This window comes from Nonomuraea dietziae, assembly GCF_014195505.1.
Classification (GTDB): domain Bacteria; phylum Actinomycetota; class Actinomycetes; order Streptosporangiales; family Streptosporangiaceae; genus Nonomuraea; species Nonomuraea roseola.
Window position 1 is genome coordinate 3,582,767 of sequence record NZ_JACIBV010000001.1, and the last position, 907,003, is coordinate 4,489,769.

Consider the following 907,003-nt stretch of genomic DNA (forward strand, 5'->3'; position numbering starts at 1 on the left):
CCGACCGGCAGGCGGGGCAGGAACCGCTCGCGCAGCCAGCCCTCCAGGCCATGCACGCGCTCGAAGGTGTCGATGAGCAGCACCGCGCCCTCGTCACCGAGCACCGACGCGGCCTCGGCCTCGAAGGAGGCCGGCACCGGATCGAGCGTGTGCCCGTCCACCGTCGTGACCGATCGCCCGATCGCGGCCGCGTGCTCGGCGAAGCGGCGCAGCAGCGTGGACTTGCCGACGCCGCCGGGACCGTACACGTACACGACGCTGCAGCCGCCGCGCAGCGCCGCGTCGAAGACGGCGAGTTCCTCCTCCCGCCCCACGAAGGCCCGCTCCCGCGCCGCCTGCAGGCGGCGTCCGAGAACCAGATCATCGCCCCCATGCATGGAGCAACTGTAGCTTTCCTGCGATCTCTGTCGTGTCTGGTGATCGGCGACTGAGCGGAGACCTACCTGGTGAACGAGCGGCACTCCGGACGGCCGTGGGGTCACACCTCGGCCGGCACCGGAGCCGTGGGGGCCTTCGAGCGCAGGACGGCCATCGCCAGGCACGCCGCCGCCACGCACGACACCGCCCCGATCCACGACCCCGTCGCCATCGCCGTGCTGAACGCCTCCCTGCCCGCCGCCACCTCGGGCCCGAGCAGCACGGCGTTCGCGATCGACTCCTGGGCCGCCTCGGGCGCGGTCGAGGGCATCGCCGAGGTGTACACCCCCGCCAGCACGCTGCCGAGCGCCGCGATGCTGAGGGCCATGCCCACCTGCTGGATGGTGTCATTGAGCGCCGACCCGACACCGGCGTGCTCCATCGGCACCGCCCCCATGAGCGTCGCGTACGCCGCGGGCCCCGCGATCCCGCCGCCCGCGCCCATGACGAGGAAGGCCACGAACAGCGACCAGTAACCGGTGCTCATGGCCATCACCACGAACGACACACCCATGATCAGCATGCCCGCGACGATCAGCGTCTTGTTGCTGGCCTTCTGCCCGAGCGCGGCGCCCACGCCGTTGAAGATCGCCGCCGAGACCGCGTACGGCAGCAGCGCGAGCCCCGCCTGCGCCGCGCCGTACCCGAGCACGAACTGCAGGTACTGCGTCAGCATCAGCATCACCGCGCCCGACCCGAACGACATCAGCAGGATCGAGAACGACGACCCGCTGAAGTTGCGGCTCCTGAACAGGCCCAGCGGCAGCATCGGGCTGGCCGACCTGCGCTCCCACATCAGGAAACCGCCGAGCGCCAGCACGGCCACGGCGATCATGACGGGGTTCCACGTCCGCTCGATGACCACGTAGACCAGCGAGACCAGGCCGACGATCGAGAGCACCACGCCCAGCGGGTCGAGGCTGCGGGCCGGTCCCTTGGTCTCGGGCATCAGCACGAGGGCGGCGATGATGCCGACCACCGCGATGGGGACGTTGAGCAGGAAGACCGAGCCCCACCAGTAGTGCTCGATGAGCAGGCCGCCCACGATGGGCCCGGCGATCACGCCGATCATCGCGACGGCGCTCCACGCGGCCATGGCCTTGCGCCGCTCGTCGTCGTCGAAGGTCGTGATCAGGATGGACAGGGTCGAGGGCATGAGGATCGCCCCTCCCACGCCCATCAGCCCTCTGGCGGCGATGAGCTGCCAGGGTTCGACGGCCAGCACGGCCACCAGGGAGGCGCCGCCGAACAGGGCGAGGCCGATGACGAGGAAGCGGCGCCTGCCGTACCGGTCGGAGAGACTGCCCGCGGTGAGCAGCAGGCCCGCGAAGACCAGCACGTAGGAGTCGAGGATCCACTGGATCTCGGAGGGGCTGGCGCCCAGGTCCTGCATGAGGGTGGGGATCGCCACGTTGAGGACGGTGCTGTCCACCACGAGCGGCATCAGCGCCAGGCAGAGGACGACGAGAGACCACCAACGACGAGGGTCTCGTACAGTGTTCGAGTTCACTCGCACACTGTACGACAAGCTCGCACACTGTGCGAGCGGATTTATGCTGGTCCTGTGACCGCCAAGCAGTTCGCCTCCGTCTGGACTCGTGAGCCCCGCCAGGGGAAGGCGCAGGGCCTGACCCGCGACCAGATCGTCAGGGCCGCGATCGAGATCCTGGACGCCGAGGGCCTCGACGCGCTGAGCATGCGCAAGCTCGGCGCCAGGCTCGGCGCCGGCGCCACGAGCCTCTACTGGCACGTGGCCAACAAGGACGAGCTGTTTGAGCTGGTCTACGACGAGGTCTGGGGCGAGATGTCGGTCCCCGACCCCGACTCGGCCGGCTGGCGCGACACCGGGTGGGCCTTCGCGCACGGCATGCGCAAGGTGATCCTGCGTCATCCATGGCTCGCCGGACTGCTCGGCAAGTTGCCCGCCATCGGCCCCAACGCGCTGCGCGCGGCCGAACTGCTGCGCAAGGGGCTGCACCAGGCGGGCTTCCGCGGCCTCGAGGAGGACTACGCGGGGGCGGCGATCACCGCTTTCGTCTTCGGCTCGGCCATCCCCGAGGTGGTGTGGACGAACGCGGCCGCGGAGAAGAACTACGACGCAGAGAGCATGCGCGAGGCCGTCAAGACAGCCGCGGCCGACTATCCCGACCTCATCGCCCGCGCGGAGGAGTACGCCGCCCACGAACCCGCGGCGGTCCGCGAGATGAACTTCGCCTTCGGACTCGCCTGCGTGCTCGATGGCCTTGAGAGGCGGCTGGTCACGTAGCAGGATCGCCAGCATGAGCGATTTCCGCGCCGCCAGAGACTTCCTGCTGCAGGCTGACTACGCCACCGCCCGCCGCGACTTCCGCTGGCCCAGGCCCGCGGAGTTCAACTGGGCGCTCGACTGGTTCGACGGCGTGCTGGCCGCCGAGACCCCCGACGCCGTCGCGCTCAAGATCGTGGGCAGGGTCTCCTACACCTTCGCCGAGCTGTCCAGACGCTCGGGTCAGGTCGCCAATCGGCTGCGCGAGCAGGGCGTACGGCGTGGCGACCGCATCCTGCTCATGCTCGGCAACCAGGCCGAGCTGTGGGAGGCGTTGCTGGCGGCGATGAAGCTCGGCGCGGTGGTCATCCCCGCCACGACGCTGCTGTCGGCCAAGGACGTCGCCGACAGGGTCGAGCGCGGCGCGGTCGCGCACGTCATCGCCAACGCGGCGGACGCGGCCAAGTTCACCGGCGGGTCGTACACGAAGATCTCCGTGGGTGAGGCGGAGGGCTGGCTGCCGTTCTCCTACGGGGAGGAGGGCTTCACGCCCGACGGCGTCACCCGCGCGGACGACACGCTGCTGCTCTACTTCACCTCGGGCACGACCTCCCAGCCCAAGCTGGTCGAGCACACGCACCTGTCCTACCCCGTCGGTCACCTGTCGACGATGTACTGGATCGGCGTACGGCCCGGCGAGGTGCACCTCAACGTCTCCTCCCCCGGCTGGGCCAAGCACGCGTGGAGCAACGTCTTCGCCCCGTGGAACGCGGGCGCGACCGTGCTCGTCCACGACTACCAGCGCTTCTCCGCCGCCGAGCTGCTCGAGGTGCTCAGGACGGAGAACGTCGCCACCTTCTGCGCGCCGCCGACGGTGTGGCGGATGCTCATCCAGGAGGACCTCGGCGCGTGGCGGCTCCCGCTGCGCACGGCGGTCGCCGCGGGTGAGCCGCTCAACCCCGAGATCATCGACCAGGTCGCCAAGGCGTGGGGCATCACCATCCGCGACGGCTACGGCCAGACGGAGACGACCGCGCAGATCGGCAACGTCCCCGGCCTGCCCGTCAAGCCCGGCTCGATGGGCCTGCCGCTGCCCGGCTACGACATCGCCCTGCTCGACCCGGTGACCGGTGAGCCTGGCGACGACGGCGAGATCTGCCTCCCGCTGGACGACCGCCGCCCCCTCGGCCTCATGTCCGGATATGTCGGGCGGGAGAGCGACCAGGCCGGCTACTACCACACCGGCGACGTGGCCAGCCGCGACGCCGACGGCTACATCACCTACGTCGGCCGCACCGACGACGTCTTCAAGGCCTCCGACTACCGCATCTCGCCGTTCGAGCTGGAGAGCGTGCTGCTGGAGCACGAGGCGGTGGCCGAGGCCGCGGTCGTCCCCGCCCCCGATCCGGTACGGCTGGCCGTACCGAAGGCCTATGTCAGGCTGGCCCCCGGCTTCGAGCCGACGGCCGAGACGGCCCGCTCGATCCTGTCGTACGCCCGCGAGCATTTGGCCCCCTACAAGCGCGTGCGCCGCCTGGAGTTCGGCGACCTCCCCAAGACGATCTCCGGCAAGATCCGCCGCGTTGAGCTGCGGGAACAGGCGCCCGCCCACGAGTACACCGACGATGATCTGAGGGCGTGAATCCGGTACGCGGACATAGAATGGTTCGCGCGACATCGTGTAAATGTCGTGGTAGCCATAGTTACATCCTGATCGGATAGGCTCCACACGTGCTGCCCACTATCTCCGACGTTCTGTCCCTGGAGACCGTTCGCAGGGGCAATCCCCGCGTGGTCGCAGGCGCGGATCGGCTCGACAGCCGGGTGCGGTGGGTGCACGTGGGCGAGATCGCCGACATCGCACACCTGCTGCGCGGCGGCGAGCTGGTTCTGACCACCGGCGTCGCCCTGCCCGAAGATCCCGAGAAGCTGGCCGCCTACATCGGCGAGCTGTCGGCCGTCGGCGCCGCCGGGCTGGTCGTGGAGCTGGGCCGCAGATTCGTCCGCGAGCTGCCGCGCGCGGTGGTCAAGGCGGCCGAGGAGCACGGCCTGCCGCTGATCGTGCTGGCCCGCGAGACCCCCTTCGTGCAGATCACCGAGTCTGTCCACGCCAGGATCATCGACATCCAGCTGGAGGAGCTGCGCGCCTCCGAGCAGCTGCACGAGGTCTTCACCGAGCTGTCGGTGGAGGGCGCCTCGCCCGCCGAGGTGCTCGCCCAGGTCTCCAGGCTCTCCGGCCGGCCCGTGCTGCTGGAGAACCTCGCCCACCAGGTACTGGCCTGCGAGTCGGCGGGCCGCGACACCGGTGTGCTGCTGGCCGGATGGGAGTCGAGGTCGCGCGCGGTCGCCCCGCAGGAGCGCACCTCCTACGACGCCTCCTCGGGCTGGCTGGTCACCACCGTCGGCGCCCGCGGCCAGGACTGGGGACGGCTCATCCTGCTCTGCGACGCCCCGCCGGGCCCCCGCGAGATGGTGCTGGCCGAGCGCGCCGCCACCACGCTGGCGCTGGGCCGCCTGCTGGAGCGCCACCAGGAGTCGCTCGAACGCCAGGCGCACGGCACGATCATCACCGGCATCCTCACCCACGCCTACGCCGACCCGGACGAGGCCGCCGCCCGCGCCCGCGCGGTGGGCGTGCCGCTCACCGGACGCAAGCTGGTCAGCGTGGTCCTGCGCCTGGTCGACCCCGTCGACCAGGCCCTCGACGGCCAGGCACTGCTCGGCGAGCTGGCCGAGGCCACCGCCTCGGTCTGCCGCGACGCCAAGCTGCCCGCCCTCGTCGGCGCGCTCGACCAGGACCGCGTCGGTGTGCTGCTCCCGCTGCCGCCGCGCACGCAGGTCGAGCCGGCGCTCACCGCGCTGGCCGAGCGCCTGCGCGCGATGTGGAAGCCGGGCTCGACGTTCGTGCTGGCCGCGGGCTCCGCGGTCGAGTCCGTCCGCGACGTGCGGCGCAGCTTCCTCGAGGCCGAGCAGGTCGCCGACGTGGCCGTCCGCCAGCCCGACGGCAGGCCCTACTACCGCCTGCCCGACCTGCGCCTGCGCGGCCTGCTCCATCTGCTGCGCGACGACGCCAGGATCCAGACGTTCGCCGAACGCGAGCTGGGGCCGCTGCTCGCGCACGACGCCCAGCGCGGCGGCGACCTCACCCGCATCCTGCGCATCTACCTCGACGCCGGACGCAACAAGGCGGTCGCCGCCCAGAAGGCGCACCTGTCGCGCCCCGCCTTCTACGACCGGCTTCGCCGCCTCGAGCGCATCCTCGACACCGACCTCGACGACGTGGAGTCGTGCCTGTCGCTCCACGTCGCCCTCCTGGCCCTCGAATCCTTCCGCAGGGAGAACCGTTGATCCGCGTCATGCGCGTCGCCGACGTCCGGCTCGAACCCGATCCGCTCGACCCCTCCCAGATCGTCTCCGGCACCCCCGTCACCTCGGTCGCCGAGCTCGACGAGGGGCGCGGCATCTGGGAGATCACCCCTGGCGTGGTGACCGACGTGGAGCGCGACGAGATCTTCGTCGTCCTGTCGGGGCGGGCCACGATCGAGACCGACGACGGGCAGCGCGTCGAGGTCGGCCCAGGCGACGTGTGCCTCTTGCCCGAGGGCGCGAAGACCACGTGGACGGTGCACGAGACCCTGCGCAAGGTCTATCAGGCCCACTGAGCAGGTCCTGCTCTGGTTGTTCGCCGGCCCACGTTCGACAGGTGACGAGGCTGGCTCAGGCAGTGGGCCGATCGCCACCCGCGTCGGCTAGAACCCCATGGCCTGCCTGACCTCCTCCAGCGTCAGCACGGCCCGCTCCCTCGCTCTGGCGTTGCCGGCCGTCAGCACCTCGCGCGCGTCGGCGGCGTCCAGCGAGGACCTCAGCTTCCTCATCGGGTGGAGGAACTCGTTGACGGCCTCGGTGAGCAGCCGCTTGAGCCGCGCGGCTCCGCCGTCCCCGATCTCCTCGGCGATCTCCTCGGGCGCGCGGCCGAGGCAGAGCCCGGCCAGCGTGAGCAGGTTGGCCACCTCGGGCCTGCGCTCAGGGTCGTAGGTGATGTGCCGGTCGGCGTCGGTGCGGGCGGCCCTGATCACGGCCGCGGTCTCGTCCGCTGTGGCCTTCAGCGCGATCGCGTTGCCCCTGCTCTTGCTCATCTTGCCGCCGTCGAGGCCCTTGAGCAGCGGAGCCGAGCCCATCATGGCCTCGGGCAGCGGGAAGACCGGGGCGTAGCGCTCGTTGAAGCGGCGCGCGACCAACCTGGTCACCTCGACATGCGGCAGTTGGTCCTTGCCGACGGGCACCAGCGTGCCCTTGCAGAACAGGATGTCGGCCGCTTGGTGCACGGGGTAGGTGAACATCAGCCCGCTGACCGCGCTCTGCGAGCTGTGCGCGATCTCGTCCTTGACGGTCGGGTTGCGCTTCAGCTCCGCCACGCTGACCAGCGAGAGGAACGGCAGCAGCAGCTGGTTGAGCTCGGGTACGGCGCTGTGCTGGAAGATCGTCGCCTTGGCCGGGTCGAGCCCTATCGCGAGGTAGTCGAGCAGCAGCTCGGTGATGTTGTGCTGGATCCGGCCCGGCACGTCCCTGTCGGTGATCACCTGGTAGTCGGCGACCAGGACGTACATCCGATGGAGCTCCTGCAGCCGCACCCGGTTGGCCAGCGTGCCGAAATAGTGGCCCAGGTGGAGCGGGCCTGTCGGGCGGTCACCTGTGAGCACGGTGTGGTTCATTCCGGGGTCCTTTCGCAAGCGTCCCCAGAGACCACGAAAGGCCGTCCGGAGACGGCCTTCACGCATGTGGAAGTCAGGGGCCGTCGGGCGGCCACCACCACATGCCGATAGTCATGACCCCATTATAGGGCGCAAGCCGCACTGGACCCAGATTCCGTACGGCTTGCGCCCGGCTCGTTGTTCACCTGCCGTGATCCCGCGTCGCGTCGGCGTGGATCGTGTCGTCCGCGCAGATGTACATGTCCCACCGCCGGGGACGCGCCACGAACGCGCCGAGAATGAATCCCAGGACAACGCTCGCGATGATCACAAGGAGGATGCTCAGCCCCATGTCGGCTGCCTCTCGGGATGATGTGCCGCTCGAACTCATTGGAAAGCGGCTTACCGAAAGGTAACCCCGGATGGTCACCCACCGCAGCTGAATCCCGGCATTGTCGTGTCAATTAGGTAACTGTCTTACCTGGTCTGCGTGTTCGGCTGACTGGGCGCTGTTGATCTCGCCAGTATGGATCGGTTGCCGTCCTTCTGGGGAGTTTTTCATGTCTCGACGCACCCTCGTCGGCCTTGCCATGGCCGCCGCTCTCACGGTCACCGTTGCGGTGCCCGCCACGGCAGAGGAGGTGTCGGCCCCCTTCCCCTCGACGAGGTTCCCCCTCGGCGAGCGCGGGCTGCCGGCGAAGACGCACAAGAGCGTCGGCGGCGGCATCGACCTCTACAGCGTCGCGACCGGGACCGCCAACGACGGCTACACCGTCACCGTGCTGATGCCCAGCGGGCGCGACTACGGCAGACGCGAGACCGCCGAGGCGAAGGCCGCCGAGGTGGAGGCGGCGGGCCAGACGGCCAGCGTGCAGCGCGTGGTCCGTCCCGCCGTCTCGGACGATCCGTCCGAGGAGATCTTCATGGTCCGCGTCGGGCTCTGGCCGCTGAAGGACAAGGACAAGGCCGTCAAGGCGGCCAAGGAGCTGTCCGACGCGGGGGTGAAGGCCCGCGCCGACTACCTCGGCGACGACGGGGTGAAGACGACGGGCCCGTGGCAGATGCAGGTCCTCACCGTCGACCCGCGCAGGTTCAAGGGTTCCTACGCCGCGAGCCTCGGCACGAGCGTCGCCAAGCGTGAGACCACCTCCTCGATGGCCGGTGCGCGGAAGGCGATCGCCGCCGTCAACGGCGGCTTCTTCAACATCCACACCTCTCCGGCGCTGCGCGGAGAGCCCGTCGGCATCTCCGTGGTCGGCGGCAGGCTGCTCAGCGAGGCCGTCCCCGGCCGCTCGGCCGTCGTCCTCAAGGGCCGTACGGCCCGCATCACCGAGCTCACCACCAAGATGTCCGCCATCTCCCAGGACGGCACCCGCCTCGACATCAACGGCGTCAACCGGCTCGGCACCACGGACGAGCTCATCCTCTACACCGAGGAGTACGGCGCCAAGACCCCGGCCAACGGCGGCGCCGAGGCCGTCCTCGACGCCTCAGGCAAGGTCATCGCCCTGCGGACGGCGGGCGGCGCCGTACCCAAGGGCGCGCGGATCCTGCACGGCGCGGGCGCGGCGGCCGACTGGCTGTGGGAGCACGCGTGGGAGAAGTGGAGCGTGACCGTCGACACCAAGGTCATCGACGAGCGCACGGGGCGCAGGATCGCCCTGACCCCCGACGTCAGCGTGATCGGCGGCGGCGTCGGGCTCATCCGCAACGGCCGCATCAAGGTGACCGCCAAGCGCGACGGCCACGACTCGGTCAACATGATCCTCCGCCGCCACCCGCGCACCCTCCTCGGCGTGACGAGGTCGGGCGGGCTGGTGCTCGCCACGGTCGACGGACGCAAGCCGGGCATCACGGTGGGCGCGAACATGATCGAGGCGGCGCAGCTGATGAAGTGGCTGGGCGCGGTCCAGGCGATCAACCTGGACGGCGGCGGCTCGACCGCGATGGTCGTCGGCGGCAAGGTCGTCAACCAGCCCTCCGACGGAGGAGAGCGCGCCGTGGGCGACGCCCTCCTGGTCCTCCCCTGACCCGCTGCACCGGGGTCGCTCCCTGAGTCTCCGCCGGCGCCTCCTTCGAGGCACCGGCGGCTTCCAGGGGCCTCCCCCGGAGGCCGCCGGTTCCGGGGGCCTCCCCCTCCGATCTCTAGGAAATGCCGCCTGGGCCCCGCGTCATCAGCCGTTTCTCCTCGTGGCGTCGCCGATCCTTCGGGGTGTCCTTGAGGTTCCGCCGATCGCCAGGGCATGCCGCCGGTCTCCCTGCACTACCGCCGGGAGCCGCGGGGTCCCCGGCGATCTCTTAGGGGCTCGGTCGGCAGCCCCGATCTGAGCCATGTCGCCGGGACGGTTTCGACTTCGCTCAGCGGCGATCTCAGCCCAGCGACCCGAGCCGGCCCAGTCACTTCAGCGAGACGACTTCAGCTCGGTGATGAAGGCGCCGACATACGGGTGCGCGGGGTACAGCTCCCGCACCCGGTAGAACCTCTCCAGCGCCCGGCTGTTCCGCCCGGCGAAGTAGTCGTCGAGCGCCGCGTCGTACACCTTGGACGTCTCCGACATCACCGGCGCCACGCCCGCCGCCGCCAGCCGCTTCCTGACGACGCCCACAGGAAGCACGAAGCTCGCGTTCTCCGTGTCCGCGCCGTCCACCTGCCGGGCACCCGCGATCAGGGTGCCGACGACCTTCCCCTCCTTGCTGAACACCGGTCCGCCGGAGTTCCCTCCGTAGGACGGCGCCTGCGCCTGCAGGTACGGCACGCCGCTCACGGTCGTGCGCTTCACGTTGTACGCGCCCTCGGTCAGCGACGGATACATCCTCGACCGCTCGTCCAGCGTCGCGTTGAACACCGTGATGCCGGGGAACCCGCTGATGTAGAGGTAGTCGCCCACCCTGACATCGCCGTCCCGCCCGAGCGACAGCGTCGGGAGGTTACGCGCCCCCTTCATCCGCAGCAGCGCGAAGTCCACCCCCGGATAATCGCTGCCCTTGGCGACCAGCCCGAGAGCGCGAACGCTGATCCTGCCCTTCCCGTCGTGCATCTTGACGGCGAGCCGCTTCCGCACGCCCGTCACCCGCATCACCTTCAGGTCGTAGGCCGTGAACAGCGTCCTGGCCAGCTTCGCCATGCCGTCGTCGGGCTGGGCGAACCCCGCCACGCTCTTGAGGAAGCCGCGCACGTCAGCCTCGATGACCTTGGGTAGCGCCAGTTCGGCGAACCGCTGGCGGAGAAGGGCGTTGTCCGTGGCCACGCAGTGCGCCCCGGTCACCATGTAGCCGTCCGGCGTGATCCACCAGCCCGTGCAGATGGAGCTGACCTCGGTGGCCGCCTTCCTGGCGGGCTTACCTGGCACGAGGTACTTTCCCACGTTCCGCGACGCCGTCCTGAGCACCCACTTGACCTGGCTCTGATGGTCAGCCGGGATGCGACCGGCCTTCGCGTGCTTCTCCGCCTTGGCGAACAGCGCGGTGAAAGCCGCGGTGGGGGCGGGCGAGGGAACCATGACCGTCCCGCTGTAGGACATCCCGATCAGCTGGACGGCCGGGTTGGTCCTGGCCGCGAGCCGGGTGCCCACGGCGATGTCTCGCGGGCGCGGGTCGGCATGCGCGATCCCCTGCGCGAGTGTCGCTGCTGAGAGTGCCATGGCGATGGCTGTTGCTGGTACACGTCGACTGCGCATGGTCCCGCCCCTTGGATACGTCGTTGGAGCGAGCGTGCGGCGAGGAGCTTACAGACGACCGACGTCCGGTTTCGAACGCCTTGCGAGGCGCTTCACCACCACACCGGGCCACCTCGGGTTCCCCGGAATGTCGATCAGAAGCGTGTGGCGGTGATGGTGCCCGCCAAGCCCATGAGCCCGACGTGGCTGTCCGAGGAGAACGGCGGCCGAGCGGCGGTGAAGCTGCATGTACCGTTCGAGGGGGATATCCGCCTGATTGGAGAAGCGCGCACGAAGCAAAAGCCCGCCTGGACAACAGAAAAGCCCCCGAAATGCAGAAAGGCCCCACCCAACGGGTGAAGCCCTTCCATACAAAGATTGCGCGGCGGCGACCTACTCTCCCACACCCTCCCGAGTGCAGTACCATCGGCGCTGCAGAGCTTAACTTCCGGGTTCGGAATGTAACCGGGTGTTTCCTCTGCGCTATAACCGCCGCAACCCTACGAGACCATTTGTTGTCTCAGAATTGCTTAGTGGACGCGAGCAACAGTGCTTAATGAAAAGCGTGCTTTGTGGTCAAGTCCTCGGCCTATTAGTACCGGTCAGCTCCACACGTTACCGTGCTTCCACCTCCGGCCTATCAACCCGGTCGTCTACCGGGAGCCTTACCCACTCACGTGGTGGGAGACCTCATCTCAAGGCGAGCTTCCCGCTTAGATGCTTTCAGCGGTTATCCCTTCCGAACGTAGCCAACCAGCCGTGCACCTGGCGGTACAACTGGCACACCAGAGGTTCGTCCGTCCCGGTCCTCTCGTACTAGGGACAGCCCCTTTCAAGTCTCCTGCGCGCGCAGCGGATAGGGACCGAACTGTCTCGCGACGTTCTAAACCCAGCTCGCGTACCGCTTTAATGGGCGAACAGCCCAACCCTTGGGACCTACTCCAGCCCCAGGATGCGACGAGCCGACATCGAGGTGCCAAACCATCCCGTCGATATGGACTCTTGGGGAAGATCAGCCTGTTATCCCCGGGGTACCTTTTAGCCGTTGAGCGACGGCGCTTCCACATGCCACCGCCGGATCACTAGTCCCAGCTTTCGCTCCTGCTCGACCCGTCAGTCTCACAGTCAAGCTCCCTTGTGCACTTACACTCGACACCTGATTGCCAACCAGGCTGAGGGAACCTTTGGGCGCCTCCGTTACTCTTTAGGAGGCAACCGCCCCAGTTAAACTACCCACCAGACACTGTCCCCGATCCGGATCACGGACCAGAGTTAGACGTTCAAAACGACCAGAGTGGTATTTCACCAATGACTCCACCCGAACTAGCGTCCGAGCTTCACAGTCTCCCACCTATCCTACACAAGACGTTCCAAACGCCAATGTCAAGCTGTAGTGAAGGTCCCGGGGTCTTTCCGTCCTGCTGCGCGTAACGAGCATCTTTACTCGTAGTGCAATTTCGCCGGGTCTGCGGTTGAGACAGCGGGGAAGTCGTTACGCCATTCGTGCAGGTCGGAACTTACCCGACAAGGAATTTCGCTACCTTAGGATGGTTATAGTTACCACCGCCGTTTACCGGCGCTTAAGTTCTCACCTTCGCGCATTGCTGCGCTAAGCGGTCCCCTTAACGTTCCGGCACCGGGCAGGCGTCAGTCCGTATACATCGTCTTACGACTTCGCACGGACCTGTGTTTTTAGTAAACAGTCGCTTCCCCCTGGCCACTGCGACCCCCACCAGCTCAGAAAGCTAGTTTCGTCACCAGCAGAGGTCCCCCTTCTCCCGAAGTTACGGGGGCAATTTGCCGAGTTCCTTAACCACAGTTCACCCGATCGCCTCGGTATTCTCTACCTGACCACCTGAGTCGGTTTAGGGTACGGGCCGCCACAACACTCGCTAGAGGCTTTTCTCGGCAGCATAGGATCATCCACTTCGCCACAATCGGCTCGGCATCACATCTCAGACTATATGAGGGACGGATTTGCCTATCCCTCGCCCTACATGCTTACCCCAGGAACAACCATCGCCTGGGTTGGACTACCTTCCTGCGTCACCCCATCGCTTACCTACTACCCGATCGGATCGAGCGTTCAGCCTCACCACTTGTCCCGAAGGACGCTGCGGGGCTTAAGGACTCTTAGCATCACGAGGTTCGATATGGGCGTGTTAAAGCGGGTACGGGAATATCAACCCGTTGTCCATCGACTACGCCTGTCGGCCTCGCCTTAGGTCCCGACTTACCCTGGGCGGATTAGCCTGGCCCAGGAACCCTTGGTCATTCGGCGGCAGGGTTTCTCACCCTGCATTCGCTACTCATGCCTGCATTCTCACTCGCACAGCCTCCACAACTAGATCACTCTGCTGCTTCGCCGGCTGCACGACGCTCCCCTACCCATCAACAAGAACACCTTCTCATCAATGCCACGACTTCGGCGGTGTACTTGAGCCCCGCTACATTGTCGGCGCGGAATCACTTGACCAGTGAGCTATTACGCACTCTTTCAAGGGTGGCTGCTTCTAAGCCAACCTCCTGGTTGTCTCTGCGACTCCACATCCTTTCCCACTTAGCACACGCTTAGGGGCCTTAGTCGGTGATCTGGGCTGTTTCCCTCTCGACTACGGAGCTTATCCCCCGCAGTCTCACTGCCACGCTCTCACTTACCGGCATTCGGAGTTTGGCTGACGTCAGTAACCTTGTCGGGCCCATCGGCCATCCAGTGCTCTACCTCCGGCAAGAAACACGTGACGCTGCACCTAAATGCATTTCGGGGAGAACCAGCTATCACGGAGTTTGATTGGCCTTTCACCCCTACACACAGGTCATCCCCCAGGTTTTCAACCCTGGTGGGTTCGGTCCTCCACGAGGTCTTACCCTCGCTTCAACCTGCCCATGCGTAGATCACTCCGCTTCGGGTCTACAGCATGCGACTCAAACGCCCTATTCAGACTCGCTTTCGCTACGGCTCCCCCACACGGGTTAACCTCGCCACACACCATAACTCGCAGGCTCATTCTTCAAAAGGCACGCAGTCACATCACACACCAGCAAGCTGATGTAAGCTCCTACGGCTTGTAGGCACACGGTTTCAGGTACTATTTCACGACCCCTCACCGGGGCACTTTTCACCTTTCCCTCACGGTACTAGTGCACTATCGGTCATCAGGGAGTATTTAGGCTTACCAGGTGGTCCTGGCAGATTCACACAGGATTTCTCGGGCCCCGTGCTACTTGGGATCCCCTCAAACAGCCCATCCGATTTCGCCTACCCGGCTCTCACGGTCTACGGCGCCCCTTCCCAGAGGCTTCAACTATCAGACAGGTTTCTCACTGTTTGTGGTCTCGGCAGAAACCACCAGAGGGTCCCACGACCCCGAACATGCAACGCCTGCCGGCTATCACACATGCCCGGTTTAGCCTCATCCGCTTTCGCTCACCACTACTCACGGAATCACTGTTGTTTTCTCTTCCTACGGGTACTGAGATGTTTCACTTCCCCGCGTTACCACCAACCGCCCTATACATTCAGGCGGAGGCAACACCACATGACTGGTGCTAGGTTTCCCCATTCGGACATCCCCGGATCAACGTCTGGTTGGCGACTCCCCGAGGCTTAACGCAGCCTCCCACGTCCTTCATCGGCTCCTGATGCCAAGGCATCCACCGTGTGCCCTAAAAAACTTGGCCACAAAGATGCTCGCGTCCACTATGCAAATCTCAAACAACAAACAGCAACCACATCCCGACCCGGCAAAACGCCCGGCCGTTCCATGGCCCTGCATGAGGCGGAACAGAAGGATCAGGCCACCATGCGAAACCCGCAGCGGGTGGCCCCATGATCCGGTCCGTTTCCTCAGGACCCAACAGTGTGTCCAACCAGTTCCAGCCCCCTCGCGGCCGTTCCCACTCCCTCCGAAGAAGGCGGTACTAACCCGCAGGCAACCAGACCTGGTTGAGTAGCCAGTGCTCCACTAATGAGCTGCCGAGCATCAGACGTTCGCTGATGACCTCGACGTAGACCGATCAAGACCGGTCGCTGCTCCTTAGAAAGGAGGTGATCCAGCCGCACCTTCCGGTACGGCTACCTTGTTACGACTTCGTCCCAATCGCCAGCCCCACCTTCGACCGCTCCCCCCAGCAAGCTGGTTGGGCCACGGGCTTCGGGTGTTGCCGACTTTCGTGACGTGACGGGCGGTGTGTACAAGGCCCGGGAACGTATTCACCGCAGCGTTGCTGATCTGCGATTACTAGCGACTCCGACTTCATGGGGTCGAGTTGCAGACCCCAATCCGAACTGAGACCGGCTTTTAGGGATTCGCTCCACCTCACGGTATCGCAACCCTCTGTACCGGCCATTGTAGCATGTTTGCAGCCCAAGACATAAGGGGCATGATGACTTGACGTCATCCCCACCTTCCTCCGAGTTGACCCCGGCAGTCCCCCATGAGTCCCCAGCACGCCGAAGCGCCTGCTGGCAACATGGAGCAAGGGTTGCGCTCGTTGCGGGACTTAACCCAACATCTCACGACACGAGCTGACGACAGCCATGCACCACCTGTCACCCAGTCCGAAGAGGGCCACATCTCTGCAGCTTTCCGGGCGATGTCAAGCCTTGGTAAGGTTCTTCGCGTTGCGTCGAATTAAGCAACATGCTCCGCCGCTTGTGCGGGCCCCCGTCAATTCCTTTGAGTTTTAGCCTTGCGGCCGTACTCCCCAGGCGGGGCGCTTAATGCGTTAGCTCCGGCACGGAGATCGTGGAAGATCCCCACACCTAGCGCCCAACGTTTACAGCGTGGACTACCAGGGTATCTAATCCTGTTCGCTCCCCACGCTTTCGCTCCTCAGCGTCAGGTAAGGCCCAGAGAACCGCCTTCGCCACCGGTGTTCCTCCTGATATCTGCGCATTTCACCGCTACACCAGGAATTCCGTTCTCCCCTACCTACCTCTAGCCAGCCCGTATCCACCGCAGACCCGCAGTTAAGCTGCGAGCTTTCACGGCAGACGCGACAAGCCACCTACGAGCTCTTTACGCCCAATAATTCCGGACAACGCTTGCGCCCTACGTATTACCGCGGCTGCTGGCACGTAGTTAGCCGGCGCTTCTTCTGCAGGTACACGTCAACTTCGTCCCTGCTGAAAGAGGTTTACAACCCGAAGGCCGTCATCCCCCACGCGGCGTCGCTGCGTCAGGCTTTCGCCCATTGCGCAATATTCCCCACTGCTGCCTCCCGTAGGAGTCTGGGCCGTGTCTCAGTCCCAGTGTGGCCGGTCGCCCTCTCAGGCCGGCTACCCGTCGTCGCCTTGGTAGGCCACTACCCCACCAACAAGCTGATAGGCCGCGAGCCCATCCCCAACCGAAAAGACTTTCCACCACCACCCGATGCCGGGGGCGGTCGTATCCGGTATTAGACCCAGTTTCCCGGGCTTATCCCAGAGTCAGGGGCAGGTTGCTCACGTGTTACTCACCCGTTCGCCGCTCGAGTACCCCGAAGGGCCTTTCCGCTCGACTTGCATGTGTTAAGCACGCCGCCAGCGTTCGTCCTGAGCCAGGATCAAACTCTCCAAACAATGTTTGAGAATTTCTCCCGGCTGAAACATGAATGTTCCAACCAAAGGAATCCGTCCAATGGACGGGGTTGTGCATCATGCACTGGCTTTTAACACACTGTTGAGTTCTCAAGAAACGGACGCATTCACCGTCACCTGCCCGGTGGCACTCGCTTCGTTATGTCCTTATTCTTTCAGCCCTTCCGATTGGTGTCAAATTCAGTGATTTGACTTCATCGGTTTGACCTGCGGAAATCCAGACCGCCCCGTTTCCGGGGCAACCCCTCTAACTTACGCCGACATCTGATTCCTGTCGAATCAGACTCACCCGCGAACATGACGATCGAAGGTGCGGAGTTGGTCAAGGAGGTTTCCCTGGATGGTCGGCGATCATCGCCGACCGGTTGGGACTGGTGAACTCTATGTACGACCCCGCCAACCGTCAAATCGACGCTCTGCCGTACAGGTAGAGAGGGTTCAGCTACCTGTCGTAGTGGATCGGGCACTTTGGGCGGTGTTCGCATGGGATGCCGGGGTATGTAGGCGAAATGAACGATCACTCGGCCCCGCGGGCGCTGATCGTCCTGCTCACGGCGGCCGGGGCGGTCGTCACGCTGTTCGGGCTGCGCGAGGTCGCCTCGATCGTCGGCCCCCTGGTCCTGGCGCTCGTGCTCGTGATCGCCGTCTCCCCCGTACGGAGGTGGCTCGGCTCGCGCGGCGCTCCCATCTGGGCACAGGTGGCGGTGCCGTTCCTGATCGTGGTGCTCGTCCTGCTCGGGATGGTCGGGGTGCTGACGATCTCGATGGCCCAGCTTGCCGGGATCCTCCCCACCTACGCCCCGGAGTTCCAGCAACTTCTCGCGGACGCGCAACGTTTCGCCACCGAGCACGGCATCAGCAACGCGCAGCTCAACCAGGCGATTCAGTCCTTCGACCCGGGCAAGGTACTGAGTCTCGCCCAGGCGTTGCTGGCGAGTCTGCTGGCCGTCCTGTCGGGTTTGTTCCTGATGGTGGTGCTCCTGCTGGCGATGTCCCTCGACGCGCCGGTGATGGCGAAGATCCTTGATTCGGGCAGGCAGCACAGACCCGCCCTGGTCTCCTCCCTTGCCACCTTCGCCGGAAAGACGCGGCGATATCTGCTGGTCTCCACGGTCTTCGGGATCATCTGCGCCGCGTTCGACGTGGCGGCGTTGGCGCTGCTGGGCGTCCCCTTGCCACTGCTCTGGGGAGTGCTGGCGCTCATCACGACCTATATCCCGAACATCGGCTTCGTGCTCGGCCTGCTCCCACCCGCGATGCTCGCCCTGCTCGATGGTGGTGTGCGGCAGATGCTCCTGGTCATCGCCGCCTACTGCGCCATCAACGTGGTGTTCCAGTCGTTCATCCTGCCGAAGTTCCTCGGCGACGCGGTGGGGCTTTCGACCACGATGACCCTGTTGTCGCTCATCGTGTGGACGTTCGTGCTGGGGCCGCTCGGGGCGGTGCTCGCGATCCCGCTCAGCCTGCTGGCGCGCGCCCTGCTCATCGACAGCGACCCCAGCGCCCGCTGGGCCGCCGCCCTCGTCTCGGGCGACCCGTCCCCTCGCCCGACCGGCTCTCCGTAACCTTTCCGTTCCCGCATCTTCCGGTACGGCGAAGCCACCCACAGCCCACCGCGGTCACGTGGCGGGCGCCCGTCCATCACGCGTACTCCAGCGGGACTCCGGCTGGCCACCGTCACGTGGAACCTCCCCCGGCCGGGCACCTCAGCAGCGCAGGGACGCTTCGGCGAAGTGTCGGTGGCGGGTCGTAGCGTGGACAGCATGTACGCGGAATGGAGCCCTGGTGCGTCGCTCGCCGATCGGGTGGCCTGCCTGTGGAAGCAGGACTGCGCGGAGGAAGGCACCCAGATCGTGGTGCCCGACGCCTGCGTCGACCTGATCTGGGGGCCAGAAGGGCCCCACGTGGCGGGGCCGGACACAGGGCCCGTCCCGGTGCGCATGCGCGCGGGCGACGTGTACAGAGGCATCCGGTTCAGGCCGGGCGCACTGGGCGGGCTGCTCGGCGTACCGGCCGGCGAGCTGCGCGACGAACGCGTTTCGTTCGCCGACCTCGGGCTTCCCGCTGATCTGACGCTCGAGGCCCTGGCCGAACGGTTGCGGAAGAGCGCCGCGCCGGACCCCGCGGCCCCCGCCATCGCCGCCGCGCTGCGGAGTGGGTCATCGGTGCGAGAGGTGGCGTGGGATCTCGGACTCAGTGAGCGACACCTGCACAGGAGGGCTGTGGCGGCGTTCGGCTACTCGCCGAAGACCTTGCAGCGGATCGTGCGGTTCCAACGGGCGCTCAGCCTGGCCCGATCGGGGGTGCCGCTGGCCACGGTGGCCGCGGAGAGCGGATACACCGATCAGGCTCATCTCTCCCACGAGGTGAGACGTTTGAGCGGCGTCCCGATGAGCGGCCTCCTCGTCGCGGCCTGACATGCCCTCGCGTCCCGCTGCGACGGCGGCTCGAGTCAGCTGGGAGGAGGCCATTCAGCTGGGCGGGGGCCATTCAACTCGCGTGGTCTTCCCGGGACCGATGGCGTTCATCGGAGGGAGAGCGCGCGACTTCATGAGACTCCGAAGGGCCGGCCTGTCTGAAGTACAGCTTTCGGGAAGGTCTGATGTCCGAGACCACGGTGTTGCCGGGGATCGAGGGTGCGCCCGAGACCCCGGATCACCTCGGAGCTGGGTTGCCGAGCCTGCGGTTACCGAGGCCCCCGGGTGACCGAGCCTGCGGTTGCGGAGGACGCCCGGTTACCAAGCCTCCGGTTGCCGAGAACGCCCGGTTACCAAGCCTCCGGTTGCCGAGAACGCCCGGTTACCGGGAAGCCGGCTGCTGGGACCCGGAGAGTTCCCGAGCATCTGGGTTGCCAGGGGTTGCCTAGGACCACGGGGTACCGAGTGGCTGGGTAACCGAGAGTTCGGGGCCGAGAGCGTGGGGACTCCCAAGGGGCCGGGTCCTGGGAGCCAGGCCCCGCAGGCCGGGGGTCCCGAGAGTGCGCGAGCCCCGTGGCTGCGCTTCCCGTTGGGTCGTTCCGGTGCGAGCGGAGTGCCGATCGAGGGGGCCCGTGGCGGGATACCGATCGCGGGAGCCGGTCAAGGAGGGGTCGGTCGCGGGATCCGGATGTTCCGTCCCGAATCACTGGTGGAGACGCTGCCGGGGGTCGGGAGGGCGCACAGGCTCAGCCAGGGACTCGGGAAGGCGGTGGATCGTCCTCGTTGGGAAGACGCCGCAGTGAGATCAGGTGGTCGGGCGGCCGTACGCGCGGAAGGTCTTGAGGGTGGCCACGGTCAGGTAGCCGCCCCATTCGTGGCGGACCAGCGGCGTCCACATGGGGAAGTTGGGCTCCCACCCGCCCTCGGGCGTCTGCAGCCGGACCAGCGCGTCGAGGTGCTCGGCGAGAGTCTCATCCGAGAACAGGGAGAGGTGGCGCAGCGGCGCGGGCGCGAAGTCCAGGGGGAAGTGCGCCTCGCCCTCCGCGAAGGGATCCATCGTGACCGTCGCGAGAATCGCCTCCTTGAGCCTGGCGAACTCCGCGTCCGCCCGCTCCCCGTCGTCGACCAGGTCGAGGAAGGTGACGATGGCGCGGGCGTGGTACGGCGTGGTCTCCTCGATCCCGGCGATGGCGCTCCAGCAGAACGAGGTGGCGGACTCGAGCCACGGGTGCCGCACACCGTGCTTGTGGAGGAGTCCGGCGATGGAAGCGGTGGGGATGAGACTGCCGGGCGGGTCGTCCTCGGGCTCCCACCAGGGCGCGTGCGGCGCCTCGCTGACGCTGGGGAGGACGAAGGGCACGCCGCCGTCCTTCGTGGTGATGGAGACCAGATAGTCGCAGGCGGCGGCGACCATCGGGGCGTCGAAGGCGTCGAGCTCGTCCAGGATCCAGAACGCCACTTCGACGGGTTCCGGCTGGCTGGACGGGCCTCGAAGGTCGGGTTCCATGGCGTGGCCGAAGCCGCCGTCGGGGTTCTGGTACCCGCGCAGGACCTGAAGCACGCGCTCCTTCGAACCGCCCCTGTAGAGCGCCTCGAACCTGAGCCTTTCGATGAGCCTGGCATTCAGCTGGAGGTATCGCTCCGCTTCACGTTCCATGCCCTTCAACGTACGACGGGGACGTGGCCGCCGCCTTGTAGAAATCAGCCATCCCCTGACCTGGCGGCTTCTGGAGGCACGGCGGCTGCGATAACGGGAGTCGGTCATCTGGTCACAAGGGCGGCTCTGGTTGTCACAATCGGGGGCATGGAACAGCGGCGTTGGGACACAGACGAACGGTTCTCCGGGATCAGCGACGGCAGCTCGATCCTGCCTGCCCTTCACGCTCTCACCGAGGCCGCCTCCAGGCCCGGGTGGGTGGCCGAGGATCCGCACGCCCACCTGCTGCCCCACCTGCGCCGCGCCCCCGGCTGGCAGGTGCTGGGCGAGCGGCTGCAGGAGGACGGCGTGTACGAGGTGACCGTACGTCCCGACGAGCCGCTCGAGGGGATCAAGGTGTACAGGGCCGTCATCAGGCTGCTGGCCGCGATCGCCGAGCCCTCGTTCTTCGTACGGCAGAGCGCCCCGGCCACCTTCGACTGCGTGACCGGCGTGATGCCGGGCGACCCTCCCGGTTACGCCACACACGGGCACCTCGTACGGCTGGTCGTCACGGAATAGCCAGCGCCCCGGTCGTCGACACGCGAGCCGCCTGAAGGCGGGATGGACCCAGCGGGGCCTGCGGGAAAGCACGGCGTGGAAGAACCCTGCGATGGACTACGTCTACCTGTGAACCGACGGAACCCATGTCAACATCCGGCTGGAAGAGCACAAGCTATGCCTGCTGGTGATGATCGGAGTCCGCGCCGACGTCCGCGAGGAACTCATCGCGCTCGCCGACGGCTACCGCGAGTCGACCGAGTCACGGGCCGACCTGCTGCGCGAGTGCGCCCGGCGTGGCATGTGCGCCCCGGTGACGGCCGTCGGGCCCGCCGGCGCGCGGTCAATTCACCCCACCTCGTCGCCCTCGTCCGCGCCGGAGCCCGCTTCGAACGAGGTGTCCTCGTCGAACGCGAGCCGGCGACGCAGCCTGACGGGCGGCGCTGAACAGAGACACCATGAGAGAGGCAGCAATGGACCAAGGCACCCGCGGCGAGCTCATCAGTCGGCTGGCCGAGGCGATCAGGTCCGTCACGACCGCGCACCCGCTGCGGGTCGCCATCGACGGGCCGCCCGCCGCCGGCAAGACCACGCTGGCCGACGAGCTCGCCGTCGTCCTGCGCGAGCAGAACCGCGACGTCATCCGCGCGACCATCGACGACTTCCTCTTCCCCCGTGCACAGCGCTACCGACGCGGCCAGTACTCGGCCGAAGGCTGCTACTTCGACGCCCACGACCACGCCGCGCTGTGCTGGGTCCTGCTCGATCCGCTGGGCCCAGGCGGAGACAGAAAGTTCCAACATGCGGTCTACGACAGAGACACCGACACCCCATCGTCCCCGCCGGCCACGACCGCCCCCGCAGACGCCGTACTGCTCTTCGACGGCGTCTTCCTCCTGCGCCCAGAACTCATCGACCGGTGGGACCTGCGCATCTTCGTGTCCGTCCCATTCGACAAGACGGTAGATCGCGCCCGGGACCGAGGCACAGCGCTGGCCGGATCCACCGCCGACACCGCCGAAATCGAACGGTCCTGGCGCAACCGCTATATCCCTTCCCAACGGCTCTACTTCGCCACAGCCCGCCCAACCGAGCACGCCGACGTCATCGTGTACAACGATCGGCTCCAACGGCCGACCTTGGAAGTCCGACCACACTCATCGATCCACAGGATGTGACGATTGCTCGGGAGAAGCCCGCAGGGCATAGTCCGGCGAGGCCGCCAATGACTGCTGTCGCCACCACGCCGCCCGCCATCCCACACGGGAACGATGGAAGCCCTGCCATGAGCACGCGACACCCAAGACACGCGACTCGAAAGGCAGGCGACGCCGGCGCTGTAGCGTCTCCCCGAGAGGCGGTCGTCGGTGGCGCGGGGGCTGCTTGCCGTACAACATGCTGGTTTCGAGGCGCGTGGCCAGGGAGGATGTCCCGGCAGGTCACCAGCCCGCCCGTCTCACCCCCGCTACACGTTCACCTCATCGCGAAGACCGGCCCGCGCGGGCTGAAAGGCAGCCTGGCGCCCTGCGGGATGAGGAAGGCGTGCTCTCTCCTGATTCTCAGCACGTCGCAGTCCCCGTCGGTGATCACCAGGATCGGCCCGTCCTGGGGGAAGTCCTCGGCCCGCTCCAGCAGGTTGACCCCCGGCTGCAGCACGGTGCCCCCGCGTCCGCGCACCCGCACTCGGGTCGCGATGTCCTCCACCGGCAGGTATCCGGCGTCGTAGGCCGCGGCGTCGCAGAAGATCACGCGGGCGCGCGGCACGTCGCGGGCGGTGGCGTAGGAGGCGATCGCGCCCAGCGCCTTGCCGAGCAGTTTGGTGTCCATCGAGCCGGAGGTATCGAGGACGACGCCGAAGGTGGCCTGCCGTACGACCTCTTCGGGGCGGATCCAGCCGGGGCGCGGGATGCCGGGGCTGGCGGCCTGGCGGCGGGAGGCGCGGGCGTAGGAGCGGCGCTTCTCGACGGCGGGCACGTGCTCGTCGAACCAGCGGGCGAGCCTGGCGTCCCATGGCAGCGGCGGCTGGTCGAGCGCGCGGATCTCCTGCTCCAGCCCGTACGGCACCAGCCCCCGCCCGCTGCTCTGGTGGTAGACCAGCCCCTGGCTGAGCGCGTTGCGGTAGTAGTCGTCGAGGTCGAGATAGCCCTTGCCGCCGCCGATGGGCCTGTCGAGCACGTCGCCAAGGCCGCGCCCTCGCAGGGTGGCGAGCCTGCGCAGGCGACGCAGGTCGGTGACGATCCTGTCGTAGACGGCCTCGGCCGACAGGCCCGCCAGCGAGGGGTCGTGCAGCAGCCCTTCGGGCAGCTCGCCGACGCCCATCTCGACCAGCCAGCCGTTGATCACGTAGTCGCAGGCGACGTTCCACACGAAGGGGTCGCGCCCGCCGAGGCGCTCACCGTGCCTGAGCGCGGCGTGCAGCATCTCGTGGGCCAGCACGAAGCGCCACTCCTCGGTCTGGAGCCCGGCCAGCGGGTTGACGTAGATCTCGGCCGCCTCGGCGCTGACGGCGGCGATCGAGATGTCCCAGCCTCTGGCGAGTTCGGCGTCGGCGACGACCGTCATGCCGGCCGCCAGCGCGCCGAGCAGGGGGTAGGAGGAGACGAACCAGCTCAGCGCCCTGTCCCACGGGCCTTCCTGCCGGGTTGTGGAGGTGCCCGCCAGGTCGAGGGCCGAGGTGGCGGTCCTGGCGACGCCGATGGCGAAGGAACGCGGGTAGTCGTGGACGGTGGCCTGCTCGCGTGAGCCGATGCGGAAGTCGGCGGGGCCGAGCGGGGCGTGTTCGGCCGGCACGCCGGTTCCGCGCCAGCGTTCCGACAGCGTGACCTCGTCCTCGGTGGGGAGCGTGGCGGGCAACGGCGCGGGGTTGCGGCCGAGCTTGAGCGTCGTGAGGAAACGGTCGACGGCCACGCAGCAGGCCGCCAGGTAGGCGGGGTCGGGCAGGTGGCAGATGTCCGACTCCTTGGGCCCGAGATCGGCGGGGGCGCAGGTGCCTGGGTCGGCGTGGCCGAAGCCGAGGTGCAGCATGAGGTGTGCGAACGTCCACGCCCACTCGGCGGCGTCGGCGCGGGTGGCGGTGTCGTAGTGGACGTCGCCGCCGGCGGTGACGTAGGTCTGCCGGTCCTCCACCAGCCGGCGGTGGTAGTGGCCGAACAGGGGGTGCCCGCTCGCGAGCTGCCAGCCCTTGAGCGCCTCCAGGCGCCACGGGTCGGCCTTCCTGTCGCGGCCTGCGGCTCTCCTGCTCATGAGCGGGCGGCGATCAGGCGGGGCAGGTCGCGGCCGACCTCCACCAGGAACCAGGTGGGCAGGGCGGGCGCGCCGTTCTCGTCGTTGGCGATGACCAGCTGCGCGCACTCCAGCGAGATCTCCGCCAGCTCCACCAGCAGCGTCTTGGCGCGGAAGCCCAGGTCCCTGCCTCGGGCCGACGCGCCGCGCTTGTCGGCGGGCAGCTCCTTGACCAGCCTGGCGCGGAAGGTCTCCGACAGGAAGTAGAGCAGGTCGCGGTCCTCGGGACGACGCGGCCACGACACCTCGCCCTTGATGACGGCGTCGAGGTCGTAGGCGTGCCGCACGGTCTTGACGTAGGCGCGGAAGGCCGAGGCGTGCGAGGTGGTGAGCGTGCCGAAGGCCAGCACGGCGAGAGTGTCGTCGTCGAGCGACTCCGAGGGGCCGAAGGAGTGCATGACGTCGGAGAGCATGTGCCAGGCGCGCGGCGAGGAGAAGGGCTCCTCCGTCTTGGGCGGCGCGCTCCAGAGGTGGTCGGGGCGCTGGATGAGGTAGTCGACGATCCACGGGTGGACGCCGTTGGCCGCCGCCCACTTCAGCCAGTCGTCGGCGGAGACGCGCAGGTGGACGTGGACCAGGCGGTTGACCAGCGCCGAGGCCATCGGGCGGGCGAGGGCGTTGTCGCCGGCCCTGTTGCCCGCGCCGATCACGACCGAGCCCTCGGGCAGCTCGTACGAGCCGATCCTGCGGTCGAGGATCAGCGAGTAGAACGCCTTCTGCACCTCGGGCGCGCTGGCGTTCAGCTCGTCGAGGAACAGGCAGTACGGCTCGTCCCTGGCGATCGACTCGGGCGGCGCGAACCTGCTGCGCCCGCCGACGAGCTCGGGCACGCCGATGAGGTCCTCGGGCGCGAGCTGCGTGCCGAGGAGCGTGACGCACTCGAGCCCGAGGGAGTCGGCGAACTGCCTGACCAACGAGCTCTTGCCGATGCCTGGCGCGCCCCAGAGGAAGACGGGACGCACCACGGCGACGTGGAGCAGCACCTCGGGCAGGCGGGAGGGAGTGACGGTGACCGTTGCCTGCATGCCACCAGGGTGACGATCTCCGCAGGAAAACGCATCGCATTTACCGGCGGCCTTCCGTAGGCTCGCCGCCATGACCTGTAACTCATGCGTCTACTACATCCGCATGCGCGGCAGCCGGGCTCTGGCTCGCTAGCTCCGCATGTTCGCGAGCCCAGGGCCCGTCGAGATCCCATTCGTCTCGAGGACCCGAAAGGGCTTTTGCTGTGGCGCAGAACTTCGCGCACGGAAATTATTCGCACACCCAGAAGAAGGCCAGGAACAGCGGTGGCGGTCGCACGCCCAGAGATCGGGCGCGGCGGGAGCTCTCGCAGAACTTCCTGGTCGATCGGCATGCCGTCGAGCTGATGGTGAAGGCGGCCAGGCCCAGCGGCCTGGTCCTCGAACCTGGCGCCGGTGAGGGCGTCCTGACCGTCGCGCTCGCGGCGACGGGCGCCGAGGTCGTCGGCTACGAGATCGACCCGCTGCTGGCGGTCAAGCTCAAGGCCAGGACGGGGCTGAGGATCGTCAAGGGCGACTTCACCTCCGTACGGCCGCCGGCCGAGCCGTTCGCGGTCGTGGGGAACATCCCCTACTCGATCACCTCGAAGATCGTCGACTGGTGCCTGCGCGCGCCGGCGCTCACGTCGGCGACGCTGCTCACCCAGCTGGAGTACGCGCGCAAGCGCAGCGGTGACTTCGGCAGGTGGAGCCTGCTCACCGTGGAGAGCTGGCCGTGGTTCACGTGGGAGCTGGTCGGCAGGGTGGGCAGGGAGAGCTTCAGGCCCGTGCCCTCTGTCGACTCGGGCATCCTGCGCATCGAACGGCGTCCCGAGCCGCTGCTCGACGACGCCGACGGCTTCGCCGAGCTGGTCAGGCTGGGCTTCGGGGGTGTCGGCGGCTCGCTGTACGCCTCGTTGCGCCCGCACTACGGCGGGGTGGACGCGGCGTTCGCCCGTGCGGGCATCGCCCGTGACACGGTCGTCGCGTTCGTCCACCCCGACCAGTGGATCACGCTGTTCGGGAACCTGTCGCGCTAGCGGCGAGGGGTCGCGGTGCTACCGCGGCCCCTCCAGCGGGACGGTGGGGGCGGCGAAGACCCGCCTCCCCCACGGCATCGCCAGGGCGAGCACCGGCAGCAGCACGATCGAGGCCATCGCCCAGCCTGGGTGCCAGTCCTGCCAGATCTTCCAGTGCTGTGTCATCCACAGATAGCCGATCGAGGCCCACAGCGCCGTGCCGAGCAGGGCGGGCCAGGCGAAGCGGGTGGGCCTGGCGATCAGGAACGGCACGAACCACAGCAGGTACTGCGCGCCCAGGCGGGGCGTGACGACCATGAAGACCAGCAGGATCGCGGTGGTCAGGTCGACGGGGTCAGCCCTGCGCCACACCCAGCAGACGGCCAGCACGCTGGCGTAGATGAGGTACGTGCCGATCTTGGCGTAGGCGGAGTGGAGCGTCCAGTCGCCGCCGACCAGGACCGCGGTCCAGCCCCACTCGCCGACGATCGGGCGGATGTCGCTCATGACGTCCATCACCTTGGGGATGTCCGACAGCGAGGTGCCTGCGAAGATCGGCAGCGTCACCAGGAAGAAGATCGGCGGGATGCCGGTGGCGATCAGCCCGATCAGCCTGGGCCTGAAGCCGCGCAGCAGCAGGAGCATGCCGGGGATGAGCCAGATCGGCCAGCTCTTCGCGCACAGCGCCAGGCCCATCAGCAGCCCGGCCCACAGGGCCCTGCGGTAGGCGGGCCGTTCGTGGGCGTGGAAGGTGAAGGCGGGCCTGGCCAGGCTCGCGAGGTGGGTGACCGACTGCCTGACGGCCGGGCCGAGACCGCGCCATCCGCCGCCGAGACCGAGCATCTCGCGCACGGTCATCGTGACACCCGGCCGGTGCGGATCGCCGGGGCCGCGGGCGACGACGAAGGCGGCGACGCCGAAGACCAGCGCGACGGGCTCGACCTGGCCGTGCACGGAGGCGACCAGCAGGGCGAGCGGGCTGAGCGCGTACTGGAAGGCGCGCAGCGAGGCGCGGGGGCCGCCCGCCAGCTTGCCGACCAGCGGGATCAGCACGATGTCGGCGACCACGGTGACCAGGCGGCCGGCGTACTCCCACGGGATGCCCAGCCAGAGCAGGATCCCGTAGACGTAGGGGATGGTCGGCAGGAAGTGCCAGCCGCCGTTGCTTCCCAGGACGGGGTCCTGCCGGTTGAGCACCGCCTCGCCCGCCGGTTTGAAGCTGTTGACGAAGTCGACGGGCTGCCAGGTGTCGATGGCGGAGGTGTACATGATGAGCACGCGGACCCCCACGCCCACCGCTATGGCGAGCCAGAGGGGAGGGCGCCAATCGCGCCATTGCGCGACGAGGGCGAGCATGACACCTGAGACGAGGACGATCCCCGTGAGCACTGCGTAGTCCATGGCGGTCCTAGCCTGCCGCACGTTTGGAGGTACTGCCACCTGTTGCGCGGGTCGCTCCGGCCCGGATCGTCACTCTGTGTGTTCAATTAGGAGCATGGGGGGATCACGGGGCAACGCGCGGCTGGTCGGCTTCTATCGAGAGGCGCTCAGCAGGCTTCATGATCCGGTCGCGGCCTGGGCCGAACTCACAGCCAACCCGCAGGCGAGAAGGGCCTACCAGAGAGCCCGCGGCCAGGAGGTCTCGCCCGTCGGCGACGCCGAGATGACCGAGATCGCCGCGGCCGCCCACGTGCACACGATCGCCGTCCACGGCCCCGACAGGGTGGCGGCCCACTCCACCTCCACGCTCTCCCGCTTCGTCGGGCTGATCGGCGGCGCGGTGCTGGTGGACCAGCCGCTCGCCGCCGACCAGGTCTTCGGCCCCTGCGCCGAGGTGCCCGAGCCGGCCGACTGGGCGCACGCCGCCCTCGCGATCGTGTGGGGCGAGAACGACCGCGCGGTCCGCTCCCCCGACACGCACTGGCTGGTCGCGGGCCGCTACAGGGGCCAGAAGGTGGTGGCGATCGGGCGGCATCCGACGCGGCTGTCCGACGAGACGGTCGTGGTGCGCGCGGGCACCGACGCGGCGCTGGCCATGGCGATGGGGCACGTGCTGCTGAAGGAGTTCCACGTGGAGGCGCCCGCCTTCGCCGAGCACGCCAAGCACCGCACCGACCTGCCCTTCCTGGTGCGCCTGCGCGAGCGCGCCGGCGGGTACGTGCCGCACCGCTTCCTGACCGCCGCCGACCTGGGCGACCACTCGCCCACCGCGCACCTGAAGACCGTCCTGCTCGGCAGGGGCGGCAGGCCCGTGGTGCCGAACGGCTCGCTGGGGTTCCGCCGCGACCACGCCCACTGGAACCTGACGCTGGAGACCGACCCCGCGCTCACCATGTACGGCAAGGGCGGCGGCGCGGCCGAGGTGCTGCTCGCCCGCTTCGACGAGGGGTCGGCGCTGCTGCGTCGCGGCGTGCCGGTGGTGCGGGTGGGCGAGCACGTGGTGACGACCGTCTACGACCTGCTGCTCGCGCAGTACGGCGTGGCGCGCGACGGGCTGCCGGGCACGTGGCCGACCGGGTACGACGACGCGCTCGAGCCGTACACGCCTGGCTGGCAGGAGCCGATCACCGGGGTCCAGGCGGCGCGGGCGGTCAGGCTCGCCCGCGAGCTGGGCGAGACCGCGCTGCGCACCGGTGGCAGGTGCATGATCATGCCGGGACGGCTGGGCACGGAGCACGCCGACACCGCGCACAGGGCGATTCTGCCGCTGCTGGTGCTCACCGGGTGCGCCGGGGTGCAGGGCGGCGGCTGGGTCAGGCCGAGGGCCGAGGGCGAGCGGGTGGTGGAGGCCGGCGCCTACTTCTACCTGCACGGCGACAGATGGCGCTACGACGGCACCGACGTGGGGATGCTGTCGTGGATGCTGGGCGAGGGGCTGTTCAACGACAGGGTGCCCGCCTCCGTGCTGGTCGAGGCCGTGCGCGAGGGCTGGCTGCCGATGGCGCCCGAGTACGACCGCAATCCGCTCGACACGGTGGCCGAGCCGTCCAGGCACGCCTGCGACGATCCCGACCACCCGGCGAACTGGCCCAGGGTGCTCACGCTGGCGCACAGCGACCAGGTCGACGACTGCTTCCTGCACCACCTGATCGGGGCGGCGCCAGGGCTGCCGTGCGCCGACCAGAGCGCTCCCGCGGGCAAGCTGGACCTGCTGCTCGGCGCCTCGGAGTACGCCGACTTCCCGCTGCCCGATGTCCGGCAGCTGGCCGAGGCCTTCGCCAAGCTCGCGGTGGACCATCTCGGCACGCGCAGGGACTTCGTGCGCGGCGCGCTCGTCGAGCGGAACTATCCGGAGACCGCGGCGCTGCTGGCCGCGGTGCCAGGACCCGCCGTACGGCCCGAGGGGATGCCGTGGCGGACCCTCTCGGGCCGCATGCACACCTTCGTCGACCACGACTGGATGCACGAGTACGGCGAGGCGCTGCCCACCTACCGGCCGCCGGGAACCGGCCAGCCGGTGAAGCCGACGCTGATGGTCAGGCACAGGGGACAGCAGGGCTGAAGGGGGAGGGAGCGCCTGGCACCTGGCGGTCCCTCCCCCGGTGAGCGGGATCAGAACCCTGCGGTGATCCTGGTGAACTCCCATTCGGCCTGCGCGATGCCGCTGCAGTGGGAGACCACGCCGCCGCCCGGGCACGGACGGTCACGGTTGACCGCCCAGTACGCCAGCCTGGTCAGCCCCTTGGACTTGGCCCAGTCGGTGATCTGGGCCCAGGTCGCCGGGGTGGTGAGCTCCTGCTGGTCGGACAGGCCGTTCATGCCGGAGATGCCCATCTTGGCGTAGGCCTGGGCGTCGCTCCAGCCGAAGGCGTTCTTCAGCGCGTTCTTCAGCCCCTCCGAGGCGTTGACGGTGTCGTTGTAGATGTTGGAGCCGCCGAAGTCGAACGGCATGATCGTGTAGTTGTCGATCGGCACCGCGAGCTCCTTGGAGCGGTTGATCAGGCGGATGCCGTGGGCGTTCGGTCCCGTCGTGGTGGTGCCGAAGGTGACGACCACCTTGACGTTCGGGTTGTTGGCCTTGACGATCTTCAGGCCGTTCAGGATGCGGTCCTGCACGGTGTAGTTCTCGAACTCGTCGCTGTTCTCGATGTCGAAGTCGACGACGGCGGGGCCGACGGCGTTGATGACCTGCTGGACGGCGCCGGCGAAGGCCTCGGGAGAGGAGCAGTTCGGGCCGAGCTTGTTGCCCGACCAGCCGCCGAAGGAGATCTGGACGCTGCCGCCCTTCGACTTGATCGTGGAGATGGCCTGGGCGTCGGCGCCGCCGGTCAGCGGGCGGTTGCCGTCCCACGCGGGGTTGCAGCCGCCGCTGGACAGGATGAAGGCCATGGTGAAGGACTTCACGCCGGTGGCGTCCATGACGGTGCCGGGGTTGGGCGGGTTGCCCCAGCCCATGTAGAGGTACGGCGCGCCCGGCATGCGCGCGCCGGTCGGGCAGCCGGTCGTCGAGCCGGTGACGGAGGCGCTGGAGGCCGACTCGCCCGCGGAGTTGTAGGCCCTGACGGTGTAGGTGTGCGAGGTGCAGACGCCGAGGCCTGAGACGGTGGCCGAGACGCCCGTGACCTGGGCGCGCTGGGTCGAGCCCTCGTAGACGCGGTAGCCGGTGACGGTGCCGCTCGACGCGCCCCACGACAGCGAGATCGAGCTGTTGGTGGCGCCCGTGACGCTCGGCGCGCCAGGCTGCCCGGGCGCGCCGGTGCCGCCCGAGGTGGAGGCGGTGACGGTGTTGCTCGCGGCCGACAGGTTCCCGGCCGCGTCGCGGGCGCGGACGGTGTAGGTGTGGCTCGTGCCCGAGGCCAGACCGGTGTCGGTGTGGGTGGTGCCGGTGACGGTGGTCACCAGCGTCGAGCCCCTGTAGACGTTGTAGCCGGTGACGGCGACGTTGTCGGTGGAGGCGTTCCACGCCAGCGCGATGCTGCTGGACGTGCTGCCCGTGGAGCGCAGGTTGCCGGGCACCGAGGGCGCGGTGGTGTCGCCGCCGCCGCCCGAGACCGCCTTCCACAGGGCGGGCACGTTGGACGGCTCCCAGCCCGGCTGCGAGGTGTGCGCCTGGATGCATTCGTAGTCGACGCCGTTGTGGGTGACGCGGGTGCCGATCGGGTAGGACGTCCAGGCCTGCCACGCGGGGTAGGCGGCCACCGTGACGCTGTGCGCGGCGGCCGGGGTGGTCGTGGCCAGGCCCGTGCCCGCGAGGGCGAAGGCGGCCAGTAAGGCGAGCATGATGCGTCTCATGGCATTCCCTGGAGGTGCGGCTTGACGGTCTTGGAGAAGTTCCAGTTGTGGCTGGCGTCCCAGTTGATGGACCAGGTCATCGCGCCCCTGATGTCGGGGTAGGCGCGGGGCGGGACGAAGCTCCCGCAGCTCGTGCGCTTGGCCAGGCAGTCGAGCGCCTGGTTGACCAGGGCGGGCGAGACGACGCCGCCGCCTGCCGCGCCGGGGCCCGCGGGCAGGCCGAGGGCGACCTGGTCGGGGCGCAGGCCGTTCTCGAGCTGGATGCAGGCCAGCGCCACCATGAAGTTGACGGTGCCCTGGGAGTAGGCGGCGTTCTGGTCGCAGCCGAGCATCGAGCCCGAGTTGTAGAACTGCGTGTGGACGACGGTGAGGATGTCCTTGATGGACAGGGCGAGCTTGAAGTACTCCGCGCCGGTCGACTGCATGTCGATGGTCTGCGGCGCCATCGTGATGATCAGCCCCGAGCCCGCCTTGGCGCGCAGCGACCGCAGCGCCTGGGCCATGTAGGTGGCGTTGAGCCCGTTCTCCAGGTCGATGTCGACGCCGTCGAAGCCGTAGCTCTGCATCAGGGAGTGGACGGAGTCGGCGAACGTCGTGGCCGCCGCCGAACTGGCGACCTGGACGCGTCCCGCCTCTCCGCCGACCGACAGGATGACCTTCTTGCCGCGCTGACGCAGGGCGGCGACGTCGGCCTTGAACTGGGCGTCGGTGTAGCCGCCCACCGCGGTGGCCAGGCCCTGGTCGACGCCGAAGACGACCTCGCCAGGGGTCGAGGTGGCCTCGCCGAAGGCGATCGCGACCAGGTCGTACTCGGCGGGCACGGCCGAGAGCTTGAGCTCCACGGCGGGGTTGACGAAGTTGTGCCAGTAGCCGGTGAGGAAGTGCCTGGGCAGCGGGCCCGTGGCGCAGCCCGCGGTGGTGGCGGTGGCGTCGCGGCCTGCCGATTCGCCGACGGAGTTGTAGGCCTTGACGGTGTAGGTGTGGGTCTCGCACGCGCCGAGGCCGGAGATGGTGGCGCTCGTGGCGGTCACGGTGGTCTTGAGCGCCGAGCCCTCGTAGACGCGGTAGCCGGTGACGGTGCCGCCTGCCGTACCCCATGACAGGGAGATGGCGCCAGTGGTGGAGGTGACGCTCACGGCGCCCGGCTGTCCCGGCACGCCGGGCTGGGGCTCGCCGCCTCCGCAGGAGGCGCCGTTGACGGTGCAGCCGGTGATGCCGGGGAAGTTGCCGGGGCTGCCGTTGAAGCCGAAGCTGGCGCTGGCGCCCGCCGCGAGCTGTCCTGCCCAGCTCGGAGGGGTGAAGGTGTAGTGCTGGCCGCTGCGGACCATGACCGCGTCCCACGCGGAGGGGATGGTGTGCCCGGCGGGCAGGTCGAACTGGACGTTCCAGCTGACGGGGGCGGCGGTGCCGTTGGTGACGGTGACCCTTCCCTCGAAGCCCGAGCCCCAGTCCGCGGCCTTGGTGAAGGTCGCGGTGAGGCCTGCGGCCTGTGCGGGCAGGGCGACCAGGGTGAGGGCGAGGGTGATCAGGGCGACCACTGATGCGCGTAATCTCACGCTGTTCCTTCTTTTCGGGGGGTGCGCTCCCTTTGCAGGGGCTGTCAGAGTGAGTCAGGCGGGGGTGCGCCGCCTACACGCGCCCATGGCGGTGAGACTCGCGGCGCAGGGTGCTCCCTCGATCGGACCGGCCGAGGGACGACGTGTCTTCGCAGGTCGGACGTTGGTCATGATTTCTTTTAGGAAAGTTTCCTAAGAGTTGTCGCGATCGTAGCCTTGACACCGACCCCTTACAAGACCCAAAAAACCCGCCCCTCCGGTCCGCGAGAGACCTGGAGAGGCGGGGTATCCGCCCCTTCCTTCCTGCCTGCGAGGTGATCCGGAGGGGCGGTCGGGCGTGGAGCGCCGGGGCCGGGGTCGCCGGCTCCCTGCGCCCTCTGTCAGGGTTGGTGGGTGATCTTGACGTCGTCGACGGCGGCCTCGACCAGCGAGGCGGTGGAGGCGTCCGCCGCGTCGATGACGATCCTGACCGTCTGCCCCGCGTGCGAGCTCAGGTTCGCCGTCGCCACCGTCCACGAGCCGTTCCTGTTGGAGGCGGCCCCCTGCTGGTTGACGACGGTGCTCGTGGTGGTGCCGACGACCCGCACCCTGAAGTAGTCGGCGCTGGAGGAGTTCGAGCCGTGCGCCAGGTACCACGACAGCGACAGGTTGAGGGTGCCCGAGGCCGGCAGGGTGATCGGTGGGGACTGGATGGTGGTGACGCCGCCGTCGATGTCGTACGCGCCGGCGGAGGAGCCCGCGAGGCGTCCGGTCACCAGGTCGTTGACGCCGCTGACCGTGGTGCCGAGCTGCTTGGCCCCCGAGGAGGTGGTGGCGGCGGGGTCGCCTCGCTCCCACTGGCCGAGCGTGGCGGTGTCGGTGCCGCCCGGGTTGACGGTCCAGCCGGTGGCGGTCTCGAAGGTGTCGGAGTAGACGGTGGTCCCTCCGCCGGTCCCGCAGTACTGCGCCTCCTTGCCGATGATGCGGTAGACGCAGTCGGAGTACTCGAGGAAGCGGAGCACGGCCTCCTTGTTGCGGGTGGTCTGCGGGACGATCTGCTCGTCCGGCGGGTAGAAGCCGGGGCTCGAGCCCGTCGGGTACATCTCGAACGTGAAGCTGAAGATCTTGTGGACGCCCCACAGCCAGTCGTCGATGGTGCCGTCGGTGATGTAGAGGTCGCTGGCCTGCTCCGGGGTGTACCCGTTGGTGGAGGCCATGTTCTGGCCGAGGGTGGCGTGCGCGTCCCTGTCATCCTGGGTCAGGCCTGGCGCGGTGTCGTTGAAGGTGTAGCCGTACGGCCAGAGGATCAGCTCGCTGTAGGTGTGCCAGTCGATGTGCGACTTGATCTGCTGCACGCCGCCGACGACGCGGCCGCGCACCCAGTCGGCCACGGCCTTGACCTCGGGAGCCGACTCGGCCGAGGGACCGCGGTAGGTGTCACTGGAGGGAGTGCCCGAGGAGCCGCCGCAGCAGCCCCAGTTGTAGCCCCAGTTGCGGTTCATGTCGGTGCCGACGGCGGAGGAGCCCGCGTTGGGCTGGCGGTTCTTGCGCCACGAGCGGTAGGAGCCCGTGGCGATGTCGTACTCGCCGCCGTCGGGGTTGAGGTCCGGCATGATCCAGATCTCGCGCGTGTTGACGAGGTTGGTGATGCGGGCGTCGCTGCCGTAGCCCTCGGCGAGCAGGTGCATGATGTACAGCGCCATCTCGACCGTGAGGTGCTCGCGGGCGTGCTGGTGGGCGGTGAAGAGCACCTCGGGCTCGGCCTCGTCGGAGCCGACGTTGTCACTGATCTTGACGCCGATCAGCTGCCTGCCCTCGTAGGAGTTGCCGTAGACGAACTTGCTGGCGATCGCGGGGTAGGCGGCCACCAGCGCGTTCACGTTCGCGGTCATCTCCGCGTAGTTGTGGTAGCCGGAGTCCGATGGCGGGAAGTCAGAAGTCCTCGCATCGGACGGGGGTAACGGGGACGGCAGCTCCACGACGCGGTAGCCGAGCCGTTTGATCGCGGCGATCTCGTCCGTGGTGGCGGTGACCACCACGGAGTCGGACGCCACCGCGTCGATCGCCGCGCCGGTGGCGGCGACGGCGCTGCGCTGCCTGGCGTCTGCGGGTCCCTGCACCTTGTACTGCTTGTTGCGCGGCGGTTCGGCGGACGCGCCCGCGCCTGTCATGCCGGTCAGGCAGATCAGGGCCAGGACGGAGAGCAGGACGACTAATCGGCTTTTCACCTTCAGCCTCCTCGGGCTTGACGAGCGTCTGCACTGAGAGTGGAGAAGGATGAACAACCGTAATAGGCCCAAATTTCAGAAATGCACCAGAGCCTCGCTCAGGGGCTTCCTCGTCAGGTCCGGGACCTCCGCGCCGGGGGCCGCGTAGCCGACGGGAAAGAGGATGTAGGGCCGCTCGTTGCCAGGGCCGGGAGCAGATCTCGCTGAGGAAGGCCATGGGGTTGGGGGTGTGCGTGAGCGTCGACAGGCCCATCGTGTGCAGCGCGGTGATGAACAGCCCGCACGCGATGCCCACGCTCTCGTTGACGTAGTAGTGCTTGACCCTGCCGCCGTCAGGGCGCAGGCCGTATTTCTCCGCGAAGCACACCACGATCCACGGGACCACCTCGAGGTAGCCCTTGTCGGAGGTGGTCTCCAGCCGAGCCAGCGCCTGCCGCCACTCGGGGGTCAGCCGCCCTCCCTCGTAGTTCTGGCGCTCCTCCTCCTCGGCGGCCAGCCTGATCCGCCGCCTGGTCTCGGCGTCGCCGATCACCACGAACTTCCACGGCTGCTGGTGCGCTCCGGAGGGCGCGGTGTTGGCCGCCATGACGGCCAGCTCCACGCACTCGCGCGGCACGGGCTCGTCGCTGAAGAAGCGGACGCTGCGCCGCCTGTCGACGTGCTCGAAGAAGTCCCTGCCTCTGCGGATCATGTCCGCCTCGTCGTAACGGTCGGGCGCGTAGGGAACGAACGGATACGTGTGCTCCATGGAACCCGCAGTCTCAGCACACCTGGCGATCGTGACAACACCGGCCTGGCTATCCTGACGAACTGACAGCCGAAGCCACTCTCAGGAGACGAATTGCCGGCACGCCGCAAGGGACTGGACGCGCTCGACCTCGAGATCCTGCGCCTGGTGCGCGAGCGCCCCCGCACCGGCCTGCTGGAGATCGCCCGCCTGCTCGGCGTCGCGCGCGGCACCGTGCAGGCCAGGCTCGACCGGATGAGCGCCGACGGCGTGATCACCGGCTTCGGCCCCGTGCTCTCCCCCGCCGCGCTGGGCTACCCGGTGCAGGCGTTCGCCACCCTGGAGGTGGAGCAGGCCTCCCGCGAGCACATCTCCGCCGCCCTGCACGCCATCCCCGAGCTGCTCGAGGCCCACATCGTCACCGGTCAGGGCGACGTGTGGTGCCGCCTGGCCGGTCGCGACAACGAGCACATCCAGCGGGTGATCGACGGCATGCTGACCATCCCCGGCGTACGGCGCAGCACGACCGTCATCACGCTGTCCGAGGTCGTCGCCCACCGGGTGCACCCGCTGGCGCGGCTACGCGGATAGGCACGACGGGTGGACGGACCGCCCCCGCGAGCCGGCAGGCCCCCGGAGACGGGATTCACGGGAGACGAGTTCACGGGAGACGAGTTCACGGGACGCGAGCGAGCCCGCGCGGTCGTTCGGGCCGCGCGGGCTGCCTCACACGTTTCCTGTCAGTCGGCTCCTGTCAGTCGGCGCGGACGCGGTCGCGGATCCAGACGCCGGCAGGCTTGAGCCGCGAGGTGCCGGCGAAGGGGCCGTTCGGGCAGGTGCCGGTGGTGAAGACGGCGCCCGAGCGGAAGTCGTCGGAGTAGTTCCAGTTCACCCAGCTGATCTTCTTCTGCGCCATCAGGTCGATGTACTGCTGCGACCTGGTGAAGTTGTTCGGCCCGTCACCCGTGGCCTCCTGGGTGCCGAACTCGGTGACGAAGACCGGGATCCTGTCGGCCGCCCGCGACAGCGTGTTCAGGTAGTCGCTGCCGTGGGAGGCGGCGTAGAAGTGGAAGGTGTACATGATGTTGGTCGCGTTGACCGGATTGGCGACGACCTCGTTCTCGTCGGACCCCTCGGAGACGCCCAGCGACGACCAGGCGCGGGTGCCGACGAGGATCGGGGTGTCGGGATCGTTCTGCCTGATCACCGGGATGAGCTGGTGGGCGTAGTTCCTGATCGTGGACCAGGAGACGCCGCTCGGCTCGTTGGCGATCTCGTACAGCAGGTTGTTCTTGCCGTTGTGCCGCTGGGCGATCTCGGTGAAGAACGTCTTGGCCCTGCTGAGGTTGTACATCGGGTCGCCGGGGTCGAGCATGTGCCAGTCGACGATGGCGTACATGCCGCGCGCGGTGGCCATCTCGATCAGGTTGTGGACCCTGTCGGTGAACTGCCGGGGGTTGCTCTCGTAGCCGCCGTCCTGGATGTACATCGAGATCCGCAGGATGTCGGACTTCCAGTCGGTGGCCAGCGCGTCGAGTGAGGCGGTGTTGAGGCACTGGGAGTACCACTGCAGTCCGTGCGTGCTCATGCCGCGCAGCTGGATCTGCTCGCCGCGCTCGTTGCACAGCCGTACGCCGCAGACCTTGAGCTGGCCGTTGGCCTGCACCGGGGTGCCGGTGCCGCCCGCCTGGGTGGTGGCGGTGACGGAGGCGCTCCTGTCGGACTCGTTGTCCGAGGGGTCGCGCGCCGTCACGGTGTAGGTGTGGGTCGAGGAGGGGGCCAGGCCGGTGATCGTGGCCGAGGTGCCGCTCACGGTGGCCTTCAGCGACGCGCCCTCGTAGACCCGGTAGTCCTTGATCGTGCCGCTGTTGTCCGTCGAGGCGTTCCAGGCCAGGGAGATGGAGCTGGAGGTGGTGGCGGTGGATCGCAGCCCGCCTGGCGCCGTCGGCTTCTCGGTGTCGGAGGGGCCTCCCGCCGAGACCGTCAGGCGGTCGAGGTTGGGCCCGCCGTTCGCGGTGGTGGCGGTGGCGCGGACGGTGTTGGGGCCCGCCCGCAGCGCCGCGTTGACCGTGGTCTCGGCCCAGGTGCTCCACGCGCCGGTGCCGGGGAAGTCGCGGTTCACGCTCGTGCCGTTGACCGCGACGGCAAGGGGCCTGTTGACGGTCGTGCCGTTGGCGTAGCGGAAGGTCAGCGCCGCGTTCCCCGCGGCGGCGGCGTCGACGGTGAACTCGACGTAGGAGCCCTCGACGTTGGCGTAGTCGACGAAGCCGCTGCCGGTGTAGCCGGCGTGCTTGGTGTCGACGATGCCCTGCGAGATCACCGCGTTCTCCGCCTGGTACTCACTGGCGGGGGCGGCCACGTCGACCTCGGCGTAGTCGAGGTTCGGCCCGCCCCCCGCGGTGGTGGCGGTGGCGCGGATGGTGTTGGCGCCCGCGTTGACCGGTGCGGTGATCGTGGTGGAGGCCCAGGTGGACCAGGCTCCCGTGCCGGGGAAGTCACGGGTGAGGCTCGTGCCGTTGACCGCGATGGTCATCGGCCTGTTGGTCGTCGTGCCGTTGGCGTAGCGAAGGACGATCGAGGCGGTCCCCGCCGACGGCGCGTTCACGACGAACTCGACGTAGCCGCCTGCGACGTTGTCGTAGTTGACGAAGCCTGTCCCGCTGAACCCCGCGTGGTTGGACTCGACCGTTCCCTGGGAGACGGCGGCGTTCTCCGCTTCGTGTCGGGTGGGCGCCTGCGCCATGGCGGGGGTCATGGCGGGAACCGCTAAGGCGGTGGTGAGGACGGCGGTCAGGGCGAGGAAACGAATGGGTCGGAGCATCGCCTCTCCGGTTTATTAGGAAAGTTAACTAACGAACAATCGGAGGATAGGTCCGACACCTGGCCGACACAAGGCCCAAAAGTCGGGAGTCAGTCCTTTGACGTCAGATAGTTTGACGTCTTACTATCAGGCTCATGCGTACCCTGATTCGAAACGTCCGCGTCTTCGACGGCGTCCTGACCGTCCCCCGCACCGAGGTCCTGATCGAGGACGACAGGCTCGCCGCCTACGACGGGGGTCGCGCCGACCTCGAGATCGACGGCGCCGGAGCGACTTTGCTGCCCGGCCTGATCGACGCCCACACCCACACCTTCGACGGCGACCTCGCCCAGGCGCTGAGGTTCGGGGTGACGACAGAGCTCGACATGTTCTGCCTGCCGGGCAACCTGGCCCGCCAGCGCCGCCTGGCCGCCGAGCGCGACGACGTGGCCGACCTGCGCAGCTCGGGAATCCTCGCCACCGCGCCCGGCGGGCATCCCAGCCAGATCATGGAGGCGACCTCGGGACAGGACCTCGGCGACGCGGTCGGTGCGTTCGAGACGGTGGCCGACGCGGGACAGGCCAAGGCGTTCGTCGAGGCGCGGCTGGCCGAGGGCGCCGACTACCTCAAGATCGTGATCGACAGCGGGCACGTGGCGGGGCTCGACCTGCCCGTCCTCGCCCCCGACGTCGTCGCCGCCCTCGTCGAGGCGGGGCACGCCGCCGGGCTCATGGCCATCGCGCACGCGGTCACCACCGAGGACGCCGTCGTCGCCCTGGACGCGGGCGTCGACGGCCTGGCCCACCTCGTCACCGACCCGCTCCCCCAGGAGCTCGCCACCAGGATCGCCGCCCAGGACGTGTTCGTGGTCAGCACGCTCACCTACTTCGAGGTGGTCACCGGCGACCCGAGCGGGGCCGAGCTGGTGCGCGACGAGCGCATCGGCTCGCTGCTTCCCGCCCAGGCCATGGCGGCCCTCGACCGTGACCCGAGCGTCGTGCCCGTCCACCCCGACGGGGTTCGCAACGCCGTACAGGCGGCCGCGGCGCTGCACGGGGCAGGGGTGGCGCTGCTCGCGGGCACCGACGCCAACCCATGGGCGCCGCTGCACGGCGCCAGCATGCACCGCGAGGTGCTGCTGCTGACGGAGGCCGGGCTGAGCCCCGCCGAGGCGCTCGCGGCCGCCACCAGCGTGCCCGCCCGCAGGTTCGGGCTGGCCGATCGCGGCAGGATCGCGCCCGGCTTCCGCGCCGACCTGTTGCTGGTCGAGGGCGACCCGACCACCGACATCACCGCCACCCGCGCCATCAGGGAGATCTGGCGCCGAGGGGTACGGCTGGCGCGCTAGCGCGCCAGCATGCCGCGCAGGACGGTGTCGAGCGTGGCCGCCTCCTGCTCGGTCAGACGGGCGGCCAGCCTGGCCAGGTTGGCCGCGTGCTCGGTGAGGGTGGCGTCGATGACCTCGCGTCCCTCCCGCGTCAGCGCGACGCGGAAGCTGCGGCGGTCGGCGGGGTCGAGGCTGCGCTCCACCAGACCGGCCGCCTCCAGCCTGTCGATGCGGTTGGTCATGCCCGCCCGCGACATCATCAGCACGTCGGACAGCTCGGAGGGGATCAGCGTGTACGGCGGGCCCGACCTGCGCAGCGCCGCCAGCACGTCGAACTCTCCGGGGCGCAGGCCGTGCCGCCTGAAGACCTGCTCCACCGCCGACTCGACGAGCCGTGACGCCTGGGCCAGCCTGCTGAAGACCCCCATCGCCGACAGGTCGAGATCGGGCCGCTCCCGTCGCCACTGCTCGAGGATGACGTCGATCGGGTCCTGCTCGCTGCTCATGCTCAGACCTTAGGGGACCGGAGGCGACCGCCCGGGATCCGTCGGATCTCACCGGGGCGACTCCGCTGGTGGACGCGGAGTGAGATTCATGGTGAATTCAGGCAATGACGGTACAAGGCTCCTGCGAGCCTCGATTCGCCACGGTCGCCGAGGAGTTCGAGCGCAACCTCACCGAGCGCGGCGAGGTGGGCGCGTCGGTCTGCGTCGTCGTCGACGGCGAGACCGTCGTCGACCTCTGGGGTGGCGACGCCGCGCCCGGCCTCCCCTGGCTGCACGACACCATCGGACACGTATGGTCGTGCACCAAGGGGGCCACCGCGCTGTGCGCGCACATGCTCGCCTCCCGAGGGGAGCTCGATCTCGACGCGCCGGTCGTGCGCCACTGGCCCGAGTACGGCTCCCGCGGCAAGGACGGCACGCTGGTGCGGCACCTGCTGACCCACCAGGCGGGGCTGCCCGCCCTGCGCGAGCCGCTGCCGAGCGGGGCGTTCTACGACTGGAAGCTGATGGCCGACAGGCTCGCGGGCGAGGAGCCGTTCTGGGAGCCTGGCACCAGGCACGGCTACCACGCTCTCACCTTCGGGTTCCTGGTCGGGGAGGTCGTGCGCAGGGTGAGCGGGCGCTCGCTCGGCTCCTTCTTCCGCGAGGAGGTGGCCGAGCCGCTCGGCCTCGACTTCTGGCTGGGCCTGCCCGAGGAGCAGGAGGGACGCGTCGCGCCGACGATCCCCGCCGAGACTCCCGCGCGGCTGCCCAGCTTCTACGCCGCGGCGTTCGCCGACCCGGCCTCGATTCCCGCCCTGCTGCTGGGCAACGACGGCGGGTACATGACGACCCCCGGCGAGTCCGACACCAGGACCGCGCACGCGGCGGAGTTCGGGGCGGTCGGGGCCGTCACCAACGCCCGTGGCCTGGCCGGGATGTACCGGCCGCTGTCGCTCGGCGGGGGCGGGCTGGTCGCCGAGGAGCAGCTGGCGATCATGTCGCCCGCGCAGTCCGCCTCCTCGGTGGACGCGGTGCTGCTCGTGCCGACCAGGTTCTCGCTCGGCTTCATGAAGGCCGTCGACAACCGGCACCTGCCCGCCGCCGACAGCGAGGGGGCACTGCTGACCGAGACGGCGTTCGGCCACGCGGGCATGGGCGGCTCGGTCGGCTTCTGCGACCCGCCCGCGCGCCTGGCCTTCGGCTACACGATGAACCGCCAGGGCACCGGCCTCGGCATCAACCCGAGGGGACAGGCGCTGGTGGACGCCGTCTACCGGTCACTCGGCCACCGGCGGGCGCGCGGAGGCCTGTGGTACCGCCCGACCTGACATCTCCGTCGAAAGGGCACGCTAATGTGAAAGGCATGTTCTTCGGGGTGACCGACATCTGGACGTACATGGTCGGTGCGTTCTTCATCATCCTGCTGCCCGGCCCCAACTCGCTCTACGTGCTGGCGCTCGCCGCCCAGCGAGGCGTGCGCCAGGGCTATCGGGCGGCGGCGGGCGTGTTCGTCGGCGACACGATCCTCATGGTGCTGGCCTCCGCCGGCGCCGCGTCGCTGCTGCGCTCGGCCCCGCTGGTGTTCATGATCGTGAAGGTCGCGGGCGCCGCCTACCTCGGGTGGATCGGCTTCCAGATGATCAGGGGAGCGTGGAGAGCCTGGCGCTCCCCCTCCACCGCGCAGGCCCCCGCCAACGCCCTGGTGAGCGAGCGTGACGTGCGCCCCTTCACCAAGGCGCTGACGATCAGCCTGCTCAACCCGAAGGCGATCCTGTTCTTCGTCTCCTACTTCATCCTGTTCGTGGACCCCTCCTACGCCACCCCCGCCGTGTCGTTCCTCATCCTCGGCGCGATCATCCAGGTCTTCAGCGCGCTCTACCTGTCGGCACTGATCTTCGGGGGCAACTTCCTGGCCGGGCAGTTCAGGTCCAGGCGCAGGCTGTCGGCCACGCTCACCGCGGGCGTCGGCGCCCTCTTCCTCGGCTTCGGGGCCAAACTCGCCACCGCGGGCCTGGGCTGACCCCGCCCTCTACGCGGGGGCGACGCGCCCGGCCCTGAGCAGCTCCACGATGAGCCAGAGCCGTACGGCGAGCCCCACGAACGCCAGCGGCCACGCCCCCGTGAAGGCCGCCAGCCACCCGCATCCCGCCGCGGCCACCGTCGCCCAGCGCAGCAGCCCGAACACCTGCGCGGTGCGGGGGTCCTGATGGGAGACCATGATCCCCGTCGCGATCATCCACACCGCCAGGACCTCCGTGAGGCCGAGCATCAGGGTCAGCGAGGACGGCAGCGGCATGAGCTCCGTCACTGAGACGACGGCGGCCGCCACCGCCGCCACCCTGGCTCCGTGGAAGGCCGGATGCCCCACCCGTCCGAGCGCCGCCACGACGACGACCCATCCGATCACGTCCATGAGCAGGTCGAACCCGTTTAATCGGAGGTCGAGGGCGACGATCAGCAGTCCGAGCGCGACGGACTTGTAAGGACGCATGTCACGGAGCATGACATTCGGAATGGACAAGATCAACAAGTGCCGAGTGTGCACAATCTGACGGTGGCACTCGGAGGGCTCAGGTACGGTAAGCCACCGGCGCGCCCTCCGCGTGCCGGGGTAACCGTGCCGTCACCCCGGTGGCAGCGTCCGCCGATGCCTGGTCCAGCGACGCCTGGGTAGACGCTGAACGCCGGCCGACCTACGGAGCAGAGTTGAGCCATCCCCCTGTCGTGCTGCCCCGCCTGACCGCCATGGCCAAGCAGGCGGCCCCCCGCCTGCTCGAAGGCGTCGTCGCGCCGCTTGCCGTCTTCTACACCGCCCTCATGATCCTGGGCGAGACGGGTGCGCTGATCGCGGCGGTGTCATGGGTCTACCTCGGGGTGGGATGGCGGCTCGTCAGAAGGGTCAGGGTGCCCGCGACGATGTTCCTCGCCGCGGTGGCGATCACCGCCCGCACCCTGATCGCGCTGGTCACCGGCAACAACGCCGTCTTCTTCCTCACGCCCGAGTTCGGCACGATCTGCATCAGCATGATCTTCCTCGCCTCGGTCAGGCTGAACGCGCCCATGGTGCAGAAGCTCACGCTCGACTACATCCATCTGCCGCAGGCGGTGCTCCGGCACGAGCGGATGCGCAGGTTCTTCGCCAGGATCACCCTGCTGTGGGCCTTCGTGCTGCTGGCCAACTCCACGGTGAGCATCCTGCTCTACATCCACGAGTCGGCGATGATCGGCGTCTACATGCTGCTGCGCACCTCAGCGGTGGCCGCTATCAGCGGTCTCGCGATCGCCTTCTCGCTGTGGGCCTTCAAGCGGGTCCTCCGCCGCCTGCACACCCTCGCCTGACTTCTCGATCAGCAGGAACGCGCCCGCCAGCCCCATCACCAGCCCGGTCAGGAGCGAGAACAGGTCCACGAGGTCGGTGGCGACCATCGGGACGTTCGCGCGCAGCGGGCCCGCGGTCACGATGACGATCATCTTGTAGAGGCCCCAGCCGAACAGCGAGCCGCTGCCCAGCCAGCTCAGCGCCACCGCCCAGGGCGCGTGGCCGCGTAGCAGGTGCAGATAGGCGAGCGCGGCCCCGATCGCCACCGCACCGCTGAAGGCCAGCGCGACCCCACCCGCCGTGGTCTTCGCCGCCACCACCGCCGGGTCCAGGCCGGCCGTGCCGCCGAGTGCCCAGTAGAGGTTCGCGCCGCCGACGACCATGGTGACCAGCAGGCTGCCACGCCCCACGACGCGCTGGAACGGCACGTTCGTCCGCCTGCCGCCCGAGACGAAGATCCACGGCCAGCGGTCGCGGGCGTAGAGGACGAAGGCGACGCTCAGCCCGAGACCCTGCAGCGAGAAGCCGCCGTAGACGGCCAGGTACACCCAGGCGGCGAGGAACTCCTCGCCGAAGGCCCCCGGCCCTTCCAGCAGCAGCGTGACCGGCAGGCTCACCAGGATCTGCGACAGCAGCCCGATGCCCACCCAGATCGGCAGGAGCACCAGCCAGGCGGGCAGGCGCATCCCCCACCGCATCGTGAAGGCCAGCGCGAGCAGGAGGCCGACCAGGTCCATGCCGAAGGTCATGGCGTTGAGCCCGACCATCGTGGCGGAGCTCATGAGGGACGGAGCCGTCACGCCGACCATGTCGCCGGTCAGCCAGAGGATCTTGATCGTCAGGTAGGGCAGGATGGCGGCCATCGCGACCACCGCGGCGGTGATCCGGCCGATGCCGGCTCGGGGAACGTCCATGCTCCCGAACCTGCCTGGTCCGCGCCGCCGCTCCCTCACGCCCTGAGGGGATCCTCCTCCCCCTGGAGAGGGAGAACGACGAGCTCGAAGCCGTCGTCCACGGGCCCGGCCGTCATCGTGCCGCCCGCCAGCCGTACGCGCTCGCGCAGGCCGGTGAGGCCCATGCCGCCGGGAATCGCGGTGGCCCTGCCGCGGGCGGGGCCGTTGCGCACCGAGATCCTCGCGGGCGAGACCGAGACGCGCACCCACGCGCCTGGCGCGTGCTTGGCGGCGTTGGTCAGCCCTTCCTGGACCGCGCGGTAGGCCAGCGCGGGCACGGGTCCCTCCGCCACCTCCAGCGAGACGTCCATGCCGGAGTCGCGGGAGCGTTCCACCAGGTCGGTGACGTCGGCGGCGACCGGTACGAGGGGGGCGGGGTCGAAGTCGTCGCGCAGCAGCCCGACGATCTCGCGTAGCCGCTCGGTCGCCTCCGAGGCGGCCACCCGCAGCTCACCCGCGGCCTTCGCCTGCGCGGGAGCGAGCCCTGGAGCGATCTCCAGGCCCGCCGCCCGCACCGCGATCAGAGCCAGGTCATGGCCGAGGGAGTCGTGCATGTCGTGCGCGATGCGGGTGCGCTCGCGCAGCCTGGCCTGCGCGGCCACCGACAGCTGGGTCCGCTCACGCTGCTGGAGCAGCAGCCGCCTGAGCGTGCCCAGCAGGTACGGCACGACATAGCAGCCGATGAGACCGCTCACCATGGTCACCCAGTAGCGCAGGAGGCCGCCCTGGGCCAGCACGACGCCCGCGCCGATGACGGCGGCCGCGCCGAACACGGCCGTCGCGGGCCAGGCCCTCGAGGCGCTCCGGCCCGTCCGGTAGGCGTACCAGAGCACGGCGAGCGTGGTCGCCGACAGCGGGAAGATCTTCACGCTGACCAGCGACAACGGCCACAGCTGGTCGGTCGTGGCGACGCCGCCGGTGAAGTCCCATGTGGTGGTGGCCAGGCCCTCGCCGAAGTCCCACGGGCCGAGCGGCAGCAGGATCACCGACGCGGCCAGCGGCCACGCCCTGCCCACCAGGACGGCCAGCCCGAGCAGCAGCACGCGCCCGCCGGTCACGACCGCGAACACGCCTGGCTCGGCGAAAGGGTCGGGGCCGGCCGCCGCGGCGAGAACGGACAGCCCGAGCCAGGCGAGGACGTCGTAGAGGACCTGGCGAGGTGTGCGGCGCATGCCCGAAACGTTAGCCGGAGACGTCGGCCGCCACCCCTGCCGAAAGTAAGGGGTACGGCCTGGCCCACCGCGAAAGGTGGTGCCAGGCCCACCGCCGATCTCCATCCTTGCCCCAGTGTGTCCGGGCTCCGCCCCAGGTTGGATCGACGTATCTGACGAAAGTAGGGGGTCGCGGGTGCCGTTCGTCCGATGTGCCGCCGAGTGGCTGATCCCTAGGTTCGAGGAGCTGGATCCCTGACTTTTCCAGGGGACGGCAGGGGCGCGGGCAGGGGGCATCCCCGATGCCGTGCATACGTCCCGCCGCCACTCTGGGAGAACTCCTCCACAGACCGGAGCGCAATCCCATGTCTCACGCCATTCTCGACCTGCTCAACCAGGTGATGTCGTCACCGTGGTTGTACCTCGCGCTGTTCGCGCTGGCGTTGCTCGACGGGTTCTTCCCCATCGTCCCCGCCGAGACGTCAGTGATCACCGCGGGCGTCTTCGCGGCCTCGACGGGCGAGCCGACCCTCTGGCTGGTGATGGTCGTCGCCGCGCTCGGGGCGTTCGCCGGTGACCACATCTCCTACGCCATCGGCGGCAAGGCCGGCAGGCGGCTGCGCGGCAAGAAGACCTACGCCTGGGCGCAGCAGGCGCTTGCCGAGCGCGGCGGGCTGCTGCTCGTCGTGGCGCGCTACATCCCCGGCGGCAGGACGGCGGCGACCCTGACCATGGGTGCCGTCCGCTACCCGCGCAGGTCCTTCGCCTTCTTCGACGCGATCGCGGCAGGCTCCTGGGCGGTCTACTCCGCGCTGATCGGCTTCTTCGGCGGCATGGCCTTCGAGAACGACCCGATCAGGGGCCTGCTGCTCGGCCTGGGCATCGCCGTGTCCATCACGGTGCTCGTCGAGGTCGTCCGCTGGGTGCGCAAGAGGCGCTCACAGGGTTCTCACAGAGCGCTCGTCGCGGCCGCACAGGGCGCGCAAGGAGACTCCTGACTGTTCGCCCCCGTGCCCCTGGGTGTCCATGAACGGACACCTCCATATGGCTTCATCCAGGTGAAAGGAGAGCGTCCATGACTGTGCTGGCCGCGGCGGTAGCCCTGTTCGGCTCGTTGTTCTTCGCACTCGGCGCCGCTCTCCAGCAGTTCGAGGCGGCGGACTCGGCCAAGCCCGGCCTGCTGGCCCTGCTGAAAAAGCCCCGCTGGCTGATCGGCGGGGTCTCCATCACCGTGGGCGGCGGGCTGCACATCGTCGCGCTCGGCCTCGGCCCGCTGACCGTCGTCCAGCCCATGGGCGTGGCCAGCCTGCTGTTCGCCCTGCCGATCGCCGCCGGCCTGCACGGACGCAGACCCTCCCGCAGGGAGCTGGCCGCGGCCGCGACCGTCGCCATCGGACTGATCGGCCTGGTCCTGCTCGTGCCCGCCCACGACGGCCCCACCTACCTCAGCCCTCAGGGCGCGGCCACGCTGCTCGCCGTCGCCGGCATCGCGGCGGTCCTGCTGTGGGCAGGGGCGAAGGTGGCCTCGCCCGCCGGGCGGGCGGCGCTGCTGGCCACCAGCGCGGGCGTGCTGTACGGCGCCACCGCGACCCTCATGCGCGTCCTCGTCGACGGCGCGTGGAACTGGTGGTACCTGCTGGCGCTGCCGGTTCCCGCCCTGCTCGCCCTCGTGCTCCTGCAGCGCGCCTACGCCGTCGGCCACTTCGGCGTGTCGTTCGCCTCGCTGCAGATCGCCGACCCCCTGACCGCTGTCGCCTTCGGCGCCCTCCTGCTCGGCGAGCCCCTCCCCCAGGGCATCGCCCCGATCGCCGCCGCCGCCCTCACCGCCGTGGGCACGGTGGCGCTCGCCCGCACCACCCCGCTCGAAGCACGTACCTAGCTGAACCGCTTTCCTGGCTCAACCACCTAGGAGTCCCCCATGGCCATGCCGCTCATCTCACCCCAGGCCTCCCGCCCGACCCTCGTGCCGGTGCCGACCAGGCCCCGCCGTGTGCTGATCTCGACCGACACCTACCCGCCCGACGTGAACGGCGCCGCCGTCTTCACCCACCGACTGGCCACGGGGCTGGCCGAGCGCGGCAACGACGTCCACGTGATCTGCCAGTCGGAGGACGGCCCCGCCAAGGCCACGGTGGAGGACGGCGTGATCGTGCACCGGCTGCGCTCGGCTCCGCTGCTCGTCCACCCCACGATGCGGGTGACCGTCCCCGTCAGGCTCGACCGCCTGGTGAACGCGATCCAGCCCGACGTGCTGCACACCCAGGGGCACTTCGTCGTCGGCAGGGCCGCGATGGCCGCGGCGCGAAGGAACGGCGTGCCGATCGTGGCCACCAACCACTTCATGCCCGACAACCTCTTCCAGTTCGCGCACATCCCGGCCAAGCTCAGGGAGAAGGCGGGCAGGCTGGCCTGGCGCGACTTCAGCCGCGTCTACTCCCGCGCCGACCACGTCACCACTCCCACGCCGCTGGCCGCCGGCCTGCTGTCCGAGCAGGGCTTCGAGCGCGAGGTGGAGGCGGTCTCCTGCGGGATCGACCTGACCAGGTTCCATCCTCGCTCGGAGCCGAAGGCCTGGGCCCGCAAGGCGTTCGGGCTGCCCGACCGCGAGACGGTGCTGTTCGTGGGCCGCCTCGACGAGGAGAAGCGGCTGGACGAGCTGGTGCGGGCGCTGCCGTACATCGTGAACGAGAGCGACGCCCAGGTCGCGCTGGTGGGCAAGGGCAACCAGCGGGAGCCGCTGGAGCGGCTGGCCAGAAGGATCGGCGTCGGCGACCGGGTGTTCTTCCTCGGGTTCGTGCCCGACGAGGCGATGCCGCAGGCGTTCGCGGCGGCAGACGCGTTCGCCATGCCGGGCGTCGCCGAGCTGCAGAGCATCGCGACGCTGGAGGCCATGGCCAGCGGCCTGCCCGTCGTCGCGGCCAACGCGATGGCGCTGCCGCACCTGGTCGAGGAGAACGGCTTCCTGTACGAGCCTGGCGACGTGATCGAGCTGGCCAGGCACCTGACCGCGCTGCTGACCGACACGGGCCTGCGCGACAGGGCGGGCAAGGCCAGCCGCGAGCTGGCGCTCACCCACGACCACCAGGCCTCGCTGGCCCGTTTCGAGGAGATCTACGCCGAGGTCGGCCGATGATCCTGCTGGCTCCCCTGGTGGCCGCGCTCGTGTGCGCTGCCGCGCTGACCTACGCGCATCTGGCGCTGCCCCAGCAGACCCTCATCAGCGACTACGCGCTCGTGCCAGGCGGGATGGCGCCCGTCATGATCGGCACGCTGGCGCTGGCCGCGGGCTGTGTCTTCCTCGCCTACGGCCTGACCGTACGCGAGCCAGGACGCACCGCCGCGACCAGGCTGCTGCTGATCGCCGCGGCGGGCGGGCTCATGCTGAGCGCGCTGTTCCCCACCGATCCAGGCCCTGCCACCTCCCTGTCGGGCGAGGTGCACCGATGGGCCGCGGCCGTGGTGTTCACCTCGTTGCCCGTCGCCGGCTGGACGCTCGTCAGAGGCAGGGCCCCGCTCCCCCGATGGAACCTGGTCAGGTCGCTCGTCGTCACCGCCGTCGTCGCGCTGGCCGTCTACCTCGCCGCGCACCCCGCGGCCCTCACCTCGCCGTTCATCGGCGGAGAGGCCTACTACGGCCTGCTGGAGCGGGCGGTGGTCGTGGCCGACGTCGCCCTGGTGGTCGCGATGGGCGTGGCCGCCTCCCTCGACAACCGCCTTCCCACACAGATTCCCGTCGTGACGCGTGAGAGCCGCCCCGCGCCCGCCGCGCCCGCCGACCGGGCCAAGGCGGCCTGACGGTTCGGTGCGGGCCGAACCGTCAGGGCCCTAACGTGGAGATATGTCAGCACAAGGCCTCGCCTCCTTCGCCGCGCTGCTCGCCGACCCGACCAGGGCGGCGTTCTGCCTGGCCCTGCTCGACGGCCGGGCCTGGACCGCGGGCGAGCTCGCGAGGACCGCGGGGGTCGCGGCCTCCACCGCCAGCGAGCACCTCAGCAAGATGGTCGAAGGCGGCCTGCTCGCCGAGGAACGGCAGGGCAGGCACCGCTACGTCCGGTTGCGTGACGCGGCCACCGCGCAGCTCGTCGAGGACCTGGCCGCGCGGGTCAGCCCCTCCGCCGCCACGCACACGACCCTGAGGGCCGCCAGCGCGGCCAGCGCCCTGGCCAGGGCGCGCACCTGCTACGACCACCTCGCGGGGCGCCTCGGCGTCTCCGTCACCGACGCCCTTCTCTCCCACGGCCTGCTCGACCCCGGTTTCTCGCTGAGCGCGTCGGGCGCGGCATGGTTCGAGAAGCTCGGCATCGCGCTGACGGCCAGCCGTACGCGGCCGATGGCCAGGCCGTGCCTCGACTGGACCGAGCGCCGTCCCCACCTGGCCGGTACGGCCGGCGCCGCGCTGTGCCACCACGCGCTCGAGGCGGGCTGGGTCACCAGGATCGGCGGCCAGCGGGCGCTCAAGGTGACCGACTCGGGCCTGAGCAGCCTCGCCCAGTTGCTGGACATCCCCTCCGACACGCTTCGGCCGTCGCCGAACTGACGAGGACCTAACGTCGTCATCATGCGCATCACCGACCACGCGGCGGCCCGAGCCGTCCTGTCCGATCCTTCGTGCCTCCCGCCGCCCGTGCCCTCGGGCGCTCCCTTCGGCACGCTGGCCTGGCTGCGCTCGCAGGTCTCCCGCTTCACCTCCGGCGCCGAGCACGCCGAGCGCCGCGCCCTGGTGGAGGAGTGCCTGTCCGCTCTCGACCCCTCGGCCCTGCGCTCGGCCGCCGCGACCCGCGCGGCTCGCGGCGCCGAGATCATGGAGATCCCCGCAGGGGTCCTGGGCGAGGCGCTCGGGATCGACGACACGGGCGCGCTCGTCCGCGCCGTCGACGCGGCGGCCACCGGCTACCTCTCGGGAGAGGGCACCCCCGAGGCGGACGCCGCGGTCGCGACCCTGCTCGGCCTCGTCGGCCCCGCCGGGGACGTGCCGCGCGCCGTCGCCAGGATCACCGTCCTGCTGCAGGCCCACGGCGCCACCACGGGCCTCCTGCGCAACGCCGTCGCCCGTCTCGCCGGCGAGAGCGCTCCCGCCACCGCCGGGCAGCTGCTGCTGGAGACCCTTCGCCGTGACCCGCCGCTGCTGGTCACCAAGCGGGTCGACGCCCACGGCGCGCCGATCGAGATCGACCTCGTGGCCGCGAACGACGGGCACGACGAGCACCTGACCTTCGGTCACGGCGTGCGCCCCTGCCCTGGAGCCGAGCACGCCATGGCCATCGCCACCGGCGTCCTAGAAACGATCATGGAGTTGCGATGACCTTCCACGACCTGCACAGGCCCGGCGACCCGCTCCTGCTGCCCAACGCGTGGGACTACGGCTCGGCCGCGCTGCTGGCCTCCCGCGGCTACCCCGCCATCGGCACCACCAGCCTCGGGGTGGCCGCCGTCCACGGCAAGCCCGACGCGGCCGCCGCCACCAGGGCGGAGACCCTCGACCTCGTCCTGCTCGTGAAGGACCTGCCCGCCTACCTCACCGTCGACGTCGAGAACGGCTTCAGCGACGACCCCGCCGCCGTCGCCGACCTGGTCGACCTGCTCGCGGGGCTGGGCGTGGCGGGGATCAACCTCGAGGACGGCAGGGCCGACGGCACGCTGCGCCCTGTCGGCGAGCAGACCCGCATCCTGGAGGCCGTCGCGGGCAGGGGCGTGTTCGTCAACGCGCGCACCGACACCCACTGGCTCGGCACGGGCGAGTCCGCCACCGAGCGGATCCGCGCCTACGCCGACGCGGGCGCCGACGGCGTCTTCGTCCCGGGCGTGGCCGACCTGGCGGAGATCGCGGAGCTGGCGCGCGCCACCGCGCTGCCGCTCAACGTCCTCTACAGCCACACCCACAGCGTCGAGGAGCTCGCGGGCGCGGGTGTGGCCAGGGTCAGCACCGGCTCGCTGCTCTACAGGGCCGCGCTCCAGGGCGCCCTCGCGGTCCTGGAGAAGGATGCGGCGATGCCCACCTATGCGGAGATCGTCGGGCTGCTGCCGGAACCGCGATAATCGCCACCATGCGTGTCGACATCCTCGGTCCCGTCCGGGTCCTCGACGGGGATGGGCGTCCCGTCGCGCTCGGCGGGCCACGGGTGCGAGCGCTGCTGGTCCTGCTGGCGGCCGAGGCCGGCAGGATCGTCACCCAGGAGCAGCTGATCGACGGCCTCTACGGGGCCGAGCCGCCCGAGGGGGCGGCCAACGCGCTGCAGTCGCAGGTCTCCAGGTTGCGACGAGCCCTCGGCAGGCAGCTGGTGGAGTTCCATCCCGCGGGCTACCGCCTGGCGATCGACCCGCAGGACGTCGACGCGCACCGCTTCGAGCAGCTGGCCGCCGAAGGGCGCGAGGCGCTGCGCGCGGGCGATCCCGCGCGGGCGTCTGGCGCGCTCAGGCAGGCGCTCGGGCTGTGGCGCGGCGCGGCGCTGGCCGACGCGCCGCTCGCGCGGGCGGCCGCCACCCGCCTCGCCGAGCTCAGGCTCGCCGCGACCGAGGACAGGACACAGGCCGAGCTGGAGCTCGGCGCGCACCGCGAGCTGGTCGGCGAGCTGCGCGCGCTGGTCGCGGCCCACCCGCTGCGCGAGCGGCTGAGAGTGCAGCTGATGCGCGCCCTCTACGGCAGCGGCCGCCAGGCCGAGGCGCTGGACACCTACGAGGAGGGCCGCAGGCTCCTCGACGAGGAGCTCGGCGTCGAACCCGGAGCCGAGCTGGCCGCCGCCCACCTCGCCGTGCTGCGCGCCGACCCTTCACTCGGCCCCGCGCCCCGCTCCGGCGCCGAGCCGTCCAGGCAGGGCCTGCGCGCACCGCTCACCAGCTTCGTCGGCAGGGCGGAAGACCTCGGACGGGTGCGCAGGCTGCTGGAGGAGGCCAGGCTGGTCACCCTGATCGGGCCTGGAGGGGCGGGCAAGTCGAGGCTGGCCGCCGAGGCGGCCGCGCCGGCGCCGCTCGACGTCTGCTTCGTCGAGCTCGCCCCGCTCACCGACGGGGCCGACGTCGCCCAGGCGGTGGTCGACGCCCTCGACCTGCGCGACACGATGCTGCCCAGCCCGGACCGCCCGGCCACCAACCCCGCCGCGAGGCTGGTCACCGCGCTGGCCGACCGCACGCTCCTGCTCATCCTCGACAACTGCGAGCACCTCGTCGGCGCGGCCGCCGCCCTGGCCGACCGGCTGCTGGCGGCCTGCCCGCACCTGCGGCTGATGGCCACCAGCCGCGAGGCGCTCGGCATCACCGGCGAGGCGATCTACCCGGTGCAACCGTTGCGGCTGCCGCCTCCCGGCGCGAGCGACGCGCCGGGCTACCCGGCGGTCAGGCTCTTCACCGACCGCGCGGCGGCCGTGCTGCCGGGCTTCACGGTCGAGGAGGGCGTCCTCGACCACGTCATCCACATCTGCAGGGCGCTCGACGGGCTGCCGCTGGCGATCGAGCTGGCCGCCGCCAGGCTGCGGGCCATGCCGGTGAGGGAGGTGGCCGCCCGGCTCGACGACAGGTTCAGGTTGCTGGCGCGCGGCAGCCGTACGGCGCTGCCCCGCCACCAGACGCTGCGCGCGGTGGTCGCGTGGAGCTGGGACCTGCTCGACGAGAGCGAGCAGGCGATGGCCAGGCGGCTGACGGTGTTCGCGGGAGGAGCGACCCTCGAGGCGGCCGAGCGGGTCTGCGGTCTGCCCGAGGAGCTGCTCACCTCGCTGGTGGAGAAGTCGCTGGTCGAGGTGGTGGGCGGGCGTTACCGCATGCTGGAGACGATCAGGGCCTTCTGCGCCGAACGGCTCTCGGAGGCGGGCGAGGTCGAGACGTACCGGCGGGCGCACGCCGCCTACTACGGCGACCTGGCCGACGCCGCCGATCCGCACCTGCGCCAGGCCGAGCAGCTGGAGTGGCTGGCGATGCTCGACAAGGAGCGTGACAACCTCAACGCGGCGCTGCGCTGGGCGGTGGACGAGGGCGCGGCGGCCGACGGGCTGCGGCTGGTCGGCGCGCTGTCCTGCTACTGGTGGATCAGGGGCAGGCGGGCGGAGAGCGCGGCCATGGCCGCGGAGCTGCTGGCCGTGGTCGGCACCGAGCCCGAGGAGGGGCTCGAGGAGGAGTACGCCATGTGCGTGCTCGCGTCGGCGTGGGCCGAGCAGCGGCAGCCCGTCGATCTCGGGCCGCTGATGTACGACGGGTCCAGGGCCTTTCGCAGGGAGTTCCTCAACGTGATGCTCCCGATGTTCCAGGGTCCCCCCGACGACTACGACGTGATCGCGACCATGACGGCCGCCGCGATCGACGAGATAAGCCCGTGGCTGCGGGGTCTCAACCATGCGGGGCTCGCCTTCATGCAGCAGAACCTCGGCAGGCACCGGCAGTCCTGGATCCACTTCGAGCAGTCGCTCGACCACTTCCGCGAGCTCGGCGAGAGGTGGGGCGGCACGATCGCCCTGTCGGGCATGGCCGACCTCGCCTACCAGCAGGGCGACTACCCCACCTCGGTCGAGCTGCTCGGCCGGACACTGTCACTGGCCGAGCAGCTGGGTGCGGTCGAGGACATCGCCGACTACAGCTGCCGCATGGCCGACAGCATCGTGCGCATGGGCGACCTGGCCGAGGCCGAGCGGCAGTACCTGCGCGTGGTCGAGCTGGCGGGGCGCTCGGGGGCGCGCGAGACTTCGGCCAGGGCCCATCTGGGCCTCGGCGAGGTGGCCAGGCGGCGCGGCGACGCGGTCGTGGCCAAGGCGCTCATGAAGCAGGCCCTGGCCGAGTGCCCCTCCGACTGGTACAGCGCGGAGGACACCCGGCTGCAGATCATGCTGGGCCTGGCCGCCGCCGAGTTGCTGGCGGGCGACCGCGAAGCGGCCCGCGACTGGTACACCCGCGTCCTGGCGAGCACCGAGGGCGTCAACATGCCCCTGCACGCACGCGCGCAGGAGGGGCTGTCAGCGCTTGGTGAGTGAACGGTCAGCGCCGCTCACCACGCTGCCTCCATGAACACGAAATGGGGCAGCCTCGCCATCGCCTGCCTTGCCCAGCTCCTGCTGGCCATCGACCTGACGGTCCTCCACCTCGCCCTGCCCAAGCTGACCGCCGACCTGAGCCCGACCGCCACCCAACAGCTGTGGATCGGCGACATGTACGGCTTCGCGCTGGCCGGCCTGCTGATCACCATGGGCAACCTGGGCGACAGGATCGGCCGCAAGAAGCTCCTGCTGATCGGCGCCTTCGGCTTCGGCGTCGCCTCGGTCGTCACCGCCTACGCGCCCAGCGCCGAACTGCTCGTCGCGGCGAGGGCGCTGCTCGGTGTCGCGGGCGCCACGATCATGCCCTCCACGTTGTCCATCATCCGCAACGTCTTCACCGACCCCGCTGAGCGCACCATGGCGGTGGGCATCTGGAGCGGCATGGGCGCGGCGGGCTTCGCGCTCGGCCCCATCGTGGGCGGCCTGCTGCTGAACTCGTTCTGGTGGGGATCGGTCTTCCTGATCAACCTGCCGGTGATGGCGCTGGTACTGATCGGCGGGGCCCTGGTGCTGCCCGAGTCGCGCAACCCCCACGCCGCGAGGATCGACCCCGCGAGCGTGGTGCTGTCGGTCGTCGGCGTGGTGTCGGCGGTCTACACGATCAAGAGCTGGGTCATCGACGGCTTCGCGGTCAGCGTGGCGATCGCCGCCCTGCTGGCGGTGCTCGCCCTGCTGTCCTTCGGGTGGCGGCAGACACGGCTGGCCGTCCCGCTGGTGGACCTGCGGCTCTTCCGCTACCGCGCGTTCTCGGGCGCGGTCGGCGCCAACCTGTTCGCCATCTTCGGGATGATCGCGCTCAGCCTGATCTTCGCGCAGTACATGCAGCTCGTGCTGGACTGGACGCCGCTGCAGGCGGGCCTCGCCTCGCTGCCCGGCGGGCTGGCGGGAGCGGTCGGCGGCGCGCTGGCGGCCAAGCTGGTCATGCGGTGGGGGCGCAACACCGTCGTGGCGCTCGGCCTGCTGATGTCGGCCTGCTCCTTCGCCGTCTACACCCAGGCCGACACCACCACGACCTTCTCCTACCTGCTGATCGGCATGGTCATCGGCGGGCTGGGAGTCGGCTTCACCTTCGCCGTCACCAACGACACCATCCTGGCCGCCGTGCCGAGGGAGCGGGCGGGCGCCGCGGCCGCGCTCTCGGAGACCGCCTTCGAACTGGGCGGCTCCCTCGGCATCGCCGTTCTCGGCAGCATCCTGGCCGGCGCCTACCGCGACAATCTCGTGCTGCCCCCCGGGCTGCCGCCGCAGGTCGCCGACAGCCTCGGCGCCGCGCTCAGCGTGGCCGACCAGGTGCCGCCCCCGGTGATCGAGGCGGCCAGGCTCGCCTTCGTCGAGGCCCTCCAGGTGACCGCCCTCACCACCACCGGGCTGCTCGCGGTGCTGGCCGTGGTCGCCTTCCTCACTCTGCGCGGCGTGCCCAAGGTGATCCCGGACGACGTCCTCTCACACGCGTGACCGTCAGCGGCTGCCCACGGCCTGATGGTGGGCGGCGGGCTCGGGGAGGGGGCGCAGGCTCCTCAGGCGGGTGACGATGAGCACGGCGGCAAGGCCGGTCATCAGGGGCGGCACCACGAAGGCGACCGAGGGGCCGAAGCGGTCGACGAGCTGTCCCGCGATCGCGGCGCCGGTGGCCAGCCCGAGTCCGATCCCGCCGGTCAGCCAGGTGAAGGCCTCGGTCCGCACCTCGGCGGGGGTCAGCCTCTCGATGATCGTGTATCCGGTGATGATGACGGGGGCGATCACCAGGCCGGCCAGGCCCGCCGCGCCGTACAGGAGCGGGACCGACTCGGCGAACATCAGCGCGCTGGTCGCCGCGGCGAGCAGCGCGAGTCCCCAGGCCAGACGGGCGGGGGCCGAGACGCGCCAGCGGATCGCGCCGTAGAGCAGCCCGCCCAGCACGCTGGCCCCCGAGAAGGTGGCGTAGATCGGCCCCGCGACGGCGGGGACGCCGAGCTGGGCGGTGTAGGAGGTGATGCCGACCTGCATGCTGCCGAAGACCGAGCCCATCGCGAGGAAGCCGAGCGCGAGCAGCGCGACGCCGCGCAGCCGCAGCACCCCCTTGCTCGCCCGCACCTTCACCGGCATCGGCTCGGGGGCGCCGACGCGGGTCAGCGCGAAGACGACGGTGCCCGTGACGATGAGCGTGAGCGCGACGACCAGCGCCACGACGGGAGAGAAGAGTGTCGAGAGCGTCACCAGCAGCACGGGCGCCAGCGTGAACGTGAGCTCGTCGGTGATCGACTCGACGGCGAAGGCGGTGCCGAGCTTGCCCGACCCGCCGAGCGTGTGCGACCAGCGGGCCCTGACCATCGCGCCCACCTGCGGCAGCGAGGCCCCTGTCAGCGCGGCGGTGAGCACGAGCAGCGCGATGGAAGCGTGCGAGGCGGCCAGCGCGAGCAGCGCTCCAAGGGCGAGCGCGTGCACCGTGACCTGCGGGAGGAGCACCCGTGGCTGGCCGTACCTGTCGGCCAGGCGTCCGGTCTGCGGGCCGATGACGGCCTGCGAGATGGCGGCCGCCGCCGAGGCCACCCCTGCCGCGCCGTACGAGCCTGTGGACCACTGCACCAGCAGCAGGATGCCCATCTGCAGCATCGCGTACGGCAGGCGGGCCACGAGCGCGGGCGCCAGGAAGCGCCACGCGCCAGGTGTGGCGAGAACGTCGAGATAGGACTTCACAGCTGGGGACCCCCGGGAGCGCCATCGAGATGGGCTTCGTCGACCGGGGTAGATACCGCGCTGCGGCCGCCGTGCGGTCTGCCAATAGAACCAGCTGTCCATTTTAGTCGATGGATGGTGGGGAGAAGGACGCTCAGGACCTCCGGGGCCCTCGCAGCCGTTCACGCTCCTTGACGCAGGGCCGCGTCCGTGTCGGGTCGAGCGCGCCCACCCGCGTCCCGACCAGCCTGGACAGGCCCTCGATGGCCCTGATGCCGGTGCCGTGGCCGGGCTGCTGGTCGGTCTGCACGGCAAGCAGCAGGTCCCTGCCGGGCCCGTGCACCCACCCGTAGCTGGTCACCGCCCAGGTGTTCCTGACGAAGGGCCTGGGCGTCCAGCCGTTCTTCAGCGCGACCTTGTCCCCGGGCCTGGCCGCCGCGCTGATCCCCCACGCCTGCTCGGGCCGCACCCGCTTCATCAACGACAGCACCTGGGCCCTGTCGCCGTCGCGCAGCCCCCTTCCTCCGCGCACCAGCAGCTCCATGAGCCTGATCCGGTCGGCGGGGCTGGTACGGGTGCCGCCCCAGTACTTGCTGGGCCCCGGGGTCGTCTCGCGCAGGCCGAGGCGGCCGTAGAGGCGGCTCATGCCCTCGCCGCCGCCCACCCTCCACCACAGCGAGTCGGCCGCGGAGTTGTCGCTCTCCGTGATCATGCGCGTGGCCAGGTCCTTCTCTCCCTCGGACAGCCGGTGACGGCGGTCGAGAAGGGCGGTGAGGATGTCGACCTTGGCGCCGCTGGCGGTGATCATGTCGTGCTCGTGCTCGCCCTGCCCCACGGTGGCGCCGGTGCGCAGGTCGCGAGCCATGTAGACGACCCTGCCTGGCTGCCTGGCGACAAAGCGCCTGGCCTCGGCCCTGAGCGCGGTCCTGGCCCTGGCGGCGGCCGGCTTGTCCTGGTAGGTCTCCGTGCAGGGGCCCGGCAGGACCAGCTTCACCTTCGCCAGCTTGGGAGCGGGCTCCTGCGCCACACCGCAGGACGCGACCATGACCGCGAGCACCGCCCACATCGCTGACCGCATTCTCCACCCCCGTGCTCAATGCGGGGGAATGTCCGGTCTTTTCCCGGAAGGTCACACCACTACACGTGCTCTCCCAGGAACTCGGCGGTCGCCTCCACCGCCTGCGTGACGTACGGCTCGGCGTCGTAGAGGTCGATGTGTCTCCTGGCGTCCAGCCAGACGAGCTTCTTCGGCCGGCCCATCCGCTTGTAGGCCTCCTCGGCGCCCTCGGGCGAGCAGAACCTGTCGATCACCCCGTGCACGATCAGGCCCGGCGTGGGCGACAGGAAGTCTGCGCCCATCATGTTGTCCATCGTGACCAGCTCGCGGATGCTCGCTCTCGTCACCTCGTTCCTCCAGGTCGGCGAGGCGGTCGAGCCGTAGTAGGCGTAGGGCTCGTCGCCCGGCATGGCGGCCTCGCCCTCCTCCGAGACGGCGGGCAGGTACTCCACCGCCCCTCCCTGGTCCTGCCGCTCCAGCACCTGGGTGAGGTCGGCGAGGACGGTCTCGTAGTGCCTGCCGTACGGGTGGTTGTAGGCGCCCGCGATGCCCGCGAACGCCTTCACCCTCGGATCGAAGGCGGCGAACCTGAGCGCGTAGCCGCCGCCCAGGCAGATGCCGACCGCGCCGATGCGCTCGGGGTCGGCCTCGGGCCTGCCGCGCAGCAGGGACACCGCGGCCCTGAGGTCGTTCAGCTTGCCCTGCGGATCCTCGTGCCCGCGGGGCAGGCCGCCCGACTCTCCCCAGTTGCGGTGGTCGAAGGCCAGTGTGACGTAGCCCTTGGCGGTCAGCCGCTCGGCGTACAGCCCCGTGACCTGGTCGCGGACGCCGGTGAAGGGCCCGGTGAAGACCAGCGCGGGATGCGGCCCCTCACCGTCGGGGATCCGGAGGTCGCCGACGAGCGTGATCCCGTCGACCTCGAACTCGACTCTCATGTGATCCAGTGTGTCGCCTCCGGCCGTCGCGGTGGAGAGCCGGAGGCGACGGATCAGGAGTCGAAACCCAGGCCCATCCTGTCGAGCGTGCGCAGCCAGAGGTTACGCCTGCCCTGGTGCTGGTCGGCCTGGGCGATCGACCAACGGGTGAACTGGATCACCCCCGACCGCACGGGCTCGGGCGGGAACGGGATCGGCTTCTCGCGCACCATGGCCAGCTCGGTGCGTTCGGTGCGCTCGCCCGAGAGCAGGTCGAGCATCACGTTGGCGCCGAACCTCGTCGCGCCGACCCCCATGCCGGTGTAGCCGACCGCGTAGGCGAGGCGGCCGCCGTGCGCCTGTCCGTAGAAGGCGCTGAAGCGGCTGCAGGTGTCGATGACCCCGCCCCACCTGTGCGTGAAGCTCAGCTCCGACAGCTGGGGGAAGGTGTCGTAGAAGTGTCCCGCCAGCTTGACGAAGGTCTCGTCGCGCTGCTCGTACTCCTGCTTGACCTGACCGCCGTTGTAGTAGACGGCGTCGTAGCCGCCCCACAGGATGCGGTTGTCGTCGGTGAGCCTGTAGTAGTGGAACTGGTTGCCCGAGTCGCCCACGCCCTGCCTGTTGTGCCACCCGACGGAGGCCAGCTGCGCCTCCGACATCGGCTCGGTCATCAGCGCGTAGTCGTAGACGGGCACCAGGAAGTGCTTGAGCCGCTTCAGCAGCGGCGGGAAGACGCCGGTGCCGAGGGCCACCCTGGCCGCCCTGGCCACGCCGTACGGCGTGCGCAGGTCGATCGTGACGCCGTTGTCGTCCAGCGACCTGACGGGGCTGCGCTCGTAGATGCGCACCCCCACCTTGAGGCAGGCCTCGCGCAGTCCCCACGCCAGGCGGGCGGGGTCGACCATCGCGCAGCCGCTGCGCTCCCACAGTCCTCCGAGGTAGGTGGGCGAGTTGACCTCGGCCCGCACCTGCTCCTGGTCCATGGGGACGTAGTCGAGCCCGAGATCCCGGATCAGATCGAGGTGCCCGGACAGGTCGTCGAGCTGCCACGGCTCGGTGGCGACGTGCAGTTCGCCCGTCCGCTCGAAGGAGCAGTCGACGTCGTAGCGCCGCAGCGTCTGCTCGATCTCGTCGAGGTTCTCGACGCCCATGCGCTCGAGCCTGCCGATGTCCTGCGGCCATCTGTCGAGGCCGTTGGGCAGTCCGTGCGTCAGTGTCGCCATGCAGAACCCGCCGTTGCGGCCGGTGGCCGCCCAGCCGATCCTGCGTCCCTCCAGCAGGACGACGTCCTGCCCAGGGTCTCTCTCCTTGGCCATCAGGGCCGTCCACAGCCCCGAGAAGCCGCCGCCCACCACGACGAGATCGGCTCGCGTGTTCCCGATGAGCCGCTTGAGCGGCTCGGGCCTGGCCGGGGTGTCCAGCCAGTACGGCTTGCGCTCCGCGTCAGCAAGAGCCTTCAGCGGATCCACAAATCTCACATCCCTACGTGAGTGCATATCTGAATGAATTGATTGCCCGATCAGTCAGTTGACCGCGCGCGGGTTCCCCCCGCCTGAATCCGATCTCGCCTCCCTGTTCCTTGCCAAGGTTCCACGCGATCCACGGGCTCCCGATTCCGCCGAGAGCCCAAGACCTCGCATTATGCCGAAATCCCCCGCCGAAGCGGGGGATCACGGTCGCTTCTAGGAGCGCCGTCGCGCGGTGACCGAGTTGACCACCGCGATGACGACACCCACCGCGAAGATGAGTGTTCCCAGGATATTCACCTGGGGTGGGACACCGATGCGGGTGGCCCCCCAGATCCACAGCGGGAAGGTCTGCATCGCGCCGCTGGTGAACTGGGTGATGACGAAGTCGTCGATGGACAGGGCGAAGGCCAGCAGCGCCCCCGCCACGACTCCTGGCAGGATCATCGGGAAGGTGATCCGCCAGAACGTCGTCCACGACGAGGCGCCCAGGTCGCGGGCGGCCTCCTCGAGCGAGGGGTCGAGCCCGACCACGCGGGCCCCGCACCGTGATCGCCACGAACGACAGGCAGAACAGCACGTGGGCGATGAGCGCGGTCGTGAAGCCCATGTCCACGCCCGTGCTGACGAACAGCGACAGCAGCGAGGCGCCCATGACCAGCTCGGGCGAGGAGATCGCGGCGAACATGACCAGGTTCGTCGCGCCCTGCCCCTTGAACTTGTAGCGGCCGAGCGCCAGGCCCATCAGCGTGCCGAGCACGGTCGTGATCAACACGCAGATCACGGCGAGCTGGACCGAGTTGGTGACCGCGGCGGTCAGGTCGGGGTACTCGTCGAGCCGTCCCCACCACTTGAGCGTGAAGCCCTGCCAGGAGACGTTCGACTTGCTCTGGGTGTCGTTGAAGCCGAACGCGATCATGACGGCGATGGGCAGGAACAGCCAGGCGATGATCAGCCAGACGTAGCCGAACAGCAGCCGGTCGGCGAGTTTGCGTCTCCTCATCGGGCCGCCGCCTCCAGCACGTTCTCGGTGCCCAGCGCCTTGGCGTAGGCGAAGATGCCCACGAGCATCGCGGCCATCAGCGTGAACGACAGCGCGGCGGCGGACGGGTAGTCGTTGTTGATCAGGTACTTCGTCTGGATGATGTTGCCGATCATCGTGTTCTGCGGCCCTCCGAGGATGCCCGCGTTCACGTAGTCGGCCGTCATCGGGACGAACGTCATGAGCACCCCGGCGAACACGCCGGGCAGCGACAGCGGCAGCACGATCTTGCGGAAGGCCGCGCTCCTGGTCGCGTAGAGGTCCTGCGCCGCCTCGACGCTGCGCGGGTCCACCCGCTCCAGTGCCACGTAGATCGGCAGGATCATGAACGGCAGGTAGTTGTAGACCAGCCCGCCGACCACGGCGACCGTCGTCTGCAGCACGTGGAAGTCCTCGGGCAGCACACCGAGCGACTTGAGCGGCGCCAGCACGATGCCCTCGTCGGCCAGCAGGAACTTCCACGACACCGTGCGCAGCACGAAGGAGACGAAGAAGGGCAGCAGGACGAGCAGCAGGTAGGTGGACTTCCTCGCGCCGCCCCTGAAGGCGATCCAGTAGGCGATCGGATAGGCGAGCGCGATCGCGATGAGCGTGCCCGCCAGGCCGTAGCCGACCGAGCGCAGAAACTGGGTCTGGAACAGCGCCAGGGTGTTGGTGTAGTTGGCGAAGTTGAAGGTCTGGGCGAACCCGTCGACCACGTTGCCCTCCTGGGTGGACACCGAGGCCATGAAGACCATCGGCACCACCAGGAAGATCGCCAGCCACAGGCCACCCGGCAGGATCAGCAGGTAGGGGGTGAGCCGCTTCATGTCACTAGCCCTGGGTGACGGGCTGGAAGATGCTCTCGAAGAGCTGGTCGGTCTTGCTGTCCAGCATCAGGTACCCCCGCATCTTGGCCAGGTCGGCCTCGGAGGGGTAGATCAGCGGGCTGCTCGCCAGCTGCTCCAGGAACTCCTTGTCCTCCCCCTCGGCCTTGGCCGCGTCGGCGAGCACGAGGTCCTTGGTGGCGGGCACGGGAGTGATGTAGTTGATGTACTCCACGAGCATCGTGGCGATCTTCGGCTGGTAGACGTAGTCCATCAGCGCCAGCGCGTCGACCGGGTTCTGCGCGGTCTTCGGGATGCACATGTTGTCCGACCAGATCGTCGCGCCCTCCTGCGGCACCACGAACTTGAGGTTCTTGCCCTCGGTGATCTGCTGGAACACGTCACCCGACCAGGCCATGGTGATCCAGATGTCGCCGCGCACGAGCGCGTCGATGTAGTCGTTCTCGTAGTACTTGCGCACCAGCCCCGCGTCACGCTGCTCCTGCAGCTTGGCGGCGGCCTTGCGCCAGTCGGCCTCCTTCGACTTCTCCGGGTCGATGCCCAGGGCGAACATCCCGAAGTTGGCGATCTCCTGGGCGTCGATCATCATGCCGACCTTGCCCTTGTACTTCGGGTTCCAGAGGTCGTTCATGCTGGTGACCTCGTCGACGAACTCCGGGTTGTAGGCGATGCCGGTGACGCCCAGCGTCCACGGGATGGTGAAGGTGTTGTTCGGGTCCCAAGCCGGGTTCTTCACCTTCTGCGCCGCGTTGGCGGCGAAGTTGGGCAGCTTGGAGTGGTCGAGCGGGGCCAGATAGCCCAGGCTCAGTGCTCGCTGGAGCTGGTTGCCGTTGGTCATGACCATCAGGTCGAAACCGATGTCGGTGCCGGCGGCCAGCTGCGGCTGGATCTTGCCGAACCAGGAGCCGTTGTCCTGGATGGCCTCGGTGTAGCTGACCTTGATGCCCTTGTCCTGCTCGAACATCTTCAGGGAAGGGTAGTCCTTGCCGTCCTTGTCGATGTAGAGCGGCCAGTTCGCGAAGCGGAGCGTGCCGTTCTGCTTCTTGCCGGCCCAGAAGTCGGCGACGGCGTCCTTCTTCGGAGCTTCGGCCTTCTTCCCCTCGACGCCACAGGCGGCGAGGGCGAGTGCGGCGGCCGACATTCCGGCGAGCTTGAGTGCGTCGCGGCGACTGGTGGTCATGCCGCGCAGGAAAGCGGGGTTCGTGCGGATGTCCATGAGGTGGTTATCAACTTCCAATCGCGTATGAATGCTGCGGCTGCCAGGACAGCCAGACGGCGTCGCCACGCTCGGCCGTGATCGTCGCGTCGTTCGCGTTCTGCTGGAACACCGTCACCTCGGTGCCGTCGGACAGCCGTACGGCATAGCTGTTGTAGGTGCCCAGGTAGACGACCTCGGCGACGGTGCCTGGCACCGCGCTGACGTTCTGCGTGGGTTCGTCGACGTCGATCGTGATCTTCTCGGGGCGCACGGTCACGTTGACCTCGCCGTCCTGCCCCCCAGGGACCAGCACGCGCCCCCCGGCCACCTTCAGTACCCCGCCGGCGAGCGTGCCCGCCAGCAGGTTGGAGGTGCCGATGAACCCCGCGACGAACGCGCTCGCGGGCTGCTCGTAGATCTCACGAGGCCCTGCGAGCTGCTCGACCAGGCCGTCGTTCATGACGGCGATGCGGTCGCTCATGGTGAGCGCCTCGCTCTGGTCGTGCGTCACGTACACGAAGGTGATGCCCACCTCGCGCTGGATGCGCTTGAGCTCGATCTGCATGGCCTGACGGAGCTTCAGGTCGAGCGCGCCCAGCGGCTCGTCGAGCAGCAGCGCCCTCGGGTTGTTGACCAGTGCCCTGGCCAGCGCCACGCGCTGCTGCTGACCGCCGGACATCTCGCGCGGTCTGCGCTTCTCACGACCGGTCAGGTCGACGATGTCCAGCATCTCCCCGACGCGGCGCTTGATCTCCGCGTCAGGGGTCTTCTTCTGCTTCAGCCCGAAGGCGACGTTGTCCCACACGTTCATGTGCGGGAACAGCGCGTAGGACTGGAACACCATGTTCACGTCGCGCTTGTTGGGCGGGACGTTGGTGACGTCCTGGCCGTGGAGCCGCACCTTGCCCCTCGTCGGGTCCTCGAACCCGGCGATCATGCGCATGGTGGTGGTCTTGCCACAGCCGGAGGGGCCGAGGAGGGAGAAGAACTCCCCCTCGGCTATGGAGAGCGAGACGCCCTTGACCGCCTGGACGACCTCGCCATGCGAGACGTATTCCTTGATCACTTCATCAAGGTCGATAGCGCTGGTCATACCAGGAGATATCCCTCTTGTCTGGGCTATTCGCCGATGTAGTGCATGACGTGCTTGACGCGGGTGTAGTCGTGCAGGCCGAAGACCGACAGGTCCTTGCCGTAGCCCGAGTGCTTGAAACCGCCGTGCGGCATTTCGGAGACGAACGGAATGTGAGTGTTGACCCACACCACGCCGAAATCGAGCTTGTTGGACATCCGCATGGCGCGGCCGTGGTCGGAGGTCCACACCGAGCCCGACAGGCCGTACTGCACGCCGTTGGCCTTGGCCAGGGCGTCGGCCTCGTCGGTGAACGTCTGGACGGTGATGACGGGGCCGAAGACCTCGTTCTGCACCATCTCGTCGTCCTGCTGGAGGTTGTCGACGATGGTCGGGGCGAAGAAGTAGCCCTTGTCGCCGACCCTGTGACCGCCGGTGAGGACCTTGGCGTGCGAGGGCAGCCGCTCGAAGAAGCCGGAGACCTTCGCCAGCTGGCTCTCGTTGTTGAGGGGGCCGTACAGGGCCTCCTCGTTGGACAGGTCGCCCGTGACGGTGCCGGCCGCGGCCTCGGTGAGGGCGGCGACGAACTCGTCGTGCACGCTCTCGTGGACCAGCACGCGGCAGGCCGCGGTGCAGTCCTGGCCGGCGTTGTAGAGACCCGCGGTGGCGATGGAGTCAGCGGCCGCCTTGAGGTCCTTGACGTCGTCGAAGACCACGACAGGGGCCTTGCCGCCCAGCTCGAGGTGCACGCGCTTCAGGTCGTCGGCGGCGCTCTTGGCGACGGCCATGCCGGCGCCGACGGAGCCGGTGATGGCGACCATCGCGGCGGTCGGGTGGCTGACGACGAGCGCGCCGGTCTCGCGGTCGCCGGTGACGACGTTGAAGACACCGGCGGGCAGCACGCTGCCGAGGATCTCGGCGAGCTTGACCGTCGAGGCAGGGGTGGTGTCCGACGGCTTCAGCACGATCGTGTTGCCCGCGGCCAGCGCGGGGGCGATCTTCCAGACCGCCATCATCATCGGGTAGTTCCAGGGCGTGACCTGCCCGATGACGCCGACGGGCTCGTGCCTGATGACGCTGGTGTGCTCGGCGAGGAACTCACCGGCCGTGGGTCCCTCGAGAGTGCGGGCGGCGCCGGCGAAGAAGCGGAAGTGGTCGGCGGCGACGGGAGTCTCGTCCTCCGCCATGCGGGCCCGAGGCTTGCCGGTGTTGAGGCACTCGGCCTCGTTGATCTCGTCGGCCCGCGCCTCGATCGCGTCAGCGACCTTCAGCAGCAGCCCGGCGCGCTCGCCCGGCGTGGTCTGGCCCCACGATTCGAACGCCGCGGCCGCCGCGGCGTAAGCCGCGTCGACATCTTCCTGCCCTGAGATCGGGGCCTCGAGATAGGCCTCTCCCGTGCAGGGGTCGATGATGTCGGAGAATCGGCCGCTCTTGGCGTCCACGAACTCACCGTTGATGAAGTTCTGCAGACGGGTGGTCAACGTTGACCTCCTGGTGAGGTGGCTGAGTTGTCGCGACTCTGACAGAGGGCCAGCATTACGACAAGGGATTTCGTTGTGAATATATCAAATTGCTACGAATTCGCTTGACAGAGAGCCAAGAACTGACAACATGTCGCACCAGGGCCGCGCCAGCTATGTGCGGCACAGGAGGGATTGCCCCCACATGACGACCCCGCCCAAGGTTCGCAGGGACCCAGCAGAGGTCCGGCCTACCCAGGTCGTGCTCGACGACCTCTCCAAGCGGATCATCGAGGAGCTGCAGGAGGACGGCCGAAAGCCGTACGCGGCGATCGGCAAGGCCGTCGGGCTCTCGGAGGCCGCGGTGCGCCAGCGTGTGCAGCGCCTCCAGACCGACGGGGTCATGCAGATCGTCGCCGTCACCGATCCGCTGACGCTCGGCTTCCCCCGCCAGGCCATGATCGGCATCAACTGCGAGGGCGACCTCGACAGGATCGCCGACGAGCTGGCCTCGATCGAGGAGATCGACTACGTGGTGCTGACGGCGGGCTCCTTCGACGTCATCGTCGAGGTGGTCTGCGAGGGCGACCGCCACCTGCTGGAGATCCTCGGCAAGATCCGCGCCATCCCCGCCGTCCGCGCGACCGAGTCCTTCGTCTACCTGAAGCTGCGCAAGCAGACCTACTCCTGGGGCACCCGCTAACCCCACGGGCACCCCCTGGCGGGCTCAGCCGGGCAGGGCCTGGACGAAGCGGGTCAGCAGACGGGCGAACTCGGCTCGCTCCGCCTCCGTCCAGCCCTCCATCGCCGAGCCGAACACCGCCCTGCGCGCCTCGTGCGCCTGCTCGGCCGCCGCGCGACCGGCCTCCGTCATCACCAGCACCGAGCGGCGCCCGTCGGACTGGTCGGCCTCGCGCGACACCAGCCCCCCCGCCACCGCCGCCGCGACCATCCTGCTCGCTCTCGGCTGGTCGACGCCGAGCGCCTGGGCCAGCGTGGAGACCGTGACAGGACCGCCCGCCTCCACGACGTCCAGCACGTCGTGGGCCGGCCCTGCGACGCCCTGCAGCCGCGCCAGCGCCCTTCTGCTCTGCCTTCGCCTGACGGCCACCATCGCCGCCTCGACCCGCTCGACATCGTCCATGCCGTCATGATACATGTCGCTTGACATATAGATTACTTATGACATGGAGATTCGGGTGAACGATCGGATGATCGGCTACCGGCTCAAGCGGCTCGACGGGCTCATCGAGCAGACCTTCGACCGCCTGCTGGCCGAGGCCGGCCTCTCGCGCCGCCAGTGGCAGGTCCTCAACGTGCTCAGCCGTGGCGCCTGTGACGACGAGCGGCTCGGCGAGGAGCTGCGTCCGTTCTGGGACGGCGGGGACGAGACGGTGGCAGGCGTCGTCGGCGAACTGGCGGGCCGAGGGTGGCTCGGCGACGGCCCCGAAGGGCGGCACGCGCTCACCGAGGACGGCAGGAGCGCCCACGCGGCGGCCGCGGGGCGGGTGGCCGCCATCAGGACGCTGATGAGCGCGGGCGTGAGCGGAGAGGAGTTCGAGGCGACCATGGACGTGCTCCAGCGGATGGCCGACAACCTGGAGTCCTCGGGCACCCCGCGCTGACCGCCGCCGACCGCTGAGGAGGACGGCGGGCTCGCCGGTGGTCGAGGGAGCCCGCCGTGACCGCCGCCGGCTCAGCGCAGCTGGATGGTGGCGATCTCCCACGCACGCAACGGCAGACGAGAGGCGTCGACAGGGTCGCCGGGGCGGCCCCTGAGATCGGCCGAGCGCGCCTCGGTGAAGGCCCCCTCGATCGTGGCGACCGTGTCGACGTCGGACATGGCGACCACGCGCAGCTCCTTCCAGCCGTCACGCTCGCGCAGCGACGTCATGACCACGCCTTCGCCCGTCACCGACAGCCCGGCGGCGGCGGGCGGCAGGGGAAGGGACGGCTCGCCCGCGCCGGGGACCGCGAGGAGGTCGTGGCGGAAGACCTCGGCGGCGGGGGGCACCGCCGCCCACGAACCGGTGTGGGGCATGAGGGCCATGCTCACCGTGCGCAGCCCGCGGGACTGGGCGGCCGGCGTGGGCAGCTGCGGGCCCGCCGGCTCAGGTCGGAGGGCGTTGCGGTTGCGGGAGAGGTAGCCGACCGAGCGAAGCAGCGTGAGCGCCAGCTCGCCTTCCACCAGCTCGTACTCGGTGACGTGCTCCAGCAGCGCCGCCACTCCGCCCGCCGACACCCACGAGGAGGCGGGGAAGGTGGGCAGCGGGGTCTCGCCGCAGCCCGCCTCCGACGTCAGCCCCCGCTCGACCACCGCGAACTGCCCCTCGGCGAAGGACGACGTGGCGGGGGCGGGCATCGGCACGTGCAGCCTGACCCTGTGGTCGGAGCAGCGGTTGTCGAACTCCACTCGCAGCCTGACGAACGGCTCGCCGGCCCGCAGCTCGACCCGGGTGCCGACGACGATCTCCTCCGTGCCGTCCGAGCGGGCGGCGGCGGGCAGTTCGGGGGTGCCCTCCACCTGGGCGTCGGCGGGCCAGCGGTAGACACGGCGGACGTCGGCCGCGGCCACCAGCGGGCCGGTGCAGACAGGGGTGATCTCGACGTCGTCGGGGTCGGAGACGAGCCGGTCGGTGGCGGGGGGCGCGTAGTTGTAGGTGTCGCCGACGTCGCCGCCGTCGACGATGCGGCCCGCGCCGGTCACTGTCACGCCGTCCGCGCCGGTGAGTGTGAGAGTGCCGTCGGCGGCGATCTCCACCTTGAGCAGGCCGTTGTCCAGCACCCTCTCGCCGGCCCGCACACCTTCCCAGGCCCGCGAGCTGAGGCCCTCTGAGGTTGCATGGGTGGTGCTCGGAGCGGTTGAGGGGGCGAGGCTGGTGTGGCCGAGGGCGGGGGCGTTCACCAGGGCCGCGACCGTACGGCGGGGCTCGGCGACGATGCGCACGCGGGTGACGTCGTCGGTGAGGGCCGCCGCGACCTCCGACACGTCGAACGGCGCCGACGACTCACGCGCGACCGTGAACGTCAGCACCCCTTCGGCGACGGACCAGCCGGTCACGTGCTGGCCGTACAGCTCGGTGCCGTGGACGAACGTCAGCGCCACCCTGGGGTCCATCTCCTCGTCGAGCAGCAGCGTCGGCGCGTACTCCAGGGTCTGGGAGGGCACGCGGGCGCCCGAGGCGTCCACCAGCGGGTCCGACCCCGCCACCTCCACCAGGACCACGCCCGAGCGGTCGAAGGGCGAGGGGTTGACGACCAGGATCCCGCCCGAGGGCACGGCGGCGGCCAGCCGCGCGGTGACCATGTCGCGCACGGCCTGCCCGAGATGCTCGGCCTCGGCGATGCGGGCGGCGACCTGCTGGGCGGTGTCGTCCACGCCGCAGCCGGTGACCGAGTCGTGCCCGCTGGCGTCGACCAGCCGCCACCAGGCCATGTCGAGGAACCTGCCGGGCCACGCCTCGCCCCAGAGCGCGGCGAGCGGTTCGGCGTAGCGCTCGACCATCCGCTCGGCCCTGCCCATCGCCTGCTTGACGTGGGCGCGCACCGAGATGACGCCCGGCAGGATGTTGGCGCGCGCGTGCGAGCGCAGCTCGCCCTCCACGCGGGGCAGTTGCTCGACCGCGGGGCCGTCCAGCGACGTGATGTACCCGGACAAGGTGTCCATGCGGGCGCCGAGCGACGCCACCATCTCCGGCAGCCCCGCCACCGGAGCCGAGTGGTCGGTGCCGTACATCGCCAGCAGCGGCGCGGTCTCCCCCTGCCACCGCGTCATGGTCGCGACGAACTCCTCGGCCCGCGCCTCCAGCTGCCCAGGGGCCTCGAACAGGTGCGCGCCGTTGCCGTACCCGCCTGCGGGCAGGTACTGCGTGCGCACGGCGGTGCCGTCGGGCGCGACCCAGGCGAAGGCGTCGGTGACCACGGAGGACGGCACGCCCCTGTACACGCACGCGTGCGTGAGCCCCGCGAGGCGCAGGATCTGCGGCATCTGGGCGGTGTGGCCGAACATGTCGGGCAGGTAGCCGACCGGCATGGCACCGCCCAGCTTGTCCGCGCGGCTCATCCCGAGCTCCAGGTTGCGGACGATGTTCTCGCCCGAGCACAGGAACTCGTCCAGCAGGATCTGCCACGGCCCGATCGCCAGGCGGCCCTCGCGCACCAGCGCCGCGATCCTGTCGCGCGCCTCGGGGCGGACCTCCAGGTAGTCGTCGACGCAGGCCAGCTGCCCGTCGAGGGTGAAGTGGTAGGCGGGCTCGCGCTCCATGGTGTCGAGCACCTCGTCCATCAGCGCCACCAGCCGCAGCCTGAAGCGCTGGAAGGGCTCGTACCACTCTCTGTCCCAGTGCGTGTGGGGGACCACGACTACGCGCACAGCGCCATCACCTCGTTCTCGTGCGTTTCCAACCTGAAGGGGCCCTCACCGGCGGGCACCAGCGCCCTGTCGCCGCGGATCACCTGCCGCGCGCCTCCCGGGCGCACCAGCACGAGCCCGTCGGCGTCCAGGGCGAGCAGCTCGTCGCCGAGCCTGAGCAGCAGCGGCGCGTCAGGGCCCGCAGACACCGCGGTACGGCCCTCGTGCACCCCTTCGAGGATCTCGCCGGGATGCGCGGCCAGCACCCACGTGGTGGGCTCGCCCGGCAGGCCGTCGGAGCCGTGCCGGTGGAAGTCGCTGCCGCCGATCACGATGACATCCTCGCGCCAGGCCTCGGCCCAGGCCAGCGGCGCGCCCCAGCGCCGGTCCCACCAGCCCGAGTGCCACACCTCGGCCACCCGCGGGCGCTCGGCGATGGGCTGCAGCCAGGCGCAGTCGCCGCCGAGCGGGTGGTTGACCGACATCAGGCCGCGCTCGCCCCAGGTGTCGGCGGGTTTCCTGAAGTCCACCCAGCCGACGTCGCCGAAGACGTTGGCGTGGCCTCTGTCGGTGGTCACCTCCTGCCCGGGGATCAGCGTGATCTCCCTGACCTTCGCCAGGTGGGGATGGTGGCTGACGGTGTTGTGGTCGGTGACGGCGAGGAAGTCGAGCCCCCTGCCGGCGGCCAGCGCCGCCAGCTCCTGGACGGTCAGCGCGCCGTCGCTGTGGACGGTGTGGGTGTGGAAGTCGCCCGCGTACCACCGCAGGCCCTCGACGTCGGGGATGTCCCGGCGCGGCGGCCTGGCGGCCTCGAGCGGCGCCTGCTCGGCGGGCGGATCGGGCGCGCGCGTGTGGACGCTCACCTCGAGGGAGAACTCCAGGCCCTCGGGCGGCACCCTGTGCAGCCGCAGCCACACCTGCCACGTCCCGCCCTCCAGCTCGCCCGGCAGGTAGCCGGGCGTGGCCCAGTCACGGGTGATCGTGTACTCGTCGCGCGCGCCGCCCGACCAGCCGCGAAAGCCGTACGACGAGGCGGCCCCGAGGTCGAGCACCCCCTTCGACCGGTCGTAGCCCAGTCTCACGGTCAGCCCCGCCGCCCCGCGAGGCACCTCGAAGGGCACCTCCCTCAGGATCTGCTCCAGGCGGTCGTCCAGGCTCCAGCGGCCCTGGATCAGGGTCATACGACGTTCCCATCCCGGTAGACCAGCGCCCTGCCGTCCTTGGGCACCGCGAATCCTTCCGCACCGAGCGGCGGCTCGCTGCCTTCCGGCACGACCACCTGGACGAGGGTGTCGTTGACCTCCAGCGTCACCAGATGGGCGGCGCCGAGATTCTCCATGATCGACACTCTGCCGCCGAAGGCGCCCTCGACGGGCTCGGCCGAGTAGGTCATGTACTCAGGACGCACGCCGTACACGATCTGCTCCCCCTCGCTCAGCCGCCCCTCGACCGAGGAGGGCACCGGCAGCTTGCACCCTGCCACCTCCAGCCTCTCTCCTCTGACCTGCCCGTCGAGCAGGTTCATCGGGGTGGAGCCGATGAAGGAGGCCACGAAGGTGTTGGCGGGGCGCTGGAAGACCTCGGCGGGGGTGCCGATCTGCCTGATGAGTCCGTTCTCCATGACCGCCATCCTGTCGGCCATGGCCAGCGCCTCGGCCTGGTCGTGGGTCACGAAGACGGTGGTGACGCCCAGCTCGCGCTGCAGCTTCTTCAGGAAGGTGCGCGCCTCCAGCCTGAGCCTGGCGTCCAGGTTCGACAGCGGCTCGTCGAACAGGAACGCCTGCGCCTGGGTGGCCATGACGCGGGCCAGGGCCACGCGCTGCTGCTGCCCTCCGGACAGCTGTCCGGGGCGGCGGTCCATGAGGTGCGCCAGTCCGAGCCGCTCGCCCACCTCGCGGGCCTTCTCCGCTCGCGCGGCCTTGGCCACCTTCTTGATGCGCAGCGGGTAGGCGATGTTGTCGGTGACGTCCATGTGCGGGAAGAGCGCGTAGTCCTGGAAGACCATCGCCACGTCACGCGCGCCGGGCTGGACGCCCGTGACGTCGCGGTCGCCGATGACGATCGCGCCGCCCGTGGCAGTCTCCAGGCCCGCGATCGTGCGCAGGAGCGTGGTCTTGCCGCAGCCGGAAGGGCCGAGCAGGGCGAAGAACTCGCCGTCGGGAATCTCCAGGTCCAGCGAGTCGAGCGCCTTCACGCCGCCGGGATAGACCTTGGTCAGGCCTTTGAGTTCGATAGCGGCCATCAGCGCTTGATCCCTCCGTGGAAGCGGAAGCCGTACTTCTTGCTGACGAACAGGTACATGAGGACCACAGGGACCGAGTACAGCAGGCCGAAGGTGGACAGCAGCGGCAGGTTGGCCTGCCCGCCCTCGGTGTAGAGGGTGAACATGATCACCGCGCCCGGCTGCTTCTCGATGTCGCTCAGCAACAGGTAGGGCATCAGGAAGTTGCCCCAGACGTTGGCGATCGCCCAGACGCCGATCGTGGCGAGGCCGGGCCGCACCAGTGGCACCACGACGTGGCCGACGATCTGCAGAGGGGAGGCGCCGAAGACGCGCGCCGACTCCTCGTAGGACTTGGGCGTGGAGTCCATGAAGTCCTTGAGCATGAAGATCGCCGCGGGCAGCAGGCCGCCGGTGAGGATGAGGATGAGGCCGAGCTGCGAGTCGATGAGGTTGAGCTCGACGGCCAGCTGGAACAGCGGCACCATCGCGGCCGTGCCCGTGATGATCGAGGACAGCAGCAGCAGCGCGTAGAGCAGCGCGTCGCGGCCGGGCATGCGCACCCGGCTGAGGGCGTAGGCGGCCAGCGCGGCCAGCAGCACCACCAGGACGGCGGTGCCCACGGCCAGCAGCAGCGAGTTGTAGAGCGAGCCGAGCGCGTAGGGGTGTTCGAGGATCGCCTGGAAGTTGGTGAACGTGAAGTCCGGCAGCGAGACCTCGTACGTCGGGTCGGAGGTGAAGGGCGCCGCGGCCAGCCACAGCAGCGGCACCGTGAAGAAGGCCATCAGCAGCGCGATCAGGGTGTAGAACCCGATCCTGCCGACGATGTGTCGGGTCATGACTTCCTCCTGAGCAGCCGGAGGTAGAACACGGCCACCACCAGGTTGATCAGCAGGATGATCGTGGAGACCGCCGCGCCGAATCCGAGCTCGCCGCCCCTCAGCGCCACGTTGTAGACGTGGACCGCCAGCACCTCCGACTTGTGGTCGGGCCCTCCCGCGGTGAGCAGGAACGGGGTGAAGTCGTTGAAGGTCCAGAGGCTGATCAGCAGCAGGTTGGTCAGGATGTGGCCCCTGATGTGCGGGAAGACCACGTCGCGCAGCTGCTGCCATCCCGACGCCCCCGCCAGGCGGGCGCTTTCGAGGTGCGAGGGTGGCACGTTCCCGAGGGCGGCGCCGTACAGCATCATCGAGAACGCGGTGCCGCGCCAGGTGTTGAAGATGATGATCGACAGCATCGGGTGGTCGAGCAGCCAGGCGAAGCCGGGGATGCCGAGCAGCGCGTTGAGCGTGCCGCCGTCACGGTCGAGCAGCGCGATCCACAGGAAGGAGACGACCGCGCCCGGCAGGATCCAGGCCAGGATGACCAGGCCCTCGACCACGCGCTTGAGCGGCCCCTGCCGATCGCGCAGCAGCCAGGCGATGGTGAAGCCGAGCACGACCTGGCCGATGACGGCCGAGCCGAGCACGAACTGGACGGTCAGCCAGGCGGAGTTCCAGAAGCCCTCGTCGGAGACGGCCTTGACGAAGTTGTCGAGACCGACGAACTGCGGTTCGGCCGCGGCCAGGCCGGTCAGCCGGTAGTTGGTCAGGCCCAGGTAGATGACCCACAGCGCGGGGAAGACCAGGAACACCGCGATGAGCGCCATCGCGGGGGCGATGAACGCGGCGGCTCTGGGTGTGCCCAGACCCGCCGCGTCCGCGCTGTAGCGGGCCTTAGGATGCGACGTTGCCTGCGCCACCGACGAGTCCTTCGAGCTTCGCCTGGTAGTCCGCCGCCGCCTGGTCGGGCGCCTTGCCGCTGACCACCTGGGCGGTGGCCTCCTGCAGCGCGGCCGAGACCTGCGGGTAGACGGCCAGCGGCGGCCGGTAGGCCGTCAGCGGGAGCACCTTCTCGGAGATGAACATCAGCAGTGGGTCGCCGGTGAGGATCTCCTTGTTGACGTCCGTACGCGGGGTGATGCGGACGTTCTGCTTGGTCTCCTCCTTCAGCGCCTCGGGCGAGAGGGTGAAGGCGGCCAGTTCGAAGGCCTCCTTCGGGTGCTTGCTGTTGGGGTTGATCGTGCGCAGGGCGCCGCCCGACATGCTGACGAAGTCCTGGCCGCGGATGCCCTTGCCCGGCTGGATGGCGGGGATCATCGCGAAGCCGACGACCTGGTCGCGGTCGGCCATCTTGGCCACGCCGTCCGTGGGGTTGACGACGCCGCGCCAGAAGTAGTCGCCCTCCATCAGGATGCCGATCTTGCCGTCGGCGAACTCTGCGAAGGACTTGTCACGACCCTTGGCCTCCTGCTGGAGCTTGGGGTCGCCGAGGCCGCTGCCGCCGTAGATCTGCTGGTAGAGGCCGAGGGCGTCCTTGAGCGGCTGGGAGGCGCCGCTCCACTTGCCGTCCTTGAAGATCTCGCCGCCCGCGCCCGCCAGCAGCGGCAGCACGCCCTGCATCGAGGTCGCCTCGCCCATGGCGGTGCCCGCGTTGATCTGGATCGGCGTGGGCACGCCCGCCGTCTTCAGCTTGTTGCCCGCGTCGATGACCTCCTGCCAGCTCTTCGGCTGCCAGTCGGCGGGCAGGCCCGCCTTCTGGAAGAGGGTCTTGTTGAAGTAGAGGACACGGCCGTCGGTGCCGATCGGCAGCGCGTACTTCTTGTCGTTGTAGGTGGTCAGCCCCTGGACGGCCTCGGGGATCTGCGACCAGCCCTCCCAGCTGTCGGTCTCCGCTCCCGCGACCTCCGACAGCGGCTTGATGTATCCAGCCTCGGCGAACTCGCCCGCCCAGATGCCGTCGATGTCGATGACGTCGGCGCCCTTCTTGGACTTGAGGTCGAGCGCGAGTTTGGTCTTGTACTGCTCGTCGTCGACGCCGCTCGGCACGAACTTGACCTTGACGTCCTTGCCCTTGGCCTTCTGCGCCGCCTCGAACTTGGGGATGACCCACTTGGCGATGTGGTCGGCCGCCGCCGCGTTCTTCCCTCCGGCGATGGCGTTCTGTGTGATCGTGAGCTCGATGGTGTCAGCGTCGGAGGACGACTGCCCGCATGCGGTGAGCGCCATTCCGGTCGCGGCGATGACCGCGACAGCGCCAATGGATCTTTTCACGCAACCCTCCGAGAGTGTCCGAAAAGCATGGGCCAATATGTCATGACAACCGCACGACGTAAAGACCTGGCAACATTCGCGAAACCTCAGTATTTTTGGTCATCCCTTTGTGGTGCCTCTGATGCGCCGCGTTCCTCCAGGGGGGAAGGCCATGGGCATGAAGCCATGGCGCGCGCTCGGGGTGATCGCGCTCATCGCCGTGGCCCTCTACTGTCTCTCGCTGGTGCGCACGGTCGCCATCTCGATCGTGCTCGGCGTCTTCCTCACCACGCTGCTGCTGCCGCCCGCGCGCCTGCTGCGCGCCCGTGGCATGGGCAGGGGCCTGTCGACCGCGATCGTGTGCGTGGGCGGCCTGGCGCTCCTGGTGGCCTTCTTCGCCCTGCTCGTGCCGCCCACGATCAACGGGCTGTCGCGGCTGCACGTCAGCGTGGGAACCGCGCTGGACGACCTGCACACGCTGGCCGCCCGCCTCGGCCTCGACGACGCGCGCCTGGCCGACATGCTCACCCAGGCCAGGACGTGGCTGGCCGAGCAGGGGCGGCAGATCGCCACGGGCGCCCTCGCGGGCGCCAAGACCGTCGGCGAGATCATCGTGGGCGCGGTTCTCGCGGTCATCCTGGCGATCTACTTCGTGCACGGAGGGGACCGGCTGTACGGCTGGCTCACCGACCTCGCGCCGCTGCGGGCCAGGCCGCGCATGAGGCGGACCGGCGAGGTGGTCTTCGACGTCGTGGGCCGCTACATCAGGGGCGTGGCGATCGTCGGCGTGGTGGACGGGTTCTTCATCGGGATCGCGCTGTGGATCCTCGGCGTGCCGATCGCGCTCCCGCTGGCGGTGCTCACCTTCGCGGGCGCGTTCCTGCCGGTGGTGGGCGCGTTCATGGCGGGCCTGCTGGCCGCGGTGGTGGCCTTCGTGGCCAAGGGCTGGCTGGTGGCGCTCGTCGTGGTGGCGGTCACGGTGCTGGTCCAGCAGATCGAGGGGCACGTGCTGGCCCCGCAGATCTACGGCAAGGCGCTCGACCTGCCGGGGGCGGTGATCCTGATCGCGATCACGCTCGGCAGCGTGCTGGCGGGGATCACCGGCGCGTTCCTGGCCGCCCCCGTGACCTCCGTCGTGGTGGCGCTGCTGCGCCACCGTCAGGGCGAGAGGGCCGTCTCCAGCTCGTGAACGACGGGGGTGACGGCGTCGAGGGTGACCGCCTCCCCACGGGACCGCGGGCGGCGTCCTCGGGGACGATGACGCGCATCCGCGGCGACGCGCGGGACAGGCTAGCCGACGAGCTCGGCGGCGACGATGGGAGGGACGGGGGTGTCGGCGGCGCGGACCAGGCGGGGGCCTGCGGGCCCGTAGACCTCGCGGGGCTCGGGGAAGGCGGCCAGCAGCACGAGGTAGAGCACGGCGGCGATCGCCAGGCCCACGGGCAGCGAGATGTCCACTCCGCCCGCCAGGTCGCCCAGCGGCCCCACGAACTGGCCCGGCAGGTTGACGAACAGGATGGCCACGACCGCGGAGACGAGCCAGGCCGTCATGCCCCGCCAGTTCCAGCCGTGGGTGAACCAGTAGCGGCCCCCGCGCTGGCGGCGGTTGAAGACCTGCAGCGCCTCGGCGTCGTACCAGCCGCGCCTGGTGAGGTAACCGAGCATCATGATGACCATCCACGGCGCGGTGCAGGTGATGATCAGCGTGGCGAAGGTGGAGATGCTCTGGGTCAGGTTCGCGGCGAAACGGCCGACGAAGATGAAGACGATCGACAGCGTGCCGATGAAGATCGTCGCCTGGACCCTGGAGAAGCGGGGGAAGACGCTGGAGAAGTCGAGGCCGGTGCCGTACAGCGCGGTGGTGCCCGTGGACATGCCGCCGATCAGCGCGATGAGGCAGACGGGGACGAAGTACCAGCCCGGCGAGATGGCCAGCAGGCCGCCCACGTAGTTGGGCGCGGCGGGGTCGACGTACTTGGCGGCCTTGGTGGCGATGATCGAGGCGGTGGTCAGGCCGAACAGGAACGGCAGGAAGGTGGCGATCTGCGACAGGAACGCGGCGGCCAGCACCCTGGAGCGCGGCGTCCGCGCGGGGATGTAACGCGACCAGTCGCCGAGGAAGGCGCCGAAGGAGACCGGGTTGGACAGCACGATCAGCGCGGCGCCGATGAAGGAGGGCCAGAACAGCGGGTCGCCGGCCGCCAGCGTGCCCGCGTAGGAGGGGTCGAAGTCGCCGGCGAAGGCGAAGACGCCGAGGACGAACAGCAGCGAGGCCGCCAGGACCGCGATCTTGTTGACGAAGAGCATGAAGCGGAAGCCGTAGACGCAGACCACGAGCACCAGGACGGCGAAGAGCGCGTAGGCCACGCCGTAGGTGACGTCGCTCTCCTGGAGGCCCACCAGCCGGTGCGCCCCGCCGACCAGCGCGTCGCCCGAGGACCACACCGAGATGGAGAAGAAGGCGATGGCGGTGAGCAGTGACAGGAACGAGCCGACGATCCTGCCGTGGACGCCGAGGTGCGCCGAGGAGGAGACGGCGTTGTTCGTGCCGTTGAGCGGGCCGAACAGCGACAGCGGAGCCAGGATCAGCGCGCCCACCACCAGGCCGAGCATGGTCGCGGTCACCCCCTGCCAGAACGACAGGCCGAACAGGATGGGGAAGGCGCCGAGCACGCAGGTGGCGAAGGTGTTCGCGCCGCCGAAGGCGAGCCTGAACAGGTCGATCGGCCGGGCGCTGCGGTCGGCGTCGGGAATGCGCTCGACGCCGTAGGTCTCGATCTTCACGGCTTTTCCTTCAGTGCGAGCAGGCTGACCAGGTCGTAGGCGACGTGGGAGGCGGCGATGGAGGTGATCTCGGCGTGGTCGTAGGCGGGGGCCACCTCCACCACGTCGGCGCCGACCAGGTTCGCACCGGCCATGCCGCGCAGGATCTCCAGCAGCTCCCGGCTGGTCAGCCCGCCCGCCTCGGGGGTTCCGGTGCCGGGGGCGTGGGCGGGGTCGAGCACGTCGATGTCGACGGAGATGTAGAGCGGGCGGTCGCCGATCCGCTGGCGCAGCGCGTCGACCACCTCGTCCACGCCCATCCGCATGACGTCGCGCGAGGTCAGGATGCCGAAGCCGAGCCTGCGGTCCTCCTCGAGGTCGCGCCTGCCGTACAGGGGGCCGCGGATGCCGACGTGGCTGAGCGCCTCGGTGTCGAGGATGCCCTCCTCGACGGCCCTGCGGAAGGGCGTGCCGTGGGTGTACTCGGCGCCGAAGTAGGTGTCCCAGGTGTCGAGGTGCGCGTCGAAGTGCAGCAGCGCCACCGGCCCGTGCTTGGCGGCGACGGCGCGCAGCAGCGGCAGCGCGATCGTGTGGTCGCCGCCGATGGTGACCAGCCTGCTGTCGAACGCGGCGGCCGCGTCCTGGAGGGTCTCGACGGCCTCGCCGATGTTGAACGGGTTGCAGGCGATGTCGCCCGCGTCCGCGACCTGCAGCCTCTCGAAGGGCGACACGTCCAGGCCAGGGTTGTACGGCCGCAGCAGCCGCGAGGCCTCCCTGACCGCCGAGGGGCCGAACCTCGCCCCAGGCCGGTAGGAGACGCCGCTGTCGAACGGCACACCCACCAGGGCGACGTCCGCGTGCTCGACCTCGTCGAGCCTCGGCAGGCGGGCGAAAGTGGCGAATCCCGCGAAGCGCGGCGTCCTGGAGGAGTCGACGGGTCCCCTGGGCTGCTGAGTCATGGGCACGAGTCTGCGTCGTCGCGGCGAAGGCGACAATTGTGCAGGTCACAAAGGTGTACGTACGCTTTGTGTGTGGCCACAAAGGTGTCCGTCGAGGATCTTCTCCGCTCCCCCGCGCTGCAGCTGCGCCTGCTCGCGGGACAAGCGGGTCTGTCACGCTCCGTCTCGTGGGCGCACGTCAGCGAGCTGGACGACCCGACACCCTGGCTGCTGGGCGCCGAGGTCATCATGACCACGGGCATCGGCGTGCCGCACTCGGCCGCCAGGCAGCGGGCCTACCTGGAGCGGCTCGACGACGCCGGCGTCTCGGCGCTGGCGCTGTCGGCGCAGCTGCACGTGCCCCCGCTGCGCAGGGCCTTCTTCGAGGCGGCCGAGGAGCGCGGCATGCCGGTGCTGGAGGTGCCGCTGGCCGTGCCGTTCATCGCGATCGCGCAGGAGGTGGCGGCGGCCGTCCAGGAGGACGCGAGGCAGCGGCTCGGCGCGCAGCTGCAGGTGTTCGGGGCGCTGCGCTGGCTGGCGGCCGAGGACCTCGACCACGCCACGCTGTTCAGGCGGCTGGAGCGGCTGAGCGGCTACGAGGTCTTCCTCTGCACGCCACAGGGGCGCCCGCTGCTGCCCGGCGTGCCCGTGCCCTCGGTGGACGTGCTGCCGGCCGTACCCGAGGCTCCACCCACCATTCCCGGCGGCTTCGTGCTGCCGGTGCCCGCGCCCGGCGGTCCCGCCGGCTTCCTGGTGGCCTTCGAGCGTGAGGGCGCGCGGCCCGCTGGGCTCGCCGTCGTCCAGCACATCGCGACCGTGGCCGCGCTGCAGGTGGCCATGGTCAGGCACGAGCGTGAGACGCTGCGCCGCGAGGGGGCCGAGACCCTCTCCGAGCTGCTGCAGGACGTGCTCGACCCGGCCGCGGCCAGGCGGCGGCTGGCCAGGATGGGGCTCGAGTCGCCGATCGCGCTGCTGGCCGTACGCCAGGTCGGCGACGACGCGCTGCGCCGCGCGCTCGACGGCAGGCCGCACCTCATGCTGCGCCGCGGAGACGACCACTACGTCCTCGGCTCCCCCTCCCTCGCCACGGCCGTCGCCGCGATCCAGGGCGTGGCGGCGGGGGTCTCCAGGCCCTTCGTCTCGGGCGAGCCGCTGCGCGTGGCGCAGCGGGAGGCGGTGTGGGCCGCGGCCAGGGCAGCCGAGTCGGGAAGGGCGCTGGTCCACTACGGCGACGACACCACGGGCCGCTGGCTGCAGGACGACCCCTGGGTGCTGACGGCGCTGGTGGAACACGTGCTCGGCGCGGTGCTCGCCTACGACTCCGCGCACGGCTCCCAGCTGCTCACCTCGGCGCGCACCTGGATGGAGCGCGACAGGCGCACCGAGGACGCCGCGGCGGCCCTGCACGTCCACCCGAACACCCTCGCCTACAGGCTGCGGCGCTTCGCCGAGCTGACCGGACGCGACCTGTCCTCCAGCGCCGCCTTCGCCGAGGTCTGGCTCGCCATCCGCGCCGCCCACCAGCTCGGCCTGCAGGACTGATCGTCGCCGGTAGCGCCGGTGGGCCCCGACCGTGCAGGATGGGGGGCCATGCGGCTGGTGAACGTGAGCTACAGCTACCGAAGGCGCGCTCCCACGGTGCTGCGCGGCGTCGAGATGGCTCTGGCCCCTGGCGACGTCGCCGAGGTCGTCGGTGCGAACGGCGCGGGCAAGTCCACCCTGCTGCGCCTGATGGCGGGGCTCGCCCGGCCGACCGCCGGCACGATCTCGGGCCGCCCCGTCGTGGTCGGCTTCGCTCCTGACCGCTTCCCCGCCGAACAGCCCTTCACCGTCACCGCCTACCTCACCCACCAGGCCAGGATCAGACGGGCCCGCTTCGAGCCGTGGATCGACAGGCTCGGCATGGCGCTCCTCATGAACGAGCGGCTGCGCGACCTGTCCAAGGGCAGCGCGCACAAGGTCGGCCTCGTCCAGGCGCTGATGGCCGAGCCCGGCCTGCTCGTGCTGGACGAGCCGTTCGCGGGGCTGGACGCCGACACCAGGGCGGAGCTGCCCGCCATCGTGACCGAGGTCGCGGGCAGGGGCGGCATGGTCGTGGTGAGCGACCACCAGGGCGGCCTGCGCGGCCTGCCCTCGGTGCGCCGCTGGGCCGTCCTCGACGGCGAGGTGAAGGAGAGCACGGGGAGCACCCCGCCCGTGACGGCCGCGCCCCCCGCGGACGTCGTCGTGACGGTGCCCGCCGACGAGGTGCCCGCGTTCATGGCCAGGATGCGCGGCGACGGCTACCAGGCCAGAGAGCTGGATCGCGCATGATCGCTCTGACCCTCTTCAGGCTCGCCGCGTTCGCCAGGTCGCATCGCGTCGTCAGGGCCCTGCTGCCCGTCCTGGTGCTGCTCGCGCTGGCCTACGGCGTCAGGGCCCCGCTCGGTCAGGAGGTCACCGCCCTGACCGACACCGCTGTCCTGCTGGTGCCGCTCCTGGCCTGGTCGGCCAGGAGCCTGCTCGACACCGAGCCAGACCAGCAGCGCGCGATCTCCGCCACGGCGGTGGGGTCGCCGTCGAGGGAGGTGGCCGCGGGGCTGCTCGCCGCGCTGGTGGTGACCTCGGCCTTCGCCGCGCTGGCGGTGGTGTGGGGGCTGCTGCTCGGCGTCTCGGAGCTCCCCTCGCGAGGGGAGCTGGCGGCGGCGATCGCGCTGCACGCGCTGTCGGCGCTGGCGGGCACCGCGCTCGGGGCGCTCACCAGCCGCCCCATCCTGCCCTCGCCCGCGCTGTCGATCATGATGCTGGTGCTGGGCTTCATGGCGATGCTGCTGGTCAGCCTCTCCCCCGCCGCCTGGCTGACGGTGCCGCTGGGCGGCTGGATGCGCGCGGCCGCCGACGGGCTGCTGACCGAAGGCCTGCCGTGGCTGGCCGTTCCCTCGCTGCTGTGGCCGCTGCTCGGCCTGGCCGCCTACACCAGGCTGCGCCGCGCCCGGCCGTGAAAGCCTATTCGGCGGCGGCGAGCTGGCCGCAGGCGCCGTCGATCTCGCGGCCACGGGTGTCGCGGACGGTCACCGGCACCCCGTGCAGCTCGAGCCGCCGCACGAACGCCCGCTCGTCCTCGGGCCTCGAAGCGGTCCACTTCGAGCCAGGCGTCGGGTTGAGCGGGATCAGGTTGACGTGCACCAGCTTGTTCTTCACCAGCTTGCCGAGCAGGTCGGCCCGCCACTCCTGGTCGTTGATGTCCTTGATCAGCGCGTACTCGATGGAGACCCTGCGCTTGGTCTTGGCCGCGTACGCCCACGCCGCGTCGAGCACCTCGCGCACCTTCCACCGGGTGTTGATCGGCACCAGGGTGTCGCGCAGCTCGTCGTCGGGCGCGTGCAGCGACAGGGCGAGCGTGACGGGCAGACCCTCGTCGGCGAGCTTGCCGATCGCCGGGACCAGCCCGACCGTGGAGACCGTGACGCCGCGCGCGGAGATGCCGAGCCCCTCGGGGGCGGGGTCGGTGAGGCGGCGGACCGCCCCGATCACCGCCTTGTAGTTGGCCAGCGGCTCGCCCATGCCCATGAAGACGACGTTGCTGACCCTGCCGGGCCCGCCGGGCACCTCACCGGCGGCCAGCGCCCTCGCCCCCGAGACCACCTGCTCGACGATCTCGGCCGTGGACATGTTGCGCGTCAGACCCGCCTGGCCCGTGGCGCAGAACGGGCAGTTCATGCCGCAGCCCGCCTGGGAGGACACGCACATCGTGACCCTGTCGGGGTAGCGCATCAGCACCGACTCCACCAGCGCGCCGTCGAACAGCCGCCACAGCGTCTTGCGCGTGGTGCCCGCGTCGGTGCTCATCTCCCTCACGGAGGTGAGCAGCGGGGGCAGCAACACCGACAGCTTCTCGCGGGCCGCGGCGGGCAGGTCGGTCATGGAGGCGACGTCGGTGGTCAGATGCGAGAAATAGTGGCGTGAGAGCTGGTCGGCGCGGAAGGGCTTCTCGCCGAGCTCGGCGATGGCGGCACGGCGTTCGGGCATCGTGAGGTCCGCCAGGTGCCTCGCGGGCTTGGCCCGCCGCGGTGCGGCGAACTGCAGCAACGGGCGCTCGGTCTTCTCGGCGGTCATGAGCCCTCTCTTTGATCTAAAGTCCAGATGTATGGCGATATACCGGTCGTCTGGCGAGGGGCAAACCGAGGTCGTCCTCACCGATGGGAACCCTTACGGGAGCCGCACTCTGGTGGTCGAACGCGACGAAGCGTCGTCGGTAGCTTACCTGTGCTCACCGGGCGGCGAGGTGCACGGAGCCGTCTGGCTGGCCAACCACCTGACCGCCCCCGAGGTGGTCGACCTGGCCAGGCTGAACGCCGGCGCGCCGCCGCTCATGCCCAGGCCCAACACCCGCCATCCCGAGGGACGGCACGCGCTGGGCCAGTTGACCACGCTGTGGTTCGAGGAGGGCGACGGCGTCGCCCTGTATGAGAACGACGAGCTGCTGGCGGTCATTCCTGGCTGGGCCGACATGAGCAGGGGCATGCCCGGCTACGCGCGCGACGCGATCGGCGAGACACCGTTCGCCTGGGCGCTGCCCGAGGCGCTCGAGGGGTTACAGCCCAGGCTCACCCACGCGAGGGCCTACTGGCAGTGGCGCAACAGCGAGGGCTCATGGGCCTCCTTCCAGCAGTTCGTGATGGGCCACCTCGACCGCACCGTCGGCCCCGCGGGCCGCTACTGGGACGCCAGCGGCGAACGGCTGCCGACGGTCGGCATCACCGAGCGCCCGCCGTACGGCAAGCGAGGCTTCACGATCCTGTCGACGGTCGGCATGAGCTGCCAGCGCATGCCCACGGTCGAGCAGTGGATCGACAGGCCACGCGCCTACGCCAGGATCGAGCTGGCGGTGGCCACCCACGGCGACCCGCGCGAGGCGGCGCTGCTGCTGGTGTGGCTGGCGCAGTACCCATGGCACTCGGTGACGTGGCTGGGGCACGGGCACACCGCCAAGTGGTACCACGAGCCCTCGACCTTTCCGCTGGGCGGGCAGTACGACGGGGTGATCATGCTCGCGGACGCCAACGACAAGCCCGACATGTCAGGGTTCGGGTTCGGCGGCGAGGCGGTTCGATGGCTCTGGCTGGAACCATGGAACGGCGAGGCGTGATCACCTAACATGCCGGACATGACCGACCTCCAGATCGACACCACCTCCCCCAGCGTGGCACGCATCTACGACTACTGGCTGGGCGGCAAGGACAACTTCGCGGTCGACAGGCAGGCCGCCGAGCAGCTGCTCAAGCTGGTCCCCGACGCCGTGGAGATGTGCCGCGACAACCGCGCCTTCCTGCGCAGGTCCGTCGAGCACCTGGCGGCCTCGGGCATCAGGCAGTTCCTCGACATCGGCAGCGGCCTGCCCACGCAGGAGAACGTCCACGAGGTGGCCATGCGCGTGGCCCCCGACTCGCGTGTCGTCTACGTCGACAACGACCCGATCGTGCTCGTCCACGGCAGGGCGCTGCTGGCCACCCACGAGAACACCACCGTCATCGAGGGCGACCTGCGCGAACCGGAGGCGATCGTGGCGGCCGCGGGCGCGCACCTCGACTTCGAGCAGCCGGTGGCTGTCCTGCTGCTGTCGATCGCGCACTTCGTCATCGACGACGAGGAGCTGGCCAGGATCATGGCGAGCCTGCGCGCGGCCGTGCGTCCCGGCGGCTACATCGTGATGTCGCACGCCTTCGCCGGCGAGCGCACGGGGGACGACACTGTCGAGGCGGTCCAGGAGGTCTACGCCAAGTCCGCGCCCGGCGGCCTCACCCCGCGCACCCGCGCCCAGATCAGCGCGCTGTTCGAGGGGATGGAGCTGCAGGAGCCGCACCTGGTGCCGGTCAACGCCTGGCGCACCGACCAGCGGCCCGACTTCTCCAAGCCGAGCACCATCGGCGTCGTCGCGAAGGCGGTCTAGCCGACCTCGCGGGAGCGGTGAAGCCGGTCGCGGGAGCCGGACCAGTCGTCGCGGAAGGCGGTGAAGCCGGTCGCGGGAGCCGGACCAGTCGTCGCGGAAGGCGGTGAAGCCGGTCGCGGGAGCCGGACCAGTCGTCGCGGAAGGCGGTCAGGCCGGTCGCGGGAGCCGGTCCGGAGCCAGGGCCGCCTAGAAGAACAGCGACAGCAGGAGCCACACCGGGATCAGCGTCGCCACGAGCGAGTCGAGCCTGTCCATCAGCCCGCCGTGGCCCGGCAGCAGCGTGCCCATGTCCTTGATGCCGAGATCACGCTTGATCATCGACTCGACCAGGTCGCCCAGCGTGGCCATGATCGCCGCCAGCACGCCGATCAGCGCGCCCTGCCAGATCTGACCGTCCATCAGCCAGACCACCAGCCAGGCCCCCACGGCCGTGCACGCGATCACCGAGCCCGCGAAGCCCTCCCAGGTCTTCTTCGGGCTGATGATCGACATCTTGTGCCTGCCGAACAGGACGCCCGCGAAGTAGCCGCCGATGTCGCTGCTGACCGTGACCGCGATGAAGATCAGCACCCGGAAGTGGCCGTCGGGCTCGGCAAGCAGCAGCGGCACGAACCCGGCCAGCAGCGGCGGATAGGCCAGCGCGAAGACCGAGGCCGTGGCGTCACGGACGTAGCCGTCCTGCCCGCCGTCGAACATCCGCCACAGCAGCAGCGCGAAGAGGAAGACGACGAACGTGCCCACCAGCCAGCTCGCACCGCCCCAGTAGGCGCCGCCCTGCATCACGGCCGTCGCCACCAGCACGGGGATCAACGGCACCCTGATGCCTCTGGTGGCCAGCGCCTGCACCACCTCGGCCGCTCCGACACCCACGGCGACCGCGACGACAGGGAGGAAGAGCTCCTTGATCGTCAGGAGGGAGATGATGACCAGCGCGCCCAGCCCCGCGCCCACCGCGATCGCGGCGGGCAGGTTCCTGCCGGCACGGCTGCCCGCCGTACGTTCTTCCACAGACTCTCCAACTCAGCGGTCAGACCGCCACGAGCCGTCTGATGCTTGATCTAATGGGAAACGTCTCAGACGTACTGCCGCTACGGTGGGGAGGCAGTCTGACGAACGTCTCCTGTTAGTAAGCCACGGCCCCCGCATCAAGCGAGGGCCGTGCGGAAGCGACCGACCGCTCAGACCTCGAGCAGCTCGGCTTCCTTCTGCTTGAGCAGCTCGTCGATCTTGGCGACGTGCTTCTGGGTGAGGTCGTCGAGCTCCTTCTCGGCGCGACGGACCTCGTCCTCTCCCGCCTCGCCGTCCTTGACCATCTTGTCGAGGGTCTCCTTGGCGGAGCGGCGGATGTTGCGGATGGAGACCTTGGCCTGCTCACCCTTGTTGCGCGCGACCTTGACGTACTCCTTGCGGCGCTCCTCCGAGAGCTCGGGGAAGTTGACGCGGATCACCGAGCCGTCGTTGCCGGGGTTGACGCCGAGGTCGGAGTCGCGGATCGCCTTCTCGATCGCCGCCATCGAGCCCTTGTCATAGGGCTGGATGAGGATCATGCGGGCCTCGGGAACATGGAACGAGGCCAGCTGCTGGATCGGGGTCGGCGAACCGTAGTACTCGGCGTTGATCTTGTTGAACATCGACGGGGTGACGCGACCCGTCCGGATGCTCGCGAAGTCCTCCTTCGCGACCGAGACGGCCTTGTCCATCTTTTCCTCGGCTTCGAGGAGAGTTTCGTCGATCACAGCGGCTCCCTGTCTATTGGTCGCTCACCTTACTCACGCGCTTCGTGGTCCCTCCTCCGTCGGGGCCACTCCGCTCGCTGGTCAGGCTCGCTCCCTATTTCCCTGCCGGACTCACCAGCGTGCCGATCTTCTCACCGCGGACCGCGCGCAGGATGTTGCCCTCACCCATCAGGTCGAAGACCACGATGGGCAGTTCGTTCTCCTTGCACAGGCTGATCGCGGTCTGGTCCATGACGGCGAGGTCGCGTACGAGAACCTCCGCGTAGTCGAGGTGGTCGAAACGGACCGCGTCGGGGTTCTTGCGCGGGTCGGAGTCGTAGACCCCGTCCACCTGAGTGCCCTTGAGCAGCGCCTCCGCGCCGACTTCGAGCGCGCGCTGGGCGGCGCAGGTGTCGGTGGAGAAGTAGGGGATGCCGAGGGCCCGCGCCGAAGATGACCACGCGCCCCTTCTCCAGGTGCCTGATGGCACGGCGCGGCAGGAACGGCTCGGCGACCTGCTGCATGGTGATGGCGGTCTGCACGCGGGTCTCGATGCCGCGCTTCTCAAGGAAGTCCTGGAGCGCCAGGCAGTTGATCACCGTGCCCAGCATGCCCATGTAGTCGCCTCTGCCACGGTCGAGACCGCCGGCGGACAGGGCGGCGCCGCGGAACATGTTCCCGCCGCCCACCACGACCGCCACCTGAACGCCCTCACGGACGGCTTCGGCGATGGAGTCGGCCACATGCCCGACCACGCCTGGATCGATGCCCATCGGCTCGCCGCCGGCGAAAGCCTCGCCTGACAGCTTGAGCATGACCCTCTTGTACGACGAAGCCGCCGGCGTGACGGGCTCCTTGTTCTCCTGCACGGCGGCGGCCTCCTCGGGTGGTGTTTCCAGTAAAGCTGTCATCGTGGTGGGAGGCGACTGACACCCCCCACCAACGAGACTAAGCCTGGCCGACCTTGAATCGGACGAAGGCGAGCACCTCGACGCCGTTCTCCTCGGCGTACTTGGCGATCGACTTCTTGTTGTCCTTGACGAAGGCCTGCTGCAGCAGGGTGAAGTCCTTGTACCAGCCGTTGACGCGACCCTCGACGATCTTGGCGATCGCGGCCTCGGGCTTGCCCTCGTCGCGCGTCATCTCCTCGAAGAGCGCGCGCTCCTTCTCGACGACGTCGGCGGGAACGGCCTCGGCGTTGAGGTACTTCGGCGCCATCGCCGCGGCGTGCTGCGCGATGTCCTTGGCGACGTCGGCGTTGGGCTTGTCGAGCTGCACCAGCACGCCGACCGCCGGCGGGAGCTGCGGGTCGGTCTTGTGCATGTAGGCGCCGATGTAGCCGCCCTCGAGGACCGCGAAGCGGCGGATCTCGATCTTCTCACCCAGCGCGGCGTTGGCCTCGTCGAGGTGCTCCTTGACGGACTTGCCGTCGAGGGAGGAGGCGAGCAGGGTGTCGACGTCGCCGGGCCTGGTGGCCAGGATGTGCTCGACGACCTGCGCGGCCAGCTCCTGGAAGCGCTCGCCCTTGGCGACGAAGTCGGTCTCGCAGTTGAGCTCGAGCAGCGCGGCGGCGGACTCGCCGTCCTGCTTGACGGCGACCAGGCCGTTGGAGGCGGTGCGCGCCTCACGCTTGCCGACGTCCTTGGCGCCCTTGAGGCGCAGGATCTCGACGGCGCGGTCGAAGTCGCCCTCGGACTCCTCCAGCGCCTTCTTGCAGTCCATCATGCCGGCGGCGGTCAGCTCGCGAAGCCGCTTGACATCGGCCATGTTCACGGAAGCCATGTGCATTTCCTCGTGGGATCGGTCGTGGATCGGGTGTGCACCCGAAAAGCCTCAGTGCCGGTGCGACCGGCGTGGGTACGGCTCGCACGCGTGGCGCGAGCCGTACCAGCGCATGCCCTTAGGCCTGCTCGGTCTCGCCCTCGGCCTTGGCCTCGGTCTCAGCCTCGACACCGGCCTCGGCCTCGGCCGGAGCGGCCTCGGTCTCGGCGGTGACCTCAGCGTCGTCCTCGGCGACGGCCTCAGCCGCGACCTCGGCCTCCTCGGCCTTCTGCTCGCCCGAGCCCTGCTCGATGAGCTCGCGCTCCCACTCGGCCAGCGGCTCGGCGGCGGCGGGCTTCTCGTCGCCGCGAGCGGCGCCGGAGCGGGCCATGAGACCGGCGGCGACACCGTCGGCGACGACGCGGGTCAGCAGACCGACGGCGCGGATGGCGTCGTCGTTACCCGGGATCGGGTAGTCGACCTCGTCGGGGTCGCAGTTGGTGTCGAGGATCGCGACGACCGGGATGCCGAGCTTCTTGGCCTCGGAGATCGCGATGTGCTCCTTCTTGGTGTCGACGATCCACACCGCGCTGGGCACGCGGCCCATGTCGCGGATGCCGCCGAGCGTGCGCTCGAGCTTCTCCTTCTCGCGGCGGCGCATGAGGAGCTCCTTCTTGGTGAGCCCCGAAGCGGCCACGTTGTCGAAGTCGAGCTCCTCGAGCTCCTTCAGACGCTGGAGCCTCTTGTGCACGGTGGAGAAGTTGGTGAGCATGCCACCCAGCCAGCGCTGGTTGACATACGGCATGCCGACGCGGCCTGCCTGCTCGGCGATGGCCTCCTGAGCCTGCTTCTTCGTGCCGATGAACAGGATGGTGCCGCCGTGGGCGACCGTCTCCTTGACGAAGTCGTAGGCGCGGTCGATGAACGACAGCGACTTCTGCAGGTCGATGATGTAGATGCCATTGCGCTCGGTGAAGATGAAGCGCTTCATCTTCGGGTTCCACCGGCGGGTCTGGTGGCCGAAGTGAACACCGCTCTCGAGGAGCTGTCGCATGGTGACGACGGGGGCCATGTGCTGGTCCTCCAGTTTCTCGGTTGTGCCGCGGCAGCCGTACGGCCTGCCGCCCTGATGCCCCGCACCCGTTCCTGCCGGCCTTGCGGCCGGACCGAGGGAACGGTTTGCGACGGGGCATGCGAAGTCGGCCTGTCACTGACAGGCCACCGAAAAGCATACCTCCAGAGGAGGCCCGGCCTGACCGTCATGCCTGGCACGGCCGTCTGACTGGCGGAGGGTTCCGCGCACGTCAGCCCGCGTCGTGGTCCTCGGTCGGCAGGGCCCGGCCTCGGCGGGTCGACGAGCGGGAACAGGGATGTGTGCGTCACGACCTCGCGGGCGCCTTCGGGCGGGTCGGTCCTGCGCAGGGTGAGGTAGGGCTCGATGAGCTGCTCCATCCGGTCACGCAGCTCGGCCGCCTCGGCGGCGGTCATCATCAGGTAGGCCCGTCGCCAGTTCGAGACGTCACGCCACTCCTGCGGCTCGGTGTCGAGCGCGGCCATCCCCCGCCTGATCTCGCGCTGGCTGTCGGCCAGGATCATGTCGACCAGCAGTTGCTTGGCCTCCTTGACCATGGGCTCGTCCTGGGGCTCCCTCTCGATGGAGACGCCCTCCTTCACCGCCTGCCAGACCCTCTCCCTTCCGTCGCCTCGCGGCGGCGCGTCCTCCACGAAGCCGTACTTCGCGAGCATCCGCAGGTGGTAGCTGGCGGCGCTGGGCGTGACCCCGACGACCTCGGCCAGCTCGGTGGCGGTCGCGGCGGGCTGCCGTCCCAAAAAGTTGATCATGGCGAGCCTGGCCGGGTGGGCCAGCGCCCGCATGGCTTTGGGATCGCTCAGCGGCTTGCGGCTGTCGTGGCTCACGACAGAAACCTACCTGAAGGGTTGCCTTCAGAGTTATGAAGGATTACTTTCACAACTATGAAGCAAATCCTTCAGGATTCCCTTCCCCTTCGCAGACAGCGCGACTACCGCCTCCTCTGGACCGCCAGGACGGTCTCCATCACCGGCTCGGAGGTCTCCAAGCTGGCCGTCCCGCTGACCGCCGTGACCCTGCTGGCCGCCTCACCCGCGCAGATGGGCGTCCTGACCGCGCTGGCCTTCGTGCCCGCGCTGCTGTTCGGCCTGCACGCGGGCGCCCTGGCCGACAGACTCGGCCGGCACCGCCCGCTGATGATCGCCTGCGAACTCGTCTCCGCCTTCGCGGCTCTGATGGTGCCCCTCGCCTGGTTCGCCGGGGTCCTGAGCGTCCCGCTGCTGGCCGCCGTCGCCCTCGTCATCGGTACGGCCGGCGTCGTCTTCAAGGCGGCCAACTTCCCCCACCTGGCCGCGGTCGTCCCCGCCGGACAGCGGACGGAGGCGATGGCCGGCTTCCACGCCTCCTACTCCGTCGCCTCGATCGCGGGGCCAGGCCTCGCGGGAGCGCTGGTGCAGATGCTCACCGCGCCGCTTGCCGTCCTGATGGAGGCGCTGTCGTTCCTGGCCTCGGCGCTGATGCTGCGCGCCATCCGCACCCACGACGACCACGAGCCGAGCCGGTCACGCGGCATGTGGCGCGACATCGTCGAAGGGCTGCGCGTCAGCCTCACCCAGCCCGTGCTGCGCGCCATCCTCGGCGCGGGCGTGACCCTGAACTTCTTCGCGATGGCCTACATCGCCATCGCCATCCTCTACATGCTGCAGGTCCTGCACCTCCCGCAGGGCGTGATCGGCGCGCTCACCGCGGTGTCCGGCGTAGGCGGGCTGATCGGCGCGTGGGCGACCACCAGGCTCGTCAAGCGGTACGGCGAGGACAGGGTGATGGTCTACGCGATCCTGCTCTTCCCCGTGGACATGCTCACGGTGGGCCTGGTGCGCGGGCCGCTCTGGGTCACGATCCCCATCATGGCCACGACAGGACTGCTCATCGGCGCCACGGTCATCGCCTTCGCCACCTGCATGAACGTCGTCGCCATGCGGGAGGCGCCGGCCGAGGTGATGGGCCGCGTCAACGCCACGATGACCTTCGCCATCCAGGGGGTACTGGCCCTCGGCGGTCTGTTCGGCGGGCTGCTGGCCGAGGTGGTGGGGCTGCGCGCGGTCGTCCTGGTCTGCGCGGCCGGCACGTCCCTCGCGATCTTCTGGATCTGGGGCTCTCCGCTGCGCCCCCGGCGCAGGCGCGGCGCGGCCGAAGGCGAGGACGCCGATCCGGTGCGAAGCAGGGCGCTGAGGGAACTCGCCTTCACCAAGATCCGCACCGTCTAGGCATGCTCTTCGTCCTCGCCGCCCGTCCTCCAGAGCGGCGCTATCCGACCCCGCTCGCGCGCTGCGCGTTGTCCCGCCACACGGGCAGGTCGGCGCCCTGGCGTGGCGGCGGGCTCGTCCACCCGGGCCTCCTGCCGCCGATCCGTCCGGGCGGCAGCACGTACGTCAGCCGTCCGAAGTCGCTGTCCATCTCACCCAGCGACCCCGTGGCCTCCAGCCGGTCGGCGGGTTCGGGTTCGCCTCTGCCCAGCTCGTCCAGCCACTGCGCGGTCCTCGCCAGGCTCAGCCGTACCCGCCAGGACCCGCCCTCCGCCCGCCGCCTCAGCAACGCCGCGATCGCCCCGAAGGCCGCCAGGTATCCCGTCGCATGGTCCAGCACCTGGGCGGGGAGCGGGCGCGGCGGATCTCCGCCCGCGATGCCCGTCGCCATCTGGACCAGGCTGTCGAACCCGCGCCCTCCCGTCGGACCGTAGGCGGTGATGTCCACGCTCACCAGCCCCTGCGTGCGCTCGGCCAGCTCGTCCACGATCCCCAGCGCGCCCGGTCTCACGGCCCTGACGACCACGTCGGCGGACCCGACCAGGTCCGCGAGCACCCGCCGTCCCTCGGACGAACGCAGGTCGAGATGGCACGACCGCTTCCCGAAGGCCGTGCTGATCACCAGCCCGGGAACCTCGGGCAGGTCGGGCGCCCCCACCTTGAGCACGTCCGCCCCGTAGGCGGCCATCGTCCTGGTGGCCACCGGCCCGGCGATCACCCTGGTGAGATCGAGCACCCGCACCCCGTCCAGAGCCCTCCCTCCCTCTCGCCCCGCCCGGCCTCCTCCGAGGGGCCACCCGTGAGGAGATCCGCCGCCTCCCGGCACACGGGTCACCTCGACGAGCGGCGTCCCGGCGACAGTGCGCGCCCGCGGGTCCTCACGCCACTCCTGCGGCGTCCGCAGCGCCGCGGCGCACCCGTTCCGCTCGGTCACCCTCCGCTCGACCTCCAGCGCCGTACGGCTCGCGCACGCCCGCCGTACCGCCTCGCGGTCCGAGCCCATCGACAACCCCAGCGCCCGCAGCGCCGCGTCACGGTGATGATCGAAGTTGCAGTGCAGCCGGACCCATCCGTCAGCGGTCCTGTAGTCGCCCGACAGCTCCGCCCACAACTCCCCCTGCTCACCATCGATCCTGAAGTACCGCTCATCCCGGAAGGCGACCAGAGCCTCCCTGACCGACACCTCGGCCTCCGTTCCCAGCACGGCCGCCGCCGCTGCCGTCGCAGCCCCCACCGAGACGGCCGCCGCCACCTCCACCCGGTACGCCGAAGGCAGCCGCGAACCGTCGTCCGTGACCCGCACCTCGGGCAGCGTCACCCCTGCCGACGTCCCCAGCTCCCGGATCAGCTTCGCGGTCACCCGCGGTTCAGCTCCTCCGCGAGCAGATCCATCAGCAGGCCGTCGTGGAAGGCGCCGGTTCTCGGGTCCCGCTCGTAGGCCCGCATCACGCCCACGCGCCTGAAGCCCACCTTCTCGTAGGCCCTGATGGCCGCCGTGTTGTGCGCGGCGGGGTCGATGGTGAGCCGGTGATGGCCTCTCACGTCGATCAGCCAGGTCGCCAGCGTCCGCACCGCCTCCGCGCCGTAGCCCTGACCGTGGTGTTCGGGATCCAGGAAGATGTCGATGCCGGCGCTGCGGTACTGCGGGTCGTCCTCCTCGTCGTACTGGATCGCGCCGATCACCCTGCCGTCGACGGTGACGGCCAGCATGCCGTCCAGGTCGTCGACCTCACCCCACCACCTGGCCACCTCGGGGGTGGCGAGGATCCGCCGCAGTGCGGGCTCGTCGTCAGGAACGGCCTCGCGCAGCACCAACCTGCGCCCTTCGATCTCCATGACCACCAGCATGGCACCGCCCCCGCAGCAGCCCAGCCGCTCAGCCGCCCAGCGCTCAGCTCTCACCGCATTCGCCCGCCGGCCCATCCCCAGCCTTACTCTCGGAGCCCCGTCCACCCACACCCCCGCTCATCCGTCTCCGCCCGTCCATCCGCAGCCCCGCCCATCCACCCCAGCTTGTCCATCCACAGCCCCACTCCCAGAGCCCGCAGCCCCCGCTCGTCTTTCCCCACGTTCATCCGCACCCCGCTCGTCCACCCCCTCTCGTCCGTCCGCAGCAGCGCACTCAGAGCCCAGTCCATCCGCAGTCGGCTCCCAGAGCCTCGTCCCCCACCGCCCCGCTCGTCCATCCACGCCCCCGCGCGTCCGTCCCGCCCGTCCATCCGCAGCACCGCTCGTCCACCCCCACTCGTCCGTCCGCAGCCTCGCACTCAGAGCCCAGTCCATCCGCAGCACCGCTCCCAGAGCCTCGTCCACCCACCGCCCCGCTCGTCCATCCACGCCCCCGCGCGTCCGTCCCGCCCGTCCACCCACCGCCCCGCTCGTCCACCCACCGCCCCGCTCGTCCACCCCCACTCGTCCGTCCGCAGCTCCGGTCTCAGAGCCCAGTCCGTCCGCAGCCCGCTGCCGGAGCCCAGTCCATCCACAGCCCCACTCCCAGAGCCCCGTCCATCCACAGAACCCCGTTCACCGGCCACGTCCACCCTGGCCCGCTGCCACCGTTGCCCCATGGCCTGTCCTCCCCCCAGCCACGCGGCTGCCGCGTCCAACAGCGCCCGTCTCCGAGGCACCAGCCCACCGCGCTCCCTCCCTCTCCGACACCGGGCGCTCCGCCGCTGCGCCGTGCTGCTGGCGATCACCGTGGCGGTGCTGTTCCTGACCCCCACACCTGCCGCCGCCGACCCGCCCGACTGGCGTTGGCCCCTGCCGGGACAGCCCAGAATTCTGCGCCCCTTCAACCCGCCGCCCGAACCATGGCGCTCAGGCCACCGCGGCGTGGACCTCGCCGCCTCCCCCTCCACCACAGTCCTGGCGCCCGGCCCAGGCACCGTCACCTACGCCGCCCCGCTGGCGGGCAGGGGTGTGGTCTCCGTGCTCCACCCAGGCGGCCTGCGCACCACCTACCTCCCCGTCCAGGCGTCGGTACGGCGCGGCCAGACGGTCTCCGCAGGCGACCGGCTGGGCGTCGTCGAGGCGGTCCCTGGCCACTGCGCGGAGTCCTGCCTTCACTGGGGACTGCTGCGCGGCCCCCGCTACCTGGACCCCCTGCTCCTGCTCGCCTGGGCGCCGATCCGCCTCCTCCCCCACTGGCACCTACCACCCACCCCGTCCACAGGGATCCTCCTGCCAAGCGATACGACCACCACCACCCCTCCCCAGAGACCTACCTCGCAGAGCGACTAGAACGACCACCCCCACGCCAAGCAGGACCTGATCCTCACCCCAAGCAGGACCTGCTCCTCACCCCAAGCAGGACCTGCTCCTCACCCAAGGCAGGATGCTGCTCCTCCACAGGGCAGGCCGTGCTCCTCACAGAGCGGTCCCAGGCGAGCAATCGCGTACGAGGACCGAAGGACGACTAGAGGCCACCCCTCCCCAGGGACACCCGCCCATGGCAGGGCGAACACGGAGCGCCCCTGCCGGCCGGAGGCCCCCAGCAGGGGACACAAAGCGACCGCCCCTCCCGCCCGGAGCCCCCGACAGGGCACCCAAAGCGACCACCGCTGCGGGGGAAGCTCCCTGCCCAAGAAACCCGAAGCGACCACCCCGGTCAGGGAGGCGGCCGGGCAGGAGAACCCATGAGCCACCCTGCCAAGGAAGGGTTTCCAGACAGGCAGACACGAAGCAACACCCCCGCCAGGGAGGCCCCTGGGCAGAGGGTCACAAGGCGACACCTCCTGCCAGGGAGGCCGCTGGGCAGGAGAACAGGAAGCGACCTCCCCTGCCGAGCAAGGGCTTCCAGACAGGGCGACACCAGGCGACCACCCCTGGGAAGGGTTGGGCAGGGGAGACGAAGCGCCACCGTTGCCGGGAGGCTTCATACAACGGAGAGCTTCCATCCGAAGGAACAGGGCGACTGGCCCTGTCGACGTTCGCTGCTTCTGAGCAGGAGAACGAGGCCGCCACTCTTACCGGGAGACTTCCGTGCAACGGGGAGCTCCCATGCAAGTGACACACGCACCGACCGTCCCTACCGGGCAAGGCTGCACCGAGCAGGAGAGACGAAGCCACCACTCCTACCGGGGAGACTTCCATGCAACGGGGAGCTTCCACGCAAGTGACACACGCACCGACCGTCCCTACCGGGCAAGGCTGCACCGAGCAGGAGAGACGAAGCCGCCACTCCTACCGAGAGGCTTCCATGCGATGGGAGCTCCCATGCAAGTGACACGCGCACCGACCGTCCCTGCCGGGGAAGGCTGCACTGAGCAGGAGAGACGAAGCCGCCGCTGACGGGGGAAGCCCCATACAGCGGGGCTTCCATACATGGGGCACACGAAGCGACCGCCCCTGCCGAGAGGGCTGCCGCTGAGCAGGGGAAACGAGAAGTCCACTCCGCCGTGGGCGGCTTCAGAACAAGGGACGAGGCGACCGCCTTTGCTGGGGCTCTGGCAGGGGAGACACGCGGCGACCACCGCTGCCCTGGGGCGGGACTCCTGCGCGAGGTGAGTGCGGACCTCCCCCGCGGTCCCGGGGCTGCCGCTCCCGGCGGCCAGCTCCTCCTCAGGAACGCCCATGGCAAGACGAGGACGGGCGGTATCCCTCCTTGGTGATCGCCTCGGGTCAAGCGCGGGGATGGGCCTGCCTGTAGGCGGCTCGCAGGCGCTCGATCGACACGTGCGTGTAGATCTGGGTGGTGTTCAGCGACGCGTGCCCCAGCATCTCCTGCACACTCCGCAGATCGGCCCCACCTTCCAGCAGGTGGGTCGCCGCGCTGTGGCGTAGTCCGTGAGGGCCCATGTCAGGCGCCCCGTCGACCTGCCTCAACCGGGCATGCACAATTCGCCGTACCGTCCCGGCGTCGATGCGTCCACCCCGCGCTCCGAGGAACAGCGCGGGCCCTGTCCCTTCCCGGATCCAGCGAGGACGTCCGTGCACGCACCACCGGTCCACCGCCCGCAAGGCCGGCAGACCGAACGGCACCGACCGCTCCTTGCGCCCCTTGCCCAGCACCCTGACGACGTGACGGTCCCTGTCCACGTCATCCACGTCCAGCGCGCACAGTTCGCCGACCCGCACCCCAGTCGCGTACAGCAGCTCCATGATCGCCTGATCGCGAAGCTCCTTGGGCTCGCTGCCCTGCGGCGCGTCGAGGACGGCCTGCGCCTGCTCTTGATCGAGTACGGCAGGCAGCGCCCGTGCCGCCTTCGCACTCCCCAGGAGCAGCCCTGGATCGTCGGCCAGCCAGCCACGGCGGTGCGCGAAGGCCGTGAAGGTCCTGACGCATGCCGTACGACGCGCCAGGGTCGCCCTGGACAATCCGGCCGCGTGCTGCTCGGCCAACCATCCTCTGAGCACCGCGATGTCGAGCCCGCCCAGCTCTCCCCCACGATGCGCCATCAGGGCGGCCAGGTCTGAAAGGTAGGCGCGCACAGTGTGCGGCGACAGATCACGTTCGAACCGGAGGTGCTTCTCGAACTCGGCCAGCACCTCATCGACATCCGGCATCCACAATCCCCTTCCGCGATCTCACCCGCCCGAGATGTCCCCTCTCAAGGGTCGCCTTCTCTGTCCACACGGATCCTCCTTCCCGTGATCCACCCCTCGCGATCCACCCCTCGCTAGCTGCCGCTCTCAAACCGCCCACCCTGACCCCCACCGCGGCCCACCCCCGTGATCTCCCCCAACGCACACCACCCCCGGAGCCGCCCTCTCACAAGACGCCCATCCTGGCCCCACCGCGGCCCGCCGCCCCGCGATCTTCCCCATCGCGGCCCACCCACGCGAGCCGGCCCCTCTTACGAACCGCCCACCCCTGACCCCAACGCGGCCCGACATCCCGCGATCTTCGCCGCCGCGGCCCACCCACGCGAGCCGCCCCCCTCACGAACCGCCCACCCCGACCCCACCGCCCACCGCGATCCACCATCCTGAGATCTTCCCCAACGCGAACCACCCCCCGAGGCGCCCCTCTTACGAACCGCCCACCCCTGACCCCAACGCGGCCCGACATCCCGCGATCTTCGCCGCCGCGGCCCACCCACGCGAGCCGCCCCCCTCACGAACCGCCCACCTCGACCCCACCGCGGCCCACCCCCGTGATCTCACCCCAACGCAAACCGCTCCCGGACCCGCCCTCTCACACGACGCCCACCCTGGCCCCACCGCGGCCCGCCGTCCCGCAATCTTCCCCATCGAGGCCGACCCACGTGAGCCGCCACTCTCACGAACCGCCCACCCCCTCATCCCACCGCGGCCCACCATCCCGCGATCTTCCAGACCGCGGCCCACCCACGCGAGCCGCCCCTTTCACAAGCCGCCCTTCCTGGCCCACACCGCGATCCACGACCGTGATCTCCTCTTTTCGAGCAATCACCACGTTCACGACTTGCGGCCGTCGGCGCTGTCACTGGTGGCCACGCATGCCGACGCATGCCGTATTCGGGGAGCCCTTGCGGCATGGTGGCGACCTGGCCTGCGAACATCCAGCCGCACGAGGGAATCGGCGGTCCGCCACGCACGTGCAGGGTGACTCGGTCGCCTCTGAACCCTAGGGCGGTGATCGGTCAGTTCGGGTGGCCTCTTCGGAGGCGCCAGCCCTTGGGGACGCGTTCGATGTAGCCTGCGGCGGCGAGTCCGCCCAAACAGCTCAAGGCTGTCTTCAGGTCCACCCCTGCCGCCACCGCGATCGAGGCGGGTCCTGCGCCACCGCGGCTCGGAACGGCGTCCAGTACGCTCCGGGTCTCGTCGTTCAGGGTGTCGCGGGGTACCACTGGGCCCCTTGGCGTGGGAGCCAGGTCGTCGCCGATCATCCCGACGAGTTCGATCATCTCCGCAGGGGACGTCACGCAGACCGCGTTCCTTTCACGCAGCAGTTTGTGGCAGCCGAGGGACATCTCCGAGGTGATCGGGCCAGGCACCGCAGCGAGGTGGCGTCCGAGGTTGGCGGCGTGGGTCGCGGTGTTGAGAGCGCCGCTGCGAACCGCCGCCTCCACCACGAGGGTGCCCCTGGACAGCGCCGCGATGAGCCGGTTCCTGATGAGGAATCGCGCACGCGTCGGGTGAACGCCCGGCGGGCACTCGCTGACCACAGCGCCCTGACGCCTGATCGCGGCGAACAGGTCGTGGTGCGCGCTCGGGTAGCAGACATCGGTACCGCATGCGAGCACGGCGATGGTCGGGGCAGGGCCGGCGAGAGCTCCCCGGTGGGCAGCTCCGTCGATGCCGTACGCGCCTCCCGAGACGATGGTCCAATTGGCTTCGCTGAGTCCGATGCCGAACTCGGCCGCGACGTGCACGCCGTACGCGGTGGCGGAGCGGGCGCCCACCATCGCCACCGAGCGCAGACAGGAGTAGCGGAGGTCGGCGCTGCCGTGCACCCACAGCCCGAGTGGACGGCTGTGGCCGAGCGCGTCCAGCTGGGTGGGCCACTCGGCGGCTCCCGGGATGACCAGCCTGGCTCCAGCCTCGTGACCGGCCTCGAGGTCGGTGGCGGGGGCTGCGGCCTGGAGCCGTGCCTGCCAGGCACGCAACCGGCGATCCAGTGCGGCGGCGTGCTCCGGGTCGCCCCTGCGTGCGATCTCCTTTTCGACGAAGTCCTCCGGGAGGATGCCACGGAAGATCATCTCGACGGTCGCCGCGGAGCCGTACAGCCGGACGAGACGTCCCATGATGACGTCACCGACGTCGGCGGCTCGCATGAGGGCGGCGCGCGCCAGGAGCTCCCGATCGTCGCCGTGCGAAGGTGGATGCATGCCAGGGTCCTGGGGGATGCGGGCGGAAGTGTCCCTGAGGTCGGGCGCCTGGCTCGTCGAGTCGACCGACGGCTCGAGAGCTCGACCTGGAGACTGGGCCACCGGGCCGGGCGCCTGACTCACCAACCGGGTCAGCAACTCGGGCGCCTCGTCAGGTGATGGGCACAGCGGATCGACCGCTCGGCTTGATGAGTGGGTTGGCGGATCGACCGCTCGCCTCAGTGACTGTTCCAGCGGGTCCGGCCCGAGCGGGTCCGGCCCGAGCGCATCCGGCCCGAGTGGCGCAGGTGCGGCCGGCCCTGCTGCGGGTGGTTGGGGTGAGGGGTGTTCTGTGATGACGGTGTCCTGTGCCGGGTGGGTTGGATGGTGACGTTGCAGGGCTGGTTCCTGGGTGCCGTCGGGGGTCGGACCAGGACAGGCGGTCATGTCTTCACGCTCCCGTCGTTCTCGCGAGGACGTCCGATTAATGTCCTCTCTTTTCAGTGGGGACTGGCTGTGTCCTCGCCGAGGTCTCGGCCAGGCCCTCCGGATCTCGTTTCGCGTGCCGTACGGCTGGGGCGGTCGAGGGCGGCCAGCACGACGGCTCCTGGCATCGGCAACCCGGGCGCCGGCATCTCGGGTGGCGTCCGGAGGCTTACGAGGTCGCACGGCTGTGGGCTGTTGGGTGGTTGCCGTCGGGGTGGAGGGAGTGCCTGCGGGATTCTGGGCGATGGGGGCGAGGTGGCGGCCGGGGCGAATCCCATCAAGAGGGCTGGGGCGATCGGGCGACACGCTGTCAGAGAGCTGAGGTACTGGACGAAACCGAGTGGGACTTCGGGGATCAGACACCGCCTTCCGTGGGGCTGAGGTCAGACGACGCCCGGCTGAAGTCCGGGGTTTGAGCGACGCCCTGAACGGCGGGGGTTGGGCGGCACCCTGCTGAACGCCGGGCTTGGGCGGCACCCTGCTGAACGCCGGGCTTGGGCGGCACCCTGCTGAACGCCGGGGTTGGGCGGCACCTTGCTGTAGGGCGAAGGTGGGCGGTGCCTTGCTGTAGGGCTAGGCAGGCGATGCCTTGCGAGGGCCGCAGGTTGGCGGTGCCTTGCTGTGGGGCGCGGGCTCAGGCGACGCCTAGCCAAAGGGCCAGGGCGGTGGAGGTTTCTGAGACGTCGGGGCGGTCTTTGCCTTCAAGGTCGGCGATGGTCCAGGCGAGGCGTACCACGCGGTCGAGGCCGCGAGCGCTGAGGCTGCCAGCGTCGAGGCAGGCGGTCATCGGTTTCATCGCCGCCTCCGATGGGCGATAGTCGGCGTGCAAGACTGCGGCGGGGATTTCGGCGTTCGTCCTCCACGGCGTCCCGGCCAGCCGTTTGGCCGAACGCTCGCGGGCCATCTGCACGCGTTCGGCCACCACCTTGCTGGTCTCGACGAACTGGCGGTCGGCCATGAGTTCGCGCCTGCTCGACCGGGCGATGGTCACCTTCATGTCGATGCGGTCGAGCAGAGGACCCGAGAGCCTGCCCAGGTAGCGGCGCCTGGCGGCGGGTGAGCACTGGCAGCGCTCGCCCGCGCCCGCGGGCTGCGCACAGGGACAGGGGTTCGCGGCGAGGACGAGCATGAACTTCGCGGGGAAGGTGATCGTGCCGACCGCGCGCGACACGGTCACCCTGCCTGCCTCCAGCGGCTGGCGGAGCGAATCGAGCACGTGCCGGGGGAACTCGGGAGCCTCGTCCAGGAACAGCGCGCCGTGATGGGCCAGGGACACTGCACCGGGGCGCACGACGTTGCTACCGCCGCCGACGATCGAGGCGACGCTCGCCGTGTGGTGCGGGCTCACGAACGGCGGCCGGCTCATCATCGGGCTGTTGGACGGCAGGACCCCTGCGATGGAGTGGATCGCCGTCACCTCGAGCGCCTGGTCGACGTCGAGGTCGGGGAGGAGGGTCGGCAGACGCTCGGCCAGGAGCGTCTTGCCGGTGCCTGGCGGACCGAGCATCCAGAGGTTGTGGCCGCCCGCCGCGGAGACCTCGAGCGCGCGCCGTCCGAGCGGCTGGCCGACCACGTCGGACAGGTCGACGGGCGGACGATCCGTCTCGAAGGTGAGCCCTGGGGCCGTCTGGGCCCCGGAGCCGACCACGGTGAGCCTCCGACCCGGCGGGGCGTCCTGGGACGCACGTCCGGGGTCTTGAGGAGGGCCTTCGCCGTCTGGGTGCGATTCGTTGCCGGGGAGTTCGTCGGGCACGAGTCGCAGGCGAGGGGGCGCGTCGCCTCGGCGCAGCCATTCCACGAGCTGGCGCAGGTCGTCGATGGGCACCACGGTGACGTCCGGCACCAGCGCGGCCTCGGCGGCGTTGGCGGCGGGGACGACCACCGTCGAGCCTCCGCTCTCCACCGCGCCGAGTACCGAGGGCAGCACCCCTCGTACGGCTCTGAGCCGCCCGTCGAGCCCGAGCTCGCCCAGGAAGAACGGCTCGGCGATCCGGTCGGCGGGTACAGCCCCGGCCGCACCCATGATCGCGATGGCGATGGCGAGATCGAACTGACTGCCGCGTTTGGGCAGGCTGGCAGGGAAGAGGCTCACGGTGATGCGGGCATCTGGCCACGGGTAGTGGCTGTTGACCATCGCGGAGCGCACCCTGTCGCGCGCCTCGCTCAGCGCGGTGTCGGGCAGGCCGATCAGGTGGATGCCTGCCAGGGCCGCTGCCGACGTCGGCCTCGACCTCGACGCTGCGTCCTGTGACGCCGATGAGGGTGACGCTGCGGGTGCGGGCCACCGCCATCTAGATCGCCCCCCTGACGTGGCGCAGGGCGAAGTCGCCGCCGATCTGTTCGAGGGCGATCACGTCGACGCGGACGGAGTCGAAGCTTCGGGGCTGGGCGGCGAGCCATTTGGCGGCGAGCATGCGCAGGCGGGCCAGCTTGGCGGGGCGGACGGCCTCCAGGGCGGTGCCGTGGGTGCGGCCTGATCGGGTCTTGACCTCGACGACGATCAGCTTCTGGTCGTGCTCGGCGACCACGTCGATCTCGCCTTGGCGGCAGCGCCAGTTCCTGTCGAGGATCTGCATGCCTTCGGCACGCAGGTAGTCGACGGCGAGTTGCTCGCCCTGTTTGCCCAGCTCGTCTTTCGATGCCATGGGACCACCTCCGGGGCGCGAGTTTTCCGGAGAGCGCGGTGGAGCGATGGGGTCGAGCGGGGTTCTGTGGATAGAGGGCAGTGGAGGTCAATGAGCTGTGGATAACCGACACCCGTGACGGGGTCGACCGGCAGGGCAGGACCGGCAGGGCAGGACCGGCAGGGCAGGACGGAGAGAGGGACAGACTCTAGAGGCGCAGGGGCTGAGCCCAGGGTTGAGAGCCACACGCGGCCCACGGAGCAGGCCGAAGGGAGGGGCGAGCCACCGCGCTTGTAGAGCTGCAGATCAGGTGGAGCCGCAGAGCGTGCACCGCAAGAGGAGTAGACCAACAGCGGGCGGGGGTAAGCCGTGCAGGGTGAATCGGAGCCGCAGGACGACGAACCCGTAGAGCGAGACAGGCCACAGCGCGAGTGGACCCACATCTCGGGCGGCCACGCAAGGCAGGTGAAGCCGCATCTCAGGCAAGACCGAGAAGCAGGCGGAACTCCGGACGGCACCGCAAGGCGAGGCGAGCAGACCAACAGCACACGTGAGCCCCGCAAGGCGAGTCGGAGCCGCAGCTCGACGAACCCGTGCAGCAGGACAGGCCACACCGCGAGTGGACCCACATCTAGAACGGCCGCGCAGGACAGGAGCCGCAGAGCGCAGAGGGCGTCGCCGGGTGGTGGATGGGAGCCGCCAGAAGGCGCACCCGTAGAGCGGGGTGGAGCCACCAAATCGCGAGAGCGCGCCATACAGACCGGATGGGCGCCGCAGGGCACATGGAGCCGCAGTCGCGAGAGCGCGCCATGCAGACCGGATGGGCGCCGCAGGGCGAGGGGAGCCGCAGGGACGAGAGCGCACAACCCAACCGGGGCGCGAGGCGAGTGGAGTCGCGGGGTGGGAAGAGCGGGTCTCCGTGTGAATGGTGGATGCCTGGGGCGCGACAGGACCGCTCCCTCGGAAGAGCGGCCTGCCGAGACGTCACATGGCGAAGAGCCGCAGCCCCGAAGCCGCCGAACCCAGGACGCCCCAGGTCACACCCCGGGCAGAGACCCGACGCTCACCCGGAGAACCCCTCCTTGGGCATCTCCAGGTCAGGCTTGGCCAGTTCCTCCACGTTCACATCCTTGAACGTCACCACCCGCACGTTCTTCACAAACCGTGCCGGCCTGTACATGTCCCACACCCACGCATCCTGCATCTTCACGTCGAAGAACACGTCCCCGTTCTCCGCCGTCCGCACGTCGAGATCCACCGAGTTCGTCAGGTAGAACCGTCGTTCCGTCTCGACGACGTACGTGAACAGCCCGACCACGTCACGGTATTCGCGGTATAGCTGCAGCTCCATCTCGGTTTCGTACTTCTCGAGATCCTCTGCGCTCATCCCGGTCCTCCAGCCTGATCAGGCAACTCCTGCCCCCACTCCATTCTCCCCCACGAAGGTCCGTGACACCGTCACGAAGGAGAAGCGGTGGTGCGGGCACGGCCCGTGCGCGCGCAACGCGCGCCGGTGGGCCGGAGTCACATACCCCTTGTGCTCGTCGAAGCCGTACTCGGGAAAGACCGAGGACAGCTCCGTCATCATCCTGTCCCGCGTCACCTTCGCCACGATGGACGCCGCGGCGACGCAGGCGGCGATCTGGTCTCCCTTCCACACGGCCAGCGACGGCGCCGGCAGTCCAGGCACCGGAAAGCCGTCGGTGAGGATGTACTCGGGAACGAACGACAACCGCGCCACGGCCCGCCGCATTCCCGCGATGTTGCACTTGTGCAGCCCTCGGGCGTCGATCTCGGTGGGCGGGATGACGACGACGCCGACCTCCGCCGACGCCATGATCTGCTCGTGGAGCTCGGACCTGACGGCGGCCGTCAGCAGCTTGGAGTCGGCCAGCCCCTGGATCTCGCGCCTCAGCACGACCGCCGCGACCACGAGGGGTCCGGCGCAGGCGCCCCTGCCCGCCTCGTCGACTCCGGCGATCGGGGTGAGCCCCCTGCGCGCCAGCGCCCGCTCGTAGGCGTAGAGCCCGGAATCGCGCCGGACAACGCTAGGACGTGGTCGAAACATGACACAGGCAGCGTACGCCTCATCCGCGACTCACCGCACCTTGTCGAAGATCTCCGGCCTCGACAGGATCGTGGCGTGGGAGAACGGCCAGTAGATGGCCCACGCCCTGCCGATCACCTGCTCCTCGGAGATCCACTCGCCAGCCTCGCGCACGTGGCTCCTGGAGTCGACCGAGGCCGAGCGATGGTCGCCCATCAACCAGAGCTTCCCGTCGGGCACGGTGTAGGAGAATTTCTCCCCCGAGGGGTAGTCGTCGGGGAACAGGTAGTTCTCGTCCAGCGCGATCCCGTTGACCGTGATGCGCTTCTTGGCGTCGCAACAGACGATCTTGTCGCCGCCGACCGCGATGACCCGTTTGATGGTGTCCTCGTTGTTCCAGCCCTTGAACACCACGATGTCGCCGCGCTCGCTGGCGCCGTGCAGCTTGTTGACGCTCACCCTGTCGCCGATGCGGAGGGTGTTCTCCATCGACTCCGAGGGGATGGAGAAGGACCTGACGACGAAGGCCTGTAGCAGTAGCGCCACACCCACGCCCAGCGCGATCAGGAAGAACGTCTCCTTGAGCCCGCCTTTGCGCTTCTTGCTCTCTTCAACTGCCATGGGGGTACGGCTACCGCCTCGCAAGCCAGCGTCGACGCAGCCACACCAGCGGCAGGGCACCGGCGAACCCGGCCATGGCCGGAGCCGCCCCTGCCAGAGCGGCGGCGGGCTGCGCGAACGTCTCGGGGATGGACAGGGTCGTGGCCCGGGAGAAGGGCCAGACGATGAGGAAGGCGCGGCCGATGACCTGGTCGACAGGGATCGTGCCGCCTCCGGGGTCGGAGGTGTGCTCGCGGGAGTCGAGCGACACCTGCCGGTGGTCGCCCATGACCCAGAGCCGTCCCTGCGGCACCTTGGCCGCGAAGTAGGTCTGGGAGGGCACATTGCCAGGATAGAGGTAAGACGATTCGTCCAGTGCTGTCCCGTTGACCGTCACGCGTCCCTTGGCGTCGCAGCACTTGACGGTGTCGCCGCCGACTCCGATGACGCGCTTGATGTAGTCCTTCTCGCCGGGCACCACGCCGAAGGCGGTGCCAACCCAGCGGAAGAAGGCGGCGATGGGGTTGGCGGACTCCTCGGAGGGGACCCTCTCGTCCCACGAGTCGGTGCCCGAGAAGACGACGACGTCGCCGCGCTCGACATCACGCGTGTGATAGACGAGCTTGTTGACCAGCACCCTGTCGTTGGTCAGCAGGGTGTTCTCCATGGACTCGGACGGAATGTAGAACGCCTGGAGCACGAAGGTCTTCACGACCAGGGCCAGCAGCAGGGCCAGGACCACGAGCACGGGCAGTTCTTTCCAGAACGACCCTTTCCTCCTGGCAGCCGCCACGTCCACCTTGTCCTGGCTCTCGCTTTTCATCGCTGACGAGCCTAGATGAAGGCCCTGCTCGAGGGAGGGTACACGTGTCCCAGCGGCGCTCCACATAAAGGAAATGTCCCTGCAAAGCCAAAAGACCCCGTGACCTGCGGGTCACGGGGTCGTTCGGTGGAAGCCTTACTTGCCGGCGGGCAGCGCCTCGCGCTTCTCGCGGATCCGGGCGGCCTTGCCGCGCAGGTCACGCATGTAGTAGAGCTTGGCGCGACGGACGTCACCGCGGGTCAGCAGCGCGATCTTCTCGATGACCGGGCTGTGGACGGGGAAGGTGCGCTCGACGCCGACACCGTAGCTGACCTTGCGGACCGTGAAGGTCTCGCGGGCGCCACTGCCCTGGCGGCGGAGCACGAAGCCCTTGAAGACCTGGACGCGGGAGCGGCTGCCTTCGACGACTCGGACGTGCACCTCGAGCGTGTCACCGGGACGGAAGCCCGGGACGTCGCTGCGAAGGGTGGCCTTCTCGAGCTCCTGGATCTTCGTGTGCATGAGAGCGTATCCTCAACGTTTAGCGAGCATGCGGAGGTCCACCCGGCAGCGCCTTGACGCCGCGACGAGGGGGACACGCCTGCTGGTTTGGATGAATCAGGTGGCCTACGACGGGCACACCAGCGATTCAGTCTGCCATATCTTCCGGCTCAGCGCGAAACGAGAGCAGCAGCTCCCTGTCACGCTTGTCAAGAGCCGAGGCGTCGAGCGCCTCGACCAGATCGGGCCGGTTCTTCATGGTACGGCGCAGCGCCTCGTCCCTGCGCCACCTCGCCACCTTGCCGTGGTGTCCCGACAGCAACACCTCGGGCACCTCGCGCCCTCTCCATACCGGCGGCTTGGTGTAGACGGGCCCCTCGAGCAGGTTCTGCATCGCTCCTGGCGCGAAGGAGTCGTCGACGGCCGAGTGGGCGTTGCCGAGCACGCCGGGCAGCAGGCGGCCGATCGCCTCGACCATCACCAGGACCGCCACCTCGCCGCCGGCCAGGACGTAGTCGCCGATGCTGACCTCGTCGACGCGCATGCGCGTGCCGTACTCGTCCATGACGCGGGAGTCGATGCCCTCGTAGCGGCCGCAGCAGAACAGCAGCCACGGCTCCTGGGCCAGCTCCTGGGCCAGGCCCTGGGTGAAGGGGCGGCCGCTGGGGGTCGGGACGATCATGCGGGGCGTACCGCCCTCGGTGATCTCGTCGATGGCCGCGCCCCAGATCTCGGGCTTCATGACCATGCCGGGGCCGCCGCCGTACGGGGTGTCGTCGACGGTCTTGTGCACGTCGCGCGCCCAGTCGCGCAGCTGGTGGAGCCGCACGTCGAGGGTGCCGCGCTCGCGCGCCTTGCCGATCAGTGACACGTCGAGCGGCGAGAAGTACTCGGGGAAGATCGAGATGATGTCGAGCCTCATGACAGCAGGCCCTCGGGCGGATCGACCACCAGCTTGCCGCCTGCCACGTCGACTTCGGGCACCAGCGCCTTGACGAACGGGATGAGCGCGTCGTCCTCGCCGGCGCGTCCGACCACCAGAAGGTCCTGGCCGTGGTGGAGCACGTCGGTGACCTCGCCCACCGGCTCCCCCTGGACGGTGACCACGGCCAGCCCGATCAGCTGGTGGTCGTGGAACTCGTCGGGGTCGTCGGAGGGTGGCAGGTCCTCGGAGTCGATGACCAGCAGCGTGTCGCGCAGCTCCTCGGCCGCCTCCCTGGACAGCACGCCCTCGAAGCGCACCAGCAGCACGCCCTTGTTCCAGCGGTGGCCCTCGACCGTCAACGGGCCGCGCGCGCTGTCGAGCGTCGCGCCCGCGGCGAAGCGCAGGCTCGGCTCGTCGGTGCGGACCTCGACGGTCACCTCGCCGCGCACTCCATGCGGACGGCCGATCCTGCCGACGACTAGCTGCACCTGATCCTCCACGGATACGAAAAGCAGCCCCCACCGGACCGAGCCGATGGGGGCGCCCAAAACTGCCTTCTAGCGGACGGCCTCGTCCAGGTCGAGCAGGTCGACCCGTACGTACTTGCCGTCGGACAGGGCGTTGATCACTGTGCGCAACGCCTTGGCCGTGCGACCGCCGCGACCGATGACCTTACCGAGGTCCTCGGGGTGGACCCGGACCTCGAGGACGCGCCCGCTGCGAATGCGGCGTGCGCGGACCCGGACATCGTCGGGATTCTCGACGATGCCCTTGACGAGGTGCTCAAGGGCCTCCTCGAGCATGTCAGGCCTCGGCCGGAGTCTCGGCGGGGGCCTCGGCGGGGGCCTCAGCGGCGGGCTCCGCGGCCTCTTCCTTCTTCTTGGCCTTCTTCGGCGTGGTGGCGGTCGTGCCGGTGTCGCCACCGGACAGCGACTCCTTGGCCGCGGCCTCGTAGATGGCGTGACGGTCGGGCTTGGGCTCGGCGACCTTCAGCGGCTCAGGGGCGGCCTCGCCCTTGAACTTCTGCCAGTCGCCGGTGAGCTTGAGCAGCTTGAGGACCGGCTCGGTCGGCTGCGCGCCGACACCCAGCCAGTAAGCGGCGCGCTCAGCGTCGATCTTGATGAAGGAGGGGTTCTCCTTCGGGTGGTACAGACCGATCTCCTCGATCGCCCTGCCGTCACGCTTGGTGCGGCTGTCGGCGACGACGATGCGGTACTGCGGGTTGCGGATCATGCCGAGCCGCTTGAGCTTGATCTTGACTGCCACTGGTGTGGTCTCTCCTGCATTAGAGCGTGGGTGAACCTCGCCTCGCCGAGTGGGGCACGACAAGGCACCGGTTCGAGGGACAGGCGTGGCCGGCGGGAGGTGAGAGGGCACCCACCTGGTCACGGTGTTCCAACATGTCATTGTGCCAGACCATTGGTACTGCCTTCGACCGGCTACGACAGGTCACCGCAAAGTCTCGGCCATCCCGGCGCTCTCGCCTGACCGGACCACCCAGGACGACTCCTCCGACCCTGCCCCCACACCCCGGGAGAAGCCGTCGCCAGGAGGCGCCCCTGACGCATCACCTGCCGCCCCGCCGTCCAGGACGGCGGAGAAACGGCCGCGTACAGAACGGCAGGGCTGACGGCTCCACAAGGCCGTGGGGAAACGACCGCACGTGACGGCGGACGGACGGCCGCGCAGGACGGTGGAGAAACAGCCGTGCGACGGCGCGGACAGACGGCCGTAGACGAGGGTGCGGGAAGACGGACGGCCGTGCGGCGGGGCAGCCCGCCGCACGGCCGTCTCAGGTCCGCGGTCCGACGCCGAGCGCCTGCAGCGCCGTGAGGACGGCGATCGCGAGCACGAGGACCGCGATGATCAGGCGCGTGCGCTTGCCGGACATCACTGCTGGCCGGGAAGCTTCAGCTTGGAGGGGTCGAAGCCGGGCGGCAGCTCCATCCCCTTGGGCAGCTTGCCGCCGAGCCCGCCCAGGTTGCCCAGCGCGCCGCCCTTGGCGGGGGCCGCCTCCTCAGGAGTGGCTGGGCCCTTGCCGAGCGCGGCCTTGCGCGGGTCGCCGCTCACGCGACGCCCCTTCTTGGTCTTCTTCTGCGCGGCCTTGGCGGCCTTCCTGCCGCCAGGCATCCCGGGGATGCCCATGCCGCCCGCCATCCGCTTCATCATCTTCTGCGCCTCGAAGAAGCGGGTGACCAGGTTGTTGACGGCGGTGACCGACACGCCGGCGCCGTTGGCGATGCGCGAGCGCCGCGATCCGTTGATGATCTTCGGGTCCTGCCGCTCGCCCGGCGTCATCGAGCGGATGATCGCCGCGATGCGGTCGAGGTCGCGGTCGTCGATGGAGTTGATCTGGTCGCGCATCTGCCCCATGCCGGGCATCATGCCGAGCAGGTTCTTGATGGGCCCCATCTTCTGGACCATCTGCATCTGCTCGAGGAAGTCCTCGAGCGTGAAGTTCTCGCCCGAGGTCAGCTTGCCCGCCATCTTGGCGGCCTGGTCCTCGTCGAAGGTCTTCTGCGCCTGCTCGATCAGGGTGAGGATGTCACCCATGTCGAGGATGCGGGAGGCCATCCGGTCGGGGTGGAAGGCGTCGAAGTCCTCGAGCTTCTCACCGGTCGAGGCGAACATGATCGGCCTGCCGGTGATGTGCCGCACCGACAGCGCGGCGCCGCCCCTGGCGTCGCCGTCGAGCTTGGTGAGCACGACGCCGTCGAAGCCGACGCCCTCCATGAAGGCCTGCGCGGTGGTGACCGCGTCCTGACCGATCATGGCGTCGACGACGAACAGGACCTCGTCTGGCGAGACCGCGTCGCGGATGTCGGCGGCCTGCTTCATCAGCTCCTGGTCGATGCCCAGGCGGCCGGCGGTGTCGATGATGACGATGTCGTGCTGCTGGCGCCTGGCCTGCTCGATGGACTCGCGCGCGACCTCCACGGGGTCGCCGACGCCGTTGCCGGGCGAGGGCGCGAACACCGCGACCTGGGCGCGCTCGCCCACGACCTGCAGCTGCGTCACCGCGTTGGGGCGCTGCAGGTCGGCGGCGACCAGCATGGGCGCGTGGCCCTGGTCGCGCAGCCACTTGGCCAGCTTGCCCGCCAGAGTCGTCTTACCCGCGCCCTGCAGACCGGCCAGCATGATGACCGTGGGCGGCGTCTTGGCGTAGCGGAGCCTGCGGGTCTCCCCGCCCAGGATGCCGATCAGCTCGTCGTTGACGATCTTGACGACCTGCTGGGCGGGGTTGAGCGCCTGAGAGACCTCGACGCCGCGCGCCCGCTCCTTGACCTGGGCGACGAACGCCTTGACCACAGGCAGCGCGACGTCGGCCTCGAGCAGCGCGATGCGGATCTCGCGGCACGTGGCGTCGATGTCGGCGTCGGACAGCCGACCCTTGGATCGGAGGGAGGAGAAGACCGATGTCAGCCGGTCGGAAAGCGTCTCGAACACGTGGTTGGCCAGTCCTCGAAGCGAATATGCGTGGTCTTGCGACTCAGCCTAACCGCTACTGGAGACCGGGTACGGCCATGCGGACGGTCAACGCGTGCTCCACCAGGGTGATCAGCGCGCTTTTCACCGAATCGCGTGAGCGCGCGTCCAGCCTGACGATCGGGACGTGCGCCGACAGCGTGAGCGCGTCGCGCACCTCCTCCTCGGTGTGGAGCTGGTGACCGTCCCAGCCGTTCAGGCCGACCACGAAGGGAAGCTTCGCCTCCTCGAAGTAGTCGACGGCGGGGAAGCTGTCGGCCAGGCGCCTGGTGTCGACCAGCACGACGGCACCGATGGCGCCGCGCACCAGGTCGTCCCACATGAACCAGAACCGGTGCTGGCCAGGCGTGCCGAACAGGTACAGGATCAGGTCCTGGTCCAGCGACACCCTGCCGAAGTCCATCGCCACGGTCGTGGTCGTCTTGTTCGGGGTGAGCGACAGGTCGTCCACCGCCGCCGAGGCGTTCGTCATGACCGCCTCGGTGGTGAGCGGCAGGATCTCCGACACCGCACCCACGAACGTCGTCTTGCCCACGCCGAAGCCGCCGGCCACGACGATCTTCGTCGAGGTCAGTCCGCGGCTAGAGCCTGCGAAGTCCACTGAGCACCCTTTCGAGCAAGTTGATGTCGGGCTTGCCGGCGTCGAGCTGCGGCTGGTGCACCCGTACCAGTCCCTCCGTCGCCATGTCCGAGATCAGCACCCTGACCACGCCGAGGGGGATCCGCAGGAGGGCCGAGATCTCCGCCACCGACCTGACGCTGCGGCACAGCTGGCTGATCGCCGCGTACTCCGGCATGTGCGACAGGTCGCGCGGTTCGACCGTGGCGGAGGAGACCAGGGCCTCCATCGCGAACTTCACCCGCGGCGCCGTACGCCCGCCCGTCACCGCGTATGGACGGACCGGCGAGGCGGGCTCCGAATGAGGCTGCGGCTGCCAGTCGCCGCCGGTGTTCCATCTGGGGTCCGACACCTGCATCACCTGGTCTGGGTCGCGCGGAGCTCGGCGCGTACGGCAGGAGTGAGAACCTGCCCCGCCCGCTCCACCATCAGTGTCATCTGATACGCCACCAGCCCCATATCGCAATCGGGCGCTGCCAGCACTGCCAAGCACGAGCCGTCGCTGATCGACATGATCAGCATCAGGCCGCGCTGCATCTCCACGATCGTCTGGGTGACGGGGCCACCCTCGAAGACCCGCGCCGCCCCCTGTGTGAGGCTGATCAGGCCCGAGGCTATGGCCGCCAGCTGGTCGGCCCGATCGGCGGGGAAGCCTGCGGAGGCGGCCAGCGGTAATCCGTCCGAGGAGACCACTACCGCGTGAGCGACGCCGGGGACATTGCTCACGAAGTCGGTGATCAACCAGTCGACCCCGCGCGCCGCGTGGCTCAGGTCGTTCACTCGTCCTCCTCCCTGTTGTCAACGGTTCTCGGGCCGCCCTGGTAGCGGCCCTCGCCGATGTCGTCGCGTGCGGCCCTGAGCCCCTGTTGGAAGCTCGAGAACCTGTTGCGCACCCGCTCCGGTGAGATCTCCGGCATGGGGGCGACACCCTTGGGGGCCGAGGTGTCGGCGGAGCCGGGCACGAGGTTGGCCTTCGGGACCCGCTTGGGCAGCCCCGCGGCGGTGGACCCGTCCTTGACGGGCTCCCGTACGGCCTCGGCGGCCGTCCATCCCGCGTCCGCCTTGGACGATCCCCACGAGGCGCTCTCGTCGCCCTTGTCGAACCAGGCCGACTCGACCGAGGCGAAGATCGGCAGGAACTCGTCGCCCGTGGAGGGCTTCACGGCCGGGATGGGACCTGTCGGGTTCGACTCGACCGAGGGGAAGTCGTACCTGCCGGGCCGCTGGACGGTGGGCTCCCTGTCCTGGAAGGACCAGGACGACGCGGGGTCGGGGGGCGAGGTGTCCTGCCAGCCTCCGCCGCCGCCCTTGCTGGGCGCCCATACGTCGGCCTCGCCGCTGTCGAAGGTGCTCGGCGCCTGGCGCGGGCCCGAGGCCCACGCGCCGGGGTCCGAGGGCCACTGCGGCGCCGAGGGCCACGGGTCAGGGGCGACGCTGTCGGCGCCACCCCAGCCGGGAGTGGGCCCCGGCTCGGAGGGCCAGCCGCCTGGACCGCCCATGGGGCCGGGGTCGGAGGCCCATGCTGGCCCCGTGTCAGCGGTGAAGGGGACGGGCCGCTGCGGCTCGCTCCCCCAGCCCATCGGCGTACGGGCGTCGCCGCCCCTGGCGCCCGTCATGGCGCCGGCTCCGGCCATGCCGGAACCCGCCATGCCCGAGCCTGCCATGCCCGAGCCGGCCATCGCGGGCGCGGACGCGCCGCCCAGGAGCGATTCGGGCAGCAGCACCATCGCGGTCAGGCCGCCCGAGCCGTGCGGGCGCAGCTGGACCCTGATGCCGTGCCTGTGCGCCAGCCTCGAGACCACGAACAGGCCCATGCGGCGCGAGACCGACACGTCCACGGTCGGGGCGACGGCCAGGCGCTCGTTGGCCTGGACGATCTCCTCGTGCGTCATGCCGATGCCGGAGTCGGTGATGGAGACCATCACGCCGCCGCCGTCGATCCTGTTGCCCGAGACCACGACGTGGGTCTCGCGAGGCGAGAAGGCCAGAGCGTTCTCCACCAGCTCGGCGAGCAGGTGGATGACGTCGTTGACCGCCTGGCCCGCGACGGCCGCGCCGCCGGGGACCTGGAGCGTCACCCTGTCGTAGTTCTCGACCTCCGACAGCGAGGCGCGGGCCACGTCGACCAGCTGCACCGGCTGGCTCCAGCGGCGCGGGGGGTCCTGGCCGGCGAGGACCAGGAGGTTCTCGGAGTTGCGCCGCATGCGGGTGGCGAGGTGGTCCAGCTTGAACAGGTTCGCGAGTCGCTGCTCGTCCTGCTCGCCCTGCTCCAGGCCGTCGATGAGGGTGATCTGCCGCTCGACGAGCGTCTGGCTGCGGCGGGAGAGGTTGACGAACATGGCGTTGACGTTGGCGCGGAGCTTGGACTCCTCGCCGGCCAGCCGTACGGCCTCGCGGTGCACCTCGTCGAAGGCCCTGGCCACTTCTCCGATCTCGTCCCTGGACGAGACCCCGATGGGCGGCACCTCGACGCTCTCCGCGGTGTGCCCCTCCTCGCGCAGTTTCTGGACGATTCCCGGCAGCGTCCTGCCCGCGACCTCCAGCGCGTCGCCGCGCAGCCGTCGAAGGGGGAGCACCAGGGAGCGCGCCATGATCGCGGTGATGACCAGGACGATGAAGAGCAGCACGAGGACGAGGCCCACGTTGATGATGGCGACCTGCTGCTCGGCGGCCCTGAGCTCGGCGGCCCTCATGCTGATGGAGCCGGACAGGTTCTTCTCGACGGTGTAGAGCCGGTCGGCGGTCTTGGTGATCGCCTCGAACCAGCGCGATGTGTCCTGGGTCGTCGAGGTGTCGAGAGCGCGCAGCGACGTGCGCTGGTTGTGCAGGTAGACCGCCCTGGCGACGTACAGCTCGGCGCGGCCGATCTCCGCGCCCGTCACCGTGTCGTCGTAGAACTGCCTCTGTGCGGGGGTGGCCGCGGCGCGGAAGGCGTTGCGCTCGCTCTCGCGGCTGGACCTGGCCGACAGGAAGGCGTCGAACTCCGTGCCGTCGAACCTGCCTCTGACCAAGGCGATCGCCAGCAGTGCCCGCTGCTTGGAAACCTCGTCCTTGGACCTGGCGATGGCGCCGAGTGCGGCGTTGGTGACGGTGAGCTCGTCGTCGGAAATACCCTGGACGGTCTCGTCGTACAGGGGGTGGAGGTCCGACATGACCTCGGAGTACTTCTCCATGACGGGCAGCGGAGGCAGCTGGCTGCCCTCACCCGAGACCGTGGCCCGCAGAAGGGGCAGCTGGTCGAGCCGGACCCGCACCTGCGCCAGCTGACGCCGTCCCAGCTCCGACATGGATTCTTCGGCGGCGTTCGCGGCGGACTTGGCCTTGGTGACGGCGGTGTCGACCGCCTGGTACTGACTCTTGAGGCTCTGAAGGTCGTCGCCGCTCCTGTTGGCCGCGGCGTACCGAGCCGAGAAGTCGCGTTCGAGCGCGAGTTCGTGACCGAGCGCGCCGAGCGCGACGACCAGTTCGGCTCCGTCGGCGACTCGCCCGTACTCCTCCGCGCTGCTGATCGACGTGGTCACGCGGAGCGCGCCGAGCAGGACGGCCACGAGGGTCGGGACGGCGATGAGCGCGACCAGTCTGGTGCGTACTCGCCAGTTACGCAGGGCGATCTTCCTGCCGGCGTCCTCACCTGGTTCGGGCATCGGCTCACGAGCCTCTGGCGGGGCCCGGGGGTTCCGGCGCGATGCCACGACCGGAACCGGTCGTTGCTGTGCTCACAAGTCGTAACCTCTCGGGGATGCCTGCGCATGTGCGGAGTGAACCGGCTCGCCGGTGAGACGAGTGGTTGCAGGCAAGTATCGGGGCAATTGGAGCACAACCTTCTATCCCCAGCCAATGCAATGCAACTTATGGAACGCTCCAAACAGATCCACTTTTATTGCAGGGGCGGCGACGGACCGTCAGCAGATCGCCCATAAAATCAGACATTCAGTCGCTTATGGACATCAAGCCCCACATTAGCGACATATCATAATCTTTCCTTTTAGCGCATGTGCTCCTATACAGGGCGCTTGCCTTCCAGGGAAGATCCCCGCTCCTGTACGCTTCACGCCCGTCATAACGGACATTTACGCTTCCCCCCCAGGAGCTCCTCCATGACTCGCACAGTCCGCGCGCGCGCCCTCGTTCTCGGTATCGCGGCCGCGCTCACCCTTGCCGCCTGCGGTGGGTCCGATACGGCCAGCGCCCCCTCCGGAGGAAAGGGGCTGGAAAAGACCACCATCAAGGTCGGCGCCCTTCCCATCCCCGACCCCGCCGCCCTCTACATCGCCAACGCCAAGGGCTTCTTCAAGGCCGAGGGCCTCACCGTCGAGCCCGTCCTCATCCAGGGCGGTGCCGCCGCGCTCCCGCAGATCAAGAACGGCGCGCTCGACATCTCGCACACCAACTACGTCTCGACCTTCCTCGCCGCCAGCAAGGGCGAGAAGATCAAGGTCGTCGGTGACGTCTACCAGGCCGCGCCGAACACCTTCAACCTCATGGTCACCAAGGACTCCCCGCTCAACTCCGTCGCCGACCTGAAGGGCAAGACCGTCCTGGTCAACACCCTCAAGAACATCGGCACCCTCACGGTGGAGGCGACCCTGAAGGTGGCGGGCCTGACGAAGGACGACGTCAAGTTCGTCGAGAAGCCCTTCCCCGACATGGCCAACGCGCTCAGCACGGGGCAGGGCGACGCGGCCTGGATGACCGAGCCGTTCATCACCGCCACCCAGAGCCAGTCCGGCTTCCGCAAGCTGGCCGACACGATGTCGGGGCAGACGGCCGACCTGCCGATCGCCGCGTGGATGGCGACCGACGAGTGGGTGCAGAAGAACCCGAAGACGCTGGCCGCCTTCCAGCGCGCCATCGCCAAGGCCCAGCAGCTCGTGGCCAACGACCGCAAGGAGGTCGAGGCGGTGCTGGGCCAGTACACCAAGATCGACGCCAAGACCGCGTCGGTGATCACCCTGGGGACGTTCCCGACCTCGCTCAACGCGACCCGGCTTCAGCGCGTCGCCGACCTCATGCTCGAGTACAAGTACATCGAGAGCCCGCTCGACGTGAAGACCATTCTGGTCGGCGCCAGCGGATGATCAGTGCGCGAATCCTCCGCGGCGTCGCAGGCGTCGCGGGGTTCCTCATTGTCGGTGAGCTCACCATCAGGTTCGGGCTCACCGATGACGTGGTCTTCCCGCCGCCCTCGCTCGTGCTGTGGGAGGCGATGGGCCTGCTCGCCGACCCCGTCTTCCTGTCCGGAGTCGCGATCACCCTCACCAACTGGGCGCTGGGGCTGATCGCCTCGGTGGTGATCGCCGTTCCTCTCGGCGTGCTCCTGGGAAGCCTGGCGTCCGTGGAGCGTGCCACCCGGCCCCTCCTGGAGTTCCTGCGGCCGATCCCGTCGGTGGCCATCATCCCGCTGGCGATCCTGTTGATCCCGGTGGATTCGATGATGAAGGTGTCCGTCATCGTCTACGCCTCGCTGTGGCCTGTACTGATCAACACCCTCTACGGCATGCACGACGTCGACCCCCTCGCCAAGGAGTCGCTGCGCAGCTTCGGCTTCGGCGCCATCGACGTGCTGCGCAGGGTCAGCCTGCCGAGCGCGGCGCCGTTCATGCTCACCGGCGTGCGCATCGCCGCGGGCATCGCGCTGATCCTCGCGGTCAGCGCCGAGCTGCTGGCGGGCGGCACCGGCGGGATCGGCGTCTTCGTCATCCAGGCGGGCAGCGGCAACCGTACCGACCTCATCCTGGCCGCCACGTTCTGGGCCGGGATCATCGGCATGGTGGCCAACTCGCTGCTGGTCCTCGCCGAACGGCGGCTCTTCCATTGGCACCAGGCCAGAACCGGAGCGACGACGTGACCGCTCTCAAGCGCATGTGGCTGGTGCCGCTGGTCGTGGCCGTGTGGGAGCTGACGACCCGGCTGGCGCAGGACACCGACTTCCCGCCGCCTTCCGCGATCGTGCTGAGGATGCACGAGCTGTGGTTCTCCGGGCCCGTCACCAGGCTCTTCCTGACCGATGACGCGATCGCGAACATCCTGCCCAGCCTGGGCCGCATGTTCATGGGCTGGACCCTCGCCGCCCTGCTCGGCGTGGTCCTCGGCGTGCTCATCGGCAGGTCCCGCACCGCGGCCGACTACGTCGAACCGCTCATCCAGTTCGGCAGGGTCATCCCGCCGCCGCTCCTGCTGCCGCTGCTCATGGTGCTCCTGCACGCGGGTCTGGCGATGCAGGTCGCCGCCATCGTCTTCGGAGTCGTGTGGCCGGTGCTGCTCAACTCCATCGACGGCGCCAAGGGCGTGGACAGGACCTACACCGAGACCGCGACCGTCTTCGGCCTGACCAGGGCGCAGCAGCTGCGCGACGTCGTCATCCCCGCGGCGGCGCCGAAGATCTTCGCGGGGCTCCGCCTCAGCCTGTCGCTCGCCCTCATCCTGATGGTCATCTCCGAGCTGTTCGGCAGCGCCGACGGCATCGGCTACCAGCTCCTGCAGGCGCAGCGCGGCTTCGACACCCCGACCGTCTGGGGCGCGATCGCGCTCCTCGGGCTGCTCGGCTACCTGGTGAACGCGCTGTTCACCGTGGCCGAGCGACGACTCCTGGTGTGGCACCACCACACCAGGCGCACACTGTAGATCCCGTGTTGGAGGAATCATGTCCCATCCGGCCGGCCCCATCTGGGAGTCGATCTCCGGCATCTCCAGGTTCGCCGCGCTGGCCACGATGGCGGAGCTGGGATGCGCCGACCATCTGGCCGAGGGCCCGTTGAACGCCGAGGAGCTCGCCATCAGGTGCGGCGCGCACGCGCCCTCCCTGCGACGGGTGCTGCGCGAGCTGGCCGGCATGGGAATCGTGCGCTCGGCCGGGCAGGACAGATACGAGTTGACGGCGGACGGTTCGTCCCTGCGCTCCGACGTACCCGACTCGACGCTGCCGGCCGTCCGGATGATCGCCGAGGAGAGTTTCTGGTACGCCCTCGGCAACCTCCCCACCACCGTGCGACAGGGCCGTTCGGCGTTCGTCGAGCGGTACGGCCCCCTCTATCAGCGCCTCGGGCAGCACCCCGAGGTGGGCCAGATCTTCGACACCTACATGACCTCGCGCGCCATGCCCTTCGCCGAGCAGGTCGCCGAGCGCTACGACTTCTCGCGGGTCGACACGCTGGTGGACGTGGCGGGCGGCAAGGGCCACATCCTCGCGGCGGTCCTGCACGCCAACCCGCGGATGCGCGGCGTGCTGGTCGACCTCGATCACGTCGTGCCCGGCGCGACGGCGGCGCTCACCGCGCACGGCCTGATGGAGCGGTGCGAGGTCCTGGCCGGAGACTTCTTCGCGCAGGTCCCCGCGGGCTTCGACGCGTATCTCCTCGCGAGCATCCTGCACAACTGGGACGACCAGGACGCCGAGCGCATTCTCCGCCGGGTCAGGGAGGCCATCAGGGAGGACGGGCGGCTGCTCATCCTGGAAATGGTCCTGCCCGACGAGGACGAGCCCCATGTCGGAAAGGACATGGACATGCGCATGCTCGCCCTGTTCGACGGCGGCACCGAGCGCACCAGGCAGGAGTACTCCGTCCTGCTGGAGAAGACCGGGTTCAGGCTGACCGAGGTGTTCGACCTCTCGGCGGGAGCGAGCCTGGTCGAGGCCGTACCCGCCTGACAGGAAAGGTCCAGGTAAACGTGGCTCTCGGGACTTCGCGCCTGGGAGCCATATTTACTTGGGCATAAAGCAGCGTATTTCCTAAATGCAGCAAACCGGGCGCGACCATAGTCCATGGCCAAGGTGCTCCGATAGAGTCTGGATCACGTTTTGGACCCCCTGCGGCCTGAGGATTCACCGTGCTTGAGATATCGAACCTCTCCCACGTCTACGGCAGTGGACCCGGCGCCCATCACGCCATCGAGGGGCTGAATCTGAGCGTCGCAGAGGGCGAGCTGCTGTGCATCGTCGGCCCTTCCGGCGCGGGCAAGTCGACACTGCTGCGCTCCATCGCCGGCCTCATCCAGCCCACGGGCGGCGAGGTCCGCATCGAGGGCAAGCTGGTCAAGCAGACCCCCGACAACCTGGCGGTCGTCTTCCAGGACTACAGCCGCTCGCTTTTCCCCTGGATGTCCGTGGCCGACAACGTGGCTCTGCCGCTGCGCCGTAAGAAGATGGACAAACAACAGCGCAGGGCGGCCGCCCAGGAGGCGCTGGAGTCGGTGGGGCTGGCGGAGGCCGGCAAGAAGTACCCCTTCCAGCTGTCCGGCGGCATGCAGCAGCGGGTGGCCATCGCCAGGGCCCTGGCCTACCGGCCCGCGCTCATGCTGATGGACGAGCCGTTCGGCTCGGTCGACGCGCAGACCAGGGAGGACCTGGAGGACCTGGTCCTGCAGGTGCGCGGGCACCACAAGATGACCATCGTGCTGATCACCCACGACATCGACGAGAGCGTCTACGTCGGCGACAGGGTGGTCGTGCTGTCCAAGGCCCCCGCGCACGTCGTCGGCGACCTGAAGGTCGAGCTGGCCTCGCCGCGCGACCAGATCACCACCCGCGAGCACTCAGACTTCGTCCACCTGCGCGCCGAGGTCGGACGCCTCGTGCGCGGCCTCGAGAGGACCCCTGCGTGAAACGAGCCGCCCTAGCTCTCGTTCTCCTGGTCAGCGGCGTGACCGCCTGCGGCGGCGACGGCGGGGCGGCACAGGAGAAGACGACGCTGACCGTCGGCGTGGTCCCCGTGCCCTCCTCCGCGCCGCTGTTCATCGCCGAGAAGAACGGCTTCTTCAAGGCCGAGGGCCTCACGGTCAAGACCGAGATCATCCAGGCCCCTCAGGCCGTCATGCCGAAGATCCTCAACGGCAGCATGGACGCCTTCCTGACCAGCTACGTCTCGCTGCTGGCCATCAACGACTCCGGCGCCGCCAAGCTGAGGCTCTTCCAGCACGTGCAGACCGCCGCGCCCGGCATCGCCAGCGTCGTGGTGCCCAAGGACTCCCCCATCAGGACGGCGGCCGACCTCAAGGGCAAGACCGTCGGCGTCAACGTGCTCAGGGCGCTCGGCCAGACCGTCACGAACGCCCACCTGCAGCAGGCGGGGCTCAAGCCCGACGACGTGAAGTTCACCGCGGTGCCCTTCGCCGACCAGCTGACCGCGCTGTCGACCAAGAAGATCGACGCCGCGTGGCTGGTGGAGCCGTTCCTGACGGCCGCCAGGAAGGACCTCGGCGCGGTCGAGGTCATCGACACCACCTCGGGGCCGACGGCGGGCCTGCCGCTCGACGCGTGGGGTGTGTCGGAGGAGTGGCTGACCAAGAACCCCAAGACGGCCGCGGCCTTCCACCGCGCGCTGGCCAAGGCGCAGCAGATCGCCAGCGCCGACAGGAACGCCATCAACGCCGTCATCCCCACCTACACGCAGATCCCCGCGGCGGCGGCGTCGGCGATGAAGCTGGGCGAGTTCTCCGCCGAGGTCGACAAGGCCAGCTTCCAGAAGCTGGCCGACCTGCTGCACGGCTATGGCTACCTGAAGTCCAAGCCCGACGTCACCACCATGATCCCGTCCAAGATCGGATGATCAGAACGCTGGGGGTCCTCGGCTTCCTGCTCGTGCTGGAGGCCGCGGGACGCCTGGGACTCATCGAGGCGCTGCCTCCTGTTTCCGTGGTGCTCGTGACGGCCGCGGGCCTCGCGGTGGACGGCTCCTTCCTGTCCGACGTGGGCGCCACGCTGAGCGCCTGCGCGGCGGGCCTGCTGATCGCGGTGGTCACGGCCGTCCCCGCCGGGCTGCTGCTCGGCACGGTGCCCGCGGTCGAGCGGTCGGTGCGGCCGCTGGTGGAGTTCCTGCGGCCGATCCCCTCGCTGTCGCTCATCCCGCTGGCGATGTTCCTCTGGACCGACAGCCACGACGCCAAGATCGCGCTGATCGTCTACACCTGCTCGTGGCCGCTGCTCATCAACACGATGTACGGCCTGGCCGACGTCGACCCGATCGCCAAGGACACCCTGCGCGGCTTCGGCTTCGGCCCCATGGCCGTGCTGTGGCGCGTCTCCCTGCCGAGCACCGCGCCGTTCATCGCGACGGGCGTGCGCATCGCGGTCTCCGTGACCCTCATCGTGGCCGTCAGCGTGGAGCTCCTCGCCGGAGGCGGCGGCGGGATCGGCGCCTACCTGGTGCAGGCGGGCAGCGCCAACAGGGTGGACAGGATGCTCGCCGCCACCGTCTGGGCGGGAGCGCTCGGCCTCGCCGCCAACGCGCTGTTCACCGCGGCGGAGCGACGGCTGCTGCGCTGGAGGTGGGCCACATGATCAGGCGCCTGGCCTGGTACTGGCTGATCCCCGTCGCGGCGCTCGCGTGGGAGGTGGTCACCCGCTCCGCGGGAGCGGTCTACTTCCCTCCGCCCTCCACCATCCTGGCCAGGATGCGCGAGATGGCCGCGACCGAGGACGTCGCCGCCGACCTGGTGCCGAGCCTGGCCAGGCTGGCCGTCGGCTGGGCGCTCGCGGCCGCGGCGGGCGTCGCACTCGGCGTGCTGCTCGGCCGCTCGCCGCTGCTGGCCAAGCTGGTGGAGCCGATGGTCCACTTCGGCAGGTCGGTGCCGCCCGCCGCCCTGCTGCCGGTGTTCCTGGTGTTCTTCAAGGTCGGCACCCCCATCCAGCTGGCCGCGATCGTCTACGGCGTGCTGTGGCCGGTGCTCGTCAACTCGATGGACGGCGCCCGCCACGTCGACACCCAGTACCTGGACACCGCCCAGGTCTTCCACCTGCCCCGCTGGCGGGTCGTGCTGGCCGCGGCGGCGCCCAAGATCTTCGCGGGGCTGCGGCTCAGCGTGGCGCTCGCGCTGATCATGATGGTCATCTCGGAGCTGTACGCCAGCAGCGAGGGCATCGGGCACCGGATGCGCGAGGCGGAGGGCAGCGTCGACATCCCCGCGATGTGGGCGGGCATCGTGCTGCTCGGCGTGCTCGGCGTGGTGCTGAACGGGCTCTTCCTGGCGGTGGAGCGCAGAGCGCTCAGGTGGCATCGGGGCCGTACAGCCGCCTGATCGCCTCCTTCTGCCGCTCGGCGAACCACTGCCGCGACGGCGCGGACGAGGCCAGCCCGTCGGGGCGCTCGACGTCGTGCCAGCCGTACTCCTCGGCCCAGAGGGCGGGCTTCACCCTGGACAGCAGGTTGCCCATGCCAGGGCGGCGACGGAAGCGGCGTAGCGCGGCCAGGTCGAGCTCGGCGGCGGCCACCAGCGACTCCCCCTGACCGGCCTGCGCCAGCGGACGGCCCTCGAAGTCGAGCACCTCCGAGCCCCCGCTGGTGGAGTCGCCCGGTATGGGCAGCCCCGCCAGGCCGCCGCTGTTGGCCGAGACCACGTAGGCGAGGTTCTCGATCGCCCTTGCCCGCCTGGCGATCGCCTTCGGCGTGAGCGAGGGAGAGGAGGCCTCGGAGGTCGGGTGGCAGAAGACCTCCGCGCCCCTGAGCGCCAGCGCCCTGGCCAGCTCGGGGAAGAGGATCTCCTCCGAGGCGATCACCGCGAGGTTGCCGAGCTCGGTGCGGGCGACGGGCAGCACGGCGTCGAGCCCGTAGACGTCGAGGTAGCGTTCCCAGACGTCGTAGGGCGAGGGGGAGAACATCGAGTGCAGCCGCCGGTAGCGCAGCACGTCCTCGCCGGCGGGGCCGAGGATGACGGTGGCCTGGAAGAACAGCTCGGGGAAGTGCGGATCGCTCTCGTAGGCGTTGACGCACAGGTACACGTCCTGCGCCTTGGCGATCTCGGCCAGCGCCTGGTACTCGGGCCCGCCCGGCGCGATGGCCGCCCTGGCCCGCCACTCCTCGACGCTCTCGCCGAAGGGAAAGCCGGTCAGCACGTACTCGGGCAGGACGACCAGCCGCAGGTCGGGCCCGATCCAGGCCTTGGCGGCCGCCGTCTGGGCGGCGATCGAGCCGATCGCCGCGCGCATGAGCGCGCGCGGGTCGGCCGCGCCGTTCACCGCCTGGGTGCGGACCTGCAGGGCCAGCGCCCGGTAGGCGCTCACCCGACTCGCTTCTCGTCGATCAGCGTGCGCCTGATGCACTCGCCTGACCTGATCCACTGCCACACCCTGCTCCGGGTGCCGCCGTCGTCGCTCAGCACGATCAGCTCGAACAGCTTGAGGTCCTCGCCCTCGGCCTTGTAGACCCAGTTGAGGTAGATCGTGGAGGCGTCGACCTCCCAGAACTCGCCGCTGATGCGCTCGGTGTCGAAGGCGCAGCGCCCGCCGCCGAGATAGGCGCCGGGGAACTCGTGCACCTCGCGCCTGCCGTCGTCCCAGGTGTACTCGTTGACCTGGTGGTAGGCGGCGTCACCGACGATCGAGCAGGTGATGCGCGAGCGGTGCGAGTCGAGCACGCCGCCGTCGCGGCCGAGATGGAGGTAGGTGCCCTCCCACTCGCCTTCGTGCCTGGCCAGCAGCGGCATCTCCGCGCGAAGTCCCATCGCTACACGCTCCAGACGGATCGGGGTGACCTGTTCACCAGGTGGGCTCGGCGCCTGACGAAGCGGCCGATGGAGGCGGGGCCCATCCGCGAGCCGCCGAGGCCCGAGAGGTTGAAGGAGTCTTTCTCGCCCTCGTGGACGAAGGCGGTCAGCGCGGCGTCGTTGACGCTGACCGCGCCGGCTCTCAGCCTGGAGGCCACCGCCCTCGCCTCCTGCTCGGTGGCGGCGAAGACGGCGGCCGACAGGCCGTAGTCGGAGTCGTTGGCCAGCTCGACCGCCTCGTCGACGCCGTCGAACGGCATCACGGGCAGGATCGGGCCGAAGGTCTCCTCCGTCATCACCCGCATGGTGTGGTCCACGCCGGTCAGCACCGTGGGGCGCAGCCAGTGCCACCCTTCGCGCCGCTCGATCTCACCGCCTGTGCGCACGACCGCTCCCCTGGCGACGGCGTCGGCCAGGTGCTCGGGGATGACACCGGTCGTGACCAGGGGCCCCGCGGGAGCTTTCGCGGCCTTGGCCACCAGCAGGCGCAGGAAGTCGTCGAAGACCTCGCGGGCCACGTAGACGCGTTCGATCGACTGGCAGGCCTGTCCCGCGTTGGCGGTGCCGCCGCGCAGGATCGCCGAGGAGGCGCGGTCGAGGTCGGCTCCCGCCAGCACGATCGCGGGGTCCTTGCCGCCCAGTTCGAGGAAGGCGGGGATGAAGGCGCGGGCGGCCGCCTCGGCCACCTGCCTGCCTGTGGCGACGCTGCCGGTGAACACCACCGCGTCGACCAGGCCGACCAGGGACCTGCCCGTCTCCGCGTCTCCCTCGACCACCCGCAGGGGCAGCTCGGCGGGGACCAGCCGCATGAGCGGCTCGACGAACCTGGGCGTCAGCTCGCTGGGCTTGACCAGCACCGGGCATCCCGCCGCCAGCGCGGGGACGGCGTCGATGAGGCCGAGCAGCAGCGGGAAGTTCCACGGGCTGATCACACCCACCAGCTCGTACGGCACCGCCTCGCCGCCCACCACGATGCCGGGCAGCGCCGAGGGCTCGTCGGGCCTGTCGGCCAGGAGGGCGGGAGCCTGCCGTACCCATCTGTCGACGGTGGCGGCCACGGCGCGCCGTTCGAGCTCGGACTCCGCGCGCCTGCCCGTGTCGGCGACCAGCGCTTCGAGCAGGTCCTCGTCACGCGCGACGGCCGCGCCGAAGGCGGTCAGCGCCCGGCCGCGGTCGGCCGCGCGCCAGGCCGCCGACCGCGAGCGCAGCGTATGGGCCGTCGCGGCCAGTTCCTCGGCCGACGGCGGCGACAGCGGCCGGTCTGGCTCACCTGGGAGCGGGTTCACCACCATGATCAGAGCCGACAATAGCCGCAGGGACGGCGGATCACCACCGGTTCTCTCGGGTCAGCGGCGCGGTCCCACGTGGCTCGTGAGAGCGTGCTCCACCAGAGTGATCAGCGTGCTCTTCACCGACTCGCGCGACCTGGCGTCCAGGCGCACGAGCGGGATGTGCGGCGAGAGGGTCAGCGCCTCCCTGATCTCCTCCTCCGCGTGGAGGTACTGGCCGTCCCAGCCGTTGATCCCGACCACGAACGGCAGCTTCGCCTCCTCGAAGTAGTCGATGGCGGGGAAGCTGTCGGCCAGCCTGCGGGTGTCGACCAGCACGACGGCGCCGATCGCGCCGCGCACCAGGTCGTCCCACATGAACCAGAACCGGTGCTGACCGGGCGTGCCGAACAGATAGAGGATCAGGTCGCGGTCGAGCGAGACCCTGCCGAAGTCCATCGCCACCGTGGTGGTCGTCTTGTTCGGCGTGAGCGACACGTCGTCGATGTGCGCCGACGCGTCGGTCATGACCGCCTCGGTGGTGAGCGGCAGGATCTCCGACACCGCACCCACGAACGTCGTCTTGCCCACACCGAAGCCACCCGCGACGACGATCTTCGTCGAGGTGAGGCCGCCTTCAACAGGGAACGTGCTCATCGGTCCGCCAGGTGAGGTTCGAGCCGGCTGAGGCAGGCGATGGCGGTCAATGTCGCGCATTTCCCGTTGACACTAGAGCCTACGAAGTCCACTGAGCACCCTTTCGAGCAGGTTGAGATCCGGCTTACCCGCTTCCAGCTGCGGCTGGTGCACGCGGATCAGGCCCTCGGACGCCATGTCCGCGATCAGCACCCGGGTGATGCCGAGCGGAACTCGTAAAAGGGCGGAGACTTCCGCTACCGATCTGACCGATCGGCACAACTGGATGATCGCTTGGTACTCCGGACTGAGGAGAGAGAGGTCGCGATGTTCGGAGGTGGCCGAGGAGACCAGCGCCTCCATCGCGAACTTCACCCGCGGCGCCGTGCGCCCTCCGGTCACGGCATACGGCCTGACCAGAGAGCTCGACCCCTGCGGGCGCGGGGCAGGTTGTCGCCCCTGATTGTTATCACCAGCCCAACCCTGATCTGTCACAGCCTTCTCCTGTCCCCCATCTCACATCCGACTAGCGAGGGCGTGTCGCCTGCAGCTCGGCGCGTACGGCAGGCGTGAGCACCTGTCCCGCACGCTCCACGAGCAGCGTCATCTGGTAGGCCACCAGACCCATGTCGCAGTCGGCGGCGGCGAGGACCGCCAGGCACGAACCATCACTGATGGACATGATCATCAAAAGGCCGCGCTGCATCTCGATCACCGTCTGGGTGACCATGCCGCCCTCGAAGACTCTGGCCGCCCCCTGGGTCAGGCTGATCACACCCGAGGCCACCGCGGCGAGCTGGTCGGCCCTGTCCTTGGGGAAGCCCTCGGAGTAGGCCAGTGGCAGACCGTCGGACGACACCACCACGGTGTGGGCTACACCTGGCACGTTGTTCACGAAGTCGGTGATCAGCCAGTTGACGCCCCTGGCGCCCTGACTCAGCTCTCTCATTGCTCCTCCTTGTTCTCGCGGGTGAACTCGCGGCCCTGCCTGACTCCCTGCTGGAAGCTGGACAGACGGCTGCGCACCCGGTCGGGCGAGATCGGTGCCGCCGGTTCGGGCGCGACGCTCTCCGCCGCGCTCGCCGTACCGGGGACCAGGTTGGCCTTCGGAACCCTGCGCGGCAGACCGGAGGCCGTGGTGCCGCCCTGGGCGGGCTCCGCGGCGGCGCGGGCCGCCTGGAAGCCGCTGTCGGCAGGAGAGGACCACGAGGGCGGGGTCGCCGGCGCGCTCTGGCCGGGCCTGCGCTGCGGCAGTCCCTGCGGACGCGCCTCACGCATGCTCTGCGCCTGCTGCTGACCGCGCGGGGCCTGCTCGCCCTGCTCCTCGGCCTGCGGCTGACGACGGGCGGCCGGCTGGGCCGGCGCCTCGTCCTTGGCGGCCTTCAGTTCCTCGGGGTCGGGCCTGCGGAACCAGTCGGAACCGACGGAGGAGAAGATCGGCAGGAACTCCTCGCCGTCCTCGTCCATGGGCGAGGTGCGCACGACGGGAAGCGGGCCTGTCATGTCGGGCTCCGGCAGCCCCATGAAGCCGCCCTGCGGCTCCTGGCCGACCCTGCCGAACGTCGCCGTGGAGTCCTGCGCGTGGAAGTCGGAGGTGTCGGAGGGCTCCCTGCGAGGGAGGTCCTGACCCGGCGCCTGCCTGGTCTCGAACTCGGGCGGGCGGCCGAAGGCGTCCATCGGCCTGGGCTCGGGCTCGGGCAGGCTCCTGGCGAACGGGTCGAAGGTCGGCTCGGCCTGGCTCGGGGCGGCCGACGGCCACCCGCTGTCGGTGAAGCCGCTGTCGGAGAACCCGCTGTCGGAGTAACCACTGTCGGAGAACGCGCCCGCGGACGAGCCGCCCCTGTCGGTGGGGAACCCTGTGGACGAGCCACCCCTGTCCGTGGGGAACGCTCCGGTGGACGAGCCACCCCTGTCCGTGGGGAACGCTCCGGTGGAGGAGCCACCCCTGTCGGTGGGGAACCCGCCGTCGGAGAAACCGCTGTCGGAGAAGCCGGCGTCGGAGAACCTGTCGCCGAACCCGCTGTCAGGGGCGCCGGCGAACCCGTTCACGGACGGCACGCCGCCGGCGGCGGGGCCGCCGTTGCTGGACGGGTTGCCGCCCTGCGTGCCGAAGGAGCGCTCCTCGTCCAGCGGAGGCCAGGCGGACTCGCCCTCGGCGGGAGGCAACACCCCGGGCCACGGGGTGTGCATCGGCTCCTCGAAGGCCCGCACGTCCGGGGTGTCCATGCCGAACTGCGCCACGGGCGCCGCCAGCACGGGCGAGTCGAACGGGCTGTAGGAGCTCTGCGTCTGCTGGTAGGGGAAGCCGGTCTGCGCGGGGGCCGACGCGGACACCAGCAGGGTGTCGGGCAGCACCACCAGCGCGGTGACGCCACCGGTCGGCTGCGAGCGCAGCTGCACCTTGATGCCGTGGCGCAGGGCCAGGCGGCCGACCACGAACAGGCCCATGCGGCGCGAGACCGACACGTCCACGACCGGCGGGTTGGCCAGGCGCCAGTTGGCCTGCGCGACCTCGTCGGCGGTCATGCCGATGCCGAGGTCGACGACCGCGACCATGACGCCGCCCTCGGTGCGGTTGCTGGAGACGCTGACCTTGGTCTCGCGGGGCGAGAAGGAGATGGAGTTCTCGATCAGCTCGGCGAGCAGGTGGACGACGTCGGTGACGGCGGGGCCGGCCACCATGGTGCCGGTCGGCACCTGGATGTTGACCCGCTCGTACCCTTCGACCTCCGAGAGGGAGGCGCGGGCGATGTCGACCAGCTCGACCGGCTCGGTCCACTTGCGCGCGGCCTCCTGGCCGGCGAGGACCAGGAGGTTCTCGCTGTTGCGGCGCATGCGGGTGGCCAGGTGGTCGAGCTTGAAGAGGTTGGACAGACGCTGCTCGTCCTCTTCGCCGTTCTCCAGGCCCTCGATGAGCGACAGCTGCCGCTCGACGAGGGTCTGGCTGCGGCGCGAGAGGTTGACGAACATCGCGTTGACGTTGGCGCGCAGCTTGGCCTCGTCGCCCGCCAGCCGTACGGCCTCGCGGTGGACCTCGTCGAAGGCCCTGGCCACTTCCCCGATCTCGTCGCGGGTGAGCACGCCGATGGAGGGGACCTCGGGGATGACAGCGCCGTCGCCCGACTCGCGCAGCGCGCGGACCGTGTCGGGCAGGCGGCTGCCCGCCACCTCCAGGGCCTCGGCGCGCAGCCTGCGCAGCGGGCGGACCAGCGAGCCGGCCACACCGGTGGTGATCACCAGCACGAGCACCAGCAGGACGAGGATGACCGCGCCGGAGATGATGGCGTCGCGCTGCTCGGCGTCGCTCAGCACCCTGGTCTGGGCCACGATGGAGGCGGCCAGCTGGGTCTCCACCTTGCGCATGGCGTCGACGGTCTGCTCGGTGCTGTCGTACCAGAGCTGGAGGTCGCGGCGCGAGGTGATGTCGAGGTCGCGGATCTGCTTGTACTCGCGCATCTGGGCCAGCGCGCGCTGGCGCATCGCGTCGGCGCGGTCGATCTCCTGGCCCCTGACCGTCTTGCGGTAGAAGGCGAGGTCGTCGGCCGAGGCCTCGGTGTCGTAGATGGCGAGCTCGCCCTGCTGGGCGTTCCACGAGCCGAGGAAGTCCGACAGGTCGTCGTAGTCGAGGCTCCGCTCGATCTGCGCGACGAGCAGGATGACCTGCTGGCGGGAGACCTCCTCCTTGGCGCGCTCGATCGCGCCGAGCGCGGTGGCGTCGCCGAGCAGGCGGTCGTTGTTGCCCGAGGCGATCAGCTCGCTCTGCAGGCCCTCCATGACGTCGATCATCGAGGTGAACGTTTTGATCGCCGCTCGGGCGGGCACGCTGTCGCTGTCGCCGGCGATCGAGTCGCGCAGGCCGTCGAGGCCGTTCAGCCATCGGGTGGCGTCGTCGACCTCGTGGCGCACGCGGGCGGAGTGCGCGTCGTCGATGGCCGTGGTGCTGGCGAGCACCTTCTTCTTCTCGGCGTCGACCACGTCGCGCTGGTTGCGCAGCGCCGCCAGGCGCCGCACGCGCCGGTTGTCGGCGATGTACCAGGCGGTGAGCGCCCGCTCCTTGCCCAGCTCGTGGGAGAGCGCGCCGAGCCGCTGCACGAGCTCGGCCACCTGGGTCAGGCGGCGGTACTCGGCGGCGGTGCCGATGGAGTTGGCCAGCTGGATCCCGGCGAGGAGGACGCCCACGACCGTGGGGATCAGGATGAGCAGGATGAGGCGCGATCGCACCCGCCAGTTGCCCAGCTGGAAACGACTGCCCGACCTGGGCTTCTTTCCTGTGTCCTCCCCCGGGGCGGCGTGCCGGGGGTTATCCGTCCTCACAGAGTCTCGCAACCTCTCGCCATACGTGCTCGAAAATCTCTGACACGCATGTGGCGCATGGGATTCCAGGAGCGATCGTAATTGGAACACAACCTGACCAGATCAGCGAACGAGACATACTCCGCTAAACACCCACAAATCTGGCTTTTTTCACCCATAACGCCGCATGCTGTTTAGGCCGGCCGGAACGAGTCCCGCTCGGCTGGAGCCGCGTGCTTGATCATGAGGTGACGGGTCACGGAGTACTCCTGGACCGCCTCCTGGCTCATGTCCTTGCCGAAGCCGCTGCCCTTGACGCCGCCGTGCGGAGCCTCGCTGGCGATCGGCAGATGATCGTTCACCCACGTCACCCCGACGTCCAACCGGTGCGAGACGCGCATGGCCCTGGCCACGTCCCTCGACCAGACCGAGGAGGCCAGGCCGTAGCGGGTGTCGTTGGCCAGCCTGACTGCCTCGTCCTCGCCGTCGAAGGGCAGCACGACAAGGACAGGACCGAAAAGCTCGCCCTGGACGATCTCGCTGTCCTGCGCAGGACCCGCGATGAGGGTGGGCGGGTAGAAGAAGCCCGGCGCGTCGACGGGGGCGCCACCGAAGAGCACCTCCGCATCGGAACGGGACACGAAGCCGTGCACCCTGTCGCGGTGCGCGGCCGAGATCAGCGGCCCGATGTCCGTCGTGGGGTCCCACGGGTCGCCGATCGTGATCTCCGCCAGCGTAGCGCGGATCGCCTCCACGGCGTCCGCGTACACCTGCCTGGCGACGTAGACGCGGGTGGCCGCGGTGCAGTCCTGGCCGGTGTTGTAGGTCGCGCCCATGGCCACACCGCGCGCGGTCTCGGCCAGGTCGGCGTCCTCGAACACCAGCGCGGGGGCCTTGCCGCCGAGCTCCAGGTGCACGCGCTTGAGGGTGCGCGCGGCCCCGGTCATCACGGCCCGTCCGGTCTCCGTGGAGCCCGTCACGCTCACCATGTCCACGCCAGGGTCGGTGACCAGCGCCTCCCCCACCTGGGCGTCACCCGTCACGACCTGCACGAGCCCCTCGGGCGCGCCCGCCTTGGCGATCAGCTCGGCCAGGCGCATGGTGGTGCGAGGGGTCTGCGGGGCCGGCTTGATGACCACCGCGTTGCCCGCCGCCAGCGCGGGGCCGAGCTTCCACACCGCCATCACGAAGGGGAAGTTCCACGGCGCGATCGAACCCACGACCCCGACGGGACGGCGCAGCAGCACGGAGGTGTAGCCCGCGCTGAACACCCCTGCGCCGCTGCCGTCGAGCGAGCGGGCGGCCCCCGCGAAGAAGCGCAGGTTGTCGGCGGCGAAGGGCAGCTCACCGTCCCTGAAGACGGCGGCGGGCTTGCCCGTCTCCTCCACCTCGAGCCTGGTCAGCTCCTCGGCGTCGGCCTCCACCAGGTCCGCGAGGCGCAGCAGCACCCTGGCCCTGTCGGCCGGCGTGGTCTGCGACCACTCCTCGAAGGCCTGCCTGGCCCTGCGTACGGCGGCCGCCACCTCGGCGACGGGCGTGTCGGGCACCTCGGCGAACGGCTGGCCGGTGGCGGGGTTGATCAGTTGGCGCATGGTGTCTTTCCTCGGAAACGATCGGGTCGGTCGCCTGCCGTGACGGCGGCGACCAGGCCGTGGGGGAGCGTGTGCGGCGCTCCCCCCGGCTTCTACTGGCCGAGCTGCTCGATCAGGTCGGCGGCCTTGCGCAGGCCGTCGCGACGGCGGATCTCCCCGCCCGCCTCGGCCAGCTTCGCGCGCAGCGGCGCGTCACCCAGCAGCCTGTCGAGGGCGCCGGTGAGCTCCTCGTCGGTGAAGGTGTAGGTGGACAGGCGCACGCCGTACCCCAGCTCGGCCACGCGCTGGGCGTTGTCGTACTGGTCCCAGAACAGCGGCAGCAGGATCATCGGCTTGCCGAAGTGCATCGCCTCGGTGGTGGTGTTGTTGCCACCGTGCGTGATGACCAGGTCGACCTGAGGAATGATCTTAGTCTGCGGCAGGAACTCCGCGCCCCACATGTTGTCGGCGAGCTTGATCTCCTCGTGCAGCGGGCCCTTGGAGACGATGAAGCGGTGCGGGGTGGTGGCCAGCACGTCGATCACCCGCTGCATGAGCTCCACGTCCGCCGAGCCGAGCGAGCCGAGCGAGAAGTAGACCAGCGCGCCCTCGCCCTTGGCGAAGGGCAGCTCGAACTCCTCGTCGGTCTCGCGGACGGAGGAGTCGAGGCGGTGCCAGCTCGGGCCGAGCGGACGGGCGTCGGTGTAGTCGAGCAGCTCGGGGTAGACGTAGAGGTTGAGATCGCCCTCGTGGATGAAGTCGAGATCGGGCAGCGGCTCGGTGCCCTGCTCGACGCACCACTCGTTGAAGGCGGTCCAGATCTCGCGGTGGGTGCGGTCGTACTCGGCGCGGAAGGTGTCCCACTCGGAGGGGTCGTCGGCGGGCAGGCCAGAGAAGACCGGCGCCACCTGGGGGCCGCGCACCTCCAGCGGGTTGCAGGAGACGATCCTCACGAACTTCTTGCCCGCGGTCAGCAGCGCGGGGAAGGTGATCACGTTGTCCTCGACGATGATGTCGGGCCGCACCCTGTCGATGATCGCCTTGAGCTGCGGCTCGCAGTACTTCACGCCGTCGATGAGCGCGTCCCAGATCGGCTTGGTGACGGTCTCGAGCTGCTCCTGGGTGCTCTTGCGATACTCAGGGGCGGTGTCGCGGATGAAGTCCTTCCAGAACTGACCCGCGTCCTGCTCCTCCTCGGCCGGAGGGGCGAGGTCGACCAGGTCCTCCTCGAAGCCCAGCGCCTCGAGCTTGCCCTTCCACGACGCTTCAGCCGCGAAGACCACACGGTGTCCGCGACGGCGCAGGATGTCGCCGATGCCGATGCTGTTGTTCGTCGGGCCGTACGCGCTTTCAGGCATGAACAGGATGGTGAGAGACATCATCTACTCCGGGAGGAACGCTCAGTTGAATTGCGATTCAAATACTGATCTAGCGGGAGAGTCAACTTCAAGGCAGTATGTGCCCGGTTGACCTTAATGACACGATAGAAACGGGGAGCCTGGTGACCGCGCGCAAGAGCCGCTCGGACCGGCGCATCGACCTCATCGAGGCCGCGCGCAGGGCCATCGTCCGCCACGGCATCGACGGGGTGCACCTGGCCCACGTGGCGGAGGAGGCGGGGCTGACCTCCGGCGCGGTGCTCTACCACTACCCCGACCTCAGCGAGCTGCTGGTCGAGGCGCACCACGCCAGCGTGGAGCGCTTCTACGAGCACCGCATGCGCCAGATCTCGACGATCAGCGACCCCGCCCGCAAGCTGGTGACGACGATCCGCTCCGGGCTGCCCACCGGGCCGCTCGATCCCGACGTGCGCCTGCTCAACGAGCTGGGCGGGGCGGCGGGCCGCAACCGGATCTACGGCCTGCTGCTCACCACCCTCTTCGACCGCCAGGTGTCGATGTACCAGGCGATCCTGGACACGGGACAGGCGCTGGGCGTCTTCGACCTGACGGCCGAGTCCCTGACGATCTCGCGCAACCTGGTGGCGCTGGAGGACGCCTACGGCTACCGCATCACCGCCAGGCACCCGCTCATCGGCCCCGAGGAGGCCGCCGAGCTCATCCTCGACTACGCCCGCACGGCCACGGGCTGCGACCTGTTTCACTGAATCAGCACCGCGTCGGCGCTGTCCCAGCCGAGCCTGACCTGAGCGCCCGCCTCGACCTTCGCGGCGCCCTGCTGGGCGACCAGGACGGGCTTGTCCCTGCCCGGCACGGTGACCGCGATGTGCGAGATCCCGCCGTAGAAGCTGACGTCCAGCACGGTGCCGAGCAGGCCGCGATCGGTGAGCCTGACGTTCTCCGGCCTGACGGCCAGCAGCGCGTCGACCCCCGCAACCTCGGCGCCCTCACCCGGCAGCACGCCGAGCTCGGGGACGTCGAGGCCGCCCGGCACCACGGTGCCCTCGAAGAGGTTGTTGGCGCCGACGAAGTCGGCCACGAACGGCGTGCGGGGCCGCTCGTACAGGGTGACGGGCTCGTCCACCTGCCGCACCTGCCCCTTTTCGAAGACGGCGATGCGGTCGGCCAGCGACATGGCCTCCTCCTGGTCGTGGGTGACCACGACGAAGGTGATGCCGACCTCGTGCTGCAGCCGCTTGAGCTCCAGCTGCATGCCCGCCCGCACCTTCTTGTCCAGCGCCGACAGCGGCTCGTCGAGCAGCAGCAGGCGCGGGCGCTTGACGATCGCGCGGGCCAGGGCGACGCGCTGGCGCTGGCCGCCCGACAGCTGGGACGGCTTGCGCCCGGCCATCTCGGCCAGGCCGACGGTCTCGAGCACCTCCTCGACCCGCTGCTTGACCTCGGCCCTGCCGAGCTTCTCCTGCTGCAGGCCGTAGGCGATGTTCTTGGCCACGCTCATGTGCGGGAACAGCGCGTACGACTGGAACATCAGGTTGATCGGCCGCCTGTTCGGCTGCATCGACAGCAGGTCGTCGCCGTCGAGCGTGACGGTGCCCGCGTCGGGCGTCTCGAACCCGGCCAGAATCCGCAGCAGCGTGGTCTTCCCGCAGCCCGAGGGGCCGAGCAGGGCGAAGAACTCGCCCTGCCCGATCTCCAGCGAGACGTTGTCGAGCGCGGTGACGTCACCGAACCTGCGGGTGACGCCGTCAATCTTGAGCACGAAACTCCCCGATCTTCGTCATGCGCTGGGCGACGATCACCACGGTGAAGCTCACCAGCAGCAGGATCGACGCGAGCGCGTTGATCTCCGGGGTCACCCCGAACCTGATCATTGAGTAGATGACGATGGGCAGCGTCGGCTCGGTCGGCGCCGCCGTGAAGAACGCGATGACGAACTCGTCGATCGACAGGGTGAAGGCCAGCAGCGCGCCTGCCACGATGCCGGGCGCGAGCTGCGGCAGCGTCACCCTGACGAAGGTGGTGACGGGTCCCGCTCCGAGGTCGCGTGAGGCCTCCTCCAGCGAGGAGTCGGCGTGGGCCAGCCTGGTGCGCACGACCGCCGCCACGAAGGCCATGCCGAACAGCGCGTGCGACAGGATCACCGAGTGCAGGCCGAGGCTGAACTGCACCACGTCGTAGAAGACCAGCAGCCCGATCGCCAGCACGAGGTCGGGCAGGATCGCCGGCATCAGCCCGAGCGCGTCGAGCAGCTTGGAGCGGGTGTGCCTGGCCAGGCCCACGGCGAGCAGAGTGCCGAGGACCGTGGCGAGCACGGTCGAGCCCCCCGCCACGATGAGGGTGTTGACCAGGCCCTCCATGACCTTGTCGTCCTCGGCGAGCACGCCGTACCACTTGAGGCTGAAGCCCTCGTGGAGGTAGGGCGACTTGCCCTCGTTGAAGGACATCACGACGAGGACGGCGATCGGCGCGTAGAGGAAGACGTAGGTCAGCCAGAACGGCACGTAGAGGAAGCGCGGCCTACCCACGGCGGCTCACCCACGACTGGATCACCAGGAGCACGATCAGGACCAGGATGACGGCCAGCGCCAGCGTCGAGCCGAAGGGCCAGTCACGCGATTTGAGGAACTCGGCGCGGATCAGGGTGCCGACCGTGGCCGTGCGTCCTCCTCCGAGGATCTCGGGGATGACGAAGTTGCCGAAGCTGGGCACGAAGACGAACAGGCAGCCGGTGGCCACGCCGGGCAGCGTCAGCGGCAGCGTGACCCTGCGAAAGGTCGTGAAGGCCGAGGCGCCCAGATTGGCCGAGGCCTCCCGCAGCTGCGGGTCGAGCTTCTCGATCGCCGCGTACAGCGGCAGGACCATCAGCGGCAGGTAGGAGTAGAGCAGCCCCGTGACGATCGCCCCATGGTTGTACAGGAGCTCCATCTGCGTGCCCAGAGCCGAGTTGATGAGGCCGGGCCCGCTCAGCAGGATCGTCCACGCGTAGACCCTGATGATGAAGTTGGTCCAGAACGGCAGCACGATCGCGACCAGCGCGACGGTCTTCCACGTACGCGGCAGCCTGGCGATCAGGTACGCCGTGGGGTAGCCGAGCAGGAGCGCGAACACCGTGGTCAGCGTGGCCAGCTTGATCGACGTCAGGACGACGTCGAGGTAGAGCGGGTCGAACAGACGGCTGAAGTTCTCCGTCGTGAACTCGTAGACGATGCCGCCGAAGCGGCCGCGTCTGAAGACGGTGTAGCTGAGGATCAGCGCGAGGGGCACCAGCAGGAGCACCGCCAGATAGGCGACGCCCGGGCCCAGGAACACGAACGCGCCCAGCCGGCGCCCCCATCGAGGGGACACCGGCCGGGGCTTGCCGACGACTTTCACGGCTACTTGGCCGCGACCTCGGTCGAGAGGCGGGTGTACTTGACCGACGCCTCGCCCAGGTCGATGGCCGCCTCACCGTTCAACAGCTCGGCGGGGGAGATGCCGAGGAGCGAGCCCTCGGGCACCTCGACCTTGTCCATGGCCGCCTTGTTGGGCACCTTGTAGTTGATGTTGGCGGCCGCCCAGCTGTGGATCTCCGGGTTCAGGATGTAGTTGATCAGAGCGTGCGCGGCCTCCTTGTTCTTGGAGGACTTCATGATCACCATGGTGTCCACCCAGAGGTCGCTGCCCTCGCTCGGCACGACGAACTTGATGTTCTTCTTCGCGTCGGTGGTCGGGCACCAGCCGTCCCATGCCTCGGACATCACGGCCTCGCCCGACTGCAGCTTCTGGCCGAAGGTGACGTCGTCGTAGATCACGTGCGGCTTGGCCGCGAGCAGCAGCTCCTTGGCCTTGGCGATCTCCTCGTCCTTGGTGGTGTTGACCGAGAACTTGAGGACCTTGAGCGCGGGCAGGGCCAGCCAGCGCTCGGTGGCCAGCATCGTGACCTTCTTGTCCGCCCATGCCGGCGGCTTCAGGATGTCGTTCCAGCTCTTCGGCTCGGCCTTGACCAGGTCGCTGCGGTAGCAGATGCCGGTGGTGCCCCAGGTGTAGGGGACCGAGAACTTGTTGCCCTTGTCGTAGGAGAGCTGCGTGGCCTCGGGGTAGAGGTTGCTGAGGTTGGGGATCAGCTCGGGGTGGATCGGCTCCAGCAGGCCCTGCTCGTTGAGCGCCTGGGCGTACTGCCCTGAGACGAACGCCACGTCGATGCTCTCGCCGGCCTGCGTGGTCAGCTTGGCCATCGCGGTCTCGTTGGTGTCGTGCTCGACGATGTCGACCTTGCTGACCTTGAGCTCGGCCTTCGCCTTCTCGGCCAGCTCCTTGGGCGTGTAGCCCGGCCAGACGGTCACCGTGAGACTCTGCTTGGACAGGTCGGCCTTGGCGTCCAGCTGCGCCGCAGCGCTCGGAGCTGGTTTCGCGCTGTCGGTCGACGACTCGCCGCCGCACGCCGCGACGGCGAGCGCGAGTCCGGTCGCCACCACGACGACCGGAAGACGACGGGTGTACCGGATACGGGACACGGCCGCTACTCCTTCTAGATTCAGATGTACGAGGGGTCTCGCGACCAACCGGGCACTGCAGACCAAAGCAGGAGTGTTGCAGCCAACATCAACATGAGCAAGACTTTTCCGGACATTGTCACCAGGAAGTTTGATCCCGTTGTTGAATCGCGATTCAATTTGGGAGCGATTGCTCTCACTGGGTGAGAATCCCGTCACCGATCGGGAGGACACCGCCGTTCCCCGCGCGGGGGACGGCGTCACCTCGGCGCTCCTCGCGGCGCTGCGCTCCGACCCGCCACCGCCATTCTCCCTGTACCGCTACCTTCCCCTGCCCGACGGTCCAGGACCGGGGGAACCAGCGTGGGAGGAGCGCGGCATCGACGTCGACCAGACCAACCACTCGGTGGTCGTGGGCGAGCGGATCGTGGTGAAGTGGATGGCCGTTCCCGCGCCGCTCCCCCACCCGACGCTCGTCGCCTTCGCGCACCTCACCGAGGCCGGCTTCGAGCACACGGCGCCGCCGTACGCGGCGCTCACCGTGGTCGGCTCCTCGGGTGCCGAGCGGCTGCTCGCCCTGGTCACCGGGTACCTGCCCGAGGCGCGCGACGGGTGGGAGTGGTGCGTGGACGAGGCGGAGGCGGGCCGTACCGCCTTCGCATCCACACTCGGCCGCCTGGCCGCCGACCTCCACCTGGCCCTCGCCACCTTCCCTCCGGCGGGTGCGCAGGCCCCGCCCGCCTCGCCGGCCGTCTCCCCGGCCGCCACCTCGCCCGCCTCCGCGCCCGCCTCCGTGCTCGCCGACAGGGCCGAGCGGGCGCTGGAAGAGGCGCTCGAGCTCACCGACGGGGAGGACGGCACGTGGCTGCGCGAGCACGCCGACGCGCTCCGCGCCCGGCTCGAACCCCTGGCGGACGCCGTCGGCGGCGCCACGATCCGCATCCACGGCGACCTCCACGTGGGCCAGATCCTCCAGTGGCGCGACGGCTACGCCGTGATCGACTTCGACGGCAATCCCACGGTCGCGCAGGCCGAGCCGTACCAGCCTGCCGCCCGCGACGTCGCCCAGCTCACCACCAGTCTCGAGCACGTCGCCCAGGTCGCGATCAGGCGCAGGGGCACCGCCCCCTCCGCCGCCGCCACGTGGGCCGCGACCGCCCGCGAGGGGCTGCTGTCGGCCTACAGGGAGAGGCTGCGCGCCGAGGGCAGGCCCGAACTGCTGGACGAGCGGCTGATCGGCCCGTTCGAGATCGAGCAGGAGTGCCGCGAGCTCATCTACTCCGCCCGTCACCTGCCCCGCTGGCGCTACGCCCCGATGGGCGTGCTGCGCACCCGCTTCACCGAGGAGACCCCGTGAACCCCGAACTCTTCCAGGCCGACCTGGAGGCCAAGCCCGCCGCCCTCACCGACCTGGCCGCCTGGCTGGACAAGGAGCGGCCGCCGCTGCCCGAGAGGGTCAGGCGGGTGGTCTTCCTCGGCATGGGCAGCTCCCGCTACGCCGCGGGCGTGGCCGCCCTGCGCCTGCGGGCCAGGGGCTTCGACGCCTACGCCGAGTACGGCTCGGCCGCCGCCACCTTCCCCGCGGGTCCCGAGACGCTCGTCGTGCCGATCTCGGCGACGGGAGGGAGCAGGGAGACGCTCGACGCCCTCGCCCGCTACGTGGGCGGCCCCTCCCCCGTCGTCGCCCTCACCAACGTGCCTGACTCGGCGATCACCGAGGGGGCCGACGCGGTCATCCCGATGCTGGCGGGCGAGGAGCGCGGCGGCGTGGCCTGCCGTACCTTCCAGCACACGCTGATCCACCTGCTGGCGATGGAGTCCGAGCTCACGGGGGCCGGGCGCGACCTCCCCTCGCTGGTACGGCTGGCCGCCGAGGCCACCTCGGACCTGCTGGAGCGGCGGGAGCAGTGGCTGCCGCTCGCCCTCGACCTGCTCGACGGGCCGAACGGCGTCTACGCCATCGCCCCCGCCGAGCGGATGTCGTCGGCCGAGCAGTCGGCGCTGATGGTCCGCGAAGGGCCGCGCCGCCCCGCCGACGCGTGCGAGAGCGGCGACTGGTCGCACGTGGACGTCTACCTCACCAAGACGCTCTCCTACCGGGCGCTGCTGTTCCCGGGCTCCGCCTACGACGCCCAGGCCATGGACTGGGTACGGCAGCGCGGCTCGACCGTCCTCACGGTCGGCGGCCACGTGGAGGGAGAGCGGGGCTCGATCCGCTACGCGCACGACGAGGACCCCGACGTCGCCCTGCTGACCGAGACCCTCGTCGCCGAACTGGTCGCAGCCCACTGGTGGCGCGGCGCCTGATCTCCTGGCTCAGTACCGGGGGCCGTAGGCGGAGCGGACGGTCAGGGCGTGCTCGACCAAGGTGATGAGCGTGCTCTTGACCGCCTCGCGGGAGCGGGCGTCGGTGCGCACGATCGGCACGGGCGAGGGCAGCGTGAGCGCGTCGCGCACCTGGCTCTCGACGTGGGGGAAGCTTCCGTTCCACCCGTTGAGCCCGATCACGAACGGCAGCTTGGCCTCTTCGAAGTAGTCGATGGCGGGGAAGCTGTCGGCCAGCCTGCGCGTGTCGACCAGGACGATCGCGCCGATCGCGCCGCGCACCAGGTCATCCCACATGAACCAGAACCGGTGCTGGCCTGGCGTGCCGAACAGGTAGAGGATCAGGTCGCGGTCGAGCGAGACCCTGCCGAAGTCCATGGCCACCGTGGTGGTCGTCTTGTCGGGGGTGAGGCTGAGGTCGTCCACTCCGGCCGAGGCGTTCGTCATGACCGCCTCGGTGGTGAGCGGGAGGATCTCCGACACCGCGCCCACGAACGTCGTCTTGCCGACGCCGAACCCGCCCGCCACGACGATCTTCGTCGAGGTGAGCCCGCCTTCCGTAGGAAACATGCTCATCAGCCCGCCATGTGAGGGTCGTGACCGATGAGGCATGCGATGGCGGCCGGTTGCGCATGTTTCCTGTGGCTAGAGCCTGCGAAGTCCACTGAGCACCCTTTCCAGCAGGTTCCTGTTCGGCATGCCGGCGTCCAGCTGCGGCTGGTAGATCCGGACGAGCCCTTCCGCCTCCATGTCCGCGATCAGCACGCGGGCCACCCCGAGCGGCATGGCGAGCAGGGCCGACACCTCGGCGACGGACCTGATCTGGCGGCACAGCTCGCTGATCGCCCGGTACTCACGGGTGTGGTTCATGCCGAGCTGGGCCGAGGTGGCCGAGGAGACCAGCGCCTCCATGGCCAGGTCCGTGCGCGGCGCGGTACGCCCGCCCGTGAGGGAGTACATCCGCACCAGGGAGCTGCGCTCCTCCTGCGGGGGCTCCCCGTAGTTCGGGGAGTGCGGCGCCCCGGACCCGTAAGGGGGGCCGTCATTCCACGTGGCCACGTTGCTCTCCCATCACCAGGGGCGCGCTGAGGACAGTTCCGCCCGTACGGCGGGCGTGAGCACCTGCCCCGCCCGCTCGACGAGGACGGTCATCTGATAGGCCACCAGGCCCAGGTCACAGTCGGGCGCGGCCAGCACGGCCAGGCACGACCCGTCGCTGATGTTCATGACCAGCATCAGCCCTCGCTGCATCTCCACGACCGTCTGGGTGACCCCACCCGCCTCGAAGACCCTGGCCGCGCCCTGGACCAGGCTGACCAGTCCCGCGGCCACGGCCGCCAGCTGGTCGGCCCTGTCCTGCGGAAAGCCTCTCGAGAAGGCCATCGGCAGGCCGTCGGCCGAGACCACCACGGCGTGCGCGACGCCCGGCACCTCCTCGACGAAGCCGCTCACCAGCCAGCTGACGTCTCTGGCGGCCTGGCTCAACTCCATCACCGCTGCTCCTCCCCCTCGTGCGCCTGCTCGATCTCGGCGCGGCCCTTGCGCACGCCCTGCTGGTAGCTGGCCAGCCTGCTGCGGATCCTGTCGGGAGAAGGCGGTGGCAGAGCAGGCGGGGCGCTCTGCGTCTGCGGGAGGGCCGAGCCCGGCACGAGGTTCGCCCGCGGTTGGCGCTTGGGCAGGCCCGAAGTGGTGAGACCGCCGCTGTTCGGCTCGCTGACCGACCGGGCGGCCTGCCACCCCGCGTCGGCGGGCGAGGACCACACGTCTGCCGCCTGCTGCTGCGGCGCGAGAGCAGCGGCCGCGTCGGGCGCTCCGGCCTGCGCGTGCCGTCCCTCGTGGGCCTTGGGGCGTTCGAGCGTGGCGTCGGGGCGCTTGAACCAGTTGGACTCCACCGCGGCGAAGATCGGCAGGAACTCCTCTTCGCCCTTCTCCAGCGAGGAGCTCTCCACCCGCGGCAGCGGTCTGGTGGCGTCGGGCTGTCCCGCGTAGGGATTCGGTGAGCCGCCCAGCCCCGGCATCCGCCTGAAGCCCAGCCCCTCGCCCTGACCTCCGCGCCTGGGCAGCCCGTTCGCGGTGTGGTCGGAAGGGGCGGCGTGGTCGAGATCGGTGGACGGCGCGTCGTTGGTGGCGAACCAGTCACCGGACGGGCTGTCGAACGTCCCGGGCCCGTCGAAGGGTGAGGTGCTGTCGAAGACGGGCGGGCCGTCGAGGACCGGCGCGGCCATGGGCGCGGGTCGCAGGTCCTCCAGCGACGGGTGGTCGTAGGCGGTGGGCCCCGCCTGCGCGGGCACCACCGGGCTGCCCTGCGGCTGTCCCGGCGGGAAGGGCCGCCCCGGCGCGGACTGCTGGCCGTGGCCGGGGAGCGGGCCGTGCCCTGGCTGGCCGTGATCGCCATGGAGGCGTTGGGGGCCCTGCGGGCCGGGGCCGTGAGAGGCAGGACCGTGAGAGCCAGGACCGTGGGAGCCGTGCCCGAGCTGCGCGTGAGGAGCGTGCGCGGGCTGGCCGTGCGGGCCGTGGGCGGGCTGGCCGGCGACCGGCGGCTGGCCGGGGATCGCGGTGAGCAGCGCCTCGGGGATCAGCACCATCGCGGTGAGCCCGCCGACGTCCTGCCTGCGCAGCTGGACGCGGATGTCGTGCCTGAGCGCCAGCCTGCCGACCACGAACAGGCCCATGCGCCGCGAGACCGACACGTCGACGACCGGCGGGTTGGCCAGGCGCCAGTTCGCCTGGCTGATCTCCTCCTGGCTCATCCCGATGCCGTGGTCGGTCACCGCGATCATGACCCCGCCACCGTCGATGCGGTTGCTGGAGATGGTCACCTTGGTGTCGCCCGCGGAGAACGACACGGCGTTCTCCACCAGCTCGGCCAGCAGGTGGACGGTGTCGCTGACCGCCTGCCCCGCGACCGCGACCTCCGACTGCACCTGGTTCACGACACGGTCGTAGCTCTCGACCTCGCCCAGCGCCGCCCGCACGATGTCCATGAGCTCGACCGGCTGAGTCCACTTGCGGGCGGCCTCCTGGCCGGCGAGGACCAGGAGGTTCTCGCTGTTGCGGCGCATGCGGGTCGCCAGATGGTCGAGCCTGAACAGGTCGCCGAGGCGGTTGTCGTCGCGTTCGCCGCGCTCGAGGCGCTCGATGAGCGACAGCTGCCGCTCGACGAGGGTCTGGCTGCGGCGCGAGAGGTTGACGAACATCGCGTTGACGTTGGCGCGCAGCTTGGCCTCGTCGCCCGCCAGCCGTACGGCCTCGCGGTGGACCTCGTCGAAGGCCCTGGCAACCTCGCCGACCTCGTCCTTGGAGAAGACGCCGATGGGCGCGACCTCGGCGGGCGGGCCGCCGTCGCGCGCCTCGCGCAGCCGCTGGACGAAGCCGGGAAGACGCTGTCCAGCGATGTCGAGCGCCTCGCTGCGCAGCCGCCGCAGCGGCCGCACCAGTGAGCGGGCCACCCCCGTGGTGATCAGCAGAACGGCGAGCAGCAGCGCGGCCACGGCTCCCGCGACGAGATAGGCGCGCTGCTGCTCGGCGGAGGCCAGCAGACCGGTGCGGGCGACGATCGCCGAGGCGTGCCGTTCCTCGACCGTGCGGAGGGAGTCGACGACGATCGTGGCCGCCTCGAACCATTCGCGCGCGTCGTCGCGCTTGCTCAGGTCGAGGCCCCTCAGCGGGGCTCCCGCGTTGGCCCTGTCGAGGACCAGCTCGCGCAGGAAGCGGGCCCTGTCGGCGCGACGGCCGTTGACGGTCTCGTCGAACAGGCGGCGCTCGTCGGAGGTGGCCTCCTCCGCGAAGGCCTTGCGCTCGTTGGTCTCGCGCGCCAGCTCGCCGAGGAAGGCCTTGAGCTGCTCCTGCTCGAACCTGCCCGCCACCAGCACGGTGGTGAGCAGGGCCTGCTGCAGCGAGGCGCTCTCCTTGGCGCGGGCCAGCGCGTCGAGCGTGGTCGACTGGCGGGCCAGCTCCTCGTCGTCGGCGCCCTTGCCGAGCTGGTCGTTGAGCGCGAGCAGGTCGGAGATGACGGCGGTGTAGGAGCCGAGGGCCGCGCCGGGGAGCAGGTCCGACTCGAGCGCCTGGTCGCGCAGCGCGGTGAGGTCCTCGAGGCGGGCCAGCACGGCGTCGACCTCGTCGCCTGTGCGGCCTGTGAGGTCGGGGCCGAGGATCGTGGCGCTCTGCCGTACCTTGTCGACCTCGGTGTCGGCCCTGCTCATCTGCTGGCGCACGTCGGCCAGACCGCGCTCGGGCCTGCCGAGCGCGATGTACCAGGCGGTGCGGGCGCGTTCGGCGCCCAGCTCGTGGGTGAGCGCGCCGACCCGCTCGGCGAGCTTGGCCAGCTGGTTGGCGCGGTCGTAGTCCGTGGCCGCGCTCGTGGAGGCGACGACCTGCAGGCCGCCCAGCAGGACGGCGGCGGCGGTGGGCACGAGGATCAGCGCGACCAGCCGCGCACGCACGCGCCAGTTGCGTAAGCGCCACCCGCCGTCGTCGGCCTTGGTTCTTCTGCTCACCGAACGCAACCTCAGTAGGGAAAGGGCCTCCTCGTGAGGCTCCTGGGAGAATCCAGCAACTGCGGGTTATTCGAGCACATCACTATAAGGAACGGCTAGCCGAACATAACGCGACAAAACCAATCTTGTGTGACACAAGCGAAGAGAAGCTGGAGCCCCCATTTTCGGGCGATCCACAAAAGATCACGCCGCCAGAAATATAGGCATATAACTGATCGTGTCCGTTAATGGGGGTTTGGTGCGTTCCACTCCCGGACTACTCCAGTAACACCCCCGTCTCTGGATGATCACGACGTTGTGATTTGCGTTGTTCAAGCCATATGTTGAGCCCCGTCGCGCCTACCCTCGACAACTCGGACCGCGCCAAGCGGCGAGGGCCGCGAGCTTCTGGAGGCAGAAAGTGGAAGCCGGGCAGGACAGTGCGGCCATCGAGGTCGGCGGTCTGTGGAAGATCTTCGGGCCGCGGGCGGACCGTGTCCTGAATGGCCCTGACAAGGACCTCGACCCCTCCGAACTTCGCCGGAAGACCGGTTGCACCGCCGCCGTCAGAGATGTCACTTTCACCGTGCGACCAGGCGAGATGTTCGTCGTGATGGGCCTGTCGGGAAGCGGTAAGTCCACTCTCGTGCGCTGCCTCACCAGGCTCGTCGAGCCGACGGCAGGGCAGATCAGCATCGGCGGCGAAGATGTGCGCGCCGCCTCTCCCGCGAGGCTGCGCGAACTGCGCCGTCACCGCGTCAGCATGGTCTTCCAGCACTTCGGCCTGCTCCCGCACCGCAAGGTGATCGACAACGTGGCCTACGGCCTGGAGATCCAGGGCGTCCCCCGCCGGGACCGCCACGCCAGGGCCGGCGAGATCCTCTCCCTCGTCGGGCTGGACGGCTACGCCGACGCCTATCCCGACCAGCTCTCGGGCGGCATGCAGCAGCGCGTGGGCCTGGCCAGGGCGCTGGCGGTCGAGCCGCAGGTGATGCTGTTCGACGAGCCGTTCAGCGCGCTCGACCCGCTGATCCGCAGGGACATGCAGACCGAGGTCGTCCGGCTGCACCGCGAGGTGGGCAAGACCATGGTCTTCATCACCCACGACCTGTCGGAGGCGCTCAAGCTCGGCGAGCGCATCGCGATCATGCGGGCGGGCGCCATCGTGCAGCTCGGCACGCCCGAGGAGGTGGTGGGCGCGCCCGCCGACGACTACGTGGCCGACTTCGTGCGTGACGTGCCCCGCAGCCACGTGCTGTCGCTGCGCTGGATCTCCAGGGAGCCCGAGCCCGACGAGCGGCTCGACGGGCCCGTGCTGCCGGCCGCCACCGTCATCAGGGACGCCGTCCCCGCCGTGACCGGCTCGGGCCGGCCCATCCGCGTGATGGACGGCGACCGGCTGGTCGGCGTGGTCGATCGCGTGGACATCCTGTCGGCCATGGGCGAGGCGCCGTCCGCCCGCGTGCCGGAGGCCAGGTCGTGAGCGGCGCCGTCGCGACCCTCGAGACCCCGGCGCTGCGCCGTCCGCCGCGATGGCTCGTCCCCGTGGCCGTCGGCGTCGTCCTCCTGGCCGGCTACCTCACGATGCGCGGCACCGCCACGCTCCCTCACGACGACGAGGCCGCTCCCTTCCTGGCCGTCAACCAGGCGCGCGACTGGGTCGACTCCAACAGGAACGACAACCCGCTCTTCCTGTACGGCGTCAACTACGTCCGCATCTATCTCGGCGAGCTCTACGCCGCCTTCGAGACCGTCCTGTTCGCGCTCGGCTGGCCCGGGCTCGTCGGCGTACTGGGCGCTCTCGGCTGGCTCGCCGGCGGATGGCGGCTGGCGCTGCTCGGCGTGGGCGGGTTCGCCGCCCTCGGAGTGCTCGGGGTGTGGGAGGCGAGCGTCCGCACCCTCGCCCTGGTCCTCACCTCGGTGCTGGTGGCCCTGGCCGTCGGCCTGCCGCTGGGGGTGCGGGCGGGCCGCTCGGCGCGGGTGCGCAGGGCGCTGACCCCGGTGCTGGACGTCATGCAGATCATGCCGACGTTCGCCTACCTGACGCCGATGGTGCTCTTCTTCGGCATCGGCCCCTCCTCCGCGACCGTCGCCACGCTCATCTACGCGATGCCGGTGGCGATCAGGATCACCGCGCTGGCCGTCGAGCGGGTCTCGCCCACCGCGATCGAGGCGTCGGCCTCCCTGGGGGCGACCCGGTGGCAGACGCTGCGCAAGGTGCAGCTGCCGATGGCCCGCGAGACCATCGCGCTGGCGATCAACCAGGCCATCATGATGGCGCTGTCGATGGTCGTGATCGCCGCCCTCATCTCGGCCCCAGGGCTGGGCTCCGACATCATCAGGGGGCTGTCCAGGGCGAACGTCGGCTTCATGCTTCCCGCGGGCATCGCCATCGTCGTCATGGCGATCGTCCTGGACCGGCTGACCATGGCCGCCGCGAAACGCGAGAGGACGGCGCAGGCCGCCCCCTCGGGCCCGCGCCGCTACGCCGTCGCGGGCGCGATCGCCGTCGCGGGGGCGGTGGCGGCCACGCTGCTGCCCGCGCGCTTCCCCGACGCGTGGATCCTGCGCATCGGCCCTCCCGTGACCGAGGCGGTGAACTGGGCGAAGTTCAGCTGGTACGACGTCACCACGGCCATCAGGAACGTGACCTCCGACCTCCTGCTCAACCCGCTGCAGGACGTGCTGACCTCCACGCCGTGGTGGCTGGTGGCGGCGGCCGTCCTGGCGCTGGCCTGGTGGGCCAGCGGGCCGAGGCCCGCGCTGACCGCGCTGGCCTGCCTGCTGGGTCTGGCACTGCTCGGCCTGTGGGAGCACAGCATGGCCACGCTGACCACCGTGCTGGTCGCCGTCACCGTCACCCTAATGCTCGGCCTGCTGCTCGGCGTGGCGGCCGCGCGCTCGCGCGGCTTCTCCGCCGTCCAGCGCCCCCTGCTGGACGCCGCGCAGACGATGCCCTCGATCGTCTACCTGCTGCCCGCCCTCGCGCTGTTCGGCGCGACCAGGTTCACCGCCATCTTCGCCTCGGTCATCTACGCGGTGCCGCCGGTGGTGCGCCTGGTCGAGGACGGCATCCGCGGCGTCTCCCCCACGACCGTCGAGGCCGCGCTGTCGGCGGGCTCGACCGGCGGCCAGCTGCTGTGGAAGGTGCAGCTGCCCATGGCCAGAGGCGCCATCCTGCTCGCCGCCAACCAGGGCATCGTGATGACGCTCGCCATGGTCGTGGTGGGCGGCATGGTCGGGGCGGGCGGGCTCGGCTACGACGTCGTCACCGGTTTCTCCCAGCACTCCGAGTTCGGCATGGGCTTCGTCGCCGGAGTCGGCACGGTGCTGCTGGGCATCATGCTCGACCGCATCACGCAGGGCGCCGACAGGCGCTCCTCCCCCCAAGTAAGAGGATGAACACCGCATGAAGATTCGCCTCATGGCCGGGGTCGTCGCCCTTGGCCTGGCCGTCGCGGGTTGCGGCGGCGGCGCCAGAGTCGACACCGGCGCCACAGCGACAGCCGCCGCCCAGCCCAGCGGCTCGGGCAGCGCCGCGCCGGCGGGAACCGTCAACATCGCCATCAATCCGTGGGTCGGCTACGAGGCCACAGCCGCCGTCATCGCCCACCTGCTGACGAACGAGCTCGGCTACACGGTGCAGAAGAAGGAGCTCAAGGAGGAGGTCGCCTGGGCCGGTTTCGAGACCGGCGAGGTCGACGTCATCGTCGAGAACTGGGGCCACGACGATCTCAAGAAGAAGTACTTCGAGGAGAAGAAGGTCGCCCTCTCCGCCGGCTCGACGGGCAACAAGGGCATCATCGGCTGGTACGTCCCGCAGTGGATGGCCGACAAGTACCCCGACATCACCGACTACAAGAACCTCAACAAGTACGCCGACCTGTTCAAGACCTCGGAGTCGGGCGGCAAGGGCCAGCTCCTCGACGGCGACCCCTCCTACGTCACCAACGACGAAGCCCTGGTCAAGAACCTGAAGCTGGACTTCAAGGTCGTCACGGGCGGCAGCGAGGCCGCGCTGCTCGAGTCCGCGGTGCAGGCCCAGGAGCAGCAGAAGCCGCTGCTGTTCTACTTCTGGACCCCGCACTGGCTCTTCGACAAGGTCAAGCTGGCCAGGGTGAACCTGCCGCCGTACACCGCCGGCTGTGACGCCGACCCGAAGAAGGTCGCCTGCGACTACGGCGAGCTCGATCTCGACAAGATCGTGAGCAAGAAGTTCGCCGACACCGGCGGCAAGGCCTACGAGCTGGTCAAGAACTTCAGCTGGACCAACGAGGACCAGAACGCGGTCGCCAACGACATCCAGAACAACGGCATGTCCGCCGAGGACGCCGCCAAGAAGTGGGTGGAGGCCAACCAGGCCAAGTGGCAGGCATGGCTTCCCAAGTAAGGCTCCGAAGCAGGGCTCTGGCGGGGGCGCTGGCCCTCGCCCTGATCCTCACCGGCTGTACGGCCGAGGCGCCCCAGCAGCCCAGGCAGACGGGCACCGTACGGCTGGCCGTCAACCCGTGGGTCGGCTACGAGGCCAGCGCCGCCGTCCTGGCCTACCTGCTTGAGCACGAGCTCGGCTATCGCGTGCAGACCAAGAAGCTGGCGGAGGACGAGTCCTGGAAGGGCTTCGAGAGCGGCGAGGTCGACGTCATCGTCGAGAACTGGGGCCGCGAGCAGGAGAAGAAGGAGTTCATCCAGGACAAGAAGGTCGCGGTCTCCGCCGGGCTGAACGGCAACAAGGGCATCATCGGCTGGTACGTGCCCCAGTGGATGGCCGAGGAGTATCCGGACATCACCGACTGGCGCAACCTCAACAAGTACGCCGAGCTGTTCAGGACCGCCAAGTCCGGGGACAAGGGACAGGTGCTCGACGGCGACCCGTCGTTCGTCACCTCCGACGAGGCCCTGGTCAGGAACCTGAAGCTCGACTACAGGGTCGTCTACGCCGGCAGCGAGAACGCCCTGATCAGCGCGGCGAGGAACGCCACGAGGAACAGGCGGCCGCTGCTGATGTACTTCTACGAGCCGCAGTGGCTGTTCACCCAGGTCAAGCTGGTCAAGATCAACCTTCCCCCCTACGCCATCGGCTGCGACGCCGTACCGGCGAAGGTGGCCTGCGACTACCCGCCCTACCTGCTCGACAAGATCGTCAGCAGGAGGTTCGCCGACACCGGCGGCAGGGCCTATGAGCTGGTGCGCAACTTCACCTGGACCAACGAGCACCAGAACGCGGTGGCCAGCGACATGGCCGACGGCGGCATGTCGGCGCAGGCGGCCGCCAAGAAGTGGGTCGAGGCGAACAAGATCGTGTGGAAGGACTGGCTGCCCAAGTGACGCGGGCGCGCACACGTCACCGGCGGCGGCGTGTGCGCGCCCGCGAGACCCCGAGCCCCCTGTACACGCGCAGTTCCGCCATCGGCGAGAGAGCGGGCTCCGTACGGTGTACCGTACAGATGTGACCGTGGAGTACACCGGCAAGGGCGACCCCGCGCGCAGCCTCGCGCTGCTGTGGCGCACCAGCGAGAGGCCCAGCCGCAAGGGCAAGCCCGAGCTGAGCGTCGACCGCATCGTGCGCGCCGCCATCGAGGTCGCCGACGCCGAAGGGCTCGGCGCGCTGTCCATGCGCAGGGTCGCCGAGAAGCTCGGCGTCGGCACCATGTCGCTCTACACCTACGTGCCGGGCAAGCCCGAACTGCTCGACGTCATGCTCGACACCGTCTACGGCGAGACCGCCAGGCCCGAGGACGTCCCCGGCGGCTGGCGCGGGCGCCTGGAGCAGATCGCCCGCGAGAACTGGGCCCTGTACCTGCGTCATCCCTGGCTGCTGCAGGTCGCCACCAGCCGACCCGTGCTCGGCCCGCACACCACGGCCAAGTACGAGTACGAGCTGCGGGCCATCGACGGCATCGGCCTGAGCGACGTCGAGATGGACTCCGTCATCACGCTGGTCACCGGATTCGTCCACGGCGCGGCGAGGGGGGCCGTGGAGGCACTCGAGGCGGAGAAGCACACGGGGATGACCGACGAGCAGTGGTGGGCCGCCCACGCCCCCTTCCTGCACCGCATCTCCGACGTCTCACGCTTCCCCGTCGCCTCGCGCGTGGGGGAGGCCGCCGCCGAGGTGTACGGCTCGGCGCACAGCCCCGATCACACCTTCGAGTTCGGTCTCCAGCGCCTGCTCGACGGCATCTCCCTGCTGGTCGACAGCCGCTGACCGCCGCTTCTCGGGGGCGCCGCACGCGAAAGGGGGAGGACCCGTGGGCCCTCCCCCTTTCGCTGACGGCTAGGCAGGGGTCCCGTAGGAGGCCCTGACCCTGACCACGTGCTCGACGAGCGAGATCAGCGTGGCCTTGACCGACTCCCTGTTGCGGGCGTCGGTCCTGACGATCGGGATGTGCGGCGCCAGGGCGAGCGCCTCACGGACCTCGTTCTCCGCGTGCGGGAACTGACCGTCCCACCCGTTGACGCCCACGACGAAGGGCAGCTTGGCCTCTTCGAAGTAGTCGATCGCGGGGAAGGAGTCGGCCAGCCGCCGCGTGTCGAGCAGCACCACGGCGCCGATGGCGCCGCGCACCAGGTCGTCCCACATGAACCAGAACCGGTGCTGGCCCGGCGTGCCGAACAGGTACAGGATCAGATCCCTGTCCAGCGACAGCCGGCCGAAGTCCATGGCCACGGTCGTCGTCTGCTTGTTCGGGGTCAGGCCGAGGTCGTCGATGCCCGCGGAGGCGTCGGTCATGACCGCTTCCGTGGTCAACGGGAGGATCTCCGACACCGCACCCACGAACGTCGTCTTGCCGACGCCGAACCCGCCCGCGACGACGATCTTCGTCGAGGTGAGCCCGCCTTCAACGGGCAACGTGCTCATCAGACCGCCATCCCAGGTTCGTGACCGCTGACGCAGGCGATAGCGGTCGATTTCGCACGTTTCCCATTGACGCTAGAGCCTGCGAAGTCCACTGAGTACCCTTTCGAGCATGTTCATGTCTGGCTGTCCCTGGTTGAGGCGCGGCTGGTGCAGGCGAACGAGTCCTTCGTCGGCCATGTCGGCGACGACGACCCTGGCCACGCCGAGAGGAACCCGCAGCAAGGCGGAGATCTCCGCGACCGACCGGAACGACCTGCACAGCGTCATGATGGCCTCCTGCTCGGGCGTGAGCAGGGCCATCTCGTCATCCGGGATCGACATCGAGGAGATCAGCGTCTCCATCGCCATGTGGTAGCGGGGTTCCGACCGGCCGCCGGTGACTGCGTACGGACGGAACAGAGGCTCGTCGTCCCCCGTCCCGTCACTCCCGTACACCATCACATCACCGGGTCCTGGCAGCCTGGAGCTCCGCGCGAAGAGCCGGGGTGAGCGCCTGTCCGGCACGGTCCACCAGCAGTGTCATCTGGTAGGCCACCAGACCCATGTCACAGTCGGGCGAGGCCAGGACGGTCAGCACGGACCCGTCGCTGATCGCCATGACCAGCAGCAGACCGCGCTGCATCTCCACGACCGTCTGGGTCACGGGCCCGCCCTCGAAGACGCGCGAGGCGCCCACGGTGAGGCTCAGCAGACCCGCCGAGACCGCCGCCAGCTGGTCGGCCCTGTCCGGCGGGAAGCCCTCGGAGCTGGCCAGGCACAGACCGTCGGCGGACACGACGACGGCGTGGGCCACCCCCGGGGTGTTCCTGACGAAGTCAGTGATCAGCCAGTCGAACCTGTGGGCCTCATGGCTCAAGGTCGTCACACTTCCTCCTTCGTCGGAAGCGTGACGAACGTGCTGTGACTATCTGTTCGCTCGCGACGCTCGCTCACGCCTTGTCCTCCTTATCCAGCCCGTTAGGGGCGGACTCGTCATTCAGTTCCGCGCGACCCCTTCGGACGCCCTGCTGGAAGCTGGACATCCGGTTTCTGACCCGATCCGCCGAGACCGGCGGCATCGGGGTCATCTGCTGGGGCGGCTGGCCCGCCGTACCGGGGACCAGGTTCGCCTTGGGGGTGCGCTTGGGGAGCCCGGCGGCGGTGATCCCGCCGAGGCTGGGGTCACTGGCCGCGGCCGCCGCCTGCCACCCTGCGTCGGCGGGGGTCCTCCACAGGTCACCCTCAGAGGGTACGGCCTGCGCGGGCGCCTGCGCCTCGGGCATGTGGTACTTCGGCTCCTTGCGGGCCTGAGGGGAGGAGGCCGCGGGTCCGGCGCTCTCCTCGGGCCTGCGGAACCAGGCGGACTCCACCGAGGCGAAGATCGGCAGGAACTCCTCCTGCTCCTGCTCCAGCGGCGAGTTGTCCACCGCGGGCATGGAGGGGGCGTTGCTCTCCCACGGCGCGAACCGCTCCACCGACGGGTAGGACGGCGCCGACATCGGGGGCGGCGGCGTCGGGAAGGCGCCGGTGTCCCCGCCGCGCGGCGGCGGCGTCGGGAAGGCGCCGCTGTCACCCGCGCGCGACGGCGGCCCGAAGACCCCGGGCTGCTCGCCGCGGGGCGGCGTCCCGAAGGCCTCAGGACGGCCCTGCGCGCCGAAGGAGCCGGTGTCGCCCGAGCGGGGCGGCGTCCCGAACGCCCCGGTGTCACCCGAGCGGGGCGCGCGGCGCGGCAGCCCGTTGTCGGCACTGGGGAAGGAGTGCTGGCCCGGCTGCTCCAGGCTGGGGAAGGACGGGTGCGAGCCGCCTGGATGCGGCGCCGTCTGGTCCAGGTTCGGCATCGCGCTCAGGTCGATGCTCGGGAACGACGGGTGCGGCCCGCCCTGCTGGGGCGGCTGGCGGAAGAAGCCGCTGTCGCCGCCGGTGTCGGCGGTGAAGGCGCCGAGCCCCTGCCGCGGCGGCTGGGTGCCCCATCCGGTCGAGTCGAAGGAGTCGAACGCGGCGAACGCGCCGTTCTGGGCGGGCGCCCCGAAGGCGGGAGCGGGGCTGGAGCCGCCGAAGGCGGGCCGCTGCGGAGGCGGCGGCTGGCTGGCGTCGGGCAGGAGCGGCGGCGGCAGGAGCACCATGGCGATGAGGCCGCTGCCCTCACCCTTGCGCAGCTGCACCCGGATGCCGTGGCGCAGGGCCAGGCGGCCGACCACGAACAGGCCCATGCGGCGCGACACCGACACGTCCACGACCGGCGGCTCGGCCAGACGCCTGTTGGCCTCGGCGAGCTCGTCGTCGGTCATGCTGATGCCCTGGTCGCTCACCGACAGCAGCGCTCCGCCGCCCTCGATGATGCTGCTGGAGACGACGACCTGGCTGTTCTTGGGCGAGAACTGGATAGCGTTCTCGACCAGCTCGGCGACCAGGTGGACCAGGTCGTTGGCGGCGCTGCCGATCACCGAGGTGGCGCGGTGCACCTTGACCTGCACCCGCTCGTAGTCCTCGACCTCCGACAGGGCGGCGCGCACGACGTCGACCAGCTTGGCCGGCTGGCTGCGCCTGCGCGCGGGCTCGTGGCCCGCCAGGACCAGGAGGTTCTCGGAGTTGCGGCGCATGCGGGTGGCCAGGTGGTCGAGGCTGAACAGGTCGGCCAGGCGGCTGCCGTCCTGCTCGCCCTTCTCCAGGCCGTCGATCAGCGAGATCTGCCGCTCGACCAGCGTCTGCGTGCGGCGGGAGAGGTTGACGAACATCGCGCTGATGTTGCTGCGCAGCTCCGACTCCTCCGCGGCGAGCCGTACGGCCTGGCGGTGGACCTCGTCGAAGGCCTGCGCCACCTCACCGATCTCGTCCTTGCCGTCGACGTCGATGGGCTCGATCTCCGGCGCCGTGGCGTTGCCCGAGACGCGCAGGTTGCGCACCACGTCGGGCAGCCTGAATCCGGCGATCTCCAGCGCCTCGCTGCGCAGCCGGCGCAGCGGGGTGACCATCGAGCGGGCAATGAGCACGGTGAAGACCAGCACCAGCAGGAGCAGGCCGACGATGGCGGCGCCGACGAGCAGCGCGGTGCGCAGTTCGGCGCTCTGCAGCTCCTGCGCCCGCGTGGTCACGGCCTGGGCCAGGCCAGGGCTCTTGGGGTCGGTGTTCGACTCGGCCTTCTCCAGGACCGCGATGGCCTTGGCGTTGTCCTCGAACCACTCGTTGGGGTCGGCCAGCAGGTTCCTGGCCTGGAAGGCGGGTCCGTCGTTGGTCAGGCGGATGGCGCGGGCCTTGGACAGCTCGGCCCTGACGACGTCGCTGTCGTTCTTCATGCCCGCCATGAGCTTGGTGCTCCTGGTGACGCCCGCGTCCGCGGTGAAGCTGTTGAGCAGCTGCCACTGCTGGGCGCCCGCGGCGATGAAGTCGGTGACCCGCTGGGCGTCCACCTTGGAGGAGCCGTAGTACGACTCCAGCAGCATGATCCGCTGCCTGGAGATCTCCTCCTTGGCCTTCACCAGCACCGTCAGGGCGCGGAAGTCACCGAGGATCTGCGGGTCGTTGTTGAGGAGGCTCAGCTCCTCGTGCACGCGGACCAGCTGCTCGACCAGGTAGCGGTAGGCGGCCGAGTCGGGCCTGGCGCGCTGCTGCGCCCTGATGCCCGGCAGCGACTTGAGCTGCGCGGCGGCCAGCTTGGCCGCCTGCTCGACACGGGGGCCGTAGCTGGCGTCCATCGCGGCGAGGTCGGCCGTGACGACCTTGACCTGCTTGTCGACGACGTCCTTGCTGTCCTCGTAAGGCTTCTTGAGTTGCCTGCGCTGCTTCGTGGCGTAGAACCAGCCGCCGGTGTCACGCTCCATACCGAGTGACTGGATGAGATCGCGTAGATGGGTGGCCTGCTCGGCCACGACCACCGTGCGCTCGTACTCGCCGATGCTGTCGACCGAGGCCACCACGCGGGCACCGCCGAGAACGACGCCGGCGATCGTGGGCACCAGGATCAGCGCGGTGAGACGGGATCTCACGCGCCAGTTACGCAGCCCCATTCGTGGCAGCGACCGCTTTCCGCGGTCCCGCCTGGCGGCACGTCCGCCTTCGGTATTCCCCGTCGTCACAGCCGTCGTTACCCCTCAAGCATCCTGCTTGGCAACAGGAATCAGAAAAGACCCATAATTTCGACCCACAACGTATCCGCAGCAACTCTCGTACCAGGCAAAACGGACACAATCGTTACAAATGTGACCGCAGACTGTGTGCCGTTGGTTATCGCAGCGCGGCGAGCACGTGATCGCGGACTTGAGTCCGCTGCGCGTCGTCGCTGAGGGGGCGTCCGGCGCGGTCCACCACGTAGAAGACGTCAACCGCCTCCGCGCCGAGAGTCTCTACGCGAGCGGCTTTCACGTCAAGCCCACATTCACCAAATGATCTGCCGATCCGCCACAAAAGGCCCGGTCGGTCGTGGGCCCGGACCTCCACAACGGTGGCCGTCGCGGACTCCTCCTCCAGGAGGGTCACCCTGGGCGGGGCGACGGGCACCCGCGCCGGCCGCACAGATCGGGTACGGCGGGCCAGGCGCTGCTCGATGTCGAGCCGTCCGGCCAGGACCAGCCGCAGGTCAGCCTCGAGAGTGGCGGGGTCGGGCGGCGTGCCGTACTCGGGGACGACGGAGAACTCGATCACGGCGGTGGAGCTCGCGGAGGCGGCCGAGGCCGACCTGACGACCATGCGGTGCGCGGCCAGCACACCGGCCGCTCGCCACAGCAGTCCTGGGCGATCCGGAGCGACGACTGTGACGTTGGTCCCATTGACCCGGATCGCCCCTCCGCCGTGCCTGGCGAGGACGGCCTGGGCGGGCGAGAGGCTCGGGGGCGGGGGCAGCGGCGAGCCCGACAGCGCCCTGCGCACCCTGCGCACGAGATCGGCGACGAGCGAGGCCTTCCACGAGTTCCACGCGGCCGGTCCCGTCGCGTGGCCGTCGGCGACGGCGAGCGCGGCGAGCAGCTCGAGCACCTCGCGCGAGCCGACGGCGCCCGCGACCTTCTCGATCGTCACAGGGTCGTCCAGATCGCGCCTGGTCGCCGTCTCGGGCAGCAGCAGATGGTGACGGACCACCGTGGCCAGCACCTCGACGTCCTGCGACGACAGACCCAGGCGCAGGCCGATGTCACGCACGACGACCTCGCCCGTCGCCGAGTGGTCGCCGGGCCAGCCCTTGCCGATGTCGTGCAGCAGCGCGCCGATCAGCAGCAGATCGGGGCGGGAGACCTCGCGGGTGTAGGAGGCGGCGTTGGCGGCGGCCTCGATGAGATGCCTGTCGACGGTGAAGCGGTGGATCGGGTTGCGCTGGGGGCGGTGCCGTACGCGCTCCCAGTCGGGCAGCAACCTGACGAGGATGCCCGCCTGGTCCAGCTCCTCCCACACGGGGACGGCGGCGCGCCCCGCGCCCAGCAGCGCCACCAGCGCGTCACGGGCCTCGTCAGGCCACGGGACCGGCATCGGCGGCGACTGACTGGCCAGCATCGACACGGTGGCGGGGGCCAGCGGCAGCCCGGACTCGGCGGCGGCGGCCGCGGCCCGCAGCACGAGCACGGGGTCGGTGCGGGGGTTGACGCCGCGGGCCAGGACCACCTCGCCCGCGTGCTCGACCACGCCGTCGGCCAGCGGGCGGCGGCCGCGCGGCACGGGCCCTGACAGCAGTCTGTCAACGGTGCGCCAGGTGGCGTCGAAGGCGTGGGAGATCGTCCTGCCCGCCTCCGCGAGCCTGCGCATGAGGGCCTCGGCGTCCAGCAGGCCGAGGGTGCCCGCCACCGCGTCCTGCTCCTGCAGGACCAGGCGGTCAGCGCCGCGGGCGGTGACGACGTGCAGCGCGTGGCGCACGTCGAGGATGAGCTCGTAGGCCTCGCGGACGCGCGGCCCGGGGGCGGAGGCCACCCACGCGGCGGCCACCGCCTGCATGGCCTGGACGTCGCGCAGCCCTCCGCGGCCGTCCTTGAGATCGGGTTCGAGCAGGAAGGCCAGCTCGCCGGTGCTCTCCGCCCGTTTGTCGGCGGCCTCGCGCAGCTCGGCCAGCCTGCGGCGGGAGTCGGCGCGCCATTCGGCCAGCACCGCCTCGCGGGCCCTCCGTGTCAGCTCGGGATCCCCCGCGACGTGCCTGGCCTGGATGAGGCTGAGCACCGCCTTGAGGTCCTCGCGCGCGACCTTCACGGCCTCGTCCACCGTGCGGACCGAGTGGTCGAGGCCGACGCCGGAGTCCCAGATCGGATACCAGATCCGGTCGGCGATCCTGGCGATGTCCTCGCCGCCGTCGTGCAGCAGCACCAGGTCGAGGTCACTGCCGGGGGCCAGCTCGCCCCTGCCGAGGGAGCCGACGGCGACGAGGGCCACGCCCTCGCCGCCCGGACTCGCCGTGCGAAGGAGGTCCTTCAGCCATCGGTCGGTGTCCGCGACCCGCTCCTTGCGGGGCCGAGGCGAACGAACGAGCGTCCGCCCTCACCCCGCCCTCCGGCTGAACCCCTCGCTGCGCCGCGGATCCATCCCTGCATCCACCGCCGAGCTCCGCCCGGACGCCACCCTGCGATGGATGTCCTCGCTGCGCTGCGGATCCATCCCTGCACCCACCGCCGAGCTCCGCCCGGACGCCACCCTGTGACGGATGTCCTCGCTGCGCCGCGGATCCATCCCTGCACCCACCGCCGAGCTCCGCCCGGACGCCACCCTGTGACGGATGTCCTCGCTGCGCTGCGGATCCATCACAGGGCCTCGGGACCGCGCTCTCCGGTGCGTACCCGGATCACGGTGTCGACGGGGACGGACCACACCTTGCCGTCACCGATCTTGCCGGTCTGGGCGGCCTTGACGATCACGTCGATGACCTCCTCGGCGTCGTCCTCCTCGGCCAGGACCTCCAGGCGCACCTTGGGGACCAGGTCGACCTGGTACTCGGCGCCGCGGTACACCTCGGTGTGACCGCGCTGGCGGCCGTAGCCGCTGGCCTCGCTGACCGTCATGCCCTTGATGCCGAACTGCTCCAGCGCGGCCTTCACGTCATCGAGCTTGAAGGGCTTGATGACCGCGGTGATGAGCCTCATGCGTCCACCTTCTTCGGGGATGTGGCGAGCGGCGACGACGCGGTCACGCCGGAGGCGTGCACGCTGCCCAGGTCGTAGCCGGTCTCGGCGTGGGTGGTGATGTCGATGCCGGCGACCTCCCTGTCGGCGTCGAGCCTGAAGCCCATGGTCTTGTCGATCACCTTGGCGATGATCCACGAGATCACGAACGAGTAGCCGCCGACCGCGACGGGGCCGAGCACCTGCAGGCCGAGCTGGCTGATCGGGCCGCCGTAGAACAGGCCCTCGTTCTGCTGCTCGAGGAAGGGGTAGGCGGCGAAGAAGCCCAGCGAGACGGCGCCGATGACACCGCCGACCAGGTGCACGCCGACCACGTCGAGCGAGTCGTCGAAGCCGAGGCGGTACTTCAGGCCCACCGCGTAGGCGCAGGCCACACCGGCCAGCAGACCGATGACGACGGCGGCCCAGGGGTCGACGAAGCCGCACGCGGGGGTGATGGCGACCAGACCGGCGACCGCACCGGAGGCGACGCCCAGGGTGGTGGCGTGGCCGTCGCGCAGCTTCTCCACCACCATCCAGGCGCCGGCCGCGACGGCGGCGGCGATCTGGGTGTTCATGAAGGCCAGACCCGCGGTCTGGTCGGGGGCGAGCTCGGAGCCCGCGTTGAAGCCGAACCAGCCGAACCACAGCAGGCCGGTGCCGAGCAGGACCAGCGTCAGGTTGTGGGGGCGCATCGGCTCCTTGCGCCAGCCCTGGCGCTTGCCGAGCACGAGGGCCAGGGCCAGGGCCGCCGCTCCTGCGTTGATGTGGACCACGGTGCCGCCGGCGAAGTCCTCGATGCCGAGCTGGCCGAGCCAGCCGCCGCCCCAGACCCAGTGCGCCACGGGGAAGTACACGACGGTCGCCCACACCAGCGAGAACAGCACCCACGCGCCGAACTTGGCGCGGTCGGCGATCGCGCCGCTGATCAGCGCGACCGTGATGATCGCGAAGGTCAGCTGGAAGGCGGAGAAGACCATCATCGGGAAGTTGTCGGCCGCGGCGGCCTCGGCGGTGACCTGACCACCTTGCTGGATCAGGCCCTCGTAGACGGCGTTGAACACGCCGCTGAGGCCGAGGTTGTCCAGTCCGCCGACGAGGAAGTTGAGGGTGCCGTTGCTGGATTGGTCGAAGGCCAGCGAGTAGCCGTAGAGGACCCAAGCGACCGTCACGACGATGATGCTGACGAACGACATCATCATCATGTTCAGGACGCTCTTGGCCCTCGTCATGCCCCCGTAGAAGAACGCGAGGCCCGGAGTCATCAGCAGCACCAGGGCGGTGCATACCAGCATCCAGGCGGTAGTGCCGCTATCGATCATCGACGCGACCCTCCTTCAGATTGGCGTGTGGCCCGTATTCCGAGTCGCAGTGATCGCCTCCAGGGCACCGTCGACCGGGCTGCGCACTGACGTGTTGCCACAGCGTGGTCTTCCGCCGTTTCGTGGTTTGACCGCGTATGTTTCACGTTCGTGAAACTCGCGGGCGGGGTGTTTCGCGGTTGTTTCGGACACTCCGGTACTACACTTAGGGTTGCCTAACCTTAGTGATCAAGGAATTCAGATGACCTTCCGCCTGGCCAGAGTCACGGCCGCCGCCCTGCTGTCCGCCCTCGCACTCGCCGCCTGCGGCGCCTCAGCTCAGGAAGGGAGCGCGACGGGCCCGACGCGGTCGATCAAGCACGCGATGGGCGAGACGAAGGTGCCTGAAACCCCCAAGAGGGTCGTCGTCCTCGACACCGACAAGCTGGACACGATGGTCTCGCTCGGCCTGGCTCCCATCGGCGCCGCCCAGGCGTCGGAGAGCCAGAAGTGGCCGGCCTACCTCGGCTCCTCGCTGTCGGCCACGAAGTCGGTCGGCACCCTCCAGCAGCCGAACCTCGAGGCCATCTCGGCGCTGAAGCCCGATCTCATCCTCGGCACCAAGTTCCGCCAGGCGCCCTTCTACGACAAGCTCAGCAAGATCGCGCCTACGGTGTTCACCGAGAAGGTGGGCGTCACCTGGAAGGAGAACTTCCTCCTCGACGCCGAGGCCCTCGGCAGGAAGACCGAGGCCCGGCAGCTGATGACCGCCTACGAGAGCCGCGCCAAGCAGGTGGGCGCGAAGTTCTCCAAGCTCGAGGTGAGCATCGTGCGGTTCATGCCCACCGAGATCAGGATGTACGGCCCCGAGTCCTTCAGCGGCATCGTGCTCGGCGACGCCGGCATCGCCAGGCCCGAGGTCCAGCGGCTGGCCGCTCAGGAGGACAAGCGGTTCGGCAAGCTCAGCCAGGAGAACATCGCGCAGGCCGACGGCGACGCCCTGTTCTACAGCGCGTACGGCGACGCCGCCGCGCAGAGCCAGGCCGAGGTGACGGGAGGGCCGCTGTGGAAGAACCTGGGCGCGGTCAAGAAGGGCACCGCGCACGGCGTGGACGACGAGGTGTGGATGCTCGGCATCGGCGTCACGGCCGCAGGGAAGATCCTCGACGACCTGGAGAAGTACCTCACTCCCCTGGCCTGACATACCTCGCCCGCATGGCGGAGCTGTTGTGTTCGCAGTTGTGCGCATGCCGGGAGCCGCACGATGCTGAGGCGCATGAACTGGGACTTCGTACGTGACCACCTGCCGCCCGCTCCCGCACGGGTGGTCGAGATCGGCTGCGGCCCGCTCGGCGGGTTCGTGCCCGACCTGCTCGCCTCCGGCTACGGCGCGACGGGCGTCGACCCCGTCGCGCCCGAGGGTACGCCGTACCACCGGATGGAGTTCGAGAAGTACGAACTGGACGGGCCCGTGGACGCGCTCGTGGCCTGCACGTCACTGCACCACGTGCACGACCTGGACGAGGTCTTCGGCAAGGTGGCGGGCGCGCTGACGCGAGACGGCGTCTTCGTGGTCGTGGAGTGGGCCAGGGAACTGTTCGACGAGGACACCGCCCGCTGGTGCTTCTCGCGCCTGTCCGACGAGGACGACAGCTGGCTGCACCGGCACAGGGACGGCTGGGCGGCCTCCGGACAGCCGTGGGAGGCCTACCTCGGCGGCTGGGCCGCCGAGGAGGGCCTGCACTCGGGGGCGGAGCTGGAGGCGGCGCTGGGCCGCTGGTTCGAGCCGCTGGCCGTCGAGCGCGGCCCCTACTTCTTCACCGAGCGGGACGGCGGCGCGGGCGAGCGGGCCGCGATCGACGCGGGGCTGATCAGGGCGACCGGCATCCGTTACGCGGGCCGCCCTCTTCGCCGCTGAGACCCGGTCAGGCGGCGGCGGTCGCCATCTTCCTCAGGCGGGCCAGGGCGTCGCGCTCGATGCGGCGGGCGCGGTCGCGACCGATGCCGTAGCGCTCGCCGACCTCGGTGAGCGTGTGCTCGCGCCCGTCGATCAGCCCGTAGCGCCAGCGGAGCATCTCGCTCGTGACCCCTTCGAGACCGGTCAGCCAGTCGTCGAGGCGCTCGCGCTCGAGGATGTCGATCGCCTGCTGCTCGGGGTCGGCCCAGGTGTCGTCGGCGATCATGTCGCCCAGCTCGGTCTCGTCCTCGTCCCCGACGCCGAGCTGCAGCGACACGGGGTCGGCGGCCCAGCGGCGCAGCTCGCGCACCCGCTCGATCGGCAGGTCGAGCACCTTGGCGAGGTCGTCGTCGGTGGGCTCGGCGTCGAACTCGGCGAGCATGTCGCGCCTCACCCGCATCAGCCTGGTCATCTGCTCGCCCGCGTGGGTGGGCAGCCGCACCGGCCTGGCCTGCTCGTGGATGGCGCGCCCGACCGACTGCCTGATCCACCAGGTGGCGTAGGTCGAGAACTTGTAGCCCCGCTGGTAGTCGAACTTCTCCACCGCGCGCACCAGGCCCAGGTTCCCCTCCTGGACCAGGTCGATCAGCGGCATTCCCCTGCCGGAGTACTTCCTGGCCACGGCGACGACCAGGCGCAGGTTGGCCTGGATGAACTCGTCCTTGGCCCGCTGGCCCGAGATCGCCAGGCGCTCGAGCTCCTCGTCGGCCGCGTCCCCGATGCGCGGCTCGGAACCACCTCTGTCGAGCAGTTGCTCGGCGAACAGGCCCGCCTCGATCCGCTTGGCGAGCTCCACTTCCTCTTCCGCAGTGAGCAGCGGGACCCTGCCTATCTCTGCCAGATAGGTCCCGAGCAGGTCACGATCAGTGACCTCCGCCGTGCGATTCCCCGTCGGCCTTGCCATCCCCAGGCACCTCGTTCCCGCAGCTGCGTTCTATACCCCGCCAACGTCCGGTCCGAAGCAAAGATTCCCAAAAGAACTACGACCACAGGACGGTTCTGCTCCTCCTCCTCAGGGAGGAGAGGCATCCCGTCCCGCGCTCGCAGGACCGGCGTGATCGCCCATCCTGCCCATCCGGAAAGGGTTTACGCGCCTACGACCAAGGGATGAGGCGCGGCCGTCCGCTCGCCTCCGCGCCACACTGTGTGAACGAGAGGGACGCCGGGACGATAGGCCAGGTGGACGTAGGAGGGCGCGTCGAGGAGCACCACGTCGGCCCGCGCGCCGGGAGCCAGCGTGCCGACGTCGTCGCGGCGCAGCGCCCTCGCCCCGCCGCGGGTGGCGGCTCTGACCGCCTCCAGGGGCGTCATCCCCATCTCCCTCACCGCCAGGGCGACGCAGAACGGCATCGACGAGGTGAAGGAGGAGCCGGGGTTGCAGTCGGTGGCGATCGCCACGGTGACGCCCGCGTCGATCAGCCTGCGCGCGTCGGGATAGGGCGAGCGGGTGGAGAACTCCGCGCCGGGCAGCAGCGTGGCCACCGTGCCCGAGGAGGCCAGCGCGTCCACGTCCGCGTCGGACAGGTGCGTGCAGTGGTCGGCGGAGGCCGCGTCGAGCTCGACCGCGATGCGCACGCCTGGACCCTCGGTGAGCTGGTTGGCGTGCACCCGCGGCAGCAGCCCCGCCTTGATGCCCGCCTGGAGGATCTCGCGCGTCTGGTCCTCGTCGAAGGCCCCGCGCTCGCAGAAGACGTCCACCCACTTCGCGTACGGCGCGCAGGCCCGCAGCATCTCCCCCGTCACGGTCCTGACGTAGGTGTCGGGGTCGGTGTCGGCGGGCACCACGTGCGCGCCCAGGAAGGTGGTCTCGTCGGTCAGCGAGGTGGCGATCTCCAGCGAGCGCCGCTCGTCCTCGACCGTCAGCCCGTAGCCGCTCTTGATCTCGACGGTCGTGGTGCCCTGCGCCGCCATCTCGGCGACCAGCGCGGCGGCCCTGGTGGCCAGCTCGGCGTCGCCCGCCGCCCTGGTGGCGGCGACCGTGGTGCGGATGCCGCCCGCGGTGTAGCTCTGTCCCGACATCCGCGCGTTGAACTCGGAGGTACGGTCACCGGCGAAGACCAGGTGGGCGTGGCTGTCGACGAAGCCGGGGATGACGCAGCGCCCGCCGGCGTCCACCCTCTCGTCGGCGTCGGGCGCCTGGCTGGAGGGCCCCGTCCAGGCGATCGTCTCGCCCTGCATGACGAGCGCGGCGTCATGGTGCTCGGTGTCCCCGTCGAACAGCGACCCGATCCCGTCGATCAGGATGCTTCGCTCGCTCACCTGATGGCTCCCATCGCCTCGTTCAGCATCGGCCCGGCCTCTCCCAGCTCGTGGCGGCCGCTCTCGACGATCCTGCGGCCTCCCGAGATCACACTGTGCACGTCGGCGACCGTCGCGGCGAACACGACGGACTCCACGGCCGTCTCGCGTGTCGCGCCTGCCGTACGGACCGAGTCGAGGCGGACCGAGACCAGGTCGGCCCACGCGCCGGGGACCAGCATGCCCGCGTCGGGGAAGCCCAGGGAGGCGTGGCCCGCGCCGGTCGCGGCGTTCAGCAGCTCGTGGGCGCGCCAGTGACCGCGCTTCTGGCTGGCCAGGCGCTCGTTCAGCTCGACCGCGCGGGCCTCCTCGAACAGGTCGATCACCGCGTGGCTGTCGGAGCCGAGCGTGATCGGCGAGCCCCGCTCGAACAGCGGGCGGGCGGGGCCGATGCCGTCGGCCAGGTCCCGCTCGGTCGTGGGGCACATGCACACGTGCGTGCGCGACTGGCCGAGCAGCTCGATGTCCACGTCGGTGAGGTGGGTGGCGTGCACGGCGGTCGAGCGGGGGCCGAGGGCGCCGTGCTCGTGCAGCAGCTGGACAGGGGTGGCGGCGTAGCGCTCCACGCAGGCGGCGTTCTCCGCGCGCTGCTCGGAGACGTGGGCGTGCAGCGGCGCCGCGTGGCGATGGGAGAACTCGGCCACCACGCCCATCTGCTCGGGCGGCACCGCGCGCACGGAGTGGATGGCCGCGCCGATCTCCACGTCCTCGTGGCCGTCGTAGGCGGCGGCCAGCTCCTCCGCCCTCGCCGCCCACCCCACGGCGCTGCCGTCGCCGAAGCGCACCTGCGCCCCCGTCAGAGCGGTGCCGACACCGCCGGTCAGGTAGCAGGTGTCGAGCAGCGCGATGCGCAGGCCCGCCTCGCGCGCCGCCTGGATCAGCGCGTGCCCCATCTGGTTGGGATCGTCGTACGGCACGCCGCCAGGCCCGTGGTGCAGGTAGTGGAACTCGCCCACGCAGGTGACGCCCGCCATCGCCATCTCGGCGTAGACCGCCCTGGCCAGGTCGAGATAGGTGTCGGGGTCGAGCACGCCCGCCACGTCGTACATCTGGTCGCGCCAGGTCCAGAAGTCGCCCTTGCCTGCCTGGGTCGCGCCGCGCAGGGCCCGGTGGAAGGCGTGGGAGTGGGCGTTGGCGAGCCCGGGGACGGTCAGCCCCTCCAGGACGACGCCCTGCCGCTCTCCCCGTTCGACGGCGGCGATCCGCCGTCCCTCCACGTGGACCACGACGCCGTCGGCGACGCCGTCGGGAAGCAGGGCGCGCTCGCACCAGTAGACGGTCATCGGGCCAGCTCCTCCAGTGCGTCCGCCAGGGCCTCGACGCCCTTGGCGCAGTCGTCGGGTTCGGCGTGCTCGCTGGGCGAGTGCGAGACGCCTGTCGGGTTGCGGACGAACAGCATCGCCGCGGCGACCCCGGCGGAGGCGAGGATGCCCGCGTCGTGTCCCGCGCCGGTCGGCAGCACGGGGGCGGGCCCCTCCTCGCCGACGACGGCGGCCAGCCTGTCGCGCAGGGGCACGTCGAAGTCGACGACGGGGGTCCACGACTCCTCGCTCACCCTCTGCCCCCGCGACAGCTCCTCCACCAGCGCCCGCACGTCCTTCTCCGCGGCCCCCCTGGCGTCGAGCCAGGCCGAGACGAGCCCAGGGACGGCGTTGGCGTTGTTGGGCGACACCCTCACCTTGCCGAACGTCGCCACGATCCCGTGCCTGCCCGCCGCCTCACGCGCCTCCAGCACCGCGCGGGCGTAGGCGAGCATCGGGTCGTCCCTGTCCTCCAGGCGCGTGGTGCCGGCGTGGTTGGCCTCGCCGTGGAAGTCGAAGCGCCACCTGCCGTGCGGCCAGATCGCGCTGGCCACGCCGACGGGCGCGCCCGTCTCGACCAGGCCCCTGCCCTGCTCGACGTGCAGCTCGACGAAGACACCCACCCGCGAGAGGGTCTCGTCGTCCCTGCCGAGCGCCGAGGGCTTCCTTCCCGCCCTGCGCAGCACGTCGGCCAGCGTGTCGCCCGCGTCGTCCCTGAGGCCGATCGCCCTGCCCGGATCGAGCACGCCGGTCAGCAGCCGCGAGCCCATGCAGGGCACGCCGAACCTGGCGCCCTCCTCGTCGGTGAAGCAGGCGACGCCGATCGGCCTGGCGGGGGCGAAGCCGCGCTCCCTGAGCCGGTCGAGCGCGGCGAAGGCGGACACGATCCCGAGAGGGCCGTCGAACGCGCCGCCCTGCCGTACGGAGTCGAGGTGGCTGCCGGTCACCACGCCCGGCTCGCGGTCGGGATCGCCCCACCAGGCCCACAGATTGCCGTTGCGGTCGTCGTGCAGGTCGAGGCCGCGCCGAGCGGCCTCCTGCCCGAACCACTCGCGCAGCTCCAGGTCGGCGGGCGACCACGCGTCTCTCACGTAGCCATGGGTGGCGGGGTCTCGTCCGATGTGCGCGAGTTCGTCCAGCATGCCCCTCACTCTAGTGAATGAATCCATTCACGGGCATGCCGACTCTACGAGACCGGGCCCTCGCTCGGGCGGAGGGTGAGCTCGGTCAGGTGGGCGTCGGGGCCTGCCAGCACGGCCGCGAGCACCGCCCGCGCCACCGTGTCGGGCTCCAGGTACTTCGACCGCTCGAACTCCCCGCCCTCCTGCTCCCTGACGCCGCGCTGCATGTCGGTGGCGATCCGCCCGGGGTAGACGCTGGTCACCCTGAGCGAGGGCTCCTCAAGGCGCAGCCCGTCGGCGAAGGCGCGCAGGGCGAACTTGCTGGCGGCGTAGGACACCCAGGCCGGGTTGGCGCGCAGTCCCGCCCCTGAGTTGATGAGCAGCACGTGGCCGCCCGCCGCGCGCAGGGCGGGAAGCAGCAGGCGGGTCAGCTCTGCCACCGCGACCACGTTGATCTCCATCGTCCGCCGCCACACCTCGGCGGGCGTGTCGGCGATGCTGCCGAGCGTGACCACTCCCGCGCTGTGCACGAGCACGTCGAGCCGGTCGATCCCCGCGACGTCGGCGGCCGTGACCTCCGTCAGCTCGACGGGCCAGGCCGTGGCGTCGGGCAGGCCGGCGGCGAGCCCGTCGAGTGCGGCCCTGTCGCGCCCGCCGAGGATCAGGCGGTGGGTGGGCGCCAGCGCCCTCGCGATCGCCCCTCCGACGCCTCTGGACGCCCCTGTGATCAGTGCGGTCTTCATGCGGCCAGCCTAGGGCGATTGACAGACACTCAAATTTGAATACAAACTTGAAGGGTGTCAACTACGCGGGTTCTGATTCTCGGCACGCTGCTCGACGAGCCGCTCAACGGCTACCAGGTACGGCGGCGCCTCGAAACCATGGGAGCGGACAACTGGGCCAACGTCGCCTTCGGCTCGATCTACCACGGCCTCAGCAAGATGGCCGACGAAGGGCTGCTCGACGTGGTCGAGAGCGGCAAGGGCGGCAAGACCGTCTACGCCATCAACGACACGGGGCGCTTCGAGTTCCATCGCCTGCTCATGTCGCTGTGGTACGAGATCGGGCCGATCGTCGATCCCTTCCAGGTCGCCATGACCTTCATGGACAGGATGGATCGCGCGCATCTGCTCGGCGCCCTCCGCTTCAGGACCGACGAGCTCAAGAGGTCGATCGCGATGCTCGACAGGGCGCTCGGCTCCAAGCAGGCGTTCGGCGCGCCCCGCCACGTCGACGAGAACCTACGTCTCAGCAGCGGCATGCTCGCCGCCCAGCTCGCCTGGGTGGAGGAGGCCGTCAAGAAGGTCGAAGAAGGAGACCTCCCCTGATGATCATCAGTGCGCAAGGGTTAAAGAAGAGCTTCACCACCAAGAGCAGAAAGGGCTCGCAGACCGTCGAGGCGGTCAAGGGCGTCGACCTGGAGGTGAAGAGCGGCGAGATCTACGGCGTGCTCGGCCCCAACGGGGCGGGCAAGACCACCACGATCCGCATGCTGTCCACCCTCATCACTCCCGACGCGGGCACGGCCGTGATCGCCGGCCACGACCTGGTCAAGGAGCCGGCCCAGATCCGCCGCAAGCTCGGCTACGTGAGCCAGGCCGGCGGGGTGGAGGAGCAGAACACCGCCCGCGCCCAGGTCGTCTTCGCCGCCAGGATCTACAACGTGCCCGACCCCGCGAAGGCGGCCGAGGAGATCCTCAGGAAGTTCGATCTGTCGGACATCGCCGACCGGCCTGGCCGCACGCTGTCGGGCGGGCAGAAGCGCCGCGTCGCCATCGCCCTCGGCCTGGTCCACACGCCCCCGCTGCTCTTCCTCGACGAGCCGACCACGGGTCTCGACCCGCAGAACCGCGCCAACCTCTGGGACCGCATCAAGGAGCTGCGCGAGCAGGGCACCAGCGTCCTGCTCAGCACCCACTACCTGGAGGAGGCCGACGCGCTCTGCGACCGCCTGGCGATCGTCGACCACGGCGTGATCGTCGCCGAGGGCACCCCCGCCGAGCTCAAGCGCTCGGTCTCGGGCGACGTGGTCACGCTGAGGCTCGACGGGCTCGAGCGCGCGGCCGAAGTGCTCACCCCCCTCGTGGCGCGGACCCGCGTCGACGAGGACGTGCTGCGGGTCTACGTCGACGACGGCGAGCACGCGCTGCCGTCGCTGCTGCGCACGCTCGAGGCCGACGGGCTCTCGCTGCGCTCGATCACCATGGAGCGGGCCACGCTCGACGACGTCTTCCTGGCCAAGACCGGCAGGTCCCTGCGCGACACCGGAGCCGCCGCATGATCCGCGACACCTCGCTGTTCTTCGGCCACGAGGTCAGGAACACCCTGCGCAACCCCGTCTGGCCGCTGTTCGGCATCATGCAGCCGGTGATGTACCTGCTGCTGTTCGCCCCGCTCTACGCGGGCATGGCCTTCGGCGGCGACTTCGGCCAGGCGCTGGTCTCCTTCGCGCCCGGCATGCTGGTGATCACCGCGCTGTTCGGCTCGATGGGCGTCGCCTACGGCACGATCTACGAGATCCGCAGCGGCGTGCTCGAGCGGATCGCGGTCAGCCCCGCCTGGCGCCCGGCGATCGTGCTCGGCAGGATGCTGCGCGACGTGGTCTCCCTGATGATCCAGTCGCTGGCGTTCATCCTCATCGCCATCGCCATGGGGCTGCGCGTCAGCCCGCTCGCGCTGGTGCTCATGCTGCTCCTGCTGGGCGTGACCGGCCTGTTCTCCTCCGGCGTGGCCTACGGCATGGCGCTCAGCCTGCGCGACGAGAACGCGATGGGGCAGATCATGCAGTTCTTCGCCCTTCCCCTGATGCTGCTGTCGGGCGCGCTGCTGCCCATGGCGCTCGGCCCCGACTGGCTGGAGCGGATCTCCTGGTTCACGCCCTTCTACCACCCGGTCGAGGCGGGCAGGGCGCTGTTCGCCGGCGAGCTGACCGACCTGTCCATCCCGCTGGCCTTCGGCGTCATGCTCGCCCTGGCCGCGCTCACCGTGACGTGGTCGGTCCGCTCCCTACGCAGGCTCGCCGGCTAGGAACGTCCTCGTCTCCTCCGTCATCCGCTCGTACTCCTCGAGCCTGGCCTGCGTCCGCAGCGGCGCGGCGTCGGCCATCGCCTCCACCAGCGCCATGGCCAGGGCCAGGGGCGCGGCGTGCGAGTCGAACACCAGCCGCTCCCCGACCGGCGCGTCGAGCACGACGTCGGCGGGGAAGCCCGGCCTGTCGGTGATCACGGCCGTTCTGAGGCCGAGTTCTCCCGCGTAGTCGAGGGCCTGCACGACCTCGGCCGGATACCGCGGCAGGACCACCGCCACCACCCACTCGGCGCCCGCCCTCCTCGCCGCGTGCAGCCCGTCGATCAGCTCGGAGCCGCCGTGCACGAGGAGGCGGACGTCGGGGTGGATGCGCCTGGCGAAGTAGGCGAACGTGGTGGCCAGCCCCGACGAGACCCTCAGCCCCAGCACGGGAAGCGGCTCGGTGGCCGCGAGCGACTCGCCGAGCTCCTTGAGCGGCAGCCCCGCCAGGCGGTCGCGGATCAGCGTCAGGTTGCGGATCTCGTCGTCGATGGCGCCCTTGAGCAGGTTGCCGCCCTCTCCTCTGCCACCCAGCACGAGAGGGCGGAGCGCCTGCCTGAGCTCGGGATAGCCGGCGAAGCCGAGCACCATGGCGAACCTGGTCACCGAGGGCTGGCTCACGCCGGCCCTCTCGGCCAGCTCGACGCTGGACAGGAAGATCGCCTCGTCCAGGTGATCGGTCAGGTAATGCGCGATGCGGCGCTGCACGGGCGACAATCTTCTGCCGTCGAGCAGGCCTTCGATACCGTCCCTCACGTCACCTCCAACACCTGGGCACCGGCGCCCCTTCCCTCACCCGGCGAACGTCTCGCCTGGCGAGACCGGCGCTCAGGACTCGCGCATCGGGATCCGGACGCCACGGGAGTCGGCCACGGCGGCCGCCTCGTCGTAGCCGGCGTCGACGTGCCGCATGACGCCGGTGCCCGGATCGTTGGTGAGCACCCTGTTGAGCTTCTCGCCCGCCAGCGCGGTGCCGTCGGCGACGGTCACCTGCCCCGCGTGGATCGAACGGCCGATGCCCACGCCGCCGCCGTGGTGGATGGAGACCCACGCCGCGCCCGACGCGGTGTTCAGCATCGCGTTGAGCAGGGGCCAGTCCGCGATGGCGTCCGACCCGTCGGCCATCGCCTCGGTCTCCCTGTACGGCGAGGCCACCGAGCCGCAGTCGAGGTGGTCGCGCCCGATCACCACGGGCGCCTGGAGCTCGCCCGAGGCCACCATGTCGTTGAAGCGCTCGCCCGCCAGGTGCCGCTCGCCGTAGCCGAGCCAGCAGATGCGCGCGGGCAGCCCCTGGAAGTGCACCCTCTCCCCCGCCATGCGGATCCACCTGGCCAGCGGCTCGTTGTCGGGGAACAGCTCGAGGATGGCCCTGTCGGTGGCCGCGATGTCGGCGGGGTCGCCGGAGAGGGCGGCCCAGCGGAACGGGCCCTTGCCCTCGCAGAACAGCGGCCTGATGTAGGCGGGCACGAAGCCGGGGAAGTCGAAGGCCCTGGTGTAGCCGGCCAGCTGCGCCTCGCCGCGGATGGAGTTGCCGTAGTCGAAGACCTCGGCCCCCGCGTCCTTGAACCCGACCATGGCCTCGACGTGCTTGGCCATCGCCTCGCGCGCCCTGGTCGTGAAGGCGGCGGGGTCCTTGTCGCGCTCGGTGGCCATGTCCTCGAAGGCCACGCCGATCGGCAGGTACATCAGCGGGTCGTGCGCCGACGTCTGGTCGGTCACGATGTCGATCTCCGCGCCGCGCGCCAGCAGGTCGGGCACCGCCTCCGCCGCGTTGGCCACCACGCCGATCGACAGCGGCCTGCGCTGGTCGCGCGCCTCGTAGGCCAGGCGGAGCGCCTCGTCCAGGTCCTTGGCCTCGACGTCGAGGTACCTGTGCTCGATGCGGCGCTTGACGCTGCGCGGGTCGCAGTCGACGCAGATCGCGACGCCGCCGTTCATGGTGACGGCCAGCGGCTGGGCGCCGCCCATGCCGCCGAGCCCCGCGGTCAGCGTGATGGTGCCGGCGAGGGAGCCGCCGAACCTCTTCTCCGCGACGGCGGCGAAGGTCTCGTAGGTGCCCTGCAGGATGCCCTGCGTGCCGATGTAGATCCAGGAGCCGGCCGTCATCTGGCCGTACATCGTCAGGCCCGCCGCCTCCAGCCTGCGGAACTCCTCCCAGTTCGCCCAGTCGGGGACGAGGTTGGAGTTGGCGATGAGGACGCGCGGGGCCCACTCGTGCGTGCGGAACACGCCGACGGGACGGCCGGACTGCACGAGCAGGGTCTCGTCGCCCTCCAGCGTGGTGAGCGTGCGGACAAGCGCGTCGAACGAGGGCCAGTCACGCGCGGCCTTGCCGGAACCGCCGTAGACGACCAGCTGCTCGGGGTGCTCGGCGACTTCCGGGTCCAGGTTGTTCTGGAGCATCCGGAGCGCGGCCTCCTGCGGCCAGCCCTTGGCGGTGAGCGTGGTGCCTCGCGGCGCGCGCACGGTGCGGCTCATGCCTGATCCCTCCTGAATGAACATATTCATCTATGTCACCCGAAGAGTACATCGACCCGCCACTCACCCCAAGGCGCCTCCCCTGCAGGGTGCGGTCAGCCGGAGCCGCGCAGGAGGCCGTCGCCCGATTCGGTCACCTGGTGGAGCATCAGATTGGCGTGGCGGATGCTGGCGATGAGGCCCGCCTGCCGCAGCACCCGCGCGTGCTCGCTGGCGCTCGAAGCGGGCACGCCCGCCCGCCTGGCCAGCTCCGTGGTGCTGCATCCGGGCGCCAGCGCCACGCACCGCAGCACCTCGGCCCTGGTCCTGCCCAGCAGCTCGGCGAGCGCGTCACCCTCGTTCACGCGTTCAGGCACGTCCTTGCGCGGCACCGGATAGACCAGCACGGGTGGCAGGCTCTGGTCGGCGAGCGTGACGGGGGCGGTCCTGCAGAAGTAGGAGGGGATGAGTGTCAGCCCGCGCCCTCGCAGCCGCAACTCCCTGTCGCCCGCCGGGTAGTCGACCTCCAGCACCGGGGCCCGCCAGCGCATCGCCGGCCCCAGCCCGCTCAGCATGGTCTCGACGCCGCCCTCGGCCAGGTGGCGGACCCTGGTGCCCCTGTCCTGGCTGACCGTCCGCTCCACCGCGGGCCAGTGCTCGCCCAGCGCGACCCGGACGTAGCCGGCCGCGACGTTCGCCACCTGGCGCATGGCCCTCGTGTCACTGGCCAGGTCCTCCAGGTGCGCGGGCAGGCCGTGCCCCGCGCGCAGCCGGTCGAGCTCGCGCCGCACCCTGGTGCGCGGCGTGTCGAGGATGGCCTGGATGCCGTCGTCCGTGCCCTGCTGGGCCTCGATCGGGGTGAGGAAGTCGGGGAAGTAGGCCGCGCGCGGCGCCAGTGGCACCAGCAGCCTGCGCACGTCGCGCAGGAGACCCGCCTCGGCCAGCCTGGCGCGCGCCCTGCGCCGCCATCCCGCGATCACCGCGCCTCCGTCGCCGGCCTGGAATCTGTGCAGGCTGGCCACCATCTCCCACATCGGGTCCGCTCTGGAGGCCACGCGCACGCGCGCGAGATCGTCACTGGTGAAGATGATGCGCAGTATGCCGCCCGCCATGTGGCGCAGTCTTACGGCGCGCGCTTGCAAAAGCCTGAACGGGCCATGGATATCGGTCCGACATGTGCCGCTATAGCTGCGTCATTCGGGTGAGGACGAAAGTGCATGACACTTCGCCCGGCGAAGTGCTGGACTTGATCTCGCCTGAGGGGGCGTTCGCACGGTCGAGGACAACGGCAACTGGAGGCATTGACAGGGGAGCCTCCAGCGGCCGTACGGCCCGCGCGGGTCGCGCAGACCGTACGACGCCGATCGCCGGCCCGCCGGTGGCCGATCAGCAGTGGAAGCCGGGCGTCACGCGGACCGCCTCGTCGTCGCCAGGCTCGATGACGGCCGAGGCGGAGACGCAGCGGCCGTTGCCACTCGTTTGACTCACATGGGGGACAAACGCAGCGAAGTGCCTGTCAGGGCTTGTCAGGAGACCAGGAACTGCGTGGCGGCCAGCTCGCGGTAGAGGTCGTCCCCGCCCACCAGCTCCTCGTGCGTTCCCACGGCGCGCACGCCGCCTGACTCCATGACCACGATCCTGTCGGCGTTGGTGACCGTCGACAGGCGGTGCGCGATCACGAGCACGGTCGTCTCCGCCGCCACCTCGGCGATGACCTCGCGCAGCCGCAGCTCGTTGACCGCGTCCAGCTGCGAGGTGGCCTCGTCGAGCAGCAGCAGCCTCGGCCTGCGCAGCAGCGCCCTGGCGATCGCCACGCGCTGCCTTTCGCCGCCCGACAGCAGCACGCCCCTGTGGCCGACCGCCGTCTCCAGCCCCTCGGGGAGCCTGGAGACGAGGTCGTCGAGACGGGTGCGGGTCAGCGCCCTTCGCAGGTCCTCCTCGGTGGCCTCGGGCGCGGCGAACAGCAAATTCTCGCGCAGCGTCCCCGCCAGCACGGGCGCGTCCTGCTCGACGTAGCCGAGCGTGGCGCGCAGCTCGCCGAGCGGCCAGTCGCGGATGTCCCTGCCGCCGACCGTGATCAGCCCCTCCTGGTGCTCGTAGAAACGCTCGATCAGCGCGAACACCGTGGACTTGCCCGCTCCCGACGGCCCCACCAGCGCGGTCAGCCCGCCAGGCGGCACCTCGAAGCTCACCCCGTCGTGGACGGGGGCGCGGTCATCGCCGTACCTGAACACCACGTCCTCGAAGCGCACGCCCACGGGGTCGCTGCCGACCGGCGCGGCGAGGCTGACGGGCTCGCCGGGAAGGTCCTCGATCTCGCGGATGCGCCTGAGCGCGGCCAGGCCGTTCTGCAACTGCACCGCGCCCTCGACCAGCTGCCCGATGGGGGCGACCAGGTAGAACAGGTACAGCAGGAAGGCGATCAAGCCCGAGACCTCCAGCGCGCCGGAGGCGACCCTGGCGCCGCCGACGGCCAGCACGCACAGGAAGGCGATCTGCACCGCCATCCAGGTCGAGACCCCTGCCAGCGAGGTCCACCCCGCCACCTGCAGCCCTCTGTCGCGAGCCTGTTCGGCCGCCGCCCCGACGACCTCGACCTCACGCTCCTCCGCGCCGCTCGCCTTGACCGTGCGGAAGGCCTGCAGCGCCCTGTCGAGCACCGCGCCCATCTCGCCGACGGCCTCCTGCGCCTGGTGCTGGGCCTTCTGGATGCGCGGCATGACCAGCGCGGTCATGCCGCCGATCACGACCACGACCAGCAGGGTGACCAGCAGCAGCACGCCGTCCATCAGCGCCATCATCACGATCGCGCCGATGAGCATGAACACCGCGCCGATCGAGTCGACGATGCCGTTGGTCAGCACCGACCGCAGCAGCGTCGTGTCGCCGGTGACCCTGGACAGCAGGTCGCCCGGCTTCAACCGGTCGACGTCGGCGACCTTCAGCCTGAGCATCCTGTCGACGAGCCTGCGCCTGGCGCCGAGCACGATGCCCTCGCCCGTGCGCTCCATCAGGTACGTGCCGCCCGCCGAGACGACCGCGCCGACCAGCACGGCGATCGTCAGCCCGAGTAACGGCCCCGCCATGGAGCTGTTCTCGCCGAAGGCGTCCACCACGTACTTGGCCAGCAGCGGCATCGCCAGGCCCGCGGCCGAGCCGACCAGCCCCAGCAGACCGCCCGCGACCAGAATGCCTCTGTGAGGCTTGACATAGGCCGCCAGGACCTTGAGGGATGACTCGCCGCTCACTGTGTCTCCGTCCGCGTCACCTTGACATCGTGTGTGACGGCTCAGCCGCCCGCACTCGGGGAGATCACCCACATTCCCCTGATTCTGCAACGTACGAGCGAGCGAGATCCGCACCCGTCAACCTAAATTGACGACCAAAGTATGTCAACTAGAGTTGACGCTGAGCGGCTCAGTCGACGACGGGGACGTCCGGGTCGTCGCGCTCGGTGTCGCCGTCGTCGGCGCGGCGCAGCTTGATCTCCTCCACCCACGCGTAGGCGAAGCGCCTGATGTCATGGAGATGGTCTTCGTCGACCTCGAAGGCCTCGTCGGCCAGCAGGTCCACGCTCTCGAGCCGGTGGACGAGCTCCTCGAGCCGCCACTGCTCCTCGTGGGCGGCCCCCAGCCGCTCCAGCTCGCGGAAGGAGTAGAGGTCCGCGGCCGCGGCGACGTCGACGAAGTCCTTGGGCAGGCCGCGTCCGTGCAGGGCGCGCACCTTGAGCCCGACCGCGTCGTCCTGCCCGACGACCTGGCAGCCCTCCAGCCGCTCGGGACGGTTCCTGAGCGCCTCCCTGAGCAGCTCGAACCCGCTCGTGAGGTCGCCCGCCTCGTCCGTGACGACCAGGCGCGCCATGCGCTCGCCCACCTCGCGCACGCTCACAGGGAAGGCGTCGTGCAGCGCGGCGGCGACATCCGCGGCGATCTCGGGCATCGGGGTCTGGACCGCCGTCGCGAAGACGAGATCACGGCTGGGCCTGGCGGTGAGCCCGTGGGCGCGCAGCGCGTATCCGCCCGCCAGCAGCAGGCCGTGGCGCTCCCGCACGCCCTCTGTCGCCTCGACGAGCCGTGCGTGGAACGGCGGAAACAGGCTCATGCCCTCAATTATGGCCACGCCGCTTCCTCGTCGAGGGCAGGTCGTGCCGCCCCGAGACGAACTCCTGAACCGCGATCTTCACCCTGATCACCGGCCGTCTCCAGCGCTCCTCGCGGCGCAGCGCGGTGGCCATCTTGCGCGGGGACCTGGTGGCGAAGAACCAGTGCGCCCACGGCGAGCCCGGCCTGGCCAGCCGTAGCGCGCCGACGATCAGCAGCGGCGGCAGGAACAGACCGGCCAGACCCGTCCAGATCTTGCCCTTGAGCAGCGTGACCACCGCGAGCATCAGGTTGCCCAGCAGCAGCCACCACGGCGCGAATCCGCCGAACTCCCAGGTCAGGGGGCGCAGACCGGTCAACAGCAGCCCGGTGACCGCGATGGCCACGAAGACGGCGTCGACGGAGGTGCGCCCCTCCTCCTCCCAGTACACATCGTGCAGGTGGAGGATGAGCGCGAACTCGTCGAGCACGAGGGCCGCGCCGATGCCGAAGACGGCGGCCGCCACCGCCGAGCCCGAGGCGACCAGCCCGCTGACCCCGCCGACCAGCATGAGCACCACACCGAAGACCACGTGGTGGATGTGCATCTCGCCGACGCTGATGTTGCGGAACCAGCCGACCTTGGCGCGGATGAGCCTGACGTTGATGCGGGTGGCGACGAAGGCGACGATGAGCGCGACGAAGAAGCAGAACAGCGGCAGCCGTCCCGATTCAACGATGCGTGTCTGTATCCAGTCCCCCATGTACGTGTATGCCAGGGTACCCAGCACGGGCCTCGAGCGCCGTGCGGTACTCCCGCAGGACGAGCGCCTGTCGCACGTTGTCGCGAGCCTTCTCGAACGGCGGCGCGCCCTGACCTGCCATGATCCTGTACTGCTCGCGCAGCCGCGCCTCCGAGAGATCGAGTCCGCCGGCGTAGATCTTGCTGAGCGCGGAGTCGAGTTCGGCCGCCCGCACCCGCGCGTAGGTGTGCTCGTCGTAGGAGGGCACGCCGGGCAGCGGCCTGCCCCCTGCCGCCGCGGCGGCCCGCTCGCCGTTCTCCTGGGCGAGCTCGCGCTGGAAGCCCTGCTCGCTGACGTCGGTCAGCAGGCCCGCCTCCCGCGCCCACACCCTTCTGGCCTTGTCGAGCACGGCGGCGCCGACGGCCCGCTCCCTCAGCTGCCGGCGAGGGGTGAGTCCGTCGTGGGGGCGGTCCCAGAAACCGGGGCCGAGCGGCGTGCCGTACCGGGTGAAGGTGGAGATGACCTCGGCGCGGACGCTCTCGGCCGCGCGCAGCACCTCGGCCCCCGTCACCGGCTCGCCTTCGAACGAGGTGACGGTGTCGCCGGGCCCGACGGCCAGGACCTCCGCGACGGAGGCCGAGGCCGGCAGGCTCTGGGGCTCCTCGGCGGAAGGACCGCCGTGGAACAGCGCCACGCCCAGGACCACAGCGGCGGTCGCGACCGCCGCGCCGATCCACACGAGCCCGCTCCTGCGGAAAGCGGTCCTGGACGTCCTGGGCGGGGCGCTCCTCATCGGATCAGCTCGCGATCTTCATGTCGAACACGTGGAAACCGGCGTCGGCCAGCGGGCTGCCCTGCGGGAAGGTCACCGTGGCGACGGTCTTGGCGGGATCGAGCGGCACCGCGTAGCCGAACACCGACACGCCCGACTCCGTCGTCTGCCCGGTGGCCGGGTTCCTGTAGCTGGTCTGCGTGCGGTTGTGGTAGGTCGCGCGCGCCACCACGACGCCGCCCGCGGGCGCGGTCGCGTCCCACTGGTCGCCGAACAGGACGGTGCTGGTCTGCTTGGTGCCGTCGGTGTAGGTGACGGTGAAGTCGCCCGACCTGACCTTGAAGCCGCCCGCGCCCAGGAACACCAGCTTGGCGCCCTGGCCCTCCAGCCTGATCGTCTGGCCCGCGGCCTTGACGTTGTCGGTCCAGCCGTACGCGCGGGGGTGCCACACGAAGTCGGCGCCGAGCACGTTCACCGTCCTGCCCGGCACCAGGCCGGCCTTCTCCAGCCCCTGGCCGGAGTAGCTGCGTCCCGAGGTCGAGAAGCCGCCGGTGTTGGGGTTGAGGTCGGAACTGACGCCGACGTTGTTGTAGGCCTTCTCGATCGAGTCGTGGACGACCGGCGGCACGGCGGGCCCGTTGTAGGCGCCGCGCGAGACGGAGCCCGAGACCGGGTTGCCGAAGTAGTCGCGCTCGCCCACGCCCTCCACCAGGGAGCCTGAGCCGAGGGCGGGCGAGCCAGCCAGCAGCTTGTAGCCCTCGACGTCGCCGTGGCCCGTGGCGGTGCCGGGAGCGGCCAGCCCCGGGTCGGCCGTGATCGCCTTGGCGTCGGAGGCGGGCGCGCTCACGCCGCCGTAGTAGAGGTTGGAGTCGTAGGTGATGCCCGCGGCCTGCGGCAGGGTGCCCGAGGGCGCGTAGATGATGTTGTTGGCGATCGTGGACCTGCCGGTCGGCACCGCCCAGTCCACCTTCTGCGAGGAGCAGAAGAAGGTGTTGTTGTGGATCCACAGCGGGCTGGTGTTGTCGCCCGCCGCGTTGCCCGCGATACGGCAGTCGTCCTGGGCGATGTTGAAGCGCAGGATGGCGGTCGCCTTGTGGTTCGGGAACTCGGTGCAGCTCTGGCAGCCCAGGTAGAAGCCGCCCGCGTTGTCGTGGGAGTAGTTGTACTGGTAGACGCAGGTGCCCTTGATGCCGCCGTCGCAGTCCCACGCGGTGGAGTCGTAGATCGTCGGCCGCTGCCTGGTGACCTCGTTGTACTGGAAGACGGGGTCGACCGAGTTGATCGGCCACATGCCGGCGAAGTTGCCGTCGACGTAGGGGTACTTGCCCGCGCCGCCCTCGTCGAACAGGTTGTGCTCGATCAGCGGTTTGTCCGAGGCATGGACGACGATGCCGTCGCCGCCGACCTCGCGGATGGTGTTGCGGGCGATGTAGACGTTCTTGTGGTAGTCGGTGCCCTTGCGGCTGATCTTGATGCCGCCGCCGCCCGTGTCGTGGATGTAGTTGCCCGTGATGGTGATGCCGTCGAGGTAGCCGACCTTGCCCTCGGGCAGCGCCTGGATGCTGATGCCCGCGGAGTAGGCGAACCAGGCGGAGTTGGCGCCGGTCTTGTTGCCCCAGCCCGCGACGTCGGAGATCTCCAGGTCGCGCAGGACGAGCCCGGCCTTGGGCTCGCGCGTGGTCGAGTTGTACTGGATGCCGGTCCGCTTGGCGGTCGCCGGCGCGGGGTTGGTGATGTGCAGCTTCTCGATGGTGAGGTGGCTGTTGTCGACCAGGTGGACGGCCCACTCGCCGCCGTCGCCCTGGATGATCGGCTTGGGGCCCTCGCCGTAGGAGGTGAAGGTGATCGGGTGCTCGGCGCTGCCCGAGCCGATCGGCTCCAGCCTTCCGGCGCAGACCGTGCCCGCCCTGAACCTGACCTTGTCCTTGGCCCTCAGCTCGATCGCGTTGACCGCGGCGAGGCTGTTGAGCGGAGCGGAGGCGCTGCGCCCCGAACCGCCGTCCGACGCCTGGCAGTCGACGAAGAAGGTGCGGGCGGGGGCGGCGTAGGCGGGGGCCGCCAGTCCACCGCTCAGGGCGACGAGCGCCCCGACCAGAGCCAGTCGTTGTCTGATGCGCATGTTCTCTCTCTCGGAGGGGGGTCAGAACACCTGCAGATAGGGCGCGCCGTCGGGGGTCTCCCTGTCGGCGAACTGGGCGGCGAGGGTGGTGGCCACGCCTGGAGGGCCCGCGAGCGCGAAGCTGGTCGAGCCGCCCGCGCGCAGGTGGGCGGTGAGGTCGATGGAGTACCAGGCGGGGGTGGAGCCCGTGATGGTCACCTCGCCGATCGCCCTGCCGAGCGCGGGCCTGCCGGCCCAGGTGAGCGTCGACTCCTCCCACCCTGCGGGCGCCTCGTAGAGGGTGAGCGTGGTGCTGGTGCCTCCCGCGTCGGCGATCGCGCCGCGCAGCCACAGCCTGGCGAGGCTGATCTCTCCCTCCGGCCTGGCGAAACGCAGGAAGGACTGCCTGGCGTAGCTCTGGTCGGCGACCGTCTTGGCGACCAGGCCCTGGCCGTTGAAGTTCCTGCCCGCGTAGGCGCCGCCGCGCGCGTAGGCGTCGGCGTCGGGTCGCACCCTGCTGCCCTCGCAGCCGGCCCCCGCCAGTGGAGGCCGCGCGGTCGGCCGCACCTTCACCTGGACGGTCACCGCCGCGCCGAGCGCCCCGGCGGTGTCGACGGCCAGCCTGATGGTGGGCGAGGTGGACAGCACCGTGACCCTGGGATCGGCGCTGATCACCTCCCTGCCGGTGCGGGCGATCTCCACGAGCGTCTGGCTCTGGCGCCAGGTGGGGTCGGAGACGGCCACCTCCAGCGTCGAGCCCTCCTGCCGCATCGCGACCTCGGCCGGGCCGTAGGCCCTGACCGTGGAGGCGGCGGTGGCGCAGCTCCAGAAGGTGGCGGCGAGCCTGGAGTTCGCGCCGCGCTCCTCGATCGCCGACTGCACCTGCGCGCTGTTGTCGGCGATGCGCACCTTCGGCCTGGCGGCCAGCTCCGCCGTCTCCTCCGCGCTGCTTCCCGGCAGCACGTAGTAGGCGTAGGAGGCCTGCTTCGGCGCGGCGCCGTGGTCGAACCAGACCGTCTCGTACTCGCGGGTGATCTCGTCGGAGGCGTGGACCCCGATCTCCGACCACCTGCCGGTACGGCTCTCGCGCCTGGACTGCGGCATCCCCTCGGGGAAGAGGTAGCCCCCCGTGCCCTCGATGTGCATCCAGCCCTCGCCGGTCCGCACCTCGCCGGGGTTCATCCGGTTCTCCACGGTCGTCTGGGCGGCCACGTTGGAGGCGCTGATGTCGGCGCCGAGCGCCACGATCGTGTCGCCGAAGGTGAACCACGACTTGCGGGCGGTCAGGTCGATGGGCTGCCTGCTGTGGTAGTCGCGCTCGGCCTGGGTGCGCATGCCGAATGCCGACAGGTCGCCGAGCGCGACGCCGCCGGTGTGGGGGTCGCTCTGGCGGAAGCCGTACCAGGCGGTGTCCTTCGCCGTGCGCGGGTAGCTCTCCCGGGTGGCGTTGGTGACGCCGGGCAGGCGGTAGGAGTCGACGGTGGGCCAGAAGCCGTCGGTGTACTGCGTCCTGTCGGCGTTGTAGAGCATGGTCATGCCGTCGCCGGTGTACCAGCCCCGGAGGTTCTCGTTGTTGCCCGCCTCGTAGGCTCCGACACGGCTGCTGCGGCCCGCCACCGTGAACGCGTAGCCGGGGCGGTGGTGGACGAAGCGGTCCATGCCCGCGTAGACCTTGGTGAGCGTCAGGTCGCCGCGCGGGGGCACGCCGCCGGTCAGCCGCCTGGCCAGGGCGATCTGCCCCACGGTCGCGGTCTCGTAGAAGCCGCCGCTGGTCGCGTGCTCGGCGACCAGCGCGGCGATGCGCTGCCTGTCCTCCGGCGAGGCGGCCTGGGCCAGCACGGTCATGGCGGCCAGTGCCGAGCGCGCCACCGCGTAGTCGTTGTCGTGCGGCCTGGAGATGCCGCGGCCGCGCACGTTGGCGAGCAGCTGCCCGCGGAACATCACCGGCTCGAAGCCGTCGAAGATCCAGCGCGTGACGTTGCCCCTGTCGGGGTCGGTCAGGTCCCACGGCGTGCCGCCGAGCAGGGCGAACACGGTGGCGGTGCTGCCGAGCAGCGCGTTGCCGTACCCGCCTGTGTAGGCGAAGTAGAAGTGCTGGATGAGGGAGCCGTCGGGGTACCAGCCGTCGCCGCTCGAGACGTGGTCGAAGACCGGGCCGAGCTTGTCGCGGCCCATCGTCGTGACCGCGGCGTCGCCCGAGAGCAGGCCGCGCCGTACAGTGATCGAGACCTTGTCGGCGAGGTTGCCGCCGACCTCGGGCACGCCCGAAACCTTGCGCCTGGCGGGGTCGGGGACGAAGTGACCGATCGCGTCCAGCAGGCCCGCGCGCAGCTCGGCGGGCACGGCCTCGCCGAGCAGCACCAGGTTGTGCAGCAGGTAGTTCGGCGCGCCGATCTCCCAGCCGTACCAGTTGCCCGTCTCGGGCTTGCCGGGGCGGTAGCGCTCGGCGTGCATCCAGGTCAGCGCGCGCACCACCGAGGCGGCGGTCTGCGCGTCGCCGTACCTCCTGGAGCCGACGGTGGCGTAGGCCAGCGAGATGGACTGCAGGCGCAGCGCGACGGCGTGCACGGTGTTGCCGTCGGCGCCCTGCAGGTCGGCCCAGCCCGTCGGGGTGAGGGTGGCCAGGTGGGCGTCGGCCTCGGCGTCGAGGCGGGCGAGCGCGGCGGCGTAGGCGGGGTCGGCGGGATCCACGTCCGCGCCTCCGGTCAGCAGTTCGCGGTAGCGCAGCACCGGCGCGGCGAAGCCGGGGGCGGCCTGCGTCGCGGCCGGAGAGACGGCAGGCGCTGTGGACTCGGGGGGCGCGGCGGATGCGGTGGGGTCGGCGACGGCGGGCACGGCCGCCATCGAGAGGGCGGACGCCGCGGCGACCGTTAACAGCAGGGCACGTCGGAGCATGGGGGTGCCTCCGGGCGGGTGTCAGACGGGCAGGTGTCGGACAGGCAGGGGTCAGACCGGGGGTGTCGGAGAGGCGGGAGTCGGTCGGGCGGGGGGTCAGGCGGAGCGGGACAAGCTCGTGGGTTCCACGCCGTGCTCGAACGGCAGGCCGCGCGCGTAACGGGCCAATTCGTCGAGGGCGAGATCGGCCATCCTGGCCAGCTCACCGCCGAGCGATCCGGCGATGTGCGGGGTGACCAGGACGTTCGGCAGGTCGTACAGGGGTGAGCCGGTCGGCAGGATCTCCGGCTCGGTGTGGTCGAGGATCGCGTAGAGCCGCCCTGAGGCCAGCTCGGCGGTCAGCGCGTCCTGGTCGACCAGCGCGGCGCGGGCGGTGTTGATCAGGGTGGCGCCGTCGCGCATCCCCGCCAGGCGGGCGGCGTCCATGAGGTGGTGGGTCTCGGGCAGGTCGGGCGCGTGCAGGCTGACCACGTCGCAGCGGGTGACCAGCTCGTCCAGGTCCACCCTGGTCACGCCGAGGTCCTCGCGCAGGTACGGGTCGCTGACCAGCACCTCCACGTCGAAGGGGCGCAGCAGCTCGATCACCCTGCGGCCGATCCTGGAGGCGCCGACGATCCCGACCGTGCGGCGGTAGTTGCCGAAGCCGGGGAACCGGGCGTCCCAGTCCTGGTTCTCCCGTTCCGACCTGTAGGCGCGGGCGATGTCGATGACCCGCTTGTTGGCGTAGAGGATGGAGGCGAGTGTGAACTCCGCGACCGGCTCGGCGTTGGCGTCGGCGGCCGTGGAGACCGCGATGCCGCGCTGCCACACCGCGTCGGTCACGTGGTGCTTCACCGACCCCGCAGCGTGCACGATGGCCCGCAGTCGCGGAGCCGAGGCCAGCACCTCAGCGGTCACCGGCGGGCAGCCCCACGAGGTGTAGAGCACCTCCACCGCCGACAGGTCCACCCCGGTGAAGTCGTCGACCACCAGGTGGGGATCGACGTCGGCGATCATCGCCAGGCGGCTTCTCGCCTGGGCGTTCAGCAGTCTGGTGGCCACGGGCCTGCCCATGGCGACCAGGGTCTTGGGCCTTCTCACGTTCTCCCCCGAAAACTCGTTCACTTGACGCTGCCCGCCGTCATCCCGGCCTTCCAGAAGCGCTGCAGCGACATGAAGACCACCAGCAGCGGCACCACCGACAGCAGCGATCCGGTGATCACCAGGCTGTGGAACTCGGGGAAGGCGTTGCCCTGCTTCTCCCAGGTGAACAGGCCGAGGCTGAGCGGGTACAGCTTCTGGTCGTTGAGCATCACCAGGGGCAGGAAGAAGTTGTTCCAGATCGCGGTGAACTGGAACAGGAAGATCGTCACGAAGGCCGGCATCAGCATCGGCAGCGCGACCCTAGTGAAGGTGCGGATCTCGCCCGCGCCGTCCGACCTGGCCGCCTCCAGCACCTCGCCAGGCACGTACCCCGACGACAGGACGCGCGCCAGGTAGACGCCGAAGGGGTGGACCAGCACGGGGATGAAGACCGCCCAGAAGGTGTTGACCACGCCCACCTTCGAGGCCAGCAGGTACAGCGGCAGCGCCGTGGCGGTGGTCGGCACCAGCACGCCGAGCAGCACCAGGCCGAACATCTTCTCCTTGCCGAGCCACTGGTACTTGTCGAAGGCGTAGCCGCACATGATGGTGATGAAGGAGCTCACCGCCGCGCCCACGCCGGCGTACAGGACGCTGTTGAGATACCAGCGGAAGAAGATCCCGCCGTTCTCCGCGCTGACCGCCCGGATGTTGGCGATCAGGTTGAAGTCGGCGAAGGCGAAGCCGGGCGTGGAGTAGAGGTCCGACAGCGACTTGGTCGAGGCGAACAGCAGCCACGTCAGCGGCAGCAGCGTGTAGAGGGTGGCGACGGTCAGCAGGATGTTGACCGTCGCGCGCGACATCCACTTCATCGACGGTTACCCCACCTGGTGACGACGTAGGAGAGCACGGCGGCCAGCAGCGCGAGGATGATCGAGGCGGCGCCCGCCTGGCCGTAGTCGTTGTTTCCGAAGGCCTCGTTGTAGGCGTACATGTTCGGCGTCCAGGTGCTGACGATGCCGTCGCTGACGTTGTCGAGCACCATGGGCTCGGTGAACAGCTGCAGCGAGCCGATGATCGTGAACAGGACTGTGGTGATCACCGCGCCGCGGATCAGCGGCACCTTCACCGACAGGGCGGTCCTGATCGCACCGGCGCCGTCCATCCGCGCCGCCTCCAGCACCTCGGCGGGGATGGCCTGGAGGGCGGCGAAGTAGATGATCATGTTGTAGCCGACCCACTCCCACAGCGCGATGTTGACCACCGAGCCGAGCACCTGGTCGCCGCCGAGGAAGTTGACGCCGCCGAGCAGGTCCACGATGGGGCTGATGCCGGGCAGGTAGAGGTAGAGCCAGATCAGCCCGGCGATCACGCCCGGCACGATGTGCGGCATGAACAGCGCCAGCTGGAAGAACTTCTTCGCCCTGGCCAGGCCGGAGTCCAGCAGCAGGGCCAGGCCGAGAGCTCCGCCGATCATGAGCGGGATGTAGAACAGGCAGTACCCGAGGATGATCAGGAAGCCGTCGGTGAAGGCCCGGTCCGCGAGCGTGTCGAGGTAGTTGCCGAGGCCGACGAAGACCGTCTCGGCGCCGCCGAACCCGAGTCCCGACGACTTCTCGCTGAACAGGCTCAGGTAGACGGCGTAGGCCAGGGGGGCCACGATGACCGCGGCGAACAGGGCGAAGAACGGGCCGACGAAGAGCATGATCGCTCCCCGCCTGCGCCAGGCGTCCCCTGGGGCTCGCGCCTGTGTTTCTGCTGTCATCTCCATCTCTCCGATCTGGTACGGCCCGCCGTACCGCACCGCCGTCACCTCAGGCCCCGCTCCCCGCAGGAAGCCGGCCGCCGAACCCGGCCCGCCCCTTCGCAGGGGAGGGCCAGCCGTTCGCTCCTCGAAAGAACCCCGCCCCGCTCACGGAAAGCGGGCGGGTGGAGGTTGGGGGTTACGGCTGGGCCACGTTCAGCCCGCGCCCCTTGATCTCGTTCACCGTCGCCGTCTGCACCGTCTCCAGCACCTCGGGCAGCGTGGTGCCGCCGGTGCTCACCTTGCCGAGGGCGTCCTTGAAGGCGGTGAGCGTCTGCACCATGCTCGGCCCCCACGTCCAGCCCGGCTGGATGGTCCCGTACGACTCGGTGAACAGCGCGTAGATGTCCTGCCCGCCGTAGAAGGAGGCGTCGAAGCTCTTGGCCGCCACCGGCACCAGGTCCGCGATCGCGGGGAAGCCGCTGGAGGTGCCGGACGACAGCCTGGCCGTCCACGCCTCGGGTGAGCCGGTCAGCCACTTGATGACCTCGACCGCCGCCTTGGCGTTCTTGCTGTTCTTGGCGACGCCGAACGTGGTGCCGCCGAGCATGCCGCTGGCGGGGGTGCCCCAGTTCGGGATCGGCGCGATGGCCCACTTGCCGCTCTGGCCCGCGTGGTTGCCCTTCATGACGCCCGCGCCCCAGTTGGCGCCGACGTAACCCCAGAGGGTGTCGTCCTCGAAGGCGGCGTTCCACTCCTGGCTGAAGGAGGGCTGCACCTTGACGAGGTCGTCCTTGACCAGGCCCTGCCAGTAGTCGGCGACCTTCCTGGTGGCCTCGTCGTTGATGGCGACCTTCCACGCGTCGCCCTCGGTGCCGAACCACTTGCCGCCCGCCTGCCAGGCGAGGGCGGCGATGACGCTCGGGTCGTCGGGGAAGAAGGTGGCGATGCGCGCCTTGTCGGAGGCCTTCTTGACCTTCTCGGCGGCGGCCTTGAAGTCGTCCCAGGTCTTCGGGACCTCGATCTTGTTCTTCTCGAACAGGTCCTTGCGGTAGAAGAAGACCTGCGGCGCCGCGTCCATGGGCACCGACCAGGTCCTGCCGCCGAGCTCGACGAGGCTGAAGACGCTGGCGGGGTACTTGCCCTTGACGTCGGCGACGTCGGCGGTGATGTCCTGCAGCGCGCCCTGGTTGACGAAGTCGGGAAGCTGCGGGTACTCGATGGACATCACGTCGGGGGCGTTGCCCGCCTTCACGGCGTTGGAGAACTTCGCGTAGCCGCCCGCGTTGCCCGAGGGGATCTCCTCGAACCTGATCTGGATGTCCTTGTGCGACTTGTTGAAGGCGTCGACGACCTCCTGGGTGCCCTTGGCCCAACCCCAGAAGGTGACCTCCGCGGGCTTGCCGCCCTCGGCCGCGGGGGCGGTTGGTTCGCTGCCGCCGCCCCCACAGGCCGCGAGCAGGGTGATGCCGGCCAGCATCCCGGAGATGCCGGCGGCGGCGCGCTTGCGTTCCATGATTGCTCCTCATCGCTTCCGATCGCTAGTGCATCATTCGCTCAAAAGCGAAGGCTTGTCTAGATTTCGATCAGTAACGAAATGAACGCAAAACAATCAGCCGCGGACGGCGGTGGACTCCCGCACCCTGAGTTCCGGCAGCAGCGCCACGTGCTGGGCGGCCAGCGCCGAACCCTGCTCGATCCGGCGGACGAGCAGGTCGACGGCGCTGCGGCCGACCGCCGCCTTGGGCGGCGCGACCGCGGTGAGCGGCGGGTCGCTGAGCGCGGCGACCTCGTCGTCGTAGGCCACGATCGAGACGTCGGCGGGGATCCGCACGCCCGCCAGGCGCAGGTGCTGCACCAGCAGCAGCGCGTCCTCGTCGTTGTGCACGAGCAGCCCGGTCACCGAGCCGTCGCCGATGGCCCTGACCACCTGCGCGACCTGCTCGTCCGACGGCCCGTCCTGCTCCACGCCGAACTCCCCCGGCGTCTCGAGCCCCAGGTCGCGCACGGCGGAGAGGAAGCCGTGGCGCACGCGCGGCGCGGTGGGGCTCTTGCGGGTCACCATCGCCACCCTGCGATGGCCCAGCTCCGCCAGGTGCCTGGTGCCGAGGAAGGCGCCGTGGGCGTGGTGGGAGGCGGCCGCGTCCATGAAGGAGGCGGGTCCGCCCAGCTCGGCGATCCTCTCCACCAGGACGGCGGGCACCCCCAGCCCTGCCAGCCACGACACGTGCGACTCGTCGGGCTGCCTGCTCGTCGTGAGCAGCAGGCCCTCGGCCCCTCCGGCGATCAGCTGTCCCACCTGCTTGCGATCCTCGTCGTCGTCGTAGCGGGAGACCCCGAGCACCAGCCGCGCGCCGAGGCGTTGCGCCTGGTCGCGGGCGGCCTTGATGACCGTGCCGTAGTAGTAGGTGGCCGAGGGCACCAGCATCCCGATCGTGAGCGAACGCTCGATCGAGGGGCGGCTCTCCTGGACGGTCTCCGGGGGCAGCGTGACACCGCCGTGGACCCTGTTGACCAGCCCCTGGCCGGCCAGGTGCTCGACATCCCTGCGCAGGGTGACCATCGAGACGCCGAGCCGCTCGACCAGGTCGGCCAGCCGCACGGATCCGCGCTCGCGCACCTCGCGCAGGATGAGCTCATGGCGTTGCTCGACGAACAAGGGGGACTCCTCACACTCGACGTTCCGATCCTAGCGCTGTAGGTTTCGGCTGTGAACGTATTGTTTCGTTCGATCATCTCCCGGAGCCCGCATGCTCGTCCTTCCGCCTGAGGACCGATCACTCAGCCCGTACACCGGGTGGACGCGCGCGCACTGGGAGGCCGCTGCCGACGCCCTGCTGTCCGCGGTCGAACCGTATCGCTCACCCGATCACTCGTTGATCGCTTTGCCGGGAAGGGCCAGCTGGTCCGGCTGCGACGGGCTCGAGGGCTATGCCCGCACCTTCCTGCTGGCGGCCTTCAGGGTGGCGGGCGGCGGCGATCCCGCGGCGCTCCAGCCGTACGCCGAGGGGCTGGCGACCGGCCCCCTCGGCACCTGGCCGGAGATCAAGGACCACTTCCAGCCCATGGTGGAGGCGGCCTCCATCGCGCTCGGCCTGCGCCTGACCCGTCCGTGGCTGTGGGACCTGCTCGACCCGGGCGTCCAGGACCGGGTCGTGGGATGGCTGGAGGAGGCGCTGCGCCGCAGGCACGTCGACAACAACTGGCACCTGTTCCCCGTGACCGTGGCCGGGTTCCTCCAGGAGCTCGGCCACGACACCCAGTCGGTCATCGACAGAGGCCTGGACAGGATCGAGCGCTGGTACGAGGGCGACGGCTGGTACCGCGACGGCGAAGGGCGCAACTTCGACCACTACAACGGCTGGGCCATGCACCTCTACCCGGCCCTGCACGCCCACCTCGGTGGGCCAGCCGAGCCGTACGCCACGCGTCTGCGCGCCTTCCTCGGCAACTACGGCTCCGCCTTCGACGCCAACGGCTCGCCCGTCTACCAGGGCAGGTCGCTCATCTACCGCTTCGCCGCCGCCGCACCTGTGTGGGCCGGCGAGCTGCTCGGTGTCTCCCCCTACTCCCCCGGTACGGCCCGCCGCCTGGCCAGCGGCGCTCTCAGGCACTTCCTGGCCGACGGCAGGGCGCTCTCCCCTCAGGGCCTGCTCACGCTCGGCTGGTACGGCCCGCACGAGCCCTCACTGCAGCCGTACTCGGGGGCGGCCTCGCCGTACTGGGCCTCGAAGGGCTTCCTCGGCCTGCTCCTGCCCGCCGACCACCCCGCCTGGACCTCCGTCGAGGAGCCCGGCCCCGTCGAACGCGCCGACCAGGCCATCGGCCTGCCAGGCCCCGGGCTGCTCGTCCACTCCACCGCCGCCGACGGCCTGGTCAGGCTGGTCAACCACGGCAGCGACCACCAGCCGCCGGGCGGCGGCCCCGACGACCCCCTCTACCAGCGCCTGGCCTACTCCTCTCGGACGGGCCCTGCCACCCCCGCCGACAACCACCTCGGGCTGGTGATCGACGGCGAGGTGACCCCGCGCGGGCCCATCACGCCGCTCGGCGCGGGCCCCGGCTGGGCCGCCTCCTCCAGCCGCCCCACGCCCTCGACGCTGATCGAGAGCGTGAGCATGGTGCGCGGCCCGCACGAGGTAAGGCTCCACCGGGTCACCGCCCCCTCCGGCACGGTGGTCCGCCAGACCGGCTGGGCCCTTCCCGAGGCGGCGGGAGAGGAGCTGACCGGCGCCCTTCTCCCCCTGCACGGCTTCACCCGCTCGTCGGTCATGGAGTCGCCCGAGGGCACGGTCTTCGGCCCCGACGCGCTGGTGCCGTGCTTGGAGGGCGAGTGCGCGGGGCCCGAGTCCGTCTTCGTCTGCGTGGCGACTCTCTCGGCCGCCCCCGCACCTCCGCCGCCCGTCTACGACCCCGTGGGGGCGACCGTCACCTGGCACGACGGCACCGTCCAGGAGCTCCCGCTTTAGCGGGGCGTAGCCGCCGGCTCGGGCGTGCGGCCCCGTCGGGCCCGGGTGGTGGTTCAGGCGAGGAAGGCGCGCAGGAGGGCGGCGGTGCCCTCCAAGTGCTCGGCGACCGCTCTGCGCGCGCCGTCGGGGTCTCCCGCGAGGATCGCCGCCACGATGGCCTCGTGTTGGATGGCCGCGTGTTCGATGTTGACCTGCAGCATCGGGATGGCGTTGAGCAGGTCGGTGACACGGAGGCGGGCGTCCGCGCAGGTGGCGGCGAGCAGCGAGGAGCCGGTGAGCTCGGCGATCGACAGGTGGAAGGCCGTGTCGAGGCGCCGGTACTCGTCGGGGCGCGCGGTGTTCAGCTCGGCCAGCCGTCCGAGGAGAAGGGCGCGCTGCGTCTCGTCGAGCGGGGTGGAGGCCAGCACCTGGGCCGCCCCGCACTCCACCGCCATCCTGAAGGTGAGCGCGTCGGCGAGCGAGTCGGTGCCCATCTCGGCGACCGCCTGCCGCAGGTCCCCCGTGCCGGGAGGCGGCGGCGCGTAGGTGACGAAGGCGCCGCCGTAGCGCCCACGGCGTACGTCCAGGTAGCCGGCCTCCTGCAGCGCGCGGATGGCCTCACGGAGAGTGACCCTGCTGATCCCCAGCTGGACGGCGAGCTCCCGCTCGGGGGGAAGCTTCTCGCCCTGCGCCACCATGCCGAGCTTGATCGCCTGGAGCAGCCGTTCCACGGTCTCCTCGAAGGCGTTGCCGGCCCTCACCGGGCGCAACACCGTCAGCGGGTTCAAGTCCACCCCTCTTGACTCTGGCTTGCCAATGGTCTAACACTAGCCCAATAACGCGGGAGGGTGACTGTGACGGCTGGCTTCCTTTCCATCGACGAGTTGCGCGACGAGGTGACAGCGGGGCGGATCGACACCGTCCTGCTGGCTCTGGTCGACATGCAGGGCAGGATGCAGGGAAAGCGACTCTCCGCGAGATTCTTCCTTGACGAGGTGCTACACCACGGGTCAGAGGGATGCAACTACCTCCTCGCCGTCGATGTCGACATGAACACTGTCAACGGCTACGAGATGTCGTCATGGGAGCGCGGTTACGGCGACTTCGTAATGAAGCCCGATATATCCACCCTTCGGCGTATCCCCTGGCAGGAGGGGACGGCCCTGCTCATGGCCGATCTCACCTGGGAGGACGGCTCCGACGTGACCGCCTCGCCCCGCCAGATCCTGCGCAGGCAGCTGGCCAGGCTCGAAGAGCGGGGCCTTTCCGCCTACGTCGGCACCGAGCTGGAGTTCGTGGTCTACGACGACAGCTACGAGGAGGCCTGGCGGCGCGGCTATCGCGACCTTTCACCCGCCAACCTCTACAACGTCGACTACTCACTGCTCGGCACGGCCCGCATCGAGCCGCTCCTGCGCCGCATCAGGCTCGAGATGGAGGGCGCGGGCCTGTACGTCGAGTCGGCCAAGGGCGAGTGCAACCTCGGCCAGCACGAGATCGCCTTCCGCTACGACGAGGCGCTGCGCACGTGCGACAACCACTCGGTCTACAAGAACGGCGCCAAGGAGATCGCCGCCCAGGAGGGCAAGTCGATCACTTTCATGGCCAAGCCGAACCAGCGCGAGGGCAATTCCTGTCATATCCACATATCGCTAAGGTCTGTGGACAACTCGCCCATCATGGCGGGGAGCCAGCCGTACGGACTGTCGGAGACAGGAGCGCGCTTCATCGCAGGGCAGCTGGCCTGCCTGCGAGAACTCACCCTCTTCTACGCTCCGAACATCAACTCCTACAAGCGGTACGTGCCGGGCAGCTTCGCCCCGACCGCGGTCAAGTGGGGTGTGGATAACCGCACGTGTTCGCTCCGTCTCGTGGGGCACGGACCCTCGCTGCGCGTGGAGAACCGCGTGCCCGGCGGCGACGTGAACCCCTACCTCGCGGTGGCCGCGCTCATCGCGGCGGGACTGCACGGCATCGACAACGAGCTGACGCTGGAGGAGCCGTTCACCGGCAACGCCTACGCCAGCGGCGCCGAGACCGTGCCGCACACGCTGCGTGACGCGCTGACGCTGTGGGAAGGGTCGAAGCTGGCCCGCGAGAGTTTCGGCGAGGACGTCGTGGCGCACTACGCCAACAACGCCCGCGTCGAGTTGGCCGCCTTCGAGGCGGCCGTGACGGACTGGGAACTGTTCAGGGGATTCGAGAGACTTTGAAGATCATCAATCCGGCGACCGAGGCCGTCGTCGCCGACGTCGAGTTCGCCGACGCGGCGGAGATCGACAGGGCGGTGGAGCGTGCCAGGGCCGCCTTCCACACCTGGCGCCAGGTCTCGCCGGGCGACCGCGCCCGCCTGCTGAGGCGCTTCGCCGAGCAGGTCGACGCGCACGCCGAGGAACTGGCCCAGCTGGAGATCGCCAACGCGGGCCACACCATCGGCAACGCCCGCTGGGAGGCGGGCAACGTCCGCGACGTCCTGCACTTCTACGCGGGAGCGCCAGAGCGCCACCACGGCCTGCAGATCCCCGTCGCGGGGGGCATCGACGTCACCTTCCACGAGCCCCTGGGCGTGGTCGGCGTGATCGTCCCGTGGAACTTCCCGATGGTCGTCATGACCTGGGGTGTCGCCCCCGCGCTGGCGGCGGGCAACACGGTGGTCGTCAAGCCCGCCGAGTGGACACCGCTGACCGCGCTCAGGCTCGCCGAGCTGGCCCTCGAGGCGGGCCTGCCCGAAGGCGTGCTCCAGGTGCTGCCAGGAGCGGGGGAGGTCGCGGGCGCCCGCCTCGTCGAGCATCCGCACGTCGCCAAGATCGTGTTCACCGGCTCCACCGAGGTCGGCAAGCAGATCGCCGCCACCTGCGCCTCGCAGGTCAAGCGCCTCACCCTCGAACTGGGCGGCAAGTCGGCCAACATCGTCTTCGCCGACTCCGACCTGGACAAGGCCGCCGCCACCGCCCCCTACGCGGTCTTCGACAACTCGGGTCAGGACTGCTGCGCCAGGTCCAGGATCCTCGTCGAGGCCTCCGTCCACGACGACTTCCTCGCCCTGCTCTCGCAGGCCGTCCACGACATCAAGGTCGGCGACCCGCTCGACGAGAGCACCGAGATGGGGCCGCTGATCAGCGCCGAGCACCTCGACAGGGTGCGCGGCTTCGTCGAAGGCACCCCCTACCTGCAGGGCTCGTGCCCCTCAGGGCCCGGCTTCTGGTTCCCTCCCACCGTCCTCACCTCCTCCGTCACCGACCGCGCCTTCACCGAGGAGATCTTCGGTCCCGTCGTGTCCGTGGTCCCGTTCACTGACGAGGCCGACGCGGTGCGCATCGCCAACGACACGCCGTACGGCCTGAGCGGCTCCATCTGGACACGCGACGTCGGGCGGGCCCTGCGCGTCGCCAGGGCGGTCGAGGCGGGCAACCTGAGCGTGAACTCCCACTCCAGCGTGCGTTACTGGACACCGTTCGGCGGCTTCAAGCAGTCGGGGCTCGGCAGGGAGCTCGGACCCGACGCGCTGGCGTCCTTCACCGAGACCAAGAACGTCTTCATCGCCACCGACTGACCACCCGCCCCCGCGCAGGGCAGAGCAACCGAGAGAAGGACACATGCAGCGTTTGCAGGACCGCGTCGCCGTGATCACCGGCGCGGGCAGCGGCATCGGCCTGGCCACCGCGCGCAGGTTCGCCGAGGAGGGTGCGAAGGTGGTCTGCGTCGACCTCGACGAGCCCAGCGGCGCCAAGGCCGCCGACGAGGTCGGCGGCCTGTTCGTCAAGGCGGACGTCACCAGCGAGGACGACGTGGTCAGGATGTTCCAGACCGCGTTCGACGCCTACGGCAGCGTCGACATCGCCTTCAACAACGCCGGCATCTCCCCTCCCGACGACGACTCCATCCTGGAGACCGGCCTCGACGCCTGGCGCAGGGTGCAGGAGGTCAACCTGACCTCCGTGTACCTGTGCTGCAAGCACGTCATCCCGTACATGCGGCGCCAAGGCAAGGGCTCGATCATCAACACCGCCTCGTTCGTCGCGGTGATGGGCTCGGCGACCTCCCAGATCTCCTACACCGCCTCCAAGGGCGGCGTGCTGGCGATGTCGAGGGAGCTGGGCGTGCAGTTCGCCCGTGAGGGCATCAGGGTCAACGCCCTGTGCCCCGGCCCGGTGAACACGCCGCTGCTGCAGGAGCTGTTCGCCAAGGACCCCGAGCGCGCCCAGCGCCGCCTGGTGCACATCCCTGTCGGCCGCTTCGCCGAGGCCACCGAGATCGCGGCCGCGGTCGCCTTCCTGGCCTCCGACGACGCCTCGTTCATCACCGGCTCCGAGTTCCTGGTCGACGGCGGCATCTCGGGAGCGTACGTTACACCCCTATGACCAGACCCTTGATCGGCATCACCTGTTACGTCGAGCCTGCGCGGTTCACCGTGTGGGACATGACGACGGCGCTGCTGCCGTACATGTACGTGGAACAGGTGGCGCGCGCGGGCGGGCAGCCGGTGATCCTGCCGCCCGCAGGGGACCTCGCCTCGGTCGTGGGCAGGCTCGACGGGGTGATCCTGGCGGGCGGGGGTGACATCGACCCCTCGCTCTACGCGGAGACGCCGCACGAGCGCACCGGCTTCGTCCGGCCCTTCCGCGACTCGGCGGAGTTCGCGCTGGCCGACGCCGCGCTCAAGGCGGAGCTGCCCTTCCTGGGCATCTGCAGGGGGCTGCAGGTTCTGAACGTGACGCTCGGCGGCAGCCTGCACCAGCACCTGCCCGACGTGGTGGGGCATTCGGGGCACGCGCCCGCGCCGGGCGAGTTCGGTCACATGCCGGTCGGCGTCACGCCCGGCAGCCGCATGGCCGAGATCGTGGGCGGCGACCCGCTGACCGTCCCGCACTACCACCACCAGGCGATCCGCCGCCTCGGCGACGGGCTGCTGGCCACCGCGCACGCCGCCGACGGCACCATCGAGGCGGTCGAGCTGCCCGGGCACCGCTTCGCCCTGGCCACGCAGTGGCACCCCGAGGCGGCGGAGGACGGCGCCCTGTTCCGCGCGCTTGTCGGGGCCGCCGGTTAGCCTCTCCTGATGCGCCTGCACGTGAAGGAGTTCGGCGGGCCTCGCGACCGCACGCTGCTGGTCGTCCACGGCGGCCCCGACTGGGACCACAGCTATCTCGTCGAGCCGCTCGACCGGCTGGCGGGCGAGCGGCGCCTTCTCTTCCCCGACCTGCGCGGCTGCGGCCGCTCCCCCGTGGCCGATCCGCTCACCCCCGACGCGATGGTGGCCGATCTCGTCGAGTTGATCGGTTCGTCGCCGGTGGACGTCCTCGGCTTCTCCTACGGCGGGCTCATCGCCCAGCGCCTCGCCATCCGGCACCCGGGGTTGGTGACACGGCTGATCGTGGCCTCCAGCAGCGTCCTGCCCGTGCCGCAGGGGGCCTTCGACGGCTGGGGCGAGTACACCCGCAGGCGGAAGGCCCATCCTTCGGTGTGGGACACCTCGCCGCTGGAGGGCGCCGAGCTGACCCGCGCCGAGGCCTTCGCGACCGCGCCGCTGAACGTGTGGCGACAGGAATCCCTGCCCGCCTACCTGGAGCGCCTGGAGCGGGTCACGTTCACCGCCAGCTACCTGGAGCCGTACCGCAGCGGACGCTTCCCCTCCGCCCGCTGTCCGGATCCCGTGGAGCGGCTGCGCGGCGTGCCGCTGTTCCTGCTGCACGGCCGGCAGGACATGATCTTCCCCGTCTCGCTGGTCGGCCGTACCCCCTGCGCCGGAGCGGTGATCCTGGAGGAGGCGGGCCACATGGCCCATGTCGACCAGCCGGAAGCCTGGCTGGCGGCGGTCAGGGGCCTGCTCGCCCGGTGAGTTCGATAACGTCGCATCCATGCGGCTTCATGTGGGATGCGCGATGTGGACGCACGCGCCATGGCAGGGGCGTTTCCTGCCGTCTCCGCTGCCTCAAGGCGAGCGCCTGCGCGCCTACGCGTCCTGGTGTGACGCGGTGGAGGGCAACACGACGTTCTACGCGACACCGGCGCGCAGCTCGGTGGAGTCGTGGGCGCGGCAGACCGACCCGAGCTTCCGCTTCGTGGTGAAGCTGCCCAAGCCGATCACGCATGAGCGCCGCCTCACCGGCGCCGAGGAGGAGCTCCGAACGTTCCTCGAGGCGATGGAGCCGCTCGGTCCCCGGGCCCACGCCCTGTGGATCCAGCTGCCCGGATCGTTCGCTCCGACCGACCTCGGCGCACTGGCCGGCTTCCTGCGGGGGCTTCCCCGCTCGCACAGGTACGCCGTGGAGGTCCGCCACCGCGCCTTCTTCGACGACGAGCGCTCCGAACGGCTCCTCGAGCGGGTTCTGGCCGACGCCGGCGCCGAGTGGATCCCCTTCGACACCACCACGCTCTTCCAGAGCCCCCCGACCAGCGACGCCGAACGTGACGCGTGGACGAAGAAGCCCCGCGTGCCGCGCAGGTCGCGCGCTCTCACCGACCGACCGATCGTCCGCTACCTCGGAAGGGACTCCACGGAGCGCACGGTCGAGGGATGGCGGCACTGGGTCGGGACGGTCACCGGGTGGCTGCGCGAGGGCCGCTCCCCGACGGTGTTCATCCACACCCCTGACAACGCCGACGCCCTGCCGCTCGCCCGCCGCTTCCACGACGAGGTGCGCGCGGGGCTCCCCGAACTCGACCCGCTGCCCGACCCTCTGCCCGTCGAGCCCCTGACCCTCTTCTGAGCCCACCCTCGCCGACGCCCTGCTCCACTCACGCCGGCGCGCGGGGGGCGATGCCTTCGATCTCCACGAGCAGGTCCGAGCGGCAGATGTCCACGGTGAAGTAGACGATCTCGGCCGTGTCGGAGAAGGCTTCGGCGCACGCGGACCGGACGGCCTCGAGGTCCTCCTCGCGGCGGAGGTAGACCTTGACGAGGCGGAGGTCCTTCAGGGTCCGGCCGTCGTCGATCCCGTGGGCCAGCAGGTTCTCCCTGCTCAGGACCTTCGCCATGTTGGCGAGGGTCACGTCGCACTGCTTGGCGACGTCGCCCTCGTGGATCGTCTCGTGGCCGAGGATGCTGGCCGTGCCGGCGACGAAGACGTCGCCGGCGCCGTCGAGGCCCGGTGGCGAGAGGGAGGTGGCGCGCGCGAACTTCGGCGGGCGGGGGCCGTACCTGTGGGGATAGGAGGGAGCGGGAACCTGCAGCGGATTCTCCAGGTGGCGGATGCGTCCGCTTCTGGAGGCCAGCAGGTACCAGCTGATGCCACCGCCGAGAGAGCCGATCCCGGTCGCGGCGGGCATCTCGCCGGCAGGCCCGAGACGGCGGTCCACCGCCTCGGCCCTGCCGAGGCAGAAGTCCCTGTAGATCTCCATGCCGTCGGCGTTGGCGCGATTGATGTCGTTGATGAAGTGCCAGATCCGGATGACGTGCGGATAGCCGAGCTCGCTGATCAGGTCGAAGGCCGCGTCGTAGGCCTCGCGCACCGGCTCGCGGTAGGACCCGCCCTCCGGGATCTGGCCGGCGCAGAAGAGGTACTCGCCGTCGTGGGCGTAGACGAGATCCTGGTACATGCCGGACGTGGGGGGCGCGTCCGTCTCCCACACCTCGGTGACCAGGGCGCGCTCGTCGCGGGCGAGATGCACGCCCATGTCCGCGACACCGTCGCGGACGGCCGGGGGGCGGTGATGGTCGAGGAAGGCGATCCGGCCCAGGAGGTGCCGCCCTGGGGGCGGCTCCTCGTGGGGCCGGACCAGTCGGCCACGCAGTCCGTTCGGGTATGTCGCCATCGGTGCCGCCTCCTGCCGGTCAGCCCGCTGCCCTGGCCCGTAAGTCTCGCCTGCTGAGTTTGCCCGTCGAGGTTCGTGGGAGCTCGGTGACGAAGACGATCTCCGACAGCACCTTGTACCAGGTCAGCTGCTTCTTGGCCGCGTCGGCCAGCTCGCCGCGGATCGTGGCGTGGTCCGACTCGTCGCCCTTGGCGATGAGGTAGGCGAGCAGCTTCGACGTGCCGTCCTGCGCCCGGGTCGAGCAGACCGCCGCTTCGAGCACGAGCGGATGCCGCGCGAGCACGTCCTCGATCTCGGCGGGGTGCACGTTCTGCCCGCCGACGATCTCGATGTCGTCGGCTCTGCCGAGGACCCGGAGGTAGCCGTCGTCGTCCATGGTGGCGGTGTCGCCCGTGGGCCACCAGCTGCTCTCGCCGTGGCGGGGGCTCTCCGCTGGGGAGCCGATGCCGGGCGCGATGGTCGGCCCCGCGACCTGGAGGTTGCCCTCGGCGCCTGAGGGGACGGGCTCGCCCTCGTCGTCGACGAGCTGTATCCGGAAGGGCGGCAGCGCCCTGCCCACGGTGCCCTCCCTGGTCTCGGACGGGGGGCTCGCGGCGAAGACCTGGCCCACCTCCGTGGTGCCGAGAACGTTGAGCAGCCGTCCCCCGAGCACCTCGCGCAACGCGCCCTCCAGGGCGGGGGCGAGCACTTCTCCGGCCGTGACCGCCAGCCGCAGGCCCGCGAGCGGCGAGAGGTCGGGTTCGGCCAGCAGCCTGGCGTAGAAGCTGGGCTGTGCGTAGAACACGGTGACGCCGAGGTCGCGGATCGCGGCGAGCGCCTCGGCGGGCGTGGGGCGTCGCGTCGTGAGGACGGCCGCGCTCCCGCTGAGCAGCGGGTAGAAGAGCGTGTTGCCGAGCCCGTAGGAGAAGTACATGCGGGACACGGAGAGGCTCACGTCGCCGGGCCTCAGGTCGAGGACCCTGCCGAACGCGGAGTCGAAGACGTGGGGGTCGCCGTGCGTGTGGAAGCAGAGGCGGGGGCGGCCCGTGGTCGTTCCCGAGGTGAGCAGGGCGATGCCGGGGGTGTCCCGCGCGCAGTCGGCCGCCGGCGGCACGGCGGCCTGGTCCTGCTCGGCCCTGATCATGGCGGGTGTGACGGTGGGGCCGTCGAAGACGTCGGCGACGCGGGGGTCGGCGACGGTGAGCCTCGCTCCGGCGAGCTCGGCCGTCTGCCGCAGTTCGTCGGGGTGGAGGTCGGTGTTCACCAGGGCGACGATCGCGCCGAGGCGGAGCGTCCCGAGGATGGTCCAGATCAGGTCCATGCCGTCGGGCAGGGAGGCCAGTACCCGCTCGCCCCGGCGTACGCCGGAGGCGGACAGGTAGGCCGCCATCCGGTCGGCGCCCGCGAAGACGTCGGCGTAGCGGTGGACGGCGCCGTCGGCGAGGTAGGCGTGGCGCTCGAGCCACCCTTGTTCACGAGCGGTCCTGGCAAGATGTTCGGCGAGATTGTCAATGGCCGTCATGCAACAGCTCTCCTCCGACCGTCATGATCGTCGCGAGCTTTCTACAGCGGCCGGTGGAGTGGCGTCAAGAGCCGTGCAAAGGTGGAGGCGGCCACTGGCTCCCTGACCGCCCGCTGTCCGGATGGGCTTCCTGAAGAGCCGTCAGCATTCGATGACGTTGACGGCCAGGCCGCCGCGTGAGGTCTCCTTGTACTTGTCGAGCATGTCGCGCCCGGTGTCGCGCATCGTCTTGATGGCCTTGTCCAGCGACACGAAATGCTGGCCGTCGCCGCGCATCGCGATACGCGCCGCCGCGATCGCCTTGATCGAGGCCACCGCGTTGCGCTCGATGCACGGGATCTGCACCAGCCCGCCGATCGGATCGCAGGTCAGACCGAGATTGTGCTCGATGCCGATCTCCGCGGCGTTCTCCACCTGCGCGGGGGTGCCGCCCAGCACCTCCGTCAGCCCGGCCGCCGCCATCGAGCAGGCCGAGCCGACCTCGCCCTGACAGCCGACCTCGGCACCGGAGATGGAGGCGTTCTCCTTGAACAGCACACCGATCGCCGCGGCGGTGAGCAGGAACCGCACCACCCCGTCATCGTCGAAGCCGGGCACGAACTTGGCGCAGTAGGTCATGACGGCCGGGATGATGCCGGCCGCGCCGTTGGTCGGCGCGGTGACGATACGGCCGCCCGCGGCGTTCTCCTCGTTGACGGCCAGGGCGTACAGGCCGACCCAGTCCATCGCGTGCAGCGGGTCACGCTCGGCCGACTCGGCCTGCAGCTTGCGGTGCAGCTGGTGGGCGCGGCGCTTGACGCGCAGCCCGCCGGGCAGCACGCCCTCCTTGCCGATGCCGCGCCGCACGCACTCCGACATCACCCGCCACAACGTCAGGATCTGCTCGCGGATCTCCTGCTCGGTGCGGCCGAAGGCCTTCTCGTTCTCCAGCATCAGCCCCGAGATCGACAGGCCGGTGTTGGAGCAGTGCTTGAGCAGCTCCTCGGCGCTGGTGAACGGGTGCGGCAGCACGGTGTCGTCCGGCTTGATGCGATCGGCCCCTGTGGCGTTCTCGTCGACGACGAAACCGCCGCCGACGGAGAAGTAGACCTTCTCGCGCAGTTTCTGCCCGGAGTCGGAGAAGGCGGTGAAACGCATGCCGTTGGGGTGTTCGGGCAGCGAGATCTTCCGCTCGAAGATCAGGTCCTCGCCGACGACGAACGGGATCTCGTGCTCGCCGAACAGCTTGATGCGTCCGGCCTCGCGCATCTGGGCCAGGCGGGCGTCGACGGTGTCGACGTCGACGAGTTCCGGCTTTTCGCCCGACAGGCCGAGCAGCACGGCCTTGTCGCTGCCGTGGCCCTTGCCGGTCAGGCCGAGCGAGCCGTACAGGATGGCCTCGACGCGAGCGGTCGGCTCCAGCAGCCCGTCGGCCTGCAGGCCGCGGGCGAACTTGTGCGCGGCGGCCATCGGGCCGCCGGTGTGGGAGCTCGACGGGCCGATACCGATCTTGAAGAGGTCGAAGACACTGATCGCCATTGATACAGCCCAACTCTCAAGATATGCCGGGGTCCTGGCTGGACCCCGGCGGAGTGTGTCAGTTGTCGCCGGAGGTGAGTGCGGTGTACTCCTCCGCGCTCAGCAGGTCCTCGGGGTCGCCTTCGAGGCGGACGCGGAACATCCAGCCCTCGCCGTACGGCTCGCTGTTGACCAGGTCGGGCTTGTCGACGACGGCCTGGTTGACCTCGACGACCTCGCCGCCGACCGGGGCGTAGATCTCGCTCACCGACTTGGTCGACTCGACCTCGCCGATGGAGTCGCCCGCCTCGACGGTGGTGCCGACCTCGGGAAGCTGCACGAAGACCACGTCACCCAGCGCTTCGGCCGCGTAGGCGGTGATGCCCACGGTCACGGTCAGGCCGTCGTCGAGTCCGGCGACCCACTCGTGCTCCTTGGTGTAGCTCAGGTCGTCAGGGATGGTGCTCACTTGTTCCTCCTGTAGAAAGGCAGCTCCACCAGGTCCACAGCCTCTTGGCTGCCCCGGATGTCAACGGCCAGACCTTCTTCTATCCCAGTGTCCACGTACGCCATCGCGATGGGCTTACCGAGGGTCTGCGACGGGGCGCCGCTGGTCACCTCGCCCACCACGACGCCGTCCTTGGTGACCGGGAACCCGTGACGCGGGACCCGGCGGCCCGTCGCGACCAGGCCGACGAGTCGGCGGCGCGGCGGAACATCCTTGACGGGCTCCAGCGCCGCCCTGCCGACGAAGTCACCCGGCTTGTCGAACTTCACCACGCGGCCGAGGCCGGCGTCGAACGGCGTGAGCGAGGCGTTGAGCTCGTTGCCGTAGAGGGGCATGCCCGCCTCGAGGCGCAGGGTGTCGCGGCTGGACAGGCCCGCGGGCAGCAGTCCGTACGGCTCGCCCGCCTTCGTCAGCGCGTGCCACAGCGGGGCGGCGTCGGCGTTGGCGACGAACAGCTCGAAGCCGTCCTCGCCGGTGTATCCGGTGCGCGCGATCAGCGCCTCGGCGCCCGCGACGGTGCCGGGCAGGCCCGCGTAGTACTTCAGGCCCTCGAGGTCGGCGTCGGTGAGCGTGGCCAGGATCTCCTGGGCCTTCGGGCCCTGGACGGCGATGAGCGCGTACTGGTCGGAGCGGTCCTCGACGGAGGCGCCGAAGCCGGAGGCGCGCTCGGTGAGCCGCGCGGCGACCATCGGGTAGTTGGAGGCGTTGGCGACGACCATGAACTCCTCGTCGCCGAGCCGGTAGACGATGAGGTCGTCGAGCACGCCGCCCTGCTCGTTCACGATCATCGTGTAGCGGGCGCGGCCGACGGCCAGCGCCGAGAGGTGGCCGACCAGCGCGTGGTCGAGCGCCTGACCCGCCTGCGGCCCGGTCACGAAGATCTCACCCATGTGGGACAGGTCGAACAGCCCGGCCCGCTCGCGGACGGCGTTGTGCTCGGCGGACTCGCTGCCGTAGCGCAGCGGCATCAGCCAGCCGGCGAAGTCGGTCAGCGTGGCGCCGAGACTCTCGTGGATGTCTCGCAGCGGCGTCGGTCGGGACATTGTGCGCACCTCAGAATGGGTCGGATGCCAGGATCCTCCCCCTCTGTCATCGGTGCCTGAGAGCTTCGCCCGAATTTTCCCGGACTTTCACCTTCGGCGAGGCCCAACAGGCCTGCTTTCCAGAGGTCACCTGGCCCGCGCGGTCCTTTGCCTTGAGAGGTTCGCGGGGAGGGCTTGCTCCTTCAGGGGTCATGGCCGGCTGCCAGGACGCTCTCCCGCGTGGGTTCATCGGTGTATGGGGGCAAGCCTAGTACGGATTCGACCACCAAGGGAAAGGTGCGGGCGGGGGGACTCGAACCCCCACAGTGTCTCCACCAACAGGACCTAAACCTGCCGCGTATGCCGATTTCGCCACGCCCGCGCGACTCCCGCTCAGAATAGCGCCCAGGGCGGCGGCGGAGATACCCGTTCACGATCAAGCCCGCCCGCGCGGCGGGCCCGACCGTGACGCCTCAGACGAGGCCGAGCTTCTTCTTCAGCGCCGCCACGTGTCCCGTGGCCTTGACGTTGTAGAGGGCCTGCTCGATCTTCCCGTCGGCGTCGATCACGAAGGTCGAGCGGATCACGCCGACGACCTCCTTGCCGTACAGCTTCTTGGCGCCGTACGCGCCGTAGGCCTTGTGCACCTCGAGACCGGGGTCGGACAGCAGAGGGAAGGTCAACGCGTCGCGCTCGACGAACTTGACCAGCTTGTCGGCCTTGTCCTTCGACACGCCGAGCACGACGAAACCCTCGTCGGTGAGCAGGTTCAGGTTGTCGCGGAAATCGCACGCCTGCTTGGTGCACCCCGGCGTCATCGCGGCGGGGTAGAAGTACAGGATGACGCGCTTGCCACGGAAGGCGTCGAGGGAGACGGCGCCGCCGTCGGCTGCGGGCAGCGAGAAGTCCGGCGCGGCGTCGCCGGGCTGGAGCTTGGTTTCGGTCACGGGTCCTCCTTAGACGGCCCAACCTACCTCGCGCCCGCTGTGCCGTCCGGCACCGCGACCTGACAGACTGATCACCTGAGAGAGGAGAGCCATGGCCGACACCGACCCCGATGAGCTGGAGCGCCGGATCGCGCGGACGCGCGCGGAGCTCGCCCAGACCGTCGACGCCATCGCCGACCGGGTGAGCCCGAAGCGCGTCGCCCAGCGCGGCGTGGAGGAGGTCAAGGCGAGGGCCGAGCACCTGGTGTCGTCGGTCGGCGACCTCGTGGGCATCACGCCGCGGCCCGTGCGCTTCGGCGACGAGCCCGACGACCTGTGGGAGGACGAGCAGCCCAACCTCGGTCCCGCGCTGATCGCCGTGGGCGCCGTGCTGGTGATCGGCGCCACGCTGGTGATGTGGAGAAGGCGCAGGCGAGGCTGAGTCAGAGGAAGGTCTTGCCCTCGCCCCTGTAGGTCGGGACCTCCTCGACGACCTTGTCGCCCTCCACGAGCAGCAGGCCGGCGAACCGCTCGCACAGCTCGCCCGCCTTCGCGTGGCGGAACCACACCCTGTCTCCTACGCGCAGGTCCTCGGCGGGCTGGCCGAGCAGCGGTGTCTGCACCTCGCCCGCGCCCTCGTCGGCCGAGTAGCGCAACCCGGGGGGCAGGTACGGCTGGGGCAGCCGCGAGGGGCCGGGCGCCCCCGAGGCCAGGTAACCGCCGCCGAGCACGGTGACCACGTCGGGCGCGGGACGGCGGACCACCGGCAGCGCGAACAGCGCGGCGGGGCGCCCGCTGAAGCCGCGGTAGAAGTCGAAGAGCCTGGGGTGGAAGAAGCCCGACCCCGCCGCGCACTCGGTGACCGCCTTCTCCCTGACCGTACGCTCGATGCTGCCGGTGCCGCCGCCGTTGACGAACTCCAGGTCGGCCACCTGCCTGACGGCGTTGACGACGCGGCCGCGCCGCAGGATCAGCTCCCTGGCCGAGCGCGCCTGCATCAGCCTGATGACACGGGCGAAGGCGGCGCTGCCCTGAGGGTCGTCGCCGACGCCTGCGATCTGCGCCTCGTAGGCCATGAGGCCGACCAGCCTGAAGCCAGGACGCTTGGCGATGTCGGCCGCCAGGTCGGCGGCGTGCACGGGTTCGCGCACCGGCGAGCGCAGGGCGCCCGCGCGGAAGCGCCCGCCGAAGGCGAGGTAACCGGCGTCGAGGTCGAGGCACAGGCGCAGCGGCGGGCTGTTCGCCGGCACGGCGGCCTCGATGTAGTCGAGGTGCTCGGCCGAGTCGACCATGAGGGTGATCTCTCTCGCCGCCCGCTCCGACGCCGCGAGCCTGGCCAGCGCCGCCCTGTCGGCGGTCGGGTAGGCCACCAGCACGTCGGAGAAGCCGTGGGAGACCAGCCACAGCGCCTCGGGCAGGGTGAAGGCCATGACGCCGCGGAAGCCGTCCATGGCGAGGATGCGCTCCAGGATCGGGCGCGACCTGACGGACTTGCTCGCGACCCTGATCGGCTTGCCGCCCGCCCTGCGCACCAGGCTCTCGGCGTTGGCCCGCAGCGCCTCCATGTCGAGGATCGCGAAGGGCGGATCGAGCTCCGCTGTGGCCCTGTCGTAGCGCTGGCGGTCGTCCATACAAGCAGGGTAATACCGATGCTCGCGGGCAAAGATCCCGCAAACCGGCGGCGGGGAGGGCTTTATGGCCGGGCGGGCCCCTGTACCTCTGGTCGGTGTGATGACAACACTCCAGGAGCTCCTGCCTGGCGGAGCCGCCCTGACCGAAGGGGACACGCCTCGCCGCAGGGCGGCGAGAGTGCTCAAGCCCGCGCGCACCCCCGCGGGCGTCGTGGTCTCCGCCGCCCTGGCGGTGCTCTTCTCGCTGACCGCCGCCGAGGTCGTCGCCGCGCTGCTGGGCGGCAGGCTCGGCCTGGTGCCGATCGACAGGGTGGCGGACCTGGCCGCAGCCACCCCGTGGTCGCACCCGAACCTGCAGTCGGGGGCCCTGGTCACCGTGGTCGTGGGGCTGGTGCTGCTCGGGCTCGCGGTGCTGCCGGGCAGGGCCAGGCTGCTGGCGCTGGGGACCTCCGATTCGAGGCTGGTCATCGGCATCACCAGGGCGGGGCTGCGGCGCACGCTCAAGACCGCGGCCGAGGACGTCGACGGCGTGGAGAGCGTCAGGGTACGGCTGCGCCGCCGCATGATCGAGGTCACGGTCGTCTCCGACGCCGAGCGCACGGGCGCGATGCTGCGCAGGGCGGGCGTCGCCGTCGGCGACAGGCTGAACGGGCTGGGCGCGATCTACGCGGGCGAGGTCGTCGTGCGGCTGCGCAGGAAGGGGCTCTGATGCGGCAGTACGCGGGCAACAGGATCGGCCTGGCCGTGGTGGGTTTCGTCCTGCTGTCCGGGGGCGCCTACGCCTTCCTGCGTGGCTCGGGACGGCTGCCGCAGGGCGAGGACGCCAAGGTGCTGTCCTTCGACGTGGCCGCCTACCTCGCCGCCCACCCGTGGATCTCGTGGGTGGGCGCGCTGGTGCTGGTCATGGCCGCCATGGTCGCCACCAGGTGGCTGCTCATGGCGCTCGGCTGGGGCCGCTTCGGCCACCGGTCCGGCACGGGGACGGCGCTGCTGTGCGTCGGGCTGAAGGACGTGGAGGGCATCAGCCGTACCAAGGTGAGGCTCGTCGGCGCCGACAGGATGCGGATCTCGGTGACCTGCCCGTCCAGCGCGGACGTCGGCGCGGTGGTCGGCAAGCTGGACCGCGAGATCGTCGGCAGGATCAGGCGCGACGTCGGAGATGACGCCATGGGCGCGCTGGTGCGCCTCCACGTCCGCCGCTGAGCGTCTCCCCGCCGCCCATACCGGACCGGACGGCCGCCCTGGCAGCATGTCCCCATGATCCTGCCGCGCAGGCCCGTGCCGGCCCTCGCCTACCTGTCCGTGGCGTTCGTCCTCGGCGCCACGGTGGCCGTCACCCTCCTGGTGGACACCGAGCTCGTCCTGCTCAACGACACGCTCTTCCATCCGACACTCTTCGGGATCGTCGCGATCCTGACCGGCGGCCTGGGCGTCAGGGAGCTGGTGAGGCCCGTCGCATGGGCCAGGGCGGCGACCGTGACCGCGATGGTGGTCGCCCTCCTCGTATGGCTGCGGATCGGGCTCGTGTGGTCGATCTTCTCCTCGACCGAGATCGGATTCGTCGACGGGCCGGGCCCGCTCAGCGTCCGGGTGATCGAGCAGTGGGGCATGTTCGAGAGCACGGCCACGCTCAGTGTCCGCACCGACGAGGGGTTGTTCAGCCGCGAGTGGCCGCTCGAGTGCCCTGGCTTCGACATGGACGAGGGGGAGCTCCACCTGGTCCGGTGGGTCGGCGCGGACAGGGTGGAGGTGCACCTGCCTGACGAGGAGCCTTTCGGGGTCGACCTCGACCCCGCGACAGGCCGCCCCGTGGACGCGTGCCGGTAGGCGCTCAGCCGGTCGAGGTGGGGACGGGCGTCGGGACGCGGGTCTTGCTCGGCCCGGGGAACGGCACCGTCGGTGGATGGGCGGGATAGACGGGATACGGGTACGGGTAGGCGCAGGTTCTGCCGCCCGGGGTGTACCAGCACTCGCCGGGCTGCTGCCAGCCGTATCGCATGGGGCTCTGCCACTGGGCGGGATGGCGGTCGGCGATGCGATGGAGCACGGCGACCGCGCCGCCGCCGAGGATCGCGCCGATCAGCAGTCCGATGAGGCCCGCGCCGATGATCTGCGTGTACTTCTGCCGGACGAAGGCCGCGAAGCCGTCACTGTGAGCAGGAGGCGCGGGCCGAGGCGGTAAGGGGGCGGAAGCGGGTGGTGGGGCGCTCTCGGGGTCTGGGCCGCGCGGTGCTTCCTCTTCACCGCGCGGCCCGTCGGCGTGATCATGATCCGCCATCACGATCTCCCTTTACTCGCCCCTGAGGGCGCTCCCGATGCACAAGAATGCCGGACCCCCCATAAATACCGTGTAAATGTGGCGTGCGACCAGGGTCGTACACCGACCTCCACCTCCAGGGGGAAGGAGGCACGCGCGGGCCTCCGTAGAGTGATGACGTGTTCGGCAAGATTCGCGCCTGGTCCCAGCGCCACCCCAAGCTCGTGGACTCCCTGTGGCTGGCGCCACTGGTCGGGCTGTGTGTCATGACCGCCATCAGTTACACCGGCCGCGCTCCCATCGGTCTGGGCGGCTACCTGGCCCTGTCGGCGGCGCTGCTGGTGCCGCTGTTCTGGCGGGGCAGCCATCCGCGCGTCGTCTTCGCGATCGTCTCCCTGATCAGCTTCTTCCAGTGGCTGGCCGGCGTCGACGCCTTCCCCGCCAACGCCGCGGTGCTGGTGGCCCTCTACACCGTGGCCACCAGGTGCGTGTTCAGATGGGCGCTGGCCGCCTGCCTGGTGTCAGAGTTCGGGATCTTCCTCGCGCTCGTGCAGTGGGACACCGTCTCCCTCAGCACGTTCTTCGGCTGCACGGTCTTCGTGGTCACGATCTGGCTCACCGGCCTGTACGCCAACACCCGCCATCGCTACCTCGAGGGCTTGGAGGAGCGGGCCGAAAGGGCCGAACGCGAGCGTGACCACCAGGCCAGGATGGCCGCCGCCGCCGAGCGGGCCAGGATCGCCAGGGAGCTGCACGACGTGGTCGCGCACAACGTCAGCGTGATCATCGTCCAGGCCGACGGGGCGGGCTACGCCATCGACAGCGACCCCGAGCAGGCACGCAAGGCCGTACAGGCGATCTCGAGGACCGGCAGGGAGGCGCTGGCGGAGATGCGGCGCATGGTCGGCGTCCTGAGGGAGGACGGCCCGGGCGCCGCCGACTACACCCCGCAGCCGGGGCTCGCGCAGCTCGAGGAGCTGGTGCACGGCTCAGGCCTGCCGGTGGACCTGCGGGTCACCGGCGTCCCGCAGGAACTGCCCGAGGGTGAGCAGCTGGCGGTCTACCGGCTCGTGCAGGAGGCTCTGACCAACACGCTCAAGCACGGCGGTCCGGGGGCGCGCGCCCTGGTGGAGATGGAGTACGGCATGCACGAGCTCGTGGTGCGCGTGACCGACGACGGCAGAGGCGCCGCCGCGCCGCGCAGCCCCGACGGCCACGGCCTGCTCGGCATGCGCGAGCGCGTCTCCATGTACGGCGGCGCCGTCCAGGCCGCGCCCAGGCCGGGCGGCGGCTTCGAGGTGCTGGCCAGGCTGCCGGTCGCGGCATGATCAGGGTGATGCTGGTCGACGACCAGGAGCTGTTGAGGGCCGGGTTCAAGATGGTGCTCGCCGCCCAGCCCGACATCGAGGTGGTGGCCGAGGCGGCCGACGGAGCCCAGGCCCTGGAGCGGCTGGAGACGACCGAGGTGGACGTGGTCCTCATGGACGTGCGCATGCCCACCATGGACGGCGTCGAGGCCACCCGCAGGATCGAGGGGCCGAAGGTGCTCATCCTGACCACCTTCGACCTCGACGAGTACGCCTACTCCGCGATCAAGGCGGGCGCCTCGGGCTTCCTGCTGAAGGACGTGCCGCCCTCCGACCTGGTGAGCGCGATCCGTTCGGTGCACAACGGCGACGCGGTGATGGCGCCGAGCGCCACGCGCAGGCTCCTCGACAGGTTCGGCTCGCACCTCACCACCGACAAGCTGCCCGACGGCAGCCTGCTGACCGCCCGCGAGCGCGAGGTCATGCTGCTGGTGGGCAGGGGGCTGTCCAACACCGAGATCGCCGAGCGGCTCACCCTGGCGGAGGCGACGGTGAAGACCCACCTGGGCAGGGTGCTGGCCAAGCTGGGGCTGCGCGACAGGGCGCAGGTGGTGGTCTACGTGTACGAGGCGGGGCTGATCGTGCCGTCGGATCGGCCGAAAGGTTGACCGGGGTCATCTGAGGGGTGACAGGAAGTCCGTCCTCAAGGCCCAGGGAAGGCCCGTTCCGCGCCCCTAGCGTGATCTGCGTGACGACGAACATGACATTCACCCAGGCCCCGCCCGCCGTCGTGGCCACAGACGTGACGAAGACCTACGGCCTCGGTGACGCGCAGGTGCACGCGCTGAGGGGGGTGGACGTCGCGTTCGCGACCGGCGCCTTCACCGCGATCATGGGCCCCTCCGGCTCGGGCAAGTCGACGCTGATGCACTGCCTCGCGGGGCTGGACACGGTGACCTCAGGCACCGTCTCCATCGGCGACGTCGAGCTGACGGGGCTGGGCGACAAGCAGCTCACGCACCTGCGCAGAGACCGGATCGGCTTCATCTTCCAGGCCTTCAACCTGCTGCCCACGCTGACCGCCGAGCAGAACATCAGGCTGCCGCTGGAGATCGCCGGACGGCAGGCCGACCAGCTCCTGTTCGACCGCGTGATCCAGACCGTGGGGCTGCGCGACCGTCTCGGCCACAGGCCGACACAGCTGTCGGGCGGCCAGCAGCAGCGCGTGGCCGTCGCCAGGGCGCTGATCAGCAAGCCACAGGTGATCTTCGCTGACGAGCCGACGGGCAACCTCGACTCGCGCAGCGGCGCGGAGGTGCTGTCCTTCCTGCGCACGAGCGTGCGGGAGCTGGGCCAGACCATCGTGATGGTCACCCACGACCCCCTCGCCGCCTCCTACGCCGACAGGGTCGTCTTCCTGCGCGACGGCGAACTGGTCACCGAGATCTCCGAGCCCACCCCGCAGACGGTCCTCGACACCCTGATGAAGCTGGAGGCCTGAGTCCGTTGATCAGGACGACTCTCGCCGGACTGAAGGCGCACAAGCTGCGCCTCCTGCTCACCTCCGTGGCGATCACGCTGGGCGTGGGCTTCATCGCGGGCACGTTCGTGCTCACCGACACCATCCAGGCCGGTTTCCTGCAGAAGGTCACGGCGGACGCCGGCAGGGTGGCGGTGGCCGTCCTGCCGTCCCAAGGCGGGCAGCTGCCGGAGCAGGTGCTGGAGAAGGTACGCGGGATCGACGGCGTGACCGGCGCTCAGGGCCTGGTGCGTGGCAGCGCGCCGCTGCTCGGCGCCGACGGCAAGGCGGTCGGCGACCTTCCGACCTCCGCGATCTCCGTCAACGACCGCACGACCATCACCGAAGGCGCGGCCCCCTCAGGCGGCGACGAGGCGATCGTGGACACCAACACCGCGAGGGCGCAGAACTTCAAGGTCGGCGACACCGTCGCGGTGCTCGACCAGAAGGGCGCCAAGCACGACTTCAGGCTCGTCGGCCTGTTCGACGTCGGCCTCGACCAGGAGCTCGGCTACACCGGGGCGGTCGGCTTCACCACCGCGACGGCGCAGCTCATGACGGGCGAGAAGGGCTACCGCGAGATCGACGTGACGGGCGCCGACCCCGACGCGCTCAAGCGGGCCGTCGCCGCCGCCGTCGGCGGCGGCTACGAGCTCAAGACCGGCAAGGAGCTGGCCGCGGCCCTGTCGAAGAGCAACGGCGTCGAGCTGGAGTTCATCACGCTGGGCCTGCTGATCTTCGGCCTGATCGCGATGATGGTCGCCGCGCTGGTCATCTACAACACCTTCAACATCCTGGTGGCCCAGCGGACCAAGGAGATGGCGCTGCTGCGCTGCATCGGCGCGACGCGGGGCCAGGTGTTCGGCTCGATCCTGCTGGAGTCGGTGGTCGTCGGCCTGCTCTCCTCCGTGCTCGGGCTGGCCACGGGCTACGGGCTGGGCGCTGGGGCCATGGCTCTGCTCAGGCTGTTCGACGCGCCGCTGCCCACCGGCCTGGCCGCCACGCTGGCGCCCAGGACGATCGCCGTCGGCCTGGTGGTCGGTCTCGTGGTCACCGTGGGCGCGGCGCTGCTGCCGGCCCGCTCGGCCACCGCCGTCGCGCCGATCGCGGCGCTACGCGCCCAGGTGGAGGAGCAGACCTTCCGCGCGGGACTGGTCCGCGTGCTGCTCGCCGGGCTGCTGCTCCTGGCGGGGATCGGCGCCACCACCATGGCCGTGATGATGGAGCCCGGCAGCCAGGCGCCGCTGTTCATCGCGATGGCCGGCTGCTCGCTCGTCTTCCTCGCCGTGCTGGTCCTCGGCCCTGTGCTGGTCAAGCCGCTCAGCGCGCTGGTGGGCTGGATCCCCGGCAGGCTGTTCGGGGTGCCCGGCAGGCTGGCCGTGGACAACTCGGGCCGCAATCCGAGGCGGGCGGCGACCACCACGATCGCGTTGACCATCGGCGTGACGCTGATGACGCTCATCTCGGTGATCACCGCCTCGACGCGGGTGTCGATGGCCGCCAAGCTCGACTCCCAGTTCCCCGCCGACTACCTGATCACCGCCCAGGCGAGGGACGCCTCGATCCCCCGCTCGATCGGCGAAGGGCTGAGGGGCAGGCCCGAGCTCGACTCGGTCATCCAGCTGCGTGAGACGAGCGCCGTGCTCGGCAGGAACGAGACCATGGTCGGCACCTTCGCCGGACCGGCCGCCATCAAGAGCCTCGGCCCCGGCGAAGTGGCGATCTCGGCATCCCTGGCCAAGGAGTGGGGCCTGCGCAAGGGCTCCCCCGTCGAGCTCAAGACCAAGAGGGCGGGCACGGTCACGCTGAAGGTCAGCCAGCTGCTCGACGGCGAGAGCCTCCTGCCCGCGGTGACCGTGACCGCCCGCTCCTACGACGAGTACTTCGGCAGGACGCCGGACTCGACGGTCTACGTAAAGATCAAGGACGGCGTCGATCCCGACCGGACCAGGAAGATGGTGGAGGCGGCCACCGCGGCCCACCCGACCGTGCAGGTGATCAGCTCCACCGACGTCCGCGGACAGTACGACGACGCGCTGGACATGACCCTCATGATCGTCACCGGCCTGCTGGGACTGGCGATTCTCATCTCGCTGCTGGGCATCGCCAACACGCTCTCGCTGTCGGTCCACGAACGCACCCGTGAGTCGGCCCTGCTGCGGGCGCTCGGGCTGACCAGGGCGCAGCTGCGCAGGATGCTCTCGGTGGAGGCGCTGGTGCTCGGCCTGATCGGCGCGCTGGTCGGGGTCACACTCGGCATCGCCTTCGGCTGGGCGGCCGTCAGGACGATGATGGATGGCGCGACCTTGGTGGTGCCCCTCGCACAGGTCGCCCTGTTCGTGGCGCTGTCGGGCCTGGCAGGGGTCGTGGCAGCCGTGCTGCCGGCGAGAAAGGCCGCCAGGGCCTCGATCGTGGGCTCGCTGGCCGCGGGCTGAGCGACGGGCGGTGGCCCTTGGCTGTCAGCGGGGGCGGCGGCCAGGCCACTGCTCGGCCACGGTCTCGGGGTTGAGCAGCGGTCTGATCACCACCTCGCCCGTGCTGCCGTCGATGACCACGCAGCCGCCGCCGACCGTCTCGGGAAGGGCGGCGGGGTCCTCCGGCTCGGGCGTCCTGGTCCACACCACGTAGCCGTCGCCGAAGGCGTACAGGCCCAGCTCCACCGGCTCCCTCGTGGCGCCGTTGAAGTACTCCTCCGCGACCGCGCGCGCCTGGTCCAGGTTCACCCCTGCTCCCCCCGCCTGTCGACGACCGCGCAGAACACCCCTGCCACCCGCTCGTAGGGCGGCTCCACCGCCATGTGCCCGCGCTGGCCGTCGATCCAGATGACCTCGCCCTCGGAGTTGACGGCGTTCCACGCGTGCGAGCCGCCGCCGGGCCAGCGGACCACGATGAGCGCGGCCGCCCCGTGTCCCGCCTCCGACAGGCGTTGCGCGATCAGCGGATAGGCGTGGCGGCCCTGGCCGACGTGCTCGAGCCGGTGGCCGATCCACCGCTCCATCCTGGCCGTTCCGCCGCTCTCCCCCGTGAGCAGCGGCCTGCCCACCGCGTCGTACTCGGGCTGCCGAGGCGCGGCCACCACCGGCTCCCCGTGCCAGGTGGAGAGCACCGCGAGCGCGCAGTCGGCCGCGTTGCTCGCCCTGAAGGGGTCCGCGGCCGGCCCCATCCCGTTGACCAGCCTCACCCACGTGCCCCGCGGGTCGGCGAAGCGCGCCCCCTCGGGCACCGCGCGCATCAGGTCCGCCTCCGACTGCGGGTCGGGGCGGGCCAGCCCGCCCTTCACGTCGTACGGCCTGCACTCGGTCAGCCTGGGCGGCCGGTGCGGAAGGTCGAACCAGTCGTGATCACCCGGAACGGCCCTCTGCGCCGAGTCGGCGGCCCGTTCGTAGTCGCGCCATCGCACCCCGTCGGCGATCAGCGGGTCGTACCTGCCCTCGGGAAGGCTCTCGCGAAACATCTCGCCGCCTCCTTCGTGTTCGACGACCGATCGTAGGCGGCCGATCGCGCTCAGTCAGGAGCTTCGGAGATTTCCAAGGTGAAAGCAGGTCCCTCAGACCACCCGCACGCTGACGGAGTGCCAGCCGGTCGCGCCGTCGGGCGCGATGGGGGCCTGCTGCCCCGTCTGGGTACGGCCCGCGGCGTCGGTCGCCCTCACCTCGATGGTGTGCTCGCCCGCGGGGGCGTCCCAGTCGAGCGCCCACTGCCGCCAGGTGTCTGGCCCCGGCACCTGCGCCAGCCTCGCCCGCTGCCACGCGCCGCCGTCGATGCGCACCTCCACGGCCTCGATCCCGGTGTGCTGGGCCCATGCCACCCCCGCCACCGTCGTCCGGCCCGCCTGGACGGTCTGGCCCTGCTTGGGCAGGTCGATCCGCGACTGCGTCTTGATCGGCCCCTTCTCCGCCCAGCCTCTCGGCGTCCAGTAGGCCTTGTCGGTGTCGAACCTCGTCACCTTGATGTCCACGACCCACTTGGTGGCCGACACGTATCCGTACAGACCTGGCACGACCTGCCTGACGGGGAAGCCGTGCTCCACCGGCAGCGCCTCCCCGTTCATCGCGAAGGCGAACAGCGCGTCGCGGCCGTCCATCACCACGTCCACCGGGGTGCCGCAGGTGAAGCCGTCCGCCGACGTCGACAGCAGCATGTCGGCGTCGGCGCGCAGCCCCGCCTGCCTCAGGACGTCGGCCATCCGCACGCCTAGCCAACGCGCGTTGCCCACGTACGGCCCGCCGACCTCGTTCGACACGCAGGTCAGCGTGATGTCGGCCTCGGTGAGCGGCCTCCTGAGCAGGTCGTCGAAGGTCAGCTCGACGGGCCTGTCCACCAGCCCGTGGATGCGCAGCGTCCAGTCCTTCGGGTCGACCTGCGGGACGACGATGGCGGTGTCGACGCGGTAGAAGTCCTTGTTGGGCGTGACGAAGGGCGACAGGCCGTCGAGGCGCAGATCCGCTCCCCGGGGCAGCGGCGCGGCCGGAGTCGCCGGCCTGGGCAGGGCGATCTCCGCGCGCGCGGTGTCGCCCACCCTGCGCCCGGACAGCACCTGCCCCGCCAGCCCCGACGCGCCCGCCACCGCCAGCCCGCCCGCCACGCCGACCATCAGGCGGCGCCGGTCGAAGGCGTACAGCTGTGCCCCTGCCCGCATGACGGCGGGCCTTCCGGCCTCCGCAGGCTCTTCGGGGCCTGGACGGGCCGGGGAGCCTTCGCCGGCAAGGACATCGGTCCGCGCCTCCCCGGCCGGCGTGACCGCGCGGCCGAGCAGCAGCGTCAGCGCCCATGATCCGGCCAGCGCTCCCACCACCGTGGACAGGCCGTCGAGGGCACCCGCGTCGGGCCTGGTGAGCACCGCCAGCAGCCCCACGACGGCGAACAGGGCCAAGCCCGCCTGCCCGAGACGCACGCTCCGCCTGGACAGCACGCCGATCACCGCCGCCACCGCCGTCAGGACCACCGACACCCCGCCCACCAGAACGGTCTTGTCGCTCTCACCGAAGGTCCTGATCGCCCAGTCCTTCAGCGGCGCGGGCGAGAGGTCCACCACCGCGTCCGCCACGGCCACGACGGGGAAGGAGTCAGGCGCCAGCACCGCCGCGACCACGTAGGCGACGCCGAGCGCCACCGCCCCCGCGACCACACCGGCCAGCGCGCCCGCCCATGCGGGAACCACCTTGTTGCTGTCCACACCCCGACGCTACGCCGAGGGAGCGGAGGGAGATCTTACGGCCCTGTTACGAGGGGCCCCTCGGTCAGCTCAGCAGCGAGACGACGATGGGGGCCAGGGCGCGGAAGGCGCGGCCCCTGTGACTGATGGCGTCCTTCTCCTCGGCCGACATCTCCGCCGTCGTGCGCGACTCGCCGTCAGGCACGAAGATCGGGTCGTAGCCGAAGCCGTTGACGCCGCGGCGCTGCCTCAGCAGCCTGCCCTGGAGCACGCCCTCGACCACCCGCTCCTCGCCCGAGGGCAGCGCCAGCGCCGCCGAGCAGGTGAAGTGGGCGGTCCTGCGCTCGTCGGGGACGTCGGAGACCTGCGCGAGCAGCAGATCGAGGTTGGCGTCGTCGTCGCCGTGCCTGCCCGACCACCGCGCGGAGAAGACGCCCGGCATGCCGTTGAGCGCGTCGACGCACAGCCCCGAGTCGTCGGCCACGGCGGGCAGGCCCGACCCCTGGGCGACGGCGTGCGCCTTGAGCAGGGCGTTGTCGGCGAACGTCAGCCCGGTCTCGGCCACCTCGCCGATCTCGGGGAACTCCTCGAGACCGATCACGTCGAACCCGCCGAGGATGCGGCGCAGCTCGACGATCTTGCCCGCGTTGCGGGTCGCCAGCACGATCCTCATCGGCCCAGCGCCTCCTGCTGGTGGAGGGTGAGCTCCTCGCACCCGGCCACAGCCAGGTCGAGCAGCTGGTCGAGCGCCCGCCTGTCGAAGGGGGCGCCCTCGGCGGTGCCCTGCACCTCGACGAAGGTGCCCGACCCCGTCATCACGACGTTCATGTCGGTCTCGGCCGCGACGTCCTCGACGTAGCAGAGGTCGAGCATCGGCGTGGACTTGACCACGCCGACCGACACCGCGGCCACGGAGTCGACGAGCGGGTCGCCCGGGCACATCTTGCGCTCGCGCATCCACGCGACGGCGTCGGCCAGCGCGACGTAGGCGCCGGTGATCGCCGCGGTGCGGGTGCCGCCGTCGGCCTGCAGGACGTCGCAGTCGAGGACGATCGAGTTCTCGCCGAGCGCCTTGTAGTCGACGCAGGCCCGCAGCGAGCGGCCGATCAACCGGGAGATCTCGTGAGTGCGGCCGCCGATCCTGCCCTTGACCGACTCGCGGTCGTTGCGGGTGTTGGTCGCCCTCGGCAGCATGGCGTACTCGGCCGTCACCCAGCCCTGGCCGCTGCCCCTGCGCCAGCGCGGAACGCTGTCCTGGACAGAGGCCGCGCAGAGCACGCGGGTGCCGCCGAACTCGACCAGCACCGAGCCCTCGGCGTGGCCGAGCCACCCCCTGGTGATCTTCACGGGGCGGAGCTGGTCAGGTGTGCGTCCATCCTGTCGAGACATGCAGATCACCCTATCCCCGTGCAGGAACGGTCATGCCAGGGAGTACTCGGCGCCGGCGGCGGCCAGCTCGATCGGCCCGTCGAAGCCGCCGCCCGCGGCCTCCTCCAGCACCCTCGTGCTGTCGTTCCACGGCACCAGATGAGTCAGCACGAGCCTGCCGACCTCCGCCTTCGCCGCGTGAGCCGCGGCCTGCCGTCCCGTCAGGTGCAGGTCGGGTGTCAGGTCGGGGGCCTCGAGGAAGGAGGCCTCGCACAGCAGCAGGTCGGCGCCCTCGGCCAGCCTCACCAGCTCGTCGCACTCGCCGGTGTCGCCCGAGTAGGCGAGCGTCACGCCGCCGTGCGTGACACGGAAGCCGTAGGCCTCCACGGGATGGTTCACCAGTCCCGCGGTGATCTCGAAGGGGCCGACGGAGAACCGGCCGGGCGACAGGGCGGAGAAGGCGAAGGCGGTCTCGAGGCCGGGCTCCTCCGGCATGCCGTAGGCCGCGGCCAGCCTGCGCGGGGCGTCCGCGGGCGCGTGCACGGGAATGCGCGGGTACGGCGCGGCGGGACCGTACGTGCGGGCCACGTGGTAGCCGCAGATGTCGAGACAGTGGTCGGCGTGCAGATGCGACAGGCAGATGGCGTCGACGTCGTACAGGCCGATGTGGCGTTGGAGGGCGCCGAGGGAGCCGCTGCCGAAGTCGAGCAGCATCCTGAACCCCTCGGCCTCGACCAGGTAGCAGGAGGCGGGGCTGTCGGGCCCCGGGAAGCTGCCTGAGCATCCGACGATCGTGACCTTCATGAGGACCTCCCGTTCGAGGTGGTGCTACCCCCAACAGCGGCCCGCTCGACCGCGTCGATCTCGGGTCCGAGAAAACGCCTGCCCAGCTGGGCGAAGAGCGCGGAGTCGCCGGTCGCGCGGAAACGGTGCAGGGGGGAGGTGGCACCGTTGACGAGACCGCGGTCGTGCAGGATCCGGTAGACGTCCTTGGCCGTCTCCTCCGCGCTGGAGACGAGCGTGACGCCGTCCCCGGCGACGTAGGAGATCGCGCCGGTGAGCAGCGGATAGTGGGTGCAGCCCAGGATGAGGGTGTCGCATCCCGCCTCCTGGATGGGGGTGAGATACTCCCGCACGGCCTCGATGAGCTGCTCGCTCATCGTCTCGCCGCGCTCGACGTACTCCACCAGACGGGGTGCGGCCACGCCTGTGAGGCTCACGTCGGGGGCGGCGGCGAAGGCGTCGTGGTAGGCCATCGACTCGATCGTGGCGCGGGTGGCGATGACGCCGACCCTGCCGTTGCGCGTCGCCTTGACCGCGCGTCTGGTCGCCGGCTGGATCACCTCGACCACCGGCACGTCGTAGCGCTCCCGCGCGTCGCGCAGGACCGCCGCGCTCGCGCTGTTGCAGGCGATGACCAGCATCTTGACGTCGTGCTCCACGAGGTGGTCCATCACCTCCAGCGCGTACTTGCGAACCTCGGCGATCCGCTTCGGCCCGTATGGCTGGCGGGCCGTGTCGGCCACGTAGGTGATGGACTCGTGGGGCAGCTGATCAATGATCGCTCTGGCGACCGTCAGGCCGCCGACCCCGCTGTCGAAGATTCCAATGCTCGCGTCCGGCACGCTTCAGAGGGTAGGCGACCTGCGAGATCGCAACAGCGTAAGAATCCTCACACGGCGTTTTCAGCCCCTCCCGACGCGGGCGAGCTGCCGCGACTGCGCCACCAGCCGTCCCGCCGAGTCCCAGACCTCGACCTCCTCGTCGAACCAGCCGTCGGCGATGAGCCTGCCGCCCCCCAGCAGCGTGAGCCATCCGGGCGCGGGCAGCGCCCTCAGGTGCCAGGTCAGGTCGACGGTCGGAGCCCATCCGCGCAGCCCCGCCGAGAACACCACGGGCGGCAGGGCGTCGACCGCCAGCGCCAGCACGTAGGGGTCGGGGTCCTGGGGCTCGGCCATCCTGAAGTAGGCGCGCGCCTCGGGGCGCCCCGTCGGAGCGCCGTTGAGCCAGCCGATCGTGGGCGGGTCGAAACGCATCTCCATCTGCGCGTTCAGCGTCATGCCCGACTCGGGTCTGGGGTCGGGGAGCCTGACGCACTCGTCCACGGCCGGCATCGCCACTCCGGGCTCCTCCGCGTAGAGCGGCTCCACCGCGGTCAGCGTGGCGGTCGTGACCAGCGCCTCGAGCTGTGCCACGTCGTCCTGCACCAGTCTCGCCCTTGTGAACGCCGCCGTCCTGCCCGCCTTCACCTGTTCCACCACGACCTTGGCGGGGCCAGGCCTGGGCGAGCGCAGGAACTGCGTGGTCGTGCTCACCGGATGCTCGTGCGGGGAGGCGTCGACCACGGCCCGCAGGATCACCGCCATCAGGTAGCCGCCGTTGAGCGGACCGCCGATGGAGTAGCCGGGATCGAGGCACACGTCGTAGGTGCTCTCGTCGACCCTGATCGCCTGCGTCGCCTCGTCGAACTTCGTCATACCTGCTCCCGAACTAAGTTCTAGTGGCTCCATACTCTACGACATCTCGCCATCAGCGCGCCTACCTGCGGAAACACCCCCTGGGTGGAACAGTTGGATCATGAGTTTGACAGCCCTCATGGGGCAGTCGGTATGGGACGTGCACGGCGTCTGGGTCGGCCACGTCGTCGACGTCCGCGTGATCAGGACCAAATCGGAGTCCATGCAGAGCCACACCGTCATAGGCCTCGTGGTGTCGGCGATACGCGCTCCCTTCCTGCTCGGGATCACGCGCGACAGGCAGGGCAGGTGGGGCTGGCTCTCGGAGTTGCTGGCCAGGGTGGTCTACGCGGGATGCACGTTCGTCCCGTGGGAGAGCGTGGACTCCAGCGACACGGGCGAGGTGCATCTGAAGGCCATGCGCAAGGAGCTGACACGCGTCTAGCTGGATCACAAAACGGGCGTTTCAGTGCTTTGCAACCAGCGCTCTAGTCACATGCACTAACTTCTCAGTGGTCAATAAGTCCACTTTGTGAGTTGAGTGATGTCGGCGAATCTCCCCCCTGGCGGCCAGGACCCTGAGCGGACCACGGCCTACCGTTGGAATCAGGACCAGCCCCCGGCGCAGGGCGGTCAGCCGTACCAGCAGCCGTACCCTCCCCAGCAGCCCCCGTACGGGCAGCCCCAGCAGCCCCAGGGCCAGCAGCCCTACAACCAGCAGCAGCAGCCGTACCAGCAGCCACAGCAGCCGCAGTACGGGCAGCAGCAGGGCTACGGCCAGCAGCAGCCTGCCTATGGACAGCCGCAGCAGCCCGCCTACGGGCAGCAGCCCCAGTACGGCCAGCAGCAGCCGCAGTACGGGCAGCAGCAGAACCAGCAGCAGCAGTCGTTCTCCTACGGTGAGCAGACCGTGCAGGAGCCCGCGCCCTGGCAGCAGGGCTCCGAGGGCTGGGGCCCGCCGCAGCAGCCGCCCGCCAAGAAGAGCGGCAGGGGCTGGCTGATCGCCGGCATCGCCGCGCTCCTGGTGGTGCTCGTCGGCGGCGGCGGCGTCTGGGCCGCGGGCGCGTTCCTCGGCGGCGGCGGCACGCAGCCCCACGAGGTGCTGCCCGCCGGCGCGATGGCCTACGTGCGGCTCGACCTCGACCCCGCGGCCAACCAGAAGCTCGCGCTGTTCGCCCTGGCCAAGAAGTTCACCGTCACCAAGGACAGGATCACCGGCGACGACCCGCGCAAGGCGCTGTTCGACGCGGTCAAGGCCGACAGCGAGGACCTGGCGAAGGTCGACTTCGCCAAGGACGTCGACCCGTGGCTGGGCAGCAGGATCGGCATGGCCGTCCTCGCCCCCGCCGCCGCCGGTAAGGAGCCCGGCTTCGCCGTGGCCGTCCAGGTGAAGGACGAGGCACAGGCCAAGGCCGGCATCGCCAAGCTGATGGGCGAGGAGAAGTACGGCCTCGCCTTCCGCGACGACTACGCGATCATCTCCGCCGACCAGGCGAACGCCGACAAGCACGCCACCGGCCCGACCCTGTCCGAGAGCGCCGACTTCACCGGCGACCTCGACGCGCTGGGCGAGCCCGGCGTGCTGTCGATGTGGATGAACGCCGGCAAGGTCGCCGAGCTCGGTGGCGAGGCCCTGCCCGCGGAGAACCGGGCGATGCTGAAGAACGCCAGGTTCGCCGCGGCGCTCCGCTTCGACTCCGCCTACGCCGAGTTCGCCGGCATCGTCCGCGGCGCCGAGGCCATGGCCGTCGGCGACCCGCAGGCCGCCGACATCTCGACGCTCCCCACCTCCACGGTGGGCGCGCTGTCGATCTCCGGTATGGACGAGGCGATCACCAAGCAGTGGAGCCAGCTGCAGAAGAGCATGGCGGCCGCCCCCGACGGCGCCTCCTTCCAGCAGTTCGTGGACATGGCCCAGCAGAAGTACGGCCTGGCCCTGCCCGCCGACCTGGCGACGCTGCTCGGCAAGAACCTCACCGTCGCGCTCGACGGCGACGGCCTGGCGACCATGGGTCAGAGCGGTCAGCTGCCCAAGGTCGGCGTCCGCATCGTCACCGACCCCGCCAAGGCGCAGGAGGTCATCGGCAAGATCGAGAAGGCCTTCACCGACGCGGGCCAGCCCGCTCCGCAGATCGCCAAGGTCCCCGGCGACGGCACGCTGACGCTGGCGACCACGCCTGAGTACGCCAAGCAGCTGTCGGAGGGCGGCACGCTCGGCGACAGCGAGGCCTTCAAGACGGCCATCCCCGACGCTGCAAGCTCCACCTTCGCGCTCTTCGTCGACGTGGACAAGCTGGAGCCGCTCTACCTGAACAGCCTCTCCGGCGACGACCAGGCCAACGCCAAGGTCTTCAGCGCCGTGGGACTCAGCGGTAAGCAGAGCGGCGGCGAGGCCAGCTTCTCGCTCCGCGTCCTGTTCAACTAGCCCGTCCCGAAGGGGTCGCCGCCACGGATGGCGGCGACCCCTTCGTCATGTCCGCAGACCCGCTCGTCATGCTCGTAGGCCCGGTCGTCACGTTCGCAGGGTCAGTCGTCACGCTCACAGCCGGGCGTCATGCTCGTAGGCCCGGTCGTCACGTTCGCAGGGTCGGTCGTCAGGCTCTCAGGCCCAGAGTTGGCCCTCGAGGCGGTCCTCCGCCTCGTCGAGTGTGCCCTCGTAGGCGCCGGTCGACAGGTACTTCCAGCCGCCGTCGGCCACCACGAACGCGATGTCGGCCCGCACGCCCGCCTTCACCGCCTTGGCCGCCATGCCCAGCGCCGCATGGAGCGCCGCGCCGGTGGAGACGCCCGCGAAGATGCCCTCGGCCGCCAGCAGCTCCCTGGTACGGCGCAGCGCGTCCCCCGAGCCGACCGAGAAGCGCGTCGTCAGCACCGACTCGTCGTACAGCTCGGGGATGAAGCCCTCGTCCACGTTGCGCAGGCCGTACACCAGCTCGCCGTAGCGCGGTTCGGCGGCGACGATCTGCACGTCGGGACGGTGCTCGCGCAGGTAGCGGCCCACGCCCATGAGCGTGCCCGTGGTGCCGAGGCCCGCGACGAAGTGGGTGACGGTCGGCAGGTCCTGGAGGATCTCGGGGCCCGTGCTCTCGTAGTGGGAGCGCCAGTTGGCCGGGTTGCCGTACTGGTAGAGCATCACCCACGACGGGTTCTCCGCCGCGAGCTGCTTGGCCACCCTGACCGCCTCGTTCGACCCCCCGGCGGCGGGCGAGGAGATGATCTCCGAGCCCCACATGCGCAGCAGCTGGCGGCGCTCGTCGGAGGTGTTCTCGGGCATGACGCAGATCAGCTTGTAGCCCTTCAGCCTGGCCGACATGGCCAGCGAGATGCCGGTGTTGCCGCTGGTGGGCTCAAGGATGGTGCAGCCCGGGGTGAGCAGGCCGTCCTTCTCCGCCTGCTCGATCATCCACAGCGCGGGGCGGTCCTTGATCGACCCTGTGGGGTTACGGTCCTCGAGCTTGGCCCAGATCCGCACGTCGTCGGAGGGCGAGAGCCTGGGCAGTCCCACGAGCGGGGTGCGACCGACGGAGTCGATCAGAGAGTCAAAACGCATGATGTACGGCTTCCGCTTCGGCGTTCACAGGGATCTGGATGAAACGGGCCGCCGAACCTCGGCGCCCCTCGAAACCGCTCGTCTCCGGCGGCCAGGACCACCCCCAGGACCTCTGCCCCGGAGACCACGACCAACCCCGTCCCCTCGGCCCGAGACCTCGCGGCGGCCCCCGAACCCAGGATCCCGGGCTCCGACCCAGCGGGGCGCCGGTCCGGGGAGCTCGTAGCCCCAGAGCCCGCGGGCCCCAGACGCCGCATCCCGGAAGCCTGCGACCCTTGAAGACCTACGATCCCTGGAGACCTGCCGCCCCGAAGATCCACAGCTCGGAGAACCGCGGCCCGGAGAACCGCAGGTCCGAAGACCCTGCGGATCCGCGGCCTCAGCGGCCCGATGCGGGTGCGAAGACCCTGCCGGTCGCCAGGCGTCATGCTCCCAGCCCTCCCTGACCCAAGGAGCCGCTGTCCCGAAGACCAGCGACCCCGGAGACCTCCGGCCCGGCAGCCGGTCACCCGGCGGGCGGACGTGGGTGCTAGCGGGAGCCGCCCGCGACCGCGGGGAGCACGGTCACGGTGTCGCCGTCGGAGACGGGCGTGCCGAGCCCGCCCAGGAAGCGGACGTCCTCGTCGTTGAGATAGACGTTCACGAAGCGCCGCAGCGCCCCCTGGTCGACCAGACGGTCCTTGATGCCCGGGTGCTGGGCCTCCAGGTTGCTGATCAGCTCGTCGAGCGTGGCGCCCTCGGCGTCGACGGCTTTCGCGCCGTCGGTGTAGGTGCGCAGGATGGTCGGGATGCGAACCTCGATGGCCATCGCGGGTCAGTCTCCTCATTCATGTCGTCGTCCACCGGGCAAACACCGGTGAGGGAAAAGGGATTCCGTGGAACTGCCGGTCAGCGACAGTCGTAGACGACGACAGACGGAGTGTGCGCGAAGAGGAAGCTCTGCACAGGCCGGACCGTCATGGACAGCAGTTTACCCATGGCGCGAGCGGCATGGACTCGCCGTCTCACGTGATGGTCACCTCCTCCTCGGTGATCACCCCGTCGACGATGCGGTAGGACCGGAGCTCGACCTTCTCGCCCAGCTCCTCCCTGGTGGAGACGAGCACGTAGTGGGCGTCCGGCTCGGAGGCGTAGCTCACGTCGGTGCGTGAGGGGTAGGCCTCGGTGGCGGTGTGCGAGTGGTAGATCACGACGGGCTCCTCGTCGCGGTCGTCCATCTCGCGCCACACCCGCAGCTGCTCCATGGAGTCGAAGCGGTAGAAGGTGGGCGAGCGCTCGGCGTTCTCCATCGGGACGAACCGCTCGGGAACGCCACCACGCCCGGCGATCACCCCGCAAGCCTCGTCGGGGTGGTCGGCGCGGGCATGCGCAATGATCTTGTCGACAAGATCCTGCGAGATCGTCAGCATGGAGCAGAGAGTACCTGGGCCGCCAGAACCGCCTCGACGCCCGGTGCCGTGCCGCACGACGACCGGCCAAACCGCCACCCTCCCGGGTGACACGAGCCGCGCCCGGCCTCACCAGAGGGCGCGGACCAAGGTGTCCTGGAGGTAGGTCAGCCAGTCGTAGGTCACGAACGCCGGGTACCGGGGGTCGTCCTCGGACATCGTCGCGATCTCCTCGTGCACCTCCTCGGTCACCTCCAGCCGCGTGCCGAGCGCCAGCCGTACGTCGTTGAGCGAGCGCAGCCACGCCTGGGCCTGCTCGGCCGTGAGCTCCGTGCGCCCCGGATGGGCGGTGTCGAGCATCGTCTGGGCGTCGGCCCGCTTGCCGTCGCGCAGCGTCGCCTCGGTGTAGCGGCGGAACTCCCCCGCCTCGGTCTCGTCGGCGTAGGCGGAGGGGAAGAGCCTGGCCAGCACGGGATCGGTGGGCTGCTGCGCGGAGCCGATGCCGAGCGCCCTCTCCAGCGGGTCGTCACCGGTCTCGCCCGGCGCCACCAGGCCGAGCACCTGGGTCACCAGCGAGCGCAGGATCGAGACCTCCGCGGCCTCGAACTGCGCGATGACCCCACCGCCGTGACGGGATTTGAAGCCCGAACTCACCTGCACCACCTCACGAGAGCGAGTCCGACTGGAGCGTCGCCCAGAGGCCGTAGGAGTGAAGAATCTGCACATCGCGTTCCATCTCTTCGCGCGTGCCGCTCGACACGACGGCCTTGCCCTTGTGGTGGACGTCCATCATGAGCTTCTCGGCCTTCTCCTTGGAGTAGCCGAACACGGTCTGGAACACATAAGTCACATACGACATCAGGTTGACCGGGTCATTCCAGACGATCGTGACCCATGGCAGATCGGGCCGGACGTCCGATGAAGGACGCTCGACGGCGATTGGAGCGGTGCTACCCACATCCTCGAGTCTGCCCTATCTGGGCCGTAGTCTCGAACTCGTGAGAATGACCATGAGCACTGCGTTGCTCACAGATCACTATGAGCTGACGATGTTGCAGGCCGCCCTCCGCAGCGGCGCGGCCCACCGGCGGGCGGTCTTCGAGGTGTTCGCGCGCCATTTGCCTGGAGGACGGCGGTATGGGGTGGTCGCCGGCACCGGCAGAGTGCTGGACGAACTGCGGCACTTCCGCTTCGGTGAGGAAGAACTCGCCTTCCTCCGCGAGCACAGTGTCGTCGACGAGCCGACTCTGGCGTTTCTGGCCGATTACCGATTTTCCGGGAGCTTGTCCGGCTACCGCGAAGGCGACCTCTACTTCCCCGCCTCGCCGATCATGGTCGTGGAGGGTACGTTCGCCGAGGCCGTCCTCCTCGAGACCATGATCCTTTCCATCCTCAACCACGACTGCGCGATCGCCTCGGCCGCCTCCCGCATGACCAACGCCGCCGCAGGCAGGCCGCTCATCGAGATGGGCTCACGCCGTACGCACGAGAGGGCCGCGGTGGCCGCCGCCCGCGCCGCCTACATCGCCGGCTTCTCCTTCACCTCCAACCTGATGGCAGGGCGCGAGTTCGGCGTCCCCACGGCAGGTACGGCGGCGCACGCCTTCACGCTGCTGCACGACAGCGAGCGCGAAGCCTTCCAGGCGCAGATCGCCTCGCTCGGCGAGAGCACCACGCTGCTGGTCGACACCTACGACGTGCCCGACGCCGTACGCACGGCGGTGGAGCTGGCGGGGCCGAAGCTCGGCGCGGTCAGGATCGACTCGGGCGACCTGGCAGCCGCTGCCCAGGAGGTGCGCGAGCAGCTCGACGCGCTCGGCGCGTTCAACACCCGCATCCTGGTCACCTCCGACCTGGACGAGTACGCCATCGCGGCGCTGGCCGCCGCCCCCGTCGACGGGTACGGCGTCGGCACCTCCCTCGTCACGGGCTCCGGCGTGCCGACCGCCGCGCTCGTCTACAAGCTGGTGGCCAGGGAGACGGCCTCGGGCACGCTCGAGCCGGTGGCGAAGCGCTCGGTGGGCAAGCCGTCGCGCGGCGGCCGCAAGGAGGCCTTCCGCCTGCTGGACGAGCAGGGCAGGTTCGAGACCGAGGTGGTCACGACCTCGGGCGTCGCACCGGAGGGCGGGCTCCCTCTCCTGCACGAGCTGGTCGTGGACGGCGAGATCGTCGGAGCCGAGCCGCTGACCTCCGCCCGCGACAGGCACCGCGAGACGGTCGCCCTGCTCCCCCAGGACGCGCTCCACCTCGGCAGGGGTTACGCGGCCATCCCCACCGAGTTCGCCTGACCCGCTCGCCCCGCCCCTCTCCCCTCGCGCCCGGCCATGAGTAGGCTCGACGGTGTGAGCACCGCATTGATCATCGTGGACGTGCAGAACGACTTCTGCGAGGGCGGCAGCCTCCCCGTGTCGGGCGGCGCCGAGGTCGCGGCCGCGATCAGCGCGTACGTGGCCACGCACCCCTACGACCACGTGGTGGCCACCCGCGACTACCACGTCGACCCCGGCTCGCACTTCGCCGCCGAGCCCGACTTCGTCACCACCTGGCCGGCACACTGCGTCGCGGGCACGCGCGGCGCCGACTTCCACCCGGCCTTCGACACCTCGAAGGTGGAGGAGGTCTTCAGCAAGGGCGCCCACGCGGCGGCCTACAGCGGCTTCGAGGGCTCCTCTTCCGAGGGCGTCCCGCTGGCGGACTGGCTGGCGGGGCGGGGCGTCCAGACGGTCGACGTCGTCGGCATCGCCACCGACCACTGCGTCAGGGCCACGGCCATGGACGCGGTGGAGCAGGGTCTCGCCGTACGCGTGCTGCTCGACCTCACGGCCGGAGTGGCCAGGCAGACGACGGACACGGCGCTGGCGCAGCTCCGCGACGCCGGGGCCACCCTCGAGGGCGACCCGACCGTCCGCTGAGAGCACCTCCCGCGAGGTTAGACACCTCGCCACGCCCGGGTGATGTGATGGTCAAGGCGATGAGAACCGCCCGCTCCTGAACTACTACGGAGAGCCTGGAAGCTCATCCGACGTGTAGAGGACGCCCATGCTCGCCTTCGCTCTCGGCCTCGCCTGGCTCGTGCTGTCGCCTTTGTGCCTGTGGATCCTGGTGCGCGGCCGTAACCCGGCCCGTCTCGGCGCCGTGCTCACGCTGGTGGCGATGGAGGCGGCAACGGTGCTGATCAGCCAGGAGCGGGAGTCGCTCGTGGTGGTCGCCCACGACGCCCCCGCCGCCGCTCGTCGGCCCGCCGCCCCGGACTGCTCCGAGCGCGCTCCCGTGCCGCAGGCGGCCCGGCTGGGCAGGCGCCACGAACAGTTGAGGCTCTACTGGACGGCGGCGCCTGACGAGTGCGGCACCGCCGAGGTCCTCCTGCGCCGCAGGGGACGCGAGCTGAGGGTCTGGATAACCGAGGGCACCCCGCAGACCCGCCCCGTCCCGGCGACTCCCACTCACCCCGTTGACGCCCCTCAGACAGGCCACGCGACCCCGCCCCAAGCCCAGCTTCAGGACGCGTCCCGTGCCCAGGCTGGAAGCGCGTCCCGTGCCCAGCGTGAGGACGCGTCCCGTGCCCAGGCTGGACGCGCGTCGTCGATCCAGCGCGAAGGCGTCAGGACGGTTCCCGTCCACGTCGAGTACGGCACGGCCTCGCTGGCGCTCCCCCTCCACCACCTGCCCAGGCACACCCGCTACGTGACGGTGGACGGCCGCTCAGGCCGCCGCATCCCGCTGCAACGCTGACCCCCTGACCAGCCCCGCCGAACCGGACCGCCCGAACCGTTGAGCCGCAGAACCACCGAGCCGCCGAGTCGTTGCCCGTTGAGCCGTTGCGCGTTGACCCGTTGCGCGTTGACCCGTTGCCCGTTGAGCCGCCGAACCGCTCAGCTGTTTTAGCCATTGAGCCGCCCAGCCGTTCAGCCGTCCAGCCGTCCGGCGAGCACCGACCGCTGGGCGGTTAAGCGAGCCTGACGTGACGGCGAGCGCCGGAGTCCCGCTGGAGCACGCGTGAAGGACGGACGGCCACCGGTGACCCCGGTGGCCGCCACCACGCTGTGCCGTACGGAGGGGCCCAGGAGAGCCCCACCACACAGAGAAGCCGCGCCTTGAAGGGCGCGCCGTGGAGACAAACAGCCCGCACAGACACACCGCGCCGTGCGGAGAGACCGCGCCGTACAGGAAGGGTGGAGGTGCGGCCCGGTGCTGGGAGGAGCTCAGCGGGATCGCTGGGTGGCCCACTGGCGGATCTTGTCGATGCGCTCCTGGACCTGCTCCCCCGTCGCCTGGGCGATCGGCGGCCCGCCACACGCGCGGCGCAGCTCCGAGTGGATCACCCCGTGTGGCTGCCCCGTGCGGTGGTTCCACGCGCCCACCAGCCCGTTGAGCTCCTTACGCAGCTCGGCCAGCTGCTCGTGGGGCGACATGACCGGCTCCACGGGCTTCGGCGCGCGCCGCTTGGCCGCCTGCTGGTCGGCCTGGCGCTTGCGCAGCAGGGAGGCCACCTGGTCGGGCTCGAGCAGCCCCGGCAGGCCGAGGAAGTCCTCCTCCTCGGCGGAGCCGACCTCGGCCCCTGTGCCGAACTCGCCGCCGTCGAACAGCACCCTGTCGAAGGTGGCGTTCGTCTCCATGGTCTCGAACGGCAGCTCGTCGCCGAGGACGTCGGGGTTGTCCTGACGCCTGTTGGCGTTCTCGAGCAGGCTGTCGTCGAGGCCGTCCTCGGGCGGGCGCTTGTTGAGGACGTGGTCGCGCTCGAGCTCCATCTCGTTGGCCAGCCCCATGAGGGTCGGCACCGACGGCAGGAAGACCGAGGCCATCTCGCCCCGCTTGCGGGCGCGCACGAAGCGCCCGACCGCCTGGGCGAAGAAGAGCGGCGTGGAGGTGGAGGTGGCGTAGACGCCCACGCACAGGCGCGGGATGTCGACGCCCTCCGACACCATGCGGACGGCTACCAGCCACCGGTCCTGCGAGGCGGAGAACTGCTTGATCTTCTTGGACGCGCCGGGATCGTCGGAGAGCACGACCGTGGCGCCCTCGCCGGTGATGTTGCGCAGATGGCGGGCGTAGGCGCGGGCCGCCTCGTGGTCGGTGGCGATGACCAGGCCGCCCGCGTCGGGCACGCCGCGCCGCACCTCGGTGAGGCGGCGGTCGGCGGCCTGCATGACCTGGCGGATCCAGTCGCCCTTGGGGTCGAGCGCGGCGCGCCAGGCCTGGGAGAGCTGGTCCTTGGTGAGCGGGGTGCCGAGCGTGGCGGCGATCTCGTCGCCCGCTCTCGTGCGCCACTTCATCTCGCCGGAGTAGGCCAGGAAGATGACGGGGCGCACGACGCCGTCGGCCAGGGCGGGGCCGTAGCCGTAGGAGTAGTCGGAGACGCTGCGCTTGAAGCCCTCGGCGTCCTCGGCGTACTCGACGAAGGGGATGGGGCTGTCGTCGGATCGGAAGGGCGTGCCGGTGAGGTGGAGGCGGCGGGTGGCGGGCTCGAAGGCCTCGCGGATGCCGTCGCCCCACGACTTGGCGTCGCCCGCGTGGTGGACCTCGTCGAAGATGACCAGCGTCTTGCGCGCCTCGGTGCGCGCCCGATGCAGCGCGGGGTGCATGGCGACCTGGGCGTAGGTGACCGCCACGCCGAGGTAGTCGCGCGAGGTGCTGCCCTGGCTGTTCTTGAACTCGGGGTCGATCGCCATGCCGACCTTGCCCGCCGCGTCGGCCCACTGGCGTTTGAGGTGCTCGGTGGGCGTGACGATGGTGATCGCCCTGATCACGCCCTGGGTGAGCAGCTCGCTGGCGATGCGCAGCGCGTAGGTGGTCTTTCCCGCACCGGGCGTCGCGACGGTCATGAAGTCGCGCGGCTCGCTCCTGAAGTAGAGGTCGAAGGCCTCCTGCTGCCAGGCGCGCAGTTTGGGCGCGGTGCCCCAGGCAGCGCGGTCGGGATAGGAGGGCGACAGGTGGGATGCCGCGAACGTACTCACGCCATCACCTCTGGGACTCGTGTGCTTCGCTCTCTCACAGTGACCCAAGGGTAATCGGGGACACCGACAAGACGTGCCGTGCTAAGCGGATCCTGGCCAAGCTCACCTCTGCGTGCTATTGGGCTTATCGCACGCTCGTCATGACCGCGTCGAGCGCCTGCCTGCTGGTGGTTTCGTCGGGTTGGAGCAGCCCGACGACGACGACCGTCCTGCCGGGTTTCGTGAGAAGCATCACTCGAAGATACGCCGGGCGGTTCACCACGTCCTTGTACTCAGCGCGCAGCGAACGCGTGTGCCCGCCGTACGGGCCGATCGTGATGGGCCTGTCCTCGACGACGCTCACCCTGTCGCCGTGGAGCAGCAGCCTGGAGTAGAGCTCGGCCGCCTGCGCCGTGGCCTTGGCCGCGTCGGAGGGCGCGCCGCTGGGCCTGGCCATGACCAGGGTGTCGAGGCCGTGCCGGGCGGCCGAGGTGAAGCCCGTGACGGGAGGAACGGGGTCCTGCCGCCACCCTTCGGGCAGCGGGATCTCCACGGCGGCCGTGGCGTCGATCAGCATCGCCGTCCTGGCCTGCTCGGGTACGGCCAGCCGCAGCACGACCGTGGCGAGCCCGGCGACCAGCCCGCCCGCCACGATCATGGCGAGCAGCGCCCCCGCCCTGCGCGGCCACCGGCGCGGCCTCCTGGGCGCGGCCGGCGCGCCGTACAGCCTGGCCGAGGGGGGCAGCGAGTCGGGCGGCGAGTCGGGCAGGGAACGCTCCGCCGTCCGCCTGAGCTCCGGGTTCCACGGAGGGTCCGAGTCGTGCGAACCCGGCGGCCAGACCCGTCGATCGTCCTCCATCTGGCCGTCTTATCACTCATGCGGACGGCCATCAGGGGATTCGTGATCGCTGGGGCGAGAGGGGGAAATGAGTTCAGGTTCTGACCCTGGAGGCGATCACCACGGCGGCGAGCGAGACGGCGCCCATCAGCAGCGCGATCACGACGAAGCCGGTGGAGATCTGGGCGGGCGCGTGGCCGATGAGGTTGATCAGCGCGCCGCCGACGCCGATGGCGAGGGCGGAGCCGAGGGTGTCCATGACCTGCATCGCGGCGGAGTTCTTGCCCTGCTCGGCCTCGGGCGACTGCCTCAACATGGTCACGCCGACCGTGGTGACGGAGATGCCCATGCCGAGCCCGCCGACGATCCACGCGGGCACCGCGATCCAGCCGCTGACGAGGGGCAGCGCGGTGAGCATCGTGCCGAGCACGCCGACCAGCACGGCCGCGGCGCCGATCCTCAGCAGCTTCTCGGCGGGATAGCCGCTCCTGCTCTGCAGGTAGGCGCCCGCGGACCAGCCCAGCGCGCCGGTGGTGAGTGCGATGCCCGCCTCGGCGGTGCCGAACTGCTTGACCTGCGTGAGCATCAGCGGGATGAAGGAGTTGACGCCGAAGAACGCGGCGGAGTACATGCCGCGCATCATGATCGTGGTGGGCAGGCCCCTGGCGAACCTGAGCGCCCCCTTGGGCAGCAGCCTCGGCAGGCCCAGGACGAGCAGCGCCAGGCCGCCCACGGTGGCGAGGGAGCCCTCGACGGGCGAGGTGTGCACGCGGTCCACCCCGAACAGCAGCAGGGCCGCTCCGCCCGCCGTGGCGGCAGCGGCCATGACGCGGGGCAGGGCCCTCGCGCCCGGCTCGGGGGTGCCCCGCGAGCTCTGCCTGAGCGCGGGCAGCAGCATGAGCAGGGCGGGCACGATGAGCGGGCAGATGCCGTAGAAGACCCACCGCCAGCCGACGGTGTCGGCCACGAGGCCCGCGACGGCGGGGCCGACCATGGCGGGGACCACCCAGGCGGCGGAGATGGCAGCGAAGATCCTGCCTCTGGCCTCGGGGGCGTAGACCCTGGCGATCATGACGTAGATGGCCACGATGGTGGAGCCGCCGCCCAGGCCCCTGCACGACCCTGGCCAGGACGAACAGCTCCTTGTTGAGCGCCGCGCCCGCCAGCGCCATGCCGATGACGAACAGCGTGATGCCGGCGATGAACGGCAGCCCGTAGCCCTTCCTGTCCGACCACAACCCCGCCACGACGTTGGCGAACAGTCCGCCGATGAGGAAGGCGGAGAAGCTCATGCCGTACAGGTTGAGCGCGTCGAGTTCTTCGGAGATGGCGGGCATGACGACGCCGACGGACATGCCCTCGAAGGCGACGAGGGTGACGCAGAGGAGGATGCCGAGGCTCGCGGCGCGGTACTCAGGACCGAAGATGCGAGGGGTTGCGTATGGAGTGTCGAGTGCCTTCGGTGCTGTCACTCGAACATCCTAGTTGGACGGGGTCGGCTAGACCTGTGCGCGGTAGGCCGACCACATCTCGTGCATCCGGTCGACCTGCCCCTGCGTGAACTCCGACATGCAGCGATCATGGGTGTAGTCCATGTAGTTGTGGATCGGGTCGGCCCCCGGCGCGCTGCACGTGTCCTTGCTCTCGGGACATCCCACGGTGGGGGTGGCCTGGGGCGGGGTGTCTTCGACGCCGTCGCCAGGAGCCTCGCAGCCGTTCTCGAAGGTGTGGAACAGGCCCAGCCAGTGACCGATCTCGTGCACGCTGGTGAAGCCGCGGTCGAAGTCGGCCAGTGAGCCGCCGGGCAGGCTGCGCCAGTCGATGACGACACCGTCGAGGTGAGGGGCGGTCGTGTACCAGAAGGGATAGGTCGAGTACCCCAGCACGAGCTCGGCCAGCTGGCCGATGTACAGGTTGAGAGTGCCGGGGCCGCCCCGCCGCAGCTCGGTCTTCATCTCCGTCTCGTGGGCCAGCGGGTTGGCGAACCACTCGGCCTTGGCGGTCACCGTGACGCCTTCGAGACGGAAGCGCACGTGGGTGTCGACCCCGCCGTAGGTGCCCGCGTAGGCGGCGTTGAGGGTCGCCACCTGGGCCGTGACCGCCTCGTCAGGAGCCCTGCGGGCGCCGTCGGTCAGGACGTGGACCCACAGAGGGACGGCGATGGGCGCGGTGAGAGCGGCGGAGGTGCTGTCGCGCGAGGCGAGATCGGCGAGCATGGCCGCCACGGGGACGGACTCAGGGCGTGCGTCGCCCCTGCCGTTTCTCGAGGCCGGCGAGCAGCCTCCCGCGGCCGTGGCGGGCGCGCTCGCCACGGCCAAGGGCCAGGCGGCGAGCAGGCACACCAGAGCAGCGGCGGTCGTACGCCGGGCCATGCGATCCCCCGATGCGGCATGAGCTGGTCAATATCGCGACCTTAGCTGCGCCTCGGGGGATTTCACGTGATCAACACTCACTGCTTGCCGTCGTCACCGTCGCCGCCCTGGGGCAGCCCTTCGTAGATCTCCTTGCACTCCGGGCAGACCGGGTACTTCTTCGGATCGCGGCTGGGCACCCAGATCTTGCCGCACAGGGCGCGGATCGGCGTGCCGGTCACCATGCTCTCGGTGATCTTGTGCTTGTCGGCATAGTGGGCGAACCGTTCGTGGTCGCCGTCGCCGTGCGAGAGCCGCGGGGTTGTTTCCTGCTCTGGAAGGATCTTCGTGCTCACGCCATCGAGTGTATGCGGCCGACGCCTCCGCTCCACACAGAGAGACGGCTCCCGCCTTGGTCGGACGGGAGCCGTGGAAGGTGATGCCGAGATCAGCCGACGTGGATGGGAGCACCCTCGGTCGGCGTGGCGCCACGCTTGACGAACAGCGCCAGCAGCGCGGTGAGGATGGCCACGCCCGTGCTCACCAGGAAGGCCAGGTGCATGCCGTCCATGAAGGAGTTGTGCACGGCGTCGGTGATCACCTGGGCCGCCTGCGCGGTCAGGCCCTGGGTGGGCGCGACGCCGAAGGCCGCGGCCTGTTCGAGCTGGCTCATCTGGGCGGGCGGGATGGCCTGCGCGGCGGGGCCGAGGTAGCCGGGCAGCCTGCTGGCGATCTCACCTGCCATGACCGCGCCCAGGATGGCCGTGCCCAGCGCGCCGCCGATCTGCATGGCCGACTGCTGAACACCACCCGCGACACCGGCGTACTGGGGTTCGACGTTGCCCACGATGATCTCGGTGGCGCCGACGAAGACCGGCGACAGACCGAAGGCGAGGACCAGGAACGGGATCCCGCTGTCGACGAACGAGGCCTCGATGCCCAGCCTGGACATGAGGAACATGGCCAGCGCCGTGATCACCAGGCCCGCGGCCATGGTGATCTTCGGGCCCAGCCTGCCGATCGCGATGCCGGCGAGTGGGGAGGCGATGATCATGCCGGCGCTCATCGGCAGCATGCGCACGCCCGCCTCGAGCGGGGTCAGGCCGTGCACGCCCTGGAAGAAGAAGCCGAGGAAGAACATCGCGCCGAACATCGCGAACGCGACCATCATCATCAGCACCGTGCCGATGGCGACCGAGGGGTTCTTGAAGATCGACAGCGGCACCAGGGGCTGCCTGGCCTTGGTCTGCCAGAAGATGAACAGGGCGGTCAGCACGGCGAAGGCGGCGAGGAAGCCCACCGTCTTGGTGTCGCCCCAGCCCCACTCGGGAGCCTTGATGATCGACCAGACCAGCGAGAACATCGCGCCCGACAGCAGCACCACGCCCAGCCAGTCGACCTTGGACAGCAGCTGCGTCTTGCTCTCGTTGATGATCAGCACGCCCATGATCAGGGCGATGATGCCCACGGGGACGTTGATGAAGAACACCGACTGCCAGCTGACGTTCTCCACCAGGAGGCCGCCGACGATCGGGCCGGCCGCGCTGGACAGACCGATGATGCCGCCCCACGCGCCCATCGCCTGGTTCAGCTTCGGGCCGGGGAAGGCGTTGCGCAGCAGCGCCAGGGCGGCGGGCTGAAGCAGCGCGCCGAACAGGCCCTGGAGCACACGCAGGATGATCAACTGGGTGATCGAGGTGGTGAAGCCGATCGCCAACGAGGTGAGCGTGAAGCCCGCCACGCCGATCAGGAAGATCCGCTTGTGGCCGAACAGGTCGCCGAGCTTGCCCGCGGTGATCAGGAAGACCGCGAGGGCCAGCAGGTAACCGCTCGTCACCCACTGCAGGTCGGACAGGGTCGCCTTGAGCTCCGCGCCGATGACGGGGTTGGCGATGCCCACCACCGTGCCGTCGAGCATCACCATGATGACGCCCAGCGAGACCGCCAGCAGCGTCAGCCATGGGCTGCCCTTCGCCCCCCCTTCTGGATCTGACGGCGTCTTCGCCGTCATGGTCCCGGCTTCAGCCATGGAAGTCCCCCCTAATGCACACGAATCGGTAGTGCAGGCAAATTTATGGCACAGCATGACAGATGACAAATGGGTTTTATTTGACACTGCCTGACATGTGGCACACTGTGACCGGGAGGTGTCCATGGGTCTACGGGAGCGTAAAAAAGAGAAGACGCGGCTGGCGATCCTCGACGCGGCGCTCGACCTGTTCCTCGAACAAGGATACGAGACGACCACCGTGGAGCAGATCGCGGGGTCCGTCGAGATCTCGGCCCGCACGTTCTTCCGCTACTTCACCAGCAAGGAGCACGTGGTCCTGTGGTTCCACGACCACAGCGAGGAGGTCGTCACCGAGGCGCTCCAGCGCAGGCCGGAGGACGAGCCGCCCTTCCAGTCGCTCCTGCACGCGCTGCGCGTGATGCTGAGCGAGTTCAACGACGCGACACCTGAGGAGACCGAAAGATTCCTCAAGATGCAACGTCTCATCGAGAACAACCCCGCGCTGGCGGGCAAGAGCGTGGCCCGCGGCGTCGAGACCGAACGGCGCATGGCCGTCGAGGTCGCCAGACGGCAGGGCCTCGACCCCGCCGTCCACCAGCTGCCCCACCTGGTCGTCGCCTACGCCATGGCCACGGTCAGGGTCGGCTTCGAGTGCCCGAGGCCGAAGGTGACCGGCATGGGCGAGATGTTCGAGCGCGTCGACGCCGCGCTCATGCTCGCCGAGCGCAGCTTCCGCCCCGGCTGGGACCTGGCGGGCTAGCCGGAGGCCCTCGAAGACCCTTGTGGAACTCGGCCTAGTTCATCGTCGGGTCGTCGGGGTGCGTGGCCACGAAGGCCAGCTCCCCCCGCTGGCGGCGCAGCACCGAGCGCCACAGCCGTCCGGGATCGGCGTCGAAGGTGTCGCCGACCTCCGAGTCGACGACGTACCACGCCCCCTCGGCGATCTCGCTCTCCAGCTGGCCCGACGTCCAGCCCGCGTAGCCGGCGAAGATCCGCATCTGGGCGATCTCGCCGGCCAGGATCTCCGGCGGCGCGTCGAGATCGACCGTGCCGAGCCTGGAGACCGCGGGCGTGCCCGCGTGCAGACGACGCCAGCCCAGCGGCTCCTCCCCGCTCGGCACCGCGGCCAGCGCCAGCGCGCTGTCGGTCTGCACAGGACCGCCCTCGAACAACACGGCAGGACCGCTCACCAGCGCGTCCCACACCGGCAACACCTGCGTGACGGCGATCTCGCTGGGCCGGTTCAGCACGACACCGAGAGTGCCGCCGTCGGCGTCGTGTTCGAGGATCAGCACCACACTCCGCCGGAAGTTGGGATCGTCGAGCAGTGGCGTCGCCACCAACAACCCGCCGACGTAGATCGCCTCCGCCATGCCTCCATCATGACCGGTCCCGAGCCGATCCCGCGCCCCCGAGTGACGGATGTTACCGAGCGCACACATATGGGCACTGTACGTAGCAAAGATCACAATCTTGGAAGTGCTCGGGAGGAGCAATGACCACCCGGAGACGCCTCGCCCTCTCCCTGCTGCTGATGCCGACAGGGGCGATGCTCCTCTTTCCGATGGCCGCCTCCGCGGATGACCGAAGAGACAGCGACCCGTTCACCATGACCGTCCGCGAGCAGAACTGCGCCACGAACATGGTGCCGGTGCTGCTCCAGAGCAACAGCGACTACGCCGCGGGCTTCACCGTGAAGAGGGACGACCACCTGGTCGAGCGGGGCACGGTGAAGGCGCGCAGGAGCACCACCGTCTACGTCCCCGTCCCCAGGGGAAGCTCGGCCAGCATCGAGGTCGACTACGTCGGCAACGCGCACGACGACAAGCTGGTCGACCGCCAGCGGGTCTACAACGACTGCACGAGCCGCTCAGGCGACTGGGGGCACGGCAGGTGGCAGAACTGGGGCGACCGCGACCACGGTTTGCCCTACACCGGGCCTCCCGCCGACCTGATGGGCAAGCTGGCGACAGGGGCGGCGCTCGTGCTGATGGGCGGCATCGTGTGGTGGTACGGCTCCATCTGGCCGCGTCAGACCCCCGACGGCGACTTCTCCCCCACGCGGACGGCCGGCGGGCGCCACCCCGGCGTCAAGGACTGAAACGCGGGGAGCGGCGCCGGTCAGGCCTCGGTGAAGCCGCGCGCCCTGCCGCCCGCCGACTCCCTGACGGCCGCCGCGACGGCGGTGGACACGTCGGGGTGGAAGACGCTGGGGACGATGTAGTTGGGGCCGAGCTCCTCAGGGGTGACCACGGCGGCCAGCGCGCCCGCCGCCGCCAGGAGCATCTGCTCGGTGACCTCCGTGGCCTGGGCGTCGAGCAGGCCGCGGAAGACGCCGGGGAAGGCCAGCACGTTGTTGATCTGGTTGGGGTAGTCGGAGCGGCCGGTGGCCACCACGGCGGCGTGCTCGCGGGCGTCGTCCGGCGAGACCTCGGGCTCGGGGTTGGCCAGGGCGAACACCACGGCGTTCGAGGCCATGGTGGCGATGTCGTCGCCGGTCAGGATGCCGGGAGCCGAGACGCCGACGAAGACGTCCGCGCCCTTGACCGCGCCGCGCAGGTCGCCGGAGTAGCCCTCGGCGTTGGTGTGCTCGGCGATCCAGCGCAGGGAGTCGTCGAGGTCGTCGCGGCCCAGGTGGACGGCGCCGAGGTAGTCGCAGACGACCACGTTGCGGGCGCCGGCGGCCAGCAGCAGGCGCAGGACGGCGGTGCCGGCCGCGCCGGCGCCCGCCATCGCGATGCGGACGTCCTCGATGCGCTTGTCGACCACGCGCAGGGCGTTGGTCAGGGCGGCGAGCACGCAGATCGCGGTGCCGTGCTGGTCGTCGTGGAAGACGGGGATGTCGAGCAGGTCTCTGAGCCTGGCCTCGACCTCGAAGCAGCGCGGCGCGGAGATGTCCTCCAGGTTGATGCCGCCGAAGCCGGGCGCGATGGCGCGGACGATGGAGACGATCTCGTCGACGTCCTGGGTGTCGAGGCAGATGGGCCACGCGTCGATGCCGGCGAAGCGCTTGAACAGCGCCGCCTTGCCCTCCATGACCGGCAGCGCGGCGGCGGGGCCGATGTTGCCGAGGCCGAGGACGGCCGAGCCGTCGGTGACCACGGCGACGCTGTTGCGCTTGATGGTGAGGCGGCGGGCGTCCTCGGGGTTGCGGGCGATGGCCATGGAGACGCGGGCGACGCCGGGGGTGTAGGCCATCGACAGCTCGTCGCGGTTGCGCAGCGGCACCTTCGACTGCATCTCGATCTTGCCGCCGAGGTGCATGAGGAAGGTCCGGTCGGAGACCTTGTGGATGACGACGCCCTCGACCGCCTCGAGCTGGTCGACGATCTGCTGGGCGTGGTCGGTGTCCCTGGCGGCGCAGGTGACGTCGATGCGGAGCTTCTCGTGCCCCGCGTTGGTGACGTCGAGTGCGGTGACCACGCCACCTGCCGACTCGACCGCGTGGGTCAGCTGGCTGACGGCCTTGCCGCCGGCGGGGACCTCGAGTCGCACGGTGATGGAGTAAGACACGCTCGGGACGGTGGCCACGTCAATCGCTCCTTTGCGCCTGACCAAGGATGCATCCATGGTGCCACCTCCGGCGAGTCCTCTCGACAACGCTCTTGACCGGATTGTTTACGGACATTTCCGAAATGGGAGAACTCTTTCTTGATCGGGTGTTCATCACCCCCGGCGACTGTCGGGGGCGCCCCCACGAACCCCTCGAGGAGCCACATGTCCCGTGTGACCGCCCTGCTCGCCGCGACCGCGCTCGCCGTCCTCAGCTCCGCCGCCCCCGCCGTGGGGACGACAGCCAGGTCGGACGTCAGGATCAACCAGATCCAGACGATCGCCACCCACAACAGCTATCACCGCGAGGTGACCGACGCGGAGAAGGACGTCCAGCGGAAGACGGACGCCAACTGGTGGAACCTGCAGTACTCGCACGCGGCGCTCCCCCACCAGTTCGCCTCGCAGCGGGTGCGCGGCATCGAGCTCGACGTCTTCCCCGACCCGCAGGGCGGCCTGTACTCCAAGCCGCTGGTCAGGCGCGACGCGGGCCTGCCGCCCCTCGACGACCCGGACCTCACCAAGCCCGGGTTCAAGGTGCTGCACTGGGGCGACCACGACTACGCCACCACCTGTTCGGCCCTGGTCACGTGCCTGCGCCAGGTGCGCGACTGGTCGGACGCCAACCCGGGGCACGTCCCGATCACGATCCTCACCGAGCTGAAGACGACCGACCCCGCCAAGGAGGCCGTGGGCGGCGCCAAGAGCGGCCCGTGGACCGCCGCCCTGCTCGACGCCCTGGACGCGGAGATCCGCACGGTCTTTCCCGACGACCGGCTCATCACCGCCGACGACGTGCGCAGGCCCGGCCTGTCCCTGGAGGAGAGCGTGCTGCGGCACGGCTGGCCGCGGCTCAGCGACTCCCGCGGCAAGGTGCTGTTCTTCATGGACAACCAGTCGGCCGCCGTCCAGACGCCCTACCTGGCCGGGCGTCCGAACCTGGAGGGCAGGGTGCTGTTCACCAACTCCAGGCCGGGCCGTCCCGACGCCGCCTTCATCGGGTGGAACGACCCGCTCGGCGCCAACACCGCCCAGATCCAGGACTTCGTGCGGCGCGGCTACTACGTCCGCACCCGCTCCGACGTGCCGTTCACCGAGGCCCGTTCCGGCGACACCACGCGGCTGAAGGCGGCGCTCGAGAGCGGCGCCCAGATGATCAGCACGGACTTCCCCGTGATCGGCCTGTCGGCCCGCAACGGCAGCGACTACGTCGCCGAGCTGCCCGGCGGAGCGATCGCGCGGTGCAACCCGCTCGTCGCGCCGCGCGGCTGCCAGGACCACCGCCTGGAGCCGCGCCTCAGTTCACAGCCTCAGCAGCGATGACGATCAGCTCGACGCAGGCCTGCACCGGGATGGTCGTGCTGTCGACCACGAGCTGGTAGAGCCGCGGATCGGCGGGGTCGGCCCGGTAGAAGTGCCTGACATAGGCCGACCTCGCCCTGTCGTTGTCCTCGACCAGCTTGCGGGCCGCCCGCTCGGAGACCTCCGACAGGGCGGCGGTCTGCAGGATCCGCCTGCGCGCCGGCGCGTCGAGGCGCACGTGCAGGGCCCCAGGGTGCTCGGCCAGCACGAGCGCCCCCGCGCGGCCGAGGAAGACCCCACCGCTCGCCCGCGCGGTCTCCTTGATCATGCGTTCGGTCCTGGTGACGAACTCCTCCGGCGGGAGCGGCATCGCGCCGGGCAGGTACATGTCGACGCCGCCGAAGGTGACCGTCGGCAGCCGCATCGCCCCCGACAGCAGGCGGCCGAGCCCGTGCTCGGCCCTGTCGTCGTGGACGAGCGCCTCCTCGATCGAGCAGCCGAGCTCCTCGGCCACCGCACTCGGGATCGCCCTGTCGACGAAGGGCACACCGAGGCGTTCGGCTACCGCCGGGCCGATGACGCTGCCGGCCGTGCCGTACGTCGCCGAGATCGTGACGACCCGCATACCTCTCAGATTAGAACAGTGCGCTCGAAAGCGCTCTTCTCGCTTTCACCAGGGCGGGGTCGTCACCGGGCAGCGCGTCGAACAGGCCGAGCAGGTGCTTCCTGACGGTGTCGCGCTCGTCGCCCGAGGTGCGCTTGACGACGGAGACCAGCCTGTCGAAGGCCTGCTCGACGTTTCCCGAGAGCATCTCCAGGTCGGCGGCCAGCAGCTGGGCCTCGATGTCGGCGGGGTCGCCCAGGCGGCGGTCGACGTCGGCCGGGTCGACCGAGGCGGTCCTCCTGATCAGGCCGACGCCCGCGAGGCCCATCCTGGCGTCCTCGTTGCCGGGGGCGCGGGCCAGCAGCCGCTCGTAGGCGGCGGCGGCCGCGTCGAGGTCGCCCTGGTCGATGGCCTGCTCGGCGGCCACCAGGTCGGGGTCGGCGGGCGGGCCGTCCTGCTCGGGCGCGCCCGCGGCCTCGCCCTGCTCGCCCTTCGGCCTGGCGTCGGGGTTGGCCTCGTAGAACTGCTCGACGGCGCCCATGAGCTCGTCGAGCCAGCGGCGCACCTCCTGCTCGGGCAGCACCTGCTGGAAACCGGTCACCGCCTGCCCCTGGAAGATGGCCAGCACGGTCGGCACGGCCTGCACGCGCAGCGCCTGGGCGACCTGCGGGCTGGCGTCGACGTTGACCTTGGCGAGCACGGCCCTGCCGCCCAGGTCGGTGATGACCTTCTCGAGGATCGGGCTGAGCTGTGCGCTGCCCTGGGCACGCGGCGACCAGAGGTCGAGGATGACGGGGACCGTCATCGACCGGTCGATGACGTCGGTCGTGAACGTCTCGTCCGTCACGTCGACCACCGACGCCGCAGCCTGGGGCCCCGCGGCCTCTCGCCGGGCCTGCGCCTCGATTGCCTGCTTGCGCGCGCCCAGATCCACTGCTCCGTAGAGCGATCCGGGCCTAGAGATGTCGGCCATGCTCCTCATCTTGCCGCATCGCCGCCGCACCGAGCGCAGGAGCCCGGCCGGAGAGAGCGACGAAGGCCGGGGCGGGCGCGACCGTCAGAGCGCGGAGCGCAGGAGCGGGGCGGGCGCGACCGTCAGGCGCTGAAGTCACCCGCCGCCACTCGCAACGTGCGCAGCAGCCCGAACATCTCGCTGAGTTCGCTCTCGCCGTACATGGTCATGCCGAAGTCAGCGTTCATCAGGTCAGCGGTAGCGGCGTCCACGATCTCCCTGCCCCTGTCGGTGATCTCGGCGAGCACGCCCCTGCCGTCGCGCGGGTTGCGCAGACGGACCACCAGACCGGCCTTCTCCAGGCGATCGACGGTGTTGGTGACGCTCGTGGGATGCACCATGAGGCGCTCGCCGATCTTCGACAGCGGGAGGGCGCCTGTTCTGCTGAAGGTCAACAACACGAGAGCTTCGTATCTGGCGAAGGTCAAGTCATACGGCTTGAGGAGCGAGTCCAGTTGCGACAGCAGGATCTGGTGCGCTCTCATGATCGAAGTGACCGCGGCCATGGCGGAGGACGGCCCGAAGTGAACACGCCAGGTCTCAGCAGCGCGCTCGATCGGATCGAACGGCAGGTTGAGCGACACAGCGCTACGTTAGCGTGCCGCTCGTCCTGGTTCGTATAGTTACCGAGCGCAACCATATTCACCGCTTGACCAAGAACCTGGGCGCTAATCATCACGCTCAGTTATGGTTCTCGCACGAAAAGGTGACGCGGAGCCAGGGGACGGCCATGAGCCGGTGTTCCGCGATCGCTGACCGGGCACGGGGGGTGCTTGATGTATTTCAGCGGGAGGTTTCGCCGTGCGTGAGCACGCCGGCGTCACACGCGAGGAGCTGAAGCAGAGCGCGGCTGTCACGACCGCCGTTCTGCTGGCCGTGGGGCTGGTGGCCGCATGGAGCGTCCTGATACCGGGCGTCGACGCCTGGGAGAACATCGTGGTGGCGGTGATCGGGTCGCTCAAGCTGACCGGTCCCGTCGCGGCCGCGTTCGCGGCCTGGGTGGCCGCGCGCAAGCGCCGCGCCCTGCGCGGCAGGTCGGTCACGACCTGGACCGCGCTCAAGGCGCCACTGGCCATCGTGGTCGTGGTCGTGGGGTCGTTCACCGCGACGGTGCTGGTGCTGGCGGTCAAGACCGTGCTGACCGAGCAGGCGGGGCGGCTCAACCTGGCAGGACTCGGCATGGGCATGGCGGGTCTTGCCCTGTACGCCGTCATCGGATGGGTGACGGGCTGGCTCGTGCCGAACGCGATGACACCGCTGGTGGCGGGTCTCGGGTGCTACGGGCTGTTCACGTGGCTGGCCGAGGGCAAGACGTGGGCCGACAGGCTCGCACCCGGCACGGGTGAGCCTTACGACCTGTTCCAGGGGCTGGCGGGGGCGGCCTTCCTCGACCAGACGCTGTGGCTGCTCGGCATCGCGCTCACCCTGCTGCTCGGCTGGGCGGCGGTGGTGACGCGCCAGGCGCTGGTGCTGGCCTTCGCGCTGCTCGCGGTGCTGGCGGCGGGCACGGGGGTGGCCAGGCTGCTGACCGAGCCCAAGCCCGCCAGCGCGCAGCCGCTGGCCTACAGCTGCCAGGAGTGGCCGATCACGGTCTGCCTGCATCCGGGGATGCGCGGCGGTCTCACCGAGCTCGGCGACGCGTTCACCAAGATCGCTTCCAAGCTGTCGGGCACGCCCGCGGCGTTCACCAGGGTGGAGCAGCGGCCGCTCGGAGAGAGCCTGCGCGCCTCGACCGGCATCGTGCCGATCCACCTGCCCGACCTGTCGGCGGGCTTCGCCGACGAGGCCGCCTACGACTACGTCGAGAGCCTGGCCGCCCCCTGCGGGGACGATCCTGCCGGCGGCTACAGGGAGATCGTGATGGCATGGCTGCGCGGGGAGCCGCTGCCGGGAGGGCCGCTGCCCGAGCACCAGTACGCCGCGGCCTGGTTCTCCGGGCTGACCGAGCACCAGCGTCGCGACTGGCTGCGCATGTTCTACACCGACTTCAAGGCCTGCCAGCTGTCGGCCAGGCACTTCGGCGGCGGACCCGCCGTGGCCTCGCCCGCCCCGACCGCCACGAACACCTATCCGGTCTACCCCACATCCAGCGGTGAGAGCTGGGGACCGGAGATGTCACCGCAGAGCTGGCGTTGATCATGTAGACAGGGGCAGTGAGTTCTACATGACCGTGCAGACGGCGGCCAGGCGCCGCCGATGGCGATATGTGGCGACGGTGTTGGTTCTCACCGTCCTGGCAGTGGTGGGCGGGCGACTGGCGTGGTCGTGGCTCAACCCCCTCGAGGAACGCAGCGTGGACCGCAGCCAGCCCGTGCTGCTGCAGTCCATCCATGACCTGGCCAGGTTCGAGGCGGCGACGGGCAGCTTCCAGGTCGTGGTCGACCTGGAGAAGGACGCGCCCTTCCTGCCCGACGGGATCAAGGGCACCCGCACCCTGTTCGTCGGCGCGGGCAACGTCGACGCGTACGTGGACTTCGGCTCGCTGGCGAAGGACGCGATCACCGTCTCGGCCGACCGCACCCAGGTCACCGTACGGCTGCCGGCCGCCCAGCTGGAGAAGCCGAACCTGGACAACAAGCGCTCCTACGTCTTCGCCCAGCAGCGAGGCCTGTTCGACAGGGTGACCGACTTCCTGTCCTCCTCCCCGCAGAACCAGCAGGAGCTCTACGTCCTGGCTGAGAAGAAGATCGCCGAGGCGGCCGTCGCCAGCGACCTGCGGGCTCGTGCCGACGCCAACACCAAGGCGATGCTGGAGGGCCTCATGAAGTCGCTGGGCTTCACCAAGGTGACGATCGTCGCGGCCGCGGGCCCGTAGGCATCGCGACCTGACGCTCTAGGCATGTCCCCTGCCGACTTAGGCGCAGGGGACCTGCGAGCACGTCCGGAGATAGGGCATCCACCCGATGTGCGGGGGTGGGCCTTAGCCCGAATCTAGAGAGTGTCAGGAAGACGACGAACACCACGGGAGAACCCCATGAGCCCCGAGCTCAACTACCAGATGATGCAGAGCAGGGTCGACGAGCTCCACGCGGCCGCGGCGCACCAGCGCCAGGTCGCCGAGGCCCGCAAGGCGCGGGTCTCCGAGCGCGGCGGCCGCACCAGGGCCTTCTTCGCCCGCCTTCGCACGGCATGACCTCGCACGAAGAGCCCGGCCGCCAACACCTTCGCGGCCGGGCTTTCTGCTTTCCCTAGGTGTACTGCCCAGGGACGTTGGTCAACCTGGTGATGGGTGGTTTGCCGCCGGTAGCGGTGTGGGGCCGGTGGTGATTGTAGTGATGGAGCCAAGCCGGTAGGGCTTTGCGGCGTGCTCGTTCTGAGGTGTAGAAGCGCCCCAGGGCCCAGCCGTCTGCCAGGGTGCGGTGGAAGCGTTCGACTTTGCCGTTGGTCTGAGGGCGGTAGGGGCGGGTCTTCTTGGGCCGGATGCCGAGTTCGGCGCACGCATCACGCCAGGCGTGGGATTTGTAGGCCGATCCGTTGTCGCTGAGGACCCGCTGGATGGTGACACCGCGTTCGGCGAACCAGGCGACGGCGTTGCGCAGGACGTCGATCGCGGTGGCGGCTTTCTCATCGTCACGGATTTCGGCGTAGGCAACGCGTGAGTGGTCATCGACGACGGTGTGCACGAAGGCGGTGCCGATGCGGGGCTCATAGCGGGTGTTGCGGGCGCCGGTGCGGCGAGCGGTGGCCTGTCGGTTGCGCTCGCCTTGGACTCTGCCGAGGTAGCGCCAGCCGCCGCCATCGGGGATGTTGCCGAGTTTCTTGACGTCGACGTGCAGCATCGCGCCGGGCCGGTCGTGCTCGTAGCGTCTGATCGCCTCGCCGGTGGCGCGGTCGATGTGTGAGAGCCGGTTGATCCGGCACCTGCTCAGGACGGCGTGCACGGTCGAGGCCGGCATGCCGAGCCGCCCGGCGATCTGGACCGGGCCCAGACGCTGCTTCCATCGCAGGTGCACGATCTTGCGCACTACCGGCTGCGGCGTCCTGGACGGGCTGCGGTGTGGCCTGGAGGACCGATCGGCCATCGCGGCCGCACCGTGCTGGGCGTAACGACCGGCCCACCGCTTGGCGGTCGGCCAGGACACGTCATAACGCTCCGCGGCTCTGGCGATCGGCCAGCCGTCATCGACGATCAAGCGCGCCAGCCGAAGACGTGCGCGAGGAGTCAAAGCGGCATTAGCGTGGGACACGAAGGCCTCCTGTTGGCGGAGCGGTTCCTAGACAGCTCCACTCCACAACCGGAGGCCTTCGTCATCGCAGATTCAGACCATGTCGTCACACAATCTCAACCAACCTGCCTGGGCAGTACACCTAGGGAGGGCTAGGGGACGCGGATGATCAGGGCGTCGCCCTGGCCGCCGCCACCGCACAGGCCCGCCGCGCCCAGACCGCCGCCGCGCCGCCTGAGCTCGTGGGCGAGGGTCAGCACGATGCGCGCCCCCGACACCCCGATGGGGTGGCCGAGCGCGATGCCGCCGCCGTTGACGTTCACCTTGTCGTAGGGCAGCCCGAGCTCCTTGGCCGACTGGATCACCACGCTGGCGAACGCCTCGTTGATCTCCACCAGATCGAGGTCGTCCACCGACAGCCCCTGCTTGCCGAGCGCGTGCTTGATGGCGTTGGCCGGCTGCGACTGCAGCGAGGCGTCGGGGCCGGCCACGTTGCCGTGCCGCCCGATCTCGGCCAGCCAGCTCAGCCCGAGCTCCTCCGCCTTGGCCCTGGACATGACGACGACCGCGCACGCGCCGTCGGAGATCTGCGAGGCCGACCCCGCGGTGATCGTGCCGTCGGCGGCGAAGGCGGGCCGCAGCTTGCCCAGCGTCTCGACGGTGGTGTCGGGCCTGACGCCCTCGTCGTCGGTGACCAGGCCGCGCTTGGGGACCTCCACGGGCACGATCTCGTCCTCGAACACGCCGTTCTTCATCGCGGCGGCGGCGAGCTGGTGGGAGCGGGCGGAGAACTCGTCCTGCTCGGCCCTTCCGATGCCCAGGCGGGCGTTGTGGCGCTCGGTCGACTCGCCCATCGCGCACTGGTCGAAGGCGCAGAACAGCCCGTCGTGCGCCATCGAGTCGACGACCTGCGAGCCGCCGTACTTCACGCCCTTGCGCAGCCCGGGCAGCAGGTGGGGGGCGTTGGTCATGGACTCCATGCCGCCCGCCACCACGATGTCGAACTCGCCCGCGCGGATCAGCTGGTCGGCCATCGCGATGGCGTCGAGGCCCGACAGGCAGACCTTGTTGATGGTCACCGAGGGCACGCTCATCGGGATGCCCGCCTTGACGGCGGCCTGGCGGGAGGGGATCTGTCCCGCGCCGGCCTGGAGCACCTGCCCCATGATCACGTACTCCACGGCGGAGGGCGCGACTCCGGCGCGGTCGAGGGCGGCCTTGATGGCAAGAGCGCCGAGATCGACGGCCTGGAGGCCGGCGAAGGCGCCGAGCAGGCGTCCGATGGGTGTACGAGCTCCGGCGACGATGACGGAACCAGACATGGCAGGGCCTCCTGTGCACACGAGGGGTCGTTTGACACGATACCCAGGACCACAGGGCCGACCACCATGGAGGCGGGACACACGTGTTTATGCGGATCGACCACATCGGGATCGCCTGCCACGACCTGGAGGAGAAGATCGCGTTGTTCGAGCGGACCTTCGAGCTGACCGTCGTGGCCCGCGAGGTCAACGAGGAGCAGGGCGTCAAGGAGGCCATGCTGCACATCGCCGACGGCGAGGGCGGCGGCTCCTACATCCAGCTCCTCGAACCGCTCTCGGCCGACTCCCCCGTCGGCAAGTTCCTGGCCAGGCGGGGCGAGGGGGTGCACCACGTGGCCTTCGGCGTCCCCGACGTCTCGCAGGCCATGGAGCAGATCGGCGCCAAGGGTGTCAGATTGCTCGACGAGCGGCCCAGGCACGGCTCCATGGGCTCGTCCATAGCGTTTCTGCATCCGAAGGATGTGGGCGGAATGCTCACAGAGCTGGTCCAGGCCGCAGAGGGCCGCTGAACGTAAAAAACGTTCATATGTAACTAGTCGCGCAGATAGTTGGACGGGGCCTCCAAGGCGGCAACAGCGGAGTACGCTGGCCTTCCACCGGACAAGGAGCCTGCTGCCAGGAGCAGGCTCCTGGCTCGGATGTCCCGAACCCCCCGTCCGGCCCGTGTAGCCGTCTCGACAACCCAGGATCGAGCCTCCATGCAGTCCGACATCGACGCCCAACTCAACAACTTCTTCGAGGACGCCCCAGCCCGCGAGTTCGACGTGGTGCTCCGTGGTTACGACCGGCACCAGGTCCACGACCACCTCAAGCAGCTCGACAACGAGCTGCGCCAGGCTCGCGAGCAGGTCACCGGTCTTCAGCGCGACCTTACCGACTCCCAGCGCCAGCTCCAGGAGCAGGAGCGCCCGACCTACTCAGGTCTCGGCGCCCGCATCGAGCAGCTGCTGCGCCTCGCCGAGGAGCAGGCCACCGAGCTCGTCCAGGCCGCCAGGTCCGAGGCCAACGAGATCAAGGCCCACGCCAAGGTCGAAGCCGCCGACATGCGCGCCGCCGCCGAGAGCGAAGCGGCCGAGAAGCGTGCCCAGGCCACCCGCGAGGCCGACGACATGCGCACCACCGCCGAGCGCGAGGCCGAGGAGATCCGCTCCACCGCCCGCCGCGAGGCCGAGGAGCTCACCAACACCACCGAGCGCGAGGCCGCCAAGCTGCGCGCCACCGCCGACCACGAGGTGGCGGAGAAGCGCGCCGACGCCGAGCGCGAGATCGCCAAGCTACGCACCACCACCGAGCGCGAGGTCGCCCAGCTGCGCGCCTCGACCAAGCGCGAGCGTGACGAGGTCCTCACCACCGCCAAGCGCCAGGCCGACGAGATGCGCGCCCAGGCCCAGCGGGTGCTCGAGGAGTCCGAGGCCAAGCGGGCCCAGGACGAAGCAGAGTTCGAGATCCAGCTCGCCGCCCGTCGCGAAGAGGCCGAGCGTCAGGAGGCCGAGCGCCACTCCACCGCGCAGGCCGCCACGCAGAAGCTGGTCGCCGAGGCCGAGCAGCGCGCCGCGACCGCCGAGTCCCGCGCCACCAAGGCCACCCAGCAGGCCGACCAGACCCGCCGCGAGGCCGACACCCACGCCAAGCAGCTGGTCGCCAACGCCCGCAAGAACGCCGACCAGATCGCGGCCGAGGCCAAGGCCAGCGCCGAGCACATCGTGAGCGAGGCCAAGTCCGAGGCCGAGCGCACCCGCTCCAACATGCAGCGCCAGGTCGACGAGCTGACCAGGCAGCGCGACAGCATCACCAGCCACCTCGCGCAGCTGCGCCAGCTGCTCGGCGGCGCGCCCCTTCCTGGCATGGAGCCGGAGCCCGCCGTCACCGCCGCCCCGCCGAAGCCGGCCCTGGCTCCTTCGGCCTCCAACGGCAACGACAAGCCGGTCCCCGCGCCGGCCCCAGCCCCCACGCCCGCGTCCGCCAAGGCCGAGGCCAGGGGCGACGACGACTCGGAGTGGTGGCAGGAGTAGCCCCCCTTGATCCGGGGTTGATCGACGGCTGGGAGAGCCTGGCGACCTGGAGGTCGCTAGGCTCTCTTGTTGTCTTTGTACGGCTTGCCTGGATTGCCCCCCAACCGCATGGAGCCATCGTGACCGCCAGCCCCGACGCCCAGACTCCCTCCAGCGAGGCCGACGAGTCCGAGCCCGCGGCGCCCGCGAAGGCGGAGGAGGAGGCGGCCGGCAACGGGGCGCTCTCCGGCGGCGAGGCCTCAGGCCCGGCGCGGGGGCCCGACCAGCCGTCCGGCGAGAGGGCCGCCCTGCCGTACGGCATGCCGGGCAAGCCGCTGGCCAGAGGGCCGTTCCTGTTCGGCCTCGTGGGCGGCCTCGGTGTGCTGACCGCGATCGCCATCGGCCAGCTGATCACGAGCTCGCTCAGCGTGATCATCCTCATCGTGGTGGCGATGTTCCTGGCCGCGGGGCTCAACCCCGCCGTCGAGACGCTGCAGCGGCGCGGCATGAAGCGCCGGACGTCGATCTCGATCGTGTTCGCCGGTGTGATCGTGATGTTCGGCCTGTTCGGGCTGGCCATCGTGCCGCCGGTGAGTCAGGAGTCTGCCGACTTCATCGCCGCGGTTCCCGGCTACTTCGACCAGCTCACGGCCAACCCGACCCTCAGGCAGCTCGACTCCGACTACCAGCTGCTGCCCAAGCTGGCGGCCTTCGTGACCGACACCCTGGCCCCTTCGCTGGCCAGCGGGGTCGTCGGCGCGGGGCTCGTCGTGCTGGACGGGGTGTTCACCGGGCTGACCCTGCTGGTGCTGATGCTCTACTTCCTCGGCTCGCTGCACACGATCAAGGAGTACTTCCTCAAGCTCGTTCCCGCCTCCCGCCGTTCCAGGACCGAGGCCATCACCGACGAGATCCTCAGCGGGATCGGCGGCTACGTCGCGGGCAACGTGCTCATCTCCGTCATAGCGGGCGCGCTGAGCTGGGCCTTCCTGACCATCGCGGACGCTCGCTACGCGCTGGCCCTGGCCCTGGTGATCGCCCTCACCGACCTGATCCCGCTGGTCGGGGCGACGATCGGGGCCGTGCTGGTGAGCGGCGTGGCGTTCCTGCAGTCGGTGCCGCTCGGCATCGCCTGCGCCATCTTCTTCGTCATCTACCAGCAGGTGGAGAACTACCTCATCTACCCGCGCGTGATGAAGCGCTCGGTGGACGTGGCGCCCGCCGTGACCGTGATCGCGGCGCTGTTCGGCGGCGCCCTGCTGGGCATCGTGGGCGCCCTGCTGGCCATCCCGGTCGCCGCCGCGATCGCGCTGATCATCCGTGAGGTCGTGCTGCCTCGCCAAGCTCGGAGCTGATGAACGAGGCCACGGCCGCGTTGAACGCCTCGGGCTGCTCCACCGCGCTCAGGTGACCTGCCCGCTCGACGACCGTCAGCCGCCCGTCGGGTACGGCCCGCAGCATCGCCTCGGCGTCGTCGCGCGTGGTGAGCTGGTCCTCCTCGCCCACGATCACCAGCGCGGGCGCCTTGAGCGCGGCGAGGGTGTCGAAGGAGTCGGGCCCTTGCCGCCATGGCCCGCTGCGCCCACGCCACCGCGCCGGGCGGAGCCGACTGGACCAGCCCTCTGACCCTGCCGAACACCATCGCCCTGCGTTCCTTGGTCGTCTGCCCGAGCAGTCCTGGCAGGACCTCCTCGACCAGCACCCCCGTGCCGTCGGCCAGGACCTGCCGCGCGATCCGCTCCCTGTTCTCCCTGGCCTGCTCGGTGTCCTGGCTCGCCTTGGTGTCGGCCAGGATCACCCCTGCCACGCGGTCGGGATGACGGCGGCAGAAGGCCATGGTCACGTAGCCGCCCATGGACTGCCCGCCGACCACGGCTCGCTCGATGCCCTCCTGGTCGAGCAGGGCGGCCACGTCGTCGGCCATGAGGTCGATGGAGGGCTCGTCGTCGCCCAGCCTGGAGCCGCCGAAGCCGCGCAGGTCGGGGGTGATGACCTGGCAGGAGGCCGACAGACCCTCCCGCTGGGCCAGCCACATGGCCGACGAGAGCGGAAAGGCGTGGAGCAGGACGACAGGGACGCCGGTCCCGGCTGATCTCGTGTAGAGCTGCACGGACCACACGGTAACCCGGTTCTCGCCGACAATCACCGTGCGGCCCATACCGATATCCGGCCTAGGGCGCGACCGCTATCCCTCAGATGGCCGTGGCGCCGCCGTCGATGAACAGCACCTGGCCCGTCATGTAGGCCGAGGCCTGGCTGGCGAGGAAGACCGCGGGGTGGGCCATCTCCTCGGCCGTCCCCCAGCGCCGCATCGGCACGCCGCCGATCGTGGAGGCGCTGACCGCCTCGTCCTCCCACAGGTTGCGGTTGAGGTCGGTGGCGGTCCATCCAGGGCACAGCGCGTTGACCCGCACCCCCGAGGTGGCCCACTCCACGGCCAGCGTCCTGGTCAGGGCGACCAGGCCCGCCTTGGCCGCGGCGTACGGGGCCAGGAAGGGCGCGCCGAGCGCGGCCACCGAGGCGACGTTGATGACCGAGCCCGAGCCGCGCTCCAGCAGGTGCGTGGCGGCGGCGTGGCAGACGGTCATCGCCGAGTCGAGGTTGAGCCGCATGAGCTTGTCCCAGCCCGACAGCCGCAGATCCTTGAACTCGACGAGGAAGTTGGAGCCGCCCGCGTTGTTCACCACGATGTCGAGGTGGCCGAGCGCCTTGATCGCACCGTGGACGGCCGCCGCGGCGGCGTCCCTGTCGGTGAGGTCGGCGGGGATGACCACGGCCTGCCGTCCGCGTGCCTCGACCTCCTTGGCCACCTCGGCCAGCGACTCGGGCGAGCGGGAGACCAGGGCGAGGTCGGCGCCCGCGTCGGCGTAGGCGAGCGCGATGGCCCTCCCGATGCCCCTCGACGCCCCGCTGACGAAGGCCTTCCTGCCGGAAAGATCGAACGCGCCCATGCCGCCTCCTTGCCCGTGACCGAACAAGATTCTATGGAACGTCCGTGGGCAGGGGGAAGGCGTCGGGGTTGACCCGCTTGACGATCTCGTTCAGGGCGATCCTGACGTACGGTTCGCCGACCCACAGGTGCTTGGCGCCTTCGACGCCGATCACCTCCGCCTGGGGCACCCTGGCGAACCTGGCCCTGGCCTCCTCCGGCCGCAGGTAGTCGTCGAACTCGGGCACCAGCGCCACCAGCGGCCGCCCGAAGGCCGCCCAGGCGTCCAGGTCGGCGTCGGTGGCCCTGTGCAGCGGCGGCGACAGCAGGATGGCCCCCTCCACCAGCGGGTCGTGCGCCCACTTGAGCGTGAGCTCGGTGCCGAAGGACCAGCCGACCACCCAGACCTTCGGCAGGTCGTGGAACTCGGCGTACTCCAGTGCCGCGGCGACGTCGTACCGCTCGCCCTCGCCGCCGTCGAAGGCGCCCTCGGAGGTGCCTCTCTCGGAGGAGGTGCCCCTGGTGTTGAAGCGCAGCACGGCCAGGTCGGCCAGGGCGGGCAGGCGGTTGGCCGCCTTCTTGTAGACGTGGCTGTCCATGAACCCGCCGTGGGTCGGCAGCGGGTGCAGGGTGACCAGCGTCGCCACGGCAGGACGGTCGGCCGGCAGCGCCAGCTCGCCCACCAGGGTCAGCCCGTCGGCGGTGTGCAGCTCGATCGGCTCGCGCCTGGCGGGCAGGACGGTGGCCGCGCGGATCTCCAAGACGTGTCTCCTCAGTACCTGGTACGCCCTGGACCGCGGTCCAGGCGCTTGCGCCAGCAGGTGGTGTGCCAGTGGCGGCGCTCCTCGTCGCCGCCGCTCCAGTCGGGCCAGCTCACGATGTGCGGGGCTCCGGGGCGGATCTCCTGGTCGCAGCCGGGGCAGCGGTAGTTCTTCGCCGAGGAGGACCCGCTGAGCATGCGGACCTTCCAGTCGCCGTCGGGCCAGTGCTCCACCCTGTCGGTCGAACTGGGGAAACCGATCGGGCGGGTGGACTCCTTGCGGCGGGCTCGGCGAGGGCTCATGCGCGGGGGAAGGCGTCCAGCCCGGCCGTGACGAGCTGGTCGAGCAGCGGCGCGGGGGCGAAGGACGGGGACAGGTGCTCGGCGTAGAGGGCGCGCAGCCCGTCGCGCACCTTCGCCAGCCCGATGGACTCCATCAACTCGAAGGGCCCCTGTGGATACCCGCAGCCGAGCCGCATCGCCGCGTCGATGTCGGCGATGGAGGCGTATCCGGAGGAGTACATGTGGACGGCGTCGTTCAGGTGGGCGTAGAGGAGCGCGTCGATCACGGACCTCCTGCACGGCACCGGCGTGTACCCGGCCACCCTCAGCAGGTCGCGGGCGCAGAGCACGGCTTGGCGGGAGGTCAGCACGGAGCCCGACAGCTCGGCGACCTTCCCCGTGACGCGCACCTGGACGACCCGCTCCCCGAGCGCGGCCTCGCCCACCCGCAGGACCACGTCGGGCTCCGCTGAATCCTTGAACCCCGCCGCGGCCAGCGTCGCCGCCAGTTCCTGCGACCCCTCGACGCGGACGGTGCTGGCCGCCGCCTTCTCGGGCGTGGACTCCGCGGCGGTCTCTCCGTAGAAGCCTCTGCCCGACTTGCGGCCGAGCCACCCCGCGGCCACGTAGGAGCGCAGCAGCGGCGAGGGGACGTGCCGTTCCGAGCGCGACTCCTCGAACAGCACGCCCATGATCTCGTAGGAGGTGTCGAGCCCGATCAGGTCGAGCAGGCTGAAGGGCCCCATCGGCAGGCCGACGCCGAGCCGCATGGCGTTGTCGATGTCGTCGCGGGCGGCCACGCCGTGGTCGAGGAGGGTGACCGCGTGGTTCAGGTACGGCAGCAGCAGCCTGTTGACGACGAACCCCGCCCTGTCGCCCACCGCGACCGGCGTCTTGCCGAGCCGTACGGCAAGGTCGGAGACGGAGGTGACGACGCCTGGCTCCGTGACCACGGTGCCGACGACCTCGACCAGGCCCATGACGGGAGCGGGGTTGAAGAAGTGCATGCCGACCACCCTGCCGGGGCGCCCCGTGGCGGCGGCCAGCGCGGTGACCTGCAGCGAGGAGGTGTTCGTCGCCAGGACCGCGGACGGCTTGCAGATCCTGTCGAGGTCGGTGAAGAGCGCGACCTTGTACTCCATGACCTCGGGGATCGCCTCGACCACCAGGTCGGCGTCGCGCAGGTCGTCGCGCGACGTGGTGAGCGTCACCCTGGAAAGGATCTCCTCCCGCTCGCCGGCGGAGAGCCTGCCCTTCTCCAGCGCCCTTCCCGTGGACGCCTCCAGGTGCCCGAGCCCTCTGTCCAGGGCCTCCTGATCGGCCTCGACGCCGACCACCCTGATCCCCGCTCTGGCGAAGACCTCCGCGATGCCGGCCCCCATCGTGCCGAGACCGACCACTCCCACCGTTTCGAACACCATGCGCCCAGTTTTCCAGAGCCGGTAGGGTTGGCCGTCATGCGGCTGGTCATCGCGCGATGCAGCGTGGATTACATGGGAAGGCTCACGGCACACCTGCCGATGGCGCCGAGGCTCGTCCTCATCAAGGCGGACGGCAGCGTGAGCATCCACGCTGACGACCGCGCGTTCAAGCCGCTCAACTGGATGAACCCGCCGTGCAAGCTCAAGGAGGACGGCCCGACCTGGACCGTCACCCACGGCAAGACCGGCGAGAAGCTCGTGCTGACGATGGATGAGATCCTCCACGACTCCTCCCACGAGCTGGGCGTCGACCCCGGCCTGATCAAGGACGGCGTCGAGGCACACCTGCAGGAGCTGCTGGCCGAGCACATCAGCACGCTGGGCGAGGGCTACACGCTGATCCGCAGGGAGTTCATGACGGCCATCGGCCCCGTCGACATCCTGTGCCGCGACTCCTCGGGCGCGACGGTCGCCGTGGAGATCAAGCGGCGCGGCGAGATCGACGGCGTCGAGCAGCTCACCCGCTACCTCGAGCTGCTCAACCGCGATCCGCTGCTGGCCCCCGTGCGCGGTGTCTTCGCCGCTCAGGAGATCAAGCCGCAGGCCCGGGTGCTGGCGGCCGACCGCGGCATCGACTGCGTCACGCTCGACTACGCCGCCCTGCGCGGCATCGAGCCGGAGAACCCGACGCTGTTCTGAGCGGGCTCTCGCTCACCTCAGCCTGGACAGGATCTCCCCGATCCTGGCGCGGGCCGCTTCGTCGGCCGAACGGCCGGCGAAGTCCGTGCCCGCCTCCCGGCACTGGCGCACCGCCTCCTTCAGCTCGGCGCCGAGCGCCCTGCGCCGCTGGCCTGACGCCTGCGACATCTGCAGCCTGATCTCCTGCGCCCTGGCGAACAGCGCCTGGACCTCCTGCTCCAGCGCGTGGAGGTTGCCGGGGTCGGCCCTTCTGATCGAGCGCAACTCCTCGACCAGCGCCGTCAGCGCGCCCCCTCGCGCGTTGTGCGGCTGTACGACGGCGTAGACGACGAGCCTGCGGCGTTCCTCGACGGTCTCCTCGTCCGTCCAGGGCGACAGGTCGCGGGTGATGTCGGCCACACTGGCCCTGCCCGGCTCGGACGGGATCCATCGGGCGTAGCCTTCGAGCAGCCACACCCTGACGCGCGGGTCGTCGGTCCCGCCGCCCGCCAGGGCCCTCAGCCGCTCGACGGCCTCGGCGAAGCGCTCGCTGTCGAGAGCGAGCCTGACGAAGGCGAAGTCGACCTCGAGGCGGCCCGCCTCGCTGAAGGCCTCCTGGCGAGCCCTCCTCAGCACCGCGCCCGCCTCGGAGTAGCGCCCGAGAGCCGTGTGGAGCCTGGCCAGCATGCGGGCAGGGCCCGTGGCGCCAGGGAGCCTGGTGACCCATCTGGTCATCGCGGCGACGGCCGCCTCGACCACGGGCCTGTCGGCCTCGTCCAGCTCCTCCGCCGCCTCGGCCAGCACCCGCAGCGCCGACGAGACCACCTCCTTGTAGACCTCGTCGGGCGAGTCGAGCAGCAGCAGGTAGTCGGCGGGCAGCTCGTTGCGCACCCACGACCTGGCGATGAGCGGGAACTGCCTGGCCAGCACCTCGTCGCCGGCCGTGCGCAGGTGCTCGAGCACCTTGGTCGCGGCCAGGTCGCGGGCCTGGTCGGCGATCGCGCCGTAGGCCCGCAGGAACTGGCGGGGCTCCATGCCGGGAGCGACCTGCTGGGCGGCGCGCAGGACGAAGTCGTCGTCGGGGTCGGGGCCGACCTCGTCGAGCAGGCGCAGGTTGCCGATCACGTCGCCTGAGTACTCGGTGCAGGGCCAGTCCGCGTCGTCGCGGTAGACGCCCTCCCTGATGCGGACCTTGAGCAGCAGCAGCCCCTTGACCCACTCCAGGTGGGCGGCGAGCTCCTCGTTGCCGGCGTGGGAGCGGGCCGGTCCCCTGTCGGCGGCCGCCTCGACGGCTTTCGCGCACAGCGCGGCGAAGGCGGGCCCCGCCGAGCCCGGCAGCTCGGCGCAGGCGCGCTCGACGAAGGCCAGCCTGCGCTCGCGGGCGGCGCGCACCTGCTCGGCCCCCGCCGACCGGTCCAGGCCCAGGACGATCGCGGGGTCGCGGTGGCAGATGATCCGGTTGAGCGCCTCCAGTCGCAGGTGGGCGGCCACGGCGACGGTCTTGGCCCTGCTGGCCAGGGCGAGCGGCACGGAGTCGAGGTCCTCCTCAGGGCCTGGGGGCTTCCTGCGCAGGCAGGCGGTCCCGAAGCCGCGGGTCAGCAGCTCGTGCAGCTCCGCCCGCCGTACGGCGTGCCCGTACGGGGCGCCCTCGGCCAGGTCGAGCAGGTAGTGCGCCACCAGGTAGGCCCGCCAGGCCGCGGTCGCGTGCGCGACGTCTCCCGCGCAGGTGTGGGCGACGGCGAGGTTGCGCAGCAGGGCCAGGTCGAGAGGGTTCCTGGCCAGCATCTGGTTCCAGACGGCCCTGGCCTGCCCGCCGCGTCCTGTGCGGTAGAGGGCCTCGGCTCTGGTCCCCTCCACGTAGTCGCGCAGCATCGCCACCGGTCCGGCTCGCAGGGCCGGGCCTGAGTAGGCGTCGAGGGTGGCGGCGGCCCGATCGAAGGTGGCCCGCAGCGCGTCGTCCGCCCTGGCCAGTGCCGCCCGGACCGGATCATCGGCGAAGGCCATGGGGCTCTCGGGCGTCTGAGGGGTCTCGCGGGTCTCAACAGACTCGGGGGCGGCCACGGCCTCGGGCGGGAGAACGCTCGTGGGCTGCTGCCAGGGGGGAAGGAGGGCCAGCAGATCCAGGGCCTCGGCCGAGGGGATCGGCGCCGCTGCGGGGAACTGCTCGGCCACCGCCACGCACTTCTTGCCGACCTTCTTGGTCAGCGTGCCGCGCACCCCGCCCAGGGGGCCGATCACGTCCGTCAGCTGGTTCTCCCCGTTCTGCAGGAGCTGGCCGAACTCGGCGGCGGGAAGCGCCTGCTTGAGCCCTCGCAGCTCGGTCAGCGCGGCCTCCGCCCTGCTCTCGATCCTGCCGAGGACCTCGGTGAGCGTCTCGACGTCACCGGTGAGCAGGCTGTAGGTCTCGGCGTCCGACGGCTTCTGCCTGGCCCGCTTGCCGATCAGCGCCTTGACGCCGTTGCGCGCCTGTTCGAGCCGCTCTGCCACGGCCAGCACGGCGTCGAGCCGCTGCCGGGGGTCGCCCACCTCCTGCTGCTGGACGGCCTGCTTGGCCGTCGCCTCGCCCAGATGCGCGGGCGGTTCGGCGGTGAGCCTCGCGGTGGCCCGATCGAGCGCCTTGACCACGGCGTCGGGGTCGCCGCCCTCGAACCGTCTGGCCGCGGCGTGCGCCCCCAGGTCGGGAAAGCGCAGCGGACGGCGCAGCAGCCGCCGCTGGTGCAGGAGCGCCACCAGCACGCCGGGCAGCTCGCCTCCCGCCAGCGCCGCCGCCAGGGCCCCCGGCAGCTCCGCCTCGTCCGACTCGACCAGGTCGCAGACCAGCTCCAGCAGGTCGCGGGCGGCCCCCTCGTCCAGATGGGCGGCCAGCCGCCTGACGGTGGCCGCCGGATACCCGTAGACGATCCACTGGACGGCCAGGACCACGAACGCCGCCGCGCCGCCCGTCCTGTGGGCGGCCATCCCGGCGAGCAGTTCGAGCTCGGCGGTGAGGGCGTCCCTGGTGCGGCCGCTCGTGTCGCCCCTGAGCCTCGCCTCGGCCTCCAGGTCGTGGATCCCCGACCACCTCGACTCCTCGGAGGTGAGGTCGGCGCCGATGTGGGCGGCCCGCTCCCTGCGCGCGCCCGTGTAGCCCTGCTGCCCCTTCTCCCTAAGATCCAGCCACCTTTCCAGCACGCTCAGGTGCGCCCAGACCCGATGGCTTCCCGGCGCGAGCCTGGCGGCGAGCTCCAGCCAGAGGGCTGCCTGCTCGAACCGCTCGTGCGCCAGGTAGAGGCGGCCCAGGTGGTAGGCATGCTTGGGGTTGTCCACGTCGAGGTGGTGGGCGCGCCGCAGCAGGGCGATCGCCTCGGCGGGAGGCGTGTCGGGGTGCACGCCGAGCCGGAAGCTCGCCTCCACCAGGGCGTCCAGCTCCTCGTCGCTGAGCCGAAACCCCCTGTCGTACTTCCAGGCCAGCTCGTCGGCCACCTGTCTGAGCTCGGCCCTGCCCTGCCTCATGACGCCCCTTCCCCGGGTGGCACCTCATCCGGGGGCAGCACGTCGATGACGGGCACCACGGTGATCCCGCGCGGCCCCGTCATCGCCAGGTGCTCGCCGTCAGGGGAGATCGCCAGCGCTCCCGCTTCCGTGGTGTAGACGACGCGCCCGTCGCGGGCCAGCGCCCGCGTGCCGCCCGGGTAGTCCAGCACGACCGTCTTTCCCCACCGGTCGGCTCCGACGGGCCGCGCGCCCGCCGGAATCCTGAACGCCGCCCTGACGGCGAGCTCGGCGTCGAACCACAGCCCTGTGCCGTCCTCGTGCACGATCACGGTCAGCGACTCCCCCATCCAGGCGCCCGCGATCGGGCCCGATCCCAGCTGGTCCCTGATCATGCGCGGCGGGTCGAGGTCGACCCTGTACACGTGCCGCTCCCCCACCACGACCGCGCAGCCCTCGTGCCCGCGCAACCCCCTGATCAGCGGCTCCACCTCGTGCTCGGCCACGAGGTCGGTCTTGTCGTAGACCGCGAGCCGCCCGTCGTGCCCCGCCACCAGCAGCACCCCCTCGTGGACGGCCAGCGCCTGAACGCCCGCCGGATGCCGCAGGTGCGGCGCGGGCGGCTGGCCCGCAGAGACGGTCCAGATCTGGCCGTTCCACATGCCCGCGTAGAGGGTGTCGCCCTCGAAGGCCAGCGCCCCCGGAACGGTGAGCCCCTTGCCCGGCGCGTCGAACACCGTGGTGGGCGGGGTCAGCACCACCCTGCCCGTCCAGTCGGCCACGGCGAGGCAGGTCGCGCCGGTGGCGGTCAGTCTGGGGCCGGTCCGCAGCTCGACGTGTTCGCTCTGGCCGTACCGGCTGAGCACGAGCGCCTCGTCGGAGCAGACGGCAAGGGCCTGCCCGTCGGGCAGGAACACCGGCTGCCCCCGTACGGCCATGCGGGTGCCGTGGGCCGCGGGCGGGCGCGTGGCCTGCGCCCTGACCTCGAAGGCGTCACTCACGCCCGGCTCGTGGCCCGGCGCCTCGGCGACGAGACGAACCAGCGGGGTGGGGGCGGTGAAGGACAGGTCCGTGAAGGCGGCCACCCCCGCCCTCGCCCTCATGGTCAGCGTGCCGTTGAGCCCCACGCTCGCCGGCTCGGCCCTGATCGTCACCTGCTCGGCGAAGTCGTCGTCGACTCTCACCTCACAGGTGGCGGTGAGGCTGGCGTAGACGGTGCCGGGCGGGCGGCTGACCGCGAGCGCGCGCCTGACCGGCCTGGTGGTGAGCCCGAGCAGGTCACGCAGCCGCTCGGACCAGTCGGGATTGGTGACCGGCAGGTACTGGATGTGGCTCGCCGTGATGGGGATCTCGCTGACCTGCTCGAGCAGCACGGGGATGATCCAGCCCGGCGGCGCGTCGCGCACGTTGAGCGCCTCGGTCAGCTCGTTGCGGCACATGTGCTTGTTGAAGTAGGCCCTGGAGTAGAGCGGCACGAAGAACCTGCTGTGCCTGATGCCCTCTCTCAGCGCCTGCGCCCAGTCGGCCCCCGGCCTGATGCCCTCCTTCGACTCGTCGAGGAAGACGACGGGCGTGCGGTCGTCGCTCGTCCTGTGCCTGCGCAGGTAGTCGCGCAGCTTCTCCGCCTCGCGGTACTCCTCGTGCGCGTAGCTGAGGAAGATGTCCCATCGGTGGCCTGCCATCAGGAGATCTGCCTCTTGATCCGGCGGATGGCCTGGTCGAGGTCGTCCAGGCGTCTGACGGTGTCGGGGTTGGCCGAGGAGCGCACCCCGGGGATCTCAGAGGCGATCGCGTCGAGCTCCTGCGACAGCCGCCAGCGGTCCGGCGGCCGTCCCTCGAACAGGGCGTTGAAGCGCACGACCAGATCCTGCTCGCCGAGCGCCGCCATGGCCTGGCGGATGGCGGCCGTCAGATCGTCGAAGTGCTTCCTGCCGACGTCGGCGTCGCGTGCCCTGCGGCGCACCTTTCCGTCGAGCGCGCTCAGCCGGGCCCTGAGCCGCGAGCCCGGTACCCCTCTCGCCTGCGACATGATCTGCCCGAACTCCTCGCTCAGCTGCGCGAACTCCATGAGCTCGAGCACGTCGATGAGGTTGGTCCGCACGGCCTCGCTGAGCCGTTCGAGCGTGGCCTCGCCGGCGGGGGTGAGCATCCTCTGGTGCAGCCCTGGGACCTCCTCGCCGAGCGCCCGTAGCCGCTGCGCCATCTGGTCCAGGCTCTCGGCGGTGTGCCCCTCGGCTGGAACGTGCTCCAGGATCGCGTTGAACCGCAGGACCAACGGGTTGATCAGCTGCGCCTCCCGCTGGGCCATGATGGCCTGGCGCAGCTCGGCCGCCTGCGCGATCGTGGGATCGCGCAGTGCGATCTCGACCGCCCTGCCGGAGCGGACGGTGTCGCCGCCGCGCAGGTAGAGGCAGAGCGCGTAGAGGAAGTTCATCCAGGGGAAGAGCGGCACGTAGCCGAGCGCGGCCGTCAGCAGCGGCTCCGCCTGCTCCATCCTGCCCTCGTTGAGCAGCGTGAGAGCGATCGAGGCCTCCTGCTCGGCGATCAGGGAGTAGAGGTCCTCCGCCCTGTCGAAGGGCACCTTCGGCGCGGCCAGGCGGCCCGTCGCCGCCAGCTCCGCGAGGTAGTCGTCGAGGTCACGGGCCACGGGCAGGCCGCGCCACCTGGGCTCGAGGCGGCGCAGCTCGGCGAGGGCCCGCTCGTAGCCGCCCGTCTTGAACGCGTCGAGCGCCGCCGCCGCCCTCGGCCGCAGCAGCATGATCCGCAGCCGCCGGGCCAGGGCCTCGACGGGGGCTCTGTCCTGCTCGGCGACGGCCAGGCCGCCCTCGACGACCGCGAGGGCCTCCTCGGCGGCGCCGGTGGAGGCCAGCGAGATGGCCAGCACCTGGTAGCAGGAGCCCTCCTCGGGGGCCAGCTCGATGAACTCGCGCATGCGGGCGGTGGCCGCGCCCCTGTCGGCCTGGGCCAGCGCGGCGAACTCGATCACCTCGGACGGTGTGAGCACCCGCCGCAGCTCGGCACGCAGCTGCCGCACCTGCTCGGCCAGCTCCTCGGCCAGTGGCTCGTCGCGCAGCGGCCTGAGCAGGCGCAGGGCGTGACGCAGGCCGTCACCTCCCTTGCCGTAGTGGCAGCAGGCCGTCAGGTAGCGGCCCTCCTGGTGCCGGGGGGCCAGCTCGAGCAGCTCGTCGAGCAGCTCGAGCGCCAGGTCGTAGGAGCCGCTGGCGACGTTCACCCTGGCGTCCTGGAGCAGCCCCTCCTCCTCCGACTCGATGACCAGGCTCAGGTCGGCCACGGACTGGTCGGCGAGCTTGATGCGCAGCCCCTCGCCCCTGCCCTCCTCGGCCATGCGCCTGCGCAGCTCGCTCACCTTGGAGTCGAGCTCGGCGTTCAGGTCGCTCTCCCTGGTGACGGGGGCGATCTCCACGACGGGCGTGCGCAGCGTCGCTACCGGCTTGATCTCGTGGAGCGTCACGTGGTCCTCGTTTCACATGGGGAGATCGTCGGCGTCGGGGTCGGGCACGTGACCGAGCACGCGTTCGGCCACGTCCCTGCAGAGCTGGTACTCCTGCTCCTGGTCCACCTTGACGAGCAGGAGCAGGACCCTGCCGATGCTGGACTGCTCGAACAGGCGCTGGTCGTCGGGTTGCGGGCGGTGGGTGACCGGCTCGAGCCTGTCGAGCAGGCGCTCACGGTCGAGCCGCCTCCGCCTGGCCGCCGCCGTGGTGCCGCGCAGGGGTTCGAGGGCGGCGCCCGGGTTGAACCTGTCAGCCATGGGGGTCCTCCGGCAGGAGCAGCAGGCCGGTCGCCTTCAGCAACGGGGTCTCGATCTCCCTCAGCTCCCTCTCGCTCTCGTTGAACCCGGTCAGCGCCTGCTGCCTGCGCCCCGACAGGTCCTTGATCTCCGACAGCCTCGGATCGCCTGCCAGGTCACGGACCTTGCCGTAGAGGATCCTGTTGACGCGCACACCCAGCAGGCGCGAGCGGTCGCGCTGCTCCTCCGCGGTGAGGTTCTCGTGCGGGCGCAGGTCGGCGGCGACCGCGGCCGGATCGAGGAACGGCTCCATGAGGCGCCTGATCGCCTCGAGCTCGGCCCTGTGGCGCGCGGGCACCGAGGGGTCGGCGAGGTACTCCTCGACCAGGCCGACGTAGCGGGCCACGGTGCCCTTCTCGTCGGCGAGCTCGCGCTCCTTGTCGACCAGCTCGAGCACCTCGCGCAGGGTGACGCCCTTCGCCGTCGCCACCCCGCGCTCCAGCTCCGCCACCGCCCTGTCGCGCTCGTCCTTGCCGGTGGCGAAGTAGTAGCCGATCAGCCCGCGGATCAGATGCGCGTCGCCGAGGTCGGCGTCGGCCGCCAGCGTCCTTTCCACCCTCGCGTCGAGCTCGCGCGGGTCGGGCGTGCCCTGCTCCCTCCATCGGCGCAGCAGGGAGACGACGTGGAGCAGCGCCGCGTGCGCCCGCAGCGCCACGGCCTCCTCGTCGCCGGCCTTCGCGGGACCGAGCTCGTCGAGGACCTGGCCGAGCCTGCGGTCGAGCTCGTCGAGCGGGCCGCTCTCCCAGTCGCAGGCGATCAGCCCGAGCGTCGCCTCCGCCCGTGAGTCCCGCGCCCGTGACTCGTGCGCCGCTCTGGCGAGCGAGCCCTCGAAGGAGCGTCTGGCGTCCTCGGCCCTGCCGTCGAACAGCGCCTGGACCCCGTTGACCAGCTGCAGGTCCTCGACGTGGGCGGGGATCTGGTCGGTCAGCTCGCCGAGCTCGCGCAGCTGGTCGAAGTAGTGCAGCGCGCCCTCGACCTCCCTGCGCCGCCAGTGCGCGACGGCCTTGTTCAGCGCGGCGATCGCGGCGATGAGCCTGGCCGGTCTGCGCTCCTCCAGCAGCGCCCTGTGCTGCTGGAACAGGTCGAGGACCTTGTCGTGCTGGTCGAGCCTGGCCTGCAGCCACAGATCGAGGTAGGCGGTGTGCCTGTCGTAGCCGTCGGCGGCGACCAGGTCGGCCACGCTGGCCGCGGCGGCGCCGTACATCGCGGGGTCGTAGCGGCCGAGCCTGGCCCTGACGTAGGCCTGGGCGAAGCGGGCGTCGCCGAGGGCGCGCCGCCTGATGCCTCCTGCGACGGCCTGACCGAGCAGCCGGTCGGCGCGGGCGAGGTCGTCGGGGTCGTCGCTGGGCAGCAGGGCCAGCGCCTCGTGCAGCGGGACGCGCCAGCGGTTGGGCTGGACGAGCGCGATGTAACCCACCAGCGCGATCACCAGGACGAGCAGGACGATCGTCGTCATGAGGGCCCCTCACCGAGCAGGAGGCGTTCGACCCCGGCCAGGCGCATGCCGTGGTCGTGGATCTGCCCGGCCGGCAGGTGGCCGCTCTCACGCATCCTGGTCAGGTCGGCCTTGATCCTGGCGACCAGCTCCCTGGCCTCCCTGATCCTGCCGAGGCGCAGGAACGTCTCGACGTAGTCGATCATCAGGTCGAACTGCCACCACATCAGCGTGTCGCCGTCGTGCAGCCAGGTGAAGACGAGTCTGTTGGCCCTGCGCGCGTCGCCCCTGTCGAGAAGGTAGCGGGCCAGGTCGTGAGCGCCTGCCCGCTGCTCGCGCGGGGAAAGCTGGTCGAAGGCGCGCAGGACGCTGTCGTCGAGGCGTCGCGCGAAGGAGGGGTCGACGGCCTCGACCAGCTGGGCCATGACCACCGCCCTGGAGTCGCGCACCAGCGCGAACTGCGCGGCGTAGGCCTCGCGCCTGCGCGGCTCCGCCAGGACGGCCCGCTCCAGCAGCTCCAGGCCCTCGAGCGGGTTGCCGAGCTCGTCGACCGCGATGGCGGCCGCCAGCAGCAGCAGCTCGTAGGAGGGGTCGTCGATGAGGACGGTCCTGGCCAGCTCCATCGCCTCCTTCGCCCTGCCCTGCGCGCGCAGCGCCGCCACGGTCGCGACGGGGTCCATCTCCTCGACGCAGCGTTCGAGCAGGTCGGCCAGGTCGGTGGGCGCCATGGTGGCGCGCGCCGACGGGTCATGGGCGAGCAGGGCGTCGATGGCGGCCAGCGCCTGCCGTACCGCCTCCAGCCTGCGCATCCAGCTCGGTAGCCGGCTCTCGCACCTGTCAGAGGAGTAGAGCGCCGAGCAGGCGGCTCTGGCCATCAGCTCGCCGGGCTCCCAGGAGGGCAGCCTGGCGAAGCAGCGCAGGCTCATGACGGCCAGCGCGTACATGTCCTCGGCCCTGCCGCTGTCGTCGCGAACACCCAGCAGCAGCTGGGGCGCGAGGTAGCAGATCCGCTCAGGCGCCATGAACAGCGCCCGCAGTGACGGCACGCCCCAGCGCGGCACCACCAGCAGCTGCGGGGTCCGATGGGTGAAGGCGATGTCGCTGGGCGTGGGCAGGAAGCCCGCGGCCCGCGCCCACCACCCCGGCACGGCCCGCAGCACCACCGCCATGTCGGTGAGCCTGCGGATGGGATGGGGGCTGGCCAGCGAGTCGGCCAGCGACCAGTCGGCGGCCAGCTCGTAGCAGACCACCTGGAACCACTGCCTGCCGATCTCCTGCTGGTCGCCGGCCAGGTGACGGATGACGGGAGCCACCCCCGGCCTGCGCGGCCTGGCTCTCAGCTCGTGCAGGCCGGCCCTGCCGCCCGCGTCGAGGTGGTCGTTGGGGATCAGCCGGTAGCAGCGCGGGCCGTTCGCCGCGGTGTAGACGGTCCCCCACATGCCCACCCCGACCAGGTGCGAGTCCAGCGCCGCGGCCACGTCCTCATCGTCTGGCATCGAAGGCTTCCTCCAGCCTGTCGCCGAGCTCCTCGAGCACATGCTCGGGGGCGCCCGACCTGATCGCGGAGGCGAAGTCCTCGTAGGCCGCGACCAGGGAGAGCGGCCCCCGCTCCTTGTCGAGGTGGTCGTGGACGCGCCTGACCAGCCGGGTGAACTCCCGTGGCACCTGGCCGAGGTCGAGCGCGGGCTCGTCGTCGTCGACGGGCCGCGGGATGGCGGACGACGGCGCGGGTGTGGGGGCGGCGGCCTGCCTCGGCGTCAGCCTGTCGTGGCCCGAGTAGAGCGCGAGCAGCGCCTGCCTGCGCTCGGCCAGCTCGTTGACCTGGCCGATGCTGGTGCTCTGCTCGAAGGTGGCCTCGTAGTCCCTGCCGGTGTTGACGTGCTTGACCCGCACCTCCAGCAGCCCGTTGATGTCGAGCGCGAACTCGACCTCGAAGTTGTGGTAGCCCTCGGGGCGCGGCTCGATGTCGGACAGGTGGATGGTGCCGACCAGGGTGGTGCCGTCCTCGTAGACGTACTTGCCCTCGCCCTGGTAGATCGCCGCCTCGATGTGCTCGGCCAGTGGCGGGTTGGTGTAGATCTTTTTCTGGCTCGCGGGGATCTTCGCGCCCCTACTGATCAGCGGGTCGAAGCGACCCTCCTGTACGGCCACGCCCAGCGTGTGCTCGGTGATCAGGGTGATCTTGAGCTCGTCCGCCTCGTCGCTGAGCCCGCCCTCCTCGGCTCTCGCCAGGTCGAACTCCTGCGAGGGCTCGAACTTGCGGGCCACGATCGCCGCGCCCCTGGCCACGAGCGTGTCGGGGTTGCCGTCGCTCCTGACGAACTCCTCGTCCTTGTCGAAGTACTCCAGCAGCATCTGGGTGACGCGCGGGATCCTGGTGGAGCCGCCGACCAGCAGCACCGCGTCGACGTCGGCCCTGTCGAGGCCCTTCTGCTCGGCGGCGAAGCGCAGCGCCTCCTCCACCTGCGCGAGCGTCTTGTCGAGGACGGGCCTGGCCAGCGCCTCGAAGGTGGGCCTGTCGAGCGTGAGCGTGACGCCGTCGTCGAGGGACATGGTCGCCTGCTCGCTGAAGGACAGCTCGCGCTTGGCGCCCTCGGCGGCGGCCTTGACCCGCATCGGGTCGCCCGCGCCCCCGCTGTGCTCCATCGCCCACGCGGCGATCGCGTCGTCGATGTCGCCGCCGCCGAGCCGCTGGTCTCCCGCGGTGGCCAGCACCACGATCTCCTCGTCGCGGGTCTCGATGATGGAGACGTCGAACGTGCCGCCGCCGAAGTCGAAGACCAGGTAGATCTGGCGCTCGGCCTCGCCCCTGTCGACGCCGTAACAGATGGCGGCAGCGGTCGGCTCGGGGATGAGCTGGCGGGGATAGAGCCCTGCCAGCAGCGCGGCCTCCTCGGTCGCCTTCTTCTGCCGCTCGGTGAAGTAGGCGGGCACGGTGACGACCGCGTCGCGGATCTGCCCGCCCAGCCTGGTTTCGGCGATCTCCTTCATCCGCATCAGGATCAGCGCGCTGACCTCCTGCGGCCTCAGCCACGCCCCGCCGAAGCGCACCTCGACAGGCTGGCCCACCTCACGCTCGCCCCTGACCCCGAAGGCGTCGAGTGAGGCCTCGGTGAACTCCGCGCCCATCTCGCGCTTGATCTCGATGATGGTCTCGGCGGGAGCGCCCTGCAGGCCGATGGCGTTCTTGGCCTCGTGACCGATGATGACACGCCCGTCTTCGGGCCCGAGCCTGACGACGGAGGGGGTCGCCGCTCCCTGCCTGTCGGCGATGGCGCCGTCATAGATGATCTCCGACTCGAACTCGTCGGCATTGTAGGCCGCGACGGCCGAGTAGGTGGTGCCCAGATCGATGCCGATGACGCGGTGGAGAGCGTCGTCCATGGATCCTCCGTGAGGTCAATCGTCGAGCATGGGGCAGTAGGTGTGATCAGCACTGAAGTCGGCGCGGGTCAGGTCGGAGGGGCGGTAGACCCGCTCGCCTCTGGACTCGAGGAACCTCTCGAGCTCGCGGCGCAGGACGGCCAGCCCGACGGCGCGCTCCTCGAAGACGGGAGCCCAGGTGGACTCCAGCCGCATGAGGGCCAGCGGCGGATGGTCGTCGTCGTGCTCGGCCCGCGCGGCGGCGCTCTCGAGGTTGATCGCGTGGGCCTCGACCATCTCCTGGACCCCTGCGTTGCGCGCCTTCAACCGGGCGTCGAGCCTGGCGGCGGCGGCTCTGATCTCCTCGGCGGTGGCCTCGGGCCCGACTCCCAGCCGGGCGTAGTGGGTGTGGTGGGGCAGCACGAGCGGAAGGGGGAAAAGCGACATGACGCCTTTCGGGGGAGCCGTGGATCTGGAATGCCATTGTTTTGCTCGCCTGTCAGGGCAGCAACCCCCTTCCGGATAAACAAGGGTCCGTGCAGGCCAGAGCGACAATCCGGTGGGCCGAAAATGTATTTTTCGGGCCGATATGACCCTTGTAAGTGAGTGGTTACGAATCTATCGTGGCGCCATGACTTTCGACTCGTTGAATCCGGCCACAGGCGAGGTCGTGGGAACGCATCCCCAGCACGACGCCGAGGCCGTAGGGCTGGCCGTCGCCAGGGCCGAGCAGGCGGCCGCCTGGTGGGCGGAGCTGGGCGCGGGCGAGCGCAGACGCAGGCTCCTCGACTACAAGGCGATCGTCACCCAGAACCTCAGGCCGCTGGCCGAGCTGGTCCACCAGGAGACGGGCAAGCCCAGGGGCGACGCCGTCCTGGAGATCGTCCTGACGATCACGCACCTCGACTGGGCCGCGCGCAACGCCGAGAAGGTGCTGGGCAGGCGCAGGGTCGCCACCGGCCTGATCGGGCTCAACCTGGCCGCGACGCTGGAGTACCTCCCGCTCGGCGTCGTGGGCGTGATCGGCCCGTGGAACTACCCCGTCTTCACCCCGATGGGCTCCATCTCCTACGCGCTGGCCGCGGGCAACGCCGTGGTGTTCAAGCCGAGCGAGCTCACCCCCGGCTGCGGCGTACGGCTGGCGGAGCTGTTCGCCCAGGCCGTGCCCGAGCACCCCGTCCTGCAGACGATCACAGGGCTCGGGGAGACAGGCGCCGCGCTGGCCGGCGACCCGAGGGTGAAGAAGGTCGCGTTCACCGGCTCCACCGCCACCGCCAAGCGGGTGATGGCTGCCTGCGCGCGCAACCTCACCCCGATCGTCGCCGAGTGCGGCGGCAAGGACGCCTTCATCGTCGACGCGGACGCCGACCTCAGGGCCGCGGCCGACGCCTGCCTGTGGGGAGCCTTGTCCAACGCGGGGCAGACGTGCGTGGGCGTGGAGCGCGTCTACGTCGTCGACCAGGTCTACGAGCCGTTCATGCGCGAGCTGAAGGAGCTGGCCTCGACAGTCAAGGCGGGCGAGCACTACGGGCCCATCACCATGCCCGCCCAGCTCGACATCATCAGGCGGCACATCGAGGACGCGGTCAAGACGGGCAAGGCGGTCAAGGGAGGGCCCGAGTCGGTGCGCGCGCCCTACGTCGATCCCGTCATCGTCGAGGACGTCCCCGAGGACTCCGCGGCGGTACGGGAGGAGACCTTCGGCCCGACCATCACCGTGCGCAGGACGAGGGACGCCAAGGAGGCGCTGGAGCTGGCCAACGCCTCCGCCTACGGGCTGGGCGGCACCGTCTTCTCCCGCGACACGCGCGGCGCCATGCGGCTGGCCAGGCTCATGCGCAGCGGGGCGACCGCGATCAACTCGGTCATCTCGTTCGCGGGAGTGCCCTCGCTGCCCTTCGGTGGCGTCGGCGACTCGGGGTTCGGCAGGATCCACGGCGCCGACGGCCTGAGGGAGTTCGCCAGGCCCAAGGCCATCGCCCGCCAGCGCTTCGCCCTGCCGGGAATGAACCTGACATCCTTCTCCCGCGCGCCCGGAGAACTTGAGCGACTGATCAGGATGGTGACCATCTTGCATGGGCGACGTAAGCGCTAATGTAAACACTCTTTCCCGAATGCGATCATCCATCCATAATTGTGGGCTCTGGGGGCTCACGATCATGCGGAACGGGTGGAATGTGAACCGGTCTTACCGGGGAATGTCGGCCGAGCAAAGGCTGGCTGACAGACGAGAGCGGCTGATGGCCGCCGCATACACGCTCTATGCGAAACCAGGATTCGCCGCCACGACCATCGAAAGGCTGTGCACGGAGGCCCGGATCTCCAATCGCGCCTTCTACGAATGTTTCGGCGGCAGGGAGGAGCTACTCCAGGCACTGCACGAACGGTGCGTCGACGAAACCATCGCCGCGGTCTCCAAGGCCCTGCAGGAGGCGCCCCAGGAACTCGACGAGCGCATCAGAGCCGGGATTTCCAGCTATATCGGTTTCGCGACGGCCGACTGGCGGCGAGCGCGCATCATGCACGTCGAAGTGCGCAGGTCAGGCGATGTTCTGACCGCCTCCAGGCAGCGGGCGATAGAGTCCTTCGCCCGCATGGTCGAGGACGTCACGGACAGCTTTCCCGACCCCGCTCCGGTCAATCGGCACCTGCTCGCACTCGGTGTGATAGGAGCGCTCCAGGAGCTACTCATCGAATGGGTACTGGCCGAGGAACCGCCTTCCATCGAGGAACTCGTCGCCGCGGCGGTCCATATCTTCCACAGATCCTTTTCCAACCAGGTGATCACTTAGCGTGATTGCGTGATCGGCTGCACCGGGGGATATTCACACCGCCCGGACGCCGGCCGGACCGGGCGATCAGGCACGGGCGAGGGCAGGGGCGGCTGATCGCACCCTGCCCTCGAATATGGTGTGGCCTCCGGCGCGCTCCCGACCACCGCCGGATGTCACTTTCAGGCCACCGCGGCCGCCGGCACCTCCACGCGCAACACTCGATTCAGCCGAGTCACCGCCAGCACCCGCATGATCCGTGGTGGCACTCCCCGAAGAACGAGACGGCGATCCGCGCTCAACGCGCGACGATGCGTGCCCACGAGCACACCGAGACCAGTGGAGTCGATCATCTCCAGGGTGGAGAGGTCGACGATCAGGTCGCCCTTGCCCGAATCGACCGCGTCGTGCAGATGCGGCCGTATCTCGGCAACGGTCCCCACGTCGAGCCGATGCCCGACATACACCACCTGTGCCCCCGGCTTCCCTCGGACCCGCATGCCACCTCCTCAGGTCACGCCGCCATTAAATCACGCAACGTAGTCATTCACTCTCGCAAGGTGAGAATCAACACACACCAGCCATGAGTACGGTTACCCACTCAGAGCCAACCCATGTCCCTCGCCATCCGAATTGCGGTGATTCGGTTGCTTGCGCCCAACTTCGTGATGGCGCTGGACAGGTAATTTCGCACCGTTCCCTCGGTGAGATGCATGGCCACGGAGATCTCCCCGACCGACAGGCCCGTGGCGGCCAGCTCCAGCGCTCCTCGCTCACGCTCGGTCAGCGGGCTCTCCCCCGCCATCATCGCCGAGGCGGCCATCTCGGGGTCCAGGTAGCGTCCGCCGTCGCGGACCTTCCTGATCGCCGCGGCCAGCTCGCTGGCGGAGGCGTCCTTGGGGATGAAGCCGCGCACCCCCGCCGCCAGCGCCCTGCGCAGGTAGCCGGGCCTGCCGAAACTCGTGAGGATGACGATCGCCTGGCCGGGGAGGGCCTCGGCGACGCTCAGGCCGTCCATGCCCGGCATCTCGATGTCGAGCACGACCACGTCGGGGCTGTGCGCCTCGACCGCGCCCACCACCTGGTCCCCCCTGCCGACCTGGACGACCACCTCGATGTCGGGCTCCAGGCCGAGCAGGGTGGCCAGCGCCTGCCGGATGAGGTGCTCGTCGTCGGCCAGCAATACCTTGATCATGCGGGAATCCTCGCCCTCACCGTGAACTGACCGTCGCTCTGTCCCGCCGTCAGCGCGCCGCCGTGCGCGGCGACCCGCTCGCTCATTCCCGCCAGGCCGCTGCCGGCCGTACCGCTGGGCGGCTTGGGGTGGTCGTTGCTCACGGTCAGCTCGACCCACCCGCCCGTGGAGGCGACCTTGATGCGGCAGCGGGTGGCGGCGCTGTGCCGCAGCACGTTGGTGCTGCTCTCTCGTACCAGCCAGGCCAGCAGCGTGCTCACCTCGTCGCCCAGCGCCGTATCCGGCAGTTCGAGGGCGCAGCTGATGCCCGCCGCCTCCATGACCGCCCTGACGCTGCGCAGCTCCGCGTTGAGGTCGACTGTGCGGTAGCCGCGGACGACCGAGCGGATCTCCTTGAGCGACTCGCGCGCCAGCCGCCTGACCTCCAGCATCTCCTCGGCCGCTGGGCCCGAGGCCAGGCGGGCGGCCAGCTCGCTCTTGACCGCGATGGCCGAGAGGCTGTGGCCCACCACGTCGTGCAGGTCGCGGGAGAAGCGCAGCCGCTCCTCGGTGACCGCCAGCTTGGCCTGGGCGTCCCTGCCCTCGAGCGAAGCCTTGACCACCGTCCAGAACCAGAACTGGAAGCGGTTGAGCCACACCACCATGCTGATCGTCGCGGCGTAGAAGACCACGGCGTGGGGCTGGAAGGCCGCGCACGCCACCGTCGCGATCAGGATCATCAGCGCGGCGGTGAACCTGGAGACGTGCAGACCGGCGAGCGCCCCCCAGGCCAGGGCCGCCATCGCGCCCGCGAACTCGGGCTCGCGGGTCATGATGAAGATCACCAGCGCCAGCACGCCCGTGATGACGACCTCGGTGCGGGCGTGCGTCCCCGTCACGGTGATCCTGGCGGCCCGCCAGTAGACGACGGTGAAGGCGGCGGCCGACGCCCCCGCCACCACCAGCTGCCATGGCGGAGGAGGACCGGGTGCCGTCGCCGTCCAGAACAGGCCCACCCACGGCAGCAGAGCGCCTCCTGCGACACTCCACATGGTGGCTCGCCTGAGGCGCTGGTATTCGGTCCTGCGATCGCTCATGGTGGGAGCCAACCTAGCCGTGCCTGGGATCCCAGCGGAACAGCCACTTCGCCAGCAGCCCCGCGACCACGAGCCAGGCGAGCAGCGCCCCGATCCAGGGCAGCGCCGCCGCCCAGGAGCCACCGCCGTAGCCCATCCGCATCATCTCCACGATCGGCGTCGTGGGCACCAGCCTGACGGCGAAGGGCATCTCCGACAGCGGGATGACGAGCGGGGAGCCCACCAGCGCCACGATCAGCACCGGCAGCACCGCGACCTGGGCCAGCTCGGCGTTCGGCGTGATCCCCGAGAAGGCGGCGGCCAGCAGCCCGAACACCGCCACGCCCAGCACCGCGGCCACCAGCATCATCGGCACGTTCTCCGGCAGACCACCGCCCGTGCGGTCGATCCACACCACCAGCAGCGCCACCTGCAGGACGAAGACCGCCAGCGCCGCCAGGCCGGCCCCGCCGAAGATGGCCACCGCCGAACCCTGGCCTCCGCGCAGCCGCTTGAGCACCAGCTCCTCACGCCGCGCGGTGAAGGAGTTGACGAGGTTCATGAAGACCGCGAAGGCGAGCAGCACCCCCGGCATCCCCGTCAGGATGAACGATTCGCTGCCGCCCTGCGAGAGCATCCAGGCGAACAGCAACGGCAGCAGCAGCACGTTGAAGACGGCCGTGGTGTTGCGGCCGAGCAGCTTCAGATCCATCCTGGCCAGCCGTACGGCGTGCAGCACGTCGGTTCTCATCGCTTGTCCTCCACCACTCGCAGGAAGGCGTCCTCGAGGGTGCCCCTGCGCACCTCGAGCCGCTCCAGGGTCAGTTCCATCTCGTCGGCCCAGGCCAGCAGCGCCCTGAGAGCGGGATGGGCCTCGCCGCGCAGGGTGTAGACGACGTGCCCGCGCTCGGACACGGGAGCCGCGCCGTCCAGGAAGGGCGGCTCGGCCGGACGCGGCAGCCTGAAGGTGATCTGGTCGCCGGTCGTGGCCACGACCTCGTCCACCGTGCCGTAGGTGTGGATCACGCCCTCGTGCATGATGGCGAGCCTGTCGGCCAGGCGCTCGGCCTCCTCCAGGTAGTGCGTGGTGAGCAGCACCGTGGTGCCGCGCTCCTTCAGCCCCCTGATGACCTCCCAGGTGGCCTGCCTGGCCTCGGGGTCCATGCCGGTGGTCGGCTCGTCGAGGAAGAGGACCTCGGGGCGCGAGAGCACCGCGAGGGCGAGGTCCAGCCTGCGCTTCTGACCGCCCGACAGCTGCCTGACCCTGGTCCTGGCCTTGTTGGCCAGCCCCACCAGCTCCAGGACGTCCTCCTTCACGGGCTGACGGCCCGCGTCGGCGCTCATCCCCCGCCAGACGTCGACGGTCTCGGCGACGGTCAGGTCACCGAAGAAGCCCGCCTCCTGCAGCATGATCCCGATGCGCGGGCGCAGCGCCCTGCGCTCCTTCATGGGGTCGAGCCCGAGGACCCTGACCATGCCGTCGCTCGCCCTGGTGAACCCCTCCAGGACCTCCATCGTGGTGGTCTTGCCCGCGCCGTTGGTGCCCAGCAGCGCGAACAGCTCCCCCTGGGGCACCTCGAAGGAGATCCCCCTCACCGCCTCGAAGCTTCCGTAGCGCTGCCGCAACCCCGCGACCTCGATCGCCGGTCCGCCCACCGCCCCGCGCTCCGCGGTGTCCGCCGCCTGTGTCGTCCTCATGCGTCCAAGTTTGCTGTGCGCGCCTTCCCGCCTGTAGTCACCGATATCACCGACCCCGTGTGACGATCACTCCGGTCGCACATGACATCTGTCATGAGGCGGGGAACCGTCTGCGATGCTGGGGTCATGACCCGCGCAGACAAGGACAAGCCGGTCGTCCTCTCCACCATCTACACCCGTACCGGAGACGACGGCACGACCGCGCTCAGCGACCTGAGCCGCACCTCGAAGACCGACCCCAGGCTCGCCGCCTACGCCGACGCCGAGGAGGCCAACGCCGCCATCGGCCTGGCCCTGGCGTACGGCACGCTCGCCCCCGAGATCGTCGAGGTGCTGGGCAGGGTCCAGAACGAGCTGTTCGACCTCGGCGCCGACCTGGCCACCCCCGCCGTCGACACGCCGGAGTTCCCTCCGCTGCGGGTGGAGCCCTCCTATGTCGCCTGGCTGGAGGAGCAGTGCGACCGCTTCAACGCCGAGCTGAACCCGCTGCGCAGCTTCATCCTGCCCGGCGGCGACCCCGCGACGGCCCAGCTGCACGTGGCCAGGGTGACGGTCCGCCGCGCCGAGCGCTCGGCCTGGGCGGCCATGCAGGCCTACAACGACATCAGCCCGCTGCCCGCCACGTACCTCAATCGCCTGTCGGACCTGCTGTTCATCCTGTGCAGGACCGCCCACGACGGCACCGAGATCCTGTGGAAGCCGGGAGGCACGCGATAACGGGAGCGCTCGGACGGCGCGTCAGGCGACGTCCAGATAGGCGCTCGGCGGCGCCGACTCCAGCCAGGCCAGGAAGCCGGTCAACGCGTCCTCCGACATCGCCAGGGAGATCGGCCCGCAGTCGACCGCCCACAGCCCGCCGTCGATGGGACGGCGGGCGGAAACAGTCAGGCCGCGCCTCGCGATAGCGTGGCGCGGCCTGAACAGCACACCCATGAAGGGGATCCAGTGGAGCTCCCCGTCGGCGTAGCGGGCTACTCCGCTGCGCCAGCCGTGGGAGCCGACCTTGATACGACACGGCACGCTCCCGCGGGAACGTGCCAGCGCGAAACCGCGGATCACCAGAAGAGCCGCGACCAGGAGGGCAGCGAGCAGTGCGTCCGTAAGAATCGTCAGCATCGCCGCCCCCGCCGGTTGTGAAAGATCAGACGTCCTCGCCGGCGGCCTGCAGCCGGGCCTTGGCACGCTTGGCCTCGACCGCCGCGTCGGCGTCATCCTGGTTCGCCTCGACCGAGGCCTGAGCCCTGGCCAGAGCGTCGCGGGCAGCCGCGACGTCCACCTCGGAGCCCAGCTCGGCCGCTTCGGCCAGCACGGACACCTCGTTGTCGGCCACGGAGATGAACCCGCCGTGCACCGCGGCCACGAGATCATCCTCGCCGCCGCCGCGCTTCACACGCAGGACCCCGCCCTCGACGAGTACGCCGAGCACCGGTGCGTGTTGAGGCATAATACCGATCTCGCCGTCCACGGTCTTGGCAATCACCATGTCGGCCTCGCCCGACCAGATCTCACGCTCCGGTGAGACGACCCCTACCCGTAGCTTCGCCACTTGTGTAGGTTCCTTTCCGATCTGATGCCGGCATCAGCACACCGTGCTGATGCCGGCACCGAAGGCGATTACTTGGAGAGTTCCTTGGCCTTGGCAACGGCCTGCTCGATGCCGCCGACCATGTAGAACGCCTGCTCGGGCAGGTGGTCGTAGTCACCGGCGCACAGACCCTTGAAGGAGGCGATGGTCTCGTCCAGCGGCACGTTCTCACCCGGCTGACCGGTGAACGCCTCAGCGGCGTACATCGGGTGGGAGAGGAAACGCTCGATGCGACGGGCGCGCTGAACGGTGACCTTGTCCTCTTCGGACAGCTCGTCGATACCGAGGATCGCGATGATGTCCTGGAGCTCGCGGTACTTCTGCAGGATCCGCTTGGTCTCCTGGGCCACCGCGTAGTGCTCGGCGCCCACGATCTGCGGGTCGAGGATGCGGGAGGTGGAGTCGAGCGGGTCCACCGCGGGGTAGATGCCCTTCTCCGAGATCGGCCGCGACAGAACGGTCTGCGCGTCGAGGTGCGCGAACGCGTTGTGCGGGGCCGGGTCGGTGATGTCGTCCGCGGGCACGTAGATCGCCTGCATCGAGGTGATCGAGTGACCACGCGTCGAGGTGATGCGCTCCTGGAGCACACCCATCTCGTCGGCCAGCGTGGGCTGGTAACCCACGGCGGACGGCATACGGCCGAGGAGGGTGGAGACCTCCGAACCGGCCTGCGTGAAGCGGAAGATGTTGTCGATGAACAGAAGCACGTCCTGCTTCTGCACGTCGCGGAAGTACTCCGCCATGGTCAGCGCGGAGAGCGCGACGCGAAGACGCGTGCCCGGCGGCTCGTCCATCTGACCGAAGACGAGAGCGGTGTCCTTGAGGACGTCCGCCTCCTCCATCTCCAGCCAGAGGTCGTTGCCCTCACGGGTACGCTCACCGACGCCCGCGAAGCAGGAGGTGCCACCGAAGTTACGAGCGACTCGGCGGATCATCTCCTGGATCAGAACGGTCTTGCCGACACCGGCGCCACCGAACAGGCCGATCTTCCCACCCTGCACGTACGGCGTGAGCAGGTCGATGACCTTGATGCCGGTGACCAGCATCTCGGTACGCGACTCGAGCTGGTCGAAGGCGGGAGCGGGGCGGTGGATGCCCCACTTCTCGGTGACCTGGAGCGAGGAGGTCGGCACGTCCAGGGACTCACCGAGCGCGTTCCACACGTGGCCCTTGACGACGTCGCCGACCGGCACCGAGATGGGCTGGCCGCTGTCGCTGACCGCCGCACCGCGGACCAGGCCGTCGGTGGGCTGCATGGAGATGGCCCTGACGATGTTGTCGCCGAGGTGCTGGGCGACCTCAAGGGTCAGCGTCTTGGTCTCGCCGCCGAGGGTGACCTCGACGTTGAGGGCGTTGTAGATCTCGGGCATGGCCTCGACGGGGAACTCCACGTCGACGACGGGACCCGTGACGCGAGCCACGCGGCCCGTGCCGGTCGTGGTCTCAACAGTCTCTGCAGTCATTTCACTCTTTCCCCGCTGCGGAGTCAGCCAGCGCGTTGGCGCCACCGACGATCTCGCTGATTTCCTGGGTGATCTCGGCCTGGCGAGCCTGGTTCATCTGCATGGTGAACACGCGGATCAGCTCGTTGGCGTTGTCCGTCGCCGACTTCATGGCCCGGCGACGCGAAGCCTCTTCCGACGCCGCCGCCTGGAGCAGCGCGCTGAAGATGCGCGACTCCACGTAACGCGGCAGCAGCGAGTCGAGGACGTCGCCCGCGGTGGGCTCGAACTCGAAGTACGGCGGAATGGTCTCGGACGCCTGCGCCTCGGACTCCTCGACCTCCAGCGGCAGGACGCGCTTGACCGCGACGTTCTGCGTGAGCATGGAGACGAACTCCGTCGAGACGATGTGGATCTCGTCGATCCCGTTGTCGTCCTTGAACGCGTCGATCAGCGTGTTCGCGATCTCCTTGGCGTCGGCGTAGGCCGGCTTCCTGGAGAACCCGACCCACTGGCCGCCCATCTCCCTCTGACGGAAGGAGTGCCAGGCGACGCCCTTGCGGCCGGTCACGAAGGGCACCACAGTCAGGCCGCGCTCTTCGAGCAAGCCGCGCAGGGCCTCGGCCTCGCGCAGGATGTTCGCGTTGTAGCCACCACAGAAGCCGCTGTCGCTGGTCACGATCAGCACACCGGCGCGAGCCGGCTTCTCCTTGACGACGGTCAGCGGATGGTCGACGGCGCCGGTGTTGCTGACGACGCCCGTGACGGCGCGAGTGATCTCGCGCTCGTACGGCACGGCCGCCTGCATCCGCTGTTGCGCCCTCGCGATCCGTGAGGAGGCGATGAGCTCCTGGGCGCGCGTGATCTTGGCGGTCGACTTGACCGACTTGATCCGCCGCCTCAGCAGCCTTAGCTGGGCACCCATCGGCTACTTCTTCTCTGCCGGGCGGACGACCTTGCGGATCTTCTCCTGGCCGACCTCGTCCGCGCCGAGCGCCGCGACGGGCTCGTCGTGGATGAGCAGCTCGCCGTCGGACGTGGTGAAGCCCTTCTTGAACTCCGTGATGGCGTCCTTGAGGCTGGTCACCGTGTCGTCGGACAGATCCCTGGTCTCACGGATGGCGTCGAAGACGCCCTTGTGACCGCTCTGCAGGTAGTCGAGGAACTCCGCCTCGAACCTGCGCACGTCGCCGACCGGGACCTCGTCGAGTTCGCCGGTGGTGCCGGCCCCAGACCGAGACGACCTGCTTCTCGACGGGGAACGGGGAGTACTGCGGCTGCTTGAGCAGCTCGACCAGGCGCATGCCGCGCTCGAGCTGGGCGCGGGAGGCCGCGTCGAGGTCGGAGGCGAAGGAGGCGAAGGCCTCCAGGTCGCGGTACTGCGACAGCGACAGACGCAGCGTGCCCGCCACCTTCCGCATCGCCTTGACCTGCGCCGAGCCACCGACTCGGGAGACCGACACACCGACGTTGATGGCCGGACGCACACCCGCGTTGAACAGGTCGGTCTCGAGGAAGCACTGGCCGTCGGTGATGGAGATGACGTTGGTGGGGATGAACGCCGAGACGTCGTTGCCCTTGGTCTCGATGATCGGCAGACCGGTCATCGAGCCGCCACCCATGTCGTTCGACAGCTTCGCGCAACGCTCGAGCAGACGCGAGTGCAAGTAGAAGACGTCGCCGGGGAAGGCCTCACGGCCCGGCGGACGACGCAGCAGCAGCGAGACCGCGCGGTAGGCGTCGGCCTGCTTGGTCAGGTCGTCGAAGACGATCAGGACATGCTTGCCCTGGTACATCCAGTGCTGCCCGATGGCAGAGCCGGTGTAGGGGGCGATGTACTTGAAGCCGGCGGCGTCGGAGGCGGGAGCGGCGACGATGGTGGTGTACTCCATCGCGCCCGCCTCCTCCAGGCGAGCCTTGACCTGCGCGATCGTCGAGCCCTTCTGGCCGACGGCGACGTACACGCAGCGAACCTGCTTCTCGGCGTCGCCGGTCAGCCAGTTCTCACGCTGGTTGAGGATGGTGTCGACGGCCAGGGCGGTCTTGCCCGTGCCACGGTCACCGATGATCAGCTGGCGCTGGCCGCGGCCGACGGGCGTCATGGCGTCGATCGCCTTGAGGCCGGTCTGCAGCGGCTCCTTCACCGGCTGACGCTGGACGACACTGGGCGCCTGCAGCTCGAGGGCGCGACGGCCCTCCGCCTCGATGGTGCCCTTGCCGTCGAGCGGGTTGCCCAGGGGGTCGACCACGCGGCCGAGGAAGTTGTCGCCGATCGGCACCGACAGGACCTCGCCGGTCCTGCGGACCGTCTGGCCCTCCTCGATCTTGCTGAAGTCGCCCAGGATGACGACACCGATTTCACGGGTGTCGAGGTTCAGTGCCAGGCCGCGCGTGCCGTCCTCGAACTCGAGCAGCTCGTTCGCCATCGCCGAGGGAAGGCCGGAGACATGGGCGATGCCGTCGCCACAGTCGACGACGGTCCCGATCTCCTCGCGCGCGGCGCCTTCCGGTTCGTACGCCTGGACGAAGCGCTCAAGCGCGTCCCGGATCTCGTCCGGCCGGATCGTAAGCTCCGCCATCTCTTCTCTGTCTCCCTATTCGCCTAGCCGGCCAACCGGCGGCGGACTTCTTCGATTCGTCCCGCGATGGTGGTGTCGATGACCTCGTCGCCGATGCGAACCGAGAAACCACCGAGCACTCGCGGGTCCACCTCGACGTTCACGTGAACGTCACGGCCATAGGAGGTGCGCAGCCACGCACCCAGACGCTGCTTCTGCTCGTCGGTCAGCGCCACAGCGCTGCGGACCACGGCCACCAGTCGCTGACGCTGTGCCGCGACGAGACTGGAATACTGCTCCAGCCCTGTCTCCAGGCTACGTCCTCTTGGGTGCACTGCCAGCTGCGTGATGAGGCGCAGGCTGGAGGCGGCGACCTTTCCGTCGAGCAGACCCGTCAGCAGCCGCTCCTTGCCTTCGGCGGGCGCGGCCGGGTCGGCCAGCGCGCGACGCAGGTCAGGGTTGGCGGCGACGATGCGGCCGAAGCGGAAGAGCTCGTCCTCCACGTCGTCCAGACGCCCTTCGGACTCGGCCTGCGCGGCCGAGGCGACGACGCTGAGCCGCTCGAGCGAGTCGGCGAGGTCTCCGGAGCGCGACCACTTGGCCTCGACCGCCGCGACGACGGTCTCCAGCGCGGCCTCGCTGACCTTGCCTTCGAGCAGCATGCGGGCGACCTGGGCCTTCTGGGCCGCGGGCCGCGCCGGGTCCGACAGGCTCCGGCGCAGTCCGTGCTCACGGTCGAGCAGGTCGGCGACGGAGCTGAGGTCCTCAGCAAGGCGTCCGAAGTCCGCCGATGCCGCGACAGCGTTGAAGCGCTCCTCGACAGCGGCCAGCGAACTCCTGCTCAGACCACGCATCAGCGCACCGCCTGCGCAGAGGAGCTCTCCAGCTCGTCGAGGAACCTGTCGACGGTGCGACGCTGACGCGCCTCGTCCTCGAGGGACTCGCCGACGATGCGGGTGGCGAGGTCGGTCGACAGGCGACCGATCTCGGTGCGCAGCTGGGCGAACGCCTGCTGGCGGTCGGCCTCGATCTGCGCGTGCGCCGCCTCGACGATGCGGCGCGCCTCGGCCTGGGCCTCCTCGCGGAGCTCGGCCTTGATCTGGGCGCCCTGCTCGCGAGCCTCCTCGCGAAGGCGGGACGCCTCGTGCCTGGCCTCGGCCAGCTGGTCGCGGTACTGCTTCAGCAGCACCTGCGCCTCGGCCTGGGCGTCCTCCGCCCTCTTGATGCCGCCCTCGATCGCGTCGGTCCGCTCGGCCAGAGTCTTCTGGATGCGCGGGGTGAGGATCTTACCGACGACGAGGAAGACGACGAAGAACGCGAAGATGCCCACGACCAGCTCGTACACGTGCGGGAGCAGCGGGTTGGCGCCGCCCTCCGCCGCGAGGAGCGAAGCTGCCGTATTCATGGATGCAGCCTTTCGTCAGGGGTACTTCTGGATCGTCAGATGGCCTGGAAGATGAACGGGGCGACCAGACCGATCAGGGCCAGGGCCTCGGTGAGGACGAAGCCGAGCAGCATGTTCTGGCGGATCAGACCGTAGGCCTCGGGCTGACGCGCGATGGCCTGCACGCCCTGACCGAAGATGATGCCGACGCCGATGCCGGGGCCGATGGCGGCGAGACCGTAGCCGATGGCGGTGACGTTGCCGGAGACCTCAGCGAGAAGGCTCATTGCTGTTTTCCTTTACTTGGTCGGCCGGTGATGCGGTGTATCACCGGTCTGGATATACCGGTAGATGGTTCTTAGTGCTCCGGGTGCAGGCTGTTGCCGATGTACATGGCGGCCAGCATCGCGAAGAGGAACGCCTGCAGGAACATGATGAACAACTCGAAGCCGGTCATGATGATCGTCATCAGGACACCGAGCACGCCGATGGGAGCGCCGAGCGGGCTCAGCTGCTCGAACAGGAACCAGAAGCCGACCATGCTGAAGAAGGCGATGAGCATGTGGCCGGCGAACATGTTGGCGAAGAGCCGCACAGCGTGCGTGAAGGGCGCGATGATCATGTTCGAGAGGAACTCGATCGGCGCCAGCAGAACGTAGATGAACTTGGGGAGCCCCGGCGGGAACATCATGTTCTTGAAGTAGCCGCCGACGCCCTGCGTCTTGAAGCCGAGGTAGAGCTTCAGCACGTAGACCGAGACGGCCAGGACGATCGGGAAGGCGATGTGCGAGGCGACGGGGAACTGGGCGACGGGGACGACACCCATCATGTTCCAGACCCAGATCACGAAGAACATGCTGAGCAGCAGGCCCATGAACCGGTCGGCGTCCTTGCCCAGGAAGGGCCGGGCGACCTGGTCGCGCACGAACATGTAGCCGAACTCGGCGACGTTCTGGACGCCCCTGGGCACGATCTTCGGGTTGGAGAAGGCGGCCCACAGGAAGCCCAGCACGATGATCGAGCTGAGGATCGCCAGAAGCACGGGCTTGGTGAACCAGTCGACCCCGGCGATGATCGGGGGGAGTTGGAACAGTTCGTCCGGCGTCGGCGCCTTGAACTGATCAGGGTCGGCGAGGAGCGTCAGCGCGATCACGCGGCGTTCCCTTCAGCGTGGTAGGTGGTCACAACGAGTTCCTTAGGCGGGCGGGACCGCCGCGCGGAGTTAGCGGCCGTGCTTCCGGTAGACCAGGTAGACGGCGAGCACTGTCCCCAGGACGACGCCTATGGGGAAGAACGCGGACGTGTCGAGCCACCGGTCCAGCAACCAGCCAGCACCGCCGTAGAAAACCATCCCGGAGAGCAGGTAGCTGGGAATCGACCACGCGGCGTTGGCGAAGTCGCGGCCGTCGTCCTCGGGCCGGCGTTTCTCTTCGCTCATCGCGCGCCCGACGATAGCAGGCACAGGCAGGACTAGTCATATCGGGCCCCGTTACTTTACCGGGGTTCATGACTTCTTCTCCTGGCCCGGCACAGTGGCCTCGGGGTCGACGTACAGCATCTTGGTCTTGATGAAGGCTCGCACCTCACCGGCGGTCCAGACGATGGTGCCGACCACGACCGTCCACGCGAACGCCTTCGGGTTCCATGCGGTCGTGTCGCCGAAGGCTCGCAGCATCGCCATGATGACCACGACCTTGACGAGATAGCTGACCATGGCGGAGATGGCCATCATCTGGGGAGAGACGCGGGCGGCATAGGACACCGCTACCACGCTGACGCTGAAGAAAACCGCCACGAGGGCGAGTCCGACGACCGCGCCGAGCGCGCCCTTTCCGCCAGCCACCAGGAAGGCCACGATGACAGCGACGGCTCCTACCACGAGGGTGGGCAGCGCGGCGCTCCTGAGGACGCGCACGTCGTTGGCCTGCATCGGTGCTCCAGACAGCTAGTTAACAAGCGAGCGATTGCTACCCCATGAGCCGTGCACCACGGGGGCCCTGCTCGTGAAAGATATCACAAGCTCACGTATGACCGCTTTTACCTGCCATTTCTAGTTCCCGATCAAGAACGCGCGGGAAACACCGGGACAACGGAGGCATCTTCTTTCGCGGGGTACACCTGCTGGAACTCCGCCCTGACGGGCGGCATGGGTCCCGTGGGAGGGCCGTCGTCATCGTCGTCGGGGGTGTCCTTGCGCTTGGCCGCGTGCGCGCCGCCGCGCCCCCTCCACCGGGGCAGCGAGAAGAGCACCAGGACGGCCAGCGCGATCACGATCACGATCGGGAAGTACACGACCGGCACGCCGCTCACCGACATGCCGACGAGGCCGAGCGCGAACCCCGACGTCCACGCGTACATGATGAGCACGGTGCGCCGGTGGGAGTGGCCGATGTCGAGCAGGCGGTGGTGCAGGTGGCCGCGGTCGGGCGCGAACGGCGACAGACCCATCGAGGTGCGCCTGACGACCGCGCTGATGAGGTCGATGAGCGGAAGCACCATCACCGCGGCGGGCAGCAGGATCGGCATCAGCGCGCCGAACCTGTTCATGCCCTCGATCACCTCCGAGTCGACGGGCGTCACCGTGACCAGCGAGGAGGCCAGGACCAGGCCCAGCAGCATCGCGCCCGTGTCGCCCATGAAGATCTTGGCGGGGTGGAAGTTGTGCGGCAGGAAGCCCAGGCACATGCCGATGAGCACGGCGGTGATGGCCGCGGTGGTATTGATCCTGTTGAGCTCGATGTTCTGGTCGAGGAAGATCGCGTAGACCCAGGTGGCGGCCGCGGCGATGCCCACGATGCCCGCGGCGAGGCCGTCGAGGCCGTCGACGAAGTTGACGGCGTTGATGGCGACGACCACGACCAGGATCGTGATGACCGCGGACAGGTCGGGCGGCAGGCTGATCGTCTCGCCGTTCACCCACGGCACCCATGGCAGGGCCAGCCCGAAGTAGACCAGCACTCCCGCCGCGCCGATCTGGCCGCCCAGCTTGATGAAGGGGTCCATGCCCCACCAGTCGTCGAGGAAGCCGGTCAGCGTGATGAGGCCGCCCGCGGCGATCAGCGCGATCACCGTCTGGTCCTGGCCCAGCACCTCGCCCGTCTTGTCGAGCTGGGTGGCGGCCAGCAGGCCCGCCACGAGCCCGCCGTACATCGCGAGCCCGCCCAGGCGCGGGGTCGGGACGGTGTGCACGTCGCGATCTCGCACCTCGGGCATGGCTCCGATGCGGATGGCGAACCGCCGGACCAGCGGGACCAGCAGGTACGTCACCGCCGCCGCTACCAGTGCCATGAAGAGGTATTCGCGCACGGACCTAGTTTCCCGGATGCATCGGCCAGCTGTGACCGGAAATCGACACAGATCACCTTATAATTCACTGAGATAAGGCTGATGTTTCGCCACCAGCTCGGACACCCTTTCCCGCACTTCATCCGCAGTTTCTGGATATCTCACGGCGCGCGAGACCAGCGTGCCCACCTCTCTGAGCTCCTCCACCCCCATCCCCTGAGTCGTGACGCAGGGGGTCCCCACGCGCAGCCCCGAGGTGATCGCGGGCGGCTCGGGGTCGTAGGGGATGGCGTTGCGGTTGAGCGTGATGCCCGCCGCGGCGCAGCGCCGTTCGGCCTCGGCCCCCGTTACGCCGAGAGCGCGCAGGTCGATCAGCGCGAGGTGCGTGTCGGTGCCGCCGGACACGGGACGCATCCCCTCCAGCGCTTCGCACAGGGTTCTCGCGTTCTCGACGACCCTTCGCCCGTAGTCGGCGAACTCGGGACGCATCGCCTCACCGAACGCGACGGCCTTCGCCGCGATGGCGTGCATGAGCGGACCGCCCTGCACGAAGGGGAAGACCGCCCTGTCGACCTTCGCGGCCAGCTCGGCCGTGCACAGGATGCCGCCGCCGCGCGGCCCGCGCAGCGCCTTGTGCGTGGTGAACGTGACCACGTCCGCGTACGGCACCGCCGAGGGGATCGTGCCCGCCGCCATGAGGCCGATGGTGTGCGCGACGTCGGCCATCAGCCACGCGCCCACCTCGTCGGCGATGCCCCTGAAGATGCCGAAGTCGATCAGGCGTGGGTAGGCCGTCGCGCCGCACACGATCAGCTTCGGCCTGCGCCTGCGCGCCAGGTCGCGCACCTCGTCGTAGTCGATCAACTCGGTGTCGCGCCGTACGCCGTAGGACACCACGTCGAACCAGCGGCCGGAGAAGTTCACCTTCGAGCCGTGGGTGAGGTGCCCGCCGTGCGGCAGCGCCATGGCCAGCATCGTGTCGCCGGGCTGGAGCAGCGCGGCGTAGGCGGCCAGGTTGGCGCTGGCCCCCGAGTGCGGCTGCACGTTGGCGTGGTCTGCTCCGAACAGCGTGGTCGCCCGCCGCACCGCGAGCCGTTCGGCCCTGTCCACGACCTCGCAGCCACCGTAGTAGCGCCTGCCGGGGTAGCCCTCGGCGTACTTGTTGGTCAGCGTCGAGCCCAACGCGGCCAGGACGGCGGGCGAGGTGAAGTTCTCGCTCGCGATCAGCTGCAGGCCGCCGCGTACCCGATCGACCTCGTCGAGCAGCACCTGCGCGATCTCGGGATCCTCACGCTGGAGGGCCCCGAAATCCGGGCCGTAGTACATCCATCCACTGTAGGCACGAATGCTCCGTTTTCCCACAAGGCGGGGATCAGGAGAAGGCGTGTGGCGCCCCAGCGGAGGCGGGCACCCAGCGCGGGGTGTCGGCGGCCTGGTCGCTGATGGCCGTCAGCACCGCCTGCCGGTACAGCCCCAGCCTGTTACGCCACTCGGCCAGGTCCTCCACGTAACGCGACCCGACGGGGGCCTCCCACGTCTGCGGGCTGCGAGCCAGCTGGTAGGCCTTGTCCAGGCTGGCCGTCAGCGTCTCCAGCATGGGCAGCACGGTCTGCCAGGCGGTGACCAGGCGCTGGTAGTCGGGGTTGAACTCCCACACTCTCGGCTGGCCGTCCAGGGGGCTTCCCGAGGTGGTCACGGGCGGCTGCTCGCCTGGCTGGCGCGGTTGCGGGGCCGGTGGGTCGACGTACATGCGCACTCCCTCTCAGCTGCCGGGCGGGACGGTGGGACGGCCCGGCGCGCCGGGCTCCACGCGCCCCGGCTCGCCGTCGGGCCCGAAGTCCTTCGGCACCCACTCGCCCTTGCCCCACTCCCCAGGCGGCACCTCGACGCTCGGCATCTCCATCGGCCCGATGTCGCTCGCGTTGTCCACCAACGACCTCAACGCCGCATCCGACGGCGGCCTGGCATCCACCGACACCACATCCCCGCCATCTTCGGCCCTGCCTGAGGCGGCAGCCGTCGCGTCACTCGCCCGCGTCGGCTCCGGAGGCGACGCCGACCCGGCAGAGGACGCCGACTCGGACTGCTGTCCCGCGGCGGGGCCTTCGTAGACCGCCCCCCTGGCCGAGGTGGAATCACCACCACCCGACGCCTGGGACGCGGCACCACCAGGATCCACCGAACCCGCGGCGCCATCAGGACCGAAATCCTTCGGCACCCACTCACCCCTGCCCCACTCCCCAGGCGGCACCTCGACGCTCGGCATCTCCATCGGCCCGATGTCGCTCGCGTTGTCCACCAACGACCTCAACGCCGCATCCGACGGCGGCCTGGCATCCACCGACACCACATCCCCGCCATCATCGGCCCGGCCCGAGGCGGCGCCCGTCGTGGCACTCGCCTCCGAGCGCTCCGGAGGCGACGCCGACCCGGCAGAGGACGTCGGCTCGGCAGAGGACGCCGACTCGGACTGCTGTCCCGCGGCGGGGCCTTCGTAGACCGCCCCCCTGGCCGAGGTGGAATCACCACCACCCGACGCCTGGGACGCAGCACCACCAGGATCCACCGAACCCGCGGCGCCATCAGGACCGAAATCCTTCGGCACCCACTCACCCCTGCCCCACTCCCCAGGCGGCACCTCGACGCTCGGCATCTCCATCGGCCCGATGTCGCTCGCGTTGTCCACCAACGACCTCAACGCCGCATCCGACGGCGGCCTGGCATCCACCGACACCACATCGCCGCCATCATCGGCCCACCCGCCGCTCGCGGTGGCACCGGTGGTCGCGCCGCTCGTTCCCTCCTGCGGCTGGACGGCCTGCGTCAACGGAGACTCCACCGGCGGCTGCACGGCCGGCGTCAGCGAGGTGTCGACCGGGGGTTGGACGGCCGGCGTCAACGGAGCCGACGGACCGTTCGACGGCGGCTGCACCGCCGGCGTCAGCGAGGTGTCCACCGGAGGTTGGACGGCCGGCGTCAACGGAGCCGACGGACCGTTCGACGGCGGCTGCACCGCCGGCGTCAGCGAGGTGTCCACCGGAGGTTGGACGGCCGGCGTCAACGGAGCCGACGGACCGTTCGACGGCGGCTGCACCGCCGGCGTCAGCGAGGTGTCCAGCGGTTGGACGGCCGGTGCCAGGGGGGCCGCCGAGCCTTCCATGGAGGGGAGGTCGGTGGGTCGCACCGCTTCGACGTCGTCCAGGAGATCGGCGATCTCGCGGGCGGTGGGCGGGTCGAGGGGGATCTGCAGGACCTTGACCCCGTCCACCTCCACGACCTGCGGCTTGCCCGCGTCGCTCTGGTCGATGTCGTCGGGGTGGTCCTTCGCAGGGGTGTCGAGGATGTCCTGGCCAGGCGTGCCGGGTTCGGTGCCCCTGTCGTGGCGGCTGTCCCTGTCGCCGTCCTTGGGCTGGTCGGTGGCGCTCGGGACGTCCCCGACGCGGGAGTCCGGCTGCGGCGTCGGCCTCGGCTCGGGCGTCTCCCCCGTCTTCGGGGCGGTCTCGTCGGGCGCGTCCCTCGGCGTCGACTCACTCTTCGGCGCGGGCTCAGGATCCTTCTTGGGCGCCGGCTCCGCAGGTGCGGGGTCTCGCTTGGACTCCGGCTCGGCAGGCGCGGGATCCTGTTTCGGCTCGGGCTGCGCAGGCGCCGGGTCCTTCCTGGACTCGGGTTCTGGAGGTGTGGGGTCTTTCCTGGGCACAGGCTCTGTTGGAGCCGGATCCTTCTTGGACTCCGGATCCGCGGGCGTCGGATCCCTCTTGGACTCCGGCTCCGGAGGTGTGGGGTCCTTCCTGGGGGCGGGGTCGGAGGAGGAGGGAGGGTCGTTCGGGGTCGTGGTCTCGCGAGGGTTGGCCGTCCTGGAGGCGCGATCGTCCTCGCGCGGCTCCTTGGAGTCCTTCGGCGCGGGATCCTTCGTCTCACCCGAGGCGGGTGTGCCGTTCGGGGAGATGTCCTTGGCCTGCTCCCCCACCCGTGGCGCGGCCTCCTTCTTCTCCAGCAGCGCCAGCCGCCCCGTGACGTCGCGCGCCATCTCCTCGCACGCGTCGGCCACCTGGGAGGGCCGGTGCGTCACCGGCGTGGCCAGGCCCGCGCTCCGCGTGGCCTGGGCGACCCTGCTCTCCAGCGAACGCATCTGGACGGCGGCCCGTCGCACCTCGGCCAGCAGGTCACGCACCAGTGTCGGATCCATACCGTCGAACGAGCCCATGGGCCTCACGGTAGGTGGCGTGCGCGGCCGTCCGCTTCAGGGATAAACAGACGGCATCAATCAGTCGGTGGCGACGTAACCCACGACGCCGCGCAGCTTCTCCACCGAGATGGCGCCCTTCCTGAGCAGCCGGGGCACGGCCGCGGTCAGGTCGAGGATCGAGGACGGCGTGTCGTCGGCGCAGGGCCCGCCGTCGAGGTAGACGGCGATCGAGTCGCCGAGCTGCTCCTCGGCGTTCTGCGCCGTGGTCGCGGCGGGCGCGCCCGAACGGTTGGCGCTGGAGACCGCCATCGGGCCCGTCTCCTTGAGCAGGTCGAGCGCCACGGGGTGCAGCGGCATGCGCAGGGCGACCGTGCCCTTGGTGTCGCCGAGGTCCCACGAGAGCGACCTGTTCGCCTTGCACACGATCGTCAGAGGGCCGGGCCAGAAGGCGTCGATGAGGTCCTGGCCGTACGCGCCGAGGTCCTCGACCAGGGCGTTGGCCGCGCGTACGGTGCCCACCAGCACCGGCGGCGGCATGTCGCGCCCACGGCCCTTGGCGTCCAGCAGCGCGGTCACCGCCGACGGGGTGAAGGCGTCGGCGCCGATGCCGTAGACGGTGTCCGTCGGCAGCACCACCAGCTCGCCCTTGCGCACGGCAGAAGCCGCGTCGATCAGCCCCGCGGCCTTCTGCTCGGCATCTGCGCAGTCATAACGTCGTCCCACGGCGAGCAATCCTATTCCTGGCCGAACTTGGCGGTGACGAAGCGGTCCCTTCGGGTGAGGTCCTGGCGCAGACGTGCGTCGCGCCAGCCCTTGTCCTCGGGGAAGAGACGGTAGACCGACTGCCCCTGCTCGTCGGCGTGCTCGACGGCCACCCAGCCGCCCGGCCTGAGCAGTCGGCGGGCCGTGCGCTCGACGGCCCTGACCTCGTTGAGCCCGTCGGCGCCGCTGCCGTACAACGCCCGTGAGGGGTCGTAGTCGCGCACCTCGGGATCGCGCGGGATGGCGCCTGGCGGGATGTAGGGCGGGTTGGAGATGACGAGGTCGACCTTGCCGTTGAGCTCGGGAAGCGCGTCGGCGAGGTCTTCTGGGTGCAGGTGGACACGGCCCTGGCCGTGCTCGGCGATGTTGCGCTTGGCCCAGCCGTACGCGTCGGGGTCGACCTCCACCGCGTGCACCTGGGCGAGCGCGACCTCCTGCGCGATCGACAGCGCGATGGCGCCCGAACCGGTGCCGAGGTCGACGACCAGGGGTTCGGCGACGTCCATCTCGCGCAGCCGCTCGATGGCCCAGCCGGCGACCACCTCGGTCTCGGGGCGTGGCACGAACACACCCGGGCCCACCGCGAGTTCCAGATAGCGGAAGTAGGCGTGTCCCGTGATGTGCTGCAGCGGCTCGCGGGCCTCACGCCTGGCGACGCCCTCCCAGAAGAGGGCGTCGAAGTCGGCGTCCTTGACCGTGTGGAGCTCGCTTCTGCGCACGCCGTGGACGAACGCCGCGATCTCCTCCGCGTCGGTGCGCGGGGACGGCACTCCGGCCTCGGCGAGCCGGGCGGTTGCGAGAGCGATCTCGTCCAGCAGGAATGTCATGAGTGTTGTGCGAGCTTCTCCGCCATTTCGGCGTCGATGAGGGCCTGGGTGACTGCGCTCAGTTCTCCGTCGAGCACCTGGTCGAGGTTATACGCCTTGAAGCCGACGCGGTGGTCGGAGATGCGGTTCTCCGGGAAGTTGTAAGTCCTGATGCGCTCAGAACGGTCCATCGTACGCACCTGGGACTTGCGCTCGGCCTGCGCCGCGGCCTCCGCCTGCTCCTGCGCCACGGCCAGCAGCCTGGCGCGCAGGATGCGCATCGCCGACTCCTTGTTCTGGAGCTGGCTCTTCTCGTTCTGGCAGGAGACGACCACGCCGGTCGGCAGGTGGGTGATGCGGACCGCCGAGTCGGTGGTGTTGACGCTCTGCCCGCCGGGGCCCGAGCTCCGGTAGACGTCGATGCGCAGCTCGTTGGGGTCGATGTTGACCTCGACCTCTTCGGCCTCGGGATAGACCAGCACACCGGTGGCGCTGGTGTGGATGCGGCCCTGCGACTCGGTGACGGGCACCCGCTGCACGCGGTGGACGCCGCCCTCGTACTTCAGCCTGGACCAGACGCCTTCTTCGCCCTTGGCCTTGATGGCGACGGTGACGTCCTTGTAGCCGCCGAGGTCGGAGTGCTGGGCGTCGATGATCTCGGTCTTCCAGCCGAGGCGCTCGGCGTAGCGCAGGTACATCCGCAGCAGGTCGCCCGCGAACAGCGCGGACTCCTCGCCGCCCTCACCCTGCTTGATCTCCATGATGATGTCCTTGTCATCATTGGGGTCTCGCGGGATGAGCAGATGCTTGAGCTTCTCCTCCAGCTTGGGGATGCGCTCCTCGAGCTGGACGGCCTCCTCGGCGAAGCCCTCGTCCTCGGCGGCGAGCTCCTTGGCGGCGGTGAGGTCGCTTCTGACGCCCTCGAGCTCGCGGTAGGTGCCGACGATGGGGGTCAGCTGGCGGTAACGCCTGCCGAGCGTGCGGGCCTTGTTCTGGTCTGCGTGCACGGCGGGGTCCGCGAGCTGCTGCTCCAGCTCGGCGTACTCACTGAGTAGTTCGTCGAGATTCACCGTGCGTCCTTCTTCCGCTTTGTCGCCGCCTCTTCACCAAGAACGCCGACCCGGGCGCGCGCATGCGCGTCTCCGGGCCGGCGTCAGGGAAGCTACTTGCTGGCCTTCTTGCCGAAGCGCTGCTCGAAGCGCGCCACGCGACCGCCGGTGTCGAGGATCTTCTGCTTGCCCGTGTAGAACGGGTGGCAGGCGGAGCACACGTCGGCGTGGATGGAGCCGTTCTTCGCGGTGCTACGCGTGGTGAAGGTGTTGCCGCAGGTGCAGGTCACCTGGGTCACGTTGTACTCGGGGTGGATGTCGCGCTTCATTGCAAGTCCTTTCGGGGTGCGGTCGCCGGGTCGCTCGTACGGCTTGCGCGCTGACACACTGAGTGATTTCGCGCGCGGCGGGAACCGGTACCGCTTTCGGTTCAGCTACCAGTGTGCCAGATCCTTCAACCATCCCAGGCCACAGGTCATTCCACGCGATCCGATGGACGGCTCGAATCAGCCCCAGTAGTCTCAAACGTCCAATCCGTAACTTTTCTCACATATACACCGATGCAAGGGGCCCCATCACATGAAGAAAAGGATGCGGTTGCTGCTGGCGACCGCAACGGGGGTGGCTGTGCTCGTCGGGGGCGCCAGCCTCTCCTCGGCCAGCGCATCCGTGTCGCAGGCGGCGTACGTGGCCGCCGACGACATCACGAACGTCTCCATGAGCGGCAGCGCCTACGTGCCCGCGGACAAGGAGATCGAGGTCGGCTTCACCTTCGCGGTGGCCAACCCGCTCGGCACCGGCGACGGGCCGACCACGGACGCCGACAAGGTCGCGGTCACCTCCGCCGATATCACCCCGCCCGGCAAGAGCGCGAAGGCGGTGTCGCTCACCTACACCGCGCCCGCCAACCTCACCGATGCGACGCAGAAGCGCCCGGCGTCCGCTTCGGGCAGCGGCAAGTTCACCATCACCAAGGACGACCCGTCCGGTGACTGGACCTTGAAGATCGTGACCTCCCGCGGCACGAACAGCTTCACCGTCAAGGTGGCAGGCAAGCAGGGCATCACCGGCGCCTCGGTCAACCCGAACCCGGTCAACCTGGTCAAGGGTCAGGAGGTCAAGGTCACCGTCCAGGCGGCGGTGAAGGACGCCTCCCTCGTCAGCGCCAAGATGACGAGCGACACCACCTCCGAGTACTACGACCTCGGCAGCCTCGAGCTCGGCACGGACGGCTACTACACCGGCACCGTCTACTTCACCGACGACAGCGCGCCGGGCGAGTGGACGCTGGAGATCTCCGCGAACCGCGGCGGCGAGACGCTCAAGGGCGTCGGCGCGTTCACGGTGAACGCGCCGAGCGGCGGCGCCTCGAAGAAGGCCAAGTCGAAGGTCACGCTGGGCGCGCCCGCCAAGAGCAAGGTCAGCAAGGCCTTCAAGCTGTACGGCAAGGTCTACCGCGGCTCCAAGGCGTACGCGGGCAAGATCGTGGAGGTGTACTTCAAGAAGAAGGGCACCACGAAGTACAAGTTCATGGGCTTCGCCAAGGCCAGCTCGACCGGCAAGTACTCCAAGGCGGTCAAGCAGCGCTACGACGGCTACTGGCGCGTCAAGGTCCCCGCCACCAGCAAGACCTACGGCTCCTGGTCCAGCCAGAAGTTCGTGGACGTGAAGTAACACCCTCTGGTTGAACCGATGGCCCGCTCCTCGAAGGAGCGGGCCATTCGTCTTTGGACGGCTCGCGAAGACGGGCCGCTGGGAATCCCCCACGGCCACGTGTCCCGGATCGAGGCCGGTGACCTGGAGTCGACGAGCCGGTACCACCTGAGCCGCCGGCGAGGACCAGGTGAGGGCGTGGGGCGCCAGGCCCTCACCGGGCGAGCCCAGGGGACCGTGCCGTCGTGGGGACGTCCCCATACGACACGGTCCCGGCCCCAGGAATCGGGGCCGGGACCGTGCGGGTGGTGCTGTCAGTCGCGTTCGGAGCTGACCGTGGTCTTCTGGACCTGGAGGAGGAACTCCGCGTTGGACTTCGTCTCCTTCATCTTCTCCAGAAGCAGCTCCAGGGCCTGCTGCATGTCCAGCGCGTGGAGGACCCTGCGCAGCTTCCAGGTGATCTGGAGCTCGTCCTTGCCCATGAGGATCTCTTCCTTACGGGTGCCGGACGCGTCGACGTCCACCGCGGGGAAGATGCGCTTGTCGGCCAGGGAGCGGTTGAGCTTGAGCTCCGCGTTGCCGGTGCCCTTGAACTCCTCGAAGATGACCTCGTCCATCTTGGACCCGGTCTCGACCAGGGCCGTGGCGAGGATCGTCAGCGAGCCGCCGTTCTCGATGTTGCGCGCGGCGCCGAAGAAACGCTTCGGCGGGTAGAGCGCGGTCGAGTCGACACCACCGGACAGGATGCGTCCGGACGCCGGGGCCGCCAGGTTGTAGGCGCGGCCGAGACGGGTGATGGAGTCGAGCAGGACGACCACGTCGTGGCCCAGCTCCACCAGACGCTTGGCGCGCTCGATGGCGAGCTCGGCGACGGTGGTGTGGTCCTCGGCGGGACGGTCGAAGGTCGAGTGGATGACCTCGCCCTTGACCGAGCGCTGCATGTCGGTGACCTCTTCGGGCCGCTCGTCCACGAGCACGACCATCAGGTGGCACTCGGGGTTGTTGCGGGTGATCGCGTTGGCGATCGACTGCAGCACCATCGTCTTACCGGCCTTGGGCGGGGAGACGATGAGGCCGCGCTGGCCCTTGCCGATCGGGGCCACGAGGTCGATGATCCTCGTGGTCAGGATGTTGGGCTCGGTCTCCAGGCGCAGCCGCTCCTGCGGGTAGAGCGGGGTCAGCTTGTTGAAGTCGGGCCTGTTGCGGGCCTGCTCCGGGTCCATGCCGTTGACGGTGTCGAGGCGGACCAGGGCGTTGAACTTCTCCCTGCGCTCGCCGTCGCGCGGCTGGCGGACGGCGCCGGTGATGACGTCGCCCTTGCGCAGGCCGTTGCGGCGGATCTGGGCCAGCGACACGTAGACGTCGTTGGAGCCGGGCAGGTAGCCGCTGGTCCTGACGAACGCGTAGTTGTCGAGGATGTCCAGGATGCCGGCGATCGGGATGAGCACGTCGTCGTCGCTGACCACGGGCTCGTTGCTGTCGAAGCGGTCACGGCCGCGGCCGCGGTTGCGCTCCCTGAACCTGCCGCGCCTGCCGCGCCCGCGCTCGTCGTCGTCGCCACCGCCGCGCGGGTCCTGGCCGCGGTCGGGACCACGGTCCTGACCACGGTCGGCGCCACGGTCAGCGCCACGGTCAGCGCCGCGGTCCTGGCCACGGTCACGGTCGGCGCCGCGGTCACGGTCCTGGACGCGCTCACGGTCCTGAGCACGGTCCTGGACGCGGTCGCCGCGGTCGCGGGTGCGCTCGGCGTCGGTGCGCTGCGGCTGCTGCTCGGAGCGCTCGCCGCGCTCCTGGCGGTCGCTGCCGCGCTCCTGGCGCTCGCCACGCTCGCCGCGCTCGCGGCGGCTGCGGCGCTCACCACGGTCGCGACGGCTCTCGCCACGGTCGCGGCCGTCGGCCTGGTTGTCGTTCTGCTGCTGCTCCACGACGGGCTGCTGCTGCTCCACGACCGGTGCGGCAGCCGCCGCGACAGGCTCGGGAGCCGCGACGGGCTCGGGGGTGGCGACAGTCTCTGCGGCCGCGGCGGGGCGGGAACGTTCCCGACGGCTGCGGGCGGGGCGCTCGGCCACGGCCGGGGCCTCCGCGACGGCGGGGGCGGCGGGCGCCTCCGCGGCGGGGGCGGCGGGGGCGCTGTCACCGGCGCCGACTCCCTGCTTCTCCTGGATACGCGCGATGAGCTCGCTCTTGCGCATCCGCCCGGTCCCGCTGATGCCCAGCTCGGCGGCAATCTTCTGCAGCTCGGGCAGCACCTTCGCGGACAGTCCGGTGCCGGAGCGACGCGCGCGAGGCTTGGCCGCGGCGCGGGTGGGGGTGTCGCCGGACGCGCTCGCGGACGAGCCGGAAGCGTCGGAGAGGAGTTCGGTGGTGTCGCTCAACTAAGGGTCCTTCCCAGGGGTCGGGCGTCGGCCATGATCAGCCGATCGTCCCGGAGGTGCTGTCGATCCGGCGGGACAGACCGGGTCGGGGTGCACTTTGCGATCTTCGGCCGCCGCGCAGGACGGCCGCCACGGTTGGGGAGGGGTTCGTCCAGGTCGCCACAGGACGGTGGCGCGTGGAGGGGACCCCCCAGATTGCTGTCGCCAGCCAGATGTCGAAGTGGTTCGAACGCGCACTTCCCCGGATTCGCCGCCTCGCGTCGCGCCGACCGGGTGTGGGCCAACCGGAGCGAACGGATTCGGGGAGACAGCCGCGCTGCTCACGCCTCGCGACGTGAAGCATGATGCAACGATGTGTGGCTGACAAGCACGCACCCAACAAGGGGGCATCTGGTGCGGCTATCAGCCTAACATCACCAGCGCACACGGCTATTCCCTGAAGGTCTAAGAGGCATCAGCGTGTCTCGGAGACTGAACGGTCGCACCATCCTGGTCGACGTCCATTAGCTGGATATGCCAGTCATTACCCACTTCTGGCGCGATCAAATCCTGCGCATCCGGTGTCGAAAACGCAAGGATCGTGGGACCCGCTCCCGAGACGACGGCGGGCACGCCCATGGCACGAAGCCGTTCTACCAGATCCGCCGTCCGCCGCATGGCAGGCGCGCGATAGTGCTGGTGGAGACGGTCTTCCGTGCCTGCGAGCAGCAGTTCACGGTCGGGACGCTGGGTCAACGCGGCGATCAGCAACGCTGCCCGCCCCGCGTTGAAGGAGGCGTCCTTGTGAGGCACTTCCTTCGGTAGAAGCCCCCGCGCGGTCTCGGTGGACAGTCGCGTAGCGGGTATGAGCGCGACCGGCCTGATGCTCGCGTCGGGAACCAGTTTCACCATACGCGCGGTACCGAACTGGTCGGTCCACGCCACGGTCAGTCCTCCGGCGAGACAGGGGGCGACGTTGTCGGGATGCCCCTCCATCTCGGTGGCGAGCGCGAAGACCTCGTCGTCGGTGAGCTCTTTTGTTCGCTCAGAGCCGAGCGCCGCCTGCCCGTCCGCGCCGTCCTGACCCGCCAGCGGCGTGTACGGCAGGCGCGCCAGAGCACGGGCGGCGAGGATCCCCGCGCAGATGGCGGCCGAGGAGGACCCCAGGCCGCGCGCGTGCGGGATCCTGTTGCGGCAGCGCAGCCGGATTCCCGCGGGTTGCGGGGCGTTCATCCGGTCGAAGGTCCTGCGCATCGCCCGCACGACGAGGTGCTCGTCGCCGAGTTCGAGCTCTCCGGCGCCCTCGCCCTCGACCGTCACCTCGACCCGCGAAGCGCCGCCCTCCGGCGTGAACAGCTCCGCCTCGACCTCGTCGTGGAAGGCCAGCGCGAGGCCGAGGGAGTCGAATCCGGGGCCCAGGTTGGCGGAGGTCGCCGGAACCCGGACGACGACCGTGCTGTCGGTCATGCAGCTCCTCGGGTAAGGACGCGCCGTGACGGCGGGAACCGGAGTCCTGCTGGGCGCGCGCCCCCGCGAGAGGGCGCGCGGCGGACACGGGGGCCCTTCGCGGCTTGCCGTACGAGATGTGGTCTCAAGCGTGCCGTACGGGACGGCGTCTACAGCAGGTCGAGCGCCGACGCGGCCGCGTGGACGTCGATGGGGATCGTGACAGGCGCGGGAGCGCCGGAGATCGCCCAGTCGGGGTCCTTGAGGCCGTTGCCTGTCACCGTGCAGACGATGCGCTGGCCGGGCTCGACGAGACCCTGCGCGTGGGCGTGCAGCAGGCCCGCGACGCTCGCCGCGGAGGCGAGCTCGACGAACACGCCCTCCTCCTGCGCCAGCAGCTTGTAGGCGGCGGCGATCTGCCGGTCGGTGACCGCCTGGATGACGCCGCCGGACTCGTCGCGCGCGGCCTCGGCCAGCTGCCACGAGGCGGGGTTGCCGATGCGGATGGCGGTGGCGATGGTGTGCGGGTGCGTGACGGGCGCGCCGTTGACGATCGGGGCCGAGCCGCTGGCCTGGAAGCCGAACATCCGCGGCGACGTGCCGTACTCCTGGTAACCCATCCAGTAGGCGGAGATGTTGCCCGCGTTGCCGACGGGGATGCAGTGGATGTCGGGCGCTCCGCCGAGCGTGTCGACGATCTCGAAGGCGGCCGTCTTCTGGCCCTGCAGGCGGTAGGGGTTGACCGAGTTGACCAGCGCGATCGGGTAGTTCTCCGACAGCTTGCGGGTCATCTCGAGACAGTCGTCGAAGGACCCCTCGACCTGCAGTAGCGTCGCGCCGTGCACGAGAGCCTGGGCCAGCTTGCCCATCGCGATCTTCCCGCGCGGCACCAGCACGGCGCAGGTCAGCCCCGCCCGTACGGCGTAGGCCGCGGCCGAGGCGGAGGTGTTGCCCGTGGAGGCGCAGATGACCGCCTTGGCGCCCTCCTCGACGGCCTTGCTGATGGCCATGGTCATGCCACGGTCCTTGAAGCTGCCGGTCGGGTTCGCGCCCTCTACCTTGAGGTAGACCTCGCAGCCCGTCAGCGCGGAGACGCGCTGGGCCGGGACGAGCGGCGTGCCGCCCTCCAGGAGCGTGACCACGGGCGTCGTCTCGCTCACCGGCAACCGGTCCCGGTATTCCTCGATGAGGCCTCGCCATGCCCTGGTCATGATTCGCTCCTGCGACTACCTGCGGTGTTGTGCACCGAGTCTACGGCCACCCGGCTCGGCGAGCGGTACGGGCGTCCATTTGATGGACAGACTCCTCAGCCAATACCCAGCAACCCCGGATAAGGTCTCCCACAGGGGACGGGGAGGCTGGACCACGATGACTGCGATGACGCAGAACGACTACTCCGCACTGACACCGCCACAGGTGGGCCGATGGTCGCCCTCCTTGTCGGTGAGCGTCGTGGTTCCCTCGCACGGCGGCCCGCACCTCGACCTCACGCTCGCCGCGCTGGCCGCCCAGACCTACCCCGAGCACCTGATGGAGGTCGTGGTCGTCGACGACGGCAGCGCCCCGCCGATCGAGCTGCCGGAGATCAGGCCGGTCAACACCAGGATCGTGCGCGTCACCGACGGCTGGGGCATCTCCCACGCGGTGAACACGGGCGTGAAGGCGGCCGACGGCGAGATCATCCAGCGTCTCGACTCCGACATGGTGGCGGGGCGCGAGCACATCGAGGCCATGGCCCGCTGGCACCACGTGAGCGACTACGTGGTCTCGATCGGGATGAAGAGGTTCGTCGAGAAGCCGCCGCTGACGCCCGCGCAGGTCTTCGGCGCCGCGCGCCTCGGGGAGCTGTTCGACCTCGCCTCGGCCGTTCCCAGCTCGACCGAGGCGACGATCGAGAAGACCGACGGGCTGCGCAAGAGCCGCAATCCCTACCACGTGTGCACGGGGCCGACCTTCGCCCTTCCCCGCGAGATATTCCACGCCGTGGGCGGGCTCGACCCGCACGTCCTGCGCGGCGAGGACACCGAGTTCGCCTACCGCCTGGCGATGCACGGCGTGGTGTTCGTTCCCGAGCCGCTCGCCGAGGCCGTCCATCTCGGACTGCCCGCCCAGCACCGCGACCGTGAGCGCGCGGTGCGGGTGGTCGAGCCGTTCCTCGCCCACCGCATCCCGCTCAGGCGCGACCTGCGCAAGGACAGGGGGCGGCGCTGGCTGGTGCCGTACGTGGAGATCGTCCTCGACGTCACCGACACCTCCGAGTCGACGGTACGGCAGGCGGTGGCCGCCGCGCTCGACGGCAAGGTGCAGGACGTCGTGGTGACGCTGGTCGGCCCGTGGTCGCGGATGAGCGACGAGCGACGTTCCGTGCTCGGCGACCCCTGCTTCGAGCTGCGGGTGATGCGCGAGCTCTACGCGCACGACGAGCGGATCAGGATGATCGACGAGGCCGCCCCGACGCCCGCGCCCACGCCGTTCCGCTACGTCGGGCCGGTGGACGTGCCGCTGCACAAGGCGACGCTGGAGCGGATGATCGAGTCGGTCCAGAAGGACCTCACGGGCGTGCTGGTCGTCGACCTGCCCGACGGCCGCACGGCCAGGCTGGAGCGCACCTCCGCGCTGGCTCGGGCGAGGCTGCTGGCCGAGCCCTGCGCCGACCTCGACGAGATCATCGAGGTCACCCACGGCGTACGGCACGAGCCCCCCGACCGCTTCTGGCCCGCTCCCGCCGCCCCGAAGCCGGTGTCGATCCCCGCGCCCCCGCCGGCCGTCACGCAGGAGCGCACGTTCCTGCGCAAGCTGAAGTCCGCGCTGCGCCCCAACTGAGCCGGGCCACGCCAGAGGTCCGATGTCCTGGCTCAGACCTTGCGCTTGAGCGCGCGTTTCACCGAGGCGGTGAGGGCGGCGCGCAGGCCCTGCTGGACCCGTCCCGCCGCGGCGAGCTGACGGCGTAGCGTGCCGACCTCGCGGCGCAGCTCGACTGTGCTCCTGCGCCACTTGCCCGACTCCTCGCGCCACCTGTCGACCTGGCCGCGCAGCCGTTCGACCTCGGCTCTGAGCTTGGCCGCCTCGGCCTGGGCCTCGCTCCTGGCCCTGTAGGCCCCGCGGCGGCCGAGCGGGACGCGCGGCTGCCTGGCGAAGCCGTGGGTCTCGCCCTCGACCCAGCGCACCCCGAAGACCGCGTCGACGGCGTCGTCGAGCTCCTCACCCGGTTCGAGCACGACGCGGGCCCTGGCGAAGGCGGCGGTGCGTTCGAGGCGCGCGGTGACGACCTGCCCGCCCGACTCCGACAGCAGCACGTTGACCAGCCCCTGGCCCTCCTCCTTCGCGAGGTCCAGCAGCCTGGCGAGGCTGTCCTCCGCCGGCGTCCAGCCGGCGGGAAGGCGCAGGACGTACGGCACGGCGGGGTCGGTCTCGTCGGTGGCCGCCAGCCGGACCCTGCCCTCGTGGGCGTAGTGCCCCTGCAGCAGCACCAGGTCGAGCGCGGGGTCCCTGAGCGGTGCCCTGCGGTCGCGTTCGAGCCCCTCCCACGGGCCGACCAGCGTGACGGACACGTCGGGCACGGTCCCTGCCAGCAGCGCGTCCACGGTGGCGCGCACGTCCTCGTAGCCGCCCTCGTCAGCGTGCACGACGGCCTCGACGAGGGGGACCTTCCACTGGCGTCCGGGGTGGGAGCGAAGCCAGCGGTAGGCGGGGACGCGGTCGGCGACGGTGGCGTGGCTGACCCTGTCGATCGGGGCCTTGTCGCGCATCCGCATGGTGGGCCCGAGGTGGTAGGCGCGGGCCTGGGGCTCGGGCACGAAGACGGCCCCTGCCTGCGCCAGGCGGTAGCCCATCTCGGTGTCCTGGCCGAGGACCAGCTCCTCGTCCATCGGGCCCGCGGCCGCGACCAGCGCGGCGTTGACCGAGGTCGCGCCGCCGACGTGCAGGCTGAAGGGCCTGCTCGGGTTGGCGGTCAGGCCGTCTGTCCTCTCGACCAGTTCCACGATCCACGCGTGCGGCTCGGCGGGCTCGAAGGCCGACTCCAGGTCGTCGGGCAGCCTGGCGGGCACGGGGGCGGAGGTGAAGCGGATGTAGCCGGTGACGACCAGGTAGGGCGCCTGGTGGTGCCAGCGCATGTGCGCCTCGATCGCGCGCGGCGTCAACACCACGTCGGAGTCGAGCCAGTGGATGACCTCGCCGGAGGCGACGGCGAGGCCGGCGTTGCGGGCGGCGGCGCGTCCGGGGCTCTCGCAGACGACGAGCTTGACCCATGACGGCACGCGAAGCGGCGGGACGCTGCCGTTGTCGACGACGACAACCTCGACGAGGTGCGCGGGGTAGCTCTGCGACCGCAGTGCCTCGAGGACGAGGTCGAGCTTGTCCTGCCCGCCGTACGCGGGGACGATCACGCTGACGCTCATGCGAGGCGTCCACGTGCCGAGGTCGGGGACGTCGAGCACGCGGTAGTCGTTGCCGCGCACCCGTGTCACGAGGCCTCCAGCAGGAGACTGGGCCTGAAGCCGCGCCACTGGTTGTGCGCGACCTTGAGGAAGTGCGCCAGGGGCAGCTGCCAGGTGTGCCCCTCGCTGTGGGAGCGGCGCAGCACGTAGCCGAGGCCGTGGGCGCGGTAGATGCGGGCGCCCCTGGCGTGCTGGGACTTCAGCAGCGCCGCGTCGACCCCTCTGGGCAGCGGTTCGAAGCCGGGGAAGTCGTCGCGGGCGAGCAGGATGGTGCCGCCCGCCACGAAGTCGGTCCAGACCTCGCTCGTGTAGGAGATCCGACGAATGGTGGTGGTGAGCGGCTCCAGGTAGAAGAACTCGGCGGCCGTTCCCACGATGTCGGCGCCCGAGGCGCGCTTGGCGAGCAGCAGGTCGGACAGGTGCTCGGGGCCGTACCAGTCGTCGTCGTCCCACTTGGCCACGAACTCGCCCGAGGCGCGGGCGGCGGCCAGGTCGAGCAGCGCGCCGAACGGCGTGCCGGCGTCGGCCGACACGACGCTGATCGGCAGCTCGCACTCCTCGACGGCCCTGCGCGCGAGCGGATGGTCGGCGATGCCGTGCAGGCCGAGCAGCACCTCGACCTCGACGTGGCGCTGAAGGGCGATCTGGGCCAGCGCCGAGGCGAGCAGGTGGGGCCGCTTGCTCGACATCACCACGCTGACCGTGGGCGTGAGCGCCGGCCTGGGCGCCAGGCGGCGCAGCCGTACGCTGTGCTCCTCGCGGCGCAGATCGGCCACGCATCTCGGCCCCGCCTCCCTGTTGACCGACAACCAGCCCCTGTCGGTCAGAAGCGCGGCAAAGTCGGGGGAAACCCAGTCAGGCACCCGGTCAGGAAGCGCCGAGGTGAGCGGGACCCCGGCGAAGGCCAGGTTCATGAGCCCGTCGAGGGCCGCCCGCCGCTCCTGCTCGGTCATGTCGCCGGGCCACTCCACCGACAGCCCGCACAGGGGGCGCAGCGCCTCGATGCCGGGCAGCCCGTCAGGGCTCTCGCCGAGGCTCCAGCCCGCGTCGCTCCAGCGCAACCGCTCGATTTCCGCTGTGGGGGTACGCAGGTAACCGGCGGCCCCTCGCGTCTCCACGAAGGGAATGGCGGTCATCGGAGGCGCTCCTCGTCCTGTCGTCTTCGGGCGCGCCTACTTTACGCCGCTTTGACTCTGACGGAAGAGCGGGTCATTCCGAACGAGTTGGCCTGAGCGTTCGTTCCCAGCAATCATCCAGGAACTTATGGCACGGTAGTGCCTTCTGTTGACTATGGTGTAAATATCCCCACTTATCCCCAGCCGCACGTCATCGGACGAAGTTACACGGAAGGTATGCGCGGATGCTCTCGCCCCGCCACCTGGCAGCGATCGCCATCCTCGGAGGTCTCGTGCTGGCCGTCCTCGGGGTGCTCTCGCTCACCGGAGCCGTCTCCCCCGCCGCCGCGCTCGCCGCGGCCGCGTTCCTGCTCGCGCTGTCGGCTCTCGCCTTCCTGGTGCTGACCGTGCGTCGCCTGGACGGCAAGGCCCACCGTATCGACCTGCGAGTCAAGAAGATCGAGAACGGCCTGACCCAGAGCGCCACCGGCCTGAAGCGCATCGAGTCGCGCATCGACAGGCTCTCGGCCGCGGTCGAGGAGTCGGCGACCAGGCGCAACGAGGACCTCAGCGCGATCCTCGCCTCGCTCGGCGAGGACAGGGTCAACGCGATGACCCACGCCGAGGAGGTGGCCGAGCTCAGGGCCGCGCTCCGCGAGCTGCGCGAGGAGCGCGTGTGAAGGTCCGCCGCAACGACTACGGCTCACTGCGCCCGCCCGCGATCGGCGCGTGGACGCCCGAGCTCACCGTCACGGTGGTGATCCCCGCCTACAACTGCCAGGACGAGCTCGACAGGACGCTCGCCACACTGGCGACGCAGACCTACCCCTCCCACCTGCTCGACGTGGTCGTGGTCGACGACGGGAGCGAGCCCGCGCTGCGGGCGGAGGCGCAGATCGTCAGGGTGCGCGAGGGCTGGGGCAGGGGGAACGCCAGGAACGTGGGAGCGAGGGCCGCGACGGGCGAGGTGATCCACTGGCTCGACGCCGACATGATCCTCGCGCCCGACCACGTCGAGGCGCACATGCGCTGGCACCACCTGCTCGACTACGCGGTGGTGGTCGGCGAGGTCCTGTTCGGCGACGACTTCGACAGCGGGGCCGTCCAGCCGTACACGGCGAAGATGCTGGAGGAGACCCGCAGGCTCAGGGACGCGGGGACCAGCGCCTACCTCCTGCACACCGGCGCCACGGCCTCGGTCTCCGCGCGCCTGCTGGCCGACGCGGGCGGGGTCGACCCCCGGCTGAACATGGCGGAGGACACCGAGCTCGGCTACCGGCTGGCCCAGGCGGGCGCGGTGTTCATCCCGGACGGCGAGGCGCGCAGCCTGCACGTCGGCGAGTCCACGGTGATGCGCAGGCAGCAGGAGGTCCACAGGCACAACTGGTCCTACCTCGGTGACCACATCCCCGACCTGCGCTGGCTGAGGAGCCATCCGCGCAGGCAGTGGCTGGTGCCCTACGTGCGGGTGACGGTGGAGGCGGCGGGCTACGAGCAGACCAGGGCCACGGTCGACTCCGCGCTGGCCGGTTCGGTCCCCGACGTGGCGGTCACGCTGGTCGGGCCGTGGTCGCTGCTGGGCGAAGGACGGCGCTCCAACCTCGACGACCCGCTGCTCGATCTGCGGCTGCTGCACAACCTCTACGCGCACGAGCCGCGTGTGTCGTTCGCGTGGAAGGCGCCCGAGAGCGTGGCGCCGACGCCGTACCTGCTGAGTGTGCCGCCCGGGTGGGTGCTCGGCGCCGACACCGTGGCCAGGCTGGTGGCTCTCGACGAGGGCCTGGTCAGCGTGGCGCTGGAGGAGAGCGGGAGCGGCGTCGTGTCCGCGCGGCTCGAGCGCACCGCGGCCTTCGCCAGGGCGCGCAGGGTCGGCGGCGACCTGGACGCGCTGGTGGACGAGATGTTCGGCTCCGTGTGGGTCGGCGGGCGCGAGTACGGCCTGGCCACCGCCGAGGAGGCCGAGCCCGTCGCCGGGGATCCCGCCAAGTGGCGGGCGCTCGCGGCCAGGCGCAGGGACGAGATCAGGGCGCTGGAGGCCGAGGTCGCCGCGTTGCGCGAGGAGCTCGCGCAGGCGAAGGAGGAACCGGCCAAGACCGGTCTGGCGACCTTCCTGAGGCGCGTCATATGATCGCCGACCTCGTGCGCGAGACCCTGGAGCGCGGAGGAAGGGTCTTCCAGGCGGGCCTCGACGCGCACAGCGGCGCCACCGACCTCGACCACGAGCTGATCGAGCCGGGCGCCGAACGCGTCAAGGAGGTGCTGGTCCTGGCGGGCAGCCCCGCCGACCTGCGCAGGATCGCCACCCTGCACAAGCTGCTGCCCGAGGCCGAGCGGGTGGTCGTCGCGGTCGCCGACACCCCCGCCGCGCACCCGGCCCCCGTGCCCACGCCCACCCCCGCGCACCGCTGGAGGTCGCTGACCGAGCTGCGCGTCTACCAGCCGAAGAACCGCGTGTGGGTGGTGGACGCGCGCTTCTCCGCGCCGACGCCCGCGGGCCGTACGGTCGCCGCCACCGCCCGCGCCTTCGCGGGGCACCGCCTCGACGTGATCGCCGCGCCCGCCGCCGCCATCGCGGGCGTCGGCGCGGCCGACTGGCGGCCGGGCGACCCGAACGCCACACCCGCCGAGCTGACGGGCCCCGTCCCCGACCGGGTCGGCGCGCCCGGTGGCGACATCGTGCTGCGCACGGTCGAGGACGACGTGGAGTGGGCCGAGGACGAGCAGCCGGTGGACCGGCCGACGGTCGAGGCGGCCAGCTGGGAGCGGATCGGCCGCCCCGGCGGGACCGAACTGGCCGCCGTCCCCGTGGAGCCCTCGATGATCCCGCCGGTGGACGAACGCCTGGTGAACCCCATGGGCTTCGTCACCACCCCTTCGCGCGGGATGGCCATGCTGGCGGAGTCGGGCGGCCGCTGGTCGGTCGTGCTGGACGGCAGGCCGGTCGTCACGTTCGCCGCCTCGGGCGGGGTCACGGACGCCGACGTGGCCAGGCTCAGGCAGATCAGGGGCGTGGAGATCGACTGGCGCCACGCCCACAGCGGCCCGCTGCCCGCGGTCAGGGTGCTGGCGGGACTGGCGGCCGCGGGCGTGCCGCTGGTGGCCTCGGAGGTGCCGCGCTGGGCCAGGGCGATGGGCGACAGGCTGTCGTCCCTGCTGACCACCCCGGTGGACCTGGCGGACGAGCTGCGGCGCGAGGAGCACAGCGTCAGGCTGCGCCGCGAGGCCATGCGCGTCCACGGCGTGGCCGCCAGGTGGGAGCAGCTCGGCTCGCCCGCGCCCGCTCCCCCGCTGACCTCCGTCCTGCTGGCCACCCGCAGGCCCTCCATGGTCGGCTTCGCGCTCGAACAGGTGGCCAGGCAGCGCAACGTCCAGCTCGAGGTGGTCCTGGCGCTGCACGGCGTCTCGCGCGACCATCCCGACGTCGTGGACGCCGTCAAGCGGTTCGACAGGCCGATCACGGTCTTCGAGACCGACGCGATCTTCGGCGAGGTGCTGAACGACGCGGCGGCCCGCGCCTCTGGCTCCTTCCTGCTGAAGATGGACGACGACGACTGGTACGGGCCCGACTTCCTGTGGGATCTGCTGCTGGCCCACTCCTACTCCGGCGCCCAGGTGGTCGGGACCGTGCCCGAGTTCGTCTACCTGTCGTCGATCGACGTGACGGTGCACCGCAGCCAGATCACCGAGCAGATCACGAGTTTCGTGGCAGGCGGGACGATCCTGGTGGAGCGGTCGGCCTTCCAGGCGGTCGGCGGGTTCAGGCCGCTGAGGCGCTCGGTCGACACGCAGTTCCAGGAGGCGCTGCAGGCGGCGGGCGGGCAGATCTACCGCACCCACGGCCTGGGCTACATCCTGCGCAGGGGCCCCGCGGCCGACCACACCTGGCAGGAGCCGATCGGCACGTTCCTGCAGCGCAACAGGCAGCAGTGGAGGGGATTCAGGCCGAACGCGCTGATGGAGCTGGCCCCGTGAGGATCAGGCGCAACGACTTCGGCCCGCTGAAGCCGCCCGCGCTGGGCGCGTGGGAGCCGTCGATGACGGTGACCGTGGTGGTCCCCGCCCACGGCGGCCAGGAGAAGCTCGACCTCACGCTGGCCGCGCTGTCGAACCAGACCTATCCCGCGCGCCTGCTTGACGTGATCGTGGTCGACGACGGCAGCCCCGTGCCGCTGCGCGCCGACCTGGTCCCCAACGGCAGGGTCGTCAGGGTGCGCGAGAGCTGGGGCAGGGCGGCGGCCGTGCAGGCAGGAGCCGACGCGGCCACCGGCGAGATCGTGCTGGTGCTCGACGCGGACATGGTGCCATGGCCCGAGCACGTCGAGGCGCAGATGCGCTGGCACCATCTGGCCTCCTACCTGGTCGTCCTCGGCTGGATCGACTTCACCGACCCGCCCGTGCTGCCCTCGCCCTCCGAGGTCGCGGCTGGGGTGGCGGACCTGTTCCCCATGTCGCCGCACCGGCACGACTGGGCCGAGGAGATCATCGCGAGCCACGACGGGCTGCGCACGGCGCCCAGCTCGCTGGTGTCGCGGGTGCACGTGGGGGCGACGGCGTCCTATCCCGCGTGGCTGCTGCGCGCGTGCGGCGGCATGGACACCACGCTCAAGCTGGCCGAGGACACCGAGCTCGGCTACCGGCTGACGCAGGCGGGAGCGGTGTTCGTGCCCGATCCCGAGGCGCGGGCCTGGCACGTGGGGGTGCCGACCGCCATGCGCTCCTTCGCCGAGCTGAAGCGCTACAACGACCCGTTCGTCGCCGACCGCGTGCCGTACCGGCGCTACCTGCGGACCGATCGGGGGCGGCAGTGGCTGGTGCCGTACGTGGAGGCGGTGGTGGAGGCGGGCTCCTACGAGGACACCCGCGCCACCGTCGACGGCCTGCTGGCGAGCTCGCTGCCCGATGTCCGGGTCACGGTCGAGGGGCCGTGGGAGTCGCTGACAGACTCGCGCCGCTCGCCGCTGTCCGATCCGCTGCTGGAGCTGCGGCTGCTGCGCGCCCAGTTCGAACACGACCCCCGCGTACGGCTGGGACCCGCGCCCGAGCCCGTCGCGCCCTTCCGGCTGCTCTGCCCGCCCGGCTGGATGCCCGAGCCCACCACCGTCGAGCGGCTCGTCGGCCACCTGGAGGCCACCGACGGGGGCGCGCTGTGCGTCGCGCTCGAGGAGAGCCTCGAGGGTGTGGTGTGCGCCCGGCTGGAGCGCACCGCCGCCCTCGCGCGAGCGTCGCTCCTGATCAAGGAGGGCGAGCACGTCGACGACGTCCTGGACGAGGTGTTCGGGCTGGAGTGGGTGGACGGCGCCGCCTTCGGGCTGGCCAGGAGGCCCCGCCTCTACCCTCCGCGCCGGCGCCCCGTGCCCGAGCACGAGCGGCTGGCCAGGCAGCGCGACAAGGAGCTGGACAGGCTGCGTGAGCGGACCGCGGCGCTGCGGGCCGAGGTCGCCCAACTGCGCAGGGAGGCGGCCAAGGGGCGCAGGGACACCGCGCGCTGGAAGGAGAAGGCCGAGCACTGGCGGCGCGAGGCGGTCAAGCTCGCCCGCGAACAGGACCGCACGGTGCTCGACAAGGCCGTGCGCAGGATGCGCAACCTCACCTTCCCCCGGCGCTGACCCTCGCTCCTGGTGAGCGGCGGTCAGGGGGCGCTCCGCCTGCGAAGGTGGTAGGCGTAGGTGGCGGCGACGAGCGCCAGGCCCCACGGCAGCCACGACAGGCCGGGCCCAAAGCTGCCCCAGTCCTCGGCGGTCATGGTGATCTGGCCGGTGACCATCCAGAGGAACAGGCGCGAGCCCGCCTGGATCAGCATCGCCGACGCGCACAGCGCGGGCGCGACCGCCAGCCAGACCGGCACGCGCCTGCCGCCCAGGAAGGGGATCCAGCGGGGGAAGACCTCGCCCCAGCGCTGGACGAGGCCCAGCGTCAGGAGCGCCCCCACGACGCACAGCCCGCCGAGCACCGCCTCGGCGATCCATGCGTCCTGCTGTCCCCCGGCGAGGAAGCCGTCGGGCACGCCGAGCGGGATCCCCATCGCCCAGGAGATCCGCGAGATGCCGTACGGCAGAGCCAGCACGGCGGCCAGGTAGGTGACGGGCTTTGCCCATCGCACCGTTCGCGCGCCGCCTCCGGAATCGCCGCCGTCCCTCCCGGCCCAGGCCGCCGCCGCCCAGAGCGCGCCGCCGACGATGCAGAAGAGCATGAACAGCAGCGGGCCGTCCCAGAGGCCCGTGTAGCCCATGAACAGGTAGCCGAAGTTCTGCATCACCCGCACGTCGGGCACGGCCACGATCAGGCCGACGCACATCGTCCAGGCGAAGACGAACGACAGGCCGCGCGCGGCCGAACGGGTCATCGCCACCGCGACCAGCGCGCCGAGCAGGCCGAGCGCCGCCATGACGGCTCCCGTGGGGCCCTGCTCGACCGAGGCCAGCAGGGAGCCCACCTGGTCCGCGCGAGGGTCGCCCGCGCCGAGGGGGAATCCCGCGCCCCCGAGGGCCCAGTAGGCGCCGGTCAGCCCGAAGGCCACGGACCACAGGCCTGCCGCGGGCGCGGTCCACGACCGGCGCGCCCTGGTCTCTATCCCGGTCTCGACGGTGGGCCGCGCCGTCCTGGCCCTCTTGCGCATCTCGGTCTCGCTCACACCTCAAGCCTGCTCGGCAGGGCCCGCCGTCCCCTCCCCCTGGCGGGGGACGAGGCTCCCCCGCCGGGGTTGACATCTCCCCCACTCCATTGGATAGTGACGTTATCCAACATTAGACAGTGTCACTATCCAGTGGAGACATCATGGATCCGGTAATCGTCCTGGGAGTCGCCCTTCTCGTCTTCCGCGCCCTCGGAGCGCTCGGCGTCAGCCGCTTCGCCACGTGGCCCGCGAGCGCCGCCCACGCGATGGCGGTCATGCTCGTCATGACGGCCAGCGCGCACTTCGTCCCCGAGAGCGTCACCGTGATGCCCAACCATGCCGACCTGGTGAAGATCGTGCCGCCGTTCGTGCCGTTCCCCGGCTTCATGGTCTACGCGACCGGGGTGCTCGAACTTCTCGGGGCGGCCGGACTGGTCGTCACCACGACCCGCTGGGCGGCGGGGTTCTCCCTCGCGGCGATGTTCGTGCTGCTGCTTCCCGCCAACATCTACGCGGCCGTGGCCCAGGTGCCGTTCAACGGCGGCGAGGCCTCACCGCTGTGGCTGAGGGTTCCCGAGCAGGTCGCCTACATCGCCGTCGCCCTGTGGGCCACCCGCTCGGCCTCCCGCGCCTGGCCGGCCTCGCTGCGGCTCGCGGGCTCGACGTCGAGGTGACCCCACACGAGAAAGGCGGCTCGGGGCTCCGCGGGGGAGCCCCGAGCCGCCTTCGCGTGCCCGACGGCGCCGTCAGTCGTCGCCCTCGACGCGCATCACGCTGGCGATGGCCCTGACGATGTCGAGCCTGCGCAGCCCCTCCATCGTCGCCGACAGCGCCGCGTCCGTCGCCCTGTGCGTGACGATGACGAGCTGGGCGTCGTCGCCATGGCCCTCCTGGCGGACGGTCTGGATGGAGACGTCGTGCTCGGCGAAGAGCGTCGCCACCTGCGCCAGAACACCAGGCTTGTCGGCGACGTCGAGCGAGACGTGGCAGCGGGTGACGGTCTCCCCCATCGGGTGGACGGCCAGCGAGGCGTAGACGGACTCCTCGGGGCCCCTGGTGCGGGCCAGACGGTTGCGGGCCACCGCCACCAGGTCACCGAGGACGGCCGAGGCCGTGGGAGCGCCGCCCGCGCCCTTGCCGTAGAACATCAGCTGCCCCGCCGACTCCGCCTCGACGAAGACCGCGTTGTAGGCCTCGCGTACCCCTGCCAGCGGATGGGTGCGCGGGATCATCGCGGGGTGGACGCGCACGCCGATCGAGCGGCCGTCGTCGGAGCGGGCGCAGATGGCCAGCAGCTTGATGACGTAGCCCATGGCCTTGGCGCTGGCCACATCGGTCGCGGTGATCTCGGTGATGCCCTCGCGGTGCACGTCCGCGGCCGTGACCCTGCTGTGGAAGGCGAGACCGGCCAGGATGGCCGCCTTGGCGGCGGCGTCGAAGCCCTCGACGTCGGCGGTGGGGTCGGCCTCGGCGTACCCCAGCGCCTGGGCCTCCTCCAGCGCGTCGTTGAACGAGGCGCCGGTGGAGTCCATCTTGTCGAGGATGTAGTTGGTGGTGCCGTTGACGATGCCGAGCACCCGCTTCACCCTGTCGCCCGCCAGCGACTCGCGCAGCGGCCGCAGCAGCGGGATCGCCCCGGCGACGCTGGCCTCGTAGTAGAGGTCGCCGCCGCCGGCGTGGATGGTGGCGCCGTCCTCGGCCAGCAGGGCCTTGTTGGCCGTGACGACCGACTTGCCGCTGGCCATGGCGGCCAGGATGAGCGAGCGGGCGGGCTCGATGCCGCCGATCACCTCGATGACGATGTCGACGTCGTCGCGGGTGACCAGGCCCTCGGCGTCGGTGGTCAGCAGGGCGGGGTCGAAGGAGACCTCGCGTTTACGGCCCGGTTTCCTGACCGCGACGCCCGCCAGCTCGAGCGGGGCTCCGATGCGGGCGGCCAGGTCGTCGGCCTGCTCCTCCATGAGCTTGATGACCTGCGAACCGACCACGCCGCACCCCAGCAGCGCGACTTTCAGCGGCTTGCTCACAGCTGCCCCCTCAACAGGTCGTCCTCGGTCTCACCCTGCACGATGACGCGCGCCCTGCCGCCCGAGACGGCCACGACGGCGGGCTTGGGCAGGTAGTTGTAGTTGCTGGCCAGCGACCTGCAGTAGGCGCCCGTCGCGGCCACGGCGAGCAGGTCGCCCGGCGCGAGGTCGGCGGGCAGGTAGTGGTCGCGGACCACGATGTCGCCGCTCTCGCAGTGCTTGCCCACCACGCGCGACAGCATCGGCGCGGCGTCCGACTCGCGGGAGGCCAGCACGGTGGTGTACTCGGCGCCGTACAGGGCGGTGCGCGCGTTGTCGCTCATGCCGCCGTCGACGCTGACGTAGGTGCGCAGGCCCTCGACGTCCTTGACCGTGCCGACCTCGTAGAGCGTGACGCCGCCAGGACCGACGATCGCCCTGCCCGGCTCGACGGTCAGGCGCGGCACCGGCAGCCCGGAGCTCGTGCAGACCTTCTCGACGATCTCGCGCAGCGCGTCGGCGATGACCTTGATGTCGGGGGCGACGTCACCCTCGACGTAGGCGATGCCGTAGCCGCCGCCGAGGTCGAGCTCGGGCAGCACCACGCCGTGCTCGTCCTTGATCTGCACCAGAAGGGTGGCCAGCCGCGTGGCCGCGACCTCGAACCCCGCGGTGTCGACGATCTGGGAGCCGATGTGGGAGTGCAGGCCGACGAGCTCGAGCTGCGGAAGGGCCAGGATGCGGCGGACGGCCTCGGCCGCCGCGCCGGTGTTGAGCGACAGGCCGAACTTCTGGTCGTCGTGCGCCGTCGCGATGAACTCGTGCGTGTGCGCCTCGACCCCCGTGGTCACGCGGACCATGACGCGGGGCCTGACGTCCATCTGCTCGGCGAAGTAGCCCAGCCTGGCGATCTCCTCGAAGGAGTCGACGACGACGTGCCCGACGCCGACCTCGAGGGCGCGCCTCAGCTCGGCGGCGGACTTGTTGTTGCCGTGAAGGGTGATGCGCGAGGGCGGGAAGCCGACACTGAGCGCGACGGCCAGCTCGCCCCCGCTGGCCACGTCGAGGCCCAGATCCTCGTCCATCAGCCAGCGCACGATCTCCTTGCACAGGAACGCCTTGCCCGCGTAGTGCACGTCGGAGCCCGCGAAGGCGGTGGCGTACTCACGCATGCGCGAGCGGACGTCGTCCTCGTCGACGACGTAGAGCGGCGTGCCGTACTGCTCGGCGAGGTCACGCACGTCGACGCCGCCGATCGTGAGCGCGCCATCCGTTCGCGTCGACGTTCGCGGCCAGATCGCGTGGTTGATCCGGTTGAGGTCGGCGGGCGCCAGCGGCGGGCGCTCATGGGGCAGCATCTCAGCGTGCCTGTCCCCTGCTGGATGGGCGAATCGACTCACCCGATCGAGGCTATCGGACCCGGTGGCGCTGGTGGGACGACTGCCCACGGATCGAGACGCGATCTCGCTATTCTGCGGAAATTTTTGCCTAAATTCGCCATATGACTGGATATTTTCAGATTCGCTCTGGTCCGGGGAGCACCACCCGCACCACCTCCGCCAGCCGTACCCTGGCCGTGTGGACGGGCCCCGGCTCCTCCTCACCCCTCGGTACGGCCGGCGCCCGCTCATGCGCGTCGTGGTAGGCGAGGGCCAGCCTGGGCAGGTAGGCGGCCCATCCAGGGTCGCGCCCCGCCCTGCGGCTCGGCAGCTCGGCCAGCAGCCTGAGGACGGCCCTGTCGTGGGGGCCGGACAGCGCGCAGGCGGTGAACCCGGCGCGGGGCACGTCCAGCTCGCGGGCCCAGCGCAGGACGGCCGCGGCTCTGGCGTGCGCGTATCTGACGACGAAGCCGGGGTTGTCCCACGTGCGGGGCAGGTCCTGCCACTGGCCGGGGAAGTCCACCGGCTCGTGGGGATCGTCCAGCAGGTCGCCAGGGGTGTCGACGGTGATGCGCAGGAACCCGTTGCCCCCGACCTCCACCGCCACGACTCCGGCCAGGGCGCGCACCTCGGCGGCGAGGTCGCCCGGCGCGATCCTGCGGCGCAGGGCGGCGGCGGAGAGATAGACGGCCTCGCGCTCCCATGTCCCCTCGGGCGCCGGCGGCTCGCCGAGCACCTCGGCCAGCCGCCCCGGTCTCACAGCACCCGAGCCTAGACCCCTCCGCCCACGCCGGAGGCGGCCACGGGGCCTGCCTCCGGCGGTTCCCCGGCCCGCCGTCACCGGGCCGGGGTGGTCAAGGACATGGGTGGTCAAGGACATAGGCGGGCAAGGACATGGCCTGGCCAGGGGCCGGCCTCCTGGGAAGCGGAGCCGGGGTGCGGGGCGGGAGGGCCCTCGACGGCTCAGATGAGGGCGTGGGGTTCGGCGGAGCCGTACTCGACCAGGTGGGCGGCGCCCAGCAGCCAGCGGTCCTCGTCGCGCACCCTCACGTAGCCGAACCTGTCGGCGGAGAACACCTTGATGCCGTCGGTCCTGCACTGCCGCATGAGCACCTCGTCCCAGCCCTCGGTCAGGTCGGCGAAGCCGATCGCGCGCAGCGCGTTACGGCGCGCCAGCAGCGTCGCCCCGTTGACCTCGGGCGTGTAGGTGTACTCCGACTCGGGCTGCTTCAGCAGCGTCGCGTGCGCCCCGCGCAGGTGCGCGTAGTAGGAGGCCTTGCCCACGATGTCGGCCGTGCTGAAGAGGAAGGCGCGCCTGAGGTCGGCCAGGTAGTGCGAGCCGTACACGTCGCGGGGGTCCATGATCGCCACCAGGTCGGCCTCGCACAGGTCGAGCCCCCTGTTGAGCATGGCGCCGGTGCTCACGGACGGGTCCTGCTCCCTGAAGACCACCTCGCGGGGGGCGAGCACCTCTCGTGCCCGCTCCTCGATCGAGGGATGCCCGAAGACGATCACCTGGGTCACGCCCGACTGCTTGACGACCTGGGCGAGGGCGTGCTCCAGCCGCGAGGAGTCGGGCACGGGCAGGATCACCGAGATGTCCAGCGTCGCGCGTGCGCTGGGCAGGCCGATGGTCTCGAGCAGCTCGTCCACGCGCTCGGTCATGGTGCCCGCCGCGTAGGCCCTGCGCAGCGCGGCGTGCGCGCGGCGCGAGTCGGCCTCGGGGCCGATGGAGGTGCCGCAGGCGGCCAGCTCGGCGAGGCGCCAGTGCGGCGTGCCCGGCGGGCAGTCGACCGCCACGGGCCAGCGGTAGGACGTGAGCACGTCGGGGTAGCCGAGATGGGCGGGAAGCAGCTGCTCGAGCGTGAGAACCCGGTCGTAGCGCCCGCCCGACAGCGGCAGCGGGTTGTGCACGCGCGGCTGCACTGCGAACGGCAGGCGCGGCCAGCCCGCTGTGAGGTCGGTGGTGAAGCGGTACTCGAACAGCTCGGCGGTGACGGCGTAGTCGGCGACCGTGCCGCCGGTGTGCCAGAAGACCGTGCGGATGCCGCGCGCGGCGCACCAGGCCAGCAGCTCGCGCACCCCCTCGCCGGGCTCGCCGGTGATCTCCTCGGCCCAGGGCCCCTGCGTGACCGACTCGACCACGAGCAGGTGCGGCACCTCGGCGGCCAGCACGCGGGCGAAGTCGCGAGGGGTGAACCCGGTCGTCTGCCGCCACTCGTAGCGCAGCAGCGCCTCGGCGTGCGGGTCGGCGATCACGGCCGCGGTCAGGTGCGGGCGGGTGTTGGGTCCTGTCGGGATCCTGAACGGCTTGAGCCGTACCGACCTGCCCTCGACCGTCCTGGTGGTGCTGGTCGCCTGGAAGGCGGCGCCAGGACGGTCGTCCTTCTGCGCGGTGACGGCTATGGGCTTGCGCTTGGGCGCCACGGGCCGCTTGACCGGCTTCGCCGCGCCCTTCAGCCCCTTGGCCAGCCGGACGGGGTTGCTCTTGCCCGTCTTGATCGCGTCGCCGATGCGGTTCCACCTCGCGACCTTGAGCGAGGACAGCTTCCACTGGGCCACCTCGGCCTGGTAGCGCTGCTCGGCCAGCTCCTTGCGGAGCCGCTCCGCGGCCGTGCGCTCGGTCTCGAGCTCGCTCTCGGCCTCGGCCAGTCGCTCGTTCATCGACCTGAGCTCCTCGGTGGCCCTCTCGGCCTCCGCGAGCTTGGCCTGGGCGGCGTCCAGCAGCCTTGCCAGCTCCGCGGCGCGCTCCGCCTCGGCGATGGCGTCGCGCAGCGCGCGTCGCGTGCTCTCAAGCTCAGTAGTCACAGGCCCTCCGTCTCTCGGCCCGGCAAAGGATACTCTTTCGCTTGGAATCGGCGTTGAGGAGTGAGATCGCGTGCAGTGGCCGGCGTTCAATGTGAGGCCGTACGTATGCGGCGCCCTCGGCCGCTTCGACACGGGCCTGCTCGACAAACTCGCAGGGTCGGGGCCGAAGGTGCGCCCCGCCCTGCAGACGGCGGAGGCGGCCCTCTACAGCTCGCAGCCGCTGCCGCCCTACCATCGCACGCCCACGACGTTCGCCTTCTCCTGGGGCGAGCGCAGGCCCGCGCAGGCCGCCGACTGGATCACGGTCGCCGAGACCTACGAGACGCCCGGGCTGATCTCCGACGGCGCGCGCACGATCCTGCACGCGGGCGCGCTCGGTCTGGTCGACGTCTACTACGTGCGCACCGACGAGGCGATCTACTTCTCCTCGCTGCTGAAGCCCCTGCTCGAGCTCGTGCCCGTCGACATCGACTGGGCGGCGTGGGCCTCGATCATCCAGGTGACCTTCCCGCTGGGCGACGCCACGCCGTACGCGGGGATCAGGCGCCTGCCCGGCTCCAGCGCGCTGGTGCACACCGCCGAGGGGCTGTCCACCGAGCGGCGGCTGCCGCGCTGGCTGCGGCAGGAGCCCTACGAGGCCTGGCGCAGCGCCGGGGAGTTGCTGGAGATCCTGCACGCGGTCTACGACGAGTACGAGGGCCGTCCGCTCCTTGTGCCGGTCAGCGGCGGCTACGACTCGCGGCTGCTGTGCTCGGTGGCGGTGGCGAAGGGCGCCGACGTGGAGTCGTGGACGACCAGTCCCGACGACGGCACCGACACCGACATCGCCTTCGCCCGCGCGATCACCCGCGAGCTCGGCGTACGGCACCGCGTGATCACCCAGGACGCCGCCGCCTATCCAGGCGACGCGCTGGAGGTGGCGCGGCGTCTCGAGTTCATGACGCCGCACCACGCCTGGTACGCCCCCTTCGCCAAGGAGGTGCACGGCTCCGGCCGCGTCCTGATCGACGGCCTGGCCGGCGGGCCGCTGCTGAAGAACTTCATGGTCAGCGGTGCGGCCCTGGAGGCCAGGACGCAGCAGGAGCGCTCGGCCGCGGTGCTGAGCTCGCTCTCGCTCGGCGCGCCGTCCACGCCGTTCCTGTCCGAGGCGGCCGAGGGCTGGATCGGGCAGGTCGTGCGCGAGCAGTTCGACGCCTCCACCTCGATGCTCCACGGGCACAGGGCCGAGCTGCCGCTGTCGGTGCTGCACACCCGCACCGTGCGCGGCATCGCCCGCTCGGCGGTCAACCTGGTGGGCCCCGAGGCCTCCTTCGCCGGGCCGTTCATCCACCCCGACTTCTTCGACGCCGCGCTGTCGGTGGGGGTGGCGCGCAAGGACAAGGGCCGCTTCTACAGGGAGGTCCTGCACGCCGCCAACCCGCGCGTGGCCGCTCTGCCGTCCACGAACGTGGTCAAGCAGCCGCTGCAGCGGGTGCCCCTGCGCTCGACCGCCGCGCCCGCCCGCGCCTACTCCCACACGATGCTCGGCAAGGTCGCCGAGCGTGCTCCCTGGCTGCTGTCGGAGGGCCTGCACGAGGTGATCTCGTCCGGGCCCGACGCTCTCACCAGGTTCAGCGGCTGGAACGACAGGTTCTGGGTGCGGGGTCTCGTGCTGTTCGGCGCGTGGCTGACCGACTACGAGAACGACCTCACGGAGCTTGCTCCGCCGTTCTGACAGGCACGGAGAACGCAGGGTAACGCCACAAGCACGTACCGGTCTCGCGGGCATTACAGGCGGTCGAAGCAAGGGGATTATGGACGGTCCCCCGGGCTGGTAGTGTTCGGCCCGTACCAATGAAAAAACGTACGCTGCTTTCGGCCTTCAGGGCCTCCGAGCTGCACGTTTTTCATTGAAAAGCGCCGCATACAACCGGAGCCTCCAGGTCACAGATCTGGTTCCGGCAGGGCCTGGGGTTCGCAGGGATGACGACTCCAGCGGCGCGGTCACCACACAACACACCGGGGCATCCGGTGACTTCGTCCTGCCCACATCTCCTTCTGTGAGCGTCATATGAACAACCCATCGGTCAGCGAGACCTTTGTCTCGGCCGATCCACGCTGGTACAAGCGGGCGGTGTTCTACGAGGTGCTCGTCCGGGGGTTCAAGGACTCCAACGGCGACGGGACCGGAGACCTCCGTGGTCTCATCGAGAAACTCGACTACCTGGAGTGGCTCGGCGTCGACTGCCTCTGGCTGCTGCCGCTGTACGAGTCCCCCCTGCGTGACGGCGGCTACGACATCTCGGACTACGGGAAGATCCTGCCGGATTTCGGTGATCTCGGTGACTTCGTGCAGCTCATCGAGTCGGCGCACGCGCGTGGCATCCGCATCATCACCGACCTGGTGATGAACCACACCAGCGACATGCACCCGTGGTTCCAGGCTTCGCGGCACGATCCCGAGGGGCCCTACGGCGACTTCTACGTGTGGGCGGACGAACCGACGGGCTACCCCGACGCGCCGATCATCTTCGTGGGCGCCGAGGAGTCGAACTGGACCTACGACCCGATCCGCAAGCAGTACTACTGGCACCGCTTCTTCCACCACCAGCCTGACCTGAACTACGACAACCCCGCCGTTCAGGACGCCATGCTGGAGGTGCTGAGGTTCTGGCTGGACCTCGGCATCGACGGGTTCAGGCTCGACGCCGTGCCGTACCTGTTCGAGAGGGAGGGCACCAGCTGCAGCGGGCTGGCCGAGACCCACGCCTACCTGAAGAAGGTGCGCGCCGAGGTCGACCGCCTCTACCCCGACAGGGTGCTGCTGGCCGAGGCCAACGGCTGGCCCGAGGACGTCGTCGAGTACTTCGGCGACCCCACCACGGGCGGCGACGAGTGCCACATGGCCTTCCACTTCCCGCTGATGCCGCGCATCTACATGGCGGTCAAGAAGGAGACGCGCGAGCCGATCTCGGAGATCATGTCGCGCACGCCGAAGCTGCCCGAGAACGCGCAGTGGGGCATCTTCCTCCGCAACCACGACGAGCTGACGCTCGAGACGGTGACCGAGGAAGAGCGCGACTACATGCACGCGGAGTACGCCAAGGACCCGCGCATGCGCGCCTACCTCGGCATCAGGCGGCGTCTGGCGCCGTTGCTCGACAACGACCGTGACAGGATCGAGCTGTTCACCGCGCTGCTGCTGAGCCTGCCCGGCTCGCCCGTCATGTACTACGGCGACGAGATCGGCATGGGCGACAACATCTGGCTGGAGGACCGCGACTCGGTCCGCACGCCGATGCAGTGGAGCCCCGACCGCAACGCGGGCTTCTCCACCGCCGACCCCGGCAGGCTCTACCTGCCGACGGTCATGGACCCGATCTACGGCTTCCAGGCGGTCAACGTGGAGGCGCAGCAGAAGAGCCAGTCGTCGCTGCTGCACTTCACCCGCAACATGCTGCAGATCCGCCGCCACCACCCGGTCTTCGGCACCGGCGCGTACACCGAGATGTGGTCGTCCAATCCCGCCGTCCTCACCTTCACCCGTGAGGAGGGCGACGACCTGATGCTGTGCGTGAACAACCTGTCGAAGTTCCCCCAGCCGGTGGAGCTCGACCTGCGCAGGTTCGAGGGCATGACCCCGGTCGAGGCCAGGGGCGGGGTGCCGTTCCCCGTGATCGGCAGCCTGCCGTACCTGCTAACCCTGCCGGGTCACGGCTTCTACTGGTTCGCACTGAAGCCGTAGGTTCCCAGCTGGGCGCGGGCCGCGCGGCGCGCTGGAAGCAGCGCCACCGCGAGGGCCGCGCCCACTGCCGCGGTGACGGCCACGGTCAGCGTCAGGGCCGAGGGCGGCCTGCCGATGCCCGCGCCCACGCCGCTGGTGTGGCCCTGCAGGTCGATCAGGCTCGTCACGACGAAGGAACCCGCCGCGGTGCCCAGGACGACGCCCAGCACCACGAGCACCCCCGTGCCGGTGACGAGCGTGGCCATGACCTGGCGCGGGGTCAGCCCCATCGCCTTCAGCACCGCCAGGTCGAGGGCGTGGTCACGCAGCCCCAGCGCGCTGGCGGTCAGCAGGTTGGCCAGGCCGATCAGCGCCAGCACGACGATCAGCGCGACGATGACCGCCCTGATGATCGACAGTCGTTCGGCGGGGTTGACCACGCGCTGGATCTCCAGTCCCTCCCCCGACGCGGTCAGCAGCCTGTCGCGCACGTCGGCGGGGTCGGCGCCCTTCTTCAACGCCAGGCCCCAGAACTCGGGCGGCACCACGTCCTTGGCCGCGAGACTGTCGACGCCGAGCGACAGCACCTGCCCGTCGAGGTCGGGCTCGACGGTCCTGCCGACGATGCGCACGATCAGCGGGGTGCCGCCGACCGACAGCCACACCCTGTCGCCGATCTTCACCTTGAGCAGGTCGAGCAGCCCCTGCCCCGCGACGGCCTCGCCTCTGTCGGCGTACATCCGGCCCTCGGCCACGGGGAAGGGGTAGGGCGCGCCCGAGCCGCCGATCGCGCGCACCCTGATGGACCTGGCCACGCCGGGAACCAGCGCGTCGACGTCCGCGCCCGGATAGACCTCGCGCACGCCAGGGTCGAGCTGGGCCGCGCGCTTCGCCTCCTCGGGTGTCAGCTTGACCGGGCGGACCAGCAGCTGGGCGTGCTGGCCCACCTGCTCGGGATGGGCGAGGAAGTTGTCGAGCGTGGCCCAGACGCCGAGCCCGATGGTGATCATCATCATCGGCACCGCGAGCCCGAACGTGGTCAGGAAGGCGGGCACCCGCCTGCTGAAGGCGTCGCGGGCGCCCAGGACGAGCGCGGGCGGCAGCCGTACCAGCAGAGCCAGCTTGGCCAGCCTGGACAGGTGGCCGCGCGGCGGCGCCGAGGGCGCCGCGGGGATGGGCGGGGTGCGGCTGCCGCGCCAGGCGGGCAGCCCGACGGCCACCAGCACCACCAGCGCGGTGCCGGCCGTGATCGCCACCAGCGGCACCAGGGCGACGGCGGTCCTGTCGAGCACCAGCCAGGTGACCAGCCACCCCGGCAGGACGCCGAGGGCGATGCCCAGCAGGCCCAGCGCGCCGTGCTCGACGAGCAGCAGCCCGGCCACCTGGCCGCGGGTGAAGCCCATGGACTTCAGCGTGGCCAGGTCACGCAGCTGGGCGAGGACCCGCCCGCCCGCCGCGTTGGCCAGCGCGAGCGCGGCGGCCACCAGGCCGACGATGCCGAACAGCGCGAGCAGCGTGCCGAGGAGCCTGTTGTCGAGCTCCATCGCGTCGCGCACCTCGCGCCAGGTGTAGACGCGCTGCACCTCCTCGTCGAGCATCACGACCACGCGCTGGGAGACGAACTGGGTGGACTCCGGGTCGGCCAGGCGCAGGCCCGTCACCCATTCGCTGCGGCCGAGCTCGGGCTCGATCCTGTCGAGCTTCTCCGGCAGCACCCAGATCAGGCCTGGCGTCCACTCGGGGTAGAAGCCCTGGTCGGCGGAGTCGGCGATGCCGCGCACGTACAGCACGTGGCGGGCGCCGCTGAGCGCGGTCACGTTCACGGGGCTGCCCACGCCGAGGCCGAGCGCCCTGGCGAAGGAGCGCTCGACGACCGCGCCGTCGGGCTGCGAGGAGGTCAGCCAGCCGCCCTCCGCGACGACGGGCCTGGCCACCTCGGGCGGCGTCACCGGCATCGCGCGCAGCGCGGCGGGCGCCTTCCTGCCCTCCTCCAGCAGCGTCACGGGCGCCGTGCGGTAGGGCCCCGCCGCCTGGGTGACGCCGTCGATCTCCCTGAGCGCGACGACCTGCGGCCTGTCCTTGGTGTGGACCCACAGGTGCGCGCCGTTGGTCTGGGAGAACAGGCCCCGCCACGGGTTGGTGCTGTCCTCGAGCAGCGTGGCGGCGGTGATCAGCGCGGCCACGATCGCGGCGATGGTCGCCACGGTGAGGACGGCCTGGCCGCGCCTGGCCCGCAGGTCGGCCCTGATCCATCGGGCTCCGGCTCTCATCGCAGGTCGATGACCTCCCCCGCGCCGCCCCTGCCGGGACGCCTGCGGGCGATCCTTCCGTCGTCGACGATCTGGCCGTCCAGCAGCGAGACCACCCTGTCGGCCAGGCTGGCGACCCTGGCGTCATGGGTGACCAGGACGATCGTCTGGCCGTCGCGGTGCACCTCGCTCAGCAGGCGCAGCACGTCGCGGGTGTTGCGGCTGTCGAGGTTGCCCGTGGGCTCGTCGGCCAGCAGCAGGGCCGGTTTGTTGGCCAGCGCGCGGGCGAGGGCGACGCGCTGCTGCTCGCCGCCCGACAGCTGCGCGGGCGCGGCGTCGGCCCGCTCGGTGAGGCTCAGCGCGTCGAGGAGGTACTCCCTGCGCGCCCTGGCCTCCTTGGAGGAGACCCCCGCCAGCAGCGCAGGCAGCTCGACGTTGTCGGCCACGGTCATGCTGGCGACCAGGTTGAAGAACTGGAAGACGAAGCCGATCTTCTTGCGCCTCAGCAGCGCCCACGCGCTCTCGGAGAGGGTGTCGGCGCGCTGGCCGTCGAGCCAGATCTCGCCGCTGGTGCGGATGTCGAGCCCGCCGAGCATATGCAGGAGGGTCGACTTCCCCGAGCCCGAAGGGCCCATGACCGCGACGAACTCGCCCTCGTCGACGAGCAGGTCCACCCCTCTGACGGCCGGCACGGGCACGTGCTTGTTCTGGTAGATCTTGACGAGGTTCACCGTTCTGAGCACGGTCACGCGAGGTCCTCCTGGCAGCGTTCGAGCCAGTCGAGGTCGGCCTGCAGGTGCAGCATGGCTCCCTCGATCAGCAGAAGCGCGACCTGATTCCCCTGATCGGTCCGCTCGGCGAGTTCGTTGAGGTCGCGCATCAGCGCGAGGTAGTGACGGCGCTGGCGGTTGATCAGCGCCATCCGGTCGGCGATGCCGGTCAGCGGGGCGAGGACGAGTTTCATGAAGAACTCGTCGCGCACCCTCGGACCCTCCGTGGGCTCGTCCACCCAGTCGGTGAGCGCGTCGCGGCCCTTGCCCGTCAGATAGTAGACCTTCTTGTTGGGTCTGTTGGACTGTTCGACGTCGACGGCCCTGACCAGCCCGTCCTTCTCCAGCCGGCCGAGCGTCACATAGATCTGGCCGATGTTGGGCGAAGGGTAGGCGCTGCCGAAGGTTTGCTCGAGGGCCTGCTTGAGTTCGTAGCCGTGGGCAGGTTCCTTCGCGAGGAGCGCCAGCAGGTGCAGCCGCACGCCCACCTCCTCGTTACGGGCTCGTTACGGAGATATCCGTTGACGTTCAGATTAGCGCTGTGCATAACATGAATGCATCTACCTAACACGAATGTAATCCGGTAGAAATTTGGAGGTCACGTGTTCCGCCCCCTGTCCGTGATGCTGCTCGCGCTCCTGGTGGCCGGATGCGCGGCGGCGACGGAAGAGGGCGGCGAGGACCCCAAGGGTCCGATCACCTTCGCCACGGGACGCGACACCACCGGCTACCTGCAACCCCTGCTGGACCGGTGGAACAAGGCGCATCCCGCGCAGAAGGTGACGCTGCTCGAGCTGCCTGAGGCGGCCGACGAGCAGCGAGCACAGCTGGTGGCCAACCTGCAGGCCAGGAGCGACCGCTACGACGTGCTCGGACTCGACGTGGTCTGGACGGCGGAGTTCGCCGACAACGGCTGGATCATCCCCCTGGAGCGCGGGAGCTTCCCGCTCGACAGGTTCCTGCCGCCCGTCGTCGACACCGCGGTCTACAAGGGCAAGCTCTGGGCAGTGCCGTACACCAGCAACGCAGGGCTTCTCTACTACCGCAAGGACCTGGTGAAGAAGCCGCCCACGACCTGGGCCCAGCTTCGCTCCCAGGCTCTTTCGGCAACCAAGAAGCATGACATAGGCGGCTATGCGGGCCAGCTGGCCGCCTACGAAGGACTCACCGTCAACTTCGCCGAGGCCGTGCAGTCGGCGGGCGGCACGCTCCCCGACCTCGACCAGGCCAAGGCCAAGCAGGCTCTCGACTTCTTCACCCAGGGGCTGCGCGAGGGATGGATCCCCCCTCAGGCCCTGAACTACAAGGAGGAGGAGTCGAGGCTCGCCTTCCAGAACGGCCAGCTCGTCTTCGCCCGCAACTGGCCCCACGCGTACGGCCCCGCCACCCAGTCCAAGGTGGCAGGCAAGTTCGCGGTGACCAGGCTGCCGGGCCTCGACGGGCCAGGATCGAGCTCACTGGGCGGCGCCAACCTGGCGATCAGCGCCTACTCCAAGCGGCAGAACACCGCCCAGGAGTTCATCAAGTACTTCACCAGCCTGGAGAACGAGCGCCGCGTCCTGACGGAAGGGTCCTTCCCTCCCGTGTGGGCGGAGCTCTACGACGACCCTGCGCTGATCAAGCGTTTCCCTTACCTGCCGGTGCTCAAAGAGAGCATTCTCGCGGCCAAGCCTCGGCCGGTGAGCGCCAACTACAACCAGTTGAGCCTGGTGGTCGCGAGCGCGGTCTCCAAAGCGCTCAGCCCGCCCTACGACCAGTCCACCGATGACGTGGCCGCCTCCATGAAAGCGGAGTTGGCCGAGATCGTCGCAACCCAGTGATTCGAGGTCAGGCATCATGCGAAAAGCAGTTGTTCTGGCGGGGCTCGCCGTAGCCATCGCCGCGTGCGGCAACGCGCCGAGCACCACCCCCCAGGAGACGGGCGCCGCCAGCTCGGCCGCCCCCGCCAAGAAGACGCTGGAGGGGGTGAAGATCGAGGTCGCCGCCAAGTGGACGGGCGAGGAGCAGACCAACTTCGAGGCGGTGCTCAAGGCCTTCCAGGAGAAGACCGGCGCCCAGGTCACCTACGCCTCCACAGGTGAGGACACCGGCGCCTACCTCGGCCCGCGCATCCAGGGTGGCAGCCCGCCCGACGTGGCGATCCTTCCCCAGCCCGGTCTGGTGCAGCAGTACGCCGACCAGAAGGCGCTCAAGCCCCTCACCGCCGAGGTCCAGAAGCAGATCGACGACAACTACACCCCGTACTGGAAGGAGCTCGGCTCCGCGGGCGGCCAGGTGTACGGCGTGCTCGTCAAGGCCGCGCACAAGTCGATCATCTGGTACCGCGACGCCGCGTTCACCGACGCCGGCGTGCAGGCCCCGACCACCTGGGACGAGCTGATGAAGACCGCGCAGGCGGTCTCCGACTCCGGCACCCCGCCGTTCTCGCTGTGCGGCGCCTCCGGCTGGACGCTCACCGACCTGTTCGAGAACGTCTACCTCTCGACCGCGGGCCCCGAGAAGTACGACCAGCTCGCCAAGCACGAGATCCCCTGGACCGACGCCTCCGTGGTGACCGCGCTGGAGAAGATGGCCGGCATCTTCGGCAAGAAGGACTACATGGTCGGCGGCAACACCGGCGCCCTGCAGACCGACTTCCCGACCTGCGTGACCCAGGTGTACGGCCAGGACAAGGGCGCGATGGTCATCGAGGCCGACTTCGTGGCCGCCTCCGCCACCCAGTCCGGCGCGAAGATCGGCGAGACCGCGAAGATCTTCCCCTTCCCGAAGGTCGGCGACACCGCTCCCGTCGTGCTGGGCGGCGACATCGCCGTGGCGCTGAAGGACTCCCCCGGCGCGATGGCGCTGCTGGAGTTCCTCGCCTCCAAGGAGGGCGGCGAGGTGTGGGCGAAGCTGCCCGGCTACCTGTCGCCGAACCGCAACGTCTCGCCTGACAACTACCCGAGCGAGCTGACCAAGCAGCTGGCGCAGACCATCATCTCCGCCGGCGAGACGGTCCGATACGACATGTCCGACCTCGCGCCGAGCGCCTTCGGCGGAACCGACGGCAAGGGCGAGTGGAAGGTCCTGCAGGACTTCCTGCGCGACCCGTCCGACGCCAAGGCAGCCGCCAAGGCCCTGGAGACCGAGGCCGCCAAGGCCTGGAAGTAAAGGGGCGAGGCCGTGACCGACCGGTTGAACGGCCCGACCGACCCGCGCGACGAGGTGTCGCGCGGGTCCTCCCCCGGGCCAGAACCCACCCCCCAGACGGCGACTTCGGGCTCCGCCTCCGCGGACAATCCCGACCCCGCCCACACCTCCGACTCCGCCGACCCCGCCCGCGCCGCGGCCTCCCCCGCTGAGGGCGCCGCATCGGGGCCGGGCACCCGCAGGACCGCCGCCTCGGAGGAACCCGAGCTGGCGACGGCGGGAGGGGCCGCGCCCACCGTTGCGCCGGCGCCCGGCAAGAACAGGCTGGGCCCCTCCGCCGCGGTGGCCTGGTTCTTCGTGCTCCCCGCGATGCTGCTGCTGGGCATCTGGGTGATCTATCCGATCATCTACTCGATCTTCCGCAGCCTCTACGACGCCACGGGCACCCAGTTCGTCGGCCTGGAGAACTTCGGCACGATCTTCACCGACTCCGGCACGCTCACCACGATCAGGAACAACCTCATCTGGGTGATCGTGGCCCCGATCCTGGTCACCACGCTGGGTCTGATCTTCGCGGTGCTCACCGAGCGCATCAAGTGGACCACCGCGTTCAAGCTGATCGTGTTCATGCCGATGGCCGTCTCACTGCTGGCCGCGGGCGTCATCTTCCGCCTCGTCTACGAGGAGGACCCCGACCGCGGCGCGGCCAACGCGATCATGTCCACCATCTCCGGGGTGTTCTCCTCCGGTGGCGGCCTGGAGGGAGCGCGGCCAAGGGAGAACGACGCCTCGCCCGTCACGGCGCAGGGCGACACAGTCGTCACCAAGCAGCCCGCGCAGGCGGGCCAGCCGGTGCTGATCCCGCTGGTCGGGCTCAAGCCCGAGGCCGTTCCCTCCGACGCGCAGACGGCCAAGCCCGCCGCGGGCGACGGCCTCACCGGCACGGTGTGGCTCGACTTCACCGCGGGAGGCGGCGGCAAGGCAGGCGAGGTCGACGGCACGGAGAAGGGCCTGCCGGGGGTGACGGTGGAGGCGGTCAGCGGCGGTCAGGTCGCGGCCACCACCACGACGGCCGCCGACGGGACCTTCCGTTTCGACGGGCTCGCGCAGGGCTCCTACACGGTACGGCTGCCGCAGTCGAACTTCGAGGCGCCCTTCAACGGCCTGACCTGGCTCGGGCCCACCCTGATCACGCCCGCCATCATCGGCGCGTTCGTCTGGGTGTGGGCGGGCTTCGCGATGGTGCTGATCGCGGCGGGCCTGTCGGCCATCCCGCGTGACGCGCTGGAGGCGGCGCGCATCGACGGCGCGACCGAGTGGCAGGTCTTCAGGAAGATCACCGTGCCGCTGCTCTCTCCCGTGCTGCTCGTCGTGTTCGTCACGATGATCATCAATACGCTGAAGGTCTTCGACCTGGTCTTCATCATCGCGCCAGGCTCGGTGCAGCCGAACGCGAACGTGATCGCGCTGGAGATGTGGCGAGTCTCCTTCGGCGGCGGGAACAACCAGGGACTCGGCAGCGCGTTGGCGATCTTCCTGCTCATCCTGGTCCTGCCGTTCATGATCATGAACATCCGCCGGTTCAGGAGGGAGCAGTGATGGCTGACGTCCAGGCGGGAACGGTGAAACGAGGCCCGCTCAGCAGGATCGTCGACCGTCTCGGCAGCGGCGCCGTCCAGGTGCTGATGATCCTGATCGGCCTGTTCTGGCTGGTGCCGACGCTCGGCCTGCTGGTGGTCTCGATGCGAGACGAGACCGCGAACAACGCCGAGGGCTGGTGGACGATCTTCACCAAGCCCGCCGAGCTGACTCTCAGCAACTACGCCAGCCTGCTGGCGACCGGCTTCTCGGCCTCCTTCTGGAACACCGTCATGATCACGGTGCCCACCACGATCCTGGTGATCGGCATCGCGGCGATGGCCGCCTACGCCTTCGCCTGGATGGACTTCAAGGGACGCGACCCGCTGTTCCTTGTCGTCGTCGGCCTGCTGATCGTGCCGATCCAGATCGCGCTGATCCCGATCGCCACGCTGTACGGCCAGGCCGGGATCTTCGGCACGATCCCCGGCGTGGTCCTCTTCCACGTCGCCTTCGGACTCCCCTTCGCGATCTTCCTGCTCCGCAACTTCTTCGTCGGCATCCCCGCCTCGCTGCTCGAGGCGGCCAGGATGGACGGCGCGTCGGAGTGGAAGATCTTCTCGACGGTGGTGTTCCCGCTCGGCAAGCCCGCGATCGCGTCACTGGGCATCTTCCAGTTCCTGTGGGTGTGGAACGACCTGCTCATCGCCCTGGTCTTCGCCGATGCGTCGAACCAGCCGATGACCAAGGCCCTGCAGTCGCAGATGCGGCAGTTCGGTACCAACGTGGACATCATCGCGCCCGGAGCCTTCCTGTCGCTGATCATCCCGCTGGTCCTGTTCTTCGCCTTCCAGCGCTACTTCGTGCAGGGCATGATGGCCGGTTCGGTCAAGTGATCCACTGGGCGCCCGTCTCGCGGCGGCAGGCGGGCGCCCGGTCCCCCTTTGTGATCTTTTCTGGACGGCGTGCGCCCCGCTCGCTCTGATCGATAGGGTGCATGACCATGGCCGGTCGTCCCCTACACGAAGTAGTCGAATCCGGATGGGCGAGCGCCCTCGAGCCCGTCGCCGAACGGATCTCCCTCATGGGCGAGTTCCTCCGGGACGAGATCGCCGAGGGCAGGCAGTACCTCCCCTCCGGAGCCCACGTCCTGCGCGCCTTCAACCAGCCCTTTGACGAGGTCAAGGTGCTGATCGTCGGCCAGGACCCCTACCCCACGCCAGGACACCCCGTCGGGCTGTCCTTCTCCGTGGCCCCCGACGTGCGCCCGCTGCCCGGCAGCCTGCGCAACATCTACAAGGAGATGGAGAGCGATCTCGGCCTGCCCATGCCCTCCAACGGCGACCTGACCCCCTGGGCCGAGCAGGGCGTCCTGCTGCTCAACAGGGTGCTGACCGTCATGCCGGGCAAGCCGGCCTCCCACCGGGGCAAGGGCTGGGAGGAGGTCACCGAGCAGGCCATCCACGCCCTCGTCGCCCGCGACAAGCCGATGGTGGCCATCCTCTGGGGCCGCGACGCGCGCAACCTCGCCCCGATGCTCGGCAGCGTGCCGCGCATCGAGTCCGCGCACCCTTCCCCGCTGTCGGCCCGCAGCGGTTTCTTCGGCTCACGGCCCTTCAGCCGCGCCAATGAACTGCTCATCCAGCAAGGCGCGACACCTGTCGAGTGGAAGCTGCCCTAGGCTCTTTTCCCATGAGTGATGAAGAAAAGTTCCTCCGCCTCACGGTCGAGCTGACCGTCGAGGTGCTGGACGTCGCCGCCCTGCAGGCGGCCGCCCTCGCCGAGATCCGGCACCCTGACGCCGACCTCGACGAGGACGAGCGCAAGGAGCAGGCCGAGCTGGTGAGTTCCGACGAGACGGGCGCGACCGCCCTTCAGTGGCTGATCGAGCCCGACCACGTGCTGTCCCTGATCGAGCACGTCCAGGAGGTCGAGCCGCGGGAGGCCGTGCTGGGCGTCGAGCCCTCCGACGGGCCCAGCGACGAGGACGAGGACGACCACGAGGGTCACGACCACTGACGCTCGGGGTGGGTGGGAGCCCGCGCTCCCACCCACCGCCCTAGGATCGAAGCATGATCGTTGCTTTCTCCATCACCCCGCTGGGAGTCGGCGAGGGTGTCTCCGAGCCTGTCGCGCGCGCCGTCAAGGTGGTGCGCGACAGCGGACTGCCCAACCACACCGACGCCATGTTCACCACCGTCGAAGGCGAGTGGGACGAGGTGATGGACGTGCTCAAGCGTGCGGTGGAGGCGGTGGCCGAGGTCGCTCCCCGCGTCAGCCTGGTGCTCAAGGCCGATGTACGGCCCGGCGTCACTGACGGCATGACCGGCAAGGTCGAACGCCTGGAAGCCCACCTCCGGTAGGGCGTGACGCCCTGCGGGCGGCACAGACGCGACATATCTTGACCGTCCCGAGAACGCGTCATATCTTGATGCGTGACGCGACATATCTCGAAGGGCGGAACGATGAGAGTACCTGTCCTGATCGTCGGCGGCGGCTACGCGGGGCTCAGCGCCGCCACCATGCTCGCCTGGCGCGGTGTCCCCGTCCTGCTGGTCGAACGGCACGCGAGCACCTCGCTGCAGCCCAAGGCCTTCGGCGTCAACATGCGCGCCATGGAGCTGCTGCGTCCGGTGCCGGGGCTGGAGAAGGAGCTGTCCGGCATCTGGCAGGGCATCGGCGACAGCATGCGCATCGCCGTGGCCTCCAGCCTCACCGACCCCGAGCCGAACATCCTCTTCGACACCAGCGCCGTGCCCTTCCCCACGCACCTCTCGCCCGCTCCCGACCTCGGGGCGCCGCAGGCGGAGGTCGAGCGCGTGCTGCGCGCCAAGGCCGAGGAGCTGGGCGCGGACCTGCGCTTCTCCACCGAGTTCGTCTCGCTCGAGCAGGACGACGACGGAGTGACCGCGCTCATCCGCGCCGAGGACGGGACGGAGACGACCGTCCTCGCCGACTACGTCATCGCCGCCGACGGCTACCGCAGCCGGCTTCGCGCCCAGCTCGGCATCCCCACCTCGGGAAGAGGCGTGCTGAACCACCTGCAGGCGATCATGTTCGACGCCGACCTCAGCACGCTGGTCAACGAGCGCGAGGTCACGCTCTGGTACCTGCAGCGCCCTGAGTACACCGGCGTCTTCATCACCGGCACAGGCGTCGGCGCGCACGTGCTGGGCGTCACCTACGAGGGCGAGCCCGACCCCGACCACGAGAAGCTCGTCAGGCTGGGCGTGGGCGTGCCCGACCTCGACGTCACCGTCCTCGACACGGCGACCTTCCCCACCGCGCACGTCCTGGCCGACCGGTACAGGGAGGGCAGGGTGTTCCTGGCCGGCGACGCCGCCCACACGATGCCCCCGACAGGCGGCCAGGGCGGCAGCACCGCGCTGCAGGACGGCTGCGACCTGGCCTGGCGGCTCTGGCTGGTCATCACGGGACAGGCCGGCCCGCGTTTCCTCGACTCCTACGACGCCGAGCGCCGTCCCATCGGGAAGCTGACGGCCGACGCCCAGCTCGCCAACCTGGGCTTCCGCATGCCGCCCGCCCAGCGCGTCGACTACCCTGCCCCGCTCGAGGACCCGTTCGCGGCGCTCCTCGGCTACCGCTACCACTCCTTCGCCATCCTCACCGAACCCGGCGACGACGGCTCGCTGCTGGAGGACCCGCGCACCCCCGACGGACGTCCCGGCGGCAGGGCCGCCCACGTGGTGCTCGACTGGGAGGGGCGGCGGATCTCCACGCACGACCTGTTCGGGTCGGGATTCGTGCTGCTGGCCGGGCCGTACGGGCAGGCGTGGGTGGACGCCGGACGCGCGGTGAGGGACCAGCTCGGGCTCCGCCTGGCGCCGCACAGGATCGGCGGGGAGCTGCTGGACGTGGACGAGGTGTGGCTGGAGCGGTACGGCGTGAGCAAGAGCGGCGCGGTCCTCGTCCGGCCCGACGGGTTCATCGCCTGGCGCAGTCCTGGCGCGGACCTGGACCCCGCAGGCACGTTGGAGCGCGTCCTCCTCCAGATCCTCGCCCTCTGGTAAGTCTCCATTGGAGACTCACCGAGTATGATGGAGGGCATGGCCAGACAACTGCGCGACCAGGACATCACCTGCTCGATCGCCCAGGCCGCCGCCGTGGTCGGCGACTGGTGGAGCCTGCTGATCGTCCGGGAGGTCGCACGGGGGCACCTGCGCTTCGAGGACCTGCTCACCGAGCTCGGCATCTCCAGGAAGATCCTGACCGAACGGCTCAGGCACCTCGTCGACCACGGCGTGCTGGAGCGCAGGCCGTACCAGTCGGGGCCGGTCAGGAACGACTACGTGCTCAGCGAGGTGGGCGCCGCGCTCGCCCCCGTACTGATCTCGATGCAGGACTGGGCCGACCGCTGGATCGTCGGCGACGGGACGCTCACGGGGGTGTCCCTGCCGAACAGCCCTCCCGCCCGGCGCGTCCACTCGCTCGTGGGCACGGCGATCCCGCACCCGCTGAGACTCCCCACGAGCGGCGGAGGAGAGCTGGAGGTGGTGGATCCCTCCCTGCCGACCGTGCTCTTCGCCTATCCCGCGACGGGGATGCCCACGCCGCTGCCGCCCGGCTGGAACGAGGTGCCGGGAGCGGTGGGCTGCACGCTGGAGAACCGGCTGTTCAGGAACGCGGCTGCGCGGTTCGCGGCGGACGGGATCGCGCTCAGGGGGGTCAGCACGCAACGTCAGGACGAGCAGGCGGCATTCGCGGAGATGGAGGGGATCCCTTTTCCGCTGCTGTCGGATGTGGACCTACGGCTGGCGGCGGCGCTGCGGCTGCCGACGTTCCGGTCGGGACAGACGCTGCGGCTGAAGCGGCTCATCCTGGTGGTGGATCCGGAGCGGGTGGTCCGCCATGTGATCTTTCCCGTGGTGGACATCCCCGCGGCCGTCACAGAGTCCCACGAAGCCGCCCGCACCCTCACCTGACCCAGGGGCACCCATCCCGGCTCGCCCCGCCCGCTGACCACCCGCCCGCGACCACCGCTCCAGCCCCGCCACATCCGCCGGTGGAACTGTCGGCGCCCCCTGGGACGCGAGAGGGCGGACCACCGCAGAATCCAGGTCATGGATGCAGCGTGACGGAGACGTCTTTGGGACGGTTGACGCCCCCTGGGACACCAGAGGGCGGACCGCCGCGCAGAATCCAGGTCATGGATACAGCGTGACGGAGACGCCTTTGGGACGGTTGACGCCCCCCGGTACGGGCAGCCTCGGTCAGGGACCGGGGGCGAGGAGTGCGTCCCTGCGGGCCTGCAGAAGCGCGCACTCGGACGACAGCTCGGCGGTCCGTCTGGAGATCGAGGCGACCGTCTCCTCCACCCACTGGGCCGCCTGCGCCACCGCGTCATGCGTGCCGGTGATCCGGTGGTGCTTCATGACGTCCGTGACGATGTTGTCGAAGAACGTGTCCACGAACCACCGCGTGTCCACCTCAGGCAACCGGGGGTTGGCCATCACCCCGACGTCGGCCAGCTCCCTGGCGAACACGTCCAGCGCCCGCTGCGCCCGCCATGCCGCCTCGTCGGCCTGCTGCAGTCGGTTGCGTTCGATGGAGTCGGCGAGGACGCCGCCCCCGAACATGTCCCACGTCGAAGCCCCGCGCGCGCTGTTCAACCGGTCGAGAACGTGCGCCAGCTCCGCGCCCGCGGCCATCCCCGCCTTCCGCGCCTCCTCGTGTTCGTGGAGATCGGCGGTCAGATCGCCCAACGTCGACGCCAGCTCAGCGAGGTCCCGCCCTCGCGGGTCACCGTCGAGCTCGATGAGGAGCCGTTCCTTCTCCCCCAGCAACCTCGCGTACTCCCCTGGCGCCGCCTCCAGCGCCACCCGCTCCGCGTCGATGCCCTCGAGGTCGCCCTCCAGCGCCGACAGCCTGAGGCGGTGGCCGTGCAAGCGCTGCCGGACGGCCTCGGCCTCGATCCGTTCCTGAGCGAGCCGTTCCTCCTTCGAGCCTGCCAGTTTCGCCAGGAACCCCACGAAACCACTTTCCAGACGGACGACGTCCTGCTCCTCCTCGGCAAGGCGGGGCGTCAGGTCCACGATCGCCTGCCGTACCTGCTGGATCTGGCCGGTGAGCGCGCCCCGCTGGCGGGTCAGGTGCTCGAGATGCCGTACGCGTTCCTTGGCCACCCGCAGCTGGTCATCAATCCCCGCGAAATCCGTCATACCGGCTACGACGTCCGACCCCCCGCCATCGTTCCCGAACGCAGCTGGAGCGCGGTCACAATCCCGCAGGACGCAGCTGAAGGGCGGTCACAATCCCGCAGGACGCAACCGAAGAGCGACCCGAACCCCGCGAGACACAACCCGAAGGTGGCCAGAACCCGCAAGACACAACCGAAAGACGACCCGAACCCCGCGAGACACAACCCGAAGGTGGCCAGAACCCGCGAGACACAACCGAAGGACGACCCGAACCCCGCGAAACACAACCCGAAGGTGGCCAGAACCCGCGAGACACAACCGAAGGACGACCCGAACCCCGCGAAACACAACCCGAAGGTGGCCAGAACCCGCGAGACACAGCGGGCAGGTGGTCAGAACCCCGCGGGACGCGGCCGGAAGGTGGTCAGAACTGCGGGACGCACTTGGACGGCGAGGTCAGGACCGAGAGGCAAGCTTGGGCTCTCGGAACTGGGGCGAAGGGCGGGGCCTTGGCTGCGGGGCTGGGGTGGGGGTCAGGGTTTGCGGGCGACGCCGGCCCAGCCCAGGACGGCGAAGCGCTCCAGCGCTTGGGGAGAGATGAAGTCGCCCGAGTCGAGCAGTTCGAAGTCCCCGAAGAAGCGCTGGATGTCCGCGAGGGTTCGCGGCACTACGCCCGAGCTGGCCCGTGAGTACACCTGACGCATCGTTTCGGTGTCGCCGCTGCGTTCGTCCTTCGACGACAGGTGTGTGATCACCAGGTGGCTGCCGGGCGCCATCAGCTCCCTGAGCCTGGCGACCTCGGCGTACGGATCGTCGAGGAAGTGGAGTACGGCCACGAGCAGCACCGCCACGGGTTCGTCGCCGTTGATGAGGCCGGTTTCGAGGACCCTGGACCAGATCTCGTCGGGTTTGCGGAGGTCGCTTTCGACCATGGCGACGTTGGGCGAGTTGGCCAGCAGAGCGCGTCCGTGGACACAGACGACCGGATCGTTGTCGACGTAGACGGCGCGGGCGTCGGGGTTCACCGAGTGGGCGACCTGGTGGACGTTGTTCTGCGTGGGCAGTCCCGCCCCGATGTCGACGAACTGGCGGATGCCCGCTTCGCCCGCGAGATGGCGGACGGCGTTGCCGAGGAACTCCCGGTTCAGCTGCACGCCTTCGCGCGATTCGGGGAACGCCTTGATGATCTGCTCGGCGGCCTCACGGTCCGCCGCGAAGTTGTCCTTTCCGCCGAGCATGAAGTCGTAGATGCGTGCGACGTTCGGCGTAGAGATGTCGATACCCGCGGGCGGGTTCTCTGTCATCGGGCGATCGCCAATCTGCCGCTCGAAGTTGCCTGGTCTTGTCCAAAAGTGCGCCGAACGGGGATTCCGGGTGCAAAAACGTGACGTGGACGGGGGATGAAGTCCGCGTAGGCGCAGGCGGGCCAGTGGCTGGTTCGCCGCCTCACAGCTTTCCTCCTCGCATCAGGACTTACGTCGCGATAAAGGGATCACCTATCTCGGCGCGGTCAGCGTACCGCACCATAACGTCCCTATAACGCTGGATTCGCGGGGATTCAGGCCGCGAGCCGCCGGACGTTTCCGGAGGCGCTGTCAGGTACGGCAGGCCGTACGGCGGCGGGGCCCGAGGGCGAGCGGTCGGGATCGTCGGGCTCATGAGGAGACACGGCGAAGGGGCGGGGCCGAAGCGGGATGACCACCGCGCCTCCGGCGGGGGTCGAGGGGGCGGGGCTGGTCGTTCTGGTCCAGATGACTCCGGAGGAACGGGTCCAGATGACTCCGGATGAGGGGGTGGCGGGGCTGGACGAGGGCACCACCGGGCTGGAGGCGCAGAGCACGGGGTCATCACCGTGTCGGCCCCGAACGTCCTCACCGTCGGCCGACGCGAGCCGCAGCACGGGCTTGGCGCTCACGCGGGTCCGGGCATCCACCCGGCTGCGATCCCCGGCACGACGAACGCCGCGCGCGCTGCAGGGCGCGCGGTCGGCTCCCCAAGAAACGACGGCAGGTCTACGAGGGACGCCGTCAGCGGCGCGGAAGGCCTCGACGACGACCCAGGAAGCATCGCCAGGCCCCTGGCGGCCGTCGTCGGCGGGGCGGGAGGCGTCGGCGATTCCCCGGAGAGCGGCGGGCCTGCCAGGCACTTCAACACCAGCGCGAAAGACGCCACCGCCAACCCCGACGGCATCACCGAACCTGCAGAGGCCGTCATCAGCGGGGCCGGAGACCTCGACGACCCCCGAGGAAGCGACAGCGCAACCACCGGGGACTTCAACACCAGCGCGAAAGACGCCACCGGCAACCCCGGAGGTGTCACCGGACCTGCAGAGGCCGTCATCAGCGGGGGCCGGAGACCTCGACGACCCCCGAGGAAGCGACAGCGGGTCCACCGGGGACTTCGACACCGGAGCGGGAGACATCACCAGCAGCCCAGAAGGCATCACCGGGCCTGCGGGAGCCGTCATCGGCGGGGCCGGAGACCTCGACGGCTTCCCAGGGAGCGTCGGCGGGTCTGCCAGAGACTGCGGCACCGGAGCGGGAGGCGTGACCGGCAGCCCAGGCGGCGTCGCCGGACCTGCAGGGGCCGCCGTCGGCGACGCAGAAGGCGTCGCTGGCCCCACAGGAACCGACGGCGGGTCCACCGGGGACTTCGACACCGAAGCGGGAGACATCACCAGCAGCCCAGAAGGCATCACCGGGCCTGCGGGAGCCGTCATCGGCGGGGCCGGAGACCTCGACGGCTTCCCAAGGAGCGTCGGCGGGTCTGCCGGGGACTTCGGATCCGGAGGCGTGACCGGCAACCCGAGAGGCGTCGTCGGGCCCGAGGGGTGCGGTGGCGGCGGGGCGGGGGGCGTTTTCGGAGTGGAGGAGGTGGAGGCAGGCTGCGGTGGACGCCGGGCGCGTGGTCGAGGCCGATCGTGTCACCGGAGGGGCGTCCGGAGAGGGGATGCGGTTCCGAGCAGGCACATCGGAAGCGAGGGCGGGTCGCTCCACGAAGGCTGAGCGGAGGGCGGCGGTTGGGCGGGGCCTGGGCATGGCGCGTGGAGCGGCGGTTGACCGTACCGCGGGGGTTGCGCACGACGTGGAGTCCGGCGAAGCGGACGCTGGCGGTTGGGCAGGCGTTGGTCCTGGGGCCGGCTGCGGGTCTGGCGTTGACGGCAGGGCAGGCGTGCGCTGTGACGCCAGCCTTGGCCGTGGGGCGGACTGCCGGGCGGACGCTGACGGAAGGGCACTCGCTGGCCGTGGGGCCGGCTTCGGACCAGGCGTCAGCCGTGAAGCACGCGCTGAACGCGGGGAGGGCTGCGGGACGGACGTCGCCGGAAGGACAAGCATCGGCCGTGGGTCGAGCCTTGAACCTGGCATCGGCCGTGAAGCACGCACTGGCCGTGGGGCGGGCTGCGGGACGGACGTTTGCGGGAGGGCAAGCATTGGCCGTAGGGCGAGCCTCGGGCCAGGCGTCCACGCAGGGGCAGGCGTCGGCTCTGCGAGCGGCCGCACGTCAGGCGTTGGCGGTACTGCCGATGTCGGCCCTGGAGCGGGCGTGGGCCGTGGGCGAGGTTGCGGTGGGGCGGGGGTTCGGGGGGCCGAAGGGGTGGATTTGGCGGGGGTTTGGGAGGTCGGAGGGGTAGGGAGGGCGGGAGTGGGGAAGGGAGTGAGAGGCCGGCTCACGGGATCCTCCAGGGATGCGGGGACCTCAGGATCGGCCAGGGGTGGGTCGGGTGAGCGCGTTGAACGGGATTCTGTGGATGAGTCGGAACGGGCCTGTGGACAGTGGGCGGCCTTGACAGAACATCATCCTGGAGCCCATCACCCTAGGTAACGATTATGTGGTGATTTGCGCCCATTCCGGCCTGCTTTGTTACGGAACATGACGCTCACGGCATCAGGTCTGCAACACTCTGCTGTGACCCCTTACCTCCGCTTGCGAAGTAATGCTTGATTTCTCCGCAAGAGTGGCTTGTTGTTTCAACCCCCAAGGAGTACGTCCGTGTCATCTGCACGCAGGGCCGGAAGGTTCCTGGCAGCGGCGACGGGTGCAGCGATCCTGCTGACGGCCTGCGGCGCTGCCGATAACGCACCCGCCGCCGACCCGTCGACCGCGCCCTCCGCTCCGGCCAGCGGCGCCGCCAACGCCTCGACGATCACCCACACGTTCGAGCAGGAGATCAGCTCGTACAACGCCGAGACGGCGGAAGAGTACTCCTCCAAGAACCACATCGTCCTGAACCGGATCCAGACGGACTTCTGGCACTTCGGTGCCGACGGCTCCGTCCAGCCGGACAAGGACATGGGCAGCTACGAGAAGACCTCTGACGACCCGCTGACGGTGAAGTACACCATCAACCCGAACGCGGTGTGGTCCGACGGCAACGCGATCGCCTGTGACGACGTGATGCTCACCTACGCTGTCGCCTCCGGCAAGTTCCCCGAGTTCAGCTACATCAGCACGGACACGTGGGACAAGATCAAGATGCCGGACTGCGCGATCGGCGACAAGGAGGTGACGCTCAACTACACCAAGTCCTACGGTGACTGGGCGGCCGCCAACCTCATCCAGCTGCCGGCGCACATCGTCGCCCAGCAGGGTGGGCTCAGCGAGCAGGAGATGTTCGACGCCATCAAGGCCGAGGACCACGGCAAGCTCAAGAAGGCCGCCGAGTTCTTCAACAAGGGCTGGATCTTCAACGGCAAGCTCCCGGACAAGGCGCTCATCCCGTCCTCCGGCCAGTACGTGATCGACTCCTACTCCCCCGGCCAGTCCATCACCCTGGCGGCCAACGACAAGTACTGGGGCGAGAAGGCCAAGACCGAGAAGATCGTCATCCGTTTCATCGCCCAGGACCAGCAGGTCCAGGCGCTGCAGAACGGCGAGACGAACATCATCGAGCCGCAGTCGAACCCGGACATCCTGGCGCAGGTCGAGGCGCTGCAGAACGTCACCGTGAAGACCGGTGAGCAGTTCCTGTACGACCACCTGGACTTCAACTTCAACAAGGGCCCGTTCAAGGACGCCAAGCTGCGTCAGGCCTTCGCGGCCTGCACCCCGCGTCAGCAGATCGTGGACAACCTGATCAAGCCGCAGAACCCGAACGCCGCCCCGATGAACGTCCGCAACATCGCGCCGTTCCAGCCGGGCTACGCCGAGGCCGTCAAGTTCGCCGGTGCCGAGAAGTACAACACCGTCGACCTCGAGGGCGCCAAGAAGCTCGTGGCCGACTCGGGCGTCAAGACCCCGATCAAGGTCAACATCGGCTACAACCAGCCGAACCCCCGCCGTACCCAGGTGGTCGAGCTGATCAAGGCCTCCTGCGACCAGGCCGGCTTCGAGGTCACTGACACCGGCAGCGAGAAGTTCTTCGACGACGCCGGTGACCTGGCCAACGGCAACTTCGACATCGCCCTGTTCGGTTGGGCCGGTTCGTCGCTGAACAGCGGCTGGACCTCCACCTACTACACGCCGAAGAAGTGCACCCCCTCGGCCAAGGGCAACAACAAGGGCTGCTACTCCAACAAGGAGTACGACAAGCTCGCCGACCAGATCCTCTCGGAGACCGACCCCTCGAAGGTCGCCCCGCTGATCCAGCAGGTCGAGAAGATCCTCTGGGACGACCTGGCGACGATCCCGCTGTACTCGCAGCCGGCTCTGTCCGCCTGGAGCTCGAACATCCAGAACGTCCAGCCCAACCCGAGCCAGGCCTCCATCACCTGGAACATGCACCAGTGGGCTGCTCAGTAAGCACGGCCAAGCCGCATAACTGACGCGGGGTACGGTCACCAGACCGGCCCCGCGTCAGAGCTGTACAAACCAAGTCGAACTTGTCCGCCCGTCGAAGCCGCGCCCACGAGGCACCGGGGCGGGCCCGGCTTTCCGGCTCGAGCCCGGCCACCCCCCGCCATGGCGTCCGGAAGCCGTCACCTGCAGGAGGTCGGGGAATTGCTTGTATTCATCGCGCGTAGGCTCGCCATATCGAGCCTCACGCTGCTAGCCGCCACTTTCATCATGTTCTTCCTGGTGGCCCTGTCGGGAGACCCGCTCGCCGACCTGCGCGAGAGCTCGCTCCCCGACGCTCCCAGGCTGATGGAGGCGCGCATCGCGGCCATGCACCTTGACGAGCCCATCCCCGTCCGCTATTTCTCCTGGCTGACCGGCATCTTCCAGGGTGACCTCGGGGTCAACAAGGCGGGCACCACGGTCTCCTCGCTGCTCGGCGGCGCCATGGAGTCGACGCTGAAGCTTGTCGTGGTCGCCACGGTGCTGGCCGCCGTGATCGGCATCGCGATCGGCATCGTCTCGGCGCTCCGTCAGTACAGCAGCTTCGACCACGGGATCACCTTCGCAGCCTTCGTCTGCTTCTCGCTACCGGTTTTCTGGGTCGCGACGATGCTGAAGCAGTACGTGGCGATCGAGTTCAACGACTGGCTGAGGGACCCGTACATCCCGCTTCCCATCATCCTGATCATCGCGCTCTGCGCGGGCCTGATCTGGGCGTCGGTCTACAACGGCGACAGGAAGGGCAAGCTGACCGCCTTCGGCATCGGCCTGGTCGTCACCGCGGTGATCCTCTTCGCGCTCTCCGCGAGTCGCTGGTTCGCCGACCCCGGCCTGGGCTTCCCCTTCGTCCTCGTCGTGGGGCTGGCCACGGCCGCAGGCGTCGCCGCGCTGGTCGCGGGCGTCGAGCACCTGCAGCCGATGTACGCGGCGCTGGGCGCGGCGGGCGTCGGAGCGCTGCTCTACTACCCGCTCCAGCCCATGCTGATCGCGCCGAGCGTCCTCACCCTGCTCGGGCTGTTCGTCGTCGCCGGGCTGGTCAGCGCCGCCATCGGCTGGCAGTTCGGCGGGCTGCTGCGCCGCCAGGCGATCCCGCTGGCCGTCTTCAGTGGCCTCTTCGTCGCCGCGATGATCTTCATCGACCGGCTGCTCGAGGCGTGGGACGGCTACGCCAGGGCGCTCAAGGGCCGCCCGGTGGCCACCATCGGCTCCGAGACGCCCAACTTCCTCGGCAACTTCTGGCAGACCACGCTCGACTCCGGCATGCACCTGCTGCTGCCCACCCTGGCGCTGATCCTGGTCGGACTGGCCAGCCACTCCCGCTACAGCCGCGCCAGCATGCTCGAGGTGATGAACCAGGACTACGTCCGTACGGCCCGTGCCAAGGGCCTGCCTGAGCGGACCGTCGTCATCAAGCACGCCTTCCGCAACGGCATGATCCCGATCACCACGATCCTCGCCCTCGACTTCGCCGGCGTCTTCGGCGGCGCGGTCATCACCGAGACGGTCTTCGGCTGGCGGGGTATGGGCAAGATGTTCGAGGTCGGGCTGCGGGAGGTCGACCCCATGCCGGTCATGGGCTTCTTCCTCGTCACCGGCACCTCCATCGTCGTGTGGAACATGCTCGCCGACATCGCCTACGCCTACCTCGACCCGCGGATCAGGCTGTCATGACGGAGAAGACCGAGATGACCATCAAGACGGAGCCGCCCGCGTCGAACGACGCCCAGGGCATGACGATCGTCGCCCGTACCCAGGGCCAGCTCGTCCGGCGCAGGTTCTTCCGCCACCGCGGCGCCCTCGTGGGCATGATCCTGTTCGGGCTGGTCTTCCTGCTGGCCTTCAGCTCCATCGGCTTCGGCCCGATCCCCGGCTGGTGGGACAAGCCGTGGACCGGCTCGGGCACCGTGGTGGACAGGGGCCGCCCGACGCTCAGCGTCATCCCCGAGTTCCTCGGCGGTGCGGGCATGCACCTGGGCGAGCACCCCTTCGGCCAGGACAACATCGGCAAGGACTACTTCGCGATGACCATGCGCGGCGCGCAGGTCTCGATCATCGTGGCGTTGACCATCGGCCTGGTGTCCACCGCCGTCGGCACCGTGCTCGGCGCCCTCGCGGGCTTCTTCCGCGGCAAGATCGAGGCCGTCATCATGCGCTTCACCGACGTGATGATCACCATCCCCGTTCTGGTGATCGCCGCGGTGGTCGGCAGCGCCACCGGCAACCTGGGCCCTTACTTCATGGCCATCATGCTGGGTCTCATCACCTGGACCAGCGTCACCCGCCTGGTCCGCGGCGAGTTCCTCTCCCTGAGGGAGAAGGAGTTCGTCGAGGCCGCCAGGGCCGTCGGCACCTCGTCGATGCGGATCATCTTCAAGCACATCCTGCCGAACACGCTCGGTGTGATCATCGTCTCCGCCACGCTCGCCATCTCCTCCGGCATCCTGCTGGAGACGGCCCTGTCCTTCCTCGGCTTCGGCGTCAAGAGCCCCGACACCTCGCTCGGCCTGCTGATCAGCGACTACAAGAACGCCATGGTCACGCGCCCGTGGCTGTTCTGGTGGCCGGGTCTGTTCATCGTGGCCATCGCGCTGTCTGTCAACTTCATCGGGGACGGCCTGCGCGACGCCTTCGACCCCCGACAGAACAGGGTGCGTGACTGATGACCTCCGTACACATCGCCAAGCGGCTGTCGGAGGCCAAGCGCCCCGGCACCACCGAGGTGCTCAAGGTCGAGAACCTCCAGGTCAGCTTCCCCACCGACGACGGCCTGGTCAAGGCCGTGCGCGGTGTCTCCTACACGGTGCACGAGCGTGAGGTGCTCGGCATCGTCGGCGAGTCCGGCTCGGGCAAGTCGGTCTCCTCGATGGCGGTCATGGGCCTGCTGCCCAAGAGCGCCAGGATCAGCGGCGCCATCTCCTACCGCGGCGACGACATGCTCAAGATGTCCGAGCGCAAGCGGCGGAGCCTGCGGGGCAGGAAGATCGCGATGGTCTTCCAGGACCCGATGACCGCGCTCAACCCGGTCCACACCGTCGGCGACCAACTGGCCGAGGCCGTGCTGGCGCACGAGCTGGTGCCGTACAAGCAGGCGCAGGCGCGCGCCAAGGAGATGCTCGACCTGGTCGGCATCCCGCAGGCGGCGGCCAGGCTGAAGTCCTACCCGCACGAGTTCTCCGGCGGCATGCGGCAGCGCGCGATGATCGCCATGGCGATCATCAACAACCCCGACGTGATCATCGCCGACGAGCCGACCACGGCTCTCGACGTGACCGTGCAGGCGCAGATCCTCGAGAAGCTGCTCGAGGTGAAGGACGCGGTCGACGCGGCCGTCGTGCTCATCACGCACGACCTGGGCGTGATCGCGGGCATGGCGCACAGGGTGCTGGTCATGTACGCGGGCAAGCCGGTCGAGGTCGGTGACGTCGAGCCGGTGTTCAACACGCCGCGGATGCCGTACACCGCTGGTCTGCTCGGCTCCATCCCCTCGCTGGAGACCTCGGGCGGCAGGCTGCGGCCGATCAAGGGCACCCCGCCCTCGCTGATCAACCTGCCCACGGGCTGCCCCTTCTCCCCCCGCTGCCCCATGGCCACCGAGGTGTGCACCACCGAGGAGCCCGTCCTCGAGGAGACGGACGGCGGCGCGCACTACGCGGCCTGCCACCACTGGCCCAAGCTGGCGGAAAGGGCAGATCCGACCGCCATCTTCCGCACGAACAGCGAGATCACGCCATGAGCGAGAAACTGCTCGAGGTCAACGACCTCGTGATGAACTTCCCCGTCAGGGGGACCGGCCTCATGCGCCGCGTCGTCACTCACGTGCAGGCGGTCAGCGGCGTCTCCCTCCACGTGGACAAGGGCGAGACCCTCGGCGTGGTGGGCGAGTCGGGCTGCGGCAAGTCGACGACGGGCCGCGCCATCCTGCAACTCCACAAGCCCACCTCGGGCTCGGTGAAGTTCGACGGCCAGGAGCTCACCTCCCTGCCGAACAAGGAGATGCAGGCCGTCCGGCAGAACATGCAGATCGTCTTCCAGGACCCCTACGCCTCGCTGAACCCCAAGATGCCGGTGAACGACATCATCGCCGAGCCGCTGAAGGTGCACGGACGGTGGGACGGCAAGGCGGGGCCCAAGCGCGTGGCCGAGCTGCTGTCGCTGGTGGGCCTGTCGCCCGAGCACGGCAACCGCTACCCGCACGAGTTCTCCGGCGGTCAGCGGCAGCGCGTCGGCATCGCCAGGGCGCTGGCGCTGGAGCCGAAGCTGCTGATCCTGGACGAGCCGGTCTCGGCGCTGGACGTGTCGGTGCAGGGCCGGCGTGGTGAACCTGCTGGAGGACCTGCAGGACGCGCTGGGCCTGGCGTACGTGTTCATCGCCCACGACCTGTCGGTGGTGCGGCACATCTCCGACAGGGTGGCGGTGATGTACCTCGGGAAGGTCGTGGAGACGGGTCCGCGTGACGACCTGTACGACAGGCCCGCCCACCCCTACACGCAGGCGCTGCTGTCGGCTGCTCCCACGGCCAACCCCGAGGAGGAGCGCCAGCGCGAGCGGATCATCCTGACGGGCGACGTGCCCTCGCCGATGGACCCGCCGAGCGGCTGCAGGTTCAGGACCCGGTGCTGGAAGGCGCAGGAGATCTGCGCCACGGAGGAGCCCGCGCTGGTGGACAGGGGCAACGGCCACCCGGTCGCCTGCCACTTCGCCGAGGTCAACACCAAGGTCGTCTGACCTTCCGGGTTCTCGGGCCCCTGCCGGTTCTCGACCGGCGGGGGCCTTTCCGTTGCCGGGGGGCTGAGGCTCCTTGAGGGACGCCGGAACGTTTCCGTTCGCCTGGGGCCATTCCGTTGCCGAGGGGCTGAGGTTCCTAGGGGGACGCCGGAACGTTCCGTTCGCCTGGGGCCTTTCCGTTGCCCGAGGCCGAGGTTCCGTTCCGGGAACGCGGGAGGCTGGGCGCATTGGAGGAGGGTGGCAGGAAACGGAAAGCCCCCGCCTTCGGGCGGGGGCTTTCGTGGGGCGGGGGGCTACTTGGTGAAGCCGACCGCGCTCCAGTCCTTCGTGGCGAAGCCGAAGGCGCCGTAGTTGGCCAGCGTCTTCTTGGCGGCGAAGATGCTCGGACGCTGGTACAGCGGGATCGTGTGCACCTCGTCCCAGATCAGCTTGTCGGCCTGGTTGCCCAGTTCGATGTACTTGACCGGGTCCATCTCACCGGCCGCCTGCTCGATCAGGGTGTCGAGCTCGGGCGAGCCGATGCGCGGGAAGTTGCTGCCGAAGTTGTCCTTGCTGGTCGGCCGCTTGTAGATCTGCGGCAGGGCGCCGTTGGGGAACGGCGTGCCGAGCCACGAGAACGGCACCAGGTCGAAGTTGCCCGGCGTGATGTAGTCGTCGAAGAACTTGTCGTCGGGGACCGGCTCGATCTTGACCTTGACGCCGACGTCCTTCAGCATCGCCTGGGTCAGCTCGCCCTCCTGCTTGGCCAGCGGGTAGGCCGCGGGGACGATGAAGCGCAGCTCGAGCTCCTTGCCGTCCTTCTTGCGGTACTCACCCTCCAGCTTCCAGCCGGCCGCGTCGAGCAGCTGCTTGGCCTTCTCGGGGTTGTACTTGCCCAGCTCGCCGGAGTTGTCGACGTAGCCCTTGTGGGTGTTCATGTACAGGTGGTTGTTGAGCACCTGTACGGGCCAGTCGAGGTCCTTGAGGTCGGACTGGGTGATGGCCTCGCGGTTGATGCCCAGCAGGACGGCCTGGCGGACCGACTTGTCGGTCAGGTTCGGGGCCGAGCCGTTGACCGTGATGTGGCGCCAGTTGGGCGCGGCGGCCTTGCGGATGTCGACGCCCGGGACGGCCTTGGCGCGCTGGAGGTCGGCGGCGCTGGGGACGATCTCCAGCGCGTCGAGCTCGCCGTTGGCGAAGGCGTTGACCGTGGCGTCCGAGTCGAGCGCGCGGAAGATCACCTTGTCGAGCTTGGCCTTCTGGCCCCACCAGTTGTCGTCACGGACGAGCGTGATGGTCTTGGCGGTCTGGTCCATCTTCTCGAGCTTGAACGGGCCCGCCGTCACAGGGAACTTGTCGATCCAGCCCTTGTTGAACTCGGTGGCGTCGGAGCTCGTGGAGGCGGGGATGAGGGGGGAGAACATGCCCTGCCAGTCCGGGTAATGCCGGGAGAAGGTCACGATGACGTCGTGGTCGGTCGCGCCCTTCTCCACCGACTCCACGCGGTCGTAGCCGTCGGTGGAGGAGACCTGGAACTTGTCGTCCGAGCCGTTGAGCGCCTTCCACTGCCCGACGTAGTCCTTGTAGGTGATCGGCGTGCCGTCGGACCACTTGGCCTTGTCGTTGAGCTTGTAGGTGACGACCTGCTTGTCGCCCTTCAGCTCCATCTTCCACTCGGTGACGAAGTCCGGGTTGTTGGCCAGCTCGGCCTTGTCACTGGCCTTGTAGATGGAGGGCATGGTGGCGTCGTAGACGTCGGCGACGTCCGCGTGCGTGCCGTTCACCTGGCTGTAGTTCCACTGCTGGTGCCACTGGGACAGCGCGAGGGTGATGGTGCCGCCGTCCTTGACCTGGTCGTAGGCGACCGGGTTGATCGCGCTGCCGGGCAGCGCGGCGGCCTGCTCCTGGGCGGCCTTGGCGCCCTCGGCCGTACCGGCGGCGGGCTTGTCGGACCCGCCACCGCAGGCGGCAAGGGCGAGAGCCAGCAGGGCCGCTCCAGCGGCGGCCTTGTAGCCAACCTTCACGAGTTCCTCACTTCGGGATAGTGGCAGGCGGCGCCATGGTCGTCGGCGTGCGCCAGCCGTACAACGGGGGGTTCTTCGGCCACGCACCTGGCGCGCTCGGGCTCGGGGAGCAGGGCGCGCTTGGGGCAGCGGGTATGGAAGCGGCAGCCCGAGGGGGGCTGCGCCGGGCTGGGCAGGTCGCCTTCGAGGATGATCCTGCGGCGTGAACGCTCCAGCTCGGGGTCGGGAAGCGGGATCGCCGACATCAGCGCCCTGGTGTAGGGGTGGGCGGGCGTGCCGTACACCTCGGCCACGGTGCCGATCTCCACGATCTTGCCGAGGTACATCACGGCGACGCGGTCGGCCAGGTGGCGGACCACGGACAGGTCGTGGGCCACGAACAGGTAGGACAGGCCGAGCCTGGCCTTCAGGTCCTCCAGCAGGTTGATGACGCCCGCCTGGATCGACACGTCGAGCGCCGAGACGGGCTCGTCGAGGACGATCAGCTTGGGCTCCAGCGCCAGCGCGCGGGCGATGCCGATGCGCTGGCGCTGTCCTCCCGAGAAGTGCTGCGGGTAGCGCTCGGCGTAGGAGGGGTCGAGGCCGACGAGCTCGAGCAGTTCGGCGACGCGGCCCTGGACGTCCTTGTGCCCGTGGGCGCGCAGCGGCTCGGCGAGGATGTCGCCGACAGGCATGCGCGGGTCGAGCGCGGCCATCGGGTCCTGGAAGACGATCTGAAGGTCGCGGCGCAGCTCCTTGCGCTCCCGCTTGGTCAGCTCGCCGCTGTCCTTGCCGAACACCACGACCCTGCCGCCCTGGGCGGCCTCCAGCTGCATGATCTGCTGCAGCGTGGTGGTCTTGCCGCAGCCGGACTCGCCGACGAGCGCGAGCGTCTCGCCCCTGGCGATGTCGAAGCTGATGCCGTCCACGGCGTGCACGGTGCCGACGCGGCGCTTGAACACCGCGCCCTTCATCAGCGGGTAGTGCCTGACGAGGTTGTCGAGCTCGAGGACCGTCTCACGACGCCTCGCGTCGCGGGGCGGCTCGGCGACGGGCTCGGGGGCGGGGAAGACGTCGACGCCCCTGAGCCTCTTCACGTCGATCTCGTGCGAGCGGATGCAGGCCACCCCGCGCTCGCCCACCTGGACGAGCTCGGGCTCGGCGTCGTCGCAGGCGTCCACCTTCAGCGGGCAGCGCGGCGCGAAGGGGCAGCCGGGCGGCAGCGCCGCAGGCGAGGGCGGGGCGCCCTCGATCGGCACCAGGCGCTGGTTCTCCTGGTCGAGCCGCGGGATCGAGGCCAGCAGCCCCATGGTGTACGGCATGCGGGGCTCGTAGTAGATCTCCTCGACCGTGCCCTGCTCGACCGGCTTACCGGCGTACATCACCAGCACCCTGTCGGCCAGCCCCGCCACCACGCCGAGGTCGTGGGTGATCATGACGATGCCCGCGCCGGTCTCCTTCTGCGCGGTCTTGAGCACTTCGAGCACCTGCGCCTGGATGGTGACGTCGAGCGCGGTGGTGGGCTCGTCGCAGATCAGCACGTCGGGGTCGTTGGCGATGGCCATCGCGATCATAGCGCGCTGCCGCATGCCGCCGGAGAACTCGTGCGGAAAGGCCTTGGCGCGCACTTCGGGGTGCGGGATCCCGACCAGTTCCAGCAGTTCGACCGCCTGCCTGGCGGCCTGCTCCTTGGAGACCTTCTGGTGGACGCGGACCGCCTCGGCGATCTGGTCGCCGATCGTGTAGACGGGCGTGAACGCCGACAGCGGGTCCTGGAAGATCATGCTGATCGACTTGCCGCGCCGCTTGAGGATCTCCTGCTCGCGCATGCCGAGCAGTTCGTGGCCGTGCAGCTTGACCGACCCTGTGACCTGGGCGCCGGCGGGCAGCAGGCCCATGACGGCCAGCGAGGTCACCGACTTGCCCGAGCCTGACTCGCCGACGATGCCGAGGACCTCGCCCCTGCCGACCTGGTAGGACACCCCCCTGACGGCCTTGACGCCGCCGCGGAAGGTCACCGTGAGGTCGTTCACCTCGAGGATCGTCATGAGGTGCTCCCCGGGTCGAGGGCGTCGCGCAGTCCGTCGCCGATGAGGTTGATGAACAGGACCAGCAGGACCAGCAGTCCGGCGGGGAAGAGGAACAGCCACGGGTAGCTGATCGCCGTGCTGCCGCCTCCCGCCGAGATCAGCGTGCCGAGCGACACGTCCGGCGGTCTGACGCCGAACCCGAAGTACGACAGCGCGGTCTCGCCGATGATCGCGCCGCTCACGTTCATGGTGGCGTCGATGATCAGCAGGGAGGACAGGTTCGGGACCACGTGCCTGAAGATGATCTTCCAGTCCGGGATGCCCATGTAGCGCGCGGCGAGCACGTACTCCCGCTCGCGCAGGGAGAGCGTCATGCTCCTGACCACACGCGAGGTGATCATCCAGGAGAAGGAGGCCAGCAGCACGACGAACATCAGCCAGCTGCCGCTCTCCAGCCGTGGCGAGATGACCGCGATGATCAGGAAGCTCGGCAGCACGAGAAGCAGGTCGGTGCCCCACATGAGGATCTTGTCGAGCTTGCCGCCGAAGTAGCCCGCGAAGGCGCCGACGAGCGCGGCCAGACCGGTGGAGATGAGCGCGACCAGGAAGCCGATGAGGATCGACTTCTGCATGCCGCGCAGCGTCACCGCGAACATGTCCTGGCCGATCTGGGTGGTGCCCCACCAGTGGTCGGCGCCGGGGGGCGACCGGAAGGCGGTGAAGTCCTTCTGCTCCCAGGTGTACTGGCCGAACAGGGGGCCGAGGTAGGCCAGCGCCAGCAGCGCGAGCACCCCGATCAGACCGATGACGACCTGCGGCTTGGCCATCACCCTGCGCAGGACGACCTTGGAACGCATGTCTAGCTCACCCGCACTCTCGGGTCGAGGGCCGCGACGAGCAGGTCGGACAGAACCCCCGCCACCAGGACGCACACGGCGGCGAACAGGGCGACCGCCGCGACGGCGTTGGTGTCGTTGTGCTGGATCGACTCCACCAGCCACTCACCCATGCCGTGCCAGCCGAAGATCTTCTCGGTGAAGGTGGCGCCCGTCAGCATCGTGCCGAAGGCGAAGGCGAAGTAGGTGGCCGAGGGGATGAGCGCGGTGCGCAGCGCGTGCTTGACCAGCGCCGTCCTGCGGCTGAGGCCCTTGGCCTGCGCGGTGCGGACGAAGTCCTGACCCAGCACGTCGAGCATCATGTTGCGCTGGATGCGGCTGTAGAAGGCGATCTGCCCGAGACAGAGCGAGATCGTCGGAAGGATCAGGTGGTTGAGCCTGTTCAGCAGTTGGTCGACGCCGCTGAGCGCCGGGTTGTACTCACCGGTGTACTCGATCAGCGTGTGCCCGACGGCGCCGTTGAGGCCGGTCGCGCCGATGGTCAGCAGCGTCGCCAGGACGAAGACCGGCACCGCCATGACGACGAACGAGGCCACGCCGATCGCTCTGTCGCTGATGCGGTACTGCCTGATCGCGGCGAAGGCGCCCACCGCGACCCCGAGCGTGGAGCCCAGCAGGGTGCCGATCAGCAGCAGGCGCAGGCTCACCCCCACCCGCTGGCCCATCTGCTGGTTGACCGAGCCGCCGTCCCAGGTCTTGCCGAAGTCGCCCTGGACGACCCCCGACACCCAGGTGCCGTACCGCTCCAGCAGGGGGGTCTTGTCGTTGAGGTTGTACTCGCTCAGCGTGCTGTCGACGACCCCGACGGGGATGGGCGGCTGGCGGCCTGTGTAGTTGGCGCGAGGGTTGAGACTGCTGGCGGCCAGCAGGTACGCGAGACTCGCGGCGATGGCCACCAGGATGACGCTCGACAGCAGCCTGCGCAGCAGGTACGTGCCCATTGCCCTCCGTTCGGACGAACGGGGGCCAGGCAGCCTGAAGGAAGGGTCGCCCCCGCGACGAGATAGCCGTGACCGTCCCTTGGCAGGGGCTTGACGGCACGTCGCAGGTTATAGGGCTGTCCGTATTACGGATTTATCTCGGACCGGTAGATCGCGAGGGTCTGACCGGGCAGTCGCACCCAGTCCCTACCTGCGGTAACACCGTCATCAGAGGCCAGCAGAACGGCCCCCAACGGAACGGTCAACGTCACAGAATCCGGACAAAAATTTACCATCACGGTAAGTGACGACCGATGTACCATCAGCCATCTCGACGTCTCGTCGAACTCGACCCGCACCCGGTCGAGACGGGGATCGGTGAGCTCGGGCATGGCCTTGCGCAGCGCGATCAGATCGCGGTACCAGCACAGCAGCGACCAGTGCTCCTCGTCCTTGAGCTCGCTCCATTCGAGCTTGGCGCGCAGGAAGGTGTCCTCGGCCGAGGGGTCGGGCGCGATCCAGTCGTAGCCGAAGCCCTCGAACTCGCGGGCCCTGCGCTCGGCCTCCCCCTCGCGCAGCGCCGGCTCGACGTGGTCGGTGAAGAACGGGAACGGCGTGCGCGCGCCCCACTCCTCGCCCATGAACAGCATGGGCGTGAACGGCGAGGTCAGCAGGAGCCCCGCGCCCAGCTTCAGCGCGGTCAGCGGCAGTCTGTCGCCCGCGGGCCTGTTGCCGACCTGGTCGTGGTTCTGCAGGCAGCACACCAGGCGGTAGCCGGGAACGCCGCGGGCGGGGGCCCCGTGCGAGCGCCCGCGGAAGCTGGAGTAGCCTCCGTCGTGGACGAAGCCGTGGGTCAGCGCCTTGGCCAGCGCCTCCATCGAGGCGAAGTCGGCGTAGTAGCCGTGCCGCTCCCCCGACACGGCCGTGTGGAGCGCGTGGTGCACGTCGTCGTTCCACTGCGCGGTCATGCCGAGGCCCCCCGCCTCCAGCGGGGTGATCATGCGGGGGTCGTTGAGGTCCGACTCGGCGATCAGCGTCAGCGGGCGGCCCACCGAGCAGGCCAGCGCGTCCACCTCGGCTGCCAGCTCGGCCAGCAGGTGGACGGCGCGGCGGTCGTGCAGGGCGTGGACGGCGTCGAGCCGCAGCCCGTCGATGTGGTAGTCGCGCAGCCACTGCACGGCGTTGTCGATGAAATAGCGCCTGACCTCGTCGGAGTCGGGCCCGTCGAGGTTCACCGCCTCGCCCCAGAAGCTGCCCGCGTAGCCCGCGAAGTACGGGCCGAAGGGGTGCAGGAAGTTACCCGAAGGGCCGAGGTGGTTGTAGACGACGTCGAGGATGACGCCCAGGCCCGCCCTGTGGCAGCCGTCGACCAGCTCCTTGAGCCCGTCAGGCCCGCCGTAGGTCTCGTTGACCGCGTAGAGGTCGACGCCGTCGTAGCCCCAGTTGCGCCCGCCGGGCACCGGCGCGACCGGCATGAGCTCCACGAAGTCGACGCCGAGCTCCACCAGGTGGTCGAGCCTGTCCAGCGCAGCGGTGAAGGTGCCCTCCGCCGTGAAAGCGCCCACGTGCAGCTCGTAGATGATCGAGCCGCGCAGGTCGCGCCCCTTCCACTCGTGGTCGCTCCAGGTGAAGCGGGCGTGGTCGTAGACGCGGCTGGGCCCGAAGATGCCCTCGGGCTGCCTGCGGGAGCGGGGGTCGGGATACGGGCCCTCCCCGTCGACGAAGTAGCGGTAGTCGGTGCCGTGCCCGGCCTCGGGCGCTTCGACCGACCACCAGCCGTTGTCCCTGCGTCGCAGTGGCCGCCGGCTGTCCGGCAGCGAGAGCTCGATGGAGGTCGCTCGGGGCGCCCAGACCTCAAAGATCATGTCTCTCCAGGAGTGCGACGGGGTGGCGGCTGAGCAGGTGTGCCAGGGGGGTGCGGCCGCTGTACAGGCCTCCGGTGAGCAGGTCGCGCCAGCTGCCGTGCGGCAGGGTGAGCGAGGTGGCGCCCCAGCCGCCGCGGGCCGCCAGCCGTACGGGCAGGCGGGTCGCCACGGCGACCGCGCGCCCCCTGCCGAAGGCGATCGCGTGCTCGGCGGCCTCCCCCTCGGCGGCCATCGGCTCGTACGGCGCGTCGGGTCCCAGCCTGCGCCTGAGCCTGAGCGCCTGGGTCGTGACCTGGAGCTTGGCCTCGTCCCACGCCGAGTTCGGGGCGCAGGGGAAGGAGACGGGCCGCCGGTTGTCGGGGTCGACCAGCGAGAAGTCCGTCCGCTCGTTGCCCTGGTAGACGTCGGGCACGCCCGGCATCATGAGCTGGACCAGCTTCTGACCGAGCGAGTTGACGACGGCGTGGCGGTCGACGAGGGCGGTGAAGTCGCCGATCGGCAGCTCGACGGCCTTGGCGGCGAAGGCGCGCAGGCCCTCCTCGTAGGCGTGGTCCTGGGCGATCCACGAGGTGGCCGTCTTGGCCTCGCGCGCGGCCTTGAGCAGGTAGTCGGTGAAGCGCTCGGCGGAGATCGGCCACGCGGCCATGAGCGTCTGCCAGGCCAGGTAGTCGAGGTGCGGGTCGAAGGACACCTGCTGCGACCAGCCGCGCACCGCCTCGGCCCACTCGCCGGGCAGCTCCGACAGCACCTGGAGGCGGGCGCGCACGTCCTCCGAGCGCTTGGTGTCGTGGGTGGACAGCGTGGTCATCGTGAAGGGCCGCATCCCGGCGCAGAAGTCGTGGAAGTCCTCCACGGACACGCCGAAGCGGTCGGGCTCGCCGCCCACCTCGTTCAGGCAGGCCAGGGGGTACCAGCGGTAGAGCGCGGTGTCCTCCACGCCCTTGGCCATCACCGGGCCGCAGGTCTGCTGGAAGCGGACGACCGCCTCGGGCGAGCCGGAAAGGACGGCCCGCGCGGTCTCGGGGTTCGGCGCGGCCGACTCCACGATCCGGCGCGCCACGGGATCCACCGGCTCGCCCGGCGTGACGTAGGCCCGGTAGACCGGCATCTCCACCAGCAGGTCGACGAGGTCCTGGACGGAGGCGCCCGCGACGCGGGCCAGGCGCTCGACCTCGGAGCGGAAGAACAGGTCGATGACGTCGCGCTTGGACCTGGCCATCACGGCGTGGTAGTCGGCGTCCTGCCCCGTCATCGTGGTGAACAGCTCCACCAGCGGCTGCCTGCCCTCCGGGTCGACGAACAGCCCGTTGACCCTGTTGAGCACGTCGTAACCGGTGGTGCCGTCGCAGGCCCAGTCGTCAGGCAGCCGCTCGTCGCCGATGAGGATCTTCTCCACCACCGTCCAGACGCCGCCGCTCCTGTCCCTGAGCATGTCGAGGTAGCGGCGGGGGTCGGCCAGGCCGTCGGGATGGTCGATCCGCAACCCCTCGACCAGGCCCTCGTCCAGCAGCCAGAAGATGACCTCGTGCGTGGCGAAGAACACCGCCGGGTCCTCCACCCGCAGCCCGATCAGCGACGAGACGTCGAAGAAGCGCCGGTAGCCGGGGCCCTCCCGCCAGTCGACCACGGTGTAGTGCTCCGACTGCGGCAGGTCGTCGGCGAAGCGGTGGACGATCACCTTGCCCTCGCGCCACTCGATGTCGAACCAGTCCGCGTACGGCGAGGCCGCGCCCTGCTCGAGCACGGACAGGAACTGCGCGTTGGCGGTGTTCATGTGGTTGGGCACGATGTCCACCACGACGGCCAGATCGTGCGCGGCCAACACCCCTGCCATCTCGCGGAAGCCCTGGGCGCCGCCGAACTCCTGCCTGATCCTGGAGTGGTCGACGACGTCGTAGCCGTGCAGCGAGCCGGGCACCGCCTGCAGCACGGGCGAGAGGTAGACGTGGCTGACACCGAGGTCGCGAAGGTAGGGGGCGATCTTCGCCACCTCGGCGAAGCCGAAGTCGGGCGTCAGCTGGACCCGGTAGGTCGAGACGGGCCTAGACACCGCGCAACACCCGCATCGAGCGTCCCGGCACCTGCAGGTCGTCCCCCGCTCTCAGGATCCTGCTGTCCAACATGATCGGCATCGCGGTGTCGATCTCGGTCAGCCACATCTCGCCGTAGTCCTTCGGGATCGTGAACTCGATGATGTCGTGGTGGGCGTTGAGCAGCACGAGAAAGGAGTCATCGACGATGGGCCTGCCCCTTCTGTCTGGTTCGGTGATCGCCTTCCCGTTGAGGAAGATCGTCAGCGACCTGGCGTAGCCGACGTTCCAGTCGGCGTCGGTCATCACCTCTCCCGACGGGGTCAGCCAGGCCATGTCGTAGGAGAAGCGCCTGCGCCTGAACACCGGGTGCTCGCGGCGCAGCTTGGCCAGGCGCTGGGTGAACTCCAGCAGCAGCCAGTTGTGCCGCACGTCCGACCAGTCGACCCAGGTGACCTCGTTGTCCTGGCAGTACCCGTTGTTGTTGCCCTTCTGGGTACGGCCGATCTCGTCGCCGTGGGAGAGCATCGGCACGCCCTGCGACAGGAAGAGCGTGGTCAGGAAGTTGCGCTTCTGCTGCTCGCGCAGCGCCTCGGTGCCGGCGTCCCATGAGCGGTTGTCGTCGGTGCCGTCCCTGTTGTCCTCGCCGTTGGCCTCGTTGTGCTTCTCGTTGTAGGAGACCAGGTCGTGCAGGGTGAAACCGTCGTGGCAGGTGACGAAGTTGATGGAGGCGGCGGGGCGGCGGCTGTCGTTCTGGTAGAGGTCGCCCGAGCCGGTGAAGCGCGAGCCGAACTCGGGCAGCGTGGCGGGCTGGCCCCGCCACAGGTCCCTGATCGTGTCGCGGTACTTGCCGTTCCACTCGGTCCACCTGGCGGGGAAGTTGCCCACCTGGTAGCCGCCGGGGCCGACGTCCCAGGGCTCGGCGATCAGCTTGACCTGCGAGAGCACGGGGTCCTGCTGCACGAGGTCGAAGAAGGCCGAAAGCCGGTCCACGGCGTGCAGCTCGCGGGCGAGCGTGGCGGCCAGGTCGAAGCGGAAGCCGTCCACGTGCATCTCGGTGACCCAGTAGCGCAGTGAGTCCATGATCATCTGCAGGACCTGGGGCGAGCGCATGAACAGGCTGTTGCCGGTGCCTGTGGTGTCCATGTAATAGCGCGGGTCGCCGTCCACCAGGCGGTAGTAGGTGGCGTTGTCGATGCCCTTGAACCCGAGCGTCGGGCCCATGTGGTTGCCCTCGGCCGTGTGGTTGTAGACCACGTCGAGGATGACCTCGATGTTCGCCTCGTGCAGGCTCTTGACCATGGCCTTGAACTCCAGCACCTGGCCGCCGCGCTGCCCCTGGCTGGAGTAGCGGTTGTGCGGGGCGAAGAAGCCGCTGGTGTTGTAGCCCCAGTAGTTGCTCAGCCCCCGCTCCTCCAGGTGCTGGTCGGTGACGAACTGGTGGACCGGCATCAGCTCCAGCGCGGTCACGCCGAGCTTGGTGAGGTGGTCGATGATCTCGGGGTGGCCGAGCGCCGCGTAGGTGCCGCGGATCCGCTCGGGGATCTTCGGGTGCGCCATCGTCAGCCCGCGCACGTGCGCCTCGTAGATCACCGTCTCGTGGTACGGCGTGGCGGGCGGCCTGTCGTGGCCCCATCCGAAGAACGGGTTGATGACGATGGAGCGCTGGACGAAGGGGGCGGTGTCCTTCGGCTTCGGGCGGTCACGGTCGTACAGGGACTTGTCCCACGTGATGGCGCCCTCGATCGCCTTGGCGTACGGGTCGAGCAGAAGCTTGGCGGGGTTGCAGCGCTGTCCCCTGGCCGGGTCGAAGGGGCCGTGGACGCGGTAGCCGTACCGCTGGCCTGGGCCGACGCGCGGCAGGTAGCCGTGCCAGACGAACCCCTCCACCTCGGTGAGCGGAACCCTGGTCTCGACCTGGTCGTCATCGAACAGACAGAGCTCGACCTTGTGTGCGACCTCGCTGAAGAGCGCGAAATTCGTGCCCGCGCCGTCGTAGGTCGCCCCAAGAGGGTAGGGGTCTCCCGGCCAGACTTCGATCATCTAGGCTCCCTTGCGCTCTGGCCCCATGTTCACCCAGGAGGCAGCGGCTGCCTAGATGCCCAATTCTCGCCCCTGGATAACCCCGTACCGGTTACACACCACCTCCAGAGGCACGCGGTGTCCGTGACGCGGATGGGGCAGCACGACCACCTCGCTCGCCCAGCAGGCCGCCGCGATCACCTGGCGTCCGGCTTCCAACTGGTCGGGGATGGTTCCGGCTCTGCACCGCACCCATGCACGCGCGCCGACGGCCGAGGAATGGGACGAGTTCGTCCTTAGCCCCGATGGCGCCGTTCTGCGCTTCTCCAGTCAGGAGTGGGAAAGCTTCGTCGAGGCCGTCACAAGGGGTCGATTCGACGGCATCTAGGTTTGCCGTCCGCTCCCCCGGCAATGTGCCAGCGCCATGGGTGGATTCAAGCAGTTTCTCCTCAGGGGCAACATCGTCGAGTTAGCCGTCGCGGTGATCGTCGGGGCCACCTTCAGCGGGCTCGTCCAGGCGCTCGTCGCCGACCTCATCACGCCCCTCATCGGCGCGGTGACCGGCGGCAAGAACCCCGACTTCGCGCAGTACTCCTTCACGATCAACGGCAGCGAGTTCAAGTACGGCGACTTCCTCAACCACCTGATCAGCTTCGTGATCATCGCGGCGGTCGTCTACTGGCTGGTCGTGACGCCGATGACCAAGCTGATCAGCCTCTTCGAGAGGGACAGGGCCGCCACGACGAAGCAGTGTCCCGAGTGCCTCAGCGACATCCCGATCGAGGCCAGGAGGTGCGCCCACTGCACGGTGGAGCTGGTGCCGGAGGCCGAGAAGCCGCAGGTCTGATCAGCGCAGCACCGTGACGGCCGCGCCGTCGGCGTTCGTGGCCGTGTCGCCGTCGACCGTGACGCCCGCGCTGGCGGCGGAGACACGGTAGTGGCGGCCCGAGGGGGCGCTCCACCACACGCTGGCGGCGATGTCGGGGGCCAGGCGGCTGCAGTCCCATGTCCCGTGGGTGACGCCGGTGCGGGTGGCGGTGGTGCGCCCGCCCGAGGTGGCCAGCAGGACCGCCTGGACCGCGCCCGCTCCCGAGGGGTCGGTCAGCCTGACGCAGAACCACTGTCCGCGCGCGCCCTCGGGCAGCCGCACGGAGCGGAAGGCCCACGCCGAGGCCTCGCGCACCTCGCTGACCGGGCGGGGAAGGGCGCAGCCGAGCCGCCGCCACGCGCTCGCCAGCGACCCCTCGCCCCGATAACTGACCCTCGCGGGCGCGAGCCGCCCCAGGTCGACCATCGTGTACGGCAGGCCGGGCGGCACCTCGGGCGCGCGCAGCCTGACCAGCGGACCGCGCCAGCATCCGTCCTCGCGCAGCACGGGAACCGGCCCGATCACCCCGTCGGCGATCGCCGACGTGCGCCATCCGCCGTCGAAGGGCGCCATGGCGGCCTCGGTCACCCACGGCGGGAGCAGGTAGCGGCTGCCCCTGGGGGTGGCGGTGAGCTTCAGCGGGCTTGAGCCGCCGGGCTCGGGAAGGACCTCGAGCGTGGGCTTGCCCTTCGTCTCGAGATAGCGCGCCACCTGCGAGGACCGCCTGAGGAGAACGACGGCGGTGGCGCCGAGGCGCCCGGCGTAGAGGAGTTGAGGATGGCGGCGCCCCCACGCGCGCATCGCCCTGCCGATCAGCGCGCGGTCGGACAGGAGGTCGCCGCGCGGAGGCCAGGTGGCGAGGTCGAGTGAGGTCGTGGTGCGCCAGGCGCCGGGCGCGGCCGTCTCGGGGGTGGCGGCCGGTGCGGCGGCCGAGCTCGGACGGCCGGAACCCAGCCACGGCACGACGGCGACCACCGCCACGGCGCAGAACACCAGAGCCGCCAGCAGCCTGCGCGGCGCCTCGACGTCGAGCCTGCCGTAGAGCCTGGCCAGGCAGGGATCGGCGGCGGGTCTGTGCAGGGTGGCCGTGGCGCCGAACCGCTCCTCCATCTCGGTCAGGGCCGCCAGGGCGCCCGCGGGGTCGGGCACCCCCGCGGCCGCCAGCACCTGGGCGACCTCCTCGGCCGCGCGTTCCTCCAGCCTGAGCAGCGCGTAGGCGGCGCGGGCGGGGGCCGGCACGGCCTCCAGCGCCCGGGTGAAGCCGATGTCGCCACTACGGGTCACGGCGGGCACGACCTCCACGGCGGCCAGCAGGCCCGTCCACGGGCGCGGCCTCGCGCGCAGCGCCGAACGCAGCAGCAGGGCGCGCAGCCGTACGGGGTCCTCGTCCTGATGGCGGGAGAGCGCGGCCGCCGCCAGGCGGTGGGCGAGCACCACCCTGCGGTGCTCGCCCGTCCACGCCGGCAGCGTCAGGTAGGCGAGCCAGACCAGGTCGCGGTACGGCTTGGCGAGCGCCCGGCTGTCTCGGATCGACCCTCGCACCGGCATTCCTCACGATTGGTGACTGCTCAAGCACATATCGTAGCCATGGTGTCACTCGCGCGCCCGCCGCACGGCAAGATAGGGGGCATGAGCATGGAGTTGATGGTCTGGCGCGAGAACGAACCGATCACCAGGGAGCAGGCCGCGCAGACCTACAGCCTGGCCCAGGGCACGCCGCCGGCCGACACGGTGGTCCCCGAGGTGGCCGCGCTGGCCAAGGAGGTGCCCGGCCACGCCAGGCTCTTCCCCGAGCACGCGCTGATCGTCATGGAGCCCGACGACCTCGACGAGGTCTCCAACCGCGTCTTCGCCCTGGCCCGCCACTACGGCCTGGTCTGCTACGACCCGCAGCGCCACCTGGTGCACAACCTGGCCCCGCTCGGCGTCGACCCCGAGACCCAGCTTCACACCGGCGACGGCATGCTGGTGACCAACCCCGACCTGGCGCTGGTGCACGACGTGCTCGGCACGCTGTCGCCGCAGAACCCCTTCGCCGTCCTGGTGACCTTCGGCCGTCACTTCATCCAGGTCTCGCCAGGCTACGAGCTGGAGTACAAGGAGGGCACGATCCGCCGCACGATGGTGCCCGCCCTCGAGGAGGTGCGCAGGGCCTTCCACGAGTACGCCATCGGCGAGCGGGGCTTCCTCGAGCGCTTCCACTGGAGCGCACGCTAGGCGCGCCCACCCTGCATGATCGAGAGATGGAGATCTACCCGCCCATCGAGCCGCACGCCTCGGGGATGCTCGACGTCGGCGACGGCAACGAGATCTACTGGGAGGTCTGCGGGAACCCCGACGGCAAGCCCGCCGTCTTCCTGCACGGCGGCCCAGGAGGCGGGCTCATGCCCGTCCACCGGCAGCTGTTCGACCCCGACGCCTATCGCATCGTCCTGTTCGACCAGCGCAACTGCGGCAGGAGCACGCCGCACGTGCGCGCGGAGGGCGTCTCGCTCGAGCACAACACCACCTGGCACCTCGTCCAGGACATGGAGCTGCTGCGCGAGCACCTCGGCATCGACACCTGGCAGGTCTTCGGCGGTTCGTGGGGCAGCACGCTGGCGCTCGCCTACGCGCAGACCCATCCCCACCGGGTCACCGAGCTGATCCTGCGCGGCATCTTCACCATGCGGGAGTCCGAGCTGCGGTGGGAGCCCGCCCGTGACCTGCTTCCCGACCACTGGGAGCGCTTCACCGAGGGGGTCAAGGGCGACGTGATCGCCGACTACCGCCGCCGCTTCGCCGACCCCGACCCGTCCGTACGGCTGGCCGCGGCCAGGGCGTGGGCGCGCTGGGAGATGGTGATCTGCAACCTGATCCCCGACCTGAGCCCGATGGACGACGAGTTCGCCCTGTCCTTCGCCCTGATCGAGAGCCACTACGTCGTCAACCGCGGCTTCCTCGAGGAGGGGCAGCTCATCCGCGACGTCGGCAGGATCAGGCACATCCCCGCCGTCATCGTGCAGGGCCGCTACGACCTGGCCACCCCCATCGCCACCGCCTGGGACCTGCACAGGGCCTGGCCCGAGGCCGACTTCAGGATCGTGGAGGGCGCGGGGCACTCGGGCGGCGAACCCGCCGTGGCCGCCGAGCTGGTCGCCGCCACCGACCGGTTCAGGTAAGACAGGATCCCATGAGCCTCTATCCACCCATCGAGCCCTACGAGCACGGCATGCTCGACGTCGGCGACGGCAACCAGATCTACTGGGAGGTCTGCGGCAACCCCGACGGCAAGCCCGCGGTCATGCTGCACGGAGGGCCCGGCAGCGGCTGCTCCGCCAAGCACCGGCGCCAGTGGGACCCCTCGGCGTACCGGATCGTCCTGTTCGACCAGCGCAACTGCGGGCGCAGCAGGCCCCACGCCGGCGATCCCCTGGTGTCGCTGAAGGCCAACACCACCTGGCACCTGGTCAGGGACATGGAGCTGCTGCGCGAGCACCTCGGCATCGACACCTGGCAGGTCTTCGGCGGTTCGTGGGGCAGCGCGCTAGCGCTGGCCTACGCCCAGACCCACCCTGACAGGGTCACCGAGCTGATCCTTCGCGGCATCTTCACGCTCAGGCCCGCCGAGCTGCGCTGGTTCTACCAGGAGGGCGCCTCGTTCCTCTTCCCCGACCTGTGGGAGTCCTACCTCGCGCCCATCCCCGAGGAGGAGCGCGGCGACCTGATCGCCGCCTTCGCCAGGAGGCTCGAGAGCAAGGACGACCGGGTGCGGGTGGCCGCCGCCCGCGCCTGGGCGCAGTGGGAGGCGGCCACCATCACGCTCTACCCCGATCCCGAGCATGTGGCCGAGTACGGCGAGGAGGGCAAGGCCGTCTCCTTCGCCAGGATCGAGAACCACTACTTCGTCAACGGCGGCTTCTTCGAGCCGGGGCAGCTCATCCGCGACGTCGACAGGATCAGGCACATCCCCGCGGTCATCGTGCAGGGCCGCTACGACGCCTGCACCCCGATGGCCACCGCCTGGGACCTGCACAGGGCCTGGCCCGAGGCGGAGTTCCACATCGTGGACGACGCGGGGCACGCCTTCACCGAGCCTGGGACTCTCGCCAGGCTGGTGGCAGCCACTGACGCGTTCGCCGTACCAAAGGGGTGAAGGCGCCGACGGTCAGCAGCGCGAGCAGGGGCGCCATGGTGACACCGAACAGGTAGCCGATCGCCACGTCGTGCGGGTAGTGCACACCGACGAACACGCGCGAGAACGCCATCAGCGCGGCCAGCGGCAGCACCAGCCAGGCCAGCCGCCGCCACACCAGGGTCAGCGCACCCGCGGAGGCGGCCGCGATCACGGCGTGGTTGCTGGGAAAGGACCAGTCACCGACCGGCGGGCAGGCCGCGATGGTGGCGATCCCGCCCCTGCACGGCCGCTCCTCCTTGATGAGCAGCTTGACCACCTCGCTGAGCACGTAGGCGGCCACGACCGCGAAGGGCCCTGCCAAGGTGAGGGCCAGGTCGCGGTCGGGTGCCGCCCTGGCCCGCCAGAACGCCACCGCGAAGAGCGCCGCGAACAGCAGCAGTCCCGCGTCGGTGCCGATCTCGGCGAGGGTGTGCACCCACTCCGGCATGCTCATCGCGAAGGCGACGATGTCCCCGTACATCTCGTGTCATGTCCAATCGGTGAAAGATCGATGAACATGAACCCTAGGGAAGAGCGATACCCACTGCGTCGCCCTTTCGGTCGACTGGCCGACCTTGACGTCGGCCTTTCGGCCGGTTGCCCGACCTTGACGAAAGTCAGGAATGGGACAGGTGGCCGAGCACCTGCCGGTCGAGGTCGATGCGTTTCTGCAGCAGTTCGCCCTCGGTGATCAGCCCTCTGTCGAACGCGTCGAGCGTGGCGTCGCGTTCGGCCACGTAGTAGGCCGCCATGATCTCGCCGCGGAGCGGGGTGAACCCGCGCTCGACGCAGTCGCAGAAGACGTTCGCCTTGCCTTCGAGCAGTTCGGGCTCGACCGTGCAGGCCATCTCATGAGCCTTCATCCTGCGGACCGCCTCGCGCAGGGTGACGGGGCCGAAGGCGTCATTGAAACGGGTGTCCAGCGTGATCTTCGTCGTCCTCACCTTCTCCCTGGATCCCTCAACGTACAACCCCTGACGAATCATGAATATTCCCAGGTCAGATGGGGTAAGGGCGCAGCGTGATCGGAGAGCACGTCGTCGTCGGATACACGCACGACTCGGGTGGACGTGACGCTCTCGCACTCGGGGCCGCCATCACGGGGGTCACCGGCGGCGAGCTGACAGTGGCCACGATCCACCCTCAGGAGAGCGCCGGACGGGCCGTCGAGGCGCAGGCCAATCTGGCGCACGCGGCCGAGCAGCTGGGCGAGGTGCCCGCGCAGTACCTCGCCTTCGAGAGCCGCGGTTCGGGGCGGGGCCTGTCGGTGCTGGCCAGCAGGATCAGGGCCGACCTGATCGTGGTCGGCTCCCCTCCTGGCGGGCCGCGCGGGCGCATCGCCATCGGCAGCACCGCCGACCACCTGCTACACCTGTCGCCCGAGGCGGTCATGATCGCCCCGTTGGGCTACGAGCCGGTCGGCGCGCCGGCCAGGCTGACGCTGGCCTACGTGCGCAGGCCGCAGGCCGACGAGGCGGTCGAGCGGGTGGCCCAGGCGGCGCTCCGGCTGGGCGTGCCCATGCGCCTCATCACCCTCGACCTGCGCACCGAGGACAGCGGCAGGCTCCGCGACGACCTGGCGCTGGCCGTACGGCTGGCGTGGGAGAGCACCGGCATCGAGGCGGAGGCCGAGACCGCGGAGGGCCACGACGTGTCGGCGGCGCTGGCCGGCGTGGAGTGGCCGCCAGGCGAGCTGCTGGTGTGCGCCGCCAGCGAGGACGCCCAGCCGCACAGGGTCTTCCTCGGCGAGGTCGCGATGAAGGTGTTGCGCGCTTCCTCGTGCCCCGTCGCCGTGCTGCCCAGGGGCTTCTCCTAAGCTGCGGGAGTGCCGCAGAGAGCCCGCTTGATCACCTTCGTCGTTCTCGGCGGGTTCGCCGGCGTCTACGTGGTGGCGGGCTCGCCACTGGCCCTGGTGGTGTTCGCCGCGCAGGCCGCCTTCGTCGTCCGCCGCCGATGGTGGCTGCCGCTCGTCGTCGCGGTGACCGCCTATACCTCGGTGCTCACCATGGGCACCTCGGTCGGGATCCTCGGCTTCGTGGGCGGTTCGCTGCTGCTGACCCGGCTGTGGCCGCTCGCGCCCGTGGCCGGGGTCAGCGCCGCGCTGCTCGGCCCCGCCGACTCCGCGATCAGCGCGGTGCTGATCGCGCTGGTCGTCTACGGCCTCACCCGCCTGACCGAGCGGGTCGACGAGGTCCACGCCACCAGGCTCGCCCTGGCGATGACCTCCGTCGCCGAGGAGCGCCTGCGCATCGCTGCCGAGCTGAACGAGGGCCTGGGCAGGGCGCTGGCCGTGATCGCGGACAGCGCGCGGGCGGGCAGGCCCGATGTCGACACCGCCAGGCGCGCCCTGGCCGACGCCCGCGCGGCCGCAGCCGGCTACCGGGCGATGTCGCTGACCCCCGAGATCACGACCGCCAGGGCGATGCTGGCCGCGGCGGAGATCGGCGCGGAGGCCAGGGTCGGCCACCACGAGCCGCTGGGCCCCGCGGGCGCGCTGCTGGCGGCCGTCCTGCGCGAGGCGGTGACCGAGGTCGTACGGCGCCGCGCCGCGACCACCTGCCTGATCGAGACCGTCGAGGAAGAGGGCGGCGTACGGCTGCGCGTGACCGACGACGGAGCCCGCACCGCCGAGTCGCGGTTCATGGGCGAGCTGCCCGTGCGGGTCGAGGAGGCGGGCGGCACGTTGACCACGTCCATGGGCGCGGACGGCAGGCTGACGGTCGAGGCCACACTCCCCGGCACCCGCCCTGTCCCCGAGCGCGACGGCGCCTACGCGCTCTCTCTCGCCCTGCTCGCCGCCGTGCTGGCCGGCTTCTCGCTGAAGGGCCTGCTGCTCGCCGAACACGTGTGGGCCTCCGCGGCGCTCCTCGCGCTGATCTGCGTCATGCAGCTGCGCTCGGTCAGGGGCCGCCACATGGTCGCCCTCGCGGTGATGACCGCGCTCACCTACGCGCCGCTGCCGCTCCTCGGCACGTCCTGGCTTGGTGTGGCGGGGTTCCTGGCGGGACCTGTCCTGCTCACCTTCTCGTGGAAGGTGGCGCTGCCCCTGGTCTGCCTGGTGCTGGCCAGCGTGGCCTGGGCGGGCGTCCTCCTGGAGCTGCCCGTGCCCGTGACCGTCAACTACACGGTCAGCACGCTGGTCACCGGCCTGGTCGTCTACGGGCTGGCGCGGCTGGCCCAGCTGGTCAGGGAGCTGATGGAGGCGCGCCAGGCCCTGGCCCGCTCGGCGGTGGTCGAGGAGCGCCTGCGGGCCGCCCGTGACCTGCACGACCTGCTCGGCCACAATCTCGCGGCGATCCTGCTCACCTGCGAACTGGCTCGCAGACTCGACCCCGAGGGCGCGAGGGCGCGACTCGAGGAGGTGCAGGCGATGGTCGAGCGCGCGGAGCGGGATCTGCGGGCGGTCTCAGGAGAGGGCCCCTCGATGTCGCTGGGCACGGAGGCCGACTCGGCACGTTCGGTGCTGGCGGCGGCGGGCATCTCGGTCACGCTCGACCTCGGCCACGGGGAGCTCGGCGAGCAGGTCGAGACGGTGCTGAGCACGGTGCTCAGGGAGTCGGTCACCAACGTGCTGCGCCACAGCTCGGCGCGCCACTGCACGGTCACGACCACCCGGGTGGACGGCGTGGTGCGGCTGCGCGTGCGCAACGACGGCGTGGGCTCGGCCGAGGTCCGCCACGGCTCGGCGGGCATCGGCAACCTGACCACGCGCCTGGCCGTGCTGCGGGGCGCTCTCACCACCGCGCGAGGCGAGGACTGGTTCGAGTTGACCGCCGAGGCGCCGGTCCTGACCTGGGCGGCCCGCTAGATCCAGCCCGCCTCGCGGGCGATGCGGGCGGCGTCGGTGCGGTTGCGGGCGTTGAGCTTGGCGACGATCGCCGTCAGGTAGTTGCGCACGGTGCCCGCGCTGAGGAAGAGCCTGGTGGCGATCTCGGTGGCCTCCGCGCCGTCGGCGGCCATGCGCAGCACGTCCGCCTCCCTGGGGGTGAGCGGGTTGTCCGCCAGGTCCCACGCCGTGACCGCCAGCGAGGGGTCGAGCACCCGCTCCCCCGCCGCCACCTTGCGGATCGCCGCCGCCAGCTCCTCGGGCGGCACGGTCTTCAGCACGAACCCGTCGACCTGGGCGTCGAGCGCGCGCCGCAGATGTCCCGGCTTGCCGTACGCGGTCAGCATGAGCGTGCGGCAGCCTGGCAGCCTGGTGCGCAGCTCGCCTGCCGCCTCGAGGCCGTCGATCACGCCCGGCATGTCGATGTCGAGCACCGCGACGTCGGGCCGGTGCGCCAGCGCGGCGGCCACGACCTCGTCGCCGGACTCCACGGCGGCCACGACCTCGAGGTCCTGTTCGAGGCCGAGCAGCGCGACGAGAGCGCCCCTGATGACGTGCTGGTCCTCTGCCAGCAACACGCGAATCACAGGCATATGTCTACCAGTGTCCGGATCATGATGACGTCATGGTCGACGGATGATCGCGTCTCTGGTCGGTGAAGCCGCAGTTCAGCAGGCTTGGAGTCATGACAGACGTGGTGCGGTTGGAGTCGGTGAGCAAGATCTACGGCAGGGGGCAGAGCGCGGTGGCCGCCCTTCGTGAGATGTCGGTGGGCATCCCTCGCGGGAGCTTCACGGCGGTGATGGGCCCCTCGGGATCGGGCAAGAGCACGTTCCTGCACTGCTCGGCGGGTCTGGACGTGCCGTCCTCCGGCTCGGTGAGGCTCGGCGGCACCGAGCTGGCAGGGATGGACGAGAGCGCGCTCACCGAGCTGCGCAGGCGCCGGGTCGGCTTCGTCTTCCAGGCGTTCAACCTGGTGTCGGCGCTGACGGTACTCGAGAACATCACCCTGCCGCTGCGCCTGGCCGGTGCGAAGGTGGACGGCGCGTGGCTGGCCGAGATCGTCGGCAGGGTCGGCCTCGACGGCCGCACGGGACACCGCCCCGCCCAGCTGTCCGGCGGGCAGCAGCAGCGGGTGGCGATCGCCAGGGCGCTGGTGACCAGGCCCGAGGTGGTCTTCGGCGACGAGCCGACCGGCGCGCTCGACACGATGACCGCCCGCGACGTGCTGGTCCTGCTGCGCGAGGTCGTCTCCTCGCTGGGCCAGACCGTGGTGATGGTCACGCACGACCCGGTGGCCGCCTCCTACGCCGACACCGTCCTCTTCCTGGCCGACGGCCGAATCGTGGACTCGATGGCCGCCCCGACCGCCGAGAAGGTGGCCGAGCGGATGACCAGGCTGGGGGCGTGGAACTGATGATCTCCTTCGCGTTGAGTACGCTGCGGCACCGCAAGGCGGGCTTCGCCGGCGCGTTCGTGGCCCTGCTGTGCGCGGCGGCGCTGGTGACGGCGTGCGGACTGCTGCTGGAGACCGGGTTGCGCGGCGGGGTCGCGCCCGAGCGGTACGCCGGCGCGCCGGTGATCGTGGCGGGTGACCAGTTCGTCCGCAGCACGGTCGGTGAAGGAGAGAAGGTCAAGACCAAGGCCAAGGCGCTGTCGGAGCGGCGCTGGATCCCCGCCTCCGTGGCCGCCGAGCTGGCCAAGGTGCGGGGAGTGGAGAAGGTGGTCAGCGAGGTGACCTTCCCCGTCGGCTCCGCCCTCGGCCACGGATGGGAGTCGGCAGCGCTCACCCCCTTCACCCTGGCCTCGGGCCGTGCCCCTGAGGCCGCCGACGAGGTGGTGGTCGACGCGCGGTTCGCGGGCCGCTCGCTCACGGTGGGCTCGCGCGTCTACCGGGTCGTCGGCGTCACCGCGCAGGCCCTGCCCAGCCAGGACACGATCTTCTTCAGCACCCGTGAGGCCAGGCGACTGGCCGGCAGGCCTGGCCAGGTCAGCGCCGTCGGCGTCTTCCCAGCAGTGAACGTCAGCGTCAAGGGCGCCGTCGTGTACACGGGCGACGAGCGCGGCACGGTCGAGTTCCTCGGCGCGGAGAAGGCGAGGGTGATGCTGATCAGCCTGGGCGGCGCGCTCGGCGGCACCTCGCTCCTGGTCGCGATCCTGGTCGTGGTCGGCACGTTCGCGCTGTCGGTCCAGCAGCGTCAGCGTGAGCTGGCCATGCTGCGGGCGGTGGCCGCCACGCCCAGGCAGATCCGCAAGCTGCTGGGCGGCGAGGCGTTGCTGGTCAGCCTGGCTGCGGGCCTGCCCGGGTCGCTGCTGGGCATCCTCCTCGGCTTCTGGCTGCGTTCGCGGTTCGTCGCACTCGGCGCGATGCCCGGCAACCTCGGGCTCGTCGTGAGCCCGTTCCCCGTGGCCGCGGCGCTCCTGGCCACCGTGGCGGCCGCATGGGCCGCCGCCCGCGTCAGCGCCCGCCGTACGGCCAGGATCCGGCCCGTCGAGGCGCTCGGCGAGGCCGCCATGCCGGGGGCGCGGCTGCCATGGGCGCGCCTGCTGGCGGGGGCGCTGATCGTGGCGGGCGCCGTGGTCCTCACGATCGTGCTGTCGAACCTGAACACCGAGGCCGCCTCCAGCCCCGTCACGATGCTCACCGCGCTGGTCTGGACGATCGCGGTGGCGGTGCTCGGCCCGGCGCTCGCCAGGCTGGTCATGGCGCTGCCGGTGCGCGCGCCCGGCGCAGGCGGCTACCTGGCCGCAGCCAACCTGCGCGCGAACTCCGCCCGCATGGCCGCCGTCATCACCCCGCTCAGCCTGATGATCGCGATGACGTGCACCATCCTGTTCGTCCAGACCACGATGGGCCAGGCCGCCACCGACCAGGCTGCGGCGGGCATCAGGGCCGACCACGTGCTCGGCTCCGACGCGCCCGCGGCCGTCCGGACGGTGCGGGGTGTCCGCGCCACGACCGACGTGCTGCGAACCTCGGTCAGGATCGACCTGGAGAGGTACGGCGCGCAGGCCGTCACCCCCGAAGGGCTCGACCAGACCATGGACCTGGGCGTGAGCGCGGGCTCCCTGCGGGGCTTCGGCGAAAGTTCGGTCGCGGTCAGCTCGACGGCGGCCGAGCGTCTGGGCGTCGTCGTGGGCTCCCCGCTCACGCTCACGCTCGGCGACGGCACCCCCGCCTCGCTCAAGGTCGCCGCCGTCTACACCCGTGGCCTCGCCTTCGGCGACCTCACCCTGCACCACGCGCTCGTGGCCGCGCACGTGGACGACCCGCGCGGCACCCTCCTGGTGGCGGGCGGCGAGCGGGCCGCGCTGGAGCGGGCGGCGGGCGGCGCCCGGGTGGAGTACCCGGCCGAGGTCGCGATGTCCAACGCGGCGGTCAACTACGTCGCGATGGGACTGATCGTCGCCTTCTGCGCGATCGCGGTGGTCAACACCCTGGCGATGTCCACGGTGGGTCGCGCCCGCGAGCTGGCGCTGCTGCGCCTGGTGGGCACCACCAAGCGCCAGGTGCTGCGCATGCTGCGCCTGGAGACGGCGACGGCCGTGCTGGTCGCCGCCGTGCTCGGAACCGCCGTGTCGCTGGTCACGCTCTCCGCCTTCAGCACGGGGATGACCGGCTCGGCGACGCCTTCGGTGCCGCCGCTCGCCTATCTCGCGGTGGTCGCGGCGGCGGCGCTTCTCGCGCTGGCCGCCACCGCGCTGCCCGCCAGGTTCGTCCTCAGGCAGTCCCCCGGCGAGGCGATCGGAGCCCGCGAGTGATGGCCCTGCCGTACACCTCGAGGTAGCGGTCGGCCATCACCGAGGGAGAGAAGCGCTGCTCGGCCTCGCGGCGGCACTCCTCGGGATCGATCTCCTCCACGCGCAGGAGCAGCTCGGCCAGCTGCTCCTCCGTGTCCGCCAGCCAGCCCGTGCGGCCGTGGTCGATGAGCTCGGGCAGGCAGCCTCGGCGCAGACCGACCGGCGGCACCCCGAGCGCCATGGCCTCGACCACGGCCGTGCCGCCGGGCTCGTCCCACTGGATGGGGAAGAGCGCGGCCCGCGCCGAGGCGTACAGCGCGTCTCGGGAGGGGCCGCCCACGCCGCCGATCCAGCGCACCAGGTCGCCGTCGAGGTAGGGGGCGAGCTGGTCGTGGAAGTAGCGCACGTCGGGATGGCCGTGCAGCGGATGCTCGGGATCCTGCAGAACGGCTTCGAGCTCGGCAGGGGTGTCCATGCCGCTGACCGGCCCCGCCAGCACGAGAGGCAGGCCGAGCTTCTGGCAGACCCTCGCGGCCAGGTGCTGGCCCTTCAGCCCGCAGATCCGGCCCATGACGATCACGTGCTCGCCCCGCCCGCCCTCGGAGGGCTGTCCTGCCAGCGGCGTGGCCAGATGGACCGGGCCCAGGGAGGCGGCCTGCAGCGCCGAGGGGGCGCGGGCCAGCTGCGAGGCCGACACGCCGTTGACGGAGATGCCGGGCGGGAAGCTGCCGTAGAAGCTCGCGTGCTTGCGCAGGTCCCAGTGGAGCGTGTGCAGGACCGGCGGCCCGCCGAAGGCCGACAGCATGGCGGGCCCGACGACCTCCAGATGGTCGTGCACCAGGTCGATGTCGTCGCGGCTGCGCAGCTCCTCGATCACCCGCGCCTGATGGGCGTGGGCCAGGCCCATCACCTGGTTGTACGGCTTCTGCAGATGCCCGAACTGCCCGTCGGGGAAGGCCGTGATCAGCTCGTCCACCTCGATCGAGCTCGAGCCCACGGAGGCGAGCACGACCTTCACGCCGCGGGCGCGCAGCGGCGGGATCAGCGTGGCCACGACGTTCTCGATACCGCCGTAGCCGTCGGGCGGGACGGGAAGCCACGGTCCCGCGTTCATGAGGATCTTCATGCCACGTCCTCCTCCATGACGGCGCTCAAGGACGCGAGCGGAGGCCGCTCGGCGACGGACACGTTGGTGAACGTGTCGGGGTTGAACTGGCGCAGCAGGGTCGCGGGCGGCTCGGAGGCGACGATCCTGCCCTGGCGTTCCAGGCGTGACCAGGCGGTGAGCATGATCTGCCCGGACATCCTGCCGAGCGCGGCGGTGCTCTGGTGGGAGTGCTCGCGGCTGCCGAGGTCCACTTGGGCCATGGCGTCCAGTCCGACCTTCTCCAGCAGGTCGACGAGGAGGCCGAACTCGACCCCGTACTCGGTGACGTACGGCACGCTCTCGAGCGCCGAGCGCCTGCCCGCGTACTCGCCTCCGAGCGGTTGCACGAATCCGGCCAGCTCGGGCCAGAAGAGGTTGAGCAGCGGTCTGGCGACCAGCTCGGTGACCCTTCCGCCCTCGCCGCGCCGTCCTCGCAGGGGCCGCTCGTAGGCGCCCTTCACGAACTGGATGCGCGGATCGGTGAGTAGTGGCCCGAGCAGCCCGGAGACGAAGTGGGCTCCGAAGTTGCGCAGGTCGGAATCTATGTAGACGACCACATCGCCGTGGCTGGCGGCCAGGCCCTTCCAGAGGGCCTCGCCCTTGCCCGACAGCGGTGGGAGTTCGGGAAGCACGTCGTCCTGACGGACGACGCGGGCTCCAGCCTCGGCCGCTCGGGCGGCCGTGGCGTCGGTGGAACGCGAGTCGACGACCAGGACCTCGTCGACCAGCTCTGCCAGATCCCTGCGGATCGTCGAGACGATCGCGCCCACTGTGCGCTCCTCGTCCCGCGCCGGCAGGACCACACTGACCGTGGTCGTGCCCTTGGCCAGGCGGAGCGCGTCGAGCGGCCAGTCGGCGGCGGTACTGGTATTCGTTTCCATGCAGTCTGCCCCGATCTGAAGGAGTTCGCCGGGAAGGCAGCTCTGCCCTGGTTATAGCGATTCGAACATCATTGTTTGCTCGACCGCAGATGAGGCATATGCCGAACCGTGACTCCATTCACCCGTATCGGCCTCATCGGCGCCGGAAATGTCGCCGCGCGCCACGCTGACGTTCTCTCCGGCTTCTCCGACGTGACGATTGCTGGAATCGCCGACACCGATCCCCACAAGGCCGAGGCTCTGGCCTCACGGCATGGCTCCCCCGCCTACGGCGACCATGCCGACCTCCTGGCTGCCGGCGGACTGGATGCGGTTTATGTATGCGTCCCTCCTTTTGCGCACGGTACGCCAGAGCTTGACGCCCTGGAGTGCGATCTACCGATATTTGTGGAAAAACCGCTCTCCCTGGACCTCGCCACGGCCGAGAAGATAGCCGCGGAGATCAAGCGCAGGGGGTTGCCGTCGGCGGTCGGGCACCACTGGCGCTACCTCGACATCCTCGACCGAGCCCGCGAGCTGCTGGCCGACCGGCCGGTCCAGCTCGCGATGGGCTACTGGCTGGACAAGATCCCGCCGGTCCCCTGGTGGACCAACCCTGAGATGTCCGGCGGCCAGGTGCTCGAACAGGCCGTGCACGTACTCGACCTGGCAAGGGTCCTGGTCGGCGAGGTGACGATGGCGCACACCGTGCCCGCCGCCGAGACGGACGGGGAGATCGCCAAGGCGACCGCGGCGGTGCTGCGGTTCTCCAACGGGGCGGCGGGACTGCTCGCGGCCACCTGCCTGCTGCCGGGCAAGAACAGGATCGGGCTGGAGCTGTGCGCCGACGGAATCTCGCTGGATCTGAGCGAAACGCGTCTCGCGGCCGACGGGTCGAGCATCATGGAGGATCCTGGCCAGGCCAAGACGCGCGTGGACAGGGAGTTCGTCAACGCCGTCCAGGGCAGGGCGAGTGACGTGCGCGTGCCGTACGAGGAGGCGCTGCGCACCCACCGGCTGGCCCACGCGGTCGCGCGTTCGGCTGTGGAGGGAGGCCCCGTATGGATGACATCCGCACCCTGAGCATCGAGGCGCCCGGCGAGATCACCTTCGTCGAGGAGAAGAGCCCCACCCTCGAACCTGGGACGTTCAGGGTCGAGACCGTCTACAGCGGCGTCTCGGCGGGAACCGAGCTGACCTACGTGAAGGGCACCAACCCCTACCTCCACTCCTCGTGGGACTCAGCGCTCGGCCTGTTCACCGAGGGCGTGCCGTCCATGGAGTACCCGGTGCGCGGCATCGGCTACATGCAGGTCGGCATGGTCACCGAGACCAGGACCGCCGCCGTCCGTGAGGGGACACTGCTGGCGATGGCCTACGGTCACCGCACGGGCTACGTCGCCGACCCGCTCAAGGACCGCTTCGTCGAACTTCCCGACGACCTCGACCCGCTGCTCGGCATCTACGTCGCCCACATGGGCCCGATCTGCGCCAACGGCCTGCTGCACGCCGCCGCCGACCTGCACGGGCCCGCCGTCCACGGTCTGGGCGACGGGGTGCGGGGACGGCGCGTGGCGGTCACGGGCGCGGGCGTGGTCGGCCTGCTGACCGCCAGCTTCGCCCTCAGGCACGGCGCGGCGGAGGTCGTCGTCGTGGACGAGACCGCCGAAAGGCTCCGCATCGCCGAGGCGCTCGGCGCGAAGACCGTGCAGGAGGATCCGGCCGTCACGCTCAAGGAGCGCTGGCGCCACGCCCCAGGCGACCGCGGCGCGGACGTGGTGTTCCAGTGCAGGGGGCAGGCCCGCTACCTCGCTCTGGCGCTGAAGCTGCTCAGGCCCCAGGGCACGGTGATCGACCTGGCCTTCTACCCCAGCGGCGCAGACGAGGTGCGCCTGGGCGAGGAGTTCCACCACAACGGGCTGTCGATCAGGTGCGCCCAGATCGGCAGGGTGCCGCGCGGCCTCGCCCACGCGTGGGACAGGGAGCGGCTCTCTCACGAGACGATCGAGCTGCTCCACGATCGCCGGGACCTACGCCGGCACGTGGTCACCGACCTCGTGCGTTTCGACGACGCTCCCAAGCTCCTCGCCGACCTCGCGGAGGGACGAAGGCACGCCGTCCAGGCCGTGCTGGCACAGGAGGTCGAGGACTAGCGCGGCCGACCAGCTGAAGTCGCGGCAGCCGTGGCCTTCGAGGGTGAAGGGGTCGAAGTACTCCCTGAACCCCGAGGTCGTGACCGCCCTGACCATGCCGTCGGCCAGCAGCTCCGCGAGATCGGGCCTGCGGTGCCTCAGACCCTGCCAGACCAGCCAGGTGAGGTTGATCCAGCTGGGCCCGCGCCAGTAGCGGGCGGGGTCGAACTCGGCGGTGCCGGGGGCGAAGCTGGGCAGCAGCCCTCGCTTGATCTCGAAGCGGTCGAGCGCGGTGCCGATCAGCGCGTTGACGATCTCGCGGGGCAGGTCGGGAAGGATCAGCGGCACGAGGCCCGCCGCGCTGCTGGAGCGCAGCAGGATGCCGCTGCCGGCGTCGCGACCGTGGAAGAGTCCGTCGTCGTAGAGGTGCTCGACCATCGCGGCGGTGATCCTGGCGGCCTCGGCGTGGTGCGGGGCGGGGTCGAGGCCGACAGCGGAGGCGATCTTCGCCAGGGCCGACTCGGCGGCGCCGTACGCGGCGTTGAACAGCGGGTCCTCCACCGCGAACGCGCCCGCCCTGCGGTAGCCGGTGTCGCGGTAGGCACGGGCGAGGGCGGTGTAGCGCTCGTAGTCGCGGTCGGTGGGCCGCTCGTCGGGGCTGACGTGGGCCAGGTCGCGGCGGCGCACGCCCATCGGGCCCGCGACGACCGCCGCGAGGGGGATGTCCCACGCGGGGCTGTTGTCCATGCCCGACTCCCACGGGTGCACGATCGACATCAGGCCCTCGGGCGACTGCCTCGCCGTACGGAGGAACTGCTGCTGGGCGACCAGGCGCGGGTAGATGCGGCGCAGGAAGGCAGGGTCCGGCTCGGCCAGGTGGACCTGCCATGCGGCCATGGCGTGCACGGGCGGCTGCACGATGCCGGAGGTCGCGCTGCCCGAGGGGGCGCGCGCCTCCCAGAACTCGGGTCCGGGGAAGTAGGCGCCCTCGGGCACATCGGGGTTGAAGACGATGTGCGGCACCCTGCCGTCGCGCCACTGGGCGCCGAACAGCGACAGCAGCTCGATGCGGGCCCTGCGCGGCGACCATCGCGCGTTGCCGATCGCGATGAAGGCGGAGTCCCAGCTCCATTGGTGGGGGTAGAGCCGCCTGGACGGGACGGTGTAGCTACCGTCCCAGTTGGCGACCAGGACACGCACGGCTTCACGCGCGATCATATGAACTTCCTGATGAAGGCCGCGGTCTGCGGCAGGACGATCTCGGGTTCACCGCGCAGCCGGCACTCGAGGGCGAGGTAGCCGTCGTAGCCGATGGCGTCCAGGGTGGCCAGCTGCGCCGCCCAGTCCAGGTGGCCCGTCCCCGGCTGGTTGCGGTTGGACTCGCTGATCTGCATGTGCGCGAGGTACGGCCCGGCCTCCACCAGCGAGCGGCAGGGGTCGTCCTCCTCGATGTTCATGTGATAGGTGTCGCCGACGACCCTGATGGAGTCCATGGCGCAGTAGGACACCGCCTCGGCCAGGGTGTTGACCATGTGGTTCTCGTAGCGGTTGAGCGGCTCGAGCATGATCTTCACGCCGTTGCGCTGCGCGTGCTCGCCCAGCGTGCCGAGCGCCTCGGCCAGCACCTCGCGGTCGTCGTCGGGGCCGCGCGGCGGCTCGAACGGCGGCAGCCTGCGCGAGAACTGCCCCCATGAGGCAGGCGTCATCACGCCGATGCCGCCCAGCTCGGCGATCACCGTGAGCTGCGAGCGCAGCTGCTGGATGGCGTCCTTGCGCTTGGCGGGGTCGAAGTCACCGATGAAGTGCGGCATGTCCACACAGACCGTCGGCATCACCACGCCGTCGGCCAGCGCGCGCTTGAGCTCGGTCAGCCTGCTGGCGAAGTGGAAGTCGCCCTTGCCACGCAGCTCGATCGCGTCGAATCCCGCCTCGACCGCGAACGTGAACTTCTCCTGCAGCGTGCGCCCTGGCAGCAGCTGCTCCTGTACGGCGAGCTTCATCCTGTTGTTTCCTCAAGGCTCCGGTCGAAGGCGAAGACGAGTTGCAGTACGTCCGCGGGGTGGCGATCGAGCAGGTCGAACGCCTCGGCCGCCGACTCGACGGGCATGACGTGGCTGATCAGGCGCTCGGCGTCGACCTCGCCCCGGTAGACGAGCTCCATGAACGTGCGCTGCAGCCGCTCGACGTCCCACCTGTGGGACATCCACGAGGCGACGCCGCCGATCTGCGAGGAGACGAGCTGCACCTGGTTGTGGTGGAACTCCTCTCCCAGCCGCAGCCCGACGCCCTCGCCCTGGTAGAAGCCGGCCGCGACGACCCTGCCGCCCTTGCGGACGGTCCTGATCGCCTCGTGGAGCCCCTGGTGGCTGCCGCTGAGCTCGATCGCGGTGTCGGCGCCCTCGATGCGTTTACGGACGAACTCGGCCACCGAGCCCGCCCCCACGTCGAAGGCCTCGGCGGCGCCGAAGCGCTTGGCCAGCTCGAGGCGGGCGGGAAGGGCGTCGGCGGCGACCACCCTGGCGCCGTTGAGCACGGCGAGCCTGGTGGCGAGCAGCCCGATCACGCCCTGCCCGAAGATCGCCACCTGGTCGCCGAGATGGATGTCGGCGGCGTGGACGGCGTTGAGCGCGATCGCGCCGACCCTGGCGAAGACGCCCGCCAGCGGGTCGACGCCCGGCGGGATCATGTGACCCACCAGCTTCTCCGCGGGCACGATCGCCTCGTCGCGGTGGCCCCAGATGCCCCACACCAGCGACCCGACGGGCGGGTCGCTGACGTCGGGAGCGGCCTCGACGACCTCGCCGACTTCCTGGTAGCCCCATCCGCTCAGCGGATAGGTGTGGCTCTGACCCTCGACGAACAGGCGTCGCTCGGTGTCCCACTTGCGGTTGAGGTAGGGGTTGGTCCCCCTGTAGGCGGTCAGCTCCGTGCCCGCCGAGACGCCCGAGTAGAGGGTGCGAACCCGCACGGTGCCGGACGCCAGGTCGCCGGGCTCTTCCGCGCGCACGCGCACGAGACCCGGCTCTTCGATAGTGATGACGTGCATTCCCCACACTTACGCTTTTTGATCAAACAAAAGGTAGCGATTTAGCGCATGTTGGCATGCGATAGTTGCGCCCGTAACACACTTAAGTCTACGACTTTAGCTGGGCATTGCGTAAACAAAATTGCGCGCGTCTTCCGGAAAGCAACCTTTCCCATGATCCGCGATACGCGGGCTGACCAGGCAGATCACGCCATGCGGGTTTCTCAACGGATGCCCGAAATTGCCCTCTACGTTGCTTGCCCTGCTCAAGGGGTACGCCCAGGCACATCACCCCTGGAGGAGCGTGCCATGCCTCAGAAGGTAACCGCCGTCCTCTCCGCCGCGTTGCTGGCCATCACCGTGGCAGCGTGCGGTGGTGGGACGGAAGAGCGGAGCGCCGACGCGATCACCGTGTGGACCGAGGAGAACCTCGCCGACCGGATGGCCGTGCAGCAGCAGATCGTCGCCGACTTCACCAAGAAGACCGGGATCAAGGTCAACCTGGTCGGCGTCGCGGAGGACCAGTTCAGCCAGATCGTCACCTCGGCCGCCGCGGCGGGCAAACTGCCCGACGTCATCGGCGCGCTCCCCCTCGCGGCGGTGCGCGAGCTGGAGGCCAACGACCTGCTCGACACCGAGACCCCTGGCAAGATCGTCGACCAGCTCGGCCGAGACACCTTCTCCGCCAGGGCGCTGGAACTCGACAGCGCCTCGGGCAAGCTGCTGGCCGTCCCCAGCGACGGCTGGGCGCAGCTGATCCTCTACCGCAAGGACCTGTTCGAGAAGGCGGGCCTGGAACCGCCCGACACCTACGAGCGGCTGGAGGCGGCGGCCAAGAAGCTCAACACGGGCGGCGTGGCGGGCATCACGCTGGCCATCGCCCCCAAGGACTCCTTCACCGCGCAGAGCTTCGAGCACGTGGCGCTGGCCAACGGCTGCCAGCTGGTCGACAACGCGGGCAACGTCCCCCTGGACCAGCCGCCGTGCGTGCGGGCCTTCGACTTCTACTCGCGGCTGGCCTCGCAGTACTCCGTGAAGGGCAAGCAGGACGTCGACTCCACCAGGGCGACCTACTTCTCGGGCAAGGCGGCGATGACGATCTGGTCGTCGTTCATCCTCGACGAGATGGCGGGGCTGCGGAACGACGCCCTTCCCTCCTGCCCCGCGTGCAGGCAGGACAAGGAGTGGCTGGCCAAGAACACCGGCGTGGTCACCGCGTTGAAGGGCCCCGACGGCTCCGAGCCCGCGCAGTACGGCGAGATCGTCTCCTGGGCGGTCACCAGGGACGCCAACACCTCCGGCGCGCAGCAGTTCGTCTCGTTCATGATGAACGAGGGCTACGAGCGGTGGATCGGGATGGCCCCCGAGGGCAAGTTCCCCACCCGCAAGGGCTTCGAGGACAAGTGGACGGCGCTGCCTGCCGGGGTCGACAGCAAGAAGCCGCTGTCGGAGGTCTACCCCGCCGAGATCCTCGACTCGCTGCGCAAGAGCCCCGACACCTTCGCCAGGTGGGGCATCCCGCAGGGCCAGGGCAAGCTGGTCGGCGCCACGATGGGCGAGCTGCCCGTGCCCAAGGCGCTCAGCGCGATCGTCGACGGCTCACTGACCCCGCAGGCCGCGGCCACCCAGGCCAAGTCCGACGTCGAGACGATCAAGCGTGGGATCAGGGAATGACCACCGCAGGCGGTGGACGACTCACACGCAGGGGAAGGACGCTTCAGCAACAGGAGGCGAGAGCGGGGCTGGTCCTCATCTCGCCCACACTGCTCATCACGCTGGTGGTCGTCGTCGCTCCCCTGCTGTGGGCGATCATGCTCGCCTTCCAGGACGCCCGGCTGATCAACATCCGCAGGACGGGCCTGTTCGGCAACTACACGCTGGAGAACTTCTCCTACGTCATCTCCGAGCCCGGCTTCTGGTCCGCGCTCCTCAACACGCTCCTCTACACGATCGCGGGGACCGCGCTCTCGATCGTCATCGGCCTGGTCGCGGCGCTCGCGCTGCGGGGGGCCTTCAAGGGCCGCACGCTGGTGAGGGCCTCCATCCTGATCCCCTACGTCGCCCCTGTCGTGGCGGTCGCCTTCCTGTGGGAGGTGATGCTGAACCCCCAGTTCGGCATCGTCAACACCTGGCTGAGCGAGCCGATCGCCTTCCTCACCCAGGCCAGGGGCAGCTTCCTCGGCCTTCAGGTGCCGGTGGCGCTGCTCACGGTCATCGCCTTCGAGGCGTGGCGCTACTTCCCTTTCGCCTTCCTGTTCATCCTCGCCAGGCTCCAGGCGCTGCCCGGCGAGCTGGAGGAGGCGGCGGTGGTGGACGGCGCGACGCCCACCCAGCGCTTCCGCTACGTGATCATGCCGCAGCTCTGGCGGGTGGTCGCGCTGCTGGCGGTGCTGAGGTTCGTGTTCACCTTCACCAAGTTCGACGACGTCTACCTGCTCACGGGAGGCGGCGCCGGCACGGAGGTGGTCAGCGTGCGGGTCTACAACTTCCTCACCGCGCGCGACGACATCGGCGCCTCGGCGGCGCAGGCGATCGTGCTGGCCGTGGTGCTGGTGGTGTTCCTGGCCGTCTACCTGAGGTTCTTCGCCGGAGGTGAGCGTGACCAGAGATCGCTTTGAGCGGGCGCTGTTCAGGGTGCTCAGACCGCTGGTGATCGCGTTCCTGACGGTGATCACCGCGTTCCCCTTCCTCTACATGGTGATGTTGTCGGTCCGCGACATCCAGGAGCTGATCCTCGATCCTGGATCGCTGTGGCCGCAGAGCTTCACGCTGTCGACGTACGCGGACGTGCTGGGCAGGCAGGGCTTCGTCACCTTCATGGGCAACAGCGCGATCGTCGCGGTCGCCTCGGTCCTGGTGACGCTGCTGATCTCGATCCCCGGCGCGTACGCGGTGGCCAGGCTGCGCTTCTTCGGCCGCCGTCAGGTGCACTTCCTGTTCCTGGCCGTCTACCTCTTCCCCGCGATCGTGCTGGCGATCCCGCTGTTCGTGCTGTTCACCATGCTCGGGCTGCGCGGGTCGCTGCCAGGGCTGATCCTGGTCTACATCGCCCAGACGGTGCCCGTGACGGTCTACATGCTGCGCAACTACTTCGAGACCGTGCCGCAGAGCGTGGAGGAGGCGGCCGCCATCGACGGCTGCGGCCGGATGGAGACGATCTGGCGGGTGGTGCTGCCGCTGTCGAAGCCCGCGCTCATGGCCACGGGTCTCTACGCCTTCATGATCGCCTGGAACGAGTTCCTCTTCGCCCTGCTCTTCCTCGTGGAGCGCAGGGAGAGCTGGACCGTCTCGCTGGGCCTGTCGCAACTGGCGGGCAGTATCGAGATCCCGACGACCGTTCTCATGGCAGGATCGGTGGTTCTGACGCTCCCCATCGTCGTGGTGTTCTTCGCCAGTGAGCGATTGCTGACGGAGGGCCTCACGGCAGGCGCTGAGAAGGGCTAGAGATGCTGACGGCAGGACACGTCCTCCAGTTGATCAGGCAGGGCACTTGCCGTACCCGCAAAGAGCTGATCGAGTACACCGGCCTGTCCCGGTCCACCGTCACCGACAGGGTCGACAGGCTGATCGAGGCCGGCTACATCCACGAGGCCGAGCGAGGGGCGTCAGGGGGCGGGCGCCCTCCCTCGGTGCTGGCCATCGACCCGGCCAGCAAGGTGGCGCTCGTCGCCGACCTCGGCGCCAGCCACGCCCGCGTCGCGCTGACCGACCTGGCCGCGCGCCCGCTGGCGGAGGAGTCCACCCGGATGCGCATCGACAGGGGGCCCGAGCCCGTCCTGACCTGGGTGCGGGAGGCCTTCGAGCGACTGCTCGACCGCACCGGCAGCCCGCGGGAGCGGGTCTGCAGCATCGGCCTCGACCTGCCCGGCTCGGTCGACCACACCTCGGGCAAGGTGCTGAGGTCCTTCCTCATGCCGGGCTGGGACGACCTGCCGATCAAGGCGGCCTTCGGCGACCGGTTCGACGTGCCCATCCTGGTCGAGAACGACGCGAAGGCGATGGCGCTCGGCGAGTGGTGGGCCTCCTTCCGCACCTCGCCCTCGCTGCTGCTGGTGAAGGTCTCCACCGGCATCGGCGCGGGCATCGTGCTCGACGGGCGCATCTACAGGGGCGTGGAGGAGGCCGCGGGCAACATCGGGCACGTGCGGCTGCGCGAGAGCGACGACCGCGTGTGCACGTGCGGCTCCAAGGGCTGCGTCGCCTCGCTGGCCAGCGGGCACGCGCTGGCCGTCGACCTCGGCCAGGAGACCAGCCAGGACGTCGTCCGCCTGGTGCAGGCGGGCGACCCCGAGGCCATCGCGCGCACCCAGGAGGCGGGCCGCACGCTCGGCCTGGTGCTGGCCACGGCGGTCAGCCTGCTCAACCCTGGCGTGCTGGTGCTGGCCGGCGACATGGCGGAGACCAGGGAGCACTACCTCACCGGCATCAGGGAGAGCGTCTACCGGCGCAGCCTGCCGTTCACGACCAGGAACCTGGAGATCGTGACCAGCACGCTCGGCGGCAGGGCGGGCATCGTCGGCACCGCCGTCATGGTGACAGAGCACGTGCTGTCGCCCGCGAGCGTCGACGCCTCACTGGCTTGAAGGCCAGGACGCTGACGGCGAGCACGGCGACACCGAGCAGCATGCCGCCCACCACGTCGCTGACCCAGTGGACACCCAGCGCGACCCGTGTGTAGGACACCGAGAGCGCGAGGAGGGCGGCGCCCGCCCAGGCCAACGCCGCCGGCAGGGGCCTGCCGCGCAGGGCGGGCCGCGCCAGCAGCACGAGCACGCCCGCGCCCAGCGTGGCGGCCAGCGCGTGCCCCGAGGGGAAGGACAGCCCGGGAGCGCTGGACACCGGGTCGGGAAAGATCGGTCGCGCCCTGTCGATCAGGAGTTTCAGCCCCTCGCCCAGCAGGCCGCCCGCCACGGTCGTGATCAGTGCCCAGCCCGCGGCCAGCGGCGCGCCCCGCCACGCCAGCCACGCCGCGACCCCGACCACCACCACCCGCCACGTGGCGGGACCGAGCGCGTCGGTCCAGAAGGCCATGAGACGGGTCCATGCGGGGTTGGCGACCGCGTGGGCGTGCAGATCGTGCGCGACGGCCATGTCGAGGCCGTTGAGCGGCTGGCGGGCGACGTGGAGGAGCAGCCCGAAAGGGATCACGGTCAGAGCGAACGCGAGCCTGGCGATCATCACACCAGTCTGCCCGCTAAACGCCGAGCCAGCCCTTCAACAGCGCGGGAGCCTCGACCATCGAAGGCCCGTACCAGGTCAGCGCCCTGCCGCTCACCAGCGCGCTCCTGGCGAAACACTCGGGACCGTCCTGCGCGTGAAAGGCGTAGGGCTCGTCCGGCAGCACCACCAGATCGGGGTCCTTCGCCACGATCTCCGCGAGAGGGATCTTGGGATAGCGCTCCGCGTGGCCGGCGTAGAGATTGTCGAAGCCCAGCCGCCGCAGCACGTCCCCTGTGAAGGTGTCACGTCCCACCACCATCCACGGCCTGCGCCAGATCGGGACGACCACCGTCCTGCGCGCCTCGGGCTCGGGCAGGTCCCACGCCGCCCTCGCCCGGTCCAGCCACGCGGGCGAGGGCGTACGGCAGGCCAGCTCGAACATCCTGGCCAGCGAGGTGAACGCCTCCTCGACCGTCCGGATCCGCGTCACCCAGACCGCGATCCCCGACTCCCTGAGGGCCAGGAGGTCGGGCTCCCTGTTCTCCTCCTCGTTGGCCAGCACCACATCGGGGCGCAGCTCCCTGATCCGATCGAGGTCGGGGTTCTTGGTGCCGCGCACCCTGACCACGTCGAGGCCCGGGGGATGGGTGCACCAGTCGGTGGCGCCGACGAGCTTGCCCGTGGCGGCCACCGACTCGGTCAGGGAGGGAACGAGGGAGACGATCCTGCCGACCTCCGCGGGCACCCGCGCCTCGGCCCCCGTGTCGTCGGACGGCACGGCACGGCCTACTTCAGGGCCTTGAGCGCGCTGTCGTAGTCGGGCTCCTGGGTGATCTCGGAGACCAGCTCGGAGTGGACGACGTTGTTGTCACCGTCGAGGACCACCACCGCGCGGGCCGCGAGACCGGCCAGCGGGCCGCCCTCCTGGACCACGCCGTAGTCCGACAGGAACTCCCTGCCGCGCATCAGCGACAGCATGACCACCTGGTCCAGGCCCTCCGCGCCGCAGAAGCGCTTCTGGGCGAAGGGCAGGTCCGCGGAGACGCACAGCACGGCCACGTCGGGGTGCTCGGCCGCCACCTCGTTGAAGCGGCGCACCGATGCGGCGCAGACGCCGGTGTCGACGCTCGGGAAGATGTTGAGCACCTTGGTCCTGCCACCGAAGTCGGCGAGCGTGACGTCCGACAGGTCGCTGCCGACGAGGCTGAACGCGGGAGCCGCGTCGCCGGGCTGGAGGAAGGTGCCGCCCACGGTGATCGGGTTGCCCTTGAAGGTGACTTCGGACATCAGTGCCTCCGGCGAGGAAAGTGTGGCAAACAGAGTCACGATCTTATCCACTGAGCTCGCAATCCCCCGCGCCGGGCGGACCGTGACTCAGTACACTCGGCGACGTTCGACTGGGCCCCCCAACCGGAGTGACATGTGAGCAGCGGGCTCGTTGACGCCCCTCCTTCCCCTGCGCCCGCCCAGGGTCCGCGGCCACGTGCGCGTCGCTGGCTGCGTCGGGTGACCGCGGTCGTGGCGACCGTGGTGCTGGCGGCGGTGGGCGTGGTGATCGGCGTCTACGTGAAACTGACGGGCAACGTCAAGCACATCGAGGTGACCGGCGACGAGCTGGGCGCCACACGTCCGCCCAAGGTCGCCACCACCTCACTCAACGTGCTGATCGTGGGCTCCGACCAGCGTGACGGCAAGAACGCCCGCTACGGCCGCAGCGTCGAGGGCGAGCGCACCGACACGATCATGCTGGCCCACCTGTCGTCCAAGCGGGACGGCGCGATGGTGATCAGCTTCCCCCGCGACTCGCTGGTCCAGCTGCCCGCCTGCCACGCCAAGGGCGGGCTGCCTGGGCAGCAGCCGCATCTCGGCATGATCAACGAGTCGTTCAACTCGGGCGGCATCGGCTGCACGTGGAAGACGATCGAGTCGCTGACCGGCATCCACATCGACCACTTCGTGAAGGTCGACTTCACCGGGTTCAAGAGCATGGTCGACGCGGTCGGCGGGGTGGACGTGTGCCTGCCCCAGCGCATCGACGACACCAAGGCGCTGCTGCACCTGCCCGCCGGACGCCAGTCGCTCAACGGCGAACAGGCGCTCGGCTACGTCCGCGCCCGCTACAGCATGGGCGACGGCTCCGACATCGGGCGCATCCAGCGGCAGCAGATGTTCATCTCCTCCATGCTCAAGAAGGTGATGAGCGGCGAGACGCTCACCGACCCCGCCAGGCTGCTCGGCTTCCTCGACGCGGCCACCAAGGCCGTCACCACCGATCCTCAGCTCACCCCCGGCGTCATGAAGGACCTCGCCACGAGCGCCCAGGGCATGACCGCGGGCCAGATCCGCTTCATCACCACCCCCTGGCACTACTCCGTCACCCACCCCGGCCGCGTGGAATGGGTGCAGCCGCAGGCCAGGACCCTGTTCCAGATCGTGGCCAAGGACAAGAGCGTGGCGGGCATCAAGGGCGGCCAGGCCAAGACGCCGCGATCGAAGATCAACGTCGAGGTGCGCAACGGCACGCTCCGCTCCGGTCTGGCCACGACGGTGGCGGTCGGTCTGGAGCAGCGCGGCTACCACATCACCAAGATCGGCGACGCGCCGCGCAAGCCGGTTCCCCGCACGACCGTCCACTACTCGCCCAACGGGGCGAGCCGCGTGCCCACCCTCACCGCCGACCTTCTCTCCGGTACGGCACGGCCTGTGCCGGGGGCGACGACCTCCAGGCTGGTCCTGACGATCGGCGACGACTGGAAGGGGCTCAAGGCGCTGCGAGCCGATGACTCGGAGGCTCTGAAGGGCTTCGACGCCACCCACGACACCTGCGCCTCATGAGCGGCACCCCAGCGGCGGTGGCGAGCACCAGGCATCCTGTCGCAGATCAGGGTTCGGGGTGGAGCCGGCCGTCGGCCAGCCCCTCGTGCCCGAGCCTGATCAGCGTCTCCCCCAGGGCGGTCGCCTCCCTCAGCGCGTCCTCCATCGTGGCCAGCCGCCTGAACGCCTCCCCGTAGGCCCGCTGCTCGGCCAGCGACAACCTCGGCAGGCGCGTACGGCGGGCGTCCACCCTGCTCGAACCGGCGGGCACGCGCGCGCCCGCCGAGCGCAGGAAGCCGGCGAGGAAGTGCGGGTCCACGCGGCGCTGGTCGGCCCGGTAGAGGGTGAGCTGAGGCCCCAGAACCGCGCCTGCCGCCGTGATGACCCTGGCCGTGGCGTAGGTGGCCACGACGTCGCCGGGCTCGACCGCGACCAGACCGGCCTCGGGATTCGTCGCGCCCGAGGCGCCGGCTCCGCGCTCCACGTCGTCGGCGGTCAGCACGGGCACCTCGCCGCCGTCGAGCGTCATCCTCGGCGGCGCCTGCAGGATCGTCACCAGCCCCGCCTTGACCAGCTCCCCGATCGTGGTGGCGGGCTGGTCGAGCGGCTGGTCGAGGACCCGCAGGTCGGGAGCGTCGACAGAGGCGGCGAGGAAGCGCTCGCGCGCGGCGGCGAAGGCCCTGCCGAGGTCGGCGCCCCCGCGCGGCGCGTGCCGCGCGGGGCTGAGGTCGACCTCGTCGTCGAGCAGGTCGATGATGCGCACCCGGCGGCCCTCCTCGCTCAGGGCGGGCTCCACCCTGGCGAGGTCACCTTCGGCGTCCATGATCAGAATGTCGGACGGCGGGCGCTCGCCACTCTCGGGCCTGCGCAGCAGCCACAGGTCGGGGCCGCCCTGCCAGAGCGTCACCACGGCCCGCAGCGCGCCGGCGCGCAGCAGGTTGCCCCTGATGCGGCGGCCCGCCCTGCGGCTGGCGGCGGCGGCCGGCATGAGGATGGCGACCAGCCCGCCCGGCCTGACGTGGGTGAGGCAGTGCTGGACCCAGGCCAGCTCGGACTCGCCCCTCGGCGGCAGGCCGTACTCCCACCTCGGGTCGCCGCTGAGCTCGTCGTAGCCCCACGAGCGCTCGTTGAAGGGAGGGTCGCAGACGACGGCGTCGGCCCTGACGCCTGGGAAGGCGTCGTGCCTGAGCGCGTCGCCCGCGACGATCTCGGCCTCGATGCCGCGCAGGGCGAGCCTGGCGGCGGCGATGCGGGCCGAGGTCTCCTCCACCTCCTGCCCGAGCACCCTGACGGCCCCGCTCGCGCCGGGGTTTCCTGCGGGGTCTCCCTGGGCGGGGTCGTCGGCTGCGGGCAGGGACAGCGGGAGCGTGGCGAGGCCGCAGGCGGGGTCGAGGACGGTGCCGCCTTCCGGGGCGGCCAGCCGTACCATCAGGGCCGCGACGTCCTCGCGCGTGACGGAGAGCTTGCGGGAGTGGGCCTCCAGGTAGCGGGCGCAGAGGAACTCGTAGGCGGCCCTGGCGCCCCGCTCGGCGGCCAGCTCGGCCAGCAGAGTGGTCAGACCCGCGTCGAGCCCGTGCCCCCCCTCGAGAATGCGCGCCTTCCCCTCGCCGCTCGGCACGGCGGCGCCCTGCTCCCCGAGCGAGGCGAGAAAGCCTCCCGCGGCGGCCACGAGCCGGCCAAGCTGAAGATCTCCGGAAGCTTTCAGGCGTTGCCACGCGCGATCTGCCAGCGAGACCTGGTAGGACTTCCCATAGCGACTCAGCCATGCCTCGACCTCGCGCAACGCGAACAACGGTTGCGAGGAGGTTCCATCGACCGGTTTGGGGAAGTCGTCGTGGCGGCGGCGCCAGTTGCTCACCGCGGCCCGCCCGACACCGGCGAGCCTGGCGATGTCGCCGGCGTTGACGGTCGGGTCGTGGCTCATGGGGGCCACATTAGTTCACAACACTCTTCAGCGCATCTGCTTGTGAAGTGTTTCAACCAATGATTTACTGCATACTATGACGCACAACATCCGCTATGCCGCCGGGTCGGACGTGGGCCGACGAAGGGAGCAGAACGAGGATTCGGGCTACGTGAGCGCCCGCATGCTGGCGATCGCGGACGGGATGGGCGGCCACGCGGCCGGCGAGCTTGCCAGCTCCGCCACGATAGCGGTGCTGCGCGAGCTCGACGCCAGCTTGCCAGAGGCGGGCGCCGACCTCGAAACGGCCCTGGAGGCCGCCGTGCTCGAGGCGGGGCGCAGGCTGGCGGAGCTGGTCGAGATCGACCCCGCGCGCAGGGGCATGGGCACGACCGTGACCGCCATGTTGTGGGACGGCACCAAGTTCGCATTGGCCCATCTCGGCGACTCCCGCGCTTACTTGCTGCGCGAAGGCGCGCTCTACCAGATCACCAAGGATCACACGTTGGTGCAGTCGATGGTGGACGAAGGCCGCATCACGGAGGACCAGGCGGCGGTTCACCCGCGCCGGTCGATGGTGTTGCGCGTGCTGGGCAGCGAGGGCAGGTCGGAGCCCGACATGTCGCTGCGCGAGGCGGAACTGGGCGACCGTTACATGTTGTGCTCCGACGGGCTGACCGACGTGCTCGGTCCCGAGACGCTGCACGAGATCCTGACGACCTACGCCGAGCCTGACGCGGCGGTCGGCAAGCTGATCGAGCTGGCCAACGACGGGGGCGGCCCCGACAACGTGACCGTCATCGTGGCCGACGTGGTGCCTCCTGACGAGAGCAGTAGCTCGATGTACAGGGTGGGCGTCGGATCCTGAGCCGGGTACGGCGGTTCTCCAGCGGGTTGCAAGCGCCGGATCCCACACTCGCGGCAGACGAGAAAGGGAATCCGATGAGAGCCAGCCGTACCATCATGATCGCCGTCACCGCCGGACTGCTGACGGCGGCCCCCGTCACCGTCGCCTCCGCTTCTGCCTCCGCCGACACCGTCGCGCCCGCGACCGGCGGGGAGCTGGGCTGGGGACCTACGTACGCTCCCGGCAAGAGGGCCGTCGCCAAGGGGACGCTGACGTCCTCGGGCCTGAACAAGACGCGCATCCCCGCCACCTCCACGGTCGCCGTCAAGGGCAGGGTCACCGACCTGACCAAGGGCCCGGGCTGCGGGTGGGCGGTCTTCCGCATCTCCTACCGCACGAACGACGGCAACGTGCCCTTCAAACACCGCAGCTACCTCGACTGCTCCAGGGGCACGCCCCGGGCGTTCGCGTTCACCGACAGGAACGTGGCCCTCGTCGAGCTCAAGATGTGCAGCGAGGGCCGCGGTTCCCGGCCGTCCGACGTCTGCCTCTACGCCGGCACGTGGAAGATCCTCTACTCCTCCCTGTAGTAGTGCGCCACACCAGCCACATAGCCAATATTTCGGCTCATATCTAGACACTTTCTGGATGTCTGGAGCGCGACAACCGAGGCGCTACTACAGTCCCTCGTTAGTCGCCGGTCATCTGGGGAGGAGTCGTCCTGGACCCGATCGCTGAAGGACTACTGGAGGCGGCACGCCCTGAGCTCGGCTATCGCGAGAACGGCGGCCAGTACACGAAGTTCGGCACGTGGTACGCGGATCTGGTCGAGGATTCCCAGTACCGCAACGCGCCCTGGTGCGACATGTTCATCTCCTGGGCGGCGCAGAAGGCGGGCGTCCAGGAGTTCGTCGGGCAGTTCGCGTGGACGCCCTCGCACGCGGCCTGGTTCATCAAGCAGGGCGCGTGGTCGCAGCGACCCGAGCCCGGAGCCCTGGTCTTCTACGACTGGAAGGGCGGCAAGAGCTACAAGGGCATCGACCATGTCGGCATCGTCGAGAAGGTCGTCGGATCGAAGATCCACACGATCGAGGCGAACGTCGACAGGGTCTGGCTCAAGCGCAAGGTGCGCGACACCGAGAAGGTCGTCGGATACGGGCTGCCGCGCATGGTCAAGGAGCGTCCAGGGCTGATCGAGGTGCGCCCTTCCGAGAAGCCGGCCGAGCCGTTCGCGGTCCAGGCCGCTCTGCCGGGGCTGACGGTCGAGCAGCAGGGCTCTCCCTTCGACGTGCTCGGCACGCCACAGGCGCTGCTGGCGGCGATGGTGCTGACCACAGTGGTCGTGTCGTTCAGGGTGGCAGGCCGCTCCCGCGGCTCGGGCCGTCACCGCAGAGGGCTCGTGTCGTGGCTGGCCCGCGGCGCCTCCCAGGCCGGGGCCGCCCTCACGACCTCAGCGGAAGCGGGACCTGTCAGGCACCCTCGAGCCACGGCGGCCCCTGTCGGCTCTCGCGCCCCCGGCGCCGCCGGAGCCGGGCGCCCTGCGGTCTCCCGCGCTCCCGTGCCCTCGATGACCGGCGTGCCCCGCCCACGCGCCGCTGCCCCCGCGACCAGGGCCCGCGTGCCCGCCGTCGCGGGAGCGCGGGCCCCCGAGCCCTTGCCGCGAGAGCCCATGTCCGGACCCGGCGCGGGCCAGGGGCAAGGAGACCGCCTGCGTGGCCCGGTGGACCGTTCCGCCGAGCTCGCGCAGGCCGGCCGTACCCCCGGAAGCGGGCACCAGCCCACCTCCACCGCTTCGGGGGGTACGGCCAAGCGACGCAGGCCGTACGAGGCGGCCACTGGGAAATAGTAGGACGTCCTAGTATCTTCGGAAGGGAGGCCCCTCACAAAGGAGTGATCTGGCGTGCACGCACCGGTCCATCCCGTCCGATTCGTGACCGCCGCAGCGCTGTTCGACGGCCATGACGCCGCGATCAACATCATGCGGCGAATCCTGCAGGTACAAGGGGCGGAGGTGGTCCATCTCGGCCACAACCGGTCCGTCGAGGAGATCGTCACCGCCGCCATCCAGGAGGACGTGCAGGGCGTGGCGATCAGCTCGTACCAGGGCGGGCACGTCGAGTTCTTCAGCTACCTCGTCGAGCTGCTGCGCGAGCGCGGCGCGGGACACATCAGGGTGTACGGCGGGGGCGGCGGTGTGATCGTCCCCGAGGAGATCGAGCTGCTGCACTCCCGTGGCGTCGCCCGCATCTTCTCCCCCCAGGACGGCCAGCGGCTCGGCCTGCCCGGAATGATCAACAAGCTGATTGAGGAGTGCGACGTCGAGCTGGGCGGCGCGCCGTCCGTCGAGGCCGTCGTCTCGGGCGACCAGGCCGCGCTGGCCCGCGCCATCACCCTCATCGAGTCGGGCCGCGCCCCCGCCGAGCTGGTGGAGGGCATCCGCGCCCGCGGCGCCTCCCCCACGCCCCCGGCGCTCGGAGCCCCCGCCCCGGCGCAGCCCCCTGCCGCCGAGGCTCCTGCCGGCGCGCCCGTGTCCACCGGACGCAGAGCGCCCGTGCTCGGGATCACCGGGACGGGCGGCTCAGGGAAGTCGTCGTTGACCGACGAGCTGTTGCGGCGGATCCGCGTCGACAACGACGACAAGCTGCGCATCGCCGTCATCGCCATCGACCCGACCAGGCGGCGCGGCGGCGGGGCGCTGCTCGGCGACCGGATCAGGATGAACAGTCTCGGCGGGCAGACCTACTTCCGCTCCCTCGCCACCCGCGGCGCGTCCAGCGAGGTGCCCGCCTGCCTCGACGACGTGATCGCCGCCTGCAGAGCGGCAGGGTACGACCTCGTGGTCGTCGAGACCCCCGGCATCGGGCAGGGCGACGCGGGGATCGTCCCGCACGTGGACGTGCCGATCTACGTCATGACACCCGAGTTCGGCGCGGCCTCGCAGCTGGAGAAGATCGACATGCTCGACTTCGCCGAGGCCGTGGTGATCAACAAGTACGAGCGCAGGGGCGCCGAGGACGCGCTGCGCGACGTCCGCAGGCAGATGGTGCGCAACAGGGCGGCCTTCGGGGTCTCGCCCGACGAGATGCCGGTCTTCGGCACGATCGCGGCCCGCTACAACGACGCGGGCGTCACCGCGCTCTACCACCACCTGCGTGACCTGCTGGTGGAGCGGGGCATGCCGGCGGGTCCCGGGCTGCTGCCGAAGGTGCGGGGACGCACCTCCCAGACGACCGCGGCGGTCGTGCCGCCCGCCAGGGTCCGCTACCTCGCGGAGATCGCCGAGACCGTGCGCGGCTACCACGCCGAGACGATGGCCCAGGCGGCCGTGGCCAGGCGGCGTCAGCAGCTCGCCGCTGTCCGAGCCCTCCTGAACCCCGCCCCCACCCCGCGTTCACCGGGAGCTCCGGCCGACGACCCCGCGGAACGCACCGGAGCGGGCGCGACGACCGCTTACACGGCTGAAGTGGCAGGAACGGGAGCGGACGGCTGGGGATCCGGTCCGGCCGGTCAGGAGACGGGAGCGTTCCCCTCCGGAACCGGTCCTGCCGCCTCTGAGACGGGAGCGTTCCCCTCGGAGACCGGAGCGGGCGCCTCGGGGACCGGAGCGGGCGCCTCGGGGACCGACGCGCGGCTGGAGGAGCTGGCCCGGCAGGCGGAGAGGGAGCTGAGCGAGGAGAGCAGGACGCTGCTGACGCAGTGGCCGGCGATCAAGGCGCAGTACACCGCCGACGAGCTGGTCGTGAAGGTGCGTGACAGAGAGATCCACACCCCGCTCTGGCGCGAGACCCTCTCGGGCAACCGCATCCCCCGCGTGGCGCTCCCCCGCTTCGAGGACCACGGCGACCTGCTGCGCTTCCTGCGCTCGGAGAACCTGCCAGGCCGCTTCCCGTTCACCGCCGGGGTCTTCTCCTTCAAGCGGGACGACGAGGACCCGACCAGGATGTTCGCCGGCGAAGGCGACCCGTTCCGCACCAACCGCCGCTTCAAGCTGCTGTCCGAGGGCCAGCCCGCGACCAGGCTGTCGACCGCCTTCGACTCCGTGACGTTGTACGGCAACGACCCCGACCTCCGTCCCGACATTTACGGAAAAGTCGGCACTTCGGGGGTGTCGATCGCGACGCTCGACGACATGAAGGTGCTCTACGACGGCTTCGACCTGTCGGCCCCGAACACCTCGGTCTCGATGACCATCAACGGCCCCGCGCCCACGATCCTGGCCTTCTTCCTCAACGCCGCCGTCGACCAGGCGCTCGAACGCTTCCGCGCCGAGCAGGGCCGCGAGCCGTCCCCGCAGGAGGAGCAGGAGCTGCGGGCCAGGACACTGGCCACGGTGCGCGGCACCGTGCAGGCGGACATCCTCAAGGAGGACCAAGGCCAGAACACCTGCATCTTCTCCACGGAGTTCTCCCTGCGGATGATGGCCGACATCCAGGAATGGTTCATCCGCAACCAGGTGCGCAACTTCTACTCGGTGTCCATCTCCGGGTACCACATCGCCGAGGCGGGCGCGAACCCCATCAGCCAGCTGGCCTTCACGCTGGCCAACGGCTTCACCTACGTCGAGGCGTACCTCGCGCGCGGCATGCGCATCGACGACTTCGCACCCAACCTGTCGTTCTTCTTCTCCAACGGCATGGACCCCGAGTACTCGGTGCTCGGCCGAGTGGCGCGCCGCATCTGGGCCGTCGCCATGAGAGAGAGGTACGGCGCGGCGGAGCGCTCGCAGAAGCTGAAGTACCACATCCAGACCTCCGGACGGTCCCTGCACGCCCAGGAGATGGACTTCAACGACATCCGCACCACGCTGCAGGCCCTCATCGCCATCTACGACAACTGCAACAGCCTGCACACCAACGCCTTCGACGAGGCCGTCACCACCCCGTCAGCCGAGTCCGTACGGCGGGCGATGGCCATCCAGCTCATCATCAACAGGGAGTGGGGCCTGGCCCGCAACGAGAACCCGCTGCAGGGCTCGTTCATCATCGACGAGCTGACGGACCTGGTGGAGGAGGCCGTCCTGGGCGAGTTCGAGCGCCTGTCGGACCGGGGTGGCGTCCTGGGCGCGATGGAGACCGGCTACCAGCGCGGCAAGATCCAGGACGAGTCGATGCTGTACGAGACCCGTAAGCACGACGGCTCGCTGCCCATCATCGGCGTGAACACCTTCCGCAACCCTCGCGGGGAGGAGCACCACGGGCCGTTGGAGCTGGCTCGCGGAACCGAGGAGGAGAAGCGCTCGCAGCTGGACCGGCTGCACGACTTCCACGCCAGGCACCGCTCGGAGTCGGCGGCGGCGCTACGGCGGCTGCGGGAGGTGGCGATGTCGGAGGAGAACGCGTTCGAGGTGCTGATGGAGGCGGCCAGGGTGTGCTCCCTCGGCCAGATCACCGAAGCCCTCTTCGAGGCGGGCGGCCAGTACCGCCGCAACGTCTGACTCTCGGGGCCGCCGACGAACACCTCGGCGCCGACCAGCACCGCGGTGGTGGCCGACACACCGTGGTGGCCGACACCACCGTGGTGGCCGACACCACCGTGGTGGCCGACACCACCGTGGTGGCCGACACCACCGTGGCGACCATGAACCCTCCAAGCCGACAACCGAAGCCGCTACAGACGGTCGCCGTGTTCCGATGGAATACGGCGACCTCTGGATGACGGGCAGCTCCCCGCCGCCTCTACGACCCGGCGTCCTCCGAGAACACCTCGGCCACGGTCCCCGCCGTCGCCGCCCGCGCACCCCACCGCAGAAGCTGCTCGGGATCCTCACAAGCGTCGACGACCCGCCGCTGCTCGTCGTCCAGGCGCAACCCCCGCGCCTCCAGCATCGTGTGGAGCATCCGAGCCTCGCCCCGAGCCTCGCCCCGGGCCTCGAAGATGCGGGTGAACGAGTCACTGACCAGTGGAACGGTGGTGACCACGATTTCCTCCAAGACAGGCCCGATCGCGGATGTTCAGGTCCACCGACTCCAGGCGCGCATCGCCGTAACCGGTGGGATCGCCGTCGGTCGCGAGCGCGAGAAGCTCCAGCGCGAATCCGGGACGCCGCTGGATCATCTCCAGCGGCATCTCATGGGGAAGGCCGGGGGCCAAGGTCATCCTCCTTTGGGTGACCGCCACTTTACTGACTGTAGTCGCGAAGAGTGATGCGATCTCTGAAGCGCTGATCTCCCGCGCCCTTCACCTCACCTGGAGCGCGCGAGCGCCATCCGGCATCTGGGATACCGAGGCCGGGTGGTCGACGGGGGTGGGGCGAGGAGGGCGGCGCTGAGTCGGAGGTGAGGGATGATGCCTTCCCGGAGCCGCGGTGCCCGCGAGTCCCCGAATCGCGTGATGGTCGGGGGCCGGGGCGGTTGGTGTAGCTTTTTCCGAGAGGCGCAGGGAGGTCGAATGGTCATCGGCGACCGGTATGAGCTCGACGACCTCCCCCTGGGCCGTGGCGCCATGGGCGCCGTCTACCGGGGTCACGATCGGCATCTCGATCGCAGGGTGGCCGTCAAGCTGCTCCACCCCTTCCCCGGCAAGGGCCCCGACGAGGAACTCGAGCGCAGGTTCATCAGGGAAGCGCGCATCCTGGCGCGTCTCGAACACCCCGGCGCGCCCGTCCTGTACGACTTCGGCACCCACGAGCAGCGCCTCTACCAGGTGATGCAGTTCATCGACGGCGTCACCGTCGCCGACCTGGTCAGCGAGCACGGCCCGCTGCCCGCCCCGTGGGCGGTGGCCATCGCGGCCCAGGCGTGCGCGGTGCTGTCGGCCGCCCACGCGCTGGAGATCTGCCATCGCGACCTGAAGCCGACCAACCTCATGCTGTGTCCCGACGGCAGCCTGAAGGTGCTCGACTTCGGGCTGGCGATGCAGCGCGAGACCGACGGCTCGCAGTTCACCAGGATCGGGCAGATCCTCGGCACGCCCGCCTACATGGCGCCCGAGCAGATCCAGCGCGGCGTCGCCGAGCCGCGCAGCGACCTGTACTCGCTGGGCTGCGTGCTGCACGAGATGCTGACGGGCCGGCAGCTGTTCACCGGGCCGACGGAGTACGTGGTCTTCGAGAAGCAGGTCAAGGAGCGCCCGCCGACGGTTCCCGGGCTCCCCTCCGCGCTGGAGAGGGTCCTGTCGGACGTGCTGGAGAAGTCCGTGGAGGACCGGCCGAAGGACGCCAACGAGCTGTACGAGCGGCTGGAGCCTTTCGCGGTGGATCTGCCGATGCTGCCCGGCTTCCTCACCTCCCCCGTGGTGCCGAGTCCGGGCAGGATGTACGCGAGGATGGCCGGTCGCGTACTCGGCTGAGAAAACGCTCTCTCACGCCAGGTAACACTCTGGAAACGGACTCTTATTCTGGGAGCGCTCCCAACGCTGTGTAATCGCCGCTGTGACGTGGGTAAACGCGGCGAATCGCGAGAGAGCGCTCTCCGCATAGTTACCGAAACGATCCGTTGACAGGCGGCGGCCCGGCCAGCAACCTCTCTGAGAGAGCGCTCTCTCACTTACCTCATCACTGTCTTGCCCTCAGGGAGGGTTCCATGGCCACGCCGTACTCCCAGGCCCGCCGCTTCGGGCGGCTCGCCGTACCGGTGCTCACCGCGTCCGCGCTCGCCCTCGCTCTCGCCGCCTGTGGCGGCGAGGCACCCAGCGGCACCACCGCAGGCACGCCCGCGGAGAAGGTGACGCTCAGCATCGCCCTCTTCGGCGACTTCGGCTTCAAACCGTTGTACGAGGAGTACAAGAAGACGCACCCCAACGTGGAGGTCGTCGAGCGGGTCACGCAGTTCAACGACCACCACAACAACCTCGTCAAGCGGCTGGCCACGAACGCGGGCGCCGCCGACATCGAGGCCGTGGAGGTCGGCTACATCAGCTCGTTCACCGCGCAGGCCGACAAGTTCCACGACCTCAAGCAGTACGGCCTGGACAAGCGCCAGAGCGACTACCTCGACTGGAAGTGGCAGCAGGGCCTGTCGAAGGACGGCTCCAAGCTGCTCGGCCTCGGCACCGACGTCGGCGGCCTGGCCATGTGCTACCGCAAGGACCTGTTCGAGAAGGCGGGGCTGCCGACCGACCGCGAGAAGGTCGCCGAGCTCTGGCCCACGTGGGAGCAGTACATCGAGACGGGCAAGAAGTTCGCCGGCAGCGTCAAGGACGCCAAGTTCGTCGACTCGCCCGGCGAGATCTTCCGCGCGATCGTCAACCAGGCGCCCGTCGGCCTCTACGACGCGCAGGACCAGATCGTCGTGGGCACCAACCCCGAGGTCAAGAAGGCGTGGGACCTGTCCAACCAGCTCACCCAGAACGACCTGACGGCCAAGCTCGCCGCCTTCTCCCCGCCGTGGAACACCGGCTTCGCCAAGGGCTCGTTCGCCACGATCATCTGCCCCGCCTGGATGACCGGCTACATCCAGGAGCAGGCCAAGGACGCCACGGGCAAGTGGGACATCGCGAAGGTCCCCGGCGGTTCGGGCAACAGCGGCGGCTCCCACCTTCTCCTGCCCAAGCAGGGCAAGCACCCCAAGGAGGCGGCCGAGCTGATCGACTTCCTCACCTCGAAGGACAACCAGGCGAGGGTGTTCAAGGAGGAGGGCACGTTCCCCTCGATCCCCGCGCTCTACGACGACCCGTCGATCCAGAGCTTCACCAAGCCGTTCTTCGGTGACGCGCCGATCGGCAAGATCTACTCCGACGCGGCGCGCAGCCTCAAGCCGCAGCACCTCGGCCCCAAGGAGGGCGACGTGCGCGTGGCCATCGGCGACGGCCTCGGCCGCGTCGAGCAGGGCAAGCAGACACCCGACGAGGCGTGGGCTCAGGTCATCTCGGACGTCCAGAAGATCAAGTAGCGGCCGGTACGGCGGGGCGGCCGCCCGCTCCGCCGTACCGCATGACACCAGAGGACCCCGCATGGCCACGCTCCAAGCCACGGCGAGGCGCAGGCACCGGCGGCTGGTCAGGCACACCCTCGACCTCAAGCTGTCGCCCTACGCCTACATCGCCCCCTTCTTCCTGCTGTTCTGCGCCTTCGGCGTCTTCCCGCTGATCTTCACCGCCTGGGTGAGCCTGCACGAGTGGACGCTCACCTCCGACGTGCACACCTTCATCGGGGCGGAGAACTTCACCACCCTGCTCGGTGACGGCTACTTCTGGAACGCCACGTTCAACACCTTCTCGATCGGGATCATCTCGACGGTCCCCCAGTTGGTGCTGGCGATCTGGCTGGCGCACCTGCTCAACCGCCCGCTGCGGGCGCAGACGTTCTTCCGCATCACGCTGCTGGTGCCGAACGTGACCAGCGTGGTCGCGGTCGTGGTCATCTTCAGCCAGCTCTTCGGCCGCGACTACGGGCTGATCAACTGGATGCTGTCGTGGTTCGGGATCGACGGTGTGGCGTGGGCGGAGGGCACCGCCACCTCGCACGTGGCCATCTCGGCGATGATCATGTGGAGGTGGACGGGCTACAACGCGCTGATCTTCCTGGCCGCCATGCAGGCCGTGCCCAAGGAGCTGTACGAGGCGGCCACGCTCGACGGCGCGTCCAACCTGACGCAGCTCCGGAAGATCACCATCCCGATGATCAAACCGACCATCGTCTTCGTGGTCACCGTCTCGACGATCGGCGCGATGCAGATCCTGGCCGAGCCCCTGCTGTTCGGCGCGGGCAGCGGCGCGGGCGGCATCACCAGCGGCGGCCCCGACCACCAGTTCCAGACCCTCGCCCTCTACGTCTACGACCTGGGCTTCAACAAGTTCGACTTCGGCTACGCCTCGGCCGCCTCGTGGGTGATGTTCCTGTTCGTGGTGCTGGCCGCCGGGGTGAACTACCTGCTGACCCGCCGCATGGGAGGTGCCTTCAAGTGAGACGACGCCTCAGCTATCTGACGCTGCTGGCGGTGGCGTTCTTCTCTATCTTTCCGCTCTACTACAGCGTGGTGGTGGCCTCGCGGCACAACTCGGCGCTGGCCGAGGTGCCGCCGCCGCTGCTGCCCGGCGGCAACTTCTTCGCCAACGTGGCGCGCGTCTTCGACACGGTGCCCTTCGCCATGGCGCTGCTCAACTCCTTCCTGGTGGCGGGGTCGATCGCGGTGGCGGTGATGTTCTTCTCGACCCTGGCGGGGTTCGCCTTCGCCAAGCTCAGTTTCAGGGGCAAGAACATCCTGCTGCTCATCACGGTGGCGACCATGATGGTCCCCGCGCAGCTGGGCATCATCCCGCTCTACATGCTCATGGTGAAGATCGAGTGGACGGGCTCGATGTACGCCCTGGTGGTGCCGGCGCTGGTGAACGCCTTCGGGGTGTTCTTCATGACGCAGTACCTCTCGCGGGCGCTGCCCACCGAGCTCCTGGAGGCGGGGCGGGTCGACGGCGCGACGACCTGGCGCCTGTTCTGGCACGTGGTGCTGCCCACCGCCAGGCCCGCCGCGGCCGTGCTGGGGATGCTGACGTTCATGTCGGCGTGGAACGACTACTTCTGGCCGCTGGTGGTCCTGACCCCGGAGAACCCGACGGTGCAGGTGGCGCTCTCGACGCTGGCCAGCGGTTATGTCAACGACTACGTGCTCGGGCTGGCGGGGACGGCGGTGGGGACCCTGCCGCTGATCCTCGTCTTCATCCTGCTCGGCAAGCAGATCATCGGAGGAATCATGCAAGGAGCTGTCAAGGGATGACGATCACGACCATGGAGACGCGGGGGACCGTGGTCTTCCCTGAGAACTTCGTCTGGGGGGCGGCGACCGCCTCCTACCAGATCGAGGGCGCGGCCAAGGCGGACGGGCGCGGCCCGTCGATCTGGGACACCTTCTCCGCCACGCCCGGCAAGGTGCGCGAGGGCGACACCGGCGAGGTGGCCTGCGACCATTACCACCGCTATCGCGACGACGTGGCGCTGATGAAGGACCTGGGCCTGAACGCCTACCGGTTCTCCGTCGCCTGGCCGAGGATCCAGCCCACCGGCTCGGGGGCGGCCAACCAGGCGGGTCTGGCCTTCTACGACAGGCTGGTGGACACGCTGCTCGAAGCGGGCATCGCACCCTATGTCACGCTCTATCACTGGGACCTGCCCCAGGCGCTCGAGGACCTGGGGGGCTGGACCTCCCGCGACACCTCCTACCGCTTCGCCGACTACGCCGCGATCATGTACGACCGCCTCGGCGACAGGGTGAGTCACTGGACCACGCTCAACGAGCCATGGGTCTCGGCCTTCCTCGGCTACGGCAACGGCGTGCACGCGCCTGGCCGTACCTCCGCCCATGACGCGCTCAGGGCCGCGCACCACCTGCTGCTCGGCCACGGGCTCGCGGCGAGCGCGCTGCGCTCGGCGGGCGCCGAGGAGATCATGCTGGTGGTCAACTCGGCTCCCGTGCTGACACCCGCCCAGGTGAACGACCCCTCCGCGGCGGTGTCGGAGGCCGACGCGGCGGCCACGCAGCGCGCCCACGCGCTGCTGACGCGCCAGTTCCTCGACCCTGCACTGCTCGGCCGCTACCCCGAGGAGGTCCTGGAGGCCGCGGAACGCAACGGCGGCACCGCGCACGTCCTCGACGGCGACATGGAGATCATCAACGCCCCGATCGACCTGGTGGGGATCAACTACTACAACCCCTGCGTGGTCGAGGACGGCCCAGGGCTGCCCGCGGACGCCGCGTGGCCCGGCTCCGAGGGCGTGCGGTTCGCCACCGTCGAGGCCCCCGTCACCGCGATGGGCTGGCCGATCGTGCCCAGCGGCCTGTCCCGCCTGCTCGTACGGCTGTCGCAGGACTACCCGCGGGTCGGCCTCATGGTCACCGAGAACGGCGCCGCCTTCGACGACGTGGTGGAGGACGGCAGGGTCCACGACGACGCCAGGCTCGCCTACCTGGAGGGGCACCTGCGCGCGGCGCACGAGGCCATCGAGGCGGGCGCCGACCTGCGCGGTTACCTGGTGTGGTCGCTGCTGGACAACTTCGAGTGGGCCGAGGGCTACGGCCGTAGGTTCGGCGTCGTCCACGTCGACTACACCACCCAGGCACGCACCCTCAAGGACAGCGCGCTCTGGTACCGGAACGTGATCAGCCGCAACGGTCTGTGAGCGAGGGGAGCCCGGGTGATTTTCCTGGGCTCCCAACGAACCGTGACATCACAGATATTGACCTCGTTATGTGCGCAAACAATCCTCAGAGAACGCTCTCACGGCCTAGGAGGATGCACATGGCGTTTGCCTCCCGACTACTCGTCGGGGCCGTCGGTCTGGCACTGGTCGCCACCGGCTGCGGCTCCACTTCCACCGCACCAGAGGCCGAGGGGAGCACATCGGCCGACTGCGCCGCCTTCTCCGCGTACGGCAAGCACGACGGCAAGAAGGTCAGCGTCTACTCCCCCATCCGTGACGCCGAGGCCGACCTCTTCCAGCAGAACTGGAAGCCGTTCGAGAAGTGCACCGGCATGAAGATCACCTACGAGGGCACCGGCGAGTTCGAGGCGCAGATCCAGGTCCGCTCCGACGGCGGCACCCCGCCCGACCTGGCCTTCTTCCCCCAGCCCGGCCTCCTGGCGCGCTTCGCCAAGGCGGGCAAGCTGAAGCCCGCCCCCGCCGAGGTCAAGACGCTGGCCGAGGAGGGCTGGTCCAAGGACTGGCTGAACTACGGCACTGTCGACGGCGCCTTCTACGCCGCGCCGCTGGGCGCCAGCGTGAAGTCCTTCGTCTGGTACTCGCCCAAGACCTTCCAGGAGAAGGGCTGGAAGGTCCCGACGACCTGGGACGAGCTGATGACGCTCACCGAGACGATCGCGGCGGGCGGCCTCAAGCCGTGGTGCGCGGGCATCGAGTCGGGCGAGGCCACCGGCTGGCCGGCCACCGACTGGATCGAGGACGTCATCCTGCGCGAGCTAGGCCCCGAGGAGTACGACAGGTGGGTCGCGCACGAGCTGAAGTTCAACGACCCCAAGGTCGTCGCCGCCGTGGACAAGGTCGGCGCGATCCTCAAGAACGACAAGTACGTCAACGGCGGCTACGGCCCCGTCAAGTCGATCGCCAGCACCGCCTTCCAGGAGGGCGGCGTGCCGATCACGACGGGCAAGTGCGCGATGCACCGCCAGGCCTCCTTCTACGCCAACTTCTGGCCCGAGGGCACGAAGGTCGCCCAGGACGGTGACGTCTTCGCCTTCTACCTGCCGGGCAAGGACGCCTCCAGCAAGCCCGTGCTCGGCGCGGGCGAGTTCGTCGCCGCCTTCACTGACAGGCCCGAGGTCAAGGCGTTCCAGCGCTACCTGGCCACCGCCGAGCACGCCAACGCCAGGATGAAACTGGGCACCTACGTCTCCGCGCGCAAGGGCGTGGACCTGGCCAACGCGCAGAACCCGATCGACAAGCTGTCGATGGAGATGCTCGGGGACCCCGCCACCGTGTTCAGGTTCGACGGCTCCGACCTGATGCCCGCCGCCGTCGGCTCGGGCTCCTTCTGGAAGGGCATGACGGACTGGATCAACGGCAAGGACACCAGGACGGTGCTCGACTACATCGACGCCTCCTGGCCCCCGTCCTGACAGCCCCGTCGTGACACGTCGCGGTACGGCGGGCACCGGCGCCCGCCGTACCGTCTCTGCCCGGAAGGACCACCAGGAGGATCCTTGGACCTGGACTTCGACCTGAGCGCCGAGTCGCCGAAGTTCGTGCAGCTGGCGATCGGCGTCGTGGCCTTCCTGGCCGTGGTCGGCCTCGTCCTGCTGCTCCTCGACCGGACGCCGATGCGGCAGCGGGCCAGACTTCACGCGACGATCCTGCTCGCGCCCGCCGTCACGCTGCTGACCATCGGCCTGATCGTCCCCGCCGTGCGCACGACGCTGCTGTCGTTCATGAGCGGCGACGGCACGGACTTCGTCGGCCTGGCCAACTACGCCTGGATGTTCACCCAGCCCGAGGCCGTCACCGTGCTGCGCAACACCCTCGCATGGGTCGTGCTCGTGCCGTTGCTGGTGACCGCGATCGGGCTGGTCTACGCGGTGATCGTGGACCACAGCAGGTTCGAGTCGCTGGCCAAGACGCTGGTCTTCCTGCCGATGGCCATCTCGTTCGTCGGGGCGGGCATCATCTGGAAGTTCGTCTACGCCTACCGTCCCGAGGGCGCCGACCAGATCGGCCTGCTCAACCAGGTCGTCGTGTGGTTCGGCGGCGAGCCCCGGCAGTGGCTGCTCGACTCGCCGCTCAACACGCTCTTCCTGATCGTGGTGATGGTGTGGATCCAGGCGGGCTTCGCCACGGTCGTGCTGTCGGCGGCCATCAAGAGCATCCCCTCCGACATCGTGGAGGCGGCCAAACTCGACGGCGCGGGTCCGGCGCAGATGTTCTTCAGGGTGACGTTGCCGTCCATCAGGCCGGCGATCATCGTCGTGCTGGTCACCCAGTCGTTCGGCATGCTGAAGCTCTTCGACATCGTCCGTACGATGACCGGCGGCCAGTTCGACACGAGCGTCCTGGCCAACGAGATGTACAACCAGGCCTTCCGCTACGGCGAGACCGGCAGGGGCGCCGCGCTGGCGGTCTTCCTGTTCGTCCTGGTCACCCCGGTCGTCGTCTACCAGCTCAGGACCAGGAGGGCCGTCCGATGACGAGCGTGCGCGCGAGCCTGTCCAGCAGGACGGCCTCCCTTGTCGCGCTGCTGATCGCGGTGCTGTGGACGACGCCGACCTTCGGCCTGCTGCTGTCGTCCTTCAGGCAGGAGGACCAGATCAAGTCCACCGGCTGGTGGACCTTCTTCTCCGCCCCCGAGCTCACCTTGGAGAACTACCAGGAGGTGCTGTTCGGCGCGTCCTCCTCCTCGGGACAGCTGGCCAGCTTCCTCATCAACTCGATCGTCATCACCGTGCCCTCGGTGCTGTTCCCGCTGGCCTTCGGCTCGTTCGCCGCCTACGCGCTGGCCTGGCTGCCGTTCAGGGGCCGCGACTGGATCTACATCGGCATCTTCGCGCTCCAGGTGGTGCCGCTGCAGATGGCGCTGGTGCCGCTGCTGTCGTTCTTCTCCCAGGGCGTCGAGGTCTTCGGCCTGCACCTGCTTCCCGCCTGGAACCTGGAGGGCACCGGCAGGTTCGTCCAGGTCTGGTTCGCCCACACCTGTTTCGGGCTGCCGCTGAGCATCTTCCTGCTGCACAACTTCATGTCCGAACTGCCAGGCGAGCTGATGGAGGCCGCCCGCTCCGACGGGGCCACGCACGGCATGATCTTCCGCAGGATCGTGCTGCCGCTGGTCGCGCCCGCCCTGGCCAGCTTGGCGATCTTCCAGTTCCTGTGGGTGTGGAACGACCTGCTGGTGGGGCTGATCTTCGCGGGCGGCACCGCCGAGAGCGCGCCGATGACCGTACGGCTGGCCCAGATGGCGGGCACGCGCGGCAACGAGTGGCAGCGCCTGACCGCCGGGGCGTTCGTCTCTGTCATCATTCCTCTCGTGGTCTTTCTGTCGATGCAGCGGTATTTCGTCCGAGGGCTCCTGGCCGGAAGCGTCAAGGGATGAGGCGCCCCACGCTGGAGGCGGTCGCCGCCAGGGCGGGAGTGTCGCGTGCCACGGTCTCCCGGGTGGTCAACGGGCAGGCCACGGTGGCGCCCGACATCCGCGACGCGGTGCTGCGGGCCGTCGACGAGCTCGGCTACGTGCCCAACTCGGCCGCGCGCAGCCTGGTCACCCAGCGCACCGACTCCATCGCGCTGGTCTTCTCCGAGCCGCCGACCAGGGTGTTCTCCGAGGACCCGATGTTCTCCACCGTCATCCGCTCGGCCAGCGTCGAACTGGAGGCGGCCGACAAGCAGATCGTGCTCATGCTGACCAGCTCGGCCAAGAGCCAGGCCAGGATCGAGCGCTACATCGCCAGCGGGCACGTCGACGGGGTCATGCTCATCTCGATGCACGGGGCCGACCCGCTGCCCGCCGCCATCGCGCGCATGCGGGTGCCCGTCGTCTCGTACGGCAGGCCGGCCGTCCCCATAGACATCCCCTTCGTCGACAACGACAACGTCGGAGGGGCGGCCGAGGCCGTCACGCACCTGGTGGAGTCGGGGCGGCGCAGGATCGCCACCATCGCGGGGCCGCAGGACATGATCGCCGGGATCGACCGGCTGGCGGGCTACCGCGACGTGCTGCGCGGCTCCGACCGTCGCTCGATCGTCGCGGTCGGCGACTTCACCCGCGAGTCCGGCGCCATCGCGATGCGGCAGCTGCTGGAGGACGACCCCGCGCTCGACGCCGTCTTCTGCGCCAACGACCTGATGGCCGTGGGGGCGCTGCAGGCGCTGCGGCAGGCGGGCCGCAGGGTGCCCGACGACGTCGCGGTGGTCGGCTTCGACGACATCGAGGCGGCCAAGTACACCGACCCGCCGCTGACCACGGTCCGCCACCACATCTTCGAGCAGGCCGCGGCCATGACGAGGCTGCTGATTGGGCTGTTCGAGGGCGGCTCGGCCGAGCCGGTGATCCTGCCGACCGAACTGGTCATCCGCGAATCCTCCTGAGATGCTGGCCACGGGGGTGGCTGCATGGGTCCTCCGGGCGACTTCACCGATTTCGTCCTCATCAAGGGCATGGGGTTCGTGCGCTACGGCGTCGTGCTCACCGGTGACCAGCGCGAGGGGGCCGACCTCGCCAAGGAGGCGCTGTCCTGCCTCGAGGGCCCGAGGTCCGGCAATGCCGACAGCTTCATCGGCACCACGATGACCCGCCTGTACGTGAGCTCCAGGCGGCGCAGACGTCCGCCGAGCATCCCGGCCTCGGACATCACCGCCCACGGCGGCGACCCCGAAGTGTGGCGGCAGCTCGAGGAGCTGCCCGCGCTCCCCCGCGCGGTGATCATCCTGCGCTCGTACGGCGGGCTGTCCAACGAGGAGATCGCGAAGGTCCTCGACCTGCCCCTGTCCACGGTGCGCGACCAGACCGTCCCCTTTCGCCAGGACGACCTGCTCAGGACCCTCGACGCCGCCGCGGCCACGGCTCAACCCGCCGACCTGCTGTCGGACCTGGCGCGGCTGCGCCGTCGCAGGGGCAGGAGGCGGCTGCGCTCGGCGGCGGTCGCGGGGCTCGCCCTGGCCACGATCGCGGGGGTGGCCGTGCTGGTCAGGCCCACGATCGCGGCCCCGGCCGCGCCCCTCTCGGCCACCGCGCGCCCCGAGCCCTCCACGGTCGGCCTGGCCACGGCGGCGCAGGAGGTGTGGCCTCACGCGGTCTCCATGCTGCCCGCCCGCTCCGCCGACGGCCTGGTCTACCAGCCCGCCGTGGCGATCGACGACCGCCGTGTGGTGCTGCTCGCGCAGCGGCGGCTCGGCTACGACGACGTACGGCTGGACGTCTACGACGCCGGCACCGGCCGTCTCACCAGGTTCGCCAAGCTGCCGGGTGACGACGAGACGCGCAGGTTCGCCACGGACGGGCGGTTCGTCGTGTGGAGCGCGCTGAGCCTGCGCGAGGACGACACGCTGGAGACGCGGTTCTGGAGGGTGCCGGTCAAGGGCGGCAGGCCCAGGCTGGTGACGAAGGCGGCGCAGGGTGACGCGCTGGCTCCCTCGCAGACGCATTTCCAGCTCGGCGGCGGCTACCTGCTCTGGAACACCGACAAGGCGATCTACCGGCTGCCGCTATCGGGCAGGGGACGAAGGGAGAAGGTGCGCGAGGGGCTGAGGCTGCTGGAGTGGCCGTGGGCCGCCGACCTCTCCGGGCGCACGCTGACCGACCTGGAGACCGGCAGGTCGCGCGAGCTCGTCACGAGGGAGCGGGGGCTCGCGCGGTGTTCGCCCGACTGGTGCGTGGAGCGGAACGCGATCTCGGGGCTGATGACGGCCCGCCGTACCGACGGGTCGGGGAGCGTCGAGCTGCCGGGCTCGACGACCGAGGGGCCGATCCTGAACAGGTTCGTGGTGCTGCGGCTGCGGGCCGGCCTCAAGGTGATCAAAGATCTGCGGGCCGGCACGCTGGCCACCTTCGACCCCGCCGAGCCCGCCCTGACCACCAGCCTGGGCGACAGGACCGCGCAGGGCACGCTGCTGGCCTGGAGCGACTCCGCGGGCCGCGATCTGTGGGTGCTCAACCTCAAGGCGGTCAGGTGACGGCGTTCAGGTGACGCGGTAGACGCGCAGCTGCATGGCCAGGGTGGCGTAGTAGCCGACGAGGGTGGTGAGCTCGAAGAGGGTCCGCTCGTCGAGCGCGGCGTACTCGTCGTCGGTGAGGTCGCCGGATTCGAGCAGCCTTCGCGTCGTGGTGAGCACGGCCGCCTCGAAGGGGTCGGCGCTGTGGAGGGTGGCGAGCTCCTCCTCGGTGAGCCCCGCGGCGCGGCCCGCGCTCTCGTGGGCCCTGCGTTCGAAGGCGCTGTCCCAGTGGTCGGCGACGGTGAGGATGGCCAGCTCACGGGCGCGCGGCGGCAGGGTGGAGCGGTAGCGGATCGCCGCGCCGAGCTCCTGGAGGGCGTCGCCGACGGGCGGGCTGAGCAGCATCGCGGTGAAGGGGCCGACCAGGGCCTCCCGCTCGTCGGTCATCGACGCGCCGCGAGGGCCCGAGGTTATCTTCTCGTGCAGCGCCAACGCCTCGCCGTCCAGCTCACCTGGGGCCCGCCTGGGCAGTCTCGCCATCCGCCCACCCTAGCCCCGCGCGTCCTGGCGTTCCCCGGCGTGTACGCCTCGATCATCGTGGATCCCGCCCCGCTCCTCAGGACAGGAGTGGAACGGGGCGGGATGACGATCCGACGAGATGGCCTACTGCGTCAGCCACACCGCCGTGTCACACGGCAACGAGCCGTCCACCAGCGATCCGCTCTGCAGCAGCACCGCCTCGTGCGGCGGCAGCCGTACCGGCTCGCCGCCCAGGTTGACCACGCACGTCAGCCCCGAGTCCCGGGTGAACGCCAACACCTCGGGCCCCAGGTCGAGCCAGGTCAGCGACCCGTCGCCCAACCTGTCCCCGCGCAGGCGGAGGGCGGTGCGATAGAGGGTCAGCATGGAGCCGGGATCACCCGCCTGCGCCTCGACGGTCAGTTCCTTCCACTCCGGCGGCTGCGGCAGCCACGGCTCACCCGTGCCGGGCCCGAACCCGAACGGCGGCGCGTCGCCCGCCCACGGCAGCGGCACCCTGCACCCGTCGCGTCCTGGCACCGTGTGCCCTGACCTGGTCCACATGGGGTCCTGGCGCAGGTGGTCAGGGATGTCGTCGACCTCGGGCAGGCCGAGCTCCTCGCCCTGGTAGACGTAGACCGCGCCGGGCAGCGCCATCGCCAGCAGCGCGGCCGCCCTGGCCCTGCGATGGCCGAGCTCCAGGTCGGAGGGGGCGCCGTCCCTGCGGGCGCCGTGGTCCCACGAGGTGTCGGCCCTGCCGTACCTGGTGACCACGCGGGCGACGTCGTGGTTGGACAGCACCCACGTCGGCGGTGCTCCCACGGAGGCATGGGTGGCCAGGGTCAGCGAGATGCTGGCCCGCAGCGCGGCGGGCTCCCACGGGCAGGCCAGGAAGTCGAAGTTGAAGGCGGTGTGCAGCTCGTCGGGGCGCAGGTAGCGGGCGAAGCGCTCCTGGTCGGGCAGCCACACCTCGCCGACGAGGATCCGCTCGTCGTACTCGTCGGCCACCCGACGCCAGCTTCTGTAGATGTCGTGCACGCCGTCGAGGTCCTCGAACGAGGTCGCCGACTTGACCAGCAGCGCCGCCGAGTCGATGCGGATGCCGTCGGCGCCCCTGTCGAACCAGAAGCGCAGCACGTCGTGGAACTCCTGGTGCACGTCGGGGTTGTCCCAGTTGAAGTCGGGCTGCCCGGGGTCGAACAGGTGGAGGTACCACTGGCCGTCCTCGACCTGTGTCCAGGCGGGCCCGCCGAAGATGGAGCGCCAGTCGTTCGGCTCGTCGCGGAACCAGAAGCGGTCCCGCTTGGACCTGTCCTTCAGCGCCTCCTGGAACCAGGCGCTCGCGGTGGAGCTGTGGTTGGGCACGACGTCGATGATGATCCTGATGCCCAGCGCGTGGGCCTCCTCGATGAACGTCTCCGCCTCTTCGAGCGTGCCGAAGACCGGCTCCACGTCACGGTAGTCGGCGACGTCGTAGCCGCCGTCGGCCATCGGCGAGGGATACCAGGGGTTGAGCCAGATCGCGTTGACCCCGAGATCAGAGAGGTACGGCAGGCGCGAGCGCAGCCCGGCCAGGTCACCGACGCCGTCGCCGTTCCCGTCGGCGAAACTACGCAGGTAGACCTGGTAGATCGCGGCTCCCCGCCACCACGTGTCGGACATTGCGCTCCTAACCCTTGAGGCTTCCGGCGGTGAGCCCCGCCATGATGTGCCGTTGGAAGAACAGGAAGATGACGATCGTCGGGATGCTGGCGATCACCAGGGCGGCGGTGAGCGCGTTGGTCGGCATCGTCTGCGACAGCGAGTTGATGGCTACGCTCACGGTCATGCTGTCGGTGTCGGGCAGGACCAGCAGCGGATAGAGGAAGTCCTTCCACACGGCGACCACCGTGAAGATCGACACCACGCCGAGGATGGGGCGCGAGACCGGCAGCACGATCGACCACAGGATGCGCGCGGGCGAGGCGCCGTCCATCTCCGCCGCCTCGATGAGCTCTCTCGGGATGGAGTCGAAGAAGCGCTTGAGCAGGAAGATGTTGAAGCCGTTCGCCGCGGCGGGCAGCCAGATCGCCCACGGGCTGTTGAGCAGGTCGAGGTCGACGATCGTCACGAACAGCGGCAGCATCAGCACCATGGGCGGGATCATCAGGGTCGCGAGCATCATCCCGGTGATCAGCTTGCCGAACATCGGCCGCAGCTTCGACAGCGCGAAGGCGGCCGAGACGTCGACGGCCAGCGTGAACAGCCACGCGCCCACGGCGTAGATCGCGGTGTTCTTCAGCAGCAGGCCGAGGTCGAGCAGGTTCCACGCCTCGATGTAGGCGTCGAAGCTCGGATCCTGAGGGACGAGCGTCGGCGGGATCTGGTCGAGCTCCTCCGGCGCCTTCAGCGCTCCCGTGACCATCCAGTAGAGCGGGAACATGAAGATCGCGGTGAAGGCGACGACCATCCCCACCAGCACGATCCAGTAGATCGTCCTGCCCCTGCGGGTGTTGAGCTGGTGAGGGGAGACCAGGGTGCGGAACTGCGTCTCGATCCTGCGCCGCGCGAGCCTGCGGGGCCTGGTCCTGCGGGGCTTGGTCCTGCGGTGCCGTACGGCGGTGGCGATCATGTGTTCTCCCGCGAGACGCGCAGGTACACGGCGGAGAAGACGATCAGAACGATCATGAGCATGAGGCCCATCGCGCTGCCGCCGCCGAAGTTCCCGAAGTTGAAGGCGTACTGGTACATCAGGTAGGCCACGGTCACGGTGGCGTTCTCAGGTCCGCCGCCGGTGAGCATGAACGGCTCGATGAACACCTGCATGGTCGCGATGACCTGCAGGAGCAGCATCACCAGCAGGATCAGCTTGGTCTGCGGGATCGTGACGTGCCTGATGCGCTTGAACATGCCCGCGCCGTCGAGCTCGGCCGCCTCGTAGAGCTCGCTCGGGATGGTCTGCAGGGCCGCCAGGTAGATGAGCGTGCCGCTGCCGAGGTTCATCCAGGTGGAGACGATGACCAGGGAGATGAGCGCGGTGTCGGTGGAGTCGAGCCAGGCCAGACCCGGCAGGTGGAAGAAGCCGAGAATCTGGTTGAACAGGCCGGGCCCCGGGTCGTAGAACCACTTGAACAGCAGCACGGAGACGGCCGGCGGGAGCATGACGGGCAGGTAGACCACGAAACGCAGGTACGCCTTGGCGTGCCGCAGCTCGTTGAGGATGACGGCCGCGCAGAACGGGATCACGTAGCCGATCAGAAGGGCGAGCCCGGTGAAGGCGGCGGTGTTGATCCAGGCCTGGGCGAAGGCAGGGTCCTCGACCACCGTCTCGAAGTTGTCGAGACCCACCCACGTGGGGGCGTCGACGAAGTTGTTCTCCTGCAGGCTCAGGAGGACTTCCCTGACCATCGGGTACCACGAGAAGAGGCCGAAGCAGATCAGGGCGGCGACCAGGAAGCCGTAGGCGGTGAGGTTGCGTCTGGCCTCGCGTCCCCTTCGTGACGGCGGCCTTCTCCCCACACTTGCCACGTTCAACGGTTACTCCAGTGATTCGGCGACCGGCCGCCGTCCGGAGGGTCGTGTGGGTGACGACCCTCCGGGAGACGATGGTCGGGATCGGGCGGACCGGCGGCAGGAGGCTAGCTCGCCTTGCTCAGCACGTCGTTGACCTTGGCCTCCGCCTCGGCGAGCAGCTGGTCGATGTCGGCGTCCTGACGGGTCAGCACCGCGGACATCGGGGTGTCGAGGATCTGGAAGATCTGCTGGTTCATGGGCGGCTCGAGCTTGAGCGGGATGTCGGCCGACCCCTCCACGTACGCGGCGAAGTTCTCCGTCGGCAGCGTCGAGTTCGCCTTGCGCAGCTCGAGGAGCTTCTGGCCGGTCGGGCTGTCGCCCCACACGTTGTTGTCAGGCAGGCCGACGGCCCGCCCCGTCGCCTTCTGACGCGCGTAGTCGAACTGGCCCCTGCCGGGCGTGAGCACGTAGTAGTCGAGCCAGAGCAGTCCTGCCTTGATCTGCTCGGGGGTGGCCTTGGGGTTGAACATGTACCCGTCCCCGCCGCCCAGCGTGGCCTTGGCCTCGGGGAAGGCGGCCAGACCGAAGTCCTCGTACTTGGCCTTGCGGTTGTCGTGCAGCTCGGTGATGACGTCGGGCGCGCCGAGGATCATGCCCATCTTGCCCGCGCCCATGAGCCGCATGAGGTCGTCCCACTGGTAGAGCTGCTTGGTGCCCATGCTGTTGTCGGTCCAGCGCATGTCCTTCAGGTTCTGCAGGACCGCCTTCCCCTCGGGGGTGTTGAAGGCCGCCTTCTTGCCGGTCTCGTCGACGACCGCGCCGCCCCTGCCGTAGATGGACTGGGTGAAGTGCCAGCCGCCGGTGTTGCCCGCGCTGTACTCGCCGTAGCCGATGTAGCCGGGGCCGAGCGCGCTGATCTTCTTGGCCACCTCGCGGATCTCCGCCCAGGTCTTGGGCGGGGTGTTCGGGTCAAGACCGGCCTGAGTGAACAGCTTGCGGTTGTAGACCAGACCGACCTTGTAATTCCCGCGCGGAACGCCGTAAATCTTGCCGTCGACCGTGTACGCGGCCATCACGCTGGGGTCGATGTCCTTGAGCGTGGTGATGGTGTCCGCGTAGGCGGTGATATCGGCGGCCTGGCCCGCCTTGATCGCGGTCTGCACGTCGCCGAAGTAGCCGTAGAAGACGTCCTCCATCTGGCCACCCGCCAGCTTGGCGTCGTACGTCTTCACGTCGTGGCAGGGGAAGCCGTCCTTGCTGTCGATCGTGATGTGCGGGTGCAGCTTCTGGAAGGCGGCGACGTCGTCGTCCCAGTCCTTGCGCTGGAGAGGGTTGGTCTTGGGCGGCTGGCAGCCGACGGAGATCGTGACGGGTGCGGCGGCCTTGGCCGACCCGCCGGGCGCCGAGGCGGCGGGCGCGGGCTGTTCGGCCGTGGAACCGCATGCCGCGACCGACAGGCCGAGGCCGGTGACGATCAGCAGGCCGAGTGCTCTGCGGGAGCTGCTCATCGGTCTGGACCCTTCTGATGGGGATGGGGAGGGTCCACACGATAAGCAGCGCCGACACATTCTTGCAATAATTTGACAGCAGATTGAAATATAACGACTAAGTGACGGACGCCACTGATGCCTTCTCAGCAGACAGCCGTGCAGGAAGGCCTGCGCGCCGGAGGTGCCCCTGTCGGCGAGTTCCCCGCCGACGGGAGCGGCAGCGGCCTGCTCGTGGCGGAGATCCGCGCTATGGGGGAGGAAGCTCCCTACGGCGGCGGCTCGACGACCTGGCCGAGGGACGCGAATGGACGCCGAGGGACGCGGGTGGACGCCTAGGGACGCGGGCAGGCGTCCTCCGGCCTCGCAGGCCGGTGGCGGGTCAGTGGACGCGGGCGGTGGAGGCCCTGACGACCAGCTCGGGTTCGAAGAGCAGCTCGTCGGCCGGGACGACCGCCTTGTCGATCAGCGCGACCAGCAGGTCCACGGCGGCGCGGCCCATGGCGTCGATGGGCTGGCGGACCGTGGTGAGCGGCGGGTCGGTGCAGGTCATGAGGGCCGAGTCGTCGTACCCGATCACCGACAGGTCGTCGGGGACCTTGAGCCCCGCTCGCCTGGCCGCCCTGATCGTGCCCAGGGCCAGCATGTCGCTGGCGCAGATGACACCGGTCGCGCCCTTGCGCACCAGCCTGGTCGCGGCGGCGTGGCCGCCCTCCAGGGAGAACATCGTGTACTCCACCAGGTCGGCGTCGCAGCCGAGTGACAGGAAGGCCTCGAGCTTGCGGCGGGAGGGCATGTGGTCCTTGGGGCCGAGGACCATGCCGACGCGCTCGTGGCCGAGCGCGCGCAGATGGCCCACCGCCATCTCGGCCGCGACCGCGTCGTCGGAGGAGACCTGAGGGAAGCCGAGGTGTTCGACGGCGGCGTTCACCAGGACGGTCGGGAGTTTGCGCTCGAGGATGAGCTCGTAGTGATCGTGGGAGGCGTCGGCCTGGGCGTAGAGTCCGCCCGCGAACACGACGCCCGACACCTGCTGCTGCAGCAGCAGCTCGACGTAGTCGGCCTCGGAGACGCCCCCGACGGTCCTGGTGCACAGGACGCTGGTGAACCCCTGCTGGGCCAGCGCGCCGCCGACCACCTCGGCGAAGGCGGGGAAGATCGGGTTCTGCAGCTCGGGCAGCACCAGCCCGACCAGGCGGGCGCGATCGCCGCGCAGCTGGGTGGGGCGCTCGTAGCCGAGCACGTCGAGCGCGGTCAGCACGGCCTCGCGAGTGGCCTCGGAGACCCCGGGCTTCCCGTTCAGCACGCGGCTGACCGTGGCCTCGCTAACCCCGACCTTCTTGGCCACCTCGGCAAGTCGTCGCGTCATGCGCAAACTATACGCCGTTCACCGTAAGTGCTTGCAACCACTTGCGCTCATCCGGCATCACCGCTTGCGACGGCGTTTCGGGTTCTTGGGCGCACGCCGAGCGGCCCCACCTGCGCCAGCCACCGCAGGGAGCGCTCCATGGAAGTAATCGTTGATTTGCGAAACTACGTCGAAATATTGCAGACATTTGTCCGCCATCTTATGGTGCAGCCACTCCCCATCACGAAGGGTCTGCCCATGAGACGCACCCTCGCGTTACTCGCCGCCTTGGCGCTCGCAGTCCTGGGCCACGCGCCACCCGCCTGGTCGGCGGGGCCCAATCTCGCCGCGGGCAAGCAGGTGTCCGCGAGCAGCCACACCGACGTCTACGCCGCGGGCCGCGCCAACGACGGCGACCAGGCCACCTACTGGGAGAGCGCCAACAACGCCTTCCCCCAGTGGATCCAGATCGACCTCGGCTCGGTCGTCAGCGTCAACGAGGTCGTGCTCAAGCTGCCGTCCAGCTGGCAGAGCCGTACGCAGACGCTGACCGTCCAGGGCAGCACCGACGGATCGACCTTCACCACGCTGTCCGCCTCGGCGGCCCGCACCTTCAACCCGACCGCGACGATCACCTTCGCGCAGGCCGGCGCCCGCTACGTGCGAGTCACGATCACCGCCAACACCGGCTGGCCCGCGGGGCAGCTGAGCGAGTTCGAGGTCTACGGCCCGGTCACAGGGCCCGACACGCAGGCCCCGACCGCCCCCGGCGACCTGACCTACACCGAGCCGTCCACCGGGCAGATCAGGCTCGCCTGGCAGGCCTCGACCGACAACGTCGGCGTGACCGGCTACGACATCTACGCCAACAACGCCCTTCGTGGCACGGTCGCCGGGAACATCGTCACCTACACCGACAGCCAGCCTGCAGGCGCCACCGTGTCGTACCACGTCAGAGCCAAGGACGCGGCCGGCAACCAGTCTCCTGACAGCAACACCGTCACCCGGCAGGGCTCCGGAGGCGGCGGCGCCAACCTCGCCCAGGGCAAGCCCATCACCGCCTCGGGCTCCACCTGGGTCTACAACCCGGGGAACGCCAACGACGGCGACCTCACCACCTACTGGGAGGGCGGCGGCGGCTACCCGAACACGCTGACCGTGCAGCTCGGCTCGAACGCCGACGTCAGCTCGGTCGTGCTGAAGCTCAACCCCGACAGCGCGTGGGGCGCCCGCACCCAGACCCTCCAGGTGCTCGGCAGGGAGCAGGGCTCCTCGACCTTCACCTCGCTGAAGTCCTCGGCCTCCTACGCCTTCAACCCCTCCAGCGGCAACACGGTGACGATCCCTGTCAGCGGGAGGGTCGCCGACGTGCGCCTGTCCTTCACCGCCAACACCGGCGCCCCGAACGGGCAGGTGGCCGAGTTCCAGGTCGTCGGAGTCCCCGCGCCCAACCCCGACCTGACGATCACCGGCATGACGGTGTCGCCTGGCGCGCCCGTCGAGAGCGACGCCATCACCCTGTCGGCCACCGTCAGGAACGCGGGCACCCAGGCCTCCGGCGCCACCGACGTCACCTTCCACCTCGGCACCACCAAGGTCGGCACCGCCAGCGTGGGCGCGCTCCCCGCGGGCGCCTCCGCCACCGTCTCGTCGAACATCGGCACCCGTACGGCCGGAACGTACGCCGTCTCGGCCAAGGTCGACGAGGCCGACTCCGTCATCGAGCAGAACGAGACCAACAACGCCCACACCCACCCCGCCCAGCTGGTCGTCAAACCCGTCGACAGCGCCGACCTGCTCGCCTCGCCCGTCGGCTGGACACCGGGCAACCCGGCGAGGGGCGACACCGTCACCTTCACCGTCGCGATCAAGAACCAGGGCACCGTGGCCTCGGCACCCGGCGCGCACGGCATCACGCTGACGGTGACCAACGAGGCGGGCACCGTGGTCAAGACCCTCACCGGCGCACACAACGGGATCGTCAACGCGGGGGCGACCACCGTGCCCGTCACCCTCGGCACCTGGACCGCGGCCGACGGCAGGTACACGGTCAAGACCGTCATCGCCGACGACGCCAACGAGCTGCCCGTCAAGCGGGCCAACAACACCACGACCCAGCCGCTGTTCGTGGGACGCGGCGCGAGCCTGCCGTACGACATGTACGAGGCGGAGGACGGCACGCTGGGTGGCGGCGCCCAGCTCGTCGGCCCGAACAGGACCATCGGCGACCTGGCGGGCGAGGCGTCGGGGCGCAGGGCGGTCACGCTCAACACGACAGGCGCCTCGGTCGAGTTCGTCACCAAGGCGGCGGCCAACACGCTGGTCACCCGGTTCTCCGTCCCCGACGGCACCACCTCGACGCTGAACGTCTACGTCGACGGCGCCTTCCTCAAGGCGATCAACCTGACCTCCAAGCACGCCTGGCTGTACGGCAAGGAGGACAGCCCGAGCAACTCGCCTGGCGCGGGAGCTCCTCGTCACATCTACGACGAGGCCAACCTCGTGCTCGGCACGACCGTGGCCAAGGGCAGCAGGATCAGACTGCAGAAGGACGCCGCCAACAGCGGCACGTTCGCGATCGACTTCATCAACCTGGAGCTGGCCACCGCCCTGCCCAACCCCGATCCGGCGCGCTATGCCGTACCGGCCGGGTTCACCCACCAGGACGTCCAGAACGCGCTCGACAGGGCGCGCCAGGACGCCAACCTGGTCGGCGTCTACCTGCCCGCGGGCGACTACCCGACGGCTCAGAAGTTCCAGGTGTACGGCAAGGCCGTCAAGGTGGCCGGCGCTGGGCCGTGGTTCACCCGGTTCGTCTCCCCTGTCACGCAGGAGAACACCGACGTCGGCTTCAGGGTGGAGAGTTCGGCGAACGGCTCGTCGTTCAGCGGGTTCGCCTCCTTCGGCAACTACACCACCAGGAACGACGGCCCCGGCAAGGTCTGGGACCTCACCGGCGTCTCGAACGTGACCATGGACAACATCTGGGTGGAGCACCAGATGTGCATGTTCTGGGGAGCCAACGTCCACAACATCACGATCACGAACTCCCGCATCCGTGACACGTTCGCCGACGGGGTCAACATGACCAACGGCAGTACGAACAACACCGTCAGGAACGTGGAGGCGCGCTCCACCGGCGACGACAGCTTCGCGCTGTTCGCCGCCACCGACTCCAACGACGCCGACCAGACGGGCAACGTCTACGAGAACCTGACCGCGACGCTGACGTGGCGGGCGGCGGGGCTGGCGGTGTACGGCGGTTCGGACAACGTCTTCCGCAACATCCACATCGCCGACATGCTCGTCTACTCCGGGATCACGATCAGCTCGCTCGACTTCGGTTATCCGATGAGGGGCTTCGGCACCACACCGACCCGGTTCGAGAACATCTCGCTCGTCAGGGCGGGCGGGCACTTCTGGGGCAACCAGACTTTCCCGGCGATCTGGCTGTTCTCCGCCTCGAAGGTGTTCCAGGGGATCAGGATCAGCAACGTGGACATCGTGGATCCGACCTACTCGGGGATCATGTTCCAGACGCAGTACCTCGGCGGCAGGCCGGTGAACCCGATCACCGACACCGTGCTGACGGACGTCTCGATCACGGGAGCGCGGAAGAGCGGTGACGCGTTCGACGCGAAGTCCGGGTTCGGGATCTGGGCCAACGAACTGCCCGAGGAGGGGCAGGGCCCCGCGGTCGGTTCGGCCACGTTCAACGGGCTGCGGATGAGCGGCAACCACACCGACGTGCGCAACACGACGTCCACCTTCACCATCACCGTCAACTAGACCGGGAGGCGCGGGCTCGGTGTGCTCCCGATCCCGCGCCTCTCCCCCGGTCTCCCCAATCCCCCGTCTCCTTGGTCTCCCCAGTCTCCCGGGGTCTCCCCGGTCTCCCGGTCTCCGCCGGTCTCCGCCGGTCTCCGCCGGTCTCCCCCGATTTTCCCAAGGCCGGCCGGGCCGCTCGCCGTGACGGTGCAGGGGTATCGGGGTAAGCAGCGGAGTATGCCCGCCTTCGCGTCCTCCGGTGATCTGGAGGAGAAGCAACAGACCCTGGAGATCGTCGGCGACGGCGTCTACGCGCTCACCGCCGAGGGCGACCCCAACGTCGGCGCGATCGAGGCCGACGACTTCCTCGTCTGCTTCGAGGCCATGGCCACCCCCACCGCCGCGAGGCAATGGCTGGCCAGGCTGCGAGAGCACACCGACAAGCCGATCCGCTACCTCGTCCTCTCGCACTACCACGCCGTCAGGGTGCTGGGCGCGTCCGCGTTCGGCGCCGACGTGATCGTCTCGCACGCCAACACCAGGGCCCTCATCGAGGAGCGCGGGCAGCAGGACTGGGAGTCGGAGTACGGCAGGATGCCCAGGCTGTTCAAGGACCCCGGCTCGATCCCCGGCCTCACCCTGCCCACGCTCACCTTCACCGACCGCCTCGCCATCGACCTCGGCGGTGGCCGCTTCCTCGAACTGCACCACCTGGGCAGGGGGCACACCGAGGGCGACATCGTGGCGTGGCTGCCGGACGAGCGGATCCTGTTCGCCGGCGACCTGGTCGAGGCCAGGGCCGCCCTCTACACCGGCGACGCCTTCCACCGCGAGTGGTCGACGACCACGCTCGACCGCGTCACCGCGCTCGGCGCCCGCACGCTGATCGGCGGACGGGGTCCGGTCACGCGCGAAGTCGGCGCGGCGATCGGGCAGACGCGCGACTTCCTCGAGGTGATGCTGCGCGAGGTCGGCGCGGCGCACGAGCGAGGCGGCACGCTGAAGGAGGCCTTCGACGCCGCCCACGCCGCCCTCGCGCCGCGGTACGGCGGGTGGCCGATCTTCGAGCACTGCTTGCCGTTCAACGTCTCCCGCCTCTGGGACGAGCTGGACGGCGTCGAGCGGCCGGTCATCTGGACGGCGGAACGGGACAGGGCGGTATGGGACCTGCTCCAGTCGTGATCGCGGGGGCGGGCCCCGTCGGGCTCGCCACCGCGCTGCTCCTGGCCCGCTGGCGGGTGCCGACCGTGCTGCTGGAGGCGGCGGCGCAGCGCGCCTGCCCCGGCTCGAAGGCGATCTGCTTCCAGCGCGACGTGCTCGACATCCTCGACCGCGTGGGCGTGGCGGGCGCCATGGTGGCCGAAGGGGTCACCTGGACCACGGGCCGCACCTACTTCCGCGAGCACGAGCTCTACTCGGTGACCTTCCCCGAGGCGGAGGTGCCGCCGTGGATCAACATCTCGCAGGCCAGGGTGGAGGAGCTGCTGTGCGCCAGGGTCGCCGCCGAGCCACTGATCGACCTCAGGCACGGCAGCCCGGTGATCGGCTACCGCGAGGACGCCGATGGGGTCGACGTTCTCACGCCCGACGGCCCCGTGCGCGGCTCGCACCTGGTCGGGGCGGACGGCCCGCGCAGCGCCGTCAGGAGGCTGGCCGACATCGCCTTTCCCGGCCGCTCGTTCGAGGACCTGTTCCTGATCTGCGACATCAAGGCGTCGCTGCCGTTCCCCAAAGAGCGCCGCTTCTACTTCGACCCACCGTGGAATCCCGGACGGCAGGTGCTGGTCCACCAGTGCCCCGACTCGGTGTGGCGGATCGACTGGCAGGTGCCTCCGGGCTTCGACCCGGCGACGGCCGACCTCGACGCCATGGTCAGGCGCATCACGGGGAGCCGGCCGTACGAGATCGTCTGGCTGACGGTCTACCGGTTCCACTCGCGGGTGGCCACCTCGCTCGGACGCGGGCGGGTCTTCCTCGCGGGCGACGCCGCGCACCTGTTCGCCCCCTTCGGGGCGCGCGGCCTGAACTCGGGGCTGCAGGACGCGGAGAACCTCGCCTGGAAGCTGGCCCTGGTACGGCGGGGCGCGCCCGATCGGCTGCTGGACTCCTACGATGCCGAGCGGCGGGCGGCGGCGCTGGTCAACCTGGCGGTGACGGCGAGGACGATGGAGTTCCTCGTGCCGCAGAGCCCGCCGCAGTGGGAGTGGCGGCGCACGGTGCTGGAGCGGGCCGTCGCCGATCCGGAGGCCAGGAAGCTGATCGACTCGGGGAAGCTGGCCGAGCCGTACTGGTATGTCGACTCCCCGCTGACCACCTCCACGGGCCCCGTGCCGGAGGAGCCCGGCGTGGCGCGGCCGCCGGTGCCGGGGGTGATCTGCCCTGACGCGCCGGTGCGGGGCGGGCGGTTGAGGCAGCGCTTCGGCGCTGGCTTCGTCGTGCTGGTCGCGCGGCCCGACAGGATCGCGCCCGCGGCCCTGGGGGCCGAGCTGGGGGTGGACGTGCCTGTCGAGGTGCTCGCGCGCTCCGAGCTCGGGCTCGACGCGGCGGTGCTCGGCGAAGGGGCGGGGCCCGACAGCGTCCACCTGGTCAGGCCCGACGGTCACCTGGCCGCGGTCCTGCCCTCGTTCTCGGCCGAGGCGCTCACGACCGCACTCCACAGGGCCGTGGGACTCTGACCCCAGAGCCCCGGGCACTGACCCCAGAGCCGCAGGGCGCTGACCCCAGAGCCGCAGGGCGCTGACGTCAGGCTTCTCTGGCTCACTTTCGATGATCTCGGTGGCAGATCGTGGCTCCGTCAGCTGGACCGGAGGACGCGAGCCCGTAGAAGTCGAAGTCGGCGCGGCCGAACAGCTCAGGCCCGGAGGAACTCGGCGATCGGCTCGGCCTGGCCGAAGACGGCGTGACCGACCTCGGGGAGCAGCTTCACGGTCGAGCGCGAGACGCACTCACGGACGCGCCGCGCGGTCTGGTGGGAGTCGAACATGGCGTCATTGCCACCGACGATGACGAGTACGGGCATGGTGAGGCCGCGCAACGCGTCGTCGGAGAACACCGGGAGCTTCTCCCTGCGCGGGTTGAAGTGCGTGAACGTCAGGACGACGGCGTCGAGCGCCTGCCGGTCCTTCTCCGCGTCCAGTCCTGCGACAGCCATCGCCGACTCGCGCAGTCCGCCGCGCCGGAACGGGCGGGTCAGCAGGGCCTTGAAGATCCAGCCGACCTTCTGCCGCCCCACGCCGCCGGGGCACATCAGGGCCAGGCGGGTCACTCGTTCTGGACGGCGGACGGCGTAGTCCAGGGCCGTCCAGCCGCCGAGGGATGTGCCGACGAACGCGGCGTCGGTGATCCCGAGCCCTTCCAGTACGTCGTCCAGCCAGAGTGATACGGCGTCGGAGTCCAGGGCGGGGCGCGAGGGTGCGCTCAGGCCTGGCTCACCGACGAGGTCGACGGCATACGTGCGGAAGTGCTGAGACCAGGTGGCGACATCTCCTCGCCACATCGACGTGTTCGCACCGGAGCCGTGCAGCAGCACCAGAGGCGGCGCGTCCTGCGGGCCGGAGACGAGGACGAAGGTCTCGCCCTCGCGAGTCGGCACCCGTACGTGCTCGGCGGGAAGCGGCCAGGCGTCCAGCACCTGCCGGTAGTGGTCGCGGAGCTCGCGTTCACCGGCCTCGGACTTGTAGATCATGGTCATGACGACTGCGCCCCCACTCGCGCGTCGAGCGCGTCGAGCGCGTCGAGATCTGGAACGAACCGCACGTCGCCGGACCTGTTCGGTTCGCCGACGAGCGCGCGCGGAGCAGAACTGACCGCCAGACATGAGATGTCGCCGACGACCACAAGCTTCGGTCCGTAGTTGACGAACTTCCGCATGAGCTCGCCCGCGAAACGGGTGCCCAGCGAGAAGAACCGCTCGTCCAGGCGGGCCGCGGGCACCGCCATCATGTCCTGTTGCGGCATGGCCATCGGGACCACCTCCTTGGCAGCAGTGAAGACCTTGTCACCGTGTCAAGGTCAAGTGGGGTCACGGCGCGAGATCTCCAGGCATCCTCTGGCGGCGCCGGCGAAGGATCCATCCGTCCAGCAGGTGACCCTCGCGAGGGAGCCAGAACCCCTCGGGACCGCGGGACGCTGACGTCTCAGCGACCCGGGCGGCGCAGCAGCACGGCCAGGTCGACGGCGGCGAGCAGCGCGACCGCGTACGCGATGGCCGCCTCCCACCACCAGACCTCCGCCCCCGTGCTCACCGCCCGCACGGTGAAGAAGACCGCGGCGACCAGCGCCACCGGCAGCGCGATGGCGGACAGGATCTTCCTGGCCCGCCTCGGGCTGCGGGCGGTGGCCGGCTCGGTTCCCGCCCGGTCACGCAACCACATGCTCGGCCTCCTTTCTGACGAGGCACCCCAAGCGAGGCACCTCAGACGCGACACCTCAGGCGAGGCATCGCAGGGCCGTGGCGAGGCGGGGGTCGAGCTCATGCTCGGGCAGGGTCCTGCCGACCGTCGCGTCGACGAACTCGGGGAAGGACATCGACCTGCTCACCCCGTCGGCGTGGACCCAGACCTGTTCGGCCGTCGGCTCCACCTGCGCCTTGGACCCCTGCTCGGCCAGCACGTGCCTGGCCAGCATCAGCCGCCACCAGATGCGGTCGTCCAGCTCGGCGTCCGCGACGGGCGCGCCCACGTCGTCGGCGTGGGTGGCGTACTCCGAGGCGTAGTGGAAGGTCTGCAGGCCGGCGGGGTAGGGCCCGGCGGAGGTCTGCAGTGTCCCTTCGCGGCCGAGCGCCCTCATCCGCTCACGGGTCTGGCCGTTCTTGGTCCGCCACTCCTCCAGCACCTGCTCGACGGGCAGGGCGCGGCGCTGCCGTACGCACCACTCGTTGAACCCGTCGAACCCCGTGACGCCCTCGGCCTCGACCATGGCGAAGAAGCCCTGCACGTCGCCGTCGAGGCAGGCGTGGTTGTAGAGCTCCTCGCCCGCCAGGTGCCCGAGCACGTCGCGCACGGACCAGCCGTCGCAGCGCGAGGGCCGGTGCCACCCCTCCTCGTCGAGCGAGGCGAAGTGCCGGTCGAGCCTGGCCGCCTCGGTGTCGAAGAGGTCGAAGGGGTCGAAATCCTCCAGCTGCTTCATATGAACCCCGTTACCCAGGGTGTCCGCCGTCACTCATCAGCCCGCCGCCCGCGAACGCGAACGCTGCCGCGAACGCGAGAACGCCGGCCCGCTGGAGAGCGGACCGGCGTTCTGAGTGAGACCCGGTTCTCAGGAAGACCCGGTTCTCAGGAAGACCCGGTTCTCAGTGAGAACTGGTCTCAGTGAGACCGGTTCTCGGTGAGACCTAGTGGTGGTGCTCAGCGGTGGTAGCGGTAGACGCGCACCCAGTCGCTGCGGCTCTCGGAGCCGTTGGTCTCGTCGTCACCCTCGTACACGGCCTTGAACGTGCCGCTCTTCCAGGCGCGGGTCTTCGCGGAGAACTTGCCGCCCCACCGGCTCTCGGTGCGGGTGACGTACTTCCAGCCGCTGGAGCCGCTGGCGCGGAAGTAGATCTCGACGTCGCCCCCGCGCACGCCCTCCCAGCCGTCCTCGTCCGCCTGGAGGCGACCGGAGAACCAGATGGTGCGACCCTTCTTCACGGGGTCGGGGCTGGCCTTGAAGCTGGAGATGCGGGTGTCGGCCTTGCCGGCCTGGATCTCGACCTCGAAGTAGGCCTTGTCGCGGTCGGTCTCGCCGTCCTTCTTGGCGGTGGCGGTGGCCCGCCACTTGCCCGCGTCGCCGGAGTTGAACGGCACCGTGAACTTCCAGTGGTCGCCGTCAGGGATGGCGGTGACGTTCTTGGCCGCGAACGTGCGCACATCGCCGACCGGCTCGACCTTGAGCTCGACGTTGGCGCCCTTGGTGACGTCGACGTAGAAGCTCGCGGTGGCCTCGCCGCCCTTGGCGACGACTACCGGGTCAGGGTTGATGTCCTCGATCTGCACGTCGAGAGCGGTGGCCTGCGCGGCCGCTCCGCCGGTGACAAGCAGAGCGCCACCCATGGTGGCGGCGATGAGTCCTGCTGCGATCTTCTTCATGAGGGTGCTGATTCCTCTCCCCGTGTCGATGGGGTCAGGCTCGGGATTGCCCGACCCCCTCTATCACTTAGAGGCACCCTAGCCAGAAAAGGTTGGCTCAAGATGCGGAAAAGTTTTGATCACAAACTCGACATAGGTGTGACCTGGGGTTCTTGTGTGAAAAATTGTGACATGAGCGATGTCTATACGTTGGGTGAGCCCCTGGGCGTGGTGGCCAGTGGAAGGGTCCGTCACGACAGCGAGGCCCGACTCGACGTGGGCGGTGCCGAACTGACTCTGGCGATCGCCCTGGCCAGGCTCGGCCACCGGGTGAGCTACCTCGGCAAGGTGGGCGCGGACGAGCTCGGCGCCAGGATCGTCACGGTGCTGCGCGGCGAGGGCGTCGACCTGTCCGACCTTCGCGAGGACGAGACGGCGCCCACCGGGCTGCTGCTGAAGGAGTCGAGGGTCGGGCAGAGCCCGCACGTCGTCCACTACCGGCACCGCTCGGCCGGTTCCAGGCTCTCGCCGGGGAACGTGCCGATCGACAGGATCGCCGCCTCCCGCCTCCTGCACGTCACCGGCGTGACGCCCGCGCTCGGCCGCGACCCCCGCGACGCCGTCGAGTCGGCCGTGGGCGCGGCGCTGACGGCAGGCGTCCCGGTGTCGGTTTCGGTCGACTACCGGCCGGAGCTGTGGCCTTCGCTGGCGGAGGCGGAGGAGGTACTCGGTGACCTGGCGCGCAGGGCGGCTCTGCTGTTCGTCAGACAGGACGAGCTCGACCTGGTCAAGCCCGCCCTCACCCCCGACAGGGAGGTCGTCGTGACGCGCGGGGAGAAGGGCGCCAGCGTGCGCTCGGCGGGCATGCGCCACGACGCGGCGAGCGTGTCCGTGCCGGTGGTCGACCCGACGGGCGCGCACGAGGCGTTCGTCGCGGGCTACCTCAGCGCCGTGCTCGACGGCCTGACCCCGCAGGAGCGCCTGACCAGAGGCACCCTGCTCGGCGCGGCCGCCGTCACGAGCGCGAGCGACTGGCAGGGCCTGCCCACCCGCGCCGAACTGCTCAACCGATAGGCAGCCCGCCTGCCGACCGCATTCGCATCACCGACATGAAGGGCAGGCAAGAGGGTCATCGGGTCAATGCCCTGACCTCCTCGACGAGAGTGGCGGCCTCGTCCACCGCTCGGGCCGAGAGGGCGGGCTCGTCGTCGGAGCAGGCCGCGAAGACCGCCCCCACGCGTTCGGCGAACCCCTGCGGCGTGATCTCCAGCCGCCCCGCCGACGCCACCATCCCCTTCTCGTTGATCAGCCACCGCCCCGCCCTGCCGTGCAGGGCGTGGCAGGCCACCCCCACGGCCTTGAACAGGCATCCGGCCGTGTACGCGGGGTCGTCGCCCTTGACTCCGTACCTGGCCAACTGGACGGAGAACTCCGCCTCCCACAACCCCTCGGCGAGCGCCCGCCCCAGCCGCTCGGGATAGGCCTGCGTCTCCTCCCGCAGCTCACCGAGCTCGCCCGTGGGATCCTCCAGCACCCTGCACAGCGCCACCTCCCCCGCGTAGGCGTGGGAGTAGAAACCGAGCGGATGGCCCGCCTGCGTGGCGACCTCGTAACGGCCCTGCCCGCAGTCCGCCCAGACGCGGCGCACCCTGTCCAGGTCGCGGTAGATCCAGTCGACCCGCTGTCCGCCGATCGTCAGCCAGCCGCCGCCGTTCACCCACGGCCCCCATCCGCCGGGCGCCGTCACCTCCGCTCCTTCGCCGCCCACCTGGGCCGCGAGCCGCCGCAGCGCCTCCACGTCCAGCGAGCCCCTGTAGTAGAGCCCGAGGTCGATGTCGGAGTCGGGCCTGTGCGTCCCTCTGGCCCTGCTGCCACCGAGCACCACCCCCGCCACTCCGTCGACCGCCGACAACCGTCCTGCCAGTTCCCGCAGCTTCACATCGTCCATGACGGACTATTCGAGCACGGGCTGCCGCCCGCCTGACGCGCGGACGGCGTGGAAGCCGGCGAGCATGACCGCCGTGGAGACCGTGACGAGCAGCAGCCGGTGGTCGACCAGCGTCACCATGGCGGCGCCCGCAGCGACGGACAGCAGCTGCGCGCCGCCGCCCAGCGCGTCGAAGGCGGTCGAGACGCGCCCCACGACCTCGTCGGGGCTGCGGCGCTGCAGCAGCGTGCGGACCGCGACGCTCGAAAGCGTGAGACTGGCCCCCGCGAGCGCCATCGAGGCGACCATCGCCGCCTCGGCCGACACCAGCCACATCCCGATCGCCAGGCCGTACAGGACGATGCCTACGCCGACCATGCGCAGCTCGCCCAGCGTGTCGACCGCGCGGGCGACGACGAAGCCGCCCGCGATGGCGCCCAGGCCCATGGCGGTGGAGGTGACCGCGGTGAACTCGGGCGAGCGCCCCAGGCTCTCGATGACGGCGAAGATGAGCGACTCGGTCAGCCCCGCGGCCAGGAACATCAGCACGAAGGCGCGGGCGGCGGACCTGATCTCTGGCTCGGCCCTGATGTGCCGCAGCCCCGCGGTGACCTCGTCGCGCCACCTGCCGAACGGAGGACGGGGGGCGGGAGCCGTCGTGGGCAGCAGCGCGAAGGCGGCAGCGGCGACGGCGAAGGTGAGCATGTCGAAGGCCACGGCCGCCCACAGCCCCGCGCCGGTGTAGATGGCCATGCCCAGCAGCGGCCCGAGCAGGCGGGCGCCGTGCCTGGCGGTCTGCAGGGCGTTGTTGGCCTGGGCGAGGAGCTCGCAGGGAAGCATGGTCTTCAACAGGCCGCTCAGGGCGCCGAAGATCGCGGTGTAGGAGCAGCCCATCGCCATGGACACCGGATACACCAGCCAGAAGGTCTCCTGCCCGCTCACCAGCGCCAGAGGCAGCAGCGCGACGGCGGAGACGACACAGGAGCCGATCAGGAAGCGGCGCCGGTCGACCCTGTCGATCACCATGCCGAACAGCGGCGCCAGGCACATCGGCGCGGTGAAGAAGAACAGCGCGAGTCCGGCCGCGCCGTCGGAGCCCGTCAGCTTCTTGGCCAGGATCGAAGGGATCAGCAGCAGGGACGCGTCACCCAGCAGGCTGGCGGCCATGCCCAGGAAGACAGGACGGACGTCTCGCCTGCCGAGGACGGCCCTCATCACAGCGACCCGGCGGATAACTCGGGCATGGCGTCCATTCCGGGAGGTGGGGGTCGGTCACCACCGAAACACGCGAAAACCGGGCGGTCAAGAACCGGCGGCGCCGCGCAACGCCCGGTAGAGCAGCCTGGGGTCGCCGAGGCGGTGACGCAGCAGCTTCTCCAGTCCGCCGATCGGCACGAGGTTCTGCGGCGCCCGCGGATCCTTGTAGTCGACCCCCGCCAGCGAGGGCAGCACCAGCGTGAGCGCGTCGGCCAGCCGTACCACCTCGTCGGCGGGCAGCTCCGCGCCCGCCTCGCACCTGGCGATGCCCGCCCACGGGGCGGCCGAGCCGACCGGCAGGCGGACGTACCAGGCGTGCCGCCGCCAGCTGGTGCCCATCAGGAAGACGGGGGTGCGCTGGCCGGGCGAGAGCGCCGAGACGACCGAGCTCTGCGGGCCGGGCAGGTAGGCGGCGTGGTGGGTCTTGATGTAGCCGACGGTGCGCGGCAGGTGGGTGCGCCCGCGCAGCGGGCCGTCCACGAGCAGCAGGTCGTCGCCGCGCGAGCGGTGGCGCACCGCGAGATCCACCTCGAGCTGCGTGACCTGCCGCTGGAGCGCCAGCGACAGCTCGTCCATGCTGGGCCCCGACGCCCTTTCGGCCCGGTAGGTGGCGTGAGGGGTCTTGACCTCGGGCGTCTGCGCCGAGGCGCTGAACAGCGCCCTGCCCACCTCCACTGCGGCCAGCGAGGCGCCCGCCGGGCCGCACTCGACGATGCCCGCGGCGAACGAGGCCGCGATGCCCGGCGTCGGCATCGGCGAGGACGGATCGTGGACCCACACGCGGGCGTCGATCCTGCGCACGCCGTCGGCGATCAGCAGCACCTCGGGCGTCTCCGTGCCGGGCGGCGGGTCGATCGGCTTCCAGTCGGCGGCGTCCCTCTCGACGTCGAGGACCAGCTCGGCGCTGGTGGGGCCCAGCTCGGCCAGCGCCTCGACGGCCAGCGCGGCCGCGTAGCCCGGATCCCACGGATCGACGGTGAACTCGGCGACGGCCGCCGTCATGGGCCCACCTTCCGCAGGTGCGAGCCCCTGGCGTCGCGCCCGATCTCGAAGCGCACCGGCACCCTGTCGGCCAGCGCGGGAACGTGTGTGACGACGCCGACCATGCGGTCCTGCCCCGCGGCGAGGCGTTCGAGCGTGGTGGCGACGGTGTCGAGCGTGGCGGGGTCGAGCGTGCCGAACCCCTCGTCGAGGAAGATCGAGTCGAGGCTGCGCGCGACGGTTCCCGACAGCGCGAGGGCCAGCGCGAGGGCCGCCTGGAAGGTCTCGCCCCCCGACAGCGTGCGGGCGCTGCGCCGCAGGCCCGCCTCGCCGTGGTCGATGACCTCGATGTCGCCCTTGCCGCCGAGCGCCAGCTCGTACTGCCCGTCGGACAGCTCACGCAGCGTGTCGGAGGCGGTGACGACGAGGAGTTCGAGCGCCTCGGCGCACAGCCACCTCTCGAAGGCGTTGGCCCTCAGCAGCAGGGTCAGCTCGTGCGCGACCCTGGCCTCCTGCTCCTTCTCGATCGCGTGCGCCTCCAGCGCGCGGGCGCGCTCGTGATCCTCCCTGACCCGCTCGAGCCTGCTCTCCGCGCGGGCGACGGCGGTGGCGATCGCGCCGCCGATCTGCTCGGGCGTGGCCTGCGCGGCCACACCGATCTGATGCTCGGCCAGCTGCGCGACCAGCCTGGTCCGCTCCCTCGTACGGCCCGCCTCGACCTCCGCCAGCTCGGCGTCGCGTTCGTTCAGCTCGGCCCTCGCGGCGCGTCCTGCCTGGTTGCGCCATTCGAGCAGCGCCGTCCACGCCCTGTGCAGGTCCTCCCGATCGACGGGCGGCGGCGCGCCGCCCTGCTGCACGCCGAGGGTGAGGGCGCGGTCGCGGGCCAGCTCCAGGTCGCGCCAGCCCTGCTCGCTCTTGCGCGCGGCGGACTCGGCCGCCCGCTGCGCCCTGTCCATCCTGGCGCGGCAGGCCCGTACGGCCTTGCGCGCCTCCGACACCACCTCGTCGGCCTTGCGCATGGCGGCCATGCGCTCCTCCAGGACGGCCCGATCGACGGGCGGCGGCAGCTCGGCGAGCCTGGCCGACAGCGCCGTGGCCTGCGAGTCGAGCATGGCGGCCTCGGTCTCCGCCTTGCCGAGCGTGGTCCTGGCGTGCTCGGCCTCTCCCCTGGCGATCGCCATGGCGCGCTCGGCCGTGCCGACGTCGGCCAGCTCCGGGTGGTGCGGCAGCTCGGTCAGCGGGCGCAGGCAGGCAGGGCACGGCTCCCCCACCGTCAGCCTGGCGGCCAGGTCGGCGGCGGTGTGCGCGTCACGGAGCCTGTCGCGCTCGGCCTCGGCCGCCGACAGCGCGCCGGCGGCGCGCCTCGCGGCGTCGGCGAGGGCCGGCAGCGCGGCGGCGGCTCTTTCGGCGGCCTGCCGAGCGGCCGACGCGGCGGTGGTCAGCCGCTCCCGTTCGTCCAGGGCGGCCAGGCTCTGGGCGAGGGCCTGCCGATCACCGAGCGCGGCCAGCTCGTCGTGGGCGCGGTGCTCGTCGGCCTCGAGGGCCGCGGCCTCCTCGGCCAGCGCCGCGACCGCGGCGGCGGCCTGCCTGGCGGTCTCGGCCAGCGTGGGCACATCGGCGGGCATGACGAGCGCCAGCAGCGCCTCGACCCTGGCGGCCACGCTCTCACGGTCGGCGCGGGCCCTGCGGATCTGCTCGTCACGGGCGCGCAGCAGGTCGAGGTCGACGCTCGCGGCCAGCGCGCGCAACGTCGCCACCTGGTCGGAGGCCGCCCGCTCGGCCGCCTCGTCGGCCCCCGCGAGCTTGCCGAGCTGGTCGCGAGCGAACGAGGCGGCCTGCTTGGCCGCCTCCTCCTCCCGCACGGCCCGCTGCCTGATGCGCTCGTAGACGTCGGCGTCGAGCAGCTGGACGAGCAGGTCCTGCCGCTCACGCGGCGCGGCGTGCAGGAACTCGGCGAAACGCCCCTGCGGCAGCACCACGCACTGCGTGAAGAACTTGTACTCGAGCCCGGTGACCCGCTGGATCTCGGGCGTGACGGCGTCGCCCTCGGCGACGGGCCGCAGCACCGCCTCCAGCACCTCGGCCAGCTCGCCGGCCACCGCGGGGTCGAGCTCGTCGAGCCTGGCCTCCTTGGTGCGGACCGTGCCCTTCGCGTCGCGTTGCAGCGCCCTGACCACACCATGGCGGCGTCCCGCGCTGTCGAAGACCAGCGCGACCTTGCCCGCGGCGGCCGAGGGGGCGAGGGCGTGCGAGATGACGTTCTCCTTGCCCCAGCGCGGCACCGTGCCGTACAGGGCGAAGCAGATCGCGTCGATCACCGTGCTCTTGCCCGCGCCCGTCGGGCCGATCAGCGCGAAGTAGTCGATGTCGGAGAAGTCGATGGTGACCGGCTCGCGGAAGCTGCCGAAGTTCTCCAGGTGCAGCAGCAGAGGGCGCATCAGCTCGTCACCTCGTCGTACAGCCGGTCGAACAGCCCCGCCACCTGGTCGTCGTGGCGGCCGCTGCTGCTGAGGTAGTCGCGGAACAGCTCGCGCGGGCTGCGCGTCGCGCTCGAGGTCTTGGGCGCGGCGCGCACGGGGCGGAAGCGCTCGTCGAGGGAGACGTCGAGCGCGCCCGGCAGCAGCTCGCGCACGGTGTCGGCCAGTCCGGGGCGCGCTCTCTCCTCGACGACCACCTTGAGCCACGCGTCGCCGACGTCCATGGCCTCGAGCTGCTCGAGGGTGCCGGTGACCGTACGCAGGGTGCGGGCCTGCGCGAAGGTCACCTCGCGCACCACGGCGGGACGGCCGGGCGAGACGTCGACCAGCAGCGCGCCAGGCGTGTTGGCCTCCTCACCGAAGTCGACCGCCACGGGCGAGCCGCTGTACCAGATGGGGCACGGGCCGGGGATCTGCTGCCTGCGATGCAGGTGGCCGAGCGCCGCGTACTGCGTGGAGGAGGGGAAGGCGGTCGCCTCGAAGTAGTAGGAGAAGATCGACTGCGCCTCGCGCTCGCCGCCGCCGAACGCGCCGCCTGGGAGCGTGCCGTGCGTGGTGACGACGTTGACGGTGTCGGCGGCGAAGCCCGCGGTCAGGGCGCCGATCAGCTCGCCGATCCTGGCGGCGTAGTCGCGGTTGTGCTCGGCGGCGGTGCCGGTCAGCACCTCGGCGGCGCGCACCACGTACCGGTGCGACAGGAACGGCAGGACGGCCAGCCGCACGGGCTCGCCCGTCCTGGCCGTGAAGGAGAGCGTGCCGCCGTGGTCGGGACGGCGGAAGGCGCCGACCACGTGGATGCCCAGCGCGCCGAGCACCGGGCGGTAGACCTCGAACAGCTGCGGGTTGTCGTGGTTGCCCGCCAGCACCACCACGTCGCGCCCGTCCTCGCGCAGCGCCATCAGCGCGGGCATCACCAGCGACTGAGCCTCGGGCGTGGGGGCGGAGGTGTCGAAGACGTCTCCTGCGACGATGACGGCGTCGACGTTCTCCTCGCGGGCCTTGGCGACGAGCTCCCGCAGCACCGCGCGGTGCTCGTCGATGCGGGAGCGGCCCTTGAGTACCTTGCCGACGTGCCAGTCGGCGGTGTGCAGGATCTTCATCGAGCTCCCATCAGAACGGCGGGATGTCGTCTTCGACGCCTGGCAGCCCGGCGAAGGGGTCGGCGCTCGGCGCCTTGATCGGCACCGCCTCCGACGGCCTGGTGGCCCACGCGGGGAAGGGGAAGGCCACGGCCAGCGGCACGGGGATCTCGGGCTGGGCGACGAACATCGTGCCTGGTTTGGCGATCGTGGCACGCTCCCTGACCGTCGGCGGCAGCCAGCCGTACTCCGACCTGGCGGCCTCGGCGGGGTCGAGCCGTCCCGCCACCCGCACCGCGCTGTTGGAGACGATGCGCCGCTCCACCTCCGAGGCGGTCTGCTGGGCGCCGATGAGGATCACGCCGAGGCTCCTGCCGCGCTCGGCGACGTCGAGCAGGATCTCCTTGATCGGGGAGTCGCCCTCGCGAGGGGCGTACTTGTTCAGCTCGTCCAGCACGACGAACAGCAGCGGGCGGGCCGTGCCCGAGCTCTCCTTCCTGGCGAACTCGCCGCGCAGGACCACGCCGACCACGAACCGCTGGGCGCGCTCGGGCAGGTTGTGCAGGTCGACGATGGAGACCTGGGCGTCGGAGGTGCGGATGGAGTGCGGACGCCCCCCTGCCACGTCGCCCCTGATGATCGGCGACAGCGGCCGGACCGCGCTGCGCAGGCGGCGCATGAAGGCGTTGACGGTGCCGAGCGGGGTCTGGGCGCCGGTCCAGGTCGTGCGGCTCGCCTCGTCCATGAGCTGCTCGCTGAGCAGCTCGACCAGATCGCTGAACGTGCGGCAGACCCTGCCCTCGCCGCCTTCACCGCCGGTGTCCAGCCTGATCGCGCCGGTGTCGCCCACCGGCCTGGCCCACGCCGCGAGCCTCGCCGCCACCTGACCGACCAGCAGGGAGTATCCGGCCCGCTCGTCGTCGGCGTCGGCGAAGACGAACCGCAGCAGCTCCTCGGCGCAGAACTCGGCCAGCGTCCAGTAGAAGGCGCTGACCCCGTGCGTGCGGGCCGCCACGTGCGGCACCGCGTTGGGGTCGTTCGGCCGGGGAGGGGCGAAGACGTGCACGCTGCCGAACGGCTCGGCGGGCAGGCCGAGCCTCCTGTACGTGGCCTCGGCCGTGGCGTCCAGGCGGGAGTTGCGATGGTCTAGGAAGAGCAGGTCCTCGCCCTTCACCGAGAAGATCAGCGCCTTGGTGTTGGCCGCCTCGTTCTGCAGCACACCAGAGTTGAAGATCGAGTAGATGAGGAACGTGGCGAACGAGGTCTTCGTCGCCACACCCGAGACACCCGAGATGGAGACGTGCGCGCCCCTGGTGCCGTCGAGGAAGTCGAAGTTCACGTAGAGCGGCTGGCCGTCGCGGCCCGTCCCCATGGGAACGCGCCGGTCCATGACGTCGAAGTAGAGCGCCTGGTCCCTGTCGCCCGACCCCGCCCTGTAGACCGGCGCGCCGGGCAGCGGGGGCACGAAGACCTCGGGCTCGACCCTGGTCACCTTGACCTCGGCCACCTCGACCACGGCGGCGGGCAGCGCGCCGTCGGCGATGAGGAAGACGTCGGAGTCGTAGGTGGCGCCCTCGTGCCTGGCCTCCACGGTCGTCACCACGCCCGCGACCAGCACCTGGCCGTAGCCGGGCACCTCCCGCCTGGTCACGACGACGTCGTCGAGCTGGATCACCCTGCCGGGTTCGAGCCCCACCCAGAAGGAGAGGGGCGAGGCCGCCTGCGTGCCAAGAACCCTGCCGACCGCCTCACCAGACGCGGCCGTCCCAGACGTAGCCGTGAGGCTCGTCACCCCGTTCTCGATCACTCAGCTCCTCCGCCCCAAAACGCCACCCATCGCAGCGTAATGCGGACAGAGGTGTGCGTCCGGCATCTCGAGCAACGGCGCGGAGCTTTGGCATGGCCGAGAGGGCGGCCGCGCTCCCGGTGGGTCCGTGTCGTCAGGGGGCTCGGTAGTCGGCAGCAAGGCCGATCATGGCGATCAGTCCCGAGGCGTACTCCAGCGCCTCCTTGTGTCCCTCATCGAAGGGCGGCTGGAAGCCGACCCCCTCCCACGTGCGGGTGGCGGGGTTCCAGATGTCGTTGCCCACCTCGAAGTCCCAGCCGAAGATCCCGAAGTCGTACCAGAGCTCGTCGGCGGAGTTGCCCGCGGCCGAGTACAGCACGTCCGTCACGGGGCCCGTCTGCTGCGGCCAGGTGACGGTGCCGCGTTCGGCGGCGATGGCCTCCTCGATCGTGCGGGCCGAGCGCAGGAAGTAGGCCTCCTGCGCCTTGGTCGGGCGCGGCAGGGTGAGGCGTCCCGCAGCCTGGTAGGCCCCGGGCGGCCACATGAAGTATCCGCCGTAGCTGTGCACGTTCATCGCGAACTTGATGTTGCGGTAGGTCCGGGCCAGCCAGATCACGTTTCTGCTCTCCGGCTCCGAGTGCTCGCCCGGCCCCGCGTACGTGCCGCTCAGGCAGTTGGCGGAGGCGCCGACGTAGCCGTCGAACAGGGAGCCGACGGCGTAGTTCCTGTTGACGTCCACTCCCCACGAGTGGCGCGCCGCCGGGTCGGCCTGGGCGGCAGGGCAGTGGTTGGTCATGTTCTTCCGCTGGAAGTTGTAGTCGTAGAAGCTGTAGTTCGCCCCGTCGGGGTTGACGGTCGGCACGATGAAGATGTCCGTGCGCTGCAGCAGTCTGCGGGTGGCGGGGTCGCGCGCGTAGTTGCGCAGCAGCCGTTCGGCCGTCTCGATGGTGACCAGGGGGGTCACCCATTCGCGAGCGTGCTCCTGGGCGTAGGCGAGCACGCCGGTGCGCGAGCCGTCGCGGTGCGCGCCGATGCGCAGCGCCAGCACCCGCGCGGGCTCGCGCGAGACGTCGGCCGGCGCCTTGAGGAAGTCGCTGAGCTGGGTGAGGGGCGCGGGGGCCACGACGCCCTGCCCGTCGTCCGTGCGGTACGGCGTGGCCTTCACCAGCGACCCCGCGCCCGCGTTGACGGCGGTGATCACCTGGGCAGCCGTGCTGGTGATCGCGCCGGAGGCGTCGGTGGCCAGGCTGACGGTGATCAGCTTGCCGTTCACCGTCACCTGGAGCGGCCTGCCCTGCGCGCCGGGATCCACGAGCTCCATCGCCAGGTCGTTGCCGCCCTCGGAGCCGTAGGCGAGCGAGGTGACGACGATCGCGCCGAACTGCGCCTGCGCGTGCCGCCGGTAGCCGTTGGTCAGGTACGGCAGCGCGATGACGTCGGTCAACTGGGGGAACTGCCTGTGCAGCGCCTTGACCCGCTCGTTGAGCTGGCCGGGCGGCATGTACTGGGTGATGAAGTCCTTGCGGTAGCCGGGGATCGTCCTGTCGGGCCTTTCGCCGTCAGGCCACTCCTTGACCCTGGCCTGGGCCGTCCCGCCTCCTGCCGAGGTCACGGTGACCCACGAGGGCCTGTCGGCGACCGGCGCGGGGGTGCTGAGCTGGTGTCCGAGGTAGGCGCCCGCGTCGGTGTAGGGCACCATCGGCACCGTGCCCGAGGCGCCGCCCCTGCCCCGCCACGCGGCGCTGAGCGTGGCGGTCGGACCGGCGCTGCTGGTGGCCTCGACCGAGAGGAAGTAGCCGTCGCGGGTCCTGAACCAGACCGCCCTTTCGATGACGATCTGGTCGGCGGCTGCCGCCTTCGGGGTCTTCGGGGTCTTCTGGGCGGCGGGGGCGCCCGCCTTCTCCACGCCGAGGGGGGCGAGCGCGGCCAGCCGGCCTTCCGACAGGACGGCGTCGACCTGGATGCTCCCGTCCGGCTGCGGCCGTACGCGCTCGGTCAGGTCCGCGCCGGTGGCCACGACCTTCTCCAGGGTGGCGGTGTCCGGGACCGAGATCGTGACCAGCGAGGTCACCTCGGGTTCCGGCGGCGCCCCTGCCGCCGCGGGCGCCGAGGGTGAGGCGGCGAGGAACGTGGTGATGGTTAACGAGAGGACAACTGCGGAAGCTCGTAAGCCACGCATCGGCCTTCCTCCTTGATCAGCCGTATGCCGATCAGTGAAAGCCGAAACGACGGGTCAGGCAAGACCCGGCGATGTGGGTAGAGATCGGCATGACCGAAGGGAGAGACCGGAGTGGCCATCAATGTCACCGTCTGGGGCGAGAACGTGCACGAGGAGCGGGAGGAGGAGGTACGGCGGCGCTATCCCGAGGGGATGCACGGCCAGATCGCGCGGGGCCTCGGCGACGATCTGGGTGAACGGGTCAGGGTGCGCACGGCGACGTTGCAGGAGCCGGAGCACGGGCTGACCGAGAAGGTGCTGGCCGAGACCGACGTGCTGACCTGGTGGGGCCACGCGGCGCACGAGGAGGTGAGCGACGAGGTCGTGGCCCGCGTGCACGAGCGGGTGCTCGGCGGGATGGGCCTGCTCGTCCTGCACTCGGCCCACTTCTCCAAGATCTTCCGTGTGCTCATGGGCACCACGTGCACGCTCAACTGGCGTGACGGAGGCGAGCGCGAGCTGGTCTGGACGATCGAGCCGAGCCACCCGATCGCGGAGGGAGTGCCGAACCCGCTGGTCATCGAGGAGCAGGAGACCTACGGCGAGCCGTTCGGCATCCCGGCCCCCGACGAGCTGGTGTTCGTCAGCTCCTTCGGCGGCGGCGACGTCTTCCGCAGCGGCTGCTGCTTCCGCAGGGGCAGAGGCAGGGTGTTCTACTTCAGCCCCGGCGACCAGGACTATCCCGTCTACTACCACGAGGGCGTGCGGCGGGTGCTGGCCAACGCCGTCCTGTGGGCCGCCCCCGTGGGCGGTCCAGGCGTGCCGCTGAGCAACGCCAACACCCCCATCACCTGGTAAGGGAGCCCATGACCTTCGACACCGTCACCGAGGACCGTCCCCTGCGCGCCGTCATCGCCGGCGCGGGTTTCATCGGCCGGCAGTGGGCCACCGAGCTGCTGCTCCATCCCGATGTCTCGCTGGTCGGCTGGGCCGACATCGACCCCTCGAAGGTGCCGGCCGGGCGCGGCGTGCCCGCGTTCGGATCCGTGACCGAGATGGTCGAGGCGGTGCGGCCCGACTTCCTCGTCAACGGCACGGTGCCGGCCGCCCACCACGAGGTCACGCTGGCCGCGCTGGAGCGGGGGGTGTCGGTGCTCAGCGAGAAGCCGATGGCGGTCACCTTCGAGGAGGGCGCGGACATGGTCGCCGCCGCCGACAGGGCGCGCCGCCTGTTCATGGTCAGCCAGAACCGCCGCTATCTGCCGGGCCTGGTCGCCTACCGGCGCACGGTGGCCGAGCTGGGGCAGCTGGCGATCCTGACCTCGGAGTTCTACATCCCGTACAAGAGCGTCAAGTTCCTGGAGGATCTGCCGCATCCGCTCATCCAGGACATGGCCATCCACCTGTTCGACGCGGCGAGGGCGATCTCGGGGGCCGATCCCCTGTCGGTCTACTGCGAGTCGTTCAGGCCCGCCGCCAGCTGGTACACCGGTGCCTGCTCGGCCACGGCGATCTTCGAGATGACCGGCGGCCTGCGCTACGTCTTCAGCGGCAGCTGGTCGGCCCCCGGCCTGCAGACGTCCTGGACGGGCAGCTGGCGGGCGATCGGCGCGCGGGGCACCGCCGTGTGGGACGGCGGCTCGGTGATCGGGGCCGAGGGGGTGACCCCCGTGGAGCTCGAACCCGACCCCCACCAGGCTCGCGACAGGTTCCCTGGGCTGGCCTGGGCGTTGGAGGAGTTCGTCGGCGCGCTGCGCACCGGCAGGCCGCCCCAGGGCGAGGGTCACGACAACCTCGCCAGCCTCGCCATGGTGACCTCCGCCCTGGAGTCGGCCCTCAGGGGCGAACGGATAAAGTGCCCTCTCTATGGAGCTACGTAACAACGTGCGCGGGCAACGACCGTGACCGCGTACACCATCCCGGGCATGCACGTGCGGGAGCACGTCGCCGACGTCCCGCTCGACTGGGCCGAGCCCGGTGGCGAGAGCATCACGGTCTTCGCCAGGGAGCTGGTCGATCCCACCCGTAAGGACGACGACCTGCCCTGCCTGCTCTACCTCCAGGGCGGTCCAGGAGGGAAGGGCCCGCGGCCGCTCGGGCCCTCGGGCTGGGTCGGCCAGGCGCTGAAGACGCACCGGGTGATCCTGCTCGACCAGCGCGGCACGGGCCGCAGCTCCAGGGTGGACGGCCGGCTCATGTCGCGCTTCGAGACGGCCGAGCAGGGCGCCGCCTACCTGTCGTGCTTCAGGGCCGACTCGATCGTGGCCGACGCCGAGCACCTGAGGAAGACCGTCTTCGGCGGCGGGCGGTGGTCGACGCTGGGGCAGAGCTACGGTGGCTTCCTCACCCTGACCTACCTGTCGCAGGCGCCCGAGGGGTTGAGCGCGTGCTACGTCACCGGCGGGCTGGCGGGCCTGGAGGCCGACGCCACCGAGGTCTACCGGCGCACCTATCCGCGGGTCGAGGCGAAGAACAGGGAGTTCTACCGCCGCTACCCGCACCACGTGAAGACCGTGGCGGCGCTGGCCGACCGCCTGGCCGAGGGCGACGTGCTGCTGCCCGACGGCGACACGCTGACCGTGCGGCGGCTGCAGTTCCTCGGCCTCGACTTCGGCATGAAGCCCGGCTACGAGCGCATGCACTGGCTGATCGAGGAGGGCCTGACCACAGGCTTCCTGCACCAGGTGCTGGCCAGGACCTCCTTCGGCGACAACCCGCTCTACGCCGCGATGCACGAGAGCATCTACGGCTCGGGCCAGGGCCCCACCGCCTGGGCGGCCGAGCGGGAGCGGGCCGCGCACCCGGCGTTCGCCGAGACTGCCAGGCCGCTGCTGTTCACCGGGGAGATGATCTATCCCTGGATGTTCGAGGAGATCCGCGAGCTGCGGCCCTTCCGCGGCGCGGTCGAGGTGATGGCGGCGCGCGAGGAGTGGCCCGCGCTCTACGACCTGGACCGGCTGGCGGCCAACGAGGTGCCGGTGGCCGCCGCGGTCTATTTCGACGACATGTACGTGGACTCTGGCCTGCAGCTGGAGACGGCGGCGCGGATCGGCAACGCCGAGGCGTGGGTGACCAACGAGTACGAGCACGACGGCCTCGGCGACGACAGGGTCTTCGCCCGGCTGACCAAGCTCATCGACGAGCGGGGCGGCGGCCTCAGAGGGTGAGCGCGGGAGAGGTGCGCCGCGCCTGCCGGGCCCCGCGCCTGCGCGGCCCTCTGCCCTCCGCCAGCACGCCCGCCGTCGCCGCCAGCAGCCAGGCGGCGGTGAAGGCGACGAGCCAGCTCCACCCCGCCGTGCCGTACACGATGCCGCCCATGGTGCCGCCGACGCTGCTGCCGACGTAGAAGAAGAGCGTGTAGAGGCCCGAGACCTGGCCGCGGGCGCCCTGCGGCGCCTCGGCCGCGGCCCACCCGTTGGCCACGGCGTGCGCGGCGAAGAAGCCGCCGGTCAGCACGATCAGCCCTGCCACCACCATGGCCAGGTTGTCGGGGATCGTCAGCAGCGTGCCCACGACGGTGACCAGGAGCGAGGCGACCAGGACGGCGCGCTTGCCGTACCTGCCGACGAGCCTGCCGGCGGTGCCCGAGGAGAGCGTGCCCGTCGCGTAGGCGAGGAAGACCAGCGAGGCGATGGCGGGCGCGAGGCCGAGCTCGTGGATGAGCCTGAACCCGGCGGCGTTGTAGACGGCGACGAAGGAGCCCACGCCCGCCGCCGCCACGCCGTACTGCGCGAGGAGCACGGGGCGGCTGAAGGCGGCCCGCAGGTTGAAAGCCGCGCGCAGGCCGCCGCCCCGCGCGGCCTTCTGACGCGGAGGTGAGGCGGGCAGCGTCAGGACGGTGACCACCGCGCACACCGCGGAGAGCCCCGCGACGCAGGCCAGCGCGCCGTGCCAACCGAGCGGTTCGGCGACCAGGCCCGCCGCCAGCCTGCCCGCCATGCCGCCGACCGAGTTGCCCGCGATCATCGCGCCCACCGCGGCGGCCACGCCCGCGCCGCCGAGCAGTTCCATGAGGTACGCCGCGGCGACGCCGGGAAAGCCGGCGATGGCCACCCCCTGCAGGGCTCTGAGCACCAGCAGGCTCTCGAAGGTCGGCGCGAGGGGCAGCAGCAGGCCCAGCACCACCGAGGCGATCACGGAGACGAGGATGATCCGCCGCCTGCCGACGACCTCCGACAGCGCGGCCACCGGCAGGACGGCGACGGCCAGCGCGCCCGTGGCCACGCCGATGGCGAGGGAGGCTCGTCCGGGGTCGAGGTGGAAGTCGGCGGCGAGCTGGGGGAGCACGGACTGCGGGGCGTACAGGAGGGCGAAGGACGAGATGCCGGCGGCGGCGACGCCGACGGTCACCCGAGGTGCGATAACCACACCCAAGAAACTAAGCAAAGCTAATAAATACGTCTAATACCGCTATATGCAAAAATTCATACTGTGATGCATGAATTGGCGCCCAACCTCGAGTTGCTGGCCGCGATCAGGGAGACCGAACACGTCACGAGGGCCGCCGAGCTGCTCGGCGTCCCGCAGCCCACGGTCAGCAGGCGGCTCGCCGCGCTGTCGGAGGCGGTCGGCACGCCGCTGGTCGTCCCGCACGGCCGCGGCATCAGGCTGACCAGGGCGGGCCGCACGCTGGCCGACTCGGCCGCCCGGGCGCTGGCCGTCATGGCGACAGGAGTCCGCGAGGTGCGCGAGGAGATCGACCCTGCCAGCGGGCGGATCGTCCTCGGCTTCCTGCACCTGCTTGGCCGCTCGCTCGTGCCCTCGCTGGTCTCGGGGTTCCGCGAGCGCCATCCGCTCGTGCGCTTCAGCCTGGTGCAGGGCTCGCGGCAGGTGATGCTGCGCCGCCTGCGCGAGGGCGAGATCGACCTGGCCTTCGTCGCGCCCCTCCCCTCCGGCGACCAGGACCTGACCGGCGCCCCGCTCGCCGCCCAGGAGCTCGTGCTGACCGTGCCCGCCTCGCACCGGCTGTCCAGGCGCAGGAGGGTGCGCGCCGCCGAGTTGGCCGACGAGGACTTCGTCACCCTGGAACAGGGCTACGGCGTGCGCCAGATCACCGACGACCTGTGTGCGGCGGCCGGGTTCCAGCCCAGGATCGCCTTCGAGGGACAGGAGTCCGACACGGTGCGCGGCCTGGTCACCGCCGGGCTCGGGGTGGCGCTGCTGCCGAGATACGGCGCCGCGCCGCTCCCCGGCGCCGTCGAGATCCCGCTGTCTCCCCCGCTGTTCCGCACCATCGGCGTCGTCAGGCCCGCCCAGCTCACCCCGCTGGCCCAGGCCTTCCACGACTACGTGCTCGCCGAGACCCCGGACCTCGGCCTCGAGTTCACCCCGGCGAGGTCTTCCCACGGGGCGGGAAATTCGTTATAACAACCTAACGACCTGATGAATCAGGAGACCCCCCATGAAGACCTCGACGATGCGGACGGTCGCGGTGAGCGCGGCCTTGGCGATGGTGGCGGCAGGGTGCGGCGGCGGTGGCGACGACGGCACCCCGGCGGCCACGAAGATCTCTTTCCTCACGCACTGGGGCCCTGACCAGGTCAAAGCCCTGGAAGCGGCCGCCCAGGCGTTCCAGAAGCGCAACCAGGGCGTCACCGTCGACATCAGGGCCGTCCCGTTCGGCAACCTGCTGTCCACGCTGCGCACCCAGGGCTCCAGCCCGAACGGCCCCACGATCGCCAGCGTCTACGACCTGTGGCTGCCCGAACTCGTCCGCGACGGCCTGTCGGGCGACATGCCCGCCGACGCCGAAGCGGACCTCGCGGCGAACTGGCCCAAGAACCTGGTCGAAGGCGTCACCAAGCAGGGCGGCCCGCGTGGCTACCCCAACGAGGTGGACCTCTACGCCCTCAACTACAACAAGAAGCTGTTCAAGGAGGCGGGCATCGCCGCGCCGCCCAGGACGTGGGCCGAGCTCGAGGCGGCGGCCGCGAAGCTGACCAAGGACGGCAGGCAGGGCTTCGGCGTCATCACCAGCTGGCCCGCGGGCGTCGTGCACCCGTGGCTGTCGCTGGTCAACTCCAACGGCGGCAGGCTCCTCGACGGCGCCGTCCCCAAGCTCGACGACCCCAGGACCCTCGCCGCCGCCCAGCTCTACTCCAGGCTGGTGAAGTCGGGCGCCACCCAGGCCAAGATGAGCAACGCCAACGCCAACACCACGGGCCCCTACCTCGACAACTTCGTCAACGGCAGGACCGGCATGATCATCATGGCCAACTGGTGGCAGGGCGCGCTGAAGGAGGCGATGGGCGAGCGCTACCAGGACGTCGGCGTCGCCCCCATCCCCGTCGGCCCCGACGGCGCCACCAGCGCCTCGGTCTCCTACTCCTGGCTCACCGTGGTGAACGGCAAGGCCGACCAGGCCAAGCAGCAGGCCGCGTGGAAGTTCCTGACCTTCCTCAACGGCAAGGACAGCGGCAGGAACGGCTCCTCGGCCATGGGCGACATCCTCACCTCCATGGGCATCCTGCCGAGCAGCATCAGTGACCTGAAGGCGCACCAGGCCGAGCTGTCGGACCCGTTCCTGTCGGTGTACGTGGCCGAGCTGGCCAACGCCGTGCCCTTCCCCTCGGTGCTCGGCGGCGAGGCGATGAGCCAGGCCGTGCAGAAGCACGTCGAGAACGTCGTCTTCGGCAAGGAGACGCCCGAGGCCGCCATGGGCGCGGCGCAGCGGGAGGTCGCCGACATCCTGACCAAGGCAGGCACGTGACGCGGCACGCCAGGAGCATGGCGGCCGTGGCGTTCCTGTCACCCGCCATGCTGGTCATCGGCCTCTTCACGGTGGTGCCGATCGGGCTGACGTTCTGGATCAGCCTGCACGAGTGGTCGATGTACACCCCGCTGGGCGAGATGTCGTGGCGGGGGCTCTCCAACTACACCGACCTGCTCGGCGACGAGGGCTTCTTCACCGCGCTGGTCAACACCGCCGCGTACGTGGCGCTCGTCGTGGCCGTGACGCTGCCGCTCTCGGTGGCGCTCGGGATGCTGCTCTACTTCCCGAGGGTCATGGGCAAGGCCGTGGCCAGGGCGGTGCTGTTCTCGGCGTACGTGGTGCCGACGGTGGCGATCTCGATCGTCTGGGGCGCGCTCTACGCGCCCGACTACGGCCCGCTGTCGCAGCTGTTCGCCGCGTGGGAGCCCACCTGGCTCAGCGCACCCGACACCGCCCTGGTCTCGCTGGTGATCTTCCATGTCTGGCAGATGACCGGCTACTACACGGTGCTGGTGATCGCGGGGCTCACCCAGATCCCCTCCGACCTCTACGAGGCGGCCCGCATCGACGGCGCGGGGTTCTGGCGGCAGACCCGGCACGTCACGCTGCCGCTGCTGCGCCGTACCACTGTCTTCATCGGCCTGGTCGCGATCATCAACGCGATCCAGGTGTTCGACCCCGTCTACATCCTCACCCAGGGAGGGCCCGCGGAGAGCACGGCCGTGCTGTCGTTCGCGATCCAGCGTGCCGCCTTCCAGCACGGCATGGCGGGGCAGGCCAGCGCGATGGCGTTCACGCTGCTGGTGCTCCTGGTGGCTCTCGGCGGCGTGTTCCTCGCCGCGGTCAGGAGGCGGTCATGAGGCGTGCGCTCGCCGCGGCGGCGATCGCGCTGGTCATGCTGCCCGCGCTGTTCCCGCTGTACTGGATGGTGATCTCCAGTCTCAAGGGGCCCGAGGAGCTGCAGTCCATCCCGCCGACCTGGTGGCCTGGCGAGCCGTCGTTCGGCGCGTTCGCCGAGGTGTTCGAGGCGGTGCCGTTCGGCACGGCCTTCCTCAACAGCCTGCTGCTGGCGGGCGTCGCGACGCTCTCGGTGCTGGTCACCAGCGTGCTGGCGGGGTACGTCTTCGCCAAGCACCGCTTCAGGGGGCGCGAGGCGCTGTTCTGGGGCGTGGTCGCGACCATGTTCCTGCCGCCGGTCCTGACGCTCGTGCCGCTGTACTGGCTCGTCTCGTCGATGGACCTGGCCGACACCTATCTGGGCGTGCTGCTGCCGTGGCTGGCCAACGCGTTCGGCATCTTCCTCATGCGGCAGTTCGTCTCCGACGTGCCCGACGAGCTGCTGGACGCCGCGCGCATCGACGGCGCGGGTGAGCTGCGCATCGTGTGGCGGGTGGTCACGCCGCTGCTGCGGCCGGCCGTGGTGAGCCTGGCGATCTTCTCCTTCGTCTTCTACTGGAACACCTTCATCTGGCCGCTGTCGATCCTGCAGGACGACGCGAAGTTCCCAGTCGTGCTGGCCCTGAGCCAGCTGCTGAGCTACAGCACCTCGGTGCAGTACCAGAACGTGGTCATGGCGGGCGCGCTGATCGCCTCGCTGCCCACGATCGTGGTGTTCCTGCTGGCCCAGCGCGTCTTCGTGGCCTCGCTGTCCAGGACGGGGGTGAAGGGATGAGACACGTCGGCTTCGACGTGGGCGGCACCCTGCTGCGGGTGCTGGCCGCGAGCGACGGCGTGCGCGGCCCGGTCGCCAGGCACGAGGTCCCCCGCTCCTACGAGGCGCTGCTCGACCTGCTCACCGAGGTCACCGGCCCTGGCGCGGACGCGGTGGGCATCGGGCTGCCAGGCACCTCGGCGGAGGGGACGCCGGTGTTCGTGCCGGCGCTGCCGTGGCTGGAGGGCCGTCCGCTCGCCCGCGACCTGGAGGCGCGGCTCGGCGCCCCTGTGCGACTCGGCCTCGACGGCCATCTCACCCTGCTGGCCGAGTCGATGGAGGGCGCGGCCAGGGGCAGGCGTTCGGCCGTCCTGGTCGCGGTCGGCACCGGCATCGGCGGCGCGCTGCTCGTCGACGGCAGGATCTGGCGGGGCGCGCACGGCAGCGCGGGCTCGTGGGGCTGGCTGCAGGGCGAGCCCGAACCCGCTCCCCTCGCCGCCGGGTACCCCGCGCACGGCGGGTTCGAGCGGGCCGCCTCCGGCTCCGCGCTCGGCGGGCGGGGCCCGGAGCTGGTCGCCGCCGCCCGCGAGGGCCGCGTGCCCCCCGAACTCGAGGCCCATGCCGTACGGCTGGCACGCGGCATCGCCGCGCTGTCCAGCACGCTCGACCCGGAGATCGTCCTGGTGGGCGGCGGCATGGCCGACGCGATGGACGTGCTCGGACCCATGCTGGCTGTCCACATCGAGCGGTTCGCCTCCCCCGACGGGCGGCGGGTGCCGGTGGTGGCGGCGGGGCTCGGGTCGGGCGCGGGAGTCGTGGGCGCCCTGCTCGCGGCTGAGATCGGGGAGGACTGGTGAACATGAGAGGGCTCGACCCCACGTCGGGCGTGCCGCTCTACCTGCAGGTGGAGCGGTCTCTGCGACATCGCATCGACGCGGAGGAGTGGCTGCCCGGCGCCCGGCTGCCCACGGAGGACGAGCTGGGCAAGGCCTACGGCGTGAGCAGGGTGACCATCCGCCAGGCACTGGCCAGGCTGGTCGACCGCGGGGTGCTGGTGCGCGAGCAGGGCAGGGGGACGTTCGTCCGCGACACCAGCCTGACCGCGGGAGCGCGCGGCGTCACCTCCTTCACCGCCGAGCTGGCGGGGCTCGGGCATCCGTCGGGCGCCAGGGTGCTGGAGCAGAGCGTGCTGCCCGCCGCCGACTGCGACCTGCCCAAGGAGATGGGCCTCAGCCCAGGCGACCTGCTGCTGCGGCTGCGCAGGCTCAGGACCGACACCGCCAGACCAGTCGGCGTGCAGACGGCGCTGCTGCCGCTCGAGCGCTTCCCCGGGCTCGACCGGCTCGACTTCACCGACCGCTCGCTCTACCAGACGCTGCGCGAGACCTACGGCGTCGTGCCGCGCGAGGCGATCGAGACCTTCACCGTCGGGGGCGTGCTCGACGAGGACGCCCCCACCCTCGGCGTCGCGCCGGGCGCGCACGCCTTCTACGTCGAGCGCCTCACCTTCGACGCGCACGGCCCCTTCGAATACGTCCGCAGCGTGATGCGCGGCGACCGCTACCAGATCCGCCTCGCCCTCCGATGAGAGGAATCCCCCGTGACCTACACCCGCCTGATGATCGACCTGCTGGACCGCCTCGACTCCACCCAGGGCGAGGTGCTCGACACCGTCGCCGAGCGCTGCGCCGACGCCGTGCAGAACGGCGGCCTGATCCACCTGTACGGCAGCGGCCACTCGGTGATCCCCACCATGGACGCCTTCCCCCGCTACGGCAGTTTCGCCGGGCTGCACCCGCTGACCGACCCCCGGCTGATGTGGCACAACGTGCTCGGCCCCGGCGGCGTGCGCGAGCTGCTGTGGCTGGAGCGGACCGAGGGCTACGTGCCGCAGTACCTCGACCACGAGCCGCTCAACGCCGGTGACGTGCTGATCGTCTACTCGCACGGCGGGCGCAACGCCGCCCCCGTCGAGGCGGCCATGTACGGCGCCAAGCACGGGCTGTTCACCGTCGCCGTCACCTCGGTGGCCAACCTGGAGCGCCCCGCCGAGCACTCCAGCGGCAAGCGCATCGCCGAGGTCTGCGACGTCACGGTCGACACCGGCGTGCCCGTGCAGGACGCGATCGTCGAGGTGGACGGCTGGGACCGCCCGGTGGGCGGCGCCTCGACGGTCGTGGCCTGCGTGGTCAGCCACGAGATCGTCACCAGGACGGCGGGGGTGCTGGCGGGGCGCGGCGTGGTGATCCCCACGTTCGTCTCGCCGACCGTGCCGGGCGCCTCGGTCTCCTCCAACGACGAGGTCTTCGCCGACCACCGGCGCCGCCTGCACGCGGCCGAGGGCAGGGCGCAAGACTAGGGGTTCCGCGGCCGGGGATCTCCCCCGGCCGCGTCACCACGAGTTGGAGCCCCCGCCATGAACGACCGCATCACCTCGGTGCGTCTCTCGTCCGTTCGCCTCCCCCTCGACGTGCCGATCAGTGACGCCAAGGTGCTCACCGGCAGGCAGCGGCCGATGACCGAGGTCGCCATGCTGTTCGCCGAGATCGCCACCGAGCAGGGCCACGAGGGCCTGGGTTTCGGCTACTCCAAGCGCGCGGGCGGCCCCGGCCAGTTCGCGCACGCCGTGGAGATCGCCCCCGACCTGCTCGGCGAGGACCCGAGCGACATCCCTCGCCTGTGGGAGAAGCTCGTCTGGGCGGGCGCGTCGGTGGGCCGCAGCGGGCTCTCGGTCCAGGCGATCGCCGCCATGGACATCGCGCTGTGGGACCTGAAGGCCAGGAGGGCCGGGTTGCCGCTGGCCAAGCTCCTCGGCGCGCACCGCGACTCGGTGCGCTGCTACAACACCTCGGGCGGGTTCCTGCACGCCCCGATCGAGCAGGTGCTGGAGAACGCCTCGGCGGCGCTGGAGCGCGGGATCGGCGGCATCAAGATCAAGGTGGGGCAGCCCGACACGCGCGCCGACCTCGCCAGGGTCGAGGCGGTCAGGGCGCACCTGGGTGACGCCGTCCCGCTGATGGTCGACGCCAACCAGCAGTGGGACAGGCCCACGGCCAGGCGGATGGGCAGGGCCATGGAGCAGTACGGCCTGACCTGGATCGAGGAGCCGCTCGACGCCTACGACCACGAGGGGCACGCCGCGCTGGTCTCCTGCCTCGACACCCCCGTGGCCACCGGCGAGATGCTCACCAGCGTGGCCGAGCACGCGGCGCTCATCCGCGCGGGCGCCGCCGACATCCTGCAGCCCGACGCGCCGCGCATCGGCGGCATCACCCCGTTCCTGCGCCTGACCGCGCTGGCCGAGCACCACCGCCTCCAGCTCGCTCCGCACTTCGCCATGGAGATCCACCTCCACCTCGCCGCCGCCTACGGCCAGGAGCCGTGGGTGGAGCACTTCGAGTGGCTCGAGCCGCTGTTCGACGAGCGCATCGAGATCGCGGCCGGCCGGATGGCGGTGCCCTCCAGGCCGGGGCTCGGCCTGACGCTCAGCGAGCAGGCCGTGAAGTGGACGGTGGATCAGGCCGTCATCGCCTGACCCGGACAGGCGCCTGTGGGGGGCGCCTGTGGGGGTGTTCAGCCCTTGCTTCCCGTGGTCGCGATGCCCCTGACGAAGTGGCGCTGGCCGACGAAGAAGAGCACGATCATCGGCACGGTGGTGATGACGCTGGCGGTCATGACGATCTCCCAGTGCCACTCACCGCCGAAGCCGTACTGGTCGAGCAGGGCCTTGAGCCCGCGCGGCACCGTGAAGGTGGTGGAGTCGCGCAGGTAGATCAGCGGCCGCATGAGGTCGGTCCACGCGGCCTGGAACTCGAACAGCCAGGTCACCACGATCGCCGGCCTGCACAGCGGCAGCGCGATCCTGGTGAAGATCTGCCAGTTGTTCGCCCCGTCGACCCTGGCCGCCTCGAACGGCTCGCGCGGCAGGCCCAGGAAGAACTGCCGCAGCAGGAAGATGTAGAAGGCGCTGCCGAACAGGTTCTGCGCCCACAGCGGCGTCAGCGTGCCGACCATGCCGAGGGAGTTCCAGATGAGGTAGGTCGGGATCATGGTGACGGCCCCCGGCAGCATCATCGTCGCCAGGACCAGCCCGAACAGCGGACCCCTGCCGGGGAAGCGGAAGTAGGCGAAGCCCCACGCCACCATGGCGCTGGTGACCGTCACGGCGATCGCCGCCATGACGGTGACGAAGGCGGTGTTGAGCAGCCACAGCGCCATCGGCGCCTCCTGCCACACCTTGATGTAGTTGTCGAAGGTGAAGGTCTCGGGGATCAGCCGGTGGTCGAACACCTCTCCGCGCGGCTTGAAGGAGGCGCTCAGCAGCCAGACGAACGGATAGGCGAACAGCACCGAGATCACGCCGAGCGCGGCCCAGACGAGGATCCTCTTCACGGCCGATCCCCCTCGTAGTAGACATACCGCCGCGTCAGCAGGATCTGGACGGCGGTGATCACCATGATCACGACGAACAGCACCCAGGCCAGCGCCGAGGCGTAGCCCATGTGCAGGAACTCGAAGGCCTGCTGGAACAGGTAGATCACGTAGAACAGCGCCGCGTCGTTGCTGTAGGTCGTGTTGCCCGATCCGAAGAAGGCGGTGTACGCCTCGGTGAAGGACTGCAGCGCGTTGATGCTGTCGACGACGAACAGGAAGAACAACGTCGGGCTGATCATCGGCACGGTGATCCGCAGCGTCCTGCGCCACCATCCGGCCCCGTCGACCAGCGCCGAGTCGTACAGCTGCTGGGGGACGGCCCGCAGCGCCGCCAGGATGATGATGACCGAGGCGCCCACGGTCCACAGGCTCATCAGCACCAGCCCCGGCTTGACCCAGTCGGGGTCGGTGGTCCACGAGGGACCCTCGATCCCGAACAGGCCGAGCGCGCTGTTGATCAGCCCGCTCTGCCCGTTGAAGAGCAGCAGCAGCAGGATGCCGATCGCCACGGGCGGCGTCATCTTCGGCAGGAAGAAGACGGTCCTGAAGAAGCCCGTGGCCCTGGCCGCGCTGTTGAGCAGCAGCGCCAGGCCGAGCGAGACGACCAGCTGGACCGGCACCGACATCACCGTGAACACGAAGGTGTTCCTGAGGGCCAGCCCCACCTTGGGGTCCTGGAACAGCGTCACATAGTTGTCGAAGCCGATGAAGTTCGGGTCGTTGATGACGTCGTAGTCGGTCAGCGACAGGTAGGCGCTGTTGATGACAGGCCAGGCGGTGAAGACGAGGAACCCGATGATCCAGGGGCTGATGAACAGCAGCGCGGCCCTGGTCTCACCGGCGCGGGCGCGCATCATCCCCACGCTTTGTCGAGGGCGGTCTGAGCCTCCTGCTGGGCCTGGTCGAGCGCGGCCTTCGGCTCCTGCTGGCCGTTGAGCACCCGGTTGACGGCGTCCTGCCACGCCTTCTTGAACTCGGTGTCGGCCGGGTTGGCCGGAAGGGTGAAGGTGTGCGCGCTCGCCTCGTAGACGGCCTTCACGCCGTCGTCCCACGGCCGGCCGCCCGAGGTCACCATCTTCCTGATCTCCGCGTCGGCCCTGGTGTTGCCGGTCAGGACCCCGGTGAACGGCTTGCCCTCCGCCTTCCGCTTGGCCAGTCGCGCCTGGGCCGCCGCCTTCCAGGTCTCGACCAGCGTCATGGTCTTGGCGAACCTGCAGGCGGCCTCGGGGTTCTTCGAGCCCTTCGGGATGGCCCATGCCGAGCCCGAGGAGTAAGCGATGGTGTTGCCCTGCTTGTCATGGAAGGTGTCGAAGGCCATCGGCGTCTTCGGCGAGACGTTGTTGAGCACGTTGACGTACCACTGCTCCATCGGCATCGCGCCGAGCTCGCCCTCGGCGAACTGGTTGCCCTTGCCGAAGAAGTCGGCCGAGTCCCTGACCGCCTTGACCTTCGCGAAACCGCCCTGCGCGTCGTAGAGGCCGACGGCGAACTCCAGCGCCTCGACCACCCGCGCGCTGTTGAGCTGCGCCCTCCTTCCGTCGGCCGACAGCAGGTCCGCGCCGTTGGCCTTGGCCCACAGCGGCAGGAACTCCGGCAGCTTGCTGTCGTAGCCGACCTTCCCCGACGCCTTGAGCAACTTCGGCGTCGCCGCGGCGATCTTCGTCCAGTCGGTGCCGTTGACGTCCTCGACCGTCAGGCCGGCCTTCCGCAGCAACGCGGCGTTGGCCATGGTGATCTGCACCTGGTTGAACTCGGGGACGGCCCAGAGCTCGCCGCCGAACGTCACCTGGCCGAGGGCGGGCTTGTCGTACATCGAGGTGTCGATCCGCTCGCCCTGGACGCACGCCGTGAGCGGGATGATCGCGCCGCGCGAGGCGAAGGTGCCGATCTGGTCCCTGTTGGCGTAGATGATGTCGGGAGGGGAGCCCGAGGCCACCGACGACAGGAACTGCTGGATGTCGAGGTCGCCCTCGATCAGCTTGACCTTCGCGCCACCGAGCGAGGCCTCAGCCTTCTCCATGCGTGTGGTCGCGATCTCGTCGATGCCCGCGATGCCCATCACCGTGAGCGTGCCCTGGAAGGCGGCCCGCGGGTCGTACGTGCCCGACGCCGTGGGTGCCGCTCCGCCACCGGTGCCTCTGGCGCACGCGCTCAGCGCCATGGCGACGGCCAACGACACGACGGACCATCGGACGAGTCGCGATGTCATCTGGTTCGCTCCTCCACACCGGTCAGGCCACTCTGCCCCCGCCAGTGTGGCGCAGTTCACATCTCTGAGAAGGTAGGCACGTCCGTCGCGGGCCGTCAACAGCCACGCCCTCGGCCTCCTTGACCGGGTGGAGCGGTTTTCCTAGCGTCGGCCGAGGAGGTTCGATGAACGCCGCGTACACGCCCGACTGGCAGGGGATCCGCCGCAGGGTCGCGACCAGACCGTGGGCGGCGAACGTGCTGGCCGCGATCGGCTCCGACTTCACCCGCTGGACGGACGACCTCGTCATTCCAGGCCCCGACCGGCCGTCCGCGTGGACGCACCACTACTTCTGCGACGCCGACGGCGCGCCCCTGCGCTTCGATCCGGCGGCCCCCGCGAGCCACGCCTGCACGCGCTGCGGCCGCGCCTACACCGGCGAGCCGTGGGACGGCGCGTGGCGCACCACGATGCACAACGCCGCCGCCGCCCAGGCCCAGCGCGCCGCCCTCCTGGTCAGGCTGGCCGACGACCACCGAGCCGCAGAGGAGCTCGAACGGATCGCCGCCGCCTACGCCGGCGACTACCTCTCCTACGACATCCACGGCGTCAACGCCGGCAGGGGCAGGGTCCACCCCCAGTCGCTCGACGAGGCCGTCTGGGCCGTCTGCCTGTTGCGGGCGCTGCGCTGGGCGGATGACGCGCTCACCCCCGCCACCTCCACGGCCGCCGACGCCATGGCCCGCGCGATCGCCGACCTGTTGCGCCCTCAGGTCGGCATGGTCCACAACATCCACTGCTGGCTGCTGGCGGCGCTGGCCGAGTGCGCCGTCCGCCTGCGCGACCACGAGCTGCTCCGGTGGTGCCGCGACTCCCCTTTCGGCGCGCAGGCGCAGGTCAGCGAGGGTGTCCATCCCGAGGGCCTCTGGTACGAGATCAACCCGCACTACCACTACTACACCGTCGCCGCCCTGCTGTCCTACCGCGAGGCAGCAGGGCCCGAGGGCCTGTCCGAGGAGGCGGCGCGGCGGCTGTCGCGGGCGATCACCGCCCCGCCCGCCCTCGCCTACTCCGACACCCGCCTGCCGGCCTACGGCGACGGATGGGCCGAGTGCCACGTCGGCGACTTCGCCCCGCAGGCCGAGGCCGCCTGCGCGATCCTGCCCGAGGAGCCGCTCGATCTCGCCCCCTACTACGCCAGGACGCGCCGCGCCCCTGTCCCGCTGTGGTTCGGCAACACCTCACCGGCGCCAGGCTGCGTGGAGCTGAAGGGCCGCTCGTCGGTGGCGGCCCTCGTCTTCGGGCCTGACGACGTCCAGGCCGCCTCGCCCGGCCGTCCGGGCTCCTTCGTCTGGCCGCACGCGGGGATCGGGTTGCTGCGCTCGCCCGCCGTGCGGCTGGCCATGCGGTTCGGGCCGGACGCCGGCTGGCACGACCACCGCGACAAGCTCGGCGTCGACGTCGAGACGGCCACCGGGTGGTCCAGCCTCGACCTCGGGACCAGCGGCTACGGTTCTGACTTCACGGCGTGGATGCGCTCGCCCCTGGCCCACAACCTGGTGGTCGTCGACGGGGCGCGCCAGCCCGAGCACGCGGGACGGCTGCTGGAGTCGTCGGCTCGGCGGCTGGTGGCCGAGTCGGCGTGGGAAGGGCAGGTCATGCGCCGCCGCGTCACCGTCTCCGACGACGGCTGGAGCGACCTGTGCACGGTCACGCTGGCCGCGCCCCTGCGCATCGAGTGGGTCTTCCACGGAGACGGCGCCTTCCTCCCCTCGGCCCGCGCTCTTCCCGCGCCCGGGCCTGACGGCGAGGCGGGGCACGCGTGGCTGCGAGAGGTCAGGCGGATCGAGGTGCCGCACGACAGGGTGCTGCGCGGCTCGTGGGAGGTCGACGGCGCCCCTGAGCTCACGCTCGCCGTACCCGAGACGTTCGAGGCCTTCACCGCGCTCGCCGAGGGCAACCCGAACGGCCGTCCCCTCGGTGTGCTGCTCCTGCGCGGCCACGACGACCACGCCCGCTTCCACGCCACCTTCCGCCTGCGGGGCCCGAGCCAGGCGGCTGGCTGAGGTCAGCCCGCCGGGACGCGCAGGCCGTCGAGGAGCCGCTCGCACAGCTCCAGGAGCGTACGGCGCAGCGGCGCCGCCCGCTCGGCGAAGCCCCGCTGCGCCGCCGCGTACGTCACCCGGCCCTCGGGGGTCTCGATCGGCACCGGCTCGTAGCCGAGGGCGCCCAGGTCGTAGGGGCTGGCCCGCATGTCGAGGGTCCTGATGTCGCGCGCCAGCTCGAAGCAGTCGGCGACCAGCTCGCTCGGCACCAGAGGGGAGAGCTTGTAGGCCCACTTGTACAGGTCCATGTTGGCGTGCAGGCAGCCGGGCTGCTCGAGCTCCGCCTGCCGCTCGCGGGTCGGGTGCAGCGTGTTGAGCGGCCTGGCCGGCTCGGTGAAGAACCTGAAGGCGTCGAAGTGGCTGCAGCGCGCTCCCCTGCGCTCCACGACGGCGGCGATCTCCTCCGGCGGCATGCGCAGGGGCTGGGCGGCGTGCCGTACCTCGTCGGCGGGCAGCTTGTAGACCATCGCCCATTCGTGCATGCCGAAGCAGCCGAAATGGCCCTGCCGTGAGGCGGTCGCCGACAGCAGCGTGGCGGTCCACTCGACCATCGCGCCCCGCTTGGCCAGCAGCCGCTCCACGTCGAGGGTGGCGCCCTCGGCGGTGTCGACGTAGTCGACGCCGTAGCCGTTCGCCCCCGCCAGCACGACGCCCGCGCCGGGATGCCACCTGCGCAGCCGTCCTGGACGGTAGCCGTAGTAGTCGAAGAGGAAGTCCTCCACCGGGTGGGGCGTGCCCGCCTGGCGGCGCTCGAGGTGCGGCCCGATCCAGGCGTCGACCCGTCGCTGATGCGACTCGGCCCTGGCCCGCCACTCCGGCTCGTCGAGGATCCTCACCGCACCATCGTAGAAACCCCCGCGGGGTGCCCGGTACTGCCGCCCTTCCACCTCGCCTCTCAGCCGAGGGCGGCGGTGAGGCGGCGCGACAGGCCGGTGTTGCGGCGCTGCCCGAGCCTGGCGACGGCCAGTTCGAGCGCCTCGCGCTGCCCGACCAGCACGACCCACGCCTTCGCCCTGGTGACCAGGGTGTAGAGCAGCCTGCGACGCAGCATCACCCCGCCCGCCTCCACGACGAGCGGCGCGACCACGAACGGGTATTCGCTGCCTTGGGACCTGTGCACACTGATCGCGTAGGCATGGGTGAGGTCGTCGAGCTCGTCGAAGGCGTAGGAGACGGTGTCGCCGTCGTCGATGAGCACCTCGACCACGCGCTCCTCCTGCTTGAGCGCGACCACCGTGCCCGTCTCGCCGTTGAAGACGCCCTTGTCGTAGTTGTTGCGGATCGGCATGACCCTGTCGCCCACTCTGAAGACCGAGGCCCCCGACCAGTGCTCAGCCGTGCCCTCACGAGCGGGGTTGAGCCGCTCCTGGATCATCCGCCCGATCTCGGCCGTGCCCGCCGAGCCCTTGCGCATCGGGCAGAGCACCTGGACCTGGCCTGGCCCGACCTTCTGCTTGGCGGGGATGGCCTCGGTCGCCAGGTGGACGACGCGCGAGGCCACCGCCGTGGGATCGTCGAGCTCCTCGAACCAGAAGCCGCCGCCACCCGGCGTGAAGGGGAGGGCACCGCCCCTGATCTGGTGGGCGGCCTGGATGATGCCGCTGCCCTCGGCCTGGCGGAAGACGTGGGTCAGCCGCATGCGGGGAACCGCCTCGACGCGCAGCAGGTCGGCGAGCACGCTGCCGGGCCCGATGCTGGGCAGCTGGTCGCTGTCGCCGACCAGCAGCAGGTGGCTGCCCGGCGCGATCGCCGAGCACAGCCGCGTGGCCAGGTGCAGGTCGAGCATGGAGGCCTCGTCGACCACGATGAGGTCGGCCTGGGCCGGGGTCTGGTCGAAGAGCTTGTCGGGGTCGGGCTGGACGGCCAGCATGCGGTGCACGGTGGTCGCGGGCAGCCCGGTGAGCTCCGACAGCCGCTTGGCCGCCTTGCCGGTGGGCGCGCAGAGGGTGACGGTGCCGCCCATCGCCCTGACGGTCGCCGCGATCACCTTCACCGTGTGGCTCTTGCCGCATCCTGGACCGCCGGTGAGGACCGAGACCGTGCTGGTCAGCGCCATGGTCACGGCCGCCCGCTGGTCGTCGTGGAGCCCGGGGTCGTCGCTGAAGGCGCGCAGCGGCAGCGTCGAGCGGGCGGTGAGGAGCCTGGCCAGCAGCGCAGCCAGCTTGGCCTCGCGGCTGTGGTGCTCCTTGGCGTAGACGACCAGGTCGTCGTCGCCTTCCTCGACGACCACCCTGCGCTCGGCCAGCAGCGCGTCGACCAGCTGGCCGACCAGCTCCTCCTCCAGCTCAAGCCTGGCGGCGGTGCGCGTCACCAGGGCGTGCAGCGGCAGGAAGCAGTGGCCGTCGCGGGCGGCGGCCGCCTCGAGGCCGTCCATGAGCGCCGCCTTGATGCGCTGGGGGCTGCGCTCGGGCACGCCCGACTGCAGGGCTATCTTGTCGGCCGTGGCGAAGGCGATGCCCCTGACCTGGCCGATGAGCCGGTAGGGGTCGGAGGCCAGGATCTCGGCGGAGGAAGGGCCGTAGACCTGGTAGATCTTCGCGGCCAGCAGCGGGCTGACCCCGAAGCCCTGCAGCACCACCATCAGCGCGGCGACCGCCTTCTGGTCGCGCCACGCCTCGACGATCTGGGCCTGGCGGCCAGGGCCGATGTTGATGACCTCGGTGAGCCGCTCGGGCGCGGTGTCGATCACGGTCAGCGTCGCCTCGCCGAAGTGGCCGACGATCGCCTGCGCCAGCCGGGGGCCGATGCCGCAGATCAGGCCCGAGCCGAGATAGAGCTGGATGGCGTGGACCGTGGCGGGCACGACGCGCTCGCAGGCGGTGACCGCGAAACGCTTGCCGTAGGTGGGGTGCTCGGCCCACTCGCCCGTCAGGCGCAGCGTCTCGCCGGGCTGCACGCCGGCGAGCGCCCTGCCCGAGGCGACGAAGCCCGCCATGGACTCGCTGCTCAGGCGGGCGACGGTGTATTCGTCCTCTCTGACGTACACCAGCTGCTCGACGGATGCCTCCACGCAGAGGATCCAATCACGCGGCTGCGACATTCGGTCGTGCTCGGCCGCCGGCCAGTAGTCACGAGCCGGTGCGGGCCGCCCACGGCGAGGGCCGACATATGCTGACGAGGCGCCAGGTTTCCAGCGACTTCACCCTCCGGCGGAGACGCGCTCGGGGCACGCTCGACCGCCCTCCGACCTCCTCGAACGTTACCTCCGTGTTTCCTCCGTATCGTTGACACACCCAAGTGTTAACGATAACAATCAGCCAAACGCCACGCGTTTATGTCTGATTCATCCCCTTCATAAGGAGAGCCACGATGGGACGGACCTGGGGCATTGTCTCCGCACTCGCCCTCGCCGCCACCCTGACGGCGTGCGGCTCCAGCCAGAAGACCGTCGACGCGCAGGCCGCCCCGAGTGGCAGCGCCAGCGGCAACGCGGGAGCCCTCATCGGCGTGACCATGCCGACGAAGTCGTCCGAGCGCTGGATCCACGACGGCGACAACGTCAAGACGCAGCTGGAGAAGCTCGGCTACAAGGTCGACCTGCAGTACGCGGAGAACGACATCCCCACCCAGGCCAACCAGATCGAGAACCAGATCACCAAGGGCGCCAAGCTCCTGATCGTGGCCTCGATCGACGGCACCGCGCTCACCTCGCAGCTCCAGCAGGCCGCGGACAACAAGATCCCGGTCATCGCCTACGACCGGCTGATCCGCAACAGCCCCAACGTCGACTACTACGCCACCTTCGACAACTTCAAGGTCGGCGTGCAGCAGGCGACCTCCCTGATGAAGGGCCTGGAGGCCAAGAAGCCTCCGTACAACGTCGAGTTGTTCGGCGGCTCCCCCGACGACAACAACGCCACCTTCTTCTGGAACGGCGCGATGTCGGTGCTCGAGCCCAAGATCAAGGACGGCACGATCAAGGTCAAGAGCGGCCAGACCGACTTCAAGACCGCCGCCATCCTGCGCTGGGACCCCGCCACCGCGCAGAAGCGCATGGAGGACATCCTCACCAAGACCTACACCGGCGGCGAGAAGGTCGACGGCGTGCTCTCGCCGTACGACGGTCTCTCGATCGGCATCCTGTCGGCGCTCAAGAGCAACGGCTACGGCACCAGCGGCCAGCCGTACCCGATCGTGACCGGTCAGGACGCCGAGCTGGCCTCGGTGAAGTCGATCGTGGCGGGCGAGCAGTACTCCACGATCTTCAAGGACACCCGCAAGCTGGCCGAGACGACCGTGAAGATGGCCGACGCCGTGCTCAAGGGCGGCAAGCCCGAGGTGAACAACACCAAGGACTACGACAACGGCAACAAGGTCGTCCCCTCGTACCTGCTGGACCCGGTGATCGTGGACAAGAGCAACTACGAGCAGGTCATCATCGGCGGCAACTACTACACGGCGGACCAGCTCAAGTGAGCATCCTCCAGATGAGCGGCATCACCAAGACCTTTCCAGGGGTGAAGGCGCTCAAAGACGTCAACCTCACCGTACGGCGTGGCGAGATCCACGCCATCTGCGGCGAGAACGGCGCGGGCAAGTCGACGCTGATGAAGGTGCTGTCGGGCGTCCACCCGCACGGCGACTACGACGGCGAGATCCTCTTCGAAGGGCGGCGCTGCGCCTTCGGCGGCATCCGCGACAGCGAGCGGGCCGGCATCGTCATCATCCACCAGGAGCTGGCGCTCAGCCCTCAGCTGTCGATCGCGGAGAACATCTTCCTCGGCAACGAGCGGGCCAGGCGCGGCCTCATCGACTGGAACCGCACCAACTTCGAGGCGGGCGAGCTGATGAAGCGCGTCGGCCTGCGGGAGAACCCGGTGACGGCGGTGTCGGACATCGGCGTGGGCAAGCAGCAGCTCGTCGAGATCGCCAAGGCGCTGTCGAAGGACGTGAAACTGCTCATTCTGGACGAGCCGACCGCCGCACTGAACGACGACGACTCCGCCCACCTGCTCGACCTGCTGCGCGGGCTGCGGGACGACGGCATCACCTGCGTGATCATCTCCCACAAGCTGAACGAGGTGATCGCGATCGCCGACACCGTCACGATCCTGCGTGACGGCCAGACGATCGAGACGCTGGCCGCGGGCGAGGTCACCGAGGAGCGCATCATCTCCGGGATGGTCGGCAGGGCGCTGGACAACCGCTTCCCTCCCCACGAGCCCTCCATCGGCGAGGAGGTGCTGCGGATCGAGGACTGGACGGTCCACAGTCCCAGCCAGCCGGGCAGGAAGGTGGTCGACGGCGCGACGCTGACACTGCGGCGCGGCGAGATCGTCGGGCTCGCGGGGCTGATGGGCGCGGGCCGTACCGAGCTGGCGATGAGCGTGTTCGGCCGCGCCTACGGCACCGGCATCTCAGGACGGATCCTCAAGAACGGCAAGCCGGTCGAGCTGCGCAGCGTCGAGGACGCGATCAGGCACGGCCTGGCCTACGCCACCGAGGACCGCAAGCGCTACGGGCTCAACCTGATCGACGACATCAAGCGCAACATCTCCGCGGCCGCGCTGAAGGGCGTGTGGGTCGACGAGCGGGAGGAGTACAGGGTCGCCGAGGGCTTCCACCGGAGCATGAACATCAAGGCTCCGGGCGTGTCGAGCGTCGTCGGCAAGCTCAGCGGCGGCAACCAGCAGAAGGTCGTGCTGTCGAAGTGGATTCTGACAGAGCCCGACGTGCTGATCCTCGACGAGCCCACCAGGGGCATCGACGTCGGCGCGAAGTACGAGATCTACACGATCATCAACCGGCTCGCGCGCGAGGGCAGGGCGGTGCTGGTGATCTCGTCGGAGCTGCCCGAGCTGCTGGGCCTGTGCGACCGCATCTACACCCTCTCCGAGGGCCGCATCACCGGAGAGCTGCCCAGGGGTGAAGCCACCCAGGAGAGCCTCATGCACCTCATGACCAAGGGAACCCCTCGATGACCATGACCACTCCGCGCACCGCCGAGACGGGGGTCGAGGCGAAGCGGCCCTTCAGGATCAACCTGCGCTCCAGCGGCATCTACGTGGCCTTCGCGCTGATCGTCGCGCTCTTCTCGGTGCTGACCGACGGCGCCCTGCTCACGCCGCAGAACATCTCCAACATCATCGTCCAGAACTCCTACGTCCTGATCCTGGCGATCGGGATGATCCTGATCATCATCGCGGGGCACATCGACCTGTCGGTCGGCTCGGTGGTGGCGGTCACGGGAGCGCTGTCGGCCGTCCTCATGGTGAACATGGGCCTGCCATGGCCGCTCGCCCTGCTGCTCACGATCCTCGCAGGCGGGCTCATCGGCGCGTGGCAGGGCTTCTGGGTCGCCTACTTCGGCATCCCCGCGTTCATCGTGACGCTGGCCGGCATGCTGCTGTTCCGCGCGCTCACGCTCACCGTGCTGGGCAACCAGGGCATCGGCCCCTTCCCCGACGCGGTCCGCACGCTGGCCAACGGCTTCACCGACGGCTACCTCGGCAACATCGGCCTCGGGCCCCTCGGCGGCGCCGACCTGTTCAGCCTGCTGATCGGTCTGATGGCGATCGCCGGCATGGTCGCGGCCCAGTGGCGCACCCGCTCGGCCCGCAGCGGGTACGGCCAGGCCGTCGACGCCATGCCGCTGTTCGTACTGAAGATGGCCGCGGGCGCCGCGCTCATCCTCTTCCTCGTGGTGCAGCTGGCCAGGTTCAAGAACCTGCCGTGGGTGCTGGTCCTGCTCGCCTTCCTGGTGCTGGGCTACTCCCTGATGGCCAACCGCACGGTCTTCGGCCGCCGCATCTACGCCATCGGCGGCAACCTGCAGGCGGCGGTGCTGTCCGGGGTCAAGGTCAAGCAGGTCGTCTTCTGGATCTTCGTCAACATGGGCGTGCTCTCGGCGATCGCCGGCATCATCTTCGCGGGCAGGCTCAACCAGGCCGGCCCCACGGCGGGGAACAGCTTCGAGCTCGACGCCATCGCCGCTGCCTTCATCGGCGGCGCGGCCGTCCAGGGCGGCGTCGGTAAGGTGGTGGGCGCGATCACCGGCGGCCTCATCATGGCGGTGATCAACAATGGCATGTCCCTGATCGGCTCACCGAGCGAGCGCGTCATGTTGGTGAAGGGAGCCGTCCTGCTGGCCGCCGTCGCCTTCGACGTGTGGACCAAGCGCCGCGCGGGCGTCTCGCGCTGATCTATTCTGGGCAAGCCAGCGAAAGGAGTCATTGTGACCAGGCGTCGCCCCCCAGTGATGTCCGACGTTGCCAAACTCGCTGGAGTGTCGCACCAGACGGTCTCGCGGGTGCTGAACGACCACCCCAACGTGCGCGTCGAGACCCGCGCCAGGGTCATGGCCGCGATCGACGAGCTGGGCTACCGGCGCAACCTCGTCGCCCGCGCCCTGGTCACCAGCCGCTCGAACACCCTCGGCGTGGTCAGCTTCGACACCACCCTGTACGGCCCCGCCAGCACGATCTACGGCATCGAGCAGGCCGCCAGGACCGCCGGCTACTTCGTGAGCATCGTGAGCCTCAAGTCGCTCGACGCCTCCAGCGTGCGCGACGCCATCGAGTACCTCGCCGAGCAGGGCGTCGACGGGGTGGTCGTGGTGGCGCCGCAGCGTTCGGCGGCCCGCGCCCTGGAGACCCTGCCGGTGGGCATGCCCGCGGTGGCCGTCGAGGGCACGCACAGGTCAGAGGTGTCAGCGGTGTGCATCGACCAGATCGAGGGCGCGAGGCTGGCCACCAGGCACCTGCTCGACCTCGGCCACTCCACGGTCTGGCACGTCAGCGGCCCCTCCGACTGGCTGGAGGCCGAGGGCAGGCTCGAGGGCTGGCGCTCGGCGCTGGAGGAGGCGGGCCGTCCCGTGCCCGAGCCGCTGGCGGGCGACTGGAGCCCGCGCGCGGGCTATGCCGCAGGCAAGCGCCTGGCCTCGATGGACGAGGTGACCGCGGTCTTCGCGGCCAACGACCAGATGGCGCTCGGCGTGCTGCGCGCCTTCACCGAGGAAGGGGTGAAGGTTCCCGACGAGATCAGCATCGTGGGCTTCGACGACATCCCCGAGTCGGAGTTCTTCTCACCTCCGCTCACCACGGTCAGGCAGGACTTCGACGCGGTCGGCAGGCACTGCATCGAGGTGCTGCTCAGGCAGATCCAGGCACAGGGCCCCATCTCGACGGAGCGCCTCATCGTGCCGCCCGGCTTCGTGATCAGGGCCAGCACGGCCCCGGCCCCCTAACCCTTCTCTCCCCTCCTTTCGGTCAGCTGCATGGAGCTATATGTGAACGCTAACAACTACGTGGTCGGCGTGGACTTCGGGACGCTCTCGGGACGCGCCGTGGTCGTACGCGTCTCCGACGGCGCCGAGGTGGGCAGCGCCGTGCACGAGTACACCCACGGGGTCATCGAGGAACACCTGCCCGACAGCTCCGTCCGTCTGGGACCCGACTGGGCGCTCCAGTCGCCCCAGGACTGGCTCGACGTGCTGCGCTTCGCCGTTCCCGCGGCGATCTCGGCGGCGGGCGTCTCGCCTTCACAGGTCGTCGGCGTCGGGACCGACTTCACCGCCTGCACCGTGCTGCCCACCACCGCCGACGGCACACCGCTGTGCTTCGAGACGCCTTCGCTGCCGCACGCGTGGCCGAAGCTGTGGAAGCACCACGCCGCCCAGGCGCACGCGGACCGGATCAACGCGCTGGCGGCCTCCCGCGGCGAGTCGTGGCTGCCGAGGTACGGCGGGAAGATCTCCTCGGAGTGGGAGTTCGCCAAGGGGCTGCAGGTCCTGGAGGAGGACCCTTCGATCTACGAGCGGGCGCAGCGGTGGATCGAGGCGGCCGACTGGATCGTCTGGCAGCTGACGGGCGTGGAGACCCGCAACGTCTGCACCGCCGGCTACAAGGGGATCTATCAGGATGGCGGGTACCCGTCGGCGGAGTTCCTGAGCGCGCTGAACCCTGATTTCGCGGACTTCGTCCACAAACTCACCGTGACGGAGCCGTCCACGCCGGGGGCTCCCGTGTTGGCGCCGCTCGGAGGGCTGGCCGGGCGGCTCACCGCGCGGGCGGCCGAGTGGACGGGGCTGCCCGAGGGCATCGCCGTCGCCGTCGGCAACGTCGACGCCCACGTCACGGCGGCCGCCGCCGACGCGGTGCGGCCCGGCCAGATGGTGGCGATCATGGGCACGTCCACCTGCCACGTGATGCCCTCCGACCGGCTGGCCGAGGTGCCGGGCATGTGCGGCGTCGTGCGCGACGGCATCGTGCCCGGCCTCTGGGGTTACGAGGCGGGCCAGTCAGGCGTGGGCGACATCTTCGCCTGGTTCGTCGACAACGCCGTGCCCTCCTCCTACGCGCAGGAGGCGCAGGCGCGCGGCCTGTCGATCCATGAGCACCTGACCGGGCTGGCCGCCGCCCAGGCGGTCGGCGAGCACGGGCTGCTCGCCCTCGACTGGCACAACGGCAACCGCTCCATCCTCGTCGACCACCACCTCTCCGGTGTGATCGTCGGGCAGACCCTCGCCACCAGGCCGGAGGACGTCTACCGGGCGCTCATCGAGGCGACGGCCTTCGGCGCCCGCCTCATCGTCGAGACCTTCGAGAGCTCGGGCGTGCCCGTGGAGGAGTTCGTGGTCGCGGGCGGCCTGCTGAAGAACCGCTTCCTCATGCAGGTCTACGCCGACGTGCTGCGCCGTCCGCTGTCGGTGATCGGCTCCGAGCAGGGGCCCGCCCTCGGCTCGGCCGTCCACGCCGCCGTGGCCGCGGGGGCGTACGAGGACATCGAGCAGGCGTCAGCCGCGATGGGCAAGCGCACCGTGGCCGCGTACGTGCCCGACGACAAGGCGGCCGACGCCTACGACCTTCTGTACGCCGAATACCGCAGACTGCACGACCTCTTCGCCGACGGCGGCATCCTGCACACCCTCCGCCGTCTGCGAAACGCCGCCACCGGGCCGGGACGGCCCTCGATCCAGGGAAGCGAGGCAGGAGCATGAGGGAGATCGTCTGTGAGCTGCACGCCGAGCTGGTCCGCAACAACCTCGTCGCCTGGACCGCCGGCAACGTCTCCGGCCGCGTCCCCGGCGAGGACCTGTTCGTCATCAAGCCCTCAGGGGTCTCCTACGACGAGCTGACCCCCGCCGCCATGGTCGTCTGCGATCTCGACGGCAACCTGGTCGAGGGCGAGCACGCCCCCTCCAGCGACACCGCCGCCCACGCCTACGTCTACCGCCACATGCCCGAGGTCGGCGGGGTGGTCCACACCCACTCCACCTACGCCTCCGCCTGGGCCTCGCGCAACGAGGCGATCCCCTGCGTGCTGACGGCCATGGCCGACGAGTTCGGCGGCGAGATCCCGATCGGCCCCTTCGCGCTGATCGGCGACGACTCCATCGGGCAGGGCATCGTGCGCACGCTCAAGGACCACCGCTCGCCCGCCGTCCTCATGCGCAACCACGGCGTGTTCACCATCGGCAAGGACCCCAGGGCGGCCGTCAAGGCCGCGGTGATGTGCGAGGACGTGGCCCGCACCGTGCACATCGCCCGCCAGCTGGGCGACCCGCTGCCCATCCCGCAGGCCGACATCGACCGTTTGTACGACCGCTACCAGAACGTCTATGGACAGAGGAGCCCCCGTTGAGCATCTGGTTTCTGACCGGCAGCCAAGGGTTGTACGGCGAGGACACCCTGCGTCAGGTGGCCGAGCAGTCCAGGCAGATCGCCGCGCAGCTGCCCGTCGAGGTGGAGTGGAAGCCGGTCCTGACCGACGCGGCCGCCATCAGGCGGGTGATGCTGGAGGCCAACGCCGACGACGACTGCGCGGGCGTGATCGCGTGGATGCACACCTTCTCCCCCGCCAAGATGTGGATCGCCGGGCTGGACGCGCTGCGCAAGCCCTTGCTGCACCTGCACACGCAGGCCAACGTGGCGCTGCCGTGGAGCTCCATCGACATGGACTTCATGAACCTCAACCAGGCCGCGCACGGCGACAGGGAGTTCGGCTTCATCCAGACCAGGCTGGGCGTCCCGCGCAAGACGGTGGCGGGGCACGTGAGCGATCCGGCGGTGGCCGCCCGCATCGTGGCCTGGAGCCGGGCGGCGACCGGCCTGCGTGAGCTGCGCACGCTCAAGCTTGCCCGGTTCGGCGACAACATGCGCGACGTCGCCGTCACCGAGGGCGACAAGGTGGAGGCGCAGCTACGCTTCGGCGTGTCCGTCAACACCTACGGGGTCAACGAGCTCGTGGAGGCCGTGGACGCCGCCGCGGAGAGCGACGTCAACGCCCGGGTCCTGGAATACCAGGACCTGTACAAGATCGCTCCTTCGCTTCTCGGCGAGCGGCACGAGTCGCTGCGCTACGCGGCCCGTATCGAGCTCGGCCTGCGGCACTTCCTGGAGGCGGGCGGGTTCAGGGCGTTCACCACGAACTTCGAGGATCTCGGCGGGCTGCGCCAGCTGCCGGGCCTCGCCGTCCAGCGGTTGATGGCCGACGGGTACGGCTTCGGCGGCGAGGGCGACTGGAAGACCTCCGTGCTGCTGCGCACCATGAAGGCGATGGCCCCCGACGGGGGCACCTCCTTCATGGAGGACTACACCTACCACCTGACCCCCGGCGAGGAGCTCATCCTCGGCGCGCACATGCTCGAGGTCTGCCCCTCGATCGCCTCGGGCACCCCGTCGTGCGAGATCCACCCGCTGTCCATCGGCGGCAGGGAGGACCCCGTCCGCCTGGTCTTCGACGCCACGCCTGGCCCCGGCCTCGTGGTCGGGCTCGCCGACCTGGGCGACCGCTTCAGGCTGGTGGCCAACGAGATCGACCTGGCCGCCCCGCTGGAGCCGCTGCCGTCGCTGCCGGTGGCGCGCGCGGTCTGGCAGCCGAGGCCGAACCTGCGCACCTCGGCCGAGGCGTGGCTGACGGCGGGCGCCCCGCACCACACGGTGCTGTCCACGGCGGTCGGCGTGGAGGAGCTGAACGACCTGGCCGACATGCTGGAGGTGGAGCTGGTGGTGATCGACGCCGACACCACGATGCGGCAGTTCACCAAGGAACTGCGCTGGAACCAGGCCTACTACCGGCTCGCCAGGGGGCTGTGAGCGGGGGGCGCTGAGATCGCCTGACGCGCGAGCCGGCAGGACCGGCCGGACGACGGCCACGGCCTCGTCCGGCCGGTCGGGTTCTCACGCCGCCGAAGCGGCGCGCACCAGCCGGAGCTGGCCGATCTCGGCGGCGTTCTTCATCAGCTCGGCGTTCACCCAGGCGAGCATGTGGGCCACGGTCATGCCGGGATCGGCGGGCCAGGGGAAGGGCGCGACGGCGTCCAGGTCGGTGTCGCTGAGCCTGTCCAGCACCGCCAGCCACTCTTCGCGCAGGCCGCGCAGCCACGCCACGGCCGCCTCGCCGTCGCCCGGCCAGGTGATCTCGACGCGCTCGCGCGGCGTGCGGCCCCGCGCGTGGTCGATGGTGACGCTCCACCACCAGCCGATGTGCCAGCTGAGCCAGCCGACGGTGGGGACGGGGACGGGGTCGAGCTCGGCTTCGTCCCAGTCGGGCAGCCACGCTCCTTCGCCGCCCGGCCGTACCGTCCAGTGGTGTGGGGCGGGCTCCCACAGGAAGTCCTCGGGCTTCAGCTGCTCGAGATGGAGCTCGAACAGCGACCAGGTCAGGTCGAACTGCCAGCGCAGCAGATCACGTCGGGAAACAGACACCGGCCGATCCTGGCACATCGCCCGCCTCCCCCCGAAGTGGTTTTCGACCGGCCACGCGCCGGACGGCACGGCCGCCGCCCGAACGCACCACCGCGCCCGACCCGGAGATCAACGGTCAGCAGGGGAAGAGCAGGACGCCGCTCGGCCGCAGGTCGAGGACCCTGTCCAGCCCGCGTTCGGCCAGCAGCGCGCGCACGGGCGCGTCCACCCCCGTGACGCTCATCCAGCCGCCGGTGTCGCGGGCGTACCTGTCGGCCGCCATGAGCACGGAGAGGGCGAAGGAGTCGATCGAGCGCAGGCCGGTGAGGTCGACGTCCACCCTCGGCGGCTGGTGCGCGGCCAGCGCCCTGGCCAGCAAGGCCTGCAGCAGCGGCTCGACGGTCAGGTCGATGTCGCCCGCCAGCCCGACGGTGGCCACTTCGTCGCTCGTCATCGCGTTGAGGACGAATGTGGCTGGCATGTGCCGTCCCTCCGGTAGCTGTGGATTGCCGGGGAAGTCCCGCGTCCTGAGCGCTCGGTCCCCTCAATCCTTGCACACTGCAAAGAAGGAGGGTCTCCGGGGAGAAGCGTGTAGAAACCATGTCCATGGGCGAGCAAGAGGATCTGTCCGCGGTCACCTCCGCGGTGCTGACCGGTTCGCGGCTGCTGGTCGCCATAGCCGCCAGGTCGCTGACGGCGGTCGAGGACAGGATCACGCTGCCCCAGTTCCGCATGCTGGTCGTGCTGGCGGGCAAGGGCCAGACCAAGCTGGTCACCCTGGCCGAACGGCTCGACGTCAACCCCTCCACCGCGATGCGCATGGCCGACCGCCTGGCGTCTTCGGGCTTCATCGTGCGGGAGGTCAACCCCAGGAACAGGAGGGAGACGCTGATCAGCCTCACCACCGACGGCCTGCGCATCGTGGAGGGGGTCACGGGACGGCGCCGCGACGAGATCGCCGCCATCGTCTCGCGCCTGTCGGCCGACCAGCGCCTCGCGCTGGTCTCGGCGATGGCCGCCTTCACCGAGGCGGGTGGCGAGCCGCCCGCCAGCGCCTCCCATCCGCTGGGCTGGCCCGAGGCGTGAACAACATCGTTGCGCTCACCGTTGCACGGTGCGAGAGTAACGCCACGAGTTCGTCCAATCCTGGCCGAAAGCGAGCATGAAGCCTTCCAACCAGCGGCGAGTCGTCGCCCTGCCGTACCTGATGATGGCCGTGGTGGCCGCGCTCGACCTGCTGTCGGGGCCCGAGGTCGGCTTCCTTCCCCTGGTGGCGCTGGGGCCCGCGTTCGCCAGCCTGGCCGGCGGTGTACGGCGGACGGTGCTGATCGGGCTCGTCGCCCTGATGCTCTGCGTCCTGCTGTCCGCCTACAACAACGTGCTGGGGACCACCCGCGGCTTCACCAGCCTGGCCAGCATCCTCGGCGTCACGGCGGCGGGCATGGTGGCCGCGGCCGGCCGTCAGCGCCGAGAGAAGGAGCTGGCCGACGTCCGCTCGATCGCCGAGGTGGCCCAGCGGGTGCTGCTGCGCCCCGTGCCGCGCAGGGCGGGGCATCTGCGGGCGGCGGTCTCCTACACCTCCGCCGTGGCCGAGGCGCGCATCGGCGGCGACCTCTACGAGGTGGTCACCGCGCCCGGCGGGGCCAGGGTGATCGTCGGCGACGTCCAGGGCAAGGGCCTGGAGGCGGTCGAGACCGCCGCGGTCGTGCTGGGTGCCTTCCGCGAGGCCGCGCACGACGAGGCCGACCTGGCGGGGGTCAGCTCTCGCCTGGAGAAGGCGCTCAACAGGCACCTGTCGGGCGAGGAGTTCGTCACCGCCGTGCTCGCCGAGATCAACCCCGACCGCACCGTCACGCTGCTGAACTACGGCCATCCCGCCCCTCTGCTGGTGCGGGCGGACGGCAGTGCGCTCTTCGTCGAGCCCGCCGAGCCCGTCCCGCCGCTGGGGCTGGCCTCGCTCGGCCCCGAGGGACCCGTCAGTCACCGGGTGACGCTGGCCCCCGGCGACCAGATGCTGCTCTACACCGACGGCGTCACCGAGGCCCGCGACAGGCGCGGCGCGTTCTATCCCCTCGCCGACCGCGTCTCCCTGCTCAGGGAGGACGACCCCGAGGCCGCGCTCGAGGCGCTCAGACGCGACCTCGTCACCCACGTCGACGGCCCCCTGCACGACGACGCCGCCATGCTTCTCCTGCGCTACCTGGGCTGACCGTGGAAGCCCAGATGAAGATCGATGTCTCTCGGGTACGGCTGGGCCGCGACGAGTACCGCGTCCTGCGCCCCGCCGTGCCGCCGAGACACGCCTTCCTCCACGACGACGGCTGGGCGCTGTCGATGCACGTCGACCGCGCCGCCTCCCGCGCGCTGGCCGACCTATGGGCGCTCGCCACCCGCTCCAGGCGCTCCCTCGTCCACCTGCCGCTGCGGGGCAACGTCGCGCCCGAAGGCGTCGAGGCGGCCGAGCCGCTCGACCTGGTCCTGCTGCACCACGCGGCGCAGTTCCCGCTCTCGCGGTGGCCCGCCGTCCGGGCGAGGCTGGGAAAGGGACGGCCGCAGACCGCCCGGCCCGCGCCCCTGCCCGCGAGTGCCGACTACCGCCGTCTCCATCATCGCGAGTACCGCGACCTGCTGCGCTTCGATGTCGCCGCCCGCACGCTGTTCGTCACGGGAGGGCCCGAGTCGTTCGTGAGGGAGGGCGCGCGGCTGCGCTCGCTCGTGACCGACGGACCTTCGCGGTCGCTCGACGCCCACTTCTGCGTGGAGCTCGACGCGGGACGGGCGAGCCGTACCTGCTCGGGGCGCCTCCACATCGAGTACGTCAGTGCTGCGACCCTGCGCCGCAACTGGACCTGATCACCAGCTCCACCCGCAGGGTGAGGTGACGGGGCTCGGTCCGCTCCCCCCTCGCGGCCCTGGCGCCCGGCTCCCGCATGGGCCGGCGGACCGTGGTCTACCCGGAGATCAGCAGGCCGTCCACCCTTCCGGCCAGGTCCTTGACCAGGTCGGCGACGTTGCCCACCGAACGGCCGAGCTCGGAGGCGGTCTTCTTCATACCCCAGCACCTCGGTGAAACATGGCCCACCAGGTCGGGAAGATGACGCCGTTGGCCGCGTGACGCCCCTGCGCCAGGTCACGCCGAGGCGGCTCGGGGTGAAGCGGAGCTCCTCCACCGGCCCCGTTGTATGAGCGCTTCCAGCCCGGCATGCTGCCAGATCCCCGACGCGCCACAACGTGACCGTCGACATGTCGGGCGGGCGGGCCGCGTCAGGGCTCGCCGTTCGCGCCGGTGGTGACGGCGGAGGTCAGGGCGGCTGCCCACGGGGGGTTGGCGCCCGCCACCGTGCACGTCAGCGCGGCGACACGGACGGCGAAGGCCAGGGCGTCGTCGCAGCTCGGCCGTCCCGAGCGTGGCGAGCCGCCCGCCCAGGCGTCCCAGCGAGTCAAGCCTGTGCAGCAGGCCCGCGGTGAAGGCGTCACCGGCGCCCACCGTGTCGGCCACCTCCACCACGGGGGCCGCGACGTCCATCCGCTCGCCGTCCAGTGAGGCGGTCTTACGCCGTCCGCGCCCCTGGTCACCGGCACCAGCCTGACGCCCGCGGCGTGCAGGCCGGCGCAGAAGCCGTCCAGGGAGGCGAGATGGGCCAGGTCCTCCTCGCTCACCTTGGCGATGTCGGCCAGGGCCGCCCAACGGGGCATCGCCGCCCGGTAGACGCCCGGATCGACCAGGAGCGGACGGATGTTCGGATCCATCGAGATGGTCGCCGAGGGGCGGGCGCGGGCGAGGAACTCCTCGAAGCCCCGATGTCGGTGCCCGTCCCCGCCACCGCAGAGGACGGCCGGCGCCTGCTCGGCCGGCGACGCCGCCGCGGGTCTGGCCACGCTGCGCCTGCTGGAGGAGGACTCGCCCGTCTCGGAGGTGTGCTGCGCGCCATGCGGGCCGTTCAACCTGCTGGCCGCGATGGCCCTGTGGGTGGGGCTGGCGATCGACCCGGCCGAACTGCGGAGCGAGGTGCTCGTGGTCAGGACGGTCCGCTGACGGGGCGCGGCCGCGACTATCGTGAGGTGCATGGGGACCGTGCTGGGGATCGTCGTCGGGCTCGTCGCCGCATGGCTGCTGCTCGTGGCCGCCCTCGCCCTGGCCGCGCCCAGGCACGGGCTGCTGCGTGAGGCGTTGCGGATCCTGCCCGACCTGATCCGGCTGCTGCGAGACCTGGCCGCCGACCCCGGCCTGCCGCGCGGCGTGCGGGTGTGGCTCGGCCTGCTGCTGGCCTACCTGGCCATGCCCTTCGACCTGATCCCTGACTTCGTCCCCGTGCTCGGCTACGCCGACGACGCCATCGTGGTGACGCTGGTGCTGCGCGCGGTGGTGCGGCGCGCGGGGCTGCCTGCCGTACGGGCCAGGTGGCGGGGCACCCCCGAGGGCTTCGCCGCCCTCTGCCGGCTGACGGGTCTCACGCTCTGATCGGCCGCCTTCGGGGTTTCTGTCCCTGAGGCGGCTCCTGTCTGAGAGGGTGCTTTGCGAGGGCAGCTTCAATACCTGTGCTCGCTCCGGTAAGGATCTTCGATAAATAGCCTTCAGCCTGGCACATGACGCGCGGGGGGCTACGGTGACGGTACGACTCGAGTGGCCACCACAACGTCGTGCAAGGCGGCCCGGTCGCGGCGCACCAGCAGTAGCGCGATCGATACCCCGACCAAGGCGTACGCCGCAACCAGCAGGGGCATGGCGGCGATTGCTTCGTGGCCGCCTGCCAGCCGGGACACCGCCATATGACCGCACTGCCACGGGAGCAACTTCACGGCATTGCGTGCCACAATCTGTGCCGCACTGGGCCGCTTCCCTCTGGTGGTGGCTACAACAAGCCCTGCTCGTCGCTTGCCCCAAGTGGCCTGGCGCCGCCCTGCCTCGCCAATGGTCAGATACGCTCCGGCAGGCAGCACGGTCAGCACAGAGATCAGCAGATCGTTGCTCACCATGCTGAGCCCATCAAACAACCGTACTCCCGCGAGATGCAGCGGGACGAACACCACGGCCAGCAGGGCCAGCCAGGCGACGATCACGAGATAGTCCCAGCCGACCGCCACCAGTCTCGGACGTAACGCCGCCCGACCAACCTGCGTCTTCCCCAACTCTTTCAGAATTCGTTGCCTCCTCGACCAGCACGATGATTCCACCTACGTTCGTTACGTTCGCCCAGCATTGTCAATGTTCACTCATAGCGGTCAATGCAACACCCCGCCGCCGAACGTGAACCCGGCTACAGAAATCCCGAGCGAAACACAGGAACCAAAGCCTCATACCCTCGCAAAACACCCTCTGAGTGGGAGCTTGATCCCGTGAGATGATCTATCGCCCGATAGGCCCATCCACTCGAGTGCCTTTTTTCTGCCCTTTCGGCGGATATCCGCGCGGCGGCGTTCGACGAGCAGGCCGCAGAGCGCCGGTCTTCGCCGTCCATGGTCGGACGTAGTCTCGTTCGGTGCGACTACGTCCGGAGTTGGCGCGGCGGCCCTGGCCGTCGATGAACCACCGAGAGGTCACGGCCGAGCTGGTGCTGGAGGGATGGGTCCCCTGCGGCCTCGGCGACTGGGCCATGGCGCTGCGCTCCCCCGACGGCTCCATGGCCGCCAGAGTGTGCCCCTTCGACCCGGCCTACGCCGCCTTCACCGAGCTGTGCAGGCGCCTTCCGGACAATCCCTACCTGCCGCGCGTCGTCCTCGACACGCCGCTGGAGGGCGGCGGCACGCTGGCCGTCCTGGAGTTCCTCGCCCCGCTGGAGCAGGCGCGGGCGGAGGAGGTCGCGCGCCAGTGGCGCGAGGGGGGCGGCGAGGCCGCGCTGGCCGAGGTTCGGCGGGCCGCCGCCGAGGTGGACGCCGAGTGCCGCGCCACCGTGCCCTGGTGGGACGGCGTCGACCTCAACCCCGGCAACGTGCGGAGGGCGCTGGACGGCAGGATCGTGCTCATCGACGTGTTCTGCATGGACGGCGCCGCCCTCTACGCCCAGATCCTCGAGGACGCCGCCGTCGTCAGCGACCGGATCTCCGGCACCAGGTACGTGCTGGACATCCCCTACATCGCCCGCGAGAGCACGCCGGAGGAGATCCAGGCCCTCCGCGACGCGCTCACAGCGAGCCGTTCTCCCACGGCCCGGTGATCGCGAAGGTGATGCCCGGCGTCTGGATGTTGGCGAACAGCCAGCCGCCGTCCTTGCTGTCGAAGGTGGATCCGCACCACTCCGAGCCCGTGTAGTCGCCAGGGGCGACCGACTTGCCCCGCACCCCTCCGGCGGGGATGACCACCGCGTTCTCCGCGAAGGGGAAGATCTCCCCGTCCGTGGTGAGGCCGTGCAGGTACTCCACGCCCGAGCCGTCCTCGCACAGCACGATGCCGCCACGGGGGCTGACGCAGATGTTGTCCGGGTTGTTCAGCACGGTCGCGCTCGGCGAGGCGAACAGCACCCGCATCGTGTCGGCCGCGAGGTCGTACTCGAAGACCTGGCCCTGCCCGGTGGGGCCGCCGCTGGTGCTGACGATGTAGATCTTGCCCTCGTGGTACCAGGCGCCCTCGAGGCGGCGGAAGGACGCGCCGCCCTTGGCGATGCCCTGCTGAACGACGCTGGTCTCGCCCGGGCCTGGATCGGGCTCGTCGATCACGACCCAGTCGATCTCGGGGTAGACGGTGCCGGTGCCGTCGGCGTAGGTCGTGTAGGCGCCGCCGCCGATCTTCATCATCTCCAGGAGGCCGCCCTGGGCGAGGTCGCCGCGCACGGTGGGGCGGAACCTGTACAGACCGCTCGGCGTGGCGTCCTCGGTCTCGTACACGTAGCCGGTGGCGGGGTCCACGGCGACGGCCTCGTGCGAGAACCTGCCCATCTCCCTGTACGGCCTGGCGTCGCCGATCCCGTCGTGGGGGACCTCGAAGACGTAGCCGTGCCGTACCGAGCCGTTGATCTCGGTCGTCTCCTCGCACGACAGCCAGCTGCCCCACGGCGTCGGACCGCCCGCGCAGTTGCGGATGGTCCCGGAGAGGCTGGCGTAGCTGTGGACGAACTCGCCCCTGCGGGTGTCGAAGACCAGCGTGGTCGTGCCGCCGCCGGCGGCCGGGTTGTAGGCGGGCTCGACGAACGCGCCGGAGTAGGCGCTCACCTCGTGGTTGCGGACCAGCGCCGTCCAGTGGCCCTTGCCCGAGCCCTTGATCTGGCTCTTCAGCTTGCCGCTCGGCTGGAAGGCGGCCATGCCGTCGTGCATGGAGGGGGTGGGCCGCCCGTCGGACATCAGATCGCCGGTCCAGCCGTGCGTCAGGTACTCGAAGCCGCGGGGCAGCTTGAGCAGTTCGAGGCCGGTGGTGTGGTCCTTCACCGGCGACAGCGGACCGTAGTCGGGGCTGAAGGCGCGCTTCACCATGGTCGAGGCGTCGGCCGTACGTGCGGACAACGCCGCCAGCGGGCCGCCCGCCACCATGCCGATCGCGGCGGCGCGGAGGAAGCCGCGCCGGTCGATGTGTGTCATGTGACGTACCTTCCAGCCTCCCGCTGGCCGTACGGCAAAGCGGGAATGTCGGCCGCACGACCGCACGATGGCCCGTTGACCTCTCCGGCGGGCCATCCTACGGTCAAGTTCTAGAACGTCGTTCTACGGAGGAGAGCCGCATGGCCCTGGACGAAGCGACGACCGCCCTGCTGACCCAGATGGCGCAGGCCGAGGTACCGCCCCTGGAGCAGATGACGCCCCAGCAGGCCCGCGCCTTCTCCAAGGCGATGGCCGCCGAGAGCGCGGAGACCGGCCCCGAGATGTTCACGACGAGCGAGAGCGACGCGTCCGGCGTTCCCGTCAGGGTTCTGGTGCCCGGCGAGACGCCGCGCGCGGTCATCGTCTACTACCACGGCGGCGGCTGGGTGCTCGGCGACATCGACCAGTACGACGCCGTCGGCAGGCGGCTCGCGGCGCGCACCGGCTGCGCGGTCGTGCTGGTCGGCTACCGCAAGGCCCCCGAGCATCCGTACCCCGCCGCCGTCGAGGACTCGTGGGCGGCCCTGCGGTGGACGGCCGGCCACCTCGAGGAGATCGCGGGCGCGCCCGTCCCGCTGATCGTGGCCGGGGACAGCGCGGGCGGCAACCTGGCGGCGATCATGGCGAGGCGAGCCCGCGACCACGGGGGGCCTTCGCTCGCGCTGCAGATCCTCATCTATCCGGTGACCGACTGCGACCTCGAGACCGCCTCCTACCGCGACCCCGCCAACCAGCTCATGCTGACGAGGGAGGGAATGGCCTGGTTCTGGAACCACTACCTGCCCGATCTGCCCTCACGCGAGGACGCGGACGCCTCTCCGCTGCGCGCCAAGGACCTGTCGGGGCTCGCTCCCGCGGTCGTGCTCACCGCCGAGCACGACGTGCTGCTCGACGAGGGCGAGTCCTACGCCGAGCGGCTGCGGGAGGCCGGCGTGCCGGTCTCGTCGCGCCGATTCGACGGCCAGATGCACGGCTTCTTCACCATGATCGGGTTACTGCCCGGCAGCGGCGCGGCCTTCGACCACCTCGCCGAGAGCGTCGACCGGCATGTATGACGCGATCATCGTCGGCGCGGGCCTGTCCGGGCTGTACGCGCTGCACCGGCTGCGCGGCCTCGGCCTGCGGGTGAAGGTCTTCGAGGCGGCCGAAGGCGTCGGCGGCACGTGGCACTGGAACCGCTACCCGGGCGCCCGCTGCGACGTCGAGAGCGTCGACTACTCCTACTCCTTCTCCCCTGAGCTGGAGCAGGAGTGGGACTGGACGGAGAAGTATCCCGGTCAGCCCGAGATCCTTGCCTACCTCGAGCACGTCGCCGACCGCTTCGACCTGCGCCGTGACATCCTGCTCGGCACGCGCGTGGTCGCCGCCCGCTTCGACGGCGGCTGGCACGTCACGACGGAGACGGGCGAGCGGGTCGGCGCGCGCTATCTCGTGATGGCGACGGGCTGCCTGTCGGTGCCCAAGCCCGTCGAGGTCGACGGCCTGGCGAGCTTCCGCGGCGAATGGCACCACACCGGCCGCTGGCCGCACGAGGGCGTCGACCTCACCGGCAGGCGGGTCGGCGTGGTCGGCACCGGCTCCTCGGGCATCCAGGCGATCCCGGTCATCGCCGAGCAGGCCGGACACCTGACGGTCTTCCAGCGCACGCCCAACTTCAGCCTGCCCGCCTACAACGGGCCCCTCGCGCCGGAGACGCGGCGCGCGGTGAAGGCCGCGTACGGCCTGCGCCGCAGCCTGGCCAGGCAGACGCACTCCGGCATCCCCGCCGAGCCTGCCGTCCAGTCGGCGCTCGAGGTCGGTCACGAGGAACGGCTGGCCCGCTACCAGGCGGGGTGGGAGCGCGGCTCGCTGGTGGGCATCCTCGGCGCCTACACCGACCTGCTCATCGACAGGGCCGCCAACGACACCGCCGCGGAGTTCGTCCGATCGAAGATCCGCGAGCTGGTCGAGGACCCGGCCGACGCCGAGTCGCTCTCGCCGAGGGACCACCCGTTCGGCGCCAAGCGGCCCTGCCTCGACTCCGGCTACTTCGAGACCTTCAACCGCGACGACGTCACCCTCGTCGACGTGCGTGAGGACCCGATCGCCGAGATCACCGCCACGGGCCTCAGAACGACGGGCGGCTCCGAGTACGAGCTCGACACCCTCGTCTTCGCCACCGGCTTCGACGCGATGACGGGCGCGCTGACCGCCGTCGACATCCGCGGCGCGCACGGCAGGTCGCTGCGGGAGACCTGGGAGGCGGGCCCGCGTACCTACCTCGGGCTCGCCGCCGCGGGCTTCCCCAACCTGTTCACCGTCACGGGGCCTGGCAGCCCTTCGGTGCTCAGCAACATGGTCGTCTCCATCGAGCAGCACGTCGACTGGATCGCCGACTGCCTGGCCTTCCTCGAGGGCCGCACCATCGAGGCCACGGCGGCGGCGCAGGAGGCCTGGACGGCGCACGTGCGCGAGGTCGGCGCGGCCACCCTCTATCCGGCCGCCGACTCGTGGTACATGGGCGCCAACGTGCCGGGCAAGCCGCGCGTGTTCATGCCGTACGCCGGAGGGGTGGCCCTCTACCGCCGGCTCTGCGACGAGGTGGCGGCCAAGGGCTACGAGGGGTTCGCGATCACCGGGTGAGGACCGGTCAGCCGAAGTTCACCGCGAGGGCGTGGGCGGGCTCGACCAGGAACACCACCCGCTCCTCACCCCTCGGGTACGGCTCGCCGGTGTACTTGCGGGAGATCCTGTCGATGATCTCCCAGGCCGCCTCGCCGTCGAGGAGCTCGACGGTGCCGCGCACGGTGGCCATCGTGAACGGGTTGTCGTGGGCGGTGATGGACAGCGCCACCCGTGGGTCTCGCGCGAGGTTACGCGCCTTGCGCGAGCCAGGCCCGGTGAGAAAGGCGATCCTGTCGCCCTCGACGCCGACCCACAGCGGCACGCTGTGCGGCGAGCCGTCAGGCCCCACCGTGGCGACGTGCGCGTAGTTGGGGCCTTCGAAGAGCGCGCGAACGTCAGGGGACAGCATCTGTTTCCTCCACGTGGTCGGCGACGGCATCTGGCATCCTCCCGAGTGGACGCCTGCCGTTCAAGCAGGCGCCGCCGGGGGAGCTAACGGCTGAGGCCCTCGCGGATGGAGGTCAGGACGGCGGTCGCCTGGGGAAGGGCGCCCGCCTCCTCCCAGAGGTCACGCCACTCCGACCTCTCGGCCGCCACACGGTCGAGCGCTCGCAGCGCCAGCGCCGCCAGGGCGGAGTCGGAGGGGAGCTCCACCCCGCCGCCCTTCACCAGGAAGCTCGGCGCGTAGGCCGAGGTGATCGGCTGCCCTCCGCGCTGCGCCGCGACGATGGCCGCAGCCGCGATCGCGCTGTTGGCGTCGTCGCCGTCGAGATAGTCGTCGCTGCCGGCCGCCGTGGCCAGCGCCTGCCTGATCAGTTCCACGCGCCGCTCGGCGGAGGCGTCGTTGAGTGCGCCGCACCAGTCGGCGGCGCTGTCGTTGTCGAAAGGACCCACATCCCATGTACCCATGGGGCATTCCTATCGGAGACCACCGACAATCGGCACCGCGCCGAGATCGTCGTAAACTCCCGGATCGTGGACTGGATCGAGCGGATCGCAGGCATCAGACGCTGGACCAGAGGCGGCGAACGCGCACCGCACAAGCCGCTCCTTCTCCTCTACGTCCTGGGCCGCTTCCAGCAGGACGGCAACAGGCCGATCCCCTTCAGCGCCGCCGAGGCCGAGCTGAGGAAACTGCTCAAGGAGTACGGCCCGCCACGCGACACCAGCCCCGGGTACCCGTTCCACCACCTGACCAGCGACGGCCTCTGGCTGGTCGACACCGAGGACGGCCCCGGCAGCCCCGGCCCCGAGCTCGGCCGCCTGCGGGCCAGCGGGGCCAGCGGGCGGCTCCACCCGGACCTGGCTCGCGCGATGTCCGAGGAACCCGGCCTCGTGGCGAGGATCGCCCGTTTCCTGCTCGACGCCAACTTCGCCCCTTCCCTGCACGCCGACCTCTGCCTGCTCACCGGCCTCGACCTGGAGACCCTGGAGACCGGCGGCCAGACCAGAACGAGCGCCACCGCGCGCAGGGATCGCGCCTTCCGCGAGCGCGTGCTCATGGCCTACGAGTACCGCTGCGCCTTCTGCGCCTACGACGGCTGGCTGGACGGCTCGGCGGTCGGCCTGGACGCGGCGCACGTTCGCTGGTGGGCTTTCGACGGCCCCGACGATCTGGGCAACGGCCTGTGCCTGTGCGCCATCCACCACAAACTGTTCGACAAGGGCGTCCTCGGGCTGAGCCACGAGCGTACGGTGACCGTCTCGGCCAGGTTCGTCGGACGCTCGGCGGCGGCACGTGAGCTGGTGCTGTCCCTGGCGGGACGTCCCGCGCAGGATCCGCAGGCGGGTCTCGACGCGGTCGAGCCCCGCCATATCGCCTGGCATGGCCGTCAGGTCTTCCGCACCCCCGCCCGTCTCCCCTGACCGTGCGCGCCGCGCCGGATGGGCGCACAATGAGGCGGATGCACGACGTTCTCCTCATCAGCGGGCAGGGCGCGGTCGCGGTGGCGCGCGAGGTCTCCCGGCTGCTGCGGGACGCCGGGGTGGCGCACGCGCTGCTCGAAGGCGACTCCCCCGCCGACCCGAGCCACAGGCGGTCGGTCCGCGCCGACGTCTCGCCGGGCGGCGCCGTCACCGCCGTCCTGCTGGAGGGCGGCCGCCGCCTCAGCCTCCCCACTACCACCGGCGACGCCGCCGAGATCGCCGACCTCACCGGCTGGATCGAGCGGCCCCTCCAGGGAGGCGGGGTCAACCAGGTGGTCAGAGCGGGCGCCACCGTCAGGCGGCCCGCGGGCCCGTGGACCCCCGCCGTCCACCGCCTGCTCGCCCACGTCGCCGCCGCCGGGTTCCGCGGCGCGCCCCGCGCGCACGGGCTGGACGCCGAGGGCAGGGAGGTCCTCGACTTCGTCCAGGGAGAGGTGGCCCACTACCCGCTGCCCGACCACGCCTGGAGCGACGCCACCCTGCGGGAGGTCGGCAGGCTGCTACGCGCCTACCACGACGCCACGGCCGGCTGCCCCGCCGAAGGCCCCTGGTATCTGCCCGCCCGCGAGCCCGCCGAGGTCATCTGCCACGGCGACGTCGCGCCGTACAACACCGTCTTCCGCGACGGGCTGCCCGTGGCGTTCATCGACTTCGACACCGCCCACCCCGGGCCGCGCCTGTCGGACGTCGCCTACGCCGCCTACCGGTTCGTCCCGCTCAGCGCCCTGGGAAACGGCGAGGCCGTCCTGACCGTCGCCGAGCAGGCACGGCGACTGCGCCTGTTCTGCGACGCGTACGGCCTGCCGCCCGCCGAGAGAGCGGCGCTACCCGCCATGGTGCGCGAGCGCCTGCACGCCCTGGTCGACCTCATGCGCACCCAGGCCGCCGCGGGCAACGCCGCCTTCGCCCAGCACCTGTCCGAAGGCCACCACACCCTCTACCTCACCGACGCCACCCACGTCACCACCCACGCGACCTCCCTGGTGTAGGGGCCCTCAGGGGGTCAGCGGTGGTGCCTTTCGGGTGGAGCCGCGGTAGGAGGCGGGGTCGTAGCGGCGTTCGTTCTCGTCCAGCTTGGCGTTGGCGGCCTCTGACAGGTCGATGCCGACCGTGTCGGCCAGTCTGACCAGGTACAGCAGCACGTCGCCGAGCTCGGCCCGCACTCTGGCCAGCGTCTCGGGGTCGAGGTGGTCCGCCTGCGCGGGGGTGAGCCACTGGAACTCCGCCACCAGCTCGCCCACCTCGCCCGCCAGAGCCATGGCCAGGTTCTTCGGGGTGTGGAACTGCTCCCAGTCCCTGGCCCGCGCGAACTCGCGCAGCCGTACGGCCAGCCTGTCCAGTTCGGTCGTCACGTCTGGCGACCCTACCGGGAGCCGGGCACCCCCGACGGGTCCGGTCCCATGCCGCCCTGTCGCTGCCTGACCTCGCCGTTCACGGCTGAACCACCCCCACCCCGGACCGCCCGCCGGAGGGCCCGCGGGCCTGCACGGCGGACGGCGACGCCCCCACCGCGGGGTCGTGAGCGTGGAGGCCCAGGGGCAGATGTCCGGCATGGGCCGCAGCGCCACCCGCTGACCGCGAGGATGGACTCGCCGGCCGGCACCGTGAGTTTGTGGTGCGGCCCGTCCCGAACGAGTGGGAGGAATGTCATGACCTACACCAAGGACCCTCGCGTCGACGCCTACATCGACGGCCTGCCGGGCTGGCAGCAGGACATCTGCCGCGAGGTGCGCGATCTGGTGCACGCCGCCGACCCCGAGGTCGCCGAGACCATCAAACGCACCCGCCAGCCGTACTTCGTCCTGCAGGGCAACATCTGCGCCCTGCTCGCGGCCAAGGACCATGTCAACGTCTTCCTCTATGACGGCGCGATCGTCCCTGACCCCGAGGGGATCATCACGGCGGGGCACGAGAACAAGACCGCCCGCACCGTGGCCTTCCGCCAGGGCGAGGCGATCAACGCACCCGCGCTGACCGCCATGTTCAGGCAGATCATCGCCAACAACCGCGCAGGCGGCTGGCGGAAGCTGAAGCGGGACGCGTCCTAGGGCGAATCGCGCCTGGAGGCGCCGACGTCTGTGCTCTCAGCCGCCTCGGATCCGGCCCTGTGGAGGGAAACTACGGCACATCTTCCACTCGGTACATCTTTCGCCGTCCTGTTGTCCAGCTTGGCGAGGGACCAGGCCCCCGAGCTGCCCTAACGTCGGTAGCCCCCCACTGAGGAGGCACACCGGTGAACTGGCACATCCATGACTACCGCGAGGACGATCTCGCGGCCGTGGTCCATCTGATCGACAGCACGGCCGGGCTCGGCCAGGAGTCGGTGTTCTCCCTCGCCGAGTGCATCGGGGCCCTGACCTCGCGCCAGCCGGCCGTCGTGGCGGTCCACAGGGGCGTGCCCATCGGGGCGGCGCTCTCCCACGTGGCGGGCGAGCGGGCGTGGGTGATGCGGATCGCGATCGCCTCCGCGTGGCGGGGGCGCGGGCTGGCCAGCGCGCTGCTGAGGGAGCTGGAGCGGCGGCTGATCGAGGCGAGGGTACGGCGGATCGCGTACGTGCTGCCGGAGGAGGAGCTGATCGGCGAGGGGCTGGTGAACGCCGGCTACACCAGGCGGCCCGCCGTGGCCTACTTCGAGAAGGCCGAGCCCGCCGTCGGCGTCGGCGCCGACCTGCTGGCCGAGCTGGGCGGCCGGCTCCTGCCCGGCGACCTGTGGGACAAGGTGGCCGGCATGGAGGTGGAGAAGGAGCTGATCGAGCGGCGTGTCGTGCTGCCGCTCGCCGAGCCTGAGCGCGCCGCCAGGCACGGCGTGCGTCCGCCGAGGGCGATCGCCCTGTTCGGCCCGCCAGGCACGGGCAAGACCACCTTCGCTCGCGCGATCGCCTCCAGGCTGGGCTGGCCGTTCGTGGAGCTGCTGCCGTCCAGGCTGGCAGGCGACGGCAACCTGGCCGAGGCGCTGCGTACCGCGTTCTCGCGGATCGCCGAGCTCGAGCGAGTGCTGGTCTTCATCGACGAGGTCGAGGAGATCGCCGCCGTACGCGCCGAGCGTCCCGAGGCCGGCAGCCACGGCATCACCAACGAGCTGCTCAAGCTCATCCCCGGCTTCAGGGAGAGGGACGAGCGGCTGCTGGTCTGCGCGACCAACTCCATCCGCTCGCTGGACCCCGCGTTCCTGCGGCCCGGCCGCTTCGACTACCTGGTGCCGATCGGCACCCCGGACGCGGCCGCCCGCTCGGCGATCTGGGCGCGGTACTCAGGCGCGCGGCCGGACGTGGACCTGGACACGCTGGTCGCGGCGAGCGAGCTGTTCACGCCCGCCGACATCGAGCACGCCGCGAGGACGGCCGCGCAGACGGCCTTCGAAAGGGACCTCACCGCCGACCGGGCCGTGGAGACGCCCGCGGGCGCGGACACAGCCGACTACCTGGCCGCGATCGGGCAGTGCAGGCCGACCATCACCCCCGCGATGATCGACGAGTTCACCGCGGACATCACCTCGCACGCCAGGCTCTGAGCCGGCACGGGCACCGCGGCTAGGTGAAGGACGGGGAGGCGATGACGACGGTGACGTCGGCGGGCGTCGCGTCGGTGCGGTAGGCGTGGGGGGCGTCCCCCGCGAAGGCCAGCAGATCACCGGCCTGCAGCAGGCGCAGGTCGTCGGAGGGGCCGGCGGTCAGCCGTCCCGAGGCGACCAGGAGGTGCTCCACCGTGCCCGGCGCGTGCGGGACGCCGTCCACGGAGGTGTGCGGGGGCAGGCGCAGCCGCCACAGTTCGAGGCTGTGCCCGCCGCTGATCCGCCGCAGCAGCTCGCGGGTGGGGCCGTCCTGGCCCGCGGGGGTGGCGGGGACGTGGTGGGTGCCAGGCCCGGCCTGCCGGGTCAGCAGGTCGGTGAGCGGGATGCCCAGCGCGACGGCGATGGCGTCCAGCGTGTCGATGGTGGGGTTGCCCCCACCCGCTTCCAGCTGCGACAGCGTCCCCTTGCTGAGCCCGGTACGGCGGGCCAGCTCGGCCTGGCTCATCCCGCGCTGCAGGCGGCGGCGCTGGATCTGGGCCCCGGCCGCGGCCGCCGCGCTGCTGGCCGGCCTGCGCTCCCTGTCGGAGGCGTTCACCGCAGCGGCCCGTGCGCGGCGGAGTAGGACACCCTGACGCGGCCCTTCTTCACCTTGACGGCCGAGATCGTGATCTCCGCCAGGTCGGCCAGGCCGCGCACGTGCGTGCCGCCGCAGGGCGCGGCGTGCACGTCTCCCAGCCGCACGATGCGCAGGCCCTCGGCGTCATGGTCCACGGTGACGGGCAGGTCGTCGGCCACCTTGGCCGTCACCCACCGGAGCAGGCTGGCGGCGGCCTCCTGCCTGCCCTGCGGGTCGGCCAGCCCCGTGTCCGTCTCCTGCGCGGTGAACTCGATGCGCGCCTGGCCGGGGAAGTGGGTGTTGCCCGCCAGCACCCATCCCCTGCTTCGCCCCGCCGCCTCGATGAGGTGGCCGGCCGTGTGCAGCGCCGCGTGCGACAGGCGCAGCTCGGTGTCGATCCGAGCCTGGACCTGGTCCCCCTCGGTCAGCCCTTCGAGCCCGGCGCCCTGCTCGTCGCGGGCGCGCACCACGACCAGGCCCGTCGCGGCATCGCGGAGGGGGGTGACCTCGCAGGTGTCCAGCCATCCCCTGTCGGCGGGCTGGCCGCCGCCCTGCGGATGGAAGATGTTCCGCCGCACCGCGACCCATGGCGCGCCGTCGTCCTGCCGTCCCGTCGCGGCCACGGTGGTGGTGACAGCGGTGAGGTAGGTGTCGTCCAGGTAGGCGGCGCTCTGGCATTCAGTGAGATGAACCATACGTTTACTATATCGAACACAGGCATGGCTGCGGGTGTCCGCGAGCGCTTCACCTACCGTTCATGACTTTGTGGGAAGTGTCGCCATTTCGTCCCTATAGCGTCTAGTTTCGGTTTTGATCGTTAACGAAAGACGGGTGTGAACATGCGCAAGCTGTTGTCCCTCGCGGCGGTGGCCACCTTCTCCCTCGGCGTCCTCTCCTCCCCGGCGGCGGCGGATGGAGGAAGGCCCGTGGAGCTGCCGACCGAGGTCTACGGCGGGGCGTGGAGCGCCGGCCACGTGCAGGGCATCGCCGTCGACCAGCGCAAGGGCTTCATGTACTTCTCCTTCACCAATCTCCTGGTGAAGACCGACCTGCGGGGCAATCCTGTGGGGTCGGTGACCGGTTTCACCGGGCACCTGGGCGACCTGGACTTCAACGCCAGGGACGGCAGGGTCTACGGCTCCCTGGAGTACAAGGCCCAGGAGTCGTTCTACATCGCCATCTTCGACGTGGACCGGATCACCAGCATGGGCATGGACGCCCAGACCAGCGACGTGGTGAAGACGGTGTACCTGAAGGAGGTCGTGGCCGACTACGTGGCCGACATGAACGGCGACGGCAGGTTCGACGGCAACGTGGCCAACACCCCCGACCACCGGTACGGCTGCAGCGGCATCGACGGCGTGTCCTTCGGGCCCGAGTTCGGCAAGAAGAACGGCAAGCAGAAGCTCACCGTGGCCTACGGCGTCTACTCCAACGTCTCCAGGCAGGACAACGACCACCAGGTGCTGCTGCAGTACGACATCCAGCAGTGGAAGAAGTACGAGAAGCCGCTCACGGAGAGCGCGCCGCACACCAGCGGCCCCGAGTCGGTCGACGGCAAGTACTTCGTCCACACCGGCAACACCAGGTACGGCGTGCAGAACCTGGAGTACGACGACCACACGGGCAACTGGATGATGGCGGTCTACAAGGGCGCCAAGCCGCAGTTCCCCAACTACTCCTTCTTCATGGTCGACGGCAGCGCCGAGCCGCGCGAGGCCGACATCGTGGGGCAGCCCCAGCCGGAGCGGGGACAACTGCTCTCCCTGGCGCCCGGCGGCCTCGAGCACGCCCCCTCGGGGGTGCGCGGCTGGGAGTTCGGCGGCGAGTACGGCCTGATCTCGTTGGGCGACGGCCGGTTCTACGTCTCCAAGGCCGGCACCCTCACCGAGGGCGGCGTGACCAAGCAGACCAGCCACTCGCAGCTGTACCGCTGGACGGGCCAGGCGCCGACGCCGTTCGAGCGAGTGAGCTGACGCCAGGGAGCCGATGGTCGCGCTCCAGCCCCGTTTTCCCCCGATCTCCGGAAACGCTCGCTTTGACACGGGCAATCCGGGTAGGGCCCGCCCATGGATCAGCGCCGTGCCGAACGAGGGCACGGCGCCCTTCTCTGGGGGTAAACGAATGGAAGAGTCTCACCCGACGAACGCGTCCGGGGCCATCCCCGGCCGTCCCGGCAGCGAGCCGCCGCCGGTCGCCGAGCCCACCGAGCCGAGAGGACCGCTCCCGCCCAAGCAGGATCAGCGGGGCCCAGAGCCCTTCACCCCCACGGGCCAGCCGGAGGACGTGCCCCAGGAGGCGCTGGCGCAGGGCGGGGCGTACCTGACGACGGCGCTGGGCACGCGGCTACCCGACAGCGACCACTCGCTGAAGGCCGGACCTCGCGGACCCGTGCTGCTGCGCGACCATCACCTGAGGGAGAAGATCACCCACTTCGACCACGAGCGCATTCCCGAGCGCGTCGTGCACGCCCGCGGCGCCGCCGCGCACGGGATCTTCCGTTCGTACGGCACGGCCGCCACGGTGACGAAGGCGGCCTTCCTCGCGGAGGGCGCCGAGACACCGGTCTTCGTCCGCTTCTCGACGGTGCTGGGCTCGAGGGGCTCGGCGGACACCGTCCGCGACACGCGCGGCTTCGCGACGAAGTTCTACACCAGCGAAGGCGTCTTCGACCTGGTGGGCAACAACATCCCGGTCTTCTTCATCCAGGACGCCATCAAGTTCCCCGACATCATCCACGCGGGCAAGCCGCATCCCGACAGGGAGATCCCGCAGGCGCAGAGCGCGCACGACACGTTCTGGGACTTCGTCTCCCTGCACACCGAGGCGACCCACCACACGTTGTGGAACATGTCCGACCGCGGCATCCCGCGCTCGTTCCGGACGATGGAGGGCTTCGGCGTCCACACGTTCAGGCTGGTCGACGCCGCCGGCGCCACCACGCTGGTGAAGTTCCACTGGAAGCCCAAGGCGGGCGTGCACTCACTGGTGTGGGAGGAGGCGCAGCTGATCAACGGGATGGACCCGGACTTCCACCGGCGCGACCTCGCCGACGCGATCGAGGCGGGCGCCTTCCCCCAGTGGGAGCTGGGCATCCAGGCCTTCCCCGACACCCCTGAGCAGATGTTCGAGGGCATCGACCTGCTCGACCCGACGAAGATCGTCCCTGAGGAGCTGGCGCCCGTCCAGCCGATCGGCCTGCTCACGCTCAACGCCAACCCGTCCAACTTCTTCGCCGAGACCGAGCAGGTCGCCTTCCACGTCGGCCATCTCGTGCCCGGCATCGACGTCACCGACGACCCGCTGCTGGCCGGACGGCTGTTCTCCTACCTCGACACGCAGATCACCAGACTGGGCGGCCCGAACTTCACCCAGCTGCCGATCAACAGGTCGCACGCGGTGGTCAACGACATGCTGCGGGACGGCATGCACCAGACGGCCGTGCACAGCGGGGCCGCGCCGTACAAGCCGAACTCCCTGGACGGCGGCTGCCCCTTCTTCGCCGGGCAGCAGGAGGGCGGCTACGTCGAGGTGCCGGTGGAGGTGGCGTCGGCCCCGCGGGTGCGCGAGGCGCCCGCGACGTTCGCCGACCACTTCAGCCAGCCCCGGCTGTTCTGGCTGAGCCTGAGCCCGGTGGAGCGCGAGCACGTGATCGCCGCCTACACCTTCGAGCTCGGCAAGGTCTACGAGCAGGCGATCAAGGAGCGCACGCTGCAGGTGCTCGCCGAGATCGACCCGGTCCTGTGCGAGCAGGTCGCCGCCGGGCTCGGGCTGCCCGCGCCCAAGGCGGCCGAGCCGCTGCCCTCCGTCACACCGAGCCCCGCGCTCTCGCAGGTCGGCAAGGTGTGGCCGACGACAGGCCGGATCATCGGCATCATCACGGGCGAGGGCGCCGACCTGAGCACGGTCAGGTCCGTACGGCAGGCGATCCTCGACGGCGGCATGGTGCCGCTGATCATCGCGCCCACCGGCGGCCCTCTCGACGGCGCGTCGCGAGACGGCGTGCGCGGCGTGATCGACGCGCTCACCGGCGGCGACGAGCCGCTCGTCGCGCAGCGCACGTTCGCCACGGCCAGGTCCGTCGAGTTCGACGCGCTGCTGGTCGCGGGCGCCCCTGCGCCGGGCGCCGACGCCTACGGCGCGCGGGACGCCAAGGCCGGTGACGCCGGCGGCGCGATCGACCCGCGGGTGCTGCTCATGCTGGCCGAGGCCTACCGCCACGGGAAGCCGATCGGCGGCTGGGACGGCGCCATGGAGGCCCTGGCGCTGGCGGCCATCCCCACGGGAGCCGCCGGCGTGCTGCTCGGCGACCGCGGCGACGAGGTGCTGGCGGAGATCGTCAGGCTGCTCGGCCAGCACCGCGTCTGGGACCGCTTCCCCGCCGCCGCGGCCGTGGGCTGAGGCGCCGGCGCTCCGCCTCGTCGTGGGCGGCTCGTCTCCCACGACGAGGCGGAGCGCTGATTCCGCGCCGTTTCCGCCCTACCGATCACTCGTCGCGGCACGATGGGGCACCACCGTCCAACGCACCCCCGGCTCCATCCGCGGCCACGAAGGAGAACCCGTGATTCCCGAGCGCGAGCAGATCGGATCCGTGGACCTCACCACCTGGCGGGTCGTCCCCGCCGACGGCAATCCCGACAAGGACGAGCACGGCGCCTGGGCGATCGCCGGCGGCGACAGCGACGAATACGACTTGTACCTCGAGGTCCGCGAGGCCGACCGGCCGAGGGAGGTCGCCCGGTTCGTCGTCGAGGCCGTCACCCGGCACGCTCGCGGTCTCCGGCTGAAGGGCGCGCTCGCCGATGTCGCCCACGTGCGCGACCGGCAGCCGGCCGACGACGAGCGGGCCCCCTCCAACCCGAGCCTCCCGGACGTGACCAAGCTCGCCCACCTGGTGGAGGCGGTCGGCGGCCTGGCCCACGAGGTCAGCCAGGCGGTCCCCCGCGACGAGCGAGGCGCCTACCAGGACAGGCTGTACGGCCAGCTGGCCCAGGTGGCCGCCACCACGGTGGCGTGGATGGAGGCCGTCCTGTCCGAGCGCACCCCGGACCCCGACGCCGGGCCGGTCGGCGCGTAGCGGCTACGGCCGCCGCAGGCGGTCCAGGCGGTGACGGACCATGGCGAGATGGTGCGACTGCCCGCAGGCCCGCCACGACGCGCGCGTGTTCGGCAGCGTGGAGGCGCCCGCCGCGAACTGCTCGATGTGCCGGTCGCCCCAGGAGAACGCCGCGCCCTGCGCAGGCCAGCCGTCCGAGTTGACCACCGCCTGGCACACCTTCCGGAAACAGTCGAACGCACCCTCTCCCTCGCCCGCCGCGCACCGGTAGATCTTCCAGTGGTCGTCGACCGTGTAACACAGCTTCGGGTGGCGGGACAGCTGTCTGCCGGACGGCTTGCGCGGGCTCGCCACCCCGTAATCGGCGTACCCGATCTTCCTGTGGCGACCGGCGTGCGACACCGCGGCCAGCCACACCCCCGCGTCACGGCGCGGCGCTTCCACGGGCGCGTCCATGGGGGCGGCCGACACGCCGCCAGGCGGGGGGAAGGCGCCGCCTGCCAAGGTCACCGAGCGCCATGGGATGCCCGCCGCCCAGGCCAGCGCCTCGCGCGCGCAGCGAACCTGTTGGGCCGCCGCATGGTCGGATTCGATGGCCCACAGGTCCACCAGGAGATCGACGTCACGGAAGGCGAGCCCCATCCTGCGTAACAGGCCGGACAGTTTCGCGTCCTTGCTACCGTGCCTGGGACCGGTCCATGGCAGGCGCAGGCAGGCGCCCCTCTGGTGCTCCTGTACGGCCTGCGCCACATCGTCGAGATCGTCGGGGTCGTCGGTGAGGCGGAACACCGGTGTCGCGGCGTAGTGGAACTGCCCGATCGCCTCGAAGACGAGCCGCACGGCGCCGCCGACGTCAGGGCGGCCGTACTGCGTGACGAGATACCGGCAGTCGATCGCGAACCGCAGATCATCGGGAATCCGATGGACGACGTTCTTGGCCAGGTTCAACGCGTCCCCGTACAGCGTGCGCTCGTGGTGACCCTCGCCGGGCAGCGCTTCGATGATCGGCCTTGTGTTCGGGTGGTCATGGGCCGGGATGTTCTCCAGGGCGCGGAACTCGCCCTCTTTGGCTTTGACGATCGGCATGTACACCGTCATGACCTGGTTCTCCGTACGTAGGCGAACCGCGTGTCCGGTGCAGCGGCCGTCCCTCGCCTCCCGGCAGGCCGCCGTCTTTCCGGTTGCCCCGAGGGTGAACGCCCAGCCGCGCGACCGTCAATTGTCCACGAAGACAGAGTTTCTGAGAGCCTGCCCCGTCGGCCTCCTGGTCAGGTGAGGTCGGCCTGGCCCACAGGCTCTCCTGACAGGGAGTCCAGCAGCCGCGCGTACTCCTGCTCGGCGTTGGCGTCGCCGAGTGCGCGCGCCATGGCCAGCGCGTCGCGCGCGCAGGCGGCGGCCTCCTCGATCCTGCCCTGGCCGCGCATGCTCCTCGCCCTCACGGCCATCACCGAGGGCTCCAGCCGGCGGTCCCCGATCGTGGCCAGCTCCGCCAGCACCTCTGCGCTGAGCCGCTCGGCCCGCTCGTACTCACCGCGGTCGTTGGCCATGCGGGCAGCGATGAATCTGATCACGGCCTGCGGCCGCCTGATCCCCTCGGCCACGGTGGCCGCCCAGCCGAGTATCGCCTGAGCGGTGTCCCGTCTGCCGGCCTCGTGGTGCACGGCGGCCATGTGGCTGAGCATCAGGGACTCGGTCGCCCTGTCCCCCTCGTGGAGGGCGATCTCCCTGGCCTCCGTCATGTGGGACAGCGCCGTCTCCGCCGCTCCCAGCGCGCGTTCGGTGAGGCCGAGATTGCCGAGCGTCAGCGCCCTGTAGGGGCCCTCGATCTCGGGCAGTGCCTGGACGAGCAGGTCGCGCGCCGGCTCGTAACGCTTCTCGAACAGCTCGAGCGAGCCCAGGGAGACCAGCATCACCGCCGCGCCGTAGGAGTCGCCGTGCTCGCGGCAGAGCTCGAGCGCGATCGTCGAGCTCTCCCGCCAGTCGGACATGTTGCCTGTCAGCTCGTACAGCCTGACGCTGAACAGCGCGAGGTCCCAGCAGGCGGCGACCCTGCCCATGGCGGCCGCCTGGCGCACCCAGGCCATCAGCGTGGCCCGTTCGGCAGCCAGCCAGCCCATCGGGTGCGCGGGCAGCACCTCACCTTGGAGACGCCAGCGGGGCGCGTCGCCGCGCGCGAGCCTGAAGCCTCCGGCGTACTCCCGTAGGTAGGCCTCCTCTCCCAGCGCCAGCAGGCAGCCGAGCACCCTGTCGAGGGCGGCCTCGCGCTCGGCCCGCGCCATCGACTCCAGCGCCCGTTCCCTCGCGAAGATCCGGACGAGGTCGTGGAAGCGGTAGCGTTCCTGCCCGGCCTCGTCGAAGCCGAGCTGCTGCACCAGCTGGGCCTCGGCCAGCTGCTCCATCAGCTCCGCCGCCTCCGCCAGCGGAAGGTCCATCAGCGCCGCGGCGGTCCACGGCGCGAAGTCGGGCGCCTCGACCAGTCCGAGGAGTTCGAACAGCACGCGCTCAGGCGCGGGAAGGTCGCGATGGCTGACCTCGAAGCTCGCCCTGACGTCGAGCTCTCCCGCGCGCAGCTCGTCGAGGCGGCGCCGCTCCTGCTCCAGACGGTCGGCCAGTCTCCGTGGCGTCCAGCCAGGCCTGGTCACCAGCCTCGCCCCCGCGATGCGCAGGGCCAGCGGCAGCCGGTCGCACAGCTCGGCCAGGGCGAGGGCCTCGTCGGGGTCGACCCGCGCCACGCGGCCGAGCAGCGTCGCGGCCTGCCCGCTCGACAGCACCTCCAGCGGCACCGGTCGGGCCCCCACCCCCGCGACCAGCCCCTCGAACCTGCTGCGTCCCGTGACCACCGCGAAGCAGCAGGGCGAGGCGGGCAGCAGGGGCCCGACCTGGGCCGAGTCGGCCGCGTTGTCGAGCAGCACGAGCAGGCGCCTGCTGCTGGCCAGGCCACGGTAGAGGGCGGCTCGCTGGTCGAGCCCTTCGGGCACGCGCATGACACCGAGCGCGGCGAGGAAGCGTTCGAGCACCTCCCCCGGGTCCCTGCCGCCCAGGTCGGCGTAGAGCTGACCGTCGGGGAAGCGGTGGGCGACGCGGTGGGCCCAGCGCACGGCGAGACCCGTCTTCCCAACGCCGCCCACCCCGCTGACGGCCGCCACCCGCGCGCTGCCCTCAGACTCGAGAAGGTCGTCGAGGACGGCCAGCTCGGCCTGCCTGCCGGTGAACGCGAACACGTCGGGCGGCAGCTGGGCGGGGCGCACCGAGACCGGGGGCGGCTCCTCCCTCAGAATCTCGGCGTGCAGTTCGCGAAGGGCGCCGCCAGGCTCGATGCCCAGCTCGCCGGCCAGCAGCTCGCGTCCGTCGCGGTACAGGCGCAGGGCGTCGGCGCGCCTGCCCGCCTGGTGCAGGGCGCGCATGAGCAGCTCCCTGAGCCGTTCGCGCAACGGATGCGCGAGCAGGTGGGGCTGCAGCTCGGCCGTGGCCTCGCCGTCGCGCCCGAGGTCGAGCAGGGCCAGCGCCCGCCGCTCGACGGCGGCCAGCCGCAGCTCCTCCAGCCTCGACGCCTCGATGCCGACGGGCGCCGCGTCGGCCAGGTCGGCGTAGGCGGGGCCGCGCCACAGCGCGAGCGCCTCTCCGAGGACCTCGGCGATCCGGGCGGGGTCGTCGAGGTCGGCGGCCGAGGCGCACAGCCGCTCGAAGCGCTCGGCGTCGAGCTCGCCGGGGTGGACGGTGAGGAGGTAGCCCTCGGGCCTGCGGGTGAGGCGGTCGCCGCCGAGCGCCTGCCGTACGTGGTGGACGTGCCAGCGCAGCGTCGCGGGCGCGGGAGGGCTCTCGCCCCAGGCGGCGTCGGCCAGCCTGTCGGAGGGCACGGGCCTGTTCGCCTCGGTCAGCAGCACGGCCAGCAGCGTGCGCTGTTTGGCGGAGGTCACCTCGACCGCTTCCCCGTCACGACTGATCGACAGCCGCCCTAACACCCCGAAATCCACCCGCCCCACGGTCGCACAACACCCGCCCCAGGGCCACCTGGCCGCCTGGCCGCCCGAGCGGCGTGTTCGGTCGGCGTGATCCACGCGGGCGAGGCGTGGAGCGCCGATAATGAGCCGATGTCCGGATGGGAAGCCGCCAAGGCCCGCATGTACGACGTGTTCGGACACGTCCCGAGGCCCGAGCGCGTGGCCGGCTGCCCGCACTGCGTCGAGCCAGGCGAGGAGCGCTGCCTCCTGTCCTGGCCCGTCGCCTCGGTGGAGGCCGGGTCGCTGGCCCGCTACGCCGCCAAGGCCCTCACCACGTGGGGCGGCGTCCTCGAGTTCCGCTACTTCCTGCCGCGCCTGCTCGAATGCGCCACAGCGGACGCCTTCTCCTACCCCGATCCCGAAATCGTCCTCGGCAAACTCGCCTCCGCCGACTGGCGCGCCTGGCCGGAAGAGGAGCGGGATGCCGTGACGGATTTCCTGTGCGAGTGGTGGGACCAAACGCTTCGCCACCATCCGGCCAGGTCCCCGATCGACACGGTGCTGTGCGCCCTGGCCGCCACGGGCATGGATCTGACGTCCTGCCTCGACGCCTGGAGCGGTCTCGACACCGACGCCTCGATCAGGCACCTGCACGACTTCGTCATGACCGGCTGGTCGGGCAGGCGCCTGACCAACGCCTTCTGGAACCGCGACAGCCCCGCCCACGAGCAGGCCCTCACCTGGCTCACCGGCGGCCCCGCCGCGGCGGCAGTGGAGGCCGCGTTCGCCAGGGAGAGCCGAGAAGACCTGCTCGAACTGCTCACCGCGATTCATACCGTCATCACGCCGCGATCACCCGGCTGAAGGCGTTGAAACGTTCGGCCGGGAACGGCAGGTGAGGCCATCCCTGGCTTTTTCGGCAATGCGTTGAAATGCCGCCGATAATCGAATCAGCACCTAGCCGCAGGGGTTCACGGTCTCGCCGAAGGCTGCAGGGAACGAAAATTCAGAACCCCGGCCTTCAGGGCAGATCCGCGTCCCGGCAAGGCCCGGACGACCTTTGTCTGTGCTTTCTTCGAGCGAGCCAGACATAACGTGCTGAGCACATCCCGTTCACGGCATTCGAGTTGACGCACAGACCATTCGCTCCCCTTTCCATGAGCGCGACAGCTCTTTCTCGCTCCCAGCCCGCTGAGCGCCGTCACCTCCGCGTGCTCGACGGCTTCTCCCGTTCGCCCCAGGCACCCGAGGCCGTCCCCGGAACCGCTTCGGCATGCCGTCCGGCGTGGGCGACATCAACCCTTCGACCACGGGCAGCGGATGCCGGTCGCCTGGCGTCGGCGACGAGCCAGGCCCGCTCCTTCGCACGTCAACAGGCGGGGCCACCTCTCGCGCGCCGCGATCGCGGTCGACGAGCATCAGCTACCCCGGCACCCCTTACTGCGCCGGCGTCCACCGTCAGGCGGTCTGCACCTTACGCGCGCTTCGATCCAAAGAGTCTCATAACGGATGTTCGCCCTTTTGGGAGGACTCTACCCATAGATATCCCTAAATAGGCAATTGCCCCTTTTGTCTGACGCCTGTCTCGCCGTGCCATGCCGCACCGTCCCTAAAGTCCGCGAGGCTGGACGAGGAAAGAGCCGATCAAGCGCTTCTCATGGATCGTCCGCAGCCGCGAGTGGGCGCTTGACGCGGTAACGCGCCCTGGCGGGCGGCGGCGAGCGCAGTGACACCCCGCGTAGGAGCGGGAACGCGCACGCGGCTGGAAAATCCGGCTTAGTCAAGCAAGGAGCTGGTTGCACAAAGAAGCGGGTAATGTCCGTTTATCCGCTGATCGGCCGGGATATCTACGTTCCGCGCAAGATAATCCTTCAGGGTTACGAGGGGCGTTTTCCAGCGATTTGGCGACTAGCCATGCTGGGACAAATCCAGTCTTTCAGGGGGAATCACTCAATGAACAAGCTCAAGGGTGTCGTCACAGCGGCCGCCGTGTGCTGCGTTATGAGCGCCGGCACTGTGGGCCTGGGGGCCGCGACGGCCGCCACCGCTGCCAGCGCGAGCACCGCTTCCAGCGCCAGCACCGCTTCCAGCACCAGCTGGGGCGGCGGCTGCGGTCACCGCTGGGGCGGCGGCTGCGGTCACGGCTGGGGCAGGCACCTGTTCCACCGCTTCAACAGGCACTTCCACAAGCAGCGTCAGTGGCAGAAGCAGCTCCAGCGGCAGATGCAGAGCCAGCAGCAGAACCTGCACCAGAACGTCAACTTCCACCTGAACACGACTGCCGACGCGGGCAGCACCGCCGACGCCGTCGCCAGGCAGCGCGCCGAGGCGGAGGCCAAGCAGCGCGCTGACGCCGACGCGCGCAACCGCAACGAGGTCGACGCGGACGCGGACGCCGACGCCAGGCAGCGCGCCGACGCCGACGCCCGTAACCGCAACGAAGTCGACGCGGACGCGGACGCCGACGCCAGGCAGCGCGCCGACGCCGACGCGCGCAACCGCAACGAAGTCGACGCGGACGCGGACGCGCGCAACCGCGCCGACGCTGAGGCGGACGCCAGGCAGAAGGCCGAGGCTGAGGCTGAGGCCAAGCAGCGCGCCGACGCCGACGCGCGCAACCGCAACGAGGCCGACGCGGACGCGCGCAACCGCGCCGACGCTGAGGCGGACGCCAGGCAGAAGGCCGAGGCTGAGGCCAAGCAGCGCGCCGACGCCGACGCGCGCAACCGCAACGAGGCCGACGCGGACGCCCGCAACCGCGCCGACGCCGCGTCGAAGCAGCACGCCGACGCCGACATGCACAACCACGCGGACGGCAAGCACAAGGCCAAGACCGACCACCGCTGGGAGGACGCGAAGGGCAAGCACCACCACGTCAAGAGCGACACGCACGACTGGGCGGACGTGAGCATGCACGACGCCGCGGCCGACAAGCGCCACTGGGCGGACGGCGAGGCCAGGAAGCAGGCCGATTCCGAGGCCAAGAAGAAGTACGAGCAGGAGATGCGCAACAAGCTCGAGGCCGAGCTCAGGCAGAAGCTCGAGGCCGAGCTCAGGCAGAAGCTCGAGGCCGAGCGCAAGCAGAAGCACGACGCCGCACATGCCGACGAGGCGGCCTGGTCCTGATCGAAAACCGGTGACAAGGTAGCCACCTGCTGTGCGACAGCGGGGGCTGACCTCCTGATCAGCGTCCAGCCTGCTTTTGATGGTCTGCCCCACTGTCAAGGCTGGAAGAGCACCGGCAGGTGGAAGCCGCCGCCGGAGAAGTTCAGGAGCAGCCGCCGCCACGTGAGACCGTCGCGATGAACCCTGAGGGGCCGAGCGGACACCCGTCCGCCCGGCCCCTTTCGGCCTGTCACGGCCGTCGACGCCGCGCCCGGGTCACGTGCGTGATCGGTGAGCCGTCACGCCGCCCCCCTCACGATCAGAGCGCACCGACAGGTCAGCGGACCCGCCTGGCCGCCCTGCCGCCCAGGTGCAGGAATGCGACCGCACCCGCATCGTCTCGCAGGAAGCGGCCGACGACGCGCTGCGGGTCGGCGGCGATCGTCACGTCGTCACTGCCCTCGACCAGCGCGAGCGGCATGTCGGGCATACCCTCCACCCCTGCGGCCGCCAGTTCGGGTCGCAGGACGAATCGCGCCGTCAGACTCTCGTCGACCTCGAAGGTCCACTGCCCCGCGTCGTAGCTGCCCGCGTACTCCGGCGAGGGTTCGCGCAGCGCCAGCCGTACGGCCTGCGGTTGGGCGTCGAGCAGGTGCTCCAGGCACCAGTCGGTCACGAGTGCGCCCAGCGCCTTGCCGGGGGCGGAGTTGGTGAGCGTGGTGACGGCGAAGCCGCGCTCGGGCGCCAGCACGAACGTGGACAGCTGCAGGTTGCCGATGTTGCCGCCATGCGTGACCAGCCGCACGCCCGCCCGCTCCTCCAGCAGCCAGGGCAGTCCGATGCCGGTCCACGGCGCACCGACCCGGACGTGCTCGGCCTGCATCAGCTCCCTGGTGGCCGCTCCGACCGGTTCCTCGCCGCTCGCGCCCAGGTGGAAGGCGGCGTAGCGAAGCTGGTCGTGCACCGACGACACCAGCCCGCCCTCGGCCATGCAGTCGCGGAACAGCCCCCACGTGTGCGCGACCCGCGGGCCGTCCTCTCGTACGGCGTGCCCGACGGCGTGCGATCGCGTCGCCACCTCCCAGGGGAAGAAGAAGCTGGAGCCCATGCCCAGGGGTTCGAGCACGACGCGCCTGACCACGTCCTCGTACGGCTCGCCGCACACGACCTCGATGACCCTGCCGAGCAGCCGGAACCCGGCGTTGTTGTAGGAGGCGAGCGCTCCGGGCGGGAAGAGCTGGGGCAGCTGGTCGTAGGTGCCGATCGAGTCGGCCAGCGCCGTGGTGTCCCAGCTCTCGCCGTCGTCGATGTCGCCGAGGAACCCGCCGGTGTGGGTGAGCAGGTGCCGGATGGTCAGCTCGTCCGCGGCCCGTTCGTCGGCGAGCCGGAAGCCGGGCAGATACTGGCGCACCCGCCCGTCCAGGTCGAGCCGGCCACGCTCGACGAGGTGCATGACCACGGTCGCGGTGACCGTCTTGGTGGTCGACCCGATCTGGAACAGCGTGTCGCCCGTCACGGGAGCCGGCGCGTCGACGCTGGTGACGCCGGTGGTGAGGACGTGCTCCACGCCGTCGACGAGCACGCCGACGGCGGCGCCTGGAACGTGGAGGGACTTCGCCTCGCTGTCGAGCAGGCTCTGCAGGGGGTTGAGGTCAGCCATCCGTTCATCCTGCTGACGGCGAGAGCGGTGGGCTTCGTCCGCCCGCACCAATTCCGCCGAGCCGTTCGTCCAACCGCGCGGGACGGTCAGCGGGCTCCGGCCTGCTGTACCTCGTAGGCCTCGCGTAGCAGGCCCGGCGCCTCATGCCGGTGAACGGCGGACAACGGTGTCCACACACGTCTGGCCATCGGCCGGTCGTAGCGCAGGAACGTGCCCAACGACATTTCCTCGTCGCCGACGATGATCACGAGATGCCCGGTGAGCATCCAGGAGCGGGCCTCGAGCCTGAGCCAGCGGTCGCCCCGCTCAGCGATCTTCCATCCCGCCACACAGGTGGGGGACGTGCGCCGCGCGAGACGCAGGCCGAGCAGCACCCGCCAGATGAACTGTCCCTTGAGGCCCGCGACGTCCTCGAACGCCGCACGGGCCCACTGCTCGGGTGATCCGGGGGCGGCGTCACCTGTCGCGATCGTGAAGAGGTCGACGTAGTCGGGGTCGGCGAGCGGGCTGAGCGCGAGAACCTCCTCGGGGACGTCGTGCTGCCGGAAGACGGTCAGGGTGGATGCGCTTTCGGATCGAACCATGTGGAGACGTCCTCTCATCAGGTGCATCGGGCTCCTCGTCGCTTTGGCAAGGCAGCGATCACAATCTAACCTACGTACATGTCTGTACGTAAGGCGGGTAGCCCGCTCCCGCCTGGGACTAGCGCTCCGGTGAGGGATCCTCCACCGTGGGGATCACCGGGGACAGCAGCGGGTCGGCGTGCTCGCTCACCTCGCCGCGCACCAGCCGGAACACCCGGAACTCGTTCGCGTGGGAGCCCTCGTCATCCCACACATGGAGCAGCCCGTAGGAGCCAGGGGCGATCCGCCCGACCCGCTCGAACAGCGCGATGAGAACCTCGCCCCACCCGCCGTCGCGGTTGGGCTGACCGGCCAGATGGACGAACGGCGTGCCGTTCATCCATCGCAGGTCGACCAGGCCGTAGTCGCGGAGCTCGGCCAGGCAGGCGCGGACCTCCTCCACCTGCCGTTCCAGCCGGTCATCGCGGTCGTCCTCGACGCCGGCCGTCTCGCGGATGGTCACCCACCCGTGGTACTCGAACATCCCCGCCCCTCAGAACCGCCGCCGGTGGAAGACGCCCGCGCAAGTCTCGCGCATCCGCGACGCCCCCGCCGGAGCGCCCCTGTCCCGGTGGGTCAGTCCGGCGCCCAGTACTTCTCCAGGGTCTTCTCCAGGTCCCGCACCACCGGGCTCCAGGAGGCGGGCAGCGTGTAGCGGCTGACGCGGTGACCCCGGTAGGCGATCGTGTACTTGATGAAGTCGGCCCCCCGGGGCTGGGCCTCGGAGCGCCCGAGGCGCAGGAGCTTCAGGTGTCCGCGCAGCGTCCGCATCTCCTTCCTGGGCAGGCACGTGTCCACGGTCGGCCCCGTCCTGCGGCTCAGCCGCGCGCACCCGTCGGTGTACACGATCACGCGATCGGCGAGGCCCGCGAACCCGCCCTGCTTGTGGAGCGCGACCAGCGTCGTCTTCGCGGTGAACGCCTGGGCCGGCGGCGCGACGCCCGCGACCAGAGCAAGGAGCAGTGCCGGTAGGAGCACGATTCGCCAGATCTTCATGTCTCTCTGACGTACCGGAGCGGCCGACGGCTCACCGTTGCGCCAAGTCCGTCGCGCGGCGTCGTGCCCGCGCGGCGCGATCGCCGTGCACGGTCACCGCCGTCCGTGCGCGGAAGCGACCTCCCGGATCGCGTCGAGGACGAGGTCGGGCTGACCGTGCTGCACGTAGTGGTCCTTCGTGGTCGCGACCACCAGGCGACCGCGGGTCGACAGCGCGGCCAGAGCCCTGGCCTGCTCCGTGACGGCCGCGGGCTGGCCGGCAGCGGAGATCACCACGACAGGCAGGTCACCCCACGCTCGCGGGCGGACCGTCGCGCGGACCTGGGCGGCGCTGTCCACTCCTGCCCAGGCCTCGGCCCGGGCGGCCGCCATGCTGCCCGACCCGTAGACGACGACGGCATGGCGGCGGGCCGCCGCGGTGGCCTCGGCGGGCACGAAGGCATCGCCCATCAGCCGGAGAAGGCCGAGCCGGGCGGCGACCTGGTAGGCGGTGAAATGGACGGCCATCAGTGGCCGGGAGATCTGAAGCGCCTCGACGGCCGTCTCGTCGGTCACGTCGATCAGCACCAGCCCGGCGGTCAGGTTCCGCCAGCGATCGGCGAACACACGTATGGCGTTGCCGCCGTAGGAGTGCCCGACGAGGACGTACGGCCCCGCCTCCCCTGCGGCGACCAGCATCGTGCGCAGTTCGCCCGCGGCGTGCTCCGCCGTACCCTGCGAGGGGCCGTCGTCGCTCCAGGCGTATCCGGCCCGGTCGTAGGAGCACACCCGGTTGCCCGCGGAGAGCCGCCGCTGGATCACCTCCCAGCTCGCGCTCGATTCCGCCAGCCCCGCTTCCAGCACGACGGTGGGGGCGCCGGCCCCGGTGCAGTGCAGGTGCAGCCGGTGACCGCCCACATCGACCAGCCGCCCAGGCGCCTTGTGGTGTTCTGAGTCGCTCTGCCGGGCGATCGTCTCGTAGCCGAACCCGGCGGCCGCCGCCAGCACGAGCAGGCCCGCGCCCCAGACGGCGACCCGCCGCAACCGCCGCCGCAGCCATCCGCCTGGCCGCGTAGTTCCATGCGTCATGCCTCGAATCTAGGTTTGGGGTCGGCCCGTTTCGTCCTCCGGCCGGATGGCGCCGGGTCAGGACCAGCGCACCCGCCGCCGCCCTTTCCTCCTCCATCAGGATGACGAACACCTCCGTCCCCCGAGCGCCGAAGTGCGGCGAGACGGCGTCGCGCGGCTGTGATCCGGCGACCGGCGCGGCCAGGCCGGTAGCGACCGTCGACCCCTCGCTGAGGATCAGGGCCGGCAGCGACCGCCGGCCGCCTCGCTGAGGATCAGGGTCGGCTGCTGAGCCGGGCGTAGGCCGCGGGCGGCATGCCCACCGCGGCGGTGAAGTCGCGGGTCAGGTGGGCCTGGTCGGTGTAGCCGAGTTCGGTGGCCAGCGTGGCGAGGTCGAGGCCCTGGCCGACCCGCTCCGCGGCCTCGTGCAGCCGGAAGCGGCGGATCACCCACTTGGGGCCGATGCCGACATAGTCGTGGAACAGCCGCTGCAGCGAGCGCACCGACCGCCCCGACCTGGCCGCCAACTCGTCGACCCTGGTCATCGACACGTCGCCCTCCACCATCGCGACCAGCCCCGCCACCTCCTCGGCCACCGGATCCTCCTCGGGCCCCAGACCCAGCAGGAACGTCTCGATGAGGCCGACGGCGGCCACGGGGTCGGGTTCGGCCAGGACCTGCTCGATCAGCGCCGCGCCCGCTGCGCCGTACATCTCGTCGATCTCCGCGAAACGGCCGGTCAGCATGGAGACCGGGCCGCCGAGGAACGGCCGGAAGCCGCCGGGACGGAAGCGCGTGCCGAGCACGCGGCCGCTGTCCCGCATCGCGTGGGAGAACCCCCCCTTGATCACTCCCGCGATCCGGTGGAAGTCCTGGGCGATGATCATGTTCACCGTGGGGTGCGAGACTATGCGCTGTTCGTAAGGATCGGCGAGGTCGGCCCAGGTGACGACCCAGAAGTGATCCACATACGCCGAGATCTCCGGCGACGGCGCGTGCCGGGCGAAATCGAAGGCGTCGAGCCCGGCGTGCGGATCGACCCAGCCGCGCTGTCGCGTTTCTACAAGCCGCCTGCGAGACGGGCGAGGCACCATGGCTGCCATGGACGACATGATGCCGCTGATGACGCGCGCCACAGAACGGACGTCGGGACTGGTGCGCGCGGTGCCACGGGAGCAGTTCGCGTCGCCTACGCCCTGCGCGGAGTTCGACGTCAAAGGCCTGATCACCCACCTGGAGTGGGTGGCGGAGCTGTTCGAGTCGCTGGGCCGCAAGGGACCCTACGTCGAGCAGGGATCTTACGCGGGCGACTTCCCCGAGCGAGCGGAGCGCACGCTCGCCTCCTGGTCACGGCGCGAGGCGTGGGACGGGACCGACTCCGTCATGGGTCTGCCGATGACCGCGCTGGCCCACATGTACCTCGTCGACATGGTCGTGCACGGCTGGGACCTGGCCGTAGCCACCGGTCAGCCGTACGAGCCTGAGCCCGAGGCCGTCTCGCGCGCGCTGGCCTTCTCCGAGCGGATGGCGGAGACGGGCAGGCAGCGCGGCGTCTTCGGGCCACAGGTGGCGGTGCCGGACGACGCCCCGGAGTTCGACCGCCTGCTCGGCGTCATCGGCCGGGATCCTGCCTGGACAGCGTGAACCGCTCCGGCCCTTCCTGCGCCTCGCTCGGGTAGACGGCGCCCGGTTCCGGCGCCTCGCCGAGCTCGTCTCCCCTTCCGAGGATCCTCTCCTCCGCCAGGGGACGCCGGTGAAGACCCTCACGTACCGGGGCAACCCGTGCCGCCACTCGATGCGTCAGTACCGTCGACAGGCGACAACGGGAGGCCCGCAGGTGGCGGACAGATCGATATTTCCGGAGTTCGTGGCGACACGCTCCGACCGGTTGTTACGAACGGCCTACCTGCTGACGCACAACTGGGCCACGGCCGAGGACCTCCTCCAGGAAGCCCTGGCCAAGGCCTGGTTCGCCTGGTCCAGGGTGGACGACCCCGAACCGTACCTGCGCAAGGTCATCGTGACCACGTACACCTCCTGGTGGCGGCGGCGATGGCGGCGTGAACTGCCGAGCGACGAGCTGCCCGAACCGGCGGCCGGCGACGCCACGCGCGGCTTCGACGATCGCGACTCGCTGTGGCGGGTGGTGGGGCAGCTGCCGGCCAGGCAGCGGGCGGTGATCGTGCTGCGCTTCTATGAGGACCTGTCGGTCGCCGAGGCGGCGGCCGTACTGGGCTGTGATCCAGGCACGGTCAAGAGCCAGACGGCCAAGGCGCTGGCCAAGTTGCGGGTGGACGAGTCGATCGTGAAGGAGCTGCACCGATGACCGTGCAGGAGTTGCGTGACGAGCTGCGCGGGCGGGCCGAGGCCGTACCTCCGGCCAACCCGGCCCGCCCGGCGCAGGTGCGGGCCCGCATCCGCCGCCGGCGGCTGCGCAGGAGCGCGGTGGCGGGCGTCGCGGTCGCGGCGCTGGCGTCCGCCGGGTTCCTCCTCCTCCCCGGTACGGCCCAGCGACCGCCCGACCACACCGCGGTCGCCGTCCAGCCGCCACCTTCGCTGCCGGAGAGCTTCACCGCGCCGGACGGCACCGCCTACCGTCGAGTGGGCGCGACCAGCATGCGCGCCTCCGGCAAGGAGAGGATCACGATCAAGGTCCCGTACACGGGCAAGCCTCTCGACGTCGCGGGCGCCTGCGTGGGAGAAGGCACCCACGCGCCCCGGTTCCATGTCGCCGGTGGTCCGAAGCAGGCCGGGTTCTTCGGCCGCTGCTCGCGGCAGAGGCAGTTGCAGCCGCTCCACGTGCCGAAGAGCGGCTCCGCGGTGGAGATCGTCTTCGATGCCAGCACCTCCGGCACGGCCTGCACGAGGAGCAACGCGCACGCCGCGTGCGTGCCACAGCAGGACAAGCCCACCGAATGGTCGCTGGCGGTCTACGAGTGGACGCCGCCACCCCAGCCTGTCGTTCCCGACCGGCCGCGCGACCTGCCGTCCAGGCTCGACGGCTGGAAGCTGGAGGAGAGCAGATCCGGCAGCTGGCCGCAGGACGGCGACTCGGTCACCTTCGACGTCACAGGCGACGGCGGCAAGCTGGGCGTAGACCAGATCTGCACCGGCGACCTGGCCGGGCGGCTGCGGTTCAGCCTCAAGGTGAACGGCGAGGACACCGGTTCCAGCGGCGACTGCGGAGTCTGGGAGGACGGCGCGTTCCCCTCGGCGATGAACGAGATCGAGGCCCCCGCAGGCAGGCGCGTCACCATCACGATCTCGCTCGACATGCGGGGGGAGCACACGAACCGGCCGGTGCGCTGGTCGGTCGGCCTCTACAGGAAATAGAGGATGTTCCTGTTCGCTCCGCTACAGAGAATGCGCTAGCACAGGTAACCCGTATACCAGGCGTGGGAGGCCCGGTCAAAGGTCTCGAGGACTCTGTCCTGCCATGGCTGCATGCAGGCGTAGTTGTTGGGCCAGTGACGGTAGTCGACCTCGACCTCGACCTTACTGCTGCCGCAGTGCCAGTAGCGGAGATCCGCGTTCCAGGCGGTACTGACGCGATAGGCGCCACACCGCACGCCCACAGGGGCTTCGAACATGCTGACGTCATTGGAGGCGGTGCGTGGGGTGTGGCCGTTGGACGCCTGCGCGGCGGGTGCGGCCACGGCGATGCTTCCGACGGCCACGGTGGCCAGGGCGATCCGGGACATGGTGGTGAACAGGCTCATGCCTCCCCTTTTCTGTCCGCTTTTCTGTCCGTACGCGTAGCAGAGATTGTCGCCATGTATTGCGGCCCGGCCAAGAATGAGCAGCGCCATTGACCGTCGATATCCTGCCATTCACACTCCCTGGGCTTTCTGCAGGGGGAATATCCGCCGCTGATCGCGCACGCAGCGCAAGCCATAATCGAGCGACTTGTCCGACGAGCGCTGGGCCTTGATCGAGCCGGTGATCACGGCGTGGAAGGCCGCGCACCCGTCGGTCGGCGGCCATCAGGGCAGGTACGCGATGAGAGGGGTCGTCAACGCGATCCTCTACCAGAGCAGCCGGCTGCTAGTGGAACCTCCTGCCGCACGATCTGCCGCCGCGCAGCGCGGTCTACTACGACTTCCCTCTGTGGCGTGATGACGGCACAGAGCAGGCATCCATGACCTGCTGCGGTGGCAGAGCCGGGAGAAGAACCGGCGATCAGCCGACCCGAGCCTGGTGGTGCTCGACACCCAGAGCGTGCACGTGGCGGCGGGGGTGCCCCACGGAGCCCGGTTCGGCACGGAGGTGGAGATCGTCGGGGCGCAACCCCGCCGACCGGGGGTTCGTCCCTCAGCCCAAGTGGTGGGTGGTGGAGCAGGCCTACGGCACCCTCATGCTGCACCGCCGTCTGGTGCGCGACTACGAGCATCACTCCACCAATTCCGACTCGCGCGTGTACTGGCCGATGAGCGACGTGATGACCAGACGCCTGACCGGCACCGCCACCCCGACCTGGCGCGGCGCGTGACCTCTAGCACGTGGTCCAAGGTGATCGACGGGAGGCTGGCAAGTAATGCCCGGTCCGCGTCGTCCGACCTGTCATGGCGTCCCGATACAGCGGCCCTCGCCATCGTATTCCCGCATGGCGTGGGTGCCGTTGGGGCAGTCGGTAATGCTGAGCGACGAGCCTCGCAAGATCTTCAGTATTTTCCTGTCTGCGTCGGGCGATGCGCAGTCGACGACCTCATAGTTCCCCTCCTTATCCTTGAAACACTCTCCTTCCTCAGCGCCGTATCCACTTCTGGAGCAGCTGGCGGTGGCAAGGACCAGGAGAAACAGTGATGTGAGCAGAGCAAGGCGGGCAATCAAACGAGCTCCAAAAAACATGATTGTTATTTGTGGAATATACGAGTCCGGCCGGAAGCTTGGCAAGATCACCAGCCCCCTCCGGGCTGAGCTCGGCTTGCCGCCCTCTTGCCTCAGAGGGCGGTTCCGCCTGGCACCGCACGGCAGGATCGTGGTCTCCGGCGACATCGCCACCTTCGAGCCGGTCCCGGTCTCGGCCAACGAGCTGCTGATGCAGGGCGCGTCGATGCTCACCTACAACAGCAACCTGCTCAGCCAGACCCATACCGGGCAGCTCGCCGACAGCGCACGCCGCGCGCTGGAACTGGTCGCGGACGGCAGGATCGACATCGACGTCACCGCCGAATACGAGCTGGCCGACGTCGAGACCGCCATCGCCCATCTCGCCGGCGGAGCGACCGCGGCAAGAGCATCGTCAGGAAGGGATGACGCCGCTCCCGGTCCGCCCTGGACGCTGTCGGGATCAAGGCGGTGGCGCCCTCTCGCCGCGCCTCTCCGAGACGGCATCGTGATCACTGCGCGGCAGAATCGGCTGGCACCGCCGCCGATCGAAGGATCCCTCCATGAAGCAGGTCGTCGCCGTACTCCTGGCCGGCGCCTCCATCGCCACCCCCGCCCAGGGCCGTCGTCGCCCCCTCCGATCCGGTCTCGGCGCTGAAGAGCCGGATCACCGCCGGCAAGGGCGTGACGTTCACCGACATCACCTCCTACGTGCAGCTTTCGGGCAAGACCACGGTCATGAGCCGCAGGGGAAGGCTCCAGTACGGCAAGTCGGGACTCGCCGCCTCCGACGTCTCCGTCAAGGCCGCCAAGGAGGGCGGGATGTCCAGCGTCTTCGTCGACGAACGCGTCATCACCGTAGGAAAGGTCTCCTACAGGAAGGGCGGCCTGTTCGCCGAGAGAGGGCCCGAGGGCAAGCCTTGGCTCAAGATCAACAAGTGGCTGCCGGTCGGGTTGAGCGGCGCGTTCAGCCAGCCCGTCCACGCCACCGAGCCGGCGACGCTCAAGGCGCTGATATCCGCGGGAAAGCGGTCGGGCCGGACGTACAAGGGGACCGTCACCTTCGGACAGCTCTGGAAGATCTCCCCTTGGGCCCGGGCGAGCCTGGTGCGCAAGGAGAGCGACGAGCTCATCCACTACACGCTCACCCTGGGCTCCGACGACCTGCCCAGCAAGTTGGTGACGACCTACCTGACGGAGGGACATTGGCTCGGGAGGGGCACGGCGGGCGACGAGATCCACAACGAGACCGTCTACAAGGGTTGGGGCGGCCGCCACACGATCACACCACCGCCGTCGAGCCAGGTCCACACGGGCAAGAAGTAACCGAAGGGGAGGCCGTGTCCCGACACGAATTCCGTCAGGCCTGACGGGCGCGGACGAACCAGACGTCCTGGATGGTGGTCCGCAACCGCTCGGGTAGCGGCGGCAGCCAGTCGCAGCGGCCCTCGGCGATGTCGCCGTGCAGCGCCGCCTGTGCCGACCAGCCGTACGGCGCCAGCCACTCCACCGGATCGCGGAACGAGCCGACGAACGGCGAGCCACGCTCGCTCATCTCCCGCAGGAAGTCCTGCCGGGCGGGATCGGTGAGGAACCGGTCGTGCGGCCCGTCGAACGTCAGCCACGAGCCCGGCGCCGACAGCACGCTCATGGCCTCGGCCAGCGCCCGCCCCTGCGGCTTCGTGAGGTAGTAGAACAGCCCCTCCGCGATCCAGTGGACCGGCTGCTCGGGGTCGAAGCCCGCGGCGAGTAGCGCGACCGTCCAGCCGTCCTCGCGCAGGTCCGCCTCCACGACCTCGACCCGGCATCTGGCGGTGAACCCGGCCGCGCCGAGCAGCTCCGCCTTGCCGGCGAGCTGACCCGGCAGGTCGACTTCGTAGTAGCTGAAGCCCTGGTCGAGCGGCAGCCGGTAGGCGCGGGAATCGGTGCCCGAGCCCAGGCACACGGCCTGCCGTACGCCTGAGTCGAGCAGCGTCAGGTCGCCGAGCCGCCCTCTGATCGGCACCACCTCCGACGGCAGCCCCTTGCTGCGGATCTCGTCATAGCTCGCCTCGGACTCCGAGGTGACGAAGGCGGCGGCGCAGGGATCGTCCAGATAGGCGTCCGCCTGAGCATGCTCCCTCGACCGGATCACGGCCATCCAGTCGCTGGTGAGCATCACGGACCTGGCCTGCACCTCATCGTCCATCGACACGCCTCACTCTTCGCACGCGAGTTCTGACTTACAGTCATCATGCCTGACGGCGTCCCACCGGTACCGCAGGGGCGCGGAGCGCGCGGGGCCGAAGGCCGACAAGCGGATCTTTCGCCGTGACCGTGAGGGCGGACATCGCACGCCCGGCATGAGCTGGCACGGCTGGCTTTCTGTAGCGAGCGGGGGCGCGGCAGTTTGGTGACCGCGGCCACGCCGGACCGCCACGTGCAGCACGCTCAGGCCGACTTCATCCCGGACGCGACGTCTCCGCGTGGACGGCGGTCACCGCGCCCGAAGATCCTGTCGATTACGCCAACCGTAATGGTGTATTTATTAGCGAGTTACTCGAAATTAATTTCCATACGCTATGATGAGCGCGGGCATTATGAATAGGCATTTAGCATCGTCGTTCCAGGCACCAGGAAAGGGAACGGCGACATATGCACACAGCGCAGCCCAGCCAGACCGCGCTCATCACGGCGGCCTCCCGTGCGGCCCACCTCGTGGTGGACCAAGAGCCCTTCATCTTCCGTGACACCGTCGCCGCCTCTCTGCTCGGCGAGCTCGCCGAGCAGTTCATCGGCTACCACCGGTCCCACGGCGACCACCTCGTCCTGTCAGGCACCAGAGCCCAGGTGACGGCCCGCAGTCACTACACCGAGCGCCGCCTGGCCGAGCTGGCCCGCGACGGGCTGGAACAGTACGTGGTGCTCGGCGCGGGACTCGACACCTTCGCCTGCCGTCCGGGCCCGGAGGTCAAGATCTTCGAGGTCGACCATCCCGCCACCCAGCGGTGGAAGCGCGACCTGTTCGCGGCCGCGGGCGTCACGCCCTCGCGCGCCCTGGCCTTCGCCCCCGTGGACTTCGAGACCGACGACCTGATGGCCAGCCTGCGCGCCGCCGGGTTCGACCCGTCCAAACCCGCCCTGGTGAGCTGGCTCGGCGTCTCCATGTACCTCACACGGGACGCGGTCGCCGCCACCCTGGCCACCGTAGGCCGCCTTGCCCCCGGCACGGAGCTGGTGATGGAATACGCCCTGCCGTCCGCCTTCCGCGACGAGCGGGGCGCCGCGTTCGCGGACTTCGCCCTCCCCGCCGCCGCCGAGCGCGGCGAGCCCTGGCTGACCTTCCTCGCCCCGGACGACCTGTCCGCCCTGCTCGTTCAGCACGGCCTCAGCGCGACCGAGCACGTACGGCAGGCCGACAGCATCGCCCCCGCACTGTGGCGCCGCTCCGACGGCCTGCGCCCTGCCGACCTGTGCCGCCTGGCTCGCGCGACCGTGCTGCGCTAACTGACTGCGTCGGGCTCGACAGCGGGTTGAGGTCTGCACCAGATCCGCACACAGGCTGCGCATCGCTCGCATATGCGTCTGCTTCGATGGCGCCGTGACGGAGCAGCGAACGCCAGAAGCACGCGAGGTTTACTGGACGTTCGGATGCGGGCTCTCCGCGATCATCGCAACAGCGTGCGCGACGTTCGGGACCTTCCTCGATATCCACCTGGTGGCCCGCGCGCAGCTCTATTGCCTGGGCGACCTGAGCTCCGGAGAGAACTTCGCCGGCGCCATCTGGTCCCTAAGCCGGATAGTGATCTTTCCGATGATCTCGGTAGTGTCGGCGCTTGTGGCACAGCCGTTCCATCTGCTGGCCCGGCTCCCCTGGCTGGCCGGACGCATGGGGTCAGGTGTCATTCTGCTGGCTCTCACCGTTGCCGGCTCCATCGCCGGACCGATAGCGATGACTTTGTACGACGTGGCTACCGAGGGCACCCCAGGCGATTGCGTTCTACCGTGGTGGCCCTCGTGGCTGCCCTCATAAGGCCACAAACCTTATAACCCGCACGCGGCAGTGTTCAGCGCGGGAACCGTGAACGCACCGATACGGCTCTCGGGAAACGATCGCGCTGAGCCCGGGAAGCGATCTTCCAAGCCCCCCTCGAAAGCCCTTGCGGATCACGGGCCCCCCGCAAGGATGGGGTGCGACGCAAGCCGCACGACAGGCGATCGGAGCATGGCCTGCGGAGCTGTACGCCCGCCGGATCGTCGACGGCCTCCTGGCGGCGGCAGAGAACGAGCCCGACCAAGAGAAGCGGAACAAGCTCAAAGAGACAGCCACCTTCCTCGCCACCACAGGATGGTCAGTCCTACCAGGCGTGGCTGGGAACGCCACCTCGACGGGTATCGGGCTGTGACCGGGCCGGAAAGCAACAGCGAGGCTCGCCTCGTGGTCGTTGATGGAGCGGTCTACCGCGCTCAATGGGGCGATCGGACCAGAGCCGATATAGCACCACCCGTGGTCATCTTTCTGATCAAAGATGCGGACACGCCTGGCAGTGAGCTCCTCGTGTCATGGACTTCTACGTCAGGCCCGCAACCAAAACATCTGGAAGACGCCGTGGTCGCGGTCAGTGTCCGCATTGCTTACTGACAGACCACGACCTGTTGCCATGAGCCCACGGCGTCGCACGCTCCGCTGGACGGACAAGGCGATCGAATAGGACGATCTCGCCAACATCATCACCGAGAGCTAGCCTGTCCTCGAAAGCGCCCAACGGAGGTGTGTGTTGGCCAGAGACGCAAGAGCGGCGTTAGTCAAACGCCACGCACCAATGCTGGCCTCCGGTCTGGCGGCGAGGGTTCTCGTGCTGGCGCTCATGGATCTGGCCAATGATGTCTTCAGCTGGGTCAGGCTCGCCTTCACTGCCGCCATCTTCGTACTCGCCTACTCAGCTTGCGTCGCAGTCGTATTCGCCCGCTCCCGTAGAAACCGGACTGTCGCCGGGAACAGAAGCCGCTGGTAGAGCACCAGACGCGAAAGCGGCCCGTTGCCGCGAACAACGAGCCGCCTCGACCCCACCACACCTCGCCTGACACGCCAGCCTCACCAGCGGTCTCCCGTACAGCGTACTGACCGGGGAGGCCCTGCATGTCCCCCTGCTCCGCGCGACAGTGGAAACCCTTGAAGCCCGATTTCTGGTGAGTCCATGAGCCGCATCGAAGACCGCACACCCCCTCTTCCTGGTCACCCCATCCGAACGGACAAGATTGCGCGTGTCGGCTCTTCCCGCTACCGGATCTCTGGTCCCTTTATCCTCACCGCGTTCCTGGGCGTCGCCACCTTGGCAGGCGCTTTCTTCCTCCCCCGCTACCTGCTCGCATGGGACCTGGGCACGGCAAAGCCGCCAGCCGACTACGCCACCGCGGTAAACAACATCCGCACCGCCCTACTCCAGGGCGTCGGCGGCCTGGTACTCCTGATCGGCGCTTATCTCACCTGGCGCCAACTGCAGCTCAGTCGCCACGGGCAGGCTACCGAGTCCTTCGCCGCCGCCATCGCGCATCTGGGTGACACCGCCGTGGACGTCCGCTTGGGCGGAATCTACGCCCTGGAACGCATCGCGCGCTCCTCCACAGCCGACCGCCGGACCATCGGGGAAATTCTCTCCGCGTTCATAGGAAACCGAGCCCGCGATCCAGAACGAGACATCCAGCACGCTCGTCAGATGACCACAGCGCCGGGCAGTTCTGTCAACCTCTCGCTGCGCGCCCCTGACATCCACGCGGCAATGACTGTCCTCGGCCGCCGGGACCCCGTCCGGGGTCAGGTGCTCCGCCTCGACCGCGTGGTCCTGCCCAAGACCGACCTCGCCTCCGCCCGACTCCGCGACGTGGATCTCCATTTCAGTGATCTAACCGAAGCCTCTTTCGTCGGAGCCGATCTGACTCGTGCGGATCTCACCGGAGTGCGGCTGGCGGGGGCGATCCTTGCCGACGCGATCCTTTACCAGGCCGACCTACGTGACGCCGTTCTCACTGGAGCCATCGCCGAGGGCATCGATCTCCGGGGCACCGATCTGAGCAGGGCTGAGCTGCGGAACGCCAACCTGCGCGGTGCCCGCCTGGACTACAGCGACCTCCGGGGCGCCACGCTGACCGGCGCCATCCTGACTGGTGCATCGCTGAAACGGGTGGTCTTCGACGAGACCACCACGTGGCCCGACGGCTTCGACGCCGCCCTGATCAGACCAGCACGGCCGCGATCGCTCCCGCCCGTCCGTCCCAGGACCTACGACGAGTTCGCCGTCAAGGCGGCGACCGCCGAGGACGACCCACCGGCCGAAGCCGAGTAGGTGACGGATGACGTCACCATCGTCAAAACCTCATAGTGCCAACTCCGCCACTCTGGCGTGACCTGAAGCGCGCCTACAGCCGCGCGATGAGGCCTCGGTGACGTTCATGGGCGAGGTGGCGACCCCCGACTTCATCACCCACGTGTCCGTCCACCACTGGCCCGAACAGCTGCAACACATCACCCACGCGGGCTGGGACGGGTCTCGTTCATGCTCCGCTGGACGGGCAAGGCCGTCGAGCAACTGCGCTCGTATCCCAACCCTCCATCCGCTCACGCTCGTCTTCGAGCCTCGCCTCGGCTTTCCTATCGAGCCGGTCCCTCGAGCTAGGCCGGTCCGGGCTCTCTCGCACTGCGGCCTTGATACAGCCGACCGCGGCCCAGTCCCAGTTCGTGTTTCGTGCCATGTCCTTGAGATACCCATGGCTCAGCGGCGCGCCTCTGGGACGGGCTCCCGCCGCGCGGATCGAGCGCAACGCCGCCCAGGTGTGGTCGATGCCCTTGCAGGTGCGGTTGATGGCCCACCATGCAGTGTCAATGATCTCTGCCCGCGTGGTCACGTCCTGCCCGCAGCGAATGACACCGGGCGTCTTGAGCTGTCATCAGTCGGCAAGATCGCTAGTCGCCAGGAAGGTAAAAAGTCAGGTCAGACGATGTCTGGCCTGGCTGATCGAGTGTGCCCCCTGCAGGATTCGAACTTCATGACTCCGTACGACCCCGAGTTCACGGACTCGGGTTCTCGCACCTGAAGCCTCGATTCGAACTGGAGCATGACTCCTGACCGTGCGCGATGGGGCGAGTCCTGGCGGGTGGCGGTCGACCCTCCCGCCTGATGCGCGGCTCATCGCACTCTCCTGTCCTCGCAATCGGCGAAAGTCACCTCAAGACGGTCTCCCCGACGGGACAAGCCCCCACGCGACAAACGGATGAAACATGGCCAACCGCCATCAGTCTCTTGAATCTGATGATTCCCTCCCCAGAGATGCTCCGGGTAGAGATTGTCCTGATGCGCATGATGGCTTTATGCCGCGACCCAGGCGTGTCCGGTGAGCGGCGGCCGGCGCTGAACGCATGATGAACTTCCTGCTCCAACCGGGTGAGGAGTCGTCGGATGGATGCGCGTCGTACCCCCATGGCGGACGTGATGCCGCTCATCGGCCAGTTGCGTCACTATTCGGGGCGCTCGGCACGCGCTGATGTCATGACCGCCCTGTCGATGGCGGTGACCCTGCTGCCACAGGGCCTGGCCTTCGGCGCCCTGGCCGGCCTGCACCCGGCCGCCGGGCTCTACACCGCCATGGGTTCCGCGATCGTGTTCGCTCTGCTGACCGCCACGCGATTCGTCGCGGTGGGACCCTCGTCGACCATGGCGCTCCTGGCCTTCACCGCCGTGCACGACCGGGTGGGCGGTGACCCGGGCCGAGCAGCCGCGCTGACGGCGGCGCTGTCGGTACTGGTGGGCCTGTGGTGCCTGCTGGGAGCGATGCTGCGGCTGCAGGGGATCGCCGAGTTCCTGTCCTCGCCGGTGGTGCTGGGCTACCTCGCGGGCGTGGGCATCCAGATGCTGGCGGGGCAGGTGGGCCCCCTTCTGGGCATCCCGACACCGCATCCCGATCCGATCGCCAAGCTCTGGTACGTCGTCACGCACCTGCAGCAGGCCCAGCCGTTGACCGCGACGATCGGCGTGGGGGCTCTCATCACGCTCGTCCTGCTCAAGCGCTTCCTGTCGGGCGTGCCAGCCGGCCTGGTGGTCTGCCTGACGGCGATCGCGATCTCGGCCGCCGCGGGGCTGGCCGATCGGGGCATGGCCGTGGTCGGGACGGTCTCCGGCGGCCTGCCCACACCCGCCGGGCTGCCTCAGGTGAGCTGGGACGACGTGTCGGCGCTGCTGATGCCGGCTCTGGGCATGGCGTTGATCGCCTCGATCGAGACCGTCAGCGCTGTCCGGCAGACGGGCACCGAGGTCGGCGGTCGTATCGTCATGAACAGGGAAACGGCGTCCCTGGGCGCGGCGAGCATCGCCACCGGCGCGCTCGGCGGCTTTCCTCCCATGGCCAGCACCGCCCGCACCATGACGGCCCGCGCCGGCGCGCAGTCCCAGCTCTTCCAGCTCATCATCGCGGGCATCGTCATGTTCGTCCTGGTCAGCGGAGGGCCGCTGATCTCTCTGCTCCCGATGGCGGTGCTGGCGGCCATCGTCATGGCGGGCGCGCCCAGACTCATCGACGTCACCGGCTTCCTGCGGCTGTGGCACGGCTGGCGCACGGAGAGCGTGATCACGCTCGTCACCGTCATCGGCGTACTGGCCTTCGGCGTGCTCCAGGGCCTGATCGTCGCCGTGCTCCTGTCGACTGGCCAGTTGCTGCGCCGCACCGCCCGTCCACACGACGCCCTGCTCGCCGTCTACGGCGAGCACCAGAGCCCCCGCGAGATCGCCGAAGGCGCCTCGCCCCATCCAGAGATCCTCATCTACCGCGTCGACGCGCCGCTGTTCTTCGCCAACGCCCGGCGGATCAGGCAGCGGGTGCTCAGCCTGGTCACCGACACCGCGCCGCGCCCACGATGCGTGATCATGGACGCGGAGGCGGTGTTCTATCTGGACGCCACGGCCGCCGACACCCTGGCAGAGCTCACGGCCGACCTCCAGGCGCTCGGCTGCGCGCTGGTGCTGGCCCGGGCGCATGGCTCCGTCCTGTCGACCCTACGGACCAATCCCTACCACGACGGCGTCACCCAACGGCTGCACGCGTTCGCCGACGTGAGGGAGGCCTACCTCGCCATGCGGCAGGCCTGAAACCTGGCATCGAAACTCGCGTGGCCGACCTCCGCCCGTCCCCGCCTATTCGCCAGAACCACTGCCGCTGTCGGCGCGAGTACGACTCCATGACGACGGGCGCCAGCTCCCAGAAGCCGCCTCGAGACGGACGTCCGACCGGGTACCACGAAAGTGGCGCCGATCGCCCCCCGAGACGTGGCGCCGACCAGCAGCGACGCCGCGGCAAGCACGGGCGTGAACACCCATGCGAACCGCTTCCAGCGCACATGCCCGTGCTCGACCATGGCCACCCTCCGTGTCACTCCACACCGAAACGAACCAGTTTCGTCACAGAGAGCGACAGTTCCGGCATTTGTCGATCGCCGTGAGCCTCCCGACGCGTGTCAATGGAGGCGCCAGACTTCACACCGTTTCTGGAGCAGAATGCGGTAGATGTGCACAACAAGCCGACTCGTACGGTGTCACGTGTGCGCCGAGGACTGATCCGAGCTTCAGCAGGCTCATCACATGGGAAGGCCACGAGTCCGCCCGCAAGCGTGCCGTCCGTGGCCCTCCACCTGCGTCGCAGGACCTGAGCCTGCGCGACATCGCCTCGCGGCTCGTCATGACCGGGCCAGGGTCCGAATGGCGTCAGCCGGCCTTGGTGATCGGGGGCGGCGCCCACGTGCCGTCCACGACGCTTTCCTCCGGCCAGTACATGCGCAGGATGAGGTTGAACCCCTCGGCCGGGGCGGGCAGCCAGTTGTCCTGCTTGTCGGCGGGGGCATCGTGCTGGATGTAGAGATCCACTGACCCGTCTGGATTGGCGACTGGTTTCGCGACGTGACCGATCTCGTACCGGTTGATCGGATTGTCGACCAGGAAACCGGTGGGGTCGTACATCGTCAGCGACCAGAACGCCTTGGCCGGCGGCAGCTGGCCGGCAGGGAAGTGGATGGTGTAGGTGTTCGCGCCGTTGAGCGGCTGGCCCTGGCCGTCGACGAAGGCGATCGGGTAGATGGCGTCTTGGGGCAGGTTCGCGCCGAGTCCTTGCCATGCGGTGGCGGCGCGCCGCAGGTAGTCGGTGCCGTAGCTGCCCATGTTGGTGGCGACTCGCCAGCCGTTGACGTCTTGGCCTATCGCGGCGACGGCGGCCTTGATCCGCTCCTGGGCCGCGGGGACCGCTGCGTGCAGGGCCTGCGCGGTGGCCGAATCGACGGCGTCGATGTCGAAGGGCTGTCCCGGCTGGATGTTCAGCTGGGCGAGCGTGGCCGCCATGGGCTTGTCCGCGGCTGCCGGGGCGTTGGTCCGCATCGCGGCGGCCATCTGGGAGAAGAACGTCTGGGCATCCATCTGCTCCACCAGCGTCGGCGGTGGCGTCATCGGGATGCCGGGATCGACTTTGCCGGGCGGGCGCGTATAGGTGCCGCGTCCGTAGGCGCTGAGCGGTTGAAGGGTGTACTGGTCCACGAGCTCTTGCACGGCGGGCAGGTCGGAGGGGCCGTCGAGTTGGGTGCGGCCGATGATCCAGACCGTGTCGGTCGGGGACTTGAGCTGTTCGACGCCGCCCGGCAGCGTCCCGTTCCAGTTCGGGCCGGTGATGGCGAAGTCGCCCTCGCCGGTGCCGGTGGTCCGTGTCCCGGGTGAGGCGAATACGTTGGTCCAGGCGTCCAGCATCGGCATGAGGTAGTACCGGCCCTGGGTGTCCGGCAGGTGCAGCACCATGGGTTCCTGGGCCAGATCCAGCCACGCGACCGTGTAGAGGGTGTCGAGGTTGGGCGAGACGACCAGCTTGAAACCGGGGTCAGGCAGGGCGTTCGCCTGCGCGAGCTGGTTGATCGGCGCCTTGAGGGCGGCCGGATCGGGTGCCTCGACGTTGGTCGAGGAATGTCTGGTGGCCTCCATCAGCACCAGTGGGTAACCGTAGATGTATGCCTGGACGGCGTTCTCGTGGACATCCTCGTTCGCGGCTTCCATGGCGCTCCTTCCAGAAGGGGGGAGGCTTGGTTACGCATCGCCCATCAGTCTCTAGTCCACGTAAGAGACGTAGAAGCATCAAGGCGTAAATATCAGCCAAGGGATCGTTCACCGGGGCCACCCTGTCTGGGTATTCGGGTGCTCACGCCGACCTCCGCGACTTCGAGGCGGGAACGGCATCGATCGAGTGATCGCGAACGTCGATGGAGTCGAGGTGGGCCGCCGGCGGCCCCCCGCTTCGCGCGAGCCAGGGCAGGGACGGATGTGCAGGGCCGGAAGGCACAGCCGGACACCAGCCATGACCAGAGATCGCTAGGCGAAACCCAACTCCTCGCGGGCTGCCTCTATGACCGGGATACGTCCTTCCTCCAGGAACTCCCGTACAGACACACCCTCCGGGACATCTCGACACGTGGCAGCCATCAGGCGTTCGGAGAATGCGTAGGTAGCGCGCCTCAAGGTGAGGCTTCCTGCAATCTCTATGACCCTCTGGCGCAGCCACATCTGGTCGATCTTCGCTTGGACGTCGTCGGGCAGCTCGCGTCCGAGGTGGCGCTGCGTTGCGATCGTCGCCACTTGTTGACTGACGTCCAGGAACTCCAAGATCGCATGCTTGCGTTCCTCCCGGAAGGCGGCTTCGGCAGCAGCCTTGGCCTCCCTCTTTGTTTCTCTCGTGGCCACCAACTGGCCGAGGAGAGTGGCGGCGGTTCCGAGGAGGACACCACCCAGAGGCAGCAGCGCTTGCAGATCGGCAGGCATGGCGGGACTCCTTTTCGATCTCTTGTGCCGAGGGCGGACGGCTCCTCGCGCCGTACCGGTGTCACCGCCAAGGGCTCGAACAGCAGCGTAAACCGCGTCCGACCTGCACCCCAAGCTCTCTCGCACGCCGTCCGGCATTGCCTGTGTGACTCCCAGCGACAGGCGCGCATCGCCTTCGCGAAGGGTCTCTTCGCGTTGTCACATGAGAGCGGAAAATCATGCCATTTCGCCTCCAGTTGAGAATGCGTCCATGCGACGGTGCAGGTGGAGGTGGTTGTGATGACCACGATGCCGAAAGCGTTCGCGCAGGCCGCGAAGAGACACGGCGTACCGGAGAGCATCCTGCTCGCCGTGTCCTACATGGAGTCGCGCTGGGACTGCAACGGTGGCAGGCCCAGCACGGCTGCCGGATTCGGCCCCATGCACCTGACCGACGGCGTCGCGCCGAGCAAGTCGCGGCACCACCACATCGACGGGGACGAGGACCCGCGCGGCGACGACTCCCGCCCCCCGCTGCATCCCACCGAGCCGGCGGAGTTGCAGAACGGCTTTCCCGCGTCCCTGCACACCCTGGAGCGTGCCGCCGAGCTGACCGGGGAGAGCCTCGAGCGCCTGCGTAAGGACCCGGCGGCCAACATCGACGGCGGCGCGGCGCTGCTCGCCGACTACCAGCAGGCCCTGGGCGCCCCGCCGAGCGCCGACCCCGCCGACTGGTACGGCGCGGTGGCGCGCTACTCGGGCGCTTCGGCCGAGGAGATCGCGGCGGACTTCGCCGACATGGTGTACGAGGTCATCCACGAGGGCGCCACCCGAATGACCGACACCGGTGTGGAGGTGACACTGTCGCCCTCTCCTGAGGTGCACCCGTCCCGCTCCTGGCTGACCCGGCTGGACCTGCCCCACCTGGCCCGCGCCGACGCCGTGGAGTGCCCCGACTCGATCTGCTGCGAGTGGATTCCGGCGCTCTACAGGAGACTGCCAGAGGGCAAGTACGGCAACCACGACATCGCCGACCGCCCCACCAGCCAGACGATCCAGTACATCGTCATCCACGACACCGAGGAGCTGTACGACAAGACGCTCAAGCTCGTACAGGACCCGTCGGAGATGAGCTGGCACTACACGCTGCGCTCGCGTGACGGTCACCTCGCCCAGCATGTGCTCACAAAGGACGTGGCCTGGCACGCCGGCAACTGGTACGTCAACACCAAGGCGATCGGCCTGGAGCACGAGGGCTTCCTCGCCGCCGGCGGCACCTGGTACACCGAGGCGATGTACCGCACGTCCGCCAGGCTGGTGCGTTACCTGGCCGACAGGTTCGGCGTCCCGCTGGACCGCGCCCATATCATCGGCCATGACAACGTGCCCGGCTTGGTGCCGGCCAAGGTGGAGAAGATGCACGAGGACCCGGGACCGTACTGGGACTGGGCCCACTTCTTCGACCTGATGGGTGCTCCTCTGCGCCCCGACGGCGATTCCGGCACGGCCACGGTCATGATCCTGCCCGACTATGGCCGCAACCGTCCGCACTACATCGGCTGCGACGAGGACCATCCCGAGGCCACCTGCCCGCCGCACGGGTCGGCCTCGGTCTGGCTGCACACCGAGCCGCGCGAGGAGTCGCCCCTCGTGAAGGACATCGGCAAGCACCCGGCGGGTGAGTCCACCTTCAGCGTGTACGATCACGCCGCCCGCGCCGTCACCGGCCAGCGCTACGTCGTCGCCGAGCGACAGGGCGACTGGACGGCCATCTGGTACCTGGGCCAGAAGGCATGGTTCCACAACCCAGGCTCCGATCCCGTGGCCGTACCCAGCCGTACCCTGATCGCGACGCCCCGTCCGGGCCTGACGTCGGTTCCCGTGTACGGCCGCGCGTACCCGGAGCCGGCGGCGTACCCGGCGGACGTGGAGGTGCAGCCGCTGGTCCCGCTGCAGTACACGTTCCCTGCCGGACAGTCGTACACGGTCGGCCTGACCACGACCGGCGAGTTCTACAAGGCGACGACCTTCGACACCACGCTGCATCGCGTGGTCCGCGGTACCCAGAAGTACCACCAGATCCAGTTCGGCCACCGCGTCATGTTCGTCAAAAGCGAGGACGTCGTGGTGACCGAGGCGTGAGCGTCGCCGTAGTGCTGTTCCACGGCGACCACGACGTAGCCAAGATCGATAAGCGGCTGGTAGGTGATCATGGGTATACGCTTGCCGAGTCGATCACACACCGCGACCAGTCCGGCTCGCCGCGGGAACCGAGCTCGTCCAGGATGACCCGATACAGCTTGGCCCACACCCGGGCTCTGCTCCAGTCGGTGAAGCGGCGATGGACCGTCTGCCAGGAAGCGCCGAAGCCCGGTGGCAGCTGCCGCCACGTGCAGCCTGTAGTGGCCACGAACATGATGGGCGGCCAGGATCAGGCGATCATCGGCTCGCCGGCGGCCACCAGCCTGCGGCCGCTTCGCAGGCGGCGGCATCACGCGCTGAAACAGCTCCCACAACTCGTCAGGAACCAGCTGATCTAGGAACGCTTCCGTGATCGTTCCAACGAGTAATCAGCAATCAAGACACGGTCTAACGAGATGGACACCAGCTGGGCGCATGCCCCGCATGGAGCGGCGGAGGCTGCGGAGCACACTGCGCGACCGAGCACCCGATGGCAGGTGTCCGTCCTAACTTTCCCCTGGGCGGGGTCGACGGTTTGACCCGGATTCTGTCGAGATTTTGTGGCGGCAGTTGGAGTGACGTGCGACATTGGGCGGGCATGCGCAGCTTGCGAGCGCGGTCCGCACCGCGATCAGCCAGCGCCGCCCGCCGGTGAAGGTCCTTTTCCAGCCCGTACGGCACGCACGAGCAAGCTCACTGCGAGGGCGACGTGCCACAGCGCGTAGCCCAGTGCGCTGATGGCGTCCCAATGGGTAATGTCGGTCCAGCTGACACCGCGGTTTTCTATCGCGAACCAGAGCACATACGTCGCCGTTGAGACTAGCCCGGTCAAGGTGCCCAGCACCGCGGGGACCCAGCCCGCTCGCCAGGCCAGCAATGCCGTGAGCACGACCAGCAGCCCCTGGACTGCGGAGACGGCGATCACTGCCTGCTGGTTGAATCCTGCCACCATGGTGATCGACACCGTCACGCTCACGAGAGCTGTCAGCAGGATGGTGATGGTGGCGGCGAGGCTTGTTCGCCGGAGGGCGACGGCGAGGGTGACCAATGCCGCTACCAGGGTGACGTCGCTGACCACCCACACCGCCTGCATGATCTCCCGCAGATCCTTCCTGCCCCAGATGAGGATGATGATGGTCAGGATCAGGATGAAGAAACCGGACAAGATGGTCAGGACTAGCGCGGTGGTCGCCTGTGGCACTCCCGTCTTCGGCTTGGCTGGGCGAGCGTGCGGGTGCATAGGCGGTGCCCCCCAACCCGGCTGCTGGGCTCCAGGCAGGGGCCGACCCCAGCCAGCCTGCTGCCCACCAGAACCCCAGCCTGGCTGCTGCCCCCCGGAATGGCCAGGCGGACCCCAGTGGGCCCCGACCCCATGCACGGCCACGGCCGGACGAACGGTGTGCTGGTCGGAGTCGGGCAGCAGCAGGGTCGCGGGCGGTGGCCCTGACAGCAGGGTGGGCTGTTCGGCCAACGCAGCCGGAAGCTCCTCCCCGGTAATCCGCCGCAGCAGGTTAGCGGCACTAGGTCGGGACGCGGGGTTCTTGGCCAGACAGGCAGTCAGCATCGGCCGCAGTTCATCGGGCACAGCGGACAGATCCGGCTCCCGAGTCATAATCGCATGCATAACCGCCGGAAAAGTATCCCCACGAAACGCCTGCTGCCCACTGGCCGCGTAGATCATCGTCGTGGCCCAGCTGAACATGTCCATCGCCGAAGCGGGCGAACTCCCCTCGAACTGCTCCGGCGCCATGAACGCAGGAGTCCCCATAACGCTGTGCGTGGCACTACGATCCAACGCCCGAGCGATCCCGAAATCGATCACCACCGGCCCCTCGGGACCCAAGATCACATTGCTCGGCTTGAAGTCCCGATGCACGATCCCAGCCCGATGAATCGCCGCCAACGCGGTCAACGTCGTCACGGCAAGCCGCTCCAACCCACTCCCCGACCGCGGCCCCTCCTTCCGGACCAGCTCATCCAGCGAAGGCCCCGGAATGTGCTCACTAACGATGTACGGCCGCTCATCCGCGATCCCGACATCCAACACCCGCGCCGTACAGAACGGAGCCACCCGTCGCGCCGACTCGGCCTCCTGCAGAAACCGCTGGCGCGCGTTGTCATCAGCCAGCGCCTCAATATGTAAGGCCTTAACCGCCACCTGCTGCCCAGTAGGCCCCTGTCCGAGATAGACAGTGCCCTGGCCACCCCGGCCCAGCACACCCGTCAACCGATACTCGCCAAGTTGTCCGGGATCTCCCGGTGTGAGGGCTTGCACAAGATCCGACCCTATATGTTGACCTTCTGGCGGGCCGACTACAAGAACTGCTGACCTCAGACATGAATAGAGCGCCCGCCCTCCCCAAAGGAGAGCGGGCGCTTCCCATATCACCAGGCAGGCTGGTTCGCCTGCCCGGCATGGCAGTGGATCACTGACCGTTGAGCTCGGGACAGCCTGGCGGCTCTACGCGCTCGATGCCGATCGGAGCTCTTAGACCAGTTTTGATGTCAGCGCTGTAGCCGCCGTTAGGGATCAACGTGGGGGTTGGATCTGGCCGCGCTGAAGGGTACTTCTCGTTCCATGAGTCGAGGAAGTCCTGCTCTATGGCAGCGATCTGTGCGTCACTGAGAGGCTCCATCGTGCAGTTCATGCCCTGTCGTTCAGCGTCGCCGGCCAGCGTCAGCGACGCCAGCGCCAGAGAAGCCAGAAGGATCGTTGAACGCCGCCTAATCACCTTCTAGTCCCCGCTGCTGATCGACCATCCGTGAAGCAGGGCAATCATGGAGGATCCCCATCGCGGATCGATAACGCCTTCCGAACTGAGATCTTGGCTGACCATCGGGGCCGTCGATCTCCAGCGGCTCACTTTCACGAGCGGACACCAATGATCGAAGGATTTCAGCAGGGATCACTGGCTGACAGCTGCCGAGAGCCTGCCTTTCGGCATGAGCGCGAGCGCCCGTCTCGCGAGAGTATCGGCCGAAGGAGAATATTCGGCGTTGAGTATGCAGCCGGGACTGGCTCGCCAGGATGACATGGGCGCATTGATGATCTCTGCCCGCGTCCTGCCCGCAACGAATGACATCGGGAGTCTTGAGCTGTCATCAGGCGGCAAGATCGCATAGTCGCCAGGAGAAGCAAAAAGCCAGGTCAGACGATGTCTGGCCTGGCTGGTCGAGGGTGCCCCCTGTAGGATTCGAACCTACGCACCCGGCTCCGGAGAGGGTTGCTTCTTAAGGTAGGCCAACTTTGTGACCTGGGAATATGTTCCACTCCGTCGCCGGACTTCGGACCCGGTCCACAATGGGTCCACGATCAAGGCCGTAACGGCTTCTCCTGCACGGCTCCAGGCATCCCAGCCAGTGGCATCAAGCTGTCTCCCAACGACGCTCCAGAGCCGCCTCAACCGCTCAACCTATCCGTAACGGTCCAACACAGCACGCCGCTCAACGCGTCGTCCCCCAAGGCAGCGCCCTGCGCTTGTACGCAATCGACCTTGAGGGACGACACTGAACCGCTCTGCGATGAAGCTCCCCGCTCTACATGCCTTGCTGGTCGCGCCACCACCAGTTGACGATCGCAATGGCGGTTCGAATCACGACCTGGATCCACATCGGATTGATCTTCCAGTCTCGATCCTTGCGCATGAGAAGCCCTCCCTCTTGGTGGAGATCCCGACGCGTCCCGAGGTCGCGCCGCCGTCGATCTCCTGATGTAGCGAGCCTCGTGCCACCACGACCGCACTTGACGATCTCGAACAAACAAGTCCATGTATTTACAGCACAACCCCATCTACCAGCCAGATCACCGGCGACGCAGGTTGATCCATTACAGTTGCTTACAGGAATCGCGATTCAAGCAACGCAGGGTGACGCCATATGCCATCGCTCAAAAAGGCACCTTTGCCGCCAGGACCAACCAAGACTTTTTTTGATAACCTACATGAACTTCACCTAAGGGCGGGCCAGCCAAGCACAAGAAAGATGGAAAGCGTCATCGGGAAAGGCGTTCTTTCGCATACAACTATCCATAAGACTTTCGCCGGAGATAAGGTCCCAGAGTGGGGACCAGTAGAACTAATAGTCGAATGCCTGGCAAGTATGTGTGGAGATGTGCCAGATAAGACGACGTCGCGATTCAGAACGCTGTGGATTCAAGCCCGAGCCGGTCATGACAGTGATCTATATTTAGATGAGTCTATGCAGAAGGACGGCGAGACCACAGAGGAACCCGCAAGAGGGAAGCCGTCGGAATTTGGATCCGTCCCAACGCACTTTCGTCGCCTCGACGCAACCATAGGCGGCTTAAAGCCTGGCTCGTTGATAGCTATTATGAGCACGCCCTCTGAAGGTAAAAGCTGCCTGATTGTCGATTTAGCTAGAGCGGCATCAATGGCTGGCGTTGGAACGCTTCTATTTAGCTCTGAGATGTCTCGCGGAGAATATACGCTCAGAATGCTAGCATCGGAAGCACTCGTTGACATCACCAGTTTAAGGACTGGGCAACTAAGCGACGAAGCATGGGCGCGCCTTGCTCGACGAATGTCCGAAGTTGCTGACGCACCTATGTATATTGACGCCCCTACCAATAAGTCCTGTAATCAACTTATCGACGCCGTAAAGCGCAGCACAGAAAGACATAACATTGGACTAGTGCTTATCGACGGGCTTGGACTGCTAATTTCGCAAGAACATGCACAGTCGGGTGGCCAGCATGACGCAGGCAGCGCCCTAACCTCTCTAAAGACTCTCTCGACGCAACTCAACTTGCCTGTTGTGGTCACTGTAACTACAGAATATCCCCACGACGATCGCTACCACCTAGATCCCCCCACGAGCTGGGGGTTGCAACGAGCCGCCCGGCTGAGCGAATTGCGATACGGTCGTGAGATTTTTGAGATCGCCGACTTGGTTATCGCGATATATCGGCCAGACCACCGCGAGCCAGAAAGCCCTCGCGCAATGGAGGCCGACCTAGTTATCGCCAAGAATCGCTACGGGCCAACCGGCATTTCGACCGTGATTTTCCAGAATCAATTCATGCGCTTTACTAATATGCCGCCGATACCCACGGACAACCCGCCGTCCCTGCCCGCCTAATCTTTCATACTCGTCAGACTGACAGAGGAAGCATTCCTTCGCTCGGTTAGTGCGCTTGTATAAGAGGGACAACCAACTCTTCCATGCTGGTCACCACGAGCTCAGCGCCAGCATTGGCAAGTCGCTCAGCCTTTCCGGGCCGGTTTGCGTAGCCGACGGCAACGACCCCTGCATGTTTGCATGCCTCGACGTCAGTCACTGAGTCTCCAACCAGCAGGGCGAACGACGGATCGGCGGCCAGATGAATGAGCGCCTGGTCAAGGAGATGAGGATTCGGCTTCATGAGCGAGGGATCAGCTGTTGAGCGTGCCGAGACGTAGGCCACTCGGTCAGTGAGTCCACCCCGAGCGAGGAACGCCGTCACGGCAGCCACCGAGTTGTTGCTGACGATCCCCACGATCAGTCCCCTGTCGCGCGCCCGTTCTATGAGGTCCACCGCCCCTGGTGTCGGCCGCGCTGTACGGACCGCCTTCACCTCCAATTCGGTGAGTGTCCGCAGGGCAAGGCGGTTCAACTCGCTACCGAGAGATGCACTGAACCGGAATACCTCCAAGGGGTCATCCGTCGCACGCACGGCAGGCGAGAGCACGGCGCCAGCCTGTTCCAAAGTGGCGCGAAGACTGGCCGCGACCGTCCGCGCCGGCAGTCCCGCGAAGATGTCGCACACGGGACCATCGAAGTCGAGGAGCAGGTATTGCACCTTGCCCATAACGGCCTGCACGGCTTCCGGCCCCGAGCGCGCCGTCACGGCAACTCCCGAGCCACGTTGTCCCACACCGCGTCGAACCATGCGGACGACTGCTGCACGAACTGGGCTGACGTCGAATCCGGCCCATCGCTCACCGCGAAGTGGAACAGCTCGGTGTCCTTGCCCATCAGGTCAAACATCTCGACTGGCACCCCACCCAGGGCTACGACATGCTCCGCGACAGCGTAGTAGCCGAAGAACGCCTCTTCTTTGTTGATGACATACAGCTTGAAGCGTGGCGGTTCCCCGCTGATCCGTACCTGAGCCGACGCCTGCGCCACCAGGCCCAGGTCTCGAAGCTCGTGAACGGATTCCACGATGGCCTGAGCATGCCGTGCCGTGATCTTTTCGGCTCGATCCCGGAACAACGGCTCATCCTGTCCGTTGTCCACCCGGCACGGGAGAGACCAAGGGCGGCCTGTGTCTGGCAGAAGGAGCCGGATGGAGATGCGCTCAGGGATCAAGCGGCCAGCTCGGATGCTGTCGAGCGCTTCCTGCACTGCACCGTGCAGCGTCTCCCCGGAGAATCCGGCGAAGTCAATAGAGACCTCAGACCGCTTGAACGCCTCCTCAACGTGAGGGCGCAGGCCCACGGGGCGTGCGGTCTTCTCTCGGACGAACACGCCGCTCCCCTGTCGGGAGACGATCAGACCCTCTTCCCGGAGTTCCCGGATGGCCTGCTGGATCGTCTGCCGTGCCACACCGAAAGTCTTGGCGAGCTCCGGACCTGAAGGAAGCTTCTCCCCTGGCGCAAACTTCCTGGTCAGGATGGCCGCTCTGAGCTGCGTAGCTACCTGGAGATAGGGCGGACGAGGGTCATCCGGGTCGAGTCTCATGCCCCCAATGCTATCCATGCCTGAACAACATTCCTAGGCAAGTCTTGACATGACTAGCCAAGCCATTCAACATGATGCTTGTACAACCTGCCTAGCCAAGCTGGTCAGCTGGTGGGGCGGTGGGAGGACTGGCCTCCAAGCACGTCAGCAAGGAAGGGACCTCACGCGATGATCCAGCCAACCAAGGCCAGCCGCTTCCTCCCGACACTGCTCGCAATCGGTGCCGTGTTCTTCATCGTTCGCGACCCCGTCAAGGCCGCCACCGTCGCCACCAGCGCGATGGATGGACTCCTGAAGGTCGCCGAGTCCTTCGCCACCTTCGCCTCGAACCTCGGCTAGATATCCGCTCAGCCCGCAGCACCCCGCACAGCCAGAAAGACCCCTAGGAAGGCGGCCACCAGGCCGCGCGCCGCCAGGCTGTCGCACTTGATCACTTGAGAACTAAATCCGGGCTACCGCCTCCCACCGAAAAGGCGACCCCGCGCGGCGAAGCTCCGCGCCTATCTCGTTCGCGACGCCCAGCACGCGGTTGGGGATCACGACGAACTCCAAGCCAAGACCAACGCCATGTGGCCCCGGAGACCAGCCGCTACCAACGAAACGGTCCCCGGGGCTCCTCAAAGAGGAGATTTCACCATGCCACGTCAGACCACGGTCCACCACATCTCGCTCCACGCCAGCTGGCCGGACGGAGAGCCGCAGACCGTACGAGACGCCTACGACGCGCTTCTAGAGGAGCAGCGTCAGTCCGCGAAGGACCAGAAGCGGTGAGCGCCAAAACCAAGCCGCCATCGCCATGGCTTCCCCCAGGCACCCCAACGACCTGGGTGTGCCAGTGCGGGGGGATCAATCCCCGTTCCGAAACGACCTGCCAGAGGTGCAAGCGATGACCCGCCCCGACGTTCCGTTCTTCCCGCTCGCGGCTGACGCGCTGAATCTGGCCGACGCGTGGAGCGTGCTCGCCGAGTCCGGCGAGTGCCGTTTCGACCCTGACCTTCACGCCGGCCCCGACCGACCGGAGTCCGAGCACGAGCGCGCCGCTCGGCTGCACGTGGCGCGCGAGCTGTGCGGTTCCTGCCCGGTGCGGGCACTGTGCCTGCGCTTCGCTCTGCAGGTCCGTCCCAAGGCCGGCGTCTGGGCGGCGTTCACCGCTGAGGAGATCGGCGAGCTGGCCCATGACCTCGCCGCGTTCGCGGAGGTGGCCTGATGGTCACCCTTTCCGTGAACAACGTCTTCCATCTGCTGTGGCCGTGGCTGGCTTTCTTCGCCGCCCTCGCCCTCGCCTCGCTGTGGTGGGGGCGCTGATGTCCCGCATCCGTGCAGCCTTCTGGGATCCGACCGGCAAGCGCTACGGCATCCCCACCTACCCCTGGCGGATGTCCCCGCCGCACCTGCTTACCATTCGCCAGCTGGCCGCCGAGGGGCTTCGACCCGGAGGGCAGGGCGTACAGGCTCAGGTGCTGTGGCGCTCACGCCGGCACAGCGCGCCCGGTGTCCGCGCTGCCTACCTCTACGACATCCGCTTCGCCCTGCCGAAACGAGCAGCCACGCCCTGCCAGCTCGCCGCGCTGGTCAAGGCCAACGCCGCCCGCCGTACCTGCCCTGACTGCCTTCGTGACGTCGGCTACGTGCTGCCGCGCCACCTCGGCACCTGCCTGGACTGCGCGGCCCACGAGGCCGTCGCCTGACCTGTGAGGAGATCCGACTCCATGCTTTCCATCCGCCTGTCCGGCACGCCCGCCGAGGTCGCCGACGCCGTGCTGACCCTACGCGAGGCGTTCCCCATCACCGCCATCAAGGGCCTGTGTTCGGCGATCCCGGCTCAGTCCAGCGTCCGCGTCTACGTGGAGGTCGGCGATGACTGACCGCGCTCCGACTCCCACCGCGCCGCGCCCGCTGACCGAGGGCGAGCACACCGCCGTTGCCGTGACCGCCGGCGTGACCGGCGTGCTGGGCATGCTCGGCTTCGTCAACAGCTTCGACCGCGTCGCCGACGCCGCCGAATCGTCGTTCGGCTGGTTCGCCTGGACCGTGCCGCTCGGCATCGACCTCGGCATCGCCGTCTTCTCCGCGCTGGATATCGTGCTGGCCCGCCTCGGCATGCGCCTTCGCTGGCTGCGGTTGATCCCTTGGGCGCTGACCGCCGCGACGGTCTACCTCAACGTGGCCGACTACCTCAAGGCCGACCCCGTCGACTGGTTCGCGGTGGTGGCTCACGCGCTGCTGCCGCTGCTGTGGGTCGCCGCCGTGGAGGTCGGCGCGCACGTCATCCGCAAGCGCGCCGACCTGGTCAAGCCCGACCGGATGGACGGCATCCGCCGCTCGCGATGGCTGCTGGCCCCGCTGCCCACGTTCGCCCTGTGGCGGCGCATGGTGCTGTGGGAGGTCCGCAGTTATCCCGAGGCGCTGGGACACGAGCGTGACCGCATCCTGGCCCGCACTGACCTACAGGACCGCTACGGCAAGCTGTGGCGATTCAAGGCCACCCGCCGCGAGTGCGCCCTGTACCGCCTCGGCGAACTGGCCCCCGCCGACGCGCCCATCCGCGCCGAGGCCGTCCGGCTCACCCCGCCCGCGCCGCCGCCCTCCGAACTGCCGCCCGCCCCGCGCAAGCGCCCTACGACAAGCGGTAAGCGAACCCGGCTGGCGAAGCGCCCCACGGCGCCGGACGTGGACGACCTGATGCCCCTCGGCTGGCAGATCGCCGCCCACCTCAAAGCTAACGGCCTCACGCTCACCCGTGACCGGCTACTGACCGCCGTCCGCGACACCGGACAGTCCATCTCCTCCGACCGCGCCTCGGCGCTGCTGGCCCGGCTCAAGACCGAAGCACCCATCGACCCCGCAGGGGCCGTACCGGCTCAGCGCCAGCCGGAAAGCGAGGCCGCGTGACGCACAGCCCGGATCATCCTCTCGGACCGTCCGCCCGCACCGACCCGACCATCCGACCGGACGGTGCACGGACCAACCGCGCATCGTCCTCCATCGCAACCGACCAGGGCGCGGCCTCAACTCCGCCAAGAACCGTGGCCGCGCCCTGCCACCCCGCAACCCGCAACGAGCACGAGGTGACCCCATCATGACGCACAACCCGCACGAGCCCGCCGACCACTTCGACGACCCGGACCGGCGCCGGACGGACCACCCGGACGGACCAGCACACGACCGCACGGACGACAACGCGGACGGTCCCGGCGCGGAAGTCGTCCCCATCGAGTCCGCCCGCGCCGGACGGCACCCCTACCAGACCCCCGCGCCGGACGAGGCGCACCCGGACGAGGCGGACGGACCGCTGGTCTTGCACGGCCACGTCGTCCGCGTGGACCAGCCCGGCGGCGATGCCGATTGGCTCGCCCGCCTGGAGGTCCAGGCCCGCGAACGCCGCCCAATCGTGCCGCTGTGGCTGCGCTCCCGATCCGAGGCGGCCTCGGTCCTCAAGTGGGTCTCACGGCACTACCTGCACGTGACCGGCTACCACCTCACCCGCACCCCCAAGTACGGGCTCAAGCTGGCCGCCCGCGCGCCGCGCGGCGCCGTCTGGCTGGCCGGCGGCATGGTGCGCTGGACCTTCGACTGGGAGGGCGAGCCCGCCCGCCTGATCGCCGTCCAGAGGAACGACTACGACGCCTACTTGAAGCTGTCCCGGCAGCGGGACGCCCGGGTACGGCTGCGCGTGCCCGTCGCCCTGGTGACCCTGGCCACGCTACTGCTGGCCGGCATCCTGATCGCTGCCAGCGCGCCGAGCATCGGCCAGTGGACCGCCCTGGGCGTCGCCCTCGCCGTCCTCGGCGTGTGCGGCAAGGTGCCGGACCGTCCGCTGCTCGACCGCGCCGTCCTCCGGCATGGTCTGGAGAAGCTCACCAGCGACATCGTGCTGCGCGCCCTCGGCTCTCTCGGCATCGCCGAGATCAACAAAGCGCTGTCCAAGGCGAGCAAGACCACTCAAGCCGACGCGATCCGGTTCAACGCGCCCATCATGCGCGACGGCCCCGGCTGGCGGGCGGACGTGGACCTGCCGCTCGGCGTGACCGTCTCCGACGTCGTGGAGAAGCGTGACCGGCTGGCCTCCGGGCTGCGCCGCCCCCTCGGGTGTGTGTGGCCCGAGCCGATGCACGGCCAGCACCCCGGCCGCATGGTGCTGTGGGTCGGCGACACCGACATGAACACCGCCCGGCAACCGGCGTGGCCGCTGCGCCGTGGCGGGCAGGCCGACATCTTCAAGCCCATCCCGTTCGGCACCGACCAGCGCGGACGCCTGGTGGCGCTAACGCTGATGTTCAACAGCATGCTGATCGGCGCGATGCCGCGCGTCGGCAAGACCTTCTCCCTCAAACCACTGGTACTCGCGATGGGCCTGGACCCGATCGTGCAGGCCATGGTGTTCGAGCTGAAGGGCACCGGCGACCTGAGCTTCGCCGAGAAGTTCGCCCACGAGTACGCCTCCGGCCTGGATGACGAGACCATGCGACGCGCCCTGCTGGCGCTTCGAGCCCTGAAGGCGGAGCTGGTCAGCCACCGCTCGGGTGTCATCGCCTCACTGCCCAAGGACCTGTGCCCGGAGAACAAGGTCACCCGAGCGCTGGCCGAACGCGTCTCGCTCGGGCTCCATCCGATCGGGCTGATCATCGACGAGTGCCAAAACCTGTTCAGCCATCCGGCTTTCGGTGCCGAGGCCGGCGAGCTGGCCGAGTTCATCATCCGCGTCGGCCCCGCCATGGGCGTCTTCCTGATCCTGGCTACCCAGCGCCCGGACAAGCGGTCCCTGCCCACCGGCATCGCCGCCAACGTCGGCATCCGGTTCAGCCTGCGGGTGATGGGCCAGACGGAGAACGACATGATCCTCGGCACGTCGATGTACCAGAACGGCATCCGCGCCACCACCTTCACCGCCGAGGACAAGGGCATCGGCTACCTGGTCGGCGTGAAGACCGACCCCCAGATCGTCAAGACGTTCTTCTTCGACGCACCCACCGCCGACCAGATCGCCGAACGCGCCCGTGACCTGCGCATCGCCGCCGGACGCCTGTCCGGGCACGCCGCCGGTCAGGCCCCCGAACACGAGGCCGCGCACGGCTTCGACCTGCTAAAAGACATCGCCAGCGTGGTGCCCACCGGCGAGGCCAAGGTGTGGTCGGAAACCGTCTGCGCCCGGCTGGCCGAGCTGCGGCCCGAGGTCTACACCGGCTGGGAGCCCGAACAGCTCGCCGCCGCTCTGGCCCCGCACGGCATCGACACCATCCAGATCAGCCGTCGCATCGACGGCAAGCAGCTCAACCGGCGCGGCATCGACCGCTCCCACATCGCCGCCGTCATCACCGACCGTAACCATAACCGGCCCACTGGATGAGCCGGGAACGGCGCTACCGGTAGAGCCCGACCCCGCTACCGGTAGCACCCCTGCTAGCACCCCAAACCGCGATCTACCAGCGAGGTAGCGCGCTAGCGCCGACCTGCGCGAACCCCGGAAACCGGCCTGGAGGCCACCATGGCAACCGCCATCGCCCTGCTACTCCTCTGCTCGCCGATCATCACTCTCTGTTATGTCGGATGGTGTCTCGCCTCACCGTGGGGCACCTGCCGGCGCTGCCGACCCGGCGGCAAGAAGCGCACCTGCCGCGCCTGCGAGGGCACCGGCAAACGCCCACGTGTCGGCTGGCAGCTCTACGTCTACCTACGCCGCCTGCACCGCGACGGCACCCGCTGAAGTGGTCGTACCTCAGCTCAGGCGTCGTCCACTTCTCCCAATCCGCTCACGCGGCCGGCACGGACGTCGGCCAGCGCGTTGAGGTAACCGGTCTCAACCGCGCGAATGACGATGTTCGAGATCTCCTCGGGCATGTCCATCCACCCGCCCCACGCCGAGCACAGATTCGCCGTCGCCTCTACGGCCTCGCGCACGTCGCTCGGATCTTCATGAGGCCCGTACCGCAGCACGTTGACCGATTGTTCCCATTCGGTCAGATCGTCCGGGCTGTAGCTCGTGTCCGCCATGACCTCGACGGTACGTGAGCTGATCGCTTCGTGAAACAGCGTCGGCCGGGCGGCCAACGCGCGCCCGCACACCGTTTCGACCCCTGAAAGGAAGTCCGTCATGTCCGGCGAGACCACGATCACCATCATCGGCCAACCTGACCGCCGACCCCGAGATGCGCTACACGCAGACCGGTACGGCTGTCGCCAGCTTCACCATCGCCTCCAGTGCTCGGACCTACAACAAGCAGGTTGAGCAGTGGCAGGACAGCGAAGCCCTGTTCATGCGCTGTAGCGCGTGGCGCGACCTCGGCGAGCACATCGCCGAGTCGCTAACCCGAGGAACCCGAGTCATCGCCAGCGGACGCCTGCGGATGCACACCTACGAGACCAACGACGGCGACAAGCGAACCGTCTACGAGATGACCGTGGACGAGATCGGCCCGTCGCTGCGATTCGCCACCGCCAAACCGCAGAAGGCCGCACGCAACGCGCACAACGGCCACGGCGGCGGCACCGCCGACCCATGGGCCAGCACCGCCCCGACAGGCGATGAACCGCCGTTCTAGACCGCATCCTCCGGGTGCGGACCCGCCCGCCACGTCCCGACGCGTGAGGCCAGCACCGCCCCAGGCCACAACCCAATCCGTCACCTCATGACAGAGGACCTTGCCATGCAAACCCAGACTGACAACCTCACGCAGGCCAGGCTGAACGGCTCCCTGGACTGGATGATGACCCTCGCCAGCGAGCTGGGACTCACTGCGGAAGACCTTCGTCTCCTGCCGCACCAGATCGCCGTCGAGATCGCCGAGGGCTGCATCCAGAACGAGCGCTCCCGTGGCTACGTCGGACCTAGCCCCGACTGGCACGCCCTCTTCCGCTCCGAGGCGAACGAGGTCATGACCGGCGGCTTGGAAGGGCTGATCGCCTACCTCCTCGGCCAGTTCTACGAGGTCGCCGCTGCGGACATGCTCCGGCACAAGGCCGCCTGCAAGCCGCCGTTCTAGCTCGCCAGCACCGCCACGAAGCAATGCGGCCTCGGCGACAGCCGCCAAGCACACCGCCGAGGCCGCCCACCCACTCCCGATCACAAGAGAAAGGCATTGCCAGCATGACAGCCCCCCGCAGCCGTCACCAGGCCCGACCGCCCTCACCTGCCCAACTGCTCCGTGGGCGGTAAGCGATGAGGTGCATGGACGTCACCCTGATGCACCTCCTGGAGAAGCCGTGCACCAGATGCGGCCACCAATGTGCGGTTCACACCGGAGGAGCCAGCCCCGAGGGGTGGGCCATCTACGAACCCATCTGGGCCAACGCGTGGGGCTGGTGCATGACCCCCGATTGCGAATGCCCGCAGCGCGAAGGAGATCTAGGGGAAGCCGACGAGTACAAGCCTCGCGCCCTAGGCGGCCGATCGCCGGTTGGCGACATCAGGCGACGTGTGCCACCCGCCCGAAGGGCCACCCCCACCCCGCTCCATGACCACGGCGCCACGGCATCCGTAGATGCCGCCTCTGGGAGCCCCCGAGACGCAGCCACACCTACCGACAGCCCGGACAGCGAACCGATCTTCCTCGTCTACGACGGCGCCCGCTACCGGCTCTGGCACAACCGCATCGTTCTGGACTGGCACGAAGATCGCGCGCGGTGGGGCGGCGGACGCCAACGCCCCTGCCGGTTCTGCCGCCGCCCATGCCTACTCATCGACGGCGACGGACGCCCCGTCCACAAGGTGTGCCTGGAGCTGGCCACCACTGCCGGCCTGCTCACCCGGCACGAAGAACGCGCGGCATGACAGGCCTCAGCCAGCAGGCGCGCGACACCGGCTCTTAGCGGCTTCAAGCTGAGCCGCCGGCTTACATCCCACGCACTGCTCGGCGCCACGCCGCAAGCCACTCGCCGAGGCCTCGCCCGCCACTCCCTATCTCGCGGAAGTGAAAATCATGGGACGTCGAATCTTCACGGCCGAACTGCTGCCCGGCATGCCGGACACCATCGGTCGCAAACCCGCCAAAGCCGAGCACGCCCCACCAGCCCGAACACTGGATGAGGCGATCACCCGCAGCCACGACATCATCGCCGAAGCCCTTGACCGGTACCCGATCGTGGCCCGGCATGCACTGCTGTCCGGCGGCAACGACTCCACGCTAATGCTCCATCTCGTCCAGCCCTACCTGGACTCCTCTGAGCATGACGCGGTCGTACACGTCAACACCGGCATTGGCGTGGAGGAAACCCGCCAGCACGTGCGCGACGTGACCCGCGCGTGGAACCTGCCGCTGCGCGAGCTGCACCCGCGCGACTCCTACGATGACCTGGTTTTGGGACAGGTGATCGCTCGCAGCGGCAAGAACGCCGGAATCCGCCCAGTGTGGAAAGGCTTCCCCGGCCCAGCCGGACACGGCGTGATGTACCGCAGGCTCAAAGACGAACCGTTGCAACGCAACCGCGCCCAGGTCATCGGCACGCAAGGCCGTACCCGCAAGGTGCTGTATCTGGCGGGGATGCGCTGGGGGGAGTCCCAACGACGCATGCGCAACGCCGCCGAGATCGACCAAGAGGGCGGAATCGTCTGGTGCTCACCCCTGGTGCACTGGACCAACGCCCAGATGGCCGAATACCGACGCACCCGCCTCCTGCCCCAAAACGAGGTCTCCGCCCACCTACACATGTCCGGCGAATGCCTGTGCGGCGCCTTCGCCAAACCCGGAGAGCTAGACGAGATCGAGTTCTTCTACCCGCGCACCGCCTACCGCATCCGCTCCCTGGAACAGCGCGTGAAAGCGGCCGGCATCCCGGCCTGCAAATGGGGACAAAAGCCCGTCGGCCAGTGCGCCCCCAAACCGGGCAGTATCGCCGGCCGCCTGTGCTCCTCCTGCCCAGCCCCCTTGCAAGGTCAGACCGACCTGATGGACATATGGGCCCAGCAGGGACTTCTCACCCAGCCCCTGCCGCAAGGTCGCGCGGCATGAGCAGACCGCCACACGACACCACAGCCGCCGCTCTCAAAGCCGCCGCGCAAGGCTGGCCCGTCTTCCCTCTGGCCGTCGGCGACAAAGCGCCCCCGCGCGGCCTCACCGACTGGGAGAAGCGCGCCACCTGCAACCCCGACCAGATCCGCGCATGGTGGAAACGCGCCCCCTACAACATCGGCATCGCCACCGGCCCGGCCGGCCTGGTGGTCATCGACCTGGACGTGCCCAAACCAGGCCAACACCCGCCCCGCCCGTGGGCCATGCCCGGCGTCCACGACGGCGCCGACGTCTTCGCGCTGATCTGCCAGCGTGCCGGCATCCCGCTGGAGTTGGAGACCTTCCAAGTCCGCACCCGGCGTGGCGGCCTGCACCTGTACTACACCGCCCCGCCCTGCACCCGCATGCCCAGCACGAACGGCAGCGTGGGTTGGCTGATCGACACCCGCGCCTGGGGCGGCTACGTCGTCGGCCCCGGCAGCGTGGTTTCCCTGCTAGACGGCACCGGCCCCTACACCGTGCAGCACGGCATCGCGCCCGCCCCGCTGCCCCCCTCCCTGTTCAAGCTGCTTGAGTCCACACCGATCCCGCCCAAGCGGCCCGTCCACGTCCCCATCCCCGACAGCCGCCATTCCGCCTATCTGCGCGCGGCTTTGGAGCGTGAGTTGTCGCACCTGGCCGCCGCCCTCCCTAGTCAGCGCAACCGCACTCTGTTCGGAACCGCCGCCGCCCTCGGCGAACTCGTCGCCGGCGGCGCCCTCCCCGAACAGGAGGTGAAAGAGCTGCTTGAACAGGGAGGGGGAGCGCTCGGACTGTCCCCCGGCGAAGTGGCCCGAACCGTCGCCTCCGGGCTGCGCCACGGCGCCCGCCGCCCTCGCCGCCTCACCGCATAGATCGTCAAGGGGAGACCCATCATGAGCCCTTCACCCAACGGCGCGGACCTTCTCGACCGGCTCCGCGCCTCTCTGACCCGGTATGTGATCCTGCCCAGTGCTGAGACCGCCGACGCGGTCACTCTGTGGATCGCCGCCACTCACGCCCAACCGGCGTGGGCGCATGCCCCACGGCTTGTCATCCGAGGCCCGGAGAAGCGGTGCGGCAAGTCCCGCCTACTCGACATCGTGGAGGCCACCTGTCACGAGCCGTTCATCACCGTCAACGCCACCAGCGCCGCCGTCTACCGCTCTATCACCGACGACCCGCCCACCATGCTCGTGGACGAGGCCGACACCATCTTCGGCCCCAAGGCTGACGGCAACGAAGACCTGCGCGGCCTGCTGAACGCCGGCCATCAGCGCAACCGGCCGGCCAAGCGCTACGACGTCAACACCAACTCCGTGCAGTCCATCCCGACCTTCGCCATGGCTGCGCTCGCCGGAATCGGTGCCATGCCCGACACCATCGAAGACCGCGCCGTCGTTGTCCGGATGCGGCGCCGCGCGCCCGGCGAGAGCGCCGCGCCCTACCGCCACCGCCGCGACCGCCTTCCACTACGCCGGCTCGCCGCCATGCTCGAACAGTGGCTACGCGCCGACCTGGCCACCCTGGAGCAGGCAGAACCCGCCATGCCCGTCGAAGACCGCGCCGCCGACACCTGGGAACCTCTCGTCATCGTCGCCGACCACGCCGGCGGCACCTGGCCCGAGCGCGCCCGCGCCGCCGCCGTGTCACTGACCGCCGAGGCCGACGACAACGGCCACACCTCCGCTCGAGTACGGCTGCTGGCCGCATGCCGGACCGCGTTCGGCCCCGACACCGCCCTGCCCACCGCCGTACTCCTGGACAGACTCAGAGCCGACCCGGAAGGGGAGTGGAACGAACACGGCCCGGCCGGACTCACCGCGATGAAGCTCGGCACGATGCTGCGCGAGTACGACATCCGTTCGGCCAACATCCGCTTCTCCAACGGGCAGGCGAAGGGCTATCAACGGGCCGATTTCGCCGACGCTTGGGCGCGCTACTGCCCCTCCCTCGGACCCGTCCCCGAAGGCGACGTGGTCCCGTTCGAGAGGGGTAGCCGTCCCAGCCGTCCCAGCCTCGTCACCCCAGCTCAAAGCGGTACGGCTTCCGTCCCTGGGACGGCTTGAGCCGTCCCACCAAAAAAGCCGTCCCAGGCTTGATCTGCACAAATGAGGCTGGGACGGCTGGGACGGCTACCCCCTCCAAAACGCGCTCAACAGCCCTCGGCGGCACGCGCCAGCACACCGCCGAGGCCGCGTTATGCCCCGCACCGATCACAGAGCCGGAAGGCAGATTCACCATGCCCAAGTCACAGGCCATGCTGTCCATCGCCGACGTCCTGGACGAACTCAACGTGCCCAAGTCCACCTTCTACCGGTGGCTGCACACGGGGCGCGGCCCGAAGTGCATCAAGCTCCCGAACGGCAAGGTGCGCATCCGGCGCGGCGACCTGGAGAGCTGGCTTGCCACCTTCGAGACCACCGCAGCGTAGGGAAGGCCGCCCGTGCTGACTCACGACGTCGTGATCTGGAGCATCCGCAACCGCAAGGGACGCGCCAAGCCGTACCAGCTTCGGTGGAAGGTCGGCACGGAGCCGAAGTCCAAGGCGTTCCTCACCAAGGCGCTTGCCGACAACTTCCGCGCCGACCTACTCAAGGCCGCCAAGGCGGGCGAACTCTTCGACACGGAAACCGGCCTACCCGCCTCCATGGTGGCCGCCGACGCAGAAGAGATACCTATGAGCTGGTACGAGTTCGCCGCCAAATACACCGCCATGCGGTGGCCCGGCGCTGCGGCGAAGACCCGCGAGAGCATCGTGGACAGCCTGGCTGTGACCACGTTCGCGATGCTAGACGGCGAAGCGCTCAATCTGCCCCGTAAGGACATCCGCGCCGCCATGCAATGGGCGTTGATCCCTCGCGAGGATGGCGCGGCCGTACCCACTGCGCTGGCCTCGACCGTGCGCATTCTCCGAAAGGCCACGCTCCCGCTCGCCGACATGGCCGATCCCATCGTCGCGCGTCGAGTGAGCGATGCCCTCGGCCTCACGCTGGACAGGCGACCCGCCGCCTCGGACACCGTAGCTCGCCGCCGCCGAGGGTTGAACACAGCCCTGGAGTACGGCATTGACCTCGGCGAGCTCAAGGAAAACCCGCTCAAGCGGATCAAGCAGAAGAAGATAGCGAAGGACGACGCCGTAGATCGACGTGCCGTCGTTAACCCAGAGCAGGCGCGGGAACTGCTTACCGCCGTGTCATACGTCGGGAGCTGGCACCGTGCCCGAGGCCGCCGCTTGATGGCCTTCTACGCCACGCTGTACTTCGCGGGTGTCCGGCCTGCCGAGGCCGTAGGACTACGACGAGACGACTGTCACCTGCCCGAAGAAGGATGGGGCCTGCTCACCCTGACCAAGACCCGTCCTAGCAGCGGAAAGCAGTGGACGGACACCGGCACCGTTCACGACCTGCGCGGCTTGAAGCAGCGCGACACAAGCGCCGTCCGTGAGGTCCCCATCCCGCCCGAGCTGGTTACCATCCTTCGCGCCCACCTGGAGGAGTTCGGCACCGCACCTGATGGACGCATGTTTCGCAATGAGCGCGGCGGCGTGCTCGGTGCTTCCACCTACTCGCGAGCGTGGGAGGAGGCGCGCCGACTCGCTTTCACCCCTCAACAGGTGGCCTCTCCGTTGGCCGGACGACCCTACGACCTGCGACACGCCGCCCTGTCTACCTGGCTCAACGCCGGAGTGGACGCGACCGAAGTAGCGTCCCGCGCGGGCAACAGCGTGGAGGTACTTCTCAAGCGCTATGCGAAATGCCTCGATGGCCGACAAAAACAGAACAATTCGAAGATAGAGGCAGCGCTCGAACGCTGACGCCCATCCCTAATCGAAGCCGAGGGAACGACGAACACCAATATCGATGAGAGTCTCCACGATCTTACCGCCCGCGCCCCGCAGAAGCTCAGGGGCGCGTTGGCGGGTACTGGCCTATGGCTGACCATGAGTGACTTGTAACCTCATGTCGCTTTGGCAACACGAAAGGAACCCCATGAAGCACCTCACCAAGATTCTTATCGTCACCCAGACTCTGACCCTCGTCGGGCTTGGCTTCGCTCTCGTCGCGGCCTATGGGCCGCCCAGCGAGGACGAGATGCGGCGGACCATCTTCTACATGAACGGTAGGACTTCGGCCCTCGTCATGGACCTGGATGTGGAGACGAAGAAGTACACAACCTGCATGGAAGCGGTGGCTCATTACGACGAGACGGGCAACACGGGGGCGGACTGGGCGAAGCCGAAGAGTGAGGCGGACAGGGAGGCGTTCCTGCTCGGCTGCAAGGAAGCGTTGTTGACCAACAAGTACGGCAAGTGACGCATCGAGGCTGTGCTGCCCCCATGAGATCTGGTCCACAACTGGTCCACAACCGGCGAGCACCAATGAGAACGGGCGGGACTCCATGAGACTGGAATCCCGCCCGTGCTACAAGTCTTCTTGCTGGTCAGCGGCTAATTCCGCTGGTCGGAGATCTTGTGCCCCCTGTAGGATTCGAACCTACGCACCCGGCTCCGGAGGCCGGTGCTCTATCCCCTGAGCTAAGGGGGCTCAACGAGTGACAACGTTACCAGTATCCGGCCACCACTCGTCACCACGATAAACCTCCTGGCACACATCCATCGAAAACCGCACGTGACCCCCCTTCCAAGGGTTAGCTTTGCGGCCGTGGGCGAGGATCTGGGCAGGGTACTGGTAGTAGACGACGACGAGGTCATTCGGCAGCTCATCGCGGTCAATCTCACCCTGGAGGGGTTCGAGGTGGCGACGGCGACCGATGGGCAGGACTGTCTCGACCGGGTTCTGGACGTGCGGCCCGACGTCATCACCCTCGACGTGATGATGCCGAGGCTCGACGGCTGGGAGACCGCGTCGAGGCTGCGCACCGAGGAGGGGACCACGCACATCAAGGTGGTCCTGATCACCGCGAGGGCGCAGGAGGACGACAAGCGGCGCGGGTTCGGCATCGGTGTGGACGCCTACCTCACCAAGCCGTTCGATCCCGCCGAGCTCATCCAGGTGGTGCGGGAGCTGGCCGCGACGGCCAGGGCCTGAGACAGGCGTCAGGGAAGCAGACCCCTACGGCGGGCGATGGCGGCTGCCTGCGTGCGGGTGGAGGCGTCGAGCTTGCCCAGGATGTTGGAGACGTGCACGCTCACCGTCTTCTGCGCGATGAACAGCCGCTCGCCGATCTCGCGGTTGCCCAGCCCCTCCGCCACCAGTGTCAGGACCTCGATCTCGCGGGCGGTCAGCCCGCCGCTGGACGCGGCGCCGGTGAAGCGCGCCCTGCGTCCGAACTCCGCCAGCGCCGCGATGAACGGCGTGGCGCCCAGTTGCTCCGCGCTCTCCTTGGCCAGCGTCCACTCCTCCTGCGCGCCGGTACGGTCACCGGCCGCCAGCAGCGCCTCCGACAGCCGCCACCGCGACCTGGCCACCTCGTAGACGAACCCGTAGGAGAAGGCCGAGACGACCTCCCTCCACTGGCCGGGGTCGGACCGCCCGTGCGCGCGTGCCCATTCGGCCTCGGCGCGCAGACGCCAGGCCCTGCCTTCGAGGCCCATCTCGCCGCGCTCGCCGTCGGGTCCGTGAGCCGCGGCGTAGCGGGCCCTGGCGATCAGGTCGTCGGCGCCGTCGGTGACGCCGAGTTCGGCCATGGCCCACAGCCCCGTTCCTGCGATGCGCAGGGTGGCGGCGTCGTTGGGCTCGAGCATGCCGAGGACGGCCTCGACGTGTTCGAGGGCGGTGACGGGGTCGCCGTTCCACAGGGCGTGTTCGGCGGCCAGGCCGCGTGACATGTAGGTGACGAGGGCGTCGCTCCAGAACGGCTGGAGCCAGGTCAGCCGCTCGTCGACGCCGGGCCGTCCGCGGGCGACCTCGATGAACAGGGCGAAGGACGAGAGGACGGACTCGGGGATGGTGCCGACGCGGATGGGGAAGCGGGCCGCCATGGCCTCAGCGGCGTCCCATTCGCCTGCGACGTAGTGGATGAGGAAGCGCATGAAGCGCAGGTCGGTGCCGTAGGTGCTCCAGCTGAGGCCCGTCTCGGCGGCCAGGGCGACGCCGCGGTCGGCGACTTCGGCGGCTTCTTCCAGGCGGCCGAGGTCGTAGTGGACGCGAGTGAGGTTGAACTGGGCGCGCAGGTCGATCGCGAGATGGCCCGAGGGGCGGGCGGCGGCCGTGGCGAACAGCTCTTCGGCGCGCGACCAGTCGCCGCGCAGCTCGGCGGCGGAGGCGAGGGTGACCAGGGCGCTGGCCTCGGCGTCGACCGCCCCGGCGGAGCGGGCGGCCTCCAGGGCGCGCAGGCCCGTGGGCTCCACCTCGGCGTGGCGGTGGGTCCAGGCCAGGCAGCGGGCGAGGGTGGCCAGGGCGCGGGCCAGGACGGCGGGCTCGGTGGCCATGGAGACGGCCGACTCGGCGGTGGCGATCGCCTCGTCGGGCTGGTACATCTCCCACAGGTAGTTGGCCAGGCGCTCGTAGGCCTCGGCGGAGGGCGGGACGGCGCGCAGGCGGACGATGGCGCCGTGGTTGTCGCCGCTGTCGGCGGCGGTGAGAGCGCTGCGCATGGCGATGGCGACGCGGGTCTCGCCCGCCAGGCGCTCGGCGTCGTCGACCCGCTCCCACAGCTCGAGGACCTGGTCGTAGTGGCGGTGCGCCTCGGCGGGCGCGCCCAGGCGCTCGGCGATCCTGCCCGCCTCGGCAGAGGCGGTGAGGGCTCCCACGAGGTCGTGGCCTGCGAGGTGGTGGTGGGCCAGCTCGGCGGGTGAGGTGAGCCTGGCGGCGAAGGCGGCGTGGAGGCGGGTGCGCTCGCCCGGCAGCAGGTCGGTGTAGACGGCCTCCTGCAGGAGCGCGTGGCGGAAAGCGTAGCCGTAGCCGTCGACGAGGAGCAGCCCGCGGGAGACGATCTCGCGCACGGCCTCCTCGAACTCGCCCACGGGCAGGCCGGAGACCTCGCGCAGCAGGGAGTCCTCGACGCGGCGCCCCGCCACGGCCGCGGCGCGCAGCACGCGCTGGCCGGGCTCCGAGAGCACCTCGACGCGGGACATCAGCAGGCTGGCCAGGCCGTCGGGCAGGGTGTCGCCCTCGGCCACGGCGGCGAAGAGCTCCTCGGCGTAGAAGGGGTTGCCATCGGCGCGACTGACGATCTCGCCCAGCTCGCGGGCGTCGGTGTCGCCGAGTGAGGCGACGTAGTCGGACATCTCGTGCGGGCTGAGCGGACGCAGCTCCACCGAGGTGACCACGGGCAGGCGCTTGAGCTCGGCCAGCACGGGACGGAGGGGATGGCGTCGGTGGAGGTCGTCGGTGCGGTAGGTGCCCACGACGCAGACCTGCTCGGACTGCAGCATGCGGCTGAGGAAGACGAGCAGGTCGCGGGTGGAGCGGTCGGCCCAGTGGAGATCCTCGATCACGAAGACCACGGGCTGGATGTCGGCCAGCAGGCCGAGCAGCGACCCGAACAGGCGCTGCTGGGTCAGCCCCGAGGACGGCGCCGCGGCGCTGCCGTCACCGAGCAGGCTGCCGAGGATCGGCCGCGCCGCGACGGCGGCGGCGAGCTCGGGGTCGCGCAGCGCGTCGGCCAGCGGCAGGTACGGCAGGGCGTCGCCGAGCTCGGCGCACTGTCCGACCATGACCTGGAAGCCGCGCTTCCTCGCCTCCGCGAGCAGCTCGGTGGCCAGGCGGGTCTTGCCGATGCCCGCGTCGCCGCCGACGAGCGCCACGCCCGCCCTTCCCTCGGTGGCGCTTTCGAGCACGCGAACGAGGCCGCCCAGCTCAGCGGATCTCCCGATCAGTAGCCCGTTCACGTCGGCCACTATGCCATGACCGGGCGACATTCCGATTGGACCGGGAAAGTCACCGCGCATTGGACTCCGTACCAGGACCAAACCCTGCCTACCGTTGCCCTATGCTCCTCTTCCTCGCCGCCACGCTCACGCTGGTCCTCATCCCGGGGCCCAACCACCTCTACATCGCCGCCCGCGGGCTGGCCCAGGGCAGGGCAGCGGGGCTGGCCAGCGCGTTCGGGGTGGAGGCGGGGACCCTCGTGCACATCGTCGCGGCGGCGGGCGGGCTGTCGTTCCTGATCGCCCAGTCGGCCACGCTGTTCGGAGTGGTGAAGTGGGCGGGGGTGGCGTACCTGGTGTATCTCGGCGTGCGCACGCTGACCAGCAAGGACGAGCTCACCACCCGTACGGCCGAGCCGCAGCCGCTGAGGAAGGTCTTCCTCGAAGGCGTGCTGGTGAACGTGCTGAACCCGAAGGTCATCCTGTTCTTCCTCGCGCTGCTGCCGCAGTTCGTCGATCCGAAGGCCGGCTCACCCACGACGCAGATCGTGCTGTTCGGCGCGACCCTGCTGGTGCTGGGGCTGCTGTCGGACATCGTGTACGCGTTGACGGCGGGAGCGCTGAGCGGACGGCTGGCCAAGCGCGCCAAGCAGCTGCGCTACTTCAGCGGGATCGTCTACATCGGGCTCGGCATCGCCACCGCCTTCACCGGGCGCCGCGCCGTCTGACCGTACGGGTGCCACGCAACGGTGCGTTGCTAGCATCGCCCGCATGGCACCTCGCAAGCAGCAGGAGATCTTCGACGCCACCCTCGCCCTGCTGGCCCGGCGGGGTTACGAGAGCCTGACCATCGAGGGCGTCGCCGAGCTCTCCGGCGTCAACAAGACCACCATCTACCGCTGGTGGCCGTCCAAGCCCGCGCTGCTGGCGGCCGCCCTGATGGAGGCTGACGCGCTGGCCTTCGACCCGCCCGACACCGGCACGCTGCGCGGCGACCTCGAGGCGCTGGTGGAGGGGGTGATCGCGCTGCTGACCAGCCCGCCGTCCAGTGACATCGCGGTGGCCGCGCTGGGCGCCGCGGTCCACCATCCCGAGCTGAACATCGGCGCCTTCTTCGCCGACAGGTTCGCGCGCGAGCAGGAGATCTTCGAGCGGGCGCGGTCGAGGGGCGAGCCGGCCGCGACGGCCGACCCCCTGATGGTCCTCGACCTGCTGGCGGGGGCGGTGTGGGTGCGGGCGATCTTCAGGGGGCTGCCGGTGGAGGCCGGCTTCGCCAGGCGGGCGGTCTCTGCCGTCCTCGACGGGGTGGCCGGCGAAGAAGGGGCCGACAGCGAAGAAGGGGCCGGCGAAGAAGGGGCCGGCGGCGGAGAAGGGGCCGGCGGCGAAGCGAGGATGGGCAGCGAAGAGGGGGTGGGCAGCGGAGGAGAGGGGTGACACCCTGGCGCGGTGACCCGTAGCCTGCTCGCCGCCCTGCTCCTGGCCGCACTCACCGCCACCTCCTGCGCGACCACCCAGCCGCAGTCGGAGCGGCCGACGGCGACGACCCAGCCGCAGCCGCCGCAGCCGCCGCAGACGACGGCGAGCGCCCGGCCGCGCTCGGAGCGGCCGACCTCGACCGCCCCGTCCCAGGAGCAACGGCCGGACGCGACCGCCGCCGCGCCGAGCTCCGGGGCTCCGAGCACGCGGCCAGGAGGGCTCGCCGTCCTCGACGAGGAGCGGGCAGGGCGGCTGGTCAGGCTGACCGTCGACTCCCCCGCGCTCAAGGCCACCGCCAAGGTCGAGCTCCTGCTGCCCACCGCCTGGCGGCCCGGCACCCGGTGGCCCGTCCTCTACCTCCTGGACGGCTGCTGCAGGCGCGGGGGCCCCGCCTGGGTGAGCGACGGCCGGGCAGACGAGGTCACCAGGGACGCCCAGGCCATCGTCGTCATGCCGGAGGCGGGATACGCGGGCTTCTACAGCGACTGGCTGGACGGCCCTCAGTGGGAGACCTTCCACCTGACCGAGCTGCGCCATCTCGTCGAGCGGCGCTACGGCGGCACCGGCAGGCGGGCCATCGCGGGCCTGTCGATGGGCGGGTTCGGCGCGCTCTCCTACGCCGCTCGCCACCCCGGCATGTTCAGGGCCGCCGCCTCCTTCTCCGGCCTGGTCAACGTGAGCAGGGAGGACGTCGAGTACCTCACGGACCAGTCGGGCGACGACCCAGGGAAACTCTGGGGCGACCGCATCGCCGAGCACAACCCCACCGCGCTGGTGCGACAGCTCAGGGACATCCCCGTCCACGTCTCGTGCGGCAACGGCGAGCCCGGTCCTCTCGATGCCAGGAACACTCCCAGGGACGGCGGCGAGGCGTTCATCGAGGCCGAGAACCGCGCGTTCGTCAGGGCCGCCGAGGCGGCGGGGGTGAAGGTCACCGCGAACCTCTACGGCCCTGGCACGCACCGCTGGCCGTACTGGACGAGGGAGCTGGAGCGCGCGCTGCCGATGCTGCTCGGCAGCCTCAGCTGAGCGCGGAGGGGATGCGGTCCAGCGTCAGGTACGGCACCAGGCCGTAGGCGTAGAAGTCGACGGCGGCGGCGCCGGCGGCCTTGGCGCCGCGCACCTTCGCGATGAGCCTGTCGGCGGTGTCGCTGTCGGGGTGGCCTGGCCGCACGACGGCCCGCACCTCACGGTCCTTGCCGACCGAGCGCAGGTAGGCGGCCACGTCGTCGGCGACCCTCGCCGCGTCGCGGGCGTAGGCGAGGACGCCGAAGGACGGCACGAGGTCGCCCAGCGCGACCAGGTCGACGCCGAGCTGCCAGGCGTCGTGCGCGGCCAGCCCTGGAGAGGGCAGGCCGTGCTTGTAGCCCTTGACCGCGCCGGTGGCGTCGATGAAGGTGAGCTGCGAGCCCTCGGCCGCGACCGCGGCCGACACCTCCGAGACCAGCGAGGTGACGGTCTCGGAGCGGGCGCGGGCGTAGTTGACGACGTCGGGGCCGGCGTAGGCGGTCAGCGCCGCCCTGGTGACCTCGCCCTGGGCGGGCTGCTCGCCGTCGAGCACGGCCCCGACGATGCGCGAGCACTCGTCGCGGGCCACCTCGGCGTTGACGCCCAGGTCGTCGGCCCTGCGCATGCAGTAGTCGCAGAAGCACAGCGCCATGAGGTAGGCGTCCATGGGGCCGAGCGGGACGAACGAGCGCTCGGCCTTGAGCGGGCGGTAGTGCAGCGACTCGGCCACGACGCTGTCGACGCCCAGCCTGGCCACCGCCTTGGCCAGCGCGACGGCGTAGAGCCGGACGTCGGGGTGGGCGGGGCACAGGTCGGTGGGGTAGCCCCTGTCGCCGAAGCAGTTGCGCACGGTCACGTCGGGATGGGCGACGCCGATCGCCTCGTTGCGCAGGAACACCGTCCAGCCGTGGAACTTCATGCCGCGCGAGGAGCAGGCCTCGCGCATGCCGTCGAGCACGTCGAGGTAGCCGGGGGCGGGCCGCAGGCGCAGCTCGCCGAACAGGTCCTCGGGCAGGGGGAAGTGCGCTCCGTCGTGCCTCAGGGTGAGCCTGGACAGCCCGTGGGGGGTGACGTCGCGGGTGCGGTGGTGCACGACGCCGACGGTCACGCCGCCCACGCCGTAGCCGCGAAGCCTGTCGAGTACCTTTTCCCTGCCCTCGCTGCGGAGATCCTCGGCGAAGACGTACACGGAGCTGTCCACAACGGAACCCTAGACGCTCTTGTGAGCCACGAAGTCGATCTCCACGAGGATGTTCATCAGCTCGGAGCCGACCGTGGTCCTGACGGGGTACGGCTGGCTGAAGTACGACTTGTAGACCTCGTTGTAGGCAGGGAAGTCGCGCTTGAGGTGCTGCAGGTGGACGGTCGACTTGACCACGTCGTCGAAGCCGAGCCCGTGGGCGGCCAGGATCGCGCCGAGGTTGCGCATGACCTGGTGGGTCTGGGTCTCGATGTCGTCACCGACGATCTCGCCGGTCTCGGGGTCGAGCGGCCCCATGCCCGAGGTGTAGACGAAGTCGCCGACCACGAGGCCCTGCGAGTAGGCGCCGACGGGAGCAGCGCCTTCGGTGGTCCTGAGTTCCTTCTTCACCGGATCTCCTAGAAGTGGGTGTTGATCGTTCCGACAACGGTGTAGTCAGCGTCGACCAGCGGCAGCACGCGCCACTTGTCGAAGGCGGTGCAGGGGTGCGAGATGCCGAAGGCGACCAGCTCGCCCACCTCGAGCGAGCCGCGCACGATCGTGTGCTGGTCCTGCATCCTCACCACCGTCAGGCCCTCGCGCCTGGGGATCGGCAGTCCCTCGTCGAAGGGGGCGTCGCGCTTGCCCATGCCGACGATCGCCAGCCCGGGCTCGGGCGTCGACAGCACGTGCGCCCAGATCTCGAAGGCGGGCTCGAGCGAGCCCTGGATGCGGTTGAAGGGGGTGCGCTCGCGGTAGTAGCCGTCGTCGTGGGAGACGTAGGCGCCGCTGCGCAGGATGACCTGGGCCTGGGTGGTGACCAGCTCGCGGCCGATCACGTCGAACCACTGGCTGCCGCCGACGCTCAGGATGGGGGCGCGCAGGTGCTCGGCGGCGTTCTGCAGGATCGCCAGATACTTCCTGACGTCCTGGGCCGTCTTCAGCGAGCCCTCGTAGCCCGCCACACCGGCAGGCTCGACGCCCTCGACCTGCCGCACGTGGTCGGCCAGGTCGAGCAGGTCCTGAAAGGTCCTGCACCCGGCCCTGCCGCCTTCGTGACCCATCTCCACCAGCACCCTGAAGGGCCGCGCGCCCGCGTGCTTCGCGAGCAGGTCCACGCCCGCGCGCGAGTCGACGAAGCTGAGGAACTCGAAGGAGGGGTCGGCCGCCAGCTCCGCCGCGGCCCAGTCGAGCCCGGCGGGGTCGACGACCTGGTTGGCGACGATGATCCTGGAGACCCCGAAGCCGCGCACGATCATCGCCTGGCTCGGCGTGGCGACCGTCATCCCCCACGCGCCCGCGTCGAGCTGCATTCCGGCGATCTCGGGGGACATGTGGGTCTTGGCGTGGGGCGCGAAGAGCATGCCGTGGTCGCGGGTGAAGGCGGCCATCGTGGCGATGTTGTGCTCGAGCGCGTCGCGCTTCACGACCATCAACGGGAAGCTGAACGGCCCGCCGAACACGTGCTGTCCGAGAACTTTCGCTCCTGACCGAATCCCCTTCACCGCACCGACCCTACCGGGCGCGCGCTCAGGAGGTGGGGCGCAGGGCTCGCCCCGGGGTACGGCCGGTCAGCGCGCCGTCCGACAGCACGCGCACCCCCGACACCAGCACCTCGGAGATCCCTGTCGCGGGGGTGCGCGGCGCGGCGTAGGTGGCCAGGTCGGCCACCGTCGCGGGGTCGATCACGACGACGTCCGCGGCGAGCCCCTGCCGCAGCAGACCGCGGTCGCCCAGCCCGAAGCGCCTGGCCGGGTGCGAGGCGAGATGCACGACGGCCTCCTGCCAGGTCCAGTCCCCCAGCTCGCGCACGTGGGTGCCGAGGAACCTGGCGAAGGCGCCCCAGCCGCGGGGATGCGGGTGCCCGCCCACGTAGATGCCGTCGGAGCCGCCGGTGTGCGCGGGGTGGCGCAGCACGCGCCGCACCGACTCCTCGCCCTCGGGCCCCTCGTCAGGACGGCCGACCACGCAGCCGGCCTCCAGCCTGGTGTCCACCAGCAGCCTGCGGCAGAACTCCGACGGCGGGACGCCCTTGCGCACCGCGGCCTCCACGATGGTCAGCCCCTCGGCCCACTCCTCGCCGGGCGCGTGCGAGACGGTCAGGCGGGGCCACAGGCCGTCCAGCGTGGGCCACCAGTCGGCCAGGGAGGAGGACTCGAGGACGTCGAGCGCCCTGTCGACCTCGGCGGCGGGCACCTGAGGCGGCAGCACGATCATCGCGAGGATGGTGCTGCCGCGCAGGTAGGGATAGGTGTCGAAGCTCAGGTCGACGTCGTGGGCAAGCGCCGACTCCACCAGAGGGAGCAGGACGTCCGCGGGCCCGTGCAGGTGGGAGACGTGCATGGCGGCCCCCGACGACCTGGCGATCTCCACCACCTCGGCCATCCCGACCCCCGCGCCGGTGCCGTAGGCGCGCATGTGCGTGACGTACGGCAGCGCGCCCAGCGGCCAGCACAGCGCCGCGAGCTCGGCGGAGGAGGCGTTGCGCCCCGGCAGGTACTCCAGGCCGCTCGACAGCCCGACCGCGCCGTCGGCCAGCCCCTTCTCCACGTGGGCGAGCATCTGGGCCAGCTCGCTCGCCGAGGCGGCGTCGGGCGAGGGGCCCATCACGTCGTAGCGGATGGTGCCGTGCGGGAGCAGGTAGGCGGTGTTGAGCGCGGTCGCCCTGTCGTATCCGGCCAGCAGCTCGGCGACGCTCGCCGCCCCGTCGAGAAAGGGGTGCACGCCGTTGACCGCGGCGAAGTAGCGGGTGGCGTAGTTCACGGTGGCCGCCGAGCCCGGCGCGTAGGACAGGCCGTCCTGACCGAGGACGAACGTGGTCACCCCCTGGCGCAGCGCCGCCAGCTGCACCTCGGGGTCGAAGACCAGGGCGTCGCCGTGGGCGTGGCAGTCGATGAATCCCGGCGCGACGAAGCGCCCCGACGCGTCGATCACCTGCGCCGCGTCGGCCCCCTCGAGCCGTCCGACCGCGGTGATCCGCTCCCCGGTGATCCCGATGTCCGCCCTGAACGCCGGAGCCCCGGTGCCGTCGAGCACCCGCCCGCCACTGATGACCACGTCGAACGTCACACGAAGATTCAACCACTGGTGCGCTCCACCGACGCCGCCCCCGGCGCGGCCCGCGGCTCGACCCCGGCCCGACGCCAGTCCGTGATCACCGTCACCGGCGACACGGGGCGCCGTAGGCGCTCACTGCTACCTGGAGCGCCCCTCGCAGGCCGGCTGCGGCACGACGGGGTGCAGGGCGAGCAGATCGCGGGCCTGCGCCCTGGCCAGGTTCCAGCCGTTCCACGAGTCGGCCTCGGCCAGGCCGTTGTTCTTGACCACGTCGGCCAGGACGCAGCTGCGCAGCGGCTCCGGCAGCCTGTCCAGCTCGGGGACGGCCTCCGCGCCGAGGTCGCCGACGTAGTCCTGGTCGATGCGCTCCACGCCCCTGATGTCGACCTGCGTTCTCGCGACCTGGAGGTCGGGGTTCCACACGGCGAACGACAGCAGGCCCGCGCCGGTCAGCAGGACGACCGTCCTCGGCAGCCAGGCCGAGCCGAACCCCGCCAGCCGTACGGCGCCCGCCACCAGGACCGTGGCGAACACCGCGCCGAGCCACCAGATGGTCGCGGCGACCGAGGCGCGCAGGCGCGACAGGCCGTAGGCGTCGGTGTAGAGGTCGAGGCGGTGCATCGCCGAGACCAGGATGACCAGGGTGAAGGCGCACAGCACACCCAGCAGGATCGCCAGCGCCCATCGGTCCCCGCGCTCGGCCTTTACCACGCTGGTGGCCACGGCGACGATGCCGAGCACGAACACGCTGACCACCATCAGCTGGAAGAAGCCCTGCCTGGCGTAGTCGGCGTAGGTGAGGCCCGTGGTGCGCATGACCCAGGCACTGCTGCCGAACAGCGCGGTGACCTGAACCGCGACGAAGGCGGCGAACAGCAGGTTCAGCCCGGTCAGCGGCACCACCCACAGGCTGCGGTTCAGGCGGGTCCTGAACGACGGGCTGACGGGGTCGGAGACGGGACGCATCGCCACCAGCACCGCCGCGGCCGCCAGCGCGGCGAAGAGCACGAAGACGAAGATCCGCAGCGGCAGCGCCTCCGCCCAGTCGGGGGCGGTGAACAGGCGGTCGACGAAGGAGGCGAAGACCTTGTCCGCCGAGGCGAACAGGATGCCGAAGACCACCAGCAGCACGGCGGTGATGCCGAGCCCCGCCAGCAGCGGCATGATGCGCCGCCGTCCCACGAACGTCTTCATCGGGCCCGCGAGGAACCACGGAACGGGAAACAGCGCGAGCACGATCGAGATGCCGCCCCTGATCAGGGCCAGCCAGCCGCGGCCGGCCCCCGAGACGGCCAGCGCGCCCAGGCCGAAGGCCCCGCCGAGCAGCGGGACGACCAGCCAGTCCGCATCCCTGACCGCGACCATCGCCACCAGGCCGTAGGCGATCAGGGCGTAGGCGGCGGTCCACGGAGTCACCCTGCGCAGGGCCGCGGGCAGCGTGGCCGCGCCCAGCACCAGGGCGACCAGCGCCAGGCCGAGGCCGGGCATGGCGTCCGGCAGCGCCACCGCCGCGAAGACGCCCACCCCGAGCACGGCGGGCAGCAGCCAGCGCGGGCTGTCGGGCACCTCGGGGCGGGGGAACAGCGGCGGCGGCACGTACGGCGGCGCCGGCGACCGCGGCCCCTGCGGCGGCTGATGATGCGGGCCGGCGGGACCGGCCGTCTCGCGGGTCCTGGACGCGGCATCAGCGGCGCCCGCCACGAGAACGGGAGTCGGCGGATAGGGCACCCGCTGGTGGGACGGGGGTTGATGGGACGCCGGCTGATGGGACGCGGGCTGGTGGGGCGCCTGCGGATGGGGCGCCCGCTGGTGGGACGCGGGTTGATAGGGCCCGGCCTGGTGGGGCGCCGGCGGATAGGGCGCCTGCGGGTAAGGCGGCGGCTGGTAAGGGGCTCCCTGCGGCCGGCCCGCGCCGATGGCCGAGCCGACGGCGGCCCCGCCCGCGCTGGACATCAGCATGATGACGACGCCGGCCACGGCGCCGAAGAGCAGCCCGATGAAGAAGGCCAGGAAGAGCCCGATGAGGAAGCCGACCGCGAGCCCGACCAGGGTCCACAGCATCACCGCGCCCCTCGCCACGCCCGGGGGCTGCGGCGGCGCCAGGTGGCCGGGCAGCCGCTGAGGCGCATGAACATCCTCGCGCGCGAGTTGCTCGGGCGGCGCGGCCGCTTCCCGCACCTCCCGCTCCCCCTGTTCGGCGACCGCCTCCTCGGCGGCCTTCCCCACCGCGACGGCCTCCGCGACCTCCGCGACCCCGGCGGCCTCGGTGATCTCGGCGGCCCGAGGGGGACCCGTCACCCCTAGCCGCGCCATGTCCGGTTCCATCATGATCCTCTCTGGAAGGTCGACGATCATGCGGCACCCCGCGCCGTCGTCGATGCGAATGGATCCACCGTGCAGCTCGACGATCTCCTTCACGATCGCCAGGCCGAGCCCCGATCCGCCGGCGTCCGCCGCACGTGCCGAGTCCAGTCTGGAGAAGCGTTCGAAGACCCGCGCCCGCGCGGCCTGGGGGATTCCTGGGCCCCTGTCGGCCACCACGAGGCGCACCCCCTGGCCGTGGGCGGAGGCCGACAGCGTCACCACGCCGGCGCTCGGGCTGTGCCGTACGGCGTTGTCGAGCAGGTTGGCCAGCACCTGCGCGAGCAGGTCGGGGTCAGCGCTCGCGACCAGCCCCTTCGCGCAGGTGTAGGTGATCGTCACGTCGTCCCTGGCCAGGGCGGACTCACGGGCGGCCTGCTGGAGCAGCGGCTCCAGCGTGACCGGCTCGGCCTCCAGGTGGCGCACCCCCGAGTCGAGGCGTGACAGGTCGAGGAGCTGGGCGACGAGGCGGCCGAGGCGCTCGGTCTGGGCCAGCGCCGTCCCCAACGTGACGGGGTCGGCGGCCGAGACGCCGTCGACCACGTTCTCCAGCACCGCGCGCAGCCCCGTGATCGGGGTGCGCAGCTCGTGGGAGACGTTGGCGACCAGCTCGCGACGCTGCCTGTCGACCTCGCCGAGGTCGGCGGCCATCGCGTTGAACGCCCTGGCCAGCTCCCCCACCTCGTCCCGCGACGAGGCGCGCACGCGCAGCGTGTAGTGGCCCTTGGCGATGGTCTGGGCGGCCGAGGCGAGCTGGCGCAGCGGCTTGGTCATGCCGTGCGCCAGCACCTGCACCATGATCAGCGCGAGGATGCTCGCCACGGCGATCCTGACCTCGCGCGAGGCGCCCGCGTTGAGCCCGACCTCGTTGACCACGAAGGCCGTGCCCACCGCCAGGACGATGACGATGCCCAACTTGACCTTGATGCGCCCCAGGAAGTCGAGCGGCCTCATCGGCGCACCAGCGCGTAGCCCACCCCGTGCACCGTGCGCACCACGTCGGGTCCGAGCTTGCGGCGCAGCGCCCGCACGTGGCTGTCCACGGTCCTGGTGGCCGCCGCCTCGGAGAAGCCCCAGACGTCGGACAGCAGCCTGTCACGCTCGAAGACCTGTCCTGGCCGCTCGGCCAGGCGGCGCAGGAGGTCGAACTCCGTGCGGGTCAGCTGCGCCTCCGTGCCGCGCACGAACACCCTGCGGGCGGCGGTGTCGATCTCGACCTCGCCGACCCTGATCACGGTGTCCTCGACGGCCAGTTGGGCCGCCCGCTCCACCCGCCGCAGCAGGGCGTGGATCCTGGCGACCAGCTCCCGCATGCTGAACGGCTTGGCGAGATAGTCGTCGGCGCCCACGCCGAGGCCGACCAGCACGTCGGTCTCCTCGCCGAGCGCGGTCAGCATCAGCACGGGCACCGGTCTGGCCGCCTGCATCCTGCGGCACACCTCCAGGCCGTCGAGGCCGGGCAGCAGCCGGTCGAGAATCACCAGGTCGGGCTCCGCTCTGCCGTAGGCGACGAGCGCCGCCTCGCCGTCGCTCGCGACGCGCACGTCGAAGCCCTCCGCAGCCAGCCTGTTGCGCACGGCCAGCGCGATCGTCTCGTCATCCTCGACCACGAGGATCCGTCGCTGATCTGCCACGGACCGAAGCCTAGAAGGGGCGTGTGCAGACGACACTGCCTCGGTCGTGCATATTTGGTGCACATGGACATCTCCGCCTACCTGCGCAGGCTCGGTCTCGAGGCCGCCCCTCCCTCACTCGACCAGCTGAAGGCGCTGCACGTCGCGCACATCGAGCGCGTGCCGTACGAGGCGCTGGAGATCTGGCTCGACCGCCCGACCACCGTCGATCCTGCCGAGTCCGCCGCGCGGATCGTCCGCGGGCGCGGAGGGTACTGCTACCACCTCAACGGCGCCTTCTCCCTGCTGCTCGAGGCGCTCGGCTACCAGGTGACCAGGCATGTCGGCGGCGTGCACATGCGTGGCGCCGAACCGGCGATCTCCGCCAACCACCTGGTTCTCACCGTGCGCCTGCCCGAAGGCGACTGGATGGTGGACCTCGGGCTCGGCGACGCTCTCCACGAGCCGCTCCCCCTGGTCGAGGGACGCTACCGCCAGGGGCCCTTCGAGTACGGCCTGCGCCCCTCGACCGTGGCCCCCGGCGGCTGGCACTTCGACCACGACCCCCGCGGCTCCTTCGCCGGCATGGACTTCGGCATGGAGCCGGCGCCGATGTCGGCCTTCGAGCAGATGCACAGGCACCTGACGACCTCTCCTGAGTCCGGGTTCGTCAGGGTGGCCACCGTGGCCCGCCGCGACGCCACGGGCGTCGACATCATGCGCGGGCTGTCGCTCACCAGGCTGGAGGCCGACAGCCGCGCCACGACCATGGAGACCTCGGCCGACTACTTCCAGGCGCTCGCGGACGTCTTCGGGCTGAGGTTCGACGCCGACGAGCGGGCGCTGCTCTGGGACAAGGTGTCCAGGGCTCACGCGGCCTGGACGGCCTCGGCGAGCACCTCGTCCACGGGCGAGGGCTTGACCCCGAGCACCTCCTCTGTCTCGGAGTAGTCCACCACGTAGGGCAGCCCCGGCGTGTGCAGGACCTCTCGCAGCTCGGCCCAGAAGGGGTCGGTGAACGCGAGCAGCGCGAGCTCCCTGTCCGTCATGGGCTCGAGCCTCGGCGCGGGCGCGCCGGCGACGTCGGCCAGCCTGGTCGCCAGAGCCCGCACCGAGAGCGTCGACACGGGCACGTGCCACGCCCGGCCCCACACCCGCTCGTCCCTGGTGGCGGCGACCAGCGTGCGGGCGACGTCGCCGATGGCCGAGAAGCTGTGCGGCACGTCCAGCTCCGAGGGGACGAGGGCGAGCGCGCCCGAGAGCACCTGTGGCTGGACCAGCAGGCCGAACTCCGACACCACGCCCTTGCCGTAGAACTGTGCCGCCCGCACCTCGGTCACCCGCGCTCCGGACGACACCGCCTCCTCCCACATCGCGGCCCTGACCCTGCCCTTGGGGCCCTTCGCCAGCAGCGGCAGGTCGGGGGTGATCGGGCCGTCGACGAGGCCGTAGCCGTACAGGTTGCCGAGCATCACGTACGAAACGCCCGTCCGCTTCACCGCCTCCAGCAGCGAACCGGCCAGGGCGGGGAAGTGCGAGGGCCACAGGTGGTAGGCCGGGGCGGCGCAGTTGATCAGCGTGTCCGCGCCGTCGAGGAGCCTGGTCAGCTCGGCAGTGTCGGTCGCGTCCGCCGCGACCCTCTCGATGAGCGGATGCTCGGGCCCGGCTCCCTTGCGGCTGACGAGGCGCACCCGCTCGCCGTCCTCCGCGAGCAGCATGGCCGTACGGCTGGCGGTCGCCGCAGCGCCCGTGATCACATGAAGTTTCTGCATACCGCCACCCTGGCTTTCCGGTACGGCATGCGATAGTGGCCTGAATGCCAACCATCCGGAGGATCTGGCCATGCATCGGATAGCGGTCGTCATCGTCCCGCCCGTCATGAGCTTCGACGTGTCGATCCCGCACATGGTCTTCGGCGACGCGTCCGGCTACGAGATCGGGGTCTGCACCGCCGTACCGGGCAGGCTGGACACCGTCGGCGGCCCGCAGATCCACGTCCCCGACGGGCTCGGCCTGGTGAAGGGCGCCGACACCGTGATCGCCGTCGGCAGCGGAGGCGGCGACGCCGACCCCCGCACGCTCGAGGTCCTCCGCACCGCCCACGCCGAGGGCGCGCGCATCGCCTCTCTCTGCACCGGCGCGTTCGTGCTCGCCCAGGCCGGGCTGCTCGACGGCCGCGACGCCACCACCCACTGGGGGCTGACCGGGGACCTGGCCGCGCGCTACCCGTCCGTCAACGTCCGCCCGGACGTCCTCTACGTCGAGGACGACGGCGTCTTCACCTCAGCGGGGGCGGCCGCCGCCATCGACCTGTGTCTCCACCTGGTGCGGCTCGACTTCGGCGCCGCCGCCGCCAACGCCGCCGCCAGGCTCGCCGTCGTCGCCCCCGTACGGCCAGGCGGCCAGGCGCAGTTCATCGAGACCCCGCTGCCTCCCGAGCGGGGCACCTCGCTCGCCGCCACCCGCGCGTGGGCGCTCGCCAGGATCGACAGGCCGCTGACGCTCAAGGATCTGGCCGCCCACGCCAGCACCAGCGTCCGCACCCTGACCAGACGCTTCCACGCCGAGACCGGGCTCAGCCCGCTGCAGTGGCTGCTCCACCGGCGCGTCGACCGCGCCCGCGAGCTCCTGGAGACCACCGACCTGCCCATGGACCAGGTCGCCGAGCGCAGCGGACTGGGCAGCGCCGACTCCCTGCGCAAGCACCTCACCACCAGGGCGGGGCTCACCCCGACCGCCTACCGCGCCACCTTCACCCGCCAGCGATGATGGTGGCAATTCACCACAAACCGCTATCGTGCTGTCTCGCTGCACGCGGTTGGACGGAGAAACCACGATGAACGGCCAACGCCGGCTGGCCGGACGCTATCGGCTGCTGGACACCCTGGGCAACGGATCGCTCTGGCTCGCCGCCGACGATCTCATGCGCCGCGACGTCGGAATCAGGGAGGTACGGCTCCCGCCCGACCCCGCCGCCCGCAGGGACCTGTGCGGCGCGGTCGGCCGCGAGGTCGGACTCGTCACAGGGCTCGGCCACGCCTCGATCGAGGCCGTCCACGAGGTGATCGTCGAGGACGGGCGCCCCTGGCTGGTCGTCGACCTCCCCCAGGGCCCCTCCCTCGAGCAGACGGTCCTCGAACGCCGCCCACTCCCTCCCGTGCAGGTCGCCCGCATCGCGGTGCACCTCATCTCGGCGCTGCGCGCGGTGCACGGGGTGGGGGTCGTGCACGGCGACATCCAGCCGTCCACCGTCGTCCTCACGCCCACGGGACGAGCCGTACTGACGGGCTTCGGTGTCTCCACCCCGTTCCGCCCCACGTCGGTGGGACCTGCGGCCGACCTGTGGTCGCTGGCCGCGACGCTGCACTTCGGACTCGAGGGCCGTCCTCCTGAGCAGGGCCGGCCGATCGGGGGACCGCTCGGCCCCCTCCTGACCGACATGCTCCACCCCGACCCCTCGGCCCGCCCCTCGGCCGAAGCGGTCGCCGGTGCCTTCGCCGATCTGGCCCGCGCCACCGCCTCACCCTCGACCACCCCTTCCCCGGCCGGATCCCCCCACGAGGAGCCCCCGCCGGCGGAACCCCACGCCTGGGAGCCGCCCCGCTCCGACCCCGAGACGAGTGGCACCTCTACCACGGGCCCGTCCGGCACGCCGCTGTCCTGGGAGCCGCTACCGGCCCCCGACCCGCCGACGTTCACCCCCGCCCGCCCGGTCGCCACCCCCGCGTCCGGCCACCGGCCGCCCGCGGCGCCCGCGAACGACGAGCCTGAGGGCGAACACTCCTCGGAGACCACCCCCGAGCACACGCTGCCCTCCGCCACGCCCGCGCAGCCCGACCTCTCGGACACCGAGTCCACCCAGCGAACCCCCCGCTCCACGCCGCTTCCCGACGACCTCGCCCCCACCGAGGAAGCCGCAGCCCCCGGGGACGCGAACCCCACCCCCGGTCCCGGTCCCGACTCGGATCCTCCTTCCCACGTCGATTCCGGCTCCGATCCGCATTCCGGCGTCGGCTCCACCCCCGGTTCCGGCGAAGGCTCTCATTCCGACCTCGGCTCTACCGCCGGTTCCAACTCAGGCCCCCATTCCGACCTCGGCTCCACCCCCGGTTCCGACTCAGGCCCTCATTCCTCAGGCTCTCATTCCGGCCTCGGCTTCGGGCCTGCCGCCGACCCGACGGTGCCCGGCGTAGTTCCGCACCTCGCGGAGGGCCCTCCCACCGATCCGGGGATCATCCGGTCGTATCCCGACGACACACCGGACGACGGCGCGCCCCAGACGCACTGGACCCCTCCCGCTGATCCCGAGGCGACTCAGGGGTTCCCTCTTCCCGCTCCCGTCGAGCCCGCCCCCGCCCCCTGGGAGGCTCCTCCACCTCCAGCGGGATGGGACACCCCACCCTCTCAGCCGATGTGGGACACCCAGCCCCCTCAGCCAACCGGAGACACCCCGCCTTCCCAGGCGACGTGGGACATCCAGCCCCCCGAGGCGACCTGGGACGCCCGGCACCCTGGAACGACCCGGGATGAGACAGCTGAGGCCACCTGGGACGCCCGACCCACTCGCACCACCCAGGACACCGAGACAGCAGAGGCCACCTGGGACGCCCGACCCACTCGCACCACCCGGGACACCGAGACAGCCGAAGCCACCTGGGACGCCCGACCCACTCGCACCACCCGGGACACCGAGACAGCCGAAGCCACCTGGGACGCCCGACCCACTGAACACACCCGGGACACCGAGACAGCTGAGGCGACCTGGGAGGCCCCTCGGTCCTCGACGACCTCGGGCACCCCGCACCCGGCGGCCTGGGAACCCCCGACCGCCTCGGATGCGCCACCGCACCCGGCGGCCTGGCAGCCTCCGGCGACCTGGGATGCCCCACCCTCGCCGCCGACCTGGGACGCTCCGCCAACGCCGGCCGCCTGGGACGCTCCGCCAACGCCGGCCGCCTGGGACGCTCCGCCAACGCCGGCCGCCTGGGACGCCTCAGACCCGGCAGCGACGGGCCATGGTGGCGCCGTGCCAGGCCCGGGGTCCGCGATGACTGGATCTGACGGGCCGCCTTGGACGCCCGGAGATGAACCATCAGGTCCTACGGGTATGCCGCCGGGGCCCGGAGACCCCGTGTACGGGCCTCCCGGCGTGCAGCCGGGGCCCGCAGGTCCCATGTCAGGGCCCGTCGGTCCCGGAGGTCCCATGTCCGGGCCTGCGGGCATGCCCCCGGGGCCCGGGGGTCCGGGGTACGGGGGTCCGGGGTACGGGGGTCCGGGGTACGGGCCCGTCGGTGTGCAGCCGGGGTATGGGGGTCCGGTGCCGGGTCCTGCGGGTATGCCGCCGGGACCTGGGATGGCCTATCCCGGTGCTGGAGGTGTTCCCGCCGAGGGTCAGAGCGAGCGGCCTTCGTTGCTTCGCCGGGTTCTGCGTCGTGGCGGCAAGCAGCAGGCCGCCCAGCCGGGACCGCAGGCCGCACCGCCTCCCGGCACACCACCCGGTCCGTGGGGGCCAGCGCCCGCCGCGCCGCCCATGGCCGGAACCGCATGGCCTCATGGCGCCCCCCCGCCCCCCGGCACGCCCCCGGCCCCTGGCCCGTTCCCACCTCCCGGCATGCCGCCGACCCCCGACATGCCGTCGGCCCCCGGAATGCCGCCAGGCGACGGACTCCCGTCAGGCTCCGTGATGCCGCCAGGCGACGGAATGCCGTCGGGACCCGCGATGCCGCCAGGCGTCGGGATGCCGTCAGGGCCTGTGCTGCCACAGGACGTCGGGATGCCGTCGGGTCCCGTGATGCCACCGCCTCCGGGGATGACGGACGTCCCAGGAGCGCCGCCATCTGCGGGGATGCCGCCGGGATCCGCTGTGCCGCCTCCTGGGATGCCTCCGGGCCCTGGGATGCCGCCGCACGGGCCCGGCATGCCGCCTGCTCCCGGGGGCCCGGCCGATGCCTCCCTGCCCGCCGCCCCGCCGTGGGAACCGCAGCCGGGCGGCCTCGTACCGCCCTGGGAACCCCAGCCGAGCGGCCCCACGTCCTGGGAACCCCAGCAGCCGGGCGACCCCACACCATCCTGGGAACCGCAGCAGCCGGGCGGCCCCATGTCCTGGGAACCTCAAGCGGGCCCCACCTCGTGGGAGCCCCAGCAGCAGGGCGCCCCCACGCCATGGGAGCCGCACTCGGGCGGCGCTTGGGAGTCCGAGGGTGGGGTCGGGGCAGGTCCCGAAGGCGCGTCGCAGGCCGCGTGGGGGCTCCAGTCCTCCAGTGGGCCTCAGCAACCATGGGCGCCGCCCCCCGCCTCCGCCCCCCAGCCGTGGGGGCCTCCGCAGGCAGACGGCGGATGGACGCCCGCCCCTGAGGGCCCACCACCCGCCCCGACCGGTGCACCACCTGCTCAGGACGCGCAACCCGGTGGGTGGATGCCGCCCGTCGGTCCGTCCGGCCCTTGGGGCCCGCCCCCCGAGAACCGGGGAGGCCCGGGACCGGACGGCCAGGCACCGCAGCCATGGGCAGCCTCCCCGGACGCACCTCCAGCACAGGCACCGCAGCCATGGGCGCCGGGCCGGGAACAGCCAGAGCAGCCGTGGATGCCGGGCTCCGACAGCTGGGGACCGCCGCCGAGCCGGGCGGCGCAGTCGTGGGAACCCGCGATCGACGCCGCGCCCCCTGTGCTGGCCGCTGGTCACGACGAGCCCGAGCCGCCCCCCATCGTGGAGACGACGGCTCCCTTCAGACGGCCCGCCTACAGCGGTCCCCTCGTGCTCACCGAAGAGCAGGAGACGGCGGCGGCCCCCAGGGCCGAGCGTCCGCCGCGGACGCTGGACCAGCTGCTGGCCGAGGACGGCCTGCTGACGCCGGAGGCCGCCGCCCGGCTCGGACTGGCGGTGCTCGACCGCCTCGCGGCCGTGCACGGCGTGGGCGGCCACCACGGCGACCTGCGTCCCGGAAGCATCCTGGTCGGCGGTGACGATCAGGTGCGGCTGGCCGATCCGTCCCCCGCGCCTGGGCTGTCTCCCTACACCGCGCCCGAGGGCGGCATCGGACCGGCGGCCGACCTGTGGTCGCTGGGCGCCACGCTGTTCACGGCGGTCGAAGGACGTCCTCCCGCGCCCGGCGCGCCGCTGACGAGGGCGGGCGTGCTGGCTCCCGTGCTGTTCCGCCTGCTGTCGGGGGTCCCCGCGCAACGACTCACGGCCGACGCGCTGCGTCTGGACCTGCGGACGATCGCAGGCGAGCCGAGCCGTCCGTGAACGCCGTCTCCAGGGGACGGTGAACGCACGAGGAGCGTCCCCTGGACGGGCGGTGAGCGGTGACCGCGGAGGCGCACTCCCGTGCGGCAGCCGTACGGGAACGGCCGTCGGGAGGGGCCGCGCCTGGAGCCGAAGGCTCCGGAAAATGAGATATATCGCGGATGGAACCGTGCGGGGGCTGCCGATCGTTGGACGGACGACGCAGAATGTGGAGAGGCGGGGCGCGGGCTCCGCGTTCGGAGGGATTTGAGGATGTCGCCCGTCCAGAAGTACGCCATAGGCGCCGGTATAGCCGTCCTGCTGTCGTGGATCTTCCTGCCCGGCTGGCTCACCCTGCTGGTGGTGCTCGGCGTGGTCGCCGCCCCTGTGGTCGGTTACATGATGCTCGACCCCTCGCAGCGCGAGCGGCTCAAGAGGGCGCGCCGCCGAGGGATCGGCGGCTAGAGGTCAAGGGGCGGGAGGCCCTCAGGCCGCGATGGTCTCCCGCACCCCGGCCGTCACCCTGCGCTCGACGTAGAACGACAGCAGCGGCACCGTGCCCGCGAGCATGATGCCGAGCATGCGCCCCCAGCTCCATCGGGCCTTCATGCCGAGGTTCATCACGGCGATCAGGTAGAGCATGTAGAGGAACCCGTGGATCGGCGAGACGATCTTGGAGGGCTCCGGGATGTCGAAACCGTACCTGAGCACGATGGCCACGCAGAGCACGAGCAGCATGGTGCCGACGATGTACGCGAGGACCCGGAAGGGCTTGAGAGCGGACTCCACGATCATCAACCTTCTAGAGCGACTTCGGGGGACTTGCTGGCGGAGGAGGAGCGGACGGCGTCGCGGACGAAGTGGAACCACATGAACACCGCGAACCCCGCGAAGATCCACCAGTTGGCCGCGTAGGCCAGGTTACGCCAGGTGAGCGTGCCGCCCGTGACGGGTGGCGCCACCTTGACGGGGGTCAGGCCAGGGGTCGGCGCGACCACGAACCCGTTGCGCACCTTCTCACCCCGCCACAGGTTGATCAGCTCGGCGGTGGAGACCGTCTGCACCTGTCCTGCGGGCACGCCGCCCGCCCTGCGCTGGACGCTGTCGGTGCCCTCGGGCGCGCGCAGCCGCCCGCTCACCGTCACCTGCCCAGCCGGTACGGCGATGGCGGGGTCGTCGGCCTTGGGTACCCATCCCCGCACGACCGGCACCATCGTGTCGTCGGGCAGCACGAGCGGGGTGAGCACCCAGTAGCCCTCGCCCCTGGAGACGTTGCCGCCGGGAGCGGCGACGTCGGGCCTGCGGTCGGCGACGAGCAGCTGCCTGGCCGCGTCGTAGGACCCGGACGCGGTGACCCGGCGGCCCACGGCGGGCCCTTCGATCTGGGTGCCGACCCTGCTGAGCGTCTCGACGGCGACGGGCGCGGGGTCGACGCTGGCCTGCGGCTTGCCTGACTCCTCGAACACGCCGAGCTGCCAGCGTCCGAGCAGGATGAAAGACACCAGAACCCCGATCACGAGCAGGTGCAACCCCAGCATGCGGGGTGAGAGCAGGGTTCTGAGCATGCGTTCACGGTATCCGCCCACTCCGCCGGTCCGATAATCGAGTGGCCCTATCGAGTCATGCCAAAAGGTGCAAATGCACCAGGTGATCCCGCTAGAGTGCAACGCATGTCTGACCAGCACATCGATCCTGCGGGGAACACTCAGCAGTTCCGCGCGTTCGCCCAGCGGTCCGAGAACGAGTCGGCGGCCGCGCCCAAGCGCTCCGCCGCCCTCCCGATCATCGCGGTGGTCCTCGCCATCGCGATCGTCGGCGTGGTCGCCTACCTGCTCCTGGTCTAGTCGCCAGGAGCCCCTCCACCCGCCGCGAGACGAGTCACGGCGGGTTTTCGTCGTGTCCGGAGACGCTCGGGCACTCCGGATCGAAGCTCTCCTCTGGACCCCGGCCAGGGTGAATGACTACATTGGACTATGTGTCCAATAAAGTCGATCTGGACAGGTTCCGCGAGGTGCAGCGGCTCGCCTACCGGGGCGCCGAGCACGTGGCCTCCCGGCTCGAACCCGGCGTCACGGAGCGCATGGCCGCGGCCGCGCTGCGCCGGTGGCTGGAGCGCCACGGCGTCGACGACTGGTTCCACGTCCCGTTCGCCTGGTTCGGCGAGCGCACGGCCTTCCGCCGCTTCCGCTTCCCGACACAGTTCCTGCCGACCAACACGCGGCTCGCGGACGGCATGCCGTACGTGCTGGACGCCGCGCCCGTCGTGGACGGCTACGTCGCCGACATCGGTCTCTCGGGCCGCCTGGGCTCCAACCCCGTCTGGGATCGGCTGGACAGGGACCTGTCCGTCCATCGGTCGGCCATCCTCGACCTCGTACGGCAGCGCCGCACGTTCAGCGACATCTACCGCGCGGTCGACGACCTGATCGCCCGCCAGGGCAACACCAACAGGCACCAGGTCTACCCCGGCAGGGTGATCGGCCACCAGGTGACGCGCATCCGCGTGGGCGGCCCGCGCTTCGTCGTCCTCGACTCCTTCGGCGTGCGGACGCTCAGGACCATCGGCAGGGAGCTGATCAAGGAGAGGCTCGAAGGACGCTCTCCGCTCTGGGCGGGCGGCGCGGCCTCCGCCCATCCGCCCACTCCCGGGCTGTGGGCGGTCGAGCCCCACCTCGGCACGGAGGGCGACAGCGTGGGCGCCAAGTTCGAGGAGGTCATGGTCGTCACCGCCGACGACGCCTTCTGGCTCGACGACGACCTGCCCCACGTCCACCGCTGGAGGCGGGCGTGATCCAGCCGCGCAGGGTGCGCTTCTCCTGGGAGGAGACGCCGCTCCACTGGGTGCCGGGCGACCCCTTCACCACCCATCTGATCAACGTGCTGCACATGCTGCTCCCCGCGGGCGAGCGCTGGTTCGTGCACGTCTTCAGGCAGGCGCTGCCGTACGTCACGGACGACGAGCTGAAGGCCGAGGTCAAGGGGTTCATGGGCCAGGAGGGCACGCACGCCGTGGCCCACCAGCGCGTCCTCGAGCACATGAAGGAGCAGGGACTCGACCCCACGCCCTTCGTCGAGAACGTCGAGTGGCTCTTCGAACGCCTGCTCGGCGACCACACGCTGCCGCCGACGGCCAGGCGGTACTGGCTCAGGGAGCGGCTGGCGATCATCGCGGCGATCGAGCACTACACGGCGGTGCTCGGCGACTGGATCCTGCGCGCCAGGCCGCTGGACGAGGCGGGCGCCGACCCGGTGATGATGGACCTGCTGCGCTGGCACGGCGCGGAGGAGGTCGAGCACCGCAGCGTCGCCTTCGACCTCTACACGCACCTCGACGGCTCCTACGCCCGCAGGGCGCGCACGATGGCGCTGACGGGCGCCGTGCTGCTCTTCCTGCTCAGGCGCGGCGCGGGGTTCCTGCTGGCCAACGACCCGATCGTGGACGGCCGCATGACCGCCAGGTGGACCCACTTCCTCCGCAGGTCGCGCGAGGGCAGGGTGCCGACGCTGCGCAGCCTGCTCATGGCCGCGCCCCGGTACCTGCGTCCCGGCTTCCACCCCAGCCAGGAGGGCGACCTCGGGGCCGCCCTGGACTACATCGCGATCTCCCCCGCGCACGCCGAGTTCGAGTCGTACAGGAGGGCCCGTGGAAAGCAGTGACAAGCCGGGAATCGTCATCATCGGCTCCGGCTTCGCCGGAATCGGCATGGCGATCAAGCTGAAGGAGTCCGGCTACCACGACTTCGTCATCCTGGAGAAGGCCGAGGACCTGGGCGGCACCTGGCGCGACAACACCTACCCCGGCTGCGCCTGCGACGTCCCCTCGCACATGTACTCCTACTCCTTCGAGCTCAACCCCGCCTGGTCGCGGATGTTCTCCCCGCAGGAGGAGATCTGGGAGTACATACGGGCGTGCGGGTGGAAGTACGGCATCGACCCCCATATCCGGTACGGCAAGCACGTCGTGAGCCTCGAGTACCTCGGCCGCGAATGGGAGATCACCACCGCGGACGGCGAGGTCATGAGGGCCAACGCGGTGATCTCCGCCATCGGCGCCCTCCACATCCCGAAATTTCCAGAAATTGCGGGGCGGTTCGCGGGGCCTTCGTTCCACTCCGCCGAGTGGGACCACTCCGTCGACCTCAAGAACAAGCGCGTCGCGGTCATCGGCACCGGCGCCTCCGCCGTTCAGTTCGTCCCGCGGATCGCCCCTGAGGCCGCCCACCTCACGCTCTTCCAGCGCACACCTGCGTGGATCCACCCGAAGCCCGACTTCGCCGTCTCCCCCGCCATGCGGCAGGCGCTCCGCCTGCCGGGAGCGGCCCGCGCGCTGCGCAACGGCATCTACTGGGCGCTGGAGACCAGGGCGCTGGGCTTCGCCGTCGACCCGCGCCTGATGAAGATGCACGAGAGACTGGCCCTGCGGCATCTCGAACGTCAGGTCCCCGACAGGGAACTGCGCCGCAAGCTCACCCCCGACTACACGATCGGCTGTAAGCGCATCCTCGTCTCCAGCGATTTCTATCCGGCGCTGAGCAGGGAGAACGTCACCCTCGTCACCGAGGGGATCACCGAGCTGCGCGACCACGCCGTCGTCGACGCGACGGGCGGGGAGCACCCCGCCGACGTGGTGATCTACGGTACCGGCTTCAGGGTGACCGACGCCCTGCAGGAGCAGCGGATCGTCGGCAGGGAGGGGCTGAAGATCCAGGACGCGTGGCAGGACGGCATCGAGGCCTACTACGGCATCACCACCGCGGGCTTCCCCAACCTGTTCTTCCTGCTGGGCCCGAACACGGGGCTGGGCCACACCTCGGTGGTGTTCATGATCGAGTCGCAGGTCCGCTATGTCATGGACTGCCTGCGCCTGCTGTCGAAGACGGGGGCGAGGGCGATCGACGTCAGGCCCGAGCGGCAGCGAGCCTTCAACGAGCGGCTGCAGGAGCGGCTGAACCGGCTGGTCTGGACCGAGGGCGGCTGCCGGTCGTGGTATCTGGACGAGCACGGCGTCAACAGGACGACCTGGCCGGGCTTCACCTTCGAGTACTGGGCGCGTACCAGGAAGATGAAGCCCGACGCCTATGAGCTGATCTACTAGCTAGCAATAACGGGCAGGCGCGATTCGGTCCATTTTGTGACCGAAACGGCCTCGGTAGTTGGCGCTGTAGTCACCGTCCGAGGCCCTCCGCCTGTCGTGCCAGTTCCATTCGGAGTCGGCCGTGTCGACGAAGCAGGCTCCGCGGTTGGCCACGAACGAGCCCACGTTGTCGGCGTGGGTGCCGCCGACGAAGACGTTGCCGTTCCCCTCCCACCAGGTGAAGACGGATCCGGTGTAGTTGGCGCCTGTCCACAGGCACACGTGCGCGTGGCACGGCGGCGGCGCCGCCACCGCGCCCTCCGCCGACGCGGCAGGCATGGCCAGCGCGCCGGCGACCAGGGCGGAGGTGACCAGCAGGTGCAGGGGTCTCATACGGGGGGTTCCTCTCACGACGAGTTTCGGACACCCCGCACCCTATGGCGTTGCGTAATTCTCTGACTACGGACAGTTAGTGAGGTCTCACCACCACGGCGCTGCCGCCGCCTCGCCGTACCGGCTCGGCCACGGCCTGAATCCTGCCCCTGCCCACGAACTCCAGCGCGGTGGCGGCGCCGATCTCGGGGTTCGGCGCGAAGACGTGGCCCTTGGCCCTGAGCTCGGCGCCGTGGTTCTCGATGAAGCCGGGCTCGGCCTGGGTCTGCGCGGTGTTGCGCTGCGTCGCCCTCGGGGCGGCGAGCGCCTCGGGAAGCTTCATGCCAAGCTCGTAGCGGTTGACCAGGATCTGCAGCACGGTCGTGATGATCGTGGAGCCGCCCGGCGAGCCCACGGCCAGCACCGGCTTGCCGTGGTCGAGCACGATGGTCGGGGCCATCGAGGAGCGGGGGCGCTTGCCCGGAGCCGGCAGGTTCGGGTCGCCTGGGGCGGGGCCGAAGGTGAAGTCGGTCAGCTCGTTGTTGAGCAGCACGCCGCGGCCCGGCACCACGATGCCGTTGCCGCCGGTGGACTCGATCGTCAGGTTGTAGGCCACGACGTTGCCCCAGCGGTCGGCGACGACCAGGTGGGTGGTCTCAGGGCCCTCCTCCGCGGGCGAAGGCGCGCTCTCCGAAAGGGGCGGCCCGCAGTCGGTGTAGCTGCCGTCCGGCTCGCCGGGCGGGGCGGGGTGCGCCATCGCGCGCTCCCCCACCAGGCAGGCGCGCTCCTTGGCGAAGCCGTCGCTGAGCAGTTCGGCCATCGGCACGTTCGGGATGTCCCCGACGTACTTGCCCCTGTCGGCGAAGGCCAGGCGCGAGGCCTCCAGGTACTCGTGCATGCCGACGCTCGGCAGGGCCTCGAGGATGTTGAGCGCCTCGCCGACCGTGGAGCCTCCAGAGGAGGGGATCGGCATGCCGTACACCTGCATGCCCTTGTAGTCGACGCGCGTCGGCTCGCGCAGCAGCGCCCTGTAGGAGGTCAGGTCGGAGACCTCCATCAGGCCAGGACGCACGTTGCGCGTCGCGCCCGGCGTGATCGGCGGGTTCTTGACCGTCCTGACGATCTCCTGGCCGAGCCGCCCGCCGTACAGCCACTCGCCTCCGCGCCTGCCCAGCTCGCGGTAGGTGTCGGCGAGCTCGGGATTCCTGAACACCGAGCCCACGGGTGGAGGCGCGCCGTTGGGCAGGTAGAGCTTGGCGGTGGAGGCGATGTCCTTGAACCTGGCGGCGTTGGCGGCGGTCTGGTCGTGGAAGGTCTGGTCGACCACGAAACCCTTCTGCGCGACCTCGATCGCCGGCTTCAGCGCCTCACGCAGGCTCGTCGTGCCGAACCTGCGCAGCGCGAGCTCCCACTGCGCGACCGCCCCCGGCACGCCCGCCGACAGGCCGCTCGTCACGGCCTCCTCGAACGGGATGCCCTCGAGCGAGGTCGGCGTCATCGCGGCGGGCGCGGTCTCGCGGCCGTCGATCGAGTGGACCTTCCCGCGCCTGGCGTCGTAGTAGACCATGAAGCCACCACCGGCCAGGCCCGCGGAATACGGCTCGGTGACGCCCAGCACCGCGCCCGCCGCCACCGCGGCGTCCATGGCGTTGCCGCCCTTCTGGAGCACGGCGAGCGCGGCCTTGCTGGCGTCGAGGTCGACGGTGGCCACGGCGCCGCCGTACCCCTCGGCGACGGGCTGCTTCTGCGGCGTGGGCGGTGGCTTGTGCTCGGCGGCGACGGGTGCGAGGGGCGCGACCACGAGCAGCGGCGTGACGGCGACGAGGGCGAGGATGTGTCGGCGCATGAAAGCAACAATGGACCAGGTACGCCCGGGGTGGTAGGGCCCCCTGCGACATCGGTGGGATGTCGGGGCCGGACGGCTCGTCTAGCGTGGACCCCGTGCGCAAGACCGCTTATCTCGCCCTCGTGGTCGCGGTGTTCCAGGTGATCGCCTCCCACGGGGCACACGCCGGGCAGCTCGATCGGCTGCGTGTCGATTCTCTCGGCACCGTGCTGCTGCTCGTCGGCCCGGTGGCGATCCTGGCCACGCGGCGTTTCCCGATCACCTCGCTGGCCGCCACGCTGGTGGCGACCTGCGTCTTCATGACCCTGGGCTACCCCTATGGGCCGGTCTTCCTGAGCCCGGTCATCCTGCTGTTCAAGACCGTCGCCGAGGGCCGCAGGAAGGTGGCGTGGATCGCCTCGGCGATCACGGCGGCGTACTTCCTCGTCTACTCCACGTGGCTGGTGGACCGACCGGCCGCCGGCGCGTGGCACGTCCTCGCCATCGTCGCCGTCATGCTGCTGATCCTGGCGGCGGGAGAGGTGGCGCGTTTCCGGCGCGAGGGGCGCGCCGAGCACGCCAGGGTGGCCGAGGAGGAGTCGCGACGGCAGGCCAGCGAGGAGCGCCTGACGATGGCGCAGGAACTGCACGACGTGCTGGCGCACAACATCTCGCTGATCCACGTGCAGGCCTCCACGGCGCTGCACCTCTTGGACGACGACCCCTCGCAGGCCAGGCCCGCGCTCACCACGATCAAGGCGGCCTCCAAGGAGGTGCTCGGCGAGCTGCGCTCGGTTCTGAACGTCCTGCGCGACGGCGCGCCCCGCTCCCCGACGGCCGGCCTCGACCGCGTCGGCGAACTGATCGAGCGGTCGGGCATGGACGTGTCGCTCAGGCAGGTCGGCTCGAGGCCGCTGCCCTCCCAGGTGGAGCGGGCGGCCTACCGCATCGTGCAGGAGTCGCTCACCAACGCCGCCCGCCACGCCCCTGGCGCCAAGGTGAACGTGCGGCTGGAGTACCTGCCGGCCGAGCTGGTCATCACGGTCGACGACACAGGGCCCACCACGCCCGCCGTCCTGTCCGAGGAGGGCAGCGGCAACGGCATCCCCGGCATGAGGGAGCGGGCATCCGCGCTGGGCGGCACACTGGTCGCCGGCCCCACGGGGACGGGGTTCCAGGTCGAGGCGAGGCTGCCACTACCGGAGGAGACGGAATGATCAAGGTGCTGCTGGCCGACGACCAGGCGCTGGTGCGGGCGGGCTTCAAGGCGCTGCTCGACGCGCAGCCCGACATGAGCGTGGTCGCCGAGGCCGCCGACGGGGCGCAGGCCGTACGGCTGGCCGCCTCGACCGCGCCCGACGTCGTGCTGATGGACATCCGCATGCCGGGCACCGACGGCCTGACCGCGACCAGGCAGATGCCCGCCGGGCCGCGCATCATCATCCTGACCACCTTCGAGCTGGACGAGTACGTCTTCGAGGCGTTGCGCGGCGGCGCCAGCGGATTCCTGGTCAAGGACACCGAGCCTAGCGAGCTCATCCAGGCGGTGCGGGTGGTGGCCGCCGGCGAGGCGCTGCTGTCGCCCTCGGTGACCAGGCGGCTGATCGCCGAGTATGCCACGAGGGCCAAGGAGCCGATGTCCGCCGACGGCCTCGGACTGCTGACCGAGCGGGAGCGCGAGGTGCTGGCGCTGGTCGGGACCGGCATGACCAACGACGAGATCGCGGCCAAGCTGTTCATGTCCCCCGCCACCGCGAAGACGCACGTCAGCAGGGCGATGATGAAGCTGCACGCCCGCGACCGCGCCCAGCTCGTGGTCATCGCCTACGAGTCGGGACTGGTCAGGCCCGGCTGGCTCTGAGCATCTCGCCGGAGGCCAGGTAAACCCGCCGGCCGGTGAAAGAACTGTTACTGGCCGCTTTCGGAGCGTGAGATTACCGTGCAGGTAAAGACTACTTCGAGAGTGGGGAATCGAATGCAGTCGATCGCCCGATTCTGCGGCAACTGCAGTTGCGGCTGCCCCGAGCTGTTCGTCGACCCGTCCGCGCCCGAAGAACGTCAGGTGGTCATCACCGACGACTTCGGCCAGCGGGTCGAGATGAGCCTCGACCAGTTCGGCTCGATCGTCGAGGCCGCCAAGAACGGCTCGCTGGACAACCTGGCGCTCGCTCACTGAGCGTGGAGCCGGTCGCCCTGTTCGTCAGCGGGACCGCCGCCGGCCTGGTGGCGGGAACCGCTTCGTGTACGGCCGTGCAGGGCGGCCTGCTGTTCGGCCTGCAGGGAACGCCACGGGTGGTGGCGCGGTTCCTCGCAGGCCGCCTGGCCTCCTACGTCACGGCAGGGGCGGTGCTCGGCGCACTGGGCTCGATGGTCAGGCTCCCCCCGCCGGTCAGAGCGGGCATGCTGGTCGCGGCGGGGTTCATGGTGATCTTCTTCGCCCTGCGGATGCTCCGCCGCCGGCGCTGCGAGCCGCGACCACCCGCACGACGCCTGAAGGCGCCCCTCCTGGGCGCGGCCACCATCCTGCTGCCCTGCGGGGTGACGCTGAGCATGGAGATGCTGGCCGTCACGTCGGCGTCGGCGGTCGGCGGAGCTGCCGTGATGGGCGGATTCGTGGTGGGCACCGCCCCGGCGTTCGCCCTCCTGGGGTTCGTCCTCCGGCGGGTTTCTCAGAGCAGGCTGGCCGCTTTCGCCGGGGTCGTGGCGGTGGCGGCGGGTCTGTGGACGATCACGTCGGGCCTCAGCCTGGGCGGCTGGCTGCCGCAGGAGGCGAGCCATGCGGCGGCCATGGCCAAGACGGGTCCAGGAGGCGTGCAGCTGCTGACGATCTGGGCGACCGAGCGCGGCTACCGGCCCGGCGTCTCGCAGGCCAGGGCGGGGGTCCCTGTCGAAGTCGACTTCCGTGCGGGAGAGGGAGCGGCCTGCGCCACCCACCTCACCATCGACGGCAGAGACGTCGATCTCCCGGCCACTGTCCGCCTCCCCGCGCAGCCTCCCGGTCAGCTGAGGTATGTCTGCGCCATGGGGATGTTCACCGGTTTCATCACCTTCCGCTGAACCGGCCGTCCCGATTACTGCCGCGATTACGTTCCGCGATCGTCTGATCACATGTCACCCTGTCGCAATGACGTGGTGGCAGAACGAGCAGGAAGTGGCGGCGCCGGCCGTTCCCGCGCCCCGCTCAGGAGACGAGCCGGAGCTTCTCGTCGCCGCCCAGCACGGCGACGCCCAGGCCGCGCACCGGCTGGGCAAGCTCTACGCCCAGCGCGGCGACCGTTCGGCCGCCAGGCACTGGTGGGAGCGGGCCGCGTCGGGCGGCAACATCGACAGCGCCTACAACCTGGGCGTCTGGCACGAGAAGCACGGCACGCTGGAGGAGGCCGTCCGCTGGTACGAACTGGCGGCGGGCACCGGCGACGCGGAGGCCGCGGTCAACCTCGCGACCCTGCTCCTGGAGCAGCGCGGCGACATCGAGGCGGCCCGCCGGTGGTTCGAGAGCGCCGCCCACGCGGGGTCCAGGTCGGCCGCCAGGCGGCTGGCGCTGATCTGCGAGGACGCGGGCGAGCTGCCCTTCGCGCGCGAGTGGCACCGCAGGGCCGCCGCCGACGGCGACGTCGCCTCCGCCCACGATCTGGGCTTCCTGTCCTACCAGGTGGGCGAGGAGGAGGAGACGGTCCGCTGCTGGGAGCACGCCGCTCGCGGAGGCCATGCCGAGGCCGCCTACCACCTGGGCCTGTTCCTGCAGGCCACCAGGGATCCAGAGGGGGCCGAGGCCTACTACAGGCTCGCCGCCAAGAGCGAGCATCCGGGCGCGGCCTCCCAGCTCGGCGGCATCGCGCTCTCCCGCAGAGACCTCCGTACGGCCCGCGCCTGGTTCGAGCGGGCCGCCGTCGCGGGGCGCCTCGACGACCAGCGCATGGCGGGCTTCGTCTGCGTCGAGCTGTCCGACTCGCAGGGGGCGAGCCACTGGTTCGGCAGGGCGGCGGCCAGTGGCGACGCCGAGTCCGCTTTCAACTTCGGGCTGCTGCTCATCGCCGAGCTGGGCGACCTCCAGGGCGGCCAGCACTGGTTCAGGCAGGCGGCGCTGGCCGGCCACCGCCGGGCGGCGATGGAGCTGGGAGGGTTGCTGTCGGCCACGGGCCAGCCCCACGAGGCGGAGAAGTGGCTGGCCGACCCGCCGCCGCCCACCTGGGACCGGCTGGCCGAGCCCGAGCTGTCGGCCAGGGCGGAGCTGGCCGCCGCCGCGACGGGGCGCAGGGGCGGGGTGACGCTGAAGGTGCGCGACCTCACCGAGATCCTCGGCACGTGGGACCTGCTCACCAGGCCGTTGCGCGACCACGCCGACGTGGTGGCGTGGCTGGTGGAGCGCAGCGGGCTGCACGCTTCGGCGGTGGAGCACCTGGCCTCGGTGCGAGCGACGATCCTGCGGCCCGGTACCTCGCCGTGGCCGACCTGCTCGGAGGTCGAGCACGTGCTGGCGACGGCGCGCGATCTGCGCCTGCGCCTCGCGGCGCGTTGAGCGCGGCACGGCGGCTCGCCGGCGAGCCGCACGACAGCGGAGAGCGCCCGCCGGTGATCACCGGCGGGCGCTCTCAGCGGATCGTCAGGCGGCCAGGACCGCGGACACCGGCACGTACGGCAGGTCGAGCGCCTGCGCCACCGGCTCGTTGGTGACCTGACCGGCGTGGGTGTTGAGGCCGAGGGCGAGCGCGGCGTCCGCCTTCAGCGCCTCCTTCCACCCCAGGTTCGCCAGCTTGACCGCGTACGGCAGCGTCGCGTTGGTCAGCGCGTAGGTCGAGGTGTTGGCCACCGACCCCGGCATGTTCGCCACGCAGTAGAAGATCGAGTTGTGCACCTGGTAGGTGGGCTCGGCGTGCGTGGTCGGACGGGAGTCCTCGAAGCAGCCGCCCTGGTCGATGGCGATGTCGACGAGCACGGAGCCCGGCTTCATGCGCGAGACCAGGTCGTTGGAGACCAGCGTCGGGGCCTTGGCGCCCGGGATCAGCACCGCGCCGATCACCAGGTCGGCCTTCAGGACCTCCTGCTCGAGGGCGTAGGAGGTCGAGACGAGGGTCTTGAGGCGGCCCTGGTAGATCGCGTCGATGAAGCGCAGGCGGTCGATGTTGGTGTCGAGGACGGTGACGTCCGCGCCCATGCCGACGGCGATCTGTGCCGCGTTCAGGCCGGAGACGCCGCCGCCGATGACGACGACCTTCGCGGGGGCGACGCCGGGGACGCCGCCGGGCAGCACGCCACGCCCGCCGTTGAAGCGCATGAGGTTGTAGGCGCCGACCTGCGGAGCCAGGCGGCCCGCGACCTCCGACATGGGGGCCAGCAGCGGCAGCGTGTTGCCGACCTGGACGGTCTCGTAGGCGATGCCGGTGGTGCCCGCCGAGAGGAGCGCGTTCGCGCACTCCTTGCCCGCGGCCAGGTGCAGGTAGGTGAAGAGGACCAGGTCCTCGCGCATGCGGTGGTACTCCTCGGCGATGGGCTCCTTGACCTTGAGCACCATCTCCGACTCGCCCCACACCGCGTCGGCGGAGTCGAGGATCTTGGCGCCCGCGGCCAGGTACTCCTCGTCAGGGATGTGGGACCCGAGACCGGCGCCCCGCTGGACGTGGACGTCATGGCCGCTTCGAACCAGCTCGTGCACGCCGGCCGGGGTGGCGGCGACGCGGTACTCGTGGTTCTTCACCTCGGCGGGAACGCCGATCTTCATGGGGGTGATCCTTTCGTGAGATTAAAGGAGGTTGAGACCTTCGACCAGGACGTTCCGGATGATCGACTCGATCTCGTCGAACTCCTTCTGCCCTGCGATGAGCGGCGGCGCCAGCTGGATGACCGGGTCGCCACGGTCGTCTGCGCGGCAGTACAGACCGTTGGAGTAGAGCGCGTTGGACAGGTAGCCGCGGATGAGCCGCTCGGACTCCTCGGCGCTGAAGGTCTCCTTCGTCGCCTTGTCCTTGACCAGCTCGATGCCCCAGAAGTAGCCGGAGCCGCGGACGTCGCCGACGATCGGCAGGTCCTTCAGCTTCTCCAGCGTGCTCCTGAAGGCGTCCTCGTTGCGGGTGACGTGGCCGAGCAGGTCCTCGCGCTCGAAGATGTCGAGGTTGGCCAGCGCCACGGCGGCGGAGACGGGGTGGCCGCCGAAGGTGTAGCCGTGGGCGAACATCTCCTCGCCGTTCTTGAACGGCTCGAACAGCCTGTCATGCGCGATCATCGCGCCGAGCGGCGAGTAGCCGGAGGTCAGGCCCTTGGCCGAGGTGATGATGTCGGGGGTGTAGTCGAACTTCTGCCCGCCGAACATCGTGCCGAGCCTGCCGTACGCGCAGATGACCTCGTCGGAGACGAGGAGCACGTCGTATTCGTCACAGATCTCGCGCAGCCGCTGGAAGTATCCGGGCGGCGGCGGGAAACAGCCACCGGCGTTCTGCACCGGCTCGACGAAGACGGCCGCGACCGTGTCGGGGCCCTCCATCTCGATGGCGCGGGCGACGCGGTCGGCGGCCCACAGGCCGTACTGCTCGGGCGTCATGCCCTTGACGCCGGTGATCTCGTCGGCCCGGTAGTGGTTGGTGTTCGGCACGCGGATGGAGCCGGGAACGAGCGGCTCGAACATCTGCTTGAAGGCCGGGATGCCGGTGATCGACAGGGCGCCCTGCGGGGTGCCGTGGTAGGCGATCTGGCGGCTGATGACCTTGTGCTTGAGCGGCTTGCCCGTGACCTTGTAGTACTGCTTGGCCAGCTTCCACGCGGTCTCGACCGCCTCGCCTCCACCGGTGGTGAAGAACACGCGGTTCAGGTCGCCGGGAGCCTCCTTGGCCAGCCGGTAGGCGAGCTCGGCGGCCTTCGGGTGGGCGTACGACCACAGCGGGAAGAAGGCGAGCTCCTGCGCCTGCTTGGCGGCCGCCTCGGCGAGCTCCTGACGCCCGTGGCCCACCTGCACCACGAACAGCCCCGCGAGGCCGTCGAGGTAGCGCTTGCCGTGGATGTCGTAGATGTAAGCACCCTCACCTCTGACGATGGTGGGGATCTCGTTGTCCTTGTAGGAGCTGTGCCTCGTGAAGTGCAACCACAGGTTGTCCTGAGCGGCCTTCAGCACATCGTTTTCGGGCTGCGTCATCGCTATCTTCCCTCGTGTCTGAACTCCCCACAGTGTGCATGTTCACATGCGGTGTTGCCAAGCGAAAGCGTGGCAGCACTATGCAAGAAATCCGGGATCCGCAGATCGCCTATGTAATATCGACGAAATCCGCAGGGCACGCCAGCGCCGTTTCCACCCTGCGGAACCTTCTGTGATGCAATGAGGCGTTACTGTCCAGAACGACCCCGGGGGAAGACCCGTGACTCCTGACCAGCTAGAGAGCGCCGTTGCTGCGGGGATGCCCCAGGCGATCGAGGACCTGAAGCGGCTGGCCTCCATTCCCTCCGTGGCCTTCCCCGGCCATCCTGAGGAACCCGTGCTGCGAGCCGCGGCCGTGACGGAGGAGCTCCTGCGCAGCGCGGGCCTGCCGCGCGTGCAGCAGATCCCGGTGGAGGGCAGCTTCCCCGCCGTCTACGCCGACGCCCCCGCCCCGCCTGGAGCCCCCACCGTGCTCCTGTACGCGCACTACGACGTGCAGCCCGCGGGCGACCCCGCGGCCTGGCGCACCCCGCCCTTCGATCCCACCCTGATCGACGGCAACCTGTACGGCAGGGGCACCGCGGACGACAAGTCGGGCATCATCTCCCACGTCGCCGCGCTCCGCGCCTTCCAGGGCCGTTTCCCCGTGGGCGTCAAGGTGCTCATCGAGGGCCAGGAGGAGTACGCGGGCGAGCGCCTCGAGGCCTTCGTCGAGCGCAACCCCGAACTGATCCGCGCCGACGCGATCATCGTGGCCGACACCGGCAACCCCAAGCTGGGCGACCCCGCCGTCACCACCTCGCTGCGCGGCATGGCCGCCTTCACGATCGAGGTCCGCACCCTGCGCGAGTCCGTGCACAGCGGCTCCTTCGGCGGCGCCGCCCCCGACGCCCTCGCCGCCCTCATGCGCATGCTCACCTCGCTGCACGACGACAACGGCGACATCAGGGTGCCCGGGCTGCCGCGCGGCAGCTTCCTCGGCACCGGCCCCTCCGAGCAGGAGTTCAGGAACACGGCGGGCGTCCTCGACGGCGTCTCGCTCGTCGGCTCCGGCTCCCTCGCCGACCGTCTCTGGTCCTCCTACGCGATCACCGTGACGGGCCTCGACGTCCCCACCGTCTCGGGCGCCATCAACGCCGTCCAGGCGGTGGCCAGGGCCAGGGTGACCGTCAGGATCCCGCCGGCCGGCGACCCCAAGACGACGCTGGACGCCATCCTCGACTTCCTCCGCCAGGTCGCGCCCTGGGGCGTCCAGGTCTCCTTCGGCGACTTCGTCGTGGGCTCAGGCTTCCAGGCCGACTCGGGCGGCCGCGGCCGTTCGGCGCTCAACAGGGCGATGGAGCGCGCCTTCGGCCGCGCGCCCCGCGACGTGGGCGCGGGCGGCTCGATCCCGCTGGTCAACACGCTGCTGAAGCAGTTCCCCCTGGCGGAGATCCTGCTGTTCGGCGCCGAGGACGAGGACGCGGCGATCCACGCTCCTAACGAGCGGGTGAACCTGGAGGAGCTGCGTCGCACGGCCACCACGGAGGCCCTCTTCCTGGCGGAGTACGGCGCTCCCTCGGCCCTGGGGATCTGACCTCGGCGACCGGCAGGACCCCACCCCGGTGCCCGCGCCAACGGCATGGGCACCACCGGGATGCGCTTCACGGAGAGCCGGGCTCCCCTGCGAGGGAGCCCGGCTTCGCCGTCCACCGGAGGGTGGCCTGGCTGGTCAGGCGGTGTGACAGGACAAGTGGTCGGGTGGTTTCCGTGAGGAGTGGCCGTGGTGGAGGAGTCCACTTCTCCCTAGGTTGGCGGGCATGATCTCCATTGGCAGCCTGCTCCCCTCCGACCGGTCCGCGTGGGAGGAGCTCTTCCGCGCCTACATCGACTTCTACCAGCGCACCGAGCCCGACGAGATGTACGCGGCGGCCTGGCGGGAGTTCGAGAAGGACGTCAGGATGCACGCCCTCGGAGCCAGGCTGGACGGCAGGCTGGTCGGGATCACCCATTTCCTCTTCCACCCCAGCACCTCGGCCCCCGACAGGGACGTCTGCTACCTGCAGGACCTCTTCACCGCCGAAGAGGCGCGCGGCCGCGGCGTGGCCCGCGCGCTGATCGAGGCCGTGACCGGGGAGGCCGGGCGCAGGGGGTGCGGGCGCGTCTACTGGAACACCCACGAGTCCAACGCCACGGCCCGGCGCCTCTACGACAAGGTGGCCGAGAACAAGGGCTTCGTCAGGTACCAGATCGATCTGCCGTAGCGGGAGGGAAGCCGCCCGTGGCGATGGGACCCCAGGCGTCGATGTGGATGCGGATCAGTGACTTGTCCTGGCGGCGCATCGCCTCGCGGTACTCCTCCCAGTCGGGGTGCTCACCCGCGACGCACCGGTAGTACTCCACCAGCGGCTCCAGCGCCTCGGGCATGTCCAGGACCTCGGCCCTGCCGTCGACCTGGACGTAGGGCCCGTTCCACTCCTCGGACATCACGCAGATCGACACCCGCTCGTCACGCCGCGCGTTGCGGGACTTGGCGCGCGAGGGATAGGTGGCGACGACGATCCTGCCCTCGTCGTCCAGTCCGCACGTGACGGGTGACAGCTGCGGGCGGCCCGTCGCGCGGGTGGTGCTCAGCAGGCCGCGGTGCCGGGGACGGAGGAACTCGAGCAGTTCGGGCAGGGGCACCCGCAGGGCGGTGGCGATCGTCGGCGACATGACTCCAGCCTTCCAGAAGCGGCCCTCCGTGGTGAGCGTCACCCTGCCCCTGTCGCACGTCGGAACGTCCCATGCGCTACTTTTGTACTGACCGGTCAGTGCTAAAGAGGAGTCGTGGTGATCGTCGCGAAGGATCTCTCTGTGGAGGGCGTGTTCGACGGGGTCACGCTCGAGGCCGCGGACAACACGCTCACCGTGGTCGCGGGCGCGACCGGCAGCGGCCGTACCAGCCTGCTGCTCACCCTCTCCGGCCGGATGAAGCCGACGAGGGGCGCCCTGGAGGTCGCGGGCCACAGCAGGCCGAGGGCGATCCGCAAGGTCGCCGCGCTGGCGCTGGTGGACGGGGTGACCGACCTCGACAGAGCGCTGACCGTCAAGGAGCACCTGCACGAGCGGCGCCGCAGGGGGCGGCACGCCGAGGCCCTCGAGGGGGCGGGCCTCGACGTGGACCAGCGCACGCTCGTGCGGGAGCTCGACAGGGAGCAGCAGGTACGGCTCGGCGTCGCCCTGGCGCTGCTCGACTCCCCCGCCGTGATCGTCGCCGACAACATCGACGCGGGCCTGCCGCCCGAGCGCCGGCTGGCGTTGTGGGAGTTGCTCGAGGGGCTGCCCACGGCCGTCGTCGCCTCCTGCGTGACCCCTCCCGCCCGTTACGACCACCTCGTGGAGCTCTGACATGAAGGAGTTGCGCCGGTTCTCACGGTCGCGGCTGACCAGGGCGGCCATCGCGGCCGTGGTGATGCTGCCCCTGCTGTACGCGGGCCTGTACCTCTGGTCGTTCTGGGACCCGCAGGGGCACCTCGACAGGGTGCCCGTCGCGCTGGTCATGCAGGACCGTCCCGCCACGGCGGACGGCAAGCCGCTGCATGCGGGGCAGGACCTGGCCGAGGAGCTGAGGGAGCGCGAGGTCTTCGACTGGCACGCGGCCACCCCCGAGCAGGCCGCCGACGGCGTGCGCGACGGCAGCTACTACCTGTCGCTGACCATTCCCTCCGACTTCAGCTCGCGGCTGGCCTCACCCTCGAAGGACGGCACGCCCTCCCCCGCCGAGCTCGGCGTGGAGGTGGACACCGGCCGCTCCTACATCATGAGCTCGATCTCCGACGCGGTCTTCAACGAGGTCAGGGCGGCCGCCGCGCAGACAGCCGTACGCGACTACCTCGACCAGGTCTTCGTCTCGATCGGCGACATGCACGACAAGACGACCGAGGCCGCCGACGGCGCGGACGAGCTGCACGAGGGCGCCGACAAGATCGACAAGGGCCTCGGCAGGACCGAGGACGCCACCCAGCAGCTGTCGACCGGCCTCGGGCAGACCAGGAACGGCGCCCAGCAGCTCACGGCAGGCCTGGGCAGCGCGAACACCGCGACGGGCAAACTTGCGGAGGGCTCGGCCAAGGTCACCAAGGGGCTGGTCACCGCGCAGGACGGTCTCACGAAGCTCGGCACGGGCCTCACCAAGCTGGGCGAGGGCTCGGCGAAGGTCGCGACGGGCGCCAGGCAGGTCTCCGACCAGGTGCACGCCAACTCGGGCAAGGTGAACGCCGCGGCCGACACCGCCATCCCCGTCCTGGAGGAGTGGGGCCCGAAGGTCGGCGAGGCCGCCGACCACCTGGCGGACGGCCTGGACGCGATCGCCGACGGGCTCGGCGCCGAGCCCGGCTCAGGATCGGACGCGGGGGCCGCCGCGAGGATCGGCGCGAAGCTGGACAGGGTGAGCGGAGCGGCCTCCGAGGCGGCCGACAGCGCGCAGGCCGTCCAGAACCGTCTGGACGCCGACCCTGACGCCGACCCCGAGCTGCGCAGGCTGGCGCGCGCGGCGGCCTCCTCCGCCCAGTCGGCGGCCACCTCCGCGCGCTCGGCCGCCGACGAGGCCGGCTCGCTGGGCGGCAACGGGTCGGGCACGAGCTCGCAGACCAGGCAGACCATCGCCGAGCTGCAGCGCGAGGCCAGGCAGCTGGCCGCGAACGCGCGCAAGGTGGCCGAGGCCGCGCCCAAGGCGGGGCCGCAGGTGGCGGCGCTGCGCGAGCAGTACAACGCGCTGGACGCGGGCCTGGCCAAGCTGGCCGACGGCGCGGCTCAGGTCGACGCGGGCGTCGCCAAGTCCGGGACGGCCGTCGGCAAGCTGGAGACCGGGGTCGGCAAGCTGGCCGACGGCTCCCAGCAGGTCACCGACGGGCTCGGCGAGCTGGGCGGCGGCCTGGTGAAGCTCACCGACGGCGCGAGCCGTCTGCGCACCGGCGTGGGCAGGCTGAACGACGGCGCCGACCAGCTGCACACCGGCGTCGGCAAGCTGCACGACGGCTCGGGCAAGATCAGCGACGGGTCGAAGGAGCTGGCCGACGGGCTGGCCGACGGCGCCGAACAGATCCCCGACTACAGCAAGTCCGAGCGCGACGGGCGCACCGACATGATGAGCGACCCGGTACGGCTGGCCACGTCCGTGGACAACGAGGTGCCCAACTACGGCACCGGCTTCGCCCCGTTCTTCGTGCCGCTGGCGCTCTGGGTGGGCGCGATGATCGTCTACATGGTCCTGCGCCCGCTCAACCCGCGCCTCCTGGCCGGTACGGCGGGCGCCCTGCGCGTCGCCTTCTCCGGCTGGTTCCCCGCGATGGCGCTGGGCGCCGCGCAGGTGGGCGTGCTGCTGACCGTGCTGAAGTTCGCGCTGGGACTGGAGGCCGCGCACTGGGCGGGGGTGGCCGGGCTGCTGCTGCTGACGGCGGCGGCGTTCATGGCGATCGTGCAGGCGGTCAACGCGCTGCTCGGCGCGCCGGGCAGGGTGGCGGCGCTGGCCCTGCTGATGCTCCAGCTCACCTCGGCCGCCGGCACCTACCCGATCGAGACCTCGCCAGGCTTCTTCCAGACGATCTCGCCGTGGCTGCCGATGAGCTGGGTGGTCTCCGCGCTGCGCAGGCTGATCAGTGGCGGCGACCTCACGGTCGTGTGGCAGGCTTGCGGCGTGCTCACCCTGTTCCTGCTTCTCGGCCTCGCGCTCACCGTGCTCGCGGTGAACAAGGGGCGCACCTGGTCGGTCAGGCGCCTGCACCCGGAGCTGTCGCTGTGAGCAGGGCGGAGACCCGCTCCAAGGTCTTCGCCGCGGCGATCGACCTGATCGCCGAGCAGGGCTACACGGCCACCACCGTCGACGCGATCGCCGAGCGCGCGGGGGTGGCCAAGGGCACCGTCTTCTACAACTTCGGCAGCAAGGAGGCGCTGTTCACCGCGCTGCTCGAGCACAGCATCGAGCGGCTGGCGCAGGCGCTGCGCGAGGCGGCCGTGGGTGAGAGCGCGCTGGCCGCCCTCGACGCCACGGTCCTCGGCCAGCTGACCTTCTTCGAGGAGTACGGCGCCTTCGCCAGGGTGCTGCTGGCAGAGATGTGGCGCACGGCGTGGCAGGAGGCGGTGGCCAAGCTCAGGGCCGAGGCGCTGGGCGTCTACGCGGCCGTGCTGCGCAGGGCCGTGGAGGAGGGCCTCGCGCGGGAGGACCTCGACACCGACACCGCGGCGACGGCGATCTTCGGCATGGTGTTGACAGTCACCATCGAACGGCGTGCGCTCCACCCCGAACGGCCGCTGGAGCACACGCACCGCACGCTGGTGGAGCTGCTGCACGGCCGCCTGCGCTGAGCCGGCTCACGCGGGCGAAGGCGCCAGGACGGGCAGGTCGTAGACGCGGCGGACGCTCGTCCCCACGGCGCTGAGGTCGGCGCCGTAGACGTGGAAGGAGATGCCGACCTCGTCGCTGGTGTTGCGGACCTTGTGGATGTCGCCTGGAGGCGCGAACCCCGAGACGTCGCCGGGAGGGTTGTCGGCTCGGCCGATCTCGACCAGGTGGTCGCCCATGTCGCGGTAGAGGGTCTCGTGCTCGTTCCCGCTGAGCACGCCGAAGGCGCACCACGCCACATGGTCGTGGATGACCGTCTCGTGGCCTGGCCGCCACACCACGGTCACGATCGAGAAGTCCTTCTCCGCGTGACGCACGGTGGAGACGTAGCCGTCGGGGCGGCCTCGACGCTCCTCGGGGGTCAGCAGGTCGGGGCCTGGCATGTCCGCTCGCAGGAGGTCGGCGACGGCGAACGCGGTGTGTCTCGGGTCGAGCCGTTCGGCGACGACGGCCCTGATTCCTCGGATCAGCTTGTCCATGACTCCACGCTGCTCCATCGGCACCGATAGGTCCAACAGAAGTTTTTGGGCATATTTATCAACATGCTTGATGTCTCGCGGCTCCGGGTGCTGCTCGCCGTCTCCCGTACCGGCTCGCTCACCGCGGCGGCCAAGGCGCTGCACTACTCGCAGCCGTCGATCAGCCATCACCTGGCCAGGCTGGAGGCCGAGACGGGCGCCAAGCTGATCGAACGCGCGGGGCGCGGCATCCGCCTCACCGAGGCGGGCAAGTTGCTCGCCGACAGGGCCGAGGAGATCGTCGGCCGCGTCGACGCCGCGGCCGAGGAGCTGGCCGCCCACGTCGGCCTGCGCTCCGGCCGGGTACGGCTGGCCGCCTTCCCCTCGGCGCTGAGCACCTTCGTCCCCTCCGCAGCGGTCAGCCTGTCCGCCGGCCACCCCGGGCTGCGGCTCACCCTCACCGAGACCGAGCCGCCCGAGGCGCTCAGGCTGCTGAGGGCGGGCAGGGTGGACGTCGCGGTGATCTTCAGGTACGACGACACGGCCCCCGAGGAGCCGGGTACCGGCATGACGCACCTGCTGGACGACCCGAGCTACCTGGTCTCGCTCGACGGCTCCTCCTCGCTGGCCGCGCACTCGGGCTCGCCGTGGATCGGGGGCTGCGACCGGTGCAGGAGCCATCTGCTCGAACTGTGCGCCGAGGCGGGGTTCGAGCCGTCGATCTCCTTCACCAGCGACGACATCGTGGCCGTGCAGGCGCTGGTGGCGGCGGGGATGGGGGTGACCGTCCTGCCGGGGCTCGCGCTGCGCGCACACCGGCACCCTGAGGTCACGGTCACCGAGATCCCGGCCTCCACCAGGCACGTCTACGCGGCCACCTACGGCGCTCCGCCCCTGCCTCCGGCCACCGCCGCGCTGCTGCGCGCCCTCGTGGAGTCCGCCAGGTGATATCCCGTTGTCCTGCCGGCAGACGGCTTCCTACGATGAGGCCATGCCAGACTTCGCGACGCTTGCCGTCTTCTGCGCGGCCACCATGGCCCTCCTTCTGGTACCGGGGCCCGCCGTGGTCTTCATCGTCACCAGGAGCGTCGCGCAAGGCCGGGCCACGGGGCTCGTGTCGGTGCTCGGCATCCACACCGGATCCATCGTCCACGTGGCCGCCGCCGCCCTCGGGGTGAGCGCGCTGCTGGCCGCCAGCGCCACGGCCTTCACCGTCGTCAAGTGGCTCGGCGTGGCCTACCTCGTCTGGCTCGGCGTCCGCAAGCTCATGGCGGGCCCTGGCGAGGCCGAGACGGCCGAGCTCGCGACGCACTCGCGCTCGCGGGTGTTCTGGGAGGGGTTCGTGGTCAACGTGCTCAACCCCAAGACCGCGATCTTCTTCCTCGCCTTCCTCCCGCAGTTCGTGCAGCCGTCGGCCGGCCCCGTCGCGCCGCAGATCATCGTGCTCGGCCTGATCTGGATGGCGCTCGGGATCGCCAGCGACGGCGCGTACGCCCTGCTCGCCTCGTCCCTGTCGGGACGGCTGCGCCGCTCCCTGCGCGCCCGCCGCCGCCTCGACATCGGCAGCGGCGTGGTCTACCTCGGCCTCGGCGCCGCCGCCGCGTTCACCGGCGAGCCTGCCAAGGCCTAACCCGCGCTCTGGGCCTCGGCCTGCTCCCTGGCCCAGCGGTAGTCCGCCTTGCCGGCGGGTGAGCGCACCATCTCCTCGACGAAGGCGTAGGTCCTGGGCACCTTGTACCCCGACAGGCTGCTCCTGCAGTGAGTGTCCAGCTCCTCCGGGGTGACCCGCACGCCCTTGCGGGGCTCGACGACCGCCGCCACCCTGGTGCCCCACCGGTCGTCGGGCACGCCGGTCACCACCGCGTCGAACACGGAGGGATGACCCTTGAGCACCGCCTCGACCTCCTCGGGAAAGACCTTCTCCCCTCCGGTGTTGATGCACTGCGACCCCCTGCCGAACACGCTGATCGTCCCGTCCTCCTCCACGGTCGCCAGGTCGCCGGTGAGCAGCCAGCGCGTTCCCCGCGCGTCGGTGACGAACGTGCGCGCGGTCTTCTCGGGGTCGTTGTAGTAGCCGAACGCGATCCTGCCAGCCTTCGCCACCGTGCCGAGCACGCCCGGCTTCACCGGCTCCAGCCGCTCGTCCAGGACGGCCAGCCTGGCCGTGGAGTTGGCGTTCGGCTGGTAGCGCAGGCCCTTCTCCGGCGAGGAGCCCGCCACCCCCGAGGCGGTGAAGCCCGACTCCGTCGACCCGAAGTTGTCCAGGATCATCGTGTTGGGCAGCAGCTCCTGCAGGCGGTCCCTGACCGAGCCGGTGAGGATGGCGCCCGTCGAGCTGATCACGAACAGCGATCCGAGGTCGTAGTCGCCCGCGGCGATCTCGTCGGCCAGCGGGCGGGCCATGGCGTCGCCGGTGATGTTCATCGAGACGACCTTCTCCCGCTCGACGGCCCGTAACACCTCGGCGGCGTCGAAGCGGCGGACGTAGACCATCGTGGCCCCCATCCACCAGGCGATGAACGTGGCCATCTGCGTCGCACCGTGCATCAGCGGCGCGACGGCCATCATGATCATCGGGTTGGCCTTGACCGCCTCCTCGATGACCTGCTCGGGGCTCTCGCGCGGCTCTCCGTAGGGGTTGCCGCCGCCGAAGCCCATGAACAGGTCCTCGGAGTGCCACATCACGCCCTTCGGCATGCCGGTGGTGCCGCCTGTGTAGATGATGTAGACGTCCTGCCCCGACCTCCGCTCGAAGCCCCGCGTGGCTGGCTGGTTCTCCAGCGCCTTGTCGTACGGCACGGCGGACCCGATCGCCGGGACGCCTCCCACGGCGACGAGGTGGCGCAGCTCGGGGGCCTGGGGCGCGACGGCCGCGACCCTGTCGTCGAACTCCACGTCGTAGACGAGCGCGACGATGCGGGAGTCGGTGTAGAGGTAGAGCAGCTCGGCCTCGACGTAGCGGTAGTTGACGTTGACCGGCACCGCCCTGAGCTTGAGCGTGGCCAGGATCGCGGCGATGTACTCGATGCCGTTGTAGAGCTGCATGCCGACGTGGTCGCCCGGCCCCACCCCCTGGTCCTGGAGGTGGTGGGCCAGGCGGTTGGCGTGGGCGTCGAGCTCGGCGTAGGTGAGCCGCCGCTCCCCGCAGATCACCGCGACGCGGTCCCCGATGGCGTCGGCGAGTCCCTCGAACAGGTCGGCGTGGTTGAACTCCATCGGGGCCCTCCTCAGGGTTTGTCGGTGCCGACGATCCACATCGCGAAGAACTGGGCGCCGCCGCCGTAGGCGTGTCCGAGCGCGCGGCGCGCGCCGTCGACCTGGTGCTCCCCCGCCATCCCCCGCACCTGGAGCGCCGCCTCGGCGAAGCGGATGAGCCCCGACGCGCCGATGGGATTGGAGGACAGCACGCCGCCCGAGGCGTTCCACGGGATGTCCCCGTCGAGGGCGGTGGCGCCCGACTCGGTCAGCTTCCAGCCCTCGCCCTCGGCGGCGAATCCGAGGTTCTCCAGCCACATCGGCTCGTACCAGGAGAAGGGCACGTAGATTTCGGCGACGTCGAGGTCCCTTCGCGGGTCGGCGATGCCGGCCTGGCGGTAGACGTCGGCCGCGCAGTCCTTGCCGCCCTGCGGGTTCACGGTGTCGCGGCCCGCCCTGAAGATGGGCTCGGAGCGCATCGCCGTACCGTGGACCCACGCCGGCCTGCCGGTGACCGCCTGCTCCGAGGAGAGCACCACCGCGCACGCGCCGTCGGAGGACGGGCAGGTCTCCAGGTAGCGGATGGGCTCCCACAGCATCGGCGTGGACTCGACCATCTCGCGGCTGATCCCGGGGATCCGCAGGTGGGCGTAGGGGTTCTTGAGGGCGTTCTGCCTGTCCTTGACGGCGACGAGCGTGCCGATGTGGTCGGGCGCGCCCGTCCTGCGCATGTACTCCCTGATGTGGGGGGCGAAGTAGCCGCCCGCGCCCACCACCAGCGAGGCGTTGAACGGCAGGTGGGTCGACAGGGCCCAGGTGGCGTTCGACTCCGACTGCTTCTCGAACGCCACGACGAGGACCCGCTCGTGCACCCCCGCCTGGATGAGCGAGGCGCCCACCAGCGCGGTGGACCCGCCGACGCTGCCGGCGGTGTGGACGCGCATCATCGGCTTGCCCGCGGCGCCGAGGGCGTCGGCCAGGTAGGACTCCGGCATCATCACGCCCTCGAACAGGTCGGGGGCCTTGCCGATGACGACCGCGTCGATGTCCTTGAACGTCAGCCCCGCGTCCTCCAGCGCCCTGAGCGCGGCCTCGCGCACGAGCCCCGCGATGGAGACGTCCATGCGCTTGGTGGTGTAGTGCGTCTGCCCGACGCCGATCACCGCGCACCGGTTGCCCATCATGCCTCCAGTACGGTGACGAGGTTGTGCTGCAGGCACGGACCACTGGCGGCGTGCCCCACGGTACGGCGGGCGGCTCCGTCGAGGATGCGTTGAGCGGCCTCGCCGATCCTGATGAGCCCGGTGGCCATGACGGGGTTGGCGGCCAGCGCCCCGCCGCTCGGGTTGATCACCACGTCGTCGGGGAGCTCCAGCGCCTGGCGCAGGATGAGCTCCTCGTGGCTGAAGGAGGCGTGCAGCTCGGCCACGTCGACGCGAGCCTTGCCGACCCCCGCCGCACGTGCGGCCTCGGCGGCGGAGGCCGACACGGCCAGCTCCCGCATACCCAGGTAGTGGGGCTCTATGCGATGCGCGATGCCGCTGATGTAGGCGGGGTTGGTGGTGATGCGCCTGGCCAGGTCGCCCGCCGCGAGCACCACCGCGGCCGCTCCGTCGGTGATCGGCGCGATGTCCCACTCCTTCAGCGGCTCCACCACGGACGCGCCCTGCTCCAGCGGCAGGTCGAAGGTGTAGGGGTTGTTCCTGCCGTCCTGGCGGCTGCGCATGGCCACGGCGTCGAGCGCCTCCCTCGGCGCGCCGAGCGCGCCGGCCTGGAGCGCGGCGAAGGAGAGCTGGTCCAGGCCCAGCGGCTCCAGGTAGTAGGGGTCGAGCTGCAGCGTCATGATCGTGCGCAGGTCGCCGAGCGACGACTTGCCGAACCCGTAGACCAGGGCGGTGTCGACGTCGCCGTGCTGCAGACGCACCCACGCCTCGTAGAGCGCCCACGCCGCGTCCATCTCCACGTGCGACTCGGAGATCGGCGGCCAGGCGCCCAGCGCGTCGAGGGCGGAGACGAACGAGAACGGCGCGCCTGCCAGGTAGTCGCAGGAGCCCGAGCAGGTGAAGCCGAAGGTGGAAAGGCCCGACTGCTCCTTGACCGCCCTGATGACGGGCGCGATCAGCTCGGGCTCGGACAGACCTGTGTCGTGCGCGGTGTGCTCGGTCTGGGCGAAGGCGACGATGGCTACCTCGCGCATCACAGCTCCACGTCCGGCTCGCCCGTGGGGGTGAACCATCTGATGTTCGTCATCGAGAGCGTTCTCTCCTCGGCAGGGACCCACTCGGCGCGCACCCGCATGCCCTGCCGTACCTGGTGCGCGGGCACCCCGCCCACCAGGGCGATCAGCGGGATGTCGGCTCCGTCGAGCAGGATGTAGGCGGAGACGAAGGGCACCTCGGGGGCGCGGGGATCGGGCAGGTTGTTGATCGCGAAGGTGGTGACGGTGCCGGTGTCGGGCAGCGTGACCTCCCCTGCGATCGGGTTGCCGCACTCGGGACACGTCAGGCGGTAGGGGACGTAGACCTTCTCGCAGGTGGCGCAGCGGCAGCCGATGAGGACCCCGTCGCGCACGCCCTCGAGGAAGCGGGTCAGCGAGGGGCTGGCCGTCAGCCTGTACCGGGTGCTGACCGGCGAGACGATCTTCGTCACCTCGGGGGCGAAGTGCGAGATGTCGGTGATGTGGCCGCGGCGCTCGGCCCTCCACACGGGACGGACCCTGGTGCCCGGCGGCAGGGCCTTGGGGCTGCCCGCGTCGACGGCGTGGACCAGGGCGGTGTCGGCGCCGTCGAGCCTGATCAGCGCCCAGGCGAAGGGGCGGTCGAGGGGGTGGTTCTCGCGTGGCTCGTGGACCCAGGCCGACGCGGTGACCGTACCCGCCGGCCCCACCTCGACCCACTCGTCGGTCACGGGCTCGCCCGTCGCCGGGTCGTACTCCAGCGGCGGCACCAGCGTCCTTCCCTCGGCGGTGCGCACGCCCATGAGCCGCCCGTCGCGCAGCTCGGTCAGGAAGCGGCCGATGACAGGCCCTGTCGTCCTGGTGTAGCCGCCGGGGAACTCCAGCACATGATCTGCGGTCAGCGGGTCAGATGGCACGGTCGCGGCCCTCCCAGTACGGCGCGCGCAGCTTGCGTTTGAGCAGCTTGCCGTTCGGCTCCCGCGGCATCTCCTCGATGAAGTCGATCGACTTCGGCCATTTCATCCTGGCCAGCCGTCCCTCCAGCGAGGTAAGGATCTCCGCGGCCAGCTCGGGGCCGGGGGTCGCGCCCTGCGCGGGCTCGACCACGGCCTTGATCTGCTCGCCCCACTCCTCGTCGGGGATGCCGAACACGGCCACGTCCGCCACCTTGGGGTGGATCATGATCTCGTTCTCGATCTCGGCGGGATAGATGTTCGTCCCGCCGGAGATGATCAGGTCGGCCTTGCGGTCGCACAGGAAGAGGAAGCCGTCCTCGTCGAGGTAGCCGATGTCGCCGACGGTGAAGTGGTCCTTGAGACGGCCCGCCGCGGTCTTGGCGGGATCTCCCTTGTACTCGAAGGCGACGCCCATCATCTTCATGTAGATCGTGCCCGGGGTGCCGGTCGGCACGGGTTCGCCGTCGTCGTCCACGATCAGCAGCTCGCTGATCGGCCAGGCGGTGCCGACCGTGCCGGGGTGCTTCTTCCAGCCGTCGGGCGTGGCGATGGTGCCGCCGCCCTCGGTGGCCGCGTAGTACTCGTAGATGCAGTCGCCCCACCACTCGAACATCGCCCATTTCACCGGTACGGGACAGGGCGCGGCGGCGTGGATCATCCACCGGAGCGACGACAGGTCGTACTTCGAGCGGGTCTCCTCCGGCAGGGACAGCAGGCGTTTGAAATGCGTCGGCACGAGGTGCGAGTTGGTGATGCGATAACGCTCACACAGGCGCAGCGTCTCCTCGGCGTCCCACTTGTCCATGTAGACGAGCGTGTGTCCCATGTGCAGCGCGGTGCCGCCGAACTGGGTCACCGCGGTGTGGTAGTTCGGCGAGGTGACCAGGTGGGCGTTGGGCCTGCCGGGCGTGATGCCGAACAGGGACAGCAGGAAGGTCATCAGCTCGGCGCCGTCGTCGGGATCGAGGCCCGACAGCTTGCGCCTGACGCCCTTCGGCTTGCCGGTGGTGCCGGAGGTGTAGTGCATGGTGGCGCCCGCCGTACGATCCTGCGGGGCGGTGGAGGGGCGGCCCTCGGTCAGCTCCTCCACCGGGCGGAAGCCCGGGAGGTCACCGAAGGAGAAGGACCCGCCTTCGACCAGCGGCTCGGCGTCGGAGAAGCGGGAGTGCGCGAAGAAGGCCTTCGCCTCGCTGTCGGCCACGATGTAGGCGATCTCGGGCGCGGCCAGGTGCCAGTTGATCGGCGTGTAGTACCAGCCCGCCTGCAGGGCCGCGAGGTAGAGGACCAGGCCGTCCACACCGTTGGGCACCAGGCCGCAGATGCCGTCGCCCGGCCGCAGGCCGAGCTCGCGCAGACCGTGGACGAGCTGGTTGGCCCTGGCGAGCAGATCGCCCGCGCGGTGTTCTGTGCCGTCGGGGTCGACCGCGGCGATCCACTCGGGATCGGCCTGCGCCAGCCTCCAGAAACCGAGCGTGCCCATGGGGACTCCTCGCAGCAGGCAAACGAGAACCTGTTCTCGTTTGTAGCGGCAGACTAACCCGGCCAGGTCTCCCTAGCAAGCGCTTGATTTAAGTCACATAGGTCACCACTTTGAGGCATTTGATCTCTTTGGTATGGAATTGGCAAAGTCTGAGCTTTGTGTCTGCTTTGTGGTTCTTTGACCATTTGGGTACGAGATGATGTTCGACGCGAGACGGCGTGTTTCCCGAGCCGGGCATCTCCTGGACCCCGCGCCGTCTCGGTGATTGGGAGATCATGCGCTTCAACACGTCCCTCGCGGTGGCAGGCGCCCTCAGCCTCGCCGTACTCACCGCAGGCCCCGTGCTCGCGGAGCCCGTCGCGGAGAGCGGCGCGGCCCCGACCGCGGTGGCCACCACCCCGGCCCCCGCCGCCACCAAGGCGCCCGAGCCCACCAAGGATCCGGCGGCCAAGGCCCCTGAGACCAAGGCACCCGAGACCAAGGCGCCCGAGGCCAAGCAGACGCAGGCTCCGGCGGCGAAGAAGAGCGCCCAGCCGGTCAAGAAGGTCACGAAGGCCGCCAAGGAGCAGGCGGCCGAGCCCGCGATCACCGGCGTGACCCTCTCGTCCGCGACGGTGACCGCCGGCCAGGCCTACGAGGTCACCGTCACCACCAGCGCGGTGGCCGACGGCAAACGCGTCCATGTCCAGGGCTTCGGTGACCCCAAGGTCGCCCTGACCAAGGACGGCAAGGCCGTCGTCCCGCTCGTCGCCCCCAGCGACGCCACGCCCGGCGCGAAGACGCTGAAGGTCAGCGTCGAGGGTGTCGCCACGCACTCCAGCGCGACCGTCACCGTGGTCGAGGCCGCCAAGCCCGCGATCGTCGACGCCGTCGTCAGCCCCGGCCTCGTCGCCCCCGGCGGGAACTACACCGTCGCGGTCTCCACCAAGGACGTCGCCGACGGCAAGCGCGTCCACGTCCAAGGCCTCGGCGACCCCAAGGTCGCCTACGTCAAGGACGGCAAGGCGACGGTCGCCCTCACCGCCCCCGCCGACGCCGCCCCCGGCGTCTCGACGCTGACCATCAGCGTCGAGGGCGTGGAGACGCAGCTCAAGCGGACCATCGAGGTCGGGCAGACGATCCCCTCCACGGCCTCCGTCACCGTGACCCCTGGCACGGTCCACGCGGGCGACAAGGTCGGTGTGCGGGTCCGCAGCAGCGAGCCGCGCGCCACCGACGCCCGCGTCACCTCGCCGGCCTTCTCCGGCAAGCACGCCTTCACCCTCGCCAAGGGCCAGGGCGAGATCACCGCCGCCACCTCGAACGACCTCAAGCCGGGCCAGTACCCGGTCACGGTCGAGATCATCCTGGGCGAGCGCGTCATCGCCACGGCGCAGACCACGCTCACCGTCGCGGCCAAGCCCGTCACCCCCACGCCGATCGTGAGCGTGGACCTGCAGCTCACCCCCGGCAAGGTGCGCGTCGGCGGCTCCTACCTCGCCGGCGTCCACACCGACAACGTCAAGCCGGGCACCCCGGTCGTCATCACCACCCCCGACGGCAAGAAGCACACCGTCGAGGTGGACGACTTCGGTGACGCCGTCACCCGCCTCCACGTGCCCAAGGACGCCAAGCCCGGCGCCTACGAGGTCGTCGCCACGCTGCCGGGCGGACAGTCCAGCACCGCGTCGCTGACCGTCACCCAGGACGTCGTGCCCGGCGCCGACCTCTACCTGAAGCTCAGCCCCGGCACGGTGTACGCCGGCGGCGACTTCACCGCGTTCGTCGCCAGCGACAGCGCCAAGCCCGGCACCGAGGTCGTCATCGCCGACCCCGGCGGCAAGGCCGTCACCACCAAGATCAACGCGCACGGCGTCGCGGCCGTCCGCTTCCACGTGTCCTCCGGCACCAAGGCGGGCGCGTACGTCTTCAGCGCCGACATGGAGCGCGCCAAGAAGGTGTACGCCACGCTGACCGTCAAGAAGCGCGTGGTCGCCCAGGCCGACGGCCTCACGCCGCGCGGTGGCGCCGAGACCGGCGGCGGCCGCGTCGCCGCCCAGGTCGGCGGGGGTACCGGCGGCTTCGGCGGCGTCGCCGTCGGCGGGCTGCTGATGGCCGCGGGCGCGGGGGCCGCCTTCCTCGGCCGTCGCAGGCGCGACCAGGTCTGATCCACCTTCCGAAGGGGCACGGCCCGTGGGCCGTGCCCCTCGTCGGACGTTAGGGGGCAACGTGAGCACCAGAAACACCCTGGCCATGGGCGCGGCGGCGATCCTGCTGTTCAGCGGCGGCCTGGCCGTCGCGGGGGCGCTGCGCGGCGAGCCCGCGCCCGCGCACGCGCGGACGGCCGACACGCAGGCCGGCACCGGCATCACGGGGGGCGAGTTCGCGCCCGAGCGGCCCGTCTTCTCCCAGGCCGCCGTCGCGCTGCCGAAGTCGGAGCCGGTCGCCCTGTCGATCCCGAAGATCGGCCTCAAGGAGGCGCCGATCGAGCCCGTCGGGCTCAACGCCGACCAGACCGTCGAGGTGCCGCCACTGAGCGAGCCCGGCCTCGTCGGCTGGTACGAGCACCGTCCCACGCCTGGAGAGAAGGGCCCCTCGGTGCTGCTGGGCCACGTCGACGGGTACGGCAAGCCCGCGGTCTTCCACAAGGCCCACACGCTGAGGCCCGGCGACACGCTCTCGGTCAGACGGAAGGACGGCTCGGTCGCCACGTTCACGGTCGACGCGCTGGAGCAGGCCGACAAGGACGCCTTCCCGACGGAGAAGGTCTACGGCCCGACAGACTCGGCCGAACTGCGCCTGGTGACCTGCGGCGGCGCCTTCGACGCCGCGACGGGCCACTACGAGGACAACATCATCGTCTACGCCCATCTGACCGGCTGACCCCTCCACGCCGCCGAGCCCCACCCGGAGCACGGCTGCGCGCCAGACACCCTTCGCGGCAGCGCGGTGCGGTCCGGCGGGGGGCGCCGCCCGATGGGAATCCGGCGGGGCGTCACCGCCCGCGGTGTCAGGGGAGGCACTTCCCCCATGGCCCCTCCTCCTGAGAAGATCTCGCTAACAAGCGCTTGGTTCTTCACGCGGAGGCCTCATGGACGTCCTGCCGATCAGCACCCCCCACTGCCGCGTCGAGCGTGACGGCCACGTCGTGATCGTCACCATGGACCGGCAGGAGGCCAGGAACGCCCTCTCCTCCGACATGCTCGTCGGCCTGGCCTCCGCATGGGCCTACGTCTCCGAGCAGCCCGAGGTCCGCGTGGCCATCCTGACCGGCGCGGGAGGCACCTTCTGCGCGGGCGCCGATCTGAAGGCCATGGGCACGCCCTCCACCGACCCCGAGGTCCAGGCCAGGGCGGCCGCCATCGCCAACTTCCACTGGAAGGGCCTGCTGCGCGAGGACCTGCCCACCAAGCCGATCATCTGCGCCGTCGAGGGCTACGCGGTGGCAGGCGGCACCGAGTTGCTCGTCGGCACCGACCTGCGCGTGGTGGGCGAGTCGGCCACCCTCGGGCTGTTCGAGGCCAAGCGGGCGCTGTTCCCCATGGGCGGCAGCGCGATCAGGCTCCCCCGGCAGATCCCCTACTGCCATGCCATGGATCTGCTCCTCACGGGGCGGTCGGTCACCGCTGCGGAGGCGCTGGCGATGGGGCTGGTGAACAGGGTCGTCCCCGACGGGCAGGCGCTGGCGGTGGCGCGCGAGCTCGCCGACGACGTCGCGGCCTCGGGGCCGCTGGCCGTACAGGCGATCCTGCGCACCTACCGCGACACCCTCGGACTGGCCGAGCCGGAGGCGCTCAAGGTCTCCGACGAGTACGGCTGGCCGGTGATCGGCTCCGAGGACGCCAAGGAGGGGGCGAGGGCCTTCAAGGAGAAGCGCCCCGCCCACTACCAGGGCCGCTGATGGCGTAGCCCTGCCGTGCGTTCGACTACGCGGACAGGAGAAGAGAGGCCGACGAGTTCATCGGGACCGGGAACGCGTGCGGATACCGATCCACGAAAACCAGAAGCGCATGCGTAACGCATGATAGCTTGCCGATGTGGCGGAGAATCTGCAGATCAGAAACGTTCCGGAAGAGCTCCACGCGACCATCGCCGCGAGAGCTCGCAGCCAGGGGTTGACGATTTCCCAGTATCTCCTGCGCCGCATCGCTCAGATCGAGGGCAAGCCCGAGATCGGCGACGTGCTCGATGCGCACTGGGAGAAGACCAAAGGGCAGAAGCGAGCCAGGCGAGGCACTGCGGCGAGCCTGCTCGAAGAGGATCGGGATCGCTGATCCATGCTGGTCATCGATGCCTCAGCCATGGTCGAGGCCCTGACGTCGGACCCCGCCGACATCCCGGACCTGATCTCGAGACTGCGTGGCGCCGAGTGGATGAGCGCCCCCTTTCTCATCGACTACGAAGTCCACAACGTGTTGCGAAAGATGACCTTCCGCGGCGACATCTCGGAGGAACTCGCGGAAGAGTCGCGGCATGCCTTCAGGAACCTCCGTATCTCCCGCCACGCCATGACCGAGGACATGGCCAACCGCGTGTGGGAGCTGCGAAAGAACGCGTCAGCCTATGACGCCTCCTATGTCGCACTCGCCGAGACCCTCGGGGTTCCCCTGATCACCACGGAGCGGCGGCTCGCCGAAGGACTCAAGGGGCTGGCCTCGATCGATATCGAAAGCTACGCCTGAGCTCACGACTCGGTGATGCCGCCCAGGCGGCCGACGGCCTCGATGTACTCCTCGACCATCTCGAACACCACGTCACGAGCGCTCTTGACCTGGTTCATCGTCCCGATGATCTGACCTGCGGGGAAGGTCGCCAGCTCGGCGGCGTCCGAGCGCCCGATGCGCCGCAGCGCGTCGGAGACCAGCATGAACTGCAGCGGCATCGGCAGCGTGCCTGGCGAGTTCGCGGCCTCCCAGGCGTCGGTCCACTCGTTCCTGAGCAGGCGGGCAGGCTTGCCCGTCCAGCTGCGCGAGCGGACGGTGTCGCGGGAGGTCGCCGCCAGGATGCGCGACTTGGCCAGCTCGGGGGTGTCGGCCTCCTCGACCGTCAGCCAGATCGAGCCCGTCCACACCCCTTCGGCGCCCAGGGCCATGCCCGCCGCCATCTGCCTGCCGCCGCCGATGCCGCCCGCCGCCAGAACCGGCACGTCGACGGCGTCCACGACCTGCGGGATCAGCACCATCGTGGAGATCTCGCCGGTGTGCCCTCCCGCCTCGGTGCCCTGGGCGACGACCACGTCCACGCCGACCTCGACCTGCTTGACGGCATGGCGGGGGGTCGAGGCCAGCGCGGCCACCTTGACCCCCTTGGCGTGCGCCAGCTCGACGACGTCGGCGGGCGGCGGGCCCAGGGCGTTGGCCAGCAGCGCGATGGGGTGCCGCAGCGCCACCTCGACCTGCGGCCTGGCGGTGGCGTCCGTCCAGCCGAGCAGGACCTTGCCGGGGTCGGCGTCCTCGGACAGCGGTGGCACGCCGTGCCCTGCGAGCAGGTCCTCGACGAACTGCCTGTGGCCCTCGGGGATCATCCCCTGCAGGCGCGAGACCAGCTCCTCCGGTGCGAAGTCGGCCCCCTCGTAGGAGGCGGGCATGACCACGTCGACGCCGTACGGCTTGCCGTCCACGTGGTCGTCGATCCACTTGAGCTCCATCTCGAGCTCTTCAGGGGTGAAGTAGAGGGCGCCGAGCACGCCCATCCCTCCGGCGCGGCTGACGGCCGCGACGACGTCCCTGCAGTGGCTGAAGGCGAAGATCGGTAACTCGATGCCGAACATGTCGGTCACTCGTGTCCGCATGGCCATGACGATACGATCGCACCCGGCAAAACTGCAACGTGTTCTACTCTAGAACCTTCTGTCGGTCGGGCGGTCTAGGGTTCCACCGCATGGAAGTCACGACCAAGGTCTTCGTCACCTACCACCAGATGCTGGTGGCCGTGCCTGGCGCGGATCACCCGGGGTCGGTTCCGAACGGGCTGACGGCCTCGATCCCGGAAGCGGCGGTGATCCACACCGGGCTTCACACGGGAGAGGTCGAGGTCACAGTCCGTCTCACCGCCGGGCCTCCGGCTCCCGTCGACGGGTGGGAAGAGGAGGCGGAGGTCGATCTGGTCACCTCGACAGGGGACATCCACCTGTCGGGCCTGATGGAGGGCGCCTCTGATGGTCCTACCAGGCCGGTTCTCACTCCACAGGGCCCCGGCTGCTATCGGATGCGCGTGCACGCCCGGGGCAGGGCGAGCGGCTCCGGGGAGGTGTACCTCATCGTCGTGTGGCCGGTCGAGCTCGGCGCCGACGCGGTCGCACGCCACCGACCCGAGCCGCTGCCTCGGTCCAAGACCGACGAGATCCGCGAATGGGCCAGGAAGCGCGGGTTGCCGCTCAGCGAACGGGGCCGGATATCCGGCGGGCCGGACCTCCGCGGGGAAGGCCCGGCCCGATGACGATGCGTTACTTGCCGGGCTCGGGGTCCCTGGGCAGGCCGAGCATGCGCTCGCCGATGATGTTGAGCTGCACCTCCGTCGTCCCGCCGTAGATGGTCATCGCCCTGGTCGCCAGCACCGCCCTGTTCCAGTAGCCGGCGTCGCCCAGCTTCATGTCGGCCGCCACCACGGCGGAGGCGCCGAGCAGGTCCACCGCCGTCTCCGACACGTGCTGGGCGTGCGAGGTCGACAGCAGCTTGCGCACCGAGGCGTCCGCTCCCGGCTCGGCCCCCGCCAGCTGCTTGAGCGTCACCCGCAGCGACAGCGCGTTGATCGAGTGGCCCTCGCAGACGACCGCGGCCACGGCCTGCTCCTCGGCGGGGGTGAGCGGCCTGCCCAGCCTCGACACCAGCCCGAGCAGGTCGGGCACGGAGGCGCCGGTGCCGCCTGAGCCGGACGACAACGACACGCGCTCGTTCGACAGCGTGTTGCGCGCGACCTTCCAGCCGTCGCCCACCTGCCCGACGACCAGCGAGTCAGGCACGAAGACGTCGTCGAGGAAGACCTCGTTGAACAGGTTCTCGCCGGTCATCTCGGTCAGCGGCCTGACCGTCACCCCTGGCGACTTCATGTCGACGAGGAAGTAGGTGATGCCCTCGTGCTTGGAGCCTGCCGAGGAGTTGCGCGCGATGCAGATGCCCCACTCGGCGACGTGCGCGACGGAGGTCCAGATCTTCTGGCCCGACAGGGTCCAGCCGCCCTCGACCCGCGAGGCCTTCATCTGCAGCGAGGCCAGGTCGGAGCCCGCGCCCGGCTCGGAGAACAGCTGGCACCAGATCGTCTCGCCGCTGAGCGTCTTGGGCAGGAAGCGTTCCTGCTGCTCGCGCGTGCCGTAGGCGACGACGGAGGGCACCACCCAGGCGCCGATGATCATGTTGGGCAGCTTCACGCCCGCGGCCTTGAGCTCCTGCTGGATGAGCACCTGCTCCAGCGGGCCCGCGTCACGACCCCACGGCCTGGGCAGGTGTGACATCACGAAGCCGCGGTCGGCGAGGGCCCGCTTCTGCTCGACCCCCGACAGCTGGGCGATCTCGGCGATCTCGGCGGCGATCGAGGAGCGCAGCTCGGCGGCCGAGTCGGGCAGGTCGATCTCCATCGGCCGCTGCACGCCCGCGAGAGCGTGGGCCGCGACACGCGCCGCCCACGAGGACGACGAGCCGAGCAGCGCCCTGAGGGTGAGCGCGCGGCGGTAGTAGAGGTGCGCGTCGTGCTCGTAGGTGTAGCCGATGCCGCCGAAGGTCTGGATGGCGTCCTTGGCGCACTGCACGGCGGCGTCGGGCGCCATCACGCCGGCGATCGCCGCGGCGTAGGCCAGCTCGTCGCCCGAGGCCCTGGTGGCGTCCCACACCGTGGCCCGCGCCTGCTCCAGCGCCACGAGCATGCGCGACAGCTTGTGCTTGATGCCCTGGAACTGCCCGATCGGCCGCCCGAACTGCACGCGCACCTTGGCGTAGTCGGAGGCGGCCCGCACGCACCAGGCCGCCACGCCCGCCGCCTCGGCGCCCAGGATGATCGCCGCGATGCTCGGTACGTCGACCTCGCCGAGGATTCTGTCCTCGGGTACGGCCACCGCCTCGAGCGTCACCCTGGCCACGGCCCTGGTGAGGTCGAGCGATTTGATCTCCTCGATCCGGACCTGCGAGGCGTCGACGGCCACCCAGGTGTCACCGAAGCGCAGGACGAGCACGTCGGCCATCGCCCCGCCGAGCACCTGCTCAGCCGTACCGGAGAGGACGAACGAGTCGCCCGTCAGCTCGGCCGACAGGGCGACGGCGGCGGTCAGCGAGCCGTCGGCGAGCCCTGGGAGCAGCTCGGCGCGCGCCTTGTCGGAGCCGGAGGCGGCGATGACCGCACTGGCCAGCACCGTGGGGACGAACGGGCCCGGAGCCATGCGCTCGGCCAGCGCCTCGATCGCGACGGCCGCCTCCAGCAGGCCGTACCCCGAGCCGCCGAACTCCTCTGGCAGGTGCAGACCCAGCAGGCCCTGCTCGGCCAGCCCCAGCCAGAACGGCGGACGCCCGCTCTCGAAGGAGCGCACGACCTCCGCGGAGACGTTGCGCTCCGCCCATCCCGCCACCGACTCGCGGAGCGCCTCGTGCTCCTCGCTCAACCCGATCGCCATCACATGCCTCCTATGGTTTCCCAGAACCATATTCTAGAGGATGCTTCTATGACGAACGTAGCCCCTTCACCAGAGAGTTCAGGTCGCGCCAGTGGCCCTTGCCGCTCTCGGGGATGGTGGCCAGCAGCATCGCGGGCTTCGCCTTGCCCGCGTCGACCACCGCGGCCAGCGCCTGCGAGGACTGCCGCCTGCCGCCGAAGGTGTAGTCGACCTTGAACCCGACGATCCAGCCCTTGCCCACGGCGAGCTTCTGCGAGCCCGTCCAGGTGACCGTGGCGCCCTCGGGGTGCTGGCTGCGCAGCGACCATCTGGCCGCCCTGACGGCCAGGTCGCGGTAGTCGGCGAGCGAGGACGGCTTGTCGGCCGCGACCGGCAGGGGCGCGGAGGCGACCATGGTGTGCGGGAGCGCGACCTTGCCGGCCCGCTGGGCGATCGCGAAGGGCGGGAACGACTTGGCCGTCCACGGCTTGCCGAGCCGGGGATAGGTGATGCCGGTGCGCCTGTCCACGATCTTGCCGACCACCTTGGAGGCCTTGCCCGGCATCGCGGGGAAGGCCAGGCTCTCGGGCGCGGGCGTGAGCACCACCTCGTCGGCGGCCGAGCTGGGCGCGGGCGCGGCGGGCGCGGAGAGATCGGCCCGCTGCGGCTCGGCGGCGTCCGGCTGGTCGCCGGAGAACACCGCGAAGATCAGGACGACCGCCAGCACGGTGACGACCACGGCGGCGATGAGATAGACGAGCTTGATCGGCACGTCTCCCACGCTCGCGGTCAGCCTGCCGACCAGGCCCCTTCGCGGCGGTGCGGGCGGCGGGCGGAACGGTCCCGCCGTCGGCGGCATGGGCACCCGCATCGTCTGGTCTGCGGAGGAGGAGACCTCGACCCGCTGGAAGGGGGTGGTCGGCGCGTCGTAGGAGGGTTGGTACGGCTCCTGTCCCTGGTTGTGCGCCATGGCCTCGAGGCTACGTGATTCGTGCTCTTCCTTGGACAGAATGTCATTCTGTATGGTCGCCCGCATGAGGGGCTTCTACGAGATCGCCGCAGCCGAACCGGACCGTCCCGCCGTGCTCGGGCAGGTCGGCCTCACCTACGGCGAGCTGCTCGCCCGCGCCAACAGGCTCTCGCACGCGTTGGTCGAGCGTGGGGCAGGACAGGGCGACGCGGTGGTCACCGTGTTGCCCAACGGCCCGGAGGCGCTGGCCATGATGCTCGCGACCTACCAGATCGGCGCCTACCACGTCCCGGTCAACTGGCACTTCACCGAGGAGGAGATCGCCTACATCGTGGGCGACTGCGGCGCGAAGGTCGTCATCGACTCCCCCATGCCGGTGGACGGCCTGCCCTCCGGCCCGCCGCCGCACCGGCGCGCCGGCTCGATGATGCTCTACACCTCGGGCACCACAGGCAGGCCGAAGGGTGTACGGCGGCGCCTGCTCGACCTGCCGCCCGAGGAGCTCTACCCCATCCTGATGCGCAAGAGCTGGAGGCACTTCGGGCTGCCCTTCGGCGGGGTGCACCTGGTGTGCTCGCAGCTCTACCACTCCGCCCCCTACGGCCAGGCGATGATGGCGCTCAACCTCGGTCACGCGATCATCGCCCCTGAGAGGTTCGACGCCGTCGGCACGCTGGAGCTGATCGAGCGCCACCGGGTGACGAACGCCTTCATGGTGCCGACGATGTTCCACCGGCTGCTGGCCGTACCCGATCGGGAGCGCTACGACCTGTCGTCGCTCACCCACCTCTTTCACGGCGCCGCGCCGTGCCCTCCCGCCACCAAGCAGGCGATGATCGACTGGCTGGGGCCCGTGCTGTGGGAGTACTACGGCTCGACGGAGGCGGCCGTGGCCACCATGGTCTCCTCGCAGGAGTGGCTGGCCAAACCGGGCACGGTGGGGCGGGCGCTGGACGGCATGTCCTTCACGATCATCGCCGACGACGGCACGGAGGCTCCTCCAGGCGAGCCGGGACTGGTCTACATCGGCGGCATCAACCGCTTCGAGTACCACGGCGACCCAGGCAAGACGGCATCGGCGATGCGCGGACGCGACTACACCCCCGGCGACATCGGCTACCTCGACGAGGACGGCTACCTGTTCCTGCTCGACCGCAGGACCGACCTGATCATCTCGGGCGGGGTCAACATCTATCCCGCCGAGATCGAGGCCGTCCTGCTGGAGCATCCCGCCGTCGCCGACGTGGCGGTGATCGGCGTGCCCGACGAGGAGTGGGGGCACAGGATCGTGGCGCTGGTGCAGCCCTCCGAGGGCTTCAGCCCCGGTGACGAGCTGACCGCCGACCTGTTGCGGCACTGCGCGCCCCGGCTGGCCAAGCTGAAGCACCCGAGGGTCGTGGAATACCGCGCACAGCTGCCGCGCACGCCCACAGGCAAGCTGAGCAGGCGGGATGTCAGGGATCGGTATCTTTCCGGCTGACGTGGGAAGAAACCGCGCATGAGGATGATCGTCGCGAGCGCCGCGGCCGCAGTTCTGCTCATCTCCGGCTGCTCGGGCTCCATCTCCAGGGCGACCCCGCCGGCTTCGACCCCGGCGCCCTCCCCGGCCTCCTCCTCACCGGCGTCCGCGTCGTCCCCGCACGCGCTGGAGGCCGAGTACGAGAAGGTCATCCAGGAGGTGCTGCCGTCGATCGTCCAGATCAACACCAAGGTCGGGCTCGGCTCGGGCATCGTCTACGACTCGGCAGGACACATCGTGACCAACGCCCACGTGGTGGGCGAGGCGACCGAGATGGAGGTCACGCTCGCCACCGGCGGCACCGCGCGCCCCGCCAGGCTGGTCGCCTCCTTCCCCGCGGGCGACCTCGCGGTGATCAAGGTCAGCGACCCCAACGGCCTCGCGCCCGCCAGGTTCGGCGACTCCGCCAAGCTCAGGGTCGGTCAGATCGTGCTGGCGATGGGCAACCCGCTCGGGCTGTCGGGCAGTGTCACCAACGGCATCGTCTCGGCGCTGGGCCGTACGGTGAGCGAGCCCCAGGGCGGCGGCTCGCCCGGCGCGACCATCGCCAACGCCATCCAGACCTCCGCCGCCATCAACCCCGGCAACAGCGGGGGCGCGCTGGTCGACCTGTCGGGGCAGGTGATCGGCATCCCGACCCTCGCCGCCACCGACCCGCAGCTCGGCGGAGGGGCGGCGCCCGGCATCGGCTTCGCCATCCCGAGCAACACCGCCACCGACATCGCCGCCCAGATCATCAAGGACGGGAAGGTGACCAACTCCCGCAGGGCGGCGCTCGGCATCGTCGGCCGCACGGTGATCGGGCCCGAGGGCTCTCCCGTCGGCGTCGGCGTCGTCAGCGTCAGCAGGGGTGGTGGAGCGGCCCAGGCCGGCATCGCGGCGGGCGACGTGATCGTCTCGGTGAACGGCACGGACACCCCGACCATGTCGGCGCTGTCGGAGATCCTGGCCGCCCAGAAGCCAGGCGGCCAGGCCAAGGTCGAGGTGGTCAAGCCGGACGGCTCCACCGGCACGGTCACGGTCACGCTGGGCGAACTCGACAGCTAGGCCTCAGGAGACGGGCACGTCGGCGAAGACGCCCAGATCGCCAGGAGACGGCCACGTCGGTGAAGACGGCTCGGGCCGCCAGAAGACTGGCACGTCGGCGAAGACGGCCCGGGCCGCCACAAGACTGGCACGTCGGCGAAGACGGCCCGATTCGTCAGGAGACGGGGACGTCGGTGAAGACGGCCCGATTCGTCAGGAGACGGGGACGTCGGTGAAGACGCCCAGCGTGCGCAGGTCGACGTTGACCTTCGTCACGTCGGCGGGCGGCGCGGCGAAGGTGGCGTGCAGGGGCAGTTGCTCCCCCGGCTCGGTGAACACGTCATAGTCCGAGCACATGCACCGGGCGCTGGGGGGCTCGCCGGTGTAGGCGACGCGGTAGCGCTTGCCGTTGGCCGCGTCGACCAGGCTGACCCCGCCGACCGTCAGGCCCATCCCCATGGGCGTGTCGCCGAGGGTGGAGGTCATCTCCCACCTGTTCTCGCCCTTGTTGGTGACGGTCCAGGTGAGCGTGGCCACCCTGCCCTGCCGCTTGAGCCCGGTGATCTGCACGAGCAGGTCGGCCCCTCCGGCCTTCACCTCACGGCCGGCGATCACCTGGGTCTGCTCGGGCGGCGCGCTCTGGGCGGTCTGCGACGCGGGAGCCGTGCCGCTCTCCTGAGGCGTCCCGCCGCTCTGCTGGGCGGTGGTCTGCTGGGCGGTGGCCTGCTGCTTCTCCTCGCCGCCCGCCGCGAGCTGGCCGGGCAGCATGCCGCAGCCGGTCAGGCCGGCGACCAGGGTCAGTGTCAGCGCGATCTGCTTGCGCATGCTCATTCCTTGACGTTGAAGATGATCTCGACACGGCGGTTCTTGGCCCTGTTGTGGTCGCTGGGCCTGCCGTCCACGAGGTTGGGCAGCTTGGGCTTCGTCTCGCCGAAACCGGCGGCCTCGAAGGTGACCGCGCCGGCGTCCAACCGGCCCAGCGCCTCCTGGACGGCGCGCGCCCGCTTGAGCGAGAGCGCCTGGTTGTAGGCGTCGGCGCCCTGGTCGTCGGTGTGACCCTGGATCTTGACCACACCGCCGGCGGACTCCGCCTTGATCTTGGCGGCCACCTGGCCGAGCCGCTGCCTGGCCTTCGCCGTGAGCACCCACCTGTCCACGGCGAACAGCACGTCGCTGGTCAGCGCGACGGTGACCTCCTCTCCCGTCCTGGACTCGCTCTGCGCGCCGTCCATGGACTCCACCTCGGCGATGATGTCCTCGACGGGGAGCACCAGGTCCTCCACCGTGTAGGTGGCGTCCTGCGGCGTTCCGGGGTCGGCCAGCGTGGAGATCGACATCACCGCCGCCAGCGCCAGCTCAGGAAATGGGGACATCGGGAAACACTCCGAGGTTGGGGATCTCGACGGTGACCGTGGAGACGTCGGCCGGAGGCGCGCCGTAGACGGCGTACATCTCCAGCGCGCTGCCGCCCTTGATCCGCTGGTTCACCCTGCTGCACACGCATGTGGCGTCGTCGCCCGTGCCGTTGCGGGCGACGCGGTACCGCTTGCCGTTGACCGGGTCGATCAGCGAGACGCCCGCGACCGTCCAGTCGAGGTTTCCCGTGCCGAGGTTGGAACCGACGTAGTAGTGGTCGCTGGAGGGGTCGAGGTTGTGGACCGTCCAGGTCAGCGTCGCGATCCTGCCCTGGCGCTTGAGCCCGGTGATGTCGACGCGCAGGTTGCTGCCGTCGTGCTTCATCTCCCGGCTGGCGATGGCCTGGAGCTTCTCGGTGGGCGGCGCCGGGGCGGAGGCGGAAACCGTGGCGGCGGGCGGCGGGCCGGTGGGGGCGTTCTCCTCAGCCCGTTCGGTGTTCCGTACCGGCTGCTTCTCCTCACCGCCTCCCGAGGTCAGCTGGGAGGGCAGGGTTCCGCAACCGGTCAACGTCATGGCCAGCAACGCCGCCATGGCCAGCTTTCTTCGCATCCTGCCTTACCTCTTGCGGTCGGGGGTTTCAGTGAGCCTCACCCTAGGAGGGCGATGTTCAGGATCCGTATAGCCCGCTGTCACCGCAGGCCACGACGGCGACGCGCCTCCCGCGCGAGCCCCTGTGCCTCGACCAGGCCGCGACTGTCACCAAGGGCGTCAAACTCTCCCATAATGCATGCAAGGGCATCAACAGCCCCATCAATCTCATCCAGATCCAAAGCCGCGGCGGCGATCGTCAGCCTCGCCTTCGCCGTGCCCCTCCTGTCGCCGTGCGACTCGAAGGCCGCCAGCGCCTCCGTCGCCGCCGCCCTGGCCGCCTCGGGCCTTCCCTCCGCCCTGGCCGTCCCCGCCAGCAGCAGCGAGGCAGAGGCGGCGGGAAGCCGATCGCCCAGCCTCCTGCTCAGACCGGCCGCCCGCTCTGCCAGCTCCCTCGCCTCCTTCGTCCTGCGCCCCGCCAGGCACAGGGCGGCCAGGTCGAGCAGGGTGGCCGCCTCTCCGCGCGGGTCACCGAGCTGCCGGTAGAGCTCGAGCGCGCGACGTGACAGCTCCTCGTCCGCGCGAAGCTCTCCCAGCGCGCGCAGCGCGTCGGCGCTTCCCCTCGGGTCGCCGCCTCCCCCCTGGCCCGAGCCGAAGGCGGCCAGGCACTCGGTGAAGCAGCGCTCGGCGTCGCTCAGGCGATCCTGCGCCCTGTAGACCAGCCCCAGTCTGAGCGTCGTGCGCGCCACCTCGCCGCGCTCGGTCAGCGGCAGCGCGGCGCGCAACGCCCCGGCCGCCTCCTCCAGCCTGCCTTCGGCGCGGTGCAGGTCGGCCAGCGAGCGCAGCAGCAGCGCCTCGCCGTGCCGGTGCCCCGCCCTGCGCGCCGACTCCAGGCCGAGCGCGGCCGTCGTGCGCCAGTCGTCGTGGTAGGCGCCCAGCTCGAACAGCGGGGTCAGGTAGAAGGCCAGCCGCCACGCGGCCTCGTCCAGCCGGGCCCTGTGCAGGTCGGCGACGGCGGCGACCATGAAGGAGCGCTCGGCGGCCAGCCAGCGGGCCGACTCGGCGAGGCGGGCGGTGGCCAGATCGCGCTCGACCGTGTGCGAGAGCGTGAGACCCGAGCCGGGCTCGGCGGGCAGCATCAGCTCTCTCGCCCTGCGCGCCCTGTCGAGGATCTCCCCCGCCGCCCCCGCGAGGACGGCGGAGGCGGGGCCCTCCTCCTCGACGAGCCGCTCGGCGGCGTAGAGGCGGGTCAGGTCGTGCCAGCCGTATCTGTCGAGGCCGCGCTCCTGCAGCAGCCCTGCCTCGGCCAGCGACTCCATCACCCTGCCGCCGTCGCGGCCCACGAGGGCGGCGGCGATCCACGGCGCGAAGTCAGGGCAGGACAGCGCGCCGAGGCGGCGCAGCAGCAGGCGTTCGTCCTCGGACAGCGCCCGGTAGCCGAGCGCCAGGCTGGAGCGGACGGCCAGGTCTCCCGCGCTGAGCTCGTCGAGCCTGCCGCGCTCGTCGCCCAGCCGGTCGGCCAGGTGCTCGAGCGTCCAGCCCCGCCGCCTGGCCAGGCGCGAGCCTGCGATACGCAGCGCCAGCGGCAGCGCCCCGCACAGCCGTACGATGCGGTGGGCCTGGTCGGGCTCGGCGGCGACCCTGTCGGCGCCGACGATCCTGGCCAGCATCGCCACCGCCTCCCCCGCCTCGAGCACGTCCAGCGGGTAGGCGCGGGCCGCCTCCAGCCCGAACAGCGGCGACCTGCTGGTCACCAGCGTCAGGCAGCCCGCTCCCGTGGGCAGCAGCGGGCGCACCTGGGCCTCGCTCGTGGCGTCGTCGAGCACGACGAGCAGCCGCCTGCCCGCCACGAGGCTGCGGTAGAGACGCACGCGTTCGTCCAGCGACGAGGGGACCGCGCCGTCGGGACAGCCGAGCGAGCGCAGCAGGTCCTCCAGCACCGCTCCCGGCGCCCTGTCGCGCAGCGAGGCGTGCAGCCTGCCGTCGGGCAGGTCGAGCCGGGCCGCCGCGTGGACGGCGAGCGCGCTCTTGCCCGCGCCAGCGGGGCCGTACAGCACCAGGTGGACGGGGGCCGCGCCGGGAGCGGGCAGCGCCGCCTCGATCCAGCCGAGCACCGCCCGCCTGCCGGTGAAGTCGGCGATGTCGGGCGGCGTCTCGTTGGGGACGCTTCTGCCGAGCTCCTGCGCGAGCACCCGCTCATGGGCCTCGCGCAGCTCGGCCCCCGGTTCGAGGCCGAGCTCCGCCACCAGCGTGCCGCGCGCCTCCTGGTAGGCCGTCAGCGCGTCCGACCTGCGGCCTGCCTGGGTCAGCGCGTGCATCAGTTGCGCCCACGCCCGCTCCCTCAGCGGGTAGGCCGCCACCAGCGCGCGCAGCTCGCCGATCAACTCGGCGCCCCTGCCCAGCTCCAGGTCCAGCTCGATCCGCTCCTCCAGCGCGGCCAGCCGCAGCTCCTCCAGCGGTACGGCATGCGCCCGCCGCAGCTCGCCATCGATCCCGTCGAGCGCCCGCCCCCTCCAGAGCCCGAGCGCCCGCGCCAGCGCGTCGGCGGCCTCGACGACCCGCCCCGCGGCCCTGGCCCTGCGCGCGTTCGCCACCATGCGCTCGAACCTGAGCGCGTCCACCTCCTCGGGGTCGACCGCCAGCAGGTAGCCACCCGGCACGGTCCTGATGCCCTCGACGATCTTGCGGAGCGCGCTGACGTACACCCTGAGCACCGCCGCCGCCGAAGCGGGCGGCTCGGCGCCCCACACCGCCGCCACCAGACGGTCGTGCGTGACCGTGTGCCCCGCGCTCATCAGCAGCGCGACGAGCAGCGCGCGGTGCTTGGCAGGCCCAGGAGTCACCTCCGCGCCGGCGCCGTCCAGCACCAGCAGCGGGCCCAGCACGCCGAACCGCGCGCTCATCGGCCGGCGGCCTGCACGGCGAAGGAGCTGAACCTGACACCGACCGGCTTCTCGGTGTCGGGGGCGGCGAAGACGCCGCTGGAGCCGGGTCCGAGCGGACCGCTGGTGTCGGTGACCATGCCGACGTACCTGTCGTCCACCCACAGGCGAAGGAGGGTTTTCGGGCCGTCGCTCCTGCACTCGGCGACGATGCGGCGATCCTCCGTCCCTTCCTTGGCGGGCCTGTCCAGCAGGACGCTGCCGGTGCCCGATCCGCGCTTGGCGATGGTCGCCCTGCCGTCGCTCGTGACCGCGAACTCGTAGCGCCGGCCGCCGCTCGCGCCTCTGCACCACACGCCGAACTCGCCGGTGCCGGCGACCATCCTGCCCCTGGCGACGACCACCGCCCCGCTCTCGGGCTCGGAGGTCACAGGGGCCGACCGCCACAGCCGCCAGCCTGGGTTCGTGGTGAGCTCGTAGGCGTCCCCCGTCAGCTTCGCCACTCCTCCCTCGGTGCGGCCTGTCTCCCACGAGTCGCCGCCGAAGACGGCCCTGTACGGCCAGTCGGTCTGCGGCGAACGCAGCGCGAGGAAGCCCGCCACGGCCGCCGCGGCGACCAGCGTCAACGCTCCCGCCACCCACGGCCACCGCCGCCTGGCCCCGAGCCCGGCCCGCACCGTCGCCGCCGGGCCGCGCGGGTGAGGAGGTCGGGGCGGTGCGGGCTGGTCTCCCGGCCCGGCGGAGGCCGGGGGAACGGGCCCCGACCAGGTGCGCTCGACGACCATGGTCGCCGTCTCGGGGGTCGGATGCCCGCCGACGAGCTCGGCGAGCAGCTGCTGCGGGGTGGGCCTGCGGGCGGGGTCCTTGGCCATCGCCCACTCGACGATGCCCCTCATCGACTGGTCGAGACCGTCGAGCTGGGGGCCGTCGTTGACGATCCGGTACAGCACCTCGGCGGGCGCGCCGCCGCCGAACGGCAGCCGTCCCGTGCCGGCGAAGGCGATCACACCGCCCCAGGCGAAGACGTCGGCCGAGGGCCCGAGCGGCTCGCCTCTCACCTGCTCGGGCGCCATGAAGGCGGGGGTTCCGAGGATCGCCTGGCTGGCCAGGCTGTCGACCCCCATGAGCTGCGCGATGCCGAAGTCGATCACGCGAGGGCCGAGCGGCGACAGCAGCACGTTGGAGGGCTTGAGGTCACGGTGGATCACGCCGGCGCCGTGGATGGCCGTCAGCGCGGTGGCGATCCCCACCGCCAGGGACTCCAGGTTGCCTCCGGTGAAGGGCCCCTGCTCCCTGACGGCGTGCGCCAGGTCAGGACCCTTGACGTACTCGGTGACCAGGTAGGCCACCTCGCCCGAGATCCCCGCGTCCAGCACGGGGGCGGTGCAGAACCTGGCCACCCGCCTGGCCGCGTCCACCTCGCGGGAGAAACGCCGCTGGAAGGCGGGATCGCGGGCCAGCGAAGGGTGGATCACCTTGACCGCCGCCAGGCCGCCCGTGGGCGTGGAGGCGAGATGCACCTCGCCCATCCCGCCGCGCCCGAGCAACCGCAGCAGCGTGTATCCGCCGATCACCGGAGCGGTCACAGCAGCCCTGCCAGCTCTTCCCTGGACATCGCCGCGCCTCTGGCGTACGCCTCGGTGAAGCGCCGCTCGCCCAGCGCCGCCCTTGCCAGCTCGGCGACCCGCCTCACGTCGCGGTCGCCGGGCAGCGTCATGCCGCGCAGCCCCTTGCCCACGCCGAGCAGCAGCGCGACCTCGTCGTGCGCGCCGCGCAGCGAGGCGGCTCCCGCCATGCCCTCGGCCGCGCTCGCCAGCACCGGCAAACTCTGCACGTGCAGCGCGGCGGCGAACGCCGTCTCCTGTCTGGCGACGGCCTCCTCCACGTCGCCCTCGGCCGCGGCGATCCAACCGAGCGCGATCCCGATCTGCACGGCGTTGAGCGACTCGCCGAAGGACCCGCTCGACTCCCTCGCCAGCACCTCCTCGTAGCGGCGGCGCGCCTCGTCCAGGTCGCCGCGCAGCCTCGCGACCTCCGCCAGGCCGCAGCTGGCCCTGGTGGTGCCCTCCAGCGCCCCGACCCTGCGGGCCAGCTCCGCGGCCCGCTCGAAGTCGGCCCTCGCCTTGTCGAGGTCGCCGAGCAGTAGCTCGCCCTCACCGCGGTGGCACAGCAGGTCGGCGATGTCCTCCTGCGCGCCGAGCTCGCCCATCAGGCGCAGGGCCTCCTCGATCAGCTCGCTGAAGCGCTCCCTCTCGCCGCGCCACGCGGCCACCCTGACCAGCTCCGACAGCGCCATCGCCATGCCGAGCCGCTCGCCGAGCGAGCGGAAGCAGTCGAGCGCGAGCGAGAACTCCCGTTCGGTGCCCGCCACGTCGCTCTCCATCAGGTAGCAGAGGAAGCCCTTGCCGACATGGTTCAGACCGCTGATCCAGGGGTCGGGGCTGGACTTGACGCGCTCCATCATCAGCTCGAGCAGCCCGTCGTCGATGGAGGGCCCGACGAAGCTGCCCCAGAAGAAGGTGAGCTGCGGGTGGCCGGAGATCAGGTCCATCTCGCGCATCAGCCTTTTGGCGTTCTCCAGGTGCGCTCCGCTCCCGACCGCGCCGGCCACGCAGATGACGTACTCCGCCTCCAGACCCTCGGGGACGGCCGTCCCGAGCGCGGCGAGAAGCGCGCGGGCGGGCAGCATCCCGAGGCCGCGCCGCCCCCGCAGCCACCAGTACGTGGACAGGTCGGCGAAGATGCGCAGCGCCATGGCGCGGTCGTCGTCGATGGCCCAGGTCAGCGCGGCGAGCAGGTTGTCGTGCTCGGGGTCGAGCCTGGCCGCCCATTCCAGCTGCTCGGCGCGCATCAGGTGGGGAGCGGCCTCGCGCAGCAGGGCGAGATGATGGTTCGCGTGGGCGCGCCGGTAGGTGCCCACCTCCCCCGCCTCCTCCAGCCGCTCGGCGCAGAAGGCGCGGATCGTCTGCAGCATCCGGTAGCGATCTCCGGCGATCTCGACCAGTGACTTGTCGGCCAGGCTGGCGAGCAGCTCGAGCGCGTCAGGTGTGTCGCAGACCCGCTCGACCGCCTCGATGCCCGCCCCGCCCGCGAACACCGTCAGCCTCCTGGCCAGCCGCTGCTCCTCCTCATCCAGCAGGCTCCAGCTCCACTCGACCACCGCGCGCAGCGTGCGGTGCCTGGGCTGGGCCGTACGGCTGCCGCGCGACAGCAGCCCGAGCCCGTCCTCCAGCCTGGCGGCTACCTCCGCCACGGGCAGCGAGCGGAGCCTGGCCGCGGCCAGCTCGATCGCCAGCGGCAGCCCGTCGAGCGCCTGGCAGATCCGCCGCACGTCGGCGAGGTTGTCCTCGCCGAGCGCGAACCCCGGGCGGACCGCGGCGGCCCTGTCCTCGAACAGCCGCTCCGCGAGCGCGTCGGGCAGCGCGGTCACGGGCCAGATGCTCTCGCCGGTGATGCCGAGGGCCTCCCTGCCGGTGGCCAGCACGCGCAGGTCGGGACAGGCGCTGAGCAGCCGGTGCGCGAGCTCGGCCGCCGCCGCCACGACGTGCTCGCAGTTGTCGAGGACGAGCAGCATCCGCCGTCCCGCCAGCGCGGCGACGAGCCGGTCGGCCGGATCGGGCGCGTCCTGCCCGATCCGCAGTCCGAGCTTGGTGAGTACGGCCTGGGCGACGTCGCCGCCTTCGGCCACGCCGTCCAGCTCGACCAGGCCGACCTCGCCCTTCACCGCGGCCGCCGCCTCCAGCGCGAGCCGCGTCTTGCCCGCTCCCCCCGGGCCCGTCAGCGTGACGAGCCTGGCCCGCTCCAGCAGGCGGGCGACCTCTGCCAGGTCGTCCTGCCTGCCGACGAAGCTGGTGAGCTGGGCGGGCAGCGCGCTCCTGACGCCTGCCGTCCTGTCCTGGGGCTCGGTGCGGCCGGGGGCCGCGGGGGCGTAGAGCTCGCCGCGCAGCGCCGCGAGGTGGATCTCCCTCAGCTCGGGCGACGGATCGACGCCCAGCTCGTCGGCCAGCGTGCGGCGGGCGTCCTCGAAGGCGGTCAGCGCCTCCGCCTGGCGCCCGCTGGCGTACAGCGCCCTGATGAGCTGGCCGCGCAGCCGCTCCCTGACGGGGTGCGCCTCCACCAGCCGCTGCAGCTCGGTCACCAGCTCGCGGTGCCTGCCCAGCTCCAGATCCGCCTCGACGCGGTCCTCGGTGACGTCGACCCTCAGCTCCTCCAGCCGCGCCGCCTGCGCGGGGGCGAAGGGCACCTCTCGGACGTCGGCCAGCGCGGGTCCGCGCCAGAGCGCCAGCGCCTGCCCGAGCAGCTCCGAGCGGACGGCAGCCGACTCGGCCGCCCTTCCCTGGCGGACCAGCCGCTCGAAGCGGTGGGCGTCGACCTCCTCGCCGTCGACGACGAGCCGGTATCCGGCGGGGTGGAACTCGACGGGGACGTCGAGGCTCCTGCGCAGCCTGGAGATCTGCGACTGCAGCGCGTTGCCCTCGCCCGTCACGGGGCGCTCGCCGTAGAGGCCCTCGATGAGCCGCTCGGTGGGCACGATCCTGCCCGCGTCCAGGGCGAGGAGCGCGAGCAGGCCGCGCAGGCGGGCTCCGCCGACGGAGACCGTGGCGCCGTCCTCCCTCCGCGCCTCGACCGGGCCCAGGATCCCGAACCGCATCACATGATCCTGCACAGGAAGTCGTTGGAGAACTTGCCCTGCGGGTCGAAGGCGCTGACGAGCTCGCGGAAGTCGTCCATCCGCTCGTAGGAGGCGACGGCGGTGAACAGCTTGCCCCAGTGCGGCCTGGCCTCGTACGGCTCCAGCGCCCGCGTCACCGCCTCGATCACCGGCAGCACGCTCGGCACGTCCTTGATCCACGTGAAGTGGAAGGCGACCACGTCCTGGCCGTAGGCCGGGCTCAGCCACAGGTCGTCGGCGGCGACGGTCCTGATCTCCGAGACCTGCAGGACGGGCGCGATGGTGTCGCGGATGCCGTCGAGCGCGCGCAGCGCGGCGACCGCGTGCCCGCGCGGCAGCAGGAACTCCGCCTGCAGCTCCTCGCCCGCGCTCGGGGTGAACCCCGGGCGGAAGTGCGGCAGCCGCTCGTGCCACGGCCCCGCGACGCCGAGCTGTTCGGTGCACGGCTCGGCGGAGACGCCGGGGATGGGATGGCGAGGCCCGTCGGCTGGGCGCGCCCCGAACAGCTCGGGCGCCCCGCCCGAGACCCGCTTCACCCACACCTGGTCGATCACGGGCCGCCGCCACCGGGTGAACAGGCTCACGCTGTAGCCGCTGCCGAACACCTCGTCGAAGTGGTCGTCCAGCACCTCGAGCGCCAGCTCCTCGAAGACGTGCTGGCGCACCTCGAAGGTGGGCACCACCTCCAGCGTCAGGCTCACCACGACGCCCAGCGCCCCGAGCCCGACCACCGCGCCGGACAGCCGGGGATCGTCCCCTGCCAGGCTCACCAGGTCGCCCTCGGCGGTGACGAGCTCCATGGCGCGGACCGCCGTGGCGAGGTTGCCGTTGCCGTCACCCGACCCGTGCGTGGCCGTGGCCACCGAGCCCGCGACCGTGATGTGCGGGAGGGAGGCCAGGTTCCGCAGCGCGAACCCCGCCCTGTGCAGGCGCGGCGCCAGCTCCGCGTACCGTACGGCGCCGCCCACCCGCACCGTGGACACGTCGAGGTCGACCGTGCGTGGCAGCGCGTCGAGGCTGACCAGCGCGCCCTTGGTGTCGGCCACGTCGCTGAAGGAATGGCCACTGCCGAGCGCCCGCACTAAAGGCGAGCGCGCCACGATGACGCGCAGCTCCTCGACCGAGGCCGGGCGGTGCACGTCAGAGGCGTGGAAGGCGAGATTACCCGCCCAGTTGGTCACGATCGCGGCCATAGGCCGTTGATGCTACCGAATCAGGGTGTATGAGCCCTGCCGGTGTGCCATGCCCAGGCCGCGATGCCGACCCTGTTCTTCACGCCCAGCTTGCGCTGGATGCTGGCGATGTGGTTCTTGACCGTGCCAGGGGACAGGAAGAGCCTTTCGGCGATCTCGGCGTTGGTCTTGGCCTGGGCGACGAGGCGGACGACGTCGTCCTCGCGCTCGGTGAGCTCCGCCTCGCCCTGCAGGTCGCGCCCGGAGCTCTCACGCAGGGGGCCTTCTCGGAGGGAGCCCTCCCGCAGTGGACTCTCCCGCAGGGGGCTTGCTTGGAGGGGGCTGTCCCGCAGCAGGCCGATCGTGAGCTGCGGGCTGATCAGCACGTCCCCGCTCATCGCCGCCCTGACGGCCTCGACGAGCAGCGTCGGCCCCGACCTCTTGAGCACGAACCCCGAGGCGCCGTGCCGCAGCGCCGCCCGCACATAGTCGTCCTGCCCGAACGTCGTGACGACCACCACGTGGATGCCGGTATCCGCCAGCGCCCTCGTCACCTCGATGCCGTCGGCCTTCGGCATCCTGATGTCGGCCAGCACCACGTCGGGGCGCACCCGGAGCGCCGTCTCGATGGCGGCGAGCCCGTCGGCCGCCTCAGCGATGACGGTCATGTCGGGCTGGGCGTCGAGGATGAGACGGAAAGCGCCGCGGATGCCCTCCTGGTCGTCGGCGATGAGGATGCGTGTGGACACGCCGTTCATGGTGCCAGAGGCAGTCGCGCCACCAGCGTCCACCCTCCCCGCGCCGCGGCCGCCCGCAGGCGCCCGCCCATCGCCTCCACCTGGGCGGTCAGCGACGGCAGCCCGAACCCGCCGCGCCCCTCCTCCGGCGCGACGCCGCCGCCGTCGTCGTCCACGCTCACCACGAGCATCCCGCCCTCCGCCCTGACCGCGACCTCCACCAGCGTCGCCTCGGGGGCGTGCCGGCGCACGTTGGTCAGCGCCTCCACCACGACCCTGTACGCCATGGCGGCCGTCTCCTCGGGCACGTCGAGCCGGTCGTCCACACGCAGCCCGACCCGCGCCCGACCCGCCGAGGAGAACCTGGCCGCCAACTCGGCCAGCCCCTCCAGCCCCGGGCCCGCGTGGAGGTCGAGCACGGTGCGGTCCAACGTCGCCATCGCGCGCAGCCCCGCCTGCTCCACCCGCTGGAGCGCCGCCAGCGCCTGGGCGGGATCGCCGACGCCGACCACCTGGCCCGCCTGGGCCTGCGCCACCATCTCGCTGACGTCGTGGGCGACGAAGTCGTGCAGGTCCCTGGCCAGCCGCAGCCGCTGCGCGGCGCGCTCGTCCCGCACCGCGCGCGCCCGCCGGGTGTCGAGGGAGCGCAGGTAGGCCCCGACCGCGACGGCGGCCATCACGCCGAGGGCCCAGAAGGCGCACATGCCGATGGCCTCCAGTGGCGAGGCGGGCATCACGTACCGCAGCAGCCACGTCGAGGCCGCCACCCCGCCCAGCGCGCCCGCGGGCACGGCCTGCCGTACGGGAGACCACCTGGCCATCAGGCCGAGCAGCGCGATCAAGGACAGGCTCTCCACCAGCCCGTACAGGTCCTCGCCCCCGCGCGGCCCGCTGCTCACGAACGAGAGCGTGACCACGAGGGAGACCATGGAGGCCAGGACCACCGCCGCGGGCAGGTGGGCACGGCCGCGGCGCCGCCCGACGACCACCCACGCCAGCGCCGTCACGGCCGCCGCCGCTCCCACGATGCCGATGTTCACCGCAGCCACGATACGGACCTGACTCACCGAGCCACGACCCGAGCCCGGCTCACCGCGACCGCTCCAGAAACCTGGACGCACCGCGGCCACTCCACGAGCCCGAATCCAACACGCCCACCCCATGGGCCCGGATGCCCCACGGCCACCCACGGGCCTGGATGCAGCACCGCAACTTCACGGGCTGGGATGCAGCACGGCCGCGGCTCGGGCATGCCGAATGGCATGGGCGTAGGCCGCCGGAGCCGCCACAACCTGCCGAAAGGCACCTGGCCTGGGAGCGCCGCCCGGCCCGAGGCTGGAGACATGACGACGATCATCTCGAAGGCCGGTTACGCGGCGGCAGCCTGGTCGGCCGCCTACGCGGCGGCCGGTGCGGCGTGGGCGCTCGGCGCTCCCGGCTTCCCCTGGGGCGCGAGCGACCCCGACCCCGACGGCGCGCTCTCCATCCTCGCCGGCCTCACCCCTGACCCCGGCGGCTGGTGGGTGGCCGCCTTCGGCCTGCTCGGCGCGATCACCGCGCTGGCGCTCGTGCGCGGCGGGCCTGCCGTCCAGCGGGTCGCGGTGTTCGCCGCGTGGCCGCTGGCGCTCCTCCTCGCCGTGGTGATCCCCGACTCCCGCCTCATGATGGGCGTCGCCTACACGCCGCTGATGACGGTGGCAGGCCTCTTCGACGGGCCGTGGGGACAGATCGGGCTGGGCGACGCGTGGCCGTGGCCGGTGCTCAACCAGCTGCTGTGCATGCTCGGCGGGGTACTGCTGGCAGGGGCCGCGCTGACCGCGCAGCGCGCCCGCCGCGAGGCGTGCGGCTCCTGCGGACGAGCCGACGAGGACACCGGCTGGACCACCCCCGCCTCGGCCGCCCGCTGGGGGCGCGTGGCCGTCATGGTCGCCGTCGTCACGCCGCTCATCTACTGCGCCACCCGGTGGGCGTGGCCGCTCGGGATCCCGCTGGGCGTGAGCAGGGAGTTCCTCGAGCAGGGCGACAGGGAGGCCCCCGGCATCTGGCTGGCCGGAGCCTACCTGGCGACCTTCGGCGCCCTCGGCGGCGTGCTCACGCTCGGGCTGGTGCAGCGCTGGGGCGAGATCTTCCCTCGCTGGATCCCCGGCCTGCGCGGCAGGCGGGTCCCTCCGCTGCTTGCCGTCATCCCCGCGACCCTCGTAGCGATCATCATCGCGGTCGCGGGCCTGACCTACGTACGGCGGGCGCTGGCGGGGCTGTTCGACCTCGCGGAGTGGGGTGCCTGGCTGCCCGAGTGCTTCTGGCCCCTCTGGGGCGCGGCACTGGGCGCCGCCACCCTCGCCTACCACCTGCGCAGACGAGGCCGCTGCCCCCGCTGCCTGCGCGGTGAGGACCGCCCTCTCGCCGCCTCAACAACCTGAACCAGCCTCCCGCCGCCTGTGCGGCGCCAACCAGCCCATCTTTCCGCCCGGCGCGGCGCGAGTCGGGATGCGCCGCCGTATCGAAGCACGTCTTCGCCAAGCTGGACCCGGCCCCGGACGAGCGGACCAACCGCCGCGTCGCAGCCACCCTGCACTACCTGGAGGCCGACCCGAGGTAGAGCCAGCCGTACCAGCAAGAGGCCAGTGCGCGGGATCGAGACGGCGAGGACCGATCCCTACGGTTGAACACATGAAGAAGCTCTCCCTACTGACGTTCGGCCTGGTCGCGGCACTGGCCGCTCCGATTCTTGCCGCTCCGGCCCACGCCGCTTCCGACAAGGGCGTCGTGGCCGGGCTCGACCGGTACGCCCGCCCACTGAGCGACTTGGACGCGCTGTCCGAGATGACCCGCGACGCCTCGATCGTGGGTATCGGCGAAGTGACCCACGGGTCAAAGGAGCTGTTCACCGTCCGCAATCGGATGTTCCGGCACCTGGTCAGAGATCAGGGCTTCACCACGATCGCCCTTGAGGCGCCCTGGTCGGCGGGCGTCCGGCTGGACGAGTACGTCCGCACCGGAAAGGGCGACCTGCGCACGATCCTGCGCGAGGACTTCCAGCACTCCTACGGCTTCTGGCAGACCAAGGAGTGGCTGGACCTCTACACCTGGATGCGCGAGTACAACCGCACGGCCCGCGACAAGCTGCGTGTCATGGGCTTCGACATCGGCGACGTCCATCCGGACCAGTACGGGCGAGTGATCGCCTGGGCCGAGAAGAACAAGCCCGCCATCGTGCCCGATCTGCGCCGTCGCTACGCCGATCTGCTCGCCCTTCCCGGCGGTACGGCAGAGCGCATGAACGCCATCGCCGCCCTCCCACCGGAGCGGCGTAAGACCCTGGCCGAGAATGCCGAGGCCGCCTACCGCCTGGTGGAGAAAGCCCCCCCGATCGTGGCCCAGGAGGCGCGGGTCATCGCGCAAATGGCCACGATGTACACCCTGGACGGCCCCGCCATGCACAGCCACCGCGACAAGGCCATGGCGGAGAACACATGGTGGTGGAACCGGCAGACGGGCCTGAAGACGGTGGCGGCGGCTCACAACGGCCACATCGGCTACGTCTCGGCCTGGCCGGAGATGTACCCGGTCACACAGGGCGCCCATCTGCGCGCGATGGCCGGCAAGTCCTACGTGGCCATCGGCACCACCATCCACGGCGGCCGGTTCCGCGCCATCGATCCGAAGACCGGCAAGGTCGGGGTCTTCGACACCGGCGCCCCGGGCACCGGCAGCAGCGAGCACACACTCGACAAGGTCGGCCACCGCGACTATCTCGTGAGCCTGCGCCAGGCCGGCCGGAACCCGGCGGTGCGCACCTGGCTGGACACCGCCCGGCCCACCTTCACGATCCCGGCCACGTACATGCCTGAAATGTTCACCAAGCCCCTGGCCCTGGGGAAGGCCTACGACTCGCTGATCCACCTCCACCGGGTGAAGGCGGCCGATCCCCTCTGAGCCGCGTAAGGCGTTCGCGAGCGTGACGAGGGGCAGCGTCCGGCGGATCTACATCTTCACCGACTCCAGATCGTCGAACGTGGAGGACCCCTTCGGGCCGCCCTCCTCTGGGACGGTTCCGCGAACGTGGGCAACGACCCGGGCTTACGTTCGCCCGGTGGCCGGCGCGTCCACGAACGCACAATCGCCTCTGAGCTGTCCATGTTGGACAGCTCAGAGGCGATTTGCTCTTGTGGAGGTGGCGGGAATCGAACCCGCGTCCTTCAACCCCAAGGCAGGGCTTCTCCGGGCGCAGCCTGCTTAACGTTTTCTCAGCCCCGGCACTCACGCAGGCGTGTTGCCGACAGGCTCAGCCACTGTTTGGTTTCCCGCTCTCCCCCGTGGCCGGGTCGAGCGGTGGAGCCTTCTAACGATGCCAGGTCCCGGGCCGAAGGCATGCTCGGGCTGACAGAGGTTTCGCTACTTAGGCAGCGAGAGCCAGGGAACCCTGGCTGACCTCAGTGCGCTTAGAGTTGGCACTTATTGGTTTGCGGTCACAGGATTAACGAGGTTATGTCCGCAGTCCTCGGCCCGCTTCACCTGCATTGAAAGATCGAAGTCGAAACCGATCACCCCCTGTGCAGTTGTCAACACGACCGCGAACGGTCGAGCAACACGAACATACCGGTGAACGCGTGGAACGCCAACCGCATTCCCTGCGGGGCGAGAGCCGTACACGGCGAACCCCCGGAGACGCGGCAAGACGGCGCACGTCTCCGGGGGCGACCGGCAGGGTCATGCCGGTCCGGACGGCAGGACTTCCCCCGAGATGAAGTCCTGAACTCGTCACGGCGACCAGGTCCGCAACCCCCCGAGCGGGCCCGGTCACTTAGGAAGACGCAGATCAGCCCACCGATGGTTGCTCAGAGTGAGAAACTTTTCACGCAGGGTCACGAATCGCCGCGAAGAAGCGGCCTGCGTACGCGGCGGGGTCGGCGTTCTCGGCCAGGACAGCCACCGCGACATCCCCCTGCCAGCCGACGAACCACGCCTGGTTCTTGCTCTTGCCCGTCACCGGAGCCACTATCCCGGAGACCGGCTCACCGGCCGCAGCGGCCGCGCGCGCGCTGCCCGAACGGACACCCGATCGCATCATCGACTGCAGCGCCGGCAGCACCTTGGCGTCGATCGCCACGGGAGCGGGCGGTGTGGCGGGCAGCACCTCGGCGGCGGGATCGGGCGTCGTCGGCTTGGTGACCAGCAGCGGCGGATGCCAGGTGCCCGAGGCCACGGCCCCGGCCACCAGTGCCATCGACAGCGGGCTCACCTCGACGTTCTGGCCCGCGATGGCCTTGGCCTTGTCGGCGTCGCTGTCGAGGTCGCCGACCTTCCCGCTGAAGGACTTCAGCGGGAGCTTCCACGGCTTGCCGATGCCGAAGTCGGCCGCGCTCTTGGCCAGGTCGTCGCCGCTGACCCTGCGCGCCAGCGAGGCCAGGGCGGTCACACAGCTCCTGGCGAAGCTGCTCTGGAAGCTCTGACTGACGCTCGCCGTCAGGCCCGCCTGCTCGAACCTGGCCCCGCCGACCGAACGCTCGGGAGGACAGGCCAGCGGCTGACTCGGCTTGACGCCCTTCTTCAGCAACGCCTCGGCCGCGATGATCGAGAAGGCGTTGCCCGCGGGGTACTTGCCCGCCAGCGCGTTCTTCTCCTCGTTGAGGTCGTCGGAGGCGCTCACGGCCAGCACCTCGCCCGTGCGGGCCTTGACCGCGACCAGCGTGGCCGAGCGGGTGCCCGCCAGCGCGCTCTCGGCCGCCGCCTGGATCGAGCTGTCGATCGTGGTCTCGACCGGCGCGTTGGGACGGCCTGGCCACTTCTTCAGCTCGGCGACCTGCTCGCCCGTCTTGAGGTCGAGCGTGATCACGGAGGTCTGGGTGGAGCCCGTCAGGTAGTCCTGGTAGGCCTTCTGCAGGCCGGACAGGCCGACGGAGTCGCCCGCGCGCTGCGGGCCGCCCAGCTTCTGTTCGTGCTCGGCGGTCAGCGCGCTCACCCTGCCCACGATCTGCTCGGGCGGAGCGGGTGCGACCGGCTGCTCCTGCTTCTGGACGGTGACACCGGGAATGTCGTCGAGCTTGGACTGGATCGAGGCGTACTTGCGCCAGCCGAAGGTGACCAGCGGCACGAACGTGCTGGGCGGCGCCGACTTGATGCGGCTCAGCAGCCGGTCCTGGGCGAACCCGGTGAGCGCGGCGAGTTGCTCGCCCGCCTTCTGCGCGTTGTCGCCGAGGGTGGCGGGGGTCACGCCCGCGACGTAGAGGGTGGTGTCGGCCTGCAGCGGCTCGCCCGTGCGATCGAGCACCTGCTTGCGCAGTTCGGGCTTGGGGTCCACGGCGAAGCGCTGACCCTCCTTCAGCTGCGGGTGGATGACGCTGGGCGACCAGCGCACCTTCCACACCCCGTTGACCAGGTGGAGCGGCAGCTTGCTGGTGTACTCCCACAGCGAGTTGTTCTCGCCCAGGTCGACCTCGGCCGCGAAGTCGGCGGTCGACTCCTCGCCGCTCTGCGTGAGGCTCGTGATGCGGAAGCGGAAGGAGGCCGCGTCGAGATGGACGCGGGTGTCCTCCAGCGCCTTACGGACCACGGCGGGATCACCGTCGGTACGGCCTGCAGCCAGCTCGTAGTCGCCGGACTGCCAGCCGACGAGGAAGTCGCGCACGGCCTCGTGCGCGGAGGGCTCCTCGAAACAGCCGGTCAGCGTCGTGCCCGCGACCACCACCGAGGCGGCCGCGGCCAGAACCCTGCGTGCACGAGCGCTCATCGCGCGCGATGGCGGATCGCCCGTGCCATCTCCCGCTTGTCCTGCTGCTCCTTCAGCGTCTGCCGCTTGTCCCAGTCCTTCTTACCGCGCGCGATGCCGATCTCGATCTTGGCTCTGCCGTCCTTGAAGTAGAGCGACAGCGGCACGATCGTCAGCCCGCCCTCCTTGACCTTGGCGGCGAGCTTGTCGATCTCCTTGCGGTTGAGCAGGAGCTTGCGCTTGCGGCGGGCGGCGTGGTTCGTCCACGTCCCCTGGGAGTACTCGGGGATGAAGACGTTGAGCAGCCACGCCTCGCCGTCGTCGATGGAGGCGTAGCCGTCGACCAGCGAGGCCTTGCCCGCGCGCAGCGACTTGACCTCGGTGCCCTGCAGCACCAGACCCGCCTCGAAGGTCTCGTCGACGTTGTAGTCGTGGCGGGCACGCTTGTTCTGGGCGATGAGCTTCCGCCCGGTCTCACGTGGCATGCTTCGACCTTACCTGGGTTCGTCAGACCCGCAGGTAACGGCGGAGCGTCACGAACGACGCGAGCACACAGATCACCACACCGATCACCATGGTGAGAGTGATCACCTCGGCCACGGAGTCCCACCCGAGCTGGCTGTTGACGGCGAACGCCGAGGTGGTGCCCTCGAACAGGAAGACCTTCGCCACGATCAGCATGATCGCGGCGACCACGCCGCCGATCAGGCCGGCGATCATGCCCTCCATCACGAACGGCAGCTGGATGTAGAGGTTGGAGGCGCCGACCAGGCGCATGATGCCCGTCTCCCTGCGCCGGTTGAACGCCGAGAGCCTGACCGTGTTGCCGATCAGCAGGATCGCCGCGAGGACCAGGATCAGCGCCACGGCCAGCGCGGCGTAGCGGAGCTTCTCCAGCATCCCGAAGAAGTTCTCCAGCTGGGCCCGCTGGTCGATGACCGTGGAGACGCCCTTCATGCCCTTGGCCGCGTCGATGACCGCCTGGTACTGCTCGGGGTCCTTCAGCTTGACCCTGAGCGACTCGGGCAGGTCCTTGGCCTCGACGACCTGCGCGAGGATCGAGTTGGCCGACTGCGTCTTCTTGAAGTTCTCGAAGGCCATCGCCTGGTCCTCGAACAGGACCTGGGCGACCTGGGGAAGGGCGCCCAGCTGCTGCTGGAGCTGACCTCGCTCGGCGGCGCTGACACCCTTGGGCGTGGCCTTGCACGTGGGGAAGGGAGAGTCCTTCTTGCACAGGTAGACCGAGACCTCGACCTTGTCGGACCAGAAGGTCTTCATCAGGCCGACTTGGGCGTTGATCATCAACCCGACGCCCAGCAGGGCCATGGCGACAGCCACGGTGACGATAACCGCGATCGTCATGGTCAGGTTGCGACGGAGGCCGATCCAGACCTCGGAGAGGATGAAGTTCGCCCGCATGTTCTGCCTATAACTCCTGTTAGTACGCCTGGCCGTAGACGCCACGCGACTGGTCGCGGACGATCTTTCCGTCCTCCAGCTCCACGACGCGCTTGCGCATGGAGTCGACGATGGCGGCGTCGTGCGTGGCCATGACGACGGTGGTGCCGGTCCTGTTGATCCTGTCCAGCACCTTCATGATGCCGATGCTCGTCGCGGGGTCGATGTTTCCTGTCGGCTCGTCGGCCAGCAGGATCATGGGCCTGTTGACGAAGGCGCGGGCCATCGCGACGCGCTGCTGCTCGCCGCCGGAAAGCTCGTCGGGCATGCGGTGAGCCTTGCCCTCCAGGCCGACCAGCTCGATGACCTCGGGCACGACCTTGCGGATGAACCGCCTGGGCTTGCCGATGACCTCGAGGGCGAACGCCACGTTCTCGTAGACGTTCTTGTTGGGGAGCAGCCTGAAGTCCTGGAACACGCAGCCGATGCGGCGGCGCAGGTGCGGCACCTTGAAGTTGGACAGCCTCGCGAGATCCTTGCCGGCGACGTGGATCGCGCCGGAGTTGGGCTTCTCCTCCTTGAGGATCAGCCGTAGAAAGGTGGACTTCCCAGATCCCGAGGGACCGACGAGGAACACGAACTCGCCCTTGTCCACGTCTACAGACACGTGGTCGAGAGCGGGCCTGTTCTGGTTCGCATAGACCTTGGTGACATTATCGAAATGGATCACGAGCGCATCACGACGTGCCAGTCTAGGGGTCCGGACGGAAGCGAGGGTGGCACATGCCCACTTCCCACCGCCCGCCAGCGGGGACGTCCATCTTTACTGATGATCGACGTTCCGCTTGGCTGCAGGACAGTCTAGGGGGAAGACTGGCATGGAACGTCCATAACGGAAACAAAACGATTCTGTTACCTGAGAACCGTCTAGAGTGGAGGGTGACATGAGTTGTGAACACCTCGTCTGCGCCCAGTGCGCCCACCCGGTCATCGAGGGTCGCTGCGCGCTGTGCCGCGCCAACCGCGAGCGCATGCACGAGCACGGGATCTCTCCGACGCTGATCCTCGCCGCCCTGATCGCCCTTCTCTTCCTCGCCCTGGCGCTCCAGCACCTCACCTGACGGCCTGCCGTCCCCACGCCCGACGGTCCTGCGGTCCACAACCCGACGGCCCTGCCGTCTCCACGCCCAAGGGCCCTGCCGTCCCCACACCTGACGGCCTGCCGTCCACAAGCCATGGCGTCCGCACGCCCAACGGCCCTGCGGTCCACACGCCCGACGGCTCTACCGTCCGCACGCCCGAAGGCCCTGGCGTCCGCACGCCCGACGGCCCTGCCGTACGGTCGGCGATGTCGTGGCGGCCGTGATCGCCGGTCGGCTCCATGGGCGGCGGCTCCCCAGAACCTTCGCGACTCGGGTCCGCGTCCGGCTCCAGGCCGCGGCGCCGGAGAGATCGCCCTTCGGCTCGCTACTCCCTGTTCGCGCACGCGGACGCCCGGGGTGAGGCCCTCCGTCGCGGCGGGACGTGGCGGATCCCGGGGAGCGTCCCTTCGACGGGCGTCAGGCGGTGACGGCGGAGGCGCTCTGCCGGGCGCCGCCGTGCCTGTTGATGATCTATTCCGCCGACTCCTGGCGGCGCATCCAGCGGATCTCGCTCTCGATGAAGTCGTCGAGGTCGCCGTCGAGGACCGCCGTCGGGTTGCCCGCCTCGTGCGCCGTGCGCAGGTCCTTCACGATCTGGTACGGGTGCAGGACGTAGTTGCGGATCTGCGTGCCCCACGACGTGGTCGAGGCGCCACGCAGCTCCGACATCTTGTCGGCCTCCTCCTGCCGCTTGCGCTCGAGCAGCTTGGCCTGCAGGACGTTCATCGCCGAGGCGCGGTTCTGCAGCTGCGAGCGCTCGTTCTGGCAGGAGACCACGATGCCGGTGGGCAGGTGGGTGATGCGCACCGCGGAGTCGGTGGTGTTGACGCCCTGACCGCCAGGACCGCTGGAGCGGTAGACGTCGACGCGCAGGTCGTCCTCGTTGATGTCGATGTGGTCGGTCTGCTCGACCACGGGCACGATGTCGACGCCGGCGAACGAGGTCTGGCGGCGGCCCTGGTTGTCGAACGGGCTGATGCGGACCAGGCGGTGGGTGCCATGCTCGCCGCGCAGCGTGCCGTAGGCGTAGGGCGCCTTCACCGCGAACGTGGCGGACTTGATGCCCGCCTCTTCGGCGTAGGAGGTGTCGTAGACCTCCGTGGAGTAGCCCTTGCGCTCGGCCCAGCGCAGGTACATGCGCAGCAGCATCTCGGCCCAGTCGGCCGCGTCGACGCCGCCGGCCTGCGAGTTGATGGTGACGAGCGCCTCGCGGGCGTCGTACTCGCCCGACAGCAGCGTGCGGACCTCCATCGCGCCGATGTCGGCGCGCAGGGTCGCGAGCTCCTTGTCGGCCTCCACCCTGGTGTCGGCGTCGTCCTCCTCGGCCGCCAGCTCGAACAGGACCGTCAGGTCGTCGATGCGGCGCCCGAGCGCCTCGACCCTGTTGAGCTCGCCCTGCAGGTGGGAGAGCTTACTGGTGACCTTCTGCGCCTGGTCGGGGTCGTTCCACAGATCAGGTGCGGCGACCTGCTCCTCCAGCTCCTCGATCTGCTTGCGCATGGAGTCGAGGTCGAGAACGTCCTGAATGCTCCGCAGTGTCCCTGCGAGCGCGCTGATCTCTTCTGCCGGATCTATGTCTGCCACGTCTACCAAGGGTACGCGACCTGCGCGCACCCCATAACATGGCGACGTGCGTGCATACGGGCGGCGGAGAATGCTGGCCCTCGCCGCCGGTCTGCTGGCCGCGGCGACGGCCTGCTCGGGTTCTGGTGAACCGTCCTCCTCGCCTGTCGCGGCGGCCACCACCGCCGCCGCTCCGACGACCCCCTCCGTGGCCCCGGGGGTGTCGCTGAGCGAGGCGGCCAACGCCTTCTCCGAGTACGTCGTCACCGACGACATGCTGCGCGTCGCCGGCAGCAGGCGCTTCGCCAGGGACCTCAACCGCGACGGCCGCACCGACCTGGTGACCGCCGAGTTCGCCTCGACCGGCGACCGACCCGTCCGCTACACCTGGGGCACGCCCACGTTCCTGGTGCCGCGCCTGCGTCCCGACGAGCCGCTGTGGTTCTCCGTCGTGGTCCCCCGCGACAACCGCACCGCCGTCCTCACCTTCGCCAAGGGGACCGACTGGCGGCTGAGCGCCCTGGCCCTCCTGCTGCCGGGTCAGCGGCTGCCCGAGGTGAAGCTCGACACCGCGGGCTACGCCGAGGTGGTCGGCTCCGAGGACAAGGGCGTGCAGATCAGCCCGCGCTACATCGCCCCGCTGCACGCCACCATCGCCGAGCGCGGGCCCGCGGGCATCGCCGCCGGGCTCATCGCCGCGGGCCCCTACACCACGGAGACGGCCGCGGAGATCGCCGACAACCGCACGGCGGCGAAGAAGGACGGCTTCACCTACGACTCGATCTTCAGCGCGGCCGACTACCCCGTCTACGCGCTGCGCACGGCCGACGGCGGCGCGCTCGTGCAGTACTCCCTGCTGAGAACCACCTCGATGAACAGCGTGATCTCCGTCAGCCCGTTCCTGCCGGTCCCTCCCGAGGGCCGCTGGGCCCTGACGAGGGAGCAGTACAGGGACAACATCAAGATCTTCGAGACCCAGCAGTACGTCGCCACGGTCCCACCCGCCTCCGCCGCCACGGTCATCGCCTACGACGGCGCCATCACCAAGGGCAGCGGCCTCTGACCCGCGTCCACGGAAGTGGACGTGTGCGCGCCCGTCCAGGCCGCGGCCGTGGCGGAGCCGGTGACGGCCCTGCGCGCTTGGGGCGCGCAGGGCCGTCGGGCGGCCGGTCAGGCCTCGGTGTGGGGCAGGTTGCTGGTGGCGACCAGGGTGCGGATCGCGCGAAGGGCCACCGACAGTGTCGCGAGGTCGAAGTTGTCGCTCTCCCAGATCTCCGACAGCGTCTGGCGGGCCCTGGAGACCGCCGCCGAGTTGCCCTCGGTCCACGTGGCCAGCCGCTCCTCCGGCGAGCTCCCAGGCGAGCTGTGGGCCAGCACGTCGCGGGTGAGCGAGGCGTGCGCGGCGTAGAGGTCGTCGCGCAGCGACGAGCGCGCCATGGAGTTCCAGCGGTTGTCGCGCGGCAGCGCGATGACGCGCTCCCTGAGCCTGGCCAGCTGGAGCCGGTCGGCGAGGTCGAAGTAGACCTCGGCGACCTCGTTGACAGGGCGTCCGGTGACCGCGGAGATCTCCACCAGGTCGAAGGTGGAGTAGGCGGGAACCATGGCCGCGGCCCGCTCGGCCAGTTCGAGGGGGACGCCGCGGGCGAGGAAGTTGTCGCGGCGGTCCTCGTAGGCGGCCAGGTCGGGCCCGGTCAGCAGCTTCGGCAGGTGCGTGAGCAGGCCGTTGACGCCCTTCACGAAGAAGCTCACCGATCCGGCCAGGTCGAGCGGCGGCCGCCGGTTGCCGAGCAGCCAGCGGGTGCCGCGTTCGGCCAGCTTGCGCGCCTCCAGCAGCATGGCGAGCTGGGTGCGGGTGTCGACCTTGTTGTCCAGGGCCTCCACCCCCTTGGTGAAGCTGGGCAGGTCGAAGACCTCCCTGGTGACCAGGTAGGCCCGCGCGATGTCCTGGGAGGAGGCTCCCGTCTCCTCGCCGAAGCGGAACATGAACGTGGTGCCGGTGGAGTTGACGAGCTCGTTCACCACGCAGGTGGTGATGATCTCGCGGCGCAGCGGGTGGGCGTCCATGTAGGTGCGGAAGCGCTCGCGCAGGGCCGAGGGGAAGTACGACACCAGCCAGGAGGCAAGGTACGGATCGTCGGGCAGGTCGGAGCCGAGCAGCTCGGCGTCGACCGCCAGCTTGGTGTAGGCCAGCAGGACGGAGAACTCCGGCGCGGTCAGCCCGATGCCGGCCTGGCGGCGCTCGGCGAGCGTCTTGTCCGACGGCAGGAACTCCAGCTCCCTGTTGACGAGCCCGTCCCTTTCGAGGCGGCGCAGGTAGCGGGCGTGGATGTGGAGCATCTCCGGCGCCTGCGCGCGGGCCGCGGCGAGCACCACGTTCTGCGCGTGGTTGTCGCGCAGCACCAGGTCGGCCACCTCGTCGGTCATGGAGGTGAAGACCTGGTTGCGCTGCTTGTCGGTCAGTTCGCCGTCGCGGACGACCTGGTCGAGCAGGATCTTGATGTTCACCTCGTGGTCGGAGGTGTCGACGCCCGCGGAGTTGTCGATGAAGTCGGTGTTGACCAGGCCGCCGTTGAGCGCGAACTCGATGCGGGCCAGCTGGGTGAAGCCCAGGTTGCCGCCCTCGCCGATGACCTTGCAGCGCAGGTCGGCCGCGTTGACGCGTAGCGAGTCGTTGGCCTTGTCGCCGACGTCGGCGTTGGACTCGGACGAGGCCTTGACGTAGGTGCCGATGCCGCCGTTCCACAGCAAATCCACCGGCGCGCGCAGGATGGCGCTGATCAGGTCGTTGGGCGGCAATGCCGAAATATCGGCAGAAATCCCCAGTGCGGCGCGCATCTGTGGCGTGATCTGGATCGACTTGGCGCCGCGTGAGAAGACGCCGCCACCTGCGGAGATCAGGTCGGTCGCGTAGTCGGCCCACGAGCTGCGCGGCAGCTCGAACAGCCGCTGCCGCTCGGCGAAGGAGCGCGCCGCGTCGGGGTCGGGGTCGATGAAGATGTGCCGGTGGTCGAAGGCGGCGATCAGGCGGATGTGCTGCGACAGCAGCATGCCGTTGCCGAACACGTCGCCCGACATGTCGCCGATGCCGGCCACGGTGAAGTCCGTGGACTGGATGTCGACGCCGGCCGTGCGGAAGTGGTACTTCACCGACTCCCACGCGCCGCGGGCGGTGATGCCCATCGCCTTGTGGTCGTAGCCGATGGAGCCGCCAGAGGCGAAGGCGTCGCCCAGCCAGAAGCCGTACTCCTTGGAGACGCTGTTGGCGATGTCGGAGAAGGTGGCGGTGCCCTTGTCGGCCGCGACGACGAGATAGGTGTCGTCGCCGTCGTGCCTGACGACGTCCTTCGGAGGCACGACCTGGCCGTCGACCAGGTTGTCGGTGAGGTTGAGCAGGCCGGAGATGAACATCCGGTAGCAGGCGATGCCCTCGGCCATGACCTCCTCGCGGTTGCCGGAGGACGGCGGGCGCTTCACCACGAAGCCGCCCTTCGAACCGGTGGGCACGATGACGGTGTTCTTCACCATCTGCGCCTTGACCAGGCCGAGAATCTCGGTGCGGAAGTCCTCCATGCGATCCGACCAGCGCAGGCCGCCACGGGCCACCTTGCCGAAGCGCAGGTGAACGCCCTCGACCCTGGGCGAGTAGACGAAGATCTCGTAGCGCGGGCGGGGCAGCGGCAGCACGCTGATCGCCTGCGGGTCCACCTTCAGCGAGATGTACGGCTTGCGCCGCCCGTCCGCGTCGACCTGGTAGTAGTTCGTCCGCAGCGTCGCCTGGATCATCTCCAGGTAGGCCCGCAGGATCCGGTCCTCGTCGAGCGAGGCGACCTCGTCGAGCGCGCCGAGGATCTCCTCGTGCAGCGCCTCGCTCAGGTCGGCGCGCACCTCGTCGGAGCGCTTGGGGTCGAGCCTGGCCTCGAACAGTCGAACCAGCAGCCGCGACAGCCGTACGTTGCCGAGCAGCACCCGCTCCATGTAGCGCTGGCTGAAGGTGCTGCCGGCCTGGCGCAGGTACTTGGCGTAGACCCGCAGGATCTCCGCCTGTTCCCAGGTCAGCCCTGCGGACAGGACCAGCGCGTTGAAGTTGTCGGCCTGCACCTGGCCGGTCCAGAGCGCCGCGAGCGCCTCCTGGAAGAGCCTCTTGAAGTCGTTGCGGTCGACCTCGTCCGACGGCGTGTAGCGCAGCCCGAAGTCGTAGATCCAGGCGTTCTTGGTGGCGGGGTCGTTGTCGCGGTCGATCTCGTAGGGCCGCTCGTCCACGACCTCGACGCCGAGCCGCTGGATGAGCGGCAGCACGTGGGACAGCGAGATCGGCGAGTCGAGCTTGTAGATCTTCAGCCGCCGCTCGCCCTCGGCGGCGTCGTACGGCTCGTAGAGGTTGATGCCGATCTCGTCGTCGCCCTTGCCGACCAGCTCCTCCAGGCGGCGCAGGTCGACCACGGCCATCTTGGGTGGGAAGTCGGCCTTGTACCCCTCGGGGAAGGCCGCCTGGTAGCGCCTGACGAGCGCGGGGGCCTCCTCCTCGGTCGCCATCTCGCCGATCGCGGTGGCCAGGTCGTCCTCCCACGACCTGGTGATCGCGGCGAGGCGGGCCTCCAGCTCGTCGACGTCGACGCCGTGCTGGGGCAGCGGCTTGCCGCGCTCACCCCGCACGACCACGTGCAGCCTGGCCAGCGTGGACTCGCCGATCATGGCGCTGTAGTCGAGGGAGGAGCCGCCGAGGGCCTTGAGCAGGATGTCCTGCATCTTCAGCCTGACCTTGGTGGTGTAGCGGTCGCGCGGCAGGTAGACCAGGCAGGAGATGTAGCGGCCGTAGTCGTCGCGCCGCAGGAACAGCTTGACCTTCTTGCGCTCGCGCAGCCGCAGCACGCCGAGGGCGATCGGCACCAGTTCGTCCACGGGCGTCTGGAACAGCTCGCCGCGCGGGTAGGTCTCGAGGATCTCGATGAGGTCCTTGCCGTCGTGGCTCTCGGCGCTCAGCCCCGCCTGGTCGAGCACCTCGGCGAGCTTGCGCCGCACCACGGGGATCCTGGAGATCGACTCGTTGTAGGCCACGTGGGTGAACAGGCCGAGGAAGCGCCGCTCCCCGATCACCTCGCCCTCCGGCGAGAACAGCTTCACCCCGACGTAGTCGAGGTAGGCCGACCTGTGCACGGTCGCGCGCGAGTTGGCCTTGGTGATGATCAGGAGCTGCTTCTCCCTGGCCTTGGCCCGCACCTCGGGCGGCAGCGCGGAGAAGCTCGCCGAGCCCGGCTTGTCGGCGCGCAGGATGCCGAGCGCCGCCCCAGGAACCGCGCGCAGCACCTCGCCCTGGTCGCTGTCCTCCAGGCGGTACTCCCTGTACCCGAGGAAGGTGAAGTGCCCGTCGGCCAGCCAGCGCAGCAGGTCGAGGCTGTCCTCGACCTCCGCGGGCTCCAGCGGCGGCGGGTTCATCGTCAGATCCTCTGCGGTCTGTACGGCAAGCGCCCGCATCTTGGCGAAGTCCTCGACGGCATGCCGCACGTCGGACAGCACGCGCTGCAGGTCGGCCTCGATCGACCTGAGCACCTCGGGATCGGACTGCCTGTCGATCTCGATGTGCATCCACGACTCGACCAGCATCTGGCCCGTGACGTCCTCCTGGCCGCGGCCGAGCATCCTGCCCGTCATGTCGCGGCGCACCCGCATCTGCGGGTGGACGATCAGGTGGATGCCGACGTCGTGCCTGTCGAGCTCCATCGTCACCGAGTCGACGAGGAAGGGCATGTCGTCGGTGACCACCTCCACGACGGAGTGACCGGGGTCCCAGCCGTTCTCCTCGGCGGTGGGCGTGTAGGCCCTCACCACCGCCCTGCCCTGTGGGCGCGTCTCGGCCAGTTGCCGGTGCGACATCGCGGGGCCGTACACGTCCACGGGGTCGCGGTCGAGAAGGTCCTCGGCCGCGACGTGCCGGTAGTAGACGCGCAGATAGGCCAGAGCCTCCTCGGGGCTCGCGTGGTCGCCGCCCGCCGCGCATATCTGCGCCGCGTTCTGGAGCAACTCGTCCTTGGCCTCGTCGAGCGGCATGTCGCTCTCACTCCTTTGTGAGGGTTTGCCATATTGGATGCTGGTCACAACCAGCCTCTTAGTTCCCACAGCAGGGGGAAGTAGTGCAGGCGCGTGCGTTCCCTGAGGTACGGCGCGCCGGTCGAGCCGCCGGTGCCCGACTTGGTGCCGATCTGCCGCTCGACCATCTGGACGTGACGCATGCGCCACATGGCGCACGTCTCGTCATGGGTCAGCAGATCTTCGGCCAGTTGCCACAGGTCGTCGTGCGCCCCGCGGTCCCTCGCCACGGCCAGCAGCGAGCCCATGATCTCCTCGTCGGAGATCGGCAGGCCCCGCTGGGAGAGGGCGGTGAGATAAGCATCCCACAATGTGGGCTCCTCCAGCCGCCTGCGCAACCTGGCGAGTTCGTCCTCGCCGGCGTTGCGCACCCGCTGGAGGTAGCGGGGATCCTTGGCTCCCGACAGGAACTCCAGCTCGCGGAACTGCACCGACTGGAAGCCGCTGGCGGGCGCGAGCTTCGCGCGGAACTCCAGGAAGTCCTGGGGCGTCATCGTCTCCAGCACGTCCACCTGCCCGACGAGCACGCGTTCGACCGCGTGGACGCGCTTGAACAGGTGCCTGGCCTTCCACAGCTCACCGGCCGACATCGCCTCTCGGGCGCTCTCCAGTTCGTGGAGCAGCAGCTTGAACCACAGCTCGTACACCTGGTGGACGGTGATGAACAGCAACTCGTCAGGGGCCGACGACTCGGGCTCCTGCTGGGCGAGCAGTTCCGGCAGGCGGAGATAACCGCCGTAGGAAAGGCGGGCGCCCTCCTCGCCGAAACGTCGGTCAGGAGGCATGGCTCCTGTCCCCACCACCGGGCACCTCCCCCAATAGCCCGGTCCTCGTTGACCGGACGTACCCGATATCACCCGAAAAGTACACGGACGTCAACGTGACATGGAGATCGGGGGGTCGTCGTCCTCTGACGCCGAGGGCTGGAGTTTGAGGTCGTCGAGCAGGTCCGGCACGTCCTGGAGCTCCTTGAGCTCGCTCTGGCACCGCTCGCACGAGTCGAGGTGGCGTTCGAACGCCTGGAGGTCGGCGTCGTCGAGAACTCCGAGCACGTAGGCAGCCACCTCAGGATGCATCAGCCGGCAACCCCCTTGTCCCGCAGCAACCCACGCAGAGCCCTGATTCCGTAATAGAGCCTGGACTTGACCGTGCCCGGCGGGATCCCCAGAATCTCCGCCGCCTCACTAATCGTACGGTCCCTGAGATAAGTCTGCTCGATGACTTCGCGGTGTTCCTGCGACAGGCTCCGAAGGGCGTCGGCGACGACGATCGCCGACAACGCCCGATCGCAGCCGTCGGGAACGGGAACGGTGTCCGCCTCTGGCGGCTCGACCTCACGCGGCCGGGCACTCCTTCGGCGTCGGCCGTCGATCACGATGCGGCGGGCCACTGTGAGCAGCCACGCCCAGACAAGGCCAGGCTCCCACTGCAGTCTGTCGGAGTGACGCCAGGCTCTGACCATCGTCTCCTGCACGACGTCCTCGGCCCACTGCAGATCGTTTCCTGTGGTCTTGCGCACGTGGCGGAGCAAAGGCCCGCCGAACTGCTCATAGAGCGCCTGTATTCGGTGCTCCATGTCGTCGAGGTGACCTAGCACGGGGCACATCTTTACACCTTCGTTATCGGGTCGGTAGTCACTCCGATAACTCCAGTCATTTCTGACTATCTCGACACTTGCGTTGAACCCCGTCCCTCAGGGCCGCGTACCTCCGACCATGCGCAGGCTTCTAACCGGAGAGGTGCTCCTGCTCGGCGGCTTCCTCGTGGCGGCCGCGGTCACGGTGCTGCTGGTCCTGCCAGGACCGCCCGCCGCGACGTCCACCGCCGCCCCGACCACCTCCGACCAGGACCTTCTGATCAAGGTACGACAGGCCGGCCTCTGGGAGATCCCCACCGGCCAGCAGGCCCAGCAGCGCGCGCTCAGCCGCCGCGTCAAGGATGTCGGCCGTCACCTCGTGGAGGACCACCTGAAGCTGGACAAGGAGGTGATCGCGGTCGCCTCGCGCCTCGGCGTGGTCCTGCCCAGCCAGCCCTCGGCCGACCAGCAGCGCTGGATGGCCCAGCTGTCGACCAAGAGCGGCGCCGCCTACGACAGGGACTTCGCCAACCTGCTGAGGGCCGCCCACGGCAAGGTCTTCAGCGTGATCGCCCTGGTCAGGGCGGGCACCCGCAACGACGAGATCAGGAGGTTCGCCCAGAAGTCCAACGCGTTCGTGCTCAAGCACATGACGCTTCTGGAGAGCACGGGGCTGGTCGACTACGACGCGCTGCCCGAGCCTCCGACGCCCTCCCCCGCCCCCGCCGCCCTTGCGGCCGATTCGAGGAGAGACAACCAGTGATCACATCCAGACGGTTGGCCGCGGCCATGTCGGCCCTGGCCATGGTGGCCGGTGGCATGGTGTCCGCGGCCGTCATCAACGCCGCTCCCGCCTTCGCCGACCACTGCGACCCGGCGGGACACCCCGAACAACGAACCCAGGACCAGCCGTCCCAGGACGGCCAGGACCAGCCGCCCCAGGACGCCCAGGATCAGCCGTCCCGAAGCGACCAGGGCCAGCCGCCCCAGGGCGGCGGGGCGCTCGCCCCGCCGAGCGACCCCGGGGACGACCCGCAGAGCACCGCCGACCCCCAGGACCCGGCCGACCGGCGTGGAACCGGCGCCCGGAACAGCGACCCTCGCGCTTCGCAGGATCCCGGCACACCCGATCAGGGCTCCCCGAGGGATCCCCGCGCCTCGCAGGAGCCCGGCGAGGCCCGCAGCCCCCAGAACCCCGGCAATCCGCAGAGCCCCGGCGACCCACAGAACCCGGGCGAGCGTCAGAACCCCGGCGACCCCCGGAACCCGGGGCGGCCCGAGGCGGAGCCGACCGGGTCGGGGCAGCAGGGTGACGGCAGGAGGGCCCGGCCCACCAGGTCGCCCAGCCCCTCGCCCAGCCCGTCCGCCACGCAGGACGACGACTGCGCCGACCTCGGCCCGTTCGTCGCCGACTTCGTCGACATCCGCACCGTCCAGCCGGGCGGCAACCTCCTGGCCGGCCTCAGGTCCGGGTCGAGGGGCACCTTCGTCTCCCAGTGCGGCACCAACGGCAACCGCCACAACAACCCCGACAACTTCATCGTCGCCCCCGGCGTCTCCAACGGCGCCCACCACCTGCACGACTACGTGGGCAACCTGTCCACCGACGCCTTCTCCACCGACCAGTCGCTGGCCGCGGCGGGCACCACGTGCAGGCTCTCCGACAGGTCCACCTACTTCTGGCCCGTGCTGAGGAACAGGAAGGTCGACGCCAACCTCGGCGACCCCGACGGCAACGTCGGCCAGGTGCTGCGTCCCCGCCAGGCGGTCATGCAGTTCCGCGGCAACGCGGCGGGCAGGGTGAGCGAGATGCCCCGCTTCCTCAGGATGATCACCGGGGACGCCAAGGCGGCGACCAACGGAGGCGCCAACGCCCGCGCCGCGTGGACGTGCACCGGCTTCACCAACCGCGTCACCACGAAGTACCCGCTGTGCCCGCGAGGCAGCCTCGTGGTCAGGGTCCTGGACTTCCCCAGCTGCTGGGACGGCCAGAACACCGACAGCGCCAACCACCGCACGCACGTGGTCTTCCCCGGCCAGGGCGGCGGCTGCCCTCAGGGCACCAGGGCGATCCCGCAGTTGCGGATGATCCTCACCTACAGCGTCCCCCAGGGCCCCTCCTACGCCCTCGACGCCTTCCCCGAGCAGCTGCACAACCCGGTGACCGACCACGCGGACTTCGCCAACGTCATGCCCGACAGGCTGATGTCCTTCGTCGTCGGCTGCATCAACCGCGGCCGCCGCTGCTGACCTCACCCCTTCCCGAGCAGCACACCTCACCCAGCAGAACTCGGGAGGGAAACGATGCTCCACAGAAAGCAGCCGCGCCACGCGGGCCTCGACGCCAGGCAGCTACGCCTGGGGGCCACCGCGTCGGTGACGGCGCTGATCCTGTCGGCCGTCGCGCTGGCCCGCACCGAGCGCGGGCTGCGTCTGATGAACGGCGGCCTGGCCTTCCTGGACTTCTACGTCGGCGTGTTCGCCCTGGTCACGCTGACTCTCACGGTCGCTCTCGGGCTGGTCACCACCGAGCGGGTCTTCCTGTCCGTCCCGAACAGGGTCCGCTGCCAGCTCCTGCACAGGGCCGCGGCCGCGGCGGGGATCGGCTTCCTCCTCGCGCACGCCGCGCTGAGGTCGTCGTCGCTGACCGGCCTGACGGCGCTCGCCCTGTTCGCGCTCGCGGCGGTGACGGGGGTGACGCGCGGCTGGTTCGCCCACACCAGCAAGCCGTGGCTGTGGCGGGTGATGCACGGCGCCGCCTACCTGGCCTGGCCCGTCGCCATCCTGCACGGCCTGACCGCGGGCAGGCCGCCCGCGGGGTGGGTGGCCTGGTCCTACGTCGTCTGCCTGGCGGCGGTGCTGTCGGCGTTGCTGGTCAGGGCGGTCGCGACGCTTCGCAGGCCGCCTGCCGTACCGGAGGTCGTGGAGGAGCCCGTGGTGATCGGAGAGCTGGTCAGCCTCGACGACCTGCGCAGAAGGAGGGCGGGATGATTCCGCATCGGGTGCCGCGCGTACTGCGGCTCGCGCCCGCCAGGCTCACGGCGGGGCTCGACCACTGCAGGCGCCTCGACCTGCCTGCCCACAGGGCGCTGCACGGCGAGCCCGCGCGCAGGGAGCTGGACGAGCTGATCGAACTGGCCGAGGAGGTGGATCTGCGAGGCCGCGGCGGGGCCGCGTTCCCTTTCGCGCGCAAGCTGAGGGCGGTGGCCCCAGGAGAGCGGGTGGTGCTGGTCAACGCCGTGGAGGGCGAGCCGGCCAGCGCCAAGGACGAGATGCTGCTGGTCCGCACCCCTCATCTCGTGCTGGACGGCGCGCTGCTGGCCGCCGAGGCGCTGCGGGCCCGCGAGGTGATCGTCGCGACCGCCGAAGGGGAGGTTTCGCAGGCCTCCATGGCCGCCGCGCTGGAGGAGCGGCGCGCCGCGACCGTCTCGGGAGCCGCCGAACGGTACGGCGGGCGGATGCGCGTCGTCGGCCTGCCCGAGCGCTTCATCACCGGCGAGGGCGGCGCGCTCGTGCGAGGGGTGAACGGCCTGGAGGCCGTCCCCGCCGGACGCAGGCGCAGGGCGGCGGAGGAGGGCGTCGGCGGGCTGCCCACACTGCTGTCGAACGCCGAGACCTTCGCCCAGCTGGCCGTCCTCGCCGAGCTTGGCCCCGTGGGCTACGCCGAGGTGGGCACCGCCCGCGAGCCCGGCACCGTCCTGCTCACCGTGGGCGGCGAGGCCGTGGTGGAGGTGATGGCGGGCGTGCCGCTGGCCACCGTGCTGGAGGAGTGCGGGCTGGAGCCCGGCGAAGGCGTGCTGGTCGGCGGCTACCACGGGGCCTGGCTGGGCGCGGAGGCCGCGGCGACGGCCGTCGTCTCCCGCGAGGGGATGCGGCTGGCCGGAGGCGTTCTCGGCGCGGGGATCGTGGCGCCCCTCCCCTCGACGACCTGCCCTCTCGGCGAGGTCGCCAGGGTCGCCGCCTACCTCGCCGCGCAGTCCTCAGGGCAGTGCGGCCCCTGCCGTCTCGGACTTCCCGAGGTGGCCAGGACGCTGTGCGCGCTGACCGAGGGCTCGGGCAACGCCGATGACGTACGGCGGGCCGTACGGTCCGTGGAACGCAGGGGCGCCTGCTTCCACCCCGACGGGACGGCGAGGTTCGTGCTGTCGGCCATGGACGCCTTCGCCGGCGACCTGGCCGTCCACGAGCGGCGTGGCTCGTGCGGGCGTCCGATCAGGGGCGCGCTTCCCCTGCCCGAGCCGCAGGAGGAGCCGCGCTACCAGCTCGACGTCGACTGGACCCGCTGCCAGGGCCACGGTCTGTGCGCGCACCTGCTGCCCGAGTTCGTGGACCTGGACGAGCACGGCTACCCGTCCTTCCGCGAGGTGCCCGCCTGGATGGCGAGGGACGCGCGCCGCGCGGTCGAGATGTGCCCGGCGCTCGCGCTGCGCCTGGCGTCGAGCGGGTGACCGGAATGTGACCAACCAGGCGGTCCCTTCGCGCGTCTCACCCTTCGGTTTCACGATGTGAGGGAGTCACCATGGATCGCCGCAGCTTCCTGCTCACCGCCGCGCTGAGCGGGTTCGGCGGATCGACGGCTCCCGACTGGGCGGCGCTCGGCCGAGGTCTCGACGGCAGGCTCGTACGGCCTGGCCAGGCCGGGTACGACGCCGCCCGCCGTCTCTACAACCCGACCTTCGACCCGATCAGGCCACGCGGCGTCGCCTACTGCGCCACCCCGCAGGACGTGGCGGAGTGCCTGGCCTTCGCCCGCGGCGAGCGCGTCCCCGTGACCTCCCGCTCGGGCGGCCACTCCTACGCCGGCTGGTCCACGGGCTCGGGCCTGGTCGTCGACGTGTCGCGGATGAACACCGTGACCTACCGCGCGGGCAGGGCCACCGTCGGCGCGGGCGCCAAGCTGATCGACGTCTACGACAAGCTGATCGCCAACGGCGTCAGCGTCCCCGCCGGCACCTGCCCCACGGTGGGGATCGCCGGCCTCACCCTCGGCGGCGGGCTCGGCGTGGTGTCCAGGAAGTACGGCCTGACCTGCGACGCCCTGGAGTCCGTGCGCATCGTCACCGCCGACGGTCGGGTGCTGACCTGTGACGCGTCCAACCACAGCGACCTGTTCTGGGCCTGCAGGGGCGGGGGCGGCGGCAACTTCGGCGTCGCGCTCTCCTTCACCTTCCGCACCCATCCGGCCAGGGACGTCACGGTCTTCTTCCTGCACTGGCCGTGGTCCAGGGCGGCCTCGGTGGTGAGGGCGTGGCAGGCGTGGGCGCCGTCCGCGCCCGACGCCCTGTGGGCCAACCTCCACCTCACGCGCAGCGCGGGCGGCCTCGACGTGCAGGTCGGCGGCCTCTACCTGGGCGGCAGGACGGCCTGCGCCAAGCTGCTCGACGCGCTGGTGAAGGCCGCGGGCGCTCCGTCGTCGAGATACACCGCGGAGCGCTCACACCGCGCCGCCATGATGATCATGGCGGGCTGCTCGGGCAGGACGGTGGCGCAGTGCCGCAGGATGCCGCGCGAGGCCTTCGTCGCCTCCTCGCACCTCGGCTACGCGAAGATGACGGGCGCGGCGGTCAAGGAGCTGGTGGCCAGGGTCGCCCGTCCTGGTGGCCACGCGGTGCTGCTCGACGCGATGGGCGGGGCGATCAGCCGCGTACGGCCCGACGCCACCGCCTTCCCCCACCGGCAGGCGCTGTTCAGCGTGCAGTACTACGCCGACGGGGCCGACAGGAGCTGGCTCAGGGGTGTGCGCGGGGCGATGGAGCCGCATCTCGGGGAGCACGCGTACGTGAACTACATCGACCCCGACATCGCGCGGTGGCGTGAGGCCTACTACGGCGCCAACGCGGCCAGGCTGTCGGCGGTGAAGGCCGCCTACGACCCAGGACGGCTGTTCCGGCTGCCGCAGGGGGTGTGAAAAACGCGTCGCGGGCGGCGACGCCGAACAGAAACAATGGACGGCATGCGCCATTTGCCGCTCTTCGACCTGTCGATCCACACGCCCCGCCTGGAGCTGCGCCTGCCGAGCCTCGCGCAGCTCGACGAGCTGGGAGACAGGGCCGCCGAGGGCATCCACGAGGAGGGCTTCATGCCGTTCCTCTTCCCGTGGTCGGATGTGCCGCCCGCCGAGCGCGCCCGCCGCGCGATCCGGTACCACTTCCGCCAGTGGGGCGAATGGACACCCGAGTCGTGGTCGGCGGAGTTCGCGGTGCTGCTCGACGGCGAGGTGGTCGGCGTCCAGGGCGTCTTCGCCAAGGACTTCGGCATCACCCGTGAGGTGAACACCGGTTCGTGGATCGGCAGGCGCTTCCAGGGCCAGGGCATCGGCACCGAGATGCGCAGGGCGGTGCTGCACTTCGCCTTCGAGGGGCTCGGCGCCGAGCAGGCCGTCACCTCGGCGTTCGAGGACAACGCGGCTTCGCTGGGGGTGACAGGGAAGCTGGGTTACAGGGAGGACGGCATCGAGATCCGCAACCGGATGGGCACGCGGGCGGCGATCCGCCGCTTCCGGCTGGACCGTGCCGACTTCTCCCCCGCGCCCGACGTCGAGATCCGCGGCCTCGACGCCTGCCTCCCCCTCTTCATCGCTCCCACGACCTGACCCCGACGGTCACCCACCCCGCCGCGCCTTCGGGAGGCCCCTCCTCGGGTCTCCTCAGAACGCCCGGCCACCCCACGGCATCGTTCGGAGGACGCCCGCCGTCACCTGCGGAAACCTCCTCCGAGTAACGCTCGTCAGCGTCTCGGAGGAGGCTCGTCGGCGGCCTTCGCGGAGGGGCTAGGGGCGGAAGTGGTCGAGGACCTCAGGGTTGGCCATCGCGTCCCGGTTGGCCGCCTGCTCGACAGGTGTGCCGAGGAGGATCTTCCGCACCGGCACCTCCAGCTTCTTGCCCGACAACGTCCGAGGGATCCCCGGCACCGCGATGATCTCGTTCGGCACGTGCCTGGGCGACAGCTCCTCCCTCAGCGCCGCCTTCAGCCGTCCCTCCAGCTCAGGGGTGACCTCCCCGTCCACGAGCGTGACGTACAGCAGCAGCCGCCCCTCCTGCCCGAGCTGGCCCGTGTCGATCACCAGGCTGTCGGCGATCTCGGGGAAGCGCTCCACGACCCGGTAGAACTCGCTGGTGCCCATCCGCACGCCGCCGCGGTTCAGCGTCGAGTCGGAGCGGCCGTAGATCACGCAGCTGCCGTCCTCGGAGATCTTGATCCAGTCGCCGTGCCGCCACACCCCCTGGTACACGTCGAAGTAGCTGTCGCGGTACCGGTCGCCGGAGGGGTCGTTCCAGAACATCACCGGCATGGACGGCATCGGCTGGGTCAGCACCAGCTCACCCACCTCCCCGATCACCGGCTTGCCCGAGGGGTCGAAGGCCTCCACCCGCGCGCCGAGGGACCTGCACGGGATGACCCCGGCGCGGATCGGGTGCAGCGGCGTGGCTCCGACGAAGCCCGTGCACACGTCGGTCCCGCCGGAGAACGATCCGACGGGCACGCCCGGCAGCGCCTCGGCCAGCCACGCGAACCCCTCGGGCGGCAGCGGCGAGCCCGTCGACCCGACCCCCTTCAGCGAGGACAGCCCCGTGGGCCGCGTGCCCGCCTTCATGCACGAGACGATGTACGGCGCGCCCGTCCCGAAGTACGTCACGCCCTCGTCCGCCGCGATGCTCCACAGGTCCGTGGGCGCCCCGTCGTAGAGCACGACCGTGGAGCCCACCAGCAGCCCGCCGACGAGGTAGTTCCACATCATCCAGCCCGTGGTGGTGTACCAGAAGAACACATCTCCCTCGCCCAGGTCCTGGTGGAAGGAGAGCGACTTGAGGTGTTCGAGCACCACTCCGCCGTGGCCGTGGACGATCGGCTTGGGCAGTCCTGTGGTCCCGCTGGAGTAGAGGATCCACAGCGGATGGCCGAAGGGCACCCGCTCGAACTCCAGCGGCCCCTCCTCCGCGCGCAGCCCCTCCCAGCCGATCACCTCGCCGTGCGGCAGCGCCGCGACGTGCGTGGAGGCCGGTTCGGCCTGCTGGGGCGGCAGGCCCTCCTCGGCTGCGACGAGGTAGGGGATCCACACCGTGGCGCGCAGCGAGGGCAGCGCGGCGGCGATGTCGCGCACGGCCTCCGACCTGTCGAAGCTCTTGCCGCCATAGCGGTAGCCGTCCACCGCGATCAGCACCTTCGGCTCGATCTGCGTGAAACGGTCCACGATGCTGGGCACTCCGAAATCAGGAGAACCGGCTGACCAGATCGCGCCCAGCGAGGCGGTCGCGAGGAAGGCGATGAGCGCCTCAGGGATGTTCGGCAGGTAGCCCGCCACCCTGTCGCCCCTGCGCACCCCCAGCTTGACCAGGCCGGTCCTGACCCGCGCGACCTCGGCGCGGAGCTCGGGCATGCTGATGACGCGGCGCGGTCCCCCCTCCGAGTGGAAGATCACCGCGGGGCCGTCGGCGCGGCGCAGCGCGTTCTCCGCGTAATTCAGTGAGCTGCCTGTGAACCATTCGACGCCGGGCATCGTCCCAGTCATGACGGGCCCGTCACCACGCTCACCGACCACGCCGAAGTAGTCCCACACAGACGTCCAGAACGCCGCGGGGTCCTCGACGGACCACTGCCACGCGTCCTGGTAGTCGGCACGCCCCACGCTCGCGAGATAGCGGGTGATCTTGGCGTTCGCCACCACGGAAGGGGTCGGCTCCCACAGCAGTTCACCTTCAGCAACCATGTGTCCCATCCTGTCGCCGCCCGAACCGAAAGTCATCATCGCCGCCCACACAACCCCCTACCCGCGTAGGTGGTCCACAGCCATACGGGCGGCGGTCCCGATCACCGCGTCGGCGCGCGGCTGGTTGAGCGCCGGGCTGAAGGCGCGGGTGAAGACCGCCACCGCGTAACGCCCGCCGTCGGGGTACTCCACCACGCCCGCCTCGGCGCGCAGCGTCGGCAGCGTGCCGGTCTTGCCGCTGACCGCGACGTCGTCGTAGGGGAAGCCCGACGACAGCCGGTGCGGCCACACCTGCAGGCCGAGCAGCCGGCGCATCCACGCGCACTGCTCGGGCGAGGCCGCCTCATCGCGCCAGATGAGACCGAGCAGCGCGGTCGTCTCGCGTGGCGTGCTCCTGTTGCTCTGCGCCGGGTCGAGCGCCCGCAGCTTCGCCAGGATCTCGGGATCGACCACGGGCCACTCCTCGCCCGAGTCCTCCCTGACCGTGGCGAGCAGTCCCGCGCAGTTGTGGACCACCCTCGTCGCGGACAGGCCGAACCCGTCGAGCATCGCGTTGACCCGCTCCAGGCCGACCCTGCCCGCGAGGACGTCGGCCGAGGCGTTGTCGCTCACCGCGATCATCAGGTACGCCATGTCGCGCAGCGACATCGTGACGTCGTCCAGCATCGCGCCCATGCCCAGGTCCCCGGGGAGCCGCTCCTTGACGGTCACGCGCTCGCGAGGATCGAGCTCACCCGCGTCGGCCAGCCTGGCGAAGGCCGCCAGCAGCGGGAGCTTGAACACCGACGCCGTCGGCACCGGCTCGTCGGCCAGGTGCGACACCTCCGCTCCGCTGTCGAGGTCGACGGCGTGCAGCGAGCCCACCACCCCGGCCCGTCTGAAGACCTCCTCGAGGTTCATGCCAGGAAGCCCATCGCCGGACGCCGCCTGACCTGCCGCACGGGCGCGGCGCCCTCGTCGGTCATCCCGGCACTCTCCTTCAACGTCCGTACGGCTGTCGCCGCGAAAGCCGCCACCTCCGGCGTCTCGACCCGCCACGCCGTCGACACGCGCCAGGCCAGCGGCGAGCCGAGCAGCGGACGCCAGACCACGCCGGGAAGCGACACCTCGGAGCCGAACGCGACGGCCGAACCCGCGAGCACCAGCCCGAGCCCGATCCCATGATGCACCTCGACGGGGACGAAGCCGTTCCTGCGGCAGTCCGACAGCGTCTCGGCGTGCGCGCCCGGCTCGCCCTCCTGCGGGAACAGCAGCAGCTCACGCCCCGCCAGGTCCTGCAGGTGCACGCTGGAGCCCTCGGTCAGCGGGTCGGTCTCGGCGAGGAGCACGCCGGGGGTCTGCACGAGCACCTGGCCGAAGCGCAGGCCGGGAGCGGTGACGGGGTGGCGGACCACGCCGACGTCGATCAGGCCCTCGCTGAGGGCGCCCACCTGGTCGGCCGTCCACATCTCGGCCGGGGCCAGCCTGAGCCCCTGGCTCTCCTCCCTGAAGCGGGCCACGAGGGCGGCGATGGCCGTGGCACCGAGGTCGGGAGGCAGCGCCACCTTGAGGGTGCGGGCCTCGCCGTGCCGTACGAGCTCGCGGAGTCTTTCGACGCGGGCCACGACCTCGCGCGCCTCGGGCAGCAGCAGCCGGCCCGCCTCGGTGAGCCGCACCTGCCTGGCGGAGCGGTCGAAGAGCCTGGCGCCCAGCTCCTCCTCCAGGCGTTTGATGCGCTGGCTGAGCGGGGGCTGGGCCATGCCGAGGCGGATGGCCGCGTTGCCGAAGTGCCTTTCCTCGGCCACCACCGTGAAGTAGTAGAGGTGCCGGACCAGGTCCATGGCCAGGAACTATATCCGGTTCCATATCGAATGAGGTCCGATATCCGTATTGGACAGCCTCGCGGCCGGTCTGGTCTGCTCGCCGCATGCACGAACTCAGCAAGCTCAGGCCGGAGCGCAGGCGCAGGAAAAAGTGGCCGCTGGTCACCGCGGGGCTCCTGGTGCCCGCCCTCGTCGCGGGCGGCGTGATCTGGGTGACGCGCACCTCGGGTTCGCCGGAGGCGACCGCCGAGGCGTTCCTGTCGGCCTGGTCCCGTCAGGACTACGCGGTGATGAAGGGGCTCGTCAACGAAGCTCCCGCCGACTTCACCGCCGCCTACCAGCGCTTCGCCAAGGAGCTCCGCCTCACCGCCGCCTCCTTCGAGGCAGGCGAGCCCCGGCAGGAGAACGAGGAGGGCAGGATCGTCCCCTTCACCGCCCGGTTGCGCGGCGCCGTCGACTGGACCTACGAGGGGCGCCTCGCCGTCGGCGAATGGGACGGCACGTGGAAGGTCGCCTGGTCGACGACGGCCATCCATCCGAAGCTCGGCCACAAGGCCGCCTTCAAGGTCGTCACCTCCGAGCCCGAGACGGCCCCCATCACCGCGGCCGACGGCACCCGCATCGACGGCTCCGACGCCCCCGGCTCGGTCCAGCAGCTGGTCGAAGGGCTGAAGGAGACCTACAAGGACCGCGTCACCGGCAGCTCGTCCACCAAGCTCAACCTCTACAAGGGCGACACGTTCGTCGAGACCGTGGCCGAGAAGGGCGCGACCAAGGGCAAGCCGCTCGAGACCAGCATCGACCTGCGCGTCCACAGGGCCGGGGCCGACGCGCTGGAGAACGTCTCCAAGCCCGCCTCGCTGGTGGCGATACGCCCCTCGACCGGCGAGATCCTGGCCGTGGCCAACAAGCCCGGCGGCTTCAACCGCGCCCTGCTGGGGAAGTATCCGCCCGGCTCGACCTTCAAGGTCGTCACCGCCTCCGCCCTGGTCGCCGACGGCCTCCAACCCGACAAGACCGTGCGGTGCCCGGCCGAGCAGAACATCGGCGGCTTCCCCTTCCACAACGCCGGCTTCCGCGACTTCGGCACGCTGCCCTTCAGGGACGCCTTCGCCCACTCGTGCAACACCACCTTCGGCGCGATGGCGGTGTCGTCGCTGCAGGGCGGACGGCTCGGCGAGGTCGCGGCCAGCTTCGGCTTCGGCGCCCCGATCATGCCGGGGGTGCCCGCCGTACGGGCCGAGTTCCCCGCGCCCAGGGACGACACCGATCTCGCCTCGGCCTCCATCGGGCAGGGGCCGCGTGCTGGCCAGCCCGCTCAGCATGGCCGCCGTGGCCGCCGCCATCGGCAACGGCACCTGGCGCCCGCCCAGGCTCGTCGCCGCCGACCTGGTTCCCAAGGGCGGCTCGGCTCCGCGCAAGCTGGAACCGTCCGTGGTCGGCGCGCTGCGCACCCTCATGCCCGCGGTGATCAGCGAGGGCACCGCTCATGCCGTACGGTTCCCCGCGGGGTCGGCGGGCAAGACCGGCACGGCCGAGTACGGCTCGGGCAAGGAACCGCCCGCGCACTCGTGGTTCATCGGCTACCAGGGCGACCTGGCCTTCGCGGTGGTCGTGGAGGGCGCGGGAGCCGGCTCGGCGGTCGCCGCCCCCGTGTCCGCCCGCTTCCTCCAGAACCTGAGCTGACGACCACCGCCAGGCGCGCAGCAACAGCCACACGATCGGCGCCTCGCGGCCCCTGAGGGGCCTCGCCCTACCGCACCTCACCGCCGGATCGTGCTCTTGACCGTATTCCACAAGACGCGGTTGCGAGAGGATCGTGAAGTGGAACGAGCTCGACGAGCCATGCGTCGGTGTGTCGAGATGGCGCACACCATCGACGAGGAAGAAGAAGCGCGATGAGCGAGCAGGGAAGCTGGCAGGAGCTCAGGGATCGCCGGATGAGCGAGCCGGGTGCGGCTGAGGCCTACGAAGCCACACGTCTCGCTTATGAACTGGGTGATGCGCGAGGGACGCGGCTGGAGCCAGAATGATCTGGCCCGCGAGGCAGCCGTGACCCACTCGGCAGTGGCGCGGTTCGAGGCGGGTGGGACCATCCCGACCCTGCCGGTGCTCGAGCGCCTGGCGCGCGCCTTGGATGCGCAGGGCCCCACTGTGAGGCCCTTTTCCGGCGGCTAGCCGGCCTTGCGGTCGACAGGAGAGGTGAGGCCGGCGACCGCGGCCACGACCTCCGAGGCGTTCGACAGGTCGGGCAGCACGACGTCCGCCCCTGCCTCGCGCAGCTCCGCCGCCGTCGAGCGGCCCGACGCGACGGCCACCATCGCCGCGCCGCCGATGCGCGCCGCCTGCACGTCGCGGGTGGAGTCGCCGATCAGCACGGTGTTGGCCGCCGTGAAAGGCGTGCCGTGGCGCTGCTTGGCCCTGCCCTGGGCCACCTGCAGCAGCGTCGCCTTCGGGTAGACCTCCTCGCCGTAGCCGCCCAGGTCGAAGTCGACGTGTTTGTCCAGGCCGAACGCCTGGAGCTTGTGCACGGCGTTGCTCTTGATCGTGCCCGTGAGCACCGACTGGACGACGCCGTCGAGCCTCGAGACCGCCTTCAGCGCCTCCTTGGCACCGGGGAGCATGCGCCCCTCCTTGGCCAGTCGCTTGCGCCTGTCGGCGAAGGCGACGGCCAGTGCGGCGAGGAAGCGCGGCAGGTGGTCGTCCTCGGCGGGGATCCCGTTGACGGCGAGCGTCTCGAAGACGATCTCGGAGTCGGGACGGCCCATGGCGGGGGCCAGTTTGACCAGCGGCCGCCCCGTGACCCGTCGGAAGGCCTCGGCGTAGGCGTCCCTGGTGACGATCGCGACGTCGACCAGTGTCAGGTCGACGTTCCAGAGCACGAGACGGTTGATGGCGTCCTCCCTCGGAAGTACGCCGCCAGAGTACGGCCAGCCGGCGCGATGCATAAGCCGGCGGGGCGATTTAGGCATGGTCGAGCGCTGCGGCCAGCGTGTCGACGACCGGCCAGCCCGTCGCCTCCAGCGCCTCGCGCGGCGTCATCCCGCCCGTGTAGAGCACGGCCCTCGCGCCCACGTAGGCGGCCGCCATCCCGTCGTCCACGCTGTCGCCGATCACCAGGACCTGCGAGGGCTCGACGCTGAGCGCCGCGATGTGCGTGGCCATGTGCTCGGCCTTCTCACCGCCGGTCGTGCCGGTCAGCCCGTCGACCCTGGTGAAGTGGCCGTCGATGCCGAAGGAGGTGATCGTCGGGACCAGGTGGTCGTGCGGGGCCATCGAGCACAGCGACTGGGTGCCCGTCCAGCCCCTGAGGGAGGCCTCGGCGTCGGCCGCGAGACCGCAGGCCGCCATGAGCTGGAAGTAGCTGGTGTGGAAGCCCCTGTCGAGCTCCTCCCACTCGCCCTCCATCAGCGCCCGCCCGAGCATGCGCTCGTAGGCCAGCCAGATCGGGCGCGTGTAGACGGCCCTGAACCCGTCGGCGGTCAGCCCCGGCAGGCCGTAGGGCTTGAACACCTCGTTCGTGGCGCCCACCACGGCGTCGATGTCGTGAAAGAGAGTTCCGTTCCAGTCCCACACGATGTGCTGCGTCATGCCGTCCATTCTCCGGTCTGCAGGAGAGTGAGCGGTTCACGCTCAGCCGAGGAGGTCGGGGATCTCCTGGGTGGCGTACCACATCAGCTCGTGCGCCTCGGCGCCGTCGACGGTGAACCTGGCGTCGTCGTCACCGCCGTCGGAGGCGGGCAGCGCGGCGATGGCGGCCTCGATGTCGCCGGCCGCGCCGTCGTCGTCGATGTGGACGGCGGCGACCTTGGCCATGGGCACCGACTCCGCCAGCCGTACCCTCGCCCTCTCCTCCAGGTCGGTGCCCATGGAGAGGGCGCCGTCGGGCACCTCGACGGCCACGACCACCCGCCGGGGGGCGGCGGCGACGCCGTCGGCCCTGTCGGCGGCGAGCATGCGCAGCGAGGCGCGGGCCGCCTCCGTGAGGGCGACGTACTCCAGCTCCTCGGTGTCGCCGGAGGCGTACCACTCTGTCAGCGCGGGGGTCACCGCGTAGCCGGTCAGCGGGGCCGGGCCGAGCTCACCCTCGGCCGCGGCGCGGGCCAGCGCGGGAAGGGTGCTCGGCAGGTATACGCGCATCGGAAACCTTTCACGACGTTCAGGGGACCCATCATCGCAGGGGGACGCCCAGCAGCGTCTCCAGCTCGGCGATGGTCGTGTCAGGGTCGATGTGGTGGATGCCGATGATCCCCAGCGAGCGGGCCGCGGCGATGTTGATCTCGATGTCGTCGATGAAGACGCACTCGGGAGCGGTCAGCCCGATGAGGCCGAGGGCGTGCTGGAAGATGCGCGGCTCGGGCTTGCGCATGCCGATCTCACCCGAGATGACGACGGCGTCGAAGATCTCGTCCCAGCCGTCGCGCGGGTACTCGTTGGCCCACGAGTTGGAGAGCAGACAGATCCTGACACCTGCCGTGCGGGCCTTGAGCAGCATGTCGTACATGGCGTCGACGCGCTGGAAGCCGAGGAACATCCGGGTGAGCAGGCCGTCCGCGAGGGGCGGCGTGCCGTCGACCGTGCGCAGCCTGGCGGCCAGCTCGCGCTCGAACTCCACAGCGGTGATCTCGCCGCGTTCGAGGGCGTGGACGGCGCTCTCCTGGCGGAGCAGCTCGCGCATGACCGTGCGGTAGTGCTCGCCGTCGAGACGGTCGGACTCGATCCAGGTGGCGACGGCCTCGGACATGCTCGTGGTGAGCACGCCGCCCCAGTCGATCAGGACTCCCTTGACCATGGGGTGCAGCCTATATCCCCTAAATGGAGCCGGTCATTTCGCTCGATAGGGTGATTTTCCCTCCAAGGCGACGAAGGGACACGAGTGTCGGACGAGTTCACCGCGCCAGGCCTTGAGCTGTTCCACCTTCCCCCTCTCTTCCCCGACGGACCGGCATGGCTGACCAAGCCCGTGCTGATCGCCATCCTGTCCGCGCTGCTGATCACCGCCTTCTTCTGGTCCGCCTTCGCCAGCCCGAAGCTCGTGCCCAGGGGCATGCAGAACCTCGGCGAGCTCGGCTACACGTTCGTCCGCGACCAGATCGGGAAGCCGTTCCTCGGCAGGCACACCGACCGCTGGATGGGGCTGCTCCTCACTGTCTTCTTCACCGCCCTGGTGTGGAACGTGATGGGCGTCGTCCCGCTGATCCAGTATCCGATCGCGGCCAACATCGCCTTCCCCATGGTGCTGGCCCTCACCGTCTACATCCTGAAGATCCATCAGGGCGTCAAGCACCACGGCTGGTCCAGGTTCCTCGGTGGGTTGCTGTTTCCCGAGGGGCTCCCGAAGTGGGCACTCGGCATCTACGTCCCGCTGGTGTTCGCCGAGTACTTCCTGAACTCGCTGTTCACGCACTTCGTCCGGTTGTTCGCGAACATGTTCGCCGGGCACCTGATCCTGGCCTTCTTCAGCTCGGTCGGCTTCTGGTTCCTGTTCGAGCACCTCACCCCGCTCGGATCGATCGTCGGGATCGTCGGCGTGGTCATGACGGTGCTGATGACCGGCTTCGAGCTGTTCATCATGTTCCTGCAGGCGTTCCTGTTCACGCTGCTTGCCGCGATGTTCATCGGCGACGCCATCGAGGGCACGCACTGACCCGGCGGTGATCTCCGCGACCCTCGGGGACTGCGACTAGCGGGCCGCTCTCTCGATCCTGTCCGCCAGCCTGCGGTGCTCGGCCGAGCGGAGCACCTTGGCCGCCTGGGCCGCCGAGGCGACGGGGGCCGCCTTGAGGAAGCCGCGCTTGTGCCGGAGTTCGAGGAGCCTGGTCACCGACTCGTCGAGACGCTGCTGGGAGATGCGGCCCGACTTCACCGCCGCCAGCACCGCGCCGTAGGCCTTGGGCAGGCTCGGCGGCATGAGCAGCAGGTCGGCGCCCGCCAGCACGGCGCGCACGGCGACCTCGCCGTCGTTGTACTTCTTGCGCACGCCCTCCATGTTGAGCGCGTCGGTGGAGACGACGCCGTCGAAGCCGAGCTTGTCGCGCAGCAGCCCGGTCAGGATGGGCTTGGACAGCGTGGCGGGGTCGCCCGAGGGGTCGAGCTTGGGCATGACGATGTGCGCGCTCATGACCGCGTCCACGTCGGCGCCGATCGCGGCCTTGAACGGCGGCGCGTCGAGCGAGGCCCACTGGGCGCGGGTGTGCTTGATGACCGGCAGGCCCGTGTGGCTGTCGGTCCTGGTGTCGCCGTGGCCGGGGAAGTGCTTGGCCGTGGCGGCGACGCCGGCGTCGTGGAAGCCCTTGACCGAGGCGGCGACCATCTGGGCGACGCGCGCCGGGTCGTCGCCGAAGGCGCGCTTGCCGATGACCGGGTTCTTCGGGTCGATGTTGACGTCCGCCACGGGGGCGAAGTCGAGGTTGACACCGAGCGCCTTCAGCTCGGCCCCCGTGGCCTTCGCCGCTTCGCGGGCCAGGCCCGTGTTGCGCGTGGCGCCGACGACCGAGGCCCCCGGCAGGTCGGTGACCAGCGCGGACATCCGGGAGACCAGGCCGTTCTCCTGGTCGGTGCCGATCAGGAGCGGCACGCGCTTCGAGGCCTTCTGCATGCCGTTGGTCAGCGAGACGACCTGGGAGACGCTCTTGATGTTGCCGGGGAAGAGGATCACGCCGCCGAGGTGGTACTTGGCGATCACCTTGGCGGGGGTGCTCGCGCCGAACGAGGTCTGGTTGCCCTCGGCGGCGCTGTCGGCGGAGGTGCCGTTGAGCACGGGCATGAACAGCTGGCCGACCTTCTCCTCGACGCTCATCGCCGCCAGCGCCCGCCGTACGGTGTCGGGCCTGCTCCCGGCCTGCGCGGGCGTGGGTGACGCGGGCGCGGAGGAGGCGGGAGGGGTGGACGCGACGGCTGGAGGAGCCACCGAGCCGGCGGCCCCCGCGCTGCCCGACGCGCCTCCGCACGCCGCCAGGGTGGCCGTCGCGATCATCAGGACGCCTGCGCTGCGGATGCCTCGAACCATGTGTCCAAACTATCGGCCGCGTGCGGGTGTTGAGGCCGACTCGTCATTCGCCGGCTACAGGCCGAGCGCCGCCAGCCGCGGAAGGGCCGCGCGGGCCGCCGCCCTCGCCCCCGCCGCCGTGCTCTGCGCCCTGGCGGCCTCGGCCGCGGCGCGGCACTGCGCCAGCGTGTGCCCGGCCAGCCCCGCCCGTACGGCAGGCAGCGAGGGAGCGCTCATCGACAGCGTCGCCACGCCCAGCCCCACCAGCACGCACGCCAGCACGGGATCGGCCGCCGCCTCGCCGCACACCCCGCACGGCCTGCCGTGCTCGCCCACGGCCAGGGCGATCAGGTCGAGCAGGGCGGGCTGCCACGCGTCCTGCAGCGCGCTCAGCGCCCCCACCTGGCGGTCGGCCGCGAACGTGTACTGCGCGAGGTCGTTGGTCCCGATCGAGAAGAAGTCCACGGCCGCCGCCAGATCCCCGGCCCTGAGCGCCGCGGCCGGCACCTCGATCATCACTCCCGCCGAGGTCAGCCCTCTGGCCCTGCACGCCTCGGTGAACCAGGTCGCCTCCTCCACCGTGGCCACCATGGGCGCCATCACCTGCAACCGGGCCGGCAGCCCCTCGGCCGCCCTGGCCAGCGCGTCGAGCTGCTCGGCCATGACCTCGGGATGCACCCTGAACATCCGCAGCCCCCGCTCGCCGAGCGCGGGGTTCGGCTCCTCGCCCTGGGCCGGCAGGAAGGCCAGCGGCTTGTCGGCGCCCGCGTCGAGCGTGCGGACCACGACCTTTCCTCCGGGGAAGGCCTCCAGCACGGCCCGGTAGGCCGTCTCCTGCTCGGCCCCCGTGGGCGGCTGCTTCCTGTCCAGGAAGAGGAACTCCGTGCGGTATAGCCCGACGCCTTCGGCGCCGTTGGCCAGCGCCGCCTTCACCTCGCCAGGCCCGCCGAGGTTGACCAGCAGCGGGACGGCGTGCCCGTCGGAGGTCCCGCCAGGACCTGTCGCGGCCCTGAGCGCCTGCTCCCTGGCCTCGGAGCGCCGCCTGGCCGCGGCCACCTCGCGCTCGCCGGGCTCGACGGTGACCGTGCCCGCGGCTCCGTCCACGAGCACGCGGACACCTGGCGTCAGTCCTGTGGCGCCGCGGGCGGCCACCACCGCGGGCACGCCCATCGCTCGCGCCAGGATCGCGGTGTGACTGGTAGGGCCGCCCTCCTCCGTCACGAACGCGGCCACGACGTCCTTGGACAGCAGCGCCGTGTCGGCGGGCGCCAGGTCCCTGGCCACCAGCACGTACGGCTCGGCCGCCACGTCGGGCACCCCCGGCATCGTCCGGCCTGTCAGCACGGCGACCGTGCGGTCCCTGATGTCGTCGAGGTCGGCCGCCCGCTCGCCCAGGTAGCCGCCCGCCGAGGTCAGCAGGTCGCGGTAGGTCCCGAACGAGTCGTAGACGGCCCTCTCCGCGGCCGTGCCCCTGTCGATCAACGCGTCGACCCCCACGGCCAGGCCGGGGTCGCGGGCCATCAGCGCCTGGGCGGCGAGCACGTCCTTCGCCTCGCCGCCGGCCCTGACGCCGCGCGCCTCCAGGTCGGCCGCGACCTTCTCCAGCGCGGCGTGCGCCCGCGCCTTCTCCTCCTCCGCCTCGCCCACGTAGGTGGCGCCCTCGGGGGGTTCGGGCACCGAGGCGGTCAGCACGTAGACGGGGCCGTGCCCGATGCCCGGGCTGACCCCCACCCCCGCGACGATCATGGCGCCGATGCGATCGCGGCCAGCTCGTCGAGCAACTCCTCCGCGCCATCTCCCTCGGCCCTGATCACGATCGTCTCGCCCTGGCGCACGTCGAGCCCCATCACCATGAGGATGCTCTTGGCGTTGACGGGCTGGCCGCCCTGCCTGGCCACGGTGACGTCGATGTCGGCCTTCGCCGCCGCCTGCACGAACGTCGCCGCGGGTCGGGCGTGCAGGCCGACCTCCGCCTCGACGGTCACCTTGCGCTCGGCCATCGGGGATCCTCCTTGCTGTGCCGGTCCAGACCAGCTGGACTCACGAAAAGGGCGGCCAGCCGACCGCGGTCAGGTCAGCGACCACGAGATCGGCGTCGGCCAGGTCCTCGCCGGCGTGGGTGGTGGCCACTCCCACGCACTTCATACCCGCCGCTTTCGCCGCGGATATCCCCGCCACCGAGTCCTCGAAGACTACGCAATCATCCGGATCCACCCTCAGCCGGGCGGCGGCCAGCAGGAAGCCGGCCGGGTCGGGCTTGCCGACCTCGACGTCCTCGGCCGTCACGAGCACCTCGAACAGGCTCCTGACCCCGACCTGGTCGAGCCGCGTCTCGGCCCAGTCACGCCGGGCGGAGGTCACCAGGCCGATGCGCGAGCCGTACGCGGCGACCTTGCGGACCAGCTCGGCGGCGCCGGGGACGGGGGCGACGTCGGGCAGCCCCGGGTGGTCGTCGTAGCTGAAGACCTCGGCGATCAGCTGCTCCACGTCGTGGTCGGGGAAGATCTCGGGGAGCACGTCCCTGCCCCTGCGCCCCATGAAGATGGCCACGTCGTGATCGAGCTGGTGGTTGTCGAGCAGCATCTGCCAGATCATCCTGTTGCGCCGCTCGGTGTCGATCAGCGTGCCGTCGAGGTCGAAGAGCGCCACGGCACGGACTCTGCCCCGCTCGCTGTCTACGCCCATCGGAAGAGCTCGTCCCCCACGTGGACGGGGCCGTGGGCGACCTCGGTCACCGACTCCGCCCTGGCGTCGAGCGCCACCACGGGGCAGACGGGCGAGCGCCCGCCCGCCTCTATCACGGCGGGATCCCACGCCACGACGGGCTGGCCCGCGCTGACCCTGTCGCCCTCGGTCGCCAGCAGCCTGAAGCCCTCCCCCTTGAGCTGCACCGTGTCGATCCCCAGGTGCACCAGCACGCCCTTGCCGTCGTCCCCCACGATGACGTAGGCGTGCGGATGCAGTTTCATGATCTTTCCGTCGATCGGCGCCACAGCGTTGCCAGGCGCCCTCGCCGGGTCGATAGCCGTCCCGGGCCCGACCATGCCCGCCGAGAACACCGGATCGGGCACGGCGCCCAGCCCCACCGCGGCCCCGTCAACCGGAGCGAGAACGCTGGTCATTGGTCCCCCCTGCAGCAGAGCGCCGGCGGCGGGGAATCCGCCGCCGGCGCTCTAGCCGATGATGTCCTCGATGTCGCTGGCGATCGTGTCGGCCTCGGGGCCCACCACGACCTGAACGACGTTGCCCGCGGCCATCACCCCGTGAGCTCCTGCGGCCTTGAGCGCCGCCTGGTCGACCTTGGAGGCGTCGTGCACCTCGGTGCGCAGCCGCGTGATGCACGGCTCGATCTCGATGATGTTGTCCACACCACCGAGCCCGGCGATGATCGCGTTCGCGTCCGCCGCCATCTGTCCTCCCTTGTCGTTACGTCTCTGTGACCAGGCTAAACGACCGTGGACGATCAGTCGGTCTGGGTCACCTTGTTGAGGCCGCGCGGCGCGTCGGGGTCGATGCCCAGGCGCCTGGCGAGGGCTTCGGTGAGCAGCTGCCCAGGAACGATCAGGCCCATGGGGGCGACCCACTCGGGCAGGTCGGGGCCGTTCAGCGCCGCCGTACCCGCCTTGGCCAGGGCCGCGCCGCCGCCCACGGTGAAGGCCGCCGCACCCGCGCCGACCACCCGCTCGGCCAGGGCGACCGTGCCCGCCAGCGTCGGGCTGTTCTCCGCCGCGACCAGCAGCGCGGGGGTGTCCTCGTCCACGACGGCGATCGGGCCGTGCAGCAGGTCGGCGTAGGACAGGCCCATGGCGTGCAGGTAGCAGGCCTCCTTGAGCTTCAGCGCGGTCTCCAGGGCGGTGGAGAAGGCCAGGGCCGCGGCCCGAGACGACCACGCCGGGCTTGTCGGCCAGGCCCTCGACGACCGCTTCGAGGTCACCGGGCTCGGCGATCAGCTTCTCGACGGCGTCGGGCACCCGCTGCAGGTCGGCGGCGTCCACGTCCGCGCCGAGCCCCAGCGCGAGGACGGCCAGGGCCGCCAGCTGCGTGGTGTAGGTCTTGGTGGCGGGGACCGCCTTCTCCTCGCCCGCCAGGGTGACCAGCGCGAGGTCGGCCGCCTGGGCGAGCGGGCTGTCCTCGCCCCCGTTGGTGATGCCGACGGTCCTGGCGCCGCACTCCTTGGCCCAGGTCAGCGTCTCCACGATCTCCTCGGTCTTGCCCGACTGGGAGATCGCGACGGCCAGGACGCCTTCGAGGTCGAGTTTGCGCCTGTAGGTGGTGGCGATGGAGGGCGCGGCGAGGGCCGACAGACGGCCCGCGTGCGATTCCACCAGGTAGCGGCCGTAGACTGCGGCGTTGTCGGAGGTACCGCGCGCGATGAACAGCAACTGCCGGGTCTGCTCGCCGAGCGCCTTCACCTCGCCGACTCGGGGGAGCAAGGAGTCCAGGGTGGCCCGCAGCGCGGCCGGCTGCTCGGCGATCTCGCTGCGCATTCTCGTGGTCATCTTGTCCCCATCGCTTGACTCCTATTTCCGGCATGTGGTCTAGTCCGGACTAGACCAGTACGAACCATAGCTCATCATTCAAGGTCAGATCGAGGGGAGGATCCGTGGCGCACATCGATCCGGACAGCCCGGTGCCCAAGTACTTCCAGCTCCGCGAGATCCTGCTGGATCTCATAGACAGCAACGAGCTCAGCATCGGGGCGGCCATCCCGTCCGAGCGCGAGCTCTGCCAGCGATTCGGGCTGTCGCGGATGACCGTCCGCCAGGCGGTCGACCACCTCGTCTCCGAGGGACGCCTGCACAGGGTGCCGGGCAAGGGCACCTTCGTCGCCAGGCCGAAGATCGAGCTGGCCCTCCAGCTCACCTCCTTCACCAACGACATGCGCGCCCGTGGTCTCGAGCCCGGCTCGCGCGACCTCGACAGACGCATCGTGCGCGCGAGCGCGCACCTGGCCAAGGAGCTGGGGATCCAGCCGGGAGAGGAGGTGCACTTCATCGAGCGGCTGCGGACCGCCGACGGAGAGCCCCTGTCGATCGAGCGGGCGCACATCCCCGTCTCGCTCGCTCCCGACCTGGCCGATCACGACCTCACGGGGCGCTCGCTCTACCAGCTGCTGGAGCAGCGCTACGGGATCGTCATGGACGCGGGCGAGCTGACCATCGACGGCGGCCTCGCCGATCCCAGCGACGCCGACCTGCTGAAGCTGCCCAGAGGAGGGGCGGTGCTGCTGCTGCAGCGGCGCTCGTTCGCCGGCGGGGTCTGCGCCGAGCTCGGTGTCTCCACCTACCGGGCCGATCGGTACCAGTTGCGCACCATGCTGGAGATCCCCGCCCGCCGCGGCTGACCGGTTCTGCGCGGGTGCGGCATGCTACGTCAGGACCCCGTTCCCTTCCCCCCGACACCCCCGGAGGAACGACCGGTGAACGACTCCGCCGCGATCTCTTCGCCGTTCGCCCGTCTCATGGCCGTGCTCCAGCGTCTGGGCCGCTCGCTCATGCTGCCCATCGCGGCCCTGCCCGCCGCGGCGCTGTTACTGCGGTTCGGCCAGCCCGACATGCTCGGCTCCAACGGCGCCGAGCCGGGCGGGCTGGCCGACGTGTCGGGCCTGACGTGGATGACGCACGTCGCCGCGGTGCTCGACGCCTCCGGCAAGGCTCTGCTGGAGAACCTGCCGCTGCTGTTCGCGGTAGGGGTGGCGATCGGGTTCGCCCGCAAGGGGGACGGCTCGACCGCGCTGGCGGCCGTGGTGGGCTACCTCGTCTTCGACCGCGTCAGCAAGGTGATGTTCTTCGACTCGGCGATCCGCGACACGGTCATGATCCGCCAGGTCAAGGAGCAGGGGATCACCGAGGTCGTCAACTACGGCGTCCAGAACCCGACCAAGGTGCTCGGCGGCATCCTGATCGGACTGGTGACCGCGATCCTCTGGCAGCGCTTCTACCGCATCAAGCTGCCGTCGTGGCTGGCCTTCTTCGGCGGCCGCCGCTTCGTCCCGATCGTCACCTCGATCGCGGCACTGGTGCTGGGTGTGCTGATCGGCTGGATCTGGCCGGTGCTCGGCGGGTGGATCGGCGAGGCGGGCAAGGCGCTGGCCGACGCGGGGGCCGTGGGCACGGGCCTGTACGGCTTCTTCAACCGCCTGCTCGTGCCGCTCGGCCTGCACCACTTCGTCAACTCGATCGTCTGGTACGTCGTGCCTGAGTGCCAGGTCGGAGGGCGAGCGCTGGCGGGCGACTGGAACTGCTACTTCGGCGGTGACCCCAACGCCGGGGAGTTCATGGCCGGCTTCTTCCCCATCATGATGTTCGCCCTGCCCGCCGCCGCCCTTGCCATCTGGCGCGCGGCGCTTCCTGGCAGGCGGAAGGCCGTAGGCGGCATCATGCTCTCGGCCGCGCTCGCCTCCTTCGTCACGGGCATCACCGAGCCGATCGAGTTCGCCTTCCTGTTCGTGGCGCCGGTGCTGCTGGTGGTGCACGCCGTGCTCACCGGGATCGCGATGGCGGTGACCACGCTGATCGGCGGCCAGCTCGGCTTCGGCTTCTCGGCGGGACTGCTGGACATGCTGCTCAACGCGAGCAAGTCCAACACCCAGAACCTCGTGGGGATCCTGGTCGTCGGGGTGATCTACGGAGCGGTGTACTACGTCGTGTTCAGCTTCCTGATCAGGCGGCTGAACATCATGACGCCTGGACGCGAGCCCGAGGTGGACGTCGACTCGGGCGAGAGCGCCGTCCCTGCCAGACCCGCCGCCACCTGACCGGACGGCTCACCGCGGCGTTTCCCCAGGACGGCGCGTGGTAGATATCCCGCATCCCCCGTGAGCATCTGCCGGGGGAGTCGGGATGAGCACTGCGAGCGCCGAGGGCGGCACCTCCTTCTGGTCGTCCGCGTTCGCCGTGCTGCAGCGGGTCGGCCGTTCGCTGATGATGCCCATCGCGGTTCTGCCCGCCGCCGGTCTTCTGCTCAGGTTCGGCCAGGAGGACCTGCTCGGCCGTAGCGACAACGCCCTCCTCGACAAGGTGGCCTCGGTCTTCGCCGCCGCGGGCGGCGCGCTCTTCGACAACCTGCCACTGCTGTTCGCGATCGGGGTGGCCATCGGCTTCGCCAAGAAGGCCGACGGCTCGACCGCGCTCGCCGCCCTCGTCGGCTACCTCGTCTTCGACCAGGTCACCAGGCGGATGTTCTTCGACTCCTCCGCCGAAGCGGTCAAGAGCAAGGTCACCCTCACCCTGCAGGACGGCTCGACGGTCATCAACCAGGCGGCCTCCTCCCAGCCGACGGGCGTGCTCGGCGGCATCATGATCGGCCTGGTCGCCGCCGTGCTGTGGCAGCGCTACTACCGGATCAGGCTGCCCAGCTGGCTCGCCTTCTTCGGCGGCAGACGCTTCGTGCAGATCGTCACCGCCGTGACCGCGCTCGCCCTGGGCGTGATCTTCGGCCTCGTCTGGCCGCCCATCGGCACCGCGCTCACCAGCTTCGGCGACTGGCTGGCCACCCACTCCGCGCTCGGCGCCGGCGTCTACGGCGTGGCCAACCGGCTTCTGATCCCCCTCGGCCTGCACCACTTCGTCAACTCGATCGTGTGGACCGTCATCCCCGAGTGCACCGTGAACGGCGTGCAGGCGGCGGGCGACCTCAAGTGCTACGCGATCGGCCAGGACGGCGCCGGCATCTTCATGACCGGCTTCTTCCCCGTGCTGATGTTCGGCGTGCCGGGCGCGGCGCTGGCGATCTGGAGGGCGGCGCCCTCGCACAAGCGGGCCGCCGTGGGCTCCATCATGGTCGGCGGCGCGCTGACCGCGTTCGTCACGGGGATCACCGAGCCGGTGGAGTTCGCGTTCATCTTCGTCGCTCCGATGCTGTTCGTCGTCCACGCGCTGCTCACGGGCGTGTCGATGGCGCTGATGGCGGCGATGGACACGCGGCTGGGCTTCAGCTTCTCCGCGGGCGGCATCGACATGCTGCTCAACGCCACCAAGTCCAACACGCACGGGCTGGTGCTGATCATCCTGATCGGGCTGGCCTACTTCGTCGTGTACTACCTGCTGTTCAGCTTCCTGATCCGCAGGCTCGACATCCTCACCCCAGGACGGGAGCCCGACGAGGACACCGTCCCCCCGGGCAGGGGAGCCGGATCCTCGGAATGATCACAGCCGGAAGGCGTGCGGGCAACCGTCCGGAAAGGATTCGGCGCGCCCCTCAAGAGACGGGGACTCGCCGGAATCCGGTGAGAGCTGGGCGCCAACCGATCCAACTCCGCGCGATCTTTTTCGTTGATCGCCGCAAAAACCTCCAGGGCAGCGCGAAGTTGGCGGCCGACGTATCTGGGCGTGGGACCGAAAACTCCTTATAGCGACGTTCTCACCCATGAGGTTGGAGGTTTCATGCCATCCCGGCTGCGCCCCGTTCCGCTCCCCCACGTCACCCTCACCCCGGTCCCCGACCCGCCGTACGACGGAGAGCGCCGCGCCCCCGAGCCCGCCACCGACGGCTCCCTCGCTCTGGCGCCCGCCGCCCCTCGCCCCCTGGTCTGGGGGCCGCCGGGCTCCGTCCCCGACGAGCGGCACCTGCGCCACCTCGGTCAGGCGCTAGCCGAGATCCTCACCGGCCGCCGCCCTCCCGAGACGGTGGCCGACCGCCTCACCGACCGCGCCTACGCCGAACTCGTCAGGGCGGGACGGATGATCGTGACCAGCAGCCGCCCGCTCGTCGGCCGTCCCCACGTCAAGCAGCCGAAGGAGGGGGCGGTGGAGATGTGCCTGCTCATGCACTGCGGCGAGCGCCACCACGTGCTGGCCGTCCGGCTCGAGCGCCGGGGCGTCCAGTGGCTCTGCACGGATTTCGAAACCGCCTGAGCCCCCTTTATCGGAAAGCAACGCACCCGGGCCACCACAAGGGGTTGACGGCCTTGCAGCATGTGCGTAACCATCCCACATACCGCAAATCACATGCAATGGAGACAGGGTGGCTTCCGATCAGAGCAATAATCAGAGCGTGGAACGGGCGATCTCCGTCCTGCGGGTGTTCCTGAGCGGCCGGCCCGAGCTGCGCGTGTCGGATGTCGCCAAGGCCACGGGGCTCGGCACCTCGACCGCCTCACGACTGCTGGCCACGCTGGAGACGCTGGAGTTCGTCGAACGTGACGAGCTCAGCGGCCTGTACCGCCTGGGCACCGCGCCGATCACGCTCGGCGGGGTCGCGCTCAACCAGAACCCGGTGCACCGCGAGGCCCGCCAGGTGGCGCAGGATCTGGCGGCCGCGCTGGGCCTCGGCGTGAACGTGGCGATCAGGCGCGGCGCCTCCATGTTCTACCTGCTGAACTTCGAGGGCAGGCTGGCGCCCCGCTCGTTCGTGCTGACCGGGCAGCGCAAGCCGCTGTACGCCACCGGCATCGGCAAGTGCCTGCTGCTCGGCCTGAGCACGCAGGAGCGCCGCGAGCTGCTGCCCGAGTCCTCGATGCAGCCGTTCACGCCGCAGACGCTCACCACCCACGCCAGGCTCGACGAGGAGCTGGCCGCGGTGCTCGGCCGCGGCTACGCCAGGGAGGTCGAGGAGCTGGCGTTCGGCCGCGCGTGCGTGGCCGCGCCGATCCGCGACCAGGCCCGCGAGGTCGTGGCGGCGATCTCGATCTCGGGCCCCCTGTCGGCGATGGACCTGGCCGCCAGAGAGGCCGAGCTGGCCCGCACGGTGATCGAGACGGCCGACTCCATCAGCATCGGCCTGGGTTACGTCGGCCCCGTCCACGCCTTCGCCGCGAGCCCGGCATGAATGCCAGGAAGCTGTCCGACGGGCAGTTCGCCTGGCTGCTGATGATCCCCGGGCTCGCGCTGTTCCTCGCCATCATCGCCTACCCGCTGGTGGCGGCGCTGGTCACGGGGTTCTTCGAGCAGAGCCTCGTCCGGCCCGGCCGCGCTTTCGTCGGCCTCGCCAACTTCGCCGACGTGCTCGGCGGCGACTTCTGGCCGGTGCTGCGCAACACGCTGGTGTTCACGATCGGCGCCACGCTCATCCCCTTCGTGGTCGGCTACGCGCTGGCCCTGGCGCTCAACGCGGGCATCAGGGGCAGCGGGTTCCTGCGCGGCCTGTTCCTGTTCCCCTGGGTGATCCCCGGCGTGGTCGTCTCCTTCCTCTGGCTGTGGATCTTCAACGCCAACTACGGCGTGCTCAACGGCGTGCTGACGCAGGCAGGGTTCATCGAGACGACGGTGTCGTGGCTCGGCCAGCCGGTCACAGCGATGATCGCGGTGATCGTCACCAAGACCTGGGCGAGCTTCCCCTGGATGATGGTGATGCTGCTGGCAGGCCTGCAGACGATGCCCAAGGAGCTGCACGAGGCGGCCTCGGTCGACGGGGCGGGCGCGGTCCGCAGGTTCAGGTCGGTCACGCTGCCGCACATGAAGGGAATCGCGGGCATCGTGCTGCTGCTGGAGTTCATCTGGAACTTCCAGCACTTCGACACGATCTACGTGCTCACCGGCGGCGGGCCCGCGGGCTCCACCAAGACCTTCGCCGTGGCCGTCTACGACACCGCGTTCAAGGGCTTCGACCTGGGCCACGCCACCGCGCTCGGCGGCCTCTGGATGCTGCTGCTGCTCGTCCTCGTCGCCTTCTACCTGCGACGCGAGACGAAGGAGAGCTCATGACCGTGACCCTGACCAGCCCCGCCTCGGTGTCACGCCGCCAGGTGAAGGTCCGGCGCAGGCCCGACCAGGTCCGCTCGCGCCTGGCCGCGTGGATCGCCGTCGTGGTCATCGGGCTGTTCGGCATGCTGCCCGTCTACTGGCTGGTCGCCACCGCGTTCACCCCCGACGACAAGGCCTTCAGCTTCCCGCCCTCGCTGTTCCCCACCGAGATCACCTTCGACCACTTCGCCAACCTCGCCAGGAACGAGCAGCTGTTCGGCTACCTGGTGAACAGCGTGATCGTCTCGGTGGTCACGGCCGTGCTGAGCGTGGTCGTGTCCGCCTACATGGCCTACGCCTTCTCCAAGTTCCGCTACCGAGGCCGCAGGTCGCTCATGCACCTGGTGCTGGCCTCACAGATGTTCCCTCAGGCGCTGCTGCTGGTGACGCTCTACGCCGTCTTCAGCGCCTCGGGGCTGCTGGGCAGCTACACGGCGCTGATCCTCTCGTTCACCACGTTCACGCTGCCGCTGTGCGTGTGGATGCTCAAGGGGATCTTCGACACGGTGCCCAGCTCGCTGATGGAGGCCGCGGCGATCGACGGAGCCTCCAGGTTGCGCACGCTGCACCAGATCGCGCTGCCGCTGGCCGCTCCCGGCCTGGTGGCGGCGGGGCTGTTCGCCTTCGTCAGGGCGTGGAACGACTTCGTCTTCGCCCTCACGCTGACCGACCCCGACCGCCAGACGCTGCCGCCCGGACTCGTGCACACCTACCTCGGGGAGTTCCAGACCGCCTGGCCCGACCTGATGGCCGCCTCGTTCGTCGTCTCGCTCCCCGTCATCGCCGCCTTCATGTTCCTGCAGCGATACCTGGTCGGCGGGCTCACGGCGGGCGCGGTCAAGGGCTGACCCTCACCCCTCTTCCTGGAGAGACCATGACAACGATGAACCGCAGGGACGCCCTGCGGATGCTCGGACTGTCCACCCTCGGCGCGACCGCCCTGGCGGCCTGCGCCCCCGACGCCTCGGGCGGCGGCGCGCCCAAGGGCGACACCGCGGCCAAGACCTTCGGCTTCACCTCGTGGTCGCTGAACGAGGAGGCCCAGAAGGGCGCCGTGCAGGCCATCGTGGACGCCTACGCCACGGCCAAGCAGGTGAAGGTCCACACCGCGTCCTTCCCCTACAACGAGTACCTCAACCAGGTGACACTCAAGCTGCGCGGCGGCCAGGTGTCGGGCGCGATCCAGCTCGACATCTCCTGGCTCGGCGCGCTGGCCGCCATGGGCAAGCTCAGGGACCTCTCGCCCCAGGCCGCCAAGGGGGGTTACACCGAGGTGGCCCGCTCCAGCGGCCAGTTCGACGGCAAGCAGCTCGGACTGCCGTGGACGACGGGCTCCATCGGCCTGATCGCCAACACCGACCTGCTGAAGAAGGCCGGTGTGGACGGCCTGCCCTCGACGGTCGAGGAGTTCGAGGCCGCGCTCGGGAAGGTCGGCAAGCTCGGCGGCGGCGTGGTGCCGTACGCGGCGGCGACCAAGGCGGCCCAGCTCAAGGACATCCTGCCGTGGATGCAGACGTTCGGCAGCCCCCTGCTGAACGGCGAGGAGATCGCGGTGGGCGACGACGCCTCCGTCGCCGCCGTCGAGTGGTACAAGAAGCTGTACGACGCCAAGCTCATCGCCCCCGACGTCGACCGCTTCGACGCCCGCGCGCTGTTCGCGCAGGGCAAGGCCGCCTTCTACGACGACGCGATCATCGCGCGCGGCGTGGTGTCCAGCCAGGCGCCCGACAAGACGCTGACCGAGAAGATGGCGCCGCTGGCCAGACCGGTGCTGAAGGCGGGCGACACGCCGCGAGCGCTGCTGTGGGGCCACGTGATCGTGGTGGTGGACGGCGAGGGCGCCGACGCCGCCGCCGACTTCGCCTCCTTCGCCACCTCCGACACCGCGACCGTGGCCGGCTTCTTCGAGAAGGTGAAGCTCCCGCCTACCACCACCGCGGGTCTCGCCGACCCGAAGGTCGCGGGCGACACCTTCACCACCGACTGGACCGAGAAGATCACCAAGACGGCGACGCCGAACCCGTTCTGGCGTTACGCGGGTTACGCGCAGATCGAGAGCACGATCGCCGAGCAGGTGCAGGCCGTACTGGTCGGACAGTCCTCGGCCAAGGAGGCGCTGGCCAAGGCGGCGGAGACGGCCAAGGGCCTGCAGAAGTAGCGCTCGGAGGCCGCCCGGCAGGCGGCACGTCCACGCGGAACGGCCATTCCGCGTGGACCCGTGTTCCCTTCCGGGCGGCCCCCTGCACAGGAGCCCCCGCGAAACGCTCGATCCGTGTCCCCCAGCCCCCGACGCCACCCCCTGCGCATCACCCTCTGACCAAGGCCCGGTCGTGGTGCGGGCGCCGTCCCACTGCATTCTTCGGACAGATGGCGAAAGCCCCGCCCCCGGGAACCGGGAGCGGGGCTTTCGGGTGTTCTGTTATGCCTCGACGTGCTTGGGGTCGCCGTGGCAGCGCTTGTACTTCTTGCCCGAACCGCACGGGCACGGCGCGTTGCGCTCGACGTTGCCGTAGGCGGCGCGCTGAGCGGCGGTGGTGCGGACGCTGGTGTGCTCCACCTCGCCGTCCTCACCGGGAGCCGTGTACTCCAGCTGGGTGGGACGCTCCGGCCCCCGCAGCCCACGGGCGATGATCGACCTGGTCTCGGCGATCTCCGCGGACTCCTCGACGATCGGGTTCTCCTGCACCTCGACCTCGAGGTTGAACAGGTAGCCGACCGACTCCTCCTTGATGCCCTCGAGCATCGCGGAGAACATCTCGAAGCCCTCGCGCTGGTACTCGATCAGCGGGTCGCGCTGCGCCATCGCGCGCAGCCCGATGCCCTCCTGGAGGTAGTCCATCTCGTAGAGGTGCTCGCGCCACTTGCGGTCGAGGACCGACAGGATGACGCGCCGCTCCAGCTCGCGCATGGCCTCGGAGCCGAGCTCCTCCTCGCGCCTGTCGTAGGCGGCGAGGGCGTCGGCCGTGATCTTCTCGTTGAGCAGGTCGGCGGACAGCTCCTCGCGCCCGCCCGCCTCCTCCACGACGTCCTCGAGCTTGAGGGAGATCGGGTAGAGCTCGCCGAACGCCTTCCACAGCTTGTCGAGGTCCCACTCCTCGGAGAAGCCCTCGGCGGTGGCGGCGGCGACGTACTCCTTGATCACGTCGGTGACGAAGCCGCGGACCTGCTCGTGCAGGTCGGCGCCCTCCAGCACGCGGTGGCGCTCGGCGTAGATCACCTTGCGCTGCCGGTTCATGACCTCGTCGTACTTCAGAACGTTCTTGCGGATCTCGAAGTTCTGCTGCTCGACCTGGTGCTGGGCGGAGGCGACGGCCTTGGTGACGATGCCGGACTCGATCGGCTGGTCGTCGGGGATGTTCATCCTGACCATGATCGCTTCGACGCGCGGCGAGTTGAACAGGCGCATCAGGTCGTCGCCGAGCGAGAGGTAGAAGCGCGACTCGCCGGGGTCGCCCTGACGGCCGGAACGACCGCGCAGCTGGTTGTCGATGCGACGCGACTCGTGGCGCTCGGTGCCGAGGACGTAGAGACCACCGAGCCCGGTGACCTCCTCGTGCTCGGCCTTGACCGCCTGCTTGGCCTTCTCCAGCGCCTCGGGCCACGCCTTGTCGTACTCGTCGGGCGTCTCGATCGGGTCGAGACCGCGCTGACGCAGCTCGATGTCGGCGCGGAACTCGGGGCTGCCGCCGAGCATGATGTCGGTGCCACGGCCGGCCATGTTGGTGGCCACCGTCACGGCGTGCTTGCGGCCCGCCTCCGCGACGATCGCCGCCTCACGCGCGTGGTTCTTGGCGTTGAGCACCTCGTGCTTGACGCCCTTGCGGGTCAGCAGCTTCGACAGCCGCTCGGACTTCTCGACCGAGGTGGTGCCGACGAGGACGGGCTGGCCCGCCTCGTAGCGCTCGGCGATGTCCTCGACGACCGCCTGGAACTTGGCGTCCTCGGTCCTGTAGATCAGGTCGGACTGGTCCTTGCGGATCATCGGCCTGTTCGTCGGGATCGGGACGACGCCGAGCTTGTAGGTCTGGTGGAACTCGTTGGCCTCGGTGACCGCGGTGCCGGTCATGCCGGACAGCTTGGCGTAGAGGCGGAAGTAGTTCTGGAGGGTGATCGTGGCGAGAGTCTGGTTCTCGTCCTTGATCTTCACCCCCTCCTTGGCCTCGATCGCCTGGTGCATGCCCTCGTTGTAGCGGCGCCCGTGCAGGACTCGACCGGTGAACTCGTCGACGATCAGGACCTCGCCGTCGGCGACGATGTAGTCCTTGTCCTTCTTGTAGAGCTCCTTGGCCTTCAACGCGTTGTTGAGGTAGCCGACCAGGTGGGTGTGCTCGGGCTTGTAGAGGTTGTCGATGCCGAGCCAGTCCTCGACCTTCTCCACACCGCTCTCGAGGATGCCGACCGTGCGCTTCTTCTCGTCGACGACGTAGTCGCCGGTGCTGGGCTCGCCGGGCGTCTTGGCCTCGACGCCCTTGCGGAGGCGCGGCACGATCTTGGCGAACTCGGTGTACCACTTGCCGGACTGCTCACCCGGGCCAGAGATGATCAGCGGGGTACGGGCCTCGTCGATGAGGATGGAGTCGACCTCGTCCACGATCGCGAAGTTGTGGCCACGCTGGACGCACTCCTCCAGCGACCACGCCATGTTGTCGCGCAGGTAGTCGAAGCCGAACTCGTTGTTCGTCCCGTAGGTGATGTCGGCGTTGTACATCTTGCGCCGCTCGGCGGGGTCCTGCCCCGCGAGGATCATCCCGACCTCGAGACCGAGGAAGCGGTGCACGCGGCCCATGTTCTCGGCGCCGACCTTGACCAGATAGTCGTTGGTCGTGATGACGTGGACGCCCTTGCCCGAGATGGCGTTGAGGTAGGCGGGGAGAGTACAGGTCAGGGTCTTGCCCTCACCGGTCTTCATCTCCGAGATGTTGCCCATGTGGAGGTTGGCGCCGCCCATGATCTGGACGTCGAAGTGACGCTGGCCGAGCACGCGGCGCGCAGCCTCGCGGACCGTCGCGAACGCCTCGGGGAGCAGGTCGTCGAGCGACTCGCCATCGGCGTGTCGCTGCTTGAACTCATCCGTGAGCGCGCGCAACTCCGCGTCGGACAGGCTCTTGAAGTCGTCCTCGATGGAGTTGACCTGGTCGGCGATCCGCTTGAGCTTGCGCAGGATCTTGTTCTCGCCGGCGCGCAGAATCTTGTCGAGAATGGCTGGCACTTTGTGTAAAGCTCCTCGCAGGTCTACCCCGGCGGCCGCCAGGAGGAGAGGCTGAGACAAACTTCCCCGCTGCCATCGTAGGCGGTTCTTCCACCAGACACAGCCACCGCGACGGGGAGGCCGCAACCACCGTCTGGGACAATGGTCTTTCGGCAGAGCGTATGCCGATCTAGACCGATCTCGCACCATTGACATGGCAGGGCGGGAAAACCTTCAGGAGGGATAGGCCATGGCAGATGGTCACAACCTAGGCAACCACGGTGGGCGCGCGTCGTCGTGGCTGGCGGTCACCGTCGTACTGGCCGGGTTCATCGTGGGCGGCGTCGGCCTGGCGATGGCCAACTGGCTGATCGTCTGGGTCGGCGTGGGGGTGATCGTCCTGGGCGGGGTCCTCGCCCTCGTCTTCGACATCTTCTCCGACGTCGTCATTGACGCGCCCCGCGCGGGCATGCGCGCCGAGGACCACCGCTAAGAGGACCTGACCGGTGGCGGGCGCCGGGTCCCCACGGCGCCCCGCCCGCCACCGCTTTCCGTCCTCTCGATTCCGGTACCTCCTCCGCCCACAAACCTGGCGCTCCAGCCCAGCCCCACGGCCCCTCCCCGCGCGCCGCCCTCCGCGCCTCACCCCCGCCGCGCCCGGCCTCGCACACCGCGCCGTCCCGCGCCGTCCACCGCTCCCCTGCGACCCGTCCGGCTCTCGCCGGTGGTCGGGTCCACTGTCGGGAGCTCTATAGATCTCGCCGTCGGACCGCGTGCCGTTTTTGTCGGTGCCCGCCGTTACGATGCCCGGCATGCTGTGCCGTACGGAATCTGCGACATGACCGAGTTGAGCGCCGACGACGCGCGCCGGTTGATCCTGCGCGCCCAGGGCTTGTTGGGCGCCGACGCCCGGCGCGGCGGGGTGGAGGGCATGCTCCGCAGGCTGGGCGCCGTGCAACTCGACACCATCTCCGTCCTCGCCCGCTCCCATGAGCTGGTCGCGTACGGCAGGCTGGGCGCCGTCGGCAGGGAGACGATCGAGCGCGCCTACTGGCACAACCCCGCGCGCAGCTTCGAGTACTGGTGCCACGCCGCCTGCATCCTGCCCATCGAGCACTGGCCGCTCTACGACTTCCGCCGCCGCGCCTACCGCGCGAGCAAGCAGCGCTGGCACGAGGTCCCGCCCGACTTCGAGAAGGTGCTCCACCAGGTGCGCGACAGCGGCCCCGTGACCACCTCCGACATCGGCGGCGCCAAGAAGAGCGCCGAGTGGTGGGACTGGTCCGACTCCAAGATCGCGCTCGAGTGGCTGCTCGACATCGGCGAGCTCGTCTGCACCCGGCGCATCGGCTGGCGCAGGGTCTACGACCTGGCCGAACGCGCCGTCCCCGCCGACCTGCTCGGCCTGGAGCTCACCGACGAGGAGTGCATCGTACGGCTGGCGCGCATCGCGGGCGCCGCGCTGGGCGTGGCGACGCGAGCCGATCTGATCGACTTCCTCAGGCTCAAGGGTCCGCACGCCGCGATGCTCGACGAGGCCCTGGCCAGCGGCGCGGCGGGGCTCGTCCCCGTCCACGTGGCGGGCTGGCCGGAAGCCAGACCCCCACGCCGCACAGCCGTCGTGACTTCACCGGCCATCTCGGTCACCTCGCCATCCCCGAACCCCGCCACGCGCGGAGCCGCCGCACTCGGGGCTCCTGGCTCAGACGATCTCGCCAGCTCCGAAGCCGCCGACAAGGGGCCTTCCGACCTCCTGACCGCTGGAGCCACCGACCAGGGGCTTTCCGGCCCTCCTGGCCTCACGGTCTCTCACGCCGCCGATCCGGGCCTTTCCGGATCTCCCGATCTCGTGACAGCCGGTACTGCAGGGCTCGCGGGGTCTTCCTCCGGCTCCGCGCTGCCGGGGGCCGACGGGCTCGTGGTGTCCGGTGCTTCGATGATCGTGTCGCCGGGTTCCGTTCGTTCCGCGGGGATCGGTGGGCGGGCGCCGAATGCCTGGGCTGATCCTGAGGCCCTGGCGTCGGTGCCGAGGGGACGCCATCGCACCACGCTGGTCTCGCCGTTCGACTCGCTCATCTGGCACAGGGGACGCACCTCGCGGATCTTCGGCTTCGACTACCAGCTGGAGATCTACGTCCCCAAGCCCAAGCGCGTCCACGGCTACTTCACGATGCCGGTTCTCGCGGGCGGCAAGCTCATCGGCAGGGTCGATCCCGCGCGCGAGGGCTCGACCTTCGTGGCCAGGCATGTGTCCTTCGAGTCCTCGGTGGTGCGTGCTGTGGACATCGCGGCGGTGCGGGACGCGCTGTGGTCGGCGGCGAGCTGGGTGGGCTGCACCGACGTACGGGTCGAGCGGGTCACCTCCGAGGCACACACCCGTCCGCTCCTCGACGCCCTACCTCTCGGCCCCTCCGACCCCCGCTGACCCCAACGGAGCCCACGCGTCCGCCCCTTCGAGAGACCCTCCGCCACCCCGGCAGAGAGGCCTTCGAAGGGGGCTGCGTCCTTCCAAGACGCTCCCGCCCCTCGGCCAACGACACCGCCGCCTTCCGATGGGGCCCGCCCTCTTCCGACGGGGGGTGCACGCGGCCCCTCGAGGGAGTGCTACCCGTCGAGGGAGTGCCGCCCGTCGAGGGGGTACCGCCCTTCGACGACAACGCTGCCCATCGAGGGTCGCCGTCCATTGGGAAGGTCGCCGTACTTCGACATGGTCGCCGCCCCGGCACCGCCGCCTTCGAGGAAGGTGCTGGTCGGCCGGTCCTGAGGTGGCGTCTTCACGAGGCGCCCGCCTTTCGAAGGCTCGGCCTCGGGAGTCTCCACATCGCGCGACCCTGGTCGAGAGCGCGGGCACGCGCTTCTCCAAGGACGAGCCCGTGAAGGCCGCAGGCTTTCGCCCCCACGGCGCGGCCGAGCGGAGACCGTGGTCGTCCGTCTCCGCGCCGCCTCAGTGTCCCCGTGCTCCCCGACAAACCCGTTAAGGGCATGCGGCAGGCCGTTGACCCCAGTCCGTCAGGTGATCTCCAGCATGCGTTCACGCACGGCGTAGACCACGGCCTCCATCCTGGAATGCAGTTGCAGCTTGTCGAGGATGTTCCTCACGTGGTTCTTCACCGTGTTCTCCGAGATGAACAGCTGCTTGGCGATCTCTCGGTTGTTCATCCCCTTCGCCACCAGCCGCAGCACCTCCATCTCCCGCTCCGTCAGCCTCGGAACCGGCAGCTGGGGCGGCCGTTCGGCCTCCTTGCGGCTCATGTTGGCGAACTCGGTGATGAGCTTCGCCGCCATCGCGGGGTTGATGAGGGACTGGCCCTCGTGCACGCCGCGCACCGCGTCGGGAACCTCGTCGATCTGGACGTCCTTCAGCAGGTAGCCGGTGGCCCCTGCCTTGATCGCCTCGAAGAGGTCCTCCTCCTCGTCGCTGACCGTCAGCATGATGATCCTGGTGCTGGGCACCGACGCCTTGATGCCGCCGGTCGCCTCGATGCCGCCCTGTCTGGGCATGCGAACGTCCATCAGGACCACGTCGGGGAGAAGGCGATCGGCCAGCTCGACCGCCTCCTGCCCGTCGCTCGCCTCGCCGACCACCTCGATGTCCTCCTCGGCCGCCAGAGCCAGCGCGAGGCTGCGCCTGATCAGCTCGTGATCATCAACGATCATCACGCGGATCGGGTCGCTCATGCGGCCTCCTCGGGGGACCGCATCTGCCTGATGGCTCGCTCGCTCACGTGGCCGGGGCGCGCCGCCTCGACTCGCTCGCTGCGCTCGCTCACGTCTCCTCCTCGTGGGGGGCCAGAGCCGTTGAACCGCCATGATGCCAGGCTTTTGCGGTCCTGGGGTGGTCGAGAGGATCTTCGTTTACGACATTACGGCTCAACGAGCCGCAACACGCCGTAGTGGTAGCCGCGCCGGCTGTAGACGACGCTCGGCTGGCCGCTCTCCTTGTCACGGAACAGGTAGAAGTCGTGACCGACCAGTTCCATCTCGAGAAGGGCCTGGTCGATGGTCATGGGTTCGGCTTTGTGGAACTTCTCGCGGACGACGCAAGGGCCTTCGCCGTCCATCTCGATGGGGACGATGTCGTCGTAGGCCTTGTCGTCGGGGAGGAGGTCCTCCTCCTCGGGCTCCGCCTGCGCGGGGACGGCGGTGGCCTGCGGCGTGTCGTAGACGTCGGCCAGCGCCGCCGTCAGTTCGGCCACGGAAGGGGTGGCGTGGTTGCCGTGATGCACCTTGCGCCGGTCCGCGATCCGCCTGAGGCGGCCTTCGAGTTTGTCGAGTGCTAGATCGAGGGCGGCGAATCGGTCGTCTGCCGAGGCCTCCGCGCGGATGGCGGGTCCTCGTGAGTGAATGGTGAGCTCGACGCGCTCGCGCTGATCCGCGAGACGGGGGTTGCGCTCCTTCGACACCTCCACATCGACTCGAATGAGCTTGTTGTCCAGACGCTCGATCCTGGCCAGCTTGGTCGTCACGTGGTCCCGGAACCGGTCACTCACTCCTGTGTGCCGTCCCTTGACGATGATGTCCATGCAACAGCCCCCCTTCGTCTAACAACTGAGACAGAGCGCCCGACGCTGTGCCTGCCGGGCGAGGTCTTCTACCACCGTTACCCTCTTTCGACACATCGTCACCAGCGGCTCCAGTGGCACCCGTCCGGCCGACCTGGTCTTCGACCCCACAATCGCCTGCTGAGGGGTTCGCAGCTCTTTGCCACTACTGCCCTTCTCTTCTGGTCGGGGGACATCTGGACCCCCGGGAAGGCAGGACTTACTCCTAAGCCGCACCGTGATCAGTCGACAAAAAGTCGCCTTACGTGGACCGTTTCGCCTGCGGCTGGCATCGGCTAGCAGAGCCGGGAGCCCCGACCCTGCGCAACCACGGACCCGAACGGGTGCCATGTCAGAACGCTATCCGGATCCCGTCCGAATGTCAGCCTGAGGTTCGCCTAAAAGATCACTTTGCGTGATTTTGCGAGCACGAAAGAGGGGTAGCAGATGTCCGGATTAGCGACCGTTTACCCCTTCCAGGCGGGCCTGGAGGACCCGGTGAGCTGCGGCCGAGGAAGGGAGATGTGGCGAAGCGGGGAGGGTGGAGACCTGGCGTCGCCTTTACTGTCCGTCACCTTAATGGATCACGCTTTTTCGGCGTGTCGCGGCGACCGTTACCGCGGCGCCTACGGTCGCCCCCGCTTCGCGTATCGCCCTGGCCGCCTCGGCCAGCGTCGCCCCCGTCGTGACGACGTCGTCCACGAGGACCACAGGCGGCCCTGAGCGGCCACTCAGGGGCGCGCCGCCCGCCTGCGCGACTCGTAGGGAGGAGGCCAGGTTGGCGGCCCTCTGCGCGGCGCTGAGCCCCGCCTGGTCGGCCACTCTCCTGCTCTGCCTGAGGTCCGCGCGGAGCGTGACCGCCCTGCCCAGACCGGCCAGATGGCGTACGGCCAGCGCCGCCAGCCTGCCCACGGGGTCGTGCCCTCTCGCGCGGACGGCCCGCCGGGCGCTCGGCACCGGGACGACGACGAGGGCCCCCCGTGGCACCGCCGTGGCGATGGTGAAGGCCAGCGCCTGCGCCAGCGGGGCGGCGAGAGCCGTACGGCCCCGCTCCTTGTAGTGGAGGATCGCCTGGCGGGCCGCGCCCTCGTAGAGCGTCGCCGACCAGCAGACGGGCAGCCCCTCGGGGCCAGGAACGGGTGTCCTGTCGGCGGGGGCGACGACGAGGCACGCCTCGCACAGCAGCGAGCCCCGGACGGCGCAGCCCACGCATCGAAGGGGCAGGAGGAGGTCGAGCACGCGTGCAGGATGCCCGCCGCCACCGACAGAACCAGTGCCGAGTCCTGGGCCGGGGGTCGAGCGCGGGGTCGCTCGAGCGAGGGTCAGAGGGGCAGCCGAGGGGTCGGTCGAGGGGGTCAGTCGAGGGGGTCAGTCGAGGGGGTCAGTCGAGGGGGAAGGTCAGGTAGAGGGCGCCCTCCGGGGCCTTGGTGTCGACCCACTTGTCCTGCGTGAGCTCCAGCACCTTCCCGCCACCCTTCTCGTCGGCCTCGGTGCCCGCCACCAGCCGGTCGTTCAGCGCCGTGATGGACGTGATGCGCTTGTCGGTACCAGGAAGCTGCCGCACCGTCCCGTTGCTGATGTCGATCTCGGAGATGGTGCGGCCCGAGCCGACGAGCGCGAGCAGGTGCTCGGAGTCGCTCCAGGCGAGGTCCTTGATCTCCTCCGCCGACCACAGCGTCTGGAAGTGGTCCAGCTTGTCGCCGGTGATGACGCCGACCATGACGGAGACGCCCTCGCCGTCGGCGACGATGGCGGCCACCCTGGTGCCGTCCCTGGCGACCTTGAAGGCCTTGACCTGCTTGCCGTTCAGCTCGGGGGCGGCGATGCGCGTCACCGGCTGGTCCAGGGCCGACATGTCGTAGCGCAGGACGTAGGAGGTGCGCTCGTCGACCCTGTCGACGGTCCACAGCGTGCCGTTCCAGTTCCAGCTGGGGGCGGTCAGGTCGGTGCCCTTGATCGCCTCCTCCCACTGGGCGTCACCGGCGAGACGGCTGATCCAGACGCTGCGGCCGTCGTTCTTCAGCGCGGCCACGTACTCCGCCGGGTCTCCCTCGCGCGGCCCGGGCGAGCCGGTGATCGCCGGCTCCTTGTAGATCTCGCCCAGCTGTCCGACGGGACCGGGGATCGCGCTGCTCGCGCCGTCCTGGCCGAGCCACATCAGCTGGCCGTTCTGGACGAAGTAGACCTTGCTCTCCGGCGAGCGCAGCCATGTCTCGGTCTGCCTGGGCACGATCGTCAGCGGGCTCGACTCGTAGAAGGGCTCGCCGTTGAGGCGCACCTCGATGGTGCGGCCCTTGGTCAGCTCCCTCAGGCTCCACTGCAGCTGCCGCGTGAGCGCCTCGACGGGCGCCGGCTGGGTCTTGAACTGGCCTTCGAGCCTGACCACGACCGTCTCGTCACCCGGGTCGATCCTGTCGAGGCTGATCCCCTCGAACGCGGTGGAGACCGCGCCCTCGAGCGACTCGCTCGGGCCTTCGAGCAGCCTGTCGACGATCGTCTCCGCGAGCGACCTGCGCGGGTTGACCGGCAGCCACACGTGGTCGACCACGGGGATGGCCCTGGGGTCGTCGAGCGAGCCCGAACCGCTGAGGAAGTAGATGTCGGCCTGCGCGTAGGCCCTGCGCACGTCGGCGGCGGTGAGGAGCATCAGCCCGTTGTCGAGCCTGGAGACCCGGTAGCCCTCCTTCGTCTTGGCCACGGGGACCTGCAGGGTGCGCTTCTCCTTCTTGGGCTCGTACCAGCCGTCGTCGTGGATGATCGCGATCTGGGTGGCCTCGATCTGGACCATGCCCTCTTTCACCTGGTTGACGGTCGGGTTGTCCTCGACCACGGTGAAGGAGTCGCCGGGCTTCCACGCGCGCTTGGCCTCGGGTGTGAGGTACTCGCGCAGGATCTTCTGCTCGACGTCGTCGAAGCTGGCCATCGCCGCCAGCAGCCCCTGGACGGTCTGCGTCGGCGTCCAGTCGGCCTGCGGGGACGTGGCGACCATGCGCTGGAACGGCTTGGTCATCGAGTCGGCGGCGTCGGCGGGCCTGGCCAGCTCGGGCGGCCCGCCCACAGAGATCACCGAACAGGCCGAACCGCCGCAGGCCACGCTGGCCGCGAGCACGAGAACGCCGAACTTCTTACTCCGCATGGAGCACCCCCTCCCCCGCCGCCGGTGAGAGCACCGGCGTGATGTGCCCGCGCCATGTCCGCCGCATTTCCACCTCCGGCGGCACGAGCGACAGCGGAGAGCCCTTCAGCACGGCCCCCGCCGTGCGAGGCAGGGTGAGTCTGAACTGCGACCCCTCTCCAGGCGTCCCCCACGCCTGCAACCAGCCTCCGTGCAGCATGGCGTCCTCGCGCGAGATGGCCAGCCCGAGCCCGGTGCCGCCGATCGTGCGCGCCCTCGAGGGGTCCGCCCTCCAGAACCTGTCGAAGACCATCTGGTCCTCGCCGGGTTTCAGGCCGACTCCGTGATCCCGTACGGCCACGGCCGCCGCGTCGCGGTCGGCTCCCACGGTCACCACGATCTCGCGCCCCTCGCCGTGCTCGATCGCGTTGAACAGCAGGTTGCGCAGGATCCGCTCCACCCTGCGGCTGTCGATCTCCGCCATGCAGGGCTCGCTCGGCAGCCGCAGCTCGAAGCGGGTGCCGTGCCGTTCGGCCAGCGCCTCGGAGTCGCCCACCGCGCGCAGGACCACGTCGCGCACGTCGGTGGAGTCGAGGTCGAGCGTGGCCGCGCCCGCGTCGTAGCGGCTGATCTCCAGCAGGTCGGCCAGCATCGACTCGAATCGCTCGAGCTGGGCCTGCATCAGCTCGGCCGAGCGCGCGGCCATCGGCTCGAAGTCCTCGCGCGCGTCGTAGAGCAGGTCGGCGGCCATCCGCACGGTGGTGAGCGGGGTACGCAGCTCGTGTGAGACGTCGGAGACGAACTGCCGCTGCACCTGCGACAGCTCCTCCAGCTGATGGATCTTGAGCGCCAGGTTGGCGGCCATCTCGTTGAAGGAGGTGGCCAACCGCGCGAGGTCGTCCTCGCCGCGCACCTTGAGCCGCTCGTCGAGCCGTCCCGAGGCGAGGCGCTCGGCCGCCTGGCGGGCCAGCCGTACGGGGGTGACGACCTGGCGGGTGACCAGGGAGGCGATGGCGCCGAGCAGCAGCACCAGGCCGATGCCGACGACCACCAGCACCTGGCGCACGGTGGTGAGCATCTCCTCCTCGCCGGTGAGCGGGAAGAAGTGGTAGACCTCGTAGCCGTTCTGGACGAAGGCGCCGACCACGAGTGTCAGCTCGGGCTCGCCTCCGGCGGCGAACTTGATGCGCTTCCTGACCTGCTGCGGCTCGTTGAGCACGCCGCTCTTGTCGCGCTTGGTCTGGAGCTTCGCGCGCAGGTCGGCGGGCACGTCGACGGGCAGTACCCGGCCCGTGGCCCGCGAGCCTCCCGGCTCGGTCGGGTTGAGCACGAGCAGCTGGTAGCGCTTCTGCCAGCCGCTCTCGCCGGTGCCGATGATGCCGTAGAGAGCCTGGTCGAGCGGGTCCTCGATCGGGGCGGTGCTGCCCTCGGCGGCCTTGCCCTGCTCGGCGGGCTCCTGGTTGAGCGCGGCCACGATGGCGACCCTGTCGGCCGTGGCGTCGGTGACGGCCGCCTGCGTGCGGCTGTCGACGACCGAGGTGTTGATCTGGTCGACCAGGAAGACGCCCAGGACGGCGACCACGGTCACAGAGATCACCAGCGTGCTGGTGATGACCTGGAGCTGGAGCGAGCGCCGCCACGTGCTGCGGACCATGCCCACCGCGCGCCTGGCCCGCCGCCTGACGCCGCCAAGGATCTGGCGGATCGTCCTGCGACGGGGCCTGCTCTTCGACGGGAACATGAGGAAAGGGAAGACTTACGCCGGGCCGGCTTTGTAGCCCACGCCGCGGACCGTGACCACGATCTCGGGGTGCTCAGGGTCCTTCTCGATCTTGGCGCGCAGGCGCTGGACGTGCACGTTGACCAGACGGGTGTCGGCCGCGTGCCGGTAGCCCCAGACCTGCTCCAGGAGCACCTCGCGGGTGAAGACCTGGCGCGGCTTGCGGGCGAGGGCGACGAGCAGGTCGAACTCGAGCGGGGTGAGGTTGATGGTCTCCTCGCCGCGCTTGACCGAGTGGCCCGCGACGTCGATGGTGATGTCGCCGATCTGCAGGATCTCAGGGGTCGGCTCGTCGGTACGGCGCAGCCGCGCCCGCACCCTGGCCACGAGCTCCTTGGGCTTGAACGGCTTGACGATGTAGTCGTCGGCCCCCGATTCCAGGCCGAGCACGACGTCGATCGTGTCGCTCTTGGCGGTGAGCATGACGATCGGGACCCCCGACTCAGCCCTGATCCTGCGCGCCACGTCGATGCCGTCCGCCCCCGGAAGCATCAGGTCGAGCAGTACCAGATCCGGGCGCGTATCCCGGAACGCGTCGAGGGCCTTGTCGCCGTCGGAGACAAAGGATGGTTCGAAACCTTCGCCCCGCAGCACGATGCCGAGCATCTCGGCGAGAGCGGCGTCGTCGTCGACGACAAGCACGCGTCCTTTCATGGCCCCTCATTCGTTCTACGCATTGTGGGACATACCCGCACGGTTGCTGAAGGTTACCCTTGCCAGCCTCGTGGCATAACCATCAGACCATCGAAAGCCGAATTTTAGACGCCCCTGCAACCCCCGTAATCTCAGTGTGCAAGACAAAGGCATGTTTCGACCATCCCCGGACTCGCACTACACCAATGAGTCGCCCACCGTGCCAGGATTGGTGTATGTCAGACGGTCACGAGACGCCGCCCGGCTGGTCGGCTGAGCAGCCTCCGCCCTACCGGGCCCCCGGATCCCCCTACAGCGGCGGCCCGGACCCGTCAGCGTGGCAGCAACCTGTTCCCCCACCGCCTCCCTACGGCCAGCAAGGGTACGGCTACATGCCGCCGCCCGCGCTGCGTCCGGGAATCATCCCGCTACGCCCCCTGGGCCTCGGCGACATCTACGACGGCACGATCAAGCTCATCAGGTCCAACCCCAAGGCGGTGCTCGGCCTGTCGGCGATCGTCGCGGCCGTCGCCGCGGTGCCCGTCTCGATCGGGCAGGCGCTGACGCTCAGCTCGATCGGCGACCTCCTGGACGACCCGACGGCCCAGCCGGCGGCGATGGAGGGCGGGTTCGTCACCCAGTACCTGCCGACGATCATCTCGTCGGTGGTGAGCCTCGCGGCCGTCACGATCCTGACCGGCATCCTCATCAGAATCCTCGGCAGAGCCGTCTTCGGCGGCAAGATCACCGCAGGCGAGGCCTGGCGGCTGGTCGCCTCGAGGGTGCCGGCGCTGTTCGGGGTCTTCTTCCTGGTGCTCGGGCTCATCCTGGTGCCCGCCATCCCGATGGCGGTGATCTTCTACGCCGCCGCGTCGAGCGGTGAGCCCCTGGCCGCGCTCGGCCTCGGCCTTCTGTTCATGCTCTTCTACATCGGCTACGCGCTGTTCATCAACACGCGCTTCGCCCTGGCCGCCCCCGCGGTGGTGCTGGAGGGGCTCGGCCCCGTGCAGGCGATGCGCAGGTCGTGGCGCCTGGTGGGCGGCGACTTCTGGAGGGTGTTCGGCATCCTCGTGCTCACCATGATCATCGCCTGGCTGGTCAGCATGATCATCAGCTTCCCGTTCGGCCTGATCGCGGGGATCGTCAGCGTGTTCGGCGAGGGCTCCACCGGCGCCACCATCGCCGTCGCCGTGGTGCTCGCCGTCGGCACCACGCTGGGCGCGATGATCACCTACCCGCTCCAGGCGGGCGTGGCGGGGCTGCTCTACACCGACAGGCGCATGCGCAGCGAGGCCTTCGACCTGGTCCTGCAGACCGCCGCCCTCGAGCAGCAGCGGCAGGGCTGGGTGCACGCCACGGCCGACGAACTCTGGCATCCGTCGAACGCCCGCAGGCCGTGACCCCTCTGGGCCGTGAGGAGGCGCAGCGCAGGGCGGCCGAGGAGCTGTCCAAGCCGGGCTACGCGCACGAGTCGCTGCTCGACAGGCTCTACCGCACTTTCCAGCAGTTGCTCGGCGACGCGACCGACTTCGCTCCGGGCGGCAGCCCCGTCGGCGCCCTGCTGGCCGCGCTGCTGCTGGTCCTGTTCGTCGTCGCGCTCGTCACGGTGCTGGTCTGGCTGGCACGCAGGTCGGCCCGCGCCACGACGGCGCCAGGCGACCTGTTCGACGGCAGGGCGATGACCGCGGCCGAGCACAGGCAGGCGGCCGAGCGGCTGGCCGCGGAGGGTCGGTGGGCCGAGGCCGTCCAGGAACGGCTGCGCGCCATCGCCCGCGACCTGCAGGACAGAGCGCTGATCGACGGCCTGCCGGGCAAGACCGCCGACGAGCTGGCGGCGGAGGCGGGCAGGTCGCTGCCGGCCTTCGCCGAGGAGCTCGCCGCGGCCGCGCGCGCCTTCGACGACGTCGCCTACGGCGGCGTGCCTGGCAGCCCCGCCGCCTACGCGATGCTGCGTGACCTGGACGAACGGCTCCGCCTGGCCAGGCCGGTGGCGTCGTGAGCGTCTCGACCGCTCCCACGGCGAAGGGCCTGTGGCGGCGAGGCAGGGCGGCTGTGGCGGTCGCGCTGCTCGTGGTGGCCACCGCGGTGTTCGGCGCGCTGCTCGCGGGCGGCGGTGAGCAGGGCCGCTACCTCGACCCCGACGACGCCTCCCTGCGCGGCTCCAAGGCGCTGGCCCAGTTGCTGCGCGACAGGGGCGTGCGCGTCGACAGGGTCGACTCGGTGGAGACCGCCGAGTCCCTTGCCCGTGAAGGCGAGCGCCTCCTGCTGGTCGGCGCGCCGTGGAACGGCGACTACAGCGAGGCCGAACGGCTCGCGAACATCTCCGGCGACTTCGTGATCGTCGGCGACCAGCCCTACCTCGACGTGCTCGCCCCCTCCGTGGACCACGACGGGCAGGCGCGCCTGCGATCGCGCGAGCCCGGCTGCCGGCTGCCGGCCGCCCGCGCCGCCGGCAACGCTTACCTGGGCGGCCGGACCTTCGAGGCAGACGGCGAGTCCTGCTACGCGGGCTCCCTCGTGACGGCGGGCACGGTCACCGTGCTCGGCAGCGGCGAGTTCATGACCAACCTGCGCCTGGCCGAGGACGGCAACGCCGCGCTCGCGCTGAACCTGCTCGGCTCCCGCAAGGCCGTCACCTGGCTGGTGCCCCCTCCCGTGGGGGCCGGCGAGCTGCCAGGGCCAGGAGGCAGGAGCATCCAGGAGCTCATGCCCGACAACGTGCCGTGGGCGGTGCTCATGGCGGTCGTCGCCGTCGCGGTCGTCGCGCTCTGGCAGGGCAGGCGGCTCGGGCCCGTGGTGGCCGAGCGGCTGCCTGTCGTGGTGAGGGCGGCGGAGACCGTGGAGGGCAGGGGCAGGCTCTACCGTGCCCGCAGAGCCAGGACCCAGGCCGCCGAGGCGCTGCGCGGCGGCGCGCTCGACCGCCTGACACCCCGGCTCGGACTCGGCGCGCAGCCCAGGGCCGACGAGGTCGTGGCGGCGCTGGCCGCACGCACGGGGCTGGAGGCCGGCCACCTCGGGACCGCCCTGTACGGCGCGCCCCCCGCCGACGACGCGGGCCTGGTGGCCCTGGCTGGATACTTGGACGAGATCGAGAGGCAGGTTCGTGAACACTGAGGAGACCACCCGCGTCGCGGGGCGCGGTGACATGGCGCGCGAGGCGCTCGGCGCGTTGCGCGCCGAGGTGGCCAAGGCCGTGGTGGGCCAGGACGCGGTCGTGACAGGGCTGGTCATCGCGCTGCTGTGCAGGGGGCACGTGCTCCTGGAGGGCGTGCCCGGCGTGGCCAAGACGCTGATGGTCCGCACCCTGTCGGCCGCGCTCTCGCTCGACTTCAAGCGCGTGCAGTTCACGCCCGACCTGATGCCCGGCGACGTGACGGGCTCACTGATCTACGACGCGAAGACCGCGGAGTTCGACTTCCGCGAGGGGCCCGTCTTCACCAACCTGCTGCTCGCCGACGAGATCAACCGCACGCCGCCGAAGACGCAGGCGGCGCTGCTCGAGGCGATGGAGGAGCGGCAGGTCAGCGTCGAGGGCGACGCCAGGCCGCTGCCCGACCCCTTCGTGGTGTGCGCGACGCAGAACCCGGTGGAGTACGAGGGCACCTACCAGCTGCCCGAGGCGCAGCTCGACAGGTTCCTGCTGAAGCTGACCGTGCCGCTGCCGCCGCGCGACCAGGAGATCGCGGTGCTCGAACGGCACGCGCGCGGCTTCGACCCGCGCGACCTGTCGCAGGTCAAGCCGGTGGCCTCGGCCGACGACCTGGCCGCGGGCCGCGAGGCGGTGGCCGCGGTGCACGTGGCCCCCGAGGTGCTCGGCTACATCGTCGACCTGGCCAGGGCGACCAGGCAGTCGCCCTCGCTGCAGCTGGGCGTCTCGCCTCGCGGCGCGACGGCGCTGCTGGCGGCCTCCAGGGCGTGGGCGTGGCTGTCCGGCCGCACCTACGTGACGCCCGACGACGTGAAGGCGCTGGCCAGGCCCGCGCTGCGGCACAGGATCCAGCTGCGGCCCGAGGCCGAGCTCGAGGGCGCGACCACGGACGGCCTGCTCGACGGCATCCTGGCGGCCGTGCCGGTCCCCCGCTGATGGCACTGACAGGGCGGGCGGGGCTGGTAGCGGCCCTGTGGATCGTGGTGGTGCTGTTCGTGCCAGGGCCCGGCTACGCGGTGCTCGCGGGCTGCCTGCTGCTGCTCGCCGCGATCGTGACCGACCTGGTGTTCGCAGGGTCGGTGCGGCCGCTGACGTTCACCCGCTCGGGCCCCACCTCCGTACGGCTCGGCGAGACGGCCACGGTCGAGCTGATCGTGGAGAATCCCGGCCCTCGGCGGGTGCGCGGTGTCCTGCGCGACGCGTGGCAGCCCTCGGCGGGGCTGTCGCCCAAGAGCGTGCCCATCGACGTGCCGCCGGGCGAGCGGCGGCGCCTGGTGTTCGAGCTGAAGCCCACCCGGCGCGGCGACAGGTCGTCGGAGGCGGTGACCGTCCGGGCCTTCGGGCCTCTCGGGCTGGCCGCGCGGCAGGGTGGTCACAGCGTGCCGTGGACGGTGCGGGTGCTGCCTCCCTTCCTGTCGCGCAAGCACCTGCCCTCGCGCCTGGCGAGGCTGCGAGAGCTCGAGGGCAACCACCCCGCGCTGGTCAGGGGGCAGGGCACGGAGTTCGACTCGCTGCGGGAGTACGTGGTCGGCGACGACGTGCGCTCCATCGACTGGCGCGCCACGGCCCGCCGCAACGACGTGGTGGTGCGGACCTGGCGGCCCGAGAGGGACAGGCGCGTGCTGATCGTCCTCGACACGGGGCGCACGTCGGCCGGGCGCGTGGGGACGGGATGGCCCAGGCTCGACTGGTCCATGGACGCCGCGTTGCTGCTGGCCGCGCTGGCCGTCAAGGCCGGTGACCAGGTGGACTTCCTGGCCTACGACAGGGCGGTGCGCGCCTGGGTGTCGGGCGCCTCGCGCACCGAGCTGCTCTCGGCGCTGGTGAACGTCATGGCCCCGGTCGAGGCCGAGCTGGTGGAGTCCGACGCGCCCGGCCTGGCCGCCGCCATCCTGGGCAGGGCCAAGCGGAGGGCGCTCGTGGTCCTGCTGACCGACCTCAACTCGGCCGCGCTCGAAGAGGGGCTGATGCCGGTGCTGCCCCAGCTGTCGTCGCGGCACCTGCTGCTGGTGGCCGGCGTATCCGACCCGCTGGTCGCGGCCATGGCGGCGGGCAGGGGGACGGCCGAGCAGGTCTACGACGCCGCCGCGGCCGAACGCTCCCTCGCCGAGCGCAGGCGCATCACCGCGCGCCTGCGCGGGCACGGCGTGGAGGTCGTGGACGCGCTGCCCGAGGACTTCGCGCCCGCGCTGGCCGACGCGTACCTGGCGCTGAAGGCAGCGGGACGGCTCTAGTTCGTCGGCGCCACGTCGGGCGCCCTCTCGAGGTCGCCCGTCTCGCCCTCGAGGTAGGCCTTCCTGCCGAAGTACACGACGTAGGCGAGGAAGGCCGCCTCGGCGATCACCCCGATGGACAGGCGCGCCCACGTCGGCAGCCCCGAAGGCGTGACGAGCGCCTCGATCAGGCCTGACACGAACAGGACCAGCACCAGCCCGATCGCCACGCTGACCACCGCTCGTCCCTGCTCGGCCAGCGCGTCGACCCTGCGGCGCGGTCCCGGCACGATGACCGTCCAGCCCAGCCGCATGCCGACCGCCGCGGCCAGGAACACGGCCGTCAGCTCCAGCAGGCCGTGCGGCAGGATCAGGCCGAAGAAGATGTCGAGCTTGTCGCGCGAGGCCATGAGGCCGCCCGAGACGGCCACGTTGGCGGCGTTCTGGAAGAGGATCCAGGGGATCGGCAGGCCCAGGAAGATCGCGAACACGATGACCTGCATGGAGACCCAGGCATTGTTGATCCACACCCTGCTGGCGAACGAGGCGGCGGGATTCTCCGAGTAGTAGTCGGCGAAGTCGTGCTCGACCAGCTGCTTGATCTCCTCGGGCGTGCCCACGGCGGCCTGCACCTCCGGGCTGCCCGCCACCCACGCGCCCATGATCCACGAGACCGCCACGAAGGCCAGGGTGCTGGCCAGCCACCACCACCTGGCGCGGTAGGCGACCACGGGGAACGAGACCGTGAAGAACCTGACGACGTCGCGCCAGGCGGGGGCGTGCGCGCCGGTCACCGCCGAGCGCGCCCTGGCCACCAGCGCCGACAGCCTGCCGACGAGCATGGCGTCCTGCGTGCCCGAACGCACGATCGACAGGTGGGTCGACACCCGCTGGTAGAGCTCGACCAGCTCGTCGACCTCCGCGCCCGTCAGCGACCTGCGCCGCCGTACCAGGTGGTCGAGTCGATCCCACGCGGGCCGGTGCGCGGCGACGAAGGCGTCAATGTCCACCGGGACATTCTGGCACTAGGCTCCCCCTATGTCCGAGGTGGTAACGGGCGACGCCGTCGTCGTCGAGGTCAGGGTGGCACAGCCGCCCATCCGAGCCGTGGCGCTGGCCATCGACATGATCGTGCAGGTCATTTTGATGGTCGGCGTCTTCCTCGCGGTCGGCTTCTCCTCGGTCGTCTCCGACCCCGCACTGGCCGGCGCGGTGTCGATCCTGATCAGCGTGCTGGTGATGGCCGGCTACCCGGTGATCTTCGAGACGGCGACGCGGGGACGCAGCCTCGGCAAGCTGGCGCTGGGCCTGCGCGTCGTGAGCGACGACGGCGGCCCCGAGCGCTTCAGGCAGGCGCTGTTCAGGGGGCTGGCGGGGGTCCTGGAGTTCTGGACCTTCTTCGGCGCGCCCGCGCTCATCGCCTCCCTGATCTCGCAGCGGGGCAAGCGGCTCGGTGACGTGTTCGCGGGCACGATCGTCATCTCCGAGAGGGGGCCGAGCGGGAGTTCGCAGCCCGTGCTGATGCCTCCCGCGCTGGAGGGATGGGCTCGCACGCTGGAGCTCTCGCAGCTGCCAGGAGAGGTGGCGGGGGCGGCCAGGCAGTATCTGGTGCGCTGGCATGATCTGTCGCCTGCCGTCCAGCACGAGATGGGGGTGCGCATCGCCACGCAGGTGGCGGCCTATGTGACGCCACCGCCGCCGCCCGGGGTGCCCGCGCACGCCTATCTCAGCGCGGTGCTGGCCGAGCGCCGGCGGCGGGACCAGGCACGTTATCCACAGGCCCCGCAGAGCCACGGCGTTCGTCCACAGGCTGTGCCCTACCCTCAGCCCGGACCGTACGGCCAGCCGTACGCTCAGCCCCATGCCCCGCAGGTCTCACCCCCGCAGGCGGCTCCGCCGAGCTCCTCCCCGCCGCCGCCCCCCGCTCCGCAGCCGCGCACCACGCCGGGAGGGTTCGCGCCCCCGCAGTGAGCACCTTCGCGGAGACCACCTCCGAGGAGACCGCCTCCGCGGTGAGCGTCTCCGCGGTGAGCGTCTCCGTGGTGAGCGTCTCCGTGGTGAGCGTCTCCGTGGTGAGCGTCTCCGTGGTGAACACCTCCGTTGGTGAGCACCCCCGAGGAGACCGCCTCCGTGGTGAGCGCCCCCGTGGTGAACACCTCCGAGGAGACCGCCTCCGCGGTGAGCGCCCCCGTGGTGAGCCGCGCGCCGCTCTCATGGAGACGGCGCGCGGCCCCGCGTCAGAACGGCAGCTGCGTCTGGGTGTTGAGGATGCTCAGGCGCACCTTGGCCGCCGGGTCGGTCAGCTTGTCCGAGATCCGCAGCACGTCGAACCCCTTCTGGATGTCGCTGCTGTAGATGAACCCGTTGTAGTAGTACGCCGACCACGAACCGCCGATGGAGCGCGGCTTCAGCGGTCCCCTCTCGAAGTAGCCGATCTCCTTGGGCGCCGAGGAGTCGGTGAAGTCCCAGATCGAGACGCCGCCCTGGTACCACGCCTGGACCATGATGTCCTTGCCCTTGACCGGGATCAGCGACCCGTTGTGCGCGACGCAGTTCTCCGACGAATCCTGGTGCCTGGAGATCTTGTAGTAGCTCTTGTGGACCAGCTCGCCGTCCACGATGTCGAAGACGGCGTCAGCGCCGCGCTTGGCGCCGATCGTCGCGTTGCAGGTGGCCGAGGCGCCGCCGCCGAGCTCGTCGGTGAAGACCACCTTCGTGCCCGTGTTGTTGAAGGTCGCCGAGTGCCAGAAGGCGAAGTTCTCGTCGGTCACGGTCGCGGTGACCTTGGGCCGCTCACGGTCGGAGATGTCCATGAGCACGCCGTCACCCATGCAGGCGCCGGCGGCCAGGTTCTTGGAGGGGAAGACCGTGATGTCGTGGCAGCCGCTGGTGGGCAGGAGCAGGCCGCTCTGCTGCTCGTTTCCGCCCTCGGGGAAGAGCACGGGCCTGGAGACCACCTTGGCGTCCGTCGGCTTCTTCAGCGGCACCTTGACGATCGAGATCCGGTCGTGCGGCGGCTTGCACTCGGGGTAGATGTCGGCCGGCATGTACGACGAGACGTACAGGTACACCGACTTGCCCGACTTGTCCGGCACCAGCGTGTGGGTGTGCGACCCGCAGGCCGTCTCGACCGCCTTGATGTACTTCGGCCGCGACTTGTCGCTGATGTCGAAGATCCTGATGCCCTCCCACGACTTCTTGCTCGTGGGCGTGCCGTAGTCGCTCTTGCAGGAGTCGCTGTCGCGAGGGTCGTCCACCGACAGGAAGAGCAGGTCGCCCTTCACCGAGACGTCGTTCTGCGCGCCCTCGCACGTCACCTGACTGACGACCTTGGGCTTGGCCGGATCCTTGATGCTGTAGATGGTGAAGCCGTTGTAGTTGCCCTGGTAGGCGTAGTCGCCCTGGAAGGCCAGGTCCGAGTTGAACGCGTCCGGGCCGGTGAACGCGCCCTTCTTGGGCAGGTTCGCCACGTGCTCGACGTTGGCACTCTTGAGAATCTTGTCAGCCGACTCCGCCTGTGCCGGCATCGTCGCCGCCACCAGAGTCAGGGCCGCACCGGCCAGCACGAGCACACGGCCAAGTCTGGACGCCACCGGGACCTCCCATCGTGGGTTGATGATCAGACTCGACCCACTATGTCACTACGTGTCCCGGAGCATGTCGCCTGATACCTTCCTGATACACCTGCCCTACTTGACCCTTCTGTACTCCAGGTCGAAGTCGTGCTGCCATGACGTGCCGTCCTGCGACATCTCCCATGAGCAGGTGATGGAGGCGCCGTCCGCGCTGAGCGCGCCGGTGAACCGCTGGTTGAAGCCCGGCGCCTCGCGCCAGATGCGCCACACGCCGTCGGCGAAGGTCATCCGGTAGACGCGGTGGACGCCTCGGCCGTCGGCGTAGAGCATGGTGAACTCCTCCGACGCGTCGTCCAGACCGATGATCGCCGAGACGGGAAAGGGCGAGTTGGCCAGCCATTCGGGCGGGGCGTCCTCGGGGAGCTCCGCGTCCGTGCGCTGGAGCAGGAAGGCGCCGCCCTCCATCCACTCGACCACGCTTCTGCCGCCGGCGGTGGGTGTGTCACCCACGGTCGCCCAGATCTCCCATTCGCCCACGAGGGCGTTCAGCCGCTGGAGGGCGGGGTGAGGTTCGCGCATCGCTTCGACTCCCTTCGTCTCTCCCATTCACGCCGCTCCCCCTCACGATGTCGACCCCTGCGGCACGCACATCGGCCGCAGGGGTCGTCAGGTCACACCGCTGGATCAGCGGCCGTGCTCGGGGTACGAAGGCTGCGTCTGGGCGTTCAGGATGTCGAACTTGACGCTCTTCGCCTGGTTGGTACGGGGATCGTTGATGCGCAGGACGTCCAGGCCGAGGTTGAAGTCGGACCCGTAGATGTAGCCGTTGTAGTAGTAGGCCGACCAGAACCCGCCGCTGAGCGGCGGAGCGGTGGTGTCAGGCCCACGCTCGAAGTAGGCGATCTCCTCGGGACGCGACGAGTCGGTGAAGTCCACGACCGAGATGCCGCCCTGGTACCACGCCTGCACCATGATGTCCTTGCCCTTGACCGGGATCAGCGAGCCGTTGTGCGCGACGCAGTTCTCGGTGTCGGCCTGGTGGCGGGCGATCTTGAAGTAGCTGCGGAACTGGAGCTGGCCGCCGACGAGGTCGTAGTAGGCGTTGGCGCCGCGGTTCGGGCCGATGGCCTCGTTGCAGGTGGCGCGGGAGCCGCCGCCGAGCTCGTCGGTGAAGATGACCTTGGTCCCGGCGTTGTTGAACGTGGCCGAGTGCCAGAAGGCGAAGTTCACCTCGTCGCGGACCGTGGTGGTGACGACCGGGCGCTCGCGGTCGGAGATGTCCATCAGGATGCCCTCGCCCATGCAGGCTCCGGCGGCGATGTCCTTCTCCGGGTAGGCGGTGATGTCGTGGCAGCCGGAGGTGGCGGACTTGCCGTTCGGGTACGGCAGCGGCACACCGGCGAAGCCGCCGTCGTCGGGCACGCCGTCGCCGTTGGTGTCACGGGTGGGCGGGAACAGCACCGGGGTGCTCAGGACCGTGGCCCCTGCGGGGTTGTCCAGCGGCACCTTGACGATGGAGATCAGGTCGTGCGGCGTCTTGCAGTCGGGGAAGTCCGCCGCAGGACCGTAGGAGGAGATGTAGAGGTAGACGTGCTTGGCCGCGTCGGCGCCCTTGCCCGGCACGATGGTGTGGGTGTGGGAGCCGCAGTTGGTCTCGACGGCCTTGACGTAGACCGGGTTGGCCTTGTCCTTGACGTCGAAGATGCGGATGCCCTCCCACGACTCCTTGATCCGCGCGCTCTGGCCAGTGCTCTGACAGGAGTCGTTGTTCCTGGAGGAGTCGACGGAGCCGAACAGCAGGTCACCGTAGACGGAGACGTCCATCTGGCCACCGGGGCAGACCACGCTGCTCACCAGGGAGGTGCGCTTCGGGTGCTTGATGTCGTAGATGGAGAAGCCCTGGTAGTTGCCGACATAGGCGTAGTCGCCCTGGAAGGCCATGTCGGTGTGGATGTCGGCCAGGGCGGCCGGCTTGGGCACGTTGGTGACGTGCTCGATGTTGGCGCTCTTGGAGATCTGGCCAGGGGCGGGGATGTCGCTGGCCTGGGCCGGCAGGGCGGTGATCGTTAACGCGACGGCGGTGCCGAGCAGGACGAGGGCTCTACGAGGGATGAACACTCACGTTCCTCCGATAAGGGGGACATAAATGTAAAAATGGTGACGCCCCGATCTCACTCTCAGCTAGCACGCAGTACGTCAAATGTTATTGCGCTTTGCCATCTGTTAGATGATCACGGTTCTGGTTTACAGTTCGCTCTCTCGACTCACGGAGGTCAGGTGCGCGCCGCGCTCGTTGTCATCACCTGTACGGTGGTCGCCCTCTCGGGCTGTAGCGGAGACAGCAGGACCGCCGCGCCCACGGCCGACTCGACGGCTCCGGTGATCGCGCCGGGAAGACCGGGCGAGCCCGCCAGGACGCTGTCGCCGGGCGAGGCCGTCACCGCGGTGCCCTCCCCCACCGCGAACGCGGTGGACGTGTCGTTCATGCAGGACATGATCATTCATCACCGCCAGGCGCTCGACATGGCGATCCTCGCGCCGACGCGGGCCAAGTCGGAGAAGCTGAAGGGGTTGGCCTCCCGCATCAAGGACGCGCAGGGCCCCGAGATCCAGTACATGACCACCTGGCTCCAGGAGCAGGGCCAGAAGGTGCCCGAGCACCACGCGGCGCACGAGGGGATGCCTGGCATGGCGACGCCCGAGCAGATGGAGGCGCTCAAGGCCGCGTCGGGCGTGGAGTTCGACCGGCTCTTCCTGACCATGATGATCGCCCATCACCACGGAGCGATCACGATGGCGACCAAGGTGCTCGGAGAGGGCGCCCACCAACGGATCTCCGAGCTCGCCAGCGACATCGGTGTCGAGCAGACCGCGGAGATCCGCCGCATGCAGGAGATGCAGGCGGCCCTGTAGACGCCCCGCGGGCCTGCGAGGGCGAAGGCGGCTCCCTGGCGCGGGAGCCGCCCCGAGGACCTCAGTGGCCGCGTTCGCGGTACCTGGACTGGGTCTGGACGTTCAGCCGGTCGAACGTCACGCGTCGCGCCTGGTTGACGCGCCGGTCGTCGACCCTGAACACGTCGAACCCGCGGAAGATCTCGCTGCCGAAGATGTAGCCGTTGTAGTAGTAGGCCGACCAGTAGCCGCCGAGCCTGAGCTGGGTGTCGGAGATCGGGCCTCGGTCGAAGAAGGCGATCTCCTGCGGGTTGGCCGAGTCGGTGAAGTCCCAGACCGACAGCCCGCCCTGGTACCAGGCCTGGACCATGATGTCGCGGCCCTTGACCGGGATCAGCGAGCCGTTGTGGGCCACGCAGTTCTCGGTGTTCGTCTGGATCCTGGAGATCTTGTAGTAGCTCTTGAAGACGAGCTTCTTGCCGACGATGTCGAGGATCGCGTCGGCGCCCCTGGTCGGGCCCTCGGCCGCGGTGCAGCGGGCCTGGGTGCCGCCGCCGAGCTCGTCGGTGAAGACCACCTTGGTGCCTGCGTTGTTGAAGGTCGCCGAGTGCCAGAACGCGAAGTTCGTGTCTCTGACCGTGTCGATGACCTTGGGATTCTCCCTGTCGGAGATGTCCATGAGCACGCCGTCACCCATGCAGGCGCCGGCGGCGAGGTCCTTCTCGGCGTAGACGGTGATGTCGTGGCAGCCGCTGGTGTCGGCGAGCAGGTTGGGCTGCTGGGTCCTGTCGTTGCCGCCGTCGGGGAAGATCACCGGCATGTTGACCACGGCGGCCGCGGTCGGGTTGCGGACGGGGACCTTCACCACCGAGATGCGGTCGTGCGGCGGCTGGCAGTCGGGCAGGTTCGCGGCGGGGAAGTAGGACGAGACGTAGACGTAGAAGGCGTCACGCGACTTGCCGGGCACCAGCGTGTGGGTGTGCGAGCCGCAGTTCGTCTCGACCGACTTGACGTACTTCGGGTTGGCCTTGTCGCTGACGTCGAAGATCCGCAGACCCTCCCACGAGCTCTTCACGCTCGGTGACTGACCCGTGCTGGCGCAGGAGTCGTCCTTCATCGAGTCGTCGACGGAGGTGACGAGGATGTCGCCGTAGATCGTGACGTCCATCTGGCCGCCGGGACAGCTGACCGTGCTGACCAGCTTGGGGCGCTTCGGGCGGCTGATGTCGTAGATCGAGAAGCCGGTGTAGCTGCCCACGTAGGCGTAGTCGCCCTGGAAGGCGATGTCGGTGTTGATCTGCACACCGGCGGGCAGATCGAGGTGGGCTTCGTGCCGGATGTTGTCACTCTTGGTGACCTCGTCGGCGGCCGAGGCGGGGACGGGGACCAGGGCGATCGCCACCACGATCCCTGCCACGAGGGAGGATAAGCCACGCAATCTCATGGAGCCTCCAGAGACGGAAATGCCCTGGATTATCCATGTCGTTCAGCGATCAACCAAGTGATTGTCCGGGAACTGTCACGCGAAATCCGGTACGTCAGGAGCCCGTGCGCCAGGAGTGCAGGTAGTCCTCCTGGTCCGCGGTCAGCCGGTCGATCTCGATGCCCGTCGCGGCCAGCTTCAGCCGTGCCACTTCGACGTCGATGTCCTCGGGCACGTCGTAGACGCCCGGCGCCAGGTTCAGCCGCTCGGCGGCCAGCCAGGCGACGGCCAGGGCCTGGGCGGAGAAGGACATGTCCATGACGGCGGCGGGGTGCCCCTCGGCAGCGGTCAGGTTGACCAGCCGTCCCTCGGCCAGCAGCAGCAGGCGGCGGCCGTCGGCGAGCACGTACTCGTCGGTGTTGGGCCGCACGCCCTGGTTGAGCGAGACGGCCATCTCCTCCAGCGCGCGTACGTCGATCTCCACGTCGAAGTGGCCCGCGTTGGCCAGGATCGCGCCGTCCCTCATCAGCGCCAGGTGCTCGGCCCTGATGACGTCGCGGTTGCCGGTGACCGTGATGAACAGGTCGCCCACCAGGGCCGCGGACTCCATCGGCCGCACCTCGTAGCCCTGCAGCGAGGCGTCGAGCGCCTTGACAGGGTCGATCTCGGTGACGATCACGCGGGCGCCCAGGCCCTTGGCCCGCTCGGCGACGCCGCGCCCGCAGTAGCCGAACCCCGCGACGATCACCGTGCGCCCCGCGAGCATGAGGTTGGTGGCACGCATGATGCCGTCGAGCGTGGACTGGCCGGTGCCGTACCTGTTGTCGAACATCCGCTTGGTCCGGGTGTCGTTGACCGCGACCATGGGGAAGCGCAGCGCGCCTTCGGCGGCCATCTGGCGCAGGCGGATGATGCCGGTGGTGGTCTCCTCGCAGCCGCCGCTGACGCCTCCGAGCAGGTCGGTGCGCTCGGTGTGCAGGATGTTGACCAGGTCGCAGCCGTCGTCGAGGACCAGGTCGGGTGCCAGGTCGAGCGCCTGGTGGATGTGGCGGTAGTAGGTGGCCCTGTCGACGCCCGCGCGCGCGTGGACCGCGATGTCGTAGGACCTGAGCGCCTCGGCGACGTCGTCCTGGGTGGAGAGCGGGTTGGAGGCGGCCAGCGCGATCTGCGCGCCGCCGGCCTTGAGCGCGCCCATCAGGACGGCGGTCTCGGCGGTGACGTGCAGGCACGCGGCGATCCTGAGCCCCTCGAGGGGGCGCTCCCTGCCGAACCGCTCCCCGATCGCCGTCAGCACCGGCATCGCGCGGCCGGCCCCAGGCGATCCTCCGCTCTCCCACAACCTCTCCTCCATCCTGTACGGCACAGCCAAGTCGAGCCCACCGTGGTCACCGGTGACCGTCGGTCCATCACGCCACTCCAGCGCGACTCCGGTCCTCGCCGTCACGCCGCCCCACCTTCTCGTCGAGCGAGAGCGTCACGGGCACGTGACGGCGGGCCAACCGCAGCCCCGCTGGGCGGCGCGCCTTCGACGGACGGACCACAGGACCGCGCAGGCGTGGACGCGACCTGCCGTCACGGACGTGGTGGGCCGGACGGGGTGGGCCGGATGTGGTGGGCCGGATGTGGCACGGCGGCGGGCGACCAGAGGACGCCCGCCGCCGCGATGATCGAAGGGATCAGTACCGGTAGTGCTCCGGCTTGTACGGGCCCTCGACGTTCACGCCGATGTACTCGGCCTGCGCCTTGGTCAGCGTGGTGAGCTTGACGCCCAGCGCGTCGAGGTGGAGGCGGGCGACCTTCTCGTCCAGGTGCTTGGGCAGCGTGTAGACGCCGATCGGGTACTCCTCGGTCTTGGTGAAGAGCTCGATCTGCGCGATGACCTGGTTGGTGAAGGAGTTGGACATCACGAACGACGGGTGGCCGGTCGCGCAGCCCAGGTTCATCAGGCGGCCCTCGGCGAGCACGAGGATGGAGTGACCGTCCTCGAAGACCCACTCGTCGACCTGCGGCTTGATGTTGTTCCTGACGATGCCGGGCGTCTTGGCCAGGCCGGCCATGTCGATCTCGTTGTCGAAGTGGCCGATGTTGGACACGATCGCCTGGTGCTTCATCCTGGCCATGTGGTCGGCCGTGATGATGTCGAAGTTGCCGGTCGTGGTCACGAAGATGTCGGCGATGCCGACGACCTCGTCGAGCGTGGTGACCTGGAAGCCGTCCATGGCCGCCTGCAGCGCGCAGATCGGGTCGATCTCGGTGACGATGACGCGGGCGCCCTGGCCGCGCAGCGCGTCGGCGCAGCCCTTGCCGACGTCGCCGTAACCGCAGACCACGGCCACCTTGCCGCCGATGAGCACGTCGGTGGCGCGGTTGAGGCCGTCGATGACCGAGTGGCGGCAGCCGTACTTGTTGTCGAACTTCGACTTGGTCACCGAGTCGTTGACGTTGATCGCGGGGAAGAGCAGCGTGCCGCTCTTGAACATCTCGTAGAGGCGGTGGACACCGGTGGTGGTCTCCTCCGTCACGCCCTTGATCTGCTCAGCGATCTTCGTCCACTTCTTCTCCTCGCCGACCGTGCGGGTGAGCAGGTCGATGATGACGTGCCACTCCTCGGGGTCGCTCTCGGTGGCGGAGGGGACGGCGCCGGCCTTCTCGTACTCGGCGCCCTTGTGGACCAGGAGCGTGGCGTCACCGCCGTCGTCGAGGATCATGTTCGGGCCCTCGCCGCCAGGCCAGGTGAGCGCCTGCTCGGTGCACCACCAGTACTCCTCCAGCGTCTCGCCCTTCCAGGCGAAGACGGGGACACCCTGCGGGTTGTCGACGGTGCCGTTGGGGCCGACGGCGACGGCCCGCGGCGGCGTGGTCCTGGGTGGAGAAGATGTTGCAGCTGACCCAGCGGACCTCGGCGCCGAGCGCCACGAGCGTCTCGATGAGGACGGCGGTCTGGATCGTCATGTGCAGCGAGCCCATGATCTTCGCGCCGCGGAGGGGCTGGGAGGCCGCGTACTCCTTGCGAACCGCCATGAGGCCGGGCATCTCGTGCTCGGCGAGCCGGATCTCCTTGCGGCCGAAGTCGGCAAGTGAAAGGTCGGCGACCTTGAAGTCCATCTGTTTACCCCTCGCGAAACGAAGTTGTCGCCGTCGAGTCTAGGTGGGGCCGTTTCGTGTCGCATCCCGAGGGGGTTGAATCTTCCACAAGAATGTAAGGATGCGCATCACAGAGGCAGCCAGGCGGTTGGGGATGTCCCCTCGCATGCTCCGTTACAGGGAGGCGCTCGGGCTCCTGCCACCGGTCAGGGAGCGCGGAGCGCACCGCAGGTTCAGCGAGGACGACCTCACGGCGGTGGCCCAGGCGGTGGAGCTGGAGCGGCGTTTCGACGTCTCCCCCGCCGAACTGGCCTTCGCGCTGCGGGCACTGAGCGAGCCTGGGGTGGCGCAGGCCGTACGGGATCTGGGGCTGCGGATCGGGCGGCTGCAGGCTCCGAGGCGGGCCCTCGACTTCGAGAAGGAGAAGGCGCTGCGATTGCTGCAAACCAGAGGCCCTCGCAGGCCGTCCAACGGAGTATGAAAGAGCTCATCCTCGCCACCGCCCTCGCCCTGACGCCCGCCACGGCCACAGGCCCCACCGTGAAGGTCTACTTCTCCGCCGACCTCGGCATTCCCGGCAAGGTCGTCGCCGTCAGCAGGAAGGCCCCCGACAGCGGGGTCGCCAAGTTCGCCGTCCAGCAGCTCATCAAGGGCCCGACCAAGGCCGAGCGCAAACGCGGGTTGCACTCGGAGCTCGGCCGTCAGATCAAGGGCAGGTCGGACTGCGGCGCCGACTTCCAGCTGAAGATCAAGCACGGCACCGCGACACTGCGCTTCTGCCGCACGGTGATGGGGCTCGGCGTCGGCGCCGACGCCCGCATCCTGCACACGATCGACAGGACGCTGCGCCAGTTCGCCAGCGTGAAGAAGGTCGTCACGCTGGACAAGGGCGGCCGCTGCCTGTTCGACCAGACCGACGCGGGCACCTCCTGCGTCACCGGCCACGAGTAGGGCCTCGTGGCCGGGCTCGCCTGACGGGGCCTACTTGACGGGAGCCCTGTCGAGGTCGGGTTCGAGGTAGATGACCCGCGCGATCGGGACCGCGGCGCGGATGCGCTGCTCGGCCTCGTCGATGCCGCGGGCCACGTCGGCCGCCGTGTCGTCGTGGTCGACAGCGATCTTCGCCGCCACCAGCAGCTCCTCGGGGCCCAGGTGCAGCGTGCGCATGTGGATGACGCGCGAGACCTCGGGCGCCCCTTCGAGCGCGGACCTGATCTGCGTCTCGACGTCGGGCGAGGCGCCCTCGCCCAGCAGCAGCGACTTCGTCTCGATCGCCAGGACGATCGCGATGACCGCGAGCAGGATACCGATCATCAGGGTGCCGATGCCGTCCCACAGGCCGTCTCCGGTGATCACGGCCATGGTGACGCCGAACAGCGCGAAGATCAGACCGAGCAGCGCGCCGAGGTCCTCCAGCAGGACCACGGGAAGCTCGGGCGACTTGGAGTGGCGGATGAACGACACCCAGCTCTGGTTGCCGCGGACGAGGTTCGACTCCTTGATCGCGGTCCTGAAGGAGAAGATCTCGGCGATGATCGCGAAGATCAGCACGCCGAACGCCCACTGAGGCGACTCGACATCGCCTCTTAGTTCGATCTTGTGGATGCCCTCGTAGATCGAGAACACCGCGCCGACCGTGAACAGCACGACCGCGACGACGAAGGCGTAGAAGTAGCGCTCACGGCCGTAGCCGAACGGGTGCTCCTTCGTGCGCGCCCGCTGGGCGCGCTTGCCGCCGAGCAGCAGCAACGCCTGGTTGCCCGAGTCGGCCACCGAGTGGATCGACTCGGCCAGCATCGAGGAGGAGGTGGTGAACAGGAAGGCGACGAACTTCGCGACGGCGATCGCTAGATTCGCGGCCAATGCCGCAATGATCGCTTTGGTCCCACCACTCGCGCTCAACGTATATCTCCACTCGTGCCACTGAAAATCCCGGGAAGGGGATCTTATTGGGAAGTTCGCGACTTTAGCTCTGTGATAGCCGTCACCGGCGTCGGATCGATGCCATACCCAAGAGCGAGGTAAGCACTCGCATAGTCTCCGAGCTCGATGAGGGTGGCCAGCCTCTCGAGCGGATGGGCGCCCTCCGCGGCCAGCTCGCTGACCGGCACGTCGCGGTCCTCGACCACCCTGAGCAGGGAGATCGGCCGCTCCTCGGGCTCGCGCAGCACGACCAGCCTGATAGTGCGGCCCGCGCTCTCGGCGAAGATGTCGCGCTCGGCCAGCGGCCCTTCGACCACGCCCAGCTGGTTGTGGCCCGCCTCGGGAAGCGCGCCCCACTGGGCCGGGTACTTGGCGTTCTCGTACAGTTGGAGCGCCAGCCGGTGCGCCGCGACCGCCGTCAGCGGTGTGGCGCCCCAGATCACCGGCACGCTCTCGGCCAGCTCCATCGCCAGCGCCTTGCCGGGGTTGACGAACGACTCGCTCGAGGGACGGCAGCGGTTGGCCATGTCCTCCAGGCCCTTGGCCACGCCCTCGAACAGGTCGGGATCCGTCTGAACCAGCCCCAGCGCGCCCGCCGCCGCGACCAGCGGCACAGCCATGCCCCAGAGGTTGGCCCGCGAGGGCCCGTTCGCCTCCACAGGGACGAACAGTGCGGACGCCTGCGTGGCGATGGCGTGCAGCGGTGAGTCCTGCGCTCCGACCGCGAGCAGCGAGGCGCCCCGCCGTACGGCCTCGGCCGCCACCGCGAGCGTCTCCGCGGTGCGTCCCGAGCACGACACCGCCATGACCAGGTCGGTGGCGCCGACCCAGCCGGGCAGCCTGCCCGACCGCACGGTGATGACGGGAAGCGGCGCGCCGTACCCGCAGATCACCGCCAGGATGTCGCCGGCGAGCGCCGCCGAGCCCATGCCGGTCACCACGATCGCGCGCGGCCTGCCGTCCTGGGCCAGCCGCGCGATGTCGGCCTCGCCGGCGTTGCGATGAGCGGTGCGCACCTGGGCGGCCGCGGAGGCGACCACGGGCAGCATCGCGCCCGGGTCGCCCGCCGACAGCAGAGCCTGGTCATCGAGCCGCTCGGGCTCCCAGATCACGGCTTCCGCGCCTCGTCCACGAGCAGGACGGGAATGTCATCCCTCACCGGGTAGACCAGGCCGCAGCCGGTACAGGCCAGCTCGTCCGCGTCGAGCTCCGCGCGCAGCGGGGACTTGCACGCCGGGCACGCCAGGATCTCCAGCAGCCAGTCGTCGATCTTCACTGTTCAGCTCCTCACAGCAGCGAGGACTTCGTCCCTGATCGCTGCCATCTGGCTCTCGTCGGCCGCCTCGGCATTCAGCCTGAGCAGCGGCTCGGTATTGGACGGACGGAGATTGAACCACCAGCCTGACCCCGTCACTGTCAGGCCGTCGAGCTCGTCGACCTCACCGCGGCCCGCGAACTGCTCGCGGACCTTCACCAGGGCCTCGCGCTGGTCGGCGACGGTGCTGTTGATCTCGCCGCTCTCGGTGTAGCGGGAGTACGGCGCCAGCACCCGCGACAGCGGCTGCTCCTGCTCGCCGAGAGCGGCCAGCACGTGCAGCGCGGCCAGCATGCCCGAGTCGGCGAACCAGAAGTCGCGGAAGTAGTAGTGGGCCGAGTGCTCCCCGCCGAAGACCGCGCCCGTGCGGGCCATCTCGGCCTTGATGAAGGAGTGACCGACGCGCGTGCGCAGGGGTACGCCGCCGTGCTCGGCGATGATCTCGGGGACGGCGCGCGAGGTGATGAGGTTGTGGATGACCGTCGAGCCGGGATGCTTGGCCAGCTCGCGAGCGGCGACCAGCGCGGTGATCGTGGAGGGCGAGACCGACTCGCCGCGCTCGTCGATCACCCAGCACCTGTCGGCGTCGCCGTCGAAGGCCAGCCCCAGGTCGGCGCCGCCCTCGAGCACGGCCCTCTGCAGGTCGCGCAGGTTCTCCGGCTCGATCGGGTTGGCCTCGTGGTTGGGGAAGGTGCCGTCGAGCTCGAAGTAGAGCGGCGTCACCTCGATCGGCAGCCCCTGGAAGACGGCGGGCACGGTGTGGCCGCCCATCGCGTTGCCCGCGTCGACGGCCACGCGCAGCGGCCTGATGCCCGACAGGTCGACCAGCGTGCGCAGGTGCTCGGCGTAGCCGGTGAGCAGGTCTTTCTCGATCGTGCTGCCCGGCTTGCCCGCGGGGATGCCGCTCTCGAGATAGGCGGCGGCCCTGTCGCGGATCGCGGTCAGCCCGGTGTCGGTGCCGACGGGCACGGCCCCCGCGTGGCACATCTTCATGCCGTTGTAGCGCGCGGGGTTGTGGCTCGCGGTGAACATGACGCCGGGCAGGTCGAGGCTGCCGCTGGCGTAGTAGAGCAGATCAGTGGAGCCGAGCCCCGCGTCGATCACGTCGGTGCCCCTGCTGGTGGCGCCGCGGATGAACGCGTCGGCCAGCGCGCGCGAGGAGACGCGCATGTCGTGGGCGAGGACGGCCTGCGCCGCGCCCGTCACGTCCGCGAACGCCGCCCCCACGGCCTCGGCGGTCTCCTCGTCTAGCTCCTCAGGCACCACGCCGCGCACGTCGTACGCCTTGAAGATCTTGGAGAGATCGCCCACTCGCCCGCCCCTTGGTGGTCGCCTGTCTGACTGAGACGAGCCTACTAGCGCTCCCGGTGGGGTTGGGCGGAGCGAAGGACACGCAGGTGACCTCGGCGGCCCACCTCGACGCCCTGGCCGACCGGCTCCGTGCCGCCGGACGGCGCGGGGCGCGCCGCCTCACGGACGGCGTTGGCCAGCGCTTCGAGATCGTCGGTGCTCGGGCTGCCGCCGTCCGTCGGCAGGCGGACGACCTCCCACCCCCTGGGGGCGGTCAGCCGTTCGGCGTGTTCGGCGCACAGGTCATAGCAATGTGGCTCGGCGTACGTCGCCAGTGGGCCGAGAACCGCGGTCGAGTCGGCGTATACGTACGTGAGCGTGAAGACGGCGGGCTGACTGCAAGCAGTGCGGGAACAGCGACGGACGGGGCTCACGGAGGGACCGTATCCGGTAAGAGTGCGAGGCGCCACTACCTGAGCGCTCTTAACGAGCGTGTCGCCACAATTCGGACACCTGTCACAGCGTTTACACCCACCTGTACCGATGGGGGGCCCTGATTGGGTGCGTCCGAAAGCTTAAGCTTGAGTGGTGACACCGACGCGTGGTCCCCGGCGGCGTGACCGCCATGGTCGCGGGCTTCGCGGTCCGCTGGCCCCTTCCTACGTCCCCATCGCCCGCTCACGCAGCGAGCGCTTCGACGACCTGGTGCTCGACGCGGTCGACAGGCTCAAGCCGCAGTGGGGCAAGCAGCTGGCGGCCGTGGAGTTCGCCGTGGAGGAGGTGCCTCCGGTCAGCGAGCTCGGCGACGGCCCCGGCCGGCTCGGCTCCGAGCCGATCCCCTTCGGCAGGGCCGACACCGCCTCGGGCGCCGATCCGGCCTCCGTGGTGATCTACCGGCGACCGCTGGAGGCTCGGGGCCCGCGACCGCGACATGCTGGGCGCGCTCGTCCACGACACGGTCGTCGAGCAGGTGGCCACGCTGCTCGGGCTGTCGCCCGAGACGGTCGACCCCGGCTACGACGAGCGCGGCTGAGCACCGGGCAAGCCGCCTCTCAGGGCAGCACGACGGCGGGGTCGTCGGTGTAGGTGGGCAGCAACGTCCAGATCCTGCCCTGCGACAGCGGCTGGGCGGTGATCAGCGTCCCCGCCCCGGTCCGTTCGCTCGTCACCCGCCCGCCGTAGACCTGTCCCGACACCGGCGTCACCACCAGGCCCGTGCCCGCCTTGACCTTCACCACCTTGGTGCGCGAGGCCGGGACGTCCACTGTGGCCGTGCCCACCTTCACCCGTCCGGGACCGCCCACGGCGGTGAGCACCAGCGACGAGCCCTTGCCGTTGTCGGCGACGGCGCCGCCCAGGTCGAGCGGCGGCGTCCCCGCGCTGAAGGCCACGTCCACGGAGGTGGAGATCACCATCCCGGCCACCACGGGCACGTCCGAAACGAGCTCCACCGCGGCCGCCTGGCCGTCGAGGCCCTTGGTCAGCTCCATGACCGCCACGGTTCCGGCGATCACATCGAGCGTTTCACGCCCCTTCATCGCATAACTGCCGTCCGTGGTCACCGCCCGCACCTGGACGGCGGCGTCCAGCTTTCCCGGCGCGGCCACCAGGAGCTCCCGCTTTCCCTCGCCCGAGGGGATCCCCGGCACCACGACCCGCGTGGCGGGAGGGGCCGAGGCCGGCAGCCAGTCCACCCCTCGCCCGTCCATCACCGCTCTCGCCGCCACCGCGAGCCTGCCGGTGCTCGTGGTCACGCCGACCGCGGTCACGGTGGCCGAGGGGGCGAGCTCGTTCAGATCGAGTTCGACGTGTGCCCCGGGCTTGACGGTGATCCCCCGCCCCGCGTCGCTGGGCACGGGTCCCTCGGCCGAGTAGACCAGCACGTCGGCCAGCGCGGGCGCGGCGTCGGCGTTGGTCAGGTGCAGCGTGACCCCTGCGGCGGAGGGGCCTGGCCCGATCAGCCACGTGGTCCCCGCCGGCTCGGTGCAGCGCACCCCGGCCAGGCCGCGCGAGCGCCCCTTGGCCGTCTTCGTGCCGAACGACGCCTCCAGGCCCTGCGCCGCCTTCCCCGTGGCCTTCACCACGACGGGCCCGTCTCCCTTGACCGGCTCGCGCCAGAGCTTGCCCGGCTCCTTGACCTGGGCGGACCCGACGGTCACGGTCCCCTCGCCCGGCGCGCTCAGCACGGCCACCTCGGCGCCGCGAGGCGCGGGGCAGACGGCCACCACCGACTCCACGGCGACCTTCTGCGGGCCCCTCGCGGGCGGCGCCTCCTGTGCGGGACGTGTCAGGAAGGCCAGGCCGTACAGCGCGCCGAGCGCGATCAGGACCAGCGCCACGAGGCCGAACCTGTTCTCCACGAACCCCTTCATCGGGCCACCGCCACCACGAGAGGATCGGCCGTGCGGGCGCCGGGCGCGGCCAGGGCGAGCACCAGAGCGGTGAGCGCGGCCTGCGCCCACAGCATGGGCACGCGCAGCGGATCCTCCGGCGGCGCCTTCACCCGCGCGGGCGGCTCGACCAGGCGCCACACCCCTTCACCCTCCGTCAGGCTCAGATGGGTGAGCTGCGGCTGGGAGTCGAGCGCGCTGGTCACCCCCGGCGCCGGTCGCACGACGGCCACGTGGGTGATGCCGAGGGCCGCCAGGGTGGCGGCGTCGGTGCCGCCGCGCCCTGCGACCAGGCCTGCCGCCGCCCTTGCCACCTGGTCACGGGCCTGCCGCGGCACCGGGAGCTCGGCCTCGCCCAGCAGGGGCGTACGGCGGTGCAGCACCGTGAAGGAGTCTCCACGCAGCAGGAGGGTCCTCGACCCCTCGGCCAGCGCCGGCATCGGGTCGGGCGTCGAGCCGCTCAGCGGGCCGCGCGTGCCCGAGGCGATCCAGAAGCCGGCGGCCAGCACGGGCGTGCTGAAGGCGACGGCGACCGCGACCACCGCGACCAGCCTGCGCAGCCCACCCGCCGCCCGCAGTTCGGCCAGCCGGTGCGCGGTCAAGGCGACCAGCACGAGCAGCCCCGTCGCGGCGAAGGCCAGCGGGATGCCCGGCCACGCCCTGGCCGCCTCGCCTCCCGCTGCCGAGGTGACGGTCACCCGGCTGACCAGGATCGCGGCGAGCACGCCGTACACGGCCACGCCCCAGCCGATGGCGACGATCATGCGCTGGCGGCGCAAGAGCAGGGCGGCCAGCGCCGTCGCGATGAGCCCCGCGGTGACCCAGAACGGCGGCAGCCCAGGCCCTCCGGGGCTGAAGGTGAGCAGCGCGTGCGGCGGCAGCGCGGGGTCGATCAGCGACGACCTGTGCAGCCCGGCCTCCAGGAGCAGCTGGCCGGGGTGGTCGGCGAAGCCGCGAAGCCAGGGGTAGAGCAGCACCGGCGGCACGGCCAGCGCCGTGGCCAGCTGCCGTACCCTGCCGAAGGCGATCATGGCCAGCACGCCGAGCACCGCGAGCAGCACGTACACCAGCGGAGCGAAGGCGGTGCCCACGGCCAGCAGCAGGCCGAGCCCCCAGCCCGCGCGGCGGGCCCTGCGTGGCTCGGCCGACAGCAGCTGCACGCCGAGGCCCGCGTAGACGGGCAGCAGCACGAAGACCACGGCGGTGCCGAGCCTGCCCGCCGCGATCGCGCCGGTGGCGACGGGGAGCAGCGCGTAACTGGCCGCCAGCCAGATCCTCGCAGGAACGGCGGGGATGATCGTGCGGGTGGCGAGGTAGGCGGAGGCGCCGGCCAGCGGGACCGAGCCGAGCAGCAGCACCGAGACCCCGAGCCACGTCTCGCCGAGGAACAGCGTGGAGACGGCGGCGACGACCGCCACGTACGGCGGCGCCCACGCGCTCGACCCCAGCCCCGTGTCGTGGAAGCCCTCCAGGTAGAAGCGCCACAGGTCGGCGGCCTGTCCGACGACCGGCACCAGCGCGCCGCCGCCCAGCAGCGGGCCGCCGAGCACGTCGCGCTCGGCGACCAGCGCGACCACGGTCAGCGCCAGCGTGAGGAGCACGCCGGGACGGCTGAGGAAACGCCGGAGGAAGCCCGCGTCGTCCGGGATGAGGTCGTCCTCCTCACTGGGCGGCGCGACGACCGCGTGGTGACGGCCGGCCGACTCCACCGGGCCCTCCCCCGCCAGGAAGCCCTGCACCAGATCGGACAGGCGGCGGTAGGCGGCTCCGCGCGGAGTCAGCAGCTTCTTTATCGCGAAATATCCCTGTTTTCGGCCGTGTTTGCGGGCGCGTCTCGCCTTGATCAGGCGCCCCGGATGCAGCAGCACCGAGCCGAGGGCCGCCACCTCGTCGTAGGCGTTGGCCGGCTGCTTGGCCACGACGAACAGCAGCGTGGCCATCATCGAGCCGAGCACGTTGCGCACCAGCGCCCAGAGCATCGCTGTGAATGGCAGATTCGCCATGACGACGAACATCGCGTTGCGCCGGTCGAGCCGTCTCGGATGGTCGCCGCTGGCGGTGATGCGCCGCCTCCTGCGCGCCGCCGCCTCGGCGTGGTAGGCGACCGCGCGCCTGACGTTGACGACGCGATGACCCGCGTTGCGCACCCGCCAGCACAGGTCGAGATCGTCACGGAACAGTTCGAGTGAGGGGTCGATGCCGCCGACCCGCTCCCACACGTCGCGGCGCACGAGCATGCCCGCCGACGAGACCGACAGCACGTCGCGGTCGCCGTCGTACTGACCCTGGTCGTACTCACGCGCTTCGAGGCCCGTGTCGCGCCTGCCCGACCTGTCGACGGTGACGCCGACCTCGACCAGCAGCTTGCGGTCCATCCAATCGCGCAGCTTCGGGCCGAGAACCGCCGCCTTGGGGTCGCGCTCGGCGGCCATCAGCAGGTGCAGGAGCGCGTGCGGATCGGGGGCGCAGTCGTCGTGGAGCAGCCAGATCCACTCGTCCTCTGCCGCCTCGAGCTTGCCGAGGACCTCGGCCACCGCCGCGCCGAAGCCGGTCGAGCGGGAAAGGCGCAGCACGTTGCCCGCGCCCAGCGCGCGTTCGAGCAGGTCGGCCGAGCCGTCGCGGCTACCGTTGTCGGCGCCGACCACCCTGTCGGCGGGGCGGCTCTGCCCCAGCACCGCACCCAGCGTCTCACCCAGCCAGCGGGCTCCGTCGTGAGCCACGACGATGGCGGTGACGAGCGGTGCGGACATCGGCGCGGCTCCAACCAGGGGGATGATCAGCGCCGGACACCATAACAGTCGAAAGGGTCACGCGGCAGACAGCAGCCGCCGCGTGACCCTTGTGAATATTCCTAGACGGCCGCCTTCTTGATCCTTCGGCGTTCCCGCTCGGACAGCCCACCCCAGATGCCGAACCGCTCGTCGTGCTCGAGTGCGTATTCAAGACACTCGGCCCGCACCTCGCAGGAACGGCACACCTTCTTGGCCTCTCTGGTGGAGCCACCCTTCTCCGGGAAGAACGCCTCAGGGTCAGTCTGCGCGCACAGTGCACGCTCCTGCCAGCCGAGTTCTTCAGCGTCAAGCTGTTCCTGTGCGATGACCACCAACTCGGTCACTGCACACCTCCCTGCCGCCCGCCCGCAATGGAGCCCCCCATGAACGCCTCCTTCATACCCACCCTGGAGGCGTAACAACATGGCTGTAATTACACGCGCGTGCCGTAGGTAACGTCAAGCGGCATGCCGGTATCCGGGGAAAGACCCTCTCGCCCCGGTGTGCTTGCCATGTGCTGTTCGGGACCGGCCGAAACCGGATTCCATGGCCTTGACGTGACTTCATCAACGCTGTCAGCGGTCGGAACCGTACCAGGGCAGGCTTGACGCCCGCCCAGGGCCCACCTTCTCTCTATCCCGTGTTGACCGAAGTCTTACCGGCGCGGATCGTTCGGCGTGTAGATCGCCGTGGGGTCGATCGGGTCGTCACCAGGGCGGTAGCCGCTCTGGTCGAACCTGAGCGTCGAGTCCGCGTGCGGCCCCTGCTGGTAGGGGGTCGCCGGCGGGGTCTGCGGGTGGCCGAACGGGTCGTCGTACGACTGCTGGTACGGCTGCGCGGGGTCGAAGTGCAGTTGCGGATGGGTGCCCGCGGTGGACTGCTGGTAGGTCTCGGCCTGCTGGTAGGCGTGCAGCATCTGCTGCGAGCGCGGGTCGACGGGCGGGTCGGGCTCGCCGTAGTGCGGCTGGGCCTGCTGGGCGTACTCCTGAGCCGAGTAGCCGGTGAAGGGGCTGCCGCCCTGCGGTTCGAAGGCGGGAGGCTGCTCGTAGTAGGGCTGCTGAGACTCCTGCGGCTGGTACGGCGACCCCTGCCCCGCCTCGGACGGCTGGTAGCCGTCGGCCGCCCGGTAGGGCTCGGACTGCTGCTGGTAAGGCTCGGGCTGCTGGTAGTGCTCGGGCTGCTGGAAGGACGAGCCCGGCGCGGTGTCGGCCGGCTGGTAGGGCTGCGGCTCGTAGACGTTCGGTGTGCTGTGCGACGGCGTGTAGGCGTTGGGCAGGCTGTCGGCGGGCACGTAAGGGGCCGGCTGGTACTCCTGCGGCGGCGCGTACCCGTTGCTCGGCAGCGTCTCCGAGGGGGTGTAGCCGCTCGGCTCCTGCTGACCGTAGGAGCCCTGCTCCTGCCGGCCGTACGAGCTCTGCTCCTGCGGCGCGTACGGGTTCGGGTCCGCGGCGTAGGCGTTCTGCGGCGTCTCGGCCGGCGTGTAGGCGGCAGCCTGCGGTTCGGGCTGCTGCACGGGCGTGGGCGCGGCGGGCAGGGCGGGCAGCTCGTGCCTGGGCGGCTGGTAGGCCTCCTGCTGGGGCTGCTGGGGAGCCTGGGCCTGGGACGAGTGTATATGGGCGGCCTGGTGGCCCTGCTGGTGCGGCTGGGAGTGCTGCGGCGGCTGGTAGGCCTCGTTGCCGTAACCGTGCTGCTCGTAGCCCTGCGGGGCCTGGCTCTGCGGCTGCTGCTCGTAGCCCTGCTGCTCGTGACCGCGCTGGTCGAAGCCCGGCTGCTGCTCGTAGCCCGGCTGGCCGCCGTAACTCGGCGGCTGCTGCGCGTAACCGGCGCCCTGCGGTGCCTGGCTCGGCGACTGCTGGCTCGGGGGCTGGTGACCCGGGACCTGCTGGCTCGCGGGCTGCTGGCTCGGGGGCTGCTGGCCGTACTGCGGCTGTGCGGGGGGCTGCTGGCCGTACGGCTGGCCGCCCGTGGCCGGCTGCTGCACCGGCGGCTGCTGGGCGTAGCCCTGCTGGGGGTACTGCTGGCCGTACCCGCCGAACGCGGGGGCGGCGGGGCGTGCGGTGATCACCTGCGGCAGGAGGTAGACCAGCGCGAGGGCGGTGAGCGCGAGGGTCGGCACCCCCTGCACCACGAAGGAGAGCAGGCTCATGAAGCCCATCCCCGAGAACAGACCGAGGAGCAGCGCGATCGCGCCGAAGAAGGCGCCGGCGGCCAGCGTGCCCGCCGCGCCGTAGGCGACCGTCTTCGCCTTGGGCGTCGGGTCGCCGAACCTGGTGACCAGCACCACGGCGCCGACCGCGAGGGCGGCGGCGACCGGACTGGTCAGCTCACCCTGCACCAGGCGCGCACGCACCAGCAGGGAGGTCATGGTCCCCGACTCCGCGACCAGCATCTGCAAGAGCGCGATGAGAACGTTTCCCGCCGCGACCGCAAGCATGATCCATGCAGCCGGCTCTCTGAGTCGGCTGACGTCTATTTTGCTCACTCGTTACCCCCAGCTGGTGGCTTACCACCCGAGGGGAGTTTGCCACATACCTGACTTTGGTGGCGGGAGTCCCAGCAAGCTCATCTATCCCAATAGTCCCCGATCAGCTCTAATACACCGAAATTTCAGGACAACAGGAAGGGAAGGCTGCCTCTCCAGACAGGTTGTCGGAGGGGGGTGGAAGACTGGCCGCATGCGTATCGTGTCCCTAGCCGGTGGCATCGGCGGAGCCCGCTTCCTGCGCGGCCTGCGTGCCGCCGTCCCCGACGCCGAGATCACCGTCATCGGCAACACCGGTGACGACATCACCCTCTTCGGCCTGCGGGTCTGTCCCGACCTCGACACCGTGATGTACACACTCGGCGGCGGCATCAACGAGGAGCAGGGCTGGGGGCGTGAGAAGGAGAGCCACGTCGTCAAGGAGGAGCTGGCCGCCTACGGCGTCGAGCCGCAGTGGTTCGGCCTCGGCGACCGCGACTTCGCCACCCACATCGTGCGCTCGCAGATGCTCGAGGCGGGCTACACCCTCTCCCAGGTCACCGAGGCCCTGTGCGACCGGTGGCAGCCGGGGGTGCGGCTGCTGCCGATGAGCGACGACCGCTGCGAGACCCACGTCGTCATCACCGACGAGCAGGGCCGCCGCGCCGTCCATTTCCAGGAGTGGTGGGTGCGCCTGAGAGCCTCGGTCCCCGCCGAGTCCATCGCGCTCGTCGGCGCCGACACCGCCTCACCCGCCCCCGGCGTGCTGGCGGCCATCGAGGCCGCCGACTTCGTGATCCTCCCGCCGTCCAACCCGGTGGTGAGCATCGGCACCATCCTGCAGATCCCCGGCATCCGCGAGGCTCTGACCGGCAAGACAGTCGTGGGCGTCTCCCCCATCATCGGCGGCGCGCCCGTGCGTGGCATGGCCGACGCGTGCCTGACGGCGATCGGCGTGGAGACCAGCGCGCAGGCGGTGCTGTCGCTCTACGGGTCCGACCTGCTCGACGGCTGGCTCGTCGCCCCCGAGGACTCCTCGGTCGCGCTCGAGGGGGTGCGGGTGGAGGCCCGTCCGCTGCTCATGAGCGACCCCGACGCCACCGCGGAGCTCGCCCGCGCCGCCCTCACCCTCGCCCAGGAGCTCAGCCGATGACCCACCCCGCTTCCTCCTCCCCGCAGGGCTTCCAGGTCTTCGGCGTCCACGGCATCGGCGAGGTCCGCCCCGGCGACGACCTCGCCGCGCTGTTGAAGGCCGCGCTCCCGCCTGGCGAGGAGCTGCGCGACGGCGACATCCTCGTCATCACCTCCAAGATCGTCAGCAAGGCCGAGGGGCGCGTCCGCCCGGGCGCCGACCGCGCCGACGCCATCGCCGAGGAGACCGAGCGCGTCGTCGCCAGGCGTGGCGACACCGTCATCTCGCAGACCCGCCACGGCTTCGTCATGGCCGCCGCGGGCGTCGACGCCTCCAACACCGAGCCCGGCACCGTGCTGCTGCTGCCCGACGACTCCGACGCCTCCGCCCGGCGCGTCAGGGCGGCGCTCGGCGGCCGGGTCGGCGTCATCATCTCCGACACCTTCGGCCGCCCGTGGCGCCACGGGCTCATCGACGTGGCCATCGGCGCGGCGGGCGTGCGCCCCCTCGAGGACTTCAGGGGCGGCACCGACACCCACGGCAATCCGCTCAACGCCACCGTCACCGCGCTGGTCGACGAGGTCGCCGCCGCCGCCGAGCTGGTCAAGGGCAAGCTCGACGGCGTGCCCATCGCGGTCGTGCGCGGCCTCGGGCACCTGGTCACCGACGACGACGGGCCTGGCGTCAGGCCGCTGATCCGCCCCGCCGACGAGGACATGTTCCGCTACGGCTCGCGCGAGGTGGTCTTCGCCCGCCGTACGATCAGGCAGTTCTCCGCCGACCCCGTCGACCCCGAGGCCGTACGGCGGGCGGTGGCGGCCGGCATCGCGGCCCCCGCGCCGCACCACACCACACCGTGGCGTTTCGTCCTGGTGGAGTCGGCCGACACCCGGCTGAGGCTGGTCGACGCCATGCGCGAGGCCTGGATCGCCGACCTGAAGGGCGACGGGTTCAGCGAGGAGTCCATCGCCAAGCGGATCCGCAGGGGCGACGTGCTGCGCGAGGCGCCGTACCTCGTGGTGCCGTGCCTGGTGATGGAGGGCTCCCACACCTACCGCGACGACCGCCGCAACGCCTCCGAGCGGGAGATGTTCGTGGTGGCGATGGGGGCGGGAGTGGAGAACTTCCTGGTGCAGCTGGCCGTGGAGGGGCTCGGGTCGGCGTGGGTGTCGTCCACGATGTTCTGCCGTCCGGTGGTCAGGCAGGTGCTCGACCTGCCCGACTCGTGGGACCCGATGGGGTGCGTCGCGGTCGGCCACGCCGCCGCCCCTCCCCGCGACCGCGCCCCCCGCGACGCCGCCGACTTCATCCTCACCCGCTGACGCCCGGCTGACTGGAGCGCGGCCACCCCCGTTTTCGGGAGGAGAGCCTCCTCCGATCTCCCCCGAAACCCCCCCGCGCCCGCAGATTTCGGCGACCTGAGCCTCTGGGGGTTCGAGGTTGCTCGAAGGCCTAGCCTCCGGAAACCTGCGGGTTTCCGGAGGTACGGGTCTTCGGGGAGGGGTCAGACGACAGGGAGGGTGCGGCGGACGCTGCGGCAGACGCCGTCGCTGGCCGCCGAGGCCGCCAGCCGTTCGGCCGTCGGCGTGCCGTACTCCGTGGTCCGCTGCCGGAGTGGGCGGCCCGTCGGGGCGACCATTTCGGCGATCTCCGAGATGGTCTTGTACGAGCCGTTCTCCGACCCCGCCATGCGGCTGATCGTCTCCTCCATGAGCGTGCCGCCGAGGTCGTTCACCCCGCCCTGGAGCACCTCGCGGCACAGGTCGTCGCGGAGCTTGACCCAGGAGCACTGGATGTTGGCGATCGCCCCGTGCAGCAGGATCCTCGCCAGCGCGTGCACCGCGCGGTTCTCCCTGGCGGTCGGCCCGGGACGGGCGACGCCCGCCAGGTAGATCGGCGCGCTGTGATGGACGAACGGCAGCAGCACGAACTCCGAGAAGCCGCCCGTCTGCTCCTGCAACCGCCTGATCAGCTTGATGTGCTGCACCCAGTGCAGGTGGGTGTCGACGTGGCCGTACATCATGGTCGAGGTCGTCGGGATGCCAACGCGGTGCGCGGTGGTGATGACGTCGATCCACTCGCGGGTGGGCAGCTTGCCCTTGGTCAGCACCCAGCGCACGTCGTCGTCCAGGATCTCCGCGGCGGTTCCGGGCAGCGAGTCCACCCCCGCCTCCTTGGCGGCGGTCAGCCAGTCCTCGACGGACAGGTTCGTCCGGCTCGCCCCGTTGATGACCTCCATCGGCGAGAAGGCGTGGACGTGCATGTCAGGCGTCCTGGCCTTCACCGCGCGGGCGATGTCGAAGTAGGCGGTGCCCGGCAGGTCAGGGTGGATGCCGCCCTGCATGCACACCTCGGTCGCCCCCGCCTCCCAGCCCTCCTGGGCGCGGTCGGCCACCTGGTCGAGGGAGAGGGTGTAGGCGTCGGCGTCGGTCCTGCGCTGGGCGAAGGCGCAGAACCTGCAGCCGGTGTAGCAGACGTTGGTGAAGTTGATGTTGCGGTTGACGACGTAGGTGACGTCGTCGCCCACGCTCTCGCGCCTGAGGTGGTCGGCCAGGCGGGTGAGCTCCTCCAGCGCGTCGCCCTCGGCGGCGAGCAGGGCGACGGCCTGGGCGTCGGTGAGGCTCGCGGGGGCGCGCTCGGCCTGTCGCAGCGCCTCGGCGACGTCCCCCATGACCCCGACGCCAGGGGCCGGGGTCCGAGACGACCCGAGGCCGCCGGCCGCCGTGGACAAGGCGGGCGTCTCCTGGGAGCCGTCTACCGCCGAAGAGGTGGACTTCTCCTGCGGGAAGCCGTCCGCCAGGAGGGCGCCGGGGGCGGCGGGCGCGGCGAGGCGGTCGCGCAGGGCGTCCCAGTCGCCGTAGACGTTGTCGAAGTCGTCGCGCCTGTCGTTCGTCCGCCCCGAGGTGTCCACCTCGACGTGCAGGTCCGTACGGCCGGCGGCCGCGAACCCCCCGTCGGGCTCCTGCCACGGACGGCCCACGAGCGGCGCGTCCTCGAGGGCGAGACCCGTCGCCGGGTCGGCCAGCGCCTCCACGTGCGCGAAAAGCCTGGGGTCGAGCCAGGGCTCCCCCGCCAGCACGTACTCCGGGTAGATCGTCAGCCGCTCCCTCAGGACGAACCCGGCCTCGGCCGTACGGGTGGCCAGCTCGTCGATGTGCGGCCATGGGCGCTCGGGGTTGACGTGGTCGGGCGTGAGGGGCGAGACGCCGCCCCAGTCGTCGATCCCCGCCCTGATCATGAGCGCGTACTCGGAGTCGACCAGGTTGGGCGGTGCCTGGACCCGCATCTTCGGCCCGAGCACCAGGCGCGTCACGGCGATCGTGGCTGCCAGCTCCTGGAGCGAGGCGTCGGGCAGCCCGCGCATCGCCGTGTCCTGCTTGGCGCGGAAGTTCTGGACGATGACCTCCTGGATGCCGCCGTACTCACGGGCCACCCGGCGGATCGCGAAGATCGACTCGGCCCTGTCCTCGATGGTCTCCCCGATGCCGATGAGGATGCCGGTGGTGAAGGGCACGTTGGAGCGCCCCGCGTCCTCCAGGACGCGCAGCCGTACGGCGGGGTCCTTGTCGGGAGAGCCGTAGTGGGCCGCGCCCTTGGTCTCGAACAGGGCGCGCGAGGTGGTCTCCAGCATCATGCCCATGGACGGCGCGACCGGCTTGAGCCGCTGGAAGTCGCGCCAGGTCAGCACTCCGGGGTTGAGATGCGGCAGCAGGCCGGTCTCCTCCAGCACCCTGATCGCCATCGCGCGCACGTACGAGAGCGTGTCGTCGTAGCCGTGCTCGTCCAGCCACGTGCGGGCCTGGTGCCAGCGGTCCTCCGGACGGTCGCCGAGCGTGAACAACGCCTCCTTGCATCCCATGGCCGCACCCTGCCTGGCGATCTCCAGCACCTCGTCGGGGCTGAGGAAGGCGTCGGGCAGCTTGCCTGGCGCGGTGGCGAAGGTGCAGTAGCCGCAGCGGTCCCTGCACAACCTGGTCAGAGGGATGAAGACCTTCTTGCTGTAGGTGATGACGCCGTTGCGACCGTTGGCGTCACGCACGCGTGAGGCGTGTTCCAGCAGGGCGTCGAGGTGCTCGTCCCTGGCCTGGAGCAGCACGGTGGCCTCGGTGAGGTCGAGCGCCTTGCCGTCACGGGCCCTGGCGAGGGCGCGGCGGAGGGCGGAATCGCTGACATAGGTCATACCGGCACATTAGCTGTTAAGCAAAGCTGAAGGGTGCGCCGTAGAAAGTCTCGATAGACGTAAATAGATGCAAGAGCAGATAATAAGAGGGAACGAAGGAGCACACCATGTCCTGGATCTTCATCCTCAGCCTGATCGCCGTTCTCGCCCTCGTCGGCCCGTTCTTCGGCAGCGACACCCGCGATGGAAGGGACTGGCGCAGGTCGCCGTTCAGAAGGAACGGTAGTCACGGGCGGACAGCCTAGGCCCGCGTGCGGGCGGCCTCAGCCCACTGAGCCCGACCAGCACGCAGGCCCTGTGCCTGTGCCCTCTGTACGGCTCCAGCAGCCGCATCATCTCCGCGTCGTCGGCCTTCTCGCCTGTCAGCGCCCAGCCCACGATCTTGGCCAGGTGGAAGTCCCCGACGCTCACCGCGTCAGCGTCACCGAAGCAGCGCTGCCGAACCTCCGCCGACGTCCACACCCCGATGCCGGGCAACGCCCGCAGCAGGCGGTCGAGCGAGGCGGAGTCGGCGGCGGCCTCCAGCTTGGCCGCGTGCCAGGCGGCCGTCGCGATCGTCCTGGCGCGCACGGCCTCGGCCCCCGCCCTGTGCCAGTCCCATGCCGGGATCTGGCGCCACACCTCGGGCTCGGGCATCACCCTCATGCCCTCGGGTGCGGGGCCAGGGGGCTGCGTGCCGTACTTGCGCAGCAGGTACCGCCACGCGCGCCACGCCTCCCTGCCGACCACCTTCTGCTCGAGAACGGCGGGCACGAGCGCCTCGAACACCAGCCCGCTCCTGCCGATGCGCGGCACGGCGAGCCCCTTGAGCACCTCGTGGTGCACGGTGAAGCCCGACAGGTCGTCGTCGGCGCCGACGAGGCCGGGGAGTGAGTCGAGCAGCCACGAGGCCCCCGCGCCCCACGCCTGGCCGCCGTGCCTGGTGAGGCGGAGCGTTCCTGGGCCGTCGGGCGTGCGTTTGGTCATCCAGAACGCGCCGTCGCCCGTTCGCCGCCAGGTGGGGTCGTATCCGCCATGCTGGTGCGGGCCCAGCAGCGCGGCCAGGTCGACGGGCATCTCGTAGCGGCGCTCGCGCACGTTTCCAGTCTGCCCGCCGTACCGCATGAGCAGGTCAGGCGTCGCTGGAGAAGCGCACGGCGCACTCGGGCAGGATCACGCCGGGCCAGACGCGCGCGCCCGCCTTCAGCTCGTTGCCCGCGCCGACGGTCGCGCCGTCGCCGATCACCGCGTCGCGCACCTCGGCGCCCTTGGAGATCCTGGCGCCGAGACCGACGAGGGAGTCGACCACGGTCGCCCCCGCCTCGATCACGCAGCCGTCGCCGAGCACGCTGCCGCTCACCGTGGCTCCGGCCTCGACCACGGCCCGCGCCCCGACCACGGAGCCGCCGTCGACCTTGGCCTCGGGCGAGACGACGGCGCCTTCGAGCGCCAGGCGTTCACCGGTGGGCCCGGGGAGCGCGGGCGAGCTCAGCCTGCCCAGCACCAGGTCGCGTGAGCCCTTGACGAAGGCGGCGGGGGTGCCGACGTCGAGCCAGTAGCTGCTGTCGGCGTAGCCGAGCACGAGAGCGCCCGACTCGATCAGCGAGGGGAACGTCTCGCGCTCGACCGACACGACCTGCCCCTCGGGGATCGAGTCGATCACCGAGCGGGTGAAGACGTAGCATCCGGCGTTGATGCGGTTGGTCATGGGATGGGGGGTCTTCTCCAGGAAGGCGGTGACCCGCCCGGAGGCGTCGGTCGGCACGCAGCCGAAGCGCGTGGGGTCCTCCACCTCGGTCAGGTGCAGCGTGACCGCGGCCTCTCGGGCGACGTGCTGCCTGACCTGGTCGCCGACGTCGTGCCCCGAGAGGATGTCGCCGTTGAGGATCAGCACAGGATCGCCAGGACCCGCGCTCAGCGCCTGCGCGGCGTTGCGGATCGCCCCACCCGTGCCGAGCGGTGTCTCCTCGGTCATGTAGACCAGCTCGAGACCCAGCGAGGACCCGTCGCCGAAGACCGGCTCGAACATCGAGGCCTTGTAGGAGGTGGCGAACACGATGCGCCGCACGCCGAAGGAGCGGGCCTGCGCGAGCTGGTGCGCCAGGAAGGGAACCCCCGCCGTGGGCAGCAACGGCTTGGGCGTGCCCAGCGTCAACGGACGCAGGCGGGTGCCCTGGCCCCCGACCAGGAGAATCGCCTCGAGGTCTGGCAAAGAGCTCTCCATCACCCCGTGAGGTTACCCAACTATTCGACCGCGCGTTGATACGACTGCAGATGTGCCTGGGCGGAGGCGTCCCAGCTGAACTCCCTCGCCCTCGCGAGACCCGCCGCGGCCAGCTGTTCGCGCCGGTCGGGCGCGGCCAGGAGCTGCCCGAGCGCGGCGGCGATGCTGTCGGGATCGGGCTCGGTGTAGGCGACCGCGTCGCCCCCCACCTCGGGCAGGGAGGTGCGGTGCGTGGTCAGCACGGGCGCGCCGCAGGCCATCGCCTCCAGCACCGGCAGCCCGAATCCCTCGCCGCGCGAGGGGAAGGCCACCACCAGGGCGCCGCCGAGGAAGCCGGGCAGGTCGGCGTAGGACAGATAACCGGGGCGCACCACCTTCACCGTGGCCTCCACCTCGCTCACGGCCGCGTCGACGTCGTCCTCGTGGATGCCGCCGACGATGACCAGCGCGGGTGGGTTCTCCAGGCGCTCGACCGCTCTGGCGAAGCCTCTGATCAGGTTCGGCACGTTCTTGCGCGGCTCGAGCGCGCCGAGGAAGGCGACGTACGGCTGGCCGTGCAGGGCCAGCCTGTCGGCCACCCTTCTGCTCTCCAGCTCGGTCGGCGCGTGGAAGATCTCGTGGTCGACGCCGTGGTAGGCGACGTCGATCCTGGTCGGGTCGGCCGACAGCACCCTGATCAGCTCGTCCCTTGTCGCCTTGGACGGCACGATCACCCGCTGCGCGTGGCGTACGGCGGTGCGGGTGGCCGACCTGAAGAACGACGCCTTGACCGTGGCGTGCCGCTCCTGCTCGGTGAACCAGGTGACGTCGTGGACGGTCACCACGGTCGGCACCCCGGGGCGCAGCGGCATGGAGTAGTAGGGCGCGTGGATCACCTGCGCGCCCACCCGCTGGGCGATCACCGGCAGGCCGGTCTGCTCCCACGCCAGCCTGGCGCCCGTGTTGGCGATGGCGACGGGACCCTGCACCACCCTCGCGGAGGGGGCGATCCTGCTGTACCTGTCGGCGTCGGCCCGCTGGCAGACCACACTCACGTCGGCGCCGGCCCGGTGGAGCCCGCCGACCAACCCATCGACGTATCGGTTGAGCGCGCCGCGGTCGGCGTGTACGGCCGCCGCGTCGATGAGCACTCGGGGCATCACGAAAGATCCCTCCCCAGAAGACCCTCGTCCGACTCCAACCCTACGACCCGGTGGGGCAAATCACACGGGATTACGGTCCACTGTGGCTCTCGCGGCGGCTCCCGCCGCGGCGGCGCAGATGAGGTCGGCCAGGATGATCACCATGCGGGAGCACAGCGCGAGGGCGATCGCCGAGCCGCGGTCGAGGACAGGCGACAGCACCGCCACCATGGCCGCCTCGCGCACCCCCGCCCCCGCGGGCACGACGAAGGTCATGATGCCCAGGCACCACGTCAGCGCGAACGCGCCGATGGCGAACAGCAGCCCTCCCGAGGCCCCCATGTCGGCGGTCAGGAGGAACAGGTGCACGCCGTAGGCGCCCCATCCGGCCAGCGCCCACGCCAGCGCCGTGAGCATGCCCCTGCGGCTGAGCGGCCTCTCGAGCGGCTCGCGCCTGAGCCTGCGCAGTCCGAAGCCGATCAACGCGTTGATCACCTTCGGTTCGAGGAGCACCAGGAGCACGGGGATGAACAGCAGCGCCCATCCGAAGCGGTCCCAGCCGAGCGTGACCAGCGTGACCAGCAGCCCGGTGGCCAGCTGGATCGGCATCATCAGGAAGAAGGCCGTCGCGCTGCGCGGGCGCGGCACGCCGAGGTCCTTGCCCATCTCCATCTGGGCGAGCACGGGCCACACCGCGCCGGGGATGTACTTGCCGAGCTGGCCGACGAAGAACACCTTCGCCGCGGGCCTGAGTGGCAGCGGCGAGCCCAGGTCGGCCAGCAGGGTCCGCCACGTCATCATGGCCGCGAGCAGCGCGACGACCACCGAGACGAGCGAGCCTGCCAGCATCGGCCAGGTGAGCATGGCGAACCCGGCGACGACCGCGTCCCACTGCGAGGCGACGACCCAGGCGCCGAACCCGAGCGCGACCAGCAGGAAGCCGAGCCGTACCGCCTTCTTCACAGCCGCTCCGGCGGCTGCGGCAGCGCGGCCCCCGCGGGCGTGCGCGGCCGCTTGGTGGCCACCCACAGGTAGGTGGGCACCAGCGGCAGCATCAGCTTGAGCACCGCCCGCGGCGTGCGGGCCAGCACACCCTGCGCGATCCTGCCGAGCACGCCGGGGAACAGCTCGCCGCCCGCGAACGCCGTGGGGGTGGCCAGAACGGGGAAGGTGTAGTCCCACACGTAGAAGGCGCGGGTCATCTTCCTCAGCCCCCGCCTGGTGCGGAAGCGCTCGTAGTAGTGGTCGGCCCTGCCGGAGGCGCGCACGTAACGGTCGGCCAGCCAAGCGGGCAGGTACGACAGGAACGGCAGCTTGTAGTGCGGCTCCATGATGCCGAGCTTGTTGCCGAGCCCCAGGTAGAGGACGCCGTCCTCGGACAGCACCCTGTGCATCTCGGCCACGACCGCGTCGGGGTCGACGACGTGCTCGTAGATGTGGTTGAAGACCAGCACGTCGACCGAGCCGTCGGGAAAGGGCAGCGCGGTGCCGTCGCCGCAGATGAAGGCGACCCGCTTGCCGAAGCGGTCGGCGGCCTTGCGCAGGCCGGGCACGTCGATGTCGATGCCGAGCGTGCGCCCCGCGCCCGCGGCCGCGAGCTCGTCGGCGATGAACCCCGCCGAGCAGCCGACGTCGCCCACGGTCAGCCCCTCGAGCGGCCCGTGGAAGTGCTCGAGGACTGCGATGATCTTCGCGGCCTTACGCCTGCGCTTGGCTTCGTCGAGCATCGCCGGCTGGAACTCGGAGTACTCGAGCTGCTTCTCCTTCACCACGTCCCCGATCCTCTCAGGCTCGAAGGAGTGTGTCGGTGTAGGTGCGCCAGAACGGCTCGGGATCGACGGCCCTGACGCCCGCTCTCAGCCGCTCGGGGTCCTCGTAGAACCGCTCGATCGCCTTGCGCAGCGCCTCGACGTCATCGGGCTCGACCAGCAGGCCGTCGACGCCGTCGCGGACGTTGTCGGCCAGCGCGCCGACCCTGGTCGCGATCACCGGCACCCCGTGCTCGTGCCCGAGCCACACGTTCTGGCTGGCCGTGGCGTTCCTGTACGGCAGGACCAGCGCGTCGGCCTGGGCGAACAGCGCGGGCACCTCGTCGGCGGCCACGTAGCCGGGGCGCAGCTCCACCCTGTCGCCGATGCCCAGCTCGGCGATCAGCGCCCTGGTGTCGTCGAGCCCGCCCCAGAACTCGCCCGCCACGGTGAGCCCCACACCTGGAGGCAGCGCCCTGAGCAGCAGGTCGAGCCCCTTGTACGGCCTGACGATGCCGAAGAAGAGCAGCCTGTGGTGCGTGCCCTCGGCTCTGGCGGCGCTCCTGGCGGGCAGGTGCGGAGGGAGCGCGGCGGTGCTGATCGGCCTGGCCGTGAGCGACCCGGCGAGACTGGCCTGCTGATCGGAGTGGGTCAGCACGCCGTCGACCCGCTTGAGCAGCGCCTTCATCAATGGCTCGTCCCACGGCTTGCGCTCGTGGGGCAGGACGTTGTGGCAGAGCGCGATCGTCCTGGCCTTACGCCCGATGCCGGACAGGATGCCGAGGTAGGCGGGGACCTGTACCGGGCTGAGCACCGCGAGGATCACCAGGTCGGCGCTCCTGAGCCGCCGCCCCGCCGCCACCCAGCCGTCGGGCCTGCGCCAGTCGAGCCGCCTGTGCGTGCGCGGGTACGGCTCGCCCTCGGGGACGTCGATCGTCTGCTGCCCCGGGTAGAGGAAGGAGGGGTACTGCGCCTTCCACGACTCGATCACCACGTCGTGGCCCATGGCCGCGAGCCTGTGGGCCAGCTCGGTGGTGTGCTGCGCGCCCCCGCCCTTGTAGGGGTAGGTCGGGCCGACGATCGCGATCCTCATTCGCCGCGTGACCTCACGATCAGGTCGGCCAGCAGCGCCACCGAGCCGATCAGCATGCCGGACAGCACGATCATGATGGTGTTCGTCGGGATGTAGAAGGGCGTCCGCACCATGTCGGTGACGAACTTGACGAACCCGATGCCCACCAACCACAGGGCGGGCGGCATGAGCACCTTGAGCGGGTTGAAGTACATGACCATCCGCAGCACCTGCAGGATGTAGCGGTAGGCGTCGCTGACGAAGCTGAACTTCGACTTGCCGGCCCGCTTGGCGTACTCGATCGGCAGGTAGTAGACGTCGTGCTGGTTCGACAGGAACGACAGCGTGATCGTCGTGACGCACGAGAAGCCGGGGGGCAGCAGCCTGAGGTACGGCCTGGCCACCGACTTGCGGAAGGCCCTCAGCCCCGAGTTGAGGTCGGGGATCTTCTGCCCTGCCAGCTTCTCCGCGATCTTGCGGATCACCCACTTGGCGGGCACCCTGAGGAGCTTGTGCGAGCCCTCCTCGGTGGTGCGCGCGCCGACCACCTGGTCGACCGTCTGGTCCTTCTCCAGGATCTGGACCAGCTCGGGGATGCGCTCGTTCGGGTAGGTCATGTCCGCGTCGGTCCAGACCACGATCTCGCCACGCGCCTCCTGCGTGCCGATTCTGCGGACGGTGCCCGAGCCGCCGTTGCGGTGGAAGGCGCGGATGCGCATGTGCGGGAAGCGCGGCGCGGCCTCCTCGAGCCTGGCCAGCGTCGCGTCGGTGGAGCAGTCGTCGACGGCCACCAGCTCGTAGGTGTAGCCGCTTGAGTCCATCGCCTTGGTGATGCGTTCGACCTCGTCAAGGACGTGGTCCTGCTCGTTGTAGCAGGGCAGGACGATCGTGACGTACGGCGTAGCTTCCACGGCGGATCCAGTCTTGGGGGGCTCAAGCGTGCTCACGTGGGACGAGGGTACCCTTCCCTGTCACGCCCCGGTTCCACTCGGTCAAGATGCTCCGCCGACTACACGGCGATGAGCGAGGGACGCACGGCGGGCTTGGCGGCGTCGAGAAGAGCGTGAAGATCATCTGGATCCGAGGTGACGATGGCGGCGTTCCACTGGATCGCCGTCATGACGACCGTGGCGTCGACGACATCCAAGCTGCCTGCCTTTCCGCACAGCTTTCCCGCTTCGCGCCCCATGGCCTCCGTCATGTCCACGATGTCGCAGCCGAACAGCAACCGCGCGAGAGACGCCTGCCTCGCCGAGCCCCGCCACACCTGAGCCAGCACCGGCACGGGAAGGATCACGTGCCGGCCGGCACCGACTGCCAGCCTGTGTCGCACCCACATCCGGCGATCATTCGATTCCGCCGCGATGAGCGCCCCGGCGTCGTAGACGATCGCCGACTGAACGGTTCCTGTCCTCATCCGGCCAGCCTTCCGACATCGCCGAACATCTCGGCGTCGGCTCTGGCCAGCTCCGCCGCCGCCGCGGAGAGTTCGTCATCCGTGATCTCGCCGTGTTCGGCTTCCCACTCGCGCACCGCTGCGAGGCCCGCCTCCCTGCGGATGACGTGACCGGCGGCCTGGGTGAGCCACGCCGAGACGCTCAGCCCATCGCGCTCCGCCAGCCTGGCGACCTCGTCCAGGATCTCTTCGGGAAGCGAGATGGAGATCTTCTTCACAGCCATCATGCGACCACGGTAGCACCGCGACGTGATCAGGGCAGGGACATCCAGACGTTGACCACCAGGCGCCAGGTGCCGTCAGGCGGCTTCACCAGGGAGCGTTCGTCCTGGCGGGTGTCGAGGGCGATGACGTGTCGCGGCGGGCCGTACCCGGAGAGCTGGCCGGGCTCCGCGGCCAGCAGCACGGGCGTCCGCCCCGCCCTCCTGACGCCCTCGATCAGGCGCAGGACGTCCCCGCTGGACGGGGTGTCTCTCGACCGCGGCCTGCGCACCTGGGCCGCCGGTATCCCGCAGGTGCCGCGGACGACCTGGGTGAAGCGCTCGGCCGTGACGCGCTCGACGATCAGCACAGAGGCGTCGGAGGGGATGCTCGCGCACAGGTTCTGGACGGCCGCGCGCTCGCCCCTTTCGATCGGGGTGAAGGCGGTGCCGATGGAGGTGAAGGCCACCGGCGCCAGGAGCAGCACGACGGCGACGCCGCCGAACCAGCGCGTGCCGCGCCCGCCGCGCCCGAGCCGCTCGCGCGTCCAGGCCAGCCCCCAGACGGCCAGCATGATCAGGCCGGGGATCACGACGGGCACCAGGCGGCGCGAGGCCCACGGATGGTCGGGGGTGATCTCGGGCTTGAGCAGCGTGGTGACGGTGGTCCAGCCGATGACGGCCAGCGGCAGCAGCCACTCGAAGGGAGCCCCTTCGCGCAGCAGCCGCCTGACCAGCACGACGGCCGCCAGCGTGGCGAAGGCCACGACGGGCACGCCGACGTACCAGATCACCCAGTAGAGGGAGTCCTCGAAGTAGAGGCGGGTGCCGTCGACGGGCAGGCCGTTGTTCTTCTGCGTCACCCGGAGGAACTCGTAGGTCAGCCAGTCCTCTTCGGTGGTGGGTTCGCGGCGGACGGTCTGGACCCACGGCCGTACGGCCAGGCCCAGCATGACCAGCGCGACCAGGCCCGCGCCGATCTCGGGCAGCCGCCTGGGCAGGCGCAGCCCTGACAGCCTGCCCGCCATGGCGGTGCCGACGGCCGTCAGCACCACCACCACGGCGCAGATGAGCAGCAGCGGGCCCACCGAGCGCGACAGATACTCCAGGTACGGGCCCGCGAACGCCCAAGCGGCCACGAATCCGAGCCCCACGCCCGCCGCCAAGCCCGCCAGCAGCGAGAAGCCGCGGCGCAGCGCCAGCAGCAGGCCGCCGAAGGCCAGGACGGGCAGGACGTCGCGCAGCGCGTCGATGCGCACCAGCACGGCCAGCCCGAACACCAGCCCGGCCACGGCCCTCTCCCAGCGTCCCGCGCCGTCGCGGAGGGCGTCGTGGAGGAGGGCGACGCCGCCGAAGATCAGGATCAGGGAGGCGATCTCGCTGAAGGTCGCGCGCGAGGTGTAGAGGATGGGCATGCTGATCGCGAAGGTCAGCGCCGCCAGCGCGGCCCAGCTGGCGCCCGCCAGTCTGGCGACCGCTCCGGCCAGCACGAGCGTGGCCAGCGCGCCGAGCACGGGCGGCGTGAGCAGCAGCCCGCCCAGCCACTCCCCCGCCGCGTACAGCATCGGCGGGCCGGGCAGGAACTGCGGCACCACGGCGCCGTCGGCGTCGTAGAAGCCCATGCTGCGGAACCACAGCGCGGGGTCGTCGCCGCCGAACGCCTCGGCCTGTCGCGGGATCGGAAGGGAGCCGTGCCTGGCGATCCAGATCGCGTACTGGGCGTAGGTGGCGGGGTCGCGGCGGACGATCAGCTGCTCACCGTGCATGACCAGGTTGAACACCAGCGAGAACAGGGCGACGCCGAACACCCCGCCCACCTGCCGCGCGGTGGCGTCGAGGTCAGGCAGCCGGGTGAGCGCGACCCTGCACAGCACCACCAGGACGGCCGCGGCGAGGATCACCGTGGGAAGCGGCCTGAACCACCCGGCCAGCAGGAGCGGCAGCCCGGCCAGCAGCCAGGAGGCCACCGCGAGCGCGGGCAGCACGGAGGCGACGGCGAGCACCCTGCCCGCCGACGGTCTGCGCGTGCGTTCGAGCAAGGCGAGTCTCATCGGTGATCGCGAGAGTATCCAACGCCGCCGACGGCCGGGCGCGGCATCTGCCGTGGAAGCCGGTAGCGTACGGCAGGCGTCGGGCTGCGCCCGGCCGTGACCTGGGCGTCGGGACGGGGAGGGCACGCGGGGTGGAAGCCGGGCGGTCGGCCTGGGTACGGCAGCAGGCCATGACGGCGAGGGACACCGCGGTCGCGACATGGCGGTCGAGCGAGGGGTGGCGGCAGGCCACGGCGGCCAAGGTGCTGCCGAGGCTGCGGAGACATCGCTGGTTCGTCGGCGTGTTCGGCGTCGGCGCCCTGCTCAGGCTGGTCACCATGCTGGGTTACAGGCCCGCGCTGTGGTTCCCCGACTCCTACACCTACATCGTCACCGTCTTCCACCTGCGTCCGGATCTGGTGCGGCCCGCGGGCTACTCCTTCTTCCTCAAGCTGCTGCAGCCGTTCCAGGGGTTCGCCGCCGTCACCGCCGTGCAGCACCTGCTCGGCCTGGCCACCGGCGTGCTGATCTATCTGGCCGCGCGCAGGGTGCCGAGGTGGGCCGCCACGCTGGCGGCCGCGCCCGTGCTGCTCGACGCCTACCAGATCGAGCTCGAACACCTGCTGGTCTCCGACGCGCTGTTCACCTTCCTGGTCGTCGCCGCGGTGGTGCTCGCCATCCGCAGAAGGCTCACCTGGCGTACGGCGCTGGCCGTCGGGCTGCTGCTCGCCTGCGCCTCCCTCACCAGGACGGTCGGCCAGCCGCTCATCGTGGTGCTGTGCGCCTGGCTGCTGCTGCGCAGGAGGATCGCGCTGGCGGGCATCACCGCGGCCGCCGCGCTCCTGCCGGTGCTCGCCTACGGCCTCTGGTTCCACGCCACCTACGACAGGGTCGGCATCGTCGGCGCGAACGGGGTCTTCCTCTACGCGCGCACGATGTCCTTCGCCGACTGCGGGACGATGGATCCGCCGCCCGACCTGGCGGTGCTGTGCGACCCGCGCCCGCCGGAGGACAGGCCGCCCTCGCAGGAGTACATCTGGGCCAAGGACGCGCCCCTGGTGAAGCTGCCCGACATCACCTTCTCCGAGGCCAACGACGATCTGGCGGGAAGGTTCGCGATGCTGGCCATCCGCAGCCAGCCGCTCGACTATCTCGGTTCGGTGTTGTCGGAGCTGGCGCGCACGTTCACGCTGGGCAGGCCGGTCTATCCTGACGCGGAAATCTACGCTTACTACGAGTTTCCTGTGAAACCCCCCGCGCCGCCCGGCCGATATCCCGCTCAACGTGGCGCGGAATTCGCACACAAATACGAAAAGGGACCGATCGGCACCGCTATCGTGGAGCCGTTCGCGGGCTGGATGCGCGCCTACCAGGACGTCGCCCGCCTGCCAGGCACCGTGCTGCTGGTGCTGCTGGCGGTGCCGCTCGCCGTCGCGATCAGGCGCAGGAGCTACCAGGGCGCATGGCTTCTGCCCTGGTCAACGGCGTGGGTGCTGCTGCTCGTGCCGCCCGCGGTCGCCGAGTTCGACTACCGCTACACGCTGCCCGCCGTACCGCTGGCCTGTCTGGCTGCGGCACTGTGCACCAGACGCGTAACGTAAAGTTTTTCACGTCTACATTCCACGAAATGTCCGGCTCTGAGTATGCTCTGGGACTGGATCATCACGCCCGGGTCACGACCTTTTGGGTCGTTCTTGGCTCCCGCAACGCTTGCGGTGTCCTAGTCTCGTGGCGCGATGAGCGATCGACCGAGCCAGCACGACGCGGGCTCCGAATCTCCGGACGAGGAGGCCGTTGTGCGAAGCAAGCCGACTGCGGGCTCCACGCCGACTGGGTGAGGAGATCGTATGAGCAACCACAGGAGCGGTGGCGTCCAGGACCGTCTGGTGGCGCCGACCTCCCCCGGTTTCCGGTCCTCCAGGAGAGCCGCCGCCTCAGCCCCTCCCCCTCCGCCCCCTCCGAGAGAGCCGCGAGGACGCAGGAGCGGCGACGACGGGCGCAAGAAGCTGAGCGGCCTGGCCTGGACGAGCATCGCCCTGACCGGCCTGGTGGTCGCCGGGTCGCTGACCGGCTACACCTTTTACCGCACCGCGCTGGCCGGCATCGTCACCAACGACCCGGGCACGAAGATCATCAATCCGCGTCCCGCGAACGCCACCGGCGCGCTCAACGTGCTGATCGTCGGCTCCGACACCCGCCACGGCGAGGGCAACGCCAGGTACGGCCAGGCCGACTCCAGGATCGACTCGGGCAAGCGCACCGACACGATGATCCTCATGCACATCTCCCCCACCAGGGACAAGGCGCAGCTCATCAGCTTCCCGCGCGACTCGATGGTCCAGATTCCGCAGTGTGAGGCCGAGAAGAGCAAGACGGTCCTCCCGGCCACGCGCGACATGATCAACTCGGCCTACAACCGCGGCGGCATCGCCTGCACGATCACCACGATCGAGACGCTGACCGGCATCCGCATCGACCACAACGTCGAGGTGGACTTCAACGGCTTCAAGGCCATCGTCGACGAGCTCGAGGGCATCGAGGTCTGCCTGAACAACGCGGTCGACGACAAGAAGTCCAAGCTCAAGCTGCCCCGCGGCAGGTCGACGCTGAACGGCGAGCAGGCCCTCGGCTACGTCCGCCTGCGCGCCTACGGCAACGGCAGCGACCTCGAGCGCATCAAGCGCCAGCAGCTCTTCGCCAGCCAGGTCGTCAAGAAGATCACCACCGGCGGCGTCCTGTCCAATCCGACCAAGCTGCTCGGCCTGATCCAGGCGGCCTCCTCGTCGGTCACCATGGACAAGAAGCTGGCCGACGACCCCAACAGACTTCTGGAGATCGCCCAGAGCGCCAGATCGCTGACCGCGAGCAAGGTGCAGTTCTACATGGTTCCCGTCCTGGCCGACCCCACCGACTCCAACAGGGTCATCTGGGACCCGGCCCGCGCGCCCAAGCTCTTCGAGGCCCTCAAGAACGACACCGCGCTACCTGAGCCCGCGCCCACGGCCAAGAAGTTCGTACCCAAGGTCGAGCAGGTCAAGATCCAGGTGATCAACGGCACGACCACGCCGGGCAAGGCGGGCGAGGTCGCCCAGCAGCTGGCCGAGCTCGGATTCGACGTGGTCGGCACGGGCAACGCCCTGACCGCCGCGGGCACCAGCCAGCCCAAGACCCTGCTGCTGTACGGCAAGCGCGACACCACCGGCCCCGACTACGCCAGCGTGCTCGCCTCGAAGCTGTCGGGCACCAAGCGTCCCTCCACCAGGGGCAAGGTCAAGGTCACCAACCCGCAGCCGTTCACCGCGGCCGGCACCACCCAGACCGTCGCCGACAAGGGCGCGGACAAGGGCGCCGAGAAGGCCCCGGTGATCCAGCTGCTGATCGGCGACGACTTCACGGGCGTCCGCACCGAGATCCCCGAGTCCATCAAGGAGACCGGCATCTCCGCCGACACCAAGAACATCTGCGCCTGACCTGACCCGTCGCCCATAGTTGAGATAAGCGGTTCTTGACTGATTTATGCGGAGCCGGTCAACCTCCGGATTCCCTGTGGATTCCGTCCGTTTCTCCAGTCTCCACCGCGACATCGGCCCCACTGGCCGTTAGGGTTGTCAGATCGCGAAGGCGAGTCGGCGCCTTGCCAGCCGTGTGCAAGCCGCCCTCGCTAACGTGGCTAGCGACCCCCGGCCCCGAGAGATAGCTGAGCGTCTCCCCCGTGAGTGACACCCGATCGTCCTTCCCGGTTTCGGCCCCCAGGAGCAACGGCAGCCAGAGCGCCGCCTCCGAGGCGCCACCTGCCGAGACGGAGAGGGTGGGCGCCCCGTGGCCGCAGGTGGCGCCGGCCCCGCAGGGATGGGGCGCGCAGCAGGCGCCCGAGGCCTCCTTCTGGGGCGCCGAGGGCGCGCAGGAGCGTCCCGAGGCCGAGCCCGAGGAAGAGCCCAAGGCCGCGCCGCGCAAGCGCGAGCCCTACCTCGACAACGTCAAGTTCCTGCTGATCGCCCTCGTGGTCGTGGGCCACTCGCTGGTGCCGACGCTCAACGCCGACTCCTCCAAATCGCTCTACATCTTCATCTACACCTTCCACATGCCGCTGTTCGTCATCGTCAGCGGCTACCTGTCCAGGAACTTCTGGAACTCCAACGCCAAGACGAACAAGCTCGTCGACACCTTCGTCGTGCCGTACGTGATCGTGGAGGTCGGTTACGCCGCGCTGCGCTTCTCCCTCGGGCAGAAGTGGAGCCTCACGATCATCGACCCCGCCTGGCTCAACTGGTACCTGCTCGCCCTGCTGTTCTGGCGGCTGTCCACCCCGGTGTGGAAGCGGATGAAGCATCCCGTCCCCGTGGCGATCGCCATCTACCTGTTCGCCGGGTTCTCGCAGATCTCCGGCGACTTCAGCATGGACCGCTTCTTCGGCCTCCTGCCGTTCTTCGTGATCGGCCTGGTCATGCAGCCCGAGCACTTCGAGATGCTCAACCGTATGTGGGTGAAGATCCTCTCGGCCGTGACGCTGCTGGGCGCCGCGGGGGTGGCCGTCTTCCTCGGTCACAGCAAGTACTCGCTCAAGCCCTTCTACTTCAAGCACAGCTTCCAGGACATGGACCTGTCCTGGTACATGGGCCTCGGGCTGAAGATGGGGCTGCTGATCGCCTCGCTGGCGATGTGCTTCGCCTTCCTCGCGCTGGTGCCGCGCGGCGAGACCTGGTACACCGACCTCGGCACCCGCACGCTCTACGCCTATCTGCTCCACGGCATCCCCGTCCTGATCGCCAAGGAGCAGGGCTGGCTCGACCTGCCGTGGCTGCACGGCCCGCTGGGAGTGCTCGCGATCAGCGCCAGCTGCTTCGCCCTGGCGATCGTGCTGTGCCTGCCGGAGACGCGCACGGTGTTCAAGTGGGTGCTCGAGCCGCGCCTGACCTGGCTCTACCGGCGTCCCTCGGGAAGTTAAACGGCAGTTCCCCCCGCATTCACGCAGGTGATGGCATAGCCGCGCACCATCGCCTATATGCGCGTTTGCGTCGCAACAACCCTCCATCATCCCGAGGACGCCCGGATCATGCACAGGCAGATCAGGGCGCTGCTCGACGCGGGCCACGAGGTGACCTACGTCGCTCCTTTCACCCATTTCAACGTCACACCGATCCCGCCGATCACCGCGGTCGACGTCCGCAGGGGCGGCCGAGCGCGGACGGCGCTGAGGCGCGGCGTCAAGGACGCCGACCTGCTGATCCTGCACGAGGCCGAGCTGCTGCTCGCGCTGCCCTACCGGCATCCGCCCGTCGTGCTCGACGTACGCGACGAGCCGCGGAGCGCGCTCGGCCGCAGGCTCGTGGCCAGGGCCGGACGGCTGCACCACGTCCTCGAACCTGCGGCGGCCGAGGCCACCCAGGTCGCCGACTCCCCTCTGCCCGTGGGCGACACCCGGGTCGTCCACCTCGGCAGGCTGACCACCGCCAAGGGCGTCAACGAGCTGATCGAGCTGGCGGGGCGGCTGGCGCCGCACGGGATCAGGCTCGACCTGATCGGCGCCGCCGACAGGGAGGTCAGGCCGATCCTCAGGGACGCCCAGCGGGTGGGCCTGCTCGACTGGTTCGGCTACGTCCCCAACAGGCACGCCCTGCGCATGGCCGAGGGCGCCCTGGCGGGGCTCTGCCTGTGGCGGGAGCCGTCCTCCAGGCCGCCCACCAAGGTCCTCGACTACATGGGGCGCGGCGTTCCCGTCGTCACGACGCCCGCCGCCGCCGCTGTGGTGGAGGAGGCGCGGTGCGGGGCCGTCGTGCCGTACGGGGACGTGGAGGCGGCCCTGGGAGCCGTCCTGGATCTCAGGGAGGACCCGGTACGGCGGACGGCGCAGGCGGCCAACGGGCACGCGCTCGCCCGCCTGCGCCACCACTGGCCCGACCAGGCCGCCTCCTTCACCGCACGGCTGGAGTCGTGGGCAGGTGTCGCCCACGAACTGGCCGTCTGAGGTGACTCATGGCCGCTGGAGGTCGTAGGTCACGTCGGCGACCCTGACGGTCCTGACCTCGGGATCGTCGATGATCTTGCGCAGCCCGCCCACCGTGGCGTTCGTCACGAACGCGTAGGCCAGCCCGTCGGCCGCGCTCTTCCTGAGCCTGGGGAGGTCGAGCCCGAACTGGCGGAGGTTGTGCTCGTCGTGGTCGCGCAGCGAGCCGACCCAGCGACGAAAGCCGGCCAGATCGTCTTCCTCGCCGGGCCCCTCCCCGAGCTGGTACATGCTCCAGGTGATCGGCGTGGATCTCGGCCTGTTCTCGTAGACGATCCTCTCCGCGTTCAGACCCGTCCTGGTCAGGAAGGCGGCGAGGTCCTTGGCGTTGAGCGGCCTGGCCGGCTCGACGACCGCCAGCGCGGTCAGGCCCTCGGGCAGCCTGGTGATGACCTTGCGCATGTCCTCCTTCGGCTGGTTGCCCGTGCCGACGTTGTAGAGGCCGTAGGTGAGGCTCGTCTCGGTCGCGTGTCCGAGCGGCGGCGCCTGCACCCTGCCGAAGAAGTCCTGCTCCACGCGCAGCGCCTGGGCGTCGGCGCCGGCGAAGAAGCCGCCCATGGCCCGCTCCGGCCTGACGTCGACGGTGAAGGACATCCCGGTCAGCGAGATGTCACAGCACTCCCGCTCCTGGATCACGTATCCGGGATTGGCCAGTTGCAGGGCGGTGCCCAGTACGTCCACCATCCGCCGCTCCCTGTCACCGCGCTCCTGGATCAGGCGGGAGCCGAACACCGCGGCCAGCGACACGACGAGCAGGACGGCGAGCACCACCGCGGCGGTGCGCAGGATGCCGAGCCGTACGGCCCGTCTGGTCCTCTTGGGATCGAACTCGGGGATCAAATGGTGCTCCCGTACATCTCGGCGAAGGCCTTGCGGGCCCGCCAGGCGGCGGTCTTGACGGAGGAGGGCGAGCGGCCGGTCATCGCGGCCACCTCCATGAGGGAGAACCCTTCGAAGTAGACGAGCGTGAGGAGCTCGCGGTGCTGAGGGAGCAGCCGCGCGAGCGCGTCCCTGACGTCGAGGCCCGCCATGTCCATCGGCGGCACGCCCAGCTCGTCGGGGTCGGGCAGGGGCAGTTCCGTACGGCGGCGCCGTACGTGGTCGATGAGGACGTTCCTGGCGATCGCCAGCAGCCAGGCGGCGGGGCTGCCGCCGCGGTGGCCGAGAAACGCCCTGGTGGCCTTGACGAACGTCTCCTGGGCGAGGTCCTCGGCCAGGTGGGGATCGCGGGTGCGGCGCAGGAGATAGCCGCACACGAGCGGCCAGTGCTCGCGATACAACTCCTCGATGATGCTCGCCTCCGCGTGGTTTCGGCAGTCACATCATCTGGAGACGTGGACGGCGGCGCGATGGTCACATGTACTGGAGGCATGGCTTCGCATCTGATCCAGGGACGTACGATCACCATGCCCGTGAGGGTGACCGACGCCACCGTCTGCAGCGCCATGTACCCCGTCCGCGCCGACGCGGCCCGCGCCGTGATCGCCTATTCCGGCCTCGACGTGGCCGAGGTCCTGCCCGGCAAGGCCGTCTGCACGCTGGTGTTCGTCGAGTACCGCGACAGCGACCTCGACTCCTACCACGAGTTCGGCGTCACCTTCCTGGTCAGGCCGCCCGACGCCTCCCGGGCCAGGAGCACGGGGCTGGCCACGCTGAGGAACGCGGGCGCCTTCGTCCACTGGCTGCCGGTGGACCAGGGCTTCACGCTGGAGGCGGGTCGCACGCTCTGGGGCTTCCCCAAGGAGCTGGCCGACATCGAGCTGCGGCTGTCGTCGCCGTACAAGCGCTGCATCCTGCGCAAGGACGGGCGGCTCGTGGTGGACATGCTCGTCAGGCCGGGCGTGCCGGTGGCCGGAGCGGCGGCGGCGACCCCGCTGACCGCCTACACCCACCAGGACGGCGTCACCAGGCGCGTGCCCGCCAAGATGTGGGCGCGAGGGATGCGGGTGCGCCCAGGAGGGGCGCTGATCCGCCTGGGCAACCATCCGATCGCCAAGGAGCTCAGCGAGCTGGGCCTGCCCAAGCGCGCGCTGATGTCCACGACCCTGCGCGCCTCCATGACCTTCGGTACGGCGGAGGCCGCCTGATCACACGATCGGCGGACGGCCCAGCTTCACCATGCGCCAGGCGGTGCGCCAGGCCATCGGCCTGCGCTCGCCGGCAGGGGTGCGAAGACCCTCGACGAAACCCTGGAACCACGCCTGGATCGCCACGCCCGAGCGGCGCTCGCGCACCAGCGTCAGCACCACCCAGTCGAGCAGGTAGAGCGCGGCCAGCGGCCACGGCAGGTTGCGGCGCGCCAGCCACACCCTGTTGCGGGCGTTGAGCCGGTAGAACTCCGCGTGCCTGGTCGGCGGCACCTGCGGGTGGTACATGACCGTCTCGGCGTCGTACTCGATCCGGTAGCCCTCGCCCAGCAGCCGCCAGGCCAGGTCGGTCTCCTCGTGCGCGTAGAAGAACCGCTCGGGCAGCCCGCCGACCTGCAGGAAGGCCGACCTGCGGATCGCCGAGGCGCCGCCGAGGAAGGTGGTGACGGGTGAGGAGCGCTCGGGGTCGCCCGCGCGCAGGCGCGGCACGTGGCGGCGCTGGCCGATGCCGCCGTCGGGGTCCATCACCCTGAAGGAGATGACGGCGAGGTCGGGCTCGGTGGCGAAGCGGTCGCGCACGTGCGCGACGACCTTCTGGTTGGCGTACCAGCCGTCGTCGTCGAGGAACAGCACGACGTCGCCCGAGCACTCCTCGACCCCGCGGTTACGACCAGCGGGAATACCGGTGTTGTGGGCCAGCCGCACGGTTTTCACCGACGCCGCGGAGCCGTCGGGCGGTGTCGCCGTCACGTCGGGAACGTCGGCCCCGTTGCCCACGATCACCACCTCGACGTCGCCGTCGACCTGGTTGAGCGCGGACTCGACCGCCCGGTTGAGCTCGGCGACCCGGTTGCCCATGGTGAGGATGACGCACGAGATCTTCAACGGGTCATCGCCTTGACGCGTCGAGAGCACGAGCGGAGCATTCTTTCATGATCACCGAGTCTGCTGGGGTATGCCATATCCGGATTGGTGAAGACAAGAGTATCGGAACCGTCAGTGAACCCCCACCGAACGGAGGGCGTCTGATCAATTCGACGGGTACGGCGCCCCGACGGTTCCGGGTCACGCTAGCCGCCTGGAGGCCAGAATGCTCACCAGATGGAGGATCACTTGAAGTGCGGCCGCCACGGCGCAGGCCACGACGAGCACCTTCGAGGCGGTGAGATCGCCGAGGACCAGGTCGATCACGGCCGCGACCAGCGCGAGCAGTGACAGCTCGATCGGCTGCACGATCCGGTGGAACTTCGTCGCCCCCAGCACCCGCCGGCCGAACCCGAGCAGGCCGGAGCGGATCTGCCCAGCGGAGTCCTCGGTGGCGCTCTTCAGACCGCCCTTGGCCCGCGCCACGTCCACGAGGTCGGTCTCGGCCTTGATGAGGATCGCGCCGAGCGCGGCGGCGAACCCCAGCACGGTGTACCAGTCGGGCAGGACGCTCGAGGCCCGCCAGCCGAGGCCCGCCAGCAGCGCGGCCTCGGTGAAGTAGGCGCCGACCCTGTCGAGGTAGACGCCGGTCAGCGAGGTCTTCCCGGTCCAGCGGGCCAGCTCGCCGTCGGAGCAGTCGAGGAGCAGGTAGACCTGGACGAGCAGGGCGGCGCCCACGGCGGCCCACAGGCCTGGCAGCGCGAGCACCACACCCGCCACGACGCCGGCCGCCGTCATCACCCAGGTCAGCTGGTTGGGCGTGACCGATGTCCTGGTCAGCAGCCAGGTGACGCGGAGAGAGAGCCTGCGCATGTAGAGCACGCCGGCCCAGTGCTCGCCGTTCCTCCGCTCGAGGTGGCCGGCGGGCTGGGCGACCGCCCGCAGCTCAGCTACCGAAGGCCCGGACATAGCTCTCCACCCGATCGCGAACCTCTGACTCGGAAAGCCTCAGGTGCTCGAGGATCGTGTAGCGACCTGGACGGGTGGAGGGCGCCAGCATGACGGCCTCGGTGAACTGCTCCACGCTGAGGCCGATGTCGCCGGGCGTGACGGGCAGCTGGTGCTGCCTGAGGCAGTCGACCACCTGCGCCAGCCTGCCCTGGTCCTCCCTGAGGAAGAAACAGAAGGCGGCACCGATCCCGGCGAGCTCGCCATGGTTGGACGTGCCGGGGAAGAGCTGATCCACGGCATGAAGGATCTCATGATCTCCGCCACTCGAGGGACGCGAGGAGCCGGCGATCACCATGGACATGCCCGACAGGATCAGCGACTCGGCCAGAACGGTCAGGAACGCGTCGGACTCGATGGAGTCCTTGCGGCCGATCAGCGCCTCGGCCGAGGTGCGCGCCATCGAGCAGGCCAGGCCGTCGATCGGCTCGCCCCGCTCGACGTTGGCCAGCTGCCAGTCCTCGATCGCCGACAGGTTGCTGACCACGTCGCCCACGCCCGACCTGACGAGCGCGTCGGGAGCGGCCTGCACGAAGTCGAGGTCGACGAGGATGGCCAGCGGCATCGGCACCCCGAAGGAGCCCTTGCCGCCCTCGTAGACCAGCGAGGCGGTCGGCGAGCAGATACCGTCGTGGGACAGGTTGGTGGCCACGGCCACCATCGGGATCCCCGCCAGGGAGGCGGCGTACTTGGTGGCGTCGATCGTGCGGCCTCCGCCGACGCCCACGACCACCTCGTAGGCGCCCTTGCGCAGGTCGGCGCCGAGCGAGACGGCGGCGTCGACCGAGCCGTCCGCGACGCGGAACACCTCCGCCTCGGAGAGGGTCAGAGCGATGAGACCCTCGATGTGGTCACCCTGACCGGGGCCGACCGCGACGGCGACCCTGCCTGAGGTGGCCACCCTGCTGTCGGCCAGGAGCGCGCCGAGCTGTGCGACCGCGCCCCGCCGTACCTCGATGGTGAGGGGCGCGGGCAGCATCCTCGCTAGAAGCGGCATCTAGCCTCCCCTAGTAACGGGCGGCGATGTCGCGGGCCTTGTTCAGGTCGTCGTGGTTGTCGACCTCGACCCACTCGACCTTGCCGATCGGCGCGACGTGGATCTGCTCACCGCGCTCGACCATCTCCTGGTAGCCGTCCTCGTAGTAGAGCTGAGGGTCGCGCTCGAAGGTGGCCTGCAGGGCGTCGGCGAGCTTCTGCGCGGCGCCGGGGCGGATGAGGGTCGCGCCGATGTACTCGCCGTAGGCGTCGGCGGGGTCCATGAGCTTGGTGATGCGCTGGAGCGAGCCGTCGCGCAGGGTCACCTTCATCTCCTCGTCGGCCAGCGACTTGACGTCGTCGACCGCGAGCAGGATGTCGCTGGTGACCGGAGCCGACAGCAGCGTCTCCTCGACCGAGACCGGATGCACGGTGTCGCCGTTGACCAGCAGCGCGCCCTGCGCGAAGTGCTCGCGCGCGCACCACAGGGAGTAGGCGTTGTTCCACTCCTCGGCCTTGTCGTTGTGCACGAGCTCGATCTTCACGCCGTAACGCCGTTCGAAGTCGGCCTTGCGCTCTTGTACGGCCTGCGCCGCGTATCCGACCACGATCACCACGTCACGCAGGTCGACCGCCGCGAGGTTGCGCAGCGAGATGTCCATGATCGTGGTTTCTCCGTCGACCGGCACGAGCGCCTTGGGCAGCGTGTCGGTGTACGGCCGCAGGCGTCGTCCGGCCCCGGCGGCCAGCACCATTCCCAGCAACGTGCACTCCTCAGTCGAGCATGACTACGTAAGACCCCAAAGGTTAGTTGCCTGGAGGGCCTGATCGTGTAATCCGGAGCGAAGGAGCTCGGCGGGAGTGAGCGAGGATCAACCCGATGCCAACGAGCGCCGAGCGGTCGCGACCGTCAAACACGAGCGAAGGAGCTCGGCGGGAGTGAGCGAGGATCAACCCGATGCCAACGAGCGCCGAGCGGTCGCGACCGTCAAACACGAGCGAAGGAGCTCGGCGGCAGGCAGCGAGAATCAACCCAACGCCAACGAGCGCCGAGCGGTCGCGACCGTCGAACACCGTGTCACGGCCGTCCCACACGGCTTCAGTCGGCGGTCCCCGTGTCGGCCGCGTCCACGCCGGAGCGAGGGGCGGCGAGCCAGCACGTCATGGACTCCCAGCCGAACAGGCACCACAGGTAGACCGTCAGCAGCACGCACACCGCCGTCATCTGGCCGATGATCACACCGGCCGCCACCACCAGCATGCGTCCGTCCCATCCGAGACCCGCGGTGGCCAGCCAGTGCGGCGGGTAGACGCGCTGCCTGATGCGATAGACCAGGTCGTAGTGGTGGAAGGCCATCGCCCCGAGCAGCGCGAAGATCATCACCGGGTGCAGGTCGTGGCCGAAACAGACGGCGGCGACGAAGACGTACTCGGTGGTCCGCAGGATCGGAGGGACGAACCAGTCGAGTCTTCCGTCGTGCGGGTGCGAGCTGCCGGGCCCCGCCAGCAGCAGCGCCACGGCGGGAGCGAACACGGCCAGTCCGTCAGTGCCGCCCACGCCGACCAGAAGCAGGATGCCGGTGACGAACGCCCCCGCGATCGCGGGCGGCAGCGGCGGCAGCTGGCCCGCCACGAGCGCGCCCATGCCGCGCGAGAACGGCCCGTCGTCGCGGTAGGCGACCACGGTGCTGCGGGGTACGGGAACCATGTGGACCGAGATCATGAGGTGGACCTCGCGATCCTGCCGACGAGTTGGTAGAGCAGGGCAAGCCCGCCCCATGCGAGCAGCGCGGTGAAGGTCACCTTGGCGTTGAAGAACGCGGCGGTGATCGCGATCAGCGCCATGCGCTCGCCGATCGGCAGGACGATCATCTTCTTGAGCCAGCGGGCGACCGTCTCGCGCTCGAGCCGCTGCGCGAGCCCGAGCACTCCGCGCCGCGGCGCGGCGGAACGGCCCACGTCCTCCGACTCCAGCAGCGACCTCGGCGGCCTGGCCCACGTGGCGCCGACGCGCCTGGCGTCGGCCACCGCACCCTTGTAGGAGAAGTCGACCATGTGCCTGAGCATCTGGAGGATCATCGCCGCCACCGCCATCCGCCAGATGCCCTCCGGTCCTCCGTTGGCGGCGTCGTGACCCGCGGAGTAGCCGATGGCGAGGCCGACGTAGACGATGTACTCCTTCAGCCTGTCGGCCATCGCGTCGACCCAGGCGCCGAGGCGTGAGAACGTGCGGGTGTAGCGGGCGAGCTGGCCGTCCACGCAGTCGAGCACGAACGACAGCAGCACCAGCGCCGCGCCGAGGATCTGGGCGCCCCTGGTGCCCTCCGAGAACCACACCGCCGCCAGGACCGCGAGCCCCACCGAGATGCCCGTCACCGCGTTGGGCGTCAGCTTCAGCCTCGCGGCCAGCCGGACCAGGTGCGGCGACCACGAACTGACGAAGAAGGTGGCGAAGAAGCCGTCGTCGACCTTGACCGCGGTGTCGAGCCGTACCTTGGCCTCGTCCACGTCGGACAGGCGGGTCACGGCCAGGTCGGCGGCCGACTGGGCGGCCACCCTGTCGGCGTGCAGCGGTCCGAGCTGCGCGGCGCGCACGCCCACGCCCGAGCGGACGAGGCCGACCAGCAGCAGGTCGATGGCCTCGATCGGGGTGACGGGGCCGAGGCGGCCTGTGTCGGCGAGCTCGGCCAGTTCGTCGGCGATGTCGGCCAGGGTGCCGAGGGCGGCCTCGCCGACCTGCAGCACGCCCCTGAAGGTGGCGTTGGCCTCGGGCACGAGGTGGTAGGAGCTGCCGGCCGCCACGACCCTGCCGTTCTCGACCCTGACGGGCGGGCGCAGCGGCCCGACGGTGGCGTCGGCGCTGACCAGCGCGCCGGTGTTGCGCGAGGGGTGCTCCACGAGCACGGCCAGCGCCTCGGTGTGGGCGACGAGGTCGGCGGGCAGCAGCACGAGCGTGCCCGTGGAGATGCGCGCGATCTTGGCCACCCCGCGCAGGTCGGCGCCGAGGCCGCCGCCCTGCGGCACCACGTGCACGTCGCGCACGGGCAGCATCAGCAGCTGGTCGTTGACCCTGTCGAGCAGGGTGCCGTCCGCGCACGACAGCCGGGCGGCCGGAGTGGTGGCGAGCACCACGGCCGCCGCCGTGAGGCCCTCTCGGGTGGTGGTGGATTCTGGCACGCGCGGTTCTCCTTCGGATACGAGGAGTGCGTTGCCCAGCGTAGCGACCGCCTGACCGCAAATCACGAGTGCGCGGCCGCGACGCGCGTGACCGTTACGCTCGCTATATGAAATCTGGGCTGCGCACTGTGGGAGTGCTCCTCGCCGGGGGCGTCGGTCAGCGTGTCGGGCTCGGCGCCCCGAAGCAGCTCATCAGGATCGCCGGCCGGTCGATCATCGAGCACACCCTCGCCCTGTTCAACGCCTCGCCCGAGATCGACGAGATCATAGTGCTGATGACCCCGGGTTTCACGGCCGAGGTCGGCGAGCTGGTCGCCGCGCGCGGTTTCGGCAAGGTGAGCCACGTGCTGGAGGGCGGCGCCACCCGTTCCGAGACCACCTGGCGGGCGCTGCGGGCGCTGGGCGACGCCGAGTGCAACGTGCTCCTCCACGACGCCGTACGGCCGCTGCTGGAGCCCCGGATCATCACGGAGTGTGTCGAGGCGCTGAAGGAGGCGAGCGCGGTCGAGGTCGCCATCCCGAGCTCGGACACGATCGTCGTGACGGCGCAGGGCCCCGGCGGCGAGGTCGTCAGGGAGGTCCCCGACCGGTCGCGGCTGCGTCGCGTCCAGACACCCCAGGGCTTCAGGCTGTCGGTGATCCGCGAGGCGTACGAGCGGGCCTTCGCCGACCCCGGGTTCACGCTGCGGCCCGCGACCGACGACTGCGGCGTGGTGCTGCGGTACCTGCCAGAGGTGCCGATCGTGGTCGTGCCGGGCAGCGAGCGCAACATCAAGGTCACCCACCCCGTCGACGTGCACATCGCCGAGCGGCTCTTCCAACTGGCGGCCTCCGCGGCTCCCCTGCCCTCGCAGGACGTCCTGCGCGAGGCGCTCGACGGCAGGAGCGTGGTCGTCTTCGGCGGCGGCCACGGGATCGGTGCCGCGGTGGCCGAGCTCGCACGCGGCCACGGCGCCGTCGTGCGCTCCTTCTCCCGCTCGCTGGACGGCGTGCGCGTGGAGGACGCCGCCTCGGTCGCCAAGGCGCTGGCCGAGGTGGGCAGCGTCGACTTCGTGGTGAACGCCGCCGAGGTGCTGCACGTGGGCAGGCTGGCTGAGGCCTCGGAGGCGGTCGTCGCCGGGGCCGTGGACGTCAACGTGCTCGGCCCGGTGAACGTGGCACGCGCCGCCCACCCCTATCTCAGGGAGAGCGGTGGCGCGTTGCTGTTCTACACCGCGCCCGGTCCACGGCGCGGGCAGGCGGGACACGGTCTCTACTGCGCGACCAAGGCCGCCGTCGTCGAGCTCACGCGGGCGCTGGCCGACGAGTGGGAGGGTGAGGGGATCAGGGTGAACTGCGTCAACCCCTGTCGTCCCGGCACGCCGGTGGGCGCCTCGGGGCAGGAGCCGCACGCCCTGCCTTCGCCGCGCGCGGTCGCCGTGACCTCGATAGGGGTGCTGGCCTCGGGCCTGACGGGTCAGGTCGTCGACGTCCTCGCCGACGACGAGTGACCCGGCCCCTGGTGGAGGGGCCGGGTCGGCGAGGTGACAGGAAGGTCAGCGCGGGGGTCTGGCGAGCTTGCGGGGGCTGGTGAGGAAGCCCCAGCCCCACGACATGTGCATGGCCGCGTAGACGAACGGCAGCGCGAACCTGGCCCGCGCGGGCAACCCGCTGCCGGTCACCATCGAGCCGCCGGTGATCGCCAGCACGTAGCCGCCTGGAATGATCAACGCGAGCGGGAAGAACGGCGAGACCAGCAGCCCTGCCGCGATCGCGACCACCGCGGCGGGCGGGGCGAGGTAGCGCAGGTTGATCGTGCCCTCGTGGGTGCGCGCCACGACGCGCCGCCACCTGCCGTAGTGGAAGTACTGCTTGGCCAGGGCCCGCAGGTTCGGCCTCGGCCGGTAGGTGACGCGCATCCTGGGCTGGAACCACACCAGGCCGCCGCTCTCGCGGATGCGGTGGTTCATCTCCCAGTCCTGGGCGCGCTGGAAGTGCTCGTCGTAGCCGCCGACCCGTTTCAGGGCCGAGCGTCTGAACACGCCGAGGTAGACGGTGTCGGCGGGGCCCGCCGTGCCGCCCACGTGGAAGGCGGCCGAGCCGACGCCGATCTTGGAGGTCATCGCGCGGGCGACGGCCTGCTCGAAGGCGGTGACGCCCTCGGCCGCCATGACGCCGCCGACGTTGTCGGCTCCGGTCTCCTCCAGCGTCTCGACCGCCACCCTGAGGTAGTCGTCGGGCAGCATGGCGTGCCCGTCGACCCTGGCGATGATCTCGTGGCGGGAGGCGCCGATGGCGGCGTTGAGCGCGTTAGGGGTGCGCCCGGTCGGGTTGGCCACCACGGTCACCCTGGGGTCCGCCGCCGCGATCGCGTCGGCCACCTCCTGGGTGCGGTCGCGTGAGGGCCCGACGGCGAGCACGACTTCGATGGGGCCTGGGTAGGCCTGGGCGAGGATCTGGTCGACGGCCTCGCGCAGGTGCCGTTCCTCGTTGAGGATCGGCATCACGACGGAGATCGCCGGCCAGGCGCGCGTCTGAGGGAACGCGGGCTGCGCGGGCGAGTCGGGGAACTGCTTCATGGCGGGCCTCACGCTACTGTACGACGAGGGGAGGAGAGCAATCCCTGCGGTGTTTGGAGGGGTGCCTTGGAGGAGGATGACGCGGGCGTCGTCGTGGGCGGTGACGCTCCAGGGAGCGTCAGGCTCTCCGGACGCCGACCTCCGCGTAGACCCGGCAGGGGCGCGAGGGCGAGGCGGCGCAATCTGATCGTCGCCGGCTCCATGTCGGCGCTCGTCCTGGCCGGCACCGGCTGGGTGTGGGCGACGCCGCAGAAGATCGGCTCGGTCGACGCCGGGCTCAGCGGCACCGAGCAGGCGCCGCACGGGGCGATGAACATCCTGCTGGTCGGCGTGGACAAGCGCGACGACCTCACCCGCAAGGAGCAGAACAGGCTCAAGCTCGGTCGCGAGGTGGGCGAGCGCACCGACACGATGATGCTCATCCACCTGTCGGAGGACCACCGCAAGGTGACCGTGGTCAGCCTCCCGCGCGACACCTGGACGACCATTCCTGGCAAGGGCCAGCACAAGATCAACTCCGCCTACCAGTTCGGCGGCGCGAAGCTGGCCCGCCAGACCGTGCAGCAGGCCACGGGGCTGCCGATCACCCGGTACATCGAGGTGAACGTCCTCGGCTTCGTGAACGTGGTCGACAGGCTCGGCGGGGTGACCGTCTGCACGCCTGTGCCGATCAACGACCCCAAGACGGGGCTCGGCCTCGCCGCGGGCACCCACGCGCTCGACGGCGCCAAGGCGCTCGGCTACGCCCGCACCAGGGCGACCGCCCGCTCCGACCTCGACCGCATCGACCGCCAGCAGCAGGTCATCTCGGCCATGCTGAGCAAGGCGCTGTCCAACCCCGCCAACCTGATCTCCTTCGTCAACTCCTCGCTCGCCACGATCAAGGTCGATCCCGACGACGGGCTCGTGCCGCTGGTCGAGCAGCTCAAGAACGTCTCGCTCGACGACGTGAAGTTCGCCAGCGTGCCCCTGGCCGACGTGAACTTCAAGACGCCGACGGGCGAGTCGGCCGTGCTCTGGGACAAGGCGCGGGCCGCCGACCTGTTCCGGCGCATCGCCGCCGACCAGGACCTCGCCAAGCCCGCGCCGAAGCCGTCCGTCAAGCCGACGCAGTCGCTCAGGACCGTGCCGCCGGAGCAGATCACGGTCAAGGTGCTCAACGGCACGCTCATCAGCGGGCTCGGCGCGCGCACCAAGGCGGGCCTGGTGGACGCCGGGTTCAAGGTGCCGGGCGAGCCGGGCAACACCACGCGCAAGGACTTCGCGAAGACCGTCGTGCGCTACGGCGAGGGCATGGAGGCGTCGGCGAGGACCGTGGCCGCGGCCATCCCCGGGGCCGAGCTCAAGCGGACCGACGTCAAGGGCATCGAGGTCGTCGTGGGCCAGGACCAGCCGAAGGTGGGCAGGCCCAAGACGGCCACGTCGCCGTCCACCTCACCCTCTCCGCAGGTCACGCCCACCACTCGGACGGCAAGCCAGAACATCTGCAAGAAAGACGGATAACACGGCGCTTCTTGGGCAGTTTTCTACCATGGTGGTCAGGTCATGGACGGATGGTCGTTTCGCGCTGGTTCAAGCAATAGGTGACCTGGATATGGCAGCCGTCCCCCTGCTACGTGAGGAGCTCGACCAGGTCCTGGCGCCCATGCACGGCCCCCAGCTGGCCATCGACCTGACCGAGGTGCCGTTCTGCGACTCGGTGGGCCTGGGCCTGCTGGTCTCGACGCTGACCAGGGTCAAGGAGATGCACGGGCGGCTCATCCTCGTGGTGGGCTCCGGCATGATCCCGCATCTGCTGGCGATCACGAACCTCGACCGCCACTTCGAGCTGACCGACACCGTCGACGGCGCCCGCCAGACCCTCGCCGCCTGACCCCCGCCGCGCGCACGCGATCTCCATCCGCCAGGATGGTGACGCGTCGACACTGGGGGGGTTCCTATGAGGCTTGGCGTGATGTTCGACCGCGATCTGCCGCCCGAGCGGCTGGTCCCGTTCGCGCGGGCGCTCGACTCGAAGGTCGACGACCTCTGGGTGGTGGAGGACCTGGGCTGGACCGGCGGCCTCACCTCGGCGGCCACCGCGCTCGCCGTCACCTCGCGGCTGCGGGTCGGCCTCGGCATCGCGCCCGCGCCGCTGCGCAACCCCATGCTGCTGGCGATGGAGTTCGCCAACCTGGCCAGGCTCTTCCCCGCACGCTTCGTCGGCGGCGTCGGGCACGGTGTGCAGGACTGGATGCGCCAGGTCGGCGCGGCCTCGCCGTCCCCGCTCACGCTGCTGGAGGAGACGATCACGTCGGTGCGGGCGCTGCTGCGCGGCGAGACGGTGACCGGCGGCAGGCTCGACGGCGTGCGGCTGGTGCACCCGCCTGCGGTGGTGCCGCCGGTCGTGGCCGGGGTGAAGGGCCCCCGCTCGCTGGCCCTGTCGGGCAGGGTGGCGCAGGGCACGATCCTGCCCGAGGGCTTCGGTCCAGGCTCGATCGCCCCGATGCTGGAGCAGATCTCGCCTTCGGGCGAGCACGAGCTGATCGTCTTCACCCACCTGTGCGTCGGGGACACCACCGACCTGGAGGGGCAGAGGGCGGGCGCGGCGGAGTTCCTGTCGGTCGACCCCTCTGAGGTGTTCGCCGCCGAGGGCACGTCCGCGCAGGCGGCCGAGGCCGTCAAGGCGCTGTGGGCCGCGGGCGCGGACACCGTCGTGCTGCGCCCCGTCGGCGACGACCCGCTCGCCCATGTCGAGAAGGTGCTGTCCGCCCTGTGATCGCTCTGGACGATCGGCCGATGGCAGATCGTCCGGATGGCCGATAGCACCGAGGGAGATCGGCGACACGATCGCTGTCATGAAGCGGATGACGGCACTGGCCGTGGCGGGGCTGATCAGCCTGAGCGCCTGCGGTTTCCAGCTCGACAGGACCGAGCGGCACGAGGCCCGAACCTTCCCGCTCAGCGGGACGGCACTCACGATCAAGGTCGGCCTGGGCGGCCTGCGCGTGGTCCCAGGCGACGCCTCGGGGGTGAAGGTGGAGCGCTGGCTGCAGGGCGTGGCGAACAATCCAGGCAGGTCGAGGTGGGAGCTGGCCGGCGGCACGCTGGCGCTCGGCACCGACTGCACGGTCGTGTTCGACACCTGCGCCGCCCGTTACACCGTCCACCTGCCGCCGGGGGTGGATCTGGTCGTCGAGGGGGGCGACGAGAGGGTGACGCTCTCCGGGCTCGCCGACGACGTCGCGGTCTCCACCACCGGCGGCGACATCGTCGCCGAGGGACTGTCCGGCGCGCTGCGCCTGCGCACGCACGAGGGGGCGATCAAGTCGAGGGCCACCCGCTCGGCCGACGTCAGGGCGCGCTCGCGCGAAGGCCACATCACGGTCGGCTTCGCCGCTCCCCCCGGCAAGGTGGACACGCAGTCACGCTCGGGCGGGGTGGCGGTGGCGGTGCCCGAAGGCGAGTACGGGATCACCGCGGTGAGCCGCAACGGCCGCTCCCGCACGGAGCTCAAGGACGCGGGCAGGTCCAGCGCCAGGACGATCGTCGCCAGGAGCGAGGACGGAGACGTGCGCGTCGCCCGGACGTAGCACATCCGTTGGGGCGGTCCGACAGATGCCGCACAGCGCCTGGTACCTTCTCGCAGTCTCGACATTGCGCCAGGGGGAGCCAGATGGTGGAGATCAGACCCTTCCAGCCTTACGACCTGCCCGGGATGTACCGCGTGTGCCTCCAGACGGGCGACTCGGGCAAGGACGCCACCGCGCTCTACCGCGATCCCGACCTGCTCGCGCACATCTACGCGGGGCCGTACCCCGTCGCCGATCCTGGGCTCAGCTTCGTCGCCGTGGACCAGCAGGGCGTGCTCGGCTACATCATCGCCACGGCCGACACCGTGGCCTTCGAGCACTGGACGGAGGAGCACTGGTGGCCGGGGCTGCGGGCCCGCTACCCCCTCTCGATGGCCGCCGACCCCGGCAACGGCACCCAGGACTGGTGGTGCGTGGAACGCATCCACAACGCCAGGCCCACCCCCGACGAGCTGTACGACCGCTTCCCCGCCCACCTGCACATCGACGTCCTGCCCAGGGGACAGGACGCGGGGCTGGGCAGGCAGCTCATGAAGACGCTGCTCGAGGCCCTGCGCGTACGGCAGGTGCCTGGCGTGCACCTGGGCGTGGGAGAGGGCAACACCGGAGCGTTCGCCTTCTACCAGGCGATGGGCTTCTCGGTGCTGCGTCCGGATACGTGGGGCTCGACTATGGCGCGCACCATTCTGGACGTGTAGTATCCAGAATATGCGGATGAGCGAGGGCGTCGAGTGGGCGCTCCACAGCTGCCTCAACCTCTCGTGGATCGAGACGGGCGAGGCGATGACGGCGGCCAGGCTGGCGGCCTTCTACAACCTGCCCACGGCCTACCTCAACAAGCAGCTCCAGGCCCTGGCCAGGGCCGGGATCCTCACCTCGACCTCGGGCCCGAGAGGTGGCTTCCGCCTGGCCCGCCCCCTCGACCGGATCACCCTCATGGACGTGGTGACGGCGATCGAGGGAGGCGAGGAGGCGTTCAGGTGCGAGCAGATCCTCAGGGCGGGCCCCGGCGGCAGTCCGCACGTCGACTACAAGAAGAACTGCGTGATCTCGCAGGCCATGCGCAAGGCCGAGCTGGCCTGGCGGCGTGAGCTGGCAGGCCAGACCCTGGCCGACATCAGGAACACCGTCGAGAGCCGGTTCCCCGGAACGCCCGACAGCACCCGCGCGTGGTTCGCGCGGACCTGATCGGTCCATGTCGTAATTCTGGATATTCTGGATGGAGAATACAAATGATTTTCCCTGGAGACGAAGGCTTCGACCAGGCCGTCACCCCGTGGAACCTCGCCGTGAAGCAGCCCGTCAGGGCCGTGGCCGAGGTCGGCTCCGTCGACGACGTGATCGACGCCGTCCGCCTGGCCCGCAGGGAAGGGCTCGCGGTGACCGCGCAGCCGAGCGGGCACGGCGCGAGCGGCGACGTCGCCGACACCATCCTGCTGCGCACCCACGGCCTCACCGCCATCGAGATCGACGCCGCCGCCAGGGTGGCGCGCGTCGGCGCGGGAGTCAGGTGGGGTCAGCTCCAGGCCGCGGCCGCCGCGCACGGCCTGACGGGACTGCCGGGCAGCTCCCCCGTGGTCACCGTCACCGGCTACACCCTGGGCGGCGGCCTGTCATGGTTCTCCCGCAAGCACGGCTTCGCCTCCTCCAGCGTGCGCGCCTTCGACATCGTCGACGCCGAGGGCAGGCGCTCGAAGGTCTCCCGTGACGACGAGCTCTTCTGGGCCCTGCGCGGCGGAGGCGGGGACTTCGCGCTGGTGACGGCGATCGAGCTCGACCTCCACCCCGCACCCCACCTGTACGGCGGGCGCGTCCTGTGGCCCGCCTCCCGGGCCGCCGAGGTGCTCGAGGCGTTCAAGGAGATCACCGCGACGGCCCCCGACGAGCTGACCGTCTGGCTCGACCTGCTGAGCTTCCCCGGCTCACCGCCGTTCGTCGCCGTGGACTCCACCTACCTCGGCGAGGACGCGAGCGAGCTGCTCGCGCCGCTCGACAGGATCGGCGGCGCGCTGTCGGACACCAGGGGCCCGATGCCGCTCACCTCTCTCGGCGACATCACCGGCGAGCCGACCGACCCGGGGCCTGGCGCGTCCAGGGCCCAGCTGCTCGGCGACCTCGACGGGATCCTGGAGCGGATCATGCCCATCGACCCGCTGATCAGCGTGCAGATCAGACATCTGGGCGGCGCGCTTGCCAGGCCTTCCGACAGCGCCGCCGGCCAGGTGGACGAGCCGTACCTGCTCTACATGTTCGGCCTGCCCGGCGTGGAGGAGAAGCAGCGGAAGATCGCCGAAGGCGGGCGCAAGCCGTTCACCTTCCTGTCGCCGGATGAGAGCGCGGCCGCGGCCTTCCCCGCAGGGACGCTCGAGCGGCTGCGGGACATCAAGCGCAGGCACGACCCCGCGAACGTGTTCCGCAGCAACTACCCCGTCCTGGCGGGATGATCGCCGGGGCGCCCCGGTCAGCGGTGGAGCGCGCCCGGGTGCAGCGCCCTGGCGAGGATCGGGCGGGCGAGCCTGGCCACCAGGCTCGCGCCGAGCACCCCGATCCCCGCCATGGCCCCGGCCAGCCCGAGGGTGAGGGGCAGACCGGTCCAGGGGAAGACGTCCACGAGCGGCAGCACGACGACCAGCACGCCCGCCACCGCCGCCACGGCGCACACGGGCGTCGCGGCGATCAGCGCCTGCCTGGTCAGCACCCGGCCGAGCGCGTCGCCGGGCGCTCCTGCGGCCGACAGCGCCGCGAACGAGCGCCGATGGTCCAGCAGGTCCTCGGCCTGGTGCACCACCAGCGCGCCGGCCGAGGTGACCAGCGCGATCAGCAGGGCCAGGTAGACCAGCCTGTAGCCCGCCTCGAAGGAGGAGCTCACGTCCCTCAGCAGGACGATCGTCTGCTGGGTGGTCACTCCGGCGCCGAAGAAGACCGTCAGGCCCACCACCGACAGCGTGCGCGCCCACGCCCTCGGGTCGGCCTCGACCAGGCGGGCGGCGAGCAGCGCCTCGGCGGTGCCCGCCCTGCGGCCGGCGCGTCTGGCCGATGCCCTGATCAGCCAGGTCGCGGCGAGCGTCAGCCCGAACACCAGGACCACCGCTCCCACCCCGACCAGCACGGAGGTGATGAACCAGTGCTTCAGGACAAACCCGGCCGTGATCATCCCGCCGCCCAACAGGAGCAGGACCAGGTCGAGGGCGCGAGGCTGTCTCAGCCTGGCCCGCCGTACCACGCCGAGCGGAGAGGCGATCACGTGACGTCCCGCCATCAGGCCCGACAGCACGCCGCCGAGGACCACGACGGGCGGCGCGACCAGCGTCCACCACGGACTGACACCCAGCACCAGGGCGAACGCCAGCGCCGCGGCGCCGCCCAGCAGCGCGCCCGCCAGAGCGTGCCTGCCGCTCTCGCGCGCGGCGATCAGCCGTACCTGACCGGCCGTGGCGCCCGCGAGGCGCAGCGCCGCCAGCCGCCGCTCGCCCGTCGCCTGTGCCAGGCGGCTGACCTGGTGGACGAAGGCCGCGGCCGGCACCGCCATCAGAGCCAGGGCGAGGGCGGCGATCAGCGGCGCGTCGTCGCGCGTCCGCCACAGATCCTCGCGGCTCGAGAGCAGGCCGAGCTCCAGCAGCGCGACGGCCGCGCCGAGGAGGAGGGTGGCGAGCGCCGCCCCCGCGGTCATCAGGCGCCCCCTGCCCACCGGTCGCGCGTGCCCCTGCCCGCTCATCCCGCCACCCGCCCGTCTCTGAGCACGATCTCCCTGTTGGCGTAGGAGGCCACGCGGTTGTCATGGGTGACGATCACCAGGGCCATCCTGGCCGCCTCCGCCGTACGGACCAGCTCCTTCATCACCAGCTCCCCCGCCAGGGAGTCGAGCGCTCCCGTCGGCTCGTCGGCGAACACCACCTTCGGACCCGCCACCAGCGCCCGCGCCACGGCCACCCGCTGCGACTGGCCACCTGACAGCTCTCCCGGCAGTCGCTCGGCGCAGTCGGCGACGCCGAGCCGTTCCAGCGCCTCCATCGCGCTGCGGAGGGACTCCTGCCCGGCGTGCCCGCCGAACAGCAACGGCAGGGCCACGTTCTCCATGGCGCTCAGTTCGGGCACCAGCTCGCCGTGCTGGAAGACGATCCCGAAGCTCTCCCTCCTCAACCGGGTACGGCCGGCGTCGTCGAGGCTGTCCACCCGCCGTCCCCCGAACGTGACCTCGCCCGCCTCCGGCCGGATGATCCCCGCCAGGCAGTGCAGCAGCGTCGACTTGCCCGACCCGCTCGGGCCGGTGATCGCGACGATCTCCCCTTCGCCGATCGACAGGGAGACGCCCTCCAGGGCTGTCGTCCTGCCGAAGGACTTGCGCAGCGCGCGGGCCTCAAGCATCGATCTCCTCCTTCAGGTCGGCCAGCCTGGCGATGGCCGTCTCGATCCAGCGCAGGTCCGCGTCGAGGTGCTGCAGCGCGTAGTCGGCTGCCAGGACCTGCGCGGGCGTGCCGTCCGCCTTCCGCAGCGTCAGCTCCCTCATCCGTGCCAGGTGCGCGGCGCGCTGCCTGAGCAGGTAGCCGTCGGCCCCGCCGCCGGCCAGCGTCGCGACGACCACACGCGCGAACAGCGGGCTGGCCACATGGGGCGCGGGAGGTTCGAGCCGCTCCAGCCAGCCGTCGAGCTCCGCCTTCCCCTCATCGGTGATGGCGTAGACGGTCCGCTCGGGGCCGCCCTCCTGCAAGGTCTCGGCCACTTCGGCCCAGCCGTCGCGTTCGAGGCGCTGGAGCGTGGCGTAGACCTGCCCGTAGGCGAGGGGACGGGAGCCGGGCAGGCGGTGATCGTGCTCCTTCTTGAGCTCGTAGCCGTGTTTGGGGCGCTCGACGAGGAGGCCCAGCAGGACATGTCCGGTTGACATGATCGCGACTATACACACGATGTATTCATTGAATGAATAGTTCGCTGAACCTAATCTCGGCGGCATGGAGAACAGCGAGCTGTTGAACGTCGTGGACGTGGAGGCGACCTGCTGGGACGGCCGGCCACCACCGGGAGCGGTCAGCGAGATCATCGAGATCGGGCTGACCGTGGTCGACCTCCACACGCGTGAGCGGGTCTCCCGCCACCGCGTTCTCGTCCGGCCCGCCCGCTCCACTGTGAGCGCCTTCTGCACCGAACTGACCGGCCTGACGCAGGAGGAGGTGGAGAAGGGCCTCACCTTCACCGAGGCCTGCCGCCTGCTGGCCGCCGAGCACGCCGCAGGAAGGCGGCCGTGGGCGAGCTGGGGCGACTACGACCGCCACCAGTTCACCCGCCAGTGCCAGGCGACCGGCGCCCCCTACCCCTTCGGCCGGCGGCACACGAACGTGAAGGCGGTCTTCACCGAGGCGTACGAACTGCGAAAGCGCCCGGGGATGGCGCAGGCCCTGCAGGTGGCGGGGCTTCCGCTGGAGGGACGCCATCACCGTGGAGAGGACGACGCGTGGAACATCGCCGCCCTGACCCTCCACCTGGTGTCCCTCGACCCTCGGCACGCGGATCGGCTGACGGCCGCCCCCGCGTGAGTCAGGCGTCGCGCCGTCGCAGCAGCAGGCCGCCGCCCAGGAGGGCGAAGCCGGCCCATGCGGCGAGCACGCCGAGGCCCGCCCACGGGCTGAGCGGCAGTCCTGACACGTTGGTCGTCACCTGGACGGCGAGTCCCGCGTTCATCGGCGAGATCCTCCAGAGGAGCGTCTGCCAGTCCGGGTCGGCGACCATGAAGGGCAGGACCGAGAAGGCGTAGAGCAGGCCGAACACCACCCCGATGGCCGTCGCGGAGTCCCTGACGGCGGTGGCGACGCCGAGGCTGAGCAGGGCGACCAGCGCGAGGTAGAGGACCGAGCCGCAGGCCGCGCGCAGTGTCGGCCCGTCGGCCAGGGACACCAGCGCCTGGCCGTGCGCGGGGACGAACCCGTTGCCCGGCAGGATGAGCCGCCCCGTCAGCACGCACCCGAGCACGGCGACGGTCCCCGCGGCCAGTGTCAGCCCGGTGAGGATGGCCGCCTTGGCCGCCAGGACCGTCATGCGGCGCGGCATCGCCGTCAGGGTGGTGCGGATCATGCCCGTGCCGTACTCGCCGCTGATCATCAGCACGGCCATGACAGCGACGACCGCCTGGCCCAGCTGGACCCCCGCGAGGCTGAGCCTGGGCGCGTCGTGGCCGCAGCCCTCCGGCGGGCAGGACACCGTCGCCACCGCGGCGGCGCTCGCCGCCACGGTCAGCGCGACGAGGGCGAGCAGCAGCCAGCCCGCGCCCTGGCTGGTGCGCAGCTTCGTCCACTCCGCGTGCAGCTCCCTTCTCACGCGTCCCTCCTGCGCAGCAGGACGATGGCCGCGGCAAGAGCGATCGCGGCGTAGGCGCAGGTCACGGCGAGGCCACCCCACGGCGGCAGAGGGTAGTAGCCGGCCGATGGGGCGTAGTGGCCCGTCATGTACGGGTACTCCGGGATGCTCTGCTGGATCGCGAAGCCCGCTGCGGGGGTGAGCCGCACCAGCCACTGCGCCGCGCCGACGGGCAGAACCGAGGTGGTCGCGAGGAGGTAGGGCACCAGGATCAGCGCGATGGCGGCGGCGACCGCCGCGGCGCCGCGCCTGAACAGCGCGCCGAGAGCGAGGGCGAGGACGGCGGCGGCCGCGAGCAACGCCGCGAAGCCGACCACCACCCGGACCTCGGTGAGCAGGCTCACCGGCAGGATGTAGTTGCCGTTGGCGCGCAGGATGCGCGTGCCGACCGGGACCACCACGCAGGCGGCCGCCAGCCCTGTCACGAACGTCACCGCGGCGATCACGACGGCCTTGGCCGCCAGCGCACGGCCGCGCCGGGGGCTGGCGAGCAGAGTGGTGCGGATCAGCCCTCGGCGGTACTCGGCGGTGACGAACAGCACCGCCACGACGACCACCACGACGAGCCCCGCCAGCACACCCGTGAGGGTGCTCTCGATGCTCTCGCCCTCCACGTGCGGCGCGATGTCGCCGACCCCTGTCACGGTGAACGTGCCACCGGACCGCTCGAACCTGCCAGGGTGGTGGGGTGCGCCGTCCGGCGCCTCGGTGACCCCCACGTCGTCCTGGCGCCACGCGTCGCCGGACGTCCTGCCCTGCAGGCTGACCTGGTCGAAGTCGGCAGTGGCCTCGGTGAAGCGGCACTGCCCGATGCTCCCGCCGAAATCGCCCTGCTTCACCAGGAGGTCACAGGGAGAGGTGGCGAAGAGCCCGATCTCCACCGTGTCGCTCAGCCCGGCCAGCCGTACCGTGCCGACCGTGCTCCACCGCCTGCCGTCGGCCGACTCGTCACCGGTGAGGGTGTCGCCCGAGCGGGTCAGCCGCAGCCAGCGGGGGTCCTTCTTCGAGACGCCACCCGGACGTCCTGCCACGTCGTGGGTGTAGTTGTGCTGCATCCGCACCCCGTGCCGACCCGTGACCATCAGCGCGGCGTAGGCGGAGCCCTGCCGCATGCCGTCCTTCACGATGACCCCTGCCTTCGCCCACGGCACGACCCCCGGGGCGACCCTTCTGACGCCGGGGGTGAGGTCGGGCAGCCGGATCTGGCCGGTCATCGAGGTCACGCGGACGGTGATGCTGCCGTCCCCCTGCAGCGGCTGGTGGACGAAGAAGAACTTGTCGCTCACCGCCTGGCCCTCGGGCCCCAGCGGGGGCTCGGGGCAGTCGATCTCGACAGGGCCCGCGCCGCACGAGGCGTGGCTGCCCGACGCCGAGAACAGGCCGAGCAGCACGACGGCCGCCGCCGCGAGCACCATGGTGATCACCCAGCCGAGAACCGTCCTGAACTTGGTCCACTCGGCCCGCAGCAGGCGCGTGAAATCGTGACGCCCGCTCATCGCGCGCTCTCCTGGCCCGTGGTGGCGCGGTACTCGACGGCGTTCCTGGTGAGGTTCATGTAGGCCTCTTCCAGCGTCGCCCGGTGCGCCGTCACCTCGGAGAAGGGCACCGCGTACCGGCCGAGCAGCGTCACCACGCGCTCCGCCGGCAGCCCCGAGACGGTGAGCGTGTCGCGATCGACGGCCGCCACCGTGGCGCCCGCCTGCTCCAGCACCCTCGCCGCCTCCTGCGGGGCCGTGCTGCGCAGCGTCACCCTGTCGCCCGACACCTCGGCCAGCAGCCGCGCCACGCTGGTGTCGGCGATGACCCTGCCTCGGCCGACCACCACCACGTGGGCGGCGGTGTCCTGGAGCTCGCTCATCAGATGGCTCGAGACCAGCACCGCCCTGCCCTGTCCTGCCAGCTCGCCGAGGAACTCGCGCATCCACACGATGCCGTCGGGGTCCAGGCCGTTGAAGGGCTCGTCCAGGATGATCACCGGAGGGTCGCCGAGCAGCGCGGCGGCGATCCCGAGCCGCTGGCGCATGCCGAGGGAGAAGCCGCCCGCCTTCCGCCTGGCCACCTGACCCAGGCCCGCCCGCTCGATCACCTCGTCGACCCGCCCGGCGGTCAGCCCCTGTGAATGGGCCAGCCACAGCAGGTGGTTGCGGGCCGAACGGCTCGGCTGCAGGGCCCCGGCGTCCAGCAGGGCCCCGACGTGGAGCAGCGGGCTGCGCAGGCTCCGGTACGGCCTGCCGCCGATCAGCGCGCTGCCCGAGTCGGCCGCGTCCAGCCCGAGGATGACCCGCATCGTGGTGGACTTGCCCGCGCCGTTGGGCCCGACGAAGCCGGTGACCTGCCCGGGCTCCACCGTGAACGACATCCCGTCAAGCGCCACCGTGGACCCGAAGCGTTTGCGCACGTCGTTGACTTCAATGGTTGCTCGCATGGCTCCGTTTGTACGGAAGCCGCCCTAACGTGGGCCGAACAGAGGCCGTCATGTCGTTGTTAGGTCCTGGGCGGCATCCTGGAGCTCCGCACGAACGAGAGAGAGCCGATGAGGACAGCGCGACGCCTGGCCCTGCCCGCCCGCACCGTCCGGGTGCGGTTCACCGCCCTGTACGGTGTTCTGTTCCTGCTGTCCGGCGCGGCGCTGCTGGTCATCACCAACCTCGTGAGCCTGGGCTCGACGCGGATCAGCGAGGTCGCGCCAGGGGGCGGCCCTCCCGCCAGGAACTCGACGCTGGCGGCCGCCCATGAGCGCATCTCGCTGCTCGAGAGCCAGCTGGCCGGCGCGAGGGAGAGTCAGTCACACCAGCTCCTGGTCGGCTCGGCGGTGGCGCTGGCCGTCATGGCGCTGGTGTCGATCGTGCTGGGCCGGATCATCGCGGGCCGGGTGCTGCGCCCGTTGCGGACGATCACCGCGGCCACGCGCCGGATCTCCGCCGACAACCTGCACGAACGGCTGGCCGTACCCGGCCCCGCCGACGAGGTGAAGGACCTCGCCGACACCATCGACGAGCTGCTCGAACGGCTGGAGAGCTCCTTCGCCGCGCAGCGCAGGTTCGTCGCCAACGCCTCACACGAGCTGCGCACCCCGCTGGCGACCATGCGGGCCTCCCTGGACGTCGCCGTGGCCAAGCCCGAGCCCGTCCCCCCGCAGACGGTCGCGCTCGCCGACCGACTCCGCATCGAGCTCGACCAGGTCGACCGGCTGCTCGAAGGCTTCCTCCTGCTGGCCCGCACCCAGCACGGCGCCATGTCGGACCGCTCGACGATCTCGCTCGGCCGTACGGTGCGCGCGGCCCTGGACGCCAGGGCCGCCGACATCGCGGCCAGGCGCCTGACCGTCCACGACGGCGACCTGCACGACGACACCTGGACACAGGGAAGCGCGACGCTGCTGTCGCGCATGGCCGACAACGTCATCGACAACGCGATCACCCACAACGACGAGGGCGGCTGGATCACAGTCGCCACCACGACCGACGGCACGACGGCGCTGCTCGTGGTCGAGACGGGCGGGCGGCTCCTCGATCAGGAGCAGGTGGCGCGGCTGGCCCAGCCGTTCCAGCGGCTCGGCGCCGACCGGACCGGCTCAGGCGACGGGTCAGGGCTCGGGCTGTCGATCGTCGCCGCCATCGCCACCGCGCACGGTGGCGGGCTCGACCTCGCGGCCAGGCCCGAAGGCGGCCTGCGGGTCGCCATCTCGCTGCCCCTGGCCGCCGCGAGGACCGGGGTCCCGGCATGAGGGTGCTGGTGGTCGAGGACGCCCGCGCGCTCGCCGAGGTGCTGGCCGAGGGCCTGCGCGACCAGGGCATGGCCGTGGACCTGGCGCACGACGGCCTGGAGGCCGCGGCCAAACTCGACGTCAACGCCTACGACGTGGTCGTCCTCGACCGCGACCTGCCGGGAATCCACGGCGACACCCTCTGCCAGATGATCACCGAACGCGACGACCGCGTCATGGTCCTGATGCTGACCGCGGCGGGCTCCCCCGGCGACCGCGTCAGCGGCCTGTCCCTGGGCGCCGACGACTACCTCGCCAAGCCCTTCCACTTCCCCGAACTGGTCCTGCGCATCCGCTCCCTGGCCCGCCGCCAGCCCTCCGCCCGCGCCCGCACCCTGCGCGCGGCCGGCATCGAACTCGACCCCCTCCGCCGTACGGTGACCCGCGACGGCCGCCACCTGGACCTGTCGGTCAAGGAGTTCGCCCTGCTCGAGGCCCTCCTTCGCGCCACCCCCGCCTTCCTGAGCACGGAGGACCTGCTCGAACAGGTGTGGGACGAACACGCCGACCCGCTCACCAACACCGTCACCGTCACGATCGGGAGGCTGCGCCGCAAACTCGGCCACCCCTCGGTGATCACCACGACGCCAGGCGTCGGCTACCGCATCACCGGCCCACCTGGCCCCTGACCGAGCAGGGCGTGGGCCGTCACCAGGCGAGGAAGAGCTCCTCGGGGGATCGGTGGATGAGGGTGGGGGCCATGGTGACGTCCGTGCGGGCCAGGCGGAGGCCGGGCAGGTCGCGGATCAGGATCTCCAGGGTGATGCGTACCTGCTCCTTGGCCAGGTGCGAGCCGGGGCAGCCGTGGGGGCCGTGTCCGAACGACAGGTTGCGCAAGGCCGGCCTGGTGATGTCGAACTCGTCGGGGCGGGCGTTGGCGTCCGCGTCACGGCCCGCCGAGGCGAAGGCGACGAAGAGCACGTCGTTCTCGTTCAGCTCGGTGCCGCTCAGCGTCACCTTGGTGGTGACCGTACGCCTGAAGCCCTGGATGGGCGCCTCGAAGCGGGCCGCCTCCTCGATGGCCGCGGAGACGAGCTCCGGCTTCTCGCACAGCAGCTCCCACTGGCGACGGTCGCGCAGCAGGTTCAGCACCACCGTGCCGAGCAGCGCGGTCGCGGTCAGGTGTCCGGCCAGCAGCAGGTTCTGGAGGTTGGAGACGATCTCCTTGCGCTGGTCGAGCGTGAGATCGTCGGAGCCGGGGGCCAGGTCCCTGACCATCTCGGTGATGAGGTCGTCACGCGGATCCCCCCTGCGCGCGCGGGCGTAGCCGTCGAGCAGGTGCTGTAGAGCGACGATCTCCTTCGCCGCGTCGACCTGCTCGGCCTCCGTCAGCTCGGTGAACAGCAGGTCCTCCGCTCGCTGCGCGCCGCGGATCGCGCCATGGGTGTCGGCGGGGTCGAAGCCGATCAGGTGGCCGATCACGTCGGCGGGCAGGGGCCTGGCGTAGGCCTCCATCCATTCGACCTGGCCGTCGCCGGCGAAGGAGCCGATGAGCGCCTCGGCCCGCGCCGTGACGAACGGGAGCGCGGCTGCGACCCTGGCGGGGGAAAGTCCCCTGGAGAGGGGGCGGCGCAGCCGCCGGTGCGCCTCGCCGTCCGCGGTGAGCACCGCCTGCACCCCGCCGAACCCCTTGACCAGTTCCGACAGCGCGGCCCTGCCGGGCAGGTAGTCCGGCCGTAAGGCGCGCGCGGAGGAGAACTGCTCGGGCTTGCTCAGCACCTCGCGGACGTCTTCACGCCTGCTGACCAGCCAGGCGCCCAGCTCGGGCACGAAGGTGAGCCCGCGAGCCCTGCGAGCCTCGGCGTAGACGGGGTACGGGTCGCGGTAGAAAGCCTGTGGGTTCACGCGCCTATGCTCGCGGGTGAGGTGCGTCACGTACAAGATCTGAAGAACCGGCACATGCCCCGACATCTCACGATCGACAATCGCCTGGTCGCGTCTCGACGCTCCCGTGCTCCATGGACCTTTTGTCCGGCTGGAGCCACTCACGATGGACCACGCTCCGGACCGCGGGCGGGTCGCCGAGGTCATGGGCCTCACGGTGGTCTCGCACGGTCGTCGCGAGTAGTCATCGGCCTGGGAGCGCCTCGGGCGTACGGCCCAGGGCGAGGTTTCTGTCGTGGCGGTGCTCTAGTCTCCCGTGCAATTGATCAAGCCGGGCACATCTGGAGAAGCGGACATGACCTACCTCGAGCTGTCTGAGGACGGCGGCGGAGCGCACAAGTTCTATGAGGTGACCGTGGCGGGGACGCAGGTCACGATCACCTACGGGCGCATCGGCGAATCCGGTCAGACGAAGGTCACCGCCTTCCCCACCGAAGCGAAGGCCCAGGCGGCGGCGGCCAAGAAGATCGGCGAGAAGACACGCAAGGGCTACGCGCCCGCCCTGCGCGGAGTGCGCCAGCGCCGGGCGGTCACCCGCAGGGCCATCGCCAGCACCCGCTCGACCGCCCAGCAGGCGCCGGTCCTGTGGCGCTTCGACAGCGGCGCGGCCGCGTTCGGCATCTTCGTGGACGGCGAACGCTGCTGGGTCGGCAACCAGCGCGGCGACGTCTACACCGTCACGCACTCCGGCACGGTGACCGGCCGCTTCCGCCTGCCCGACGGCGTCAAGTGCATCGTGGCCGACGACTTCTGGATCTATGCCGGGTGCGACGACGGCCGCGTGTACGACCTGAGCGGCAAGGTGCCGAGGTCGGCGTACGAGATCGCCGCCGACGTGGACATCTACTGGCTGGACATCCACGACGGAGTGCTCGGCGTCTCCGACCGGGCGGGGCGCATCACCACCATCGACTACGAGGACGAGTTCCAGTGGGCGCGGACCGGCGCCGGCGACTCCGCCTGGATGGTCAGGTGCGACGGGGACGCGGTCTACCACGGCCATTCGCGCGGGGTCGCCCGCTACGACACCTCCGACGGCACGCTCGTCTGGGAGAACAAGCTGGCAGGCGACGTGCTGTTCGGCTGGCAGGAGGAGCGCTCGGTCTACGCCGGCACGGCCCGCCGCACCGTCCACCGCCTGGCCAAGAGCGACGGCCGGGTGGAGGCGGTCTACCAGTGCGACGGCGCCGTCTACTCCTGCGCCACCTCGCCCGGCGGACGCCATGTCTTCGCGGGCGACAACCATTCCTCGGTCTACTGCTTCGACGCCTCCGGCGAGCGGCTGTGGAAGCTCGCCACCGGCTGCGGATCGGCGTTCTCCATGCAGTTCCTGGACGACCGCCTCTACATCGTCACCACCGACGGCTCCCTGGTCTGCATCGACGCCAGCGAGGCGGCCATCGCCGCGGCCCGGGCCGGCAGCGTCCCCCAGCCGGTGGACGTCAAGGCGGCGGCGTCGCTGGAGGCGGTCGAGCCGTCCACCACGCTGGAGACGGTGTGGGAGAGGGTGCTGGAGACCGACGGCGCGGGCGACGGCGTGGTCGTGGAGTGCGTCAAGGAGGGCGAGCGGCTGCGGGTCCGCGTGGTCAGCCCCGGCTACGAGTCATGGAACGTGCAGTTCCCCAAGACCGTCCGGGAGGCGGGCGCCCGCTACCTGGTCGACGGCATCCGCTCCGCTGGGCGAGGCGGCTTCTACCGGGCCTACGGCGAGATCAGGCGCCTGCTCTGACCCCATCGGGCGCCTCTGCGGCGGCTGCCCCGTGAACGACCCCGCAGCTTGCCTGTCGCCACAGGCCACGAGACGGGTTCTTCTGCTTCCCCTCCGGCCACGACACGACGCAACTCCACTCGGATGGCCGCGCCAACCACGCCCACGCCTCTTCCCCATCCAAGCGCCAACGCGTCCGGGGGCGCGGGGGCCGGCAGGCCCCCGCCGGGGGGTGTGGGGGCTCGGCCCCCACACCCCCCGCCGGGGGGTGTGGGGGCTCGGCCCCCACACCCCGCCCGGAGCCCTCACGCGCGAAGCGCGCCCAAAGCGAAGGCCCATGCTTTTGTGGGGGTCTGGGGGGAGCACTCCCTCCGGTGTCACAGCCTGAAAGACCGTGCTTCTACTTCAGGAGCTGGCGGGCCATGACCATGCGCTGGATCTGGTTGGTGCCCTCGTAGATCTGGGTGATCTCCGGCGCCCCGCCCGCCCACCTGAGGAAACCTGTCGACCAGGGGCCTGAGCAGGAGTTACGGTTGCGACTGGCTTTCGTCGTTTCTCGCTGCTCTTTGCCATCCCACGGAACAGTGACGGAACAGGGCAGGAGGTTGCTTCATGGCGATCCCGAAGAAGGGCTCGCGGCTCATCACCGTCGACGGCGCTAGATTCCGCTGGCGCGTCCGTCGCAAGCCCACGTACTGCCAGGGGAACAGCTGGGGCCCGATGATGTTCGCGATGGAACTGGCCGACACGTTGGGTCGCGTCCTTCTGGTGTCGCTTCCCTGCTCACGGCCGGACGCGTGGTGGGGAGAACGGACGATGGCCATACGGCCGGCGCTCGTGACGGCGACCATACGCACGGCGCTCGGTCACGGCTGGGATCCGCGGCAAGCAGGCAACGCCTTCGAGCTTGCACTCACTGATGAGGACCTGACCGAGTTGATGAACGGCCAACCGCCTGCCTACGACGCCCCTTTCATGCGGAGATAACTTCCTCAGTGTCCAGCACGACCGTCCGCTTTTCAGGTGTAGCAATCGCCCTGCTGCTTCCCGATGAGCTGCGGATAGAGAGTGCTCGACGGTGGCGGAAGTGTGCCACTGGTGAGGAACATTGCTGTCAGCGTTGCCGTCACCTCAGCCATGGTCACCTGGTGCCGAGTCCCAATGAAGGAGGGCCTCGGCGTCGATCGCCCCAACCACGGTCGGCGAGTAGCGAAGTGAGCGATCGTCACGGCGTTTGACCACTTCGATGCGAACTGCAGGCATAGCCACGACGACAGCCCTGCCGTGCAGATCAAAGGTGCGGCACAGTGCGACGGACGTCGGGGACGTGTGGCGGGGTTGCTGTACGAAGTGCTGTACAGCAGCAGTAGTTCGTGAACTGCGTGGTGCGTGATCGCGAACTCGGCGCGAGTGGTGATCTAGGCTCTGACCTGGACATCCGGCTCTCGCTGTGCCTCATCCTCTGTCGTCATTGCTTGGTGCCATGTGCCCTCGTTGTGCCCTGATCTTGCCCGTCCTCCTTGGAGCTGGCCAGCCCAAGCCAGAGCGCCGAGGGTCAAGGCTCGGCTCGTCGACCGCGCAGCGGCCTGGCCTTAATGCCGGACGTGACGGCTGGAGGCTTGACGGGGAAAGGGACGGCGATAAACCAGCCCACGCCGGGTCGTAACGAGGACAGCACCCGCGTTGCCCCATGGCGAGCCGACCGGAGCGCAGGGCCGCCAAGTCCCGAGCACCGGAAGCGGCGCGGCAGTCCTGCAGCGCCCGCTTTAGGCTAGGGGAAGCTGTTGAAGATGCCTATGTGCTCTGACCAACGCTGATGTTGAGCGGCGGGCCGTCCTCCTTAGTCCGTGGCGACAGTGCCACCCAGACCGGCCAGGCGTAGCGCCAGATTCCGGGGTGAGTCGATTAGCTTGTGGCGGCCCTTGGTGGACTCAATCGCTGCCACGACGGGATCCGACAAGAACGCGATCAGCTCGTCCACCTCCTGCCGGGACGGGCGGGGAGTGAACTCCTTCCGCAAGGCATAGATGATGTTCTCGACACTGATGTACCCCTCATCGACAGGGTCCTCGTCCACGGCTTCCTGGAAGGCCAGGTCGATGATCCTGCGCATCAGTAGCGAGCGACGCTCCAGCGCCTGGTACCGCTCGGCCAGGTCGTCGCTGAACGTGTCGATGTGGGAGAAGGCGTCCCGTAGTTCGGTGAGGGGCATGGGGTTTCGCGAGTGGCGGTCGAGCAGTGCGGCGAGGTCCTCGATACGCAGAAGGATGACCTCATTCTCCGCCGCCCAGTTTTTGAGCCGTGGAGCGAATTCCGGCCCCACGACGACCACGTGATCGGCCTTGTGTTTGCGCTTGTGGTCACGCAGCGCGTCGAATTTGACTCCAGACTCGGCGACTTGGCCGCTCCCTGAGCTCTTCGCGTCAACGATGATCCGGTAGCGATCCTTCGTGGCCAGCTGCGCGATGCCCAGGACGTCCGTGCGGCCCGAGCCGCCGAGGTGCTCGGCCTGGAAGCCGAGGAAGGCGAAGGCTCGGGCGACGGCCGCCTCGAAATCCCGACTGTCCGTGCCGACATTGCCGTACTGCCGCAGCTGAGCGATAACCGCTGCGGGTCCCGACGCAGGGGGCACGCTCTGTGGTCCTGCCAGATCGGTCTCTTCCGGTTCTGCTTCGACGGGCAGTTGAAGTGTCAGGTTTTTGGCGAAACTCCGTCCGGCCGCAGTGACGCGGAACCGCTGCCAGTCCACCCGCTCGACGAGACCCGCGTCCTGGAGGAAGGAGAGCCTGAGACGGACCTCTCCGTTCGACGCCTGGGTGTAGCCGTACATCTCCTTCGCCACGGCCACCAGCGCCGAGGTGGTCGTGGGCTTACCCAGGTGGCGCAGGATCTCACCGAAGAACAGATACCGCACATGCAGATACGCGGCGAGCAGTCGCTCGTTCCCCTCGTCGACGAGTCGGTGCGCGTCCTCGCTCGGTGCGAAGTGGTTGAACGACGTCTGTTCGACGAGTCCGGTGTGCCGCAGGGCGTGCATCGTCGAGGTGAAGGACGTCTTGCTGATGCCGAACTCACTGCCGCACTGCTCACCGAACTCCTCGAGCCCCGTTCCGTCGCCCAATAGGGCCACCAGCCTGCGCAGGGCGGCGCTCGCAGTCAGCGTCGAGTCCCCATCGCGGCTGTCGGAAGCGTTCCCTCGGGGGATGTAGCCGATCAGCGCGCGACGGTTCCTCAGGTCGACCTGCTCTAACTGCAGGGAATCGCCGAAGAACGCTAGCCGCCCCTCTTCGCCACCGTCCGGTTCGGCGGCCTCCTCCTCTTCTCCCTGGGCGCTCCCAGGTGGGCAGAGCGGGAGAATCTCCAGCAGAGCGTCTCCCAGCTCGGTCCTGACGACCCGCTGGCCCCACAGCTCGATCATCCCCAGGCTCCTGAGCCATCCCGTGCGGTCCCGCACGGGTGACAGGCTTGTCCAGTTCAGTCCGTACGTCTCCGTCGCCACCTCCAACAAGTCCGCGTGCTTCGTCTGATTTCCGATCGCCAGGAGGAGCTCGCCAATGAACTTCACGTTGGCGTGCAGGTGAGCGGCCAGGAAGGAGTTGTCCTTGTTCTCCAGCCATTGCTGCGCGTAGGCGCTCGGCTGCCACTGGCCTCCATCCGACCGCTCGGCGAGGCCCGGAGTGGAGAGCACCCGCCGGCACAGGTCCTCGCAGCGGACGCCGACGCGCTTTCCCTCCGGCGTCTGCCACTCCAGCGATTCCGCGCCGTCGCACGGCAGTTGAACGAGCACCTGTCGGAGCAGATCCGCCTGGGCTTCCGTACCGCCTTGGATGTAGCCGAGGGAATTGCTCCGGTCATGCCACTGCTTGGCGGGTACAGGCTGGCTCATCTGCTCCCCTTCGCTGCGGTACTCGTATCCCTGCCCGAGAGTAGACGGAACCGCCGACAACGACGGCACAGTACTCAGAACGCCGTCACTGAAGCACACAGCTCGGGCGGCAGCTTGCTCGAGGCGAAGCACGCGAAGACCCGTCTGGGGCGGACCGCAGCCCCTGGGCGACAAGCGGACGACGCCACCGAGAACGCCCCCGCTTACGTATCGCCCCGCACAAGCCTTCGTAGCCTCTGCCGCTGCAACACGTGCCACAGCGCACGAGAACCCAGGCTCGAAGTCATTCAACCTGGGATCTCACCGGAGCCGACTAAGGAATCGAACCCCTGACCTTCTGTTTACAAGGGAAGGGCAGACACCTCGTCAGTGCTCATTCGCCCTGGTGAAGCGGTGGATACGGGCCGGTGCCGTATGATCGCGTAAGACGATGTTGCTGTACCGCACTGCTGTACAGCACTTCCTTGGACCTGACTCAGCCAGCGGAGGCGATCTCCCAGGAATCGATCTCCAGGACCTTCGTGAACCTGACCCAGCCGTCATCCGCCGACCACCGGAACCCGTCACCGGAATTCCACGTGCTCATGGCCCACACGTCTGTCACCTCGGCGGGAAGACTTGGCGCGACCGTCGGGAGCGGCGCGGAATCTCGCATCAAGAGGTCAGCCACCTTGAAGGGGGCAGTGGTGAAGCCGGGGAACAGAACGAAGGCATGGCGGCGCGGCGCGGCGGACTTGGCGAGCTTGCGGAGGACATCCGCCTGTCCGGCCTTCCACAGCCAGTCGCCCACCCACTGAGCCAAGGCATCCCCAGTTTCGGCGACGAACCCGCCCGCTTTGTCGGGCGGCAGGTCGATGGTGAAGTACACACTCCCAGGGAAATCGGTGCCGCTCTGGTTAGCATCCACGATGCTCAGCTTGAAGGCTCGCGCGAAGGTCGGGTCGCTGCTGTCCCACCGGGAGAACTCCCGGATCCCACGCTGTTCCCAGTCAGCAAGCAGCGCGGGAAGCGCCCGAAGAAGAGGTTTCACACGTGTCGACGGCTGGAGTCTCAGGAACCATCCCCCAGCAAGACCGGAGTAGATACGGCGCCCCTGACCATTCACCAGTTTCCACAGCTCGATGGAGCCGCCGTCAGCCGCCGCGCTGACCTCCACCGCTCCCCGGAGCGCTCGGTCCTGAGAGAACAGGTTGAGATCGTGCATACCTGGCTCTGAACCATCGTCATATTGACGCACATTCATCCCAGGAAGCGCGGCCCGGATACATGCCAGAACCCATCTTTCCTCGGGGCGAAGATTTCCCATAAGGGTCATTATTCAACATGAAGGCATCAATCATCACCGATATTCGTCCACATGGGCACACTACGTAACAGAGCTAGGCTTCCGGCATGATCCGTGAGGCGATCTTCGATGCCGCTGAGTGCCTGGTCGACGAAACCCACTGAAGGAGGTAACCAGCCGCCTATGGAAACCTGTCGATCAGCACCCTGAACAGGGATTACGTTGTGATCGACTCGCGTCATTTCTAACTGGCCTCGGCGTTCCCATGAGCCGTGCTGGAACAGAGCAGGATGCAGCTTCATAGCGATCCCCAAGAAGGGATCACGGCTCATCACCGTGGACGGCACCACCTTCCGCTGGCGGGTCCGTCGTAAGCCCACGTACTGCCTGGCGAACAGCTGGGGGCCGCTGACGTTCGCGGTGGAACTGGCCGAGGCCCCGGCGCCTGTTCTCCTGGTGTCGCTTCCGTACCCCCGGCCGGACGGGTGATGCGGAGAGCGAACGATCGCCATACAGCCAGCACTCGTAACGGCGACCATACATACAGCCCGTGATCGCGGCTGGGATCCGCGGTAGGCGGGTAACGCCTTCGACCTTGGTCTAACGGATGACGACCTGGTTGACGTGATGAACGGTCAATCACCTGCCGACGAGTTCCCCTTCAGGCGGAGCGATCGTCCTCGTCGGGTGCCGGATGTCGTGGTCAGAGGGCGGCGGACGGCGGCCGAGGTGAGCCCGCGTGTGGAACGCTGCTGTCACCGCTCCGCCGGAGCCTGCCGAGGACGTTCCAGTCTGTAGGACCATGTCCTCATGTCAGTGACTAGGTTCGCCGGCGTGGCCGAGGACGAAGATCGTGGTGTCACCCTCAGGACAGGGCTGTACGAGTTCTGGACCGCGGAGGGCGCCCACGTCTACCTCCACGACACCGACTTCAGGCGCTTGACCTATCAGCCCGGCCGTCCGCCGGTGCTGGAGCTGGAGTTCCTCTACGACTCGCAGTGGACTCCGCCCGAGTTGGCCGGGACACCGGTCGTGGTCTTCCGGTTCGAGGATGCCCGCCTCCTCGAGTGGTGCGAGGACCGGGAGGGACACGACTATGTGTCCACCCACCCCCATGCTCCGCCCGGCCAGGTCAGCTGTTTCGACTGGGACGGCAGCGATCTGTTCACATTGGATACCTTCACGATGCGTCTGACCTTCCGTGCGCCGCGAGCAGAGGTGACGGTGCGCGTGAAGCAGAACGAAAAGCCAACACTCCCTCCCGATTAAATCTCAGACCACTTCATTACAAGGGAAGGGCGGGCGTCTCGTCACTGACGTCCGTCCCTGCTCAGGCCGATAGATGCGGCTCGGCGACGTGTGATCGTGCGAGGTAGGGTTGTTGTACGGCACTGCTGTACAGCACTTCACCGCTTGGTAGAAAGCCATCTCGTACGCGAGGCCGTCACCGTCGATCACCGAGTCATACTACGTGGCACCCCGACTTGGTTGGGAACAGGTCTTCCTACCACAGACAGTTCAGCATGTCTGACGATCTGGTCGTAACACATGCGCCAAGCATCAAAATCGTCGGAAAAGGTGTTGGTGCATACCTTCCGTGCCGTTTCCATCCAATCACGCGCATGTCTTTCAGAACCACCGGGAGTTGCGTCCGTGCCGCTCGGGGGGTGACGGCGACGCCAGCTGGAGCTGGGTCACCTTTGAAAGCTCCGAACACATCGGTAGTCATCGAGACCACAGCGACGAACAAGCTCGCCACAGTGAGCAGGGCAAGCTGTTCTTTCGTGAGGTGAAAGCCTCCGCGAGCCGGCTGTCGATGTTGCCCTCGTGGCATGAGCCGATCATATGGCACATGTGTAGATATCCTACAAAACTCGCCGGAAAGGCTTCCCCGAACACATCGGGCCATAACTCAGACCGCTCGGCGGTAAGGCCCAACGGAGGAGGGTCGCAGCAACCGACCGCCCTGTTTAGGGGAAGACCGACACCATCGATCGTCCTCGGCCGCAACCGAACACATAATTACGAGTGAGAACTTGATCGTCCATGGACGTCCACCATGCTCGCGGATGCCTGCTCGGGCGACATGAAGAGGGGCGGCTCGTCCACGGCTCTCCGGGGCCATCCGAAGCCGTAGATAGCACTCCCGTTAGCAAGATCGGCGCTTAGCCCTCGTGCTTCGGTGGCAAGTGGACCCGTACCGCAGGGCCGCCAGGCCCGAGGAACGGAAGCCGCGCGGCAGCATGACCTTCCGCTTTTCCGGCGGAGCAATCACCCTGATCGTCTTGCCCCACACGAGGTCAGAGAGTGGTGGACGGGTGCCCCGTGCGCTGACGGAAGCTGGCGTTGTCGTCAGCGATGTCGTCACCAGCACCACTCTGTTCAGTGGCAGGGGCGCGGCAGCCGATCGCCCCAACCCCCTGCAACAGACACCGAAGTCAGCAATCGTCATGGCTCTACGCGATGACCACTCGGGTCCGTCCCTGTCGATCTCCGGGTTAGTCGTTCTCCTCCATCACGTGGCTTGCCGAGCAGGCCAAGGCCAACTCGTCATTCATGGCCAGTCAGTCGCAGTCGCAAGTAATGGGACGGGCCTGACAGTACGAAGGACCGGTTACCGCTCGCGAGCCCCTTCCTCGGCTCCCACGCCCAGCGCAGCAGTCACAAGCCCTAACCGGCCAGCCTTCGCAAAAAGGCACAAATCCACCCTTGCTCAGTCTATGCGATGCCGGAAAGCTAATCAGTCGTGCGGAAACACCTCTCGCTCAAGCTCGCTCAAAGTGGCATACTTGACACTTTCTGGTGAAGCGGGCGCTGCGACCACAGATAAGGAAGAGGCGTGTCACACGAAGCTCTGGGAGATCCGTCGACCCCTCTTTCCGACATGCCTGCACCACCTCAGGGTCAAGTGACCACTGTGGCGAATCTCGCTGGCGGCCCCCCCACCCACTCCGAAGCAGAGAATTCACTTCTACAAACCTGACGAGTGGGAAGATTTCATCCTTGAGTGGGCGACAGGACTACAAGAAGACTACTTTCAGATCAAGCGCATCGGCGGATCGAACGATCGTGGCGCGGATGTGGCAGCCTTCCTGACTCCGGATGGCTTCGAGGGGGAATGGGACTGTTTCCAATGTAAGCACTACGTCGAAGCATTGATGCCTAGCGACGCTTACCCTGAGATCTTCAAGCTCATTCGATCTGTCGTTGAAGGTCACTACACAATGCCGCGCAGATACTACTTCCTAGCCCCTCAGGGATGCGGTCAGACCCTGAAGAGAATGCTGAGTAGGCCTAGCGAGCTTCGCGCAAAATTTCTAGAGAAGTTCGATGGAGACAAGCCCCTAGGGGCAGGACTTGATGGCAGCCTGGTTGACAAAATTCGTGCCCTGGCTGAAACGATTGAGTACAACGTATTTCAATCAAGCGAAGTACACGAGATCTTGACGGTTCATAAGCGTACCCCGTACTATGCCCACCGCTTCGGTGGCCCTCTTCCAGCGCGACCAGCTATCGAAACTCCGCCGGAGATGCCAGCGGAGAATGAGAGTCGATACATTGCGCACTTGTTCGATGTTTATGGCGAACACTTCGGCATGGCCATACAAGGTGTCGCAAGCATCAAAAACCATCCGAAAGCTTCAAAGCACTTTTCTCGGCAACGTGAGGCATTTTACAGCGCTGAGGCGCTGAGACTCTTTGCTCGGGATAGCGTGATGCCCGGAACCTTTGAGGAATTGCAGGATGAGGTGCATGACGGCGTTATCGAGACTCAAGAGCGCTCCTATCCAGATGGAATGGAGCGGCTAACACGAGTCTTGGAGATGGCGGCGGCATTGAACCTAACTTCGAACGCTCTTATCTCCGTGTCTAATCCGAGAGACAAGCGTGGGATCTGCCACCAGCTCGCCAACACAGATCGACTTGTCTGGTGTGAAGAGCAATGACGAGTCATCCTCTTAACGGGCCACTAGAAACTGGTCTACGCGTCCTAACCATCCTTGCTAGCGCTTTTCCGGAAGCATACGACATTGATTCTTTAGTTTTTTTCGATTACAGCCTATTGCACTCCGAGGAATTCGGAGGCCCGGAAAGTCTACATCCTGATGTGCCGAACCACGCTAGCGAGATAACAGTGAAGCGTGACCTTCTAGAACTTGGTCTGCAAGTCATGATACGAGCGAGATTGGCTACCTTGCAGATCGGCCGTGGGGGAATCGGTTACGCAGCAACCGATAATGCGCATGGTTTCGTAGAACTACTTGAGTCCTCTTACATGCAACAATTGAGAAGCCGTGCAGACTGGGTCATTGAGGCCTTCGGAAATGCTAACCCTGCCGACATTCGAGAAAGAATGTCCACACTCGGCCGCTGGCCGGGATTCGTAGACTCGGCACCTAACCACGATACGGGGGCGTCCGATGAGTAGACTACGACTTACGCGCCTCACCTTTATCGGCAAGGATGTTCCCGACGCAACGGTCGAGTTTGGGCCAGGCCTTACAGTGATATACGGGGCTTCAGACACCGGTAAGTCTTACATTGTCGAAGCGATAGACTTCATGCTTGGTAGAAAAGCGCTGAAGTCGATCCCTGAAGCAGAGCCGTACTCTACAATTCTGCTGGGACTCGTGCTTCCGAATGACACTACTCTAACCCTAGAACGATCCCTTCGAGGCGGTTCCTTTCGGGCCTATCACGGCGACCTCACGAGCGTTCCCAGTTCCCCGCCGGACTTCAGATTGGCTGCGGTGCATGGGCAGGCAAGCTCCAAGACCGACAGTCTTAGTGGTTTCTTGCTACGGCAAATCGGCCTGGATGGCCGCCAGGTTCGGAAAAACAAGCGTAATGAAACCGTCCCCCTAAGCTTCCGAAATCTCTGCTTTCTGTGCATCATCGATGAAACCAAGATGCAATCTGCTACTCCGCCAGCGCTCTCGGGGCAATACACCACGACGACGGCAGAGATCTCAACGCTCAAGCTGCTTTTGCAGGGTGAGGATGATAGCGCGATCGCCCAGGACGCCGGCGCAGCTGAACGGCGAAAAATCGGCAGAGGGAAAGCGGAAGTGCTTGACGTGGTTATCAGGGATCTCAGAGAATCCCTAACCGCCTCCGACACCCCCCTTGAGCTCAACGAACGGTTGTCCCGCCTCGATAATTCTATTCAGGACCACACTTCTGAGATTGATTCAATACTTGAGGGCCGGGCTGGCGTTGCCACCGAGCATGCCTCGGCGACACGCACCTACAGCAGCTACCAATCACGGCTAGAAGAGGTACACGAGCTAATAGCTCGTTTCTCTCTTCTCCGCGCCAAATACGATTCTGACCTGGAGAGGCTTGAGATGGTCCGGGAGGCTGGCAGCCTACTTGGCTTTTTCCGTCCAGGTGTATGTGTGTTTTGTGGCGCGCAAGTTGAGCATCAAGCCGCTGACATGCACAGCGCGGAAGAGATCACAGCATTCGGGAACTCAGTTCTAGCCGAGATCCAAAAGACTAACACGCTTCGGGAGGATCTCCTTATTACACTCTCAGATCTTCGAGCGCAAGAAGAGCGCTTGCAGTCGGGTATCCTCAGATCAACCAACGCCATCCAGGATCTGCGGCAACGAATCAATGCTTTCGACGAAGACCTTCAGCCTCAGCGAGTGGCTATACAGGAACTCATGAGCGTGCGATCAGATATCGAGGGGAAGCTCGCCACACATGCTCAGATAGAGAAGCTAGAAGCGCTGCAGGCTGCCGTTCAGCCCGAAGGACCAGAAAATCCGCCAACCTCTTCCAGCGTTAATGACAAAGTATTGGTGGAGCTTGCTGGAGCCATTAAAGAAGTGCTTCATCAGTGGTCGGTTCCCATCGCCGACTCTGTAACTTATGACAAAAATTCAAATGATCTAATTGTGGGCGATCAAGCTAGAGGATCGCGAGGAAAGGGCGTGCGATCCATCCTGCATGCAGCTTTTACACTGGGGTTGGCTCAGTACTGTTTCGATCGCGATCTCGAGCACCCCGGTTTCATAGTCCTCGACTCTCCGCTTATTACCTACCGTGAACCGGAGCCTGGGGCGGGTGCCGGACCCACGGATGAGGAGTTTGCAAGTGTTTCCGATGCTTTCTATCGGTACCTAGATTTTCAGTTCGACGGCCAATGCATCGTTGTTGAGAACACCGATCCTCCGCCAAATTTGTCAGAAGAGGCGAAGCTTATTCACTTTACCAAGCGGCTCGATCATGGCCGTTACGGGTTTTTCCCGTTTCCTGTTTGATTCTGCAGCAACGGATGTCATGCTTTCGCGCTAGACGTTAGGCCTCCGATCACCTCGTTCGCTGTCGACCCGTCGCGTAGCGGCAGCGGGCCGGGGACGGAGTGTCAAGCCCGGCTTCGCGTGTACGTTGACCGGCCGCCGTTCCTCGCTCATCCGTTGTCCTGCCTGCACAGCCGGGCTTGGTACGGAGGAGCCGGCCTGCTGGGCTTGCCCGGGTCGATAGCGGGCGAGATGATCAGACTTCCTCCTCAGCCAATCCAGCGCCCCGGCTCGCGCGTGGCGATCACCTCGGGGCTGGAGATCCCCGCCGGAGGCATGCTTGCGCCTGTGCTGATCATGACGGTCTCGCCTTGCTTCGGCGCTGTCTGTGGTGAGGCTTTCCCGCGTCGCTGGGCCTGCGTTCGATGTGCGGTGGGCCGGTCGGGCGGGACCGGCCCGGAGAGGCCGCACGCCCGCCCGGTCCGGCCCGACCGCCCGCCGCCATCGGCGGCGGCTTGAGAGAGAAGAGAAAGTTCTCATCGAGCCGTGCTACTGGGCGGCGTCGCCTTAGGGCTTCCGTTGGCCCACGAAGCTGCCGAGATTGGGCACGGTGTAGATGAGGGTCTCATCGCGAAGTCGCTGCATGGCCTTGCGGATGGTCCCACGTGCCACCCCGAACTCCTGCATGAGCTGGACTTCGGACAACAGATGCTTGGGTGGATAGGTGCCGTCAACGATGCGTGCGCGAAGCACGTCGGCTATCTGCTCCCACCTGGAGCGATCTGGCTCGAAGTCGATCACTCTCTAACCATAGAAAGCCCTGTTCAGGCACTATCAGGCAGCTCATGGCATGCCATGGCATGGACAGGGGTGTACAGGCGAGCTACGCTGCCTGCGTGACGTACCGTCCCGGCTCTCTTCGGGGCGGCCTGGCCATAGCAGCGCAGATGAGCCGCAGGGGTGAAGCCATGCTCAGACCAGATGTGGAACTTGCGACGTATCACGGGACCCACCCGGCGCCCAGAAGGCCGGACTGCGAGCCGGTCACCTGGTACGAGAGCACCGCGCGCGCCGAGCGGGTTCGCGTGCGGGAGCACACCTGCGGCTGTCGCAACGTCGTATACGAGCTGTGCGCAGCGGCAGGAGTGGTGTTCGTGCGGCGTCTTGATCGCCGAGACAGTCCCCTGACCGTGCGCGAGTCCCACTGGCTGCGTACGTCCGAGGCGGAGCGACTTTGGGCGGCGATCCTCGACGGGCGTGCGCGTTGAGGGCCCGGCATCTCGACGCGGACGGAGGTACCGTGGTGCCGTCAGCCGCAGAGTTCGGCATCGTTCTGGCGAACGGCCCGCACGTCGATGGCTGGCGCACCACTGTGGACGAGCGGGGCGTCTTCTCGGCCCGTCGTGATCCTGATCGGTCGCTCACCCGTTCCGAGCTACGAGCGGGTCTCACACGGCATTTGATCGCGGATTCCTCGTCGGCGCTGGTCTCGCTCATCGAGGAACAGGAGCGGCTTGAAGAGGCGTTCGCGCGCTCGCTAGCGATCACATGCCCGACCTGTCGCCAAGGTCAGGGTGACGCGCCGCTCATCATCACAGTTGACGAGTCGTCTGTTACCGCGGAGCGATGCGCCAAGAGCTATCGGAGCGGGCCCGACTGCCCGCACGACAACGTCGAGTGGACTTATCAGTGTCCTGTCGTGGACGGGGCGCGTTGTCAGGATTGCGATACGTGGTGGCGCCTCGACCTGATCCCTGACCAGGTCGCGGCGCGACTCAACGGTGGGAACCCTCCTCGTGAGGACATCCGGCCACCCGCAGACGGTCGTACGCGCTCATGATTTCTTTCGCCGCTGCTTCCGGACTGAGCCGGTCGGTGTGGAGCCGCAGATGAAAGAATCCTGCGTCGGTGTTGGCTTCGAGGTCGTCGACCGTCTCATCCCATGCCGTCAGGCGCTTGCCAGTGTCGATATCCCCGCGAGCCCGCGAGCGCAGCTCGGTGACCTCACGCGGGACCCACAGCAGGACTCGAAGCCACGAGTCGGGGACGCGTCCGATGAGCCGGCGGAGGTCTGGAATGTTGCCCATGTGGACGACGGGCACGTACCCGGCGGCGTGCCGTACCTCGATGGCTTGGCGGTCGATGGCGTAGACGTTGCCGTAGCGGCGCGTCTCGACCAGCAGCCGGCCTTCGTCGCGGAGCTTGCCCAAGTGCTCACTCGTGACGAACTCGTATCCCGCCGCTCGCCCGGCGCCGACCTTGAGCTTGGGCAGCAGGACGAACCGCGGGTCGAGACTGTGCAGCGCGGCGGTAACGGTGTCCTTGCCGCTAGCGGGAGGGCCGTACAGGACGATCCCTTGCGTGCTCACGCCAGGATCCGCTTGAGCGCCTCGCGGGTCTGGTCGGCGAGACTGATGGCGGCGCCAAGCCGGTTGTCGACAGTGATGTGCGCGGTGGGCGGGCTGGTGTCTACGGCTAGTCCTTCGGCGTACTGGTCCCAGTTGTCCAGCTTCCACGCGTCACGAGCGGCTCCGCGGAACTCGATGTACTCGCGCATGGACTCGGGATCACAGCGGACCCAGATGGCCGCGACGTCGATGCCCTTCGCCGCGCACCGATTCTCCAGCCGGGTGAACCATGCCTCGTCCTTCAGTTCCGCGATGAACGGCGCCGAGAGGATGGTGGAGGTGCCGATGTTGAGGTTGTCCCATGCCGTTTCCATCAGGCACCGGTACTCCAGCGGCCGGACCTCCTTGAGATACAGGTCGGTGTGCCGGTCGTTGGGGTCGCCGCCGAGTGAGACCAGGAGACGCTCGACGATGCACCGCGTGAGGGAGTCCTTGTCCAGGAAGGCCCACCCTGTGATGTCCGACAGGAAGCGGGAGAACTCGGTCTTGCCTGATCCGGCGTATCCGCCGACCAGGACCAGGATCGGCTTGGGGCTGCCTCCGCCGTGTCGTCGGCGCCAGGCGTCGACAACGCGGTTGCGCAGGAGAGCCTGGGGTGAGTTGCCCGGCTCGATGCCGCCGATGGAGACCTTGGTGAATGCTTCCTCGATGACCTGGGCGGCGGCGTTGTCGGCGACAGGGTCAGCAGGCGGAGGCAAATCAGAAATCACGATTTCCGCTTTCTGTGATTCACCGGGCAAAGCTGGACGAAAGCCAAGTTCAGGTTCGGTGGCTTGGTAAAGCAGGCAGTAAGCACGCCGGTAGTGCGGGCCGGGAAACACCGTGCCCTGTTCGTGTCCCCAGAGGGTCTGGAAGTTGGCTGCAGGAACGGTCAAGCCATGCCTCGCCGCTGCCTGCCGTAGTCGCTCGCCTGCGGCTTCGAGTGTGAGTCCATGTGCCTCGCGGTGTTCGCGCAGGCGGGAGGGGGTCCAGCCAGTTCGCTGGGTCGTCTTCATTGCATACCTTCGCCTTCACACTGGGGGGCGGTGCGCGGTGTGCGGGTCGTGCATGTGAAAACAGACGTGTAAATGCTGTTGAGCCGAACTGAAGAAGCTTAACTACATCCGCGTGATACCGGAAATCCCCAGGTCACGGTGAACTTAAGCCACTCCGAAGAAACGCAGCACAAGGAGATGGCGATGGAGACGAACCGGCACCGAGTCATCCGGGAACTGGCGGAGATCAGGGCGGAACTTGAGGAGTTGACTTGTCGGGTCAGCGAGATCGCTTCGGCTTTGGGAACACCGTCGACTCCAGAGCCGCAAGCCGATCCCCCAGTTCCTTGAGGGTGCGGCGCATGTCCGCCAGCTGGGCCAGGACCTCGCTGTCGATGTCATCGGCGGGGCCGGTCGCGGGCGGTGTTTCGCTGACGAACACGCCCTTGCCTTGCTGGCCGACGACCAACCCCTGAGTGCGAAGCACGCTGACGGCTGACTTGATCACGCTGGCCGAGACGTCGTAGCGCTCGCCGAGCTGGGCGATGGAGGGGAGCGCGTCACCAGGCGCCAACGTTCCCCGGAGGATCTGCTCGCTCAGGTCGTCGACGATCTGCAAATAGGCCGGCCGGCCCGACTTCTCCACCATCTGCGCCCTCCTCGTCCACCCCAAGTTGAGCACACCGCAACCAAGCGGTCAAAGAACTCCTTGACAACTTAGAATTCCAAGCGTTCCATGTCTTCTAAGCATCCCCTTATCAAAGGAAAGATCATGCGAGCCATCCCCATCCCCGTCGACGTCACCAAGCTCCAGATCACCTGCGTCAAAGCCCCCAAGCCGCGCCTGGTCAGCAAGGACACCGGCGAGATCAAGCGCGACAAGGACGGCAACGTCATGTACGAACTGACGCTGCTGTTCGAGGACGAGTCCAGCCGCATGGAGCTCGTCAAGGTCAGCACGACCCCCGAACCGCAGATCAACGTCGGTGACGAGGTCGTCCCCGTGGGCCTGCTCGGCTACGTCTGGGAAACCGGCGGCCGGTGGGGCATCTCCTACCGAGCGCAGGCGTTCATCCCGGCCGGTGCCGGAAGAACGGCGGCGGGCCAGTGATCGACATCGACATTCACCATCCCGTCATCAAGGCCCTCGCCGCGCTGCTCCTGCTGATCCTGTGGCGGCGCTGGGCGCCAGTCTCCTACTGGTACCTGTTCGTCTTCCCTCGCAAGGCCGTGTGGCTGCGCTGGTCCTGGCGGCACGTCGCCTCCGGGTGCGGGCTCACCAAGAAGCGACAGCGCTGGTGGTTCACCACCATCCCCGGCTTGGTCGCCTCCACCGGCGTCGTCCGCGTCAAGCGGCGGTTCCAGCGGGTCGCGGTTGACACCAAGCCATGGATGGGCTTGCCCTGGCCCACGCGGAACGGCTTCCGCATCACGTTCCATCTGCTCGACGGCCAGGTCCCCGACGACTACGCCAAGGTCTGCGAACGGCTGGCGCACGCCTGGCGCATCGAGGCCGTCCGCGTCGTCGGCTCCCGGCCTGGCCGCGTCACCCTGCAAGGCATCACCCAAGACCCGTTGACTCACGTCGCGCCTGCCGAACCTCCAACTGAGCCTTCGACCGGCTGGTCTGCTGACGACCTGCTGCGTCCCATCGTCGGCGTACTGGAAACCGGCGCCGCCTGGCGGATGGACTTCCGACTCATCCCGCACTGGATCAACGTAGGCGCCACCCAATCCGGCAAGTCCAACCTGCTCAACGCCCTCATCGTGAGCCTGTCCCCACAACCGGTCGCCATGGTCGGCTTCGACCTCAAAGGCGGCGTGGAGCTGTCGGTCTACGGCCCTCGGCTGTCCGCACTGGCCACCACCCGCGAACAGTGCCTCGACCTGCTAACCGACCTCATCACCGTCATGGGCTCGCGCATGCTGGCCTGCCGCCGGCACGGCGTCCGCGACATCTGGCAACTCCCCGACACCCTTCGCCCCATCCCCGTCGTCATCCTGATCGACGAGCTGGCCGAACTCTTCCTGACCGCCGACAAAACCGAAAAGGACCAAGTCACCCGTACGGCTACCGCCCTGCTACGCATCGCCCAACTCGGCCGCGCCTTCGGCATACACCTCCTGTTGTCCGGCCAACGCATCGGCTCCGACCTCGGCCCCGGCGTCACCGCGCTGCGCGCCCAGATCGGCGGGCGCGTCTGCCACCGCGTCAACGACCCCGAAACCGCGGTGATGACCCTCGGCGACCTCGACCCCGACGCCCTGGTCGCCGCCCGCTCCATTGCCCCCGAGATGCCCGGCGTCGCCGTGATCACCGGCGCGGACGGCCGCTGGTACCGGGCCCGCTCCGGCTACGTCTCCACCGAAGCCGCCGAACGCGCCGCCCACACCTTCGCCGACCTCACGCCGTCCTGGGCCCAAGTCGCCGCCAGCGGACTCGGCCACGAGCTGCCCGCCAACGGCAACCCCGAACTGGCCGCCTGAGAGGAGAACTTCGATGACCCCCGACGCCGCCCGCCTGGCCGACACCGCGCCGGTGCTGATCCTCGCCCTGATCGCTGGAGCGGGCAGCTTCACCCACATCCGCGACACCGCCACCGAGCACGGACAGACGGGCTGGATGGCCTGGGCGGTAGCGGTCTGCGTCGACCTCACCTGCGTCATGGCCGCCCGAGAACGGCAGCGCGACCGCAAGAACGGACGGGAACGGAACGGCTGGATCTCCTGGCCGACCCTCGTCCTGACGAGCGGGATCGTCCTGTCGCTGGCCGCCAACCTCGCCCAAGCCGAACCGTCGCCCTGGGGATGGATCACCGCCGCCACACCCGCCGGCGCCTTCCTGGTCGCGGTCTCGATGCTGGAGCGCCGCGCATCCGAACCCCGTCCCGAACCGTCCTCAGACCTCGTCCCCGTCCCGCCCGCCGTACCGGAGACGACCGCGCTGGCCGTACCGGATCAGAACGGGCCGGTCGGCGAGCTCCTCGACTACGCCCGCCGCGTCGCCCACGAACACCAGACACGCCACGGCAAACCCATCACCCGCGACACCCTGCGCGCCCGGCTGGGCGTATCCAGCCAACTCGCCTCAGACCTGCTGCGCACCCTGCGCGACAGCCCCGCCTGAACAGGAGGAAGACAGCCATGCGCATCCGCATCGACGGCACCCATGCCGAACTCGCCCACGCCATCCGTCAGATCCGCACCGTCCTACCGGTCGGCTCCGTCTCCACGCTGCTCCAGACCGGTCGCCCGTACACCTGGCGCGTGTTCATCAACACCGCCCCGAACCGCTCCACGGGAGGGAGGTGGATCACATGAGCGAAGACGCTATCCCGCCCGCCGCTCCGCCCCGGCATCAGTGCTGCACCTGCGGCGGAACCGGCATCGACAGCTACGGCGACAACTGCCCGCACTGCGAAGGCCACGGCTACTGCTGAAGCCTTCGGCGCCCCCGGCGTGACCATACATCCGCCAAGACGTCCGTCACGTCGGGGGCCATCCCGAACCGAACCGCGAAGCCCGGAAGGGACAGCCCCATCATGGCAAGCCCCGACACCGTAGCCGAGCTCATCGCCCGGCTCGACGCCCCCGACCATGACCGCTGGGTCGCCCAGATCCGCCGTACTGGCGGCTGCCGGCAGCCCATCCACCTGCGCGGCCACGTCCTGCACGTCGACCCCGCCACCGGACGCCGGCTGCACACCTACACCACCGCCACCGAACCCGGTGGCGTCCTGCGCGTCCCCTGCAAGACCCGCCGCGCCTCTCGATGCCCGTCGTGCGCTGAGACCTACCGCGCCGACACCTACCACCTGATCCTCGCCGGACTCGTCGGCGGCAAGGGGGTGCCTCCCACGGTGGTCACGCACCCGTGCCTGTTCGTGACCCTCACCGCTCCCTCCTTCGGTCTCGTCCACACCCGCCGCGAGCGCGGCGCCAAGCACCTGCCGTGCCACCCACGCCGCAACGCCCGCACCTGCCCGCACGGCCGCGTCCTTTCCTGTACGGCCAAGCACAGCCCCGACGACGCACGCCTCGGCGAACCGCTGTGCCCCGACTGCTACGACTACTCCGGCTCGGTCCTGTTCAACGCCGTGGCGCCCGAGCTGTGGCGCCGCTTCACCGAAGCCCTGCGCCGGCGCTTCGCCAAGCTGTCCGGCCTGACCCTCAAGGCGCTCAAGGAGCGAGTGACGATCTCCTTCGCCAAAGTGGCCGAGTACCAGCGGCGCGGAGTCGTCCACCTACATGCCATCATCCGCCTCGACGGCCCAGACGGTCCCGAATCCCCGCCACCGCCCTGGGCGAGTGCCGAATCGCTGGCGCAGGCCGTACGACACGCTGCTTCAGCGGTGACCGTCACCATCCCCGCCGCGGGCGACGAACCGGCTCGGGTTCTGAGGTGGGGAAAGCAGCTCGATACCCGACGTATCGCCATGGATGGCGACCTCACCGAGCAGGCGGTCGCCTCCTACGTCGCCAAGTACGCCACCAAGGCAGCCGAATGCGTCGGCGCCCTCGACCAGCGCGTCAACCCACTCACCGACCTCGACACCCTCCCTGTTCGGGACCACGCCCGCCGCCTCATCGCCGCCTGCATGCACCTGGGCGCCCTCGACGAACTGGCCGACCTCCGGCTGACCCAGTGGGCGCACATGCTCGGCTTCCGCGGCCATTTCTCCACCAAGTCCCGCCACTACTCCACCACCATGGGCGACATCCGCGCCGACCGCACCGAGCACGTCCGCGCCGAAGCGATCACCACCGGTCGCCTGCCCCTCTTCGACGAGGACACCGTCCTCGTCATCGCCCACTGGGAGTACGTCGGCAAGGGCCTCTCCCCCGTGGACGCACTCCTCGCCGCCCACGCCGAGAGGAGAAGCACCCATGAAAGCCGATGACAGGCTCTGGGACGTCGACGACGTCTCGCGCTACCTCCGCGTCCCCGTGGCCACCCTCTACCAGTGGCGACACCACCGGATCGGCCCCACCAGCCATCGGATCGGCCGACACCTTCGCTACGTGCCCGAGGACGTCATCTCCTGGGTCCGGGAACAGGGGTAGCCGATGGCCTTCGTCAAAGACCTGTGGATTAAGACCGTCACCCGCCAGGACGGCCGTACCGAACGAGTCCGATCAGCTCGCTATGGCAAGGGCAAGCGATGGCTGGCCGTCTGGCTCGACCCCGACGGCAAGGAGCGGTCTGCGGCCTTCGAGCGCAAGGCGGACGCCGAGAAGAAGGCCGCTGCCATGGAGACCGACGTGGCTCGCGGTGACTACATCGACCCGCATGCCGGGAAGGTGGTCTTCGGCGAGCTGGCAGATCGCTGGCTCGGCTCCCGCATCGTCGATCCGTCAACGAAGATCCGCTACGAATACATCCACCGTCTTCACGTCGCTCCCGCCTTCGGCCGCCGCCAGGTGAAGGGCATCAAGCCGTCCGATATCCAGCGCTGGATCAGTGAGCTGAGCGAGCGCTTCGAAAGCTCCACGGTTCAGACCTCGTTCCTGGTCCTGCAGGGGGTTCTGGAGCTGGGCGTGGCTGATGACGCCATCAAGAAGAACCCCGCGAAGTCGTCGATCGTCCACGTTCCGAAGAGAGTGGGAGAGGAAGTCATCGCGTGGCCTGACGAGCGAGTACACGCGGTGATCGACGCACACCCGGCCTTCTTGCGCGCGCTCCCGATCATCGCTGCGGCGTGCGGTCTACGGCAGGGAGAGCTGTTCGGGCTCGCCCTAGAAGACATCGACTTCGACGAACAAACCGTCCGTATCCGGCGGCAGATCAAGAAACTGGGAGACAAACACGTTTTTGCGCTGCCGAAGAACGACCGAGAGCGTACGGCACCGCTCCCCGCCTGGGCCGCCGCCGCGATCCGGGCACACGTCGCCCAGCACCCGCCCTTGCTGTGCACCCTGCCCTGGGAGAAGCCCAATGGAAAGCCTCGCATCCACAACCTGTTGTTCCGCTGGACCGATGACCGGTTCGTGCGAGCACGTTCCTACAGCGAACTCGTCTGGAAGCCGGCCCTGGTATCCGCCGGAGTGATCCCGCCGCCCGCGAAGGACGCTCGCCAGCGCAGCCGTTTCACCACGACCCGGAAAGAGGGCATTCACCAGCTGCGCCACTACTACGCGAGCGTCATGCTGGCCGGCGGCGTCTCGGTCAGGGAACTGGCGGAGTACCTCGGCCACGCGGACCCGTCCTTCACCCTCCGCGTCTACGCCCACATGATGCCTGGCTCACATGACCGTGCCAGGCACGCGATCGACAGTCGGCTGTTCAAGCCTCGACCTACCACCGTCAGCACGGAGGGCTTGGCCTAGCTCTCCTGCAAGATCTCCATCGCGCGGACTACGTCAGCGACGACGTGGTCCGCTTCGTTAGGCACGCCTGCCGTGGTGTCGAGGTTGATTCGGATCGTTAGGAATCCAGCCGCGCGGCCTCTTGCGATGTTGGGCTGAGACGGTGACCGCCCATCCATGGCCTTCCGAGAGACTTCTGACCGGAATGGCTAGCCATTTTCGTGTTTCAACTCTTGGATTTGTCGATTAATTTCATCAACAAATCTTTGAATTTCTTCAGCACTCCATCCAAAGAAAAGCTCAATCTCTTGTGGAGAATTACGCGACAATGAATCGATAAGGCTATCGAAAATGAGCGTCAGCTCTCTGTTCGACAGCTCCCATCGATAGGCTTCTCCCTCACCCAGTCCCAGCGTAGCCATCAGTTGTCCTTGTGCTTATTGTACCAGGCGCTAAACTGCTCTTTGCTCATCTTTCTCCCTGTAGCCATATAGTCGCTCGCTCGCAAGACCATATAGCCGCGCGCCTCGTCATAATAGACCGTCTTCCCGCCCTGGACGCTACGGCCACCCGGCCCCGTGAGAATGCCGTCCAAGTATTCAGCAATTTGATCAACGTTTCTCATATCAACGCCAGGGATTCCGTGGTTCCTGTTGCCCTTCTGCCATTCCTCTTGAATATGAAGCGCGCCACCCCAAGCTGCATCACAAACCTCATTATGAACAAGAGCATCCACTGCTCCAACGCCAACATGGTAGGTGTGCAGGTCTGCGATGGTCAGGTTGTGGACCCGCTCGTTGAGGGGCAGGCGCCTGGTGACAGCTGTGATCTGAACGTTGGCGCCAGCGCTGGTCTGTAGCCATTGACCGGGTTCGAGTGTTATGGCGTCCTTCCACTCCGCCAGCACTGGCACCCAGAAGGGGTGATTGTCAGTAGCGACGATAACGCCGGTCTCGCTGCCGCCGCTGCCGTCGGTATCGACGGTGATGTCGACAAGGTTCTTCGCGCCGTTGCCGACGATCAGCGCGACCACTGGCTTGGCCTCGGCCCTTACCGGTTTCGGGGTCGGTGGCTAGGACTTGGTCACCGATCTGGATCTCTTCGATGGGCTTGAACGTGCCATCAGCCATGCGCACCGGGGTGATCGGGGCGAAGCTGTTCTTCTTGCACGCCGCGATGGCAGTGTCCAACTCCCGCTTAGCCTGGGCCCTATGTGCACGCGAATCGAACCAAGCGTTGAGCTTGGCCACAACTTTCTTGCCAATGTCAAAAACTTTTTTGAACTGCTCGACCTTTTTTGCCCAATTAAAGACGAAACTAAGTCCTCGCTTGACTAGCGCTCCACCAACGGAGCTGGTGAGGACGGTTATAGCCGTCTCAATACAAGCACCCGCATCACCGCTATTGAGGCATTTAATAGCGTTATCGATATCTTGTTTTAGATCGGTAGCCTCAGCGACCGCCTTCACTAGCTCTTGCAGAGCCTGCTTGAGTTTTTTATCGTTGGCAAGGTGCTTATTGAGGGCATATTTGAATCGCGCTGACTTACAGGCGAGACTTGCCTGGTCCTTGACACATGGATCCCTATAGGTCCTTGTGTCTGGAAGATCCGGTCCACCCGCGTACCCACCTGCGCCACTACTGCTAGCATTACCGTTTGTCTTTTTGCGCTGCGCATTGTGTGCGTACAAATAGTCAAGGAATTCGTAGAGAGCTACATCGCCCATATAGTGCACTGCCCTGTCATAGGCCAGTCTTGCATTACCGGGAAGAGCCTCATACTTTTTACGGGACTTTTCGTTCAGAAACTGCCCGCTAGCGGTGTACTGGCCTCCCCAGCGTTCCCGCTCTTCCTCGTTCAGTCCTGGCCCGTCAAGGTGACCGTTTGCCGCCTGCCATTCCACGGCTTCAGGGCCAGACATGTCCAGGGAATCTACGCCTCCAAACGTAAGGCCGCTTCCCGGCAGCCAGCAGCCGCCGCTCGCGCAAGGGTCATCGGTGACAAGGCTGCCACCACCACCGCTGTAGCAGCCGGAGCCGAAGCAGGTGTAGTGGCCGGTGGGGTCTACACCGGTGAGGGGGTTGCCGTTGGCATACGTGTAACGGTTGGCCTGGATTGAGGGGTACGGATCGAGAGTCCAGGAATCCCGGGAGGTGAATGCAGCAGTGTCCGGCTCGTACCAGCGGGCCAGCATGTTGACCTTGCCGGATTCCGGGTCGGTGTATTCGCCCTGGTAGCCGAGGCTGGGTTTGGTCCCGGTCTGCGCGATGACCTTTCCGAAGGGGTCGTAGGAGACAGAGTCACGAAGCGCGTCGAGGGTGAAGGTGGCGACCACATCACCGTGCAGGTCGCTCAGGACCGCTGCAGCTGAAGCGGCACCTTCCTTCAGGCTGAACAGGCCACCGTTCAAGTCGCGGCTGTAGCTTGACTGGGCTGCACCGGTGGCGTCGGTGATGGCGGCCAGGTCGTTGCCCAGGCCGGAGTACAGGAACGTCTGCTGGTTCTGACCGACGGATCGGGTGGCGGTCCTACCGAGGGCGTCATAGGCGAAGGTGGTGTCACCGTCACGGATGAGCTGGTCAAAAGCGTCGAACAGCAGTCCTCGTGTCAGGCCGTCCTTGGCCTGTGTGGCCACGGTGCCGCGGGGGGTGTAGGTGTATTGGGTGCCGTTCGCGGAGGTCAGGCGGTTGCGTTCGTCGTAGGTGTAGTTCTTGTCCCCGGCCTTGACTCGGTTGCCGGCAGCGTCCCAGGCGTAGCTGGTCGTGGCCCCGTCCGGGCCGGTCCAGGAGGTCAGACGCCCGGCGTGGTCGTACCCGTAGGTATTGGCTCCAGCTCCGGCGAGACCGATCGTGGTCTTGCTGGTGAGATGATCGTCCTTGTTCCAGCCGTAGGCGATCTTCGAAATCTCGGCGCCGGAGGCGTTCTTCAGCGTGTGTTCGGTGAGCCGGTCCAGCCAGTCGTAATCGAAGCTCTGCGTACTGGCCTGCCCGGTCGCGCTCAGTGAGGTGAGGCGGCTGTTCTTGTCGTACTGGTAGGTGAGAGTCCGGTTGGTCAGCGGATCAACGGCCGTTGCCAGGCGACTGGCATCGTCATACGTGAACGTCGCGTTGCCTGAGGCGTCGTTGCGCTGGGTGATGTTGCCCAGTGCGTCATAGCCGTAACTGGTCTCAAGCACTCCGCCGCGGGTGATTTTGATGGGATTACCGCGGTCGTTGTACTCGATGCCCCGATCACCGATGACGGTCGGCTTTCCGGCCAAGTCGTAGTCGAAGAGGCGATCGGCGGTGGCTACCTCGGCACCGGTTCCGGTTTCCTTGATGAGGTTGTTGTCCGCATCGTAGGTGCGGTCGATGCGCACCCCGCCTGGCTGCTGCAGTGTCAACAGGTTGCCTGCCGCGTCGTAGCTGCTGGTCCAGCTGCGGTCAGTCAAGTGGGGATGAGCACTGGTCGCGGGTTCTACGACGGTTTCGGGCAGACCGAGGCTGTTGTAGCTGGTCCAGGTGGTGTTGCCTCGTCCATCGGTGCGGCGGGTGGCTTTGCCCGTGGCGTCGTACCCGAAAGTGGTAGTGATCGAGTCCTGGTCTGAAATCGGTTCAATCAATGAGGTGACTCGGCTGAGCGCGTCGAAAGCCTTGCGGGTGGTGTGTCCCTCGGCAGAGGTGACACTGGTTGGATTGCCGGCGGCGTCGTAGTCCGCGCTGAGGCTGCGCAAGATCGCGCCGTTGTCGTCCAGGTCATTGGTCTTCGTGAGTCGCCCGGCCAGGTCATAGACCGATTCGGTGCTGTTGCCCAACGGATTGGTGACCTTGAGTAGGCGCCCGCTCAGGTCGAAGTCGGCACTGGTGACGTTTCCCAGCGGGTCGGTCTGCTTGACGACTTCACCAGCCGGGTTGCTGGCGAACATGGTGATCTGACCGTTCGGGGCCGTCTTCTTGGCCAGCACGTCACTGTCGGTGTATTCCAGCAGAGTGGTGTACGAGGCTGCCGGGGCGCGTTCGATCTGTGTCACGCTGACCTGGCGCCCGAGATCGTCATAGGTAGCCTGGGTGCGGGCACCCATCGGGTCGACGGTGGCCAGCAGTTCGCCGAGTAGGTCGTACTCATACATCCAGCGGCCGGCGCTTTGCCCCTGCGGAGCGGGGCCGCTTACCCGGACCTGGCGGCCGAGGACGTCGTATTCATAGCCGGTGACGTTGCCCCGGGCATCCGTGGTCTGCTTTACCCGGCCGGCGGCATCGTAGGTGTACATGACCTGCGGTTTGAGGACCGTCTGTGTGGCCGGAGCCGTGTAGGAGGAGGCGGTCACGCTCTTGACCCGCCCCCCGCGATCGTAGGCCGTTACCGTGGTGCGACCTTCGGCGTCGATGACGTGTGTTTGGTCGCCAACGGTGTCGTATCCGAAGCGGGTGGTGGGACGGGCGGTCGTGGTGGCGCCGTCCTTGTCGACCTTCACCTGCGGAGCACGGACCTCTATCAGCCGTCCGGCGCTGTCGTAGCGCATGCTGGTCGTGAAATCGGCCTTGTTGGCCTCGTCCGCGTTGCCGCGGGGGTCGGTCATCTCGGTGAGGAAACCGTGCTCGTCGTAGGACATGGTCGAGACGAGATCGTCGGCTCCGTTCTCTACGGTCTGACGGGTCACTTGGCCAGCCGCGTTGTAGATGATCGAAGTGCTCTCTTTACGTGCGGTACCTGCCGCCGTACGAGTCACGTTGATGACCTGGCCGTTGGCGTCGTAGCCGAATGTGCTCTTGCGGGCCAGACCTGCAGGATCCAGCGTCTGTGAAGTGAGGCGCTTGGCGGCGTCGTAGGTGAACGTCGTGGTGTTCTTGCCGCCCCCGGTCACCTGCTTCGTCATGTTTCCAGCGGCGTCGTAGGCGCGCTCTTCGAGCAGCAGGTCCTGAGGAGTCGAGGTGCCGTTCAACTTAGCGTCATCGGCGATGGTTTGAACGAGCAGGTTGTCGGCGTAATAGGTGTAGGACGTCTTGCGTCCCATCGCGTCAACGCGACTGGCCAGTCGTCCCTCGGGGTCATACGCGAACGACTCGACCACGACATCCTGGGCGGGCTGAGGAGCGAGCGGGCTCCCCGTCCAGCCCTTCAGCGTGCGTGAGGCCGCTTCACCGCGTTTGGTGTAGGCCGTGGTGATCGTCGCGCCGGCGGCGTCGGTGACGCTGGTTTGTGCGCCGGTCTGGTCCCAGGTGTAGCGGACGGTTTCCCCTTCGGGGCCGGTCACGGTCTCGGTGCGGCCGAAGGCGTCATAGGTGTAGACGATCTTCTTTTCGGCGTCCCCGCCAGTAAGATCCACCATCGCTTCGCTCAGCGGACGGCCGTCGGCGTCGTAGGTGTAGCGCTGTTGGGCGGTGTGGGTGACGCCGGTGATCTCGTTCTTCACGCCGGTGGCCGTCTGCGTTTCCACTTGGCCAACGGAGTTGTAGGTGATGGTCGTGACCACCCCTGCCGGCTGAGACGAGGATGTCTCTGTGCGGCTCACCACGCGGCCGAGTGCGTCGTATTCGTTGGAGACCTTCAGCCCGCTCTGCGTGAGTTCCTCGACCACGTCCCCGGCGGCGGTGTAGCGATACCGGATCGTATCTCCGCGGGGATTGATGAGCGTCGCCACGAGGCCCGCCGGCACCCGGCCACCACCGACGGCCTCCTCGCTGCCATCGGTATAGGTTCGTGTCGCCGTGTTCCCTTGCGGGAAGTCTGTGGTGGCGGGCGTGGTCGTCTTCACCATCTCGCCGAAGCTGTTGTAGCTGACGGTGGAGGCATAGGTGTCGTCGGTAGCGGAAGCCGACCGACCGTCTCGCGTCGTGACGACTTGATCGTTCCGTGGGTCGAACGGGTCATCGACGTTGAGGTGGTAGTCGAAGTATTCGGTAGAGCAGATGTCGGCGGACCGGCACGTCTTCTTGGCAATCAAGTTACCGCGTGCGTTGTAGGACAGTTCGACAGCGTTACCGTTGCGGTCCACAACCTTGGCGGGATTGCCTCCAGTGTCGTAGGCGTACTTGGTTGTTTGCCCGAGCTGGTCAGTCCGCGATACCAGCCGATTGCCACGTGAGGCGTCGTGGATATAAACCACAGGGGCCTGGTTCGGACCTGTGACGGTGACCGTCGCGGAGGTGTAGAGGGTGGTCTCCTTGGCGTATACGGGAGTCGAAATCTTCCACGTTCCGCCGTTGGAGTCTGTGTGCGCGCTTAGCCGGCCACCGTCGGCCGCATAGCTGTTCTCCGCCCATACCTTGCCGGAAGGTCTGACGACCTTGGTCATCTGAGGTTGGGCCAGCCGCGCCGCGTAGTGGGCGCGGACGAGGGCCAGGCCCAGCGGCTTGCCGTACACAGCGACCTCGTCGATGTCTCCGGCGAACGGGAAGGGCGCGGTGGATCCGGTTGTGGCAGGCCAGGCGGAGGAACCGAACCCGGAGCCGATCCGCGTCTCCCACTGGTCGACATGGGTGATCGTGCCGGCCAGGGTGCCGACCGCCTGACCGTCCAGGTACAGCGTCTGAGTGTCTTCAGCACCTGAGAGGACGACGTGGTGCCAGGCGCCGTCGTTGACCACGGTGGAGGATGTGATTGGCGCGGACTTGCCGTTGTAGAACTGACCGCGCAGCTTGCCGTCCGTACCGACGTACACCATCGGGGTGAATGCCGAGGGGGTGTTGGTGGCGGAGTTCTGGTATCCGAGGACGGTGCCCGAGCCAGTGGTCTTGAACCATGCTTCGACGGCAAGGGTGTTGCCTTGACCGCTGACCGTCGCCTGCGGCAGGGATACGTAGGTGGAGGTCGCGGTGCCCTTGAAGCGCATCGCCGGATCCGTAGATCCGCTGAGCGCGCCGGTGACGCCCACTGTCAGGTCGGCCGTGGCGCCGGTGAGCTTGGCATCCTCAGTAGCGATGTTCCAGCCTGCCGAGTTTGCGATCTTCGTGCCAGTGGCGGGGGTCGTTTCGTTCAGTCGCCAGTAACCCTGAGGTGCGGCGTCAGTCACCAGGCTGCGGTAGCGGGAGGCATCTCCGTAGGTGTAGGTGGTGCAGGCGCCATTGGAGATCGGCGGGCATGCCTTCACCAGCTTGTCGCCCTCGTAGGCATAAGTCCACGTGATCGCAGCGCCGTTCACCGGGTCGGTGGACACGCTCGTCACATGGTTACCGGTCCAGGTGAAGGTCAGCGAGCGGTCCCCGGTCGCGGTGACTTTGCTCAGCTTTCCGTCTGCTCCGTAGGCGAGTTGCTGGCCGCGGTTGCGAGCATCCGTGATCTTGGTGAGCTGGCCGGCCGTGTCGAACCAGTAGGAGGTGGAGGACTTGTCCATCAGCCTCCACCCGCCCTCGGGAAGCTTCACGAGAGTCGCGTAGGTGCCCGGAGGTGAGGCGTAAGTCCCGTCGCTCTTGGCCGCGAATCGCAGCTGCTCTCCGGCCGGATAGGTCACCAGCAGCGTCGACGTTTGCGGCTCGGGAGTGACCCGCATGTCCCATCTGGTCGACCAGCCCGCTCCGAACGCGCCGTCCGTACGCGGGTCGAGGCTGTTGTAGGTGCGGGACACCGACAGGGGGAGACCGACTGCAGCCACGGAAATATCGGTTTCCGTGTGCGTGTAGTTACCCGACGAGTGATCGAATTCCTGCCCGCCGCTGCTGGAGGCCAGCAGCGAGTTGATGCCCCCCTGTTCGGGGGTGGGCGTGAAGGTCCTCCATGAGGAGGTCACCGTGGTTGTGCTCGTGGCTGCTTTGGCGAACCACGAATAGGTTTCACCCCACTTGAGCTTCTTCTCTGGCACCGTCCAGGCTCCGGACTTCACCCAGTCGGGGGAGCTTTCGCACCAGGTCCAGTTCGGCTTGGTTCCAGCGCACACCTGGAACCAATAGGTGACGGGTGCCTCGCTAAGCGGACGGGCGTGAGCCGACAGAGTCGGGGTCAATGTCCCGACCTGTGTGTTGTTGGCTGGCGAGAAGGTTTCGAACGGCAGCGCGCTGACCTTGGCAAACTGCCAGTCCGACCAAGCCCCGGTGACGCCCGATGTGGTCACGCCCCGAACACGCCATCGGATCAGCCACCCATCCTGCAGCGTGTCAGGAGGAACCGCCATCCACGCCTTGGTACCCGTCGCGTACGAAGTCGTCGCCGTGCCCGCGTAGATTTGCCCCGAGCCCTGCTCATTGACAGATGGGTCATGTTCCACCTCAATACCCAGATACGAAGCCCGGTTTTCTGGATCGGTCACCGTCGCATACAGCCACGGGGTCAACGTGGCAGCCGTCCACGACGCCGTACTCCGCACGGCCGGGTCCATTCCGAGACCTTCCACCGACGGCCTCTTCAAGTTCACCCTCGCAGACTGCCAGTCCGACCAGGGGCCCTTGACTCCTGTCGTCGTCTGCCCGCGAGCGCGCCACCGCACTAGCCAGCCGTCACTCAGTTTGCCTGGCGGCACTTGCACCCAGGCGTTCGAGCCTGAGTTGTACGACGTTGGACCGGTGCCTGCCCAGATCAGGCCAGAACCCTGTCCCCCCGCTGAGGGGTCATGCTCGACCTCGACGTTCAGGAACGAGGCACGGCTCTCCGGATCGGTTACCTTCGCATAGGCCCAGGGAGTCATGGAAGACACAGCCCAGATACCCGTGCCGTTGGTAGCAGGCGTCATTCCCAATCCAGCCACCGAGGGCTTCTTCAAGTCGACCTGAGCTATCTGCCAGTCCGACCAGACGCCTTTTGTACCCGCAGTGGTAACGCCGCGCACGCGCCAGCGGATCGCTAAGCCGTCGGTGAGCTTGTTCGTGGGCACCTGGACCCATGCGTTCGATCCGGATGCATATGAAGTTGATCCCTGACCCGCCCATATCAGCCCCGTGCCCTGACCCGCCGCAGGATCGCGTTCGATCTCCGCACCCAGATAGGAAGCCGCGCCATTCGCGGCGATCACCTTCATATAGAACGATGGTGTCACTGACGATAGCGTCCATGTCCCCGAACCCTGCGTAGCGGGTAGGACACCCAGTCCCGTCCCGGCAGGTTTGCCAACTTCTACCTTGCTCGTCTGCCACTCCGACCACGGCCCCGGCACCACCGAACTCGACATATCCGAGTAATCCGAAGCCAAGCCACGCACACGCCAGCGAATCAACCAGCCATCCTGCAGCTTCCCCGACGGCACAGACGGAGAATAAGCCGTCGCCGTACCCCGGCCACTATTACCCGCCGTCTGATCCGCCCAGATCAGACCACTACCCTGACCCGCGGCCGAAGGATCATGCTCAACCTCAACACCCAACCCCACATACCGGTTTGCCGGGTCCGCCACCCACGCCCAAAACTGCGGCGTCACATTCGAATACGTCCACAACCCCGAAGCCAACTGACCCGACGACTCCACCTCCGAAACCGTCGGCTTACTCGTATCAATCTTGCCCGTCTGCCACTCCGACCACGGCCCCGGCACCACCGAACTCGACATATCCGAGTAATCCGAAGCCAAGCCACGCACACGCCAGCGAATCAACCAGCCATCCTGCAGCTTCCCCGACGGCACAGACGGAGAATAAGCCGTCGCCGTACCCCGGCCACTATTACCCGCCGTCTGATCCGCCCAGATCAGACCACTACCCTGACCCGCAGCCGAAGGATCATGCTCAACCTCAACACCCAACCCCACATACCGGTTTGCCGGGTCCGCCACCCACGCCCAAAACTGCGGCGTCACATTCGAATACGTCCACAACCCCGAAGCCAACTGACCCGACGACTCCACCTCCGAAACCGTCGGCTTACTCGTATCAATCTTGCCCGTCTGCCACTCCGACCACGGCCCCGGCACCACCGAACTCGACATATCCGAGTAATCCGAAGCCAAGCCACGCACACGCCAGCGAATCAACCAGCCATCCTGCAGCTTCCCCGACGGCACAGACGGAGAATAAGCCGTCGCCGTACCCCGGCCACTATTACCCGCCGTCTGATCCGCCCAGATCAGACCACTACCCTGACCCGCAGCCGAAGGATCATGCTCAACCTCAACACCCAACCCCACATACCGGTTTGCCGGGTCCGCCACCCACGCCCAAAACTGCGGCGTCACATTCGAATACGTCCACAACCCCGAAGCCAACTGACCCGACGACTCCACCTCCGAAACCGTCGGCTTACTCGTATCAATCTTGCCCGTCTGCCACTCCGACCACGGCCCCGGCACCACCGAACTCGACATATCCGAGTAATCCGAAGCCAAGCCACGCACACGCCAGCGAATCAACCAGCCATCCTGCAGCTTCCCCGACGGCACAGACGGAGAATAAGCCGTCGCCGTACCCCGGCCACTATTACCCGCCGTCTGATCCGCCCAGATCAGACCACTACCCTGACCCGCAGCCGAAGGATCATGCTCAACCTCAACACCCAACCCCACATACCGGTTTGCCGGGTCCGCCACCCACGCCCAAAACTGCGGCGTCACATTCGAATACGTCCACAACCCCGAAGCCAACTGACCCGACGACTCCACCTCCGAAACCGTCGGTTCGGAGGCGACAGTAACACTCGACCCAGACGCGGATAGAGTCTGCTGGCGCAGCACAAATGACGATGCCACTTTCAACGAAGGAGCGCTGTGTATTCCGCCGCCCTGTACCCGAGCAGCTCTGGGTGACGCTTTAGTCCCCTGCTTCGTGCGGACAGCATCAGTGGGCGTAGTGGCCCACGGAAGTGGGGGTGGAGACTTCAGCCCGCCAATCGCTGGCTCCTCGGTTGTCAGATGCCTCTTCTCCAGCGGCAGTGCCCCATCCGGCCGCACTGCCTTGTCCGAGGTACTCCGGCCGGGAGTACCGTCGAAGCGCGTGGCCTCAGAATCAACCAGATGGGGGAGATTCTTTGCGGAACCGGACTGCTGGACCGGTGGCTTACCGGAAGACCCGGAGGACGTCACAGCCGGGACGGCCACAGGGACCGAAACGGGGTCCGCCGCGACAGGCTGCAGGTGCAGCTGGACCAGCCCCGGAAACAATGCGATCACCGTGACCAAGCTCATCCGAGCTAGCCAAGGTCTGGACCGACTCGAACTTGCAAACCTGCTGCGTGCCATCACGCCAGTCATCCGAGCCCGCGCACGTCGAAGCGTCATGCGTCACCGTTCCTGCCGTGATGGAGCGCCCTCGACACAGACGAGTAAGCCCTCAGATGCCAGCCATAAGATCTACATAAGAAGATCCTCACTTGTATAGCTGAACGGGCAAAGTCGGCATAGAGGCAGCAAGCACGATCTTTGTGCAGGTAACGCTGCATCCGCGACATTTCGGAGTCAATGCAGCTCCCGCTAGGTGGCACAGCGCACACTATGATTAGGATCACATTCCGAGGCGCAGTTGCCCTACTCTCCGGTCTGCTCACAGACCGCTTTTATGTAGTGACAGCGCCAGCCGCTCCGTCATGTGCTCTCTCGGCCACGCCTTACGCGATCCACCGGTAAACGGCGTTGCCGTCTCTACACACCCCACCGTGTGGCCGTCGTGTTGCGGCAGCAGTCGAGAGCACAGCGCTTGCCTCTGTCTGGCAGAGAACAAGCGGAGTACCTAGCCACGAGGACCGCGCATCCATGCGCCGTCTCTCCCCACGTGCTTTCTGCCGCGTGTGGCCGTGCGGAGCGCGGTCGACAGCCGGCTATTCAAGATCCACCGCCGTCACTACAGAGAGCTTGGCCTAGCTCTCCTGCAAGATCTCCATTGCGCGGACCACGTCAGTGACGACGTGGTCCGCTCCGTTGTGCCGGCTCGCTGCCGCATCGCGGTTGACCCAGATCGTTCGGAGTCCGGCCGCACGGCCGCCTGCGATGTCAGCACCGAGACGGTCACCGACCATCCACCCGCCATCCGCGAGATCCGCCCCGCATCGCCGAGCGGCGATCTCGAACAGGCCCCGTTCAGGCTTCCGAATCCCTTCAGCGCCGGACAAGGCATAAGCGTCCACAACGTCGGCCAGGCCTGTGCGCTCGATCTTCCCGAGCTGGTTGTCCGCCGTCCCGTTGGTGACGATCCCCACTTTCCAACCAGCCGCGCGTAGACGCACCAGACCGTCCATGACTTCGGCAGGGCATCGCACGAGATGAGGCATGCGGCGACGGTAAGCAGCCCACAGTTCCTGGACAGAGCCACGGAGGCCGAATCTCTCACGCACCGCGGCGAAGAACGCCTCACGGTGAGGAAGCCCGTCGCGGTCCAGGGAGACCAGCCAGTCGGCCGTTTCCCGCGGTAGCCGGTGCTGGTCGACGAACTCGACGGTCCAGACCTTGAAAGCCGCATCCAGGTCTATAAGCGTGTTGTCCAGGTCGAAGAGGGCAAGTCGCTGCACTACAGCCTCACGCCATGCCGTACCAACGGGCTGTTCGGGGAAGCCGCCGGACCATCTCCGCCCTGTCCTCGAAGTCCCATCCCTCGCCGTCCGGCTCCGTGTGAAAGGAGAACCAGGGGAACTTACCTTCCACCCCTCTGGCTACGACGGCCTGCCCGCGGCTGATCGCGTTCTCGCCGGCGGCCCTCTTGTAGGGATCCTGTGTCACGTAACCCAGCAACTCGAACTCCGGGTACTCCTCCTCCGTCCAGACCTCGCGCCGACGCCGCGACCCGTTGAAGGCGGATCGCTGCAGCTCTAGTACGTGCCGGACCTGCGGCACCTCGACGGCACGATCAGGGCAGTCGGCGATCGTCTCGAAGGCCTCACGTCCGAGACCCACCAGCCAGTTCACGAAGTACTCGAAGCCGTCGGAGGAGTAGCTGCTGAGCATGTGCCGGTAAAGCGCGTACATGTCCCACGAACAGGCCCGGTTGGTGGCGATCGTCCAGAAGACGTCGAAGTCGACGATCTCTTCGACCGAGAGCCCGAAGAGATGTTCTTCGAGCCAGGCCACGCGCTCGCGCTTGGTGTCGGTCTCACGCTCGGAGCGCTCGATCAGGGCCCAGAAGCCGTCGATGTCCACAAGGCCTCATCGTGGCAGTTCGAGGCTCCGACGCCAAGATCACGGAACACCCACGGAACAGAGATCGGGTTCAAGATCCATCAGGTAGCGCGAAACCCGGCCCCCTCATCACAAAGGACCGGGTTTCCGCAGCTCAATCCCTACTTGAGGAGCTGGCGGGCCATGACCATGCGCTGGATCTGGTTGGTGCCCTCGTAGATCTGGGTGATCTTGGCGTCGCGCATCATGCGCTCCACGGGGAACTCTCGCGTGTAGCCGTATCCGCCCAGCAGCTGTACCGCGTCCGTGGTGATCTCCATGGCCGCGTCCGACGCCGCGCACTTCGCCGCGCTCGACAGGAACGTCAGGTCCTTCTGCGGTTTGCCGTGCATCGCCAGTTCCGACTTGGCCGCCGCGTGGTAGGTCAGCTGCCGTGCGGCCTCCAGCTTCATGCCCATGTCGGCGATCATGAACTGCAGGCCCTGGAAGTCGGCGATGGGCTTGCCGAACTGCTTGCGCTCCTTGACGTAGCCGATCGCGTAGTCGAGGGCGCCCTGGGCGATGCCGAGGGCCTGGGCGGCGATGGTGACGCGGGTGTGGTCGAGGGTGGCGAGGGCGGTCTTGAAACCGGTGCCAGGCTCGCCGATCATGCGGGAGACCGGGATGCGGACGTTCTCCAGGATGACCTGCCTGGTGGGCGAGGCCTTGATGCCGAGTTTCTTCTCTTTGGGGCCGAAGGAGACGCCTTCGTCGGACTTCTCGACGACGAAGGCGGAGATGCCGCGCGCGCCGGCCGAGGGGTCGGTGACGGCCATGACCGTGTAGTACTCGGACACGCCCGCGTTGGTGATCCACATCTTGACGCCGTTGAGCACGTAGTGGTCGCCGTCGAGGACCGCGCGGGTCTTCATGGCGGCGGCGTCGGAGCCGGCCTCGGGCTCGGAGAGCGCGTAGGAGAACATCGCCTCGCCCGAGGCGACGGGAGTGAGATAGCGCTCCTTCAGCGAGGAGGAGGCCGACAGCAGCAGGGGCACGGTGCCGAGCTTGTTGACCGCCGGGATCAGGGAGGAGGAGGCGCAGGCGCGGGCCACCTCCTCGATGACGATGACCGCGGCGAGCGCGTCGGCTCCCGCACCGCCGTACTCCTCGGGGACGTGGATCGCGTGCAGGTCAGCGGCCACGAGCGCCTTGTAGACGTCCCACGGGAACTCCTCGCGCTCGTCGGCCTCGGCGGCTCGAGGCGCGATCTTCTCATCGGCGAGGGCACGGACGGTCTCGCGGAGCATCTCGTGCTCCTCGGTGAGGGCGTAGGTCATAACCGAATACTAGGACGTCCAACCATCTTGTTACCAGCCGGTACGATTCGCCGGTTTACGCAGGTGGCACAGTGGAAGTGGTGGGGACCGGTAACATGCCTTGGCGATGAAAGGAGCTCACTCGTGCCATATCGCCTAACGGTGATCGGAACCGGGTATCTGGGCATCACCCACGCGGCCTGCATGGCGGACCTCGGATTCGAAGTCCTCGGCCTCGACGTCGATGTCGACAAGATCCGCCGCCTGCAGAGCGGCGAGCTGCCGATCCACGAACCCGGCCTTGAAGAGATCCTGCGGCGAGGGCTCGAGTCGGGACGGCTGCGCTTCACCACCTCCTACGAGGAGGCGGCCGCCTTCGGCGACATCCACTTCCTCTGCCTGGGCACGCCGCAGAAGCACGGCGAGTACGCGGCCGACGTCTCCTATCTCGACGCGGCCGTCGAGTCGCTGGCGCCGTACCTCGACAGAGACTGCCTGGTCGTGGGCAAGTCGACGGTTCCCGTCGGCACCGCGGCCCGCCTGGCGGCCAAGCTGGCCCGCCTCGCGCCGGTCAACGCGGGGGCCGAGCTGGCGTGGAACCCCGAGTTCCTGCGCGAGGGCTTCGCCGTGCAGGACACGCTCAACCCCGACCGCATCGTGATCGGCGTGGCCTCCGAGCAGGCGGAGAAGATCCTGCGCGAGGTCTACGAGCCGCTGGGCGAGGTTCCGATGGTCGTGACCGACTATCCGACCTCCGAGCTGGTCAAGTCCGCGGCGAACGCGTTCCTGGCGACCAAGATCTCCTTCATCAACGCGATGGCCGAGGTCTGTGAGGCTTCTCACGCCGACGTGCAGCAACTGGCCCAGGCGCTGTCGTTCGACGACCGCATCGGCGGTCGTTTTCTCAACCCCGGCCTCGGGTTCGGCGGCGGCTGCCTGCCCAAGGACATCCGTGCGTTCATGGCGCGCGCCGGTGAGCTGGGCGCCGACCAGGCGCTGACGTTCCTGCGCGAGGTCGACGCGATCAACATGCGCCGCCGCGCGCGTATGGTCGACCTGGCCCGCGAGCTGGCGGGCGGCTCGTTCCGCGGCTGCACGGTGGGCGTGCTGGGCGCGGCGTTCAAGCCGAACTCCGACGACATCCGCGACTCCCCCGCTCTCGACGTGGCCGTGACCATCGGGGAGCAGGGCGGACGGGTCACGGTGTACGACCCGATCGCGCTCGACAACGCCCGCAAGGCGCACCCTGAGCTGTCCTACGGCGAGTCGGCTCTCGACGCGGTACGCGGGGCGCACGTCGTGCTGCTGCTCACCGAGTGGAAGCAGTTCATCGACCTGGACCCCGAGGAGCTCGGCGCGGCGGTCGCGACCAGGAAGATCGTCGACGGGCGCAACGCGCTGGACGCGGAGACCTGGCGCGCCGCGGGCTGGCACTACCGCGCCCTCGGCCGCCCGTAGGGCCCCCGGCAGGCCGTAAAAGCCCACGCCGTCCAGCCAAGTCCCCGTCCGCCCGTAAAGCCCCCGGCAGGCCGAAGAGCGCGAAGCAGCTCGTCCAGGCAGCCCGCGGAGCACCCCCCACGAAGTGCCGGCCGGGCGATCTGCTCGGCTGCGACCGCTGAGTCAGCGCCCCAGTTCGGCCGCCTCCGCGCGCAGCTTCTCACCCTTGGCGTGCGCCTGGTCGCGCAGCGTCTCCTGGAAGGCCTCCATGCGTCGGAGCAGCGTCTCGTCGGACGCGGCGAGGATGCGGACGGCCAGCAGCCCCGCGTTGCGCGCCCCACCGACGGCGACCGTCGCCACGGGGACGCCCGCGGGCATCTGCACGATGGACAGCAGGGAGTCCATGCCGTCGAGGTACTTCAGCGGCACCGGCACCCCGATCACCGGCAGCGGCGTGACCGAGGCCAGCATGCCGGGCAGGTGCGCGGCCCCTCCGGCGCCCGCGATGATCACCTTGAGCCCGCGGGAGGCGGCCTGCCTGCCGTACTCGATCATCTCGGTCGGCATGCGGTGCGCGGAGACCACGTCGGCCTCGAACGGCACGCCGAACTCGGCCACGGCCTCCGCCGCGAGCCTCATGACCGGCCAGTCGGAGTCGCTGCCCATCACGATGCCGATCATGTGTACTCCCCTGTGGTGAGGTAGACGGCGGCGTGCCTGGCCCTGGCCCTGACGTCGTCGAGGTCGGCGCCGAGGGCGGTGACGTGGCCGATCTTCCTGCCCTTCCGCACCTCCTTGCCGTAGAAGTGCACCTTGACGCCGGGGTCGTGGGCCATCACGTGCTCGTAGCGCTTGAAGATGTCGGGGTCGTCGCCGCCGAGCAGGTTGGCCATGACGACGTAGGGCGCCGCCATGGACGGCGAGCCGAGCGGCAGATTGAGCACGGCCCGCAGGTGCTGCTCGAACTGGGAGGTGCGGGCGCCCTCGATGGTCCAGTGGCCGCTGTTGTGGGGGCGCATGGCCAGCTCGTTGACCACGAGACCGTCGGTGGTCTCGAACATCTCCACCGCCAGCAGCCCTGTGACGCCCAGCTCATCGGCGATCTTCAGGGCGATGCGCTGCGCCTGGGCGGCGACCTCGGCGTCGAGCCCCGGCGCGGGGGCCAGGACCTCGACGCAGATGCCGTCCTCCTGGACGGTCTCGACGACCGGGTAGCTGACGCCCTGCCCGTGCGGCGAGCGGGCGACCAGGACGGCCAGCTCGCGCTCGAACGGCACGAACGCCTCGGCCAGCAGCGGAACGCCGTTCGCGACCACGGTCGCGGCCTCGTTCTCGTCGTCGCACACCCACACGCCGCGGCCGTCGTAGCCGCCTCTGACGGCCTTGAGGACGACGGGCCAGCCGTTCTGCGCCGCGAAGTCCGCGACGTCGGCGGCCGTCTCGACGGTGCGCCAGGCGGGGCAGGGCACGCCGATCTCGGTCAGCCTTCTGCGCATCTCCGCCTTGTCCTGCGCGTGGACCAGGGCGTCGGCGCCGGGGTGGACCTGGACCCCCTGCTCGGCCATGGCCTTGATGTGCTCGGTCGGCACGTGTTCGTGGTCGAAGGTCACCGCGTCGCAGCCCGCGGCGAACTCCCGCAGGACGGACAGGTCACGGTAGTCGCCGAGACGGGTGTCGACGATCACCTTCGCCGCGCTCTCGTCCGGCGAGTTGGCCAGGACCCGTAGCTCGAGACCGAGCGGGATCGCGGCCTGCTGCATCATGCGGGCCAACTGGCCAGCGCCGACGACGCCCACAACGGGCCCGACATGCGAAGAGGGGCTGCTCACGTGCCCGAAGCATACCCTCACCTCGGCCATCGCCACGTCGCGACCGTCAAGTGGTCAGGTCGGCCAGTGCGCGGCGCAGGGCCACGGTCGTCAGCTTGTTCTTCGCGCTGATCTCACTGGCCAGCACGACGAGCTCGGTGCCGGTCAGGGAGGCGGGGTCGTTCTCGCCGGTGAACTCCTTCACCAGCGCCCTGCCGTACGGCGGGCGGCCGAGGGAGTTCCTGCCCTGGCCGGGGCGGTGGCGCGAGACCAGGCGGAGGGTGTGGAAGACCAGCATCGAGCCGTTCGACAGCGCCAGCGCGCGGGACGGGCCGCCGAAGAGCTCGACGTCGACGCTCACCCTGTCGGGACGGGCCCTGGCCGTACGGTCGGCGAGCTCGTCACGCAGGTCGGCGATGGCGTCGCCGGAGGGGAAGGCGACCCCGCTCACTCCCGCCGGGTCGGTGAGATAGGTGAGGTGGCGCTGAGGGACCAGCCTGGCGCGTCTGGCCGTACCGCTGGAGGGTTCCGCGCCGTCGGCGCGCTCGGGAGCCTCGCCGAGCAGCCGCAGCGGCCCAGCCGCGAGGCGCCAGTTGCGGTCGTGGACGAACAGGAAGTACGTGGGCTCCGGGCGGCGCGCCAGGACGGCGAACCAGCCGGGCGCCTCGGGCAGCAGGTATTCGAGGTCGGAGTAGCCGGTCAGGGCTGGGCGGCCGTTCCGGGTCGCCTCGCAGGCACGACCGCCCAGCGCATTCTCCGCCCACGCGGTGAGGCGGTCGACGGTCGCGCAGTCGCGGTCCTCCCAGGCCTGGGCGAGCTCGTCGAGCAGGTCGAACGCCTTCTCCGCCACTGTTCGCTCCACCCGGTGAGCGGATGTGGATGGTGACGGCGGCTCCGTCGGCTCCCCCGCACGGCTGCTCGCGACACCACAGCCGGTCACCATGGACAGGCTGGTCAAGAGTGCGAACAGTCGACGCTTCACGGGTGATTCCCCAGGGTGACGGCCGTCTGTCGCGGCCGCTGAGCCGCGATCTGGGCGTCAGCGTAGTGAACTCCGTTCCAGCTTTCCCCTCATAAGACGATATTTCTAGAATTGTTCTTTGCGGGCGGATGATGAGGTACTCGAGTCGCTTTGCGGAACCTTCGCACCCGGGCGAGGCGCCCGGCCGGTAACCTGGTGGGATCGGACCCGTCCCGAGGGTGCGGCTGGAGAACCGAAAGGACCGTGCAGGAGACGTGGAGTTCTTCAGACGCGCCTACCACCGGTTCGTTCATCTGATCCATGAGCTGGCCAAGTTCGGCACGATCGGCGGCATCGCCTTCGTGATCGACTTCGGGGCCACCAACCTGTTCCGCTTCGGCTTCGGCTGGGGCGCCCTCATCTCGACGGGCCTGGCCACGGTCATCTCGGCCACCTTCGCCTACGTCGGCAACAGGTTCTGGACCTTCCGCAACCGCGAGCAGAGCGGGCTGGCCCGCGAATACCTCCTGTTCTTCCTGCTGAACGGCATCGGGCTGCTCATGAGCCTGATCGTCATCGGGTTCACGACGTACACCCTCGGCCTGCACGACGCGCTGAGCTACAACATCGCCAAGGTCATCGGCGTGGGCTTCGGCACCCTGTTCCGGTTCTGGTCGTACAAGAAGTGGGTGTTCCTGGCACCGGAGGAGCCGCCGGTCGAGCCCGTCACCGGCCTTCCCGAGGCGCTCTCCCCCAGGCGCTAGCCGTCTACGGCGTGGGCACCGTGTAACGGTGCAGCCGTTCGTTGATCTTGTAGTAGAGGTGGCCGAACCTGTCGGCCGTCAGCCCCTCCATGCCGGGGACGGTCAGCAACACGGTCAGCGCCTTCGTCGCCCTGTCGATCCTGAAGATCTGGTCGCCCGCCGTGCCGTAGACGTGCCCTGGATCCTTCTCCAACGTGAGCAGGACTCCGTCGCGCCAGGCCAACCCCGGCCTGGCGGCGTAGTCGGGATCGGGGAACAGCCGCGTCACCGCGATCGCGTCGGGACGGGCGGGGTCCAGCGTGAACAGCGAGCCGCCTGCCAGGCCCCAGAGCCTGCCGTCCACCTCGGCGAGGGCGGTGACGGCCTTGGGCGCCGTCAGCGGGAGCGGATGGGTGCGCACCTCGCCTGTCGCGGGGTCGTAGGAGAACAGCGTGGCCGAGGCGCCAGGCGCGTAGACGGGGTTGACGCCGAGCGCGCCCCTGGTGGAGGTGCCGCCGAACAGCCTGCCTCCGGCGTGGGCGAGGGAGACGACCGCCTGGTCGCGCACCACGCACAGGGTCCTGCCCGCCGTCCCCTCCTTCCAGACGGTGAGGGCGCCGCTGCGCTTGCCGTACTTGGGGACGGTGCCCATGTAGACCGTGCCGTCCGGCCCGCCGGCGAGCGCGTAGGGACGGTCCTGCGGGGGCGGGCCCTTGCCGGGCTCGCAGTCGTCGGCCTTGCTGCCCGCCGCTCCCGCCGTGTACCTGAGCGTGGGCGGCCACGGGCCCGAGGGGTCGTGGCTGTAGAGCTTGGCCGACGGATAGACGCCGAGGTAGAGCCTGCCGTCGTGGGCGAGCAGGCTGTCGGTCTGGCTCAGTCCCGCGAGGGTGGGCGTGTCGGGGGCGCTGTTGTCGCTGTCGCCGCGCAGCGGGTCGTAGACGCCGGTGCCGCCCGTGAGGTAGCCGCCCGTGTAGATCCTGCCGTCGGGGCCGGCGCCGAGCGCGTTGATCGCGGCGGGGAGCACAGGGGTGTCGCGCACGACCCTGCTGCTCCACTGGCCTGTGGTGGGCGCGTACGTGAAGATCCTGGTGCCGTCCTCCGCCGCGCCGAGGCCGGTGAGCGTGCCGTTCAGCCAGGTGTAGCCGGTGACGTCCAGGCCAGGCCGTACGGCGGTCGCCTGCAAAGCCTTGGCCGCGAGGTCGTAGGAGTGCAGCAGGCCGCCCTTGACCAGCCAGACCTTGCCGTCGCATGCCGGTGAGTGGTGCAGGTCCACGTCGGTGATCGCGGCGTCGGTGACGGCGCGGTACGAGCCGTCGGCGTTCCTGACGATCTCGAGCACGAGCAGCGTGCGGTCGAGCCAGGCGAACAGCCTGCCGCCCGTCCAGGTGAGGCCGCCGACCATCGAGTTGTGCGCGTAGGCGGCGGGCAGCAGGCTGTCCACCCGTCCTGTGACGTTGTCGAACCTGACGAGCGAGGCGTCGGTGCCGGTGCCGAGGTAGGTGGCGTTGGCGGCGGGGTCGTGGGCGAGGCTGCGGATGTACTCGGCTCCCGCCACGATGGGCACCTGGCCGATCGTGGTGAAGACGCCGCGGTCGTACTTGAAGTAGCGGCCGTCGTTGTAGGTGCCGCCGTACACCTTGCCGCCCGCACCGGGCTCCAGGTCCCAGATGAAGGAGTAGCCGCCCTCCGCCCTGCCGAGGTCGGTCACCGTCGCCTGGCCCGGCACGTGCCTGTAGAGCTTGGAGTTGGGATAGGTCCCGAGGTAGACGCTGCCGTCGGTTGCCGTGGCCGCCGCCCAGCCGCCGACCGTGGGCGTGGCGGCGGTGTCAGGGATGGTGAGGCGGCTCTTCACCGTCTCGGTCGCCAGGTCGATCACGGCCAGCTGCGGGTTGGTGTCCGCGGTGCCGGTGTAGACGGCGTAGGCGCTGCCGCCCGCGAACGTGGTGGCGTTGGGCACGCTGCTCTCGATCTGCACGCCGAGGTCGGTCACGTCCTTGGTGATCAGCACCTCGTCCCAGTAGGCCGTGCCGACGTTGGCCACCCCCGAGTAGATGAGCGCCGAGACCGTCGTCGTGCCCGCGGGAGCCAGGCCCGAGGCCGTGACGTCGCTCCATCTCCCGCCTGACACCGAGGCGCCGACGCTGCCGAGCAGCTGTCCCGACGATCCCCTGAACCGCAGGTAGAGGTCGGAGCTGCCGGTTTCGGTCCAGACCGTGGCGTGGGCGGTGTAGCGGGAGCCCGCCACGGCGGGCAGTCCCGGCAGGCTCTCCCTGCCGTAGGCCAGCGCGGGCTCGGTGTCGGCGACGCGCGCGGCGGTGCGGCCCTGCCAGCTCACCGCGGTGACGCCGCCCTGACTGTGCGAGCCGCTCCAGCCGGTCAGCCCCTGGTCGAATCCGGCGTTGGCGATCCGCAGGTCGGCGGCGCGCGCAGGGGTGAGCGAAACGAAGAGCAGCGTGCCTGACAACGCTGCGGCGAGCAGCCTTCTCAGAGGGGTCACCGGGCCGCACCTCCCGAGGGGCGCTCAATCATGCTCGATTATGGCCCCGACCGTAAACCTTCGCGCGAAGCCCGTCAATGGGCTGCGCGCGGCTCTCAGGCGGGCCCGGTGACCACGCGGCGACCCGGGACCTCGGCGGGGCGCAGGAAGATCGCGAACACCGCGGGACGGCGGCGCACCAGCTCCAGCCGTCCGCCGTCCGCGGCGGCCAGCGCCCTGGCGAGCGTGAGCCCGAGACCCGTGCCGCCGCCACCGCTCACGTTGCGCTCGAAGACCTTCGGCGCGATCTCGTCGGAGATTCCCGGACCCTCGTCGGCGACCTCGATGACGATGTAGTTGTCGCTGCTGCTGGTGGAGACCGTGACGTCGCCTCCGCCATGCTGGATCGAGTTCTCCAGGAGTGAGGCGACGACCTGGCCGAGCCCTCCCCCGGTGGCCAGGGCCTTGAGTCCGCGGGTGCCGCCGAGGGAGACCGAGCGGCCCACTCTGCGGAAGGCGGGCTCCCACTCGGTGACCTGCTGGACCAGCACTTCGTCGACGGAGATGGGCTCCGCCTGCGCGATGCGCTGACGGCGGGCCGCGGCCAGGAGCTCGTCGATGACCGCGGTGAGGCGTTCGGCCTGGACGATCGCGGCCTCGCCCTCCTCGCGGACGACGGTGGGCTCGTCGGAGGCGGCGACGATCTCCTCCAGGCGCATGGTGAGCCCCGTCAGCGGGGTGCGCAGCTGGTGGGAGGCGTCCGTGGCGAACTCGCGCTCGCGCGTGAGCAGATCGGAGATGCGCGCGGCGCTGCGGTCGAGCACCTCGGCCACGCGATCGAGTTCGGGGATCCCGTAGCGGTGTTTGCTGGGCCGGGCGTCCCCCGATCCCAGCCGGTCGGCGATCTTGGCCAGGTCCTGGAGCGGCAGGGTGAGCCGACGTGACTGCACGATGGCGAGACCCACCGCGACCGCGAGAGCCGCGGCGGCCAGCGCCACGATGAGGAGCAGGCGAGCGCGCACATCCTGCTCGACCTGATCCTTGTCGCGGCTCACCCTGACGTAGATGCCGCTGTCCGACTTGGCCTCCTCGTGCATGGAGTGGCCGGACTGCGGAGATGTGCCGACGACGGTCGCCGTCGGCGGGTTGCCGTTGACGTAGATCTGGATGTATCTGTCTGGATACTTCTGCTCCAGCTGCTGCGGGTCGAGCGGCGTCTCCTGGATGCGGGCGTATTCCACCTCGCCCACCAGACGGGTCGCCTCGGCCCTCAGCTGCTGATTGGCGTCCTCGACGATCAGCCTGCTGACCACCACGCCCAATGGCACCCCGAGCAGAAGTACGGCGATGGCCGCGACGACCAGGGTGGAGGAGAGTAGGCGGCGGCGCACGTCCTACTCTCGCTCGAACCTGAAGCCGACTCCCCTGACGGTGGTGATGTAGCGAGGCTTGGCGGCATCGTCGCCGAGCTTTCGCCGCAGCCAGGAGATGTGCATGTCGAGAGTCTTGGTGGACCCCCACCAGTTGGTGTCCCAGACCTCGCGCATGATCTGCTCACGCGTGACGACCTTCCCCGCGTCGCGTACGAGGACGCGCAGCAGGTCGAACTCCTTGGTGGTCAGGTGCAGCTCCTTCTCGCCCATCCACGCGCGACGTGAGTCGGCGTCGATGCGCACCCCCTGGACGACAGGGGTCTCGGAGGTGCCGCGCCGTAGCAGGGCCCGGACACGGGCGAGCAGCTCCGCGAGGCGGAACGGCTTGGTGACGTAGTCGTCGGCGCCGGCGTCGAGGCCGACGACCGTGTCGACCTCGTCGACGCGAGCGGTGAGGATGAGGACCGGAGTTCCGTGCCCTTCGGCACGGATCCGGCGGGCGACCTCGAGACCGTCCATCTCTGGCAGGCCAAGGTCGAGAACGATGAGGTCGATGCCCCCCGACAGAGCCCTCTCGAGGGCCTGCGGGCCGTCGGGGCTCACCTCAACCTGGTAGCCCTCGCGGCGCAGGGCGCGCGCGAGCGGCTCGGAAATCGAGGTGTCATCCTCGGCGAGAAGTACGCAGGTCATGAAGCGATCGTAGGACCTTAGGCGATCGTTTCCCGGCCGCAGCGCGCGGTTTGACTCGCGTTTGACCTATCTATTGACCTGGGCAAACGCTGATAAATGGCGGCTAGTCTGGGTTTAATGGCCCACGCTTTCCGCCGTCTTCCCCGTTCGTTCTTCCCTCGGGTACGTCAAGCAACCCTCGCGCTGTCGCGATCATGCCCCGGGCGTGTCGCGACACGCGTCGGCGTGCCGTCCGGAAAAGGGTGGAAATGAGAACGCCCGCCGGAGCGAATGTCACGGCGGGCGACCAAGGAAGGGTCAGTCGGAGGGAGGCTCGGCGTAGCGAGCGAGGTACAGCTGCTCGCCCAGGCTCTGGATGAGCCCCAGCTCGGTCTCCAGGTAGTCGATGTGGTGCTCCTCGTCGGCGAGGATCTCCTCGAACAGGCGCGCCGAGGTCGTGTCGCCCTTCTCGCGCATCAGCTTGATGCCGGGCTTGAGCCGTTGGACGACGCTCAGCTCCACCTCGAGGTCGGCGCGCAGCTGCTCCTCCACGGTCTGACCGATGTGGAGAGTGCCGAGCCGCTGGTAGTTGGGCAGTCCCTCGAGGAACAGGATGCGGTCGGTGAGCTTCTCGGCGTGACGCATCTCGTCGATCGACTCTTCGCGAGTGTACTTGGCCAGCCTGGTGTAGCCCCAGTTCTCCTGCATCTTCGCGTGCAGGAAGTACTGGTTGATAGCGGTGAGCTCCGCGGTCAGCTGCTCGTTGAGCAGCTCGATGATCTGCTTGTCGCCCTGCATTGAACGGGCCCCTTGTGCTATGCGGTCGGAATCAGGTCGTCAGACCTTTTCAGGATCGCACAGATCTTCCGGACACAAGAGGCACAGTCGCTGCCGGCGCCGGTGGTGTCGCGGATCTGCCGTGCGCTCTTCGCGCCCGCGGCGATGCAGTCGTGGACCTCGTTCTCGGTCACGGCACGACACACGCATACGTACATCGGGGGAGGAGCCTCTCGCAGTTGGGACCTTTGGTTAGGCACACCTAAGATAACCCACTTTGGTAAGGCTTGCCTATGTGTAGTGCGACACAGGCATAAATCGCCCAGGACAGGACACTACTCCCGAGCGTCAGGTTCCTCTGTGTGACCTAGAGGGAACTCTCCGCGCCGATGGTGGTGGAGTCGCCGTGTCCGGTGTGGACGACGGTCTCGGCGGGCAGCGACAGCAGCCGCGTTCTGATCGACTCCAGCAGCGTCTCCTTGGAGGAGAACGACCTGCCCGTCGCGCCGGGGCCCGCCGGAGAAGAGCGTGTCGCCGGTGAAGACCACGCCCAGCTCGGGCGCGTGCAGGCACACCGCGCCAGGGGCGTGCCCCGGCGTGTGGATCACGCGCAGCTCGATGCCCCCGATCTTCAGCGAGGCGCCGTCCTCCAGCGGCGTGTACGGGACGGCGTCGCCGTAGTGCATCTCCCAGAGCACCTGGTCGGCCGGGTGCAGCAGGATCGGCGCGCCCGTCAGCTCGGCGAGCGGCGCGGCGGCGTTGATGTGGTCGTTGTGCGCGTGCGTGCAGACGATCGCGGTGACGCTCCTGCCGCCCACGCGCTCGGCGATCTTCTCGGCGGAGTGCGCGGCGTCGATGACGATGACCGAACGGGCGTCGCCCACCAGCCACACGTTGTTGTCGACCTCCCACGTGCCGCCGTCGAGCGAGAAGGTGCCCGAGGTGATGACCCTGTCAATCACAGGACCACCACCGAGCGCAGGACCTCGCCGCGGTGCATGCGGGTGAACGCCTCCTCGACCTGGTCGAGGGCGATCTTCTCCGAGACGAACCTGTCGAGAGGGAGGCGTCCCTGCAGGAACAGGTCGATCAGCATGGGGAAGTCGCGGGAGGGCAGGCAGTCGCCGTACCAGGAGGACTTCAGCGAGCCTCCGCGCCCGAAGACGTCGAGCAGCGGCAGCTCCAGCGTCATCTCCGGGGTCGGCACGCCGACCAGCACGACGGTGCCGGCCAGGTCGCGGGCGTAGAAGGCCTGCTTGTAGGTCTCGGGCCTGCCGACCGCCTCGATGACGACGTCGGCGCCGAAACCGCCCGTGAGGTCGCGGACGGCCTCGACGGCGTCGGCCTGTGCGGAGTTCACCGTGTCGGTCGCGCCGAACTCGCGCGCCCACGCGAGCTTGCGGTCGTCCACGTCCACCGCGATGATCTTGGCGGCTCCCGCGAGCGAGGCGCCGAGGATGGCCGCGTCGCCGACGCCGCCGCAGCCGATGACGGCCACGCTGTCGCCCCGCGAGACGTTGCCGGTGTTGAGCGCCGCGCCGAGGCCCGCCATCACGCCACAGCCGAGCAGGCCGGCCACCTCGGGCGGCGCGTCGGCCGACACCTTCGTGCACTGCCCCGCGGCGACCAGCGTCTTCTCCGCGAACGCGCCGATGCCCAGGGCGGGGCTCAGCTCGGTGCCGTCCTCGAGCGTCATCTTCTGCGCGGCGTTGTGCGTGGCGAAGCAGTACCAGGGGCGTCCCCGCAGGCAGGCCCTGCACGAGCCGCAGACCGCGCGCCAGTTGAGGATCACGTAGTCGCCCGGCGCGAGGTCCTTCACCCCCTCGCCGACCGCCTCGACGACCCCCGCGGCCTCGTGCCCGAGCAGGAAGGGGAAGTCGTCGTTGATACCGCCCTCGCGGTAGTGAAGGTCGGTGTGGCATACCCCGCAGGCCTTCACGTTGACGACCGCTTCACCAGGGCCAGGATCCGGCACGAGAATGGTCTCCAGGGAGACCTGCTGACCCTTGCCACGAGCGACGACGCCTTGCACTTGGTACGGCATGCCGTTCATCATCTGCTCAAGGCGCTGATTGCCGCAAGACATACGGCTGCACCACGCCGAGCCCTCTGGCCGGCCTGCGGCGGATCCTGTGCAGCTCGAAGCCGTCTCCCGCCAGCCCCTCCGCGAGATCGGCGTCGACCACGATGGTGCCGGGCCTGGCGATGGCGGTCAGCCGCGCCGCCAGATTGACGGTGGTGCCGAAGACGTCGCCCATCACCGGCAGCACAGGTCCGTAGGCCATGCCGATGCGCAGCTCGCCGGTCTTGACGAGGTCGAGCGCGATCCTGGCGGCCTGCGCGGGGGTGGGCGCGGTGAACAGCACCTCGTCGCCCAGCGTCTTGACCAGCCTCGCGCCGTGGACGGCGACCACGTCGGCGGCGCGCGACTCGAAGCCCTCCACCAGCTCGGCCAGCTCGCGCTCGGAAAGCTCCCTGGACCTTCTGGTGAAGGAGACCAGGTCGGCGAAGCCCACGGCGAGCGAGACCCGGCTGGGCACGAGGTCGTCGTTGATGTCGGCGATCGCCAGCAGGCGCGTTCCCGCCGCGGCCAGCTGGGCCCGCCAGACGTGGATGAGCACGTGCTCGAAGTCGGGAAGCAGCTGCTGCGACGTCTCCAGGATCCTGGCGAGGTCGGCGTCGGAGGGCTGCACGTCGGGCGGCAGCATCGCGCCGACCATGATCTCCGCCTGCCACTGGGCGAGCCTGGCGGTGGTCTGGCCGAGCGCCCTCGCCATGCGGATGACCGTGGGCTCGTCCAGCAGCCCGCTGTCGAGCATCTTGCGGACCCGCCGCAGCGCGACCACGTCGGCGTCGGAGAAGGCCACCGCGTCGTCGGCGAGCGTGGCGAACCCGAGGGCCCGCCAGATCCGCTCGGCCAGCTCCTGCGACACGCCCGCCTCCGCGGCGACCTCTCCCCTGGTGTGGTGGGCGGGGGTGCCGACGAGCAGCCGCTCGATCTCCTCGGCCGTCGGCCTCATGCTGGGGAGACTACCTTCCGTCGACGGCACCGTCGGAGACGTCCTCCACTGCGCGGAACAGCTCGGCCCGCACGTCCTGGATCCTGGGGATGTCGCGCAGGGCGAGCTGGCCCTGGTCGCTGGCCGACTCGACGGTCAGCGTGCCGCAGCCCAGCATGCGCTCGGTGAAGGACTGGTCGGAGCTGACCGAGTTGACCTTGGTGAGCGGGATCTCGTCGGTCGACTTGTTCAGCACGCCGGTGCTGATGGTGAAGCGGTGCGTGGTGAGCACGTAGCCGGTGTTCTTCCACTGCAGGTAGGGGACGAACGACCAGATCGTCAGCAGGATGACCGCGATCACGACGGACGCGGCCCTGCCGTAGAAGGCGTACTCCCAGTCGCCGGGGATGAGGTACAGGGCGGCGCCCATGGCGGCGAGGATGAGGACGAGCGCGACGGCGGGGCCGATGAGCCGCTTCCAGTGCGGGTTGAACGACCTGATGCGCCGCTCGCCCTGGGTCAGATGGTGATCCGGGAGAGTCATGGCCCAAATCGTGGCACGCAGGCCGGGTGAACGCCACGGAGAAGGGGGATCAGAGCGTGTACTCCTCGCCGCGGGGGCCGCCTGCTCCTCGTCGGCTCCCGCGGACCGATGGGCCTCGGGCGAAGCCGAGTCAATGCTGAGATGACGGGCGGACGTGGACCACGTCGCCCGCGTTGAGCGTCCGGTCGCCGACCTGGAGGTGGCCGGACGCGTCGACGCCGGCCGCCACGCCCGTCAGGAAGCGGCCGCCCGGCAGCTCCACCCGCACCTCGCGGCCGATGGTGGCGCTGGAGGCCTGGTAGGCGGCGCGCAGCCCGCAGGCGTCGGCGTCGCCGTCCGCGCTCTGCCATTCGCGGTAGTGGCTCTCGATCTCCCTGAGGATGGCCCTGATCAGCGGGTCGCGGTCGGTCGCGCGGGCGCGCTCGTCGAGGGAGTGCCGCTCGTCGCCCGCCGCCGGCCTGCCGTTCTTCGCCCTGCCGTCGTGCTCGATCGCGATCGAGGTGGCGGTGTCGACGGGCAGTTCGTCGGGGCGGAGCGAGACGTTCAGCCCCATGCCGACCACCACCGCGCCGTCCTCGGCCCGCTCGGCCAGGATTCCCGCGAGCTTCCGCTCGCCGACCAGCAGGTCGTTCGGCCACTTCAGCCGCACGTCGATCTCGGCGACCCGCCGTACGGCCGAGGCCGCCGCCACGCCGAACAGCAGCGGCAGCCAGCCCTGCCTGGCGACGGGCACCTCGGGGCGCAGCAGCACGGAGAATGTCAGCCCCGAGCGGGGCGGCGCGGTCCACGCCCTGCCGAGCCTGCCGCGGCCGGCGAACTGCGCCTCCGCGATCAGCACCGCCCCCTCACCCTCGCCCGCCCTGGCACGCTCGGCGAGGTCGGCGTTGGTGGAGCCCGCGCGGTCGACGACGGTGACACCGGACCACAGTCCGCCGGGTCTGACCAGCGCGCGGCTCAGCGCCGCCTGGTTCAGCGGCGGGCGGTCGAGGTCGGTGAAGGGTGATTCGGACACCCTTCCATCCTCCCCCAGAACGCCACCGCCCGCGGCCCGCGGCACCCGGCCACGACGCCGTCGTCACCCGTGGAAGAGCCGGCGAGCGACCCGGCCGTAGGCTACGAGAGGTGACCACCCCAACCACACGGGCACGAATCACCGAGATCACCGGAAACGTCGCCAGAGAGCGCAGCGACCACCTCGCCACCGAGGAGCCGCTGGAGATCCGCCTCACCGGCGCCGGCGGGCCCCAGCGCAGGACCGTGGCGATCACCATGCGCACCCCTGGGCACGACTTCGAACTGGCGGCGGGCTTCCTCCACGGGGAGGGCATCGCGGCGCCGGGCGCGATCAGGGCCATCGGCTACTGCACCGACGAGGACGTGACGCCCGAGGCCCGCTACAACACCGTGACGGTCGCGCTGGACGGCCCGATCCCCGAGCTGCCGACCCTTGACAGGCACTTCCTCACCTCGAGCGCCTGCGGGGTCTGCGGCTCGGCCAGCCTGGACGCGCTGCGCGACCGCTGCGTCCCCGTGCCCGAGGGCGAGCTCTCGCTCTCCCCCGAGGTGTTGTACGGCCTGCCGTACAGGCTGAGGGAGGGGCAGGGCGTGTTCGGCAAGACGGGCGGCCTGCACGCGGCGGGCCTGTTCACCGGCGAAGGCGAGCCGCTCGCGGTACGCGAGGACGTCGGCAGGCACAACGCCGTGGACAAGCTCGTGGGGTGGGCCTCGCTGAACCAGCGGCTCCCGCTGCGCGACCACGTGCTGATGGTCAGCGGCAGGGCCAGCTACGAGATCATGCAGAAGGCGCTGGCGGCGGGGATCGCCGTCGTGTGCGCGGTGTCGGCGCCGTCGTCGCTGGCGGTGGAGGTGGCCAGGGAGTTCGGGATGACGCTGGTCGGCTTCCTGCGCGAGGAGCGCTGCAACATCTACGCGGGCAGGGAGCGCATCAAGGTATAGCGAGCGGGCCTGGAATCACTGCGGATTCTCTCTTCAGCAGAAAGATCGTGTCATGTATCTTCGTGAAGTCATCGAAGAAAAGTTTCACGTGAGGAGATGCAGTGGGCAAGAAGCTTCACGCGCTGGTCCTGCCGATGGCCGTCGTCGCACTGTCCGCCCTGCCGACCGTTCCCGCCCATGCCGCCACCGGCTACGACCGCTGCAATGAGGGCTACTACTGCATGTTCTCCGGCCTCGACGGCACGGGCGACATCATCCAGATCCGCGTCAGCACGCCCGACCTGGCGGCGCTGAACATGGACGACAGAGCCAAGTCCGACTGGAACAGGACGGACTTCGTCATCCACCTCTACTCCGAGGCCAACTACGAGGGCTGCTCGGCCGGGACCAGCCCCCGCGGCAAGGGCAACTTCTTCACCACCTTCCGCGACTTCTTCAGCTCGGTGCGCATCGGCGGGCCGAACGGGCCCTCCTGTGGCACCACCGACCCCGAGTTCCGCGTGAAGGCCCACGCCTGACGTCAGCACTGAACGGCCCGGCATCGCGAGGCGGTGCCGGGTCTTCGCTTTTCTCCTATTGGAACGCTCCAGTCAGTGGAATGAAGTATTCCGTTCTGCTATTCTGGAACAGAACAAACCGTTCCGATTGCAGGAGGCCAGCGGTGACCGTTCTCGACACCCGCCCCACGGTGGCGACACCCCAGCAGCCCGTCGCCTACAGGCGGCGCTGGCCCGCGCTGTTCGTCATCCTCGCCGGCTCGGTCATGGAGCTGCTCGACGCCACCGTCACCCACATCGCGGGTCCGACCATGCGGACCGAGCTCGGCGGCGGCACCTCGCTGATCCAGTGGCTCGGCGCCGCCTACACCCTCGCCATGACCGCGGGGCTGCTGACCGGCGGCAGGCTCGGCGACATCGTCGGCCGCAAGCGGATGTTCCTCATCGGGGTCGTCGGCTTCACGATCGGCTCGCTGTTCTGCGCCGTCGCGGTCTCACCCGAGACCATGATCGCCGCCAGGGTCGTCCAGGGCCTGTTCGGCGCGGCGATGATCCCGCAGGGGCTCGGTCTGATGAAGGAGATGTTCCCTCCCAAGGAGCTGCAGGCGGCGTTCGGGCTGTTCGGGCCGGTCATGGGCCTGTCCGCGATCGGTGGCCCGATCCTGGCGGGCTGGCTGGTCAGCGCCGACCTGTTCGGCACCGGCTGGCGGATGATCTTCCTGATCAACCTCCCGATCGGCGTCGCCGCGGTGCTGGCGGCGGCCCGCTTCCTGCCCTCCTCGCCTCCGGCCGGCGGCGTCAGGCTCGACCTGCCGGGCGCGGCCCTCGCCTCCCTCGGCACCGTTCTGATCGTCTTCCCGCTGGTCCAGGGCGGCGAGCACGGCTGGCCGCTCTGGTCGTTCGCGATGATGGCCGCCTCGGCCGTGACCTTCGCCTGCTTCGTCGCCTACGAGAAGCGCCGTGACCGTGACCCGCTGATCGCCCCCTCGCTGTTCCGCAAGCCCGCGTTCGTCTCAGGCCTGGCGGTCGGCGCCATCTACTTCGCCGCGTTCGGCGGCGTGCTGCTGGTGATCGGCCTCTACACCCAGCTCGGCCTCGGCTACTCGCCGCTGAAGGCGGCGCTGACCGGCGTGCCGTCCTCGCTCGGGATGATCGCCGGCATGGGGATCGCCCAGGCCACCCAGAAGTACGGACGCAGGGTCCTGCTGGCCGGCGCGGTCGTCATGGGCACGGCGGTGCTCGCCCTGCTCGTCGTCGCCGAGCCGGGCGTGACCCCGTGGCAGCTGGCCCCCGCGCTCGTCTTCGTCGGCCTCGGCAGCGGGCTGATCATGGGCCCCTACTTCACCATCGTGATGGCCGCGGTCGATCCCCAGGAGACCGGCTCGGCCTCCGGCGCCCTCACCGCGATCCAGCAGGTCGGCAACGCGCTCGGCCTGGCCGTCCTCGGCACCGTCTACTTCGGCACCGGCAGCGTGGAGATCACTCTCGCGGTGGCCGCCGCGATGGTCGCGGCGACCTTCGTGGTCGGGCTGATGCTGCCCCGGCAGGGCAGCACCGACACCGAGTTCGTGCACTGAGTTCGTGCACTGACCGTCCGAGACCTCGGGACGCCGATCGGCGGCGTCCCGGGGTCTCGTGCTGCCGGGCCTTCTCCGGCGGGAAAGAGCGACTTTGGTCGGATGCGGATGCGTCCGAGGTTCGATGTGGGCGAGGTCCGCCGATCTCTAGCGTCGGGGACATGACGCAGACTCAGGCGCCTCCAGCGACGCGCATCCACGAGATCGACGCCGTCAGGGGCTTCGCGCTCGGGGGCATCCTCGTGGCGAACATCGGCTTCTTCGCCGACCCCGGCTACGCCACGGGCTCCGGCGTGATGCCCATCACCGAGGGCCCTGTCGCCCTCGTGGTCAGCACCCTCGTGCTGACCAAGTTCTACGTCATCTTCTCCTTCCTGTTCGGCTACTCCTTCACCCTGCAGATGCGCTCATGGGGCGACAGGGTCAAGGGCAGGATGCTGCGCCGCTGCCTCGCGCTGTTCACCCTGGGCGTGCTGCAGGGCTTCCTGCTGTGGATCGGCGACATCCTCACCCTCTACGCCGCGCTCGGCCTGATCCTGCTGGCCATGCGCAACGTCAGGCCGAAGACCGCCGTGGTGACGGGCTCGGTCATCATCGCGGTCACGTCGCTGCTGTGGCTCGCGCTCGCGGCGCTGACCCTGCTCGACCCCAGCGCGGGCGGCGCGACCGCCGCCGATCCCGCCGCGGCGGCGCGGGCGCAGGCCCTGGTGACGGGCGGCCCGCTCGACTTCCTCACCTTCCAGGCCGAGACCTACCCGGGGCTGGCCCTGTTCGTCTGGCTCGGCCAGGGCCCGATGGCGATGGCGCTGTTCCTGTTCGGGCTGGCCGCGGGCAAGTCGCGGCTGTTCGAGGAGCCCGAGCGCTGGGCTCGTCTGATCCCCCGCGTCCAGGTGCTGGGGTTCGGGATCGGCCTGCCCGCCGCCGCCTTCTTCACCTGGTCGAGCACGTCGAACGGCGGCTGGCAGCTGGTCGGGCTCGCCGTCAACAACGTGACCTCACTGCTGCTGGCCGCCGCCTACGTGGTCACGCTGCTCCAACTGGTCAGGAGGGTGCCCGCCGTCGGCGCCGCCCTCTCACCCGCGGGCAGGGCGGCCGCCTCCAACTACATCGGGCAGTCGGTGCTGATGTGCCTGGTCTTCACCGGCTACGGCCTGGCGCTCGCCGGCAGCTTGCCACCGCTCGCGGTGATGGGCGTGGCCGCGCTCATCTTCACGCTGCTGCTCACGCTGAGCGCCTGGTGGATGCGCGGCCACCGCTACGGCCCGATCGAGTACGGCCTGCGCCGCGTCACAAATCTTTCCGCATGAAGACGACGTCGCGCTCGCCGATGGGCTCCCTCGAGGTGATCGTGTAGCCGAGCCGCTCGTAGAGCGCGATGTTGACCTTCATCATGGCGTTGGTGATGAGCCGGAGCGCGGGCAGCCCGAGCGCCGCCGCCCGCTCCTCCGCGAAGGCGAGCAGCCGCCTGCCCAGGCCCTGCCCGTGCTGGTCGGGGCGGACGGCCACGTTGTCCACGTACAGCACGCCCTCCTCCGGCACCAGCACGATCAGGCCGCGCAGATCGTCGAGGACGAAGATGTGCCCCGCCGCGAGGTGCGCCGCGTAGTCGGCGTCCATGGGCATGGGGCGGACGCCGATCAGCTCGGCCCACGGCTGGTAGGCCGCCGCGACGATCTCCTCGATCACCGGCAGGTCCTCGGGGCGGGCGGGCCTGATCATCCGGTGTTCTGCAATCCGGCGGCGACGCCGTTGACCGACAGCAGCAGCAGCGTCGAGAGGCGCTCGCGCTCGGCCTCCGACAGGTCCTCCGTGGTCCGCAGCGCGGTCAGCGCCCGCAGCTGCAGGTGGGACAGGGCGTCGACGTAGGGGTCGCGCAGCTGGACGGCCCGCGAGAGCACCTTCCTGTTCTCCAGCAGCCTGGAGTGCCCGGTCACCGCGAGCACCAGGCGGCGGGTCCTGTCGTACTCCTCCAGCACCTGCGCCTCGAAGTCGGGGCGCCCGCCCAGGGCGAGGTAGCGGGAGGCGATGGAGCGGTCGGTCTTGGCCAGCGACATCTCGACGTTGTCGAGCAGCGAGGCGAACAGCGGCCATTCCTTGTAGGCCGCCTGCAGCTCGGTGACGTCCTCGACGGAGGCCAGGCCGCTGCCGAGGCCGTACCAGCCTGGCAGGTTGGCCCGGGTCTGCGCCCACGCGAACACCCACGGGATGGCCCGCAGGTCGTCGAGGGAGCGGGGCGCGCCGAGGCCGCGCCGCGCGGGACGGGAGCCCAGGCGCAGCGAGCCGATCTCCTCCAGCGGGCTGACCAGCGCGAACCACTCGGGGAAGCCCTTGGCCTCGGTGAGCGCGCGGTAGGCCCGCTCGGAGGCGGCGGCGACCTGGGAGGCCAGAGCGCGGAAGCGGGCCGCCGCGGCGGCGGTGCGCTCGCCGACGGACGGCGAGGAGGCCAGCAGCACCGCGTTGGAGACCTGCTCCATGTGGCGGCGGGCGATGGCCTGGTGCCCGTAGCGGGCGAAGATGACCTCGCCCTGCTCGGTGACCTTGAAGCGGCCTGCGACGCTGCCGGGGGCCTGGGCGAGCACGGCCCTGTTGGCGGGGCCTCCGCCGCGGCCGAGCGCGCCGCCCCTGCCGTGGAACAGGCGGAGCTTGACGTCGTTGGCCAGGGCCCAGGCGGTCAGCCTCTCCTGCGCCTCGTAGAGCTTGAGCGTCGCGGCGGCGGGGCCGAGCTCCTTGGCGGAGTCGGAGTAGCCGAGCATGACCTCCACCCTGCGGTCGTTGCCTGCCAGGCGACGCTGCACCTCGGGCAGCTTCAGCATGCCCGCGAGCACGTCGGCGGAGTTGTCGAGGTCCTGGCCCGACTCGAACAGCGGCACCACGTCGAGGACCGGCGCGCGGTCGCCGAGCGCGTGGGCGGCCAGCTCGTAGACGGCCGCCAGGTCCTCGGCCGTGCGGGTGAAGGAGACGACGTAGCGGGAGCAGGCGGTGACGCCGAAGCGCTCCTGGATCCAGGCGATCACTCTGATCGTGGCCAGCACCTCCTCGGTGCGCTCCGACAGCGCCCCTCCCGCGCGCACCTCCTCCAGCGCGGCGGCGTGGACCTGGGAGTGCTGGCGCACCTCCAGCTCGGCCAGGTGGAAGCCGAACGTCTCGACCTGCCAGATGAGGTGCTGCAGCTCTCCGTAGGCCTGCCGTACGGCGCCTGCGGCCACCAGTGACTCCTGCGCGAGCCGCAGGTCGGCCAGCAGGTCGGCGGGCTCGCGGTAGGCAAGGTCGAGGTCGCGGCGGCGGGTGGCGCCGATGCGCGCGGCGACGTAGAGCAGCCACTGCCTGTGCGGCTCGGACGGCGAGCGGGTGGCCAGCTCGGAGACCAGGTCGGGGTGGGCGTCCTGGGCGCCGGCCAGCGCGCGGCGCAGTTCCTGCGACGGAGGGGTGAACTGGGCGGCCGCGGTGAGCGAGCGGGCGATGCGCGTGGTGGCGGTCTCCAGCGCGGTCAGCACATGCTCGGCCTGGATGAGGACGGCCTCGCGGGTGACCTTGGCGGTGACGTTGGGGTTGCCGTCGCGGTCACCGCCGATCCAGCTGCCGTAACGGATGAACGACCTGGCCAGAGGGGCCCTGGTGCCGCTGCCCTCGCCGAGCGCGGCGTCGAGCGAGCGGTAGACCTGCGGCACCACGCGGAAGAGCGTCTCGTCGAAGGCGGCCATCGCCGTGCGCACCTCGTCGAGCGGGTCGAGCTTGGTGTTGCGCAGCTGGGCCGTACGCCAGAGGAGGTCGATCTCCTCCAGCAGGCGGCGCCTGCTCTCCGCGCGCTCAGTGGCGCCGCGCCCCTGGCTGTTGTACTCGGTGAGCTGGCCGCTGATGCGCTGGATCGCGGTGACGACGGCGCGCCTGCGCGCCTCGGTCGGGTGCGCGGTCAGCACCGGGTGCAGCTCCAGCCCCTCGACCAGCTCGGCGACCCGTTCCCTGCCCAACTCCTCGACGGCGGAGGCCAGCGACTCGCGCTGGACGGCGTCGCCGGCGTCACGCTCGCGCAGGGTGCGGATGCGGTAGTGCTCCTCGGCGAGGTTGGCCAGGTGGAAGTAGCAGGTGAAGGCGCGGGCGATCTGCACCGCCCGCTCGATCTCCCACGTGCTCACCATCTCGGCCACCTCGTCGGCGGACACCTCGCCGCGGCGTGCGCCGATGACGGCCTTGCGCAGGCGTTCGACGTCTTCCAGGAGATCGGGACCGCCCTGCTCGGCGATCACCTGTCCGAGTAGCTCACCGAGCAGCCGCACGTCGCGGCGGAGCTCGTCGGGCATCTCGCTGACGGCGCTGTGGCGCGGTGTGGCCTGGTCAATCATGTCTCGCACGATATCCATTCGTTCTGAACGACTGGAGACCGGTCTCAACCAGTGGACTAGACCATTACGTCGGCTTGGAGATCGCGGCGAGCAGTTCGGGCATGCGTGGGTAGCCGATCCTGCTCGCCAGCACCCTGCCGGCCCACGCGAGCGCCAGCCCGTACGGCAGCGCCACCACGCTCATCCAGGTGACGCCGAGCAGCACGGGCAGCACGACGGGCAGCGCGAGCAGCGCGGTCACGATCATCGCTCCGATCGAGGCGACGAAGGCCACCCCGCCCTGTCCCGGGGCCGCGCCGGTGAAGGCGTTGAGCCTGTCGGGCACGGTGTAGGGGACGAGCACGCTGGTGAGCGCCCCGACGCCGAGCCCGACGCCGAGCACGCCCCACGCGGTCAGCACGGCCGGCAGCACCGTCTCGAAGCCGCCTGAGAACACGGCGCCGAGGACGCTCAGCGCGATCAGCACGGGAGCCGCGATGATCGCCACGCCCAGGTGCCGCCCCGCCACGTCGCCGCGCAGATCGCGGCTGTCACCGTAGACGACGGCGTTCATCCACAGGGACCTGCCGTCGATGCCGAAGATGTTGCACTGCTGGATGCCCATCATCAGCGCGCCGACGCAGGCGGGCCCGATCGCCGCGCCAGGACCCGAGCCCTGGCCCTGGCCGCTGATGGAGAAGGCCAGCACGCCGGTCACCGCGATGGAGGCGAACCAGCCGACCCTGCCCCTGGGGTCGCGGCGGGCGTACTTCAGCTCCTTCGCCACGACGGCCGCGACCCTGCCGTCGGGGAGGATTCTGTCGAGCAGGCCGCTGGACCTGCGGACCGAGGCGGCCTGGGTGGAGGCGTCCGTGGTGACCAGCGCCCTGCTGAGCGCCCTGATCCAGAGCCAGCCGAGCGCCAGGACGAGCGCGGCGAGCGCCACGAGTTCGGCCAGGCCGACGAGCCCGCCGTCGCTGATGGCGTGGGCGGCCCAGCCCGAGGGGGTCCAGCGCAGCACGGAGGCGATGCTGTGCACCATCGCGAGAGGGTCGCCGGCCAGGCCGCGGTTGACGATGAGGTTGGGCAGCTGGGCCATCAGCACGAACACGATGACGCCGACGGCCAGCAGGTCACGGCCTCTGCGCGAGCGCAGCAGCCCCGACAGCGCGGTCGTGATCAGTCTGGAGGCGACGATGCAGAGCGCGAACTGCAGGAGCACCGCGACGATGCCGAGCAGCACGCCGCCGATGCCTCTGGCCAGCCCGACCAGTGCGCCCGCCGTCACCAGGAAGGAGGCGGCAGGCCAGATGCCGGTGACCGAGGCGGCGAACATTCCCGTGGCCAGCTGCCGCGTGCGCAGCGGGAACAGGGCGAGCTTGGCGGGGTCGAGCGTGTCGTCGACGCCGAAGGCCAGCAGCGGGACCGTGGCCCAGAAGACCAGCAGCCCGGTGAAGGCGATCACGCCGACGTCGGCGGCCACCTGCGCGGAGGCGAGCCTGAGCAGCGACAGGAGCAGAAAGCCGCCCCCGGCCACGACGAGCGCGGCCAGACAGGAGAAGACGAAGCCGAGGACGCGCTGGGTGTCGCCGCGCATGCCGCCCGAGATCAGCCTGAGCTTCAGTGCGACGAAGAGCCCAACCACGTCAGCCCCTCCTCTCCGCCCTGGCGAACGCCGACGAGGTCGAGGAAGGCCTGGTTGAGGCTGCGCCCGGCGCGCACCTCGTCGATCGGCCCCTGGGCGACGATGGTGCCGCCGCTCATCACCGACACCCAGTCGCACAGCCGCTCGACCAGCTCCATGACGTGGCTGGAGAAGATGACGGTGGAGCCCGAGGCGGTGTAGCGCTGCAGGACCTCGGTGAGGATGTTGGCGCTGACGGGGTCGACGCCCTCGAAGGGCTCGTCGAGGAAGAGGACGGCGGGGTTGTGCAGCAGCGCCGCGGCCAGGCCGATCTTCTTGCGCATGCCGGTGGAGTAGTCGACGACGAGCTTGTCCGCCGAGCCGGTGAGGTCCATGACGCGCAGCAGTTCCTCGGCGCGCCGTTCGACCTCGGCCTTGGGGATGCCGCGCAGGCGCCCGTTGTAGTGGAGCAGTTCGCGGCCCGACAGCCGCTCGAACAGGCGCAGGCCCTCGGGCAGCACCCCGATGCGCGCCTTCACCTGGACGGGGTCGCGCCACACGTCGACGCCGCCGACCTCGGCCAGCCCGCCGTCGGGGCGCAGGAGTCCGGTGATCATGCTGAGCGTGGTCGTCTTGCCCGCGCCGTTGGGGCCGACCAGCCCCGCGAAACTGCCCGCGGGGACCGTGAAGTTCACCCCCGCCACCGCCACCTGCTGGCCGAACCTCTTGAATAGGCCTTCTGTGCGCACCGCCTGCGTCATGACCACCAGTCTGGTGCCTGTCCGACGCCGTCGCGCACATCCCCTTTAGTCTTACGGCATGAGCGCTGCACTGCCGTCGGAGCCCCCAGAGATCGACATCCACACCACCGCTGGCAAGATCGCCGACTTCGAGCGGCGGAAGGACGAGGCCGTCCACGCGGGCTCGGCGCGCGCGGTGGAGAAGCAGCACGCCAAGGGCAAGATGACCGCCCGCGAGCGCCTGGACGCCTTCCTCGACGAGGGCTCCTTCGTCGAGTTCGACGAGTTCGCCAGGCACCGGGCCACGGCGTTCGGCATCGAGAACAACAGGCCCTACGGCGACGGCGTGGTGACAGGGCACGGCACCGTGGACGGCAGGCCGGTCGCCGTCTTCAGCCAGGACTTCACGGTCTTCGGCGGCTCGCTCGGCGAGGTCTACGGCGAGAAGATCGTCAAGGTCATGGACCACGCGCTCAAGGTCGGCTGCCCGATCGTCGGCATCAACGACGGCGGAGGCGCCAGGATCCAGGAGGGCGTGGTCGCGCTCGGCCTGTTCGCCGAGATCTTCAAGCGCAACGTGCACGCCTCGGGCGTGATCCCGCAGATCTCGCTGGTCATGGGTCCGTGCGCGGGAGGCGCCGTCTACTCCCCCGCGCTGACCGACTTCATCCTGATGGTGCAGGAGAAGTCGCACATGTTCATCACGGGCCCCGACGTGATCAAGACCGTCACCGGCGAGGAGGTGAGCTTCGAGGAGCTGGGCGGCGCCCACACCCACAACTCCAGGTCGGGCGTGGCGCACTACGAGGCCGCCGACGAGGCCGACTGTCTGGAGTTCGCCAAGGCGCTGCTGTCCTACCTGCCCTCGAACAACCTGGACGAGGCGCCGGTCTACGAGGCGGACCCCGAGCTGACCGTCACCGACGAGGACCGCGAGCTCGACACGCTGATCCCCGACTCGCCCAACCAGCCCTACGAGATGCGCACGGTCGTCGAGCACGTTCTCGACGACGGTGAGTTCCTGGAGGTCCATGCCCAGTTCGCGCCGAACCTCGTGGTCGGCTTCGGCAGGGTCGAAGGACGTTCGGTGGGCATCGTGGCCAACCAGCCGATGAGTTTCGCCGGAACTCTTGATATTGCCGCGTCCGAAAAGGCGGCGAGATTTGTACGTACTTGTGATGCTTTCAATATTCCGGTGTTGACATTTGTCGATGTACCAGGATTCCTTCCCGGCACGGACCAGGAATGGAACGGAATCATCAGGCGCGGCGCCAAGCTGCTCTACGCCTACGCCGAGGCCACGGTCCCGCTGGTCACCGTCATCACCCGCAAGGCCTACGGCGGCGCCTACGACGTCATGGGCTCCAAGCACCTGGGCGCCGACATCAACCTCGCCTGGCCGACCGCCCAGATCGCGGTCATGGGGGCACAGGGGGCGGTCAACATTCTCTACCGGCGCGAGCTGGCCGCGGCCGACGATCCCGACGCCGAGCGGGCCAAACTGGTCACCGCGTACGAGGACACTCTGGCCAACCCGTTCCTCGCCGCCGAGCGTGGCTACGTCGACGCGGTGATCAGGCCGTCCGACACCAGGGTCCAGATCGTCAGGGCGCTGCGCGCGCTGCGGAACAAGCGGGCCTCCCTGCCCGCGAAGAAGCATGGGAACATCCCGCTATGACGACTCATCTGCGCATTGTTCGTGGCGATGCCACCGCTGAGGAGATCGCGGCTCTCGTGGCGGTTGTGGCGACCCGACACGCCCAAGCCGAACGGCCCGCCGAACCGAAGAACGAATCATGGCGAAACCCGGCCAGGGCCATGCGTAAACCGCTCGCACCTGGGAAGTCGGCGTGGCGAAACAGCGCCTTGCCGTAGAGGATCCTGAGAATCGGGTGTCAACTTCGCCGGGAGTTGGGACTATCTAGAAAAGTAGGCGTATATAGTCAGCCGATCAACGAGCACCGCGGCCTGGAGGACGACATGGCCATCCCAGACCTCACGCCGCACCCTGTCGCGGCGAAGTACGCCGTCCTTGTGGATGTTGGATATCTCTATGCCGCCGCAGGGGAAGTACTGCTCGGCGCCAAGGAGCGCAAGGAATACCGGGTTGGCGCCGATGAGCTCATCCAATCGCTACAGAAGCATGCAGAACAACGCATTTCCGGCGAGCTGCTGCGGATCTATTGGTATGACGCAGCTCGTGACCGCGTGCCCACCGTGGACCAGCGAGTCATCGCCCAGCTCCCCTGGGTGAAAGTCCGGCTTGGCAACCTCAACGCGCGTGGCCAGCAGAAGGGTGTGGACGCCCAGATCAGGAGTGATCTCGAGGCGCTGGCCAGGCACCACGCGGTGACCGACACGATTCTGCTGGCGGGCGATGAGGACATGGTGCCCGCCGTGGAGGCGGCACAGGCCTACGGCGTGCGGATCCACCTGTGGGGCGTCGAACCGCCCTACGGCACCAACCAGGCCGAGCGCCTGGTGTGGGAGTCCGACACCGTGGAGGTTCTTTCCGCCGAGTTCCTGAGGCCGTTTTTCAGTCGTGCCCCGCAGCCGGTGACGGTCGTGCCGCCGGTGACGGCGCCTTCGCCCGCTCAGGTGTTCGCAGGACGCACCGCCGTGCCGAAGCCGCACGTCAAGCCTGGCCAGGTGGCCAAGCTCGGCCCCTCGCGCCCCCGGGTCGAGGACGTCGGCGAGCACGTGGCGCAGAAATGGATACTCACCCGCGGCCGCGACAACATCAGGGACCTGCTGCCCGGCCCGATCCTGCCCACGGTCATCGACACCGAGCTGCTGATCGAGGCGGAGAAGGAGCTCGGCCACTCGCTGCGGCCCTACCCCGAGGCGAGGGTCTGGCTGCGCGACGGGTTCTGGGCGCGCGTCTACCGTGAGTTCGACCTGGGGGTGGGGGTCTCCTCCAAGTAAGGGGTGGCGAACTCCTTCGCGAAGCGGTCCTCGCCGAGCGCCGCCACCACGGCGGCGGTGATCCTGTCGACGTCGCCACGTTCGGCGGGCGGCAGCGGCGCGCCCAGCGACCGCCTGATCCCGTCGGCCGCGCCCAGCAGGCGGGCCGCCTCGACGGCGCGGCCCGCCGCGGCGTGCGCTCCGGCCAGCCCCTCGTAGGCGAGCGCGACCGCCCGGGGGCCTCCCGACTCGCGCGCCTCCTCCAGGCCCTCGAGGTGCAGCGCGAGCGCGGCCTCGGCGTCGCCGCGCAGCTCGGCCACGAAGCCGAGCTCGGCCAGGATCAGGGCCGAGGCGATGGCCGCGCTCATCTGGCGGTCCCACTCCAGCCAGGTGCGCAGGAGCGCCTCAGCGGCGTCCAGCCTGCCCTGGCGGCGGGCGCTGAGAGCCAGGCCGAGTGAGGCGTACTCCTCGCCGATCGTGTAGCCCTGCTCGCGGGCCAGTCGCGCGGCCTTGCCGTGCAGCTCGTCGGCCTGGGCGAAGTCGCCTTCGAGCAGCGCGATCCTGCCCAGCTCCGACAGCTTGTCGGCCACCTCGCTGTGCAGGCCCAGCTCCTCGGCCATGCGCAGGCCCTCGCGGTGCAGCCTGGCCGCGCTCTCGTAGTCGCCGACGATCTCGGCGTGCGCGCCGAGGCCGAGCGTGGCGTGCAGCTGACCCCACCGGTCGCCCAGCGTGGTGAACAGCGCCATGCTCTGCGCGCCGTACTCGTGGAGGGCAGCGAGGTCGCCGCGCAGCAGCGCCTGCCTGGAGCGGGTGCTCAGCGCGGCGGCGGTGCCCCACTCGTCGCCCAGGGCGCGAAACAGCTCCAGGACGCGTTCGGCCTGCTCCTCGCCGGCCTGCGCGTCGCCGATGCCGAGCCTGACCAGCGAGAGGAACCACTCCGCCCTGGCCCGGCCCGCGAGCCCGTCGAGGTCGGCGGGCCTGGTGGCGGGCTCGGCGTGGTCGAGCACCTCGCCCATGCGCAGGGCGAAGGCGGCCAGCCAGGTCGCGGCCGTGCCCGCGTCGTCCTGGTGGCCGCCTGCCTCGAGGGCGGCGACGAGCGCTCTGCGGCCCTCGCCGAGGCGTCCGCGCAGCACCCAGTACCAGGCCAGCGCGTTGACCAGACGCAGCGCGCCGCCGTGCCTGAGCGCCACACCGAGGGCGGCGCGCAGGTTGGCGCTCTCGGCGTCCAGCCTGGCCAGCCACTCGCGCTGCTCGGGCCCCCGCAGGCGCGGCTCGGCCGAGACGGCCAGCTCGGTGTAGTGGCGCAGGTGCCGCCGCTCGACCTCCTCCAGCTCACCGGCCTCCGCCAGGCGCTCACGGCAGTAGGCGGCGACCGACTCGAGCAGCTGGTAGCGAGGCTCGCCCCCGGTCGAGACCGTCACCAGGGAGTGGTCGACCAGGCCCGCCATCAGGTCCATGACGTCGAGCCCCTCGTCGCCGCAGACCGCCTCCGCCGCGCGCAGCGTGCACCCGCCCGCGTGGACGGCGAGCCTGCGCAGCACCGCGCGCTCGTCGTCGCCGAGCAGCTCCCAGCTCCAGTCGATGACCGCGCGCAGCGTGCGCTGCCTGGCGGGCGCGTCGCTCGCTCCGGCGGCGAGCACCCTGAACCCGTCGAGCGTGCCCTGCGACGAGCCGTCCTCGGGCGGGCGCGGAGCGTCCTGGTGAAGGGCGCCGAGGCGCGCGGCGAGCTCGTTGACGCCGAGCGCGCGGACCCTGGTGGCGGCCAGCTCCAGCGCCAGCGGGATGCCGTCGAGGCGCGCGCAGATCGCCGCGACCGTCGCCTCGTTGCCCGCGTCGACGGCGAAGCCCGGCGCGCGCGCCGTGGCCCGCGCCTCGAACAGCCGCAGCGCGCTCGGCGACGCCAGCGGGGGCACCTGCCACAGCCGCTCGCCCGCGACCCCGAGCGGCCGCCTGCTCGTCGCCATGATCCGCAGCTCGGGCACGGCCCGCAGCAGCGCGCCCGCCAGCTCGGCCACGGGGGCGAGCACGTGCTCGCAGTTGTCGAGGACGAGCAGCGCCCGCTTGCCGCGCATCGTCTCGGCCAGGCTGAGCGCGCCGCTCTCGTCGCGGATGCCCAGCACGGCCGCCACGGCCTCCGTGACCTCCTCCGCCGAGCACTCGGAGTCGCCGAGATGGGAGGGCAGAGCGCCCAGCTCCACCAGCCAGGCGCCGTCGGGGAAGGAGGGGGCCAGCCGCCTGGCCGCCTCCAGCGCGAGGCTGGTCTTGCCCACCCCTCCAGGCCCCGTGAGCGTGACCAGGCGGCCCGCGTCGAGCAGCGCGGTCACCTCGCCGATCGCCTCCGCGCGGCCGATCAGCTCGCCCATCGGGGCGGGCAGGTTGCCGGGGGGAGAACCCGCGGGGGCCGCATCCAGCGAGGGATCCTGCCTCAGCATCGCCTCGTGGAGCGCGACCAGCTCCCTGCCTGGATCGACGCCCAGCTCGTCGGCCAGGCGCTCGCGCAGGTCGCGGAAGCCGTCCAGGGCCTCGTTCTGGCGTCCTGACCGGTAGAGGGCCAGCAGGTGGGCGGCGCGCAGGCCCTCGCGCAGAGGGTGCCTGGCCACCAGGTCGCCGAGCTCGCCCGCCAGCACGGCGTGCTCGCCGAGCTCCAGCCTCGCCTCCGCCTGCTCCTCCATCGCCGTCAGGCGCAGTTCGTCCAGGCGCGCGATCTCGGCCGCGGCGAACTCCTCGTCGGCGAACTCGATCAGCGCGGGGCCCCGCCACAGGGCGAGCGCGTCGCCCAGCAGGTCGGCGCGGGCGCGGGGGGTGCCCGCCGTACGGGCGGCCGCGATGAGCGCCTGGAAGCGGCCGACGTCGAGCGCGTCGGGCGGGACATCCAGCACGTAGCCGGGAGCGCGGGAGACCACCAGCCGCCGCGCGCCCTCCTCGGCGTCCTCCAGCGCCCTGCGCAGCTGCGACACCCTCGTCTGGAGCGAGGCGGCGGGGTTCGTGGGCAGGCTGCCGCCCCACAGGTGGTCGATCAGCCTGTCGGCCGGCACCACCTGCCCTGCCTGCACGATCAGCTCCGCCAGCAGCCCCCGCACCTTGACCTCGGGGATCCGTACAGGCCTGCCCTCTGACGTCCATACGGCCAGCGGACCGAGCACCCCGAATCGCATGGCGCAAACAGTATCCAAAGCAGATCCGAAGGGTTTCTGGAGTCCCGCCCTGCACGGTGTGGACATGCGACTCGCGTTCATCATCGGCGGCGGCGCCGACGGCCTGGCTGTGGCCGAATGGCTGTCCTACCTCGCCTGCCCCCGCGGCTTCGAGGTCGACCTGCTCGATCTCCAGGCCGCGGGGCTGCCCGAGGTGTGCTCGCACGAGGTGCCGACTCCGCCGGCCGTCCAGGACCTGGTGCCCTGGCTGGCGGCGGCGGACGCCTTCGTGGTGGTGATCCCCGAGTGCTTCCCCATGTCGCTCGTCGACTGGTGCGCTCCGCAGTGGCGGGCCAGGCCAGCGGCCTTCGCCGGCAGGCAGGACGCCACGGAGGCCGCCGGCCCACTGCGGCCCTTCTTCGCGACGACCGTCGCGGAGGTCATCAGGTACGGCCGGCCCCGCTCGGCCGACCGCGTGCTGTCCCTATTGAGAAGAGAGAACTGATCATGACTGTGCACCCCCGCGCGGGAGCCAGGGAGTGGCTCGGCCTGACCGTCCTGCTCCTGCCCACCGTCCTGTTGTTCCTGGCGATGACCGTGCTGTTCCTCGCCACCCCGCACATAGCCGCCGACCTGCAACCGAGCGGCGCCCAGCTGCTGTGGATCAATGACATCTACGGGTTCATGATGGCCGGTCTGCTGGTGGCCATGGGCACCGTCGGCGACAGGATCGGGCGGCGCAAGGTGCTGCTGTTCGGCGCCGCCGCCTTCGGCGTCGCCTCAGTGGCCGCGGCGTTCGCGCCCGGCGCCGACCTGTTGATCGTCGCCCGAGCGGTGATGGGTGTGGGCGCGGCCGCGGTCATGCCGTCCACGCTGTCGTTGATCAGCAACATGTTCCGCGACGACCGTCAGCGAGCCAGCGCGATCGGCATGTGGGCGGCCTCCATCTCGGTCGGCGTGGCCGTGGGCCCGCTGGTCGGCGGCCTGCTGCTGGAGACGTTCTGGTGGGGCGCCGCGCTCCTCGCAGGCGTGCCCGTCATGGCGCTCGTGCTGGTCGCGGCGCCCGCGCTGGTTCCCGAGTACCGGGCGCCCAAGGCGGGAGGCGCCGACGTGCTGAGCGTGCTGCTGTCCATGGCGACGCTGCTGCCCGTCGTCTACGGCGTCAAGGAGCTGGCCAAGAGCGGCCTGTCGGTGGTCGCCGTGGGAGCGATCGTCGCCGGTCTGGTGCTCGGCACCCTGTTCGTCCGCCGCCAGCTGCGACTGGAGCACCCGCTGCTGGACGTGAGACTGTTCGCCAACCGCACCTTCAGCGGCGCTCTCGGCGTCTTCCTGCTCTCGGCGATCGCGCTGGGGGGCGTCTACCTGCTGTTCACGCAGTACCTCCAGCTCGTGGCAGGTCTGTCGCCGCTGGAGTCGGGGCTGTGGATCCTGCCCGCCGCGCTCATGCTCGTCGCGGTCTCCACGTTCTCGCCGGCTCTGGCCCGCAGGGTGCGGCCCGCCTATGTGGTGGCGGCGGGAACGGCGCTGTCGGTGGCGGGCTACGTGGTGCTGACCCAGGTCGGCAGCGTGTCGGGGCTGCCGCTGCTGCTGACCGGCTTCTACATCCTCTACCCGGGCATCGCCCCGACGATGGCGCTGACCACGAACCTGGTGATCGCCTCCGCGCCGCAGGAGAAGGCCGGCGCCGCGTCCGCGGTGAACACCACGGCCAGCGACCTGGGCGTCTCGCTCGGCATCGCCCTGCTCGGCACGATCGGGACCGTCGTCTACAGGGGCGCCATGCCCACCGGCTCGGCGGACACGCTCGCGGGAGAGCTCGCGCTCGCCGAGGGCCTGCCCGCGGCGCAGGCCGAGGTCGTGATCGCGGCGGCGCGGTCGGCCTTCACCGACGGGCTGAACGTGGCGGCGGGCGTGGCGGCGGTGCTGGCGGCGGTGGCGGCGCTGGTGGCCGTGACGCTGCTGCGGCGCGTGCCGCCGTCGGGAACTCCCGCTCCGTCGGCTCCTGAGAGGGAGGAGGCGCTGAGCGCCGCATGAGACCACCCCGGCCGGAGCCGGAGGACACGGCTGCGCACCCCGCGCGCCGGGCTCCGGCCGGGGTCTTTTCACCTCGCTCCCCACGGAATCCCCTTCCTCCCCGAGACCCCAGCCGAAGCCGTCGGCCGGGGTCTTTCGGCGTGACCCGTCCGGACGGCACCCCCTCACACCCCAGGACACCCCGGCTGAAGCCGACAGCTGAAGTTGCCTGGCGGTAGGAGGCCCGTAGATCCCGAGAGGGCGCGACCGACATCGGGGCTCTCGGAGGGTGCGGATCAGGTGGGGTTGAGGAGGGATTCGGCGATGGCGGTGCGGGCGTACAGGACGTAGCGCCCCGTCCTGTGGGCGCTGCACAGGCCCGCCTTCCTGAGCGCCGTCAGGTGCTGGTTGGCCCCGGGCTCCGACAGCCCCGCGCGCAGCGCGAGGTCCTTGGTGGAGGCCGGCTGGTCGAGCTCGGCCAGCAACCGGGCGCGGGTCGCGCCGAGCACTGCGGCCAGCGCCTCGGGCGGGTCCTTGCGCTCGCGCTCCCACAGGGTGGCGATGCCGCGCGGCGGGTAGCGGAGCGTGGGCTGGAAGGGCGGCACCGTGATCGAGAAGATCCGCGGCCAGGCGAAGACCGACGGCACCAGGAGCAGGCCCCTGCCGTCCAGCGGGCGCACGCCGTCGCAGAAGCGATGGGCCAGGCGCAGCCGCTCGCCCTGCCAGCTGACGTTGGCGTCGAGGTCGGCGAGCATCCGGTGCACGCCGCCCTCGGCCAGCATGCGGGCCCGGTAGAGCAGGTCGCCCTCCATGAGCGTGCGGATGCGCGGCCAGTACGGCTCGATCGCGACCGCCCAGTACGCCCTGATCTGCGCGGCCAGCCGTTCGAGCCCCGCCGAGGGATCGTCGTAGAGCGCGCGCAACCCCGGCGTACGGGCGCCGCCCCACGCGTCGAGCTCGGCGCGCACGTCGGCGGCGCGGGAGAGCATGCCCGACAGCTCCAGCTCCAGGTCGGGCAGCGACGTGGTCGGCGGAGGGGCGATGAAGCAGACCAGCGAGATCGTCGGCATCGGGACCAGGTCGGACAGCAGCCGCCAATCGACCCCCTCCAGCCGCCCGCGCACCTGCTCGGCCCACGGCCGGTTGACGCCCGCGGGCTCCTTGATCACCCGGACGCTGGCCACGACCTCCCACAACGGGGAGATCGCGAAGCGCGTGTTGGCGATGTCCTGGACGGTGAAGGTCAGTTCGATTAGCTCTCTCCTTAATCCATCGCCATTATGACGCGGCGACGGCATCTTTCCAGGCATGGACCCTGACTTCAGGCGGCTGTACGTCGCCGCGTTCGGCAGCCAGTTCGGCACGCAGCTGTCCCATGTGGCGCTCCCCCTGCTCGCGGTCACCGCGCTGAACGCGGGCCCTGGAGAGGTGGGCCTGCTCAGCTCGCTGGCGACGCTGACCGTGCTGCTGGTGGGACTGCCCGCCGGGGTCTGGGTCGACAGGGTGCGGCGGCGTCCCGTCATGGTCGCGATGGACGTACTGCGGGCGCTGGCGATGGTGTCGGTGACGGCGGCCTGGTGGCTGGACGCGCTGACGATGCCGCAGCTGTACCTGGTCGCGATCGTCTCGGGCGCCGGCACGCTCTTCTTCGACGTGGCCTCGCACAGCCTGGTCCCCTCGCTGGTGGGCAGGGATCGGCTGACCGCGGCCAACTCCCTGCTCGTCGGGACGACCTCGGCGATGTACGTGTCGGGCCGCAGCGTGTCGGGCGTGCTGACCCAGGTGTTCGGCGCGCCGCTGGTGCTGCTGCTCGACGCCGTCACGTACGCGTGGTCGGCGCTGTGGCTGCGCGGGATCCGGGCGGTCGAGAGCCCGCCTGCCGTACGGGAGCCGATCGGACGGCAGCTGCGCGAAGGGCTGCGGTTCCTGTTCGGCAACAGGGTGCTGGTGGCCATCGCCGCGCAGGGCGCGATGGCCAACCTCGGCTTCCCGCTGGCCACCGTGCTGCTGCCGGTGCTGCTGGTGCGGGAGCTGGCCTTCCCCGAGTGGGTGTTCGGCGCCTACCTGGCCGCGAGCGGGGTGGGGGCGCTGGTGGGTTCGGCCTGCGCGCACCTGATGGCCAGGTGGCTGGGCCAGGGCGGCGCTGTGTGGCTGCTCAGTCTGGCGACGGCGCCCTTCGGGCTGCTGGTGCCGCTGCTCGACCACGGGATCTGGATCTGGCTGTCGGCGGCGGGCTTCTTCGTCGTATCCGTGCGCACGGGCGTGAACAACGTGCTGCTGGTCAGCTTCAGGCAGCAGCTCACACCCGACACCATGCTGGGCAGGATGACCTCGATCATGCAGGTGATCCTCATGGGGGCGGTGGGCATGGGCGGCCTGCTCGCGGCGGGCGTCGGTGAGCTCTGGGGGGTGCGCGCGACGCTGTGGGCGGGCGGGATCGTGATCGCCATGTCGTGGCTGCCCCTGGCCACGGTGAGGTCCGAAATCCGCCAGTTGGGACTTCCCGCCAGGCGATAGCGTCATGGCATGGAAACGTTGGACTTCGACGCCTGCTACCGCGCGGTGTCCGCGCGCGACGCCAGGTTCGACGGGCGCTTCTACACGGCGGTGAAGACGACGCGCATCTACTGCAGGCCGATCTGTCCCGCCCGCACTCCCTCCTCACGCAACGTGCGCTTCTACCGGCACGCCGCCTCCGCCGAGGCGGCGGGGTTCAGGCCGTGCAAGCGCTGCCGTCCCGAGCTGTCGCCCGGCGACCCCGGCTGGGACGTCAGGGGCGACCTGGTGGGCAGGGCGCTGCGGCTGATCGACGACGGCGCCGCCGACGAGCGCGGCGTGGCGGGGCTGGCGGCCAGGCTGCACATCACCGAGCGCCACCTGCACAGGCTGTTCGTCGCCGAACTCGGCGTCGGGCCGCTGGCGGTGGCCAGGACCAAGCGGCTGCTGCTGGCCAAGCAGCTGCTGACCGAGACGGCGCTGCCGGTGACCGACGTGGCGTTCGCCGCGGGGTTCGGCAGCGTGCGGCAGTTCAACGCGGCCATGCAGGCGACCTACGGCTTCACGCCCTCGGAGATGCGCGCCACCGCGCACCGCCCGGGGGTCCCGGCCGCGCTCAGGCTCAGGCTGAACTGGCGGGAGCCGTACGACGTGGAGGGGCTGTTCGCCTTCCTCGCCGCCCGCGCGATCCCCGGCCTGGAGAGTGTGGACGGCGGGTCGTACGTGCGGGTGATCCCCGGCGGGACGATCACGCTGACGCCCGGCCGCGGGCACGTCGTGCTGGAGGCCTCCCTCGACGACACCCGCCAGCTGGCCAGGGTCGTGGCGCGCTGCCGCAGGCTGCTGGACCTCGACGCCGACCCTGCCGCCATCAGCGAGGCACTGGGTTCGACGTCACTGGCGCCGCTGGTGGCCGCGCGTCCGGGGCTGCGCGTGCCCGGCGCCTTCGACGGCTTCGAGCTGGCCGTGCGCGCGATCGTCGGCCAGCAGATCTCGGTCGCGGGCGCCAGGACGCTCCTCGGCAGGATCGTGGCCAGGGCGGGCAGGTTCCCCACCGCCGAGGAGATGGCGGAGATGGACCTGTCGGCGCTCGGTCTGACCACCAGGCGGGTGGCGACGCTGCGGGACCTGGCGGGCCGCGTCGCCTCGGGTGAGATCGACCTCGACGGCGGGCAGGACCCCGCCGACGCGGTCGCCGCCCTGCTCAGGGTGCCCGGCATCGGCCCGTGGACCGCCGGATACATCTCGCTGCGCGCGCTGCGCGATCCCGACGCCTGGCCGTCAGGCGACCTCGTCCTGGTCAAACGCATGGACGCGCTCGGCATCCCTCAGGACCACCTCGAGCGGTGGCGCCCATGGCGCGCCTACGCCGCCCTTCACCTCTGGAGCTCCTCGTGATCGACGCTCAGATCCTCCCGACCCCGATCGGCCCGCTGTCCCTGCTCGCCCGCGAGGGCGTGATCGTGGCCGCGGGCTTCACCCCCGACCCCTCCCAGATGTTCGTACGGCTCTCGCCCCAGCTGCAGGCCCTCGGCCTCGACGTCGTGGAGGATCTCGGCGCCCCCGCCGAGGCCGTCCGCGCCTACCTGGCCGGCGACCTCGACGCCCTCGACGAGGTGCCGGTCGAGCAGCCAGGCTCCCCCACCCGCAGGCGGTTGCACCAGGCACTGCGCGAGGTCAAGGCCGGGACCACGGTGTCGTACGCGGAGCTGGCCGAGCGGGCGGGGATGCCGAGGACCGCGGCCAGGGCGGCAGGGTCGGCCTGCGCGCAGAACCTGATCGCGCCGTTCGTGCCCTGCCACCGGGTGCTGCCGAGCACCGGCGGATTCGGCGGCTACTACTACGGGGTTCCCGTCAAGGAGTGGCTGCTCGAGCACGAAGCGTCCTGACGGTTACCAGTCGCCGCCCTCGTCGTCGCCCTCGAAGATGTCCTCGACGACCTCGCCGAGGACCAGCCCTCCGACGACGCCGGCCCGCGCCCGCGGCGACGGCGGCTCCCATGCCGGAGCCGCCGTGGTGCCCTCGGTGGTCGTCATGGCCGTAGTGACCGTGGGACGGCGCGGCGTGGCCGACGCCGGAGGTGAGCCGGCCCAGCCAGCGGTCGATCTCGGTGACCCAGTCGGTGCGCAGGGCCTCCTCGTGGGTGACGTGGAAGCGGCCGATGGCGTCCCCCGAGCGGCCTCCCGCCTCCAGGACGATCTCCAGGCCGCCCTGGTCGGCGACGAAGGTGAGCTCGACCTCGCCGCCCCGCCCGTAGAACTCGATCTCCTGGTAGAACGGCAGATCCTGGCGTACGCCGTGGATCCTGCCCACCTCCAGATCGGCCGACTTGAACTGGAGCCCGAGCTGCGGGAAGGCCTCGAGGACGCGAAGCTGCGAGGGCAGTGGCTCGACCGAGACGGGGTCGAGGTCGCCCTTGTCGACGGCCTTGGCGATGGCCAGCTCGGTGCGCACGCCCACGGCCATGCCGGTCAGCCACTGGCCGCCGATCTCGCTGACCGGGGTCTCCCACGGCACGCCGAAGCTGAAGGCGACGACCTTGTCCTCGCCCTTGCGCAGGGAGAAGGGGCCGCTGACCTGCACGCGGAAGAACTCGCCCAGCCCGCCGCTCTCTCCCTCCGAGTGCTCGATCTCGACCCTGGCGACCAGGCCGAGCGTGATGTGCTCGATGTCGGCGTCGAAGTCGCCGCCCTTGAGCCGCACCTCACCGGCCAGCGAACCTCCGGGCTGGATCCGCGGGGTGGCGAGGACGGTGTCCACGGTGGGCGCGCCCACACCCAAGGCACCCAGCATCCGCTTGAAGACCACGGCTTGTTCTCCCTGTCGAGTCGATTGAGTCAGCCTCCCGGCTGAACGATCAATGCTAGGGGCGTGTTCCTGACCTGGAGAGAAAACCGCCACCCCGGATCGCGACGTAGGCTGGCGCACGGACCTGGGGGCTGGCCATGGACCTCCCGGCGACCTCGGGCGCTGAAACGGAGACACTCGTTGACCATCTATCCGGCCAGGTCGCTGGTCATCCTCACCGGGCTGCCGGGAGCGGGCAAGACGACCCTGCTGCGCCGCCTGTACGACCTGGACGGCACCGAGAGCGCGCCGGTCACCGTGGGCGCGGTGACGGTGATCGACTCGCAGCAGTCACGCAGCCGGTGGGCGGGCAGGCCGCGGTGGGCGCCGAAACCGGTGCGCACGGGCCTGGTGTTCGCCACCCACATGTGGCGCATCAGGAGCGGGGTGCGCGCGGGCGGCCCGGTGATCGCGCACAACCGCGGGTGCGGGCCTTTCGTGCTGCGCGCGTTCGCGTGGCTGGCCCGCCGTCACGGCGCGCAGCTGCACCTGCTGCTGCTGGACGCGCCGCCCGAGGTCGCCCTCGCCGGGCAGTACGCCAGGGGCAGGGTCGCCGCGCCGACCACCTTCACCCGCCACCAGCGTCACTGGCGCGCGCTGCTCGAACGGGTGCGGGCGGGTGACCCGACGCCCGCCGCCAGCGCCCGCGTGCTGGAGCGCGAGGACGCCGACCGGCTGGAGGTCATCCTCTTCGGCGATCACCGCGGGCTGGCCGTCCCCGGCGGCTGACGACCGCCGGCCGCGGTCAGCGCGTCGGGCTCCTCCTCGCGAAGCAGCAGCAGGTCGAGCTTGGCGTGGAGAGCGGCCAGGTCCTGCTTGACGGCCTTGAGCTCGGCCTGGGTCTGGGTCTCCGCGGGCGAGGGTTCCGAGTCGTTCATGGCGTTGACCACGACGGCGATGAAGAGGTTCAGCGCGACGAAGGTCGACATCAGGATGTAGGCGATGAAGAAGAGCCAGGCCCACGGCTTCTCGCTCATCACCTCCTGCGCCACGTTGCCCCAGTCGTCGCCCGTCATGATCTGGAACAGCGTGAACAGCGAGCGGGGCAGCTCGTCGAAGCGCTCGGGCACGATCTCGCCGAAGAGCTTGGTGGCGATCACCGCGGCGATGTAGATCATGAGCACCAGCAGGCCGATGATGGAGGCCATCCCCGGCACCGCGGCGAGCAGCGCGTTGACGACACGCCGCATGCTCGGCACCGCCGACACCAGGCGCAGCGCCCGCAGGATGCGCAGCGCCCGCAGCACCGAGGTGGGGCCCGAGGCCGGCACCAGGGCGATCGCCACGATGACGGCGTCGAACCAGTTCCACGGATCCTTGAAGAACGCCCCTCGGTAGGCGTAGAGGCGGGCGGCGATCTCGACGGTGAAGACCGTGAGCGCGATCCTGTCGACCGCGTGTAAGAACCCGCCCATCCGCTCCATCAGGTAGGAACTGGTCTCGCATCCGATGGTGACGGCGTTGACCACGATGACGAAGATGATCACCCGCTGGACGAGCCGGGTCTCGATGATCGAACGAACGCGCTCTTGCCGCGACAAGCGAACCGCTCCCGAGTGATGAGAGGAGACCGAACGATGATCATCGTAGCGATCGGGAGGATTCGGTCAGGCTCGGGCGCCCCAGGTGTTCAGTGCGACGTAGGCCGCGCGCCACTCCTCGTGGTAGGCCTTCCGGATGTGCTCGGGCATGCGGCCGAGGATGAATGAGACCCGCTCCTCGCTCGCCTCGTCCAGCACCCACGGCAGGTAGCGCTGCGCGTCCGCGCCGATGCGTTTGCCGTGCTCCTGGCCGAAGCGCTGCCACTCCTCCTCGGTGACGCTCAGGTCGATGACCGCGAGCGCCTCACGCTCCTCGTGGCTCAGGTGCCCGCCCAGGACGGTGGCCAGGCTGTCGGCCAGGCCGCCGAGCCGTTCGTGGCCGGTGTCCGGGTCGGCCAGCGCCTCGTCGAAGGAGGCGAGCAGCGGGTCGATGAGGGCGTGCTCGGCTTCCATGGCCGCCAGCAGCGCCAGTTCGTCAGGCCGTCCCGCGAGGGTCCGCTCCATCACCGGCCACAGCATGTCGTCCTCGGTGGTGTGGTGCACCCGCAGGTACCCCTTGAACAGCTCCCAGCCCAGCGCCGCGCCGAGCAGGCGCCTCGGGTCGTCGTCGAGGCGGGCGGTGAGCTTGGCCACGCGCTCCACGTCACGCCTGAGCGCGTCGTGCACCGCGAACATCATCGTCATGTCGAGTCGGTAGGTCATGAGCCGACCATAAATCTCACCTTTCCAACTGTCAATCTTCCAACTATCAACATGCTGATACGATCGAGCCGTGAACCTGTCCGACCTCGTCCAGCTCTCGCTCGGCAACCTCATGCGCCAGGCGTTCACGCTGTTCACGGGCGACTCCCGCTCGCGTGACTTCGTCGCGCTCGACGTCCTCGCCGACCAGGACGGGCTCTCGCAGCAGGACCTGTCCGAGCGGCTCGGCCTCAACAGGACGCTCATGGTGCGGCTCATCGACAGGCTCGAGGAGGCCGGCCACGTCACGAGAGCCCGCAACCCCCTCAACCGCCGCTCCTACGTGCTGAGCCTGACCGACAGCGGCCGCAGGGCGCTCGGCGAGATGCGCGAGGCGGCCTCGGCCCACGACGCCCAGGTCACCGCCGTGCTGACACCGGCCGAACGGCGAAGGCTCAACGAGCTGCTCGGCACGCTCCTGCCCGAGCCCTCACCGCTCCAGAGCACCGAGCACCTCGTCGCGCAGGCGCACTACCGGCTGCGCAGGCTCGGCGACGCGCAGCTGGCCGGCACGGGACTGCGCACCCGGCACTTCGGCCCGCTGGCGGGGCTCGACGCACTGGCGCCCTGCCCGCAGCAGCAGCTGGCCCAGTACCTCAGGATCACCGAGCCGGCCGCGGCCGAGGTGGTCGAGGAGCTGGTCCAGGCCGGTCTCGTGGTCAGGGGGAGGGACCCGCACGACCGCCGCCGCTACGCCCTGGAGCTCACCGACCTCGGCAGGCAGCGCCTGGAGGAGGCCCGTGACGCACAGATCACCATCCACGCTCAGATCCGCGACCTGCTCGGCGGCCCCGAGCCCGAACAGGAGCTGCGCGAGCTGCTGAGGAAGCTCGTCGGGTGAGCGTCACGGCCGCCTGACCGTGCTCTGCACCTCTCCCACCGGCACGTCACGGGTGGCGCCCACCTCCACGGGGTCGTAGGCGAACGGCACGACGTCGTCCTCCACCTCGACGGGCCAGACGGTGGTGACCGTCAGCACGTACACCTCGCGCGGCTGGTCGATCGAGGCGCGCAGGTACCGCACGCCGCAGGTGAACTCCCCGCCCCGCTGGTACGGCCGGCCCGACGCCCCGCACTCCTCACGCACCTCGGCCCTGTCGGACGACGTGCCCGCGTCGATCTTGATGTCCTCCAGCGACGCGGTGACGGTCGCGCTCATGATGCCGGGGATGGAGGCGGTGACCGAGCGGGTGGTCTCCCCCACACCCTCGAGCCACACCCAGGTCGGCAAGTTGACGTAGCTCTTGACGTCGGGGTTCAGTTTCACCTTCGGCTCGGGCACGGTCAGCGCGGCGCGGGCGATCTCCACCAGCTCGGCCAGCGTGATGCCGGCCGGCGGCGTCGTGCCCGGCGGCACCCACACGAACTGGTCGAGCCCGCCCCAACAGGCCCTGCCTCTCGCGTCGGCCTCGTTGTAGGCGGGCGTCCACCAGCGGCCCGGCTTGCCGATCTTGTCCTTGAACTGCTTGAGGAAGGCCTGGAACTGCTCCTCCGTGCCGTTGGGGTTCATCCTGAACCAGTAGGCCCTGACCTCCTCCTGGGTCCTGAGCATCTGGGAGGCGTCGGGGCCAGGCTCGTACCAGCAGGGGCGTTTGAGCTGGTAGCCGTCCGCCTTGCCGCCCTTGGCGCCGTTGCCGGTGATCACGATCTTGGAGTTCTCGAGGCGGACGCCCGCCGTACGGCCGTCCTGGAAGCCGTCGCCGCGCGGGCCTCCTGGATCGAGCAGCAGCAGACCCGCGGCGGCGACCGAGAACAGGCGGTTCATCTGGAGCACCCTTCCTTGCCGTGCCTGAAGTCCCTGACGCGCCACACCCCGTCGTCGCCCCTGCTCAGGACCATGGCCTGCAGGTAGGCCGCGCGGGTCCACGCGGGCTGGTCCGGTACGGCGACGCCGCCCCTGCCCGACAGCAGGCGCATGCGGGTCTCGTCCACACAGGCGTTGACCTCGGCGCCGCCGTCCATGATCGCCGTGACGTTCATCGCGAAGACCCTCGCGGTGCCGCGCACCGACCTGTCCTCGAAGCTGAGCACCCAGTCCGTCGCCTCGCGCCCGCCGGGGTCGTCCACCCTCGACAGGTAGGACTCGTCGCCGGTGACGACGGCCCGCCACATGCCCGCGTAGACGTCGGTGAACGCCTTCAGCAGCTCGGCGTGACGCGGATCGGTGACCACGGGCCTTTCCACCAGCACCTTCGTCTTCGGGCCCACCACGATGGACTCCGTCGCGGCAGGGCCGGCGACCGCCGTCGGAACGGCCTTCGCCTGGCCGGGGGTGAAGGGCCGATCGGCGCCGGCGGTCGTGCAACCCGCCCCGAGCAGGGCGGCGACCACCGCTGCGATCAGCCCTCGCATGCGGATCACGCTAGGGCTTCCCGTCATTCTCGAGCCATGGAGATGCGGCTTTCGGTATGAGTCACGCTGACGACTCCCTGACCACGTGGATGCGCCACGAAGGCAGCAGCTCGTCGATGAGCGCCTCGGTCTCGGGGGCCATGCCTCCGCCGTAGGGGTGCGAGGAGGACCTGCGCGTCAGGCCCTCGACGACGGCGCGCAGCCGTACCTGGTCGCCGGTGGCGTGGGTGGCGCGCAGCAGGTCGCGCCAGAGGCCCTCGTCGTCGGCGGCCAGCAGCAGCCCCGCCCGTACGGCGGCCACCGCGGCGTCCGCCTCGCCGTGCGCCAGCCTGATCTCGCAGAGCCGGTGGGCGGCGTCGGCAACGGCCGCCGCCACGTCGTACTCCAGCTCGTCGGCGGCCAGCCACGCGTACCTGCCGCGCGGCCTGCCCGCCAGCAGCGGCCCCCTGACCAGGCCGAGCGCCTTCTCCAGCAGGACGGCTCTCGCGCTCTCGTCGCCGTGCGAGCGGCGCACCAGCTCGCGGAAGAGCGTCCAGTCGGTGCGGACCTCCGGGCCGAGCCTGAGCCGTCCTGCCTCGTCGGTGCGCAGGTGCTCCTCTCCCAGCCAGCGCGCGACCCTCGCGATCGTCGCGTCGCGCACCAGCGCCTGCACACCGCGCGGCCACAGCACGCCGCCGAGCACGACGGGGTGGACGCCGCCCTGATGCGTGGCCAGATACACCAGCAGCTCGGTGGCCAGCTCCATGCGCCCCTCCTCCATCGCCTCGGGGCCGACGACCTCGATCGGGCCGAGCAGCCTGATCTCTACGGCGGGCGGGTGGAGCTCCTCCAGGGGCTCGGGCTCGGGCATGGCCTCGCCTTCGTGGCGCTCCGCCGTACCGAACAGGTCGAGCAGGGCCTGGTAGTGGCGGCGGGGCAGCAGCTGCGCGGTCACCTCGAAGCCCAGCTCGGGGATGCGCGCGCGGCCCTCCTCGGTGATCTCCATCGTCCAGGTGGCGTGCGGCACCTCCCCCGTGACCACGAACCCCGCGGTGTCCCTGCGGGCCAGCAGCGCCAGCCTGCGCGCCTCCTCCTGGGTGGGGGCGACGGCGCTGAGCAGGTAGTGGGCCCGGCTCGACTGCCCGTTGACCCGCCCGGTGAGCACGTCCTGGCGAGGCGCGGCGCCCTCCTCCAGCTCCGGCAGGACCTCCGACAGGCTGCCCACGGACCTCACCCGCTCGGGTGCGATGGAGGTCAGCTCCTCGCCGAAGCCGACCAGCGTGACGCGCATCTCGTCGGACCACCTGTTGGTGGCCAGCTCGACGGCCAGCGCGGCCAGGGCGGCGGTGGTGTGCGGGCCGCGGATGTTGATCAGCCCGTGGGCCGCCTCCAGGTCGACGAGGACGCGGCCGCCTCCGTCGGTGCCCAGCGAGACCAGCCCCGGGTACGGCGCGCCGCCCGTCTGCTCCTGCAGGAGCCTGCCCTCGTGCGCGGCCAGCCGCCAGACCTGGCCGCCGTCCTGCGCCTCCCACGGCTCCGGCGCGTCGGGGCTCGGCGGATGGATCCACAGGTCGAGGGTCCTGGGCGACAGGTGGGCGGCGTAGACGGTGGGCGGCACCCTGTTCTGGGCGGCCAGCGCGGAGCCGAGCAAGCGCAGGCCTGTGTCGAGCATGCGGGCCCCGGGGGCGTCGGCGCCGAGACGGAGCGCCACCTCGGCGAGGGCGGCGTCGTCGCGGGGACGGGACAGGCGATGCCCGAAGGCGCGGTGCCAGAGCTGGCGACGCCGCCTGGCTCCGAGGGCGACCAGCAGCCCGGCGGCGGCCAGCGAGGCGCCTCCCAGGTAGTCGACCAGATCCAACCCCGGACTCTGCTCGGCCTGCCGCTCCTCCTCGGCCCGCTCGGCCTGCCGCTCAGCCTCGGCTGCCTCAGCGCGCGTGTCCCCCTGAGCCTGCCGATCTTCCTGGCCCTGTTCGTCCTCGCGCGCGCGCTCCGCCGCTTCCTTGACCGCCGCCGCCTTCTCGACCGCCTCTGCCTCCTCGGCCTTCACGGCCTTCTCGGCCGCCTCCGCCGCCTTCGCCCGCTCGGCCTTCTCGGCCCGCTCTACCTTCTCGGCACGGTCGGCCTCGGCCTTCTCGGCCCGCTCGACCTCGGCCCGCTCTACCTTTTCCGCCCGCTCGGCCTTCTCGGCACGGTCGGCCTCTGCCCGCTCGGCCTTCTTGGCACGGTCGGCCTCGGCCTTCTCGGCACGGTCGGCCGGGTGGGGTCGCTCGGTTGTGGTGGCGCCTGTCTCGCCGTGACCCGACTCCCCCGAGCGCGCCTCACCCTCCGACGCCCTCTCAGGCGGTCCAGGATGCTCCTCGAGCGTCTTCTCCCTGGGCTGTCCCGCCGGGACGATGTGCACGTTGATCGCGTCATCCGGCATGTCGAGCACCCACCCGGGCCTGATCAGGTCGGCCATGCGCAGGCGGGCGCCGTCCGGCTGCTCCTTGTACTGGTTCAACCGGAAGATCTCCGGATATCTCCGCCCATCACCCAGGCACTTCTCCGCGATCTCCCACAGGCTCTCGTGATGCCTGCCATGCGGAGGCTGCACGGTGTAGACCTTCTTCGCCTTGTAGACCGTCGCCTCCTCCACGACGACCGGCGCCGCATGGGCCACGGCGGTCATCGGGGGACGCGCGGGCGGCGCGGACAACCCGGCGATCGGCACGGCCACCGCCCCCGCCGTGAACAGCAGCAACACCGCCGACACCAGCCGGTTGGCCAGCGCCTGGGTCGCTCCTGACAGGGGCACGCGGGCGGGCATCCCCACCCTGCGGATCCCGCCGTACACCTCGACGATCACACACACGAACAGCTGCAGCCAGGCCAGCCAGACCAGCAGCACCATGATCGCCACGACGGTGCTCGTGCCGACGTTGCTGGTCAGAATGTCGATGTCGAGCAGCTCGGGCGAGATCGGCGGTCCCGCCAGCGTCAGCAGCGCGAAGGGCACCCCACCGACGAGCGCCACCAGCACGACGAGCGCTCCCAGACCGGCCAGGATGTCACCGGGCGTACGCCTGGCCGGGATCCGCACCGGCACCGCGCCGGGCCGCCTCCCACCCCGCCCGCTCCCTGCGGTACCGCCCCCGCGCCCCGCCTCTCTCTGCTTGGCCGGACGGGATGACGAAGGCTCTGTGGCGCTCGCGCGGCTCTCCGGCCGGCCGGCGGGAAGGCCGGTGTTCCACGGGGCGGTGCTGTACGGGCGCTGGGACGTGGCCTGGTCTGCCGTACCCGCTGGTCGACGGGCAGGGTCGTCCGCGCGCGCGGGCTCTCGGGTCGGCATCGCCTCTCCCTCCTTCGCATCAAGCGTCGTCACCCGCGGGCCGCCGGGCCAGCGAGTGACGAGATTCGGTCTGGTTCAGCGGGCGTCCGGCGCGGCGGTGGCCTGTCCTTCCATCTCCGCGCCGGGAAAGCCCAGCGCGCCGAGGAAGAAGGCCTTCCAGCTGACCCTGACCCAGACCGTCACCTGGGTCTGCGCGCCGCCGACCTGGCAGTCGGCGGGCTTCACTTCGGTGGGCGAGTAGGCGCGTACGACCTGTTCGGCGCGCGCGCACACCTCCTCCTGGCTCAGCAGGCGGGCGTGTCCGGTCTGGCGCAGGTACTCCACGTCGACGCGGTCCGCGCCCGCCCTGGCCGCCTGCTCGGCGACGTCCGCGGCGCGCAGCCTGGCGTTGATCGCCGCGCCGCCGTCCACGAGCAGGCCCGCGAGCAGGAACACCACGACGGAGAACAGCACCGTGAACACGGACATCGAGCCGCGCTCGTTCACTCCACCCTCCGGAACTGCTCCAGCGGCACGACCGACATGCCGGACATCTGCTTGACCGCGCCGAATCCCAGGAACTCCAGGTTCAGCTCGCAGGTCACCTCCGCCCTGACCTGCCCGCCTTCCTCCCAGACGCTCCCTGCCAGCGAGATCCGCGGCGCGTCGCACTGCCCTTCCAGCGCGGCCTTCGCGCTCGCCTCCGCCGCGCCCTCCGCCCCTTCGAGCGTGCGCTGGACCGAGGCGGCCCTGGCGGCGTCCCTCGCCGCGCCGTTCACCTCGCCCTGCGCCTCGACCAGCCGTCCCGCGCCCACGAGGAACAGCAGGAACAGCAGGAAGATCGGCGCCAGCATCACCGTCTCCACAGCCATCGAGCCTCTGTCGGCGTTCATTGACAGTCGTCGCCTCCGTTGTCGGGACGGAAGCACTCCACCGGGCCTCCCGACGTGGCCGTGATCGTGAAGGTCAGCTCGGGGAGCAGCGGGATCACCTGCACGGCGCTGCCCGTCACCGTCACCCAGCGTTCATCGACCCCTCGGGGTACGGCTGTCGCCGCGGCGCCGTCGAGGATGCGGGGACCGATGGCTTCGGCGACGTCCTCGGCCCTGGAGACGGCCTCGTCCTGCCAGCTCGTCGAGTCGAACGGGGCCGACCTGGCGATCCTCGCGCCCTCCCTGGCGGCGGCGTCGGCCACCTGGCGGCCGTGGAACCACAGCGCCACCTGGACGATCAGCAGCACGACGGCGAGGACGACCGGCATGATCATCGCCAGCTCGACCACCGTGGCCCCTCGCTCCCGCGTCCCGCCACCACCGGCTGCACGCCGGGGGAGGCCGGGCCCCACGGAGGCAGGCTCGGCTCCCTCGCCCACGGATGGAGGACGAGGGCTCCTCTGCACGCCCTCGATGGGACAGAGGTCGCCGGTCAGGGCAGGTCGGGAGAGGGTCACTCGTTGCCGTCTCCCGAGCCGCCGCCCCCGCCGAAGCTGTTCTGGAGGTCGCTCTGCTTCTGCTCCACGAGCGTCTTGATGAGCGTCGCCAGCCCGAGCGCCACCCCTGCGATGATCGCGGTGATGATCACCCATTCGACGGCGGAGGCCCCACGCGTGGGGGCGGTGCGGGCGCGGTGCACGCGGACCCCCAGGTAGGCGGTCAGGTACACGATCCACGGATGGTTCATCACGACCCCAACATCTTCATAGCGGCGGGAAAACTGAGGAAGATCACGAACCCGGCGCACAGCAGGAGCTGGGCGACGAGCATGGACTGGGACCGCTCCCCCGCCCGCCCCTCGATCTCGGCGAGTTCGCGGCGACGCAGGGTGGCGGCGCGGGCGGTCAAGGAGGCGCGCACCTTCGCGCCGTCGTCGGCCACCAGCCCGAGAGCGGCGGACAGGTCGCGCAGCTCGTCGACGTTGATCTCCTCGCCGAGCTGGCCGAGCGCCTGCCACGGGGTGATGCCCACGATCCTGGCCCCGCTGAGCGCGTCGCGGATGCGGGACATCGCCCAGTTCGGCGAGTCGCCGCTGACGGAGACCGCCATCATCAGCGCCTCGGGGACGCCGCGTCCTCCTGCGAGGTTCATCGAGACCAGGTCGAGGAAGGCGCCGACCACGTGGCGGAAGTCGCGCCGCTTGGCCGCCGCGTCGCGCCTGATCTGCAGGTCGGGCAGGACGAAGAACAGCAGCGAGACGGCCAGCGCCGCCCAGAAGGGGATGGTCAGCGAGACGCCCCACTCCATCAGCGCCAGCCACCCCGCGAGCAGGGGGAAGGCGAGCAGCCCCGAGGCGGCCAGCAGCGCCTTGGTGGCGAGGAAGCCCTCGAACGAGCGTCCGACCAGCGCCAGGTCGGCCCTGATCGAGCGGACCTCCCAGCCTCTCGCGGCGTATAGCCTGGCCAGCCGTACGCCGAGGCCGCGGCGGAAGGCGCTGACCTCCTCGTCGGGGAGCACGAGCTGGAGCCTGGGAGCGTCGGTGTCCTCCCTGGCGGCGTCGAGCGCGATGAGACGGGCGACGAGCCCCGGCCTTGCGGGGAAGAGCGCCCTCGTCAGGAGGAACAGTCCGAGCCCGAGCACCCCGCCCGCCAGCACACCCTCAACCATGGGCACCTCCCGTGGGCACGTCGAGACCGAGCAGCCTGGTCGGCTTGTCGAAGCGGGCCAGCCTGCGCATCCACGCGAACCCGGCCCCGAACAGCCCCGCCACCACCACGAGGACGGCCTGCCCCAGCCACGAGCGGTACTCGGCCACGTAGGAGGGGTTGAAGACGACCAGCGCGGCGGCGAAGCCGAGAGCGGTGAGCACGACGATCTGTACCGATCGGCGGGTGGAGCGGCGCTCGGCCTCGACCCTGCGGCGCATGTCGAGCTCTTCGCGGGCCGAGACGGCAAGGGCGCCGAGCACGTCCCGCAGTCCTGGGCCGCGCAGCCTGGAGTTGAGGATCAGCGCCGCGATGACCAGATCCGCCGAAGGGTCGTCGAGCTCGTCGGCGAACATCCGCAGCGCGTCGGGCAGGGCCATGCGCGTGTGCAGGCGGTCGACCATGGCGCGCAGGTGCGGGCGGAGCATGGGCGCCGCCGCCCTGATGGAGGAGGGGATGGCCTGCTCCAGGCCCGCCGCTCCCGCGATGGTGTCGCGCAGGGACTCGGTCCAGGCCGCAAGCCCCTCCAGCCTGACCATGGCCGCCCGCTCGGAGGCGGCTCCGCCCGAAAGCCCTCGCCAGGCGAAGACGAGCAGTGCCGCGCCGGCGGCGACGACGGGCCACTGCGTCACCGCGAGGATCACCGTGGCCAGGACCGCCGCGACGGCCGTACGGGTGGACAGGGTGCGCACGAGGTGGCGGGGGGCGGACTTCGGGCGGGGGCGCAGGCCGTAGAGGGAGAGCACGAGCAGGAAGAGGCCGCCGCCTGCGGCGGCGCCCGACAGCAGGGCCAGCGGGTCGATGCCGGTCATCACCAGGCTCCTGGGGCGTAGCCGTGCGGGGCGAGCTCCTCGAGGCAGGAGACGGGCGCGTGCGGTACGGCGGTGCCGTCGGCGCCCGGCGCGAAGATCTCGCTGGAAAGGACGCGTCCGTCGACCCCGTTCACCTCGCGCACGCTGGAGACGAAGCGCCGAAGGGTGCCGCCTGCCGCGTAGTCGTTGCGCTTCTCGATGAAGACCACGAAGTCGATGGCGCCCGCGATGAGCATGTGGGTGGCGTCGATGGGCAGCCGCTCGGCGGCCTGGAGCGCGTAGGTGGAGATGCGGTTGAAGACCTCCATGCTGGAGTTGGCGTGGATGGTGGACAGCGAGCCGTCGTTGCCCTGGGTCATCGCGTTCAGCATGGTGACGATCTCGTCGCCGAGGACCTCGCCGACGATCACGCGCGACGGGTTCATGCGGAGGGATCGGCGTACCAGCTCGGCCATGGTGATCTCGCCCTGTCCCTCGGAGTTGGGCAGGCGCTGTTCGAAGGCGACGACGTTCGGGTGCAGCTCGGGGAACTGGTCGAGGCCGAGTTCGAGCGCGCGCTCGACGGTGATCAGCCGTTCGTGGGCGGGGATCTCGTTGGCCAGCGCCCGCAGCAGAGTCGTCTTGCCCGCGTTGGTGGACCCGGCGATCATGATGTTCTTGCGGGCGGCGACGGCGGCGGTGAGGAAGCGCCCGACCAGCGGGGTGAGCGTGCCGTTGCCCACGAGGTCGGACAGGAACACCTTGCCGAGCCTGGCCCTGCGGATCGACACGGCCGGCCGTACGGTGACGTCCATGACCGCCGAGAGGCGCGAGCCGTCGGGCAGGCGCAGGTCGAGTTGCGGGTTGGCGGTGTCGAACGGCCTGCTGGACAGGCCCGAGTAGGCGGCCAGGATCTGGATGAGCTCGATCAGCTCCTCGTCGGACTCGGCGACGGGCTCGTGGGTGAGCTCCTGGCCGTCGGCGTAGCTGACGAAGACGCGGTCGCAGCCGTTGATGTCGATGTTCTCGACGTCGCCGTCGTCGAGCAGCGGCTGGAGGCGGCCGACGCCGAAGAGCGCGGCGTGGATCCCCGCCGCGAGCGCCTCCTCCTCTTCGAGCGTGGGCGGGGTACGGCCCGAGCCGATCTCTCCCCTGGCGAACTCCTCGAGCACCTGGGAGATCAGCGCGCGGGCGAACTGCCGCTCGTCCTCGCCCGTCATGGCGGGCAGGCCGTTGGCCTGGTCGAGGCGGCGCTGGTGGGACAGGCGGTCGCCGACCTCCTGGCGGAAGCGCTTGACCAGCGAGTGGTCGATGGTCATGGCACCCTCACCTGGGAGGAGAGCCGTCCTGCGAGCTCGCGGGCCGTACGGATGAGCAGGGATCGGTCGAGCCTGCCGCCCCACTGGCCGCGCAGCAGCTCGGCGCCCTTGGGATCGTGGGCCAGCCCCGCCACGAAGGCGGCCTGTCCTCCCACGATCCTGCGCACCTCGTCGATGGAGGCGCGGTAGGTGCGGGGGTCGGCGATCACGACCACGCCGAGCTGCGGGCCCTTGGGCACGATCGCGAGGCGTTCGCGCAGGTGGGCGACGTGGTCGAGGCTGGCGCGGGTGAACAGCACGAGGAGTTCGGCCTCCGCGATCAGCTCGCCCACCTGGGGGTGGGCGCCGAGCCTGCCGCAGTCGGCCAGCACGTCGGCGCCTGGCAGGCCGGACAGCGCCCTTCCGAGCGGCCCCCACATCCAGGTCAGGCCCGCGGCCTGCTCGCCGTGGGTGAGCCCGGCCAGCACATCGAGCCCTCCGATGATCTTCTGGGTGTGCTCGTGGATCTGGGCGGGCTCCAGCCCGCGCCTGGCGGTGGCGCCCAGGGTGAGCAGCCCTCTGCCGGGGTTCAGCATGCCGCCGTCGGCGGCGGGCAACCGGTAGGCGAGGTCGCCGCCCGCCGGGTCGCACTCGGCCAGCAGGACGGCGCGCGGCCACACCGCGCCGAGCGCGGTCGCCGCGGTGGTGACGCCGGGCGCCCCCTTGTCGGCGGCCAGGACGATCAGCGCCACGTCAGCGCGCTCCCGGCAGCTCGGCCACCGCGATCTCGCCGCCGGAGGCGTAGGCGGCGATCTGCGGCGAGACGGTCGAGTCGACGATGACGGTGATCAGCCCCGCCGAACCCGTCCTGGTCGGCTCGCCCACGATGTGCACCAGGGCGTTGGGCGCCAGCACCCTGCTCTGCGCGCCCGACGAGCGTCCTGGCACGTGGATGACCTGCACCCGGTCGCCCTCGCGCAGCCCCGCGGGCGCCTGGCCCGGCTTGAGCGCGAGCCCGACCTTGGCCTTGCCAGGGCCGAGCTCCTGGCTCGCGGTCACGGTCATCTGGTCGGTGAGGAGGGTGCCGGGAAGAATGGTCGCCGCGGCGTAGGTCTCGATGACGGCGAACCGCCGCGACCATGCCACATAGGCGACTCCTGTATCGGCTATCTGCACCTCTTCGAGGGCGTTGGCGGAGATCTTCTGACCCCCGCCGATCTGTTGCACGACCCTGATCGCGGAAATGCGATCACCACTGCGCATGACGAGCAGCGTGGTCGCCAGCGCGCCACCGAGAATGAGGAGGACGGCCAGCGCGGCGAGCGCGGGTTTGCGCTCGCGCGGGGGCACGGGAAGCTTGCGTGAGGTGCTGCTGGAGAGCACGCCTGCGGGCCCCGCCGAGTTCACGGCAGGCTTTTCGCTGGTCCTCATAGGTGGGGGGCTCCCATGATGAATTTGCGGGAATTCAGGCCATTATGTGCATCTGATGACGCCTGACGGGGCCCGAATACGAGGACCAATGCTCCTTTCGCAGGTAGGAGCCTGTCAACCAGACCGGTTAATTAAAGCCGCTTGAATTGACTGCGTATTTGGTGATAGCGACCACATTGGTCACACAATTCACAGAACTGCCACCCTGAACCTGTTCAAACTGTGGGATGCTTGCCGCATGGCCAGGCACAGCGGGCGCTTCGCCCGGTTTCGCCGTCGCTGGGTCGCGCGTCTCGCCGCGGCCCCCGCCACCTCCTGGACGGTGGGCAGGCTGCACAGGGCGGCCGCCAATCTGGTGGAGGTCACCGCCGAGGTGAACGCCTACGCGGGGCTGCTGGAGGAGAAGGCCGAGGAGCTTCGCGACCGCACGATGGAGGCCGGCCGCCGGCCCCCTTCCTGATACCGGTGTCGTCATCCGGGCGGCGGGCGCCGCGGTCACGCGTTAGCGTGGCGGCCGGTCCGACCCCGGAGGAGCGGCACATGCGGATCATGCTCACCGTCCTCGACGAGCGCGGCGATCGTGACGTCGTGATCGAGGGCGACCCGGGCACCACGGTCGCCAGGGTGGCCGAGGCGCTGGCAGGCCCGCCGGAGGAGCCGCTGGCCAAGGTGGTCCGCCTGTCCAGGAACCGCGCCCCCTACGGCCTCGGCGCCGAGCCCCGCATCCCGCGCCAGCGCGGCGAAACCCGTCTCTCGCCCGACAGGCCAGCGGGCAGGCACACCGGCCACCGCAGAGCGAGCGACCCGCCCGCGGCGGCCTCCGACGACGGATGGGCGCACGGAGTCGGCGGCCTGGGCTTCGACGGGCCGACGGTGTGGCGCGACGGCCGCCCCGTCGACCCGAGGGCCCCGGTCAGAGCCGTCCTGCGCAACGGCGACAGGATCACCCTCCGCCCCCACCTCGCGAGCCTGACCCTGGTCGCCGAGCCCGGCGGCGTGGCCGAGGTGCGCGTCGTGGGAGGCCCGCAGGCGGGCTCGGTCCATCGCCTCGGTCTGGGCGTCCACGTGATCGGCGCCGACCCGAGCTGCGCGATCGCCGTACGCGACCCCTCGCTGCCGGCCGAGGCCGCGACCCTCCGTGTGACCCCCGAGTCGATCACGGTCGAACCGCCGAAGAGGAAGCCGCAGGAGCCCCCGCGCAGGAAGGCGAAGGGCCGATACGCCGAGGAACTCGACGAGCTGGCCCTGAGGGACACGCCCCCCATGGGGGAGCCCCCCGAGATCACCCTGGACGGCGAGCCCGTCACCGCGCCCGCCGACTGGCCCGAGCACGCCCTGCTGACGGCAGGCTCCTCGATCTTCACGCTGACCGCCATCGAACCCGCCGACGCGCATCTCGCCCCCCACCCCGACGGCGGGCTGGCCTACAACCGGCCGCCGAGGCTGCGCCGTCCCGACACCGCGCGCAGGTTCGAGGTGCCGCAGGAGCCGAGGCGGGCGGAGACGATGCGGCTGCAGTTGCTGGCCGCCCTGCTGCCCGCGGTGCTCGGCGTGACGATGATGCTGGTCACCGGCCAGCGGTACTACCTGCTCATCGCGCTCATGACACCGCTCATCATGCTCGGCCAGTGGTGGAGCGACCGGCGGCACGGACGCAAGCAGCACAAGCGCTCCGTCAAGCAGTACAGGGAGGATCTGGCCGCCTTCCGCGAGGAGGTCGAGCAGGCCAGGAGGGACGACGAGCGGGCCCGCAGGGCCGCCGCGCCCGACCCGGCCGAGGTGCTGCTCACCGCCACGGGCCCACGCCGGAGGCTGTGGGAGCGCAGGATCCACGACGCCGACGCGCTCAGACTCAGGGTCGGCCTCGCCGACCTGCCCGCCGACCTGGAGTTCGACCAGCCGTACGAGAGCCCTGTCTGCAGGAAGGTGCCCGTGGCGCTGCCGATGCGACGCCTCGGCGTCGCGGGCGTGACGGGCGGGCGCGAGACGACGGCGGGACTGGTGAGCTGGATGATCGCGCAGGCGGCCGCGCTGCACAGCCCGCGCGACCTGGCGATCGTGGTGATCTCCGCCGGCTCCGACGCGGAGGAGCGGTGGGGCTGGGCACGCTGGCTGCCGCACTGCGCCCCGCACGGCGGCGAGGACTGCGTGGTGCTGGTGGGCGCCGACCCCGAGGCGGCCGCCAGGCGGGTGGCGGAGCTGACGGCGCTGATCGACGAGCGGCTCAACACCTCGATCCCCGACTTCGGCAAGGTCCCGACCGGCTGGGACGACCTGGGCGGCCCCGAGACCGACAAGCGGCCCTCCTACGACGAGCGCCCCTACGACGTGCTGGTCGTGCTCGACGGCGCGCAGGTGCTGCGCGGGCTGCAGGGGATGCCGCAGGTGCTCAGGCAGGGCCCGCGAGCGGGCGTCTACACGCTCGCGGTGGACGAGGAGCAGCGGCTGCTGCCCGAGGAGTGCGAGACCGTGGCCGCCTGCGGCCTCGACGGCCAGGTACGGCTGCGCGGCGGCGGCCTCGACACGCTGGGCGCCGCCCTGACCGACCAGGTGCCGAACGAGTGGTGCGAGCGGCTGGCCAGAGCGCTCTCCCCCCTTCGCGACGTCTCGCGCGACGACCCGAACGGCAGCCTGCCTGAGGCGGTGCGCCTGCTCGACCTGCTGCACCCGCCCGTCCAGTGGGCGGCGCCGACCACCGAGGCGCTGCTCGGCGTCGGCCCCGAGGGCCCGTTCACCGTGGACCTGGCCAAGGACGGCCCGCACGCCCTGATCGCCGGCACGACGGGCGCGGGCAAGTCGGAGCTGCTCCAGACGCTGATCTGCGCGCTGGCCGCCCGCAACAGGCCCGACCAGCTGACCTTCGTGCTGATCGACTACAAGGGCGGCGCCGCCTTCAAGGACTGCGCGCGCCTGCCGCACACCGTGGGCATGGTCAGCGACCTCGACGGCCACCTCACCCAGCGGGCGCTGACCTCGCTGGCCGCCGAGATCAGGCGCAGGGAGCGACTGCTGCTCGACGCCGACGCCAAGGACATCGACGACTACCAGGGCACGCTGCCACGCCTCGTGCTCGTCATCGACGAGTTCGCCGCGCTGGTCGCCGAGCTGCCCGACTTCGTGGCGGGCCTGGTCGACATCGCGCGCAGGGGCCGCTCCCTCGGCATCCACCTGATCCTGGCCACGCAGCGTCCCGCGGGCGTGGTGACGGCCGACATCCAGGCGAACACCTCGCTGCGGATCGCGCTCAGGGTGACGGAGGCCGCCGAGTCCGCCGACGTCATCGGCATCCCCGACGCCGCGCACATCTCCAAGGCGACGCCCGGCCGCTGCTACGTCAAACACGTGGCGGTGCAGGCCGCGAGGGTGGGCGGGCGCGCGCCCGGCGACGCGCAGGCGCGGCCGCGTGTGGTGGAGCTCGAGTGGGGGGCGCTGGGCCGGCCGCTGCCGCCCGCGCCCGAACCTCTCGAAGGGCTGGCGATCACCGACCTGGCGATCCTGGCCGACACGATCGCAGCGGCGGCGGAGCGGGCCGATGTTCCCGAGCAGCCGAGCCCGTGGCTGCCGCCGCTGCCCGCGCAGGTCGTCATCGGCGAACCCGAGGGCCTGGAGTTCGGGGTGACCGACCTGCCGTGGGCGCAGCGGCGCCGGCCGCTCGCGCTCGACCTGGAGCGCGGCGGCCACCTGCTGATCGCGGGGGCGGCGCGCAGCGGCAGGTCCACCGCGCTGCGCACGATCGCCGGCGCCATCGCCGCCACCACGTCGCCCGCCGACGTGCACCTGCACGTCATCGACTGCGGGTCGGGCGCGATGCTCCCCCTGGTCGCGCTGCCGCACTGCGGCGCGGTCGTCACCCGCGACCAGCTCGACAGGGTCGAACGACTGCTCGCCAGGCTGCGCGAGGAGGTGGGCCGCAGGCAGCAGCTGCTGGCCGAGGCAGGACACGCCTCACTGGCGGAGTACCGCGCGGCGGGGCACAGGCTGCCGTGGCTGGTGCTGATGGTCGACAGGTGGGAGGGCTACGTCGCGGCCTTCGAGGGCTACGACTACGGCAGGCTCACCGAGGCGCTGCTCCAGCTGCTGCGTGAGGGGCCCGCCGTCGGGCTGCGCGCGGTGGTGACGGGCGACCGCTCCGCGCTGCTCGGCCAGGTGTCCACCGTCTTCGACGAGCGGCTGATCCTGCGGCTAGCCGATCCCGCCGACTACGGCCTCGCGGGGCTGCCCGTCAGGGACCTGCCCGCCGCCATGCCGCCGGGCAGGGCGCTGTCCACGAGCGAGCACGGCGTGGTGGAGAGCCAGATCGCCCTGCTCGACCCCGATCCCTCGGGCCCCGCGCAGGTGGCGGCCCTGCAGACGCTCGCCCGCTCCCGTGATCCTGAGGGCGAGCCCCCGCTGCGGGTCGACGCCCTGCCGATGCGCATCACGACGGCCCAGGCGCTCGAGCTCGGGCCCTCCGGCGAAGGCCCGCTGTGGGCGCTGCTCGGCGTGGGCGGCGACGCGCTGGCTCCGGTGGGCGTGGACCTGCTCGCCCACGGCCCCGGCGCGGTCATCGCGGGGCCCCCACGTTCTGGCCGTTCGTCGGCGCTGCTCACCGCCGCGCGCTCGCTGATCTCCTCGGGCACCGCCGTCGTCGCCGTGGTCCCCCGTCGCAGCCCGCTGCGCGAGCTGGAGGGGGCGCTGGCCGTCCTGGACGGCAACGGCGTGGGCCTGCGCGAGCTGCTGGACGGGCGCGAGCGCTACGTCGTCGTCGTGGACGACGCCGAGCTGATCAACCCCGACGCCCCGCTCGGCACGCTGCTGGAGGAGACCCTCAGAACCGGCAGGGACGGCGAGCACGGCCTGATCATCGCGGGCACGACGGGCGACCTGTCCACCGCCTACAGGGGCTTCGTGGCCGAGACGCGCAAGTCGCGCACGGGACTGCTGCTATCGGTGCAGAGCCCCGCCGACGGCGACCTGTTCACCGTGCGGCTGCCGAGAGGCGCGGTGGGCGGGCCGCCCGGCAGGGGGCTGCTGGTGACCACCGGCACCGTGACCCCGATCCAGACGGCGCTGCCCGGCTAGATGAATGAGTCCAAGGCGTAGCTGCGGAGATAGGGCGAGGGCGCCCACCCTCAGTTTGTGACGACCAAGTTGGACACCCTCGCAACCGCACTGTATGTGAAGGTCGATGATCTACTGAAGGCCTCACCAGGCCTGGCCCCGTGGCGGCCGAAGACAGGTATCGGGCCCACGCTCAGCGACGCCGAACTGGTGACCTTGGCGGTCATGTCAGCGTTGCTGGGCTTCGTCTCCGAACGACGCTGGCTGCGCTATGCCCACGCCGAACTGGGCGGGATGTTCCCTTACCTGCCCGGACAGTCGGGGTACGGCAAACGGCTACGGAAGGCATCGGGGCTGGTCCTGCACATCATCAGGATGTTGGCCGCCGACACCACGCTGTGGAGCGACGATGTGTGGGTCGTCGACTCCACCCCGGTGGAGTGCGGCCGCTCCCGCGATACCGCTCGGCGCAGTGACCTGGCCGGGTGGGCCGAGTACGGCTACTGCGCCAGTCACTCCCGCTATTTCTGGGGGCTGCGGTTACATCTGCTGTGCACCCTGGGCGGGCTGCCGGTGATGTTCGCCCTCACCGGCGCCAAGGCCGATGAGCGCCACACCCTGCTCGGGATGCTCGATGCCGCTCCCGAGGTGGTGGCCGGCCATCCGGGCCAGTCGATCATCGCCGACCGGCAGTACTACGGGCGGGACTTCGAGCACGCGCTGACCGAGCGTGATCTGCGCCTGCTGCGACCGGCCCGCCAGGGCGAAAGCGAGCGGGCCGGAGCGCGGCTGTTCAAACCGCTACGCCAGACCATCGAATCGATCAACCAAACCTTCAAGGGCCAGCTCGACCTGGAACGCCACGGGGGCCGGACCCCAGCCGGCGTCCTCATCCGCGTGCTGTCCAGGATCCTCGCGCTGACCACCGTGATCTGGCACAACGACAAGACCAGCCAGCCGATCAAACGATCCCTGATCGCCTACGACCACTGAACGTGACCATACGCCTTGGACTCATTCATCTAGATGCCGACCGTAGGACCGTCGATCGCGTTGTGGTCGTTGGTGCCCCACACGTCGTCTTCCTCCATCAGCCAGGTTCCGTCTTCTTTCCTCCGCTCCTCCTGACCACCAGGGGCACCCGCGCCCATCGGAGGCATCATCGGCATACCGCCCATGCCCTGCGTGCTCGCGCCCCGCGCGCCCGCCTGGGTGGCCGACCCGTAGCCGCCGGATCCCATGCCCGTGGCGACTCCGGTCCCGTAGCCGGAGTTCGGTCCGGTGCTCGTGCCGTTCCCTGTGCCCGTACCGTTCCCCGTACCCACGCCGGTCGGCAGCCCGGTCCTGGGGTCGATGGACTGGTTGTTCGGGAGAGTGTCGACATTCGGCGGCTGGAAGTCGGCCAGGTTGGTGGTGCGCGCGTCAGGCGTGTTCATGCCGGAGGTGGGACCGGTAGGGAGGTTCGGAATCGTGGTCCCGTTGCCGCCTGGAGGAATGTTGGGGTACTGGGAGCCGTCGCCGCCCGTCCCAGGGGGGATGCCGGGAGTCTTGATCCTGTCGTCGCCCGACCCGATCCCGCCCGACCCGACCCCGCCCGACCCGGCCCCGCCTGAACCCGTGCCGCCCGAGCCCGGGCCGTCGGGGAAGGTGGAGTCCGGCCATGTCCCCGAGGAGCCGCCGTTCCCTGTCCCGAGGCCACCGGAGTTGGGGTCGTAGGAAGGGGTGTCGAAGGTGGGCGTCTTGACCCCGCCCGTGGGGATGGTGGGCGTTTTGATCGGAGGGGGAGGCACGCTCGACGGCCCGATGTCCGGTAGATCCTCGCGCACCTCGTCGGGCAGGATGCTGTGAATCCGCTGGAGCTGGTTGTTGATCTCCTGCAGGTTGCGTTTGGCCCGATCTCTGTCCGACTCCCAGAAGTCCCCACCATCGAAGGTGATGTCGATGATGCTGTCGTCCCAGGAGGACCCGTCGTCCCAGCCCGCGAAGCCCTTTCCGTTGTCAGGCATGTTGCCCATGACCGTCTCGCCGATCTGCTCGAGAGCCGTCCCGACGGCGTAGGTCTTGCCCGAGAGGTCCCGCACGGTGACGTAGAGCGCCCGCAGGGCCTGCTGCGCCTCCACGGACGGCTTGTCGCCCCAGACCTTGGCCATCGCGACAGCCGCGTCCAAGATCACTGTCATGGTGTCCGTAAGGATCTTGCTGGCGCTCTTGTAGGCGTTGGCCGCCTTCTCGACACCCCGACGGGCGTCCGGCTGGCTCAGCCCGCTCATCACCGCCGAGGCCTGCTGGACCGTCGGCGTCTCCTTCAGGGTGAACTCACCGTTGACCTTGACGGGGTACTGCTTCGACTTGATGTCCATCAGACGCTCTTCGTGCCCGTGTTGGCCTGTTCGGTCCCGTTGTAGACGCCCGCGCCCGCGCGTACGAGCGAGAGCGCGGTGTCGTACTTCGAGTTGATCTCGCCGTAGACGTACATGATGAAGCGATGGGCCTCGGTGATGGTGTCGAAGACGGCATCACCGGCCTCCCAGCCCTGGTTCGGCGCCGGGTGGGTCACGATACCGCGGGTGCCGAGGTCCTGCATGGAGCCGATCTCCATGCCCCTCAGGCGTTCAAGACCGTCGCCCAGCGCCTTGGCGATGCCCTTGAGCTTGCCGGCGTCGTAATCGATCTCGCCAGGCTTCGGGTCGAGACCGGGCCACCTGTGCTCGACGGCCACCGGATCTCTCGGCTCTGCCATATGCCCACCTCCGTCATCGTGATCTCGACTGTAGTGGAACCTATCCAAGTCGTGTGGAAGTTGGACATAGGCTCCTATGCTGGCCTCCATGCAGACCCGCAAGGATCTCTACCAAGCCCACCGGCTGATGCTGCAACGCATGGGCATGGCCCTGCTCCAGGCCGAGCCGGACGTCGCCGAGTCACCGATGCGCAGGCAGAACGTCGCGATGTTCTGCGGGCTGCTCATCGCGGTGCTGGTCGTCGCGGGGTTCGGGGTCTGGGGTCTGATCAAGCCTGGCAACGCGACCAACCTCACCGATCCAGGACAGCTGCTGGTGGAGGAGAACACCGGCGCCGCGTTCGTCTACAGCCAGGAGCAGCGCAAGCTGCTGCCGGTGGCCAACTACGTCTCCGGACGGTTGCTGCTCGACAGCACCGACGTACGGGTCCGCAACGTGACCTCCGCGTCGCTGGCGAAATTCGACCGTGGCCCGACCGTGGGCATCCCCGGCCTGCCGGACTCCCTGCCGCCCAAGGAGAAGCTGGTCAAGGGCCCGTGGTCGGCCTGCGTCATGGACAACACGAACCCGTCCAGCGTCCGCAAGCAGTTCGTGTCGCTGGTGGGCGGCATTGACGTGGGCGGCAGGCCGCTCGGCGGTGACGCGATCGTGGTCGTGGACGCCCGCCGCAACGCCTACGTGATCCTGAACGACACGAAGATGCGAGTGCAGCCGGAGGGTGTGTTGGCGCTGGGGGCCGGCTCCCCCAGGCAGGTGCCCGCCGCCTGGCTGAACGCCATCCCCGAAGGTCCGGACTTTCGTGCGCCGCGCGTCCCCGGCCTGGGCAAGCGGACGAGGGGGCCCGACGGCAAGAGCGCGCGACTCGGTCAGATATTCACCACTCCGGGCATCGCGGGCGGTCCTACGAGGTGGTATGTCCTGGTCGCCGACGGTCTGGCACCCATCACCTCGACCCAGGCGAACCTCGCACTCTCCGACCCCAAGATCAAAGCGGTGTACGGCAACCGCCCCGCCGAGCCGATCGAGATCGACGCGGCCACCGCCAACAGCAAGCAGACGACGACGCAGAAACACCTGATGGGCGGCGGCCTACCCGCCTCGATGCCCAGGGTCATCGCGGTGCCGGGAACGTCGCCACTGTGCTCGGTCTACGCGGAGACCGCGAAGGGCTCGGTCAAGGCGAAGCTGACGATCGGCAGCACGATCACCATCCAGCCCCCCGCGGTGACGGGCAGCGAGCAGTTCTTCGACCAGGTGATTCTCCCCGCCGGCGGGGCCGCGCTGGCCGGACTGCTGCCAGGGGAGAACCAGCTGAAGGCCATCAACACCTACGAGCTCATCACCGACCAGGGGCGCAGGTTCCCGCTGCACTCGGCCGACCAGGTCGGCAAGCTGGGCTACGACGCCGCCGATGTGACGCCGGTGCCCACCCACCTGCTCCACTCCATCCAGCCGGGCCCCACCCTCGACCCCGTCAAGGCGCTGAATCCTCTTGTGATCGGCCCGTAGCCGCAGGGAGGGCGCTCACCACCCTGTTCGCGGCCGGCGGCTCCTGGGCGGACACGCCCTCGGCGGCGTGGCGGTAACGAGGCGGGCATGACTCTTCCGGCGGCTTCGCCGCGGCCCGCGACCGCGCCATGTCCGAGCTGCCGGGGCGGGCCGAGCTCGGGCCGCGACCCAGAAGCAGGCGCTGGGCTTCGCACCGACAGCCCTGTCCGGGATAGGACGGCCACCGCGTCCGTCCAGGTGCCCGAGCGACTGCCGTGGGAACGGCTCTCCGTCGAACCATGGTCGCTGAACGAGGGGCTTTCAGCGGTGGTCGGTGAACGAGGGGCTCCCTGGGAGACCGCAGGCAAGGCGAGGCCGGACGGGTCCAGGCGCCGAAGGTCTACGACGTCGACCGTGACCTGGTGGCCCGGCCCAGGCCGCGGCCGGGTCGCTACACCGGGAACGAGTCGGGAAGGCCCATCCCCCCGGGCATGTTCTTGTTGCCGAGTATTTTCGGCGTGAGGCCACCCGAGTTCTTGTCGTACTGGAGTGCGAGACCGTCGAACGACGGCATCGCCTTCATGTCCTGGAACTTCGCCGCCTGCTTCTGGCTGAGCGTCGAGGCGACCGAATAGATCCCCATGAGTGCGAAGCCTACGATCGTCAGCTTCTTGAGCGCTCCGGTGGAGATACGGCCGATCTGCGGGCCCACGGTGCTCGCGGCCGTCTCTCCCGCCACCACTCCTACCGGGCCTGCCGCCCACGTGGCGCGCATGAACACCGCCAGCGCGAGCATCGCGAGAGCGGAGGTCACGGCGAGGTAGGACCCCGCTTCGACCATCCCCTTGGGTGCGGCGGCGGCATCGCCCAAGCTGTCGCGGTAGACACCCTTCTTCTCCCACTCCTCGAGGAACTGGTCCAGGTTCTGCTTGAAGGAGTCCCAGGCATCGCCCTCCCACTCGGCGCGTTCCTTCAGCTTCTTCTCGAGGTCGGCCAACGACTGGCGCAGGGCGGCGATCTCGGTCGTCTCCCCTCCCTTGTCGACCGACTGATAGGAGTGCTTGCCTTTGTCCATCGGCTCGATGGGGCCGGCGCAGGCCCCGAACGCCAGCGGAACCGTCGCCGCCCACGCACGCCTGATCCAGATGGCGGCGCCGATCTGGACACTGATCGCCATCAGGTACCGCTGCAGTGTGTGATCCATGCTCACACCTCGTGGGTCAGAGTCGGCGGGGCGATACCGTCCTGGTCCATCCAGACACCCTCTTCCTCGCGGAGTGCGTAGGTGTCCTTGTCCCTCTCCTTGTCGTCCGTCTGACCGCCTGCGCCCATGGGCGGCATCATGGGCATCATCGGCATGCCGCCTGCGCCGCTGACACCGCGGGCGCTCAGGCCCGCGGCTCCGGCGCCCCCGATACCAGAGCCCGTGCCCGTGCCCGTGCCTGTACCCGTCCTGCCGTACGACGTGCCCGGGTCGCCCGTATAGGTGGTGGGCACCTCGGGAGTGCGCAGGTTCGGCGTCTGCAGGTTCGGCTGCTCGTAGTTCGACAGCCCCGTCGACCTGGGGTCGGGCGTGTTCAGATCGGGGGTCTTGAGTTCCGGACTGTTGAGGTTGGGATCGTTGAGGCCGGGGGTCCTGAGATCCGGGCTGTTGAGGTCCGGGCTGTTGAGGTCCGGGCTGTTGAGGTCCGGGTTCCGCAGGTCAGGAGTCCTGAGATCGGGGGTCCGGAGGTTCGGGTCGGGCTGCCCGGGGTTCTTGAGGTTCGAGTCGTCGAGGCCAGGTACCTTCGGCGTCTGAAGGTCCGGCCTGTCGAAGCCAGGGGTGTTGATCGCCGGCGTCTTCAGATTGGGGTCAGGCGTGGAAGGACCGCCGAGGTTGCCCAGACCGTCCGGGTTGCCCATATTGCCGAGATTGCCCAGGCCGCCGAGATTGCCCACGTTGCCAAGGCCGCCGAGCTGTGAGGGGTCGATCCCGCCGGTCTGCTGGTAGCGGCTGTCGTCGTCGGACTTGCGATAGTTGGCGTCGGCCAGCGTCAGCGCGGTCCGCCACGACTTGAGCACCTCACCGGCCATTCTCGCGGTCTCGACGTCCTGGTCGCGAGCCTGGTCGTGGGCGCTCCCCACCTGCCTGATGGCCAGGGGATAGTAGATGCTGATGCCGCCCGTCCGCGTGGCGAGCGTGTCAGCCGTACTCGCGTCGTCTTCGAGGCTGCCCGTCGTCGGCTTGAGCTGATCCTTGACGAAACGGATGCCGGAGGAGGGCCTGAAGTTCGCAGTCGACATGTTCGGAATCCCCGACAGGGGATTGTTCGCCGCGTTGGGGGATTCTGTCACGCCTCAGCCGTCCTGCCGATGAGATCCGTGGTCACCTCGTGTGACGTGTTCCACGGGTCCCGGTCCTCCCGCAGGTCTGTCGAGTACGTGTTCTCCTCGCTCTCACCACCGCCGATGGTGCCCCCCATGCCGCCCATCGGCATGAACGGCATGCCCGCGCCGAGCCCGCCACGCGCGGCCGCCGAGGTCATCGCGTTCGGGCCGCCGAGGGTGCCACCGCCGATCACCGAGGGAACGCCAGGCGAGCTGCTCGTCGGCCCGACGAAGGTGTTGGGCATTCCCGGGGTGGTGGAGATGGTGGGCGTCATGGTGGTCGGGATCTGCCCGTACGGCGTCGAGGTCGGCATCGTCGTGGACGGGGGTGTGGTCGGCACGTACGAGGCCGTCTCGGTCTGACGGGAACTGTCGTTCTGGCCGATCACCGCCGGCGCGGTGCCGTCGTCTCCTCTGCCGTCGCCCGTACTGCCGCCGGAGCCCGCCCCCGTCTCACCGTTGCCGCCGGGGGCGTTGGGGCCGGTGCCGGGAGCGTTCGGGTCGGTGCCGGGCGGAGTGTCCCCACCAGGCGCGCCACCCGGTTTGTCAGGATTTGTCGGGCTAGATCCGTCACTGCCACCACCGCCGGAACCGGTTCCGGGACCCTGGCCTGGACCTCCGGGACCTTGGCCGGGCCCGCCCGTGCCCGGCCTGTCGGCACCGCCCGTACCAGGCCAGGTGTTGCCGGTGTCGAAGGTCGGCGATCCGCCGGGGTTACCGCCTCTGAAGGAGGACTGGTACCGGTCAGGGGACGAGTAGTTGGTCTGCTGGTATCCACCGTCCGCACTGGGCGGGGAGGGGATCTCCAGATCGTAGGAGACGTCGGTCGGCAGCAGACTGTAGAGCCCGGCGATCTCCATGTTGAGATCTTCCAGGATCCGCCGCGCCTGCTCGTTCTGCTTCTCCTTGGCCGCAGCGTTCGGGTCCACGCCGGGCGCTGGGGGCGTGGTCGGCCCAGGGGCCGGAGTGGTGCTGGGCGCCGTTGTCGGAGCGCTGCTGCTGGGAGGAGCGGTCGGGGTGGTGGTGACCGTGGGTCTGGGCCCGGCGCTCGGCTGCGGCGTGGCGGGGGCCGTGGCGGCGTCCACCTTCCTGATGGCCTCAGGGAGGTGAACTGCGCCGTAGGCGTTGAGCTGGTCCGACACCCGCTTCATCTTGGTGGCCAGCTCGTCGCCCGTGGTGTCGAGCTTGTGCAACCCGGCCTGGAAGAGCGCGGCGGTGGGCCCACCCCACATCTCGCTCAGCGCCTTGGCCGCCGAGAGCAGCGACTCCCTGGCCAGGCCGACCATCGATGCGGCGCTGGCGTAGGCGTCGGCCGCGCGCACGATGGCAGGGGCGTTGGTGTCGTTCAGCCACCCTTTGATCTGCTCGGCGGACGCGCCCCCCGCACTGACGTCGAGGGCTTCGCACTTGTCGGCGGCTTTGATCTGATAGGTGTTCGACTCGCTGGCCACACTGACCTTCCTCTTGCGCAGGCGTCAGCCGCCGTTGAAGCGGTTGCTCTTCTCGTACTCCACGGCATGGTCCTCGAGGGCCTGCACGACCTTCTCGAACGTCGAGACGAACTTCGCGTAGACCATCTCGAAGCCGACGCCGTTGCCGCCGGGGATGCTCGCTCCGCTCGTGCTCGTGCCGTCGGGACCACCCGAGCCGACCGCGTTCGCGAACGTGGCCGCGGCGGGCCACGTGCCGATCTCGTCGCGGCTGATCCTGGCGTGTCCCTGAACGCTCTCCATCGCCCCGGTCATGAACCGCTCACCCGGGATCGCCGGGCCGCCCATGCCCCTGCCGTTCATCACGGAAAGGACGCCGCGCATTTCCTTGGCGATCGCGCGCATCCGTTCGACGCTGAACTCGACGGTGTTCTCGTCGCCGTTCAGCCCCGGCCACCCGCCGTCAGGTCCTGCCATGATGCCCTTCCATACTCACGACGACGACAAATCCGGCCACCACCGGAAGCGGTGACCGGTAAGCCGACCAGAGCAACCTCAGTACTGCGTCCACATGGCGGTGTTGTGCCGTTCGGCGATCTGGTAGTTCTCGTTGGCCTGGTTGACGTGCTTCTGGGCCGCCCCGAGCTCGGTGCGCATCTGCTCGGCCTGCCGGGTCCACTCGATCTTCTTCTGCTCGAAGAAGGCCTTAGCGCCACCGGCCCAGGCGTTCTGGTCGCCCGCCTGGTCCTGGCCGTCCCCGGTTCCCAGCACCAGCGCGAGGTCCCGCATGAGGTCGGTGGTGATCTGCTCGAACTTGTTCACCATCGCGACGAGGTCGCCACTGACGACGTCCATCGTCCCGAAATTGACCTTGACGCGGTCGCTCGCACCGACATCGTTGTGCGGACTGGGCATGGCGATCTCTCCTAGCGATTAATGAGGTTCTGGACGAAGGACGCGCCCTTGTTCTCGTCGTCGACGCGCGCGTAGGTCTGCGCGTTCGCGCCGAGCTTCTCGGCGACGCTCTTGAGGTCGTTACGGACGACCTTCATGTTGTCGTCCCAGCCGATCATGGCCTCGCCGAAGGACTTGGCCGCAGCACCCGCCCAACCTGTCGCAAGGTTCTCACCGGTCAGAATGACGGCCTGGCGGAGACCTTCGATCTCCTCCTCCGCCTTCACCACGAGCAGCATGGCCCGTTCGATCTGGGATGCGCTCGCCTGATAGAACTCCGCCACCAGTACCTCCTGTGCCGTGTGGCTCCGAGCAGAAGCGGCGCCACCCCCGTTACGGCCTCAGCCGTCGATAGACGGGGAGCGATCACCGCATCAAACATCAAAGGGCACATAGGTCCCCTGTCGCAACATAATCACCATGCACGCAGATCACAGATCGATCACATTGAGATGGCCCCCCGGCAAACCCGCAGGTAGTCGAATTGCATGCCATTGACCTCCGCTGTCGAGCCCGAGTCAACGCAGACAACGATCGACCTCTCCTGCTGCCTGGAGTGTCCCGTCTTGAGCTACTGTTTCGGATCACTGAGTGCCGGGGGACGGAGGCCGGGTGAGCGAGCAACGCAGCATGGACAGCCTTCTCAACTGGGGGCTGCCCGCAGAACCTGATCGCTTACGGGACATCGACGACGCTTCACACGGTGGGGGCGACGGTGCCGTGCCGTTCGCCACCGCATCCGTCGATCCGGGAGGCTCGCCGACCGGCGACGCGGGTGACGCGCCCGTCACGGCGCCCACCGCACTCGCTGACGCGGAACCGACCTCCGTCGATCCCGCCCTGTCGGACGAGCCCGCGGACACCGAGCCGGGCTTCGTCGAACCGGAGGCGGCCAAGGGCGACCCCGAGTGGGATCCGTCCGACCGCGACGCGGACGCGGACGCGGAGGAGGGGTTGGTCGCCGAGTCCGTCGAGGGCAGCGGCGACGCCGACATGGCCGACCTCGAGGGCGGCCTCAAGGACATCGACGACCCCGCCACCGGCGCCGACGACCAGGACGGTGACGGAGGCGATGGCTCGGGCGAGCAGGACCAGGACGGTTCAGGGGGCGACGGCTCGGACCAGGCCCCGGGCGAGGTGCCCGGTCAGGAGGGCAGTGGCGACCCGACCGCTCCGGGCGGCGAGCAGGGCACCGGAGACGAAAAGCCTGGCGAAGGCGACAAACCCGGCGAGGGCGACAAGCCCAGTGAAGGCGATAAGCCCGGGGACGACAAGCCCGGCGAAGGCGACAAGCCTGGCGAAGGCGATAAACCTGGCGAGGGCGACAAGCCCGGGGACGACAAGCCTGGCGAGGGCGACAAACCCGGCGAAGGCGACAAACCCGGGGACGACAAGCCCGGGGAAGGCGACAAACCCGGCGAAGGCGACAAGCCCGGGGACGACAAGCCTGGCGAGGGCGATAAACCCGGCGAGGGCGACGGGACCGGTGACGTCCCCGCTCCCGGTGGCGATTCCGGCGTCCCCGATATCCCCGCCCCTGGCGGCGGGCCCAGCGGCGGTGGCGGGGGACCCTCAGGAGGTGGCGGTGGGCCCTCCGGTGGCGGCGGAGGCCCTTCCGGAGGGGGCGGAGGACCTTCCGGGACGGGCGGCAACGGCGACCAGGGCAAGGGCGACCAGGGCAAGGGCGACCAGGGCAAGGGCGACGGCGCCAACAACGGCGGCTACACCGAGGACAAATACGCCAGCGCCAAGGCCATCAAGAATGTGGCCCACATCGTGATCAATGAGGTCGCCCCCGAGCTGAGGAACGCGTTCAGCAAAGTCACGGGCAACAGGTCCGACCTTCTGATCTTCGGCGTGGCGGGCATCCCGCTGTCGGTGGGGCACGACCGAGCCCGCTCCGCGGCCTCCGACTACCTGACCGGAGGTGTCTCTCTGGTCAACCGTTGGGACACGGCGTTGCAGAAGTCGTCGCTCACCTGGAAAGACGCCGACGACAGCAGCAAGTACGAGAAGGGCTGAGCTCATGGACATGTGGATGGCCATGTACGTCGAGGGAATCGCCAGCAGCACGTTCGCCGCCTACCTCGCGCCGAGCAACGCGGCATTCGCCATCCCCTTGGCCATGGGCGCGCAGACCTGCAGCCCTGACGCGCAGGACACCCTCGCCAACGCGTGGGAGGAGTCGGTCGGCCATATGCGGACGGCGCTCACCGGGCTGGAAAAGGTCGACAAGAACGCCCAGATGCCCAAGGAGTGGAGCGCCGACGACCAGAAGGAGTTCCTCAAGAACGCCAAGGATCTGATCGCCGATGTGAACACCGACATTCGGATCAAGGAGTGCGCGCGTGACGTGTGCAGGGCCTGCTCCACGGTGTCCAAGGGCGGAGCTGTCCTGTCGGCCACCGCGGGAACCACGATGCTGATCGCCGCCTACGCGGCCGCCGTGGCGGCGGCGGCACCGATGATCGGCACGCTGGCGAGCCGAATCGGGATGTTGGCGGTCTCCAACGGGGTTCTACGCGTGGTCAGCGGTGCCCTGAGCAAGAAAATGGTGATGATCGGCACTGCGGGCGCTGTCCTCGCGCTGGGCGAGGGATGGCTCCTCACGCAGCAGGCCCAGCTGAACAGCAAGGTCACCAACCCCGAGGGCGGCAAGCCGGACTTCAAGCAGGCGGAGAGCGGCTGGGAGAAGAAGCTGAACGAGAAGCAGACAGTGAAGGCCTAGAGGTCGAGGCGGCGGCGGATCTTGTCGAGCTCGCCCATCACATCCTCGAACGTCCTGTTGTAGGCGGCCTCGGCGTTCTTCACCTGCTCCAGGGCGGCGTCGGGGTTGCTGATGAACTTCATGGGGTTCTCGTCCTCACCGAACATCTCGCCCATGGTCTCGTTGACCTGCCGCTGCAGGTCGGCCGTGGCCTCCTGGACGACGGCCTTGACCTTGTCCGCCAGCTCCCCCGAGCCCAGCCGCATCGCCTTCGGGTGCAGCTCGAGCATGGTCAGGCCGGCGCTGGTGTACTCGGCGGTGACAAGGCCGTCCTCGTCCTTCGCCTTGCCCACGAGCTCGGCCATGGTCTTCTGGACCTCCTCGACGCGGGAGAACTGCTCTTCCGCGGTCTTGAGGAGCTTGTCAATGTCGAGGTTCGCGAAGTCCCCGAAGTCCTGCACCGGCTACTCCATCCTGGAGGGGCAAACGACCAGCAACGTAGCGGTTGTCGGTTAACTCCGCAATCACGGGCGTTCGGCAAGGTCCCCCTTCGGCGCGATCCGCTTGACGTCCCGGCCGCCGGGGGCGCCCGCCTCCGCCCGCGGAGGGCCTCAAGGGGGGTGGCGCCTGGCCGGCCCCCGCGTGTGCGGGTATGAGTCCGATCGGCTGTTCCGCAGCCAATGAATTGGTAATGCTTAACAATTGCCACAGGCACTCACGCGGTAAAAGGTCGATTCCGGCGCGCGCCACTCGGGGCAAAGTTAAGGCTCCGTGAATTCCTTCTTGACGTTGAGCGTCTGAAGACAGGTCCGGGCGAAACAAAAAATACAATCGCCGCATGCCTGACGTCTTGCCGCCATCTACGACTGCATCGCCATCTTCCGCGGTCAGTCCTTGCCCGCATACCCCCGCTTGCCCGCCTCCGACGTGTCTCCCGCCAGCCTTGCGCCCCCAGCTGCTCGCCACCTCCGGGAACGTCCCCTCGCGTCCGGTCGACCCCAGCGGGCCCGGTGGCCCCGCCGGCGGGTATGACACACATGCCGGCTTCGTGAGGAAGTTCGCCGGCACCATGGACAGCTCGGCGACCGGTGTCCACACGCTCAAGGAGCACACCCCCGTCTTCGAGGGCTGGAACCTGGTCCCGCTCGCGGGCATCCCCATCGTCGGCCTGCCGTTCGTCGGCCGTTTCAACAACATCTCCCACACCTGGCGCGACAGCGCAGGCATCCTCGGAGGAGTCCTGGGCACCGACAGCGGCCAACTGTTCCACGCGGCCGACGTCTACATGGCGGCCGAGCGGGCCGCGGCTGTCCCGAAGAAGTAGCGGCAGCGATGTCAACCCCACCGAACGAGCCGCCGAAGATCTTCCTTCCCCGCGAGACTCCCCCGCCGGCCTCCTCTCAGCAGCTTCACATCGCCAACCGCAGCGGCAACGTGGTGCGCGCCGTCACGGTCCAGCCCACCCCGACCCCGCGCACCGACCCGGGCTTCTACAGGCGCCTGATCAGCGGCCTCAACCCTCTGCGGCAGACCACCAGAGCCGCGATGGCCATGTCCGGGCTCGGGATAGCCGCGATCGCGCTGGACGTGGCGGCCACGCTCAACCTGGGCAACCCGTTCCTGTTCTACGACCGCCGCGAACGGTGGAAGGACATGGCCGGCCTGCTGGAAGGCAACAGGTCCGACCTGTGGCGTTCCTACTTCGACGACATCTCACCGCATTGGAAGGGGCATGCGGTCGAGATGCTCCAGCAGTACATCCGGTTCAACGTCAACGGCCTCTACAGCCAACTCGGCAAGATCTCCGGAGAGATGAGCGGCACCATGCAGTCGCAGTTCAAGGAGGTTTCCGAATACGACCTGTCGGTGTTCGGCCTGTACGCCACCTCGGCGCCCATCCTTCGGACGCTGGCCACCATGAGCCTCCATCCCGTCGGCAGAGTGGCGCTGATGACTCAGGTCGGCGTCTTCATGAGCGCGACCGGCAACCTCGTCAAGCAGTTCGCGGACGTCTACTACACCTACGAAGGCGAACTCAACAAGCTGGAGCTGAAACTCAACGACCTCAGAGGCGCCTTCTACCGAGCCGGCAACCCCGCGATGGGCCCCCGCGATCTCAATATCTCACCCACCATCGGCGACGCCGCCCAGGTGAAGGAGAACTGGATCCCCGCGGGCAAGGAGAGCCCGTGAAAGACGCCGAGGCCTTCGCCCAGGGCAAGATCGGCGATCTCGACGGTCTGATGCGCGAGCTGGACGGATGGGTCGGCTCCCTGACTGCTGCCATGGGCGACCTGGACGAGCAGAGGCTCGAAGGCACCGACCCCACACAGACGGTGCGCGCCGAAGTAGCGGGCACGGGCCGCCTTCTCGCTCTGTCCATCGAAAGCCAGAAGCTACGCGATCTCGACCACGTCGAGCTCGCTGAAGCCGTCCAGGAGGCGATCGTCGCCGCCCGGCTCGCCATCGGCGAGCGGCTGACCGATCTCATGCGAGACCTGGCCGGCCCGCAGGTCTCCACGGATGACAGCGACCCCTTGGCCCCCTACATCCAGAACGTGCTGAGGGAGGGATGACCGGTGCAGGAGATGGAAGCCGTACAGGCGAAGCTCGACGACCTGATGGCACTGGCGGATCGGGCCGATGACATGGTTGACCAGTGGAGTATCCGCGAGTTCACCGCCAGCGCCGACGAGGGCCGCATCGTGGCCACCACCGACGCGCTCGGCAGCCTGCTCAAGCTCGACATCAACCCACTGAGCAGAAGACGGCTGGACGCCGTGGAACTCGCCGACGCGATCCTGACCGCGGTCGTCGCGGCAGAGGAGGCCGCGGCCACGTCCAAGGACGAGCTGATGAACGGCTTGAGGGCGGCCCAGCGGGCGATCGAGCGTCGCTACTGACGCCGTGGACGACGACCGGGGCCTGCGTCAGAGCCACCAGGGCAGGCGCAGGACACCCGGAGATCGTGGGCCCGTCGGTCGGCCGCGGCCACAGCGCGATCGATCGACGGGGCTGGAACGACAACTCTTGATCACATCAGCCTGACAGGCCGCGCACCCACGCGTAGACGTCGAGGACACCGAGTGCGAGCGGGAACAGCGCCGCGATCAACATGAGGTCCACGATGTCACCGGCGCGGCCCCAGAACGGCGAGGGCTTGCCCGTGGGCAGCCACATCCCGAGTCCCGCGGCGACCAACGACACCCACAGCAGGCCTACGCCGACGGCGACGGCGGCGATGTCGCCCCTGCCGACGCTCAGCGACAGCCCCAGGGCGGCCAGCCCGCCCAGGCCGGCCACGAGCAACCAGATCCGCTGACCGAGCCCGTGGAAGACCCTGGCCCGCATGATCAGCGTCACCGCGAGGACCACGACCATGATCCTGGCGGCCCAGCCGCCGTCCAGGACGAGAAGGAAGAGCGCGCAGGCCGCCACCAGGCTCAAGCCGGCGATCAGACTCGTCACGTAGGACTGCGCCTTGGCGGTGCGCTCCTTGACCTGCGTGGCGTCGAGGTTCTGGTTGTCGCTGCGCAACTCCTCCGCACTCGTCGGCATGGTGGGCAGTGGAAGCCTGGCCATCCTGAACGCCAGGGTGGGGAACAGAGGGGTGAAGGCCAGCAGCACGGTGGCCGCTACCGCCGCCACGCCCGCGGCGGGGATGCCCCAGATCATGACGACCGCCGCTCCGATCGCGCCGGTGACCGAGGCGATGGCCGTACCGAGGAATCCAGGCAGGCCGTCGGAGGTCAGCGTGCCGCCGAACGCGGCCACCAGCGCCGTGCAGGCGAAGGCTGCGAGCAGGTTCGGCGCGGCGAAGCCCGCGCCTCCCGGCGCGAGCAGGCCCGCGAGGAACCCGTACGGCAGCGCGGCCCACCCGATCGGCGCGCCCACCGCCGAATCGCCGATCGCCCTCGACATGACCGCGCCCGTCACCACCAGCAGCAGCGCGAACACGCCCGCCACGATCGCCCTGATCGTCCACGGCGGCCCCGCGAGAAACAGCGCGAGCGCGCCCCCGACGAGCAGCGCGCACGCGGACGCGGTGCCCGCCAGGCGCGTGTGGTCGGGTGTCCACTTGCCCGAGCCGTCCCTGACGCCACCCGCCACCACGTCGGCCACGTCGTCGTAGAGCGCGGTGGGCAGCACCGCCTCCCGCGGTCTCAGATAGAGCACCTCGCCGTCGAGTACGCCCAGCGCGCCGAGGCTCTGACCGATGTCGAGTGGGGGGCCGCCAAGGCGCTGCAGCATCCAGCCCGAGGACGCCGCGGCGTCGCCGCCCACTTCGTCCATCGCGCGAAGCAGACCGGGCAGGACGTGCGGCAGCGGGATGTCCGCGGGCAACGCGAGATCGGCTCGTCTGCGCGGTCCCACGATTGTGACGTGGCACAGGGCCGGGATCGGAGCGGGCATCTGCGCGAGAGCGCCCTGCTGCATCGGGCCTTGAGGGGATGGTCCATGAGCAAGCGACTTCACAGAATGAACATATCGGGCAAGCGGAACGACCCGCATTGATGGTAAGAAATTGCCGTGTGAGCATCGTCATTGTGCGACGGCCCGAACGCCGTGCCAGTCCCAAGCCACCGCGTGGCGAGGTTCTGCTGGAATCTCCACCCGAGATCCCCGAGGTCCAGGGCCAGGGCTTCATGATGATCCTGACCTATCTGCCGATGATCGCAGGTGGCGCGGCGATGGGGCTGATGTTCACGGCGGGAGGCCACTCCAGCCCGCTCATGTACGTCGCCAGCGGCCTGTTCGCCTTCTCCATGATGGGCATGACCATCGGCCAGCTCGGCAGGCAGTCGGGCGAGCGCAAGCAACGGCTCAACGGCCTGCGCCGCGACTACTTCCGTTACCTGTCGCAGGTGCGCAGGAAGGCCCGCAGGGCGGCCAAGCAGCAGCGGGAGGCCCTGGAGTGGAGCGGCCCCGCACCCGACTCGCTCTGGTGGATCGCGATGGGCCCGCGCCTGTGGGAGCGTAGGCAGCGCGACCCCGACTTCGGCACCGTACGTCTCGGCACCGGTGTCCAGAAGCTGGCCATCCAGCTCGTCCCACCGGACTCCAAGCCCGTCGAGGACCTCGACGCGCTGACGGCCGGCGCGCTGCGCAGGTTCGTCAGGGCGCACGCGACGGTGTCCGAGCTGCCCGTCTCCGTGGCGCTCGGCTCCTTCGCCCGCATCAAGCTGTCGGGTGACCGCCAGGCGGTCCGTGACCTGGTCAGAGCGATGATCGCGCAGATGGTCGTCTTCCACTCGCCCGACGACCTGCGCATCATGATCTGTGCCGGCAAGGAGTCGATGCCGCACTGGGACTGGGTCAAGTGGCTGCCCCATGCTCTGCATCCCGAGCAGTCGGACCTGGCGGGCCAGGTGCGGCTGATGGCGGACAACCTCGCCGAGCTCGACCGGCTGGTCGGCGGTGACCTGAAGGAGCGGGCCAGGTTCAAGCCTGGCGCGCCCGCGGACGCGCTGCCGTACCACGTGGTGGTCGTGGACGGCGGGTACGTCCCGCACGACTCCCAGCTCGGCATGGACGCCATCCAGGGCGTGACCGTGATCGACCTGTCCGACGCCGCGGGAGTGGTGGAGGAGAAGGCGATGCTACGGCTGGACATCCAGCGCGACGCCTTCCACATGATCAAGCTCGACCACACCGGCAAGGCGACCAACACCCGGCTCGGCGACCCCGACGCGCTCGACTACCTGAGGAGCGAGGGCCTGGCCAGGCAACTGGCACCTCTCAGGCTGTCGTCCGCCGCCTCGGGCGGCGAGGCGCAGGACGTCCTCTCGATCAACACCACGCTCACCGACCTGCTCGGCGTGGGCGACCCGACCAGGCTCGACACCGAGCAGACGTGGCGGCCCCGCGCGGGCCGTAACAGGCTGCGGGTGCCGATCGGGCTGGGCGCCGACGGCCGCATGGTCGAGCTCGACATCAAGGAGTCCGCGCAGGGCGGCATGGGTCCGCACGGCCTGGTCATCGGCGCCACGGGGTCAGGCAAGAGCGAGCTGCTGCGCACGCTGGTGCTCGGCCTCGCTGTCACGCACTCCTCGGAGATCCTCAACTTCGTCCTGGTCGACTTCAAGGGTGGCGCGACCTTCCTCGGCCTCGAGTCGCTCTCGCACGTCTCCGCGGTCATCACCAACCTCGAAGACGAGCTGCCGCTGGTCGACCGCATGCACGACGCCCTGCACGGCGAGATGGTCCGCCGCCAGGAGCTGTTGCGCTCGGCGGGGAACTACGCCTCGCTACGCGACTACGAGCGGGCCAGGGAGCAGGGCGCGGACCTGGCGCCGCTGCCCACGCTCTTCGTCGTGCTCGACGAGTTCAGCGAGCTGCTGTCGGCCAAGCCCGAGTTCATCGACCTGTTCGTGATGATCGGAAGGCTTGGCCGTTCGCTCGGAGTCCACCTGTTGCTCGCCTCGCAGCGTTTGGAGGAGGGGCGGCTGCGCGGCCTGGACACCCATCTGTCCTACCGGATCGGCCTGCGCACCTTCTCCGCCATGGAGAGCAGGGTCGTGCTGGGCGTCGCCGACGCCTACGAGCTGCCGTCCGCGCCCGGCAACGGTTATCTCAAGTTCGACACCACCGGCATGACGCGGTTCAAGGCCGCCTACGTCTCGGGCCCCTACACCGCTGACCCCTACCAGGCGGCCACCTCCTCGGGCGGTGGCCCCGTCCGCGAGGTCGTGGAGTACAGCCCCGCCTTCGTCCCCATCCCCGTGGTGGAGAAGCCGTCGAAGGAGCTGGAGCCGTCGGAGGACAAGACGTCGCAGACCAGCCTGCTCGACATCATGGTGGACCGGCTGCGCGATCGCGGCCCCGCCGCCCACCGCATCTGGCTGCCGCCGCTCGGCCAGCCGCCGACGTTGGCGCAGCTGCTGCCGCCGCTGTCGGTCACGCCCGATCTTGGCCTGACGACCACCGGCTGGGCGGGGCGCGGCAGGCTCCACTCCGTCATCGGCATCATCGACAAGCCCTTCGAGCAGCGGCGCGACCCGTTCTGGCTGGACCTGTCCGGCTCGTCGGGACACGTCGGCGTGGCAGGCGGCACGCAGAGCGGCAAGAGCACGGTGCTCCGCACGATGATCGCCAGCATGGCACTCACCCACACCCCGCGCGAGGTGCAGTTCTACTGCCTCGACTTCGGTGGAGGGGCACTCGCGAGCCTCGACGGGCTCCCGCACGTGGGCGGCGTCGCCAGCCGCCTGGACGCCGACAGGGTCCGCCGTACGGTCGCCGAGATCGCCTCCCTGCTCCAACAGCGGGAGCGGATGTTCGGCGACAACGGCATCGACTCGATCGCCTCCTACCGCAGGATGATGGCCGAGGGCGAGATCGAGGGCGACGGCTGGGGCGACGTGTTCCTCATCGTGGACGGCTGGCTGACCGTCAGGCAGGAGTTCGAATCGCTGGAGCCGACGATCACCGACCTGGCCGCGCGGGGCCTCGGTTATGGCATCCACATCGTGGCCGCCACCAACAAGTGGTCGGAGTTCAGGCCCGGCATCCGCGACCTGTTCGGCACCAGGATCGAGCTCAAGCTGGGCGACGCCTACGAGTCGGAGATCAACCGCAAGTCGGCGCTCGCCGTACCGGAGGGGGCTCCCGGACGCGGCCTCACCAAGGAAGGCATGCACTTCCTGTCCGCGCTGCCCAGACTCGACGGCGTGCAGAACGCCGAGGACGTCTCGGTGGGCCTGCGCGCGCTCGTGCAGGCGGTCAGGGAGGCGTGGCAGGGCCCTCCTGCGCCCGAGGTGCGGCTGCTCCCCTCGGTGCTGCCCGCCGAGCTGCTGCCCGGCCCCGACGAGACGGGACGGAAGGTCATCCCGGTCGGCATCGACGAGGCCACGCTCGCGCCCGTGCTGCTCGACCTGGAGTCCGACCCGCACTTCATCGTCGTCGGCGACACGGAGAGCGGCAAGTCGAATCTCCTGCGCCTCATCGCCGAGAGCGTGGTGGCCCGGCAGACTCCGCGCGAGGCGATGATGATCGTGATCGACTACCGCAGGTCGCTGCTCGACTCGGCGGCCACCGAGCACAGAATCGGCTACGCGGCGTCGAGCACCGCCGCCGCGGAGCTGATCAACGACGCCCGCCAGGCGCTGCTGAAGCGCCTGCCACCCGCCAACCTGACATCCGAGCAACTGCGATCGCGCAGCTGGTGGCAGGGGTCCGACCTCTACATCGTGGTCGACGACTACGATCTGGTCGCCACCTCGAACAACCCCCTCGCGCCACTGGCCGACCTACTCCCGCAGGCCCGCGACATCGGCCTGCACCTGATCATGTCCCGACAGATGGGCGGCGTCGGCAGAGCGATGTTCGACCCGATCATCACCAAGATCAAGGACATGGCCAGCCCGGCGTTGGTCATGTCGGGCAACAGAGACGAGGGCTATGTCTTCGGAAACATCCGCCCGCAGCCGCTGCCGGTCGGCCGAGGCTTCTACGTCGACAGGAAGGCGGGCGCGCGACTGACGCAGACCGCCTACCTGCCATGATCGCGAGCCGGCGGGGCGGTGAACGTGTGCGCACGTCGCCGTCCTGCCTGGCCCGCTCCTCGACCAGCTGCTCGGGTAGGGCGGGAGACGGCTCGTCGACCCGTCACCGCAAGCGCGACAAACTACCTGGCCGCTATGCTCGATCTTGTCCGTTTGAGCATCTCCGGGAGGCGTGGCCGGTGGCTGGTCTTGATGTCCACTTCCAAGCACTGGACGAGTGCGCGAGGGCGGCGAAGAACGCGAGCAAGGCGCTCGTGCCCGGCGACATGATGTCGCCCAGGAAGCTGCCACCGCTGCCGGGCAAACTGACCGACTCCACCGTCTTCGGCAGGCTCGACAACTCCCAGAGCCTGGCGATCGACATCGACAAGATCTGGCGTGATGTCCTCGGGACGGATCTCGGGCTGGCCAGAAGCAAACTGGGAGGCGTCGAGCGAGCGCTCGACAAGGTCGAGACGAACATCCGCGCGGCGGACAAGCCGTGAGCGGCGCGACGCCGGGCGTCGACAAGCTGGACGCGCTCATCCACAAGGTGAACTGCGATCCGGCGGCCATCCGCACGATGGCCCAACAGTGGCGCGCGATCGCGAGCGAGGTCCTCGATGAGACGGGCAAGCTCGGCAAGGCCGTCACCGAGGTGGACAGGACCTGGCACGGCGACTCGGCCAACTCCTTCCAGAGCTACATGCAGAACTACGGCAAGGCGGGTGACGGCCTGCATGACGCGTTGGCGGGCTGCGCGAACGCGGTGGAGACGCTGGCGGGGACCCTGGAAACCGCCGAAGGCAAGGTCAGGTGGATCCGCGAAGACCTCATCACGCGGGCGGGACGGTATCGGGATGAGTGGGCCAAGCTGAACCCCGACGACCCGCAAGGAGTCAACAAGGGACTGGAGGAGATGGGCAAGAAGGCCGTCTCCGACGCCGAGGGCTGGGTCTCCAAGGCGAACACCGCTCTCAGCGAGGCCAAGACGGCCCTCACAGACGCGCTGAAGCTGAGGACGGTCACATACGAGAGCATCGGAGATCCTCTCCTGCGTGATTTCGTTCCCACCGACAACCGCACCACGTTGCAGTGGCGGCCCACAGATCTCACCAGGTCCACCGAGTTGGCCGGGGCGAATCCGACCGGCGGGGGCGGCGGTGGAGGAGCGGGGCACGGCGCAAGCGGAGGCTACGGCGGAGGCGGAGGCGTCTCCTCAGCGGGTGACGTGCCCGCCCCCCGCGCCCAGGTGGTCGAGTGGATCAAGGAAGCGCTGAAGGTCATCAGATCGCCGGAGATGGCCGGGGTCATGCGCTCGCGCGGCATCGACGTGAGCGACCTCGACCCCAACGATCCCAAGGACATCGAGCGGATCTGGACGATCATCCATCACGAGTCAGGCGGCAACCCCAGCGCGATCAACAACTGGGACATCAACGCCAAGAACGGCGTGCCGTCACAGGGGCTCATGCAGACGATCCCGCCCACCTTCAACACCCACAGCCTGCCGGGGCACAAGCAGATCCTCGAGCCGGTCGACAACATCATCGCCGGCGTGCTCTACACCTACAAGAGATACGGTGACCTGGCACATCACCCAGGCATCGCCTCCCTGGAGCGCGGCGGCGGATACCGGCCCTACTAGCGGCCAGGCAGCCATCCAGGCGGGAAGATCAGCGCCCGCAGGCCGTGTCCCTCGAGCTTTCCCTCCCACTCCTCGGGAGTGGTGGCGATCTGGCCGTCGACGCCGTCGGACAGGTTGTAGGCGGGCGTGTAGCCGAGCCCCGAACCCGCCAGTCGGGCGAACAACTCCGTGACACGGCTGGACGGCAGGTTCCGCATCGGGAACTTGGCCGCATCGTAGCCCAGGACGTAACCGGTGTTGCCGGTCCAGATCCGCAGGAACTCGGCGGCGTTCTCCTTCGCCGGGCCGACCGGCTGACCGTGGGAGAGGTTGACCATGGCCTTGATGCCGACGGAGCCGCTCGCGTAGGCGATGCCGTCCACCGTCGCGTAGACGAGCGTGGACAGTGCGTAGGCGGGAAACCCCGCACTGAAGATCCTGGTCGCGTTCGCCCCGAAGAGGGCCTTGAGCAGCCGCGCCGTTTTGATCAGTTTGACGATCCTGACCGTGGCCACGGCGTACAACCACGTCGTCATCGGCTGGAACATGACCATCCACACCAGCTGCAGCAGCTCGTTCTCGACCTCGGCGAATCGGCGGCGCACGTCGTCGACGAGCTTGGCGTAGGCCGTGCACACGCAGGCGACGACCCGCAGGTCGGCCACGAAGGCGGCGGGCAGCGGTCTGATGTTGGTGTTGTAGACGGTGGCGAAGGAGTCGATCCCCGCTCCGGCGTTGTTCTTGACGACCGAGGCGTAGGCCTGGTCGGCACGGTGGGCGAGCCCGTTCCTCGGGTCCTCGCCGCCGTCGAGCGCGTCGGCGAGCTTGTTGAGGGACCGCGCGGCGCTGCGCAGCTTCTCCGGCGAGATCTCGGGGGCGACCACCCCGGCCCACACGCGCAGACCCACCAGCGTGCCGGCCGTGCCTGCCATGAACGCCATCATCAGCCGGTTGACGGGGAGGGCGGCGGCGATCACGGCAGGGGGCCCTTCGGCGTGAGGTCCTCAAGATCCTTCGGCCCGTAGACGGGAATGTCCTTGACTGTCAGATCGTCGGCGCTGGCCCAGTCGGCCACCGCCACGTTGTCCCGCATGGTGGTCAGCTTCTCGCCGACGTCATCGTAGGCCTCCCCGAACTGGCCGAGCAGCCCGAGCGTCTCGGCCTGCTTGGGCCGGTACCACGCGACGAACTGCTTGTCCGTCTCCTCCCCGATCGGCCAGTGCCCGAGCTCTTCCAGCTCTCTGACCGCCTGCGCCACCGCGGCGCGGAGGTCGACGCCGATGTCCCTGAAGGCCGCGGCGGCGACGGTGTGGAGGTGGGCTAAGTCGAGGTCCAAAGATGGCTGTTCGCGCACAGAGTCTCCTGCGAAATGAATCGGGCGGATCACGCCTTTCGGTCATGATCCGCCCGATTCATTTCACCGAAGTTATCTGTGGTTACTTCCGCGTATCAGGTCATCCGCAGTTGTCAAAGCCAGAGCTGGTGCTGCCCTGAGCCGTGCTGCCGGAGAACTTCACGCAGCTGCCCTTCCCGTACGCCTTGACGACCGCGTAGTACTTGTAGTCGCCGCTGTCGGTGGTAGCACCCTTGCCCTGAACCTCGAGGGTCGCGCTGACACGGGTCAACTGCCCGATGTTGGCGCTCTTCATCGTGACCACGCAGTTGTAGCCGGTGCTGGTGTTGTACAGCTGGTAGGTCGTGCCACCGGCGAAGGCCTGCTGACGCTGCACGTAGAACCCACCACCGCACGCCTGGGCCGGCGTGTAGGGGTTGGTCTTCTCAGCGGGCGGCTCCGAAGGCTTCGTCGGAGTCGGAACCGCGGTCCGCGTCGGCGTCGGCTTGGGCTCGGCGGGCTTGGTCGGCTCCACACTCTTGGTCGGCTTGGGGTCGGCCGGCTTCGTCGTCGAGGGCGCCACGGTGGGCTGTTCGGGCTTGGGAGTCGGCGTGGGAGTCGGCGTGGGAGTCGGCGTCGGGGTCGGGGTCGGCGTGGGCTCCGGCTCCGGAGTCGGCTTCTTCTCCGGCTCCTCAGTGGGCTTCTTCTCCGGCTCCTGAGTCGGCTTCTTCTCCGGCGGAGATTCGGGCTCGCCCTCCCTCGTCTTACTGGGCTTCGCCTCCGGCTTGGGCGTCGGCTCGGCCGTCACCGTGACGGTGGGTGCCGACGAGGGCACCGGCGCGACCGTCGTGGGCGGCACGGCGATGTTCTGGGTCGGCACCGGCACCGGCGAAGGGACCGAAGTCAGCTCGGGCTGGGGCAGCAGGCTGTTCGGGTCGTCGGTCGGCAGCTCGAACGGCATGACGTCGGTCGACTCAGGTCCTGGCGTCTTGGCCCACGGGACCGTCACCTTGGCCTGGCCCTGCTGTGTGCCCGGGGGCTGCGGCTGTGAGACACCGCTGCCCGTGTCCGTGGCCGGCACGTCGCCCTTGGGGCTCGGCACGGACTCGGCGAGCTGCTTGCCCTCGGCCGCGACCGTGTTCAGGGTCGTGCTCGCATAGCGGTTCGCGCCCCACAGGCCGAGCGCGGAGATCAGCACGACCGCCGCCAGCGCGGCGACCAGGCCGATGGGGAACGGCCTGCGGGCAGGCGGCGGTCCCTGCGCGGGTACCGAGACGATCGGGTGAGGGCCGTGCGACGGCTCCTGCGGAGCCTCGACCGGCGGCGGGCCCCATGCCGGGGCCGCGGCCTGCACGGGCGCCGTCTCGACGGGATCGGGCTCGGGGGTCCGGTACATCGGCAGCCTGAGCGTGCCCTCCAACGGCGGCGAAGGGTCAGGAACGATCACCGCGGGCGTGCCGGCGACCAGCTTGTCGGAGTTCTTGTCGCCAAGGAGCTGCAGCAACGCGGTATAGGTGGTCGGCCGCGTCGCCACCTCCTTCGACAGCGCCGCCACCACGACCCTGCGCAGAGGCTGAGGCAGCGGGCCGACATCGGGCTTCTCGTTGAGTACGGCCTGCGTCTCGTGCTCGAAGGGAGCGCGTCCCGTGGCGGCGTACACCACGGTCGCCGCCCACGAGAAGACGTCCGAGGGCGGGCCGTACCGCAGTTCCTTCAGCTGCTCGGGCGAGCGGTAGCCGAGCTCGCCCGCGGGCTCGCCGATCGCCGCGTCGGTCACCCTCGGGCCGTCCGGGCCGAGGATCACGTTGTGCGGAGTGAGTGCCCTGTGGGTCACACCCGCCAGGTGCGCGGAGGTCAGCGCGGTGAGCACACCGACGGCCACCCGCTCCAGCGCGTCACCGCTGAGCGGGCCTTCAGCCTCGACGGTCTCGGCCAGGCTGCGGCCCTCGACGTGCTCGCGCACCACGTAAGGCCGGCCGTCCACGACGCCCACGTCGTACACGCGGGCCACATAGGAACTGGAGACGCGCTTGACGCTGCGCAGCCGGTCCAGGGTCTCGCTGTCATCCGCGGACTCGCCCGTCAGCGGCTTGATGACACGCAGTTCTCCGTCATCGGAGTCGCGCCCCAGGTACGCCACGCCGCGCGGGCCCTCGCCCAGGCGTCCAACGATGGCGTAGTCATCAAAGCGCTCAGGGTCTCCTGGCGACACGGCGTCCATGACCCACCTTTCAACGACAAATGATGATCAGAGCACATTGAACCAAATCCGCCCCATGCGTCACGAGAGTTTCGGGACAGATCCTTACAGTTCACCGTCAAGTCGTAATCAATTAGGGCGTCCGGGGCGCCATCCCCTGCGCCTGCCCAACGGCACGACCAGCCGCGCGGCCAGGATCACGCCCGCGAGCACCAGCGCGCAGGACGCCACCATCCCCGCCACGGTGATCGCCCGCCAGTCGACGGCCGGCGTCTTGGCGATGGCGCTCTCCGGCAGCGGGGGCGGTAGCGGAGGAGCCAGCTCCACCTGCTGGGACGGCAGCACCGCGGTGACCGCGAGCAACGGGTTGACGACGCCCGCACCCGTGCCGTTGCCTAGCGCGCCGTCGGCGGTCACCTCGACGCGCCGCCTTACCTGCTCCTGGTTGAGCTTGGGATAGCGAGAGCGAACCAGCGCGACCACCCCCGCCACGTACGGCGCGGCGAAGCTCGTCCCTTTCAGCTCGTCCATGAACAGCCCACCCGGCCACGTGCTGGTGATGTCCTGGCCCGGCGCCATGACGGCCACGTTGGACTTGGTGTTGGAGAACTCCGAGCGCTGGCCCTCGGGCCCCACCGAGCCCACCGAGAGCACACCCTCGTACGCGGCGGGGAACTCCTTCTTCTCCTTGTCGCTGGGAGCGGAGTTGCCCGCGGCCGCGACGATCACGATGTCCTTGGACAGGGCGTAGTTGACGGCCGCCCTCAGATCCGGCTGGTCGGTGGTCTGGGTGGAGATATTGATCACGTCGACATTCATGTCGGCCGCTGCGGTGATGGCCTTCACGAGGATGGCGACGTCGCCCGTCGTCTTGTTCGTCTGCTTGAGTGACACGAGCGTGACGGCGGGGGCGACGCCATGGAAGGGAAAGTCGCTGCGGTACCTGCCCGCGATGATGCCCGCCACAGCGGTGCCGTGGCCCACGCAGTCGCCGTTGCCCGTGAAGCTGTAGTCGATCTCCTTGCGGAGCGGGATCAGCGGATGCTTCGAGTCGACACCGCTGTCGATCACCGCCACGGTGACGCCTTCGCCCCTGGTGAGCGGCCACACCCTCCGCGCGTCCATGCGGGTCTGGGCCCACGGTGTGGAGATCTCCGTCAGGCCCGGTTCGGGCTCGGGATCGCATCTGGCGGGGGCGGCTTCGGCGGCGAGCGGCACGAGTGTGATTGTCATCGCCAAGTTGACGGCGACAAAGACCCTTCCGATCATGGCGCCAGAGCCTAGCTTGTCCCGATATCAGACCAAAGTCCGTTCCCTCGAAGCTCGCCCGGCGTCAGCATGGTCCGGAAGTTCCCGGCCCGGCCCCCACCGAGGGAGCCGGGCCGGACGAAGGAGGGTGTCAGCGGGTGGCCGACTCGATGTTGCCGCGATAGGTGTTGATCACCCGGGCCGCCTCCTGCAGCTCCTCCGACATCCGCTGGAAGGCGGCCCTGTAGCTCTGCCACGCGCCGCCGAACCTGTCGGCCCCAGGCCCCGTCCACGCGGTGCCGACCTTGGCCGCCTCGCGGTCCAGCGCCGCCATGGTGCTGCGCACCGCCTCGGCCTGCTGGGTGAACTGGGTGGCCATCTGCTGCATCTCCGCAGGGTTGCCACCGAGCAAGTTGTGCGTCATGCGCTCCTCCAGATTCGACCGACGGGCGCCCTCACGATAGGCAGGCAACCCCGGCATCGCCCCGGGTTATGCCGAGCGGCTATGGTCGCCCAGAGGATTGTTCGGATAAAGGGGGACAACCATGCGCGAGGTTGTGGTCACCGGCGGAGGAACCGGCATCGGCTTCGCCATCGCCGCCGCGTTCGCCGGGCAGGGCGACAAGGTCACCATCACCGGCCGGCGCGAGCAGGTCCTGAGAGAGGCCGCCGACAAGCTGGGCGCGTCGTACGCCGTCTTCGACGCCGCCAGCCCCGTCGCCGTGCAGGAGGCGCTCGCCCACCTGCCCGCGACGGTCGACGTGCTGGTCAACAACGCGGGCGGCAACACCAACCTCGACCGGCAGAAGATCGAGAACGACCTGATGGACCTGGCCGAGGCCTGGTGGGCGAACCTCAACGCCAACCTGATGTCGGCGGTCCTGGTCACCACCGCGCTGCTCCCCCGCCTGTCCAAGGGCGGCAGGATCGTCTCCATCGGCTCCATCGCCGCCCGCGGCACCGGTTCCGGCTCGTACGGCGCGGCCAAGGCCGCCATGGAGTCGTGGACCGCCGACCTGGCGGCCGAGCTCGGCTCCAAGGCGACCGCCAACGTCGTCGCGCCGGGCCTCGTCGTCGACACCGAGTTCTTCCGCGGGCGCCTCACGCCCGAGGGTGTCAGGCACCGCGTCGAGAGCACCCGCAACGGCCGCGCGGGCACACCGGACGACATCGCCGAAACCGTCGTGTTTCTGGCCTCCCCGGGTGCGGGCCATCTCACGGGGCAGGTCCTCCACGTGAACGGCGGCGCCTACCTCGGCAGGTAGCCGCCCCTAGACTCCTTTGCAGACCTGGTCGAGAAGGGAAAGACGTCGGTGCGGAAAGTTCTGATCGCCAATCGTGGCGAGATCGCCGTGCGGATCGCCAGGGCGTGCGAGGACGCCGGGCTCGCCAGCGTCGCCGTCTACGCCGAGCAGGACCTCGACGCGCTCCACGTCAGGGTCGCAGGCGAGGCTCACGCGCTCGGCGGCCGGTCGCCGGCCGAGACCTACCTCGACATCGCCAAGCTGCTGCGCATCGCCGCCGAGACGGGGGCGGACGCCGTCCACCCCGGTTACGGCTTCCTCGCCGAGAACGCCGGCTTCGCGCAGGCCGTCATCGACGCGGGCCTGACCTGGATCGGCCCCCCGCCCTCCGCCATCGCCGCGCTCGGCGACAAGGTCCAGGCCAGGCACATCGCGCAGAAGGTCGGCGCACCCCTGGTCGCGGGCACCAAGGACCCGGTCGCGGGGGTCGAGGAGGTGCTCGCGTTCGCGAGCGAGCACGGCCTGCCCATCGCGATCAAGGCCGCGTACGGCGGCGGCGGCCGCGGCATCAAGGTCGCCAGGACGCTCGAGGAGATCCCCGACCTCTACGAGTCGGCGGTGCGCGAGGCCGTCACCTCCTTCGGCCGCGGCGAGTGCTTCGTCGAGCGCTACCTCGACCGCCCCCGCCACGTCGAGACCCAGTGCCTGGCCGACACGCACGGCAACGTCGTCGTGGTCAGCACCCGCGACTGCTCCCTGCAGCGTCGCCACCAGAAGCTCGTGGAGGAGGCTCCCGCCCCCTTCCTGACCCCCGAGCAGGTCGAGACCCTCTACACCAGCTCCAAGGCCATCCTGCGCGAGGCCGGTTACGTCGGCGCGGGCACCTGCGAGTTCCTCGTCGGCCAGGACGGCACGATCTCCTTCCTCGAGGTCAACACCCGCCTGCAGGTCGAGCACCCCGTCACCGAGGAGGTCGCGGGCGTCGACATGGTGCGCGAGATGTTCCGCGTCGCCGACGGCGAGCCGCTGGGCTACGACGACCCGCCGCTGCGCGGTCACTCCATCGAGTTCAGGATCAACGCGGAGGACGCGGGCAGGAACTTCCTTCCCGCTCCCGGCACCCTCACCGCGATGCGCGCCCCCTCGGGCCCCGGCGTACGGCTCGACTCCGGCTACGAGGCGGGGATGACCGTCCCCCAGACCTTCGACTCGCTCATCGCCAAGCTCATCGTGACGGGGCGCACCCGCACCGAGGCGCTCGAGCGCTCCCGCAGGGCGCTGGCCGAGTTCGAGATCGACGGCATGCCGACGGTCCTGCCCTTCCACAGGGCCGTGGTGGCCGACCCCGCCTTCACCTCCGAGCCGTTCTCCGTCCACACGCGGTGGATCGAGACGGAGTGGGGCGGTGGCGTGGCGCCGTACTCGGGGGCCGTCGAGAGCGCCGAGCCCGCGGCGAGGGAGAGCGTGACCGTCGAGGTCGGCGGCAAGAGGCTCGAGGTGGTGCTGCCCGCGGGGTTCGCCGCGTCGGCGCCCAGGCCCACGGCGGGCAGGCCGTCGCGCAGGAGGGCGGGCGGCGCCAAGAAGGCGGCGGCCGGAGGCGACACGCTGGTCAGCCCGATGCAGGGCACGATCGTCAAGGTCGTGGTCGCCGACGGCGACACCGTGGCCGAAGGCGACACCATCGTCGTGCTCGAGGCGATGAAGATGGAGCAGCCGCTGACGGCGCACAAGTCGGGCACCGTCACGGGGCTGGCCGCGACCGTCGGGCAGACCGTCACCTCGGGGGCGGCCATCTGCGAGATCAAGGGCACGTAGCGGGTAGGTTCGGAGGAGAGGAACTTCGCTGTCCGCTCATTCGTCCTTAAGGACGAAGGAGGCTTGCTGCCAATGACCCATCCGCTGCGCCGGACGACGGCCGCGATCGCGGCACTGATCGCCGGTCTGTTCGCCGTTTTCGCGCTCTCGCCGGCCGCGTACGCCGCGGCCCCACCCGACGCCGCCTCAGTGATCTCCACCTGGAAGGGCGGGGACCCCCTCTTCGTGCAGTCAGGTTCGCCGCTCAGCTCCGACGAGCAGTCGGGGATCCGCGACGCGCTCAAGGGTGCCGACAACAAGGTCTACGCCGTGGCCCTGCCCGACAACACGGTGCAGGAGTCCGAGCTGGGCGCCTATTTCACCTCGCTGGGCAAGGCCCTTGACGAGGCCGGCCGCCCGCTCGCCACCATCGCGGTGCTCGACGGCAAGACCCTCTTCGCCTCCTCCAGCCAGGTGAAGCAGAACTATGTCACCCAGATCGCCAAGCTCTCGGTCAACGCCAACCCCGGCGACGTCGTGGCGGGCATGGAGGACTTCACCAACCGCATCGACCTCGCCGTCGCGGGCAAGCGCTCGGCGCTCAACTCCGGCAGCAGCGCGGGGAGCGAAGGCTCCGGCACCGGCGCGCTGGTCGGCCTCGGCGCTCTGGCCCTGGTCGGCGGTGGCGGTTACTTCCTCTACTCCAAGAACAAGAAGAAGAAGCTCGAGGCCAGGCGCCAGGCCGAGCTCGCCGCGGTCAAGACCACGGTGGAGGAGGACGTCACGAAGTTCGGTGAGGAGATCACCGAGCTCGACAGCGACGTCAGGCTGGCCGGCGCGGGCGGCCAGAACATCACCGAGTGGCAGACCGCCCTCGACTCCTACGAGAAGGCCAAGGCACAGCTGGCCTCCGTGCAGCAGGCCGACCAGGTCCGCGACGTCACCACGACGCTCGAGGACGGCCGCTACGCGCTGGCCGTGGTGAAGGCCAGGGTCAACAACCAGCCCGTCCCCGAGCGGAGGGCGCCCTGCTTCTTCAACCCGCAGCACGGCCCCTCGGTCCGCGACGTGCGCTGGGCCCCTGCTGGCGGCGCGCCCCGCGAGGTGCCCGCCTGCGCGGCCGACGCCATGGCGGTGGAGGGCGGTTACGACCCGCAGACCCGCCAGGTCATGGTCAACGGCCAGTACCGTCCCTACTACGACGCCGGGCCTGCCTACCAGCCCTACGCCTACGGCTACTACGGCGGCTTCGGCGACGTCATGACCATGATGTTCGTCGGCACCATGATGGGCAGCATGCTCGGCGGCGGCTTCGGCATGGGCGGCTACGGCGGCGGCTACGCCGACGCGGGCGCCGGTGACTTCGGCGGCGACATGGGCGGCGGCGGCTGGAGCGACATGGGCGGCGGCGGTGACTTCGGCGGTGGCGACTTCGGTGGCGGTGACTGGTAGCCACCCCCGCCTCCTGTCCTGACCGAAAGGGTCCCGGTGAGTTCACCGGGACCCTTTCGTCGTCCACGGCTCCCGGGCAGCGCGGCGCGCCCCCGCGTTTGTAAGCTGAGGGCAAAGATCCCGTCTGGCGGACCCATGGGCCAGCGTCAAGGAGGCCCTGTGCGCCGTCTGATCCCCCTCACGCTCATCGCCGTCCTCACGGCGCTGCCCGCGCTGGTGTCCGTGGTCGTGACCGCGCCGGCCGCGCAGGCCCAGGCGGGGCCCTGCAGGGCGGCCGACAGGGTGAACCTGCGCGGGGCCGACTTCACCAACGGCCGCAGGTTCCCCGCCTCGTTTCGCTGCGCCGACCTCACGGGCGCGAAGCTCGACGGCGTCGACCTCACCCAGAAGGACCTGACGGGGGCCATTCTGCGCAAGGCCTCCATGAAGCAGACCGACCTCGGGCAGGTCACCGCGAAGTACGTCGACTTCAGGCAGGCCGACCTGCGCGGAGCCGACCTCGTCCAGATGCACGGCGACTACGCCGACCTGCGTGGCGCCAACCTCATCGACGTGGGCGCGACGCAGGTGCGCTTTCCCAGGGCCGACCTGAGCGGCGCCAAGCTCACCAGGGCTTATCTCGGCCAGGCCGACCTCACGCTCGCCAAGCTCGTCGACGCCGACCTCGTGGATGCCGAGCTCGGCCAGGCCAAGGCTCGCAGGGCCGACTTCACCAGGGCGAAGCTGCACGAGGCTCAGATGATCTCGATCGAGGCGCCCAACGCCGTCTTCCGCGACGCGGACCTGCGGGAGGTGCGCTTCAGCTCCGCGAAGATGGACGGGGCCGTCCTGATCGGGGCCGACGTCCAGGACGCCGACTTCACCTTCGCCGACGACCTCGATCTGACCGGCGCCCGCGGCACGCCGAAGAACGTCCCCGACGACGCGAAGGGCCTCGCCTCGGCCTCGCCCTCGCCTTCACGTGGCGCGACGGCTGAGTGGCCCGCCGCCTTCGACCCTCCGTCCACGCGGTCGGGGCTTCCCACGATCTCGCTGGGGTTGCTCCTGGTGGTCGTCGGCTCGGTCGGGCTGCTGGTCACCCTCACCCTGTGGGCCGCGGCGGCCCGCCGTCCTCCGCCCTACCGCGCCTGAGCGTGGCGTCAGATGCCGATGGCGGCGGTCGGCTGCATCAGGCGGCGCGCCGCCTCGGTGATGGAGCCGGACAGCGACGGGTAGACCGCGAAGGTGTGGGCCAGCTGGTCGACGGTGAGCCGCTGCTGCACGGCGACCGACACCGCGAGGATCAGCTCGGAGGCCCTGGGAGCCACCACGACGCCACCGAGCACGATGCCGGTGTGCGGGCGGCAGAACAGCTTGATGAAGCCGTCGTTGAACCCCTGCATCTTGGCCCTGGCGTTGGTCGACAGCGGCAGCTTGACGACGTTCGCCTCGATCTCGCCTGCCTCGATCTGCTTCTGCGACACGCCGACGGAGGCGATCTCGGGGTCGGTGAAGATGTTGGAGGCGACGGTGGCGAGGCGCAGCGGCTGCACCGCCTCGCCGAGCGCGTGCCAGACCGCGATGCGGCCCTGCATCGCGGCGACGGAGGCGAGCATGAGCACGCCCGTGCAGTCGCCGGCGGCGTAGACGCCGGGGGCGGAGGTGCGTGACACCTTGTCGACCTGGACGAACCCGCCCCTGTCGAGGGTCACCCCCGCCTCCTGCAGCCCGAGGCCCGAGGTGTTGGGGACCATGCCGACCGTCATCAGCGCGTGGGAGCCCTCGGCGGTGCGCCCGTCCTCCAGGGTCACCACGACCCCGTCCGCGGTGCGCTTGACCGACGAGGCGCGCGAGCGGCCCATGACGTTCATGCCGCGCCGCCGGTAGACCTCTTCGAGCACCTCCGCCGCGTCGGCGTCCTCGTTGGGCATCATGCGGTCGCGGGAGGAGACCAGCGTGACCTCGGAGCCGAGCGAGCGGTAGGCGCCGGCGAACTCGGCCCCCGTGACACCGGAGCCGACCACGATGAGGTGCTCGGGCAGCTCGTCGAGGTCGTAGAGGTGGCGCCAGGTGAGGATGCGCTCGCCGTCGGGCTCGGCGCCCGGCAGGATGCGCGGCGTGGCGCCGGTGGCGACGATCACGACGTCGGCCCTGATCGTACGGTCACCCGCCCTGACCACCTGCGGGTCGACCAGCCGGCCACGGGCCTTGATGATCTCGACGCCCTCGGCGGCGACCCGCGCGCCGATGTCGGCGGACTGCGCCTGGGCCAGCTCCTTCACCCGCTTGTTGACCAGCGGCATGTCGACCTCGGCCGAGCCCGCGTCGCCGTCGGCCCCGCCCGAGTAGTGCACGCCCAGCGAGGGCGCGTCGAGCAGCGCCTGCTTACGGACGGAGGTCGCGATCATCGTCTTGGACGGCACGCAGTCGGTCAGGACGCACGCGCCGCCTGGGCCGTCCTCTTCGACCATCGTGACCTGCGCACCCAGTTGCGCGGCCACCAGAGCCGCCTCGTAGCCGCCTGGTCCGCCACCGATGATCACGATCCTAGTCACGTGTCCCATTGTCCCGCATATGGAGAGGCGACAACGAACCGGTCCCCGCCCATGGCGATCGGAACGACGTCGGCGCTCCCAGGCGTGGCAGGATGGCGCGGTGGTGAGCACCACTTGGCGAGGAGTGTGAAATGGGACGACTTCCTGATTCGCCGCAGAATACGGGCGGAACCAGGCTCTACGCGGCCTATGGCTCGAACATGGATCCCAAACAGATGGCCATGAGAGCCCCCCACTCCCCCGTGCGGGGCGTGGGCTGGCTGCAGGGCTGGCGCCTGACGTTCTGCGGTGAGGACGCTCGCTGGGAGGGCGCCCTGGCCTCGATCGTGGAGGACCCCGACGAGCATGTCTTCGTCGTTCTGTACGACGTGCCCGAGTGGGACGAGTCGTCTCTCGACCAGTGGGAGGGCGCCAGCCGCGGTCTCTACCACAAGGTGCGGCTGCGCGTTCACACGCTCGACGGCGACGTCCTCGCCTGGTTCTACGTGCTCGACAGCTACGAGGGCGGCCTGCCCTCGGCGCGCTATCTCGGCATCCTGGCCGACGCGGCGGAGGTGGCGGGCGCTCCCGACGACTATGTCAAGGGCCTGCGCGGCCGTCCCTGCAAGTCGCTGGGCAGCTGACGTCGCGCGCCACGGTGCGCCCGGCCGTGACCGGGCGCACCGCATGATCAGCCGCGCGTCGGTCAGCTCAGCGGCTGGTCCTTGGTCTCCTTCAGCGCGAAGACGTAGACCAGCGTGGAGACCAGCGCCAGGGCCGACATGTACCAGGGGAAGAGCCCCGAGTTTCCCGCGTCCTTGAGCGCGGTGCCGATCAGCGGCGCGGTGCCACCGAAGATCGCGACGGTCAGCGAGTAGGGGAAGCCCGCGCCCGACGCCCGCACCCTGGTCGGGAAGAGCTCGGAGTTCACCGCCGCCGAGATCGAGGTGAAGCAGCCGAGGAAGACCATGCCGATGAGCTGGATGGTCAGCAGGCTGCCGAAGGAGTTGGACAGCGCGCCGAGCATCGGCACCGGCAGCAGCGTGAAGGCCAGGCCGAAGGCGATCAGCATGGGCCTGCGGCCGATCCTGTCCGACAGCATGCCGAGCAGCGGCTGCAGCACCATGAAGAAGAGCAGGGAGATGGTGCCGACCTGCAGCGACATGGCGGGGTCGAAGCCCACGTTCTGCTGGGCGTAGGTCGGCAGGAAGGTCGTCCACGTGTAGTAGGCGACGGTGCCGGCCACGGTGATGCCGACGATCATGGCGGCCTTGGTCGGGTAGCGGACCAGGAACTCGAAGAGTTTCGGCCGTTCGGCCCTGCCCTCCTGGATCTCCTGCGACACGGCCGAGGTCTCGTCGGCGCCCTTGCGGATCCACAGGCCGACGAGGCTGATCACCGCGCCGATGACGAACGGGATGCGCCAGCCGTAGGAGCTCATGTCGGCCTTGGACAGCATCGTGGCCAGCAGGGCGGCCAGGCCCGAGGCGAGGAGCTGGCCGATGGTCGTGCTGACGTACTGGAAGCTCGAGAACAGGCCACGGCGGCCTGGAGGGGCCGACTCCACCAGGAAGGTGGTGGCGGCGGCGAACTCGCCGCCGACCGACAGGCCCTGGATGAGCCTGGCGAGCGTCAGGATGATCGGGGCCAGCACGCCGGCCGCCGCGTAGGTCGGGGTGACGGCCAGCAGCAGCGAGCCCGCGCCCATGAGGATGATGGTGAAGGTCATGGCGGCCTTGCGGCCGAACCTGTCGGCGAAGGAGCCGACCAGGAGCCCGCCGAGCGGTCGCATGAAGAATCCCACCGCGAAGATCGCGAAGGCGCTCAGCACGGGGACGAGGGGGTTGTCGTTCTCGGGGAAGACCTGGCTGGAGAAGTAGACGGCCAGGAACGAGTACGCGTACCAGTCGTACCATTCGACGACGTTGCCGACGCTTGCTGCCAAAAGCTGACGGCCCCGACTCCGGGGGATGCCGAGCGGCGAGCTGGTGATGGTCACCAGGGGGCTCCTTTGCTTCGGGTGCGGTGATGGCTTACTGTGCATCCGGACGACCGAAACAGTCAAATATCTATTCACATATTTACAAATCCGACATGGAGTCAGCTCGAGGTGGATGTTCTCGACCGGCGGCTTGTCGCCGCTCTGCAGGTCAGCCCGCGCGCGTCCTGGGGCGAGATCGGCAGGGCGGTGGGTGAGCACGAGCGCACGGTCGCCAGGCGGCTCCAGCGGCTGATCACCGACGGCGCGGTCCAGGTCACCGCCATCTACGACGACCTGCGCTCGGGGCACGGCCGACCCGTCCACCTGCACGTCCAGGTCAGGGCGGGCATGTCGGCCATGGTGGCCGACGCGCTGGCCTCCAGGCCCGACACCCGCTCGGTCTACTCGGTGACCGGCGCGGCCGACATCGGCGCCGAGCTGGTGGCGCCCAGCAGGGCCGCGCTGCACGAGATCCTCAACGTCGAGGTGCACGGCATCGACGGTGTCGCGGGCACGCAGACGCAGGTGGTGCTGCACACCTTCCGCACGGTGGCCGAGTGGCACGCGCCGTACCTCACCGACGAGGAGATCGAGCTGCTGCGCCCGCCGCTGCCCGACGTCGTCCTGCCCGACCAGGACGGCCTGTCGCCGCTGGAGAGCGAGGTGGCCGAGCTGCTCGTCGCCGACGGCAGGATCGCCTTCACCTCGATCGCCGAGAGGACCGGCATCTCGGTGCCCACCGCCAGGCGCAGGGTCGCCTCGCTGCTGGAGCGGCGGGTGCTGCTGCTGCGGGCCGAGGTCGAGCCCTCGCTGCTCGGCCTGGAGGTCGAGGCGCAGCTGTGGCTGCGGGTGCGCCCCCACGGCCTCGACCAGGTCGGCGAGACGCTGAAGAGACACCCGGGGGTCCGCTACTGCGCGGCCACCTCGGGCACCTACACCATGCTCGTCCAGGTGGCGGTGGCTCACGAGGCCGACCTCTACCGCTTTCTGACGGAGGTCGTCGGTCCCCTGGACGACGTGACCGACGTCAACGTCACCCTCATCACCCGGGCCTACAAGCGCGGGTTCCTACGCAAGGAGCACTCATGACCCCCGCCGAACTGGAAGTCGCCGAGCTCTGCGCCGAGCTGATCCGGGTGGACAGCAGCAACTACGGCGACGGGAGCGGCCCAGGCGAGCGCGCCGCCGCCGAGGTCGTCATGGCGCGGCTGTCCGAGGTCGGCGTCGAGGCGCACTACAGCGAGAGCGCCCCAGGCAGGGGCAACGTCGTGACCAGGATCGAGGGCAGCGACCCCTCGCTGCCCGCGCTGCTGGTCCACGGCCACCTGGACGTGGTGCCCGCCAACGCGGCCGACTGGAGCGTGGACCCGTTCGCCGGTGAGATCCGCGACGGCTACATCTGGGGCCGCGGCGCGGTCGACATGAAGGACATGGACGCGATGATGCTCGCGGTCCTGCGCCAGATGGTCAGCGAGGGCAGGCGTCCTCGCAGGGACATCGTGTTCGCGTGGGTCGCCGACGAGGAGGCCGGCGGCGTCTACGGCGCCAAGTACCTCACCGCCAACCACCGTGAGCTGTTCGACGGCGTCACCGAGTCGATCAGCGAGGTCGGGGGCTACTCCCTCGAGGTCGACCCCGACCTGCGCCTCTACCTCATCGAGACCGCGCAGAAGGGCCTGTCCTGGATGCGCCTGGTCGCCGACGGCACGGCGGGCCACGGCTCGATGCTCAACTCCAGCAACGCCGTGACCGAGGTGGCCAAGGCCGTGGCCCGCCTGGGCTCCCACGAGTGGCCGCTGACGCTCACGCCCACCGTGCGGCAGTTCCTCACCGAGGTGTCGGACGCCTTCGGCCTGCCCTTCGACCCCGAGAACCCGACCCCCGTGCTGGACAAGCTGGGCCCGCTGGTCCGCTTCGTCGGCGCGACGCTGAGCCACACCACCAACCCGACCATGCTGAGCGCCGGGTACAAGGCCAACGTCATCCCCGGACAGGCCGAGGCGGTCGTGGACGGGCGCTTCCTGCCCGGCTACGAGGACGACTTCTTCAAGACCGTCGACGAGCTGCTCGGCCCGAACGTGCGCCGCGAGTTCGTGCAGCACGACATCGCGCTGGAGACGACGTTCGACGGCGCGCTGGTCGAGTCGATGATCGCGGCGCTGAAGGCGGAGGACCCGACCGCGCGGGCGGTGCCGTACTGCATGTCGGGCGGCACCGACAACAAGACCTTCTTCGCCGACCTCGGTGTGCGCGGGTTCGGGTTCGTGCCGCTGCGCCTGCCCAAGGACATGGACTTCGCCGGCATGTTCCACGGCGTGGACGAGCGGGTCCCCGTCGAGGCGCTGCAGTTCGGCGTGCGGGTCCTCGACAGGCTGCTCCTAAACTACTGAGATGACCTATGTTCAGGCCCAGGAGGCCGCCGCCGCCCTGAGGAAGGCCACCGAGCTCGACGTCTTCGACGTGGCGCTCGTGATGGGGTCGGGCTGGGTGCCCGCGGCCGACGCGATCGGCGACACGCTCGTCGAGCTGCCGGTTACGGACCTTCCGGGCTTCAACCCTCCGGCGGTGGCCGGCCACGCGGGAAGGGTCCGCGTCGTGCGCACCCCCTCGGGACGGCACGCGCTGATCTTCCTGGGCCGCACCCACCTGTACGAGGGGCTCGGCGTCGACCCCGTCGTCCACGGCGTGCGCACCGCCCTGGCGGCCGGCGTGCGCACGGTCGTGCTGACCAACGCGGCCGGCGGTCTGCGCCCCGAGACGCAGAACGTCGGCGACCCCGTGCTGATCAGCGACCACATCAACCTGACCGGCGCCAACCCGCTGACCGGCGCGACCTTCATCGACCTCACCGAGGTCTACTCCAAGCGCCTGCGCGCCCTGGCGACCCAGGTGGACCCCTCGCTGGCCGAGGGTGTCTACGTGGCCTTCCGCGGCCCGACCTACGAGACGCCCGCCGAGATCCGCATGCTGCGCACGCTCGGCGGCGACATGGTCGGCATGTCTACGGTCCTCGAGGCCATCGCGGCCCGCGCGGGCGGCGCCGAGGTGCTCGGCATCTCGCTGGTCACCAACCCCGGCGCGGGGCTGGTCGGTGAGCCGCTCAACCACGAGGAGGTCCTCGAGGTCGGCCGCGCGACCGCCACCAGGATGGGCGCGCTGCTGGCCAAGGTGGTCGACAGGCTGTGAGCGGCGAAGCGGGCGCGACCATGAACACGAGCGCGAGAGAGCTCGCGCTGGCCTGGCTGGCCCAGGACCCCGACCCCGACACCAGGGCGGAGCTCTCCGCGCTCCTCGACGACCCCGATGCGCTCCAGGAGCGCTTCGGGGCCAAGCTGGAGTTCGGCACGGCAGGCCTGCGCGGCGAGCTCGGGGCCGGCCCCAACCGGATGAACCGCGTCACCGTCATGCGGGCGGCGGCGGGCCTGGCCACGGTGCTCGGGCCCGGCAGGCACGTGGTGATCGGCTACGACGCCAGGCACAAGTCCGACGTGTTCGCCCGCGACACCGCCGCCGTGCTCACGGGCGCGGGGCTGCGCGCCTCGATCCTGCCGGGACCGCTCCCGACGCCGGTGCTCGCGTTCGCCGTCAGGCACCTCGGGGCCGACGCGGGCGTCACGGTGACCGCCAGCCACAACCCGCCCCGCGACAACGGCTACAAGGTCTACTGGCGCGAAGGCTCGCAGATCGTGCCCCCTGTCGACAGCCAGATCTCGGCCGCGATCGACGCGGCAGGACCTGTCGACCAGCTCCCCCTCGGCTCCTTCGACGTGCTCGGCCCCGACATCGTCTCGGCCTACCTGGAGGCCGTCACCCGGCTGCCGCTGGGCGAGGAGCGCGACCTGCGCGTCGTCTACACCCCGCTGCACGGCGTCGGGGCGACGGTCTTCGGCGCGGCCATGCGGAATGCGGGCTTCCACGCCCCCGTCATGGTCGAGGAGCAGCGCGAGCCCGATCCCGACTTCCCGACGGTGGCCTTCCCCAACCCCGAGGAGCCCGGCGCGATGGACCTCGCGCTGGCCCTGGCGGCCAAGGTGGAGGCCGACCTCGTGCTGGCCAACGACCCCGACGCCGACCGGTGCGCGGTGGGCGTCCCGCTGGGCGACGGCACCTTCAGGATGCTGACCGGAGACGAGGTCGGTGGGCTGCTCGGCGAGCACGTGATCGCCCACACCTCCGGCGACCGGCTGGTGGCCACCACGATCGTCTCCTCGTCCCTGCTCGGCCGCATCGCCCATGCGTACGGCGTGCGGCACACCGAGACCCTCACCGGCTTCAAGTGGATCATGCGGGCGGGCGAGGGCCTGATCTACGGCTACGAGGAGGCGCTCGGCTACAGCGTCGGCGGCGCGCACGGCCTGCCCGTCCACGACAAGGACGGCATCGGCGCGGCCCTCACCGTGGCGGGCATCGCGGCGACGGCCAAGCTCGTCGGCCGCACGCTCCTCGACCTCCTCGACGACCAGGCCAGACGCTACGGACTGCACGCCACCTCGCAGCTGTCCTTCCGGGTGGCGGACCTCAGTCTGATCTCCGACGCCATGGCGAGGTTGAGGGCCGCGCCCCTCGCGACCCTGGGCGGCAGGGCCGTCGAGGCGCGCGACGACCTGGCCGTGGGAGTGGGCGGGCTGCCCCCGACCGACGGCCTGCGCTACCGCCTGGCGGGCGGCGCGCGGGTGGTGGTGCGTCCTTCAGGCACCGAGCCCAAGCTCAAGTGCTACCTGGAGGTCGTCGTCCCTGTGACGGGCGAGGTGGCGGGGGCGCGCGCCGCCGCGGCGGCCGAGCTCGACGCTCTCAAGGCGGATCTCGGGGCGGCCCTCGGCCTCTGACGCGTCAGGGCTTCGCGATCTCTATCTGCAGCTCGTGCACCCACTCGTCCAGGTCGGGCGGGCAGTGCAGGGACACCTCGCGGGCCAGGCCGAGCGCCTGGTAGCCGTTCTCCTCGATCCAGTGGGCGAGCGTCTGGAAGGTGGGGCCGACGCTCTCCATCGGCCCTCGGTGGATGATGGTGGCCGCGGCCTCGATGGGGGGCAGGTCCATGACGTCGAAGTCGTGGGCCTTGCCGTCGTCGATGTCGAGGTTGACGGGGAAGGTGGCGTGCACCAGCACCGTGCCGTCGTCCTCCGGCAGGTAGTAGGCGATGCCGGGCCCCTGCATCGGCACGCGCGCCGCCTCCAGCCTCTCGCAGATCTGCCGGTAGAGCGGCTGGATGACGGGGCCGATGTCCTCGGTGTCGTAGCTGGCCGCCCTCGCGCTGAGCTGGGCCACCCTGACCGGGGCGACCTTCTTCACGATGACCTCGTCGGTCCCCATGACACCCTCTCTTTCGATCGTCCTGAGCCTCGCCTCCACCCCTCGCAACCTGGTGAGGTCGGCGTTGATCCGCGCCTCCAACTGGGCGCGGCGCAGCCGTACCATGCCGTGCAGTTCCTCGGCGCTGACCTTGTCGTCGAGGATCGCGCTCACCTGGTCGAGGGTGAAGCCGAGATCCTTGAGCGCGACGACGCGGTTGAGCCTGGCCAGCTGTCCCGCCTGGTAGGAGCGGTAGCCGGTGACGGGGTCGACGTGCGCGGGGCGTAGCAGGCCGATGGCGTCGTAGTGGCGCAACATGCGCACCGACACGAGGCCCAGCCTGGCGAAGTCTCCGATGCTGAACATGACTCCCCCAGGTCTACGGCCTCACACGGTGTCAGGGTCAACGCCCCCGGCGTGAGGCGGTCAGGCGAGGACGGCGACGGCCACGAGGACCAGGGCCGCGGCGCAGGCCGCGAGGGCGTCGGGGGCCCAGACGACGCGGACGTCACCGGGCTGCTCGCGGCGGCGCTTGGCGTTCTCGGCCCGTTCGGCGATCTGCTCGGCGACCCAGTCGGCGTGTGTCTTGCCCGCCATCGCCTCCTGCGCCGCCCGCTCTCCCTTGGAGAGCACGGGCTCGGTCTGGTAGCGCCCGCGCTGGGCTCGGGGATGGCCTCGGCGGTTCGCCCTGGCGCGTTCGCGCGCCGAGGCCTGCGGGGTCCAGGCGTGCAGGACCTTGTCACCGTGCGAGATGTTGATCGTGTGCGACACCTGCACGTCGTCGACCGACGCCCACGGCAGGAACGTGGTCCGCAGCGGGTTGCGCACCCGCAGCCCGTCGTCGGCCACCACGGTGGCGGGGCGCAGCGCGGTGAGGTAGACGAGCGCGGTCAGCACGCCCAGGATCGCCCCCGCCACCAGCGACGACTTGCCGCTGTAGCGCAGGGTCAGGTCGAAGGCGTTGAACAGGACGAAGGCCACCCAGATCCAGCCGAGCACGAAGGCGGTCGACCCACGGAAGGTCTGCTTCATGCTTGCCACTTGAGCTGTGCGAACCCCGGTTTGATCACGCCGTTGATGAGCGCGAGCCGCTCGTCGAAGGGCAGGAAGGCCGACTTCATCGCGTTCACGGTGAACCACTGCAGGTCGTCCCAGCCGTAGTCGAAGGCCTCGACCAGCTTGGCGAACTCCTCCGACACGCTCGTGGAGCTCATGAGCCTGTTGTCGGTGTTGACGGTCACCCTGAAGTGCAGGCGACGCAGGAGCCCGATCGGGTGCTCGGCGATCGAGGGCGCGGCCCCCGTCTGCAGGTTGGAGGTCGGGCACATCTCCAGCGGGATGCGCTTGTCACGGACGTAGGGCCGCGAGCCTGCCGAGCTTGGCGGTGCCGTCCTCGGAGGCGGAGATGTCGTCGATGATGCGCACGCCGTGGCCGAGCCTGTCGGCGCCGCACCACTGGATGGCCTGCCAGATCGACGGCAGCCCGAACGCCTCGCCCGCGTGGATGGTGAAGTGCGCGTTCTCCCTCTGGAGGTACTCGAACGCGTCGAGGTGCCTGGTGGGAGGGTAGCCCGCCTCGGCTCCCGCGATGTCGAACCCGACCACGCCGACGTCCCTGTAGCGCACGGCCAGCTCGGCGATCTCCATGGAGCGCGCCTGGTGCCGCATGGCGGTGAGCAGCGTGCCCACCTTGATGCCGGGGACCTGCCCGAACCCCTCCAGGACCGCTTCCACGACCTGGTCGAGGCTGAGGCCCGTGGTGGTGTGCTGCTCGGGGGCGTAGCGGACCTCGGCGTAGACGACGCCGTCGGCCGCCAGGTCCTCGGCGCACTCGGCGGCCACCCTGACCAGCGACTCGCGGGTCTGCATGACGCCGACGGTGTGGTCGAAGGTCTCGAGGTAGCGCACGAGCGACCCTGAGTCGGAGGCCTCTTCGAACCACTGCCTGAGGTTGTCGGGGTCGGTGGTGGGCAGCCGGTCGTAGCCCGTCTCGCGGGCCAGATCGACGATCGTCTCCGCCCGCAGACCACCGTCGAGATGGTCGTGGAGCAGCACCTTCGGCGCCCGGCGGATCTCGTCAGGGGTGGGTCGCTGGCTCATCTCGTCATCCTACCGCCACCAGCAAAAACACCGATCTTGCAAAGGCTGCCAGAAAACCCCGCTAATCTCGTCGCCCCTGGGGATCCGTCGCCTGGAGGTCACGGGTTCCGCACCGGGACATGGGACCCCCTTGGCGATCGGGGCCTGGCTCGCTCGGGGTTACTCGTCGGGGTCGCGGTTGGCGGTGTCGGGGGAGAACGCCGGAAGGCAGACCGCGACGTACTCGGCGCCCTCGGCGCCGACGCTGTAGCGGATCTTCTCGCCGGGCTCGGACACGAACGACTGACCCGCCGAGACCTCGGTCGTCCCCTCGGCGTGCTCGATCACGACGCTCCCGCGCAGCACCACCGTGTACTCGGTGAACTCGGGCGTCTGCGCGGGCTCCTCCCAGCCGGGAGGCGCCGTCATGTGCGCGATGGAGACCGCCTCGTCACCGCTGTTCACGCGGCCGATGTGCTCGTCGATGACCTTGCCGCCCGGTACCGGGATCCGGGTCACTCCCTCGATCTTTCTCACCACGTGCTCAGTGTGCCACGTCGACCACGAGGCGGTGAGGAGAGGTCAGCTCGGTCACCGAGAACGGCGCGCGGTGGTCGAGCACGAGCCCGACGCCGACCACGCCTTCGAAGTCGCCGGTCTTCACCACGTTCTGTACGTTGCCGAGGCTCGCCTGGAAGATCGGGCCGCCGGTCCAGGTGGGCTTCCCCTCGTCGGTGTGGGCGTTGGCGGGCTTGAGCGTGACCTGGAGGTAGGCGCCGCCCCGCACGTCGATCGGCTCGCCCGAGCCGTCCTGGACCAGTTCGTCCACCCACCTGACGCTGTAGCTCGTGACGTCGCCGTCGAGGTCGATCACCACCCTGTCGAGCGGACCGTGGTCGGCGAACCTGACCGTCTTGACCAGGACGGGCTCGCCCGGATCCCCCTCGACCTCGACGTCCCTGGTGCTGGTGGGCACGGGGAGCGCCGTGCCCGCCTGCCCGGGGGCCGAGGAGGCGCCGCCCGGGCTGGGGCTCGGCCCGGTCACGCCGGGATGGGCCGCGCCGGTCGTGCCGGCGCCGCTGGACGACGAGCCCGCCCCACCTGGCGCCTGGTTCGGCCCGCAGGCCACCAGGACGGCGAGGCAGCTCACGAGAGCGCCGACGCGCGAAAGCCGCATATCTCGTAGGTTCCCTGCTCGTGGAGGGCTCATGCGCCTGGCCGCCGAGCCATGCCGAACAGGCCTGTGACCGGCCACGCGCGCGAAGGCGCCGGGCCCCCTCGGAAGGGAGACCGGCGCCCCGCGGCGAATCAGACCGTCTCGAGGACCTTGTCCTGGTCGCGCTCGACCGCGGCAACCCTGCGGAAGTTCAGCCCCGTGGCCGAGACCAGCAGCCCGACCACCGCCAGGATCAGCGGCACCATGATCGAGCTCTTGAGCGAGTCGATGGTGACGGCGCCGTCCGCGCCCGAGGTCAGCACCGCGGTGACCACGGCCAGCACGACGGCCCCGCCGACCTGACCCGAGGTGTTGAGCATGCCCGAGGCCAGACCCTGCTCGTCGTCGTGGACCCCGTTGGTGGCCTGGATGTTGAGCGAGGGGAAGGACAGCGCGAACGCGATGCCCAGCAGCACCATGCCGGGCAGGACCAGCCCGCCCATGCTCGGGTTCTCGTCGATGCCGAGGAAGAAGGCGTAGCCTCCGGCCAGCGCGGCGGCGCCGATCACGATGAGCCTGGCGGTGCCGAACCTGTCGGCGAGGTCACCCATCTTGGTGGAGGTGATCGCCACCAGCAGGCCGGCGGGCAGGAAGGCGAGCGCGGTCTGCAGCGCCGACCAGTGCAGCAGGTTCTGGAAGTACTGCATGGCGGCGAACTGGAAGCCGATGTAGGAGCCCATCAGGATGACCAGTCCCAGGTTGGCCCTGACGATCGGGGCCGAGCGCAGCAGGCCGAGCCGTACGAGCGGGTGCTTGACCCTCAGCTCGGTGAAGACGAACAGGCCGAGCAGCGCGAAGGAGAGCACCAGGGAGCCGATCGTGCGCACCGACAGCCATCCGACCTCGGGCGCCTGCACGACCGTGAAGACCAGCAGCAGCATCGAGGCGGTGATGAGGACCGCGCCGACCAGGTCGTAGCCGCCTCCTGCCCGCTCCTCCTTCACCTTCGGCAGCACCTTGAGCGCGGCGACCAGCGCGATGATCGCGACGGGCACCGGCATCAGGAAGGTCCAGCGCCAGCCCAGCTCGGTCAGCAGGCCCGACAGCACCAGCCCGAGCGAGAAACCACTGGCCCCCGAGGCGGTGAAGATGCTCAGCGCCTTGTTGCGGGCGGGTCCTTCAGGGAAGGTCGTCGTGATGATCGACAAGGCGGCCGGCGCGGTGAAGGCCGCGGCCATGCCCTTCACGAAACGGGCGGCGATCAGCAGCGCGCCGTCGTCGACGATACCGCCGATCAGGGAGGCTGCCGCGAAGACCGCCAGCGCGGCCAGGAACACCCTGCGCCGGCCGAGAAGGTCGGCGGTCCTGCCCCCGAGTAGCAGAAGACCGCCGTACCCCAGCACGTAACCGCTGACAACCCATTGCAGAGAAGAAGGAGAAAGGCCCAGGTCCGCCTGGATGGAGGGCAGCGCGACACCGACCATCGACACGTCCAGGGCGTCAAGGAACATCACAGCTGAGAGCACGACGAGCGCGCCCCATCGAGCAGAAGTGGAGGACATGAAGACAGAGACTACATGCATCTGCATCTAATGCAACAGAATTTAATGCAGTTGCATAGGAGTTAACCGGATGGTATTCTCCGCGACATGAACGACGAGGCCGTGGTCGCTGCCTGGCACGACGTCCTGGCCAAACACGCGAAGACCCTGTGCGCGCTCGAGCGCGAGCTCGGCGACAAGTACGACCTGGGGGTCAGCGAGTTCGAGGTGCTCGACCGCATCGTCTCCAACGAGTGCAGGAAGTTCCGCGTGCAGGAGCTCGCCGACGAGGTGCACCTGAGCCAGAGCGCCCTGTCTCGCGTCGTCGCCCGCCTGGAGAAGGGCGGCCTGGTCACGCGCGGGGTGTGCGACATGGACCGCAGGGGCGTGTTCGTCTGCATCACCGACGAGGGCCGCGCCCGTCACGCTGCCGCCCTGCCGGCGCATCGCGCCGTCCTGAGCGCCGTCTTCGCGCCGGCCTGACACCTCACAGGCGTCGCGCCGTGGCCCGGGAGAACACCTGTCCGAGCGCCACAGGACAGGCCCGTTCCTCCAGAATGGTCATGACACGCTGACGCGAGGAGGACGGATGGGCGAGATGCTGGGCACCGTGGAGGTGCTGCGCAGGTACCCCGTGAAGGGTCTGCTCGGCGAGGAGATCGCCGGCGGCGACGTCGCGGCGACCGGTCTCACGGGCGATCGGGGCCTCGCCCTGGTCGACGCCGAGACCGGCAAGGTCGCCAGCCCCAAGAACCCGCGCGTTTGGCGCGGCATGCTCGCCCTGTCCGCCGCCATCGACTCAGGCGGGGTCCGCGTGAGCCTGCCGGACGGCGGGAGCGTCCGGGCCGGCGATCCGCACGTGGACGAGGTGCTCTCGCGCGCCCTCGGCAGGAGGGTGACGCTCACCTCGACACCCCCCGAGAAGGCGGCGCTGGAGCGGGCGGTGCCCGAGGAGGTGCTCAGCGAGGGTGTGACGGCACGGGTGACCGTCCAGGAGAGCGTGCTGGGCGCGGGCTCGCCTCCCGGCACGTTCTTCGACTACGCGCCGCTGCATCTGGTGACGACCTCGGCCATCGCCGCCACGGGCGTGGAGGCGGTGCGCTACCGCCCCAACCTCGTCATCCGTACGGCAGGCGAAGGCTACGTCGAGAACGGGTGGGCGGGCGCGGAGGTCGCGGTGGGCGAGGAGGTCGTGCTGCGGGTGACCGTGCCGACGCCGCGCTGCGCGGTTCCGACGCTGGAGCACGGCGCGCTGCCCCGCGACACCTCGGCCCTGCGCACGCCCGCCGCGCACAACCTGGTCGAGCCGCTGCCGGGCTACGGACCGCGCCCGTGCGTCGGCGTCTACGCGGAGGTGCTGCGCCCCGGCCGGATCACATCAGGCGATCAGGTCCGCCTCCTCGACTGACGCGGGCAGGCGCCCTGCCTCGCACGCTGACGTCCGCCTGCCGTCGGGGACGGACGGACGTCAGCGCCGCGCCGATCAGGCCGTGACGCGCTCGATCACCAGGGGCAGCAGGGCGGGGTCGCTCGCGGGGCCGACCTCGTAGGCGCCTTCCAGCGCCGCCAGAGCCCTGTCGAAGCGCGCGGTCTCGTCGGCGTGCAGCGTCATCAGCGGCTGCCCCTCCCGCACCAGGTCTCCCGGCTTGGCGTGCAGCATGACGCCCGCGCCGAACGACACCGGGTCCTCCTTGCGCGCCCTGCCGGCGCCCAGACGCCAGGCCGCGAGCCCCACGCCGTAGGCGTCCAGCCGGGTGAGCACCCCTGAGGCGGGACACGAGATGGTCATCGTCTCCGCCGCCCTGGGCAGGACGCCGTCGGGGTCGCCGCCCTGGGCGGAGATCATCCTGCGCCATGCGTCCATGGCCGAGCCGTCCTTCAACGCCTCGGCGGGATCCCTGCCCGAGACGCCGGCGGCGTCGAGCATCTCCCTCGCCAGCCGTACCGTCAGCTCCACCACGTCGGAGGGTCCGCCGCCGGCGAGCACCTCGACCGACTCGGCGACCTCGAGCGCGTTGCCCACCGCGAGGCCCAGCGGCCTGTCCATCGCCGTCAGCAGCGCGACGGTGCGCACGCCCGCGTCGGTGCCGAGCGCCACCATCGTGGTGGCCAGCTCCCTCGCGTGCGCGACGTCCTTCATGAACGCGCCCGAGCCGACCTTCACGTCGAGGACCAGCGAGCCGGTCCCCTCGGCGATCTTCTTGGACATGATCGAGGAGGCGATCAGCGGGATCGACTCGACCGTGCCCGTCACGTCGCGCAGCGCGTACAGCTTCTTGTCGGCCGGCGCGAGGCCCGAGCCCGCCGCGCAGACGACGGCGCCCGCGCTCCGCAGGACCGAGAGCATCTCCTCGTTGGACAGCGAGGCCCGCCATCCTGGGATGGACTCCAGCTTGTCCAGCGTGCCGCCGGTGTGACCGAGGCCGCGCCCCGACAGCTGGGGGACGTACGCGCCGCAGGCCGCCACCAGCGGGGCGAGCGGAAGCGTGATCTTGTCTCCGACGCCGCCCGTGGAGTGCTTGTCCGCGGTGGGCCTGTCGAGCATCGACCAGTCCATGCGCTCGCCCGTGCGGATCATCGCCTGGGTCCAGTCGGCGATCTCGCGCCTGTCCATGCCGTTCAGCAGGATCGCCATGGCCAGCGAGGACATCTGCTCGTCGGCGACCTCCCCGCGGGTGTAGGCGCCGATCACCCAGTCGATCTGCTCGGTGCTGAGCGCGCCCTGGTCGCGCTTGGTGACGATGACCTCGATGACGTCCATGCTCAGGCCCCCCTGGACAGGTCGTCGGGACCGAAGGCGTACGGCAGGACGTCGCCCATCCGCCTGGGCCCGTCGGGCGTCTCGACCAGCAACTCCTCGCCGCCGAACTCGTAGAGCAGCTGGCGGCAGCGTCCGCACGGCATGAGCAGCTCGCCGTGGCCGTCGACGCAGGTGAAGGCGACCAGGCGCCCGCCGCCCGAGGCGTGCAGCGCCGAGACCAGGCCGCACTCCGCGCACAGGCCGAGGCCGTAGGAGGCGTTCTCGACGTTGCAGCCGGTGACGACGCGCCCGTCGTCGACCAGCGCCGCGGCGCCCACGGGGAACTTGGAGTAGGGCGCGTAGGCGTTCTGCATGGCCTGCGCGGCCTGGTCGCGAAGGGCGTCCCAGTCGATGCTCAATGCTGCTCCCCGCGGCGGTAGCGCACGCCGTCGGCCTTGGGCATCCGCAGGCGCTGGGAGGCGACCAGGAGGACCAGGAGCGTCAGGACGTGCGGGGTGATGAAGACGAACTCGTTCGGCAGCCTGTCGACGGTCATCCACAGCCACATCAGGACGACCACGCCCATGGCGGCGAACGCCATGACGGTGTAGTCCCTGGCCCCGGCCACGGCGGCGGCGGCCGTCTCACGCGACGACGACAGCAACTGCCTGATCCTGTTGCCGACGTAGAGCAGCAGCAGGATGGCGCCGAACAGGAAGAAGCTGGTCACGGCGGCCGAGCTGCGCAGCTGGAGGCCGTCGGCGTAGCCGAACAGCGAGGCTCCCGCGGCGAGGCCGCCTGGACGCCAGTTGCCGAAGATCATGGCGGCGAGGCCGATGAAGCCTCGTCCGCCGGTCTGGCCCTCGACGTACTTGGTGGTGAAGAAGACCAGGAACACGCCGCCGAGCCCGGCCAGCGCGCCCGAGATGACGGTCGCGATGTACTTGGTGAGGTAGACGTTCACGCCGAGCGACTCGGCCGCCCACGGATTCTCGCCCGCCGAGCGCAGCCTGAGGCCGAACGCCGTCCGCCAGAGCACGAAGTAGGTCAGCGGGATCAACGCGACGGCCACGATGACCAGGAGGCCCACGTTGTGGGTGAGCCCGCGCAGGATGCCGGCGACGTCAGAGACGAGGAACCAGTGCGTGTTCTCCAGTGCGCCGAGCACGTCGGGCCCGGAGGAGAACAGCGGCAGGCTCACCTCGGGCGGCCTGGAGGCCAGCGCGGGCGAGGTGGTGATGCCCGCTCCCGCCTCGGCGGCCGGGGTGCCCTCGGCGTACAGGACCTCCGACAGGAACCTGGTGACCCCGGGCCCCAGCAGGTTGATCGCGACGCCGCTGATGATGTGGTCGACGCCGAAGCCGACGGTGGCGATGGCGTGCAGCAGCCCGCCGATCGCGCCCGCGGCCAGCCCCGCCACCAGCGCGGCCTGCCAGCCCCACTGGTAGCCGGCCCAGCCGGCGAACCAGGTGCCGAGCACCATCATGCCTTCCAGACCGATGTTGACCACACCGGCCCGCTCCGCCCACAGACCGCCCAGACCGGCCAGTCCGATGGGTACGGCCAGCACCAGCGCCGCCTGGAAGATGCCGGAGGAGGTGATGTCGACCTTCCCCGTGACGACCCTGACCAGGGCCAGCACCAGGATCAGCACCGCGACGGCGATGAGCGTCAGGTGGTACTTCCTGACCCTGGGAGCATCGAGCACGCTCATGCGGTCACCTCTACGCGGTTGGTCGTGGCGAGCTGACGCGCGGCACGACGTTCCTCCTGGCGCAGCGCCATCCTGCTGGTGATCTCGTTGGCGATGACCACCAGCAGCACGATCGTGCCCTGCATGATCATGATGACCGAGGGCGGGACGTCGGCGAACTGCAGCGGCCCCTGCGCCCTGTCGAGGAAGCCGAACAGCAGCGCCGCGACCGCGATGCCGACCGGCTTGTTACGGCCGAGCAGCGCCACCGCGATGCCGAGGAAGCCGAGGCCCGCCGTGAAGCTCGTGCCGAAGTTGTGGGTGCGGCCCAGGATCTCCGGCAGGCCGATCAGGCCCGCGATCGCGCCCGAGAGCACCATCGCGGAGATGACCATCTTCTTCGGCCTGACGCCCGAGGCGAGGGCGGCGATGGAGTTGAGGCCGCTGGCCTTGACGTCGAAGCCGAAGCGGGTGCGCTCCAGCACCACCCACAGCACGATGCCGAGCACGATCGCCACGCCGAGGAAGCCCCACAGCCCCGCGCCCCTGGGCGCGGGCAGGCCGAACATCGTGAACAGGAAGTTGAAGTTGGGGAACCAGCCCGACTCGGGGATGTCGGCGGTCGTGACCGTCAGCTGCCCCTCGGGGCGAGGGCCCTGGAACGGGCCGCGCAGCAGGAACGCGGAGAGGTTGATCGCGATGTAGTTCAGCATGATGGTCGCGATGACCTCGTTGACGCCCCTGCCGACCTTCATGAGGGCGGGGATCAGCGCGTAGAGGCCGCCGACGGCCGCCGCCACCACGATGATGACCGCGATCTGGATCGGCGCGGGAGCGGTGAAGGTCGCGCCCACGTAGGCGGCGCAGATGGCCGCGATGCGGTACTGACCCTCGACGCCGATGTTGAAGAGGTTCATCCGGAAGCCGACGGCCACCGCGAGACCCGCGATGAACAGGGGCACCGCCCTGTTGATCACGGTGGCGATGCCGCTGACCACGGAGGTGGAGGTCGAGCCGAAGTCGAAGAACGCGCCGAAGGCGGCGACGGGATCGGCTCCCGCGGCGAGAATCGCCACGCTGGAGATCGCCAGCGCCAGCACGATGGCGACGACCGCGCCGCCCACCGTCAGCAGCAGGCGATTGAGCCCTGCGGGCATCATGACCCTTCCTCGGTGATGGCGCCTGTCATGTAGCCGCCGAGCTGCTCTGGGGTGATGTCCGCGGGATCGAGCTCGGCGACCAGACGGCCCCTGAAGATCACCTGGACCGTGTCGGAGAGACCGATCAGCTCGTCGAGGTCGGCCGAGATCAGCAGGACGGCAAGCCCTGCGGCCCTGGCCCGGCGCAGGTGGTCCCAGATGGCCGCCTGAGCGCCGACGTCCACGCCTCTGGTCGGGTGGGCGGCGATGAGGAACGACGGCTCGCCGCTCATCTCCCTGCCGACGATCAGCTTCTGCTGGTTGCCGCCCGACAGGGCCAGCGCCAGCGTCTCGACGCTCGGCGTGCGCACGTCATAGTCCTTGACGATGCGCTCGGTGTCGGCCTTGGAGGCCTTCCTGTCGATCCAGATGCCCTTGCGGGCGGGCTTCCTGGTCTGGTGGCCGAGCACTCTGTTCTCCCAGAGCGAGGCCTCCAGGAGCAGGCCCTGACGGTGCCGGTCCTCGGGGATGTAGCCGATGCCCGCCTCGCGGCGCCTGAGGGTGGTCCAGGCGCTGATGTCCTCGGCGCCGAGCGTGATCCGGCCGTGCGCCTGGCGCATGCCCATGATCGCCTCGATCAGCTCGGACTGGCCGTTGCCCTCGACGCCCGCGATGCCGACGATCTCGCCCTTGCGGATCTGGAAGGAGACGTCGTCGAGCAGGAGGCGCTTGCCGTGCAGGAACTCGCGCAGGTCTGCCCCGCGGGGCAGCGGGCGGAAGCCTTCGGCCTCCATGGTGAGCCCCTCGACGCGGAGCTCGACCGTGTCGGTGACCGTGGACTCGCGGGTCTCGGGGGTGGGCAGCTCGCTGCCCACCATCATCTCCGCGAGCTCGCGGGCGCTGCCGACCTGGCTGCGGGGTACGGTCGCGACCGTGGTGCCCCTGCGGATCACGGTGATCTCGTCGGCGATGCTGAGCACCTCGTCGAGCTTGTGGGAGATGAACAGGACCGTCAGGCCCTCGGCCTTGAGCTCGCGCAGGTTCTCGAAGAGCTCGTCGACCTCCTGCGGCACGAGCACCGCGGTCGGCTCGTCGAGGATGAGGATGCGGGCGCCCCTGTAGAGGACCTTGAGGATCTCCACACGCTGGCGGTCGCCGACGCCGAGATCCTCGACCAGGCGGTCGGGGTCGACGCGCAGGCCGTGGGCCTCGGCCAGCTCCCTGATGCGCCTGCGCGCGCCCGCCGCGTCGAGGAAGCCGGCGGTCGTGGGCTCCGCTCCGAGAACGATGTTCTCGAGCACGGTCAGGTTGTCGGCCAGCATGAAGTGCTGGTGGACCATGCCGATGCCGGCCGCGATCGCGTCGCTCGGCGTGCGGAAGCTGACGTCCTGGCCGTTCACCCTGATCTGGCCCTCGTCCGGCTTCTGCATGCCGTACAGGATCTTCATTAGGGTGGACTTGCCGGCGCCGTTCTCACCGCAGATGGCGTGGACGGTGCCTGCCTCGATGGTGATGCGGATGTCATGGTTGGCGACGACGCCGGGAAAGCGCTTGGTAATGCCCTCCAGCTCGACGGCGGGTTTCGCCGGGGCGAGGGTGTCCGAGCTCATACGGTCTCCTGGAGAGCCGGGATAGAGCGAAGGCCCGGGGGGAGCGCCCCCGGGCCCTCAATGTCCTCTTGGGTGTTGTCCCAGACTACGGCTTGCTCGGAACGGTGATCTCGCCGTCCACGATCTTCTTCTTGGCGGCGTCGACCTGCTCCTTGATGTCGTCGATCTCGCCACCGGTGGTGGACAGGCCCACGCCGTCGACCTTGAGGTCGTAGACGTCGTTCTTGCCGCCCTTGGCGCCACCCTGGAAGGCCTTGATGAACTGGAACACGCCGACGTCGACGCGCTTGATCATCGAGGTCATGATGACCGCCTGGAGGTCGGCCTCCTTGACCGTCAGCCGCTGGTCGGAGTCGACGCCGATGGCCTGCTTCTTGGCCGCGGCGGCGGCCTGGAAGACGCCGGTGCCGGAGTCGCCCGCGGCCTGGTAGACGATGTCCGCGCCGTCCTGGTACATCTTCTCGGCCGCGATCTTGCCCTTGTCGGGGGCCTTGAAGCCGCTGAAGTCACCGTCGGGGGTGAGGTACTTGACGTCGACCTTGGTGTCGGGCTTGGTCGCCTTGACACCGGCGGAGAAGCCCGCCTCGAACTTCTTGATCAGGTCGTTCTCGACGCCGCCGACGAAGCCGACGTGGCCGGCCTTGCTCTTCAGCGCGGCCGCGACGCCCGCCAGGTAGGAACCCTGCTCCTCGGCGAACAGCAGACCCGTCACGTTCGGGGCGTTCGAGGCGGAGTCGACGACCGCGAACTCGATGTCCGGGTACTCCTGCGCCGCCTTCTTGATGTCCTCGCCGTAGGCGAAGCCGACACCGATGATGGGGTTGTAACCCGCCTCGGCCAGCTGGCGCAGCAGCTCGCCGCGGTTGGAGCCGTCACCCGCGGGGCTGAGGTCCTTGATCTCGGCGCCGAGCTCCTTCTGAGCCTGCTCCAGACCCGCGTAGGCGGCGTCGTTGAAGGACTTGTCGCCGCGACCGCCGACGTCGAAGGCGAGTCCGACCTTCAGCCCGCTGGCCTTCGCCGGCTCGCTGGCGGCACCCGTGCTCGGAGCCGCGGAGTTGCCCGCGGACGTGTTTCCGCCACCACCACATGCCGCGGCCGCCATGAGCATGGCACCAGCGACGGTGCCGACCGCAATCCTGCCGAATCGCTTGCTGAGCAAGTCGACTCCTTCCATTTCCCCGCCGTCCAACCTTCATCGCACGCGCGAAGAAACGCACGGCAACCCTGCACGGAAGATAGTTGTTTGGCCAGGACAGACCAAACCGGCACACAGGTCCGCAACCGCTCCGTTATCGACATCAGTCGCGTCTGTGACCTGGGAGCGGCGTCGAGGTGGCCTGACCTGCAGCTTATGTGCTCGCATAACCCGCCTCAACACACCTTTACCGAAGTTTGCCCCAAGTCAAGATCTTGCCGTCAAGCCGAAGATTTCGTTGTATGGCTAGAAATTTCGTATACCACCTGGAGCGCCCCCCATGCGCATGATCGTCATCCCGCTCACCGCCGCGTTACTCGCGGCAGCGGGCGCCGGGCCCGCCTTGTCCACCACCGCCACGGGCCCGACCCAGCCCATCTACTCCCGCGCCGATGCGATCAAGCAGACCGTCTTCGTCGAGGTCGAGGGGGTCGACAGCGACCGCGACGGCAAGAACGACAGGGTGGCCGCCGACTTCCTGCGGCCCAAGGAGACCGAGACAGGGCTCAAGGTCCCGATCATCATGGAGTCGAGCCCCTACTACGCGGGCATCGACGGCACCATCCCCAACCACAAGGTCGACGTCGACGAGAACGGCAACCCGCTCCCGGGGGTGCTCGCCGCCGAGACCAAGACCGCGGTGGAGACCTTCCCCGGCTACTACGACAACTACTTCGTGCCCCGCGGCTACGCCGTGGCCAGGGTCGAGAGCCTGGGCAGCGGCAGGTCCACCGGCTGCCCGACCGTCGGCGACGCGCAGGAGAGCGCGGGCCCGAAGGCCGTCATCGACTGGCTGAACGGCAGAGCCAAGGGCTTCGACGCGGCGGGCAACCCGGTCAGCGCCCCGTGGTCCACCGGCAGCGTCGGCATGATCGGCGTCTCCTACAACGGCACGCTTCCCAACCAGGTGGCCGCCACCGGCGTCGAAGGACTCAAGACGATCGTCCCCATCGCGGCGATCTCCTCCTGGTACGACTACTACCGCGCCAACGGCGGCGTCCTGGCGCCCGGCGGGTACCAGGGCGAGGACGTCGACGTCATGGCGAAGGCCGTCCTCACCAGAGCGGGCAAGGAGATCTGCGCTCCGGTGATGGACGAGTTCACCGCCACGCAGGACCGGATCAGCGGCGACTACAGCGACTTCTGGGCCGCCCGCGACTTCCTCCACAACGCCGACAAGGTCAAGGCGAGCGTCTTCCTCGTCCACGGCCTCAACGACTGGAACGTCAAGACCAAGCAGGCCGCCCAGTGGTGGGAGGCGCTCAGCCGTCGCGACGTCCCTCGCAAGATCTGGCTGCACCAGGGCGGGCACGCCGACCCGTTCAACGTCAGGACCGTGGAGTGGCTGCGCCAGCTGCACCTCTGGTTCGACCACTGGCTCCACGGCATCGACACGGGCATCATGAACGAGCCGCGGGCCGACGTGGAGATCGGTCCTGGACAGTGGGGCCAGCACGCCTCGTGGCCGCTGCCCGGCGCCCACCCCGTGAAGCTCTGGCTGGGCTCGTCCTCCCGCCTGGGCGTGCTGCCGAGGCCGCTCTCCTCCCGCGAGTCGTTCGTCGACCAGAAGACCCGCACGGCCGAGCAACTGGTCGAGTCGGCTCCCTCCCCCGACCCGAACCGCCTGGCGTACCTGACCTCCGCGCTGCCGACCGACGTCCGGATCTCCGGCACGCCCAGCGTCTCCGTGCGGGCCTCGCTGAAGGACGGCGCCTCGCCGTACCTGACGGCGCTGCTGGTGGACTACGGCACCGACACCAGGGCCAACGGACGCCTGGTGAACACCGGTCAGACCTACTGCTACGGACAGGCGGTGCCGGGTGAGAGCGGCTGCACGTCGCTGTACCGGCACGGCACGGCGTCGGCGCCTTACAAGATCGTCTCGCGTGGCTGGATCGACGTGCGCAACAGGCACAAGGCCGACAACACCCAACCGATCAAGCCGGGCAGGGCGTACACGTTCCGCTGGGACTTCCAGGCGCAGGACTACGTCTTCAAGAAGGGACACAAGATCGGCCTGGTGCTGATCTCGACGGACCACGACTACACGCTGCGCTACCCGGAGGGAACCAAGGTCGAGGTCACCCCCGGCCTGTCGTCCCTGGAGCTGCCTGTCGTCTTCGGCCGCCTCTCCTGACGGCTCCCCCGCTCACGGGCGCGGCTTCGCGCTGAAGGGCTCGGACTCCCTCACGGGGGAGTCCGAGCGACCTTCCTGCCCCGGCCGTCAGGGCGGTCGCGGTTCCGCCGCATTGCGGCTGTCTCGTGGTCGAACCCGAGATACTCCTCGGCCAGGCATTCCGATCCACCCCGACGGGCGCGACGACCGGGGGTCAGGGGGACGGAAGTCTCCCTGACAGGAGGCTTGGGGAGCCTGGCTCCCCATCTGGGGAGTCCGAGCCCCCGGCGCGCGAAGCGCGCCAGGCGAGGCCCCTGCCCGTCAGATGAGCTCGGCCAGCGGTTCGGCGACCTGGCCCGGACGGTGACCCTCCCACAGGGCCGTCAGCGCCGTGGCCGCCATGAAGCGCACGCCGTGCCCGATGGCGCTCTCGTCCACGTCGAACGTGCCCTGGTGGATGTCGTGGTCGAGGCCGCCCGGCGACCTGGTGCCCAGGCGGGCGAAGGCTCCGGGGATCGACTCCAGGTACCAGGCGAAGTCCTCTCCGCCCAGCGACTGCTGCGTGGGGACCACGGCGCCAGCGCCGAGGGCGCGCTCGGCGGCCTCGGCGAGCATCTGGACGCTCTCCTCGTCGTTGACGACCGGCGGGACGCCTCGGGAGTAGTCCATGGTGGCCTCGACGCCGTACGCGCTCGCGACGGACTCCAGCAGCGCCTTGATGAGGTCGGGGGCCGCGTGCCAGGCCGCCTCGTCCAGGCAGCGGACGGTGCCCTCGGCGATGCCGTCGTCGGGGATGGCGTTGGCGGCCGAGCCCGCCTCCACGCGCCCCCACACCAGCGACAGCGAGGAGCGGGGGTCGACCCTGCGCGAGAGCGCGGCGGGCAGTTCGGTGAGGATCTTGGCGAGGGCGAAGACGAGGTCGGCGGTCAGGTGCGGGCGGGCCGTGTGGCCGCCGGGCCCGCTGACCCTGATGGCGAGCTTGTCGCAGGCCGAGGTGATGGGGCCGGCCTTGAGCCCGACCTGGCCGACGTCGACCCTGGGGTCGCAGTGCAGGCCGAAGATGCGGTCGACGCCGCTGATGCCGCCGTGGGCCATGACCTCGAGAGCCCCGCCGGGCAACTCCTCGGCGGGCTGGAAGAGCAGGCGCACCCGGCCTGGCAGCAGGCCCTCGCGGGCCTGCTTGGCAAGGAACATCGAGGTGCCGAGCAGGATCGTGGTGTGCACGTCGTGACCGCAGGCGTGGCAGACGCCCTGCACGGTCGAGCGGTAGGGCACGTCCTTCTCGTCGGGCAGGGCGAGGGCGTCGATGTCGGCGCGCAGCGCGATCGTCGGGCCGTCGCCGCTGCCGACCTCGCAGATGAGGCCGGTGCCGCGCGGGAGCACGGAAGAGTGCAGACCGGCCGCGGTGAGGCGGTCGGCGATCTTCTGGGTCGTACGGTACTCGGCGAAGGCGAGCTCAGGATGCATGTGCAGGTCGCGGCGGAACGCCACCAGTTCCTGCTCGTTCTCCGCCAGGAACGCGTCGAGTTCCCCCCGCAGCTCACGTCCCCGCATTGCTCACCGTCCCGTCACGTGCGACAACGCCGTCGCACGGCTCATTGCGCCGTCTTTCCCTGTGCGATCACGCGATTCAGCTGCCCGGTCGGGGAAGCTGCCCGGTGAAGCGAATGCCACACACCCGCGTGCACCGGTGTCAGAGATCAGCGGGGTTGGCCATAAGCCCGATGGCGATGCCATCGACTGTATCTCCCCTGCCGCCCCTCTCGCGGACAACTACACCAAAAGTTGGGCTGGGGCATGCCCGTAACCGCAGGTCGTCACAGTACGTGAGCGGTTACGTGGTCCGGAAATAGTCACAACGGATCATTAAATTGTGACCCGATGTCGCTACCCCCAAACGTTGACCCCGTTCCAAATCCTGTTACCTCCGGTCCTGGTCATCACACTGCCGCGATGCATGCAAGTGAGAAGAATGCGTGTTTCACTCACTATATGATCACTAATATCCCGTTCGGGGAGAAGCATGCACGGTTGAGCATCTTCGAGCCGAGCGAGGGGACCCTGGTGGTCGTACCCTCGCTCTCCCTGCCGCAGGATGAACTCCGCCGCATCAAGGCAGCAAGGTGCTACGAGGAGCGTCTGCTCTTCCTCCTGCTGACCCTGCGGGAGCCGGGGATCTCGGTGGTCTACCTCTCCTCCGTGCCGATCCATCAGGAGATCGTCGACTACTACTTCGGCTTCCTGCCCGACCCGGACGACGCGGCCAGGCGGCTGCACCTCATCACCGTCGACGACCCGCACAGCCAGCCCCTCACCAGGAGCGTGCTGGACCGACCCGACGTGGTCGAGCGGATACGCGGCGTCATCGGCGACGACGCGTGGCTGGTGCCGTTCGTGATGAGCGACCTGGAGGAGGAGCTCGCAGCGTCACTCAACGTCCCCATCTACGGTCCGGCCATGTCGCTGGCCTACTACGGCTCCAAGAGCGGGGCCCGCGAGATCGGCACCGAGGCCGCGGTGCCGATGGCGCGCGGATTCGGCGACCTCTACACGATGGCCCAGATCGAGGACGCGGTGCTGTCGCTGCCGGGCGAGCGCGTCATGGTCAAGCTGAACGACGGCTACTCGGGGCTGGGCAACGCGATCGTGCCCAAGCACGACTGGAGCCGCACGGAGTTCTCGGCGGGCGCCGACGAGACCTGGACCGGCTTCGCCGCCAAGCTGGCCGAGCGGGGAGGGGTGGTCGAGGAGTTCATCGAGCACCGCCCGCTCTACTACCCCAGCGCGCTGGCCAGGATCACCCCAGGCGGCCACTACGACGTCGTCGCCACCCACGACCAGGTCCTGGACGGCCCCGTCTACCAGGGCTGCACCTTCCCCGCCAGGCCGGAGTACCGCGCAGAGGTCAGCGCGTCGGCCGAGAAGATCGCTGGACTGCTCGCAGGGCGCGGCGTGGTCGGCCTGTTCGGCATGGACTTCTTCGCGATGAAGACGGACGCGGGCTACGCGGCGCTGCTGTGCGAGGTGAACCTGCGCATCGGCGGCACCACGCATCCCTTCGGGGCCGCGCTGCTCACCACGGACGCCACGTACGACCCCTCGACGGGGCTGCTGATGCGCGGGGCGCAGCCGAAGTACTACACGGCCACGGACAACTGCTCGGCGGGGTGCCTGGCCGGCCGTACGCCCGGGGAGGTGGTGAAGATGGTCGAGGGGCTCGGCCTCGGCTTCGACCCCGTGCGCAGGACCGGCAACGTCCTGCACCTGCTCGGCGCCATCCCCGAGCACGGCAAGCTGGGCTTCACCACGATCGGCGACTCCAGGGAGGAGGCCGACGAGCTGCACGGCATCACTCGCCGCGCGCTCTGCGGCGGCTGAGGCCTCGCCAGCCGATCAGCGCCAGCGCCACCCCCAGCACCAGGTTGACCGCGATCAGTATGCCGTGGACCACGTAGAAGCCCGTCGAATGCCCGTCGGCGAGGTTGAACCCAAGGTTGATCCACTCGAACATCATGAACGCGCCAACGATGATCAAGAATCCGGCGATCTTTCTCGACATGCTCATCTCTCAGTTTCCGGGCGGGTAGTGACGCCTCATGCGCTATGTGACGAAGCTACGCTGAGGTCGCTATGGGGACGAAACTGGTGCCGGTCGTGGCACTTCTCGCCGCGGTCGCCCTGGCAGGGCCCGCCTTCGCCGACCCGCCCGCCGTACCGGTGCTGGGGGGTGATCAGCTGGCGAGCAAGGGTCTGGTGGCGCCAGAGGGGGTGAAGGCGCCGCCGAAGACGAAGGCGACGTCCTTCGTCGTCGCCGACGCCGAGACCGGGCAGGTGCTCGCGGCCAGGAACCCGCACGGCCGCTTCCTGCCCGCCAGCACGCTGAAGGCGCTCACCGCGCTCAGCCTCATCCCCAAGCTCGACAAGAACCTCAAGATCAAACCCAGCAGGACGGCCGTCAACCAGGAGGGCAGCGCGGTCGGGCTCTCGGTCAAGACCACCTACACGGTCGACGACCTGTTCAAGGCGCTCATGCTGAGCTCGGGCAACGACGCGGCGATGGCGCTGGCCGAGGCGAACGGCGGGCTGGGCACGACGCTCGCCGACATGAACGCCGAGGCCAAGCGGCTGCAGGCCAACGACACGGTGGCCAAGACACCGAGCGGCCTGGACAAGCCCGGGCAGAGCAGCTCGGCCTACGACCTGGCGCTCATCGCCCGAGCGGGCCTGGCCAACCCCGACTTCCGCAGGTACGTCAGCCTCAAGTCCTCGCGCTTCCCCGCGCCGAAGGGCTACTACGAGATCGGCAACCACAACAAGCTGCTGTGGCGCTACAAGGGCATGGTCGGCGTCAAGAACGGCTGGACGTCCAAGGCGCTCGGCAGCTTCGTGGGCGCGGCCACGCGCGACGGTCACACGATCATCGTGACGATCATGCGGCACGAGGGCTACTTCTGGGAGGAGGTCGAGGACCTGCTCGACTGGGGGTTCGCGGCGCGGGCCAAGGGCCGTCCCGTGGGCAGGCTCGTGGATCCGCTGCCCGTACAGCCCGCCACCGAGCAGGTGAACACCACGGCGACGCCGTCGCCCGCGGCGTCCACGCGCGGCGCGCCCGTGCTCGACGCCGCGGCCTCGTCCCAGACCGGCACCAGCCGCATGGTCGGCTCCGTGGTCGTCGGCGCGGGCCTGCTGGGCGGCCTCGGCTGGCTCCTGTACGGCGTCCGCAGGCGCAGGGCGACCAGGCGGGCGGACGCCGAGGCCGATCAGTAGCTCCCGTCGGACGGCAGCGGCGTCGGAGAGGGCGGCGGGGTGAGCCCTGAGGTGGTGGTCCACGCGGCCACGTAGAGCGTGAGCCGCGCGGAGAAGTTGATCCACAGCAGCAACCCCGCCGTCACGGCGAACGTGCCGTAGACGGGGTTGCTCAGCGTGGTCGACAGCAGCAGCGTGGCCACCTGCTTCAGCACCCCGAACCCCACGGCTCCGAGCAGCGCCCCCTTGGCCAGCGTCCTGAACGGGCGGGCGGGCCTGGCCACCCAGCCCAGCACGATGAGGAACATCACCCAGTCGGCGCCGACGCTGCCCAGCAGGCCGACCCCCGCGAGCGTGAGCTTGGCGCCCAGCGAGGTCTCGACGCCGAGGAAGGTCGCCACGGTCGTCGTGGCCTGGGTGGCGAAGCCGCCGACCAGCGCCGAGACGATCATGGTCAGGCCCAGCATGATCAGCGTGGCCAGGTCGCGCAGCTTGCCCAGGACGAAGTTGAGCGGCGGCGTGGTCGTCATCGAGATCTCGCGCAGCGCGCCGCGCAGCGCGTCGATCGCGCCCAGCCCCGCGTACAGCAGGCCGATCAGGCCGATCAGGCCCGCGCTCGTCCTCGCCTGGGCGATCTGGTCGAGGTTGAGCTGGTCGACCAGGCCGGGCAGCTGCTCGGCGATGGACTTCCTGAGCGCCTCCGAGATCTCGGGGCGCTCGGTCAGGACGTAGCCGAACACCGCGAAGGCCAGCGCGATGATCGGGAAGAGCGACAGGAACGCGAAGTACGTCACGGCCCCCGCGAGCCTGTCACCGTTCTGCAGCTGGTAGCGCTGGACGGTCCTGATCACGTGATCGACCGGGTGCCAGCGCACCCTCGACCGTTCGGTCGTCCGGCGCACCCGTTCCTTGACCGCGCTGACCCGGTCGACCCATGTGCTCATGACGAAAGCTTCTACCCGATCCCGCCCGGATACGGCAGGCGGCAGGGCCCTGTCGTGGCGAATCCATCCGTCCCGCGCGCGCTCCGGCCCCGCCCGGCCTGCCGCCGCACGGCGGCGGCCTCACCCGGCGACCAGCACGCCGTCCCGCTTCAGGACCCGGCCCGCCACCAGCACCGTGTCGACCGCGCTGGTGTCCGCGTTGAGCACCACCGCGCCGATCAGGTCCTGCGCACCGGCCATCGAGGGTGAGGAGGCCCGCAGGAGCTGCAGGTCGGCCTGCTTGCCGACGCGCAGCGATCCGGTGACCTCCGCCAGACCCACCACCTCGGCCCCCTCGATCGTCGCCATCCGCAGCGCGTCGCGGGTGGTGAAGCCCAGCCCCGCCGCGTCGGCCCTGCCCCGCTCCAACGCATGGACGGCCCGCATCATCGCGAACATGTCGCCTGGACCGCTGGTCACCGCGTCGGCGCTGAGCGAGGCCGGAACGCCGGCCGCCCTCGCCCTGCCGGTGACGGGATACCCGATCGCCAGGGCCATCTCGCTGAACGGCGAGACCGACACGCTGCCGCCGCTGTCCGCGATCCGCTGGAGGTGCTCGTCGGTGTAGTGGTTGGCGTGGATGTAGGTGGTACGGGGGCCGCCGAGGAAGCCGTGCGCGTCGAGGAAGTCCAGGCCGCGCCCGGCGCTCTCGACGCCGTGACCCCCCATGTGGACGCTCACAGAGACGTCGAGCTCCTTGGCCAGCCGCCATTCGCCGGCCGCCCGCTCGAGGTCGCCGAACTCGGGGCCGAACGCGGCGACCGCCATGCTCACGAGGTCTCCGGAGAGCGCCTCCCGGATGCGGCGTCCCTCGGGCGCCATCAGGCTCTTGTCCGCTCCACCGTGACAGAAGCCGAAGACGGCCCTGACGCCGGAGGCGGTGAGCGCGTCGACGGCGGCGTCGGTGTGCTCGGGCGTGAACTGCACGTGTGACCAGTCGAGCAGGGTCGTGATCCCGCCGTGCAGGCACTCGCGCACGCCCGCCGCGATCCCCGCGTGGACGTCGTCGGGGGTGAGGCGCGGCGCCAGCTCGCCGAGCACGTGGGCCACGTAGTCACCGAGCGTGGTGTCGGGGGCGACAGCCCTGATCGCCGCCTGCCAGGTGTGCCGGTGGCTGTCCACGAACCCCGGCAACACGATCATGCCGGTCGCATCGATCACCTCGATCCCCTCCGCGCCCAGGTCGGGCCCGACCGCGGCGATCCTTCCCGCCGTGACGAGCACGTCGACCTCGCCGAGCACGACGGGCTGCGGCTCGGTGTCGATGACGAGGCCGTTCTTGACGATCCATGAGTTGTTCATTCTAAAAGCTTAGAAAAAAGCTTTTCAGAAAGCAATATGGATGCGGGTATCCTCGGAACGTGAACCAGGACGAGGTCGATGGGCTGGTGCCCCGCTGGCGGGAGGCAGGGCTCGCGCCGTCGCTCATCGCCAGCCTGGAGCTGAGCAAGCGGATGTCCCGCGTCAACGGGCTGTTCGAGCAGGCGGTGAAGGCCGAGCTGGCCGAGCTCGGGCTGACCTACGCGGAGTTCGACGTGCTCGCGGCGCTCGCCCGCACAGGGCCGCCACACCGGCTGAAGCCGAGCGAGCTGGCCCGCGCGCTCTTCCTGACCTCGGGCGGCACGAGCAACGTGCTGCAACGCCTGGCGGCCGCGGGCTACGTCGAACGCGAGGACGACAAGGGCGACGCCCGCAGCCGCTGGGTCCAGCTCACCGCCGAGGGCCTGCGCGTGGCGCACCTGGCTCTCGAGGGCTCCAGCCGCGCCCACACCGAGGCGATGGCCGGAGTTCCCGAGTCGACCCTCCGGCACGCGGCCGACGCCCTGCGCGAACTCACCCTGGCCCTGGGCCGCCGAGTCCGCTGACCATCCAGGGCCCGCGGCCCTGCCCAGGGTCCGGTGAGCGAGTCGACGGATGACGCGCCTGCTGTGGGCGGCGCGTCATCGGAGCGGCCGGGGGTGGATCAGAAGGCGCGCGGCAGGAAGCCCACGCGGTCGCGGACCTGCGCCATGGTCTCGCGGGCCACCGCGCCCGCGCGCTCGGCGCCGATGGCCAGGAGCCTGTCGAGCTCGGCCTCGTCGGCGAGCAGCTTCTCCGTGCGCTCCCTGATCGGCGTGAACGACTCGACGACGACCTCGGCGACGTCCTTCTTGAAGGTGCCGTAACCCTGGCCCTCGTAGCGCGCGACCAGCTCGGCGATCGGAGTGCCGCTCAGCGCGGACTGGATGCGCAGCAGGTTGGAGATGCCCGGCTTGTTCTCCTCGTCGAACAGCACCTCCGAGCCCGTGTCGGTGACCGCGCGCATGACCTTCTTGCGCAGCGGCCCCGGCTGCTCGAGCACGTCGAGGATGCCGGCGGGCGAGGAGGAGGACTTGGACATCTTCGCCGTCGGGTCCTGGAGGTCGGTGATCTTCTCGACCTCCTTGAGGATGTACGGCTCCGGCAGGGTGAAGGTGTCGCCGAAGCGGTGGTTGAAGCGCTGGGCGAGGTCGCGGGTGAGCTCGAGGTGCTGCTTCTGGTCACCGCCCACGGGCACGCTGTTGGCCTGGTAGAGCAGGATGTCGGCGGCCTGCAGGATCGGGTAGGTGAACAGCCCGACGCTGGCCGCGTTCTCGCCGTACTTGGCCGACTTGTCCTTGAACTGGGTCATGCGGGCGGCCTCGCCCATGCCGGACAGGCAGATCAGCACCCAGGCCAGCTCGGTGTGCTCGCGCACGTGCGACTGCACGAAGACGGTGGCGCGCTCGGGGTCGAGCCCGGCGGCGAACAGCTGCGCGGCGGCCACGCGGGTGCGGCGGCGCAGGTCGGCGGGGTCGGTGGGCACAGTGATCGCGTGCAGGTCGACCACGCAGTAGAAAGCGTCGTGCGTCTCCTGCAGCGTGACCCACTGACGGACCGCACCCAGGTAGTTGCCCAGGTGGAAGGAGTCCGCGGTGGGCTGGATGCCGGAGAGTACGCGAGGTCTGGCCATAGCCCGTAATTGTGTCAGGAATCCGGCTCAGGCGGCGACTCGATCAGCGTCCGGCGTTTCACTCTCACTCTGGAGATCCTGCGCCCGTCGAGCTCGGTGACGGTCAGGTCGAAGCCGGGGATCTCGACCTTCTCCCCGACGGCGGCCAGGTGCCCGAGGCCAGCCAGCACGAAGCCGCCCAGCGTCTCGTAGGGGCCGTTGGGCAAATTGATGCCGGTCTGGGCGGCGAAGTCGTTGAGGTTGGTCAGGCCGTCGAGCTCGACCTCGCCCGCGGGCAGCGGGACGGGCGGCTCCTCGATGTCGTACTCGTCCCTGATGTCGCCGATCAGCTCCTCGACCAGGTCCTCCAGGGTGACGATCCCCGCGGTGCCGCCGTACTCGTCGACGACGATGGCCAGGTGGTGTCCCTCGTCGCGCATCTCCGACAGCGTGGTGAGCAGGCGCTTGGAGGCGGGAACGAACTTGACCGGACGGATGGGCACGAGCCGGCTGATCGGCTCGATCTGCCCGGTGAGCACGGGGTCGAGCAGGTCCCTGACGTGGACGAAGCCCGCGATCTCGTCGTAGGAGCCGCGGTAGACGGGAAAGCGGGAGTGCGGCAGCGTCGCGGCCAGCACGGCGGCCTCGGCCAGCGGCGTGTCGGCCTCCATGAACTCCACCTCGGTGCGGGGCAGCATCACCTCGCGCAGCTGGCGCTTGCCGGCGGAGAACACCTCGGCGATGAGGTGCCGTTCGTCGGCCGTCAGGTCGGTGTGGCCGACGACCATGTCGCGCAGCTCCTCGGTCGTCATCTCCTCCCTGTCGGCGTGGGGGTTGCCGCCGAGCAGCTTGACGACGCCGTCGGTGGACTTCGACAGGGCCCAGATGACGGGCCTGGACAGACTGGCCAACCGGTCAAGGAAGGGCGCGACGACCAGGGACAGCCCCTCGGCCCGCTGCCTGGCCAGGCGTTTGGGCGCGAGCTCGCCGAGCACCAGCGACAGGTAGGAGATGGCCAGTGTCACCAGGACCAGCGCGACGGGCTGGGCGAGTCCTCGGGGTAGCCCCCAGCTCACGAGGGTAGGTTCGAGCTCGCCGGCCAGCCTGTCGGCGCCGAAGGCGGCCGACAGCATGGTGGCCACCGTGACGCCGATCTGCACGGCCGACAGGAAACGATTGGGGTCCTGGGCCAGCTTCGCGACCCTGGCGCCCCTGCGTCCTCGCTGTTCGAGCTTTCGGATCTGGCTCTCCCGCAGGGAGACCAGGGCCATCTCCGCCGCCGCGAAGAAGCCGCCGATCAGGATGAAGAGCAGGACGATGGCGCTATTGGCCGCAACGCTGTTCAACGAAGTGCTTTCGACGTAGTGATCTGCCAGCGTACCCGGCTCCAACCAGTCAGGCCGAGTATGCTGAAGCCGTACAAAATCAAACATGAACAAACAGAGGTGAACATGAAGCTTCTCGTCACGGGAGGCGCCGGGTACATCGGCAGCGTCGTCGCCGCGCAACTCGTCGAGGCGGGGCACGAGGTGACCGTCCTTGACGACCTGTCCACCGGGCACGCCGACGCCGTGCCCGCCGGCGCCCGGTTCGTGCACAGGTCCATCACCGACGTCGGCGACGCGCTCGACGGCGTGGAGGGCGTCCTCCACTTCGCGGCCAAGTCGCTGGTCGGCGAGTCGGTGGAGAAGCCGGGGCTCTACTGGGCGCACAACCTCGGCGGCACGCTGGCGCTGCTGGACGCCATGCGCTCGCACGGCGTGTCGCGCATCGTCTTCTCCTCCACCGCCGCGACGTACGGCGAGCCCGAGCGCTCGCCCATCCTGGAGAGCGACCCGACCCGCCCGACCAACCCCTACGGCGCCTCCAAGCTCGCGGTCGACACCGCGCTGACCGCCTACGCCGGGCTGCACGGCCTCGGCGCGGTGAGCCTGCGCTACTTCAACGTCGCGGGCGCCTACACCGCCGCCGACGGCCGCGTCCTCCGCGAGCGCCACACCGTCGAGACGCACCTCATCCCCAACGTCCTCAAGGTCGCCACCGGCGAGCGCGAGTCGGTCAGCGTCTTCGGCACCGACTACCCGACGGCCGACGGCACCTGCGTGCGTGACTACATCCACGTCGCCGACCTCGCCAGGGCGCACCTGCTCGCGCTGTCCGCCTGCGCCCAGGGCGAGCACAAGATCTACAACCTGGGGAGCGGCACCGGCTTCTCCGTCCAGGAGGTGATCGAGGTCTGCCGTGAGGTCACCGGGCATCCCGTCCCCGCGGTGGTCGGTCCCCGCCGCGCGGGCGACCCCGCCGTGCTGGTCGCCTCCTCCGACAAGATCCAGCAGGAGCTGGGCTGGAAGGCCGAGCGCGCCTCGATCCGGGACATCGTGGCGGATGCCTGGAATGCGCTCACCCGATGAGCCAAAATATGCTGAGATAGCGAAATGTGAGGACCTTTTCACAGAAGGTGCTGTTCGCTCTCGCGATCGTGCTCGGCTGCAGCCTGACCGCCGCCGGGGTGGTGTTCGCCACGACGGAGCCCACCTCGGCGACCAGGCAGGCGCCCACGTGCGCGCCCAAAGCCAGCTGAAAGCGTGCTCCTGCCCTGACGCGGGCCCTGGCAGGTCTCTCGCCCCCTCCTGCGCGCCTCGGCCGCGGACTGTTCGTCACCGTCAGCGTCGTCCTGTTCCGTCAGCGCACGGCGATGCGCATCCTGGCCTGGTTGTCGGCGGGACGGCGGTCGCCCAGCCGTGACGAGCGCACGACGGCCGTGGTCTCCAGCGGCCTGCGCGGAGCGCGGAAGGCGAGGGTGAAGCGCACCTTCCGCCCCGACGCCACGCGGTCCAGCGCGCACACCACCTGACCCGCGCCACCGCCGCATCTCGCGCCCTCGGCCGCCACCATCCGCGCGCCGCCCGTCGTGAAGGAGACCTGGGCGTCGCGCACCGCCCGAGGGCCGCGGTTGCGGACCGTGGCCGCCATGGACAGGCGCCGTCCCCGCTTGGGACCGCTCGTGAGCCGCACTCCCAGATCCGCTCCCGGGTCCACGCGCGTGCCGAGCGTCACGTCGTTGTCCAGCGGGTCGCCGTCCTCGACCGCGGAGGAGATGTGCGCGGT

Annotated in this window: 802 protein-coding genes, 2 tRNA genes, 3 rRNA genes, 1 other RNA gene, 19 pseudogenes and 2 riboswitches (2 of these 829 cut by a window edge); of the genes and pseudogenes, 359 read left to right on the forward strand and 468 right to left on the reverse strand. The window is 69.9% G+C overall.

Annotated elements, in window-relative coordinates; translation table 11 throughout:
- Both FHR33_RS17090 and FHR33_RS17095 read right to left on the reverse strand, forming a co-directional pair.
- Positions 1-377, reverse strand: the 5' portion of a protein-coding gene (locus tag FHR33_RS17090; protein WP_183648519.1) for an ATP-binding protein. Its footprint begins 151 nt before the window's first position; 377 of the gene's 528 nt are visible here — the first part of the coding sequence; its start codon is at positions 375-377; its stop codon lies off the left edge, out of view.
- Between the two features lie 101 nt (positions 378-478).
- On the reverse strand, positions 479-1,927 hold the full coding sequence (locus tag FHR33_RS17095) for an MFS transporter (protein ID WP_312895570.1): 1,449 nt from the start codon (positions 1,925-1,927) through the stop codon (positions 479-481).
- Positions 1,928-1,981: 54 nt separating this feature from the next.
- On the opposite strand from FHR33_RS17095, the gene FHR33_RS17100 reads away from it, so the two are divergent.
- From FHR33_RS17100 to FHR33_RS49125, 4 genes are all read left to right on the forward strand, one after another.
- Positions 1,982-2,683, forward strand: coding sequence for a TetR/AcrR family transcriptional regulator C-terminal domain-containing protein (locus tag FHR33_RS17100; RefSeq protein ID WP_183648522.1), 702 nt, complete (start codon positions 1,982-1,984; stop codon positions 2,681-2,683).
- A gap of 13 nt (positions 2,684-2,696) precedes the next feature.
- Positions 2,697-4,304 (forward strand): AMP-binding protein, encoded by a 1,608-nt coding sequence (locus FHR33_RS17105; RefSeq protein ID WP_183648525.1) that lies wholly within the window; start codon positions 2,697-2,699, stop codon positions 4,302-4,304.
- An 89-nt stretch (positions 4,305-4,393) separates the two neighbouring features.
- On the forward strand, positions 4,394-6,010 hold the full coding sequence (locus FHR33_RS49120) for a PucR family transcriptional regulator (RefSeq protein WP_312895571.1): 1,617 nt from the start codon (positions 4,394-4,396) through the stop codon (positions 6,008-6,010).
- Entirely contained in the window at positions 6,007-6,324 is a 318-nt protein-coding gene (locus tag FHR33_RS49125) for a cupin domain-containing protein (protein WP_246451980.1), read from the forward strand. Before FHR33_RS49120 ends, FHR33_RS49125 begins: the two co-directional genes overlap by 4 nt.
- An 87-nt stretch (positions 6,325-6,411) precedes the next feature.
- Here the strand turns inward: FHR33_RS49125 and trpS (FHR33_RS17115) are convergent, their stop codons facing one another.
- Together trpS (FHR33_RS17115) and FHR33_RS17120 are read right to left on the reverse strand one after the other, a co-directional pair.
- Positions 6,412-7,374 carry a tryptophan--tRNA ligase gene (gene trpS / locus FHR33_RS17115; RefSeq protein WP_183648529.1) on the reverse strand — a complete coding sequence of 321 codons (963 nt, stop codon included), beginning with the start codon at positions 7,372-7,374 and terminating at the stop codon, positions 6,412-6,414.
- Positions 7,375-7,555: 181 nt separating this feature from the next.
- Positions 7,556-7,705: a hypothetical protein gene (locus FHR33_RS17120; protein ID WP_183648531.1), complete on the reverse strand. Its 150-nt coding sequence runs from the start codon at positions 7,703-7,705 to the stop codon at positions 7,556-7,558.
- A 208-nt stretch (positions 7,706-7,913) separates the two neighbouring features.
- On the opposite strand from FHR33_RS17120, the gene FHR33_RS17125 reads away from it, so the two are divergent.
- Positions 7,914-9,383, forward strand: coding sequence for a phosphodiester glycosidase family protein (locus tag FHR33_RS17125; RefSeq protein ID WP_183648535.1), 1,470 nt, complete (start codon positions 7,914-7,916; stop codon positions 9,381-9,383).
- Between the two features lie 372 nt (positions 9,384-9,755).
- Here FHR33_RS17125 and FHR33_RS17130 read toward each other — a convergent pair whose 3' ends face one another.
- The 4 genes from FHR33_RS17130 to FHR33_RS17145 form a co-directional block, all read right to left on the reverse strand.
- The gene (locus FHR33_RS17130; RefSeq protein ID WP_183648538.1) at positions 9,756-10,994 is read right to left on the reverse strand and encodes a S1 family peptidase; all 1,239 of its coding nucleotides are present in this window, start codon (positions 10,992-10,994) and stop codon (positions 9,756-9,758) included.
- A 395-nt stretch (positions 10,995-11,389) separates the two neighbouring features.
- A 5S ribosomal RNA gene (gene rrf / locus FHR33_RS17135) occupies positions 11,390-11,506 on the reverse strand.
- Positions 11,507-11,581: 75 nt separating this feature from the next.
- A 23S ribosomal RNA gene (locus FHR33_RS17140) occupies positions 11,582-14,690 on the reverse strand.
- A 360-nt stretch (positions 14,691-15,050) separates the two neighbouring features.
- Positions 15,051-16,572, reverse strand: a 16S ribosomal RNA gene (locus FHR33_RS17145).
- The 16S, 23S and 5S rRNA genes sit together here, the layout of an rRNA operon.
- A gap of 527 nt (positions 16,573-17,099) precedes the next feature.
- Between FHR33_RS17145 and FHR33_RS17150 the strand changes: the two genes are divergently transcribed.
- Together FHR33_RS17150 and FHR33_RS17155 are read left to right on the forward strand one after the other, a co-directional pair.
- A complete protein-coding gene (locus FHR33_RS17150; protein WP_183648540.1) occupies positions 17,100-18,155 on the forward strand; it encodes an AI-2E family transporter in 1,056 nt (351 codons plus the stop codon).
- Between the two features lie 198 nt (positions 18,156-18,353).
- On the forward strand, positions 18,354-19,007 hold the full coding sequence (locus FHR33_RS17155; protein WP_183648542.1) for a helix-turn-helix transcriptional regulator: 654 nt from the start codon (positions 18,354-18,356) through the stop codon (positions 19,005-19,007).
- Between the two features lie 805 nt (positions 19,008-19,812).
- Here FHR33_RS17155 and FHR33_RS17160 read toward each other — a convergent pair.
- Complete coding sequence (locus tag FHR33_RS17160; RefSeq protein ID WP_246451983.1) at positions 19,813-20,664, reverse strand: prenyltransferase/squalene oxidase repeat-containing protein; 852 nt, start codon at positions 20,662-20,664, stop codon at positions 19,813-19,815.
- 147 nt (positions 20,665-20,811) lie between these two features.
- On the opposite strand from FHR33_RS17160, the gene FHR33_RS17165 reads away from it, so the two are divergent.
- The 3 genes and pseudogenes from FHR33_RS17165 (at position 20,812) to FHR33_RS17175 (ending at position 22,382) form a co-directional block, all read left to right on the forward strand.
- Positions 20,812-21,225 carry a hypothetical protein gene (locus FHR33_RS17165; protein WP_183648546.1) on the forward strand — a complete coding sequence of 138 codons (414 nt, stop codon included), beginning with the start codon at positions 20,812-20,814 and terminating at the stop codon, positions 21,223-21,225.
- Positions 21,226-21,319: 94 nt separating this feature from the next.
- Positions 21,320-21,532 (forward strand): annotated as a pseudogene (locus FHR33_RS17170) (IS256 family transposase); the annotation flags it as partial.
- A 145-nt stretch (positions 21,533-21,677) separates the two neighbouring features.
- The gene (locus FHR33_RS17175; RefSeq protein ID WP_183648548.1) at positions 21,678-22,382 is read left to right on the forward strand and encodes a cytidylate kinase family protein; all 705 of its coding nucleotides are present in this window, start codon (positions 21,678-21,680) and stop codon (positions 22,380-22,382) included.
- 295 nt (positions 22,383-22,677) lie between these two features.
- Here FHR33_RS17175 and FHR33_RS17180 read toward each other — a convergent pair whose 3' ends face one another.
- Positions 22,678-24,447: a vWA domain-containing protein gene (locus FHR33_RS17180; protein WP_183648551.1), complete on the reverse strand. Its 1,770-nt coding sequence runs from the start codon at positions 24,445-24,447 to the stop codon at positions 22,678-22,680.
- The gene (locus tag FHR33_RS17185) at positions 24,444-25,511 is read right to left on the reverse strand and encodes an ATP-binding protein (RefSeq protein WP_183648553.1); all 1,068 of its coding nucleotides are present in this window, start codon (positions 25,509-25,511) and stop codon (positions 24,444-24,446) included. Before FHR33_RS17185 ends, FHR33_RS17180 begins: the two co-directional genes overlap by 4 nt.
- Before the next feature lie 317 nt (positions 25,512-25,828).
- Here FHR33_RS17185 and FHR33_RS17190 point away from each other — a divergent pair, with 317 nt between their 5' ends.
- Positions 25,829-26,527, forward strand: a complete 699-nt coding sequence (locus FHR33_RS17190; RefSeq protein WP_221241876.1) for a ribosomal RNA small subunit methyltransferase A — start codon at positions 25,829-25,831, stop codon at positions 26,525-26,527.
- Between the two features lie 18 nt (positions 26,528-26,545).
- Here the strand turns inward: FHR33_RS17190 and FHR33_RS17195 are convergent, their stop codons facing one another.
- Positions 26,546-27,907, reverse strand: coding sequence for a hypothetical protein (locus FHR33_RS17195; RefSeq protein WP_183648559.1), 1,362 nt, complete (start codon positions 27,905-27,907; stop codon positions 26,546-26,548).
- Positions 27,908-28,001: 94 nt separating this feature from the next.
- Here FHR33_RS17195 and FHR33_RS17200 point away from each other — a divergent pair, with 94 nt between their 5' ends.
- Positions 28,002-30,008 carry a molybdopterin-dependent oxidoreductase gene (locus tag FHR33_RS17200; RefSeq protein ID WP_183648562.1) on the forward strand — a complete coding sequence of 669 codons (2,007 nt, stop codon included), beginning with the start codon at positions 28,002-28,004 and terminating at the stop codon, positions 30,006-30,008.
- A gap of 50 nt (positions 30,009-30,058) precedes the next feature.
- Here FHR33_RS17200 and FHR33_RS17205 read toward each other — a convergent pair whose 3' ends face one another.
- The 4 genes and pseudogenes from FHR33_RS17205 to FHR33_RS50305 all read right to left on the reverse strand — a co-directional run.
- A complete protein-coding gene (locus FHR33_RS17205) occupies positions 30,059-31,738 on the reverse strand; it encodes a fibronectin type III domain-containing protein (protein WP_183648564.1) in 1,680 nt (559 codons plus the stop codon).
- Positions 31,735-33,294, reverse strand: a complete 1,560-nt coding sequence (locus FHR33_RS17210) for a chitinase (RefSeq protein ID WP_183648566.1) — start codon at positions 33,292-33,294, stop codon at positions 31,735-31,737. Before FHR33_RS17210 ends, FHR33_RS17205 begins: the two co-directional genes overlap by 4 nt.
- A 380-nt stretch (positions 33,295-33,674) precedes the next feature.
- Complete coding sequence (locus FHR33_RS17215; protein ID WP_312895572.1) at positions 33,675-35,393, reverse strand: M14 family metallopeptidase; 1,719 nt, start codon at positions 35,391-35,393, stop codon at positions 33,675-33,677.
- Positions 35,394-35,793: 400 nt separating this feature from the next.
- Positions 35,794-36,249 (reverse strand): annotated as a pseudogene (locus FHR33_RS50305) (nitroreductase family protein); the annotation flags it as partial.
- Positions 36,250-36,342: 93 nt separating this feature from the next.
- Between FHR33_RS50305 and FHR33_RS17225 the strand changes: the two are divergent.
- Positions 36,343-36,819 (forward strand): Lrp/AsnC family transcriptional regulator, encoded by a 477-nt coding sequence (locus FHR33_RS17225; RefSeq protein WP_183648568.1) that lies wholly within the window; start codon positions 36,343-36,345, stop codon positions 36,817-36,819.
- A 163-nt stretch (positions 36,820-36,982) separates the two neighbouring features.
- On the opposite strand, the gene FHR33_RS52645 is transcribed toward FHR33_RS17225, so the two are convergent.
- A complete protein-coding gene (locus tag FHR33_RS52645) occupies positions 36,983-39,049 on the reverse strand; it encodes a cellulase family glycosylhydrolase (RefSeq protein WP_312895573.1) in 2,067 nt (688 codons plus the stop codon).
- A 134-nt stretch (positions 39,050-39,183) separates the two neighbouring features.
- On the opposite strand from FHR33_RS52645, the gene FHR33_RS17245 reads away from it, so the two are divergent.
- Complete coding sequence (locus FHR33_RS17245; RefSeq protein ID WP_183648570.1) at positions 39,184-40,377, forward strand: amidohydrolase family protein; 1,194 nt, start codon at positions 39,184-39,186, stop codon at positions 40,375-40,377.
- Here the strand turns inward: FHR33_RS17245 and FHR33_RS17250 are convergent.
- Positions 40,374-40,862, reverse strand: a complete 489-nt coding sequence (locus FHR33_RS17250) for a MarR family winged helix-turn-helix transcriptional regulator (RefSeq protein WP_183648572.1) — start codon at positions 40,860-40,862, stop codon at positions 40,374-40,376. The genes FHR33_RS17245 and FHR33_RS17250 overlap by 4 nt on opposite strands.
- A 104-nt stretch (positions 40,863-40,966) precedes the next feature.
- On the opposite strand from FHR33_RS17250, the gene FHR33_RS17255 reads away from it, so the two are divergent.
- Together FHR33_RS17255 and leuE are read left to right on the forward strand one after the other, a co-directional pair.
- A complete protein-coding gene (locus FHR33_RS17255) occupies positions 40,967-42,172 on the forward strand; it encodes a serine hydrolase domain-containing protein (RefSeq protein ID WP_183648574.1) in 1,206 nt (401 codons plus the stop codon).
- A gap of 35 nt (positions 42,173-42,207) precedes the next feature.
- Positions 42,208-42,864, forward strand: a complete 657-nt coding sequence (gene leuE, locus FHR33_RS17260; protein WP_183648578.1) for a leucine efflux protein LeuE — start codon at positions 42,208-42,210, stop codon at positions 42,862-42,864.
- 9 nt (positions 42,865-42,873) lie between these two features.
- Here leuE and FHR33_RS17265 read toward each other — a convergent pair whose 3' ends face one another.
- Complete coding sequence (locus FHR33_RS17265) at positions 42,874-43,335, reverse strand: hypothetical protein (RefSeq protein ID WP_183648581.1); 462 nt, start codon at positions 43,333-43,335, stop codon at positions 42,874-42,876.
- Between the two features lie 215 nt (positions 43,336-43,550).
- Between FHR33_RS17265 and FHR33_RS17270 the strand changes: the two genes are divergently transcribed.
- The gene (locus FHR33_RS17270) at positions 43,551-44,183 is read left to right on the forward strand and encodes a VC0807 family protein (protein WP_183648584.1); all 633 of its coding nucleotides are present in this window, start codon (positions 43,551-43,553) and stop codon (positions 44,181-44,183) included.
- On the opposite strand, the gene FHR33_RS17275 is transcribed toward FHR33_RS17270, so the two are convergent.
- Both FHR33_RS17275 and FHR33_RS49135 read right to left on the reverse strand, forming a co-directional pair.
- Positions 44,094-45,077 (reverse strand): hypothetical protein, encoded by a 984-nt coding sequence (locus FHR33_RS17275; RefSeq protein WP_183648587.1) that lies wholly within the window; start codon positions 45,075-45,077, stop codon positions 44,094-44,096. The genes FHR33_RS17270 and FHR33_RS17275 overlap by 90 nt on opposite strands.
- Positions 45,078-45,112: 35 nt before the next feature.
- Positions 45,113-46,288 carry a sensor histidine kinase gene (locus tag FHR33_RS49135; protein WP_221241134.1) on the reverse strand — a complete coding sequence of 392 codons (1,176 nt, stop codon included), beginning with the start codon at positions 46,286-46,288 and terminating at the stop codon, positions 45,113-45,115.
- 344 nt (positions 46,289-46,632) lie between these two features.
- Here FHR33_RS49135 and FHR33_RS17285 point away from each other — a divergent pair, with 344 nt between their 5' ends.
- The 9 genes from FHR33_RS17285 (at position 46,633) to FHR33_RS17325 (ending at position 56,736) form a co-directional block, all read left to right on the forward strand.
- Positions 46,633-47,265, forward strand: a complete 633-nt coding sequence (locus FHR33_RS17285) for a DedA family protein (protein ID WP_183648590.1) — start codon at positions 46,633-46,635, stop codon at positions 47,263-47,265.
- A gap of 77 nt (positions 47,266-47,342) precedes the next feature.
- A complete protein-coding gene (locus FHR33_RS17290; protein WP_183648593.1) occupies positions 47,343-48,146 on the forward strand; it encodes a DMT family transporter in 804 nt (267 codons plus the stop codon).
- Between the two features lie 39 nt (positions 48,147-48,185).
- Positions 48,186-49,400, forward strand: coding sequence for a glycosyltransferase (locus FHR33_RS17295; protein ID WP_376773165.1), 1,215 nt, complete (start codon positions 48,186-48,188; stop codon positions 49,398-49,400).
- Positions 49,397-50,062, forward strand: a complete 666-nt coding sequence (locus FHR33_RS17300) for a DUF998 domain-containing protein (RefSeq protein WP_183648596.1) — start codon at positions 49,397-49,399, stop codon at positions 50,060-50,062. Before FHR33_RS17295 ends, FHR33_RS17300 begins: the two co-directional genes overlap by 4 nt.
- A gap of 43 nt (positions 50,063-50,105) precedes the next feature.
- Positions 50,106-50,804: an ArsR/SmtB family transcription factor gene (locus tag FHR33_RS17305; RefSeq protein ID WP_183648599.1), complete on the forward strand. Its 699-nt coding sequence runs from the start codon at positions 50,106-50,108 to the stop codon at positions 50,802-50,804.
- Between the two features lie 21 nt (positions 50,805-50,825).
- Complete coding sequence (locus FHR33_RS17310; RefSeq protein WP_183648602.1) at positions 50,826-51,569, forward strand: cytochrome P450 family protein; 744 nt, start codon at positions 50,826-50,828, stop codon at positions 51,567-51,569.
- Positions 51,566-52,303 (forward strand): isocitrate lyase/PEP mutase family protein, encoded by a 738-nt coding sequence (locus FHR33_RS17315; RefSeq protein WP_183648603.1) that lies wholly within the window; start codon positions 51,566-51,568, stop codon positions 52,301-52,303. The genes FHR33_RS17310 and FHR33_RS17315 overlap by 4 nt, the downstream gene beginning before the upstream one ends.
- Before the next feature lie 8 nt (positions 52,304-52,311).
- A complete protein-coding gene (locus tag FHR33_RS17320; protein WP_183648606.1) occupies positions 52,312-55,218 on the forward strand; it encodes an AfsR/SARP family transcriptional regulator in 2,907 nt (968 codons plus the stop codon).
- 30 nt (positions 55,219-55,248) lie between these two features.
- Positions 55,249-56,736: an MFS transporter gene (locus FHR33_RS17325; protein WP_183648609.1), complete on the forward strand. Its 1,488-nt coding sequence runs from the start codon at positions 55,249-55,251 to the stop codon at positions 56,734-56,736.
- A 3-nt stretch (positions 56,737-56,739) separates the two neighbouring features.
- Here FHR33_RS17325 and FHR33_RS52650 read toward each other — a convergent pair whose 3' ends face one another.
- From FHR33_RS52650 to FHR33_RS17370, 9 genes and pseudogenes are all read right to left on the reverse strand, one after another.
- Complete coding sequence (locus FHR33_RS52650) at positions 56,740-57,957, reverse strand: MFS transporter (RefSeq protein ID WP_183648612.1); 1,218 nt, start codon at positions 57,955-57,957, stop codon at positions 56,740-56,742.
- 133 nt (positions 57,958-58,090) lie between these two features.
- Positions 58,091-59,014: a serine hydrolase gene (locus FHR33_RS17335; protein ID WP_183648615.1), complete on the reverse strand. Its 924-nt coding sequence runs from the start codon at positions 59,012-59,014 to the stop codon at positions 58,091-58,093.
- A gap of 59 nt (positions 59,015-59,073) precedes the next feature.
- Positions 59,074-59,928: an alpha/beta hydrolase gene (locus FHR33_RS17340; protein WP_183648618.1), complete on the reverse strand. Its 855-nt coding sequence runs from the start codon at positions 59,926-59,928 to the stop codon at positions 59,074-59,076.
- A 53-nt stretch (positions 59,929-59,981) separates the two neighbouring features.
- Complete coding sequence (locus tag FHR33_RS17345; RefSeq protein WP_312895574.1) at positions 59,982-61,376, reverse strand: NAD(P)/FAD-dependent oxidoreductase; 1,395 nt, start codon at positions 61,374-61,376, stop codon at positions 59,982-59,984.
- A gap of 213 nt (positions 61,377-61,589) precedes the next feature.
- A pseudogene (locus tag FHR33_RS53290) lies at positions 61,590-62,376 on the reverse strand (ABC transporter permease).
- Positions 62,373-63,224, reverse strand: a complete 852-nt coding sequence (locus FHR33_RS17355) for an ABC transporter permease (RefSeq protein WP_183648624.1) — start codon at positions 63,222-63,224, stop codon at positions 62,373-62,375. The pseudogene FHR33_RS53290 and the gene FHR33_RS17355 overlap by 4 nt, the downstream one beginning before the upstream one ends.
- Positions 63,225-63,228: 4 nt before the next feature.
- Positions 63,229-64,458: a polyamine ABC transporter substrate-binding protein gene (locus FHR33_RS17360; RefSeq protein WP_183648627.1), complete on the reverse strand. Its 1,230-nt coding sequence runs from the start codon at positions 64,456-64,458 to the stop codon at positions 63,229-63,231.
- Positions 64,459-64,468: 10 nt separating this feature from the next.
- A complete protein-coding gene (locus FHR33_RS17365; protein WP_183648630.1) occupies positions 64,469-65,533 on the reverse strand; it encodes an ABC transporter ATP-binding protein in 1,065 nt (354 codons plus the stop codon).
- A gap of 26 nt (positions 65,534-65,559) precedes the next feature.
- Positions 65,560-66,993: a gamma-aminobutyraldehyde dehydrogenase gene (locus FHR33_RS17370; RefSeq protein WP_183648633.1), complete on the reverse strand. Its 1,434-nt coding sequence runs from the start codon at positions 66,991-66,993 to the stop codon at positions 65,560-65,562.
- A gap of 184 nt (positions 66,994-67,177) precedes the next feature.
- On the opposite strand from FHR33_RS17370, the gene FHR33_RS17375 reads away from it, so the two are divergent.
- Positions 67,178-67,675, forward strand: a complete 498-nt coding sequence (locus FHR33_RS17375; protein ID WP_183648636.1) for an Lrp/AsnC family transcriptional regulator — start codon at positions 67,178-67,180, stop codon at positions 67,673-67,675.
- A 24-nt stretch (positions 67,676-67,699) separates the two neighbouring features.
- On the opposite strand, the gene FHR33_RS17380 is transcribed toward FHR33_RS17375, so the two are convergent.
- On the reverse strand, positions 67,700-68,116 hold the full coding sequence (locus FHR33_RS17380) for a MarR family winged helix-turn-helix transcriptional regulator (RefSeq protein WP_183648639.1): 417 nt from the start codon (positions 68,114-68,116) through the stop codon (positions 67,700-67,702).
- Positions 68,117-68,171: 55 nt separating this feature from the next.
- On the opposite strand from FHR33_RS17380, the gene FHR33_RS17385 reads away from it, so the two are divergent.
- Positions 68,172-68,597: a winged helix DNA-binding protein gene (locus tag FHR33_RS17385; RefSeq protein WP_312895578.1), complete on the forward strand. Its 426-nt coding sequence runs from the start codon at positions 68,172-68,174 to the stop codon at positions 68,595-68,597.
- Between the two features lie 71 nt (positions 68,598-68,668).
- Here FHR33_RS17385 and FHR33_RS52670 read toward each other — a convergent pair whose 3' ends face one another.
- The 6 genes from FHR33_RS52670 to FHR33_RS17415 are packed head-to-tail and all read right to left on the reverse strand — an operon-like array spanning position 68,669 to position 76,636.
- Positions 68,669-71,344 (reverse strand): glycoside hydrolase family 38 N-terminal domain-containing protein, encoded by a 2,676-nt coding sequence (locus FHR33_RS52670; protein WP_183648642.1) that lies wholly within the window; start codon positions 71,342-71,344, stop codon positions 68,669-68,671.
- Complete coding sequence (locus FHR33_RS17395; protein WP_183648644.1) at positions 71,335-72,504, reverse strand: CehA/McbA family metallohydrolase; 1,170 nt, start codon at positions 72,502-72,504, stop codon at positions 71,335-71,337. The genes FHR33_RS52670 and FHR33_RS17395 overlap by 10 nt, the downstream gene beginning before the upstream one ends.
- Entirely contained in the window at positions 72,501-73,565 is a 1,065-nt protein-coding gene (locus tag FHR33_RS17400; RefSeq protein WP_183648647.1) for an ABC transporter ATP-binding protein, read from the reverse strand. Before FHR33_RS17400 ends, FHR33_RS17395 begins: the two co-directional genes overlap by 4 nt.
- Positions 73,565-74,383, reverse strand: a complete 819-nt coding sequence (locus tag FHR33_RS17405) for a carbohydrate ABC transporter permease (protein WP_183648650.1) — start codon at positions 74,381-74,383, stop codon at positions 73,565-73,567. Before FHR33_RS17405 ends, FHR33_RS17400 begins: the two co-directional genes overlap by 1 nt.
- Positions 74,380-75,285 (reverse strand): carbohydrate ABC transporter permease, encoded by a 906-nt coding sequence (locus tag FHR33_RS17410; RefSeq protein ID WP_312895579.1) that lies wholly within the window; start codon positions 75,283-75,285, stop codon positions 74,380-74,382. The genes FHR33_RS17405 and FHR33_RS17410 overlap by 4 nt, the downstream gene beginning before the upstream one ends.
- A complete protein-coding gene (locus FHR33_RS17415; protein ID WP_312895580.1) occupies positions 75,260-76,636 on the reverse strand; it encodes an extracellular solute-binding protein in 1,377 nt (458 codons plus the stop codon). The genes FHR33_RS17410 and FHR33_RS17415 overlap by 26 nt, the downstream gene beginning before the upstream one ends.
- A 157-nt stretch (positions 76,637-76,793) precedes the next feature.
- Here FHR33_RS17415 and FHR33_RS17420 point away from each other — a divergent pair, with 157 nt between their 5' ends.
- Positions 76,794-77,804, forward strand: coding sequence for an AI-2E family transporter (locus tag FHR33_RS17420; protein ID WP_183648652.1), 1,011 nt, complete (start codon positions 76,794-76,796; stop codon positions 77,802-77,804).
- A 101-nt stretch (positions 77,805-77,905) separates the two neighbouring features.
- Here FHR33_RS17420 and FHR33_RS17425 read toward each other — a convergent pair whose 3' ends face one another.
- Together FHR33_RS17425 and speB are read right to left on the reverse strand one after the other, a co-directional pair.
- Positions 77,906-79,399: a purine-cytosine permease family protein gene (locus tag FHR33_RS17425; RefSeq protein ID WP_183648655.1), complete on the reverse strand. Its 1,494-nt coding sequence runs from the start codon at positions 79,397-79,399 to the stop codon at positions 77,906-77,908.
- A complete protein-coding gene (gene speB, locus FHR33_RS17430; RefSeq protein ID WP_183648657.1) occupies positions 79,396-80,337 on the reverse strand; it encodes an agmatinase in 942 nt (313 codons plus the stop codon). The genes FHR33_RS17425 and speB overlap by 4 nt, the downstream gene beginning before the upstream one ends.
- Positions 80,338-80,409: 72 nt before the next feature.
- On the opposite strand from speB, the gene FHR33_RS17435 reads away from it, so the two are divergent.
- From FHR33_RS17435 to FHR33_RS17445, 3 genes are read left to right on the forward strand one after another with little or no spacing between them, the layout of a single operon-like run.
- Entirely contained in the window at positions 80,410-81,858 is a 1,449-nt protein-coding gene (locus tag FHR33_RS17435) for a PucR family transcriptional regulator (RefSeq protein WP_312895581.1), read from the forward strand.
- 48 nt (positions 81,859-81,906) lie between these two features.
- The gene (locus FHR33_RS17440) at positions 81,907-82,629 is read left to right on the forward strand and encodes an ATP-binding cassette domain-containing protein (protein ID WP_183648659.1); all 723 of its coding nucleotides are present in this window, start codon (positions 81,907-81,909) and stop codon (positions 82,627-82,629) included.
- A complete protein-coding gene (locus FHR33_RS17445; RefSeq protein ID WP_183648661.1) occupies positions 82,626-83,297 on the forward strand; it encodes a hypothetical protein in 672 nt (223 codons plus the stop codon). The genes FHR33_RS17440 and FHR33_RS17445 overlap by 4 nt, the downstream gene beginning before the upstream one ends.
- A gap of 4 nt (positions 83,298-83,301) precedes the next feature.
- Here FHR33_RS17445 and rlmN read toward each other — a convergent pair whose 3' ends face one another.
- Positions 83,302-84,411, reverse strand: a complete 1,110-nt coding sequence (gene rlmN, locus FHR33_RS17450) for a dual-specificity RNA methyltransferase RlmN (protein ID WP_183648663.1) — start codon at positions 84,409-84,411, stop codon at positions 83,302-83,304.
- A 112-nt stretch (positions 84,412-84,523) separates the two neighbouring features.
- Between rlmN and FHR33_RS17455 the strand changes: the two genes are divergently transcribed.
- Both FHR33_RS17455 and FHR33_RS17460 read left to right on the forward strand, forming a co-directional pair.
- Positions 84,524-85,444 (forward strand): suppressor of fused domain protein, encoded by a 921-nt coding sequence (locus tag FHR33_RS17455; RefSeq protein ID WP_312895582.1) that lies wholly within the window; start codon positions 84,524-84,526, stop codon positions 85,442-85,444.
- Between the two features lie 18 nt (positions 85,445-85,462).
- The gene (locus tag FHR33_RS17460) at positions 85,463-86,245 is read left to right on the forward strand and encodes an SAM-dependent methyltransferase (RefSeq protein ID WP_246451986.1); all 783 of its coding nucleotides are present in this window, start codon (positions 85,463-85,465) and stop codon (positions 86,243-86,245) included.
- Positions 86,246-86,431: 186 nt separating this feature from the next.
- On the opposite strand, the gene FHR33_RS17465 is transcribed toward FHR33_RS17460, so the two are convergent.
- The 6 genes and pseudogenes from FHR33_RS17465 to FHR33_RS17490 all read right to left on the reverse strand — a co-directional run bounded on the left by FHR33_RS17465 (position 86,432) and on the right by FHR33_RS17490 (position 91,638).
- Positions 86,432-87,253, reverse strand: coding sequence for a phosphatidate cytidylyltransferase (locus FHR33_RS17465; protein ID WP_312895583.1), 822 nt, complete (start codon positions 87,251-87,253; stop codon positions 86,432-86,434).
- 170 nt (positions 87,254-87,423) lie between these two features.
- Positions 87,424-87,981, reverse strand: a complete 558-nt coding sequence (gene frr / locus FHR33_RS17470; RefSeq protein ID WP_183648670.1) for a ribosome recycling factor — start codon at positions 87,979-87,981, stop codon at positions 87,424-87,426.
- 94 nt (positions 87,982-88,075) lie between these two features.
- A pseudogene (gene pyrH, locus FHR33_RS17475) lies at positions 88,076-88,775 on the reverse strand (UMP kinase).
- 133 nt (positions 88,776-88,908) lie between these two features.
- Positions 88,909-89,742: a translation elongation factor Ts gene (gene tsf / locus FHR33_RS17480; RefSeq protein WP_183648673.1), complete on the reverse strand. Its 834-nt coding sequence runs from the start codon at positions 89,740-89,742 to the stop codon at positions 88,909-88,911.
- 118 nt (positions 89,743-89,860) lie between these two features.
- On the reverse strand, positions 89,861-90,793 hold the full coding sequence (gene rpsB / locus FHR33_RS17485) for a 30S ribosomal protein S2 (RefSeq protein WP_183648676.1): 933 nt from the start codon (positions 90,791-90,793) through the stop codon (positions 89,861-89,863).
- A complete protein-coding gene (locus FHR33_RS17490) occupies positions 90,709-91,638 on the reverse strand; it encodes an ArsR/SmtB family transcription factor (RefSeq protein WP_183648679.1) in 930 nt (309 codons plus the stop codon). The genes rpsB and FHR33_RS17490 overlap by 85 nt, the downstream gene beginning before the upstream one ends.
- 57 nt (positions 91,639-91,695) lie before the next feature.
- Here FHR33_RS17490 and FHR33_RS17495 point away from each other — a divergent pair, with 57 nt between their 5' ends.
- Entirely contained in the window at positions 91,696-93,018 is a 1,323-nt protein-coding gene (locus FHR33_RS17495; RefSeq protein WP_183648684.1) for an MFS transporter, read from the forward strand.
- Positions 93,019-93,058: 40 nt separating this feature from the next.
- On the opposite strand, the gene FHR33_RS17500 is transcribed toward FHR33_RS17495, so the two are convergent.
- Entirely contained in the window at positions 93,059-94,417 is a 1,359-nt protein-coding gene (locus FHR33_RS17500; RefSeq protein WP_183648687.1) for a CoA transferase, read from the reverse strand.
- Entirely contained in the window at positions 94,414-94,893 is a 480-nt protein-coding gene (locus FHR33_RS17505) for a GNAT family N-acetyltransferase (protein ID WP_183648690.1), read from the reverse strand. Before FHR33_RS17505 ends, FHR33_RS17500 begins: the two co-directional genes overlap by 4 nt.
- Positions 94,894-95,736: 843 nt before the next feature.
- On the opposite strand from FHR33_RS17505, the gene FHR33_RS17510 reads away from it, so the two are divergent.
- Positions 95,737-96,297 (forward strand): M23 family metallopeptidase, encoded by a 561-nt coding sequence (locus tag FHR33_RS17510; RefSeq protein WP_312895585.1) that lies wholly within the window; start codon positions 95,737-95,739, stop codon positions 96,295-96,297.
- A gap of 1,380 nt (positions 96,298-97,677) precedes the next feature.
- On the opposite strand, the gene FHR33_RS17515 is transcribed toward FHR33_RS17510, so the two are convergent.
- From FHR33_RS17515 to FHR33_RS17600, 18 genes and pseudogenes are all read right to left on the reverse strand, one after another.
- The gene (locus FHR33_RS17515; RefSeq protein ID WP_183648696.1) at positions 97,678-98,562 is read right to left on the reverse strand and encodes a tyrosine recombinase XerC; all 885 of its coding nucleotides are present in this window, start codon (positions 98,560-98,562) and stop codon (positions 97,678-97,680) included.
- Positions 98,563-99,620: 1,058 nt separating this feature from the next.
- Complete coding sequence (dprA, locus tag FHR33_RS17520) at positions 99,621-100,808, reverse strand: DNA-processing protein DprA (protein ID WP_183648699.1); 1,188 nt, start codon at positions 100,806-100,808, stop codon at positions 99,621-99,623.
- A gap of 1,099 nt (positions 100,809-101,907) precedes the next feature.
- Positions 101,908-103,564, reverse strand: a pseudogene (locus tag FHR33_RS17525) (YifB family Mg chelatase-like AAA ATPase).
- On the reverse strand, positions 103,565-103,918 hold the full coding sequence (locus FHR33_RS17530) for a YraN family protein (protein ID WP_183648702.1): 354 nt from the start codon (positions 103,916-103,918) through the stop codon (positions 103,565-103,567). It abuts the pseudogene before it with no gap.
- A gap of 1,042 nt (positions 103,919-104,960) precedes the next feature.
- Positions 104,961-105,284, reverse strand: coding sequence for a DUF2469 domain-containing protein (locus tag FHR33_RS17535; RefSeq protein WP_067184127.1), 324 nt, complete (start codon positions 105,282-105,284; stop codon positions 104,961-104,963).
- A gap of 18 nt (positions 105,285-105,302) precedes the next feature.
- Positions 105,303-105,965 carry a ribonuclease HII gene (locus tag FHR33_RS17540; protein ID WP_183648707.1) on the reverse strand — a complete coding sequence of 221 codons (663 nt, stop codon included), beginning with the start codon at positions 105,963-105,965 and terminating at the stop codon, positions 105,303-105,305.
- Between the two features lie 30 nt (positions 105,966-105,995).
- Positions 105,996-106,565: a signal peptidase I gene (lepB, locus tag FHR33_RS17545; RefSeq protein WP_183648710.1), complete on the reverse strand. Its 570-nt coding sequence runs from the start codon at positions 106,563-106,565 to the stop codon at positions 105,996-105,998.
- A 10-nt stretch (positions 106,566-106,575) separates the two neighbouring features.
- On the reverse strand, positions 106,576-107,367 hold the full coding sequence (gene lepB, locus FHR33_RS17550) for a signal peptidase I (protein WP_246451988.1): 792 nt from the start codon (positions 107,365-107,367) through the stop codon (positions 106,576-106,578).
- 135 nt (positions 107,368-107,502) lie between these two features.
- Complete coding sequence (gene rplS / locus FHR33_RS17555; protein ID WP_183648716.1) at positions 107,503-107,868, reverse strand: 50S ribosomal protein L19; 366 nt, start codon at positions 107,866-107,868, stop codon at positions 107,503-107,505.
- 127 nt (positions 107,869-107,995) lie between these two features.
- Positions 107,996-108,769, reverse strand: a complete 774-nt coding sequence (gene trmD, locus FHR33_RS17560; protein ID WP_183648719.1) for a tRNA (guanosine(37)-N1)-methyltransferase TrmD — start codon at positions 108,767-108,769, stop codon at positions 107,996-107,998.
- A complete protein-coding gene (rimM, locus tag FHR33_RS17565) occupies positions 108,766-109,260 on the reverse strand; it encodes a ribosome maturation factor RimM (protein ID WP_183648721.1) in 495 nt (164 codons plus the stop codon). Before rimM ends, trmD begins: the two co-directional genes overlap by 4 nt.
- A 69-nt stretch (positions 109,261-109,329) precedes the next feature.
- Complete coding sequence (locus tag FHR33_RS17570; protein WP_183648723.1) at positions 109,330-109,575, reverse strand: RNA-binding protein; 246 nt, start codon at positions 109,573-109,575, stop codon at positions 109,330-109,332.
- 1 nt (position 109,576) lies between these two features.
- The gene (rpsP, locus tag FHR33_RS17575) at positions 109,577-110,038 is read right to left on the reverse strand and encodes a 30S ribosomal protein S16 (protein ID WP_183648725.1); all 462 of its coding nucleotides are present in this window, start codon (positions 110,036-110,038) and stop codon (positions 109,577-109,579) included.
- Positions 110,039-110,662: 624 nt separating this feature from the next.
- Positions 110,663-112,219, reverse strand: a complete 1,557-nt coding sequence (gene ffh, locus FHR33_RS17580) for a signal recognition particle protein (RefSeq protein WP_183648727.1) — start codon at positions 112,217-112,219, stop codon at positions 110,663-110,665.
- Between the two features lie 55 nt (positions 112,220-112,274).
- Positions 112,275-112,832 carry a GTP-binding protein gene (locus FHR33_RS17585; RefSeq protein ID WP_183660138.1) on the reverse strand — a complete coding sequence of 186 codons (558 nt, stop codon included), beginning with the start codon at positions 112,830-112,832 and terminating at the stop codon, positions 112,275-112,277.
- Between the two features lie 7 nt (positions 112,833-112,839).
- Positions 112,840-113,229 carry a DUF742 domain-containing protein gene (locus tag FHR33_RS17590; RefSeq protein ID WP_312895586.1) on the reverse strand — a complete coding sequence of 130 codons (390 nt, stop codon included), beginning with the start codon at positions 113,227-113,229 and terminating at the stop codon, positions 112,840-112,842.
- Positions 113,230-113,234: 5 nt separating this feature from the next.
- Entirely contained in the window at positions 113,235-113,657 is a 423-nt protein-coding gene (locus FHR33_RS17595; protein WP_183648729.1) for a roadblock/LC7 domain-containing protein, read from the reverse strand.
- Entirely contained in the window at positions 113,654-116,521 is a 2,868-nt protein-coding gene (locus tag FHR33_RS17600; protein ID WP_183648731.1) for a sensor histidine kinase, read from the reverse strand. The genes FHR33_RS17595 and FHR33_RS17600 overlap by 4 nt, the downstream gene beginning before the upstream one ends.
- A 453-nt stretch (positions 116,522-116,974) precedes the next feature.
- On the opposite strand from FHR33_RS17600, the gene FHR33_RS17605 reads away from it, so the two are divergent.
- The 8 genes from FHR33_RS17605 (at position 116,975) to FHR33_RS17640 (ending at position 123,890) form a co-directional block, all read left to right on the forward strand.
- Positions 116,975-117,955 carry an ABC transporter substrate-binding protein gene (locus FHR33_RS17605; RefSeq protein ID WP_246451990.1) on the forward strand — a complete coding sequence of 327 codons (981 nt, stop codon included), beginning with the start codon at positions 116,975-116,977 and terminating at the stop codon, positions 117,953-117,955.
- Positions 117,952-118,725, forward strand: coding sequence for an ABC transporter permease (locus FHR33_RS17610; protein WP_183648734.1), 774 nt, complete (start codon positions 117,952-117,954; stop codon positions 118,723-118,725). The genes FHR33_RS17605 and FHR33_RS17610 overlap by 4 nt, the downstream gene beginning before the upstream one ends.
- Positions 118,722-119,501 (forward strand): ABC transporter permease, encoded by a 780-nt coding sequence (locus FHR33_RS17615; RefSeq protein WP_312895587.1) that lies wholly within the window; start codon positions 118,722-118,724, stop codon positions 119,499-119,501. Before FHR33_RS17610 ends, FHR33_RS17615 begins: the two co-directional genes overlap by 4 nt.
- Before the next feature lie 19 nt (positions 119,502-119,520).
- Complete coding sequence (locus tag FHR33_RS17620; protein ID WP_183648737.1) at positions 119,521-120,525, forward strand: methyltransferase; 1,005 nt, start codon at positions 119,521-119,523, stop codon at positions 120,523-120,525.
- Between the two features lie 179 nt (positions 120,526-120,704).
- Positions 120,705-121,478, forward strand: a complete 774-nt coding sequence (locus FHR33_RS17625) for an ABC transporter ATP-binding protein (RefSeq protein ID WP_183648740.1) — start codon at positions 120,705-120,707, stop codon at positions 121,476-121,478.
- Positions 121,475-122,422 carry an ABC transporter substrate-binding protein gene (locus FHR33_RS17630; RefSeq protein ID WP_183648743.1) on the forward strand — a complete coding sequence of 316 codons (948 nt, stop codon included), beginning with the start codon at positions 121,475-121,477 and terminating at the stop codon, positions 122,420-122,422. The genes FHR33_RS17625 and FHR33_RS17630 overlap by 4 nt, the downstream gene beginning before the upstream one ends.
- On the forward strand, positions 122,419-123,153 hold the full coding sequence (locus FHR33_RS17635; protein ID WP_183648746.1) for an ABC transporter permease: 735 nt from the start codon (positions 122,419-122,421) through the stop codon (positions 123,151-123,153). Before FHR33_RS17630 ends, FHR33_RS17635 begins: the two co-directional genes overlap by 4 nt.
- The gene (locus tag FHR33_RS17640; protein WP_183648749.1) at positions 123,150-123,890 is read left to right on the forward strand and encodes an ABC transporter permease; all 741 of its coding nucleotides are present in this window, start codon (positions 123,150-123,152) and stop codon (positions 123,888-123,890) included. The genes FHR33_RS17635 and FHR33_RS17640 overlap by 4 nt, the downstream gene beginning before the upstream one ends.
- Here FHR33_RS17640 and FHR33_RS17645 read toward each other — a convergent pair.
- From FHR33_RS17645 to FHR33_RS17685, 9 genes are all read right to left on the reverse strand, one after another.
- Positions 123,859-124,872: a nitrilase-related carbon-nitrogen hydrolase gene (locus tag FHR33_RS17645; RefSeq protein WP_221241138.1), complete on the reverse strand. Its 1,014-nt coding sequence runs from the start codon at positions 124,870-124,872 to the stop codon at positions 123,859-123,861. The two genes, FHR33_RS17640 and FHR33_RS17645, sit on opposite strands and share 32 nt — an antisense overlap.
- The gene (locus FHR33_RS17650; protein ID WP_183648751.1) at positions 124,869-125,312 is read right to left on the reverse strand and encodes a DUF3598 domain-containing protein; all 444 of its coding nucleotides are present in this window, start codon (positions 125,310-125,312) and stop codon (positions 124,869-124,871) included. Before FHR33_RS17650 ends, FHR33_RS17645 begins: the two co-directional genes overlap by 4 nt.
- Positions 125,313-125,314: 2 nt before the next feature.
- Positions 125,315-126,646 (reverse strand): aldehyde dehydrogenase family protein, encoded by a 1,332-nt coding sequence (locus FHR33_RS17655; RefSeq protein ID WP_221241139.1) that lies wholly within the window; start codon positions 126,644-126,646, stop codon positions 125,315-125,317.
- A gap of 54 nt (positions 126,647-126,700) precedes the next feature.
- Entirely contained in the window at positions 126,701-127,279 is a 579-nt protein-coding gene (locus tag FHR33_RS17660; protein ID WP_183648757.1) for a GTP-binding protein, read from the reverse strand.
- A 72-nt stretch (positions 127,280-127,351) separates the two neighbouring features.
- Positions 127,352-127,678 (reverse strand): DUF742 domain-containing protein, encoded by a 327-nt coding sequence (locus FHR33_RS17665; protein WP_221241885.1) that lies wholly within the window; start codon positions 127,676-127,678, stop codon positions 127,352-127,354.
- A 106-nt stretch (positions 127,679-127,784) separates the two neighbouring features.
- Positions 127,785-128,207: a roadblock/LC7 domain-containing protein gene (locus FHR33_RS17670; RefSeq protein ID WP_183648763.1), complete on the reverse strand. Its 423-nt coding sequence runs from the start codon at positions 128,205-128,207 to the stop codon at positions 127,785-127,787.
- Positions 128,204-131,572, reverse strand: a complete 3,369-nt coding sequence (locus FHR33_RS17675; RefSeq protein ID WP_183648766.1) for a sensor histidine kinase — start codon at positions 131,570-131,572, stop codon at positions 128,204-128,206. Before FHR33_RS17675 ends, FHR33_RS17670 begins: the two co-directional genes overlap by 4 nt.
- 173 nt (positions 131,573-131,745) lie before the next feature.
- The gene (locus FHR33_RS17680; protein WP_183648769.1) at positions 131,746-133,143 is read right to left on the reverse strand and encodes an aminobutyraldehyde dehydrogenase; all 1,398 of its coding nucleotides are present in this window, start codon (positions 133,141-133,143) and stop codon (positions 131,746-131,748) included.
- Positions 133,144-133,235: 92 nt separating this feature from the next.
- On the reverse strand, positions 133,236-134,480 hold the full coding sequence (locus tag FHR33_RS17685; protein WP_246451993.1) for a glycosyltransferase: 1,245 nt from the start codon (positions 134,478-134,480) through the stop codon (positions 133,236-133,238).
- Positions 134,481-134,623: 143 nt separating this feature from the next.
- Between FHR33_RS17685 and FHR33_RS17690 the strand changes: the two genes are divergently transcribed.
- On the forward strand, positions 134,624-135,229 hold the full coding sequence (locus FHR33_RS17690) for a TetR/AcrR family transcriptional regulator (protein WP_312895588.1): 606 nt from the start codon (positions 134,624-134,626) through the stop codon (positions 135,227-135,229).
- On the opposite strand, the gene FHR33_RS17695 is transcribed toward FHR33_RS17690, so the two are convergent.
- Genes FHR33_RS17695 through FHR33_RS17710 form a run of 4 tightly spaced genes read right to left on the reverse strand, consistent with a single transcriptional unit; the run spans position 135,223 to position 138,976 of the window.
- Positions 135,223-136,242: an ABC transporter ATP-binding protein gene (locus FHR33_RS17695; RefSeq protein WP_183648778.1), complete on the reverse strand. Its 1,020-nt coding sequence runs from the start codon at positions 136,240-136,242 to the stop codon at positions 135,223-135,225. The two genes, FHR33_RS17690 and FHR33_RS17695, sit on opposite strands and share 7 nt — an antisense overlap.
- The gene (locus tag FHR33_RS17700) at positions 136,229-137,008 is read right to left on the reverse strand and encodes an ABC transporter permease (protein ID WP_312895589.1); all 780 of its coding nucleotides are present in this window, start codon (positions 137,006-137,008) and stop codon (positions 136,229-136,231) included. Before FHR33_RS17700 ends, FHR33_RS17695 begins: the two co-directional genes overlap by 14 nt.
- Positions 137,001-137,828, reverse strand: coding sequence for an ABC transporter permease (locus FHR33_RS17705; protein ID WP_312895590.1), 828 nt, complete (start codon positions 137,826-137,828; stop codon positions 137,001-137,003). Before FHR33_RS17705 ends, FHR33_RS17700 begins: the two co-directional genes overlap by 8 nt.
- 29 nt (positions 137,829-137,857) lie before the next feature.
- Positions 137,858-138,976 carry a polyamine ABC transporter substrate-binding protein gene (locus FHR33_RS17710; RefSeq protein ID WP_183648781.1) on the reverse strand — a complete coding sequence of 373 codons (1,119 nt, stop codon included), beginning with the start codon at positions 138,974-138,976 and terminating at the stop codon, positions 137,858-137,860.
- A 169-nt stretch (positions 138,977-139,145) separates the two neighbouring features.
- Between FHR33_RS17710 and FHR33_RS17715 the strand changes: the two genes are divergently transcribed.
- Entirely contained in the window at positions 139,146-140,312 is a 1,167-nt protein-coding gene (locus FHR33_RS17715; RefSeq protein ID WP_183648784.1) for an aminoglycoside phosphotransferase, read from the forward strand.
- Positions 140,309-141,262, forward strand: coding sequence for an SIS domain-containing protein (locus FHR33_RS17720; protein ID WP_183648787.1), 954 nt, complete (start codon positions 140,309-140,311; stop codon positions 141,260-141,262). Before FHR33_RS17715 ends, FHR33_RS17720 begins: the two co-directional genes overlap by 4 nt.
- Positions 141,263-141,271: 9 nt before the next feature.
- Here the strand turns inward: FHR33_RS17720 and FHR33_RS17725 are convergent, their stop codons facing one another.
- The 4 genes from FHR33_RS17725 to FHR33_RS17740 all read right to left on the reverse strand — a co-directional run bounded on the left by FHR33_RS17725 (position 141,272) and on the right by FHR33_RS17740 (position 145,776).
- A complete protein-coding gene (locus tag FHR33_RS17725; protein ID WP_246451998.1) occupies positions 141,272-141,856 on the reverse strand; it encodes a GTP-binding protein in 585 nt (194 codons plus the stop codon).
- 69 nt (positions 141,857-141,925) lie between these two features.
- Positions 141,926-142,339: a DUF742 domain-containing protein gene (locus tag FHR33_RS17730; protein ID WP_376773167.1), complete on the reverse strand. Its 414-nt coding sequence runs from the start codon at positions 142,337-142,339 to the stop codon at positions 141,926-141,928.
- Between the two features lie 12 nt (positions 142,340-142,351).
- Entirely contained in the window at positions 142,352-142,771 is a 420-nt protein-coding gene (locus FHR33_RS17735) for a roadblock/LC7 domain-containing protein (protein WP_221241890.1), read from the reverse strand.
- The gene (locus FHR33_RS17740) at positions 142,771-145,776 is read right to left on the reverse strand and encodes a sensor histidine kinase (RefSeq protein ID WP_312895592.1); all 3,006 of its coding nucleotides are present in this window, start codon (positions 145,774-145,776) and stop codon (positions 142,771-142,773) included. The genes FHR33_RS17735 and FHR33_RS17740 overlap by 1 nt, the downstream gene beginning before the upstream one ends.
- A 400-nt stretch (positions 145,777-146,176) precedes the next feature.
- On the opposite strand from FHR33_RS17740, the gene FHR33_RS17745 reads away from it, so the two are divergent.
- The 5 genes from FHR33_RS17745 (at position 146,177) to FHR33_RS17765 (ending at position 151,960) form a co-directional block, all read left to right on the forward strand.
- Positions 146,177-147,238 carry a quaternary amine ABC transporter ATP-binding protein gene (locus FHR33_RS17745; protein ID WP_183648796.1) on the forward strand — a complete coding sequence of 354 codons (1,062 nt, stop codon included), beginning with the start codon at positions 146,177-146,179 and terminating at the stop codon, positions 147,236-147,238.
- On the forward strand, positions 147,235-149,157 hold the full coding sequence (locus tag FHR33_RS17750) for an ABC transporter permease (protein WP_312895593.1): 1,923 nt from the start codon (positions 147,235-147,237) through the stop codon (positions 149,155-149,157). The genes FHR33_RS17745 and FHR33_RS17750 overlap by 4 nt, the downstream gene beginning before the upstream one ends.
- A 7-nt stretch (positions 149,158-149,164) precedes the next feature.
- Complete coding sequence (locus FHR33_RS17755) at positions 149,165-150,145, forward strand: ABC transporter substrate-binding protein (protein ID WP_183648798.1); 981 nt, start codon at positions 149,165-149,167, stop codon at positions 150,143-150,145.
- Positions 150,130-151,080, forward strand: coding sequence for an ABC transporter substrate-binding protein (locus tag FHR33_RS17760; protein WP_183648801.1), 951 nt, complete (start codon positions 150,130-150,132; stop codon positions 151,078-151,080). Before FHR33_RS17755 ends, FHR33_RS17760 begins: the two co-directional genes overlap by 16 nt.
- 121 nt (positions 151,081-151,201) lie before the next feature.
- Positions 151,202-151,960 (forward strand): TetR/AcrR family transcriptional regulator C-terminal domain-containing protein, encoded by a 759-nt coding sequence (locus tag FHR33_RS17765; protein ID WP_183648804.1) that lies wholly within the window; start codon positions 151,202-151,204, stop codon positions 151,958-151,960.
- Positions 151,961-152,029: 69 nt separating this feature from the next.
- Here the strand turns inward: FHR33_RS17765 and FHR33_RS17770 are convergent, their stop codons facing one another.
- The 7 genes from FHR33_RS17770 to FHR33_RS17800 form a co-directional block, all read right to left on the reverse strand.
- Positions 152,030-152,614 carry a GTP-binding protein gene (locus tag FHR33_RS17770; protein ID WP_183648808.1) on the reverse strand — a complete coding sequence of 195 codons (585 nt, stop codon included), beginning with the start codon at positions 152,612-152,614 and terminating at the stop codon, positions 152,030-152,032.
- 72 nt (positions 152,615-152,686) lie between these two features.
- Positions 152,687-153,052 carry a DUF742 domain-containing protein gene (locus tag FHR33_RS17775; RefSeq protein ID WP_183648811.1) on the reverse strand — a complete coding sequence of 122 codons (366 nt, stop codon included), beginning with the start codon at positions 153,050-153,052 and terminating at the stop codon, positions 152,687-152,689.
- 4 nt (positions 153,053-153,056) lie between these two features.
- On the reverse strand, positions 153,057-153,479 hold the full coding sequence (locus tag FHR33_RS17780) for a roadblock/LC7 domain-containing protein (protein WP_183648813.1): 423 nt from the start codon (positions 153,477-153,479) through the stop codon (positions 153,057-153,059).
- Positions 153,480-153,543: 64 nt separating this feature from the next.
- Positions 153,544-156,576: a sensor histidine kinase gene (locus tag FHR33_RS17785; RefSeq protein WP_183648815.1), complete on the reverse strand. Its 3,033-nt coding sequence runs from the start codon at positions 156,574-156,576 to the stop codon at positions 153,544-153,546.
- 238 nt (positions 156,577-156,814) lie between these two features.
- Entirely contained in the window at positions 156,815-158,977 is a 2,163-nt protein-coding gene (locus FHR33_RS17790) for a [protein-PII] uridylyltransferase (protein ID WP_221241894.1), read from the reverse strand.
- A gap of 323 nt (positions 158,978-159,300) precedes the next feature.
- Positions 159,301-159,639, reverse strand: a complete 339-nt coding sequence (locus tag FHR33_RS17795) for a P-II family nitrogen regulator (protein WP_183648817.1) — start codon at positions 159,637-159,639, stop codon at positions 159,301-159,303.
- Positions 159,636-160,979: an ammonium transporter gene (locus FHR33_RS17800; RefSeq protein ID WP_183648819.1), complete on the reverse strand. Its 1,344-nt coding sequence runs from the start codon at positions 160,977-160,979 to the stop codon at positions 159,636-159,638. Before FHR33_RS17800 ends, FHR33_RS17795 begins: the two co-directional genes overlap by 4 nt.
- 241 nt (positions 160,980-161,220) lie before the next feature.
- Between FHR33_RS17800 and FHR33_RS17805 the strand changes: the two genes are divergently transcribed.
- The gene (locus FHR33_RS17805) at positions 161,221-162,159 is read left to right on the forward strand and encodes an ABC transporter substrate-binding protein (protein WP_183648821.1); all 939 of its coding nucleotides are present in this window, start codon (positions 161,221-161,223) and stop codon (positions 162,157-162,159) included.
- Between the two features lie 75 nt (positions 162,160-162,234).
- Positions 162,235-162,876 (forward strand): class I SAM-dependent methyltransferase, encoded by a 642-nt coding sequence (locus FHR33_RS17810; protein WP_183648823.1) that lies wholly within the window; start codon positions 162,235-162,237, stop codon positions 162,874-162,876.
- A gap of 7 nt (positions 162,877-162,883) precedes the next feature.
- On the opposite strand, the gene FHR33_RS17815 is transcribed toward FHR33_RS17810, so the two are convergent.
- From FHR33_RS17815 to FHR33_RS17835, 5 genes are all read right to left on the reverse strand, one after another.
- Entirely contained in the window at positions 162,884-163,819 is a 936-nt protein-coding gene (locus tag FHR33_RS17815) for a sigma-70 family RNA polymerase sigma factor (RefSeq protein ID WP_183648826.1), read from the reverse strand.
- A 182-nt stretch (positions 163,820-164,001) separates the two neighbouring features.
- Positions 164,002-165,174, reverse strand: coding sequence for an imidazolonepropionase (gene hutI, locus FHR33_RS17820; RefSeq protein WP_183648829.1), 1,173 nt, complete (start codon positions 165,172-165,174; stop codon positions 164,002-164,004).
- Positions 165,171-166,496 (reverse strand): formimidoylglutamate deiminase, encoded by a 1,326-nt coding sequence (locus tag FHR33_RS17825; protein ID WP_183648832.1) that lies wholly within the window; start codon positions 166,494-166,496, stop codon positions 165,171-165,173. Before FHR33_RS17825 ends, hutI begins: the two co-directional genes overlap by 4 nt.
- A complete protein-coding gene (locus tag FHR33_RS17830; protein ID WP_183648835.1) occupies positions 166,493-167,656 on the reverse strand; it encodes an allantoate amidohydrolase in 1,164 nt (387 codons plus the stop codon). The genes FHR33_RS17825 and FHR33_RS17830 overlap by 4 nt, the downstream gene beginning before the upstream one ends.
- A 44-nt stretch (positions 167,657-167,700) precedes the next feature.
- A complete protein-coding gene (locus tag FHR33_RS17835) occupies positions 167,701-168,378 on the reverse strand; it encodes an SDR family oxidoreductase (protein ID WP_183648837.1) in 678 nt (225 codons plus the stop codon).
- 54 nt (positions 168,379-168,432) lie between these two features.
- Here FHR33_RS17835 and FHR33_RS17840 point away from each other — a divergent pair, with 54 nt between their 5' ends.
- The 3 genes from FHR33_RS17840 to FHR33_RS17850 are packed head-to-tail and all read left to right on the forward strand — an operon-like array spanning position 168,433 to position 170,662.
- The gene (locus FHR33_RS17840) at positions 168,433-168,963 is read left to right on the forward strand and encodes a PadR family transcriptional regulator (protein WP_183648840.1); all 531 of its coding nucleotides are present in this window, start codon (positions 168,433-168,435) and stop codon (positions 168,961-168,963) included.
- Positions 168,963-169,916: an efflux ABC transporter ATPase subunit, DrrA-related gene (locus tag FHR33_RS17845; protein ID WP_221241140.1), complete on the forward strand. Its 954-nt coding sequence runs from the start codon at positions 168,963-168,965 to the stop codon at positions 169,914-169,916. The genes FHR33_RS17840 and FHR33_RS17845 overlap by 1 nt, the downstream gene beginning before the upstream one ends.
- Positions 169,913-170,662: an ABC transporter permease gene (locus tag FHR33_RS17850; RefSeq protein ID WP_183648843.1), complete on the forward strand. Its 750-nt coding sequence runs from the start codon at positions 169,913-169,915 to the stop codon at positions 170,660-170,662. The genes FHR33_RS17845 and FHR33_RS17850 overlap by 4 nt, the downstream gene beginning before the upstream one ends.
- Here the strand turns inward: FHR33_RS17850 and FHR33_RS17855 are convergent.
- The 14 genes from FHR33_RS17855 to FHR33_RS17920 form a co-directional block, all read right to left on the reverse strand.
- The gene (locus FHR33_RS17855) at positions 170,642-171,457 is read right to left on the reverse strand and encodes a MurR/RpiR family transcriptional regulator (RefSeq protein ID WP_183648846.1); all 816 of its coding nucleotides are present in this window, start codon (positions 171,455-171,457) and stop codon (positions 170,642-170,644) included. The two genes, FHR33_RS17850 and FHR33_RS17855, sit on opposite strands and share 21 nt — an antisense overlap.
- A 72-nt stretch (positions 171,458-171,529) precedes the next feature.
- Positions 171,530-173,179, reverse strand: coding sequence for a urocanate hydratase (gene hutU / locus FHR33_RS17860; protein WP_183648848.1), 1,650 nt, complete (start codon positions 173,177-173,179; stop codon positions 171,530-171,532).
- Positions 173,180-173,274: 95 nt separating this feature from the next.
- A complete protein-coding gene (locus FHR33_RS17865; RefSeq protein ID WP_183648851.1) occupies positions 173,275-174,270 on the reverse strand; it encodes a winged helix-turn-helix domain-containing protein in 996 nt (331 codons plus the stop codon).
- Between the two features lie 414 nt (positions 174,271-174,684).
- Positions 174,685-176,406 (reverse strand): ABC transporter ATP-binding protein, encoded by a 1,722-nt coding sequence (locus FHR33_RS17870; protein ID WP_183648854.1) that lies wholly within the window; start codon positions 176,404-176,406, stop codon positions 174,685-174,687.
- A 169-nt stretch (positions 176,407-176,575) separates the two neighbouring features.
- Positions 176,576-177,259: a nucleotidyl transferase AbiEii/AbiGii toxin family protein gene (locus FHR33_RS17875; protein ID WP_183648857.1), complete on the reverse strand. Its 684-nt coding sequence runs from the start codon at positions 177,257-177,259 to the stop codon at positions 176,576-176,578.
- A 4-nt stretch (positions 177,260-177,263) separates the two neighbouring features.
- Positions 177,264-178,001, reverse strand: coding sequence for a hypothetical protein (locus FHR33_RS17880; RefSeq protein ID WP_183648859.1), 738 nt, complete (start codon positions 177,999-178,001; stop codon positions 177,264-177,266).
- Complete coding sequence (locus FHR33_RS17885; RefSeq protein WP_183648863.1) at positions 177,970-178,719, reverse strand: hypothetical protein; 750 nt, start codon at positions 178,717-178,719, stop codon at positions 177,970-177,972. Before FHR33_RS17885 ends, FHR33_RS17880 begins: the two co-directional genes overlap by 32 nt.
- A gap of 58 nt (positions 178,720-178,777) precedes the next feature.
- Positions 178,778-180,871: a right-handed parallel beta-helix repeat-containing protein gene (locus FHR33_RS17890; protein WP_183648865.1), complete on the reverse strand. Its 2,094-nt coding sequence runs from the start codon at positions 180,869-180,871 to the stop codon at positions 178,778-178,780.
- Between the two features lie 21 nt (positions 180,872-180,892).
- The gene (locus FHR33_RS17895) at positions 180,893-183,745 is read right to left on the reverse strand and encodes a polysaccharide lyase family 8 super-sandwich domain-containing protein (protein WP_183648868.1); all 2,853 of its coding nucleotides are present in this window, start codon (positions 183,743-183,745) and stop codon (positions 180,893-180,895) included.
- A 96-nt stretch (positions 183,746-183,841) separates the two neighbouring features.
- Positions 183,842-184,825, reverse strand: coding sequence for a hydroxyacid dehydrogenase (locus FHR33_RS17900; protein ID WP_312895594.1), 984 nt, complete (start codon positions 184,823-184,825; stop codon positions 183,842-183,844).
- Between the two features lie 20 nt (positions 184,826-184,845).
- The gene (locus tag FHR33_RS17905) at positions 184,846-185,679 is read right to left on the reverse strand and encodes a carbohydrate ABC transporter permease (protein WP_221241141.1); all 834 of its coding nucleotides are present in this window, start codon (positions 185,677-185,679) and stop codon (positions 184,846-184,848) included.
- Positions 185,676-186,512: a carbohydrate ABC transporter permease gene (locus FHR33_RS17910; RefSeq protein ID WP_246452000.1), complete on the reverse strand. Its 837-nt coding sequence runs from the start codon at positions 186,510-186,512 to the stop codon at positions 185,676-185,678. The genes FHR33_RS17905 and FHR33_RS17910 overlap by 4 nt, the downstream gene beginning before the upstream one ends.
- A 238-nt stretch (positions 186,513-186,750) precedes the next feature.
- Positions 186,751-188,067: an ABC transporter substrate-binding protein gene (locus FHR33_RS17915; RefSeq protein WP_183648874.1), complete on the reverse strand. Its 1,317-nt coding sequence runs from the start codon at positions 188,065-188,067 to the stop codon at positions 186,751-186,753.
- A gap of 96 nt (positions 188,068-188,163) precedes the next feature.
- A complete protein-coding gene (locus FHR33_RS17920) occupies positions 188,164-189,210 on the reverse strand; it encodes a substrate-binding domain-containing protein (RefSeq protein WP_183648877.1) in 1,047 nt (348 codons plus the stop codon).
- A gap of 91 nt (positions 189,211-189,301) precedes the next feature.
- On the opposite strand from FHR33_RS17920, the gene FHR33_RS17925 reads away from it, so the two are divergent.
- Positions 189,302-191,020, forward strand: coding sequence for a DUF2264 domain-containing protein (locus tag FHR33_RS17925; protein ID WP_183648879.1), 1,719 nt, complete (start codon positions 189,302-189,304; stop codon positions 191,018-191,020).
- Positions 191,021-191,073: 53 nt separating this feature from the next.
- Here the strand turns inward: FHR33_RS17925 and FHR33_RS17930 are convergent, their stop codons facing one another.
- Positions 191,074-191,793 carry an FCD domain-containing protein gene (locus tag FHR33_RS17930; RefSeq protein ID WP_183648882.1) on the reverse strand — a complete coding sequence of 240 codons (720 nt, stop codon included), beginning with the start codon at positions 191,791-191,793 and terminating at the stop codon, positions 191,074-191,076.
- Between the two features lie 60 nt (positions 191,794-191,853).
- On the opposite strand from FHR33_RS17930, the gene FHR33_RS17935 reads away from it, so the two are divergent.
- Genes FHR33_RS17935 through FHR33_RS17960 form a run of 6 tightly spaced genes read left to right on the forward strand, consistent with a single transcriptional unit; the run spans position 191,854 to position 197,709 of the window.
- Complete coding sequence (locus FHR33_RS17935) at positions 191,854-193,212, forward strand: glutamine synthetase family protein (RefSeq protein WP_312895595.1); 1,359 nt, start codon at positions 191,854-191,856, stop codon at positions 193,210-193,212.
- Positions 193,209-194,552, forward strand: a complete 1,344-nt coding sequence (locus FHR33_RS17940; protein WP_183648887.1) for an aldehyde dehydrogenase family protein — start codon at positions 193,209-193,211, stop codon at positions 194,550-194,552. The genes FHR33_RS17935 and FHR33_RS17940 overlap by 4 nt, the downstream gene beginning before the upstream one ends.
- Before the next feature lie 43 nt (positions 194,553-194,595).
- Positions 194,596-195,360 carry a 3-oxoacyl-ACP reductase gene (locus FHR33_RS17945; RefSeq protein ID WP_183648889.1) on the forward strand — a complete coding sequence of 255 codons (765 nt, stop codon included), beginning with the start codon at positions 194,596-194,598 and terminating at the stop codon, positions 195,358-195,360.
- Entirely contained in the window at positions 195,357-196,049 is a 693-nt protein-coding gene (locus tag FHR33_RS17950) for a gamma-glutamyl-gamma-aminobutyrate hydrolase family protein (protein ID WP_183648891.1), read from the forward strand. The genes FHR33_RS17945 and FHR33_RS17950 overlap by 4 nt, the downstream gene beginning before the upstream one ends.
- A gap of 9 nt (positions 196,050-196,058) precedes the next feature.
- A complete protein-coding gene (locus FHR33_RS17955; protein ID WP_183648892.1) occupies positions 196,059-196,838 on the forward strand; it encodes an alpha/beta fold hydrolase in 780 nt (259 codons plus the stop codon).
- A 19-nt stretch (positions 196,839-196,857) separates the two neighbouring features.
- The gene (locus FHR33_RS17960) at positions 196,858-197,709 is read left to right on the forward strand and encodes a DUF72 domain-containing protein (RefSeq protein ID WP_183648894.1); all 852 of its coding nucleotides are present in this window, start codon (positions 196,858-196,860) and stop codon (positions 197,707-197,709) included.
- A gap of 28 nt (positions 197,710-197,737) precedes the next feature.
- On the opposite strand, the gene FHR33_RS17965 is transcribed toward FHR33_RS17960, so the two are convergent.
- The 7 genes from FHR33_RS17965 to bcp all read right to left on the reverse strand — a co-directional run bounded on the left by FHR33_RS17965 (position 197,738) and on the right by bcp (position 204,229).
- Entirely contained in the window at positions 197,738-198,754 is a 1,017-nt protein-coding gene (locus FHR33_RS17965; protein WP_183648896.1) for an FkbO/Hyg5 family chorismatase, read from the reverse strand.
- Between the two features lie 19 nt (positions 198,755-198,773).
- The gene (locus FHR33_RS17970) at positions 198,774-200,255 is read right to left on the reverse strand and encodes a class I adenylate-forming enzyme family protein (RefSeq protein ID WP_183648899.1); all 1,482 of its coding nucleotides are present in this window, start codon (positions 200,253-200,255) and stop codon (positions 198,774-198,776) included.
- Between the two features lie 141 nt (positions 200,256-200,396).
- Complete coding sequence (locus tag FHR33_RS17975) at positions 200,397-201,773, reverse strand: L-serine ammonia-lyase (RefSeq protein ID WP_183648901.1); 1,377 nt, start codon at positions 201,771-201,773, stop codon at positions 200,397-200,399.
- A gap of 58 nt (positions 201,774-201,831) precedes the next feature.
- On the reverse strand, positions 201,832-202,221 hold the full coding sequence (gene gcvH / locus FHR33_RS17980) for a glycine cleavage system protein GcvH (protein ID WP_183648903.1): 390 nt from the start codon (positions 202,219-202,221) through the stop codon (positions 201,832-201,834).
- Positions 202,218-203,303 (reverse strand): glycine cleavage system aminomethyltransferase GcvT, encoded by a 1,086-nt coding sequence (gene gcvT / locus FHR33_RS17985; RefSeq protein ID WP_183648905.1) that lies wholly within the window; start codon positions 203,301-203,303, stop codon positions 202,218-202,220. The genes gcvH and gcvT overlap by 4 nt, the downstream gene beginning before the upstream one ends.
- 33 nt (positions 203,304-203,336) lie before the next feature.
- Positions 203,337-203,433: riboswitch (glycine riboswitch) on the reverse strand.
- Positions 203,434-203,531, reverse strand: a riboswitch (glycine riboswitch).
- 49 nt (positions 203,532-203,580) lie between these two features.
- A tRNA-Leu gene (locus FHR33_RS17990) sits at positions 203,581-203,664 on the reverse strand.
- A 91-nt stretch (positions 203,665-203,755) separates the two neighbouring features.
- On the reverse strand, positions 203,756-204,229 hold the full coding sequence (bcp, locus tag FHR33_RS17995) for a thioredoxin-dependent thiol peroxidase (RefSeq protein ID WP_183648907.1): 474 nt from the start codon (positions 204,227-204,229) through the stop codon (positions 203,756-203,758).
- A gap of 91 nt (positions 204,230-204,320) precedes the next feature.
- On the opposite strand from bcp, the gene FHR33_RS18000 reads away from it, so the two are divergent.
- A complete protein-coding gene (locus tag FHR33_RS18000) occupies positions 204,321-204,650 on the forward strand; it encodes a DUF3618 domain-containing protein (protein ID WP_183648909.1) in 330 nt (109 codons plus the stop codon).
- Between the two features lies 1 nt (position 204,651).
- Here FHR33_RS18000 and FHR33_RS18005 read toward each other — a convergent pair whose 3' ends face one another.
- The gene (locus FHR33_RS18005; RefSeq protein WP_183648912.1) at positions 204,652-205,839 is read right to left on the reverse strand and encodes an amino acid deaminase/aldolase; all 1,188 of its coding nucleotides are present in this window, start codon (positions 205,837-205,839) and stop codon (positions 204,652-204,654) included.
- A 100-nt stretch (positions 205,840-205,939) separates the two neighbouring features.
- On the opposite strand from FHR33_RS18005, the gene FHR33_RS18010 reads away from it, so the two are divergent.
- The 3 genes from FHR33_RS18010 to FHR33_RS18020 are packed head-to-tail and all read left to right on the forward strand — an operon-like array spanning position 205,940 to position 207,666.
- Positions 205,940-206,548 carry a DUF6286 domain-containing protein gene (locus FHR33_RS18010; RefSeq protein WP_183648915.1) on the forward strand — a complete coding sequence of 203 codons (609 nt, stop codon included), beginning with the start codon at positions 205,940-205,942 and terminating at the stop codon, positions 206,546-206,548.
- Positions 206,548-207,042 carry a hypothetical protein gene (locus tag FHR33_RS18015; protein ID WP_183648918.1) on the forward strand — a complete coding sequence of 165 codons (495 nt, stop codon included), beginning with the start codon at positions 206,548-206,550 and terminating at the stop codon, positions 207,040-207,042. Before FHR33_RS18010 ends, FHR33_RS18015 begins: the two co-directional genes overlap by 1 nt.
- Positions 207,043-207,096: 54 nt before the next feature.
- Positions 207,097-207,666, forward strand: a complete 570-nt coding sequence (locus FHR33_RS18020; protein WP_183648921.1) for a hypothetical protein — start codon at positions 207,097-207,099, stop codon at positions 207,664-207,666.
- A 4-nt stretch (positions 207,667-207,670) separates the two neighbouring features.
- Here FHR33_RS18020 and FHR33_RS18025 read toward each other — a convergent pair whose 3' ends face one another.
- A complete protein-coding gene (locus tag FHR33_RS18025; protein WP_183648924.1) occupies positions 207,671-208,117 on the reverse strand; it encodes a hypothetical protein in 447 nt (148 codons plus the stop codon).
- 158 nt (positions 208,118-208,275) lie between these two features.
- Here FHR33_RS18025 and FHR33_RS18030 point away from each other — a divergent pair, with 158 nt between their 5' ends.
- The 4 genes from FHR33_RS18030 to FHR33_RS18045 all read left to right on the forward strand — a co-directional run bounded on the left by FHR33_RS18030 (position 208,276) and on the right by FHR33_RS18045 (position 213,357).
- Positions 208,276-209,424 (forward strand): sensor histidine kinase, encoded by a 1,149-nt coding sequence (locus tag FHR33_RS18030; protein WP_312895596.1) that lies wholly within the window; start codon positions 208,276-208,278, stop codon positions 209,422-209,424.
- Entirely contained in the window at positions 209,421-210,071 is a 651-nt protein-coding gene (locus FHR33_RS18035) for a response regulator transcription factor (protein ID WP_183648926.1), read from the forward strand. Before FHR33_RS18030 ends, FHR33_RS18035 begins: the two co-directional genes overlap by 4 nt.
- A gap of 92 nt (positions 210,072-210,163) precedes the next feature.
- Complete coding sequence (locus FHR33_RS18040) at positions 210,164-210,904, forward strand: ABC transporter ATP-binding protein (RefSeq protein ID WP_183660152.1); 741 nt, start codon at positions 210,164-210,166, stop codon at positions 210,902-210,904.
- Between the two features lie 5 nt (positions 210,905-210,909).
- Positions 210,910-213,357, forward strand: coding sequence for an ABC transporter permease (locus tag FHR33_RS18045; protein WP_183648929.1), 2,448 nt, complete (start codon positions 210,910-210,912; stop codon positions 213,355-213,357).
- A gap of 24 nt (positions 213,358-213,381) precedes the next feature.
- On the opposite strand, the gene FHR33_RS18050 is transcribed toward FHR33_RS18045, so the two are convergent.
- The 8 genes from FHR33_RS18050 to FHR33_RS18085 all read right to left on the reverse strand — a co-directional run bounded on the left by FHR33_RS18050 (position 213,382) and on the right by FHR33_RS18085 (position 219,922).
- Complete coding sequence (locus FHR33_RS18050; RefSeq protein ID WP_183648932.1) at positions 213,382-213,645, reverse strand: SUKH-4 family immunity protein; 264 nt, start codon at positions 213,643-213,645, stop codon at positions 213,382-213,384.
- A complete protein-coding gene (locus FHR33_RS18055) occupies positions 213,642-214,376 on the reverse strand; it encodes a toxin glutamine deamidase domain-containing protein (protein ID WP_183648935.1) in 735 nt (244 codons plus the stop codon). The genes FHR33_RS18050 and FHR33_RS18055 overlap by 4 nt, the downstream gene beginning before the upstream one ends.
- A gap of 93 nt (positions 214,377-214,469) precedes the next feature.
- The gene (locus FHR33_RS18060; protein WP_183648938.1) at positions 214,470-216,098 is read right to left on the reverse strand and encodes a molybdopterin-dependent oxidoreductase; all 1,629 of its coding nucleotides are present in this window, start codon (positions 216,096-216,098) and stop codon (positions 214,470-214,472) included.
- Positions 216,099-216,162: 64 nt separating this feature from the next.
- Positions 216,163-216,750, reverse strand: coding sequence for an RdgB/HAM1 family non-canonical purine NTP pyrophosphatase (gene rdgB / locus FHR33_RS18065; protein WP_183648941.1), 588 nt, complete (start codon positions 216,748-216,750; stop codon positions 216,163-216,165).
- Complete coding sequence (gene rph / locus FHR33_RS18070) at positions 216,747-217,466, reverse strand: ribonuclease PH (protein WP_183648944.1); 720 nt, start codon at positions 217,464-217,466, stop codon at positions 216,747-216,749. The genes rdgB and rph overlap by 4 nt, the downstream gene beginning before the upstream one ends.
- Before the next feature lie 30 nt (positions 217,467-217,496).
- Positions 217,497-218,249 (reverse strand): MBL fold metallo-hydrolase, encoded by a 753-nt coding sequence (locus tag FHR33_RS18075; protein ID WP_183648947.1) that lies wholly within the window; start codon positions 218,247-218,249, stop codon positions 217,497-217,499.
- Positions 218,246-219,070: a glutamate racemase gene (murI, locus tag FHR33_RS18080; protein WP_183648950.1), complete on the reverse strand. Its 825-nt coding sequence runs from the start codon at positions 219,068-219,070 to the stop codon at positions 218,246-218,248. The genes FHR33_RS18075 and murI overlap by 4 nt, the downstream gene beginning before the upstream one ends.
- 60 nt (positions 219,071-219,130) lie before the next feature.
- On the reverse strand, positions 219,131-219,922 hold the full coding sequence (locus tag FHR33_RS18085) for a thioesterase family protein (protein ID WP_183648953.1): 792 nt from the start codon (positions 219,920-219,922) through the stop codon (positions 219,131-219,133).
- A 100-nt stretch (positions 219,923-220,022) separates the two neighbouring features.
- Between FHR33_RS18085 and FHR33_RS18090 the strand changes: the two genes are divergently transcribed.
- Positions 220,023-220,346, forward strand: a complete 324-nt coding sequence (locus FHR33_RS18090; protein ID WP_183648956.1) for a hypothetical protein — start codon at positions 220,023-220,025, stop codon at positions 220,344-220,346.
- Between the two features lie 99 nt (positions 220,347-220,445).
- Positions 220,446-222,326: a DUF3352 domain-containing protein gene (locus FHR33_RS18095; protein WP_183648958.1), complete on the forward strand. Its 1,881-nt coding sequence runs from the start codon at positions 220,446-220,448 to the stop codon at positions 222,324-222,326.
- A 177-nt stretch (positions 222,327-222,503) separates the two neighbouring features.
- Here the strand turns inward: FHR33_RS18095 and FHR33_RS18100 are convergent, their stop codons facing one another.
- The 5 genes from FHR33_RS18100 to clpS form a co-directional block, all read right to left on the reverse strand.
- Complete coding sequence (locus FHR33_RS18100; protein WP_183648960.1) at positions 222,504-223,451, reverse strand: PLP-dependent cysteine synthase family protein; 948 nt, start codon at positions 223,449-223,451, stop codon at positions 222,504-222,506.
- A gap of 529 nt (positions 223,452-223,980) precedes the next feature.
- On the reverse strand, positions 223,981-224,259 hold the full coding sequence (locus FHR33_RS18105) for a MoaD/ThiS family protein (RefSeq protein ID WP_183648961.1): 279 nt from the start codon (positions 224,257-224,259) through the stop codon (positions 223,981-223,983).
- 196 nt (positions 224,260-224,455) lie between these two features.
- The gene (locus tag FHR33_RS18110; RefSeq protein WP_183648963.1) at positions 224,456-224,860 is read right to left on the reverse strand and encodes a M67 family metallopeptidase; all 405 of its coding nucleotides are present in this window, start codon (positions 224,858-224,860) and stop codon (positions 224,456-224,458) included.
- Positions 224,861-224,968: 108 nt separating this feature from the next.
- Positions 224,969-225,493, reverse strand: a complete 525-nt coding sequence (locus FHR33_RS18115) for a DUF2017 domain-containing protein (protein WP_183648965.1) — start codon at positions 225,491-225,493, stop codon at positions 224,969-224,971.
- Between the two features lie 10 nt (positions 225,494-225,503).
- Entirely contained in the window at positions 225,504-225,797 is a 294-nt protein-coding gene (clpS, locus tag FHR33_RS18120; protein ID WP_183648967.1) for an ATP-dependent Clp protease adapter ClpS, read from the reverse strand.
- 46 nt (positions 225,798-225,843) lie between these two features.
- On the opposite strand from clpS, the gene FHR33_RS18125 reads away from it, so the two are divergent.
- From FHR33_RS18125 to FHR33_RS18135, 3 genes are all read left to right on the forward strand, one after another.
- Entirely contained in the window at positions 225,844-227,127 is a 1,284-nt protein-coding gene (locus FHR33_RS18125) for a nicotinate phosphoribosyltransferase (RefSeq protein WP_183660153.1), read from the forward strand.
- A gap of 54 nt (positions 227,128-227,181) precedes the next feature.
- Complete coding sequence (locus tag FHR33_RS18130; RefSeq protein ID WP_312895597.1) at positions 227,182-227,751, forward strand: nicotinamidase; 570 nt, start codon at positions 227,182-227,184, stop codon at positions 227,749-227,751.
- A gap of 127 nt (positions 227,752-227,878) precedes the next feature.
- Positions 227,879-228,571, forward strand: coding sequence for a hypothetical protein (locus FHR33_RS18135; RefSeq protein WP_183648972.1), 693 nt, complete (start codon positions 227,879-227,881; stop codon positions 228,569-228,571).
- Positions 228,572-229,041: 470 nt separating this feature from the next.
- Here the strand turns inward: FHR33_RS18135 and FHR33_RS18140 are convergent, their stop codons facing one another.
- The 7 genes and pseudogenes from FHR33_RS18140 to FHR33_RS18165 all read right to left on the reverse strand — a co-directional run bounded on the left by FHR33_RS18140 (position 229,042) and on the right by FHR33_RS18165 (position 235,990).
- On the reverse strand, positions 229,042-230,793 hold the full coding sequence (locus FHR33_RS18140) for a DEAD/DEAH box helicase (protein ID WP_183648975.1): 1,752 nt from the start codon (positions 230,791-230,793) through the stop codon (positions 229,042-229,044).
- 124 nt (positions 230,794-230,917) lie between these two features.
- Complete coding sequence (locus tag FHR33_RS18145) at positions 230,918-231,631, reverse strand: hypothetical protein (protein ID WP_183648977.1); 714 nt, start codon at positions 231,629-231,631, stop codon at positions 230,918-230,920.
- Positions 231,632-231,704: 73 nt separating this feature from the next.
- Positions 231,705-232,697, reverse strand: a complete 993-nt coding sequence (locus FHR33_RS18150) for an MFS transporter (RefSeq protein WP_312895598.1) — start codon at positions 232,695-232,697, stop codon at positions 231,705-231,707.
- 82 nt (positions 232,698-232,779) lie between these two features.
- Positions 232,780-232,965, reverse strand: a pseudogene (locus FHR33_RS50330) (MFS transporter); the annotation flags it as partial.
- A gap of 144 nt (positions 232,966-233,109) precedes the next feature.
- Complete coding sequence (locus tag FHR33_RS18155) at positions 233,110-233,982, reverse strand: zinc metalloprotease (protein WP_183648979.1); 873 nt, start codon at positions 233,980-233,982, stop codon at positions 233,110-233,112.
- Positions 233,983-234,059: 77 nt separating this feature from the next.
- A complete protein-coding gene (locus FHR33_RS18160; RefSeq protein ID WP_183648981.1) occupies positions 234,060-234,317 on the reverse strand; it encodes a DUF3039 domain-containing protein in 258 nt (85 codons plus the stop codon).
- A 92-nt stretch (positions 234,318-234,409) separates the two neighbouring features.
- Entirely contained in the window at positions 234,410-235,990 is a 1,581-nt protein-coding gene (locus FHR33_RS18165; RefSeq protein WP_183648983.1) for a DHA2 family efflux MFS transporter permease subunit, read from the reverse strand.
- A 124-nt stretch (positions 235,991-236,114) separates the two neighbouring features.
- Between FHR33_RS18165 and FHR33_RS18170 the strand changes: the two genes are divergently transcribed.
- Entirely contained in the window at positions 236,115-236,732 is a 618-nt protein-coding gene (locus tag FHR33_RS18170) for a TetR family transcriptional regulator (protein ID WP_183648985.1), read from the forward strand.
- A gap of 34 nt (positions 236,733-236,766) precedes the next feature.
- Here FHR33_RS18170 and FHR33_RS18175 read toward each other — a convergent pair whose 3' ends face one another.
- Positions 236,767-237,345 (reverse strand): YqgE/AlgH family protein, encoded by a 579-nt coding sequence (locus FHR33_RS18175; protein ID WP_183648987.1) that lies wholly within the window; start codon positions 237,343-237,345, stop codon positions 236,767-236,769.
- Positions 237,346-237,467: 122 nt separating this feature from the next.
- On the opposite strand from FHR33_RS18175, the gene FHR33_RS18180 reads away from it, so the two are divergent.
- Positions 237,468-238,073 carry a hypothetical protein gene (locus FHR33_RS18180; RefSeq protein ID WP_183648990.1) on the forward strand — a complete coding sequence of 202 codons (606 nt, stop codon included), beginning with the start codon at positions 237,468-237,470 and terminating at the stop codon, positions 238,071-238,073.
- A 20-nt stretch (positions 238,074-238,093) separates the two neighbouring features.
- On the opposite strand, the gene FHR33_RS18185 is transcribed toward FHR33_RS18180, so the two are convergent.
- A complete protein-coding gene (locus FHR33_RS18185; protein ID WP_183648994.1) occupies positions 238,094-239,503 on the reverse strand; it encodes an NAD-dependent malic enzyme in 1,410 nt (469 codons plus the stop codon).
- Between the two features lie 186 nt (positions 239,504-239,689).
- Between FHR33_RS18185 and FHR33_RS18190 the strand changes: the two genes are divergently transcribed.
- A complete protein-coding gene (locus FHR33_RS18190) occupies positions 239,690-240,847 on the forward strand; it encodes a phosphatidylinositol-specific phospholipase C1-like protein (RefSeq protein WP_183648997.1) in 1,158 nt (385 codons plus the stop codon).
- Here FHR33_RS18190 and FHR33_RS18195 read toward each other — a convergent pair.
- Together FHR33_RS18195 and FHR33_RS18200 are read right to left on the reverse strand one after the other, a co-directional pair.
- The gene (locus FHR33_RS18195; protein ID WP_183649000.1) at positions 240,822-241,451 is read right to left on the reverse strand and encodes a cytidylate kinase-like family protein; all 630 of its coding nucleotides are present in this window, start codon (positions 241,449-241,451) and stop codon (positions 240,822-240,824) included. The genes FHR33_RS18190 and FHR33_RS18195 overlap by 26 nt on opposite strands.
- A gap of 10 nt (positions 241,452-241,461) precedes the next feature.
- Positions 241,462-242,403, reverse strand: coding sequence for a tetratricopeptide repeat protein (locus tag FHR33_RS18200; protein WP_183649003.1), 942 nt, complete (start codon positions 242,401-242,403; stop codon positions 241,462-241,464).
- Here FHR33_RS18200 and FHR33_RS51770 point away from each other — a divergent pair.
- Positions 242,402-242,536: a hypothetical protein gene (locus FHR33_RS51770; RefSeq protein WP_281388167.1), complete on the forward strand. Its 135-nt coding sequence runs from the start codon at positions 242,402-242,404 to the stop codon at positions 242,534-242,536. The genes FHR33_RS18200 and FHR33_RS51770 overlap by 2 nt on opposite strands.
- Here the strand turns inward: FHR33_RS51770 and FHR33_RS18205 are convergent.
- A complete protein-coding gene (locus tag FHR33_RS18205) occupies positions 242,526-243,026 on the reverse strand; it encodes a MarR family winged helix-turn-helix transcriptional regulator (protein WP_183649006.1) in 501 nt (166 codons plus the stop codon). The genes FHR33_RS51770 and FHR33_RS18205 overlap by 11 nt on opposite strands.
- Before the next feature lie 217 nt (positions 243,027-243,243).
- On the opposite strand from FHR33_RS18205, the gene FHR33_RS18210 reads away from it, so the two are divergent.
- The 3 genes from FHR33_RS18210 (at position 243,244) to FHR33_RS18220 (ending at position 245,575) form a co-directional block, all read left to right on the forward strand.
- Positions 243,244-244,578: a hypothetical protein gene (locus FHR33_RS18210; RefSeq protein ID WP_183649009.1), complete on the forward strand. Its 1,335-nt coding sequence runs from the start codon at positions 243,244-243,246 to the stop codon at positions 244,576-244,578.
- Between the two features lie 28 nt (positions 244,579-244,606).
- Complete coding sequence (locus tag FHR33_RS18215) at positions 244,607-245,257, forward strand: DUF4230 domain-containing protein (RefSeq protein WP_183649013.1); 651 nt, start codon at positions 244,607-244,609, stop codon at positions 245,255-245,257.
- Positions 245,258-245,416: 159 nt separating this feature from the next.
- Complete coding sequence (locus tag FHR33_RS18220; RefSeq protein WP_183649016.1) at positions 245,417-245,575, forward strand: hypothetical protein; 159 nt, start codon at positions 245,417-245,419, stop codon at positions 245,573-245,575.
- Between the two features lie 55 nt (positions 245,576-245,630).
- Here the strand turns inward: FHR33_RS18220 and FHR33_RS18225 are convergent, their stop codons facing one another.
- Positions 245,631-246,629 carry an IS481 family transposase gene (locus FHR33_RS18225; RefSeq protein ID WP_183649018.1) on the reverse strand — a complete coding sequence of 333 codons (999 nt, stop codon included), beginning with the start codon at positions 246,627-246,629 and terminating at the stop codon, positions 245,631-245,633.
- Positions 246,630-246,760: 131 nt separating this feature from the next.
- Positions 246,761-247,930 carry an acetyl-CoA C-acetyltransferase gene (locus FHR33_RS18230; protein WP_183649021.1) on the reverse strand — a complete coding sequence of 390 codons (1,170 nt, stop codon included), beginning with the start codon at positions 247,928-247,930 and terminating at the stop codon, positions 246,761-246,763.
- Between the two features lie 83 nt (positions 247,931-248,013).
- Here FHR33_RS18230 and mce point away from each other — a divergent pair, with 83 nt between their 5' ends.
- From mce to FHR33_RS18245, 3 genes are all read left to right on the forward strand, one after another.
- Positions 248,014-248,439, forward strand: coding sequence for a methylmalonyl-CoA epimerase (gene mce / locus FHR33_RS18235; RefSeq protein WP_183649024.1), 426 nt, complete (start codon positions 248,014-248,016; stop codon positions 248,437-248,439).
- Between the two features lie 189 nt (positions 248,440-248,628).
- On the forward strand, positions 248,629-249,942 hold the full coding sequence (locus FHR33_RS18240) for a DivIVA domain-containing protein (protein ID WP_183649027.1): 1,314 nt from the start codon (positions 248,629-248,631) through the stop codon (positions 249,940-249,942).
- A gap of 119 nt (positions 249,943-250,061) precedes the next feature.
- Entirely contained in the window at positions 250,062-251,276 is a 1,215-nt protein-coding gene (locus FHR33_RS18245; protein ID WP_312895599.1) for an AI-2E family transporter, read from the forward strand.
- Here FHR33_RS18245 and FHR33_RS50335 read toward each other — a convergent pair.
- From FHR33_RS50335 to FHR33_RS18270, 6 genes and pseudogenes are all read right to left on the reverse strand, one after another.
- Positions 251,236-251,433, reverse strand: coding sequence for an alpha/beta fold hydrolase (locus FHR33_RS50335; protein ID WP_312896005.1), 198 nt, complete (start codon positions 251,431-251,433; stop codon positions 251,236-251,238). The two genes, FHR33_RS18245 and FHR33_RS50335, sit on opposite strands and share 41 nt — an antisense overlap.
- 85 nt (positions 251,434-251,518) lie before the next feature.
- Positions 251,519-252,079: pseudogene (locus FHR33_RS50340) on the reverse strand (alpha/beta fold hydrolase); the annotation flags it as partial.
- A 34-nt stretch (positions 252,080-252,113) separates the two neighbouring features.
- Positions 252,114-252,872, reverse strand: coding sequence for an SDR family NAD(P)-dependent oxidoreductase (locus FHR33_RS18255; protein WP_183649030.1), 759 nt, complete (start codon positions 252,870-252,872; stop codon positions 252,114-252,116).
- Positions 252,873-252,903: 31 nt separating this feature from the next.
- The gene (locus tag FHR33_RS18260; protein ID WP_183649032.1) at positions 252,904-253,611 is read right to left on the reverse strand and encodes an alpha/beta hydrolase; all 708 of its coding nucleotides are present in this window, start codon (positions 253,609-253,611) and stop codon (positions 252,904-252,906) included.
- An 11-nt stretch (positions 253,612-253,622) separates the two neighbouring features.
- On the reverse strand, positions 253,623-253,913 hold the full coding sequence (locus FHR33_RS18265; protein ID WP_183649035.1) for an Rv1322 family protein: 291 nt from the start codon (positions 253,911-253,913) through the stop codon (positions 253,623-253,625).
- Positions 253,910-255,313 carry a 3-hydroxyacyl-CoA dehydrogenase gene (locus FHR33_RS18270; protein WP_183649038.1) on the reverse strand — a complete coding sequence of 468 codons (1,404 nt, stop codon included), beginning with the start codon at positions 255,311-255,313 and terminating at the stop codon, positions 253,910-253,912. Before FHR33_RS18270 ends, FHR33_RS18265 begins: the two co-directional genes overlap by 4 nt.
- A gap of 36 nt (positions 255,314-255,349) precedes the next feature.
- On the opposite strand from FHR33_RS18270, the gene nucS reads away from it, so the two are divergent.
- On the forward strand, positions 255,350-256,012 hold the full coding sequence (gene nucS, locus FHR33_RS18275; RefSeq protein WP_183649041.1) for an endonuclease NucS: 663 nt from the start codon (positions 255,350-255,352) through the stop codon (positions 256,010-256,012).
- Between the two features lie 12 nt (positions 256,013-256,024).
- On the opposite strand, the gene FHR33_RS18280 is transcribed toward nucS, so the two are convergent.
- Genes FHR33_RS18280 through FHR33_RS18315 form a run of 8 tightly spaced genes read right to left on the reverse strand, consistent with a single transcriptional unit; the run spans position 256,025 to position 268,518 of the window.
- Positions 256,025-259,483 carry a tetratricopeptide repeat protein gene (locus FHR33_RS18280; protein ID WP_183649045.1) on the reverse strand — a complete coding sequence of 1,153 codons (3,459 nt, stop codon included), beginning with the start codon at positions 259,481-259,483 and terminating at the stop codon, positions 256,025-256,027.
- Positions 259,480-261,144, reverse strand: coding sequence for a toll/interleukin-1 receptor domain-containing protein (locus FHR33_RS18285; protein ID WP_183649048.1), 1,665 nt, complete (start codon positions 261,142-261,144; stop codon positions 259,480-259,482). Before FHR33_RS18285 ends, FHR33_RS18280 begins: the two co-directional genes overlap by 4 nt.
- Positions 261,144-262,934, reverse strand: a complete 1,791-nt coding sequence (locus tag FHR33_RS18290; protein WP_183649051.1) for a tetratricopeptide repeat protein — start codon at positions 262,932-262,934, stop codon at positions 261,144-261,146. Before FHR33_RS18290 ends, FHR33_RS18285 begins: the two co-directional genes overlap by 1 nt.
- Before the next feature lie 12 nt (positions 262,935-262,946).
- Entirely contained in the window at positions 262,947-263,234 is a 288-nt protein-coding gene (locus FHR33_RS18295) for a hypothetical protein (protein ID WP_183649054.1), read from the reverse strand.
- Positions 263,227-264,729, reverse strand: coding sequence for a DEAD/DEAH box helicase (locus FHR33_RS18300; RefSeq protein ID WP_183649056.1), 1,503 nt, complete (start codon positions 264,727-264,729; stop codon positions 263,227-263,229). Before FHR33_RS18300 ends, FHR33_RS18295 begins: the two co-directional genes overlap by 8 nt.
- Positions 264,726-266,204 (reverse strand): hypothetical protein, encoded by a 1,479-nt coding sequence (locus FHR33_RS18305; protein ID WP_183649058.1) that lies wholly within the window; start codon positions 266,202-266,204, stop codon positions 264,726-264,728. Before FHR33_RS18305 ends, FHR33_RS18300 begins: the two co-directional genes overlap by 4 nt.
- Positions 266,191-268,092, reverse strand: a complete 1,902-nt coding sequence (locus FHR33_RS18310; protein ID WP_183649060.1) for an Hsp70 family protein — start codon at positions 268,090-268,092, stop codon at positions 266,191-266,193. The genes FHR33_RS18305 and FHR33_RS18310 overlap by 14 nt, the downstream gene beginning before the upstream one ends.
- A 15-nt stretch (positions 268,093-268,107) precedes the next feature.
- On the reverse strand, positions 268,108-268,518 hold the full coding sequence (locus FHR33_RS18315) for a hypothetical protein (protein ID WP_183649062.1): 411 nt from the start codon (positions 268,516-268,518) through the stop codon (positions 268,108-268,110).
- Between the two features lie 184 nt (positions 268,519-268,702).
- On the opposite strand from FHR33_RS18315, the gene FHR33_RS18320 reads away from it, so the two are divergent.
- Complete coding sequence (locus FHR33_RS18320) at positions 268,703-270,166, forward strand: aldehyde dehydrogenase family protein (protein WP_183649064.1); 1,464 nt, start codon at positions 268,703-268,705, stop codon at positions 270,164-270,166.
- Between the two features lie 145 nt (positions 270,167-270,311).
- Positions 270,312-270,863: a TetR/AcrR family transcriptional regulator gene (locus FHR33_RS18325; RefSeq protein WP_246452003.1), complete on the forward strand. Its 552-nt coding sequence runs from the start codon at positions 270,312-270,314 to the stop codon at positions 270,861-270,863.
- 161 nt (positions 270,864-271,024) lie between these two features.
- Here the strand turns inward: FHR33_RS18325 and FHR33_RS18330 are convergent, their stop codons facing one another.
- The 5 genes from FHR33_RS18330 to FHR33_RS18350 all read right to left on the reverse strand — a co-directional run bounded on the left by FHR33_RS18330 (position 271,025) and on the right by FHR33_RS18350 (position 274,790).
- Positions 271,025-271,342 carry an STAS domain-containing protein gene (locus FHR33_RS18330; protein ID WP_183649070.1) on the reverse strand — a complete coding sequence of 106 codons (318 nt, stop codon included), beginning with the start codon at positions 271,340-271,342 and terminating at the stop codon, positions 271,025-271,027.
- 101 nt (positions 271,343-271,443) lie between these two features.
- Positions 271,444-272,037: a response regulator transcription factor gene (locus FHR33_RS18335; protein WP_183649074.1), complete on the reverse strand. Its 594-nt coding sequence runs from the start codon at positions 272,035-272,037 to the stop codon at positions 271,444-271,446.
- Positions 272,034-273,113: a sensor histidine kinase gene (locus tag FHR33_RS18340; protein ID WP_183649077.1), complete on the reverse strand. Its 1,080-nt coding sequence runs from the start codon at positions 273,111-273,113 to the stop codon at positions 272,034-272,036. Before FHR33_RS18340 ends, FHR33_RS18335 begins: the two co-directional genes overlap by 4 nt.
- 13 nt (positions 273,114-273,126) lie before the next feature.
- Complete coding sequence (locus FHR33_RS18345; protein WP_183649081.1) at positions 273,127-273,843, reverse strand: ABC transporter permease; 717 nt, start codon at positions 273,841-273,843, stop codon at positions 273,127-273,129.
- Positions 273,840-274,790 carry an ABC transporter ATP-binding protein gene (locus FHR33_RS18350; RefSeq protein WP_183649082.1) on the reverse strand — a complete coding sequence of 317 codons (951 nt, stop codon included), beginning with the start codon at positions 274,788-274,790 and terminating at the stop codon, positions 273,840-273,842. The genes FHR33_RS18345 and FHR33_RS18350 overlap by 4 nt, the downstream gene beginning before the upstream one ends.
- A 126-nt stretch (positions 274,791-274,916) precedes the next feature.
- On the opposite strand from FHR33_RS18350, the gene FHR33_RS18355 reads away from it, so the two are divergent.
- Positions 274,917-275,507 (forward strand): cob(I)yrinic acid a,c-diamide adenosyltransferase, encoded by a 591-nt coding sequence (locus tag FHR33_RS18355; RefSeq protein ID WP_183649085.1) that lies wholly within the window; start codon positions 274,917-274,919, stop codon positions 275,505-275,507.
- A gap of 21 nt (positions 275,508-275,528) precedes the next feature.
- Here FHR33_RS18355 and FHR33_RS18360 read toward each other — a convergent pair whose 3' ends face one another.
- The 19 genes and pseudogenes from FHR33_RS18360 to rpmE form a co-directional block, all read right to left on the reverse strand.
- On the reverse strand, positions 275,529-275,906 hold the full coding sequence (locus tag FHR33_RS18360) for a DUF2550 domain-containing protein (protein ID WP_221241146.1): 378 nt from the start codon (positions 275,904-275,906) through the stop codon (positions 275,529-275,531).
- A gap of 25 nt (positions 275,907-275,931) precedes the next feature.
- A complete protein-coding gene (locus FHR33_RS18365) occupies positions 275,932-276,336 on the reverse strand; it encodes a F0F1 ATP synthase subunit epsilon (protein ID WP_183649088.1) in 405 nt (134 codons plus the stop codon).
- Positions 276,337-276,404: 68 nt separating this feature from the next.
- Positions 276,405-277,838: a F0F1 ATP synthase subunit beta gene (atpD, locus tag FHR33_RS18370; RefSeq protein WP_183649091.1), complete on the reverse strand. Its 1,434-nt coding sequence runs from the start codon at positions 277,836-277,838 to the stop codon at positions 276,405-276,407.
- A gap of 1 nt (position 277,839) precedes the next feature.
- Positions 277,840-278,742, reverse strand: coding sequence for a F0F1 ATP synthase subunit gamma (locus FHR33_RS18375; RefSeq protein WP_183649094.1), 903 nt, complete (start codon positions 278,740-278,742; stop codon positions 277,840-277,842).
- Positions 278,743-278,745: 3 nt separating this feature from the next.
- Positions 278,746-280,396 (reverse strand): annotated as a pseudogene (gene atpA, locus FHR33_RS18380) (F0F1 ATP synthase subunit alpha).
- A 23-nt stretch (positions 280,397-280,419) separates the two neighbouring features.
- Positions 280,420-281,229 carry a F0F1 ATP synthase subunit delta gene (locus FHR33_RS18385; protein WP_183649097.1) on the reverse strand — a complete coding sequence of 270 codons (810 nt, stop codon included), beginning with the start codon at positions 281,227-281,229 and terminating at the stop codon, positions 280,420-280,422.
- Positions 281,229-281,780 (reverse strand): F0F1 ATP synthase subunit B, encoded by a 552-nt coding sequence (locus FHR33_RS18390; protein ID WP_183649100.1) that lies wholly within the window; start codon positions 281,778-281,780, stop codon positions 281,229-281,231. The genes FHR33_RS18385 and FHR33_RS18390 overlap by 1 nt, the downstream gene beginning before the upstream one ends.
- A gap of 35 nt (positions 281,781-281,815) precedes the next feature.
- Entirely contained in the window at positions 281,816-282,046 is a 231-nt protein-coding gene (atpE, locus tag FHR33_RS18395; RefSeq protein WP_183649102.1) for an ATP synthase F0 subunit C, read from the reverse strand.
- Between the two features lie 71 nt (positions 282,047-282,117).
- Positions 282,118-282,912, reverse strand: a complete 795-nt coding sequence (gene atpB / locus FHR33_RS18400) for a F0F1 ATP synthase subunit A (RefSeq protein WP_183649105.1) — start codon at positions 282,910-282,912, stop codon at positions 282,118-282,120.
- Positions 282,913-282,981: 69 nt separating this feature from the next.
- Entirely contained in the window at positions 282,982-283,197 is a 216-nt protein-coding gene (locus tag FHR33_RS18405) for an AtpZ/AtpI family protein (RefSeq protein WP_183649108.1), read from the reverse strand.
- Positions 283,198-283,263: 66 nt separating this feature from the next.
- A complete protein-coding gene (locus FHR33_RS18410; RefSeq protein ID WP_183649111.1) occupies positions 283,264-283,689 on the reverse strand; it encodes a Cg1360 family ATP-synthase-associated protein in 426 nt (141 codons plus the stop codon).
- Between the two features lie 131 nt (positions 283,690-283,820).
- Positions 283,821-285,065: a glycosyltransferase family 4 protein gene (locus FHR33_RS18415; protein WP_183649115.1), complete on the reverse strand. Its 1,245-nt coding sequence runs from the start codon at positions 285,063-285,065 to the stop codon at positions 283,821-283,823.
- Between the two features lie 57 nt (positions 285,066-285,122).
- Positions 285,123-286,370 (reverse strand): serine hydroxymethyltransferase, encoded by a 1,248-nt coding sequence (gene glyA, locus FHR33_RS18420; RefSeq protein ID WP_183649118.1) that lies wholly within the window; start codon positions 286,368-286,370, stop codon positions 285,123-285,125.
- A gap of 46 nt (positions 286,371-286,416) precedes the next feature.
- Complete coding sequence (locus FHR33_RS18425) at positions 286,417-286,794, reverse strand: hypothetical protein (RefSeq protein ID WP_183649121.1); 378 nt, start codon at positions 286,792-286,794, stop codon at positions 286,417-286,419.
- A gap of 12 nt (positions 286,795-286,806) precedes the next feature.
- Positions 286,807-289,248, reverse strand: coding sequence for a hypothetical protein (locus FHR33_RS18430; protein ID WP_183649123.1), 2,442 nt, complete (start codon positions 289,246-289,248; stop codon positions 286,807-286,809).
- Positions 289,249-289,308: 60 nt separating this feature from the next.
- The gene (locus FHR33_RS18435) at positions 289,309-289,953 is read right to left on the reverse strand and encodes an L-threonylcarbamoyladenylate synthase (RefSeq protein WP_183649126.1); all 645 of its coding nucleotides are present in this window, start codon (positions 289,951-289,953) and stop codon (positions 289,309-289,311) included.
- An 11-nt stretch (positions 289,954-289,964) separates the two neighbouring features.
- A complete protein-coding gene (gene prmC, locus FHR33_RS18440; RefSeq protein ID WP_183649130.1) occupies positions 289,965-290,819 on the reverse strand; it encodes a peptide chain release factor N(5)-glutamine methyltransferase in 855 nt (284 codons plus the stop codon).
- Entirely contained in the window at positions 290,816-291,868 is a 1,053-nt protein-coding gene (gene prfA, locus FHR33_RS18445; RefSeq protein WP_183649133.1) for a peptide chain release factor 1, read from the reverse strand. The genes prmC and prfA overlap by 4 nt, the downstream gene beginning before the upstream one ends.
- Before the next feature lie 92 nt (positions 291,869-291,960).
- Complete coding sequence (gene rpmE, locus FHR33_RS18450) at positions 291,961-292,176, reverse strand: 50S ribosomal protein L31 (RefSeq protein WP_183649136.1); 216 nt, start codon at positions 292,174-292,176, stop codon at positions 291,961-291,963.
- A 250-nt stretch (positions 292,177-292,426) separates the two neighbouring features.
- On the opposite strand from rpmE, the gene FHR33_RS18455 reads away from it, so the two are divergent.
- The gene (locus tag FHR33_RS18455; RefSeq protein ID WP_183649139.1) at positions 292,427-293,521 is read left to right on the forward strand and encodes a hypothetical protein; all 1,095 of its coding nucleotides are present in this window, start codon (positions 292,427-292,429) and stop codon (positions 293,519-293,521) included.
- 293 nt (positions 293,522-293,814) lie between these two features.
- Here the strand turns inward: FHR33_RS18455 and rho are convergent, their stop codons facing one another.
- From rho to thrC, 3 genes are all read right to left on the reverse strand, one after another.
- The gene (gene rho / locus FHR33_RS18460; RefSeq protein ID WP_183649142.1) at positions 293,815-295,875 is read right to left on the reverse strand and encodes a transcription termination factor Rho; all 2,061 of its coding nucleotides are present in this window, start codon (positions 295,873-295,875) and stop codon (positions 293,815-293,817) included.
- 444 nt (positions 295,876-296,319) lie between these two features.
- Complete coding sequence (locus FHR33_RS18465; RefSeq protein WP_183649145.1) at positions 296,320-297,321, reverse strand: homoserine kinase; 1,002 nt, start codon at positions 297,319-297,321, stop codon at positions 296,320-296,322.
- A gap of 149 nt (positions 297,322-297,470) precedes the next feature.
- Positions 297,471-298,511: a threonine synthase gene (gene thrC, locus FHR33_RS18470; protein ID WP_183649148.1), complete on the reverse strand. Its 1,041-nt coding sequence runs from the start codon at positions 298,509-298,511 to the stop codon at positions 297,471-297,473.
- A 166-nt stretch (positions 298,512-298,677) separates the two neighbouring features.
- Between thrC and FHR33_RS18475 the strand changes: the two genes are divergently transcribed.
- On the forward strand, positions 298,678-300,123 hold the full coding sequence (locus FHR33_RS18475; RefSeq protein ID WP_246452005.1) for a glycosyltransferase family 2 protein: 1,446 nt from the start codon (positions 298,678-298,680) through the stop codon (positions 300,121-300,123).
- Positions 300,124-300,155: 32 nt separating this feature from the next.
- Here the strand turns inward: FHR33_RS18475 and FHR33_RS18480 are convergent, their stop codons facing one another.
- Positions 300,156-301,769, reverse strand: a complete 1,614-nt coding sequence (locus FHR33_RS18480; RefSeq protein ID WP_312895600.1) for a glycosyltransferase family 2 protein — start codon at positions 301,767-301,769, stop codon at positions 300,156-300,158.
- Complete coding sequence (locus FHR33_RS18485) at positions 301,766-302,875, reverse strand: glycosyltransferase family protein (protein ID WP_183649154.1); 1,110 nt, start codon at positions 302,873-302,875, stop codon at positions 301,766-301,768. The genes FHR33_RS18480 and FHR33_RS18485 overlap by 4 nt, the downstream gene beginning before the upstream one ends.
- 224 nt (positions 302,876-303,099) lie before the next feature.
- Between FHR33_RS18485 and FHR33_RS18490 the strand changes: the two genes are divergently transcribed.
- The 4 genes from FHR33_RS18490 to FHR33_RS18505 are packed head-to-tail and all read left to right on the forward strand — an operon-like array spanning position 303,100 to position 308,460.
- Positions 303,100-303,534 (forward strand): hypothetical protein, encoded by a 435-nt coding sequence (locus FHR33_RS18490; protein ID WP_183649156.1) that lies wholly within the window; start codon positions 303,100-303,102, stop codon positions 303,532-303,534.
- Positions 303,531-304,982 carry a glycosyltransferase family 2 protein gene (locus tag FHR33_RS18495; RefSeq protein ID WP_183649159.1) on the forward strand — a complete coding sequence of 484 codons (1,452 nt, stop codon included), beginning with the start codon at positions 303,531-303,533 and terminating at the stop codon, positions 304,980-304,982. The genes FHR33_RS18490 and FHR33_RS18495 overlap by 4 nt, the downstream gene beginning before the upstream one ends.
- Complete coding sequence (locus FHR33_RS18500; RefSeq protein ID WP_183649162.1) at positions 304,979-306,826, forward strand: glycosyltransferase; 1,848 nt, start codon at positions 304,979-304,981, stop codon at positions 306,824-306,826. The genes FHR33_RS18495 and FHR33_RS18500 overlap by 4 nt, the downstream gene beginning before the upstream one ends.
- The gene (locus FHR33_RS18505; protein ID WP_183649165.1) at positions 306,823-308,460 is read left to right on the forward strand and encodes a glycosyltransferase; all 1,638 of its coding nucleotides are present in this window, start codon (positions 306,823-306,825) and stop codon (positions 308,458-308,460) included. The genes FHR33_RS18500 and FHR33_RS18505 overlap by 4 nt, the downstream gene beginning before the upstream one ends.
- Before the next feature lie 23 nt (positions 308,461-308,483).
- On the opposite strand, the gene FHR33_RS18510 is transcribed toward FHR33_RS18505, so the two are convergent.
- On the reverse strand, positions 308,484-309,485 hold the full coding sequence (locus tag FHR33_RS18510; protein WP_183649168.1) for a hypothetical protein: 1,002 nt from the start codon (positions 309,483-309,485) through the stop codon (positions 308,484-308,486).
- Positions 309,486-309,628: 143 nt separating this feature from the next.
- Here FHR33_RS18510 and FHR33_RS18515 point away from each other — a divergent pair, with 143 nt between their 5' ends.
- Positions 309,629-310,141 (forward strand): DoxX family protein, encoded by a 513-nt coding sequence (locus tag FHR33_RS18515; protein WP_183649171.1) that lies wholly within the window; start codon positions 309,629-309,631, stop codon positions 310,139-310,141.
- A 72-nt stretch (positions 310,142-310,213) separates the two neighbouring features.
- On the opposite strand, the gene FHR33_RS18520 is transcribed toward FHR33_RS18515, so the two are convergent.
- The 4 genes from FHR33_RS18520 to FHR33_RS18535 form a co-directional block, all read right to left on the reverse strand.
- On the reverse strand, positions 310,214-311,494 hold the full coding sequence (locus tag FHR33_RS18520) for a homoserine dehydrogenase (protein WP_312895601.1): 1,281 nt from the start codon (positions 311,492-311,494) through the stop codon (positions 310,214-310,216).
- On the reverse strand, positions 311,491-312,873 hold the full coding sequence (gene lysA / locus FHR33_RS18525) for a diaminopimelate decarboxylase (RefSeq protein WP_183649174.1): 1,383 nt from the start codon (positions 312,871-312,873) through the stop codon (positions 311,491-311,493). Before lysA ends, FHR33_RS18520 begins: the two co-directional genes overlap by 4 nt.
- A gap of 115 nt (positions 312,874-312,988) precedes the next feature.
- Positions 312,989-313,612 (reverse strand): anticodon-binding protein, encoded by a 624-nt coding sequence (locus FHR33_RS18530; protein WP_183649177.1) that lies wholly within the window; start codon positions 313,610-313,612, stop codon positions 312,989-312,991.
- A 203-nt stretch (positions 313,613-313,815) separates the two neighbouring features.
- Positions 313,816-315,660: a hypothetical protein gene (locus tag FHR33_RS18535; RefSeq protein ID WP_312895602.1), complete on the reverse strand. Its 1,845-nt coding sequence runs from the start codon at positions 315,658-315,660 to the stop codon at positions 313,816-313,818.
- 70 nt (positions 315,661-315,730) lie between these two features.
- Between FHR33_RS18535 and FHR33_RS18540 the strand changes: the two genes are divergently transcribed.
- On the forward strand, positions 315,731-317,374 hold the full coding sequence (locus FHR33_RS18540) for an asparagine synthetase B family protein (protein ID WP_183649180.1): 1,644 nt from the start codon (positions 315,731-315,733) through the stop codon (positions 317,372-317,374).
- A 336-nt stretch (positions 317,375-317,710) separates the two neighbouring features.
- Positions 317,711-319,384 carry a maltose alpha-D-glucosyltransferase gene (gene treS / locus FHR33_RS18545; RefSeq protein ID WP_183649183.1) on the forward strand — a complete coding sequence of 558 codons (1,674 nt, stop codon included), beginning with the start codon at positions 317,711-317,713 and terminating at the stop codon, positions 319,382-319,384.
- Here treS and FHR33_RS18550 read toward each other — a convergent pair.
- The 3 genes from FHR33_RS18550 to FHR33_RS18560 are packed head-to-tail and all read right to left on the reverse strand — an operon-like array spanning position 319,360 to position 322,864.
- Positions 319,360-321,633, reverse strand: a complete 2,274-nt coding sequence (locus tag FHR33_RS18550; protein ID WP_183649186.1) for an ABC transporter permease — start codon at positions 321,631-321,633, stop codon at positions 319,360-319,362. The two genes, treS and FHR33_RS18550, sit on opposite strands and share 25 nt — an antisense overlap.
- Entirely contained in the window at positions 321,630-322,361 is a 732-nt protein-coding gene (locus FHR33_RS18555) for an ABC transporter ATP-binding protein (protein WP_312895603.1), read from the reverse strand. The genes FHR33_RS18550 and FHR33_RS18555 overlap by 4 nt, the downstream gene beginning before the upstream one ends.
- Positions 322,358-322,864: a PadR family transcriptional regulator gene (locus tag FHR33_RS18560; protein WP_183649189.1), complete on the reverse strand. Its 507-nt coding sequence runs from the start codon at positions 322,862-322,864 to the stop codon at positions 322,358-322,360. Before FHR33_RS18560 ends, FHR33_RS18555 begins: the two co-directional genes overlap by 4 nt.
- A 120-nt stretch (positions 322,865-322,984) precedes the next feature.
- Here FHR33_RS18560 and FHR33_RS18565 point away from each other — a divergent pair, with 120 nt between their 5' ends.
- The 9 genes from FHR33_RS18565 (at position 322,985) to FHR33_RS18605 (ending at position 332,032) form a co-directional block, all read left to right on the forward strand.
- On the forward strand, positions 322,985-324,202 hold the full coding sequence (locus tag FHR33_RS18565; protein WP_312895604.1) for an ABC transporter substrate-binding protein: 1,218 nt from the start codon (positions 322,985-322,987) through the stop codon (positions 324,200-324,202).
- A 16-nt stretch (positions 324,203-324,218) separates the two neighbouring features.
- Positions 324,219-325,532 (forward strand): ABC transporter substrate-binding protein, encoded by a 1,314-nt coding sequence (locus FHR33_RS18570; protein WP_183649192.1) that lies wholly within the window; start codon positions 324,219-324,221, stop codon positions 325,530-325,532.
- A gap of 12 nt (positions 325,533-325,544) precedes the next feature.
- Positions 325,545-327,110 (forward strand): ABC transporter permease, encoded by a 1,566-nt coding sequence (locus FHR33_RS18575; protein ID WP_376773175.1) that lies wholly within the window; start codon positions 325,545-325,547, stop codon positions 327,108-327,110.
- Entirely contained in the window at positions 327,110-327,985 is an 876-nt protein-coding gene (locus FHR33_RS18580) for a carbohydrate ABC transporter permease (protein WP_183649196.1), read from the forward strand. Before FHR33_RS18575 ends, FHR33_RS18580 begins: the two co-directional genes overlap by 1 nt.
- Positions 327,986-328,092: 107 nt before the next feature.
- Positions 328,093-328,770: a uracil-DNA glycosylase gene (locus FHR33_RS18585; protein WP_183649199.1), complete on the forward strand. Its 678-nt coding sequence runs from the start codon at positions 328,093-328,095 to the stop codon at positions 328,768-328,770.
- A gap of 11 nt (positions 328,771-328,781) precedes the next feature.
- Positions 328,782-329,108, forward strand: a complete 327-nt coding sequence (locus tag FHR33_RS18590; protein WP_183649202.1) for a hypothetical protein — start codon at positions 328,782-328,784, stop codon at positions 329,106-329,108.
- Between the two features lie 53 nt (positions 329,109-329,161).
- Complete coding sequence (locus FHR33_RS18595) at positions 329,162-329,452, forward strand: MTH1187 family thiamine-binding protein (RefSeq protein WP_183649205.1); 291 nt, start codon at positions 329,162-329,164, stop codon at positions 329,450-329,452.
- A 102-nt stretch (positions 329,453-329,554) separates the two neighbouring features.
- On the forward strand, positions 329,555-331,120 hold the full coding sequence (locus FHR33_RS18600; RefSeq protein ID WP_183649208.1) for an FAD-dependent monooxygenase: 1,566 nt from the start codon (positions 329,555-329,557) through the stop codon (positions 331,118-331,120).
- A 36-nt stretch (positions 331,121-331,156) separates the two neighbouring features.
- Positions 331,157-332,032 carry an HxlR-like winged helix-turn-helix transcriptional regulator gene (locus tag FHR33_RS18605; RefSeq protein ID WP_183649211.1) on the forward strand — a complete coding sequence of 292 codons (876 nt, stop codon included), beginning with the start codon at positions 331,157-331,159 and terminating at the stop codon, positions 332,030-332,032.
- A gap of 288 nt (positions 332,033-332,320) precedes the next feature.
- Here FHR33_RS18605 and FHR33_RS18610 read toward each other — a convergent pair whose 3' ends face one another.
- The 3 genes from FHR33_RS18610 to FHR33_RS18620 all read right to left on the reverse strand — a co-directional run bounded on the left by FHR33_RS18610 (position 332,321) and on the right by FHR33_RS18620 (position 335,162).
- Positions 332,321-333,268 carry a hypothetical protein gene (locus FHR33_RS18610; protein WP_183649214.1) on the reverse strand — a complete coding sequence of 316 codons (948 nt, stop codon included), beginning with the start codon at positions 333,266-333,268 and terminating at the stop codon, positions 332,321-332,323.
- Positions 333,269-333,780: 512 nt separating this feature from the next.
- On the reverse strand, positions 333,781-334,551 hold the full coding sequence (locus FHR33_RS18615) for an SAM-dependent methyltransferase (RefSeq protein ID WP_183649217.1): 771 nt from the start codon (positions 334,549-334,551) through the stop codon (positions 333,781-333,783).
- Positions 334,552-334,805: 254 nt separating this feature from the next.
- Positions 334,806-335,162, reverse strand: a complete 357-nt coding sequence (locus FHR33_RS18620) for a hypothetical protein (protein ID WP_183649220.1) — start codon at positions 335,160-335,162, stop codon at positions 334,806-334,808.
- Between the two features lie 2,075 nt (positions 335,163-337,237).
- Here FHR33_RS18620 and FHR33_RS18625 point away from each other — a divergent pair.
- The 5 genes and pseudogenes from FHR33_RS18625 to FHR33_RS18645 all read left to right on the forward strand — a co-directional run bounded on the left by FHR33_RS18625 (position 337,238) and on the right by FHR33_RS18645 (position 343,748).
- The gene (locus FHR33_RS18625) at positions 337,238-338,986 is read left to right on the forward strand and encodes an ABC transporter family substrate-binding protein (protein ID WP_183649223.1); all 1,749 of its coding nucleotides are present in this window, start codon (positions 337,238-337,240) and stop codon (positions 338,984-338,986) included.
- A gap of 159 nt (positions 338,987-339,145) precedes the next feature.
- Positions 339,146-340,693: an ABC transporter permease gene (locus tag FHR33_RS18630; protein ID WP_246452006.1), complete on the forward strand. Its 1,548-nt coding sequence runs from the start codon at positions 339,146-339,148 to the stop codon at positions 340,691-340,693.
- A 14-nt stretch (positions 340,694-340,707) separates the two neighbouring features.
- Positions 340,708-341,682 carry an ABC transporter permease gene (locus FHR33_RS18635; protein ID WP_183649229.1) on the forward strand — a complete coding sequence of 325 codons (975 nt, stop codon included), beginning with the start codon at positions 340,708-340,710 and terminating at the stop codon, positions 341,680-341,682.
- Complete coding sequence (locus FHR33_RS18640; protein ID WP_183649231.1) at positions 341,682-342,755, forward strand: ABC transporter ATP-binding protein; 1,074 nt, start codon at positions 341,682-341,684, stop codon at positions 342,753-342,755. Before FHR33_RS18635 ends, FHR33_RS18640 begins: the two co-directional genes overlap by 1 nt.
- Positions 342,752-343,748 (forward strand): annotated as a pseudogene (locus tag FHR33_RS18645) (ABC transporter ATP-binding protein). The gene FHR33_RS18640 and the pseudogene FHR33_RS18645 overlap by 4 nt, the downstream one beginning before the upstream one ends.
- Before the next feature lie 293 nt (positions 343,749-344,041).
- Here FHR33_RS18645 and FHR33_RS18650 read toward each other — a convergent pair.
- The 7 genes from FHR33_RS18650 to glgX all read right to left on the reverse strand — a co-directional run bounded on the left by FHR33_RS18650 (position 344,042) and on the right by glgX (position 355,514).
- On the reverse strand, positions 344,042-345,751 hold the full coding sequence (locus FHR33_RS18650; protein WP_183649234.1) for an ABC transporter family substrate-binding protein: 1,710 nt from the start codon (positions 345,749-345,751) through the stop codon (positions 344,042-344,044).
- Positions 345,748-347,778 (reverse strand): ABC transporter ATP-binding protein, encoded by a 2,031-nt coding sequence (locus tag FHR33_RS18655; protein WP_183649237.1) that lies wholly within the window; start codon positions 347,776-347,778, stop codon positions 345,748-345,750. The genes FHR33_RS18650 and FHR33_RS18655 overlap by 4 nt, the downstream gene beginning before the upstream one ends.
- On the reverse strand, positions 347,775-348,617 hold the full coding sequence (locus FHR33_RS18660) for an ABC transporter permease (RefSeq protein ID WP_183649240.1): 843 nt from the start codon (positions 348,615-348,617) through the stop codon (positions 347,775-347,777). The genes FHR33_RS18655 and FHR33_RS18660 overlap by 4 nt, the downstream gene beginning before the upstream one ends.
- A gap of 2 nt (positions 348,618-348,619) precedes the next feature.
- Positions 348,620-349,597 (reverse strand): ABC transporter permease, encoded by a 978-nt coding sequence (locus FHR33_RS18665; protein WP_183649242.1) that lies wholly within the window; start codon positions 349,595-349,597, stop codon positions 348,620-348,622.
- A gap of 125 nt (positions 349,598-349,722) precedes the next feature.
- Positions 349,723-351,441, reverse strand: coding sequence for a malto-oligosyltrehalose trehalohydrolase (gene treZ / locus FHR33_RS18670; RefSeq protein WP_183649246.1), 1,719 nt, complete (start codon positions 351,439-351,441; stop codon positions 349,723-349,725).
- A complete protein-coding gene (gene treY, locus FHR33_RS18675) occupies positions 351,431-353,491 on the reverse strand; it encodes a malto-oligosyltrehalose synthase (RefSeq protein WP_183649249.1) in 2,061 nt (686 codons plus the stop codon). Before treY ends, treZ begins: the two co-directional genes overlap by 11 nt.
- Positions 353,484-355,514, reverse strand: a complete 2,031-nt coding sequence (glgX, locus tag FHR33_RS18680; RefSeq protein WP_183649252.1) for a glycogen debranching protein GlgX — start codon at positions 355,512-355,514, stop codon at positions 353,484-353,486. The genes treY and glgX overlap by 8 nt, the downstream gene beginning before the upstream one ends.
- A gap of 403 nt (positions 355,515-355,917) precedes the next feature.
- On the opposite strand from glgX, the gene mscL reads away from it, so the two are divergent.
- Positions 355,918-356,340 carry a large conductance mechanosensitive channel protein MscL gene (mscL, locus tag FHR33_RS18685; protein ID WP_183649255.1) on the forward strand — a complete coding sequence of 141 codons (423 nt, stop codon included), beginning with the start codon at positions 355,918-355,920 and terminating at the stop codon, positions 356,338-356,340.
- On the opposite strand, the gene FHR33_RS18690 is transcribed toward mscL, so the two are convergent.
- A complete protein-coding gene (locus FHR33_RS18690; RefSeq protein WP_183649258.1) occupies positions 356,341-357,903 on the reverse strand; it encodes a hypothetical protein in 1,563 nt (520 codons plus the stop codon).
- 87 nt (positions 357,904-357,990) lie between these two features.
- Between FHR33_RS18690 and FHR33_RS18695 the strand changes: the two genes are divergently transcribed.
- The 3 genes from FHR33_RS18695 to pip (FHR33_RS18705) are packed head-to-tail and all read left to right on the forward strand — an operon-like array spanning position 357,991 to position 360,496.
- The gene (locus FHR33_RS18695) at positions 357,991-358,578 is read left to right on the forward strand and encodes a hypothetical protein (protein WP_183649261.1); all 588 of its coding nucleotides are present in this window, start codon (positions 357,991-357,993) and stop codon (positions 358,576-358,578) included.
- Between the two features lie 26 nt (positions 358,579-358,604).
- Positions 358,605-359,522 carry a prolyl aminopeptidase gene (pip, locus tag FHR33_RS18700; protein ID WP_183649263.1) on the forward strand — a complete coding sequence of 306 codons (918 nt, stop codon included), beginning with the start codon at positions 358,605-358,607 and terminating at the stop codon, positions 359,520-359,522.
- A gap of 11 nt (positions 359,523-359,533) precedes the next feature.
- Positions 359,534-360,496, forward strand: coding sequence for a prolyl aminopeptidase (pip, locus tag FHR33_RS18705; protein WP_183649266.1), 963 nt, complete (start codon positions 359,534-359,536; stop codon positions 360,494-360,496).
- Here the strand turns inward: pip (FHR33_RS18705) and FHR33_RS18710 are convergent.
- Together FHR33_RS18710 and FHR33_RS18715 are read right to left on the reverse strand one after the other, a co-directional pair.
- Positions 360,429-360,998, reverse strand: coding sequence for a phosphatase PAP2 family protein (locus FHR33_RS18710; RefSeq protein ID WP_183649270.1), 570 nt, complete (start codon positions 360,996-360,998; stop codon positions 360,429-360,431). The genes pip (FHR33_RS18705) and FHR33_RS18710 overlap by 68 nt on opposite strands.
- A gap of 136 nt (positions 360,999-361,134) precedes the next feature.
- The gene (locus tag FHR33_RS18715) at positions 361,135-361,461 is read right to left on the reverse strand and encodes a hypothetical protein (protein WP_183649272.1); all 327 of its coding nucleotides are present in this window, start codon (positions 361,459-361,461) and stop codon (positions 361,135-361,137) included.
- 77 nt (positions 361,462-361,538) lie between these two features.
- Here FHR33_RS18715 and FHR33_RS52675 point away from each other — a divergent pair, with 77 nt between their 5' ends.
- Complete coding sequence (locus FHR33_RS52675) at positions 361,539-362,333, forward strand: universal stress protein (protein ID WP_183649275.1); 795 nt, start codon at positions 361,539-361,541, stop codon at positions 362,331-362,333.
- Between the two features lie 27 nt (positions 362,334-362,360).
- The gene (locus FHR33_RS18725; RefSeq protein WP_221241149.1) at positions 362,361-364,325 is read left to right on the forward strand and encodes a sensor histidine kinase; all 1,965 of its coding nucleotides are present in this window, start codon (positions 362,361-362,363) and stop codon (positions 364,323-364,325) included.
- Here the strand turns inward: FHR33_RS18725 and FHR33_RS18730 are convergent.
- Positions 364,322-364,930 carry a response regulator transcription factor gene (locus FHR33_RS18730; RefSeq protein ID WP_183649280.1) on the reverse strand — a complete coding sequence of 203 codons (609 nt, stop codon included), beginning with the start codon at positions 364,928-364,930 and terminating at the stop codon, positions 364,322-364,324. The two genes, FHR33_RS18725 and FHR33_RS18730, sit on opposite strands and share 4 nt — an antisense overlap.
- A 98-nt stretch (positions 364,931-365,028) precedes the next feature.
- On the opposite strand from FHR33_RS18730, the gene FHR33_RS18735 reads away from it, so the two are divergent.
- Together FHR33_RS18735 and FHR33_RS18740 are read left to right on the forward strand one after the other, a co-directional pair.
- Entirely contained in the window at positions 365,029-365,760 is a 732-nt protein-coding gene (locus FHR33_RS18735) for an ABC transporter ATP-binding protein (protein WP_183649283.1), read from the forward strand.
- Positions 365,760-368,105 carry an ABC transporter permease gene (locus tag FHR33_RS18740; protein ID WP_183660162.1) on the forward strand — a complete coding sequence of 782 codons (2,346 nt, stop codon included), beginning with the start codon at positions 365,760-365,762 and terminating at the stop codon, positions 368,103-368,105. The genes FHR33_RS18735 and FHR33_RS18740 overlap by 1 nt, the downstream gene beginning before the upstream one ends.
- Here FHR33_RS18740 and FHR33_RS18745 read toward each other — a convergent pair.
- Both FHR33_RS18745 and FHR33_RS18750 read right to left on the reverse strand, forming a co-directional pair.
- Entirely contained in the window at positions 368,065-369,210 is a 1,146-nt protein-coding gene (locus FHR33_RS18745) for a glycosyltransferase (protein ID WP_183649286.1), read from the reverse strand. The two genes, FHR33_RS18740 and FHR33_RS18745, sit on opposite strands and share 41 nt — an antisense overlap.
- A complete protein-coding gene (locus FHR33_RS18750) occupies positions 369,207-370,112 on the reverse strand; it encodes a glucosyl-3-phosphoglycerate synthase (RefSeq protein ID WP_183649289.1) in 906 nt (301 codons plus the stop codon). Before FHR33_RS18750 ends, FHR33_RS18745 begins: the two co-directional genes overlap by 4 nt.
- Positions 370,113-370,220: 108 nt before the next feature.
- On the opposite strand from FHR33_RS18750, the gene FHR33_RS52680 reads away from it, so the two are divergent.
- Both FHR33_RS52680 and FHR33_RS53295 read left to right on the forward strand, forming a co-directional pair.
- The gene (locus tag FHR33_RS52680; RefSeq protein ID WP_221241151.1) at positions 370,221-371,174 is read left to right on the forward strand and encodes a Gfo/Idh/MocA family protein; all 954 of its coding nucleotides are present in this window, start codon (positions 370,221-370,223) and stop codon (positions 371,172-371,174) included.
- Entirely contained in the window at positions 371,153-372,244 is a 1,092-nt protein-coding gene (locus tag FHR33_RS53295) for a zinc-binding dehydrogenase (RefSeq protein ID WP_183649292.1), read from the forward strand. Before FHR33_RS52680 ends, FHR33_RS53295 begins: the two co-directional genes overlap by 22 nt.
- Positions 372,245-372,262: 18 nt before the next feature.
- Here FHR33_RS53295 and FHR33_RS52690 read toward each other — a convergent pair.
- The 3 genes and pseudogenes from FHR33_RS52690 to FHR33_RS18775 form a co-directional block, all read right to left on the reverse strand.
- A pseudogene (locus tag FHR33_RS52690) lies at positions 372,263-373,441 on the reverse strand (MGH1-like glycoside hydrolase domain-containing protein); the annotation flags it as partial.
- Positions 373,438-374,223, reverse strand: coding sequence for a sugar phosphate isomerase/epimerase family protein (locus tag FHR33_RS18770; protein ID WP_183649295.1), 786 nt, complete (start codon positions 374,221-374,223; stop codon positions 373,438-373,440). The gene FHR33_RS18770 and the pseudogene FHR33_RS52690, both read right to left, overlap by 4 nt.
- Positions 374,220-375,269, reverse strand: coding sequence for a zinc-binding dehydrogenase (locus FHR33_RS18775; protein ID WP_183649298.1), 1,050 nt, complete (start codon positions 375,267-375,269; stop codon positions 374,220-374,222). The genes FHR33_RS18770 and FHR33_RS18775 overlap by 4 nt, the downstream gene beginning before the upstream one ends.
- 288 nt (positions 375,270-375,557) lie before the next feature.
- Here FHR33_RS18775 and FHR33_RS18780 point away from each other — a divergent pair, with 288 nt between their 5' ends.
- From FHR33_RS18780 to FHR33_RS18795, 4 genes are read left to right on the forward strand one after another with little or no spacing between them, the layout of a single operon-like run.
- Positions 375,558-376,922 (forward strand): ABC transporter substrate-binding protein, encoded by a 1,365-nt coding sequence (locus FHR33_RS18780; RefSeq protein WP_183649301.1) that lies wholly within the window; start codon positions 375,558-375,560, stop codon positions 376,920-376,922.
- Positions 376,919-377,866 carry a carbohydrate ABC transporter permease gene (locus FHR33_RS18785; protein WP_183649304.1) on the forward strand — a complete coding sequence of 316 codons (948 nt, stop codon included), beginning with the start codon at positions 376,919-376,921 and terminating at the stop codon, positions 377,864-377,866. Before FHR33_RS18780 ends, FHR33_RS18785 begins: the two co-directional genes overlap by 4 nt.
- Positions 377,847-378,692, forward strand: a complete 846-nt coding sequence (locus FHR33_RS18790) for a carbohydrate ABC transporter permease (protein WP_312895607.1) — start codon at positions 377,847-377,849, stop codon at positions 378,690-378,692. The genes FHR33_RS18785 and FHR33_RS18790 overlap by 20 nt, the downstream gene beginning before the upstream one ends.
- A gap of 2 nt (positions 378,693-378,694) precedes the next feature.
- Positions 378,695-379,831 (forward strand): ROK family transcriptional regulator, encoded by a 1,137-nt coding sequence (locus FHR33_RS18795; protein WP_183649306.1) that lies wholly within the window; start codon positions 378,695-378,697, stop codon positions 379,829-379,831.
- Here the strand turns inward: FHR33_RS18795 and FHR33_RS18800 are convergent.
- From FHR33_RS18800 to tpx, 3 genes are read right to left on the reverse strand one after another with little or no spacing between them, the layout of a single operon-like run.
- Positions 379,776-380,426, reverse strand: coding sequence for a phosphatase PAP2 family protein (locus FHR33_RS18800; protein ID WP_183649309.1), 651 nt, complete (start codon positions 380,424-380,426; stop codon positions 379,776-379,778). The genes FHR33_RS18795 and FHR33_RS18800 overlap by 56 nt on opposite strands.
- A 16-nt stretch (positions 380,427-380,442) precedes the next feature.
- On the reverse strand, positions 380,443-381,186 hold the full coding sequence (locus tag FHR33_RS18805) for a helical backbone metal receptor (protein WP_183649312.1): 744 nt from the start codon (positions 381,184-381,186) through the stop codon (positions 380,443-380,445).
- 8 nt (positions 381,187-381,194) lie between these two features.
- A complete protein-coding gene (gene tpx, locus FHR33_RS18810; protein ID WP_183649315.1) occupies positions 381,195-381,695 on the reverse strand; it encodes a thiol peroxidase in 501 nt (166 codons plus the stop codon).
- 219 nt (positions 381,696-381,914) lie between these two features.
- Between tpx and FHR33_RS18815 the strand changes: the two genes are divergently transcribed.
- Positions 381,915-383,243, forward strand: coding sequence for an LCP family protein (locus FHR33_RS18815; protein ID WP_312895608.1), 1,329 nt, complete (start codon positions 381,915-381,917; stop codon positions 383,241-383,243).
- Between the two features lie 46 nt (positions 383,244-383,289).
- On the opposite strand, the gene FHR33_RS18820 is transcribed toward FHR33_RS18815, so the two are convergent.
- Positions 383,290-385,146: an N-6 DNA methylase gene (locus FHR33_RS18820; protein ID WP_183649321.1), complete on the reverse strand. Its 1,857-nt coding sequence runs from the start codon at positions 385,144-385,146 to the stop codon at positions 383,290-383,292.
- Positions 385,147-385,222: 76 nt separating this feature from the next.
- Here FHR33_RS18820 and FHR33_RS18825 point away from each other — a divergent pair, with 76 nt between their 5' ends.
- The 5 genes from FHR33_RS18825 (at position 385,223) to FHR33_RS18845 (ending at position 391,627) form a co-directional block, all read left to right on the forward strand.
- On the forward strand, positions 385,223-385,993 hold the full coding sequence (locus FHR33_RS18825; RefSeq protein ID WP_183649324.1) for a PP2C family protein-serine/threonine phosphatase: 771 nt from the start codon (positions 385,223-385,225) through the stop codon (positions 385,991-385,993).
- Positions 385,994-386,067: 74 nt separating this feature from the next.
- Positions 386,068-386,562 (forward strand): hypothetical protein, encoded by a 495-nt coding sequence (locus FHR33_RS18830; RefSeq protein ID WP_183649327.1) that lies wholly within the window; start codon positions 386,068-386,070, stop codon positions 386,560-386,562.
- A 233-nt stretch (positions 386,563-386,795) separates the two neighbouring features.
- Positions 386,796-387,818 carry a CHAP domain-containing protein gene (locus tag FHR33_RS49140; protein WP_376773288.1) on the forward strand — a complete coding sequence of 341 codons (1,023 nt, stop codon included), beginning with the start codon at positions 386,796-386,798 and terminating at the stop codon, positions 387,816-387,818.
- A 54-nt stretch (positions 387,819-387,872) separates the two neighbouring features.
- Positions 387,873-391,406 carry a methylmalonyl-CoA mutase family protein gene (locus tag FHR33_RS50370; protein WP_183649330.1) on the forward strand — a complete coding sequence of 1,178 codons (3,534 nt, stop codon included), beginning with the start codon at positions 387,873-387,875 and terminating at the stop codon, positions 391,404-391,406.
- 62 nt (positions 391,407-391,468) lie between these two features.
- Entirely contained in the window at positions 391,469-391,627 is a 159-nt protein-coding gene (locus FHR33_RS18845) for a hypothetical protein (protein ID WP_183649333.1), read from the forward strand.
- A 20-nt stretch (positions 391,628-391,647) separates the two neighbouring features.
- Here the strand turns inward: FHR33_RS18845 and FHR33_RS18850 are convergent, their stop codons facing one another.
- Together FHR33_RS18850 and FHR33_RS18855 are read right to left on the reverse strand one after the other, a co-directional pair.
- Complete coding sequence (locus FHR33_RS18850; RefSeq protein WP_183649337.1) at positions 391,648-391,890, reverse strand: hypothetical protein; 243 nt, start codon at positions 391,888-391,890, stop codon at positions 391,648-391,650.
- The gene (locus FHR33_RS18855; RefSeq protein WP_183649341.1) at positions 391,862-392,089 is read right to left on the reverse strand and encodes a hypothetical protein; all 228 of its coding nucleotides are present in this window, start codon (positions 392,087-392,089) and stop codon (positions 391,862-391,864) included. Before FHR33_RS18855 ends, FHR33_RS18850 begins: the two co-directional genes overlap by 29 nt.
- A gap of 270 nt (positions 392,090-392,359) precedes the next feature.
- Between FHR33_RS18855 and FHR33_RS18860 the strand changes: the two genes are divergently transcribed.
- The 10 genes from FHR33_RS18860 to FHR33_RS18905 all read left to right on the forward strand — a co-directional run bounded on the left by FHR33_RS18860 (position 392,360) and on the right by FHR33_RS18905 (position 404,012).
- Positions 392,360-393,259 (forward strand): serine/threonine-protein kinase, encoded by a 900-nt coding sequence (locus FHR33_RS18860; protein ID WP_183649344.1) that lies wholly within the window; start codon positions 392,360-392,362, stop codon positions 393,257-393,259.
- A 233-nt stretch (positions 393,260-393,492) separates the two neighbouring features.
- Positions 393,493-394,800 carry an ABC transporter substrate-binding protein gene (locus FHR33_RS18865; protein WP_183649347.1) on the forward strand — a complete coding sequence of 436 codons (1,308 nt, stop codon included), beginning with the start codon at positions 393,493-393,495 and terminating at the stop codon, positions 394,798-394,800.
- A 61-nt stretch (positions 394,801-394,861) separates the two neighbouring features.
- Positions 394,862-395,815, forward strand: coding sequence for a carbohydrate ABC transporter permease (locus FHR33_RS18870; protein ID WP_183649350.1), 954 nt, complete (start codon positions 394,862-394,864; stop codon positions 395,813-395,815).
- Positions 395,812-396,621 (forward strand): carbohydrate ABC transporter permease, encoded by an 810-nt coding sequence (locus FHR33_RS18875; protein ID WP_183649353.1) that lies wholly within the window; start codon positions 395,812-395,814, stop codon positions 396,619-396,621. The genes FHR33_RS18870 and FHR33_RS18875 overlap by 4 nt, the downstream gene beginning before the upstream one ends.
- Positions 396,618-398,021 carry a GH1 family beta-glucosidase gene (locus tag FHR33_RS18880; RefSeq protein WP_183649355.1) on the forward strand — a complete coding sequence of 468 codons (1,404 nt, stop codon included), beginning with the start codon at positions 396,618-396,620 and terminating at the stop codon, positions 398,019-398,021. The genes FHR33_RS18875 and FHR33_RS18880 overlap by 4 nt, the downstream gene beginning before the upstream one ends.
- Positions 398,022-398,140: 119 nt before the next feature.
- Positions 398,141-399,475 carry an ABC transporter substrate-binding protein gene (locus FHR33_RS18885; protein ID WP_183649358.1) on the forward strand — a complete coding sequence of 445 codons (1,335 nt, stop codon included), beginning with the start codon at positions 398,141-398,143 and terminating at the stop codon, positions 399,473-399,475.
- Between the two features lie 90 nt (positions 399,476-399,565).
- Positions 399,566-400,537 carry a carbohydrate ABC transporter permease gene (locus FHR33_RS18890; protein WP_183660165.1) on the forward strand — a complete coding sequence of 324 codons (972 nt, stop codon included), beginning with the start codon at positions 399,566-399,568 and terminating at the stop codon, positions 400,535-400,537.
- A complete protein-coding gene (locus FHR33_RS18895) occupies positions 400,534-401,436 on the forward strand; it encodes a carbohydrate ABC transporter permease (protein ID WP_183649363.1) in 903 nt (300 codons plus the stop codon). Before FHR33_RS18890 ends, FHR33_RS18895 begins: the two co-directional genes overlap by 4 nt.
- The gene (locus FHR33_RS18900; RefSeq protein WP_183649366.1) at positions 401,433-402,428 is read left to right on the forward strand and encodes a LacI family DNA-binding transcriptional regulator; all 996 of its coding nucleotides are present in this window, start codon (positions 401,433-401,435) and stop codon (positions 402,426-402,428) included. Before FHR33_RS18895 ends, FHR33_RS18900 begins: the two co-directional genes overlap by 4 nt.
- A gap of 24 nt (positions 402,429-402,452) precedes the next feature.
- A complete protein-coding gene (locus tag FHR33_RS18905) occupies positions 402,453-404,012 on the forward strand; it encodes a sigma factor-like helix-turn-helix DNA-binding protein (protein WP_183649369.1) in 1,560 nt (519 codons plus the stop codon).
- A 6-nt stretch (positions 404,013-404,018) separates the two neighbouring features.
- Here FHR33_RS18905 and FHR33_RS18910 read toward each other — a convergent pair whose 3' ends face one another.
- From FHR33_RS18910 to FHR33_RS18930, 5 genes are all read right to left on the reverse strand, one after another.
- Positions 404,019-404,531, reverse strand: a complete 513-nt coding sequence (locus tag FHR33_RS18910; protein WP_183649372.1) for a carboxymuconolactone decarboxylase family protein — start codon at positions 404,529-404,531, stop codon at positions 404,019-404,021.
- A 123-nt stretch (positions 404,532-404,654) separates the two neighbouring features.
- A complete protein-coding gene (locus FHR33_RS18915; RefSeq protein WP_183649375.1) occupies positions 404,655-406,172 on the reverse strand; it encodes a glycoside hydrolase family 13 protein in 1,518 nt (505 codons plus the stop codon).
- Between the two features lie 7 nt (positions 406,173-406,179).
- On the reverse strand, positions 406,180-407,121 hold the full coding sequence (locus tag FHR33_RS18920; protein ID WP_183649378.1) for a carbohydrate ABC transporter permease: 942 nt from the start codon (positions 407,119-407,121) through the stop codon (positions 406,180-406,182).
- Positions 407,118-408,017, reverse strand: a complete 900-nt coding sequence (locus FHR33_RS18925; RefSeq protein ID WP_312896006.1) for a carbohydrate ABC transporter permease — start codon at positions 408,015-408,017, stop codon at positions 407,118-407,120. The genes FHR33_RS18920 and FHR33_RS18925 overlap by 4 nt, the downstream gene beginning before the upstream one ends.
- Positions 408,018-408,127: 110 nt before the next feature.
- Complete coding sequence (locus FHR33_RS18930; RefSeq protein ID WP_183649384.1) at positions 408,128-409,510, reverse strand: ABC transporter substrate-binding protein; 1,383 nt, start codon at positions 409,508-409,510, stop codon at positions 408,128-408,130.
- 117 nt (positions 409,511-409,627) lie between these two features.
- Here FHR33_RS18930 and FHR33_RS18935 point away from each other — a divergent pair, with 117 nt between their 5' ends.
- Positions 409,628-409,828, forward strand: coding sequence for a hypothetical protein (locus tag FHR33_RS18935; RefSeq protein ID WP_183649387.1), 201 nt, complete (start codon positions 409,628-409,630; stop codon positions 409,826-409,828).
- A gap of 43 nt (positions 409,829-409,871) precedes the next feature.
- Here FHR33_RS18935 and FHR33_RS18940 read toward each other — a convergent pair whose 3' ends face one another.
- A complete protein-coding gene (locus tag FHR33_RS18940; RefSeq protein WP_183649390.1) occupies positions 409,872-410,858 on the reverse strand; it encodes a LacI family DNA-binding transcriptional regulator in 987 nt (328 codons plus the stop codon).
- A 237-nt stretch (positions 410,859-411,095) separates the two neighbouring features.
- Here FHR33_RS18940 and FHR33_RS18945 point away from each other — a divergent pair, with 237 nt between their 5' ends.
- From FHR33_RS18945 to FHR33_RS18955, 3 genes are all read left to right on the forward strand, one after another.
- Entirely contained in the window at positions 411,096-414,626 is a 3,531-nt protein-coding gene (locus FHR33_RS18945) for a galactose-binding domain-containing protein (RefSeq protein ID WP_246452008.1), read from the forward strand.
- Positions 414,627-414,842: 216 nt separating this feature from the next.
- Positions 414,843-415,787, forward strand: a complete 945-nt coding sequence (locus FHR33_RS18950) for an MBL fold metallo-hydrolase (RefSeq protein WP_183649396.1) — start codon at positions 414,843-414,845, stop codon at positions 415,785-415,787.
- A complete protein-coding gene (locus FHR33_RS18955) occupies positions 415,766-417,280 on the forward strand; it encodes an FAD-dependent monooxygenase (RefSeq protein ID WP_183649399.1) in 1,515 nt (504 codons plus the stop codon). Before FHR33_RS18950 ends, FHR33_RS18955 begins: the two co-directional genes overlap by 22 nt.
- A 176-nt stretch (positions 417,281-417,456) precedes the next feature.
- On the opposite strand, the gene FHR33_RS18960 is transcribed toward FHR33_RS18955, so the two are convergent.
- The 5 genes from FHR33_RS18960 to FHR33_RS18980 all read right to left on the reverse strand — a co-directional run bounded on the left by FHR33_RS18960 (position 417,457) and on the right by FHR33_RS18980 (position 420,670).
- Positions 417,457-418,296 carry an alpha/beta fold hydrolase gene (locus tag FHR33_RS18960; protein ID WP_183649402.1) on the reverse strand — a complete coding sequence of 280 codons (840 nt, stop codon included), beginning with the start codon at positions 418,294-418,296 and terminating at the stop codon, positions 417,457-417,459.
- Positions 418,293-418,568, reverse strand: coding sequence for a DUF4180 domain-containing protein (locus tag FHR33_RS18965; RefSeq protein WP_183649405.1), 276 nt, complete (start codon positions 418,566-418,568; stop codon positions 418,293-418,295). The genes FHR33_RS18960 and FHR33_RS18965 overlap by 4 nt, the downstream gene beginning before the upstream one ends.
- 173 nt (positions 418,569-418,741) lie before the next feature.
- Positions 418,742-418,978, reverse strand: coding sequence for a DUF6343 family protein (locus tag FHR33_RS18970; RefSeq protein WP_183649408.1), 237 nt, complete (start codon positions 418,976-418,978; stop codon positions 418,742-418,744).
- Between the two features lie 55 nt (positions 418,979-419,033).
- Complete coding sequence (locus FHR33_RS18975; protein ID WP_183649410.1) at positions 419,034-419,732, reverse strand: maleylpyruvate isomerase family mycothiol-dependent enzyme; 699 nt, start codon at positions 419,730-419,732, stop codon at positions 419,034-419,036.
- 218 nt (positions 419,733-419,950) lie between these two features.
- Complete coding sequence (locus FHR33_RS18980; protein WP_183649414.1) at positions 419,951-420,670, reverse strand: hypothetical protein; 720 nt, start codon at positions 420,668-420,670, stop codon at positions 419,951-419,953.
- A gap of 171 nt (positions 420,671-420,841) precedes the next feature.
- Here FHR33_RS18980 and FHR33_RS18985 point away from each other — a divergent pair, with 171 nt between their 5' ends.
- Complete coding sequence (locus tag FHR33_RS18985; RefSeq protein WP_183649417.1) at positions 420,842-421,723, forward strand: sugar kinase; 882 nt, start codon at positions 420,842-420,844, stop codon at positions 421,721-421,723.
- Positions 421,724-421,778: 55 nt separating this feature from the next.
- Here the strand turns inward: FHR33_RS18985 and FHR33_RS18990 are convergent, their stop codons facing one another.
- From FHR33_RS18990 to FHR33_RS19020, 7 genes are all read right to left on the reverse strand, one after another.
- A complete protein-coding gene (locus FHR33_RS18990) occupies positions 421,779-422,597 on the reverse strand; it encodes a nucleotidyltransferase domain-containing protein (RefSeq protein ID WP_183649420.1) in 819 nt (272 codons plus the stop codon).
- Between the two features lie 6 nt (positions 422,598-422,603).
- Positions 422,604-423,791 (reverse strand): MFS transporter, encoded by a 1,188-nt coding sequence (locus FHR33_RS18995; protein ID WP_183649423.1) that lies wholly within the window; start codon positions 423,789-423,791, stop codon positions 422,604-422,606.
- Between the two features lie 87 nt (positions 423,792-423,878).
- Positions 423,879-424,835, reverse strand: coding sequence for a hypothetical protein (locus tag FHR33_RS19000; protein ID WP_183649426.1), 957 nt, complete (start codon positions 424,833-424,835; stop codon positions 423,879-423,881).
- On the reverse strand, positions 424,832-427,252 hold the full coding sequence (locus FHR33_RS19005; RefSeq protein ID WP_183649429.1) for an AAA family ATPase: 2,421 nt from the start codon (positions 427,250-427,252) through the stop codon (positions 424,832-424,834). Before FHR33_RS19005 ends, FHR33_RS19000 begins: the two co-directional genes overlap by 4 nt.
- Complete coding sequence (locus tag FHR33_RS19010; RefSeq protein ID WP_183649432.1) at positions 427,252-428,391, reverse strand: exonuclease SbcCD subunit D; 1,140 nt, start codon at positions 428,389-428,391, stop codon at positions 427,252-427,254. Before FHR33_RS19010 ends, FHR33_RS19005 begins: the two co-directional genes overlap by 1 nt.
- Positions 428,392-428,401: 10 nt before the next feature.
- The gene (locus tag FHR33_RS19015) at positions 428,402-430,177 is read right to left on the reverse strand and encodes an ATP-binding protein (protein WP_246452009.1); all 1,776 of its coding nucleotides are present in this window, start codon (positions 430,175-430,177) and stop codon (positions 428,402-428,404) included.
- 133 nt (positions 430,178-430,310) lie between these two features.
- Entirely contained in the window at positions 430,311-432,335 is a 2,025-nt protein-coding gene (locus FHR33_RS19020) for a M14 family zinc carboxypeptidase (protein ID WP_183649435.1), read from the reverse strand.
- Positions 432,336-432,446: 111 nt separating this feature from the next.
- Here FHR33_RS19020 and FHR33_RS19025 point away from each other — a divergent pair, with 111 nt between their 5' ends.
- Genes FHR33_RS19025 through FHR33_RS19035 form a run of 3 tightly spaced genes read left to right on the forward strand, consistent with a single transcriptional unit; the run spans position 432,447 to position 435,481 of the window.
- On the forward strand, positions 432,447-433,172 hold the full coding sequence (locus tag FHR33_RS19025) for a ThuA domain-containing protein (RefSeq protein ID WP_183649438.1): 726 nt from the start codon (positions 432,447-432,449) through the stop codon (positions 433,170-433,172).
- 8 nt (positions 433,173-433,180) lie between these two features.
- On the forward strand, positions 433,181-434,194 hold the full coding sequence (locus tag FHR33_RS19030; RefSeq protein ID WP_183649441.1) for a Gfo/Idh/MocA family protein: 1,014 nt from the start codon (positions 433,181-433,183) through the stop codon (positions 434,192-434,194).
- 45 nt (positions 434,195-434,239) lie between these two features.
- Positions 434,240-435,481: an alpha/beta fold hydrolase gene (locus tag FHR33_RS19035; RefSeq protein ID WP_183649443.1), complete on the forward strand. Its 1,242-nt coding sequence runs from the start codon at positions 434,240-434,242 to the stop codon at positions 435,479-435,481.
- Here the strand turns inward: FHR33_RS19035 and FHR33_RS19040 are convergent.
- Complete coding sequence (locus FHR33_RS19040) at positions 435,471-436,682, reverse strand: MFS transporter (RefSeq protein ID WP_312895609.1); 1,212 nt, start codon at positions 436,680-436,682, stop codon at positions 435,471-435,473. The genes FHR33_RS19035 and FHR33_RS19040 overlap by 11 nt on opposite strands.
- Before the next feature lie 66 nt (positions 436,683-436,748).
- Here FHR33_RS19040 and FHR33_RS19045 point away from each other — a divergent pair, with 66 nt between their 5' ends.
- Genes FHR33_RS19045 through FHR33_RS19080 form a run of 8 tightly spaced genes read left to right on the forward strand, consistent with a single transcriptional unit; the run spans position 436,749 to position 444,212 of the window.
- Entirely contained in the window at positions 436,749-437,681 is a 933-nt protein-coding gene (locus tag FHR33_RS19045; protein ID WP_183660168.1) for a LysR family transcriptional regulator, read from the forward strand.
- A gap of 34 nt (positions 437,682-437,715) precedes the next feature.
- Positions 437,716-439,023 (forward strand): extracellular solute-binding protein, encoded by a 1,308-nt coding sequence (locus tag FHR33_RS19050; RefSeq protein WP_183649446.1) that lies wholly within the window; start codon positions 437,716-437,718, stop codon positions 439,021-439,023.
- Entirely contained in the window at positions 439,020-439,886 is an 867-nt protein-coding gene (locus tag FHR33_RS19055; RefSeq protein WP_183649449.1) for a carbohydrate ABC transporter permease, read from the forward strand. The genes FHR33_RS19050 and FHR33_RS19055 overlap by 4 nt, the downstream gene beginning before the upstream one ends.
- Entirely contained in the window at positions 439,883-440,698 is an 816-nt protein-coding gene (locus FHR33_RS19060) for a carbohydrate ABC transporter permease (protein WP_183649452.1), read from the forward strand. The genes FHR33_RS19055 and FHR33_RS19060 overlap by 4 nt, the downstream gene beginning before the upstream one ends.
- Positions 440,695-441,534 (forward strand): ROK family protein, encoded by an 840-nt coding sequence (locus tag FHR33_RS19065; RefSeq protein WP_183649455.1) that lies wholly within the window; start codon positions 440,695-440,697, stop codon positions 441,532-441,534. Before FHR33_RS19060 ends, FHR33_RS19065 begins: the two co-directional genes overlap by 4 nt.
- Positions 441,535-441,536: 2 nt before the next feature.
- On the forward strand, positions 441,537-442,265 hold the full coding sequence (locus tag FHR33_RS19070; protein ID WP_183660169.1) for a GntR family transcriptional regulator: 729 nt from the start codon (positions 441,537-441,539) through the stop codon (positions 442,263-442,265).
- A gap of 12 nt (positions 442,266-442,277) precedes the next feature.
- A complete protein-coding gene (locus tag FHR33_RS19075) occupies positions 442,278-443,036 on the forward strand; it encodes a sugar isomerase domain-containing protein (protein WP_221241155.1) in 759 nt (252 codons plus the stop codon).
- 57 nt (positions 443,037-443,093) lie between these two features.
- Positions 443,094-444,212 carry an L-talarate/galactarate dehydratase gene (locus tag FHR33_RS19080; RefSeq protein WP_183649458.1) on the forward strand — a complete coding sequence of 373 codons (1,119 nt, stop codon included), beginning with the start codon at positions 443,094-443,096 and terminating at the stop codon, positions 444,210-444,212.
- A gap of 38 nt (positions 444,213-444,250) precedes the next feature.
- Here the strand turns inward: FHR33_RS19080 and FHR33_RS19085 are convergent, their stop codons facing one another.
- From FHR33_RS19085 to FHR33_RS19095, 3 genes are read right to left on the reverse strand one after another with little or no spacing between them, the layout of a single operon-like run.
- Positions 444,251-445,069 (reverse strand): carbohydrate ABC transporter permease, encoded by an 819-nt coding sequence (locus FHR33_RS19085; protein ID WP_221241156.1) that lies wholly within the window; start codon positions 445,067-445,069, stop codon positions 444,251-444,253.
- Complete coding sequence (locus FHR33_RS19090) at positions 445,066-445,968, reverse strand: carbohydrate ABC transporter permease (RefSeq protein WP_221241157.1); 903 nt, start codon at positions 445,966-445,968, stop codon at positions 445,066-445,068. Before FHR33_RS19090 ends, FHR33_RS19085 begins: the two co-directional genes overlap by 4 nt.
- Positions 445,965-447,320 carry an ABC transporter substrate-binding protein gene (locus FHR33_RS19095; RefSeq protein WP_183649461.1) on the reverse strand — a complete coding sequence of 452 codons (1,356 nt, stop codon included), beginning with the start codon at positions 447,318-447,320 and terminating at the stop codon, positions 445,965-445,967. Before FHR33_RS19095 ends, FHR33_RS19090 begins: the two co-directional genes overlap by 4 nt.
- A 164-nt stretch (positions 447,321-447,484) precedes the next feature.
- Between FHR33_RS19095 and FHR33_RS19100 the strand changes: the two genes are divergently transcribed.
- Positions 447,485-449,365 (forward strand): heparinase II/III domain-containing protein, encoded by a 1,881-nt coding sequence (locus tag FHR33_RS19100; protein WP_183649464.1) that lies wholly within the window; start codon positions 447,485-447,487, stop codon positions 449,363-449,365.
- 2 nt (positions 449,366-449,367) lie between these two features.
- Here the strand turns inward: FHR33_RS19100 and FHR33_RS19105 are convergent, their stop codons facing one another.
- Both FHR33_RS19105 and recD2 read right to left on the reverse strand, forming a co-directional pair.
- Positions 449,368-450,234 carry a 3-methyladenine DNA glycosylase gene (locus FHR33_RS19105; protein ID WP_376773289.1) on the reverse strand — a complete coding sequence of 289 codons (867 nt, stop codon included), beginning with the start codon at positions 450,232-450,234 and terminating at the stop codon, positions 449,368-449,370.
- A gap of 65 nt (positions 450,235-450,299) precedes the next feature.
- On the reverse strand, positions 450,300-452,414 hold the full coding sequence (gene recD2, locus FHR33_RS19110; protein WP_312895611.1) for an SF1B family DNA helicase RecD2: 2,115 nt from the start codon (positions 452,412-452,414) through the stop codon (positions 450,300-450,302).
- Positions 452,415-452,713: 299 nt separating this feature from the next.
- Between recD2 and chvE the strand changes: the two genes are divergently transcribed.
- The 7 genes from chvE to araA are packed head-to-tail and all read left to right on the forward strand — an operon-like array spanning position 452,714 to position 461,439.
- Complete coding sequence (gene chvE / locus FHR33_RS19115) at positions 452,714-453,820, forward strand: multiple monosaccharide ABC transporter substrate-binding protein (RefSeq protein WP_183649473.1); 1,107 nt, start codon at positions 452,714-452,716, stop codon at positions 453,818-453,820.
- Between the two features lie 11 nt (positions 453,821-453,831).
- Entirely contained in the window at positions 453,832-455,325 is a 1,494-nt protein-coding gene (gene mmsA, locus FHR33_RS19120; protein ID WP_183649476.1) for a multiple monosaccharide ABC transporter ATP-binding protein, read from the forward strand.
- Positions 455,322-456,545 carry a multiple monosaccharide ABC transporter permease gene (gene mmsB, locus FHR33_RS19125; protein ID WP_183649478.1) on the forward strand — a complete coding sequence of 408 codons (1,224 nt, stop codon included), beginning with the start codon at positions 455,322-455,324 and terminating at the stop codon, positions 456,543-456,545. The genes mmsA and mmsB overlap by 4 nt, the downstream gene beginning before the upstream one ends.
- Before the next feature lie 57 nt (positions 456,546-456,602).
- Positions 456,603-457,589: a LacI family DNA-binding transcriptional regulator gene (locus tag FHR33_RS19130; protein WP_183660173.1), complete on the forward strand. Its 987-nt coding sequence runs from the start codon at positions 456,603-456,605 to the stop codon at positions 457,587-457,589.
- Between the two features lie 60 nt (positions 457,590-457,649).
- Positions 457,650-459,341 (forward strand): ribulokinase, encoded by a 1,692-nt coding sequence (gene araB / locus FHR33_RS19135; RefSeq protein ID WP_312896007.1) that lies wholly within the window; start codon positions 457,650-457,652, stop codon positions 459,339-459,341.
- Positions 459,338-459,985 carry an L-ribulose-5-phosphate 4-epimerase gene (locus tag FHR33_RS19140; RefSeq protein ID WP_183649482.1) on the forward strand — a complete coding sequence of 216 codons (648 nt, stop codon included), beginning with the start codon at positions 459,338-459,340 and terminating at the stop codon, positions 459,983-459,985. Before araB ends, FHR33_RS19140 begins: the two co-directional genes overlap by 4 nt.
- Complete coding sequence (gene araA / locus FHR33_RS19145) at positions 459,982-461,439, forward strand: L-arabinose isomerase (RefSeq protein ID WP_183649484.1); 1,458 nt, start codon at positions 459,982-459,984, stop codon at positions 461,437-461,439. Before FHR33_RS19140 ends, araA begins: the two co-directional genes overlap by 4 nt.
- 84 nt (positions 461,440-461,523) lie before the next feature.
- Here the strand turns inward: araA and FHR33_RS19150 are convergent, their stop codons facing one another.
- Entirely contained in the window at positions 461,524-462,051 is a 528-nt protein-coding gene (locus tag FHR33_RS19150; protein WP_312895612.1) for a DinB family protein, read from the reverse strand.
- A gap of 115 nt (positions 462,052-462,166) precedes the next feature.
- The gene (locus FHR33_RS19155; protein ID WP_183649488.1) at positions 462,167-462,511 is read right to left on the reverse strand and encodes an STAS domain-containing protein; all 345 of its coding nucleotides are present in this window, start codon (positions 462,509-462,511) and stop codon (positions 462,167-462,169) included.
- Between the two features lie 125 nt (positions 462,512-462,636).
- Between FHR33_RS19155 and FHR33_RS19160 the strand changes: the two genes are divergently transcribed.
- The 3 genes from FHR33_RS19160 to FHR33_RS19170 all read left to right on the forward strand — a co-directional run bounded on the left by FHR33_RS19160 (position 462,637) and on the right by FHR33_RS19170 (position 464,883).
- On the forward strand, positions 462,637-463,116 hold the full coding sequence (locus FHR33_RS19160; RefSeq protein WP_183649490.1) for a MarR family winged helix-turn-helix transcriptional regulator: 480 nt from the start codon (positions 462,637-462,639) through the stop codon (positions 463,114-463,116).
- A gap of 76 nt (positions 463,117-463,192) precedes the next feature.
- A complete protein-coding gene (locus FHR33_RS19165) occupies positions 463,193-464,239 on the forward strand; it encodes a PP2C family protein-serine/threonine phosphatase (RefSeq protein WP_221241159.1) in 1,047 nt (348 codons plus the stop codon).
- A gap of 14 nt (positions 464,240-464,253) precedes the next feature.
- Positions 464,254-464,883 (forward strand): hypothetical protein, encoded by a 630-nt coding sequence (locus tag FHR33_RS19170; protein WP_183649493.1) that lies wholly within the window; start codon positions 464,254-464,256, stop codon positions 464,881-464,883.
- A gap of 411 nt (positions 464,884-465,294) precedes the next feature.
- Here FHR33_RS19170 and FHR33_RS19175 read toward each other — a convergent pair whose 3' ends face one another.
- Positions 465,295-465,780: a carbohydrate kinase family protein gene (locus tag FHR33_RS19175; RefSeq protein WP_183649495.1), complete on the reverse strand. Its 486-nt coding sequence runs from the start codon at positions 465,778-465,780 to the stop codon at positions 465,295-465,297.
- Here FHR33_RS19175 and FHR33_RS19180 point away from each other — a divergent pair.
- Together FHR33_RS19180 and FHR33_RS19185 are read left to right on the forward strand one after the other, a co-directional pair.
- A complete protein-coding gene (locus FHR33_RS19180; protein ID WP_183649521.1) occupies positions 465,767-466,066 on the forward strand; it encodes a hypothetical protein in 300 nt (99 codons plus the stop codon). The two genes, FHR33_RS19175 and FHR33_RS19180, sit on opposite strands and share 14 nt — an antisense overlap.
- Positions 466,067-466,096: 30 nt before the next feature.
- Positions 466,097-466,492, forward strand: coding sequence for a YkvA family protein (locus tag FHR33_RS19185; RefSeq protein WP_183649525.1), 396 nt, complete (start codon positions 466,097-466,099; stop codon positions 466,490-466,492).
- A gap of 140 nt (positions 466,493-466,632) precedes the next feature.
- Here the strand turns inward: FHR33_RS19185 and FHR33_RS19190 are convergent, their stop codons facing one another.
- Positions 466,633-467,205: an RDD family protein gene (locus FHR33_RS19190; RefSeq protein ID WP_312895613.1), complete on the reverse strand. Its 573-nt coding sequence runs from the start codon at positions 467,203-467,205 to the stop codon at positions 466,633-466,635.
- Positions 467,206-467,510: 305 nt separating this feature from the next.
- On the opposite strand from FHR33_RS19190, the gene FHR33_RS19195 reads away from it, so the two are divergent.
- Positions 467,511-468,185, forward strand: coding sequence for a hypothetical protein (locus FHR33_RS19195; RefSeq protein WP_183649531.1), 675 nt, complete (start codon positions 467,511-467,513; stop codon positions 468,183-468,185).
- Here FHR33_RS19195 and FHR33_RS19200 read toward each other — a convergent pair.
- A complete protein-coding gene (locus FHR33_RS19200) occupies positions 468,154-469,539 on the reverse strand; it encodes an alkaline phosphatase PhoX (protein WP_183649534.1) in 1,386 nt (461 codons plus the stop codon). The genes FHR33_RS19195 and FHR33_RS19200 overlap by 32 nt on opposite strands.
- A gap of 140 nt (positions 469,540-469,679) precedes the next feature.
- On the opposite strand from FHR33_RS19200, the gene FHR33_RS19205 reads away from it, so the two are divergent.
- Both FHR33_RS19205 and FHR33_RS19210 read left to right on the forward strand, forming a co-directional pair.
- Positions 469,680-470,594 carry an alpha/beta hydrolase gene (locus FHR33_RS19205; protein ID WP_183649537.1) on the forward strand — a complete coding sequence of 305 codons (915 nt, stop codon included), beginning with the start codon at positions 469,680-469,682 and terminating at the stop codon, positions 470,592-470,594.
- On the forward strand, positions 470,587-472,161 hold the full coding sequence (locus tag FHR33_RS19210) for a flavin-containing monooxygenase (RefSeq protein ID WP_183649538.1): 1,575 nt from the start codon (positions 470,587-470,589) through the stop codon (positions 472,159-472,161). The genes FHR33_RS19205 and FHR33_RS19210 overlap by 8 nt, the downstream gene beginning before the upstream one ends.
- A 7-nt stretch (positions 472,162-472,168) precedes the next feature.
- On the opposite strand, the gene FHR33_RS19215 is transcribed toward FHR33_RS19210, so the two are convergent.
- Together FHR33_RS19215 and FHR33_RS19220 are read right to left on the reverse strand one after the other, a co-directional pair.
- Complete coding sequence (locus tag FHR33_RS19215; protein ID WP_183649541.1) at positions 472,169-472,552, reverse strand: PPOX class F420-dependent oxidoreductase; 384 nt, start codon at positions 472,550-472,552, stop codon at positions 472,169-472,171.
- Between the two features lie 83 nt (positions 472,553-472,635).
- Positions 472,636-473,052: a DUF4259 domain-containing protein gene (locus tag FHR33_RS19220; protein WP_183649544.1), complete on the reverse strand. Its 417-nt coding sequence runs from the start codon at positions 473,050-473,052 to the stop codon at positions 472,636-472,638.
- Between the two features lie 66 nt (positions 473,053-473,118).
- Here FHR33_RS19220 and FHR33_RS19225 point away from each other — a divergent pair, with 66 nt between their 5' ends.
- The gene (locus FHR33_RS19225; RefSeq protein WP_183649546.1) at positions 473,119-474,009 is read left to right on the forward strand and encodes a phosphorothioated DNA-binding restriction endonuclease; all 891 of its coding nucleotides are present in this window, start codon (positions 473,119-473,121) and stop codon (positions 474,007-474,009) included.
- 38 nt (positions 474,010-474,047) lie between these two features.
- Positions 474,048-475,058, forward strand: coding sequence for a phosphotransferase enzyme family protein (locus tag FHR33_RS19230; RefSeq protein WP_183649549.1), 1,011 nt, complete (start codon positions 474,048-474,050; stop codon positions 475,056-475,058).
- A gap of 6 nt (positions 475,059-475,064) precedes the next feature.
- On the opposite strand, the gene FHR33_RS50375 is transcribed toward FHR33_RS19230, so the two are convergent.
- On the reverse strand, positions 475,065-475,421 hold the full coding sequence (locus tag FHR33_RS50375) for a nucleotide pyrophosphohydrolase (RefSeq protein WP_312895614.1): 357 nt from the start codon (positions 475,419-475,421) through the stop codon (positions 475,065-475,067).
- 297 nt (positions 475,422-475,718) lie between these two features.
- On the opposite strand from FHR33_RS50375, the gene FHR33_RS19240 reads away from it, so the two are divergent.
- Positions 475,719-476,117 carry a DUF1801 domain-containing protein gene (locus tag FHR33_RS19240; RefSeq protein ID WP_183649556.1) on the forward strand — a complete coding sequence of 133 codons (399 nt, stop codon included), beginning with the start codon at positions 475,719-475,721 and terminating at the stop codon, positions 476,115-476,117.
- Positions 476,118-476,302: 185 nt separating this feature from the next.
- On the forward strand, positions 476,303-477,580 hold the full coding sequence (locus tag FHR33_RS19245) for an ATP-binding protein (protein ID WP_183649559.1): 1,278 nt from the start codon (positions 476,303-476,305) through the stop codon (positions 477,578-477,580).
- A gap of 19 nt (positions 477,581-477,599) precedes the next feature.
- Here the strand turns inward: FHR33_RS19245 and relB are convergent, their stop codons facing one another.
- Positions 477,600-478,175, reverse strand: coding sequence for a type II toxin-antitoxin system RelB family anti-toxin (gene relB, locus FHR33_RS19250; protein ID WP_221241160.1), 576 nt, complete (start codon positions 478,173-478,175; stop codon positions 477,600-477,602).
- Positions 478,172-478,891 (reverse strand): alanyl-tRNA editing protein, encoded by a 720-nt coding sequence (locus FHR33_RS19255; RefSeq protein WP_183649562.1) that lies wholly within the window; start codon positions 478,889-478,891, stop codon positions 478,172-478,174. Before FHR33_RS19255 ends, relB begins: the two co-directional genes overlap by 4 nt.
- A 144-nt stretch (positions 478,892-479,035) precedes the next feature.
- On the opposite strand from FHR33_RS19255, the gene FHR33_RS19260 reads away from it, so the two are divergent.
- The 3 genes from FHR33_RS19260 (at position 479,036) to FHR33_RS19270 (ending at position 483,273) form a co-directional block, all read left to right on the forward strand.
- Positions 479,036-480,172, forward strand: coding sequence for a hypothetical protein (locus FHR33_RS19260; protein ID WP_183649565.1), 1,137 nt, complete (start codon positions 479,036-479,038; stop codon positions 480,170-480,172).
- Between the two features lie 148 nt (positions 480,173-480,320).
- Positions 480,321-482,597, forward strand: a complete 2,277-nt coding sequence (locus FHR33_RS19265) for a catalase (protein WP_183649568.1) — start codon at positions 480,321-480,323, stop codon at positions 482,595-482,597.
- A 160-nt stretch (positions 482,598-482,757) separates the two neighbouring features.
- Positions 482,758-483,273 (forward strand): hypothetical protein, encoded by a 516-nt coding sequence (locus FHR33_RS19270; protein ID WP_183649571.1) that lies wholly within the window; start codon positions 482,758-482,760, stop codon positions 483,271-483,273.
- A gap of 3 nt (positions 483,274-483,276) precedes the next feature.
- On the opposite strand, the gene FHR33_RS19275 is transcribed toward FHR33_RS19270, so the two are convergent.
- On the reverse strand, positions 483,277-484,350 hold the full coding sequence (locus FHR33_RS19275; RefSeq protein WP_183649573.1) for a beta family protein: 1,074 nt from the start codon (positions 484,348-484,350) through the stop codon (positions 483,277-483,279).
- A gap of 170 nt (positions 484,351-484,520) precedes the next feature.
- A complete protein-coding gene (locus tag FHR33_RS19280; protein WP_183649577.1) occupies positions 484,521-487,169 on the reverse strand; it encodes an AfsR/SARP family transcriptional regulator in 2,649 nt (882 codons plus the stop codon).
- Between the two features lie 174 nt (positions 487,170-487,343).
- Between FHR33_RS19280 and FHR33_RS19285 the strand changes: the two genes are divergently transcribed.
- Both FHR33_RS19285 and FHR33_RS19290 read left to right on the forward strand, forming a co-directional pair.
- Positions 487,344-488,057, forward strand: coding sequence for a hypothetical protein (locus tag FHR33_RS19285; RefSeq protein ID WP_183649580.1), 714 nt, complete (start codon positions 487,344-487,346; stop codon positions 488,055-488,057).
- A 1,137-nt stretch (positions 488,058-489,194) separates the two neighbouring features.
- Complete coding sequence (locus FHR33_RS19290) at positions 489,195-490,319, forward strand: hypothetical protein (RefSeq protein ID WP_183649584.1); 1,125 nt, start codon at positions 489,195-489,197, stop codon at positions 490,317-490,319.
- 316 nt (positions 490,320-490,635) lie between these two features.
- On the opposite strand, the gene FHR33_RS19295 is transcribed toward FHR33_RS19290, so the two are convergent.
- The 6 genes from FHR33_RS19295 to FHR33_RS19320 all read right to left on the reverse strand — a co-directional run bounded on the left by FHR33_RS19295 (position 490,636) and on the right by FHR33_RS19320 (position 495,727).
- A complete protein-coding gene (locus FHR33_RS19295) occupies positions 490,636-491,958 on the reverse strand; it encodes a serine hydrolase domain-containing protein (RefSeq protein WP_183649587.1) in 1,323 nt (440 codons plus the stop codon).
- 86 nt (positions 491,959-492,044) lie between these two features.
- A complete protein-coding gene (locus FHR33_RS19300) occupies positions 492,045-492,542 on the reverse strand; it encodes a hypothetical protein (protein ID WP_221241161.1) in 498 nt (165 codons plus the stop codon).
- Between the two features lie 118 nt (positions 492,543-492,660).
- The gene (locus FHR33_RS19305; RefSeq protein WP_183649589.1) at positions 492,661-493,065 is read right to left on the reverse strand and encodes an Imm7 family immunity protein; all 405 of its coding nucleotides are present in this window, start codon (positions 493,063-493,065) and stop codon (positions 492,661-492,663) included.
- A gap of 92 nt (positions 493,066-493,157) precedes the next feature.
- Positions 493,158-493,577, reverse strand: a complete 420-nt coding sequence (locus FHR33_RS19310) for a hypothetical protein (protein WP_183649592.1) — start codon at positions 493,575-493,577, stop codon at positions 493,158-493,160.
- A gap of 93 nt (positions 493,578-493,670) precedes the next feature.
- Positions 493,671-494,645, reverse strand: a complete 975-nt coding sequence (locus FHR33_RS19315; RefSeq protein WP_183649595.1) for an alpha/beta fold hydrolase — start codon at positions 494,643-494,645, stop codon at positions 493,671-493,673.
- Between the two features lie 254 nt (positions 494,646-494,899).
- Positions 494,900-495,727 carry a helix-turn-helix domain-containing protein gene (locus tag FHR33_RS19320; protein WP_183649598.1) on the reverse strand — a complete coding sequence of 276 codons (828 nt, stop codon included), beginning with the start codon at positions 495,725-495,727 and terminating at the stop codon, positions 494,900-494,902.
- Between FHR33_RS19320 and FHR33_RS19325 the strand changes: the two genes are divergently transcribed.
- The 3 genes from FHR33_RS19325 to FHR33_RS19335 all read left to right on the forward strand — a co-directional run bounded on the left by FHR33_RS19325 (position 495,726) and on the right by FHR33_RS19335 (position 497,957).
- Positions 495,726-496,268, forward strand: coding sequence for a TIGR03086 family metal-binding protein (locus FHR33_RS19325; RefSeq protein WP_183649601.1), 543 nt, complete (start codon positions 495,726-495,728; stop codon positions 496,266-496,268). The two genes, FHR33_RS19320 and FHR33_RS19325, sit on opposite strands and share 2 nt — an antisense overlap.
- 151 nt (positions 496,269-496,419) lie before the next feature.
- The gene (locus FHR33_RS19330; protein WP_183660177.1) at positions 496,420-496,950 is read left to right on the forward strand and encodes a SigE family RNA polymerase sigma factor; all 531 of its coding nucleotides are present in this window, start codon (positions 496,420-496,422) and stop codon (positions 496,948-496,950) included.
- Positions 496,947-497,957, forward strand: coding sequence for a hypothetical protein (locus FHR33_RS19335; protein ID WP_183649604.1), 1,011 nt, complete (start codon positions 496,947-496,949; stop codon positions 497,955-497,957). The genes FHR33_RS19330 and FHR33_RS19335 overlap by 4 nt, the downstream gene beginning before the upstream one ends.
- A 35-nt stretch (positions 497,958-497,992) precedes the next feature.
- On the opposite strand, the gene FHR33_RS19340 is transcribed toward FHR33_RS19335, so the two are convergent.
- Positions 497,993-498,433 (reverse strand): DUF6355 family natural product biosynthesis protein, encoded by a 441-nt coding sequence (locus tag FHR33_RS19340; RefSeq protein ID WP_183649605.1) that lies wholly within the window; start codon positions 498,431-498,433, stop codon positions 497,993-497,995.
- A gap of 97 nt (positions 498,434-498,530) precedes the next feature.
- On the opposite strand from FHR33_RS19340, the gene FHR33_RS49155 reads away from it, so the two are divergent.
- Both FHR33_RS49155 and FHR33_RS49160 read left to right on the forward strand, forming a co-directional pair.
- Positions 498,531-498,740: a transposase gene (locus FHR33_RS49155; protein ID WP_221241162.1), complete on the forward strand. Its 210-nt coding sequence runs from the start codon at positions 498,531-498,533 to the stop codon at positions 498,738-498,740.
- Positions 498,741-498,954: 214 nt separating this feature from the next.
- Complete coding sequence (locus FHR33_RS49160; RefSeq protein WP_221241163.1) at positions 498,955-499,113, forward strand: hypothetical protein; 159 nt, start codon at positions 498,955-498,957, stop codon at positions 499,111-499,113.
- Between the two features lie 71 nt (positions 499,114-499,184).
- Here the strand turns inward: FHR33_RS49160 and FHR33_RS53660 are convergent, their stop codons facing one another.
- Positions 499,185-499,619, reverse strand: a complete 435-nt coding sequence (locus FHR33_RS53660; protein ID WP_446685800.1) for an LppU/SCO3897 family protein — start codon at positions 499,617-499,619, stop codon at positions 499,185-499,187.
- On the opposite strand from FHR33_RS53660, the gene FHR33_RS19350 reads away from it, so the two are divergent.
- Entirely contained in the window at positions 499,603-500,109 is a 507-nt protein-coding gene (locus FHR33_RS19350; protein WP_183649607.1) for a hypothetical protein, read from the forward strand. The two genes, FHR33_RS53660 and FHR33_RS19350, sit on opposite strands and share 17 nt — an antisense overlap.
- Before the next feature lie 26 nt (positions 500,110-500,135).
- Positions 500,136-500,777: a hypothetical protein gene (locus tag FHR33_RS19355; protein WP_183649609.1), complete on the forward strand. Its 642-nt coding sequence runs from the start codon at positions 500,136-500,138 to the stop codon at positions 500,775-500,777.
- A gap of 34 nt (positions 500,778-500,811) precedes the next feature.
- Here FHR33_RS19355 and FHR33_RS19360 read toward each other — a convergent pair whose 3' ends face one another.
- Entirely contained in the window at positions 500,812-501,639 is an 828-nt protein-coding gene (locus FHR33_RS19360; RefSeq protein WP_183649611.1) for a class I SAM-dependent methyltransferase, read from the reverse strand.
- Between the two features lie 446 nt (positions 501,640-502,085).
- On the opposite strand from FHR33_RS19360, the gene FHR33_RS19365 reads away from it, so the two are divergent.
- From FHR33_RS19365 to FHR33_RS19380, 4 genes are all read left to right on the forward strand, one after another.
- Complete coding sequence (locus FHR33_RS19365) at positions 502,086-502,937, forward strand: class I SAM-dependent methyltransferase (RefSeq protein ID WP_183649613.1); 852 nt, start codon at positions 502,086-502,088, stop codon at positions 502,935-502,937.
- 94 nt (positions 502,938-503,031) lie between these two features.
- The gene (locus FHR33_RS19370) at positions 503,032-503,463 is read left to right on the forward strand and encodes a hypothetical protein (RefSeq protein ID WP_183649615.1); all 432 of its coding nucleotides are present in this window, start codon (positions 503,032-503,034) and stop codon (positions 503,461-503,463) included.
- 1,165 nt (positions 503,464-504,628) lie between these two features.
- A complete protein-coding gene (locus FHR33_RS19375; protein ID WP_183649618.1) occupies positions 504,629-505,774 on the forward strand; it encodes a pentapeptide repeat-containing protein in 1,146 nt (381 codons plus the stop codon).
- A gap of 1,110 nt (positions 505,775-506,884) precedes the next feature.
- Positions 506,885-508,567 (forward strand): SulP family inorganic anion transporter, encoded by a 1,683-nt coding sequence (locus FHR33_RS19380; protein ID WP_183649622.1) that lies wholly within the window; start codon positions 506,885-506,887, stop codon positions 508,565-508,567.
- A gap of 612 nt (positions 508,568-509,179) precedes the next feature.
- Here the strand turns inward: FHR33_RS19380 and FHR33_RS19385 are convergent.
- Together FHR33_RS19385 and FHR33_RS19390 are read right to left on the reverse strand one after the other, a co-directional pair.
- The gene (locus FHR33_RS19385; protein ID WP_183649626.1) at positions 509,180-510,505 is read right to left on the reverse strand and encodes a DUF1254 domain-containing protein; all 1,326 of its coding nucleotides are present in this window, start codon (positions 510,503-510,505) and stop codon (positions 509,180-509,182) included.
- Positions 510,506-510,817: 312 nt separating this feature from the next.
- Positions 510,818-511,264 (reverse strand): hypothetical protein, encoded by a 447-nt coding sequence (locus FHR33_RS19390; protein ID WP_183649629.1) that lies wholly within the window; start codon positions 511,262-511,264, stop codon positions 510,818-510,820.
- 279 nt (positions 511,265-511,543) lie between these two features.
- Between FHR33_RS19390 and FHR33_RS19395 the strand changes: the two genes are divergently transcribed.
- Positions 511,544-513,385, forward strand: a complete 1,842-nt coding sequence (locus FHR33_RS19395) for an N-acetylmuramoyl-L-alanine amidase (RefSeq protein ID WP_183649632.1) — start codon at positions 511,544-511,546, stop codon at positions 513,383-513,385.
- Positions 513,386-513,461: 76 nt separating this feature from the next.
- Here the strand turns inward: FHR33_RS19395 and FHR33_RS19400 are convergent.
- Both FHR33_RS19400 and FHR33_RS19405 read right to left on the reverse strand, forming a co-directional pair.
- A pseudogene (locus FHR33_RS19400) lies at positions 513,462-513,735 on the reverse strand (transposase); the annotation flags it as partial.
- A 320-nt stretch (positions 513,736-514,055) separates the two neighbouring features.
- Positions 514,056-515,813 (reverse strand): protein kinase domain-containing protein, encoded by a 1,758-nt coding sequence (locus tag FHR33_RS19405; RefSeq protein WP_312895616.1) that lies wholly within the window; start codon positions 515,811-515,813, stop codon positions 514,056-514,058.
- Between the two features lie 1,808 nt (positions 515,814-517,621).
- On the opposite strand from FHR33_RS19405, the gene FHR33_RS19410 reads away from it, so the two are divergent.
- Positions 517,622-518,521, forward strand: coding sequence for a DnaB-like helicase C-terminal domain-containing protein (locus FHR33_RS19410; protein WP_183649640.1), 900 nt, complete (start codon positions 517,622-517,624; stop codon positions 518,519-518,521).
- 46 nt (positions 518,522-518,567) lie between these two features.
- Here the strand turns inward: FHR33_RS19410 and FHR33_RS19415 are convergent, their stop codons facing one another.
- Together FHR33_RS19415 and FHR33_RS19420 are read right to left on the reverse strand one after the other, a co-directional pair.
- Positions 518,568-519,269: an HAD family hydrolase gene (locus FHR33_RS19415; protein ID WP_183649642.1), complete on the reverse strand. Its 702-nt coding sequence runs from the start codon at positions 519,267-519,269 to the stop codon at positions 518,568-518,570.
- On the reverse strand, positions 519,266-520,105 hold the full coding sequence (locus FHR33_RS19420) for a GntR family transcriptional regulator (protein ID WP_183649644.1): 840 nt from the start codon (positions 520,103-520,105) through the stop codon (positions 519,266-519,268). The genes FHR33_RS19415 and FHR33_RS19420 overlap by 4 nt, the downstream gene beginning before the upstream one ends.
- Before the next feature lie 168 nt (positions 520,106-520,273).
- On the opposite strand from FHR33_RS19420, the gene FHR33_RS19425 reads away from it, so the two are divergent.
- The 8 genes from FHR33_RS19425 (at position 520,274) to FHR33_RS19455 (ending at position 525,809) form a co-directional block, all read left to right on the forward strand.
- The gene (locus FHR33_RS19425) at positions 520,274-520,444 is read left to right on the forward strand and encodes a hypothetical protein (protein WP_183649646.1); all 171 of its coding nucleotides are present in this window, start codon (positions 520,274-520,276) and stop codon (positions 520,442-520,444) included.
- 297 nt (positions 520,445-520,741) lie between these two features.
- Positions 520,742-520,876, forward strand: coding sequence for a hypothetical protein (locus tag FHR33_RS51775; RefSeq protein WP_281388168.1), 135 nt, complete (start codon positions 520,742-520,744; stop codon positions 520,874-520,876).
- 115 nt (positions 520,877-520,991) lie between these two features.
- On the forward strand, positions 520,992-521,312 hold the full coding sequence (locus tag FHR33_RS19430) for a WhiB family transcriptional regulator (protein WP_183649648.1): 321 nt from the start codon (positions 520,992-520,994) through the stop codon (positions 521,310-521,312).
- Positions 521,313-521,409: 97 nt separating this feature from the next.
- A complete protein-coding gene (locus FHR33_RS19435) occupies positions 521,410-521,793 on the forward strand; it encodes an RRQRL motif-containing zinc-binding protein (protein ID WP_183649650.1) in 384 nt (127 codons plus the stop codon).
- A gap of 21 nt (positions 521,794-521,814) precedes the next feature.
- Positions 521,815-521,970 carry a hypothetical protein gene (locus tag FHR33_RS19440; RefSeq protein WP_183649653.1) on the forward strand — a complete coding sequence of 52 codons (156 nt, stop codon included), beginning with the start codon at positions 521,815-521,817 and terminating at the stop codon, positions 521,968-521,970.
- Positions 521,963-522,997 (forward strand): DUF2637 domain-containing protein, encoded by a 1,035-nt coding sequence (locus tag FHR33_RS19445; protein ID WP_183649657.1) that lies wholly within the window; start codon positions 521,963-521,965, stop codon positions 522,995-522,997. Before FHR33_RS19440 ends, FHR33_RS19445 begins: the two co-directional genes overlap by 8 nt.
- A 187-nt stretch (positions 522,998-523,184) precedes the next feature.
- Complete coding sequence (locus FHR33_RS19450) at positions 523,185-525,452, forward strand: cell division protein FtsK (protein WP_183649660.1); 2,268 nt, start codon at positions 523,185-523,187, stop codon at positions 525,450-525,452.
- Positions 525,453-525,590: 138 nt separating this feature from the next.
- Positions 525,591-525,809, forward strand: a complete 219-nt coding sequence (locus FHR33_RS19455) for a hypothetical protein (RefSeq protein ID WP_183649662.1) — start codon at positions 525,591-525,593, stop codon at positions 525,807-525,809.
- Positions 525,810-525,826: 17 nt separating this feature from the next.
- On the opposite strand, the gene FHR33_RS19460 is transcribed toward FHR33_RS19455, so the two are convergent.
- On the reverse strand, positions 525,827-526,225 hold the full coding sequence (locus tag FHR33_RS19460; protein WP_183660637.1) for a hypothetical protein: 399 nt from the start codon (positions 526,223-526,225) through the stop codon (positions 525,827-525,829).
- A 26-nt stretch (positions 526,226-526,251) separates the two neighbouring features.
- On the opposite strand from FHR33_RS19460, the gene ssb reads away from it, so the two are divergent.
- The 8 genes from ssb (at position 526,252) to FHR33_RS19500 (ending at position 533,384) form a co-directional block, all read left to right on the forward strand.
- Positions 526,252-526,644 carry a single-stranded DNA-binding protein gene (gene ssb / locus FHR33_RS19465; RefSeq protein WP_246452012.1) on the forward strand — a complete coding sequence of 131 codons (393 nt, stop codon included), beginning with the start codon at positions 526,252-526,254 and terminating at the stop codon, positions 526,642-526,644.
- Positions 526,645-526,749: 105 nt separating this feature from the next.
- Positions 526,750-527,085, forward strand: a complete 336-nt coding sequence (locus tag FHR33_RS19470) for a hypothetical protein (RefSeq protein WP_183649664.1) — start codon at positions 526,750-526,752, stop codon at positions 527,083-527,085.
- Between the two features lie 927 nt (positions 527,086-528,012).
- Complete coding sequence (locus FHR33_RS19475; protein ID WP_183649666.1) at positions 528,013-529,050, forward strand: phosphoadenosine phosphosulfate reductase family protein; 1,038 nt, start codon at positions 528,013-528,015, stop codon at positions 529,048-529,050.
- Positions 529,047-529,943 carry a bifunctional DNA primase/polymerase gene (locus tag FHR33_RS19480; RefSeq protein ID WP_183649667.1) on the forward strand — a complete coding sequence of 299 codons (897 nt, stop codon included), beginning with the start codon at positions 529,047-529,049 and terminating at the stop codon, positions 529,941-529,943. Before FHR33_RS19475 ends, FHR33_RS19480 begins: the two co-directional genes overlap by 4 nt.
- A 21-nt stretch (positions 529,944-529,964) precedes the next feature.
- Complete coding sequence (locus FHR33_RS19485) at positions 529,965-531,137, forward strand: DUF3631 domain-containing protein (protein ID WP_183649670.1); 1,173 nt, start codon at positions 529,965-529,967, stop codon at positions 531,135-531,137.
- Between the two features lie 173 nt (positions 531,138-531,310).
- Positions 531,311-531,502 (forward strand): helix-turn-helix transcriptional regulator, encoded by a 192-nt coding sequence (locus tag FHR33_RS19490; RefSeq protein WP_183649672.1) that lies wholly within the window; start codon positions 531,311-531,313, stop codon positions 531,500-531,502.
- Between the two features lie 12 nt (positions 531,503-531,514).
- On the forward strand, positions 531,515-532,885 hold the full coding sequence (locus tag FHR33_RS19495) for a tyrosine-type recombinase/integrase (RefSeq protein ID WP_183649674.1): 1,371 nt from the start codon (positions 531,515-531,517) through the stop codon (positions 532,883-532,885).
- Positions 532,886-533,060: 175 nt separating this feature from the next.
- Complete coding sequence (locus tag FHR33_RS19500) at positions 533,061-533,384, forward strand: hypothetical protein (RefSeq protein WP_183649676.1); 324 nt, start codon at positions 533,061-533,063, stop codon at positions 533,382-533,384.
- A 159-nt stretch (positions 533,385-533,543) separates the two neighbouring features.
- Here the strand turns inward: FHR33_RS19500 and FHR33_RS19505 are convergent.
- Positions 533,544-533,615: transfer RNA gene (locus FHR33_RS19505), tRNA-Arg, on the reverse strand.
- A gap of 117 nt (positions 533,616-533,732) precedes the next feature.
- Here FHR33_RS19505 and FHR33_RS19510 point away from each other — a divergent pair.
- Positions 533,733-534,119 (forward strand): response regulator transcription factor, encoded by a 387-nt coding sequence (locus FHR33_RS19510; RefSeq protein ID WP_312895617.1) that lies wholly within the window; start codon positions 533,733-533,735, stop codon positions 534,117-534,119.
- Positions 534,120-534,127: 8 nt separating this feature from the next.
- Here FHR33_RS19510 and FHR33_RS51780 read toward each other — a convergent pair whose 3' ends face one another.
- The gene (locus tag FHR33_RS51780) at positions 534,128-536,863 is read right to left on the reverse strand and encodes a helix-turn-helix transcriptional regulator (protein ID WP_312895618.1); all 2,736 of its coding nucleotides are present in this window, start codon (positions 536,861-536,863) and stop codon (positions 534,128-534,130) included.
- Positions 536,864-536,964: 101 nt separating this feature from the next.
- On the opposite strand from FHR33_RS51780, the gene FHR33_RS19520 reads away from it, so the two are divergent.
- The 3 genes from FHR33_RS19520 to FHR33_RS19530 are packed head-to-tail and all read left to right on the forward strand — an operon-like array spanning position 536,965 to position 539,347.
- Positions 536,965-537,570, forward strand: coding sequence for a LysE family translocator (locus FHR33_RS19520; protein ID WP_183649680.1), 606 nt, complete (start codon positions 536,965-536,967; stop codon positions 537,568-537,570).
- 43 nt (positions 537,571-537,613) lie between these two features.
- On the forward strand, positions 537,614-538,276 hold the full coding sequence (locus FHR33_RS19525) for a TetR/AcrR family transcriptional regulator (RefSeq protein WP_183649683.1): 663 nt from the start codon (positions 537,614-537,616) through the stop codon (positions 538,274-538,276).
- Between the two features lie 12 nt (positions 538,277-538,288).
- Entirely contained in the window at positions 538,289-539,347 is a 1,059-nt protein-coding gene (locus FHR33_RS19530) for an alpha/beta hydrolase (protein WP_221241164.1), read from the forward strand.
- Here FHR33_RS19530 and FHR33_RS19535 read toward each other — a convergent pair.
- From FHR33_RS19535 to FHR33_RS52695, 6 genes are all read right to left on the reverse strand, one after another.
- On the reverse strand, positions 539,340-540,527 hold the full coding sequence (locus FHR33_RS19535) for a hypothetical protein (protein ID WP_183649685.1): 1,188 nt from the start codon (positions 540,525-540,527) through the stop codon (positions 539,340-539,342). The two genes, FHR33_RS19530 and FHR33_RS19535, sit on opposite strands and share 8 nt — an antisense overlap.
- A gap of 9 nt (positions 540,528-540,536) precedes the next feature.
- Positions 540,537-540,917 (reverse strand): RidA family protein, encoded by a 381-nt coding sequence (locus tag FHR33_RS19540; protein ID WP_183649686.1) that lies wholly within the window; start codon positions 540,915-540,917, stop codon positions 540,537-540,539.
- Between the two features lie 8 nt (positions 540,918-540,925).
- Positions 540,926-542,011, reverse strand: a complete 1,086-nt coding sequence (locus tag FHR33_RS19545) for an alanine racemase (protein WP_312895619.1) — start codon at positions 542,009-542,011, stop codon at positions 540,926-540,928.
- 25 nt (positions 542,012-542,036) lie between these two features.
- Complete coding sequence (locus tag FHR33_RS19550; RefSeq protein WP_183649689.1) at positions 542,037-543,575, reverse strand: N-acyl-D-amino-acid deacylase family protein; 1,539 nt, start codon at positions 543,573-543,575, stop codon at positions 542,037-542,039.
- A gap of 126 nt (positions 543,576-543,701) precedes the next feature.
- Positions 543,702-546,878: a DUF4153 domain-containing protein gene (locus FHR33_RS19555; RefSeq protein WP_183649691.1), complete on the reverse strand. Its 3,177-nt coding sequence runs from the start codon at positions 546,876-546,878 to the stop codon at positions 543,702-543,704.
- Positions 546,875-547,558: a response regulator transcription factor gene (locus FHR33_RS52695; protein WP_183649694.1), complete on the reverse strand. Its 684-nt coding sequence runs from the start codon at positions 547,556-547,558 to the stop codon at positions 546,875-546,877. The genes FHR33_RS19555 and FHR33_RS52695 overlap by 4 nt, the downstream gene beginning before the upstream one ends.
- 63 nt (positions 547,559-547,621) lie before the next feature.
- Between FHR33_RS52695 and FHR33_RS19565 the strand changes: the two genes are divergently transcribed.
- Positions 547,622-548,488 (forward strand): arylamine N-acetyltransferase family protein, encoded by an 867-nt coding sequence (locus tag FHR33_RS19565; protein ID WP_183649697.1) that lies wholly within the window; start codon positions 547,622-547,624, stop codon positions 548,486-548,488.
- Here FHR33_RS19565 and FHR33_RS19570 read toward each other — a convergent pair.
- Positions 548,407-549,309: a Rossmann-fold NAD(P)-binding domain-containing protein gene (locus tag FHR33_RS19570; RefSeq protein ID WP_221241166.1), complete on the reverse strand. Its 903-nt coding sequence runs from the start codon at positions 549,307-549,309 to the stop codon at positions 548,407-548,409. The genes FHR33_RS19565 and FHR33_RS19570 overlap by 82 nt on opposite strands.
- Before the next feature lie 70 nt (positions 549,310-549,379).
- Between FHR33_RS19570 and FHR33_RS19575 the strand changes: the two genes are divergently transcribed.
- The 3 genes from FHR33_RS19575 to FHR33_RS19585 all read left to right on the forward strand — a co-directional run bounded on the left by FHR33_RS19575 (position 549,380) and on the right by FHR33_RS19585 (position 555,227).
- Positions 549,380-550,306 carry a GlxA family transcriptional regulator gene (locus FHR33_RS19575; RefSeq protein WP_183649700.1) on the forward strand — a complete coding sequence of 309 codons (927 nt, stop codon included), beginning with the start codon at positions 549,380-549,382 and terminating at the stop codon, positions 550,304-550,306.
- 154 nt (positions 550,307-550,460) lie between these two features.
- Complete coding sequence (locus FHR33_RS53750) at positions 550,461-554,783, forward strand: protein kinase domain-containing protein (RefSeq protein ID WP_512700087.1); 4,323 nt, start codon at positions 550,461-550,463, stop codon at positions 554,781-554,783.
- Positions 554,784-555,035: 252 nt separating this feature from the next.
- On the forward strand, positions 555,036-555,227 hold the full coding sequence (locus tag FHR33_RS19585; protein ID WP_183649705.1) for a tail-anchor membrane protein: 192 nt from the start codon (positions 555,036-555,038) through the stop codon (positions 555,225-555,227).
- 21 nt (positions 555,228-555,248) lie between these two features.
- On the opposite strand, the gene FHR33_RS19590 is transcribed toward FHR33_RS19585, so the two are convergent.
- Together FHR33_RS19590 and FHR33_RS19595 are read right to left on the reverse strand one after the other, a co-directional pair.
- Positions 555,249-555,557, reverse strand: a complete 309-nt coding sequence (locus FHR33_RS19590) for a DUF3817 domain-containing protein (RefSeq protein WP_221241167.1) — start codon at positions 555,555-555,557, stop codon at positions 555,249-555,251.
- Positions 555,557-556,327 carry an SURF1 family protein gene (locus FHR33_RS19595; RefSeq protein ID WP_183649710.1) on the reverse strand — a complete coding sequence of 257 codons (771 nt, stop codon included), beginning with the start codon at positions 556,325-556,327 and terminating at the stop codon, positions 555,557-555,559. The genes FHR33_RS19590 and FHR33_RS19595 overlap by 1 nt, the downstream gene beginning before the upstream one ends.
- Positions 556,328-556,432: 105 nt before the next feature.
- Here FHR33_RS19595 and FHR33_RS19600 point away from each other — a divergent pair, with 105 nt between their 5' ends.
- The 4 genes from FHR33_RS19600 to FHR33_RS19615 all read left to right on the forward strand — a co-directional run bounded on the left by FHR33_RS19600 (position 556,433) and on the right by FHR33_RS19615 (position 559,857).
- Positions 556,433-556,606 (forward strand): flagellar basal body-associated FliL family protein, encoded by a 174-nt coding sequence (locus FHR33_RS19600; RefSeq protein WP_183649713.1) that lies wholly within the window; start codon positions 556,433-556,435, stop codon positions 556,604-556,606.
- A 131-nt stretch (positions 556,607-556,737) separates the two neighbouring features.
- Positions 556,738-557,553 (forward strand): M24 family metallopeptidase, encoded by an 816-nt coding sequence (locus FHR33_RS19605; RefSeq protein WP_312895620.1) that lies wholly within the window; start codon positions 556,738-556,740, stop codon positions 557,551-557,553.
- Positions 557,550-558,419: a metal-dependent hydrolase gene (locus FHR33_RS19610; protein ID WP_312895621.1), complete on the forward strand. Its 870-nt coding sequence runs from the start codon at positions 557,550-557,552 to the stop codon at positions 558,417-558,419. Before FHR33_RS19605 ends, FHR33_RS19610 begins: the two co-directional genes overlap by 4 nt.
- Positions 558,406-559,857 (forward strand): flavin-containing monooxygenase, encoded by a 1,452-nt coding sequence (locus tag FHR33_RS19615; protein WP_312895622.1) that lies wholly within the window; start codon positions 558,406-558,408, stop codon positions 559,855-559,857. The genes FHR33_RS19610 and FHR33_RS19615 overlap by 14 nt, the downstream gene beginning before the upstream one ends.
- Here FHR33_RS19615 and FHR33_RS19620 read toward each other — a convergent pair whose 3' ends face one another.
- A complete protein-coding gene (locus FHR33_RS19620; protein WP_183649719.1) occupies positions 559,858-560,229 on the reverse strand; it encodes a peptidase inhibitor family I36 protein in 372 nt (123 codons plus the stop codon).
- A gap of 76 nt (positions 560,230-560,305) precedes the next feature.
- Complete coding sequence (ggt, locus tag FHR33_RS19625; RefSeq protein ID WP_183649722.1) at positions 560,306-562,054, reverse strand: gamma-glutamyltransferase; 1,749 nt, start codon at positions 562,052-562,054, stop codon at positions 560,306-560,308.
- Positions 562,055-562,149: 95 nt separating this feature from the next.
- Here ggt and FHR33_RS52700 point away from each other — a divergent pair, with 95 nt between their 5' ends.
- The 5 genes from FHR33_RS52700 (at position 562,150) to FHR33_RS19650 (ending at position 566,552) form a co-directional block, all read left to right on the forward strand.
- Positions 562,150-563,250, forward strand: a complete 1,101-nt coding sequence (locus FHR33_RS52700; RefSeq protein WP_312895623.1) for a sensor histidine kinase — start codon at positions 562,150-562,152, stop codon at positions 563,248-563,250.
- Positions 563,247-563,894 carry a response regulator gene (locus FHR33_RS19635; RefSeq protein ID WP_183649728.1) on the forward strand — a complete coding sequence of 216 codons (648 nt, stop codon included), beginning with the start codon at positions 563,247-563,249 and terminating at the stop codon, positions 563,892-563,894. Before FHR33_RS52700 ends, FHR33_RS19635 begins: the two co-directional genes overlap by 4 nt.
- Positions 563,895-564,008: 114 nt before the next feature.
- Positions 564,009-564,209, forward strand: a complete 201-nt coding sequence (locus tag FHR33_RS19640) for a hypothetical protein (protein WP_183649731.1) — start codon at positions 564,009-564,011, stop codon at positions 564,207-564,209.
- Between the two features lie 2 nt (positions 564,210-564,211).
- A complete protein-coding gene (locus FHR33_RS19645; protein WP_221241168.1) occupies positions 564,212-565,090 on the forward strand; it encodes a sulfite exporter TauE/SafE family protein in 879 nt (292 codons plus the stop codon).
- Between the two features lie 67 nt (positions 565,091-565,157).
- Positions 565,158-566,552, forward strand: coding sequence for a tetratricopeptide repeat protein (locus FHR33_RS19650; protein WP_183649733.1), 1,395 nt, complete (start codon positions 565,158-565,160; stop codon positions 566,550-566,552).
- A gap of 84 nt (positions 566,553-566,636) precedes the next feature.
- On the opposite strand, the gene ald is transcribed toward FHR33_RS19650, so the two are convergent.
- Together ald and FHR33_RS19660 are read right to left on the reverse strand one after the other, a co-directional pair.
- Positions 566,637-567,752 (reverse strand): alanine dehydrogenase, encoded by a 1,116-nt coding sequence (gene ald, locus FHR33_RS19655; RefSeq protein WP_183649737.1) that lies wholly within the window; start codon positions 567,750-567,752, stop codon positions 566,637-566,639.
- 21 nt (positions 567,753-567,773) lie between these two features.
- A complete protein-coding gene (locus tag FHR33_RS19660; RefSeq protein WP_183649740.1) occupies positions 567,774-569,156 on the reverse strand; it encodes an aspartate aminotransferase family protein in 1,383 nt (460 codons plus the stop codon).
- 220 nt (positions 569,157-569,376) lie between these two features.
- Here FHR33_RS19660 and FHR33_RS19665 point away from each other — a divergent pair, with 220 nt between their 5' ends.
- Together FHR33_RS19665 and FHR33_RS19670 are read left to right on the forward strand one after the other, a co-directional pair.
- Positions 569,377-570,732: a M20/M25/M40 family metallo-hydrolase gene (locus FHR33_RS19665; protein ID WP_183649743.1), complete on the forward strand. Its 1,356-nt coding sequence runs from the start codon at positions 569,377-569,379 to the stop codon at positions 570,730-570,732.
- A gap of 223 nt (positions 570,733-570,955) precedes the next feature.
- Positions 570,956-571,399: a GNAT family N-acetyltransferase gene (locus tag FHR33_RS19670; protein WP_183649746.1), complete on the forward strand. Its 444-nt coding sequence runs from the start codon at positions 570,956-570,958 to the stop codon at positions 571,397-571,399.
- On the opposite strand, the gene FHR33_RS19675 is transcribed toward FHR33_RS19670, so the two are convergent.
- Entirely contained in the window at positions 571,374-571,850 is a 477-nt protein-coding gene (locus tag FHR33_RS19675) for a PPOX class F420-dependent oxidoreductase (protein ID WP_183649749.1), read from the reverse strand. The two genes, FHR33_RS19670 and FHR33_RS19675, sit on opposite strands and share 26 nt — an antisense overlap.
- A 117-nt stretch (positions 571,851-571,967) precedes the next feature.
- Between FHR33_RS19675 and FHR33_RS19680 the strand changes: the two genes are divergently transcribed.
- Genes FHR33_RS19680 through FHR33_RS19690 form a run of 3 tightly spaced genes read left to right on the forward strand, consistent with a single transcriptional unit; the run spans position 571,968 to position 575,480 of the window.
- Positions 571,968-572,525: an ATP-binding cassette domain-containing protein gene (locus tag FHR33_RS19680; protein WP_183649752.1), complete on the forward strand. Its 558-nt coding sequence runs from the start codon at positions 571,968-571,970 to the stop codon at positions 572,523-572,525.
- A 1-nt stretch (position 572,526) separates the two neighbouring features.
- On the forward strand, positions 572,527-574,917 hold the full coding sequence (locus FHR33_RS19685) for a YhgE/Pip domain-containing protein (RefSeq protein ID WP_183649756.1): 2,391 nt from the start codon (positions 572,527-572,529) through the stop codon (positions 574,915-574,917).
- Positions 574,914-575,480, forward strand: coding sequence for a TetR/AcrR family transcriptional regulator (locus tag FHR33_RS19690; protein WP_183649759.1), 567 nt, complete (start codon positions 574,914-574,916; stop codon positions 575,478-575,480). Before FHR33_RS19685 ends, FHR33_RS19690 begins: the two co-directional genes overlap by 4 nt.
- Before the next feature lie 6 nt (positions 575,481-575,486).
- Here the strand turns inward: FHR33_RS19690 and FHR33_RS19695 are convergent, their stop codons facing one another.
- Positions 575,487-575,996, reverse strand: a complete 510-nt coding sequence (locus tag FHR33_RS19695; protein WP_246452013.1) for a cysteine dioxygenase family protein — start codon at positions 575,994-575,996, stop codon at positions 575,487-575,489.
- 63 nt (positions 575,997-576,059) lie between these two features.
- Between FHR33_RS19695 and FHR33_RS19700 the strand changes: the two genes are divergently transcribed.
- On the forward strand, positions 576,060-576,923 hold the full coding sequence (locus FHR33_RS19700; protein WP_183649765.1) for a LysR family transcriptional regulator: 864 nt from the start codon (positions 576,060-576,062) through the stop codon (positions 576,921-576,923).
- 43 nt (positions 576,924-576,966) lie between these two features.
- On the forward strand, positions 576,967-577,605 hold the full coding sequence (locus tag FHR33_RS19705; protein WP_183649768.1) for a LysE family translocator: 639 nt from the start codon (positions 576,967-576,969) through the stop codon (positions 577,603-577,605).
- Here FHR33_RS19705 and FHR33_RS19710 read toward each other — a convergent pair.
- Genes FHR33_RS19710 through FHR33_RS19730 form a run of 5 tightly spaced genes read right to left on the reverse strand, consistent with a single transcriptional unit; the run spans position 577,602 to position 583,782 of the window.
- Positions 577,602-579,191, reverse strand: a complete 1,590-nt coding sequence (locus FHR33_RS19710; RefSeq protein ID WP_183649771.1) for an acyl-CoA synthetase — start codon at positions 579,189-579,191, stop codon at positions 577,602-577,604. The genes FHR33_RS19705 and FHR33_RS19710 overlap by 4 nt on opposite strands.
- An 11-nt stretch (positions 579,192-579,202) precedes the next feature.
- The gene (locus FHR33_RS19715; RefSeq protein WP_183660185.1) at positions 579,203-580,351 is read right to left on the reverse strand and encodes a thiolase family protein; all 1,149 of its coding nucleotides are present in this window, start codon (positions 580,349-580,351) and stop codon (positions 579,203-579,205) included.
- Positions 580,351-581,367 (reverse strand): thiolase family protein, encoded by a 1,017-nt coding sequence (locus tag FHR33_RS19720; protein ID WP_183649774.1) that lies wholly within the window; start codon positions 581,365-581,367, stop codon positions 580,351-580,353. The genes FHR33_RS19715 and FHR33_RS19720 overlap by 1 nt, the downstream gene beginning before the upstream one ends.
- On the reverse strand, positions 581,367-582,263 hold the full coding sequence (locus FHR33_RS19725) for a Zn-ribbon domain-containing OB-fold protein (RefSeq protein WP_312895624.1): 897 nt from the start codon (positions 582,261-582,263) through the stop codon (positions 581,367-581,369). Before FHR33_RS19725 ends, FHR33_RS19720 begins: the two co-directional genes overlap by 1 nt.
- Entirely contained in the window at positions 582,253-583,782 is a 1,530-nt protein-coding gene (locus FHR33_RS19730; protein ID WP_183649776.1) for an acyl-CoA synthetase, read from the reverse strand. The genes FHR33_RS19725 and FHR33_RS19730 overlap by 11 nt, the downstream gene beginning before the upstream one ends.
- A gap of 275 nt (positions 583,783-584,057) precedes the next feature.
- On the opposite strand from FHR33_RS19730, the gene FHR33_RS19735 reads away from it, so the two are divergent.
- The 5 genes from FHR33_RS19735 (at position 584,058) to FHR33_RS19755 (ending at position 588,443) form a co-directional block, all read left to right on the forward strand.
- Positions 584,058-585,929, forward strand: a complete 1,872-nt coding sequence (locus FHR33_RS19735; RefSeq protein ID WP_183649779.1) for a COG1361 family protein — start codon at positions 584,058-584,060, stop codon at positions 585,927-585,929.
- A gap of 61 nt (positions 585,930-585,990) precedes the next feature.
- Positions 585,991-586,644 carry a class F sortase gene (locus FHR33_RS19740; protein ID WP_183649781.1) on the forward strand — a complete coding sequence of 218 codons (654 nt, stop codon included), beginning with the start codon at positions 585,991-585,993 and terminating at the stop codon, positions 586,642-586,644.
- A 208-nt stretch (positions 586,645-586,852) separates the two neighbouring features.
- Positions 586,853-587,662 carry a crotonase/enoyl-CoA hydratase family protein gene (locus FHR33_RS19745; protein ID WP_183649784.1) on the forward strand — a complete coding sequence of 270 codons (810 nt, stop codon included), beginning with the start codon at positions 586,853-586,855 and terminating at the stop codon, positions 587,660-587,662.
- A 136-nt stretch (positions 587,663-587,798) separates the two neighbouring features.
- Positions 587,799-588,035, forward strand: a complete 237-nt coding sequence (locus FHR33_RS19750; RefSeq protein WP_183649787.1) for a hypothetical protein — start codon at positions 587,799-587,801, stop codon at positions 588,033-588,035.
- A 3-nt stretch (positions 588,036-588,038) separates the two neighbouring features.
- Positions 588,039-588,443 carry a type II toxin-antitoxin system VapC family toxin gene (locus tag FHR33_RS19755; RefSeq protein ID WP_183649790.1) on the forward strand — a complete coding sequence of 135 codons (405 nt, stop codon included), beginning with the start codon at positions 588,039-588,041 and terminating at the stop codon, positions 588,441-588,443.
- 2 nt (positions 588,444-588,445) lie between these two features.
- On the opposite strand, the gene FHR33_RS19760 is transcribed toward FHR33_RS19755, so the two are convergent.
- Positions 588,446-589,552, reverse strand: a complete 1,107-nt coding sequence (locus FHR33_RS19760) for an NAD(P)H-dependent flavin oxidoreductase (protein ID WP_183649792.1) — start codon at positions 589,550-589,552, stop codon at positions 588,446-588,448.
- An 89-nt stretch (positions 589,553-589,641) separates the two neighbouring features.
- On the opposite strand from FHR33_RS19760, the gene FHR33_RS19765 reads away from it, so the two are divergent.
- Entirely contained in the window at positions 589,642-590,199 is a 558-nt protein-coding gene (locus FHR33_RS19765) for an Lsr2 family DNA-binding protein (protein ID WP_183649795.1), read from the forward strand.
- Positions 590,200-590,206: 7 nt separating this feature from the next.
- Here the strand turns inward: FHR33_RS19765 and FHR33_RS19770 are convergent, their stop codons facing one another.
- Entirely contained in the window at positions 590,207-592,360 is a 2,154-nt protein-coding gene (locus tag FHR33_RS19770) for an acyl-CoA dehydrogenase family protein (protein ID WP_183649798.1), read from the reverse strand.
- A gap of 46 nt (positions 592,361-592,406) precedes the next feature.
- The gene (locus FHR33_RS19775) at positions 592,407-593,309 is read right to left on the reverse strand and encodes a hypothetical protein (RefSeq protein WP_183649799.1); all 903 of its coding nucleotides are present in this window, start codon (positions 593,307-593,309) and stop codon (positions 592,407-592,409) included.
- 64 nt (positions 593,310-593,373) lie between these two features.
- Here FHR33_RS19775 and FHR33_RS19780 point away from each other — a divergent pair, with 64 nt between their 5' ends.
- Positions 593,374-594,789, forward strand: coding sequence for an AMP-binding protein (locus FHR33_RS19780; protein ID WP_183649801.1), 1,416 nt, complete (start codon positions 593,374-593,376; stop codon positions 594,787-594,789).
- Positions 594,790-594,807: 18 nt separating this feature from the next.
- Positions 594,808-595,875, forward strand: coding sequence for a S1C family serine protease (locus tag FHR33_RS19785; protein ID WP_183649803.1), 1,068 nt, complete (start codon positions 594,808-594,810; stop codon positions 595,873-595,875).
- A 192-nt stretch (positions 595,876-596,067) separates the two neighbouring features.
- Here the strand turns inward: FHR33_RS19785 and FHR33_RS19790 are convergent, their stop codons facing one another.
- The 9 genes from FHR33_RS19790 to FHR33_RS52705 all read right to left on the reverse strand — a co-directional run bounded on the left by FHR33_RS19790 (position 596,068) and on the right by FHR33_RS52705 (position 608,301).
- Positions 596,068-596,679, reverse strand: a complete 612-nt coding sequence (locus tag FHR33_RS19790) for a hypothetical protein (RefSeq protein WP_183649805.1) — start codon at positions 596,677-596,679, stop codon at positions 596,068-596,070.
- A gap of 2 nt (positions 596,680-596,681) precedes the next feature.
- Positions 596,682-597,227, reverse strand: a complete 546-nt coding sequence (locus FHR33_RS19795) for an OmpA family protein (protein ID WP_183649807.1) — start codon at positions 597,225-597,227, stop codon at positions 596,682-596,684.
- Positions 597,211-597,819, reverse strand: coding sequence for a hypothetical protein (locus tag FHR33_RS19800; protein WP_183649809.1), 609 nt, complete (start codon positions 597,817-597,819; stop codon positions 597,211-597,213). The genes FHR33_RS19795 and FHR33_RS19800 overlap by 17 nt, the downstream gene beginning before the upstream one ends.
- A gap of 80 nt (positions 597,820-597,899) precedes the next feature.
- Entirely contained in the window at positions 597,900-600,701 is a 2,802-nt protein-coding gene (locus FHR33_RS19805) for an AfsR/SARP family transcriptional regulator (protein WP_183649813.1), read from the reverse strand.
- The gene (locus FHR33_RS19810; protein WP_183649815.1) at positions 600,698-602,266 is read right to left on the reverse strand and encodes a serine/threonine-protein kinase; all 1,569 of its coding nucleotides are present in this window, start codon (positions 602,264-602,266) and stop codon (positions 600,698-600,700) included. The genes FHR33_RS19805 and FHR33_RS19810 overlap by 4 nt, the downstream gene beginning before the upstream one ends.
- A complete protein-coding gene (locus FHR33_RS19815) occupies positions 602,263-605,331 on the reverse strand; it encodes an ATP-binding protein (protein WP_183649817.1) in 3,069 nt (1,022 codons plus the stop codon). The genes FHR33_RS19810 and FHR33_RS19815 overlap by 4 nt, the downstream gene beginning before the upstream one ends.
- Positions 605,331-606,545, reverse strand: coding sequence for an FAD-binding protein (locus tag FHR33_RS19820; RefSeq protein WP_183649820.1), 1,215 nt, complete (start codon positions 606,543-606,545; stop codon positions 605,331-605,333). Before FHR33_RS19820 ends, FHR33_RS19815 begins: the two co-directional genes overlap by 1 nt.
- Positions 606,546-606,565: 20 nt before the next feature.
- A complete protein-coding gene (locus tag FHR33_RS19825) occupies positions 606,566-607,273 on the reverse strand; it encodes a response regulator (protein ID WP_376773178.1) in 708 nt (235 codons plus the stop codon).
- Positions 607,274-607,278: 5 nt separating this feature from the next.
- Entirely contained in the window at positions 607,279-608,301 is a 1,023-nt protein-coding gene (locus FHR33_RS52705) for a sensor histidine kinase (RefSeq protein ID WP_183649824.1), read from the reverse strand.
- A 303-nt stretch (positions 608,302-608,604) separates the two neighbouring features.
- On the opposite strand from FHR33_RS52705, the gene FHR33_RS19835 reads away from it, so the two are divergent.
- Positions 608,605-609,681, forward strand: a complete 1,077-nt coding sequence (locus tag FHR33_RS19835; protein ID WP_183649826.1) for a hypothetical protein — start codon at positions 608,605-608,607, stop codon at positions 609,679-609,681.
- Between the two features lie 250 nt (positions 609,682-609,931).
- Positions 609,932-611,197, forward strand: coding sequence for an erythromycin esterase family protein (locus tag FHR33_RS19840; protein ID WP_183649828.1), 1,266 nt, complete (start codon positions 609,932-609,934; stop codon positions 611,195-611,197).
- A 230-nt stretch (positions 611,198-611,427) separates the two neighbouring features.
- Here the strand turns inward: FHR33_RS19840 and ssrA are convergent.
- From ssrA to ftsE, 5 genes are all read right to left on the reverse strand, one after another.
- Positions 611,428-611,813, reverse strand: a transfer-messenger RNA (tmRNA) gene (gene ssrA / locus FHR33_RS19845).
- 303 nt (positions 611,814-612,116) lie between these two features.
- Positions 612,117-613,991: a penicillin-binding transpeptidase domain-containing protein gene (locus FHR33_RS19850; RefSeq protein WP_183649831.1), complete on the reverse strand. Its 1,875-nt coding sequence runs from the start codon at positions 613,989-613,991 to the stop codon at positions 612,117-612,119.
- Positions 613,988-614,455 carry an SsrA-binding protein SmpB gene (gene smpB / locus FHR33_RS19855; RefSeq protein WP_183649834.1) on the reverse strand — a complete coding sequence of 156 codons (468 nt, stop codon included), beginning with the start codon at positions 614,453-614,455 and terminating at the stop codon, positions 613,988-613,990. The genes FHR33_RS19850 and smpB overlap by 4 nt, the downstream gene beginning before the upstream one ends.
- A 22-nt stretch (positions 614,456-614,477) precedes the next feature.
- Positions 614,478-615,389: a permease-like cell division protein FtsX gene (gene ftsX / locus FHR33_RS19860; RefSeq protein WP_183649837.1), complete on the reverse strand. Its 912-nt coding sequence runs from the start codon at positions 615,387-615,389 to the stop codon at positions 614,478-614,480.
- 19 nt (positions 615,390-615,408) lie between these two features.
- Positions 615,409-616,098, reverse strand: coding sequence for a cell division ATP-binding protein FtsE (gene ftsE / locus FHR33_RS19865; RefSeq protein WP_183649839.1), 690 nt, complete (start codon positions 616,096-616,098; stop codon positions 615,409-615,411).
- 214 nt (positions 616,099-616,312) lie between these two features.
- On the opposite strand from ftsE, the gene FHR33_RS19870 reads away from it, so the two are divergent.
- A complete protein-coding gene (locus tag FHR33_RS19870) occupies positions 616,313-616,489 on the forward strand; it encodes a hypothetical protein (protein WP_183649842.1) in 177 nt (58 codons plus the stop codon).
- A gap of 492 nt (positions 616,490-616,981) precedes the next feature.
- On the opposite strand, the gene prfB is transcribed toward FHR33_RS19870, so the two are convergent.
- The gene (gene prfB / locus FHR33_RS19875; protein ID WP_183649844.1) at positions 616,982-618,094 is read right to left on the reverse strand and encodes a peptide chain release factor 2; all 1,113 of its coding nucleotides are present in this window, start codon (positions 618,092-618,094) and stop codon (positions 616,982-616,984) included.
- 46 nt (positions 618,095-618,140) lie between these two features.
- On the opposite strand from prfB, the gene FHR33_RS19880 reads away from it, so the two are divergent.
- Entirely contained in the window at positions 618,141-619,136 is a 996-nt protein-coding gene (locus tag FHR33_RS19880; protein WP_183649847.1) for a DUF8094 domain-containing protein, read from the forward strand.
- Between the two features lie 107 nt (positions 619,137-619,243).
- Here FHR33_RS19880 and FHR33_RS19885 read toward each other — a convergent pair whose 3' ends face one another.
- The 4 genes from FHR33_RS19885 to FHR33_RS19900 all read right to left on the reverse strand — a co-directional run bounded on the left by FHR33_RS19885 (position 619,244) and on the right by FHR33_RS19900 (position 625,763).
- Positions 619,244-624,118, reverse strand: coding sequence for an NAD-glutamate dehydrogenase (locus tag FHR33_RS19885; protein ID WP_183649850.1), 4,875 nt, complete (start codon positions 624,116-624,118; stop codon positions 619,244-619,246).
- A 44-nt stretch (positions 624,119-624,162) separates the two neighbouring features.
- Positions 624,163-624,942 (reverse strand): tryptophan 2,3-dioxygenase, encoded by a 780-nt coding sequence (locus tag FHR33_RS19890; RefSeq protein WP_183649853.1) that lies wholly within the window; start codon positions 624,940-624,942, stop codon positions 624,163-624,165.
- Between the two features lie 90 nt (positions 624,943-625,032).
- The gene (locus FHR33_RS19895; RefSeq protein ID WP_183649855.1) at positions 625,033-625,233 is read right to left on the reverse strand and encodes a zf-HC2 domain-containing protein; all 201 of its coding nucleotides are present in this window, start codon (positions 625,231-625,233) and stop codon (positions 625,033-625,035) included.
- A complete protein-coding gene (locus tag FHR33_RS19900) occupies positions 625,233-625,763 on the reverse strand; it encodes a sigma-70 family RNA polymerase sigma factor (protein ID WP_183649858.1) in 531 nt (176 codons plus the stop codon). The genes FHR33_RS19895 and FHR33_RS19900 overlap by 1 nt, the downstream gene beginning before the upstream one ends.
- Before the next feature lie 109 nt (positions 625,764-625,872).
- On the opposite strand from FHR33_RS19900, the gene FHR33_RS19905 reads away from it, so the two are divergent.
- The 6 genes from FHR33_RS19905 to FHR33_RS19930 all read left to right on the forward strand — a co-directional run bounded on the left by FHR33_RS19905 (position 625,873) and on the right by FHR33_RS19930 (position 632,325).
- Entirely contained in the window at positions 625,873-626,496 is a 624-nt protein-coding gene (locus FHR33_RS19905; RefSeq protein WP_183649861.1) for a DUF4142 domain-containing protein, read from the forward strand.
- Positions 626,493-627,983: a DUF1996 domain-containing protein gene (locus tag FHR33_RS19910; RefSeq protein ID WP_312895626.1), complete on the forward strand. Its 1,491-nt coding sequence runs from the start codon at positions 626,493-626,495 to the stop codon at positions 627,981-627,983. Before FHR33_RS19905 ends, FHR33_RS19910 begins: the two co-directional genes overlap by 4 nt.
- 54 nt (positions 627,984-628,037) lie before the next feature.
- Positions 628,038-628,724, forward strand: a complete 687-nt coding sequence (locus FHR33_RS19915) for a hypothetical protein (RefSeq protein WP_183649864.1) — start codon at positions 628,038-628,040, stop codon at positions 628,722-628,724.
- A complete protein-coding gene (locus FHR33_RS19920; RefSeq protein ID WP_183649868.1) occupies positions 628,721-630,181 on the forward strand; it encodes an NADH-quinone oxidoreductase subunit NuoF family protein in 1,461 nt (486 codons plus the stop codon). Before FHR33_RS19915 ends, FHR33_RS19920 begins: the two co-directional genes overlap by 4 nt.
- Positions 630,182-630,252: 71 nt before the next feature.
- Positions 630,253-631,641, forward strand: a complete 1,389-nt coding sequence (locus FHR33_RS19925) for an FAD-binding oxidoreductase (RefSeq protein WP_183649870.1) — start codon at positions 630,253-630,255, stop codon at positions 631,639-631,641.
- Positions 631,642-631,686: 45 nt separating this feature from the next.
- A complete protein-coding gene (locus FHR33_RS19930) occupies positions 631,687-632,325 on the forward strand; it encodes a GNAT family N-acetyltransferase (RefSeq protein WP_183649873.1) in 639 nt (212 codons plus the stop codon).
- A 177-nt stretch (positions 632,326-632,502) separates the two neighbouring features.
- Here FHR33_RS19930 and FHR33_RS19935 read toward each other — a convergent pair whose 3' ends face one another.
- The 3 genes from FHR33_RS19935 to FHR33_RS19945 are packed head-to-tail and all read right to left on the reverse strand — an operon-like array spanning position 632,503 to position 636,260.
- Complete coding sequence (locus FHR33_RS19935) at positions 632,503-634,440, reverse strand: acetoacetate--CoA ligase (protein ID WP_183649876.1); 1,938 nt, start codon at positions 634,438-634,440, stop codon at positions 632,503-632,505.
- Between the two features lie 57 nt (positions 634,441-634,497).
- Positions 634,498-635,340: a serine hydrolase gene (locus tag FHR33_RS19940; protein ID WP_183649879.1), complete on the reverse strand. Its 843-nt coding sequence runs from the start codon at positions 635,338-635,340 to the stop codon at positions 634,498-634,500.
- Positions 635,337-636,260, reverse strand: a complete 924-nt coding sequence (locus FHR33_RS19945) for a LysR family transcriptional regulator (protein WP_183649882.1) — start codon at positions 636,258-636,260, stop codon at positions 635,337-635,339. Before FHR33_RS19945 ends, FHR33_RS19940 begins: the two co-directional genes overlap by 4 nt.
- A 272-nt stretch (positions 636,261-636,532) precedes the next feature.
- Between FHR33_RS19945 and FHR33_RS19950 the strand changes: the two are divergent.
- The 3 genes and pseudogenes from FHR33_RS19950 to FHR33_RS52710 all read left to right on the forward strand — a co-directional run.
- A pseudogene (locus tag FHR33_RS19950) lies at positions 636,533-637,471 on the forward strand (penicillin-binding transpeptidase domain-containing protein); the annotation flags it as partial.
- 94 nt (positions 637,472-637,565) lie between these two features.
- Positions 637,566-637,928, forward strand: coding sequence for a penicillin-binding transpeptidase domain-containing protein (locus FHR33_RS51795; protein WP_281388397.1), 363 nt, complete (start codon positions 637,566-637,568; stop codon positions 637,926-637,928).
- A 315-nt stretch (positions 637,929-638,243) separates the two neighbouring features.
- Complete coding sequence (locus FHR33_RS52710) at positions 638,244-638,420, forward strand: helix-turn-helix domain-containing protein (protein WP_312896008.1); 177 nt, start codon at positions 638,244-638,246, stop codon at positions 638,418-638,420.
- Here FHR33_RS52710 and FHR33_RS19960 read toward each other — a convergent pair.
- From FHR33_RS19960 to FHR33_RS19975, 4 genes are all read right to left on the reverse strand, one after another.
- A complete protein-coding gene (locus FHR33_RS19960; RefSeq protein ID WP_312895627.1) occupies positions 638,417-639,124 on the reverse strand; it encodes an HAD family hydrolase in 708 nt (235 codons plus the stop codon). The two genes, FHR33_RS52710 and FHR33_RS19960, sit on opposite strands and share 4 nt — an antisense overlap.
- A gap of 82 nt (positions 639,125-639,206) precedes the next feature.
- On the reverse strand, positions 639,207-639,833 hold the full coding sequence (locus tag FHR33_RS19965) for an HAD family hydrolase (RefSeq protein WP_183649887.1): 627 nt from the start codon (positions 639,831-639,833) through the stop codon (positions 639,207-639,209).
- 42 nt (positions 639,834-639,875) lie between these two features.
- A complete protein-coding gene (locus FHR33_RS19970; protein ID WP_183649890.1) occupies positions 639,876-640,382 on the reverse strand; it encodes a DUF6912 family protein in 507 nt (168 codons plus the stop codon).
- 31 nt (positions 640,383-640,413) lie between these two features.
- Complete coding sequence (locus FHR33_RS19975) at positions 640,414-641,034, reverse strand: HAD family hydrolase (RefSeq protein WP_183649893.1); 621 nt, start codon at positions 641,032-641,034, stop codon at positions 640,414-640,416.
- Between the two features lie 84 nt (positions 641,035-641,118).
- On the opposite strand from FHR33_RS19975, the gene atpB (FHR33_RS19980) reads away from it, so the two are divergent.
- Positions 641,119-641,889, forward strand: a complete 771-nt coding sequence (gene atpB / locus FHR33_RS19980; RefSeq protein ID WP_183649896.1) for a F0F1 ATP synthase subunit A — start codon at positions 641,119-641,121, stop codon at positions 641,887-641,889.
- Positions 641,890-641,925: 36 nt separating this feature from the next.
- On the opposite strand, the gene nagZ is transcribed toward atpB (FHR33_RS19980), so the two are convergent.
- From nagZ to FHR33_RS20015, 7 genes and pseudogenes are all read right to left on the reverse strand, one after another.
- Positions 641,926-643,251: a beta-N-acetylhexosaminidase gene (gene nagZ, locus FHR33_RS19985; protein ID WP_183649900.1), complete on the reverse strand. Its 1,326-nt coding sequence runs from the start codon at positions 643,249-643,251 to the stop codon at positions 641,926-641,928.
- Positions 643,252-643,305: 54 nt separating this feature from the next.
- The gene (ptsP, locus tag FHR33_RS19990) at positions 643,306-644,976 is read right to left on the reverse strand and encodes a phosphoenolpyruvate--protein phosphotransferase (protein ID WP_183649903.1); all 1,671 of its coding nucleotides are present in this window, start codon (positions 644,974-644,976) and stop codon (positions 643,306-643,308) included.
- Entirely contained in the window at positions 644,973-645,230 is a 258-nt protein-coding gene (locus FHR33_RS19995; RefSeq protein WP_183649905.1) for an HPr family phosphocarrier protein, read from the reverse strand. Before FHR33_RS19995 ends, ptsP begins: the two co-directional genes overlap by 4 nt.
- A gap of 40 nt (positions 645,231-645,270) precedes the next feature.
- Entirely contained in the window at positions 645,271-645,879 is a 609-nt protein-coding gene (locus tag FHR33_RS20000) for an HAD family hydrolase (RefSeq protein WP_312895628.1), read from the reverse strand.
- 26 nt (positions 645,880-645,905) lie between these two features.
- Positions 645,906-646,352: a PTS sugar transporter subunit IIA gene (locus FHR33_RS20005; RefSeq protein ID WP_183649910.1), complete on the reverse strand. Its 447-nt coding sequence runs from the start codon at positions 646,350-646,352 to the stop codon at positions 645,906-645,908.
- 51 nt (positions 646,353-646,403) lie between these two features.
- On the reverse strand, positions 646,404-646,697 hold the full coding sequence (locus FHR33_RS20010; RefSeq protein ID WP_281388398.1) for a PTS sugar transporter subunit IIB: 294 nt from the start codon (positions 646,695-646,697) through the stop codon (positions 646,404-646,406).
- Positions 646,694-647,729: pseudogene (locus tag FHR33_RS20015) on the reverse strand (SIS domain-containing protein). Before FHR33_RS20015 ends, FHR33_RS20010 begins: the two are co-directional and overlap by 4 nt.
- 104 nt (positions 647,730-647,833) lie before the next feature.
- Here FHR33_RS20015 and FHR33_RS20020 point away from each other — a divergent pair.
- The 8 genes from FHR33_RS20020 (at position 647,834) to FHR33_RS20055 (ending at position 656,070) form a co-directional block, all read left to right on the forward strand.
- A complete protein-coding gene (locus tag FHR33_RS20020) occupies positions 647,834-648,574 on the forward strand; it encodes a GntR family transcriptional regulator (RefSeq protein WP_183649917.1) in 741 nt (246 codons plus the stop codon).
- 75 nt (positions 648,575-648,649) lie between these two features.
- Positions 648,650-649,987: a PTS transporter subunit EIIC gene (locus FHR33_RS20025; RefSeq protein WP_312895629.1), complete on the forward strand. Its 1,338-nt coding sequence runs from the start codon at positions 648,650-648,652 to the stop codon at positions 649,985-649,987.
- A gap of 85 nt (positions 649,988-650,072) precedes the next feature.
- Complete coding sequence (locus tag FHR33_RS20030; protein WP_183649923.1) at positions 650,073-651,377, forward strand: PTS transporter subunit EIIC; 1,305 nt, start codon at positions 650,073-650,075, stop codon at positions 651,375-651,377.
- Between the two features lie 237 nt (positions 651,378-651,614).
- Complete coding sequence (locus tag FHR33_RS20035; RefSeq protein WP_183649925.1) at positions 651,615-652,085, forward strand: Rv3235 family protein; 471 nt, start codon at positions 651,615-651,617, stop codon at positions 652,083-652,085.
- Positions 652,086-652,194: 109 nt separating this feature from the next.
- Complete coding sequence (locus FHR33_RS52715) at positions 652,195-652,998, forward strand: IclR family transcriptional regulator (protein ID WP_183649928.1); 804 nt, start codon at positions 652,195-652,197, stop codon at positions 652,996-652,998.
- Positions 652,995-653,873 (forward strand): carbohydrate ABC transporter permease, encoded by an 879-nt coding sequence (locus tag FHR33_RS20045; protein WP_183649931.1) that lies wholly within the window; start codon positions 652,995-652,997, stop codon positions 653,871-653,873. Before FHR33_RS52715 ends, FHR33_RS20045 begins: the two co-directional genes overlap by 4 nt.
- Entirely contained in the window at positions 653,870-654,760 is an 891-nt protein-coding gene (locus tag FHR33_RS20050) for a carbohydrate ABC transporter permease (RefSeq protein WP_183649934.1), read from the forward strand. Before FHR33_RS20045 ends, FHR33_RS20050 begins: the two co-directional genes overlap by 4 nt.
- Before the next feature lie 26 nt (positions 654,761-654,786).
- On the forward strand, positions 654,787-656,070 hold the full coding sequence (locus FHR33_RS20055; RefSeq protein ID WP_183649937.1) for an ABC transporter substrate-binding protein: 1,284 nt from the start codon (positions 654,787-654,789) through the stop codon (positions 656,068-656,070).
- 261 nt (positions 656,071-656,331) lie between these two features.
- Here FHR33_RS20055 and secA read toward each other — a convergent pair whose 3' ends face one another.
- Positions 656,332-659,121 carry a preprotein translocase subunit SecA gene (gene secA, locus FHR33_RS20060; RefSeq protein WP_183649940.1) on the reverse strand — a complete coding sequence of 930 codons (2,790 nt, stop codon included), beginning with the start codon at positions 659,119-659,121 and terminating at the stop codon, positions 656,332-656,334.
- A 229-nt stretch (positions 659,122-659,350) separates the two neighbouring features.
- On the opposite strand from secA, the gene FHR33_RS20065 reads away from it, so the two are divergent.
- Both FHR33_RS20065 and FHR33_RS50415 read left to right on the forward strand, forming a co-directional pair.
- Positions 659,351-659,593 carry an HGxxPAAW family protein gene (locus FHR33_RS20065; RefSeq protein ID WP_183649944.1) on the forward strand — a complete coding sequence of 81 codons (243 nt, stop codon included), beginning with the start codon at positions 659,351-659,353 and terminating at the stop codon, positions 659,591-659,593.
- 345 nt (positions 659,594-659,938) lie between these two features.
- Positions 659,939-661,525: a winged helix-turn-helix domain-containing protein gene (locus FHR33_RS50415; RefSeq protein ID WP_246452014.1), complete on the forward strand. Its 1,587-nt coding sequence runs from the start codon at positions 659,939-659,941 to the stop codon at positions 661,523-661,525.
- A gap of 179 nt (positions 661,526-661,704) precedes the next feature.
- On the opposite strand, the gene FHR33_RS20075 is transcribed toward FHR33_RS50415, so the two are convergent.
- From FHR33_RS20075 to mtrA, 7 genes are all read right to left on the reverse strand, one after another.
- Complete coding sequence (locus tag FHR33_RS20075; RefSeq protein ID WP_183649946.1) at positions 661,705-661,878, reverse strand: hypothetical protein; 174 nt, start codon at positions 661,876-661,878, stop codon at positions 661,705-661,707.
- Between the two features lie 231 nt (positions 661,879-662,109).
- Positions 662,110-662,778 carry a response regulator gene (locus FHR33_RS20080; protein WP_183649948.1) on the reverse strand — a complete coding sequence of 223 codons (669 nt, stop codon included), beginning with the start codon at positions 662,776-662,778 and terminating at the stop codon, positions 662,110-662,112.
- Positions 662,779-662,963: 185 nt separating this feature from the next.
- The gene (gene hpf, locus FHR33_RS20085; protein WP_183649950.1) at positions 662,964-663,623 is read right to left on the reverse strand and encodes a ribosome hibernation-promoting factor, HPF/YfiA family; all 660 of its coding nucleotides are present in this window, start codon (positions 663,621-663,623) and stop codon (positions 662,964-662,966) included.
- Between the two features lie 594 nt (positions 663,624-664,217).
- On the reverse strand, positions 664,218-664,880 hold the full coding sequence (locus FHR33_RS20090; RefSeq protein ID WP_312895630.1) for a ComF family protein: 663 nt from the start codon (positions 664,878-664,880) through the stop codon (positions 664,218-664,220).
- A gap of 142 nt (positions 664,881-665,022) precedes the next feature.
- A complete protein-coding gene (locus tag FHR33_RS20095) occupies positions 665,023-666,777 on the reverse strand; it encodes an LpqB family beta-propeller domain-containing protein (protein ID WP_183649952.1) in 1,755 nt (584 codons plus the stop codon).
- The gene (mtrB, locus tag FHR33_RS20100) at positions 666,767-668,497 is read right to left on the reverse strand and encodes an MtrAB system histidine kinase MtrB (protein ID WP_183649954.1); all 1,731 of its coding nucleotides are present in this window, start codon (positions 668,495-668,497) and stop codon (positions 666,767-666,769) included. Before mtrB ends, FHR33_RS20095 begins: the two co-directional genes overlap by 11 nt.
- A 15-nt stretch (positions 668,498-668,512) precedes the next feature.
- Complete coding sequence (mtrA, locus tag FHR33_RS20105) at positions 668,513-669,190, reverse strand: MtrAB system response regulator MtrA (protein WP_043620615.1); 678 nt, start codon at positions 669,188-669,190, stop codon at positions 668,513-668,515.
- A 215-nt stretch (positions 669,191-669,405) separates the two neighbouring features.
- On the opposite strand from mtrA, the gene FHR33_RS20110 reads away from it, so the two are divergent.
- Genes FHR33_RS20110 through FHR33_RS20130 form a run of 5 tightly spaced genes read left to right on the forward strand, consistent with a single transcriptional unit; the run spans position 669,406 to position 674,551 of the window.
- The gene (locus tag FHR33_RS20110) at positions 669,406-670,569 is read left to right on the forward strand and encodes a DUF7847 domain-containing protein (RefSeq protein ID WP_183649957.1); all 1,164 of its coding nucleotides are present in this window, start codon (positions 669,406-669,408) and stop codon (positions 670,567-670,569) included.
- Entirely contained in the window at positions 670,566-671,168 is a 603-nt protein-coding gene (locus tag FHR33_RS20115; protein ID WP_183649960.1) for a DUF4129 domain-containing protein, read from the forward strand. The genes FHR33_RS20110 and FHR33_RS20115 overlap by 4 nt, the downstream gene beginning before the upstream one ends.
- Positions 671,165-672,283 carry a DUF4350 domain-containing protein gene (locus FHR33_RS20120; RefSeq protein WP_183649962.1) on the forward strand — a complete coding sequence of 373 codons (1,119 nt, stop codon included), beginning with the start codon at positions 671,165-671,167 and terminating at the stop codon, positions 672,281-672,283. The genes FHR33_RS20115 and FHR33_RS20120 overlap by 4 nt, the downstream gene beginning before the upstream one ends.
- Positions 672,284-672,314: 31 nt before the next feature.
- Complete coding sequence (locus tag FHR33_RS20125; protein ID WP_183660190.1) at positions 672,315-673,253, forward strand: AAA family ATPase; 939 nt, start codon at positions 672,315-672,317, stop codon at positions 673,251-673,253.
- Positions 673,253-674,551 carry a DUF58 domain-containing protein gene (locus FHR33_RS20130; protein WP_183649964.1) on the forward strand — a complete coding sequence of 433 codons (1,299 nt, stop codon included), beginning with the start codon at positions 673,253-673,255 and terminating at the stop codon, positions 674,549-674,551. The genes FHR33_RS20125 and FHR33_RS20130 overlap by 1 nt, the downstream gene beginning before the upstream one ends.
- Here the strand turns inward: FHR33_RS20130 and FHR33_RS20135 are convergent.
- Positions 674,548-675,540 (reverse strand): stage II sporulation protein M, encoded by a 993-nt coding sequence (locus FHR33_RS20135; RefSeq protein WP_183649965.1) that lies wholly within the window; start codon positions 675,538-675,540, stop codon positions 674,548-674,550. The genes FHR33_RS20130 and FHR33_RS20135 overlap by 4 nt on opposite strands.
- Before the next feature lie 28 nt (positions 675,541-675,568).
- On the opposite strand from FHR33_RS20135, the gene FHR33_RS20140 reads away from it, so the two are divergent.
- On the forward strand, positions 675,569-676,501 hold the full coding sequence (locus tag FHR33_RS20140) for an RDD family protein (protein WP_183649968.1): 933 nt from the start codon (positions 675,569-675,571) through the stop codon (positions 676,499-676,501).
- Between the two features lie 266 nt (positions 676,502-676,767).
- On the opposite strand, the gene FHR33_RS20145 is transcribed toward FHR33_RS20140, so the two are convergent.
- The 4 genes from FHR33_RS20145 to FHR33_RS50420 all read right to left on the reverse strand — a co-directional run bounded on the left by FHR33_RS20145 (position 676,768) and on the right by FHR33_RS50420 (position 680,591).
- Complete coding sequence (locus tag FHR33_RS20145; RefSeq protein WP_183649970.1) at positions 676,768-678,123, reverse strand: LVIVD repeat-containing protein; 1,356 nt, start codon at positions 678,121-678,123, stop codon at positions 676,768-676,770.
- A gap of 96 nt (positions 678,124-678,219) precedes the next feature.
- Entirely contained in the window at positions 678,220-678,684 is a 465-nt protein-coding gene (locus FHR33_RS20150) for a hypothetical protein (protein ID WP_183649972.1), read from the reverse strand.
- A gap of 105 nt (positions 678,685-678,789) precedes the next feature.
- Positions 678,790-680,223, reverse strand: coding sequence for an LVIVD repeat-containing protein (locus FHR33_RS20155; protein ID WP_183649975.1), 1,434 nt, complete (start codon positions 680,221-680,223; stop codon positions 678,790-678,792).
- 155 nt (positions 680,224-680,378) lie between these two features.
- Positions 680,379-680,591, reverse strand: coding sequence for a hypothetical protein (locus FHR33_RS50420; protein WP_246452015.1), 213 nt, complete (start codon positions 680,589-680,591; stop codon positions 680,379-680,381).
- 7 nt (positions 680,592-680,598) lie between these two features.
- Here FHR33_RS50420 and FHR33_RS50425 point away from each other — a divergent pair, with 7 nt between their 5' ends.
- Positions 680,599-681,018, forward strand: a complete 420-nt coding sequence (locus FHR33_RS50425) for a DUF305 domain-containing protein (RefSeq protein ID WP_246452016.1) — start codon at positions 680,599-680,601, stop codon at positions 681,016-681,018.
- Positions 681,019-681,079: 61 nt separating this feature from the next.
- Here FHR33_RS50425 and FHR33_RS20165 read toward each other — a convergent pair whose 3' ends face one another.
- From FHR33_RS20165 to ahcY, 3 genes and pseudogenes are all read right to left on the reverse strand, one after another.
- On the reverse strand, positions 681,080-682,441 hold the full coding sequence (locus tag FHR33_RS20165) for an LVIVD repeat-containing protein (protein WP_183649981.1): 1,362 nt from the start codon (positions 682,439-682,441) through the stop codon (positions 681,080-681,082).
- Between the two features lie 94 nt (positions 682,442-682,535).
- Positions 682,536-683,757 (reverse strand): annotated as a pseudogene (locus tag FHR33_RS20170) (adenosylhomocysteinase).
- Positions 683,758-684,096: 339 nt separating this feature from the next.
- Positions 684,097-685,525: pseudogene (gene ahcY, locus FHR33_RS20175) on the reverse strand (adenosylhomocysteinase).
- A gap of 100 nt (positions 685,526-685,625) precedes the next feature.
- Here ahcY and FHR33_RS20180 point away from each other — a divergent pair.
- Together FHR33_RS20180 and FHR33_RS20185 are read left to right on the forward strand one after the other, a co-directional pair.
- Positions 685,626-685,985: a MerR family transcriptional regulator gene (locus FHR33_RS20180; protein WP_183649984.1), complete on the forward strand. Its 360-nt coding sequence runs from the start codon at positions 685,626-685,628 to the stop codon at positions 685,983-685,985.
- Positions 685,982-686,455 (forward strand): GerMN domain-containing protein, encoded by a 474-nt coding sequence (locus FHR33_RS20185; protein ID WP_183649989.1) that lies wholly within the window; start codon positions 685,982-685,984, stop codon positions 686,453-686,455. The genes FHR33_RS20180 and FHR33_RS20185 overlap by 4 nt, the downstream gene beginning before the upstream one ends.
- Positions 686,456-686,485: 30 nt before the next feature.
- Here FHR33_RS20185 and FHR33_RS20190 read toward each other — a convergent pair whose 3' ends face one another.
- Genes FHR33_RS20190 through FHR33_RS20210 form a run of 5 tightly spaced genes read right to left on the reverse strand, consistent with a single transcriptional unit; the run spans position 686,486 to position 690,466 of the window.
- Positions 686,486-687,406 (reverse strand): cation diffusion facilitator family transporter, encoded by a 921-nt coding sequence (locus FHR33_RS20190; RefSeq protein ID WP_183649992.1) that lies wholly within the window; start codon positions 687,404-687,406, stop codon positions 686,486-686,488.
- A gap of 44 nt (positions 687,407-687,450) precedes the next feature.
- Complete coding sequence (locus FHR33_RS20195; RefSeq protein WP_312895631.1) at positions 687,451-688,539, reverse strand: SIS domain-containing protein; 1,089 nt, start codon at positions 688,537-688,539, stop codon at positions 687,451-687,453.
- Entirely contained in the window at positions 688,536-688,703 is a 168-nt protein-coding gene (locus FHR33_RS20200; RefSeq protein WP_183649995.1) for a Trm112 family protein, read from the reverse strand. Before FHR33_RS20200 ends, FHR33_RS20195 begins: the two co-directional genes overlap by 4 nt.
- A gap of 3 nt (positions 688,704-688,706) precedes the next feature.
- Positions 688,707-690,053 (reverse strand): phosphomannomutase/phosphoglucomutase, encoded by a 1,347-nt coding sequence (locus FHR33_RS20205; protein ID WP_183649998.1) that lies wholly within the window; start codon positions 690,051-690,053, stop codon positions 688,707-688,709.
- A gap of 44 nt (positions 690,054-690,097) precedes the next feature.
- On the reverse strand, positions 690,098-690,466 hold the full coding sequence (locus FHR33_RS20210) for a DUF3499 domain-containing protein (protein ID WP_183650001.1): 369 nt from the start codon (positions 690,464-690,466) through the stop codon (positions 690,098-690,100).
- Positions 690,467-690,680: 214 nt separating this feature from the next.
- On the opposite strand from FHR33_RS20210, the pseudogene FHR33_RS20215 reads away from it, so the two are divergent.
- Positions 690,681-691,065: pseudogene (locus tag FHR33_RS20215) on the forward strand (metallopeptidase family protein).
- A 19-nt stretch (positions 691,066-691,084) separates the two neighbouring features.
- On the opposite strand, the gene FHR33_RS20220 reads toward FHR33_RS20215, so the two are convergent.
- The 4 genes from FHR33_RS20220 to FHR33_RS20235 all read right to left on the reverse strand — a co-directional run bounded on the left by FHR33_RS20220 (position 691,085) and on the right by FHR33_RS20235 (position 697,588).
- On the reverse strand, positions 691,085-692,404 hold the full coding sequence (locus tag FHR33_RS20220; RefSeq protein ID WP_183650004.1) for a DUF5719 family protein: 1,320 nt from the start codon (positions 692,402-692,404) through the stop codon (positions 691,085-691,087).
- Positions 692,401-695,172 (reverse strand): glycosyltransferase family 2 protein, encoded by a 2,772-nt coding sequence (locus tag FHR33_RS20225; protein WP_183650007.1) that lies wholly within the window; start codon positions 695,170-695,172, stop codon positions 692,401-692,403. Before FHR33_RS20225 ends, FHR33_RS20220 begins: the two co-directional genes overlap by 4 nt.
- Before the next feature lie 101 nt (positions 695,173-695,273).
- Complete coding sequence (locus tag FHR33_RS20230) at positions 695,274-695,528, reverse strand: WhiB family transcriptional regulator (RefSeq protein ID WP_221241942.1); 255 nt, start codon at positions 695,526-695,528, stop codon at positions 695,274-695,276.
- 320 nt (positions 695,529-695,848) lie between these two features.
- Positions 695,849-697,588, reverse strand: coding sequence for a hypothetical protein (locus FHR33_RS20235; RefSeq protein ID WP_183650013.1), 1,740 nt, complete (start codon positions 697,586-697,588; stop codon positions 695,849-695,851).
- Between the two features lie 280 nt (positions 697,589-697,868).
- Here FHR33_RS20235 and cofD point away from each other — a divergent pair, with 280 nt between their 5' ends.
- Together cofD and FHR33_RS20245 are read left to right on the forward strand one after the other, a co-directional pair.
- Complete coding sequence (cofD, locus tag FHR33_RS20240; protein ID WP_183650016.1) at positions 697,869-698,807, forward strand: 2-phospho-L-lactate transferase; 939 nt, start codon at positions 697,869-697,871, stop codon at positions 698,805-698,807.
- Positions 698,804-700,108: a coenzyme F420-0:L-glutamate ligase gene (locus tag FHR33_RS20245; RefSeq protein ID WP_183650019.1), complete on the forward strand. Its 1,305-nt coding sequence runs from the start codon at positions 698,804-698,806 to the stop codon at positions 700,106-700,108. Before cofD ends, FHR33_RS20245 begins: the two co-directional genes overlap by 4 nt.
- 182 nt (positions 700,109-700,290) lie before the next feature.
- On the opposite strand, the gene FHR33_RS20250 is transcribed toward FHR33_RS20245, so the two are convergent.
- From FHR33_RS20250 to FHR33_RS20300, 11 genes are all read right to left on the reverse strand, one after another.
- Positions 700,291-702,966 carry a bifunctional FO biosynthesis protein CofGH gene (locus tag FHR33_RS20250; protein ID WP_183650022.1) on the reverse strand — a complete coding sequence of 892 codons (2,676 nt, stop codon included), beginning with the start codon at positions 702,964-702,966 and terminating at the stop codon, positions 700,291-700,293.
- A gap of 210 nt (positions 702,967-703,176) precedes the next feature.
- A complete protein-coding gene (locus FHR33_RS20255) occupies positions 703,177-704,043 on the reverse strand; it encodes a DNA-3-methyladenine glycosylase family protein (protein WP_312895632.1) in 867 nt (288 codons plus the stop codon).
- Between the two features lie 34 nt (positions 704,044-704,077).
- Entirely contained in the window at positions 704,078-705,157 is a 1,080-nt protein-coding gene (gene manB / locus FHR33_RS20260; RefSeq protein WP_246452017.1) for a mannose-1-phosphate guanylyltransferase, read from the reverse strand.
- Positions 705,158-705,189: 32 nt separating this feature from the next.
- Positions 705,190-706,308 (reverse strand): glycosyltransferase family 4 protein, encoded by a 1,119-nt coding sequence (locus FHR33_RS20265; RefSeq protein WP_221241172.1) that lies wholly within the window; start codon positions 706,306-706,308, stop codon positions 705,190-705,192.
- 63 nt (positions 706,309-706,371) lie between these two features.
- Positions 706,372-707,253, reverse strand: a complete 882-nt coding sequence (locus FHR33_RS20270; protein ID WP_183650035.1) for a lysylphosphatidylglycerol synthase domain-containing protein — start codon at positions 707,251-707,253, stop codon at positions 706,372-706,374.
- Positions 707,250-708,062 carry a class I SAM-dependent methyltransferase gene (locus FHR33_RS20275; RefSeq protein WP_312895633.1) on the reverse strand — a complete coding sequence of 271 codons (813 nt, stop codon included), beginning with the start codon at positions 708,060-708,062 and terminating at the stop codon, positions 707,250-707,252. Before FHR33_RS20275 ends, FHR33_RS20270 begins: the two co-directional genes overlap by 4 nt.
- 13 nt (positions 708,063-708,075) lie before the next feature.
- The gene (locus tag FHR33_RS20280; RefSeq protein ID WP_183650038.1) at positions 708,076-709,131 is read right to left on the reverse strand and encodes a glycosyltransferase family 4 protein; all 1,056 of its coding nucleotides are present in this window, start codon (positions 709,129-709,131) and stop codon (positions 708,076-708,078) included.
- Complete coding sequence (locus tag FHR33_RS20285) at positions 709,128-710,021, reverse strand: glycosyltransferase family 2 protein (RefSeq protein ID WP_312895634.1); 894 nt, start codon at positions 710,019-710,021, stop codon at positions 709,128-709,130. The genes FHR33_RS20280 and FHR33_RS20285 overlap by 4 nt, the downstream gene beginning before the upstream one ends.
- 98 nt (positions 710,022-710,119) lie before the next feature.
- Positions 710,120-710,527: a PIN domain-containing protein gene (locus tag FHR33_RS20290; RefSeq protein WP_183650043.1), complete on the reverse strand. Its 408-nt coding sequence runs from the start codon at positions 710,525-710,527 to the stop codon at positions 710,120-710,122.
- Positions 710,524-710,793, reverse strand: a complete 270-nt coding sequence (locus FHR33_RS20295) for a ribbon-helix-helix protein, CopG family (protein WP_183650046.1) — start codon at positions 710,791-710,793, stop codon at positions 710,524-710,526. The genes FHR33_RS20290 and FHR33_RS20295 overlap by 4 nt, the downstream gene beginning before the upstream one ends.
- 26 nt (positions 710,794-710,819) lie before the next feature.
- Positions 710,820-712,817 (reverse strand): hypothetical protein, encoded by a 1,998-nt coding sequence (locus FHR33_RS20300; protein WP_183650049.1) that lies wholly within the window; start codon positions 712,815-712,817, stop codon positions 710,820-710,822.
- Positions 712,818-712,948: 131 nt separating this feature from the next.
- Between FHR33_RS20300 and FHR33_RS20305 the strand changes: the two genes are divergently transcribed.
- From FHR33_RS20305 to FHR33_RS20320, 4 genes are all read left to right on the forward strand, one after another.
- Positions 712,949-714,397, forward strand: coding sequence for a glycosyltransferase family protein (locus tag FHR33_RS20305; RefSeq protein ID WP_312895635.1), 1,449 nt, complete (start codon positions 712,949-712,951; stop codon positions 714,395-714,397).
- Between the two features lie 246 nt (positions 714,398-714,643).
- Complete coding sequence (locus FHR33_RS20310) at positions 714,644-716,266, forward strand: LCP family protein (protein WP_183650052.1); 1,623 nt, start codon at positions 714,644-714,646, stop codon at positions 716,264-716,266.
- A 242-nt stretch (positions 716,267-716,508) separates the two neighbouring features.
- Positions 716,509-717,741, forward strand: a complete 1,233-nt coding sequence (locus FHR33_RS20315; protein WP_183650056.1) for an acyltransferase family protein — start codon at positions 716,509-716,511, stop codon at positions 717,739-717,741.
- Between the two features lie 108 nt (positions 717,742-717,849).
- Positions 717,850-718,761, forward strand: coding sequence for a glycosyltransferase (locus tag FHR33_RS20320; RefSeq protein ID WP_246452018.1), 912 nt, complete (start codon positions 717,850-717,852; stop codon positions 718,759-718,761).
- 6 nt (positions 718,762-718,767) lie between these two features.
- Here FHR33_RS20320 and FHR33_RS20325 read toward each other — a convergent pair whose 3' ends face one another.
- Both FHR33_RS20325 and FHR33_RS20330 read right to left on the reverse strand, forming a co-directional pair.
- Entirely contained in the window at positions 718,768-719,640 is an 873-nt protein-coding gene (locus FHR33_RS20325; protein ID WP_183650062.1) for a hypothetical protein, read from the reverse strand.
- Positions 719,637-720,080, reverse strand: coding sequence for an RNA polymerase sigma factor (locus FHR33_RS20330; protein ID WP_183650066.1), 444 nt, complete (start codon positions 720,078-720,080; stop codon positions 719,637-719,639). Before FHR33_RS20330 ends, FHR33_RS20325 begins: the two co-directional genes overlap by 4 nt.
- 90 nt (positions 720,081-720,170) lie before the next feature.
- On the opposite strand from FHR33_RS20330, the gene FHR33_RS20335 reads away from it, so the two are divergent.
- Positions 720,171-720,887, forward strand: a complete 717-nt coding sequence (locus tag FHR33_RS20335) for an acetoacetate decarboxylase family protein (RefSeq protein ID WP_183650069.1) — start codon at positions 720,171-720,173, stop codon at positions 720,885-720,887.
- Here FHR33_RS20335 and FHR33_RS20340 read toward each other — a convergent pair whose 3' ends face one another.
- From FHR33_RS20340 to FHR33_RS20365, 6 genes are all read right to left on the reverse strand, one after another.
- On the reverse strand, positions 720,888-721,772 hold the full coding sequence (locus FHR33_RS20340) for a glycosyltransferase family 2 protein (protein WP_183650072.1): 885 nt from the start codon (positions 721,770-721,772) through the stop codon (positions 720,888-720,890).
- A gap of 180 nt (positions 721,773-721,952) precedes the next feature.
- Positions 721,953-722,720 (reverse strand): CDP-alcohol phosphatidyltransferase family protein, encoded by a 768-nt coding sequence (locus FHR33_RS20345; RefSeq protein ID WP_183650075.1) that lies wholly within the window; start codon positions 722,718-722,720, stop codon positions 721,953-721,955.
- Positions 722,698-723,738, reverse strand: a complete 1,041-nt coding sequence (locus tag FHR33_RS20350) for an iron-containing alcohol dehydrogenase family protein (RefSeq protein ID WP_183660195.1) — start codon at positions 723,736-723,738, stop codon at positions 722,698-722,700. The genes FHR33_RS20345 and FHR33_RS20350 overlap by 23 nt, the downstream gene beginning before the upstream one ends.
- A gap of 28 nt (positions 723,739-723,766) precedes the next feature.
- Positions 723,767-724,498 carry a phosphocholine cytidylyltransferase family protein gene (locus FHR33_RS20355; protein ID WP_183650078.1) on the reverse strand — a complete coding sequence of 244 codons (732 nt, stop codon included), beginning with the start codon at positions 724,496-724,498 and terminating at the stop codon, positions 723,767-723,769.
- A gap of 335 nt (positions 724,499-724,833) precedes the next feature.
- The gene (locus FHR33_RS51810) at positions 724,834-725,457 is read right to left on the reverse strand and encodes a DUF5941 domain-containing protein (RefSeq protein ID WP_183650081.1); all 624 of its coding nucleotides are present in this window, start codon (positions 725,455-725,457) and stop codon (positions 724,834-724,836) included.
- Positions 725,454-726,911: a CDP-alcohol phosphatidyltransferase family protein gene (locus FHR33_RS20365; RefSeq protein ID WP_312895636.1), complete on the reverse strand. Its 1,458-nt coding sequence runs from the start codon at positions 726,909-726,911 to the stop codon at positions 725,454-725,456. The genes FHR33_RS51810 and FHR33_RS20365 overlap by 4 nt, the downstream gene beginning before the upstream one ends.
- Before the next feature lie 107 nt (positions 726,912-727,018).
- Here FHR33_RS20365 and FHR33_RS20370 point away from each other — a divergent pair, with 107 nt between their 5' ends.
- The gene (locus FHR33_RS20370; RefSeq protein ID WP_183650086.1) at positions 727,019-728,401 is read left to right on the forward strand and encodes a bifunctional cytidylyltransferase/SDR family oxidoreductase; all 1,383 of its coding nucleotides are present in this window, start codon (positions 727,019-727,021) and stop codon (positions 728,399-728,401) included.
- A 45-nt stretch (positions 728,402-728,446) separates the two neighbouring features.
- On the opposite strand, the gene FHR33_RS20375 is transcribed toward FHR33_RS20370, so the two are convergent.
- Complete coding sequence (locus FHR33_RS20375; RefSeq protein ID WP_183650088.1) at positions 728,447-729,469, reverse strand: glycosyltransferase family 2 protein; 1,023 nt, start codon at positions 729,467-729,469, stop codon at positions 728,447-728,449.
- 66 nt (positions 729,470-729,535) lie between these two features.
- On the opposite strand from FHR33_RS20375, the gene FHR33_RS20380 reads away from it, so the two are divergent.
- The 7 genes from FHR33_RS20380 (at position 729,536) to FHR33_RS20410 (ending at position 735,485) form a co-directional block, all read left to right on the forward strand.
- Positions 729,536-730,972: an LCP family protein gene (locus FHR33_RS20380; protein ID WP_183650091.1), complete on the forward strand. Its 1,437-nt coding sequence runs from the start codon at positions 729,536-729,538 to the stop codon at positions 730,970-730,972.
- A 28-nt stretch (positions 730,973-731,000) separates the two neighbouring features.
- Entirely contained in the window at positions 731,001-731,342 is a 342-nt protein-coding gene (locus FHR33_RS20385; protein WP_183650093.1) for an anti-sigma factor antagonist, read from the forward strand.
- Positions 731,343-731,423: 81 nt separating this feature from the next.
- Positions 731,424-732,227: an LLM class flavin-dependent oxidoreductase gene (locus FHR33_RS20390; protein WP_183650096.1), complete on the forward strand. Its 804-nt coding sequence runs from the start codon at positions 731,424-731,426 to the stop codon at positions 732,225-732,227.
- Positions 732,228-732,306: 79 nt separating this feature from the next.
- Positions 732,307-733,041 carry a DUF4097 family beta strand repeat-containing protein gene (locus FHR33_RS20395; protein ID WP_183650099.1) on the forward strand — a complete coding sequence of 245 codons (735 nt, stop codon included), beginning with the start codon at positions 732,307-732,309 and terminating at the stop codon, positions 733,039-733,041.
- 83 nt (positions 733,042-733,124) lie between these two features.
- Positions 733,125-733,739, forward strand: coding sequence for a GNAT family N-acetyltransferase (locus tag FHR33_RS20400; RefSeq protein WP_183650102.1), 615 nt, complete (start codon positions 733,125-733,127; stop codon positions 733,737-733,739).
- A gap of 16 nt (positions 733,740-733,755) precedes the next feature.
- Positions 733,756-734,229 (forward strand): RrF2 family transcriptional regulator, encoded by a 474-nt coding sequence (locus tag FHR33_RS20405; RefSeq protein WP_183650105.1) that lies wholly within the window; start codon positions 733,756-733,758, stop codon positions 734,227-734,229.
- A gap of 44 nt (positions 734,230-734,273) precedes the next feature.
- Complete coding sequence (locus tag FHR33_RS20410; RefSeq protein WP_183650108.1) at positions 734,274-735,485, forward strand: FAD-binding oxidoreductase; 1,212 nt, start codon at positions 734,274-734,276, stop codon at positions 735,483-735,485.
- A 17-nt stretch (positions 735,486-735,502) separates the two neighbouring features.
- Here FHR33_RS20410 and FHR33_RS20415 read toward each other — a convergent pair whose 3' ends face one another.
- The 3 genes from FHR33_RS20415 to FHR33_RS20425 are packed head-to-tail and all read right to left on the reverse strand — an operon-like array spanning position 735,503 to position 737,923.
- Positions 735,503-736,756, reverse strand: coding sequence for a hypothetical protein (locus tag FHR33_RS20415; protein WP_183650111.1), 1,254 nt, complete (start codon positions 736,754-736,756; stop codon positions 735,503-735,505).
- Positions 736,753-737,406, reverse strand: a complete 654-nt coding sequence (locus tag FHR33_RS20420; protein WP_183650114.1) for an ABC transporter ATP-binding protein — start codon at positions 737,404-737,406, stop codon at positions 736,753-736,755. Before FHR33_RS20420 ends, FHR33_RS20415 begins: the two co-directional genes overlap by 4 nt.
- A complete protein-coding gene (locus FHR33_RS20425) occupies positions 737,399-737,923 on the reverse strand; it encodes a PadR family transcriptional regulator (protein WP_183650118.1) in 525 nt (174 codons plus the stop codon). Before FHR33_RS20425 ends, FHR33_RS20420 begins: the two co-directional genes overlap by 8 nt.
- Before the next feature lie 64 nt (positions 737,924-737,987).
- Here FHR33_RS20425 and FHR33_RS20430 point away from each other — a divergent pair, with 64 nt between their 5' ends.
- Positions 737,988-738,569, forward strand: coding sequence for a 3'-5' exonuclease (locus FHR33_RS20430; protein WP_183650121.1), 582 nt, complete (start codon positions 737,988-737,990; stop codon positions 738,567-738,569).
- Position 738,570: 1 nt separating this feature from the next.
- Here the strand turns inward: FHR33_RS20430 and FHR33_RS20435 are convergent, their stop codons facing one another.
- Genes FHR33_RS20435 through FHR33_RS20445 form a run of 3 tightly spaced genes read right to left on the reverse strand, consistent with a single transcriptional unit; the run spans position 738,571 to position 741,811 of the window.
- Positions 738,571-739,347, reverse strand: coding sequence for an ABC transporter permease (locus FHR33_RS20435; protein ID WP_183650124.1), 777 nt, complete (start codon positions 739,345-739,347; stop codon positions 738,571-738,573).
- Positions 739,344-740,882 carry an ABC transporter permease subunit gene (locus tag FHR33_RS20440; RefSeq protein ID WP_183650128.1) on the reverse strand — a complete coding sequence of 513 codons (1,539 nt, stop codon included), beginning with the start codon at positions 740,880-740,882 and terminating at the stop codon, positions 739,344-739,346. The genes FHR33_RS20435 and FHR33_RS20440 overlap by 4 nt, the downstream gene beginning before the upstream one ends.
- Positions 740,879-741,811 carry an ATP-binding cassette domain-containing protein gene (locus tag FHR33_RS20445; protein WP_183650131.1) on the reverse strand — a complete coding sequence of 311 codons (933 nt, stop codon included), beginning with the start codon at positions 741,809-741,811 and terminating at the stop codon, positions 740,879-740,881. The genes FHR33_RS20440 and FHR33_RS20445 overlap by 4 nt, the downstream gene beginning before the upstream one ends.
- Positions 741,812-741,919: 108 nt before the next feature.
- On the opposite strand from FHR33_RS20445, the gene FHR33_RS20450 reads away from it, so the two are divergent.
- The gene (locus FHR33_RS20450) at positions 741,920-743,113 is read left to right on the forward strand and encodes a sensor histidine kinase (RefSeq protein WP_183650134.1); all 1,194 of its coding nucleotides are present in this window, start codon (positions 741,920-741,922) and stop codon (positions 743,111-743,113) included.
- Complete coding sequence (locus FHR33_RS20455) at positions 743,110-743,781, forward strand: response regulator transcription factor (protein ID WP_183650137.1); 672 nt, start codon at positions 743,110-743,112, stop codon at positions 743,779-743,781. The genes FHR33_RS20450 and FHR33_RS20455 overlap by 4 nt, the downstream gene beginning before the upstream one ends.
- Positions 743,782-743,800: 19 nt before the next feature.
- On the opposite strand, the gene FHR33_RS52720 is transcribed toward FHR33_RS20455, so the two are convergent.
- A complete protein-coding gene (locus FHR33_RS52720; protein ID WP_312895637.1) occupies positions 743,801-744,997 on the reverse strand; it encodes a cytochrome P450 in 1,197 nt (398 codons plus the stop codon).
- A 334-nt stretch (positions 744,998-745,331) separates the two neighbouring features.
- On the opposite strand from FHR33_RS52720, the gene FHR33_RS20465 reads away from it, so the two are divergent.
- Positions 745,332-746,765: a WGR domain-containing protein gene (locus FHR33_RS20465; protein ID WP_183650143.1), complete on the forward strand. Its 1,434-nt coding sequence runs from the start codon at positions 745,332-745,334 to the stop codon at positions 746,763-746,765.
- A 591-nt stretch (positions 746,766-747,356) separates the two neighbouring features.
- Positions 747,357-747,731: a hypothetical protein gene (locus FHR33_RS20470; RefSeq protein WP_183650146.1), complete on the forward strand. Its 375-nt coding sequence runs from the start codon at positions 747,357-747,359 to the stop codon at positions 747,729-747,731.
- A gap of 853 nt (positions 747,732-748,584) precedes the next feature.
- On the opposite strand, the gene FHR33_RS20475 is transcribed toward FHR33_RS20470, so the two are convergent.
- From FHR33_RS20475 to FHR33_RS20485, 3 genes are all read right to left on the reverse strand, one after another.
- Entirely contained in the window at positions 748,585-750,630 is a 2,046-nt protein-coding gene (locus FHR33_RS20475; RefSeq protein ID WP_183650148.1) for a restriction endonuclease FokI C-terminal domain-containing protein, read from the reverse strand.
- A 475-nt stretch (positions 750,631-751,105) separates the two neighbouring features.
- A complete protein-coding gene (locus FHR33_RS20480) occupies positions 751,106-751,834 on the reverse strand; it encodes a hypothetical protein (protein WP_183650151.1) in 729 nt (242 codons plus the stop codon).
- A 128-nt stretch (positions 751,835-751,962) separates the two neighbouring features.
- A complete protein-coding gene (locus tag FHR33_RS20485; RefSeq protein ID WP_183650154.1) occupies positions 751,963-752,217 on the reverse strand; it encodes a hypothetical protein in 255 nt (84 codons plus the stop codon).
- A 532-nt stretch (positions 752,218-752,749) separates the two neighbouring features.
- Between FHR33_RS20485 and FHR33_RS20490 the strand changes: the two genes are divergently transcribed.
- From FHR33_RS20490 to FHR33_RS20500, 5 genes and pseudogenes are all read left to right on the forward strand, one after another.
- Positions 752,750-753,184 carry a hypothetical protein gene (locus FHR33_RS20490; RefSeq protein ID WP_312895638.1) on the forward strand — a complete coding sequence of 145 codons (435 nt, stop codon included), beginning with the start codon at positions 752,750-752,752 and terminating at the stop codon, positions 753,182-753,184.
- A 1,811-nt stretch (positions 753,185-754,995) separates the two neighbouring features.
- Positions 754,996-755,862: an ABC-three component system protein gene (locus FHR33_RS20495; protein WP_183650161.1), complete on the forward strand. Its 867-nt coding sequence runs from the start codon at positions 754,996-754,998 to the stop codon at positions 755,860-755,862.
- Positions 755,859-756,344: an ABC-three component system middle component 2 gene (locus FHR33_RS53305; RefSeq protein ID WP_350655859.1), complete on the forward strand. Its 486-nt coding sequence runs from the start codon at positions 755,859-755,861 to the stop codon at positions 756,342-756,344. Before FHR33_RS20495 ends, FHR33_RS53305 begins: the two co-directional genes overlap by 4 nt.
- A pseudogene (locus FHR33_RS53310) lies at positions 756,337-756,483 on the forward strand (ATP-binding protein); the annotation flags it as partial. The gene FHR33_RS53305 and the pseudogene FHR33_RS53310, both read left to right, overlap by 8 nt.
- A 183-nt stretch (positions 756,484-756,666) precedes the next feature.
- Positions 756,667-758,184: a coiled-coil domain-containing protein gene (locus tag FHR33_RS20500; protein ID WP_221241174.1), complete on the forward strand. Its 1,518-nt coding sequence runs from the start codon at positions 756,667-756,669 to the stop codon at positions 758,182-758,184.
- Positions 758,185-758,730: 546 nt separating this feature from the next.
- Here the strand turns inward: FHR33_RS20500 and FHR33_RS50435 are convergent.
- The 4 genes from FHR33_RS50435 to FHR33_RS20520 all read right to left on the reverse strand — a co-directional run bounded on the left by FHR33_RS50435 (position 758,731) and on the right by FHR33_RS20520 (position 762,194).
- On the reverse strand, positions 758,731-758,964 hold the full coding sequence (locus tag FHR33_RS50435; RefSeq protein ID WP_183650167.1) for a GntR family transcriptional regulator: 234 nt from the start codon (positions 758,962-758,964) through the stop codon (positions 758,731-758,733).
- 974 nt (positions 758,965-759,938) lie between these two features.
- Positions 759,939-760,532 (reverse strand): nucleoside/nucleotide kinase family protein, encoded by a 594-nt coding sequence (locus FHR33_RS20510; protein WP_183650170.1) that lies wholly within the window; start codon positions 760,530-760,532, stop codon positions 759,939-759,941.
- On the reverse strand, positions 760,529-761,566 hold the full coding sequence (locus FHR33_RS20515) for a P-loop nucleotide/nucleoside kinase family protein (protein ID WP_183650175.1): 1,038 nt from the start codon (positions 761,564-761,566) through the stop codon (positions 760,529-760,531). Before FHR33_RS20515 ends, FHR33_RS20510 begins: the two co-directional genes overlap by 4 nt.
- Positions 761,567-761,825: 259 nt before the next feature.
- Positions 761,826-762,194: a GntR family transcriptional regulator gene (locus FHR33_RS20520; protein ID WP_183650178.1), complete on the reverse strand. Its 369-nt coding sequence runs from the start codon at positions 762,192-762,194 to the stop codon at positions 761,826-761,828.
- 123 nt (positions 762,195-762,317) lie between these two features.
- Between FHR33_RS20520 and FHR33_RS20525 the strand changes: the two genes are divergently transcribed.
- From FHR33_RS20525 to FHR33_RS20555, 8 genes are all read left to right on the forward strand, one after another.
- Positions 762,318-762,656, forward strand: coding sequence for an SCO3933 family regulatory protein (locus tag FHR33_RS20525; RefSeq protein WP_183650181.1), 339 nt, complete (start codon positions 762,318-762,320; stop codon positions 762,654-762,656).
- A complete protein-coding gene (locus tag FHR33_RS20530) occupies positions 762,653-764,032 on the forward strand; it encodes an FtsK/SpoIIIE domain-containing protein (RefSeq protein ID WP_312895639.1) in 1,380 nt (459 codons plus the stop codon). Before FHR33_RS20525 ends, FHR33_RS20530 begins: the two co-directional genes overlap by 4 nt.
- A 13-nt stretch (positions 764,033-764,045) precedes the next feature.
- Entirely contained in the window at positions 764,046-764,672 is a 627-nt protein-coding gene (locus tag FHR33_RS20535) for a DUF2637 domain-containing protein (RefSeq protein ID WP_183650184.1), read from the forward strand.
- Positions 764,673-764,689: 17 nt separating this feature from the next.
- A complete protein-coding gene (locus tag FHR33_RS20540) occupies positions 764,690-764,866 on the forward strand; it encodes a hypothetical protein (protein ID WP_183650186.1) in 177 nt (58 codons plus the stop codon).
- Positions 764,863-764,985: a hypothetical protein gene (locus FHR33_RS51815; protein WP_264083215.1), complete on the forward strand. Its 123-nt coding sequence runs from the start codon at positions 764,863-764,865 to the stop codon at positions 764,983-764,985. Before FHR33_RS20540 ends, FHR33_RS51815 begins: the two co-directional genes overlap by 4 nt.
- 102 nt (positions 764,986-765,087) lie before the next feature.
- Positions 765,088-766,446: a replication initiator gene (locus FHR33_RS20545; RefSeq protein ID WP_183650189.1), complete on the forward strand. Its 1,359-nt coding sequence runs from the start codon at positions 765,088-765,090 to the stop codon at positions 766,444-766,446.
- Positions 766,433-766,609, forward strand: a complete 177-nt coding sequence (locus tag FHR33_RS20550) for a helix-turn-helix transcriptional regulator (protein WP_183650193.1) — start codon at positions 766,433-766,435, stop codon at positions 766,607-766,609. Before FHR33_RS20545 ends, FHR33_RS20550 begins: the two co-directional genes overlap by 14 nt.
- Positions 766,610-766,612: 3 nt before the next feature.
- Entirely contained in the window at positions 766,613-767,872 is a 1,260-nt protein-coding gene (locus tag FHR33_RS20555; RefSeq protein WP_183650196.1) for a tyrosine-type recombinase/integrase, read from the forward strand.
- 188 nt (positions 767,873-768,060) lie between these two features.
- On the opposite strand, the gene FHR33_RS20560 is transcribed toward FHR33_RS20555, so the two are convergent.
- The 6 genes from FHR33_RS20560 to FHR33_RS20585 form a co-directional block, all read right to left on the reverse strand.
- On the reverse strand, positions 768,061-768,273 hold the full coding sequence (locus tag FHR33_RS20560) for a hypothetical protein (RefSeq protein WP_183650199.1): 213 nt from the start codon (positions 768,271-768,273) through the stop codon (positions 768,061-768,063).
- Positions 768,273-768,884, reverse strand: a complete 612-nt coding sequence (locus FHR33_RS20565) for a polymorphic toxin-type HINT domain-containing protein (RefSeq protein WP_183650202.1) — start codon at positions 768,882-768,884, stop codon at positions 768,273-768,275. The genes FHR33_RS20560 and FHR33_RS20565 overlap by 1 nt, the downstream gene beginning before the upstream one ends.
- Positions 768,781-778,128: an RHS repeat-associated core domain-containing protein gene (locus FHR33_RS20570; protein ID WP_183650205.1), complete on the reverse strand. Its 9,348-nt coding sequence runs from the start codon at positions 778,126-778,128 to the stop codon at positions 768,781-768,783. The genes FHR33_RS20565 and FHR33_RS20570 overlap by 104 nt, the downstream gene beginning before the upstream one ends.
- Positions 778,129-779,537: 1,409 nt before the next feature.
- The gene (locus tag FHR33_RS20575) at positions 779,538-780,185 is read right to left on the reverse strand and encodes an HAD family hydrolase (RefSeq protein ID WP_183650208.1); all 648 of its coding nucleotides are present in this window, start codon (positions 780,183-780,185) and stop codon (positions 779,538-779,540) included.
- Positions 780,186-780,192: 7 nt separating this feature from the next.
- The gene (locus tag FHR33_RS20580; RefSeq protein ID WP_183650211.1) at positions 780,193-780,810 is read right to left on the reverse strand and encodes a DUF4240 domain-containing protein; all 618 of its coding nucleotides are present in this window, start codon (positions 780,808-780,810) and stop codon (positions 780,193-780,195) included.
- A gap of 140 nt (positions 780,811-780,950) precedes the next feature.
- Positions 780,951-782,105, reverse strand: coding sequence for an acyl-CoA dehydrogenase family protein (locus FHR33_RS20585; protein ID WP_183650213.1), 1,155 nt, complete (start codon positions 782,103-782,105; stop codon positions 780,951-780,953).
- A gap of 123 nt (positions 782,106-782,228) precedes the next feature.
- Here FHR33_RS20585 and FHR33_RS20590 point away from each other — a divergent pair, with 123 nt between their 5' ends.
- The gene (locus FHR33_RS20590) at positions 782,229-783,542 is read left to right on the forward strand and encodes a UDP-glucose dehydrogenase family protein (RefSeq protein WP_183650216.1); all 1,314 of its coding nucleotides are present in this window, start codon (positions 782,229-782,231) and stop codon (positions 783,540-783,542) included.
- 162 nt (positions 783,543-783,704) lie between these two features.
- On the opposite strand, the gene purE is transcribed toward FHR33_RS20590, so the two are convergent.
- The 3 genes from purE to FHR33_RS20605 are packed head-to-tail and all read right to left on the reverse strand — an operon-like array spanning position 783,705 to position 786,191.
- Positions 783,705-784,202 (reverse strand): 5-(carboxyamino)imidazole ribonucleotide mutase, encoded by a 498-nt coding sequence (gene purE / locus FHR33_RS20595; RefSeq protein WP_183650219.1) that lies wholly within the window; start codon positions 784,200-784,202, stop codon positions 783,705-783,707.
- Positions 784,199-785,350 (reverse strand): 5-(carboxyamino)imidazole ribonucleotide synthase, encoded by a 1,152-nt coding sequence (locus FHR33_RS20600; RefSeq protein WP_312895640.1) that lies wholly within the window; start codon positions 785,348-785,350, stop codon positions 784,199-784,201. Before FHR33_RS20600 ends, purE begins: the two co-directional genes overlap by 4 nt.
- Positions 785,351-785,396: 46 nt before the next feature.
- On the reverse strand, positions 785,397-786,191 hold the full coding sequence (locus FHR33_RS20605; protein ID WP_183650222.1) for a hypothetical protein: 795 nt from the start codon (positions 786,189-786,191) through the stop codon (positions 785,397-785,399).
- A gap of 374 nt (positions 786,192-786,565) precedes the next feature.
- On the opposite strand from FHR33_RS20605, the gene FHR33_RS20610 reads away from it, so the two are divergent.
- Positions 786,566-787,054, forward strand: a complete 489-nt coding sequence (locus FHR33_RS20610; protein ID WP_183650225.1) for a GtrA family protein — start codon at positions 786,566-786,568, stop codon at positions 787,052-787,054.
- Between the two features lie 4 nt (positions 787,055-787,058).
- Here FHR33_RS20610 and FHR33_RS20615 read toward each other — a convergent pair whose 3' ends face one another.
- From FHR33_RS20615 to FHR33_RS20660, 10 genes and pseudogenes are all read right to left on the reverse strand, one after another.
- A complete protein-coding gene (locus FHR33_RS20615; protein ID WP_183650228.1) occupies positions 787,059-789,530 on the reverse strand; it encodes an NHL repeat-containing protein in 2,472 nt (823 codons plus the stop codon).
- A gap of 95 nt (positions 789,531-789,625) precedes the next feature.
- Positions 789,626-790,900, reverse strand: a complete 1,275-nt coding sequence (locus FHR33_RS20620) for an ATP-binding protein (RefSeq protein WP_183650231.1) — start codon at positions 790,898-790,900, stop codon at positions 789,626-789,628.
- A gap of 3 nt (positions 790,901-790,903) precedes the next feature.
- Positions 790,904-791,572 carry a response regulator transcription factor gene (locus FHR33_RS20625; RefSeq protein ID WP_043620820.1) on the reverse strand — a complete coding sequence of 223 codons (669 nt, stop codon included), beginning with the start codon at positions 791,570-791,572 and terminating at the stop codon, positions 790,904-790,906.
- 297 nt (positions 791,573-791,869) lie between these two features.
- The gene (gene bfr / locus FHR33_RS20630; RefSeq protein WP_183650234.1) at positions 791,870-792,349 is read right to left on the reverse strand and encodes a bacterioferritin; all 480 of its coding nucleotides are present in this window, start codon (positions 792,347-792,349) and stop codon (positions 791,870-791,872) included.
- Between the two features lie 17 nt (positions 792,350-792,366).
- Positions 792,367-792,546: a (2Fe-2S)-binding protein gene (locus FHR33_RS20635; RefSeq protein ID WP_183650237.1), complete on the reverse strand. Its 180-nt coding sequence runs from the start codon at positions 792,544-792,546 to the stop codon at positions 792,367-792,369.
- 149 nt (positions 792,547-792,695) lie between these two features.
- Positions 792,696-793,290 (reverse strand): annotated as a pseudogene (locus FHR33_RS20640) (MBL fold metallo-hydrolase).
- A complete protein-coding gene (locus FHR33_RS20645) occupies positions 793,287-794,372 on the reverse strand; it encodes an S-(hydroxymethyl)mycothiol dehydrogenase (protein ID WP_183650241.1) in 1,086 nt (361 codons plus the stop codon). Before FHR33_RS20645 ends, FHR33_RS20640 begins: the two are co-directional and overlap by 4 nt.
- Positions 794,373-794,388: 16 nt before the next feature.
- On the reverse strand, positions 794,389-795,348 hold the full coding sequence (locus FHR33_RS20650; RefSeq protein ID WP_183650244.1) for an adenylate/guanylate cyclase domain-containing protein: 960 nt from the start codon (positions 795,346-795,348) through the stop codon (positions 794,389-794,391).
- A gap of 10 nt (positions 795,349-795,358) precedes the next feature.
- Positions 795,359-795,871 carry a PH domain-containing protein gene (locus FHR33_RS20655; protein ID WP_183650247.1) on the reverse strand — a complete coding sequence of 171 codons (513 nt, stop codon included), beginning with the start codon at positions 795,869-795,871 and terminating at the stop codon, positions 795,359-795,361.
- Between the two features lie 130 nt (positions 795,872-796,001).
- A complete protein-coding gene (locus tag FHR33_RS20660) occupies positions 796,002-796,883 on the reverse strand; it encodes a biotin--[acetyl-CoA-carboxylase] ligase (protein ID WP_183650250.1) in 882 nt (293 codons plus the stop codon).
- Positions 796,884-796,993: 110 nt separating this feature from the next.
- Here FHR33_RS20660 and fdhD point away from each other — a divergent pair, with 110 nt between their 5' ends.
- The 4 genes from fdhD (at position 796,994) to FHR33_RS20680 (ending at position 801,208) form a co-directional block, all read left to right on the forward strand.
- A complete protein-coding gene (gene fdhD, locus FHR33_RS20665) occupies positions 796,994-797,827 on the forward strand; it encodes a formate dehydrogenase accessory sulfurtransferase FdhD (RefSeq protein WP_183650253.1) in 834 nt (277 codons plus the stop codon).
- Positions 797,828-797,928: 101 nt separating this feature from the next.
- On the forward strand, positions 797,929-798,345 hold the full coding sequence (locus tag FHR33_RS20670) for a peptidase inhibitor family I36 protein (protein ID WP_183650256.1): 417 nt from the start codon (positions 797,929-797,931) through the stop codon (positions 798,343-798,345).
- 143 nt (positions 798,346-798,488) lie between these two features.
- Entirely contained in the window at positions 798,489-799,901 is a 1,413-nt protein-coding gene (locus tag FHR33_RS20675; RefSeq protein WP_312895641.1) for an MFS transporter, read from the forward strand.
- A gap of 161 nt (positions 799,902-800,062) precedes the next feature.
- Positions 800,063-801,208: a DUF418 domain-containing protein gene (locus FHR33_RS20680; RefSeq protein ID WP_183650262.1), complete on the forward strand. Its 1,146-nt coding sequence runs from the start codon at positions 800,063-800,065 to the stop codon at positions 801,206-801,208.
- Here the strand turns inward: FHR33_RS20680 and FHR33_RS20685 are convergent.
- The 4 genes from FHR33_RS20685 to FHR33_RS20700 form a co-directional block, all read right to left on the reverse strand.
- Positions 801,189-801,620 (reverse strand): GNAT family N-acetyltransferase, encoded by a 432-nt coding sequence (locus FHR33_RS20685; RefSeq protein WP_183650265.1) that lies wholly within the window; start codon positions 801,618-801,620, stop codon positions 801,189-801,191. The two genes, FHR33_RS20680 and FHR33_RS20685, sit on opposite strands and share 20 nt — an antisense overlap.
- Positions 801,617-804,241: a phosphoenolpyruvate carboxylase gene (locus FHR33_RS20690; protein ID WP_183650267.1), complete on the reverse strand. Its 2,625-nt coding sequence runs from the start codon at positions 804,239-804,241 to the stop codon at positions 801,617-801,619. Before FHR33_RS20690 ends, FHR33_RS20685 begins: the two co-directional genes overlap by 4 nt.
- Positions 804,242-804,305: 64 nt before the next feature.
- Complete coding sequence (locus FHR33_RS20695) at positions 804,306-805,865, reverse strand: hypothetical protein (protein WP_183650269.1); 1,560 nt, start codon at positions 805,863-805,865, stop codon at positions 804,306-804,308.
- On the reverse strand, positions 805,841-806,605 hold the full coding sequence (locus tag FHR33_RS20700) for an ABC transporter ATP-binding protein (RefSeq protein ID WP_183650271.1): 765 nt from the start codon (positions 806,603-806,605) through the stop codon (positions 805,841-805,843). The genes FHR33_RS20695 and FHR33_RS20700 overlap by 25 nt, the downstream gene beginning before the upstream one ends.
- A 58-nt stretch (positions 806,606-806,663) precedes the next feature.
- Here FHR33_RS20700 and FHR33_RS20705 point away from each other — a divergent pair, with 58 nt between their 5' ends.
- Together FHR33_RS20705 and FHR33_RS20710 are read left to right on the forward strand one after the other, a co-directional pair.
- On the forward strand, positions 806,664-808,262 hold the full coding sequence (locus FHR33_RS20705) for an acyl-CoA carboxylase subunit beta (RefSeq protein ID WP_183650273.1): 1,599 nt from the start codon (positions 806,664-806,666) through the stop codon (positions 808,260-808,262).
- The gene (locus FHR33_RS20710; RefSeq protein ID WP_183650275.1) at positions 808,259-808,459 is read left to right on the forward strand and encodes an acyl-CoA carboxylase subunit epsilon; all 201 of its coding nucleotides are present in this window, start codon (positions 808,259-808,261) and stop codon (positions 808,457-808,459) included. The genes FHR33_RS20705 and FHR33_RS20710 overlap by 4 nt, the downstream gene beginning before the upstream one ends.
- A 42-nt stretch (positions 808,460-808,501) precedes the next feature.
- Here the strand turns inward: FHR33_RS20710 and FHR33_RS50440 are convergent, their stop codons facing one another.
- Positions 808,502-808,714 (reverse strand): hypothetical protein, encoded by a 213-nt coding sequence (locus tag FHR33_RS50440; RefSeq protein WP_246453665.1) that lies wholly within the window; start codon positions 808,712-808,714, stop codon positions 808,502-808,504.
- Between FHR33_RS50440 and FHR33_RS20715 the strand changes: the two genes are divergently transcribed.
- Positions 808,619-809,509, forward strand: a complete 891-nt coding sequence (locus FHR33_RS20715; RefSeq protein WP_312896010.1) for an NYN domain-containing protein — start codon at positions 808,619-808,621, stop codon at positions 809,507-809,509. The two genes, FHR33_RS50440 and FHR33_RS20715, sit on opposite strands and share 96 nt — an antisense overlap.
- Here FHR33_RS20715 and FHR33_RS20720 read toward each other — a convergent pair.
- Positions 809,467-812,643, reverse strand: coding sequence for an ATP-binding protein (locus FHR33_RS20720; RefSeq protein WP_183650277.1), 3,177 nt, complete (start codon positions 812,641-812,643; stop codon positions 809,467-809,469). The two genes, FHR33_RS20715 and FHR33_RS20720, sit on opposite strands and share 43 nt — an antisense overlap.
- Positions 812,644-812,707: 64 nt before the next feature.
- On the opposite strand from FHR33_RS20720, the gene FHR33_RS20725 reads away from it, so the two are divergent.
- Together FHR33_RS20725 and FHR33_RS20730 are read left to right on the forward strand one after the other, a co-directional pair.
- Complete coding sequence (locus FHR33_RS20725) at positions 812,708-813,127, forward strand: NADPH-dependent FMN reductase (RefSeq protein ID WP_246452020.1); 420 nt, start codon at positions 812,708-812,710, stop codon at positions 813,125-813,127.
- A gap of 2 nt (positions 813,128-813,129) precedes the next feature.
- Positions 813,130-814,656 (forward strand): MFS transporter, encoded by a 1,527-nt coding sequence (locus tag FHR33_RS20730; protein WP_183650281.1) that lies wholly within the window; start codon positions 813,130-813,132, stop codon positions 814,654-814,656.
- Between the two features lie 275 nt (positions 814,657-814,931).
- Here the strand turns inward: FHR33_RS20730 and FHR33_RS20735 are convergent, their stop codons facing one another.
- Positions 814,932-815,933 carry an ArsR/SmtB family transcription factor gene (locus FHR33_RS20735; RefSeq protein ID WP_183650283.1) on the reverse strand — a complete coding sequence of 334 codons (1,002 nt, stop codon included), beginning with the start codon at positions 815,931-815,933 and terminating at the stop codon, positions 814,932-814,934.
- A gap of 10 nt (positions 815,934-815,943) precedes the next feature.
- On the opposite strand from FHR33_RS20735, the gene FHR33_RS20740 reads away from it, so the two are divergent.
- Genes FHR33_RS20740 through FHR33_RS20750 form a run of 3 tightly spaced genes read left to right on the forward strand, consistent with a single transcriptional unit; the run spans position 815,944 to position 819,020 of the window.
- Complete coding sequence (locus tag FHR33_RS20740) at positions 815,944-817,152, forward strand: MFS transporter (protein WP_183650285.1); 1,209 nt, start codon at positions 815,944-815,946, stop codon at positions 817,150-817,152.
- Between the two features lie 9 nt (positions 817,153-817,161).
- Positions 817,162-818,529: a DNA-3-methyladenine glycosylase 2 family protein gene (locus FHR33_RS20745; protein ID WP_183650287.1), complete on the forward strand. Its 1,368-nt coding sequence runs from the start codon at positions 817,162-817,164 to the stop codon at positions 818,527-818,529.
- Entirely contained in the window at positions 818,526-819,020 is a 495-nt protein-coding gene (locus FHR33_RS20750) for a methylated-DNA--[protein]-cysteine S-methyltransferase (protein WP_183650289.1), read from the forward strand. The genes FHR33_RS20745 and FHR33_RS20750 overlap by 4 nt, the downstream gene beginning before the upstream one ends.
- Here FHR33_RS20750 and FHR33_RS20755 read toward each other — a convergent pair.
- On the reverse strand, positions 818,986-819,939 hold the full coding sequence (locus FHR33_RS20755; protein WP_312895642.1) for a sporulation protein: 954 nt from the start codon (positions 819,937-819,939) through the stop codon (positions 818,986-818,988). The two genes, FHR33_RS20750 and FHR33_RS20755, sit on opposite strands and share 35 nt — an antisense overlap.
- 180 nt (positions 819,940-820,119) lie before the next feature.
- Here FHR33_RS20755 and FHR33_RS20760 point away from each other — a divergent pair, with 180 nt between their 5' ends.
- Positions 820,120-820,707, forward strand: coding sequence for an AAA family ATPase (locus tag FHR33_RS20760; protein WP_183650291.1), 588 nt, complete (start codon positions 820,120-820,122; stop codon positions 820,705-820,707).
- Here FHR33_RS20760 and FHR33_RS20765 read toward each other — a convergent pair.
- Positions 820,677-821,519, reverse strand: a complete 843-nt coding sequence (locus FHR33_RS20765) for an ion transporter (protein ID WP_183650293.1) — start codon at positions 821,517-821,519, stop codon at positions 820,677-820,679. The two genes, FHR33_RS20760 and FHR33_RS20765, sit on opposite strands and share 31 nt — an antisense overlap.
- A 66-nt stretch (positions 821,520-821,585) precedes the next feature.
- Positions 821,586-822,221 (reverse strand): hemerythrin domain-containing protein, encoded by a 636-nt coding sequence (locus tag FHR33_RS20770; protein ID WP_183650296.1) that lies wholly within the window; start codon positions 822,219-822,221, stop codon positions 821,586-821,588.
- Positions 822,222-822,291: 70 nt separating this feature from the next.
- On the opposite strand from FHR33_RS20770, the gene FHR33_RS20775 reads away from it, so the two are divergent.
- Positions 822,292-823,101 carry a MarR family winged helix-turn-helix transcriptional regulator gene (locus FHR33_RS20775; protein ID WP_312895643.1) on the forward strand — a complete coding sequence of 270 codons (810 nt, stop codon included), beginning with the start codon at positions 822,292-822,294 and terminating at the stop codon, positions 823,099-823,101.
- Positions 823,102-823,104: 3 nt separating this feature from the next.
- Here FHR33_RS20775 and FHR33_RS20780 read toward each other — a convergent pair whose 3' ends face one another.
- The 12 genes from FHR33_RS20780 to FHR33_RS20835 form a co-directional block, all read right to left on the reverse strand.
- Positions 823,105-824,025 (reverse strand): hypothetical protein, encoded by a 921-nt coding sequence (locus tag FHR33_RS20780; protein ID WP_221241177.1) that lies wholly within the window; start codon positions 824,023-824,025, stop codon positions 823,105-823,107.
- Positions 824,022-824,612, reverse strand: coding sequence for a hypothetical protein (locus FHR33_RS20785; protein ID WP_183650302.1), 591 nt, complete (start codon positions 824,610-824,612; stop codon positions 824,022-824,024). Before FHR33_RS20785 ends, FHR33_RS20780 begins: the two co-directional genes overlap by 4 nt.
- A 61-nt stretch (positions 824,613-824,673) precedes the next feature.
- On the reverse strand, positions 824,674-827,676 hold the full coding sequence (locus FHR33_RS20790) for a hypothetical protein (RefSeq protein WP_246453667.1): 3,003 nt from the start codon (positions 827,674-827,676) through the stop codon (positions 824,674-824,676).
- Positions 827,677-827,994: 318 nt separating this feature from the next.
- A complete protein-coding gene (locus tag FHR33_RS20795; protein WP_183650306.1) occupies positions 827,995-828,387 on the reverse strand; it encodes a pilus assembly protein TadG-related protein in 393 nt (130 codons plus the stop codon).
- A 14-nt stretch (positions 828,388-828,401) separates the two neighbouring features.
- A complete protein-coding gene (locus FHR33_RS20800; protein WP_183650309.1) occupies positions 828,402-828,791 on the reverse strand; it encodes a TadE/TadG family type IV pilus assembly protein in 390 nt (129 codons plus the stop codon).
- Positions 828,788-829,180: a TadE/TadG family type IV pilus assembly protein gene (locus FHR33_RS20805; protein WP_312895644.1), complete on the reverse strand. Its 393-nt coding sequence runs from the start codon at positions 829,178-829,180 to the stop codon at positions 828,788-828,790. The genes FHR33_RS20800 and FHR33_RS20805 overlap by 4 nt, the downstream gene beginning before the upstream one ends.
- A 164-nt stretch (positions 829,181-829,344) precedes the next feature.
- Positions 829,345-829,578, reverse strand: coding sequence for a hypothetical protein (locus tag FHR33_RS20810; RefSeq protein WP_183650312.1), 234 nt, complete (start codon positions 829,576-829,578; stop codon positions 829,345-829,347).
- On the reverse strand, positions 829,578-830,498 hold the full coding sequence (locus FHR33_RS20815; RefSeq protein ID WP_183650315.1) for a type II secretion system F family protein: 921 nt from the start codon (positions 830,496-830,498) through the stop codon (positions 829,578-829,580). Before FHR33_RS20815 ends, FHR33_RS20810 begins: the two co-directional genes overlap by 1 nt.
- Entirely contained in the window at positions 830,491-831,348 is an 858-nt protein-coding gene (locus tag FHR33_RS20820; RefSeq protein WP_183650318.1) for a type II secretion system F family protein, read from the reverse strand. Before FHR33_RS20820 ends, FHR33_RS20815 begins: the two co-directional genes overlap by 8 nt.
- Positions 831,348-832,646, reverse strand: coding sequence for a TadA family conjugal transfer-associated ATPase (locus FHR33_RS20825; RefSeq protein WP_183650321.1), 1,299 nt, complete (start codon positions 832,644-832,646; stop codon positions 831,348-831,350). The genes FHR33_RS20820 and FHR33_RS20825 overlap by 1 nt, the downstream gene beginning before the upstream one ends.
- Positions 832,643-833,377 carry a hypothetical protein gene (locus FHR33_RS20830; protein WP_183650324.1) on the reverse strand — a complete coding sequence of 245 codons (735 nt, stop codon included), beginning with the start codon at positions 833,375-833,377 and terminating at the stop codon, positions 832,643-832,645. Before FHR33_RS20830 ends, FHR33_RS20825 begins: the two co-directional genes overlap by 4 nt.
- A 1-nt stretch (position 833,378) precedes the next feature.
- Positions 833,379-834,056, reverse strand: coding sequence for a hypothetical protein (locus tag FHR33_RS20835; protein WP_183650327.1), 678 nt, complete (start codon positions 834,054-834,056; stop codon positions 833,379-833,381).
- A 238-nt stretch (positions 834,057-834,294) separates the two neighbouring features.
- Between FHR33_RS20835 and FHR33_RS20840 the strand changes: the two genes are divergently transcribed.
- From FHR33_RS20840 to FHR33_RS20850, 3 genes are all read left to right on the forward strand, one after another.
- Positions 834,295-834,516 carry a hypothetical protein gene (locus FHR33_RS20840; protein WP_183650329.1) on the forward strand — a complete coding sequence of 74 codons (222 nt, stop codon included), beginning with the start codon at positions 834,295-834,297 and terminating at the stop codon, positions 834,514-834,516.
- Positions 834,517-834,596: 80 nt separating this feature from the next.
- On the forward strand, positions 834,597-839,117 hold the full coding sequence (locus FHR33_RS20845; RefSeq protein WP_183650331.1) for an FtsK/SpoIIIE domain-containing protein: 4,521 nt from the start codon (positions 834,597-834,599) through the stop codon (positions 839,115-839,117).
- A gap of 57 nt (positions 839,118-839,174) precedes the next feature.
- Positions 839,175-840,089, forward strand: a complete 915-nt coding sequence (locus FHR33_RS20850; protein ID WP_183643426.1) for an IS982 family transposase — start codon at positions 839,175-839,177, stop codon at positions 840,087-840,089.
- A gap of 29 nt (positions 840,090-840,118) precedes the next feature.
- Here the strand turns inward: FHR33_RS20850 and FHR33_RS20855 are convergent, their stop codons facing one another.
- Together FHR33_RS20855 and FHR33_RS20860 are read right to left on the reverse strand one after the other, a co-directional pair.
- On the reverse strand, positions 840,119-841,456 hold the full coding sequence (locus FHR33_RS20855; RefSeq protein ID WP_183650334.1) for a hypothetical protein: 1,338 nt from the start codon (positions 841,454-841,456) through the stop codon (positions 840,119-840,121).
- Complete coding sequence (locus FHR33_RS20860) at positions 841,456-841,836, reverse strand: hypothetical protein (protein ID WP_183650337.1); 381 nt, start codon at positions 841,834-841,836, stop codon at positions 841,456-841,458. The genes FHR33_RS20855 and FHR33_RS20860 overlap by 1 nt, the downstream gene beginning before the upstream one ends.
- An 88-nt stretch (positions 841,837-841,924) precedes the next feature.
- Between FHR33_RS20860 and eccB the strand changes: the two genes are divergently transcribed.
- Positions 841,925-843,346, forward strand: coding sequence for a type VII secretion protein EccB (gene eccB, locus FHR33_RS20865; RefSeq protein ID WP_183650340.1), 1,422 nt, complete (start codon positions 841,925-841,927; stop codon positions 843,344-843,346).
- A gap of 430 nt (positions 843,347-843,776) precedes the next feature.
- Here the strand turns inward: eccB and FHR33_RS20870 are convergent, their stop codons facing one another.
- The 6 genes from FHR33_RS20870 to FHR33_RS20895 form a co-directional block, all read right to left on the reverse strand.
- Positions 843,777-844,529, reverse strand: a complete 753-nt coding sequence (locus FHR33_RS20870) for a hypothetical protein (protein ID WP_183650344.1) — start codon at positions 844,527-844,529, stop codon at positions 843,777-843,779.
- A gap of 2 nt (positions 844,530-844,531) precedes the next feature.
- Positions 844,532-845,608, reverse strand: a complete 1,077-nt coding sequence (locus FHR33_RS20875; protein ID WP_183650347.1) for a hypothetical protein — start codon at positions 845,606-845,608, stop codon at positions 844,532-844,534.
- Positions 845,609-845,655: 47 nt separating this feature from the next.
- Positions 845,656-847,143 carry a hypothetical protein gene (locus FHR33_RS20880; RefSeq protein ID WP_183650350.1) on the reverse strand — a complete coding sequence of 496 codons (1,488 nt, stop codon included), beginning with the start codon at positions 847,141-847,143 and terminating at the stop codon, positions 845,656-845,658.
- 24 nt (positions 847,144-847,167) lie between these two features.
- Positions 847,168-847,599: a hypothetical protein gene (locus FHR33_RS20885; protein WP_183650352.1), complete on the reverse strand. Its 432-nt coding sequence runs from the start codon at positions 847,597-847,599 to the stop codon at positions 847,168-847,170.
- A 78-nt stretch (positions 847,600-847,677) separates the two neighbouring features.
- Positions 847,678-848,037 (reverse strand): WXG100 family type VII secretion target, encoded by a 360-nt coding sequence (locus FHR33_RS20890; RefSeq protein WP_183650355.1) that lies wholly within the window; start codon positions 848,035-848,037, stop codon positions 847,678-847,680.
- A gap of 11 nt (positions 848,038-848,048) precedes the next feature.
- On the reverse strand, positions 848,049-848,360 hold the full coding sequence (locus tag FHR33_RS20895) for a WXG100 family type VII secretion target (RefSeq protein ID WP_183650359.1): 312 nt from the start codon (positions 848,358-848,360) through the stop codon (positions 848,049-848,051).
- 328 nt (positions 848,361-848,688) lie between these two features.
- Between FHR33_RS20895 and FHR33_RS20900 the strand changes: the two genes are divergently transcribed.
- Positions 848,689-850,098 (forward strand): hypothetical protein, encoded by a 1,410-nt coding sequence (locus FHR33_RS20900; RefSeq protein WP_183650362.1) that lies wholly within the window; start codon positions 848,689-848,691, stop codon positions 850,096-850,098.
- A gap of 4 nt (positions 850,099-850,102) precedes the next feature.
- The gene (locus tag FHR33_RS20905; protein ID WP_183650365.1) at positions 850,103-850,804 is read left to right on the forward strand and encodes a hypothetical protein; all 702 of its coding nucleotides are present in this window, start codon (positions 850,103-850,105) and stop codon (positions 850,802-850,804) included.
- On the opposite strand, the gene FHR33_RS20910 is transcribed toward FHR33_RS20905, so the two are convergent.
- Complete coding sequence (locus FHR33_RS20910; RefSeq protein WP_183650368.1) at positions 850,801-851,244, reverse strand: YbaB/EbfC family nucleoid-associated protein; 444 nt, start codon at positions 851,242-851,244, stop codon at positions 850,801-850,803. The genes FHR33_RS20905 and FHR33_RS20910 overlap by 4 nt on opposite strands.
- 587 nt (positions 851,245-851,831) lie before the next feature.
- Between FHR33_RS20910 and FHR33_RS20915 the strand changes: the two genes are divergently transcribed.
- From FHR33_RS20915 to FHR33_RS20930, 4 genes are read left to right on the forward strand one after another with little or no spacing between them, the layout of a single operon-like run.
- Positions 851,832-852,107, forward strand: coding sequence for a hypothetical protein (locus FHR33_RS20915; protein ID WP_183650371.1), 276 nt, complete (start codon positions 851,832-851,834; stop codon positions 852,105-852,107).
- A gap of 8 nt (positions 852,108-852,115) precedes the next feature.
- Positions 852,116-852,976 carry a hypothetical protein gene (locus tag FHR33_RS20920; RefSeq protein ID WP_183650374.1) on the forward strand — a complete coding sequence of 287 codons (861 nt, stop codon included), beginning with the start codon at positions 852,116-852,118 and terminating at the stop codon, positions 852,974-852,976.
- Positions 852,973-853,359 (forward strand): YbaB/EbfC family nucleoid-associated protein, encoded by a 387-nt coding sequence (locus tag FHR33_RS20925; RefSeq protein WP_183650378.1) that lies wholly within the window; start codon positions 852,973-852,975, stop codon positions 853,357-853,359. Before FHR33_RS20920 ends, FHR33_RS20925 begins: the two co-directional genes overlap by 4 nt.
- 12 nt (positions 853,360-853,371) lie before the next feature.
- Positions 853,372-853,686 (forward strand): YbaB/EbfC family nucleoid-associated protein, encoded by a 315-nt coding sequence (locus FHR33_RS20930; RefSeq protein WP_246452991.1) that lies wholly within the window; start codon positions 853,372-853,374, stop codon positions 853,684-853,686.
- Positions 853,687-853,822: 136 nt separating this feature from the next.
- Here FHR33_RS20930 and eccD read toward each other — a convergent pair whose 3' ends face one another.
- Positions 853,823-855,295 (reverse strand): type VII secretion integral membrane protein EccD, encoded by a 1,473-nt coding sequence (eccD, locus tag FHR33_RS20935; RefSeq protein WP_281388170.1) that lies wholly within the window; start codon positions 855,293-855,295, stop codon positions 853,823-853,825.
- Between the two features lie 20 nt (positions 855,296-855,315).
- Between eccD and eccCa the strand changes: the two genes are divergently transcribed.
- The 3 genes from eccCa (at position 855,316) to FHR33_RS20950 (ending at position 860,914) form a co-directional block, all read left to right on the forward strand.
- Positions 855,316-859,287, forward strand: a complete 3,972-nt coding sequence (eccCa, locus tag FHR33_RS20940) for a type VII secretion protein EccCa (protein WP_183650387.1) — start codon at positions 855,316-855,318, stop codon at positions 859,285-859,287.
- 179 nt (positions 859,288-859,466) lie between these two features.
- Positions 859,467-859,772, forward strand: coding sequence for a hypothetical protein (locus FHR33_RS20945; protein ID WP_183650389.1), 306 nt, complete (start codon positions 859,467-859,469; stop codon positions 859,770-859,772).
- Positions 859,769-860,914, forward strand: coding sequence for a WXG100 family type VII secretion target (locus FHR33_RS20950; protein WP_183650392.1), 1,146 nt, complete (start codon positions 859,769-859,771; stop codon positions 860,912-860,914). Before FHR33_RS20945 ends, FHR33_RS20950 begins: the two co-directional genes overlap by 4 nt.
- On the opposite strand, the gene FHR33_RS20955 is transcribed toward FHR33_RS20950, so the two are convergent.
- From FHR33_RS20955 to FHR33_RS20975, 5 genes are all read right to left on the reverse strand, one after another.
- Complete coding sequence (locus FHR33_RS20955) at positions 860,911-861,870, reverse strand: hypothetical protein (RefSeq protein WP_183650395.1); 960 nt, start codon at positions 861,868-861,870, stop codon at positions 860,911-860,913. The two genes, FHR33_RS20950 and FHR33_RS20955, sit on opposite strands and share 4 nt — an antisense overlap.
- Complete coding sequence (locus FHR33_RS20960; RefSeq protein ID WP_183650398.1) at positions 861,867-862,247, reverse strand: hypothetical protein; 381 nt, start codon at positions 862,245-862,247, stop codon at positions 861,867-861,869. Before FHR33_RS20960 ends, FHR33_RS20955 begins: the two co-directional genes overlap by 4 nt.
- A 100-nt stretch (positions 862,248-862,347) precedes the next feature.
- Positions 862,348-864,447 carry a serine/threonine-protein kinase gene (locus tag FHR33_RS20965; RefSeq protein WP_183650401.1) on the reverse strand — a complete coding sequence of 700 codons (2,100 nt, stop codon included), beginning with the start codon at positions 864,445-864,447 and terminating at the stop codon, positions 862,348-862,350.
- A gap of 108 nt (positions 864,448-864,555) precedes the next feature.
- On the reverse strand, positions 864,556-865,659 hold the full coding sequence (gene mycP / locus FHR33_RS20970; RefSeq protein ID WP_183650403.1) for a type VII secretion-associated serine protease mycosin: 1,104 nt from the start codon (positions 865,657-865,659) through the stop codon (positions 864,556-864,558).
- Positions 865,660-865,825: 166 nt separating this feature from the next.
- Positions 865,826-866,098 (reverse strand): WXG100 family type VII secretion target, encoded by a 273-nt coding sequence (locus tag FHR33_RS20975; protein WP_183650405.1) that lies wholly within the window; start codon positions 866,096-866,098, stop codon positions 865,826-865,828.
- 121 nt (positions 866,099-866,219) lie between these two features.
- Here FHR33_RS20975 and FHR33_RS20980 point away from each other — a divergent pair, with 121 nt between their 5' ends.
- The 4 genes from FHR33_RS20980 to FHR33_RS20995 all read left to right on the forward strand — a co-directional run bounded on the left by FHR33_RS20980 (position 866,220) and on the right by FHR33_RS20995 (position 871,295).
- Positions 866,220-866,939 (forward strand): SDR family NAD(P)-dependent oxidoreductase, encoded by a 720-nt coding sequence (locus FHR33_RS20980; RefSeq protein ID WP_183650408.1) that lies wholly within the window; start codon positions 866,220-866,222, stop codon positions 866,937-866,939.
- Positions 866,940-866,987: 48 nt separating this feature from the next.
- On the forward strand, positions 866,988-868,733 hold the full coding sequence (locus tag FHR33_RS20985; RefSeq protein ID WP_183650411.1) for an acetyl/propionyl/methylcrotonyl-CoA carboxylase subunit alpha: 1,746 nt from the start codon (positions 866,988-866,990) through the stop codon (positions 868,731-868,733).
- Positions 868,734-868,805: 72 nt separating this feature from the next.
- The gene (locus tag FHR33_RS20990; RefSeq protein WP_221241179.1) at positions 868,806-870,164 is read left to right on the forward strand and encodes a hypothetical protein; all 1,359 of its coding nucleotides are present in this window, start codon (positions 868,806-868,808) and stop codon (positions 870,162-870,164) included.
- 159 nt (positions 870,165-870,323) lie between these two features.
- On the forward strand, positions 870,324-871,295 hold the full coding sequence (locus FHR33_RS20995) for a pentapeptide repeat-containing protein (protein WP_183650414.1): 972 nt from the start codon (positions 870,324-870,326) through the stop codon (positions 871,293-871,295).
- An 8-nt stretch (positions 871,296-871,303) separates the two neighbouring features.
- On the opposite strand, the gene FHR33_RS21000 is transcribed toward FHR33_RS20995, so the two are convergent.
- Positions 871,304-872,698, reverse strand: a complete 1,395-nt coding sequence (locus FHR33_RS21000; protein ID WP_183650417.1) for an NAD(P)H-quinone dehydrogenase — start codon at positions 872,696-872,698, stop codon at positions 871,304-871,306.
- Positions 872,699-872,829: 131 nt separating this feature from the next.
- Here FHR33_RS21000 and FHR33_RS21005 point away from each other — a divergent pair, with 131 nt between their 5' ends.
- A complete protein-coding gene (locus tag FHR33_RS21005) occupies positions 872,830-873,321 on the forward strand; it encodes a gamma-glutamylcyclotransferase family protein (protein WP_183650420.1) in 492 nt (163 codons plus the stop codon).
- A 62-nt stretch (positions 873,322-873,383) separates the two neighbouring features.
- On the opposite strand, the gene FHR33_RS21010 is transcribed toward FHR33_RS21005, so the two are convergent.
- Complete coding sequence (locus tag FHR33_RS21010) at positions 873,384-874,676, reverse strand: MFS transporter (RefSeq protein ID WP_312895645.1); 1,293 nt, start codon at positions 874,674-874,676, stop codon at positions 873,384-873,386.
- Between the two features lie 111 nt (positions 874,677-874,787).
- Between FHR33_RS21010 and FHR33_RS52725 the strand changes: the two genes are divergently transcribed.
- From FHR33_RS52725 to FHR33_RS21030, 4 genes are read left to right on the forward strand one after another with little or no spacing between them, the layout of a single operon-like run.
- Positions 874,788-875,747: an Lrp/AsnC family transcriptional regulator gene (locus FHR33_RS52725; RefSeq protein ID WP_183650426.1), complete on the forward strand. Its 960-nt coding sequence runs from the start codon at positions 874,788-874,790 to the stop codon at positions 875,745-875,747.
- On the forward strand, positions 875,744-877,048 hold the full coding sequence (locus tag FHR33_RS21020) for a M20/M25/M40 family metallo-hydrolase (RefSeq protein WP_183650428.1): 1,305 nt from the start codon (positions 875,744-875,746) through the stop codon (positions 877,046-877,048). Before FHR33_RS52725 ends, FHR33_RS21020 begins: the two co-directional genes overlap by 4 nt.
- Before the next feature lies 1 nt (position 877,049).
- Complete coding sequence (locus tag FHR33_RS21025; protein ID WP_183650431.1) at positions 877,050-877,844, forward strand: purine-nucleoside phosphorylase; 795 nt, start codon at positions 877,050-877,052, stop codon at positions 877,842-877,844.
- A 20-nt stretch (positions 877,845-877,864) separates the two neighbouring features.
- The gene (locus FHR33_RS21030) at positions 877,865-879,484 is read left to right on the forward strand and encodes a phospho-sugar mutase (RefSeq protein ID WP_183660204.1); all 1,620 of its coding nucleotides are present in this window, start codon (positions 877,865-877,867) and stop codon (positions 879,482-879,484) included.
- Positions 879,485-879,488: 4 nt separating this feature from the next.
- On the opposite strand, the gene FHR33_RS21035 is transcribed toward FHR33_RS21030, so the two are convergent.
- The 6 genes and pseudogenes from FHR33_RS21035 to FHR33_RS21060 form a co-directional block, all read right to left on the reverse strand.
- Positions 879,489-880,313, reverse strand: coding sequence for a MerR family transcriptional regulator (locus tag FHR33_RS21035; RefSeq protein ID WP_183650434.1), 825 nt, complete (start codon positions 880,311-880,313; stop codon positions 879,489-879,491).
- 60 nt (positions 880,314-880,373) lie between these two features.
- Positions 880,374-880,979, reverse strand: coding sequence for a PH domain-containing protein (locus tag FHR33_RS21040; protein ID WP_183650437.1), 606 nt, complete (start codon positions 880,977-880,979; stop codon positions 880,374-880,376).
- Positions 880,976-882,047 (reverse strand): annotated as a pseudogene (locus tag FHR33_RS21045) (adenosine deaminase). Before FHR33_RS21045 ends, FHR33_RS21040 begins: the two are co-directional and overlap by 4 nt.
- 159 nt (positions 882,048-882,206) lie before the next feature.
- Positions 882,207-882,566, reverse strand: coding sequence for a cupin domain-containing protein (locus tag FHR33_RS21050; protein ID WP_183650439.1), 360 nt, complete (start codon positions 882,564-882,566; stop codon positions 882,207-882,209).
- Between the two features lie 4 nt (positions 882,567-882,570).
- On the reverse strand, positions 882,571-883,203 hold the full coding sequence (locus tag FHR33_RS21055) for an AMIN-like domain-containing (lipo)protein (protein WP_246452023.1): 633 nt from the start codon (positions 883,201-883,203) through the stop codon (positions 882,571-882,573).
- A 131-nt stretch (positions 883,204-883,334) separates the two neighbouring features.
- The gene (locus FHR33_RS21060; RefSeq protein WP_246452024.1) at positions 883,335-884,744 is read right to left on the reverse strand and encodes an MFS transporter; all 1,410 of its coding nucleotides are present in this window, start codon (positions 884,742-884,744) and stop codon (positions 883,335-883,337) included.
- Between the two features lie 87 nt (positions 884,745-884,831).
- Between FHR33_RS21060 and FHR33_RS21065 the strand changes: the two genes are divergently transcribed.
- Complete coding sequence (locus tag FHR33_RS21065; RefSeq protein ID WP_183650445.1) at positions 884,832-885,206, forward strand: MarR family transcriptional regulator; 375 nt, start codon at positions 884,832-884,834, stop codon at positions 885,204-885,206.
- A 106-nt stretch (positions 885,207-885,312) separates the two neighbouring features.
- Positions 885,313-886,131 (forward strand): MOSC domain-containing protein, encoded by an 819-nt coding sequence (locus FHR33_RS21070; RefSeq protein ID WP_246452025.1) that lies wholly within the window; start codon positions 885,313-885,315, stop codon positions 886,129-886,131.
- Between the two features lie 75 nt (positions 886,132-886,206).
- Here FHR33_RS21070 and FHR33_RS21075 read toward each other — a convergent pair whose 3' ends face one another.
- From FHR33_RS21075 to FHR33_RS21100, 6 genes are all read right to left on the reverse strand, one after another.
- Entirely contained in the window at positions 886,207-887,484 is a 1,278-nt protein-coding gene (locus tag FHR33_RS21075) for a thymidine phosphorylase (RefSeq protein WP_183650447.1), read from the reverse strand.
- 2 nt (positions 887,485-887,486) lie between these two features.
- On the reverse strand, positions 887,487-887,882 hold the full coding sequence (locus FHR33_RS21080; protein ID WP_183650449.1) for a cytidine deaminase: 396 nt from the start codon (positions 887,880-887,882) through the stop codon (positions 887,487-887,489).
- Positions 887,879-889,177: an ABC transporter permease gene (locus FHR33_RS21085; protein ID WP_183650451.1), complete on the reverse strand. Its 1,299-nt coding sequence runs from the start codon at positions 889,175-889,177 to the stop codon at positions 887,879-887,881. The genes FHR33_RS21080 and FHR33_RS21085 overlap by 4 nt, the downstream gene beginning before the upstream one ends.
- Positions 889,174-890,316 (reverse strand): ABC transporter permease, encoded by a 1,143-nt coding sequence (locus tag FHR33_RS21090; RefSeq protein ID WP_246452026.1) that lies wholly within the window; start codon positions 890,314-890,316, stop codon positions 889,174-889,176. Before FHR33_RS21090 ends, FHR33_RS21085 begins: the two co-directional genes overlap by 4 nt.
- Positions 890,313-891,905, reverse strand: coding sequence for an ABC transporter ATP-binding protein (locus FHR33_RS21095; RefSeq protein WP_183650453.1), 1,593 nt, complete (start codon positions 891,903-891,905; stop codon positions 890,313-890,315). The genes FHR33_RS21090 and FHR33_RS21095 overlap by 4 nt, the downstream gene beginning before the upstream one ends.
- A gap of 85 nt (positions 891,906-891,990) precedes the next feature.
- Positions 891,991-893,064, reverse strand: coding sequence for a BMP family lipoprotein (locus FHR33_RS21100; protein WP_183650456.1), 1,074 nt, complete (start codon positions 893,062-893,064; stop codon positions 891,991-891,993).
- 316 nt (positions 893,065-893,380) lie between these two features.
- Between FHR33_RS21100 and FHR33_RS21105 the strand changes: the two genes are divergently transcribed.
- Positions 893,381-895,237 carry a Xaa-Pro dipeptidyl-peptidase gene (locus tag FHR33_RS21105; protein ID WP_183650459.1) on the forward strand — a complete coding sequence of 619 codons (1,857 nt, stop codon included), beginning with the start codon at positions 893,381-893,383 and terminating at the stop codon, positions 895,235-895,237.
- A gap of 300 nt (positions 895,238-895,537) precedes the next feature.
- On the opposite strand, the gene FHR33_RS21110 is transcribed toward FHR33_RS21105, so the two are convergent.
- Positions 895,538-896,770, reverse strand: a complete 1,233-nt coding sequence (locus tag FHR33_RS21110; RefSeq protein ID WP_183650461.1) for a M20 family metallopeptidase — start codon at positions 896,768-896,770, stop codon at positions 895,538-895,540.
- A 438-nt stretch (positions 896,771-897,208) separates the two neighbouring features.
- On the opposite strand from FHR33_RS21110, the gene FHR33_RS21115 reads away from it, so the two are divergent.
- Positions 897,209-898,594: a peptide ligase PGM1-related protein gene (locus tag FHR33_RS21115; protein WP_183650463.1), complete on the forward strand. Its 1,386-nt coding sequence runs from the start codon at positions 897,209-897,211 to the stop codon at positions 898,592-898,594.
- Here the strand turns inward: FHR33_RS21115 and FHR33_RS21120 are convergent.
- The gene (locus tag FHR33_RS21120) at positions 898,566-898,775 is read right to left on the reverse strand and encodes an SCO4848 family membrane protein (RefSeq protein ID WP_246452027.1); all 210 of its coding nucleotides are present in this window, start codon (positions 898,773-898,775) and stop codon (positions 898,566-898,568) included. The two genes, FHR33_RS21115 and FHR33_RS21120, sit on opposite strands and share 29 nt — an antisense overlap.
- A 71-nt stretch (positions 898,776-898,846) precedes the next feature.
- Here FHR33_RS21120 and FHR33_RS21125 point away from each other — a divergent pair, with 71 nt between their 5' ends.
- On the forward strand, positions 898,847-899,983 hold the full coding sequence (locus FHR33_RS21125) for a D-alanyl-D-alanine carboxypeptidase family protein (RefSeq protein WP_183650469.1): 1,137 nt from the start codon (positions 898,847-898,849) through the stop codon (positions 899,981-899,983).
- Here FHR33_RS21125 and FHR33_RS21130 read toward each other — a convergent pair.
- Positions 899,977-900,906, reverse strand: a complete 930-nt coding sequence (locus tag FHR33_RS21130) for a YihY/virulence factor BrkB family protein (RefSeq protein ID WP_183650472.1) — start codon at positions 900,904-900,906, stop codon at positions 899,977-899,979. The genes FHR33_RS21125 and FHR33_RS21130 overlap by 7 nt on opposite strands.
- 120 nt (positions 900,907-901,026) lie before the next feature.
- The gene (locus tag FHR33_RS21135) at positions 901,027-902,247 is read right to left on the reverse strand and encodes an amidohydrolase family protein (RefSeq protein WP_183650475.1); all 1,221 of its coding nucleotides are present in this window, start codon (positions 902,245-902,247) and stop codon (positions 901,027-901,029) included.
- A gap of 59 nt (positions 902,248-902,306) precedes the next feature.
- On the opposite strand from FHR33_RS21135, the gene FHR33_RS21140 reads away from it, so the two are divergent.
- Complete coding sequence (locus FHR33_RS21140; protein ID WP_221241182.1) at positions 902,307-902,810, forward strand: MarR family transcriptional regulator; 504 nt, start codon at positions 902,307-902,309, stop codon at positions 902,808-902,810.
- 98 nt (positions 902,811-902,908) lie between these two features.
- Here the strand turns inward: FHR33_RS21140 and trpS (FHR33_RS21145) are convergent, their stop codons facing one another.
- Positions 902,909-903,916: a tryptophan--tRNA ligase gene (gene trpS, locus FHR33_RS21145; RefSeq protein WP_183650478.1), complete on the reverse strand. Its 1,008-nt coding sequence runs from the start codon at positions 903,914-903,916 to the stop codon at positions 902,909-902,911.
- A gap of 14 nt (positions 903,917-903,930) precedes the next feature.
- The gene (locus tag FHR33_RS21150; protein WP_246452028.1) at positions 903,931-905,241 is read right to left on the reverse strand and encodes a hemolysin family protein; all 1,311 of its coding nucleotides are present in this window, start codon (positions 905,239-905,241) and stop codon (positions 903,931-903,933) included.
- A 105-nt stretch (positions 905,242-905,346) separates the two neighbouring features.
- On the opposite strand from FHR33_RS21150, the gene galE reads away from it, so the two are divergent.
- Positions 905,347-906,306, forward strand: coding sequence for a UDP-glucose 4-epimerase GalE (gene galE / locus FHR33_RS21155; protein ID WP_183650481.1), 960 nt, complete (start codon positions 905,347-905,349; stop codon positions 906,304-906,306).
- A gap of 26 nt (positions 906,307-906,332) precedes the next feature.
- Positions 906,333-906,476 carry a hypothetical protein gene (locus tag FHR33_RS21160; RefSeq protein WP_183650483.1) on the forward strand — a complete coding sequence of 48 codons (144 nt, stop codon included), beginning with the start codon at positions 906,333-906,335 and terminating at the stop codon, positions 906,474-906,476.
- Between the two features lie 101 nt (positions 906,477-906,577).
- On the opposite strand, the gene FHR33_RS21165 is transcribed toward FHR33_RS21160, so the two are convergent.
- Positions 906,578-907,003, reverse strand: the 3' portion of a protein-coding gene (locus FHR33_RS21165; protein ID WP_183650486.1) for a COG1361 family protein. Its footprint extends 390 nt past the window's final position; 426 of the gene's 816 nt are visible here — the last part of the coding sequence; its start codon lies beyond the right edge, outside the window; it ends in the stop codon at positions 906,578-906,580.

What these genes read in the sequence shown, in the direction of transcription:
- FHR33_RS17105 (WP_183648525.1), top strand. Translation starts at nt 2,697, where the DNA reads ATGAGCGATTTCCGCGCCGCCAGAGACTTCCTGCTGCAGGCTGACTAC.
- trpS (WP_183648529.1), bottom strand. Translation starts at nt 7,374, where the DNA reads ATGAACCACACCGTGCTCACAGGTGACCGCCCGACAGGCCCGCTCCAC.
- FHR33_RS17120 (WP_183648531.1), bottom strand. Translation starts at nt 7,705, where the DNA reads ATGGGGCTGAGCATCCTCCTTGTGATCATCGCGAGCGTTGTCCTGGGA.
- FHR33_RS17125 (WP_183648535.1), top strand. Translation starts at nt 7,914, where the DNA reads ATGTCTCGACGCACCCTCGTCGGCCTTGCCATGGCCGCCGCTCTCACG.
- FHR33_RS17130 (WP_183648538.1), bottom strand. Translation starts at nt 10,994, where the DNA reads ATGGCACTCTCAGCAGCGACACTCGCGCAGGGGATCGCGCATGCCGAC.
- FHR33_RS17150 (WP_183648540.1), top strand. Translation starts at nt 17,100, where the DNA reads ATGAACGATCACTCGGCCCCGCGGGCGCTGATCGTCCTGCTCACGGCG.
- FHR33_RS17155 (WP_183648542.1), top strand. Translation starts at nt 18,354, where the DNA reads ATGTACGCGGAATGGAGCCCTGGTGCGTCGCTCGCCGATCGGGTGGCC.
- FHR33_RS17160 (WP_246451983.1), bottom strand. Translation starts at nt 20,664, where the DNA reads ATGGAACGTGAAGCGGAGCGATACCTCCAGCTGAATGCCAGGCTCATC.
- FHR33_RS17165 (WP_183648546.1), top strand. Translation starts at nt 20,812, where the DNA reads ATGGAACAGCGGCGTTGGGACACAGACGAACGGTTCTCCGGGATCAGC.
- FHR33_RS17175 (WP_183648548.1), top strand. Translation starts at nt 21,678, where the DNA reads ATGGACCAAGGCACCCGCGGCGAGCTCATCAGTCGGCTGGCCGAGGCG.
- FHR33_RS17180 (WP_183648551.1), bottom strand. Translation starts at nt 24,447, where the DNA reads ATGAGCAGGAGAGCCGCAGGCCGCGACAGGAAGGCCGACCCGTGGCGC.
- FHR33_RS17185 (WP_183648553.1), bottom strand. Translation starts at nt 25,511, where the DNA reads ATGCAGGCAACGGTCACCGTCACTCCCTCCCGCCTGCCCGAGGTGCTG.
- FHR33_RS17195 (WP_183648559.1), bottom strand. Translation starts at nt 27,907, where the DNA reads ATGGACTACGCAGTGCTCACGGGGATCGTCCTCGTCTCAGGTGTCATG.
- FHR33_RS17200 (WP_183648562.1), top strand. Translation starts at nt 28,002, where the DNA reads ATGGGGGGATCACGGGGCAACGCGCGGCTGGTCGGCTTCTATCGAGAG.
- FHR33_RS17205 (WP_183648564.1), bottom strand. Translation starts at nt 31,738, where the DNA reads ATGAGACGCATCATGCTCGCCTTACTGGCCGCCTTCGCCCTCGCGGGC.
- FHR33_RS52645 (WP_312895573.1), bottom strand. Translation starts at nt 39,049, where the DNA reads ATGCTCCGACCCATTCGTTTCCTCGCCCTGACCGCCGTCCTCACCACC.
- FHR33_RS17245 (WP_183648570.1), top strand. Translation starts at nt 39,184, where the DNA reads ATGCGTACCCTGATTCGAAACGTCCGCGTCTTCGACGGCGTCCTGACC.
- FHR33_RS17250 (WP_183648572.1), bottom strand. Translation starts at nt 40,862, where the DNA reads ATGAGCAGCGAGCAGGACCCGATCGACGTCATCCTCGAGCAGTGGCGA.
- FHR33_RS17255 (WP_183648574.1), top strand. Translation starts at nt 40,967, where the DNA reads ATGACGGTACAAGGCTCCTGCGAGCCTCGATTCGCCACGGTCGCCGAG.
- leuE (WP_183648578.1), top strand. Translation starts at nt 42,208, where the DNA reads ATGTTCTTCGGGGTGACCGACATCTGGACGTACATGGTCGGTGCGTTC.
- FHR33_RS17265 (WP_183648581.1), bottom strand. Translation starts at nt 43,335, where the DNA reads ATGCGTCCTTACAAGTCCGTCGCGCTCGGACTGCTGATCGTCGCCCTC.
- FHR33_RS17275 (WP_183648587.1), bottom strand. Translation starts at nt 45,077, where the DNA reads ATGGACGTTCCCCGAGCCGGCATCGGCCGGATCACCGCCGCGGTGGTC.
- FHR33_RS49135 (WP_221241134.1), bottom strand. Translation starts at nt 46,288, where the DNA reads ATGCGCCGCACACCTCGCCAGGTCCTCTACGACGTCCTCGCCTGGCTC.
- FHR33_RS17285 (WP_183648590.1), top strand. Translation starts at nt 46,633, where the DNA reads ATGTCTCACGCCATTCTCGACCTGCTCAACCAGGTGATGTCGTCACCG.
- FHR33_RS17290 (WP_183648593.1), top strand. Translation starts at nt 47,343, where the DNA reads ATGACTGTGCTGGCCGCGGCGGTAGCCCTGTTCGGCTCGTTGTTCTTC.
- FHR33_RS17295 (WP_376773165.1), top strand. Translation starts at nt 48,186, where the DNA reads ATGGCCATGCCGCTCATCTCACCCCAGGCCTCCCGCCCGACCCTCGTG.
- FHR33_RS17300 (WP_183648596.1), top strand. Translation starts at nt 49,397, where the DNA reads ATGATCCTGCTGGCTCCCCTGGTGGCCGCGCTCGTGTGCGCTGCCGCG.
- FHR33_RS17305 (WP_183648599.1), top strand. Translation starts at nt 50,106, where the DNA reads ATGTCAGCACAAGGCCTCGCCTCCTTCGCCGCGCTGCTCGCCGACCCG.
- FHR33_RS17310 (WP_183648602.1), top strand. Translation starts at nt 50,826, where the DNA reads ATGCGCATCACCGACCACGCGGCGGCCCGAGCCGTCCTGTCCGATCCT.
- FHR33_RS17315 (WP_183648603.1), top strand. Translation starts at nt 51,566, where the DNA reads ATGACCTTCCACGACCTGCACAGGCCCGGCGACCCGCTCCTGCTGCCC.
- FHR33_RS17320 (WP_183648606.1), top strand. Translation starts at nt 52,312, where the DNA reads ATGCGTGTCGACATCCTCGGTCCCGTCCGGGTCCTCGACGGGGATGGG.
- FHR33_RS17325 (WP_183648609.1), top strand. Translation starts at nt 55,249, where the DNA reads ATGAACACGAAATGGGGCAGCCTCGCCATCGCCTGCCTTGCCCAGCTC.
- FHR33_RS17335 (WP_183648615.1), bottom strand. Translation starts at nt 59,014, where the DNA reads ATGCGGTCAGCGATGTGGGCGGTGCTCGCGGTCATGGTCGCGTCCTGC.
- FHR33_RS17340 (WP_183648618.1), bottom strand. Translation starts at nt 59,928, where the DNA reads ATGAGAGTCGAGTTCGAGGTCGACGGGATCACGCTCGTCGGCGACCTC.
- FHR33_RS17355 (WP_183648624.1), bottom strand. Translation starts at nt 63,224, where the DNA reads ATGAAGCGGCTCACCCCCTACCTGCTGATCCTGCCGGGTGGCCTGTGG.
- FHR33_RS17360 (WP_183648627.1), bottom strand. Translation starts at nt 64,458, where the DNA reads ATGGACATCCGCACGAACCCCGCTTTCCTGCGCGGCATGACCACCAGT.
- FHR33_RS17365 (WP_183648630.1), bottom strand. Translation starts at nt 65,533, where the DNA reads ATGACCAGCGCTATCGACCTTGATGAAGTGATCAAGGAATACGTCTCG.
- FHR33_RS17375 (WP_183648636.1), top strand. Translation starts at nt 67,178, where the DNA reads ATGACGACCCCGCCCAAGGTTCGCAGGGACCCAGCAGAGGTCCGGCCT.
- FHR33_RS17380 (WP_183648639.1), bottom strand. Translation starts at nt 68,116, where the DNA reads ATGGACGATGTCGAGCGGGTCGAGGCGGCGATGGTGGCCGTCAGGCGA.
- FHR33_RS17395 (WP_183648644.1), bottom strand. Translation starts at nt 72,504, where the DNA reads ATGACCCTGATCCAGGGCCGCTGGAGCCTGGACGACCGCCTGGAGCAG.
- FHR33_RS17400 (WP_183648647.1), bottom strand. Translation starts at nt 73,565, where the DNA reads ATGGCCGCTATCGAACTCAAAGGCCTGACCAAGGTCTATCCCGGCGGC.
- FHR33_RS17405 (WP_183648650.1), bottom strand. Translation starts at nt 74,383, where the DNA reads ATGACCCGACACATCGTCGGCAGGATCGGGTTCTACACCCTGATCGCG.
- FHR33_RS17420 (WP_183648652.1), top strand. Translation starts at nt 76,794, where the DNA reads ATGAAGCCATGGCGCGCGCTCGGGGTGATCGCGCTCATCGCCGTGGCC.
- speB (WP_183648657.1), bottom strand. Translation starts at nt 80,337, where the DNA reads ATGACTCAGCAGCCCAGGGGACCCGTCGACTCCTCCAGGACGCCGCGC.
- FHR33_RS17440 (WP_183648659.1), top strand. Translation starts at nt 81,907, where the DNA reads ATGCGGCTGGTGAACGTGAGCTACAGCTACCGAAGGCGCGCTCCCACG.
- FHR33_RS17445 (WP_183648661.1), top strand. Translation starts at nt 82,626, where the DNA reads ATGATCGCTCTGACCCTCTTCAGGCTCGCCGCGTTCGCCAGGTCGCAT.
- rlmN (WP_183648663.1), bottom strand. Translation starts at nt 84,411, where the DNA reads ATGACCGCCGAGAAGACCGAGCGCCCGTTGCTGCAGTTCGCCGCACCG.
- FHR33_RS17460 (WP_246451986.1), top strand. Translation starts at nt 85,463, where the DNA reads ATGACCGACCTCCAGATCGACACCACCTCCCCCAGCGTGGCACGCATC.
- tsf (WP_183648673.1), bottom strand. Translation starts at nt 89,742, where the DNA reads ATGGCTTCCGTGAACATGGCCGATGTCAAGCGGCTTCGCGAGCTGACC.
- rpsB (WP_183648676.1), bottom strand. Translation starts at nt 90,793, where the DNA reads ATGGCCCCCGTCGTCACCATGCGACAGCTCCTCGAGAGCGGTGTTCAC.
- FHR33_RS17495 (WP_183648684.1), top strand. Translation starts at nt 91,696, where the DNA reads ATGAAGCAAATCCTTCAGGATTCCCTTCCCCTTCGCAGACAGCGCGAC.
- FHR33_RS17505 (WP_183648690.1), bottom strand. Translation starts at nt 94,893, where the DNA reads ATGGAGATCGAAGGGCGCAGGTTGGTGCTGCGCGAGGCCGTTCCTGAC.
- FHR33_RS17515 (WP_183648696.1), bottom strand. Translation starts at nt 98,562, where the DNA reads ATGCCGGATGTCGATGAGGTGCTGGCCGAGTTCGAGAAGCACCTCCGG.
- dprA (WP_183648699.1), bottom strand. Translation starts at nt 100,808, where the DNA reads ATGCATCCACCTTCGCACGGCGACGATCGGGAGCTCCTGGCGCGCGCC.
- FHR33_RS17530 (WP_183648702.1), bottom strand. Translation starts at nt 103,918, where the DNA reads ATGGCATCGAAAGACGAGCTGGGCAAACAGGGCGAGCAACTCGCCGTC.
- FHR33_RS17535 (WP_067184127.1), bottom strand. Translation starts at nt 105,284, where the DNA reads ATGAGCGCAGAGGATCTCGAGAAGTACGAAACCGAGATGGAGCTGCAG.
- FHR33_RS17540 (WP_183648707.1), bottom strand. Translation starts at nt 105,965, where the DNA reads ATGTTTCGACCACGTCCTAGCGTTGTCCGGCGCGATTCCGGGCTCTAC.
- lepB (WP_183648710.1), bottom strand. Translation starts at nt 106,565, where the DNA reads ATGGCAGTTGAAGAGAGCAAGAAGCGCAAAGGCGGGCTCAAGGAGACG.
- lepB (WP_246451988.1), bottom strand. Translation starts at nt 107,367, where the DNA reads ATGAAAAGCGAGAGCCAGGACAAGGTGGACGTGGCGGCTGCCAGGAGG.
- rplS (WP_183648716.1), bottom strand. Translation starts at nt 107,868, where the DNA reads ATGCACACGAAGATCCAGGAGCTCGAGAAGGCCACCCTTCGCAGCGAC.
- trmD (WP_183648719.1), bottom strand. Translation starts at nt 108,769, where the DNA reads ATGAGGCTCGACATCATCTCGATCTTCCCCGAGTACTTCTCGCCGCTC.
- FHR33_RS17570 (WP_183648723.1), bottom strand. Translation starts at nt 109,575, where the DNA reads ATGCTCGAGGAGGCCCTTGAGCACCTCGTCAAGGGCATCGTCGAGAAT.
- FHR33_RS17600 (WP_183648731.1), bottom strand. Translation starts at nt 116,521, where the DNA reads ATGCCCGAACCAGGTGAGGACGCCGGCAGGAAGATCGCCCTGCGTAAC.
- FHR33_RS17605 (WP_246451990.1), top strand. Translation starts at nt 116,975, where the DNA reads ATGACTCGCACAGTCCGCGCGCGCGCCCTCGTTCTCGGTATCGCGGCC.
- FHR33_RS17610 (WP_183648734.1), top strand. Translation starts at nt 117,952, where the DNA reads ATGATCAGTGCGCGAATCCTCCGCGGCGTCGCAGGCGTCGCGGGGTTC.
- FHR33_RS17620 (WP_183648737.1), top strand. Translation starts at nt 119,521, where the DNA reads ATGTCCCATCCGGCCGGCCCCATCTGGGAGTCGATCTCCGGCATCTCC.
- FHR33_RS17635 (WP_183648746.1), top strand. Translation starts at nt 122,419, where the DNA reads ATGATCAGAACGCTGGGGGTCCTCGGCTTCCTGCTCGTGCTGGAGGCC.
- FHR33_RS17640 (WP_183648749.1), top strand. Translation starts at nt 123,150, where the DNA reads ATGATCAGGCGCCTGGCCTGGTACTGGCTGATCCCCGTCGCGGCGCTC.
- FHR33_RS17650 (WP_183648751.1), bottom strand. Translation starts at nt 125,312, where the DNA reads ATGGGACTTCGCGCGGAGATGCCGCTGCTGGCCAGGCACGAAGGCGAG.
- FHR33_RS17655 (WP_221241139.1), bottom strand. Translation starts at nt 126,646, where the DNA reads ATGGTGGTGAACCCGCTCCCAGGTGAGCCAGACCGGCCGCTGTCGCCG.
- FHR33_RS17660 (WP_183648757.1), bottom strand. Translation starts at nt 127,279, where the DNA reads ATGAGCACGTTCCCTGTTGAAGGCGGCCTCACCTCGACGAAGATCGTC.
- FHR33_RS17670 (WP_183648763.1), bottom strand. Translation starts at nt 128,207, where the DNA reads ATGAGAGAGCTGAGTCAGGGCGCCAGGGGCGTCAACTGGCTGATCACC.
- FHR33_RS17680 (WP_183648769.1), bottom strand. Translation starts at nt 133,143, where the DNA reads ATGCGCCAACTGATCAACCCCGCCACCGGCCAGCCGTTCGCCGAGGTG.
- FHR33_RS17685 (WP_246451993.1), bottom strand. Translation starts at nt 134,480, where the DNA reads ATGCCTGAAAGCGCGTACGGCCCGACGAACAACAGCATCGGCATCGGC.
- FHR33_RS17725 (WP_246451998.1), bottom strand. Translation starts at nt 141,856, where the DNA reads ATGAGCATGTTTCCTACGGAAGGCGGGCTCACCTCGACGAAGATCGTC.
- FHR33_RS17735 (WP_221241890.1), bottom strand. Translation starts at nt 142,771, where the DNA reads ATGGAGTTGAGCCAGGCCGCCAGAGACGTCAGCTGGCTGGTGAGCGGC.
- FHR33_RS17755 (WP_183648798.1), top strand. Translation starts at nt 149,165, where the DNA reads ATGAAGATTCGCCTCATGGCCGGGGTCGTCGCCCTTGGCCTGGCCGTC.
- FHR33_RS17760 (WP_183648801.1), top strand. Translation starts at nt 150,130, where the DNA reads ATGGCTTCCCAAGTAAGGCTCCGAAGCAGGGCTCTGGCGGGGGCGCTG.
- FHR33_RS17770 (WP_183648808.1), bottom strand. Translation starts at nt 152,614, where the DNA reads ATGAGCACGTTGCCCGTTGAAGGCGGGCTCACCTCGACGAAGATCGTC.
- FHR33_RS17775 (WP_183648811.1), bottom strand. Translation starts at nt 153,052, where the DNA reads ATGGTGTACGGGAGTGACGGGACGGGGGACGACGAGCCTCTGTTCCGT.
- FHR33_RS17795 (WP_183648817.1), bottom strand. Translation starts at nt 159,639, where the DNA reads ATGAGGCTCATCACCGCGGTCATCAAGCCCTTCAAGCTCGATGACGTG.
- FHR33_RS17800 (WP_183648819.1), bottom strand. Translation starts at nt 160,979, where the DNA reads ATGATCGATAGCGGCACTACCGCCTGGATGCTGGTATGCACCGCCCTG.
- FHR33_RS17805 (WP_183648821.1), top strand. Translation starts at nt 161,221, where the DNA reads ATGACCTTCCGCCTGGCCAGAGTCACGGCCGCCGCCCTGCTGTCCGCC.
- FHR33_RS17810 (WP_183648823.1), top strand. Translation starts at nt 162,235, where the DNA reads ATGAACTGGGACTTCGTACGTGACCACCTGCCGCCCGCTCCCGCACGG.
- FHR33_RS17815 (WP_183648826.1), bottom strand. Translation starts at nt 163,819, where the DNA reads ATGGCAAGGCCGACGGGGAATCGCACGGCGGAGGTCACTGATCGTGAC.
- FHR33_RS17825 (WP_183648832.1), bottom strand. Translation starts at nt 166,496, where the DNA reads ATGACCGTCTACTGGTGCGAGCGCGCCCTGCTTCCCGACGGCGTCGCC.
- FHR33_RS17830 (WP_183648835.1), bottom strand. Translation starts at nt 167,656, where the DNA reads ATGCTGGACGAACTCGCGCACATCGGACGAGACCCCGCCACCCATGGC.
- FHR33_RS17835 (WP_183648837.1), bottom strand. Translation starts at nt 168,378, where the DNA reads ATGAAGACCGCACTGATCACAGGGGCGTCCAGAGGCGTCGGAGGGGCG.
- FHR33_RS17845 (WP_221241140.1), top strand. Translation starts at nt 168,963, where the DNA reads ATGATCATCAGTGCGCAAGGGTTAAAGAAGAGCTTCACCACCAAGAGC.
- FHR33_RS17850 (WP_183648843.1), top strand. Translation starts at nt 169,913, where the DNA reads ATGATCCGCGACACCTCGCTGTTCTTCGGCCACGAGGTCAGGAACACC.
- hutU (WP_183648848.1), bottom strand. Translation starts at nt 173,179, where the DNA reads ATGAGCCGCACCGTGCGCGCGCCGCGAGGCACCACGCTCACCGCCAAG.
- FHR33_RS17865 (WP_183648851.1), bottom strand. Translation starts at nt 174,270, where the DNA reads ATGGCGGGCGGCATACTGCGCATCATCTTCACCAGTGACGATCTCGCG.
- FHR33_RS17875 (WP_183648857.1), bottom strand. Translation starts at nt 177,259, where the DNA reads ATGAGCCTGTTTCCGCCGTTCCACGCACGGCTCGTCGAGGCGACAGAG.
- FHR33_RS17880 (WP_183648859.1), bottom strand. Translation starts at nt 178,001, where the DNA reads ATGGGGGACTGGATACAGACACGCATCGTTGAATCGGGACGGCTGCCG.
- FHR33_RS17890 (WP_183648865.1), bottom strand. Translation starts at nt 180,871, where the DNA reads ATGCGCATCAGACAACGACTGGCTCTGGTCGGGGCGCTCGTCGCCCTG.
- FHR33_RS17895 (WP_183648868.1), bottom strand. Translation starts at nt 183,745, where the DNA reads ATGCTCCGACGTGCCCTGCTGTTAACGGTCGCCGCGGCGTCCGCCCTC.
- FHR33_RS17905 (WP_221241141.1), bottom strand. Translation starts at nt 185,679, where the DNA reads ATGAAGTGGATGTCGCGCGCGACGGTCAACATCCTGCTGACCGTCGCC.
- FHR33_RS17910 (WP_246452000.1), bottom strand. Translation starts at nt 186,512, where the DNA reads ATGCTCTTCGTCGGCCCGTTCTTCGCCCTGTTCGCCGCGGTCATCGTG.
- FHR33_RS17915 (WP_183648874.1), bottom strand. Translation starts at nt 188,067, where the DNA reads ATGGAACGCAAGCGCGCCGCCGCCGGCATCTCCGGGATGCTGGCCGGC.
- FHR33_RS17925 (WP_183648879.1), top strand. Translation starts at nt 189,302, where the DNA reads ATGCTCGTCCTTCCGCCTGAGGACCGATCACTCAGCCCGTACACCGGG.
- FHR33_RS17945 (WP_183648889.1), top strand. Translation starts at nt 194,596, where the DNA reads ATGCAGCGTTTGCAGGACCGCGTCGCCGTGATCACCGGCGCGGGCAGC.
- FHR33_RS17950 (WP_183648891.1), top strand. Translation starts at nt 195,357, where the DNA reads ATGACCAGACCCTTGATCGGCATCACCTGTTACGTCGAGCCTGCGCGG.
- FHR33_RS17955 (WP_183648892.1), top strand. Translation starts at nt 196,059, where the DNA reads ATGCGCCTGCACGTGAAGGAGTTCGGCGGGCCTCGCGACCGCACGCTG.
- FHR33_RS17960 (WP_183648894.1), top strand. Translation starts at nt 196,858, where the DNA reads ATGCGGCTTCATGTGGGATGCGCGATGTGGACGCACGCGCCATGGCAG.
- FHR33_RS17965 (WP_183648896.1), bottom strand. Translation starts at nt 198,754, where the DNA reads ATGGCGACATACCCGAACGGACTGCGTGGCCGACTGGTCCGGCCCCAC.
- FHR33_RS17970 (WP_183648899.1), bottom strand. Translation starts at nt 200,255, where the DNA reads ATGACGGCCATTGACAATCTCGCCGAACATCTTGCCAGGACCGCTCGT.
- FHR33_RS17975 (WP_183648901.1), bottom strand. Translation starts at nt 201,773, where the DNA reads ATGGCGATCAGTGTCTTCGACCTCTTCAAGATCGGTATCGGCCCGTCG.
- gcvT (WP_183648905.1), bottom strand. Translation starts at nt 203,303, where the DNA reads ATGTCCCGACCGACGCCGCTGCGAGACATCCACGAGAGTCTCGGCGCC.
- FHR33_RS18000 (WP_183648909.1), top strand. Translation starts at nt 204,321, where the DNA reads ATGGCCGACACCGACCCCGATGAGCTGGAGCGCCGGATCGCGCGGACG.
- FHR33_RS18005 (WP_183648912.1), bottom strand. Translation starts at nt 205,839, where the DNA reads ATGGACGACCGCCAGCGCTACGACAGGGCCACAGCGGAGCTCGATCCG.
- FHR33_RS18010 (WP_183648915.1), top strand. Translation starts at nt 205,940, where the DNA reads ATGACAACACTCCAGGAGCTCCTGCCTGGCGGAGCCGCCCTGACCGAA.
- FHR33_RS18015 (WP_183648918.1), top strand. Translation starts at nt 206,548, where the DNA reads ATGCGGCAGTACGCGGGCAACAGGATCGGCCTGGCCGTGGTGGGTTTC.
- FHR33_RS18020 (WP_183648921.1), top strand. Translation starts at nt 207,097, where the DNA reads ATGATCCTGCCGCGCAGGCCCGTGCCGGCCCTCGCCTACCTGTCCGTG.
- FHR33_RS18025 (WP_183648924.1), bottom strand. Translation starts at nt 208,117, where the DNA reads ATGGCGGATCATGATCACGCCGACGGGCCGCGCGGTGAAGAGGAAGCA.
- FHR33_RS18035 (WP_183648926.1), top strand. Translation starts at nt 209,421, where the DNA reads ATGATCAGGGTGATGCTGGTCGACGACCAGGAGCTGTTGAGGGCCGGG.
- FHR33_RS18040 (WP_183660152.1), top strand. Translation starts at nt 210,164, where the DNA reads ATGACATTCACCCAGGCCCCGCCCGCCGTCGTGGCCACAGACGTGACG.
- FHR33_RS18055 (WP_183648935.1), bottom strand. Translation starts at nt 214,376, where the DNA reads ATGTTTCGCGAGAGCCTTCCCGAGGGCAGGTACGACCCGCTGATCGCC.
- rdgB (WP_183648941.1), bottom strand. Translation starts at nt 216,750, where the DNA reads ATGAGGATCGTGCTGGCGACCCGCAACGCGGGCAAGATCGTCGAGCTG.
- rph (WP_183648944.1), bottom strand. Translation starts at nt 217,466, where the DNA reads ATGTCTCGACAGGATGGACGCACACCTGACCAGCTCCGCCCCGTGAAG.
- FHR33_RS18075 (WP_183648947.1), bottom strand. Translation starts at nt 218,249, where the DNA reads ATGAAGGTCACGATCGTCGGATGCTCAGGCAGCTTCCCGGGGCCCGAC.
- FHR33_RS18085 (WP_183648953.1), bottom strand. Translation starts at nt 219,922, where the DNA reads ATGACGAAGTTCGACGAGGCGACGCAGGCGATCAGGGTCGACGAGAGC.
- FHR33_RS18090 (WP_183648956.1), top strand. Translation starts at nt 220,023, where the DNA reads ATGAGTTTGACAGCCCTCATGGGGCAGTCGGTATGGGACGTGCACGGC.
- FHR33_RS18095 (WP_183648958.1), top strand. Translation starts at nt 220,446, where the DNA reads ATGTCGGCGAATCTCCCCCCTGGCGGCCAGGACCCTGAGCGGACCACG.
- FHR33_RS18100 (WP_183648960.1), bottom strand. Translation starts at nt 223,451, where the DNA reads ATGCGTTTTGACTCTCTGATCGACTCCGTCGGTCGCACCCCGCTCGTG.
- FHR33_RS18105 (WP_183648961.1), bottom strand. Translation starts at nt 224,259, where the DNA reads ATGGCCATCGAGGTTCGCATCCCGACCATCCTGCGCACCTACACCGAC.
- FHR33_RS18110 (WP_183648963.1), bottom strand. Translation starts at nt 224,860, where the DNA reads ATGCTGACGATCTCGCAGGATCTTGTCGACAAGATCATTGCGCATGCC.
- FHR33_RS18125 (WP_183660153.1), top strand. Translation starts at nt 225,844, where the DNA reads ATGACCATGAGCACTGCGTTGCTCACAGATCACTATGAGCTGACGATG.
- FHR33_RS18135 (WP_183648972.1), top strand. Translation starts at nt 227,879, where the DNA reads ATGCTCGCCTTCGCTCTCGGCCTCGCCTGGCTCGTGCTGTCGCCTTTG.
- FHR33_RS18145 (WP_183648977.1), bottom strand. Translation starts at nt 231,631, where the DNA reads ATGGAGGACGATCGACGGGTCTGGCCGCCGGGTTCGCACGACTCGGAC.
- FHR33_RS18155 (WP_183648979.1), bottom strand. Translation starts at nt 233,982, where the DNA reads ATGGCCCGGCGTACGACCGCCGCTGCTCTGGTGTGCCTGCTCGCCGCC.
- FHR33_RS18165 (WP_183648983.1), bottom strand. Translation starts at nt 235,990, where the DNA reads ATGGCTGAAGCCGGGACCATGACGGCGAAGACGCCGTCAGATCCAGAA.
- FHR33_RS18170 (WP_183648985.1), top strand. Translation starts at nt 236,115, where the DNA reads ATGGGTCTACGGGAGCGTAAAAAAGAGAAGACGCGGCTGGCGATCCTC.
- FHR33_RS18175 (WP_183648987.1), bottom strand. Translation starts at nt 237,345, where the DNA reads ATGGCGGAGGCGATCTACGTCGGCGGGTTGTTGGTGGCGACGCCACTG.
- FHR33_RS18180 (WP_183648990.1), top strand. Translation starts at nt 237,468, where the DNA reads ATGACCACCCGGAGACGCCTCGCCCTCTCCCTGCTGCTGATGCCGACA.
- FHR33_RS18190 (WP_183648997.1), top strand. Translation starts at nt 239,690, where the DNA reads ATGTCCCGTGTGACCGCCCTGCTCGCCGCGACCGCGCTCGCCGTCCTC.
- FHR33_RS18195 (WP_183649000.1), bottom strand. Translation starts at nt 241,451, where the DNA reads ATGCGGGTCGTCACGATCTCGGCGACGTACGGCACGGCCGGCAGCGTC.
- FHR33_RS51770 (WP_281388167.1), top strand. Translation starts at nt 242,402, where the DNA reads ATGCTCCTCATCTTGCCGCATCGCCGCCGCACCGAGCGCAGGAGCCCG.
- FHR33_RS18200 (WP_183649003.1), bottom strand. Translation starts at nt 242,403, where the DNA reads ATGGCCGACATCTCTAGGCCCGGATCGCTCTACGGAGCAGTGGATCTG.
- FHR33_RS18215 (WP_183649013.1), top strand. Translation starts at nt 244,607, where the DNA reads ATGACCGTGCAGACGGCGGCCAGGCGCCGCCGATGGCGATATGTGGCG.
- FHR33_RS18220 (WP_183649016.1), top strand. Translation starts at nt 245,417, where the DNA reads ATGAGCCCCGAGCTCAACTACCAGATGATGCAGAGCAGGGTCGACGAG.
- FHR33_RS18230 (WP_183649021.1), bottom strand. Translation starts at nt 247,930, where the DNA reads ATGTCTGGTTCCGTCATCGTCGCCGGAGCTCGTACACCCATCGGACGC.
- FHR33_RS18240 (WP_183649027.1), top strand. Translation starts at nt 248,629, where the DNA reads ATGCAGTCCGACATCGACGCCCAACTCAACAACTTCTTCGAGGACGCC.
- FHR33_RS18255 (WP_183649030.1), bottom strand. Translation starts at nt 252,872, where the DNA reads ATGGGCGCGTTCGATCTTTCCGGCAGGAAGGCCTTCGTCAGCGGGGCG.
- FHR33_RS18265 (WP_183649035.1), bottom strand. Translation starts at nt 253,913, where the DNA reads ATGAGCCCTCGCCGAGCCCGCCGCAAGGAGTCCACCCGCCCGATCGGT.
- FHR33_RS18270 (WP_183649038.1), bottom strand. Translation starts at nt 255,313, where the DNA reads ATGGTGTTCGAAACGGTGGGAGTGGTCGGTCTCGGCACGATGGGGGCC.
- nucS (WP_183649041.1), top strand. Translation starts at nt 255,350, where the DNA reads ATGCGGCTGGTCATCGCGCGATGCAGCGTGGATTACATGGGAAGGCTC.
- FHR33_RS18280 (WP_183649045.1), bottom strand. Translation starts at nt 259,483, where the DNA reads ATGAGGCAGGGCAGGGCCGAGCTCAGACAGGTGGCCGACGAGCTGGCC.
- FHR33_RS18285 (WP_183649048.1), bottom strand. Translation starts at nt 261,144, where the DNA reads ATGGCAGGCCACCGATGGGACATCTTCCTCAGCTACGCGCACGAGGAG.
- FHR33_RS18295 (WP_183649054.1), bottom strand. Translation starts at nt 263,234, where the DNA reads ATGGCTGACAGGTTCAACCCGGGCGCCGCCCTCGAACCCCTGCGCGGC.
- FHR33_RS18300 (WP_183649056.1), bottom strand. Translation starts at nt 264,729, where the DNA reads ATGACGACGATCGTCCTGCTCGTCCTGGTGATCGCGCTGGTGGGTTAC.
- FHR33_RS18305 (WP_183649058.1), bottom strand. Translation starts at nt 266,204, where the DNA reads ATGCCAGACGATGAGGACGTGGCCGCGGCGCTGGACTCGCACCTGGTC.
- FHR33_RS18310 (WP_183649060.1), bottom strand. Translation starts at nt 268,092, where the DNA reads ATGGACGACGCTCTCCACCGCGTCATCGGCATCGATCTGGGCACCACC.
- FHR33_RS18315 (WP_183649062.1), bottom strand. Translation starts at nt 268,518, where the DNA reads ATGTCGCTTTTCCCCCTTCCGCTCGTGCTGCCCCACCACACCCACTAC.
- FHR33_RS18320 (WP_183649064.1), top strand. Translation starts at nt 268,703, where the DNA reads ATGACTTTCGACTCGTTGAATCCGGCCACAGGCGAGGTCGTGGGAACG.
- FHR33_RS18325 (WP_246452003.1), top strand. Translation starts at nt 270,312, where the DNA reads ATGGCCGCCGCATACACGCTCTATGCGAAACCAGGATTCGCCGCCACG.
- FHR33_RS18330 (WP_183649070.1), bottom strand. Translation starts at nt 271,342, where the DNA reads ATGCGGGTCCGAGGGAAGCCGGGGGCACAGGTGGTGTATGTCGGGCAT.
- FHR33_RS18335 (WP_183649074.1), bottom strand. Translation starts at nt 272,037, where the DNA reads ATGATCAAGGTATTGCTGGCCGACGACGAGCACCTCATCCGGCAGGCG.
- FHR33_RS18340 (WP_183649077.1), bottom strand. Translation starts at nt 273,113, where the DNA reads ATGAGCGATCGCAGGACCGAATACCAGCGCCTCAGGCGAGCCACCATG.
- FHR33_RS18345 (WP_183649081.1), bottom strand. Translation starts at nt 273,843, where the DNA reads ATGAGAACCGACGTGCTGCACGCCGTACGGCTGGCCAGGATGGATCTG.
- FHR33_RS18350 (WP_183649082.1), bottom strand. Translation starts at nt 274,790, where the DNA reads ATGAGGACGACACAGGCGGCGGACACCGCGGAGCGCGGGGCGGTGGGC.
- FHR33_RS18355 (WP_183649085.1), top strand. Translation starts at nt 274,917, where the DNA reads ATGACCCGCGCAGACAAGGACAAGCCGGTCGTCCTCTCCACCATCTAC.
- FHR33_RS18360 (WP_221241146.1), bottom strand. Translation starts at nt 275,906, where the DNA reads ATGCTGACGATTCTTACGGACGCACTGCTCGCTGCCCTCCTGGTCGCG.
- atpD (WP_183649091.1), bottom strand. Translation starts at nt 277,838, where the DNA reads ATGACTGCAGAGACTGTTGAGACCACGACCGGCACGGGCCGCGTGGCT.
- FHR33_RS18375 (WP_183649094.1), bottom strand. Translation starts at nt 278,742, where the DNA reads ATGGGTGCCCAGCTAAGGCTGCTGAGGCGGCGGATCAAGTCGGTCAAG.
- FHR33_RS18385 (WP_183649097.1), bottom strand. Translation starts at nt 281,229, where the DNA reads ATGCGTGGTCTGAGCAGGAGTTCGCTGGCCGCTGTCGAGGAGCGCTTC.
- FHR33_RS18390 (WP_183649100.1), bottom strand. Translation starts at nt 281,780, where the DNA reads ATGAATACGGCAGCTTCGCTCCTCGCGGCGGAGGGCGGCGCCAACCCG.
- atpE (WP_183649102.1), bottom strand. Translation starts at nt 282,046, where the DNA reads ATGAGCCTTCTCGCTGAGGTCTCCGGCAACGTCACCGCCATCGGCTAC.
- FHR33_RS18405 (WP_183649108.1), bottom strand. Translation starts at nt 283,197, where the DNA reads ATGAGCGAAGAGAAACGCCGGCCCGAGGACGACGGCCGCGACTTCGCC.
- FHR33_RS18410 (WP_183649111.1), bottom strand. Translation starts at nt 283,689, where the DNA reads ATGCAGGCCAACGACGTGCGCGTCCTCAGGAGCGCCGCGCTGCCCACC.
- glyA (WP_183649118.1), bottom strand. Translation starts at nt 286,370, where the DNA reads ATGTACTACGGCCCGGATTTCGGGGCCCTCCAGCGTGAGGATCCCGAG.
- FHR33_RS18425 (WP_183649121.1), bottom strand. Translation starts at nt 286,794, where the DNA reads ATGTACGTCGACCCACCGGCCCCGCAACCGCGCCAGCCAGGCGAGCAG.
- FHR33_RS18430 (WP_183649123.1), bottom strand. Translation starts at nt 289,248, where the DNA reads ATGGGCTCGTTCGACGGTATGGATCCGACACTGGTGCGTGACCTGCTG.
- prmC (WP_183649130.1), bottom strand. Translation starts at nt 290,819, where the DNA reads ATGACATTCCTGCTGGACGAGATCGCTCTCGCAACCGCCCGGCTCGCC.
- rpmE (WP_183649136.1), bottom strand. Translation starts at nt 292,176, where the DNA reads ATGAAGCGCGACATCCACCCCGAGTACAACGTGACCCAGGTGACCTGC.
- FHR33_RS18455 (WP_183649139.1), top strand. Translation starts at nt 292,427, where the DNA reads ATGAAGAAAAGGATGCGGTTGCTGCTGGCGACCGCAACGGGGGTGGCT.
- FHR33_RS18465 (WP_183649145.1), bottom strand. Translation starts at nt 297,321, where the DNA reads ATGACCGACAGCACGGTCGTCGTCCGGGTTCCGGCGACCTCCGCCAAC.
- thrC (WP_183649148.1), bottom strand. Translation starts at nt 298,511, where the DNA reads ATGACCAGGGCATGGCGAGGCCTCATCGAGGAATACCGGGACCGGTTG.
- FHR33_RS18475 (WP_246452005.1), top strand. Translation starts at nt 298,678, where the DNA reads ATGACGCAGAACGACTACTCCGCACTGACACCGCCACAGGTGGGCCGA.
- FHR33_RS18485 (WP_183649154.1), bottom strand. Translation starts at nt 302,875, where the DNA reads ATGACCGCCATTCCCTTCGTGGAGACGCGAGGGGCCGCCGGTTACCTG.
- FHR33_RS18490 (WP_183649156.1), top strand. Translation starts at nt 303,100, where the DNA reads ATGCTCTCGCCCCGCCACCTGGCAGCGATCGCCATCCTCGGAGGTCTC.
- FHR33_RS18500 (WP_183649162.1), top strand. Translation starts at nt 304,979, where the DNA reads ATGATCGCCGACCTCGTGCGCGAGACCCTGGAGCGCGGAGGAAGGGTC.
- FHR33_RS18515 (WP_183649171.1), top strand. Translation starts at nt 309,629, where the DNA reads ATGGATCCGGTAATCGTCCTGGGAGTCGCCCTTCTCGTCTTCCGCGCC.
- treS (WP_183649183.1), top strand. Translation starts at nt 317,711, where the DNA reads ATGAACAACCCATCGGTCAGCGAGACCTTTGTCTCGGCCGATCCACGC.
- FHR33_RS18550 (WP_183649186.1), bottom strand. Translation starts at nt 321,633, where the DNA reads ATGAGAGCCGGAGCCCGATGGATCAGGGCCGACCTGCGGGCCAGGCGC.
- FHR33_RS18570 (WP_183649192.1), top strand. Translation starts at nt 324,219, where the DNA reads ATGCGAAAAGCAGTTGTTCTGGCGGGGCTCGCCGTAGCCATCGCCGCG.
- FHR33_RS18580 (WP_183649196.1), top strand. Translation starts at nt 327,110, where the DNA reads ATGGCTGACGTCCAGGCGGGAACGGTGAAACGAGGCCCGCTCAGCAGG.
- FHR33_RS18585 (WP_183649199.1), top strand. Translation starts at nt 328,093, where the DNA reads ATGGCCGGTCGTCCCCTACACGAAGTAGTCGAATCCGGATGGGCGAGC.
- FHR33_RS18590 (WP_183649202.1), top strand. Translation starts at nt 328,782, where the DNA reads ATGAGTGATGAAGAAAAGTTCCTCCGCCTCACGGTCGAGCTGACCGTC.
- FHR33_RS18595 (WP_183649205.1), top strand. Translation starts at nt 329,162, where the DNA reads ATGATCGTTGCTTTCTCCATCACCCCGCTGGGAGTCGGCGAGGGTGTC.
- FHR33_RS18600 (WP_183649208.1), top strand. Translation starts at nt 329,555, where the DNA reads ATGAGAGTACCTGTCCTGATCGTCGGCGGCGGCTACGCGGGGCTCAGC.
- FHR33_RS18605 (WP_183649211.1), top strand. Translation starts at nt 331,157, where the DNA reads ATGGCCAGACAACTGCGCGACCAGGACATCACCTGCTCGATCGCCCAG.
- FHR33_RS18610 (WP_183649214.1), bottom strand. Translation starts at nt 333,268, where the DNA reads ATGACGGATTTCGCGGGGATTGATGACCAGCTGCGGGTGGCCAAGGAA.
- FHR33_RS18615 (WP_183649217.1), bottom strand. Translation starts at nt 334,551, where the DNA reads ATGACAGAGAACCCGCCCGCGGGTATCGACATCTCTACGCCGAACGTC.
- FHR33_RS18630 (WP_246452006.1), top strand. Translation starts at nt 339,146, where the DNA reads ATGGCGTCCGGAAGCCGTCACCTGCAGGAGGTCGGGGAATTGCTTGTA.
- FHR33_RS18635 (WP_183649229.1), top strand. Translation starts at nt 340,708, where the DNA reads ATGACCATCAAGACGGAGCCGCCCGCGTCGAACGACGCCCAGGGCATG.
- FHR33_RS18640 (WP_183649231.1), top strand. Translation starts at nt 341,682, where the DNA reads ATGACCTCCGTACACATCGCCAAGCGGCTGTCGGAGGCCAAGCGCCCC.
- FHR33_RS18655 (WP_183649237.1), bottom strand. Translation starts at nt 347,778, where the DNA reads ATGACGATCCTCGAGGTGAACGACCTCACGGTGACCTTCCGCGGCGGC.
- FHR33_RS18660 (WP_183649240.1), bottom strand. Translation starts at nt 348,617, where the DNA reads ATGCGTTCCAAGGTCGTCCTGCGCAGGGTGATGGCCAAGCCGCAGGTC.
- FHR33_RS18665 (WP_183649242.1), bottom strand. Translation starts at nt 349,597, where the DNA reads ATGGGCACGTACCTGCTGCGCAGGCTGCTGTCGAGCGTCATCCTGGTG.
- treZ (WP_183649246.1), bottom strand. Translation starts at nt 351,441, where the DNA reads ATGATCTTTGAGGTCTGGGCGCCCCGAGCGACCTCCATCGAGCTCTCG.
- glgX (WP_183649252.1), bottom strand. Translation starts at nt 355,514, where the DNA reads ATGATCGAAGTCTGGCCGGGAGACCCCTACCCTCTTGGGGCGACCTAC.
- mscL (WP_183649255.1), top strand. Translation starts at nt 355,918, where the DNA reads ATGGGTGGATTCAAGCAGTTTCTCCTCAGGGGCAACATCGTCGAGTTA.
- FHR33_RS18695 (WP_183649261.1), top strand. Translation starts at nt 357,991, where the DNA reads ATGAGCATGGAGTTGATGGTCTGGCGCGAGAACGAACCGATCACCAGG.
- pip (WP_183649263.1), top strand. Translation starts at nt 358,605, where the DNA reads ATGGAGATCTACCCGCCCATCGAGCCGCACGCCTCGGGGATGCTCGAC.
- pip (WP_183649266.1), top strand. Translation starts at nt 359,534, where the DNA reads ATGAGCCTCTATCCACCCATCGAGCCCTACGAGCACGGCATGCTCGAC.
- FHR33_RS18710 (WP_183649270.1), bottom strand. Translation starts at nt 360,998, where the DNA reads ATGTACGGGGACATCGTCGCCTTCGCGATGAGCATGCCGGAGTGGGTG.
- FHR33_RS18735 (WP_183649283.1), top strand. Translation starts at nt 365,029, where the DNA reads ATGACAGACGTGGTGCGGTTGGAGTCGGTGAGCAAGATCTACGGCAGG.
- FHR33_RS18740 (WP_183660162.1), top strand. Translation starts at nt 365,760, where the DNA reads ATGATCTCCTTCGCGTTGAGTACGCTGCGGCACCGCAAGGCGGGCTTC.
- FHR33_RS18745 (WP_183649286.1), bottom strand. Translation starts at nt 369,210, where the DNA reads ATGAAGATCCTCATGAACGCGGGACCGTGGCTTCCCGTCCCGCCCGAC.
- FHR33_RS18750 (WP_183649289.1), bottom strand. Translation starts at nt 370,112, where the DNA reads ATGGAAACGAATACCAGTACCGCCGCCGACTGGCCGCTCGACGCGCTC.
- FHR33_RS53295 (WP_183649292.1), top strand. Translation starts at nt 371,153, where the DNA reads ATGGATGACATCCGCACCCTGAGCATCGAGGCGCCCGGCGAGATCACC.
- FHR33_RS18770 (WP_183649295.1), bottom strand. Translation starts at nt 374,223, where the DNA reads ATGAAGCTCGCCGTACAGGAGCAGCTGCTGCCAGGGCGCACGCTGCAG.
- FHR33_RS18775 (WP_183649298.1), bottom strand. Translation starts at nt 375,269, where the DNA reads ATGCACGTCATCACTATCGAAGAGCCGGGTCTCGTGCGCGTGCGCGCG.
- FHR33_RS18780 (WP_183649301.1), top strand. Translation starts at nt 375,558, where the DNA reads ATGCCTCAGAAGGTAACCGCCGTCCTCTCCGCCGCGTTGCTGGCCATC.
- FHR33_RS18785 (WP_183649304.1), top strand. Translation starts at nt 376,919, where the DNA reads ATGACCACCGCAGGCGGTGGACGACTCACACGCAGGGGAAGGACGCTT.
- FHR33_RS18795 (WP_183649306.1), top strand. Translation starts at nt 378,695, where the DNA reads ATGCTGACGGCAGGACACGTCCTCCAGTTGATCAGGCAGGGCACTTGC.
- FHR33_RS18800 (WP_183649309.1), bottom strand. Translation starts at nt 380,426, where the DNA reads ATGATCGCCAGGCTCGCGTTCGCTCTGACCGTGATCCCTTTCGGGCTG.
- tpx (WP_183649315.1), bottom strand. Translation starts at nt 381,695, where the DNA reads ATGTCCGAAGTCACCTTCAAGGGCAACCCGATCACCGTGGGCGGCACC.
- FHR33_RS18820 (WP_183649321.1), bottom strand. Translation starts at nt 385,146, where the DNA reads ATGAGCCACGACCCGACCGTCAACGCCGGCGACATCGCCAGGCTCGCC.
- FHR33_RS18825 (WP_183649324.1), top strand. Translation starts at nt 385,223, where the DNA reads ATGACGCACAACATCCGCTATGCCGCCGGGTCGGACGTGGGCCGACGA.
- FHR33_RS18830 (WP_183649327.1), top strand. Translation starts at nt 386,068, where the DNA reads ATGAGAGCCAGCCGTACCATCATGATCGCCGTCACCGCCGGACTGCTG.
- FHR33_RS18860 (WP_183649344.1), top strand. Translation starts at nt 392,360, where the DNA reads ATGGTCATCGGCGACCGGTATGAGCTCGACGACCTCCCCCTGGGCCGT.
- FHR33_RS18865 (WP_183649347.1), top strand. Translation starts at nt 393,493, where the DNA reads ATGGCCACGCCGTACTCCCAGGCCCGCCGCTTCGGGCGGCTCGCCGTA.
- FHR33_RS18870 (WP_183649350.1), top strand. Translation starts at nt 394,862, where the DNA reads ATGGCCACGCTCCAAGCCACGGCGAGGCGCAGGCACCGGCGGCTGGTC.
- FHR33_RS18880 (WP_183649355.1), top strand. Translation starts at nt 396,618, where the DNA reads ATGACGATCACGACCATGGAGACGCGGGGGACCGTGGTCTTCCCTGAG.
- FHR33_RS18885 (WP_183649358.1), top strand. Translation starts at nt 398,141, where the DNA reads ATGGCGTTTGCCTCCCGACTACTCGTCGGGGCCGTCGGTCTGGCACTG.
- FHR33_RS18895 (WP_183649363.1), top strand. Translation starts at nt 400,534, where the DNA reads ATGACGAGCGTGCGCGCGAGCCTGTCCAGCAGGACGGCCTCCCTTGTC.
- FHR33_RS18900 (WP_183649366.1), top strand. Translation starts at nt 401,433, where the DNA reads ATGAGGCGCCCCACGCTGGAGGCGGTCGCCGCCAGGGCGGGAGTGTCG.
- FHR33_RS18905 (WP_183649369.1), top strand. Translation starts at nt 402,453, where the DNA reads ATGGGTCCTCCGGGCGACTTCACCGATTTCGTCCTCATCAAGGGCATG.
- FHR33_RS18910 (WP_183649372.1), bottom strand. Translation starts at nt 404,531, where the DNA reads ATGGCGAGACTGCCCAGGCGGGCCCCAGGTGAGCTGGACGGCGAGGCG.
- FHR33_RS18915 (WP_183649375.1), bottom strand. Translation starts at nt 406,172, where the DNA reads ATGTCCGACACGTGGTGGCGGGGAGCCGCGATCTACCAGGTCTACCTG.
- FHR33_RS18920 (WP_183649378.1), bottom strand. Translation starts at nt 407,121, where the DNA reads ATGATCGCCACCGCCGTACGGCACCGCAGGACCAAGCCCCGCAGGACC.
- FHR33_RS18930 (WP_183649384.1), bottom strand. Translation starts at nt 409,510, where the DNA reads ATGAGCAGCTCCCGCAGAGCACTCGGCCTGCTGATCGTCACCGGCCTC.
- FHR33_RS18935 (WP_183649387.1), top strand. Translation starts at nt 409,628, where the DNA reads ATGCCTTCTCAGCAGACAGCCGTGCAGGAAGGCCTGCGCGCCGGAGGT.
- FHR33_RS18940 (WP_183649390.1), bottom strand. Translation starts at nt 410,858, where the DNA reads ATGACGCGACGACTTGCCGAGGTGGCCAAGAAGGTCGGGGTTAGCGAG.
- FHR33_RS18945 (WP_246452008.1), top strand. Translation starts at nt 411,096, where the DNA reads ATGAGACGCACCCTCGCGTTACTCGCCGCCTTGGCGCTCGCAGTCCTG.
- FHR33_RS18950 (WP_183649396.1), top strand. Translation starts at nt 414,843, where the DNA reads ATGCCCGCCTTCGCGTCCTCCGGTGATCTGGAGGAGAAGCAACAGACC.
- FHR33_RS18955 (WP_183649399.1), top strand. Translation starts at nt 415,766, where the DNA reads ATGGGACCTGCTCCAGTCGTGATCGCGGGGGCGGGCCCCGTCGGGCTC.
- FHR33_RS18960 (WP_183649402.1), bottom strand. Translation starts at nt 418,296, where the DNA reads ATGACCATGATCTACAAGTCCGAGGCCGGTGAACGCGAGCTCCGCGAC.
- FHR33_RS18965 (WP_183649405.1), bottom strand. Translation starts at nt 418,568, where the DNA reads ATGGCCATGCCGCAACAGGACATGATGGCGGTGCCCGCGGCCCGCCTG.
- FHR33_RS18970 (WP_183649408.1), bottom strand. Translation starts at nt 418,978, where the DNA reads ATGTGGTTGCGTGACCGGGCGGGAACCGAGCCGGCCACCGCCCGCAGC.
- FHR33_RS18975 (WP_183649410.1), bottom strand. Translation starts at nt 419,732, where the DNA reads ATGAAGCAGCTGGAGGATTTCGACCCCTTCGACCTCTTCGACACCGAG.
- FHR33_RS18980 (WP_183649414.1), bottom strand. Translation starts at nt 420,670, where the DNA reads ATGAAGAAGATCGCAGCAGGACTCATCGCCGCCACCATGGGTGGCGCT.
- FHR33_RS18985 (WP_183649417.1), top strand. Translation starts at nt 420,842, where the DNA reads ATGAGCGATGTCTATACGTTGGGTGAGCCCCTGGGCGTGGTGGCCAGT.
- FHR33_RS18990 (WP_183649420.1), bottom strand. Translation starts at nt 422,597, where the DNA reads ATGGACGATGTGAAGCTGCGGGAACTGGCAGGACGGTTGTCGGCGGTC.
- FHR33_RS18995 (WP_183649423.1), bottom strand. Translation starts at nt 423,791, where the DNA reads ATGAGGGCCGTCCTCGGCAGGCGAGACGTCCGTCCTGTCTTCCTGGGC.
- FHR33_RS19000 (WP_183649426.1), bottom strand. Translation starts at nt 424,835, where the DNA reads ATGACGGCGGCCGTCGCCGAGTTCACCGTCGATCCGTGGGATCCGGGC.
- FHR33_RS19005 (WP_183649429.1), bottom strand. Translation starts at nt 427,252, where the DNA reads ATGCGCCCTCTGCTGCTGCACCTGGAGAACTTCGGCAGCTTCCGCGAG.
- FHR33_RS19010 (WP_183649432.1), bottom strand. Translation starts at nt 428,391, where the DNA reads ATGAAGATCCTGCACACCGCCGACTGGCACGTCGGCAAGGTACTCAAG.
- FHR33_RS19020 (WP_183649435.1), bottom strand. Translation starts at nt 432,335, where the DNA reads ATGCGTGGCTTACGAGCTTCCGCAGTTGTCCTCTCGTTAACCATCACC.
- FHR33_RS19030 (WP_183649441.1), top strand. Translation starts at nt 433,181, where the DNA reads ATGACCTTCGACACCGTCACCGAGGACCGTCCCCTGCGCGCCGTCATC.
- FHR33_RS19035 (WP_183649443.1), top strand. Translation starts at nt 434,240, where the DNA reads ATGCACGTGCGGGAGCACGTCGCCGACGTCCCGCTCGACTGGGCCGAG.
- FHR33_RS19045 (WP_183660168.1), top strand. Translation starts at nt 436,749, where the DNA reads ATGCATGAATTGGCGCCCAACCTCGAGTTGCTGGCCGCGATCAGGGAG.
- FHR33_RS19050 (WP_183649446.1), top strand. Translation starts at nt 437,716, where the DNA reads ATGAAGACCTCGACGATGCGGACGGTCGCGGTGAGCGCGGCCTTGGCG.
- FHR33_RS19060 (WP_183649452.1), top strand. Translation starts at nt 439,883, where the DNA reads ATGAGGCGTGCGCTCGCCGCGGCGGCGATCGCGCTGGTCATGCTGCCC.
- FHR33_RS19065 (WP_183649455.1), top strand. Translation starts at nt 440,695, where the DNA reads ATGAGACACGTCGGCTTCGACGTGGGCGGCACCCTGCTGCGGGTGCTG.
- FHR33_RS19070 (WP_183660169.1), top strand. Translation starts at nt 441,537, where the DNA reads ATGAGAGGGCTCGACCCCACGTCGGGCGTGCCGCTCTACCTGCAGGTG.
- FHR33_RS19080 (WP_183649458.1), top strand. Translation starts at nt 443,094, where the DNA reads ATGAACGACCGCATCACCTCGGTGCGTCTCTCGTCCGTTCGCCTCCCC.
- FHR33_RS19090 (WP_221241157.1), bottom strand. Translation starts at nt 445,968, where the DNA reads ATGATGCGCGCCCGCGCCGGTGAGACCAGGGCCGCGCTGCTGTTCATC.
- FHR33_RS19095 (WP_183649461.1), bottom strand. Translation starts at nt 447,320, where the DNA reads ATGACATCGCGACTCGTCCGATGGTCCGTCGTGTCGTTGGCCGTCGCC.
- FHR33_RS19100 (WP_183649464.1), top strand. Translation starts at nt 447,485, where the DNA reads ATGAACGCCGCGTACACGCCCGACTGGCAGGGGATCCGCCGCAGGGTC.
- chvE (WP_183649473.1), top strand. Translation starts at nt 452,714, where the DNA reads ATGGGACGGACCTGGGGCATTGTCTCCGCACTCGCCCTCGCCGCCACC.
- mmsA (WP_183649476.1), top strand. Translation starts at nt 453,832, where the DNA reads ATGAGCGGCATCACCAAGACCTTTCCAGGGGTGAAGGCGCTCAAAGAC.
- mmsB (WP_183649478.1), top strand. Translation starts at nt 455,322, where the DNA reads ATGACCATGACCACTCCGCGCACCGCCGAGACGGGGGTCGAGGCGAAG.
- FHR33_RS19130 (WP_183660173.1), top strand. Translation starts at nt 456,603, where the DNA reads ATGTCCGACGTTGCCAAACTCGCTGGAGTGTCGCACCAGACGGTCTCG.
- FHR33_RS19140 (WP_183649482.1), top strand. Translation starts at nt 459,338, where the DNA reads ATGAGGGAGATCGTCTGTGAGCTGCACGCCGAGCTGGTCCGCAACAAC.
- FHR33_RS19155 (WP_183649488.1), bottom strand. Translation starts at nt 462,511, where the DNA reads ATGCCAGCCACATTCGTCCTCAACGCGATGACGAGCGACGAAGTGGCC.
- FHR33_RS19160 (WP_183649490.1), top strand. Translation starts at nt 462,637, where the DNA reads ATGGGCGAGCAAGAGGATCTGTCCGCGGTCACCTCCGCGGTGCTGACC.
- FHR33_RS19165 (WP_221241159.1), top strand. Translation starts at nt 463,193, where the DNA reads ATGAAGCCTTCCAACCAGCGGCGAGTCGTCGCCCTGCCGTACCTGATG.
- FHR33_RS19170 (WP_183649493.1), top strand. Translation starts at nt 464,254, where the DNA reads ATGAAGATCGATGTCTCTCGGGTACGGCTGGGCCGCGACGAGTACCGC.
- FHR33_RS19180 (WP_183649521.1), top strand. Translation starts at nt 465,767, where the DNA reads ATGTTCGGATCCATCGAGATGGTCGCCGAGGGGCGGGCGCGGGCGAGG.
- FHR33_RS19175 (WP_183649495.1), bottom strand. Translation starts at nt 465,780, where the DNA reads ATGGATCCGAACATCCGTCCGCTCCTGGTCGATCCGGGCGTCTACCGG.
- FHR33_RS19185 (WP_183649525.1), top strand. Translation starts at nt 466,097, where the DNA reads ATGGGGACCGTGCTGGGGATCGTCGTCGGGCTCGTCGCCGCATGGCTG.
- FHR33_RS19200 (WP_183649534.1), bottom strand. Translation starts at nt 469,539, where the DNA reads ATGACACACATCGACCGGCGCGGCTTCCTCCGCGCCGCCGCGATCGGC.
- FHR33_RS19205 (WP_183649537.1), top strand. Translation starts at nt 469,680, where the DNA reads ATGGCCCTGGACGAAGCGACGACCGCCCTGCTGACCCAGATGGCGCAG.
- FHR33_RS19210 (WP_183649538.1), top strand. Translation starts at nt 470,587, where the DNA reads ATGTATGACGCGATCATCGTCGGCGCGGGCCTGTCCGGGCTGTACGCG.
- FHR33_RS19215 (WP_183649541.1), bottom strand. Translation starts at nt 472,552, where the DNA reads ATGCTGTCCCCTGACGTTCGCGCGCTCTTCGAAGGCCCCAACTACGCG.
- FHR33_RS19220 (WP_183649544.1), bottom strand. Translation starts at nt 473,052, where the DNA reads ATGGGTACATGGGATGTGGGTCCTTTCGACAACGACAGCGCCGCCGAC.
- FHR33_RS19230 (WP_183649549.1), top strand. Translation starts at nt 474,048, where the DNA reads ATGCACGACGTTCTCCTCATCAGCGGGCAGGGCGCGGTCGCGGTGGCG.
- FHR33_RS19240 (WP_183649556.1), top strand. Translation starts at nt 475,719, where the DNA reads ATGACCTACACCAAGGACCCTCGCGTCGACGCCTACATCGACGGCCTG.
- FHR33_RS19255 (WP_183649562.1), bottom strand. Translation starts at nt 478,891, where the DNA reads ATGGTTCATCTCACTGAATGCCAGAGCGCCGCCTACCTGGACGACACC.
- FHR33_RS19260 (WP_183649565.1), top strand. Translation starts at nt 479,036, where the DNA reads ATGCGCAAGCTGTTGTCCCTCGCGGCGGTGGCCACCTTCTCCCTCGGC.
- FHR33_RS19265 (WP_183649568.1), top strand. Translation starts at nt 480,321, where the DNA reads ATGGAAGAGTCTCACCCGACGAACGCGTCCGGGGCCATCCCCGGCCGT.
- FHR33_RS19275 (WP_183649573.1), bottom strand. Translation starts at nt 484,350, where the DNA reads ATGACGGTGTACATGCCGATCGTCAAAGCCAAAGAGGGCGAGTTCCGC.
- FHR33_RS19285 (WP_183649580.1), top strand. Translation starts at nt 487,344, where the DNA reads ATGTCCGGATGGGAAGCCGCCAAGGCCCGCATGTACGACGTGTTCGGA.
- FHR33_RS19290 (WP_183649584.1), top strand. Translation starts at nt 489,195, where the DNA reads ATGAGCGCCGGCACTGTGGGCCTGGGGGCCGCGACGGCCGCCACCGCT.
- FHR33_RS19295 (WP_183649587.1), bottom strand. Translation starts at nt 491,958, where the DNA reads ATGGCTGACCTCAACCCCCTGCAGAGCCTGCTCGACAGCGAGGCGAAG.
- FHR33_RS19300 (WP_221241161.1), bottom strand. Translation starts at nt 492,542, where the DNA reads ATGGTTCGATCCGAAAGCGCATCCACCCTGACCGTCTTCCGGCAGCAC.
- FHR33_RS19305 (WP_183649589.1), bottom strand. Translation starts at nt 493,065, where the DNA reads ATGTTCGAGTACCACGGGTGGGTGACCATCCGCGAGACGGCCGGCGTC.
- FHR33_RS19310 (WP_183649592.1), bottom strand. Translation starts at nt 493,577, where the DNA reads ATGAAGATCTGGCGAATCGTGCTCCTACCGGCACTGCTCCTTGCTCTG.
- FHR33_RS19315 (WP_183649595.1), bottom strand. Translation starts at nt 494,645, where the DNA reads ATGACGCATGGAACTACGCGGCCAGGCGGATGGCTGCGGCGGCGGTTG.
- FHR33_RS19325 (WP_183649601.1), top strand. Translation starts at nt 495,726, where the DNA reads ATGGACGACATGATGCCGCTGATGACGCGCGCCACAGAACGGACGTCG.
- FHR33_RS19320 (WP_183649598.1), bottom strand. Translation starts at nt 495,727, where the DNA reads ATGGCAGCCATGGTGCCTCGCCCGTCTCGCAGGCGGCTTGTAGAAACG.
- FHR33_RS19330 (WP_183660177.1), top strand. Translation starts at nt 496,420, where the DNA reads ATGCGTCAGTACCGTCGACAGGCGACAACGGGAGGCCCGCAGGTGGCG.
- FHR33_RS19335 (WP_183649604.1), top strand. Translation starts at nt 496,947, where the DNA reads ATGACCGTGCAGGAGTTGCGTGACGAGCTGCGCGGGCGGGCCGAGGCC.
- FHR33_RS19340 (WP_183649605.1), bottom strand. Translation starts at nt 498,433, where the DNA reads ATGGCGCTGCTCATTCTTGGCCGGGCCGCAATACATGGCGACAATCTC.
- FHR33_RS53660 (WP_446685800.1), bottom strand. Translation starts at nt 499,619, where the DNA reads ATGTCGCCGGAGACCACGATCCTGCCGTGCGGTGCCAGGCGGAACCGC.
- FHR33_RS19360 (WP_183649611.1), bottom strand. Translation starts at nt 501,639, where the DNA reads ATGGACGATGAGGTGCAGGCCAGGTCCGTGATGCTCACCAGCGACTGG.
- FHR33_RS19365 (WP_183649613.1), top strand. Translation starts at nt 502,086, where the DNA reads ATGCACACAGCGCAGCCCAGCCAGACCGCGCTCATCACGGCGGCCTCC.
- FHR33_RS19375 (WP_183649618.1), top strand. Translation starts at nt 504,629, where the DNA reads ATGAGCCGCATCGAAGACCGCACACCCCCTCTTCCTGGTCACCCCATC.
- FHR33_RS19380 (WP_183649622.1), top strand. Translation starts at nt 506,885, where the DNA reads ATGGATGCGCGTCGTACCCCCATGGCGGACGTGATGCCGCTCATCGGC.
- FHR33_RS19385 (WP_183649626.1), bottom strand. Translation starts at nt 510,505, where the DNA reads ATGGAAGCCGCGAACGAGGATGTCCACGAGAACGCCGTCCAGGCATAC.
- FHR33_RS19390 (WP_183649629.1), bottom strand. Translation starts at nt 511,264, where the DNA reads ATGCCTGCCGATCTGCAAGCGCTGCTGCCTCTGGGTGGTGTCCTCCTC.
- FHR33_RS19395 (WP_183649632.1), top strand. Translation starts at nt 511,544, where the DNA reads ATGACCACGATGCCGAAAGCGTTCGCGCAGGCCGCGAAGAGACACGGC.
- FHR33_RS19410 (WP_183649640.1), top strand. Translation starts at nt 517,622, where the DNA reads ATGCAGAAGGACGGCGAGACCACAGAGGAACCCGCAAGAGGGAAGCCG.
- FHR33_RS19420 (WP_183649644.1), bottom strand. Translation starts at nt 520,105, where the DNA reads ATGAGACTCGACCCGGATGACCCTCGTCCGCCCTATCTCCAGGTAGCT.
- FHR33_RS19425 (WP_183649646.1), top strand. Translation starts at nt 520,274, where the DNA reads ATGATCCAGCCAACCAAGGCCAGCCGCTTCCTCCCGACACTGCTCGCA.
- FHR33_RS51775 (WP_281388168.1), top strand. Translation starts at nt 520,742, where the DNA reads ATGCCACGTCAGACCACGGTCCACCACATCTCGCTCCACGCCAGCTGG.
- FHR33_RS19430 (WP_183649648.1), top strand. Translation starts at nt 520,992, where the DNA reads ATGACCCGCCCCGACGTTCCGTTCTTCCCGCTCGCGGCTGACGCGCTG.
- FHR33_RS19435 (WP_183649650.1), top strand. Translation starts at nt 521,410, where the DNA reads ATGTCCCGCATCCGTGCAGCCTTCTGGGATCCGACCGGCAAGCGCTAC.
- FHR33_RS19440 (WP_183649653.1), top strand. Translation starts at nt 521,815, where the DNA reads ATGCTTTCCATCCGCCTGTCCGGCACGCCCGCCGAGGTCGCCGACGCC.
- FHR33_RS19445 (WP_183649657.1), top strand. Translation starts at nt 521,963, where the DNA reads ATGACTGACCGCGCTCCGACTCCCACCGCGCCGCGCCCGCTGACCGAG.
- FHR33_RS19450 (WP_183649660.1), top strand. Translation starts at nt 523,185, where the DNA reads ATGACGCACAACCCGCACGAGCCCGCCGACCACTTCGACGACCCGGAC.
- FHR33_RS19455 (WP_183649662.1), top strand. Translation starts at nt 525,591, where the DNA reads ATGGCAACCGCCATCGCCCTGCTACTCCTCTGCTCGCCGATCATCACT.
- FHR33_RS19460 (WP_183660637.1), bottom strand. Translation starts at nt 526,225, where the DNA reads ATGATGGTGATCGTGGTCTCGCCGGACATGACGGACTTCCTTTCAGGG.
- ssb (WP_246452012.1), top strand. Translation starts at nt 526,252, where the DNA reads ATGCGCTACACGCAGACCGGTACGGCTGTCGCCAGCTTCACCATCGCC.
- FHR33_RS19470 (WP_183649664.1), top strand. Translation starts at nt 526,750, where the DNA reads ATGCAAACCCAGACTGACAACCTCACGCAGGCCAGGCTGAACGGCTCC.
- FHR33_RS19480 (WP_183649667.1), top strand. Translation starts at nt 529,047, where the DNA reads ATGAGCAGACCGCCACACGACACCACAGCCGCCGCTCTCAAAGCCGCC.
- FHR33_RS19485 (WP_183649670.1), top strand. Translation starts at nt 529,965, where the DNA reads ATGAGCCCTTCACCCAACGGCGCGGACCTTCTCGACCGGCTCCGCGCC.
- FHR33_RS19490 (WP_183649672.1), top strand. Translation starts at nt 531,311, where the DNA reads ATGCCCAAGTCACAGGCCATGCTGTCCATCGCCGACGTCCTGGACGAA.
- FHR33_RS19500 (WP_183649676.1), top strand. Translation starts at nt 533,061, where the DNA reads ATGAAGCACCTCACCAAGATTCTTATCGTCACCCAGACTCTGACCCTC.
- FHR33_RS19520 (WP_183649680.1), top strand. Translation starts at nt 536,965, where the DNA reads ATGCTCCTCTTCCTCGCCGCCACGCTCACGCTGGTCCTCATCCCGGGG.
- FHR33_RS19525 (WP_183649683.1), top strand. Translation starts at nt 537,614, where the DNA reads ATGGCACCTCGCAAGCAGCAGGAGATCTTCGACGCCACCCTCGCCCTG.
- FHR33_RS19555 (WP_183649691.1), bottom strand. Translation starts at nt 546,878, where the DNA reads ATGAGGCCGCTCGACTTCCTGGGGCGCATCAAGGTCAAGTTGGGCATC.
- FHR33_RS19565 (WP_183649697.1), top strand. Translation starts at nt 547,622, where the DNA reads ATGGACATCTCCGCCTACCTGCGCAGGCTCGGTCTCGAGGCCGCCCCT.
- FHR33_RS19570 (WP_221241166.1), bottom strand. Translation starts at nt 549,309, where the DNA reads ATGCAGAAACTTCATGTGATCACGGGCGCTGCGGCGACCGCCAGCCGT.
- FHR33_RS19575 (WP_183649700.1), top strand. Translation starts at nt 549,380, where the DNA reads ATGCATCGGATAGCGGTCGTCATCGTCCCGCCCGTCATGAGCTTCGAC.
- FHR33_RS53750 (WP_512700087.1), top strand. Translation starts at nt 550,461, where the DNA reads ATGCGCCGCGACGTCGGAATCAGGGAGGTACGGCTCCCGCCCGACCCC.
- FHR33_RS19585 (WP_183649705.1), top strand. Translation starts at nt 555,036, where the DNA reads ATGTCGCCCGTCCAGAAGTACGCCATAGGCGCCGGTATAGCCGTCCTG.
- FHR33_RS19590 (WP_221241167.1), bottom strand. Translation starts at nt 555,557, where the DNA reads ATGATCGTGGAGTCCGCTCTCAAGCCCTTCCGGGTCCTCGCGTACATC.
- FHR33_RS19595 (WP_183649710.1), bottom strand. Translation starts at nt 556,327, where the DNA reads ATGCTCAGAACCCTGCTCTCACCCCGCATGCTGGGGTTGCACCTGCTC.
- FHR33_RS19600 (WP_183649713.1), top strand. Translation starts at nt 556,433, where the DNA reads ATGTCTGACCAGCACATCGATCCTGCGGGGAACACTCAGCAGTTCCGC.
- FHR33_RS19620 (WP_183649719.1), bottom strand. Translation starts at nt 560,229, where the DNA reads ATGAGACCCCTGCACCTGCTGGTCACCTCCGCCCTGGTCGCCGGCGCG.
- ggt (WP_183649722.1), bottom strand. Translation starts at nt 562,054, where the DNA reads ATGCGCCGACACATCCTCGCCCTCGTCGCCGTCACGCCGCTGCTCGTG.
- FHR33_RS19635 (WP_183649728.1), top strand. Translation starts at nt 563,247, where the DNA reads ATGATCAAGGTGCTGCTGGCCGACGACCAGGCGCTGGTGCGGGCGGGC.
- FHR33_RS19640 (WP_183649731.1), top strand. Translation starts at nt 564,009, where the DNA reads ATGCAGTCGATCGCCCGATTCTGCGGCAACTGCAGTTGCGGCTGCCCC.
- FHR33_RS19650 (WP_183649733.1), top strand. Translation starts at nt 565,158, where the DNA reads ATGACGTGGTGGCAGAACGAGCAGGAAGTGGCGGCGCCGGCCGTTCCC.
- ald (WP_183649737.1), bottom strand. Translation starts at nt 567,752, where the DNA reads ATGAAGATCGGCGTTCCCGCCGAGGTGAAGAACCACGAGTACCGCGTC.
- FHR33_RS19660 (WP_183649740.1), bottom strand. Translation starts at nt 569,156, where the DNA reads ATGACGCAGCCCGAAAACGATGTGCTGAAGGCCGCTCAGGACAACCTG.
- FHR33_RS19670 (WP_183649746.1), top strand. Translation starts at nt 570,956, where the DNA reads ATGATCTCCATTGGCAGCCTGCTCCCCTCCGACCGGTCCGCGTGGGAG.
- FHR33_RS19675 (WP_183649749.1), bottom strand. Translation starts at nt 571,850, where the DNA reads ATGTCGCCGACGATCGCCACCGCCCTGCGGGTGCCCCTGCCCGAACTG.
- FHR33_RS19685 (WP_183649756.1), top strand. Translation starts at nt 572,527, where the DNA reads ATGAAGGAGTTGCGCCGGTTCTCACGGTCGCGGCTGACCAGGGCGGCC.
- FHR33_RS19695 (WP_246452013.1), bottom strand. Translation starts at nt 575,996, where the DNA reads ATGGACAAGCTGATCCGAGGAATCAGGGCCGTCGTCGCCGAACGGCTC.
- FHR33_RS19700 (WP_183649765.1), top strand. Translation starts at nt 576,060, where the DNA reads ATGCTTGATGTCTCGCGGCTCCGGGTGCTGCTCGCCGTCTCCCGTACC.
- FHR33_RS19705 (WP_183649768.1), top strand. Translation starts at nt 576,967, where the DNA reads ATGCCAGACTTCGCGACGCTTGCCGTCTTCTGCGCGGCCACCATGGCC.
- FHR33_RS19710 (WP_183649771.1), bottom strand. Translation starts at nt 579,191, where the DNA reads ATGGAGTTCAACCACGCCGACCTGTTCGAGGGACTCGCCGACGCCATC.
- FHR33_RS19715 (WP_183660185.1), bottom strand. Translation starts at nt 580,351, where the DNA reads ATGGGCAACCGGTGCGCGGTGATCGGCGTCGGGCAGACGCACTACACC.
- FHR33_RS19720 (WP_183649774.1), bottom strand. Translation starts at nt 581,367, where the DNA reads ATGCGCGAGGTAGCCATCGTCGCCTTCGCCCAGACCGAGCACACCGCG.
- FHR33_RS19730 (WP_183649776.1), bottom strand. Translation starts at nt 583,782, where the DNA reads ATGGGCACGCTCGGTTTCTGGAGGCTGGCGCAGGCCGATCCCGAGTGG.
- FHR33_RS19735 (WP_183649779.1), top strand. Translation starts at nt 584,058, where the DNA reads ATGCGCTTCAACACGTCCCTCGCGGTGGCAGGCGCCCTCAGCCTCGCC.
- FHR33_RS19745 (WP_183649784.1), top strand. Translation starts at nt 586,853, where the DNA reads ATGGACGTCCTGCCGATCAGCACCCCCCACTGCCGCGTCGAGCGTGAC.
- FHR33_RS19755 (WP_183649790.1), top strand. Translation starts at nt 588,039, where the DNA reads ATGCTGGTCATCGATGCCTCAGCCATGGTCGAGGCCCTGACGTCGGAC.
- FHR33_RS19760 (WP_183649792.1), bottom strand. Translation starts at nt 589,552, where the DNA reads ATGCGGACACGAGTGACCGACATGTTCGGCATCGAGTTACCGATCTTC.
- FHR33_RS19765 (WP_183649795.1), top strand. Translation starts at nt 589,642, where the DNA reads ATGGAAGTCACGACCAAGGTCTTCGTCACCTACCACCAGATGCTGGTG.
- FHR33_RS19770 (WP_183649798.1), bottom strand. Translation starts at nt 592,360, where the DNA reads ATGGCGATCGGGTTGAGCGAGGAGCACGAGGCGCTCCGCGAGTCGGTG.
- FHR33_RS19775 (WP_183649799.1), bottom strand. Translation starts at nt 593,309, where the DNA reads ATGGCGCACAACCAGGGACAGGAGCCGTACCAACCCTCCTACGACGCG.
- FHR33_RS19780 (WP_183649801.1), top strand. Translation starts at nt 593,374, where the DNA reads ATGAGGGGCTTCTACGAGATCGCCGCAGCCGAACCGGACCGTCCCGCC.
- FHR33_RS19785 (WP_183649803.1), top strand. Translation starts at nt 594,808, where the DNA reads ATGAGGATGATCGTCGCGAGCGCCGCGGCCGCAGTTCTGCTCATCTCC.
- FHR33_RS19790 (WP_183649805.1), bottom strand. Translation starts at nt 596,679, where the DNA reads ATGCGCAAGCAGATCGCGCTGACACTGACCCTGGTCGCCGGCCTGACC.
- FHR33_RS19795 (WP_183649807.1), bottom strand. Translation starts at nt 597,227, where the DNA reads ATGTCCCCATTTCCTGAGCTGGCGCTGGCGGCGGTGATGTCGATCTCC.
- FHR33_RS19800 (WP_183649809.1), bottom strand. Translation starts at nt 597,819, where the DNA reads ATGCGAAGAAAGCTGGCCATGGCGGCGTTGCTGGCCATGACGTTGACC.
- FHR33_RS19805 (WP_183649813.1), bottom strand. Translation starts at nt 600,701, where the DNA reads ATGAGCGCGCGGTTCGGCGTGCTGGGCCCGCTGCTGGTGCTGGACGGC.
- FHR33_RS19815 (WP_183649817.1), bottom strand. Translation starts at nt 605,331, where the DNA reads ATGCGGTTCGGGATCCTGGGCCCGGTCGAGGCGCGGAGGGAGGACGGC.
- FHR33_RS19820 (WP_183649820.1), bottom strand. Translation starts at nt 606,545, where the DNA reads ATGGCCGCGATCGTGACCAACTGGGCGGGTAATCTCGCCTTCCACGCC.
- FHR33_RS19835 (WP_183649826.1), top strand. Translation starts at nt 608,605, where the DNA reads ATGACGACGATCATCTCGAAGGCCGGTTACGCGGCGGCAGCCTGGTCG.
- FHR33_RS19840 (WP_183649828.1), top strand. Translation starts at nt 609,932, where the DNA reads ATGAAGAAGCTCTCCCTACTGACGTTCGGCCTGGTCGCGGCACTGGCC.
- FHR33_RS19850 (WP_183649831.1), bottom strand. Translation starts at nt 613,991, where the DNA reads ATGAGCGCTCGTGCACGCAGGGTTCTGGCCGCGGCCGCCTCGGTGGTG.
- smpB (WP_183649834.1), bottom strand. Translation starts at nt 614,455, where the DNA reads ATGCCACGTGAGACCGGGCGGAAGCTCATCGCCCAGAACAAGCGTGCC.
- ftsX (WP_183649837.1), bottom strand. Translation starts at nt 615,389, where the DNA reads ATGCGGGCGAACTTCATCCTCTCCGAGGTCTGGATCGGCCTCCGTCGC.
- FHR33_RS19870 (WP_183649842.1), top strand. Translation starts at nt 616,313, where the DNA reads ATGAGTTGTGAACACCTCGTCTGCGCCCAGTGCGCCCACCCGGTCATC.
- FHR33_RS19885 (WP_183649850.1), bottom strand. Translation starts at nt 624,118, where the DNA reads ATGCCGCTCGACGAGGCCAAGGACGAGTTGCTCCAGAACGCGGCGCAG.
- FHR33_RS19890 (WP_183649853.1), bottom strand. Translation starts at nt 624,942, where the DNA reads ATGCCTCCTGACCGACGTTTCGGCGAGGAGGGCGCCCGCCTTTCCTAC.
- FHR33_RS19895 (WP_183649855.1), bottom strand. Translation starts at nt 625,233, where the DNA reads ATGCATCCTGAGGTGGCTGCCTACGTGCTCGGAGTTCTCGACGACGCC.
- FHR33_RS19900 (WP_183649858.1), bottom strand. Translation starts at nt 625,763, where the DNA reads ATGTGCCCCGTGCTAGGTCACCTCGACGACATGGAGCACCGAATACAG.
- FHR33_RS19905 (WP_183649861.1), top strand. Translation starts at nt 625,873, where the DNA reads ATGCGCAGGCTTCTAACCGGAGAGGTGCTCCTGCTCGGCGGCTTCCTC.
- FHR33_RS19915 (WP_183649864.1), top strand. Translation starts at nt 628,038, where the DNA reads ATGCTCCACAGAAAGCAGCCGCGCCACGCGGGCCTCGACGCCAGGCAG.
- FHR33_RS19920 (WP_183649868.1), top strand. Translation starts at nt 628,721, where the DNA reads ATGATTCCGCATCGGGTGCCGCGCGTACTGCGGCTCGCGCCCGCCAGG.
- FHR33_RS19925 (WP_183649870.1), top strand. Translation starts at nt 630,253, where the DNA reads ATGGATCGCCGCAGCTTCCTGCTCACCGCCGCGCTGAGCGGGTTCGGC.
- FHR33_RS19930 (WP_183649873.1), top strand. Translation starts at nt 631,687, where the DNA reads ATGCGCCATTTGCCGCTCTTCGACCTGTCGATCCACACGCCCCGCCTG.
- FHR33_RS19935 (WP_183649876.1), bottom strand. Translation starts at nt 634,440, where the DNA reads ATGGTTGCTGAAGGTGAACTGCTGTGGGAGCCGACCCCTTCCGTGGTG.
- FHR33_RS19940 (WP_183649879.1), bottom strand. Translation starts at nt 635,340, where the DNA reads ATGAACCTCGAGGAGGTCTTCAGACGGGCCGGGGTGGTGGGCTCGCTG.
- FHR33_RS19945 (WP_183649882.1), bottom strand. Translation starts at nt 636,260, where the DNA reads ATGGACCTGGTCCGGCACCTCTACTACTTCACGGTGGTGGCCGAGGAA.
- FHR33_RS51795 (WP_281388397.1), top strand. Translation starts at nt 637,566, where the DNA reads ATGGCCGCCGTGGCCGCCGCCATCGGCAACGGCACCTGGCGCCCGCCC.
- FHR33_RS52710 (WP_312896008.1), top strand. Translation starts at nt 638,244, where the DNA reads ATGCGCGAGGGACGCGGCTGGAGCCAGAATGATCTGGCCCGCGAGGCA.
- FHR33_RS19965 (WP_183649887.1), bottom strand. Translation starts at nt 639,833, where the DNA reads ATGACGCAGCACATCGTGTGGGACTGGAACGGAACTCTCTTTCACGAC.
- FHR33_RS19970 (WP_183649890.1), bottom strand. Translation starts at nt 640,382, where the DNA reads ATGCGCGTATACCTGCCGAGCACCCTTCCCGCGCTGGCCCGCGCCGCG.
- FHR33_RS19975 (WP_183649893.1), bottom strand. Translation starts at nt 641,034, where the DNA reads ATGGTCAAGGGAGTCCTGATCGACTGGGGCGGCGTGCTCACCACGAGC.
- nagZ (WP_183649900.1), bottom strand. Translation starts at nt 643,251, where the DNA reads ATGGTTCGAGGCATCCGCAGCGCAGGCGTCCTGATGATCGCGACGGCC.
- ptsP (WP_183649903.1), bottom strand. Translation starts at nt 644,976, where the DNA reads ATGATCGTCGCGGGGGTGGGGGTCAGCCCGGGCATCGGGCACGGCCCC.
- FHR33_RS19995 (WP_183649905.1), bottom strand. Translation starts at nt 645,230, where the DNA reads ATGGCCGAGCGCAAGGTGACCGTCGAGGCGGAGGTCGGCCTGCACGCC.
- FHR33_RS20005 (WP_183649910.1), bottom strand. Translation starts at nt 646,352, where the DNA reads ATGACCAGCGTTCTCGCTCCGGTTGACGGGGCCGCGGTGGGGCTGGGC.
- FHR33_RS20030 (WP_183649923.1), top strand. Translation starts at nt 650,073, where the DNA reads ATGAGCACTGCGAGCGCCGAGGGCGGCACCTCCTTCTGGTCGTCCGCG.
- FHR33_RS20035 (WP_183649925.1), top strand. Translation starts at nt 651,615, where the DNA reads ATGCCATCCCGGCTGCGCCCCGTTCCGCTCCCCCACGTCACCCTCACC.
- FHR33_RS20045 (WP_183649931.1), top strand. Translation starts at nt 652,995, where the DNA reads ATGAATGCCAGGAAGCTGTCCGACGGGCAGTTCGCCTGGCTGCTGATG.
- FHR33_RS20050 (WP_183649934.1), top strand. Translation starts at nt 653,870, where the DNA reads ATGACCGTGACCCTGACCAGCCCCGCCTCGGTGTCACGCCGCCAGGTG.
- FHR33_RS20055 (WP_183649937.1), top strand. Translation starts at nt 654,787, where the DNA reads ATGACAACGATGAACCGCAGGGACGCCCTGCGGATGCTCGGACTGTCC.
- FHR33_RS20065 (WP_183649944.1), top strand. Translation starts at nt 659,351, where the DNA reads ATGGCAGATGGTCACAACCTAGGCAACCACGGTGGGCGCGCGTCGTCG.
- FHR33_RS50415 (WP_246452014.1), top strand. Translation starts at nt 659,939, where the DNA reads ATGACCGAGTTGAGCGCCGACGACGCGCGCCGGTTGATCCTGCGCGCC.
- FHR33_RS20080 (WP_183649948.1), bottom strand. Translation starts at nt 662,778, where the DNA reads ATGAGCGACCCGATCCGCGTGATGATCGTTGATGATCACGAGCTGATC.
- hpf (WP_183649950.1), bottom strand. Translation starts at nt 663,623, where the DNA reads ATGGACATCATCGTCAAGGGACGGCACACAGGAGTGAGTGACCGGTTC.
- FHR33_RS20095 (WP_183649952.1), bottom strand. Translation starts at nt 666,777, where the DNA reads ATGCGGAGTAAGAAGTTCGGCGTTCTCGTGCTCGCGGCCAGCGTGGCC.
- mtrB (WP_183649954.1), bottom strand. Translation starts at nt 668,497, where the DNA reads ATGTTCCCGTCGAAGAGCAGGCCCCGTCGCAGGACGATCCGCCAGATC.
- mtrA (WP_043620615.1), bottom strand. Translation starts at nt 669,190, where the DNA reads ATGAAAGGACGCGTGCTTGTCGTCGACGACGACGCCGCTCTCGCCGAG.
- FHR33_RS20110 (WP_183649957.1), top strand. Translation starts at nt 669,406, where the DNA reads ATGTCAGACGGTCACGAGACGCCGCCCGGCTGGTCGGCTGAGCAGCCT.
- FHR33_RS20125 (WP_183660190.1), top strand. Translation starts at nt 672,315, where the DNA reads ATGGCGCGCGAGGCGCTCGGCGCGTTGCGCGCCGAGGTGGCCAAGGCC.
- FHR33_RS20130 (WP_183649964.1), top strand. Translation starts at nt 673,253, where the DNA reads ATGGCACTGACAGGGCGGGCGGGGCTGGTAGCGGCCCTGTGGATCGTG.
- FHR33_RS20140 (WP_183649968.1), top strand. Translation starts at nt 675,569, where the DNA reads ATGTCCGAGGTGGTAACGGGCGACGCCGTCGTCGTCGAGGTCAGGGTG.
- FHR33_RS20150 (WP_183649972.1), bottom strand. Translation starts at nt 678,684, where the DNA reads ATGCGCGAACCTCACCCCGCCCTCCAGCGGCTGAACGCCCTCGTGGGC.
- FHR33_RS50420 (WP_246452015.1), bottom strand. Translation starts at nt 680,591, where the DNA reads ATGAACGACACGTCCACCGCGTTCGCGGTGGGGGAGGGCACCGCGGTG.
- FHR33_RS50425 (WP_246452016.1), top strand. Translation starts at nt 680,599, where the DNA reads ATGATCATTCATCACCGCCAGGCGCTCGACATGGCGATCCTCGCGCCG.
- FHR33_RS20165 (WP_183649981.1), bottom strand. Translation starts at nt 682,441, where the DNA reads ATGAGATTGCGTGGCTTATCCTCCCTCGTGGCAGGGATCGTGGTGGCG.
- FHR33_RS20180 (WP_183649984.1), top strand. Translation starts at nt 685,626, where the DNA reads ATGCGCATCACAGAGGCAGCCAGGCGGTTGGGGATGTCCCCTCGCATG.
- FHR33_RS20185 (WP_183649989.1), top strand. Translation starts at nt 685,982, where the DNA reads ATGAAAGAGCTCATCCTCGCCACCGCCCTCGCCCTGACGCCCGCCACG.
- FHR33_RS20220 (WP_183650004.1), bottom strand. Translation starts at nt 692,404, where the DNA reads ATGAAGGGGTTCGTGGAGAACAGGTTCGGCCTCGTGGCGCTGGTCCTG.
- FHR33_RS20225 (WP_183650007.1), bottom strand. Translation starts at nt 695,172, where the DNA reads ATGTCCGCACCGCTCGTCACCGCCATCGTCGTGGCTCACGACGGAGCC.
- cofD (WP_183650016.1), top strand. Translation starts at nt 697,869, where the DNA reads ATGCGTATCGTGTCCCTAGCCGGTGGCATCGGCGGAGCCCGCTTCCTG.
- FHR33_RS20245 (WP_183650019.1), top strand. Translation starts at nt 698,804, where the DNA reads ATGACCCACCCCGCTTCCTCCTCCCCGCAGGGCTTCCAGGTCTTCGGC.
- FHR33_RS20250 (WP_183650022.1), bottom strand. Translation starts at nt 702,966, where the DNA reads ATGACCTATGTCAGCGATTCCGCCCTCCGCCGCGCCCTCGCCAGGGCC.
- FHR33_RS20265 (WP_221241172.1), bottom strand. Translation starts at nt 706,308, where the DNA reads ATGCCCCGAGTGCTCATCGACGCGGCGGCCGTACACGCCGACCGCGGC.
- FHR33_RS20280 (WP_183650038.1), bottom strand. Translation starts at nt 709,131, where the DNA reads ATGAGGATCGCGATCGTCGGCCCGACCTACCCCTACAAGGGCGGGGGC.
- FHR33_RS20290 (WP_183650043.1), bottom strand. Translation starts at nt 710,527, where the DNA reads ATGAGGACAGGAACCGTTCAGTCGGCGATCGTCTACGACGCCGGGGCG.
- FHR33_RS20295 (WP_183650046.1), bottom strand. Translation starts at nt 710,793, where the DNA reads ATGATGGCTGTGAAGAAGATCTCCATCTCGCTTCCCGAAGAGATCCTG.
- FHR33_RS20300 (WP_183650049.1), bottom strand. Translation starts at nt 712,817, where the DNA reads ATGAGACTCGCCTTGCTCGAACGCACGCGCAGACCGTCGGCGGGCAGG.
- FHR33_RS20310 (WP_183650052.1), top strand. Translation starts at nt 714,644, where the DNA reads ATGAGCAACCACAGGAGCGGTGGCGTCCAGGACCGTCTGGTGGCGCCG.
- FHR33_RS20320 (WP_246452018.1), top strand. Translation starts at nt 717,850, where the DNA reads ATGCACAGGCAGATCAGGGCGCTGCTCGACGCGGGCCACGAGGTGACC.
- FHR33_RS20335 (WP_183650069.1), top strand. Translation starts at nt 720,171, where the DNA reads ATGGCTTCGCATCTGATCCAGGGACGTACGATCACCATGCCCGTGAGG.
- FHR33_RS20345 (WP_183650075.1), bottom strand. Translation starts at nt 722,720, where the DNA reads ATGTCCGGGCCTTCGGTAGCTGAGCTGCGGGCGGTCGCCCAGCCCGCC.
- FHR33_RS20350 (WP_183660195.1), bottom strand. Translation starts at nt 723,738, where the DNA reads ATGCTGCCCGCGCCCCTCACCATCGAGGTACGGCGGGGCGCGGTCGCA.
- FHR33_RS51810 (WP_183650081.1), bottom strand. Translation starts at nt 725,457, where the DNA reads ATGATCTCGGTCCACATGGTTCCCGTACCCCGCAGCACCGTGGTCGCC.
- FHR33_RS20370 (WP_183650086.1), top strand. Translation starts at nt 727,019, where the DNA reads ATGAAATCTGGGCTGCGCACTGTGGGAGTGCTCCTCGCCGGGGGCGTC.
- FHR33_RS20375 (WP_183650088.1), bottom strand. Translation starts at nt 729,469, where the DNA reads ATGAAGCAGTTCCCCGACTCGCCCGCGCAGCCCGCGTTCCCTCAGACG.
- FHR33_RS20385 (WP_183650093.1), top strand. Translation starts at nt 731,001, where the DNA reads ATGGTGGTCAGGTCATGGACGGATGGTCGTTTCGCGCTGGTTCAAGCA.
- FHR33_RS20390 (WP_183650096.1), top strand. Translation starts at nt 731,424, where the DNA reads ATGTTCGACCGCGATCTGCCGCCCGAGCGGCTGGTCCCGTTCGCGCGG.
- FHR33_RS20395 (WP_183650099.1), top strand. Translation starts at nt 732,307, where the DNA reads ATGAAGCGGATGACGGCACTGGCCGTGGCGGGGCTGATCAGCCTGAGC.
- FHR33_RS20400 (WP_183650102.1), top strand. Translation starts at nt 733,125, where the DNA reads ATGGTGGAGATCAGACCCTTCCAGCCTTACGACCTGCCCGGGATGTAC.
- FHR33_RS20405 (WP_183650105.1), top strand. Translation starts at nt 733,756, where the DNA reads ATGAGCGAGGGCGTCGAGTGGGCGCTCCACAGCTGCCTCAACCTCTCG.
- FHR33_RS20410 (WP_183650108.1), top strand. Translation starts at nt 734,274, where the DNA reads ATGATTTTCCCTGGAGACGAAGGCTTCGACCAGGCCGTCACCCCGTGG.
- FHR33_RS20415 (WP_183650111.1), bottom strand. Translation starts at nt 736,756, where the DNA reads ATGAGCGGGCAGGGGCACGCGCGACCGGTGGGCAGGGGGCGCCTGATG.
- FHR33_RS20420 (WP_183650114.1), bottom strand. Translation starts at nt 737,406, where the DNA reads ATGCTTGAGGCCCGCGCGCTGCGCAAGTCCTTCGGCAGGACGACAGCC.
- FHR33_RS20425 (WP_183650118.1), bottom strand. Translation starts at nt 737,923, where the DNA reads ATGTCAACCGGACATGTCCTGCTGGGCCTCCTCGTCGAGCGCCCCAAA.
- FHR33_RS20430 (WP_183650121.1), top strand. Translation starts at nt 737,988, where the DNA reads ATGGAGAACAGCGAGCTGTTGAACGTCGTGGACGTGGAGGCGACCTGC.
- FHR33_RS20440 (WP_183650128.1), bottom strand. Translation starts at nt 740,882, where the DNA reads ATGAGCGGGCGTCACGATTTCACGCGCCTGCTGCGGGCCGAGTGGACC.
- FHR33_RS20445 (WP_183650131.1), bottom strand. Translation starts at nt 741,811, where the DNA reads ATGCGAGCAACCATTGAAGTCAACGACGTGCGCAAACGCTTCGGGTCC.
- FHR33_RS20450 (WP_183650134.1), top strand. Translation starts at nt 741,920, where the DNA reads ATGAGGACAGCGCGACGCCTGGCCCTGCCCGCCCGCACCGTCCGGGTG.
- FHR33_RS20455 (WP_183650137.1), top strand. Translation starts at nt 743,110, where the DNA reads ATGAGGGTGCTGGTGGTCGAGGACGCCCGCGCGCTCGCCGAGGTGCTG.
- FHR33_RS20465 (WP_183650143.1), top strand. Translation starts at nt 745,332, where the DNA reads ATGACCTACCTCGAGCTGTCTGAGGACGGCGGCGGAGCGCACAAGTTC.
- FHR33_RS20470 (WP_183650146.1), top strand. Translation starts at nt 747,357, where the DNA reads ATGGCGATCCCGAAGAAGGGCTCGCGGCTCATCACCGTCGACGGCGCT.
- FHR33_RS20475 (WP_183650148.1), bottom strand. Translation starts at nt 750,630, where the DNA reads ATGAGCCAGCCTGTACCCGCCAAGCAGTGGCATGACCGGAGCAATTCC.
- FHR33_RS20480 (WP_183650151.1), bottom strand. Translation starts at nt 751,834, where the DNA reads ATGCACGATCTCAACCTGTTCTCTCAGGACCGAGCGCTCCGGGGAGCG.
- FHR33_RS20485 (WP_183650154.1), bottom strand. Translation starts at nt 752,217, where the DNA reads ATGAAGCTGCATCCTGCTCTGTTCCAGCACGGCTCATGGGAACGCCGA.
- FHR33_RS53305 (WP_350655859.1), top strand. Translation starts at nt 755,859, where the DNA reads ATGACGAGTCATCCTCTTAACGGGCCACTAGAAACTGGTCTACGCGTC.
- FHR33_RS20515 (WP_183650175.1), bottom strand. Translation starts at nt 761,566, where the DNA reads ATGAAGACGACCCAGCGAACTGGCTGGACCCCCTCCCGCCTGCGCGAA.
- FHR33_RS20520 (WP_183650178.1), bottom strand. Translation starts at nt 762,194, where the DNA reads ATGGTGGAGAAGTCGGGCCGGCCGGCCTATTTGCAGATCGTCGACGAC.
- FHR33_RS20525 (WP_183650181.1), top strand. Translation starts at nt 762,318, where the DNA reads ATGCGAGCCATCCCCATCCCCGTCGACGTCACCAAGCTCCAGATCACC.
- FHR33_RS20535 (WP_183650184.1), top strand. Translation starts at nt 764,046, where the DNA reads ATGACCCCCGACGCCGCCCGCCTGGCCGACACCGCGCCGGTGCTGATC.
- FHR33_RS20540 (WP_183650186.1), top strand. Translation starts at nt 764,690, where the DNA reads ATGCGCATCCGCATCGACGGCACCCATGCCGAACTCGCCCACGCCATC.
- FHR33_RS51815 (WP_264083215.1), top strand. Translation starts at nt 764,863, where the DNA reads ATGAGCGAAGACGCTATCCCGCCCGCCGCTCCGCCCCGGCATCAGTGC.
- FHR33_RS20545 (WP_183650189.1), top strand. Translation starts at nt 765,088, where the DNA reads ATGGCAAGCCCCGACACCGTAGCCGAGCTCATCGCCCGGCTCGACGCC.
- FHR33_RS20550 (WP_183650193.1), top strand. Translation starts at nt 766,433, where the DNA reads ATGAAAGCCGATGACAGGCTCTGGGACGTCGACGACGTCTCGCGCTAC.
- FHR33_RS20555 (WP_183650196.1), top strand. Translation starts at nt 766,613, where the DNA reads ATGGCCTTCGTCAAAGACCTGTGGATTAAGACCGTCACCCGCCAGGAC.
- FHR33_RS20560 (WP_183650199.1), bottom strand. Translation starts at nt 768,273, where the DNA reads ATGGCTACGCTGGGACTGGGTGAGGGAGAAGCCTATCGATGGGAGCTG.
- FHR33_RS20585 (WP_183650213.1), bottom strand. Translation starts at nt 782,105, where the DNA reads ATGACCTACGCCCTCACCGAGGAGCACGAGATGCTCCGCGAGACCGTC.
- purE (WP_183650219.1), bottom strand. Translation starts at nt 784,202, where the DNA reads ATGATCGGCATCGTGATGGGCAGCGACTCCGACTGGCCGGTCATGAGG.
- FHR33_RS20625 (WP_043620820.1), bottom strand. Translation starts at nt 791,572, where the DNA reads ATGACCTGCGTACTTCTCGCCGAGGATGACACCTCGATTTCCGAGCCG.
- bfr (WP_183650234.1), bottom strand. Translation starts at nt 792,349, where the DNA reads ATGCAGGGCGACAAGCAGATCATCGAGCTGCTCAACGAGCAGCTGACC.
- FHR33_RS20635 (WP_183650237.1), bottom strand. Translation starts at nt 792,546, where the DNA reads ATGTACGTATGCGTGTGTCGTGCCGTGACCGAGAACGAGGTCCACGAC.
- FHR33_RS20645 (WP_183650241.1), bottom strand. Translation starts at nt 794,372, where the DNA reads ATGCCGTACCAAGTGCAAGGCGTCGTCGCTCGTGGCAAGGGTCAGCAG.
- FHR33_RS20650 (WP_183650244.1), bottom strand. Translation starts at nt 795,348, where the DNA reads ATGAGGCCGACGGCCGAGGAGATCGAGCGGCTGCTCGTCGGCACCCCC.
- FHR33_RS20655 (WP_183650247.1), bottom strand. Translation starts at nt 795,871, where the DNA reads ATGACTCTCCCGGATCACCATCTGACCCAGGGCGAGCGGCGCATCAGG.
- FHR33_RS20680 (WP_183650262.1), top strand. Translation starts at nt 800,063, where the DNA reads ATGACGCAGACTCAGGCGCCTCCAGCGACGCGCATCCACGAGATCGAC.
- FHR33_RS20685 (WP_183650265.1), bottom strand. Translation starts at nt 801,620, where the DNA reads ATGATCAGGCCCGCCCGCCCCGAGGACCTGCCGGTGATCGAGGAGATC.
- FHR33_RS20690 (WP_183650267.1), bottom strand. Translation starts at nt 804,241, where the DNA reads ATGATTGACCAGGCCACACCGCGCCACAGCGCCGTCAGCGAGATGCCC.
- FHR33_RS20700 (WP_183650271.1), bottom strand. Translation starts at nt 806,605, where the DNA reads ATGACGCAGGCGGTGCGCACAGAAGGCCTATTCAAGAGGTTCGGCCAG.
- FHR33_RS20705 (WP_183650273.1), top strand. Translation starts at nt 806,664, where the DNA reads ATGAGCGCTGCACTGCCGTCGGAGCCCCCAGAGATCGACATCCACACC.
- FHR33_RS20710 (WP_183650275.1), top strand. Translation starts at nt 808,259, where the DNA reads ATGACGACTCATCTGCGCATTGTTCGTGGCGATGCCACCGCTGAGGAG.
- FHR33_RS20720 (WP_183650277.1), bottom strand. Translation starts at nt 812,643, where the DNA reads ATGCGATTCGGGGTGCTCGGTCCGCTGGCCGTATGGACGTCAGAGGGC.
- FHR33_RS20725 (WP_246452020.1), top strand. Translation starts at nt 812,708, where the DNA reads ATGCGACTCGCGTTCATCATCGGCGGCGGCGCCGACGGCCTGGCTGTG.
- FHR33_RS20730 (WP_183650281.1), top strand. Translation starts at nt 813,130, where the DNA reads ATGACTGTGCACCCCCGCGCGGGAGCCAGGGAGTGGCTCGGCCTGACC.
- FHR33_RS20735 (WP_183650283.1), bottom strand. Translation starts at nt 815,933, where the DNA reads ATGCCGTCGCCGCGTCATAATGGCGATGGATTAAGGAGAGAGCTAATC.
- FHR33_RS20740 (WP_183650285.1), top strand. Translation starts at nt 815,944, where the DNA reads ATGGACCCTGACTTCAGGCGGCTGTACGTCGCCGCGTTCGGCAGCCAG.
- FHR33_RS20745 (WP_183650287.1), top strand. Translation starts at nt 817,162, where the DNA reads ATGGAAACGTTGGACTTCGACGCCTGCTACCGCGCGGTGTCCGCGCGC.
- FHR33_RS20770 (WP_183650296.1), bottom strand. Translation starts at nt 822,221, where the DNA reads ATGACCTACCGACTCGACATGACGATGATGTTCGCGGTGCACGACGCG.
- FHR33_RS20780 (WP_221241177.1), bottom strand. Translation starts at nt 824,025, where the DNA reads ATGAACCGCCTGTTCTCGGTCGCCGCCGCGGGTCTGCTGCTGCTCGAT.
- FHR33_RS20785 (WP_183650302.1), bottom strand. Translation starts at nt 824,612, where the DNA reads ATGCGAGGGCTGATCGCAGCGGTGGTCGCCGCCCTGCTCGGGGCGGGT.
- FHR33_RS20795 (WP_183650306.1), bottom strand. Translation starts at nt 828,387, where the DNA reads ATGTCCGTGTTCACGGTGCTGTTCTCCGTCGTGGTGTTCCTGCTCGCG.
- FHR33_RS20800 (WP_183650309.1), bottom strand. Translation starts at nt 828,791, where the DNA reads ATGAACGCCGACAGAGGCTCGATGGCTGTGGAGACGGTGATGCTGGCG.
- FHR33_RS20810 (WP_183650312.1), bottom strand. Translation starts at nt 829,578, where the DNA reads ATGAACCATCCGTGGATCGTGTACCTGACCGCCTACCTGGGGGTCCGC.
- FHR33_RS20815 (WP_183650315.1), bottom strand. Translation starts at nt 830,498, where the DNA reads ATGGTTGAGGGTGTGCTGGCGGGCGGGGTGCTCGGGCTCGGACTGTTC.
- FHR33_RS20820 (WP_183650318.1), bottom strand. Translation starts at nt 831,348, where the DNA reads ATGACCGGCATCGACCCGCTGGCCCTGCTGTCGGGCGCCGCCGCAGGC.
- FHR33_RS20825 (WP_183650321.1), bottom strand. Translation starts at nt 832,646, where the DNA reads ATGACCATCGACCACTCGCTGGTCAAGCGCTTCCGCCAGGAGGTCGGC.
- FHR33_RS20835 (WP_183650327.1), bottom strand. Translation starts at nt 834,056, where the DNA reads ATGAGGACCAGCGAAAAGCCTGCCGTGAACTCGGCGGGGCCCGCAGGC.
- FHR33_RS20840 (WP_183650329.1), top strand. Translation starts at nt 834,295, where the DNA reads ATGGCCAGGCACAGCGGGCGCTTCGCCCGGTTTCGCCGTCGCTGGGTC.
- FHR33_RS20845 (WP_183650331.1), top strand. Translation starts at nt 834,597, where the DNA reads ATGCGGATCATGCTCACCGTCCTCGACGAGCGCGGCGATCGTGACGTC.
- FHR33_RS20855 (WP_183650334.1), bottom strand. Translation starts at nt 841,456, where the DNA reads ATGGACATCAAGTCGAAGCAGTACCCCGTCAAGGTCAACGGTGAGTTC.
- FHR33_RS20860 (WP_183650337.1), bottom strand. Translation starts at nt 841,836, where the DNA reads ATGGCAGAGCCGAGAGATCCGGTGGCCGTCGAGCACAGGTGGCCCGGT.
- eccB (WP_183650340.1), top strand. Translation starts at nt 841,925, where the DNA reads ATGCAGACCCGCAAGGATCTCTACCAAGCCCACCGGCTGATGCTGCAA.
- FHR33_RS20870 (WP_183650344.1), bottom strand. Translation starts at nt 844,529, where the DNA reads ATGGATCACACACTGCAGCGGTACCTGATGGCGATCAGTGTCCAGATC.
- FHR33_RS20875 (WP_183650347.1), bottom strand. Translation starts at nt 845,608, where the DNA reads ATGTCGACTGCGAACTTCAGGCCCTCCTCCGGCATCCGTTTCGTCAAG.
- FHR33_RS20885 (WP_183650352.1), bottom strand. Translation starts at nt 847,599, where the DNA reads ATGGCAGGACCTGACGGCGGGTGGCCGGGGCTGAACGGCGACGAGAAC.
- FHR33_RS20890 (WP_183650355.1), bottom strand. Translation starts at nt 848,037, where the DNA reads ATGCCCAGTCCGCACAACGATGTCGGTGCGAGCGACCGCGTCAAGGTC.
- FHR33_RS20905 (WP_183650365.1), top strand. Translation starts at nt 850,103, where the DNA reads ATGGACATGTGGATGGCCATGTACGTCGAGGGAATCGCCAGCAGCACG.
- FHR33_RS20920 (WP_183650374.1), top strand. Translation starts at nt 852,116, where the DNA reads ATGTCAACCCCACCGAACGAGCCGCCGAAGATCTTCCTTCCCCGCGAG.
- FHR33_RS20930 (WP_246452991.1), top strand. Translation starts at nt 853,372, where the DNA reads ATGGAAGCCGTACAGGCGAAGCTCGACGACCTGATGGCACTGGCGGAT.
- eccD (WP_281388170.1), bottom strand. Translation starts at nt 855,295, where the DNA reads ATGCGGGTCGTTCCGCTTGCCCGATATGTTCATTCTGTGAAGTCGCTT.
- FHR33_RS20965 (WP_183650401.1), bottom strand. Translation starts at nt 864,447, where the DNA reads ATGGACGCCGTGTCGCCAGGAGACCCTGAGCGCTTTGATGACTACGCC.
- mycP (WP_183650403.1), bottom strand. Translation starts at nt 865,659, where the DNA reads ATGACAATCACACTCGTGCCGCTCGCCGCCGAAGCCGCCCCCGCCAGA.
- FHR33_RS20975 (WP_183650405.1), bottom strand. Translation starts at nt 866,098, where the DNA reads ATGACGCACAACTTGCTCGGTGGCAACCCTGCGGAGATGCAGCAGATG.
- FHR33_RS20980 (WP_183650408.1), top strand. Translation starts at nt 866,220, where the DNA reads ATGCGCGAGGTTGTGGTCACCGGCGGAGGAACCGGCATCGGCTTCGCC.
- FHR33_RS20990 (WP_221241179.1), top strand. Translation starts at nt 868,806, where the DNA reads ATGACCCATCCGCTGCGCCGGACGACGGCCGCGATCGCGGCACTGATC.
- FHR33_RS21005 (WP_183650420.1), top strand. Translation starts at nt 872,830, where the DNA reads ATGGGACGACTTCCTGATTCGCCGCAGAATACGGGCGGAACCAGGCTC.
- FHR33_RS21020 (WP_183650428.1), top strand. Translation starts at nt 875,744, where the DNA reads ATGACCCCCGCCGAACTGGAAGTCGCCGAGCTCTGCGCCGAGCTGATC.
- FHR33_RS21025 (WP_183650431.1), top strand. Translation starts at nt 877,050, where the DNA reads ATGACCTATGTTCAGGCCCAGGAGGCCGCCGCCGCCCTGAGGAAGGCC.
- FHR33_RS21030 (WP_183660204.1), top strand. Translation starts at nt 877,865, where the DNA reads ATGAACACGAGCGCGAGAGAGCTCGCGCTGGCCTGGCTGGCCCAGGAC.
- FHR33_RS21035 (WP_183650434.1), bottom strand. Translation starts at nt 880,313, where the DNA reads ATGTTCAGCATCGGAGACTTCGCCAGGCTGGGCCTCGTGTCGGTGCGC.
- FHR33_RS21040 (WP_183650437.1), bottom strand. Translation starts at nt 880,979, where the DNA reads ATGAAGCAGACCTTCCGTGGGTCGACCGCCTTCGTGCTCGGCTGGATC.
- FHR33_RS21055 (WP_246452023.1), bottom strand. Translation starts at nt 883,203, where the DNA reads ATGCGGCTTTCGCGCGTCGGCGCTCTCGTGAGCTGCCTCGCCGTCCTG.
- FHR33_RS21060 (WP_246452024.1), bottom strand. Translation starts at nt 884,744, where the DNA reads ATGTCCTCCACTTCTGCTCGATGGGGCGCGCTCGTCGTGCTCTCAGCT.
- FHR33_RS21065 (WP_183650445.1), top strand. Translation starts at nt 884,832, where the DNA reads ATGAACGACGAGGCCGTGGTCGCTGCCTGGCACGACGTCCTGGCCAAA.
- FHR33_RS21070 (WP_246452025.1), top strand. Translation starts at nt 885,313, where the DNA reads ATGGGCGAGATGCTGGGCACCGTGGAGGTGCTGCGCAGGTACCCCGTG.
- FHR33_RS21075 (WP_183650447.1), bottom strand. Translation starts at nt 887,484, where the DNA reads ATGGACGTCATCGAGGTCATCGTCACCAAGCGCGACCAGGGCGCGCTC.
- FHR33_RS21085 (WP_183650451.1), bottom strand. Translation starts at nt 889,177, where the DNA reads ATGAGCGTGCTCGATGCTCCCAGGGTCAGGAAGTACCACCTGACGCTC.
- FHR33_RS21090 (WP_246452026.1), bottom strand. Translation starts at nt 890,316, where the DNA reads ATGATGCCCGCAGGGCTCAATCGCCTGCTGCTGACGGTGGGCGGCGCG.
- FHR33_RS21095 (WP_183650453.1), bottom strand. Translation starts at nt 891,905, where the DNA reads ATGAGCTCGGACACCCTCGCCCCGGCGAAACCCGCCGTCGAGCTGGAG.
- FHR33_RS21105 (WP_183650459.1), top strand. Translation starts at nt 893,381, where the DNA reads ATGCGCATGATCGTCATCCCGCTCACCGCCGCGTTACTCGCGGCAGCG.
- FHR33_RS21110 (WP_183650461.1), bottom strand. Translation starts at nt 896,770, where the DNA reads ATGCGGGGACGTGAGCTGCGGGGGGAACTCGACGCGTTCCTGGCGGAG.
- FHR33_RS21115 (WP_183650463.1), top strand. Translation starts at nt 897,209, where the DNA reads ATGATCACTAATATCCCGTTCGGGGAGAAGCATGCACGGTTGAGCATC.
- FHR33_RS21120 (WP_246452027.1), bottom strand. Translation starts at nt 898,775, where the DNA reads ATGTCGAGAAAGATCGCCGGATTCTTGATCATCGTTGGCGCGTTCATG.
- FHR33_RS21125 (WP_183650469.1), top strand. Translation starts at nt 898,847, where the DNA reads ATGGGGACGAAACTGGTGCCGGTCGTGGCACTTCTCGCCGCGGTCGCC.
- FHR33_RS21130 (WP_183650472.1), bottom strand. Translation starts at nt 900,906, where the DNA reads ATGAGCACATGGGTCGACCGGGTCAGCGCGGTCAAGGAACGGGTGCGC.
- FHR33_RS21135 (WP_183650475.1), bottom strand. Translation starts at nt 902,247, where the DNA reads ATGAACAACTCATGGATCGTCAAGAACGGCCTCGTCATCGACACCGAG.
- trpS (WP_183650478.1), bottom strand. Translation starts at nt 903,916, where the DNA reads ATGGCCAGACCTCGCGTACTCTCCGGCATCCAGCCCACCGCGGACTCC.
- galE (WP_183650481.1), top strand. Translation starts at nt 905,347, where the DNA reads ATGAAGCTTCTCGTCACGGGAGGCGCCGGGTACATCGGCAGCGTCGTC.